This is a genomic window from Paenibacillus sp. WG02 (assembly GCF_055396115.1).
The window spans coordinates 1,412,501-2,335,246 of sequence record NZ_AP036016.1 but is presented as its reverse complement, the minus strand read 5'-3'; the positions used below and the strand labels follow the sequence as shown (position 1 = coordinate 2,335,246).

Annotated in this window: 730 protein-coding genes, 30 tRNA genes, 6 rRNA genes, 34 pseudogenes, 5 riboswitches and 3 other annotated features (2 of these 808 only partly in view); of the genes and pseudogenes, 174 read left to right on the top strand and 626 right to left on the bottom strand. The window is 45.1% G+C overall.

Going from position 1 to position 922,746, the window contains the following annotated elements; genetic code table 11:
- On the bottom strand, positions 1–118 hold the start of the coding sequence (locus ACBP55_RS10645; protein ID WP_464651374.1) for a beta-galactosidase. 1,649 nt of this gene lie to the left of the window's left edge; 118 of the gene's 1,767 nt are visible here — the first part of the coding sequence; the start codon lies at positions 116–118; its stop codon lies off the left edge, out of view.
- Between the two features lie 163 nt (positions 119–281).
- Here ACBP55_RS10645 and ACBP55_RS10640 point away from each other — a divergent pair, with 163 nt between their 5' ends.
- The 3 genes and pseudogenes from ACBP55_RS10640 (at position 282) to ACBP55_RS10630 (ending at position 2,558) form a co-directional block, all read left to right on the top strand.
- Positions 282–1,184: an AraC family transcriptional regulator gene (locus ACBP55_RS10640; RefSeq protein WP_464651372.1), complete on the top strand. Its 903-nt coding sequence runs from the start codon at positions 282–284 to the stop codon at positions 1,182–1,184.
- 374 nt (positions 1,185–1,558) lie between these two features.
- Positions 1,559–1,759: pseudogene (locus tag ACBP55_RS10635) on the top strand (helix-turn-helix domain-containing protein); the annotation flags it as partial.
- Positions 1,760–1,847: 88 nt separating this feature from the next.
- Positions 1,848–2,558 carry an IS6 family transposase gene (locus tag ACBP55_RS10630; protein WP_464651371.1) on the top strand — a complete coding sequence of 237 codons (711 nt, stop codon included), beginning with the start codon at positions 1,848–1,850 and terminating at the stop codon, positions 2,556–2,558.
- Between the two features lie 461 nt (positions 2,559–3,019).
- On the opposite strand, the gene ACBP55_RS10625 is transcribed toward ACBP55_RS10630, so the two are convergent.
- Both ACBP55_RS10625 and ACBP55_RS10620 read right to left on the bottom strand, forming a co-directional pair.
- Complete coding sequence (locus ACBP55_RS10625; RefSeq protein WP_464651369.1) at positions 3,020–4,045, bottom strand: Gfo/Idh/MocA family protein; 1,026 nt, start codon at positions 4,043–4,045, stop codon at positions 3,020–3,022.
- A gap of 18 nt (positions 4,046–4,063) precedes the next feature.
- Positions 4,064–4,954, bottom strand: a complete 891-nt coding sequence (locus tag ACBP55_RS10620; protein WP_464651368.1) for a sugar phosphate isomerase/epimerase family protein — start codon at positions 4,952–4,954, stop codon at positions 4,064–4,066.
- 159 nt (positions 4,955–5,113) lie between these two features.
- Here ACBP55_RS10620 and ACBP55_RS10615 point away from each other — a divergent pair, with 159 nt between their 5' ends.
- Positions 5,114–5,992, top strand: a complete 879-nt coding sequence (locus ACBP55_RS10615; RefSeq protein ID WP_464651367.1) for an AraC family transcriptional regulator — start codon at positions 5,114–5,116, stop codon at positions 5,990–5,992.
- Positions 5,993–6,692: 700 nt separating this feature from the next.
- Here ACBP55_RS10615 and ACBP55_RS10610 read toward each other — a convergent pair.
- From ACBP55_RS10610 to ACBP55_RS10545, 14 genes and pseudogenes are all read right to left on the bottom strand, one after another.
- The gene (locus ACBP55_RS10610) at positions 6,693–7,364 is read right to left on the bottom strand and encodes an ABC transporter ATP-binding protein (protein WP_464651365.1); all 672 of its coding nucleotides are present in this window, start codon (positions 7,362–7,364) and stop codon (positions 6,693–6,695) included.
- A gap of 63 nt (positions 7,365–7,427) precedes the next feature.
- Positions 7,428–7,970: an RNA polymerase sporulation sigma factor SigK gene (gene sigK, locus ACBP55_RS10605; protein ID WP_464651363.1), complete on the bottom strand. Its 543-nt coding sequence runs from the start codon at positions 7,968–7,970 to the stop codon at positions 7,428–7,430.
- Between the two features lie 63 nt (positions 7,971–8,033).
- A pseudogene (locus tag ACBP55_RS10600) lies at positions 8,034–8,162 on the bottom strand (SUMF1/EgtB/PvdO family nonheme iron enzyme); the annotation flags it as partial.
- Positions 8,163–8,267: 105 nt separating this feature from the next.
- Positions 8,268–8,989: pseudogene (locus tag ACBP55_RS10595) on the bottom strand (IS6 family transposase).
- Positions 8,990–9,134: 145 nt separating this feature from the next.
- Entirely contained in the window at positions 9,135–9,317 is a 183-nt protein-coding gene (locus tag ACBP55_RS10590; protein WP_464651362.1) for an aspartyl-phosphate phosphatase Spo0E family protein, read from the bottom strand.
- Positions 9,318–9,466: 149 nt separating this feature from the next.
- Positions 9,467–10,123: a GGDEF domain-containing protein gene (locus ACBP55_RS10585; protein ID WP_464651361.1), complete on the bottom strand. Its 657-nt coding sequence runs from the start codon at positions 10,121–10,123 to the stop codon at positions 9,467–9,469.
- A gap of 421 nt (positions 10,124–10,544) precedes the next feature.
- Positions 10,545–10,883 (bottom strand): helix-turn-helix domain-containing protein, encoded by a 339-nt coding sequence (locus ACBP55_RS10580; RefSeq protein WP_464653283.1) that lies wholly within the window; start codon positions 10,881–10,883, stop codon positions 10,545–10,547.
- Positions 10,884–10,994, bottom strand: a pseudogene (gene sda, locus ACBP55_RS10575) (sporulation histidine kinase inhibitor Sda); the annotation flags it as partial.
- 748 nt (positions 10,995–11,742) lie between these two features.
- On the bottom strand, positions 11,743–12,165 hold the full coding sequence (locus ACBP55_RS10570; protein WP_464651359.1) for a GH36 C-terminal domain-containing protein: 423 nt from the start codon (positions 12,163–12,165) through the stop codon (positions 11,743–11,745).
- Positions 12,162–12,422, bottom strand: coding sequence for an alpha-galactosidase (locus ACBP55_RS10565; protein WP_464651357.1), 261 nt, complete (start codon positions 12,420–12,422; stop codon positions 12,162–12,164). Before ACBP55_RS10565 ends, ACBP55_RS10570 begins: the two co-directional genes overlap by 4 nt.
- A 309-nt stretch (positions 12,423–12,731) precedes the next feature.
- A pseudogene (locus ACBP55_RS10560) lies at positions 12,732–14,136 on the bottom strand (NAD-dependent malic enzyme).
- Positions 14,137–14,209: 73 nt separating this feature from the next.
- Positions 14,210–15,361: a M20 family metallopeptidase gene (locus ACBP55_RS10555; protein WP_464651356.1), complete on the bottom strand. Its 1,152-nt coding sequence runs from the start codon at positions 15,359–15,361 to the stop codon at positions 14,210–14,212.
- Between the two features lie 27 nt (positions 15,362–15,388).
- A complete protein-coding gene (locus ACBP55_RS10550; RefSeq protein WP_464651354.1) occupies positions 15,389–16,828 on the bottom strand; it encodes a YfcC family protein in 1,440 nt (479 codons plus the stop codon).
- A gap of 30 nt (positions 16,829–16,858) precedes the next feature.
- Entirely contained in the window at positions 16,859–17,017 is a 159-nt protein-coding gene (locus tag ACBP55_RS10545) for a hypothetical protein (protein ID WP_464651353.1), read from the bottom strand.
- A 224-nt stretch (positions 17,018–17,241) separates the two neighbouring features.
- Between ACBP55_RS10545 and ACBP55_RS10540 the strand changes: the two genes are divergently transcribed.
- Positions 17,242–18,000, top strand: a complete 759-nt coding sequence (locus ACBP55_RS10540) for an IclR family transcriptional regulator (protein ID WP_464651351.1) — start codon at positions 17,242–17,244, stop codon at positions 17,998–18,000.
- Between the two features lie 675 nt (positions 18,001–18,675).
- On the opposite strand, the gene ACBP55_RS10535 is transcribed toward ACBP55_RS10540, so the two are convergent.
- From ACBP55_RS10535 to ACBP55_RS10430, 22 genes are all read right to left on the bottom strand, one after another.
- Complete coding sequence (locus ACBP55_RS10535; RefSeq protein WP_464651349.1) at positions 18,676–19,350, bottom strand: ABC transporter ATP-binding protein; 675 nt, start codon at positions 19,348–19,350, stop codon at positions 18,676–18,678.
- A gap of 1,871 nt (positions 19,351–21,221) precedes the next feature.
- Positions 21,222–21,434: a dockerin type I domain-containing protein gene (locus ACBP55_RS10530; protein ID WP_464651348.1), complete on the bottom strand. Its 213-nt coding sequence runs from the start codon at positions 21,432–21,434 to the stop codon at positions 21,222–21,224.
- Positions 21,435–21,456: 22 nt separating this feature from the next.
- On the bottom strand, positions 21,457–27,519 hold the full coding sequence (locus ACBP55_RS10525) for a carbohydrate-binding protein (RefSeq protein WP_464651346.1): 6,063 nt from the start codon (positions 27,517–27,519) through the stop codon (positions 21,457–21,459).
- Positions 27,520–28,286: 767 nt separating this feature from the next.
- The gene (locus ACBP55_RS10520; protein WP_464651345.1) at positions 28,287–29,219 is read right to left on the bottom strand and encodes a 3-dehydroquinate synthase family protein; all 933 of its coding nucleotides are present in this window, start codon (positions 29,217–29,219) and stop codon (positions 28,287–28,289) included.
- Between the two features lie 198 nt (positions 29,220–29,417).
- Positions 29,418–30,218, bottom strand: coding sequence for a TIM barrel protein (locus tag ACBP55_RS10515; RefSeq protein ID WP_464651343.1), 801 nt, complete (start codon positions 30,216–30,218; stop codon positions 29,418–29,420).
- A 14-nt stretch (positions 30,219–30,232) separates the two neighbouring features.
- Positions 30,233–31,582: an alkaline phosphatase family protein gene (locus tag ACBP55_RS10510; protein ID WP_464651342.1), complete on the bottom strand. Its 1,350-nt coding sequence runs from the start codon at positions 31,580–31,582 to the stop codon at positions 30,233–30,235.
- 30 nt (positions 31,583–31,612) lie between these two features.
- Positions 31,613–32,482: a UbiA-like protein EboC gene (gene eboC, locus ACBP55_RS10505; protein WP_464651340.1), complete on the bottom strand. Its 870-nt coding sequence runs from the start codon at positions 32,480–32,482 to the stop codon at positions 31,613–31,615.
- Positions 32,482–33,342 carry a sugar phosphate isomerase/epimerase family protein gene (locus ACBP55_RS10500; protein WP_464651339.1) on the bottom strand — a complete coding sequence of 287 codons (861 nt, stop codon included), beginning with the start codon at positions 33,340–33,342 and terminating at the stop codon, positions 32,482–32,484. The genes eboC and ACBP55_RS10500 overlap by 1 nt, the downstream gene beginning before the upstream one ends.
- Before the next feature lie 32 nt (positions 33,343–33,374).
- A complete protein-coding gene (locus ACBP55_RS10495) occupies positions 33,375–34,166 on the bottom strand; it encodes a TatD family hydrolase (RefSeq protein ID WP_464651338.1) in 792 nt (263 codons plus the stop codon).
- 25 nt (positions 34,167–34,191) lie between these two features.
- Positions 34,192–35,034, bottom strand: a complete 843-nt coding sequence (locus ACBP55_RS10490) for a sugar phosphate isomerase/epimerase family protein (RefSeq protein ID WP_464651336.1) — start codon at positions 35,032–35,034, stop codon at positions 34,192–34,194.
- A gap of 53 nt (positions 35,035–35,087) precedes the next feature.
- Positions 35,088–36,146: a substrate-binding domain-containing protein gene (locus ACBP55_RS10485; RefSeq protein WP_464651334.1), complete on the bottom strand. Its 1,059-nt coding sequence runs from the start codon at positions 36,144–36,146 to the stop codon at positions 35,088–35,090.
- 51 nt (positions 36,147–36,197) lie between these two features.
- Entirely contained in the window at positions 36,198–37,172 is a 975-nt protein-coding gene (locus ACBP55_RS10480) for an ABC transporter permease (RefSeq protein WP_464651332.1), read from the bottom strand.
- 19 nt (positions 37,173–37,191) lie between these two features.
- Complete coding sequence (locus tag ACBP55_RS10475) at positions 37,192–38,670, bottom strand: sugar ABC transporter ATP-binding protein (protein WP_464651331.1); 1,479 nt, start codon at positions 38,668–38,670, stop codon at positions 37,192–37,194.
- A gap of 748 nt (positions 38,671–39,418) precedes the next feature.
- Entirely contained in the window at positions 39,419–40,702 is a 1,284-nt protein-coding gene (locus ACBP55_RS10470; RefSeq protein ID WP_464651329.1) for a Gfo/Idh/MocA family protein, read from the bottom strand.
- A 26-nt stretch (positions 40,703–40,728) separates the two neighbouring features.
- Complete coding sequence (locus ACBP55_RS10465; RefSeq protein WP_464651327.1) at positions 40,729–43,002, bottom strand: hypothetical protein; 2,274 nt, start codon at positions 43,000–43,002, stop codon at positions 40,729–40,731.
- Between the two features lie 181 nt (positions 43,003–43,183).
- On the bottom strand, positions 43,184–44,956 hold the full coding sequence (locus ACBP55_RS10460; protein WP_464651325.1) for a glycoside hydrolase family 35 protein: 1,773 nt from the start codon (positions 44,954–44,956) through the stop codon (positions 43,184–43,186).
- Positions 44,957–45,364: 408 nt separating this feature from the next.
- The gene (locus tag ACBP55_RS10455; RefSeq protein WP_464651324.1) at positions 45,365–50,671 is read right to left on the bottom strand and encodes a GH92 family glycosyl hydrolase; all 5,307 of its coding nucleotides are present in this window, start codon (positions 50,669–50,671) and stop codon (positions 45,365–45,367) included.
- Between the two features lie 503 nt (positions 50,672–51,174).
- A complete protein-coding gene (locus tag ACBP55_RS10450; RefSeq protein ID WP_464651322.1) occupies positions 51,175–56,688 on the bottom strand; it encodes a carbohydrate-binding protein in 5,514 nt (1,837 codons plus the stop codon).
- Positions 56,689–57,282: 594 nt separating this feature from the next.
- On the bottom strand, positions 57,283–62,619 hold the full coding sequence (locus ACBP55_RS10445; protein WP_464651321.1) for a carbohydrate-binding protein: 5,337 nt from the start codon (positions 62,617–62,619) through the stop codon (positions 57,283–57,285).
- A complete protein-coding gene (locus ACBP55_RS10440) occupies positions 62,619–62,789 on the bottom strand; it encodes a hypothetical protein (protein ID WP_464651319.1) in 171 nt (56 codons plus the stop codon). The genes ACBP55_RS10445 and ACBP55_RS10440 overlap by 1 nt, the downstream gene beginning before the upstream one ends.
- 505 nt (positions 62,790–63,294) lie before the next feature.
- Positions 63,295–68,973 carry a discoidin domain-containing protein gene (locus ACBP55_RS10435; RefSeq protein WP_464651318.1) on the bottom strand — a complete coding sequence of 1,893 codons (5,679 nt, stop codon included), beginning with the start codon at positions 68,971–68,973 and terminating at the stop codon, positions 63,295–63,297.
- Positions 68,974–69,178: 205 nt separating this feature from the next.
- On the bottom strand, positions 69,179–70,768 hold the full coding sequence (locus tag ACBP55_RS10430; protein ID WP_464651316.1) for a DUF3502 domain-containing protein: 1,590 nt from the start codon (positions 70,766–70,768) through the stop codon (positions 69,179–69,181).
- A 523-nt stretch (positions 70,769–71,291) separates the two neighbouring features.
- Between ACBP55_RS10430 and ACBP55_RS10425 the strand changes: the two genes are divergently transcribed.
- Entirely contained in the window at positions 71,292–72,281 is a 990-nt protein-coding gene (locus ACBP55_RS10425) for an ABC transporter permease (RefSeq protein ID WP_464651314.1), read from the top strand.
- A 32-nt stretch (positions 72,282–72,313) separates the two neighbouring features.
- Positions 72,314–73,207, top strand: a complete 894-nt coding sequence (locus ACBP55_RS10420; RefSeq protein ID WP_464653282.1) for a carbohydrate ABC transporter permease — start codon at positions 72,314–72,316, stop codon at positions 73,205–73,207.
- A 142-nt stretch (positions 73,208–73,349) separates the two neighbouring features.
- Here ACBP55_RS10420 and ACBP55_RS10415 read toward each other — a convergent pair whose 3' ends face one another.
- The 40 genes from ACBP55_RS10415 to ACBP55_RS10220 all read right to left on the bottom strand — a co-directional run bounded on the left by ACBP55_RS10415 (position 73,350) and on the right by ACBP55_RS10220 (position 146,618).
- Entirely contained in the window at positions 73,350–73,601 is a 252-nt protein-coding gene (locus tag ACBP55_RS10415) for a hypothetical protein (RefSeq protein WP_464651313.1), read from the bottom strand.
- 133 nt (positions 73,602–73,734) lie between these two features.
- A complete protein-coding gene (locus ACBP55_RS10410) occupies positions 73,735–75,252 on the bottom strand; it encodes an ABC transporter permease (RefSeq protein WP_464651312.1) in 1,518 nt (505 codons plus the stop codon).
- Between the two features lie 127 nt (positions 75,253–75,379).
- Positions 75,380–76,504 (bottom strand): ABC transporter ATP-binding protein, encoded by a 1,125-nt coding sequence (locus tag ACBP55_RS10405; RefSeq protein ID WP_464653281.1) that lies wholly within the window; start codon positions 76,502–76,504, stop codon positions 75,380–75,382.
- A gap of 95 nt (positions 76,505–76,599) precedes the next feature.
- Positions 76,600–77,673, bottom strand: coding sequence for an ABC transporter substrate-binding protein (locus tag ACBP55_RS10400; RefSeq protein WP_464651310.1), 1,074 nt, complete (start codon positions 77,671–77,673; stop codon positions 76,600–76,602).
- Positions 77,674–77,862: 189 nt separating this feature from the next.
- Positions 77,863–78,693, bottom strand: coding sequence for a response regulator transcription factor (locus ACBP55_RS10395; protein WP_464651308.1), 831 nt, complete (start codon positions 78,691–78,693; stop codon positions 77,863–77,865).
- Positions 78,671–80,413 (bottom strand): sensor histidine kinase, encoded by a 1,743-nt coding sequence (locus tag ACBP55_RS10390; RefSeq protein ID WP_464651306.1) that lies wholly within the window; start codon positions 80,411–80,413, stop codon positions 78,671–78,673. Before ACBP55_RS10390 ends, ACBP55_RS10395 begins: the two co-directional genes overlap by 23 nt.
- A 347-nt stretch (positions 80,414–80,760) precedes the next feature.
- Positions 80,761–81,831, bottom strand: a complete 1,071-nt coding sequence (locus ACBP55_RS10385; protein WP_464651304.1) for a HupE/UreJ family protein — start codon at positions 81,829–81,831, stop codon at positions 80,761–80,763.
- 19 nt (positions 81,832–81,850) lie between these two features.
- On the bottom strand, positions 81,851–82,771 hold the full coding sequence (locus tag ACBP55_RS10380; RefSeq protein WP_464651302.1) for a TIGR03943 family putative permease subunit: 921 nt from the start codon (positions 82,769–82,771) through the stop codon (positions 81,851–81,853).
- Entirely contained in the window at positions 82,768–83,763 is a 996-nt protein-coding gene (locus ACBP55_RS10375) for a permease (RefSeq protein ID WP_464651300.1), read from the bottom strand. The genes ACBP55_RS10380 and ACBP55_RS10375 overlap by 4 nt, the downstream gene beginning before the upstream one ends.
- 28 nt (positions 83,764–83,791) lie before the next feature.
- Entirely contained in the window at positions 83,792–85,345 is a 1,554-nt protein-coding gene (locus ACBP55_RS10370) for an S-layer homology domain-containing protein (protein ID WP_464651298.1), read from the bottom strand.
- 910 nt (positions 85,346–86,255) lie between these two features.
- Complete coding sequence (locus tag ACBP55_RS10365; protein ID WP_464651296.1) at positions 86,256–91,490, bottom strand: LamG-like jellyroll fold domain-containing protein; 5,235 nt, start codon at positions 91,488–91,490, stop codon at positions 86,256–86,258.
- A gap of 690 nt (positions 91,491–92,180) precedes the next feature.
- Positions 92,181–97,169 (bottom strand): carbohydrate-binding protein, encoded by a 4,989-nt coding sequence (locus ACBP55_RS10360; protein WP_464651294.1) that lies wholly within the window; start codon positions 97,167–97,169, stop codon positions 92,181–92,183.
- A 630-nt stretch (positions 97,170–97,799) separates the two neighbouring features.
- Positions 97,800–98,957 (bottom strand): S-layer homology domain-containing protein, encoded by a 1,158-nt coding sequence (locus ACBP55_RS10355; RefSeq protein WP_464651293.1) that lies wholly within the window; start codon positions 98,955–98,957, stop codon positions 97,800–97,802.
- A 444-nt stretch (positions 98,958–99,401) separates the two neighbouring features.
- Positions 99,402–104,360, bottom strand: coding sequence for a carbohydrate-binding protein (locus ACBP55_RS10350; protein ID WP_464651291.1), 4,959 nt, complete (start codon positions 104,358–104,360; stop codon positions 99,402–99,404).
- Positions 104,361–104,753: 393 nt separating this feature from the next.
- Positions 104,754–107,123, bottom strand: a complete 2,370-nt coding sequence (gene galA / locus ACBP55_RS10345; protein WP_464651290.1) for a beta-galactosidase GalA — start codon at positions 107,121–107,123, stop codon at positions 104,754–104,756.
- 20 nt (positions 107,124–107,143) lie between these two features.
- Positions 107,144–109,249, bottom strand: a complete 2,106-nt coding sequence (locus ACBP55_RS10340) for a DUF5054 domain-containing protein (RefSeq protein ID WP_464651288.1) — start codon at positions 109,247–109,249, stop codon at positions 107,144–107,146.
- A 49-nt stretch (positions 109,250–109,298) separates the two neighbouring features.
- Complete coding sequence (locus ACBP55_RS10335; RefSeq protein ID WP_464651286.1) at positions 109,299–111,404, bottom strand: alpha-galactosidase; 2,106 nt, start codon at positions 111,402–111,404, stop codon at positions 109,299–109,301.
- Positions 111,405–111,528: 124 nt separating this feature from the next.
- Complete coding sequence (locus tag ACBP55_RS10330) at positions 111,529–113,079, bottom strand: ABC transporter substrate-binding protein (RefSeq protein ID WP_464651284.1); 1,551 nt, start codon at positions 113,077–113,079, stop codon at positions 111,529–111,531.
- A gap of 69 nt (positions 113,080–113,148) precedes the next feature.
- The gene (locus ACBP55_RS10325; protein WP_464651282.1) at positions 113,149–114,042 is read right to left on the bottom strand and encodes a carbohydrate ABC transporter permease; all 894 of its coding nucleotides are present in this window, start codon (positions 114,040–114,042) and stop codon (positions 113,149–113,151) included.
- Positions 114,043–114,053: 11 nt separating this feature from the next.
- On the bottom strand, positions 114,054–114,968 hold the full coding sequence (locus ACBP55_RS10320) for an ABC transporter permease (protein ID WP_464651281.1): 915 nt from the start codon (positions 114,966–114,968) through the stop codon (positions 114,054–114,056).
- 206 nt (positions 114,969–115,174) lie between these two features.
- The gene (locus ACBP55_RS10315; protein WP_464651279.1) at positions 115,175–117,529 is read right to left on the bottom strand and encodes a helix-turn-helix domain-containing protein; all 2,355 of its coding nucleotides are present in this window, start codon (positions 117,527–117,529) and stop codon (positions 115,175–115,177) included.
- 541 nt (positions 117,530–118,070) lie between these two features.
- Positions 118,071–118,577 carry a tyrosine-type recombinase/integrase gene (locus ACBP55_RS10310; RefSeq protein ID WP_464651277.1) on the bottom strand — a complete coding sequence of 169 codons (507 nt, stop codon included), beginning with the start codon at positions 118,575–118,577 and terminating at the stop codon, positions 118,071–118,073.
- A 230-nt stretch (positions 118,578–118,807) separates the two neighbouring features.
- Positions 118,808–119,638 (bottom strand): carbohydrate ABC transporter permease, encoded by an 831-nt coding sequence (locus ACBP55_RS10305; protein ID WP_464651275.1) that lies wholly within the window; start codon positions 119,636–119,638, stop codon positions 118,808–118,810.
- Positions 119,639–120,622 (bottom strand): carbohydrate ABC transporter permease, encoded by a 984-nt coding sequence (locus tag ACBP55_RS10300; protein ID WP_464651274.1) that lies wholly within the window; start codon positions 120,620–120,622, stop codon positions 119,639–119,641.
- 73 nt (positions 120,623–120,695) lie between these two features.
- A complete protein-coding gene (locus ACBP55_RS10295; protein ID WP_464651272.1) occupies positions 120,696–122,024 on the bottom strand; it encodes an ABC transporter substrate-binding protein in 1,329 nt (442 codons plus the stop codon).
- Positions 122,025–122,290: 266 nt separating this feature from the next.
- On the bottom strand, positions 122,291–123,622 hold the full coding sequence (locus ACBP55_RS10290) for an ABC transporter substrate-binding protein (protein WP_464651270.1): 1,332 nt from the start codon (positions 123,620–123,622) through the stop codon (positions 122,291–122,293).
- Between the two features lie 2 nt (positions 123,623–123,624).
- Positions 123,625–125,424 (bottom strand): cache domain-containing sensor histidine kinase, encoded by a 1,800-nt coding sequence (locus ACBP55_RS10285; RefSeq protein WP_464651268.1) that lies wholly within the window; start codon positions 125,422–125,424, stop codon positions 123,625–123,627.
- 37 nt (positions 125,425–125,461) lie between these two features.
- A complete protein-coding gene (locus ACBP55_RS10280; RefSeq protein WP_464651266.1) occupies positions 125,462–126,235 on the bottom strand; it encodes a response regulator transcription factor in 774 nt (257 codons plus the stop codon).
- A gap of 230 nt (positions 126,236–126,465) precedes the next feature.
- The gene (locus ACBP55_RS10275) at positions 126,466–131,505 is read right to left on the bottom strand and encodes a GH92 family glycosyl hydrolase (protein ID WP_464651264.1); all 5,040 of its coding nucleotides are present in this window, start codon (positions 131,503–131,505) and stop codon (positions 126,466–126,468) included.
- A 189-nt stretch (positions 131,506–131,694) separates the two neighbouring features.
- Positions 131,695–132,480 carry a response regulator transcription factor gene (locus ACBP55_RS10270; RefSeq protein ID WP_464651263.1) on the bottom strand — a complete coding sequence of 262 codons (786 nt, stop codon included), beginning with the start codon at positions 132,478–132,480 and terminating at the stop codon, positions 131,695–131,697.
- A gap of 796 nt (positions 132,481–133,276) precedes the next feature.
- On the bottom strand, positions 133,277–134,167 hold the full coding sequence (locus ACBP55_RS10265; protein WP_464651262.1) for a helix-turn-helix transcriptional regulator: 891 nt from the start codon (positions 134,165–134,167) through the stop codon (positions 133,277–133,279).
- A gap of 754 nt (positions 134,168–134,921) precedes the next feature.
- Complete coding sequence (locus tag ACBP55_RS10260; protein WP_464651260.1) at positions 134,922–135,404, bottom strand: hypothetical protein; 483 nt, start codon at positions 135,402–135,404, stop codon at positions 134,922–134,924.
- Positions 135,405–135,424: 20 nt separating this feature from the next.
- Positions 135,425–135,559, bottom strand: coding sequence for a hypothetical protein (locus ACBP55_RS10255; protein ID WP_464651259.1), 135 nt, complete (start codon positions 135,557–135,559; stop codon positions 135,425–135,427).
- 147 nt (positions 135,560–135,706) lie between these two features.
- Positions 135,707–140,566: a carbohydrate-binding protein gene (locus ACBP55_RS10250; protein ID WP_464651257.1), complete on the bottom strand. Its 4,860-nt coding sequence runs from the start codon at positions 140,564–140,566 to the stop codon at positions 135,707–135,709.
- Positions 140,567–140,892: 326 nt separating this feature from the next.
- Positions 140,893–141,366 (bottom strand): hypothetical protein, encoded by a 474-nt coding sequence (locus ACBP55_RS10245; RefSeq protein ID WP_464651255.1) that lies wholly within the window; start codon positions 141,364–141,366, stop codon positions 140,893–140,895.
- 1 nt (position 141,367) lies between these two features.
- Positions 141,368–141,910, bottom strand: coding sequence for an ATP-binding cassette domain-containing protein (locus ACBP55_RS10240; RefSeq protein ID WP_464651253.1), 543 nt, complete (start codon positions 141,908–141,910; stop codon positions 141,368–141,370).
- On the bottom strand, positions 141,903–142,397 hold the full coding sequence (locus ACBP55_RS10235; RefSeq protein ID WP_464651251.1) for an ATP-binding cassette domain-containing protein: 495 nt from the start codon (positions 142,395–142,397) through the stop codon (positions 141,903–141,905). Before ACBP55_RS10235 ends, ACBP55_RS10240 begins: the two co-directional genes overlap by 8 nt.
- Before the next feature lie 251 nt (positions 142,398–142,648).
- On the bottom strand, positions 142,649–143,644 hold the full coding sequence (locus ACBP55_RS10230; RefSeq protein WP_464651249.1) for a cohesin domain-containing protein: 996 nt from the start codon (positions 143,642–143,644) through the stop codon (positions 142,649–142,651).
- Positions 143,645–143,787: 143 nt separating this feature from the next.
- On the bottom strand, positions 143,788–144,804 hold the full coding sequence (locus tag ACBP55_RS10225; protein ID WP_464651247.1) for an S-layer homology domain-containing protein: 1,017 nt from the start codon (positions 144,802–144,804) through the stop codon (positions 143,788–143,790).
- Between the two features lie 254 nt (positions 144,805–145,058).
- On the bottom strand, positions 145,059–146,618 hold the full coding sequence (locus tag ACBP55_RS10220) for an ABC transporter substrate-binding protein (RefSeq protein WP_464651245.1): 1,560 nt from the start codon (positions 146,616–146,618) through the stop codon (positions 145,059–145,061).
- A gap of 224 nt (positions 146,619–146,842) precedes the next feature.
- On the opposite strand from ACBP55_RS10220, the gene ACBP55_RS10215 reads away from it, so the two are divergent.
- Positions 146,843–149,197 (top strand): helix-turn-helix domain-containing protein, encoded by a 2,355-nt coding sequence (locus ACBP55_RS10215; RefSeq protein WP_464651244.1) that lies wholly within the window; start codon positions 146,843–146,845, stop codon positions 149,195–149,197.
- Positions 149,198–149,525: 328 nt separating this feature from the next.
- Here the strand turns inward: ACBP55_RS10215 and ACBP55_RS10210 are convergent, their stop codons facing one another.
- The 9 genes and pseudogenes from ACBP55_RS10210 to ACBP55_RS10170 form a co-directional block, all read right to left on the bottom strand.
- Complete coding sequence (locus ACBP55_RS10210) at positions 149,526–150,206, bottom strand: ABC transporter ATP-binding protein (protein WP_464651242.1); 681 nt, start codon at positions 150,204–150,206, stop codon at positions 149,526–149,528.
- Positions 150,207–150,266: 60 nt separating this feature from the next.
- Positions 150,267–150,787: pseudogene (gene sigK, locus ACBP55_RS10205) on the bottom strand (RNA polymerase sporulation sigma factor SigK); the annotation flags it as partial.
- An 89-nt stretch (positions 150,788–150,876) separates the two neighbouring features.
- Positions 150,877–152,038: pseudogene (locus ACBP55_RS10200) on the bottom strand (homogentisate 1,2-dioxygenase).
- Positions 152,039–152,174: 136 nt separating this feature from the next.
- Complete coding sequence (locus ACBP55_RS10195; RefSeq protein WP_464653280.1) at positions 152,175–152,531, bottom strand: tyrosine-type recombinase/integrase; 357 nt, start codon at positions 152,529–152,531, stop codon at positions 152,175–152,177.
- 194 nt (positions 152,532–152,725) lie between these two features.
- A pseudogene (locus ACBP55_RS10190) lies at positions 152,726–152,833 on the bottom strand (glyoxalase); the annotation flags it as partial.
- A gap of 329 nt (positions 152,834–153,162) precedes the next feature.
- Complete coding sequence (locus tag ACBP55_RS10185; protein WP_464651240.1) at positions 153,163–157,146, bottom strand: discoidin domain-containing protein; 3,984 nt, start codon at positions 157,144–157,146, stop codon at positions 153,163–153,165.
- An 85-nt stretch (positions 157,147–157,231) separates the two neighbouring features.
- Positions 157,232–158,797: an extracellular solute-binding protein gene (locus tag ACBP55_RS10180; RefSeq protein ID WP_464651238.1), complete on the bottom strand. Its 1,566-nt coding sequence runs from the start codon at positions 158,795–158,797 to the stop codon at positions 157,232–157,234.
- Positions 158,798–158,863: 66 nt separating this feature from the next.
- Positions 158,864–159,772 carry a carbohydrate ABC transporter permease gene (locus ACBP55_RS10175; RefSeq protein WP_464651236.1) on the bottom strand — a complete coding sequence of 303 codons (909 nt, stop codon included), beginning with the start codon at positions 159,770–159,772 and terminating at the stop codon, positions 158,864–158,866.
- 29 nt (positions 159,773–159,801) lie between these two features.
- A complete protein-coding gene (locus ACBP55_RS10170) occupies positions 159,802–160,713 on the bottom strand; it encodes an ABC transporter permease (protein WP_464651235.1) in 912 nt (303 codons plus the stop codon).
- Between the two features lie 252 nt (positions 160,714–160,965).
- Between ACBP55_RS10170 and ACBP55_RS10165 the strand changes: the two genes are divergently transcribed.
- The gene (locus ACBP55_RS10165) at positions 160,966–163,215 is read left to right on the top strand and encodes a helix-turn-helix domain-containing protein (protein WP_464651234.1); all 2,250 of its coding nucleotides are present in this window, start codon (positions 160,966–160,968) and stop codon (positions 163,213–163,215) included.
- Positions 163,216–163,223: 8 nt separating this feature from the next.
- Here ACBP55_RS10165 and ACBP55_RS10160 read toward each other — a convergent pair.
- The 3 genes and pseudogenes from ACBP55_RS10160 to ACBP55_RS10150 form a co-directional block, all read right to left on the bottom strand.
- Positions 163,224–163,603: pseudogene (locus ACBP55_RS10160) on the bottom strand (IS6 family transposase); the annotation flags it as partial.
- A gap of 499 nt (positions 163,604–164,102) precedes the next feature.
- Positions 164,103–165,389: an IS110 family RNA-guided transposase gene (locus tag ACBP55_RS10155; protein ID WP_464644311.1), complete on the bottom strand. Its 1,287-nt coding sequence runs from the start codon at positions 165,387–165,389 to the stop codon at positions 164,103–164,105.
- 134 nt (positions 165,390–165,523) lie between these two features.
- A complete protein-coding gene (locus tag ACBP55_RS10150) occupies positions 165,524–167,047 on the bottom strand; it encodes a glycoside hydrolase family 31 protein (protein WP_464651232.1) in 1,524 nt (507 codons plus the stop codon).
- 114 nt (positions 167,048–167,161) lie between these two features.
- On the opposite strand from ACBP55_RS10150, the gene ACBP55_RS10145 reads away from it, so the two are divergent.
- Positions 167,162–168,031 carry a helix-turn-helix transcriptional regulator gene (locus tag ACBP55_RS10145; RefSeq protein WP_464651231.1) on the top strand — a complete coding sequence of 290 codons (870 nt, stop codon included), beginning with the start codon at positions 167,162–167,164 and terminating at the stop codon, positions 168,029–168,031.
- 531 nt (positions 168,032–168,562) lie between these two features.
- On the opposite strand, the pseudogene ACBP55_RS10140 reads toward ACBP55_RS10145, so the two are convergent.
- The 6 genes and pseudogenes from ACBP55_RS10140 to ACBP55_RS10115 all read right to left on the bottom strand — a co-directional run bounded on the left by ACBP55_RS10140 (position 168,563) and on the right by ACBP55_RS10115 (position 176,188).
- Positions 168,563–169,846: pseudogene (locus tag ACBP55_RS10140) on the bottom strand (IS110 family RNA-guided transposase).
- Between the two features lie 188 nt (positions 169,847–170,034).
- Complete coding sequence (locus ACBP55_RS10135; RefSeq protein ID WP_464651229.1) at positions 170,035–170,460, bottom strand: VOC family protein; 426 nt, start codon at positions 170,458–170,460, stop codon at positions 170,035–170,037.
- Between the two features lie 250 nt (positions 170,461–170,710).
- Entirely contained in the window at positions 170,711–171,385 is a 675-nt protein-coding gene (locus ACBP55_RS10130; RefSeq protein WP_464651228.1) for an ABC transporter ATP-binding protein, read from the bottom strand.
- 56 nt (positions 171,386–171,441) lie between these two features.
- Complete coding sequence (gene sigK / locus ACBP55_RS10125; RefSeq protein ID WP_464651226.1) at positions 171,442–172,014, bottom strand: RNA polymerase sporulation sigma factor SigK; 573 nt, start codon at positions 172,012–172,014, stop codon at positions 171,442–171,444.
- 553 nt (positions 172,015–172,567) lie between these two features.
- Complete coding sequence (locus ACBP55_RS10120) at positions 172,568–174,853, bottom strand: glycoside hydrolase family 3 protein (protein WP_464651225.1); 2,286 nt, start codon at positions 174,851–174,853, stop codon at positions 172,568–172,570.
- A gap of 33 nt (positions 174,854–174,886) precedes the next feature.
- Positions 174,887–176,188, bottom strand: coding sequence for an MFS transporter (locus tag ACBP55_RS10115; RefSeq protein ID WP_464651224.1), 1,302 nt, complete (start codon positions 176,186–176,188; stop codon positions 174,887–174,889).
- Positions 176,189–177,041: 853 nt separating this feature from the next.
- On the opposite strand from ACBP55_RS10115, the gene ACBP55_RS10110 reads away from it, so the two are divergent.
- Positions 177,042–177,674, top strand: a complete 633-nt coding sequence (locus ACBP55_RS10110) for a helix-turn-helix domain-containing protein (protein WP_464653279.1) — start codon at positions 177,042–177,044, stop codon at positions 177,672–177,674.
- A 201-nt stretch (positions 177,675–177,875) separates the two neighbouring features.
- Here the strand turns inward: ACBP55_RS10110 and ACBP55_RS10105 are convergent.
- A pseudogene (locus ACBP55_RS10105) lies at positions 177,876–178,535 on the bottom strand (IS6 family transposase).
- An 81-nt stretch (positions 178,536–178,616) separates the two neighbouring features.
- On the bottom strand, positions 178,617–179,165 hold the full coding sequence (locus ACBP55_RS10100) for a hypothetical protein (RefSeq protein WP_464651223.1): 549 nt from the start codon (positions 179,163–179,165) through the stop codon (positions 178,617–178,619).
- A 155-nt stretch (positions 179,166–179,320) separates the two neighbouring features.
- Between ACBP55_RS10100 and ACBP55_RS10095 the strand changes: the two genes are divergently transcribed.
- Positions 179,321–180,772, top strand: a complete 1,452-nt coding sequence (locus ACBP55_RS10095) for an IS1182 family transposase (protein ID WP_464644886.1) — start codon at positions 179,321–179,323, stop codon at positions 180,770–180,772.
- Between the two features lie 382 nt (positions 180,773–181,154).
- Here the strand turns inward: ACBP55_RS10095 and ACBP55_RS10090 are convergent, their stop codons facing one another.
- The 11 genes from ACBP55_RS10090 to ACBP55_RS10040 all read right to left on the bottom strand — a co-directional run bounded on the left by ACBP55_RS10090 (position 181,155) and on the right by ACBP55_RS10040 (position 197,990).
- Positions 181,155–181,826 (bottom strand): ABC transporter ATP-binding protein, encoded by a 672-nt coding sequence (locus ACBP55_RS10090; RefSeq protein ID WP_464651221.1) that lies wholly within the window; start codon positions 181,824–181,826, stop codon positions 181,155–181,157.
- A 63-nt stretch (positions 181,827–181,889) separates the two neighbouring features.
- The gene (gene sigK / locus ACBP55_RS10085) at positions 181,890–182,471 is read right to left on the bottom strand and encodes an RNA polymerase sporulation sigma factor SigK (protein WP_464653278.1); all 582 of its coding nucleotides are present in this window, start codon (positions 182,469–182,471) and stop codon (positions 181,890–181,892) included.
- Positions 182,472–182,744: 273 nt separating this feature from the next.
- Positions 182,745–186,449 carry a CBM96 family carbohydrate-binding protein gene (locus tag ACBP55_RS10080; RefSeq protein WP_464651220.1) on the bottom strand — a complete coding sequence of 1,235 codons (3,705 nt, stop codon included), beginning with the start codon at positions 186,447–186,449 and terminating at the stop codon, positions 182,745–182,747.
- A 297-nt stretch (positions 186,450–186,746) separates the two neighbouring features.
- Positions 186,747–188,621: a heparinase II/III domain-containing protein gene (locus ACBP55_RS10075; RefSeq protein ID WP_464651219.1), complete on the bottom strand. Its 1,875-nt coding sequence runs from the start codon at positions 188,619–188,621 to the stop codon at positions 186,747–186,749.
- A gap of 83 nt (positions 188,622–188,704) precedes the next feature.
- Positions 188,705–189,697, bottom strand: coding sequence for an aldo/keto reductase (locus ACBP55_RS10070; RefSeq protein ID WP_464651218.1), 993 nt, complete (start codon positions 189,695–189,697; stop codon positions 188,705–188,707).
- A gap of 250 nt (positions 189,698–189,947) precedes the next feature.
- Entirely contained in the window at positions 189,948–191,543 is a 1,596-nt protein-coding gene (locus ACBP55_RS10065; protein WP_464651217.1) for a response regulator transcription factor, read from the bottom strand.
- 26 nt (positions 191,544–191,569) lie between these two features.
- Positions 191,570–193,291 (bottom strand): sensor histidine kinase, encoded by a 1,722-nt coding sequence (locus tag ACBP55_RS10060; RefSeq protein WP_464651215.1) that lies wholly within the window; start codon positions 193,289–193,291, stop codon positions 191,570–191,572.
- A gap of 104 nt (positions 193,292–193,395) precedes the next feature.
- Entirely contained in the window at positions 193,396–194,754 is a 1,359-nt protein-coding gene (locus ACBP55_RS10055; protein WP_464651213.1) for an ABC transporter substrate-binding protein, read from the bottom strand.
- A gap of 109 nt (positions 194,755–194,863) precedes the next feature.
- Positions 194,864–195,694 carry a carbohydrate ABC transporter permease gene (locus ACBP55_RS10050; RefSeq protein WP_464651211.1) on the bottom strand — a complete coding sequence of 277 codons (831 nt, stop codon included), beginning with the start codon at positions 195,692–195,694 and terminating at the stop codon, positions 194,864–194,866.
- Positions 195,695–195,709: 15 nt separating this feature from the next.
- Positions 195,710–196,645 (bottom strand): carbohydrate ABC transporter permease, encoded by a 936-nt coding sequence (locus ACBP55_RS10045; RefSeq protein WP_464653277.1) that lies wholly within the window; start codon positions 196,643–196,645, stop codon positions 195,710–195,712.
- 298 nt (positions 196,646–196,943) lie between these two features.
- Positions 196,944–197,990 (bottom strand): glycoside hydrolase family protein, encoded by a 1,047-nt coding sequence (locus ACBP55_RS10040; protein ID WP_464651209.1) that lies wholly within the window; start codon positions 197,988–197,990, stop codon positions 196,944–196,946.
- Between the two features lie 617 nt (positions 197,991–198,607).
- Here ACBP55_RS10040 and ACBP55_RS10035 point away from each other — a divergent pair.
- The 5 genes from ACBP55_RS10035 (at position 198,608) to ACBP55_RS10015 (ending at position 205,765) form a co-directional block, all read left to right on the top strand.
- On the top strand, positions 198,608–199,528 hold the full coding sequence (locus ACBP55_RS10035) for an ABC transporter permease (protein WP_464651208.1): 921 nt from the start codon (positions 198,608–198,610) through the stop codon (positions 199,526–199,528).
- A gap of 2 nt (positions 199,529–199,530) precedes the next feature.
- Positions 199,531–200,409 carry a carbohydrate ABC transporter permease gene (locus ACBP55_RS10030; protein ID WP_464651207.1) on the top strand — a complete coding sequence of 293 codons (879 nt, stop codon included), beginning with the start codon at positions 199,531–199,533 and terminating at the stop codon, positions 200,407–200,409.
- 49 nt (positions 200,410–200,458) lie between these two features.
- Complete coding sequence (locus tag ACBP55_RS10025; RefSeq protein WP_464651205.1) at positions 200,459–201,976, top strand: extracellular solute-binding protein; 1,518 nt, start codon at positions 200,459–200,461, stop codon at positions 201,974–201,976.
- 94 nt (positions 201,977–202,070) lie between these two features.
- Complete coding sequence (locus ACBP55_RS10020) at positions 202,071–203,414, top strand: sulfatase-like hydrolase/transferase (protein ID WP_464651203.1); 1,344 nt, start codon at positions 202,071–202,073, stop codon at positions 203,412–203,414.
- Positions 203,415–203,581: 167 nt separating this feature from the next.
- Positions 203,582–205,765, top strand: a complete 2,184-nt coding sequence (locus ACBP55_RS10015; protein ID WP_464651202.1) for a helix-turn-helix transcriptional regulator — start codon at positions 203,582–203,584, stop codon at positions 205,763–205,765.
- A 306-nt stretch (positions 205,766–206,071) separates the two neighbouring features.
- Here ACBP55_RS10015 and ACBP55_RS10010 read toward each other — a convergent pair whose 3' ends face one another.
- Complete coding sequence (locus ACBP55_RS10010; protein ID WP_464651200.1) at positions 206,072–207,535, bottom strand: sulfatase-like hydrolase/transferase; 1,464 nt, start codon at positions 207,533–207,535, stop codon at positions 206,072–206,074.
- A gap of 79 nt (positions 207,536–207,614) precedes the next feature.
- On the opposite strand from ACBP55_RS10010, the gene ACBP55_RS10005 reads away from it, so the two are divergent.
- Entirely contained in the window at positions 207,615–208,580 is a 966-nt protein-coding gene (locus ACBP55_RS10005) for an AraC family transcriptional regulator (protein WP_464651198.1), read from the top strand.
- A gap of 162 nt (positions 208,581–208,742) precedes the next feature.
- Here the strand turns inward: ACBP55_RS10005 and ACBP55_RS10000 are convergent, their stop codons facing one another.
- From ACBP55_RS10000 to ACBP55_RS09910, 19 genes and pseudogenes are all read right to left on the bottom strand, one after another.
- Complete coding sequence (locus tag ACBP55_RS10000; protein WP_464651196.1) at positions 208,743–209,414, bottom strand: ABC transporter ATP-binding protein; 672 nt, start codon at positions 209,412–209,414, stop codon at positions 208,743–208,745.
- Between the two features lie 62 nt (positions 209,415–209,476).
- Positions 209,477–210,010, bottom strand: a pseudogene (sigK, locus tag ACBP55_RS09995) (RNA polymerase sporulation sigma factor SigK); the annotation flags it as partial.
- Positions 210,011–210,621: 611 nt separating this feature from the next.
- Positions 210,622–216,045, bottom strand: a complete 5,424-nt coding sequence (locus tag ACBP55_RS09990; protein WP_464651194.1) for an endo-alpha-N-acetylgalactosaminidase family protein — start codon at positions 216,043–216,045, stop codon at positions 210,622–210,624.
- Positions 216,046–216,527: 482 nt separating this feature from the next.
- Positions 216,528–217,412: a sulfatase-like hydrolase/transferase gene (locus tag ACBP55_RS09985; RefSeq protein ID WP_464651192.1), complete on the bottom strand. Its 885-nt coding sequence runs from the start codon at positions 217,410–217,412 to the stop codon at positions 216,528–216,530.
- Positions 217,409–217,882: a sulfatase-like hydrolase/transferase gene (locus ACBP55_RS09980; RefSeq protein ID WP_464651190.1), complete on the bottom strand. Its 474-nt coding sequence runs from the start codon at positions 217,880–217,882 to the stop codon at positions 217,409–217,411. Before ACBP55_RS09980 ends, ACBP55_RS09985 begins: the two co-directional genes overlap by 4 nt.
- A 74-nt stretch (positions 217,883–217,956) precedes the next feature.
- Positions 217,957–219,537, bottom strand: a complete 1,581-nt coding sequence (locus ACBP55_RS09975; protein ID WP_464651188.1) for a type 2 periplasmic-binding domain-containing protein — start codon at positions 219,535–219,537, stop codon at positions 217,957–217,959.
- A gap of 24 nt (positions 219,538–219,561) precedes the next feature.
- On the bottom strand, positions 219,562–220,425 hold the full coding sequence (locus ACBP55_RS09970; protein WP_464651186.1) for a carbohydrate ABC transporter permease: 864 nt from the start codon (positions 220,423–220,425) through the stop codon (positions 219,562–219,564).
- Positions 220,426–220,436: 11 nt separating this feature from the next.
- On the bottom strand, positions 220,437–221,387 hold the full coding sequence (locus ACBP55_RS09965; RefSeq protein WP_464651184.1) for an ABC transporter permease: 951 nt from the start codon (positions 221,385–221,387) through the stop codon (positions 220,437–220,439).
- 158 nt (positions 221,388–221,545) lie between these two features.
- Positions 221,546–223,771 carry a helix-turn-helix domain-containing protein gene (locus tag ACBP55_RS09960; protein WP_464651183.1) on the bottom strand — a complete coding sequence of 742 codons (2,226 nt, stop codon included), beginning with the start codon at positions 223,769–223,771 and terminating at the stop codon, positions 221,546–221,548.
- Positions 223,772–224,068: 297 nt separating this feature from the next.
- A pseudogene (locus ACBP55_RS09955) lies at positions 224,069–224,833 on the bottom strand (IS6 family transposase).
- A 241-nt stretch (positions 224,834–225,074) separates the two neighbouring features.
- The gene (locus ACBP55_RS09950; protein WP_464651181.1) at positions 225,075–225,746 is read right to left on the bottom strand and encodes an ABC transporter ATP-binding protein; all 672 of its coding nucleotides are present in this window, start codon (positions 225,744–225,746) and stop codon (positions 225,075–225,077) included.
- A 55-nt stretch (positions 225,747–225,801) separates the two neighbouring features.
- Complete coding sequence (gene sigK, locus ACBP55_RS09945; RefSeq protein ID WP_173191367.1) at positions 225,802–226,503, bottom strand: RNA polymerase sporulation sigma factor SigK; 702 nt, start codon at positions 226,501–226,503, stop codon at positions 225,802–225,804.
- 334 nt (positions 226,504–226,837) lie between these two features.
- Entirely contained in the window at positions 226,838–228,250 is a 1,413-nt protein-coding gene (locus ACBP55_RS09940) for an extracellular solute-binding protein (RefSeq protein WP_464651179.1), read from the bottom strand.
- A gap of 105 nt (positions 228,251–228,355) precedes the next feature.
- Positions 228,356–229,270, bottom strand: coding sequence for a carbohydrate ABC transporter permease (locus ACBP55_RS09935; RefSeq protein ID WP_464651177.1), 915 nt, complete (start codon positions 229,268–229,270; stop codon positions 228,356–228,358).
- Positions 229,271–229,291: 21 nt separating this feature from the next.
- Positions 229,292–230,233 (bottom strand): carbohydrate ABC transporter permease, encoded by a 942-nt coding sequence (locus ACBP55_RS09930; RefSeq protein ID WP_464651175.1) that lies wholly within the window; start codon positions 230,231–230,233, stop codon positions 229,292–229,294.
- A gap of 18 nt (positions 230,234–230,251) precedes the next feature.
- Positions 230,252–231,412, bottom strand: coding sequence for a GntR family transcriptional regulator (locus ACBP55_RS09925; RefSeq protein WP_464651173.1), 1,161 nt, complete (start codon positions 231,410–231,412; stop codon positions 230,252–230,254).
- 302 nt (positions 231,413–231,714) lie between these two features.
- Entirely contained in the window at positions 231,715–232,899 is a 1,185-nt protein-coding gene (locus ACBP55_RS09920) for a GntR family transcriptional regulator (protein WP_464651171.1), read from the bottom strand.
- Positions 232,900–233,105: 206 nt separating this feature from the next.
- Entirely contained in the window at positions 233,106–235,952 is a 2,847-nt protein-coding gene (locus ACBP55_RS09915) for a GxGYxYP domain-containing protein (protein ID WP_464651169.1), read from the bottom strand.
- Positions 235,953–236,316: 364 nt separating this feature from the next.
- Entirely contained in the window at positions 236,317–237,189 is an 873-nt protein-coding gene (locus ACBP55_RS09910; protein ID WP_464651167.1) for a helix-turn-helix domain-containing protein, read from the bottom strand.
- 141 nt (positions 237,190–237,330) lie between these two features.
- On the opposite strand from ACBP55_RS09910, the gene ACBP55_RS09905 reads away from it, so the two are divergent.
- Positions 237,331–239,124 carry a family 78 glycoside hydrolase catalytic domain gene (locus ACBP55_RS09905; protein WP_464651166.1) on the top strand — a complete coding sequence of 598 codons (1,794 nt, stop codon included), beginning with the start codon at positions 237,331–237,333 and terminating at the stop codon, positions 239,122–239,124.
- Positions 239,124–239,999 (top strand): alpha-L-rhamnosidase-related protein, encoded by an 876-nt coding sequence (locus tag ACBP55_RS09900; RefSeq protein ID WP_464651164.1) that lies wholly within the window; start codon positions 239,124–239,126, stop codon positions 239,997–239,999. Before ACBP55_RS09905 ends, ACBP55_RS09900 begins: the two co-directional genes overlap by 1 nt.
- A 157-nt stretch (positions 240,000–240,156) precedes the next feature.
- On the opposite strand, the gene ACBP55_RS09895 is transcribed toward ACBP55_RS09900, so the two are convergent.
- The 7 genes and pseudogenes from ACBP55_RS09895 to ACBP55_RS09865 form a co-directional block, all read right to left on the bottom strand.
- Positions 240,157–242,493, bottom strand: coding sequence for a helix-turn-helix domain-containing protein (locus ACBP55_RS09895; RefSeq protein ID WP_464651162.1), 2,337 nt, complete (start codon positions 242,491–242,493; stop codon positions 240,157–240,159).
- A 29-nt stretch (positions 242,494–242,522) separates the two neighbouring features.
- Positions 242,523–243,596 carry a sialidase family protein gene (locus tag ACBP55_RS09890; protein ID WP_464651161.1) on the bottom strand — a complete coding sequence of 358 codons (1,074 nt, stop codon included), beginning with the start codon at positions 243,594–243,596 and terminating at the stop codon, positions 242,523–242,525.
- 20 nt (positions 243,597–243,616) lie between these two features.
- Positions 243,617–245,215, bottom strand: a complete 1,599-nt coding sequence (locus ACBP55_RS09885) for a type 2 periplasmic-binding domain-containing protein (RefSeq protein ID WP_464651159.1) — start codon at positions 245,213–245,215, stop codon at positions 243,617–243,619.
- An 18-nt stretch (positions 245,216–245,233) separates the two neighbouring features.
- A complete protein-coding gene (locus tag ACBP55_RS09880; RefSeq protein ID WP_464651157.1) occupies positions 245,234–246,118 on the bottom strand; it encodes a carbohydrate ABC transporter permease in 885 nt (294 codons plus the stop codon).
- Positions 246,119–246,131: 13 nt separating this feature from the next.
- A complete protein-coding gene (locus tag ACBP55_RS09875) occupies positions 246,132–247,040 on the bottom strand; it encodes an ABC transporter permease (RefSeq protein WP_464651155.1) in 909 nt (302 codons plus the stop codon).
- 361 nt (positions 247,041–247,401) lie between these two features.
- Positions 247,402–248,062, bottom strand: a pseudogene (locus ACBP55_RS09870) (FusB/FusC family EF-G-binding protein).
- Between the two features lie 238 nt (positions 248,063–248,300).
- Positions 248,301–249,035, bottom strand: coding sequence for an MBL fold metallo-hydrolase (locus tag ACBP55_RS09865; protein WP_464651153.1), 735 nt, complete (start codon positions 249,033–249,035; stop codon positions 248,301–248,303).
- A gap of 82 nt (positions 249,036–249,117) precedes the next feature.
- Between ACBP55_RS09865 and ACBP55_RS09860 the strand changes: the two genes are divergently transcribed.
- From ACBP55_RS09860 to ACBP55_RS09850, 3 genes are all read left to right on the top strand, one after another.
- Positions 249,118–250,860, top strand: a complete 1,743-nt coding sequence (locus ACBP55_RS09860; RefSeq protein ID WP_464651152.1) for a sensor histidine kinase — start codon at positions 249,118–249,120, stop codon at positions 250,858–250,860.
- 74 nt (positions 250,861–250,934) lie between these two features.
- Positions 250,935–251,033, top strand: a riboswitch (purine riboswitch).
- A gap of 57 nt (positions 251,034–251,090) precedes the next feature.
- Positions 251,091–252,515: an NAD(P)/FAD-dependent oxidoreductase gene (locus tag ACBP55_RS09855; RefSeq protein ID WP_464651150.1), complete on the top strand. Its 1,425-nt coding sequence runs from the start codon at positions 251,091–251,093 to the stop codon at positions 252,513–252,515.
- A 181-nt stretch (positions 252,516–252,696) separates the two neighbouring features.
- Entirely contained in the window at positions 252,697–253,065 is a 369-nt protein-coding gene (locus tag ACBP55_RS09850; protein ID WP_464651148.1) for a LytTR family transcriptional regulator DNA-binding domain-containing protein, read from the top strand.
- A 108-nt stretch (positions 253,066–253,173) separates the two neighbouring features.
- Here the strand turns inward: ACBP55_RS09850 and ACBP55_RS09845 are convergent, their stop codons facing one another.
- The 8 genes from ACBP55_RS09845 to ACBP55_RS09810 form a co-directional block, all read right to left on the bottom strand.
- Entirely contained in the window at positions 253,174–253,572 is a 399-nt protein-coding gene (locus tag ACBP55_RS09845) for a hypothetical protein (RefSeq protein WP_056836124.1), read from the bottom strand.
- A 114-nt stretch (positions 253,573–253,686) separates the two neighbouring features.
- Complete coding sequence (locus ACBP55_RS09840; protein ID WP_464651146.1) at positions 253,687–254,955, bottom strand: MFS transporter; 1,269 nt, start codon at positions 254,953–254,955, stop codon at positions 253,687–253,689.
- Entirely contained in the window at positions 254,952–255,401 is a 450-nt protein-coding gene (locus ACBP55_RS09835; protein ID WP_464651144.1) for a MarR family winged helix-turn-helix transcriptional regulator, read from the bottom strand. Before ACBP55_RS09835 ends, ACBP55_RS09840 begins: the two co-directional genes overlap by 4 nt.
- 132 nt (positions 255,402–255,533) lie before the next feature.
- Positions 255,534–255,701 carry a hypothetical protein gene (locus ACBP55_RS09830; protein ID WP_464651142.1) on the bottom strand — a complete coding sequence of 56 codons (168 nt, stop codon included), beginning with the start codon at positions 255,699–255,701 and terminating at the stop codon, positions 255,534–255,536.
- Positions 255,702–256,281: 580 nt separating this feature from the next.
- Complete coding sequence (locus tag ACBP55_RS09825) at positions 256,282–257,367, bottom strand: lactonase family protein (protein ID WP_464651140.1); 1,086 nt, start codon at positions 257,365–257,367, stop codon at positions 256,282–256,284.
- Positions 257,368–257,589: 222 nt separating this feature from the next.
- On the bottom strand, positions 257,590–258,207 hold the full coding sequence (locus tag ACBP55_RS09820; protein WP_464651139.1) for a DUF2238 domain-containing protein: 618 nt from the start codon (positions 258,205–258,207) through the stop codon (positions 257,590–257,592).
- 85 nt (positions 258,208–258,292) lie between these two features.
- Positions 258,293–259,096 (bottom strand): VanW family protein, encoded by an 804-nt coding sequence (locus tag ACBP55_RS09815; protein ID WP_029196599.1) that lies wholly within the window; start codon positions 259,094–259,096, stop codon positions 258,293–258,295.
- A 111-nt stretch (positions 259,097–259,207) separates the two neighbouring features.
- A complete protein-coding gene (locus ACBP55_RS09810; protein WP_464651137.1) occupies positions 259,208–261,697 on the bottom strand; it encodes an HAD family hydrolase in 2,490 nt (829 codons plus the stop codon).
- A 130-nt stretch (positions 261,698–261,827) separates the two neighbouring features.
- On the opposite strand from ACBP55_RS09810, the gene ACBP55_RS09805 reads away from it, so the two are divergent.
- Positions 261,828–262,643, top strand: a complete 816-nt coding sequence (locus ACBP55_RS09805) for a glycosyltransferase family 2 protein (protein WP_464651136.1) — start codon at positions 261,828–261,830, stop codon at positions 262,641–262,643.
- Here the strand turns inward: ACBP55_RS09805 and ACBP55_RS09800 are convergent.
- Positions 262,632–263,477 carry a helix-turn-helix transcriptional regulator gene (locus tag ACBP55_RS09800; protein ID WP_464651134.1) on the bottom strand — a complete coding sequence of 282 codons (846 nt, stop codon included), beginning with the start codon at positions 263,475–263,477 and terminating at the stop codon, positions 262,632–262,634. The two genes, ACBP55_RS09805 and ACBP55_RS09800, sit on opposite strands and share 12 nt — an antisense overlap.
- Positions 263,478–263,608: 131 nt before the next feature.
- Between ACBP55_RS09800 and ACBP55_RS09795 the strand changes: the two genes are divergently transcribed.
- From ACBP55_RS09795 to ACBP55_RS09785, 3 genes are all read left to right on the top strand, one after another.
- The gene (locus ACBP55_RS09795) at positions 263,609–264,610 is read left to right on the top strand and encodes a Gfo/Idh/MocA family protein (RefSeq protein ID WP_464651133.1); all 1,002 of its coding nucleotides are present in this window, start codon (positions 263,609–263,611) and stop codon (positions 264,608–264,610) included.
- A 34-nt stretch (positions 264,611–264,644) separates the two neighbouring features.
- Positions 264,645–265,583 carry an aldo/keto reductase gene (locus ACBP55_RS09790; protein ID WP_464651131.1) on the top strand — a complete coding sequence of 313 codons (939 nt, stop codon included), beginning with the start codon at positions 264,645–264,647 and terminating at the stop codon, positions 265,581–265,583.
- A gap of 692 nt (positions 265,584–266,275) precedes the next feature.
- A complete protein-coding gene (locus ACBP55_RS09785; RefSeq protein WP_464651129.1) occupies positions 266,276–267,031 on the top strand; it encodes a DeoR/GlpR family DNA-binding transcription regulator in 756 nt (251 codons plus the stop codon).
- Positions 267,032–267,106: 75 nt separating this feature from the next.
- Here ACBP55_RS09785 and ACBP55_RS09780 read toward each other — a convergent pair whose 3' ends face one another.
- The 25 genes and pseudogenes from ACBP55_RS09780 to ACBP55_RS09660 form a co-directional block, all read right to left on the bottom strand.
- Positions 267,107–267,979 (bottom strand): PhnE/PtxC family ABC transporter permease, encoded by an 873-nt coding sequence (locus tag ACBP55_RS09780; protein WP_464651127.1) that lies wholly within the window; start codon positions 267,977–267,979, stop codon positions 267,107–267,109.
- Positions 267,980–268,765, bottom strand: coding sequence for a PhnE/PtxC family ABC transporter permease (locus tag ACBP55_RS09775; protein WP_464651125.1), 786 nt, complete (start codon positions 268,763–268,765; stop codon positions 267,980–267,982).
- Positions 268,755–269,543: a phosphonate ABC transporter ATP-binding protein gene (phnC, locus tag ACBP55_RS09770; protein ID WP_464653276.1), complete on the bottom strand. Its 789-nt coding sequence runs from the start codon at positions 269,541–269,543 to the stop codon at positions 268,755–268,757. Before phnC ends, ACBP55_RS09775 begins: the two co-directional genes overlap by 11 nt.
- A 56-nt stretch (positions 269,544–269,599) precedes the next feature.
- Positions 269,600–270,661 carry a PhnD/SsuA/transferrin family substrate-binding protein gene (locus ACBP55_RS09765; protein ID WP_464651123.1) on the bottom strand — a complete coding sequence of 354 codons (1,062 nt, stop codon included), beginning with the start codon at positions 270,659–270,661 and terminating at the stop codon, positions 269,600–269,602.
- 119 nt (positions 270,662–270,780) lie between these two features.
- On the bottom strand, positions 270,781–271,488 hold the full coding sequence (locus ACBP55_RS09760; RefSeq protein ID WP_464651121.1) for a phosphonate C-P lyase system protein PhnL: 708 nt from the start codon (positions 271,486–271,488) through the stop codon (positions 270,781–270,783).
- 13 nt (positions 271,489–271,501) lie between these two features.
- Positions 271,502–272,680, bottom strand: coding sequence for a phosphonate metabolism protein PhnM (phnM, locus tag ACBP55_RS09755; RefSeq protein WP_464651119.1), 1,179 nt, complete (start codon positions 272,678–272,680; stop codon positions 271,502–271,504).
- Positions 272,681–272,705: 25 nt separating this feature from the next.
- A complete protein-coding gene (locus tag ACBP55_RS09750; RefSeq protein ID WP_464651118.1) occupies positions 272,706–273,551 on the bottom strand; it encodes an ATP-binding cassette domain-containing protein in 846 nt (281 codons plus the stop codon).
- A gap of 15 nt (positions 273,552–273,566) precedes the next feature.
- Positions 273,567–274,410, bottom strand: a pseudogene (locus ACBP55_RS09745) (alpha-D-ribose 1-methylphosphonate 5-phosphate C-P-lyase PhnJ).
- A 3-nt stretch (positions 274,411–274,413) separates the two neighbouring features.
- The gene (locus tag ACBP55_RS09740; protein WP_464651116.1) at positions 274,414–275,547 is read right to left on the bottom strand and encodes a carbon-phosphorus lyase complex subunit PhnI; all 1,134 of its coding nucleotides are present in this window, start codon (positions 275,545–275,547) and stop codon (positions 274,414–274,416) included.
- Positions 275,548–276,144, bottom strand: a complete 597-nt coding sequence (gene phnH, locus ACBP55_RS09735) for a phosphonate C-P lyase system protein PhnH (RefSeq protein WP_464651115.1) — start codon at positions 276,142–276,144, stop codon at positions 275,548–275,550.
- A 14-nt stretch (positions 276,145–276,158) separates the two neighbouring features.
- Complete coding sequence (gene phnG, locus ACBP55_RS09730) at positions 276,159–276,584, bottom strand: phosphonate C-P lyase system protein PhnG (protein ID WP_464651113.1); 426 nt, start codon at positions 276,582–276,584, stop codon at positions 276,159–276,161.
- A gap of 80 nt (positions 276,585–276,664) precedes the next feature.
- On the bottom strand, positions 276,665–277,366 hold the full coding sequence (locus tag ACBP55_RS09725) for a GntR family transcriptional regulator (RefSeq protein WP_464651111.1): 702 nt from the start codon (positions 277,364–277,366) through the stop codon (positions 276,665–276,667).
- Between the two features lie 67 nt (positions 277,367–277,433).
- On the bottom strand, positions 277,434–278,066 hold the full coding sequence (locus ACBP55_RS09720; RefSeq protein WP_464651109.1) for a DapH/DapD/GlmU-related protein: 633 nt from the start codon (positions 278,064–278,066) through the stop codon (positions 277,434–277,436).
- A gap of 25 nt (positions 278,067–278,091) precedes the next feature.
- Complete coding sequence (locus tag ACBP55_RS09715) at positions 278,092–278,952, bottom strand: PHP domain-containing protein (RefSeq protein WP_464651108.1); 861 nt, start codon at positions 278,950–278,952, stop codon at positions 278,092–278,094.
- Between the two features lie 791 nt (positions 278,953–279,743).
- Positions 279,744–281,000 carry an MFS transporter gene (locus ACBP55_RS09710; protein ID WP_464651107.1) on the bottom strand — a complete coding sequence of 419 codons (1,257 nt, stop codon included), beginning with the start codon at positions 280,998–281,000 and terminating at the stop codon, positions 279,744–279,746.
- A gap of 163 nt (positions 281,001–281,163) precedes the next feature.
- On the bottom strand, positions 281,164–282,240 hold the full coding sequence (locus tag ACBP55_RS09705) for an ROK family protein (RefSeq protein WP_084160271.1): 1,077 nt from the start codon (positions 282,238–282,240) through the stop codon (positions 281,164–281,166).
- A gap of 21 nt (positions 282,241–282,261) precedes the next feature.
- The gene (locus ACBP55_RS09700; RefSeq protein WP_464651105.1) at positions 282,262–282,459 is read right to left on the bottom strand and encodes a hypothetical protein; all 198 of its coding nucleotides are present in this window, start codon (positions 282,457–282,459) and stop codon (positions 282,262–282,264) included.
- Positions 282,437–283,833: pseudogene (nagZ, locus tag ACBP55_RS09695) on the bottom strand (beta-N-acetylhexosaminidase). Before nagZ (ACBP55_RS09695) ends, ACBP55_RS09700 begins: the two are co-directional and overlap by 23 nt.
- Positions 283,834–283,919: 86 nt before the next feature.
- Positions 283,920–284,735: a carbohydrate ABC transporter permease gene (locus ACBP55_RS09690; protein WP_464651103.1), complete on the bottom strand. Its 816-nt coding sequence runs from the start codon at positions 284,733–284,735 to the stop codon at positions 283,920–283,922.
- On the bottom strand, positions 284,732–285,616 hold the full coding sequence (locus ACBP55_RS09685; protein WP_464651101.1) for a carbohydrate ABC transporter permease: 885 nt from the start codon (positions 285,614–285,616) through the stop codon (positions 284,732–284,734). The genes ACBP55_RS09690 and ACBP55_RS09685 overlap by 4 nt, the downstream gene beginning before the upstream one ends.
- A gap of 11 nt (positions 285,617–285,627) precedes the next feature.
- Positions 285,628–286,983, bottom strand: a complete 1,356-nt coding sequence (locus ACBP55_RS09680) for an extracellular solute-binding protein (protein ID WP_464651099.1) — start codon at positions 286,981–286,983, stop codon at positions 285,628–285,630.
- Positions 286,984–287,078: 95 nt separating this feature from the next.
- The gene (locus tag ACBP55_RS09675; protein ID WP_464651098.1) at positions 287,079–288,677 is read right to left on the bottom strand and encodes a response regulator; all 1,599 of its coding nucleotides are present in this window, start codon (positions 288,675–288,677) and stop codon (positions 287,079–287,081) included.
- Positions 288,674–290,488, bottom strand: a complete 1,815-nt coding sequence (locus ACBP55_RS09670) for a sensor histidine kinase (RefSeq protein ID WP_464651096.1) — start codon at positions 290,486–290,488, stop codon at positions 288,674–288,676. The genes ACBP55_RS09675 and ACBP55_RS09670 overlap by 4 nt, the downstream gene beginning before the upstream one ends.
- A 138-nt stretch (positions 290,489–290,626) precedes the next feature.
- Positions 290,627–291,070: an OsmC family protein gene (locus ACBP55_RS09665; protein ID WP_029196615.1), complete on the bottom strand. Its 444-nt coding sequence runs from the start codon at positions 291,068–291,070 to the stop codon at positions 290,627–290,629.
- Positions 291,071–291,089: 19 nt separating this feature from the next.
- The gene (locus ACBP55_RS09660) at positions 291,090–291,494 is read right to left on the bottom strand and encodes a DMT family transporter (protein WP_464651094.1); all 405 of its coding nucleotides are present in this window, start codon (positions 291,492–291,494) and stop codon (positions 291,090–291,092) included.
- An 849-nt stretch (positions 291,495–292,343) separates the two neighbouring features.
- Here ACBP55_RS09660 and ACBP55_RS09655 point away from each other — a divergent pair.
- Positions 292,344–293,030 (top strand): DUF559 domain-containing protein, encoded by a 687-nt coding sequence (locus ACBP55_RS09655; RefSeq protein WP_464651092.1) that lies wholly within the window; start codon positions 292,344–292,346, stop codon positions 293,028–293,030.
- Positions 293,031–293,834: 804 nt separating this feature from the next.
- Here the strand turns inward: ACBP55_RS09655 and ACBP55_RS09650 are convergent.
- Positions 293,835–295,607, bottom strand: coding sequence for a methyl-accepting chemotaxis protein (locus ACBP55_RS09650; protein WP_464651090.1), 1,773 nt, complete (start codon positions 295,605–295,607; stop codon positions 293,835–293,837).
- A 314-nt stretch (positions 295,608–295,921) separates the two neighbouring features.
- On the opposite strand from ACBP55_RS09650, the gene ACBP55_RS09645 reads away from it, so the two are divergent.
- Entirely contained in the window at positions 295,922–296,773 is an 852-nt protein-coding gene (locus ACBP55_RS09645) for a diacylglycerol/lipid kinase family protein (RefSeq protein ID WP_464653275.1), read from the top strand.
- Between the two features lie 15 nt (positions 296,774–296,788).
- On the opposite strand, the gene lplT is transcribed toward ACBP55_RS09645, so the two are convergent.
- The 4 genes from lplT to ACBP55_RS09625 form a co-directional block, all read right to left on the bottom strand.
- Entirely contained in the window at positions 296,789–297,958 is a 1,170-nt protein-coding gene (gene lplT, locus ACBP55_RS09640; RefSeq protein WP_464651088.1) for a lysophospholipid transporter LplT, read from the bottom strand.
- Between the two features lie 15 nt (positions 297,959–297,973).
- Positions 297,974–300,133, bottom strand: a complete 2,160-nt coding sequence (locus ACBP55_RS09635; protein ID WP_464651087.1) for an AMP-binding protein — start codon at positions 300,131–300,133, stop codon at positions 297,974–297,976.
- 589 nt (positions 300,134–300,722) lie between these two features.
- Entirely contained in the window at positions 300,723–301,106 is a 384-nt protein-coding gene (locus ACBP55_RS09630) for a VOC family protein (RefSeq protein ID WP_464651085.1), read from the bottom strand.
- A 41-nt stretch (positions 301,107–301,147) separates the two neighbouring features.
- Positions 301,148–301,879 (bottom strand): glycerophosphodiester phosphodiesterase, encoded by a 732-nt coding sequence (locus tag ACBP55_RS09625; RefSeq protein ID WP_464651083.1) that lies wholly within the window; start codon positions 301,877–301,879, stop codon positions 301,148–301,150.
- Positions 301,880–302,087: 208 nt separating this feature from the next.
- On the opposite strand from ACBP55_RS09625, the gene ACBP55_RS09620 reads away from it, so the two are divergent.
- From ACBP55_RS09620 to ACBP55_RS09610, 3 genes are all read left to right on the top strand, one after another.
- Positions 302,088–303,047, top strand: coding sequence for a carbohydrate ABC transporter permease (locus ACBP55_RS09620; protein WP_464651082.1), 960 nt, complete (start codon positions 302,088–302,090; stop codon positions 303,045–303,047).
- On the top strand, positions 303,044–303,865 hold the full coding sequence (locus tag ACBP55_RS09615) for a carbohydrate ABC transporter permease (RefSeq protein ID WP_173186043.1): 822 nt from the start codon (positions 303,044–303,046) through the stop codon (positions 303,863–303,865). Before ACBP55_RS09620 ends, ACBP55_RS09615 begins: the two co-directional genes overlap by 4 nt.
- Positions 303,866–303,953: 88 nt before the next feature.
- Positions 303,954–305,345 (top strand): ABC transporter substrate-binding protein, encoded by a 1,392-nt coding sequence (locus ACBP55_RS09610; protein ID WP_464651080.1) that lies wholly within the window; start codon positions 303,954–303,956, stop codon positions 305,343–305,345.
- A 103-nt stretch (positions 305,346–305,448) separates the two neighbouring features.
- Here the strand turns inward: ACBP55_RS09610 and ACBP55_RS09605 are convergent, their stop codons facing one another.
- The 8 genes from ACBP55_RS09605 to ACBP55_RS09570 all read right to left on the bottom strand — a co-directional run bounded on the left by ACBP55_RS09605 (position 305,449) and on the right by ACBP55_RS09570 (position 316,888).
- The gene (locus tag ACBP55_RS09605; protein ID WP_464651078.1) at positions 305,449–307,149 is read right to left on the bottom strand and encodes a methyl-accepting chemotaxis protein; all 1,701 of its coding nucleotides are present in this window, start codon (positions 307,147–307,149) and stop codon (positions 305,449–305,451) included.
- A gap of 44 nt (positions 307,150–307,193) precedes the next feature.
- Entirely contained in the window at positions 307,194–308,051 is an 858-nt protein-coding gene (locus tag ACBP55_RS09600; protein ID WP_464651076.1) for a protein phosphatase 2C domain-containing protein, read from the bottom strand.
- A 41-nt stretch (positions 308,052–308,092) separates the two neighbouring features.
- Positions 308,093–309,331, bottom strand: a complete 1,239-nt coding sequence (locus tag ACBP55_RS09595) for an extracellular solute-binding protein (RefSeq protein WP_464651074.1) — start codon at positions 309,329–309,331, stop codon at positions 308,093–308,095.
- A gap of 100 nt (positions 309,332–309,431) precedes the next feature.
- Positions 309,432–311,099, bottom strand: a complete 1,668-nt coding sequence (locus ACBP55_RS09590; RefSeq protein ID WP_464651072.1) for an ABC transporter permease — start codon at positions 311,097–311,099, stop codon at positions 309,432–309,434.
- Entirely contained in the window at positions 311,086–312,186 is a 1,101-nt protein-coding gene (locus ACBP55_RS09585; protein WP_464651070.1) for an ABC transporter ATP-binding protein, read from the bottom strand. Before ACBP55_RS09585 ends, ACBP55_RS09590 begins: the two co-directional genes overlap by 14 nt.
- 75 nt (positions 312,187–312,261) lie before the next feature.
- Positions 312,262–313,323 carry an ABC transporter substrate-binding protein gene (locus ACBP55_RS09580; protein WP_464651068.1) on the bottom strand — a complete coding sequence of 354 codons (1,062 nt, stop codon included), beginning with the start codon at positions 313,321–313,323 and terminating at the stop codon, positions 312,262–312,264.
- Between the two features lie 156 nt (positions 313,324–313,479).
- Positions 313,480–315,081: a helix-turn-helix domain-containing protein gene (locus tag ACBP55_RS09575; protein ID WP_464651067.1), complete on the bottom strand. Its 1,602-nt coding sequence runs from the start codon at positions 315,079–315,081 to the stop codon at positions 313,480–313,482.
- Complete coding sequence (locus ACBP55_RS09570; protein WP_464651065.1) at positions 315,074–316,888, bottom strand: sensor histidine kinase; 1,815 nt, start codon at positions 316,886–316,888, stop codon at positions 315,074–315,076. Before ACBP55_RS09570 ends, ACBP55_RS09575 begins: the two co-directional genes overlap by 8 nt.
- A 426-nt stretch (positions 316,889–317,314) precedes the next feature.
- Here ACBP55_RS09570 and serC point away from each other — a divergent pair, with 426 nt between their 5' ends.
- Both serC and ACBP55_RS09560 read left to right on the top strand, forming a co-directional pair.
- Positions 317,315–318,403 (top strand): 3-phosphoserine/phosphohydroxythreonine transaminase, encoded by a 1,089-nt coding sequence (serC, locus tag ACBP55_RS09565; RefSeq protein ID WP_464651064.1) that lies wholly within the window; start codon positions 317,315–317,317, stop codon positions 318,401–318,403.
- 24 nt (positions 318,404–318,427) lie between these two features.
- Positions 318,428–319,102: a YdeI/OmpD-associated family protein gene (locus tag ACBP55_RS09560; protein ID WP_464651062.1), complete on the top strand. Its 675-nt coding sequence runs from the start codon at positions 318,428–318,430 to the stop codon at positions 319,100–319,102.
- A gap of 86 nt (positions 319,103–319,188) precedes the next feature.
- Here the strand turns inward: ACBP55_RS09560 and lpdA are convergent, their stop codons facing one another.
- The 4 genes and pseudogenes from lpdA to pdhA all read right to left on the bottom strand — a co-directional run bounded on the left by lpdA (position 319,189) and on the right by pdhA (position 324,091).
- Positions 319,189–320,604 (bottom strand): dihydrolipoyl dehydrogenase, encoded by a 1,416-nt coding sequence (lpdA, locus tag ACBP55_RS09555; RefSeq protein WP_464651060.1) that lies wholly within the window; start codon positions 320,602–320,604, stop codon positions 319,189–319,191.
- A gap of 4 nt (positions 320,605–320,608) precedes the next feature.
- Positions 320,609–321,940 carry a dihydrolipoamide acetyltransferase family protein gene (locus tag ACBP55_RS09550; protein WP_464651058.1) on the bottom strand — a complete coding sequence of 444 codons (1,332 nt, stop codon included), beginning with the start codon at positions 321,938–321,940 and terminating at the stop codon, positions 320,609–320,611.
- Positions 321,941–321,971: 31 nt separating this feature from the next.
- Positions 321,972–322,953 (bottom strand): annotated as a pseudogene (locus ACBP55_RS09545) (alpha-ketoacid dehydrogenase subunit beta).
- Between the two features lie 55 nt (positions 322,954–323,008).
- Positions 323,009–324,091, bottom strand: a complete 1,083-nt coding sequence (pdhA, locus tag ACBP55_RS09540; RefSeq protein ID WP_029197705.1) for a pyruvate dehydrogenase (acetyl-transferring) E1 component subunit alpha — start codon at positions 324,089–324,091, stop codon at positions 323,009–323,011.
- A 262-nt stretch (positions 324,092–324,353) separates the two neighbouring features.
- Between pdhA and ACBP55_RS09535 the strand changes: the two genes are divergently transcribed.
- On the top strand, positions 324,354–325,085 hold the full coding sequence (locus ACBP55_RS09535) for an alpha/beta hydrolase (protein ID WP_464651056.1): 732 nt from the start codon (positions 324,354–324,356) through the stop codon (positions 325,083–325,085).
- 56 nt (positions 325,086–325,141) lie between these two features.
- On the opposite strand, the gene ACBP55_RS09530 is transcribed toward ACBP55_RS09535, so the two are convergent.
- A complete protein-coding gene (locus ACBP55_RS09530) occupies positions 325,142–325,693 on the bottom strand; it encodes a lipoate--protein ligase family protein (RefSeq protein WP_464651054.1) in 552 nt (183 codons plus the stop codon).
- Positions 325,694–325,757: 64 nt separating this feature from the next.
- Positions 325,758–325,937, bottom strand: a complete 180-nt coding sequence (locus tag ACBP55_RS09525) for a lipoyl protein ligase domain-containing protein (protein ID WP_464653274.1) — start codon at positions 325,935–325,937, stop codon at positions 325,758–325,760.
- A 268-nt stretch (positions 325,938–326,205) separates the two neighbouring features.
- Between ACBP55_RS09525 and ACBP55_RS09520 the strand changes: the two genes are divergently transcribed.
- Positions 326,206–327,474 (top strand): ATP-binding protein, encoded by a 1,269-nt coding sequence (locus tag ACBP55_RS09520; RefSeq protein ID WP_464651053.1) that lies wholly within the window; start codon positions 326,206–326,208, stop codon positions 327,472–327,474.
- Here the strand turns inward: ACBP55_RS09520 and ACBP55_RS09515 are convergent.
- From ACBP55_RS09515 to alaS, 10 genes and pseudogenes are all read right to left on the bottom strand, one after another.
- Positions 327,460–329,274: a peptidoglycan D,D-transpeptidase FtsI family protein gene (locus ACBP55_RS09515; RefSeq protein WP_464651051.1), complete on the bottom strand. Its 1,815-nt coding sequence runs from the start codon at positions 329,272–329,274 to the stop codon at positions 327,460–327,462. The two genes, ACBP55_RS09520 and ACBP55_RS09515, sit on opposite strands and share 15 nt — an antisense overlap.
- A 151-nt stretch (positions 329,275–329,425) precedes the next feature.
- Positions 329,426–331,591 carry a methyl-accepting chemotaxis protein gene (locus ACBP55_RS09510; RefSeq protein WP_464651049.1) on the bottom strand — a complete coding sequence of 722 codons (2,166 nt, stop codon included), beginning with the start codon at positions 331,589–331,591 and terminating at the stop codon, positions 329,426–329,428.
- Positions 331,592–331,778: 187 nt separating this feature from the next.
- The gene (locus ACBP55_RS09505) at positions 331,779–333,050 is read right to left on the bottom strand and encodes a peptidase U32 family protein (protein ID WP_464653273.1); all 1,272 of its coding nucleotides are present in this window, start codon (positions 333,048–333,050) and stop codon (positions 331,779–331,781) included.
- A 38-nt stretch (positions 333,051–333,088) separates the two neighbouring features.
- A complete protein-coding gene (locus tag ACBP55_RS09500) occupies positions 333,089–334,018 on the bottom strand; it encodes a peptidase U32 family protein (RefSeq protein WP_464651047.1) in 930 nt (309 codons plus the stop codon).
- Between the two features lie 46 nt (positions 334,019–334,064).
- Positions 334,065–335,162 carry an endolytic transglycosylase MltG gene (gene mltG / locus ACBP55_RS09495; protein ID WP_464653272.1) on the bottom strand — a complete coding sequence of 366 codons (1,098 nt, stop codon included), beginning with the start codon at positions 335,160–335,162 and terminating at the stop codon, positions 334,065–334,067.
- A gap of 89 nt (positions 335,163–335,251) precedes the next feature.
- Positions 335,252–335,548 (bottom strand): DUF1292 domain-containing protein, encoded by a 297-nt coding sequence (locus ACBP55_RS09490; RefSeq protein ID WP_029196896.1) that lies wholly within the window; start codon positions 335,546–335,548, stop codon positions 335,252–335,254.
- Positions 335,545–335,853 carry a DUF1292 domain-containing protein gene (locus ACBP55_RS09485; RefSeq protein ID WP_029196897.1) on the bottom strand — a complete coding sequence of 103 codons (309 nt, stop codon included), beginning with the start codon at positions 335,851–335,853 and terminating at the stop codon, positions 335,545–335,547. Before ACBP55_RS09485 ends, ACBP55_RS09490 begins: the two co-directional genes overlap by 4 nt.
- 6 nt (positions 335,854–335,859) lie before the next feature.
- Positions 335,860–336,276 (bottom strand): Holliday junction resolvase RuvX, encoded by a 417-nt coding sequence (gene ruvX, locus ACBP55_RS09480; RefSeq protein WP_029196898.1) that lies wholly within the window; start codon positions 336,274–336,276, stop codon positions 335,860–335,862.
- A gap of 18 nt (positions 336,277–336,294) precedes the next feature.
- A complete protein-coding gene (locus ACBP55_RS09475) occupies positions 336,295–336,555 on the bottom strand; it encodes an IreB family regulatory phosphoprotein (RefSeq protein ID WP_028555746.1) in 261 nt (86 codons plus the stop codon).
- 112 nt (positions 336,556–336,667) lie between these two features.
- Positions 336,668–339,296, bottom strand: a pseudogene (gene alaS, locus ACBP55_RS09470) (alanine--tRNA ligase).
- A gap of 498 nt (positions 339,297–339,794) precedes the next feature.
- On the opposite strand from alaS, the gene ACBP55_RS09465 reads away from it, so the two are divergent.
- On the top strand, positions 339,795–340,040 hold the full coding sequence (locus ACBP55_RS09465; protein WP_464651045.1) for a DUF3951 domain-containing protein: 246 nt from the start codon (positions 339,795–339,797) through the stop codon (positions 340,038–340,040).
- 204 nt (positions 340,041–340,244) lie between these two features.
- Here ACBP55_RS09465 and ACBP55_RS09460 read toward each other — a convergent pair whose 3' ends face one another.
- The 5 genes from ACBP55_RS09460 to cymR all read right to left on the bottom strand — a co-directional run bounded on the left by ACBP55_RS09460 (position 340,245) and on the right by cymR (position 343,812).
- Positions 340,245–341,315, bottom strand: a complete 1,071-nt coding sequence (locus ACBP55_RS09460; RefSeq protein WP_029196900.1) for an AI-2E family transporter — start codon at positions 341,313–341,315, stop codon at positions 340,245–340,247.
- 158 nt (positions 341,316–341,473) lie between these two features.
- Positions 341,474–341,677, bottom strand: a complete 204-nt coding sequence (locus ACBP55_RS09455; protein ID WP_029196901.1) for a hypothetical protein — start codon at positions 341,675–341,677, stop codon at positions 341,474–341,476.
- 7 nt (positions 341,678–341,684) lie between these two features.
- Entirely contained in the window at positions 341,685–342,206 is a 522-nt protein-coding gene (locus ACBP55_RS09450) for a PRC-barrel domain-containing protein (protein ID WP_464651043.1), read from the bottom strand.
- A gap of 28 nt (positions 342,207–342,234) precedes the next feature.
- Positions 342,235–343,383 carry a cysteine desulfurase family protein gene (locus ACBP55_RS09445; protein ID WP_464651041.1) on the bottom strand — a complete coding sequence of 383 codons (1,149 nt, stop codon included), beginning with the start codon at positions 343,381–343,383 and terminating at the stop codon, positions 342,235–342,237.
- 9 nt (positions 343,384–343,392) lie between these two features.
- Entirely contained in the window at positions 343,393–343,812 is a 420-nt protein-coding gene (cymR, locus tag ACBP55_RS09440) for a cysteine metabolism transcriptional regulator CymR (protein ID WP_464651039.1), read from the bottom strand.
- A gap of 311 nt (positions 343,813–344,123) precedes the next feature.
- Between cymR and mnmA the strand changes: the two genes are divergently transcribed.
- From mnmA to ACBP55_RS09425, 3 genes are all read left to right on the top strand, one after another.
- Positions 344,124–345,212, top strand: a complete 1,089-nt coding sequence (gene mnmA, locus ACBP55_RS09435; protein ID WP_464651037.1) for a tRNA 2-thiouridine(34) synthase MnmA — start codon at positions 344,124–344,126, stop codon at positions 345,210–345,212.
- 30 nt (positions 345,213–345,242) lie between these two features.
- The gene (locus tag ACBP55_RS09430; protein ID WP_464651036.1) at positions 345,243–345,944 is read left to right on the top strand and encodes an AlkZ-related protein; all 702 of its coding nucleotides are present in this window, start codon (positions 345,243–345,245) and stop codon (positions 345,942–345,944) included.
- Between the two features lie 213 nt (positions 345,945–346,157).
- Positions 346,158–346,559 (top strand): DUF3889 domain-containing protein, encoded by a 402-nt coding sequence (locus tag ACBP55_RS09425; protein ID WP_464651035.1) that lies wholly within the window; start codon positions 346,158–346,160, stop codon positions 346,557–346,559.
- Here the strand turns inward: ACBP55_RS09425 and ACBP55_RS09420 are convergent.
- The 7 genes from ACBP55_RS09420 to ACBP55_RS09390 form a co-directional block, all read right to left on the bottom strand.
- Entirely contained in the window at positions 346,554–347,873 is a 1,320-nt protein-coding gene (locus tag ACBP55_RS09420; RefSeq protein ID WP_464651033.1) for a replication-associated recombination protein A, read from the bottom strand. The genes ACBP55_RS09425 and ACBP55_RS09420 overlap by 6 nt on opposite strands.
- Before the next feature lie 130 nt (positions 347,874–348,003).
- On the bottom strand, positions 348,004–349,539 hold the full coding sequence (locus tag ACBP55_RS09415) for an MFS transporter (protein WP_464651031.1): 1,536 nt from the start codon (positions 349,537–349,539) through the stop codon (positions 348,004–348,006).
- Positions 349,540–349,546: 7 nt separating this feature from the next.
- Positions 349,547–350,086, bottom strand: coding sequence for a PadR family transcriptional regulator (locus ACBP55_RS09410; protein WP_464651030.1), 540 nt, complete (start codon positions 350,084–350,086; stop codon positions 349,547–349,549).
- Between the two features lie 214 nt (positions 350,087–350,300).
- Complete coding sequence (locus ACBP55_RS09405; RefSeq protein ID WP_029196910.1) at positions 350,301–351,056, bottom strand: tRNA threonylcarbamoyladenosine dehydratase; 756 nt, start codon at positions 351,054–351,056, stop codon at positions 350,301–350,303.
- Positions 351,057–351,080: 24 nt separating this feature from the next.
- Entirely contained in the window at positions 351,081–352,862 is a 1,782-nt protein-coding gene (gene aspS, locus ACBP55_RS09400) for an aspartate--tRNA ligase (RefSeq protein WP_464651028.1), read from the bottom strand.
- 65 nt (positions 352,863–352,927) lie between these two features.
- Positions 352,928–354,193, bottom strand: coding sequence for a histidine--tRNA ligase (hisS, locus tag ACBP55_RS09395; protein ID WP_464651027.1), 1,266 nt, complete (start codon positions 354,191–354,193; stop codon positions 352,928–352,930).
- Between the two features lie 447 nt (positions 354,194–354,640).
- Complete coding sequence (locus tag ACBP55_RS09390) at positions 354,641–354,946, bottom strand: winged helix-turn-helix transcriptional regulator (RefSeq protein WP_029196913.1); 306 nt, start codon at positions 354,944–354,946, stop codon at positions 354,641–354,643.
- A gap of 122 nt (positions 354,947–355,068) precedes the next feature.
- Between ACBP55_RS09390 and ACBP55_RS09385 the strand changes: the two genes are divergently transcribed.
- Positions 355,069–355,461, top strand: a complete 393-nt coding sequence (locus tag ACBP55_RS09385) for a DoxX family protein (protein WP_464651025.1) — start codon at positions 355,069–355,071, stop codon at positions 355,459–355,461.
- A gap of 292 nt (positions 355,462–355,753) precedes the next feature.
- Entirely contained in the window at positions 355,754–356,050 is a 297-nt protein-coding gene (locus tag ACBP55_RS09380) for a hypothetical protein (protein ID WP_464651024.1), read from the top strand.
- 110 nt (positions 356,051–356,160) lie between these two features.
- Here the strand turns inward: ACBP55_RS09380 and ACBP55_RS09375 are convergent, their stop codons facing one another.
- The 10 genes from ACBP55_RS09375 to ACBP55_RS09330 form a co-directional block, all read right to left on the bottom strand.
- The gene (locus tag ACBP55_RS09375; protein ID WP_464651022.1) at positions 356,161–358,116 is read right to left on the bottom strand and encodes an FAD-dependent oxidoreductase; all 1,956 of its coding nucleotides are present in this window, start codon (positions 358,114–358,116) and stop codon (positions 356,161–356,163) included.
- 205 nt (positions 358,117–358,321) lie between these two features.
- Positions 358,322–358,495 carry a hypothetical protein gene (locus tag ACBP55_RS09370; protein WP_154669611.1) on the bottom strand — a complete coding sequence of 58 codons (174 nt, stop codon included), beginning with the start codon at positions 358,493–358,495 and terminating at the stop codon, positions 358,322–358,324.
- A gap of 74 nt (positions 358,496–358,569) precedes the next feature.
- On the bottom strand, positions 358,570–359,010 hold the full coding sequence (gene dtd, locus ACBP55_RS09365) for a D-aminoacyl-tRNA deacylase (protein WP_464651020.1): 441 nt from the start codon (positions 359,008–359,010) through the stop codon (positions 358,570–358,572).
- Between the two features lie 35 nt (positions 359,011–359,045).
- Positions 359,046–361,232, bottom strand: a complete 2,187-nt coding sequence (locus ACBP55_RS09360) for a RelA/SpoT family protein (protein ID WP_464653271.1) — start codon at positions 361,230–361,232, stop codon at positions 359,046–359,048.
- Positions 361,233–361,428: 196 nt separating this feature from the next.
- Complete coding sequence (locus tag ACBP55_RS09355; protein ID WP_029196918.1) at positions 361,429–361,941, bottom strand: adenine phosphoribosyltransferase; 513 nt, start codon at positions 361,939–361,941, stop codon at positions 361,429–361,431.
- A complete protein-coding gene (gene recJ, locus ACBP55_RS09350) occupies positions 361,938–364,385 on the bottom strand; it encodes a single-stranded-DNA-specific exonuclease RecJ (RefSeq protein WP_464651019.1) in 2,448 nt (815 codons plus the stop codon). Before recJ ends, ACBP55_RS09355 begins: the two co-directional genes overlap by 4 nt.
- 123 nt (positions 364,386–364,508) lie before the next feature.
- Complete coding sequence (locus ACBP55_RS09345; protein WP_464651017.1) at positions 364,509–365,462, bottom strand: cation diffusion facilitator family transporter; 954 nt, start codon at positions 365,460–365,462, stop codon at positions 364,509–364,511.
- A gap of 65 nt (positions 365,463–365,527) precedes the next feature.
- Positions 365,528–366,454 (bottom strand): protein translocase subunit SecF, encoded by a 927-nt coding sequence (gene secF / locus ACBP55_RS09340; RefSeq protein WP_464651016.1) that lies wholly within the window; start codon positions 366,452–366,454, stop codon positions 365,528–365,530.
- Positions 366,444–367,676, bottom strand: a complete 1,233-nt coding sequence (gene secD / locus ACBP55_RS09335) for a protein translocase subunit SecD (RefSeq protein ID WP_464653270.1) — start codon at positions 367,674–367,676, stop codon at positions 366,444–366,446. Before secD ends, secF begins: the two co-directional genes overlap by 11 nt.
- 100 nt (positions 367,677–367,776) lie before the next feature.
- The gene (locus tag ACBP55_RS09330; protein ID WP_464651014.1) at positions 367,777–368,127 is read right to left on the bottom strand and encodes a post-transcriptional regulator; all 351 of its coding nucleotides are present in this window, start codon (positions 368,125–368,127) and stop codon (positions 367,777–367,779) included.
- 164 nt (positions 368,128–368,291) lie between these two features.
- Between ACBP55_RS09330 and spoVB the strand changes: the two genes are divergently transcribed.
- Positions 368,292–369,857, top strand: a complete 1,566-nt coding sequence (spoVB, locus tag ACBP55_RS09325) for a stage V sporulation protein B (RefSeq protein ID WP_464651012.1) — start codon at positions 368,292–368,294, stop codon at positions 369,855–369,857.
- Between the two features lie 8 nt (positions 369,858–369,865).
- Here spoVB and ACBP55_RS09320 read toward each other — a convergent pair whose 3' ends face one another.
- Positions 369,866–370,582 (bottom strand): DUF421 domain-containing protein, encoded by a 717-nt coding sequence (locus ACBP55_RS09320; RefSeq protein WP_464651011.1) that lies wholly within the window; start codon positions 370,580–370,582, stop codon positions 369,866–369,868.
- Between the two features lie 108 nt (positions 370,583–370,690).
- Positions 370,691–372,031, bottom strand: coding sequence for an ArsB/NhaD family transporter (locus tag ACBP55_RS09315; protein WP_464651009.1), 1,341 nt, complete (start codon positions 372,029–372,031; stop codon positions 370,691–370,693).
- Between the two features lie 110 nt (positions 372,032–372,141).
- Here ACBP55_RS09315 and ACBP55_RS09310 point away from each other — a divergent pair, with 110 nt between their 5' ends.
- Together ACBP55_RS09310 and ACBP55_RS09305 are read left to right on the top strand one after the other, a co-directional pair.
- Positions 372,142–372,522, top strand: coding sequence for a TIGR04086 family membrane protein (locus ACBP55_RS09310; protein ID WP_464653269.1), 381 nt, complete (start codon positions 372,142–372,144; stop codon positions 372,520–372,522).
- 94 nt (positions 372,523–372,616) lie between these two features.
- Entirely contained in the window at positions 372,617–373,453 is an 837-nt protein-coding gene (locus tag ACBP55_RS09305; protein ID WP_029196926.1) for a phosphatase PAP2 family protein, read from the top strand.
- 67 nt (positions 373,454–373,520) lie between these two features.
- On the opposite strand, the gene yajC is transcribed toward ACBP55_RS09305, so the two are convergent.
- The 8 genes from yajC to ACBP55_RS09265 all read right to left on the bottom strand — a co-directional run bounded on the left by yajC (position 373,521) and on the right by ACBP55_RS09265 (position 382,409).
- The gene (yajC, locus tag ACBP55_RS09300; RefSeq protein WP_029196927.1) at positions 373,521–373,829 is read right to left on the bottom strand and encodes a preprotein translocase subunit YajC; all 309 of its coding nucleotides are present in this window, start codon (positions 373,827–373,829) and stop codon (positions 373,521–373,523) included.
- Positions 373,830–373,844: 15 nt separating this feature from the next.
- The gene (gene tgt, locus ACBP55_RS09295; protein WP_268616103.1) at positions 373,845–374,984 is read right to left on the bottom strand and encodes a tRNA guanosine(34) transglycosylase Tgt; all 1,140 of its coding nucleotides are present in this window, start codon (positions 374,982–374,984) and stop codon (positions 373,845–373,847) included.
- A 42-nt stretch (positions 374,985–375,026) separates the two neighbouring features.
- Positions 375,027–376,112, bottom strand: a complete 1,086-nt coding sequence (gene queA / locus ACBP55_RS09290; protein WP_464651008.1) for a tRNA preQ1(34) S-adenosylmethionine ribosyltransferase-isomerase QueA — start codon at positions 376,110–376,112, stop codon at positions 375,027–375,029.
- Between the two features lie 9 nt (positions 376,113–376,121).
- Complete coding sequence (locus ACBP55_RS09285; protein ID WP_464651006.1) at positions 376,122–378,320, bottom strand: SpoIID/LytB domain-containing protein; 2,199 nt, start codon at positions 378,318–378,320, stop codon at positions 376,122–376,124.
- A gap of 923 nt (positions 378,321–379,243) precedes the next feature.
- Positions 379,244–380,251 (bottom strand): Holliday junction branch migration DNA helicase RuvB, encoded by a 1,008-nt coding sequence (gene ruvB, locus ACBP55_RS09280; RefSeq protein ID WP_029194687.1) that lies wholly within the window; start codon positions 380,249–380,251, stop codon positions 379,244–379,246.
- 224 nt (positions 380,252–380,475) lie between these two features.
- Positions 380,476–381,105, bottom strand: a complete 630-nt coding sequence (ruvA, locus tag ACBP55_RS09275; RefSeq protein WP_029194686.1) for a Holliday junction branch migration protein RuvA — start codon at positions 381,103–381,105, stop codon at positions 380,476–380,478.
- Positions 381,102–381,605 (bottom strand): crossover junction endodeoxyribonuclease RuvC, encoded by a 504-nt coding sequence (gene ruvC, locus ACBP55_RS09270; protein ID WP_029194685.1) that lies wholly within the window; start codon positions 381,603–381,605, stop codon positions 381,102–381,104. The genes ruvA and ruvC overlap by 4 nt, the downstream gene beginning before the upstream one ends.
- Positions 381,606–381,728: 123 nt before the next feature.
- Positions 381,729–382,409, bottom strand: coding sequence for a BofC C-terminal domain-containing protein (locus ACBP55_RS09265; RefSeq protein ID WP_464651004.1), 681 nt, complete (start codon positions 382,407–382,409; stop codon positions 381,729–381,731).
- A 526-nt stretch (positions 382,410–382,935) separates the two neighbouring features.
- On the opposite strand from ACBP55_RS09265, the gene sigW reads away from it, so the two are divergent.
- A complete protein-coding gene (gene sigW, locus ACBP55_RS09260) occupies positions 382,936–383,547 on the top strand; it encodes an RNA polymerase sigma factor SigW (RefSeq protein ID WP_051253315.1) in 612 nt (203 codons plus the stop codon).
- Positions 383,548–383,618: 71 nt separating this feature from the next.
- Here the strand turns inward: sigW and ACBP55_RS09255 are convergent, their stop codons facing one another.
- The 5 genes from ACBP55_RS09255 to ACBP55_RS09235 all read right to left on the bottom strand — a co-directional run bounded on the left by ACBP55_RS09255 (position 383,619) and on the right by ACBP55_RS09235 (position 388,824).
- Entirely contained in the window at positions 383,619–384,932 is a 1,314-nt protein-coding gene (locus tag ACBP55_RS09255) for a LysM peptidoglycan-binding domain-containing protein (protein ID WP_464651003.1), read from the bottom strand.
- Positions 384,933–385,159: 227 nt separating this feature from the next.
- Positions 385,160–386,023 carry a prephenate dehydratase gene (gene pheA, locus ACBP55_RS09250; protein WP_464651002.1) on the bottom strand — a complete coding sequence of 288 codons (864 nt, stop codon included), beginning with the start codon at positions 386,021–386,023 and terminating at the stop codon, positions 385,160–385,162.
- Positions 386,020–386,997, bottom strand: coding sequence for a homoserine kinase (thrB, locus tag ACBP55_RS09245; protein WP_464651000.1), 978 nt, complete (start codon positions 386,995–386,997; stop codon positions 386,020–386,022). Before thrB ends, pheA begins: the two co-directional genes overlap by 4 nt.
- A 27-nt stretch (positions 386,998–387,024) precedes the next feature.
- Positions 387,025–388,311, bottom strand: a complete 1,287-nt coding sequence (locus ACBP55_RS09240) for a homoserine dehydrogenase (protein WP_029194680.1) — start codon at positions 388,309–388,311, stop codon at positions 387,025–387,027.
- Positions 388,312–388,341: 30 nt separating this feature from the next.
- On the bottom strand, positions 388,342–388,824 hold the full coding sequence (locus ACBP55_RS09235) for an ACT domain-containing protein (RefSeq protein WP_084160112.1): 483 nt from the start codon (positions 388,822–388,824) through the stop codon (positions 388,342–388,344).
- Between the two features lie 167 nt (positions 388,825–388,991).
- Here ACBP55_RS09235 and ACBP55_RS09230 point away from each other — a divergent pair, with 167 nt between their 5' ends.
- A complete protein-coding gene (locus ACBP55_RS09230) occupies positions 388,992–389,501 on the top strand; it encodes an NUDIX domain-containing protein (protein ID WP_029194678.1) in 510 nt (169 codons plus the stop codon).
- A gap of 58 nt (positions 389,502–389,559) precedes the next feature.
- On the opposite strand, the pseudogene ACBP55_RS09225 reads toward ACBP55_RS09230, so the two are convergent.
- The 20 genes and pseudogenes from ACBP55_RS09225 to ACBP55_RS09130 all read right to left on the bottom strand — a co-directional run bounded on the left by ACBP55_RS09225 (position 389,560) and on the right by ACBP55_RS09130 (position 406,228).
- Positions 389,560–389,979, bottom strand: a pseudogene (locus ACBP55_RS09225) (C40 family peptidase).
- Between the two features lie 477 nt (positions 389,980–390,456).
- Entirely contained in the window at positions 390,457–391,530 is a 1,074-nt protein-coding gene (locus ACBP55_RS09220; RefSeq protein WP_464650998.1) for an anthranilate phosphoribosyltransferase, read from the bottom strand.
- Positions 391,531–392,194: 664 nt separating this feature from the next.
- Positions 392,195–393,496: a GTPase ObgE gene (gene obgE, locus ACBP55_RS09215; RefSeq protein ID WP_464650997.1), complete on the bottom strand. Its 1,302-nt coding sequence runs from the start codon at positions 393,494–393,496 to the stop codon at positions 392,195–392,197.
- 52 nt (positions 393,497–393,548) lie between these two features.
- Positions 393,549–394,148, bottom strand: a complete 600-nt coding sequence (locus tag ACBP55_RS09210) for a Spo0B domain-containing protein (protein ID WP_464650996.1) — start codon at positions 394,146–394,148, stop codon at positions 393,549–393,551.
- Between the two features lie 379 nt (positions 394,149–394,527).
- Positions 394,528–394,839: a 50S ribosomal protein L27 gene (rpmA, locus tag ACBP55_RS09205; protein WP_029194675.1), complete on the bottom strand. Its 312-nt coding sequence runs from the start codon at positions 394,837–394,839 to the stop codon at positions 394,528–394,530.
- A gap of 4 nt (positions 394,840–394,843) precedes the next feature.
- On the bottom strand, positions 394,844–395,197 hold the full coding sequence (locus ACBP55_RS09200) for a ribosomal-processing cysteine protease Prp (protein ID WP_029194674.1): 354 nt from the start codon (positions 395,195–395,197) through the stop codon (positions 394,844–394,846).
- 11 nt (positions 395,198–395,208) lie between these two features.
- On the bottom strand, positions 395,209–395,520 hold the full coding sequence (gene rplU, locus ACBP55_RS09195) for a 50S ribosomal protein L21 (RefSeq protein WP_029194673.1): 312 nt from the start codon (positions 395,518–395,520) through the stop codon (positions 395,209–395,211).
- A 12-nt stretch (positions 395,521–395,532) separates the two neighbouring features.
- Positions 395,533–395,621 (bottom strand) — a sequence feature (ribosomal protein L21 leader region).
- Positions 395,622–395,673: 52 nt separating this feature from the next.
- Positions 395,674–396,837: an Rne/Rng family ribonuclease gene (locus tag ACBP55_RS09190; RefSeq protein WP_464650995.1), complete on the bottom strand. Its 1,164-nt coding sequence runs from the start codon at positions 396,835–396,837 to the stop codon at positions 395,674–395,676.
- A 23-nt stretch (positions 396,838–396,860) separates the two neighbouring features.
- On the bottom strand, positions 396,861–397,736 hold the full coding sequence (locus ACBP55_RS09185) for a M50 family metallopeptidase (protein WP_464650994.1): 876 nt from the start codon (positions 397,734–397,736) through the stop codon (positions 396,861–396,863).
- The gene (locus tag ACBP55_RS09180; protein WP_464650993.1) at positions 397,729–398,622 is read right to left on the bottom strand and encodes a peptidoglycan DD-metalloendopeptidase family protein; all 894 of its coding nucleotides are present in this window, start codon (positions 398,620–398,622) and stop codon (positions 397,729–397,731) included. The genes ACBP55_RS09185 and ACBP55_RS09180 overlap by 8 nt, the downstream gene beginning before the upstream one ends.
- A gap of 112 nt (positions 398,623–398,734) precedes the next feature.
- Complete coding sequence (locus ACBP55_RS09175; protein ID WP_464650992.1) at positions 398,735–399,883, bottom strand: FtsW/RodA/SpoVE family cell cycle protein; 1,149 nt, start codon at positions 399,881–399,883, stop codon at positions 398,735–398,737.
- A gap of 7 nt (positions 399,884–399,890) precedes the next feature.
- The gene (minD, locus tag ACBP55_RS09170; RefSeq protein ID WP_029194668.1) at positions 399,891–400,685 is read right to left on the bottom strand and encodes a septum site-determining protein MinD; all 795 of its coding nucleotides are present in this window, start codon (positions 400,683–400,685) and stop codon (positions 399,891–399,893) included.
- A 40-nt stretch (positions 400,686–400,725) separates the two neighbouring features.
- Complete coding sequence (gene minC, locus ACBP55_RS09165) at positions 400,726–401,385, bottom strand: septum site-determining protein MinC (protein ID WP_464650991.1); 660 nt, start codon at positions 401,383–401,385, stop codon at positions 400,726–400,728.
- 72 nt (positions 401,386–401,457) lie between these two features.
- On the bottom strand, positions 401,458–401,985 hold the full coding sequence (gene mreD, locus ACBP55_RS09160; protein ID WP_464650990.1) for a rod shape-determining protein MreD: 528 nt from the start codon (positions 401,983–401,985) through the stop codon (positions 401,458–401,460).
- A 13-nt stretch (positions 401,986–401,998) separates the two neighbouring features.
- Positions 401,999–402,862, bottom strand: a complete 864-nt coding sequence (mreC, locus tag ACBP55_RS09155) for a rod shape-determining protein MreC (protein WP_464650989.1) — start codon at positions 402,860–402,862, stop codon at positions 401,999–402,001.
- Between the two features lie 21 nt (positions 402,863–402,883).
- On the bottom strand, positions 402,884–403,918 hold the full coding sequence (locus ACBP55_RS09150) for a rod shape-determining protein (protein ID WP_464650988.1): 1,035 nt from the start codon (positions 403,916–403,918) through the stop codon (positions 402,884–402,886).
- A gap of 36 nt (positions 403,919–403,954) precedes the next feature.
- On the bottom strand, positions 403,955–404,644 hold the full coding sequence (gene radC / locus ACBP55_RS09145) for a RadC family protein (RefSeq protein ID WP_464650987.1): 690 nt from the start codon (positions 404,642–404,644) through the stop codon (positions 403,955–403,957).
- Between the two features lie 111 nt (positions 404,645–404,755).
- Positions 404,756–405,205: an RrF2 family transcriptional regulator gene (locus ACBP55_RS09140; protein WP_464650986.1), complete on the bottom strand. Its 450-nt coding sequence runs from the start codon at positions 405,203–405,205 to the stop codon at positions 404,756–404,758.
- Positions 405,206–405,325: 120 nt separating this feature from the next.
- Positions 405,326–405,928, bottom strand: coding sequence for a Maf family protein (locus tag ACBP55_RS09135; RefSeq protein ID WP_464650985.1), 603 nt, complete (start codon positions 405,926–405,928; stop codon positions 405,326–405,328).
- 57 nt (positions 405,929–405,985) lie between these two features.
- Complete coding sequence (locus ACBP55_RS09130; RefSeq protein WP_029194660.1) at positions 405,986–406,228, bottom strand: DUF4321 domain-containing protein; 243 nt, start codon at positions 406,226–406,228, stop codon at positions 405,986–405,988.
- 146 nt (positions 406,229–406,374) lie between these two features.
- On the opposite strand from ACBP55_RS09130, the gene ACBP55_RS09125 reads away from it, so the two are divergent.
- Positions 406,375–407,619: an N-acetylmuramoyl-L-alanine amidase gene (locus ACBP55_RS09125; RefSeq protein ID WP_464650984.1), complete on the top strand. Its 1,245-nt coding sequence runs from the start codon at positions 406,375–406,377 to the stop codon at positions 407,617–407,619.
- 50 nt (positions 407,620–407,669) lie between these two features.
- Here ACBP55_RS09125 and ACBP55_RS09120 read toward each other — a convergent pair whose 3' ends face one another.
- The 7 genes from ACBP55_RS09120 to ACBP55_RS09090 form a co-directional block, all read right to left on the bottom strand.
- The gene (locus ACBP55_RS09120) at positions 407,670–409,019 is read right to left on the bottom strand and encodes an SPOR domain-containing protein (protein WP_464650983.1); all 1,350 of its coding nucleotides are present in this window, start codon (positions 409,017–409,019) and stop codon (positions 407,670–407,672) included.
- Between the two features lie 160 nt (positions 409,020–409,179).
- Positions 409,180–410,568 (bottom strand): UDP-N-acetylmuramate--L-alanine ligase, encoded by a 1,389-nt coding sequence (gene murC / locus ACBP55_RS09115; RefSeq protein ID WP_464650982.1) that lies wholly within the window; start codon positions 410,566–410,568, stop codon positions 409,180–409,182.
- A 7-nt stretch (positions 410,569–410,575) separates the two neighbouring features.
- A complete protein-coding gene (locus ACBP55_RS09110) occupies positions 410,576–411,952 on the bottom strand; it encodes a bifunctional folylpolyglutamate synthase/dihydrofolate synthase (RefSeq protein WP_464650981.1) in 1,377 nt (458 codons plus the stop codon).
- Between the two features lie 70 nt (positions 411,953–412,022).
- Positions 412,023–414,692: a valine--tRNA ligase gene (locus tag ACBP55_RS09105; protein ID WP_464650980.1), complete on the bottom strand. Its 2,670-nt coding sequence runs from the start codon at positions 414,690–414,692 to the stop codon at positions 412,023–412,025.
- Positions 414,693–414,791: 99 nt separating this feature from the next.
- Positions 414,792–415,044: a binding site (T-box leader), on the bottom strand.
- A gap of 178 nt (positions 415,045–415,222) precedes the next feature.
- A complete protein-coding gene (locus ACBP55_RS09100; RefSeq protein WP_464650979.1) occupies positions 415,223–416,257 on the bottom strand; it encodes a LysM peptidoglycan-binding domain-containing protein in 1,035 nt (344 codons plus the stop codon).
- Between the two features lie 117 nt (positions 416,258–416,374).
- A complete protein-coding gene (locus tag ACBP55_RS09095; RefSeq protein ID WP_464650978.1) occupies positions 416,375–416,818 on the bottom strand; it encodes an RluA family pseudouridine synthase in 444 nt (147 codons plus the stop codon).
- A gap of 10 nt (positions 416,819–416,828) precedes the next feature.
- Entirely contained in the window at positions 416,829–417,263 is a 435-nt protein-coding gene (locus tag ACBP55_RS09090; RefSeq protein WP_464650977.1) for a pseudouridine synthase, read from the bottom strand.
- 417 nt (positions 417,264–417,680) lie between these two features.
- Here ACBP55_RS09090 and ACBP55_RS09085 point away from each other — a divergent pair, with 417 nt between their 5' ends.
- Entirely contained in the window at positions 417,681–419,030 is a 1,350-nt protein-coding gene (locus tag ACBP55_RS09085; protein WP_464650976.1) for a phosphodiester glycosidase family protein, read from the top strand.
- Positions 419,031–419,092: 62 nt separating this feature from the next.
- Here the strand turns inward: ACBP55_RS09085 and hemL are convergent, their stop codons facing one another.
- Positions 419,093–420,391: a glutamate-1-semialdehyde 2,1-aminomutase gene (gene hemL / locus ACBP55_RS09080; RefSeq protein WP_464650975.1), complete on the bottom strand. Its 1,299-nt coding sequence runs from the start codon at positions 420,389–420,391 to the stop codon at positions 419,093–419,095.
- Positions 420,392–420,461: 70 nt separating this feature from the next.
- Between hemL and ACBP55_RS09075 the strand changes: the two genes are divergently transcribed.
- On the top strand, positions 420,462–421,121 hold the full coding sequence (locus ACBP55_RS09075; RefSeq protein ID WP_464650974.1) for a Crp/Fnr family transcriptional regulator: 660 nt from the start codon (positions 420,462–420,464) through the stop codon (positions 421,119–421,121).
- Here the strand turns inward: ACBP55_RS09075 and hemG are convergent.
- The 15 genes and pseudogenes from hemG to lonB form a co-directional block, all read right to left on the bottom strand.
- Positions 421,118–422,584, bottom strand: a complete 1,467-nt coding sequence (gene hemG / locus ACBP55_RS09070) for a protoporphyrinogen oxidase (protein WP_464650973.1) — start codon at positions 422,582–422,584, stop codon at positions 421,118–421,120. The two genes, ACBP55_RS09075 and hemG, sit on opposite strands and share 4 nt — an antisense overlap.
- Positions 422,581–423,528 carry a ferrochelatase gene (gene hemH / locus ACBP55_RS09065; RefSeq protein ID WP_464650972.1) on the bottom strand — a complete coding sequence of 316 codons (948 nt, stop codon included), beginning with the start codon at positions 423,526–423,528 and terminating at the stop codon, positions 422,581–422,583. Before hemH ends, hemG begins: the two co-directional genes overlap by 4 nt.
- A gap of 1 nt (position 423,529) precedes the next feature.
- Positions 423,530–424,594, bottom strand: a complete 1,065-nt coding sequence (hemE, locus tag ACBP55_RS09060; RefSeq protein WP_464650971.1) for a uroporphyrinogen decarboxylase — start codon at positions 424,592–424,594, stop codon at positions 423,530–423,532.
- 234 nt (positions 424,595–424,828) lie between these two features.
- A complete protein-coding gene (gene hemB / locus ACBP55_RS09055) occupies positions 424,829–425,821 on the bottom strand; it encodes a porphobilinogen synthase (protein WP_464650970.1) in 993 nt (330 codons plus the stop codon).
- A 74-nt stretch (positions 425,822–425,895) separates the two neighbouring features.
- Positions 425,896–427,429: pseudogene (cobA, locus tag ACBP55_RS09050) on the bottom strand (uroporphyrinogen-III C-methyltransferase).
- Positions 427,430–427,434: 5 nt separating this feature from the next.
- Positions 427,435–428,382: a hydroxymethylbilane synthase gene (gene hemC / locus ACBP55_RS09045; RefSeq protein ID WP_464650969.1), complete on the bottom strand. Its 948-nt coding sequence runs from the start codon at positions 428,380–428,382 to the stop codon at positions 427,435–427,437.
- Positions 428,383–428,384: 2 nt separating this feature from the next.
- Positions 428,385–429,137 carry a precorrin-2 dehydrogenase/sirohydrochlorin ferrochelatase family protein gene (locus tag ACBP55_RS09040; protein ID WP_464650968.1) on the bottom strand — a complete coding sequence of 251 codons (753 nt, stop codon included), beginning with the start codon at positions 429,135–429,137 and terminating at the stop codon, positions 428,385–428,387.
- Between the two features lie 5 nt (positions 429,138–429,142).
- Positions 429,143–429,973 carry a cytochrome C assembly family protein gene (locus ACBP55_RS09035; protein WP_464650967.1) on the bottom strand — a complete coding sequence of 277 codons (831 nt, stop codon included), beginning with the start codon at positions 429,971–429,973 and terminating at the stop codon, positions 429,143–429,145.
- Between the two features lie 33 nt (positions 429,974–430,006).
- Positions 430,007–431,410: a glutamyl-tRNA reductase gene (hemA, locus tag ACBP55_RS09030; RefSeq protein ID WP_464650966.1), complete on the bottom strand. Its 1,404-nt coding sequence runs from the start codon at positions 431,408–431,410 to the stop codon at positions 430,007–430,009.
- 155 nt (positions 431,411–431,565) lie between these two features.
- Complete coding sequence (locus ACBP55_RS09025) at positions 431,566–432,102, bottom strand: S-adenosylmethionine decarboxylase (RefSeq protein ID WP_464650965.1); 537 nt, start codon at positions 432,100–432,102, stop codon at positions 431,566–431,568.
- Between the two features lie 126 nt (positions 432,103–432,228).
- Positions 432,229–432,636: an adenosylmethionine decarboxylase gene (gene speD / locus ACBP55_RS09020; RefSeq protein WP_028556978.1), complete on the bottom strand. Its 408-nt coding sequence runs from the start codon at positions 432,634–432,636 to the stop codon at positions 432,229–432,231.
- Positions 432,637–432,886: 250 nt separating this feature from the next.
- On the bottom strand, positions 432,887–433,474 hold the full coding sequence (locus ACBP55_RS09015; RefSeq protein ID WP_029194640.1) for a hypothetical protein: 588 nt from the start codon (positions 433,472–433,474) through the stop codon (positions 432,887–432,889).
- A 244-nt stretch (positions 433,475–433,718) separates the two neighbouring features.
- Complete coding sequence (yihA, locus tag ACBP55_RS09010; RefSeq protein ID WP_464650964.1) at positions 433,719–434,390, bottom strand: ribosome biogenesis GTP-binding protein YihA/YsxC; 672 nt, start codon at positions 434,388–434,390, stop codon at positions 433,719–433,721.
- Positions 434,391–434,413: 23 nt separating this feature from the next.
- On the bottom strand, positions 434,414–436,759 hold the full coding sequence (gene lon, locus ACBP55_RS09005; protein ID WP_464650963.1) for an endopeptidase La: 2,346 nt from the start codon (positions 436,757–436,759) through the stop codon (positions 434,414–434,416).
- 161 nt (positions 436,760–436,920) lie between these two features.
- Complete coding sequence (lonB, locus tag ACBP55_RS09000) at positions 436,921–438,639, bottom strand: ATP-dependent protease LonB (RefSeq protein WP_464650962.1); 1,719 nt, start codon at positions 438,637–438,639, stop codon at positions 436,921–436,923.
- 312 nt (positions 438,640–438,951) lie between these two features.
- Between lonB and ACBP55_RS08995 the strand changes: the two genes are divergently transcribed.
- Positions 438,952–439,626, top strand: a complete 675-nt coding sequence (locus ACBP55_RS08995) for an N-acetylmuramoyl-L-alanine amidase family protein (protein ID WP_464650961.1) — start codon at positions 438,952–438,954, stop codon at positions 439,624–439,626.
- Here the strand turns inward: ACBP55_RS08995 and ACBP55_RS08990 are convergent.
- From ACBP55_RS08990 to ACBP55_RS08965, 6 genes are all read right to left on the bottom strand, one after another.
- Positions 439,619–440,437, bottom strand: coding sequence for a divergent polysaccharide deacetylase family protein (locus ACBP55_RS08990; RefSeq protein WP_464650960.1), 819 nt, complete (start codon positions 440,435–440,437; stop codon positions 439,619–439,621). The genes ACBP55_RS08995 and ACBP55_RS08990 overlap by 8 nt on opposite strands.
- A 206-nt stretch (positions 440,438–440,643) precedes the next feature.
- The gene (gene ispG / locus ACBP55_RS08985; protein WP_464650959.1) at positions 440,644–441,741 is read right to left on the bottom strand and encodes a flavodoxin-dependent (E)-4-hydroxy-3-methylbut-2-enyl-diphosphate synthase; all 1,098 of its coding nucleotides are present in this window, start codon (positions 441,739–441,741) and stop codon (positions 440,644–440,646) included.
- Positions 441,742–441,838: 97 nt separating this feature from the next.
- The gene (clpX, locus tag ACBP55_RS08980) at positions 441,839–443,107 is read right to left on the bottom strand and encodes an ATP-dependent protease ATP-binding subunit ClpX (protein WP_261304802.1); all 1,269 of its coding nucleotides are present in this window, start codon (positions 443,105–443,107) and stop codon (positions 441,839–441,841) included.
- 12 nt (positions 443,108–443,119) lie between these two features.
- Positions 443,120–443,710, bottom strand: coding sequence for an ATP-dependent Clp endopeptidase proteolytic subunit ClpP (gene clpP, locus ACBP55_RS08975; protein WP_029194632.1), 591 nt, complete (start codon positions 443,708–443,710; stop codon positions 443,120–443,122).
- Between the two features lie 199 nt (positions 443,711–443,909).
- Positions 443,910–445,211: a trigger factor gene (gene tig / locus ACBP55_RS08970; RefSeq protein ID WP_464650958.1), complete on the bottom strand. Its 1,302-nt coding sequence runs from the start codon at positions 445,209–445,211 to the stop codon at positions 443,910–443,912.
- A 110-nt stretch (positions 445,212–445,321) separates the two neighbouring features.
- A complete protein-coding gene (locus ACBP55_RS08965; RefSeq protein ID WP_464650957.1) occupies positions 445,322–446,236 on the bottom strand; it encodes a hypothetical protein in 915 nt (304 codons plus the stop codon).
- Between the two features lie 156 nt (positions 446,237–446,392).
- Between ACBP55_RS08965 and ACBP55_RS08960 the strand changes: the two genes are divergently transcribed.
- The 5 genes from ACBP55_RS08960 (at position 446,393) to ACBP55_RS08940 (ending at position 449,648) form a co-directional block, all read left to right on the top strand.
- Positions 446,393–446,466, top strand: a tRNA-Arg gene (locus tag ACBP55_RS08960).
- 147 nt (positions 446,467–446,613) lie between these two features.
- Positions 446,614–446,805: riboswitch (cobalamin riboswitch) on the top strand.
- Between the two features lie 146 nt (positions 446,806–446,951).
- Complete coding sequence (locus tag ACBP55_RS08955) at positions 446,952–447,731, top strand: energy-coupling factor ABC transporter permease (protein WP_464650956.1); 780 nt, start codon at positions 446,952–446,954, stop codon at positions 447,729–447,731.
- Entirely contained in the window at positions 447,728–448,012 is a 285-nt protein-coding gene (locus ACBP55_RS08950) for an energy-coupling factor ABC transporter substrate-binding protein (RefSeq protein WP_268616026.1), read from the top strand. Before ACBP55_RS08955 ends, ACBP55_RS08950 begins: the two co-directional genes overlap by 4 nt.
- A complete protein-coding gene (cbiQ, locus tag ACBP55_RS08945; protein ID WP_464650955.1) occupies positions 448,009–448,815 on the top strand; it encodes a cobalt ECF transporter T component CbiQ in 807 nt (268 codons plus the stop codon). Before ACBP55_RS08950 ends, cbiQ begins: the two co-directional genes overlap by 4 nt.
- Entirely contained in the window at positions 448,812–449,648 is an 837-nt protein-coding gene (locus tag ACBP55_RS08940; RefSeq protein WP_464650954.1) for an energy-coupling factor ABC transporter ATP-binding protein, read from the top strand. Before cbiQ ends, ACBP55_RS08940 begins: the two co-directional genes overlap by 4 nt.
- A gap of 326 nt (positions 449,649–449,974) precedes the next feature.
- Here the strand turns inward: ACBP55_RS08940 and ACBP55_RS08935 are convergent, their stop codons facing one another.
- The 4 genes from ACBP55_RS08935 to ACBP55_RS08920 form a co-directional block, all read right to left on the bottom strand.
- A complete protein-coding gene (locus ACBP55_RS08935) occupies positions 449,975–450,343 on the bottom strand; it encodes a (2Fe-2S) ferredoxin domain-containing protein (protein WP_464650953.1) in 369 nt (122 codons plus the stop codon).
- 33 nt (positions 450,344–450,376) lie between these two features.
- Positions 450,377–450,580: riboswitch (cobalamin riboswitch) on the bottom strand.
- A 134-nt stretch (positions 450,581–450,714) separates the two neighbouring features.
- Positions 450,715–450,846, bottom strand: a complete 132-nt coding sequence (locus ACBP55_RS08930) for a hypothetical protein (RefSeq protein WP_268616027.1) — start codon at positions 450,844–450,846, stop codon at positions 450,715–450,717.
- 167 nt (positions 450,847–451,013) lie between these two features.
- Complete coding sequence (locus ACBP55_RS08925) at positions 451,014–451,127, bottom strand: DUF4023 family protein (protein ID WP_464650952.1); 114 nt, start codon at positions 451,125–451,127, stop codon at positions 451,014–451,016.
- Between the two features lie 46 nt (positions 451,128–451,173).
- The gene (locus ACBP55_RS08920) at positions 451,174–451,530 is read right to left on the bottom strand and encodes a hypothetical protein (RefSeq protein ID WP_464650951.1); all 357 of its coding nucleotides are present in this window, start codon (positions 451,528–451,530) and stop codon (positions 451,174–451,176) included.
- A gap of 178 nt (positions 451,531–451,708) precedes the next feature.
- On the opposite strand from ACBP55_RS08920, the gene asnB (ACBP55_RS08915) reads away from it, so the two are divergent.
- Positions 451,709–453,553 carry an asparagine synthase (glutamine-hydrolyzing) gene (asnB, locus tag ACBP55_RS08915; protein ID WP_464650950.1) on the top strand — a complete coding sequence of 615 codons (1,845 nt, stop codon included), beginning with the start codon at positions 451,709–451,711 and terminating at the stop codon, positions 453,551–453,553.
- A gap of 55 nt (positions 453,554–453,608) precedes the next feature.
- Here asnB (ACBP55_RS08915) and ACBP55_RS08910 read toward each other — a convergent pair whose 3' ends face one another.
- From ACBP55_RS08910 to ACBP55_RS08900, 3 genes are all read right to left on the bottom strand, one after another.
- Complete coding sequence (locus tag ACBP55_RS08910) at positions 453,609–454,256, bottom strand: XTP/dITP diphosphatase (RefSeq protein WP_464650949.1); 648 nt, start codon at positions 454,254–454,256, stop codon at positions 453,609–453,611.
- Entirely contained in the window at positions 454,240–454,998 is a 759-nt protein-coding gene (rph, locus tag ACBP55_RS08905; protein ID WP_056836401.1) for a ribonuclease PH, read from the bottom strand. Before rph ends, ACBP55_RS08910 begins: the two co-directional genes overlap by 17 nt.
- 198 nt (positions 454,999–455,196) lie before the next feature.
- Positions 455,197–456,210, bottom strand: a complete 1,014-nt coding sequence (locus tag ACBP55_RS08900; protein ID WP_464650948.1) for a GerMN domain-containing protein — start codon at positions 456,208–456,210, stop codon at positions 455,197–455,199.
- 287 nt (positions 456,211–456,497) lie between these two features.
- Between ACBP55_RS08900 and ACBP55_RS08895 the strand changes: the two genes are divergently transcribed.
- The gene (locus ACBP55_RS08895; RefSeq protein WP_464650947.1) at positions 456,498–457,460 is read left to right on the top strand and encodes a phosphatidylglycerophosphatase A family protein; all 963 of its coding nucleotides are present in this window, start codon (positions 456,498–456,500) and stop codon (positions 457,458–457,460) included.
- 489 nt (positions 457,461–457,949) lie between these two features.
- Here the strand turns inward: ACBP55_RS08895 and ACBP55_RS08890 are convergent, their stop codons facing one another.
- Genes ACBP55_RS08890 through ACBP55_RS08875 form a run of 4 tightly spaced genes read right to left on the bottom strand, consistent with a single transcriptional unit; the run spans position 457,950 to position 460,392 of the window.
- Positions 457,950–458,591 carry an MBL fold metallo-hydrolase gene (locus ACBP55_RS08890; RefSeq protein WP_464650946.1) on the bottom strand — a complete coding sequence of 214 codons (642 nt, stop codon included), beginning with the start codon at positions 458,589–458,591 and terminating at the stop codon, positions 457,950–457,952.
- Positions 458,534–458,926 carry an MBL fold metallo-hydrolase gene (locus tag ACBP55_RS08885; protein WP_464650945.1) on the bottom strand — a complete coding sequence of 131 codons (393 nt, stop codon included), beginning with the start codon at positions 458,924–458,926 and terminating at the stop codon, positions 458,534–458,536. The genes ACBP55_RS08890 and ACBP55_RS08885 overlap by 58 nt, the downstream gene beginning before the upstream one ends.
- 10 nt (positions 458,927–458,936) lie before the next feature.
- A complete protein-coding gene (locus tag ACBP55_RS08880) occupies positions 458,937–459,668 on the bottom strand; it encodes a class I SAM-dependent methyltransferase (RefSeq protein ID WP_464650944.1) in 732 nt (243 codons plus the stop codon).
- A gap of 19 nt (positions 459,669–459,687) precedes the next feature.
- Positions 459,688–460,392 (bottom strand): DUF6483 family protein, encoded by a 705-nt coding sequence (locus ACBP55_RS08875; protein WP_464650943.1) that lies wholly within the window; start codon positions 460,390–460,392, stop codon positions 459,688–459,690.
- Positions 460,393–460,584: 192 nt separating this feature from the next.
- Between ACBP55_RS08875 and ACBP55_RS08870 the strand changes: the two genes are divergently transcribed.
- Complete coding sequence (locus ACBP55_RS08870; RefSeq protein ID WP_028556998.1) at positions 460,585–460,806, top strand: helix-turn-helix domain-containing protein; 222 nt, start codon at positions 460,585–460,587, stop codon at positions 460,804–460,806.
- A gap of 199 nt (positions 460,807–461,005) precedes the next feature.
- On the top strand, positions 461,006–461,191 hold the full coding sequence (locus ACBP55_RS08865; protein WP_029194615.1) for a hypothetical protein: 186 nt from the start codon (positions 461,006–461,008) through the stop codon (positions 461,189–461,191).
- Between the two features lie 142 nt (positions 461,192–461,333).
- On the opposite strand, the gene ACBP55_RS08860 is transcribed toward ACBP55_RS08865, so the two are convergent.
- Positions 461,334–463,355 (bottom strand): S-layer homology domain-containing protein, encoded by a 2,022-nt coding sequence (locus ACBP55_RS08860; RefSeq protein ID WP_464650942.1) that lies wholly within the window; start codon positions 463,353–463,355, stop codon positions 461,334–461,336.
- A 252-nt stretch (positions 463,356–463,607) separates the two neighbouring features.
- Between ACBP55_RS08860 and ACBP55_RS08855 the strand changes: the two genes are divergently transcribed.
- Positions 463,608–467,960 carry a DEAD/DEAH box helicase gene (locus tag ACBP55_RS08855; RefSeq protein ID WP_464650941.1) on the top strand — a complete coding sequence of 1,451 codons (4,353 nt, stop codon included), beginning with the start codon at positions 463,608–463,610 and terminating at the stop codon, positions 467,958–467,960.
- Positions 467,961–467,967: 7 nt separating this feature from the next.
- Here the strand turns inward: ACBP55_RS08855 and ACBP55_RS08850 are convergent, their stop codons facing one another.
- The 4 genes from ACBP55_RS08850 to ACBP55_RS08835 all read right to left on the bottom strand — a co-directional run bounded on the left by ACBP55_RS08850 (position 467,968) and on the right by ACBP55_RS08835 (position 474,444).
- Complete coding sequence (locus ACBP55_RS08850; protein ID WP_464650940.1) at positions 467,968–470,076, bottom strand: molybdopterin oxidoreductase family protein; 2,109 nt, start codon at positions 470,074–470,076, stop codon at positions 467,968–467,970.
- 76 nt (positions 470,077–470,152) lie between these two features.
- Entirely contained in the window at positions 470,153–470,503 is a 351-nt protein-coding gene (gene nirD / locus ACBP55_RS08845) for a nitrite reductase small subunit NirD (protein WP_464650939.1), read from the bottom strand.
- A gap of 29 nt (positions 470,504–470,532) precedes the next feature.
- Positions 470,533–472,959 (bottom strand): nitrite reductase large subunit NirB, encoded by a 2,427-nt coding sequence (gene nirB, locus ACBP55_RS08840; RefSeq protein ID WP_464650938.1) that lies wholly within the window; start codon positions 472,957–472,959, stop codon positions 470,533–470,535.
- Between the two features lie 243 nt (positions 472,960–473,202).
- The gene (locus tag ACBP55_RS08835) at positions 473,203–474,444 is read right to left on the bottom strand and encodes a nitrate/nitrite transporter (RefSeq protein ID WP_464650937.1); all 1,242 of its coding nucleotides are present in this window, start codon (positions 474,442–474,444) and stop codon (positions 473,203–473,205) included.
- A 463-nt stretch (positions 474,445–474,907) separates the two neighbouring features.
- Between ACBP55_RS08835 and ACBP55_RS08830 the strand changes: the two genes are divergently transcribed.
- Positions 474,908–475,558, top strand: a complete 651-nt coding sequence (locus tag ACBP55_RS08830; RefSeq protein WP_051253307.1) for an ANTAR domain-containing response regulator — start codon at positions 474,908–474,910, stop codon at positions 475,556–475,558.
- On the top strand, positions 475,555–476,586 hold the full coding sequence (locus ACBP55_RS08825) for an anthranilate phosphoribosyltransferase (protein ID WP_464650936.1): 1,032 nt from the start codon (positions 475,555–475,557) through the stop codon (positions 476,584–476,586). Before ACBP55_RS08830 ends, ACBP55_RS08825 begins: the two co-directional genes overlap by 4 nt.
- A gap of 46 nt (positions 476,587–476,632) precedes the next feature.
- Here ACBP55_RS08825 and ACBP55_RS08820 read toward each other — a convergent pair whose 3' ends face one another.
- Together ACBP55_RS08820 and ACBP55_RS08815 are read right to left on the bottom strand one after the other, a co-directional pair.
- Positions 476,633–477,400 (bottom strand): peptidoglycan-binding protein, encoded by a 768-nt coding sequence (locus ACBP55_RS08820; RefSeq protein ID WP_464650935.1) that lies wholly within the window; start codon positions 477,398–477,400, stop codon positions 476,633–476,635.
- Between the two features lie 497 nt (positions 477,401–477,897).
- Positions 477,898–478,947: an alpha/beta hydrolase gene (locus tag ACBP55_RS08815; RefSeq protein WP_464650934.1), complete on the bottom strand. Its 1,050-nt coding sequence runs from the start codon at positions 478,945–478,947 to the stop codon at positions 477,898–477,900.
- Between the two features lie 154 nt (positions 478,948–479,101).
- Between ACBP55_RS08815 and ACBP55_RS08810 the strand changes: the two genes are divergently transcribed.
- Both ACBP55_RS08810 and ACBP55_RS08805 read left to right on the top strand, forming a co-directional pair.
- Positions 479,102–479,434, top strand: coding sequence for a helix-turn-helix domain-containing protein (locus ACBP55_RS08810; protein ID WP_464650933.1), 333 nt, complete (start codon positions 479,102–479,104; stop codon positions 479,432–479,434).
- Entirely contained in the window at positions 479,317–479,598 is a 282-nt protein-coding gene (locus tag ACBP55_RS08805; RefSeq protein ID WP_464653268.1) for an IclR family transcriptional regulator domain-containing protein, read from the top strand. Before ACBP55_RS08810 ends, ACBP55_RS08805 begins: the two co-directional genes overlap by 118 nt.
- 147 nt (positions 479,599–479,745) lie before the next feature.
- Here ACBP55_RS08805 and ACBP55_RS08800 read toward each other — a convergent pair whose 3' ends face one another.
- Positions 479,746–482,004 carry a helix-turn-helix domain-containing protein gene (locus ACBP55_RS08800; RefSeq protein WP_464650932.1) on the bottom strand — a complete coding sequence of 753 codons (2,259 nt, stop codon included), beginning with the start codon at positions 482,002–482,004 and terminating at the stop codon, positions 479,746–479,748.
- A 257-nt stretch (positions 482,005–482,261) separates the two neighbouring features.
- On the opposite strand from ACBP55_RS08800, the gene ACBP55_RS08795 reads away from it, so the two are divergent.
- Genes ACBP55_RS08795 through ACBP55_RS08780 form a run of 4 tightly spaced genes read left to right on the top strand, consistent with a single transcriptional unit; the run spans position 482,262 to position 487,015 of the window.
- Positions 482,262–483,206: an ABC transporter permease gene (locus ACBP55_RS08795; protein WP_464650931.1), complete on the top strand. Its 945-nt coding sequence runs from the start codon at positions 482,262–482,264 to the stop codon at positions 483,204–483,206.
- 22 nt (positions 483,207–483,228) lie between these two features.
- Complete coding sequence (locus tag ACBP55_RS08790) at positions 483,229–484,113, top strand: carbohydrate ABC transporter permease (protein ID WP_464650930.1); 885 nt, start codon at positions 483,229–483,231, stop codon at positions 484,111–484,113.
- 37 nt (positions 484,114–484,150) lie between these two features.
- Positions 484,151–485,737, top strand: coding sequence for an extracellular solute-binding protein (locus tag ACBP55_RS08785; protein WP_464650929.1), 1,587 nt, complete (start codon positions 484,151–484,153; stop codon positions 485,735–485,737).
- Between the two features lie 21 nt (positions 485,738–485,758).
- On the top strand, positions 485,759–487,015 hold the full coding sequence (locus ACBP55_RS08780) for a Gfo/Idh/MocA family protein (RefSeq protein WP_464650928.1): 1,257 nt from the start codon (positions 485,759–485,761) through the stop codon (positions 487,013–487,015).
- 247 nt (positions 487,016–487,262) lie between these two features.
- Here the strand turns inward: ACBP55_RS08780 and pssA are convergent, their stop codons facing one another.
- From pssA to ACBP55_RS08745, 7 genes and pseudogenes are all read right to left on the bottom strand, one after another.
- Complete coding sequence (pssA, locus tag ACBP55_RS08775) at positions 487,263–487,958, bottom strand: CDP-diacylglycerol--serine O-phosphatidyltransferase (RefSeq protein ID WP_464650927.1); 696 nt, start codon at positions 487,956–487,958, stop codon at positions 487,263–487,265.
- A 532-nt stretch (positions 487,959–488,490) separates the two neighbouring features.
- The gene (locus ACBP55_RS08770) at positions 488,491–489,273 is read right to left on the bottom strand and encodes a squalene/phytoene synthase family protein (protein ID WP_464650926.1); all 783 of its coding nucleotides are present in this window, start codon (positions 489,271–489,273) and stop codon (positions 488,491–488,493) included.
- 372 nt (positions 489,274–489,645) lie between these two features.
- On the bottom strand, positions 489,646–490,446 hold the full coding sequence (locus ACBP55_RS08765; RefSeq protein ID WP_464653267.1) for a Gfo/Idh/MocA family protein: 801 nt from the start codon (positions 490,444–490,446) through the stop codon (positions 489,646–489,648).
- A gap of 84 nt (positions 490,447–490,530) precedes the next feature.
- Positions 490,531–490,826, bottom strand: a pseudogene (locus ACBP55_RS08760) (Gfo/Idh/MocA family protein); the annotation flags it as partial.
- Positions 490,827–490,860: 34 nt separating this feature from the next.
- Positions 490,861–491,691 carry a sugar phosphate isomerase/epimerase family protein gene (locus ACBP55_RS08755; protein WP_464650925.1) on the bottom strand — a complete coding sequence of 277 codons (831 nt, stop codon included), beginning with the start codon at positions 491,689–491,691 and terminating at the stop codon, positions 490,861–490,863.
- Positions 491,692–491,798: 107 nt separating this feature from the next.
- A complete protein-coding gene (locus tag ACBP55_RS08750; RefSeq protein ID WP_464650924.1) occupies positions 491,799–492,161 on the bottom strand; it encodes a helix-turn-helix transcriptional regulator in 363 nt (120 codons plus the stop codon).
- 38 nt (positions 492,162–492,199) lie between these two features.
- Positions 492,200–492,637 (bottom strand): AraC family ligand binding domain-containing protein, encoded by a 438-nt coding sequence (locus ACBP55_RS08745; protein ID WP_464650923.1) that lies wholly within the window; start codon positions 492,635–492,637, stop codon positions 492,200–492,202.
- Between the two features lie 356 nt (positions 492,638–492,993).
- Between ACBP55_RS08745 and ACBP55_RS08740 the strand changes: the two genes are divergently transcribed.
- Entirely contained in the window at positions 492,994–493,983 is a 990-nt protein-coding gene (locus ACBP55_RS08740) for a beta-ketoacyl-ACP synthase 3 (protein WP_464650922.1), read from the top strand.
- On the opposite strand, the gene ACBP55_RS08735 is transcribed toward ACBP55_RS08740, so the two are convergent.
- The 8 genes and pseudogenes from ACBP55_RS08735 to ACBP55_RS08700 all read right to left on the bottom strand — a co-directional run bounded on the left by ACBP55_RS08735 (position 493,963) and on the right by ACBP55_RS08700 (position 498,160).
- On the bottom strand, positions 493,963–494,250 hold the full coding sequence (locus tag ACBP55_RS08735) for a hypothetical protein (RefSeq protein ID WP_029196934.1): 288 nt from the start codon (positions 494,248–494,250) through the stop codon (positions 493,963–493,965). The two genes, ACBP55_RS08740 and ACBP55_RS08735, sit on opposite strands and share 21 nt — an antisense overlap.
- Complete coding sequence (locus ACBP55_RS08730) at positions 494,250–494,597, bottom strand: restriction endonuclease subunit S (RefSeq protein WP_464650921.1); 348 nt, start codon at positions 494,595–494,597, stop codon at positions 494,250–494,252. Before ACBP55_RS08730 ends, ACBP55_RS08735 begins: the two co-directional genes overlap by 1 nt.
- Before the next feature lie 11 nt (positions 494,598–494,608).
- Positions 494,609–494,899, bottom strand: a complete 291-nt coding sequence (locus tag ACBP55_RS08725) for a nucleoside-diphosphate sugar epimerase (RefSeq protein WP_464650920.1) — start codon at positions 494,897–494,899, stop codon at positions 494,609–494,611.
- A gap of 85 nt (positions 494,900–494,984) precedes the next feature.
- Positions 494,985–495,709: pseudogene (locus tag ACBP55_RS08720) on the bottom strand (glycosyltransferase family 2 protein).
- 6 nt (positions 495,710–495,715) lie between these two features.
- Positions 495,716–496,033, bottom strand: a complete 318-nt coding sequence (locus ACBP55_RS08715; RefSeq protein ID WP_464650919.1) for a hypothetical protein — start codon at positions 496,031–496,033, stop codon at positions 495,716–495,718.
- Positions 496,030–496,812 (bottom strand): glycosyltransferase family 2 protein, encoded by a 783-nt coding sequence (locus ACBP55_RS08710; protein ID WP_464650918.1) that lies wholly within the window; start codon positions 496,810–496,812, stop codon positions 496,030–496,032. The genes ACBP55_RS08715 and ACBP55_RS08710 overlap by 4 nt, the downstream gene beginning before the upstream one ends.
- 4 nt (positions 496,813–496,816) lie before the next feature.
- Positions 496,817–497,611: a glycosyltransferase family 2 protein gene (locus ACBP55_RS08705; RefSeq protein ID WP_464650917.1), complete on the bottom strand. Its 795-nt coding sequence runs from the start codon at positions 497,609–497,611 to the stop codon at positions 496,817–496,819.
- Positions 497,612–497,812: 201 nt separating this feature from the next.
- Positions 497,813–498,160, bottom strand: a complete 348-nt coding sequence (locus ACBP55_RS08700) for a hypothetical protein (protein ID WP_464650916.1) — start codon at positions 498,158–498,160, stop codon at positions 497,813–497,815.
- 197 nt (positions 498,161–498,357) lie between these two features.
- Here ACBP55_RS08700 and ACBP55_RS08695 point away from each other — a divergent pair, with 197 nt between their 5' ends.
- The 5 genes from ACBP55_RS08695 to ACBP55_RS08675 all read left to right on the top strand — a co-directional run bounded on the left by ACBP55_RS08695 (position 498,358) and on the right by ACBP55_RS08675 (position 501,997).
- Positions 498,358–498,765, top strand: a complete 408-nt coding sequence (locus tag ACBP55_RS08695; protein WP_464650915.1) for a hypothetical protein — start codon at positions 498,358–498,360, stop codon at positions 498,763–498,765.
- A gap of 140 nt (positions 498,766–498,905) precedes the next feature.
- Positions 498,906–499,253, top strand: coding sequence for a hypothetical protein (locus tag ACBP55_RS08690; RefSeq protein ID WP_464650914.1), 348 nt, complete (start codon positions 498,906–498,908; stop codon positions 499,251–499,253).
- Positions 499,254–499,287: 34 nt separating this feature from the next.
- The gene (locus ACBP55_RS08685; RefSeq protein WP_464650913.1) at positions 499,288–500,352 is read left to right on the top strand and encodes a glycosyltransferase family 4 protein; all 1,065 of its coding nucleotides are present in this window, start codon (positions 499,288–499,290) and stop codon (positions 500,350–500,352) included.
- A 21-nt stretch (positions 500,353–500,373) separates the two neighbouring features.
- A complete protein-coding gene (locus ACBP55_RS08680) occupies positions 500,374–500,751 on the top strand; it encodes a hypothetical protein (protein ID WP_464650912.1) in 378 nt (125 codons plus the stop codon).
- A gap of 19 nt (positions 500,752–500,770) precedes the next feature.
- A complete protein-coding gene (locus ACBP55_RS08675; RefSeq protein WP_464650911.1) occupies positions 500,771–501,997 on the top strand; it encodes a sialidase family protein in 1,227 nt (408 codons plus the stop codon).
- Positions 501,998–502,031: 34 nt separating this feature from the next.
- On the opposite strand, the gene ACBP55_RS08670 is transcribed toward ACBP55_RS08675, so the two are convergent.
- The 3 genes from ACBP55_RS08670 to ACBP55_RS08660 are packed head-to-tail and all read right to left on the bottom strand — an operon-like array spanning position 502,032 to position 504,508.
- Positions 502,032–502,445 (bottom strand): hypothetical protein, encoded by a 414-nt coding sequence (locus ACBP55_RS08670; RefSeq protein ID WP_464650910.1) that lies wholly within the window; start codon positions 502,443–502,445, stop codon positions 502,032–502,034.
- 34 nt (positions 502,446–502,479) lie between these two features.
- Entirely contained in the window at positions 502,480–503,058 is a 579-nt protein-coding gene (locus tag ACBP55_RS08665; protein ID WP_464650909.1) for a class I SAM-dependent methyltransferase, read from the bottom strand.
- A gap of 25 nt (positions 503,059–503,083) precedes the next feature.
- The gene (locus tag ACBP55_RS08660; protein ID WP_464650908.1) at positions 503,084–504,508 is read right to left on the bottom strand and encodes a glycosyltransferase family 4 protein; all 1,425 of its coding nucleotides are present in this window, start codon (positions 504,506–504,508) and stop codon (positions 503,084–503,086) included.
- Between the two features lie 162 nt (positions 504,509–504,670).
- Here ACBP55_RS08660 and ACBP55_RS08655 point away from each other — a divergent pair, with 162 nt between their 5' ends.
- Together ACBP55_RS08655 and ACBP55_RS08650 are read left to right on the top strand one after the other, a co-directional pair.
- On the top strand, positions 504,671–505,741 hold the full coding sequence (locus ACBP55_RS08655) for a glycosyltransferase family 4 protein (RefSeq protein ID WP_464650907.1): 1,071 nt from the start codon (positions 504,671–504,673) through the stop codon (positions 505,739–505,741).
- Positions 505,742–505,907: 166 nt separating this feature from the next.
- Entirely contained in the window at positions 505,908–506,333 is a 426-nt protein-coding gene (locus ACBP55_RS08650) for a hypothetical protein (protein ID WP_464650906.1), read from the top strand.
- Between the two features lie 87 nt (positions 506,334–506,420).
- Here the strand turns inward: ACBP55_RS08650 and ACBP55_RS08645 are convergent, their stop codons facing one another.
- The 17 genes from ACBP55_RS08645 to ACBP55_RS08565 all read right to left on the bottom strand — a co-directional run bounded on the left by ACBP55_RS08645 (position 506,421) and on the right by ACBP55_RS08565 (position 526,484).
- Positions 506,421–507,128 carry a glycosyltransferase gene (locus tag ACBP55_RS08645; protein ID WP_464653266.1) on the bottom strand — a complete coding sequence of 236 codons (708 nt, stop codon included), beginning with the start codon at positions 507,126–507,128 and terminating at the stop codon, positions 506,421–506,423.
- 13 nt (positions 507,129–507,141) lie between these two features.
- Positions 507,142–507,879, bottom strand: coding sequence for a glycosyltransferase family 2 protein (locus ACBP55_RS08640; RefSeq protein ID WP_464650905.1), 738 nt, complete (start codon positions 507,877–507,879; stop codon positions 507,142–507,144).
- Between the two features lie 4 nt (positions 507,880–507,883).
- Positions 507,884–508,600 (bottom strand): glycosyltransferase family 2 protein, encoded by a 717-nt coding sequence (locus ACBP55_RS08635; RefSeq protein ID WP_464653265.1) that lies wholly within the window; start codon positions 508,598–508,600, stop codon positions 507,884–507,886.
- Positions 508,601–508,610: 10 nt separating this feature from the next.
- Positions 508,611–509,507 (bottom strand): NAD-dependent epimerase/dehydratase family protein, encoded by an 897-nt coding sequence (locus ACBP55_RS08630; protein ID WP_464650904.1) that lies wholly within the window; start codon positions 509,505–509,507, stop codon positions 508,611–508,613.
- Positions 509,504–510,340, bottom strand: a complete 837-nt coding sequence (locus ACBP55_RS08625) for a dTDP-4-dehydrorhamnose reductase family protein (protein WP_464650903.1) — start codon at positions 510,338–510,340, stop codon at positions 509,504–509,506. Before ACBP55_RS08625 ends, ACBP55_RS08630 begins: the two co-directional genes overlap by 4 nt.
- Entirely contained in the window at positions 510,337–511,323 is a 987-nt protein-coding gene (locus ACBP55_RS08620) for an SDR family NAD(P)-dependent oxidoreductase (RefSeq protein ID WP_464650902.1), read from the bottom strand. The genes ACBP55_RS08625 and ACBP55_RS08620 overlap by 4 nt, the downstream gene beginning before the upstream one ends.
- Complete coding sequence (gene wecB / locus ACBP55_RS08615) at positions 511,313–512,407, bottom strand: non-hydrolyzing UDP-N-acetylglucosamine 2-epimerase (protein ID WP_464650901.1); 1,095 nt, start codon at positions 512,405–512,407, stop codon at positions 511,313–511,315. The genes ACBP55_RS08620 and wecB overlap by 11 nt, the downstream gene beginning before the upstream one ends.
- Positions 512,404–514,293, bottom strand: coding sequence for a glycosyltransferase family 4 protein (locus ACBP55_RS08610; RefSeq protein WP_464650900.1), 1,890 nt, complete (start codon positions 514,291–514,293; stop codon positions 512,404–512,406). Before ACBP55_RS08610 ends, wecB begins: the two co-directional genes overlap by 4 nt.
- 77 nt (positions 514,294–514,370) lie before the next feature.
- Positions 514,371–514,691 carry a hypothetical protein gene (locus tag ACBP55_RS08605; protein WP_464650899.1) on the bottom strand — a complete coding sequence of 107 codons (321 nt, stop codon included), beginning with the start codon at positions 514,689–514,691 and terminating at the stop codon, positions 514,371–514,373.
- Positions 514,692–514,733: 42 nt separating this feature from the next.
- Positions 514,734–515,882 (bottom strand): CgeB family protein, encoded by a 1,149-nt coding sequence (locus ACBP55_RS08600; RefSeq protein ID WP_464650898.1) that lies wholly within the window; start codon positions 515,880–515,882, stop codon positions 514,734–514,736.
- 15 nt (positions 515,883–515,897) lie between these two features.
- Positions 515,898–516,992, bottom strand: coding sequence for a CgeB family protein (locus tag ACBP55_RS08595; protein ID WP_464650897.1), 1,095 nt, complete (start codon positions 516,990–516,992; stop codon positions 515,898–515,900).
- Positions 516,989–517,864 carry a dTDP-4-dehydrorhamnose reductase gene (gene rfbD / locus ACBP55_RS08590; RefSeq protein ID WP_464650896.1) on the bottom strand — a complete coding sequence of 292 codons (876 nt, stop codon included), beginning with the start codon at positions 517,862–517,864 and terminating at the stop codon, positions 516,989–516,991. Before rfbD ends, ACBP55_RS08595 begins: the two co-directional genes overlap by 4 nt.
- A complete protein-coding gene (gene rfbB, locus ACBP55_RS08585) occupies positions 517,861–518,865 on the bottom strand; it encodes a dTDP-glucose 4,6-dehydratase (protein WP_464650895.1) in 1,005 nt (334 codons plus the stop codon). The genes rfbD and rfbB overlap by 4 nt, the downstream gene beginning before the upstream one ends.
- Positions 518,865–519,584 (bottom strand): sugar phosphate nucleotidyltransferase, encoded by a 720-nt coding sequence (locus tag ACBP55_RS08580; protein WP_464650894.1) that lies wholly within the window; start codon positions 519,582–519,584, stop codon positions 518,865–518,867. The genes rfbB and ACBP55_RS08580 overlap by 1 nt, the downstream gene beginning before the upstream one ends.
- A 212-nt stretch (positions 519,585–519,796) precedes the next feature.
- Positions 519,797–524,476 carry a WIAG-tail domain gene (locus ACBP55_RS08575; RefSeq protein WP_464650893.1) on the bottom strand — a complete coding sequence of 1,560 codons (4,680 nt, stop codon included), beginning with the start codon at positions 524,474–524,476 and terminating at the stop codon, positions 519,797–519,799.
- 386 nt (positions 524,477–524,862) lie between these two features.
- Positions 524,863–526,119 (bottom strand): beta-N-acetylhexosaminidase, encoded by a 1,257-nt coding sequence (nagZ, locus tag ACBP55_RS08570; protein ID WP_464650892.1) that lies wholly within the window; start codon positions 526,117–526,119, stop codon positions 524,863–524,865.
- A gap of 68 nt (positions 526,120–526,187) precedes the next feature.
- Positions 526,188–526,484: a transposase gene (locus ACBP55_RS08565; protein WP_464650891.1), complete on the bottom strand. Its 297-nt coding sequence runs from the start codon at positions 526,482–526,484 to the stop codon at positions 526,188–526,190.
- A gap of 589 nt (positions 526,485–527,073) precedes the next feature.
- Here ACBP55_RS08565 and asd point away from each other — a divergent pair.
- Entirely contained in the window at positions 527,074–527,862 is a 789-nt protein-coding gene (asd, locus tag ACBP55_RS08560; protein WP_464650890.1) for an archaetidylserine decarboxylase, read from the top strand.
- A gap of 31 nt (positions 527,863–527,893) precedes the next feature.
- Entirely contained in the window at positions 527,894–529,153 is a 1,260-nt protein-coding gene (locus tag ACBP55_RS08555; RefSeq protein WP_464650889.1) for an MFS transporter, read from the top strand.
- 773 nt (positions 529,154–529,926) lie between these two features.
- Here ACBP55_RS08555 and ACBP55_RS08550 read toward each other — a convergent pair.
- The 3 genes from ACBP55_RS08550 to ACBP55_RS08540 all read right to left on the bottom strand — a co-directional run bounded on the left by ACBP55_RS08550 (position 529,927) and on the right by ACBP55_RS08540 (position 533,044).
- Positions 529,927–531,369 carry an NAD-dependent malic enzyme gene (locus ACBP55_RS08550; RefSeq protein WP_268616098.1) on the bottom strand — a complete coding sequence of 481 codons (1,443 nt, stop codon included), beginning with the start codon at positions 531,367–531,369 and terminating at the stop codon, positions 529,927–529,929.
- A gap of 87 nt (positions 531,370–531,456) precedes the next feature.
- A complete protein-coding gene (locus ACBP55_RS08545; protein WP_464650888.1) occupies positions 531,457–532,458 on the bottom strand; it encodes an aminotransferase-like domain-containing protein in 1,002 nt (333 codons plus the stop codon).
- Positions 532,459–532,471: 13 nt separating this feature from the next.
- The gene (locus ACBP55_RS08540; RefSeq protein WP_464650887.1) at positions 532,472–533,044 is read right to left on the bottom strand and encodes a GntR family transcriptional regulator; all 573 of its coding nucleotides are present in this window, start codon (positions 533,042–533,044) and stop codon (positions 532,472–532,474) included.
- Positions 533,045–533,244: 200 nt separating this feature from the next.
- Between ACBP55_RS08540 and ACBP55_RS08535 the strand changes: the two genes are divergently transcribed.
- From ACBP55_RS08535 to speD (ACBP55_RS08525), 3 genes are all read left to right on the top strand, one after another.
- A complete protein-coding gene (locus ACBP55_RS08535; protein WP_464650886.1) occupies positions 533,245–533,835 on the top strand; it encodes a GNAT family N-acetyltransferase in 591 nt (196 codons plus the stop codon).
- Between the two features lie 113 nt (positions 533,836–533,948).
- Positions 533,949–535,259: an aminotransferase class I/II-fold pyridoxal phosphate-dependent enzyme gene (locus tag ACBP55_RS08530; protein WP_464650885.1), complete on the top strand. Its 1,311-nt coding sequence runs from the start codon at positions 533,949–533,951 to the stop codon at positions 535,257–535,259.
- A gap of 284 nt (positions 535,260–535,543) precedes the next feature.
- The gene (gene speD, locus ACBP55_RS08525; RefSeq protein WP_464650884.1) at positions 535,544–535,915 is read left to right on the top strand and encodes an adenosylmethionine decarboxylase; all 372 of its coding nucleotides are present in this window, start codon (positions 535,544–535,546) and stop codon (positions 535,913–535,915) included.
- Positions 535,916–536,139: 224 nt separating this feature from the next.
- Here speD (ACBP55_RS08525) and ACBP55_RS08520 read toward each other — a convergent pair.
- The 7 genes from ACBP55_RS08520 to ACBP55_RS08490 all read right to left on the bottom strand — a co-directional run bounded on the left by ACBP55_RS08520 (position 536,140) and on the right by ACBP55_RS08490 (position 543,146).
- Positions 536,140–536,221 (bottom strand) — tRNA-Leu (locus tag ACBP55_RS08520).
- Between the two features lie 16 nt (positions 536,222–536,237).
- Positions 536,238–536,309 (bottom strand) — tRNA-Gln (locus ACBP55_RS08515).
- A 16-nt stretch (positions 536,310–536,325) separates the two neighbouring features.
- Positions 536,326–536,398, bottom strand: a tRNA-His gene (locus ACBP55_RS08510).
- Between the two features lie 175 nt (positions 536,399–536,573).
- Positions 536,574–539,489 (bottom strand): 23S ribosomal RNA (locus ACBP55_RS08505).
- A 195-nt stretch (positions 539,490–539,684) separates the two neighbouring features.
- A 16S ribosomal RNA gene (locus tag ACBP55_RS08500) occupies positions 539,685–541,226 on the bottom strand.
- Together the 16S and 23S rRNA genes with 3 tRNA genes alongside form the textbook arrangement of a ribosomal RNA operon.
- A 294-nt stretch (positions 541,227–541,520) precedes the next feature.
- Positions 541,521–541,796, bottom strand: coding sequence for a hypothetical protein (locus tag ACBP55_RS08495; RefSeq protein WP_464650883.1), 276 nt, complete (start codon positions 541,794–541,796; stop codon positions 541,521–541,523).
- A 150-nt stretch (positions 541,797–541,946) separates the two neighbouring features.
- Positions 541,947–543,146 (bottom strand): S-layer homology domain-containing protein, encoded by a 1,200-nt coding sequence (locus ACBP55_RS08490; protein WP_464650882.1) that lies wholly within the window; start codon positions 543,144–543,146, stop codon positions 541,947–541,949.
- A 216-nt stretch (positions 543,147–543,362) separates the two neighbouring features.
- Between ACBP55_RS08490 and ACBP55_RS08485 the strand changes: the two genes are divergently transcribed.
- The 6 genes and pseudogenes from ACBP55_RS08485 to ACBP55_RS08460 all read left to right on the top strand — a co-directional run bounded on the left by ACBP55_RS08485 (position 543,363) and on the right by ACBP55_RS08460 (position 547,976).
- Positions 543,363–545,015, top strand: coding sequence for an FAD-dependent oxidoreductase (locus tag ACBP55_RS08485; protein ID WP_464650881.1), 1,653 nt, complete (start codon positions 543,363–543,365; stop codon positions 545,013–545,015).
- A gap of 190 nt (positions 545,016–545,205) precedes the next feature.
- Positions 545,206–545,541: a DeoR family transcriptional regulator gene (locus ACBP55_RS08480; protein WP_464650880.1), complete on the top strand. Its 336-nt coding sequence runs from the start codon at positions 545,206–545,208 to the stop codon at positions 545,539–545,541.
- A pseudogene (locus tag ACBP55_RS08475) lies at positions 545,495–545,698 on the top strand (DeoR/GlpR transcriptional regulator); the annotation flags it as partial. The gene ACBP55_RS08480 and the pseudogene ACBP55_RS08475, both read left to right, overlap by 47 nt.
- Complete coding sequence (locus ACBP55_RS08470) at positions 545,688–545,984, top strand: hypothetical protein (protein ID WP_464653264.1); 297 nt, start codon at positions 545,688–545,690, stop codon at positions 545,982–545,984. The pseudogene ACBP55_RS08475 and the gene ACBP55_RS08470, both read left to right, overlap by 11 nt.
- Positions 545,977–546,801 (top strand): Cof-type HAD-IIB family hydrolase, encoded by an 825-nt coding sequence (locus ACBP55_RS08465; RefSeq protein ID WP_464650879.1) that lies wholly within the window; start codon positions 545,977–545,979, stop codon positions 546,799–546,801. Before ACBP55_RS08470 ends, ACBP55_RS08465 begins: the two co-directional genes overlap by 8 nt.
- A complete protein-coding gene (locus ACBP55_RS08460) occupies positions 546,798–547,976 on the top strand; it encodes an MFS transporter (protein WP_464650878.1) in 1,179 nt (392 codons plus the stop codon). The genes ACBP55_RS08465 and ACBP55_RS08460 overlap by 4 nt, the downstream gene beginning before the upstream one ends.
- Before the next feature lie 45 nt (positions 547,977–548,021).
- Here ACBP55_RS08460 and ACBP55_RS08455 read toward each other — a convergent pair whose 3' ends face one another.
- From ACBP55_RS08455 to ACBP55_RS08440, 4 genes are all read right to left on the bottom strand, one after another.
- Positions 548,022–548,567, bottom strand: a complete 546-nt coding sequence (locus ACBP55_RS08455) for a hypothetical protein (protein WP_464650877.1) — start codon at positions 548,565–548,567, stop codon at positions 548,022–548,024.
- 47 nt (positions 548,568–548,614) lie between these two features.
- Complete coding sequence (locus ACBP55_RS08450; protein ID WP_464650876.1) at positions 548,615–550,051, bottom strand: DEAD/DEAH box helicase; 1,437 nt, start codon at positions 550,049–550,051, stop codon at positions 548,615–548,617.
- Between the two features lie 111 nt (positions 550,052–550,162).
- Positions 550,163–550,687 (bottom strand): RNA polymerase sigma factor, encoded by a 525-nt coding sequence (locus tag ACBP55_RS08445; RefSeq protein ID WP_464650875.1) that lies wholly within the window; start codon positions 550,685–550,687, stop codon positions 550,163–550,165.
- 150 nt (positions 550,688–550,837) lie between these two features.
- Positions 550,838–551,671: an alpha/beta hydrolase family protein gene (locus ACBP55_RS08440; RefSeq protein ID WP_464650874.1), complete on the bottom strand. Its 834-nt coding sequence runs from the start codon at positions 551,669–551,671 to the stop codon at positions 550,838–550,840.
- A gap of 82 nt (positions 551,672–551,753) precedes the next feature.
- On the opposite strand from ACBP55_RS08440, the gene ACBP55_RS08435 reads away from it, so the two are divergent.
- Positions 551,754–552,014, top strand: a complete 261-nt coding sequence (locus ACBP55_RS08435; RefSeq protein WP_029197400.1) for a DUF2573 family protein — start codon at positions 551,754–551,756, stop codon at positions 552,012–552,014.
- A gap of 56 nt (positions 552,015–552,070) precedes the next feature.
- On the opposite strand, the gene ACBP55_RS08430 is transcribed toward ACBP55_RS08435, so the two are convergent.
- Both ACBP55_RS08430 and ACBP55_RS08425 read right to left on the bottom strand, forming a co-directional pair.
- Positions 552,071–552,847: an SDR family NAD(P)-dependent oxidoreductase gene (locus ACBP55_RS08430; protein ID WP_464650873.1), complete on the bottom strand. Its 777-nt coding sequence runs from the start codon at positions 552,845–552,847 to the stop codon at positions 552,071–552,073.
- Between the two features lie 101 nt (positions 552,848–552,948).
- The gene (locus ACBP55_RS08425; protein ID WP_029197402.1) at positions 552,949–553,407 is read right to left on the bottom strand and encodes a chemotaxis protein CheX; all 459 of its coding nucleotides are present in this window, start codon (positions 553,405–553,407) and stop codon (positions 552,949–552,951) included.
- Positions 553,408–553,691: 284 nt separating this feature from the next.
- On the opposite strand from ACBP55_RS08425, the gene ACBP55_RS08420 reads away from it, so the two are divergent.
- Together ACBP55_RS08420 and ACBP55_RS08415 are read left to right on the top strand one after the other, a co-directional pair.
- Entirely contained in the window at positions 553,692–555,353 is a 1,662-nt protein-coding gene (locus ACBP55_RS08420; RefSeq protein WP_464650872.1) for a PAS domain-containing sensor histidine kinase, read from the top strand.
- A 25-nt stretch (positions 555,354–555,378) separates the two neighbouring features.
- Positions 555,379–556,170, top strand: coding sequence for a TIGR01457 family HAD-type hydrolase (locus ACBP55_RS08415; protein ID WP_464650871.1), 792 nt, complete (start codon positions 555,379–555,381; stop codon positions 556,168–556,170).
- 305 nt (positions 556,171–556,475) lie between these two features.
- Here the strand turns inward: ACBP55_RS08415 and ACBP55_RS08410 are convergent, their stop codons facing one another.
- Positions 556,476–557,054 carry a PadR family transcriptional regulator gene (locus ACBP55_RS08410; protein ID WP_464650870.1) on the bottom strand — a complete coding sequence of 193 codons (579 nt, stop codon included), beginning with the start codon at positions 557,052–557,054 and terminating at the stop codon, positions 556,476–556,478.
- 13 nt (positions 557,055–557,067) lie between these two features.
- Positions 557,068–558,594 carry an MDR family MFS transporter gene (locus tag ACBP55_RS08405; RefSeq protein WP_464650869.1) on the bottom strand — a complete coding sequence of 509 codons (1,527 nt, stop codon included), beginning with the start codon at positions 558,592–558,594 and terminating at the stop codon, positions 557,068–557,070.
- 253 nt (positions 558,595–558,847) lie between these two features.
- On the opposite strand from ACBP55_RS08405, the gene ACBP55_RS08400 reads away from it, so the two are divergent.
- The 5 genes from ACBP55_RS08400 (at position 558,848) to ACBP55_RS08380 (ending at position 564,347) form a co-directional block, all read left to right on the top strand.
- On the top strand, positions 558,848–559,750 hold the full coding sequence (locus ACBP55_RS08400) for a LysR family transcriptional regulator (RefSeq protein ID WP_029197406.1): 903 nt from the start codon (positions 558,848–558,850) through the stop codon (positions 559,748–559,750).
- A 58-nt stretch (positions 559,751–559,808) separates the two neighbouring features.
- On the top strand, positions 559,809–560,615 hold the full coding sequence (locus tag ACBP55_RS08395) for a histidinol-phosphatase (RefSeq protein WP_464650868.1): 807 nt from the start codon (positions 559,809–559,811) through the stop codon (positions 560,613–560,615).
- 185 nt (positions 560,616–560,800) lie between these two features.
- Entirely contained in the window at positions 560,801–562,159 is a 1,359-nt protein-coding gene (locus tag ACBP55_RS08390; RefSeq protein WP_464650867.1) for a spore germination protein, read from the top strand.
- Between the two features lie 32 nt (positions 562,160–562,191).
- Complete coding sequence (locus ACBP55_RS08385) at positions 562,192–563,262, top strand: GerAB/ArcD/ProY family transporter (protein ID WP_464650866.1); 1,071 nt, start codon at positions 562,192–562,194, stop codon at positions 563,260–563,262.
- Entirely contained in the window at positions 563,259–564,347 is a 1,089-nt protein-coding gene (locus ACBP55_RS08380) for a Ger(x)C family spore germination protein (protein WP_464650865.1), read from the top strand. The genes ACBP55_RS08385 and ACBP55_RS08380 overlap by 4 nt, the downstream gene beginning before the upstream one ends.
- 32 nt (positions 564,348–564,379) lie before the next feature.
- On the opposite strand, the gene ACBP55_RS08375 is transcribed toward ACBP55_RS08380, so the two are convergent.
- The 3 genes from ACBP55_RS08375 to ACBP55_RS08365 all read right to left on the bottom strand — a co-directional run bounded on the left by ACBP55_RS08375 (position 564,380) and on the right by ACBP55_RS08365 (position 568,694).
- A complete protein-coding gene (locus tag ACBP55_RS08375) occupies positions 564,380–566,692 on the bottom strand; it encodes a bifunctional diguanylate cyclase/phosphodiesterase (RefSeq protein WP_464650864.1) in 2,313 nt (770 codons plus the stop codon).
- Positions 566,693–566,880: 188 nt separating this feature from the next.
- Complete coding sequence (locus tag ACBP55_RS08370; protein ID WP_464650863.1) at positions 566,881–568,149, bottom strand: MFS transporter; 1,269 nt, start codon at positions 568,147–568,149, stop codon at positions 566,881–566,883.
- Between the two features lie 5 nt (positions 568,150–568,154).
- Positions 568,155–568,694 (bottom strand): GNAT family N-acetyltransferase, encoded by a 540-nt coding sequence (locus tag ACBP55_RS08365; protein WP_464650862.1) that lies wholly within the window; start codon positions 568,692–568,694, stop codon positions 568,155–568,157.
- A gap of 98 nt (positions 568,695–568,792) precedes the next feature.
- Here ACBP55_RS08365 and ACBP55_RS08360 point away from each other — a divergent pair, with 98 nt between their 5' ends.
- Positions 568,793–569,839 carry a ParB/RepB/Spo0J family partition protein gene (locus tag ACBP55_RS08360; protein WP_464650861.1) on the top strand — a complete coding sequence of 349 codons (1,047 nt, stop codon included), beginning with the start codon at positions 568,793–568,795 and terminating at the stop codon, positions 569,837–569,839.
- Positions 569,840–569,843: 4 nt separating this feature from the next.
- Here the strand turns inward: ACBP55_RS08360 and ACBP55_RS08355 are convergent, their stop codons facing one another.
- From ACBP55_RS08355 to ACBP55_RS08310, 10 genes are all read right to left on the bottom strand, one after another.
- Complete coding sequence (locus ACBP55_RS08355; RefSeq protein ID WP_464650860.1) at positions 569,844–570,356, bottom strand: N-acetyltransferase family protein; 513 nt, start codon at positions 570,354–570,356, stop codon at positions 569,844–569,846.
- Positions 570,357–570,391: 35 nt separating this feature from the next.
- On the bottom strand, positions 570,392–570,901 hold the full coding sequence (locus ACBP55_RS08350; RefSeq protein ID WP_464650859.1) for a phosphotransferase enzyme family protein: 510 nt from the start codon (positions 570,899–570,901) through the stop codon (positions 570,392–570,394).
- Between the two features lie 198 nt (positions 570,902–571,099).
- Positions 571,100–572,608 (bottom strand): amidase family protein, encoded by a 1,509-nt coding sequence (locus ACBP55_RS08345; protein WP_464650858.1) that lies wholly within the window; start codon positions 572,606–572,608, stop codon positions 571,100–571,102.
- 154 nt (positions 572,609–572,762) lie between these two features.
- Entirely contained in the window at positions 572,763–573,008 is a 246-nt protein-coding gene (locus tag ACBP55_RS08340; protein WP_464650857.1) for a hypothetical protein, read from the bottom strand.
- A 555-nt stretch (positions 573,009–573,563) separates the two neighbouring features.
- A complete protein-coding gene (locus ACBP55_RS08335) occupies positions 573,564–574,307 on the bottom strand; it encodes a phytanoyl-CoA dioxygenase family protein (RefSeq protein ID WP_464650856.1) in 744 nt (247 codons plus the stop codon).
- Positions 574,308–574,442: 135 nt separating this feature from the next.
- The gene (locus tag ACBP55_RS08330) at positions 574,443–577,694 is read right to left on the bottom strand and encodes a response regulator (protein ID WP_464650855.1); all 3,252 of its coding nucleotides are present in this window, start codon (positions 577,692–577,694) and stop codon (positions 574,443–574,445) included.
- Between the two features lie 31 nt (positions 577,695–577,725).
- Complete coding sequence (locus tag ACBP55_RS08325) at positions 577,726–578,436, bottom strand: response regulator transcription factor (RefSeq protein WP_464650854.1); 711 nt, start codon at positions 578,434–578,436, stop codon at positions 577,726–577,728.
- A gap of 319 nt (positions 578,437–578,755) precedes the next feature.
- Positions 578,756–579,160, bottom strand: a complete 405-nt coding sequence (locus tag ACBP55_RS08320) for a hypothetical protein (RefSeq protein WP_464650853.1) — start codon at positions 579,158–579,160, stop codon at positions 578,756–578,758.
- A gap of 267 nt (positions 579,161–579,427) precedes the next feature.
- Positions 579,428–579,922 (bottom strand): CYTH domain-containing protein, encoded by a 495-nt coding sequence (locus tag ACBP55_RS08315; protein ID WP_464650852.1) that lies wholly within the window; start codon positions 579,920–579,922, stop codon positions 579,428–579,430.
- Positions 579,923–580,144: 222 nt separating this feature from the next.
- Entirely contained in the window at positions 580,145–580,690 is a 546-nt protein-coding gene (locus ACBP55_RS08310) for a GNAT family N-acetyltransferase (RefSeq protein ID WP_464650851.1), read from the bottom strand.
- 264 nt (positions 580,691–580,954) lie between these two features.
- On the opposite strand from ACBP55_RS08310, the gene ACBP55_RS08305 reads away from it, so the two are divergent.
- Both ACBP55_RS08305 and corA read left to right on the top strand, forming a co-directional pair.
- Positions 580,955–582,226, top strand: coding sequence for an erythromycin esterase family protein (locus ACBP55_RS08305; protein ID WP_464650850.1), 1,272 nt, complete (start codon positions 580,955–580,957; stop codon positions 582,224–582,226).
- A gap of 121 nt (positions 582,227–582,347) precedes the next feature.
- The gene (gene corA, locus ACBP55_RS08300) at positions 582,348–583,295 is read left to right on the top strand and encodes a magnesium/cobalt transporter CorA (protein ID WP_464650849.1); all 948 of its coding nucleotides are present in this window, start codon (positions 582,348–582,350) and stop codon (positions 583,293–583,295) included.
- 23 nt (positions 583,296–583,318) lie between these two features.
- Here corA and ACBP55_RS08295 read toward each other — a convergent pair whose 3' ends face one another.
- Positions 583,319–584,206 carry a helix-turn-helix domain-containing protein gene (locus ACBP55_RS08295; RefSeq protein WP_464650848.1) on the bottom strand — a complete coding sequence of 296 codons (888 nt, stop codon included), beginning with the start codon at positions 584,204–584,206 and terminating at the stop codon, positions 583,319–583,321.
- Positions 584,207–584,334: 128 nt separating this feature from the next.
- Between ACBP55_RS08295 and ACBP55_RS08290 the strand changes: the two genes are divergently transcribed.
- Positions 584,335–585,441, top strand: a complete 1,107-nt coding sequence (locus ACBP55_RS08290) for a glycoside hydrolase family 172 protein (RefSeq protein ID WP_464650847.1) — start codon at positions 584,335–584,337, stop codon at positions 585,439–585,441.
- 54 nt (positions 585,442–585,495) lie between these two features.
- Here the strand turns inward: ACBP55_RS08290 and ACBP55_RS08285 are convergent, their stop codons facing one another.
- From ACBP55_RS08285 to ACBP55_RS08260, 6 genes are all read right to left on the bottom strand, one after another.
- Positions 585,496–586,371: a helix-turn-helix domain-containing protein gene (locus ACBP55_RS08285; protein WP_464650846.1), complete on the bottom strand. Its 876-nt coding sequence runs from the start codon at positions 586,369–586,371 to the stop codon at positions 585,496–585,498.
- Positions 586,372–586,483: 112 nt separating this feature from the next.
- Positions 586,484–587,494, bottom strand: coding sequence for a zinc-dependent alcohol dehydrogenase (locus ACBP55_RS08280; protein WP_464650845.1), 1,011 nt, complete (start codon positions 587,492–587,494; stop codon positions 586,484–586,486).
- Between the two features lie 110 nt (positions 587,495–587,604).
- A complete protein-coding gene (locus ACBP55_RS08275; protein ID WP_464650844.1) occupies positions 587,605–589,257 on the bottom strand; it encodes an ABC transporter substrate-binding protein in 1,653 nt (550 codons plus the stop codon).
- A 52-nt stretch (positions 589,258–589,309) separates the two neighbouring features.
- Complete coding sequence (locus tag ACBP55_RS08270) at positions 589,310–590,206, bottom strand: carbohydrate ABC transporter permease (protein WP_464650843.1); 897 nt, start codon at positions 590,204–590,206, stop codon at positions 589,310–589,312.
- 24 nt (positions 590,207–590,230) lie between these two features.
- Entirely contained in the window at positions 590,231–591,193 is a 963-nt protein-coding gene (locus tag ACBP55_RS08265) for an ABC transporter permease (protein ID WP_464650842.1), read from the bottom strand.
- A 164-nt stretch (positions 591,194–591,357) separates the two neighbouring features.
- Positions 591,358–593,685 (bottom strand): helix-turn-helix domain-containing protein, encoded by a 2,328-nt coding sequence (locus ACBP55_RS08260; protein ID WP_464650841.1) that lies wholly within the window; start codon positions 593,683–593,685, stop codon positions 591,358–591,360.
- A gap of 497 nt (positions 593,686–594,182) precedes the next feature.
- Here ACBP55_RS08260 and ACBP55_RS08255 point away from each other — a divergent pair, with 497 nt between their 5' ends.
- Complete coding sequence (locus ACBP55_RS08255; protein WP_464650840.1) at positions 594,183–595,148, top strand: cation diffusion facilitator family transporter; 966 nt, start codon at positions 594,183–594,185, stop codon at positions 595,146–595,148.
- 59 nt (positions 595,149–595,207) lie between these two features.
- Here the strand turns inward: ACBP55_RS08255 and ACBP55_RS08250 are convergent, their stop codons facing one another.
- Positions 595,208–596,266: a LacI family DNA-binding transcriptional regulator gene (locus tag ACBP55_RS08250; protein WP_464650839.1), complete on the bottom strand. Its 1,059-nt coding sequence runs from the start codon at positions 596,264–596,266 to the stop codon at positions 595,208–595,210.
- 185 nt (positions 596,267–596,451) lie between these two features.
- Between ACBP55_RS08250 and ACBP55_RS08245 the strand changes: the two genes are divergently transcribed.
- Both ACBP55_RS08245 and ACBP55_RS08240 read left to right on the top strand, forming a co-directional pair.
- Positions 596,452–597,339: an EamA family transporter gene (locus ACBP55_RS08245; RefSeq protein ID WP_464650838.1), complete on the top strand. Its 888-nt coding sequence runs from the start codon at positions 596,452–596,454 to the stop codon at positions 597,337–597,339.
- Between the two features lie 155 nt (positions 597,340–597,494).
- Positions 597,495–598,265 carry a hypothetical protein gene (locus ACBP55_RS08240; RefSeq protein ID WP_464650837.1) on the top strand — a complete coding sequence of 257 codons (771 nt, stop codon included), beginning with the start codon at positions 597,495–597,497 and terminating at the stop codon, positions 598,263–598,265.
- Positions 598,266–598,432: 167 nt separating this feature from the next.
- Here the strand turns inward: ACBP55_RS08240 and ACBP55_RS08235 are convergent, their stop codons facing one another.
- The 6 genes from ACBP55_RS08235 to ACBP55_RS08210 form a co-directional block, all read right to left on the bottom strand.
- The gene (locus ACBP55_RS08235; RefSeq protein ID WP_464650836.1) at positions 598,433–601,306 is read right to left on the bottom strand and encodes an RCC1 domain-containing protein; all 2,874 of its coding nucleotides are present in this window, start codon (positions 601,304–601,306) and stop codon (positions 598,433–598,435) included.
- Positions 601,307–601,368: 62 nt separating this feature from the next.
- Positions 601,369–604,521, bottom strand: coding sequence for an efflux RND transporter permease subunit (locus ACBP55_RS08230; protein ID WP_464650835.1), 3,153 nt, complete (start codon positions 604,519–604,521; stop codon positions 601,369–601,371).
- Entirely contained in the window at positions 604,518–606,527 is a 2,010-nt protein-coding gene (locus ACBP55_RS08225; protein ID WP_464650834.1) for an efflux RND transporter periplasmic adaptor subunit, read from the bottom strand. The genes ACBP55_RS08230 and ACBP55_RS08225 overlap by 4 nt, the downstream gene beginning before the upstream one ends.
- Before the next feature lie 227 nt (positions 606,528–606,754).
- Complete coding sequence (locus tag ACBP55_RS08220) at positions 606,755–607,564, bottom strand: ABC transporter ATP-binding protein (RefSeq protein ID WP_464650833.1); 810 nt, start codon at positions 607,562–607,564, stop codon at positions 606,755–606,757.
- On the bottom strand, positions 607,565–608,383 hold the full coding sequence (locus tag ACBP55_RS08215; protein ID WP_464650832.1) for an ABC transporter permease: 819 nt from the start codon (positions 608,381–608,383) through the stop codon (positions 607,565–607,567).
- Between the two features lie 24 nt (positions 608,384–608,407).
- The gene (locus tag ACBP55_RS08210) at positions 608,408–609,430 is read right to left on the bottom strand and encodes an ABC transporter substrate-binding protein (protein ID WP_464650831.1); all 1,023 of its coding nucleotides are present in this window, start codon (positions 609,428–609,430) and stop codon (positions 608,408–608,410) included.
- Between the two features lie 65 nt (positions 609,431–609,495).
- Positions 609,496–609,604, bottom strand: a riboswitch (guanidine-I (ykkC/yxkD leader).
- A 158-nt stretch (positions 609,605–609,762) separates the two neighbouring features.
- Between ACBP55_RS08210 and ACBP55_RS08205 the strand changes: the two genes are divergently transcribed.
- Complete coding sequence (locus ACBP55_RS08205) at positions 609,763–609,948, top strand: hypothetical protein (protein WP_464650830.1); 186 nt, start codon at positions 609,763–609,765, stop codon at positions 609,946–609,948.
- Positions 609,949–610,272: 324 nt separating this feature from the next.
- On the opposite strand, the gene sdhB is transcribed toward ACBP55_RS08205, so the two are convergent.
- From sdhB to ACBP55_RS08190, 3 genes are read right to left on the bottom strand one after another with little or no spacing between them, the layout of a single operon-like run.
- On the bottom strand, positions 610,273–611,037 hold the full coding sequence (sdhB, locus tag ACBP55_RS08200; RefSeq protein ID WP_047680827.1) for a succinate dehydrogenase iron-sulfur subunit: 765 nt from the start codon (positions 611,035–611,037) through the stop codon (positions 610,273–610,275).
- 2 nt (positions 611,038–611,039) lie between these two features.
- Positions 611,040–612,803: a succinate dehydrogenase flavoprotein subunit gene (sdhA, locus tag ACBP55_RS08195; RefSeq protein WP_056829651.1), complete on the bottom strand. Its 1,764-nt coding sequence runs from the start codon at positions 612,801–612,803 to the stop codon at positions 611,040–611,042.
- Positions 612,804–612,819: 16 nt separating this feature from the next.
- On the bottom strand, positions 612,820–613,473 hold the full coding sequence (locus ACBP55_RS08190; RefSeq protein ID WP_029197341.1) for a succinate dehydrogenase cytochrome b558 subunit: 654 nt from the start codon (positions 613,471–613,473) through the stop codon (positions 612,820–612,822).
- Between the two features lie 292 nt (positions 613,474–613,765).
- On the opposite strand from ACBP55_RS08190, the gene ACBP55_RS08185 reads away from it, so the two are divergent.
- Positions 613,766–614,662 (top strand): LysR family transcriptional regulator, encoded by an 897-nt coding sequence (locus tag ACBP55_RS08185; protein WP_464650829.1) that lies wholly within the window; start codon positions 613,766–613,768, stop codon positions 614,660–614,662.
- Positions 614,663–614,713: 51 nt separating this feature from the next.
- Here the strand turns inward: ACBP55_RS08185 and ACBP55_RS08180 are convergent, their stop codons facing one another.
- The 4 genes from ACBP55_RS08180 to ACBP55_RS08165 form a co-directional block, all read right to left on the bottom strand.
- Complete coding sequence (locus ACBP55_RS08180) at positions 614,714–615,451, bottom strand: response regulator transcription factor (protein ID WP_464650828.1); 738 nt, start codon at positions 615,449–615,451, stop codon at positions 614,714–614,716.
- 93 nt (positions 615,452–615,544) lie between these two features.
- A complete protein-coding gene (locus ACBP55_RS08175; RefSeq protein ID WP_464650827.1) occupies positions 615,545–616,795 on the bottom strand; it encodes a cation:proton antiporter in 1,251 nt (416 codons plus the stop codon).
- Entirely contained in the window at positions 616,795–617,457 is a 663-nt protein-coding gene (locus tag ACBP55_RS08170) for a potassium channel family protein (protein ID WP_464650826.1), read from the bottom strand. The genes ACBP55_RS08175 and ACBP55_RS08170 overlap by 1 nt, the downstream gene beginning before the upstream one ends.
- A gap of 14 nt (positions 617,458–617,471) precedes the next feature.
- Positions 617,472–618,824 carry a TrkH family potassium uptake protein gene (locus ACBP55_RS08165; protein ID WP_464650825.1) on the bottom strand — a complete coding sequence of 451 codons (1,353 nt, stop codon included), beginning with the start codon at positions 618,822–618,824 and terminating at the stop codon, positions 617,472–617,474.
- Positions 618,825–619,036: 212 nt separating this feature from the next.
- Between ACBP55_RS08165 and ACBP55_RS08160 the strand changes: the two genes are divergently transcribed.
- Positions 619,037–620,671 (top strand): CPBP family intramembrane glutamic endopeptidase, encoded by a 1,635-nt coding sequence (locus tag ACBP55_RS08160; protein ID WP_464650824.1) that lies wholly within the window; start codon positions 619,037–619,039, stop codon positions 620,669–620,671.
- On the opposite strand, the gene uvrC is transcribed toward ACBP55_RS08160, so the two are convergent.
- From uvrC to ACBP55_RS08145, 3 genes are all read right to left on the bottom strand, one after another.
- Positions 620,631–622,598: an excinuclease ABC subunit UvrC gene (uvrC, locus tag ACBP55_RS08155; RefSeq protein ID WP_464650823.1), complete on the bottom strand. Its 1,968-nt coding sequence runs from the start codon at positions 622,596–622,598 to the stop codon at positions 620,631–620,633. The two genes, ACBP55_RS08160 and uvrC, sit on opposite strands and share 41 nt — an antisense overlap.
- A 621-nt stretch (positions 622,599–623,219) precedes the next feature.
- Positions 623,220–623,534: a thioredoxin gene (trxA, locus tag ACBP55_RS08150; protein ID WP_029194765.1), complete on the bottom strand. Its 315-nt coding sequence runs from the start codon at positions 623,532–623,534 to the stop codon at positions 623,220–623,222.
- Positions 623,535–623,676: 142 nt separating this feature from the next.
- Positions 623,677–624,060 carry a MerR family transcriptional regulator gene (locus tag ACBP55_RS08145; RefSeq protein WP_029194766.1) on the bottom strand — a complete coding sequence of 128 codons (384 nt, stop codon included), beginning with the start codon at positions 624,058–624,060 and terminating at the stop codon, positions 623,677–623,679.
- A gap of 209 nt (positions 624,061–624,269) precedes the next feature.
- On the opposite strand from ACBP55_RS08145, the gene ACBP55_RS08140 reads away from it, so the two are divergent.
- A complete protein-coding gene (locus ACBP55_RS08140) occupies positions 624,270–624,413 on the top strand; it encodes a YqzM family protein (RefSeq protein WP_084160126.1) in 144 nt (47 codons plus the stop codon).
- A 138-nt stretch (positions 624,414–624,551) separates the two neighbouring features.
- On the opposite strand, the gene dnaI is transcribed toward ACBP55_RS08140, so the two are convergent.
- From dnaI to ACBP55_RS08120, 4 genes are all read right to left on the bottom strand, one after another.
- Entirely contained in the window at positions 624,552–625,502 is a 951-nt protein-coding gene (gene dnaI, locus ACBP55_RS08135; protein WP_047680859.1) for a primosomal protein DnaI, read from the bottom strand.
- A 55-nt stretch (positions 625,503–625,557) separates the two neighbouring features.
- Positions 625,558–627,078, bottom strand: coding sequence for a replication initiation and membrane attachment family protein (locus ACBP55_RS08130; protein WP_029194768.1), 1,521 nt, complete (start codon positions 627,076–627,078; stop codon positions 625,558–625,560).
- Positions 627,079–627,407: 329 nt separating this feature from the next.
- On the bottom strand, positions 627,408–628,283 hold the full coding sequence (locus tag ACBP55_RS08125) for an alpha/beta fold hydrolase (RefSeq protein WP_464650822.1): 876 nt from the start codon (positions 628,281–628,283) through the stop codon (positions 627,408–627,410).
- Between the two features lie 75 nt (positions 628,284–628,358).
- Positions 628,359–628,643, bottom strand: coding sequence for a YuiB family protein (locus tag ACBP55_RS08120; RefSeq protein WP_464650821.1), 285 nt, complete (start codon positions 628,641–628,643; stop codon positions 628,359–628,361).
- A 191-nt stretch (positions 628,644–628,834) separates the two neighbouring features.
- On the opposite strand from ACBP55_RS08120, the gene hemQ reads away from it, so the two are divergent.
- Positions 628,835–629,581 (top strand): hydrogen peroxide-dependent heme synthase, encoded by a 747-nt coding sequence (gene hemQ, locus ACBP55_RS08115; protein ID WP_029194770.1) that lies wholly within the window; start codon positions 628,835–628,837, stop codon positions 629,579–629,581.
- A 166-nt stretch (positions 629,582–629,747) separates the two neighbouring features.
- Here hemQ and ACBP55_RS08110 read toward each other — a convergent pair whose 3' ends face one another.
- Together ACBP55_RS08110 and ACBP55_RS08105 are read right to left on the bottom strand one after the other, a co-directional pair.
- Positions 629,748–630,029: a hypothetical protein gene (locus ACBP55_RS08110; protein ID WP_029194771.1), complete on the bottom strand. Its 282-nt coding sequence runs from the start codon at positions 630,027–630,029 to the stop codon at positions 629,748–629,750.
- 27 nt (positions 630,030–630,056) lie between these two features.
- Positions 630,057–631,247 (bottom strand): NAD(P)/FAD-dependent oxidoreductase, encoded by a 1,191-nt coding sequence (locus ACBP55_RS08105; protein ID WP_029194772.1) that lies wholly within the window; start codon positions 631,245–631,247, stop codon positions 630,057–630,059.
- A 411-nt stretch (positions 631,248–631,658) separates the two neighbouring features.
- On the opposite strand from ACBP55_RS08105, the gene ACBP55_RS08100 reads away from it, so the two are divergent.
- On the top strand, positions 631,659–632,666 hold the full coding sequence (locus ACBP55_RS08100; RefSeq protein ID WP_464650820.1) for an NAD(P)/FAD-dependent oxidoreductase: 1,008 nt from the start codon (positions 631,659–631,661) through the stop codon (positions 632,664–632,666).
- Between the two features lie 311 nt (positions 632,667–632,977).
- Here the strand turns inward: ACBP55_RS08100 and sda (ACBP55_RS08095) are convergent, their stop codons facing one another.
- A complete protein-coding gene (sda, locus tag ACBP55_RS08095) occupies positions 632,978–633,133 on the bottom strand; it encodes a sporulation histidine kinase inhibitor Sda (RefSeq protein WP_082562636.1) in 156 nt (51 codons plus the stop codon).
- Between the two features lie 339 nt (positions 633,134–633,472).
- Here sda (ACBP55_RS08095) and ACBP55_RS08090 point away from each other — a divergent pair, with 339 nt between their 5' ends.
- Positions 633,473–633,634: a hypothetical protein gene (locus tag ACBP55_RS08090; protein WP_029194774.1), complete on the top strand. Its 162-nt coding sequence runs from the start codon at positions 633,473–633,475 to the stop codon at positions 633,632–633,634.
- A 47-nt stretch (positions 633,635–633,681) separates the two neighbouring features.
- Here the strand turns inward: ACBP55_RS08090 and ACBP55_RS08085 are convergent, their stop codons facing one another.
- The 5 genes from ACBP55_RS08085 to ACBP55_RS08065 form a co-directional block, all read right to left on the bottom strand.
- Positions 633,682–634,362 (bottom strand): glycoside hydrolase family 73 protein, encoded by a 681-nt coding sequence (locus ACBP55_RS08085; RefSeq protein ID WP_464650819.1) that lies wholly within the window; start codon positions 634,360–634,362, stop codon positions 633,682–633,684.
- Positions 634,363–634,512: 150 nt separating this feature from the next.
- The gene (locus ACBP55_RS08080; RefSeq protein ID WP_464650818.1) at positions 634,513–634,791 is read right to left on the bottom strand and encodes a hypothetical protein; all 279 of its coding nucleotides are present in this window, start codon (positions 634,789–634,791) and stop codon (positions 634,513–634,515) included.
- Between the two features lie 78 nt (positions 634,792–634,869).
- The gene (locus ACBP55_RS08075) at positions 634,870–635,217 is read right to left on the bottom strand and encodes a VOC family protein (RefSeq protein ID WP_464650817.1); all 348 of its coding nucleotides are present in this window, start codon (positions 635,215–635,217) and stop codon (positions 634,870–634,872) included.
- 167 nt (positions 635,218–635,384) lie between these two features.
- Positions 635,385–635,756 carry an iron-sulfur cluster insertion protein ErpA gene (erpA, locus tag ACBP55_RS08070; RefSeq protein ID WP_029194777.1) on the bottom strand — a complete coding sequence of 124 codons (372 nt, stop codon included), beginning with the start codon at positions 635,754–635,756 and terminating at the stop codon, positions 635,385–635,387.
- A gap of 132 nt (positions 635,757–635,888) precedes the next feature.
- The gene (locus ACBP55_RS08065) at positions 635,889–636,080 is read right to left on the bottom strand and encodes an aspartyl-phosphate phosphatase Spo0E family protein (protein WP_312876167.1); all 192 of its coding nucleotides are present in this window, start codon (positions 636,078–636,080) and stop codon (positions 635,889–635,891) included.
- A 368-nt stretch (positions 636,081–636,448) separates the two neighbouring features.
- Between ACBP55_RS08065 and mqnE the strand changes: the two genes are divergently transcribed.
- Positions 636,449–637,552, top strand: coding sequence for an aminofutalosine synthase MqnE (mqnE, locus tag ACBP55_RS08060; RefSeq protein ID WP_376768211.1), 1,104 nt, complete (start codon positions 636,449–636,451; stop codon positions 637,550–637,552).
- Between the two features lie 44 nt (positions 637,553–637,596).
- Positions 637,597–638,662, top strand: a pseudogene (locus ACBP55_RS08055) (NAD(P)/FAD-dependent oxidoreductase).
- A 2-nt stretch (positions 638,663–638,664) separates the two neighbouring features.
- Here the strand turns inward: ACBP55_RS08055 and ACBP55_RS08050 are convergent.
- Positions 638,665–638,919: a YuzB family protein gene (locus tag ACBP55_RS08050; protein ID WP_047681593.1), complete on the bottom strand. Its 255-nt coding sequence runs from the start codon at positions 638,917–638,919 to the stop codon at positions 638,665–638,667.
- Positions 638,920–639,014: 95 nt separating this feature from the next.
- Between ACBP55_RS08050 and ACBP55_RS08045 the strand changes: the two genes are divergently transcribed.
- Positions 639,015–639,260, top strand: a complete 246-nt coding sequence (locus tag ACBP55_RS08045) for a NifU family protein (protein ID WP_029194781.1) — start codon at positions 639,015–639,017, stop codon at positions 639,258–639,260.
- 65 nt (positions 639,261–639,325) lie between these two features.
- Here ACBP55_RS08045 and ACBP55_RS08040 read toward each other — a convergent pair whose 3' ends face one another.
- The 5 genes from ACBP55_RS08040 to ACBP55_RS08020 all read right to left on the bottom strand — a co-directional run bounded on the left by ACBP55_RS08040 (position 639,326) and on the right by ACBP55_RS08020 (position 644,519).
- On the bottom strand, positions 639,326–640,117 hold the full coding sequence (locus ACBP55_RS08040; protein WP_464650816.1) for an SDR family oxidoreductase: 792 nt from the start codon (positions 640,115–640,117) through the stop codon (positions 639,326–639,328).
- A 7-nt stretch (positions 640,118–640,124) separates the two neighbouring features.
- Positions 640,125–640,835, bottom strand: a complete 711-nt coding sequence (locus tag ACBP55_RS08035) for a Cthe_2314 family HEPN domain-containing protein (RefSeq protein WP_464650815.1) — start codon at positions 640,833–640,835, stop codon at positions 640,125–640,127.
- Positions 640,836–641,038: 203 nt separating this feature from the next.
- Positions 641,039–642,802 carry a UbiD family decarboxylase gene (locus ACBP55_RS08030; protein ID WP_464650814.1) on the bottom strand — a complete coding sequence of 588 codons (1,764 nt, stop codon included), beginning with the start codon at positions 642,800–642,802 and terminating at the stop codon, positions 641,039–641,041.
- Positions 642,803–642,938: 136 nt separating this feature from the next.
- A complete protein-coding gene (locus tag ACBP55_RS08025) occupies positions 642,939–643,838 on the bottom strand; it encodes a COX15/CtaA family protein (protein WP_464650813.1) in 900 nt (299 codons plus the stop codon).
- Positions 643,839–644,174: 336 nt separating this feature from the next.
- Positions 644,175–644,519, bottom strand: a complete 345-nt coding sequence (locus tag ACBP55_RS08020) for a thioredoxin family protein (RefSeq protein ID WP_464650812.1) — start codon at positions 644,517–644,519, stop codon at positions 644,175–644,177.
- A 165-nt stretch (positions 644,520–644,684) separates the two neighbouring features.
- Here ACBP55_RS08020 and ACBP55_RS08015 point away from each other — a divergent pair, with 165 nt between their 5' ends.
- The 3 genes from ACBP55_RS08015 to ACBP55_RS08005 all read left to right on the top strand — a co-directional run bounded on the left by ACBP55_RS08015 (position 644,685) and on the right by ACBP55_RS08005 (position 647,572).
- Complete coding sequence (locus ACBP55_RS08015) at positions 644,685–645,524, top strand: SPFH domain-containing protein (RefSeq protein WP_464650811.1); 840 nt, start codon at positions 644,685–644,687, stop codon at positions 645,522–645,524.
- Between the two features lie 13 nt (positions 645,525–645,537).
- Entirely contained in the window at positions 645,538–645,729 is a 192-nt protein-coding gene (locus tag ACBP55_RS08010) for a type II toxin-antitoxin system antitoxin (RefSeq protein ID WP_464650810.1), read from the top strand.
- Positions 645,730–646,267: 538 nt separating this feature from the next.
- Complete coding sequence (locus ACBP55_RS08005; RefSeq protein ID WP_464650809.1) at positions 646,268–647,572, top strand: DUF2515 family protein; 1,305 nt, start codon at positions 646,268–646,270, stop codon at positions 647,570–647,572.
- 16 nt (positions 647,573–647,588) lie between these two features.
- Here the strand turns inward: ACBP55_RS08005 and ACBP55_RS08000 are convergent, their stop codons facing one another.
- The 8 genes from ACBP55_RS08000 to ACBP55_RS07965 form a co-directional block, all read right to left on the bottom strand.
- Complete coding sequence (locus ACBP55_RS08000) at positions 647,589–649,262, bottom strand: putative polysaccharide biosynthesis protein (protein WP_464650808.1); 1,674 nt, start codon at positions 649,260–649,262, stop codon at positions 647,589–647,591.
- Positions 649,263–649,295: 33 nt separating this feature from the next.
- Entirely contained in the window at positions 649,296–649,775 is a 480-nt protein-coding gene (locus ACBP55_RS07995) for a DUF456 domain-containing protein (protein WP_464653263.1), read from the bottom strand.
- Between the two features lie 43 nt (positions 649,776–649,818).
- Positions 649,819–650,553 carry a Cof-type HAD-IIB family hydrolase gene (locus ACBP55_RS07990; protein WP_464650807.1) on the bottom strand — a complete coding sequence of 245 codons (735 nt, stop codon included), beginning with the start codon at positions 650,551–650,553 and terminating at the stop codon, positions 649,819–649,821.
- A 36-nt stretch (positions 650,554–650,589) separates the two neighbouring features.
- The gene (gene asnB / locus ACBP55_RS07985) at positions 650,590–652,464 is read right to left on the bottom strand and encodes an asparagine synthase (glutamine-hydrolyzing) (RefSeq protein ID WP_464650806.1); all 1,875 of its coding nucleotides are present in this window, start codon (positions 652,462–652,464) and stop codon (positions 650,590–650,592) included.
- 1,279 nt (positions 652,465–653,743) lie between these two features.
- Complete coding sequence (locus tag ACBP55_RS07980) at positions 653,744–655,807, bottom strand: peptidoglycan D,D-transpeptidase FtsI family protein (protein WP_464650805.1); 2,064 nt, start codon at positions 655,805–655,807, stop codon at positions 653,744–653,746.
- A gap of 18 nt (positions 655,808–655,825) precedes the next feature.
- Entirely contained in the window at positions 655,826–656,548 is a 723-nt protein-coding gene (locus tag ACBP55_RS07975) for an HAD-IA family hydrolase (protein ID WP_464650804.1), read from the bottom strand.
- 166 nt (positions 656,549–656,714) lie between these two features.
- A complete protein-coding gene (locus tag ACBP55_RS07970; RefSeq protein WP_464650803.1) occupies positions 656,715–657,863 on the bottom strand; it encodes a transglutaminase domain-containing protein in 1,149 nt (382 codons plus the stop codon).
- Between the two features lie 40 nt (positions 657,864–657,903).
- Positions 657,904–658,338 (bottom strand): hypothetical protein, encoded by a 435-nt coding sequence (locus ACBP55_RS07965; protein ID WP_464650802.1) that lies wholly within the window; start codon positions 658,336–658,338, stop codon positions 657,904–657,906.
- 321 nt (positions 658,339–658,659) lie between these two features.
- On the opposite strand from ACBP55_RS07965, the gene ACBP55_RS07960 reads away from it, so the two are divergent.
- On the top strand, positions 658,660–659,826 hold the full coding sequence (locus tag ACBP55_RS07960) for an MFS transporter (RefSeq protein ID WP_464650801.1): 1,167 nt from the start codon (positions 658,660–658,662) through the stop codon (positions 659,824–659,826).
- A gap of 169 nt (positions 659,827–659,995) precedes the next feature.
- The gene (locus ACBP55_RS07955; protein ID WP_464650800.1) at positions 659,996–660,349 is read left to right on the top strand and encodes a toprim domain-containing protein; all 354 of its coding nucleotides are present in this window, start codon (positions 659,996–659,998) and stop codon (positions 660,347–660,349) included.
- 21 nt (positions 660,350–660,370) lie between these two features.
- Here the strand turns inward: ACBP55_RS07955 and ACBP55_RS07950 are convergent, their stop codons facing one another.
- From ACBP55_RS07950 to ACBP55_RS07915, 8 genes are all read right to left on the bottom strand, one after another.
- Entirely contained in the window at positions 660,371–661,003 is a 633-nt protein-coding gene (locus tag ACBP55_RS07950; RefSeq protein ID WP_464650799.1) for an SCO family protein, read from the bottom strand.
- A 17-nt stretch (positions 661,004–661,020) separates the two neighbouring features.
- A complete protein-coding gene (cyoE, locus tag ACBP55_RS07945; protein ID WP_029194802.1) occupies positions 661,021–661,998 on the bottom strand; it encodes a heme o synthase in 978 nt (325 codons plus the stop codon).
- 206 nt (positions 661,999–662,204) lie between these two features.
- Positions 662,205–663,059 (bottom strand): urease accessory protein UreD, encoded by an 855-nt coding sequence (locus tag ACBP55_RS07940; RefSeq protein WP_464650798.1) that lies wholly within the window; start codon positions 663,057–663,059, stop codon positions 662,205–662,207.
- A complete protein-coding gene (gene ureG, locus ACBP55_RS07935; protein WP_464650797.1) occupies positions 663,052–663,711 on the bottom strand; it encodes an urease accessory protein UreG in 660 nt (219 codons plus the stop codon). The genes ACBP55_RS07940 and ureG overlap by 8 nt, the downstream gene beginning before the upstream one ends.
- A 43-nt stretch (positions 663,712–663,754) precedes the next feature.
- Positions 663,755–664,480, bottom strand: a complete 726-nt coding sequence (locus ACBP55_RS07930) for an urease accessory protein UreF (RefSeq protein WP_464650796.1) — start codon at positions 664,478–664,480, stop codon at positions 663,755–663,757.
- Positions 664,481–664,521: 41 nt separating this feature from the next.
- Positions 664,522–666,204: an urease subunit alpha gene (gene ureC, locus ACBP55_RS07925; protein WP_464653262.1), complete on the bottom strand. Its 1,683-nt coding sequence runs from the start codon at positions 666,202–666,204 to the stop codon at positions 664,522–664,524.
- A 13-nt stretch (positions 666,205–666,217) separates the two neighbouring features.
- On the bottom strand, positions 666,218–666,601 hold the full coding sequence (locus ACBP55_RS07920; protein WP_464650795.1) for an urease subunit beta: 384 nt from the start codon (positions 666,599–666,601) through the stop codon (positions 666,218–666,220).
- A 33-nt stretch (positions 666,602–666,634) separates the two neighbouring features.
- Positions 666,635–666,937, bottom strand: a complete 303-nt coding sequence (locus tag ACBP55_RS07915; protein WP_029194808.1) for an urease subunit gamma — start codon at positions 666,935–666,937, stop codon at positions 666,635–666,637.
- A gap of 283 nt (positions 666,938–667,220) precedes the next feature.
- Here ACBP55_RS07915 and urtA point away from each other — a divergent pair.
- From urtA to gerQ, 7 genes and pseudogenes are all read left to right on the top strand, one after another.
- A pseudogene (gene urtA, locus ACBP55_RS07910) lies at positions 667,221–668,494 on the top strand (urea ABC transporter substrate-binding protein).
- Positions 668,495–668,667: 173 nt separating this feature from the next.
- The gene (urtB, locus tag ACBP55_RS07905; RefSeq protein ID WP_464650794.1) at positions 668,668–669,573 is read left to right on the top strand and encodes an urea ABC transporter permease subunit UrtB; all 906 of its coding nucleotides are present in this window, start codon (positions 668,668–668,670) and stop codon (positions 669,571–669,573) included.
- A gap of 21 nt (positions 669,574–669,594) precedes the next feature.
- The gene (urtC, locus tag ACBP55_RS07900; protein WP_464650793.1) at positions 669,595–670,671 is read left to right on the top strand and encodes an urea ABC transporter permease subunit UrtC; all 1,077 of its coding nucleotides are present in this window, start codon (positions 669,595–669,597) and stop codon (positions 670,669–670,671) included.
- Positions 670,672–670,720: 49 nt separating this feature from the next.
- On the top strand, positions 670,721–671,512 hold the full coding sequence (gene urtD / locus ACBP55_RS07895; RefSeq protein WP_464650792.1) for an urea ABC transporter ATP-binding protein UrtD: 792 nt from the start codon (positions 670,721–670,723) through the stop codon (positions 671,510–671,512).
- Positions 671,505–672,200, top strand: a complete 696-nt coding sequence (urtE, locus tag ACBP55_RS07890; RefSeq protein WP_464650791.1) for an urea ABC transporter ATP-binding subunit UrtE — start codon at positions 671,505–671,507, stop codon at positions 672,198–672,200. The genes urtD and urtE overlap by 8 nt, the downstream gene beginning before the upstream one ends.
- Before the next feature lie 227 nt (positions 672,201–672,427).
- Positions 672,428–673,114, top strand: coding sequence for a response regulator transcription factor (locus ACBP55_RS07885; protein WP_464650790.1), 687 nt, complete (start codon positions 672,428–672,430; stop codon positions 673,112–673,114).
- 168 nt (positions 673,115–673,282) lie between these two features.
- The gene (gene gerQ / locus ACBP55_RS07880) at positions 673,283–673,735 is read left to right on the top strand and encodes a spore coat protein GerQ (RefSeq protein ID WP_464650789.1); all 453 of its coding nucleotides are present in this window, start codon (positions 673,283–673,285) and stop codon (positions 673,733–673,735) included.
- A 55-nt stretch (positions 673,736–673,790) separates the two neighbouring features.
- Here the strand turns inward: gerQ and ACBP55_RS07875 are convergent, their stop codons facing one another.
- Complete coding sequence (locus ACBP55_RS07875) at positions 673,791–674,087, bottom strand: hypothetical protein (RefSeq protein WP_464650788.1); 297 nt, start codon at positions 674,085–674,087, stop codon at positions 673,791–673,793.
- A 176-nt stretch (positions 674,088–674,263) separates the two neighbouring features.
- Between ACBP55_RS07875 and ACBP55_RS07870 the strand changes: the two are divergent.
- Positions 674,264–675,248, top strand: a pseudogene (locus ACBP55_RS07870) (metal-dependent hydrolase).
- A 171-nt stretch (positions 675,249–675,419) separates the two neighbouring features.
- On the opposite strand, the gene ACBP55_RS07865 reads toward ACBP55_RS07870, so the two are convergent.
- The 4 genes from ACBP55_RS07865 to ACBP55_RS07850 all read right to left on the bottom strand — a co-directional run bounded on the left by ACBP55_RS07865 (position 675,420) and on the right by ACBP55_RS07850 (position 677,837).
- Positions 675,420–676,286, bottom strand: coding sequence for an SDR family oxidoreductase (locus tag ACBP55_RS07865; protein ID WP_464650787.1), 867 nt, complete (start codon positions 676,284–676,286; stop codon positions 675,420–675,422).
- Positions 676,287–676,288: 2 nt separating this feature from the next.
- Positions 676,289–676,792, bottom strand: a complete 504-nt coding sequence (locus tag ACBP55_RS07860; RefSeq protein WP_464650786.1) for a hypothetical protein — start codon at positions 676,790–676,792, stop codon at positions 676,289–676,291.
- 107 nt (positions 676,793–676,899) lie between these two features.
- Positions 676,900–677,463: a MarR family winged helix-turn-helix transcriptional regulator gene (locus ACBP55_RS07855; RefSeq protein ID WP_464650785.1), complete on the bottom strand. Its 564-nt coding sequence runs from the start codon at positions 677,461–677,463 to the stop codon at positions 676,900–676,902.
- A gap of 146 nt (positions 677,464–677,609) precedes the next feature.
- Positions 677,610–677,837: a small, acid-soluble spore protein, alpha/beta type gene (locus tag ACBP55_RS07850; RefSeq protein ID WP_029194820.1), complete on the bottom strand. Its 228-nt coding sequence runs from the start codon at positions 677,835–677,837 to the stop codon at positions 677,610–677,612.
- Between the two features lie 153 nt (positions 677,838–677,990).
- Here ACBP55_RS07850 and ACBP55_RS07845 point away from each other — a divergent pair, with 153 nt between their 5' ends.
- The gene (locus tag ACBP55_RS07845) at positions 677,991–678,173 is read left to right on the top strand and encodes a DUF5325 family protein (RefSeq protein ID WP_029194821.1); all 183 of its coding nucleotides are present in this window, start codon (positions 677,991–677,993) and stop codon (positions 678,171–678,173) included.
- A 76-nt stretch (positions 678,174–678,249) separates the two neighbouring features.
- On the opposite strand, the gene trpS is transcribed toward ACBP55_RS07845, so the two are convergent.
- Positions 678,250–679,233 (bottom strand): tryptophan--tRNA ligase, encoded by a 984-nt coding sequence (gene trpS / locus ACBP55_RS07840; RefSeq protein ID WP_464650784.1) that lies wholly within the window; start codon positions 679,231–679,233, stop codon positions 678,250–678,252.
- 65 nt (positions 679,234–679,298) lie between these two features.
- Positions 679,299–679,564: a binding site (T-box leader), on the bottom strand.
- Between the two features lie 255 nt (positions 679,565–679,819).
- Here trpS and ACBP55_RS07835 point away from each other — a divergent pair.
- The gene (locus ACBP55_RS07835) at positions 679,820–680,845 is read left to right on the top strand and encodes a permease (RefSeq protein ID WP_464650783.1); all 1,026 of its coding nucleotides are present in this window, start codon (positions 679,820–679,822) and stop codon (positions 680,843–680,845) included.
- Positions 680,846–681,227: 382 nt separating this feature from the next.
- On the opposite strand, the gene ilvD is transcribed toward ACBP55_RS07835, so the two are convergent.
- The 6 genes and pseudogenes from ilvD to ACBP55_RS07805 form a co-directional block, all read right to left on the bottom strand.
- The gene (ilvD, locus tag ACBP55_RS07830) at positions 681,228–682,913 is read right to left on the bottom strand and encodes a dihydroxy-acid dehydratase (RefSeq protein ID WP_464650782.1); all 1,686 of its coding nucleotides are present in this window, start codon (positions 682,911–682,913) and stop codon (positions 681,228–681,230) included.
- A gap of 120 nt (positions 682,914–683,033) precedes the next feature.
- Positions 683,034–684,019 (bottom strand): annotated as a pseudogene (locus ACBP55_RS07825) (ABC transporter permease).
- Position 684,020: 1 nt separating this feature from the next.
- Positions 684,021–685,529, bottom strand: coding sequence for a sugar ABC transporter ATP-binding protein (locus ACBP55_RS07820; protein WP_464653261.1), 1,509 nt, complete (start codon positions 685,527–685,529; stop codon positions 684,021–684,023).
- A 70-nt stretch (positions 685,530–685,599) separates the two neighbouring features.
- Positions 685,600–686,694 carry a sugar ABC transporter substrate-binding protein gene (locus tag ACBP55_RS07815; protein ID WP_464650781.1) on the bottom strand — a complete coding sequence of 365 codons (1,095 nt, stop codon included), beginning with the start codon at positions 686,692–686,694 and terminating at the stop codon, positions 685,600–685,602.
- Between the two features lie 153 nt (positions 686,695–686,847).
- A complete protein-coding gene (gene rnhA / locus ACBP55_RS07810) occupies positions 686,848–687,495 on the bottom strand; it encodes a ribonuclease H (RefSeq protein WP_464650780.1) in 648 nt (215 codons plus the stop codon).
- Position 687,496: 1 nt separating this feature from the next.
- Positions 687,497–687,994 carry a hypothetical protein gene (locus tag ACBP55_RS07805; RefSeq protein ID WP_464650779.1) on the bottom strand — a complete coding sequence of 166 codons (498 nt, stop codon included), beginning with the start codon at positions 687,992–687,994 and terminating at the stop codon, positions 687,497–687,499.
- A gap of 161 nt (positions 687,995–688,155) precedes the next feature.
- Here ACBP55_RS07805 and ACBP55_RS07800 point away from each other — a divergent pair, with 161 nt between their 5' ends.
- Positions 688,156–688,395, top strand: a complete 240-nt coding sequence (locus tag ACBP55_RS07800; protein ID WP_029194830.1) for an alpha/beta-type small acid-soluble spore protein — start codon at positions 688,156–688,158, stop codon at positions 688,393–688,395.
- 882 nt (positions 688,396–689,277) lie between these two features.
- Here ACBP55_RS07800 and ACBP55_RS07795 read toward each other — a convergent pair.
- On the bottom strand, positions 689,278–690,276 hold the full coding sequence (locus ACBP55_RS07795) for an ABC transporter substrate-binding protein (RefSeq protein WP_464650778.1): 999 nt from the start codon (positions 690,274–690,276) through the stop codon (positions 689,278–689,280).
- A 180-nt stretch (positions 690,277–690,456) separates the two neighbouring features.
- Here ACBP55_RS07795 and ACBP55_RS07790 point away from each other — a divergent pair, with 180 nt between their 5' ends.
- Genes ACBP55_RS07790 through ACBP55_RS07780 form a run of 3 tightly spaced genes read left to right on the top strand, consistent with a single transcriptional unit; the run spans position 690,457 to position 693,379 of the window.
- Positions 690,457–691,488, top strand: coding sequence for a FecCD family ABC transporter permease (locus ACBP55_RS07790; protein WP_464650777.1), 1,032 nt, complete (start codon positions 690,457–690,459; stop codon positions 691,486–691,488).
- Positions 691,485–692,534, top strand: a complete 1,050-nt coding sequence (locus ACBP55_RS07785) for a FecCD family ABC transporter permease (protein WP_173188822.1) — start codon at positions 691,485–691,487, stop codon at positions 692,532–692,534. Before ACBP55_RS07790 ends, ACBP55_RS07785 begins: the two co-directional genes overlap by 4 nt.
- A gap of 32 nt (positions 692,535–692,566) precedes the next feature.
- Positions 692,567–693,379, top strand: a complete 813-nt coding sequence (locus ACBP55_RS07780; protein WP_464650776.1) for an ABC transporter ATP-binding protein — start codon at positions 692,567–692,569, stop codon at positions 693,377–693,379.
- 56 nt (positions 693,380–693,435) lie between these two features.
- Here the strand turns inward: ACBP55_RS07780 and ACBP55_RS07775 are convergent, their stop codons facing one another.
- The gene (locus tag ACBP55_RS07775) at positions 693,436–693,804 is read right to left on the bottom strand and encodes a hypothetical protein (protein WP_029194840.1); all 369 of its coding nucleotides are present in this window, start codon (positions 693,802–693,804) and stop codon (positions 693,436–693,438) included.
- Positions 693,805–694,087: 283 nt separating this feature from the next.
- On the opposite strand from ACBP55_RS07775, the gene ACBP55_RS07770 reads away from it, so the two are divergent.
- Positions 694,088–695,347 (top strand): methyl-accepting chemotaxis protein, encoded by a 1,260-nt coding sequence (locus ACBP55_RS07770; RefSeq protein WP_464650775.1) that lies wholly within the window; start codon positions 694,088–694,090, stop codon positions 695,345–695,347.
- Between the two features lie 56 nt (positions 695,348–695,403).
- On the opposite strand, the gene ACBP55_RS07765 is transcribed toward ACBP55_RS07770, so the two are convergent.
- The gene (locus ACBP55_RS07765; RefSeq protein ID WP_464650774.1) at positions 695,404–697,212 is read right to left on the bottom strand and encodes a M3 family oligoendopeptidase; all 1,809 of its coding nucleotides are present in this window, start codon (positions 697,210–697,212) and stop codon (positions 695,404–695,406) included.
- Positions 697,213–697,367: 155 nt separating this feature from the next.
- Between ACBP55_RS07765 and ACBP55_RS07760 the strand changes: the two genes are divergently transcribed.
- From ACBP55_RS07760 to ACBP55_RS07750, 3 genes are read left to right on the top strand one after another with little or no spacing between them, the layout of a single operon-like run.
- The gene (locus tag ACBP55_RS07760; RefSeq protein ID WP_082562639.1) at positions 697,368–697,532 is read left to right on the top strand and encodes a YycC family protein; all 165 of its coding nucleotides are present in this window, start codon (positions 697,368–697,370) and stop codon (positions 697,530–697,532) included.
- 3 nt (positions 697,533–697,535) lie between these two features.
- The gene (locus tag ACBP55_RS07755; protein ID WP_084160131.1) at positions 697,536–697,769 is read left to right on the top strand and encodes a hypothetical protein; all 234 of its coding nucleotides are present in this window, start codon (positions 697,536–697,538) and stop codon (positions 697,767–697,769) included.
- Between the two features lie 38 nt (positions 697,770–697,807).
- A complete protein-coding gene (locus tag ACBP55_RS07750) occupies positions 697,808–698,908 on the top strand; it encodes a diguanylate cyclase (protein ID WP_464650773.1) in 1,101 nt (366 codons plus the stop codon).
- Positions 698,909–698,983: 75 nt separating this feature from the next.
- Here the strand turns inward: ACBP55_RS07750 and ACBP55_RS07745 are convergent, their stop codons facing one another.
- Together ACBP55_RS07745 and ACBP55_RS07740 are read right to left on the bottom strand one after the other, a co-directional pair.
- Entirely contained in the window at positions 698,984–699,688 is a 705-nt protein-coding gene (locus tag ACBP55_RS07745) for a DUF2225 domain-containing protein (RefSeq protein WP_464653260.1), read from the bottom strand.
- Positions 699,689–699,730: 42 nt separating this feature from the next.
- Positions 699,731–700,123, bottom strand: coding sequence for a globin domain-containing protein (locus ACBP55_RS07740; RefSeq protein WP_464650772.1), 393 nt, complete (start codon positions 700,121–700,123; stop codon positions 699,731–699,733).
- Between the two features lie 279 nt (positions 700,124–700,402).
- On the opposite strand from ACBP55_RS07740, the gene ylbJ reads away from it, so the two are divergent.
- The 4 genes from ylbJ to ACBP55_RS07720 all read left to right on the top strand — a co-directional run bounded on the left by ylbJ (position 700,403) and on the right by ACBP55_RS07720 (position 705,946).
- Positions 700,403–701,641, top strand: a complete 1,239-nt coding sequence (gene ylbJ, locus ACBP55_RS07735) for a sporulation integral membrane protein YlbJ (RefSeq protein ID WP_464650771.1) — start codon at positions 700,403–700,405, stop codon at positions 701,639–701,641.
- A gap of 1 nt (position 701,642) precedes the next feature.
- Positions 701,643–704,243, top strand: coding sequence for an alpha-glucan family phosphorylase (gene glgP, locus ACBP55_RS07730; protein WP_464650770.1), 2,601 nt, complete (start codon positions 701,643–701,645; stop codon positions 704,241–704,243).
- A gap of 128 nt (positions 704,244–704,371) precedes the next feature.
- Complete coding sequence (locus ACBP55_RS07725) at positions 704,372–705,046, top strand: flagellar brake protein (RefSeq protein ID WP_464650769.1); 675 nt, start codon at positions 704,372–704,374, stop codon at positions 705,044–705,046.
- A gap of 87 nt (positions 705,047–705,133) precedes the next feature.
- The gene (locus ACBP55_RS07720) at positions 705,134–705,946 is read left to right on the top strand and encodes an NAD kinase (RefSeq protein WP_464650768.1); all 813 of its coding nucleotides are present in this window, start codon (positions 705,134–705,136) and stop codon (positions 705,944–705,946) included.
- 61 nt (positions 705,947–706,007) lie between these two features.
- Here ACBP55_RS07720 and ACBP55_RS07715 read toward each other — a convergent pair whose 3' ends face one another.
- Together ACBP55_RS07715 and lipA are read right to left on the bottom strand one after the other, a co-directional pair.
- Positions 706,008–706,325 (bottom strand): YutD family protein, encoded by a 318-nt coding sequence (locus tag ACBP55_RS07715; protein WP_036632718.1) that lies wholly within the window; start codon positions 706,323–706,325, stop codon positions 706,008–706,010.
- A gap of 40 nt (positions 706,326–706,365) precedes the next feature.
- Positions 706,366–707,241: a lipoyl synthase gene (gene lipA / locus ACBP55_RS07710; protein WP_057307613.1), complete on the bottom strand. Its 876-nt coding sequence runs from the start codon at positions 707,239–707,241 to the stop codon at positions 706,366–706,368.
- 155 nt (positions 707,242–707,396) lie between these two features.
- On the opposite strand from lipA, the gene larE reads away from it, so the two are divergent.
- The 3 genes and pseudogenes from larE (at position 707,397) to larC (ending at position 709,883) form a co-directional block, all read left to right on the top strand.
- Positions 707,397–708,245: an ATP-dependent sacrificial sulfur transferase LarE gene (gene larE / locus ACBP55_RS07705; protein WP_464650767.1), complete on the top strand. Its 849-nt coding sequence runs from the start codon at positions 707,397–707,399 to the stop codon at positions 708,243–708,245.
- A pseudogene (larB, locus tag ACBP55_RS07700) lies at positions 708,242–709,016 on the top strand (nickel pincer cofactor biosynthesis protein LarB). Before larE ends, larB begins: the two are co-directional and overlap by 4 nt.
- Before the next feature lie 9 nt (positions 709,017–709,025).
- Positions 709,026–709,883 carry a nickel pincer cofactor biosynthesis protein LarC gene (gene larC / locus ACBP55_RS07695; protein ID WP_464650766.1) on the top strand — a complete coding sequence of 286 codons (858 nt, stop codon included), beginning with the start codon at positions 709,026–709,028 and terminating at the stop codon, positions 709,881–709,883.
- A 50-nt stretch (positions 709,884–709,933) separates the two neighbouring features.
- Here larC and larC2 read toward each other — a convergent pair whose 3' ends face one another.
- Entirely contained in the window at positions 709,934–710,422 is a 489-nt protein-coding gene (gene larC2, locus ACBP55_RS07690; RefSeq protein ID WP_464650765.1) for a nickel pincer cofactor biosynthesis protein LarC2, read from the bottom strand.
- Between the two features lie 116 nt (positions 710,423–710,538).
- On the opposite strand from larC2, the gene ACBP55_RS07685 reads away from it, so the two are divergent.
- Positions 710,539–711,588 carry a M23 family metallopeptidase gene (locus ACBP55_RS07685; protein WP_464650764.1) on the top strand — a complete coding sequence of 350 codons (1,050 nt, stop codon included), beginning with the start codon at positions 710,539–710,541 and terminating at the stop codon, positions 711,586–711,588.
- 10 nt (positions 711,589–711,598) lie between these two features.
- Here ACBP55_RS07685 and yunB read toward each other — a convergent pair whose 3' ends face one another.
- Positions 711,599–712,396: a sporulation protein YunB gene (gene yunB / locus ACBP55_RS07680; RefSeq protein WP_464650763.1), complete on the bottom strand. Its 798-nt coding sequence runs from the start codon at positions 712,394–712,396 to the stop codon at positions 711,599–711,601.
- Between the two features lie 528 nt (positions 712,397–712,924).
- On the opposite strand from yunB, the gene ACBP55_RS07675 reads away from it, so the two are divergent.
- Positions 712,925–713,776 carry a transposase gene (locus ACBP55_RS07675; protein WP_464650762.1) on the top strand — a complete coding sequence of 284 codons (852 nt, stop codon included), beginning with the start codon at positions 712,925–712,927 and terminating at the stop codon, positions 713,774–713,776.
- Positions 713,777–714,106: 330 nt separating this feature from the next.
- The gene (locus ACBP55_RS07670) at positions 714,107–714,400 is read left to right on the top strand and encodes a hypothetical protein (protein WP_464650761.1); all 294 of its coding nucleotides are present in this window, start codon (positions 714,107–714,109) and stop codon (positions 714,398–714,400) included.
- A 53-nt stretch (positions 714,401–714,453) separates the two neighbouring features.
- Here ACBP55_RS07670 and ACBP55_RS07665 read toward each other — a convergent pair whose 3' ends face one another.
- From ACBP55_RS07665 to ACBP55_RS07500, 34 genes and pseudogenes are all read right to left on the bottom strand, one after another.
- Positions 714,454–715,317 (bottom strand): hypothetical protein, encoded by an 864-nt coding sequence (locus ACBP55_RS07665; protein WP_464650760.1) that lies wholly within the window; start codon positions 715,315–715,317, stop codon positions 714,454–714,456.
- 158 nt (positions 715,318–715,475) lie between these two features.
- Complete coding sequence (locus tag ACBP55_RS07660) at positions 715,476–716,036, bottom strand: 5' nucleotidase, NT5C type (protein WP_464650759.1); 561 nt, start codon at positions 716,034–716,036, stop codon at positions 715,476–715,478.
- Positions 716,037–716,098: 62 nt separating this feature from the next.
- Positions 716,099–716,743 carry a pentapeptide repeat-containing protein gene (locus ACBP55_RS07655; RefSeq protein WP_464650758.1) on the bottom strand — a complete coding sequence of 215 codons (645 nt, stop codon included), beginning with the start codon at positions 716,741–716,743 and terminating at the stop codon, positions 716,099–716,101.
- A gap of 91 nt (positions 716,744–716,834) precedes the next feature.
- On the bottom strand, positions 716,835–717,404 hold the full coding sequence (locus ACBP55_RS07650) for a hypothetical protein (protein ID WP_464650757.1): 570 nt from the start codon (positions 717,402–717,404) through the stop codon (positions 716,835–716,837).
- Between the two features lie 255 nt (positions 717,405–717,659).
- On the bottom strand, positions 717,660–718,682 hold the full coding sequence (locus ACBP55_RS07645) for an ATP-grasp domain-containing protein (RefSeq protein ID WP_464650756.1): 1,023 nt from the start codon (positions 718,680–718,682) through the stop codon (positions 717,660–717,662).
- Positions 718,679–719,515: an HAD family hydrolase gene (locus ACBP55_RS07640; RefSeq protein WP_464650755.1), complete on the bottom strand. Its 837-nt coding sequence runs from the start codon at positions 719,513–719,515 to the stop codon at positions 718,679–718,681. Before ACBP55_RS07640 ends, ACBP55_RS07645 begins: the two co-directional genes overlap by 4 nt.
- Positions 719,512–720,645 (bottom strand): cysteine protease StiP family protein, encoded by a 1,134-nt coding sequence (locus ACBP55_RS07635; protein ID WP_464650754.1) that lies wholly within the window; start codon positions 720,643–720,645, stop codon positions 719,512–719,514. The genes ACBP55_RS07640 and ACBP55_RS07635 overlap by 4 nt, the downstream gene beginning before the upstream one ends.
- Positions 720,618–721,025, bottom strand: coding sequence for a TRSP domain-containing protein (locus ACBP55_RS07630; protein WP_464650753.1), 408 nt, complete (start codon positions 721,023–721,025; stop codon positions 720,618–720,620). Before ACBP55_RS07630 ends, ACBP55_RS07635 begins: the two co-directional genes overlap by 28 nt.
- A complete protein-coding gene (locus ACBP55_RS07625; RefSeq protein ID WP_464650752.1) occupies positions 721,022–722,032 on the bottom strand; it encodes a phosphoribosyltransferase domain-containing protein in 1,011 nt (336 codons plus the stop codon). The genes ACBP55_RS07630 and ACBP55_RS07625 overlap by 4 nt, the downstream gene beginning before the upstream one ends.
- Positions 721,977–723,080 carry an HpcH/HpaI aldolase/citrate lyase family protein gene (locus ACBP55_RS07620; protein ID WP_464650751.1) on the bottom strand — a complete coding sequence of 368 codons (1,104 nt, stop codon included), beginning with the start codon at positions 723,078–723,080 and terminating at the stop codon, positions 721,977–721,979. Before ACBP55_RS07620 ends, ACBP55_RS07625 begins: the two co-directional genes overlap by 56 nt.
- Before the next feature lie 75 nt (positions 723,081–723,155).
- Positions 723,156–723,893, bottom strand: coding sequence for a TerC family protein (locus tag ACBP55_RS07615; protein WP_029195152.1), 738 nt, complete (start codon positions 723,891–723,893; stop codon positions 723,156–723,158).
- A gap of 31 nt (positions 723,894–723,924) precedes the next feature.
- On the bottom strand, positions 723,925–725,154 hold the full coding sequence (locus ACBP55_RS07610) for a TerD family protein (protein WP_464650750.1): 1,230 nt from the start codon (positions 725,152–725,154) through the stop codon (positions 723,925–723,927).
- Between the two features lie 72 nt (positions 725,155–725,226).
- Positions 725,227–725,814, bottom strand: a complete 588-nt coding sequence (locus ACBP55_RS07605; RefSeq protein ID WP_464650749.1) for a TerD family protein — start codon at positions 725,812–725,814, stop codon at positions 725,227–725,229.
- Between the two features lie 92 nt (positions 725,815–725,906).
- Positions 725,907–726,488: a TerD family protein gene (locus ACBP55_RS07600; RefSeq protein WP_173188764.1), complete on the bottom strand. Its 582-nt coding sequence runs from the start codon at positions 726,486–726,488 to the stop codon at positions 725,907–725,909.
- A 36-nt stretch (positions 726,489–726,524) separates the two neighbouring features.
- Positions 726,525–727,124 carry a TerD family protein gene (locus ACBP55_RS07595; RefSeq protein ID WP_173188762.1) on the bottom strand — a complete coding sequence of 200 codons (600 nt, stop codon included), beginning with the start codon at positions 727,122–727,124 and terminating at the stop codon, positions 726,525–726,527.
- Between the two features lie 106 nt (positions 727,125–727,230).
- The gene (locus ACBP55_RS07590) at positions 727,231–727,677 is read right to left on the bottom strand and encodes a tellurite resistance TerB family protein (RefSeq protein WP_464650748.1); all 447 of its coding nucleotides are present in this window, start codon (positions 727,675–727,677) and stop codon (positions 727,231–727,233) included.
- 227 nt (positions 727,678–727,904) lie between these two features.
- Positions 727,905–729,233: an LLM class flavin-dependent oxidoreductase gene (locus tag ACBP55_RS07585; protein WP_464650747.1), complete on the bottom strand. Its 1,329-nt coding sequence runs from the start codon at positions 729,231–729,233 to the stop codon at positions 727,905–727,907.
- Positions 729,234–729,255: 22 nt separating this feature from the next.
- Complete coding sequence (locus tag ACBP55_RS07580; protein ID WP_464650746.1) at positions 729,256–729,786, bottom strand: GNAT family N-acetyltransferase; 531 nt, start codon at positions 729,784–729,786, stop codon at positions 729,256–729,258.
- A gap of 49 nt (positions 729,787–729,835) precedes the next feature.
- A complete protein-coding gene (locus ACBP55_RS07575; protein WP_464650745.1) occupies positions 729,836–730,315 on the bottom strand; it encodes a DinB family protein in 480 nt (159 codons plus the stop codon).
- Positions 730,312–731,499, bottom strand: a complete 1,188-nt coding sequence (locus tag ACBP55_RS07570; protein WP_464650744.1) for a M20 peptidase aminoacylase family protein — start codon at positions 731,497–731,499, stop codon at positions 730,312–730,314. The genes ACBP55_RS07575 and ACBP55_RS07570 overlap by 4 nt, the downstream gene beginning before the upstream one ends.
- A 35-nt stretch (positions 731,500–731,534) precedes the next feature.
- Positions 731,535–732,545, bottom strand: a complete 1,011-nt coding sequence (locus ACBP55_RS07565) for an LLM class flavin-dependent oxidoreductase (RefSeq protein ID WP_464650743.1) — start codon at positions 732,543–732,545, stop codon at positions 731,535–731,537.
- Between the two features lie 27 nt (positions 732,546–732,572).
- Positions 732,573–733,325 (bottom strand): amino acid ABC transporter ATP-binding protein, encoded by a 753-nt coding sequence (locus tag ACBP55_RS07560; protein WP_029195141.1) that lies wholly within the window; start codon positions 733,323–733,325, stop codon positions 732,573–732,575.
- Positions 733,322–734,032 carry an amino acid ABC transporter permease gene (locus ACBP55_RS07555; RefSeq protein ID WP_464650742.1) on the bottom strand — a complete coding sequence of 237 codons (711 nt, stop codon included), beginning with the start codon at positions 734,030–734,032 and terminating at the stop codon, positions 733,322–733,324. Before ACBP55_RS07555 ends, ACBP55_RS07560 begins: the two co-directional genes overlap by 4 nt.
- Before the next feature lie 2 nt (positions 734,033–734,034).
- Positions 734,035–734,811: an amino acid ABC transporter permease gene (locus ACBP55_RS07550; protein ID WP_464650741.1), complete on the bottom strand. Its 777-nt coding sequence runs from the start codon at positions 734,809–734,811 to the stop codon at positions 734,035–734,037.
- Positions 734,812–734,866: 55 nt separating this feature from the next.
- The gene (locus ACBP55_RS07545; protein ID WP_464650740.1) at positions 734,867–735,727 is read right to left on the bottom strand and encodes a transporter substrate-binding domain-containing protein; all 861 of its coding nucleotides are present in this window, start codon (positions 735,725–735,727) and stop codon (positions 734,867–734,869) included.
- A 145-nt stretch (positions 735,728–735,872) separates the two neighbouring features.
- Positions 735,873–736,763, bottom strand: a complete 891-nt coding sequence (locus ACBP55_RS07540; protein ID WP_464650739.1) for a LysR family transcriptional regulator — start codon at positions 736,761–736,763, stop codon at positions 735,873–735,875.
- A gap of 184 nt (positions 736,764–736,947) precedes the next feature.
- Positions 736,948–738,474, bottom strand: a complete 1,527-nt coding sequence (locus ACBP55_RS07535) for a sensor domain-containing diguanylate cyclase (RefSeq protein ID WP_464653259.1) — start codon at positions 738,472–738,474, stop codon at positions 736,948–736,950.
- Positions 738,475–738,705: 231 nt separating this feature from the next.
- A complete protein-coding gene (locus ACBP55_RS07530) occupies positions 738,706–739,545 on the bottom strand; it encodes a hypothetical protein (protein WP_464650738.1) in 840 nt (279 codons plus the stop codon).
- Between the two features lie 116 nt (positions 739,546–739,661).
- Entirely contained in the window at positions 739,662–740,141 is a 480-nt protein-coding gene (locus ACBP55_RS07525) for a hypothetical protein (protein ID WP_464653258.1), read from the bottom strand.
- Between the two features lie 81 nt (positions 740,142–740,222).
- Positions 740,223–740,372 carry a 50S ribosomal protein L33 gene (gene rpmG / locus ACBP55_RS07520; RefSeq protein WP_029195131.1) on the bottom strand — a complete coding sequence of 50 codons (150 nt, stop codon included), beginning with the start codon at positions 740,370–740,372 and terminating at the stop codon, positions 740,223–740,225.
- 34 nt (positions 740,373–740,406) lie between these two features.
- Positions 740,407–741,634, bottom strand: a pseudogene (locus tag ACBP55_RS07515) (GTP-binding protein).
- 58 nt (positions 741,635–741,692) lie between these two features.
- A complete protein-coding gene (locus ACBP55_RS07510) occupies positions 741,693–742,637 on the bottom strand; it encodes a metal ABC transporter substrate-binding protein (RefSeq protein WP_464650737.1) in 945 nt (314 codons plus the stop codon).
- Between the two features lie 12 nt (positions 742,638–742,649).
- On the bottom strand, positions 742,650–743,537 hold the full coding sequence (locus ACBP55_RS07505) for a metal ABC transporter permease (RefSeq protein ID WP_464650736.1): 888 nt from the start codon (positions 743,535–743,537) through the stop codon (positions 742,650–742,652).
- On the bottom strand, positions 743,483–744,190 hold the full coding sequence (locus ACBP55_RS07500; RefSeq protein WP_464650735.1) for a metal ABC transporter ATP-binding protein: 708 nt from the start codon (positions 744,188–744,190) through the stop codon (positions 743,483–743,485). Before ACBP55_RS07500 ends, ACBP55_RS07505 begins: the two co-directional genes overlap by 55 nt.
- Positions 744,191–744,959: 769 nt before the next feature.
- Here ACBP55_RS07500 and ACBP55_RS07495 point away from each other — a divergent pair.
- The gene (locus ACBP55_RS07495; RefSeq protein WP_029195127.1) at positions 744,960–745,178 is read left to right on the top strand and encodes an alpha/beta-type small acid-soluble spore protein; all 219 of its coding nucleotides are present in this window, start codon (positions 744,960–744,962) and stop codon (positions 745,176–745,178) included.
- Between the two features lie 77 nt (positions 745,179–745,255).
- On the opposite strand, the gene ACBP55_RS07490 is transcribed toward ACBP55_RS07495, so the two are convergent.
- The 5 genes and pseudogenes from ACBP55_RS07490 to ACBP55_RS07470 form a co-directional block, all read right to left on the bottom strand.
- Complete coding sequence (locus ACBP55_RS07490; protein ID WP_464650734.1) at positions 745,256–746,101, bottom strand: ATP-dependent DNA ligase; 846 nt, start codon at positions 746,099–746,101, stop codon at positions 745,256–745,258.
- A 70-nt stretch (positions 746,102–746,171) separates the two neighbouring features.
- Positions 746,172–747,269 carry an SGNH/GDSL hydrolase family protein gene (locus ACBP55_RS07485; protein WP_464650733.1) on the bottom strand — a complete coding sequence of 366 codons (1,098 nt, stop codon included), beginning with the start codon at positions 747,267–747,269 and terminating at the stop codon, positions 746,172–746,174.
- Positions 747,266–747,391, bottom strand: a pseudogene (locus ACBP55_RS07480) (carbohydrate ABC transporter permease); the annotation flags it as partial. The gene ACBP55_RS07485 and the pseudogene ACBP55_RS07480, both read right to left, overlap by 4 nt.
- Before the next feature lie 5 nt (positions 747,392–747,396).
- Positions 747,397–747,555: a hypothetical protein gene (locus ACBP55_RS07475; protein ID WP_464650732.1), complete on the bottom strand. Its 159-nt coding sequence runs from the start codon at positions 747,553–747,555 to the stop codon at positions 747,397–747,399.
- Entirely contained in the window at positions 747,552–748,994 is a 1,443-nt protein-coding gene (locus tag ACBP55_RS07470) for an L-fucose/L-arabinose isomerase family protein (protein WP_464650731.1), read from the bottom strand. Before ACBP55_RS07470 ends, ACBP55_RS07475 begins: the two co-directional genes overlap by 4 nt.
- A gap of 169 nt (positions 748,995–749,163) precedes the next feature.
- On the opposite strand from ACBP55_RS07470, the gene ACBP55_RS07465 reads away from it, so the two are divergent.
- Together ACBP55_RS07465 and ACBP55_RS07460 are read left to right on the top strand one after the other, a co-directional pair.
- Positions 749,164–749,955 carry a helix-turn-helix domain-containing protein gene (locus ACBP55_RS07465; protein WP_464650730.1) on the top strand — a complete coding sequence of 264 codons (792 nt, stop codon included), beginning with the start codon at positions 749,164–749,166 and terminating at the stop codon, positions 749,953–749,955.
- 24 nt (positions 749,956–749,979) lie between these two features.
- Entirely contained in the window at positions 749,980–750,864 is an 885-nt protein-coding gene (locus ACBP55_RS07460; RefSeq protein WP_464650729.1) for a helix-turn-helix domain-containing protein, read from the top strand.
- A gap of 477 nt (positions 750,865–751,341) precedes the next feature.
- Here the strand turns inward: ACBP55_RS07460 and ACBP55_RS07455 are convergent, their stop codons facing one another.
- The 10 genes from ACBP55_RS07455 to ACBP55_RS07410 form a co-directional block, all read right to left on the bottom strand.
- The gene (locus ACBP55_RS07455) at positions 751,342–757,452 is read right to left on the bottom strand and encodes an OmpL47-type beta-barrel domain-containing protein (RefSeq protein WP_464650728.1); all 6,111 of its coding nucleotides are present in this window, start codon (positions 757,450–757,452) and stop codon (positions 751,342–751,344) included.
- A gap of 152 nt (positions 757,453–757,604) precedes the next feature.
- Positions 757,605–759,278, bottom strand: a complete 1,674-nt coding sequence (locus ACBP55_RS07450) for a type 2 periplasmic-binding domain-containing protein (protein ID WP_464650727.1) — start codon at positions 759,276–759,278, stop codon at positions 757,605–757,607.
- A gap of 127 nt (positions 759,279–759,405) precedes the next feature.
- The gene (locus ACBP55_RS07445) at positions 759,406–760,281 is read right to left on the bottom strand and encodes a carbohydrate ABC transporter permease (protein ID WP_464650726.1); all 876 of its coding nucleotides are present in this window, start codon (positions 760,279–760,281) and stop codon (positions 759,406–759,408) included.
- Positions 760,282–760,294: 13 nt separating this feature from the next.
- On the bottom strand, positions 760,295–761,197 hold the full coding sequence (locus ACBP55_RS07440) for an ABC transporter permease (RefSeq protein WP_464650725.1): 903 nt from the start codon (positions 761,195–761,197) through the stop codon (positions 760,295–760,297).
- 370 nt (positions 761,198–761,567) lie between these two features.
- The gene (locus ACBP55_RS07435; protein ID WP_464650724.1) at positions 761,568–763,106 is read right to left on the bottom strand and encodes a helix-turn-helix domain-containing protein; all 1,539 of its coding nucleotides are present in this window, start codon (positions 763,104–763,106) and stop codon (positions 761,568–761,570) included.
- Positions 763,107–763,240: 134 nt separating this feature from the next.
- Positions 763,241–763,798, bottom strand: a complete 558-nt coding sequence (locus tag ACBP55_RS07430; RefSeq protein WP_464650723.1) for a hypothetical protein — start codon at positions 763,796–763,798, stop codon at positions 763,241–763,243.
- A gap of 441 nt (positions 763,799–764,239) precedes the next feature.
- Positions 764,240–765,577 carry an ABC transporter substrate-binding protein gene (locus ACBP55_RS07425; protein WP_464650722.1) on the bottom strand — a complete coding sequence of 446 codons (1,338 nt, stop codon included), beginning with the start codon at positions 765,575–765,577 and terminating at the stop codon, positions 764,240–764,242.
- A gap of 14 nt (positions 765,578–765,591) precedes the next feature.
- Positions 765,592–766,761, bottom strand: coding sequence for an efflux RND transporter periplasmic adaptor subunit (locus tag ACBP55_RS07420; RefSeq protein ID WP_464650721.1), 1,170 nt, complete (start codon positions 766,759–766,761; stop codon positions 765,592–765,594).
- 14 nt (positions 766,762–766,775) lie between these two features.
- The gene (locus ACBP55_RS07415; protein WP_464650720.1) at positions 766,776–767,633 is read right to left on the bottom strand and encodes a carbohydrate ABC transporter permease; all 858 of its coding nucleotides are present in this window, start codon (positions 767,631–767,633) and stop codon (positions 766,776–766,778) included.
- Positions 767,634–767,655: 22 nt separating this feature from the next.
- Entirely contained in the window at positions 767,656–768,522 is an 867-nt protein-coding gene (locus ACBP55_RS07410; protein ID WP_464650719.1) for a carbohydrate ABC transporter permease, read from the bottom strand.
- 111 nt (positions 768,523–768,633) lie between these two features.
- Here ACBP55_RS07410 and ACBP55_RS07405 point away from each other — a divergent pair, with 111 nt between their 5' ends.
- The 3 genes from ACBP55_RS07405 to ACBP55_RS07395 all read left to right on the top strand — a co-directional run bounded on the left by ACBP55_RS07405 (position 768,634) and on the right by ACBP55_RS07395 (position 773,215).
- Positions 768,634–769,314: a response regulator transcription factor gene (locus ACBP55_RS07405; RefSeq protein WP_464650718.1), complete on the top strand. Its 681-nt coding sequence runs from the start codon at positions 768,634–768,636 to the stop codon at positions 769,312–769,314.
- A gap of 10 nt (positions 769,315–769,324) precedes the next feature.
- Entirely contained in the window at positions 769,325–771,007 is a 1,683-nt protein-coding gene (locus ACBP55_RS07400; protein WP_464650717.1) for a HAMP domain-containing sensor histidine kinase, read from the top strand.
- A 78-nt stretch (positions 771,008–771,085) separates the two neighbouring features.
- Entirely contained in the window at positions 771,086–773,215 is a 2,130-nt protein-coding gene (locus ACBP55_RS07395) for a hypothetical protein (RefSeq protein ID WP_464650716.1), read from the top strand.
- A gap of 405 nt (positions 773,216–773,620) precedes the next feature.
- Here the strand turns inward: ACBP55_RS07395 and ACBP55_RS07390 are convergent, their stop codons facing one another.
- From ACBP55_RS07390 to ACBP55_RS07325, 14 genes and pseudogenes are all read right to left on the bottom strand, one after another.
- Positions 773,621–777,031 (bottom strand): type 1 glutamine amidotransferase family protein, encoded by a 3,411-nt coding sequence (locus ACBP55_RS07390; protein WP_464650715.1) that lies wholly within the window; start codon positions 777,029–777,031, stop codon positions 773,621–773,623.
- Positions 777,028–777,702: pseudogene (locus ACBP55_RS07385) on the bottom strand (Gfo/Idh/MocA family protein); the annotation flags it as partial. The gene ACBP55_RS07390 and the pseudogene ACBP55_RS07385, both read right to left, overlap by 4 nt.
- Positions 777,703–777,716: 14 nt before the next feature.
- Positions 777,717–778,592, bottom strand: coding sequence for a carbohydrate ABC transporter permease (locus ACBP55_RS07380; protein WP_464650714.1), 876 nt, complete (start codon positions 778,590–778,592; stop codon positions 777,717–777,719).
- Positions 778,593–778,632: 40 nt separating this feature from the next.
- The gene (locus ACBP55_RS07375; protein WP_464650713.1) at positions 778,633–779,598 is read right to left on the bottom strand and encodes an ABC transporter permease; all 966 of its coding nucleotides are present in this window, start codon (positions 779,596–779,598) and stop codon (positions 778,633–778,635) included.
- Between the two features lie 81 nt (positions 779,599–779,679).
- On the bottom strand, positions 779,680–781,299 hold the full coding sequence (locus tag ACBP55_RS07370) for a type 2 periplasmic-binding domain-containing protein (RefSeq protein WP_464650712.1): 1,620 nt from the start codon (positions 781,297–781,299) through the stop codon (positions 779,680–779,682).
- A 240-nt stretch (positions 781,300–781,539) separates the two neighbouring features.
- Entirely contained in the window at positions 781,540–783,915 is a 2,376-nt protein-coding gene (locus tag ACBP55_RS07365) for a helix-turn-helix domain-containing protein (RefSeq protein WP_464653257.1), read from the bottom strand.
- 228 nt (positions 783,916–784,143) lie between these two features.
- On the bottom strand, positions 784,144–784,995 hold the full coding sequence (locus ACBP55_RS07360; protein ID WP_464650711.1) for a sugar phosphate isomerase/epimerase family protein: 852 nt from the start codon (positions 784,993–784,995) through the stop codon (positions 784,144–784,146).
- Positions 784,996–785,044: 49 nt separating this feature from the next.
- Positions 785,045–786,304, bottom strand: coding sequence for an OmpL47-type beta-barrel domain-containing protein (locus tag ACBP55_RS07355; protein WP_464650710.1), 1,260 nt, complete (start codon positions 786,302–786,304; stop codon positions 785,045–785,047).
- Positions 786,297–790,310 (bottom strand): endo-alpha-N-acetylgalactosaminidase family protein, encoded by a 4,014-nt coding sequence (locus tag ACBP55_RS07350; protein ID WP_464650709.1) that lies wholly within the window; start codon positions 790,308–790,310, stop codon positions 786,297–786,299. Before ACBP55_RS07350 ends, ACBP55_RS07355 begins: the two co-directional genes overlap by 8 nt.
- A gap of 481 nt (positions 790,311–790,791) precedes the next feature.
- The gene (locus tag ACBP55_RS07345; RefSeq protein ID WP_464650708.1) at positions 790,792–796,305 is read right to left on the bottom strand and encodes an endo-alpha-N-acetylgalactosaminidase family protein; all 5,514 of its coding nucleotides are present in this window, start codon (positions 796,303–796,305) and stop codon (positions 790,792–790,794) included.
- A 136-nt stretch (positions 796,306–796,441) separates the two neighbouring features.
- Positions 796,442–796,654, bottom strand: a complete 213-nt coding sequence (locus tag ACBP55_RS07340) for a hypothetical protein (RefSeq protein WP_464650707.1) — start codon at positions 796,652–796,654, stop codon at positions 796,442–796,444.
- A 671-nt stretch (positions 796,655–797,325) separates the two neighbouring features.
- Positions 797,326–797,685 (bottom strand): helix-turn-helix domain-containing protein, encoded by a 360-nt coding sequence (locus ACBP55_RS07335; protein ID WP_464650706.1) that lies wholly within the window; start codon positions 797,683–797,685, stop codon positions 797,326–797,328.
- A gap of 142 nt (positions 797,686–797,827) precedes the next feature.
- Entirely contained in the window at positions 797,828–798,625 is a 798-nt protein-coding gene (locus ACBP55_RS07330; protein WP_464650705.1) for a TrmH family RNA methyltransferase, read from the bottom strand.
- 10 nt (positions 798,626–798,635) lie between these two features.
- The gene (locus ACBP55_RS07325; protein WP_464653256.1) at positions 798,636–799,340 is read right to left on the bottom strand and encodes a potassium channel family protein; all 705 of its coding nucleotides are present in this window, start codon (positions 799,338–799,340) and stop codon (positions 798,636–798,638) included.
- Between the two features lie 113 nt (positions 799,341–799,453).
- Between ACBP55_RS07325 and sspI the strand changes: the two genes are divergently transcribed.
- On the top strand, positions 799,454–799,657 hold the full coding sequence (gene sspI, locus ACBP55_RS07320; RefSeq protein WP_029195114.1) for a small acid-soluble spore protein SspI: 204 nt from the start codon (positions 799,454–799,456) through the stop codon (positions 799,655–799,657).
- A gap of 288 nt (positions 799,658–799,945) precedes the next feature.
- Here the strand turns inward: sspI and ACBP55_RS07315 are convergent, their stop codons facing one another.
- The 13 genes and pseudogenes from ACBP55_RS07315 to ACBP55_RS07255 form a co-directional block, all read right to left on the bottom strand.
- The gene (locus tag ACBP55_RS07315) at positions 799,946–801,481 is read right to left on the bottom strand and encodes a glycoside hydrolase family 3 protein (RefSeq protein ID WP_464650704.1); all 1,536 of its coding nucleotides are present in this window, start codon (positions 801,479–801,481) and stop codon (positions 799,946–799,948) included.
- 15 nt (positions 801,482–801,496) lie between these two features.
- Entirely contained in the window at positions 801,497–803,785 is a 2,289-nt protein-coding gene (locus tag ACBP55_RS07310; RefSeq protein WP_464650703.1) for a glycoside hydrolase family 3 C-terminal domain-containing protein, read from the bottom strand.
- Positions 803,786–804,105: 320 nt separating this feature from the next.
- Positions 804,106–806,814, bottom strand: coding sequence for a family 78 glycoside hydrolase catalytic domain (locus tag ACBP55_RS07305; protein WP_464650702.1), 2,709 nt, complete (start codon positions 806,812–806,814; stop codon positions 804,106–804,108).
- A gap of 87 nt (positions 806,815–806,901) precedes the next feature.
- Entirely contained in the window at positions 806,902–808,422 is a 1,521-nt protein-coding gene (locus ACBP55_RS07300) for an ABC transporter substrate-binding protein (protein ID WP_464650701.1), read from the bottom strand.
- Positions 808,423–808,505: 83 nt separating this feature from the next.
- On the bottom strand, positions 808,506–809,390 hold the full coding sequence (locus ACBP55_RS07295) for a carbohydrate ABC transporter permease (protein ID WP_464653255.1): 885 nt from the start codon (positions 809,388–809,390) through the stop codon (positions 808,506–808,508).
- Between the two features lie 16 nt (positions 809,391–809,406).
- Positions 809,407–810,384: an ABC transporter permease gene (locus ACBP55_RS07290; protein ID WP_051253366.1), complete on the bottom strand. Its 978-nt coding sequence runs from the start codon at positions 810,382–810,384 to the stop codon at positions 809,407–809,409.
- A 143-nt stretch (positions 810,385–810,527) separates the two neighbouring features.
- Positions 810,528–812,129 carry a response regulator transcription factor gene (locus ACBP55_RS07285; RefSeq protein ID WP_464653254.1) on the bottom strand — a complete coding sequence of 534 codons (1,602 nt, stop codon included), beginning with the start codon at positions 812,127–812,129 and terminating at the stop codon, positions 810,528–810,530.
- Positions 812,130–812,139: 10 nt separating this feature from the next.
- The gene (locus ACBP55_RS07280; RefSeq protein WP_464650700.1) at positions 812,140–813,885 is read right to left on the bottom strand and encodes a sensor histidine kinase; all 1,746 of its coding nucleotides are present in this window, start codon (positions 813,883–813,885) and stop codon (positions 812,140–812,142) included.
- A 244-nt stretch (positions 813,886–814,129) separates the two neighbouring features.
- A complete protein-coding gene (locus tag ACBP55_RS07275; RefSeq protein WP_464650699.1) occupies positions 814,130–815,869 on the bottom strand; it encodes a DUF5605 domain-containing protein in 1,740 nt (579 codons plus the stop codon).
- A 3-nt stretch (positions 815,870–815,872) separates the two neighbouring features.
- Positions 815,873–817,380, bottom strand: a pseudogene (gene glpK / locus ACBP55_RS07270) (glycerol kinase GlpK).
- Positions 817,381–817,391: 11 nt separating this feature from the next.
- On the bottom strand, positions 817,392–818,327 hold the full coding sequence (locus ACBP55_RS07265; protein ID WP_464650698.1) for a transketolase family protein: 936 nt from the start codon (positions 818,325–818,327) through the stop codon (positions 817,392–817,394).
- A gap of 2 nt (positions 818,328–818,329) precedes the next feature.
- Complete coding sequence (locus ACBP55_RS07260; RefSeq protein WP_464650697.1) at positions 818,330–819,175, bottom strand: transketolase; 846 nt, start codon at positions 819,173–819,175, stop codon at positions 818,330–818,332.
- 55 nt (positions 819,176–819,230) lie between these two features.
- A complete protein-coding gene (locus ACBP55_RS07255; protein ID WP_464650696.1) occupies positions 819,231–820,664 on the bottom strand; it encodes an L-fucose/L-arabinose isomerase family protein in 1,434 nt (477 codons plus the stop codon).
- 324 nt (positions 820,665–820,988) lie between these two features.
- Between ACBP55_RS07255 and ACBP55_RS07250 the strand changes: the two genes are divergently transcribed.
- Positions 820,989–822,038, top strand: coding sequence for a LacI family DNA-binding transcriptional regulator (locus tag ACBP55_RS07250; protein WP_464650695.1), 1,050 nt, complete (start codon positions 820,989–820,991; stop codon positions 822,036–822,038).
- A 196-nt stretch (positions 822,039–822,234) separates the two neighbouring features.
- Here ACBP55_RS07250 and ACBP55_RS07245 read toward each other — a convergent pair whose 3' ends face one another.
- Both ACBP55_RS07245 and ACBP55_RS07240 read right to left on the bottom strand, forming a co-directional pair.
- Positions 822,235–824,238, bottom strand: a complete 2,004-nt coding sequence (locus tag ACBP55_RS07245) for a beta-galactosidase (protein WP_464650694.1) — start codon at positions 824,236–824,238, stop codon at positions 822,235–822,237.
- On the bottom strand, positions 824,235–825,587 hold the full coding sequence (locus ACBP55_RS07240) for a glycoside hydrolase family 30 protein (RefSeq protein ID WP_464650693.1): 1,353 nt from the start codon (positions 825,585–825,587) through the stop codon (positions 824,235–824,237). Before ACBP55_RS07240 ends, ACBP55_RS07245 begins: the two co-directional genes overlap by 4 nt.
- A gap of 126 nt (positions 825,588–825,713) precedes the next feature.
- On the opposite strand from ACBP55_RS07240, the gene ACBP55_RS07235 reads away from it, so the two are divergent.
- Entirely contained in the window at positions 825,714–826,640 is a 927-nt protein-coding gene (locus tag ACBP55_RS07235) for a helix-turn-helix domain-containing protein (protein ID WP_464650692.1), read from the top strand.
- Positions 826,641–826,882: 242 nt separating this feature from the next.
- Here the strand turns inward: ACBP55_RS07235 and ACBP55_RS07230 are convergent, their stop codons facing one another.
- From ACBP55_RS07230 to ACBP55_RS07215, 4 genes are all read right to left on the bottom strand, one after another.
- Positions 826,883–827,977 carry a Gfo/Idh/MocA family protein gene (locus ACBP55_RS07230; protein ID WP_464650691.1) on the bottom strand — a complete coding sequence of 365 codons (1,095 nt, stop codon included), beginning with the start codon at positions 827,975–827,977 and terminating at the stop codon, positions 826,883–826,885.
- A 20-nt stretch (positions 827,978–827,997) separates the two neighbouring features.
- Positions 827,998–828,627 (bottom strand): ThuA domain-containing protein, encoded by a 630-nt coding sequence (locus ACBP55_RS07225; protein WP_464650690.1) that lies wholly within the window; start codon positions 828,625–828,627, stop codon positions 827,998–828,000.
- 31 nt (positions 828,628–828,658) lie between these two features.
- Positions 828,659–829,819 carry a Gfo/Idh/MocA family protein gene (locus tag ACBP55_RS07220; RefSeq protein WP_464650689.1) on the bottom strand — a complete coding sequence of 387 codons (1,161 nt, stop codon included), beginning with the start codon at positions 829,817–829,819 and terminating at the stop codon, positions 828,659–828,661.
- Between the two features lie 85 nt (positions 829,820–829,904).
- Positions 829,905–830,936: a LacI family DNA-binding transcriptional regulator gene (locus tag ACBP55_RS07215; protein ID WP_464650688.1), complete on the bottom strand. Its 1,032-nt coding sequence runs from the start codon at positions 830,934–830,936 to the stop codon at positions 829,905–829,907.
- Between the two features lie 261 nt (positions 830,937–831,197).
- Here ACBP55_RS07215 and ACBP55_RS07210 point away from each other — a divergent pair, with 261 nt between their 5' ends.
- Positions 831,198–832,562 carry a putative bifunctional diguanylate cyclase/phosphodiesterase gene (locus ACBP55_RS07210; protein ID WP_464650687.1) on the top strand — a complete coding sequence of 455 codons (1,365 nt, stop codon included), beginning with the start codon at positions 831,198–831,200 and terminating at the stop codon, positions 832,560–832,562.
- Here ACBP55_RS07210 and ACBP55_RS07205 read toward each other — a convergent pair.
- The 5 genes from ACBP55_RS07205 to zwf form a co-directional block, all read right to left on the bottom strand.
- A complete protein-coding gene (locus ACBP55_RS07205) occupies positions 832,557–833,345 on the bottom strand; it encodes a YheC/YheD family protein (protein ID WP_464650686.1) in 789 nt (262 codons plus the stop codon). The two genes, ACBP55_RS07210 and ACBP55_RS07205, sit on opposite strands and share 6 nt — an antisense overlap.
- Positions 833,311–834,474: a glycosyltransferase family 4 protein gene (locus ACBP55_RS07200; RefSeq protein WP_464650685.1), complete on the bottom strand. Its 1,164-nt coding sequence runs from the start codon at positions 834,472–834,474 to the stop codon at positions 833,311–833,313. Before ACBP55_RS07200 ends, ACBP55_RS07205 begins: the two co-directional genes overlap by 35 nt.
- Positions 834,475–834,627: 153 nt before the next feature.
- Positions 834,628–836,211, bottom strand: a complete 1,584-nt coding sequence (locus tag ACBP55_RS07195; RefSeq protein WP_464650684.1) for a peptide chain release factor 3 — start codon at positions 836,209–836,211, stop codon at positions 834,628–834,630.
- A gap of 46 nt (positions 836,212–836,257) precedes the next feature.
- Positions 836,258–837,328 carry a metallophosphoesterase family protein gene (locus ACBP55_RS07190; RefSeq protein ID WP_464650683.1) on the bottom strand — a complete coding sequence of 357 codons (1,071 nt, stop codon included), beginning with the start codon at positions 837,326–837,328 and terminating at the stop codon, positions 836,258–836,260.
- A gap of 196 nt (positions 837,329–837,524) precedes the next feature.
- Positions 837,525–839,060: a glucose-6-phosphate dehydrogenase gene (gene zwf / locus ACBP55_RS07185; protein WP_464650682.1), complete on the bottom strand. Its 1,536-nt coding sequence runs from the start codon at positions 839,058–839,060 to the stop codon at positions 837,525–837,527.
- 191 nt (positions 839,061–839,251) lie between these two features.
- Between zwf and ACBP55_RS07180 the strand changes: the two genes are divergently transcribed.
- The gene (locus ACBP55_RS07180) at positions 839,252–839,620 is read left to right on the top strand and encodes a hypothetical protein (protein ID WP_464650681.1); all 369 of its coding nucleotides are present in this window, start codon (positions 839,252–839,254) and stop codon (positions 839,618–839,620) included.
- A gap of 45 nt (positions 839,621–839,665) precedes the next feature.
- On the opposite strand, the gene ACBP55_RS07175 is transcribed toward ACBP55_RS07180, so the two are convergent.
- Positions 839,666–840,109 carry a GNAT family N-acetyltransferase gene (locus tag ACBP55_RS07175; protein WP_464650680.1) on the bottom strand — a complete coding sequence of 148 codons (444 nt, stop codon included), beginning with the start codon at positions 840,107–840,109 and terminating at the stop codon, positions 839,666–839,668.
- A 167-nt stretch (positions 840,110–840,276) separates the two neighbouring features.
- On the opposite strand from ACBP55_RS07175, the gene ACBP55_RS07170 reads away from it, so the two are divergent.
- A complete protein-coding gene (locus tag ACBP55_RS07170; RefSeq protein ID WP_464650679.1) occupies positions 840,277–840,996 on the top strand; it encodes a hypothetical protein in 720 nt (239 codons plus the stop codon).
- A 1,197-nt stretch (positions 840,997–842,193) separates the two neighbouring features.
- Here the strand turns inward: ACBP55_RS07170 and lepB are convergent.
- The 6 genes from lepB to ACBP55_RS07140 all read right to left on the bottom strand — a co-directional run bounded on the left by lepB (position 842,194) and on the right by ACBP55_RS07140 (position 846,366).
- Positions 842,194–842,742, bottom strand: a complete 549-nt coding sequence (gene lepB / locus ACBP55_RS07165; protein WP_029198412.1) for a signal peptidase I — start codon at positions 842,740–842,742, stop codon at positions 842,194–842,196.
- A 26-nt stretch (positions 842,743–842,768) separates the two neighbouring features.
- The gene (locus tag ACBP55_RS07160; protein ID WP_464650678.1) at positions 842,769–843,416 is read right to left on the bottom strand and encodes a response regulator; all 648 of its coding nucleotides are present in this window, start codon (positions 843,414–843,416) and stop codon (positions 842,769–842,771) included.
- 54 nt (positions 843,417–843,470) lie between these two features.
- Positions 843,471–844,532, bottom strand: coding sequence for a sensor histidine kinase (locus tag ACBP55_RS07155; protein ID WP_464650677.1), 1,062 nt, complete (start codon positions 844,530–844,532; stop codon positions 843,471–843,473).
- Between the two features lie 47 nt (positions 844,533–844,579).
- Positions 844,580–845,242: a cell wall-active antibiotics response protein LiaF gene (gene liaF, locus ACBP55_RS07150; RefSeq protein WP_029198409.1), complete on the bottom strand. Its 663-nt coding sequence runs from the start codon at positions 845,240–845,242 to the stop codon at positions 844,580–844,582.
- A gap of 174 nt (positions 845,243–845,416) precedes the next feature.
- The gene (locus ACBP55_RS07145) at positions 845,417–846,049 is read right to left on the bottom strand and encodes a PspA/IM30 family protein (protein ID WP_464650676.1); all 633 of its coding nucleotides are present in this window, start codon (positions 846,047–846,049) and stop codon (positions 845,417–845,419) included.
- Between the two features lie 26 nt (positions 846,050–846,075).
- Positions 846,076–846,366 (bottom strand): hypothetical protein, encoded by a 291-nt coding sequence (locus tag ACBP55_RS07140; RefSeq protein ID WP_029198407.1) that lies wholly within the window; start codon positions 846,364–846,366, stop codon positions 846,076–846,078.
- Positions 846,367–846,528: 162 nt separating this feature from the next.
- Positions 846,529–846,681, top strand: a riboswitch (cyclic di-AMP (ydaO/yuaA leader).
- 4 nt (positions 846,682–846,685) lie between these two features.
- Here ACBP55_RS07140 and ACBP55_RS07135 point away from each other — a divergent pair.
- Complete coding sequence (locus ACBP55_RS07135; protein WP_464650675.1) at positions 846,686–847,477, top strand: stalk domain-containing protein; 792 nt, start codon at positions 846,686–846,688, stop codon at positions 847,475–847,477.
- Between the two features lie 169 nt (positions 847,478–847,646).
- Here the strand turns inward: ACBP55_RS07135 and ACBP55_RS07130 are convergent, their stop codons facing one another.
- From ACBP55_RS07130 to ACBP55_RS07085, 10 genes are all read right to left on the bottom strand, one after another.
- Positions 847,647–847,817, bottom strand: coding sequence for a hypothetical protein (locus tag ACBP55_RS07130; RefSeq protein ID WP_164826793.1), 171 nt, complete (start codon positions 847,815–847,817; stop codon positions 847,647–847,649).
- 82 nt (positions 847,818–847,899) lie between these two features.
- Entirely contained in the window at positions 847,900–849,108 is a 1,209-nt protein-coding gene (locus ACBP55_RS07125; RefSeq protein ID WP_464650674.1) for a DHH family phosphoesterase, read from the bottom strand.
- A 145-nt stretch (positions 849,109–849,253) separates the two neighbouring features.
- Positions 849,254–850,444 carry a GNAT family N-acetyltransferase gene (locus ACBP55_RS07120; RefSeq protein ID WP_464650673.1) on the bottom strand — a complete coding sequence of 397 codons (1,191 nt, stop codon included), beginning with the start codon at positions 850,442–850,444 and terminating at the stop codon, positions 849,254–849,256.
- A 95-nt stretch (positions 850,445–850,539) separates the two neighbouring features.
- Positions 850,540–851,136 (bottom strand): molybdopterin-binding protein, encoded by a 597-nt coding sequence (locus ACBP55_RS07115; protein WP_464650672.1) that lies wholly within the window; start codon positions 851,134–851,136, stop codon positions 850,540–850,542.
- On the bottom strand, positions 851,019–851,801 hold the full coding sequence (locus ACBP55_RS07110; RefSeq protein ID WP_464650671.1) for a molybdopterin molybdotransferase MoeA: 783 nt from the start codon (positions 851,799–851,801) through the stop codon (positions 851,019–851,021). Before ACBP55_RS07110 ends, ACBP55_RS07115 begins: the two co-directional genes overlap by 118 nt.
- 186 nt (positions 851,802–851,987) lie before the next feature.
- Entirely contained in the window at positions 851,988–852,599 is a 612-nt protein-coding gene (gene mobA / locus ACBP55_RS07105) for a molybdenum cofactor guanylyltransferase (RefSeq protein WP_464650670.1), read from the bottom strand.
- Complete coding sequence (locus tag ACBP55_RS07100) at positions 852,596–853,255, bottom strand: MOSC domain-containing protein (protein ID WP_464650669.1); 660 nt, start codon at positions 853,253–853,255, stop codon at positions 852,596–852,598. The genes mobA and ACBP55_RS07100 overlap by 4 nt, the downstream gene beginning before the upstream one ends.
- Before the next feature lie 78 nt (positions 853,256–853,333).
- Complete coding sequence (locus ACBP55_RS07095) at positions 853,334–854,275, bottom strand: molybdopterin-dependent oxidoreductase (RefSeq protein WP_464650668.1); 942 nt, start codon at positions 854,273–854,275, stop codon at positions 853,334–853,336.
- Positions 854,276–854,367: 92 nt separating this feature from the next.
- Positions 854,368–854,688, bottom strand: a complete 321-nt coding sequence (locus ACBP55_RS07090) for a hypothetical protein (protein WP_464650667.1) — start codon at positions 854,686–854,688, stop codon at positions 854,368–854,370.
- 168 nt (positions 854,689–854,856) lie between these two features.
- Positions 854,857–855,303, bottom strand: a complete 447-nt coding sequence (locus tag ACBP55_RS07085) for a stalk domain-containing protein (RefSeq protein ID WP_464650666.1) — start codon at positions 855,301–855,303, stop codon at positions 854,857–854,859.
- A gap of 221 nt (positions 855,304–855,524) precedes the next feature.
- On the opposite strand from ACBP55_RS07085, the pseudogene ACBP55_RS07080 reads away from it, so the two are divergent.
- From ACBP55_RS07080 to ACBP55_RS07070, 3 genes and pseudogenes are all read left to right on the top strand, one after another.
- Positions 855,525–857,026, top strand: a pseudogene (locus ACBP55_RS07080) (spore germination protein).
- A gap of 13 nt (positions 857,027–857,039) precedes the next feature.
- Positions 857,040–858,242, top strand: coding sequence for a Ger(x)C family spore germination protein (locus ACBP55_RS07075; RefSeq protein ID WP_464650665.1), 1,203 nt, complete (start codon positions 857,040–857,042; stop codon positions 858,240–858,242).
- A gap of 258 nt (positions 858,243–858,500) precedes the next feature.
- Complete coding sequence (locus ACBP55_RS07070; RefSeq protein ID WP_464650664.1) at positions 858,501–859,598, top strand: GerAB/ArcD/ProY family transporter; 1,098 nt, start codon at positions 858,501–858,503, stop codon at positions 859,596–859,598.
- Positions 859,599–860,065: 467 nt separating this feature from the next.
- Here the strand turns inward: ACBP55_RS07070 and ACBP55_RS07065 are convergent, their stop codons facing one another.
- The 4 genes from ACBP55_RS07065 to ACBP55_RS07050 form a co-directional block, all read right to left on the bottom strand.
- Positions 860,066–861,109 (bottom strand): HAMP domain-containing sensor histidine kinase, encoded by a 1,044-nt coding sequence (locus ACBP55_RS07065; protein WP_464650663.1) that lies wholly within the window; start codon positions 861,107–861,109, stop codon positions 860,066–860,068.
- Complete coding sequence (locus ACBP55_RS07060) at positions 861,106–861,828, bottom strand: response regulator transcription factor (RefSeq protein WP_464650662.1); 723 nt, start codon at positions 861,826–861,828, stop codon at positions 861,106–861,108. Before ACBP55_RS07060 ends, ACBP55_RS07065 begins: the two co-directional genes overlap by 4 nt.
- 114 nt (positions 861,829–861,942) lie before the next feature.
- Positions 861,943–863,178 carry an MDR family MFS transporter gene (locus ACBP55_RS07055; protein ID WP_464650661.1) on the bottom strand — a complete coding sequence of 412 codons (1,236 nt, stop codon included), beginning with the start codon at positions 863,176–863,178 and terminating at the stop codon, positions 861,943–861,945.
- Positions 863,179–863,289: 111 nt separating this feature from the next.
- On the bottom strand, positions 863,290–863,673 hold the full coding sequence (locus ACBP55_RS07050; protein WP_464650660.1) for a hypothetical protein: 384 nt from the start codon (positions 863,671–863,673) through the stop codon (positions 863,290–863,292).
- Positions 863,674–863,909: 236 nt separating this feature from the next.
- Between ACBP55_RS07050 and ACBP55_RS07045 the strand changes: the two genes are divergently transcribed.
- Positions 863,910–864,704 (top strand): alpha/beta fold hydrolase, encoded by a 795-nt coding sequence (locus ACBP55_RS07045; protein ID WP_464650659.1) that lies wholly within the window; start codon positions 863,910–863,912, stop codon positions 864,702–864,704.
- Here ACBP55_RS07045 and ACBP55_RS07040 read toward each other — a convergent pair.
- The 21 genes from ACBP55_RS07040 to ACBP55_RS06940 all read right to left on the bottom strand — a co-directional run bounded on the left by ACBP55_RS07040 (position 864,694) and on the right by ACBP55_RS06940 (position 874,481).
- A complete protein-coding gene (locus tag ACBP55_RS07040; RefSeq protein ID WP_464650658.1) occupies positions 864,694–865,908 on the bottom strand; it encodes an ROK family protein in 1,215 nt (404 codons plus the stop codon). The two genes, ACBP55_RS07045 and ACBP55_RS07040, sit on opposite strands and share 11 nt — an antisense overlap.
- A gap of 74 nt (positions 865,909–865,982) precedes the next feature.
- Positions 865,983–866,753 carry a class I SAM-dependent methyltransferase gene (locus ACBP55_RS07035; protein WP_464650657.1) on the bottom strand — a complete coding sequence of 257 codons (771 nt, stop codon included), beginning with the start codon at positions 866,751–866,753 and terminating at the stop codon, positions 865,983–865,985.
- A 214-nt stretch (positions 866,754–866,967) separates the two neighbouring features.
- Positions 866,968–867,046: transfer RNA gene (locus ACBP55_RS07030), tRNA-Leu, on the bottom strand.
- A gap of 20 nt (positions 867,047–867,066) precedes the next feature.
- Positions 867,067–867,155, bottom strand: a tRNA-Leu gene (locus ACBP55_RS07025).
- 9 nt (positions 867,156–867,164) lie between these two features.
- A tRNA-Cys gene (locus tag ACBP55_RS07020) sits at positions 867,165–867,238 on the bottom strand.
- 10 nt (positions 867,239–867,248) lie between these two features.
- Positions 867,249–867,323, bottom strand: a tRNA-Gly gene (locus ACBP55_RS07015).
- A gap of 8 nt (positions 867,324–867,331) precedes the next feature.
- Positions 867,332–867,403 (bottom strand) — tRNA-Gln (locus ACBP55_RS07010).
- Positions 867,404–867,425: 22 nt separating this feature from the next.
- Positions 867,426–867,498, bottom strand: a tRNA-His gene (locus tag ACBP55_RS07005).
- 25 nt (positions 867,499–867,523) lie between these two features.
- Positions 867,524–867,597 (bottom strand) — tRNA-Trp (locus ACBP55_RS07000).
- A gap of 12 nt (positions 867,598–867,609) precedes the next feature.
- Positions 867,610–867,691 (bottom strand) — tRNA-Tyr (locus ACBP55_RS06995).
- Between the two features lie 9 nt (positions 867,692–867,700).
- Positions 867,701–867,776: transfer RNA gene (locus tag ACBP55_RS06990), tRNA-Thr, on the bottom strand.
- A 16-nt stretch (positions 867,777–867,792) separates the two neighbouring features.
- Positions 867,793–867,868 (bottom strand) — tRNA-Phe (locus ACBP55_RS06985).
- Between the two features lie 20 nt (positions 867,869–867,888).
- Positions 867,889–867,965 (bottom strand) — tRNA-Asp (locus ACBP55_RS06980).
- A 31-nt stretch (positions 867,966–867,996) separates the two neighbouring features.
- Positions 867,997–868,073: transfer RNA gene (locus ACBP55_RS06975), tRNA-Met, on the bottom strand.
- A gap of 52 nt (positions 868,074–868,125) precedes the next feature.
- A tRNA-Val gene (locus ACBP55_RS06970) sits at positions 868,126–868,201 on the bottom strand.
- A 23-nt stretch (positions 868,202–868,224) separates the two neighbouring features.
- Positions 868,225–868,299, bottom strand: a tRNA-Glu gene (locus ACBP55_RS06965).
- Positions 868,300–868,314: 15 nt separating this feature from the next.
- Positions 868,315–868,406, bottom strand: a tRNA-Ser gene (locus tag ACBP55_RS06960).
- 3 nt (positions 868,407–868,409) lie between these two features.
- Positions 868,410–868,485 (bottom strand) — tRNA-Asn (locus ACBP55_RS06955).
- A gap of 76 nt (positions 868,486–868,561) precedes the next feature.
- A 23S ribosomal RNA gene (locus ACBP55_RS06950) occupies positions 868,562–871,478 on the bottom strand.
- Positions 871,479–871,681: 203 nt separating this feature from the next.
- Positions 871,682–873,223, bottom strand: a 16S ribosomal RNA gene (locus ACBP55_RS06945).
- Between the two features lie 388 nt (positions 873,224–873,611).
- Complete coding sequence (locus tag ACBP55_RS06940; RefSeq protein WP_464650656.1) at positions 873,612–874,481, bottom strand: nucleotidyltransferase-like protein; 870 nt, start codon at positions 874,479–874,481, stop codon at positions 873,612–873,614.
- Between the two features lie 124 nt (positions 874,482–874,605).
- Here ACBP55_RS06940 and ACBP55_RS06935 point away from each other — a divergent pair, with 124 nt between their 5' ends.
- Positions 874,606–875,010 carry a DUF2614 family zinc ribbon-containing protein gene (locus ACBP55_RS06935; RefSeq protein WP_084160364.1) on the top strand — a complete coding sequence of 135 codons (405 nt, stop codon included), beginning with the start codon at positions 874,606–874,608 and terminating at the stop codon, positions 875,008–875,010.
- A 47-nt stretch (positions 875,011–875,057) separates the two neighbouring features.
- On the opposite strand, the gene ACBP55_RS06930 is transcribed toward ACBP55_RS06935, so the two are convergent.
- From ACBP55_RS06930 to ACBP55_RS06865, 14 genes are all read right to left on the bottom strand, one after another.
- On the bottom strand, positions 875,058–876,797 hold the full coding sequence (locus tag ACBP55_RS06930; protein ID WP_464650655.1) for a glycosyl hydrolase family 18 protein: 1,740 nt from the start codon (positions 876,795–876,797) through the stop codon (positions 875,058–875,060).
- Between the two features lie 123 nt (positions 876,798–876,920).
- The gene (gene perR / locus ACBP55_RS06925; protein ID WP_464650654.1) at positions 876,921–877,355 is read right to left on the bottom strand and encodes a peroxide-responsive transcriptional repressor PerR; all 435 of its coding nucleotides are present in this window, start codon (positions 877,353–877,355) and stop codon (positions 876,921–876,923) included.
- Between the two features lie 100 nt (positions 877,356–877,455).
- On the bottom strand, positions 877,456–878,034 hold the full coding sequence (locus tag ACBP55_RS06920) for a hypothetical protein (protein WP_464650653.1): 579 nt from the start codon (positions 878,032–878,034) through the stop codon (positions 877,456–877,458).
- A gap of 23 nt (positions 878,035–878,057) precedes the next feature.
- Positions 878,058–878,366, bottom strand: a complete 309-nt coding sequence (locus tag ACBP55_RS06915) for a hypothetical protein (RefSeq protein ID WP_464650652.1) — start codon at positions 878,364–878,366, stop codon at positions 878,058–878,060.
- Positions 878,317–878,919 (bottom strand): RNA polymerase sigma factor, encoded by a 603-nt coding sequence (locus ACBP55_RS06910; protein ID WP_464650651.1) that lies wholly within the window; start codon positions 878,917–878,919, stop codon positions 878,317–878,319. The genes ACBP55_RS06915 and ACBP55_RS06910 overlap by 50 nt, the downstream gene beginning before the upstream one ends.
- Before the next feature lie 60 nt (positions 878,920–878,979).
- A complete protein-coding gene (locus ACBP55_RS06905; RefSeq protein WP_464650650.1) occupies positions 878,980–879,687 on the bottom strand; it encodes an MgtC/SapB family protein in 708 nt (235 codons plus the stop codon).
- Between the two features lie 74 nt (positions 879,688–879,761).
- Entirely contained in the window at positions 879,762–880,244 is a 483-nt protein-coding gene (locus ACBP55_RS06900) for a GNAT family N-acetyltransferase (protein WP_464650649.1), read from the bottom strand.
- 85 nt (positions 880,245–880,329) lie between these two features.
- Positions 880,330–881,781, bottom strand: a complete 1,452-nt coding sequence (gene gatB, locus ACBP55_RS06895; RefSeq protein WP_464653253.1) for an Asp-tRNA(Asn)/Glu-tRNA(Gln) amidotransferase subunit GatB — start codon at positions 881,779–881,781, stop codon at positions 880,330–880,332.
- A 33-nt stretch (positions 881,782–881,814) separates the two neighbouring features.
- The gene (gatA, locus tag ACBP55_RS06890) at positions 881,815–883,272 is read right to left on the bottom strand and encodes an Asp-tRNA(Asn)/Glu-tRNA(Gln) amidotransferase subunit GatA (RefSeq protein WP_464650648.1); all 1,458 of its coding nucleotides are present in this window, start codon (positions 883,270–883,272) and stop codon (positions 881,815–881,817) included.
- Positions 883,273–883,300: 28 nt separating this feature from the next.
- The gene (gene gatC, locus ACBP55_RS06885; protein WP_173192831.1) at positions 883,301–883,588 is read right to left on the bottom strand and encodes an Asp-tRNA(Asn)/Glu-tRNA(Gln) amidotransferase subunit GatC; all 288 of its coding nucleotides are present in this window, start codon (positions 883,586–883,588) and stop codon (positions 883,301–883,303) included.
- Positions 883,589–883,760: 172 nt separating this feature from the next.
- The gene (locus ACBP55_RS06880; RefSeq protein ID WP_464650647.1) at positions 883,761–885,056 is read right to left on the bottom strand and encodes a TolC family protein; all 1,296 of its coding nucleotides are present in this window, start codon (positions 885,054–885,056) and stop codon (positions 883,761–883,763) included.
- A gap of 24 nt (positions 885,057–885,080) precedes the next feature.
- On the bottom strand, positions 885,081–886,301 hold the full coding sequence (locus ACBP55_RS06875) for an ABC transporter permease (protein WP_464650646.1): 1,221 nt from the start codon (positions 886,299–886,301) through the stop codon (positions 885,081–885,083).
- A gap of 8 nt (positions 886,302–886,309) precedes the next feature.
- The gene (locus ACBP55_RS06870) at positions 886,310–887,584 is read right to left on the bottom strand and encodes an HlyD family secretion protein (RefSeq protein WP_464650645.1); all 1,275 of its coding nucleotides are present in this window, start codon (positions 887,582–887,584) and stop codon (positions 886,310–886,312) included.
- 37 nt (positions 887,585–887,621) lie between these two features.
- On the bottom strand, positions 887,622–888,191 hold the full coding sequence (locus tag ACBP55_RS06865) for a TetR/AcrR family transcriptional regulator (protein WP_464650644.1): 570 nt from the start codon (positions 888,189–888,191) through the stop codon (positions 887,622–887,624).
- 300 nt (positions 888,192–888,491) lie between these two features.
- Here ACBP55_RS06865 and ACBP55_RS06860 point away from each other — a divergent pair, with 300 nt between their 5' ends.
- The 5 genes from ACBP55_RS06860 to ACBP55_RS06840 are packed head-to-tail and all read left to right on the top strand — an operon-like array spanning position 888,492 to position 892,424.
- Positions 888,492–889,979 carry a spore germination protein gene (locus ACBP55_RS06860; RefSeq protein WP_464650643.1) on the top strand — a complete coding sequence of 496 codons (1,488 nt, stop codon included), beginning with the start codon at positions 888,492–888,494 and terminating at the stop codon, positions 889,977–889,979.
- Positions 889,976–890,536 (top strand): hypothetical protein, encoded by a 561-nt coding sequence (locus ACBP55_RS06855; protein ID WP_464650642.1) that lies wholly within the window; start codon positions 889,976–889,978, stop codon positions 890,534–890,536. The genes ACBP55_RS06860 and ACBP55_RS06855 overlap by 4 nt, the downstream gene beginning before the upstream one ends.
- Entirely contained in the window at positions 890,487–891,083 is a 597-nt protein-coding gene (locus ACBP55_RS06850) for a hypothetical protein (RefSeq protein ID WP_464650641.1), read from the top strand. The genes ACBP55_RS06855 and ACBP55_RS06850 overlap by 50 nt, the downstream gene beginning before the upstream one ends.
- Positions 891,080–892,186, top strand: coding sequence for a Ger(x)C family spore germination protein (locus ACBP55_RS06845; RefSeq protein WP_464650640.1), 1,107 nt, complete (start codon positions 891,080–891,082; stop codon positions 892,184–892,186). The genes ACBP55_RS06850 and ACBP55_RS06845 overlap by 4 nt, the downstream gene beginning before the upstream one ends.
- Before the next feature lie 58 nt (positions 892,187–892,244).
- Positions 892,245–892,424, top strand: coding sequence for an urea transporter (locus ACBP55_RS06840; protein WP_464650639.1), 180 nt, complete (start codon positions 892,245–892,247; stop codon positions 892,422–892,424).
- 308 nt (positions 892,425–892,732) lie between these two features.
- Here ACBP55_RS06840 and ACBP55_RS06835 read toward each other — a convergent pair whose 3' ends face one another.
- The gene (locus ACBP55_RS06835; protein WP_464650638.1) at positions 892,733–893,113 is read right to left on the bottom strand and encodes an ATPase; all 381 of its coding nucleotides are present in this window, start codon (positions 893,111–893,113) and stop codon (positions 892,733–892,735) included.
- A 172-nt stretch (positions 893,114–893,285) separates the two neighbouring features.
- On the opposite strand from ACBP55_RS06835, the gene ACBP55_RS06830 reads away from it, so the two are divergent.
- Together ACBP55_RS06830 and ACBP55_RS06825 are read left to right on the top strand one after the other, a co-directional pair.
- Positions 893,286–893,579, top strand: coding sequence for a DUF3817 domain-containing protein (locus ACBP55_RS06830; protein WP_464650637.1), 294 nt, complete (start codon positions 893,286–893,288; stop codon positions 893,577–893,579).
- A 180-nt stretch (positions 893,580–893,759) separates the two neighbouring features.
- Complete coding sequence (locus tag ACBP55_RS06825; protein WP_464650636.1) at positions 893,760–895,151, top strand: MATE family efflux transporter; 1,392 nt, start codon at positions 893,760–893,762, stop codon at positions 895,149–895,151.
- Positions 895,152–895,202: 51 nt separating this feature from the next.
- On the opposite strand, the gene ACBP55_RS06820 is transcribed toward ACBP55_RS06825, so the two are convergent.
- From ACBP55_RS06820 to ACBP55_RS06790, 7 genes and pseudogenes are all read right to left on the bottom strand, one after another.
- Positions 895,203–895,694, bottom strand: coding sequence for a NanQ anomerase/TabA/YiaL family protein (locus tag ACBP55_RS06820; protein WP_464650635.1), 492 nt, complete (start codon positions 895,692–895,694; stop codon positions 895,203–895,205).
- 72 nt (positions 895,695–895,766) lie between these two features.
- On the bottom strand, positions 895,767–896,423 hold the full coding sequence (gene fsa / locus ACBP55_RS06815) for a fructose-6-phosphate aldolase (RefSeq protein WP_079418788.1): 657 nt from the start codon (positions 896,421–896,423) through the stop codon (positions 895,767–895,769).
- 35 nt (positions 896,424–896,458) lie between these two features.
- Positions 896,459–898,486: a transketolase gene (gene tkt, locus ACBP55_RS06810; RefSeq protein WP_464650634.1), complete on the bottom strand. Its 2,028-nt coding sequence runs from the start codon at positions 898,484–898,486 to the stop codon at positions 896,459–896,461.
- A 218-nt stretch (positions 898,487–898,704) separates the two neighbouring features.
- Positions 898,705–899,745 carry a zinc-binding alcohol dehydrogenase family protein gene (locus tag ACBP55_RS06805; protein WP_464650633.1) on the bottom strand — a complete coding sequence of 347 codons (1,041 nt, stop codon included), beginning with the start codon at positions 899,743–899,745 and terminating at the stop codon, positions 898,705–898,707.
- A gap of 20 nt (positions 899,746–899,765) precedes the next feature.
- A pseudogene (locus ACBP55_RS06800) lies at positions 899,766–899,963 on the bottom strand (aldo/keto reductase); the annotation flags it as partial.
- The gene (locus ACBP55_RS06795; RefSeq protein WP_464653252.1) at positions 899,927–900,016 is read right to left on the bottom strand and encodes a hypothetical protein; all 90 of its coding nucleotides are present in this window, start codon (positions 900,014–900,016) and stop codon (positions 899,927–899,929) included. The pseudogene ACBP55_RS06800 and the gene ACBP55_RS06795, both read right to left, overlap by 37 nt.
- Before the next feature lie 118 nt (positions 900,017–900,134).
- Entirely contained in the window at positions 900,135–900,965 is an 831-nt protein-coding gene (locus tag ACBP55_RS06790; protein WP_464650632.1) for an amidohydrolase family protein, read from the bottom strand.
- A 145-nt stretch (positions 900,966–901,110) separates the two neighbouring features.
- Here ACBP55_RS06790 and ACBP55_RS06785 point away from each other — a divergent pair, with 145 nt between their 5' ends.
- Positions 901,111–901,974: an AraC family transcriptional regulator gene (locus tag ACBP55_RS06785; RefSeq protein ID WP_464650631.1), complete on the top strand. Its 864-nt coding sequence runs from the start codon at positions 901,111–901,113 to the stop codon at positions 901,972–901,974.
- A 14-nt stretch (positions 901,975–901,988) separates the two neighbouring features.
- Here the strand turns inward: ACBP55_RS06785 and ACBP55_RS06780 are convergent, their stop codons facing one another.
- From ACBP55_RS06780 to ACBP55_RS06745, 8 genes are all read right to left on the bottom strand, one after another.
- Positions 901,989–902,303 carry an ATP-binding protein gene (locus tag ACBP55_RS06780; RefSeq protein WP_464650630.1) on the bottom strand — a complete coding sequence of 105 codons (315 nt, stop codon included), beginning with the start codon at positions 902,301–902,303 and terminating at the stop codon, positions 901,989–901,991.
- On the bottom strand, positions 902,288–902,608 hold the full coding sequence (locus ACBP55_RS06775) for a hypothetical protein (protein ID WP_464650629.1): 321 nt from the start codon (positions 902,606–902,608) through the stop codon (positions 902,288–902,290). Before ACBP55_RS06775 ends, ACBP55_RS06780 begins: the two co-directional genes overlap by 16 nt.
- Positions 902,609–902,719: 111 nt before the next feature.
- Positions 902,720–904,177 carry an exopolysaccharide Pel transporter PelG gene (pelG, locus tag ACBP55_RS06770; RefSeq protein WP_464650628.1) on the bottom strand — a complete coding sequence of 486 codons (1,458 nt, stop codon included), beginning with the start codon at positions 904,175–904,177 and terminating at the stop codon, positions 902,720–902,722.
- Complete coding sequence (gene pelF, locus ACBP55_RS06765) at positions 904,177–905,589, bottom strand: GT4 family glycosyltransferase PelF (protein ID WP_464650627.1); 1,413 nt, start codon at positions 905,587–905,589, stop codon at positions 904,177–904,179. Before pelF ends, pelG begins: the two co-directional genes overlap by 1 nt.
- Entirely contained in the window at positions 905,586–907,430 is a 1,845-nt protein-coding gene (locus tag ACBP55_RS06760) for a DUF2194 domain-containing protein (protein ID WP_464650626.1), read from the bottom strand. Before ACBP55_RS06760 ends, pelF begins: the two co-directional genes overlap by 4 nt.
- A complete protein-coding gene (locus ACBP55_RS06755) occupies positions 907,390–908,454 on the bottom strand; it encodes a tetratricopeptide repeat protein (RefSeq protein WP_464650625.1) in 1,065 nt (354 codons plus the stop codon). The genes ACBP55_RS06760 and ACBP55_RS06755 overlap by 41 nt, the downstream gene beginning before the upstream one ends.
- Positions 908,451–909,686, bottom strand: coding sequence for a hypothetical protein (locus tag ACBP55_RS06750; protein ID WP_464650624.1), 1,236 nt, complete (start codon positions 909,684–909,686; stop codon positions 908,451–908,453). Before ACBP55_RS06750 ends, ACBP55_RS06755 begins: the two co-directional genes overlap by 4 nt.
- 18 nt (positions 909,687–909,704) lie before the next feature.
- On the bottom strand, positions 909,705–910,106 hold the full coding sequence (locus ACBP55_RS06745) for a response regulator (protein ID WP_173192799.1): 402 nt from the start codon (positions 910,104–910,106) through the stop codon (positions 909,705–909,707).
- Between the two features lie 137 nt (positions 910,107–910,243).
- On the opposite strand from ACBP55_RS06745, the gene ACBP55_RS06740 reads away from it, so the two are divergent.
- Complete coding sequence (locus tag ACBP55_RS06740; protein WP_464650623.1) at positions 910,244–911,074, top strand: endo alpha-1,4 polygalactosaminidase; 831 nt, start codon at positions 910,244–910,246, stop codon at positions 911,072–911,074.
- Here ACBP55_RS06740 and ACBP55_RS06735 read toward each other — a convergent pair whose 3' ends face one another.
- The 3 genes from ACBP55_RS06735 to ACBP55_RS06725 all read right to left on the bottom strand — a co-directional run bounded on the left by ACBP55_RS06735 (position 911,075) and on the right by ACBP55_RS06725 (position 914,918).
- Positions 911,075–912,013, bottom strand: a complete 939-nt coding sequence (locus tag ACBP55_RS06735; RefSeq protein WP_464650622.1) for an NAD-dependent epimerase/dehydratase family protein — start codon at positions 912,011–912,013, stop codon at positions 911,075–911,077.
- Positions 912,014–912,175: 162 nt separating this feature from the next.
- Positions 912,176–913,510: a (Fe-S)-binding protein gene (locus tag ACBP55_RS06730; RefSeq protein WP_464650621.1), complete on the bottom strand. Its 1,335-nt coding sequence runs from the start codon at positions 913,508–913,510 to the stop codon at positions 912,176–912,178.
- Positions 913,503–914,918 carry an FAD-linked oxidase C-terminal domain-containing protein gene (locus ACBP55_RS06725; RefSeq protein WP_464650620.1) on the bottom strand — a complete coding sequence of 472 codons (1,416 nt, stop codon included), beginning with the start codon at positions 914,916–914,918 and terminating at the stop codon, positions 913,503–913,505. The genes ACBP55_RS06730 and ACBP55_RS06725 overlap by 8 nt, the downstream gene beginning before the upstream one ends.
- 119 nt (positions 914,919–915,037) lie before the next feature.
- Here ACBP55_RS06725 and ACBP55_RS06720 point away from each other — a divergent pair, with 119 nt between their 5' ends.
- Entirely contained in the window at positions 915,038–915,751 is a 714-nt protein-coding gene (locus ACBP55_RS06720; protein ID WP_464650619.1) for a FadR/GntR family transcriptional regulator, read from the top strand.
- 137 nt (positions 915,752–915,888) lie between these two features.
- On the opposite strand, the gene ACBP55_RS06715 is transcribed toward ACBP55_RS06720, so the two are convergent.
- From ACBP55_RS06715 to ACBP55_RS06650, 14 genes are all read right to left on the bottom strand, one after another.
- Positions 915,889–917,082, bottom strand: a complete 1,194-nt coding sequence (locus ACBP55_RS06715; protein ID WP_464653251.1) for an anhydro-N-acetylmuramic acid kinase — start codon at positions 917,080–917,082, stop codon at positions 915,889–915,891.
- Entirely contained in the window at positions 917,082–918,743 is a 1,662-nt protein-coding gene (gene nagZ / locus ACBP55_RS06710) for a beta-N-acetylhexosaminidase (RefSeq protein ID WP_464650618.1), read from the bottom strand. Before nagZ (ACBP55_RS06710) ends, ACBP55_RS06715 begins: the two co-directional genes overlap by 1 nt.
- A 971-nt stretch (positions 918,744–919,714) precedes the next feature.
- Positions 919,715–919,793, bottom strand: a tRNA-Leu gene (locus ACBP55_RS06705).
- 48 nt (positions 919,794–919,841) lie between these two features.
- Positions 919,842–919,926: transfer RNA gene (locus tag ACBP55_RS06700), tRNA-Leu, on the bottom strand.
- Between the two features lie 59 nt (positions 919,927–919,985).
- Positions 919,986–920,065 (bottom strand) — tRNA-Leu (locus ACBP55_RS06695).
- A 22-nt stretch (positions 920,066–920,087) separates the two neighbouring features.
- A tRNA-Lys gene (locus ACBP55_RS06690) sits at positions 920,088–920,163 on the bottom strand.
- A 12-nt stretch (positions 920,164–920,175) separates the two neighbouring features.
- Positions 920,176–920,248 (bottom strand) — tRNA-His (locus tag ACBP55_RS06685).
- A 78-nt stretch (positions 920,249–920,326) separates the two neighbouring features.
- Positions 920,327–920,402, bottom strand: a tRNA-Thr gene (locus ACBP55_RS06680).
- 18 nt (positions 920,403–920,420) lie between these two features.
- Positions 920,421–920,496, bottom strand: a tRNA-Phe gene (locus ACBP55_RS06675).
- 19 nt (positions 920,497–920,515) lie between these two features.
- Positions 920,516–920,592, bottom strand: a tRNA-Asp gene (locus ACBP55_RS06670).
- A gap of 15 nt (positions 920,593–920,607) precedes the next feature.
- Positions 920,608–920,683, bottom strand: a tRNA-Val gene (locus tag ACBP55_RS06665).
- A gap of 7 nt (positions 920,684–920,690) precedes the next feature.
- Positions 920,691–920,762 (bottom strand) — tRNA-Glu (locus ACBP55_RS06660).
- A 51-nt stretch (positions 920,763–920,813) separates the two neighbouring features.
- Positions 920,814–920,930, bottom strand: a 5S ribosomal RNA gene (rrf, locus tag ACBP55_RS06655).
- A 131-nt stretch (positions 920,931–921,061) separates the two neighbouring features.
- Positions 921,062–922,746, bottom strand: a 23S ribosomal RNA gene (locus tag ACBP55_RS06650) (it continues 1,231 nt past the right edge of the window).

The window sequence follows — 922,746 nt, the reverse complement described above, 5'->3', positions numbered from 1 at the left end:
GCAACCGGTCTTCCCAATACTCGGGCACGACCCGAAAATAATGTATAGCCCCGGATATGATTTGAAAAGGCTTTCCGTCTAAATGAAACTGCTTGTTTTCGGCTTGTAAAATGGCCATGCTAATCCCTCCGGCATAAGAATGCTAGTAATTAATCTTGTCTATTCCTATCATCGCTGAAAATAGACCGGAACTTCAATCTCCAAAATGAGTATTTTCTATACCAAATGTGCCAAATCGATGATATCATGGAACTATGATGTATAAACGAAAGGAAAAAAACATGGATGATTATTATTTTTTCCCGAATGTGATCAATACATTGCAGATCGTTGGCTGCCATTTCGGCTTGCAGCCTTCGGGCTGGACCTACCCGCGTCATCATCACCATCTGTTTGAGCTGCTTTGCTGCATGGATGGCGAAGTCGTGCAAGAAATGAACCGCGAGTCGATCACGATGAGGGAGGGCGACTGGCTGCTCATCAAATCCGGCGTACGGCACCAGTCTTCGAACCTGGCTGCCGTACCGTACGGCTACTTCAATGTGCATTTCGATCTCGACGATACGGAAATTCGTAGCTTGCTTGCCGCCACACCCTATCGGCATATTCGCCGCCAGGAGGCGCAGCAAAGCAAGCTCCGCTTCTATGTAGGTGAGCTCGAGGCGATCATGCGGCGCAATCAATCGGAGGAAGTGCTAGCAGTTCCGCAGCAGACTCTGCGCTTCGAGGACAAGCTGCTGCTGCAGTCCTATACGCTGCTGATCGTCCATGACGTGCTAGCATTAGTGCGGGAACACGCCGTGCCGCTCAAGCCAGCATCCGCATCCGACGGGGACACTTCGCTATTTGCGGCCGATGTCGCGCACGCGATGGAAGAGAAGCTGTCGCTCGGGCTGAACGAGGAGGCGTCGGTTTCAAGCGTCGCCAAAGAGCTAAACTTGAGCCGCAGCCAATGCAGCAAGCTCTTTTCCAAAGTATATGGCTTGTCGCCGAGACAATACGTCAGCCGCCATAAGCTGAACATGGCGAAGGAGCTCCTCGTCACGACGAATTTGCCGATGACCGACATCGCCGAGAAGCTCGGATTCCACTCCGCAAGCCATTTCTCGCGGCAATTCCGGCGCTGGACCGGTCAATCTCCGTCCGAATTCAAGCCGAAGCACCATTCCATGAGGCAGGAATAAAATAGCTTGCTGGAATTCTTTCATTCCCAGATCGTTTCCGTTTCGGCGAAACCGATCTGCTAGGGGAAAATAACTGGGTTCGTATTATTTTTGCATTGTGGAAAAAAGAAAATAAGTACGACTCCGCGACATTTATAAAGTCACAAACACGGCATTTCCAAAAAACGGCATAATATTTACCATGAACACAATACAGGATACTCTCAACTACAAAACCGAACATATATTCCGTGTTGACATAGAGGGTCTTGTCTTAAGCTATGGCTACTACTGCCTTCACCATTCGGGACTTGAACCCTAGAGATAGCGCCCATGCTGGGCGTACGTAAGACGGGGGATTACTCCCCCGGAATAAATCTTTAAAGCCACAATCTTTGAACTGGATCACTTCGTACTTTTTTAACCATCTTTCGGAATCGTTATCACTTGATGATATGGCAAAGAGAGCACGACTCTCGCCTTCTAGGTTTTCTGCTCTATTCAAAGAAAAATTCGGTGTTTCTCCCCATCAGTATTTTTTACATTTGCGCATTCAGCATGCCCAAGAGCTGCTCAAACAAGGCGACTACACCATGGAAGATATCACACATTTCGGTTCTGGTGCAAAGACGAAATCGTGTGGTAACATAGGGAGAAAACAAGGGAAAGTAAAGGAATCATTAGATGAAGTCAACAACAAATCTATTCAAATGGAAACATTTCGATGTCGAAATCATATTGTTAACGGTGAGATGGTATCTTCAATATCGTTTAAGTTATCGGGACCTGGTAGAAATGATGTCCGAACGAGGCATCTCGATTTCTCATACAACAATCATGAGATGGGTACATCAATTTGCTCCTGAAATAGCAAAAAAAGTTCGTCCTCATCTCAAACGAGTAAACGATTCATGGCGATGTGATGAAACCTATATCAAAATAAAAGGTAAATGGACGTACCTTTATCGTGCAGTGGATTCAATGGGTAAAACCATTGATTTTAGGTTAAGTGAAAAGCGGGATACGAAAGCCGCGCAACGATTTTTTGAGAAAGCTTTATCCTCGAATCATGCACATATTCCAAGGGTGATTACGGTAGATAAGAACCCTGCTTATCCAGTGGCTATTGAAAATCTAAAGAATAATAATAAACTGCCACATGAAACACAGATTAGACAGACCAAATATCTCAATAACATCATAGAACAGGATCATCGTTTCATCAAAAAACGAACGAACCCAATGCTTGGATTTAAATCATTTCTGACAGCAGAGCAAACGATTCAAGGAATTGAAGCAATGCATATGATCAAAAAAGGGCAAGTCGAATGTAATCATTCGTCGCCCCTTTTTGTCGTTCAACTCATTCATCAGTTATTCGGTCTAATCGCATAGAAATTAGATAGACCGAACGGTAGTCTGGTTTTTTTAAATTCTTGCACCAGAACTGTTTAATGTCATAGCGCTGTAAAACCATGTCTCTTCACTCGAATGTGCCCTTTTTAATCCTTCTTATCCTTTGGCTCATTAGCGTAAACTGCTCGTTGAGAAAAGGTAGTCGATCCATTGGCCAACAAAAAAGTCTCAGACCTGAGCCGTCGGGAATGAGATCAAGTTCTTGTCAAAATCGGGAATGGGATCAAGTTCTTGTCATTGGCTCGTGACAAGAACTTGATCCCATAAAATAAAAAGACCGCGTTTTACGCGGCAATTAATGGGACTATGTTCTTGTCACCCGACACCATTGGTGTCGTCGTCCCCCGATACAAAAAACAAACAAGGCTCCTTGTTTGTTTTTTGTCAATTATCTCCAACAGCTTTTTTCGGAAGCCAGAAACTTATATTTTCTCATGTGATCAAGGACGTCGCAGCATCACTTTCCGCTGCTCTTTCGCGCTTTGAATCGCGCCGAACACCATTGCGGTGCTATAAATATTATCGGCATAGCTCGTTTCAGCCAGACGCCCCTCCTGAATGGCTTGGAACATTTCGTCCAAGCAGCCGTTATGTCCTTCTCGGCCGTGCCAATTGTAAGGCGCTTCGATCCGGTCATATTCGTACTGGAACTTCGCTTCCTGCGCTGGTGACACTACTTCTGCAAATGGGGGAGCATCTTTCCAACTGGCTGTGCCCTGACTTCCAGCGATGCGCCATTCCGCTTCCCATGTTGTACGCAGCCCTTCGGAGCACCAGCATCCGTTATACGTAAAGACCGCGCCGTTATCGAATTCGAAAATGCACACAGCAGCGGCATTGCCAGCATACCATGAGCCTTCTGGATTGAACTCATGGCAATAGACGGACACGGGATTCGCCCCAATAATTAAACGAGCCTGGTCGAACGTGTGAATCGCCATATCCATAATCAGCGGGCTCTCCATCGCATCGCGGAAACCGCCGAAGTGCGCGCCGATAAAAAAGTCGGCCGTCACAAAGTTCGGTTTGCCAATCGCGCCGCTGCCGATCAACTCGCGAAGCGCGCGGATGTCTTTCAAGAAACGGCGGTTCTGCATGATACTGTAATGTAGCTCAGGCTTCGTCGCCGCAAGCTCGGCGAGCTGTTCCGCATCTTCCATCGATGCTGCCATTGGCTTCTCGCTCATCAGGTGGCAGCCGCCCTCTAACGCAGCTGTTGCAACTGTCTTATGCGCAGACGGAATCGTAACGTCAAAGACCAGATTCGCGCCTGTTTGCCTAATCGCTTCTTCCACACTCGCGAACCACGGGACAGACAGCCCGTGCTTTTCATTCATTTTGACTGCTGCTGCTTCGTACAAATCAACAAAGGCTACAATTTCCGAGTCTTCGCGCTCTAAGGCATATTTAATCCACGCACTGGCCATAGCACCACAGCCTGCTTGGACAATTTTGTAAGTCGTCATCCTTATTCCTCCTGCGTCCTATTCAATGACGGGATTTGGAACAAACGTTCCCCCGCGGCATGTTTTCAAATAATTCAGCGCATGCACCTGACCGGTCATTTCCCATTCATTGCAATAGACTGGATCATGCCAGCCTTCAATATCAATCGTGCTTTTGTAACCGTTCTGACGCAAAATCGTAATGATGTCCGTCCAGTTCGAATCCCCAAAACCTGGCGTCCGATGCCAAATATACGGTTGTGGGCCGCCAATGCCATGCTCCTTGATCACATCCCAAGCGATGGTCGCATCTTTGCCATGGATGTGTAAAATTTTATTCGCCCACTTGCGAAGCTGTGGAATCGGATCAATCAGCTGTGTCATTTGGTGCGTCGGCTCCCATTCCAAGCCAATATGGTCAAATGGCAGCGCATCAAACATCAGCTCCCAGGCGGCTGGATTATGTGCGATATTCCAATCCCCTTTGTGCCAATTCCCGCCCATCGTGCAGTTCTCAAAGGCAAGCTTCACGCCATTCGCTTCCGCACGACGCGCCAGTTCGCCGAACACTTCTTTGAACCGCGGAATCGAATCTGGAATCGATTGATCTGTCAAACGTCCCGTAAAACCGGTGACCATCTCCGCGCCAAAATCCCTTGCATGGTCAATCAAGCGTTCCCAGCTCACCAATGTGTCCTTGTTTCCGTCATGTCCGGTAAGCGGATTGCCGAAAATTGATACACTCGAAATCACGGTACCGTATTGACCCATCATGTCACGAATTTGTGCTGCCTGCTCTTTCAGATCCACCGAACCTGTCGTCTGCCAAAATGACAATTGAAAGCTCTCAAAGCCGTGCTTGACGATTTGCGGGATGACTTGGACCGCCGTTTTCCCTTGCACAAGTGTTCCAATGCGAATGTTCTCCATTGTATCTACTCTCCTTGAACGGATTTGCACCTTTAATAGGGGGATAGCCTACTCGGATGCGTCTGTTATATACTTAGCATAATAGAATAATCAGCAATTTCGCTACGCAGAATCATGTGATAAATTTGCACGATTTTGCGATGAAGTGGAGGGATGCTCGTGACGGCCTTAAAAGAGTTAAAAGAAAATACCCGAATGCCGGGGAAGCATTTCCCGATCAATGTTTTTCACAACTTAAGCTCTGGCGAACGCGTCCTGTATCCTCACTGGCACGAGCATATAGAAATCATCTATGTCGTCAAAGGCGACGCCGTTTTCGATATCGGGGGCATCTCTAATAGCACTTCACTCGGCGACATCTTGTTTGTCCATTCCGGTGAGCTGCATTCGGGCTATGCTGTCAGCAATATGGACGTGGATTACTATGCCATCGTCTTTAATAAATCATTGCTCGGCGCCGACTCCGGTGATCCGCTGTACGGGCCAATGGTCATGCCTTTTATGGAGGGCCGTAAGCGCTTTCCTTTGCATTTGCGTCCAGAGGACGGGGCCTACTCGGCCTTTGCTTCAATTATTCATCGGCTGATCGATGAGTTTGAGCAAAAACTCCCGGGCTACGAGCTCATCATCCGCTCAAACTTGCAGCTTCTGATCGCAGCTGCCCTGCGCCTGGACTACATCGGCGCTCCGCGCATCGAAGTGCGTGCGAATCTGTCCATGCTGCATGCGAGGCATTTTGAGAAACTGTTCGCCTTCGTTCGGGAGGAGTATAGGCGCCCTATTTCGCTGGAGGAAGCCGCGCAACTAACCAACATGAGTCTCCACCATTTTTGTAAAACCTTCAAAAAATTAACCGGACGCACCTTCGTTGAATACGTCAATTTGTACCGTGTCAACGAGGCTGAAAAGCTGCTGCGCACGGAAGGCGTCTCCGTTACCGAGGCCGCCGAGCTCGTCGGCTTTAACAGCATCAACTACTTCACGCGTACGTTTAAGCTGTTTAAATATTACAGCCCTTCCCAGTGTAAAAAGGAGTAGAACGACAAAAAATCTTACATAGGTAATCGCCTTTCCTCATCCGTCTGTGTGCCGGCTTGTAAGAAAAAAGGCTAGCGATCCCACCACATACCCTTTCCTTTCGTTGTTTTACTCTTCGTATTCTGTAATACTCTTCCGTTCCAACCGATCCTCTATGCGGCAACGAGTTGAGCATTTAATTTATTTGATATAGACTTTAACTTTTCTATGTATTGAGGTTCATCGCCGCAAGGATGAAAAAGAGCCAATATAAGACCCCTTGAATAACGAATAAAAACTGTTTCTCCATTATAATTCCAAGATGCCACTCCTTCCTGCCCGCTAGTGAAAAGCTCGAATTAGCTTACTTAGAGCTATGCTTTACTTACAAACAATCAATAATAATAAATGATGAATGGCCATGACATAACCTAAATTAATCAATTAACAACCCCTAAAAGCAAAAATAGTGAAAGTTTACAAATGTAAACTTTCACTAACGGACTTTATTTTCCACTAACGATCTTTATTTTCCTTGATCACTTTGCACCACAACCTTCAGTATTATACCTGCAAAATTTCATTATTGTGATGATAAAATTCACTTTAGTAATCAACGATGCCAGTCATAAAACAAAATCCAGAAATAGATAGTTTACTCATCATATTAATAAATGATTAAAGCCCTACGATTTTTATCGTAAGGCCAATATTCTTTATATTAATAAATTAACCGTCCATCCCGAAACCTAACAATCCGCTTCGCCTGCTCCGCGACCTGGCGGTCATGCGTGATCACTATAATCGTCCGCCCCTGCTCATTCAACCGCCTGAAAATATCCATAATCTCCACGCCCGTCTTCGAATCTAACGCACCTGTCGGCTCATCCGCCAAAATGATCGGTGGATCGCCTGCCAACGTTCGCGCAATCGCAACACGTTGCTGCTGTCCACCAGACAGCTCCGATGGAAAATGCTTTCGACGATCCAGTAAATCAACCGCTTCCAACGCCTGGAATACGAGCGGCTCTCGCTCCTTCCTCGATAATCCGCGATAAATCAACGGTAACTCCACATTTTCATAAGCATTTAATCTCGGCAATAGGTTAAAATTCTGAAAAACAAATCCGATCTTCCGATTCCGAATCTCAGCCAGTTGTGTGTCTTTCAGCGCGTGAATCTGCTTTCCATCTAGCACATATAGGCCTTCATCCGAAACGTCCAAACAGCCGATGATGTTCATCAGCGTGGACTTGCCCGAGCCTGACGGACCCATAATAGCGACAAATTCGCCCTGCACAATATCCAGCGAAATGTCATCTAGGGCGCGGATTGTCTCCCCGCCCATATAGTAAAATTTACTCACATGCTCAATTTGGATTAAGGCTGTCATTGTCTTCGCCCCCCATTATTTGAAACCAAATAAATGAAGAATACGATACTCCAACCTAACGACTTACCGCTTCGCCTTATAAAACTCATGATAAAGCTTCATCAGCGCCCGCTTCTCAATCCGCGACACATAAGACCGGCTGATGCCGAGCTCCTTCGCAATCTCCCGCTGCGTCCGTTCTTCCCCGCCAAGCTCCAGCCCAAACCGCCCAACCACGACTTCCTTCTCCCGGTCGTCCAAAATCTCTAAGTTCCGATATATTTTGCTCTTCTCTATCTTAAGCTGAACCTTATCCACGACATCATCGGCCTCCGTGCCGAGAATATCGATCAACGTAATTTCGTTCCCCTCTTTGTCCGTTCCGATGGGATCATGCAAGGAAACATCTTTGCGCGTTTTCTTCAATGAGCGAAGATGCATAAGTATTTCGTTCTCGATACAGCGAGCCGCAAACGTCGCGAGCTTGGTCCCTTTGTTCGGCGAGAACGACTCGATGGCTTTGATCAATCCGATCGTCCCGATCGAGATTAAATCCTCGAGATCTTCCCCTGTATTGTCGAATTTTTTGAGGTTGTGAACACGAAGCAACGTAAAATAGGCGCTCACCCTGAGAGTGAACGCCATTGAACCAAGTCGGATTTAGCCGCTCTTCGCGACATAAAAGTGTAATTAAGTATCAGCAGCACAACGAAAACCTATATTTCCCGCAGAACTGTCAGTTGTATTCTTACTCCGAGCTGCCACACAATATCGATTACAATAGGAATCTTGGCACAAGTACGAACCTCCCCTTAGAGAACTTTCCTTGCCAAATATTGCACAGATGACGTCCGTCCGGTTTCAATATAGGTTGTGGTGCAAAATTCAGAAAAGATAGCAACTACCCGACAAATTGTACGTTAACTATGCCGCTAGACCAAATATTTTATTGACCCATTCAACAGCTGAGAGGGCAGACGAATTATCAACAGCCTGCCCTTTCCTAATCATATGCATGGCCTCGATTCCCTTCAATGTCTGTTCTGCAGTTAGAAACGCTTAAAACCAAGCATCGGTTTTGTAATTTTCTTTATGAATCGATGATGTCGCTCCACAATTTTGTTTAGATACTTTGTCTGTCTAATCAAGGTTTCTTTTGGTAAGGATTTCTCATTTATTAATTCTTGTATGGCTGGTGGATAGGCTGGATATTTATCCAAGGTGATTACACGTGGGATTTGTGTATGTGGAGAGGACAAAGTCTTTGTAAAGAAGCGCTTAGCTGTCGGCATATCCCGATTTTCAAATAACATGAAATCAATGGTTTTCCCCATAGAATCAACGGCTCTATATAAATACTTCCACTGACCTTTAACTTTGATGTAGGTTTCGTCAGTCCTCCACGAGTCGTTTGTAGGTTTCAAAAAGGGGCGGATTCGTTTGTCGATTTCGGGTCCAAATTCATGGACCCATCTCATGATCGTCGTATGGGATATCCTTAATCCTCGATCACTCATCATTTCAACTATATCTCGATAGCTTAAACTATATTTCAAATACCATCTCACCGTTAGTAAAATGATTGCCGATTCATATTGCTTCCATTTAAATAAATCCAATTTCGTTTCCAAAACAAGTTGCTCCATCCCATGACTTCATTATCAATTACGTTATCATGAATTAGAGCTTTGCACCACAACCATATGTTCGCTTAACCCTTCCCGAATCCATGCTTCATCGTCTATAATTATCGCTCTGCATTCCGCATTAGTCATTATGCTTACCTCACATTCATCTGTGATGCGCCTTTTTCAACGAATCAAATCGATTTAATAAATCATCAAGTTCCTTAGACTTACTCAATACAACCTCTGATTTTAATCCAAAGATCATTCCTACAATGACCATTTCCTCTCTTTTCGCTTCTATGGCATTTATGATTTTAGAGAGCTTATCCAGTTGAGATCCCCCCAAAATTGGTTGATAAGGAATACCAATTTGAAACTAATTCCACTGCTTTCATCGGTGAGTAATCCACTCGTCATCCAACATGGCGGAAAGCTTCATTGTTGTCTAAACGTTCTCTCAAGGATAAGTTCCACCAAATAAAGTCCATTAACACATTAGATATGGTTTTGGTGGAACGACTTTTTAAATTTAGCTAGATACATGTTTTTATCTGCAATTCTTATTAATTCATCTATGTTTATCGCATCGTCAGGGTAATTAGAAACACCTATTGATAGAGTGATTTCTAAATTTAATATCATTGATACTTCCTGTATTTGATTTTCAATTCTATTAAAAAAAGTAAATGAATCATTAATATCCATATCCGGGGCAACAATAAGAAATTCATCACCACCCCAGCGAGTTACAAAATCCGTTTTTCTAGTACAATTTTCCAACAATGTAGCTATACATTTTAAAACCTTATCCCCCTTATCGTGCCCAAATGTATCGTTAATTTGTTTAAACTTATCCACGTCAACTACAAATAAACTTAATTCCTTATTTTTCTGCTCCATCTTCGCCAAAAGTGAAGATAATGTTTTTAATCCATATCTTTGAGTGTATTCCTGGGTGAGATAGTCTTTCTCGTAATAAAGAATCGCTATATCATAGTGCTTGCCAAGGAACCAACCCAATACTATGTTAGCTAATGCACAGATCATATAGATGTTGTCCACTTTCCCAAGAAACTGATAAGAATGGATGATTATTAATATCCAATTAAGGAATGCTAGTATTAGCAATCCAATCCTTCCTATATACTTCACGATTTAACATCCCCTTTACCAGCGACTATCACAGTTTGTCTATGAATAATCTTACGATAATGATATGCGGTAATATGCGTGGATGATCCATCGCTCACGTAGGACGGTTCAAGTAAACGGTGTCTCACCACCGTTCTTCTCCTAATTTGACTTGTCCTCGTAAGGATCAATTATATCGCCCTCATTGAAAGCGTTTCCATTTTATTATAGAAAATGCATTAGACGGAAACACCTATCTGGGTAATTCCTATTTTGATTCCCATTGATACCATGAGCTAACTCGTGGCAATTAATGCAGTTAATTCTTTTTCATCAAGAATTTCTATCAACGGCAGTCCTAAAGTAATTATTTTATGATATGGTGCTTCTTGCGATATTCCCCAGGTGACATTCCAATCTGCTTCTGGAACCATTCACTAAATTAACGGGAATTCGGATAGCCTACGGATTCGCCGATTTGATAGATTTTCAATGTGCTTGACTTCAGCAGTTCAGTAGCCTTCTCCATCCGCAGATCGAAAAGATTGTCACTGAAGGACTTACCCGTCACCTGCCGAAATAGGCGGCTTAAATAGCTCGGAGTGACACATACATTCTGGGCAATTTCGGAGAGGGTGACATCCTCCATGAATCTTAAGCTCATAATGCCGAGCGCCTTCTTGATAAGGTATGAGCACTGATCGATCTTGGCCTCGCTTAGTTCTTCGAAGTTAGCCTGATATTTGTATTTTTCTTCTTTGAACGAAAATTCGATTTTCAATTTCCTCCGATAAATTTCGTGTATAATCTTTTTAATAAATTGAGTGTCTAATTTTAGTTTTACCGCAATATTTAAAAAAATTAATAATTCGTCATCCTGTAATGATCGCATAATTTGACACCTCAAATATAAATAGCCTTTTAATGTGGGATTAGCATTCTTTTTAAGCCGGAGTACGTCCTAAAATGGATAATATCAGACGACTTTTCTAAGAAAGACTTTAGCTGCTTTGTATCTGATAAATACCGTAACAGATCTTATTCAGCTTCAACATGCTTGCTGTTTTGGCTATAAACACTTTTGTGAGCCGCCAAGAGGAATTTTCTCAGATCCTGCCTTGTTATCCTCCTTCCAAAATGCAAGAGTTATCGCATTACATCACTTTTCGCTCTTTCAATTTTTAAATCGCTTCACTAATTAATTTTAATCGATAGGATAAGCACTTTTAATGAGGTAAATTTATCTTTTATTTCGTTTTAAGATACAACATTCGTCTTCCTTCACTTCCACATATGATATGGTGCTTCTTGCGGTATTCCCCAGTTGACATTCCCATCTACTTTTTAGAACCATTCACTAAAGTAACGGGAATTCGGATAGCTTACGGTCAGCTTGCAGTTATAAAAGGATTGCCATTTAATAAAAACCGTGGTGTACTATTGGCGGAAGCCATTAGCAAAAAGTCGCATGAAAATAATTACGACTACGAGCAATTTTCAAAATCCCAAATTATTTTATGATGAAATGAATCGAATCGAATAACTACGTTGATACCGAAACATTTTTGATTGATTTGTTAACTAGACACACGTACATTCTCACAAAACAATTAATTTTATAAAATACGTGCTGTTGTGGATCAAGGCAAATTCCTCAATCGGATCAGAGCGCTATCGTAATCTCCAGTCAGATGAAGAGAAATCCCCCGCGTCATCCAGCCTTGTCCACTACGCACTTCTCCGGTTTCCTCGTTTCGAAACCTCTTGCGCGGATCAAGACCGCGCAGACGTACTGGAAGAGCGGGATGTCCAAAATGCTTCGCATGTCTGAACACAAACACAACCGACTCTTGCCCGTCTAGGCCTACATACTGCATCGAAGTTATATCCGATCCCTCAGGCGGGGAAAGACGGTAACAGTGTCCTTCTTGAACGATGGGGCGTATAGACTTATATTGTGCAATGTAAACTGCCGCCTCTTCCAGTTCCTGTTCAGTCATATGATTCAGATTCATTCCGATGCCGAGAGTCCCCATCATAGCGGTATGAAAACGGAACTTCAAAGGAATTTGACGCCAAGCTGCTTCTGGTTTTCTTCATTTACACCGTGATAGGTTGCTTCCCATGAGTTATATAAAATTTTTCTGAGCTGTCCGCTGTTACGAAGCACGTGCTTTAATTGGTAACTATGGAGCTTGCGGCTGGCGTCTCCAAATCCGCCTTTTGTGAACCCGCCTACACTGACTGGGGAGATGAAGGTTTCACCCGACTCAAGCAGCCAGCAAAAATAAAAATCATGAATCCCCACCGCGACTTGCATTGTCTGATCGTAGAGATGAAATGAAGATCGACTGGTCTTTTCCTACAATTCCAACAAAGTTGCAGACATCGAAACGTCCGTGTCGTGTCTCTCCTCCTTGAATATCCCCCGCTGTTCCATTGCGTACAGCTCGGATAATCCATGTGTCGGCTAGCTCGAAAATGGCTCTAACCCAATATTGTAGTGCTTCCCCCAGTCCTCGAATGTGAATCAAATATTTTTCATGCTATCATACATGATATAGGTATGGATCTAAGATCTTTGTACCACAACCCTACAGCTGTACCTTAAACCGCCACGCCTTCACAACTACCTGAAATCTGGCGGAATCCGGAGGGCGACGCCAGTAAGAATAGCTGCTTCAATCACGGCATTCCTAACTTTGGCGACAACCTGCTCGTTGAAGATGCTCGGAATAATGTAATGTTCGTTCAATTCCTTTTCATAAACAACGGTAGCGATAGCGTGAGCTGCGGCTAGCTTCATCGGTTCGTTGATTTGACGCGCTCGGCAATCCAACGCCCCCCTGAATATGCCCGGGAAGACGAGTACGTTGTTAATCTGGTTTGGGTAATCGCTCCGCCCCGTAGCGAAGACGCGCACGTGCGGAAGCGCTTCCTCAGGCGCAATCTCCGGCTGGGGATTAGCCATCGCAAAGACGATGCTGTTATCGGCCATCTTCTTCACATCTTCTCCCGTCAACAGCCCGCCTCTGGAAACGCCGATGAACACATCGGCTCCACGGATTGCTTCCTGCAAGCTGCCCGACTGCGTGCCGACCTGCGGCTGCTCGGCAAGCCAAGCCCACATGGGGTGGGCATACTCGCCGCCCCGCACAATGACGCCATCCCGGTCGACCGGAATGAGCGTTTTCACGCCGGCTGCCAGCAGCATTTTACAAATGGATACGCCTGCAGCGCCGATGCCGTTGACGACGACACGAATATGCTCCATTCGTTTGCCTACGACTTTCAACGCATTAATAAGTCCCGCAGTTACAACAATAGCAGTACCATGTTGATCGTCATGAAAAATCGGAATTTCCAGCTCGTCTGCCAGGCGCGATTCGATCTCGAAGCAGCGCGGCGAGCTGATATCTTCAAGGTTAATGCCTCCAAAGATCGGGCTGATCGCTTTAATCGTTCGAATGATTTCTTCCGTATCTTTGGTATCAAGACAGATCGGAAACGCATCGACATCCGCCAGCTGCTTGAACAGCATGGCCTTTCCTTCCATGACGGGGGACTGCCGCATGCGGACCGATGTCACCAAGCCCTAATACGGCTGTTCCATCCGTCACAACGGCTACAGTATTTCTTTTAATCGTCAAGGAATACGCTTTATGCGGATGCTCATGAATCGAGGTGCACACCCGTGCAACCCCTGGCGTATAAACGCGGGACAGGTCGTCTCGGTTCTTAATGGCAAGATTCGGCTGGATCGAGATTTTTCCGCCTAGGTGAGCCAAGAAGGTTCTATCGGATACGTTGATCACTTTAATTCCTTCCATCGCCTTAAGCGCGCTAACGATCTCCGTTTCTTTCGAATCGGCTGCATGGATCGTGATATCGCGAACGGACGATTCTGGTCCAGAACGTATCACGTCGATGGACGTAATATCCCCCCCTGCTTTCGAGATCGTCGCCGCTGCTTGCCCGAAGTCGGCCTGGGTGTGATCCAGTTCCAAACGGACAATGATACTGTTATATGACATGATCGCTTCCTCCTATTGCTTTAAAACTACATGTTATTATTAGAAAAATATTCCTTAAATTAAAATAATTACATCATGTGTTTAAGGTAAAATCGCTATTCGCCAGTTTGCGAAGAAGGCCCGCCATCAGTGCAGCCCTGACAGGAAGTTGGTCGATTTCAACATGCTCGTTTTCAGCATGGATGCCTTCACCCACGGCGCCCAACCCATCCAATGTCGGAATGCCTAAAGCGGTTGTGAAATTCCCATCACTCCCCCCACCCGCGGCTTCCTCTGTCAAGGAAAACCCTAATTCAGAAGAGCATGCTGCCGCTAAACTGAACAACTTTTCATTCCCCTCTGTTCTTTCCATCGGCGGGCGGTTGACTCCACCGGAAACGTGCAGGGTGATACCTTCCAAATGCGGCTTTAACCCATAAATGATTTTCGAAATTCGTTCTCCCTCACTAGCTTGGCTGATTCGCAGATCCACCCCCAGTTCCGCCTGTTCAGCTACCACATTTTCTGTGCTGCCTCCTCGTACCACACCCACATTTAGGGTTGTCCCCAACGCATAGTCGGTGAGTGAATGCAGGAATAAAATGTGATGAGCCATTTCCTGTACCGCGCTGATTCCATCCTGATGATGATTCCCCGCATGAGCTGCCTTTCCCATGATCTTGATTCCAAATCTGCCAACCCCCTTTCGGGACGTTTTCAGTGCACCTGTCCGCGCCGCTGCCGGTTCCGGAACGAGTACAGCTCGGCTCTGTACAGCTTCCCGCTCGATCAGTTCCCGGGACGATCTGCTTCCAACCTCTTCATCGCTGGTGCATAAGAAAACAATTCTCTTATTAAATGAAATCTCCAGCTCACGGCAAGCTTTAACCGCCCACAGAGCTTGGATGATTCCCCCCTTCATATCCAAGATGCCCGGTCCATATGCTCTGTTTCCTTCCACACGGTAGGACAGCCTTCCCACATCCCAAACCGTGTCAAAATGCCCTAGGATTAAGATTTGCTCATCACCAGTTCCATAATTAAACCGCAGATGGTTTCCCGCATGCTCTTGAGGAATCACTTCTGAATCAAGGCGAAGGTGCCTCTTAAACAGCTTTTGAATTTCTGATCCACATTGATCTACCCGTTCTTTCGAACGAGTGGGCGATTCGGCCAGCACAAGCGTTTTTAGATCTTCCAGCATCTCTTCCTGGTGTTGTTTTAAATATTCTAATACTTTATCCATCTAGTAAAGTCCCCTTGTTGTTAGTAATTAGAAAGGTCCCCAGTTCATCATCACACCGACAATGATGAAAATAATTCCGAGAATAAACCAAACAGCCGTTAATGGAAGCATGAATTTCAGCCATTTTCCATAGGAGATGCCACTCGTCGCGAGTACACCCATCATTACACCGGACGTCGGGTTGATGGTATTAACGAATCCTTCCCCAAACATGACCGCCTGGACAGCTACTTGGCGCGTAATATGCAACAAATCGGCCAAAGGAACAAGAATAGGCATTAATACTGTAGATTCCCCTGATCCGGAAGAGATCAAGAAGTGAAGAGCAGCACTTCCGAAAAACATTCCAATCGAAGCATTCATAGGGGACAACGGAGCTAACACTGTCGCGAGCGCATTAATGATGGTATCTAAAATTTTGGCATCATCCAGGATTATGCCCACTGCTCTGGCCATGCCCACAATTAGCGCTCCGTAGACCATTTGTTTACAGCCATGAATGAACGTGGTAGCGATTTCATTTGCACCCATTCTTGCGATCATACCGCAACCGATGGCAATAAAAATAAATAGAGCGGCCATTTCGTTTTCCGTCCATTTGAATTTCTGAGAGAAAATCACAAAAGCCAAAAGGGATAATCCCGCAAACGATAATATGAATTTTTGCTGCAGGGTAACGGTTGTTTTACTGCCTAATCCAGCATCATCGCTTTTGGCCGTCTCGCTAATCCAGTCTGAACCCAGGATACTTTTCGTTGGATCTTTTCGAATTTTGCGCGCATACCAGTAAATATAGAGAAGCGTAACAACTAGAATCGTTACATATATAACTATCCGGTAACCGATACCTGAGAAAAGCGGAAGTTCTGCTATACGCTGGGACAGCCCAAGCGTTTGAGGGGCAAACACCGGTACATTCCATCCGGCATAGGTTCCTAGATAAATAAGTGCAACACCGAAAACGGGATCCAGCTTTAATCCTCGTGCAATGACCAATCCTAAAGGAATAAAGGCAATGACAGAATTGACAACAATCCCGGTCGTTCCTAAAACAGAAAATACCAAACCTACAGGGATGATTAAAAGCAGTAGACGATTACTGAATCGATTAATCGTCGACTTCAGAAACGCATCGATCGCGCCTGATTTTTCAATGACAGCTAAAGCACCGCTGGTAAAAAGGATAAGGAAAATAAGTGGTGCGCCTTTAACCATTCCGGTTTGGATCGCGGTAAAGAAGTCTACGAAACTAGTATGATTTGCAGCAACGGCATGATAGCTTCCCGGAACCGTTACGGTGATATCTCCTTTTTTTACCGTCTTGAAGACTCCCGCCGGTAAAATGTAGGTAGCAAAAGCGCAGATCAATGCAACAAAAAATAATAGAACGTAAGCGTCAGGCTGTGCAAATCTCCTTTTTTTCACTTTTTTCTCTTGAGTCGTCTCTTGCATAGTTGATTGTTCCATTACGTTGTGTCCTCCCATACCGTGATTTTTTCATTTTAGCTGTTCAACGGTCGATCTGTTACCAGCAACGACCAATTGCATTTCGGGAACTACTGCCGCAGTTGCCTGTTCCCTCGTATTATTGACCGGAGTGTCGGTTCCTCTCGCTGATTTGTCAGTGTTGGAAGCGCATCCAGTAAGAAACGCCACGAACCCTCCTCGTTAAAATCAAATCGTTCACTATTTGTGAACATTATTTCCTATATGTGAACCACAAAAAAATACTATCATGATTCTACATTTGCATGCAACCATTATTTTTACCCATTTTCTCTCTTTTTCATTCAACACACTGCGCTACATCTAGGAAAAAATAAAAGTTTGTGGTAAACTATGCTCCACAAACGTATGTCCAATAAGGAGCGATGAATGTAATGGACAATCACCTTTCTTCCGTCAAGAACAGCTGCAGGCTGCTTAAAAGCTTTCTCGATTCGGAAAAAGAACTAGGCGTCAGTGAATTGAGCCGGCAGCTCAAGATTTCAAAGGGCGCTGTTCACAAGCTGCTCATGACGCTGGAAAGCGAAGGATTCATTAAGAGGAATCCTGTTAATAAACAATACTCGCTTGGATACACGCTGCTGGAGCTTGGTAATAATGTACTTCGCAATCACAATTTAACGGATTTCGCCCAGCCGTTTCTGGAAAAACTTGCGTCCACGACGCAAGAACTTGTCAGTCTCTGCGTTCGGGACAATCACGAAGCGTTTTATGTATATAAAATAGACTCGCCGCATCCGATCAGGTTCAACGTCGAAATGTTCCGCCGTTTCCCACTTTACTCATCAACGGCCTCCAGGGCCATTTTGGCTTTTCAAGACAATTCCCTGATTAAAAGCGTGCTTAGCGGTCATATCGAGATGTATACCCCAAATTCGATGAGTAGCCCTTCGGAAATTGAAGCGCGGCTTGAAGCAATTCGCAAGAATGGTTATGAAACAAGTTCGAATCTCAAAAACGAAGGGGTTACCGGAGTTGCGGCACCGATCTATGAATCGAACGGCGCCGTGAATGCGTCGATCAGTATCGTCGGTCCATCGGACCGGGTTCTCCCTATGCGCGACAAATTTATTGAAAGTGTATTATCGACAACAAGAGAATTATCCGCTCAACTAGGCTATCATGGACATTAGGAAATCATCATCAAAAAGGCGTTCCGATTTTTTGGGGATCGCCTCTTTTTGTTTGTATATATCTTGATTTTTATGTTTATAAGTGATAAAATTTTCCTTTTTTTCTTTATGTAGAACAATTTCCACTAATAGAGAACTCCATTTAGGAGAGGAGCAGCATTTAGCACTAGAAAAAGCAAAACTTGCATCTAACGACGCCAGTCATCCATTGTCTAATAGAATTATTGTTGCTCCTCTTTCTTCATCGTTAAAAAAATCAAAAGCCTTACGATTTTTCTCGTAAGGTCGAGAGACATGGTATTATTATTAGACATACCAGGGTTACGAGAAGAAGAAGAAAAACGGATGCAATGACGAAAACAATAATCCGTCTATTCAAGAAGAAATAAAAGGAGCAATGATCGCTTGTGTTAACAAGTTACTGCATTGGATCTTTGCCATGCTTAAACGAAAAGAAGCTTTCCTCGAATAATTTAATTTGCTAACAAACGAATTACTTGAAAAACTTTTCAACACCATATTGGAGGGTTATTTGGCATTCTCAGTACATAGTAATGCATCATCTTCCCCTTTTTTCGGGAAATATTTACAATATATTAGATGGTTTCGTATGCCTCTGTCTATGTGTAAAAAACAAAAAAACGGCACCCCATCGGAGTCCCGGTCTTATAAACACTAAACAACTTCATTCAACCGCCCATCCCGAAACCGCACAATCCGCTTCGCCTGTTCTGCAATCAATATGTCATGCGTAATCAGAATAATCGTCCGACCTTGTGCATTTAATCTCTTTAAAATGTTTAAAATCTCCACACCTGTCTTTGAATCTAACGCTCCCGTAGGCTCATCCGCCAAAATGATCGACGGATTTCCTGCCAACGTTCGCGCAATAGCAACACGTTGCTGCTGTCCACCAGATAACTCTGATGGAAAATGCTTCTTACGATCCAGCAAGTCAACCGATTCTAGTGCATGTAAAACGAGCGGCTCTCTTTCCTTTTTGCTCATTCCCCGATAGATCAAAGCCAACTCCACATTCTCATAGGCACTTAATCTCGGCAGCAAGTTGAAGCTTTGAAAAACGAAGCCAATCTTCCGATTCCGAATCTCAGCAAGCCCAGAATCCTTAAGTACGTTTATTGCTTGACCATCCAGATCATAGATACCTTTATCTACAATATCCAAACACCCGATGATGTTCATCAGTGTGGATTTGCCGGAACCTGACGGTCCCATGATTGCTACGAACTCTCCACGATCAATATCTAACGAAACGTCATCTAATGCATTAATCGTTTCCTCGCCCATCATATAATATTTACTGGCATTCTCGATATGGATTAACTTCATAACCTTCACCTCCATTACTTGCACAGAGTCCAAATAAATGAAGTATCTGATTCATTATCCTTACCTCTTCGCCTTATAAAACTCATGATACAGCTTCATGAGCATTCCGCCAGTTTACTATGCTGACAAGAACATATCAAAAGCGATAGTTGACTTACAAAATGAAAATGTGAACTTTAAATCAGAGACGAATTTCAAGAATCGTTTCCAAAAGGTCAAATCACCATTAAGCATCTGTCGGCAGAATCGATGCATCTCCGCCTTATGTACTCCCCACCAACGCCTTATGATCTTGGTGGAAATCGAAACGGATATAGAAAAAGACTTACATCCCTTAAAATAATAAAACCGCGCTGCGCGCGGATTTCTAGATATATGTACTTGTCCTCTTATATGTTAGGATATTTATTTTAATTTAGTGTCTTAGACGTGAAGATGGCTGAAGAATATTTTCTGAAAGAGAATTATGAGTTTAGGATTGTTCTATAGTTATTTAACAATAAAATAATTACATTAAACTTTCAATAATTCTTCTGTTGCTATCATCCAATTGAATTATACCGGCCATTGGACCAGGCCATCTTGGGATGACTAAAAATGGACTTAAAGTGGTTCTATTCTCGTAAATCGCATAGTACATTACCCTATCCTCTTCAACCTTTGTCTCATAATTACTGATGAATCCTCTTTCAACGATTATCCCTTTTTTTATTAAATATAAGAAGTACGAAACACCACCGCTCTCTATGTCTTGTCTCAAAACGTCACAACTTGGTGCGCTACCATTAAAAACATATTTATCTTCTCGATCTGGATGTTTTTCGCCACGTTATCATTAACTTCACTTATAACCATGATCGCCTTTACGAAGTGGGGCTTACCTGCGTCTTTAGCTGCTGAGTAGTTAGGATTGCTCACCTTCAAATTTATACTAGTACATTATATCATGCTAAATTCGACCTTTAATATACAAAAAATCTATCTTTTAACCCTGGACGATGGGTCTTAAATATAATATCATTGTTATTTTTTTCCACATTAAGATTAATCAAGCCATGGAAAATGAGCGCCCTGTCATGCACATTTTGGAGTACGAGTTTATTCTTTGCCCTTGGGTCCGATAAACTGACGCGCAGCTCCAATTCTCCTGCTAATTGAACAAAACACTCAACATCGAGCACCTGACAGGATTCGAATAGGTTTGCCGTTATAAATAAACTGTTTGCCTTCAATTGTGAACGAAGCCATCTTATCATCTCCTTAAATAACATATCTTCGTGCAGTAGGGTTTCCATTCATCTCCAATGTTGTACGTCGATCATACTATTCGCGCCCTCGCTAAGAATCAACAAAAATTAAGAAATTCTACAATTTCTTTATAATGCACATCTCAAGAATAGCGATTTTTCTAGAAAACAACTAAATAAGCCTTCAAAACCATTAACTTAGTGGAAGTGAAGACTTTTTTTATAATTATTTAATCGCCATTTCTTCGTTTCAAAATAATATTTATTCTCATAGACGAACACATCAATGGAAAAATAATTTTCCAAAAGACAGCACCTGGGGGTAAATAATAAAGAGCTCTGACCGTTTGGCCAGAGCTAGTTCAGTACTATTCAATGTAGGGCGCTGTTCCGTCCGTTCGAGCCGCTTCTGCATGATTAGTATTAATATACGAAAACGACGGAACCATTATAGAGGTTACTACTACTACAGAAAAAAATCGCTTTAATTTGTTTCTCACCGGATTATTCCTCCATAGTCGAGAAAAGCCCCTTTACATGGCTCTAATATTGCCAATATAAAGGGGCATCTCTTATCTTCCTAATTTCTAAAAAATAATGATTTCGCCTATTCAGTCAGTCTAATTAGTTCAAGATTTTCTTGGCAATTGCCGCAAGATCGACAATATCGATGACACCATTTCCATCGAGGTCGGCCGACTTGATCCGATTCCAATCCGGACTGCTCGAGTTTTTACCGTAATTGGCGGCTGCAAACGCAAGATCGCCGATCGAGATTTTATTGTCGCCATTCGTATCGCCAGGCAGACCGGGATTAGTCACGACTTCAACTTGCATGGAAGCCGGTTGCGCCTGAATCTCAATTCCCAACGCGTTGCCAAGCCGTGCACCGGTTACCGCTATCGTGCCGGCTGCCGGTTGCGGTATTGTTTTCGCCCTGGAAAGTCAGCTTCACCAGCTCAGTATCGCCGCTAATCCCATTGTCCATCCCTTTGCTTGCTAGAAGCAGCCTGATTGTGCCCGAATTTGCCTTCTCCGCGACAATGTCCACACCGGTTTTCAAAGCTGTAGATGACATATACTCGGCTGCGGAGGAATCGTATGTCACCGTGATGTCCTGCGCAAAACTGCTGGAAGTGACGCCGTGAAGACCGATGTTGACTTCGAAAGGCAGACCGGCAACCACAGTGCCAGGTCCTCTTATCACAGCTTTCGGCTGTACTTCTTGCAAAGCATTAACTGTCACTTTGATAGCCGATGTCAAAGGCACGTTGTTCGGGTTAGCCACTCCCTCCGGAAGGCTCACTGTGCCTACTACCGTGAAAGTCTGTTCTGTCTTAATGCTCGGATCGTAATTTGATGCGTATACATTCCACGTAACACCTGCATTCACGCTGCCGCTGTCGGTAACTAATACCACGGTTGCTGGTAGTCCCAGAGCTGCCGCTGTCTTAGCTGTTCCGTTCACTACGCCAGTGACCGCTGCAGGCGCTGTGACGCTTTGAAGGATTTTCTTCGCGACAATCATAGCATTCACAGTTACACTGACATTTGTTGTCAAAGTCACGTTGTTCGGGTTAGCAACTCCCGCCGGAAGGCTCACTGTGCCTGCTACCGAGAACGTCTGTTCTGTCTTAATGCTCGGATCGTAATTTGCTGCGTTTACATTCCACGTCACAGCTGCATTCACATTTCCGCTATTGGTAGCCAATACCACGGTTGCTGGCAACCCAAGCGCTGCCGCTGTCTTAGCTGTTCCGTTCACTACGCCAGTGACCGCTGCAGGCGCTGTGACGCTTACTAACGTCTTTCCTTGATCCATGGCAAATGTAAACACATTCACATTGAATAGAGAGCTCAAAGTTCCTTTAAATACAAAGTAAATGTCATGCTGACCGCTTGGAACATTGCTAACCGTGGCGTTAACCGTCGTCCAGGTTTGCCAGCCGCCTGTAGGAGGAACTGTTAGGGTCGAAAGCAATGTTCCTTCCGGAGAATCGGTACGCATCTCGATCGTGCCGCCGCCTCCGTTGACGGCTGCCACTCTTGCGCTGACGCCGGTGACATTTTTAAGATTCAGGTCTTTATACGAAATCCAGCTGCCATTCGAAATATAGCCTACATTCTCGCCGCCTCCAGTATCAGCCGTGTCCTCTGTCTGGATGCCATCGCTGGCACTGTCGTAATACTCGGCTTGCCGGTCCGTAGACAAAATCTTGATCGTCGCCGTTCCCGTAGCGGGCAGGGCATTGTTTGCTCCTCCGTTATCGGTATAGCTGGCAACCAGTTGGTAATACGTATTTTCTTGATTAGTATCGCTTTGAACCGTTGTGAAAGTCCCGGTGCAGCCAGTTTGAGGCGTATCGGGATGCGAATTCGCATCATGCATAAGCGATGGCTGCACCTTAACCCTGGAGCAATCAATCACCTTATCCTCAGTATCCGTTACCGTTACCGTATAGGGAATCGTATCTCCCCATTTGAACAAACCTCCTGCTACTGGAGTTATAATGGTCACCACCGGCGGCGTATTGACAGCTACTCGTAAAGCAGTCACTTGGATAACCGATGTCAAAGGCACGTTGTTCGGATTAGCTACTCCATCAGGCAGGACTACCGTCCCCGCTACTGTGAATGTCTGTTCTGTCTTGATGCTCGGATCGTAATTTGCTGCGTTTACATTCCACGTCACATCTGCATTCACGCTGCCGCTGTCGGTAACCAATACCACAGTTGCTGGTAGTCCGAGAGCTGTCGCTGTCTTAGCTGTTCCGTTCACAACTCCAGTGACCGTTGCAGGCGCTGTGACGCTTTGAAGGATTTTCTTCGCGACAATCATAGCATTCACAGTTACACTGACGTTTGTTGTCAAAGTCACATTGTTCGGGTTAGCAACTCCTACCGGAAGGCTCACTGTGCCTGCTACCGTGAACGTCTGTTCCGTCTTGATGCTCGGATTGTAATTTGCTGCGTTTACATTCCAAGTCACACCTGCATTCACATTTCCACTATTGGTAGCCAATACCACGGTTGCTGGTAACCCGAGCGCTTCCGCTGTCTTGGCTGTTCCGTTGGCCACACCTGTGACTGCTGCAGGTGCTGTGATGCTTACTAACGTTTTTCCTTGATCCATGGCAAATGCAAACACGTTCACATTGAATAAATAGCCCGATCCGCCTTTAAACACAAAATAAATATCATGCTTCCCGCTCGGAATATTGCTAAGCTCACCCTTCACCGTTGTCCATGTTTGCCAACCTCCCGTACCTGGCACCGTCAAGGTCGAAAGCAAGGTTCCGGTTACAGAGTCTGCTCGCACCTCAATCGTACCTCCGGAGTTGGCGGATGCCACTCTTGCGCTGACGCCAGTGACGTTCTTTAAATCCAGACCGTTAAAAAGAAGCCAGCTGCCATTCGTAATATAGCCTACACTTTTACCGCCTCCAGTATCGGTTGTGTCCTCTGTCTTAATACCAGTGCTGGCGGTATCGTAATACTCGGCTTGCCGGTCCGTAGACAATAACTTGATCGTCGCCATTCCCGTAGCAGGCAGGGCATTGTTTGCTCCACCGTTATCGGTATAGCTGGCAACGAGTTGATAATACGTATTTTCTTGATTAGTATCGCTTTGAACTGTTGTGAAAGTCCCGGTGCAGCCATTTTGGGCTGTATCGGGATGCGAATGATCATCATGCATTAGCGTTGGCTGCACCTTAACCCTGGAGCAATCAATCACCTGATCCTGAGCATCCGTTACCGTTACCGTATAGGGAATCGTATCTCCCCATTTGAACAAACCTCCTGCTACCGGTGTGGTAATGGTCACCACCGGCGGCGTATTGTCAGCCGAACTTTGCGTGGTAAATGTAAACACATTTACATTGAATAGAGAGCTCGAAGTGCTTTTAAATACAAAGTAAATGTCATGCAGACCGCTTGGGGCATTGCTAACGGTGCCGTTAACCGTCGTCCAGTTTTGCCAGCCGCCAGTTGCAGGAACCGTTAGGGTCGAAAGCAATGTTCCTCGCGGAGAATCGGCGCGCATCTCGATCGTGCCGCCACCTCCGTTGATGGCTGCCACTCTTGCGCTGATGCCGATGACATTTTTAAGATTCATGTCTTTATACGCAATCCAGCTGTCTTTCGATATATACCCAATATTCTTGCCGCCTCCCGTATCCGATGTCGTCTCCGTCTTAATGCCATCGCTGGCGCTGTCGAAATACTCTGCTTGACGATCCGTAGAGAGGAGCTTGATCGTATTCGTTCCCGTTAACGGAGGAGCATTCGTTCCCCCTTTATCGGTGTAGCTGGCCGTTAACACATAATACGTATTCTCGAGGTTCGTATCGCTAGCGGCCGTCGTGAACGTTCCGGAGCAGCCATAATGAATCGTATCCGGATGCGAATGCGTATCATGGCCTAGCGCCGGCATGACCGAAACCTTGCTGCAATCAATCTGATTGTCCTCTGCGTCCGTTACTGTTACCGTATAGGGAATCGTATCTCCCCATTTAAAGAATTCGTTTGGCGACGGCATGTTAATCTTCACAACCGGCGACGAATTCCCAACGGTAATCGGAATCGTTACGGTTGCCGATTTGTCACGCGTGTTGGTGACCTTGAGAATGGCGCTATATCTTCCATTCGTTGTATACGTATGGGAGGGGTTCGCCAACGTCGAATCGACCGTCCCATTGCCATCGAAATCCCAGGCATAAGAAATTTGTCCACTGTTCGGATCCATCGTTCCTGTAGAATCGAAGTTGACCGTCAGCGGTGCCATACCATCCGTTTTGTCAGCTGTCGCTTTAACAACCGGGGGTTGATTCTCGCTGTTCACATAAATGACTCTCGATATTTTGCCGTCACTACCGCCGCTTGCAAACTCCGAGACATACAATGCCCCATCTTTGCCGATCTTCGCATAAATAGGATGATCAAACGAGAGGTTTGTGAGGAAAGGATTGATTTTCAGCAAATTGCCATTGTCATCAAATTTCAGCTCTTTAAACCAAAACCGTGAAAATTCAAAAACAATAAGGGATTTATCAAAATATTTCGGCAGTTTATAGAGGGATGGATTTGCTGCATCGTACTTATAGACAGGCCCCGCCATCGCCGTCCGTCCACCTGTGTCTGTGATTTCAGGGAAATCCGTGCTTGTATCGTATGGATACCAGATCATAGCCCCTTTTGCAGGCGGAAGATTTTGCCCTCCAGTATTATTGGGAGAGTTGTTAACCGGCCCACCGTTGCAATCATAAGCCGCTCCCGATGTGCTCGTTGCGAAGTCGTACTCCTTATAAGCCTTGTTGTTTGCTATGCAATAAGGCCAGCCGTAATTACCGGCAGTAGAAGCCATGTTGAACTCGTCATACCCTTTCGGTCCTCGGGAAGCATTGTCATTGCTCGAATCTGGGCCCACCTCTCCCCAATAAACCGTATTGTTATACGGATTAACAGAAATTCGGAATGGATTGCGGTTCCCCATCGTATAGATTTCAGGTTTGCCTGAACCGTCCGTGAATAAATTGCCGCTCGGAATCGTATAGGTACCGTCAGGTTGCGGCTTAATTCTTAATATTTTCCCGCGCAGATCGTTCTTGTTGCCTGCTGTTCGTTGTGCATCCCATGCAGAACGCCCGGATCTTTCGTCGATAGGCGCAAAGCCGTCGGAAGCGAACGGATTCGTATTATCCCCAACGGACAAATACAAGTTCCCGTCAGCGCCGAATTCTAAATCTCCCCCGGAGTGACAGCATTCATTTCGCTGTGTAGGCACTTTCAGCACAATTTTCTCCGTGGACAGATCGATGAGATCCCCATTGACCGTAAATCGGGATATGCGATTCTCGGCAGTTGAACCTGCCGGTGAATAATATAAATACACCCAATGGTTTTCAGCAAATTTCGGATCGAATGCGATACCCAGCAAACCATCTTCCTGATTGCCGTATATATTGACTGTCGCTGCGTCCGTCGTCACATTCGTATCCGGGTTGAATACTCTTACTTTCCCTGTCGTTCTCTCGATAAAGAATAATCGGCCATCTGGCGTAAAGTCGAAGGCCATCGGCGCATTGGCGTTTTTTATAACTTCCTGCTTTTGAAAATTTTGGTCGTTATAGACGCTAGCCGAGCAATCCCCCTCCGCTTTACCGGCGGCCCATTTTATTCCGCCCAATATATGCTGCAAAAACAAGGCTTCGCTATAGCTTTCCTTCGTATGCCCTCCAGCTGTGTACCATGCTCTTCCTCCGTCATATTTTTGACACCATGCAATCGGATGATCGTAGCCCATGCCTCCATCGCTATATGATTTCTCATCCACTGTAGCAAGCACATGAACCTTACCGCGAGGATTTTGGTCAAAATTGTACCATTCGTCAGTTCGGTTCCAAATGGCCGGCAAGGTTGACGTCGAGGCATGTACCTTATCGGCAACCTTTACATTCGCTTGCTGAATTGCCGGATGGTTTTTGAAATAGGCTCCGACCAGTTTTCCGTACCATGGCCAGGAGTATTCCGTGTCTGACGCAGAGTGAATGCCAACATACCCGTGTCCGGATTGGATATAAGACTGGAAAGCGGCCTGCTGGGTTTCATCCAAAATATCTCCGGTTGTTGATAAAAAGATCACGGCGTTAAACCTCGCCAAATTCTCAGTTGTGAATACAGCGGAATCCTCCGTTGCTTCTACCTGAAAGTTGTTTGCGACGCCTAAAGCTTGAATCGCCTTAATCCCGTCGGGAATAGAATCATGCCGGAATGCGGCAGTTTTGCTGAACACAAGCACTCTGAAATCCGGTTCTACTGCTGCGCTTGCTTGCTGAACAGGGACGAAACTGAATAACAATGATGCCAATAACATCAAGCGAAAAAAAATCAGCACCTTAACTTTATTTGTGCGCATCATCATGACTCCTTCAATGATAATTTTGATTGCTAGAGCACTTCATTTCACTTCGCCTACATCATATTAATTATGGATATAAATCTATATTTATCCAAATAAAAACTCAACAAAAAGTACATCGCTCCTTTCCTTTGTGTTTGATCCCATCCTTCCATCCAAAACCAGCCATAAATTTCACAGTGTTGTGAGATTCAAGCTTGAAATGAACGGAAGTGTCCCGAAGGCCACTAATTTGTTTTATATGTGCACACATTCGGTTACGGTAACGCTTTCGTAGCCTTGAAGGTGTGGGGGATCGCTGTAAGCGATACTGCTGCCATATTTGACCAAGTTTGTAGCATGTGCGGCGATAAGTGAAATTGGTTGTATTCAAATTTATGAAAGAGATTGAAGTAGTTGGAATTTCTTTCGATGTAAGCATTTACAATTCATGGGGTGGATGTCGTGGATGATCTAGATGATTTTCGGTGAGTCTGAAAAGCAAAATAAGTAACGTTGAAAGCAAGAATGCAATAATTTCTGCGGATCCGATCGAAGTTATTTAACTTTTCCTGCAGCACACATGCTTATTAAATAATCATTTACTTCGGAAAACAATACGATTTTGCAAAGACCGCAAGAATCTAGTACTCGTGCACAATTTAGAAATACTTGAAGGCATATTTGATATTTATTAAATGGATAGTAAATAGAGCCTTCAAATTTCGCCATTTAGGGAGCTGAAGGCTCTATACTCATTCACGGTCGACAAACCTCTTGAAGAGAATGTGCTAAACAAAAAAAAGAGGGGACGTTTCCATCTGATAACGAATCGATTCACGTACAAGGGCATCATCAACATACGTTATGAAAGAGCCTGCTTCTTGATTAAGGCTGCCCAATCCATTCAGAAGAACAAAACCCGTTTTGCCGGGAACATGTCGTCTGTATCCCTTTTTGTTATCACGCAACAAATATCTCTCGATTTCTGTCATCCACGATATTGGAGGTATTGCATTAAAACCGATAAGCTCCAGAAGCTCGCGATGCAGATCCGTTTCATTACTCGTCAGGAGACCCAACCGTCTGGAGATCGTTGAAGCACACAGCATACCGAAGGCAATAGACTCCCCATGCGTGTACTTCCCGTTACCGATCAATTCCATGGCATGCCCGACCGTATGGCCATACTCTAATACAACTGCGTGATTTTTTTCATAGGGGTCATCCCGCATAACCGTCATTTTAGCCTCAATACAAAGCTCGATAACCTGCTCAAGTTCTTCCATGCGATATTGACACGATGCTTTTAGCAGGTTACGATGCTTCTCCATTTCATGAGGAAGAATCGCCAACACATTTTTTACAAATTCACAAAGGCCGGAACGGATTTCTCTTTCCGGCAAACTTTGCAGAAAGCTCAGCTCCACACAGACGAATTTGGGCGTGTAATAAAAACCGAGAATATTTTTCCACTGATCCAGATTCACGCCTTGCTTTAATGATAATACGGAATCGGAAGCGGCAATTAACGTTGTTGGTATATGAATAAAAGGTAATCCCCGGAACAACAACCCGGCAACCATTCCTGCAATATTTCCAGTTACCCCGCCTCCAAGAGCCACAATCGCCGTTCGTCGATCCGCACCAAGATCAAGCGCCTTCCTGCATAAATCTTGAACAGTAGACAAGTCTTTATGCTTCTCTCCCTGGAGGAAATACAAGCAAACTGGTAGTTCCCGCTTTTGCAAATGCAGCTACCGTTATAGAAACTATGTATTCCGGAATTCCGCTATCGCTAATTATCATGTACTTATCCGTTTCCAAAGGATCCATCCATTCCTCAACCTCATGAAGTATGCCTACTCCGGAAATGAAATCATAACAATGAGCACCAAATTGAATCTGTCTTCGAAAAATAGTTACCCCTCCATTCGTTGGTAAGGCCCCTCATAGCCAGAAAGGATCCTGTTGACATATTTTTTTGATTTGCTTACATCAGCAGATGGATCAAGAACCGTTGGATCCCGATCCCACCCGACGATCACCCGTCCATCGAATTGGTTATCGATCAACTTTTTGAATATAGGATCAAATTGAATCCAACCGTCTCCTGGGACCGTAAATACCCCTTGTTTCACAGCCCCAACGAATTCAATTGATTTTTCCCTTACATGATTTAAGACAGACTGCCTGATATCCGTGAGATGAATATATCGAATCCGTTCATAGTAGTGATTTAACAGTGCAAGCGGATCACTCCCGCTATAATACGCATGTCCGGTGTCCAGCAATAAATGCAAGAGATGAGGGTCCGTCGCTTTCATTAATTTCCCGATTTCTTTGGCTTTTTCGACAACCGTACCGATGTGATGTTGATAAACCAATTGCATGTTGTACGACTGACAAATTTCACCTGCTAGATGCAATCCTTCTGCGAAAAAGCTCCATTGATCATCCGTTAATCTAACTACCTCTTTTTCGTTATTCGAGCGAGTCGGATCCCAATGCACGGATCCTCCTACTTCACGGATGATAACGTGTTTGCAATTCATTTCCTTCAACCTTTCCACATGTTCGTGAAACGATTCAAGCTCGCTCCGACGCCTTTCAGCTTTGGAAAAAATGACGTCCTTCCTCTCGTGTGGAAGACGAAGGTCGCCATGATCCCAGGGAACTGATGATATTTCAAACAGGAAATGTGAGTCTATCTTATTGTTCATATCACTTCCCCTTTCTAGTAGTTATACCCTAGCATATTGAAAATCATTGCAGGGATATCCCTTGCATGCCATATGTGCGATTGATTAACGACTTCATGAGACGGACCTATGGCAATAAGAGTTACCAGATCGTCTTCGGTTACAGGAAGAACGCCATGCGAGCCTCGGATGAGTTCAGGTGTTAAAGGGATCGATCTCGTCTTCAAATCCATAAACAGCTCTACCGGATCGTAACCGGGCTTACGATGGATATCAATGGTTGTAGCATAAGGAGGAACCGCATCCGGATCATTCCACCAATAATAGGAAAACCATGCATTTCGATTTGCGATCGCTATAAGTTCACCTGCATTCGAATGGTCCATATTCCATTCCTTTTTACCGGAATCGTCAAGAACTAGATCAACCCCGTTAATCCCTTTCAAAGCTTCCTTCACATCATCGACAAACATAGGATTATTAATGTAAATGTGAGCTATTTGATGATCGACTACGGCAAAAGCCTGACTATGAAAAGTATCAAGGTACTCTTTGCCGTTAAGCTCAATGACTTGCAACCATCCATGTTCCCGGAGAATACGATTTAAGTAAACCGGAGATTCCACAGGATGAAGCGCATATTCGGAAAGTATGACCACAGCCGTATCCTCCAATTCTCCCATTTGTTCAAGTGAATCCAGAAACTGGCCAACAATTTGGTCAATCTCCATGATCGCATCTCGTTGCTGCTTGCTGCCCGGGCCAAACCGCTGAGCCTGATAATCCAGGTTTGGCAAATAGACGAACGTCAAGGTTGGATGATGGTTCTCAAGGATGTGAAGCGCTGCCTTCGAGATCCACTCGCTGGAAACTGCACCCGCCATTGGACCCCAAAAGGAATGGAGCTTGAAAGGACCTTGTTTCTCGGCGATTTGTTCATATAATCCTCGAGGATTCGAAAAATACCATTCCTCCATCCCCTTTTCAAGATGCATCGGAGACGGAGTAACTATAAAATCTGCACTGTCATACTTGATATGCTGCATAAATAAAACTGCCGTCTTCGAGTCCGGATCAAGTCGTTTTAATGTTTCCCACATCCGTTCTCTCTCGAGCGGAGCAATCGTCTGTTCCCACATCAACACTTCTCTTTGCTTGCGGTCAAACCGACCATTACCCACAATCCCATGGCGGTTTGGTTCAACGCCTGTCGTTAGCGTAGCTTGCATCGCACCTGTCACTGCAGGAAAAACAGGTTTTATTCTGGATACGCTGCCTTTCGCAGCAATGCGATTTAAATTTGGAGTTAATTCGCTGTTCCCCAGATGAGCTGGCGTTAAGCCGACCAGATCGAGAACAACAACACGCTTGGCTTGTTTAGGCATAGTATGATAGTATTCTCCTTTCGTGTTCCACTAGGTCATGGATATGGATCGTGACAACCACGAAGATACGACAATAAGAAAGGCAACGATGAGTGCGTGAAGACTTCCGTCAAAAATGGAAACGAGCGCTGCATTTAATATCAGCAATGACAGTATGCCATATTTTACTCCCCGCTTTATAAATACAGGTGTTGGTTTCCGGACCGCAGGATAATAGGCAGCAACCTGAAAAAAACAGTATAATGCAATAAAAAAAAGTTCCATGAACGCAAATGAACCTTTAAACACTTTCAAACTAATTAAACAAAGCACGATGGCGAAAGGTAGCAACGCAATGAGCAAAATTCTTTTTGCTGTATAGCCGTGATTCTCCCCTCTGCTCAGAGCCGTTACACCAATGATATGAAGGAAAGGAAGCAGCGCAAGCAACGCAAAATCCCAAAAATGTTCTTGAACAAATGAAAATCCAAGCAATATGTTCAGCGCCCGGCAAAGAGCCATTACAAGCGCTCCCGGGATTCCGTACTTTTTTGCCCAGATATTGTAGTTCACGATACACAAAACCAAGGCCAAGGAAATATAAAAACTAAGTTGGCTGAATGCAAGGGACAGGATTATACCGCCAAGCAATAGTAAACATGACAGTATGAATGCTTGCTCTCTGCCAATTTTCCCAGACGGTATGGGACGTTCGGGTCGTTCGATTTGGTCAAGGGAGGCGTCCATCACATCATTCAGAGCAACGCCTCCCGCATAAAGCATGATCGAAGAAAGAAGCAGAAACCACAACGTCGCGTAGGGACCCGAACCCATGCTGGAGACTATAAACGCTCCGGCTAAAACATCACCGGCAGATGTTACTAAATTGGGAACCCGAAGGAGTTGTAAATAGGCTTTCATCAGGATCCTCTCGTCGCGGATGTTGCGCCCGTCACTTCTTTAATAATGGGAGAAATATACGAAAACGCTTTCGTCGTGGCGGGTATCGGATCTTCTTCATACGGGTAAAGTTCAATCGTAATAAAACCATCATAATTGGTTTTTGCAATTTCAGACAGTATTCCTCTAAAGTCAATGACTCCTTCCCCGGGAACCAAATGGTGGTGTATTCTTGAAGACGAAATATCTTCTAGATGATAGTGTCTTGTATATGGCGCCAATCGGCTGACCAATTGCACAGGATCTTCCCCCGCACAGAAGAAGTGACCTATATCAAAATTTAGAGCGATCTGGGGCGACGATATACGTTCCATGAACTTCAAAAATTGAGAAGACGTTTCGATTAATAACTCCGGCTCCGGCTCAATCATCACAATGACACCTTTTTTTTCTGCGTGTTCGGCAATTTCGTGAATCGCTTCCTCAAAGACATCGAGTGCCCAATCTTCCTTCGCTCCATCAAGCGGCCCTCCAGGCTCAATGGACAAATGAGGGACTCCCCACTCTGCAGCCAGATCAATACAACTTAATGTGTGATTGATCCTTTTCCGCCTTTCGCTTGCTTCCCGTTCGATGTAGGAAGGACGCCAGCAATCCCCAAGAGCGTATAACATGAAAGCGTTCAAGTTGCATATCTTTATCCCTTTATTTTCTGCTCTTTTTTTAATTTTTTCTCTTTGCGCCTGGGTTAAATCGGGAGGATAGGCATGCGGAATATCACACAAGATTTCTATTCCTTCAAACCCAATTTCTTGCAAAGAATCTATCGTTGTCAGCAAGTCAAATCTTTTATATGCATTTGCACTGAATCCCAGCTTCATTTCCTGTCCCTCCTTCTTGTTATCTGTGGTATCTAAACATTTAGTTTTCCCGACATTTTATAGAACTGATAAGGATTGTTCCATACGACCTTTTGAATCTCTTCCTTGGAGAAACCCGCTTCTTTCATTTTTTTGCATGTGCGGGGAACACTGATCGGATCAGCAGGTCCCCAGTCGCATGCACTGTTAATCATAACCCGATCTGTTCCATGTTGCTTCATAATGGCAATCGCTCTTTCCGGTGTAATCTTCCCTGGATATACGGTCATTCCAGCCCATGCCCCATATTCCAATGCGAGGTCTACAGTTTCTTCAATGTTGTGATCCAGCAGCACCTTCTCAGGACGCATACCGATCTCTTCCAGAATCGCAATCGTTCTTTTCGTACCTTCCCGTTTATTGAAGTGCGGAATATGAACCATGACCAGCATGTCCATTTTCTTGGCCAGTTCAAGCTGTTTGCGCATCACTATCTCTTCCGCATCCGTAATTTTGTCAAAACCGATTTCGCCAACCGCCAGGCATCTCGGGTGCTCTAGAAACGGTTCCATTCCCTCAACGACTTGAAGAGCAAGTTCCAGATTGTTTGCTTCTTTGGGGTTTGCGGCAATACATGAATAATGTTCAATGTCATACTTTTTCGCTCTTGTAGGTTCAAAGTTCAGAATATGGCTAAAATAATCATAATAGGTATGAACGGATGTCCGTTCGCTTCCCAGCCAGAATGCAGGTTCAACGACAATTTCAATGCCGCTTAAAGACATTCTTTCATAATCATCAACTGTCCTTGAAAACATATGTACGTGTGGATCTATAATACGCATATCTTAATCCCACTCCTTAGTGTGTTTAGTTATAATTCAACATGTGTGCAAGCGCACGTTTTGCCGCCCCATCGGGGTCATCAGCATACGGATAAATTTCAAACGTGATATAACGATCATACCCGATCGATTGAAGCGCTTCCAAAACCATCTTGAAATGAATATCGCCTTCGCCGGGAATGAGATGGTAATGCTTGTGGCCTCTGATATCTTCGAGGTGAATATTCGTAATTTTTTTACCAAAACGTTGTATAGTTTCTGCCAATGGCTCTCCGAGAACTTCGGCATGGCCAATATCCAAATTAACCCCAAACGAGTTGCAATCGAATGCCTCCAGAACGCGCTGAGCCTCATTTGCATTTTCAATTAACAATCCCGGTTCGTATTCGATGCCGATTCGTATATTTCTTTTTTCCGCATATCGCAAAATGCGAGCTATAGAATCAACTAACAATTCATAGGCTTGATCAGGAGGATTTCCAGCAAGGCATTTTCCTGATGTAATACTGACACAAGATGCCCCCCATTCCACAGCCAGATCTATACACCTTTCGGTATACCGAATTCTTCGAAGTCGCACTTCTTCTTTGCTATTGCATAACGAAGGCTCAAAAATTGTCTCTCCGCTGTTCTGAGCCAATGTATATACGCAAACCGCAGTATTGGCGTTGATATTACTGACGGACATTCCTCTTTGCTCCAACAAACGTGACACTTGTTTAGCTTCGTGATAGGTAACATCGAGAGGACTTACATGGGGAAAGTCAGCAAGAATTTCCAACGCTGAATACCCGCAGTAATGAATTCTATCAATGGATTCAAGTAATGAGAAACGAGTGTAAACATTACTACTGATTGCGTATCGCATTTGAACCTCCTTTTACCACATCATGGGTCACAGCATTATTGTCTTTCAAAGAATCAATAGTTGGCATCTTTCATAATAAACTGATCTACGTTTTCCGAAGTAACCGGCGTTGCTTCCAAAACGATGTGATGCGGAACGGATTTTTCCCAGAATCCTTCCAGACCTTTTTTCTCCAAAATTCTAGTTGCCATGTTAACGGCGGTGCCTCCCATTGTAGGAGAGTAGGTCAGGGATACGATAACCTCAGGCAATTGCTTTTCTTTCATCATTTGATAAATTTCTTTCATGCCGCCGGAACTGACGATAAACATTTCTTTATCGCGTTTCGCATCACGGATCGCTTGGACAATGCCTATCGTCATGTCATCGTCTTGCGAATAGACAGCATCAATTTGCTTATTGGCTTGTAAAATGTTCTCTGTTGCTTTCAGCGCTTTTTCTCTTGTGAAATCGCCAGGCTGTGTAGCTACGATTTCAATCTCAGGAAAATCTTTCATATAATCGCGGAAGCCTTTCGATCTTAAATCGGTAACGGTTGACGGCACGCCGGATATTTCGAAGATTTTACCCACAGGCTTGCCCTTCTTCTTCTTCAATGCTTCCACTAAATATTTGGCGTCTCCATAACCTATGCCGTAATTATCACCGCCTACATAAGTACGGTAGCTTTCTGTGTTTACAGCTCGGTCGATGACAACGAGCGGTATTCCCGCTTTGCTTATTTTTTCGGCTGCCGGAGTTAAAGCGGCTGATTCCATCGGCAGCATGACAACAGCGTCAACTTTTTTGGTAATCAAGTCTTCGATATCGGAGGTTTGCTTGGCAGGATCTTTAGCCGTGTACAAGATGTACTTCACATTCTTATGCTTTTCCGCTTCCGCCTTGGCGTTGGCGACCATTGCGCCCATCCATCCGTGATCCGCGGAAGGAAGCGATATCCCGATCGTATAATTGCCTGCTGCGCTTGTTGCATCTGTAGACGGACTTTCTTTTGTACTATCTATATTTGTTTCAATCTTCGGCTTACTGGCGGTTTCCTCCGTGCAACCCGTTAATACAGCACCGAAAGAAAGCATTATAACCATTGGTAATACCCAAAAATTTTTCACCATTGACTGACCCTCCAATTGAAATAATAATTAACGACATTTCCTGTTTTCTTGCTAATCCCTCTTTTGCAGTAAGACAACCGCAACAATAATTAAGCCTTTAACCACCCCCTGTAAGTATGGCGAGATATTTAACAAATTCATAATATTACTTAATACTCCCAGTATCAGAACTCCAAACAAGGTGCCGAGAATACGCCCTCTTCCCCCGGCCAAGCTGGCGCCGCCAATAATAACGGCAGCAATCGCATCCAATTCATACATATTTCCGGAGGTTGATGTAGATATAGAGTTAAGTCTTGAAGTTTCAATAATTGAACCAACTGCTGCTGTAAATCCACAAATCAAATATGCGATGATCGTGACACGGAATACCGAAATGGCTGATAGACGCGCTGCTTGCGAATTGCCTCCAACAGCATAAATGTGTCTCCCTAATACTGTTTTCTCAAGCACGATATAGGAGAGAAACACCATTATGGCGAAAATGATAACCGGAATCGGTATGCCGAGCACATAGTTATTGCCGATTTTTCCATATAAGGAATTCATTCCTGAGATGGCGCCTGCGTCTGCATAATAGAGAGCCAAAGATCTTGCGATCGTCATCATGGCCAAAGTAGCGATAAATGCTGTTATTTTCCCGTATGTCACCATCAACCCATTGATAAGACCGATCATTACGCCGCATAATAAACCCAGCACAATCGAAACGATGATAGAGGAATGATAATTTACTTGTGCAGCCATAACGACTGTGCCGGATAACGCTAATATGGAACCAACCGATAAGTCGATCCCCCCCAGAATAATCACAAACGTCATACCAAGGGATAAGATGCCTACGATAGAAACCTGCCTCAGTATGTTCGTAATGTTGCCAACACTTAAGAAGTGTTCGCTTAGTATCGAAGCAAAAATAACCAGCACGATAAGCGCGAATAGCACGCTGTATTGATCCCACACATATTTAATCCAGTTTCGATCTTGCTTTACACCTTTGTTGGCTCCCGTTGCTGCGGTTGACATGCATCATACTCCTTTTCATTTAAAGTCCTGTAGCTAGTGCCATTACATTTTGTTCATTGGCGACGGTGTGATCGAGTTCTCCCTTAATTTGACCGTGATGCATTACAAGAATGCGGTTACATAATCCAAGAAGCTCGGGCAACTCTGATGAAATGACGATTACAGCCTTACCTTCAGCTGCAAACCTGGAAATCATCTCGTAGATTTCCTTCCTGGCTCCTACATCAATGCCTCTGGTCGGTTCATCTAGAATGAACAATTCGCTATCAGAAGCAATCCATTTAGCAAGCACGATCTTCTGTTGGTTTCCGCCGCTTAAATTTTTGACGGGGCTTGTTCGTTTATTTACTTTAACATTTAATTCATTTACCTTTTGTTCCACGAATTGTTTCTCTAATGTTCGGCGAATAAAACTCCATTTGCTTACTTTACGCAAGCAGGTTACCGAAACATTCTGAGTTACACCCAAATCCAGAAAAAGTCCCGTCCGTTTCCGATCTTCGGTTGCGAAGCCGATACCTGCTTGTACCGCATCTAATGGACTCCTGAACGCTGCTTTCTCGCCTTTCCAATACACAGCGCCGGCATCCGGCTTCCAATCTCCGAAGATGGTTCTAACGAGTTCTGTGCGACCGGCTCCGATCAATCCTGCGAAACCAACGATTTCGCCTCTCCTTACGGAGAAACTTACGTTTTCAAAATTCGGCTTGCGCGTCAGCCGCTCGACCCTCAGAATCTCATTGCCAAATCGTTGGCGTTTATCCGGATACAGATCGCTTAGCTCACGACCCACCATCAAATTTGCGATTTCTCTTTCTGTAAGCCCTTCCATAGAAAGCGTCGTCACAAATTGACCATCTCGCAACACGGTTATTCGGTCGCAAAACCGTTTCAATTCGTTTAACCGATGGGAAATGTAGATAATGGCTACGCCTCTGCTTTTAAACTGATGAATCAGCTCAAAAAGCTTTTGCGCTTCTTTCTCCTCCAGAACGGCAGTCGGTTCATCCATGATCAGGATTTCCGCATTCATCGACATCGCTTTGGCAATCTCTACGATCTGCTGTTCTCCGATGCTCAGGCTGCTTATCAGTGCATTCGGGTCTAGCTGCAAATCAAAGCTTTCTAGTAGTGATTTCGTTTCGCGAACCATCGAACCGGAATCGGAAAAGAAGCCCCCTTTCCTGTGCTCGCGTCCAAGAAATATATTTTCCGCCACGCTCATATGAGGAATAAGATTCAATTCTTGATGAATAATGGAGATTCCAAGCCGTTTTGAAACGTTAGTCGATGAAATTGTCACCGGCTTTCCTCGTAAACTGATCTCTCCATCATCTGGCTGATGAATGCCGGCAAGTATTTTCATCAAAGTAGATTTGCCGGCGCCGTTCTCCCCTACAATTGCGTGGGCTTCTCCCGCGTTCAGATTGAACTGCACTCGATTAAGCGCATTCACTTTGAAAAAGCTTTTCGATATCCCTTTCATCTCTAGTAGCATTTCTCTACCTGCTTCCCGATTTAATAAGGTATAAGCCTATCGTAATAGAAAGGGCAAGTTGGAACAATTAACTAAATTGTGGAAAAAATTATACATTCTTGTGGTTGTATAATCAATAAAGTTCAAAAGAATTTGTAACAAGTGAACAATTTAGAAGTGCTTTAAATGTGTAGATGGGGCTGTCTCAAAAGTGTTCGCATGATTGAGAACGTCCCGAATTTTACGCAAAAGAACCTCCAATTCCACTTCAACTAGCGCAGTGGTGAGATGGAGGTTCTTTATAGCCGATTTGGCATGTGAAACATAGCCATATCTATCTCGCGTACAAACCTAGCCTGCGGCTAGGTCATTTAAAATATCTACATTGTGCTAGGGAATGAATAGGCAAGCTAGGTGTGCTAATTCCTTCTAACTATCGAGGTCTCTCGTGAGATAAGACCACAGATCGTGCTAATGTTCTGCAAAAACATGACATTCTGGGCGCATTAGCGATCAATAAGCAAACATAGCTTGCTTAAGTATCAATAACAAGAGCTATTCGAACAAATAAGCAGCTTCAATTGCCCTATTTTCCGTATCGAACGACGTGCGCTTAGAAGCGCAAGTCTATTATTTCCAAAGCCTCGCGAAGAGACTGATTGACATAAAGAGAATTAATGTAACTGCTTCCGCTCTTGTCGCATAATCCAACGGAGAGAATTGATTGCCGTCTCTGTTGTATGCGGCTGAGTAGTACAGTTCAACTAAATTATTCCTCTAGCGTATTTGCTTTCAGTGATTCATAGAATTCATCCATTTGGACAACACAATTCTCCATACGGGACTTTTCAGCTGCAAAAGCCATAAGATGGCTTTGGACAGACACATGAGCTGAAGTGAGTCCTGCCACATTTCCGTCTTGACTCACCAATCTTACGAAATCTTCCATAATGCCTTCGTCTCCCCCGCCATGCCCCTCTTGCGGAGACTCAAGGCGAATGAGCTCTTTTTCCCCTGTCAAAAAACTCGTGATTTCGATTTCGTTCCGTTCCATATCCGCTCTGATTTGCCCGTTAGATCCCATCAGCTTCAACGATCTCCCGCCTTCAAATGTAAAAGCGCTCATCGTAAAAGCAACCGTTACCCCGTTATCAAATTCCATATTGACCACCTGATGGTCAACGACATCATTGTCGCAATGGTACACACATCTGCCGTATGGCCCCTCCTTCAAGGCATGGAGCACGCCTTCATCGCTTGTATCGCTACTAACAACTGTGCGGAAAACTTTATTAATCCAATCATTCCGCTCAATGTAAATTTTAGGCGCATAATAGGGGCATTCATCTTGAACGGGACAACCGTCCCGACACATTTTTGGTGCGCCCTTAGGGGCATTCTCTTTCAGAAAATGCTTTAAAGAGCCGAAAGAAGCTATTTTTGTACAATTTGCATCGGCTAACCATAATAAAATATCCATGTCGTGGCAGCTTTTAGCTAAGATCATCGGGCTAGATTCCTTGGATTTTCTCCAGTTGCCTCTTACAAAGCTATGAGCGTAATGGGCATATTCAACATTCTCCGTATGCTGGATCGTAACTAATCTGCCGATACGGCCTTGTTGTAACAGCTTTTTAATCGTCTTGAAAAAATCTGTAAATCTTAACACGTGGCAGATTGAGAATACCCGCTGGTGCGACTCTGCGATTTCCCCTAAAATGATGCATTCTAATGGATCGTGTGACATCGGTTTCTCAAGCAGAACATGATATCCTTTTTGCAGCGCATTGCGTGCTGGTATAAAATGCATCTGATCCTGGGTGCAAACAAGCATGGCATCAGCCAACTTAGGCTTTGCTAATACCTGTTCCCAGCTTTCATAGCCATGTTCTGCAGGAATATTGTGGTCAAGCATAAATTGTTTTCTTCGCACTGGATCAATTTCTGCAACAGCGACAAATTGAATTTGATCTGGGTATTTCAACGCATACGATGCGTATGCGCCAGCGCCTCTCTGGCCGGCACCTACAAGGACTGCGGTTATTTTTCTCAAGGTAATTCCCCCAATAATGTCATCTATCATTTATGCAAGATCATCGTCTGCTCGCTGAAAGGTTCTATTACGAGTATTTGATAATCAAGCATGATATTAGCATGTAAAGCCTTTGATAAATCTTTATACTCTTCAACAAATACCTTGACTCTTGCGGTAAATTTCGTTTGATTTTTCATCACGACAACAAGGCGGGCCGGACTGTCCTCAATCACTTCCGCATCAATATGGTCAATTGCGTAAACGTACCCCGTATCCTTCTGAATATATACACCGGGCACTTCAAAATAAGTTAGCATATTGGACACTTCGCACCAGCAGGAACCTCCGAGAACGCCACCAACATTAGCCTTGCCTTCCCAATCGCTCGTATTGACACGTTCTCCCATCCAGCCAGAAGGCGAATAATGGTTGCCTGGATTCGAATCCCAAGAAATTCTTAACGGACGATCTTCCCTTGATACATATTGCGGGATATTATGCGCGATTTCACTTAATAGCTCCAGATAAAATTCGTTCGATGTGGCTCGATAAAGTTTAAACAAAGAGAGACCCGATAACGTGCAAATTCCTGGTGCAGCGTGCTTATTTTGCACATTAGCCCAAACAGAGCCTGTTGAACGCAAATCAAGTTTGCTAAATTCAGAAGTTGGCGGGTACTCAAAGTCATACGAGACGCACCAAGTCGAGCAAATCTTGGCTGTATTCTCCGCCATCAACAGCCATTTCTTCTCGCCCGTCACTTCATGCAAAACAACATAAGATTCCAAAAGTGCAAATGCCGACTCACTATCCGGACATTGACATATTTCCCCGGGCGCACCGGTCGTCACACCTTGTTTGATAAAAGATTCATAATACATTTCGGCCGATTGTTTCGCAACTTCGACATAGCTGGGCTGATTGAAATATTGCCCTGCCAAGGCTAACCCTGCTGGGGCAATGCCTGCGGATGCACTGCCGCCGATGATGATTTCTTCCTTATGCACATCAATGAATTGTCCGAATTGCCGGTTGTTGTTCCATAATCGAACAAACGCATCGCAAGACTTTTTAAGCCCTTCCATCCAATGAGACGGTACATCTGCCTTCAATTGGTCGAGAAGCATGAATTGCTTGACAACAAAGTAGATCGCATCTGCATTTTTTCTCACCAGTACACAACTTATATCTTCATGGTCTCTGAAATTGTCGCCAAGCAACTTTCCTTTGCAGTAAATTCCGTAGAAAAACCCCGAAGGTGCTTGAACTCTTGAGAATAAAAAATCTATTGTCTTGAATGACCTTTCTTTAGAAAGCTCGTTGCCAATCGCGAACATCGGGTAAGTATTCATCGCACCGCCAACCCAACCTGTTTGCCATTCGCCAAATACCTCATCCTTCGAAGTCGACGACCGATAAAATTCATCGTCTTGTAACCAGTTATCTCGATTATATTTATTCTCCAAAATATCCCAAGACTCGGAGAAGGGAATTTCATGACGAAATTGCGAATCCCCTGACAAATCTTTGCGAATATCCGTGAAATAATTAAACAGACCCAGGATATCGCTGCAATCGAAGAAATATAGCCGGAATTTCAAGGTCACTTCATCGTTCTCATGAAAATGCACGCCGTAATCATCCGATTGCTCTTTCGCATTGCACATGCTGTACTTGTAGCTTCTGACAGCAGGAGCCGACAGAGTAATAGCCGCTTGCGTCCGCTGCTCATTTTCTTCCATTGTAATTCCTGAATCCCCAAGCGAGGTTCCCTGAGTCGTTAATAGAAAGATTCCTCTCTTCTGCTCATGCTGAAAGCAGCCCACTGTCGGGGTAGCCAAATCGCCCGTTCTTAATTCAATCCTAGATGGTCCGTCGCTGTGATTTAACCTTGGTACATCCGTTATCGTTGTCGGAATATGAGGACCGACCTCATCGTCCCGAGTAAGCATAGGCGGATACACCTGTTCACTGACTTTAAACCGGTTCCCGTCATACGCTGCTGCTGGCATTAACACATAGTTCTCCCTTGCCCATGTGTCCAGGACCATACTGACTGATACATTAGCCTGATCTACATTACCTTTCAGCACCTTGAAAGTCACTTTATATTCGATGACATTCTCGTTATTTTCATCATTTAAACAGGTAAAGTCGACACTCCACAAGGAGTCCTCCAGCTTTAGCTTAATATCATCGTTCGACTCTAACAACGTGCTCTTGTCCGAGTTCATGATCTGTGAGCCATTATATGTTGCCAGTTTTACTTCTAATCTGCAATTATTTTGTTCCATGATTTGAGTATGATAGCTTTTCACGATGAATACCTCCACTTTTATCCTAAATCTCTGTATTACTATCATAATCAAATTGAATGGACGGAATGAACTACGAAAACAAATCATTTCTTTAAAAATCAATAAATAATACCTCTATTTTTTATACACTTCTCTAAAATCTTATTCGACTTGCGTTAGTGACGAAACGAATTCCAACAAACTACCCCAACTCAGCAAAGTCTTGAAGAATAGCAATCGGATCGTTTGTGCCATGCAGTTCGAATACGATTAACTCATTTTCCCCATCGCGCAGAAGCGGTCCTGGGATATATAACGTTTTCTGCGGACCAATGTCCCAATAACGTCCGAGGTTATAGCCATTAATGTAAGCCACGCCCTTCGTCCAACCTTCCAGCTTCAAGAACGTGTCTCCGACCTCGTCAACATGAAACTTGCCTTTATAAAAAGTAGGCGTAAAAGAACCACTTTCTTGCATCTCCCCGAATTCGAGTTCCGACATATTGTTTAGAGGAAGCGAGTACATCTTCCAATCGTGCAAAAACCCTCGCTCAAAACGAACCCCTTCTGTAATCCCTTTTGGATCTTTCAAACTATACCCGTAATTAATCCGACCCATATTTTCCACTAAAATACTTAATGTCGCGCCTTCCGGAGGTATTTCTACCAGAATATCATTCTCTTTTATTTCCACTGTCTGATCATGCGTGTTTCTTTCAACTACTCCCTGATAAATCCCATCCAGGAAAATGAGCGCCCTGTCACGCACTTGTTGGAGTACGAGTTTATTCTTCGCCCTTGGACCCGATATCTGTGTCGTATACAAAATAAAACCGTAATCCTGATCCAATTGTTCCATCGTTATTGGACATTTACTTGTCACCCTAGAGGACAACTGATCAAGCGAATCAAATAACTTCGTTTGTTCTGTAAGGCGTACAACGCCGTAATTTTTCTTTGGAATGGAAGAAGGAATTTCAACATCCGTCAAATCCACATACTTGGAAAGCAATTCTCGAACTGCGATGTATTTGTCCGTAATATCTCCGGATTCATTCAACATCGCGTGATAATCATAACTGGTTGCGATCGGTTCATATTTACCCAAAAAACCGGCTCCATTATAAAAACCAAAATTCGTACCGCCGTGGAACATATAGAAATTAACGGAAGCGCCCAATTTCAGCATCCGGTCCAATACGTCCACCACATCGTCATTACCTCTCTGATGATGTTCATTTCCCCAATAATCGAACCAGCCATTCCAATATTCCATACATACCAACGGTTTGTCCGGCTGATATTCCTGCAATTTGGCAAATGCTTCTTCAGGCCGCGATCCGAAATTGACTGTTGCGAACACGTCCGGAATTAACGTGCCTCCTTGAAGATTGGAATCGTCATACCCATCCGAAGTGAACAGAAGCACATCCATTCCTCGGATGATCATGGCTTGCCTTATATACGCCAGATATTCCTTATCTGTGCCATAACTTCCGTATTCATTTTCAATTTGCATGGCGATAATCGGTCCGCCATTCGTACATAGAAGGGGTTTAAGCCTTGCCAATAATTCGTCGTAATAGGTGTCTATTTTATCCAAATAAGGCTTATAGCAACAACGTAATTGCATGGAAGGGTTCTTTAGCAGCCAATAGGGCAACCCACCAAATTCCCATTCCGCGCAAATATAGGGACTCGGCCGAATAATGACGTGCAGTCCCAATTCTCCGGCTAATTGAACAAAACGCTCAACATCAGCGATGCCTTGAAAGTTAAACTGTCCTTCTTTCGGTTCATGGACATTCCAGGCTACATAGGTTTCAACCGTGTTAAAACCGCAAGCTTTTAATTTCAACAACCTGTCTTGCCAATATTCAGGTACAATTCTGAAATAATGCATTGCTCCTGACAAGATTCGAATAGGTTCACCGTTATAAATAAACTGATTGCCTTCAATTGTGAATGAAGCCATTTTAACATCTCCCTAATTTACAATAATACATGCGGACCGTTACCGCATTCATAATTCATTGATTCACAAACAGACTTTCTTCGTCTCGTAGTGGCAAGTCTGCTATATAGGCATTCACCCGTACAAGTTGTTGCTCACTGATCGTACTATTCCTGTTCTTACTAAAGAAACAATAAAAATCAAAGAATCCTTCAATTTCTTTAAAAGCAGTTATCAAAAATAGTGATTTTTCTGCAAAATAAATAAAAAGTCTTTAAAACCAGCTATATGTTGGAATGGGCATTGCAGAGCGCATGATGGCACCTTCCATATTGGATATAGGCTACTTGAGTTGTTACAATCATTCGTCAAAATAAATAGAGGGGAGAAAATAATTCTCCCCCCCACTTTATGCTTGATAAATATTTTTTATTGCAAGATCGCTCTGGCTACAATAGCAAGGTCTGTAATGTCAACTTTGCCGTCATGGTTTACATCCGCTTTCTCATTCCAGCCCGATTGACCTTGTTGTTTGCCGTAAACACCTGCAACTAAAGCCAAGTCTCCAACTGAGACACCGCCTCCATTGATATCTGCGGTTATTTTCTTGCTTGTGAACACTTGAATTGCCGCTTCCAGTGCGGTTTTCGCGCTATCCACCTGCTGCTGCGTTGCATTCGAAGCGTTTGCTGCAGCATTAGCTGCATCGATAGCCGACTGCAATTGCGCTTTGGAGCCAATCGCATACAGTCCATCTCCATTGCCTTCCACAGCTGCATCGTACTTCGCCTGAGCGTTCGTGATCGTTGCATTCAAGAGCAACTTATCTACAGGTGTACTAGGTAAAGTAATCTGTATCTCGCGGGAGGAACCGCCAACCTGCAACTCATTCGACTGTGCATTAGCAATCACAACATTGCCTACAGAAATGGTTGTATTGGTTGCCTGGTTTACAGATTTGACAGTAAATTTGAATTTTAACGAATCACCTTCTGTAAGCACATCTTGGTTTTCGGACGCGCGTGCAGCAATAATCCGGATATGTCCCGGTACCGCTTCTCTTTGATCGATGACTTGAAATCCGTTTTTAAGTGATTCAACGGAATCAAACTGCAAACTCGTCGGATCATAGTGAAGAGTCAAATCTAGAGCATACATTTTCTGGTATACACTTTGCGTAACGCTGCTTAAACCCATCGTTACATCATACACCTGGCCAGCGTTCACCTGCTGTAAACCTGTCAATGTAGACTGAGGCATTGGCGCTGGCAGCACAGTCACGCTGACGCTTGTTGTCAATGCTACGTTGTTCGGATTTACCACTCCGGCAGGCAGCGTTACAGTTCCGCTTACGGTGAATGTCTGCTGCGTCCTTACAGCCGGATCATAGCTTGAACCGTCTACATTCCATGCCACATTGGCATTCGCACTTCCTTTATCTGTAACGAGCTCTGTCGTTGCAGGCAATCCAAGGGCAGCTGCCGTCTTCGCCGTACCGCTCACCACTCCTGTAATTGCCGCAGGCGTTGTAACGCTCTGAAGCGTTTTATCTGTAGAAGGAGCCTTTAATACCTGGAACTCATAAATTCTTGCCGCTGGATCCGTATTTTGTGTAGGGGTTATAACGTTCAATTTGATGTATCGAGCCGATACCGCAGCTATACTGTCTATCGTTATGCCCTTCGTATTATTGGCTACGTCGACCACCTTACTCCAGTTTGTGCCGTCACTGCTAACCTGAATATTGTAAGCTTTCGTGTTCCATGAGGCGGACTCCCCGCCTTCAGAAGCATGTTTGATGATAAACGCGTTCACGCTCTGCACGGAACCGAGATCAAGTTGCAGCCAAATGTTGCTGGATTTGGAGCACCATTTGCTTCCCGCTAAGATACCGTCCACAGCTTTATTCGCTGTTTCATTGGTACCACACGCACTATCCGATGTTGCCGTTATTTGAGATGAAGGGATCTTACTAACAGTTACGCTAACGCTTGTTGTTAATGGCACATTGTTCGGGTTTGAAACTCCACTAGGCAGGGTAACAGTCCCTGGTACCGTGAAGGTCTGTCCCGTCAAGGTAGTTGGATTGTAGCTAATGCCGCTTAAATCCCAACTCACACTGGCATTCATATTTCCTGACTCAGTTACAAGCACTGCATTTACGGGCAATCCAAGAGCTGCTGCTGTCTTGGACGTTCCGATGTCCACGCCTATGATGGCTGCAGGTGCTGTTATGCTCGTGAGATTCGTTGGCGGCACTTCAGATAACTCAAACCAGTTAATGTTCCAGCCGCCTGTATTGATGGCCAGCCTGATGGTATGCTTGCCGGCACTTAAGTAAACCTTGTCGGATACTGTATTCCAATTTTGCCAGCCTCCGGTTGACGGCAACGATGTTATTTTATTCGAAACACCATCTACTAAGAAATTGACTATGCCTGTACCACTGTTTACTGATACCCTGTAGTCTACTTTGTACAATCCTGATTTTTGCACATTTACAACGTAGTCCATCCAGTCTCCCGGATCTGTATATCCTACATCCTTTGTACCCTCCGAGCTGTTCTCTGTTTGAATCCCAGACATATTCAAATAATTTTCCGCTTCTATTTTTCCAGGTATTTGAGGCGGTCCTAGTACAGTTACACTGATGCTCGTTGTCAATGCAACGTTGTTTGGATTGGTCACCCCTGCTGGCAAGGCTACTGTTCCAGTTATTGTGAAGGTTTGTGCAGTCCCTAGAGCTCGATCATAGCTTGAAGTGTCAACATTCCAAGTCACATCGGCATTCGCATTTCCACTATCGGTAACCATTGTCACCGTTTGCGGCAATCCAAGAGCCCCCGTTGTTTTGGCTACCCCGTTGGACACGCCAGTGATGGCCGCAGGTGTTGGGATGCTCAGCAGCGTTCCAGTTCCAATAACTTTAAGCTCATAAATACGCGCTTGCGTACCCCCGTTTTGTGTCGGTGTAACGATATTCAGCCTGACATACCGGGCATTCAGCGGAACCACCTGATGCAGTCTGTAACCTGACTGATTTCCGGTAACATTGACAACTGTTGTCCAAGTCGTTTGATCATTGCTGACTTGAATGTTGTAATCCCTGGTGTTCTGCGCCACATCATCTCCGCCTTCGCCCGCATGTTCGACAATGAAACCGGAGATGTTTTGCGATTGACCCAAATCAATTTGGAGCCAAGGTTTGGAAGAATTCGAGCACCACTTGCTTCCTTTGTATCCAACGCCATCAACAGCTTTAGTCGCATCTTGCGCAGCACTGCACGCATCGCTAGCCGTAGCAGGCTTATTCAGCGCCATATTAAGGCCTAATTCCCCACTCCAATCAAAGGAAGGAGGCGCATCCGACGGGGGACTGCCCCACTCCGTATTTGGCTTATTACCCATCGTGAACTCCAGCGTTGCGCCATTCGCCATCGTATTATAGTCGAGCCAAGTCGAACTAGTTGGACGACCGTTCAGGTTCAAGCTCTGGATATAAGGGTTCGCTCTCGAAGCATTCTTTCCGATAATATGAATTTGCTTGCCAGCGCCCTGCGAGATTCGGATGTCCTCAAATAAAGGACCGTTTAACGTCACGCCGCCAACTCCCGGAACTATCGGGTACATGCCCAAAGAGCCCCACACATTTAAAGCCGACATCGCCCCCAAATCATCGTTGCCGAAAAGTCCTTTGGGCAAGTACGAGAATTCCTCTGTAATAACGCGGCGTACGACTTCCTGTGTTTTATAGGGAGCACCCAAAAAGTTGTATAACCACGGCACATGGTGCTCCGGTTCATTTGATATGAACGCATAAGGACTGTTGGGCCCGTCATCCAACTTAGTGAAATGTACATCAAGTCGTTCGATCGCTTTGGCATTCCCGCCCATCTTGTCCGCCAGGGAACGGATATTGAACGGAATCATCCACGTATATTGGGCAGAGTTGCCTTCTACGAACCCATCATAAAATGCGTTATTACATGTCGGGCAAAAGCTGGAAATAAACGTGCCATCCGCATTTTTGGGTCGAATATATGTGGTATCCATATCAAATAAGTTTTTCCAGTATTGAGCATGCTTCATATATTGCGAATATTTCTCGGTGTCTCCTACTGCTTGGGCAAACTGTGCGATTGCAAAGTCCGCCGAGTTATATTCCATTGCTGTCGATGTAGCTCCAAAAAAATCGTAGCCGCCAGTTACTGGAATATATCCGTTAGCTAAATAACGATCGAGACCTGCCCTGGTCAAATAATCGCGGGTGCTCTTCACAAAAGGTTGAGAAGCGCCTTTGTTCATGGCTGTTAAAGCGTCCTCGAGATTGAAATTCCTTGCACCGAAGGCGTACATGTTGGCAACAATGATCGCGCCTGGATCCCCGACCATGACATTGGAGTCTTCATTAAGGACCGGCCATTTGGGGAAACCGCCTCCGCCTTGCATAGCCGCATCTACAAGCGATTGCGCCATATCGCTGGCTTCTTCGGGATTAATGAGAGCCTGCAATTGCATTTGGGAACGATAAATATCCCACCCGGAATACGTAGCGTACTCTTTATGTCCGGGAACAACCGTATGGACTTGTTTATCAAAGCCTCGATACTGTCCATTGGCATCGCTATAAGTCGCAGGAAATTGCATCGTATGGTACAGGGTCGTGTAAAAAGTCCGGGCATCATCCTTTGTCGCTTCCGTCACCGATACCTGTATACGGTTCAACTTCTCGTTCCAAGCTTGGGAAGCAGCCTGTTTGACCGTATCGAAATCCCAATTCGGATTCTCTTGCGTCATATTGTCCAGCGCATTCTCGATACTTACGTAGGAAATGGCCGTTTTGACTTTGACCGTTGGATTAGAGGCCGTGTCAAAGGTCAGATAAGCCCCCGTTTGTCCTCCTTCCGCCAGCGTAGAACCAGCTGTAACCGTTGCACCCTTCCACGTTCCTGAGCTAACGAAAGGACGGTCGAATTCAACCGCAAAATACAATTTGTACGTATTGACCTTGCCTCCGCAAAACCCTCCGCTATCCACAACCCCCATTAATCGATGATCATTCACGATATTGATTTGCGAATTAGTTTTGATCGTTTGAAAATCATAAGGGCTTGTGCTATTCTGACCCGGATTAACGAGCATCATAGCTTGATTCGATGCAGGATAGGTGAAATTGCCGATTCCCGTTCGTGTCGTTGCTGTTAAATCGACCTGAATAGGACCCGCTTGATTACGGTCCAATCTAACGCTGTAGCTGCCTGGGGAAGCGGATTCGTTAGTATGGGAAAAGTTTGCTGCGTAGTCGTCAAAGTTAGTTCCGGGGGATCTTCCTATGGGTCCAACCCATGGCATGATCGGTACATCCTGTAAAGCTCTGCAGCCGGCTCCGCTGAGATGGGTTAAACTGAAGCCCTTGATTTGGGTGGCGTCATAATTATATCCACCATATAGCTGATCACCCCAGCTCGTATCCGGGCTCCATTTCATCATGCCAAATGGAACTGCCGCTCCAGGAAAAGTCATCCCTGCGCCGCCACCGGTCCCAAAATCAGCTGCTGCAATTGCGGAGCCCGCGAATGGATTTACATATTGCGTTAGATTCATTGTTGCATCTGCAACTTGGGCAGCCCCGGCAGCTTCAGCAGCTTCGGCTGTCCTTGGCATACTAAACCCAGTAGACAATAAAGCAACTACGAGTGATGCCGATAGGAAAGTAACTAGCTTTTTTTTAAACATCGAAATCCTCCTTAAAAAATGAAATAAAGTTCGCCATTCTAGTGCAGTTAATGGCGCTTTGCGGCGCCAGCGCAGCTATGAGCTTCGTTTGGCAGCCCCTTAAATATGGATGCGTGCTAACACCGAGAGATCATGTCTCGTTTTATTCCCATTGCCCCCCTGACGAAGTCATGAAAGCGTTTTACAACTATTATCTTAAAGAATCAAGACAATGGATATAACGAGGTGAATCTATCATTTATTCCGATTTTCATCCTTAAATATCGATTTAAGTTTTTCTTCATCAATTATTTTGTGAACGCTTTCTATTATATGTGTCTGTGACCGTTCCGATAATGTATCAGATCTATCATTTATACCGTTGTGAAGGCTAAAAAGCAGAAAAATATGATAACGGCAATGAAATGGAGGGAGATAAGTTCCCCCCATTTCATTGCCGATCAATCCTCAATTTTGCTAATGCAGTTAATTCAATTTTCCATTCAACATTGTATGTGGTTGTTCTATTGCAAGATCGCTCTGGCTACAATAGCAAGGTCTGTAATGTCAACTTTGCCGTCATGGTTTACATCCGCTTTCTCATTCCAGCCCGATTGACCTTGTTGTTTGCCGTAAACACCTGCAACTAAAGCCAAGTCTCCAACTGAGACACCGCCTCCATTGATATCTGCGGTTATTTTCTTGCTTGTGAATACTTGAATTGCCGCTTCCAGTGCGGTTTTCGCGCTGTCCACCTGCTGCTGGGTGATATTCGAAGCGTTTGCTGCCGCTTTGGCTGCATCGATAGCCGACTGCAATTGCGCTTTGGAGCCCATCGCATACAGTCCATCTGCATTGCCTTCCACTGCTGCATCGTACTTCGCCTGAGCGTTCGTGATCGTTGTATTCAAGAGCAACTTATCTACAGGCGTACTAGGTACAGTAATCTGTATCTCGCGGGAGGAACCGCCAACCTGCAACTCATTCGACTGTGCATTGGCAATCACAACATTGCCTACAGAAATTGTCGCACTGGTTGCCAGAGTTCTAGATTTGACAGTAAATTTGAATTTTAACGAATCACCTTCTGCAAGCACATCTTGGTTTTCGGACGCGCGTGCAGCAATAATCCGGATATGTCCCGGTACCGCTTCTTTTTGATCGATGACTTGAAATCCGTTTTTAAGTGATTCAACGGATTCGAACTGCAAACTCATCGGATCAAAGTGAAGAGTCAAATCTAGCGCATACATTTTCTGGTATACACTTTGCGTAACGTTGCTTAAACCCATCGTTACATCATACACCTGGCCAGCGTTCACCTGCTGTAAACCTGTCAATGTAGACTGAGGCATTGGCGCTGGCAGCACAGTCACACTGATGCTTGTTGTCGCTCCTACGTTGTTCGGATTTGTCACGCCTGCGGGCAAGGTTACTGCGCCGCTTACTGTGAAAGTCTGCTGAGCAGGCTGCGACGGATCATAGGAGGATGCATCGACATTCCATGCCACACCGGCATTTACGTTTCCTGCATCGATAACCAATACCACGGTTGCAGGCAAGCCTAGCGCTGCCGCTGTTTTTGCCGTACCGTTTGCCACTCCTGTTATCGCTGCTGGCGTTTGAATGCTCACTAAGGTGTTCTCCAGCAGTTTCAGTTCAAATTTATCCAAGTTCCAGCCCGATTCAACGACTTGAAGCCTTATTGTATGCACGCCTTTACTCAAGGTAACCGAGTCGGATACTGTTGCCCAGTTATTCCACCCTCCGGTTGACGATAACGTTGTATCCTTTTGGGAAACGCCATCCACAAGCAACTTAACTTTCCCCGTCTTATTAACGCCTACCGTATATTTTACAGCGTATGTCCCTGTAGTCGAAATATTGACGTTGTAGTCCATCCAGTCATTTGGATCCAAGTATCCTACATGGCTCCCGCCGCTGCCGCCTGATTCAACGACAACATTGGACATTGCCGCATAATTTTCCGCCTCGATCGTTACGCCTGATTGAGGTGGAGGCGAAGCCAGCACAGTCACACTGATGCTTGTTGTCAATGCTACGTTGTTCGGATTCAAGACGCCTGCGGGCAGAGAGACCGTTCCGCCTACGGTGAAGGTCTGCTCCGACGTTTTGGACGGGTCATAGGATGATGCTTCGACATTCCACGCTACATCGGCATTCATGTTTCCTGCATTGGTAACCAATGTAACCGATGCCGGCAATCCAGAAGCTGCCGCTGTTTTTGGCTTACCGTTTGCCACTCCTGTTATCGCTGAAGGCGATGTGATGCTGTTTAATTGATTATCACCAGCGTTCACCAACTCAAACCAGTTGAGGTTCCAACCGCCTCTAGCAACAGACAGCCTCACGGTCTGTGTACCTGCGGCTAATGTTACGGTATCCGAGACAGTAGTCCAGTTTTGCCAACCTCCGGTCGTCGGGATTGAAGTGGTTTTCTTATTAACTCCATTGACCATAAATTGGACCTCGCCTGTAGTATTTCCGGCTACTCTATATTTCACGGTATAGATTCCTTCGGCAGGTACATTAACTACATATTCCATCCAATCGCCGGCATCGATATACGATACGTTCCGACCACCTTCTGAGCTTGACTCCGTTTGAATTCCCGACATGCTTTGGTAGTTTTCAGCCTCAAATTTCCCCAATGTTTGTGCCGGAGTTACTCCTTTCACAGGCGAACTCCATAAAGTGATCCCTGAAGCATCCTTTGCCCTTACCTTGTAGGAATGGGTTGATGTTCCTTCCAATCCCGTGTGCGCATACGGACTGGTTACGTTATTGATAACTCCACCGTCCGCCTCGAGGTCATAGCCCGTTGCACCATCTACAGCATTCCAGGTCACATCCATCTGGGAACTGCTCGATGCATTAGCTGTAAGTCCGTTAGGTACAGTCAGGGAAGTTGCTGTCTTATATACCTGAAACTCCGACAAGCCATTGTTTCCTGTACTACCTGTTACCTGGAATTTGACCCATGTAACATCCTTGGCATCAAATGATACTTCTTTTACTGTGCCATCATTCGGTATTCCTGTTACGATAACAGAACTGCCGTCACTGAATGTAAGTGTCCCTCCTTGTGACCAATCCGAAGTATTCGGGCGGTCATAAAGGAATATGCCATTAATCGTCTGACTACTGCTCCAGTTAAGCTGAATCCACGGATTAGCTTCACCGTTGGATGCCCATTCTCCTGAACCCCATGCACCAATGATGTCATCAGCTACGCTCTGAGGGGCATACTTTTGGTCATTTACAGGATAGGATGATGCTGTAATTGTTGCACTCTGTGCCAGGTTAACAGGTGGTATCGGCAGCGTTGGCACCTGAGGAGCCGTTGTTCCACCATACATGTACAGCTGATCATAATAGCTGACCCCTTTGCCGTCATCAGACCCCAATTCAACGCGATTGAAATTGGTTATTGAGCTCAAGGTCTGAACCTGTACGCCATCCATATACAACTTTACATCGGTACCACTGGTGTAATCCCATTTCAATTCATGCCACCCATACGTACGAGGAATAGAAGTTGCAGTTTCTGTTGAGCCGTCAAGAATAACATAATAGTTTCTGTCTATTGTCGTATCCAAGCCCAAGCCTACTGCATGAACACCATTGTCAACTCTTGCCAGCGATTTAACTGTCGTTGAAATACTTACCCCTGAAGTGTATGGAGCTTGATTTTCGTTTTGCCTGTCAAATAATTTCACAGTAACTATTTTATTGAGTGAACGACCTAGATCCCTGTTCAGGACAGGCTTTAAGCCTGTTACGGCACTATCGCTATCGATTTTCAAGGCTTTCTTGCCGTTAAACACTCCTTCGGACATCCATTCAGTTGTAATTCGAGGTTTAGTTCCTCTGTATACCCACTTGGATAAGTCCAACCCGTTTTCAAAATCATCTTTGAAATAGATATCGGCAGGCTCCTGAAATGTGATTCTTGCTGGCTTATAGATACTAGGAAAATCACCCCCTACTCCTATGTTTGCATAGTCCATCAAAGAATCATTAAACGTACTAAGCTGATTCGTATGTGTACCAAAATCAATGTTTGTGTTTGTATAAGAAATTCTATCACCATTATTAGTTGTCGTTTCTACCTCAGCATTAAAATGCTGCGGGTTTACGATTTTCAGATTGCTTATTACAAACCCGGAAGCGCCCATATCAAGGTTCATTCCGTTTGGCGCTATGTCTCTCATGCTTGGATTGGCCCCTACATTGTCAATGAGCATCTGGTTGATGTAGTTAGGCTTGTAATTTGAGCCGCCCTTATATAAATAGCAGGCGAAGAATGCACCGTCATCCCCACCATCCTGTTGACTGTCGTGCAAGTAGATATATTCGAACGTGTTATGATGCGAATACATATCAGTCATAATATTGAAATTTTTGTCACCGTTCGGAAATGGAGTGCCACCGTTACGACTGACACCGGCAGTGATAAATATTCCTCTTCTCGGCGTGTTGTAGATTTCAAGATGTGACAATGTATTATAACCGGAATTGTTTATTGTGACACCGGAGGTTTGACCAACCAATTGTCCAATATCATGAATAATCGTATTGGTTATTTTGTTATCTCTACTATAGCCGTCCCCATTGGCATCCCCGCCTACTCCGGGATAGCCTCCCTCCAGATTGATACCGCCATGTCCGGTATACTCAATAAGAGAATTAGTGATATTCGTGTACTGGTTTGCAAGATAGAGTTCAATACCGAACATCCCCGCATTTTTTATATGCGTGTTGGTAATCGTGATGTTGTTCGTATTGCTTAAGGTGATTATACCAACCTGAAACTCCACTCTTTCAGACTGTTCGGCGTAAGAAGGCTGTGTGCTTCCTGCTGCCTCTGGCGGGTAATATCCTAAGCCGTCTCCCGCATCTCCCCAGTTCCATGCGTAAGCGTAGTAGTCAGGGAAATTGGTGTCTTTAAATTCTAAACCGCTGAATGTGATATGCGATACCATGCTTGTACGGGAGGCGCCCTTGATGTCAATGATTTTCTCAACGGCAGGAATCACGATGTCCTGATTGCTTATATTGCCGGAACCTGTCACAGGGTAATAATACAGATATCCTGTCTTTTTGTTGAAGTAGTATTCGCCGGGCTGATCCAAGAACCCTAGATTTCCCTGCAAAAAGTATCTTGCATCACTACGTGTAGCGTATTTGGGTCGGTATGCCGCCCTATTATTCGGGTCGGTTTTGTAGTTAATTGTTCGTGTAGATGTATTTACGCTTGCAATCGGAATGGTGTCCGTCATCCAATCCCAGTAACCACCGTCCCACATATATACCTGAGCGTCCAATTCGCCCCGCGTTTGTGCATTTAATAGTCCGGTCATTGATTCTGAATCAATATCACCAGAATTATAGTTGAGAGTACTGATTCCCCCACCAGTTGATCTCATATAGGTTGCAGACGCTGCCGGAAATCTCGGATCGACTGTCAGATTCTTTGTTCGTGCCATAATCGCTCTGGAGTCGTTTACGTATAAGGTATTGAAGTTAATGCCTGTACCAACAAAAGTCTTGTACACACTTCCGGCTGCACCGGCGGGCAGATCTGCATCGACACCCGTACGCGTCACCTGACTCCATGCCGAGGTTACTTTGTTCCCGCCAATGAATTTCGCAGTTCCCAATCCATCCTTATTGGCATAAATGACTCTATGCCCATTTGTTCCCGAATCTCTTTCATCGAAGGAAATCGTATTGTTGACATAGTAATTACCCGAAGCGACATACACGATAATGTCGCCTGTCATATGGCTGTTAATCAAACGCACAGCATCGCGTGCCGCTTGTAAAGTAGCAAATGGGTGGTCGTTTGACCCGTCATTTGTATCGCTGCCTGACGGTGAAACAAAGAACTCCGTTTGTATATCGTTCGAATTCGCACTGGAACCGCTTTCAGATGCCTGAACTTTTATTCCTGAACTAAACAAAGTGGTTAACATGCACAGTAAAAGTAACATATTTAATTGTTTCTTGAACATTAACTCTTCCTCCTAAGGAGACCAACTCCCATTTATCTTGGCCATGCTAATACGCTTGTAAGTTTGAAAATTTCAATTTGCGTATATTAATTCCTCATGTTATCCCTCCCTAATAAAATATACGAATGCATACGCACCGTTAACACATTCATAATTCATTGATTCACAAGCAGACTTTCTCCATCTCGAAGCGGTAAGACTACTTGTACAATTGAATCAACTTATTTATTAGCTGCCTTCCATGCATTCAGTTGCTTTGCTTCTCGGCAATAATCTTGTCTGATTCTACTATTCGAACCCTTACTAAAGAAACAACAAAGATCAAAGAATCCTTCAATTTCTTTAGAAGCACTCATCAAAAATACTAATTTTTCTACAAAATAACAAATAAGCCTTCAAAACCAACAACATAGTGGAATTGAAGACTTTTTTTGAACTTTTTCAATCACGATTTCTTCGTTTTAAAACACCAATGAATGAATGAGTGAAATGAAAGCAGAAATTCACAGAAAATAATTGACTATTCGGAATCGATGCCATAATTGCGAGGGGAGAAAATAAATCTCCCCTCACTGTATATTTGACAAGTATTTATTATTGCAAGATCGCTTTCGCTACGATAGCAAGGTCTGTAATGTCAACTTTGCCGTCATGGTTTACATCCGCTTTCTCATTCCAGCCCGATTGACCTGGTTGTTTGCCGTAAGCAACTGCTACGGAAGCCAAGTCTCCAATTGAGATACCGCCTCCATTGATATCTGCGGTTATTTTCTTGCTTGTGAACACTTGAATTGCCGCTTCCAGTGCGGTTTTCGCGCTATCCACCTGCTGCTGCGTTGCATTCGAAGCGTTTGCTGCAGCGTTAGCTGCATCGATAGCCGACTGCAATAGCGCTTTGGAGCCAATCGCATACAGACCATCTCCATTGCCTTCCACAGCTGTATCGTACTTCGCCTGAGCGTTCGTGATCGTTGCATTCAAGAGTGATTTGTCGACAGTAACAGGTATGCTGATTTGTATATCGCGCGAAGCTCCATTAACCTGAAGTTCATTCCCCTGTCCGTTGGCAATAACAACATTGCCTACAGAAATTGTCGTAGAAGTTGCCTGCGCACCAGATTTGACCGTAAATTTGAATTTTAACGAATCACCTTCTGTAAGCACATCTTGGTTTTCGGACGCGCGTGCAGCAATAATCCGGATATGTCCCGGTACCGCTTCTTTTGAATCGATGACTTGAAATCCGTTTTTAAGTGATTCAACGGAATCGAACTGCAAACTCATCGGATCATAGTGAAGAGTCAAATCTAGCGCATACATTTGCTGGTATACACTTTGCGTAACGCTGCTTAAACCCATCGTTACCTCATACGCCTGGCCAGCGTTCACCTGCGTTAAACCTGTCAATGTAGACTGAGGCACTGATGCTCCTGCATTCACGGTTACAGTGATGCTTGTTGTCAATGCTACATTGTTCGGATTTACCACTTCTGCTGGTAGGGTTACTGTTCCAGGTATAGTGAAAGTCTGTGCCGTCTTTACAGCTGGATCATAGCTTGTTCCTACTACATTCCATGCAACATTGGCATTGACGTTTCCTGCATCGGTAACCACCTGTACTGTTGCTGGCAATCCAAGAGCTGCTGCCGTTTTGGCTGTTCCGTTCGCAACCCCTGTGACCGCTGCGGGTGCCGAGATGCTTGTAATGATTTTGCTATCATCAGCTTCAAAGACATTAATCTCCGCAGCCGATGCCCATCCGTTAACGCCCTGTGTTGCTTCGAGCTTGACATAGGATGCATTGGTCGGAGTAAATGTTACGTATTTCTCCGCACTGTTGTTATCCCAATTTCCACTTGCAACCTTAGTAAAGGTTACCCCATCCGTACTTACATACACGTTATAGCCTGTAATAATTCCGTTGCCTCCTGATTGTCTTGGTAAATATGCGACCTTATTGATCTTGTAGTTTCTTCCAAGGTTCAAGGTAATCGATTGGGGGAGAACGTCAGATTTATCCCACTTTGTATGCCAAATCGTCTGCGGGTTTCCGTCAATCGCCATGGAGGCTGCGTTGTTGTCCCCACCAGTTTCCTGGCTTGTCGCCGTTGCCGTCATTTGAGACTGAGAGATCCTCTTATTCTTAACCGTTGTTACACTAATGCTTGTTGTCAATGGCACGTTGTTCGGGTTTAGGACTCCGGCAGGGAGCAGTGTTACGATTCCTGTTACCGTGAATCTCTGCACCGTCGTCACAGTTGGATCGTAGCTTGTGCCGCTTAAATCCCATGTCACATTTGCATCCACATTTCCCCCATCGGTTACAAGCGTTACTTTGGCAGGCAATCCAAGAGCTGCCGCAGTCTTAGCCGTTCCGACGTCCACTGTTATCGCTGCAGGCGATGTGATGCTGCTTAATTTTCTGTCAGCAACCTTCACCAACTCAAACCAGTTGAAGTTCCAACCGCCTCCAGTAACAGCCAGCCTCACGGTCTGTGTACCTGCGGCCAATGATACGGTATCAGAGACAGTAGTCCAGTTCTGCCAACCTCCGGTTGTCGGGAATGCAGTAGTTTTCTTATTAACTCCGTTGACCATAAATTGGACCCCGCCTGTATTACCATTTGCAGCTACTCTATATTTTACGGTATAAATTCCGTCGGCAGGTACGTTTAATATATAGTCCATCCAATCGCCGGGATCTATCCATCCTACATTTACGCCACCCTCATCGCTTGGCTGTGTCTGTATTCCCGACATGGCATCGTAATCTTCCGCTTCGATTATGCCAGGGACTTGCGGACGCGGCTTAAACTGGATCCAATTCAGGTTCCACCCGTCTCGGGTCGCATAGAGCCGTATCGTTTGCGGCCCTGCTTCCAATGTCACCAAATCGCTTACCGTCACCCAATTTCTCAAGCCGCCTGTGGTCGGGAATGAAGTCGTTTTCAGATTGACTCCGTTCACCTGCAACTGAACTTCGCCAGTTTTCCCCGAGTCAACGGCAACCCGATAATTCAACTTGTAGGTTCCGGCCGCTGGAACATTGACTTTGTAATCCATCCAATCGCCGGCATTAATAGAGCCTACAAGCTGTGTGCCTTCGAAAAGCACAGGAGCAGTCAACGCGCCTTCCGCATTATAGAAATTGGTATAGTTGGTTTCCGAGGGGGCCTCGGTTTGTATGCCGGACATGCCGTCGTAATCTTCCGCTTCGATCACGCCAGGTATCGGAGCTGGCTGTATCGGCAGCGGGCTGGTCGGAGGCGCTACTGCTCCACCATAGATATACAGTTGGTCGTAATAAATCTCGCCCATGCCGTCATCAGAACCCAATTGAACCCGATTAAAATCAGTTATTGTGTTCAAGGTTTTAACCGGCACGCCATCCATGTACAGCTTCGCGTTGGTGCCGCTGGTATAATCCCATTTCATCTCATGCCAGCCATACGCACGCGGAACAGAGGTCGCCGTTTCCGTAGAGCCGTCTAAAACAACATAATGTCCATTATCTACCTTAGTATCGATCCCCATGCCCACAGCGTGCACACCATTATCGACTCTGACGAGCGATTTGATTATCGATGAGAGGTTCATCCAGGCAAGATTAGTCGTTTGCCTGTCAAAGAACTTAACAGTCACATTTTTTTTGAGAGATGTATTAAAATCTCTGTACAACACAGGCTTAAAACCATTAGACTCGACGATTTCTAAAGCTTTTTTTCCGTGAAGAACGCCCTCAGACATCCATCTTGTTGTGATATTAGGCTTTTTCCCTGTATACATCCATTTCGAAAGATCAAGTCCGTTTTCAAAATCGTCTTTAAAATAGATGTCATTCGGTTCTTGGAACGAAGTTCGTACCGGCTGATAAACACTTGGGAAATCAGCTCCGACACCTATGTTTGCATAATCGATTAACGAATCATCAAAGGGCTCGGCTTGGGTGGCGTCTATTAGTAATTCAAGATTAGTATTGAAAAGGGTGATTTTGCTATTATACCCAGTCTTGGACGTGCTGCTCAACTGCCCGTTAAAATGTTGCGTGTTCACGCTTTTTACATTTCGCAATTCCCATCCTGAGGCCCCAATGTCAAAGCTCATTCCGCACGGCGCTATATCCGTCATCGATGGGTTGGCCCCCACGCGATCTATAACCATTTGGTTGATATAGTTTGGTTTATAATTGGTTTGTCCCTTCCATAAATAAGCGGAAAAAAATGCACCGTCATCCCCGCCATCCTGCTGCGCATCATGCAAATAGATATATTCGAAAGTGTTGTGATGCGAATACATATCCGTCATCGGATTAAAATTTTTGTCACCATTTGGAAAGGCAACGTTCGAATTGCGGTTCGGCCCGCCCGTTATAAACAAAGCCCTTCTTGGCGAGTTGTAAATCTCAAGATGTGAAAATGTATTATAACCGGAATTGTTTACTGTGATACCGGAGGTTTGACCAACCAACTGACCTAAATCATGAATAATCGTATTGGTTACTTTGTTATCTCTACTATAGCCGTCCCCATTGGCATCCCCGCCTACTCCGGGATAGCCTCCCTCCAGATTGATACCGCCATGTCCGGTATATTCAATAAGGGAATTATTGATATTCGTGTACTGGTTTGCAAGATAGAGTTCAATACCGAACATCCCCGCATTTTTTATATGCGTGTTGGTAATCGTGATGTTGTTCGTATTGCTTAAGGTGATTATACCAACCTGAAACTCCACTCTTTCAGACTGTTCGGCGTAAGAAGGCTGTGTGCTTCCTGCTGCCTCCGGCGGGTAATATCCTAAGCCGTCTCCCGCATCCCCCCAGTTCCATCCGTAAGCGTAGTAGTCAGGGAAATTGGTGTCTTTAAATTCCAAACCACTGAATGTGATATGTGATACCATGCTTGTACGGGAGGCGCCCTTGATGTCAATAATTTTCTCTACGGCAGGGATCACGATGTCCTGATTGCTTATATTGCCGGAACCTGTCACAGGGTAATAATACAGATATCCTGTCTTTTTGTTGAAGTAGTATTCGCCGGGCTGATCCAAGAACCCTAGATTTCCCTGCAAAAAGTATCTTGCATCGCTACGTGTAGCGTATTTGGGCCGGTATGCCGCCCTATTATTCGGGTCGGTTTTGTAGTTAATTGTTCGTGAAGATGTATTTACGCTTGCAATCGGAATGGTGTCCGTCATCCAATCCCAGTAACCACCGTCCCACATATACACCTGAGCGTCCAATTCGCCTCGAGTTTGTGCATTTAATAGTCCGGTCATTGATTCTGAGTCAATATCACCAGAATTATAGTTGAGGGTACTGACGCCTCCGCCGGCTGATCTCATATAGGTAGCTGATGCATTTGGAAATCTTGGATCGACTGTCAAGTTTTTTGTTCGTGCCATAATCGCTCTGGCATCGTTCACATATAAGGTATTGAAGTTAATGCCTGTACCAACAAAAGTCTTGTACACACTTCCGGCTGCACTGGCGGGCAGATCTGCATCAGCACCTGTGCGCGTTACTGCACTCCATGCTGAAGTTACTTTGTTCCCACCAATGAATTTCGCAGTTCCCAATCCATCTTTATTGGCATAGATGACCCTATGCCCATTTGTTCCCGAATCTCTTTCATCGAAGGAAATCGTTTTGTTGACGTAGTAATTACCCGAAGCGACATACACGATAATGTCGCCTGTCATGTTGCTGTTAATCAAACGCACAGCATCGCGGGCCGCTTGTAAAGTAGCAAATGGGTGGTCGTTTGACCCGTCATTTGTATCGCTGCCTGACGGTGAAACAAAGAACTCAGTTTGTATATCGTTCGAATTCGCACTGGAACCGCTTTCAGATGCCTGAACTTTTATTCCTGAACTTAACAAAGTGGTTAACATACACAGTAACATTAAAATATTTAATTGTTTCTTGAACATTAACATCTTCCTCCTAAGGAGCCCAACTCCCATTTATCTTGGCCTGGGCTACGACGCTTGTATTGACAATAATAACCATCAGTTGCTCCAAACTTAGCTCTTACAAGTCCTGAATAAGATGATGCCGCCATACCGCTTTTCAATTGCTTATATTTAGTATCTCTTGTCATCCCTCCCTTTTTAAATATACGAATGCATGCGGACCGTTAGCGCTTTCATAATTCATTGATTCACAAGTAGACTTCCTCCAGCTCGTAGTCGTACTTCATTGCCATTCACCCTCACAAGTTGTTGTTCACTTATCGTACTATTCATGTTCTTACTAACGAAACAATAAAAATCAAAGAAACCTTCAATTTCTTTAAAAGCACTTATCCAAAATAGTGATTTTCCCTCACAAAATAAATACATAAGCCTTTAAAACCAACAACATAATGAAATTGAAAACTTTTTTCTGAACTTTTCCGAAATCATTTTCTACTTGTACATGACTGCAAGCATCAGTCACTCCTTTTCCTTCCTCCACAAATTCATATAGCCTCTCGGCGAATGCCGAGAGGCTATTTATAAACTCTTGAACCTGCATAACTGGCTATTTCGGATACAGAAGGGGGATAAGCTCCCCCCGCCCCATTTCATTGCCGATCAATCCTCAATTTCGCTAATGCGATTGTTCTATTGCAAGATCGCTTTGGCCACAATGGCAAGGTCTACAATGTCAACTTTGCCGTCATGGTTGACATCCGCTTTCTCATTCCAGCCCGATTGGCCTTGTTGTGTGCCGTAAGCCCCTGCTACGATTGCCAAATCTCCAATTGTTATTCCGCCTTTTCCATTGACATCTGCAGTTATTCGCTTGGAGTCAAACACTTGAACTGCCGCTTCCAATGCGGCTTTCGCGCTATCCACCTGCTGCTGGGTAGCATTCGAATTGTTTGTTGCAGCTTTGGCTGCATCGATAACCGACTGCAATTGCGCTTTGGCTCCAATCGCATACAGTCCGTCCCCATTGCCTTCCACTGCTGCATCGTACTTCGCCTGAGCGCTTGCGATCGCTGCGTTCAAGAGCGACTTATCTACAGGTATAGTAGGTACAGTTATTTGGATCTCACGGGAGACTCCGCCGACCTGCAGCTCATTCCCCTGTGCATTGCCAATCACAACATGGTCTACAGAAATTGTCGTGTTGGTTGCCTGGGTTACGGATTTGGCCGTAAATTTGATTGCGAGCAAATCACCTTGGGCAGGCACGTTCGCGCCCACGCTGGCAGCCACAATCCGGAGTTGACCTGGCGTCTCCTTTGTATCGATGACTTGGAACCCTTCTTTCAGGGATGTCACCGAATCGAATTGCACACTTGCAGGGTCATACTGTAGTGTAAAATCTTGAGCGTACAATTGCTGGTATACACTTTGCGTAACGCCGGTCAGCCCCATCGTCAGATTGAAGGTTTGCCCGGAGTTCACCTTGACGGGCCCGGCTATAACAGCTTGCGGCACTTCCGGTGAATCAAGACATACATTGATCTCCGCAGCCGATGCCCATCCGTTAACACCCGCTGTTGCTTCGAGCTTGACATAGGATGCATTGGTCGAAGTAAATGTTGCGTATTTCTCCGCATTGTTGTTATCCCAATTTCCACTTGCAACCTTAGTAAAGGATAATCCATCCGTACTTACATACACGTTGTAGCCTGTAATAATTCCGTTGCTGCCTCCTGATTGCCTTGGTAAATATGCGACTTTATTGATCTTGTAGGTTCCTCCAAGGTTTAAGGTAATCGATTGGGGGAGAACGTCTGATTTATTCCACTTTGTATGCCAGATTGTTCCTGGGTTTCCGTCAATCGCCATGGAGGCTGCGTTGTTATCCCCACCAGTTTCCTGACTTATCGCTGTTGCCGTCATTTGTGACTGAGGGACAGTATCAACAACTACATTTATTGTCATAGGACGACTTATAACGGTCACCCCGTCTAAAGTAACCTTTACAGCAACAGTTGCATTAAACCCAGTGCCAAGTTCGCCTTTAGCAATGATCGTATTGCTGCCTTCAACAACAGATAACCTTGCATCGCTAAATTGATATTCTACAGTAGCACTTGATAAATCAGCGCTTCCTCCTGTACTTAATAAGCCATTAATTGTGGCAACGATTGGATTGTTGTTTTTAATTGTATTTTTATTAAGAGTTAAGTCAATTTTATTTAAATAGGGAGATATAACTATTTTTCCTGACTGATCAACAAAAAGATAAGTAACTTCTTCAATAGAACGCCCGCCTATTGTTGCTCTTATGTGAATCTTTGCCATACCTTTTGAAACAGCGGTCAGCAGGTTTGAATCGCCCACCGTAATCACACCCTGGTTTTCACTTGTTACCGTGATCACTGCATCTTTCATATCAATCGGTGCACCCGCACCTGTAAAAGCCTTAATGTCATATTTACCTGTAGCTTCAGTAACCGGCTTAAACTCATAATCGATGCGATCAAATAAATTGGACTTATCCACTCCGTTTATTGCTACTTCAAGCAAATCAATCGTTGACCCGTTTGAACCGCCTTCAAATAGTAATTTAACGTATTGAGCATCCGTGTTTAATGCGTATTGGTCATAGAATCCAAAATTAGCAGTACCCGTCGGACCGTTAACGGTTTTGACATCATTCCATGCCACGCCATCAGCACTAGTTTGAATTTTTATTGTTTTAGGCGTATTGATATAGCTTTGTTCCAAAGAATTGAAGTTAAGATTGATATTGGCAATCTGAGACTTTGTCGGCAGCTTAAATTGAATCCATGCCTTTTCATTTGCAGTTACCGACCATTTGGATTGATCAAAATGAGTGCCTTCAATAGTTTTTCCATCAACTAATTGACTTACTGCACCTTGATTATGACTAGCTGTAATTTCAGTGGATCCTGCAAGATTTTGGTATGGCACCAGGTCCATGAATATTTTATTTGTTGTAAATGTTTTGCCGTCTAACGTTACATCAGCCCAAACGACTCCCCGTGTAGGTTGTTCTACGAAAGGCGCAATAATTTCATTTGTCTTGAAAGTAAATCCATTTGTTTCTTTAATCGATACAGGCTTATAATTGTCACCCGCTTTTAAATCAACGACACCGCCGTGCCATTGAATTTGCGCCGTATCAAGCCCTATTGCTCCGCCTTTCGATGATCTGCCTTCGATTTGATAGCTGAGTTTTTCTAGTGTACCAAACTCGCCGTAAGCTTCTTTTCCACCCACGAGTAATGTTGCGCCAATCATGGTTTCCCCAACATAAATTTTGCCGTCTCTTGCTGTCACTTTTAATGTATCCTGTTTCGTTACACCTTCATAAGTACCGCTAACTGTGATCGTAGTTGTTCCGTTTGATACCGGAGTTACGATTCCGTTAGCATTAACTGCCGCTATTTCAGGATTTGCACTGCTATAAGTTAAACCTGAAAGCTTGGCTTTAAGCGCTGGAAATGTCATATATCCCTCAGTGTTGATTTTGAGCGATGAAGGTGTCAACTGCTCACCCGTTGTTTTGACATTAGTAAGCGTATACTTGCGTGCAGCATTGTCCGTTACAATCTTGATGATTGTGTCAATCGGATCCTCCTGGACATTAGTAAGATTGACGGTCAGACTATCTCCATTTTGTACAAAAGAAGTGACAGGAATATCCTCGTTCAACCAGGTTACGGATGTCACGTGATCTAGAACCGGACGAATGGTTAAAGACTTTCCAGGAATGGCATCAAACCCTTTTTTGCTGTCAGGTCCTTTCATAATATGAAGATAAACATTGTTATCCCTATTCGTTGCGTATCCCCATTGTGGACCTGTCGTACTGTTAGCTAAAGCAAATTTTTCATAATTGCCTTTTCCATCATCTTCGTAGCCATAGCCCGAGAGGAAATATGGCATTGTACCCGTTGTAGACTCATGTCTTTCCGGCTTTCCTGCAGGTGCAAACCAATCTACAAAACTTTCTCTCACATCAATGTATTCCTGCTCTGCTTTAGGATACCTTGTCGCAATTTCCTCAGGGGAATTCCAATTGGGCCCGCGACTATCTACAGGCGTCTGATCATTATTATCCACATAGCCTCTGCCGGCATTCATGATCATTTCCTTGGCAACTTGCCTGTAGTCATCTCGTTTACCGTAATATGGAGATAAGGCGTCTTTGGTGTGTATCATTTTCCATGGTTCCATAATCGTACGTTTCAAAAGATGATTTGCAGCGCCATTCGCGTAAATACCAGATGCTTCTTCGGTTCTTAAATCAGGGTCTCCATACTCTGCCCCCCATGCATTGGAGTTTACGATAATGTCATCGCTATAATTGCGTATAACGCTGTATATCACATCAAAATTTTGATCTGGTATGCCTTGCGGTCCATCAAAATAAAGATACGCAGGCGCATACCGTTCAATCAAATCGGACACATTCTGCACATAGAGGTCGGTTGTATAAACTTGTACCCCGCCGCCATAATATAGCCCAAACTTCATTCCATGGCGTTTCACTGCCAATTCAAACTGTTTCAACCCATCTACTACCTTACCGTTTGCATCCTTCGGAAGATACATATGCCTTTCATTTTGGGGATCCGCGAATTTAGACGGCCAGAAATAAGCTTGTTGTACCGATTCAATCGATACCAAGGAATGCCCTTGAGCTTTTGCTCTTTGTGCCCATAAATCAGCAGAGAAATTCGGGTCTACAAAATAACTGTAAATGGGGATCGCATGACTTAAAGCGCCCACACGCCCTTCTTCAAACCATTTATTAGGGCGTTCCTTTACTGTAATTGTCATATTCTTTCTAGCCGTATTTCCATTATTGTCAGTAACTTGCACAGTAAAGTTATAATCTCCTGGTGCGGCGTTAATACTGATTATACCTTTGCTGCTATTTAAATCGACATTTCCATTCACTAATCCATCTGCGATTGTACCGTCAGCATTTAATGACAAGCCATCAGGCAGTTTGCCCTCTGCGAGACTCCAAGTATAACCAGGCGCTCCCCCGCTCGCCATAAATTGAAATGCCGATGCCGCAACACCGTATTTATTGTTCGCCTTTGATTTATTCCATACATAAGGCCATTCCTTGTAGCCAATCGGCATATTTTGGGTTGGCAGCGGAGTTTTAATGACATCCTCGGTTGACAGGCCTTGTGTTACAATTTCTAGAGCCCCAGTTGCGCCTTTAACCGAAGGAACAAGTCCATTTATTTTATTGCCATTTTGATCTGTGACTCTTCCATAGAACCCAAGGTATGCTACATTTTGATCTAATGGTGTCGGGACATTGTTTGAATTAACATCTTCTGTATATGTATGTTTGATTTGAATCATCAGTTTATTCCAACCCTGCTTTAACTGAATCGCTTGTTTTGTTAAATCCTTTTGCACCTCCACAGGTGTGGACGGTGTGGTTACAGCCTTATCGTTTACATAAAGCCGATATGAACCGCTGGCGCCTACATTAAAATAAGCTTGCTGTTCTACTGGGCTGTATACGTATGTATGAGCGTATACATATTTGTTTCTAGTATCGATGCCTTTTTTTATAGCATAATAACCATATAAATCTTGATAATCATCGTAGTTTCTGTTATAAATGCGATCATCGAAATATTCCCATTTATGACTTTCGTTATTCAAGCTTAACGGATCGCCGATTGCGGGAGCGATCGTAGCAGCGCCAGAACCAGATCCAGCTGCTGGCTTGTTATTTACCTCTATTTCTGAAATGCCGGTTATGTTTGGATAAGGCGTTCGTCCTTTATCGATTTCAACCTTCATTTCAACTACATTCTTTAACTCGGATTGCATAGCATACACGGTTGGTGATGATGAGCTTGAAGATGTACTATCAACCTTTCCAGATTCTACGATGCTGCCATCATTCAGCGTGAAAGTAAGATTATACCAATTGTTAACGTGACGCGAATCGCCCCATTGTGCTATTTTCACTTCATTAATAGCAATAGGCTGACTCCATTTCATATTCACCCATGGAGCAGAATCATTTTCTGTCACCCACTGACTGTTTGTCTTTCCATCAACTAAATTCGAAACAGGGTTCACTGCAAGTGTTGATGATGATGCTATTATTTGTGATGCCGACGCCGCGTATTTTACGGTTTCTCCCACTGCAGTTCCATAAATTTGGTCCACTACTGGGGAAACGAATGGACCTGATACCAACCATGAGTTAATAAACGGGGCGTTACCCGCCACTTGCTGTGCTTCTACTTTATTATTGGGAAAAGCAAACATGGATGTAACGATCATTGCAGTTGCCAATGCCACTGAAGTTATTTTATTAACTTTTTTTATCATTCTTTACTTTCCTCCTACTTGTAAATTTCCACTCGATTCTCAATCCTTCTTCAACACACAGATGCCAGTCGCTGAGTGAACGCGCTTCCAAAGTTCGCAAAGAAGGAGGGAAAGCAAGGCTCAATCACATAATTGCGCTGAACCTGCTTCCCCTCCCTTGATGAATCCCGCTAAAAACTAGCGCTTGTCATTCTTTGCTTCATGCTTACTTGCCATTCTGCTTTTTCCATTCGTTGATCTGTTTCTGCTTCTCCGCGATAATATCGTCGGCACCGGCACTCTTCAATTTTTTAATAAATTCCTGATAATATTTGTCAGGATCTGCCGAGCCCGAATCGAGCGCATAAAGAAGTTCTTTCAAAGTCGCGTCAACGTTGGCAACTTGAGTTTTAACCGGTTCCACATTAAATACAAATCCCATCACAGGCGATACCATGGCTGTCTTATCCGCTTGATAAATGATGCTGAGAGACTTTTCACGCGTTTCGACATCGGTGTTCTGATCCCACAGCATCCTGTTATAGGACTGTCCGATTTCCCATTCAGACCAGTTAAAATTGTATTGGTCTTTGATCATGTCAATTTTCTTTTCGCCAATCTTTTTGTAATCTTTCCCATCTTGACCGAAAGCTAGGAGATGGAATAGCTCGTCATTCGTGTTCAGCAATTCGATCAGTTGAACCGCCTTTTCGGGATGCTTCGAATTGGCGCCTACAGCAACTAATGCAGTTGAAGGCGTATTGGCAGAGATAAAGGGCTCGGTAAACCTCTTGCCGTAACTGTATACCTTGTCATCCGGCGGCGCCATAGACATGAAAGAAGAGGCACCAAGTTCAGGCATGTCAACTAGGTCAGGATACGGGTTGGCATATAACGCAGCAACTCGTTTGGCTTTTCTGTCCGGGACATAATCCTTCATCGTTGCAGCATCTTTCTTAATGTAACCTTTTTGATACCAGCTTCTGAACAATTTGAGATAATCCTTATACTCCTGGGTTTCATATTGATTGATTACCTTGATATCTTTATCGTTATTCCGAACCCAGCCGGGAATTTTATTATCTCCCACGGAATCCATGCCATAAACGAGTGGCATATCCGCAAAATTATCTGCCTGATTGCTGTATTCCCAAGGAATCATATCAGGTTCGCCCTTTTTCACAGCATCCAGAAATGGCGTCAGGTCCTCCCATTTCTTTGCCGATTTCCAATCGAACTGGTACTTGTCGACCAAATCTTTTCTAAGTTGCACCCCTTTGGCTCCGGCCATCCCCCACACCTGGTAGTTAATGGATCCATATATTTTACCTTTCACTTTAACGCCTTGCCAGATACTCTCAGGCACTCTCGACTTGGTCGTTGGAGCATACTTATCCAGAAGATCGGTGATATCTTTGAAAGCTCCTTTGGAAGCATTCTGGAAATAGTTCAATTCTCCAAAACTTCCAGTAAAGGCGAGATCAAACGGTTCACCCGAGGAAATCATCAGATTAACTTTTTGCGGATATGTGCTCCAGTCGGTAACGACAAGCTTTACAGTCGCGTTAATTTTTTCTTTAATGATCTTATTTGCCGCTTCCATAATTCTATCCATATCTTTAACTGGTGAATTAGCAATATAAAAGGTCAATTCTATCGGCTGTTCATTCTGTTGTCCTTTAACCTGGGCTGTCTGGCTAGGTGACACGTCAGGTTGTTTACCCTGATTCGTATCTGTTCCGCATCCGGCGAGCGCAAGGGGCACAATAAGAGATAAAGCTATTACTGATGCAATTTTCTTTTTCTGTTTAAGCATTTTTGTCCTCCTTTTTTCTGATCCGCATTTTGAGTTTTCTTACAATCCATACAAAACATTCGAGAAGTTAACGTTAGGCCTCATCTCCCCCTATATGGAAAAGCACAGATGCTATTGACTGCAATTTCACAATAGTAGATTACGATGATCATGAATACTGAAAAAAATATAGTTTCCTTTGATAATTTACTATTTTGATTCTTCAAAAAATTTACATTTCATAAATATGTGATTTTTTTGAAGTTTTTATCGACTTCCGACACTCCCTTGATCAGCATCTGTTTATTCGAAATGCGAAGAAAATTTTCAAATATTTTTTGAATCTCAGCCCCAACGGTTGGGCTCGAGCAGTTCGTTCTACCTTATTTCAAAAAAAAATTAGAGAAACCATTATTTTTTATAGAACCGTCATAGCGAATTATTAAAGGAAACTATGCTTTTTTCTGTTTTATGATTTTCTTTGATCGGCTATTGTTAAATTGTGTCCAAATATACAAGACTTTCATTAATGAGGAGTGGGTAAATGAATAACAATGTACCAGCCACAACTGCTGTAAAGAATGGTTTCAAAAAGACCGGCTCCGTGCGTCGGCAAAGTTTTTTAACGGAAATTTTCAGACGCTGGCCGTTTTACGTCATGGCGCTGCCGGGATTGCTTTATTTCATCATATTCAGTTACTTGCCTATGTTCGGGGCGGTGATCGCTTTCAAGGACTATAATCCGGTAAAGGGAGTATGGGGCAGCAAATGGATCGGGGTTAAAAATTTCGAGTTTTTTTTCAAGTCCGATGCGATATGGAGGGTTACGTTTAATACGATTTTTTACAACTTGATCATCATGCTGACGGTAACCGTAATATCCGTTGTTTTCGCTATTCTTTTGCAGGAAACCGGCAGCCGGTTACGGACAGCGCTTTATAAAAGTGTGATGTTGCTTCCGTTTTTCCTATCTTGGGTAGTAGGAGAGTATATTGTGTACGCCTTGCTTAGCCCTGATCAGGGGGTAATGAACAGCATTCGAAAATCATTCGGTTTAGAAGAGATACAATGGTATGGTGAGCCGCTATATTGGCGTTTTATAATGCCGTTGGCATTTATTTTAAAGTCAGTAGGTTATACTTCGGTTGTTTATGTTGCGGCTTTACTGGGAATATCGTCGGATTATTATGAAGCAGCTGAAATCGACGGAGCGAACAAGTGGCAGAAGGCAAGACACATTACGATTCCGTTATTGATGCCCGTTGTCATTATCCTTTTACTCCTCTCGCTCGGAAAAATTTTCAACGGCGGGCTTGGTGATTGGGGCGCATTTTACAATCTGCCACGGGAATCTGGGATTTTGTTTTCGACGACCGATGTTATCGATACCTACGTTTTCAGGTCATTGCGCACAGTAAACGATATCGGTATGTCATCTGCAGTAGGACTGTATCAATCAGTTGTTGGATTTGTGTTGGTGCTGATTACCAACTTTCTAGTCAAAAAATATGATTCCGATAGCTCGCTATTCTAGCGCACTAATTTGAGGAGCGTGTAAAAGTGAAAATGATATCCTTTACAGGATGGAATATATTACCGAAGATTCTGATCAATTTAATGTTCGTCGTATATAGTGCTATGTGCCTCATTCCTATATTACTAGTGCTGTCCGTTTCCTTAACGGATGAAAAATCACTCTTAATCGACGGATTTCACCTGATACCGAACCTATTCAGTCTTGTAGGTTACAAGTATGTATTCTCCGGCACAGAATCCATTTTGAATGCTTACAAGGTAACAATCCTGGTCACAGTCGTTGGCACATGTCTTCATTTGTTTGTGACCTCGCTGATGTCCTATGCTATTTCCAGGAATGAAGTCAAATACAGGAATCAGATAGCGTTCCTTGTGTTCTTTACTATTCTGTTCAACGGAGGATTGGCTCCATACTACATTCTGATAACCAGATACCTCCACTTGAAGGATACATTTTTTGTTCTAATCGTCGTGATGCTTGTATCTCCAGTACATGTGATGATCATGCGCAACTTTTTCAAATCGCTACCTGACGCTATCATTGAATCGGCGAGGATTGACGGCTCGGGAGAATTCATGACTTATTTCAGGATTGTACTCCCACTGTCTACGCCTGTTCTTGCGACGATCGGGTTGTTTATTTCTGTCGCCTATTGGAACGACTGGTTCACCAGCGCGTTGTTTATAGAAAACAACAAGCTTTATAGTCTTCAATATTTGCTTCAGTCCTTAATGACGAACATTCAGAATTTGCAAAGCAACGAAAACGCCTCTAGATCCATTGAACAAGCGATAGGTATGCTTCCGGGAGAAAGCGCAAGAATGGCTACCTGCATGTTATCTATTGGACCGATCATATTAGCGTACCCTCTTTTGCAAAAATATTTTGTTAAAGGGCTGACTCTTGGAGCGGTAAAATCATAGAAGAAAATATTGTTTACTCAACAAAAAAACAAGCTGACTCCGTAAGTGTTGTGGAGTCAGCTTGCTGATTAGGGCTTTTTCAATGTCTTTAAAATAGGGGCTTGATCATAAGCACCAGCTTGTACACCCTGGAGGCTATGTCCTAATCCCGAACAATAACTTGATCGTACCTTCGCTCCAATAAACCAGGAACCTCATAGAGTAAATAAGTGATACCGTTAACTTCTCCTCGAAACGAAGCGGGAAAAGACAAATACTCATATTTTGACATGATTGGAAGTACAGAAATATCACTGGACAGTCCGCATCTAGTCTTCAAATTAAAAGCTGACAGTAAATCGTTTTCTATAAGAACAACCCTTTCATTTTTGTTATCGTATAAGCAAAATTCCATTGGATTAGCCCTCCTTTTTCCACTTGCTTCTTAATGGTAGGTTGAGCAGCCAGCGTCAATTTAATAGTTCGCCAACTAGGCCAAACCGCAGCAAAGCTGCGGTTCCTGCCTCGGTGACGGCTTTCGCTCCCAATTAAACGCTAACAGACTTGTTTCCTGTCAATTTGAAGAAAATCAATAAAGATATAATAGTCGTGACAGTCAGGATGCTTGATATCGCTCCCGCTGTTCCATAACTTGCCTTGACTACCTCTGTATATATCGCAACTGACATCGTTCTGGTGCTGCCGGTATAAAGAATAATCGATGCACTTAGTTCATTAATGACGGTTATCCAACTCATAATCGCTCCGGCAAGCACACCCGGCATCATCATGACAGCCGTAACCTTAAAGAAGGTTTTCACAGGAGAACAACCCAAACTGATGGATGCCTCCTCCATGCTGGGACTTAACTGATACAAGATTGCAGCGCTGGACCGAAGCGTATATGGAAGCCTTCTGACAATAAATGCAATAACCAGAATCGTGATCGTTCCGCTCAGGAGCATCGGCTTTTGGTTAAAAGCCAGAAGAAGGGTAATACCAAGCACAGACCCCGGCAGTATATACGGGAACATTGTAATGGTGTCGATCATGGAGGTAAACAAATTTTTCTTCCTGGTTGATAAATAGGCTATGAACATGCTCAGTAACACGATAATAGAAATAGCTCCCAATCCAAAAATATAAGTATTGGCTATTGATTCCCAAAGTGTTTTAAAAACCGACTCGTAGCTCTCCAAAGAGAAAGCCGCAATGAACCGAGAACCCTTCGTCTCCAGAAAAGATGTCACCATGACAGTCAACTGCGGGATAATTGCCAAAAATACGACTGTATAAATGGCGGCATGCGCCAATATCCCTCTAATGCCTTTGAAAGAAGCTGGTTGTATCGGTCTTAAGGAACTCATAGTAAACGATTTTTTGTTGATAATATATTTTTGCCCAATAAATAATAGAGCTGTAATAAATACCATAATGGTAGCCATTGCTGCAGAAAAGTTTGCCTGTCCGCCCACTTCACTAATAAATTCGGAGTAGATCATAACCGGCATAACATTAAAGCCTTCCCCAATAAGCATCGGCGTACCAAAATCCGCAATGGCGTTCATAAATACCAAAAGGGAGCCGGCCAGCAAAGTTGGAGCAATCAACGGCAACATGATGGTAAATACCTTCTTAACCGAACCGCATCCCAAACTTTCAGCAGCTTCGCTGAGTGATACGTCAACTTTCTTCAAAGCTCCGGACACATAAAGATATATAAAAGGATACAATTTCAAAGTCAATACGAGCAGAATGCCTCCGAAGCCGTAAATGCTCGGCATTTGGATCCCTAATGTTTGAAAGAATTTTGTAACCACGCCGCTTCGACCGCTTAGCAGCACCCAAGAGTACGCTCCAATAAATGGCGGCGAAAGCATCGATATGATGATCAGAATCTCAATCAGTTTTTTGCCTTTGACCTTATACGCAGTCATGAGATAAGCAAGAGGGGCGCCAATGAATACCGCAAGAAAGGTAACGCAAATCGTAATCATAAAGCTGTTTATTAGACCTTTATAGTAGTATTTCTTCTGGAAAAACTTGATGAAATTGTGGAATGTCAATCCTCCTGTAGCAGGATCTTTAAACCCGCTCATGAACAAGGAAAACAAAGGGTAGACCAGGAATATGGCGAATAATATCGCTATGCCCAATGTTATTATTGTCCAAAAATCAAACTTAAACTTGAATCTAGCCAAATTTAATCACACCTTTGATTAAGCTCTGTGATCCATCGTCGGTAAACACGTTGATCTTATCACTTTTTGGCGCCAGATAAACCTTATCTTGAAATTCGTAAAATTTGCTTGCTTGGCCCAAATCCTGAACAAATTCGCAGGTCAGACTCTCATCCATTGTGATATCTTGTTGGAAAGCCAGCTCATAATTGATATATTGTCCCAGAAAAGTACTTTTGCTTATTCTTGCTTCCAAACCGCTCTCCGCAACTGAAAATTCTTCGGGTCTAACCGAAATAATAACGTTCTGTCCATCGCTCACATCATCAACCAAATTATCCATAGGTAGGCTATAGCCATCCCTAAACATGATGCGTTTTTCTGTTGCTTTCAGCTTGATCGTTCCCTTGAAGAAGTTGGAATGTCCAATGAAGCTCGATACAAATGCATTGGCTGGACGTGTGTAGATATCTCTCGGTTTCCCAACCTGCTGAATCACGCCTTCTTTCATGACGGCAATTCGATCAGATATGGCCAAGGCCTCCTCTTGATCGTGGGTGACATATACAGTGGTAATACCAACATCCTTTTGTATATCTCTGATCGCGGTTCTCATGTCAACTCTCAGCTTGGCATCCAGATTCGAGAGTGGCTCGTCCATCAGCAGAACACTGGGGCGTATGACAATAGCCCTGGCCAGCGCTACGCGCTGCTGCTGACCGCCGGAAAGTTTCTCCGGAAGCCTTTCCTTGTACTGATCGATTTTTACAACTTTCATAATGGTGTCTGTTTTTTTCTGCATCTCATCTTTTGGAAGCTTTCTTAACTTCAAGCCGTATTCTACATTTTGCTTCACCGTCAGGTGAGGGAAGATCGCATAGTTCTGAAATACCATGCCAATATTTCTTTTGTGAGACGGAATATCATTGATGACTTGATCGCCAAAAAGTATATTTCCTTCCTCAATCGAGTTAAATCCTGCAATCATTCTCAGCAATGTCGTTTTACCACAACCGGACGGTCCAAGGAGCGTAAAGAATTCTCCATTCTTTATATCAACGGAAAGCCCTGGAATAATTGTGATATTACCATTGTCGTATTTCTTGACAACATTTTTGACACTAATGGCTACGCTCATCTCGTTCTCTCCCTTGCTGTATAAGCCTGCACACCAGAAAGTCACAGGCTTACGCATCCATTTTAATCCTTATTTTGTAGATTACTGAATATTTTCTAATTGCTTGTGTAAATATCTTTAAATTTATCAAGCAAAACCTGGGTGTTCGCAAGTTCGGACTTGGGATCTTCTTTAACAATCTTGAATTCCGATACTTGCTTTAATCCTGGCGGCGGAGGAACATCGTTTCTTGAAGCACGCATATTGAGTTTCGTGGCTGTCATGGTTTGCAAATCTTTGGATGTCAGGAAATCAACAAACTTTTTAGCATTTTCCATATTTTTTGCGCCCTTAATGATCTGCACAGTCCCAGGGGATACGACCACACCTTCTTTCATGTAAACAATCTCAACAGGAGAACCTTGTCTGACAGCGGCAGAGGCCAACTCTTCGTGAGTCACTCCAACCACATACTCTCCGTCAGCAACCCCCTTAGGAACTGCCGCTGAACTTGCAAGTAGCTTGCCATCCAGATTTTTGGTCAGGCTCTTGATGTAATCCCAGCCCTGGTTCTGATCTCCAGCTCCAATGGTCTGTAATATGTTCGTAATATGTGTCAAACCGGTTGACGATTTAGCAGGGTCGGGAAATGCAATCTTGCCTTTCAGCTTCGGATTAAGAAGGTCGGCATAGCCTTCAATTTTGATATCGCCAATAAGCTTTTTGTTCACCAGAAGCACCATCGGAATAATGTTGTTTCGGGTAATCATTCCTTCCGTGTTTTTGGTAGAGTCGATTAATGAGCTTTCATTCTCCGATTTATAAGGTTCAAATAGCTGCTGTTTGGGAGCAATAACCGTCGTTGTGCCCCCCCATTCAATATCTCCGAGCGGTTTCGCCTGTTCGGCTTCAATCCTTTTGAGAATCTCTCCTGTACCTGCTGTAACGACCTCAACCTTAATTCCTGTTTTAGCTTCAAATTCAGGTAGCACAACATTCATAACATCTGTCGCCGTTGCTGTATAAACAACAAGCGATTTGGAAGTTTCGCCCTTCCCTCCATCTTTGCTTGGGGAAATTGAGGCAGCGGCCGAATTGGCTGGTTTTTCCGTCTTTGTTGGTTGGCTTGAGCATGCAGAGCTCAGTAATAACATGCATGCTGCCAATGAGAGTACTAATGTTCTTTTCATTCCGGCTCCTCCTAATATAATATGGTTGCTACACTTTTATTGTAGTGCAGGGTAATCTTGTGGACAATCCGAAAAAAAGGTACAACTATCAGTATTAATGAACACCCTGAGGGACAATCTAACTAGACAAAAATCTCATGAAAGGTGCAGACACCCTCATGAGATTTAACTTCCTCCTTACTTCAATAATTAGTCACTTTCATTCTTTTCTTCTCGCGGATTCTTAACGACTACCCGTTTACCGGACTTCATAAAATTCGTCGGACTTGTGCCTGTATATTTTTTGAACACATAGCAAAAATGCTTGTATTCACTGAAGCCCGTCATACTGGCTATTTCATATATCCGTCTTTTACCTGTGGCGAGCAGTTCTCCAGCTTTCTGAATCCTGTATGTGTTAAGAATGTCCAAAAAAGTTTGGGACGTACCCTCTTTCAACTTACGGCTCAAGTAACTTGGACTTATTTCCAATCCATCGGCAATAGCTTCAATGGTCAGCTTTTTATGGTACTCATTTTTGATTTTCTTGATCGTCTCACTGACATAATAATTCTGCTTTTGTTCGTCATTAAGAAAACCATCCAAATCGATCTGTTGTGTATCGCCTTTCGTTTTCGTTATATTGTTGATGTCGTCGTAAACCTTGCCTTGCTTAATGTTGCGCTTGATATTCTCAATAATTTCCGTAAGTTTTATTTCATCCACAGGCTTTAGCAAATATTCAAACACCTTCAATGAAATAGCCTGCTTCGCATATTCAAATTCCGTATAGCTGGTCAAGATAATGCTATGAAACGTATATATTTTCAAAGCTTGATCCAACATTTCTATCCCATTCATAACAGGCATCCTAATATCTGTAATCACTAAGTCGGGCCGATGCTGCTGAATCAATTGGAGTCCTTTCTGCCCGTCGTCAGTATCAGCTACAACCGTACAATGCATAGACAGCCAATCGACGGTATGAACAAGCCCTTTTCTAATAATCTCCTCGTCTTCAACGATGATCACCCTCAGCATGCTCGCTACCTCCCCTATCAACCGGCAAAGTGATTCTTACGTTTGTTCCTCCATGATGCTCGCTTGATATGTCTACTCCATACTTTTCGCCGTAAATGAGCTGCACTCTCCTATGGACATTGTACAATCCAACATGGGAAGAATTGTTATTATGTTGCTCCAGAATATGCCTGATCTTTTGTAGAATTTGCGGTTCCATCCCCTCACCATCATCAGTAATGCTGACGACCAGGTTATCCTCGGTAATACTCGCATTGATCTGTACACGCAAGGATTGACGGTTAGCAAAGCCGTGCATAATTGCATTCTCGATGATCGGCTGAACGATAAGCTTGGGAACAATGCAGTCCAAGGCAACTTCATCAACATGGATGTCATAATCGAATTTATTTCCAAATCGATATTTTTGAATGAAGAGGTAGTTCTTGGTATACTCAACATCCTCCCCAAGACTTACATCCGTAATGGTGCTATTGATACTGTATCTTAACAGTTTAGATAGTACGACTATCATCGTATTCGCAGAAGAAGGGTGGTTCATTTTTACCATATAACGGATCGTTTCCAGCGTATTGAACAGGAAGTGTGGATTAAATTGGGATTCAAGCTGTTTAATTTCGGTTAAAACGTTTTGTCGGGCCTTCTCCTTGTTTGCTTCAATCAAGTTTTTAATATCATCTAGCATCTGATTGTAAGCTTCAGCAAAAACCTGAAATTCATCATTGGTATTGACCTTGAGATGGGTTTCCAGGTTACCGTTTTGAACATTCTCGATCGCCCTAACAATGTCGTCAATGACCCTTGTTTTACTATCCGCAATTTTTCTCGCCGATAAGTAGGTTGTCAAGGTCAACATGCCAAAAAGCAAACTTAACAACACACCAGCCAAAATAAGCATGGATTTGAAGTAACCGATTGAGGTAAGTGTATAAATACATATTCCCCCATCAAGTATTTCCGTTCTCATAACATATTGACTGTCATCATTCGATTGGACAACACCTGATTTATCTCTGAAATTCACATCAATTTTCCCTAATTCGTTAACTAACAAATCATTCGTGCTAGCAATCACATACCCGAAATTATCGGTGATCACGACGCTCGTCGAGAAATTTTTGCTGATAAGCTTGACCAGGTCTCTTTTGTTAAAATCGAAGGTGATAAATCCGGCAACACGGCCATCCGTAACAATCGCTTTGCCTACTGTCAAGCTTGGACTGTCGGCAGTAAAAGCTAGTTGCCTGGCGATAACGACCTTCTCAGGCATTTCTTGCATTCTTCGGAGCGGTCCCCATTTTAAGGCGCTTTCGTCTTGCGCATATTCAGGGATATGATTCGAACTTTGTACTAAAGGCTTAAGCTTATCGTCAAATACGAAGAAGTTTGCTTTCGTTTCTCTTTGATTAACAAAGTTATAAAAACTTTCATACAATTGACTGTTGGACAAATTCAACTTCATATATAACAACGTGCGTTCATCTCTTGACAAATAATCCGCTTGTTCCTGGTAAGAACCAATAATTTTCTCAATTATTCCCGATATTTGTACATTGTAGTCATGATTCCTTGAAATAATAGTCTTGTATAGGATGGAAAACGACAGGATATAACTGGCCAGCGTAATAATGATGACCGGAATAATCGCATAGATGATGAAAGTTTTTCTAATATCTTCCCTGTAATGCCCGAATTTTTTTGTCACTTCTGTGCTATTCACATTTATCACATCCATCCACTGTGATAGTTGATTTTTGAACTAGCTCTTTAATCGAATCATAGATTGAATTTACGCAAAAAAACACTGTCCATTTTAAACAATCCGACAAATTAAACATGTAAAATTTAATTATTGTTGCATTTCTAACGCAACAGACAAAAAATCACCGCTTATTCCCAATAGAGGACATAAGCGGTGAGCTTTTAAGATTTCATTATCTTTTTCTTCAGAATATATTCCTTAGGTGTTAACCCATCAAAGTAGGAGGAAAGTAGTTTTATTGGGCCAGGCAAAGCCCTGTCCCATAAGGCTCGGCGAATGCTGAGAGGCTATCGTTAATATTGCCCTTATTGCAATCTTTGAATCAACCAATAAAATGCCAGCACAAAAATAAGACAAGACGTTGAGATCATCATTTTACGATACCACGGGAACCTTCGAAGCCAAATCAAGAGGGGCAGCAATAAGCATAGGACCATTAGCTGGCCTGTTTCCACACCTAAATTAAACGTCAGGAGCGAGCTAATCAGATTGCCCTTCGGAAGTCCGGTTTCAGCCAAAGCCCCGGCGAAGCCCATGCCGTGAATCAGGCCAAATAAGGCTGTCAGTACCCACCGCCATTTCGCCTTTTGAACAAACATATTTTCCACGGCCACATAACAGATCGTCGCCGCAATCAACGCTTCGACCCAAGACGGAATGACGTGAACGCGGCCGGACGCCACCAAGAATAGTGTAATGCTGTGGGCGATTGTAAAAGCAGTAACAATCTTCAATGCATCCTTGAAGCGCGATGCGATTAATACCAAGGATAACAAAAACAGCAAATGATCATAACCTGTCAAAATGTGTTCGATTCCAAGCTTAAAGTATTTCCACAAAACAGGGCCAAGCTTAGGATGGGGAAGGTTGATCAGAATATCTCTCTTAGCGCTATCAATAACATCATTCTGTAAATTTTCCCCTGAACGGACTATGAGTATACTCGTATGAGCAGGCACACCGTCATCAAACACCAGATTGTAATGGAGATTAAATTGTTCGATCGCTTCATCGGCGGTAAATCTTAGTTGAAACACTACAGATTTTACAGAACTCCTCTGTTCCACCTTCATCGAAAGAATTTCCATCTTTAAGGGCTTTGCATCCACATCTATACGAAGTCCCTTCTGTAAATACGATTCGAGACTCTCTTTTTGCGAGATCAATTCCCCGTTCTCCAGCGTATTATCACCGTTAGAATCGAATTTTTCCATCAAATCTTTTTCATCAAAATAAAGGTCATAGAGAATCTCGTTCCCTTTAACATTTAACGACGATAAGCCCGTACTTGTAGTATGTGCAAATGCAGTTGTGGCAGTGCCTAAGCATAAGCATAAAAAGATGATTAATAAGGACAGGAGTGAACGCAGTTTCATAGCGGGACCTCTTTTTAATTTAGTCAAGTTCCTTAAGTGGATCGTAATTCGCGTGAAGATACGGCGTTTCCGGGGCAGCAATTTTCTCAATCTGGTCAGCCTTTATCATGAAGATATCCTTGCCATTGTAACTGCCGCTTTGGATCGTGCCTGTGACCTTGACCCAAGTATCTTTGGTGTAGTTCTGAGCTTCCGGGAAATCGATCATGGCCCCATACGGCATGGCATCCGAGGAGCAGCAGTTTATGACAAAACGCCCGACGACAAACTGGTTGCTTTTCATGTTTTCTTCACGGTAAACAAAACCGCTGATCTCGATTTTTTTACCTATGAAATTACTTTTAAACAAATCAATCGACGAGAGAATTTCTTTATAAAGAGTCGGTTTGACAACGATCAGATCTTTTTTATATAGATTCATCCCGATCTTGGATGATACCTTTTCCCACTCATCGTTGAACATTTGCTCGATCTCCGCATCGGTATTGGCAGTACCTGTTGCGGCAAGGGTCACGTTGCGACTTGGTACTGTACTGGCGCTGCTCTTGGACCGCTCCTGCTTCGCAGTTGAGAGATTCATCCCTTTGGCCGAAGCCATAGCGCTGCCTAATGCGGCATTCGGAAGGCAAAAACCGACGAGCAAAGGGAGAATCAGCAAACCGTAAGACAACATACTTCGAAGAGCAGACTTACGAACAGGTTGTTCACATTCGCAGGCCACTCGTTTGCCCCGGTAGATTTGAATGGCTGAGTAACCTTGAAAACAGGCAATGACATATAAGACAACAGCAGATACTTTGATGTAAATCATCATGCGCGGTGCTAAGTAATACTGGAGCGCGTCGGTTTTGGTCAAAAATACGATATAGGACGAAAATCCAAGCAAAATAATCGTACGCAGCAAAGAATGCAAGCTCAGCAAGCGATTTTCCTTCATCATAGGACCTCCCAAAGAAGCGATCCCGCAAGGACGGTAATCGCAATAAGCATCGACAGAACAAGTACGAATCTTGTTTTAAATACGGAGAGCAACATTAAAGTGCTTTTGAAATCCAGCATTGGACCTATCACGAGAAATGTCAACAAAGACCCCGAAGTGAAAGTCGACTGAAAGGATGAAGCGACAAAAGCGTCTGAAGTTGAGCATAACGACAGCACATAGGCGAAGCCCATCATAAATAAATGCGAGCTTAGCGGACCTTGTCCGACGGCGACCAAACTTTCACGATGCATAAAGATTTGGAGGACAGCGGTCAGCAGGGATCCGAAGATAAGATACTTGCCCATTTCAAAAAACTCGTCCGAGGCATGGACAAAAAGAGTTGTTAATTTATTACCTTGATGCTGATGTCCTTCCAAAGATGCTTGCGCCAATAAGTCGCGGCTGTTGCGCAGAGGGTTACTTTTCAGGAACCGGTACAACAGTACACCGATGCCAGCAGCGACAACAAAAGCAAGTCCCATTCGCGAATAAGCCATAGCTGGATAATTCCGAAAGGCCAAATAAGTGGCGGAAAACACAATCGGATTGATAATCGGTCCCGTAAGAATGAAAACGACGGCGACATATACCGGCATTCCTTTCAAAATCAGTCTTCTGACGACGGGAATCATACCGCATTCGCATACTGGAAAAATAATACCCAATAAACAGGCAAAGAGAATGCCCAGAAATGGATTGGAAGGAATCCAGCGGCGGATCGTTTGTTCGGAAACAAAACTTTGCAGCAATGCAGACAGCAATACACCGAGCAAAACGAAAGGGATTGCTTCCAATATAATGCTGATAAAAATGGTTTTGAAAGATTGGATTTGTTCGGTAGTCACAAAAGAGAGCAACGGCGCGCCTTTGTTTATTATAACGAAGACGATAAAAAGGAAGCAGATTGCCGTAGCGGCGTGAATACTGACTCGAGTATAAGTGGATGGCATATTCACAGTCTCCTATTAGTAATTATGACTAGAACATATTTTTCAAGCTGTCCAAGAGTGCTTTCACTTGAGGATTAAGGTTCAATGCATTCAGAATGATCGTAAGAGCCTCCGCACGTGTGGATGTGCCTTGCGGATCAAATATCCCATTGTTCTTGCCACTGATGATGCCAGCTTCTGCTGCATCTTTGATTTGATTCACAGCATATGAACTTGCGCTTGCCATATCCGTCAAGTTGCCCTTGGAAACATCTTTATCCAGCATACTCAAGTTGACAATACGGGATATAATGACGACCATTTCTTCACGGCTGATCGTTTTGTCCGGCTTAAATGTACCATCTTCGTAACCGGCAATCGCCCCTGCGCTAGCTAGTTTCTCGATGGCGGTTTTAGCCCAGTGACTGTCAATATCGTTCAGAACAACCGATGGATTAGTGCCACCGTTGATATCGAATATGCGAGAAATGATCATTGCAAACTCGGCACGTGTGATTTGACCATCCGCATGGAATGTTCCATCCTCATAACCATCAATAACGCTCAGCTTCACAAATGTATTTATGGTCTTTTCACCCCAGTGTCCTTTAATGTCAGTCATTTCAACCTTTACATCAGCTTTCTTAGCTTCCTCTACCCTGGAAGTGATCTTATCAACAAGTTTAATCTCATTGACAATATCACTATTGAATGCATTAACCGGAGGTTTCATAGGCTTGTTGTGATCTTTAGGATCTTTAGGATCTTTAGGATCTTTAGGAACTTTGGGATCTTTGGGATCTTTGGGATCTTTGGGATCGTCGGGGTCTTTGTGATCGTTGTTCGATGATCCCTTTGAGCTTGCACTTACCTGTGAACTCCATTCGCTGACTCCTGCCGAATTCTTTGCCCTCACCTTGTAGGTATGGGTTGAGCCTACTGCAAGACCTGTGTGTGCGAACGGACTTGATCTGTCCATTTGAACGACTCCGTCTACCATCAGGTCATAACCCGCTGCGTCAGTTGAATTGTTCCAAGTTACGTTTATCTGTGAAGTGCTTGCTGCTGTAGCTGTCAAACCTGCAGGTACAGCAGGAATTTTAATATTGTTTGGTGCTTGTATTGTAGCCAATACCTTGCTGTTGCCTTGAACAACGTCAGTCACTAAGTTGGAATCCACCAGATTTACCTGTTTTACGTTATCCAGTACAATTTCGGCCGCTCCCTGATTAACCGCATGAAATTTCAGCGTAGCTAGTGTTACATCGCCGCTCTGGCCAGGCGTGTCAGACATTTGCGTATGTGCGATTTGAATTTTGTTTCCATCCACAATTGGATGCACTGTAAAGCCGCCACTCTTTTCGATGACACCTTCTACAAACTCTAAACGGCTTGTATCAAACGATAAATTGACTTCAAATGCGTACAAATCGCTTAATTGTTTTCCTTCCAGCTTCACTTCAAAGTTATTACCTGCCGATATACTTGGTTCCTTGATGGAAAGTAAATAGCTCGGACTAGGGTTTGCATGTATAAGAGGCTGCGGAAGCAAGAACATGGTCAGAAGCAACGTCAGACTGAATCCAAGAAGTTTTTTTAACATTAAAGTAATCCGCCCTTTCAAAAATATACTACTGAACGATTGGAGATAATGAGAACAACATGCTTCGAATCTAATGAGATAGCAGCGCTTGCAATTAAAATAATACCTCGGAAAACAGCGAACTTAATACCGCTAAAATAAACCATTCACTACCTTGTTCAAATTCAGTTCATCCGCTGACCCGAATGCTATCAGAGTAAATGACTCCTTTCTTCGTAGTCGCAATGTCTTTTTTTAACTAAAAGTGCTTGAACTTGTTTCAACTCTTAATAATTCAAGACTCTCGAATTAATAATGCCATTGTCGAAGATCGGGTGCTTGTCTACTTTTGATTTCAGTAAATGACAAAATTTCGATAACAGTATCATCTTCATTACGTAGCTTAAAAATAACCCTTTACTCGATAGAGTACACACGCCGAATAAGCATGCTATATAAATCGCAGTATTAGCAACGCTAATGATTTAATCATAAATTTTCAGTTATACATTGAATATCCTAAAAATATGTACAATTATCACAAAAAATGAACTTTTTCGACATTTACAATATATTTAAAAAGCACTGTGGGAATACTTTAGAAGTCTCCTACTTAAAAAGCATTTGTGCAAAATGATATCCTGTTAGTAGAAGGAGATAGATCGCATGAATAATGACCTAAATCAAGTCAAGTCAGGTAACCCCCTGATTGGAACCAGCGATCATTACGTCTGAGCAAAGATTACTCGATTTTCACAAAAAGGCAATCGACTACTGTGCGAAGATCACAAGAATCTGTAACAAATACACAAAGAAATAAATATCGCAATAGGGATGAAACGAAAGAAACAAATTAGTCGCTATACAGTACTCATCGTCCAGGTACTGTATAGCGACTATGAGATTCTACTTACCTACAATTAAACTTGTTTTATTGCAAGATCGCTTTGGCTACAATAGCAAGGTCTACAATGTCTACTTTGCCGTCATGGTTGACATCCGCTTTCTCATTCCAACCTACTTGACCTTGTTGTTTGCCGTAGGCAGCTGCAACCACAGCCAAGTCACCGATGGAGACACCGCCACCATTGATATCTGCGATTATTTTCTTGCTTTCAAACACTTCAACTGCCGCTTCCAATGCGGCTTTCGCGCTATCCACCTGCTGCTGGGTGGCATTCGAATTGTTTACTGTCGCTTTGGCTGCATCGATAGCCGACTGCAATAGCGCTTTGGAGCCACTTACATACTGTCCGTCTCCGCCGCCTTCCACTGCCGCATTGTACTTCGCCTGCGCGCTTGCGATTGTTGCGTTCAATTGTGCCTTATCTACAGGTATAGCAGGTACAGTTATTTGGATCTCACTGGAAGCTCCGCCGAGCTGCAGTTCATTCCCAAGTCCATTGGCAATCTTTACATGATTTACAGAGATTGTCGTATTGGTTGCTTGGGTTACAGATTTGGCCTTAAATTGGATTGCGAACATATCGCCTTGGGCAGGCACGTTTGCGCCCACGGTGGCAGCGACAATCCGGAGTTGACCCGGAGCTGTTTCCTTTGTATCGATGACTCGGAACCCGTCTTTCAGGGATGTCACCGAATCGAATTGTACACTTGCAGGGTCATACTGTAGTGTGAAATCTTGGGCGTACACTTGCTGATATACGCTTTGCGTAACGTCTGCCAGTCCCATCGTCAGAGTGAAGGCTTGGCCAGAAAGTACCTGCTGTATACCTGTCAATGTAGACTTTGGTGTTGCTGGCGCAGGCAGCACAGTCACACTGATGCCCGTTGTCAATGCGACGTTGTTCGGATTTACCACTCCTGCTGGCAGAGTTACAGTTCCACTTACGGTGAATGTCTGCTGCGTCCTTACAGCCGGATCATAGCTTGAACCGTCAACATTCCATGCCACATTGGCATTCACACTTCCCGTATTGGTAACCAGTTCTACAGTTGCGGGTAATCCAAGGGCTTGCGCTGTCTTCGCTGTCCCGTTTGGCAACCCTGTGACTGCTGCCGGTGCTGTTATGTTCGTAAGGGTCGGTCCTTGCCCCTCATTCATCAATTGCGTTACTTGAGCCTGACTCAACATACCGTTAAATACACGAACATCATCCAGCAGTCCACTGTAAGCTTCTCCACCGGTTTCATTGGCTCCCAGCATGATTTTACTCGTTGCAATCGGAAGCAAACCGAGGTTCGTTGCATCGCTTGCCACTACCTTACCGTCGACATAGATCTTCAGCCCCAATGCGTGATCGTAGGTAGCCACGTAATGATGCCAGTTGTTATCGCTGTACGTCCATGGAAACGATAGCACTTTAAGATTGGATGAACTACTAGGCCAATAGGCCACGCGAGCCTGATTCCCTCCTGTCAACTGTAGGGCCGTGAAACGCTTATCTTGACGGAAAATACTCGTGGTGCCGGTTGCAGGCTGAGAAGTCTTGAACCACAACGACACGGTCTCGTCACCCACTTGATTCAAAGTTGCCGGAGGGTTGATCTCTACCCTTGAGCCTCCGTTGAAAGCAAGCGCTCCGCTGATCTTGCCCGAATCGGTCCAAGTGGGGTTGCTAACCAGGGTTCCGGCGTTGCCATTGCCTGAAGAATCGCCAGCAGTTGTACCTGAGCCTTCATTGAACTTCCAGTAGGCTACTAGTTCGGCAGGCTTTGTAGATACGCTAATGTTTGTTGTCAAAGGTACGTTATTCGGGTTTGCCACTCCACTAGGCAGGGTTACAGTTCCTGGTACCGTGAAGGTCTGCGCCGTCGTGGCAGTCGGATCGTAGCTTACACTATTTAAATCCCAAATCACACTAGCATCCACATTTCCCCCATCGGTTACAAGCGATACTTTAACGGGCAATCCAAGTTCCGCCGCTGTCTTCGCCGTTCCGATGGGTACTCCTGTTATGGCTGCCGGCGCAGTGATGCTCATGAAATTCGTTGGCGGCGCTTCAGATAACTCAAACCAGTTAAGGTTCCAGCCGCCTGTATTGATGGCCAGCCTTATGGTATGCTTGCCGGCACTTATGTAAACCTTGTCGGATACGGTCTTCCAGACTTGAAAGCCCCCGGTTGACGGAAACGATGTTATTTTATTCGAAACACCATCTACTAATAAATTGACTACGCCTGTACCAGAGTTTACTGCTACTCGGTAATCTACTTTATACAATGCCGATTTCTGCACATTAACAACGTAGTCCATCCAGTCTCCTGGATCTGTATACCCTACATCCTTTGTTCCTTCCGTGCTGTCCTCTGTTTTAATCCCAGACATACTAGAATAATTTTCCGCTTCTATTTTTCCAGGTATTCCCACGGCAGGGATTACAGTAACGCTAATGCTTGTCGTCAATGGTACATTGTTCGGATTTGCGACCCCAGCAGGCAGAGTTACGGTTCCTGATACTGTAAAGGTCTGCCCTGTTACCGCTGTTGGATCATAACTTGCTCCGTTTACATCCCAAGTCACACTGGCATCCACATTTCCTCCACTGGTTACCAGAGAAACTACAGCAGGCAATCCAAGAGCTGCCGCTGTCTTCGCCGTTCCGTTGGCCAAGCCTGTAACAGCAGCAGGCGCTGTGATGCTGTTCAATGTCTTTGTTTGAATCTCTGTCAATTCAAACCAGCGCAAATTCCAATCAGCTGCTGTTACATACAGCCTTATTTTGTGTGATCCTTGAGTCAGTGCGACCGTATCGGAAATATTGCGATAGTCGCCCCAACCCGAAGTTGTTAATATGGTCCTCTTTTGCGGTACGCCATCTACTTGGAATTCAACCTCTCCTCTAGTCCCACTATTTCTTGTTGACACCCTGTAATTTACTTGATAAGATCCCGATTTGGTCACATCTACATTGTATTCCAACCAGTCGCCTATAGCTGTATAAGCCACTTGATATGCGGGTCCGCCATCCGTAGTCGATTGAATTTTAATTAAACTACCCTGTTTCAAATTGTAGTTACTACCTTCTATCCTTCCTGGCACCAATGCTGAACCAGGCAATACATCAAACGTATTTACATTAAAGCTGGCTATCTTTCCACCCGCAGTCACAGTCACTTGCTGTCCTGCTTTAAGAATGGAATTATCATAGCCGGTAATATTATCAATAGTTACGCTCATTACTTTTGTTGTTCCATCGTTGTAAGTGCCTGTCACAACCAGCCCATCAAGAGCAAGCTCATCTCCCCGCAGGTAATTCAACTTTGTTGGCGGGTTCGTTATTGCGATGCTTTGCAACTTAACGGTAGAAGTCTCATTGGCAATTGCACTGATCTGATCTGTAGACAATGCTTGATTATACAATCTTACAGCATCAATACGACCATTGAAGCTTTGTTTGCCGCTGCTGTCTGCGCCTATATACGTTCCCGTTGTTGGCGTAGAAGGAGCTGCCATATTATTCGTTACAGGTAGGCTCTTGCCACCCACATAGAGTTCCCAGGCGCCGCCTCTTCTTACCGCTGTTACATTGGTCCACTGACCCGCAGTCAAAGCGGTCTGCGTTCCCAGAATCGTCTGTCCGTCGACCGCAATGGATACTTTATCGCCCTTGCTACGGTCCAGTACGATGGAATAACCGTTGGTCAGGCCGTCGCCATTGGTCAAGATCTGCTGCGATCCTGAAGTAGCGCCATTCCACTTCACCCAAGCTGTTAGCGTTACATCGTCTGTTTGTGTGGATACAAGGCCTGCGCTTGCATAATTGCCGTCAGCACCGTTCAGGTTGAGCGAAGCTGAGCCTTCCATTTTATCGGTCGTATCATAGGCTGCACTTCCCTTCAAGGTTGCACCAAACCCATTCGGAATGCTGTCGTTGCCATTGCTGTTGAATCCCCACATCGTGCTGTAAGTGGCGCTATCCATAATTTGGAGTTTATCGATGTTAATGCCAGCTGTTGTGACATCGCTTTGGATGACGATCTTGTTATTTGGACCCGGATTCAGCTCGATAGGTACCGTCAAATCGCTATACGAGCTCATGCTTCCGGTAGTCGGAAAGCTGAGTTTGTTCTGTACTTGGACTCCATTTACATATATTCCCTCGGTAACATTGGCAGCATCGGTAGCATAGCTTATTTTCAATATTTTATTGCCGCCAGCAGCTCCTCCGTCAACCTTAAGCGACTCAATATATGCTCTTGAATCGTTCATATTGACAACCTTGCCGCCAGAAGCATTGACATCGTCTCTTTGGGTTGCATAAGTGAATACACGATCCTCGGCTTCATACACCTCGGTAGTACTCGGCTGCAGATTTATAGTACCCTCCCAAATGGTTTGTTGTGTACTTACATCCCTTCCCTTTAAATGCACCTTGTCTTTATATACATCAAAAATCATAGCTTGATTATTTACAACGGCACCGTCTCTTACTGCAGAGAATTTCCCGGCGTACAAGTTGCCAGGTATCTTAATATCGTCGTGAAGATGTCCTGATGTTAAAATAGCCTGTGGATATTTTTCGAGGATATCCCTGAACCTCTGCTCATTTACGGAACTTGGACTATAACCTTCACTCGCATATGACCTGGATACGGTCTGGTAAATAGGCTGATGATTGAACAAGAAAATCGGCTTGCCCGGAACAGCATTTGCAGCAAGCGTGCTTTCCAGCCAGTCTAACTCAGCGTCGGACATATACGCGTAACCGGTCGGTTTGGTATCAAACCCTAAAAATATAAAGTCATAGCCTTGTACTTTCCGGCTGTAATACGCCGTACTTTCTGTTATGCCTGCCTTCTGTCTGAATAAGTTCTGCGCTGAATTAAAATCCGAACTCCAATCATATTCATGATTTCCAATTGTATAATACATCTGCGGATGATTATTTACCGAATTGATTGCATTGAGTATGGAATCATATTCACCGCTATCCCCGTAATTCGTTATATCCCCGACTAAAACCATTGAATTGATATTATTAGCAACAGCATCCCTTACAGCATTAACCGTATTACCCGTATTGCTATGCGTGTCCGACATTGACATAAAACTGAAAATCGGACCCGTCGAAGAGCTATCTGCCCCTTCTGCAGAGCTTTTTCCTTGAAAGAGCACAGTGATAAGACCAGTGCTGCCTACCAAAGCTGTGACTATCAGGAGTAGTGATAGAAATGATTTTTGGAACCTTTTCATGAAAGACATTCGTTGTACCTCCCCTAATTACTTAAAAAACACCTCGGAAACCAGTGAACTTAATACGGTTAAAATTAACCATTCACTTCCTTGCTCAAAATGCTTTACATCCACAAATTTTGTGCTAACTTTTCCTTTGAACTTGTTATCCCCCCTCTCAATCATTCAAGGCTCTCGAAGTACAAATTCTATTGACGCAAGATAACCTTTACTCGATTGCAGTTTTGTAAACGTTTTGTAAACGCTTCCCAATAATTGCAGTTGTGGGTATTCTTTTAGCAGATCATCCAATACTTAATAAAATGGTGTGTATAGATCGTATTGTTAGCAATTAGCAATGCTAATGATTTAATATTATATTTTCGGTTATTAATTGAATATCCTAAAAATCTATACAACTATCACAAATAGTGAACTTTTTCGACATTTACAATACTTTAAAAACCAATGTGGGAATACTTGACAAGTCTAATGAAAACTACGTTATGCGGTTAGTTGTACGAATCGGTAGAGAGCAGAATCCGACTCGATTCGTCTAAGTCATCAAAGTACATTTGTTAGTGTACTGAGCCATATCGGCGAAAAAAAAGGGGGAGCTAAGCCCAAGCTAAGCCCCCCCTTTTCCTTGCCGATCCATCCTCAATTTCGCTATTGCGAATCAATTCAAATTTCCATTCAACAAAATTCTTTCTTGATGTTTTATTGCAAGATCGCTTTGGCTACAATAGCAAGGTCTACAATGTCTACTTTGCCGTCATGGTTGACATCCGCTTTCTCATTCCAACCTACTTGACCTTGTTGTTTGCCGTAGGCAGCTGCAACCACAGCCAAGTCACCGATGGAGACACCGCCACCATTGATATCTGCGATTATTTTCTTGCTTTCAAACACTTCAACTGCCGCTTCCAATGCGGCTTTCGCGCTATCCACCTGCTGCTGGGTGGCATTCGAATTGTTTACTGTCGCTTTGGCTGCATCGATAGCCGACTGCAATAGCGCTTTGGAGCCACTTACATACTGTCCGTCTCCGCCGCCTTCCACTGCCGCATTGTACTTCGCCTGCGCGCTTGCGATTGTTGCGTTCAATTGTGCCTTATCTACAGGTATAGCAGGTACAGTTATTTGGATCTCACTGGAAGCTCCGCCGAGCTGCAGTTCATTCCCAAGTCCATTGGCAATCTTTACATGATTTACAGAGATTGTCGTATTGGTTGCTTGGGTTACAGATTTGGCCTTAAATTGGATTGCGAACATATCGCCTTGGGCAGGCACGTTCGCGCCCACGGTGGCAGCGACAATCCGGAGTTGACCCGGAGCTGTTTCCTTTGTATCGATGACTCGGAACCCGTCTTTCAGGGATGTCACCGAATCGAATTGTACACTTGCAGGGTCATACTGTAGTGTGAAATCTTGGGCGTACACTTGCTGATATACGCTTTGCGTAACGTCTGCCAGTCCCATCGTCAGAGTGAAGGCTTGGCCAGAAAGTACCTGCTGTACACCTGTCAATGTAGACTTTGGTGTTGCTGGCGCAGGCAGCACAGTCACACTGATGCCCGTTGTCAATGCGACGTTGTTCGGATTTACCACTCCTGCTGGCAGAGTTACAGTTCCACTTACGGTGAATGTCTGCTGCGTCCTTACAGCCGGATCATAGCTTGAACCGTCAACATTCCATGTCACGTCAACGTTCATACTTCCCGTGTCGGTAACGAACTCTGTCGTTGCAGGTAATCCAAGGGCCGCTGCTGTCTTCGCCGTACCGTTCACCACCCCTGTGATTGCCGCAGGCGTTGTAATGCTCTTAAGCGTTTTATCTAATGAAGGAGCTTTTAATACCTGAAACTCATAAATTCTTGCCGCTGGATCACTGGTTTGTGTAGGGGTTGTAACGTTCAATTTGATGTATCGGGCCGATACGGCGGCTATACTGTCTATCGTTATGCCGTTCGTATTATTGGCTACGTTGACCACCGTACTCCAGTTTGTGCCGTCACTGCTGACCTGAATATTGTAAGCCTTCGTGTTAAAGGTGGCAGACTCCCCGCCTGCCGAAGCATGCTTGATGATAAATGCGTTCACGCTCTGCAAGGAACCGAAATCAAATTGCAGCCAACGGTTGCTGGATTTGGAGCACCATTTGCTGTTCCCGGTTAAGATACCGTCCACGGCTTTATCCGCTGTTTCTGAGCCACTACACGAACTGTCCGCCGTTGCCGTTATTTGTGATGATGGGATCTTATTAACAGTTACACTAACGCTTGTTGTCAATGGTACGTTGTTCGGGTTTGAAACTACACTAGGCAGGGTAACAGTCCCTGGTACCGTGAAGGTCTGCCCCGTCATGGTAGTTGGATTGTAGCTAATGCCGCTTAAATCCCAATTCACACTGGCATCCATATTTCCTGACTCGGTTACAAGTACTGCATTTACGGGCAATCCAAGAGCTGCTGCTGTCTTCGCCGTTCCGATGTCCACGCCTGTGATGGCTGCCGGCGCTGTTATGCTCGTGAGATTCGTTGGAGGCACTTCGGATAACTCAAACCAGTTAAGGTTCCAGCCGCCTGTATTGATGGCCAGCCTTATGGTATGCCTGCCAGCACTTAAGGTAACCTTGTCGGATACGGTCCTCCAGGTTTGGAAGCCTCCGGTTGACGGCAACGATGTTATTTTATTCGAAACACCATCTACTAAGAAGTTGACGATGCCTGTGCCTGAGTTGACTGCTACCCTGTAATCTACTTTGTACAATGCCGATTTTTGCACATTTACAACGTAGTCCATCCAGTCTCCTGCATCTGTCCATCCTACATCCTTTGTCCCTTCCGTGCTGTTCTCTAATTGAATCCCAGACATACTAGAATAATTTTCCGCTTCTATTTTTCCAGGTATTGCAGTAATAGGGTTTACAGTTACGCTAATGCTTGTTGTCAATGGTACATTGCTTGGATTAAAGACCCCAACTGGCAGGGTTACGGTTCCTGGTACTGTAAAGGTTTGCCCCGTTTCCACTGTAGGATCATAACTCGTGCTACTTACATCCCAAGTCACATTGGCATCCACGTTTCCTAAATCGGTTACAAGAGATACTTTAGCAGGCAATCCAAGATCTGCCACTGTCTTCGCCGTTCCGTTGGACAATCCTGTAACGGCTGCTGGTGTTGGTATGCTGGTTAAATTCTTGTCGACAACCTTTATTAATTCAAACCAACGCAAGTTGGAACCCTCAGGGCTAATTTGCATCCTTATCGTATGTGCGCCTGCAGTTAAACTTACCACATCCGATTTATTCCCGTTAGAATCCCAGCCCCCGCTAGACGGTAAAGAGATATTTTTCTGTAAAACACCATCAACAATAAAATCTAATCCGCTATTACCATTACCACCGTAATTGACATTGATCGTATAAGTTCCTGTACTCGCTACATTCACATTGTAATCCGCCCATTTGCCAGTTGAAGTACTACTCAAACCACTTCCGATAGTCGAAGTTAACCCATACATGACATTGTAGTTTTCAAAGGGGATTCTTCCTGGCACTGATGAGACACCTGGCTTTACAGCATATATATCTACAGTAAATGAAGCTGTTCTCCCTCCCACAGTAACTGTGACTGTCTGCCCCATTTCCTCCGCTGTAGCGCTAAAGCCGGATATATTGTTTTCATTTACGCTTATATTCCCTGTAGTACCATCGCTGTAGGTGCCCACAACTGTCATGCCGTTGAGTGCAATTCTCTCCCCGAATGAATAAATTCGCTTCGTTGGCAGATTAGTAATTGCGATGCTTTGCAACTTTTTGCCAGAAGTCTCATTGGCAAACGCCTTAATTTGATCGGTAGTCAATGCTTGATTATAAAATCTTACAGCATCAATTCGTCCATTGAAGCTTTGGCTGCCGCTGCTGTCTGCGCCTATATACGTTCCCGTTGTTGGCGTAGAAGGAGCTGCCGTATTATTGGCTACAGGTACGCTGTTGCCACCCACATACAGCTCCCAGACGCCGCCTCTTCTTGCCGCAGTGACATTGGTCCATTGTCCCGCTGTCAAAGTAGCCTGCGATCCCAGAATTGTCTGTCCGTCGACCGCAATGGACACTTTATCGCCCTGGCTATGGTCCAGAACGATGGAATAGCCGTTGGTAAGCCCGTCGCCATTCGTCAAGATCTGCTGCGACCCTGAAGTTGCGCCATTCCATTTCACCCAGGAGGTTAGCGTTACATCGTCTGTTTTTGTCGATACAAGGGCTGCGCTTGCATAATTGCCGTTAGCGCCATTCAGGCTGAGTGAGGCTGAACCTTCCATTTTATCGGTCGTATCATAGGCTGCACTTCCCTGCAAGGTTGCACCAAACCCATTCGGGATACTGTCATTGCCATTGTTGTTGAATCCCCACATCGTGCTAGAAGCAGTTTCATCGATAATTTGAATGTTATCCACATTCACGTTTGCTTTATTGCCTTCGCTCTTTATGGCTAGCTTGTTATAACCTGGCATCAACTCAATAGCTACCGACACATCGTTATAGGAACTCATCCCTCCAGAAGTCGGTAAGTTGAGCGTCTGTAATTTGTATCCATTTAGATACAATCCCCTGGTAGCACCTGCCGTATTCGTAGCATAGCGCATTTTCAATATTTTTTTGCCGCCTGAGACTCCCCCGTCAACCCTATTCAACTCAATATATGATCTTCCTGAGGTTGGATCGTTCATAGTAACAACCTTGCCGCCAGACGCATTGACATCATCGCTTGGGGTTGCGTATGCGAAGGCACCTTCTTCGGCTTCGTATACACCAGTCGTATTCGGTTTTAATTGTATCGTGCCGTACCATGTTGTTTGATTGTTAGCGAATTCTCTGCCCCTAATGCTCACCTTGTCATTATAGACATCAAATATTAAACCCTCACCCCCATTTGTTACAATAGCGCCATCTCGTACTGCTGAGAATTCCTTGCTGTATAAATTGCCTTCCTCTTTAAAATCGTCATGGATATGCCCTGTTATCAAAATACTTTGCGGATATTTCGCCATAACTTTCTTAAGTTGCTGTGTGGATAGCGGATCAACTTGCCCAACAGGATATGTGTGGGATACCGTTTGATCTATAGGTTGATGCATGAACAGGAAAATTGGCTTGCTTGGATCAGCATTTTCAGCCATCTTGCTATTCAACCAACTCATCTGTTCATCGGAAATAACTGCCGGTCTACTATCTGCTCCTAAAATAATAAAATGATAACCTTTGACCCACTTATCATAATACAAGTTTTCCATTTTTGTCTTATTTACAAATCTATTCCTGGAATTGCTAAAATTAGAATCATAGTCATACTCGTGGTTGCCAATTGCATAAAAGGTAGGAGCATGTGGTGTTGCGTTCATCGTATTCATGACAGAGTCATATTCAGCGTCCGTTTCAAAATTGGTAAGGTCTCCGACCACTGTGATCGCATCCACATTGTTAGCAACAGAGTCTTGCAACGCCGCAGGAACATTCCCTGTAGCGACATGTATGTCAGATATGGACATAAAACTCATGAGTGGACCTGTCGAAGAGCCATCCGCCCCTTCTGCAGAGCTTTTTCCTTGAAAAAGCACAGTGATAAGGCCAGTACTGCCTACCAAAGCTGTGGCTATCAGGACGAGTGATAGAAATGATTTTTGGAACCTTTTAATGAAAGTCATTCGGTACCTCCCAAATTAATTAAATAATACTCGGAAACCAGTGAACTTAATACGGTTAAAATTAACCATTCACTTCCTTGCTCAAAATGCTTTACATCCACTAATATTGAGCTAACTTTTCCCTTGAATTGGTTATCACCCCTCTCAATCTTTCAAGACTCTCGAAGTAAAAATTTTATTTTTGCAGGATAAAACTTTACTCGATTAAAGTTTTGTAAACGTATTGTAAACGTTTGCCGATAATTACAGATGCGGTATTCTTTTAGCGGATCATCCAACACTTTAAAAATGATGTGAATAAATCGCAGTATTTGCAATGCGAATGACTTAATATTAAATTTTCAGTCATATTTTGAATATCCTAAAAACATGTACAAATATCTCAAATAGCGAACTTTTTCGATATTTACAATATCTTTAAAAAAAATTTGGAAATACTTTACATGTTTCCTGCCACCCAGTATGGCTGATACCCCCAGGGGCAACTGTACAAGTACTTCATAGTTGCCGTAGATGGACGCTTGAGCGGGAAAATGATTGGCAAAGTGACAGCATAAAAAAACCGTTACCCCCGGCATGAAATTGCTTTCATGTCGGGGGTACGGTTTTATGTTCTTTATGAAAGGTGGATTAGTCCAAGCTATCCAATAATGTTTTTATTTCAGGGTTAAGGTTCAATGCATTCAGAATAACTGTAAGAGCCTCCGCACGTGTGGAGTTGCCATGCGGATCAAAAATTCCATCGTCCTTGCCGCTAATGATGCCAGCTTCAGCCGCATCTTTGATTTGATTCACTGCATAGGAGCTTGCGCTTGCCAAATCTGTCAAGTTGCCCTTGGAAGAATCTTTATCCAGATTATTCAAGTTGATAACGCGGGATAAGATGACGACCATTTCCTCGCGGCTAATCGTTTGGTCCGGCCTAAAAGTTCCGTCTTCGTAACCGGCTATCACCCCTGAGCTTGCGAGCTTCTCAATAACAATCCTGGCCCAGTGATTGTCGAGATCGTTCAGTATAACGGAATGATTAGGACGGCTGCCGATGTCGAATACGCGCGCGATGATTGCTGCAAACTCGGCTCGTGTAATTTTGCCATCCGGATGGAACGATCCATCCTCATACCCATCGATAATGCGCAGTTTCACGAACGTACCGACAGTCTTTTCGGCCCAGTGTCCTTTAATATCAGCCAGTTCAACTTTCGTATTAGATGTCTTGGCTTCCGCTATCTTAGACTGGATAGCTTGAATCAAGTCTTTTACGCTAACAATGTCACTATTAAACACATCTTTCTTATTCGTGGGGTCCTTTTTGGTTATAATTGCCGATACCTTACTGTTGCCTGAAACATCATTAGACACTAACTGCGAATTCACCAGTTTCACGCTATCCAGTGCAATTTCGGCCGATCCTTGACTTTTCGCTTTAAATGTCAGCGTTGCCAGTGTCACATCCCCGTTCTTGCCTGGAGTATTGCCTGTTTGTGAATTCGCAATTAGAATTTTGTTCCCTTCCACAATAGGCCCCACAGCATAGCCGCTCCTACCACTAGAACCACTAATACACTCCAAATGGCTTGTATCAAAAGATAGCTTGACTTCATATGCGTACAAGTCGCTTACTTGATTTCCACTCACCGTCACTTGGAATTTACCTTCTTCCGATATACTGTCGTCCGAGATGGAAAGCGAAAAGGACGGGCCGAAACTTGCTTGTATACCGAGTGGTGAAATTAAAAACATAGACAAAAGAAACATCAGACTGAATGCGTGTATTTTTTTTATCATGGATGAAATTCTCCCTTTCGTACAACATGGTATGAGTTTTTTTACTTTTAACTAACTTTTCCCTTCTAATGATGACGTTCTACTGCACCCAGCAACAAACGTTAAAAGCGCTTTCTATTCCTTAAAGACATTGGATCCTTTAACACTTTAAAAATGAAGTTTATAAATCGCAGTGTAAGCCATGCTAATGAACTAATATTATAATTTCATTTGTACATTGAGTATCCTAAAAATAGATATAATTATCATAAAAAGTGAACTTTTTCGACATTTACAAAATTCTCAAAGAAGGGCATATTGCTAAAAGCCAAAATAGCTATGCCAGTTCAAACAGAACTGTCCAAGCATTCCGAGGAGATGAGAAACAAAAATAGTCGCTATACAGTAATTATCGTACAGGTACTGTATAGCGACTATAAGATTCTACTTACCAATTAAATTGTTTTATTGCAAGATCGCTTTGGCTACAATGGCAAGGTCTACAATGTCTACTTTGCCGTCATGGTTTACATCCGCTTTCTCATTCCAGCCTACTTGACCTTGTTGTTTGCCATAAGCAGCTGCAACCACAGCCAAGTCACCAATTGAGACACCGCCTCCATTGATATCTGCGGTTATTTTCATGCTTTCAAACACTTGTATTGCTGCTTCCAATGCGGCTTTCGCGCTATCCACCTGCTGCTGGGTGGCATTCGAATTGTTTACTGCCACTTTGGCTGCATTGATGGCTGACTGCAATTGCGCTTTAGAGCCAATCGCATACAGTCCATCTCCATTGCCTTCCACTGCTGCATCGTACTTCGCCTGAGCACTTGTGATCGTTGCGTTCAAGAGCGACTTATCTACAGGTATAGCAGGTACAGTTATTTGGACCTCACGGGAGGCTCCGCCGACCTGCAGTTCATTCCCCTGTCCATTGGCAATCTTTACATGATCTACAGAGATTGTCGTATTGGTTGCCTGGGTTACAGATTTAGCCTTAAATTGGATTGCGAGCAAATCGCCTTGAGCAGGCACGTTCGCGCCCACGGTGGCAACCACAATCCGGAGTTGTCCCGGAGCTGTCTCCTTTTTATCGATGACTTGGAACCCGTCTTTCAGGGATGTCACCGAATCGAATTGCACACTTGCAGGATCATATGACAGTGTCAAATCTTGGGCGTACACTTGCTGATATACGCTTTGCGTAACGTCACTCAGTCCCATTGTCAGAGTGAAGGTTTGGCCAGAAAGTACCTGCTGTACACCTGTCAATGTAGACTTTGGTGTTGCTGGTGCTGGCAAAACAGTCACGCTGACGCTAGTTGTCAGTGCTACGTTGCTCGGATTTACCACTCCGGCAGGCAGAGTTACAGTTCCACTTACGGTGAATGTCTGCTGCGTCCTTACAGCCGGATCATAGCTTGAACCGTCAACATTCCATGTCACGTCAACGTTCATACTTCCCGTGTCGGTAACGAACTCTGTCGTTGCAGGTAATCCAAGGGCCGCTGCTGTCTTCGCCGTACCGTTCACCACCCCTGTGATTGCCGCAGGCGTTGTAATGCTCTTAAGCGTTTTATCTAATGAAGGAGCTTTTAATACCTGAAACTCATAAATTCTTGCCGCTGGATCACTGGTTTGTGTAGGGGTTGTAACGTTCAATTTGATGTATCGGGCCGATACGGCGGCTATACTGTCTATCGTTATGCCGTTCGTATTATTGGCTACGTTGACCACCGTACTCCAGTTTGTGCCGTCACTGCTGACCTGAATATTGTAAGCCTTCGTGTTAAAGGTGGCAGACTCCCCGCCTGCCGAAGCATGCTTGATGATAAATGCGTTCACGCTCTGCAAGGAACCGAGATCAAGTTGCAGCCAACGGTTGCTGGATTTGGAGCACCATTTGCTGTTCCCGGTTAAGATACCGTCCACGGCTTTATCCGCTGTTTCTGAGCCACTACACGAACTGTCCGCCGTTGCCGTTATTTGTGATGATGGGATCTTATTAACAGTTACACTAACGCTTGTTGTCAATGGTACGTTGTTCGGGTTTGAAACTACACTAGGCAGGGTAACAGTCCCTGGTACCGTGAAGGTCTGCCCCGTCATGGTAGTTGGATTGTAGCTAATGCCGCTTAAATCCCAATTCACACTGGCATCCATATTTCCTGACTCGGTTACAAGTACTGCATTTACGGGCAATCCAAGAGCTGCTGCTGTCTTCGCCGTTCCGATGTCCACGCCTGTGATGGCTGCCGGCGCTGTTATGCTCGTGAGATTCGTTGGCGGCACTTCGGATAACTCAAACCAGTTAAGGTTCCAGCCGCCTGTATTGATGGCCAGCCTTATGGTATGCTTGCCGGCGCTTAAGGTAACTTTGTCGGATACGGTCTTCCAAGTTTGGAAGCCTCCGGTTGACGGCAACGATGTTATTTTATTCGAAACACCATCTACTAAGAAATTGACGATGCCTGTACCAGAGTTTACTGCTACTCGGTAATCTACTTTGTACAATGCCGATTTTTGCACATTTACAACGTAGTCCATCCAGTCTCCTGAATCAGTCCAGCCTACATCCTTTGTCCCTTCCGAGCTGTTCTCTGTTTGAATGCCAGACATACTAACGTAATTTTCCGCTTCTATTCTTCCAGGTATTCCCTGGGCAGGGTTTACAGTTACGCTAATGCTAGTTGTCAATGGTACATTGTTCGGATTTAAGACTCCAGGAACCAGGGTTACGGTTCCTGTTACTGTAAAGGTCTGCTCTGTTACCTTTGTTGGATCATAACTTGTGCTGCTTACATCCCAAGTCACACTGGCATCCACATTTCCCGCATTGGTTACAAGGGATACTTTATCGGGCAATCCAAGAGCTGCCGCTGTCTTCGCCGCTCCGTAAGCTGTAACAGCTGTGGGCGATGGTATGCTCATGAGATTCGTAGGAATCGTAACCGTACTTGTAGCAATTTTTCCGTCAGCCGTTGAAGCGGTAATAATGACTGTGCCACCAGTTTTTCCTGTTACAAGCCCATTACCGTCTACCGTCGCAACAGTAGGATTACTGGAAGACCAGGTTACAACTTCATTAGCATCTGAAGGCATAACCTGTGCAGTTAATTGTAAAGTTTGGTTCTGCTCAACAGTTGCCTGCGTTTGGTTCAAAGTAATACTACTCGGCCCCGGAGTAAGAGCATAAGAATTACCTGCGCTAGTATTAAACGTATACACACCACCGTTATTTGTGGTAGCGACCGGGACACCGTTATTGGTAACCTGGAGCGGATGGTTCGGCCATGGATTCATCACGGAAACCGGTTTACCTTGTTCACTCACGATGTTTACATTCTGAATCACGCCGGATGAAGTAATATCCGCATCGACCAGGAATGCACCTTTGGCTCTTAACCTCTTGAATTTCGCCGCTTTATTCGTGTACCAATTGGGGAAGATACGAATATAATCTTCTTGACTCTGAAGCATGGCTGATTGGATGAACTCCATATACTCGCCATTGATATGGAGACCCCCAATTGTGTTGTTCTGCCTTAATCCGTGCCAGTTTTCAAGCGGCACGTTAAGAATTTTTGATTTGATATTAGATACCAATGTATCAATCGGATAGCCAACCTTATTTCCAAATATGCCATATTTAGTTGTAGAATAGTCCGCTAAATCCAATGAATTGAACGCGATATCTTTTAAATTTTGGGGCGATGAAATGCTAATTTGCTCTGCCGGATAAATAAGTTCCAAATCCGTATAATCGTGATAAGAAGTTTTTGCTTCATTGCCAACAAAAACTCTTTTTCCGTTTTGAATGACTGTCGGATAATCGCTGATATTATCATAAATATCTTGCCAGGTTGGCCGCATATTCGCATCTACGCCCAAATCTTGGCTAGTGGTCAACAAAGCTTTCATGACAAACTTGATCAGCGCTAAATCCAGAATTGGATTTCTACCATAACTATGTTCATTCGTCGAGCCATAATCGACATATTTACCGTTAACCTTGGCTCCGAGGTGACTTACCCAGTAATCGCCCAATGCTTTAATATAAGGATAACCTTGCGTTCTCAACCAATTGAGATCCTGATTGTAATAATAGTTCCAAATGAGAAGAGCGCCAGAATAGGATGCATCTAAAACCTGATCTCCGTAAAAATTATCCGATAATGTCCCCCACGGGGCAAGTCCGACTTGATATAATATCCCTTGTTCCCCTCTGCTCTGAGCATTACTCCTTCCTTGAGGCATGTAATCGAGCAAGGGCTGGTAGACGCCATCGGATAACTCAGGTCTATTACCTACGAAGAAAGCTTCGTTCTGGCCCAAATATTCCTGATTTAAGTGAAAATCGCCTTGCCATCCGGGAAAGTCACTCAGGCAGAATGGGTATTGACCTGCAGGAGTAAATCCGGCCCTATTGATGGAACCAAATTGGTACAGTGCGCCATAGTAATACTTATCCAATTGATCATCGTACGTTCTTACATAAGACTTGAGCCAAAATTGCTTCCACCAATCCAAGTGCGCCGTCTTAAGGCCTGCAACAATGGTATCGTTCAACTGTCCTGCTCTTGCTTTGGCATCCGCCAAATGGGTTGTGGCGTTTTTACCGCCTTTAAGCACCGTATAAATTTTGACGGTTGTACCCGGCACAAGCGTAAAGGTTGCCGTACTCTTACCAAGATTATCCGTTGTTTCCGTTACACTCGCACCTTGAATGGTCGAAGCGATTGCATTCCTTGTCGTCCATCTTGCACCTGACCCGCCGTTAGATGTCCTCGTTGCCCACAATATTCCGGTCGTACTGTCAATTCCGGCGGTGCTGGGGAATGCTGCTTGATTGTCCGCCTTTGCCCATATATCGACCGCCATCGGTATGGAAGCGGTGCCATCTGTCGACAGTTCGGTCACCATTGTATTTTCAGTTGCTGAAACATAGGTTACCGTTTTGAAATTAGACTGTGAAGTAGCCGTTACCTTTGCGTTTAGGATATCCTGTTCCTGCCTAAAAGTGCCTGTTGCGGAAGGGGCAGGTTTGTTACTGTCAGGCCCAATCGTAATTCCCCCTGTAGTAATAGCCCGAATGCCGCTTGGTCCGTCTGTCCACATGTCGCTTTCACTGATACTGAATTTTTGCTGATTCGTATCTCCCACAAGTACAACTTTCATGTCTCCGTTCCCCATAATGGGGCCATCTGGTGTAAAATCACCACTATTCGGAATAGTAGAAGGAGCCATATACACGCCTGACATATTTTGAAGAAACCCCGAGACTTCAGGCCAATCATCTACATTTGCTGCCATTACTTTATTACCACTGAAAGGGAACAAACTACTTGCACTTGACAACAAGAGTGCCAGTGAAAGAGTTAGAGAGACTGCTTTTAATTTCCTCTTACCTTTGTCATTCATCTTACTACCTCCCATTTTTTAATACCATTTACTTGCGTCTGGTTTTAAACCCCATCTGCGACTGTGCCAGCACCTCGGTATTTTTCATATCTTCCTCATAACGAAAGTCTGAGATGCCAGAAGCAGAGTTGGTGCTCTTTTTGGATATTCCAGGCCTGAAATAACTCCTTTCGTTCTCAATATATCGAAATCCCCTTTCTTTTTTTCTGCACTAAATTTGCACCATAAAGAAGTAGAAACGCTCATGAATTTGTCTATACCACAAGCATCACCTCTTTCATTGAGTCTAACTGCCAAATAAATTGAAACGCTTACATATTATGTATTTCATAAGTTTCTTGAATTAGAGTAATCGTTACCTAATTCAAGAAACCAGAGTGTTTCAAATAAACATTAGACTGAAGCAATTGTGCAGTTATACGCCATGAGACCGTCGGAAGCTGCCTTAACGGCGATTTCGCCGGCTTCTTCTATGGATTGAATAATCAGCAGACAACTGCCGTTGAACGTTTTTCTTCGATTAGCTTTATCAGGTTCGTGACTGCTTGGATTTCCGTTGCCTACGCCCAAGATGTTCGCTTTCCCTTCCACAGTGAAATGCAATTCGTTATCTGCTGTAGGCACCACTCTTCCAAGTGCATCCACGACAAACGCTCTGAAGACGGCTACGTCGCTGCCATCGGCTGCAATTTGAGTTCGATCAGGCACCAATGTTACCGCATAAGGTTCCCCCGTTGTTGCGACAACTTTTTGCGCTGCCTCCGTAAAACCGTTCCTGCCGATGGCCTTGAGTTCGCCCGGCGCATAGTTCACTTTCCATTCCAAATGTGACGCACGCGGCATCTCTTGCTCGCCCAAGCTCTCTCCATTCAGAAACAATTCTACGCGTTCGCAGTTGCTATATACCCATACATCAATGATCTGCCCCTCTTTACCCTGCCAGTTCCAATGCGGCATGATATGCACGATCGGCTCATCGGTCCATGCCGACTTTAAATAGAAATAGTTATCTTTCGGAAAGCCGCACGTATCCATCACGCCAAAGTGAGAGTTGATGTTTGGCCATTCATAAGGCGTAGGCTCGCCCCTATAATCAAATCCTGTCCAAATAAATACACCTGAAAGGAAAGGATTATCGACCACATCACGCCATGCTTTCTCCACCGAACAGCTCCACTCAGGAATATGAATGCCGTATTCCGGACAATATCCTTGAATGTCGTCTCTTTCATAAATGCCTCGAGTTACCGTGCAGCTTGCGCTTTCACTTCCCAGCATGATTCGGTTAGGGTACTTTTCATGGTCGCTAATATCCTGGTCTTCACGCTGACCGTAGTTATACCCTACGATATCCACGCCATCGCTGTATCCGCCGTCATTCCATCCATGATTCATAGCTGCTAGCGTAGGTCTTGTCGGATCTATGCTGCGCGTAATCGATGCCAAGGTTTTGACCATTCGCGCTCCCATAATGGTCCCTTCCAATATTTCCTCATTTTCCATACTCCAAATGATGATTGAAGGGTGATTGCGGCCCCGATAAAGCATATGTTTCAATTCTTCAATCCCTGAAGGTGAAACATCCAGCTTCCTGTTCTCGTCCACGACTAGCATGCCCATCTGATCGCATAGATCCAGAAGCTCCGGCGTTGCTGGATGATGAGCGCTTCGATACGCGTTGCAGCCCATCTCTTTAAGCAATCTGAGCTTGTATGCAATGAGCTGATCAGGCAGCGCCACACCAACGCCGGCAAAGTCCTGATGATTGCAGGTTCCTTTGATGGGATAATGCTTCCCGTTCAAGAAAAAGCCTGCATCCGCTTTGAATTCGATTGTTCGAATACCAAAGTTTGTCCGGTACGTATCCATAAGCTGCTCTTCATCGTAGACTTCCGACATGACATAATATAAGGATGGCGACTCTGGCGACCAGAGCGCCGGTTTATCTATGCGTACAAAGTGCTCGAAAACGCCTTGCAGCTGGAATGAAATTTCCATAACACTAGCGCTTTCGCCAACTATTTTTCCATGACTATCGTAAACCTTCGTTACGAGCCTGCAAGCTTTCACGGCATCATATTCATTTCTCACGGTAGTGACGATGGCAATTCCCGCTTGCTCTTCGCTAACCTCTGGCGTCGTCACATAAGTCCCGAACCGATCTACATGAAGCCGATCCGTTACGGTTAACCACGTATGACGGTAAATCCCGGCGCCCTCATACCACCAGCCTTCATAATCACGCGCATCCACTTTGACAAAAACAACATTTTTCCCTTCGCTTCCGTAACGCGCGATATCCGAAATATCATACGTAAAGCTTGTATAGCCGCTTGCATGGATGCCGAGCAGATGACCGTTCACCCACACCGTGCTGTTACGGAACACACCGTCAAACTCCAGAGAAATTTTCTTACTTTCAAGCTCTTGGGGAATGTCGAATACTTTCCTGTAACACCCGACTCCCGGAGCCAGATAGCCATGACTTTTGTGGTGTTTGACTTTGCCTCCATCATTCACATAATCGCCCTCAACGCACCAATCATGAGGCAGGACGACCTCCTTCCAGACTGCCGGATCAAACTGCGAGGTTTCCCTTTCATCAAAATACGCGATCTTAAGCCATTCGCCGTCTTCGATATCCTCGCAATCGGTTAAGCCGCCGGTCATTCCACCTTTAACGGCATGCATGATCGGCAAATCCCCTTGATGGAACATCCAATCTTTATCAAAATTTTCCTTCACTCTATTGATATCAGCCATAATTTCTCTCCTTGTACTTCTTAACTTATATGAATGGAGAATCTGAATTTGGCATTGTCTTCAAACCACATTGGAAAATTCGTTCCCCATACATTATTGTGCAAATTAAAGTGCATGCCTCTATCCAAAGGAGCAAAACTATTGTCGAATTGCAACACCCTCTTCTCGCCAGGCGATAATAAAGGGGCATCCAACGTTTCCAAGCGAACTTCGCCATCACTTCCGTGGTAATAAACGCCTGAATTGACAGCATGCAGATTGCGGTTTCCGTTTTTTACAACCTCAAGCGGAGAAATCAGTTGGCCCATCTTATCCATTTTCCACAAATTCGGATTATCGACGTTGAGCCCAAATGAGAACCAGCTTGCTTCCGGTAAACGGTTAGCCTGCTTATTGAACCAGCTTATTTCCACGTCGATTTGCTTCCGGTTTTTATAAAATTTGTAGTCAATTTGAAGATCTCGCGGAGCTCCATTTGCCTGAACGCATTCGGAAGGCATTACAAGCTGCGCTTGTACGTGGTCGTAGTGTTCTTGAGTCTGAGTTCTTAAGCTGATCAAATGGGGCGAGAACCTCTTATGTTCAGGCCGAGGCTCTGCAAATTCCATGCCAGGCTTCCCAAAATCCGCATCGGCCCAGAAATAGGTTTCACTCAAATTCTGGGAATAGTTTTGGGACCATGCATTGTAATTCTCATGACCGAAGGCTTCGTACTGATAACAACCTAACCGATGATGCTCATCTGCCCAAATCTTGCCCTGACTGTCGATTAGCTTGCAAATGGCTCCTTGACTGTCAAACGCAACCTGAAACAAACCGAGCTGATACGTACTGGCATTGTTAAGTTCCTTCGCATTGTGCAATTGCATTTGTTCAGGCTCTAATGCCTGGAACGCTTCCGCGGCTTCCTGCTGCTTGCCCTCAGACAAAGCGCTAACGGCTTTGTGGACATAATTCCGCTGCTCTTTCCATGAGCTTTCAAAGTAACTGAAACTCTTCTCTACGCCAGATGCCGCAAACAAGTCAGGTGAAGCGCCAAACTCATTATTCATGGCGAAAAGTCCCAAATACCGATATTTATCATGAATAGCTCCATTTGAAATACGATCAACCTGTCTTGCACGATGGAAATCGCGAATCGAGTAATTTTTGAAATCCGTCAAAAATTTCTTTTCATCCATTCCCCATGTATGCTCTGGAATCAAAATAAGCTGATTGCAAAATTCATCATATTCCTTGCTATCCGGATCCAATTGGCCTTCCTGCACCCACTTGTCGCGGAGTCTCAACAATTCCCTGTACTGGGAAACTTTCACGGGATCTGTAGCGACGCCATGAATCCAGGTATCTCCAATCTCCTCGTAAACGACAGGAAAGCGGTCTTTGATGCTGATTAATTTCTCAGCGAAGGCGTCCATTGTGGATGCTTGGATCGTTGCGCCTGGGAATCGTTCTGAAAGCTTCGCAAATTCCGCTCGAATATCGGCGGCTGACGGCGGGCCTGAATTGTCGCCTGTATGAGCAAATACCATCGCTTCATCGAATCCGTCAATTTCCACAACATTCCCATAGTCGCTTGCATAATTCACAATGATTTCCGATCCATCTTTCCCCTTCCAAATAAAGAGCGTAGGAACACTCGGAATTGTGGATGAAGGATTTACGCCGAGATGCAAATATTGAATTCCGTATTTAGCCAAGTAAGGAATCATGGCGATCGTATGCCCTGGGACATCCGTCATTTTCGCCGCAATGATGTTTTTCCCATATCTGGCATTTAACTTTTTACTAATCGACAAGCCGTATTCGAATAAAGCCGGATCCATGAGCTCGGTGTGGGTGGTAAAAGGCAATCCATGCCATGCGATGCTTCCGTTTTCAATGGCCTCTTCCATCTCTTTTCTCTGTACGTCGGGAGCATGCTTGAGAAATTCATGAATTAACCAAGAGCCGGTCGTCCAGACAAATTTGTCGGAGTCTCCTTCAGACCTTAACTGTTTGGCCAATTGCATCGCTTGAGGAATAAATAAATTAAAATATTTATTGATTACATTCTCCGCCATATCCGTAAAACCAATGTCCAAATGGGTTTTAAATATAACGTGAACTTTTTTCAGTTTGCTCATGTATGGTTCCTCTCTCAAATCAATCATGATCTGTCTCTATCGTTTCTTATTAGGCCTGTACTTGAACCAGTCTGATGATCACGCTGTCATAGTCTCCTGTTAAGTTCAGAAGAATACCTCGCGACATCCAGCCTTGCCCACTGCGAACTTCACCTGTTTCTTCATTTCGATAAAGCAGGAGCGGCTCTAGTCCACGTAATCTAACTGGCAGCGCGTGATGTCTGAAATGCTGTGCATGACGGAACACGAACGCCACCGCTTCCTGCCCATCCTTCCCTACATACATAACAGAAGTAAGATCCGATTGCTCGGGCGGGGAGAGCCGATAGACGAGTCCTTCCTGAACGATGGGCCGAATTGCTTTATACTGCGCGATGTAACCTGCAGCCTCCTCCATCTCCTGTTCGGTCAAATGGTTCAAATCCATACCGATGCCGAGCGATCCCATCATCGCACAATGAAAACGGAACTTTAATGGGATTTGGCGTCCGTTCATGAAGTTCAACGTTTCGGTTACCCAGCACATCATAGACTTCGCATTATACGCGTGCGAGTGCCCCCACTGAATCCGCAGCCGATCGAGCGCATCGGTGTTGTCGCTCGTCCAGAACTGATCGGTATACTGCATGATGCCCATGTCCACACGTCCGCCGCCTCCTGAGCACGCCTCAAACTGTACATGAGGATGCTTTTCCTGCAGACGCCGCCAAATGTCATAAAGAGCGTTCACATGTCTAACCCAGATCTCTCGTTCGCGGCCAGCGGGAGCGTCCGGCCAACCCGGCTCGCTAAAATAGCGATTCATGTCCCATTTGACGAACGAAATCGCATATGTAGACAACAATTCATCGACCGCGTGATAGACAAATGACTGAACATCCTCTCGTGCCAAATTGAGAACAAGCTGATTTCTTCCCTCTGTGCGCGGACGATCCGGGAAGTGATAAACCCAATCGGGATGCTGCCTATAAAGGTCGCTGTTCGGGTTCACCATCTCAGGCTCGACCCAGATACCGAAATCCATGCCAAGTGACGTTACATAGTCAATGAGAGGTTGAAGTCCGTTCGGAAACTTGGTCTTGTTAACGTACCAGTCACCTAAGCCGGCATTATCGTTGGCGCGGCTACCGAACCAGCCGTCATCGATAACGAATCGTTCAATGCCAAGTCTCGCCGCGTTTTCCGCGAGTTGCTTTTGGTTTTCTTCGTTCACGTCAAAGCCTGTCGCTTCCCAAGAGTTATATAAAACTTTTCTAAGCTGATCGCTATTTCGCAGAACATACTTTAGTTGATACCCATGCAGCTTATGGCTCGCATCTCCGAACCCTTTGGCAGTGAAACCGCCCACGCTCTCAGGCGAAACGAATGTTTCTCCAGGCTCAAGCAGCCAGCGAAAATCAAAATCATGAATACCCGCGGCGATTTGCAGCGTTTGATACGGCGTTCGCTCTGCGACAATTTTCCAATGGCCGCTGAAGGCAAGCCCTCCGAAGTACACGGGACCGTTTTCCTCCGTCGTTTCGCCAAAATCGATGGAAAAATACGGATTATTATTATGCCCTGTAATCCCTCTGCGGGCTTCAATTACTTTTTTCCCCTCTTGAAGCATTTCCCGGCGAAGTTGCGTTTCCGCCCCCCAATGACCGGTCAGATAAGAGAGTCGATAAGACGGATAAACGGGAAGATGCCAGATCGCGCTCATGACCTGCTCTATGTTCACAGGCCCATCTCCCTGATTCGTCACTTCCACCTGTCGCTTAATCACATCAAATTCGTCATATATGCGGTAACTTACTCTTACTTGAAGCCGCTTCAGAACATCTTTTAAGACAATTCGCAGGGTATCTCCTTCGATTTCGGCCCCGTCATAAGTGAGCACAAGATCACGCGTACGATCTGCAAACTCAACTTTTAACCCTGGCTCCGCAAAGTTAAGTTTTCCCCAAGGCATCCATTCTTCTCTGCTGTTACCTTCATCCGGTTCCCAAATCCAGGCATGCTCGCTATACGCTCCTGGATATTCGCTCGGCAAGCTCAGTCGCTCGCCCCAGTAAAGGTGCTGAAGCGCCCCGTTCTTGTCAACACCGATTGCATAATCGGCGTGGTTCGTCCGTAAGACCCAAGCTTTTCGTTCAGGTAAGCTGAATATCGACATTCTCTGTCCCTCCAAGTCAGTGAAACAGGCTTTATAAGAAGGGAATGACCCGAATAACAGGCCATTCCCCCTCAACCTTCAATCAGCGCAGATTCATTAAACTTCTTTAGAATTCTTCTAACTTTTATTTACCGTTTGCGGCTTTCCAATCGTCAATTTGCTTTTGAGCATCTGTAGTCAACGCGTCCAAACCGGCTGCTTTCAGTTTAGTAATTAGTTGCGGAATCGTTTTTTCGGGATCCTGCGTACCTGTATAGATAATTGGAAGATACTCATTCATAATGGCATTGATCTGTGCATTCTCTTTCTTCATAGTATCTGCGTTGTACAGGAAGCCAAGAAGCGGTGAAGCTATTGAATCGTTATTCGCCTTTTTCATTTGATCCCACGTATCAGCAGGTTGCCCTTTTTGCACATAGGCATTGAACCAGCTACCAAATTCCCATGCATTTCCAGGATTGTATGCGGAGTCTTTGACAATTTCAACAGTGTTGGCATCTACTTTCGTATAGTGAGTGCCTTCAATTCCATAAACAAACAGATTATAAAGATCTTTATCCGAGAACAATAGATCCAACAGCATCATGGCTCTTTCCGGGTTTTTACTGTTTTTATTAATACCTGTCATAGCGGCAATGACAGCGCCTGTATTAACAAATTGAGGTGCAATTTTCCCCTGAACGACCGGGAATCCTAAGTTAGTACTATTATTAGTTTCACTTCCAGGACCATATCCACCTGTCATCACGGCATATTTGCCAGTCTTCGCTTCAGCACCCCCATCTTTTAACGAAGTGGCATCTTTGCGGATATAACCTTTTTGGTACCAATCTCTAAACATCTTAGCTTGCGCCATAAACTCTGGACTTTCCAGCAAGTCGTATACCTTTAATGATTTATCGGCGGTATGAATGCCAAGTGGATTTACACTGTTCCCTTGCACCTGGTCAACCGTCATACCTGTTTCATTATCGAACAATTCATACATAGCAGGAACTGTGCCTGATGCCATAAAAGGTGTAACGCCCGGCTCGCCTTGTTTCACTTGATCCAAGAAAGGCGTAATGTCGGCAAACTTCTTAATTTTCGATGTATCCAGGGCATACTTGTCAGCAAGGTCTTTTTTAAAGTTTACACCTCTGCCGATAGCATAAATCTGATAGTTTAATACGCCGTACGTTTTCCCATTTACCTTGGCGGCAGGCCAATATTTTGCTGGCACTTGCTCCAAAATATGTTTACCGTATTTTGGAAGCAAATCATCCAGCGGAAGCAAGGCTCCTTTGGATACGTTTTGAGAATAATTGTTTGCCCATGACGATGTGAAAGCAAGGTCGTACGGCTCCCCGGAAGAGACTATGACATTCATTTTTTGATCGTACGCACCCCAATCAATCGTATTGATCGTTAAGGTCGTATTGATTTTTTCTTTTAAAATTTTATTGATCGCATCTGTAACAACTTGCTGATCTTTTTGAGGCGTCCCTACGACGTACCACGTTAAATTAACGGGGGCCAGGTCTTTGGTGTCTGTTTTTGGTGCTTGAGTCGAAGTATTCGGTGAAGCAGAATCCGATTTGGGAGTTTTTGAACCGCAACCAGATAAAGCAGCTGATGCAAGCAAGACTGTAACCAAAAGCAAACCTGACGTTCTTGACAATTTTCTGGTTTTCATTGTTGAACCCTCCTGATTTTTACTTTTATATATTGAATACTGTTTCCAGTATTACAATCACAATGCGTCTCATCCCTTTACGGAACCGACGGAAATACCTCTGATGAAAAATTTATTAATAAATGGGAAGATGAACATCATGGGACCAGCAGCCAGCACGCAAATGGCCATTCTTGCTGACTGATCCGGCATGACGACGCCTTTCAATAAACCCATTGAGGCTGCTACAGAGCTTCTAAGGTAATCCGCATTGGACATAATCCTCCATAACAGGAACTGAAGCGAAACATATTTGCTGTTCTGAATAAACATTAGGCTTAGGTAATAATCATTCCAGTACATGAGCACAATAAATAGCGCCACTGTGACAATACCCGATATCGTCATAGGAACAACGATGCTGAAGAATATTCGGTATTCGCTGGCACCATCTAGCTTGCACGATTCGATAATTGCAGGAGAGATGTCAGACATATATCCTTTCATAATCAATACAAACATGGGTATGACCAGATAAGGAACGAATAATACGAATATCGTATCCGACATGTGCAAAAATTTGGAAATAATAATATACCAAGGAACTAATCCACCGCTGACCAACATGGTCAAGAAAACATAAAATGACGTTTTCTGCGCATATGCATAATCTTTTCGAGACATGGTGTAGGCTAGCATTGTGGTTATGATAGTACTAATTATTGTGCCCACAATACATACAAAGATGGTTACGCCATAAGAAGTCAGAAGCTGATCCGGACTTGCAAAAATAAATCGGTAAGCAGTAAAGTCGATTTTTTGGGGGAGAAGACTATATCCATATTGCATAATGTTCGCATCACTGGATAAAGATACTGAGATCACAAGAATTAATGGAAATATACAGAGCACTGCAAAACCAATCAAGATCAGATGCGATATTACATTGAATACAGGGAATCCTCGTTGAACTGAACTATGCATAGTAACCCACCTTAAAATACTGAATTTTCGGAGTCGAATTTTCGAATAAGCCAATTCACAAAAATAACCAGCACAAGACCGACAACCGATTGATACACGCCTGCAGCCGAAGCCATTCCAACATCACCGAGTGATTTTAATGATCTGAACACATACGTATCGATTACATCTGTTGTGGCATACAGCAACGATGAATCCCTTGGGATCTGATAAAACAAATCAAAATTTCCTACGAAGATTTTCCCGACCTGCGTCATTACCATGATCACGATAAGCGGCTTTAATAACGGGATTGAAATATTTTTTATTTGCTGCCATCTGTTTGCGCCGTCTACCCTTGCCGCTTCGTAGTATTCATCATTAATGCCTAAGAGGCCCGTGTAATAGATGATTGTAAAATATCCGGCGTTCTTCCAAACATAGGTTAATATCAACAATGGAGGCCAATATTTCGCATCGTTATACCAAAGAACCGCTTCCTTCCCAAACATATGGAGTATAGCATTCACAAATCCGTTTTGCATGTCGAACAGAGCCAAGAAAACGTAGCTGACTACGGTAAAAGAAAGAAAATAAGGCAGGAACAAAATCGTTTGGTAAACCTTAACGGAAGTTCGTCTCATTTCATTTAACATCAACGCGAATACGACAGACACGATCAATAAGATAACAATAAAAGCCAAATTGTACCCGACTGTATTTCTGGTGATTCGGAAGGCATCTTGAGTGAACAAATATCTAAAATTTTCAAGACCGACCCATGGGTTCTTCCAGAAACCCAAATCGATTTTATAATTCTTAAAAGGTAACAGTATGCCATATAAGGGCATATAACTAAAAATGAATAAAAACAACACGCCTGGAAAAGATAAAATAAATAGTTGCTTGTTTCTCATGAAAGTTTTGATGAAATGTGATTGCCTCAAATGTACTCACTCCTTGGATGATCGTATTTCCTTCTAGCTAAGCTCTCTCTGTAATCGAATCATAGATCGAATTTACGCGAAAAAACACTGTCCAATTTAAACAATCCGACAAATTAAACATGTAAAATATAATTATTGTTGCATTTCTCACGCAACAGACAAAAGCTCACCGCTTATTCCCAATAGAGGACATAAGCGGTGAGCTTTTAAGATTTCATTATCGTTTTCTTCAGAACATATTCCTTCGGTGTTAACCCATATTTCTTTTTAAAAAGTTTATAAAAATAACTTTCATTTTCCATTCCGATCTTCTCAATGATCTGGACGATGGTGAAATTTGAATGCTCCAGCATCTCTCTTGCCTTCTCCAATCGGACTCCGTTAACATATTCTGCGAGAGAGACCGACAGATTATCTCTAAAAATTTTCCCCAGGTATACGGATGACATTTTTAGATTTTCTGCTATATGCTGCAAGCTTAAACCAGGATCCGAATAACTTTCCTCAACGATTCCTTTGACCGTTTCTATAAGAATGGCATGCTTCTCTATATTTGAATGTCTGACCGTTCCTACTCCATGAGAAAGCAATCGGATAAGCTCGCCATGAATCTCCTCTATCGTTTCGAATTCCATCATTTTAATATTATAAACATTGTAATCGATATTCTGGGGTTGAAGCTTGGACCTATTCATTTCATTGAGCGTATTCAAAATAAAAGTTGTTATATGCATGACAGACAGCATCATATTGTTGAAATTTTGCTCTTTGATTTCATCCAACATACTTAAAATGAACTTCTCGGCATTCTTTATATTTCCAGAATTCATGGCTTCAACCAGCTTTTTATTCAACTGCGGAGAATAATGAACTTGCTCATTTTCGTTATTCTTTTTCACTCTGTCACTTGTAATAATGGACATTCTCCCTAACAAGGTTCGATAGTTGGCATTATACAAGGCAACGCGGTAGCTCCCTTCCAGAGCAACAGCGGATTCCACCATTTCGCCAATGGACACAGTTACGGACAATTTAAAATAATTCATAATCATCTTCTGCGCTTCCGCGATACGCTCGGACAGAATGCGGATAAAGTCGTCCACCTTATCTTGTCCTGTATTCACAATAAGCACAATCTGGTCTTTTTTCATATCCACCGCTTCATTATAAAATTCTGACGCAACCATATCACACATAATATTGGCGATAGCAAACCTGTACAACTCTTGATCTTTATTGCTTTTCATAACAAAATGATTGTATTGATCGATTTTAATGACACATACGGCCAATTTCCCGCCGGAGTCGAACAAAGCGATATTACTCCCTGATGCATTAGCAATATCGTCCTTAGTCACAGAGTTACTGTCCACCAGAAGATTTGTAAGATAATAATTATTAAGGAGCCGATCTTTCTTGTGGTTTTCTTTCAAGTATAGCTCTCTGTATTCATAGTACTTATTGTACATTTGATTTAAAAAGCCGATCTCATCATCTGCCGGATTTACATCGCTTTCTTCATCATCCATCGTATTATTAATCTGTTTTACAAGCTTACCTATAGGAATATATATTTTCCTGGATATCGCAAAGGAAGCAACGAGTGCAATGAGAATGAATAACAAGGTTATAAGCAGTATAATGAATTTAATATTTTCTATATGTTGGAATACCTCTTTATAAGGCTGAACCTTCACCAGTACCCAATCGACACGTTGCAAGTATATAAATGACACATAGCTTTTTTCCCCCTTAAAGTCGACAGAAAAGGAATCGAACGGGGCCCCGGAGTCCGTGATTTTGTCCTTGATGAAGTCTCTAAAAACCAATTGCAGGGAAGCTTTCGTATCATCTTGTATCGGATTCCCAATACTTTCGCCATTGCCGTTCAGGATATAAATACTGCTCTTTGATTTCGGATTCGATGTGTTGATCCTATTGATATTCTCCAGCATCCAATCCGCTTTAATATTCACATAAATGCTGTCTTCCGGCATGTTTTCCTTTCCCAACCAATCATACATCGCATAGGTGAAAACATCATCCGTTGGCTTGGACACAATTGGATAAAGGCTCTCCATCTTTCTGTAAATTGGCTTAAGCACTGGCAGGACCGGGTAAAAGCGAATCATTTCTTCAAGTTGAGGATCGCTGCTGAACAGCCCTTTGTTTGTAGACAAATAGACTTTTGACTTTCCATTATGGATAAAGATTGAATGGATAAATCCGTTATTGCTCATATAGGCTGATCTTAAGTTTTCCAGGGCGGCACTCGCTATGACAATATTGTTGCTGATACTATCCAATTCAAAAATGGATTTGGTGTCACTGCTCATATAGATGGAGTAACATAAATTTTTCACCATTTGATCGAAATTATCTAGATTATAGGCAACTTCTGAAAGCAGCTGCTTATTTAGTTCATAGTTATTTTGGAGTACCGACTTCTTGACACCCAAGTAAATAATCGTTGAAAAAATAATCAGTAGACTCAAAAAGGCCAAGCCAATCCATAGATAAATCTTATGAAAGTATTTGCTTGATCCAAATAACCTCTTCATGTCGATGTTACTCCTTCTGGTTGATATTGGACCTTAATCACATTGTGGTACAGGATTATCCAATCTATACATCAAAAAAAGAATCCGACGGCTTAACAAGCCTACGGATAACCTCGGCAGGGCATATATGATCCTGTGCAGAATCATCAATCTCTCCCCCCTCCTCACAATCATCGTACTGTAACACAAACAGTTTGTCTATCCGCGCTATTGACTTCGTTAATCGGATAACGAGATGTTGGCTATAGGCAGTCCCTTTTCAAAATACTATCATAATATAGAACTCATACAAATAAACACTGTTATATTTAAATAATCCAACAAAATATACATATAAAATTTAATTTTTGTTGCATTATGCAGGAATTTTCACCGAAAATATGCATTTTTTCTTTCAAGGAATTTGATGGGGGGAGCCATTATAGAGGCGACTTAACGTGTGATACCTCATATAAAGGATTTGTCTAAGAATATGCCCCCTATTATTGAAACATATCGGAACGACGGTTAATAAAACATTTTCCTCTGACATTGAGAATGATTACGAGCTAACTCCTATATACTTCAACGTGACCGACGGTGCAGATTGATTAAATAATTCTTTAAGCACGGAAACGTCTTTGGTTGTTTGATAAAAGTGATATCCGTACGTCTTACGTAACGTCTGTGTACCGACTTCGTTTAAACCGGCTTCCTTGGCAGCCTTATTCAAAATTCGATATACATGAATCCGTTTGATTGGAACGCCCGTTCTCTTTGAGCGGAACACATGCTCTTCATCTTCCATGAGTTGAAGATACTGTTGGTAACCCAAATGTAACTCCTCAATCAGCTCAAAACTTTTTTCTTTTCCGGTGTTTTCTTCTTTTACTTGTATAACATTTTTACCCTTTATATCTTTTACTTTTAATTGAAGCAGGTCCTTAAGATGTAAACCCGAATTTATTCCAGTTGTAAAGAGAAGCCAATCTCTGAGTGACCGCTTCAGAAGAATATCTTGGATTTCTTTTATTTTTACCCGATCCCTTATGGGGTTGACCTTTTGCATAACATACACTCCTCCTTTACTTTGTGATACATCTTGCATCAAGTAGATTAGCAAGTGACAGCATGAATTCCAATGTTGAAATTGCGCCTAAAACAAACGTTAACCCCGGCATAAAGGTTGTTCTTATGTCGGGGTTATGGTTTTATGTTCCGAAGGCGTTTGCTAATGGCAGAATTTCAAAGGATTAGCCCTCCTTTTTCCGCTTTGTCTCTTTATGGTCGCTCCGCTATTCAACCTTTAATCGATCCGGCCATAATCCCTTTAACAAAATAACGACTCAAGAAAATATATACCAGCAATGTAGGCAGTGCAGCCAGTAAAGCACCGGCCATTTGGACGTTCCATTGTACAATTTGACTTCCCGAGAGGTTTTGTAGCGCTACCATGATGGGCTGCTGTTTTTGAGTCGTCAACGTCACCGCAAACAAAAATTCGTTCCAGACACTGGTAAACTGCCAGATACCTACGACGACAAACCCGGTAATGGATATCGGAATAATCACATAGCGGTAAATACCAAAAAAACCGGTGCCGTCAATTTTCGCAGCTTCTAACAATTCCATTGGAACTCCTGCGTAGAAGTTGCGAAAAATGAGCGTACAAATCGGCAGCCCATAAACGACGTGAACCAGTATGAGCCCCGGAATCGAATTGTACAAGTCTAGATTTTGGAGGAACCGGATTAAAGGAATCAGAACGCTTTGATAGGGAATAAACATGCCGAAGAGCATACAAGTAAATAGAAAATTGGAGCCACGGAACTGCCATTTGGATAATATATATCCATTCATTGATCCCAGCAAGGAAGAAATCAGCGTCGCCGGAATGGCCAGCATCAGACTGTTTATCAGATTAGGAAACAGCTTTTCCATTGCTATTCGATACCCCGTAAAGTCTAACTTCTCAGGAAGCATCCACATCCGATCCAGTGTAACTTCACTAAATCCTTTGAAGCTCGTAACGAGCAGCACATAAATCGGAGCCAAATAAAAAATTGCTGTTACAATTAAAGCGCAATATAGGAGCGTACGCATGATTCTGGATGATGATGTGCCTGCCATCTACGACTCCCCCTTTCTGGTTTGTGAAACTAAGTAGGGAACAATTAGCAGAGAAACCATGATCAGCATGATCATCGCGATCGCAGCCCCTTGGGCGTAATGATTGCCTCTGAAGGTAGTCTCAAACATATATACACCGGGCATATCCGTTACAAACATGGCGCCGGGACCTGTCATTGCGTAGATCAAATCAAATATTTTCAGAGATACGTGACCCAAAATAATCGTCATACTGATGGTTACGGGTTTCAACATCGGTAATATGATTTGAAAAAAGACTTGACTTTCCGTTGCACCGTCAACCCGCGCCGCTTCTCGCAGTTCCTCCGGGATTGCACGTAATCCGGCCAGATACATGGCCATGGAAAAACCGGACTGCTGCCATACCGCAGCAATAACGACAGCAATAATTGCGAGCGGAAGTCCAAAATCGATTTGCCCCCATGAGACTTGAGGAAGTACGTCTGTACTGATATACCACTTAGGCCCATCCTTAATGCCAAGACTTTTAAGTAGTAAATTAACGCCTGTTGTAGGGTTAAGAATCCATTGCCAAACAACCCCAGTGACCACAAAGGAAAGTGCTAACGGGAACATAAAAATATTGCGGAACAATGCTTCTGCACGAATCTTTTGATCAATAAGCATGGCCAAAATGATACCGATAATCATACAGAATGCAATAAACAGTACGGTAAACATCAAGGTATTTCGAAGGTCCGACTGAAAACGGAAATCACCAAATAAAAACTTGAAATTGGCGAGTCCAGCGAACGAAAGATCTTGTTTAAGCGTATTCCAGTTACTGAGTGAAACGTAACTCGTCCAAGCAATAAAACCGTATACGAAAATGGCTATTGCGATCAGGGAAGGCGCTAGCATTAAAATCGGAACAAGGCTCTCCATTTTCCAAGTTCTTTTTTTTTCATTATTATGAACTTTTGATGCATAATCAGTAGGATTTATTGGTCTGACTGAGTTCATGTCCTCTCCATCCTTCTCCGAATGTAAGGAGGAAGGCTGAAGAATCAGCCCCCAACCTCAATTCTGTTTTATCTTATTTCGAAATGCCGTTTGCCGAAGCAGCTTGCTTGAAAGCTGCAGCCGCTTGATTCACATCACCCTTCGTTACAAAGACTGTGATGGCTTGATTCACTTGCGTCGAGAAGCCTTCGGATGCCGCAGAGCCGTGTGCAAGGCTAGGCGCCAGCTTCGCTTTCTTAAAGTCCTCAATGGTTTGTTTGCCGTAAGCATCGTACTTAGAAACATCCGCATCCACCCGCGCAGGTATGGAGCCTTTTAAAGGATTGAAAGCATCTTGGCCTTGAACAGAGCCCAGCACCTTCAAGAATTCCTTGACCGTATTCGGATCTTTAACGCCTTTAGGTAATGCAAACGTATCGGTAACGACCATGAAGCTGCCTTCGGAATTCGGAGTCGGTGTCCAACCGAATTCTTCGTTTGGCTTTAATTTCAGGTCTGTCGTAAAGTAACCTTTCTCCCAGTCGCCCATGACATTCATGGCAGCCTCGCCTTTGGCGACCAGTTGCGCAGCGTCCTGCCAGTTTCTTGCCGCATGATCTTTATTCGCGTAGGTAAGCATTTTCTTGAAAATCTCCAGCGATTCTTTTACTTTTGGATCGTCAAAACTTACTTTTCCTGTGAACAAGTCCTTGTAGCCGTCTGCCCCCATATTGCCAAGCAGCACGTTCTCAAACAGCATCGTAGCCGCCCATGGCTCTTTGTCACCTAGCGCTAACGGCGTAATACCCTTAGCTTGAAGCGCGTCAGCAACCTTGAAAAATTCGTCAAACGTTTTTGGCGGTTGCAAACCATTCGACTCGAGTAACTTTTTGTTATAGAACGTTACGTTGCCGCGATGGATATTCACAGGCACAGAATAAATTTGGCCACCTTTACTGACTAGATCAATCAAATCCTTCGGAAACTTGTCTTTCCAGCCCTCTTGCTCATACAGATCATTCAGAGGTTGAACTTTATCAGCTGCCACCCAACCGGTATTTAATTCAGCGCCGCCGTGGACCTGGAATGTGCCCGGCGGATCTCCGCCCTGCATACGGCTGGCGAGAACCGCCTTGGCATTCGTACCGGCGCCGCCGGCAACCGCAGCATTGATTACCTCAATATCCGGATTCTTCACCTTGAACAGCTTAATGAGTTCTTTGAGACCCGCTTCTTCGCCTGCACCAGTCCACCAGCTAAAAATTTCGACTTCCTTTTTTGCAGGCTGCTGTGTTGCAACAGGCTTATTATCTGTGCTTGGCTGTTTGGAGGGCTCTGCAGTTTTCGGAGTGCTGCTGCAAGCCGAAAGCAAAAGGCCAGCAACTGTCAAGACAGAGAAAGTTACTTTGAGTGTGTGTTTCATTGGTATTCCCCTTTCCATTTCCATAAAGTTTGTAAACGTTTTTACATCTCTTATTTTAAATAATCTTGCCATGTAAGATAACGTATGAAATCTATCATTTATTCCGTTATGAAGCACAGAAAAACCTAACAAAACTATTAGAATTTTCTATTACCAAAAAATAAGCCTGTGATCCGCAATTCCAATATGGAACAAGCAGACTACAGGCCAAGTATATAATCATCATGATTGCGGCACATGCATGGCCTTATTCCTCTCGTTTACACTCAGTTTCTGACCTTTTCAACCAGATTCCGAAGTTTACTGGCAGCATACAGCAGTGTGCTTCTCGGGTCTTCGTGTAAGGTCAGTATTTTGGCTAACGCATCATTCTCGATTTCGACCATAGCCGGATAATAGGTCAGGGAAGGCTCAGGTTTTGCGGTCTTCATACTTTCCAGAATCAGAGCAAAATCAGGCCTCTTACTGGAAAATGAAGGGTCGGATAAAATGGATCGTCTTGCAGGAACTCCGCCAAATTGGGCGTATATGCTCCCGCCACGCTTTCCAGTGGCAAACTCGATAAATTCCCACGCATCAACTGGATGCTTCGCGTTAGTAGTCAAAGCCAGCATCCAACCGTGCTGAAACGGCGTTCGATTAATGCCTCCTGATTGATCGCGGATTCCCGGAATCAAGGCGATCTTAATTTCGTTTTTGTAAGGAGAATCACTCTGATTAATCATATCGATTGCTGAATTCCAATAGGGTGCTGCCATAGCGATTTCACCCGAAAGAAGTGCATCTCTCGTTCTGGAAAAATCCCATGTAATCATGTCTGAGGGAACTATGTGCTCTTGAACAAGACGATTGAGAAACGAACCTGCCTTCATTGAACTATCCTGGTCAAAAAGTACTTGTCCCGTGTTCTCTTCAATCACATCGCCTCCATAGGTCCAGAGTAATGAGGCGAATATTTTAGATCGTTCCTCAGGTACGACGGCAGGCATTGCCAGCCCCCAGCGAGTTGGCGAGTCTTCATTACGCTGCTTCGTAAATTTCGCCGCCACAGCGTAAAGCTCATCCCAGGTTTCCGGCGGTTTCGAAATTATATCCGATCGATAATAAAGAAAATGCGTGCTGATGTCCGTCGGAAGCGCGAAAGTAGCTCCTTTATACGGATAAGTCGAAAGAAAATCATTCTCATCAAACAATTGACGATCCGTATACCGAGAATCATTAATAAAGGGATCTAGCGGTTGCAGCGCTTTCGCGTCGGCAAACTGCGCGATAGAGCTGTTCGGCAAAAAAACAACGTCGAACGCATTCGTTCCGGCAAAAAGCTGCGTTCCTACCGATGTAAAGTAAACATCGCGACCCAGTTCTATGAATTCCACCTGGATTCCAGATTCCTTCTCAAACACTTTAGCGATTTGGCGCAAGCCTGCTGATTCGGAACCGGTTCGGATAAGTACTTTAACCGTTCGTTTCGCGCCGATCGTCTCAGACGGTTCAATATCTACCCGTTTCATTAACACGACTCCGCTTACTGCCCAGACGATCAGAAGCATGAAAGAAACGAAAGAAACATAAACAATTCGGTTCAGCCTTAATTTCATAGTCAGACCTCCATCGCTTTCGCTGCGAACAGATCTTGGTGAGGCAAAGTAACGATAACCACGGTTCCATCTATTGTATTGATAGAAAACTGCAATCCGTATTCTTTGCCAAACGCAAGTTGAATGCGTTGCTGAACATTACGCAAGCCAACATGTTCACTAGCGTGATCAGCTTTTAATAATTGCTTAACATGTTCTAGATCCAATCTCCCCCCTGTGTTCGCAATAGAGATGCACACCTTGTCACCGATTTTACACGCTACGATCGAAATCGTCCCCTTCTCACTCGACTTTGAGATTCCGTGTTCAATGGCGTTTTCAACCAACGGCTGCAAAATTAGCGGCATAATCATATTATTGCGAATCGTTTCCTCTATCGAAAGTTGATAGCTGAATTTATCCTGGTATCGATACGATTGAATGATCAAATAATTTTGAATATGTTCCATTTCCTGTTGAAGCGATATCCATTCTCTGCCTGAGTTCAAGGTGAATCTGAAAAACCTTCCAAGTGCCGTTACCAGCTTACTAACATTCTCTGCTTTATATTTAAGAGACATCCAATACATGGTATCTAATGTGTTATACAAAAAATGAGGATGAATTTGCATTTGCAACGCTTTTAACAAAGCCTCCCGCTTCTCTTGCTCTTGAACTTCATTTTGCTCGATAAGCTCGCGTGTACGTAAGATTAATTGATTAAAATTCCTATTTAGAATTCGTATTTCCCGTATGGGACTGTGTTCTTCTACCAAATGATTCAATGAAGCCGATGACATATGACGGGCCAGCTGTATAACCGGTTTAGAGATCGAAGTGGCTAACAAAATAGAAATAATAATGGAGACGAATGCTCCCATTAAAGTCATCAAAAGCAAATAGCTCAGTATCTGTTGATTCGTTCCAATCAATTCATTCATGGGAACGATAGCTGTCATTTTCCAACCGCTAACTTCGGAGCTATTGAAGGCTAACAGCCATTCGTTATCGACAATCTGATATCCATGCTCTTTATTGGTTACGGAAGTTATTGTATCAATAAGCTTGGCGTTATCCATCACTTGCCTTTCTTGTTGGTAAACTCGATCCCCAGAACGATCAGACACATAGATGGCCCCGGTTGCCCCGATCTGAACATTTTGCAAATTCTCTTGGATAAACCTGTCGTTAAATTGTATAAATAAATACCCTTTCAATTTGCCTGAATTACTGTCAATCAAACGGCGAGCCGCTGTAACCGACTCCTTGATTGGCGTATCAAAGCTTTCCTTCGGATGAAAGACTTCCCTCGATTTACTAAACCAATGAAGCTGAAGCGGTTCTTTGTCAATTTGACTGACGATATATTGATAATTTGCAAGATCCAACTGACTCGTTGACCTGAAAGTATTATCTGTAGAAAGGATGTTCATCTCTGGAGTAATAAAATGAACAGCCTGAATATACTCCAGCCTGCCCCTAAACAAATCGGTGTAAAATTTTTCTTTAAAACGTTGACTTGCCTCAAATATTTGATAGGCAGAACTGAATGAGCCGTTAAGAAAATCCAAGTCTGACGATTGATCATAAAGTAAAGACCATGTCAAGCGGTCAATTTCCGCTAAGTTGGCATCCATTGCACGCTGCGTCTGTTCAACGGTTTGAAGGAGTAAATGACTTGTTTGCTTCTGAATAATTTGATTTTCCTTATGATAAGTTATCAAAGCAATAACTAATAAAGGAATCAGCATCAGTGTTAGGAAAGCGCCAAGTAATAGTTTGCGAATAGAAACGGAATGGATTGGTTTTATGATGGCGTACACCTTGCTTTCTGCGTTGGTTTAAAATCGTAACGAACGACTATGAATAGCGTCGACGATAGTCACCCGGTGAGATTCCTTTCAGCTTTTGAAATTTATCATTAAAATGCCGTGCTGTTGAAAATCCGCTCAGCTCTCCAACTTCATATATCTTAAGAACGCTGGTTGTAAGCAATTTGCAAGCATGATCGATTCGCAGGCAACCAATGTAATCCTGAAAGGGCATTCCCATTTCCTTGCGAAAAAGCCTGCTTAAGTAATTTGGCGACATGAAGAGAACATCTGCTACATCCGTTAGTTGCAATTCTTCCGTAAATCGTTCGTGGATGATATCCAAGGCATTTGTAATCTGAAACGATTTGGACACTTCATTTTTGCTAATAGTCAGCTCAGGTTGATTGTGACGGTTGGCTTCAACCCATTGATCCCAATCGCTTTTCACCCCTTGAAGCACCCTTGTCAGATCCTCAACTCCTGCTGGTTTCATTAAGTAATCGATTGCGCCAAGCCGTATGGCCTCTTGGGCGTATTTAAAATCGTCGTAGCCGCTTACAAAAATAACTTTTACGGGATAGGGCTGGGGAAGGGCCGTCAGCTTGGTTGCCAGCTCCAATCCGGACATTTGGGGCATACGGATATCTGAAATGATGATTTGAACATCATGCTTTTCTATATACGCCCATGCATCCAATCCGTTCTCAAAAACTCCAACCAATTGTATGTTCAAAGATGACCAATCCAAGTAATTTTGAATGCCTTCGCGAACCCAAACTTCATCATCAATGACTATCGCTCGGCAAATATCCATGTCCATCGAAATCCCCCTCGTTCCTACACCTAAGTATTTTACACAATCAGAACATTCGCAACCACCATTGTCTCAGGACTGTAATCATGATAGAAAGCAGACCTGTGCGAATACCACAGATCTGCTTAATGATGAAGATAATGATTTTATTTGAGGAATAAAGTTCAATGCATTCAGAATGACCGAAAGTGCCTCCGAAGAAATTCTCCGATTCATACAACATGGTGTAGGTTGTTTTATTTCAAGATCGCTTTAGCTACAATAGCAAGGTCTAAAATGTCAACTTTGCCGTCATGGTTTACATCTGCTTTCTCATTCCAACCCGTTTGACCTGGTTGTTTGCCGTAAGCAACTGCAACTGCAGCTAAGTCACCAATTGAGACACCGCCTCCATTGATATCTACGGTTATTTGCTTGCTTGTGAACACTTGAATCGCCGCTTCCAATGCAGCTTTCGCGTTATCCACCTGCTGCTGAGTCGCATTCGAATTGTTTGCTGCCGCTTTGGCTGCATCGATAGCCGACTGCAATTGCGCTTTGGAGCCAATCACATATAGTCCGTCCTCATTGCCTTCCACTGCTGCATCGTAATTCGCCTGAGCGCTTGCGATCGCTGTGTTCAATTGCGACTTATCTACAGGTATAGCAGGTACAGTGATTTGTATCTCTCGGGAAGCTCCGCCGACCTGCAGCTCATTCCCCTGTCCATTGGCAATCACAACATGGTCTACAGAAATTGTCGTATTGGTTGCCTGGGTGACAGATTTAGCCTTAAATTGGATTGCGAGAAAATCACCTTGGGCAGGCACGTTCGCGCCCACGCTGGCAGCCACAATCCGGAGTTGTCCTGGAGCCGTTTCCTTTTGATCGATGACTTGGAACCCGTCTACCAGGGATGTCACCGAAACGAATTGTACACTCGCAGGGTCATACTGCAGTGTGAAATCTTGGGCGTACACTAGCTGAAATACGCTTTGTGTAACATCGGCCAGTCCCATCTTCAGAGTGAAGTTTTGGCCAGAGTCCACCTGCTGTACACCTGCCAATGTAGACTTTGGTGTTGCTGGTGCCGGCAATACAGTCACGCTGACGCTTGTTGTCAATGCTACGTTGTTCGGATTTACCACACCGGCGGGCAGCGTTACAGTTCCACTTACAGTGAATGTCTGCTGCGTCCGTACAGCCGGATCATAGCTTGAACCGTCCACATTCCATGCCACATTGGCATTCACGCTTCCCTTGTCGGTAACAAGTTCTGTCGTTGCAGGTAATCCCAGGGTAGCTGCTGTTTTTACCGTGCCGTTTGGCAATCCTGTGATTGCGGCAGGCGCTGCTATGCTCGTAAGCGTCGGCCCTTGCCCCTCATTCTTCAATTGCGTTACTTGAGCCTGACTCAACATACCGTTAAATACACGAACGTCGTCCAGCAGTCCATTGAATGCTTCTCCGCCGGATTCATTGGCTCCCAACACGATTTTTTTCGTTACAATCGGAAGCGGCCCGAGATTCGTTGCGTCGCTTGCTACTACGTTACCGTCGATATAGATCTTCAGCCCCAATGCGTGATCGTAGGAAGCCACATAATGATGCCAGTTGTTATCGTTGTAGGTCCATGGAAACGTCAGTGATTGATTACTAGATGAACCATTGGGCCAATAGGCCACGCGAGCTTGACCCCCGCCTGTCAACTGTAAGGCCGTGAAACGCTTATCTTGACGGAAAACGTTCATGTAGCCAGTTGAAGGCTGAGAAGTCTTGAACCACAACGACACGGTCTCGTCACCCGTTTGATTCAGTGTTGCCGAAGGGTTGATCTCGACCCTTGAGCCGCCGCTGAAAGCAAGCGCTCCGCCGATCTTGCCCGAATCGGTCCAAGTTGGGTTGTTAACCAGAGTTCCGGTGTTGCCCTTGCCTGAAGAATCGCCAGTGGTTGTACCTGAGCCTTCATCGAGCTTCCATTGGGCTACTAGTTCGGCAGGCTTTACAGATACACTAATGCTTGTTGTCAAAGGTACGTTGTTCGGGTTTAGGACTCCAGTAGGCAGAGTTACTTCTCCTGTTACCGTGAAGGTCTGCGCCGTCGTGGCAGTCGGATCGTAGCTTGCACTATTTATATCCCAATTCACACTGGCATCCACATTTCCCGCATCGGTTACAAGCGATACTTTACCGGGTAATCCAAGCGCTGCCGCTGTCTTCACCGTTCCGATGGGCACACCTGTGATGGCTGCAGGCGCTGTTATGCTCATGAGATTCGATGGCGGCGCTTCGGATAACTCAAACCAGTTAAGGTTCCAGCCGCCTGTATTGATGGCCAGCCTTATGGTATGCTTGCCGGCGCTTAAGTTAACCCTGTCGGATACGGTCCTCCAGGTTTGCCAGCCTCCGGTTGACGGCAACGATGTTATTTTATTCGAAACACCATCTACTAAGAAATTGACAATTCCTGTGCCTGAGTTTACTGCTACCCTGTAATCTACTTTGTACAATGCCGATTTTTGTACATTTACAACGTAGTCCATCCAGTCTCCTGCATCTGTCCATCCTACATCCTTTGTTCCTTCCGAGCTGTCCTCTGTTTGAATCCCAGACATACTAGAATAATTTTCTGCTTCAATTTTCCCAGGTATTGCAATGATAGGGTTTACAGTTACGCTAATGCTAGTTGTCAATGGTACATTGTTCGGATTTGAGACTCCAACTGGCAGGGTTACGGTTCCTGGTACTGTAAATGTCTGCCCTGTTAACGCTGTTGGATCATAACTTGTGCCGCTTACATCCCAAGTCACACTGGCATTCAAATATCCTGAATCGGTTACAAGGGATACTTTAGCAGGCAATCCAAGTGCTGCTGCTGTCTTTGCTGTTCCGTTGGACAAACCTGTAACGGCTGCAGGCGCTGTGATGCTCGTGAGATGCTCCGGGCTTTGTGCCGTCGCGTCATATACCAGCGCAGGCTTGGAGTAACCTTTAGCCCAATCCGTAGCCGTACTGCTCATCACGAAGTCCAATGTACCCCCGTTGGTAATTTGGTCGTAAGTAATAACCGGAATATTGAGAGCAGAACCATTGAGTTTAGCAGAGCTAATATAAAAGTTATTGCCATCATTATTAGGCGCTGTTATTACAAATTTAGTGCCAGTTTTCGGATTGTTAATGGTGACTTTGTCAAAGATAGGACTGCCGATCATATATTCGCCCGATGCAGGATTGACCGAATAGAAGCCCATCGCCGAGAATACATACCACGCAGACATCTGACCACAGTCGTCATTGCCCAGCTCGCCCGATGTGTCATTGAAATAGCTCTCAACCAATGTTTTTCTTGCATATTTCTGCGTAAGATCCGGACGGCCGCTGAAATCGAACATGTAGGCGTAATGATGCGTTGGTTCATTCTGGTGCTCAATCCATGCAGTTCCGCCAACACCGTATGCCTTCTCCAACTCTGTATTATAGAAATTTGCGCCCTTAAATTGCGTCATTAAATTAAGAAGCCCCTGTGGGTCATGCGGAGCGAACCATGTATACTTTTTCCTGTCACCCTCTGTGAACTGTTCCCCAACTGTGGTCCAGTTGCCATTTACATCTCGTCCCATCGCATAGCCTGTACTTGGATCAATTGTGTTCTTATAGTTCTGACTGCGGTTCAGAAAGAATTTGTAATCTTCCATTTTCCCAGCGGCCTTCGCAACTTGCGCAACAGCCCAATCGTCATATGCGCCTTCAATTGTATTTGAAACATTCTCGTTTACATATCCATTCGGAATATATCCCAATTCCTTGTAAGCGCTTAATCCCGCGCGTGCTTCATACGGAACATTTTGTTGTCTATCTGCCCACTTAATAGTGCCATCGCCCGTTTGAGGCGCCATGGCATCCTTGTAAACAGCTTGATATGCCAAATTATAATCAAAACCTCGGAATCCCTTGTTAATGGCTTCCGCAACAAGCGAATCCGCATGCGTAGCTATCATGATGTTGGTATAGTTCGGATTCGGCCATTTCGGCATGTATCCACCTTCCTGGTAGTTCTGGAGCAAGGATTGAACCATATCATCAATTCTTTCAGGTGCAACAAGCGTCAAGAAGCTGTTCTGGGCTCTGAACGTATCCCAGATCGAGAAGTCCGTGTATGACTTGCCATCGTGTATTTGATCATCAAAAGGACTGTAGTATTTGTTGGTTCCACCCACATTTTCGTAGAACATTCTTGGATACATCAGCGCATGGAACATTGACGTATAGAAAATGTACTTCTCGTCTGTCGTTGCTCCTTCAATTTGAATCGTATTGAGCTTCGTGTTCCAGGTATTTTTCAATTCTTCTTTCACTGTATCGAAAGACTTCGTTCCTATTTCCTGTTCAATATTCTTCCTTGCCTGATCAACACTGATAAAGGATGTTCCAATTCTGACTTCAATTACTTCGTTAGCTGTTGTATTGAACGTTACATATCCGCCAGACTTTTGCCCTTCAACGGATGTTCCGTCCGCTGTCGGGACATAATTACTATACGTTCCCTTTACACTAAATGGTTTGGAGAACTGAACAACAAAGTAACCTTTCAAGTTTTTTGGCGGTTTATTATTCAGGTTAGCGCTCATATTATCGTTATTCCAGCCAAAGATCTCTTGGTTGTTCGCATCTATGGTTACAGTGCCGTTAGCTCTGTCACGGGCAGACTCGACCAGAATACTGGATTTGTCGTTTGCCGGAAACGTATATCTATAGATGGCGCTGCGCTCAGTGGCTGTCATTTCTGCTGTGATGGGTTTGCCCACATTGGAACCCATTTTTGCTTGATAATAGTAAGGCGTTGATACTTCTTCTTTGTTTTCCTGCTTTGAGCTGTCATTATTCTTATAGTCAAAAGTAAGTGCGCGCCCGCTTTCACTTGGGCTAATATCGCCAATTTGCGGCATTACGTTTACATATCCGTAATCCCCCATCCAGATCGCAGGCTGATGGGTTGCGAAAAATCCTTTAAACTGTTTGTCGGAGTATAAATAAGAGATGCCTCCGATTCCATTTTGCCTTGTTTGCGGCGTGAAATTTGTCATGCCGAACGGCGAGGTGACAAATGGTACCAAACCTGCAAATTCACTGTTACCCTTAAAGTTATTTGAACCGATCAATGGATTTACATATTGCACCAAATCCTGCAATACGACAGGTTCTGTTGTTGAATGGACCGGTTCTTCCGCCTGAACGGATATTGGCATTGACGATATCATGAGCATTACCATGAGCATGAAACTAAGATACCTTTTCATCAAAAAACCTCCTTAAATAATGATGCTTGCTAACGCCGAAAGGTCATGACTCGTTTTATTCCCCATTGCCCCCCTTGATGAAGTCATGAAAACGCTTTACATTTATCATATTAAGGGATCAGGACAATGAATATAACGTGGTGAATCTATCTTTTATTCCGATTTCACCCCCTAAAATTGAATATCGATTTAAGAATGCCTTTTGCGATATTCAACCGGGGACATGCCCGTATTTTTCTGAAACCACTCGCTGAAATAGCGATGGTTAGTGTAACCCAGCGAATCGCCAATCTGATAAATTTTCATGTTGCTTTCCACTAGCAAGCTGCAAGCTTTATTTATACGAATCCGTGATAAGTAATCGCTGAAGGACTGGCCAGTCTCCTGACGGAATAATCTGCTCAGATAGTTGGGCGTGATAAATAGTTCGTTAGCAATATCTGCCAATAAAATCTCTTCGGCACAATGTTCGTGAATATAATTCAGCGCCTTTTTAATTAGATAGGATCCCGGTTCTTCAGATGGCTCAATACTGCTTGATTGTTTGAATTGAAGGACTCCGTCCGAAGTACAGAGAGCCTTAGCCCTTACTAGCGCATTCTCAATATCTACCAATTCCGAGGGCTTAAGCAGATATTCGACTGCCCCTAAACGCAGGGCTTCCTGAGCGAACTTGAAATCGCTGTAGCCGCTTAAAAATATAACCTTACTACGGGACAAATCGCCCGCCGCATTCTCGCTTGCGCTGTCACGAAGCCTGGCCAGCATTTCAAGTCCTGTCATATTGGGCATGCGGATATCGGAAAGAATAATATCCACTGGGTCTTCTTTCAGATAGGCAAGCGCCTCAACCCCATCATGAAAAACTTTAACGAGAACGATACCCAGCTTTTTCCATTCGATATTTTCGCTTAACCCTTCTCGAATCCAAGCTTCATCGTCTATAATTATCGCTCTGCATTCCGCATTAGTCATTTCTACTGCACCCACCCTGTAACAAACGTCGAAAGCGCTTTCCAATCCTTGAAGATGCCGAATTCTTTTAGTGGATCATGCAGCACTTTAAAAATGAAGTTTATAAATCGCAATGCAAGCAATGCTAATGATCTAATATTAAGTTTTCGGTTGTACATTGAGTATCCTAAAAATATATATAATTATCACAAATAGTGAACTTTTTCGGCAATTACAATATTTTTACTCCTATATACTTCAACGTGACCGACGGTGCAGATTGATTAAATAATCTTTAAGCACGGAAACGTCTTTGGTTGTTTGATAAAAGTGATATCCGTACGTCTTACGTAACGTCTGTGTACCGACTTCGTTTTAAACGGCTTCCTTGGCAGCCTTATTCAAAATTCGATATACATGAATCCGTTTGATTGGAACGCCCGTTCTCTTTGAGCGACTCTTCATCTTCCATGAGTTGAAGATACTGTTGGTAACCCAAATGTAACTCATCAATCAGCTCAAAACTTTTTTCTTTTCCGGTGTTTTCTTCTTTTACTTGTATAACATTTTTCCCCCATCCCTTATGGGGTTGACCTTTTGCATAACATACACTCCTTCATTCATTCACGATACATTTTGTATCTTAAAAACTAGCAAGTGACGTCATGAATTTCAATGTTTAAATTGCGCTAAAACATACCTTAACCCCAGCATCAAGGTTACTTTTATGTCGGAGTTAAGGTTTATGTTTCGAATTACATTTTTTTATCTACTTTGTATGCGAGTCATGAATCAACGGAGCTCACAAATTTTCTGACTATGATTGCTTTCTGAACTTACCTGGCGAAATACCGGTCATTTTCTTGAATAATAGATTAAAATAGTTGGCATTGGGGTAACCGACCTGCAAGGAAATCGCTTGAACAGAGAGTTTTGTTCCGGAAAGCAGCTTTTTCGCCTTGTCAATTCGATATTTGATTAAATATTGTATCGGCGCTAATCCAATTTCAACTTTAAACAAATGAGCCAAATGATAGGGGCTTACATAAACAATTTCCGCCAAATCAACCAAGGAAAGATCATTCTGATAATGTTCTTCAATGTAAGCCTTCGCAATTTGTGAAATGGAATTCGTCGATGATCGAAGGTGATGTTCAGTGAGTCTGAAAAGCAAAATAAATAACGTTTGAAGCATGGAAGCGATAAGATCTAAAAATCCAACACCAGTTGCGGTCGCTTCTTTATGAATATCAGAAAAAAAACGGTTGATTTTGTGATAATTTTCCCCAATTCTGAGAATTGGCTGCAAATGAGGTTCAAACAAAAGTCCTTGCGGCAAACCTGAAAAATGTAAACCATCAATTGAAATTAAAACGCCTCGAATGCATATTGCCGTTGTTGCTCGTATGCGATACTCAGACGATGGATGAATGACCAATAACTCCCTCTCGCTGATCGATATCAACTGCTCCCCGTCGTAAACTTCCCCGCGCCCCTCTTGAAGTAAAAAGATAGAAGTGTACGAATTGGCAAAAAAATGATGCTCGTCTAAGTGATTGCAACGTACCAGAGCAGTTGATATGAAGCGGGGTGCATTTAAAAATATAACTGTCATAATGACCGCAAGAAAGTAGTACAAATGCACAATATTGAAGTACTGAAATGTTTCATTAGATTCCTCCTCCGAAATTTGTTCAGAAACGATCATATATTCTCGTACTAAGAAAAGAAACAACAAAAAATATAGATAACTGTAATTTCTTCATAAACCTCAACTCGATAAAATAAACTTTCTCTAAAAGCAACGAATTTAAAGCTAAAATGACAATCGTTAAAGGTACCAAAAAGCAAATGGTTGGGCAGGCATATTGTCCTGTCCAACCATCTGCACGTTTAGCTCTATTAGTAAAGCGCACAACATGCCGTAAGCATGCCCGAACTTAAATTTTTTAAAGTTAACTCAGAGTCAAAAGCGAAAATTCACATTGTCTCTCGTCAACATTATCCATATTACAAATTGTGCATTTATTTTTATCCAAATTAATTTGTTCCAGGATCTTAACAATGTCGAGTGTAATTACACTATCCACAGTCGCACCCTCTTTCAACTGAATTGCATCCATCCGTCAGGAAGTTAAACGTTTTCATATGATGCGATAAATCCCCTCCTATTTTCTTTCTAGCTAACTCCATCCTTTTGTCTTTCAATAATAATTCTAACTTTTACTGTTATTGATAACAATCAACTATATTGCTGAGTTACTACATATTATTGGGGAATTAGGTCCAAAGTAGGATATTTGCATGGGCTTCCCCTCCTGCAGATTCAAGAGCACTTGATTAATGCCCTCACATCTATACCTTGCATAGGCTCTTCAAGCATATACAAATCGGAGTCCGCGACCCACCACTTCCCTAAGACAGCTTTTTGCTGATTGCCGCCACTTAAATGCTTCACCTTCTCATCTGGGCCTCGAATCTGAATGTTTAACTGAAGTATAGCGTCCAGCGCTGTGTCTTGCTCTTGTTCCAGTAAAAGAAACTGGAAGAAGCTCTTTACCGACGTTATGTCTAACTTGAGGAAATATACGCTTCAATTCCCTGCCTAAAATAAAACCTACAATTTCGTTTTCGGTTAAACCGTTCAGTTCGCGCGTTATGATGTGTTGCCCGTCGCGCAGGATCGTGATCCAGTCACAGAGCTGATGCAATTCTTCCAACCGATGCGTGATATACACGATGCCTATGCCTTCTTTTCTAAAAAGACGGAGCAGGCCGAATAAGCGCTCTCTTTCCAAAACGGTCAAACCCGTTGTCGGTTCATCCATAATTAAGATTCGCGTACGCTTGGATACAGCCTTTGCAGCAGCAACAGCATGCTGCTCGCTCAGTGACAGCCAGCGAACAGGAGTGGCCGGATGATGAAAAACCCCTAGCGATTTCATTAAGTGCTTGGCATCTTTATTCATTTTCCGGCGATTGACAAAAAATCCGAGCAGCCTAGTGCATGCACTTCACCGCTACGGAGATGGAGATTGACGCCATCCAGCGCTTTCACGCCATAAAAAGACTTACTGATATTTTGCATATCCAGAAGCATCCGACCACATCCTCATTTAACATCCATCACGTTAAATATTCCAATAGGATAAAACGATGAGAAACAAAAATAATCGCTATACAGTACTTATCGTCCAAGTACTGGATAGCGACTATGAGATTCTACTTACCTTCAATTAAAGTTGTTTTATTGCAAGATCGCTTTGGCTACAATGGCAAGGTCTACAATGTCTACTTTGCCGTCATGGTTTACATCCGCTTTCTCATTCCAGCCCGCTTGACCTTGTTGTTTGCCATAAGCAACTGCAACCGAAGCCAAGTCTCCAATTGAGATACCGCCTCCATTGATATCTGCGGTTATCTTCTTACTTTCGAACACTTGAACTGCTGCTTCCAACGCGACTTTCGCGCTATCCACCTGCTGCTGGGTGGCATTCGAATTGTTTACTGCCGCTTGGGCTGCATCAATAGCCGACTGCAATTGCGCTTTGGAGCCAATCGCATACAGGCCATCTCCATTGCCTTCCACTGCTGCAGCGTACTTCGCCTGAGCGCTTATAATTGTTGCGTTCAAGAGCGACTTGTCTACAGGTATAGCAGGTACAGTTATTTGGATCTCGCGGGAAGCTCCGCCAAGCTGCAGCTCATTCCCCTGTCCATTGGCAATCACAACATGATCAACAGAAATTGTTGTACTGGTTGCTTGGGTGACAGATTTGGCCTTAAACTTAATTGCGAGCAAATCGCCTTGAGCAGGCACGTTCGCGCCCACGCTGGCAGCCACAATCCGGAGTTGTCCCGGCGTCTCCTTCGTATCGATGACTTGGAACCCGTCTTTCAGGGATGTCACCGAATCGAATTGCACACTTGCAGGGTCATACTGCAGTGTGAAATCTTGACCATACACCGACTGGAACACACTTTGCGTAACGTCGGTCAGCCCCATCGTCAGAGTGAAGGGTTGGCCAGAAAGTACCTGCTGTACACCTGTCAATGTAGACTTTGGTGTTGCCGGCGCCGCCAGCACAGTCACGCTGACGCTTGTTGTCAATGCTACGTTGTTCGGATTTACCACTCCTGCAGGCAGAGTTACAGTTCCACTTACGGTGAAGGTCTGCTGCGTCCGTACAGCCGGATCATAGCTTGAACCGTCTACATTCCATGCCACATTGGCATTCACGCTTCCCGTATTGGTAACCAGTTCTACGGTTGCAGGTAATCCAAGGGCAGCTGCTGTCTTTGCCGTGCCGTTTGGCAATCCTGTGATTGCTGCCGGCGCTGTGATGCTCATGAGATTCGGCACTACGGATGGTTCCGCAGTTACACCGATCTCCGCAGCCGATGCAAATCCGTTAGCACCCACTGTTGCTTCAAGCTTAACATAGGATGCATTTGTCGAAACAAATGTTGCGATTTTCTTTGTATTATCGTTTGCCCAATTTCCGTTTGCAACCTTAGTAAAGGATACACCGTCCGTACTTGCATATACGTTGTAACTTGTAATAATCCCGTTGGTGCCTGATGGCCTTGGCAAATACAAAATGGAATTGATGTTATAAGTTCCTCCCAAGTCTAGGGTAATGGACTGGGGGAGAACATCGGATTTATTCCACTTTGTATGCCAGATCGTTCCTGGATTTCCGTCAATCGCCATGGAGGCTGCATCGTTTTCCCCAGCCGTTTCCTGACTTGTCGCAGTTGCCGTCATTTGGGATGAAGGGATCTTATTAACAGTTACGCTAATGCTTGTTGTCAATGGCACGTTGTTCGTGTTTGTGACTCCACTAGGCAGGGTTACCGTTCCTGGTACCGTGAAGATTTGCGCCGTCTTAATCGTTGGATCGTAGTTAATGTTGCTTAAATCCCAACTCACACTGGCATCTACATTTCCTGTATCGGTTACAAGCACTGCATTTACGGGCAATCCAAGAGCTACCGCTGTCTTGGCCGTTCCGATGGTCACTCCTGTGATGGCTGCCGGCGCTGTGATGCTCGTGAGATTCGTTGGCAGCACTTCGGATAACTCAAACCAGTTAAGGTTCCAGCCGCCTGTATTGATAGCCAGCCTTATGGTATGCTTGCCGGCACTTAAGGTAACCTTGTCGGATACGGTTTTCCAATTCTGCCAGCCTCCGGTTGACGGCAACGATGTTATTTTGTTCGAAACTCCGTCTACTAAGAAATTGACTATGCCTGTACCACTGTTTCCTGCTGCCCTGTAGTCTACTTTGTACAATCCCGATTTTTGCACATTTACAACGTAGTCCATCCAGTCTCCCGGATCTGTCCATCCTACATCCTTTGTACCCTCCGAGCTGTCCTCTGTTTGAATCCCAGACATATTAGAATAATTTTCCGCTTCTATTTTTCCAGGTATTAAAGTGGCAGGATTTACAGTTACGCTAATGCTTGTTGTCAATGGTACATTGTTAGGATTTGTGACCCCAATAGGCAGGGTTACGGTTCCTGGTACTGTGAAAGTCTGCCCCGTTACCGCTGTTGGATCATAGCTTGTGCCACTTAAATCCCATGTCACACCGCCTTTCAGAGTTCCCCCATCGGTTACCAGCGCAATTTTTTCTGGCAATCCAAGAGCTGCAGCCGACTTTGCAGTTCCGTATTCAAGCCCAACGATCGCTTGGGGTGTTGTTATACTCACAAGCGTGATATCACGTAGTCCGCCCTTTGGTTTCAACTCATATGAAGAATTAGCTTTGGTAACAAGAGTGTACAATTCACCTAAAGAATTCGTACTCTTTGTGGCTCCGATCAGCATTCCATCCTCATATACCTCCATGTCTTGACCTTTCCACGGATTAAGAACTGCTAAATCTTTCCCTTTTTCACTTAATATTTTGACATATGTCGCTTGACCAAGATTATTCTGCTTGGCGTCAACCAAGAAGGCTCCATTCGCACGCAATCGAGTGAAAGATGCTTCCTGATCCTTATACCAATTTGGGAAAATATGAATAAAATTCTCATCGCTCTGTAATAGGGAATTTTGAATAAAGCCCATATAAATCGAGGCGCCGAGATCGCCGTACGTATTATTATTGCGCATCCCCGTCCAATCGCTGACAGGAGTATTAATAATATTAGAAGAGATGTTATTGACTATTTTTTCAATATCATATCCAACCGTTGTAGCTGCCACGGCTGCCCGCATCGCTTTGTCGCTGTCCCATGTCTGTAAATATTGGATAAAGTTACGAACATACTCACTATTCTGTACATCCGACATTCCGATGGTATTGAAGAAATAGGATCCATGAATAACTTCAGGATTGTTATAGGATTGAGGAGCGGCTCCGTCATCTTCTACAAATGTAACCTTTCCCGCCCCCGGTCCGCTGCTAATCGTCTTTGTAGGGTATGGGCTTAACTTGTCCAGGATATTTTGCCATGTTGCCCGACTTGCGGCATCTACTCCCAAAGCAACACTCGCCTCGATAGCGCTTTCAAACACGAAATGTGCGGCACTTAAATCTAAAATGGCATTTTTATGCCCGCTCGAACCTTCGAAAGTAGCGCCGTAAACGACATATTTCCCTGTCTGAGCATCCCAAACTACATAATCTTCCCAAAATTGCGCAAGATCCTTTAATTCAGGGTAGAGTACATTGGTTAAATATTGATCATCTTGCGTATATCTCCAGTATTTCACCAGTGGTACTAACGATGATGCAGCATTGGAAGGTGAATGGAAGTAGTCGTTTGGTCCATTGAAATTTTCTGTTCTTGAGCCCCATGGGCCTAGATGTGTTGGATATAGTACGCCTCGAATCCCTGTCGTAAAGGAAGGATGCCCCGTACCTGATATAAGCTGATTTAATTTCACCGGATCTGAAGCCAGTCTCCGTCCTGCTTCCCAGAAATCCTTAATTACATTGCTGTAATTGGTAATGTGATCGGTTCGGTTAGCCACGATGGATACATGCATGGCACGTTGAATATCCGTATTTAGCGTATAATCGCCGCTCCATGCAGGATTAGCATTCCCTGTCCATGGGAACAGTGGAGCAGTCAGACCGGCATTATTTTCACTCTGCGCTGCAATGCCGCATCCTAATTGATATAATCGGCCATAATATAACTTTTCCAATGTATTGGATTGAGGCGCCAAATCAATATAAGATTTTAGCCAAAATGCCTTCCACCAGTTCAAATGAGCCTCTTCGGCTGTTGCAATGCTGGCAGCATCACTTCTGGATAACACTTTGTTCTTCGCATCATCCAAATAGGTGGAAGAGCCTTTACCGCCTTCAACAGCCGATACAACGGTTACCGTTTCTTTTCCGGACAACGAAAATGTCATTTTATATGTGTGGTCGTCTACCTTTGCATATTCCGGAGTTTTATTCAGCACCTTCGTTGCCACAGCCGCATTGACGCTCCAATTATACTTGTTGGATTTGGCATTTTTAACGGCATAAATCATTCCGTTTGCTATATCATTTCCTGCGCTAACGGTTGAAATGGTATTACTTGTTGGCGGCGCGGTCCAAGCAGATACGTCCAAACTCAAGGCAGAATCGGTCATATTGGAAATTTCCGTTACAAGGAGATTTTCCTTTGCCGACAACCAGGTTTTTGTCTGAAATCCGCTTTCCGATGTTGCCAGCAGCTCGGCCGTCTTCATATCCTGCTCATATTTGAATGTGCCAGACGTCGTGGTACTGCTGCTGATGCTTAATCCGCCAAAAGTTGTAAAATGCACATCTCTAGCTGACTCCACATTATTATCTTCCCACATATCTGTTCGTGAAATATAAATATTTTGTTTTTTCTTATCGCCTCCCATAAAGGCCATAACTGTACCATTCCCCATTAGCGGGCCATCTGGCGTTTTGTCTGTTGTATTACTGATCGTTGAAGGTGCATTATAATTAATTTTGTATTGATCCAATATATTGGATACAGTTGCCCATTCATCGTTTCCCGGAGTTGAGGCTGCTGCAATTGTCCCCGAACTTGCAACGATGATACTGCCGGCCACAAGGCATGTAGCTAACAGACCTGATAAATGTTTTTTAAATTGAAGCATACTTTAATCCCCCCCATGTACATTCATTCTTGTGGAAAGCGTTTACCAAAAACGACGATGACAATAAAGCAAATTTTGATCTAGACTTTATATTCGTTTGCCGCATCACACAACCAACCTCCTGATCTCACCTATAACACGATTCTGATATACTTGCTTGCTAGTCATGAAACCATCTTTCATTTTTCAATCGACCACCTCCGTGCATTCTATCTAGTCAGCCGTTACGCCTTCAGTATAACCCCTTGAAATTCATTTTTGTTACTGTTACTTTTGCATATTACTGTATTTTCCCCTCATCAATGACTGCAAAATATATAGTCGCTCTATAATGATGGTTCTTGCCCGCAATTGATTCCTGATGCTGATCGCACGATTCTTTCCTCCGTTGCTTCATCGCTCGTCATTTCATCGACAATACAGCCTTCACGCATCACCAATATTCGGGTACAAAGCCTTAGTAACTCCGAGAAATCAGATGATATAATGATAATGCCCTTTCCTTCCTGCACGAGATTGTGAATGGCAGCATACATTTCACTCTTCGCCCCCACATCGATCCCTTGCATAGGCTCTTCAAGCATATACAAATCGGCCCCTGCGACCCACCATTTCCCTAAGACAGCTTTTTGCTGATTACCGCCGCTTAAATGCTTCACCTTCTGATCAGGGCCTCTAATTTGAATGTCTAACTGAAGTATAGCGTCCAGCGCTGTGTCTTGCTCTTGTTCCCGTAAAAGAAAATGCCATCTGTTCAACTGCTCCAGACTTGATATCGTTAAATTTTGTGAAATCCCCATGTCAGGAAATAAACCTTTCGTCAGACCGATCTCGATGAACAAAGCCAAACTGATGTTGAATGGCTTCGCGTGGGCTGTGAAAATGTACGTTCTTCCCTTTCCAGTACACCTCGCCGGAATCCCGTTTCATTTCACCGAATAAACTTTGCACTAGCTCTGTTCTTCCGGATCCGGTCAATCCCGCAAATCCGAGAATCTCTCCTTCGTGCAGTTGAAAATGAACATTCCTGAACCAGGGGTTACGGGTAAGTCCCTTTACATGCAGAAGCTCTTTACCGACGTTATGTCTAACTTGAGGAAAAATACGCTTCACTCCCCTGCCTAACATAAAACCTACGATTTCGTTTTCGGTTAAACCGTTCAGTTCGCGTGTTATGACGTGTTTTCCGTCGCGCAGGATCGTGACCCGGTCACAGAGCTGATGCAATTCTTCCAACCGATGCGTGATATACACGATGCCGATGCCTTCTTTTCTAAAAAGACGGAGCAGGCCGAATAAGCGCTCTCTTTCCAAAACGGTCAAACCCGTTGTCGGTTCATCCATAATTAAGATTCGCGTACGCTTGGATAAAGCCTTTGCAATAGCAACAGCATGCTGCTCGCTTAGTGACAGCCGGCGAGCCGGAATCGCCCGGATGATGAAAGACCCCAAGCGATTTCATTAAGTGCTTGGCATCTTTATTCATTTTCCGGCGATTGATAAAAAATCCGAGCAACCTCGGTTCTGATCCGAGGAAAATATTTTCAGCAATGCTCAATTCTTGAATGAGGACGGGATCCTGATAAATCATCGACACGCCAAATCGCTGAGCTTCAATGGGCGATCTGACCTGTACTTGCTCGCCCTCAATGGCAATCAACCCTTCATCGGGCTGATGATAGCCGGATATCATTTTCGCCAGTGTCGATTTGCCGGCCCCATTGCCGCCGATTAGTGCATGCACTTCACCGCTACGGAGATGGAAATTGACGCCATCCAGCGCTTTCACTCCATAAAATGACTTGCTGATATTTTGCATATCCAAAAGCATCCGACCACATCCTCATTCAACATTAGCACTCCATCACGGCTTTTTTCTTTTAGATAAACCTTATTAAATAATCAATCGTAGTTAAAAACAACACTAATGTGCGAAGATCACAAGAATCTGTAACAAATACACAAAGAAATTAATATTCCTAGGATGAACGATGAGAAACAAAAATAGTCGCTATACAGTACTTATCGTCAAGGTACTGTATAGCGACTATGAGATTCTACTTACCTTCAATTAAAGTTGTTTTATTGCAAGATCGCTTTGGCTACAATGGCAAGATCTACAATGTCAACTTTGCCGTCATGGTTGACATCCGCTTTCTCATTCCAACCCGCTTGACCTTGTTGTTTGCCGTAAGCGGCTGCAACCACAGCCAAGTCACCAATTGAGACACCGCCTCCATTGATATCTGCGGTTATTAGCTTGCTTTCAAACACTTGAACTGCCGATTCCAGTGCGGCTTTCGCGCTATCCACCTGCTGCTGGGTGGCATTCGAATTGTTCACTATCACTGTGGCTGCATCGATAGCCGACTGCAATTGCGCTTTGGAGCCAATCGCATACAGTCCATCTCCATTGCCTTCCACTGCTGCAGCGTACTTCGCTTGAGCACTTGTGATTGTTGCGTTCAAGAGCGACTTATCTACAGGTATAGCAGGTACAGTTATTTGGATCTCGCGGGAAGCACCGCCAACCTGCAGTTCATTCCCCTGTGCATTGGCAATCTTTACATGATCTACAGTGATTGTCGTATTGGTTGCCTGGGTTACAGATTTGGCCTTAAATTGGATTGCGAGCAAATCGCCTTGGGCAGGCACGTTCCCGCCTACGCTGGCAGCCACAATCCGGAGTTGACCCGGAGCTGTTTCCTTTGTATCGATGACTCGGAACCCGTCTTTCAGGGATGTCACCGAATCGAATTGTACACTTACAGGGTCATACTGTAGTGTGAAATCTTGGGCGTACACTTGCTGATATACGCTTTGGATAACGTCTGCCAGTCCCATCGTCAGAGTGAAGGCTTGGCCAGAAAGTACCTGCTGTACACCTGTCAATGTAGATTTTGGTGTTGCTGGTGCTGGCAAAACAGTCACGCTGACGCTAGTTGTCAGTGCTACGTTGCTCGGATTTACCACTCCGGCAGGCAGAGTTACAGTTCCACTTACGGTGAATGTCTGCTGCGTCCGTACAGCAGGATCATAGCTTGAACCGTCCACATTCCATGCCACATTGGCATTCACGCTTCCCGTATCGGTAACTAACTACATAGGTTCCCTTCATTTTCTGCAAAATAACAATAAGGGATTGTCCCTTAACCATACTTCATGGATATAGGACAATCCCATTACTACTGTGCACACTTATACATCGGCAAATCAATGATCTATTTTTTAATGGCCGCTAGAATTAATGTAACAGCTTCCGCTCTCGTGCTTTGCTCGAGTGGAGCGAATTGATTGCCGTCTCTTCCTTGAATAAAGCCCGCCTTGTACGCCGACGCAACGTAGGTGGCTGCCCAGTCCGGAATTTGAGAGGCATCGGAGAATGTGGATGCAGCAGCTGATTTCACGTCTAATTTCAGTGCCCGAACAACCAAAGTCGTCATCTCGGCACGGTTAATTCGGTTATCGGCGCGGAAAGTATTGTCTTCATACCCGTTCACAATGCCTGCCGCCACGGCTGCCGATATGCCCGGCCTTGCCCATTGCGGGATGCGATCGTCATCTGCGAAGTCCGTCAATGCATCCTCAAGGCCAGGGAGTTGAAGCGCTCGAGTCAGCATAGCCGTAAATTCCGCACGGGTAACGAGTCCTTGCGGGCGGAACGTATGGTCTTCAAAACCGTTCACGAAACCTATTTTTACCGCTTGCTCAATTGCTTCTTTCGCCCAATGAGCGGAAATATCCGTGAATGTTTCAAGCTTGCCACCCTGGATCTCGGTTGTGATTCGAGCGTCGGCCTTTTGTGTAACTGAAGCCAATTGACTGTTTACCAGCTTCACCTGGTTCAGTTCTACTTTGGTTTTACCATTGCCAATTGCATCAAATGCAAGTGTACATAGGAGCGCATCTCCATTCTCCCCGGCTTTATCTCCGATCATGGTGTTAGCAAATTGAATACTGCCGTTCTTCACGATTGGCGTTATGGACATGCCGGGAATATCGCTCTTGGCCTTCTTGAAACGTAATAGTTCGGGATCATAGCCCAAGTTGACTTCATAAGCGTATAAGTCCTTAAGATCATGCCCTTTTACGCTGACTATGACCTCTTGGCCGGCTTCCGGTTTTTCGTTTGATATCGTTAAAGTAAATGAGGCACTGTCTGCCGCAAAAGCTGCAAATGGAATCAGAAAGCTGAGCAGCAACAAGGTCAAGCTAGCCGAAAGTAATTTTCTTTTCATTTGATTTATCCTTTCTAATCTTTGATAAAAACGCTAGGATGATTAGTTAAGTCAGAATTCTCCCTTCTTAGTTTCCATCGTTTCGCTATTATAAGCTAGGTAAACGTATATCCTGAACAACATAAATACATGAATTCTTCAAAGTTTGAAGAACGTTCATCTACTTTTTTAAAACATTTCTCTAGATTCTGTATATTTCGATCTCCAGAAAATAAAAAAGTCTCCAAAACCCGATTGGGCTTGAAGACTCTTTGCTATTTTCCATTAGCTTTACGCCATTCGTCCAGCTGCTTCTGTTTCTCTGCGATAACCTTGTCGACACCGGATTTCTTCAGCTCGTCGATAAATTCCGGCTGAATTTTGTCAGGATCGGCCGTTCCTGTCGTCAGTGCTGATAAATATTGATCGATCACGGCTTGGCACTGCGCGATTTCCGATTTGACAGCTTCCGTATCAAAAGTAAAACCGAGGATTGGAGATAAATCGGAATTATTATTCCATTGATCCCACTTTTCAGTCGCATCAGATGCATCGTTCTCAGTTTTCCACAAGATCAAATTATTTCCGAAAACCCATGGAAAGTTCGGATCATATCCGCTATCTTTGATCCGTTCTATACGCGTATCGGATATCTTCTTATAATGTTTGCCTTCGATACCAAAGTTTAATAAGTTGGCAACTTGCGGATCGCTGTTCATCAGTTCAAGAAACATCATAGCCCGCTCCGGATTTTTGGAAGTTCTGGAGATAGCCGTGATTGTCGCCGCTGCACGATCCGTCGTTATGATTGGCTTGGTAATGCGTTTTCTGTACCATTCCACCCCCGTTATCGCCTTCAACCCCCCGCTACTAAAAGGATCTTCAGTCGAATCCAACGTTTGGTATGCTGGCATCGCCATGGCATATCTGGCTGCTTTCCGGTCAGCTGCTATTTCTTTCGTTGTGGCAGCATCTTTTCGAAAATACCCTTTTTCATACCACTTTCTGGATTGCGCAATGAGTTTCTTGAACTCTGAGGTGTCGTATTGGTCAACTACTTTCAAGGCTTTATCGTTCAAACGAACCCAGCCGGGCATTTTTTGGTCGCCAATAACATCGAAACCATACAAGGGTGCGGCACCTACAAAAATGTCTCCAGTCGTCGAGTATTCCAGTGGAATCTTGTTAGTTTCCCCTTTTTTCACAGCATTCAGAAAAGGCTCCAGATCTTCAAATGTTTTTGCATTCTTCCAATCAAAGTGATATTTATCAGCGAGTTCTTTCTGTACATCAAATCCATAGCTGGTAGCCATAACCTGATAGTTGATCACACCGTACAACTTGCCGTTCACTTTAGCAGCGTTCCATATATTGGCCGGTACACCTGCTTTTGTTTGGGGGCCATACTTATCAAGTATTTCGTCAATCGCTACATAGGCTCCTTTGGAAGCATTTTGAAAGTAATTGTTGATCCACGTCGATGTAAACGCCAGATCGAATGGTTCGCCCGAAGCGATCATCAAGTTCATCTTCTGATCATAATTCCCAAGGTCAATCATGTTTAACTTAACTGTGGCATTTATTTTGGGTTTAATTAATCTATTCAACTCTTCATTAATAGCTTGCAAATCCTTTTGCGGTGGGGAAGGGAAGTAATAAACCAATTCTACTTGAGGCAGATCTTTCTGACTTGGACGTTCAGTTGCTTGGACTTGTTCAGTTATTCCAGGCATATCTTTGGCTGGTTCTTTGGAGTCACATCCTGAAAACATGAATACCGCAGCAAACAGGATTGCCAAAATCAATTCAGACTTATTGGACTCCCTTTTTCTCATTAAGTTTAATCCTCCAATGGAAATAATAAGAACCTATTTTCCAGTATTCTACATTTTCCAGTCCAAGTGTGCAATACATGTTTAGGGATATTCACTAAAAAATGCGTTTTTCTACAAATTGTATATTTTTTCATATATCAGGAAAACTCTCAGAAGGATAAAGCCACATTCTTGGAGAAATGAGAGGTAAAATAAACTATCTTTAAGGAGGGGTTAACTCCAGCATGGCATTCCCACTTAAATCTCCTCGCAAGACCTTATTTGCAAAAATGTTGTTAACACTTACCGTAACGGTTACTTTATTGATTTTAGGACTATCGTCGCTTCTCTATCGAAATTTCTTCACGGATTCTTTGGATAATATCAACCGAATGAATACTTCTATCCTGTCTCAAACCAGCTACAGCACGAAGTATATGGATACTTTGGTTAGCAAATTTATTAATACCGTTATCATGAGTCCTTATACATCCGTTCTGCTGCATAATCCGGAAAACGATATGGTTACGCTCGGAACAGCATTGCGCAACCTTGATAACCTTTCACTTCCACACGATTATGTATACTCCGTATATACGATCAATCTCGCTTTGAACCGTATCATATCCACAGAGACGGGCAATTTTTATACAAAAGAAGAGTTCTACGATCAAGACATCATTTCATTGTTACAAACGGTGAACAACGACTCACTTGCCGAAATGCCTATTGCCAGAAAAATTCCAAACCCCCAAGCTGTAACAGTTTCGGAACTTGCTAATGTGTACACCTATATCGTGCTTGACAGTCTGGAAACGAATCCATCCTCTCGTATTGCGACTGTCATCAATATCAAAGCAAGTGTGCTTCGGGATCTGATCGCTTCATTAAATGCCAAAATGTCAGGCCCCGGAAACGAAATTATCGTGATCGATTCCAAAGGAACCATTGTAAACCATACATCAGAAAGCATGTTTCTGCATAGCGCGAAACAAGAGTCGTATATCCAAACTTTACTTGCAGCCGATCAAGAATCGGGAAGCTTTAAGACGACACTGAACGGTCAAGATTATCAAGTTACCTATGTTTCTTCCGATAAACCAAAATGGAAATTTATTAGTTTGACTTCATATGCAACATTTATTGGCACAGTTGATTCAATCAAAACTTCTACGCTTTGGATATGTCTAACGATCCTAGGTCTCGGTTTATTTTTCTCGTTCATCATGTCAAGATCGCTTTATATTCCTGTCGGCAGACTTGTAGAGACCGTTAAAGAACATCTCACAAGCGCTCATAATAAGGATCATCTGACAAATGACATCTATTTTCTGCAAAATGTTTTCAAAGAAATGATTACGAAAAATAATGAATGGGAAAACAAACAAAGAGAACAGCTTGCTCCCTTAAAAAACAAGTGGCTGCAAGATATACTCCTTGGTATCCGGTATGTTGATCAAGAAGCGTTGCGGGTTTCTCAAAAAGAGCTTGGTATCCAGTTGAATCTAAATGGCCCGCTAAGGTTGTTACTTCTTCGTCTGGACAACTATCGCGATTTCCTCGACCGATATGATGAAAAAGACCGTTGGCTCTTAAAATTCGGCATTGCTAACATCGTTAATGAAATCGTGTCAGAGGAATATAACCTGGAAACTATTTACCTGGAAAACGATCAGCTTCTGTTGCTGTTGGAAATCAGCCCTTCAGAGAATGTTGATACTACAGAAAGTGCCTTAAAGGGGCTTATCGAATTAGCACAAAAAGCTGTAAACCAGTACCTGAAACTCTCGTTTTCCGCAACTCTAAGCATACCTGTCAATTCCTACTTGCAACTCTATGAGTCTTATTCCGATACATTGGCACTATCTTCGTATAGGATCATCGCAGGTCACGGTAGCTTCCTGACTCCAACGTTTCGATGTTCGATCAAGGAAACACTAATTTCCTTTCCCGAGAGTAAGGCCAAAACGCTACTTGACTCCTTGAAATTGGGCCATTTGGACAAAGCTAAGGAAGCGTACTCCGACTTTATTAGCCAACTTTCCGGAACGACTTATGAAAATTTGCTTTCGTCCATTATGCAGCTCAGCTTCATGTTGAGAACAACCTTTAACATCATTTTGGAAAGTCATGAATTTCGAAAATCAGAACTATTTCAGATTGTTTCCAGAAATATTGAGCAGTTTGAAACCATTGAAGAAATTCATGAAACCTTTTCATCCCTATTTTCCGAAATCATTCGCGTCATGGAACAAAATAAACATAATAAACACAATTCGATTATTTCAAGAATCATAAAGGTGATCGAGGAACAATACCGTGATAATAACTTAAATCTACGTCTCATCTCCGACGAGTTTCAAATGTCGAACGTTTATTTAGGGAAATTATTCAAAGACGCTACAGGTAAATCCGTTTCAGAGTATATTACTGAAGTGCGAATGAATCATGTCAAACAACTGCTGGACAACAGCAATCTTTCAACCAGGCAAATCCTAGATCGATGCGGTTTGGAAGAGACAAACTATTTTTATACCATTTTCAAAAAACGTTTCGGCGTATCGTTGTCTCAATACAAGATTGAGAAAAACAAAACGTGAGTAGGCCTACTCCAAAAGACAATATCCTAAATAACAAAAAGGTATACTCTTCGGAACATGAGGAAGTATACCTTTTTTAAAGTCCGCTAGTTACTGACTTCTTTTCTGATTTCAATGAGTTTGACGCCTATCCCGAAGCAAGTGTTAACCCGTTGTACAAGCTCCTTAATAAAGCCGTAGTCAGTTTGCACATCCCGAACCGCCAATGTGTATCTGAGGATGAAATTGGTACAACAGGACTTCGTGAGCTTCCAAGAAGCTCATCATAATATTATAGGACAATGTGAAAAATTAACATGCACGAGAGTAAGCTTTGCATGTCATTTAGTTAAGGTAATTGATCCTCACTCAACCGCCCATCCCGAAAATGCACAACACGCTTCGCCTGCTGCGCAATGGCCAGGTCATGCGTAATCAAAACAATCGTCCTGCCCTGCTCATTCAACCTCTTGAAAATCTCCAAAATCTCCGCGCCCGTCTTCGAATCCAGTGCTCCCGTCGGCTCATCTGCCAAAATAATTGCCGGATCTCCCGCTAACGTTCTTGCAATCGCAACCCGCTGCTGCTGTCCACCAGATAACTCTGAGGGAAAATGCTTCCTGCGATCCAATAAATCCACCGATTCCAATGCGTGCATAACGAGTGGCTCTCTTTCTTTTTTGCGCAGTCCCCGATAGATCAAAGGCAACTCCACATTCTCATAAGCACTTAATCTCGGCAGCAAGTTGAAGCTCTGAAAAACGAAACCAATCTTCCTGTTTCGAATCTCAGCCAGCCCAGAATCCTTAAGTACGCTTATTGCTTGACCATCCAGGTCATAGATACCTTTATCTACAATATCCAAACACCCGATGATGTTCATCAGTGTGGATTTGCCGGAACCTGACGGTCCCATGATTGCCACGAACTCTCCATGATCAATATCTAACGAGACATCATCTAACGCTTTAATCGTTTCCTCGCCCATCGTATAGTATTTACTGGCATTCTCGATATGGATCAACGTCATAATCTTCACCTCCATTACTTGCACAATGTCCAAATAAATGAAGTATCTGATTCATAACCCTTACCGTTTCGCCTTATAAAACTCATGATAAAGCTTCATCAGCGCCCGCTTCTCAATCCTCGACACATAGGAGCGACTGATCCCGAACTCCTTCGCAATCTCCCGCTGCGTCCGCTCTTCCCCGCCAAGCTCCAGCCCAAACCGGCCAACGACGACTTCCTTCTCTCGATCATCCAATATCTCCAGATTGCGATAGATTTTGCTCTTCTCTATCTTGAGCTGCACCTTATCCACTACATCATCCGCTCTGTCCCGAGGATGTCGATCAATGTAATTTCATTCCCCTCTTTGTCCGTTCCGATGGGATCATGCAGGGACACATCTTTACGCGTTTTCTTCAACGAGCGAAGATGCATAAGTATTTCATTTTCGATACAACGCGCTGCGAAAGTCGCCAGCTTCGTCCCTTTGTTCGGCGAAAACGACTCGATTGCTTTGATCAAACCAATGGTGCCGATCGAGATCAAATCCTCCAAATCTTCCCCTGTGTTATCGAATTTTTTGAGGTTGTGTACACAAAGCAACGTAGTAGGCAGGACACCGTCAGTGTCCGTTTTCCGGAATATGTTCAATTATCCTATTAGGAGAACCCTTTCCTAGGGCTTCCTAGCTATTTTTGAACCCAGCTGTATGGATAATTTTGATCCTCTAGGTGTGCAGCTCCTTTCACCACACTTAAGGGACGGAAAGTATCAATCATAACCGCTAACTCTAAAGTCTCTTTTTTTCCGATGCTAGCTTCAATTTTACCTGGATGCGGTCCATGAGGAATCCCTGACGGATGCAAGGTAATCGAGCCTTGCTTAACACCTTTGCGGCTCATAAAATTGCCTTCGACGTAGTAGAGCACTTCATCACTGTCCACATTGTTATGATAATACGGAGACGGAATGGAGTCCGGATGGTAATCAAACAATCTCGGAACAAACGAGCAAACGACAAAGTTATTCCCTGCGAAAGTTTCGTGAATGGGTGGCGGCATATGAATTTGACCTGTTATCGGTTCAAAATCTCCAATGTTGAAAAAATAAGGGTACAAATAGCCGTCCCAACCAACGACGTTTAATGGATGATAGTTGTAGATATGGGAGTGCAAATACCCTCTGGTTTTGGTTCTAACCTCATATTCGCCGAAATCCGTATGGCTTTCCAATGTTTCAGGCAGCCGAATATCTCTTTCACAGAAAGGGCTATGCTCTAGAAGCTGTCCATGCTCATTCCGATAGCGCTTTGGTGTGCTAATCCAACTATTCGTTTCTACGTTCAAAAATCTAGAATCACCTGGCTCCGGAACGATCCGATAAATCGTGCCCACCGGAATCACGATGTAATCCCCTGGACGGTAGCTGAGTGTGCCAAACATAGACTCAACTTTTCCCGTCCCTCGATGAACAAACAACAATTCATCCCCGTCCCCGTTGCGATAATAATAATCCATGGTTTGGGTCGGATTGGAAACGGATATTAATATATCTTCATTCCCAAGCATGTAGTGCCTGCCGTTTACCGCATCTCCCGTATCTACATACTGTCCAGCCAGGAAGTGCCTGTATGTCAAAGCTCCTTGTTCTTCAAATTCTATCTTAAAGGAAGGGTGCATAGATATCGGCCTTAACGATGCCCGTCGGAGCGGAATGATGATAAAGAATAGACTGTATGCCCGAAAAACCCTTTGTCCCCATGACCTGTTCCCGGTACAACGAACCGTCTTGTTTCCTGAACTGCGTATGTCTTTTCTTGGGAATCTCGCCCATATGGTGATAAAAAGGCATATTAACTCCCTCCTAAGAGTTTTCGTAAGAAAACTTGCTTCGTAAGCACCCCTTAGTATAGAAAATAGGGATTCTCCCCAGCACAAACCTTCAGATTTCAAAAAATTTAAACGCCAACCTACTAACCCCCAATGCTTCACGAGCTTACTCCGATATACCTCAAAGTAACAGACGGTGCCGATTGATTAAATAGTTCTTTGAGTACAGATACATTTTTTGTTTTTTGATAGAAGTGATAGCCGTAGGTTTTACGTAATGTATGAGTACCGACATCATTCAATCCAGCTTGCCTGGCAGCCTGGTTCAAGATTCGATATACATGTAACCGTTTAATAGGTACCCCGGTTCTTTGTAAGCGGAACATATACGCTTCGTTATCCATTTTTTGGATAAACGCTTCGTAACCCAAGCGCAACTCATCAATTAGCTTAAAGCTTTTTTCCTTTCCCGTTGTTGGGTGACAAATAAGTTTTGAAGTGCAAGGAGCCAGCAAACTCAAGGGTTTGCTGGCTTTTCTTATATAATCGATTTACAAATTAAGTTTTGAAGTGGTATTTTAAAGCAAAAAAGCTGAATTGCAAATAAGTTTTGAAGTACTTTTTACAATCATTTATAAAAGTTCCTTTCAACAAACGTTCCCAGTTAGTTGAACAAACCAGCGTCCCTTTACAATTGGCCTTTAGTGTATCAATGTTCATGAGCAAGAATGTTGATAAGCTTACCAAATGGGTCGCGAACATAGAATCGTCGAACGCCCCAAGGCTCATCAACAGGCCCATATTCAATCGGAAATCCAGGCGATATCTCACATTGTTTCTCGTCAAGATTGTCACTGTTACAAATAGAGCATTTTTATCCGAATTAATTTGTTTCAGGATCTTACCAATGTCGAGTGTAATTACACCTTCCACATTTGCACCCTCTTTCAACTGAATTGCACCAGTGTTTTCCTGGAAGTTACACGCTTTCACGCCATAAAAGACTTGCAGATAAATTGTATATCCATAAGCATCCGACCACTTCCTCATTCAACGAGAGAAACAAAAACAGTCGCTATACAGTACTCATCGTCCAGGTACTGTATAGCGACTATAAGTTTCTACTTACCTACAATTTAACTTGATTTATTGCAAGATCGCTTTAGCTACAATAGCAAGGTCTTCAATGTCTACTTTGCCGTCATGGTTGACATCCGCTTTCTCATTCCAGCCTACTTGACCTTGTTCTTTGCCGTAAGCAGCTGCAACCACAGCCAAGTCTCCAATGGAGACACCGCCTCCATTGACATCTGCGGTTATTTTCTTGCTTTCGAACACTTGAATTGCCGCTTCCAACGCGACTTTCGCGCTATCCACCTGCTGCTGGGTAGCATTCGAATTGTTTGCTGCCGCTTGGGCTGCATCAATAGCCGACTGCAATTGCGCTTTGGAGCGAATCGCATACAGGCCATCTCCATTGCCTTCCACTGCTGCATCGTACTTCGCCTGAGCGCTTGTGATCGTTGCGTTCAAGAGCGACTTATCTACAGGTATAGCAGGTACAGTTATTTGGACCTCACGGGAGGCTCCGCCGACCTGCAGTTCATTCCCCTGTCCATTGGCAATCTTTACATGATCTACAGAGATTGTCGTATTGGTTGCCTGGGTTACAGATTTAGCCTTAAATTGGATTGCGAGCAAATCGCCTTGGGCAGGCACGTTCGCGCCCACGCTGGCAGCCACAATCCGGAGTTGGCCCGGCGTCTCCTTTTGATCAATGACTCGGAACCCGTCTTTCAGGGATGTCACCGAATCGAATTGCACACTTGCAGGGTCATACGACAGTGTAAAATCTTGGGCGTACACTTGCTGGTATACACTTTGTGTAACATTGCTCAATCCCATCGATAGATTAAAAGTTTGGCCAGAATCCACCTGCTGCACACCTGTCAGGGTAGCCTGAGGCACTGCCGGAGCAGGCAACACGGTCACGCTAACACTTGTTGTCAACGTTACGTTATTCGGATTAGCAACTCCCGATGGCAAGGTTACCATTCCATTTACCGTAAAAGTCTGTGCAGTCTTTAAGGTTGGATCATAGCTGGAAGCATTTGCATCCCATGCCACGCTGGCATTCAAGCTTCCCGCATCGGTAACCAACTCTACGGTCGAGGGCAGTCCGAGCGCTTCTGCTGTCTTCACCGTTCCGTTGGCCACTCCTGTGACCGCTGCAGGCGTTGTAATGTTATTAAGCGTCTTATCCGTAGATCCGTATACCTCAAACTCATATATTCTTGCTGCAAGATCAGTTGTTTGCGTAGGGGTAGATACGTTCAATTTAATATATCGGGCCGATACGCCAGCAATGCTGTCTGTCGTAATGCTGTTCGTATTATTGCTTACATTGACCACTGTACTCCAGTTTGTACCATCACTGCTGACCTGGATATTGTAAGCCTTCGTATTATAAGTAGCGGACTCCCCACCCGCCGCAGAATGCTTGATGATAAACTTGTTTACAGTCTGCATGGAACCGAGATCGATTTGCAGCCAACGGTTGTTAGATTTGGAGCACCATTTGCTGTTATTGGTTACGCTGCCATCCACGGCTTTAGCCGCTGTTTCCGAGGCAGAGCATGAACTGTCTGCCGTAGCCGCTTTGTTTAGCGCCAAATTCATTGGTAACACAGTAACGCTAATGCTTGTTTTCAATGGGATATTGTCCGGGTTAACCATTCCATCAAGCAGGTCAACCGTTCCTGGTACCATGAAAGTCTGCTCATTTTTTGTAGTTGGATTGTAACTTATGCCGCTTAAATCCCATGTCACGTCGGCACTCAGTGTGCCCACATCGGTTACCAGCGTTACTTTCGCAGGCAATCCAAGGGCTGCCGCTGTTTTCGCTGTTCCGTTTGTCAGCCCAGTAATCGCTGCAGGAGTTTGTATGTTTTTAAGCGTTTTAACTGCAGTATTGGAACCGTATACCTCAAATTCATAAATTCTTGCTGAAGTATCCGTTGTTTGCGTAGGCGTCGTAACGTTCAACTTGATATATCGAGCCGATACGTCGGCTATACTGTCTACCGTAACGCCGTACGTATTATTGCCTACGTTGACCACCGTAGTCCAGTTAGTGTCGTCATTGCTGACTTGAATATTGTAAGCTTTCGTATTATTAGAGGCGTTCTCCCCGCCTTCCGATGCATGCTTAATTATAAACTGATTCACTTGCTGCTCGGAACCAAGATCAATATGCAGCCAGCGGTTGCCAGAGTTGGAGCACCATTTGGTGGTTGCGCTTCCATCCACTGCATTAGCTGCTGTTTCTGTGGCACTGCACGTGCTATCCGCCGTAGCCGTTTTGTTTAATGCCACATTCGGATTTTCGCCATTTCTGACTTCAGAATACTTGAAGAATTTCATCGTAGACTCATCTTTTATTAAATAGAAGTAGAATTCCCCATTTTTAGATATAAAAGGAACTGCTCCTGTGTTATAAATATGCTCATTACCAGCGCGCGCATACAAGAGTTTCTTATCGCTCCACGGTCCCCACGGATGATCGGCCACTCTGAAATAGGAGTTTCCATCCACGCCTTCCATATAAACCAGGACATATTTGCCATCCAACTGGCCACCCTGCGCTTTAAATAATGAAGGCATATTGCCGACAGGACCGACATCGTTACCGAGTGCATCCTTTAAATTAGCAGCGGTTTCATAATTTCGAGACCAAACTGATCCGTCCCAGTACTCCCTTGCATTAAAATCTTCAAAGCTATCTTTGGACACTCTTGAGAGAAGTAATTTGGAATATTCGCTCCATGCACCGTATGCGAAAGTTTCATCTGCACCAAGCATATAAACATAACCATCGTCATCTTCCCAGAAGGCTAAATTCTCAAACTGTTTTACACGATACGTAGTGCCAACTTCTGCATCATCTGCTTGCGGTGAAAATCCGCCAGGAATGTCTGGATAATAAGTGTATGGCAGCGCATCAAAAGCTTTAAGAGAATTATAATCAATTGCGCCATTGGTAATTGTATACCTCATGAGTTGGGTAGCATTGGCTTTAAATGGTGAACAGCAGTTAGCTCTGTTATGAAGATTAAAATATATATAATTTCCTAATGTAAATCCCGCCATATTCCAGCTGGAGTTATTCACATACACCGTTCTGTTAGCGGTAGAACCCGCTTGTGCCGATAAGACGAGCTTATTCCCTGAACTATCATAGAGGCGCACAGCGCTCAGACCATACATATCCGGGTTCCCCCAGTTACCGTCATTAGCAACAGGATTGTACGTAATCTTCACATATCTTGCTGCTGTTGAATTTAAATCAATCGCCTTGCTGTAGCCTGTCGGACCTGTACCGCCCGCTTGCGGAATCTGGAACGGATAACCGCTTGCTGTATACTCCGTGTATGAAACTCCGTCAGTGGAGGTGAATATCTTGATATTCTTCAAACCTTTGCTCGTATTCGTTGGCTCATTAAAATTCCAAATGTACATATTACCAAGATTTTTTGTCGCATATGTGTCAAAAATAATGTAACTATTATCTGCTGACGGATTATGATCTGAAACCCACATTTTATGATAGTCAGTATCATGAGTATCCGTAGTACCTCTAATTCCACTCATCCCATAACCGCTGACAAGGTTCCAGGCAACGGTTCCCGAATATCCGCTCTCCGCTTTTTCGACCCCCCACATTGGATTGAAGTTTTGCTTTTGTCCATTTGTCCCCCATAGCCAGTTAGTTAACGGGGTATTTGGAGTAACACCCGTATAAGTTCCCATTGTGCTTCCCGAAACAAATCTGCCGCTGACATATGAGTCATTAAATAGAATAGCTGATTTTGTCGACGATGTCCCCAGACCTTGACGGTTCTTAATTCCAATAGGAGCCCACACAAAACCGTCTCCACCGTGGTTAGTTTTATCGAACACATAATCCCACTCGGGGGCGGGAGTCACCTGATACGTACTACTTTCTGCGCTGGCCTTTTGGATTGGGATTGGTCCAGCGATTCCCATAACAAGAGTCACCATAAGCAACAATGCCAAGGAAAGACTGCTTTTTGCTTTTGCTTTTGCTTTTGCTTTTGCTTTTTTCAACATTTCTACTCCTCCTTCTAATTATCCCAATTTAAGTAGTAACCGAGGACAACGTTTACCTATCATGTGTCCTCGGTTAACCCTTGAATTACTTCGATGCAAGGAATGTATCGATTTGTTTCTGAAGCTCGGTTTGGATTTTTTTCAATGGCGCAGAACCTTCCTCTTTAAATTTCTCCCAATATTTATCCGGATCAAACACGCCGTTGAAAATGCCAGCATAATATTTAGCCTGTACCGTATCAAATTGAGCGATTTCATTTTTGACTGGTGTTGCATCAAATGTAAATCCGGTCAAAATATCCTTCGTAAAATTGTTGGCATCTTTAATGAAGTTATTAGCAGCCAGCACATCGTCTTCCTCTGTATCAATCGATTTTTCCAAAACCGGATTCCATACCAAACTGAATGAACCAAGGCCCCCGCCATTTGCATCCTGACCAGGTACAAGCTGCTTGAACTTCGCGTCACCGACCTTTTGCCAGTCTTTACCCTCAACGCCATGTTCAACCAACATATAGTTGGCTTCGTTTGCGTTTGCCCAGTCCAGGAACATCATTGCCCGTTCTTTATTTTTACTCGCTTTCGGAATAGCAATGAAATTGTCCTGTTTAAAGTTAGATATGTTTTTGCCCTTCGTGAAGTCAAAGAAGCGGACGGGCTCAAGCTCTGCCTTGGCTCCTGCTTGCTTCATTTGTTCCGGTGTCCAGGATTTTGCAAACATCATAAGTGGAGCTGCTGCTGTCTTGCCTTGCTGTAAGGCTCCTTTACTATCGACTTTAGTTGTAATCACATCCTGATTGATGACTTTATCTCCGTACATTTTATGAGCCTGCTTGATCATATCCCATACTTTTGGCTCCATTTGATCGAACAAATTATAAACTTTGCCATCGTTGCCCTTGTAGTACATGACTAATCCGCCGCCGTTTGCCGGACGCATTTGAAGCTCCGTATTGTCCCGTAGCTGCCAATTTACAAGGGAATAAGTGAAATCGTTGGCTCCCGGCCAGAACGGAACAATACTTGGATACTTATCTTTGACTGCGTACGTGTACTTTACAAAATCGTCCCAAGTCTTAACCTGCGACAATCCCAGCTCTTCCCTTAAATCCTTACGGATGTTGATGGAATGGCCTTGCATGTGATTAATCCCTAGCGGGATCCCCATAATTTTACCGTTAAATTTATTTGCATCCCACATTTGCTGTGGTCGATTCTTCGATACATTGGGTCCGACCTTGTTCAGAAGCTCACTAAGATCTTCATAATACCCGGCAGTGATCATTTGGTTCATATGCAACCAAGGAGCATCGAAGATCAAATCGATATTTTCACCTGAAGCAAGCATGACTTTTGTTTTTTGATCCAAATCTGACCAGTCTACATAAACGAAATCGATTTTCGTATTCTGGCCGTCAGCAGCAAGTTTCTTCTCAACCGCCTCTTTGATGGAATCGTAGTTCGAGAGCTTGGTTCCTGGAACAACAACCTTTAATGTGACAGGTTCGCTGCCCGGTTTCTTCGAATCGGTATTGCTGGCGTTGGTTGCCGGTGTGGAAGTGCCGGATGGCGAAGGATTGCTGCTGCATCCAACAAGTAGTACCTCAAGACATAGTGCAGTAACCATGAGTGAAACCAGTTTTTTCTTCATGTTAATTAACCCTCCTACTATTTTTTAATATCTATTTCTACCGGCATAAGCCGACAAAAACCATACTTATCCTTTTACAGCGCCGACTGTCAAGCCCTTCACAAAATATCTCTGGATAAAGGGATAGGCGAAAATAATCGGTCCGATCGTAATACAGACCATTGCAAGCTTGAGTCCATTAGATGGCGGCGATATCCCATAGGAAGCTGTTAGTTGCAAGGCATCAGCGGAACCGAGAAGCTGCCTGAGCAAAATTTGCAGCGGATACAAATCGGAATTATCGATGAACAGCAGACCAAGCCACCAGTCATTCCAATACTGCAAGGCGTAGAACAACCCAACGGTAACCATCACCGGTGTAACGATCGGTCTTACGATTTGGAAAAAAATGCGCCATTCGTTCGCCCCATCCACTGTGGCCGACTCATTAATCTCATAAGGAAGCGAACGGTAGAAAGATACAAAAATAAAAGCCAAAAACGGATTTACGACATATGGCAAAATGAGCGCCCAAATCGTATCTTTCAGATGAAGCCAATTCACAATCAATAAATAAAAACCGACCAAGCCAGTTCCAAAAACCATAGGAATATAAGTCATCATGGATAATAAATTGTTATATTTTATTTTGGGATGCGCCAGTACATAGGCGAAAGCTGCGGTTATCCATAGTGCAACAACTGTTCCAACGGCAGTTACAATCAGTGTAACTCCATAGCTTTTGAATACCTGATTGCCTGTAAATAAAAAACGGTAAGCTTCTACGCCGAAATGACTTGGCCAAAACTGGAAGCCATCCTGAATAAGCGAGCTCTCTGTAGCAAACGAATCGATGAAAACCATCCAAAAAGGCAGCAAGCAGGAAATCGCGAATATTGCTAGGAACGAGTAAATGATAACGTTTACTAAACGTTCCTGAAACGATATTTCGCTTCCAATTGTGTTTATTGAAGTAATCTTAATGTTTTTCTTCATTATTCTCACCCACTTTTTTATCATCCTGATTAAAATAATCTTGAATCTTTGTCAATTTTACGTACGATCGTGTTGAACACTAGAATGGTGATAAGTCCCATCATGGATTGATACAGAATAATCGCTGACGACATGCTGAAATCCCCTAATTGTCTCAAAGCCCTGTATGAATATGTGTCGATGACATCCGTAGTGGCAAAGAGCGCTCCATTATCTTGGATAATGCCGTAGATCATACCGAAATCGCCGTAGAAGATTCTCCCTATTCCAAGCAGTGTCAATACAATAATGGTAGGTCGCAATAAAGGAAGCGTGATTTTGGTAATTTGCTGTAAACGCGTTGCGCCATCCATTTTGGCGGCTTCGTAGTATTCCCCGGAAATACCTGTAATGGCTGCAAGCAAGATGATCGACAGGTAGCCTGCATTTTTCCAAGCCCGTGTCATTGTTAAAATAATCGGCCATATCCATGCGGTTTGATACCAATCTACCGGTTCAAATCCAAACTTGCTCAAAAGGTGGTTGACTATACCGTCCGTGTTGCTGAGCATCCCAAAAATCATTAATGAAACGACAAGCCAGGATATGAAATAGGGTAAAAACACGAATGACTGGAGCAACCGTTTATACAGCGCATGGCGAACTTCATTTAAAAATATGGCCAATAATGTTGCGATCCCAATCTCGGCTATCAAAAAGAAAGCATTTAGATATACCGTATTCCATGTGATTTTAATCCAATCCGGATTGCCGAAAAAAAATCGAAAGTTTTCGAATCCTACCCAAGGGCTGCCCCAGATTCCTTTGGTCAACTCGAATCTCTTGAATGCAAGCAAATGACCTGCTAGTGGTAAATAAGAAAATACAAAAAGGATGAGCAGCCCTGGTATGGCTAATGAGTATATGAAACGATGTTTGTAGAGTTCTCTTATGAAACTCAATTTGGTTTCCCCCTTAGTTGTTGTGTATCGCAAGAATAGCATGCCTTTTCCATTCGAGAGAAGTCCTGAATACACTTTAGGAGTAGTTAAAACGACAACATACAATAAATCTTATGAAAAGTGCTATGATATGAACAGTAAATCAGGACTTAACATCGAAACGAGGACTTGTTTGGCGGTTTTCTCACCTTATCTATTTCAATTGCTTTTGATATAATAAAAATACCCATCATGAATGTCAGGAGGAATACCATGCGGCTATTTGCTTTCCAACGTATTTATTTTCGAAATTTTATATTAATCATGGCCGTATTCATCATTGTGTTTCTACCGTTTATTTCTTTGATTTCGGCACAATTCTCACGTTACGCCATAGAAGAGGTTGATCTGAGCGCGCAAAACAAAGTGAATGATATACGCAACAATACCGAGTATATACTTGAAAAATTAAAGGGTTATGGCTTCAGTATGTATGAGGATCAGAATATTCAAAGCTGGTTTTTAGGAGATAAAAGTGACGAGCTTTTGGCAGCTGTCGCAATGAAAACGCAAAATAACTTCATGTATAATGAGCCATTTATCGCCCGAACCTACATCATTAATTCACTCTCACAATCTGTGATAGACTCCAAAATAGGGAAAACTTCATTTAAAGATTTTTCCGACCAGGAAATGCTTGAGAGAGTCATTTCAAAAAACGATATGTATTTATCGTATTTCAACCACATCGTAGACGATACGGATTATTTAGCAATGATTGTACCTTCATCTCCTAATAAAAAGGAATACGGATATCTAGTCCTACTAATTGATAAGACCAACGTTATGAATTACTTGTTTGGCTCCAATCGCCCTCTAGGCCAAGAAGTATGTATTTTCAATTCAGATGGCGGGCGAATCATGGGACACGGTTCTCTCGAGTTGGATCATTCCATTGATTCAGAATTCCGTTCGAATCCAAACAATAAAAGCGGTATTGTCATTCATGGTGACAGATTTTATATTAATCATGCAGTGTCGACCCTGTATAATTGGAACTTTTATTACGCTAATGATTACGGTTACATTACGCAGCACATCAGAGCATTTAAAGAGAAACTCCTGATATTTTCCTTTGTTTCGCTTGGCCTTATCGCGATTTTGTTTTTTTTAAGCTCCCGACGATCCTTGGGCTCCCTCTCGCAATTAGCAGATAAAATTAAAGAAAGATCTCAAACGGACTCAAGTAATAAAAGTTTTTTCACTAACCTGCTTGCCAGCAACGAAATAAAAGTGATTGACCGCGGTCTTGAAGCGATATTGACAAATGTAGAGCAATTGCATTCTTCCATTCGGGATCACCGGGAATTAATTCGTTCCGAGCATTTGAGCCAATGGTTATTTCAAGGAAATCTCAATCAAAAAAGCCGACATTTTATTTTACAGGAAACAAATTTATTGCAAACAGATTACCTTTATTTGTCCGTCATTCGTATTGACTCTTATCAAGCTTTTTGCGAGCAGTTCGACTTTAATTCGCGCAAGCTTTTGAAATACGCGATGCGAAACATCTCCGAAGAAGTCTTAAAAGGTCAAGGTATTGCTGCAGAAAGCCTTGACCTTGGCTCCGATCACCTTGTATTACTAATCGGTTCCGATGAACAAGAGCCCGTTGCCCTGCTGCCGCTACTGAACATTATCCAGGAGAATATCCTGTCAATTACCAGAACCGGCGTTTCCATGGCGATTAGTAACGTATACACGTATCAAGACGACTTGCGTATTATTTATCAACACATTTATGAATTGACAATGCTGAAATTCCTGAGCGGAGAAAATCATGTCTTTATGGAAAATGAATATGAGGATTTCGTGCAAACGCTTCCCGCTACTGCATTTTCTTCATATGAATTGATTCAATACATCCAGAATGGTCAAAGCAAACAAGCCATAACCAAGCTTCAACAGCAAATGAAAGCGTTCGCAGGCTCTTCTTACTCCGAGTGCAAGATCCAGATCATTCATCTCATCTATGAATTGACAAAATCTTTTAATAAATTGAATGCAGTTCAGGAATTTAAGGGAATTCATAAAGTTCTCGACAGGTTCAGCACGCTTGCCAATCTGCAATCATGGCTCGAGGACGTCATTCGTGCAATGATTTCTGAAATAATAGTACCCAAAGTAAAAAACCGTCAAGAAGAGGTTGTTCATGAGATTCATGAATATATCCGTACACATCTGCAGGATCCGCAGTTAAGCGTGGAACGGGTCGCCGAACATCTATCCTTTTCAATGAACTACTTGCGTCAAATTCACAAAGAAGTAACAAGTACGACGATCTCCGATTATATTTTGACCGAGAAAGTTTCACATGTAAAAAAACTGCTTACCTCTTCCGACCTGACAATGTCTGAAATCATGGACCATACGGGCTTCCTTACAAAAAGCCACTTTTTTGCCGCTTTCAAAAAAATTACCGGGTTGACACCAAAACAATATCGGGAAAGTCATCAGGAATAACCCGTTGTTTTAAAACCAAGCATCGGATTTGTAATTTTCTTTATGAATCGATGATCTTTCTCCACAATGTTGTTGAGATACTTTGTCTGTCTAATCAAGGTTTCCTTTGATAGGAATTCCTCATTTATTAATTCTTGTATTGCTGATGGATAAGCTGGATTTTTATCTAGAGTGATTACACGTGGGATTTGATTATGAGGAGAGGACAAAACCTTTGTAAAGAAGCGTCAGCTGCTTGCATATCCCTATTTTCAGATAACATAAAATCAATGGTTTTACCCCTAGAATCAACTGCCCGATATAAATACTTCCATTGACCTTTGACTTTGACGTAGGTTTCGTCTATCCGCCATGAGTCTTTTGTAGGTTTCAAAAAGTGGCGGATTCGTTACTATATAGATGTTTGTTTGTAATTATTTAAAAAAAGAAACAGCGGCGGACTCGGACTTGAAAAAACAAAGTCTTAGGCTGCCGCCACTGCTGTTTATTGAACTATCGTTATCCGTCCCTCGGTTTTAAGGGTTTATCTCACGTATGCTCACTCACTCGCAGGATTTCATCACCTTATAAATCAGTATTTTTCAGAAAGTAAGTTGATTAAAACCGTTGATTCATATTTTGGGCGTGCGGGAATAGAGGAACATATGGAACATTTCCCCAGATCCTACTCTACTGCACGCATGCTCCACAAAATCCTTGGAGGTTCACCCTCCCACGGCTCAACGGGTCTATGCCCTTACATTCCTTCGTTATACCTGACCAAGGTGTGGAGGCCGATAGCGTTTAGCGGATGGGTCTGTGCCCTTTTGGAAAACGAACTCGGTACTCCGTGCTTTCTTTTTGAAAACTCCTGCGAATGAGTCAATTTACGTTATATTTAAGAAGTTTTAGGCAGCTAGAGCGTAATTGGGAATTACTTTTCCAGGTAAAAATGACTCACCTCTTTGAACAATGCCAACGAGGATTCGTGCCAATTTTCCAAGTAGCTTAAAAAGAGACTGTTGTTTCTTCATTTGCTTGATCTGAACATTATTCTCATGCATCTGTCGAAAGACTGGATTCGTTCCTACGAGCGTGATCGTTGCCAGATACATATACTTGCGCAACGTTGCATCTCCCCGTTTCGAAAGCTTGATTTGTCCCTTGTGTTTTCCTGACATCCTTTCAGCTAAGTTTAGACCTGCTTTACGCAATAACTGACGTCCATGCGCATACTGTCTAAGGTCACCAGCACATGATAGTATGGCAGCTATGAAGATTGGACCCAGGCCTTTAATCGATCGAAGTTGAATGGCCATTGGAATCTCACTAAGCAGTGCTAGAATGTCCTTTTCAATCTTTTCTAGTATTTCAACAATACGTTCAAACTCCTCTAGTAACCGCCGTAAATCTTGCTTGGCTTCATGAAGAGCTGTCTTCTCTCCTACACTCTGCTTGGCTTGCGAAATTAGCAACGCAGCTTTCTGAGTCCCCGTAGAACCACCCGCTCGTTTCATATGCTTTCTCCAACTTGTAATCACCTCAGATACCGTCAGAGACTGTAGATCTAGCGGGGAGGGTAAATCTTTAAGCGTAGCTAAGGAACGTTTGGAGGTCCAGTCTTTAAACACCGAGGTATACTCGGGGAACCGAATATCTAACCAACGGATGATCCGGTTCTGCATTCTTACACTATTCGTCACCCAAAATTCCCGGTCACTCATAATGGTACGTAACCGTTGAAAGACAGTAGACTGTCGCGTGTATTCATAGTAATAGCCTCGGCAAACGACATCTGCAATGACAAGTGCATCTTTAGGATCACTCTTGGAAGGACAATTATCTCGGTTTTCCTTGTTTCGTTTGGTGGTAGCAGGATTCACCATGACAACGTTTATCCCCTTGTCGGAAAGCCAATTAGCCAGGTTAAACCAGTAATGTCCGGTCGGTTCCATACCGATGATTAGGGTCTTCAACTGGTGCTTCTGTTGTAATTCAGCCATCCAACGTTGTAATCTTTCGAATCCTTCTAAGTCGTTTGTAAATGGTAAATGCCGCTTAGCAAGAACGATACCTCGAAAATTAGTAGCCTGTGCGACATGAATTTCCTTCGCCATGTCGATACCTACTACAAGATGAGAGGTGGAAATTCGTTCAATACGTTGATTTTGTCCATCGTTTTGTTTAAACTTCATAGTAAGAGCGCCTCCTTGATGGTATTGGGTTTCGAACCCGTGCACAAACCCATCATACCGAGGCGCTCCTTTTTTGACAAAGTCCAAATCTTAGTCATTACAGGAATGTTTAGTTTAGTATGAATGCCGATGATTTAACGCTTCCTGTACCAAGGAAGTCTACCAAGTGGTACATCAATTTGCAGGTTCTTTGGTCCCTCCACGAAAGTACCGTCATCTCCTATCCAAATACCGGATGGGAACGTCACATTTCGGGTCCTCATGCCCTTCACTACAACGGGTGCAACAAGTAGAGAGCTCCCCAGCATGAATTGATCTTGGATGGTCTCCATGCCTTCTTCGGGAAATTCATAAGCCATGTGACGCAGAATCGGCTCTCCAGTGATGGCTGAGTGCTTTGCAAGGTCCAGAATCTCAGAGCCGAACTGCGCATGGAGTTGGGCTGCCTCTACGCAGTATCGCAAGTGCTTGTCATCCAGAACCCGCCAAGGTGCCGCAGAGAACTGCATCATAGGGAACAAGGCAGAGCACTGAGCATAACGGACAAATAATTCTGGATCCAATTTATCTGCCGTGAAACTCATATATTGGCCCCCGCCGATCATGTCGGGGCATGTATATGCATAGCCAAGCAGCCCTTGTGCTAATCCGTCAGGAATTAATGCATCTAACCCATTACCTTGCCATTCATGGTTCTTATCCATTAGTCTTTGAACAAGGGGTTGTCCTGCAAGCTTCCAACATGCACGATATTCATTGAGTCGATATTTCAGTCCTACCTTGGCCCACGCCTCACAATGTCCAGTACGAGTTGTTGGCACATAACTCAAATCATCAGACTCATAATATTCTACATCGCCAGCATCAAACTTAAAGCCGTCAATCCCATACTCGTTTTGCAGGAAATCGAGCTGTTCGTGAATCCACTTGATGGCTTGGGGGTTGGTGCAATCAAGAAGAGCACTATAACCGTTCCACCATTTTCGAATGGCTGTTTTGCCATCTCGTTCCTTTAAGAGAACCCCCATTGGTTCTAGCCTGCGGAAGGTGAGAGTGTCTGGACTAATAAAGGGACATACCCAGAGCATCACCTTAAAGCCCATAGCATGCAGCTCTTGAACCATACTCTTTGGATCTGGAAACCGTCCCGAATGGAATTTCCAAGTTCCGTATGGCTCGTGCCAATTGTCATCAATCATGATAACGCCCGGAGGCATCCCATGAGCTAGCACATTCTTTGCATATTGTAAAACCTTCTCTTGTGTGGGTTCATATAGAAGCTCAATCCAAAGATTGTATTGAGGAGCAGTGAACAGCAGTTCTTCTGGAATGGAAGATACAGGTGGGAAAAAGGTGCGGGATACATAACGGTATACTCCCTGTAATGTTTCATAACCATCACCTGAGAACAGTTCTTCTGTATTCCCCTTAATCTTAAGACAACCTTCCTCAAATCGAAAGGCGAAGGGCTCTTCGCTCCAGATGAATCTGCCCTTGTTGGATATCAGTAATGGACAGGCTTGATTTCCATTGAGGTTAGAAGCTAAGTCTACACTGAATAAGGTCGTACTAAAGGGCATACTTCGTCCATCTGCTGCTCGGCCACCCCACCAGTATTCGTCAGGCAGCAAATCGATCACTAGTTCATGAATTGTCATATAAGATCACTCCTTTATCTACAATGATCTTACAGTTAGGCGTTTATGAAGACAATCTTAAAATTGTGATGTATAATATAACAAAATTGACTTTATGGCAAAGGAGGGGATCTAATGCTCGAGCCTACTTCTTATGCATTTCGAAACGATGATAAATCGATCTTGACCCTTGACTCCATAGGTTGGCAAAAGATTCATCGTCCTGAGTATAGCTTTGTAGGTGATGAACGCCCGGACTGCGGACATGTTATTTTTCAATATACACTTAGCGGTCAAGGATATATTGAATATGAACAACAGTGTATTCCCTTACCTAAAGGCTCGGGGTTTCTTGTCAAAGTTCCAAGCAGGCACCGATACTATTACATGGATCACCAAGAACCATGGGAGGTCATCTGGCTGAATATACGCGGGGAAGAAGCAAACCGCATCTGGGATCTCGTGGTGGAGCAAGAAGGACCTATCATTCGACGAGATGTAGCCTCTCCCTTGATTCTCAGTTTCTGGAGGCTCCTGCGAATGATTGCCGACGAGAAGGTTACAGACCAATACCTGTTGTCCGTCCAAGTATATGAGTGGATGCTTACTTTGGTCCAAACGAGCAGGGAACTCAGCAAGGACATCAGTGCCATTTCAAGTACGATGATTAAAAAGGCCAAGAGATTCATGAAGGAACATTATGCTTTGCCGTTAACACTGGACACGCTTTCCGAGCATTGTGGGATCAACAAGTATCATTTCTGTAGGTTGTTCCAGAAGTCTGAGCAAACCTCGCCGCTTGCATACCTGAGAGACCGACGGGTAGAGGCAGCTATTACTATGCTCAGAACCACAGAGTTACCTATCCATGAGGTCGGGCAACGTTGTGGCTTCGAAAGTCCAAGCTACTTCGGAAAAGTATTTCGCGAGTATATGTCCATGACCCCGAAGGATTATCGAATGAAGAGGCTGGAATTCCCTTATCATGCCATTTATTTTGAGTAAAGAGCAATTCTCGAAAACAGCGGTAGCCCAGGAGTTAACTTTAATCCTCGGCTACCGCTGTTTCTATATATGTCCTTAGACTAATTCTTGCACTCATACAATTGCTTCATCAGTTCGACACCCCTTTGTTGGATTTTTGTGTTAAACTGCCCGTCCCTCGGTTTTAAGGGTTTATCTCACATATACTCACTCATTCGCAGGATTTTGACACCTTGGCTTGCAGATATTGTTCAGGAGAGCTCTCATCAGACGTAGCTATCCCAATTTTGGGCATGCGGGAACAGAAGAAGTGTTGGAACATTTCTCCAAAGGTTATTCTTCTGCACGTAACACTCCACACTTACCTTGGGGTTCACCATCCCATGACTCTACGGGTCTTTGCCCTAACATTCCTTCGTTACACCTGACCAAGGCGTGGAGACCGATAACGTTTAGCTGACGGGTCTGAGCCCTTATCGGGCAGTAACTCGGTCCTCCGTGCTTTCTTTTTTCAATCCTGCGAATGAGTCAATACACAGTTCTTTATCAGTCTTAAGCAGCTTGATTAAAAGGAGGAACCACTCTTTCTGGAGAGAAGTCCTCTCCTCGCCCAACTATACCAACGATGATCCGAGCCAGTTTTCCAAGCACTTTGAACAGAGACTGTTGCTTCTTCATTTGCTTAATTTGAACATTATACTCGTGCAGTTGTCGGAACACAGGGTTATTTCCAATGAGCTGCAGCGTTGCCAAGTACAGATATTTACGTAGCGTAGCGTCGCCCCTCTTGGAAAGTACGATCTGACCCTTCCGTTTTCCGGACGTGCTTTCAGCTAGGTTTAATCCTGCTTTACGTAACAACTGGCGTCCGTGGGCATACTGTCTGAGATCACCTGTGCCTGATAGAATTGCTGCAATACAGATAAAGCCCAGGCCGATCGAACGTAATTGTTTGGCCATTGGAATACCGTTAAGCAATTTTTCAATATCCTTTTCAATTGTATCTAGTACTCCTACAATCCGTTCAAACTCTTCTAATAACCGCTTGAAGTCCTGTTTCGCTTCAAGAAGAGCGGTAGTGTCACCTATACTTTGTTTAGCTGTAGCAATTAGCTGAGCAGCTTTTTGCGTGCCGGTAGAGCCAGCGGCACGCTTCATATGCTTCCTCCAGGCTGTAATCACTTCGGATACGGAAAGCAAATCTATTTCTTGCGGAGAAGGAAATTCCTTAAGAGTGGCCAACGATCGCTTGCTTGTCCAGTCTTTAAAGACGGAGAAATACTCTGGGAAACGTATGTCTAACCAGCGAATAATCCGGTTCTGCTACCTCACACTATTCGTTACCCAAAATTCCCGATCACTCATAATCGTTTGCAACCTTTGAAAGACAACAGCGTGCCGAGCGAAATCATAGTAGAAACCTCGACTAACCACATCAGCAATGACAAGTGCATCCTTCGGATCACTCTTGGAGGGGGAATTATCGCGGTTTTCCTTGTTTCGTTTGGTGGTAGCTGGATTCACCATGACAACATCTTTGCCCTTGTCAGCAAGCCAATTAGCAAGGTTATATCCATAGTGTCCCGTTGGTTCCATACCGATTATGACGTTTTTTAAATGATGCTTCTGCCCAATCTCATGGATCCATCGCTCTAATTTCATATAACCTTCAATTGTATTTGAGAAAGAAAGATGCCTCTTAGTAAGTATGATTCCTCGAAAATTTGTTGCTTGTGCGACATGTGTTTCTTTCGCTATATCGATTCCCACAATGAGGTGAGTCGTGGAAATTCGTTCGATCCGTTGATTTTGACCGTCAGATTGCTTAAACTTCATAATAAGAGCGCCTCCTTGATGGTGTTGGGTTTCAAACCCGTGGACAACCCCATCATACCGAGGCGCTCCTTTTTTGACAAAGACCATTTCTTAGGTCCTACAAGAAGGTTTAATAAACAAAAGAGGTGCCCTGCCACGAAGCAATCACCTCAATTATCGTTTCTCGTTATTGGAACAATTAATGGTTATTAGTTACTTTTTCGTTTGGAGATTGGATGATCTTCTTTCAGCTCTAACAAATCCCATAGGTTACCATATAAATCTTTAAATACTGCAACAATTCCATACGATTGCTCTTTTGGTTCTCTCACAAATTCAATTTCTCTTGAGACCATTTCATTATAATCTCTCCAAAAATCATCAGTGTTTAAAAACAGAAAAACTCTACCACCTGTCTGGTTACCTATAAATGCCTCTTGTTCAGGTTTAGATGCTCTTGCAAGTAATATGGTGGTGCCGACTGAACCTGGTGGAGATATTACCACCCACCGTTTATCTTGTTCTGGCTGATAAGTATCTTCAACTAATGTGAAATTTAGCTTCTTAGTATAAAACTCAATTGCTTCATCATAATCAAATACGACTAGAGCGATATGTACTATTGATTGAACCATTTATTAAACCCCTCCAGATTTTAGGATTTCTTATTCACTTATGCACTTCCTAAAGCTTCAATTAGATGGCTGTTTTTATTTTTATTGTAGTATAATTTTGCAATCCTCTGCAAACGTCCGTCTCCATGTAATCCTGCCCGTTAGCTGAATGCCGAGGGTCCCATTTTCATTGAATAATACAAACGATTACTTGAAGATAAAAATAAAACCGGATCCCCATAGTTTCCCAAGGAGCCCGGTCTTATAAATACTAAACGTCTTTATACAAACTACCATCCCGAAAACGAATAATCCGCTTCGCTTGCTGCGCAATCAAATTGTCATGCGTAATCAAAATAATCGTCCGACCTTGTGCATTTAATTTCTTCAAAAGCTCTAAAATCTCATTTCCCGTCTTCGAATCCAACGCTCCCGTAGGCTCATCCGCCAAAATTATTGCTGGATCTCCTGCCAACGTTCGCGCAATAGCAACACGCTGCTGCTGTCCACCAGATAACTCAGAGGGAAAATGCTTCTTACGATCCAGTAAATCCACCGATTCTAATGCTTGCAAAACGTATGGTTCTCTTTCCTTTTTCGTCATTCCCCGATAAATTAAAGGTAATTCCACGTTTTCATAAGCACTTAATCTCGGCAGCAAGTTGAAACTTTGAAAAACGAAGCCAATCTTCTGATTGCGAATCTCAGCAAACTGAGAATCCTTAAGTAAGTTAATTGCTTGACCATCAAGGTCATAAACACCTTTATCTGCAACATCCAAACAACCGATGATGTTCATGAGCGTGGATTTGCCAGAACCCGATGGGCCCATTATGGCCACGAACTCGCCATGATCAATATCTAACGAAATGTCATCTAACGCTTTAATGGTTTCCTTGCCCATCGTATAATATTTACTGGCATTTTCGATATGAATTAAAGTCATGATCTTCACCTCCATTACTTGTACATGGTCCAAATAAATGAGGTATCCAACTATTCTTACCGCTTCGCCTTATAAAACTCATGATACAACTTCATGAGCGCCCGCTTCTCAATCCGCGACACATAAGACCTGCTGATACCCAACTCCTTCGCAATCTCCCGCTGCGTCCGCTCTTCCCCGCCAAGCTCCAGCCCAAACCGGCCAACGACGACTTCCTTCTCGCGATCGTCCAAGATTTCTAAGTTCCGATAGATTTTACTCTTCTCTATCTTGAGCTGTACCTTATCCACGACATCGTCCGCTTCCGTCCCTAGGATGTCAATCAACGTAATTTCGTTCCCCTCTTTGTCCGTTCCGATGGGATCATGCAACGACACATCTTTCCGCGTTTTCTTCAATGAACGCAGATGCATCAAGATCTCGTTCTCAATACAGCGAGCGGCGAACGTCGCGAGCTTGGTCCCTTTGTTCGGCGAAAACGACTCAATGGCTTTGATCAGTCCGATCGTACCGATCGAGATCAAATCCTCGAGATCTTCCCCTGTATTGTCGAATTTTTTGAGGTTGTGAACACGAAGCAACGTAAAAATCCCCTTGCATGTTCCAAAAGTGGAACAAAGCCGCCACACGGCGGCTCTTTCCAGGTCGAACTATTGTCTTCCGACTCTTACGCAAGGGCGGAATTCCCGTAATCGGTTTCGAAACATTTCTATAAACACGAAGTAGTCTGGAACACTACTGAAATTTATCGTCTCAGCTGGGTTTATCTCTCTTTTGATCATAACGTTGTGGACAAAGCTGGGAGAATGTCTCATTATTCCAATGGTTATGATCTCCTCTAAGGAGCGGCACCAAACTACGGCTGTCAAGTTTAGAAGGAACAGGTATGCCTGATCGTTCACATTAACTGGTCACACAGGTTCACATTTTCGGTTACGATTTTACCTTCATCAAACCCTTTTTGCCAACGAATAATGAGAGGAACTCTAGCGTTTGCTTCGAATAGCTTTTGTTTCTCCCTAACGACATGTTCGTCCGCCTTCCATGATCATCTTATCCATCTAATATAGTGGAAATCACCTCGAACAACATGGCAACGACTTCTGAACCTTGTTATAGATGCTTGGTTCAATTAATTAATCAGTAAATCAAGGTGTTGCCTCTATCATAAGATCGTAGCTATTAGCAACGTACTTTCAGGTATTTCGCCGTGCGGGCATCTTCGATGACGCCGTGCCAGTTCAATCCAAAGCCGAAATCATACACATGGCCTTCTGTATCGACATGACAATCCATATCGTGCGGAACGTCTTCGTATTGTTCCTCAACCGTCTTCATGTTCGCCGGCATCTGGAACGGCAGCAACCCGGAAGGTTCGAAAGAGCCTGTCAGGACTTCCATTATTGCCCGAAGATTCACGCCAAAGTTCGTGATGATCGCATCGGCCGCCGCTTCGAATTCCTCAACGATGGTCGGATTCGACTGCAACATGGACACGATGACCGGTTTGCCTTTCATTTTTTCCTTCGTTTCGAGAATGGCGTCCAAATCGTGCGAATTGCGTGTCGTGACCGTTTTACCTTTATACGTACGATTCAGCATGTCGCATTCCCTCGGATCGCCAGTTATGCTGCGTTCGCGGGCAAACTCGGCTATATACGGACGGTATTGAAGGCTGATCGGCAGATAGCCATTCCCCCCTTGGTCTGCATCATCGTAGCTGAAACCAATGCCCGAGTTCGGATGTTCGATGAACACGAGTCCGAAGTCGGCCTCTTCCGGCATGTCGGTCACGTCAAAGTAGCCGGCTACGATGCTCAGATCGACTGGGTACTCCAGCTTCTCCGGCGTAGGCATGCCAACCCAGCTTTTCCCGGCAGGTAAATACCGCTTTGGAACGTATACTTTCTTGCGCTCCTTAATCGGAAGGATCTGTCCCTTGTTTTTCAGGAGAACGATCGATTTCAATTGCGCTTCATAGCCTGCATCCACAAATTCGGCGCAGCCAACGATCTTTTGACTTTCCTCACGTTGCAGGTAGGGGTTCTCGAAAAGGCCTGGACGGAAAATGTTCAGGAGCAGCCGCACCGCCGATTTCTCGAAACGAGCTCTAATAAACGCCTCCCCGTGCTCTTCTACGCCCATTTGATAAGCCTCCAGCACCGGACCCGCATCGTTGTTGCCGCCGAATTGGTCGACGCCTGCCATGATCAGCTTATAATGCCGTTCCGCTACAGAAAGATGCTCGACACCCCATGACTTGCCGCTAAACACGGTATCTTTTCGGTCGCTTTCATCTCCCGTAATACTCCAATCGGTGCACACAACCCCATCGTAACCGTATTGTTCCCGGAGCAAATCGGTAATTAAATAACGGTTGAATGAGTTGCCAACGTTTTCTCCGTTTTTCTTGTCCTGGTTGTGCGAGATCGTGTAATACGGCATCACGGCCGATGCGCGGCCCGTCTTGCCTTCCAGCTGGAAGGCGCCTTCGACGAACGGTTTCAAATGCTCCTCGAAGTTGTTGCCCGGATATACGGCATACTTGCCGCAGCCGAAATGCGCATCTCTTCCGCCTTCACCCGAGCCTCCGCCCGGCCAATGTTTCACCATCGCATTCACGCTATCGAAACCCCAGCCGTCTGCCAGTTCGCGTTCGTCCTCGGACGTCTGGAATCCGTCTATATAAGCCCGAGCCATGTCGGCGGACAATTGTGGGTCCTCCCCGAACGTGCCGTTAAAGCGGTGCCAGCGCGGATCGGTCGCGATATCGATTTGTGGAGATAACGCGGTCGTCATGCCGAGAGCGCGATATTCTTTCGATGCGATCTCTCCGAATTTACGGGTGACCTCCGGATCGAAAGTAGCCGCTAATCCGAGCGTTTCCGGCCAGAATGACACACGGGAAGCCGAACCCGAACCGGCGTTGAACTCGGAACTCGCGTCGAAGCCGTGACGCGGGTCGGAGCTGTTGTTCACCGGGATACCGAAGCCGTTCCCCTCCGCTGCGGCCTGCAGCCGGTTGTTCCAGCGCGCCGCCGTTTCTGCGTTGTCAACCACCATGATCAGCACATGACGAAGGTGGGCCTGGAACAGGAATGAAATCTGCTCATCCGTCAAGTCCCAGGGCTTGGCGCCGCTCGCTTCATAAGGCTTGCCGGCGTACGTTCCCCCGAACCAGCCGTCGCTTCTTGCCGGAATTAACTGGTGTGAGCTGTACAGCATTAAGCCTGCGATTTCTTCGACGGAGAGTCTGGAAGCCAAATCCTTGGCACGCTCCTCAGCTGGTAGCCTCCAGTCTTCGTATGGCTTCAAGACGCCGTCCTTGCTTAAGTTTTTGAAATACAAGCCGTCTTTCTCGATGATCCGAACCTCTGACGCAGCCGAATAACCCAGCGTCGGTCCTTTATTATTGCGGACATATTGAATGGTCGGCTCGTAGTGTAAAGCTGTTTCATGATTTGACATGGATAAAACCTTCCTTTCCATTTGTAAATTGATTTATAACCCTTTCGACTTTGGATCGGCATGCACATGCTGCTTATCCGGTCCCAAAGGCTCTCCGATTTCGGGCAGTGGCTTGGTCGCCAGGAAGCTGGCAAGGAGACAACCTGCGAGCGCGATGTAGAAGAACGGCCATCCGCCTATCGTAAGCAGAAGCGGGGCAATCGCTGGCACAATCGATTGCGGAAGCGCATTCGCGACATTCATCAGTCCGAAGTCTTTCGCGGAGTCTTCTTTACGCGGCAATATGCGGGCTACTAGCGCCGTATCCACCGCTGTGAAGCAGCCGAAGCCAAGGCCGATGATGAAGGTAGCGATGATGAACGCCGAGTAATCCTCCATGAACGCGAATATTAAGGTACCGATCAGCATGATAAAGGCAGAGCCATAAAGGAAGGGCTTTTGCTTCTTGGCCTTGTCGGATAGCGTACCTCCGATCACGCTCGTCAAAGCCATTGCAGCGAGTGAAATCATTTGGAGCGTTGCAACGCCCGACGTCGCCTCGGCTTCGGTATAGCCCATGCGGTTCATTAACATGACCGATAAATAGACACCGCTGCTAAACCCCATCATCAGCAAAAATTTAGACACGAATGCCCATGTGAATTCCGGATACCTTCTCGGACTGGGATAGATGGTGCCGAGCTTCTTGCTAAACGGAATGTGGGCTGACTTCACGCTTACGACCGTATTTTTCCCATCCTTAATGAGGAACGAACTGATGATCGGCCCGATGATGCCGATGATCGACAACAGAACCCATTTGTTAAGCGATGCGGTGTCTGTCATGAATGTCATCAGCGCCATGCCGAGTACAACCGCAATCGGTGTGACCAGTCCAAGAAACCCTGAGACGGTACCTTGCTTCTCTACCGGCACTTGGTCGGGAATGAGCGCGGTATAGGCTGCCATGCCGAAGTTAAAGAAAAACTGCGCGATCGCCCATGCGATGGTCACCTGCCAAAGCTCAGTCGCTATGCCGATCCACAACAGACACACGCATCCTACGAGCGGACCGGCGATGATCCAAGTGCGTCTTCGGCCAAAGGCGACATTCGTCCGGTCGCTGATCGCTCCCCCGATCGGATTGCCGATCATCGCAAAAAATGCGCCAATTCCAGCCACTAAACCAAAGGTGGACGTGTAGTCATTTGGACTGATTTCGATCATTTTGAAGGTCAATAGCAGCATTGCCGGCGTGATGAGCGCAATCATCATGCACGCGTATCCAAATATAATGCCGAGAGTCAATCTTTTGAACGGTGTTACTATGGTTCCGGAGTCTATTGTACCGTACATGTTATGGCCTCCTAGTAGATAATTAAACGTTTTCATTTCTGTCAATATCTGATTGATGAAGAGCCTCCTTAGAAAGATTACCGAGATCAATACGAGGATTGGCAGGAATATCCCGATCATACATTCGCTGCTTCCTCAAACTTATTATAGAGCATGCTGCGAAGTTTTTGTGGTACAATTAAAGCAAAACTAGTATAAATTTAATGTGTAAAATGATTAGAGAAATGAGAGGAAAGAGGCGAGGCATTTCATGGAACGAACTATCGGAGATGACGAATTGTGGTTATGTAGGATGCTTCAAGACAACCTGCAGCTTCCTGTCCGTCTACTGAAAACCGATCGGGCAATCGACGTGGTATTCGAATCAGTGCATGGCGCAACGGCGCATCCGCTCGATCCGAACAGCGATACGGTACTTGCAGGCATCTTCGCAGACGATTCTCCGTGTGATATCCCTTGCTACAGCACATGGAACGGATTCGATCAATATGTATGGCTTCGCTTCGGCGAAACGTCCGGGCGAACGGGGGCAATCGTGATCGGACCGGCTGCAAGCTCGACGGTGACGGTCGAGATGCTCGAAGGCTTCCTATACGACTACCATCTATCGGGAGTCCACCTCGATGCTTTGCGGGAATACTACCAGAAATTTCCTGTACGCTATCAAAAATCGATGCTGCACGCAGGAACGCTGCTGTACTATTTGATCTATCGCCGACCGCTCGATCTAACAGAAGTTATCGACCGCAGCCTTCCGTTCTGCAAGCCTCACGCATTGAACGACGAGTTGGAACGGAGTCTGACGGATAGACGGTTAAACTTGAACTTCCATCAACATCTGAACGGAACCAAGATGCTGCTGCAATACGTTAAGGAAGGACGCAAAGAAAAATTAGTCCGATATTGCGAACTTTTCCCGTGGGGAAATATAGGCATCTTGTCCCGTAAAAGCCAGCTCCGCAACGATAAAAATTTGGCCATCTGTCTCGTTACGCATACTATGCAGGCCGCGATCGACGGTGGCTTATATCCAGAGATAGCCTATATCGCCAGCGATCTCTGGATTCAGCATATCGAGGATCTTCATGACGTGGACGAGGTCGCCAAAGCCATCCAAGAGGTGCCGTTAGATTTTGCGGAACGCGTCAGCCGCCAGCGCCTTTCCCGCTGTTCCAAGCCGATCGCCATCTGCCAGAACTATATTTTTAACCAAATCTATGAGCCAATCAAGCTGACCGAACTTGCAGAAGCGGCCGGCGTTCATCCGGCGTACTTGTCGAAACTCTTCAAGCAAGAAACAGGCATGACCGTCTCCGAATATATCCAGCGGCAGAAAGTTGATGAAGCTAAGAAGCTGTTAACTTTCTCCGACGCATCACCGCTTCGTGCCGCCAACCTGCTTAGTTTCCACGATCAGAGCCATTTCACGAAAGTATTCAAGAAATATGCCGGCGTGACGCCGAAGCAATATAAGGATCGTGTCTGATTGATTTTAATTTCACGGTGTTTCAAGTATTCGCAGACCTTCGTCATTCGCGGTGTTCTTGCATAGGAAAGCAAATCAAGGCGTACCATCGGAACCTATGGATCTCTTTGAATTGGCGCATAAATAAATTGAGGTGCCTGAAAGGAGGTTCTGGTGCAAGGATTAAAAAAGTTCACAGTTACCCGACAAACTATACTTTGTCTATGCCACTAAACCAAATATCTTATTAAGCCATTCAACAGTAGAGAGGACAGACGAATTATCATCGGCCTGCCCTTTCCTTATCATATGCAAGGCCTTAATTCCCTTTAACCCGCTGTAATAAGCGATTTGAACCCAAGCATTGGTTTTGTGATTTTCTTTATGAACCGATGATCTTGCTCCACAATGTTGTTTAGATACTTTATCTGTCTAATCAAGGTTTCTTTTGGTAAGGATTTCTCATTTATTAATTCTTGTATGGCTGGTGGATATGCTGAATTTTTATCCAAGGTGATTACACGTGGGATTTAAGTATGTGGAGAGGTCAAAGCTTTTGTAAAGAAGCGCTTAGCTGCAGGCATATCCCGATTTTCAGATAACATGAAATCAATGGTTTTCCCCAGTCCTCCACGAGTCGTTTGTAGGTTTCAAAAAGGTCCGGATTCGTTTGTCGATTTCTGGTCCAAATTCATGGACCCATCTCATGATCATCGTATGAGATATCCTTAATCCTCGATCACTCGTCATTTCAACTATATCTCGATAGCTTAAACTATATTTCAAATACCATCTCACCGTTAGTAAAATGATTGCCGATTCATATTGCTTCCATTTAAATAAATCCAATTTCGCTTCCAAAAGTAAGTTGCTCCATCCCATGACTTCATTTCAATGATGTTATCATGAATTAGAGCTTTGCACTAGAACCTGATCTCTTGAGGTTTGAGACACTTAATTCCTTCATTCTTTCATTTCTGAGCCAATGATTTTTCCTGTTTTGTCCGTGTATAATTTCGTTATCTTACCATTTTTGTTCTGCCCAATCACCCCGAAAAACAAAGCATTCGGATCTCTAAAAACAGTGAAATGATATCCTTCTGACCATCCCTCTCCTGATTCAACACCATTAATTATCGCAATTTTCACCATTTCTGTTGAATCAAGTATGAGTTCATTTTGTAGAATAGTTTTAAACTCTGGGATGTTTTCATTTGCTGTTTGTTTAATCGCAACTTTTCCTTTTTTTATGTTAATGATAAGCGTTTGATTTCGTAGACGGTTTGCAAAAAGCAAATTCCAAACTTCTCTTGTTCCATCGTTTCCAAAGGTAGAAGGAGGAGTTATTCCAGTGTCTCCCACACTCGTTATCAAGGTTAGATTTGCATTAGCATCCCACTTTTTAGCTTCTTCAAGACCGATATTGTAAGCCTCTAATAAAGTGATCCCTAGGCTTCTGGATGCCTTTATTTCTATTACTGTAAAGCAGCCTAACAATATTAAGATAATCAAAATGCCTCTCCGCCGCATAGAAAAGAACCCCCAATAAATGTGAGGCCACTGAAAAAGTAAAACCAAACAAAGGTGTAGTATTCTCGCGAAAAATGTGAGGAGACTGCACCTTTTTCTTGTATACTTTTATTATCATTGGAATAAGGGTGAGTCGAGTGATCCAAAAACAACAAACTTTGCTGTTAAGTCCTTATGTTGAACTCTATAATTTGATTGTGCCTAAGGATAATTTGCTTCGACAAATAAATGAACTCGTGGATTTTACATTCATATACGAAGAACTTCAGGTAAATTACTGTCTCGATAATGGTCGTAATGCCATTGATCCAATCCGAATGTTTAAATACTTGTTGTTGAAAGCTATTTTCGATTTGTCCGATGTGGACATTGTTGACCGTTCTCGTTACGATATGTCCTTCAAATATTTTCTTGGAATGGCGCCAGAAGACCCTGTTATGGATCCTAGTTCCTTGACCAAATTTCGCAAACTTCGTTTGAAAGACATGAATTTGCTGGATTTGCTCATTCAGAAAACTGTGCAACTTGCCACCGAAAAGGGAATTATTAAGAGCAAGGCTATTATTGTTGATGCCACCCACACCAAAGCGCGTTACAACCAGAAGTCTCCTCAAGAAATCTTGCAGGATCGGGCACGTAAGGTGCGCAAAGCTCTCTATATGATAGATGAAAGCTTAAAGGGCAAGCTCCCAGCCAAAAATACCAATGCAGATTTGAAAGATGAGATCAGTTATTGCCAAAAACTCATACATACCGTAGAAAATGAGCTAGGTATTGCTTTAGTGCCCAAACTTCAAGAGACCCTCAACATGTTGAAGGAAACCGTTCTAGATGATGTAGAGCAGCTTCGAATTTCAGAAGATGTTGACGCACGGGTTGGGCACAAGAGTGCGGACTCCGCTTTTTTTGGGTACAAGACACATCTGGCCATGACCGAGGAACGAATTATTACAGCAGCCATCGTTACAACAGGTGAAAAGAACGACGGTAAGCAACTACAAGAACTCATTGAAAAAAGTAAAGTGGCAGGCATGGATGTCCGAACAGTGATCGGCGACATGGCGTACTCGGAGAAGGACAATCTCATCTACAGCAATACAAACCATATTGAATTAATAGCCAAACTGAATCCCGTGGTTACCCAGGGAAACCGGAAAAAAGAAGAGGAGTTTGAGTTTAACAAAGACGCAGGTTTGTATGTTTGCAAAGCAGGTCATTTGGCGACGCGAAAAGCGAGGCAGGGGAAAAAAGGTGTCAGCAAGAACCAAGTGACTACCTATTATTTTGATGTGTCGAAATGTAAGCGATGTCCTCTTCGGGAAGGGTGTTACAAGGAAGGAGCCAAGTCAAAGAGCTACTCCGTCAGCATAAAGTCCGACGAACATTCCGACCAAATGGCATTTCAAGAGAGTGAAGATTTCAAAGCGAAGTCGAAAGAACGCTACAAAATTGAAGCGAAGAACAGTGAATTGAAGCACAGACACGGGTATGATGTAGCCACTTCCGCGGGTCTATTAGGTATGGAACTTCAGGGAGCAATGGCGATTTTTGCGGTGAATCTAAAACGAATCTTGAAGCTAAATGATTAAAATTGAAAGTCCCAAAAGGCCAAAAACAGCGAAAGAAGACATCGACCACTTAGGAGGATGTCTTCTTTTTTCTGTAAATGAACCACCAATTAAACTAAAAGGCTAGTTCTTCAGTGGCCTCATAAATGTTAGGGTTATTTTTCCAAGTTATGTGTGAATTATGCTGACCATTATCTTACTTAAAAATAAGAGCTGCCGCGAAGCAAACCCCTCAACTACCCACAAAATTTCACTCTTGCAATGAGTTTAATTTACTTCAATAAACGAGCATGCCAATCATGAAGTTCCTCAAAGTCCAGAATACATCATTCTTCATTATTAAAAGATCAAAAGCCCTACGTTTTTATCGTAAGGCCGATCTTTGTTACTAATATTGTTCATTTCAATTAACTAACCTTCCATCTCTAAACCTAACAATTCGCTTCGCCTGCTCCGCAACTTGCCGATCATGTGTTATCACAATAGTCGTCCTGCCCTGCTCATTCAACCGCCTGAAAATATCCATAATCTCCACACCTGTCTTCGAGTCTAACGCCCCCGTTGGCTCATCCGCCAATATAATTGGAGGATCTCCCGCCAACGTGCGCGCAATCGCCACACGTTGCTGCTGTCCGCCAGACAGCTCCGAAGGAAAGTGCTTCCTGCGATCTAGCAAATCCACGGCTTCCAAAGCTTGCAAGACAAGTGGCTCTCGCTGTTTTCTCGATAGTCCGCGATATATCAATGGTAGTTCCACATTCTCATATGCGCTTAATCTCGGCAGCAGATTGAAGCTCTGGAAAACAAATCCGATCTTCCGATTCCGAATCTCAGCCAGTTGTGTGTCTTTCAGCGCGTGAATCTGCTTTCCATCTAGCACATATAGGCCTTCATCCGAAACGTCCAAACAGCCGATGATGTTCATCAGCGTGGACTTGCCCGAGCCTGACGGACCCATAATAGCGACAAATTCGCCCTGTACAATATCCAGCGAAATGTCATCTAGGGCACGGATTGTCTCCCAGCCCATATAGTAAAATTTACTCACATGCTCAATTTGGATTAAGGCTGTCATTGTCTTCGCCCCCCATTATTTGAAACCAAATAAATGAAGAATACGATACTCCAACCTAACGACTTACCGCTTCGCCTTATAAAACTCATGATACAGCTTCATGAGCGCCCTTTTTTCAATCCTTGATACGTAACTCCTCGAAATCCCCAGTTCCTTCGCAATCTCCCTCTGCGTCCGCTCTTCTCCCCCCAGCTCCAATCCAAACCGCCCAACCACGACTTCCTTCTCTCGGTCGTCCAAAATCTCCAAGTTCCGATATATTTTGCTCTTCTCTATCTTGAGCTGCACCTTATCCACTACATCATCCGCTTCTGTCCCGAGGATGTCGATCAATGTAATTTCATTCCCCTCTTTGTCCGTTCCGATGGGATCATGCAGGGACACATCTTTGCGCGTTTTCTTAAGCGAGCGCAGATGCATAAGTATTTCGTTTTCGATACAGCGAGCCGCAAACGTCGCGAGCTTGGTCCCTTTGTTCGGCGAAAACGACTCGATCGCTTTGATCAATCCGATCGTCCCGATCGAGATTAAATCCTCGAGATCTTCCCCTGTATTGTCGAATTTTTTGACATTGTGGACACGAAGCAACGTAAAAACACCTACGCAACTGCCGAATGCCTTGGCAGCTGGAATTGGAAAATCAATGAGGTTTTGGGTTCCTGCAATATTTATTAAACGCCTGCATGGAAGTGCCGCTTCTTTGCCACTTCCAAGTAAATAAAAACTTCTATTCCCGACATTAGGCGTTTACATCAAGTTCCGGTAATCGGGAGTCCCTTCACTTTGTCCGATGCTATGTTTCCGTCGTGACGCTATAACTGCTTCAAAAAGAATTCAGGACGCCGATTGAATAATACAAAAACCGCCTTACTCTCGAGACAGAGATTGGGGCGGTTTTATTATATAACGAAATCAACCTTAGTTGATTATTATTACTGGCCGGTATGAGATGTTTCCGTTCTCCTTGGTGGCATAGCTCACACTTCCGCTCGATCCTTGATTCGTTGGCTGGCTGATACGGATGGACAGCTTTTTATCAGCCGCAAGTGCCGCAATCACCTGATTCGTCACGTCAATCTGGATAGCTGTGCCGACTGCCGGAACGGTCCACGAGGACAGCAAAGTACCTACTGCAGGCTGGTTATTCCATGTAATTGCAGTATCTGACCACGTATTGTCGCTCACTAGATACGCCTCATTCGTAATTCCCGTCATCCCTACGTTTGTCGGCACCAACTGAATCTTGGCGCTTGTCACCAACCCCGTGATCGAAGACAAGTCGAACTTCTCATACGAATATCGGTTATATCCGGTACCGTCCATTTTCACTGTCATTGTCGCCCCGGTGCCAAAATTCGTATTCGCATAAGTGCCGTCGCGAGTGTAAGCGTCATCTGTAGCTGTCAACGACACCTGCGGATTCGGCTGCGGACTCGGCGTCGCGGACAATTCGTTTGAATTGGTGGTTTCACCGGCTCCATTCGTTGCGGATACGACAAAGTAATAAGCCGTTCCGTTCGTCAATCCTGTTACTGTGTAGTTGTTGATATTGCTTACATTCGTAACATTAATCGAATTGGTATAGCTTCCTGACGAAGTTCCATATTTGATCTTGAATCCGGTTGCTCCGTTTACAAAAGGCCAGCTCAGCGTTACCTTCGAATTGTCAACTGTCGAGCTGGACAATGCCGGAGTAGCCGGAAGGAGCAACATAATCGGACGATTCGCAACGGTCGTGTGTTCCTTGGAACCATAGCTTATGTCACTGGTCGATCCCTGATTCGTTGGAGAGGATACTTGCACAGAAAGCAGCTTATCTGCTGCGAGCGCTGTATTCACTTGACTTGTCACATCTAATTGTAATTTCGTTCCAACAGCAGGTACAGTCCAGGAGCCAAGCAGTGTGCTCGCGGCAGGTTTATTATTCCATGTGATGCTCGTTTCGCTCCAAGTATTATCGCTTACTAGATTCGCCTGATTCGTTGTTCCAGTAGCGCCTACGAACGTCGGCACCAACTGTACCTTGGCGTTCCCAACCGCAGCCTTGACCCCGGATAAATCAAATTTCAAATACGAATATCGGTTATATCCAGTATTGTCATTTTTCACTGCCAAGGTCGTACCTGTGCCGAAGTTATTCGCCGCGTAAGAGCCGTCTCGCACATAGGTATCGGCAGCAGGCGAAAGGATTACCGGCCCCAAGTTAAACTTGGCGTTGAACGTTTTTCCAAACACTCCATTCACATTAACAGTCATCTTGATCGTCGGACTAAACTGCGTTACTGTAATTCCCGGATCCAGACTGATCGCACTCGATGCGCTACGGTTAATCTCGATATTAATTGTCCCCGTGTTCGACTGAGTCGGATCGGAAACTCCGACATCGATCTGGTTCGCTGTTTCTTGCGTTGTAACGGATGCCTTCTTGTCACTGGTAATAAAGTTTGTTCCGCTCACGGAAACAGTTTTGGAAGCATCGTTCCAGAAGTTAGCTCCTACAACGTTTAGCGAATTGTCATTCACTGCCTGCGCATCCGTAGAATTCTCCAAGATGGTGAAATCTGGGTTGCTTGCATAGCTTGCCATGTCAGCAGCGGTTTTATTAGGAAGCGTTGCGTACGCATAGGAAGCGTTCGTTGGGTTTACGCCATGCCCCAATGCAAGGCTCAAGAAGTTGTTCGTATAAGAAGTTGTACTTTGCGTAGTGCTCAGATCGCTCCATGCGCCCGTTCTGGACTCACGTAATCCGTATACGTTAGCCCCACCAGGGAAATAGTAACCGATGTCGGATCCGGCTGTGCTGCCAGCCAAATGCGCCCACTGGACATTCGTCATCGTCTCCGACCAGCCGAGTGTGCTCGCTTTGGCGACGCCGTTCACCGTCAGAGCGTTGTCTCCATTACCGTTCAGCTTACGGTTTTCGACGATCGTTTCCACATTAGCGTTGTTGGTGTTTGTAATGCCTGCCCCTAAAGCAACCATTTTATCCCCGAACATAAACCACGATTTCTTGCCCTGCAGCGGACTTCCCGTATTCTGTGAAAGAGAAAACTGCATGCCCGCAGAGCTGTATAGTCCGTCGACCACAGAACCCCCGACCCAAGTATTAGGGTTGGAATAATTCTTCCACTGGATCGGCGTGCCGCTGCCTGTACCGTCTGTTGTCGTACCCGGCAAGCGGTAGCTATCGACAGTTGCCCAATAATTTTGGCTATATTGGTTCAAATCGTTATTGTACAATTGCGTCATGCCAACACCAGTCCACCAAGCCTTCAAATTCTCCCCATTTCCGAATTCAAATGCAGAAATGCGATTGGAAAACATGCTGAGGGCCATGCCGAAGCCGGGACGCAGATGAACAACCCGATCCATGCCGGCAAACACCTGAGTCTTGACTAATTCTCCGCTTGGAATGACCGCTGAATCATTCATAATCGCTTTAAGCAATGTAGTCTGGTAAACCGAAAACGGAAGAATAACACTGACGATTCCATCGGGTAAATCCGTATAGTAGTTGGTGAACGACGTATCCGCCTGAATCCATGCTTTGATCATACTTTTGAAAAGCGCTGCCTTATCTGCAGGCGCGGATTGGGCTAACAGCACGATTGCTCTGACCACGCCTCTTCCTGAATAATGATCTTGTTCCGTTTGTCTGGAAAGTTTCCGGCCGCTTGTCGTGTCCATCATCGCCCCCTTGTAAAGAAGCGGTTGATAGGCATTCGTTACCCAGTCGAATACATTGTTAACTTGAGGGTCTGTAACTGTCCATGTGGAACCGTTAAGAATAAAGAGCAGCTTCGCCATATCGTAAAGTAAAACGACTCCATAACTGCCGGTATACGCCACATAACCATGCTGGACAAAAGAACCGTCGGCATAATATCCGTCTCCGTTGGTCACATTTGGGAAAATATGGCTCAGCGCGTCTCTGCCACCGGCGATCTTCGAGCTCGATTTACCGATAATACCGCGAATAATGAGAACCTGTGCCTTATCCGCTCTGTTCGCTCCCGTTTCCGCAGCATTATTTAGAACCCTATTCGTCGCATTCGGGCACCACTTGTCAATTGCGCTGATATAGTTGCTGATTTGCGCAGCTGATAATTGATCATAGATCATCACCATGATATCGTTCAGTTTTTGAGGAATCCCGATTTCCCAGTCAAACCAATTGTCGATCTCCGTCTTAGTCGCATTATATTTATTAGCATACATCCAATCGAGGCCGCTGATGATATCGCTTGCAAGCGCAGCATTGCCTTGAAGAGAAGAACCGCTAGTTGCATAGGCAGTTGCCATGGCCGATAAGCGAGTATAGTTAGTGGATATCGTAGAGGAACGTGTCCAGTCGGACAAGTCGCTCCAGAGATACGTACGGCCTGTAGCCGTATTCAGAGTAGTCCAATAATTGTTCGCTGTCGTATCGATAAGATTGATTTCTGCCGCTATATCCGGATCCGCAGGATCATAAGAAGACCCCAGCAAGAAAGTCTGCCACTTTGCTCTTAGACCGTCATATTCGTCCGCAGCTTTTGCAGGCGGGACAAACGAGAACATAGACAATATCATTGTTAAAATTAAAAAGATGGCTAAGAGCTTGCTTTTGAAGTTGGTAACCACGAGTAATCAGCTCCTTTTTTGTAATCGTTTCCATTTTGTTCAAAAAAACAATTGCCTTTCCGTTACGAAAAGTTGTAGATCACCCCCTTTAAACTAAACCATTTTAATTACCACTTCAATATGAATACGCTTACAATATTGTTAAAAAAGAACTTCATTTCCACTATTTCAATCTCTCTATCCATGTTTTTGGTGTCTGTTTCTTGGTATAACCTGACCCTTCATTTCCAGCGAAATAAAGAGTCAAAGTCATATCCATGAGCGCCCGCTTCTTTTATAAATTTGGTTTTTTCATTGTCATATATCTCCGAGATGAATTGGCTTTATTCGAAGTACATGGATCCCTTTGCTAACAGGATTTAAGATTCGCAGCTGAATTCGGAACAAACTGTCACCCCAGACGAGCCGCAGCTTCTCATCCTCTAACCCGATTTGCTCATAGGAAACGTCATATCGATCTCCGTCATAGGCGATGTCCACACCGGTACCCTCCGGGCACCGCAACTGGATTGTGTGCGCATCTAACATCAGGGGTTCATATAGGGTGATCAGGTTCAGGACAATGGAATCCGATGGCTGCCTCATGTGAAAATCATCTACAATTTCTACGTATGACTCTTTAAGTCGCTGAAGCCGGAGCGTCCGTCTCCAGTATGAAATGCCCGCTTCCGCCGGGTAGGCCGTAGCGATATCCATAGACAGCTCCGCGCTCTCTTCATCCGAACGGTAGACAACCTCAGTCGCTTTAAAGTCGCCGCCCTCCTTTTGCTGAATACCGGAAACCGTAGGAACATTGTGATAAGCAGACTGCATCGTCCAAATTTCATAGCGTTGATCGCTGAACGTCTTGGCCGTATAGGTTTCCACCCCAACGTCAATCAGCATCGGCTTCCCGTCAGCGTAAACAATAAATTGGCCGATATCGTTATGATTATGGCTTTCGTTATTATTTCCGCCCTTCGCAGCGAGGAACAACCCTTGCGATGTACCGTCTTTTTCTCGAGCCGTCATAAATTGAATCCCCGGAAGCCAAACATCTCTTAAGTACGATTCCTCTTTGGGAACCGCTGTCTCGCCCTTGCCGAACAGTGCAGGGAGCTCACGCTGAAGAGATAATACCCAATCTTCCGTATCGTGCTGCTTGGCAAAGCCGAAGCTTGCCAAGGTATGATCTTGAATTCGCTTGCCATAGCGGTATACGACATCCCCATTGATTTGCAGCTTGGCGCTGCAGTCAGCAAAGTTGACAAAATAGTCTTCGGCAATATGAGCGCGTACAATGTAGCGACCGATTTCTTGAATCAAGGGAACGTCAAACACGTTCATTCTACCGCCCGTTGCCAAGTATAAAAGTTCCAAGCAATCGAATAACGAACCGCCTGCACGATCCCAATAGTGCGGACCTTCGTCACATCCGCCATCCTCATTATATCCCCCGATAAACTGATCGAGGCTGCGCATGATTTTCGTTACCGCCATCACGCGCCTTTCTTTGTCATCTATCATTAACAAAAAAGCGGACAAGCAGTTGGAGTTTACCCACGGATTCCAGTTGTTCACTTTTCTGCTGCCAAACCCCATCCACCAGAAATCATCCCGTTCGAGATAAGCGTCAAGAATTCGCCGATTCATTTCGGCTTGGAGCCGGTTGCACACCCGAACCGTAACTTGATCCAACGGTTGTTTAAGCAAATAATACGTCCACGAAAGAAGATCAGCCGTCTCGCCGGCGGCAAGATCAATGATCGGATCTTCTGCGTCAGGCAGCGGTTCGCCGGCGCTTTTGTTGGAAATATATGTGTGAGCCGGAATACACCAGGTCGTCTCCTCGCAAATCGCCCAAATGCCATTAATGATGGCATCCAGAAAACGGCCCTGGCCTTCCGCGCATTCCGCAATAACCAATCGGGCAAGATTTTTTCTCCGATCCCAATAGATGGATTCATATCCTCTCCGGTCTCCGCTGCGCTTGAAATCCATAAATTTCGTGGCCGGAAGAATCGGCCATTCGTATGAAAGAGCGAGTTCCCCTGCCGTATTCCACCTTGTTCGAACATCTTCAGGAAGCTGATTCCATCGCTCCCGGTCAACCGCTTTTGGATAAGGATTAAATTGACCTTTATCTAGTAACAATTCCATAATCTCAATATGACCAAAGCGCTCAGCTAGCATGTCTCAAACCTTCTCCTTTTATTGCAGTCATATAAATTCAAAATGGTGTGTTCTCAACTAACGTTGGAACAGACCCATTCTGTTTATAATCCTAATATGTCATCAATCCATCTGAGCTCGTCTCTAGAAAAACCAGCGCAATCCAGCGCGTTTATCGCGTCCTTGATCTGACTCACTTTGCTCGCACCTATTAAGGCCGAAGTTACTCTGCCGCCACGCAATACCCATACTAACGCCATTTGTGAAAGTTTTTGCCCGCGTTGCCTCGCTATGGCCTCAAGCATAATCACTTTCTTCACCACATCTTCCGTCAACTCTTCCGGCTTCAGGAAAACACTGGGTCCATTCGCTCGGGAATCGGCCGGAATACCATTGACGTATCTGTCCGTCAATATCCCTTTAGCCAGAGGAGAAAATGCGATACATCCCACCTTTTCCTGTTCAAGCACATCCAGCAATCCCTCTTCAATCTTTCGTTCCAGCATCGAATACCGCACTTGATGAATCAGACAAGGCGTTCCCATAGTCTTCAATATACCAACTGCCTTTTGCGTTTGTTCCGGAGAATAGTTGGACAGCCCTACGTAAAGCGCCTTCCCTTGCTTAACCAGCTGATCCAGTGCCGCCATCGTTTCTTCCAGCGGAGTATCAGGATCCGGACGATGATGATAAAAGATATCTACGTATTCGAGCTGCATCCGCTTTAAGCTTTGATCCATACTCGCAATCAAATTCTTTTTGGATCCCCACTCACCGTAAGGACCAGGCCACATATAATAACCGGCTTTGGTGGAAATGACCATTTCGTCCCTGTAGCTTCGGAAATCATCCCGCAGAATCCGCCCGAATGTCTCTTCCGCCGAACCGGGCGGAGGACCGTAATTGTTCGCTAAATCGAAATGGGTGATGCCCAGATCGAAAGCGCTCCTTATCATGTTACGGCCATTTTCAAAAGAATCGATGCCTCCGAAGTTATGCCACAGTCCCAGCGAAATGGCGGGCAGCTTTATACCGCTGTATCCGCTTCTATTATACCGCATGGAGTCGTATCTCCGGTCATATGCCTGATAAGTCATAGAATTCCCTCCCTGAGTATCCAAATTATACGTCCATTGTACAACCTGGAATGCAAATCAAGGTGTATCGCCATATCTCTGAGTCATTCCAAGTAATGATGATTTCATCCTCTCATTATAAAAAATAATTTGCATTTTGATGTGAATGATTTTTACCATTATGAGCAAATCCTTTACTTTTTTTCTACTGCCTCTCAATATATAAAAAAAGACGTGTACAGTCTGTACTGTACACATCAATTACATTCTATTAAATCTTCCCAGCCTTCCCTTTATAGTCAACCGGGCTTATTCCGTTATATTTCTTAAAAACCTTCGAAAAATAGGTTCGGTCTGAATAACCGAGCTTGGCTGCGATCATTTCGATCGTCAGCTCTCTGTTTTTTAACATTTGATGCGCAATATTCATCTTATAATGGTGTACATAATCAGTGAAGTTGAGCCCAGTCATTTTTTTGAAGAACCTCGAAAAGTAACTCGGATTCAAATACAAATGATTAGCGATTGCGACCAAGGAAATATTTTCGGACAGATGCTCCAAAATATAACGATCAATCATTTGCTGCTTGTGTTTATCAATCCCTTTTGTTTCTTCTGAATCAACTTCGAGCATGATAGCACGAACCCGTTCTTTTACACTTTGCAATGTCTCTTGCATGCGCACTGTCTTTTCTAAGTCTGAGTGAAATGAGGAATGATCCTTGTCATAACCTGACTCACTCTCTAATAGTCGTACCCATTGGGATATGTGAGAGATGAATGAAAAAGGCGATGACCTTTCAGCTGTCGCTCGCTCCGCCACGCTATCCAAAACATCTGAAATGGCGACTATATCTTCATCACGATACGCATGAAGCAGCTTTTCTTTATAGTTCTCCCCTTTAGTCTCGAACTCATTAAACGTTAAGCTGGAAAATTTGGATGGCATCTTATGGAGCGAAGCTCTTTCATAATAAAGTCCTAAATTGTGCTGCTTCAGTTCTCCATAAGTCTTGACAATTCCCGTTAAACCGTGAAACTCATAGCTGAACACAATACAGGTATCAAGCCTTAGATACTTTTCAGCCTTGCTCTGCAGATCTAATGCAAATAGACGAAATGACTCAGCAGGGTTGACAGCCAAATTATGACGATAATTCATTACGCAATGTAACTCCAGCCCCTCATCGGCAAAAACTGAAATTCCATCCATGCTATTAGCTAACTCTTGAGCAATGTTATATAACCCATAGTAGATAAGCTGCTTGTCCTTTAAACCGTAGCTTCTCATTAGTGAAGAATAATCAATATGGATCAATCCAAGCATATAGGAGGGTTCTTTCCACTCGATCCCGAGTCTCCTGCCCGAGTTTAAATTCATTTCCGAATGGTCCCCAGAGACGATTTGCTTCCAAAATGAACGCTTAAGCAAATCCCGGTTTCTGGCTATTTCCTCTTGATAGGACAAGCTTTCAGTGCTTACGTTCATTAAACCTAGGAGCTTGATTGCTTTTTCGACGCTTTGCTTAAGCGTACCTGACGTCAACTCGTCCTTAATTAAATAATCATCTGCATTTAATTTGACTGCTTTCCGAGCATAATGGAAATCTTCGTGACAGGTTAGAAAAATGATCCTTACATTAGAATTCAGCATTTTAAGCTGTTCGGAAAGTTCGATTCCGTCCATTTTCGGCATACCTATATCGGTAATAACAAGATCCGGCTTCGTTTCTTGAAACAATTGCAATGCTTTGGCTCCCGAATGAGCGGTCGCCACGACTTGCAAGTTTAGACCATTCCATGGAATTAGATTGAGTAAATATTTAATCATCGGAGCATCGTCATCTACGAGCATTACTTTAAACATGTTATGCGCTCCTTTGCTTGATTTCTTTATATGATTGGAAAATGTAAAATAAACGATACCCCGCCAAACTCATTGGAGCTAATGTCCATTTTGGCTTCTACGCCATATGTTAATCTAAGCCTATTATACACATTAGCCAACCCGATACTTTTGTTAGAAGCTTCTGGTTCGATTCCTGATTGCAAAATCCTGTATTGTAACTGACTCATTTCCATCTTAGTCATTCCAATTCCATTGTCTTTTACTTCAATCAGGCACTTCTCACAAACTTTCTTAACGTTAATCCAAATTGCCGCATGATCCGGAATCTCGGAAAAACCATGAAGAATAGCGTTCTCGACCAAAGGTTGCAGCAGTAGTCGCGGGATTTCAATGTCCTCCATCTCAATTTCAAGATTGATATGAAGCTGAATTCGCATATTATTTCGCATCTGCATAATTTCCACATAATCTTCTAATAACTTGCATTCTTGTTTTAAATAGCACGTCTCATTAACGCGCATGTAGGCCCTAAGCAAGCTCATTAATGCATTAATTTGCCTGCTGTTTGCAGAGTCCCCTTCCGATATTAAATTGCATTTAATCGAATTCAGCGTATTCAGCAGAAAATGCGGCCGGATTTGCGAGAACAAGGCATCAAGTTCAATAATCCGTTTCTCTTCTTGCTCCTGTTCGACTTCTGTAATGAGCAAGTTAATCTGATCAAGCATCTGATTAAAGGCCTTACCAAGCACAGCAACTTCGTCTGTCCCGTTAACTGGAAAGCGAATAAGCCTGTTACCGCCTCCGAACTGCTCTGCTGTTTTTCGAAGCTTGTTTAGGGGAGTATGAAGTGTTTTGGCGATGAAAAACGATATGATGATAAAAGCCAGTATACACAAAGATAGGATGATTGCATAAAAACTGAACAAACGCGAAATTTCCGCAGTAATTTCTTGGGAAGAGAACTGGTAAACAAGCCTCCATCCTGTTCTAGGAATGCTAGTCTGTACTTCCAATTCATGCTTTAGTTCCAGCTTCGCAATCTCCTGCGGATACTGGTAAATCAGCTCATTATCAGCCGTATACAGCTTAAATTGCCCTGTACCGCCTCTGGAAAATGTACGTTCGAAATATTTATTGGGAATGCCAACATACAGTGTACCAATCTCCTCTCCAGTATCAGGATCATTAATCGCTTTCACTGCAAAATAGAATGATTCCTGCTCGTTACTGTACACTTGCTTTAAATTTTCAACTTTCAGCCAACGAATTGGAATCGTTCCTATATTGTTATTCTTATCGGAATCCTTTAATTGGGACAACCTTCGGATTAAATCCGGATATTCCAATACATTGTTAATAGCATAGGTAATAAAATGGCTTTTGTTAACGTAAAACACTTGTGCATTGAGCCCCGATGTTTTGGAAAAAGCCATATCCAGCGATTCGGAGATTCGTTTACTTGTAAAGTAATCCTTGGAAGAATCCAACTTTTGAACATCCTTAAAGGCAAGCAAATCGCTGAATGAACTGCTGCCCTCATTGCTGAATAAATTCGAAGCATAAATGATATCTTCCACATTCTTATTCAAATCGGATGAAATGACATTAACCACATTCTGGTTGGAAGCATGTACTTTGTCGATGATCATGCTTTTTATCAAAAAATAAGACAATACGGAGAAAATAGCTAACGGAAGCATGATTAAAATAATGAACGATATTTGTGTTTTCCTGTAAAATGAAAATCTCACGAGCCAATTCATGCTTACCTCTCCAGTCCTTACTTCACTTTGATATAATATAACATAGATCAAACGATTGATTTAAAAAAATGAAAGGCAGCCATTATATGGCCGCCTCGTAACACCTATTTTTTGTTTTGCTGAATAATTTTATTCGCATCATCGATCATTTTTTTCTGCGCTTGTTCAGGAGTTAAATTATCAAGTAAGAATGTGCTCAATCCATTTTCCAAAACAGTCTTCAATTGGCTGGAATATACCATTGAATAGCTTGGATCGTAGATGGATTTAACTCGCTTGTCAAACAAAGTTGCTTTCAGGGAGTCAGCATCGATTAAATTCGCATCGTCACCGATAATTGCCTTGAGGACTTTGTCTTTATCCGCTGTTTTCAGGCCTGGGAGATCTGTAATGACGTCTGTTTGCTGCGACACATATTTTACGAATTCATAAGCTTCTTGCTTATGTTTGGAGCTCGCTCCTACACTTAAATAGGTGCCGCCGAGATTGGATGTTCCGATCTCTGTACCTTTTCCGACTGGCATTGGTGCGAATACGGTTTTAAACGCATGCGGGAATTTCGCTTTATCTCTAATCGGACCGGTAATGAAGTTAGCCGTTGGAATCATAGCTGCTTTGCCACCCAGGTATTCGGTGTCGTAACGCAGCTTGCCGCCGATGATATCCGAGTAAGCCTTAGCCGATTGATCATCCTTCTCCATCGCACGGCGAAGATTAAAGAAAGTTTTAAACGTGTCGTTACCGAATACTGGCGTTTGATCTTTTGTTAAGTATGGATGAGGCAGGTCGGTATAAGCCAGCATATCCGCGTATTCGCCCCAAGTGTGGAAGAATGCACCGTATTGCTTGCTGTCTCCGCTACCCTTCGTCATCTTCTTCGCGTAGTCGCGGAAGTCATCCCATGTCCAGCCCCAAGTCGGTACAGGTAATTTAGCGGCATCCAATGCGTCCTTGTTAATTGCCACCAACCATTGTTGAGAATTGAACTCCAATCCGTACACTTTACCTTGGTTTTTAGGTGTCATGTAATACGTTTCGTCAACATTGATTGCATCTTTTTTCAGGTATGCATCCAGTGGCTCCAACACACCACGGGCTGCACGCTCAGAAACGAAGTCTACATGTGTAAAGGGAGCAACGTCAATTGGTTCTCCCGATGCGGCCATAAGGTCAAGTTTCTTGTAATAATCAACGGAACTCCCATTGTTCACTAATGGCACAATTTCTACGTGGATATTCGGAAATTTCTTCTCGAAATTAGCAACGATTTGGTTGTCTGTGTCTTTCGTGTTCCAATACGTTAAGTACTGAATAGTTACCTTTTTCGCAGCTTCTGGGCTAGCTGCCGTCGTCGCTCCTGCTGCTGGAGAACTGCTTGATTTAGATTCCCCTTGATTGTTACCGCAACCGGCTAGTAGTGCGACTGTAATTCCGGAAGCTAACATCATTTTAGTGACTTTCATGTTTGTTTCCCCCTATGCGTATATTTGCTTGCTTACAAAATCATTGTAAACGCTTATTTTACTTCGTTGTGTGCACTATTTCGACAAGAATGTGCACTATTTTGTTTTGTTATCCTTTTACTCCGCCGCCGGCAATTCCATTGATGACTTGTTTTTGTAAGAGAATAAAGATAATAACTAACGGAATGATTGCTGAAACTGAAGCCATCATCGTTACAGCGTAGCTAGCAGCGTATTCATCTTTAAAAGCTCCCATGCCCAGCGGGATTGTAAATAATTTTTTGTTCATCAAGAAGATCAGCGGATTCTGATAATCATTCCACGTCCACAAAAATTTCAGGATTCCAACCGTCGCAACGATCGGCTTAGCCATAGGCAGTGCGATTTGCCAATAGATTCGTAAAAAACCTGCTCCATCGATCTTGGCCGCTTCCACATATTCCTGGTGAATGCTCAACATGAACTGTCTCATTAAGAACGTTAAGGCAATTGAGAAAGCCCCCATCAAAATCAAGGCTTCATGTGTATTGTAGAGACCGAACCATTTGATCATAATAAATCGAGGAACCAATGTCGACTCTGCTGGAACCAGATAAAAAGATAACAATAAGATGAACATCTGATTTTTGAAAGGAAAATTGAGCTTTGCAAATGCAAAACCAGCCATCGACGAGAATAGCAATGTGAGTAATGTCAAAATGACCGCTATTTTCAAGGAGTTGTAGTAATTCAACCCGAATGGAACGGTTCCCATCCACACGGTTTTGAAATTGTTGATAAAATTCCATTGCGTAGGAATCCATTGAATCGGGAACGTCATAACATCTTTTTCAATTTTCGAGGCAGCCGATAACATCCATAGTAATGGCGATAAAAATAAGAGCGATAAGAGCCCCATACATACAGTAATGACAGTCTTTGTTATTGTGGTTGTACCCATCGTTTCACCAACTCTCTAAAATTGTTTCTTTTGAATCCGCCACGTAATAGCAGTTACAACAGAAATAATGAGGAATAAGACCCAAGACAATGCCGATGCATAACCCATTCGGAAGTTTTTAAAACCTTCTTCATAAATATAATACACTAGTACATTTGTGGAGTTATTAGGACCACCCTCCGTCAAAAAGGCAATTAAATCGAAAACTTTGAAGGAAGCGACGATGGATGTGATGCTAAGGAAAAAAGTCGTCGGTCCGAGCAGCGGTATCGTTATACTCAAGAATTTCTGGAACAAGTTCGCTCCGTCGATGGATGCTGACTCGTACAGATCTTCCGGAATATTCGTTAATCCCGCCATGTAGATAACGATGTTATAACCGATATTTATCCATATGGCTACAATAATAATTGCCCAGAGCGCGAAATCTGTGCTTCCTAACCACTTAGGCGGATCGGAAATGCCTAGGCTCATAAGGAAATGATTGACCGGCCCTTGTGATGGGTGGAACAGCGCCGTAAACACGGTAGCCACAGCAACGCCTGTTGCAATATAAGGAATGAAAAAAACGACTTTGAAATACTCCTTGAGGTATACGGCTGAATTGATAATAACCGCAAAAATCAAGCCAAGCGCCATTCCAATCGGCACAGTTACTAGCGTGTAGAGCGCATTGTTCTTTAAAGCGAGGAGTAACTTCTTATCCGTTAGCAACTCTTTAAAATTATCCAATCCAATAAAATGAATGGCTTTTACTCCGCCTACCAAGTTCCACTCCGTAAAGCTCAAATATAGCGAGAATAACAAAGGGAAAACACCTAATAGTATAATGCCAAGAAATTCAGGTGCAACAAACATTAAACCTACAGCAGATTCTCTTCGCTGATTTGTCCAAAAGGATCTTTTACGAACCTTTGGCTGCACCTCTACCTTGTTCGTGTCCAAATTCATTGCCACTCCCACTCACTCCTTCTCCATTTGTTTCACATTTCCCATATATTAAACATAACCATCTATTTTTTTGCCTTAAGAAAAATCCCAATATCTTTTTCTGTATGCTCCCCTTATTCTCTCTCTGCGCGATGGATGTATTGTAATAATAATCAAATCAATAACAAACAACGAGGTATGGATTTTACCCAAGTGTGCATAATGTTTACCTTTTCAGGCTCATTTCGTATCTTTACTCCGAATCGCATGCTACAAAATGACAAAGCAGCCAGGAAAACCTGACTGCTCCAATGAAAGATTATTTCTTTAGAGGGATTACCATGTTCCACGTATTTTCTGCATTTACAAATTCTCCAGGACCATCTGCCGTAGCAAAAAACATATGTGTCGGCTTATTATCTTCAAATAAGATAAATGGCCTTTCCAAGCTTCCCATCACCTGTTCCATTCCATCATCCCACTTTATCATTCGAGTATATGACTTTTGTCCTTCAAGCGCTTCCCATTTCACGCCGTCATTAGATCTTGCGATAATCCCGCCGTGGTACTCCCCGCTAATATTGCCGGTCATATCCTTGGCAATCATTTCATAGCCGCCAGGCACCTGATAAATAAATGGATCCTCCAAATTGAATATCTCAGCAGGGAAGATAGACTCATCCGATAAAGCCGTATAAGGTCCCATATAATGACTAGCACTCGCCACTCCAAAAGACATTTGAAAACTATGCAAAAAAGTCGGATACGGTTTTGACTTGTAGGTTCTAGTCTTGTAAACAAGTAGAACTGAACCGTCTTCATGAATACAGGGTGCCGGATTGGAAGTGAAAAAGTTGTCAAACTTGCTTGGTCTAGGTTGCAAAATGGGTTGATCCAATCTCTCCCACGGCCCAAATATACTCTTTGAAGTAGCAATTCCTATTCGCTTATTGGAGCGCGCTACAATACACCTTGGATCATTCAGGTCAAATTGTTCTTCCGACGATACATCCTTAAAGGGGTGGGTTGACCCCATGTAGTATAAAATGTAAGTGTCCTTATGTTTGAGAATCTGTGGATTGTGAGTGCTTCTTCCGTCCCAATATTCCGCCCCTCTAGAAGGCAATATAACTTCTTCAAATTGATAAGGTCCTTCTGGTTTTTCCGAAACAGCTCGTACAATCTCTGAAGCAACAAGCCAGCCAGGATGCATTGGCAAGTCTTTGGACCATCTTGATGCGAACATATGATATCGATTATCTTCACCTTTTATAACGGAACCGCACCAAACCCAAAATCCTTCCATTCTAAAACCGCCATTTCTTGGCGCGGGCAACATGTTTTCAGAAAGCATCAAAGTATTCACCTACTTCTACCCCCATTATAAATAAACTTTAAATATCTCTTTCCTTTCATCCATCTCGCATTGACCGAGTATCTAATCTTATTATAAAAAACAGTAGACTCATTGAATGTATTTAAATTCTACCTAACTGTGCACTTTCTTTACTCTCTGCTGCGAAAATTGAAATCGGGCTGGAGCTTGTGGATCATCCCACAAGCTCCAGCCCGCTACGATTTAATATGGTATCAGACACGATAAGTCTTCTTACTTACTGAGATGTGTGAAATTCCAGAATTTAATGGAATTGTTCCATAATTCGTTAAACGGTTTGTTGCAGAATACATTAGAAATTGAAAAAACGTTATTACTTATACAAGCGGGTCAGGCATTTACGATAATGCCTGACCCGCCTTTTGTTATCAATAGAAACGTATTCCGTCGATCCGGACGTACATTCCCCATAAAAGTGCAATCGGTCAAAATAGTGCAAGACAGTCCAGTATCCCCGTCAAAAATGTGCAATTGGCGGGAAGTCCGCCTTCGTCTATGATCGATTTTGTCGCTGTCCGTAAAGCAGACGTCAGCATCACCGGATTGCGGCAATACCAAACAATGAAATGGACGAAAGGGTGTGTAAAATGAATGACGGAGCCGTCAGGCGTGTCTCACGAAACCTGATCAAAGACAAATACTTGTATATGCTAGCGCTCCCCGGCATCCTCTTCTTTATCCTATTCAAATATGTGCCGATGTGGGGGGTTATCATTTCGTTTCAGGAGTATTCGCCGTATTTAGGCTTCTGGAACAGCCCGTGGGTCGGGTTCGAGCATTTCCAACGTTTCTTCTCCCATCCCGATTTTTGGACACTGTTTCGCAATACGATCGCGATCAACGTGCTCAACCTGCTGTTCTTTTTTCCGTTGCCGATCATCCTATCGCTTTTGATGAATGAACTGAGGAGCGAACTGTTCAAACGAACGATTCAGACGATCGTCTATTTGCCGCATTTTTTCTCTTGGGTCATTATCGTCGGCATAACGTTCCTGTTACTGTCTCAATCTGAAGGAATAGTCAATAAGCTGCTGGCGGCGGGTGGTATGCAGAAAATCGATTTCTTAACGAACCCGGACGGATTCTGGCTGCTTTTGACGGCGCAGTCCATTTGGAAGGATGCCGGATGGGGAACCATCATTTTTCTTGCGGCTATCGCTGGTGTGGACCCGCAACTTTATGAATCGGCTAAGATGGATGGGGCAGGACGGATTCGTCAGATGTGGAATATTACGCTGCCGTCTATCCGAAACGTGATTGTTATTTTGCTAATACTGCGAATTGGGCATATGATGGACGTCGGATTCGAGCATGTGTTTTTGATGATGAACGGCGCCGTGTCTGAGGTGGCGGATGTTTTCGAAACCTATGTGTACAGAGTCGGCGTACAGCAAGGGCAGTTCAGCTTCAGTACGGCTGTCGGCGTATTTAAATCGGTCGTCGGGCTAATCCTCGTCGTCCTTTCCAATAAAGCTGCCAAAAAACTCGGTGAGGAAGGAGTCTATTAATCATGCCGAAACAACCGGGTGATCGGCTGTTCGCCATCGTGAATGCTACGGTGTTGTCTTTAGTCGGCCTATGCGCCTTATTTCCGCTCTACTATGTTTTTGTCGTCTCTTTCACCGATCCGGTGGAGTATGTATCTCGCGGCTTCGTTCTGTTCCCCGAAAAATGGAGCCTTCTGTCGTACCGCTACTTGCTATCTACCAAGTTGTTCATAAGCGCGATCAGTGTTAGCGGCTTCCTGGCAATTGTAGGCACGGTGCTCAGCCTGATCGTGACGTCGATGTTTGCCTATACGCTTTCGCGCAAACGTTTTATGGGCAAAAAGGGCTTGTTGTTGCTTGTGTTACTGACGACGTTGTTCTCCCCCGGCATCATACCGAACTATTTGCTCGTTCGTGAGATGGGACTCATTAACAGCATTTGGTCGCTAATTATTCCATCGCTCACGAGCGGCTGGTACGTGCTGCTGATGAAAGGCTTTTATGACAGTCTGCCGGAAGGGCTGGAGGAAGCGGCTACGATCGACGGCTGCAACGACGTGCAAATTTGGATTCGCATCATGCTGCCGCTTTCGCTTCCTGCTATGGCCGCTTTCGGGCTGTTTTACGCGGTTGGGTACTGGAATACGTTTTTCAACGCGATCCTTTATATCAACAAGCCGGATTTGTGGCCGCTTCAAGTGGTTCTGCGCAATATGCTGATCGACGCTTCCACTTCGGCAGGCGGGACAGTTGCACAGGAGCTTGTAGGCGATATCCAGATGCCATCGGAAACGCTCAAAATGGCGGCGGTCGTAATCGCGACCGTACCAATTGTTGCCGTCTATCCTTTCCTGCAAAAGCATTTTGCCAAAGGTGCGATGGTAGGTTCTGTAAAGGGCTGACACCGTTATTCTTTTATCATAAACTTATACAATGAGGAGTTGGGTTATCGTGAAGTTGAAACGTTCAGTAACAACAAGTTTGATCGGTGTCTTTTGTTTCACCGCGATATTGACGGGCTGCGGCAAAAGCGAATCGGGCGAAGGGGCTAAATTGGGCGAGAAGGAAAGCGCGACCTCCATCAACATCATGACGCTGTTTACAACGACAGAGCCGCCAAACGAAACAAATCCGCTTCTGACTGAAATCGAGAAAAAGACGAATACGAAACTAAACATTACCTGGAATCCTTCTTCCAGCTATTCCGACAAAGAGAAGGTGACGCTTGCCTCCGGCGATCTTCCTGAATTGATGCTGATCATGGATCCGACTGCGGCACAAGTGCAGACGATGGCGAAGCAAGGCGCATTTTGGGATTTGACGCCATACGTGAAGAACTACAATAACTTGAGCGCATTGCCACAGGAGTCGTGGAAAAATTCGGCGATCGACGGTAAAAATTTCGGCGTGCCTCGGGTTCGCGCCCTGGTCGGGGGCGGCAACTTTCCGATGGTGCGCAAGGACTGGCTCGACAAGCTCGGCATGAAGGTACCGATGACGATGGACGAGATGTTCGAGGTGTTGAAGGCGTTTACCGAGCAGGATCCGGACGGAAACGGAAAAAAAGATACGATCGGTTTCTCCGGTTACGTTACGTCTGAATCGATCGGTACGTTCGCTTGGGTTGAGGACGTATTCAATGGTACACAGGGCAGATGGAAGCTAAAAGATGGCAAGTTGGTCAACACAACGCTTGAGCCAGGTACTCGTGAGGCGCTTATCTGGCTAAATAAGGCGTACACCGCAGGTTATATCAGTCCGGATTTCCCGACCTTGAAGCTCGCGCAGGCGAGAGAGCTGATGACGACCAATAAAGCTGGCGTCTATGCCGATGCGATGAATCCGACCTGGCTGCTGACTGGCCAACTGCGCAAAACGAACCCGAACGCCGATCTGCTGGCGCTGTCCAGCCTAGAGGCCGGTGCGGGCAAATACGTCCCGAAGGGAAGCGGCTTCTACGGTATTTACGCCATTCCGAAGAGCGTACCGGAGGCTAAAACGAAAAAAATATTGCAGTTCTTGGACTACGGGGCTACTGAGGAAGGCTGGACGCTCGGCAATTATGGGCTGAAGGATCTCCATTACACAGAGAAGGATGGGATCAAATCGGCGACTGAGCAGGCGGCCAAGGACGTCGTAGCAAATTTCGGCCAAATTTTCTCGAATCTCGACAAATATCAAAGCGGGTATCAAGCGGGCATTCCTGCCGATTTTTATGATCGAAACAAAAAGATTATCGACGAACGGTCACAAATTGCGATCGCCTCTCCCGCAGACGGGCTTATTTCCGAAACCGGTCAGAAGCTCGGCCCGGACTTTAACAAAAAAATTCAGGACATGAAAACGAAGGTGATCATGGGCCGCGAGCCGATCAAGGCGTGGGACGATATGGTCGAAAAGCTGAAGACGGACTCGGATTTCCAGAAGATCATTACGGAAATGAATGAAGCCTACAAGCAAAAGAAGTAGTACAATATAGAAACATGACGGGCGGTCCGATCGGGCAGCCCGTTTCCGAATTTGTAGTGGTCGCAACAATAAGCAAAGGAAAGGGGAGGCTTTCATGCAGCGAAGACCGAACATTTTATTTCTGATGAGTGATGAGCACCGTTTTGACGTCGCCGGATTCACAGGCAATGATATTGTACGAACGCCAAATCTGGACAAGTTGGCGGCGACGGGGGTCGTTTTTAATAACGCATACACGCCTTCACCGATATGCATCCCTGGCCGTCAGGCGATGATGGCCGGTCAGTTGCCGAGCACATGCGGCTGCCGATCGTTCGGCCAGGATTTGGCACCAGGACGTATGACGTTCGCCCGCAGGCTGGCGCAGTATGGCTACTATACGGCGGTTTGCGGAAAGCTGCATCATACTGGCAAAGATCCTATGCAGGGCTGGTTACACCGGATCGGCAGCGATACGGTTGTCGACATCAATACGATCGACGAGAGGGATGAGGAAGCTTGTCGGCAGGTCATACGCGGCATTGGAGAGATGAAGTGGGACCAGCCGAAGGAAGTGAAGCGCGCTGGCATCGGCAGAGCGCCGCATGCAGTGATGGATGCGTACTCGGTTCAGGGGGCGCTCGATTTTATCGACAACTATTACACGAGCCCTTACTACGACCGGGAAAGTCCGGACCGTCCTTTGCTTCTAAAGGTCAGCCTGCTGCAACCGCACTATCCTTATATCGTAGAAGACGAGAAAAAGTTCACGTATTATCTGAATAGGGTTAAACCGTTCCTCGATCAGCAGCTGTTCGACCACCCGTTCTTGAGTCGTTTGCCGGTCACTCCGGGCGTCCATGCATCGGAGCGGGAAATCCGCCGCGCCGTCGCGGCTTATTATGCGATGATTGAAACGGTCGATGAGCACTTCGGCACCGTCATGCAGGGGCTGGAGCACGTCGGACAAAATCTGGATGACTGGATTATCGTGTACACGACCGACCACGGAGAGATGCTGGGCGAACATGGAGTCTGGGAAAAGCAGAAGTTTTTCGAGGGCAGCGTTAAAGTGCCTCTCATCATCCGCTATCCGAAAGGATTTGAGGGCGGTCGGATCACGCAGGAAAACGTCAATTTGTGCGACTTGTTCGCCACGTTCTGCGAGCTGGCCGACATTCCGGCACCGGCAGGTCTCGACAGCCGAAGCCTGGTTCCGCTTTTGACAGGGGAGGAGACCGCTTGGAACAACGAGACCGTTTCCGAATTCGGACTATCGAACGTCATGATCAAGCGCGATCATCTGAAATACCAGTATTACGGCACGAATATGCCGGAGGTGCTTTTCGATTTGCAACGAAATCCGGAAGAAACGTTCAATTATGCGGAAGATCGGCCTATCCGGTCAGATTGCGGCTTTTCGGGAACGCTTGAAGGAGCTCGGACACGGCTGATATGAAGAAGCGATTTATGCGGTTCGCAAGGAAAACGACCGGTTTGTTTCACGGGGACATTTACCGCAAAAGCCTGCTGATCGTTCTTTTGATCACCTGTCTGCCAACGTTGCTGGTCGGCGTGGCCGTGCAGCAGATCGGCAGCCGGCACATCGCCGGGCAAATGCTCGACATGCACCGCAATCATGTTCAGCAGACGTCCGTTCGGCTTGACGAATACTTAACGCACCTGGAAAATACGACGACGCAGTGGTTGTTTAATCCCGTATTCACCGGCAATTTAAGAAAACTTGAGCAGACATACGATTACGAGTACATTTACGACATTTACAAGACGCTGTTTCTGATCCGGAACTCGGACTATTTGATCGATCAGGCGTATTTGGTTTTGAACGGCCCCGGCAAAATCATTTCGGATACGGGAGGAGTCGTATCGCTGGATCAGGCGGGCGATCGGTTCAATCTGCACGAGCTCTTCGCCAAGAGCGGGATGACTTACTGGCTTCCGGCTCTGGAGAAGCCGCCGTGGAACGGACAGAAGGCTCCGGCTCTTCTCTACAAGCTTCCGGTGGACAGCGCCGAGCCGTATGCCGCACTGCTGCTTTACTTGGACAAGGGAAAGCTGAACAAGCTGATCGGCGACATGACGCCAGACGGCAACGGCGTAACTCTGCTGATGACGGGGGACGGCGAAAGCATCACGGAGGCGGTCGGAGGCTCGAAAAATGCAGCGAAGCTTGCGGAGCGGCTTCGCAGCGAGGCGAAACGGGGAGAGGACTTTCAACTGGCCGATTACAGGATCGACGGGGAGCGATTTTCGGTAGTGTCCGGCAGCGTCAAGCGGCTCGGTTCCAGTTGGTCATATGTGACAGCAGCGTCGATGTCGGAGCTGCTAACGCCGGTCGTCTTCGTCTCCCGGATGATGTATGCAATCAGCTTTGCCGGCCTGTTAACGGCGGCCGTTCTGGCGTTTGTCGCTTCCCGCAAGCTTTATCAGCCGATCGCGCAATTGCTCGTTCTGTTCCGAAACGCTAAAAAAACGGGCATGGCTTGGGACGGAAGCAACGAGGTCGCGTTTATCGAGCGCGAATGGAACGTAATGGCCAAGGAGAGCGAAACGATGCGGCGGCGGATCGAACAGCAACTGCCGTCGCTTCGGGACGGATTCCTGCTTCAGCTCATGCAGGGACATCTATACGCTTTGTCGGAGCGGGAATTGCAGGAGCGGATGCAGCACCTCGGATGGGAGGAGCCCGGTAAAGGTTTCGCCGTTCTACTCGTCCGGCTGCACGGATTTACGAGTGGAGGCGGAAGGTTCCGGGAAGGAGACGAACAGCTCGTCTCCTTCGCCGCAGCCAACGTCGTGAGCGAAGTGGCCAAAAGCCGTTTTGCCCAGGCAGAAGCGGCCAATTTTCAGGATATGTCGATTGGACTTCTGATATCGTTTCCGGAAACTGCCGAACACGATCAAATGAAAATCGAGCTATTCCGGCTGGCGGAAGAGCTTTCCTACGCGATCAACAAGCTGCTTGGAATGAATTGTACAGTCAGCCTCGGAAGTCTCATAACGTCTACACGCGACATTCCGGGGGCATTTGCGGAAGCGCTGCAGGCCGAAAGGTTCCGTAATTTAAACGAAGACAACGCAATCATCGATGCGGCCGATTACTTGCGTCAAGGGACGCGGCCGGCAGTATATCCATTTGCGCTCGAGACCGACATCATCCGGGCTATGCGGTCGGGCAGTGAGGAAGAAGCAATTCGGCTCATCGGGATGTTTGCCGAAGAACTGCAAGCGGGTAGTCCCAAGGCTTTCCAGTTTCGGCACGGTCTTCTCCAGCTTTACGGGAATATCCGGTTCGTATTTCTGAAAACCGGTTTCCATCCGGAACCAGCTATGGAAGCAGAGCTTTTCGATCAACTTGCTCAAATACGTGATCCGCAGGAAGCGGTCAGATTGCTGACGGTTAAAGTGGTTCGGTTGTACATTGAGGAATTACGAAAGGTATCGGAAGAACAGGAGTTACAGTTGGAATGGCTTGTCGACAAAGTCATCGAGACGCTGCACCGGAAATATAACCACAGCGATATTTCGTTAGAAATGTGCGCCGATTTGTATGGAATTAGTCCGTTTACGCTGAGCAAGAGGTTCAAGCAGGTGACAGGAGTTAACTTTATAGACTACTTGACGTGCCTGCGTCTCGACAAAGCGAAGGAACTGCTGCTACAGACCGAAATGAAAGTGACTGACATTGCCGAACGAGTCGGCTATCAAACGACGTATTTCAACCGAATCTTCAAAAAAAACGAGAATGTAACGCCAAGCCAGTATCGCGACTTACATCGAAGAGGATAAACAACGGCGAAGCAGCACTGGCTTAGAAGGATCGTACTGCAGTTTCATTTAAAACGATGGGCTAGAACATTTATTGTGTGTTGGCCAAATTTTTCGAACGAATTCTGAAACAAATCACTTTTTACGCCGCAACGTTTTCTAAATTCTAATGAATTTTGGAACAACCATAACGGAGCCACGCGGGTTTGCGGGCTCCGTTTGCTGATTGATTTTGGAATATCACAGATGGTGCATCCTCAGCAGGGCGAATGCCGTGAAAAGAGGGTATGGATATGACGGAGGACGGCAGGAACCGTCCCCTTCCTGCTATTTCGCTAGCGGCTTAAAAGCTCCGCCTTCTGTTACGCCCGGAGCCATCGGGCTCAGTTGCCCAAATCCCGTAACGGGTGCAGTTCGGCCATCCTTCTCGGGGATCACGTATTTCCCAAACCATTCCCCGATTCGATACCGCAATGCTTCCAGCACCTCTTGGCACTCGGCATCATCAATTCGATTGGCGTCCTCGCTCGGGTCATTCCGCAAGTCATAAAGCTCGTGCGGCCCGTACGGGTAGCGGTGAACGTATTTCCAATCCCGGGTGCGGATCATGCGGACCGGTCCGTATTCGTCATAAATGACGATATCCTCGCGTCCGGCGCCCTCTTCTCCCCTCAGAAGTTCATCGAAGCTGCGGCCGGGTAAACGATCCTTTTCAGGATTGGAGAGCCCCACATAGTCCAGAAGCGTTGGGAATACATCGTATTGGCTAACCAGTTCGCTCCGAACCTGTCCGGCCGGAATAACCCCCGGATGGCTGAAAATGGCAGGAACCTTGACCGACGTATCGTACATATTGAGCGGGAACGTTCCATTCCCTTTGCCCCATACACCGTGATGTCCCATGTTCATGCCGTTGTCGCTCATAAAAATGATCAGCGTTTGTTCTCTCAGCCCGCGTTCCTCCAGCTTGTCCATGATTTTGCCGATTCCGTCATCCATAGCGGTGATGGACGCATAATAGCCGCGCAGCAGCTCTTTGCGGCGTTCCCCTTCACCCATTGGCGCCGTCGGTACCTGGTTCGGATGCGGCGGCAGCTCAGGCACTGACTTGAAAGGGCAATCGTCATACATGGTCACATACGATTCCGGGTGCTCCGAACGGTCCCAAGGCGAATGAGGCGCCGTATAGTGAACGCTTAAATAGAACGGGGCTTCCTGCTGCGCCAGCTCACCCAAAAATTGCAGCGCGTTATCCGTAATAAGATCGGTTACGTATTCGTCCGCTATACGTACCTCTCCATTCTCTACGATATCCGGCTTCATATAGGAGCAGCCTCCTCTGGCGATCGAGAACCAGCGCCCAAAACCTTTTTGGGGGACCATACTGTTGCCAAGGTGCCATTTGCCGCTTAAAGCGCAGGCATAATCTGCCTTTCTGAGTAGTTCCGTATATGTCGGCTGCCCGGCCAAATATTCGATTGCCGTACGCTCATCGGCAAAAGCAGGATGTTTGCGCACCTCTTCCTGCAGCTCGCCGCAATTCACATTGCCGGAGCGGATCCAGTCATGAACGCCGTGCTGGGACGGAATTCGTCCGGTCATGATCGATGCCCGCGCAGGCGAGCAAACCGGCGATGTGCAAAAAAAGTGATCGAATCGCATCCCTTCGGCTGCTAGCCGGTCGAGGTGGGGAGTATGAACTTCGCTGTTTCCAGCACTGCCGAGCGCCCAACTACCCATATCGTCTGCGAGTATAAATACGATGTTCGGCTTCCGTTTGACATTTTCCATTGTATCACCGTTCCTCACTCTTCTATTATTTCATGGTTCTTTCTTAGCCATATAATATCATTTACAGAAATTCGAACCTATGACATTATTAACGATAGATTTGACATTTCTTACGATGAATGAAAGTGAGGGCGATCCGCTGATGTTTATTCTGCATCCTAATGCACAAAGACTCGAATTTAGTCTCCAGCCCAGATGGATCCGTCATATGGATAAGCGGCATGATTTCAGCTTCGGACCGGTCACCAATCCGTTCCCGGTTTTCTGGCTCATACTGGACGGCACTCGTACCATTCAAATCGATGAAGAGCGATACCATGTTCGCAAAGGCGATCTGATTGTGTTTCCTCCCGGCTTGCCCTACCAACTGCGTCGTGCAGAAGTCGGCAATAACGTTCGTTACTTATCGCTCAGTTGCAACTTGAGACTCGGACCGTTCGATTTCCATGAGTTGTATCCATTCCCGAAGATTACATCTGTCTCCGAAGGCGCCGTATTCGATGCGCTAGCCTCCCAATGGGTGGAGTCGGCTGTTTGGTTCGAGCAATTCGCCGCAATTCATGAACAGCATGACGCTGAGGGAATTAGCGGGATGTCGCCGGACCTGACCGTTTCGATTACACTGCTACGTATTCAAGGAGCCTTATATCAATGGTTCGCGCATTTGATAAGCCTGCTGATACCTCAAATGCCGGAGCGGCTTCATGCAATCGATCCCCGCGTCGTGAATGCCTGCATCTATATGCAGTCGCATTTGCAGGAACCGCTCCCGCTGGAGAAACTAGCTGCTCAAGTCTATTTAAGCCCGAGTCATTTCAGCTACTTATTCCGGAATGCTCTCGGTCAACCGCCTGCGCAGTATTTACGGAATTACCGCATCGGGCTCGCCAAGGAGTTGCTTCTTCAGACATCTTGGTCCATCAGCGAAATCTCGCAGCGCGTAGGCTACGGCGAGCTTAGCGAGTTCAGCCGCGCTTTTCGGAAATCCGCAGGGCAAAGCCCGCAAGACTACCGTCGGGAATGGCGGCATGCGGGTATCCGGTGAGCACCGCTCCCTTACGGGAAGTAATCACAAGAGATTAAATCTACCCTGTAAAAAGAGCGTATTTAAGATTGAAGGAACATCTATGGGAAGGGAAAAGTGATCCAAATTAAAAGCCCTACGAGTTTCTCGTAAGGCCGATTTTTGTTACTAATTCATTTCATCTCAATGAACCAACCGCCCATCCCGAAACCTTACAACCCGTTTCGCCTGATCCGCAACCTGCCCGTCATGCGTAATCACAATTATCGTCCTACCCTGCTCATTCAACCTCCTGAAAATATCCATAATCTCCACACCTGTTTTCGAATCTAATGCCCCCGTAGGCTCATCCGCCAATATGATCGGTGGATCGCCAGCCAACGTACGCGCAATCGCTACACGCTGCTGCTGCCCACCAGATAGCTCGGAAGGAAAGTGCTTCCTACGATCCAGTAAATCCACCGCTTCCAATGCCTGCAAAACAAGCGGCTCTCGCTGTTTTCTAGCCAGCCCGCGGTAAATTAGAGGTAACTCCACATTTTCATAAGCATTTAATCTCGGCAGCAAGTTGAAACTCTGGAAAACAAACCCGATCTTCCGATTCCGAATTTCTGCCAACTGTGAATCTTTTAGAGAGTGAATCTGCTTCCCATCTAGCACATACAGGCCTTCGTCCGAAACGTCCAAACAGCCGATGATGTTCATCAGCGTGGACTTTCCAGAGCCTGACGGCCCTATAATAGCGACAAACTCACCTTCCGCGATGTCTAACGTGATGTCATCCAACGCCCGAATTGTTTCGCCGCCCATATAGTAAAATTTGCTCACATGCTCAATCTGGATTAAGGCTGTCATTGTCTTCGCCTCCATTATTTGATGCCAAATGAATGAAGAATACGATGCTCCAACCAAACGACTTACCGCTTCGCCTTATAAAACTCATGATATAGCTTCATGAGCGCCCGCTTCTCAATCCGCGAAACATACGAACGCGAAATCCCCAGCTCTTTCGCTATCTCTCGCTGCGTCCGCTCTTCGCCTCCTAGCTCCAAACCAAACCGACCAACTACGACTTCTTTCTCTCGGTCGTCCAAAATCTCCAAGTTCCGATATATTTTGCTCTTCTCTATCTTAAGCTGTACCTTATCCACGACATCGTCCGCTTCTGTCCCGAGGATGTCGATCAACGTGATTTCGTTCCCCTCTTTGTCCGTTCCGATGGGATCATGCAACGACACATCTTTGCGCGTTTTCTTCAACGAGCGAAGATGCATAAGTATTTCATTTTCGATACAACGCGCTGCGAAAGTCGCCAGCTTCGTCCCTTTGTTCGGCGAGAACGATTCGATGGCTTTGATCAGACCAATCGTCCCGATCGAGATCAAATCCTCTAGATCTTCTCCTGTGTTATCGAATTTTTTGACGATGTGAACACAAAGCAACGTAAATTTACTTACGCAACTGCCGAATGCCTTGGTAGCTGGATTGAAAGCTCAATGAGGTTTTGGGTTTCTGCAATATTTATTAAGCACCAGCATGGAAGTGCCGCTTCTTTGCCACTTCCAAGTAAATAAAACCTTCATATTCTCGACATTAGGCGTTTACATCAAGCTCCGGTAATCGGGAGTCCCTTCACTTTTGTCCGATGCTATGTTTCCGTCGTGACGCTATACTGCTTTAACGGCAAGGATGCGATCAATTCCGTCTCTTCATCCTCTGATGCGCGTATAAACATTACATGGGCCTGACCGCCCTTCAAACGTGTGAGGTCGAGTACATATGATCGGTTTCCTTGAAAGTAGCAGCAGAACAAGCAGCTCATTGTGGGACAAGAGGTATCGGTAAAAGACCGTTAGCTTGTTAATCGCAGATTTTACCCTTGAGCTCCTTCTTAATTATTCTATATATTTATTCAAACGAATTCCCTGCTTCAAAAAGAATTCAGGACACCGATTGAATAATACAAAGACCACCTTACTCTCGATGAGATTGTTGCGGTTTAAAACAACAAGAAGAATGGTTGGGCAGGCATAGCGTCCTGTCCAACCACTTATTCAATCTGTTATTTTGGATTTCCTGATTGATCATGAGGCACTGTGACGATTGCTGAAGAAATCGTTTTGTTACCAGCTTTGTCGGTTGCCGTGTAAGTTATGGTATAGATACGTCCAGTGCTTTGGCCCGATCTTTCGGCACGCAATCGAAACGAAGTGTCAGTCGTACCTATATTAGCTTGGATATCACCTTGACCACTATCCTGTTCATTACTTGTAATTGAGGTTAAGACTATAGAGTCAACTCCAGATGTAGTATCACTCGTAATCAGATTGACATTTAAGTTCACCATTTTATGATTTGCTGGCCATATAGATGTTTTATCTAATTCAACGATTAAGGATGGTGCCGTTTTATCAATTTTAAACTCAATCGTTTGGATCGGTTCTATGTTCCCTGCCCTGTCCACACTTCGGTAATTGACCTTATAAACCCCATCATTGATGAAGGCTGGAATTGATCCTGAATAGTTGATCCAAGCACCGTCATTTACTTGGTATTCCGTTTTTGCCACGCCAGACAAATTGTCATTTACAGACAAGCTCACCGTTATATCCGACTTATACCAACCGTTGTTACCGTCTAATACAGAAGGACTTATTGCAGCAATACTCACTGGCGCAGCTTTGTCGATCATTACAGGTGTCGTTTTCGCAGTTTCAATGTTTCCTGCTCGGTCCATACTCCAATATGTAAGCTTATGAGCACCCTCTGTTGAAAATACGATAGAATCTCCTGTTTGCTCTACGCCATCGTCAACAGTATAATACGTATTTGCAACACCAGATCCGCTGTCGCTTGCACTTAAGTTAACCGTAGTATCTTGATTGATCCAGCCATTTGGTGCATTGTCCGTCGTCATTGGCGCTGTCCGATCACTTGTGTCAAGCACATAGAAATTATCAATAACAAGCATGTCATCTGTTGATGCAGATTTTTTGGAAATCGTTATATATTTGCCATCTAACCCGTCAGCAGCAATATCGAATGTACAAACTTGAGTTGCTACTGCTGAGTTATAAGAATATGGTGTAGAAACTGCACTCGGAGTCAGATCAATACTATTAATAACCACTCCACTTGCATTTCTCAACTCTAGTGAATACATGGTTGCTCGTTCCGGTACGCTGAAGCCATTGTTTGCCGCATTGTATGTTACAGGCCCTGTTGCGTATTCCCCCGATGTTCTCATCTCGCGATAGGCTTGATAATCGAAAGATACTGTATAACTACTATTTGGTTTTAGGTTCAATGTTGACGGCAACGTACGCATATGCACGCCCGAACCAGTCTGTTGATTTTTTAATGAAATATTACCATCAATGGAATACTTCTTGATTTGCGACTGTTCGGAGGTATTCGTATTTGTCTCTGTCAAATGGATATATGGCTGTGTGCCAACCTGTGAAATAAATGGCCCCCAGTTTTCATCCACATTTTCAAAATCTTCGTGAACTACATACGCGTTGGAAAACGATGGTTTCACATTCGGCCATTCCCAAGATCTGAAATCGTCTACATAAACAGCCTGATTGCCGGTTCCGGCGTCCGCATTAAAGTACACTTGGGCGGTTGTTACTTTTGTCGGAACAGTAAAGTCTACCTTTAAACGTTGATAATTCTTGCCCAGATACTTAGACGGTTTCATCATTATTGGTATTCCCGCGGTAGTTTTAATGGTATTTTCATATCTTTGACCATTGATTAAAACACCAAGGGTAACCGGTCGGTCATCCGTTCTGGTCCATGCGGATATGCTATACGTTTTTCCAGGCGTTAAACCTGTAAGAGTCTGGGAAAGCGACCCAGTTACATCCGTGTTAAAGGACACCATAGGGTCATTGTAATTCCCTTCATTTCCGGAATTTGTTAAAATATTGATGCCTGTCGGGTTGCCTGCGGTAACAGCTGTATTCCAGCCTTCCAAAGTCCCGCTTGTAAATCCGAAGTTTGCTATTTCACTTCCTTGATCCCAGTTACCTGTCGGGTCTGGTAAATTACCCAATGTATCCGCTGTTTTGGTTAAGAGATATGGTGTTGAAATATTGCCATTCACGGTAACCGAATTGTTTACAACATCCACTGTTCCCATCAACACCCGCCCGCCAGGCGTAAGTTGGTATTGATATGCCTTTGTCACACCTGCCCAAGAATTGGGTAATGTCCATGTGCTGGACGTTTCATAATCGTTGTAATAGTAAATTTTTTCTTCTGTTTCCGGACTCCACGGAATAAATATTTTTGACTTGCCAGGAGTGCTTGGCTGTGGTTTTGAACTATAATCCGTAATGACTGCACTAACGTCAATTTTTGCAATAAGAATATTGTTTTTGTAGATATTACAATAGTCTTTACCATTTTCATTAGTAACTACGCTCTGTACATTACCTGAAAATTGTGCGGACACATTTGGTGTCCATTTTTGAAGTGTAAAATGTTGTAAATATTTTGTAGGTAAGTTCTCACGGTAGAACACATCTTGTGCATCTGAGAACTTATTTGTATTTCGCCAATCCGCAATGCCAGGCATCAGTGAACCCAAAAGTGCCTTATCTGGGGCAAATTTATCCGCTACGTCGTTTTGAACAAAACGAATAACCTGACTCTGGCTTCCACCAGATGGATAATATAAATCTGTATTCCAGTGAACAAAAGTTAAAGCCTCTTCAAAATCGCCTGCAGCCTCAGTACCTACACTCCAGCCATTGTCATTCATATATTTGGCAAATCTCTTGGCGTTAAAATCTGATCCTGACTGATAAACGTCAACATAAACGAAATTTAAACCGGGTACAGTAGCCTTTAATTGATCAAGACGTCTCTTTAATTCCCCAGACTGAACATCTTTCGTTTTATCTACGAGCCATGCTTGGTCAAGCCAGTTCCAATTTGGCTTTAAACCGCCGCCGGTATTTTGGGTCAGGTTTTCCAGCTTTGTATCAAAACCATCAAGAGCAAATTCAGTTGCATTGATATGAATACCGGTCTTTATATGATATAGCTTTCCGATTTCATTCAGATAGTTAAAGTCCTTTGCCCCACCTTGCTGTACTCCTACATTATCGTAGTCACCGTGGGAATCATCATGTCCACCGGCTTGATAGCCTTTGTTCATAATCTTTTGACCAAAGCCATCTGTAAGATAGGCAATTGCTTTGCCACGGTCCAGCACTCGAACAAAAGGGTTAGAGCTTTGACTAGACATGTTCATGGCAATGTATAACCAGTTATTCTTAATATCTTGGGAGCCAAAAGCTTGATTGGCAATGGTTCGATACAAAAGCCCCGCATCTTGCCAATCGATAGCAGCGTCATTGTTTTGGTCGCCGCCTATAACAACTTGTGCAAAAGGTACATAGTCTGTATCCAGCGGAACGTTATCCAGATAATGCCAGTACCATGCGTTGTTTGTAACAGAAACATACTTATCGTCTGGATCTGCTGGATTCAGATATTCCTTAACCGAATACTTGCGTTTTCCATCCATCGCATTGTTTTCAATTGACTGTGCATAGGCTGAATCATAAAGCATCACATAGGAAGCGATTGATGTCGTTTTACTGGCTGAAATTGCATCTATGTTGACGAAATAATCCGCCATAGGACCCCAACCGGTTAATTGGCCAACAGCGGTTCCTGCTCCTGAACCTTGTACAGAGAGCATATTGTGGTTCGGAATGTAAAACGATCTTACAACCGTTCCTGCATTTTCAATAATACTTGGGAATTCCATACGCAACTTATTACCGATTATCTTTAAAGTTACTGTAAAAGTTGCATTAATATGGTTATTTACGTCAACTGCATTCAACTTGTAAGTAGCTGTATCAGAAGCAATACTTGTTAAAGATGATGTTACCGCTACATTTACGCCGTTTATATTCATTTGCTTAACAGCTTCACTCTCACGAATGCCGTTAGTTATGCTGTTGTTATCAGTGTCTTTATATTTATATACAAACGGAAAGTCAGTTCCGACCAAAACCTTCATATCAGATGATGAAATAGTCTGGAAATTAGTTGGGTCTGGTGCAATGCGCGTAGTTACTGCGGTAGTGCTCTCTGGTGTGTAAGTCAGCGAAACATCATCGACTTGTAGGTAATTGGCAACACCAGTTGCAACGCCGACCTTGCCATCACCTATATACAAATTAGCGCTTTGATTGCCAAGGCTATAAGGCATACCATTAACATAAAATACCAAATTATTTGATGAAGAATAGTCAACTTTTAAATTTGTATACACATTTGTATATACACTGGTTGTAACGCTTGGAGGTGGCGCTGTACCAAATCCACCCGTAATTATAGTAGCTGCGCCTCCTTTGGTTGTTACCAATTCCCACTTTGAAAGAACGGAGTTGTATTTAATCATGTTAAAATGACTGTTATCCGCGTAATTAAATACCAAGCCGTAGTCGCTTGATGTACCCGATACATTCGCACTAAAAGATCCCAATGCTAGGGATGGTGACGCATCATCAATGATATAATCTGTACCCGCAGTTACTGCCGTTAAGTAGCTTACGGCATCGTTCGGCGTTAGAGTAAAAGGAGCAATATTGGGAGTAAATGATGTTGATGGCAAAGTAAGCAGGGTTTCGCTTTTGTTGTTTTTATATTGCATGTTAGCCGGAGCTGATGCAGTATCCTCACTATTGAAATTTCTTGTATAAACGGTATTGCCTGAATTATCTTTTTCAATAATATTATCCACATAGATAGGGTCAACTTTATCTGTAGAAACGTAATTAATTCTAAGAGCAAGTTTACCTGCGCCTGTATAAACAGCCGGTGAGCCTACTGGATCACTGGAAATGTTGGCAAGCAAAGTAAACGTCGGGTCAGTCGCCTTCTTTAAATAGATGGAATAATGGCTCGCGGCTCCAGTATCGTAATCTATTTTTATTGAATATTTGACGCCGTGCGATAAAGATGCTGGGAAAGCAGTCTGTGTAATTGGGGTGTTTGAACGGCTGTTTAAATTAGCTGTTGTGCCGTGCAGTTCCCATTTATTTTTCGTAGCTGCTGTATCCGTGTACATAACGGCGGCATAGTTGCTTTCGTCTTTGTATCGGAAAACAAATCCGAAGCTAACATCCCCCGCTGGCAATACAAAGTCTGCTTGCATTTCACCGTTGGCAACGTCGGGAGAATCGGTAAATATAGCTTTAATATCCGGAGTTGATCCTGATTTACCAACAATTTTAAATGCATTATTCGTTACTGCAACTCTGTTAAGAGTTGTTGATGCAGCGCCAAGCTTCGCGCTAAAGCTAGATGTAGCTGAACTAAAGTCTTGTGTATAGGTCTGCGAAGCTGGTGTCGCATACACAGCCGTTATTGAACCTAAGTTTCCAAAGTTAAACAGGCTGAATACCATAGCAAACATGAGAATGATGCTCATAGCTCGTTTCGAAATTGTTTTCATAACACGCCTCCATCAGACATTCTATTAAGTCTTTCTCTTGCGGTGCAGTTCAACACGCTTTGAACGTGCAGCATTCGCCCCTGCACCAAACTGCAAAACTAGTTTAACAATCAACTGCTTATACAGCCCTTATCAACTAACCTTTCTAAAACACTTGCTACTCAATTCACTACCTTTCCATGGAGTAATTCGACAAGTAGAATAAAAGCGATGATAAAACGCTTACAAATCACTCGATTCGATTCTCCATTGCTTCTCCTCCTTTCGCCAGTCGTTACACGTTTTTTGTGTGCGCTTTCATCCTAAGGGAAGAAGGGCATTAAAAAAATCCTCAGTTTGCAATAAACATGAGGATTTTATGATTATTGTTCATTTGTTGTTATAAATTTAGTATGAATATCACGTTTTCTATAGCTGGATGCTTTTCCGATACTCCCCCGGAGTTATGCCCTAGCAGCATATACAAGGCCAAGTACAAAAAGTCAAATCTTCAATCTTAGCTCTTCCACCGAAACTCTTCTGCCGCCATGCGTCTTTGCTGGAGCCGGAACAATGACGGGAGCCGCTTCCCCGGCTTCTTGCATCTTCCTCGCCAGACGCTCGCGCAATTCGGCAGCGACTTGCTGGTATGGCTCGAATCCGACCAGGTTGCATAGCTCATGAGGATCGGCCTCCAGATCGTACAAATATTCTTCCACATAAATATCAGAACCAGCATCATCGTATCCTGCTTTATCCGGCGCGCTGACGCTATATTTCCAGCGCTTCGTTCGAATGGCGCGTCCCACCTGCGATTCGCTGATTTGGATGTATACTTCTTCTGGCCAGTCTTCTCTTTCGCCACGAAGCAGCGGAAGGATAGAACGGCCTTGCATGTGCGGTGGTACCGGAATTCCAGCTGCATCCAATAGAGTCGGGGGAAGATCAACCAAAGATACTAATTCTTGCAAACGTCCGCCCGACTTAAAGCAGCCCCCGGTTAAGGCCGTCGGCACCCGGATTGAACTTTCGTGACATGAACGTTTATATTCGCTGTTTCTCGTCTTGAAATGGCAGCCATGGTCGGAAGTAAACAAGACAATCGTATCGTCCTCTAAACCTAGGCTTCGGAGTGTGTCATACAAACGCCCCAGAGCTTCATCCAACCGCTTGACCATGCCGTAATACCCGCCCAAGTGGGCGTGTGCAGTTCCGCCAAGCGTCGCCAAATCAGCAGGCACATATTTACCGCTGTACCTTCCTTCATATCCGACTGGTGCCGGATAATTATCCGAATGATTCTGATGGTGCGGCTCCAAATATGATATAAACAAGAAGAACGGATCATTCTGATGTTTATCGATATAACGAATAGCGGAATCCGTCATCGCGTCAACCCGATAACCAGGAAACTGACCGGCTGGTTGTCATTGTCATACATCACCGTATCGTAAGCATCCGAAGAGAATTCAAGTTTGTTTGCGGCCAGCCAAAAGTCGTACCCGCCCCGCTGGTCTTGCGGTACCGGCTCCTGATCGGCCAAATGCCACTTGCCGATGTACCCGGTTTGATAACCGGACTCGCGAAAATAATGCGCCAATGTCTTTTGCTCTCTTGGGAGCGGAATATCGTTGACAAAGCAGCCTGTTTCGGTAGCATATATGCCCGTTTGCAGGCAAGATCTGGCCGGCCCGCATACCGGCTGGCACGTGAACGAATGGTAGATATGCGTCCCTTCCATGGCCATTCGATCGAAATTAGGCGTTACATCGAGATGGTTTCCGTGAACTCCTGTTGTATCCCAACGCTGTTGATCCGTAAAAAATACGATGACATTCGGTTTTCTGTTTGTTGACATAATATGCCTCCTCTTCTCACAAGATGAAGAGAAAGAGACCGAAATCAGTCTCTTTCCATTCATTGGTGTTATCTTTATTTGTTCTTCTTCCACTCTTCGTTTGCTTGCTGCTCAATCTTTTGACCGCCTTGTTGATAGTACTTCTGAACGAATTCGTCGAATTTATCAACCGACCACTCGCCAGTTACGATCTTCACAAAGTATTCAGTCCACAACTTCTTCTCTAGATCTGGGTAGTCTAGCTCAGCTGGAACGGTCTTCCACAGTGCGTTCTTCAGCAAATATTTCGAAGAAATGTCTAGCGCACCGCGTACGGTTTCATTCGTCCAACGGCGGTCTGTCACCTGAACGAAACGAATAGGATTTGAGAATCCTTTCTTATACAGGTCTGTATAACTGGACTTTTGGGTAATCAAATTTTTATCTTTGTCGAATGTGTAATCCACATTGTCTTCACCGTAAGTAACTAGATTAATACCACCGTTCGCTTCATCACTTACCGACCAATCGAGCATCTTGATTAGTCTTTCCGGATCCTTCGCTTTTGCACTGATGGCACGCAAGTTTCCTCCTGAGAACGGGTTCACTTCCGGCATGCCTTGTTTGCCATTTGGACCTTTCGGAGGAACGATCATCGACAGCTTGGCAGTCGGAGTCGCTTGAGCGAGGGCCGTAGAGACCTGTGTGCCCTTCGGATCTACTGCAAAGACGTCTCCTTCAAACGCACCCACTTTGGAATTGACTACTCGCGAGTCAGCCTGCTTAATCTCCATAACCGGGAATTCAGGATCGATCAATCCTTCTTTGTACCATTTCTGAAGAACGGCGAGGGCTTGTTTCGCTTCCGGTGTAACGAAGCTTTTCACAATTTTTCCGTCTTTTTCAGTCCAATATACTGGACCTGTTGTTCCTGGGGAAACAAGGGCACTACCGAATGCCCCGAACACGCTGTTGAACATCGACATCTTATTTCCGCCCAGTCCGTACGTATCTTTCTGACCATTCTTGTCAGGGTCGTTCATTGTGAACGCCTTCAGCACATCATGTAGCTCATCAAGGTTCGTTGGTTGCTTTAAACCAAGATTATCCAACCAGTCCTGACGTAGAACCAAGCCTGCAGTGTTCGGAGAATTGAACGTTTCCGGTCTTACTCCGAAAGGAATGGCGTATATTTTACCGTTAAATTTCACGCCTTCCCAGCGCTCTTTAGGGACAACTTTCATCAGGTTAGGCGCTTTTGCGAGCAGATCGTCGATTGGTCTTAACAGACCTTGCTCGACATATTGGGCAAGCGTCTTCGAGTCTACACTGAAGTAATCCGGTAAACTACCGGAGGATGCCAGTAAATTCAGCTTTGTAAGATATTCGTCCCCACCGAGCACGTTCACCTTGTAATCAACGCCCTGGATTCCCGCTTTCTCCATTTGCTGGATAACCTTCGCCTTCGCTTCCCCGCCGGTTTGAGGATATTCCGGGATTGCCATATTGAAGAAAATATCGAATGCCACCGGAGACACTTTCGCTTGTTGCGTACTTTGAGGACTTTGCGTGTTTTGGGTGCTTTTCGAGGCGTTATTGGACCCGCAGCCTGCAGCTAAGGCACCCACTAGGCAAGTAACACAAATAACGGATAGCATTTTAGTTGTTTTTTTCATTTGAAGACCCTCCAATTTGTCATATTAAGATTTTACAGAACCGAGCATGGTGCCTTTCATGAAATATTTCTGTAAAAACGGATACGCGGTAAGAATTGGAATAATGGACACAATAACCGTCGCCGCTATAGCCGATTCCGCCGAAAAAGCTGTTAATTGACCGGTTTCAGATGCCATTTGCTGTCCGGCTATGATCTCTTTCAACAGCAATGGCAGCGTATACAACGATTTATCATTCAAATACATAAGCGCTTGCATAAAATTGTTCCATAGTGCAACGCATTCCCAAAGCGCGATGGTCGCAAGAACAGGTTTGCTCAGCGGCAGGATAATCGAGAAAAATATCCGCAGCGGATTCGCCCCATCAATCGTAGCCGACTCCTCGACTTCTTCGGGGATTGACCTCATAAAGCTTTGCATCACGATCACGTTAAAGGCCGATATAAGACTAGGAATCATTAGCGCCCATAACGTGTTGATCATACCTAAGCTTTTGATAAGTAAGTATGTCGGAATAATTCCACCGCCGAAAATCATCGTAAAAATAATGAGTATCGTAAATACTTTCACACCTGGCAAACTTCTCTTGTTCAACGGATAAGCTGTCGTCGCAGTAAACAACACATGCAAGAATGTACCTAATACAGCAACGATGATGCTGTTGCGATAAGCTAACCATATAAAGCTTGAAGAAAGCACAGAAGCATAAGCCTCCATGGTAAATCCTCTAGGCCACAGAAACAGCCCGCCTTTCATCGCTCCTGCAGACGAACTTAAAGAGATCGATATTTCATGCCATAAAGGATAGAACGTCACCAAACCTAGCAAGGTTAGAAAGAGTATGTTACTCCCCTCAAAAATGCGTTCCCCCAAAGTCTTTTTTATCATTGCGCTCATCCTCACCAAAGTCCTCGTTCGCCCATACGTCTTACAAGCCAATTCGTAAACAGCAACAATAACATACCTACTGCGGATTGAAATAGACCGGCAGCAGCGGCAAATGAATATCTGCCCGTTGTTAAACCTACACGGTATACATACGTATCCAAAATATCAGACACATTGTAGACAAGCGGATTGTACAGAATAAATACTTGATCGAAACCTACATTTAAAATTTGCCCGGTCCGCAAAATGAGCAGAACGACGATCGTCGATGCAATACTCGGTAGCGTAATATGGCGAACCAGTTGAAAGCGGTTTGCTCCGTCTATCCTGGCCGCTTCATATAGTTCGGGGTTCACGCCTGCGATCGCCGCTAGATAAATAACGGTTCCCCAACCGGCTTCCTTCCACATCTCAGAACCAACCAGAAATCCCCTGAATGTCGACGGATTCATAATAGGTGAAATCGATAATCCAAGAAGCTTTAAGAGTCCCGTATCCGTCGAAAACACAGAAAATAAGATACCCCCAAGCACGACCCAAGATACAAAGTGCGGAAAATAAATAATCGTCTGGATAACCCGTTTGAACACGCCATTCAATACTTCATTTAACAGTAATGCCAAGATGATCGGTGCAGGAAAATTGAAAATCAGTTTATAAAAACTGATGATCACCGTATTCTTGAGCGCAACCCAGAAGTCAGGCGTTTCAAAAAGGATGCGGAACCATTTCAGTCCTGCCCAAGGGCTTGTGAATATGCTGCCGGCAATTTTGAAATCTTGGAACGCAATCGTGATGCCGCCCATTGGAATGTACTTAAATATAAGGAAATAAATGATTCCCGGCAGCAGCAGCAAGTAGTAGTACTTATGTTTATGAAATGATTTCATAAACGCTGTCGGTCTCGCATTTGCCCGGGCGGTTAACTTTAACCGACCCGATGACTCGATTCGATTCTCCAATGCTTCTCCTCCTTTCGCCGAACGTTTCACACTTATTGTGTACGCTTTCATCCTATAGGAAGATGTGAATTAAAAAAATCCTCAGTTTGCAATAAACATGAGGATTTTATGATCTTCGTTCATTTGTTGTTATTAATTTCGTATGAATATCACGTTTTCTATATATGGATGCTTTTTCGGTATTCCCCCGGAGTTATCCCTTCGTATTTTTTGAAAAAGCGTATAAAGCTCTGTACATCATTGTAGCCAACCGCTTGGCTGATCTCGTGTAGAGGATCGTTGCGGCCGGCCAGCAGCTCTTTGCTTTTCTTGATCCGATACTCAGTCAAAAATTCGAGCATCGACTTGCCGACCGCCGCTTTGAATGTTCGGCTCAAGTGGCCGCTGCTGACTTCGACATGATCGGCGATATCCTTAATTGAGATATTACTCGCATACTGCGCTTCCATGAACGCAATCGTTTTCGAAACGTAAAAGTTGTTGATCTGCCGATCCTGCAGCGATTCCAGGAAAACAATGATTTTGCCGATGTGTGTGATCATAAATTCACGCAGTTCATCATTATTTTGGCATTCGTTCAGTTTAAAAATTTCGGCTTCTTCGTTCAAACTTCCAATATCATGACCTTCTTTAATCAGTTCGTTCAAGACGCTGCTCATCAGAACGACGATCATCCCCTGCAGCTTCTCGTGCGGGTATTTCGAATGATAGATGTACTGTTCAAATAAATCGTCCACGCATTGAATCGCTTTCTCCCTATTCAAAGACACTACAGCATGAATAAGCTGCTTTTGGATCGATAATGGATAAACAAATTTCATTTCAGTCTGGTGATCCTGAATAAAAATGACATCGTTCTTGTTGATGACCGCTTTATAATTCAGCATTCGGCGGATGTGCTCGTAGGAAACGTGAATACGGTCCGCAGAGCAAATTTCACCGATGCAAAGCTGCAGAGAGACATTCAGCTGTTCTTGCGCCAACGCATTCACTTCTGCGAAACATCGGTTGATGGTTTCCCGCCAATCATCATCCATGCTGCTTTTGTTCACATTAACAATAAAGCCTAGCTTGCTGCCGTCCAGAATCGTTCCTTCCGCAGGCACATATTTTTTCAACGTTTCGGAGACCAAACTGTAGGTGATCAGCCTTTGCTGCGGGTCTTCCGCATCCTCTTGCCGCATGGCATCCATAACGGCCACAATGACCGCATAATCAGACTCGCGAAATGAAATCCCGATTTGCTCCAGTCTTGCGGGAATCGTACGCTTATCCGAAATATTATTGCGCAAAATATCGGAGATCAAGTGATCTTTCATCACCGGTTCATTTAATTTGATCGTATCCATCATGATGCTGATCGCGCCGCTCACGATGGAATACTCGTCTGACGCTTGAAGATTATTAGAGGAGCCAGACAAAACCTCAATGATCTTTTTCCAAGGATTATACATTTTGACGGCAAAGGAGTAAGCGATGGCCAGACCGATGAAGAAAACGATAAGTACCATGACCAAAAGCTTAGACATTTTTTCGAGCAATCGCTCTTTATACAATTCGTAAGGGATTAAGTTAACTACTTTCCAGCCGTTAAATTCTGTAGTGTGAGTATGCACAAAATACAATTGCTTGCCGATGCGAATTTTCTGCATGTTATTGGAAGGGATGGTAGTCTTATCAGCTATGAGCTTGCTGACCGCCTTACTTTTGTCATCTTCGTTTTGCGAGATGACATGACCGTCGCTATCAACGAGAAGAATTTGATTATTGGCGACATAGTTCATATTGTAGATCGTGCTCAAAAACATGTCCTTCTGAATGTTGATTACCAGCGTACCCAGCGGTTTAGGAGCTGTCACTGGTATTGATTTATAGAAGCTGACATAATCCTCTCTGACTTGATACCAGAAGGAGTCACTACCGTGCAGTTTAATCTGTTCCAAAACCGGCTTGTCATAAAAAGACTCAGCGTTAAAGAGTCCCTCATTGGTGGTCATGATTTTACCATTCTGAGCGGCATAAATGTACATGGAATAAAAAAGCTTGTTCGGTATAATTTGATTGCGCAATTGTTCTTTTAACTGGTAATAGTCGAACATGTTAAAGTCTGCCGGGTCTTGAAGCATCGTGCTCATGTTAGGAATAAACGAAAGCTGCAGTGAAAAATAATTAATTTGATCAATCAAGGTCTCCATATTTTTATTTACGCGCTGAATGCTGTTGTCGGAAGTTTGCTGGATTTGGGAGGTCAAATCGTCGCTGAGTGTATACGAGTAAACCGAAACGATCATCATCGTCGGAATGAGAACAGTTATGAAATACGACAACAATTGCTTTCGAAATAAGGATCGATTGAAGAATAATCTATTTGTAAGCCTTTTCAAGATAACCCCTCCTTATTGTTTAAGTGTATCACAGTTCTTCTTATCACAGTTTTTTACTACCCGCTATATAAAAAACGCCGAAACTCGGATTTTGTGAAAGTTGTTCCCTTGTTTTCCATTCAACTAATATACCATATAGAACGAATTTAATGTTGCTAACGCTGTCGGAAATTTGATCACCATATTAAAATCGTGCGCCATACTCAACTACGCGTAACCATTTCCGGAATACACATCGAGGGGTTCTGGTGCAAGGATTTAAAAAAGTTCGCAGTTACCCGACAAACTATACTTTGTCTATGCCACTAAACCAAATATCTTATTTAGCCATTCAACAGCAGTGAGGACAGTCGAATTATCATCGGCCTGCCCTTTCCTTATCATATGTAAAGCCTCAATTCCCTTTAACGTCTGATCCGTTATAAGGAACGATTTGAAACTAAGCATTGGTTTTGTGATTTTCTAGATGAACCGGTGATCTTGCTCCACAATGTTGTTTAGAAACTTTGTCTGTCTAATCAAGGTTTCTTTTGGTAAGGATTTCTCATTTATTAATTCTTGTATTGCTGGTGGATATGCTGGATTTTTATCCAAGGTGATTACACGTGGGATTTGAGTATGTGGAGAGGTCAAAGCTTTTGTAAAGAAGCTCTTAGCTGCCGGCATATCCCGATTTTCAGATAACATGAAATCAATCGTTCCCCAGCGTTCCGCATCCTTCATGTCCCTTCTTTCACTGAGCAAAAAGTCTATCGTTTTGCCCGTCGAATCAACAGTGCGATAAAGGTAGTTCCATTGGCCTTTCACTTTGATATAGGTTTCGTCGGTGCTCCATGAATCGTTCACAGGTTTGAGATAGGGACGAACTTTTTTTGCTATTTCGGGAGCATACTGATGTACCCAACGCATAATGGTTGTATGAGCAATAGATATGCCGCGTTCAGACATCATCTCCACCAAATCACGATAACTTAATCGATACTGAAGGTACCATCTCACGGTCAGTAATATAATTCCCGTCTCAAAATGCTTCCATTTGAATGCTCCTAATGATGATTTCATTCCTATTATACTCGTACTTTCCAGAACACTTTTTACCCATGTTACCACTCGAATTCATATTTGCACCAGAACCCAGATCGTCGCTCTCTTACGGGAAGCAATCACAGGAGATTAATCCTACCCTGTAGAAAGGGCGTATTTAAGATTGAAGTAACATCTATGGGAATAGAAAAGAAATCCAAATCAAAAGCCCTACGATTTTTTCTCGTAAGGCCGATCTTTGTTACTAATTCATTTCATCTCAATGAACTAACCGCCCATCCCGGAACCTTACGATCCGCTTCGCCTGCTCCGCAACCTGACGATCATGCGTAATCACAATAATCGTCCGCCGATGTTCATTCAACCGCCTGAAAATATCCATAATTTCTACACCCGTCTTCGAATCCAATGCCCCCGTAGGCTCATCCGCCAAGATGATTGGTGGATCTCCAGCCAACGTGCGCGCAATCGCAACGCGTTGTTGCTGTCCGCCAGATAGCTCTGAAGGAAAGTGCTTCCTGCGATCAAGCAAATCCACCGCTTCCAACGCCTGCAAAACAAGCGGCTCTCGCTGTTTTCTCGCCAACCCTCGGTAAATCAGCGGTAACTCCACATTCTCATAAGCATTTAATCTCGGCAGCAAGTTAAAGTTTTGAAACACGAACCCAATCTTCCGATTCCGAATCTCCGCCAATTGTGAATCCTTAAGTGAATCAATCTGCTTCCCATCCAGGACATATAACCCTTCATCCGAAACGTCCAGACACCCAATAATGTTCATGAGTGTGGACTTCCCAGAGCCAGACGGCCCCATAATAGCGACAAATTCGCCTTGTGATATGTCTAACGTAATATCATCTAACGCCCGAATGGTTTCTCCGCCCATATAATAGAATTTACTAACATGCTCAATCTGAATTAAGGCTGTCATTGTCTTCGCCTCCATTATCTGATGTCAAATAAATGAAGTCTGCGATTCAATTCCCTTACCGCTTCGCCTTATAAAACTCATGATATAGCTTCATCAGCGCCCGCTTCTCAATCCGCGACACATACGAGCGCGAAATCCCCAGCTCTTTCGCAATCTCTCGCTGCGTCCGCTCTTCCCCGCCGAGCTCCAACCCAAACCTCCCGACAACGACTTCCTTCTCACGATCATCCAGTATCTCTAAGTTCCGATATATTTTGCTCTTCTCTATCTTGAGCTGCACCTTATCCACCACATCATCGGCCTCCGTGCCGAGGATATCGATGAGCGTAATTTCATTCCCCTCTTTGTCCGTTCCGATGGGATCATGCAACGACACATCTTTCCGCGTTTTCTTCAATGAACGCAGATGCATCAAGATCTCGTTCTCAATACAGCGAGCGGCGAACGTCGCGAGCTTGGTCCCTTTGTTCGGCGAAAACGACTCGATGGCTTTGATCAGACCAATCGTCCCGATCGAGATCAAATCCTCTAGATCTTCTCCTGTGTTATCGAATTTTTTTACTATATGGGCAACTAACCTTAAATTATGCTCAATCAGTTTATTTCTGGAATGATCATTACCTTCTGCCATAAGCCTTAGATGTCGTTCTTCTTCTTCCTCAGTGAGAGGCTGTGGAAACGCATTATTTTTGACATAGGATACAAGCAAGGTTAGCTGCTTAATTAATACGGCTATTGCGCTAAACAATCCAGGCATTCCAGTCACCCCCTTCAGTGTTAGCGGATCTTAGCTGTTCGGAAGTCTCCGCTTTGAGCTTAGTATTAGTGTATGTAGGTGAGAGCCTAGAAGTGCCTGTACATAATAACTTACATGAATAAGACATTTGAAATTAACTTAATTAAATAGCCGTGGCTGTCCGACAAAAAGCAGCCCCAATTCATTCGGGGCTGCTTAGTTTTGAATTGATCGACATACGATGATTTTTATCTTACTTGCACTTTCGTGCCATCAAGCTCAGTAAAATCGTTATAGCTTAAAAGCCATATCATCTAAGCTTCCACTGAAGAAGATCTTGTGTAATAACGTCTACTTATTTCCCTGCAGCAACAATCTGATCCTGGGCAGCTTTCAATAATTCTTTCACTGGCTTATCCGTAAGCATTGTCTTCGTCATAGCCTCACCGATGGCTTGCCATGCTTTATTCGCATCACCAGCAAAGGTTGGCAACCCGACTACTTCACCTTGTAGACCTTTTGCAAAAATATACAAGCTTGGTTGAGCGGCTTTGTAAGCATCGGATTCTGTAATAGACTTAAGAATTGGTGCTCTTACACCTGCATCAGCAATATTTTGTTGAATGGTTTGACCCATAAGCTCTTCAATCACCTTGAAAGCGGCTTCCTTATTTTTCGAATAGGTTGGAACAGCCTGGAAGGCAGCCCCAATCGTAACGTTACCAGGCTTACCTGTTGGTCCTAATGGAAGCGGAGCAACGCCACACTCCATTTTCTGATCAGCGCAACCTGAAATGACCCAAGGTCCGTTAACTTGATAAGCAATTTGACCTTTATCAAATGCGGAGAAGAATGTGCCTTCTTCAAGTGCGGAAACAATTCCCGGTTTATTGTATTTGTTCATTTGACGAAGGAATTCAAAGGCTTTTTCGTTTTCAGCTGAATTTAGTGTCGGTGCGCCTTTGCCATCAACAAAGTCCCCGCCGGCTAATTTCATAAACGCGCCGAAACGCAAGTATCCACCAAAGTTCGGTCCACCATAAACGCCGCCAGCGGATGCCTTTCCGCTTTCGAATATTTTCTTTGAGTTAGCAAGCAATTCATCCCAAGTAGCTGGGGCTTTGTCTGGGTCTAATCCTGCTTCTCTAACAATCTTTTTATTCCAATAAAGAATGTTGACTCCCGGATCTGGTGCTAGTCCATATATTTTTCCGTTTACTTCCATAGGCTTCCATGCTGCTTCTGCAATAGTTGATCTAACTTTGGCTGCAAGCGCATCTGGAAACGGTTCAAGCTGACCTGCTAAGGCAAAGCCTGGCATCTGTGTTTCGCCTACGATAATATCTGGACCGTCTTTCGCTAGAAACGCAGCGGATTCTTTTTGAATCAATGGCTCAGCCCAGCCCCAGTCCGGAGCTACAAGCTCAATATTTTGACCTTTTAACTTCTCGGATAAATATTTGAGATTGTCATATTGCATCTTATCGTTTTTTGAACCTTTAATTTTACCGGATTTGACATCTTCATCATATTGTTTAAGTCTTTCTTCCGGTTTTTCATAAGCACCAAGGATCATGGCATTATCAAGTAGGACAGAAAGTTTTTTTGCTTTTGCTGGTGCTGCAGGAGCTGCTGAATCTTTTGCAGCCGCTGGCGTCGTAGTTCCTGTCGTTGCCTTTGGATCTTTTGTTTCGCTTTTCGAGCAAGCCGCTAATGAAAGACATAGTGTTGCTGCAAGGACTATAAATGCTGTTTTCTTTATAACCATTGTACATTCCCCTTTCGTATGTAAACCTTATTTGAGCTCGAATTCAATATATCATATGATTCATTGATGCACAATACGTTATATCAAATATATTTAATTTTATTTTTAGCCCTTTAAGCCTGCGTTTGCCAGACCTTGTACAATCAAATTTTGAAATAGGAAAAACAGAAGGACACTCGGAATCGTAAGTAATAAACTTAACGATAAAATCTGAGGATAATTCACAATAGACCCTGGCGCTCCAGCAAAAGCAGTAAGCTTAGACAATCCCGAAGCAAGCGTTTGCAGTTTGCTGCTGTTCGTATAAAAGAAGGGCGCTGACCAATCATTCCATGTATTTATAGACACCGTAATAGCCACATAAGCGAGTACAGGCTTTAGTAAAGGCATTAAGATTTGAAATATTAGCCTTATTGTACCAGCACCATCTACCTTAGCTGCCTCATCCAATTCACGCGGCACTTTTTCCAAGGATTGTTTGATTAGAAACACACCTAGGATATAAATGGACCCGCCATTAAGAAGGATATATACCCACCAAGTATCAAATAACCCCTTCCCACCTGTAAAAATGTCATTCCCTCCTGCAAAAGGAAACCGCACAAATTGTAAGTAAGTTGGCAGCAGCGCAACGACCGTAGGAATCATTTGGGTAGCCAATAACGCCATAAACAATACTCCCTTACCTTTAAAGCGCAAACGAGCAAACACATAGCCGCCTAATAAAGAGGTTAGTACAGCAAAAAAAGTAGCGTAAGCGGTACGGTAAATCGAATTCAAATATAAATAACGGGTGGATTTATCTATAGAAGCAAAGAATAAAAGTTTTAAATTCGTTAATGTCGGGTCCTTGGCTATGGGAAAAAAACCAATCACCGAGGTATTGTACTCATCTCTCGTAAACAAACTCGCAAGTAACATGAAGACTAACGGATACACCAAAATCAAGCCTCCAACCAGCAATATCAGATGAGCTATCAAATATTGCGGCTTCAGCTGCTTCTTTAGAGCCATTAACATGTAACCATCCCTACCTTTCTTCTAATCCTTATCTTGAGCTAGTTTATAATAGGCAATGGATGCAACAAAAACGATTGTCGCCAAAATGACAGAGGATGCTCCAGCCATACCCAAGTTAAAATTGAAAAAACCGTCAGCAATAATGCGATATACCAATACTTCCGTCGAACCATACGGCCCGCCATTGGTCAAAAAGGCTACTTGCTCATAAATCTGAATAGCTGCTATTAATCCAGTAATCACAATATAAGTTGCGATCGGCTTAATCCCGGGTAACGTAACATTTATAAATTTACCGACCCGACCGGCTCCATCTATTTCGGCTGCTTCATACAACACAGGATCAATCGATTGTAAGCCGGCCAACCAAAGCAAAGCCTGTGTGCCGACACCTTTCCAAACCGAGTAAACACAGATCTGAACAATACTCCAGAAAACGGATGATTGCCATAGGATGGGCTCGAAGCCCATAGCCTCTATCGTTTGATTAACAGCACCATTAATCGGATTCAACAATATATTTAAGACTTGCGTTGTCGCAATCGTCGAAGTCACTACGGGTACATACCATAACGTACGATAAATCCCTTTTCCGAAAAGAGGCAAATTCATTAATAGAGCAGCGCCTAGCCCAGCTGCAATAGCCAATAACGTTACCAGTCCTCCCATCCAGATGGAACGGAATAGATCAGCAATATACGATTTATCTTGAAAAAAGAGGATAAAATTATGAAAGCCAACAAACTTCGGATGATCGTTAATCCCAATCCACTGATAAAAACCAAGGACGAATGAAAAAATAATCGGAACCCCATACATGACCATCCACCATAACAGCATGGGTCCCAAAATAATCGTGGCTACAATGGCATCCGCATGCCTTCTGCGAAACCGTTTCCATCCTACAGCCTCTAATGGCGTTGCGATAATAGCTGAACTTTCTTTCGACTTGTAATGACTCACTGTTTCACCTCATAGATTTTATTTGTTGGGCCCAGTTGTATCGCGTATCACTAATTCAGGCTTTAAAGTCTTACTGATAAATGAGTGCTGAGTACCCAATTCACCCTTGCTGCTCAATAACTGCAACAATATTTTCGCCCCTTCAGCGCCAATCTCTTCTTCCGATTGCGATATATAGGACAAGGCACCCTCGTCGCCTATTTCCATATTCGGATTATCAAATGTCAGGATGGATATATCATTAGGCACACGAAGACCCATATGTTTGGCCAGCTTGGAAACATGGACCCCAAGACGAGAATTTAACGTGATATACGCCGTAGCGATCTTATTTTTCATAAATGGGTATAAGGTATGCTTTTCAGGGTTCGTCTCACTCTCATCGATCGTAAAATCAGCCATAATAAGCGCCGGATTGATCAATGACCCTTTAAGCTTCAACGCATGGATATACCCATTGATACGATCTTGAACCGTTACTGTGCTTGAAGGTGAGTCCGAGCAAATGGCAATATCCCGATGCCCAAGCTCCCATAAATAGTTCACAGCCAACTCTGCCCCCATGCCACCATTCGAATTGATGTAGCTTGTTTCAATGCCGGGTAAATAACGATCGATGAGTACAAAAGGGAAATTATCCATTTTCAATTTAATGATATCTTCGTTATATTGTTCAGCATCAATTGGAAATATCAACAAGCCTTCAGCCCCCATTCGAATCAGTCGGTGGATCGCTTCTTTCTCCCTCGAGCTATAATTTTCGGTTAAATAAATGACCAGCTCACACCCGCTTGCATTCAATACCTTATTAATCCCTTTCAACAAACGAATGGCGAAGAAATCCTCTAATTTAGGAATGACTAGCCCGATACGTTTATTCACGACTTCCAATACGTTATTTGATCCTGAACTCACTTGCTCATCTGACTTAGATTTTCCGGCCTTAGCTAGATCCCTTACCTGAACAAAGCTTCCCTTTCCAGGTATGCGATGAATCCAGCCCATTTTGGCAAGTTCACTCAAGGCATTGGCAACCGTAATCCGACTTACTCCGTAGTACTGCATCAGTTCCTTTTCTGAAGGAATTCGTTCATTTTCCTTGAGATCGCTTGCCAGAATTCGATTTTTGAAATGCTCTTGAATTTGCAAGTACATAGGCACCTTCACTTCGTTTAACAAGGTATCCACCTCCTTCTCACAATCCGCTTGCCCTGATGTTTTCTAATTAAAGCTCATCTATCAGGTTTTATATCGTTTTTCCGTTCCGCCCCACCATCCCCAATCGCAAACAACATCAAGCAGGATCATCTTTCTAAGCTTCTTTATTAATACTAATATAGCATATATATCGGATAATTCAATTAGTTTTTTATTAATATATCATTTTATATCCTTTTTCTGATGCAAAACACAAAAAAAGCAACTCTTTATTCGGACCTTTTAGGCCTAATAAGAGTTGCTATATGTCATTTATATAGATATCACTTTTTTAACGGTCCTGTCGATTTACCCACCACTAACTTCGGTTGCAGGATAATTTTATGATACTTGCCGTCACTTTCACCGTCGCTATCCAACAAACCAATCAATACTTCCGCCGCTTGTCTGCCTATCTCTATCTCGGATTGAGCAACATGTGTGAAGGCTCTTGTTTCGCCTTCCCCCGAGTATGGGTCATCGAAGGTGAGAATAGAAAGTTCATCAGGAACATTAAGCTCTAATCGTTGTGCGATGGCAGCAATATGAAGACCCAACTTAGCATTTAATGTTATATAAGCCGTGGCCAATTTATTACGGACATATCTATACAAAGGATGCTGATCATCGACGCCTTTATTATAATCAATTCTGAATTCGGTTAAAATGAATGCTGGATTGATCAAAGCATTTTTCTGCTTTAAAGCTTCCATATAACCCGCAATCCGCCCTTCAACTGTAGTTGTAGAAAGCGGAGAATCCGTAACGATGGCGATATCCCGATGACCCAGATCCCAAAGGTGAGAGACCGCTAATTGGGTACCCAGAAAATTATTTGAGCTCACCACATGCGTTTCTACGCCAGGTAAATTTCGATCAATCAATACAAACGGGTAATTCCTTATCTTCAATGCGAGGATTTCTTCATTATATGTTTCTGCATCAATTGGAAAAATAATTAAGCCCTCTGCACCCTTATGGATGAGCTCCAGAATCGCTTCTTTTTCTCTATCCTTGTTATCTTTCGTGAGGACAATAGCTAAATAATAACCACTCTCATCCAATATAGAATTAATGCCTTGAATCAGTCTCAATGCAAAGTAATCCTCTAACGACGGAATCAAGAAGCCGATCATTCGGCGGCGGTTCGTAGCCAGCGGTTGATAGCTTTCTGCAGAAATCACATTTGGTTCAAGCTCGCTTACTTCAGGCTGGTCTTGATAGTGTGAAACAGGTTGAGGCATAGACTTGCCTTGGACGAAGCTTCCTCTTCCTGGTATTCTGTAAATCCAACCATCCTTGGCTAGCTGAGTGAGGGCATTCGCAACCGTGATTCGGCTAACGTGAAACTCCTCCATCAATTCTTTTTCTGTTGGAATTTTGTCATCATTTGCCAGCTGCCCTGTTGTAATCAAGCGCTTAAAATGCTCCTGAATCACCATATATAATGGTTGTCTTTCATTATTCATTGTTCTATGCCCCTATTTGCTAAATTCTCTTATATCAATTATAGCAAACTAACCCGCTTAGTCAATACCCTTCGACTGGCCATGACTTTGGCGTCCTATTTAAGGCAATATTCGTTCTAAGTTATCCGTTCAGCCATATAAAAACAGCTTATGACCCGCTACTCCTACGAGGATGTAGACAAGATCACAAGCCTTTTATAAAGAGATTAATTAATCGTTATCTTATCCACCGTGATTGTGGCAACATCATTGAAATATACCCTGTATTCCAGTTGATGGTTGAGCGTCGTCTGGTTAAATGTCAGACTGAAATTCTGGTATTGGTTCGCTGTGGTAAATTGCTGCCTCAAAATGTTCTGTGAAGCCACAACCGTATTGGCAGTAGCATCCCATACATCAATGGAAGCCACTTGCAAGTTGTCCTGTGTATTGTTATCTACTTTTAGGGCAAAGGTGACTTTTCTATTGCCTACCGGTACGTTTGAATCATAGGGACCATATACCATATGATTTGCGTTATCTTGGGTAGGGTTTGCTTGCCAGCCGTCTCCAACTGCACGCCCTACACCATGCCCCAAGATTGTACCCTCAGCTTCATACTTGCCTATGCTGGTTGTTGTCGTCACCTTATCAATGCTAATCTTTGCATTATCCAAGTAGTTTGCCCTGAATTCCAATTGATGGCCAGCAACGTTCGTGTAGCTTAAGCTGAAATCCTGGTAAACATCATTGGCTTTGAATTGGTTCCTGTATACATCGAAGGCTGCTAGGTCCAGGCCCGTTGTGGCATCTCTCACATCAAGCCTGAGAACGTTGTCGTTATTTCCTGCAATGGAATCAATCTTAATCTTGAAGGTTGTTGTAAGCGGACCTGCTGGGAATGTGGTCACATAAGGCCCCCACAGCATGAATCCTGCATTGTCTTGAGTGACATTCGCCGACCACGAATCACCATCTGCCCGACCCACAGTATGGTTGAATGGCGATGTCGCATAGCTCGTATTTTCTGCTTCATACGTTTTTACAACTGTCGATGGATCCACAGGCAAATTGTAATACTCCCTCATAAGTTGGAAATAGTTATCCGGTGTTACAAAAACAATGTTGCTATTGCTGCTGAAATTGTTGACAGCATCAACAAACATCTGATAGGACACCTTCCATGGTTGCGCCTGAATCGATACAAATTTGGGAGCACTGCTATTCCATCCTGCGATTGCGCCATTTATTTGATTAATGACATCCGAATACGAAGAACAATAGGTTGCGTTAAGCCCTTGAGCTGGCAATACATTGTTATACAGTGTAATCTGACCGCCTGATTGCATACCTGTTAACCCCAAGAGAGAGGGCGCATAAGTGGCGAAGCTATTTCCAACGTTTGTATTGATTCCGCCGAGAATGGTATTCCACACGGTAATCACTTTCAGACCCGAACGATTGGAATAATCATTGCTTAACGCAACGTAGTTATCCAGATATCCTTGATTTGCCCAAAAATTCGGATAGGTATAGCCAACCCCTGTCGGCCCACCGATCAAGTTATCATTCGGCGTAGCCGAGTTGTATAAGTAGTTCAACACTCCAGGCATAGCGTCCAGCATAGCAGGAGATACCGTCCATCCTACTGGTACCGCCCCCCTGTTGGGAGCATCCCACAACCAGCTTGTTTTGAATTTATGCTCTAAATACTGCAGATTATCTCCATCGCTCATGATCAAAGAGACATAAATTTTATTTCGCAACGCCGGCTTATTGGCAAGCGGCTTAACATTGACGGCTCTGGAAGTCCCGCCGAATACAGTCAAGTTCGATGAGAAGTCGCTTGCAATCGTAGTAACCCCGTATTCCGATGTTCTAGTGACGCCTACGCCTTCATCCGGCCACCATCCCATATAGGTTCCTGTTCCATCATGCGGCATACTCGAAAGGAATTGCCTTAATACCGTATCTTCCGCCGGGATACTTGGATTAAGCCATATCGCTGCAGCTCCTATAGCCGTGGCATAATCACGCAAGAAGCCTTTTATTTGCGGATTTAATCCGACAATGATCTTGTGAGTCACTTGTGACCAATAATTATTATATAAGTACTGATAAACTTGGACTTTCGTCGTAAACATCCCGCGCAAATCATTCAGGATGGGCAGGTTGTATGGCGCAGCGGTTAGCTTAGCTACCTGTGATGGCGCAGCTACAATGCCTCCACTTAGTGAAGCAATCGTTGTGGCTAAATTCACCGTGTCCGGGACCGCTTCATCGTAAATCACTATACCGCTTATTTCACTTCGATATTTGGTAATTAGGCTATAGTTGTCAGTCACATCGGTATGACCTAAACCTAATGTATTCAACCAATTGTATTTCCCATCTTCACCTCTTACAGCATTGTCATAGGTGTAAATTCGCGGCTGGGTTTTATTAACCAAGCCTTTTACAGTGGAGAATAGAACAGCATCATCTTCCATTTGCTTCGGATTCGTGCCGACGGCACCAGCCCTGACATAGGAGCCTCCGTACCAGAATACCCTGAATTCGAGGCTATGCCCTGCCGTAGCATTATTAAAAGTCAGATTAAAGGTCTGCATCCTGTATATGTCGGTCCATTCCTGCCTTGTAACATCTCTGGCAGCCAACGTCTGTCCGTTTGTGTTATCTCTTACATCTATCCTTACGATCGCGTCATTGTTCGCCGTATTGTTATCAACTTCCAATTCAAAGAATGCCGTATTGATCCCTACAGGAATGTTTGTAACATACGGCCCATAGATCATAAAATCATTTACATGATCAATACTGGTTTGGACAATCCAATTGTCCCCGTCCAGATGACCAGTCGCATGAGAAACTTGGGGACCATTTGACTGATATTTGTATTCCGTTGTGGTATCCATGACATCAAGCGTAGCCGCTGGTGCTGGAAACGAAGGTAGAACCTGCCCCGAAGGCCAGCTAATTGCAGCTTCTGCAGGCGGTACCGATACTGTCAAGTTAACTGTTGCTGTTACCATAAGAGCTGCGAGTAACATGTGTATAAACTTTTTAGTCTTCATTAATTTTTATCCTCCAATACTTTAATTTGGATTATCACCTATTCAACCAGCCTCAAAGACTATGTTCTTCAGTAACCTTGGCTATTCCCTTATCAGGCACCCTCCTCCTTGAATGCGTTTTCAGATGAATAACAACGACTGATCTCAACTTGATCGAGTTGATCTTCATCACCTCTCCCACTTTAGGATATGTCCATTATATTGTTTATGTCAAATGTTTTCTGCGAATAATAGTTATTGCTTCGCAAAAACCTCTAAACAACAGGCTAACCACACAGTTTTGCATGGCATCCATTCGCACATCATTTATGTCATTCATAGTAAATAGGCTGCCGGATTAACTTACCGGCAGCCTGCTGTGGAATTACCCATTTCGATATGAACGGGGCGTATGACCTGTCCTCTTCTTGAATAGTTTGACAAAGAATCCCTTGTCCTGATAGCCAACCGCTTCTGCGATTTCGGACACAGGTAAACGAGTTGTTCTCAGAAGCTCGCAGCTGCGCTCAATACGCAGGTTCTGGACGTACTGCGTGAAAGTAAAGCCTATCTCTTTGACGAACAACCGATGGAAATGACGCTCGCTGAGCCCAACCGCTATGGAGGCTTGTCCAGCTGTAATCGATGCAGACAAATTCTCGCGAATGAAGGAAATCGCCGCGCCTAGTTTTCTCTCGGTCTTCATCGGAAGCTCGTTCTCCAATTCAGTGAGATGCCTCTCAAGCTCCGTTGCAAGCCCAATAAACAAGCCGTGCATACGCGGAACAAAGCCGATCTTCCGCTGGCGGAATTCCTGATAGGCTTGAACTAACAACGTATGGAAAACACCGGTGGTATCCCGAATTTGCTTCCATTCCGGCTGACCAGGGACAAGGTTTAGCAGGGGTAATACCGCCGTCAAACCGTCAAGCCCTGGAAATTGCTGCAGTGCCTCGGCCACCCGTCCGGCTATGAATATAAAGTTATAAACAACTAGTGGAAACTCAGGATCGGTTGACCGAGGACGGAACACGTGCGAGGTGCCCAGCGGCAAAATGAACAGATCTCCCGGACTCACCGAAAGTGTCTCCTCACCGATATAATGAAAGCCTCTCCCCTCTGCAACATAGCAAATCTCCGTAAACTCATGCTCGTGCAGCTGCAAGGAATAGGATTCAGAGACTCGGCTTACGTTATAAGGCAGCTCTTCGTCAAAGTAGAGCTGCGCTGGCGTTATCTCAGCCTTTTTTCTTATCATGGGATGCCCCCTTTAATGGCAGTATACCCACTAATATTGGCAGAATCAACACTTTTATGTCCATTACAGCAAGGTATAATGAGAGAGAAAACCATTAGGCCCACAAGAATCTTGGACACATTTTAGCAGGAGGTAGACGGTATGAAGCTTGCAGGACTGAAAACAGAGTATACGGTTACACCGCTTGGCATCGACACTTTGGAGCCAAGATTAAGCTGGCGGTTGGAATCTGACATACGCGGCATCAAACAAAAGTCTTTTCAAATCCTTGTTTCCTCCACGCTTGAAGCCCTCTTGGCTGATACCGGTGAGATTTGGGATTCAGGGAAAATCGATTCCGATCTAACCTACTCTATTCGTTATGCAGGGAAAAGGCTTGAATCCGGACAACGATGCTATTGGAAGGTCAAGATTTGGGATCATAACGATTCTTCAAGTGATTGGAGTGAGCCTTCTTGGTGGGAAATGGGGCTATTGCAGGATACAGAATGGCAAGGACAATGGATTGGAGGGACTTCCGTTCAAACGGATACAGAAGCCCCCGCACCCTTACTACGCAAAACAGTCCAACTAGATAAGAAAATTGTTCACGCCCGAGCCTACATTTGTGGACTAGGTTATCATGAATTATGGATCAACGGGGCAAAAATCGGTCATAACGTACTGGATCCAGGGTTTACCAATTACGATCAACGCGTGCTATATGTGACTCATGATATAACGCATAACTTGCATAAGGGAATCAATAGCATCGGTGTGGAACTAGGACGAAGCTTCTATGCACTCAAAACCCCAAATGTCTGGCATTGGGAACAAGCTTCTTGGAATAGTGAGCCTAAGCTGCTTATTCAAGTGAATATCCGATTTGAGGACGGCTCCAATCTTTCGGTTACCAGCGATGAGACTTGGCGCACGACATCTGGACCGAGGCTGAAAAATTCCTTATACAGCGGAGAAGTTTATGATGCTAGGCTTGAAAAATCGGGCTGGACATCTCCTGATTACGACGATGCTGATTGGTCTAATGCGGCCTTGATAGCGCCGTCTCCGGCTAAGCTGCAATCCCAAATGATCCCGCCGATTCAAATCATCGAAACCGTTCAGCCTATAAGTATTCGTCATACGGATGCGGGCAATTATATCGTTGATTTTGGCATCAACATTGTTGGATGGGTTGAATTCCAGGTTCAAGGTGAAGCCGGTAGATCGGTACAATTACGTTATGGGGAAAAATTGAATCCTGACGACACGGTATATAACGAAAACTCATATGTTACCGGTGAGAGTCAAACGGATCATTATATGTTGCGTGGAAATGGCATAGAGGTTTGGGAGCCAGCTTTCAGCTATAAGGGATTTCGTTTTGTGGAGTTGGTGAATTGGCCTGAAGCTCCAGTCTTGGATTCGATTTCAGGTAAAATTATACGTTCTTCGGTTAGAAAAACAGGAAATTTCACTTGTTCAAATCCATTATTGAATCACATTTATGAAGCAACCTGTCATACCATTCTTAATAATTTGCACAGTATACCTACCGACACACCGGTCTATGAAAAAAATGGCTGGACTGGAGATGCCCATCTAATTGCAGAAACTGCCAATTATAACTTTGATCTCTTGCTGTTCTGGGAGAAATGGGTGCAGGATATCCAAGATTGTCAAAAGCCGGATGGCGCGATTCCTCTCATCGTTCCCGCATCTAAGTGGGGATGGGACCATGCACCGGTTTGGACCTGCGTTTATGTTCTAGTTCCATGGTACCTCTATATGCACTATGGGGATCGTCATGTATTGGATCAGCATTATAACCGTATAAAAGCTTATGCGGATTGGGAAATTTCGAAGCTGGATGCGGATCATACTGCGCACAGTGTGCTTGGAGATTGGGTTCCGCGGGGAGCAAGGATTGGAGTGCACCCGAAGGCACACGATTAATGGCATCGGCTTACGCTTATCACATTCTAAAGACTGTATGTCAAATTGCAGAAGTTGTAGGAACAGCATCGGACGTTGAGCATTACAATCATGTAGCGATGAAAATAGCAGAGAGCTTTCATACGACTTTTTTCAATCCTGTTAAGGGGATTTATGAAACGGAAATCGAAGCTGGTTATCGCCAAGCCTCCAATATCATTCCGCTTGCCTTTGGGCTTACACCTAGTGAAGATAAAAACCAAGTCATTCTACATTTATTACATGACATCATTACTGTTCGGGATAAGCATCTGAATACGGGAATCATTGGCACGAAATATATTCTGCCTGTTCTGACCGATTTGGGCTTTGGTGAGCTTGCCTACGCCATCGCTGATCAGAAAACGTATCCAAGCTGGGGATTCTGGCTGGAGAATGGCCTTCATACACTTTTAGAAGAGTGGGAATTGAAGTCCCGATCACAAAACCATTATATGTTCGGCACGGTTGTGGAGTGGTTTTTTAAGTATCTTGCTGGCATTAAGCCTGATGCTCCGGGGTATAAATCTTTTATAGTAAAGCCGATTGTTGTGGGTTCGCTTAAGCAGGTTTCCGCACAAATGGAGACCATGCAGGGTCAGATTCTGGTGTCTTGGCAGCTCTCCATTGATGGAGATTACAATTTGGAGGTTACCGTTCCTCCGAACTCCCAAGCTACAATATTCATCCCAGCCATTGATTCAAATGGAGTAACCGAAAATGGAGTTGCCCTGGGACTTGCCCATGAAGTTAAGATAAAAGACCTTGCTATCACTGATTATGTGGTCTGTGAAGTGAGTTCAGGCACCTATCATTTCCGTTCTCACAGTCTTCCTAGAGCTTTACTTAATAAATAGCTCGAACTGGCTCCTGATCAAAAAGCAGATAATAGGAAATTATCCCCTTGCGGTAGACAGTGAAATTAGAGTCCATGTTATCAAGGACTGATGACACTGTTTGCCGTAGGGGATTTATTATGCTGCTTAAGAAGACGCAAAAGTTGAATCGTTGCAGCTACTCCTTTGAATTAGGGAACAGCATCTTATACTGCTGAGGCGTGACTCCCTCTCTCTTTTTGAACTTACGGATAAAGTGAGATTGGTCTGTATAGCCGACACGCTCAACAATCTCTTTGACGCTCATAGACTTAGCCTGCAGCATCTCCTTCGCCTGATTCATACGAATCTCTTCCACAAAGTCGCTAAGCGTAGTCCCCGTTTGATTCTTGAAGTACCGTGACAGGTAGGAGGGTGAGACGCTGAAGATATCAGCAAGCTTATTTGAATTCAAGGTAACGTCGGCATAGTACTGCGACACATAATCCACGATTTTATCCCGCAGCTCGAAATTCCGGCTTTCCTTCTTGCTGCTCATCTCATCGGCAAAACGCATGCAATAGCGAATGAAGATGCGCTCAAACTCCTCCATGGTTTCAAAAGCAAAAGCTTGCAGCGTCTCGTCTAAGTACCGGTCCTGCTCTTCCCTGGATATCTCCTTAGCCAGCTTGAATACAGCTAATACCATCCCTTGGCATATGGCCCGTGCGGCTCCAGGCGTCAAAAAGCTGCTGCGGATTTCGTTGATTTCCTCGGCAATGACGGCCCCCGCCAACTCTCTATCTCCAAGCTTAATCGCCTTAACAAGGTTCGATACGGCTTCATCCAAAAACTCATATTTGGAGCTCGCTTCGAATGCGGCGTCTTGATAATGCAAAACGACATTTTCCCCCTCCAAGAAACGGCGATGGGATGTTTCAACGGCTTGCCTGTAGTAGACTGGCGTATCTAGAATATGATGAAAGAGCTCGCTGATCCCGATCGTGACGGTGAATGGAAAAAGCCGCTCGAAAAAATCACGAATTTTTCCCGCAGCCTCATGAAGCGTCTCCTCGCATCCTGCTTCTTCCTGGGCCTTTATGCCTGCTAATAAGGCAATGCCGCGATTCTCCGTCAGATCAATGCCATAGCCATGACCTAACTCCATAGAGATCTCTTCAGCCACGTTCATAATGCTGTATTTGAGAACATTCTGTATGATCGGGGTATTCGTTTTTTCAAAATTCCGGTAATCATCGATCCGAATAATCAATACAGCAAATCGTTCATAACCAAGCTGCATGCCCGCTTTACCCAGTAATTCATTAAGCTCATCCTGGGATCTCATATTGCCCTTAATCAGATCAGTCAGCACTTTTTCCTTCAAAGCAGCTGATTTGGTTTTGAGATGTGAACGCAAGTCGTTGTTCTCCAGATTCATATGCTCAAACGCTTCGCTTAGCCAGTCGAGCTCATTATTTTGCTGCTGCACCTCTGAAGAATGATTTTTCCGAACGGAATCCATTAACCTTTTGATCGGCTTATAATGATGTCTGGCAAGGAACAGCGACAACCCGATCCCAAGCAGCAGCACCGAAGCCACGATGATATAAAAAATGGTCTGAGTTTGTCTGACCACATTAAGAAATTGGCCTGTCGGCACCACCACATAGTAGGACCAGGGCATAAATCCGGAAGCCAGTTGAACCAATGAATGTGGACCTTCCGGCAAATTCAGGCTGCTCACAATGGATGCCGTTCGATCTGCTGGTAACGAAGGAAGCAGTCTAACTGCGTCCTTCCCCTCCCCACTTCCACTTGAAGCGGATACGATAACCCGGTCATCCTTATCGATAATGAAGGCTTCGCCTTCAAACTCCTTAATTGCACCCCCTATCGCCTTTTTCATTTCCGCACCACTGATTAAATAGAGAATCACTTGTGTCGGTTTAACGCCATTGCCTGGGAGAGGAAACATGTAGATGGCCGCATCCAGCTTGTTGGCGCCATTCAAGTTTATGGATTGAACGGGCAATAAGTACGGCTCCTTCAGTCCTGCGGCAAGCTTTTCGAATTCAGCATGGTTCAAATGAGCGAATGGGTAAACGTTCTCAAAAAAAGTGTCCAAATCATAGACGCCGCTTGCGGCATACACCTTCTGCTCTGCCATTTCATTGAAATACAGACCTATGTCCAGCAGATAGGAATGGGTCGAGCCATATGACCTCAGTTCCTGGATAGCCTGCTTCGTCTCATAGCCCCCTTCGGAGAACGAGTACCGCATCAGCTTGTTATTATTGGAAATTTGCAAAGACATTTGCCGTAATTCATTAAACCGCTGATCAATCTGATCGCGGATTTGCTTTAATGCGGTGATATTGGACTGCTCGACAATGCCCTCCAGCGTATCGAAAAACTTCGTATAGACGAAGCCTCCGATGGCCGCTAACAGAAAGACGACTAAGAACAAATAGGAAAAAAAGTAAGTCATAAGTCGTGAAACCTGAGGTGTTCTCTGCTTTTTCCCTGTGCTCATAAGTCGTCTTTCTCCTTTACCGGACTTTCTTAATTGCAGGCCTTATTAACCAGTTGCTTCAAGGAAGCATGCTCGGATACACATGTCCCTGCCTCAATATCTTCTTCGGTAAACACTGCCATCAATATTTCTTTGGCTTTGTCCCGTTCCCTATCATAAATGACATAAATGATGCCTTCTCGATCCTCTACACCATCGGGGTAGGAGATGTCTGCCCTTTCATCAAGGACTAGCCCGCCCTTCCATGTAAGTCCATCATCCTCGGACAGCATCGCAGTCAGGTGACTTCTTCCTTTAAACCCGTAATGGTTGACGAGCAGCAGCCGTCCTGATTGCAGTCTACGGATGAAGAAACGAGAGCTGGGACCGCCGAGCACAGTTGGCTTGCCAGGCGACCAGGTGCGACCGCCATCTAGGGAGACACTTTCCCCGATACCATAGAAGGTTCTTACCAGCATCCAAAGACTTCCATCTCCCCGCTCAACAAGCATATGCTCGTCGAAATGGCGATTCGGAATGTCTGCTGAACCTCTCAACTGGAAGGTAGCTCCCTGATCTGTCGAAACGTATACATTCGAAAAGGCTTGCTCCGGCAGCTCATTCAGCGGTGAATCATGGCATGCCCAGACGGCAATCGGCAGCAGCCATTCTCCATTCTTCAGCACAGTTGGTTTATTCATCATAATACCATCTGCAATGCGTCTAGGACTAGACCAGACCGGATCGTTGACTCCCGGATCCGCGCAGACTGAAGCCCATACCCCGCAGCGCCCATCGTACCAACTATAGCTTTGGGACCAGAATACCCATAAACGTCCCGAAGGTTCCTTCCACAAGCACGGATCGAAGGCTCTCACCTGATCCGGCGGATCGATCACATAAAGCAGATCAGACCAGGTCTTTCCGCGATCTTCGCTCCTCACGAGTGCGACGTAATTGCTTGGGCCCTCTCCTTTGCCCCCGCTATAGAATGCCGCCCACAATCGGTTGTCCGGAGCGCATTCAATACCGGGGATTCCTTGCCACAGGCGATCTCGGTAGCGATCCCCGCTTACGGACTGAATCGCCGCCCCTTCCAACGCCAAATCATAATTGGGCCTCATGGCGCTTCCTCTCTTTCTGCCTAATTTCGTTTGTAGCGATCATAGGCGTCTTTTTGAATTTTCATATATTCATCCAGTCCCATTTTCTTGATCGTCGCGACATATTCATCCCACTTGGAGAATGGCGCTTTCCCCATAATGAATTGCGTCTGCATTTCACCCACGTAAGTGTGGATATCATTGCTCAAAGCTTTTAGACGATCATTTTCCTCTTTGGTAAACAAGAACGCAGGCCAAATTTCTTTAGGCACGAACGGCTTCAGTTTGTTGGCCGCATCAATAACCTCCGGCATTCCTTCTCCGGTATCCCAAGCGAAGCGCTCTTCACGAACAATCGGGTGCACAGAGAACGGCGAAACAAGCTCGCGGGAAATCGTTTGATCCAGGGTCAAACCGTCCTTATTGTTCACAATATCCTGAACGAACCGATATTTGCCATCCTTCATCTCGTAGGTTTTGCCTTCTACGCCCATCCAGTATAAAACGGCTCCGTCCCCATCCAAAAAGTAATCCGCCCAACGCATCGTGGCTTCCGGCGCTTTGTTGTTTTTGGTGATGACGAAAGCTCCTTGATTTTGCAGGACAGGGCTAATGCCGCCCCAGTTCTGATCACCGAATGGGCCTTTCAGCGCTGCGCCCAAACCGGCATAATTCGTTTTCAATTGTCCTGCAGGCACGACATTAATATTTGAGAATCCTCCCACAAGCCCTTTGGCGATTTTGGCTGTAAGAATGGTTGCATTGTTGGTGAAAATTTCTTTATCCAGCAAGCCTTCCGAATACAGCTTGTTCATGTATGTCAGCATATCCTTGTATTTCGGATCCGTCTGCATGAAACGCATGGCCCCTGCTTTATCATCATAATCAACATAGGCGTTGGCATTGCCACGACTGTAGAGTCCCCATGCTCCAGCTAAAGAACGCAATGTATTGTTGATATCTGTACTGCTCAGCGGAATACGTTCCGGATCCTTTGCCTTGAAGGCTTTGAGCACGTCGTAGAGCTCATCCGTTGTCGAAGGCATCTTCTTCCCTGCTTCATCCAGCCATTTCTGATTGATGAACATTTTGGTGCCTATTCGGTGTGTGATATTCGATGACATTTTGGGAAGTCCATAAATTTTGCCATCAGGAGCGGTGATTCCTTTGAGCACTTCCGGATTCGCTTTCAGGATTTTGGAGAAGTTAGGTGCATACTTATCGATCAGATCATTCAATGGAATAAACAAACCTTGTTGTCCATAAGTGATCATATCCTGCGAATTAATCCCTCCGCCGTAGAAGGCATCCGGAATATCATTGGTGGCCAGAAGGAGGTTCTTCTTCTCCTCTAGACTCGCTTGCGGAACTAGGTTCCAATCGATATGAATGCCCGTTCTTTTCTCTGCTTCTTTCCAAAGAATCTTGTCCTTCCATTCCCCTTGAAGCGGTGATTGGCCAGCCATCATACGAAGCGTAATCGGCTGGTTGACGATAGGCATACCCGTTTCATTCAGCGTCTTGCTTGCATTTTTTGCTTGCTCGGTCGGCGTCACTTTATTTGTATTCGTACAAGCCGCCAATACACACGTGGCCAAAATGACGACAAAACCTGTTTTCATAGATTTCATAGTATTCATTGTATGGATCCCCCTAATTTAGCCTTTGATAGCTCCAATCATAACCCCTTTAACGAAGTAACGTTGGAGAAATGGGTAAAGTAATAAGACGGGCAAACTGGAGACGATAATGACGGCATATTTCAAGCCCTCCGTCAGCATAAGTTGGTCAACCGACGTTTCCGAGCCGCTGACCATGCTCCCCATCTGATTTTGCAAAAGTATTTGTCTAAGAATTAATTGCAGTGGGTATTTCTGAGAATCCGACAAGTAAATAAGTGCATTGAAAAAAGAATTCCAGTGGCCTATTCCGTAAAATAACAGCATAACGGCAATGACCGGCATAGACAAGGGAAGGATGATGCTCCACAGCATACGCAGATTCGTGCATCCATCTATCTGTGCTGACTCCTGAAGCTCAACCGGAATGCCCTGAAAAAACGTTCTCATAATAATAATATTCCACATCGACACGGCACTCGGTAAAATAATCGCCCAGATGGAATTGAGCAAACCGAGGTTTTTGACCAACAAATAGGTCGGAATCAGCCCACCGCTGAAAAACATGGTAAAAGCAAATATCATCGTCAGCATATGACGCCCCACGAAATCCTTACGTGACAGAGGATAGGCGGCGCCTATGGTCAGCAGCATATTAACGGCAGTGCCCGCACATGTATAAATCAAGGTATTGATATATCCTCTCATAATCCCGTCATCCTGAAAAACACGGATATAGGATTGCACGTTAACCTGTTTCGGCAGCAGCCATACCTGACCTTCAATAACAGCTGCCGGACTGCTGAACGATGCACTTAGTACGAATACAAGCGGATAGAGAACCAGAATAGTCACTAGACTTAATATTAAATAATTAACTACATCGAATACGTGATCGCCTCTGGTTTGCGCAAGTCTGCCCACCTTTGATCCCTCCTTACCATAGGCTTGTATCTGTGAGCCTTTTGGAAATGCGATTCACTACGATTAACAGCATTAAATTAATGACCGAATTGAACAGCCCAACCGCCGCAGAGAAGCTATACTGAGCCCCCAAAACGCCAGAGCGATATACATAAGTGGAAATAATATCGGATGCACTGATATTTACATCATTTTGCATCAAGAACACCTTCTCGAAGCCTACCGCCATAATTTGTCCGCATTGTAAAATAAACAGAATCATCACGGTCGGCATAATGCCCGGCAAATTGATATGCCAGATGCGCTGAAGCTTGCTTGCCCCTTCCAGGGTGGCCGACTCATGCTGCTGAGGATCAACACCGGCGAGCGCCGCAATGAATAGAATGGAATTCCATCCTATATTTTGCCATACACCAGAGAAGACATAGAGTGTCTTGAACCAAGACGGCTCCGCCATAAAATCAATCGGGCTCCCTCCTGCCCATAGAAACAATTGGTTCACCAACCCGGTCTTAGGTGAGAGAAAAATCGCCATCATGCCTACCAATACAACGGTCGAAATAAAGTGAGGCGCGTAAGTAACGAGCTGAATCGTCTTTTTGAACATAACCAGCCTGATTTCATTAATCAGCAGGGCGAACAGCACAGATAAAGGGAAGCTAATGATTAAATAGTAGACACTGATTACTACTGTATTGGTTAGCAGCCTCTCAAAATAATACCCTTGAAAGAAGCGCTCAAAATGCTGTAAGCCCACCCATGGGCTCCCCCATATTCCCTGCACGGCATTGAAGTCCTTGAATGCAATCTGAACCCCATACATAGGAATGTAATCAAACACAATGACATACAACAGGGCAGGCAAAATTAATAGATACAATTCCCAATTTCGACTGATTCCTCTAAGCGATACTCTGTTCACAACTCTGGTATCCCCCTTTCCGATATCCTGTCATTCTGTCTCTACTTGCCTCATATCTCATTCCTATCCTCTACTGCTCATCCGCATCTTCCTCTCTTCTGCGATATACCCCCATCTTAGAGCGAGCACCAAAAAACTGTATATAGAAGTCTGTTGACCTGTATGGTTTATTGATTACAATTGCCTGCACAATGCAGCGTTTCTTTTTGCAAAGATAAGAGTTTAATGACATATGGAAGAAATCAGCCCAGGTACTGTAGGACAATGCAGATGCAAACACAAAAAAGCGTTGGCACTTGTGCCAACGCTGATCCTTATTGCTAAATCTAATTCGCTCCGATATTCTTATACAGCACGTCAATTACGGACCAATCAACACGCCCTTTATGAATTTCTCCAACACGGCAACATCGGTTATATTCTTATTGCAAGCCTCGCTGTTCACACACAAGTAATTGCCGATTGCTCTGTAGTAATCAGACGTAGCGCTTGCCGGCTTCCATTTGGTCTCCGCGGTAAATAACGCAACCTCTTCATGCCGATTACACACAAAGCAAACGCCTTTCTTATTCGTCGGCGTATAATTCCCTTCTATTCCAACAAGTTTCCCGTTCAGATGATAGACGAGGAACAATTTATTCGTCGCGATATCGATCCAGCCGAGATACGTTACGTACCGATAGTCGATGGCCGTTAAATCGGGCACCTTCAATTTTTTGATTTTGGGAAAAAGCTTCTTCAGACTGATTTTCCGTCACGTGCGCAAATTCCGCCAAATAAGGCTCCAAGGAACGCAAATAGTGCTGAAACTCTCCTGCTGTCTGCAGCAGTGTTATATCCCCCAGAGCTTGCTTTTGGAGTTCATTCGCATCCGGGAATACCTCGTTTAGTTTAACTTGCGCATTATATCGCACCGACTCCACCACTTTCCGATCGGAAACGGAGTTACAGGTACTTTGCAGCAGACTGACCTGCTTCTTAATATCATTATATTGATGGTTTCTAATGAATGGTTGATTCATTGCTTTTCAGCCCCTTATTTTTGATAAAAACAAAATAAGTTGCAAAGCCCCATTACTAGAAACGATTTAAGCTTTCTTGGGCGATCACGACTTCCCAATCACCCCATGCAAAGATCGCCCTAATGAAAGGCTTTGCATGAGTCGTTACTTATTCCGGCAAATTGATTTGCCATATTTACCGCCTCCCTTGTAAGAACTATTATAAAGGAGGTCCTGTAATAGCTGCAAGATTTACAAGCTACGAATACTCTAGCAAAGGCTCAGCAAGCCGAAGTTTATACACCTGATGAAACTTTTCCCTAAGCTTCGGCTCCAAATAATCATCCACATAATGCATAAGAATCATCTTCGCTTGAATGAATTCCGGCAGCGTCAGCAGTTCTTCAAGTGACGTATGCGACGGCAGCTGATCATCCTGCATATGGCATTCGTGATAAATGGTTTGCACCTCATCGGCAATACTTCGAATATAGCTTTCATCCAACCTGTTATCCCCGCTAAAGTAAAAGAACGGCTTGCATAGAAGACCGTAACTGAGCATGTCCGGCACATGCAAAGTAGGGACAAGCTCGAAGTTCACACCCGATACCGCAAACTCTTTTTCCACACATTCAATGTCAAAATAGTCCTCAAACGCGCGCTTGCCCCTCGTTGTCAGCTCCAATCCATGACGCAAGATTTGCCACAAATCGTCTTTTAAACCGGTTGGCACATAAAGCTTCGGCTTCATTCTGCCCGGGTACACTCGGTGAAACAAAGCGAGTTTCTGCAAGCCATTCACATGATCCTCGTGCAGATGAGTAATAAAAATATGTTCGATCTGATTGAGCTTCATTCCCAATTGATGCAGCCCAAGATGATTAGACTCAGGGAAATCTATGCAAAGATTCGTATCTGCAAAAGTAAGAAGAGCACTATTATGCCCTTGCTCGACACTGAAACCGTCTCCGCAACCCAGAAATGTTATTTTCATAATACCTCCATTTTTCGTGTGTGATTCTATGTGTTTTTATACTATGATAGTTGGTAGATATGGCCATTTTTAGGAGGATAACATGAACAAACCACACAGGCTTAAACCGAAAATCCACCTTCGCTCCTCGATCTTTATCCTGATGATATCCTTAATAATTGTACTACTTACCGATAGCGTATTCTACTATTATACGAAGAGAATGCTAACATCTGAGCTTGAAACTAAACTGCAGCTTATCGCCGATAACGTCGCCATCTCCATTAAACATTCCAAAACGGGCGAGAAATATGTTGAAAATCTAATCGGTCAAAATCTGCGTACGGCTTCCTTAGCTGCCCAATACCGACTCGATCCCGACATTGAGAAAGTGAAGAATGAAGACCTAACCGTTCTCAGCAAAGAGTTACTGATCGATCATATTACGCTAATGAAACGAAGCGGTGATGATATTATTGGCTACAAATCCTCCGAGCCTAAGGAGATTAATATGAGCACCAAAACCTGGAGAAGAGATTGGTTTCAAGCATTCAATCAGCTTCTAGACACCAAAGAAACAAGTGTAGAAAGCGGGCAATCGCTGCCTCATTATTGGTCAGGTCCTATGAACACATCGATGTCAAACCCTCAGTTTGTTGATAAATGGGGCTATTATTACGATGGCCGTACGAATTATATACTCGACCCTTATGTACATGATACGTTCTTCCGAGACTATCAACGGGAAACGGGTGTGGATGCCGTTATTAATGAAATGATTCATGGCTATACTAACCATGGCGTCAAAGAAATTGCCGTCTTTAATACGCCGATTTTCCTGAAACAGCAGGAACAGTATAAAAAGGAAGGCTACACGTGGTTCACAGATCGGGAGATCTTGTTCGGGTCCTACACGATGAAAGATGTTCGGGATCAAGAAATGGTTCAAGCCGTTATGCAATCGAAGCAAACCAAACAGCTAATCACCACAATCGACGGAAAAACCTTTCTCAAAATGTTCTTTCCGCTTCAACTGGATTCCCCTGTTGTCATCGGTCTGACAGCCGATTATGAAACCGTACAACACTCAATTCAACAGCAGCAAGTAAACCTGCTCATTCTGATCGGATCAACCGCACTCATCGCATTCATCCTAGTCATTCTGAGCATCCGCTTCATCAATCGCAATCGTGAAGCAACCGCGGAAAGCATCCAAGAGGTTTACGTTGATCATATCGGTTCACTGTTCCGTTCCATGAAAGAGCAGCGTCATGATTTCAATAATCATGTGGCTACGATTCATTCCCTTGTTCATTTGAAAGAATATACGGAATTAGATCGTTACACCACGGAGATTATTGGTGAAACGACCGCTTTGAATGACATTATTCAAATTAACGTGCCCGCTTTATGCGCGATTGTGCAATCTAAGGTCATACAAGCCGTCGAGCGCAAAATTACATTTTCCCATGAAGTCAGTAACTTAAATCAGATCAACCTTGGAGCTGTCAAAGCAACTGATTTGGTTCGAATCATCAGCAATTTAATCGATAACGCATTTGATGCCGTTACAGTTTCCAAAAAGGCAGAGGAGAAAGAAGTCCGTTTAACTGGCATTTTGCAAGGAAATTTACTTACTTTTACGGTCATCAATAACGGTGATCCTATCCCAAGCGATCGTCTAAAAAGTATATTCGAGCCTGGCTTCTCTACGAAACAAGAATCAGGACTCCACGCCGGCTTAGGTTTGAGCATTGTCAAGAAACTAGTGGATAAGTATGACGGAACCGTTCATGTCAGCAGCTCAGAAGCCGAAACCAGCTTTACGATCTCCATTGTCGTCTAAAAGAAATTACACGAACATTATTTATTTGACTTCATTTAATGTTCGTATTATGATTATCGAGGCGGTAATTAATAGCCACATACGTATAAATCGTTCGTATATCCTTGAGAATTGGCTTAAGGGTCTCTAGAGGGAGCCATAACTTCCTAGCTACGACGGGTACTTGCTTTCGCATACCCGTGTGGCTGGGTTTTTTTGTGTCCAAAATTGAATGATCCGAGGAGATTGCAATGAAAGCTTATGATTTTATCGTAGTTGGTGCAGGACCTGCCGGTATTTTTGCTTGTTATGAAATGACACTGCTTCACCCTAACGCTAAAGTATTGCTCGTAGACAAAGGCCATGATATTTACCATCGCAGTTGTCCGATTCTGGAAAGTAAAATCAAGCTGTGTCCTCCCCCAGCAGGTAAAAAGGACTTTTCCGGTTGTCTTCCTGCCTGTTCTATTACGGCTGGCTTTGGAGGCGCGGGCGCTTATAGCGATGGAAAATTCAACATCACGACCGAATTCGGCGGTTGGATGACGGATTATTTGGCACCGGCCAAAGTGATCGATCTAATTCGTTATGTGGATAGCATTAATCTACAGCATGGTGCAACAGAGAATATTACGGACCCTACGACTGAAGCTGTAAAAGATATTGAACAGCGTTCCTACGCTGCAGGTTTAAAGCTGCTTCGCGCTCAGGTTAGACATCTGGGAACCGAGCAAAACTTGATGATTTTGAAATCCATCTATGAATATTTGAAAACACGTATCGATATACAGTTCAAGGCTGAAGTTGAAGATATCCTTACCACCAAACGAGAAGATAAGCATGTGATCCAAGGCATTCGGATGAAGGATGGCACAGAAATTCATAGTAAACAAGTGATGTTGGCGCCTGGAAGAGACGGCTCTGCATGGTTAACACAAGTACTCAAAAAGCGCCGTCTCAAAATGTATAACAATCAAGTCGACGTAGGCGTCCGCGTAGAAACCTCGGATGTCGTTATGCGCGAAATCAACGAGCATCTTTATGAAGGCAAGTTCATTTATAATACATCGGTGGGTACACGAGTACGTACATTCTGCAGCAATCCATCCGGTCATGTTGTGGTCGAGAATCACAGCGGCGTCATGGCAGCGAACGGCCACTCTTACAAGGATCCAGCCCTAGGTTCCAGTAATACGAACTTCGCCCTGCTCGTTTCTCATAAATTCACTGAGCCTTTCGATAAGCCGAATGAATATGCGCGTGAAATATGTAAACATGCGAATGACTTATCCAGCGGCGGCGTTATTGTGCAGAAATTTGGGGACATTATGCGTGGACGCAGGTCAACGGCTGATCGGATTCGCGAAGGCTTCCTTGAGCCGACTTTATCTGAAGCTGTTCCTGGCGATCTAGGACTCGTTCTTCCTTACAATACCATGAAAAGTTTAATTGAAATGATCCAAGCACTTGAAAAAGTAACGCCAGGTATCGCTTCTGAGCATACTCTTTTCTATGGTGTTGAAGCGAAATTTTATTCCGCTCGTCCTAAACTTAGTGAAAGTTTCGAAACGGAGATACAAGGCTTGTTCTGTGGCGGTGACGGGGCTGGAATTACAAGAGGCTTGGCCCAAGCTGGAGCTGCAGGCGTCTGGGTGGCACGCAACGTTGTCGTCTAATTATTTCCGGGGAAATACGATTTCTTTCGTCAAAACCTGCTTTTAACTATCGGATCTAACTCATTAGAGTTAGGTCCTTTGGTAATTTTACGTATAAAACTACTTTAAATCTCTTTTAAAATATGGTAAGATGTAAACGTTCTCAATGTAAGCGTTATCATTTTTAAAGGGGGATTACAAAATGAATGTAGCGCTCGAAATCGAAACAAGGAACACCTATGAAGACTTCGCACTTGAGAAGGATATCATGTACTTCCGTGTTGGAGAACATGGGCTCGTCTCTTTCCATGGGAAAAACTATCACATCAAAAAACGCATGAACACCGAGCAAATTCAAGAAATTACTACAAATAGCTCCTTCTTCAAAGTCAACACGGATTGCTATGTGAACACAAGGAAAATTCTACAGATTCAGGATGGTAAAGTGTTTTTCGAAATTAAAGGTGCTGATTCCAAATTTGCTTCGATTACGAAGCTTCGCCAATTCCGACTGAAAGAAATCGTGCAGCAGCACAAGGCGGAAGCAGCTGCAGGAGAAACAGCAAAATAACGAAACCTGACCTTAAGTCACAGTGTTGTATCAAACGACAGCGGCCACGAGGTTATATACGGAAAAGGAGCTAACGAGAATCCTCGCTAGCTCCTTTTTGGTCGAATCCTATGAAATTTTTGCGAGTGTTTCTTGTTGATGCTCACGGATAAGAAAGCGTATGTAGTCGACTGTTGTATCTTTCACCTTTTTGGCTTCTTCCAAAGTCGCGAAGCTGTACTCAGCATGATCTGTGCTTTCGTACTTCTTCAGCTCTTCATAGTTCATTCCAAGTGTGGAGAAGTTATAAACCAGTTCGTAGGGTGTCTTAATATCCACATTTTTCACGAAAATATCTTTGGAAAAGAATGAGCCTTGTTTCTCCACTTTAAAAATCACACGAAACGGCTTGTCTTTATCCGACACAAAGCATTTGATAACAACGTCGATTTCCATCGTTTTATAATCCACAGCGTTCGTAGGTTCCTGCTTTGGTGTATGCATCCATTTTTTCAAAAATCCCAGCACAAGATTCCCTCCCCAATAACGACATGAATATAACTCATATTGTAGCGGATACACCAACAATTGACAATCCAAAAAATGGTTATTTTTGCAATTAAAAATAACATTTCCTCTCATTTATGAGGTAGTTCCTATCTCCCCAAGCGATTTCTTAGAGGATTTCTTCCTATAATTCCAAATAATAATCAGACAAAGCACACCAGTTAACACACCGCAACAGACGAAAGCCCCATTCGCACCATATCGATCTGCGACAAATCCAGCAAAAATGCTTCCTATCGGCGTGGAACCCGCAAATACAAGTGAATACACACTCATTACACGCGCGCGATACTCCTCTTTGGCATGCATCTGAAGGGAAGAATTACTGTTCGTTGCAAATATGATGTTGAAAAATCCGGTAACAGCGAGCAATCCACCGCAGACCCAAACGGAAGTGCTTAGTCCATTTAAGACCAAACAAACCGCCACTACTAAACTAGCAACAATACTTAATTTCAGCATTGGGCCTTGCTTGCTGCGGAATGACATTGTAAGAGCCCCCGCGAAAGAACCCACACCCAGACATGACATTAACGTGCCATACGTCGTCTCTCCCATATGCAGCACACTTTTTGTAAAAACCGGAATGAGTATATTAAAGTTAAAAGCAAGCGTGCCAATCACCGTTACGAGAAGCACAGTCTGCGCTAGCAAAGGATCTCTCGCAATGTAGACAATGCCATCTTTAATTTCCTTCATTATGCCGTCACGTGAGTTCTTCTTCCGAACATAGGGCGCTGCTTGAATATGAAACAATCCATATAGAACAGCCAGAAAACTAACCCCATTAAGCAAGAAGCACCAACCGGCACCCAGCCAAGCCATCATCACCGCACCAATCGCAGGACCAACAATTCTTGCCATGTTAAAAGTCGTAGAATTGAGGGCTATGGCGTTCATCAGATCTTCTTTTCCCACGATTTCTATATTAAATGACTGTCTCGTTGGCATATCCAGCGTGTTATTTAGCCCAAGCAGCAGCGCTAGCACAATGATATAACTGTACTTTACCGTATCCGTCAAGACGAGTATAGCCAACGTAAAAGCTAGAATCATCGCGACCGTTTGCGTGACAAGCAGAATTTTCTTCTTTGGAAACTTATCGACGATAATACCTGCGAACAAGGAAAATAAGAGGATTGGGAGGAACTGACATGCCGCGACAATGCCCAGTTTAAGAGGTGAGCCCGTGATCGTCAGAACGAGCCAAGACTGCCCAATATTTTGCATCCATGTTCCAATGAGCGATACACATTGACCTAGCCAAAGATACCGATAATTACGATGCGTTAATGCATGAAAATGCTTATCGACAAACAGTGAACCTGCAAGCTTCATATTCATGGCTCCACCTGCTCCTCTGCGAAACGGGACGCATTATCTCCCATTCTCTCCAAAATCGTCAAAGCCAGTTGTTTCTCCTCATCCGATAAACCAAACGTTAGGCGCTCTCGCCAATCCGTCAGTACCTTCCGCACATCGCCCTTAATCAGCAGCGCCTTCTCAGTCAGATGAACTTCGTTGCATCTCTTATCTTTTTTACTGACCGTGCGGGTTATGTAGCCTTGCACTTCTAGCTTTTTAAGCGCTTTTGCTGTCGTACCTTTATCAATCTTCAAATAATCCGCCAACTCTTCTTGCGTGAGTCCATCTTCTTTATACAGCGCGTTGATGAAAATATGCTGCCCTCTGCCGATGTCATATTTCTTCAAATGCTCACCAATATACATCTGTCCGTAACGGTAAATGAGTGAGACCCACCTTGGTATCGAATTTCTGTTTTCGATCATAAACATGTCTCCTCTGTTTGAGCAAAATTGTAAAGAGCTTCCGTATCGTTGCACTTGCTACTGTTTTATCATACGCCCGATTAGTTGCATGTGCAACTAATTTTTGGGGGTGATTTAAAAAAAAATTTACATTCAATACCCAACACCAACACCAACACCAACACCAACACCAACACCAACACCGACATCAACATCAACATCAACATCAACATCAACATCAACATCAACATCAACATCAACATCAACATCAACACCGACACCGACACTGACACTGACACCAACACCGACACCAACAAACAAATATAGCCTGCTTTACCAAGGCTGCTTACCAAATTTGCGGCTATATAAGTGAGTTTTAGTTTGAGTAGGAGCATTCGAGGCTTTAAGCATGTTTTTCATCGCTAACGAGAAGTGAATTCATTTTTTCATGCCTTTAACGATGAAAAACATCGTATCAGCATTCACTTTGGTCAAAATACGTACAAACGCCGTCTTTAAGGATGTTTTTCATCACTATGAGGGCAAAATTGGTCTTCTACTTCACTGTAGCGATGAAAATCATCGTTACAGTGAGGTAGAGAAGTCCTAATCCTAGCCGTCCAGCAATCTCAGAGCTGTCGGGCAGTAGTGAGACATGAAGGATGTCTAAATAGGCTCGGAATACGAGCCTATTTCTGATGTTGACTAAGTTAAGCTCCTTTTCCGAGCCTAACTCTTTGCAATAGCCGTGGTAAGCAGAAACTGATAGGTTGAGAAGTCGATTTCCGAGCATATCGCCTGCGAGGACCCTAGTAAGGCAGGAATTGCCCCCTGCCTAGAACGTAAAAAAAGAGCGAACACCCTAACAGCTTACGCTGCATAGGTACTCGCTCTTTGTGTCCTAAAGAAACTTGATGCAAACCGGCCGCGATACCGCTGCCGTTTGCCCTGTTTCACGCAGCATGCCGGTTTCCGCATTAATGCGGAATACCGTAATGCTGTTCGAGTCCTGGTTCGCCGCGAGGAGGAACTCCCCTTGCGGCGATAAGGCAAAGTTCCGCGGCGTCCGCCCGAGCGTCGCCTGCCAACCCACGACCGACAGCGTGCCGCTTTGTCGGTCCACTTCATAAACCGCGATACTATCATGTCCGCGGTTGGATGCATACACATAGCGGCCATCCTCGGAGAGGTGGATGTCCGCGCATGTGCTCTCGCCGCTGAAGCCTTCCGGCAGCGTCGAAATGCTCTGGACCGCGGTCAGAACTCCCGCGTCTGCCTCATACCCCAGCACGGTGACCGTGCTGTCCAGCTCATTGATCGCGTACACGTACCGACTGTCCGCGCTATAAACCAAATGCCGCGGGCCTGCGCCCGGCTTCATCGCCGCATCGCCATGCGGCAAAAGCAAGCCGCTCTTCGCGTCAATGCGGCTAACAACCAGCCGATCAAGGCCCAGATCGGCTGAAATCGCAAACCGATTGTTCGGTGCCGGAACAATCGAGTGCGCATGCGGAGCCTCTTGGCGATCCGCACGCGGCCCCAATGTGCCTTCGTGCTTTACCAGCTGCGCATGCTCACCAAGCCGCCCGTCCGCTTCGACCGGATAAACGGTCACGCTGCCGCTTGAGTAATTCGCTACATACACCATTCGGTTAGTCTGATTCAAGCTGATATAACAAGGTGCAGCTCCATCCGTAGGCTGCTGATTCAACTTCTCCAGCCTGCCGGTGCCGGCTTCTATCGCATAAGCTGCCACTGATCCTCCGAAACGACCATTATACGTTTCGGTCTCGCTCACTGCATACAACATCGTCCGTGCATCATTTAGCGCAAGGAAGGAAGCATTTGGCAAATCGGAGTACGATTCCACCAACCTCATTTCTCCGCTCAATGGATTGAACGCATACAATGAAATCCCATTGGCATGACGCTCATCTGTATAGGAACCCACATAAACATACAATTCTTTCTTTTCTCCTACTGACATTGGCAACCAGCCTCCACGATAGCGACGATTTCTGCTATAAATATTGTCCTATGATCTCATAAACCCTGCTTTTCAATCTCGTTCTTGGTCTCACTATTCCTGCCTTACTATTCACGCAATCTCGTTCTTGTCTCATTATTCCTGCCTTACTATTCTCGCACTTAATCTCTATAACCTACTCTCACATTTCCCTACTTAATCTCATAATCCTGCTTTCTTGACTTAACGACTTGCCCGCACCTTGCGCCATACCGCAGTGAAAATCATAGCCATCACCGCCCCATACAGAGCAAGCTCCATATCGTGGTGCGTATCCCAGGGATCACCTTGTGTTCCGAGGAACAAAATTCCAATCTCAGGAGCCACAAGCAGCGCCACCCACATTTCAATAAGCTCATAAAAGGCCCCCATTGCCAATACGATGACACAGGTAATCACGTAAAGCCATTTACTTGTTAGCCGTGTCCATGCGCTCATCGCTTCCCGAATCGGATAGGCTAGGAGCACTCCAAAACTGAAATGTACCAAACGGTCGTAATTATCACGTTGCGAGTGAAAAATGAACTTCAACCAAACATCCACCCAATTCTCATTGTACGAATAATGAGCCCCAATCGTATGCAGTACCAGGAACAAAGCAATCCATGCATAAGACAGATTTGTAAATGAAAAAAACTTATACGTACTTACAAGTCCAATTAGCGCTGCCCATATCAGCAGATTTTCCAGAACCCAGTCATACCTGCTGTAAGGCTCCACCGCCAGCCAAATCCATATTCCTACATACATAACGATCATCATTTGTAACAACCAGTTTTTCGTGAATGGAATAGTCAGCATGGTTAGTCCCCCTTGTTATTACCAATAAACTCAGGTTACCTCGCCACTATCTTTTCCAAAAGTACTAATTTCAACTAGTACCTTCTTAAGACGTATTGAACAAGTCATACTTCACTTCAGAAAAGTTATGAATCATTTGCTCCTCCGCTGTTAAATTTCCAGTTCTTTTATCAATCACTTTGCGCCAAATCTCATTTTCACGATAGTTCCGGCCATCTTTTTCAAGAAAACGGTGGTTTCTCTCCTCGATATGATAGGCATTCGGTAAAAGCGCGTCACAATGTACGGAGCCTTTCAAATGCTCATCCGTCAGCCACAACCGGAACTGGAACGTATGCTGGGTAGGATTATAAATGCGCAGGTCTATATAATTGTAAAATACACTCGCTCCGCTCCCAAAAGGCAGAACTCGATGATCATCCGGAAATGGATCGAAGCTATGGTGATGCCGCTCCACGACTTGAAGTGGGGTATGCAATGCCATCCAAAACAGTAAATTGCCCAACTGGCATATCCCGCCTCCGACACCCCGCTTCACACCGCCTTGCGATAACAGCAGGCCTTCAATGTAGCCTTTAGCCGACGTTGTTTTCCCAACTAATTTCCAGAAGGAAAAGGTTTCACCTGGTCGAATCACAATGCCGTCCATACGTCCAACGCTGATCCTTAGATTTGTAATTTTGTTTTCCTGTAAAATAGGATCGGAAGAGCCGAGCTTTCTTCGCAGTAAGGATTGGTGCTTTTTGCAAGTATAAGGAAGTGAATGGACAACTCTATGCTTCGCATAGGTAATCGATGGATTCAAATTCAGGAAGTGCCGTTTCAGTCTCAACTGGGCAATTCGCAAGCGATAAAGCACGGGAAACAAGCTTAGTAACTTTTGCTTCATCCCATTCACCTTCCTTTTTCAGCCAAAAATAGGTTCATCATCCAAGTTAATAAATCACTAATTAAGATGTTCCATCCATCGATTTGGTTCAATGAATTTTGGCATAATTTCCTAAGGACGAAGCTCGTAAAAGATCGGCGTTACCTCACTACCCTCATATACATGCAAAATATGGTTCTTATATTCCTTCATCTCAGATAACGTCGCTATCAAAAAGGCGTGAGAGGCAGTTCCTTTCACTATCCCGGTTCGAGTCTCCTCCCCTGTCTCTTCCTCTGTCTCCGCTCGAACCTCCCCATCCCTCACCTGTTCCAAAGTACTATAAGCAAACCGTCCCCAAGGCGCAGCATCCACTCCAACATGCGGATCAATCCATGAACGAATCTGAAGTCCATGAAACCAAGCCATCTTCAAGGTCTGCTCGGCAAAAGCCCCCGTTCCATAAAGATGAATGGCACATAATCCATCCTCTTTTACCCTTTGGATCGTCTCAAACAGCATCACCTGGCTGCCGAACCCATCTTGATGCCGCAAATAGAATGTATATAAATAATAAGGAAATCGTCTAGTCACAAGGCCCTGCGGCCAATTCGCATTCAAAATCGACGGCCCATAGTTACAGGTATTCAAAAATGCTTCCGGCCCTTGTTCGAACCATTTTTCGGCCACATCTTCACAAATCGGCGCAATGTACTCGGTACAGAAATTGTCCTGATGCGTCAAATCCCCCAATAATCTTGCTTCATCAGGCCTCGGCATATCGAGAACACGGTGCAGCGGCTTGCTCCATTCTACTGGCTGTAAGGATGCGCGCTGCAATTGCCCTTCTTTCTGCTGCAGCAGATAGGCATAATAACCTTGGAACGCCAAAGCCCCTTCTTGGCATGCCCGTTTCATCGCGTATTCTTCGCCCGAACGTTTCAGCTCTGCCGTAATCGGTCTGATTTGACCGAGCTCACCTTCAGCATAACGCAGCGTCGAACCGAAGTCGCCCATCATAAGCTCCTCCAAAAAAGCTGGCGTCCTTGCGATACGCTTCCCCTCTTCAGTTCCTCCGCTACCCGAACGCAGCATACTCCGGATATCCATCCCACGCATGCTCAGTTCATCCAGCCGATTAGCGCCAACAGCAAGCAAATGCAGCATCTGCGGCCTATGTCCAGCTAAGCTTACGATTTTTTCCAGCGACTTCTGAATGGTTCCATGAAACCCAATATCGACCGTTACCAACCGTTCAGGCGATCCAAATTCTTGCTTCAAATAACTTACAAAAAGCTGCCTATGCCGCTGCACAGACGCCAAAATTTTAGTTTGTATAGGTGCACTTCGAAGAAAGCCCCCAATTTGATCATAGATTGAGCTTCCATTTTCACCTAGTATATACTTGCAATTCTCAATTCTTTCCTCCAAAAATGCTTCAAAATGAACGCCTTCCTCGCTGATATCCAGCACTTCGAAAAGCTCGCCTAATTTCAATCCGTGAATACCTAGCAGTAACGCTAACTCATCATCACTGAAGCTCTCCAATCCTGCCAAAAAAGTAGCTTGTCTGGAAACATAGATCGGCTTGATCTGGAGGTCAACACCTCGAATACGCGCAGCATTTTCAAGCATCGGAGCTAACAAATAAGCTTCTCTCATCAAAGGATGAACAGTCCGGATGCCCTCAGCTACGCATTGATCAATGACCCACTCACACAGGGCTTGCAAGAACGGTCCTATTACACTGCTGCCCATCTTATAAAAAAAACGCTCCAGCTCGCCTATTCCAACCGTCATATCCGTGGCTTCAGCTAACTTCCGCAGGGATTTCCATTCAGGCAATACATGTCCATGTCTAACATATTCCCAGTGATGCAGGCTCTCGAAATGTTCTGGAACGACATTGTAGTGTATGCTCCTTATCCCTTCTTTAGAGGCTCCTTCCACATCTGCGGCTATATTGTCGCCAATATGTACAATCGCGTGACTCGCGATTTGTGGGTAAAATTCCTTCAACCGGGCAAATAAATGTCCCGATGACTTCCCTTCATGCTCCTCCGAAGAAACAAGCAGCGTATCCACTCTTGTTAAATCTAGTCCAGCCGAAGCAAGAATCGAGCGCAGCTGATCCGAGGATAAATACATATCCGATAACAGAGCTACCGGAATCTGCTTGCTTTTACAAGCAGCTATCAATGACGCCACATGCGGGTTCACATAGCAAACTTCCGCCTCGGTTTCGACTTCGATCTGAGCCATCTTGTCCCTTTTACAGCTTCCATCCGGCATCTCCGCATAAATGAGTTCCAAAGTGACCTCTCCAAAGCCCGTTACGGCAGCTTGGCGAACACGTGCCGTGTTCTCAGCACGAATCCGCATCTCTTTGAACGCAGCTGACGTTATCGATGCCTTCAGGCAGCCAATACGGTGTGCTTTTTCCGCAACAAGTTCAAAAACGTCAGAGGGATTAGCACATGTACGAAATAATAGCGTGTCGAAAATATCCAGACTAAGCAGCGCAACGGCATCCATTTCGCCAACCAATGCGCTTAAATAGCGGTCTTTTTTCCATAAATGAAGATCAGATGAGCTTATAATGGTATGCGGTATCTCCAGCATTAGGAACCTCCTTAGAGTTTTCGAAGAAAACTGGCTTCGTAAGCATTATCTTTATTTAGCACTTATATTTGAGAAGTACACCGAAATTGAGGTAAGCTTACATTACCATAAACCGGAGGTGCGCTTTTTCATGTCCTATCAGCCATTAGTGTCCATCATTATCCCTACATATAATCGCCGAATTGAACTCGCTGAGCTCGCAGAATCATTATATCGCCAAACGTATAAAAACCTGCAAATTATCATTGTTAACGATTGCGGCCCCTCCGTCGATTTCATTCAGGAATTATACCCGGAACTGGCTATTCAGATCGTCAATATGCCCCAAAACTTGAAGCACGTTCATGCGCGCAACCGCGGATTGCAAGAGGTGAAAGGCGATTTCATCATGCTCTGTGATGACGATGATCTGCTGCTTCCGATCCATATCGAGCGTATGCTGCAAGAAATTGAAGGCTATGATCTCGTATATCCAGATGTTGAAATTTTCGATTATGTCTATGAAAGTAACGCCCGTTCCATCACAGATCGGTTCGTTTTTGCTTATGAATTCGATGTGCCTGCGATGCGCAGGTTTTCCACCTTCTTCTCTTCCGGTTGTATATTTCGACCCGAGGTTATCGACGCTCTGGGTGCTTTTGACACGGACGTATTTCATTATTGGGACTGGGATTTCTTCTTACGGGTAGCTGAACAATTCCGCGTGAAACGTGCGCCAATTGCCAGCGTGCTCTATGCATTTTCCCAGCAAGGCAGCAGCAACATGTCGGGTCAATTAGACAATATGCGCCCCTTTTTGGACATGCTCTCCGCAAAGCATCAACTCGGTGAATTGCCTACGAAAAACTTCTTCCTCCTGCTCGAAGAACCGGAAGTGAAAGCGCGCCAAGCTGTAACCGAACTCATCTGGGACGGGAAACCGATTCGTTCTCGCTTATTCAAATAAGCTTTTGGCATAAAAGTTTCGAAACTCGCTTGGCGTCATTCCTTCATGTTCTTGAAACCGCTGGTTGAAATAACTCGCGCTGGCATAACCAGATTCATTAGCAATGTCTTTGATCGGCCAGTCCTCCTTTTCAATTAAACGCTGCTTCGCAAATTGAATACGGCAAAGAGTAATGAAGGAGAGCGGTGTCATCGACATGGCTTTACGAAACAATTTGCAGAAATAGTATGTGCTTACGCCTGTGAGCTCCGCCCATTCTTCCAAGATGAACGGTTCACAGGCTTTTTGCTGCATCAAGGGAAGTAAGGCGAGAATGCGATCCACGGATTCCATCCCGCGATTTCCCGTTAAAGGCGCCGCATAGCTCATGAATTCGCACAATATCTTATACGTCAGCGTGGAGAGATTCGTTGTCCGAAGAATGTTATTCGTCTCTGCCTCAAGCAGCAGCTCGTGGAACGCTTCTTCAAGCTCATTCCATCGCTTTAACGTCCACAAGGTACGTAGAAATCCTCGTTCCAGCATAAACTCCTTGATATGATTTCCATAAAAATGAAACCAACGGACATCCCAAGGATCTTCCTTCGAGCTGTAGTATCTTTGTTCTTGATACGGAAAATACAGAAAGGCATCCCCTTTTTGAATGGAATACTGTTCCCCCTCAATTTCGACGTATCCTTTACCTGAAATGATGAAATGCAAGCTGAAGGTTTCACATAACCCTTCGTGACGATAGACAGAATGATTGGGGAAATCACGATACCAGCCAACAGATTCTGGAAAAATGAAATAAGAAGATTGCTGCAACCTTGGCAGCATGACTTGCCTTTGCATCTTTACGCCTCCTCTTCTAATGACAATATTCCGATACTGGGTGCAATATATTATCATATTCATTTTAAATAACTCGTTTTATAATAACAATATACCGTTATCAAATATTTTACAAAAGGAGAAGTGCTGAAATGACAAAGCTTCGTTGGGGTATTTTAGGTTGCGCTAATATTGCCATTAGGGCTTGTATTCCTGGTATCCAGCAGTCTCAAACAGGAATTGTAAGCGCTATTGCCAGCCGCAATTTGCAAAAGTCACAGGAAACTGCGGCTAAGCTAGAAATTCCTAAGGCTTACGGCAGTTATGAAGAATTGATCGAGGATCCAGAGATTGATGCCATATACATACCGCTGCCGAACCATCTGCACAAAGAGTGGACGATTCGTGCTGCCCAGGCTGGCAAGCATGTACTTTCCGAGAAGCCAGCTTCTCTAACGGCAGATGATGTTCGAGAAATGGTCACGGCATGCGAACAAGCAGGGGTGCTGTTTGCCGAAGCTTTCATGTATAGACACCACCCGCGGTACGAGCGGATCAAAGCGATTATGGACTCCGGTGAAATCGGTGATATTCGTGGAATTCATGGGACGTTCACCTTCTGCAATCCGGGTGATAGTAAAAATGTTCGCTTCGTACGTGAATGGGGCGGCGGCTCAGTCTATGACGTAGGCTGTTATCCATTGAGCGCAGCTAGAATGCTCTTAGGCAGAGAACCAGAAGCTGTAACTACCCATGCTTTCTTCTCACCTGAGCATGACGACGTCGATATGATGATGTCCGGCTTAGTTGAATTTAGCGGCAATGTCGCGCTAACCTTTGACTGCGGGATGTGGGCGGCTTTCAGAAATACGGTTGAAGTTCTAGGCACGTTGGGACGCATTGAAATCCCTTCGGCTTTTGTAACGCCAACTAAAGAATCCGGTCACTTTAAAGTATTTGTTGGGAATGATCAACGTGAAGAAGAGGTTCCGTTCCTGAACCAATATTCCCTGCAAGCGGACGACATGGCCCATGCGGCTTGGGGTGAGAAAGCACCTCGCTTCCCCGCGAGTGATGCGATTAGCAACATGAAAGTCATTGATGCATGTCTGAAGTCAGCTAGAGAGCGTTCGCGAATTGTGATTAATCCATAATACTTCATAAAAAAGAAAGCAGGGATGATTTCATATGAAGCACATTCAGATTAAAGGATTAGATAAACCCGTATCTAAACTGATCATGGGATCGGACTTTTTTAGACTGGACAATCCTCAAGAAGTCAGTGATATCCTTGGACATTATCTATCTATCGGCGGAAACACGATTGACACTGCCTTCATCTATTGCGGCGGCCAGAGCGAGCAAGCGCTTGGGATTTGGCTGGATGAAATGGGTAATCGCGATGACATCAATATCTTTACCAAGGGTGCACATCATGATGCTAGCGGGCCAAGAGTGAATCCGGAAGCGATTCGCAGTGATCTGTTCACTAGTCTCGAGAGACTGCGCACGGACTATATTGACCTCTATGCGCTTCATCGCGATGACCCGGCAACACCGGTTGGCGTTATCCTCGAAGCGCTGAATGAACATGTGGAAGCTGGAAGAATCCGCGCCTTTGGCGGGTCCAACTGGACACATGAACGTTTGCAAGAAGCAGCAGATTATGCCGAGCAGCATGGTCTAATTGGCTTCAGCTTCAGCAGCCCTAACCTTAGCCTCGCCAAAGCGAACGAACCATTCTGGGCCGGCTGCGTCTCAACCGATGAGGGGGCGCTGCGTTGGCACGAAGCCAAGCAGTTCCCGCTGCTGTCCTGGTCTTCGCAGGCGCGCGGATTTTTCACTGGACGGTTCACACCGGAGAACCGTGACAACGCCGACCTCGTCCGTGTCTTCTACAGCGACGAGAACTGGACGCGGCTGCGCCGCGCCGAACAGCTGGCGCAGGAAAAAGGCGTCAGCGCGATCCAAATCGCGCTCGCCTATGTGCTGAGCCAGCCGTTCCCGGCGTGCGCGCTCATTGGCCCGCGCAGCGAAGCCGAAATGCTCTCATGCCGTGACGGCGCGCAGCTTGTGCTGTCTCCGCAGGAACTGGCATGGCTTGATCTGACCGCAGCGACGGTGTAAGCTGCTGCTTACTTTTGCGGCACCTCTTGTGGTGCCGCTTAAAGCCCTCCCCCCGGCCGATATTGGGCAGGGGGTTTTGTGTGTTTTGTGTATGCACCCACATAATGGATATCAGCCGCTCGCTCCTCCAGACTCTCAAACTACCCACTATCCACTACCACCTACCCACTGCCAGCTACTTTAAAGCTATAAACCATCGCTACCGCAACAAATTTCGCATTAACATACACTTTAGCGATGTAATTCAACGTTAACGCAACCCATGAAAACCAAACTACCCACTGCAAGCTACTTTAACGCTATAAATCATCGCTACCGCAACAAATTTCGCATTCACATTCACTTTAGCAATGTAATTCATCGTTAATACAACCCATGACAACCAAACTACCCACTGCAAGCTACTTTAACGCTATAAATCATCGCTACCGCAGCAAATTTCGCACTCCCACTTACTTTAGCGATGTAAATCATCGCTAAAGTAACACATGACAACAACAACTACTCCAATAAGAGTCTCTGAAGACTCTTATTGGGCAGAGACTCTTATTTTTGCTTTTCTGACATTTTCCACGGATGCACTCCGCGCCTCCATCTTCGACACCATCCGATGGACGGCTTATCCATTGAATGATAAGATAGAAGTAAGCGTTATCTACAGGAAGAATAAGGATTTGCTTTTAGGAGGTACCATGGGAAAGACAGACATTCGCCGCGATGCGATTATGCAAGCCATTAAAGATAAAGGCTCCATTGCCTTGACCGATATCGTCAAGCAGTTCGCCGTATCGGAAGCAACGGCTAGACGGGATCTTGAGATACTCGAACAAGAGAAGCGCTGCATCCGTACCTTTGGAGGCGCTGTGCTTGAAAGCTTGAAGGTCGAAGTCCCATTTTTTAACAAAATGGACCTCTACACGGATGAGAAGAAAGAAATCGCCGACAAGGCGCTGCGCTATATTGAAGATGGCGATATCATCGGTTTAACCGGCGGTACGACGACGACTTTTATCGCTAAAAAGCTCAACCAATTCAAGAACCTTACCGTGATCACGAATGCGGTTAATATCGCCTATGAGCTGATCGGAACACCGGGATTGCAGCTTATCCTTACTGGCGGCGTGATTCGTACCCAAACCTTCGAGCTGTCGGGACCGCTCGCCAATGCAACGTTAGAAAATCTCAGCATTCGCAAAACTTTCATGGGAGTGGACGGCGTTTCCTTATCCCGCGGCATGATGATTTATAATGAGCTGGAAGCCGAGACCAATCGACGCATGATGAAGCAGTCCATGGAAACTTACCTCGTTGCCGATCATTCCAAGTTCAGCCGGAGCTCCTTGTTTGTGATAGGTGAAGTCCAAGAAACCATCGGGATTATCAGCGATTCATCCATAACTCCGGAAATGAAGGCAGCCTTTAAAGATGCTGGAACTCCATTTTTGTGAGAAAAAAATAAAACTCGATGTCACTGGTCTTAACCACCAGTAGTGTCGAGTTTTTTCTATCTCCCTATTCACGCCTTACGCTGTTGCTCGCAGCTTTCTTTTAATTCTGTTAGCCATAACCTCAAGTATGATAGCAAAAATTAAAATGAAATAGGTAATTCCTCCAACTTCTCTCAGATCATAATAAAATCCGCTCGCCATAAACATATCAAACCCGATCCCGCCAGCGCCGGCAGCTGCCCCCATGGCAACTGCAACAGCAAAGTTAATTTCAAAACGCATGAAGGTCCAAGAGATGATATACGTTATACAGGAAGGGATTACGGCTTGGAAAACAATCTGCCACCAATTCGCACCGCTTGCTCTAAGGGCTTCTATAACACCATGATCCAACTCTTCGAAAGATTCCGAATAGGCCTTAACTAAATAACTTACGGAATGAAAGGTCATGCCGATGACGGCTGCGACACTTCCGAGACCGGCTGCTACGGCAAAAATCAGTACCCATAACACCGTTGGAACGGCTCTAATGATAGCAACCAACCCTTTGATGATCATCGAGACGCCATTCGAGGATAAGTTTCGTGAAGCCAGCAACCCTAGAAACAAGGCAATCACTGCACCAAACAGTGTCGTTAGAAAAGCTAACCCAAGCGTAACAAATACTTGCTTTAAACCATCGACAAAAGTGAAATGCTGGAAATGAGGTTCCATAAACATCGTTTTAACCGTAACGGCCGCTGCTTGAATACCTTCGAATAGACTGACCCCTTTGTAGTCGAAGCTGCTGAAACCATAGAAGGTCAGTACGACTAATGTGACAAGGGTGATTTGTATAACGAATGTAGCCAAATTAAAGGGCTTGGCCTTAATAGGTTGATTATGAATCTGCTTAACTTGTTTCTCAGTTGCATCATATAAAGCTCTAACTGATTCATCCCATTCCATTTACAAGATCACCCTCCTCACATAATTGGAAACATATTCAATGACAAGTATGGTGAGCACAATGACGATAACGATCAAACTAGCAGCGCTATAATTCAAGCTTTTATAATATAAGCTAAACAAGAATCCGATTCCCGTCCCTGTCAGAATTCCTATAAGTGTGGCATGACGAATGTTCGTTTCTACCATAAATAAGATCCAACTCAAGAGCTGAGGCATACTTGCAGGTATAACAGACTGGCAAATAATCGAGAGATAGCCAGCTCCTGTAGCCTTTAATGCTTCAACGGAACTCGAACTCACTTCATCGATCGATTCCATAAAAGCTCTAGTCAGAAAACCAAAGGATCCAAAAAACAGAGCGAAATATCCAGTCAAGACGCTTTGACCAAAGGATAAAAGCAATATCATCGACCATGCCGCTACATCAATATTGCGGAATAAGGTGGCGATACCTCTGCTAAAATAGCCGAATATCCCGTTAACACCTGTTGTATTAGAACCTAGAATTGCGGCTAAAAGGGCAAACACGGCAGCGACAGTCGTAGCAGCGATAGAGATTAATACGGTTTCAACCAGCTTGTCTAAGATGTCCGGCAATCTTTTCATCGCTTTTTCATTTGGATAAAAATTAGAAATCGCCCAGTCTATCGCCTTCGGTATGGAAGTAAAACCTTTCACAACGTTATATTCCGTTATGATAATGGCAACCAAAGTTAACACAAGCAGCAGAACACAATACATCATAGAGTTTCTTCTTTTTACGGCAAAGAAATTACCCTGCATGTTGTCCTCCTAGCTCACTCAGGTTGTTTGCCACCTCGGAACCATAAATGCTTTGGAGTTCGTCTGCCTGGATTCCCTCTGGCACACCATCGTATACAACTCTTCCCTTATTGACGCCTATAATTCGGTCCGAGTATTTCAAAGCAACGTCTACTTGATGCAGATTGACGACAACGGTTATTCCCATGGAGGACGAAATGTTCTTCAGATGATCCATAATCACCTTAGATGCATTCGGATCCAAAGAAGCGATCGGCTCGTCACACAGCAGCATTCTAGGTGCTTGGATCAAAGCTCTGGCAATCCCTACCCGCTGCTTCTGACCACCGCTTAGTTGATCGCATCTTTTATAAATCTGATCTTCCAAACCTAGGATCTGCAAGATATTGAACGCCTGACGTTTTTCTTCATCGGTGTACAAACCTAAAGCGCCAGCCAAGGTAGACTTGTAACCAAGTCGGCCATGAAGGACGTTTTCGATGACACTCAACCGATTGACCAAATTGTAATGTTGAAAAATCATCCCGATTCTGGTACGTAATCGCTTCAACTCTTTTTTCTTAAATGCCGAAACATTGGCGCCATCAAAAACAATCTCTCCGCTGCTAGCATCAATCATCCGGTTGATACAACGAAGGAGCGTTGATTTCCCCGCTCCCGAGGGTCCGATGATCGAAACAAATTCTCCTTCTTTAACAGCGAAGTTAATATTCGATAACGCCTTTGTTTCAGAACCGTATTGTTTCGATACATTCTTGAATTCCAATAAGGTTGTCATGGTTGTCATGGGTAACTCCCAAACGTTTTATTTTCGAATGACGATCGGTCTGACGATTACTTCGACAGTTCTCTAATTGGGTTGAACCAAGCATCTTCAACAGATAGGAAATGCTCCTTACCCGACTTCATCTTGAACAATCCAGAAGCTTTGGAATCCTTCGGAAGAAAGATCTTCTCGTTTTTGGTTACTTCATCCGATGTAAATGTATCTTTCAATTTTTTTGTGTCTTCCGCACTAATGGTTCCTGTATTGATGGCAAAAGGTGAATTTAGCACCGGCGTAACAGAAATAAGCGAAAATTCTTTTCCTATTTGGGTATTAAACGGCTCGGCAGCACCTTGCTTCACTTTGTAGACAGCTCCAGGCTTATTCGCAGTTCCGGATGACAATTCCACATAGTTGGCAACGCAAGTGTCACAGAAAGCGGCAACATCGGCTTTGCCCGTCAGCAGGTTTACTGCGGATCCTTGGTGAGAACCTCCGAACAGTACTTCCGAGAAGAACTTGTCCTTCCCGCCTTGCAGCAAATCGTCTGCAGTCAAACTTTTGTATTTATCTTTTTTGCTAAAATAACTTACAATGCCAGTGGATGGTACTTTAAATCCGGATGTAGAGCTGTTTGAAACGAAGGAGAATTTTTTACCGGCAATGTTATCGAGCGAGAAATCACTGCCGCTTTTATAAGCCGATTCTTCTCCTTTTCTTACATTGAGCCAACTATAGTAGACCGCATCGTCCAGTGTCCCGGATTCTCCACTTTGTACGACGAGTGGTTGAACCTTTTTATTTTTCGCGTTTGCTTCAATGTATCCTTGAGGCCCCATAAAGGCTAAATCAGCATTTCCATTCGCAATCGCCTCAATCGCGATAATATAATCTGTCGTCGTTTTATGCTCCACTTTCTTACCGGTCGCTTTTTCAACGGCTTTTCCAATTTCATCCCTAGCGTCTTTCAGATCCCCACCTGATTCATTCGGATACCAAGCGATCGTAATGATATCTTTCGTTTTGACAGGTGCAGTCGCCGCACCTTGAGAATTTGCTTCTTTCATACCACAACCTGCAACAACGGCTACGAGAGATAAAGATAGTACAAGACCTAACATTTTCTTCATATTTCATACTCTCCTTTTATAAATTCCAATTTTGCCGTACAAGTTAACGATACTCGTTATTTATCAACGGACTGTTAATTCAATATGAAGATTTCGTTGTGGTTTCTTGTTTTTAGTTGCTATCTAGCCGCCACTACAAACTGGCCATCCTGGATATTGTATTCCCGGGTACACAAATTCTGCATGAATTCAAGATCATGGAAGATCCCGAGCATCGTTGTTCCTTCTCGCATCAACTGTTCAATCAGAACTTTTACTTTGATTTTCGAACTATGATCGAGACTCGCCGTCGGTTCATCAAGCAGCAGCAGCCTAGGCCGCTTTACCATCGCTCTTGCGATGTTTAAACGCAGCTTTTCGCCTCCTGAGAAGGTAGCTGGATAACTGTCCCACAAGCTGTGGTCCAAATCAAAATGATCCAGCATCTTTTCTGTCTCCCGGTCGGCAAAATCAGCTTCATGACCCATCTCCACAATCGCATGCTTCACCAATTCTCTTGCCGTCGTTCGAGGCATGACATTTAGAAACTGTGAGACATAGCCAATCTCATACTTGCGCAGCTCGATAATCGTTCGCTCGGATGCGTGCACCAAATCAATTTGCCCAAATTTTTTGGAGTTGTACCAAATATGACCTTCCTGCGGTAAATAAGTACGGTGAATGCACCTTAGAACCGTTGATTTTCCGCTGCCGCTTTTCCCGGTAATTCCGACAAATTCGCCTTCTTTCAGAAAAAAGTTTACATTCTCGATGGCTTTGATCTGTTTGTTTAAGTTATGCAAAGTGAAAGATTTGGACAAATGTTCAATGGTTAGAATGTTTTCCACGGAATCCCCCCTATCAGATCCTGTAATTGGTTTTTTGTATTAGCTTTCCGTCTACAAATACGGTTGTAATTACCGGAAAATCAGGTTCGATTTTCTCTATTATGAGAAGATCAGCCTTCTTCCCTTCGCGTATGGAGCCCACTTCCTCATCGATATTCACAGCTTTTGCTGGATGCAGGGAGACCATCTTAAACATATCAACCAGGTTCTTCTTGCAATGGTGAGCGAGATAAAATACGGCGTGAAGCATGGCGGCCGGATAATAATCGCTGCATAAAATATCGATGCTCTCTTCGCAAACCGCTTCAGCTGCTGATAAGTTTCCGCTGTGCGAACCGCCTAGAATCACATTCGGCGCACCCGCTACCGTGTACATTCCTAGTTCTTTCGCTTTCTTGGCAATCGCAAGCGTAATCGGGAATTCACTAATAACAGCGCCAAAGCTCTGCACGAGTTCAAGCTTTTCAAGTGAATCATCATCATGAGATGCAATTGCAATCTGATTGTCTTTGGCCAACTGGGCGATTTCCCGAATTCCCTCTACCGTTAATTTCTGCTTGGTTTGATGATTAGCTATGAGTTCGTCGATGCCTTCTTCCGTTAAATCTTGGTACCCTTTGACCGTTTTTTTATAGACTTCCAAATCCCGATACTGTCCTTGGCCAGGCGTATGATCCATGAATGAGATCAGGTGGACTTTCTTCTCCGTGATATAGCTCTTTAAATTATCGATCTCCGCTAGATTATCGATCTCAAATCTCGCATGAAACCGATGACGTACCAGATGCTTGCTCGTGTGCGTCTGATCGATCAAATCGATTAATTTACGTACATTGTGCGACTCACGGATCGGCCGATATTTGTAATCAACGCTTTTGAAAATCGACAATGAGTGATACATCGTTGTAATACCGTGGGAGATCAATTCTTTCTCTGTTTCTCTGAGACTCAGATTGAAATCCATCAGTGAGGTAGGCCTTGGTGCAGTCATATGCTCAATATAATCGGAATGAATATCGATGAACCCTGGGGAAATGTATCCTCCGGCCGCATCGATCACTTCGGTATGTTCATTCCGTTCAATCTCTCCGCGCAGGGCAATCCGCTCAATCCGGTCCTGTTTGATAAGTAGATCGAAACCTTCAAGAATCGCTTCTTCCGTAATTATGAGTCCGTTAGTGATCAGATACATGTCGTTGCCTCCAATATTGGATTAACTAAAGCAGTGAATGAACCAACTGCTGCGTATAAGCATGCTGCGGGTCTTCAAGTATTTGATCGGTTAACCCTTGTTCAACCACTTGACCGTCCAGCATCACCATCGTGCGGTCCGCCAGCATGCGGATGACACCCAGATCATGCGATACAAGCAGGATGCTGATCGTCAGTTCCCTTTGCAAATGCTTAATCAAATCAAGCACGTTAGCTTGGACCGATAAGTCGAGTCCTGTCGTCACTTCATCCAAGAGAAGAATAGGCGGGTTATTGGATAAGGCCTTAGCGATTTGAACCCGCTGCTGCATGCCACCGGAGAAGTTTTTCGGCGCTTCCTTCATTCGGTACACAGGAATATGAACCCGCTCCAGCAGTTCACTTCCCCTCGCTTGCATGGCCCCCACATGCCGATTTCCGGCTGCAATCATTTTCTCAGCAATGTTGCCGATGGAGGTAAATCCCATTCTCAAACCGAGCACAGGATTTTGGTATACTTTGCCCATCAAGTGATTTCTGAGATATCTTTTTTGTTGTGAGGATACATCGAACAGATTGCTCTCACCCTCTTTATAGAACTTTAGGTAAGCTTCACCGCTCGTTACTTCCTGATCGAAATAAAGGCATCGCATCAACGTCGACTTACCGCTGCCGCTCTCGCCTACAATCCCGAGCACTTCCCCCGGATACAGGTCGAATGTAACCTCTTGACACGAATAGACGGTACCGCATATAGGGCAATAGTTTTTGATCAATTTCCTGTCGGACGGGTTTTCGCATTGATCGCATCCACTTCCGAATTGCTTATTCAAATTTTTTACGGTCAGGATCGGAGCTTCATTATCTTCCATCTTCACGTCACCTCTTTATAAGGACTGCTGATTCATTCGGCTTATACAATAGCTGGTATCATTGCACTGGTAGTAGGTAACTCCGGCGCTCGCATCGAAGAGTTCATCCAGAAACACTCCTTCGGTTCCGCACTGCTTGCAGCACTTGCCTTGAAACGATTCCGCCTCGAAAGGGACATCTTCAAATGAAAGGGAGACGACCCGGGTATAGGGTGGCACCGCATAAATCTTTTTCTCTCGTCCTGCGCCTAGCAGAATCAGCGCTTCCGAGCTATTGAGCTTCGGATTGTCGAACTTCGGGATCGGACTCGGAGCCATGACGTATCGCTCATGCACCATAACGGGATGGTCGGATCCAGTCGTCATATTTCTGTACTTCATAATCTGCTCGAACAACACCAGCCAGGCACCGCTGTAATCTTTTTCCCCATGCAGCTTTTTGGTCTCCATTTCGCTGGATTCAATGATCCGCAGCGGTTCCGGCATCGGTACTTGCAGAACGAGAATTTGGCCCGGCTTTAGCGGAATTTCGGGAACACGATGTCTCGATTGAATGAGCGTGGCTTCCGCTGTTTCATCAACAGTTTCTACGCCTGTCGTTTTCTGAATTAATTTTTTTATACTCACTGCGTTGACCGATTCATCCGAACCTTGGTCGATCACTTTGAGCGCATCCTTCTTCCCTATAAGAGACAGGGTCAGCTTGAAGCCCTCCGGTTCCCCATCCTCTGCCAATCGGCATCTCACGGGAGGCGAACGGTACCTGATATCCTGGGATCGCAATGGCTTTCAAGGTTGCTCTTCGAATTTCCCTTTTCGAGCCTTCATCAAAAAAGGCGTAATTATATTGGATTTGCATCGGTTACACCTCTTGGGGTTGCTCTGTTTGGATTTGCTTTGTTTTGCGCACGTCGCTTAGCTTCGATTGAAAGGTAACATAGTGAGGCATTTTCAAGTGTGAAATAAAGCCTGTGGATTCTACCGAATCGATATGATAAAGCACGAATTCCTCATTCTGCGTCGGAATGGAACGGTCGCCTCGTTCGAGACTTTTATCCAAAATGCTCATGGCGATTGCTTTGGTTTCATTTTGTCCGAAGCAAAGTCCATAGCCGAATTCGAGTTCAAGCTCTTTCCTGCCTTTTTCTTTATCCACAGATACCGGCACCAGCATTTCCACTTCAGTTACCTTGATATCTCCAATGTAATAAGCGTCGTCCTCATCGCCCATGGCATGTAGTGGATTGTCGATATACATCGGAAGTCTGCCGACTCGCAGCTCTCCAACGGTAGGATGGACAGCCCCGTAGCCGCGAATGACCGCATAGGCCAAGGATGTAACCGTCCCTGTCTGACCCCTGGTTAAAATTTGCAGCTTCTGACTGCGGCTGGCGGGAAACGCTAGGCTCTTTCTCGTTACATCATCGGGTTCCCGAACATCCACAGGACAATCAGCTACGAGACCTTCTTTTCTCAAATAATCCAGCACTTTAGGTACCCGGGCTAAATCGGTATCTTGCTCTCGATTCTCCTGACCTGAGTCATCACCATGCTCAAATGCAATCAGCCATTCACTAACCGCAGCTTCTGTTTCATCAATCAGATCGAAATCCAGCAAGCGATGACTATAATCCGTGGAAGCTCCGAGAATCTGTCCGCCTGGGATATCTTTGAAACTGGCGGAGATTCTTCTTTCCACATGCATCTGCTCAGAAACCGCCGTTCTCGTATAATGCTTTCTCGGAAGTGTGGAGCGGTAAGCTCTCATCAAAAAAACCGCTTCCTCCGGGCTGCCTTCCGCTTGCTTGATAGCGATGGCTGCCAACGTTTCGCTGTAAAGGCTGCTCTCCGACATGACCTGATCGATCAAGCCTCTCATTCCGCCTTCAATCTCCCCGATGTCCAGCACCGTTTTTTGTTTGACCCGCTCGTATTGGATTCGTTTTAAGGACTCCTCAATAGCTGAAGTTCCGCCTTTCACCGCGACATAACCCATTTAGCTGCCCCCTTCTTTCGTAATCTGGGTTGTCCTTGGCAAGCAGAGGAGATGATTCGCTGAATCGATGAAAATAAGGTCTAATCCCAGCGGAAACTCTGCGTTTCTCTCCTCCCGAAGCTCCATCCAGTCCACGTTCAGTAAAATCTGGGCAAATGCGGCGTGTTCGATTCCCGGACCCATTAACCTTAAAGATGCGTACTCCGATAAGCCCACGGACTCAACAATGATCGTGGCAGAATCGTGAGGATCGATCAGTGTTCCGATCTTTGCTTCATCAAGAACATTTTGCAAATCCCCCACTGCCGCATCTTGCAGGATAAAGATGAAATCCGCCTGATCCGTTTCCGCTGTTTTGGCGTAGGTCAACTGTCTGAACAGGTGAGTGGCCTGATCTGCTTTTTCGGAAAATACTTTGAAAGTAACCTCCGTATCCAATAGCATCATGGCCAACACAAGTGTAGAAGGAAAACAACCGGCGTCTATATCCAGCTTCTCGACCTCCTCGGAAAGATCAGAAATCAATCCTGGCCTCGACATGGAATCGACTACTTTGCGATAAGAAGTTTGTATATCATGCACCAGATCCAGCTTCATCGTGTTTGCTCCTTTCAATCCGTGTCCATCGTTTCAAAATTCACTTTTGTCCTTAACACTTTCGCGTCGAACGCCTTACGCTCTTCTGCGATTCTGTCGGCTTCGGCCAATAGTATGGCTGACCAAGCATTTGTTTCCTTCAGACGCGCCTCGAATGCTGCATCAATCACGGCCAAATCATAAGCTAAATCTGATTCGTCGCCTTTCAAGATTCCGACGCCCACTTGATCGTTAATCTTGACCTTACATTCCGTCACTAGCACTTCACCCAAGTAGAATAAACTTTTTTGCGCAGTCTCTCTCACCTTAACCATCACCAAGCCATGGCTGGGCTCCTCTATCATTGTCACGGTATACTGATCCTTGATTTCTTGTGCCAATGCAGCTGCAATTCCGGCAGATCCATTAATGAGGATTTCCGTTCTTAGTTTTCGTCTCATAGCCAAACCTCCTTGCCCTAGTGATCGCTTTCCGAGACTTACTATATCTTGTTGCCAACAGAGCGGATGTTAAGATTTAGTTAAAGTACATAAGTAAAGAAGTCGCCTCGATACCAAATTTTGCTGTATTCCAACGTCCTGCCTGTCGTTTGTTCGACTCTTTCGCTTTCCAGCACCAATAAAGGAATCAAACTCGAACAAGACAGCAGTTCCCGCTCATATTTAGAAGGGTACATCACGCTTAACAAGGTTTGTGTGGAGTGAAATTCCGTAAGACCTCTACCCTTATAAAACTCAAACATAGAGGTAATATCTCTCCCCGTCTTTTCAATATCGCTAAACATCGTTTCTGCCACATAAGAAGCATGCAAAGCTATCGGTTCCCCGTCGATAATCCGCAATATCCCCACTTTAAATACGCGATCCTGCTCATCCACACCGAGCGCCTGATAGATTTTGTTGTTATACTCGATAGGCTCGCAAAAAATATTTTTGGCTTGATAGTTATAACCTAGCTCTATCATCTTTTTACTGAAGCTCTCATTGCCAGACAGCACTAATGGAATGCGTTGGTGTCGGTCTTTGACGAAGCTGCCTTTTCCTTGCTTGGAATAGATGTAGCCCAGTTCCTGAAGCCTTTCATAAGCCTTCCGTGCGGTCATCCGAGGGACTCGAAACAGATCGGCAAGTTCATTTTCCGAGGGCAGTTTATCGTCGGGATCATATTTACCTGCCTGAATATCTGCTATGAGGTGATCCATAATATTCATCTCTTCCGACATCTTGGGTCAACCTCCTACGCATAATTTGACACTGCTGAGCCGCATGTCATCCGCATTGTTTGCAAGTTCAGATGTATGTTTGAATAAAACGTTCCATATCATTCAATTCGTGGAAACGTTCTTCAAGCACCTCACGAGGCCAGTCCCACCAGGTAATCTGCATGAGTTTATCGACGATTTCCTTGGGAAATCTTGCTTTAATCGGTTTGGCTGGCACCCCTACAACAACCGAATAGGGCTCTACATCTTTCGTTACGACAGAACCCGAACCTATAACCGCCCCGGTTCCAATGTGAACTCCTTTCATCACGATTGCTCCATGCCCGATCCAAACATCATGACCAATCGTTACACGGTTCGAGCGCCGCCAATCAAAAATTTCTTCATCATCCTTACTGTCAAAACCATAAGCTGCCCTACGGTAGGTCATGTGATGCTGTGTTACACGATCCATTGGGTGATTAACAGGATTGATGCATACATGGGAAGCGATAGAAGTGAACTTTCCGATCTCCGAATAGTTAATCGTCACATCATCCATCGTGTAGGTATAATCGCCAATAGTAGATTCAATGATCTTGTTGCTGGGACCGATCGAAGACCACTCCCCGGCGGAGCTGTTCACAATATGGCTGGTTGCATGGATGCTAGGTTCTGCTGAAAGTTTAGTATGTTCTCTGGGCTGGTGAATTTGCCTCATATCAACAACTCCTTTGATGTTCCGGTTATCTCGTAAACCGCATATTTGTACGTTCTCTTAATTCGTCTACGCAGGAGATTCCTGGACTTTTGCTGCCCAGCAGCACTTCCTTCTCTCCATAAAATCCATGAAAATCAGATCCGCCGGTCACGACCAAATCGTATTCTAAGGCATACTCTTGGGCTTTCACTTCGTCATCGGGACTATGCAACGGGTGCCAGGCCTCGATTCCCTGCAGCCCGCTTTCCACTAATTCGGGTACAAAGTCGAAATTACGATACTGCCCGGGATGCGCTAGAACGGATACTCCTCCGGCTTTTCGGATCGCTTGAATGGCAAGCTTTGCATCGACGTACTTCATAGGGATATAGGCAATTCCCGGTTCCTCCCCATTCTGGCCGCGTGAGAATAGTTTGCGGTATAACTCTCCGTAAATCGTTGTCGTGTAGCCCTGTTCGATCAGCGCATGCATGATATGCTGTTTATAAATGCCCGTGCCGCCTTCCGCAAACTTCATGACTTGATCCAGCGTGATGGCGTATCCTGCTTCGATTAAATGGCGGACCATGGTTAAGCAAGCCAGATGGCGCTGCTCCAACAGAGGGCTGCATAAATCTTCGAGTTCCGAATGTCCTGGTTCAATAAAATATCCCAATATGTGAACCCTTGTCTGTCTCTTAAAATCATAGGCTGATATTTCGATGCCAGGGATGATCTCGATTCCTCGTTCCTTTCCCTGATTCATCATTTCGTTAAGGCCTCTAGTCGTGTCATGGTTTGTAATCGCCAAATGGCTTACCTTTTCTTTCTGGACTAAGTCCACTACTTCATTAAAAGAATACGATCCATCGGAAATATTGGTATGGCAGTGCAGCTCTACTTTCATAGGAAACCTCCATGAATATTGAATTGGATCCAACTAAATATGCAACGTTTACGAGACCATGGACTTAGTCTAACTTGATGCCAAGTTCAGAGGGTCAATGCACTGTAAACTACGTGTTAATTTCGTGTAAGCATGTTGGCGTTCACATCCGCACAATAGACTAACTTTTTACACCTCGAAAGCGGGAAATAGAGGATCCTCGTTGCGCGAAAACGTGAAATACGCGGTTTTGAGCGAAATAAAGCTTGTACGTTCCGCTAAAATCTGGTGATGCCGGGTGCGTGTTGAGTTTGGGATACAGATATAAGAGAATATGTTCACAGGTGGTTGAACAATTATTATTTGGCTACTAGGTCAGCTTTCCAGAGGGCAAATGGGCTATAGTGGTTACCAATGTTGTATTTTCTGCAACAATTAGCAGGCCAAAAGGCTATTTTGTAAGTTGATGTTGCAGTTTGTACAACAATTTGAGCTCATTTGATGCGAAATGGTCTATATTGGGCTAAATTGTTGTACATTATGCAACAACGAAGGGTTAAAGTCGGGATCTTGGCAGCAATTGTTGCACTTTTTACAACATCATTCAGCCGCGAAGATGGATACATTTCAAACCTTACTCCCCCTACTCCAACAATTCCCTCGTGTAATCCTTAACCTATCGAATTCATTAATTATGAGCGCAAAAAGACCCGAGAGAGATCACTTTTTTCAAAGTGACCATCTTTCGGGTCTTTGCTCGGTCTGCAGAAAACCTATTCAGTACCCTCCCGAAAATCGGGAGGGTTTACGCATCACTTACTACTCGCCTGCGGCACCGCAGTTTGCTTATATTTCAAAGAAGGCACCATAATGAAGACCCCAACTAGAAACAAAGCTGCACAAGTAATATAAATCGTTTCAAGTGAGAAGGCTGCTTTGATACTTCCAGCCAAACTCATTGTGATAACCATGGCACCCATGAACAATGGATTCAGTATACCATTCACGCGACCCACGAACGATTCCTCCGTGTTGCCAAGAATCATTGTATTGATACCAATTTGGATCGCAGGCATGACCAGACCGGACATAAATTGCATCAAAAGTGCGACCCATAACAGATGTGTCATGCCAATGATTGCAAACGCTACGACACTTACGGACATCCCCAGAATAAGGAGCGCTTGCGACGACATTTTTTTGGAGAAGCCCATCGTCACGCCTCCGCCGATAATCATCGCGACACCATTCGTGGCCATAAACCATTGCAAGTTCTCTTTAGGCAAGCCTAGATTTTCTGTAACAAGGAAGATACCAAGCGGACTGATTAGTCCAATAGCAAGACCAGCAACAGCAAAGCAGCCTCCCAAAGTGACAAGCATTTTATTTTTCAGCACATACCGGAAACCTTCGCCCATCTCAGCAAAAATATGCGTGGATGGTCCTGCTGATCCTTTTTCAGCTTTGCGATCAGAAGGTAGAAATGTTAGTACAAGAGCTGAAAGCACGAAGCAAATTCCCATGATCGCAATAGCGACTTCGATTCCAAAGGTATAATACACGAAAGTCCCCATAATTGGACCCAAAATCATAAAGATAGCCATCATTGATTGAAACAGTGACATCCCCATTTGCATCTGGGATTCATGCACATGAACCTTAAACAGCTTCATCCCGGATGGTTGAGAGAATTGGGATAGGATGGACGACACTAGTGTGGCAAAGAAGATCGCCTTCCATGAACCATAATACAGGGTAATCATAATGATAAACACCGAGGCCGCGCTGAGAATATCGCACCAAACCATCGTAAGCTTAGGTCTCCATCGATCCGCAAAGGCACCGCCAATGAAAGAGAAAATAAATATTGGCGCAAACTCGGCAACGGAGATCAAGGAAACCGAGTAAGGATCGTTATTCGTCATGTCGGTTACATAGAGGAGAATCGCGAAGTTACGAATCCAAATCCCGATTTGGAGAAAAAGACCCGATAACATAATAGACTGCACGAAACGATTGGCAAAAAAAGAACGCATCGTTGGCGCAGAATCAGATACGGCTTGTGACATAGAAAAAAAACACCCCTTCGTTAATAGATTGGTCCATAAAACGTCAACTTCATTCCGACGTAATCGGAACCAAGAAAGTTTCATAAACCTCATCTAATGTACCGAAAAAGGTGCCTAACGTCTAGTGCAATTTGTCATATGACTGGTAATAAATTGAAATGACTCAGCGCCCATCCCTCGACATGAGCAGTGCTGCGCCTACAGCTCCTGCGGAGGATCCAAGAGCGGATGTTACGAATCGGACCGGGCTTAGAATCGACGGCAAACAGCGATCCTCGATGATCTCACGCATCGGACCTAGAAGCGGCTCGCCGATATGCGAAGCGCCGCCGCCGAGAATAACCACCTGCGGATTGAGCAGGTGGAGGATGCTCACGAGCCCGATGCCGAGGGCTCGTCCCGCTTCGCGCAGGATGCCGCTGGCTTCGGCATCCCCTTCCGCGGCTGCGGCCGCGACCAACCGCGCATCGACGCGGTCTGGGTCGCCTCCCGCGAGCCTCGTCAGGGCGCCGGCTGCGTCGCCGTCGCCTCCCGCAACGCGGCGCACGTGCTCGGCGCCGCGGCGGCCAATGGCGGTGCCTGACGCGTAGAGCTCCAGGCACCCCACATTCCCGCAGAGGCAGCGCGGCCCATTTCCATCAATGGAAATGTGGCCAAGCTCCCCTGCGTTATGGTTGACTCCGGCGATCAAGCGGCCGCCGGAGATGATGCCCCCGCCGATCCCCGTGGAGATCGTCACGAATATACAGTCCGGCGCGCCCTCGCCTGCGCCGGCCAGCCATTCGCCTGCCGCTGCGGCGGTGGCGTCGTTCTCGAGCCGGACCTCGCAAGCGAAGCGGTCCGACAAAACGGCGGCGACGGCAACGTCGCGCCAGCCGAGATTCGTGGCGAAGGTGACGACACCGTTCGCCGTATCGAGCGTGCCCGCGGTGGCGACGCCAATACCGCGGAGAGCGCTGCGGCTGCCGGGCACAGCCGCGAGAATCCCCTCGATCAGGTTCCCCAGCCGATCGAGTACAGCAACCTCCCCTTGCTGCGCAAGGGTGGGGATCTCTTCCCGTGCGATGATGCTGCCATCGTACGCAACCAGCGCGGCCAACATCTTCGTGCCTCCCAGATCTACGCCAATAAAGTACTCCCGAACGAAAACATCTTGTTCTTCGACGATGTTTTTCGTTACTTTTTCCTTGCTGTTATCCTTTACAAAAACATCCTGCTTATTGTCTTGCTCCAATGTCATCTCTTTTCTCCCCTCTCCCTATCAATCCAGCCTCCAACCAATCGGATACTCCTCCGACAAGGTCACAGGCAGTCTTCCAACCGCCTTCTCTTTCCCTAGCAGCACATTCGCGAGCGAAAACATCGCAAGCGGACGGTTTTCATAACAAGCATAATAAGTCTTTACCTCTGGAAATTCAAGTAAATCATAAGGATTTCTACCGGGCAGCCACGATAACATACTGCTCTTCCCTTTGAACTAATTCTTTAACCAACCTGGATTGTCCTGCTGAGAATGTTGCATTGTATGTGACAATGATAACTTGCTTATTACCATCACAAGCTTCCAGAACCGATGCTACTTCCGTTTCCGAAGGATATAATCCCAAGTAAACCTCCTGAATTGGCTTTCCGGCTATCTCAGACAAGGCACTGCCCAGTGTCCCGCTCCGATCCACGACTTCATCGATCTCAGTTCCTGTTTGTACTTCCGTCCAAATGACTACGATCGGCTCGTTCAGATCCAGCACTTTACCTACTTCATCCTTAACCCGTGTAATACTTTTACGGCTCAGTTCTTTGGCCAGCAGTTGATGCTCTGGGGTTGAAATAGGCTCTGTTGGAATAGGTGCTAGCGTATCATACCGAATCTCTCGCTTATATTTATAGGTCATAATCCGCAGCACAGATTCATCAATTCGCGACTCCGGAATCCGTCCACTTTCTACTGCAGCAATAACCGCTTCAATGGCAGACACTTGGCGATCCAGTAAATGACTAACCAAAATAATATCCGATCCAGCCTCAATGGCACGAACGGCCCCTTCTGCCACACCAATCCCTTCTGAGATCGCCTTCATCTCCAGGCAGTCTGTGACAATCAACCCTTTGAAATGAAGCTTCTCCCGAAGCAATTCCGTTAAAATACGATACGACAACGTCGAGGGCACGCCATTCTCTTCAAGCGCCGCAAAAACGACATGCGCCGTCATAATCGCGTCTACACCGCCTTCAATCGCTTTAATGAAAGGGGCAAACTTAGCTCCATCAATCGCTCCATACTATGTGGAACAACGGGAAGGTCATGATGAGAGTCCTCTGACGTATCTCCATGCCCTGGGAAATGCTTGACGGTGGCGATAACGCCCATATCCTGCAAGCCTTTCACCGCATGTGTGCCCATATCACTTACTAGCGCCGCTGTTTCACCATAAGAGCGCACGCCGATAACCGGGTTTAATCGATTATTATTGATATCTAAACAAGGAGCGAAGTTCATGTTCACGCCCATTTGGCGCAATTCTTTCCCCATCACTTTTGAACTGGCATACACACCTGAGGGAGCAAAAGCTGCCCCTAATGCCATGTTCCCTGGCAGCAGCGTGGCTCCTTTTTCAATACGAGAAACCATACCTCCCTCTTGATCTACGGCAATGAATAACGGCTGTCCGCCGCTGCGGAGACTCATCGCTTGCAACTCGGCCGACAAATGAGCAAGTTGGTGAGCATCCTTTACATTTCGACGAAAATAGATGACACCGCCAAGTCCGTACTCCTCAATTAATTGAGTAATGGACGCATTGGGTTCTAAAGATTCAAAGCCGCAAATAAACATTTGACCCACTTTTTGACGCAACGTTAAAGGATGTTGCTTATTAGGCGATGAAGATGGCATGAGTACACGCTCCTTGAATGAGTGAGTTAAGATTTAATGCTTTCAATGATACGTTTCTGCAAAATAAAATAGATTAGCACGACTGGAATAACACTAAACATGATTGCCGCACAGAGCGAACCGTAGTTCATATTCAATTGGTCGTAAAAGGCTACCATGCTCACAGGAAGCGTCCTAAACTTTTCCTTCGCTAGAAACAGATTGGCCATCATAAACTCATTCCAATTGCTGAGGAAATTAAGCATAAAAACCGTAACGAGTGAAGGAATCGTAATTGGAATAATGACTCGCCACAAAAGACCATAGATCGATAATCCATCCATGATCCCCGCTTCTTCTAACTCACTCGATATGGATTTCAAAAAAGCACTAAAAATAAACACAGTTAAAGGCAAACCTATCGTCACGTAAGGCAGGATCAGGGCTAGTGGCGTATTGTATAAGTGCATGCTGCGAAGCAGCATATATAAAGGGACAAGCAAGGATCCCGCGGGAACTAGCAAAGCGAGCATCAATATTCGTTGTAAGAGCTTGCTTACTCGTGGAAAGTCCATTCGTGTTAAGGCGTAAGCCGTAGCCGTACCAAGAAGCAACGTTGTCAACGCGGATATCACAGAAATCAATAAACTGTTCGTAAAGTAGTGACCCACATGTGCCCCCGTCCATGCATTCCAATAATTTGATAAAGAGAGTCGCTCTGGAAGGGACCACGGCGAGGTAATGATTTCTTTATTTGTTTTAAAAGAGGAGTTTAATACCCAAAAAAGTGGAAACAAAATAATGCCTATGTACGACATGAGTACAGCATGCAGGAAGACATGGCGATAAGGGGATTCCTTCAATATTGCACCTCCTCCTGCTTCCTTGTGAACCAGCCAAACAAGGATGTTAACATGCCGGTTAAGAGGAGAATAAGTACGGCAATTCCGTTTGCATATCCATACTCACCAATGCGATAAGCTTTTTTATACATATACGTAGCCATCACTTCTGTAATCCCATATGGATTGCCGCCTGTCATCACAAAGACGATGTCTAAAGCCTTCATAGCTCCGGTGATCGATAACAAAATCATGACCATGATAACAGGACGCAGCATCGGAAGCGTAATCGACCAAGCCTCACGCAGGCTTGTCGCCCCATCTAACTCAACCGCTTCCAAGATATTTTTGGGGATCGCATAGATCGCCGACAGCACCAGCACGACATAGAATCCAATCCACTGCCATGCGTTGGTAACAAGCACAGAGAGCATCGCTGTCGCTTCTTCAGCTAACCAAACATGCTGCCAAGTCATTAGCCCTACGGCTTCTAATGCTTGGTTGAGTAGTCCCGCCTGAGGATGATAGATGAATCCCCACAATACGCCAACTACAGCAGTAGAAAGCACTGTGGGTAGGAAAATCATCGTTTTGTAAAAGCTAGTCCATCGCCTAACTTTGCTCACCAGAAGCGCTAAACCGAGTATGAACGGGATTTGTAATCCGACAGAAAAACCAATGAAATATAGATTATTCCGCACAGCCATCCAGAAATATTTGTCCTGAAAAGCTGTAACGAAATTATCCAAACCATTAAATCTCGCCGGCGATACTCCGTTCCACTCCGTGAAACCGTAACGCAGCGACATGATCATGGGATATAAGAAAAAGATCACGAATAGCAGCAGCGTCGGCAATGTAAAAAGCGCATAAGCAAATGGGTTTCTACCTATCTTATTCATGTCTCATCCTACTATTTGGTGTGGGTTTCTTCCTTATTCGAAGCTTCTTGCTGCTTCTGTATCTCCGCCATTAAGGAGGCCGGGTCCGTTCTTCCGCCTATTAATTCTTGCATACCGCGTTCCAATTTTTCCCGAACTTTCGTTTGAATGCGTGAGTCGAATGCAGGGAAAGCACCTTTACTGCTTGCAAACACATTCAAAATTTCCGTAATTAGAGGATTCACATTGCTCGTATCCTGCAGCTTCATGGCAGGTGGCATCCCTTCTTCGACGAGCTGTCTTTTTTGCATGGATTCGTTATACATTTGCTTGATAAACTCCTTAATGGCCACCAGCTGATCTGGCGTTACTTTCTTAGAGAAGCCATAAGCATTAGACCATCCTCCATTGATATAACCATCACCTGGACCTCCCATAGCCGGGAAGTTCATGAAGCCTACATCCTTGACAATGGATGACTTCTCAGGATCAAGCAGAGGCGTATTCGCCCAACTGCCATCGAACATGAAAGCCGCTTCACCGCTGCTAAATTTATTTTGCTGTTCGGCATAGGCTAGGGCTAAGCTGCCTTCCTGGAGATATCCTTTTTGAATCAACGTATGGTATTTCTCAAAAGCATCCACAATGTCCGGGTCCGTCCATCGTTTACTTCCATCCAATAAGCCCTGAACAGAATTTGGCCCGGCCGTACGTATCCACATGGTATTGCTCATCATGTTAATGACCCATGAATCTTTAGCCGCCATTGCAAATGGCGTTATTTTATGAGCCTTTAGTATCGCGGCAGCTGCTAGCAGTTCCTCCCACGTTTGAGGTGGTTTTATTTGAAGCTCAGCCAGAATCCTTTTGTTATAGTACAAGCCCTCGACATACCCTGCCATCGGAATGCCATAAATTTTACCATTAACCGTAAACTCCTCGAAGCTATAAAACTTATTGGTTAATCCAAGCTCATTCAATATGGGCGTAAGATCAAGCAGCCTACCCGCTTTGACGTAATCCTTCGTGTCCGTCCCGCCAAACAAGTCGAATATTTCCGGTGGATTCCCCGCGGCCATCTCCGCTCTCAACTTCTCGAAGCGATTGACCTTATCCTCCACCCCATCTAACGTTATGGATAAGCCAGGCACCTTCGATTCCGTTGCTTTCACAACATCCTGCAGCATCGCGAAGCGCTTCTTCTGCGTATCCTTCACTTGCGTGTGACGAATTGTCAGTTGGATCGGCTCTCCTTTTCCCCCTGTTGGGATGGGAGTCTTGCCTGCATGAAGGTTTTGTTCCTTGTTCGAAGATAAGCTGTTGCAAGCAGTCATGATGAACGTCATAGCCACTACCGCCGCTACCGAAATCAACGTTCCTTTTCTCATCTTTGATTGATCTCCTTTTTGCTTGCCATCTAAGTATAAAATAACCGTTATTTGTCCTAAAGACCCACAAATTCCTTATAAAGGGGCAAAATCCTCTACTTCGCTTCTTTGCGCTTTTCGCGATACTCCGACGGAATCTCGCCAGTAAACTTTTGAAATACTTTGGTAAAATATCGCCGTTCGATGTATCCCACTGATTTCCCGATGTCCGTAATGCTTTTATCACTGTGGAGCAGCATCGACTTCGCTAATTCCATGCGATGCTTCGTAACATATTCAACGAAGGTTTCTCCAAAATGCTGCTTAAATAGTAAACTAAAATAGCTGGAGCTAATCCCTAAGGAGCTCGCGATATCCTCGATTCCAAAATCATTCGAATAGTGAGTTCTTATGTATTCCTTCGCCGCTGTCATGAGCAGCTCGCTGTTTTTCTTCTTATTCGTCCCTTCCAGCCCAAGTGCTACAAGCTGTACCATAACCTGAAGCAATTGTTGAATGCTCTCGCTCTTATCCAGTTGACACCAGATTTGTTCTTCTTCCTGAAAATCGAGTGAATTCATTTCTCGCAGTTCGCGGAGCAGATGAAGAATAAGGAAATGCAGCATCTGATAGGCTCTGGCAAAAGAGCTGTCAGACAAACCTTCAAGCAGTAATTTCAAGCGCTTTAAGGCATCCTCCGTTTTGATACGGTTCAACTGTTTAAGTCCTGTGACAATTTCCTCAACCAAATACCATAAGGAGCTGTTCGCATCGGCCTGCTCTTTGGACTCTCTATACAACAGCACGGATTCCTGCTTGCCCAGATTAAGCTGCATGAATCGCTGAAGCTTCCGATAAGCCTCAGAGAGTTGACGAAGTCCTATCGCAGTAGGAAAGATGCCGACACTAATGCCTAATTTAACCGATTGTGAAACGTTATGCTGCAGTAGAGCAGCCATTTCATTTAACTTTACCAATGCATCGCTTTCGCCCTTTTCATCCCATTGTATGATTACACACCACTCGCCTTCGCGGATCTGAAGTACCGTGAACTTCAATTTCTCATCCGTTAACGAGTCTTGCAATACATTTCGTACCGCGAAATTCCAAAGCTTCCGCTCATTCTCCGTCCAAGGCAGTGATTTCTGCGAGTAATTATCCACATCGATCATCGTAAATAAGTAGGTCAACGTTTCAAGGTCCATATCATCAATCGGAAGCAGCGTATTCGGGGTTATTTCCGTATAATTCATCAAAACGTCCTGCAAGATTTTCTCGTAGGCCAAATTTTTCATTTTGCCCCACTTTTGCTGCTCCTCTTGCTCACTTAGCTTCCTAACCTTGATTTCATTCGCCAATTTGCTAATTGAATTCTCGAGCTCTTCATAGTTAATAGGCTTCAATATGTAATCGCTCACACCAACTCGCATTAACGAGCGTACATATTCAAAATCCTGATAACCCGTCACCATAAGTACCGTACAATCCTCATTGATATCACGCAGCTTCTGAACGAACGTAATCCCATCCATAAGCGGCATACGAATATCACTCATAACGAGATCAGGGACATGCTGGCAGCTAAGTTCCAGTGCTTCCACCCCGTTTTTGGCCGTTCCAACGATATCAATCCCCAGTTCATCCCAAGGAATAACCGCCTGCAAATTACGCAAAATGTTAGGCTCATCATCTGCCAATATCGCTTTTAGCCTCATAAGCCTTCCCCCTTATTTTTTGGGATCACGATCTTCATCGTCGTACCGTGACCTTCTTGACTGCAGATGAACATGCCATAATGTTTGCCATATTGAATCCGAATACGGTCAGCTACATTGCTAACGCCTAGTCCTCTTCGCTCTTCATTCGCACTTAATATTTCGTGAAATGGCGTCTCTAGCTCTGTTTTATAATGGAATTTAGCTAATTTCTCCGCACTTATACCAATGCCGTTATCCGTTACATAAAGAGCAATCCGTTCCCCTTCATCCACAACCTTTATAGCGATCATGCCCATATAATCAATGGGTTCAAAACCATGCTGCAAACTATTCTCTACCAATGGTTGGAGAGTAAGCTTGAGAATGCTGTAATCCAATAGCTCAGGGGGAGCTTGGATGTCATATTGAAATTGATCTTCAAAACGGAATTCCTGAATTTCGAGGTAGCTTTTCAGATGCTCAAGCTCATGCTTTAGAGAAATCTCTTCTCTGTTTTCCATTCCGATGCGCAGCAGATTCCCGAGTCGATACACCATTTGGCTGACTTTTTTCCCTTGATTTTGGATCGCTAACACATTGATGGATTCGAGGGTATTAAAAAGAAAATGCGGCTTGATCTGGGCTTGCAGCAGCATAAGCTCGGCCTTATTTTTACGGTCCTGCTGACGTTTGACTTCTTCCAGAAGATCCTCCACACGCACAACCAAGCTGTTGAAACCTCTAGCGAGAGCGGACGTTTCATCCTTACCGCTTTCCTCCATGCGGGTCGTCAAATCGCCGCGCTCAACCTTTTTCATCGAAGAAAGCATACGCAGAATCAACTGAATAATTTTCCTTACGAAAACAAGATTGTACACGAGTGCAAAAAATAAACAAACGAACGTTATCCCAGCGACCAGCTTCATAATCGTCTCAATTTCACCCGCCACATACTTCCATGAGGTGATCGACACGACGCTCCAATCCTGAACACCCATCTGATTAATATTTAAATGGTAGAGTGACACTAAGCTTTTTTCATTCTGAAAATTCGCCTGGAAACTGTTGTTGTTTAGCTGCAGATCCAATTTACTAGGCAGCAGCTGCAGCACATTGGCACCTTCTAAATTTTGCTTATTATCATAGAAAATAAGTCCGCTTTTGTTGACGAGTAAATAACGCTTCGAGCTTTCCTCATTCGTATTGAATGATTTGAAAATTTGATCAAGCTCATTAAATTTGAACTTCAGCAGCATGAACCCTAGGTTGTCCATCGTCCAGAAATCTTTGACCAATCTCGCTTGATAGAATTCCCCGCGGCCCGTCCCGAACTCCTTATATTCGGAAGGTCCAATCCAGAGTGGACTTCCGTTCAATTCCTGAATGTGCTGGAATGCTGTACTTTGCGTCAGCGCTGTCCACGGCAAAGCGCTTCCACCCCCGCGCCCCGCACTAAACGATTTGCCGGCATTATTATAAATCGCGACGGATTGCACGGGTGAATAGGTCAAGATAGAGCCGCGCAGCAAGGTATCAAAGGTATTTAAGTCATATGACGAGAGCGTTTCTTCATTCGGCTTCACCTCATCGATCGTTCGGTAGATCCCCTGAATGCTCTCTTTTACCATCCAAAAGTCCGAGAAATAATTAGCTTCCTTGAACATGTAATAAATATTGCGGGAAATCGCCTGCAGCGTGACCTCTGTCAAATCCCCGTACTTCTTCTCAATGAGCTGCTGAGATACCGTATAAACAGCGGAGCCCAGTACGAACAATGGGATAATTATGAACATTAAAAAACCGATAAATACTTTTTTGTTCAAATTCATCGACGATGGCAGACTCCTTCCAAACCGAATCAGGCACCATCCTAGTGTTGGCGCCTTTACATTGCTTACTATTAATTATAAATGAGCCGCATTTTATGATCCTAGGGATAGGTTTGGATGCTGCAGGGATAAAATCCTCTACTCCTTCAGTTGATAAATCTCAGGTTCCACGATGACCTCAACATTCCCTTTTAAAGCTTTACTGATCATACAAGCCTGCTCAGCTCGATAGGTCGCTTTGCTTATTTTATCCGTAAGCTCTTGGGAAGTATGAGCTGGGCTAGCGATTCGCGGCCGGTGAATGATTTTATCCACCTTCATCGCCGGACTGCTATGGACGAATATCTCTGAGTTCAGCTCGATCGATGCAATTCCTAGACGCTTCAACAGCATGCTGAGTGTAATTAAATAGCAGGTCGCTGCCGCGCCAAGCAGCATCTCCTCCGGATTCGTCCCGATGCCAGGCCCATCTATCTGGCTTGGAACCGAGATTGCGGTGACTAGGTTACCTGTTCGAATGTGACCTGTGCCGTCCAAGCCTCCGGACCACTCCGCTTTTAGTTCAAAGCGATGCTCACTCATAGATTTTCACCCCTCAATTCTATCTATTCTCATTGTCTAAGTTTATTGCGATTGAAGAACTTTGTGCTTGTGAGACCTTCGTTTGGCCTTCGTCCCAGCTGCTGCTTATATGTAGACCAATAACCCCTAAGATGATAAGAACAATTGAAAGAACCTTCAACGTGGAAACCGATTCATTGAACCACCAAATGCCGATGATCGTAATGAGTGCTGTCCCTACACCAGACCATATGGCGTATGCCAAACTGACATCAAGCTGCTTTAGAGCCAGCGTCAGTAAGGTGAAGCACAAAATATAGCAGATGCCCATAACAATAGCCGGGCCTATCCTAGTAAAGCCTGAAGACATCTTCATGGCTGTCGTTCCCACTGTTTCAAAAAGAATAGCAAGCAGTAGAAATGTCCAATTCATATTCCAAATCATAGTAACCATCCTTTACGTATTAACTATTCATTTTTATTGTAATGGAATACGCTTTGTTTCACCAGTAAGCAAAAAATCGTTCTCACTCCTGGTGTCAGGGTGGGAACGATTTTGTTTTGATGCAATAGAAAAAGGCCATCCTTATCCCTAAAATAGATAAAAACAGCCTTATACTTGCTATTATTGATATCTATGAAATTGCATAAATCATGTGTTGGAATCAAAACAATGAAAGCCCTACCTCTCTTCCATCCTTGCGGCTCCAATGACCGCGCCAGTACGAATTGCTTAACAAACACCTGCTGCCGAAACACTTGACGTTGCCTCGGGTTTACCATAAATGAGCTGAATTTTGCTGCACATTGGGAGAAAAACAAACAAGGAGAGGGGGTTACTTTCTTCTCGCTAATCGTTCGTGTGGGGTAAATGAGGTTTGGTTTTAAGTGTTTATATGGTTCATTTCAATCAATTCATAAATTATATACGGAATTCATCACAAAGTCAACATTTAAATGTACTTATTTTTCTACACTTTTTGTTTAGCGTTCGTACACGCCTATCTACACCCTCAACACGTAAAACCAAACCTTTACTAATTAACAGCTGCGTTACCTGCATTAGTCAACGTAAATTGTAAAGCTAGTGATGCTACTATCTCTTTATGGGTTCTTATGATATTATCTATTTTAAGTCATTCGACATATTGCATTTAGAATAATTGAATGCAAAATACACATACACTTACTCATTTCCACAAAAATACGGCCGTGAAGCACACGCCGCTTTTCTAGTTCAGCACTTCGCTGATCTCGAAAAGCGGCTTATTTATTTCTTAAGGAGGTTATGTAAATGAACGAACTTATGTACACAGCACATGAAAATTACCTATCTCATCATCTAGCTATTAGAAAAGGGGAACGGTTGCGAAGGCTCCAAGAAGGGCATGGCCATGCTGAAAAAGCATTTCTTCATCAGGTCTGGTGGCCAGCGTTCGGTAACTTCAACGACCTGCACCCCGAGTATGAAGTGAAAGACTTTCGCGACGGCACTCGTTTCCTCGATTTCGCTTTTCTACGTCATTCCCTCAAACTAGCCATCGAAATTGATGGTTACGGTACACATTCATCACAAATCAGCCGCACTCAATTTGCCGACCAATGCAATCGCCAAAACCACCTCATAATCGATGGATGGAAGATTCTACGCTTCTCATACGATGATGTCAAAGAGCGCCCCCGCATGTGCGAACAAACCCTGCAGCAGTTTATGGGTCGTTACCTTGGCGGAACATTGCCACAAAACTGTAGCATGAGCTACATAGAAAAAGAAGTGTTTCGGTATGCCCTTACATTAAGCAGATCACTTACACCTCAAGATGTGTGCGATGTTCTTGACGTAGAAAAACAAAAGGCGCGACACATTTTGAAAAACATGCTAGAAAAAGACTTAATCCAAATCGCAGGAAAAGGAACAGAGAGAATCCGAACTTACCGTCTTACGCCCGCGGTGCTTCAAAATTTACATACTTTTAATTAATATGAAACTTTAAGCATGTTTTTCATCACTATGGAGTCACTTTCTGGCACTCCCCTTACTTTAGCGATAAAATTCATCGTCTCAGCAGACATTTGGACGATTCTGCACGAATCCACCTACTTTAAGCATGTTTTTCATCACTATGGAATCACTTTCTCGCACTTCCCTCACTTTAGCGATGAAATTCATCGTCTCAGCAGACATTAGGACGATTCTGCACGAATCCATCTACTTTAAGCATGTTTTTCATCACTATGGAGTCACTTTCTTGCACTCCCATCACTTTAGCGATGAAATTCATCGTCTCAGCAGACATTAGGACGATTCTGCACGAATCCACCTACTTTAAGCATGTTTTTCATCACTATGGAATCACTTTCTCGCACTTCCCTCACTTTAGCGATGAAATTCATCGTCTCAGCAGACATTAGGACGATTCTGCACGAATCCACCTACTTTAAGCATGTTTTTCATCACTATGGAATCACTTTCTCGCACTTCCCTCACTTTAGCAATAAAATTCATCGTCTCAGCAGACATTTGGACGATTCTGCACGAATCCACCTACTTTAAGCATGTTTTTCATCACTATGGAGTCACTTTCTCGCACTCCCCACACTTTAGCGATGAATTTCATTGCCTCAGCAGAAATTACGGAGGTTACGGACGAATCCTCCGATCTTAAGCTTGTTTTCTCACTATCAAGTCACTTCCATCCGCTCCCCACACTTTAGCAATGAATCCATCCGCTTTCGCGGCAGCTCCAACAAAAAAACCGCAGGCAAAGAGCCCGCGGTCATCTTTCTACACCGTAAATTTCTGCAAAGAAATTTGTAATTCCTCGGCAAGACCGGCCAAGGATTTGGCCGAATTCTCAATTTCCTCGGTCGTCGACATTTGCTGCTGGCTAGCAGCCGATGTCTCTTGACTGACGGAAATCCCTGTTTCCGAGACAGCACTCACGATGCCCATTACTTGTTCTATGCGTAAATTAGCATCAACAAGTTGGTGAATATTCAGATTCACACTTTCCACTTTCGCATTCACTTTCTCAACGGAGGATTCTATGTGGACGAAGGATTCTTGCGCTTTCCCCGAAATCGATAATCCAACTTCCACTTTGCCCGCTCCCGCATGCATGGAGCTTACAGCGTGATTGATCTGTCTTTGAATCGTGGAAACAAGTTCTGTAATATTGCGTGCAGATGAAGAAGATTGCTCAGCAAGCTTGCGCACTTCTCCTGCAACAACTGCGAACCCGCGGCCCGCTTCTCCAGCACGAGCTGCTTCAATAGCAGCGTTCAGAGAGAGTAGATTCGTTTGTGTGGAAATTTCGTTGATGACATTGACAATCTCACCAATTTTGTATGCATTTTTGCCTAATGCTTCAATGACATTGTTCACTTCGCGAACTGCATCGGAGATTTCCGTCATTTGACCGGCAATTGACACCACGGATTGTTTGCCGTTTTGTGCCGCTTGAGTTGCTTGTTCTGCGAGCTCAGCAACCTCTTGGGCTGACTCATCAATGAGCTTCGTACTTGTAAGCATTTGCTGAACTGCCTCGTTCGCTTGATTCACGCCAGCAAACTGCTTATCGAAATCTTCAGATAGCTTCTGACTGGATGCCGCTACCTGCTTCGCAGCCATGGAGCTTTGCTCCGAACTCGCTAGAAGTTCTTCTGAACTCGCTGAGAGTGTCAACGCATTCTCAGCAATCTGTTTGACTAAGCTGCGCAGGCTTTCGGTCATGACATTAAAGGAGCCTGTTAATTTACCGACCTCATCCTCATAAGGGTAGTCACCTTTTATAGAGAGATCACCGCTCGCCGCTTTCTCCATGTGCTCCTGCAATCTGCGAATTGGCGTCGTAATAATCATGTTTAAAGCTAATGCATTTGCCGTCATTACGATGATTGCGATTACAATGGTAAGGATAATGACCAAGTGTGACGTTGCAGAATCAGCTGTGCTTGAACGCTGAAATTGTTCAGCAGCGAACTCTTTGAGCAGAACTAGCTTGTCCAGCGCTTCAATCGTTTTATCACCTTGAGGTGAAACCTCATTGTTATACACTTGATAAGCAACCTGATTATTTTGGGTCGCATGTTCTATCGTACTGACTATAACCTCACGGTACTTCAGATTCAGTGCCTCAAAGCTTTTAAACGCGTCGGTTTCCTCTTGATTTAAAGCAATTCCTGCTATTTTAGCAACCAGATCCTTATTCTTGGCACTGTTTTCATCTAATTTAACTTTTAATTTGACTTTATATTTCACATCAGTCGAAAGCATCATCTCTAGCAAATTGGCTTCGGTTTCATTAAAATTTGACTTCAATTGATTAATCCATTTGACAGATAGAAGACTTTCCTCGTACATTCTAGTAGAATTACTAGACATTTTATCCATATAAAAATAGCCCGTAATACCTACAATTAGAAGGAACAAAATAGCGATAGCGTTCATAAGCAGCAGTTTAAATCGTAGTTTAAGATTTCGAAGGATGGACAGGTTTGCTCTCATATTTCTTACGTTCTTCAAGTTACTCGCATTCAATTTAGTTTTGAATTTCAAAGTCTCCCGTTCTCCTCCCGAGTGATAAATCTTGTACCTGCTCTTACTTGTCCAGTACGTAACTAAACCATTCATTTTGCATTATGTAACTAAACCTTACATAAAAATTATTTTAATTAACCTACGGTTTATTCTACAAAACAGTGTTAACGATGTAAAGACAAAATTAGGTAAAAAGAAACATAAATCTCAGAAATCGCGCATACAATTTATTCCATTTTCAGGATAGATCGGAGCTAAATGAAATGAAGTTGATCGGAATTATTGTGAATCCTCTTTCAGGGGATGGTAAAGGAGCTAACATTTAGAGAGAAATAGAGACTTATCTGCAGCTAAACCAAATCTCTTATCTGGCAAAAGTAACAACAAAGGCAGAAGAAGCCACTGAGCATGCCATCACGCTTGTTCAAGAATACCATGTCGATAAGCTGATCGTAATCGGTGGGGATGGAACGATTCATGAGGCTGCCGGAGGGTTATGGCACATACAAAAAACCGGACTGAATTGTCCACTTGCGGTCATTCCTGCTGGAACAGGCAACGATTTTGCCAAGGAATATGGCATTCCTACCCATTCTATCCAAGCTCTAGAAGCTGCGATATCGGAGGCTAAAAAGGTTAAAATTGATCTTCTACATACAAGCAGCGGAATGATTGCTGTGAATAGCATTGGGGCAGGTTTCGATGGCATGGTGGCGAAATTGACAAACGAGGCAACTTACAAAAAATTTCTCAATCGCATTGGACTCGGCAAGCTGTCCTACTTTATTTCGATCTTAAGAGTGTTCGCCACTTATCAACCCTGCACAGCATGGTTGGAAGTTGATGGAACGGTTCATGAATTGCCTGACATGTGGCTGGCAGCTGTTGCCAATATCCCCTTTTACGGAGGCTCCATTCAAATATGCCCTGCTGCTTCTCCTCACGACGGCTTAGCCGATATTGTCGTAATTCAAAGCAGAGGGCGATACCGATTGCTGCCTATCCTTTTCACCGTTTATCAAGGCAAGCATATTCATCATCCTGCTGTTTCTTTCTATAAAGGGACTTCGATTTCACTTCGTACACAAATACCTTTACTCGTCCAAGCGGACGGGGAATTCGCTGGATCAACACCGCTTCAAATCGAGATTGTACCTTCTGCCTTAACCGTTATCGGAACTTAACTAATTAAGGTTAACTTACACAACAATTTTCAAACGTTGACGCTGTATCATCAAGTATCCTACGAAGCCAGCTAGTATAATAGCGATTCCCATGATCGAGATATCAGGTGATAAACCATTCTTGGATATTTGTGTATATAGGCCTACACCTGCGAGCATCATGGCATTTTCCAGGAAATTTTGAACAGCAATCGTTTTGCCAGCCCCCACCATTCCCTGCCCTTTATCTTGAAGCACGGTATTCATCGGTACGATAAATACGCCGCCGCTGAAGCCTACGAGAAGAAGAAGTCCTATTGTCACATATAAGTTAGTAATAAGCGGGAACAACAGGATGCTGATAATCATAACAATCCCAAATACATAGGAATTATAATATTTACGTGCCGGAATCAATTTGGGCGTCATGAGTGCGCCAATCATAATCCCTATGCCCGTGACAGCTACAAGCATCGATATCTGATCGACAGACTGTATACCTAAATGTGCCGGCACCCATGCGATAATCGCAAGTCGGACAACGGAGGAAGTCATCCAGAATGAGCCCGTACCTACCAATGAAAAGCGGGTCGTGCGATCTTTTAACAAGAGCTTCATATCCGTTAGGAAAGTCCTAGCCTCTTTGACGTAGCGAATGCTCAAATTGCCTGAAGTTCTAGGAATTTTCAGCGTTAAAAGTAATGAAATCAAGTATAGCGCGAAGCAAGCAACAATAGACCCGGTAAGCGAGATTTTCGCCAAAACTCCGCCACACACAGAACCAATGAGAATCGCCATAATCGTATATCCCTCAATTCGTGCATTGGCTCTCAACAGTTCACTTTCCGAATGTGTAAGCGAAGGCAGAATGCCATATTTGGCAGGTGAATATACCGCGGCTCCAATCCCGACAATTCCGTAGCTGACAGCAGGATCCAGATGCAAGAACAGGGCAATAATTCCAATGGCTTTGATGGCGTTTCCGACTAAAAGGACTTGAGATTTCGGATTTTTATCTGCAAAGGCCCCAACGAACGGTGCAAAAATGACGAAAGCAATAAGAAAGCAGGCTTGCACAACGCCAATATAGTAATCAGGGAATGCATTTTGTTTAATAATCGCCAGGGTAATGAAGAGAATCATATTATCGGCAAAAGCGGAAAGAAATTGCGTCACATACAGTGTCTGAAGTGGATTCATTTTCATAACATTTCGCTCCCTTTAGGTTTCATGATCATCCTTCAGCGCCGATCGCTTGATCGTCACATAGTCTACTTTCCCGCTTCCTAGAAGAGGAAGTTTTTCTGCAAATCGAAGCTCCGAAGGCATGTAGAATGAGGGATGACCCTGCTGTTTCATCGATTCTCTGATCTGTTGAAGCTGGATACCGGGGATATTGTGATACACAACAATTCGCTCCCCTTTGCGCATATCTGGCACACTAACTGCTGCGCATATTGCCTGAGGCGGCAAGCTTGCAGCCACAAGCTCCTCCACCATCGGCAGTGACACCTTCTCCCCCCCAATTTTGGCAAAAGACTGCACTCTTGCTTGGATCGAGATATACCCTTGGTCATCCATTTGAACTACATCTCCGCAGCTATACCACTCTGGGCACGGGACGAAGCCCTGACCATGAATGAGATACCCTTTCATCACATTCGGCCCCTTCACCAACAAGTTACCGCCAAGCTCAATTCCTTCCACCTTTTCCAAACGGTAATCCATACCTGGCAGCACTCTCCCCACTGTGCCTTTCTTTGCAAACATGGGTGTGTTAAGCGAAATAACAGGCGCTGTCTCTGTTGTGCCATACCCCTCCAGAATACGAATTCCAAATTTATCAGACCAGGTTTGACGGACTTCCTCCTTCAATTTCTCAGCACCGGCCACGACATATTTGAGGGAATAGGCAAAATCATACGGATGCGCGGTTCTTGCATAAGCCGATAGAAACGTTGACGTCCCGAACAAAATCGTAATATTGCGGTCGTAGACTAACTCCGGAATGACTTTATAATGCAAGGGATTAGGGTAAAGCACGACTTTCATACCGGAAAGTAGGGGCAGCATCGTTCCTGCCGTTAATCCAAAGGAATGAAACATCGGCATCGCGCCAAGCACAATATCCGATCCGTTAAAGGCAATTACAGATTTGGCCTGCAGAATATTAGCAAACACATTGCGGTGTGTAAGGACGACCCCCTTCGGTTTACTTTCACTTCCTGATGTAAAAAGTACAACCTCGTTCTTTCCAGAGCCCACTGGTCCGTGAACTTTCCTTACATATTGAAAAATACCGGCACATTTATGTTTAAAAGTGATACTTTGTTTCACATCTTCGAGATAAACAATCTTGAAAGCTTCGCTAGCAGTATGGATAAAATCGGCAAGTCCCGCTTTGTCGATGAACGCTTTGGACGTAATAATCGTCTTCACAGTGGCTGTTTCGCATGCATCCAACATCGTCTGCTTCCCCGCCGAATAATTCAATACCGCCGGTGTCACTCCTAATCGGAATAATGTAAACAAGGTGACTACGTGTGCCGCAGCATTAGGCAATAGAACTGCAGCACGGTTCTCATCCTTAAGAAGTCGCTTTAGAAGCCCCGCCATCGTATACGTTGTGAGCAGTAATTTACGGTATGTTAAAGCGGAATCACTTATGATATCTTCACAAATTACCTTAGAATTGCCATGAAGTTTGGCAGCTATCAGCAGCTCATTGAATAAATTAAGCTCAGGCTTCATTCGGCTTTCCAGCAAATGATTCTGCATGCGGCTTCGAATGATATCCGTTGCTTGCTCCTTCTGAACTCGCCTGGAGATTTGTTCACTCATGGGCACTTGAAAAGCTTCGCCAAACGTGATGCTCACTGCCGGAAACCAGAATTGCTTCAATTTGCCGCGAAGATAGGATAACTTTGAATACTCCAATCCATTAATCGCAATTGGCAGCATGCGTGCTTGTGATCTCATTGCGATATAACCAATCCCACCATATACCTTCATCATGCCCCCCGTTGTTGTGATTCGTCCTTCTGGAAAAACAACAAGCGGTATTCCGCTTTGCACGGTTTTCAGCATCTTCCGCACCGAGTAGGGGTTCAACGGGTCTACTGAAATATGCGTCCGAAAAAGGAGCAGCCACGCAAAACGCTTCGCAATCCTTGTGTTAACAACAAAAGCCACTTCCTTCGGGAGTATCAGTGCTAAAAATACAGCATCCAACAATGAGACATGATTAGGAATAAGCACCGTTTTCTCCGTCAAATCGAGCCGCTCCATCCCCCTAACTTTAACCTTAAAGCTTGTCATCAAAACGGGACGCAATAGGGGAAGTAACAGTTTTAACAGAGCAACAAACAACCATTTGATCATTGGGACTCCTCCTAAGAGCTTTGCTTTTAGCAAAGCTATCTTCGTAAGCAACGACTGAGCTTTGCTTTTAGCAAAGCTATCTTCGTAAGCATCGGCAGAGCTTTGCTTTAGCTAAACTGGGTTCGTACACATAAGCTTTTTTGGGCTTCTCTTAATACCTGATCATAATTCCATTGTATGCATCTGCCTGGAATCTGATAGTACTAACTTTGCGTAGTACCCGCTCTTGGAGGATTTATTTTCTATGACACTAATGAAAATAATGATTTATTTGCTTATATCCATGCAACCTTCCCTCCTAAGATGGAACGATTGGTTTATTTTCGTGCAATATGTTCATCAGGCGGAACGTCAGTTCGCTATTTGTGTAATAATAGCCGTTTTCCGGCTCGAGGAGGAACGACGATTCACTATTTCCCCTTTTTCCGCTTGAATGAACAGGATTTGAGCAAAATAGCGACCTCTCGTTCCGCAAGTTGGTTATTTTCGTCAAAAACATCAAAATAGCGTCCTCTCGTTCCGCCAATGAAGCTATCAATGAAAAAAAGACCCATGCATCTAACTGCAAAGGCCTCTCTCTAAAAACATTTTAATTCCCATTAGGAACGTCACTTGTAATCGCCAAGGTATTTCCTTCTGTATCGCGGAAGAAAGCCATCCAAATATCGAAACTGCCCATTTTAGCTACCACATGCGGCTCACTAATAAAGGACACACCTCGTTCTAGAAAAGCCTCATACACCTGCTTAATATCCTCAACGTTATAATAAATAACAGAGCTTGGATGATTAAATTCAGGTTTTTCAGGAAGGCTTAGCATCAATCGAATGCCATTGCAATCAAAAAAAGCCATTTGAGAAGCTTGAAACAAAAACTTCATGCCTAATGTGTCGCGGTAAAAAGCAACGGCTCTTGGAATGTCAGCTGCATTTACTGAGATTTGCCCAATTTGAGTTAAGCTGTTCTCGCTCATACGTTTCCCCTTCCAAACTTTGATACCCATATTCTACCATACTACAGGTCTAATAGCTCCCTTAGCCTTGCTGGGTAATCGGTAATTATTCCTGAAACACCGGAAACTATCATCCTATGATAATCGGCCAAGTCATTTACCGTGTAAGGATAAACAGCAAGCCCAGAAGCTATTGCCGCTGCAACATCTTCTTGTTCTATGCAATGGTGATGAGGATGCAACGAAAACACATCTACACCCATTTGCCCAGCATAAGCTGCATGATCAATAAGGTTTGCAGCGTACAACAACCCTACCTTCACCTCAGGCTCGGCCTGCTTAATTCTACGTATCACCTTGTGATCGAAAGAAGAAATGACCACATCTTCCATTCTGCCGCTTTCACGCAAAAATGCTAGAAGCGCCTTCTCCATTCGCCCTTCATAAGCATGTTTCACTTCCACATTAATGAAGAACCCTCTTGGCAATAAATCGAATACTTCACGCAGTAGCGGTAACCGTTCCTCCCTGAAAGCCTCTGAGAACCAAGACCCAGCATCCAACGACTTCAAATCACTCCAACTGTGAGCGCAAATAAGTCCGGAACCATTCGTCGTCCGATCCAGTGTAGCATCATGACAGACGACAATCTCTCCATCTTTCGTTATATGTACATCTAGTTCGATGCCTTCTGCCCCTTGCTCTACAGCTAAAGCAAAAGAAGCTAGCGTATTTTCCGGTGCTTCCCCAGCCGCTCCGCGATGTCCAATTACGATCGGTTTTTGTTTGTTCATTGTTTGACACTCCCCACATGTAAGGTTCTACTATGCTCAAATTATAGAGGAAATGGCTCGTTCTTGCCCAGTAGTTTATTCGTAAAGGTTACGTAAATAAATTGGATAAATACATAATAAATTAATTTCTATTTAACATGGGTCAAATAAAGCATCGTTAAGCTAATAGCATATTACTAGTCTAATAACGTTCGTGAAGGAGCACCGCATGAATACGATGGATAGAGATTTGCCGCTTTCAACAACAACTAAACCAACTGCAAAAGTGGGTCACCCTCCCCGTGCGCTGATCAACCAGAAATTGGCCGAAACGCTGCTTGGTTATGTTTTCTTATTCCCTTCGCTCTTGCTATTTGCGATCTTTCTATTCTACCCCCTGATTCAAACCTTTTATCTGAGCGTTCACGAAACGGATCCGCGAGGCAGAGTTGCTTCTTATGTTGGTTTCGATAACTTCATTGCTATCTTCACTTCCGAGCGATTCTATAAAAGTTTGGAAGTCACAGGTCTTTTTACACTGCTTACCGTGCCAACCGGCATTGTTCTTGCGCTTTTGCTCGCCGCACTTACACATAATCACTTAAAAGGAATGCGAATCTTTCAATTCATATTCTCGCTGCCTGTTGTTCTATCCGTAGGAACCTCTGCGGTGATCTGGATGATGCTATTTCACCCGAGTGTCGGGATGTTGAATTACTTACTTAGCGTTGTCGGCTTAGAACCAGTGGCTTGGTTAACAGATCCAAGATGGGCACTGCTTTCCGTCTCTATGATGACGGTTTGGATGAATCTCGGCTTTAACTACATCGTACTTCTAAGTGGCCTGCAAGGCATTCCAGAAGAGATCTATGATAGCGCCAAAATCGACGGATCAGGTCCATTCCGTACCTTTATCCAAATCATCTTCCCTTTGCTTTCACCGACAGTGTTCTTCGTCACCATTGTCTCGATTATAGGAGCATTTCAGTCCTTCGGACAGATTCACATTTTGACCAAAGGCGGTCCTGTTAATTCCACAGATGTCCTTGTATACAGCCTGTATCAGGATGCCTTCATCAACTTCCGATTCGGGACTGGTAGTGCACAAGCCCTTGTCCTGTTCACTATCATCCTTATTTTCACCATTGTGCAATTTAAAGTTTTTGAAAGGAATGTGCACTATCAATGACGCATCGATTACAAAATACATTCGTTTATGTTCTGCTGATCATCTTAGCTGCACTCGTGCTATATCCTATTTTTTATACGTTTACCGCAGCCTTCATGACGCCTGAGGAAGCATCGGCCTATCCGCCCCGCTTCTGGCCGAGCAGCTTCTATATCGGCAGTATCGTCGCAGTTTTCAAATTAGTCCCCATCGGCAAATTTATTGCCAACAGTTTGGTCGTCTCGATCATCATTACGGCTGGACAGCTCATTACATCCAGCATGGGCGCTTATGCTTTTGCTAACATTCGTTTCAAGGGTAAAGCTGCCATCTTCGCGATATTCATGGCCACCATGATGATTCCATGGGAGGTCACCATCATTCCAAACTATTTGACGGTTAAAAAGTGGGACTGGCTCGATAGCATTCAAGGATTAACTGTTCCATTCCTGGCGACTGCTTTCGGTACCTTTCTGCTGCGCCAATTTTTCTTACAGCTGCCTAAGGAGCTGTTCGAAGCAGCACGGATTGATGGCTGTGGGCACTTTCGCTGCTTTTTCCGAATTGTGCTGCCCCTAGGCCGACCGGCACTTGCAACGCTAGCTGTCTATGCATTCCTTAGCTCGTGGAACAGTTACTTATGGCCGCTTCTCATTACGAACAGCGAGGCAAAGCGAACGGTTCAAATAGGCATCGCCATGCTCCAATTCGAAGAATTAACCGTTTGGAACTTGGTCTTAGCAGGTGTAACTATTGTCTTGCTGCCTTCTCTATTGCTTTTAGTACTCGGATTGAAGCAGCTCGTTCGAGGACTTACTGCTGGTGCTGTGAAAGGATAGTCCCCCTGCAAGATGGCTGCTCTGTTCAGCAATAAGCTGACCCAGATTTCCATAAATATAGAAATGATAAGGGAGAGAAACAAAAACAATGAAGACATTGAAAATGAGAAGTTCTGCTATCGCAATCACAGCACTCATGGTGCTATTAACTAGCGCATGTGGCAAGGCTGATACAACGACATCAGGAAGTACAACAGATACCAAATCCTCCGCTTCTCCTGCTGCCGCAGATACGAAAAAATCGGCTGAACCGGTTAAAGTTATTTGGTGGCACTCCATGAGCGGTGAGCTTGGCAAAGCCGTAGATAAACTTGTTGCAGACTTCAACGCTTCCCAAAAAGATGTACAAGTCGAAGCTGTTTTTCAAGGCACATACGATGAAAGCTTAAATAAAATGAAAGCTTCCATGGATACCAAAAGCGGTCCTTCTCTGATTCAAGTATACGAAATCGGCTCCCGTTTCATGATCGACTCCAAGGCAATTACACCCGTCCAAAAGTATGTCGATGCCGATAAATTCGATCTCTCCCAGCTTGAAGACAATATTTTGAATTACTATAAATTCGATGGCAAACTGTATTCCATGCCTTTCAATACATCGAATCCGATCCTTTATTACAACAAAGATATGTTTAAAGCTGCCGGTCTCGATCCTGAAAAGCCGCCAACGACCTTTGAAGATGTCGCCAAAGCTTCTCAAGCATTAAGCAAAAACGGTAAAGCAGGCGCATCCTTTGCCATCTATGGTTGGTTCATGGAGCAATTCTTTGCCGGACAAGGCGCCGAATACCTGAACAATGGTAACGGTCGTACGGCAGCAGCTACGGAATCCTTGGTCAATAGTGATTCAGGCGTAAAGACTTTAACGTGGTGGAAGCAAATGGTCGACAACAAAACAGCTTCTAACCTAGGACGGAAGACGGATGATACGAAGAAAGCGTTCTTGGCTGGCCAAGTCGCTATGACTTTAGATTCCACAGCCTCATTGCGCGGAATCGTGAGTGGCGCTGACGGTAAATTCCAAGTCGGAACCAGCACTCTCCCTAAACCAGCTGATGCAAAGGATGGCGGTGTTGTTGTCGGTGGCGCAAGTCTCTACATCTTAAACAACAAATCCGAAGCTGAGCAAAAAGGCGCATGGGAGTTCATTAAATTCCTGACCAACCCACAAACACAAGCTTGGTGGCATGTCAACACGGGCTACTTCCCAATTACGAAAAAAGCCTACGACGAGCAGCTGGTGAAGGATAATCTTGCCAAATATCCGCAATTCCAAACTGCCATTGATCAACTGCACAATACAAAAGCTAATAAAGCCACACAAGGTGCTGTAATGGGTGTATTCCCAGAAGCTCGTCAGCTTGTAGAAACAGCGGTCGAAGAAGCCCTTACAGGCAAGAAGGCTCCGAAGGAAGCGCTGGATGCTGCTGCGAAGAGCATCACAGAGAAAATTGGCGCTTATAATAAGACAGTGAAGTAATTAGAAACAACGATTTGACTACGAGAAATAAACTCAAAAAGCGTGTGCCGATATTTATCGGTGCGCGCTTTTTGAGTTCAACTTTTTCTTAGATGGTTTGAAACTACAGTTTGAACTTAAGGATCAAATGCTGCAAGCTTTCAGCCATGCTAGACAAATGGGAGGCAGATGAGGAAATACCTTCCATGGAAACCAACTGCAGATCAGATGCGCTGGCTACAGACTGGGTATTATCATTAGCATTTCTGGCAATCGATGCAGTTGAAATAATAGATGCAGTGATTTGCTCGGATGAGGCTGCCATTTGCTCTGAGATCGCTGAAACCTCTTGAATTTCATTGTTGATATGCTGAATGGAATCGAGTATAGAACCGAACTTTTCACTTGTCGTTTCAGCCACAGAGATACCTATCGTAACTTCACGAGTAACGGATTGTATCGCTTCTACAGCATGCCTTGTCTCTGTTTGAATTTCATGGATTAACGCTGCAATTTCGTTAGCGGAAGAACTGGATTGTGCAGATAGTTTTTTCACTTCATTCGCAACGACCGCAAACCCTCTTCCTCCTGCACCCGCTCTTGCAGCTTCGATGGAAGCATTCAGTGCCAGTAAGTTTGTCTGGGTTGCAATGTCGGATATCATCGACACAATCGCGCCAATTTCTTCCGACCGCTGCCCCAGCAGCCCAACAAAATCAGCCGTTGTGGTTGCTGAATCTTGAATCAATCCCATTTGAGCAACGACTTGACGGATCGCTACATTTCCTTGCTCGGCTTGCGTGGAAGTTTCAACGGACTTTTCCGAAACGACAGATGACGTTTCTGCAATTCGTCCGATGCCTATTGCCATTTCTTCCATGGCCTTAGCTGCTTCTTCCGTACTGATGAGCTGATCAGCGGCCCCTCCAGCAACTTCCTGAACGGCAGCAGCAACTTGTCTCGAAGAGGCGGCTGTTTGATTAGCACTTGATGCAAGCTCTTCGGATAAAACTACGACCTGAGCAGAGGTTGCTGCCGTTTGCTGCAAAGTTTCCCTCAAATGAACGACCATGTCGTTGGCTGCCTTGGCTAATTGCCCCAACTCGTCCTTGCTTTTTACTTTTAAAGGCTGGACATCTAGTTCCCCTTTGGCTACTTGGACGATATGGGAAGTAACCTTATGTAGGGTTTTGGAAACTAGTAAATGAACACTCACAATGACTGCTGCCGCTGCAAGCAAGCTAAAGATCAACAATAAGGTCAGACCCGTCTTCGCTGAAGAGAAGGCGCCAATTGCATCATTCGTTGCATGGACAGCCTCGCTGTCGTTGTATATTTTCATTTTGTCAAAGATAGCCTGTACCGTCACATTCAGCTCTTCCGCTTGTGCAAGCAATTGCGCAGCCTTGGCGCCATTTTTAGCTTGACTTGCTTCTAAAGTCTGTTTATTGACGTTTTTAAATTCGTTCCACTTGCCATTAAATTCAGCCAGATTTTTGCGATCTTCCTCCATAACAGCCTTTTTTTCATACTCGGCCAATGTCTGATCGATTTTTCGATATACGAGAGCAATACTGCTTTCCTGTCTGTCTTTACCGGTCTTAAGCGTTTCATCTAGATGCATGACAGTCAACCGCATGACATGCTCTACCTCGAAATTCAACTCATTGATTAACTCTACGCCGGGCAAAGAGACAGCCGTTATGGAATCAATCCGTTCCTTCATGATATTCATTCGATTGATTGAAAATAGCGCCATGACAAGCATCAATACAAAAATGATGGCAATCCCTAGCATGATTTTTTTCCCGACAGATAATCTCATATATCAACTACCTTCTAGTAATAAAATATAAAATGGCTGCTTATCTATTCAAACTGAATCCATATCCCTGTTTTATCATCCGAAACCTTGAAACGAGGGTAACGCAGGCAATCCTTATCATTTAATTCAAGATTGAACAACCAATCCGCATAATCGCCCAATGTGCTATTGGTAATGGAGGTAGTCAACTCCTGAATGACGTCAATCGGCTCGCCTCCGCGTTCTGTATGCGGGAAAAGCCCGTCGGTAACAAGCAGTAATGACTTCAACTGAATTCGGTTAATTCTACCGTATTCGATGAATTCGGCTAGATGCGGTTCACCGCTCATCACAGAGTAGCCGGCCATCGTATTCATCTTCGATTTATTTTGCAAAATGATCGGTTTAACGAGTTCCCAAAGGTCCTCTCGCTTCACAATGCCATTCTCGATGCCTTGCTCCCAAATGTGTTTGGATTCAAGATCAATATGCGCGACCTGATCACGCGAAATCGTCCGTAGCGACCCATCCTGATAAACAGCCACGATCATACAATCTCCAACCTGTGCATAATCGATATAGTTATCCTCGATCCGGATGAGAGCGAGCGAACTCGTCCATAAAGCAGCTTTATCCGATGTATGGATGCCGGCTGCTTCCATTTTCTCCCTCAATCGGATATTAGCTTGGACAACCAACTGCTTGAGATCAAAATCAGCGACATCCTCCGCTTGCAGCGACTCCAAATACTGTTTGATCACTTGTGAGGCCAAGTAGCCCCCCGTTTCGTTGTTAGGACCACGAAAGGGATGCAGAGAAGTTGCACCGTCCAGTACCCCAAATAAATGTAACTGTTCATTGCCAACGAGTGCATCTTCATTCCATTCACCGCTGCCCGGTAAGGATAGTTTTTCTACATGCATAGTTGTACGCCACCTTCATCTCATGTCTGTAATTTCTTCGTCTATTTGAGAAGCCAAGTCTCGTATTCTTCCTCAAAATGCTTTTCCTTCGCATCGTTCGGATCTTGTTCTAATTGCTCCAGCATGGATTGTGTGTAGCTCCACCGTTCGAAGTCCATCTTTGCAGGCCTCTTGGCTGAGAACATACGCACCGAATCGAGCATCATCTTTTGACTTGCATTCCACTGGCCTTCTTCTTGCAGCTTCAGTAGGACATCGGACCGCGAAGGAATTAACCCAATGCTGCGCCATAAAGCATTTTGCGTGGTCTCTTGAATCATATAAGAAATAAAGCTGTTAGCCGCTTTCACTTTGGTTTGTGTTGAATTTAAAACAATCATCCCATCGATGCTAGGCACAATTCCCTGTTGCTCCAGCCCAGGTAGCCACTGAGCATTATATTGGAACTTACCGCCAATATATCGTTCTACCGTCATCAGTTGTTCAGAAGAACTTAGGAATAGACCGATTTTTCCATTAATAAAATCACTTGCAGCCCGACGGTGAGTGAGTGGCTTCATCACTTTCAAGTTATGAACCCACTCTCCCCACATCGATATCGCAGAGTCAAACTTCCCATATTCCTCCGTACCGCCATGGCTTTCCTTCACGTTTAAGCTCTCTAGATACCAAGGCAATTCCTTGTCGATGGCAATTCCCCAGTGCCCTTTCATACCTCCGTCGTTCCCAATCAAGTTTGTTTCCATTGCCGCATTCGACACTTCACCCCATCCGGTAAAAGAGCCCTTTTGAGAATTCTTGAGCAGTTCCTCCCGGTAATAAAGCATAGGTATGCTTCCACCAATCGGCACCGCCCAATCCAGGTCTGAGTAATGGAAAGGCTCGGTAAACGTAGGCTGCAGTTTCTTCCATTCTGGTATGGATAAATTATCTACGGGAAGCACCGCTCCGGCATCCACCAGCTTGGCAATCCCATAAAAGCTCTTTATTTCAGCAAGCTGTGGCGCCGCATTAGCGGATATGGCCGCCATTAATTCCGTAAATAATTGATCACTCGAGCGGAAGTATCTCACATCCACATCAATATTGGGATAAGCTTGATGAAACTCATTTATTGAGGTCTCCAAGCCCTGACTATACACCCAGATGGATAGAGCCGTTCCACGAACAGATTCTGCGCTTGTAGTCGTCGATTTCTTATGATTAAACATAAATGAGGTTGCAATGATAAGGATCAGTTGTATCGCTATGCCCCAAATTATCCATCTATTCCGCTTCATGGTTCCTCCCGGTAAGCTCATCATGACAATCATTTTCATTGTAGCACGACAAGTTCCCGAAATCATGAGCGTTCATAAAAGACGCTTCTCACTCAAGCCGTTACAGCTGCAGCCCCTTTTTGCTTAGCTTATTAGCTATGATCAAGGAGATTAACGTGGTGAGGGACAGGATCGAGGCCAGAGCCGCACCTGTACCATAATTTGCCGTAAATACCTCGCTGTAAATCGTCACGGTAATCGTTGCTGTCGCCCCGTAGTAAAGAACAATCGTAGAACTTAATTCATTAATTGTTGTGACCCAACTTAGAATTGCTCCAGACAAAACGCCAGGTGCCATCAAACGTCCTGTTGTCTTGAAGAATGTCTTCATCGGTGGAACACCAAGGCTGATCGAAGCTTCCTCTACGCTGCGATCCAATTGATACAAGATTGCCGTACTGGAACGAATCGTGTATGGCAGCTTGCGCACCACATAAGCGATGACCAGAATAACCCATGTCCCTGTCAGCACCACAGGAGGCTTATTAAAAGCAATGATCATGCTGATCCCCAAAACAGTTCCCGGCATGACATAAGGTATCATGATCAAGGAATCGAGCATCGCTGTCAGCTTCGATTTCCTGCGCACCAACACGTAGGCTACTAGCATCCCCATGACAACCATGATTACGATGGATATAAGGGAGTAGGTGTACGTATTCAAGATCGCTTTGGGTACGCGGAACAAAATTTCTTTATAACTATTTAAACTAAATCCACTTTGAAATACCGGTCCTTTGGTTTTGATGAAGGAGGTCACAATGACCGTCGCCTGAGGAATAATCGATACACATGCGACCAACAGAGCAAAGCCAGTAAATAGCCATTTCTTCAGCGGCCCCAGTACTTCTACTTTCGGTGTACGCATACCCGTCATCGTATAATTTTTGCGGGAGACAAAGTATCGTTGTAGAAACAAAATACTCGTTGAACAAATGATAAGGATCACACTTAACGTACTAGCCATGGCGGGGTTTCCACCCATCTCACTAATGAACTGCTCATAAGCTAAGATTGGCAATACCTTGAAACCTTGGCCAAGCAGCATCGGTGTACCAAAATCTGCAAATGACGCCATAAATACCATTAATGCGCCTGCTGAAAGTGTAGGGAATATCAACGGAATCGTAACGGTGCGCAGCCTGTGGAAGCTTGAACGACCCAAGCTTTCTGCTGCCTCTTCGAGCGAAGTGTCAATCGTTTTCAATGCTCCTGAAACATACAAATAAATATGCGGATAGAACTGAAGGGTAAAGACGAATACGATGCCCTTCCAGCCATATATTGAGGAAAATGGAATCCCAATATCATGCAGGAAACGTGTTAGAAAACCGTTATTCCCCAACATCAAAATCCAAGAATAGGCTCCAATAAAAGGAGGGGAAAGTAGGGACATAATAACAAGAATTTGAATAATGCCTTTAAATTTCACATTGTACCGAGTCGTGATATAGGCTAGCGGAACGCCTATTAGGATCGAGAACACTGTCGTAAGTACGGATACCTTCAAACTGTTCCAAAGGGCGCTGTAATAATACTTCAACTTAATGAAATTCGCGTAGTTGGCAAATGAGAACATCCCTTGGTCGTTAAAGAAACTGTTGAATAGCAAGGAGAACAAAGGATATACGATAAAAGCGAGTAGAAAGAGATAAACAAACAATGTCACCCAAGACCAGAAATCCCATTGTTTGAAGGAGAACCACCGGCTTCTCTTAACGGCTTGCACGGTAGACCGCCTCCTTGCCGCTTTCATCAAACATCGTTGCTTTATCCAGTTGTAAATTCACATAAACAACTTGCTTCACCTTACGCAGCTGATGAGGCTCAACAGCATGCTCTTGAACGTCGATCACAAAACCATTTGGAAGCTCGATTAAATAGCTTACTTTTTCGCCAAGAAAAGTAACGGATTCGACAGTACCTCGAATTAAATGCTCGCCTGTGTTCTCGGATTCAAGCCGAATACGCTCGGGACGCAGAGAGAACAGTGATTTCCCTTCGTATGACTTCAAGAGAGGCAGCCGGAAGGACGTTCCGAGCAATTGAATCTCTGCTTCATTTTGATCACTTTTACTCCCGCGGCACTGAGCCTCGATAAAGTTCGATGTACCGATGAAGTTGGCTACAAATTGGTTAGCCGGATAGGCATAAATGTCCTCTGGAGGAGCAATTTGTTGAATGATGCCTTCACTCATTACAGCGATGCGGTCGGAAACAGCCAAAGCCTCTTCCTGATCATGCGTTACGTAAATTGTCGTGATGTTCAGTTCTTTTTGGAGCCTGCGAATGTCCGATCTCATCTTGATACGTAATTTGGCGTCAAGGTTGGACAATGGTTCATCCATTAATAACAAGCCTGGACGAATTACGATAGCCCGTGCCAATGCAATCCGCTGCTGCTGACCGCCGCTCATATTAGAAGGAACACGATCCCGCAAGTGCTGCAGCTGAACCATCTCTAGCGCTTCCACTACGCGCTGTTCCATTTCTTTCTTATTCACATTCCGAGCCTTTAATCCATAAGCCACGTTTTCAAACACAGTCATATGAGGAAAAATTGCATAGTTTTGAAAAACCATCCCAATGTTTCTTTCATGTGTCGGCACATCATTAATCTTGCGATCGCCGAAGTAAATATCGCCTTCTTCTTGACGGTAAAAGCCAGCAATTGTCCGCAGCAGCGTAGTTTTTCCGCATCCGCTTGGACCCAGTAAGGTGAAAAATTCCCCTTCTTGGATTGTGAAATGAGCATCATTGACTGCCTTGGCGGTTCCGAAATATTTGGTCACGTGGTCAAAGACGATTTTTTGCATATTAGTTACCTCCGATGTCTAGAAAAAAGGTGCCTAGACCGTTAAAGTAAGGCACCGCTCATTTAATCAAAATCCTTATTCTTGTCCAGAAACAATTTTGCCGAAACGTTTAATATTATCTTCTTTCTTGCTGGAAGCCCAATCAAAATCATAGTCAACGAGCTTGATATCTTTGGCTTGTGCAATACCTTGAATCACTTCTGCATCCTTACGGACGGAACGGCGTTTGAATTCCTTTTGAATGAGAGACTGCACGTCTTTGCTTACTAGGAAATCGATAAATTTCTTCGCATCTTCCATATTTTTAGCACCTTTGATGACTGCAGCTCCATCGGGTACAGCTGAAGTTCCTTCGGATGGATAAATAATTCCGACTTTGGCGCCGCCTTCTACGTAACGATAAGCTGCTTCCTCTAATGTAACTCCAAGCGCAAATTCTTTGTCAGCTACCCCTTTATAGACCTGGCCGGAGCCTGACAATACTTTACCATCAAGGTTAGTTACAAACTTTTTAATAAAACCCCAACCTTGGTCTTTACCGTTTGCTGTCAGCATGGTGATTAATTGCGTGTAAGAAGAACCAGACTTTGCAGGATCCGCATAGGCAATCTTCCCTTTCCATTTCGGATCCAATAGATCCGTCCAGCCCTTAGGCTCTTCGCCTGCTTTAACCAATTCTTTGTTGTACATGATGATCATTGGGAGTGCCGCAAATGGTGTCCATACATTGTTTTTGTCTACATATTGCGGAGAAATATTGTCGTATTCTTTTGTTTTATAAGGTTCAAAATATTTTTTATAGGCTTCAAGAGAATCCGCACCGCCAGCCCAAAATACATCGCCCAGCGGATTAGCAGCCTCGGCTTGTACACGCTTCAGAAGGTCACCTGTACCACCGGAAATCAACTGTACCTCAATACCTGTACGGTCCTGGAACTCCTTAATAATCGGGTTATTAAGCTCTGCTGCATTCGGGGAATACAAGGTAAGCTTTCCACCCGTCTTGGGTGAGGGTTGACTAGTCGCAGGTTGTGCAGAAGATTCGGCAGGTTTTGCTGTTGGGGTCTCTTTTGCACCGCATCCGATCAGAGAACTGACAAGCAGCAGGGATAGAAGACTGGTTAGTGATTTTTTCATTTTGTTAACCCTCCATATGATTTGTGTCTTTATCTTTCTAGTTTTACTATACGTTCAGATGAAAGCACTCTCAATGTGACGAATTTTCGTATTTGTTGAAATTTTTGCTCAAAATAAAAACTCCACTAGTCAAGAAGTGGAGAATTCCTATTATGCCTATAGCGGGAGGCTCTCAATCCCGAGCCGTTTGCGAAACTCGGTAGGAGTTTCCCCTGTATACTTGCGAAAAAGTTGGCTGAAATATCGCTGATCCTGGTAACCGACTTGTACGGAGACCTCATAAATTCTAAGACGAGGATTCGTAAGAAGCTCCTTTGCTTGTCCTACACGTATCAAAGTCACGTATTCGAGAAAACTGGTTCCAACCTGCTTTTTGAACAGCCGGCTGAAGTAACTTTCACTCATATGGTAGCGCTCTGCGATACCTTGCAGAGAAATATCCTCCGCATAATGCTCTCGGATAAACAGTTCGATCTCCTCGAATCCACTCTTCTTTTGTGGATCGGATAGCTCCGCACATTGCCGGTTCCATTCAAATAACGTATCGTTTAAGCGAATCAGCCATTGTTCTAGAGAGTCATCCACTCGCTCAGCTGATGTTAAGAGAAACCCGCTATCGATAACAATGTTATGCAATTCGCTATCTCGCAGTAGGAGGGAATTTAACGTTACGATAAATTCGAAAAAGCTTCTTCTTGCCGTAAATCCATCTGCATGGAGGTGTATGAGATGCGAATACCACAACCCGGTTTGGGCTTCGATGGATGAAGGATTTCCCCATTTGACTAATTCGATCAATTCCTTCAGCACGGTGTGATTGACACTCACCGTTTCTTGCTGCCTTTCGATATCCTCAAACCAAATCATTTTCTCGCCACCTAAAAAGACAGTTTGATACATGGCACGCATGGCTTGAATATAGGCAGCCGGAATCATATCTATCGTTGTAAACGAATGGCTTACCGTTAAAACACATCTTTGCGCAAAAGAAGATAATAACACCATTAGGCTATCAAATAAGTCGGCGAGATCGCCTCGCTCGATTTGCCGATTGGCCAAAAACGCATACCGCGTCTCGTTTATTCGCACCAAAGTAAGGGTGGACAGCTCTTTGATCCGTTCCTTGATCTGATCTCGCAGCTGGCGGCTGTCAGTCCCCATGTCTTTAAGACCGTCCATTTGCAGCAATAAAACGCGATATGGAGGGATAACAACTCCGCCATCTGTATGTTCTAACCCCGTGCCGTACTCTACAAACCATTCTTTTTCAAGCGTCCCCGCATAATCCAGCATAAGATCATAGAGAACCTTTTCTTCTATCAGTGGCTGCTCCCATCCATACTTAAGCTTCAATCGCTCCTGCTGTGATTGCAATCGGCGTTCCTCATCGAGCTTTGATGTTATACGTCCAATAACTTGGATGAGCTCGTCTGGATTGGTAGGCTTGAGCACAAAATCAGCAGCCCCCAGCTTAACTGCCTTCTGGGCATATATAAAATCATCGAAGCCGGTAAGAAATACAATTTTCACTTGCGGCAGCAGCTCTGCCACTTTCTCAGCAAGCTGAATGCCGTCCATCGCAGGCATCCGAATATCCGTCAACAGGATGTCCGGCGGGTTAGCTATAATTCCTTCTAAACCTGCTTGTCCGTCCCGTGCTTCGCCAATCAAGGTGCAGCCCATGTCTTCCCAAGGAATGGTCAGTTTCAGTCCTTGCAAGACGAGCCACTCATCCTCCACGATGAATAGGTTATACACGATGATCCACTCCTGAGCGCATAATGGGAATTTCGATAAGTATTGTCGTTCCTTGCATAATCTCACTCTCGATTTCGAAACGATAGTTTGAGCCGAAATAAAGCTGAAGGCGTTTCATCGAGTTTTCCAGTCCAATACCCGTATTCTGCTCACTATCCGATACGTATTTGCCACTTAGGATACGCTCCACCATATCGGATGACATCCCTACACCGTTGTCTCGGATTTCGAAGCGTACACATTCCTCTACCCGCCATCCCCTAATGGAAAACTGCCCTTTTCCTTGTTTGATCTCTAATCCATGCGTGATGGCATTTTCCACGATCGGTTGAATCAGCAGTTTGAGCGTATATAAGGATTCGATTTCTTCATCGATATGAATCTCGACTTCCAGCTTATCCCCGTAGCGCATCTGTTGAATGAATAGAAAGTTACGGATTTGATGCATATCTTCCTTCACTTGGATGAAGGGTTGTCCTTTGCGGATACTAAACCGCAGCAGCTCTCCAAGTGATATAACCGTTTGACTAATATCCGTTATTTTATGAATACGTGCCATCCAATTGATCGAATCCAAGGCATTATAGAGAAAATGCGGGTTGAATTGGGCATGAATCGCCTTGATTTCCGCCTCCTTCAACATCAATTGCTTCTTGTAGACCTCATCGATCAACTGCTTGATCCGCTGTACCATTTTATTAAAGCTAAGACCTAACTGCCCGACTTCATCCCTATATTTGGAAGAAAATGCGACGTCCATGTTGCCGTTTTCCACCAGATACATCAGCGATTTCAGCTTCCTCAGAGGGTTTGTAATCGTCACCGATAACACATAGGCAACCCAGCAGGACACTACGCCGAACAAGATCATAATAAATAACATCAAATTACGGATGCTGCTGCTTTCCTTTGTCAAAACGGCAACCGGTACTATACTAACCAGCTTGAATCCCGTAATCTCAGAGGTATCGTAAACGACCATAACAGGCGCAGAATCTTTGCTGGCTGGCTCGAAAAACCCTTTGTTACCTGATAAGACTTTATCTAAATAAGGTTCGTTTAACTTCGTTCCCACGATATGTTTGGATGGCGTACTCGAAATGACATACCCATTGCGATCCAACAGCAGCATTTGTCCGCCAGGCTGTAAATGGGCCTTGTTATACTTGTCAGCCAAAGCATTTTCCATAATATCCACGACCATGAAACCAAGCGGTTTGTTCGTTTCAATCTTCTTCAGCTGCCTGCCACTGCTTAAAACAATACCAAAATCCTCTGTCTTCTTCATGCTGTAATGCGTATCCCATATAACATTGCCGCCGGCTAGCCGCATTTTACGAAATAATCCCCAATTCAAGTTATAATCGTCGTACTGACTAGGAAGAAGGTTGCCTGTAAAATAACGATCCCCGTTCTCCCCGAGCAAGTATATGGCTATATTCCAGTTTTTGAAACCCAGGAAGGTATCGAGAATATCATACACCCTCTTCTCATCCTGCTGCTTCTCCGCTAACGTTCTGCCCTGATCTTTCGACAGTATATCTTGTATTTCTCTATTACTATAAATGTACATGGTCAACTGTTCGATATCTTTCACGAAATAATTCAAGCTGTAATTCACTTGAGACAAGCTTTCAAGAATCGTCTTGCTCACTTGCGTTTGTACGACCTGTGACGATTTGTAATAGGAGAAGGTTCCCAGGATAGATAAGGGGATTATAGCCAACGGAAGGAATAGGATAATGAGTTTTTTCTGAAGGCTTGTCCCAAGTAAATAGTTTTGTAATCGATTTCGTATTTTGGACAAAACCTCACTCCTTCCGTTTATTTTCGTATTTATTATCTTTATCCAATGAATTCTCTTCACAGACAAGAGTACAGGACAATAGTAGGAACTTCAACCCCTGTTTGAAAAACGAAACGACTGAAATCTCACCAAAATGATTGACCTTTTCTGCAAATAAGCTTATACTTCTACTCAATATCCATACCTGATCGTGCCTATGATGAGAATCCAACTCGGAGGCGTTTTCGCCAAGAACAACCCTTTGCGTTCAGCAAAGTCAGTCATTCTAAGTTAACCGGCACCGCCCGTTACCGCGGAACCAAGTGGAGAAGCATTCACCAGAATGTTTCTTAAATTGGGTGGCACCGCGAGCAAACGCTCCTCGTCCCAATCGGATGAGGGCGTTTTTTGTTCGTTTTACCACATTCATACGGGAGGTAATTAAAAATGACGAAAAGACGGTACAATTTTAACCCAGGACCCGCTGCACTGCCTTTGGAGGTACTTGTAGAGGCACAAGAGCAATTCGTGGACTACCAAGGGACAGGTATTTCACTGCTTGAAATGTCTCATCGAAGCCGCACGGTTGAGGATCTGAATCAAGAAACCCAGCAGCTTCTTCTAAAATTGCTCGACCTGCCTAGCGGGTATGAGGTGCTTTTTATGGGCGGAGGGGCAAGTACACAGTTCGCTCTCCTTCCGTTAAACTTTTTAAATACGAATCAGACGGCCAACTATTCATTAACTGGGAGCTTTTCGGAAAAAGCTTATAAAGAAGCTTCTTATGTCGGCCGCACACATATCGCGGCAAGCTCCAAAGACCAGCAATGGCGCTGTATCCCTGAGTTATCGGCAGACCAACTAGCACCTGATTCAGCCTACATTCACATCACCATGAACAACACGATTGAAGGTTCCTCTTACAATGCAATTCCGGAAGTGGGGAGCACGCCTCTTGTAGCCGATTTAACGAGTGAGATACTGAGTAGAAAGCTGGATCTAGAGAGGTTTTCGATGATATATGCCGGTGCTCAGAAAAATCTCGGACCAGCAGGCGTTACAGTTGCAATCATCCGAGATGAGTGGTTAGAGAAAGCGTCCAAGACGATCCCTGAGATCATGCGCTATGAAACATTCGCCAAAAATAAGTCACTGTTCAACACGCCGCCTGTACACGCCATTTACATGATGAATTTGGTTCTAAAATGGGTAGTGAACAAAGGCGGCGTAAAGCAATTAGAACAGCTTAATCGCATAAAATCTGCCCTTATTTATGATGTTATTGATCAAAGCGAAGGATTCTACAAGGGAATCATCGAAGTTAACCATCGTTCACACATGAATATCACTTGGCGCATGGCCAATGAAGGAATTGAACGGCAATTTATCGAAGAATCAGAAGCTAATGGCTTTGAAGGTTTGGCTGGCCATCGAAGTGTTGGAGGTCTGCGTGCTTCGGCATACAATGCTGTTCCCTTAGAAGCCTGTAAGACTTTAGCCGATTTCATGGTAGATTTCGCACGAAGAAATGGTTAGATCATAAAGAAATGAGGAAGTTCAGTGGAAAACGCACTCGCTAAGAAGCTACGTTTAGGAAGCTGTAAACGAGCACTCATCATGAACGCGCCGGAGGGGTATATCGAGATGCTGAATCCCCTCCCTGAAGGCGTTCTGTTGACAGACCAAATAGAAGGCACTGAGGCTTATGACTTTGTCCAGGTATTCGTACATACGCTTGCTGAGGTACAGCAGTTGGCACCCAAAGCCATTAAGGCCGTTACACCTGAGGGCATGTTGTGGATTAACTATCCCAAAGGAACCTCCAAAATTAAAACGGACATCAATCGCGACTCTGGCTGGCAGACGGTCACCGATTTGCAGTTTGAAGGCGTGAGTCTGGTGTCTATTGACGAGACATGGTCAGCTATGCGGTTTCGCCCTATCGGTCTCGTGAAGACGCCGCGCAGCGAACGATTAGCTAACCGGGCTAATACTAGTGCTAATGCGGAATCAGCTGCCGGTGAGAAAGTTGTTATTGTTCCGGATGATCTCGCGGAAGCTTTTCGAGCGAATCCAAAAGCAGCTGATTTCTTTGCATCGCTCTCCTACAGTAATCGTAAGGAATACGTGCAGTGGATTACGGAAGCCAAACGTGAGGAAACACGCAGCACTCGAGTCGTCAAGACGGTAGAGAAGCTGTTGCAGGGGATCAAAAATCCAAGATTCAAAGAATAAAATAAAAGAGTCCCGTAGAGCGGCTAATGCCAAACTCTCGGGACTTTTTATCTAAAGGTAAGAGAAACTAAAGAAATAAAACCTAATTATTTACCAAGTTGGTGAATTGGGTGACCAAGCGCACCTTCCGCCGCATCCATGATCATTTCTGTCAATGTTGGATGTGCATGAATCGTAAGTGCGATGTCTTCCAAGTTAGCGCCCATCTCAACCGCAAGAGCAAGCTCTCCGATCAAGTTAGATGCTTCTGGACCAACGATTTGACCACCAAGCAGTTGGCCTGTTTCTTTGTCGCCGACAAGCTTCACGAAGCCTTGACCTGCGTTCAATGAGTTAGCGCGACCGTTAGCGGCATAAGGGAATTTACCAATCGTTACATTGATGCCTTGTGCTTTGGCTTCTGTTTCACTCAGACCTACGCCAGCAATTTCCGGATCAGAGAATACAACAGCAGGCATTGCTTTGTAATCTACGATGCTGGAATGACCCGCGATTGCTTCAGCAGCCACTTTAGCTTCATAGGAAGCTTTGTGTGCCAATGAAAGACCAGGTACAACATCACCAATCGCGAAAATATGCGGAATGCTCGTTCTACCTTGGTTATCGACTTCGATCAAACCGCGATCTGTCATTTTCAAGTTAATAAGATCAAGACCAAGCTCGCCATCTGTGTTAGGACGACGGCCAACGGTTACTAATACGTAATCCGCTGTTACTTGCTTCTCTTCGCCTTTTACTGTGAACGTGACAGTAACGTCATTTTCTGTCTTCGTGCAGGATTGTGCCAAAGCTTCGGTATGAACCTCTACGCCAACTTTATCCAGACTGCGTGCAACAAGCTTCGTAAATTCTTTCTCGAAGCCTGGAAGCACATGATCGGAACCTTCAAGCACGGTTACTTTAGTACCGAACTTCGCATAAGTTTGACCTAGCTCGATCCCGATGTAGCCGCCGCCGATAACGACCATGCTTTTCGGAATTTCAGGCAAGTTCAACGCTTCCGTGGAAGAAATGATTCTTCCGCCGTAAGGGAATGCTTTCAGCTCGATCGGACGGGACCCCGTCGCGATAATGCAGTGCTTGAAGCGGTAGCGAGGAGCTTCTGCATCATTGAACACACGCGCTTCATGCTCATTGATGAACATCACTTCGCCTTGGAACATTTGGATCTTGTTGCCTTTGAGCAGCGCGCTAACGCCGCCCGTTTGTTTCGCAACAATGCTGTTTTTCCATGCTTGTACTTTTGCAAAGTCCACTTTCACGTTCTCTACAGAGATACCCATGCTGTCAGCATGCTGTGCATGTTCATACGTGTGAGCGGCAGAGATCAAGGCTTTGGAAGGGATACAGCCGCGGTTCAAGCACACGCCGCCCCATTCCGCTTTATCAACAATAAGAACGCTTTGCCCGAGCTGAGCAGCACGGATGGCTGCAACGTACCCGCCGGGACCTGCACCAATAACCAACAAATCAATATCTAAAGAAGCATCTCCTACTACCATGCTTTTACACCTCCAAGACGAGAAGCTCTGGATCAGCCAGAAGCTGTTTGATGTAGTTCAGGAAGCTTTGTGCTGTCGCTCCATCCACGATACGGTGGTCAAAGCTCAAGGAAAGCGCCATAACCGATGCTGCAACGATTTGTCCGTTTTTAACAACTGGTTTCTCTGTGATACGGCCTGCACCCAGGATCGCAACTTCAGGGAAGTTGATAACCGGTGTGAAGAACATACCGCCTACGGAACCGATGTTCGTAATGGAGATCGTGCCGCCTTTCATTTCGTTTGGAGCCAATTTGCCTTCGCGTCCGCGAACAGCAAGATCTTTAATCGAAGAAGCGATCGACCATATGTTTTTACGGTCTGCATCATGGATAACAGGAACGAGCAAGCCGTTGTCTGTATCTGTTGCAATCCCGATGTTGTAGTACTTTTTGTAGACGATTTCTTGTTTCTCTTCGTCGATCATCGCGTTAAGCGCTGGGAATTGACGGCAAGCCGCAACCAATGCTTTCACGATGAAAGGCAGGTATGTTAGCTTCACGCCTTTTTTCTCGGCGAGTGGCTTCGTGCGCTCACGCAGTGCGACAAGTGCAGAAACGTCGATTTCGTCCATCAGTGTCACGTGCGGAGCCGTGTACACGGATTTCACCATAGCGTTCGCGATAATTTTACGGATTCCTTTGAACGGAACCCGCTCTTCGACGCGATCACCCACGACAACCTGCTGCGCTGCCGCAGCAGGTGCTGTGCCGCCAGCTGCTACTGATGACGCAGCTGGTTCTGCTGCTTCCGGAGCTGCTGCTCCAGCTCCGTTAAAGCCGAGCACGTCCTCGCGCGTTACGCGGCCGTGCTTACCTGTTGGCGTCACCTCTGCGAGTGTGATGCCTTGCTCTCTTGCCAGCTTGCGTACGCTAGGCGTCGCAAGCACTTCGCGGCCCGCGCTAACGCTTGGCGCGGCTTGTGCTGGAGCAGCCGCTGCAGGCGCTGCTGCAGGTGCCGTTGCTGCCGCCGCTGGGGCAGCAGTTGGAGCCGCTGCAGCTGCAGGCGCAGCGTGGCTGTCGTTCTTGTGATGCATAGACTCCGCAGGCATCTCGCCTGTCACATCAATCGTCATAACGAGCTCGCCAATATTGCAAATTTGTCCTTCCTTTACGGCAACGGAAACGACTTTACCTTCAACCGGACAAGGAACTTCAACGACCGCTTTATCGTTCTGTACTTCCATAAGAATCGATTCGTCTGTTACGGTGTCACCCGCTTTAACTAACAGCTTTACGATCTCGCCTTCATGTATGCCTTCACCAAGTTCAGGGAACTTGTATTCAAACAATGCCACGTGCACAACCTCCTATTACCTTCGACTGTGATTAGAATTCGAGTACTTGATTAATGCCTGCAATGACACTTGCTGGACTAGGCAACCAAGCGTCTTCAATTTGAGCGAACGGATAGATTGTATCTGGAGGAGCAATACGCAATACAGGAGCTTCCAGATGCAGAATTGCTTTTTCATTAATCTGTGCAATTACTTCTGCCGCTACACCAGATGTTTTTTGCGCTTCTTGTACGATAATCGCACGGTTTGTTTTCTTGATCGAAGCTACAATGGTTTCGATATCAAGAGGAATCAGTGTACGCAAGTCGATAACTTCAACTTTCACACCTTGTGTTTTCTCGATCTCTTCCGCCGCTTTTACAGATGTGTGAACCATAGCGCCGTAAGTAATAACCGTCACATCTGAGCCTTCGCGAACAACGTTCGCTTTACCAAGCTCAATGGTGTATTCGCCTTCCGGTACTTCTGCGCGGAATGCGCGGTATAAGTTCAGATGCTCCATGAAGAAGACAGGGTCATTATCGCGAATCGCGGAAATGAGCAGTCCCTTCGCATCATAAGGGTTGGAAGGAACAACAACTTTAATACCTGGCGTTTGAACAAGTAAGCCTTCGAGTGCATCCGTGTGCAGCTCAGACCGCTTTTACCCCGCCGCCAAATGGCGTACGGAATACGATTGGCGAGTTGTAACGGCCGCCGGAGCGATAACGCATACGAGCTGCTTGCACGCAAATTTGGTCAAGCGCTTCATAAATGAAGCCTACGAATTGAATTTCAGCAATCGGACGGAAGCCTTGAACACCAAGACCGACAGCAAGTCCGCCGATAGCAGATTCAGCAAGAGGCGTATCGAATACGCGATCTTCGCCGAATTCTTTTTGTAAACCTTCCGTAGCACGGAATACGCCACCAACATGGCCAACGTCTTCACCGAACAAAATTACATTGGGATCTCTTTCCAGTTCAACGCGCATTGCGTCTTTTATCGCTTGAATCATCGTCATTTGTGCCATGACTTCTCCGTGCCTCCTAAGAGTTTTTCGCCAGAAAAACTGGCATCGCAATCATCTATTTATACGCTTGCTTCTGTTCTTCAAGATGTGCAGGTGTTACTTCGAACATAGAGTCAATTAGGCCTGGAACCGTCATTTTCTCTGTTTCTTCCGCTTTTTTGATATGCTCAGCAACTGTTGCTTTCGCTTCTTCTTTCACTTGCGCTTCTTCTTCTTCGCTCCAGAGGCCTTTTTTAGTCAAGAACAGACGCATACGCGTAAGCGGATCTTTAGGCTCCCAATCACTTTCTTCATCTTTGGTCCGGTATTTCGTCGTATCATCCGCCAAGGAATGCGGACGGTAACGGTAAGTTAATGCTTCAATCAACGTAGCGCCTTCGCCTCTGCGTCCTCTTTCAGCAGCTTCAGTTACAGCTTGAACAACAGCCAATACGTCCATTCCGTCAACTTGCACACCTTTGATACCGGCAGCAAGTGCTTTATGCGCAACAGAAAGTGCTCCTGTTTGCTTCGAATAAGGAGTTGTAATGGCGTAACCGTTGTTTTGTACAAAATAAATGACAGGCAGCTTGAATGCTCCTGCAAAGTTCATGCCTTCGTAGAAATCGCCCTCGGAGCTTCCTCCGTCGCCTGTGTACGTGATGGCTACACGCGGTTGGTTACGTTTCTTAAACGCCATAGCCACACCGGTAGCATGTAAAATTTGAGCCCCGATGATGATTTGCGGCATTAATACGTGTACATCCTGCGGAATTTGTCCGCCGTGTTGATGACCACGGGAATACAAAAATGCTTGATAAAGCGGAAGTCCGTGCCAAACAAGCTGTGGCATATCACGGTAACCCGGGCAAATGAAATCGTCTTTATTTAATGCAAATTCACTACCGATCATCGAAGCTTCTTGTCCGGATACCGGAGCATAGAAACCAAGACGTCCTTGGCGACCGAGATTAACTGCTCTTTCGTCCCAAACGCGAGTGAATACCATTCTTCTCATTAATTCTTTCAATTGGTCGTCACTAAGTTTAGGCATTTTGTCGGAATTTACAATTGTGCCGTCTGGAGCTAGAACCTGTAAAGGCTCAACCTTCTCTGTGGTCACTTCATAATTCGCTTGGCTGACAAGTGGCTTACTCATACCATTTCACCTCTTATATGATTTTGATGCCTGCTAGCTTCACTTCTGTTATAGTATTATTATAAACCTGTTTTTGTGAATTGTACACCAGCATCCCTGTACTATATGACCTTTTTTCATTAAAGTGAATAGTACAGTTACCGAAAATGTATAATACAGTTAACATAAAATTTACAACTGCTATAATACACATTACCCTCTAAACGACAGGCTTACACTTCCGCACCAATATATCTAATGAGAAAGTTAAAGGAGCGAAACCATGTCGGATGACTCTCGCTTTTATAAAAGAACAATTGTGAAAGATGAACTCACCTCTGTTCTTCTCGGAGAAAATCGCTCCCTGCGTATTTATCTCCCTCCCGGTTACAACGAACTGCTCTCCTATCCGGTCATTTATTGCCAAGATGGTGAACAATTCTTTAATTTCGGCCGAATTGCGACTACGATCACACGTTGCATTCTAGATGAAGGCTTGGAGCCTGCCATTATCGTCGGTGTCGATGTGAATAACAGCAACCGTACTTCGGAATATGCGCCTGAGGGTGAACGCCATGATGCGTACTGCCGTTTTTTTGCAGAGGAACTCCTCCCTTATGTAGAAAGCCGATATCCGATTCGATCGGAACGGAACGAACGCATTGTCGCGGGCGATTCCCTCGGGGGGACAGTGTCCTTGCATCTCGCCTTAGATTATCCTAGCCTTTTTTGCCGTGTTATATCCTTATCGGGCGCATTTTTCGACATTACCAGAGAACGTATCAAAGCAGAGGACGACTTGTCGTGGCTGGAGCTGTATATGTTAATTGGCTTGGATGAAACAGATGTAAAAACGGAACGAGGGACTTTTGATTTCGTCAGAGAAAACCGACTGGCCAAAGCTGAGATGGAAAATAAAAAGGTAACCCTTCACTATATCGAGAAACCAGGGAAACATTTATGGGGATTTTGGCAAGGAGAGTTGGATGCTGCTCTTCATTATTTTCTAGGATGATGACGATGAAAAGCGGTCCACTTTCCGTCTACTGACGCGAAATTGGGCCGCTTTTATTACTGTTTAATCGCATAACGCTGCTTCAAAAGCTCCATCATGCTCTGTATCTCTTCTTCACTCGGGTAACCCGGAATATCCTTCGGGTGCACTCTCACACCTTTGGCGGCCATCATCTGTACCAAATTGTCGGTGAAACGCTCCGCACTTAACTCTATTTGCAAGCATTCAGATAAACTCGCCATACTCCCTGGCGCCACTACCGGATAGTCGTTAGGTGATGCTGAACCCGCCGCGCGCTCATAAAAGCCTCTGGCCAGAGATGCTTTCTCTTCACCCAAACCTTCCACGATAATGAATGCTTGAACTGATAAGGCATGCTGTTGTCTACGCTGAGCAATACCGCAAAATTTACGTCCACCGATACTTAGATCGAATTCCCCCGGACAAAATGAACCCATCACCTCACCTTGATCAATACGGTTGGTAATTGTGCTCATGACATCTCTTATCAAAGCTACCATCAGATCGAAATCCTTGCGATGCTCCATGTCACCCGCGCTTTTCGGTAACAACAGGGATACATTCACGACGCCCAAATCTAGAGGCACTGCTGCACCCCCAGAGTTTCTTACAGCCGTATCATAGCCTTGGTTTAGCAGCCATTCGTTAGCTTCAGACCGCTTTGGGGAGACGACTATCTCTCAGTCCCATCACAAAGGCTCGTGGATGCCTCCAGATGTGTAGAATCGGCGGTGCTGCTTTACCTATTGCTCGGCATAAAAGTTCTTCCAGAGCAAAAGCATATAAGATCGGTTGCCTTGCGGTTTCACCGGTTCGATCATGAAGGACCATTGATGCGGGTAGTTCTAAAGTCGTCATTTGCTTAATCTCCTGAGCCTACAATTTGTATCCATGTACAGAATTGTAAGCGATACAAGCTTATGCTGCAATAAAGAGCATGTATTGGAACAGTAACATTTTTCCTGAAAAATGGATATACAGCAAGTTTCCGTCAGAACTTGTCAAAAAACATCAAAATTTCGGAAAGAAATCAAAGGAATTTCAAGTTTTATGTCGAAATAAAAATAAACCCAAATTTTTAATTAAGTAGGCGAGATCCTTGAATGTAATTGACGATTTACTACTCAATATACTAGCTTTAACACTCCCCATCTTGCTTTGTCATATTTTAGTGCTGGATCGACCCGGTCCCTTCCGCTTTAATCTTACGAACCGAGCCTTTATTGGGCTCATTTGTTCACTAGCAGCCATATTTAGCATTTCTCATCCCTTTTTCACAACAACAGGCAACAATTTCGATCTGCGCACGATCCCTTTACTGATTGCTTTCCTTTATAGCGGCATACGTTCAGGACTTGTAGTCTCCGCAATTATTCTAGCCTATAGCTACTATGTCGACGGTTCTGATTTTTTATGGATTGTTACGTTGTCTGCTTTGCTTGTACCCTTCATCTTGGCTTTCATTGCACTTAGCAATTGGAAGCACCTAACCCCCAAAGTGATGTTTCCAAGTCTTCTCGCTTTTATTAGCGCTCTAGCAACTTTCTGTATGACGATGCTTTATCGTATTGTTTCGAATGTACCCGTTGATAAAAGCTTTCTACTATACGGCTTATTGTATTGTATGGTTCAAATGTTGACGATGTGGATGTTAACCTATTTAATTGTTCGTATCCGCGAAAATGTAGCGATGCGCCAAGAAGTCCAGCGTTCCGAAAAGCTGAATGTATTAAGCGAATTAGCTGCTTCAGTCGCCCATGAAATTCGCAACCCGATGACGGTTGCCCGCGGCTTTATGCAAATACTCAACCAGTCCGAAGTGACCGAAGAGAAGAAACGCATCTATACGAACATGGTTATTGAAGAAATCGACCGAGCACAAAGCATTATTACAGATTACTTATCTTTCGCTAAACCGCAAGCCGAGAAGCTTGAAGAGGTGGATGTGTCCACGCTGTCGCTCAAATTAAGCAATCTCATCAATCCTTACGCGTCAATGCGCGGTGTAGAAATTTATATCGATATGGAGTCTTCTCTTCTGGTAAAAGCCAACAGTGAAAAAATGATACAATGCCTAGTAAATTTAACGAAAAACGGCATCGAGGCAATGCCTAGCGGAGGAACGCTGCTAATAACAGGCTTCAAGAAAAGCGCTAAAGTCATTTTACAAATTAAAGATAACGGTATTGGCATGACACCTGAGCAGGTGAACCGTCTCGGAACACCCTTTTACTCAACGAAAAATAAAGGAACCGGTCTAGGCATGATGGTCTCCTATCGAATCATCAAAACATTTGGCGGACTCATCGAAGTAACAAGCCAGCCAGAGCAGGGAACTTGCTTTACGATTTCATTACCTACCGTTTGAGTCACTTGCCAAAATATCCATAATTCCTTTGAACAATGGGATCGACTTATTGCTCTCGGTTGGATCCAAATTTTTAATGACAACAGAAACCGCATATTTCGGTGAATCAACAGGTCCATAACCAATAAACCATTGATTCACCTTTTCTTGTTTACCAATCTCGAGTTGTGCTGTACCGGATTTTCCAGCCAGCTTCCACTTGGCATCCTTTAAGCCTTGTCCAGTTCCATCGGTTACCACTTCTCTCATCCAGTTTACTAAAGTGCGACTGGTTGCGGCAGATACCCGCCCCGCCTCAGATTTTAATAATTGAACAGGAAATTTCTCCATGACACGATCTGTCTGATACCGAACTTCTTGTACAACTCTTGGTGAATAACCCTTTCCGCCATGCAGCAAGGTAACAATCATATTAGACGCCTGCAAAGGGGTCATCCTGACATCTCTTTGACCAATGGCTGTTTGCATAAGCACTCCCTCATCATTATGCGGCGTATGGGCCCCAAACAGCTGTCCGTTCTCTTCTGTATCCAATTGACGTAGCATTTGCTCACTGTCCGTCTTCCCCGTCCAGCCTACTTCATCCAATACACCAAGCTTATGTGCATAGCTCTCCAATTCAGCAGGTGTCAACCGCTGCATAACTTTGGCAAACACAATATTACAGGACTGCGCATAGCCCTGCTCTAAAGTTAAAGGCCCATGTCCGTCTTTCCTCCAGCACGTAAAGCCATATTTCCCAAGGGCGCCTTCACAATTGAAAGTTTCTTTGGGATCAACAACCCCTTTATCTAACGCGGCTGCTGCAACAATAGTTTTGAAAATCGAGCCAGGAGCCGTCGCCTTGAGCGCATAATTGCTCCAGTTATTGCTAGCTAGATCGACTTCTGTCTGATCAAAGTTGGGTCTGCTCGCCATCGCGACGATATCTCCTTGTGCCACTTCTTGAACAACCGCCGCACCGTCACGAATATTTAGCTTATCCATAAGGGTTTCAATTCGCTGCTGCACACTTAGATCCAGAGTCGTCACTAATTTGACTGGATAAAAAGTATTGTCCGGTGCAATCATCCGGGCATCTAGTCCAGCCAATGGTCTTTTTCCTGCGTCTGTAAAATAAGAGATTGACGTCTCACCAATACCTCGAAGCCACAGATCGAACGTTTTCTCAAGGCCCGCACCTCCGATTTTCGAGGTTAACGCAACCTTTCCTTTCTCTAGATCCGCACCGTAGATACTCATAACTCTATCCGGATTTTGCCCAATAAACCCGATCAATTGCCGCGCTGTCATGCCTGACGGATAGCGATCCTCCATCTTCACGACTTTCAAAAAGGGTAAACCGAGGGCATTAATTTGCTTCTCCTGTTGATCACTTAACTCTACCGGTTTTCCCCCCTCAATCGTGCGCCATACTTGCGGCTCTTTCAAATCACGAGAGAAAGTAACCCACCCAGCTGTATTTGTCCGCAAAATACTAGCCAACTGGTTTATTTGCTGAGGATTACCTTGGTAGTAGCTATTTATAGGAAATGCCACTAGGGCTTTTATGATTTTTCCCGTCATCGGTTTTAGATCACGGTCTAAGATTTCCCCACGTCCGCTTTCCAGTACAAGGGCACGCTGCCTCTGTACGACCGAGTTTTTGACCAAATTAACTCCTCGTGAGGAGTAGCTTTCCGCAGTCGCAATTTGTATCCAAAAAAGCTTGCCAACGATCCCTATAAATAAGAGTAAGATCGTGAGGAGAACAAGAAAAATTCGGCGTTTTTCAAAAGACGATAATTGGTTAATCCTCATGCTAACGACCCCTTTAACAAACAATGACTACTATTGCTTTCAGTATTGACATTCCTGATCTTGGTCAAACTGTCCGATTCACGTTAAAGTTCAATAAAACAAAAAAAGTCCACCCTCCAATATGGAGAGTGGACTACGTATTCTATGATGACTATACTTCGAACTTGGATAAAGTGTCGTTCAGCGATTTGGATAGCTGATCCAGCTTGTCCGACAGTTTAACTAAACCGTCGCTGATGCTAAGCTGTTCTGAGCTCAACGAAGCAACTTCCTCCGATGTAGCCAGGGATTCCTCAGCTACCGCACTGACATTCGTCATGGCATCGGACAGTACGACTTGTGATTGCTCGAGAGTGGAGATTGAATCACTTACCGTACTTAGCTGTGTAATGAATCCGCCCATGTGGTTCGTTACTTGTTTGAAGATCGTGTCGGCTTCTTTTACAGCTAATATTTGTTCTTGGAAAATTGGTGTTGCCGTCGAAAGCACTTTCACCGTCTCATCAATTTCTTTCGTGATGGTTTCTGTAATTTGACCTACGACATCAATGGATTGTCTGGATTGATCCGCTAGTTTACGAATCTCATCCGCAACCACCATGAAGCCTTTACCCGCTGCACCAGCACGTGCGGCTTCAATCGTCGCATTCAAAGACAAAATATTCGTTTGCTTCGTCATATTATTCAGAACATCCAGTATCTTACGAATGGAACGAGTACTGTCTTTCAAATTATCGACTTTATCAACCATCGAGCGGATCATTTCTTCTGTCAGGTTCGTTTTCGAAATAAGCTCAGTCATATACTTCGTTCCTTGCTCACTGGAGCTTTGAACATCAGCAGCAGCTGTTCCCATCTCGAGGTTAGCTTCGATTACCTGCTTCATTTGCTCGCCTATATGATACGTCAACTCATTGCCTCTCTCCGACTCCGTCGCCAATCCTCCGGCACCATTGGAAATCTCATCTGTCGCCACCGCAATTTCTCTTGCAGCTGTGGCCGTTACCTTCGAGGAATTCGTTAACTCTTGCGCTGTTTCGAAAACAGCCTTAGCAGAAGTGCTTGTTTGTTGAACCAAGGTAGTAATCTGCTGCATCATCACGTCAAAGCTGGCACCTAGTTGTCCAATTTCATCTTGCGAATTGTAGTTCGCACGCACGGTAAGCTTTCCTTTAGCACCTTGCTGCATCAAATTACGCAGATTAATCAAAGGACGTCCGATCATTCTAGCTACGAATAATCCAATTAGTACTGCAGCGATTGCCGCAAACAAGGCGATTAGAAGCGTATAGTTGAAGATTTTCTTTGCATCCTTTACAAGTGAGCTCACAGGTATATCGCCAACTAGATTCCAACCGGATACGGCCGATTTATAATAGGCAACCAAGTGATCGTCTTTTGTCGTAAAAGAACCGTGTTCTTCATCTAGCTGTTCTTTCGTCAGTTTGATCTCAGAATCTTTTTCAAGTTCCGTAATTTCTTTATTAGCTATGTATTTATTCCCTGCATTCGTAATAACAACCTTACTATCATCGCCTAATGACATCCCAGTTAGCTCTTTAGTCAGTAGATCTGTGTTAAGCTCTATGAGAAGAATGGCTGATGTGGAATTCGTAAGTGTATTTCTCATCACACGACCAATGGCAAATGTGTTGGACGAGCTGCTGGAATACCCTTTGACTTTACTATCTAACCAAGTCACTTTTCCACCGTTCTCAACAATCTTCTTAAACCAATCATTCGAGCTTGAATTGTCGCTAAATGCCGTTCCTCCAGAGCCTGTAATGACAATCAGTTTACCATCAGGTCTGTAAAGATGAAGCGTTTTAATTGCTTTGTTCGAGAAAGTAACGATATTCAATTTTTCTGTCAATTGACGAGTAACATCAAGAGCTTCGTAAGAGGAAGGATCTAAGTTAGGAATTGACCCAAGCAAATCCTGCAGATCCTTGTTAAGCATAATTTGCAGAGATACTTCATCAAAAGTTTGATAAAGGAAATCTAGTTTTTGCCCGGCCTGTGTTACAGTTTGTAGACTGGATTCAGACACTTTGTTCTTAATCACATTTTTCGATACCGAGTAAGAAATCATACCCACAGTAAGGACGAAAAAGAGAATGCTTACAAAAAACATTAAAAACAGCTTCATACCTACGGACTTCACAGGGTTTTCTACCTTGACTTGCTTCATTTCTTTAAAAGCACTCGAACCCATTTGCCTTGATTTCTTGCTAGCCACGCCTACAATACGCCCCCACGGAACATTACGAATTGCCTGAACTGCTTTGTCTAGAATACTTTGAAGTTTCTCTTTCATTTTGTCACCGCCATTAGTTTCTACTTCCTGCCTTTATCTTACTTTTGGACTAGAATGTAAAGGGTTCACTTTACGTTTTTTAATAATTTCGACAACCTTTACCATTATCCTGCAAATTTCGATCTAGAATAAATAAAAAAAGAAACTTTCTCCAATATACTCGAGTCTGGAGGAAGTTTCCATGGTACTATTTTCCTGTTTTCTTACGCATCATATCCCATTTTTTTACAGGCTTTTCCGTTTGTAATTTAATCATTTGAAGTGGATGTCTAGCTGCATCTAACTCTTGGCCATCTTCGTTTCGTATAATGCCAACATTTTGCTTAAAATGCGTACCATCCGGCCCGAAAAATTCAATTTCTTGGCCAGGCTTGAAATGATTTCTTTGCTGTATGAGCGCTGTGCCCGATTCAGCATCATACCCCATTACCAGACCAACAAAATCAAATCCAACGACTTTATCCTCTGGCTCAAAAATATGATCCTCATGTCCGGGTGCTTCATAGAAGAAACCGGTGTTCAAAGGTCGGTTTGCCGCTTTATATATTTCATCCTGCCACACAGGGTTGACCTCGAAATGCTCTGGGTCTTCAAAGTAAGAATCAATGGCTTGGCGATAAGCATTAACAACCGTAGCCACATAATGAATGCTCTTCATCCTGCCTTCAATCTTGAAGCTATCTACGCCGGATTCGATCATCTCCGCAATATGTTCAATCATGCTCAGATCCTTCGAACCCATCGTGAAAGCATCATCTTCCTCGCCAAACATAGGCAAATCCGTGGCCAAAGGAGCAGAGAGAGGTTGATCCTTGGCAAATAAATCGTACTTCCAGCGGCATGATTGCGAACAGCCGCCGCGATTGGAATCGCGATCAGTGAAATGATTAGAAAGCACGCATCTGCCCGAGTACGAGCTGCACATTGCCCCATGTATGAAGGCTTCAATTTCTACATCAACATGAGCTTTAATCTCATCAATTTCTTCCATGCTGACTTCGCGGGCTAGAACAACTCGCTCAATGCCCTGATCCTTCCAAAACTTCACGGTTTGCCAGTTCATAACGGATTGCTGAGTACTCACATGAACCTCCAGCTTAGGCGCTACTCTTCTGCACGTCTCCATAATAATTGGATCAGCGGCAATAATAGCAGAAATCCCAACCTCTTGAAGTCCTCTCAAATAATCATCAAGGCCTTCTATATCCTCATTATGAGCATAAATATTCGTTGCTACGAATACTTTTGCCCCGTATTGATTGGCAAACTCTACGGCTTCGCGCATTTCCTCCAGTGAAAAGTTATCCGCGTTTGATCGGAGACCATACTTCTGACCACCGATGTAAACCGCATCTGCGCCGTAATGGATCGCAAATTTCAGCTTCTCTAAACTGCCTGCCGGAGCCAGTAATTCCGGTTTGTTAAGCCTAACACGTTTTCCTCTAGCACGGGCTTCTATGGCTGTCGTCGTCACGAAAACGCACCTTCTTTCCTCTATCAATATACCTGTTCTTTGTAGAAAAACCCATATGACAATTCACGTTCAGGATCTTGCAACTTAACTATCGCATCCAGCCATTCCTGTTGAAAGCTATATCCTTCAGGATCAGCAGCATAAGCATCAATTACAGCCCGGTAGCTTCTCACAACCGTTTCGTTATACAGAGAAGATTTCAAAAGACCTTCGATTTTCAAGCTATCTATGTGACCATCCATAAGCTCAGGTAAATTTTCCAGCATACAGATATCTTCTGAACTCATGATGTGCGTGCCATTGCTATCTTCGTATACAGGGTAACGCTGATCGCGGCGTTCGTGTTCAATGAGGAAAAGCCCTCGCTCGATGGAACGATCCTGGTTAGCTGCATCTTTCCCTTGATGCTCGATATAATTTTTCACAAGCTCACGCTTAGAGTGATAAATATTGGTGATGCCATGCACTTGTACTTCAATAGCCAACTCGGCTTTCTCTTTAAAAGCCAAAACCTGCTCCATATTTAGTTCTCTGGCTAGAACCACACGGGCAGCTCCTTGTTTAGCCCAATAGTTCGCAGTCGCATAATTGGTTGATGTCATCTCTGCATTCCAATGCAGCGCTAGGGGCTTAGGTAAACGACGGGCAGTCATAAGTACCGCTGGATCACCGAAAATGACAGCATCCACACCGTACTCCTGTAATTTAGCTAAATAATCAAACAACCCTTCGAGGGCATTATTGTCGAAAATATTGTTTACTGCAACATATACTTTAGCCTTCTGTTCATGTGCCCAGGACACAGCTTCCTGCATTTCTTCCAGCTTCACTTCTCCAGGCAGACGCATGCCGTAGCGCTCTTCGCCAATAATAACCGCATCCGCGCCTGCTTCGATTAATCTTTTCAGTTCTGCCACAGTGCTGCAGCTTACTACTAACTCTGGTTTTTTCAATTGCTTACCCTACCTTCTGTCAGCTTCCTATCAAATGATCGTATTCCTAATTCGCAGCCTTCTTGCTTTCTGCAATATTCTTCTTATGCTCTTCAAAAGTTTCTGCGAACAAATGCCCTTTGGTTCCATCCTTCTTTGTTACGTAAAATAAATACTTCGTCTCTTCCGGATAAATAGCTGCTTTCATCGAAGCTAGGCTCGGACTAGCGATGGGTCCCGGTGGCAACCCTGTGTTTAGATACGTATTATAAGGACTTTGTATTTGTAAATCCTTCTCCAGCAATCTCTCTTTGGACTTATCGAATAAATATTGTATAGTTGCATCAATTTGCAGAGGCATATTCTTCTTCAACCGGTTCTGAATAACGCCGGATACAAGTGCACGCTCTTCATTCACAACCACTTCACGCTCTATTAAAGAGGCGATGGTCAACATCTGATGTACGGTAAGTCCGCGCTCCTTGAGCTTGTCCTTCCAGTCTGGAGGAAGAGTTGCCAGCTTCTTATCCAGCTGCTGCAGTGTTCGCTCAATGAAATCTTGTTCCGTTGAGTCCTTCTTAAACTCATATGTTTCTGGGAACAAATACCCTTCGAGACGATGTTTGATGCTTTTATTATCAGGAATCGTTGCGATCGCTTCTCCCTTTAAACCAGCAGGCGCATCCGTCATTTGTAGAAAAACTTCCTTTTTCCAAGGAGTCTGCTCACTTAATTTGGCTGCAATCTGATCAATGGTATAGCCCTCAGGGATCGTAATACGGATGACTTCTTCCTTCACGGTCTCCCCTTTATTCAGCTTATTAATCATTTCTTCAAATGTCATGCCCGGTTTCATACTGTACTCGCCTGCTTGAAGTCTGGAGCCCATTTTCTTCACCTTTAAATAATACGTAAAAATTGTAGAATTTTTAATAAGTCCCTTCGTCTCAAGCTCCTTGGCGATTTGCAAAGATCCCGCGCCTTGTGGGATTGAAACTCTTACTTCTTGCTCTGAAGCAGCTACAGGCTGGAGGGCACTCGCGATATACAATCCGATGCCGCCTGCAGTTCCAATGATAATGAGCAGCAATAGTCCAAAGATTAGAAGGATGAGCTTAAGCTTACTTCGTCTAGGCTTATTCTGTTCATTCTCTTGTTCAAGCATCTTGTTCACAATAATCCTCCTAAAAGTTTTGCTTTATACCCCAAAGCAAACAAAAACGAGCGGATGCGCTCCGCTCGGTTGTATGCTTCTTACAATTCATCCTCTTTTGGAAATACCATCTCGTCGTAGAGCTCCGAAACGGTTTCCCATTCATCGTCGTCCTCGATAGTTTCCAATTCATACTGCCCATCGCTATCTGTCGTCACTCGGAAAACAGCAACCTCGTCTTCCTTCTTGAGCTCATCGGATTGCAGAACAGCATACGTATAATTTCCATAAACGAATTCTTTAAGAAGATGATACACCGTTGATTCATTTTGCTCATCAAACAAAATAATATCATCCCCGTAAGTTTTGCGCAATACGTCAGAAGGCGTCGTACTCATGCTTCTTCTTCCTCATCGAATTCTGCCATTAAGGTGTTGAATGTTTCTTCAACGATATTCCATTCTTCTTCATCCTCGATGGTGAACAGCTTCAAATCCTCGCCTTCATCATCCTCTTCGTAGCGAAATGCGTAAACTTCATCGGATTCTTCATCTCCGCCGTCAGTCGGCACTACCATCATGTACTTCTTATCTGAACCGTCCACTTCGAATTTCATGATAACCTCGAACTCTTCTTCGTTGCCTTCATCGTCCGGGATGTAAATGATTTCTGGTTGTTCTTCATTCAATTCTTCTTTGGACATGTTCGTTCACCTCTTCATATTGGCATCCATGTAACCTTGTAGTATGAGCTGTGCGGCCATTTTATCAATAACCTGCTTGCGTTTCTTCCGACTCACATCAGCTTCTAGAAGTGTACGTGTCGCAGCTACGGTCGTTAACCGCTCATCCCACAAGTGTACAGGTACACTTAGTTTTTGCTCTAATTCTTGCGAAAATGCGATAGCAAGCTCGCCGCGTGGCCCAATTGTATTGTTCATATTTTTGGGTAAGCCTACCACGATTTGAGTAACACCATACTGTTTGACAATGGCCTCCAGCCGAGCGATGTCTTCTCCAGGCTTACGACGATGTATGACTTCAAGCCCTTGAGCCGTCCAACCCAGCTCGTCGCTCATTGCAACACCAATCGTTTTGTCCCCATAATCCAAGCCTATCCATCTCATGCCGGTTCTCTTTTCCTTCTATTTGTGTTGACCTAGATAAGCACGAACTAATTCTTCAATGAGTTCGTCCCGTTCCCGTTTACGAATGAGGCTCCGAGCATTGTTATGCCGTGGAATATAGGCAGGATCTCCGGAAAGCAAGTACCCGACAATCTGGTTGATCGGATTATACCCTTTTTCCTGAAGAGCATCGTACACCGCTAATAACACATCTTTGGGCGATGTCTCAATTTCTTCTGCCTTTACGTTAAACTTCATCGTTTTATCCATGGAACTCATCAGGAGCACCTCACTTTCCTTGTGATACCTTTGCAAATTAATTGAAAATCAATCCATGTATACTGGTTATATTCTCTATGGGTTTAAAAATTCCTGTCCCACAGAAAAATAATTATGCAAATTGGGAAAGAAGTCCTTCAACTCCGGACAAGGCAGCTTGCAATTTGGATGCATCCTTACCGCCTGCTTGCGCCATATCCGGGCGACCGCCTCCGCTGCCGCCAACAGCCTGAGCCACTTCTTTAATGATTTTACCAGCGTGGAAGCCTTTAGTCACAAGATCTGGCGTGACAGCAGCTACCAAATTGACTTTGTCATCCGTGGCAGCGCCGAGTACGATAACAGCGGAACCTAGCTTCGTCTTCATCTCATCCACAATATTGCGAAGTGAATCCATATCCGCTGCATTGACTTGTGCAGCCAGCACCGAAACCCCAGCAATTTGCTTCACTTGGTCTGTAAGAGAACCCGCTTCGATTCGCCCAAGCTTGCTGCGCAGCGACTCGTTTTCACGCGCCAGTTCCTTCACTTGCTGAAGCGTAGCTTCCACACGTTTAGGTACATCTTGAATATTAGATTTGAGTAAGCCCGCAGATTCTTTCAGTAATTGCAATTGTTGATCAAGATATTCATACGCGCTCCGACCAGACACCGCTTCGATCCGACGTACACCTGAACCGATACCGGACTCGCTGACGATTTTGAATAAGCCAATTTGGCCCGTATTCTGAACGTGGCAGCCGCCGCACAGCTCTAAGCTGTAATCGCCAACCTGCACAACGCGCACGATATCACCGTACTTCTCGCCGAACAACGCCATAGCTCCCATGGCTTTCGCGTCAGCGATTGCTTTGAGCGAAATATCCACATTCGTGTTGTTCCAAATCTGACGGTTCACACGCTGCTCTACATCCTGCAGCTCTTCACTGCTAATGCTTCCGAAATGCGAGAAGTCAAACCGCAATCGGTCAGGTTCAACCAAAGAACCCGCTTGGTTAACATGCGTTCCAAGCACTTCTTTAAGTGCTTTATGCAGCAAATGTGTCGCTGTATGGTTCTTAATGATGTCCCCGCGTTCAGCGGCAGCAACAATAGCTTCTACTGAATCGCCTTTGCGAAGAACACCCGACACAACAAGAACTTTGTGAACGTGCTGGCCATGAGGCGCTTTGATAACATCTTCAACCTTCAATGACACTTGGTTACTTCTAATTATACCATAATCACTGACCTGACCGCCGCTTTCGGCGTAGAAAGGAGTGCGATCCAATACGACCTGACAGGTCTCACCAACTCCGACAATGTCAACGAGTTCATTCTCATGAACGATCGCCACGATACTAGCAGTAACTACCAATTCATTATAACCAACAAATTCGCTTTTAATCGTCAATTCAGACAGCGGTCCACCTTGAACCTTCATGCCGCCTTCTTTATGACTGGCCGCTCTAGCACGGTCACGCTGTTCCTGCATGGAAGCATCAAATCCTGCACGGTCAACCGTTAGACCCTTCTCAGAAGCAAAATCCTCGGTCAAATCGAAGGGGAAGCCATACGTATCATACAGTTTGAACGCGTCCAGGTCCGCTGATCTGATTCGTGCCCGCTTGACGTGTTTTTTCTACCATCTCAGCTAAAATGATCAAGCCATCGCTTAACGTTTCATGGAAACGCTCCTCTTCGGTTCGGATGACCTTCTCGATAAATTCTCGTTTATCTACAACTTCCGTGTAGTAAACGCCCATGATTTCTCCAACAGTAGGCACGAGCTTATGAAGGAATGGCTTATCAAGTCCAAGTACTTTGCCGTATCGTACAGCGCGTCGCAGCAATCGGCGGATAACATAACCGCGACCTTCATTGGAAGGCAGAACGCCATCACCAACGGAGAAAGCAACGGTGCGGATATGGTCAGCAATGACTTTAAGTGCAACATCGTGTTCATCGTTCACATGATATTTCACACTGGTAAGCTCACACGTTTTATCAATAATAGGCTTAAATAAATCCGTGTCAAAGTTCGAATCCACATCTTGCAGAATCGAAGCGAAACGTTCTAATCCTGCACCTGTATCAATATTTTTGTTAGGAAGCGGCGTATAGCTGCCGTCCTTATTATGGTTGAATTGCGTAAACACGAGGTTCCAAACTTCTAGAAAACGCTCATTTTCCCCGCCTGGCCAGCATTCCGGATCAGACAAATCACCGTATTTATCACCGCGATCATAGAAAATCTCTGTACAAGGACCACATGGACCCTCGCCAATATCCCAGAAATTATCTTCTTTGAGCTTATAAATACGCTCTTCAGGTATACCAATTTGTTTGTTCCAAATTTCAAAAGCTTCCTCATCATCTTCATGCACAGTGACGGAAATACGATTCGGATCAAAGCCGATCCATTGCGGATCCGTCAAAAACTCCCAAGCCCAAGGAATAACTTCTTTTTTAAAGTAATCTCCAATGGAGAAATTCCCCAGCATCTCAAAGAACGTATGATGACGGCGTGTTTTACCTACATTTTCAATATCATTGGTACGAATACATTTTTGGGCATTCGTAATCCGCGGATTTTCAGGAATTTCGCGTCCATCCAAATACGGTTTTAAAGGAGCAATCCCCGCATTAATCCACAGCAGGGATGGGTCGTTATGTGGGACGAGCGAAGCGCTTGCCTCAACCTTATGCCCTTTACTTGCAAAAAACTGCAGCCACTTGGAACGTATTTCACTTGCTTTCATCTTGTTCAAGCCTCCATATTTATCAATTGTTTGAAAAACAAACAAAAAACGCCCCTGTAACATACAGGGACGAATAATCGCGGTACCACCCTGGTTATTGTATCCGGCTCACCCTCGCTTACAGCAAGAGGAAACAAACGCAATCTCCTTGTGCGGATTTGTAACGGGTCCAACCGGTGGAGTTCATCCACACTCCGAAACGAGCTTTGGGCCATCCTAGCACCGAAAGGTTCTTCCAGCCGCTACTTGCAGTAACACTGCTCTAGCGGAACCTTCTCTCTGACGATGGACTATGGCTTACTAAAGTTTCATCAACGCTTTCAATTCAGATATAGATAAGGCAAATTATAACTATATGCTAGTACCCTGTCAATATTCATAAGCATTTTTGGGCTTGAATTCCATCCCATGTAACGAATATTAGTGCAACCAAACCTTTGAGGGAATCGTATGTAACTTAAGTTCGTCTCTGTTATTTGATTCTCGGAGGTGTGTCAATTGGATTTCTCAACCCTCATCCTACTTGGGTTAATCGTACCCATCTTTGTATTAGTCATCTACATCATGACCAAGACTCTTATCAAAAAGGAAATACCCGATAGCCGTTACAATCCTTTTGACTATATAACAGGTCAAACTCGAGTAGAATTTCAAGAACAAAAAGAGCAAAAAGAAGAGAAAGACGACCAAGGAGACGATAAGGATAAAAATTTAAAAATCACAGTTGACAATCATTCTCACTGAAAGTATACTATGTTTAATGATAATGATTTTCATTATCGAACTAAGAAATATACCAAGAATTTTTATACTTATTCCGTAGCCCATTCGTTGGTTTACGCATGGCCACACCTTTCATATCCTCAACCCTCGTGCAGAACCCCTCTGAACCATGATCCCGCAAGTCATGGCTCAGAGGGGTTCTGTGCGTCCACTCCTAATGAAACCTCATGTTGTAGGCTTATGAACATAGTGAAGGAAAACATGTTGAATGATAACCTTCATGACGGCAAAGAAAGGCACAGCCAATATTAATCCCACAATACCCGCCACTTCCCCGCCAACAAGCAATGCGAAAATGATAAACAAAGGATGCATATGCAGCGTTCTTCCTACCACCTGGGGGGAGATGACGTTGCCTTCGAGAATTTGCACAGCTAAATTAATAAGGGCTACGAACAACAACATTTTCAGAGAGATCGTTGATGCCATTATGATTGCCGGCGCTGCCCCAAAAAAAGGGCCCAAGTAAGGGATAATATTAAACACCGCCACAACGCTAGCCAGCAGCAAGGCATATGGCATGCCAATAAGCCAATATCCCAAATAGGCAAGAACTCCTATAATCACGCAAACTAACAGTTGACCCCGGATATAATTACCGAGAGCAGTGTCAATATCAATGAGCAATTTGATTGTTTTCTTACGATGCTCACGAGGCACGATAGCCAGGGCTGTTTTCTCAATAATTTGAAAATCCTTTAAGATATAAAATGCCACGAACGGCACAATAAAAGCGATGAACAGCATATTGATGGTATTTCCAATCTGATTCATGTAATTCGAGATAGCCATGGAAATGCTATTTTCCAGCTTCGTAAGTGAATGATTAAATCCATTGCGCACACTGTCAGGCAGCAGTTGATTTTGATTAAAGCCATCGACAATCGACTGCGCACGCATAGCCATTTGCGGCATATGCTCATTCAGTTCCGCTATTTGGGACACAAACATCGGTGTCATATTCATGATAATAACGGTCAAAGATGAGAGAAAGACACTATAAATAAGCAGTACAGCAATGGTTCTTGGCACTTTCCGCTGATTAAGAATATTCACAATCGGGTTTAAAATGTACGAAATAATCACAGCTATAAAAAATGGCGTCAAGATAGCTTTAATAAAGGTAAAAACGCTGAACATGATAGGCTTAATTTGCAGCAGCATATATAAGCTTGCCAGAATAAGAAGGAGGTAAACAAGCCCAACAAACCATTTATTTTTCCAAAAACGTTCCATTCACTTCACCTCTGTTAATCCAAATAACATACGCTCATACAGTATATGTACAACCCGTCCAAATTAACCCGTTACATCATGAGCTAAACAATAAAAAAACGCTATTTCTTAAGCGCCGCTGCGCTTAAAAAATAACGTTTTGTAATGTGTATTAACGATTAATTGGCATGTTCATGGACTTGAGGAATTTCTTCCTCAAAAAACAAATCATCCAAAGAACTCAACGTACCGTCTTCCTCTACTTGATACACGGACATTTTATCTCCGTTAACGCTGAGTTCAATAAAGCAACCCCAGCAGTAGAATTGATGGGAACCGATTTTTCCAATATCTTTGGAATTACAGTTTGGACAACGCATAATGCTCACCCTATTCTTCTTTGGATACGAAGAGTTCTTCTACTTCCTGAGCGCAATGTACAGGCACTATGATGGCATCTTCCCCTTTGGTTGCCGACGCCGGCATGGGAAGCCATCTTCGCCCTTCCTTTAAATCAGAAATAAACCCTTCAGACAATTCATAACCTACTATTTGTTTACCCCAATTCTGGTTTAAATAAACATCTTCTACCACGCCTAATTTGTGCCCTCCCACCGTAATGACGGGAAGACCTTTAATTTTGCGGCTTCCTTCAAGAAAAGCATGACACTCTTCCACATGCTCAAACTCGCGAATGACAGTTTCGTTCGGTATGGTAATGGCATCTTCTCCGGCAGCGACGATTCCCTCCCACGGTATGTAACGTAAGGAGGAGAACCAATTCTTCACTTCGAGCATGATACCTCGTATGTTCCAATCAGGGCCTACCAACAAATCTTTAACTTGACCTATTTGTTTACCGGAATCTACCGTTAGAACGGGAAGTCCGATCAAATCATGCGCTTTGCGCAAGTTTTATTCCTCCTAGAACCACCCGGTACTATATAGTACGCAACCGTTTGACAATGGTTGCAATTTTCTGGGCAGCTGTTTCGATTTGTTCTTTAGAATTCCCCATTCCAAAGCTAAATCGAACCGCGGAGGCTGTAACATTTTCTGGGAACTTCATGGCTTGTAAGACATGCGATACTTCAAGTGAGCCTGACGTACATGCAGAACCACTTGCAGCGGCTACTTCTTCTAAATCAAGATTCATAAGAAGTGTTTCTGTTGAGATACCTGGAAAGCTGATGTTCAGAATATGCGGGATACACTGTTCCTTGTGGCCATTAATCGTAAAGCTATCCATGCCTAATTGCTGCTCAAGTATATTTATCATAAGCCCTCGAAACTCAGTAACTTTGGATTGCATGCTGTCCATCATTGGGAGAGTAACTTCCACAGCTTTGGCAAAGCCTGCAATTGCTGCTACATTCTCCGTACCTGCGCGGCGCTTTCTCTCCTGAGCACCTCCATAAACGTGAGGTGTCAACCTCGTGTTCTTCGATACATATAGGGCGCCTGCACCTTTGGGTCCGTATATCTTATGAGCCGAGAAACTCATTAAATCAACAGGAAGTTCACGAACATTCAGCGGCAATTTACCTAAAGCTTGCACCGCATCTACATGAAAAGGAATTTGCCGACTTCGCGCTAGTTGACCAACTTGCTCGATCGGTTGAATCGTCCCCACTTCATTATTCACATACATCATGGAAATGAGTGCTGTATCAGGTCGGATAGCCGCTTCCACATCTTCTATTTGAATAAGACCGGTCGGACCTACTGGAAGGTAAGTCACCTCGTATCCGAGGCTCTCCAATCGCTCACAAGGATGCAAAACAGCATGATGTTCGATCTCCGTCGTAATGATATGCTTCTTGCCATCCTTGTTCGCAGTCATGATCCCGAAGATCGCCATGTTATTGCTTTCGGTCCCTCCGCTTGTAAAAATAAGCTCAGCAGGTAAACAGCCGAACGATTTCGCCATAGAATCACGAAACCGGTTGAGTGCGGTTCTAGTAGCTCTGCCGAAGCTGTGAGTACTCGAAGGATTACCAAAAAAGGCTGTATAGAAGGGAAGCATCGCTTCCAATACTTCAGGATGCACGGGTGTAGTTGCTGCATGATCAAGATAAATGGGATTCATAGGACACCCTTAAATGTAAAACATGTAGTTGTCGTTCTTGCCTTGATCTTCGAAAGAAATCAAGTTCGCAAGTGTAGTAGAATCTAGCACGTCCGCAATACTATCGCGAATACGAATCCACAGATCACGCTTAGCCGGATCATCTTCCTCCGTAAAATCGACAGGACTAATCGGTCCTTCTAATACACGAATAACTTCGCCTGCCGTTACGAGTTCAGCGGATTTTGAGAGAATATATCCACCGTAAGCGCCGCGAATACTTTTGACTAATCCTGCATTGCGAAGAGGAACTACAAGTTGTTCCAGATAATGCTCGGAAAGCTGATGCTTTTCGGCAATACTTTTGAGTGAAGTCGGTCCTTCACCAAATCGATTGGCCAGCTCCATCATGATCGTTAAACCATAGCGGCCTTTTGTAGAAATTTTCAAAGTTACACCTCATTCAACATTATATGCCATCAAGGAGTCTGATCGATATTGCTAAAACTTCGTTTGCCTACCATCTATATTATCCACGTTCAGACGCAATTGGTCTTCCCCATCTTGGTACACAGCGTTTCCATTTTTCGCAAAAACATTCCTAAACATCCGTATATCGTATATATGGTATCATAAATTCCTTGTTCTGTGGGGGAAAAACAATGACATTCTCATGAAATATTTTAATTTTGAACAATAGAGAGGTATAATAGGAAGAGTTTTAAATAAAGTCCCACAAGATAGAAAAGAGGTTCACAGCTATGAGTAAAAAAACACGTGTCATTTTGGGAATGTCCGGAGGTGTCGATTCTTCGGTTGCCGCGCTGTTGCTTAAGGAACAGGGCTACGAGGTTATTGGCATTTTCATGAAAAATTGGGACGATACCGATGAGTTCGGCCATTGTACCGCAGAAGAAGATGCAGAGGATGTTAGAAGAGTGTGCGATCAGCTCGACATCCCTTTCTATACAGTTAATTTCGAAAAGCAATATTACGACAAAGTTTTCGCCTATTTCTTGGACGAGTACACCAAAGGCCGCACGCCAAATCCGGATGTAATGTGTAACCGAGAAATTAAATTCGGGGAATTGCTTCAAAAAGTCATTGATTTAGGCGGGGACTACATTGCAACAGGTCACTATGCACAAGTGAAAGAGCAAGATGGTGAATATGTGCTTTTGCGTGGTAATGATGCTAACAAAGATCAAACGTATTTCCTTAACGTCCTCAATCAGCAGCAGCTGTCCAAAGCCATGTTTCCGATAGGCCACCTGCCGAAGCCAAAGGTTCGTGAAATTGCGGAAGCAGCAGGTCTAGCCACGGCTAAGAAAAAAGACAGCACAGGAATTTGCTTCATCGGCGAACGAGATTTTAAAGAGTTCCTCAGCCAATACTTGCCTGCTAAACCCGGCAATATGGTCGATATTCGTAACGGTGAAGTCAAAGGCCGTCACGATGGCTTGATGTACTACACCCTTGGCCAAAGACAAGGACTTGGTATTGGCGGTTCAGGCTCAGGCGAGCCGTGGTTCGTTGTAGATAAAGATTTGGAAAGCAACCAACTGCTTGTTGTTCAAGGTGAGCAATACCCAGGATTATATTCTAAAGGCTTAACAGCCACAGATGTGAACTGGATATCTTCGAGCAGACCTCTGGGCGCATATGCCTGCACAGCCAAATTCCGTTACCGTCAGCCAGACCAAGGCGTAGTCCTTACGTTTATGGAGGATGGGACATGTGAAGTTGTCTTCGATAAACCACAAAAGGCCGTAACGCCAGGTCAATCCGTCGTTTTCTATGATGGGGACGTGTGTTTAGGCGGCGGAGTTATTGATAAGGTTCATAAATAAGTTTGATCGGCGGATAAAGGAACAGAAAGGATGATTGTATTGGTTAAAGTGAATGAGGTTGGTTGGAAAGCTGCTGCTTATGAGGATGTTACGAAGATCGTGAAAGAGGTCGGTATTCTCCCTCTCTCTTCATTCATACCAGATCATCCTTCACTTGAATCTATAACTTCGCAAGAACAATGGCATACCGGGCTAGATACTGATCCTTGGTTATGGCGAGATCGTCTCCCTGGCGACGGCATTGCCGCTTATGGCCGCTTTTTTGCAAAGAAGCCCATGTTAATTTCTGCTGAGCTTTTTCCATTAGTTAAGAATTTGTTAGACGAGCCTTATTCGGTTGAGGAGCGTTACGCAGATGGGGAGCTTCCCAAATCAGCTGTCGAGCTTTATCAAGCTGTTCAAGAGAATGAAGGCATCGATGTTAAGGAGCTTCGTTCCAAAATCGGAATGAAAGCCAAGGAGTCGAAAAATGAATTCGACCGAGCTCTGATAGAACTCCAAAGCAAAACAGATATCGTCATAGCTGGTATAAGTGAACGCCTGAATGCCAATGGCACCAAGAACGGCTGGAACAGCACCTGCTATATGACTGCCGAGCATTGGATGGAGCTTCATGGGATTAAGGCCAATACACTTCCAACTCCGGAAGCGAAAAGTCAACTCCGAGCGTTGCTTCAGGATCGATTTAGTCCTGCCGCGGGTGTTTATTTGAGTAAGGTTTTTAAATTATAGAAATGATCACTAATAGGAGCCCTCAGGGCTCCTATTTCTGTTCGCCAGCGCTGTCGCCAGCAAACATATAAAACGGCATTCTTGTAGAAATTACCGCTTACCTTTCAAGTATGCAGGCTTAACTCTAAGCATAGGATAATCGCGAAAGGTGTGAGTGAATGGGTAGAATCTTAGCCGTATTTCTCATTATTTGGGTTGGTTGGTCCAGGAAGTTTGCATGCAAGAATTCCAAGTACTGAAGCAGGTACAGCATGTACTGAAACAAGTACAGAAGCAAGTATAAAGACAAGAATAGAGACAAGTTCCGAGACCGGTTCTGAGATGATTTTGGAAGAAATTTTAGTAGAACATAAGCCAGTACATGACCCTGAATATGCCAAATGGAGCCGTCTTGCCTTTCAAGAGGCTGGAAGACTATATACTTTATTAGATTATAAATATTTAGGGCGCTCCACTGTCGCACCAGGTGTTGCGCAGCAGCAGTTCCGCTTCTGGGTAAGGGATCATGGTGTCGAATTTCCGCTGATTGTTTCGATTCGATACGATCCTATTACGGAGAAAATTTTCACAATCGATATGGAACAAGAAAAAAGAGAGAACCTACCGATTTTATAAACCAGTAGATGTCCCTCTTCTTTTATGCTGATTGAGCTTCATTTTTTCTTCTGTCCCCTGCTCACTAGCTGCAAAAATGATCTCATTTCGAATTTCGTCAGGCAAGTACTGCTGCTTCACATAGTGTCCAGGATAATTATGCGGATACATATAGCCTTTATGCCCGAGCTGATCAGCACCTTTATAGTGCGTATCACGCAGATGAAGCGGTACATTCGCAGATTTCACTTGGTCCATCAACTGTTCCGCGCGAGAAATAGCCATCGGTATCGAATTTGACTTTGGACTCTCCACAGCGAATAAAATTGCCTGGGAAATGATGTATTTGGATTCCGGCCAACCAATCTTATGATAAGCATCCATGGCCGTTACGGACTGCACCATCGCCTGCGGATTGGCAAGGCCGATATCTTCGCTGCAGGCGACGATTAGACGGCGTAGGAACGTCATAGGATCCATGCCGAGCTTCTCGACGGCATACAGGAACCAGAACAGCGCGGCGTCGCTGGAGCCGCGCACGCTCTTGTGAAAAGCGGACAAGACGTCGTATTGCGTCGACTCGTCCGCTTTCACGATTGGGCGGCGGATTGACTCTTCCGCCACCTCGAGCGTAATCTGAACCGTTCCATCCGGTTCAGGCGAAGTCGTCAGCGCTGCAAGCTCCAGCGCGTTAAGCGAACGGCGGATGTCTCCATTGGCCATCCGCGCAATGTGCTCCAGCGCCTCCTCGTCTACGTGGAGGCGCATGAAGCCGAGCCCCTTCACGGGGTCGGCGATGGCTCTTCGCATGGCGATGAGCGCATGCTCCGCCGTGAGGGGCTCCAGCTGAAACAGCGTCGAGCGCGACAGCAGAGCCCCGTTCACATGGTGAAACGGGTTCTCTGTCGTCGCACCGATGAAGATGAGGATGCCCTGCTCTACCGCAGGGAGCAGCGCATCCTGCCGCGAGGTGTTGAAGCGATGCACCTCGTCCAAGAACAAGGTCGTCTTACGACCGTACATCGCTTTATTGGTCTTCGCTAGCTCGATAATCTCTCGCACATCTTTGACCGAAGCGTCCACGGCGTTCAGCTTCATGAACTCACCTTGTGTTCGGTTCGCTATGATGTTGGCCAATGTTGTTTTTCCTGTGCCCGGAGGTCCATAGAGCAAGATCGAGGTCACCTGATCGGCCTCAATCGCACGTCTTAGCAGCTTTCCTTTTCCGACGATTTGCTCCTGCCCAATATAGTCATCAAGTGTTGTTGGCCGCATGCGATCAGCTAACAGCTTCCCTGCTGGTTCTTGTGAAGAAGCATATGTAAACAAGTCCATAAGTAATTTATCCTTTACTTTGCATTGAAAGATATAAGCTCTATTATAACCCTCATACGAGATCATGTCATGTTTTGTCAGTAAAAGAACCCCCCTGATACGAAACCAGGAGGATCCTTCTTGAAACCATCTATATAGATTGAGGGGTTGCCTTTTCATTCTGCGGTTCCGGACGCTGGACAGGTACCGTGAAACGAAGAGGTCCTGCTATGAATGTAGCCGTTAGTCCGACAATACCGAACACGATACTTATGATAAAACCATGGTTAATCGCAGTCCCCAGTGAATCTCGGAGGAAATCCATCGTTTCCTTAGGGAGCGCGGCTCCAGCTCGGATCAAATGTTCTGGATTAGCCAAAGTCGATAATTGATTAAGAGGCATGTTGTGCTCGGCTGCGCCTCCTTGAATAAGACTGTTGTATCTCGTGTTGACGACAGTCGCCATAATCGAAGCCCCGAGAACCCCTCCAATATTACGCCAAAAGCCAATGATGGAGGAACTGACACCGATATATTTATGATCTACGCTGAGAGCAACTGCATTCTGAGCAACACTCATTAACGGACCAATCGCCCCTACGCCAAGTATAGCCATAAGAGTAATCATATACAGATTACTTGCGTCATGACTGACTACAGTTAACAAATAGCTAATGATAATACCCGTAATCATACTGGACGCAATAACCGCACGGAAGCTAAAGAAACGTTGAAGGAAACCGAACAAAACTGCTCCCACCATTAAAGAAAACATCATCGGGGTCAAAAGCACATTTGAATTCGCCCGACCTAGTACGGCAGTTGAGAAAATAGGCAAGTAAGCAATTGCCGAGAACATGATCGCTCCTTGGCAGAGGCAAGCTAACATCATGCCGAGAACCATTCGGTTTTTAAATAAGGGTAAAGGCAGCATGGGTTCTTGGGCCCTGCGTTCAACCATAATGAACAAGAAGCCTACAACAACAGCAACAGCTAACAGACTAATAATTTGCCAGGACGCCCATGAATAATCTTTACCGCCGAACTCTAAAGCAAGCATAAGTGAAACAGTTGAAATAATGAGTAACAATGTTCCTAAATAATCAATTTTCGGACGACGAGTCGAACGAGTTTCCTTGAGAGCAACAAGTAAAACGAAAAACGATAGTATACCCAGTGGTAAATTAACATAGAAACACCAGCGCCAACCCCAAGTTTCGGCGAGTAATGTACCAATTTGCGGTCCCGCTACGGATGAAAGACCGAAAATCCCAGCGAAAACCCCTGATAGCTTAGCCCCCTGCTTGGGATCTGAAAAAAGTGTATAAATAATGGTGAAACTTATGGGAAAAATAGCTCCTGACCCTATCCCTTGAATCGCTCTATATACGATCAGCTGCGTCATATCCTGGGCCGTACCGCAGAGTGCCGAACCGATCAAAAATATGGATATTCCAATCAAATAAAAGAGCTTTCTGCCAAACATATCCGACAACTTTCCGAAAACAAGCATCGTGCTCGTAGACGCTAGCATATAAGCTGTGAATACCCAGCTAATCTTATCAAAACCATTAATGTCTCCTATGATATGACTTATTGCAGCCGCCGTAATTGTATTATCAAGCGCAGACATCAACAGCCCTAAAGCCATTGCCAGTATGATAAAACCTGTTTTTTTATTACCCACTTTCGTTTTACCCCTTTTCCATTTTTAAATGACTCAACCGTTCTATTCCAGCCATTAATGTTCGCAGCGTACTTTCCATATTTTCGATACCAATTTGAATACAAAGCTCCTGAGTTTGAGACATTAATGACTTTGACTTACCGTTCTCATACATCTTCTTCAAATGCTCAAGATCATCTTTCGTACTCGATACACTATTTTCCAAATATTCAATAATGACCTCGACCTCAATAAATTCACCAAAAAACAAGCGAGTCATCGCATCAGATTTGAATTCATTGGCTTGCATAGGGCTGTACATGTAGGCTTTGAAATGCTTTTGGCCGTCCTCCGTGATGGAGTAGACATTCTTATTCGGTCTTCCCTCTTGGATAACATTTTCCTTCGTAATGAGACCTTCCTTCTCCATCTTGCTAAGCGTAGGATAAATCGTGCCAAAACTGGCATTGTAAAAATAGGAAAATACGGTCTCAAACATATTCTTGATGTCGTATCCCGATAGACTGCGCTTCATTAAAAGACCTAAAATGACATCCTGACTAGTCATGCTGTAAGTCCTCCTTCTTTCATGTTGTGCTTCTTTATTAACAATTTAGCAGATTATATATATCGAGTCAACATATAAATGATTGATATATGATCATTCGATATAGTATCCATTGATTTAACCTTTGTAGTTCCTTTTGCTTCGTCCGAGCCACCTAGGCTTTGCATAATAAAACAGAAAAACGGATGCCCTCTTCTCAAGGACGTCCGTTTTTCTATTTCTTCTTCAAACCAATTTCCAATAGTTCTTTCACAGCCACACTCACCATGATCAGTCCAGCCACAGGCGGAACAAAAGCATTGCTTGCCGGCGGTTGTTTCGCCTTGCGAATTTCAGGCGCATTCGCAGGAACGATTTGCTGCGTTACGTCCTCGCGGGGTTTCATCGGCTCTTCGGTCGAAAATACGACCTTCACGCCTTTTTTGATCCCTTCCTTACGCAGTTTTTGACGCACCACACGCGCAATTGGATCCATGCTCGTTTTGGAGATATCCGCTACTTTAAACTGTGATGGATCCATCTTGTTAGCTGCACCCATACTGGATACGATAGGAATCTTCCGCTCTAGACACTGTTTAATGAGATGGATTTTGTAGGAAATGGTATCACTCGCGTCCAGCACATAATCGATTGGATATGCGAATACTTCCTCGTACGTTTCCTCTGTGTAAAACATCCGGAGCGCGATAACATCGCATTCCGGATTAATCAATTTGATTCGATCGCGCATCAGGTCGGCCTTTGGCTGACCTACTGTTGTCGTAAGCGCATGAATCTGACGGTTAATATTCGTGATGTCGACAACATCTTTGTCAATCAGAATAAGACGTCCAACCCCTGTACGCGCTAGTGCTTCAGCAGCGATTGAACCTACACCGCCAATACCAAGGACGGCAACTGTGCTATTCTTCATGATCTCAAGCCCCTCAGGGCCAATCGCTAGTTCAGTTCGTGAAAATTGGTGAAGCATAGAAACACTTCCTCTTCTATGTTCTTAGGCTTTAGCAGCAGGCTGCTTTAGCGCTAAGCGAATCGACAGCTGTTCAAGCTGTTTGTCGTCTACTGTCCCCGGTGCATCGGTCAACAAGTCTGTTGCGCTTGCCGTTTTCGGGAATGCAATCGTTTCTCTGAGGTTCGTGCGGCCAGTGATCAGCATCACCAAACGGTCGAAACCAAAAGCAAATCCACCGTGCGGAGGTGTTCCATATTCAAAAGCTTCGAGTAGGAAGCCGAACTTCTCAACAGCTTCTTCTTTGGAAAAGCCCAGCGCACCGAACATTTTCTCCTGTACTTCACGTTGGTAAATACGCATCGAACCGCCACCCACTTCGTATCCGTTCAAGACAAGATCGTAAGCTTGCGCACGAATTTGACCTGGATCTGTATCAAAGAAATGAATATCTTCTTCATTTGGACGCGTGAACGGATGATGCTCAGCAACATAACGTTTAGCTTCTTCGTCGTACCCAAGAAGTGGGAAGTCCACAACCCAAGCATATTTGAACTTCGAGTCATCGATAAGGCCAAGTTGACGACCGATTTTGAGACGTAGGTTACCTAGTACATCAGCAACAACTTTTTTCTTATCAGCGGAGAATAGAAGCAAATCCCCTTCTTCTGCGCCCAAACGCTCTGTTAACGCAGCGATTTCAGCTTCATTGAAGAATTTAACGATAGGCCCTTTGAATTCGCCGTCTTTCACTTGAATCCAAGCTAAGCCTTTGGCTCCAAAACGTGCTGCGAATGGCAAGAGGTCATCGATTTCTTTACGACTCCATGTGCCGCAACCTTTAGCGTTCAAAGCTTTTACTTGACCGCCGCCTTTAACGACGTTTGCAAACACTTGAACACCTGAAGTTTCAACGATATCAGAAACATCTTCAAGTTCTAGACCAAAACGTAGATCCGGTTTATCCGAACCATATTTCGCCATAGCATCCGCATACGTGATACGTTGGAATGGACGCGGGATTTCGACTTGAGCTGTTTCCTGCATTAATTTGACTACGAGTTCTTCCAAGATTTCAAGCAATTGATCCTGAGAAATGAAGGAAGTCTCAATGTCGACTTGTGTAAATTCAGGCTGACGGTCTGCACGAAGATCCTCATCGCGGAAACAGCGTGCGATTTGGTAGTAACGCTCCAAACCACTAACCATCAACAATTGTTTAAAGATTTGCGGGGACTGTGGAAGCGCGAAAAATTCGCCCGGATGCACGCGGCTTGGCACCAAGTAATCGCGAGCGCCTTCCGGTGTGCTTTTCGTCAAAATCGGTGTTTCAACTTCAACAAATCCTTGATCATCTAAGAATTTACGGAATACTTTGGACGCTTTGGAGCGAAGCATTAATGTTTTTTGCATTTCCGGACGACGCAGATCCAGATAACGATATTTCAAACGAACGGCTTCATCCACATCTACGCCGTCTTCGATGAAGAACGGAGGTGTTTTGGCAGCATTCATAATTTCGATTTCAGTTACCTGAATCTCAATTTCACCCGTTGTAATATTTTTGTTAACCGTTTCGGCATCACGTTCTACAACTTTCCCTTTAACAGCAAGCACGTACTCATTACGAGCGCGGTCAGCAATGGCAAGTGCATCCCCTGAGAAGTCTGGGTTAAATACAGTCTGTACAAGCCCGCTGCGATCGCGTAGATCGATGAATAGAACGCCACCTAAGTCACGTCTTCTTTGCACCCAACCGTTTAGTGTTACTGTCTGTCCTACCTGAGCCTTAGTAAGCTGCCCACAATGATGTGTTTTGAGCATCATGATTATTTTTCCTCCTAATATAGGGATCTTTGAGCGCGGAGCTCAAAGTCTCTCCTTTTGTTTATCTATTCGAAAAGTGTCTTTGCAGCGTTCGAAGCAAGATCGGCTAAACTCACAGTCAATTGACTGCCTGTATCCATCTTCTTCAGCGTAATTTCGCCGCGCACCAATTCGTCATCTCCAAGAATCGCCACATAGGTGGCTTGAAAGCGGTCAGCTGATTTCATTTGTGCCTTCATTTTACGGCCTTGGTAATCCTTCTCCGCTTTCAGTCCTTGCACTCTAAGTTGGTGGAGCAGCTTCGTTACTTCCTTCTCCGCCGCGTCTCCTAGACCTATCAAATATACATCGAGCGGCTCTGGCTTCGGAATTTCGACTCCTTGTGCCTGCAGTACGAGCAGAATACGCTCAAGGCCAAGCCCCAAACCAACTCCCGGCTGATCGGTGCCACGGCCGCCAATCTGCTCAACTAGACCATTGTAGCGTCCGCCTCCGCCGATCGTATCAATCGCGCCGATCCCGGCTGCTTTGTACTCAAAAGCTGTATGCGTGTAGTAATCAAGACCGCGAACAAGGCGCGGATTAATCCGATACGGGATTTCCATTGCTGTTAAATGCTCTTGAACCAGCGCGAAATGCGACGTGCACTCTTCATCCAAATACTCCAAAATTTCCGGAGCACCTTCACCATACTTTTGATCTATTTTACAATCAAGAATACGCATCGGATTCCGATCAAATCGGGCCTGACAATCTTTACAAAGCAAATGTTTCACAGGTGCGAAGAACTCCTGCAGTTTCTCACGGTAAACCGTTCTAACCGCTGGTGTGCCTACGGAGTTAATTTCAACTGTTACTTCCTTAAGACCAATTTCTTTATAGAACGTATACCCAAGAGCAATTACTTCAGCATCAATGCTAGGATCAACAGACCCGAAAGCTTCAATGCCGAACTGATGGAACTGACGATATCTCCCAGCTTGTGGCTGCTCATAGCGAAACATAGGTCCTACGTAATAAAGCTTCGTTAAATCCGGAATCCCGTAAAGCTTATTCTCGACATAAGCTCTAACAACACCGGCTGTTCCCTCAGGACGAAGCGTCATGCTGCGGTCCCCTTTATCGAGAAAGGTGTACATTTCTTTGCCTACGATATCTGTCGTTTCTCCGACGCCTCTAATGAACAGATCGGTTTCCTCAAATATCGGCGTACGAATCTCTTTGTAATTAAATCTTTGGCACAAGTCTCTCGCTTTGCTCTCTAGGTACTGCCACTTCTCCACCTCACCGGGAAGAAGATCTTGTGTGCCTTTTGGCTTTTGTATGCTCATGTGCTGGGCCTCCTCTTATCTGTCGTTCCTGTCAAATAACAACAAAAAAATCTCTCACCCCCGACTAACGTCAGGGACGAGAGATTTGATTTATCAAATTCACCCGTGGTACCACCCACATTCAGAAATGCTGCTATCGTTTGCCATAGGCACCGAAACAGAATTCTGCTCTTTACGGTTAACGCCCGCTACACGCACAGCTGCTACTAAGCAAGTTGACATCAGCCAATATGCATTTCCCAGCTCGTCCTCGGGGAGGTCTTTTCGTTCGCTCATCATAGGAAGCTTGCAGCCTAGACTTCCTTCTCTGCTAATGTGGGGGCGACTTACTTTGTCCCTTCAACGGATCACAAAAGAATCGAATTACATTATTGTTTATTGTAAACATTGGCAGATACAAAGTCAAGAGATAGAGGTACTAATCCTCCTATATCTCCACTATATTAGTTAATGTAAGTCCGCCCATTTTTGCAACTCGTCCATAACGGGTTTTAGACCTTTTCCTTTTGGGGTTAATTCATACTCAATCCGAACCGGCGTTTCTGGGTATACATGACGGATGATGATCTCCGCAGCCTCGAGCTCCTTGAATCTCTCCGAAAGCATGCGATCGCTCATACTTGGGATGAGAACTGATATATCTTTAAAGCGCTTCGGTCCAGAAAGCAAGACATGAACTATTAATCCAGTCCAACGCTTTCCTAGAAGTTCAAAAGCATTCTCGAATTTGGGACACAGTTGATAGTCTTCCATATAAATCATCTCCTTATAAACAATTTTAGCATAGTCGCTTGACAAAAGTAAGTGCTTCGTAATAATATACTAACATAAAGTAAGTTGTTAAACAAAATATATTAAATGAGGAGTTGTTAGTAATGGCGTTAGGTCTTCTTATTATTCGTTTAGTGATCGGTTTATCATTCGCGGCGCACGGTACACAAAAAGTATTTGGATGGTTCGGTGGCTATGGTCCTAAAGGTACGGGAGGTTTCTTCGATTCTATTGGAATCAAACCAGGTGTGCTCATGGCAGTTCTTGCAGGTTTGGCGGAAATTGCAGGTGGGCTGCTCTTTGCCGCTGGTCTTTGGACCCCAATAGGTGCTGCCCTTATCGTACTAATTATGCTTGGTGCTATTATTAAAGTACATGCTAAAAACGGTTACTGGGTAACTTCCAATGGTTTTGAATACAATTTAACACTGATCGCTATCGCCGTTGGTGTTGCACTTATCGGGGCCGGTGAATATTCCTTAGATGCTTTGATGTAAAAATAATGCTAAGCCGTCCAGCTCATGCTGTGACGGTTTTTTTGTATAAAGAAAATAGCCTGCAGCACAAGGGCTGCAGGCCTCAAATAAATATATATTTTAAAGGGGGTCGACTTTTATTATATCCGCTCTTGATTAAAGGGATATGAAAATTAAATTACAATTTCATTACAGCAATTTCTCCGTATTTTCAATCATTTTCATTTATTTTCACCGTATATTCAGACCATTTTCACATATACATGTACAACAAGGCAGATGGCCTTGAATTTATCATCAGGAGGCTGTAACAATGACAATACAAAACGAGTTTCAAGAGGAACGGCAAGATCTAGTGGTGCTCTTCTCTGAAGATTCTGAAACCGAAGCCGAAGTTCAAGAAGAAGAAGTAGCTGAAGAAACAGCCGAAGAAGAGGCCATTGAAGAGTCGGTTGAAGCCGAGGAAGCGGAAGAAGAAGCATCTGATGAGGAAGAAGTAGAAGCTGAGGATGTGTCCGAGGAGGATGCCGAAGCGGAAAGTGAAGAATCAGCCGAAGAAGATTCGGAAGATTCCGTGCAAGCAGAAGAGGATGCTGCGGACGCAGACTAAACAAGGTAAGAATGTAAGCGCAGTCACAAAAACAAAAACTTCCTTAGCTTCGAAAAGTTAAGAGCCCTAATGCCACATCTTTAGCGGCATTAAGGCTCTTATTTGTTGTTCTATGGCTTACCTGTTAGGCCAACTTTTAAATCTTTAATTAGCAAATACGTGTCTGCATTCGTTAACTTTTGCTTGTCAGCAATAAGTTTAAGGGTTGCTTCCGTGAGCAGCTTATTTTCCATTAACTTGGATTGCGCTTCAGTAGAGGCAGCTTTCAATCCTAACGCTTGTGTGATTGTATAAGTGGCCTGTTCTAGTGTCAGCGGTATTTTATCTGCGTTTTGCAGATTCACTATAGCCTGATTGACATCCCCGACCCAGGCATCAGGTTTCATTTTCCTCGCACCGCTGACGAGATTAACCATCCGCTTTGGATTGGCCGCGTCATCCAAGTGAAAGTTATTGTCATAGGCACCTGAAGCTAAGCCCAGCATAAGTGCGGATTTCAAACCTTCATAGGATTTATGCTCCATAAAAGGTTGAGGCTTAAGCGCAATTGGCTGAAGCTCCATGCCTTGTTTAATCAAATGCTCCTGCAATTTGGCAATCGCTTCTTTGGAGCCAGATAGTTGACGGAATGTCATTTTTTCTTGCTTAGCGAGCATAGCAGCAGCCCCGGCCGCTTCACCTTCAGCCATCCCAGTTGGCATTACTCGAGCACTCCCGTGCGGAAGCGTATCGTAACTAGCCGCTCTACCAACAACAAGGAGTCCATCCACTTTCAGCGGTACAATACTGCGGAATGGTATGGCGTACTGTGTCGGAGAACATACCACGTTACCGGAATCGCTTGGTGTCACACGTTGGATATCTACGGGATAAGAACCGAAACCAATACGGTCCCATTGGTCTCCATTCGTACATACGTCAACTATGTTCATTCGATATTCTCCCTGTATATGCCGTGTTTCACGCACATATAACTCAGAAGCAGTCCCCGCTAGCTCCACTCCCGCAAACTCGGGGAAAGTTTTCTGCATATAGGCAACTACATTCGGTAATTCTTGATTAGCAATATCAAAAGCATCTTGAACAGATTTCGGATTAAACGTATCTACCCCAAATATTTGCAATGAGTTCACAAGTACAGTATTATCGTTCTCTCTTCCCATGTTCAAGCCACGCATTTTAGCACGTTCTTTATTAAGAGCTGGATAATTACTCATTTCTTTATAACCCCAGACACTAACTTCATTAACGCCAGAATTCACATCATCGTCTCCATTTAGACGCTTTGCCATCAGACTCCATACTTCTGGAGTAATGTTTTTAAGACGAAAAACAAGTGTAACAGCCATTCTTGACTGAGGATCACCCAAATCTTCTCGACCAAATGTAAAAGGAACACCTGCCGCAGCTGCAAAATCAGCATCTTGTGTGGCATCGATGACAGAAGCTGATTTCACCGTTTGTTTGGTTCCATCTGACAAAGTAAGTATAACGCCTTGTACCTTCGCATTTCCTGAACCTGACGAATCAAGAATAGGATCTATTTTTTGCATGTGCAATAAAATATCTATATTTTTCTCCGCACGAACCATATCGTAGAAAGCATTAGCAGCTGTATTAACATCGAAGGAATCACCTTCGATTTTACTGTACCACTCTGAGAAAAAGCCCTTGTTAAGCACCTCATGTTTGCTGAGCGGATTCGTTTTGGGCGCATAGTTCATATCAATTGTATTAAGACCACCATGCGTCATCAAACCACCCAACATAGTCCGATTCCGGCCGTCAACGAGCAACGTACTGAGTCCATTGCGAGCAGCCGAAACGGCAGCAGCAACCCCCTCAGGGTCCGTACCCACGACAATGACGTCGTACGCATCTTTGGCTTTCTTTACTGATTTCACTTCTTGAATAGCTTGCTTAACTGAGCTATGTTCACCGTGTGAAAGGTGTTTATATTGATAGTATAGAGATGCAATTGCTGCGAGCACCGCAAGTACAATCAATGTCCCCATCAACCAAAGCCATCCTTTGGATGTGGAATTGTTACGATTCGAATTTGCCATTGGAACGAAAGCACCCACCTTGTCTCCTGCTTTTTATACGCTTACCAGGTATAGGTTTGATAAGTTTCTTCGGAGCAGTTGATTAATTTCTAGCCAAAAAACATCACATGTTAGTTTACCACATTTCGATCGTGTAGAGAAATATTGCGGAATTTAACAAATAAAGCCGCGCATGGCTGAACGAACAGCATGCGTGGCTTTATGGTTACCGATAGGATTTTTTGGGAATGCTTTTCATTTTTTCTTGTTCAGATGTGAATTCTGCACTAATTTCTACATCCGCGAGCGCTGGTGCTTGACTCATCCGCTCAGCAAGTGTGGTATGGAGCAGTTGCTGCTCTGGTGCCGTCATGGCTCTGTGTTTGATCGATTGACGCATCTGGGTGCTCCTAACCGCTAGTATATACACATTAAGTATAACCAGTCAGCTAGTTTATTATCCTTCAGAGCAACCTATTTGCTGTCGATAACCAACGTAACAGGTCCCCAATTCGTCAAAGATACATCCATCATTTCGCCAAAAGCACCCGTTTCCACGTGTAGGCCTAGAGACCTTAACAGCTCATTAAACTTATCATATAGCGGCTCAGCAAGCTCTGGTCTTGCCGCTGACATGAAGTTGGGCCGCTTTCCTTTGCGGCAATCGCCATACAAGGTAAACTGCGAAACGGATAAAATTTGTCCTCCCGTCTCCAGTACGGAAAGATTCATTTTGCCGGTTTCATCTTCAAAAATACGCAGCCCAACCACTTTATCCGCCAAATACTTCGCATCCTGCTCAGTATCGTCATGGGTAATTCCGACTAGGAGCATCAATCCCTGTTCAATACGACCAATGGTTGTATTATTGACACTTACTTCGGCACGTTTACAACGTTGTACAACTATTCTCATTGCCTACCTTAATCTCCTTAACTATATAACATCGGCTAGCTTTGCATTATACGCTGAACGGAATAAACATCTTTGACACGTTTAACTTTCTCAACAACGGACTGCAGATGGTCTATATTTTTGATTAAAATGGTCATATGAATCGTAGCCATCTTGTTCTTATCGGATCGCCCTGATACTGCTGAAAGCATCGTTTTGCTTTCTGAAACAGCCTGGAGTACTTCGTTTAAGAATCCACGGCGGTCATGACCCGTGATTTCAATCTCGACATTGAAATTGGATTCAACCGCTTCGGCCCAATCGACCTCAATGACCCGTTCCTCTTCTCCCATACTCGTAGGAATGTTTGTACAATCAGAACGATGCACCGACACGCCTCGGCCTCTTGTGATGTATCCAATAATCAGATCGCCAGGTACCGGATTGCAGCAGCGAGCGAAGCGGACAAGCAGGTTGTCGACGCCTTTGACACGGACACCGTTGGTTGGACGGCTTTTGCGCTCAGATGATGTCGGCGCCTTGACCTCCTTGACCTCACTAGTCAGCTTCAGCACCTGCGCTTCTTCGGCTTCCTTACGCAGCTTCTCCGTTAACTTCGTACATATTTGTGCAGCTGTAATACCGCCAAAGCCAACGGCTGACAGCATATCTTCAATATCGCTAAAATTAAATTTCTTAGCGGCTTCAAGCATTTTATCGTCGCTCATCAACGTCGGAGGATCGATCGCCAATCGTTTGAGCTCGCGCTCAATCATGTCTTTCCCTTTTTCGACGTTCTCTTCACGCTTCTCTTTCTTAAACCATTGCTTGATCTTACTTCGAGCGTGGGAGGATTGTGCGATTTTAATCCAATCCTGACTAGGTCCGTAGGAATGCTTAGAAGTCAGAATTTCAATTATATCTCCCGTTTTCAACTTGTGGTCCAAGGGAACGATCCGGGAATTTACTTTAGCACCAATTGTACGATTGCCAACTTCAGTATGGATGCGATACGCAAAGTCTAGCGGCACGGAACCGGCAGGAAGCTCGATCACTTCCCCTTTTGGCGTAAAGACGAAAACAAGGTCTGAGAAGAAATCCATCTTCATGGATTCCATAAATTCAGAAGCGTCATTGGTCTCGTGCTGAAGCTCCAGAATTTCACGGAACCAGCTCATTTTATCCTCAAAAGTGCCCGAAGGTACAACAGATCCGCCTTCTTTATAGACCCAATGCGCAGCGATACCAAACTCTGACGTCCTATGCATCTCCCATGTGCGAATCTGTACTTCTAACGGCTCTCCCTTAGGACCAATCACCGTCGTGTGCAAAGACTGATACATATTCGGCTTCGGCATCGCGATATAATCTTTAAAACGGCCAGGCATTGGTTTCCACAAGGTATGAATAATACCTAAAGAAGCGTAGCAGTCCTTGATGCCATCGACAATAACACGAAGTGCCATGAGATCATAAATTTCATTGAATTGCTTGCCGCGGGAGCTCATCTTTTTATAAATACTGTATAGGTGCTTAGGTCTTCCGGAAATATCTCCCTGAATGCCCATTTCATCCAGCTTTTCTTTGATGCTGTGAATAACGTCCTCAATATATTGCTCACGCTCTGTACGCTTCTTCTGCATGAGGTTAACGATCCGGTAATACTGCTGCGGATTCAAATAACGGAGGGCAATATCTTCCATTTCCCACTTAATCGTAGAAATACCGAGCCGGTGAGCAATCGGACAGAAAATCTCCAGCGTTTCCTCCGCAATACGGCGCTGGCTCTCTTCGGACTGGTACTTCAATGTGCGCATATTGTGCAAACGGTCGGCCAGTTTAATGAGAATTACGCGAATATCCTGCGCCATCGCGACAAACATTTTGCGGTAATTCTCGTTCTGCTGCTCCTCTTTGGACTTAAACTTGATCCGTTCCAGCTTAGTCAAGCCATCCACAAGCATCGCGCAAGTTTTACCGAATTTATCTAGAACAGTTTCCAGTGAAACTGTTGTATCTTCAACGACATCATGCAGAAGCGCAGCAATCACGGATGTGACATCCATCTGCATGTTCACCAATATATCTGCAACAGCGAGTGGATGCAGAATATAGGGCTCACCTGATTTGCGCACTTGGCCATGATGGGCTTCATCCGCGAATTCATAGGCCTCCCTAATCCTCTGCAAATCATTCTCTTTCAGATAGGTGGCGGCCTTCTCCAGCAGCTGCTCTATACCCATGCATCTACCCATTCCCTTTAATCGATTTTTATTCATTATGCCTGCAAGGCAGGCTCCACGTCAACTGTTCGCTCCATGCATTCGACAAAAAGCGGCATTTTCTAGCAATTCTATGAAAGTATTCCTCAATATTTGCTTTCACTGTATAAAAAAGAATCGAATACTAACATTCGATTCTGGGCTTAATGATTCAATTTTAATATTGAACTAAGGAAACGACGTCAATCCCATTAAACTTACTTCTTCCGTCCAAGTAGGATAACTCAATTAAGAATGCAGCCCCTACAACTTCTCCACCAAGCTGCTTAATCAAGTCGATCGATGTTTGAATCGTTCCACCTGTTGCAAGTAAATCATCCGCAATCAGTACCTTTTGACCTGGTTTAATAGCATCTTTATGCATAGCTAATTTATCCTTGCCATATTCAAGAGCATAGTCAGCCTCAATCGTCTCGCCAGGCAATTTGCCACTTTTACGAATTGGAATAAAGCCTATGCCAAGTGAATAAGCGAGCGGAGCGCCAATAACGAAGCCACGAGCTTCTGGGCCCGCAATAACATCGATTTGTTTCTCTTTAATTAATGCTTTCATTTGATCGATAGCTTCTCTATAAACCGGCCCATTTTGCAATAACGTTGTGATGTCCTTGAAACGAATGCCTGGTTGTGGAAAGTCCGGGATAACACGAATGTGTTCTTTGAAATTCATATAATTTCCTCCAAAATGTGATTTTCTTTTTTTAATTGATCAGCAATCCATTCCTCCAGCTCTTTGGCTGAGGAGTACATGACAATGGATTCAACTTCCTGGCGATGCAATCTATGTTGATACAAGCGAGATGCTGTTAGATCTCTCTTTGCCGGTGACGCATGCAGTTTAACGAAACCGCCTTGTTTTTCAACAAAACCAAGCTCCTCAAAAACGGATAAAATAAATTGAATCATTGCAGGAGAAAGCCCTGATCGTTTACTAAACGAGGTCATTAATCGTACATCCTGAACATTCAGCGATCCTTCTTTTTGCAAAGTGCCATACAGCATTTTAAACATGCCTCGAGATGGCAGGGTACTGCCGCTGTCAGGCCCAAGCTCTGCAAATACTGGATAACAGCGCATCATTCCACTGGCTTGATGAATGACACTTTGCAAGCTAGCAACGCTTCGCGGGATCGTGTACAAGATAATATCCTGCATGTTAGCAAATTCCAATTGTCTGGCTAATTCGTTACCTGGCCTTAATTGTTCATTATCTTGAACGACCCAATAAGGCACTGAATCACCTAGTTGAAACGCTGTTGAAGTGAACAATGCTGCATCTGCTTCGTCGAACAGAATGATAGCTGGCATGAATGTGCGGTTACCATTCCCCGCAGCGATCGTGTTCTGAAGAACGCTCAGCTTAGTGCTCAATTGACCTGCACCACGCCAATCAAACAGCTGCATGTGCGTTATTCGAAAATCCTGCATCATGATTTGAGGCTTCCGCACACCGTTCCACTCGTTGATTGAAAGTTCTCCTAGCACATCAACTTTAGCGGCAGGAGCGATCAAACCAGCCAAGCTTCCTTTGCCGAAACCAACAGCTTCCACCGAGCAGCTTACTTCTTCCTTCATCTGGGAGAGAGCTAGCTTGAGATGCTGTTTCTCCTTGCCCATCGTCCGGATATCAGCGAGCGATAAATCGGTGAACATGAACCTCGGCGCAGGATTGCCCATACCGAAAGGCGCAAGCTTCTCTAATTGTTCAATACTTGCAATCGGAACATCGGCCAAGCTGCACGCAGCATCTGCTTTCAGAAGCGGGATGAAATCCTGTTCTGTTAGGGCAGCAGCTGCTAGATCGTTTAGCTTATGAGTAAATGCCTCCAGATGGCTGCTATGTAAACTCATACCCGCAGCCGCTTGATGGCCGCCATAATGGTCGAGCATCTCTTCACAAGCCGTTAGAGCTTTGTGCAAATCAAAGCCGGCAATCGAGCGAGCAGAGCCTTTGGCCATACCCGTCTGTGGATCTATACTTAGCACTAAGGTTGGACGGTAAAATTTCTCTACGATCTTGGAGGCGACAATTCCTACAACACCGACGTTCCACTGTTCCTTAGCGACAACTATCACTTTATCTAAACCCTTGGCTTGCTGCTGTTCAGCTAGAACAAAAGCTTCTTTCACCATGTCCTCAACGATAAGTTGACGTTCCTTATTAAGCATATCCAGTTCAAAGGCAATTTGCTCTGCTTCTTTCTCATCCGATGTTGTGAGCAGCTTCACCGCAATATCTGCGGCTTCCAATCGGCCGCTTGCATTAATTCTAGGCGCCAGCGAGAAGCCAATGTGAGATGCAGTCACTTCTTTATTTTCAATACCGGAAACACCGATGAGTGAACGAAATCCTGCGTAACTAGAATCCTGCATACGTTGCAGCCCTTGCTTCACAATTAAGCGATTCTCACCCGTGAGAGGCATCAAATCCGCAACCGTCCCGAGCGCTGCAAACTCCAACAATTCTTCAGGCAATCGATCTAATAAAGCATGGGCCAGCTTAAATGCAACGCCAACACCTGCAAGATGTTTGTACGGGTAAGGGCAGCCTGGCTTCTTCGGGTTAATAACGGCTAAAGCTTGAGGCAGAATCTCAGGAGGCTCATGATGATCCGTTACGATAATATCTAGGCCTAATTCCTGACAATAGGCTATTTCTTGAACGGCACTAATGCCGGTGTCAACGGTGATTAATAGCTTGACGCCTTGCTCTTTGGCTAATTCGATCGCAGAACGATTCAGCCCATAGCCTTCTCGAATGCGATGAGGGATATACGTATCGAAACGAGCGCCTAGCCCTTTTAACAAATGAGCCATCAATGAAGTACTGCTTACACCATCTGCATCGTAATCACCATAGACACGTATGAATTCATCGTTCTGAAGAGCCTTTCGGATGCGTTCTACAGCTGGGAGCATCCCGTCAAGCAGATACGGGTCAAAATAATAGTGGACTCCGCCATGCAAGAATTGCTCAGCATCTGGCACAGTGCGTATATCTCGAAGAACAAGCAGCCTGGCAACGAGCGGGTCTATCTGCAGCTCGCGCGCAAATGTTTCAACGAGCATTTCATCCGCATTTCCTATGCTCCATCTTGCCTTCGGTGCTAGCACTCGGTGTGTCCTCCTTAGAGTTTTCCAAAAGGAAAACTAACTTCGTAAGCGTTACTGAGTTTTCCGTATGGAAAACTTTCTTCATAAGCATAGTCTTAGCGTTTTGCTTTGCAATGCGCTTATTTAGTGAATAACGGATGGAAATTCATTTAACTCGGTATCCGTATTATTTTTGTAAGGATATCCTGCATCATAAGGGTTTACTTGAACAAAAACATCGGAAACATGATGGAATCGTTTCATCAACTGCTGTTTGATCTTTTTGGAGACTTCATGCCCTTCCCATACAGATACCCTTGGGTTCACGCTAATTTTGATATCGACAACGACATAATGGCCATGTTCCCTTGCCTGCAAGTCATCAACGGTTATTACACCTTTAATCATCTGTACGGCAGCAATCAGTTCAGCGGCGTCTTCTTGCAGCAGGACATAATCCTTTTTCGTATGTAAGGCTTCCTTAAGTAAGGAATACCCCATCTTCAACACCATAAAAGAAATAAATAATCCCGCAAGTGCATCCAAATAATAAAGAAAAGATAGCTTTAGGTAATTGCCCGTTAAAGCACCTAACACACCAATAAGAGCTACAATAGAAGAGTATATATCGGAACGGTGTCCCCAGCTATTAGCAATTAATTCCTGTGATCCTAAACGCTTGCCTAACCTGTATGTATATTGAAACAATATCTCTTTCACCAAGAGCGAAATCCCAATTGCAACAAGCGCATACACCTTAGGAGCATGCTCTACGTCGACCCATAGGGATTTTATGGTAGAGATCCCCAGTTCAACACCTAGGACTAAAATAACAATCGACAGCAGAACAGAAGTGATAGATACCTTCTTATCTTGACGATTAGGGTAAGCTTCTTGAGGCACCGCTTCTACTGTTCTTAATTTAATTAATGCTTCAACAGAACTTACTGTCTCAGATGCTGAATGTACCGCGTCAGCGAGAAGTGCTTTACTCTGCGACATAAACCCAACAATAACCTTGAGACAGGCAAGAGCTACATTGCCGGCAATACCTACCCAGACAGTGAGTTCTGTCTTTTGAAAACGCTCGTCAATCACGCGGACACTCCCCCTGAACGGATACAAAGGCCGCGCAACATTCACGCGGCCGGTTATTATGGTTATTACGCTGCAGCTTTCTTTTTAGAACTACGCAAAGTTTTTCTTTTCAATAAATACCATAGTGAACATGCAATGAAAACAGACGAATAAGCTCCACTTGTTAACCCGATTAATTTCGCAAGTGCGAAAAGTTTAATGGACTCACTGCCGAAAATATACAAACAGCCTGCGGCTAACAATACCACTAATACGGTATTGATATTACGCGCCATCGTCTGCCAGATACTATCGTTGACCAATGCAACGAGATCTTCGTCCGTTTTGAGTTTAGCAAATCGCAGATTTTCACGAATACGGTCAAAAATAACGATTTTATCATTGATGGAATAACCGATTGTGGTCAAAACTGCCGCTAGGAACGGTAAGTTCACTTCAAAGCGGAAGATCGCGAACATAGCGATAACCATAAAAGCATCATGAAGTATGGCAATAATCGCTGCTACGGCAAAGCGCCATTCGAAACGAATACTTACATACAAACAAATCAGCACGCTGGAAATGGCAACGGCATATACCGCTTTAAGCAACAGTTCCTTCGCTAATTGTGGATCAACTGTGTTGATTTCTTTGGAAACCTCCGTACCATAAGTGGTTGCGAAGGCTTTTTGGATCTTATTTACCGTATCATCATTCAGAACATCATCGAATCGAATGGAGACACGATCACTGTTGTTACCGCCGATTGTTGGATCCGCAAAGTTCGATTTTAAATCCCCATTCGTAGTAAGAGTATGCAAGATCTCTTCAACCTTGACCTTGTCTAGTTGTTTGCCAACGACAAGATCAATATTCGTTCCTGCCTTAAAATCAACACCGAAGTTCATGCCAGAGAACAGCATAACGGCTAGTCCAATCACAAGTAGAGCAATCGAAACGACAAAAAATTTATTGCGGTTTTTTACAAAATCAAACTTTTTCTTAGAGTCCACGAATGTCTGCCTCCTTCACACCGAAATAACTTGGCTTTTTCAGCAAGTTGCCCCGTATGATAAGATGCAGCAGCCATCTGGAGAACAATACGTTCGTTAAGATACTGATAATAATACTCATCATCGTAATAACCGCGAATCCGCGAATTGCGCCGTTTCCGACGTAATACAGAACAATACCGGCAATCAAATTCGTTACGTTAGCATCCATAATTGTACGGAAAGAGTGTTTCGAACCTGATTTCAAAGATGAAAGAATGCTCTTGCCGGCACGTATTTCCTCACGAATTCTTTCATAAGTAATAATGTTCGCATCAACCGCCATACCAGCTCCTAAGACAAGGGCCGCAATACCTGGCAGCGTCAGTGTTGCATTCATAAAGTCGAATATAGCCAGTAAAACCCATACATATGTAATCAGTGTAAAGGCAGCCACAAGGCCTGGTGCACGGTAATACAGTACCATGAAGATGAAGATTAAGATCGAAGCAATCAAACCAGCTCTAGCCGTTTGGTGCAGCGACGCTGTACCTAAAGTGGCATCCACACGCTGAATATATTTCTCTGTTAATTTCAATGGCATCGCACCCAAGTTAATCATCTTGGCTACATTCGTTGCTTCGACTACACTCGTTTGTGTAATAATCGCCGAATCACTGTCAATAGGAAAATTAACAGATGCTGTCGACTTTACTTCATCATCCAAATAAATGGATAATGTACTGCCAGTAAGCTTGGTCGTTACTTCTTTAAACTTCTCTCTGCTTTTCATCTTGATTTCGACAATCGGTTGCTTTGTATTCGGATCGTAGCTTAATTTAGCCGCATTTTCTACGAAATCCGTTCCATTCATATAAACCGTTCCATCCGGACCTCTAAAGGTAAGAACTGAAGGCTTAGACATTAAGCCTCTAACTTCTTCTTCATTTTTCACACCCGCAAGACGTACACGAATGCGATCCGATCCTTCCGGATAAACCTCAGGTTCGGCTACACCAAGTTTGTCAGCTCGTTTCGCAAGACTCTCTGCTGCTTGCTTAAGCGTTTCCTTCGTCAATGGTGCACCAGCTGCCAAAGGCTCTGCGGTGTATAAAATTTCAAACCCGCCTTTTAAATCCAATCCAAGCTTAATTCGTTCTACAAGACTAGGGCTTGTTACTCCGATCGCTCCGAGAACAATAACAACCGTTAGAAAAAAGAACGATATTCTTTTCCAATCCACCATCTATTGCTTGTCTCCCTTCCATACTCAATATGCCTATTATACTCAGGTCTGAAAATCGAGTCAATTTAAGTCGTTTCACGAAAAAATAAGCCCATTCTTAGAATTGGGCTCCTCTATACATACTAATCGTCATCCAGTTCATGAACGCCGTTGATTTGAGCGACAAAATGTCATTTACGATTTGATGGAGTGAAGGGACACCCGTTTTGCGGTATTTGTCGCTAACGCAATCCCATATATCTTTCCCGCTCACATGTTCGTAGCCAAGCATAATAAATTCTTCAACTTTGCTTAAACATAAGCTTTCGATAAGCTCATTAAGTTCTATATCCGTAAGAGAAACCTCTTCTTCCTCAGAGTCTATGGATGCTGTCTCGTTAGCCTCTGCCTGCTCATTCTTCTTGTCCTCAGGATGATGAGGTACTTGCTCGTTATCTTCTCCGTTCATGGGGAGAACCTCCTAAGGTGTGATTTACCTTTACTCATTCGAATAATTCGCTGTTTACCCACCATTTTCCTGCCAAACTCAACCTGTCCACAAAATGTTAGCATGAGCTTGGCCAGCCCGCGCATAGTCATAGGATATGACACGTATCGGAAGAGGGAATGGCAGTGACCAAGCAGTCGTTTATTAGAGGCACGATGATCCTGTTAGCCGCAGGCATTTTGAACCGTATTCTTGGCTTCATACCTAGAATTACATTACCGCGTGTCATCGGTGCGGAAGGCATCGGTATTTATCATATGGGCTGGCCATTCTTATCCGTCATCTTAACCATTATAACAGGCGGAATACCTGTCGCAATTGCCAAGTTGATAGCAGAAGCAGAGGCTGAAAACAACGAAACGAGAATCCGCAGCATTCTGAAAATTTCGTTAGCCATTACCATCTCTCTCAGTATTGTATTTACCATTGCTTGTGTTGTGGGAGCATCGTGGATAACATCTCATTTATTAACAGACTCGCGAGTTTACTACACATTCCTGTGCATGAGCCCAATGATCCCGATCATCGGAATCTCTGCCGTGTATCGCGGCTATTTTCAGGGAAGACAGAATATGATCCCTACCGCTACTTCTCAAATTATGGAGACACTCATCCGTATTGTCATGGTTCTGGTTTGTTCATATGTAATGATCCCCTATGGGATCGAGTATGCCGCAGCTGGTGCAATGATGGGTGTCCTATCAGGAGAAATTGGCGGCCTAGTCGTCCTAGCCATCCATTTCAAGTACGACAAGAAAACATCACTAAAAGCCCCTATCGCGCAAATTGGTTCAAATAAAACGAATGGCAGGCTTTCTAATTTTCGTAGAATTATTCGAATTGCAATCCCTATTACTGGAAGTAAATTGATTGGGGCAAGCTCCTATCTGTTCGAATCCATTCTGATTGCACAGAGTCTAGCGATAGCGGGCATTTCAACTTCATTGGCTACAGCCCAATACGGCGCCTTACAAGGGATGATTATCCCCATCATACTTCTGCCTAGCGCTCTTACGATGTCACTGTCTGTCTCGCTAGTTCCTTCCTTAAGCGAAGCAGCCGCCCGCAAAGATATCAAAACGATTCACATGCGGCTGCATCAATCCTTGAAACTAGCTTTAGTAACTGGAGCTCCATTCGCTGTACTTATGTTCGTTCTTGCTGAACCCATTTGTACGTACATGTACAATCAACCAGATGTAGGGGTCATGCTGAAGATGATGGCTCCTATCGCCATATTTATTTATTTTCAAGCTCCCTTACAGTCCACCCTGCAGGCTTTGAACAAGCCAGGCGCTGCTTTAATCAACACTTTAATCGGATCAACTGTTAAGCTTATTCTCATTTATTGGCTGGCCAGCAAGCCCGAAATGGGTATTCACGGCGCTGTTTTCGCCATCAATGTAAACATCGTTTTAGTAACGCTGCTGCATTGGAGCAGTGTTGTACGCTTGTTGAAATTCCGTATGGAAGGCAGCGATTTCGGTAAAATTGGAGCGGCTATGGCGCTTTCCGGGCTTTGCAGTTACTTTGTCATGTATACGTCGTGGACTTCAACCGATTGGCTTCGTTTCGTAACCTCTTTTCTCATAGGGTTTATCGTATATTTATTGTTCATCACTGTTTTCCGACTGATTAGCTTAAAGGATATAAGCCGCCTTATGAACATGGGCAAAAAAATAATACGCTAACGAGCAGCTTATCTTTTACGATCTAGAAACATCCGCCCTCTATGATCAATGGAGCAGTAAAACACTTCTTTAAAATCACGAACTCCTTTAGCCTGGAGTTGGTTTTTCAGCCAAAATCTAGTTTTTCCTATTTTTTCCAAATTCTCATCCTGCACTTTACCATCCATAATCAGAGGCAGCGGAAGTCCTTCATAGCGAATCGTCTCTTTTATTCCATCATTGACTTCAGCTGTCTCAGGCTTTGTATCTTCCTCAATCTTGGTCTCTGTCTCTTTGACTTTTCTCTCCACTACACTTAATTTCCCCGAAGGTTCTAACACCGCGAACTCCACGTCTGCCACATTGATAATCTTATTTTGTCTCAGCTGCTGCATCAAATCATCTAAATTATATCGATGCTTCTTCATTTCCTCTCGATTAATCAATCCCTTGTTGATTAAGACGCTCGGTTTTCCGTCAAAGAGAACTCGAACCGCTCTACTTTTTAACGTAATAAACGCAATCAAAATTTGGATGAGTACCAGCGTTGACATCGGGACTAGCCCATCCATGAGCGGTTTGTTGGAATCCTCAATAACAAAGACCGCAATTTCTGCAATCATGATCGAGATTACAAGATCAAACAGCGAAAGTTTGCCAATTTCTCGTTTCCCCATAATTCTTAACATGAGAAAAACGACAAAATAGATCAGCACGGTACGTAAAAAAATGGTCAGAATCTCCATTATAAGCCTCCCCTGATTAAGCCCTTGCTCGTTCTCGGAGTTCAATGGTATTCTGACCGCTCATGCACTTCATCATGCAGAATTTACGTATTCAATTGTTGGCAATTCCTACAGAAACAACTTGAAATAAATAGTAGCTGTTATGAATAAAAGCAGGGAAATCGGAGCTGCCACGATAAAATAGTTGCGTTGAGTTAGCCCTCCCCCCTCCTGATCAGAAAGAGCGGCCGCATACATGCTTGTCATTGAACTTAGAAGAGTTATCCCGCTGCCAATAGCAGTTCCAACGATTAAGGACCACCATAATGATGAAACTGTTGAGATGCCGGCTGGACTTTGCAGCATGCCACCCATATGATCTACAACTGGAATCATGGCAGCGGTATAAGGTATATAGTCCATCATGGCAGAGCCAAAGCCAGTAAGCCATAGCAGTAGAATGGATAAGAAGGGGATGTTTCCTTGACTGATTTCTAAACCTCTGGCTGCAATGAAGCCTGTTATCCCGGCATACGTTAAACCACCGACCATGATGAACAATCCAAAGAAAAACAGCAATTGCGTTTCTTTCAAGCCATGCCATACGGAAAGATAGTCTTTTCTTTTGACCAATTGGACTAGTTCTTTATAGTTTAATGCCAATAAGATCACTGCCCCGCACGCAGCAATGTAAGAGGCCTTCCATCCCAAAACGCCTTGTAGCAACAACGCTAACACCGTAAGACCGGTTATTAAACAGCTGCCTGCAAGCAATCCTCGATCTGAAGCCAAATAAGAGGCGGGTTGTAAAGTAAGCAGCTCTCTTTTATACGATTCTGCGACAATCATCTTCTTCCCGTAAATCAACCATATCACGAGATATACGATTGCTAGCAAGATAATGACAAGTGGTCCGAGCTTTAGCAGCATCTCCCCCATTGAAATGTTCTCAGCTGCTCCAATCATACGATTAGGCAAATTCCCCATAAGGGTGGCAGCACCGCCAATATTCACAGATAAGAGAATGCTAATCAGAAAAGGAACTGGGGATAATTTCATCATTTTCGTTGTCTTCAGCAGGATCGGCACCAGGACAGCAATAGCTAGCAAACCGTCCAAAAGAGCTGATATTATCGCTGAAAGGACTGACAAACTTAGTAGAATCGTAATGGGCTGTATTCGAAATTTTCGTAAGATATGAGCTGCCAAATAAGCGATAATTCCTGTTTTCTGAAAAATGCCAGAAATAACAAACAAGCTTGTGATTAGCAATAGAACATGCCAGTTCGCGTATGTGGTAACAGCCTTGCCAAAAGGAACAATCCCCATAATTACCATTAGAAAGGCTCCGCCTAACGCTGTATACATCCGATCCCATTTCTCAATCAAGATACAAACATAAGCCGCGGCAAAAATGAGCAAGGCAATAATCGCTTGCCACAAAGCTGGACCTTGAGAAAATTCCGTCATAATTATTCACCTTCCCTTTGAACAGTCTGTACTAATTCTATGTGCTTGGCCATACAATGATGTTAATGAAAAGAACGAATATACGAAAGGATTGGTGGCCTGTGAACCCTATGAAAACGGTCAGTCAGGTTCGAATAACGTCTCCTTTATTTTCCGGACTTATTTATTCATTAAGCATGATGACAATTGGTACAATAGTGACGTCATTATTTCTGCTTTTAACCAGCACACAAGAAAGCTCTCTGCATATGTTAACTACAATTATTCATGCGGTTTCTCTATTTATTGGCGGCTGGGTTTCAGGAAAGAGAGCTGGAAACCGCGGCTGGTATCACGGGGGTATTGTTGGCTTTGTCTATTTTATCCTCATTTTTTTGGTTGGTTTTCTTGCTTTCGATGCAGGATTGAATCTTAAATCCCTTCAATTGCTTAGCATTTTATTCGTTTCTGGAGCACTAGGCGGAATACTCGGCGTTAACACGCGAAAATAAGACGTTTCCGTGAAAATATCACTTTCCCCCTTGATTGTGGTATAATATCATAGTTATTGCCGCAAATAATTTCCAATATTAGGGGGAAAACACCATGAGCCCTTTTCATTCTATGACGCATGCAACGGTCTATATCGTTATTACTGTCTTAATTTTCCTGATCGCTGCGACACGTAAAAGTCCATTTAATATTGCTGGAAGCTTTGTTCAAGAAATCTTTACTAATCGTAAGTATCTCCTTCACTTTGCGGCACTGATTACGATCCTATTTTTTAATAAAGTAGAGATGTGGGTTGAAAAAAAGATCGATATCAAAACTGATTTCACCAAATCGATCTATGGCATAGAAGGCAACTTTGTTTCAGCCATTCAGCATTTTTTCCATAATGATACATTGACTTTAGTTAGCAGTTATTTTTATGTGGTCATTTTTCCTGCTGTAATGATAACATCGATTGCGCTTTATACGTACCAGAAAAATTATAAACTTTTTTATGCCATTTGCTACGCACTTATGTTCAACTATATGATCGCTATTCCATTCTATCTGTTTTTCCCGGTTAACGAAGTTTGGTCGTTTCATCCTAATGTTAAGCTTTTGATTCTAGATGTGTTTCCAACCTTTGAACAAGATTACCGGCCACTTTCTGGACTTGATAATTGTTTTCCAAGCTTACATACGTCAATCTCGGTTTCGATGGCTGTAATTGCAGTGAAGAGTCGTAGTACGTTTTGGAAAATATTCGTTCCCTGCTCTTCGGCATTCATTATTTTCACGATCTTTTATCTAGGCATCCACTGGTTATCTGACATGTGTGCTGGTGTGGTTCTCGGTGTTGTAGCTGCCAGAGTGGGCTTACGCATTGCTGAAGGCCGTCTCGTGCTTGGTGAGCAAGCTCTGCTCAAACGCTTAAAGAATAATGAACTATAATAACTTTTATATCCTTATAGAACTAAATAAAAAGCGAGAACCTGATTGAAGGATCTCGCTTTTTATTTTATTCTTTTGCTGTAGTTTGAGAAACAGCATTGATAGCAGAACGATCAAATGTCATTTTCGTCGCATCGTTGACACGAAGTACACAAATGTCATCTGTAATTTCCATAATCGTTCCGTGAAGCCCACCAATCGTAACGACCTTATCCCCTTTTTTCAAACCTCCAAGCATTTGATTACGGGTTTTCTGTCTTTTCTGCTGTGGACGAATAAGTAGGAAGTAGAGAACAACGAACATGAGCACTAAAGGCCCGTATGTATACAAATACCCAACTGCACCTGTATTCGCAGTGTCTGCTGATAGTAACATAGGTATCCTCCTTTCTTAAAATCCTCTTTCATTATCATTCAGCCCATATGCGGCAAAGAATTCATCACGGAAATCAAGCAACCTATCTTCCTGGATGGCTCCTCTTACATCACGCATGAGCTGTAGTAGAAAGTGAAGGTTATGAATCGTAGTCAATCTGATTCCGAAGGTCTCATCCGCTTTAATTAAATGACGAATATAAGCCCGGCTGTAATTTGTACAGGTATAACAAGTACATTTGGGATCCAACGGACCAAAGTCAGTCGCATGCTTAGCATTACGAATAACAAGCCGGCCTTCGCTAGTCATACATGTCCCATTCCTGGCTATCCTTGTTGGCAGTACGCAATCGAACATATCGATCCCGCGGATAGCGCCTTCAATTAGAGCATCTGGCGAACCTACACCCATCAAATAACGAGGTTTGTTCGCAGGCATAAGAGGTGTGGTGTAATCAAGCACTTCGTACATCAAATGCTTAGGCTCTCCAACACTCAGTCCACCAATAGCATACCCCGGGAAATCCATGGAAGTCAACTGCTCGGCACTCAGCCTGCGAAGATCTTCATGCATGCCGCCTTGAATGATTGCGAACAATCCTTGATCATTCGGTCTGCTGTGACTTTGCAAACAGCGCTCAGCCCAACGTGTCGTACGCTCCAGTGATTTCTTCACATATTCGTACTCTGCCGGAAATGGCGGACATTCGTCAAAAGCCATCATAATATCAGAACCCAGTGCGTTCTGAATCTCCATGGCTTTCTCTGGTGAAAGGAACAGCTTGTCACCATTCAGATGGGACTTAAACTGTACGCCTTCTTCCGTGATCTTGCGCATGTTACTAAGACTGAATACTTGGAACCCGCCGCTGTCAGTCAAAATAGGTCGGTCCCAGTTCATGAATTTGTGCAAACCGCCAGCGGCTTTCACAATATCATGACCTGGCCTAATGAAAAGATGATACGTATTACTTAAAATAATTTGAGCATCCATCGTCTTCAATTCCTCAGGGCTCATCGTTTTTACCGTCGCCTGTGTGCCAACTGGCATGAAGGCAGGCGTTTCAATGACACCGTGAGGGGTGTGAACGCGTCCAAGACGTGCTCCGGATTGTTTACATGTTTTGATTGGTTCGTACGTAACTGCTGCTGCCAATACATCCACTTCCTATTCTAAACGTCTATCTGATTATTGATCTTAGTAAATTAACATGGCATCTCCAAAACTAAAAAAGCGATATTGCTCACGAACAGCTTCTTCATAAGCTTGCAACACATTCGTGCGCCCAGCTAATGCGCTAATGAGCATAAGCAGGGTTGACTTTGGTAAGTGGAAATTAGTTAACAAGGCATCCACTACACCGAATGTATACCCAGGATAAATAAAAATGGAAGTCCAACCCTGTGATGGCTGAATAACTAATGGCTCATTAGCCTCGTTACCTGCTTGCTTACGGCTTAAGCCAGCTGCCGTTTCTAACGTGCGCGCAGAAGTAGTCCCCACGGCTATCACACGCTTACCATTCATTTTGGTTTCGTTAATTAATGCAGCTGTTTCAGGAGACAGCATATAATACTCCTCGTGCATTTGGTGTTCTTCAATGGTGTCCACGGATACAGGCCGGAAAGTCCCCAGTCCGACATGCAAGGTAACAAATGCAAGACGAACACCTTTAGCTTGAAGTTTATCCAAGTAGGCTTCGGTAAAGTGCAGCCCTGCCGTTGGTGCAGCAGCTGAGCCTTCATGCTTAGCATATACCGTTTGATAACGTTCACGCTCGGACAACTGCTCCTTAATATAAGGAGGAAGCGGCATCTCGCCCAATCGGTCTAGAATCTCATTGAAAATGCCTGTATAGCTAAATTGGAGCACACGCCCCCCCATATCTCCAACTTCCACAACTTCCGCCGTTAGCAAAGGTTGTTCTCCATTGGCCCAGTTGGCGTTCACACCGAAAACAGCCACGGCCCCTAATTGCATGCGTTTTCCAGGCTTTACCAAGGCCTCCCAGCGATCCTCGCCCAGGGACTTCAAGAGTAAAATTTCCACTTTGGCGCCGGTGTCTTTCTTCGCGCCAAAAAGCCGTGCTGGAATGACTCGCGTGTCATTCATCACGAGTAAATCCCCGGCTTCAACATAATCAATAAGCTGTTCAAACGTCCGGTGACTAATCTCACCTGATTGTTTGTTCAGCGTAAGCAGTCTAGACGCCGTGCGATTAAGCAGCGGCGTCTGGGCAATCAATGAATCAGGTAGTTCAAAATCGAAAGCTTGTACATCCATGTTGTGTATTCATTCCTTAGTTATGTTGACTCCAGTATAGTAAGACTGAAGTATTTTCTTATAATCATAGCCTAATTCAGCATAGCCTCTTGCACCCCATTGAGACATGCCAAGTCCGTGTCCATAACCTGTGCCGCGGAATATGAACTGATCACCTTGACCTGCTGTTTGTGGGTTAGGAGGGGTCACAGGGGTGACTGACGGAGACGTCGGTTTGGACTGCCCTGCTGTGCCTAAAGCCGTTAAATCGGTTACCTTCAAGACTGTAGGCTGTGATTGATCACCAGACAGCACATAGACCGAATCAGAGCCAGCACTACTTGTCTGACTACTTCCTGCACCAGCAATAGCTAGGCCACTAGGAGCTGGGGTATTACCAGTATAACTTCCTGCTTGTACAATTTCAAACCGGGTGCTGGGTAATCCCCCAAGTGCTGCACGTAAGGCATCGGGATAGGGCACCTTCACCACAACTCCGTTTGCTTTAAGTTCAGTTACCCTCCCTGAAGGTCCTCGCTTCGATATTTCAAGTGATTGCAGATCTCCGTTTACAATTACATCTGCTGCCGCTAATTTACTTTTAAGTTCATTACCTGTGTAAGGACCTCTAATCCAAGAAAAGGCATTTGATTCTTTTTCTTGGCCTAACACCAACACCTTCTCTTTATTGGAAAGCCCCGCGATCGAAGGATTAGCTACATTATCTACATAAGGTGCCGTACGGACATTTACACCTTGTTCCGTGGCCTCGTAGTAAGAAGCGCCCTCTTTCCCCTTCTGACCGGTGTCTCTGAGATACATGCTGTGCACGTAGCCCGTTCGACCGTCGGATAACTGAATGCGATACCAGATGGCTTTCCCTTTTTCAGCACCATCATCTGGGCTTGGCACACTCCGCAAATAAGCTAACGGATTCCCCCATACCTCTGAGGGATCTGCCGTCATCCCGCCTGAATTCGAAGAAAACACAGGTGAAATCAGTCCATTTTTATCTGATAATACTTCATCTTTCGTCGCATCAACAGCTTGTATTCCCGCAGCAAATTCCTTTTGAATCCCAAAGTAAACCTGATCAAGCGTTGTATCCGTAACTTGTGCAATCTCATACTTATTACCTTGTTTAATTGCAAATGTACGGGCAGCTACAGCTTGTGCCTTTAGCGCCTCTGTTGGCCAACCGGAACTAAGCTCAGAGCCTACGACAGCATATAAATATTGCTCCATCGGCACTTCATTCACCAAAGCTAACTTGCCATGATATGTACTGATCTCCATGTCTCCGCGGTAACTGCGGTCAGACCGCTCTTTGACTGCAATCCCCTGACTCTTCGGATGGATTACCGTCTTTTGCTCTCCTGCTGCTGCAGCATAATGAGGCAGCGAAGCGGAGCCATTGGAGGAACCCGTTACATCTGATCTGCGAAGCAAATAGAATGATTTCGTATTCACGGGTTGTAGAGGCAAGTTCGGAGCTGCTCGTAATGCTGCCTGCTTCACTGCTTCTAACTGTCCTGAAGTAGCTTCATTACCGACCCATACGCTATAGGCTAGTTTGCCTGCCGCATCTTCTTGCAGTGCAATATCTGCCTCGAGTCCCGCTTGATTAAACACAAGCAACTGCTGCAAAGCAGCTGCCTCATCAGCATATGTACCCGCACTCCAATGCTGTGGACCCTTTACTACGGGAGGAGCCGATTTCGTTAACGCCGAAACGGTTGTATCTTTAAGCACTTGCGCTGCAGCGCCATCGGCTTCTTCCTTTGAAGAGAAACTGCCGTAATAAACTTGGTACACTGTTCTGGCTTGTTTGACTCTACTTAACACATAACTATCTTCAGGCATCGCAGCTAATTTAGCATATAAGGCTTTGGCTGCTGTGTAGTCCATCGTTTCGAGCATCATCACACTATACTGATCAATCGATAGTCGAATCGAAGTATCTGAAATCGAGGCCCACGGTTTAGCAGCTGTACCAGCCGAACTGCGCACATTGATATCCATCCCACCTGATGCAGTAAGGGTAACTACAGGTTCTACTTTCTTATATTTGATTGAATCTATCAAAAGTGCAACACGAATCTGATCTAAATGTTTGATCCCCTCTGCTTTGGCATAGGGCTCTAGAACAGGGAATGTTCCAATGGTCAAAGCAGCCGTCGTTATCAAAGCTATTCTCTTAGGGGTAAGCAGCTTATTTCTCCAATTCATTCGACACGATTTCCTTTCTTTCGCAGCATTCTACTAAGTTAGACTCTAAAAACTGGAAGAAGTTTTGTTTAATAGAATTTTAAATAGGCAAAAACATCCATAAACCAATCTATCTTATGTATTTGAACTCCGTTGTTAAAAAAAATACTTTAGCAAAGTTGAAGTGACTTCGCTTGTTGTATAAAGTGCAACAATTCATTCGGATTTCCCCTATAATCCTCCTCATGTTGCAGAAAATACAACAATTTTCAACTTTAGGAGTCTAAATGGGGAGGTATTGCCTTAAACTGTTGTACTTTGTACAACAATCGCTGTGTAAAACCTCATAAAGCCATGAAATTGTTGTAGAGAGTACAACATCGCAATACATTCCGCTCGGGTGTCAGCGATTTCCCCCACTTACACTTCTAATTTATAGAAAATGCATTAAGCTTCCTTGAGCTATTTAAGCAGGACGGAAACTTGAAAGCGAAACTCTGTGGAGTGATTTCGAACATTTAGGTTGCAAATCTTAGGATCGCGGGGAACGAGGTGCCGTTATTTCGGTGATTATGTCGATGCAGGACCCGCACGCGGAACGTAGGGGCCCTATTTTGCCGTTTTACCGGTTTTTACACCTCGAAAGCGGGAAATAGAGGCTCCTCTTTCCGCGAAAACGTGAAATACGCGGTTTTGAGCAAAATAAAGCTCCTACGTTCCGCTAAAATATGATGATGCCGGGTGCGTGTTGAGTTTGGGATACAGATATAAGAGAATTTGTTCACAGGTAGTTAACAATTATAGTTTGGCTACTTAGTAAAAGGAGCGGCTGGGAAGATCACGACACTTACTCCACAGATCGGCATCTATCATAATTTCCTGTAATTTCCTATACAGCAAAAAAATCTTTTGCCCGCCTTTCAGCTGCGGCAAAAGATCACGAATTACCGTTGCTCCGGCACCGGTAAACCTAAATGATGGTAGGCCTGAGGTGTAACCATCCGGCCTCTAGGGGTGCGCTGCAAGAATCCAATTTGCAGCAAATAAGGCTCGTAGACGTCTTCGATCGTCTGACTCTCTTCGCCGATGGTGGCGGCAATCGTTTCGAGCCCAACTGGGCCGCCTTGAAAGCTTTGAATGATGGCGCGCAGCATCTTATGATCAATCTCATCAAGTCCAAGGTCATCGACTTGTATGAGCTTGAGTGCCTCTTTGGCGATGTCCAGCGTGATAATGCCATCGCCTTTCACTTGCGCGAAGTCGCGCACCCGCTTCAGCAAGCGGTTCGCGATTCGCGGTGTTCCCCGCGAGCGCATGCCGATCTCGCGCGCAGCTTCACCGACGATGCCGACCTGCAGGATGTCGGCCGTTCGGCTGACGATGTAGGTGAGCTCCTCCACCGTATAAAACTCCAGCCGACTGACGACCCCGAAACGGTCGCGCAGCGGCGCAGAAAGCAATCCGACGCGTGTCGTCGCGCCGATCAAGGTAAACGCCGGCAAGTCTAAACGCACCGAGCGTGCGCTCGGCCCCTTGCCGATGATAATATCAAGGGCAAAATCCTCCATCGCCGGATACAGCACCTCTTCCACCGTACGGTGGAGGCGGTGAATCTCGTCGATGAAGAGCACATCGCCCTCCTGCAAATTCGTCAGGATGGCAGCTAAATCGCCCGGCCGCTCGATCGCAGGGCCGGAGGTCGTTCTTATATTCACACCAAGCTCGTTGGCGATGATGTTGGACAGTGTCGTTTTGCCGAGGCCAGGCGGCCCGTACAGCAGCACATGATCAAGCGCTTCCTTACGCTGCTTGGCAGCTTCGATATAGATCTTGAGGTTCTCCTTCGCCTGCTTCTGGCCGATATATTCGGCCAAATAACGAGGACGTAGGCTGTACTCAATCGTGTTGTCCTCCATCATTAAATTAGCCGATATAATCCGGTCATTGTCCATGGTGATCCTCCTTAGAGTTTTGCTTTAGCAAAACTGACTTCGTAAGCTTTCGCTGAGTTTTGCTTTAGCAAAACTGACTTCGTAAGCACTTTTTAAACATTCGCTGGGTCTTGCTTTAGCATGCCAAGCTTCGTATACATTGACAAAGTTTTGCAAAAGAATTGCAAAACATCACAAAAACAAGCTTCGTAAGAATTGACCAAATCAAGCCAAATCCACCTTCACTACATCGTATACAAAGCTTGCAATGCAAGCTTCATCAACACATCAACAGAATCCGACGGATTCGCTTTTGGCTTCACTTGCAACCAAGCGCGATCAGCTTCAGCTTCCGTGTAGCCAAGCGTCATCAATGCTTCCTTCGCTTCGCTCCAAGCATGACCACCATCGCTAAGCTGCGCCGATCCGACAACGCTTAATGCTACCGCAGCTTCCGGGCTTGAGAAGCTTACCGAACCCAATTTGTCCTTTAGATCCAAAATAATCCGCTGCGCAGTCTTCTTTCCTATGCCGGGAAGCTTGGTTAAGAAGGCCAGATTTTCCTGGCTAATTGCCAGAATAACAGCCTCCGGTCTTCCACCTGCGGCAAGAATCCCCAGTGCAACCTTTGGGCCAATTCCCGTTACATCAAGCAATAAGCGGAACAAAGACTGCTCATCCCGTGAAATAAAACCAAATAGCAAATGAGCATCTTCACGCACATGATAATGAATGAACATCGTCACATCTTCATCTTCTTTATGCGGCAGCGCATAGGGATTCGGGCAGAATACACGATACCCTACGCCGTTCACATCCAGCACAGCATAGTCGCTCTCACGCAGCGCAACTTTTCCTCTTAAGAAATCTATCATCGTTTCCCGACCTCATTTATCCTAGATTGCAAAGCTGAAGAATGCGCATGGCAAATAGCAATCGCAAGCGCATCCGCCACATCATCAGGTTTAGGTATTTGCGATAGTTTAAGTAAAATTTTGACCATTTCCTGCACTTGATGTTTCTCGGCATTCCCATAGCCGACAACGGATTGTTTGACTTGAAGCGGTGTATATTCAGCAATCGGCAACCCAGCCTGGACACCCGCAAGAATCATGACCCCCCGCGCTTGTCCTACAGTGAATGCCGTCGTTACATTCCGATTAAAGAACAATTTCTCTATCGACATCGCGTCAGGTTTATACTTCTCTATTAATTGCGTCGTAGCATCATAGACATCTTTCAGCCTGATCCCAGGGTCTGTATGTGCTTCGGTTTGAATTGAACCATACTGCACAGGAATGAGCTTACTTCCGATCTTATCAATAAAGCCAAAACCAACGATCGCGATCCCCGGATCAATACCTAGAATACGCAAAGCAATTCTCTCCCATCTTTTAAAAAAGCGAACATATGTAGTCATTTCATTATAGCAGATAACAAAAAAAAGAGATAGACTCAGGAATCTCCCGATCTACCTCTTCATCCTACGATCACCTTATTATGGACTTGTCATTGCCCGTTCAGTCTCTTGTGGCGGCATGGCATAATCGCTGAAAGTTGATAATACGCTATTATACTCCTCCAAATCAGTGACTCGAATCCCTTCATGGAGCTGCTTCACCGTTTCGCGCGGAAGACTGCTTTCTAAATGCTTAATATTCAATTGAAAAAATGTTCGAATCACATTATCTTTGGCTGGTGTTCCATTAAATAGGGACAGATTGCTGCTGCCGTCGATGCCGAATACCGCCTTTTCCTTGCATGCCGGCGATAAATCATCAATATTTTCGGTAAAAGTGACCTCTCCATTCGCCCCTATGCTTAGCAACCAATTTGGATGCTTCATTTGCATTTTCAATAACTCTTGAGGGGTTTGCAGGCCCAACTGACTGCGCTCTTCGCCACAAACATAAGTCTTAAGTAAATAGCTCTCTCTGCTATCCGTTATACTTTTCAACGTTGTCGTCGCATCTTGAAGACGTTGATCGTCTACCGGTGTAAGACCGGCAAAGGTGGATCTTACTGCTCCTTCGGGGTTATCACCAGCACTTAGAAGGCCTCCAGTTGCATATAATATATAGCTAACCATAACGACGGCAAGGAACATTCCTAAAGTCAACCAACTACGTTTCCAACGCAGCCTTCTTTTCAAATGCTTCAAAAATTGTCTTACATTCACCGATATCCCCTTCTATTCTCGTTTTTCCGTATTGTTTCCATTTGCATGTGACACTATACATCATTTACCATAGAGGGAGTGTATGAAACCAATCAAGACGGACGGTGAAACCCAAACATGAACGGTAGAAAACGAATCAAACGTACAACACTCCTAATTATAGGAGTTGTCCTGTTATGGGGGGCAGTCGCCATTTGGAATGAAGTACAAAAAAATGAATCCGGTGTAACCTCACCGCGTTCAACTTCAGCCTCATATCCAACTCCAGCTCAGAAAAGTCACCAAACCTCCATGAATTCGGTAACAAATGGGTATAAAATAAGCTCTCCCTAGCTTTAAAATTTGACTGTAGCCACAGAAATGATATAGTCAGAAGTAGATGAAATATTCACATACTTATTCAGGGAAACCGATATATATTTGAAAAGGCAAACACTAAGTTTGCGACACCAGTTTTCTTACGAAAACTATAAACGGAGAGACTTTGAGATCAGCTCAAAGATCCCTATATTAGGAGGGGAACAGCATGAATGTGGCAGAACTTCAATTAATTCAATTATCCAGACGGGGAGACCGCAACGCTTTCGTGGAGCTAGTGGAGTTATACCGTAACAAAATACAGAAACTTGCTTTTCGTATGCTGCATAACAGACCTGATTCAGAGGACATTGTACAAGAAACATTTATCCGTGTTTATTTGAACTTAAACCACTTTGATGAAAGTCAGAACTTCTCTACTTGGATTTATCGCATCGGTAAAAATGTCGCCATCGACTTGCTGCGCAAAAAAAGACCCGTTCAATCCTTAGATGCCGAGCTGAACGATTATGACGATGATTATAGCTACTACAGTAAGCTTGCGAGTCAAGATCAGTCTCCTGAGCACGTTGTTCTCCAGTCAGAAGTTCAAGAGCATATGCATACATCCATTAATAAATTAGCTGACAAATATAGAAGTATCATTACGCTATACTATCTGGAAGAGCTCTCCCTTCAGGAAATCAGCGAAAAGCTGAATTTACCGATTACAACAGTGAAAACTCGTTTACACCGTGGACGTGAACTGCTTCGCAAAAAATGGGGCATGAATTTCGTTATCGGTTTAATGACCTTCTTCACATTGGGTATGATTGCTTAATCCATAGCATAACAAAATTAAGAAGCCTCCTATTCCACAAGTCCTGTGGTTAGGAGGCTTCTCGTTCTTTTTCAGACGTTAATCCAAGGTGAGTTTTGCTTGGCTTCCTGCTTTTCAGAAGCTCTCTGTTGACGTTTCAAGAAAGCATTGAGTGCTTCTGTACCTGACAATTTGACTTTTTTGGAAGAATTGCCGCTGCTCGACCTATTTGCTTTTTTATCTTTACGGATGTCAATTTCAACAACTTCTTCGGTATCGGTCTCTTGCGCTAGTTCATGCGTGTGGACTTGTGGCATAATTGGCGACTCATAGGGTGCCTGGTAATGAGCTCCAGCATAAGGAATCCCATAAGGAGCTTGCTGATAATCATAAGGGTTATGTCCTGTATGCTGCATGCCATAAGGAGCCTGCTGGTAGTCATATGGATTATGTCCAGTATGTTGCATGTCATAGGGAGCAGCTGGGGGATATAACCCAGGAACTGTAGGAAAACCGTGCTGATAACCATCCCACGGACTCTCTACTGTCCCGGTTGGATAACCCGCCGGGAATGTCGTCCACGGCTGTTCGATCATCGATTGGCCTCCGCAGCCACAGCCATCTTGACCCATTGGATAAGAGGTTGGTTCTGTATGATACGAAAATTGCTCATAAGGTGACTGCTGATAAGGTGAAAAAGCCGGAGATGTTGGCATTTCTTGTTGCTCGGAACCTGGGTAGGCAAATACCTCAGTCGCTTTAATGTGAAACTGCTTGAAGGGATGGACCGCTTGCTGCTCATAGGGCGCATTGAGACCAATAACCCCAGTCTCAGGTGCTGGAATGACTGGCTCAGAAGCCATCGGTGAAGGTACAAACGGTTGCTCCGCCAACGGCATCGATTCTACATACGGTGTAGATGGCATTTGACTTATCTTCTCTTCCGCAATGGGCATAAATGGTTGCTGATACGGTTCTTCAACAGTCCACGGCTGAGCTGATGGGACTGGAGCAAATGGTTCTGTCGATACTTTAGACATCGACAATGGCTTAGCTTCTACGTGATCATGATGCATCTTGGGCACATAAACAATTTCTCCCGTCATTAGGACATTGGGATTCTTCAGATGAGGATTCGCTTTAATCATCTCTTGGAGGGGTACATCCCAAGCCTTACCAAGCTTCCATAAGCTATCTCCCTGCTCCACAATGTGTTTATAGACATAATCTGAAACTGGTGGACTAACTGGCTTCGGTTTGGAAGGTATTTTCACCTTCATCCCGATGTCAAGATGATCCGGTTGTGCAATTTGCGGATTAAGTGCGATGACTTCGTCCAACGTGGTTTGATATTTTTTCGCAAGCTCGTAAAGGGTATCGCCCTTTTTGACAATGTGGATTTTCAACACCATACCTCCTTTGAGTTTCGTTAGAAAACTTACTTCGTAAGCATAAACTCGAGTTTCATTAGAAAACTTGCTTTGATAGCATAATCTCGAGTCCTCGCAAGAAAACTTGCTTCGTAAGCATTCGCTTAGTCACAATGATATTACAGTTTATGCAGGTTCCTAGGCTTTTGCCCCTTTTGGACAAAAAAAATCCCTCGCGTAATGAACGCAAGGGAAGAACGGTATTAACTCGTGTACGAATAACTCGGATAACAGCCCAAAATTCGAACCTGACAACCAATCGCTTCAATTTCTTGAATGGCAGATGGCAGGAGAACGGAATCTAGGGAACCTGCAATATCAATATAGAAATAATAAGTACCAAGTTTCTTCTTCGTCGGCTTGGATTCAATCTTGGAAAGATTGATTCTGCGCCAAGCGAAGGCAGAGAGTACCTGATGCAGGGCACCCGGGTAATCTTCAGGCAGTGTGACTAGAATGGTAGTTTTCATCTCTTCTGAGGACTTCAGTTCCGAAGCTTCGGTACCAACCAGCAGAAACCGAGTCATATTATCTTTATGATCCTGTATTTCTCTTTGTAACATAGGAACTCCATAATTTGTAGAGGCAATAGCCGTTCCGATAGCAGCCACGGTAGGATCCTGCAGCGTCGATACAATACGCACTCCCTCTGCTGTGGAGCTTACTTGCTCAAACTCTGCTTCGCTTAAATACTGCTTCATAAATCTATTGCACTGTGCAGGGACGACCTGATGAGATAATACTTTACGAATATGCCTATATGGATTCGAAGCTTCTGTTTGTCCGTCAGGATTCGGATACCCTATGAGATTCATATCGATAGGAAATACCCACTCCGCCCGAATGGGCAGATCAACCTCGTGAACGAGCCAGTCGACATGTAAATGAACGGATCCTTCAAGCGTATTTTCAATGGGAATAACGCCTAAATCCGTTTCACCAGACGCTGTCGCATTGAACACTTCAGAAATTAGCTTATATGAAACGTAAGTAAAGTCTTCACCCAAAAAATGACGGGTGGCTTCTTCCGAGAAGGTACTTGGTCCTAAGATGGCTACCCGCTTCATGTAAGAACCTCCTTTTCAACGAAGGATAACAAATCTCCGTCATCTTCCTGTAACAGAATGGCCGCCACGCCTTCTACGCTCGGCTTTAACCATAACGTCTGAGCTTCAATATCTTCCTTAGCAAGCGTGTCCTTTAGGAATGCCTCCAGCTCCTCTTTCTGACCGCTTCGCGCATCCACTAGCGCAAGCATCGTCGGTCCAGCTCCGCTGAGTGCAACCCCTAGCGCACCATGGTTCTCTGCTTGCTCAAGCAGCGTCTTCATGCCCGGGATGAGCTCTGCACGGTAAGGCTGATGCAGCGCGTCCTTCATGGCATGACGGATCATCCCCAGATTGCCGGTACTCAGCGCGGCAACAAGCAAGGATGAATGGCTGAGGTTGAACACCGCATCCTTCATGGCTACTTGCTTCGGCATCACACTTCTCGCCTTCTCTGTAGAAAGCTGAAATGCTGGTATAGCCACCAGCACTTCCAAATTAGCGTCCGGCTCTATTCGAATAGATTCGGCTTTCTCGCCGTCCCAGAACGCAACCACGATCCCGCCGAACAAGCTGGCCCCGACATTGTCCGGGTGCTTCTCCAGGCGGCTCGCGATTTGGAACAGCTCATATTGCGTAAGCTTGTTCCCGATTAGAGCATTCGCGCCAGCGAGCGCACCAACAATGGCTGACGCACTGCTGCCTAGACCGCGTGTGAGCGGAATATCGCTGTACATGGCAATGTCCAGCTCAGGGTGTGAAACGTCCGCCTGTTCAAATACCATTTGCGCGACTTTATAAATTAGATTGGACTTGTCCGTTGGAATTCCGTTCATCTGATCGCCGATTAAATGAATCGTCGTTTGCTCCGAGATCGCCATGTCAATCCAGGCATATAAGTTCAAGGCCATCCCCAGTGAGTCAAAGCCAGGACCTAAGTTTGCCGTGCTTGCCGGCACTTTCACTCTTACCTTTTTCACTGCCTTATAACTCATTTCGAAATTGCGCCTCTTTTCAATAGTTTAGCCTTCTACGCGATAGACGCTTTTGATAGCGTGAATAACATCCATGGATTCGAATTGTCTCAGCACATTTTTCATACTGGCTTGGTTCGCATCATGAGTAATAATAATAATTTCAGCCTTCGGATTGGACTGGTTCGGGTGCTGGAACACAGACTCCAAACTAACTTCGTGCTGAGCAAAAATTTGCGTAATTTGTGCAAGTACACCCGCTTTATCTTCAACGTGCAGAAGAATAAAGTTTTTGGAAGCAATCTGTTCGTCTGTCTTCAGCTTCATTTCTTTGTAAGGCGCCAGCACCGTACGTCCGTTCACGCCCAGCCTCAAGTTGCGAACAACAGCAACCAAATCTGCTACGACAGATGTTGCCGTCGGCAGTTCTCCTGCTCCAGCACCGTAGAACATCGTTTCGCCTACTGCTTCGCCCGTTACATAAACAGCATTAAATACACCATTCACGGAAGCAAGCGGATGCGAGTTTTTCACCATAGTAGGTTGTACACTCACAGAGATATGGCCATCATGATTTTCAGCAATTCCTAACAGTTTCACTTCGTAGCCTAATTTTTTGCCATATAGAATATCTTCTTTGGATACTTTCGAAATACCTTTCGCTTCAACATCGCTCAATGCAACATTGGCGTGGAAGCCAAGTGTGGATAAAATGGTCATTTTACGAGCTGCATCCAGCCCTTCAACATCAGATGTTGGGTCTGCTTCTGCGTAGCCAAGCTCCTGTGCTTCTTTCAAAACATCGGCATACGCAGCGCCTTCTTGACTCATTTTAGTCAAAATGTAATTAGTAGTACCGTTCACAATGCCCATAATCTTCGTAATACGGTCAGAGGAGAAGCCCTCTACGAGTGCACGAATGATCGGAATACCGCCGGCAACACTAGCTTCGTAGAATACATCGCAGCCATGTTCAGCTGCTTTTGCCAAGATTTCAGCACCATGCATCGCCATAAGATCCTTATTAGCCGTAACGATGTGCTTGCCATTGCCTAGCGCAGTTAGTATATGCTCTTTGGTTGCGGCAACTCCGCCCATCACTTCAACGACAATATCAATTTCACTATCACCAATAACGTCCCATACTTGTTCTGTCAATTTATCTGCATCCACGGAGATATTGCGAAGCTTTGATTTATCTTGTACTAAAATTTTTGAAATTTCAATGGATGAGCCCGTTTGACGCTGTAAATCCTCTTGATGTCCTTCGATAATGCGGACTACACCTGTTCCTACAGTGCCTAATCCGAGTAAACCAACCTTGATGGGTTTCATGAATGTTACCTCCTGAATTGTTTTTCTATCTTAACTGCCCTGACCGATGACCATGGCCCGCTTGACCCCGTCTTGCGCTTGAAGTCGATTAATCAATTGACGGATCTCTTCCCCCATCGAGGAGGTCTCTACTGAAATGACGACATTCGCCATACCCTGCAGAGGAATTGTCTGATGTATCGTTAATACATTCCCATCCAAATTAGCAATGAGAGCCAGCACACGAGACAGAATCCCGGACCGATGCTCCAAATCCATGGATATGGTGATAATGCGCTCTCGTTCCAGTTTGCTGAGAGGGTGAATACCATCCTTATACTTATAGAAAGCGCTGCGGCTGAGTCCAACTTGTTCAACGGCATCGTGAATCGTCTTCACTTCACCCCTTGCAAGCAGCTCCTTAGCCTGAGCTGTCTTGAGTACTCCTTCTGGCAATATATCTTCCCGGACTAAGTAGTACCTCTCAGGACCGGCGTGCTTGATCGTTTGTAAAAAATCTTTGCTTTCCGGCACTTCACCACCGTCCTCTCTGGAAAGACCAATGTGTCTCTATAGAGGACATTATATCGAATCGCACGGATTGAAGCAATAGGCAATTCACATCTTCATTTTTCATCTTTTGCAGCACCTGACTTCACTATGATAAGCTGATAGTACTAGATTAGAAAGGGATCGCCTCCATGATTACATTACGCATGATGTCTACGGCTCTCCTGTGGAACAGCCAGAACGAATTACTAATGATGAAACGCTCCTTAACACGTTCGCTATCGCCAGGATTATGGGCTGCTATCGGCGGTCACCTGGAGCCAAGTGAATTGAATAACCCGCGGGCAGCCTGTTTGCGCGAAGTGTGGGAGGAGACTGGCATTGAGCATGATGAAATCCAAGGGCTGCGCATGCAGTATGTTTTACTTCGATTGAATGGTCAAGAAGTTCGCCAGCAATTTTTTTATATCGGAACGACAGATGTGAACCCGCGAATCGTCACACCCGAAGGGGATTTACATTGGATTCCTAAAGATCAAGTGCTGGAGCGCCCAATCCCTTTTATTTTTCGATGCTTGCTTGAACATTATTTCAGCGTAGGCCTTACGGAGCATCCGTGGGTAGGTTCTGCAGGAATTCAACTGGACACAGGTGAACCCACGATTCACTGGAACCCCTTGGTAGATCCCCTGCAGACTTAATAAGAATAGCAAAAAAGGCAGATATCGACTTCTCGATGTCTGCCTTTTTTTACGGCTATTATAACGCGCTGCCTCCAAATAAGAAACGATACTCCCAATGGCGATTTTCGATGGAATCAATCCGAACACCGCCGCTGTCGTTGAAGTATGTCGATAAGATTTGTCCATTTCCTAAGTAAATAGCCACGTGCGTAATGGTCTGAGTAGACTTATTAATCCCGCTGTAATTTGATTGGCTTGTCCCTTTGTAAGACATGAAGAACATGAGATCGCCAGCCTTCAGATCGTGTCAATTTGTTTTGGCATGCCCGAGAGATTTCACATAACTCCCTTGGCCTCTAGAGTCACTTGGCAGCTTCTTTCCAATGCCATCCAAGAAAGCTTGTCGGACAAAGTCAGAGCAATCAAACGTTTTTGTATTATCACGACTTGATCCATATTCATAGGGCGTGCCTAGATACTTTTTACCAGCAGCAATGATTTGTTGAACACTTTCACTTGTTGAACCTCCTGAACCACTGCCGGAACCACCATTCTTGTTGGAATCTCCAGGGGAAGTAACACCCGATGCTTGTATGTATTTGGCGCTTGTGCTTATGTAACCCTCACGGCCGTCTGAAGCTTTTACTTTGTACTACCAACTGTTCACTTTGGACAGGATGGTCACTTTCTCGCCTTCCTTCAAGTAACGGATACGCGTAGAATTCTCATCGGCACTTTGACGAAGACATGATGTTGGCCTCCTAGCCTTTTATGATGCAGAACGAGCATCTGCTTACATTTCGCCAGTCTACTAGGCTTCGAAAGCCGTCGTCTTTCATATCCATTTGTAAAATAGACCTCCTTTGGGTGGCTAAGAGCACAATTAATTGGCGCCCCCCCCTAATCATGCTAGTATATGGAAATAAAAAAGCCTTCCTTTAGCTGAATACCCTACAGCACAGAGGAAAGACTTTTATCCAATTTTGGCGGATGAATCCCGGATTTTCGGATGATCTTGGAGTGTAAAGTGATGACTCTGATCCACCCATCGCAGCATGACTTTGTGGGCTTCTCTCCTTTGCAGCAGCGATTCTGCTAGTTGAAAGCCTTCTTCATAACTCCCCACTTTATCAAACCACATCAAGCGAAGTCCCGTATTAAAAATGACATGATCACGTTCCCGCTTCAATTCCTCTGAATCTTCTCCAGCAATGATACGCCGCACCATGGCAACCTGATCATCTTTGCTTAAAGGCTGCAGAGGCTCACTCATAAAACCAAATTTCTGCGGTTCAACCACTCGCGACTCATCTCCCCAGGGGGTTACGATCCTTATTGTACGGTTCTGGTAGATCGGCAGATCCTCGGATCCTTCAATCCCATTGACAATATACACATTTTGAAAACCTGATCGGATGGATATGGGAATCAGAGATTCCATCGCTTTCCGCTGATTGACGCCTATAATCATATTCATTGAACGTACGGGATTTATGACTTTCTCAACGGTATTCATCACTGTTCGCAATCCTAACTGCTCGCGAACCTGTTTCAGCTTCCCTAGCGGCGGACAAAGCTGATCTGTGTGAAGAAATCCAATATGCAGGTGAAACAACATCGTTTCCCATGCTTTCACTGTCAAATCTATCGCAACGCCGAAGCATTCCAGCAGTTCTTTCATTGCAGTCCCTTGTCTCGGCGGAAGTGAATCACCTCCATGCAGTACCTGGGAGAAACCCACTGAAGCAAGCAGTAGGCTAACTGGCAGTGTGATGGGAAAATATTGCCGGCCTTCTGTCGGTCCCGCACAATTGAGTGAATCTGCAAAAGTATGGAAATTCAAAGAGTAGCTGCGGAAAACATCAATGAATGCCATCAACTCTTCGTCAGCTTCCCCTTTCATACATAGGGCCATTAAGAAAGCTGCGCATTGAGCGTCTGTTGAATCTCCTCTGGCCATCTCATGTGCTGCTTCTACAGCTTCCTCATAAGATAAATCACGTGAGCCTTGCATACCTGTTCCCATCGCTTGAATCCATCTTTTCATCAAAATTCCTCCTTTCTCCTCTATCTACACGAAATTTTATGTTATATTAAATGACATAAATTTATGTTATTTAGTAAAATCGTAATCTTTTTCTTTTTATGTGTCAAGTTTTATGACATTAATGCGCATTTAAACATAAAAGAACGGCTAACTACGTCCTTCGGTGAAAGCATTTATTAAGGTTGAAGTAATGAATGCTACAACGTGCGTGACGTATGTGCTTTTGCTTTTGCTTTTGCTTTTGCTTTTGTTTTTGTTTTTGCTCTCTCTTGATCTTGCTCCTGCTTGTCCGTGTGTTGTTGTACTTTGTGCAACATTAGATAAGCTAATCCGCGTTTTTCACACGATTGTTGCAAAAAATACAACATTTTTGCTCCAAAGCGGCCCATTAGAGTGAATTAAGGCTAAATTGTTGTACCACATACAACATCCTGAACTTTTCAAGTAGAAATCAAGGAAATTGTTGTACACTGTACAACTTGCCTATCTAAATTCCCATTTATTCCAAAAGGCAGAAAACAGAAATCTAAACTAACTTATCTCAGCAAAATTCATAGCTTACCTTGTTAAACAGGAGCAAGCTCGAACATATCACCTAACCCAAAAAATCTAACTTCTTAAAAGCAAAAAAACACTCATCCATTGGATAAGTGTTTCCATCATTCTAATGCTTCTCATCAAATTCGAAGTCAAAATCACCAATTTGGATCGTCTGTCCATGGACAGCTCCGCGTTTACGCAATTCGTCATCGATTCCAATATTACGTAAAATACGAGCAAAACGAGCGATGCCGTCCTGCGTGCTGAAATTTGTTCGTTTGATCAACTTCTCAATGGAAGGACTTTCGACAATGAATACATCGTTCTCTCGACGAATTGTGTAATCATTCTCCTCGCGCTTCTCGAAGCGATACACTTTACGCTCTTCTTTATCAGCTACACCTTCTACTTCAGGAGCATTCGGGATACTTTCCACAATGTCCGAGATCTTGTAGAGAAGCTCCTGCACACCGCCTCGTGTCAAAGCTGAGATCGGATAGATCTCGAACTCTTTGCCATCCGCCGCCATCTGCTCTTTGAACAAAGTCAGATTGTCCTCTGATTCCGGCATGTCCATCTTGTTGGCAACAACAATTTGCGGACGCTGCTCCAGCTTAGCATTATAGAGCTTAATTTCCTCATTAATTTTGAGGAAATCCTCGTAAGGATCACGGCCGTCTGCAGCAGACATGTCCACGACATGCACAATCACTCGCGTCCGTTCTACGTGACGCAAGAACTCATGACCGAGCCCCACGCCCTCGTGGGCCCCTTCAATAAGACCGGGAAGGTCCGCCATGACGAAGCTGCGTCCATCGCCAACATCCACAACCCCAAGGTTCGGGGTGAGGGTTGTAAAGTGATACGCCGCAATTTTCGGTTTTGCGGCAGAGACAACCGACAATAGCGTGGATTTCCCAACGCTTGGGAAGCCTACTAAACCGACGTCGGCCATGACCTTCATCTCCAGCACAACCCAACGCTCCACGCCTTCTTCGCCGTTCTCAGCGATTTCTGGCGCTGTTACGCGAGCTGTAGCGAAGCGTGTGTTGCCTCGGCCGCCTCGGCCGCCTTTGGCCACGACAACCTCTTGTCCATGACGCGTCAAGTCGGCAATAACCTCCCCAGTGTCATCATCGATGATGGTTGTGCCTGGAGGGATGCGTACAATCATATCTTCCGCATTAGCGCCATGCATCGATTTGTTACGGCCTTTCTCGCCGCGCTCCGCTTTAAAGTGCTTCTGATAGCGGAAATCCATCAGTGTACGCAGACCCTCGTCTACACGGAATACAACGTCGCCGCCATTTCCTCCGTCACCACCTGCAGGTCCGCCCTCTGGTACATATTTCTCACGGCGGAAAGCAACTAAACCGTCGCCACCGTCGCCACCTTTAACAAATATCTTCGCTTTATCAACAAACATTTCTACACCTCAACTAAGGAGAGGCTTTGGTCTTGGTCCAAAGATCCCTTTATTATGTACGAAACGGCAACCGCAATGTGATGACCGCTTCTTCCTCTTGCCACTCACTCTGCTCCAGTGAATAAGAATTCGCTCTCGAAAGCAGGGTTTCTTTCAAAGCTTTTTCAAGTTGCTCCCTGTTATAGGGGCCTTGATATACAAAATCAAGCAGTAAGCCATCTTCTTGAACATCAAATTCCAGGCTAAGTGTACCACTTTCACCGTCGCTTGCCGCAGCATGCTCTTGAACGCATTCCACGGTTTGACGTACCAATCTTTCGATGAGGCCGTCATGCAGAGGAAGTTGTCCAAGATTGATTTCTTGATCTAATTCAACTTCCAGCTCAAGTGATTTCGACTGGACGCGAAACAACAACAAGAAAGCAATTAACGATGGAATGCCTAACTTGGAGAGATTACTTTCCTGCTGCATAGTCATTTTTATTTTTTCCATATAAGGCTGTAAATTATCAAACTTCTTCAACTGAATATAACCAAATAAAATTTGGGTATCGTTCATCCAATCATGACGCAAACGATTTATGACCTGAATTAACTGCTGTTGAGCCTTTTGTTCCTGTTGACGGAGCTCTTGGCTCCATTCCTCTTCCAATCTACTCGCATCCAACTTGAAGGCGGTATAACCGCAAAAGACAATGATCAGTAGTAATGCTCCCCTGACAATCCAGGGTTCCACAAACATCATTCCCGTCAATCCTATGAGCACAAGTGCTAATAAATAAACTTGCGTACTGCCCGCTCGTTTCATTCCCCGTTCGCTCCGTTCTCCCTGCTTTGTAACCGTTCATCCAGTATATCATGATGTACTAGCAAACTTCACCAAACAAATGAGAAAACCTCTGCCCTTCGAGATTAGTGACCGCGTTTATAAGATGAGAGACTTTGATCTCCGACCAAAGATCCCTATATTAGGTTTGTTTCGAATTAGAAAAAAATCCCTGGGCGGGCTTATCGCTCGCCAGGGATTCAAATTACGCTTCTAAAGCTGCAGCCACAGGAGCTACATCAACTGGGTATACGCTCACTTTTTTGCGATCGCGACCCCAACGCTCGAATTTCACTACGCCTTGTACCAAAGCGAAAAGTGTATCATCCGAACCGATGCCTACGTTCGTTCCTGGGTGAATTTTCGTACCGCGTTGGCGGTAGAGAATGCTTCCAGCAGTAACGGTTTGACCGTCAGCACGTTTAGCGCCAAGGCGCTTAGAGTGTGAGTCACGTCCGTTCTTTGTGGAACCCACCCCTTTTTTGGAAGCGAAAAACTGGAGATCCAATTTCAACATGGTGTTATCCTCCTTTGTGATAGATTGTTTCAATCGTTATATAGTCACCGTAATTGTCTGCAATGGTTTGTAGCATGACGACCATCGATTCTAGAATCAATTGGACCTTATTCCATGTCTCCGGAACAGATCGTGTACTCTCTGGAATTGTAACATCCATCAAGCCTCGTTCCATCTCGTGAATGGGAATCACGCCCGTCAGCGATTCAATCGAATTATAAGTACCAAACGTTACCGCTGATACTGCAGCGCAGACTAGGTCTTTGCCAGGCACGTCATATTCAGCATGGCCTTCCACTACAAAAGATGAGATCTGAGGTGAATCCGGTGCAAGACGCTCTATGGTCACATAGATCATAAGGCTGCCTCTTACGCTTGGATTTTCTCAACTACTACTCTTGTGTACGGTTGACGATGACCTTGCTTTTTGTGATAGTTCTTTTTCGGCTTGTACTTATAAACGATGACTTTAGCGCCTTTGCCGTGTTTCTCCACTTTCGCGGAAACCGAAGCACCAGCAACCAATGGAGCACCTACTACTAAGCCACTCTCTTTGGAAACCAAGAACACACGATCAAAAGAAACAACTTCACCTTCAGCTGCGTTCAATTTCTCGATGTAAAGAACATCGCCCTCTTGAACTTTGTACTGTTTACCACCTGTTTCAATAATTGCGTACATTTTCATTACCTCCTCATGTCTCAGACTCGCCTTGTCCAGGTGACGGTTAGGAACCAATCCTTCTCCGTGCTTAGACCCGATTCGTGCGGTTACAGCATGCCTAAACAACACACTCCGAGTATTATATCACAGAAACATTTTGCAATGCAATTATTATTTCCGCTTACGTGTCATCTCAAGCAAGCCTAGCTTGGTCCAACCGACAATAATCGTTTTGGAGCGATCCTTACGCACGGCTTGTGTGATGTTCTCCATCACTGCTGCTCGATTTACTTCCGAGCTCATGTCAATAAAATCAACAATGATAATGCCTCTTAAATTACGAAGACGCAGAAGCCTTGGAATTTCACTCGCCGCTTCTCGATTAATATCGGTAACTGTTTGCTCTAAATCAATGGAACCGGTATACCTTCCCGTATTCACATCTATCACGGTAAGTGCTTCGGTTTGATCAATGATCAAATATCCGCCGCTAGGCAGCCAAATTTTACGTCTAAAGCTCTCATTCAGCTCTTCTGTGACACCAAATTGATCAAACAACGGAATCTTGCGGTCATAAAAAGCTACGCGCCCACGCCAACTCGGCTGCTGCTTTCGCAATAATTGTTTCATCTCTTCGTACACCTTGGCGTCATTTAGCCAAACTTCATGAACGTCATCCGTAATGACATCTCGGGCCAGTCTGGGCAGGAGATCAAGATCCTGATATAGCTGCGCCGGCGCATGTGCCTCTTCCGTTTTGGACACGATAGCACTCCATAATTCTCGTAGATTATGCAAATCATCACGAATCGCTTCTTCACTTTGACCAATAGCACCTGTTCGTATAATAACACCTTCACCAGGCAGCAAGCTGCCTTCTGCAAGCTGTTTGAGGCGTTGCCGTTCTGCGTCCAGATCAATTTTGCGGGATATAGCAATATAATCGGCGTCTGGCATATAGACAATCCAGCGGCCAGGAATGGAAATATGAGTTGTTACTCTTGCACCTTTGGTACCTTGCGGATCCTTCGTCACCTGCACCATCAGCGTCTGACCGACTTCCGCGAGCTCCGTTATAGAGGGTTTAATCTTAGGCTGCTTGTCCAAGTGGACGGGTAGGAGGTCGTCTATATATAGAAAGGCATTCTTCGCAAGACCGATATCGACGAATGCCGCCTGCATGCCGGGAAGGACGTTGACGATGCGACCCATGTAGATGCTGCCTGCTCTCTGAGAATCAAGCGGATACTGCGTATCATACTCAACAAGACGACTTTCTTCAAGCAATGCCGCTTGTGTAAGATCAGGTGCGCAGTGAATTATAAGTTGCTTCATACACGTTCACCTCAACAGTTATTTTACATGAAAAGATCGGAAACTGCACTCCCCGGTTTTTTCCCATCCAAATAACCGCTCACTAATTGCTGTTCCGGCAATACGGCTTGTATGCGCCCCGTTTCTCCGACGATATAGATTAAATGATATTTTTCCCTCATAAAAAGCTTCAACGTTTCCGCCATCGTACGATGTCTCGTAATGACAATGGGCTGTGCTAATGTCCCGCGGCTTAATAGTTGACTCATTCGGTTACCGCGACCAATAAGGAAGCGAAAAAAGTGATAGGGCAGCTGCCGATAGGCGTACCAATTGGATATAAGCAAGAAAATACCGATGACCAATATATTAAGCGGGAGATGTCCGTTGATCAGTTGGATAATCGCTATGACAATAATGGCTAAGCTTAATATCATACTGATCCATGTTGTATATAAAATCGTGTTGTGGTAGGACAATAAGTACCCTAACAATGACTGCATCACTTTGCCACCGTCAAGCGGCATGACTGGAATGAGATTAAATAAGCCAATCATCAAATTAGCTTCAATGAAATAATCCCACCAGCTGCTTGCGCCTACATCCACCCATTTCATCAGCAGAGCAACGAGAATCATCCATACGTGCTGCAGCGGCCCTGCTAGAGAGACAATGAGCTCTTCACGCGTCGGAGCCGTTCCAAGCTCATCAACGATCAAGACTCCCCCAAAAGGCAGAAACTGAACTTCCCGCACCCTCCACCCAAAGCCGTTGGCAGCAGCCAAATGACCAAACTCGTGAACCAGTACGATGCCAAATAACGTAACGGCCTCCAGAAAGTACCCTGTAATGGCAGAGCCAATCATAATGAGCGTAAATAAGGGGTGGAATCGGTACGTAGTTCCGGCCCATTTAATCAAAGCTGATCACATCCGATGGGTTGACAGGATGCCCGTCCTTCGTAACGGCAAAGTAAAGCGTCCCCTTTGCAGGATCCTTCTTGGAAGCCTTACCGATGGGCTCACCAACTTTCATCCAGTCACCTACCTCGACACTGGCCTCACTCAAACCGCCGTACAAGGATTGAAGACCTCCTGGATGTCGGATCATAATCGTTAAGCCCGTATCGGCAGCTACTCCGGAGAAAATGACCTGACCGGTATCCAACGCGTAAACCGGTGCAAATTCAATGGTATTCAAATTAACTCCCATATGGGAAGTCCCGTCATATCGCGTAACAATACTCCCCTTTGCAGGAGAAAAAAAGGTGCGCTTAGAGGCATTCACTCTTATGGCCTCATTCCCTTCTCGGTTAAAGCTGGGAATAAATGAAGGTGATCCTCCAAACTTATCGCTATACCAAGCTGACAGCGACGAGAAATCGTACGACTGTGTAAGCGAAGAGGTCACGATTTGCTTCCCTTTATTAGCCCAAGGCTGATTAAGCTGGAACATCCCGTACAACGCTGCAAACAATACGCAGCTAATGAACAGCTTGACCGCAATCTTACGAGGCGAAGGCGGCGCTAACAATCCTCTTTCACCATCCCTCAGATAATCACGTCCGACTAATGCCGGGTCCATTAATAATTTTTGCTGCCATGCATACTCGGGATCCTCCATTCGCCGTTTCCACTCAGAATCCACATAGAGAGGTGCTTCGGAATGATGATGTATGGGCAACGAATTCCCCCTATTTCGAGAGGGTCTCACTGGACTTCCACTCCCGTTAGAAGGATCTGACGTTTCGCGCAAATTGCGAAGTCGTTCTATTCTTCGCTGTTTCACTTTATCTTTGACTTCCATGGAAGCCCCTCCCCATCGTTAACCTTTGTACAGCCTATGAGAAGAGGGACAAGATTATGTGGACAAAAAAAGCCCCTGACCAAAGGTCAAGGGCCATACATTTGTAATACTTTTAGAAAAATTCAGGTTCACGTTCCTGATGCAGCTTTACGCTCATCACGAGGCCTAATGAAAGCATGTTAATCAGTAGAGAAGTTCCTCCATAACTGACGAAAGGAAGAGTGATTCCCGTTAACGGCATGATCCCAATCATCATCCCGACATTTTCAAAAATTTGAAAGACGAACATGGAAACCACACCGACCACAATGTAAGCTCCGCTAATCTGAGTACTTTGGATCGAGATGAGGATCATACGGTAGATGAGTAAAAAATAGATCAACAGTAGAACCGCTGACCCGCGGAAACCGAATTCCTCACCAACTACGACGAAAATCGAATCTGAGTACGCGAATGGAATGAAATTACTGTGAACAGAGGTACCTTTCAGAAAACCTTCGCCTTCCAAAGCTCCTGAACCGATCGCTCTTATTGCATTACGAACCTGATAATTATCATCAGCAGACACATCTTGGGGATAAAGGAACGTATCGATACGATCCATCCAATGACTAAAACCGTAACCCTTAAGCAAATCAAACAAGGACTGATGGAAAACCTTATATAACGTCAAAAGCAAGAATCCAACGCCTATGATTACGACTGTGCTAAGTAAGACATGCGAATATTTAATATTACCAATCCAAATCATGCCCAAAAGAATGATCACAAAAATGATCGCATTCCCTAGATCAGGTTGAATGAGGACCAAGATAAACGGTAACAACACGGCTGCAAAGACAGGGATAATATCGTTCTTAATTTGCAATAAATCACCTTTGCGCCTTGCCAATAATGCAGTAACAGCCACGATTAAAATTAATTTTACTAGCTCAGCTGGTTGAAAGGTTAAGCCACCCGGGAGCTCAAACCAGCCGCGCGCCCCATGAATTTTCGTCCCAAAAAAGTAAACAGCGACTAGAGAAAAGATGCCGATACCATAAAGATAGGGAGCGATTCTAATTAGTACTCGATAATCAAATAAACTGCTTGCAACGAATGCTGCTAAACCAACGCCATATAAGGCCAGTATTTTCGTGATACTAACGTTAATTTTAGGATGATCGATAGATGCACTGTACACAAGCATCGTACTAATGACCATAAAGGCAAACAAAATGACAACAATAGGAATATCTATGTTTTTCAGTTTGGCAAGCACTGGCCTATCATCCTATTCCGATAAACTTTTTCATACGTTTGACCCAGCCGGTTTTGTCCTCCAATGGCATGAGCGGCACCGTGTCACCCAAAATACGGCGAGCGATGTTGCGGTAAGCAATAGCTGCGCGCGACGACGGATTCATCACGGTGGGTTCACCTAAGTTTGCTGCTTTGATCACATGCTCATCATCTGGAACTATCCCTAATAAATCTATGGCCAGCACGGAGCATATTTCATCTATATCCAGCATCTCGCCTTTCTTCATCATCATTGGACGAATGCGGTTAATGACTAACTTAGGCGAGGAGATTTTCTCATTCTCCAGCAAGCCGATAATGCGGTCAGCATCGCGTACAGCCGCGTTTTCGGGTGTCGTAACAACGATTGCTTTGTCTGCTCCGGCTACGGCATTCTTGAAGCCTTGTTCGATGCCAGCTGGACAGTCGATAATGACAAATTCGAAATCTTTTTTGAGCTCCAAAATAATATCTCTTACTTGCTCTGGTGATACGGCATGCTTATCCTTCGTTTGAGCAGCTGGCAGAAGATAAAGCTCTTCAAAGCGCTTATCCTTAATCAATGCTTGCGGCAAACGGCAACGGCCTTCTGCAACATCGACAAGATCATAAATAATACGGTTTTCCAGACCCATGACCACATCCAGATTGCGCAGTCCAATGTCGGTATCTACCATGCAAACTTTTTTCCCCAAAAGTGCTAGTGCCGTTCCAAGATTCGCTGATGTCGTTGTTTTACCAACGCCACCTTTCCCTGAAGTGACGACGATTGCCTCTCCCATATTTTCTCACCCCACACGCTATTTTCACCTATACAAACGATTATTTCACAGTCGATTCCGGCCAAATTCGATGAAGCTGGTGAAGCTTGTCGATTTCCATTTTACCTTCTTTTACATAAGCAAATTCCATGAAAGCCTCTTCGATTCCCCATTCGTCCGGAGGACGGCTAATGATTCCAGCAATCCTAAGCTGCGTGGGACGCATATGAGAAGCAGCAATAATCGCATTCTCATCGCCATCCACCCCCGCATGCGCCATACCGCGAAGAGACCCCATTATATAAATGTTCCCTGTAGAGGTAATCGTTCCGCCAGGATTAACATCGCCTAAATATAATAAATCACCCTCGTTGTGCAGGGTTTGTCCCGATCGAATCATTCCTTTGAGCGTTGTCATAGAAACCGCAGACTCTTCTGCAGCTTCCTCTTTAGGCAACTCACTTTCGATCGATTGGATAAGCAGATTGCCTTTTTGCCGGATGACGGATCGAATTTCTTCCTTCTGTTCTTCGGTCGCTTCTCGGCTGCCTAATTTAACGTGCACATGAATAATCGGTCCAGTCAATATTTGTTGATGCGTTTTCTCAAGCTTATGCTGCAGCTCTTGCAGCAAGACCTGCCATTCGCATGCGTCATTTAGCAAAAAAACAAGGCCATCCTTGACCCCTTTTATCATCACATGGTGCTTTGTTACGGACATAATTGCGCTACGACCTCCCAACCTATACATTTCGGCTCATGTCCTGGATTCTCCTGCCTAGAGCCTGGAAAATTAATCTTCGTTTCCGGACTTCGCAATCCGCTTTCCTTCAAGCAGCTTGCGGATGGGAACGTAGCAAATCAAGGCGATTAGCAGATTAAATAGAACACTCGGAAGCATGTAATGGGTGAGAGCAAACTTCAAATCAATATTAATGAGCTTGAACAACCGATTGATACCATAATTAATAAACTCAAACAAGAGCAAACCAACGCCTGTTATGAGCAAATTATAAAAAAGCAAATTAGGCTGTCTTCGCTGAGCCAGTCCGGCCAGATAGCCAGTAAGCCCCATACCGAAGGAGTATACACCTAGCATCGATCCATAATAGTTAAAGTCGTGCAATAGTCCGAACAAAAGCCCATAAATTAATGCGGTATGACGATGATGAAAAAGTCCGATAAACAAAATGAATACAAGTGTTAAATGGGGTGTAACCATAACGCTAGATTGCCATGCTGAAGGGATTAGCCAAACAAGCAAGGTTCCTTGCAGGATAAACAAACCGAGTAGAATGAGCCACAATAGATGCCGATTCACTTAAAGGCTCACCTCATTTCACTTCCGGGACTTCGACAACAAACACTTCACGGATACGGTTGAACGAAGCTTTGGGCTTCACCATAACCTTGTATGTAATGCCAAATTCCCCTGGACCTATGGAAGAGATTGTCCCTACCTCAATGCCCTTAGGAAATACTTGCCCCAAGCCTGATGTAATGATTGTATCTCCGATTTTCATATCGTCGGCATGTTCGACCTTATTCATCACAAGCTCACCGGTTTTGGCATCGTAAGACTCAATCATCCCGAAAGGTTGATTCTCATTCCCCTTCACCGTAACAGCAATTGCCTTAGAGTTATTATCGGTATCATTGGTTTCTGTAAGTAATTGAACATTAGAATGGAAACCGAACACCTTACTCACCCTGCCGACCAACCCATCTACAGTCATGACAGCCATATTCTCCTTGATGCCATCTTTATCGCCTAAATTAATCGTAACCGTGCTATTATACGGATCCGGATCAATGGTTACAACTTCAGCAATGCGATACGTATACACGTTAGCCTGACGCTGTCTCTCTGTGAAGCCAAGAGCCTCCATTAACCGCTTGTTTTGTGATTCCAGCTCATTCAACCGCTGTGTATCTCGTGCATACTGCGTTAGAGTCAGTTTCAGCGTCTTATTTTCCTCATAGATGACTCTTAGCTGACGGATATCTTCGAAGAAACCCGCTACCTGCGCAGCGGGCTTGTAGAAGAGTCCTTGCGTCCACGAAACCGAGTCTTTAACAAATTTCTCCGGCCACGTCATGGGTGCCCGGTTCCCGAGTGTCAGTCCCATCAATATAAAGAAGCAGACTAGACCAAACATCAGAAAAATCAGCCTCTTGTTGCCCATAAATTTAAACAAATTAGCACCTTCTAACGAATATTAACGCTTATATCTCGAACTGGATCCTGATCTGTTCTTGAACAAATGGATATTTTCCAAAGCGCGGCCCGTTCCAATCGCCACACAATCTAACGGATTATCAGCGACGAGTACTGGCATTCCAGTTTCTCTGGCAAGCAAGCGGTCAAGATTACGCAGTAAGGCACCGCCACCTGTCAGCACAATTCCCCGATCCATGATATCCGCTGATAATTCTGGCGGACACTTCTCGAGAGTAACCTTCACAGCGTCAACGATCGCATTCACCGTATCCGTTAACGATTCCGTGATTTCATCGGAAGTAACGCTTAGCGTTTTCGGTAATCCGGAAACGAGGTCGCGCCCTCTTATTTCAATGGATTCCGGCTTGTCCATAGGTAATGCCGACCCAATTTCCATCTTAAGCGTTTCGGATGTACGTTCCCCAATCATCAAATTATACGTTCGCTTAATATATTGAATGATGGCTTCGTCCATTTCATCGCCTGCTATACGGATGGAACGGCTCGTTACAATTCCTCCAAGAGAAATGACTGCAACCTCCGTTGTTCCCCCTCCAATGTCGACAACCATGCTTCCTGTTGGTTCCCAAACGGGCAGATCCGCACCGATCGCTGCTGCGAAGGGCTCTTCAATCGTGTAAGCTTCACGAGCTCCAGCCTGCTTCGTCGCATCTTCTACAGCACGCTTCTCAACAGCTGTTATGCCTGAAGGCACACAAACCATAACATTCGGATGGCGCGGGAACAACCAACGCTGCTTCTGTGCTTGTCTTATGAAGTAGCGTATCATCGTCGCAGTAGTCTCAAAATCAGCAATAACCCCATCCTTCATTGGACGAATTGCGCGAATGTTGCCAGGTGTGCGACCGATCATTTTTTTAGCGGCGTCTCCGACAGCCTCGATTGTTTTTGTATCAGTACGTAGAGCAACCACAGACGGCTCCCTAACGACAATTCCTCTGCCTTTTACGTAAACCAATGTATTCGCTGTACCTAAATCAATTCCTAAATCTTTCGTAAAACTACCGAACATGGCAGCTGCTCCTTTCCTATTGCGTTATCTATTATATTACATAAAGCCTTGTTCCTTCAAACTTATGAATCTCTGATCACCAATGATAACATGATCAAGCACTTCAATACCAATTATAGTTCCCGCTTCCACTAGCCGATGCGTGAGTTGAATATCCTCCGGACTTGGAGTCGGATCACCGCTTGGATGATTGTGCACACAGATGATTGAAGCACTGCTGCGTTTGATTGCCGCTCGAAACACTTCACGAGGATGAACAATAGACGCGTTCAGGCTGCCCATTGATAGTGTTTCCTGTGCAAGTAGATGATTCTTTGTATTGAGAAATAAGCAAACGAAATGTTCTTTCTGCAAGTAACGAAGATCTTCACTCACTAAATCGGCGATATCCTTGGGAGAACGAATCGTAACTCGCTCCTCAAATGTACTTTTGGCCAGCCTGCGACCAAGTTCGATCCCGGCTTGAATTTGCAGAGCCTTCGCATCGCCGATTCCCTTGATTTGGGTAAGCTGGTCTTTGCTCATGTCAACAAGGCTGCGCAGCCCGCCGCTTTCGCTTAATATTCGACCTGCTAAACGCAGCGCCGACTCCGACACTGTCCCTGTTCGAAGTAAAATGGCCAGCAGTTCAGCATGACTTAATGCACCTGCTCCGTATTGGAGCATACGTTCTCTAGGTCTTTCCTCTTGCGGTACTTCTCGTAGCATCAAGCTTGTGACTTCCATGAATTCCCCTCTTTCATTATGTAGGTTGTGTTACTTAAACGCATCCCATTCATATGGATATGTGCTCATAAAACAAAATAAAGCCCGCGGATATGTAAGATCCGAGGGCTTCTAGGACAATTGCTCTTGATTCGATTGTGGACATTCGAACGCTCTAATTTGTTCCAGCATACTGCCGATGGTATGTCCATCAAAGTATATTTCCATCTGCTTCTCTGCGTCAATGAAAACCTTCCCCATCAATAAATCCATTTTGGATGAAATGACGCAGGTCTTATTCTCATCACCAGAGCACCAGTTCGGCTTCAAGGAACCTTGACAAGTTAAACGGTAAATTTCGCCGAGTGTCACCTCGTCCGGATTGCAGCTAAGTATGAATCCGCCACCGATCCCTTCTTTCGTCGAAACGTAACCTGCTTTTCGTAGAAAGCCCATAACTTTGCGTATACGAGCAGAATGGGTAGATACATTCACAGCAATTTCTTCGCTGGTTGCCATATGATCCGGTAAATGAGCCAGAAATACGAGACTGTGGACGGCTATTGTAAATTCGCTGTTCATGGCAAATACCTCCCTGAAGAATGCGAAGTCATGTCGCTTACTGTCATTGTAACCGTTACAGATTACACAGTCAATGTATGAGTCCTATTTTGGACAAAAATTCCAGCTAGGATCTGATAATTAAAGAACTTGAATTTCAAAGCTTAGCAGCAGGTCACTAAGCAGAGAAAGCGGCAATCCAACAACAGTAAAGTAATCACCTTCAATCGATTCCACGATCGTTGCTCCGATCCCTTGAATCGCATAGGAACCAGCTTTATCTTTAGGTTCTCCTGTGGCGATATAACGTAAAATCTGCGCGTCAGACATGGGCTTCATCTGTACATGTGTCACACGATGAGAGACAACCTGTTTACCTGTGGCCGCGTCTACACAAGCAACTCCGCTGTACACCTGATGCGTACTGCCTTGCAGTGCTTTAAGCATCCGGAAAGAATCCTGTTCATCCACCGGTTTGCCTAAAACTTCATCTTGATAGACAACAACGGTATCAGATCCGATAATGATTCCTTCTTTTTCACTAACTTCAAGCATTTCTAGAACCGTAGAGGCTTTACGCAAAGAGAGCACTTCCACGAGCTCTGCAGGCGAAATTTTTTCTTCGACGGTCTCATCTGCGTCACTCACTCGAATGATATAGGGTAAACCAAGCGATTGAATAAGCTCCTGCCTCCGCGGCGAAGACGAAGCAAGAATTAGTCTTTGTTTAGGGGAATGACTCAAAAGAAACAACTCCTAGCTGATTGTAATATTTACTATGGCTTTCCAATTGCAATCCAGTTACACCTTACGATACAGGAGGTACGCCCCCACTAATCCAAGAATACTGCATAGGTTTAGTTTCACCAAAAGATGAAACTCATATTTCACGACTTGTAAATCAGCTTTGGGCTCCCATGAAATTTGCGCCGATTTGGTCAAAAATGCGAGAGCAGGCACTCCAGCCAACAGCTGGCCTATGATAATCCCGGTAATTAAACCGACGATTAAAAATACGATCAATGTGAAGGTACCTTTTTTCATTCCTGTCATCCTCTCTTTATGTACAAGCCCTATTATACGGGTAGACTCTTCTTTTTTCCAAGTAAAAATAGGATACGGTGGTGATTCTTACCAGCTTACAACGTGAGCCGATCCTAGTAAGATAGTTAGCGGAGGTATTTCAACTTATGACTCTACTTAGAAGACTTATCCTATTATCCTTATTACTTACCTTTGCCTTTCCTTATCAAGCATTTGCTTACAAAGTTGTCCTCGATGCCGGACATGGTGGAAGTGACCCTGGAGCGACCGGTATTAATGGTCTCCGTGAAAAAGATGTCAATTGGGACATCACCCAGAAGGTACGAGACGAGCTAATCGCAAAAGGTTACGAAGTCGTCTTAACAAGAACAGATGACTCCTATTGGTCACTTGCCCAGCGAGTCGAATTTACAAATGCTCAAAAAGCGGATTTATTCGTATCTATCCACGCCAATTCGCATCCGGACGGCAAAACGAAGGGAACTATGGTTCTCTACTACGATAATGATTATCCACAAGAAGATTATCCAGCAAGTGAAACGATGAAAAAATTAACTCCGTATAGTAAAGACCTCGCACAGCATGTTTTGGATTCTCTACTAGCTGCTGCCGGCACCAAAAACTTAGGTCTCATTCCAAGTGCCGTTTATGTAGCCAGAATGGGAACAATTCCAAGTATTCTCGTGGAGACAGCCTTTCTTAACCAAACAAGCGACGCAGCTTTGCTTGCAAGTGACTCCGTTCGGTCTAAAATGGCTGCGGGTATTGCGAATGGTATTGCTGCCTACACACCTCCCTTGTTCACGGATTCCCTTGGTCATTGGGCCAGAGAAGCGATTTTGCGGATGAAAAATAAAGGGATCATCGAAGGCATTGCTAATCGTTATGAACCGGAACGCGCTTTAACAAGAGCGGAATTTCTCACATTAATGGATCGTGTATTTACATTTAGCCAATTGAAATCCGTTTGTGAGCCGAGCGGAACCGTGACAACCATCGTTTATGGCTGCCAAGTTCCCGCTGAGCAAAGCTACAAAGACTTGCCGTCTTCTCATTGGGCTAGCCCCGTATTCGCCAAAGCAAAAAACTTAAATCTCCTGCAGGGCTACTCCGATGGAACGATTAGACCCGATCAGTCGATTACGAGAGGCGAAGTCGCTTTTCTCTTCGATCGCCTCTTACAAATGGCTTCTATCACAACGAATAGCCCGCCAGTTGCTGCAGCATCCGCATCATTCGACGATGTGCCTGAAGCATTATGGAGTGCTAAGGCCATTTATGCATTAAAAAATAAGGGCATCATTGATGGTATAACGGATACCTCATTTAAACCAAGTCAAACCATTACGCGTGCAGAGATTGCTGCCATGCTCAATCGCTACTACAAATAAAAAGCAGTGTGTCCTAACTCCTGGGAGCTTTGGACACACTGCTTTTTTTATTAGGATACGCTGATTTTCTTCAGCAGTTCTCTCTGTGCAATAATGTACTGCATCATGGACGATTGAGCTTGCCACAGCATAGCGGTGGAAGGACTCTTCTTATACTCTTCCATCGATTGAACCGCACTGTTGATCGATGTGGTCATTTTTTGCACGAATGACTTCGTGTCTTCACCTAATCCCTCTCCTAGCGACGCCGACAATGTCGTAAGCTGCTGATGCGAAGAACGAATCGATTGCAGTGACGTTTCAGCCAGCGGGGTTGGCTTCGTCTCGGCCAGATGAACAAGCGCTAGTCCATTAATCGTATTCACCAGCTTATCACCTTCTCCAATGAAGCTTGAAACCGACTCTGGTTTTGAGCCGCTCCAACGAATCCCTGTGGCCGCGGGGATATCCACATTTTTCATATAAACCTCAACGGTTTTATCCACTGCTTGCAGTTGTTCTCTTAAAGCAAGAGCGTCATCCCGGCTTTTGGCAAATCCGACGAATACAGTTAGCTTATCTGTCGTGTCAAGCGCAGCCGCTAATCCTTTTTTCTTCAAAGTATCTTGAATAGCTTGAGCGCCTTGTAAGTTACTAAAAACGCCATTTTGAAGGAACGTATATGATTTCGCAGGAATTTGAACCGCTGTGACAGCCGAGGCAGCAGCAGGAACAGCAGGCGCTTGATCTGTCGTCGTTTTCGTTGCACCCGTTGGGGCTTTCGATGGGACCGCTGCTTGTACATTTGGCGAAGAAACCGCGATCGAATTAGTAATCGATGCCGTAGTTTTGGTATCACGATCGCTTGAAAACATGGAGAGAACAAAGAATCCAAACGCAATCCCCGTCACCACCGCTCCTGCCACTGATGTAGCAATTCGAATCCAAGGAGTACTCGTTGATTTCGCGTATCTGGCACCTGTCCCTGTTTCCGAATAAGGCTCCTTTGACGTCCAGGTTGACCACTCATCTCGATGTCGGTCAGAGGTAGGCTCAGCTCTCTCCGTTGAAGGATTTCTAACCGTTTGATTCTCTCGAGCCTCCTGTGATTCACGAATGATCCGTTCGACTCGCTCACCTTCCGATTCAATCTGACTGTTCCAGCTTCCAAAATCCGTCGTGAACGTATTTAAAGCATGAGGTTCAAATAAATGTTCGACTTGCTCCCTCTCCGCTTGATGATAGGGCGTCACCTCATCCGACGTCTGAGGGTCAATTGTAGAATCTATAACCTTAAATTCTTCCTGATAGAGTGGTATCACTTTCTCCTCTTGATCCTGTACCCGCGATGCTCTACGGGTTGATTCCGACCTTTCTTGCGGATCGAAACGGTAGGTTATTCTTGCTTTATTCTTGTTCAACTCTCAATCACTCCTCGTAAAATTTATTTGGAATCGGGCATAGCGCCGCGTCGTCTTGTCCAAATCTTCTGTTACTAGATTATGATTGAGAGAACCCCATTATGTTTCTTTCAGCAAAAAAAGACCGCCTCCAGCCATTTGGCTTGCAGCGATCCTTCTTTTAACTATTCGTATCGTACTTTTTACGCAGCGATTTCGCTAGACCATCAGCTGCTTTCCAGATGTCGCCCGCTCCCATAGTTAGTACCAGGTCACCAGGCTGCACATGCTGAATCAAATAAGAGAGTACCTCATCCCGAGTTGCAATATGCTGAACGTTCGGGTTGCTGTTGTTGCGGATTAAATCAACCAGCTTGGCTGAATCTATTCCCTCAATTCGCTGCTCACCGGCAGGTGAGTAGATATCGGTAATAATAACCTCATCAGCTTCCTCGAATGAGCGGCTGAACTGTTCAAATAAATAATAGGTTCGCGTATAACGTTGCGGTTGGAATACAGCTATGATGCGTTTCCCTGTTGCTCTTGCTGCGGAAATGGTTGCTTGAATCTCCGTAGGATGATGCGCGTAATCATCAATAACCAACATGTTCGCAACTTCTCCCAGCACTTGGAACCTACGTTTTGCACCACGGAATTCCTGAATGGCTTCAGCAACTTGTTCGAAAGTGAGTCCTGCTTCAAGACAAGTGATAAGCGTTGCTAGTGCATTATATACGTTGTGTTTACCTGGTACGGACAAGCTCACCTGACCGATTTCAGCCCCTTTGAACTGAACAGTAAACGTAACCTTACGATCACCTAACGTAATATCGCTTGCGACATAATCAGCCTCAGTATCTATGCCATACGTAATAACTTCGCTCCCAATCTGCGGAATCATTTCACGTAAGAACGTATCATCATGACAAACAATAGCTCTCCCGCCAGGTCTAACTTGACTGAGGAATTGCTTGTAAGCTTTCTTCAAATTCTCGAAATCACCATTGTAATTCTCCAAATGATCCGCTTCGATATTGTTCACTAGTGCAAGGGTTGGGTGATATTGAAGGAAGGTTCCATCACTCTCGTCCGCTTCTGCCACGACAAATTCACCTTTGCCGGCTTTGGCATTACTCCCAACATTCATGATCTCGCCACCGATAATATAGGTCGGATCTATTCCACAAATCTCCATGACTAAAGCAATCATTGATGATGTTGTTGTTTTCCCGTGGGCCCCGGCTACCGCAATCCCTTTGCGTTCGTTCATGAGCCGAGCAAGCATTTGTGAGCGATGAATGATCGGAATATTCAATTGTTCCGCAGCTTGCATTTCTACGTTGTCTTTGGCCAAAGCGGTTGAATACACAACCAAATCGGCTCCTGACACATTCCTAGCTTCATGTCCGATGAAAACTTGCGCACCCTTCGCTTTCAGCTTTTCTGTAAGCTCTTGCTGTGCCAGATCGGAACCAGATATCCGGTATCCCATTTCCAGCATGACTTTGGCAATGGCACTCATGCCGTATCCGCCGATGCCTATAAAATGTACGTGTTCTGCTTGACTCACGCCGTTCTCACCATCCTTTTTCAGAATCGGTTTGATAGGTAATCCAAGAACGAACATCAGAGATTAAATACAGCGTGCCGGATACGACCGCCAGATCATCCTGCTCAGTTCTACTTGTAAGTGTTTCTAAGGCTTGCTTCCAGTCTCGTTCGATAATGATATCTACCGTTCGATTCATCTCTCGCAGCAGCTCTCTTGCAATCTCAGCAAGCATTGAAGCGTCGCCTTTTTTATGAAAATCAGGTTCCGTAATAATAAGAGTATCCACCAATGGTAGTATATGCCTTAGGTAGCCTGTATGATTCTTCGTGGAGAGCATTCCTACCATCATATGAAGCTTACGGTACGTATATACACTTTGAAGCGCGGCAGCCAGTGTTACGGCCCCTTCTGGGTTGTGAGCGCCATCGAGTAATATACGTGGCTCGCTCGAAACCATCTCAAGTCTGCCCGGCCAACGGGTCTCCTTGAGTCCTTTGAACAGATCTTCGTCATCTACGATGCAGGCATAATATTGACGAAGAACTTCAAGCGTCATTACGGCCACTGCTGCGTTCTTCAATTGGTGCACTCCGTTTAACGTAATCGGCACACCATTGATATTTCGAAACGGCCCGCTAAAATCAAACGTTTGGCTATCTAGCTCGCTTGTGACATTCGAGAAATTGAATTGTCCGCCAAGTGAGTAGAGTGTTGCTTTTTTCGCCTTGGCTGTTTGATCGATCACACTCCAAACCTCATGCGGCTCAACAGCGGTAATGACGGGTACACCAGCTTTAATAATGCCCGCTTTTTCTGCTGCTACTAATTCGAGTGTATCTCCCAAGATTTCCATATGGTCATGGCCGACATTCGTAATGATGGTTACGACAGGATTCACAATATTCGTGCTATCCAGCCTTCCCCCGAGACCTGTTTCCCATACTACATAATCGGGATATGCCACTTTACCGAAATACATAATCGCTAGTGCGGTCGAAATTTCAAACATAGACGGAGGACCGACCTCAGTCTCTGCAATCTCGTCTACGATTGGCTTCATATCATTCACCAGTGTGAGCAGCACGTCGTCTGGAATGTCGGCTCCGTTCACTTGGATACGATTCGTATACTTCTCCAAATAAGGAGAGGTGAATGTACCCACGTCATATCCGCAAGCCTGCAACACCGAAGATAGATAGGCACATGTAGAGCCTTTGCCATTCGTCCCAGCCACATGAATGAACTTCAGCCTACGTTCGGGGTGACCTAGTTTCTCCATTAACATCTGCATTCGTTGAAGTCCCGGTTTTATGCCGAGCTTCTCCATTCGGCCGACAATCCAGGCAATGGCTTCTTGCGCGGTCTTGAATTCAGCCGAAGGGGTGTCTTTGATTTTATCCATCGATCTCATCCTCATTTACTATATGAATCAGCTTGTTCTTGTCGCTAGGCATTCGTTTGATTTACCACAATTATCCTTTTAACTCCGCCAATCGAGCAATCACTTTGTCTCGCTTATCGGCATAATCAGCAAGCTTTGCTTTTTCTTCCTCGATAACCTTGGCTGGTGCCTTGGCAACAAAGCCCTCATTGCCCAGTTTCTTCTCAATACGTTCTACTTCACCATGCAAAGTTTGCAATTCTTTATCCAAGCGCGTGAGCTCTTGTGCAATGTCGATAAGACCTGCTAGCGGCAAGTAAAGCTCAGTTCCTGTAATAATAGCTGTCATAGCTTTCTCTGGAGCTGCCATCACTGCGTCGATCTGGAGCAGGGACGTGTTACAGAAACGCTTCAGGTATTCTTCATTGCTGCTTAGAATAGTCAGCGTTTCGCTGCTCGCCGGTTTTACAAGCAGTTCAACTTTCTTGCTCATCGGTACATTCACTTCAGAGCGAATATTACGAACGGAACGAATAACGTCCATTAAGAGCTCCATCTCGCGAACTGCATCAGGCGATTCGAAAGCCTCATTTTCTACTGGCCAAGAAGCAAGCGTAATCGTCTCACCCTCATGCGGCAGATGCTGCCAAATCTCTTCCGAAATGAAAGGCATGAACGGATGAATCAAACGCTGTGTTTGGTCAAGAACATAAGCCAGTACGGACTGCGTTTTACTCTTAGCAGCTGCATCAGCCCCGTATAAGCTTAATTTACTGAACTCGATGTACCAATCACAGAGATCATCCCAGATGAAATTATACAGCAAGCGGCCGGTTTCACCGAATTCATAGCTGTCGATTAGACGAGTCACGTCACGAACAGTTTCGTTCAGGCGATGCAGAATCCAGCGGTCTGCCGTACCCAGTTGACCGGTTAAATCAATATCTGCTGCGTTTACACCTTCGAGATTCATTAAAGCAAAGCGAGACGCATTCCAGATCTTATTGGCAAAATTCCGCGCTTGTTCTACACGTTCTAGGCGGAAACGCAGATCTTGCCCAGGTGTGCTGCTAGTGGAAATCATATAGCGCATAGCATCAGCGCCGTAATTCTCGATGACTTCAAGCGGATCTACACCATTGCCAAGTGATTTCGACATTTTGCGACCTTCGGAATCCCGTACAAGTCCATGCATCAACACATCTTTAAACGGAATTTGCTGTGTAAATTCCAGCCCTGTAAAGATCATGCGAGATACCCAGAAATAAATGATATCATAGCCCGTTACAAGCACATTCGTCGGGTAGAAACGCTTCAAATCCTCTGTTTCATTAGGCCAGCCCAATGTTGAAAAAGGCCACAATGCCGAACTGAACCATGTATCAAGTACGTCATTGTCTTGATTTATATTCGTGCTTTGGCAATGAGAACAAGCCGTAGCGTCCTCACGTGTTACCGTGATTTGACCACAATCTGCACAGTGCCATGCTGGAATCCTATGTCCCCACCACAATTGACGAGAAATACACCAGTCACGAACATTTTCGATCCAATTCAAGTACGTTTTCTCGAAGCGATCCGGTACGAAATTAACGCCATTGCCTGATTTTTGCGTATCAATCGCTTTCTCAGCAAGCGGCTGCATTTTCACGAACCATTGTGTTGACAAATAAGGCTCGATAACCGCACCACTGCGTTCACTGTGACCCACTTGATGGACATGCTCTTCAATTTTAATAAGAACACCTTGCTCCTTCAAATCCGCCACGATTTGCTTGCGGCAATCAAAGCGATCTTGCCCTTGATACGGCCCCGCATTCGCGTTCATCGTACCCGTTTCATCCATAACAAGAATTTGCGGCAGGTCATGACGTTTCCCGACCTCGAAATCGTTTGGGTCATGCGCAGGTGTAATTTTAACAGCGCCGCTTCCGAATTCTTTTTCTACGTATTCATCCGCAATGACCGGAATCTCACGATTCACGATAGGGAGCAACAGCATTTTGCCAATGAGGTGCTGATAACGCTCATCCTTCGGATGAACCGCAACCGCAGTATCACCGAGCATCGTCTCAGGACGTGTCGTGGCGACAACGATGGAACCAGTTCCGTCGGTCGTTTTGTACTCTAAATGATAGAGGGCGCCTTGCACCTCTTTATACTCTACTTCGATGTCAGATAGCGCTGTACGAGCCGCTGGATCCCAGTTAATAATATAATTCCCGCGATAGATGAGGCCTTTCTCATAAAGGCTTACGAATACTTCACGAACGGCTTGTGATAGGCCCTCATCCAAAGTGAAGCGTTCACGCGAATAGTCCAGCGAGAAGCCCATTTTAGCCCATTGCTCACGAATCGTGTTCGCATATAGCTCCTTCCACTCCCACACCTTTTCCAAGAACTTCTCGCGTCCAAGATCATAGCGTGATTGTCCTTGCTCGCGGAGCTTTTGCTCTACCCTAGTTTGAGTGGCAATACCAGCGTGGTCAGATCCAGGCAGCCAAAGCGCGTCATATCCCTGCATCCGTTTGGTGCGAATTAAAATATCCTGCAGTGTGAAATCAAGCGCATGCCCAATATGCAGCATACCCGTAACGTTCGGAGGTGGAATCACAATGGTGTAGGTTTCCGCATCAGGACGGGTGCCCGCTTTGAAAAATTCATTTTTAATCCAGTAATCATACCACTTGCGCTCAGCTTCTTTAGGATCGTACGTAGTAGGCATTTGCAATTGTTCTTTGGTCTCATTAGCTTCTGTCATAAGATTACCTCCATTACTTTTATCTCTGTTAAACAGGCTTATGATGCCTGCTAGTCATCTCGCATCGGTGTTCATTCAAACAAAAAAAGCCCTCCGCCCGCAAAGGACGAAAGGCTTGCTTCCGTGGTACCACCTTCATTCCGCGCAGCTTCAAAAGAAGCGCGTGGCTCTCAAACAGATAACGGCTGCGGCCGGCGAATGCTAATGCTGCTCTCCGAATAAACGGGCGCATACAATCACATTCACAACTCCAGGGCGACTTCGTTCGGTTGCTTCCTATGGAACCTTTCAGCGCTACCAGTTCCACTCTCTGAAGGGCTTACCGCCTACTACTCCCTATCAACGTTTCCAATATTACTCAAAATGGTTTACATCATATGATATCGAACATTTGAAATAGAGTCAATATATCATTCCAGTATTACCGTTTATGCATAAATTATGCTTGCTTCCGAAAGATGTTACGAAAATGAATAAGAGCCTCCAGCCGCTATAAGCAGCCAGAGGCTCTTGCCTATGTAACAGGTTATTTATCTAGGCAGATAGATAACCTGCCCAACGGATATTTCTTGATCACTCATGCGGTTCAGAAACTGAAGCTCACGCGGGTTGAGTTGATAGCGTTTGGCAATGGATTCCAGCGTATCTTCTTTTTGAACAATACATAGTTTGAGTTTCCTAAACTCTTGGCTTCCTGTGTTGCTTTGAAGAAAGAGTCGTTTCCACTCCACAGCATCTATTCGCGTTTCTTCCGCAAGTGCAGCTTGAGCTTCTGCTTCTGCATTCCTCTTATCGGTTAGATACGAGCCTGCCTTAGAAAGCAGCGATTTAATACCGTACGGGTTGATGTCAACAGCCTCATTCGCCTTTTTGCCAAAGGCGACCTTGAGTTCTTTCTTGTCTTCCGTAACCACCGTGCTTTCTTGATGGGGTGTCACTTTTAGTTCGGTTTGTTCAATCTCCACAACAACAGCACCATCGTTAGAGCCAAATTCAGAAACAACCTCATCTTGAGCGGGAGCCTCATAGGGAGGAGGAGCCGCATAAGACGATACGTTTACGGGTTCTTGAATGATCGGAAGTGTCGGTGGTTCCTGGACGAACTGTGGCGTATAAGGCACAGCTGGCTCGAACCTTGGGATGTTAACCTCATGCACAAAAGTAACTTCCTCTTCTTCCCGCCAGCTCTCCAACGGAGCCGAAACAATTTCGACGCCTTGCAGGGAAAGCACACCTGTAACGTTCAGACTTCGTGCTGATAAAAGATCAATATCAAAATTTTCAATTTCGACTTGAATATCTTCTACACGATGAATGCGATTTAAAGGCAATGTAATCTCGACTGGAATCAGATGCTCTAGTGATCTGGGTGCATCCCTTTCTTCACTGAAATAATTGCCCGTGAGCAGCAAATTTCCTTTCAGGATTGCTTGATCATCCAAAGTAATTACCTGAATATGAGGAAGCAATTCTACATCATTCAATTCTTGTATCCCCGCTAAATCTTCTTGCAAATGAACGCGTTCATAGATATCGAATCTTAAACCAGGTTGTTGTTCAGACACCGAATTAATCCTCCCTTCCATCAAATCCAGATGCTGGACAGCATACGGATTGTTTGGCCATTTACTTGTTTGTCTCTAAAAGTATATGGATGGTAAGGGCTAGGCATGACTACATTTTTACAGGGCTGAAACTTCCTCTAGCAAAAATTTGAAATCTTGCGGCAATGGAGCGTGCACGATGACCTGCTTTTGAGTAACAGGATGATCGAACGAAAGCTTCTCTCCATGCAGCGCTTGTCGATGAAATAAACGCGATGAACCCCCGTATAGGGAATCCCCTGCTAATGGGTGGCCTAAGTGACTGAGATGGACCCGAATTTGATGGGTTCTCCCTGTTTCCAGCTCTAATTCCACGAAAGCTGCCTTCTTCATTTGCTCTAAAACCCGATAATGCGTAACCGCTTGATCACCGCTTGGTGAAACTCTTCGCTTGCCTGAGATATAACGATCTTTACCGATAGGTTCATCTATCGATCCTTGTTTTAGACGAAATACGCCTTCAGCTAGCGCCACATAGCGTCTATCAATCCGTTTGTCACGCATTGCTTCATCCAGAAGCACATGCGCCCACTCATTTTTGGCATAAAGTACAGCTTCCGGTCGTATCTTGATCTAAACGATGGATATGGCGAATCCCACAAGCCTGGCCAGTCGATTCAAAATAGTAGGCTACCGCAGAAGCCAACGTACCGCTTTGCCCTGCTTCTGCTGGATGTACGGACATGCCTGCCGGTTTATTAACGACAAGGCAAAAGTCATCCTCATACAAAATGCCAAGATCATTGGGCTCCGGTCTGAAAGCAGCCTTCTCTTCAGGAAAAGCATGAAGTCGAATTTTGTCATCGTGAATTCGAATAAGGCCTTGAGAGGCTAGTCGAAGAAAATACTTTCTAGGAACTGGCAGTATAGCTGCTAATTCTTCTATCGCCCCTGGTTTAAGAGGTTTCCATAACGGATTTGGTAGGGGGATCTCTAACCATTCACCGCTGCGCTTCCACTCAGTCATTGATGTATTCCTTTACGAAAAGATATATAGATTGCGAGCAAAATCACCAGAAAGACAAAAACAACGGCCATTAAATCTATTGGAAAATCAAAAAAGTAATATCGTTTCATAGCATTCATGGCTCCTTAAGGAAATAGGGATTATGTACACTTTATTTTAACAATTACCAATAACAATTGCATGCAAAAATATGATAATATAAATCTTGTATTGTCTTTTTTCGACATTACTTATCAAAATATCTAATACCAAATAGAATAATAGAGCAGGAGAGGGACACCTTGGGTAGTTCAATATTAGAACATTTTCGGAGTTATAGTTGGCTGAAGCGCACTTTTCTCGTAATAGCTGTCTGTACTTTTCTTAGTTCAAGCTTCTTATTTCTAACCCCTCCAGGGGGAATATATCCGCGAATATTTGGCTAAAACCGTTATTACGACGCAGCATCGTGACTGGGCCTGGATTTTCGTTGGTGCGGAACGTAGAGATCAGATGGTTCTCGAAATGCAAAATTTGACCGAAATCAACTCTGTTGAAAAACAAGATTTGCGAGCGGTTCAATTCAATAAAAATCGTTCAAGGGAAAGTCTCGTGAAAGTGGAAGATATTTCTGGCCAGTTATGGAAGGGCAAGAAAATGTATGTATATGACCCGCGTACGATTCGTGTCGTAGTACCCGCAAAGCAAGGTGAAGGGGAAAGAATTACCTCCATGGTAGAGCGTACTGGCGCTGTCGCCGGCGTAAATGGCGGTGGCTTCAACGATCCAGACGGACTTGGAAACGGATTTGCGCCAATTGGTGCTATTATGTCCGGCGGTGAAATTCTTTATACAGACCAAGAGGGCAGCGTTCCTCAACATATTGTTGGATTCACAAAAGAAGGCACACTCATTATCGGGAAGTATACGATTGACGAGCTGCTCAAACTCGGTGTCACGGACGCCGTATCCTTCTATCCGCGTGTTATTGCTAACGGAAAACCGCTCATTACTAGCGGTGACGGAGGCTGGGGACGCGCACCTCGTACAGCTGTGGGACAAAAAGCCGACGGAACGGTTATCTTCATCGTGATCGACGGCCGACAAACGCACAGTGTAGGCGCAACACTCAAAGAGGTACAAGATCTATTTCTCGCTGATGACGTTATTAATGCCGGCTTCTTGGATGGCGGAGCTTCCTCTGAGATGGTATACAATGACGAGCTGATTACAAAGCCCTCCAGTCGTTATGGGGAGCGTCGCTTACCTTCTGCTTTTCTAGTTTTTGATCATCCTGACCAAGTAAAGGTCAAGAATGTTTGGGAAGGGCTTAAGACAATCGATCCAGGCGGTGCTTATGACCACCCTGAATTCTTGAAAGAACAAGCGAATAAAAAAGCGAACCCGCCTAAAGAAACAGCTACACCGAAGCCAACAACATCAACCAAGCCTGAATCCAGCAGTGAAGCTGGTAAGAATGGCACGTCTAATCCTCCTTCAGGATCAGATCATGGTACGGTCAAACCAAGTCCGTCAGCGAAGCCTGAAACTTCACCGACGTCTTCTACGAAGCCGAGTCCATCTCCGACTACGGGCACTGGCAACGGCAATACAGGCACAGGTTCTGGCACTGGCACAGGAAGTTCCTCACCCTCACCGGGAGCTTCCACATCTTCAAAGCCGAGCCCTACGCCTACACCGAGTACAAGCCCTAATCAAGGGCAAACAAACAATGGGAATCCTGCATTGCCATCTCCAACCGCTGCTCCTACAATAAAACCAGAATAAATCTTCTACATAAGTCGCAAAAGACCTGGCCGCATTGGCCAGGTCTTTGTATGTTCACAAAATTATAATCGCTTCAACGCTTCACGATGAGCATCGATTGTGGCATCGATATCTTCATCGGAATGTACCGTAGATACAAACATACCTTCGAATTGTGAAGGTGCAACTGAGACGCCCAGATCGAGCAAATGGCCAAAATAAGCATTAAACTTAGCCAGATCAGACGTTTTGGCTGTATCGTAATTCGTGACAGTCTCCTCGGTGAAGAATGGACATATCATGGATCCTACTCGGTTAATTGTGCTTGCTACGCCAAATTCAGCAGCATTCCCAGCAAAACCAGCTTCCAGCTTCGCAGATTTACGTTCCAGTTCCTCATACACATTAGGCTCACCCAATAAGGATAACGTTGCGAAGCCTGCTGCCATCGCTAGCGGATTGCCTGATAAGGTTCCCGCCTGATAGATTGGACCTGCAGGAGCAATCTGCTCCATGATGTCCAGTCGGCCACCATAAGCGCCAACAGGGAGTCCTCCGCCAATAACCTTACCTAGACATGTTAAATCAGGTGTAACGCCGTACAAGCCCTGAGCACAGTGTTTATGCACGCGAAAGCCAGTCATCACTTCATCGAAGATTAACAAGGAGCCATATTGCTGCGTAATGGAACGTAATCCTTGTAAAAACCCTTCAGCTGGAGGCACTACGCCCATATTCCCTGCAATCGGCTCAACGATGATAGCCGCGATCTCTTCCCCAAACTTTTCAAACACTAATTTAACCGATGCCAAATCATTGTAAGGGACGGTGATCGTATTCGAGGCCACGCTATTCGGTACCCCAGGACTGTCTGGAAGGCCTAGTGTAGCTACACCGGAGCCAGCTTTGATCAGCAGCGCATCTGCATGTCCGTGGTAGCTTCCTTCGAATTTCACGATCTTGTCGCGCTTCGTAAATCCACGTGCTAACCGCAGGGCACTCATCGTCGCTTCTGTCCCCGAATTCACCATGCGGACCATATCTATGGACGGCACCCGTTCAATAACCAACTTTGCCATTTCCGTTTCTAGAAGCGTCGGAGCACCGAAGCTCGTTCCTTTTTCCGCTGTACTTTTAATAGCTTCCAGCACGACAGGGTGAGCATGTCCTACAATTAACGGACCCCAAGATCCTACATAATCAATAAAGGTATTGCCGTCAATATCTGTTACGCGAGAACCTGAACCCTTCTCCATGAACAAAGGTGTTAATCCAACCGACTTGAAGGCGCGAACAGGACTGTTCACTCCACCCGGAATGATTTTTTTAGCTTCTTGAAAGGCTGCCGAAGAGAGCGTGTCGATTCTGCTCGAATTTCCCATAATTTCATACCCCCCGTAAACTATCTATGATAAAATGAGTGGACTTACTATACATAAAGGCGGTACCCCTATGATCGATATCATCAAAAAAGTACCTTTATTCTCCCATTTGAATGAAGAACAATTCAACGCTCTAGCTCAGATTTGTACAAGACGCACGTTTACAAGAAGTACCGTCCTATTTTCCGAAAAAGAAGTCGGCTCCGTCTTTTATATGGTCCTCAGCGGCTCTGTCAAAATCTTCACAACTAGCAGCTCTGGTGAGGAAAAAATCTTGTCCATCTGCAAATCAGGCGAAAGCTTTGGTGAACTTTCACTCATTGATGGCAAGCCGCGCTCGGCTTCGGCCCAAACGTTGGAGGACAGCGTTCTCCTCACATTGACAGGACAAAATTTCCTCGAATTGCTACGCACTCATTTTGACATTACCTTGGGCATTATGCAAGAGCTCAGCAGTCGACTGCGCGATACGAATCAACAAGTGTTCGATTTGACCTTCTTAGACGCGAGAACGCGTGTCATCAAAAGTTTGATCAAAATGGCGAATAAGCATGGACTGCGTAACGGAAATACGATTACGATTAAGCTGGTCCTTAACTTTGATGAAATATCTCAACTGGCCGGCGTACAAAAAGTGACGCTCATGCAGGTGATTCGTGATCTGGAAGAAAAGCAAATCTTGATCATTTCAGCATCCGATTTCAAAATAGATCTGGCCAAGCTACGTTAAATCGAACTGGCTGTTTCTACGGCTTCCGGCGGCTGGCTTTGGATCAGATCTGCAAGCTGCCACGCAGCCTCTTTACCTTGCCTAATACAGTCAGGAAGACCCACTCCATGAAACCCCGCGCCTACGATAAGGACTTGAGGCATAGCTGCTGCAAGCTCTTCACGGAACTGTGCAATCTGCTCCAGATGACCCACTGGATATTGCGGCATGGAATGCATGAGTCGTGTTACATCCGTAAAGAGCGGTTCAGCCGTTAGTCCTAACAGTTCTCGCAGGTCATGGCGAGCTTTGCTAACTAGTTGTTCATCTGACCATTCCGGCCACTCTTGCTCACCAGCACGACCGATATAACAGCGCAGAAGAACCTTCCCGTCTGGGGCTGAATGGAGCCATTTAGCAGATGTTAACGTACACGCCGTAATCGTCCTGCCCTCGGTTTTCGGTACTAGAAAGCCCGATGCATCCAGTTCAAAAGGGATGTCTTTGCGATCGAAAGCCATAATAACATTCGCCACGGAAATGTAATCAATCTTCTTAAGCTTATTTACTGCAGGGAAATCAGCTAACAACTGCGCTGCCTGATAAGTAGGCGTAGTCAGGATAACGCCATCAACTATTTCACTATGCCCATCCTCAAAGATAACCTCGGCCTGCTGCTGTCCCATTTTCCGAACGGATACAACCCCAACGCCATTTCTTAGATCCACAGTTTTCAAGGCGTCTTCTAAGCCCGAAACCAATGTCTGAAGTCCCTTCTTGAACGTCACAAAAATCGAGTTACGAACAGCAGAAGGTAAGTGAGCACTCTCTTCACTCACGTTTTTGCGGCTGGCCATCATTCCTAGAATTAAACTTCGATGCTTCTGTTCCATCGCTCGAAACTGCGGGAACGTAGCTTTCAAACTAAGCTTAAACGTATCTCCCGCATAAATCCCTGCTAGAAGCGGCTCCACGATACGTTGAAGCACTTCTCTCCCTAAACGGCGCTCCAGAAAATGCCCAAGAGATTCATCTGTCGATACATCACGCTTAGGCAGGATCAAATCCAGTGCAGCTCGCATTTTACCTAATGGAGAAATGAGGCCTGTCTTCATGAACGGTGTCATTTGCGTGGGTATGCCGAGCACTAAGCCAGGCGGCATGCGGTGCAGCTTGCCTTGACGTACAATGTAGGTCTTTTTCGCCGCAGGGTTCGTACCTGTAAGCTCATGCTCAAGCCCAAGATCATAAGCCAGATCAATAATAGGGCGCTTCCGTGCAAGGAAGGAATCCGGCCCCTTTTCAATGACGAAACCCTCGCGCTCTATGGTATGAATTTTCCCGCCAAATGTGGGTGATTTCTCCACCACAGAAAGCCGAAAAGGAGCTCCCGCTGACTCCAACCTTTTCTTTAAGTAAAAAGCTGCGCTAAGCCCCGTAATCCCCCCGCCAACAATCATGTAGTGAGGAATCCTAGTATTCATGATAAACTAGTGACCTCTTTCCATTTCTTGTACACAACATCACTCAATGTTTCCAGGTATAGAGGGTCTGTATTTAGGGATTCTGTTCGTTCCAAATGCAGTCCAAGCTCTTTAGCCAAAGCCTGTGCTTCAATATCGATATCGTAGAGAACCTCCAGATGATCTGAAACAAAACCGATCGGACATAGGAGAACATTCTTGACGTTCTCTTCTTGATTGATTTTCCGAATAACATCCAAGATATCCGGACCGAGCCATGGCATCGCTGTTTGCCCAGCGCTTTGCCAACCGAACTGCCAATTCGTTAAACCTACACGTTCGGCAATAACTTTGGAAGTGGCAAGCAATTGATCTGGGTAGGGGTCTTTCAATTCAAGAATTTTCTCAGGCAAGCTGTGCGCAGTAAAGATAACACGCACATCATTTCGATTCACACCTGCGAATTTCTCCAAGGCTTTGTCAACACGAGTACTAAGGGCATCCACCAGTTTAGGATGAAGATGGTAGTCAAGAACGAAATCAATCTTCAGACCAAGCGCCTCTGCCTTATCTTTCGCTCTTTTGACATAGCCGCCAACACTCATCGTGGAGTAGTGAGGGGCAAGAACGACTCCCACAGCCTCCGTAATACCATCCTTAACCATTTGCTCTACACCGTCTTCTACGTAAGGCTGAGCATGCTTCAGACCCTGATAACAGACGAATTCAAGGTCTGGATGTTCTTGACGAAGTGTATTCTCCAACCCTTTAACCTGCTTGTTTGTATTTTCACGCAGCGGGAAGAACCCTCCAACAATTGCCTCATAACGAGCCGTTAATTCATGCAGCTGCTCAGGTGTTGGAGGATGGCCACGTCTAATATGTGTGTAATAGGCTTCAACTTGATCCAAACTTTCCGGCGTACCATAAGACATGACTAAAACACCTATACGTTGACTCGCCATGCTAAACACCACTCTTTTCTGCTTGCTGAGATAATACGGAATGTGAGTAAGTATGAATGAATGTAGTCAAATCCTTAAGCTTCTCAAGCGATGCTTCCGGGAATAAACCATGGCCAAGGTTAAAGATATAACCTGGTTGCTGGATTCCCTCATCTATAATGGCTTTCGCCTGCTGCTCAATAACGCTCATCGGAGCTGTTAAAATATAGGGATCCAAGTTTCCTTGCACGGCAAAACGCTCGCCAACTCTGGCGCGGCCTACAGAAATTGGAATCCGCCAATCTAGACCAATGACATCCGCTTGAATGTCTTTAAGATAAGGAAGCAGCTCTCCTGAACTCACGCCCGGGAAATAAATCTTTGGCTCCTTCAAGTCCGCAAGTTCTTTGAAAATACGCGTCATTGTCGGCAGCACATACATTTGGAAATCCGCAGGAGAAAGCGCGCCAACCCAGCTGTCAAATACTTGAACAGCTTTGGCACCCGCTGCGATATGCGCTCGCAAGTAGGTAATGACCATATCGCCAAGCTTCTCCATTAAGGCAAACCAAACCGTTGGTTCGGAGTACATAAGCTGCTTTGTACGAATATAGCTTTTGGATGGTCTACCTTCAATCAAGTAGCTCGCAATCGTAAATGGCGCACCCGCAAATGAGATGAGGGGAACCTCAAGCTCCTTGTCCAAGATACGAATCGTTTGAATGATATGCGATAAATCTTTCTCCACATCGATAGGACGCAGACGCTCAACATCTTGCGCTGTTCGAACTGGCGTATGAATCACAGGACCGACATCTTTGACAATATCAAAATCAACCCCAAGAGAAGCTACGGGATTCATGATGTCCGAATATAAAATGGCCGCATCAACACCCAACTTTTTGATGGGCATCATCGTAACTTCCGCAGCTAGCTCTGGTTGCTGACAAATTTCGAGCAGTGAGTACTTTTCTTTGATTTTGCGATAATCCGGATCGTAACGTCCAGCTTGGCGCATATACCAAACAGGCAGTGTATCCACTTGTTCTTTACGGCATGCTTTAATAAAATTATCGTTGTAGGTCATGAGGCACCTTCCATATATAGGGATCTTTGGCCCTAAGCCAAAGTCTCTCCGATTGGTTTCCATCTATTCTCATTCATTATGCCCTAATTATACCCCTGTCACAACTGAGGTAAGCTTAGGTTTTGCGACAAAAGTATGACAAAAGAACCATCCGCACTAAGATACATGCTGATCGTTTCCACCGGAAACTGCTCGCCTTTGCATCTTAGGTGAATGGCTCTATTTGGAAATTATTTATTTTTTCAAATAACGAGCAATGTCTTTGGCAAAATAAGTCAAGATGATGTCAGCGCCGGCACGTTTGAAGCTGGTCATTGTTTCCATTACGATAGCTTCTTCATTCACCCAGCCCTGCATGGCCGCAGCCTTAATCATCGAATATTCCGCACTCACATTATAGGCAACTACCGGCAAATCAAAGTTATCCTTCAGCATCCGAATGATGTCCATATAAGCAAGAGCCGGTTTCACCATGAGGAAATCAGCCCCCTCTGCAACGTCACTTTCCGCTTCACGCAAAGCTTCGCGCCCGTTGGCTGGATCCATTTGATATGTCTTGCGGTCACCGAATTGCGGTGTTGAATCTACAGCATCCCGGAATGGACCGTAGTAAGCAGATGCATATTTAACGGAATAAGCCATAATCGGTGTATTCTCGTAGCCTGCTTCATCTAATCCTGAACGAATCGCATGCACATAGCCGTCCATCATATTGGAAGGAGCGATAATGTCAGCACCCGCTTTGGCTTGCGAAACTGCAGTACGAACTAAAAGCTCCAAGGAAGCATCATTTGCCACATCCGCATGTCCTGTAACCGGATGATGATGGATAACACCACAATGGCCTGTATCTGTAAACTGACATAGACACGTATCGGCGATAACGAGCAAATTCGGGTTCAATTCTTTAATCAAACGAGTTGCTTGCTGCACAATGCCTTCATCCATAAAAGCGGATGTTCCTTTCGCATCTTTATGATCCGGAACACCAAACAGAAGAATAGCTTGAATGCCAAGCTTTGTGATTTCTTCGATCTCTTCCTGCACTCTGTCTAAAGAAAAATGATAAACACCCGGCATTGAAGGGATTTCGGACTTGATGTTCGAACCATGCGTGACAAAAATAGGTTGTACAACATCGTGAACCGTCACTTGATTTTCACGTACCAGATTACGAATAGCTGCATTGCCGCGTAAGCGGCGATGACGAACGATAGGGAAACTCATGTAGAATTCCGCCTCCTTATTGGCGCTCAGATGCGTCTCCTTATCCTTATGAAGCTGCATCTGAAGCATTTTTATTATTTATATTGCGAAATACTTTGTACCAATGAAGCAACGGTAGACTCTTCCGCCATATACGTTACCGGCAGTCCACATTGACTGGCGGTCTCTGCGGTTTTGGGTCCAATACAAGCAATTTCAACCCCTTGCAGCAAGGATAGCGGGTCTTCCACACCCAGCTGACGCAAGGCTTCGAGTAAGTTTGTAACCGTAGATGAGCTTGTAAAAGTTATGATATGAATGCTTTGATTTTGCAGAAGATGAATGATTTCATCCCCATCGTCTGTTGTGAGTACATTTTCGTAGACATCAACTTCCGTTACTTCAAGACCGAGCTCTTTGAGCTTATCAGGCAGATAATCACGTGCCAAGTCAGCCGTAGGTAATAGCACCTTCTGACCGGCTTTCAAATCTGCTTGAATGGCTTCCAGGATACCCTCGCCGTGAAATTTGGCTGGGAGTACATCCGCAATAATGCCACGCTCAGCTAGCGCTTCGGCTGTCTTCGGGCCTACGGCTGCAATGCGAGCATTCCCCATCTTACGGACATCGATCCCTTTTTCACGCAGCCTCCGGAAAAAATACTCAACACCGTTTACGCTTGTCAGCAGCACCCAGTCAAATTCATGAAGCTTGTCTAGCGCTAGGTCCAGCGCTTGAATGGCCTCTGGGCGACTTGGCGGTTGTAATCGAATAACAGGGAATTCGACTGCTTCCCCACCCATATCATCGATTAAATCCACAAGCTCACTTGCTTGGCTTCTAGCTCTTGTGACAAGCACTCGACGCCCAAAGAGCGGCTTCTTCTCGATCCATGCCAGCTTCTCACGCAGCTTAACAACTTCACCAACAATAATAACGGCTGGCGATTTGAAATTAGCTGATCTCACCTTCTCCGTAATATCAGCCAAGGTTCCCGTAATCGTTTCTTGATCTGCCCATGTTCCCCATCTGACGAGGGCAACTGGCATTTCTGGCGGTTTGCCGCAGCGAATCAATTCGCGGCAAATTTGTTCAAGATTCGCTACACCCATCAAGAAAACCATGGTGCCAATCGCCTTGGCCAGATGCTCCCAGTCCAAACTGGAATAGGTCTTATTCGGGTATTCATGACCGGTAATAATCGCAAATGACGAAGTGAAGTCGCGATGAGTTACTGGAATCCCCGCGTAAGCAGGAACCGCAATCGAGGATGTGATACCTGGAATAATATCGAAGATCACATCGTTATCTGCTAGCAGTCTCCGCTTCCTCGCCCACTCGACCGAAAACGCTGGGATCGCCGCCTTTGAGACGAGTCACTACTTTTCCTTGAAGGGCTAGATCCACGAGCAATTGATTAATTTCTTCTTGCTTAAGTATATGTTTGTCCGGAAGCTTACCGACAAAGATCAGCTCAGCTTCCGGTCTGCGATGCTTGAGTAGACGAGGGTTGGCCAGCCGGTCATATACGATGACATCGGCTTTCTGGATAGCTTCCATACCGCGAACCGAGATGAGCTTAGGATCTCCGGGACCCGCACCAACGAGATAAACTCTTCCTTTGTTCACGAAGCTCACTTCCTTACCTCAGCCAGGATACGTTCTGCGCCTTGCGCAATCAGCTTATCGGCGACAAGCAAACCAAGCGCTTCTGGATCGCTCCCGGAAGCCGTTTCCTTGAGCATGGTGACGCCGTCCGGCGTACCGACCATGCCCGTTAAAGTGAGCAGCGGCGCCTCTGATGCGCTGCTGTCTTCACTGATGCTCGCGTAAGCGCCGAGCGGCACCTGGCAGCCTCCATTGAGTCTGCCAAGGAAAGCCCGCTCCGCTCGCACCGCGAGCGCGGTAGGCTCATGCTGGAACCTGCTCAGCAGGTCCAGCATGAAGGCGTCGCCGCCCCGGCACTCGATGCACAGCGCCCCCTGCCCTACGGCAGGGAGGCAGATCTCGGGTGGCAAGTACGCGCTGATGCGATCCTGCCAGCCGATCCGGTGCGAACCGGCCGCGGCAAGCAGAATCGCATCGAAGTTCTCCTCATCGAGCTTGCGCAGCCTCGAATCAATGTTCCCGCGGACCGACTCGATGCGGAGGTCCGGGCGGAGGTGCTGCAGCTGGCTGGCGCGCCGCAGCGAGCTTGTACCGACGAGCGCGCCTTGCGGCAGCTCGTCCAGGGAGCGGTGCCCGCGTGTGATCAGCGCATCGCGCGGATCCTCACGCTTCGGCACCGCTCCGACGACTAGCCCTTCGGGTAGCTCGAAGGGCATATCTTTCATGCTGTGGACGGCCATGTCGATGTCGCCGTCCACGAGTGCCTGTTCAATTTCCTTGACGAACAAACCCTTGCCGCCTACCTTGGACAAGGTGACATCCAGAATGCGGTCGCCCTTCGTGACAATTTTCTTTATTTCAAATTGACAATCGATCCCATGGTCCGCTGCAAGCTGTTTTAAGAGCTCCACAACTTGTCCTGTCTGAGTTAATGCCAACGCACTTTGTCTAGTTCCTACAATGATTGTTCTCATCTCTACCCGCCTCCCTGTACTTGCTGCCCGATATCCTTGATAGCTGCTAACCAAGCAGATAGATCTATACCTCTATCACCAACTTGCTCCTGCATCCAAGGTTCTTTCTCTAACGTTATGTATAGCTTCTTTTTCCAACTCTCGAACGTGTCGTCCCGAATTTTGGCCAGCACGTCCCATTCAAGCATCTCTTTAAACACACGTTGCCTAGCCTGTTTATCGGCCACCCTGCTCTGAATCAGTAACCGTAAATCACTAAGAAAATCGAGGTAGGTTTCATACTCCTCACCATAAGCGTTGTCCAATTCTTGAGCGATTTTACGAGCAGCTGAAGGACTTGCTCCACCAGTTGATACAGCAATAACTAACTTCCCTCTACGAACAACAGAAGGCACGATGAAGGAGCTCAAATGAGGTTGATCAACAACGTTGATCAGCTGTCCCTGCTTTGATGCTATCTCATGCACGTGAGCATTAACTTCCGCATCATTCGTTGAAGCTACAACCAAGGTGTAAGGAGCAAAATCTGAGTCCCTATCGATCATTATCGATGGATGAAACGTTTGCCTATACAGAACCACTTCAGACTGGTTCTCCATCTCCATAAGCCCCAAGGTAAATTCTGTGCTTACGATTGTTACATGGGCACCTGCTTGCAGCAGCGATTTCACTTTTCTTTCAGCTACAGCACCGCCGCCGATGACTAAACATCGGCGGCCGGACAGATTCATCATAATCGGATAGGGATGATTCATCGTCGTTAGCTCCATATCCAACCATGAAAGCCTGAAACCAGATTAGAAACCACGAAATTGAGAACAACAATCAAGAATGCCGCGAGATTCCATGCTGCCAGCTTATTGCCCGAAATACGCATAGAATGCTGCTGAAATAAATAAAAAGCGTACGCAGCCAAAACAAAAAATGAATTAATCACCTTAGGATCATAAAGTAAATTACGATTTCCCTCCAGCACAACCCAGACCACACCCAGACTTAAAGCCATAAGAAGCAAAGGTGCACCGACAATAACGGAGAGATAAGTGTAATGTTCAATCTTCTCAAGTGAAGGTAATCGCATAACCGTTTTTGAAAATTTCTTCGCTTTCAACATTTTGTGTAGGAACACATACATGCCTGAGAAAATAGCTGCAATCGAGAACGCCACGTAACTGCTAATCGCTAGGGTAATATGGATAAATAATAGCTCATCATTGATGTTCCAATCAGGCTTTATTGGCGTTACATGCGGATTACCGAATACATTCAAAGCCAAAATGGCAAAACCGAGCACATTCACAAAAAATACAAACAATTCAATGCGGAAAAATCGGTTTATCAACAGTGAAATCGTGACTATCAACCACGAAAACATAAAAAGTACGTCCGACCTGGCAAACGCCCATTCCGTTAAATGACCGTACAAATTAATTCCTAAGTAAGCAGTTTGCAGCACCCATACAAACAAAAGCAGCCCCGTCCCCATCCGTTTCGCGCTTCGGTTCGCATTAGCGAAATCCGAAAAGTAAAACAATAGGCTCAGGGCATACATATAAATCATCGCATCAAACAACCAGCTACGTGTTACCATGGCACCTCTCCTAGGCGATTAGCGCCCTTTTCTTCAAGATTGGGCTAGAACATCAGCTGTCTGTAAACTAAGCACGGATAACTTGTCTTCCAGCATCTGCTTAGCTTCAACTGCTTTATGCCCGGCTTCTAGTTCTTGTGCTAACTGATTGGCTTTCTCTTGTTGTTCAAGGGTCTCTTCCAGGGCAAACAGTTTCGTGAATAGCTCAAGCGCTTCATCGCCATGACGCTCTCCTGCCATTTCCTTAATGCGCAGGATCGGGTCTCGCAGCACTTGATTCACAATGCTTTTCGTCAATTTACGAATAACTTTAATCTCACGTTCATCTAGGTCCGGCAGCTTCTTTAACATATTATCCATCGTCTCTTCGTGGATCTGACTTGCTTTTGTTTGAAGAGCGCTAATGACTGGACTTACACCAAGCGTCTTCGTCCATTGTTCGAAAACACCGATTTCAGACTCAATCATCGTTTCAATCTTTGCAGCTTCTTTCTTTCTCTCTTGCAAATGCTTGTCTACGATATTCTCCAGATCATCGATATCATAAAGAAAAACATTCGGTAAGCCGCTAATTTGTGGATCTAGATCCCGAGGGACCGCAATATCCATCATGAAAAGCGGACGTGATTTTCTTTTTTGAACATAGGACTGAATATCATTTTTCGTAAGAACATATCCCGGAGCGCCCGTTGAGCTGATTATAATATCCACTTCCGCTAAATGCTCCATCATGTTATCCATGGTACATGGAATGCCGTTAAATTTCTCGGCCAATTCTACTGCACGTTCAAACGTACGGTTAACCACGATAACTTTGTTAGCGCCATTGGCGTAAAGGTGCTTCACAGTGAGCTCGCTCATCTTACCAGCACCAATAATCATAACCGTCTTGTTCATGTAGGTACCGAATATTCGTTTACCAAGTTCCACCGCGGCGTAGCTGACGGAAACTGGATTATTGCTAATGCCTGTTTCGGAGTGTGCTTTTTTGGCAAGTGTCACGGATTGCTTAAACAAGGTATTGAAATAAGCTCCGGTTGCTTTCATATTTTGAGATGATAAAAAAGCATCACGCACTTGTCCTAGAATTTGGGTTTCTCCAATGACCATGGAATCTAAACCGCTTGTTACGCGGAATAAATGTTCAATCGCTTTTTCATTTTCATACATATATAAATGCTTTTGGAATTGATCCTTGCCGACTTGGAACCAACGTTCAATGAAGTGAGTCAAGTAATGACTGCACATCTGCGGTCGATCCACAACAGCGTAGATTTCCGTGCGATTGCAGGTGGCGACAATTACACACTCCAAAATGCTTTTCGTGTCTTTCAATTCTGCCAATGCCTTAGGTAAATCCTGCTCGGAAAGAGCAAACTTCTCCCGAATTTCTACCGGGGCCGTACGATAATTCAAGCCAAGCGCGATAATATGCAAAGGTACCACCTGCCTTTCCGTCTAATTCTATGTACCATTATAGCACAGCAAAACAAGCAATCCGACAAATTTTTTGTATAAATTATGAATGCTTCATACTGCTCGTTAGTTTTAACAGCATTCCGTTCCTATATACGTCATCTGGAACAAACTCTTTATTGAAGTGCTTTTTTTCGTATAAAAGAGGTTAAATTCCGATCTAATTCTGCCATCTTCGTATTTTGAGACGAAACAATATCGCCATTCGAAGCCATCATTTTCTCATAAAGATCGTACAAACTTTTGTACTGAAGCCAAACTTCCTTCAAAACCTGGATTTCATCCGGCTTTAAAGCTCGCTTTCCCCCTACCTGCAGACGCTTTAAATACTGCATTAGCTGAGTCATACTGTCCAGTGAAGTCAAATATTCGCTTCCTCCCGCAGCAAGCACTAACCGTTCATGCGTATAACTTGCCGAGTAAAGGGCTTGCCCCACAGCGTTCAATCCTTCGGTATCTTTGCTTTGAGCAGCTTCTTCCAGATAGCTCTTCAGAAGTTCCATCTGAAACAGAGATACTTGATACAGTAGATGGGTAACATCATGCTCTTCTTTATGCGGGCCTAGTATTTGAACGAGTTGATAGATAGGCCAGATGATGAGAAAGGCAATCAAACTGTAAATCACTGCTTTTCTAGCTATTTTCTGCTTCAAATCCGTTCCCCCAGTTCATGTTAGCTTCATGTTTGGACATATGTCGCAATAACATTGTATGGGTAACTGGACAAACAAATAACCACGGATTTCTCCGTGGCTATCGTTATTGTTATGCGCAGACTCTTATTTAACAAGCTCTGCTTGCTTTATTTCAGGAGTTTCTACTTGCAGTTCACCCATTCCGCGAACTAATTTCTTCGCATAGAATGTTTCTGGTTTCAATACGGATACCATAAAGTCAATTGCTAATTGAGGGTCCACTGTCTCACCGCAAGTATAACAATCAAGCGCGGCAAAACCTCTCTCAGGATAAGTATGAATGGAGAGATGACTCTCGGACAACATAACAAGTACAGTTGCTCCTTGTGGTTCAAATTGCTTGGATTGTACAGATAATACGGTTGCTCCGCATACCTCGGCAGCTTCTACCATCTGAGCCTGCAGCCAATCTGCATTATTCAGAAGTTCGAAATCTACCCCCCAAGTATCTACAGCAACGTGTCTTCCGAAAGTTGAGTATTCTGTTTCCATCTTTCGGTTCCCCCTTCCTAGGAATAAAATGTCTGAAAAAAATTTCATCCGCTAGGACCTACGTCATTCACTTCCCGAGGGTATAATCTCTCGCAACATTCAATGTCCTGAGTGAATCCTGGTTCCTATATTGTTTCAACGAGAATAAAAATAACATCTATCGACGAGAAATGCAATAGTTTTTTTTGCCAAGTGACGGAAAACAAAAAAGACCCTAAAAAGGGTCTATTGTAATTGGGTATATGTGTAGTTAAGCCTCCAATATAAACAAACGATGCGTTAGCTCATTGAGGCGAGTGTCGATCTGCTGATGTTCTTCCTGTTCCTGCAGCATATTACGCAAATCAAGAAGATGGTTAATTTGATCGTAGATCATTTCAATCTCTTGCTCGACTTCTCTCTTTTGAAACATTTGCTGCATAAGACCAATGGTGTCTTTGTACTCATAGATAACGGTCAACAATTGCCCTTTGACTTCCTCGATTTTAACGACGGTCCCACGCTCATAGTAGTAAACCATAGTATAACTAGGGTAAATCCGATTTACTTTTGCGCTTCCTTTAAACTCTGACACCGCTTTACGCATCAAATTAGCCAGTAATGTGTTACTTAATCTGCAGGATCCTGTGCATTCATATAGGCCCGATTTCTTCTCAAATGAAAGGACGATTTCCTGACCTGCTCCATCTTGAAAAACAACCTCTTGGTTGCCATTTTCCAAGACCTTCACTTGCAATGTCACTTGATGATCCACAAACATTTGAAAAAACCTGAACATCTCGGCTTCTGTTAACTGGAGGCAGGTTTTGACATATTCAGTCGCTAACCTTTGTGCCATAAAAATCCCTCGATTCTTTGTTTTCAAGCCATTAACTATTACCTTGTTTATTATTATACTACATGCGTCTCTAATATTCCTGCGTGCAATTCATTATAATCAGCCAAATATTCTGAAAAAACCAAGGAATTACGGAATGCCAGCAAATTTTCCCCAGTAAACCTCGCTTTCCCGTATACTTCTTCTTGATTTTCTCTGTCTTTTGACGTCCTCCTTATCCTTACACAAAAAACCGCCCTATGAATCAGGACGGTTCTTGTTCTTTACCTTGTTCTTTATCTTGTACTTTCTCAATCACGAGTTCATTTGCTTCTTCAGGTTCTGGCTCTCCATAAGCAATGGCTTGCTCTAGAATCCCCCACAGCTCGTCCTTGCCGAGCCCAAGCTCCGAGGAAAACATCAATGGTTGGACACCTTTATCCATCCCCAAAGTTTCTCGGACAATTTTAATGTGCTTAGGCCATCTGCTTTTTGGGATCTTATCGGCCTTAGTCGCAATGACGATGACAGGCACATCATTATGTCTTAGCCACTCGTACATGGCTTGATCATCTTTGGAAGGAGGATGCCTCAAATCAACTAATTGCATAACAAGGCGCAGTGTTTCTCGATTCATTAAGTAGCTCTCAATAAATTTTCCCCACTGCTCCCGTTTCGTTTTGGAAACTTTGGCGTAGCCATAACCTGGAAGATCTACGAAATATAAGTCCTGGTTGATTTTATAATAGTTAAGTGTTTGGGTTTTGCCGGGCTGTGAGCTGGTTCTAGCCAAATTTTTGCGGGAGATCATACAGTTAATGAGTGAGGATTTCCCGACATTAGAACGCCCTGCCAGAGCAATCTCTGGCAAGGCATCCTCTGGATATTGGCTAGGTCCAACCGCACTGATAATAAACTCAGCTTGATTGACTTTCATGGATGTTCAACTACTTTCTATCGTTATCCGACTTGCACGGGAGGCTTATTTTTGACAAGTGCATGTTCAAGCACTTGATCCATATGGCTGACTGGAATGAAGGTCATCTCGGCGCGGACACTTTCTGGAATTTCGATGATGTCTTTCTCATTATCATGAGGCAGCAGGATGGTACGGATACCAGCTCGGTGTGCCGCGAGCGCCTTTTCCTTGAGTCCACCGATTGGCAGCACACGGCCGCGCAATGTGATTTCACCTGTCATAGCAACCACACGAGAAACAGGAATATTCGTCAATGCCGAAATCAATGCTGTTGCCATTGTAATTCCAGCAGATGGACCATCCTTTGGAATAGCGCCCTCAGGAATGTGAATATGGATATCGTTCTTCTCATGAAAGTCAGGTGCGATGCCAAGCACATTAGCCCGCGTACGTGTATAACTGAAAGCAGCTTGCGCTGATTCCTTCATTACATCACCGAGTTTACCCGTCAAAGTTAACTTGCCTGTTCCTGGCATAACAGTGACCTCAATGACTAAGGTATCCCCGCCAACCTCCGTCCAAGCAAGGCCTGTTACAGCACCTATTTGATCTTTCTCTTCGGCTACATTATAGCGGAACTTGATGGGTCCTAGATAGTCCTTCAAATTTTCTTCCGTTACATGTACCGGTGTAGTTGGATTAGATACGATCTTTTTGGCTGCTTTGCGATTCATGCCTGCGACCTGCTGCTCTAAATTACGAACGCCTGCTTCACGCGTATATTCACGTACGATTTTCATTAAGGCAGCTTCATCCACTACAAGTTGATCTTCTTCTAGACCATGCTCACGCTTCTGCTTAGGCAGCAAATACTTTTTCGCAATTTGAAGTTTCTCAATCTCTGTATAGCCTGGAATGTAGAGAACCTCCATCCTGTCTAACAAAGGGCGAGGAATATTGTGAACAGCATTCGCTGTTGTCACGAACATGACATTGGACAAGTCAAACGGAACTTCAATGAAATGATCACTAAAAGTGCTATTCTGCTCGGGATCAAGAACTTCAAGCAATGCCGAAGCCGGATCGCCGCGGAAATCCATTGCCATTTTATCAATTTCATCTAGCAAGAAAACAGGATTATTCGTTCCAGCGTTCTTCATCCCTTGGATGATCCGTCCCGGCATAGCCCCGACATACGTACGGCGATGACCGCGAATCTCAGCCTCATCTCTAACCCCGCCAAGCGAGATACGGATGAACTGTCTTCCCATGGATCTAGCAATCGATCGAGCAATGGAAGTTTTCCCAACGCCCGGAGGGCCAACTAAACAAAGGATAGGTCCTTTCAGCTTCTTAACAAGCTTCTGTACCGCTAGGTACTCGAGTACGCGCTCCTTTGGCTTATCAAGCCCGAAGTGATCCTCATTCAAGATTTCCTCTGCCTTATCTAGGTCTAAGTCATCTTCGGTATTTTTGGACCAAGGCAGTCCCAGCAGCCAATCAATATAGTTGCGGATGACGCCTCCCTCGGCAGAAGTCGCTGGCATCTTCTCAAGACGGTCGATTTCCTTCTCAACCTTCTCGCGGACTTTCTCCGGCAATTCGGCTTCTGCCAACTGGTTGCGTAGATCATCCACTTCGCCAGCGCGGCCTTCCTTATCGCCAAGTTCCTTCTGGATGGCTTTCATTTGCTCGCGAAGGTAGTATTCCTTCTGCGTTTTTTCCATTTGTTTCTTAACACGCTGGCTAATTTTACGTTCTAGTTCAAGCACTTCCCGCTCATTATTCAAGATATTGAGCATTTTCTCGAGACGCTCGCGTACATCTACCGTCTCCAGAATCTCTTGTTTATCCTTAATTTTGAGCGATAAGTGGCTGCATATGACATCTGCTAAACGGCCTGGCTCATCAATGTCCGAAACAGCAGCAAGTGTTTCTGGTGTAACCTTTTTCGACAAATTAATGTAATGCTCGAATTGGCTTAGTACGCTTCGCATGAGCGCATCGATCTCAGGATCAGTGATTTCTTGCTCCGGTAATTCCTTAGCCGTGACTTCATAATATTCATCATTCACGAGGTATTCAACAATCTCAGCACGCAAAACACCTTCTACCAAGACACGAATCGTTCCATTCGGCAGTTTCAGCATTTGCCGTACCTTAGCAATCGTCCCGATGCGATAAATATCCTCTTTGGCAGGTTCTTCTATGTTGATCTCTGATTGAGAGCAGAGGAGAATCATGCTGTCATCCACCATTGCCCGCTCGAGTGCTTTAACCGACTTTTCTCGCCCTACATCCAGATGTAGAACCATGCTCGGATAAACCAGCAGTCCCCTTAGAGGCAATAGCGGCAATCTGCGCACCTTGATTTTTCCGGGTCCCATCCTCTGCACCTCCTAATATATGGATCTTTGAACGGAGTTCAAAGTCTCTCCGCGTTGGAACATATTTCTATACCTTCGTTGCCCTTTACATTTTATCAAAACTGCAAACAAAACACCAACTAGCACCCTGACTCGTCATGTGAGGTTTCCGTTCCGCTGATTTAAGAGTCAATTGTATGTTGGGAATTCGCATGTAAAATGGGTAAAGATGAAGCTGGAATCGTCCTTTCCGAAGTAAAGGGCAAGTGAATCACATTATCATGAAGCTCTAAGCCTAGTGCAACTTCCAGCACTTCTTCGATCGAGTCAGCAGCAATCACTTCTACCCCCGGCAAATTAGCGAACATTTCTTGCCAGTTTTCTTTAGGGATAATGACTTTGGTAGCTCCCGCTTGGAATGCAGCTTCCACCTTCGCTACAACGCCGCCAACCGGTTTAACTTTACCATGGATACTCATTTCCCCCGTCATTGCCAGTTTATTATCCACAGGTATTTTATGTATGGCAGATGCAATAGCTGTCGCCATGGAAATGCCTGCAGAAGGGCCATCGATCGGCACTCCGCCAGGGAAATTAATATGCAGATCGTAATCTGACGTATTAAATCCGAGTTTGCGAAGGACTGTCAAGACATTTTCCACCGATCCGCGCGCCATACTCTTTCTGCGAATGGTTCGAGAGCCTCCCCCCATCTCCTCTTCATCTACAACACCTGTAATGTTAAATTTCCCAGTACCCGCAGCGGCAATAGGTATCGCGGTCACTTCGATCTCAAGTAGTGTACCCAAGTTAGGACCATACACAGCTAATCCATTGACGAAACCAATTTGCGGTTGTGCTGGTATTTTCCGCTCTGGTCTAGGTGGAATTTGTGAGGAGTTGACAACCCACTCAATGTCGGCAGCGGTGATCTCATCACGCTTATCCGTTAAGGCAATACCCGCGGCAAGCTGAATCACATTCACAGCCTCTCTTCCGTTGGTTGCATATTTCATTACAACTTGAACAGCAGCCTCACATTTCTTGAAGCCAATTTTATCAAGGGCTTTCCGTGCAATTTCCCCCACCTCATCTGGTAAAAGAGGACGGAAATAAATCTCCAAGCAGCGCGAACGAATTGCAGGAGGGATCTCACTAGGCGTCCTCGTCGTAGCCCCTACCAAACGGAAATCAGCAGGCAAACCATTTTGAAATATATCATGAATATAGCCTGGAATATTCGTATCCTCGGAGCTATAATACGCGCTCTCCAGAAATACTTTACGATCTTCCAGCACCTTTAATAATTTGTTCATTTGTGTGGGGTGTAATTCACCGATCTCATCGATAAATAAAATGCCGCCATGCGCCTTCGTTACCGCACCTGGCTTAGGCTGTGGAATCCCCGCAACCCCCATTGCACCCGCACCTTGATAAATAGGATCATGAACAGAACCAATCAACGGATCGGCAATACCTCTTTCGTCAAAACGTGCTGTCGTGGCATCGATTTCTGTAAATTTAGAGTCCGGCCGGAAGGGCGACTCTTGATTTTTCTTAGCTTCTTCTAAAACAACACGAGCAGCAGCCGTTTTACCAACCCCAGGCGGGCCATAAATAATAACATGCTGCGGATTGGGACCGCATAATGCCGCTTTTAGGGCTTTCAACCCTTCAATCTGGCCAACGATATCCTGCATGGAGGACGGTCTTGTTTTTTCTGAGAGCGGTTTTGTTAGCGAAATGGATCTCAGTTTTCTTAATTTCTCCAATTCTTTTCTGGACTCTCTATCGACAGCAGACCGATTCGTCTGTTGATTACGCAGCAAATTCCAGAAATACAACCCAATCACAACGGCAAAGAAAACTTGAATTACCATCAGAATAATACTTAAACTCATTTGTCGTAACCTCCTTAGAGTTTTCGCTAGAAAACTGTCTTCGTAAGCGTAAGCTGAGTTTTGCTTTAGCAAAACTTTCATCGTAAGCATTGGCTGAGTTTCGCTAGAAAACTGTCTTCGTAAGCGTAAGCTGAGCTTTGCTCTGGCAAATCTGTTGTCGTAGAACAAAGCTCAGCTTTTTTGTCATAGCTTCCATTATTCCCGTGTGAAAGAAGGTTAATCCAATTCATGCAAACTTTTGCATGGTGAATGACAACCCCCTTGGAGAAGAAGGATATAGTGTAGATATTCATGTAAAAGGATGTGGCCCCCTTGAAGCAAAGCTTGATGATTCTGCTACTTTTCCTTTGTCTTTGTAAGACATCAGATGCATACGCTTTGGCCAATGATCCCCTGCTGCCTAATGCTGATATCATCATCGACGTTGGGCATGGGGGCATAGATAGCGGTGCTTTGCACGGTAAATACCTAGAAAAAGATATGAATTTAGCTATATCCAAAAAAACATACAAGCTGCTTAAGAAACGGGGCTATCGCGTCATCATCAACAGGACGGAGGACTACGCTTTAAGTGAAGATAACACGTGGTCGTACGGCAGCAGACACCGTAAGGATTTAGCGCAGCGTTCTGGACTCGCCAATACCATTAAGCCCAAAATGATGCTAAGCATGCATATTAATTGGTCAGGCAAATCTGCTCGCAGAGGACCACTTGTTATATATCAAAATCAATCGGACAGCATTTTGCTTGCGGGGCTTTTGCAAGAATCCCTGAATCAGCTTTATGGTACCGATGAACTTCCTGTTCTTGGTAAAAAGTATTATGTGCTGAAACACACGAAATGCCCAGCAGTTATCGTTGAATTAGGCTTTATTTCAAATAAAGCAGACCGCAAGCTTCTGAATGATTCTCACCATCAAGCTAAGCTAGCAAAAGCGATCGCACAAGCGATAGACCAATACTTTGCCATGATTCATCCTAATTAGGATTGAGCTTCATTGTTTGTGAAATCGGAACAAAGGTCGCTTCCTTTTGAATGATAGGAATTGCCTCTTTAATGACTTGGGCTGTTTTTTTCCCTGGGGGACCCACATGTCCGATCGCAATGACCACGTCTCGTTGATGGATTAACTTTTTAAACTTCACCATTTGATTGCTGATGTGACTATATGTGTAAAGATCATCGAAGAACAATTGATTCTCAGAATATGGAACTCCATTTTGCCCTGCAAGCTTGCCAATTAGGCTTTTTGGAGTCGTACGGCTGTCTAATAAAATGAGATTTTTCTCTTTGCAAATATCAACGAGAATTTTCATCACTCTCTCATCTGCAGTAGCTTTGGAGCCCATATGATTATTGATTCCTATTACATAAGGAATATCATCGATAGCTGCTACAATCCTTTTGTGAATCTCATCACTCGACAAGTCTGTAGTAATGGCTCCTGGACCTAACCAGCTCTTCTTGCCCCGTACAGGCTCCATAGGAAGGTGTAGGATGACTTCATGCCCCTTATCGTGCGCTAATTGCGCATCTTGCTTGGAAGAAGGCAAGAAGGGCATGACAGCGACAGTGAATTGGATCGGTAAATCCAACATCTCTTTAGTGCCGTCCATATTATTGCCAAAGTCATCAATGACAATGGCCACCTTCTTCGTCTTGATCTCAGCCGCATGCTGTGAAGGTATCGCCACCACTGAGGCACCTGTCTGCAAGGGTAAAAGAAGCAAAAAAATCCCTACGATTACCGTAAGGGTAATGTGAAGAGCAGTCCTATACTTGCTTAGCAAATTCATAGCATCTCCTTGTTTGCATATATTCGTTAGAAAAACTTACTTCAAATGAACAAGCTTTCCAGTTTTACTCATTATGCTTCTCTTGCGCAACAAATATGCGAAAAAGGATTCATTGGCTCTGATCTCCAATAGATTGCACAAAAAAACCGTTAAAAGCACCTCACCCGAGGCATCTTTAACGGCTTATTTTATTAACATTTAGGCTATTAGTGCTTACGTCCTGGAATAACACCCGTTTTTTCATAAGAATCAACGATGATATCAATTTCTTTTTTGAGCTCAGCCAGCAATTCAGCTTCCGGCACTTTACGGATCATTTCTCCGTATCGGAATAACATGCCTTCGCCGCGGGCGCCTGCGATGCCGATATCAGCTTCACGAGCTTCACCTGGACCATTAACGGCACAGCCAAGGACAGATACCTTAATCGGTACTTTGATCTTAGCAATATAATCCTCGACTTCGTTAGCTATCGAAAACAGATCAATATCTAACCGTCCACAAGTAGGACAGGAAACGAGAGTTGCAGCATTCGTAATCAATCCGAACGTTTTGAGCAGCTCACGAGCTACTTTAATCTCTTCAACAGGATCCGCGCTAAGCGAGATACGGAGTGTGTTACCGAGTCCCATGTTAAGGAGCGTTCCGATACCTGCCGCACTCTTCACAGCCCCCGTAAAGAGCGTTCCAGCCTCTGTAATACCGAGGTGAAGTGGGTAGTTGAAGGCTTTAGCCGCTTGGGAATAGGCTGCAATCGCCATAGGAACATCGGAAGCTTTGAGTGAAACGATAATATCATGGAAATCAAGCTCTTCCAGAATATTAATGTGGAACAAGGCACTTTCTACCATCGCCTCAGGCGTCGGGTAGCCATATTTCTCGAGAAGATGATTCTCCAGAGAGCCAGCATTAACCCCAATACGAATGGGAATGCCACGTTCTTTACAAGCTTTAACGACCGCTTCTACCTTTTCGCGGCGGCCGATATTGCCTGGATTGATGCGCACTTTATCAATGCCATTCTCAATAGCAGCGAGCGCTAAGCGGTGGTCAAAATGAATATCCGCAACGAGTGGAATATGAATATGTTTTTTGATTTCTTTAATTGCCTCAGCGGCTTCCTTGTTGTTCACGGTGACACGAACGATTTGACAGCCTGCTTCTTCAAGACGAAGGATTTCTGCTACTGTCGCCTTCACATCCGCTGTCTTCGTTGTACACATACTTTGCATGATGACTTCATTACTGCCACCGATCGTCAAATCGCCTACACGAACGGCCCGCGTATCTTTTCTATGGAACATTATGGTTTCTCTCCCCATGACACCAAACATCCTCCGCTCCAATTCCCATTAGCAGGGAATCAGATTGGAGGCTGTGTGTAATTTGTGAAATTATGGGTTACGCACTTTCTTCTTTCTTCTTACCAGTCGCCTGCGCGCCATCTTTGGTCGTCAAAACAGGAGTAATCTTGTTTTGAACAGTTTCCTTGGATACCACACATGTCGTGACGTCTGTTCTCGAAGGGACTTCGAACATCACATCAAGCATAATGCTTTCAATGATGGCTCTCAGACCGCGCGCGCCAGTATTACGTTTAATCGCTTCTTTGGCAATGGCATCAAGTGCCTCTGCGTCGAATTCGAGCGATACGTTATCCATCTCGAGCATCTTCTGGTACTGCTTAACGAGCGCATTCTTAGGCTCGGAAAGAATACGAACAAGGGCTGCTTCATCAAGCGGCTCAAGCGTAGAGATGACCGGTAAACGACCAACGAATTCCGGAATTAATCCGAATCGCAAGAGATCTTCCGGAAGCACCATGGATAAGTACTCGCCTGGTTTCAAATCAACTTTAGCCCCATCAGTGCTAAAGCCAATTACTTTTTTACCAATTCTGCGTTTGATAATTTGCTCGAGGCCATCGAAAGCTCCACCGCAAATAAACAGAATATTGGTTGTATCAATTTGAATGAATTCTTGGTGCGGATGCTTACGTCCACCTTGCGGAGGAACAGAGGCAACCGTGCCTTCAAGAATTTTGAGCAAAGCTTGTTGAACACCTTCGCCGGAAACGTCTCTTGTAATAGACGGGTTCTCGGATTTACGTGCCACTTTATCGATCTCATCAATATAGATAATGCCGCGTTCGGCTTTTTCTACATCATAATCGGCTGCTTGAATCAATTTGAGCAAAATGTTCTCTACATCTTCGCCCACATAACCTGCTTCAGTCAAAGAAGTGGCATCAGCGATCGCAAAAGGAACATTCAAAATTTTGGCAAGCGTTTGCGCAAGCAACGTTTTACCGCTTCCCGTTGGTCCTAGAAGGACGATATTACTTTTTTGAAGCTCAACATCTTCAAGCTTGTTCTGCGAATTGATCCGTTTGTAGTGATTATAAACCGCTACAGCCAATGATTTTTTCGCTTGTTCTTGCCCAATAACATACTGGTCCAAGATATTACGAATTTCTTTTGGTTTAGGAACATCTTTGAGATCTAGCTCTTCTTCATGTCCTAATTCTTCTTCCACAATCTCCGTGCAAAGCTCTATACATTCATCACAAATGTAAACTCCCGGACCTGCAACAAGTTTGCGTACTTGGTCTTGGGATTTTCCACAAAAGGAACATTTGAGTTGGCCTTTTTCATCGTTAAATTTAAACATGGGATCACTCCTTTATTTCAAGTCGTTTCGAGTGATAACCTCGTCGATTAACCCATATGCCTTCGCTTCTTCAGCGCTCATAAAGTTATCCCGGTCGGTGTCTCTTTCGATCTTTTCAAGCGGCTGTCCCGTACGGTCCACATAGATCTGGTTGAGTTTTTGCTTCGTTTTGATAATCCAATCCGCGTGGATTTTGATATCGGTTGCTTGACCTCTTACACCGCCGAGCGGTTGGTGAATCATAACTTCTGCATTCGGCAGCGCGTATCGCTTACCTTTGGCACCTGCTGTTAACAGCAAAGAGCCCATACTTGCAGCCATACCTACACAAATCGTAGATACATCCGGTTTAATAAACTGCATGGTATCGAAGATACCCATTCCAGCTGTTACAGATCCACCTGGTGAATTGATATATAAGTGGATATCCTTGTCGGGATCCTGAGCTGATAAAAAGAGCAGCTGGGCAATGACCAAATTAGCCACATCATCATCAATAGCGCTCCCAATGAAGATAATGCGGTCCTTTAGTAAACGCGAGTAGATATCGTAAGAACGTTCCCCACGAGCCTCTTGTTCAACAACCATAGGAATAAGACTCATTGTACCAACTCCTTTTGCGGCAATAGCCAAGTTCTCTCATTTGAGATTCAGATACAGTTTAACACGTTTGAACAGCAAAGTCATTTTTTCAGAGAACTGCTATGTATGAGGGTATTTCTTATGGTCTTGGGCAGTTTGGGGGCTAAAATAGGGTAAAAGAAAGGCACGTTGCTTACGTACGTGCCTTTACTTACCTTATTTATACTGCTGCGGAAACATGCTTGCTATTTTCAAGCAAGAAGTCAACCGTTTTTCTAATCACAAGATCGTTGCTCAGACCTTCTAGGCTGCCGTTAGAAGCAAACAGCTCACGAAGTTCTGCCGTTGTTTTTTGGTAGGATTGTGCATATTTCTCAAGCTCCGTGTCAACTTCTTCATCGGAAACTGTGATTTTTTCTGCAGCTGCGATGGCTTCAAGAACAAGGTTGTTACGAACACGCTTGTCAGCATCTTCTCTCATTTGTTCTTTCAGCACGCTCTCGTTTTGACCGGAGAACTGGAAGTAGATCTCAAGCGTCATGCCTTGGGAGCGAAGACGTCTTTCGAATTCCTTCACCATAACATCAAGCTCTGCTTCTACCATAGAAGCTGGAATTTCAACTTCAGCGTTAGCTGCAGCTTTTTCAACAACAGCTGTTTCCAGAGCAGCCTCTGAATCTTTTTCTTTGCGTTCTTGAAGACGTTTTTTCAACTCTTCTTTGTACTCTACAAGTGTATCGTACTCGCTCACGTCTTTAGCAAATTCATCATCAAGCTCTGGCAAGTTTTTGCGTTTAATGTCGTGAATTTTCACTTTAAACACAGCCGCTTTGCCTTTCAAATCTTCGGAGTGGTAGTTTTCAGGGAAGCTAACATTAACTTCTTTCTCTTCGCCTTTACCAAGTCCTACGAGCTGCTCTTCGAAGCCTGGAATGAAGGAGTTGGAACCAAGCTCAAGGGAGTATTTCTCCGCTTTGCCGCCTTCGAACGCCTCACCGTCTACGAATCCTTCGAAATCAAGGACTACGACGTCACCATTTGCTGCTTGTCCTTCTTCAAGAACAACCAATTCAGCATGACGCTGTTGCAAACGAGTAAGCTCTTCATTCAATTCTTCTTCCGTAACATCCGTGCTTACCGCTTCAACTTCGATACCTTTGTAATCGCCAAGTGTTACTTCAGGCTTAACAGTAACTTTTGCTTTGAACTTCAGCACTTGACCTTTGCCGAATTGTTCAACGTCTACTTCAGGACGATCAACAGGCTCGATTTTAACCTCTTCGATCGCTTCCACATAAACTTCTGGCAAAATGATATCTAAAGCGTCTTGATACAAGCTTTCAACACCAAATTTAGCTTCAAAGATAGAACGAGGCACTTTCCCTTTACGGAATCCTGGAACATTCACTTTCGCTGATACCTTTTTAAATGCCTTATCCAAAGCATCTGCTACGCGCTCTGCGCCAACTTCCACTTCAAGAACGCCTACGTTCTTCTCTATTTTTTCCCAACTTGCTTTCATTTTATGCTTTCCCCTCCAAAAATGTACGATGACATATTTTCACGTTACGCTCATTACAACCATTCTATTATACCATATAAGATTTTCATTTCAAGGCAGCCTTTCTTGCCTTATGATGGATCTGGATTAAACTGCTTCACAAACGTCTGCAGCACAAGATTAGCTCGCTTCCACTGAAGCTTCATGGAATCAACAATACCGTAATTGTCTAGTAATTCTTCCCGATTCACCGCACCAAACAGTTTCTCTTGAAGAATAGCATGAAGTGCAGATGCCCAGACATCAACAGCCCCTTCTTCCGCTTTCTGTAGATCTGTATAGATCGATGTCCCATAGGCATAGGCTAGAAATTCCTGCCAAGTCTGCTTGGCAAAATAAACAAAATCAGGTTGGCTTATTTCACTAATGTCTCCGACTCTGCGAATCATATCACGAATCCGTGATGGAAAATCCTCCGGACACAGCGGTGTCTCCTCGATCTCGACAAGAATCTTTTCCCCATTCTTAGGGAACTCGATAAATCCTCGCTCCCCCATCTGTTTAAGCGCCTGCAAAGCTTTGAACTGAATATGAGGATGCCGCGGCTTTTCGCATAGCCATTCCTTAACCCGTTGGCTTACACCCGATTGATCGATGAATGCCAATTGCTCAAGAGCATTGACTTGCTGCTCCAGTGTGCCGTCGTTTAACATATTCAGAAGCTTAAGTGCAAAGGTGCCATCGTCAGCTGTCTTTTCTTGTATGTATTGCCGTAATAAATCTGATTCTTCCTCTGGGTCCTCTTCCATTGGCGTCATGGCAAACATGGATTCCGGATACATCGTATACAGCCAGTTCCTCAGAGCTTCCCATTGTTCAGCTTTGTGAGGGTCTACTGTCGGAAATTGCAGCAGAAAGGTTAACAGTTGGAGCGCATCACTATACTGCTCTGTCTGTAGAAACCGAGTCAGCTCCTCTTCGTAATACTGCTCTGTTTTCGGAAAAAGAATTAAGTTATTGATGGATGGGTCTGTTATGATGATCACCTCAGAAATCTTGGTCTCGCTGGTGACAGTTTACTTGATTGTCAGAGTGATTGCAAAATAATTATGAATCAAGGGTTGACTTCCTATAAAACGATATGATATATTAACTCTCGCTTCGCTAAACGGATCACATCCGCAAGGTAAGAAGAGGTCTATGTCTCAGTAGCTCAGCTGGATAGAGCACACGCCTTCTAAGCGTGCGGTCGGGGGTTCGAATCCCTCCTGGGACGTTCATGCACGGCAAAAAGGATCGCGAGAAATCGCGATCTTTTTTTGTTTACCTATATGTGTTGTGTTGTCCGGTAAAGCGAAAAAGAAAAATAACGTTCCCTATGCTACGAATCTTTTATATTGTGTTATACTCTTTTCAATTACATATTTTTTCGAATAAATGAGGTGCCTTTGCGTAGCAAGCAAGGGGTAACAGGGAATCGGGTGCAAATCCCGAGCGGTCCCGCCACTGTATTCGGGGAGTTTCTTTCTATCATGTCACTTGATGCATATCAGGGAAGGCTGAAAGAAACGATGATCCGAGAGCCAGGAGACCTACCTTCATTTATGCACCCAGAAACCTTCGCGGAAAGGAGCGGTGTACGTCAAGTCTTTCGACATCTAGCTTATAGTTGTCGTTTATTCGTACGTACCCACGGCCAATCCATTAGGATTGGTCTTTTTTGTTCGTTTATCAAATTTTAATAGGAGGAATTAAAAAAACATGCAAACAAAAACACGAATGACCAAAGTCACTAGCTTCTTGCTTATGGTTATTGGGTTAGCCCTCTACCTATTCATTAATGAACCGCAAACCGTCTACGGCATGCACATAATGGAAGGCTTTCTCCCCATAGGTTGGGCAATATTTTGGTGGGCAGCCTTCCTTCCGTTCTTCTTTCTAGGTGTCCGAGCACTTATCAAAATTACGAAAGAACACCCAGAGCTCAAAATAATGCTAGGTCTTGCTGGTGCGTTCACCTTCGTACTGTCGGCCCTGAAAATCCCTTCCGTAACCGGAAGCAGTTCTCACCCAACGGGTACAGGTTTAGGAGCTGTGATGTTCGGACCGCTCCCTATGAGCGTCCTAGGATCGATTGTTTTGTTATTTCAAGCCGTATTACTTGCACATGGGGGACTTACAACACTCGGAGCAAATGCTTTCTCCATGGCTCTCTCCGGTCCAGTAGTTGGCTACTTCATATATAAGTCCATGATGAAAACAACCGGCAAACAAAAATGGTCGATATTTTTAGCGGCTGCTCTTGCTGACTTATCCACATACATTGTTACTTCTGTCCAATTAGCTCTTGCATTCCCAGCTGAACAAGGTGGATTTGTTGCATCTTTCTTGAAGTTTGGCGGCATTTTTGCCATTACACAAATCCCTCTTGCCATTAGTGAAGGCATTTTAACCGTATTAATATGGAATTGGTTACAATCTTATGGCCCTAAAGAGCTATCTATTTTACAACATAAAATGAAGGGAGCTTCTGAGCTATGAAAACGCGTACCGTAAATACCCTGATGTTAATTGCCGTTGTATTATTGGCTGTCTTACCCCTTATCTTCGCAAAAGGAGAATTTGGCGGATCGGATGATGCTGCTGAACAATTGATCCAAAGTATTGCACCTTCCTATAAGCCATGGTTCTCTTCTTTATTTGAGCTCCCATCTGAAACAGAAAGTATGCTGTTCGCCTTACAAGCAGCCATCGGGGCTGGCTTCATCGGGTTTGCCTTTGGCTTTTTCAAAGGGAAAGCGTCTAAGTCCAAAAACCAATGATGAAACGAATCGATTCGCTCTCCTATAAAAATGCCTTACGTCCCGTATCACCAATGTGGAAGTGCGGTTTTGCAGTTGCTATGCTGCTGTTATCTTATCTAACACATCCAGCGGTTCAGGCAGTTATAGCGGTTTGGATGACCCTGTGGACGGTTGGCTATGCTCGTGTTCCAATCAAATATTATGTAACCGTCATCGGTGCTGCATGCCTTTTTTTTGTAAGCAGTGTACCCGCATTAGTTGTAGAGATCCGTCCTTTGCAAGCTTTGCCAGACATTCACGAAGTGGCGACCTTTATCTTCATCGACTGGAAGCTGTCCGTTACTTCAACAGGTCTATTGCTAATTGGCAAATTATTCGTTCGTATTATAGCCAGCCTAAGCTGTGTGTCCTTTATTATGTTCAGTACTCCTTTTTCCGAATTACTGCAAGTGTTGCATAAAGTTCGCGTTCCCAAGTTGGTTTTGGAAATTATGCTTATTATGTATCGGTTTCTGTTCATCCTATTTGAAATTGCCAATAACATGTATGTTGCCCAGCAATCAAGAGGCGGTCAGACCGGTTTCCAAAATAGATTAAAGGATACAGCCATTATTATTGTTCAAATGTTTATCAAAACGATGCAGCGGTATAAATCACTGTCAAATGGCCTTGTCTCCAGAGGTTTTACAGATGACATTCACATGGCCCCTAATCGAGCTAATCCTGTACCTTTTCGATATAAATTGGAAAGTTATATAGGGTTCACGATGCTGCTGCTGCTCGAAATTTGGCTGCGTTGGAATTGGAGGAGTATCGGATGAGCACGATTTTAGAAACCATAGAAGTTAGCTTCAGCTATCCCGCTTCACAGACGGAGGCTTTAAACAAATTAAAGCTCCGCATCCCAGAGGGGAAAAAAACAGCCATATGCGGCCATAACGGCTCTGGCAAATCAACTTTATTTCTTCAGGCTATTGGCATTCATTCACCTTCATCAGGGCAAGTCTTATGGAAAAACAAGCCTTTAACTTACGAACGCAAAGAGCTCAAACAATTACGTCAAGACGTTGGACTTGTCTTTCAGGATCCGGAACAGCAGCTCATTCTGAATACTCCCTATGAGGATGTCACCTACGGTCTGCGGAATGCCGCCGTCCCTGAGCCTGAGATTACTCAGCGAGGAGAAGCTATATTACGAACGATGGGACTTGAACACTTAGCACACACTCCCATTCACCACTTGAGTCTCGGTCAAAAGAAACGAGTAGCCTTAGCCGGCGTGCTCGTGCTTGAACCAAAGCTGCTGCTGCTGGATGAACCAACGGCCTATCTGGATCGGATATCGGAACAACAGCTTGTCGAGGAACTGGACCGGATCCATAGCCGCGGAATCACGTTAGTCATGGCCACCCATGACATGAACCTAGCTTATTCGTGGGCTGATTGGATTCTGGTGATGGATCGGGGACAGTGCGTCATGGAAGGCACGCCAGATGAAATATTCAAAGATAGCAAGGCACTTCATAGTCTTGGACTTGACAGGCCCATGCTGCTAGATCTGTGGGATGCACTGCCTGAAGCTTGCCGTCAGGGAGTCTCGGCACCAAGGAATGTGAATGACTTTACAACATTATTGCAAAAAGTCTTTGCATAATGATAACCAATGACATATATAAAGAGGCTGTCCCAACTGTGATTAGAGGGACAGCCTCTTTATGTATAGCATCATGCAACCATCTATCAATGATAGGCCCTCCCACCGTAGTTGCTTGTCATTCTTAACAAGTATGACAAATAAGCGCGTTATTCGCGCTTATTCAAGAGCGTCCGAACCAATAAGCGCGGAAAACGCGCATATATGACCAAAAAGGACCTCCCCCTATTGGCGGAAGTCCTTTTGGATACGTGCTTTAAGGTAGATTCCCAAAAAAGGTTATTAACCTTTCGGGATAGCCCCCTTTTTAAATTTTCATTATCTGATTATTTACTTTGTATGCGACTAATACCCTTATTTCCTATTCCAGTTGGCACAAAGCGCTCCTCAAAGCTATAAATCATATGTTCCTCGAGTGGTTTCCCCTCTAGTAAATGCTCTCTCACAAGCCTTCTACCCGTCTCTGGTGTCATTTCCTTGTACCAAATCCCTTGCGGATACACTATAACTACACCTTCGTCCTGGCAGCGGCCATTACATCTAGTCCGAGTTGTATGTATTAGGTGCTCGGCTCCGTGCTTCGAAATTTCATCTCGGATGGCTAGCGTTGTTTCATCTCCTGAATGTTTCAGACAAGATCCTCCGTTACAGATAAGCACATGATGTTGGACTGTTGATAGATCCCACGTACTCATAAGAACACCTCCCTATCTCCCGTAGGTATATAAAATGTGCTGCTGAAATAGGCAGGTCTCCTGGCTTCAGGATCTTCATCGAACGTCAGCCTTCCCAATCGGTCGATCAGTGGCATTCGAGACGTTGACTCCTCTGTTACAGTGGCGGGACCGCGTCGGCTTCAAACCGATCTTCCCTATTAAGCTTACGCTGCGCTTGGATAGCGAAAGGTAAGCACCTATTTCGGATATGAAATTGTGACCGAGTTTATTCAAATCTTTTAAACTCAAATCTCATCTTACCTCATACTCTATTTACAAACAAGGAAAAAGCCCCACCAAATGGTAGGGACTTCCTCGGAAGCTGTATTTTCAAATTCAAATCGCTGCATTTAAACGGAAGGACGATTCGGTTGGTGCTTTCCAGGCTCTGTTGAATCCAGATTGGACTGTATGCGAGAAGATTGCTTCGAATGATCGATTGTGCTTTGTGTTCGCTGGTCCATACTTTTCTTTTTGCTCATAATGGGATTAATCCTCCTCTGAGTTGAAATAATGATCACTTGATTAGTATGGAGAGATACCGCGCCAAATATGCTGTATAAACTACCCATTAAGGACAGCGGAGAAGGAAACAAAGCAAAAGCCTGTAAGGAAATCTCCCTACAGGCTTTCGATGGTGCCATTAGACTTAGTGCTTCTTGTGCGGCAAATTACTGCCTGGCTCACCGTCACCTTGCGTCCTGAAATTCTTCGCGGCTTTCCTCTGCTTGTCGTGCAGCTTGCTAATGAAATGACTATCCATGAGCATTCGCCTCCTGAAGAAAGAATGGCACTACCTCTTTAGAATGTCACGCAAGCTCTAAATTTAAACGCATGGCAAGATTAAGAATCGCGCCTCTTGCTTCTGCATCTGTTTTGACTTTTTCGTACAATTCCTCAAAATTAGTGCGGTTTTGAATAAATTCCGGTTCGGTTTTGATAGCCGTTTGTGTCCAGTTGATCAAGACATTCTCCGCTTGGGTAAGTTCATTGTAAGCACGATGCAAGCCGACACGCTCAATGATTTCTTCCATTTCTGCCTGCCCAACTTCTTTACCTTCCTCTTTTAATTCCACTATTCGTTTATCCGCTTGGTTGCTGATTTGCAGAAAATGCTCTCTTGATGCCAAATAGTCAATTTGTGCTTTGGAGTGTTTCTTTTTCATAGTCATCACCTTTGTCATTTAATAAGTAAGAATTGGGTTTATTGTATCAGGCCTGTCTACAAAACACAAAATCCGTCCAGTTGTCTGCGCCCATCCCATTCTGGACAGACATTATATACCTTCCGTTTGCATACCCTTTATCATCATGCTCTCTTTATAAGGAAAGGAAGGAACGTCTATGTGCGGAATAACGGGTTGGATAGATTGGCGGAAAGACTTGACCGGGTACCCGTCCATTCTAGAAAATATGACGGAAACGCTCCATTTGCGCGGACCTGATGCTTCTGGTACTTGGATTTCACAGCATTGTGCCCTCGGTCATCGACGTCTTAGTGTAATGGATCCGGAAAACGGCGCTCAGCCCATGGTACGGAAACAAGGAGACTACACGTACACGATCGTATATAATGGCGAACTCTATAACGCCCCAGAACTCAAAAAAGAGCTCGAACTTCGTGGGTATCATTTCCGCACAAACTGTGATACAGAAGTGCTGCTTGTTGCTTTTATTGAATGGGGGAGAGCTTGTGTAGACCGGCTTAATGGCATTTTCGCTTTCGCGGCCTGGAATGATCAAGAACAATCCCTTTATTTGGTCAGAGATCGGCTCGGTGTAAAGCCGCTTTTTTATTCTCATCAAAATAGTGTGCTTCTATTCGGCTCAGAGCCGAAAGCCATACTCGCACACCCCGACTTCCAAGCAGAGGTTGGTGCGGAAGGCTTGGCCGAAATCTTCGCAGTAGGTCCGGCTCGCACACCCGGTCATGGGATTTATCGCAACATGTCTGAGCTCAAACCAGGACAATGCGCTGTATTTGACCGCAATGGCTTATCCATTCGCACGTATTGGAAGCTCGAAAGCCACCAGCACTCCGACGATATCGCTGCTACGGCATTGCAAGTTCAGCAACTGCTTAGTGATACATCACAGCGCCAACTTGTGTCTGATGTTCCCATCTGTACTCTTCTATCAGGTGGTCTTGACTCTAGTGCCCTTACGGCACTTGCCTCTGCTCATTATAAGGAAAGCGGGCAAGGCGCTCTGCATACTTTTTCCGTTGATTACAAAGATAATGACAAGCATTTTAAAGCCAACATCTTTCAGCCGAATTCAGATGCACCTTGGATTAAACGGATGACGGAGCATCTAGGCACCGAGCATCACTATATTGAATTTGACACACCCGAGCTTGTGGAATCTCTGAAAACAGCGGTATTTGCCCGTGATACACCAGGAATGGCTGATGTTGATGGGTCTCTTTATTTATTTTGCCGTGAGATCAAAAAAGAAGCGACTGTAGCCATTTCCGGCGAAGCAGCCGACGAAATATTCGGTGGATATCCTTGGTTCCACAACGAAGAAGCTTTGGGAGCGGGTACGTTCCCTTGGTCTTTGAAACTGAACAATCGCATTGACCTGCTCGCTCCCGATCTTGTGGATTGGATCAAACCTGTCGAGTATGTCAATAATCGATATCAGCAAGCGCTCAGCGAAGTGCCGCGGTTAGCTGGGGAAACACAGCAGCAAAACCGTATGCGGGAAATGTCTTATTTAAACATTACCCGGTTCATGCCGACACTTCTGGATCGAAAGGATCGTATGAGCATGGCCGTCGGACTTGAAGTTCGCGTCCCTTTCTGCGATCACCGTCTTGTTGAGTATGTCTGGAATATTCCCTGGGAAATCAAAACATCGGGGGATCGGGAGAAAGGCATTTTGCGCAAAGCGCTCAGAGGTGTTCTTCCTGAGGATGTGCTAACTCGCAAGAAAAGTCCTTATCCAAAGACTCACAACCCTAATTACTTGGCAGCTGTGAGAAAATGGGTGCTGGAAATTCTGGATGACCCCAGCTCACCCTTGCTTCCCTTCATTGATGTTAAGAAAATTCGCGCACTTGCCAGCTCAGAAACGAATGATTTCGATCTCCCATGGTTTGGTCAGCTGATGACGGGTCCTCAACTATTCGCCTATCTGGCACAAGTGGACACTTGGTTACGTTCCTATAAAATTTCCATCCGATAAATGAAAAAAACCTGCTGGCCACCGATAAAAGTGGAAGCAGGTTTTCTTTGTGATATTAGTCGTTCTGATCAGGAAGTCTATCCAAAAACATGCGTAAAGCTTTGGCTCGATGACTTATCTCATTCTTTTCTTCTACTGTTAATTCAGCCATCGTTCTCCCAAGAGCAGGGATATAAAATAAGGGATCATAGCCGAATCCGCTTTCGCCGCGTTCCTCCCCAATGATGTAACCACGGCAAGTGTCCTCCGCTTCAATGACTTCATTCGCTACAGGATCGATGAGCGTCAGCGCACAAACAAAGGAAGCTTCGCTAAGAAGCTTTGGATGTTCTCCGTTGGCAGGCAAACCGTCTTCAGAACCTACCTCGTTTAATGCTTGCAGCAGTTTAGCGTTATTGTCTGCATCCGTAGCATTTTCTCCAGCGTATCTAGCTGAATAAACACCCGGTTCACCGTTCAAAGCCGCTACACACAAACCCGAATCATCAGCAAGAACCGGCACATGGAGATGTGCCGAAATAATCTGCGCTTTAATCCGTGCATTTTCTGCAAACGTCGTTCCGCTCTCCACGATTTCCGGAAGATCCGTATAGTCCGTTAAGCTGCGAACTTTGTAGCCTTTTGCTCCAAAAAGCTTCGCAAACTCTTTGACTTTGCCCTCGTTACGCGTCGCAATGACGACGAAATTACTTTGTAGCAGCATGATGTACACCTCGAATGCGATCAGCGATCGGGCCTAATACGTTAGACTGCTCTTCAATCATCGTATGAATTCCTGTTTCAGCCAGAGCGAGCAGTTCATCCAGTTCTTTACGGGAAAAAGGAGCATCCTCGCCAGTTCCTTGGATTTCAACGAATTGACCCTGCCCCGTCATTACGACATTCATATCTACTTTCGCATGTGAATCCTCTTCATAATTCAGATCCAGCCGCGGTGTTTGGCCGATAACCCCAACACTTACAGAAGCCAGAAAGTCGTTAATCGGGAATTTGGCTAATTTTTTGTCTGTCGCCAATTTGTCGATCGCAAATGCCATAGCCACAAAAGCACCGGTAATTGACGTTGTACGAGTACCGCCATCCGCTTGAATAACATCGCAATCCAATGTGATGGATCTTTCGCCTAATGCTTCCAAATTCACAACGGAACGAAGCGCACGGCCTATAAGACGCTGAATCTCCATTGTACGACCACCAAGCTTACCTTTGGCAGCTTCACGCTGATTTCTAACCTGCGTAGCTCGAGGCAGCATCGAATATTCAGCTGTAACCCAGCCTTTCCCTTGACCTTTCATAAAAGGCGGGACGCGTTCTTCAATCGTCGCCGTACAAATCACTTTGGTATCCCCGACCTCAATTAGTACCGAGCCTTCCGCGTGTTTTATATAATGAGGGGTTATTTTCATAGGTCGCAGTTCTTGATTCGTTCTACCGCCAATTCTCATAAATGTTGTTCTCCTCCTGTTGCTTCCGTCAGAAGCTTTGTTCCTACGCCCCATTGTAACAAAGTAGCCATCGAAAAGCATCCCAAGCCCAAAACAATAATGCCGAACATTGATTATAATGCTGAGAAAACCCCTATGCAAGCGCCTTGTCAAAGACAAACGCTAATGCATAGAGGTCGTTAGAAGCGGGCAAGCTTCTTAAAGCTTAGCCGGATTAATATGAGCTGGTTTAACTACAGGCTTCACGGCGCCATCCACTTTAATTTGCACTTGTTTAAAGCTTGTGTTCTCCGTCAATGAAAGAATAACGGACTGCATGGCCTCGGCGGGTGCTTTCTGATCCGCGCCAAGGAATTTATTAGAGAAGTCAACGGTTATAACACCATCCGCTGGCTTAATGCTCTTCACTTCCGTTGTAGCATTCAGAACAGCAGCCAGACCCTTCTTCTGATCAGGCCCTTTGATCAACTGTTCGACAACCGCTTTCGCAACATCATCAGTCCTTTTGACAAGCCTTGTAACAGGTACATAATATTTGTAATTTTGATCATTTTGATTCAAGAAATAGAGGGTAACTGGTGTGGATTGACCAAATTCAGCGTCTTCAGCCTTCTCGATGTTGATCCCCATAGAGCGTGCAAGAGGTATATCCAGCGGTGTCTTCCCTTTCGGCATCTCCTTCAGATCTTTCCCGTCTACACGCAGCTGCACTTTCTCTACGGTTGGGAAGCTCGTCAGGTTCCAAGTGATCGCCTCCAAAATCTTTCTCTCATTCGCCCCATCGTAGTTGAGGAATTCCTTAGAGAAATCAACAATGGCACGCTTGTCTGATGTGACATTCAAACTAATGACCTTCGTACCTTTAGGCAGCAGAGCCCCAAAACCAGATGGAAGCAAGCTTGCAACCGGCCCTCCGTCCACCATATACTCGAGAGTCGTTTTGGCGACAGACACCGTCTTAGGTAATCCAAGACTAAGCGGAGCCACGAAGCCTTTACCATCTTTCACATAAACCGTCATCTGTGATGAATTGTCTTCGATCATATCGATCGTAACGGCTGCTGATGTCGTCTTCGCGTCAGCTCCCGCACCCGTTGTCGGAGGTGCATCGATGTCACTTTTCTTTCCAGTGCCCAGAACCGAACATCCCGTGGTCAGCAAGGCAATTACCCCCGCGATAGCGGCTGAACGAATCCAATGTTGATGTTTCATTAGCTTATTTCCTCCTCCAAGTTTTCGCAGACACCGGAAGCATCTGCCTATATTTTCTTAACATGGCCTGTACATTGCTTTTTCGTATTATTATTTATACGGGGCTTTGTCCGATTTATAACTACTTTTTGTCCTTATATTTTTAAAAAATCATGCACCTGGATTTAAGCCTGTGGTGATTTGTAGAACATAATGAAAAGTTATCTTGGGAGCTAACTTCCTTCGGCATCTTTTGAAGATATGCTATACTCAAAAATAAAGAAAAGACCTAATTTGGAGGCATTGCGATGAGAACTTTCCTTAAAGAAAAAGCAAACATTTTCAACGAATTCCGTGAAGAGGTCTTCAGTCACTATCCCCAAGCTGTCATCGAAGAAGCCGTTGCTCGCCTACTCGTTGAAATTAAAGGAATTAAGAAAATTCCCTATGAAACGATCACAACGACTCTACTGGGTGTATTAAGTAAAACAGAAACTTATAACGTTATGTCCACACTCATGGAGCTCCAAAAGAAGGTCAAGCATGATTCCGAGCTGCTAGCGAGTATGAAAGACCCTGCTTATAATGTTCATCGCACCATTGCAATGTCCATCTGCGGACTATATGGCAGCGGCGCGATTTCTCTTTTTGGATTTATGGATTGTAAATTCCGCTTCTTTTTCCCGACCAAACGTCCAAAATCTTTCATTTCCAAAGGGATCTGTGCCATTGTTGCATCCACGGTCAGTTCAATCATTTCTGAAAATGTGAAAGAGGATTATACCGCACGTAACCTGGCACTGTTCGAGTCGAGAGGCGTGGTTTTGGAGGATATGGTGGATATTCTGGATCAGCTTCAAAGGCCCTACAATCCGGATATGGAGCGCAGCCTTTGTGAAGAGCATATTCTTGCCGTATTACGAAAACAGCAAACCTTCCATGCCCTCCAATTGGCGATCAAAATTGATACAGCCGTCGAAGCAGAAGAATTTAATCCCCAGTATAATCATATTGTTGGGCAAGACGAAGGGCTTTTCGGGGTTGATGAAAGCATCGCTACAGCCGTTCCGCTCATGTATGGGACCATTGCGCTCACGAATTTCGGATACCTAGACAAGGAGAAAATCGGGATTATTAAAGACCTCGATAGCGATCATTCCGAAGGAAAATGCAATACGTTTATTGATGATATGGTATGCGGCATCGTAGCTGCCGCTTGTGGCCGTTTGGCGCATAATAATGTTCCTACTTATAGTAAGCCTTTGAAGTGAGGCAACTATACATATAACCCATTAATACCGGTAACGAAACTGCGATTGCAACTGCAACTGCAACTAGATTAAAGCAAACTAGACAACAGACAACTAGTCAACTCTAGCCTCTATTAAAAACATGTAAAAAGTGCATCAAATCATCGTAAGTTTTCGTTTTTCGAAGTGAAGATGTATTTTGTGCATCAAATATCAGCATTTTGAACTACAATGGGGACTATCGGGAGAATTTGATGCACTTTCTGCATGATTTCGTCCGAATATGGCAATATCGGCTGAATTTGATGTACTTTATGCATCAATAGTGCCAATGTTGGTTGGTTACGCCTATACTCTCGCACGAGGTGTGGTGAAGGGAACGAAATGATAGTAATTTAGTGACTTCATGAACACGAGGATAAACGTTTCGATCTCCTGCAGAGACATGCGCGTTTATCAACAAACAAAAGCCTCCAGCCACTAATCCTGTGGTTGGAGGCTTTTCGGCTGCTACTTCGATATCGCTACATAGTGAATGAACTCCGCGGATGGGTCTACCTGCCCAATGCGGCCTTCGGCTTCCAGCAGGATGAGGTGAGCGATCGTCTCCGACAGCGCGAACCTCATCTGATGTATGCTCAGCCGGTCGCCGAACGTCGCACGGCACACTTCATAAGCGCTAAGTGGCGCGCTTAAGCTGCCCCTCCATGAGCGCAAGCCGCTCATGATGATGGCGCACAAGCTCCTCTGCGCGCGCGCCAAAGCCGGACCATGGCTCCCGGTGCCCGGGTAAGCCATCTTCACAGGCAGCCTGCCGATCTCCTGCAGGCTGCTGAGGTACGCGCCGAGCGGGTTTACTTCCACCTGCGGGAGGAAGGAAACGTTCGGCGATATTTGCGGCAGGACATGGTCGCCGCAAAAGATCACCTCCGCCGCGGCGTCGTAGAAGCACAGATGACCCGCGGCATGGCCGGGGGTCTCGATGGCTTCGTACACGCGGTCCCCGAGGCGCACAGGCCCTTCACGCAGCACCGTAACCTGAGGCTGCGGCGACACCAGCGAGACGAAGCTCACCATGTGCTTCGTCATCTGGTCTAGCCCGTCCTGCGGGAAGCCGTGCCGGGCAAAGAGCGCCAGGAGCAGCGCCGACATCGGCTGCTCCGGGCCCGAAGGAGCTGCACCTGCGCTAGGCCGGTCTCCGAGAGGAGAACCGGCGCGCCCGTGCGCTCCTGGAACCAACCGGCCATCCCGTAGTGGTCGGGATGGTGGTGAGTGAGCACGATCTGCTCCACGTGCTCGAAACCGATCCCGCGCTCCTGCAGCACCTGCTGCCAGAGCGCCTCCGCATCCGGGGTGCGAAGCCCCGGATCAATCACGGTATAGCCGCTGCTGCCGCGTACGAGGTAAGCATTCACCCAACGCAGAGGAAAGGGCAGCGGAACCTTTACTTGCGTGATCTCATCCGTATGTTCAGTCACGATGTTCATTTCCGAATTCTCATCCTTCCTTATGCCCTACAAAAATCAACCGGCTAGATAATTCCGCATCATAAGCCTGTCCATCATATTCGCCGTATACATGATCAATATATAAACCCGCTTTTAACAGCATAGCTTCAAACGCTGTTCGATCATATAACTTAACCTGCTCCAAATAATGCCGATCAGCAGTACCCTTTTGCGAAATCACAATCCGTTTCCGCACACAGCCATCTTCAATGGCTCTTTCTTCACGAATCCATAGATCTTCTTCCGTTCGCTCCGATTGAGGAACAAGATTCGTCTGAACATAAACTGGATTCAAGAAATCGATGATGAAACGGCCGCCCTCTTTTAGAAGCCGATAAATTTCATGAAGCACCTTTTCATTCTGTTCATCCTCATCAAAATAGCCAAATGAAGTGAACAAATTTACGACAGCATCGTATTGCCGATCGAGCGGTACTTCACGCATGTCTCCGCGCAGCCAGGTTACATGCTTTCCATCGTCTATCTTAACCGCCTCACTCAAAAGCACCTCAGATAAATCCACGCCAGTTACATCATAACCGAACTCAGCCAGCGCCATGGAATGGCGACCCATACCGCAGCATAAATCAAGCACTTCTGCCCCTTGTTTCAGCCCCAGCCAATCGATCATCTTTTTCACTTCATGGTAAGCACCTTGCATATCTCTGTGTTTATAAACCATTAAATAATCATTCCCAAAACTTTGCTGATACCAAGCCATTTCTTTACACCTTCAATTTCTACGTTTTATACATGTTAGGATTATCAAATGATTGCAATTTTTGCTTCATAATACGCAGACCATCCAACACTTCTTCTTTGCTAAAATTGCCTGCTTGCAGGAGTTCTTCGTCCATAGCCATTAATTTTTCGTAAAAGATTACACCTTGTTCGAGTACGACGGATCGGTCCGGATGATCTTCCATATAATGAAATAAAACATCCTCTACTTTAGCGTAATTGCCCTGTTTCTCATAATGCGCGAAAAGAAGCCTCTTGATCTCCTCCGGGATGATCCATCCTTGTAAACGTTCCATGCTCTGGTTCAATCGGGATTTGATCTCATCGTTCACTTCATCCATAGGTTCAACCTCAGGTGAGAGCGAAAGGTGAAGCAGTAAATCAACGGATTTCAAGTACGCGTGATAAACCTCGTCAGTCTGCTCATGCCGCTGAAGCAGATCACCGTGTCCTACAAACATATCGCTAAGCACCAGCGCTTTGGCGGTATCCACGCTGCCATGATAGGACAATAATTCAAGGATATCCTTACTCGATAATGCCTGTAAAGAGCGAATATTCAGCCCCAAGAGATGGCGGCTTGCTTCATCCAGCTGCTGCTGGGCATCTTCTAATGGGATATGTTCCTTATTAAAAAGGATGCGATGCAGTACCACGGTCATTTGCTCAATCTGCCGCATAAAATAATCCCGCTTGAACATCATTTGAGCCTCCTTCGTTCAAAAGAAATGCTTCATTTTAGCTTACCACGCCTCGGAAAGAAACTCAAAAGCGGATATCGCCTATTTTTATGTATATACCGCACCATTGACATCAGCCCTTCATAAACTAATTTTGACTGTATCCCTAAACCTTGTAATTCCCAATACCCGAGCAAGGAGGGGTGACACACATCCATGGGCAGCGACCACAAAAACAAATTTCTACTTACCAACCGCGAAAGAGAAGTATTCGAACTCTTGGTACAAGACAAAACCACGAAAGATATCGCGCAGCAGCTTTTCATAAGCGAAAAGACTGTGAGGAATCACATTTCTAACGTCATGCAAAAGCTGAACGTAAAGGGTCGTTCACAAGCGGTTGTAGAACTGATCAAGCTTGGGGAATTAAAGATCTGATTCCGTCAGCAGAGGGATCCATGTAAGCCTTTGAGCCTCCTTATGGAGGAATCAAGGGCTTTTATGTTTGGCAGACTGGTTAGAAACCATAGGTAGTACCAAATATTGAAAGTTTTGTTAACCCGACATTTCGACAACAAGTGACTTCGAGCATGTACTATGATACATATAATTCAATCTAAGGAGGTCATAATGTTAAATGGTTGAAGCAACCAATGATCAAAAAAACATTTTTTCGCTTTCAACACTTCTAAATATAGAACCCAAAATTTTGCTTAGACTTTGCCAATATATTGAATCACGAGGATATTTCTTTTCGAAATCAGAAGAGGGTACCCTTCAATTTAATGATAGAGATATCGCTGTTATATTAGCCCATTACTGAAGGGCTTTTTTTTGTGCTTCCATGTAAAAAGAATATCGTAATCTTAGTAGTCCTTCATAACGCGCTTACTCTGGAGCGCATCTATCATAATTTCTATACAATAAAAAAAAGAAGCCCCATTATGTGGGCTTCTTTTCGCATATTATTTGATCGTGATGGAAGTTACGAGCCTATTAACGCCTTTAAGCTGTATAAGATTGCCTTCCTTGAATAAGGCAAGGTTGCCGGAAATCGTGACACCAGAGGATACCTGATAGATCGTTGTTTGTTCCACACCATTAATGGTTTGAGTGATGGAAATCGTTGCAAGTTCGCCTTGAGCATTGAGGGTAGTTCCTTTTAACTTTCCTAAAAGATCGAATGGTAGATTCACATCAATCATTTTGGTGACTTCAATGTAAATGACTTTATTATCAGAGGTGCGGATATCGACTTCATCGCCTACTTTTAAATCAATAGCTCTGACCTTCACGCCATTTCGATAGACAACGACATCCGGATGAAGTGTGAATACCGTTGTAACGCCCGACTTCGTGAGCTTCAGTTCATTGTTGCTCACCAAGGTGCTTACCGTGCCATTGTTTGTAATGGGTTGAACCATTTTGGTCACTTCAATATAAATGACTTTATTTTCGGTCGTGCGAATATTGACTTCGTCTCCAACTTTCAGATCGGAAGCATTGACTTTCAGCCCATTGCGATAGACGATAACATCCGAGTGAAGTGTTAATTCAAATGTAACACCTGACTTCTGAAGCTTAAGCACGTTATTGCTAACAAGTGCGCTGACTGTACCACTATTCGTAATGGCTTGTGCCGTTTGCGTTACTTCAATGAAAATGACTTTATTGTCGGATGTGCGAACATTCACTTCATCGCCAATGAGCAGCGAGGCGGCCGTGACCTTCACGCCATTCCGATAAATGACCACATCTGGATGCAGGGTATACTCTGTGGTAACTCCCAATTTCGTAAGCTTCAGCACGTTGTTATTAACCGTCGCACTAACGGTCCCGCTGCTAGAAATAGGTACAATCGATTTGGTGACTTCGATGTAGATGACCTTATTATCCGAAGTGCGAATGTTAATTTCATCCCCAACTTTTAGGTCATACGCACTCACCTTAATGCCGTTGCGATAAACGACGACATCCGGATGAAGCGGAAGTGTGGAAGTAGCTCCAGCCTTCGTTAACGTCAATGTATTATTCGTAACTGCCGCACTTACGGTGCCGCTGTAGATAATCGATTGCACCGCATTGGTCACTTCGATGAATACAATTTGACCATTAAATGTGCGTACTTTCACTACGTCCCCAACCTGCAAAGCAGAAGCGTTTACTTTGGCCCCGTTCCGATAAATGAAAACGTCTGGATGCAGCGGATACGTTGATGTTGTGCCTGAACTCGTAATACTAAGCGTGTTGTTGGTCACAACACTACTAACAGTTCCATTCAGCGTGTTATTCACTTGGTCTGGCAATTGACCGCCCGTACGATCGAGCAAAGCTGCGAGCTGAGCCCGTGTTACCGGTTGATTAGGCCTAAACGTGTTGTCTTCGAACCCATCAATCAAGCCTTTCTCGATGGCAACAGCTACATAACCAACAGCGCCTGCAGGAATTTGTTTCGCATCTTTAAACGGCAGCGTTGTGTTCATTTTCGCTTTCGCCTGAGCATCAAGCTTCAACGCTTTAACTAAAAGTGTCGTTGCCCAGAGCCGGTCACCTTCCTTTTGAGGCTGAACCATATCGTCATTTACCGAGAACAAATCATTTTCTAAAGCTACTGCTACATAACCGACAGCCCAAGAAGGAACTTTATCCGCATCTTTAAAATTTAAATGAGTGCTCATTTCTGCTGCTGATTCGGCTTGACTGCGAAGTCCCATCAGTCGAACGGCAGCCGTAATCGCTTCAATGCGTGAAACGGTATTGTACGGTTTAAAAGTACCATCCTCATACCCTTCAAACACACGTTTCGATGCTAAGCTCGCGATATAGCGTATCGCCCATTCTGCCGACTGCAAATCGTCAAAGGTGAGATGTATCTGAACCTTACTGTCATCTTTTTTATTTCCATTGTCTTTGGCTAATACTGCTGTGCCGCTTCCCATGATCATAACGAAAGCAAGTCCTGTCGCGATTACTTTTTTGAACGTCACGCTTTACACACTCTCCTTCTTTATTTGAATACTACATGTATCAGAAGAATTCGTTTGATTGGTTATTTTTAGGAGGGTGGTCTTTTATTTTCCATTGAAAATTTTTCCTTTATACATCCAATAAAATGATCAAGTACATCTTTAACCACTTTAGCATACAAGATGTAAATAAACTGTCATATTCTGTCCCGCTGGCGATGACCCTCACAATATGCTATGTTGAAAGAAATTGTGAGCAAGGGAGCGAAGGCAATGACGGAAATTGCGCTGGATCTATCTCATTTTCATCCCATTCTGAGAGCTTGGTTTGCTTCTCGTTTCGGTGAACCTACGGATGTTCAGAAAATGGCTTGGAAACAAATAAATTCTGGCACACACACGCTCATCTCTTCCCCAACAGGCTCAGGTAAAACACTGGCAGCTTTACTGCCTTGTTTGGACGGAGTTCTTAAAAAGAAACAAGAACTTGAGGACATTTACACAGCCGGTGTTCGCGTACTTGTCGTGACACCACTCAAAGCGCTGAATAACGATATTCATGATCATTTGATTCATTTTATGGCAGAAATTGAGGAGACCGCTTCCTCTTTCGAAAAGGAAACCGCCTGGCGGGGACTCACGATTGGGGTTCGTACTGGCGATACCAAACAAAGCACTCGAGCATCGATGCTGAAGCAGCCGCCAGATCTTCTGGTGACTACGCCAGAATCGTTGTATTTGCTGCTTACTTCCCCGCGCGCGCGAGAAATGCTTAAGAGCGTGGAACAAATCGTCGTCGACGAAATCCACGATCTGGCAGCGGACAAGCGCGGTATGCACTTGTCGCTCACGCTGGAACGGCTGAACGCGTGGTGCGGGCGATCCGTCCAGCGGATCGGCGTGTCTGCCACGCAAAAGCCTATCGAGCGGGTCGCTCGTTATCTTGGCGGCTGGGAAGCTGACCAGCCGCGGCATGTAGCCATTATCGAGAGCAAAGCCGAGAAGCAATACGCACTTCAGGTGACGATGCCGGAACCTGCGCGGGCTGGGGCTGATCAAGAGGCGATATGGACGCCTCTTGTCGAGCGCCTGCTGCAGCTCATGGAAGGCTGCAGCACCGTGCTTATCTTCGCGAATAGCCGCAGGCTTTGCGAACGCTTGACCTTGCGACTCAATGACCATGTCGGTCATGAGATCGCGAAGAGCCACCACGGCAGCGTCGCCCGCGAGAAGCGGCTCGAGGTCGAGCGCTTGCTCAAGGCCGGCGAGCTTCGCTGCCTGGTTGCCACGTCGTCGCTGGAGCTCGGTATCGACGTCGGCCATGTCGATCTGGTGATCCAGATCGACTCGCCTTTCACCGCTGCCGCAGGCATCCAGCGGATTGGCCTGGCCGGCCACGCCGTCGGCAGCGTCAGCCGCGGCGTGCTGCTTGCGCGCAGCCGCAGTCTGCTGCCGGAGCTGGCCGTGCTCAGCCGGCGGATCGCTGCGCGCGACATCGAGGCCATCCGCATCCCGCGGGGCAGCCTGGATGTTCTCGCGCAGCAGCTCGTCGCCATGGCAGCCATGGGCGACGAACTCGATGTGCCGCGCCTCGAGCGCCTGCTCTTGCAGAGCGACTCCTTCCGCGAGCTGCCGCGTGAGCGCTGGCTCGCGATGCTCGAGGTGCTCGCAGGGCTGTATCCCTTCGTGCGTCCGCTCATCGCATGGGATCGTGAAACCGGCCGCTTAGAACGGTTGGCGGCCACACAGATGGCCGCGCTTACCGGCGCGGGCACAATCCCTCAGAGCACGGCATATCCCGTGCATCATAATGAAACCGGGCTTCACCTCGGTGAGCTGGATGAAGAGTTCATCCACGAATCGTCTGTCGGCGACGTGTTTCAATTGGGAACGGCTTCTTGGCGCATCGTCCGCAAGCGTCCAGAACGCATTTATGTTCAGGAAGCCGACAACCGTTACAGCGAAGTCCCCTTCTGGCGCGGGGAAGCCGGCGGAAAATCCTTTGAGCTTGGCGTTCAAACGGGTCAATTATGGCGAGAGCTGCGTGATCGTTTGCAGCCGCTTCCTCATACACAAGCTGATCTCGACGTCCAGGACTGGCTCATGGAGCATTTCTACTTTGATTCGGAGGCTAGCCATGCTCTTATCGGTCTCGTTCGCAATCAAATTGCTGTAAATACGGTACCAACTGACACAACCGTTGTCATCGAAACATTTGCCGATGAAAACAATCAAACCCATTATATTTTGCACAGCCTATTCGGTCGCAAGCTCAACCGTACTTGGTTAATGGCAATCGATAAGCATCTCAAACAAAAAGGGCTAACCGCCCTCTATACCAACGCCAAAGACAATGGCATCGAGCTCATTTTCCCCAGCTTCCATGAATCGATTATACATGCCATTATGTCCATCTCTTCTATAGAAGCGGAACAGTTCGTCATTGAGTCTGTGGCTGAATCCGGGATGTTTGGTGCAGCTTTCCAACGACTGGCTGAAACGTCCTTGCTTCTTTCCCGCAGCTTCACTCGTATGCCTGCATGGATAAAGCGAATGCGTGGGCAAGAACTCATGAAGGAAGCTCTTCCCTTCAAAGAACGTTTTCCTTTGTTTCAGGAAGCCATGCGAGAATGCCTGGAGGAACATGTCGATATTCAGCATCTTCAGCGCATTTTAGAAGCTATTCATACAGGAAGTATTCAATTTGCCGTTCATCGCAACCATTTCCCATCGCCGCTCGCTGGGCAATTCAAGTTCGACTACGTGTCGCAGAAATTATATGAATCCGATGCGTTAACGCAGGATCTGCAGGTTGAATTACTTGGCTTTAGCCGTCAAATGGCTGCCGATATTTTCGGATCCGAGGCGATCCGCAGCGCCGTTAGCCCTCAAGTCATTGAGGCAGAGAAACATAAGCTCGCCCTGACCGATGAACCTTTAGCCTCTGCCCAAGAGATGTTTCGATATTTGAAGGAACGCGGCGATTCCTCTTTGTCTGATCTCGTCAAGGCTAGTTCAGCATCTGAATTAACTGTCACAGCATGGATCCATGATCTTATCGGGCAAGGTAAAGCAGCAACAGCCTTCTTTACAAAAGAGACCCGCTATATTTGCCGGGATGAATTAGAGTTCTATGCTTCACTTTCGGATTCTATGGTTGCCAGATCGTTCGTGTTTCAAAGATTTGCCGATGGCAAGCTTTCTTTCACAACAGCTGATTTGGCAGCTCATTTTGAGGTAGAACCTGCCATCGCATCCGATTGGGTTCAGAGCTCCCTTCAAGCTGGTATGCTATCTATCGCACCTTTTGCCGATCCAGAAATCGAAGAGCTGTGGACGAGCAGCAAGGTAGCTTCACGATTAATTCGTCTGTCCCTTCAGTCGTATCGACGTAGTGGCGAGGCCGTATCTCCACTCACCTATTTGACGCATATGCCGCTTATACGCAAACTTGCAGATAGAACTGACGTTCCTGGCATGGAACATCTTCGCGAAATGATTGAAGATATGCAAGGCTTCTTCCTGCCTGTCTCACTTTGGGAGTCTGTCTTATTTCCGACGCGTCAGCTTTCGTACCGCAAACAGGACTTAGACACCCTATGTTCTTCAGGTCAAATTGTCTGGATAGGCCGCAAAGAGCTCGACGAAAAGGAAGGGCGCATTGCCTTCTTTCTGGCAGAAAGCAGCTCTCTGTATGAGCCCTGCCTCACTGTAGCCAACCAAAGAGCAGCTTCACACCCTGAGCTCCTTAGACTTTTGCAAGAAAAAGGGGCCATCTTTCTTAGCAAACTAGGAATTGAAACCGGGCGAGCTCCATCTTCTTTGTTGGAGGATTTACTGCAATTAGTGTGGGATGGACAGGCCGCTAACGACCAATTCGCTCCGCTTCGATTACATGCCGCAGGAGCTTCTAAGAAACCGGATAAATTCCAGTCAGGCCTTGGTCGTTGGTATCCTCTCGATTCGCTGCTAAGCCCTGCCTTCGATAAGCAGTCGTCCGCCATGCAGTGGACACATCATCTGCTGGAGCGTTATGGCATCATCACCAAAGATCTCGTCTCTGCTCTGTGTCCGTTTCCATGGGAAGCCATTCAGACAGCGCTCCGTCAGTTGGAAGAGTGGGGCCTTGTTGTCCGGGGGCTATTCATTACCGATTTACATGCTCTGCAGTTCGCTTCCAAAGAATTCATCACTCTCCTGTACCAACAAACAGGTAACGCTAATGAGAGTCAACAAAAATTCACGCTATTAAGTGCTGTTGATCCAGCTAATCCGTTTGGACTCATTGTCCCATGGCCTGAGGTTTCGAACCTTTCATTTTCACGCAAAAGCGGCAATTACTTAGCACTCAAAGGCAGTGAATGGTTGTATTGGATCGAGAATAATGGCAAGCGGATTTATCATATCGCACCAACAACGAACCGAAACGACGATCAGATGACCATCGTCCACGAGTTAAAAAGTATGTTTCGCCAGTTTCTTAAACAACATCAACTACGTAAAATCGTCATCGAAACGTGGAACGGTGTGCGTATCGCAGAGGCGCCCGAACAGGAATATTTAAAACTTCTAGGCGCAGAAAAAGACCGCACCAGCTTAGTTCTTTGGCCAAGCCAACTAAGCTGAGTGCGGTCTACTCGACACGCTCCACTTTCACTGCGCATATTTTAAACTCCGGCATCCGACTCGTGGGATCCAGCGCATCATTCGTTAACAGATTAATCGAATGCTCATCGCCCCAATGAAAGGGGACAAAAACGGTACGAGGCTGAATACCTTCGGTCACTTTAACGTCGAAAATCAGGGATCCACGACGGCTTGTAATGCGAACCTTGTTATCCATTCCCAGTCCAATTCGCTTAGCCAGCCAAGGATGGATCTCGGCGACTGGAACGGGAGCCTTCTTATTCAACGCTTCCGTTCGACGTGTTTGAGCACCGCTTAAATAATGATTCGCAAGCCGCCCAGTTGTCAACACGAAGGGATAATCCGAATCGATGGGTTCTGCCGGCATTTTCGGTCGAATACCGAATAATTTGGCTTTTCCATCCGGATGATGGAACCGTTCCTCAAATAATTGCGGTGTACCCGGATGGTCAGGAGCAGGACACGGCCAGAAAATGCCCTTCTCCTCCTGAAGCCGCTCATACGTAATGCCGCTGTAATCGGCTTTCCCTCCAGCCGTAGCAGCTGCTAACTCGCGAAACACATCTTCAATACCCGCATATTGAAAATAGGCTCCCCGGCCTAGCGCATCCGCAAGCTGACAAATAATGTGGAAATCAAGTCTGCTATTTCCCGGAAGCTCCATCGCTTTCTGGCGGTGAAACACGCGTCCTTCCAGATTGGTCATCGTACCCTCTGCTTCCGCAAAGGATGACCCTGGCAGCAAATAATGGGCATAACGAGCTGTTTCGGTTTCGAACATATCAACGACAACAAGCAAATCCAACTTCTGCAGCGCTCGCTCCACCATTCGGTTATTCGGGCTGGATACGAGCGGATTCGATCCGAGGATGATTAAGGCTTTGATTTCACCTTCATCTATCTTTTGCAGCAGCTCATAGGCTGAAACCCCTTTGCCCGGCAGCTCACTCGGATCGATGCCCCATACCTTGGCAACATGCTCACGCGCAGCTGGGTCTTCGATCAAACGATAGCCCGGCAGTTGGTCCGCCTTTTGCCCATGCTCGCGTCCGCCTTGCCCGTTCGCTTGGCCCGTTACGGCGCCATAGCCGCAGCCTTTGCGCCCTATTTTGCCAGTGATCAAGGCTAAATTAATGTAATTCAGCGTGTTCTCTACCCCGTTCACTTGCTGTTCCAAGCCCCGTGCTGTGAGCACAATCCCTGTCTCAGCCTTCGCGAATCCACGAGCAATCGTACGAATTACGGCTTCTAGAACGCCTGTTATCTCCTCCACTCTTGCTGGGGTGAAAGGCTTAACGGCCTCCTTCAATTGTTCAAACCCAACCGTACGTTCTTCGATGAATCGATTGTGAACGAGTTTCTCCTCCACCATGACATGTAGGAGTCCGTTTATAAATACAGAGTCGAATCCCGGTTGAAGACGAACATGGATATCCGCTACCTTCGAAGTCATCGTATTACGCGGATCAATCGTAACGATCACTGCGCCTTTTTTCTTCGCTTCAAGTAAATAAGGCATCATCGTCGGCTGACATTCCGCAATATTCGTTCCTGCAAGAATGATATATTTCGCATTTGGAATTTCGGTTAGAGGCATTGTCATCCCGCGATCGATCCCGAAAGCCTGATTACTGGCTGCGGCCGCTGAGGACATACAGTATCTACCGTTATAATCAATGTATTTGGACCTAAGTGCTAATCGGGTAAACTTACCAAGTAAGTAACTAACTTCATTCGTAAGTGAGCCTCCGCCATACACCCCAATAGCATCAGGGCCATATGTCGCTTGAAGTCCTTGAATCCGTTCAGCAATGTCTGCAAACGCATGGTCCCAAGACACGGTTTGCCAGCGCCTTGGTTCCCCATTGACTCTAGACAATGGCTCAAGTATCCGATCGGTATGAAGCACATGATCTAGTGCATTCAATCCTTTCTGACAAAGACGGCTAGTCGCCACAGGAAAGTTCGGGCTTGGTTTAATCGTGAGACCTGACGTCTTCTCACTCGGCATAATCTCCAATCCGCACTGCATGCTGCAAAAGCAGCAATGGGAGGAGGGTTGATCTTTAGGTAATGTCAATAATGCGGATTTCAACGCACCCCACCCCCGATGATAAAGCTCTCTATGAAATCTCAATGTATATTAATGTGCCTATCTGGTCAACAAAGCGTTAGCAGGCTAATTCTTTATTTATCTGAAATCCAATAAACACCATGCCTTCATGAACTTTCGTTGAATACGTTTGTACGCAGCCCGTATCCGGAGCTTGAACGAGACCGGAAGGGAGATGAATCTTGCGATCATGCATCGGACAAAAGACGTGGTCATCACATACAATTCCTTCTGCAAGGACGCCCTCTTTATGAGGACAGCGGTTCTGGATGGCTTGAAGCTTGCCGCTTTTCAGCTTGAAAAGCGCTACCTCTTCGCCTTGATACCGAATTGTTTTTCCTGTGTTAACAGCTAAATCATCATAAGAAACGGCCAGCACCCAAGTCATTTGCTCTTCTTGTGTTTTCATAGTCTGCTCCTCCCGACTTCCCTCTTTTTCTAATTAAGCTCTACGACTTCATAAAGGTCACGTTGAATTTTTTTGCTATCAATCGCTTGTTTCCAAGGGTCCTTCGTCACAGAAAGAGCTAGATCCATACGAGCACACAATTGTTTGCGCTCTTCCTCATTCTCCACCACATCACGAATATGCTCGATACCAAGTCGGTGCACCCACTCGCTTGTTCGTTCACCATATTTACCCGTTTCACGATAGTACTGCAGGTAAGCTTCTGTATATTCGATAATTTCTTGCTTTGTCTTGATAGTAGTCAAGAGGTCACCCACTCGCACCTTCACACCGCCATTTCCTCCGGCATAAAGCTCCCAACCGCCATCAACCGAAACGACGCCTAAATCTTTGATCCCTGATTCCGCACAATTTCGAGGACATCCAGATACAGCTAGCTTCACTTTGGCAGGTGTGTTTAAGCGTTCAAAACGTTTCTCAAGCTCTATACCTACGCCCATCGCGTCACCCGTGCCGAATCGGCAGAAAGTTTCTCCCACACACGTTTTTACCGTCCGTAAGGCTTTACCGTAAGCATAACCAGAAGGCATATCCAAGGCTTCCCACATCGCGGTAAGATCTTCTTTCTTCACACCTAGTAAGTCTAAACGCTGTCCACCTGTAAACTTCACAGTAGGGACATTGAACTGCTCGGCTACTTCTGCAATACGCTTCAATTCCGTCGGATTGGTTACACCGCCATAGATCCGTGGAACTACGGAGTACGTTCCGTCTTTCTGAATGTTAGCGTGCATACGCTCATTTACAAACCGTGAAGTACTATCGTCCTTATAAGTCTCAGGGCTTACCATGCCTAAGTAATAGTTGAGCGCAGGGCGGCATTTCGAGCAGCCTTCTTCATTTTTCCAGCCAAGAACGTTCATCACTTCACGCACATGGGATAACCCTTTTTCACGAATCGCTGTAACGACTTCATCCCGTGTATGGTCTGTACAAGCGCATATTGTCTCTTTGGCAGCGTTCTTATCATAGGAAGCCCCTAGTGTAAATGCCAACAAGTCACTCACCAGTGGTTTACAACCGCCGCAAGAACGAGAAGCTGTCGTACAATTTTTCACTTCATCTACTGTCGTTAATCCTTGATCCCTGATCGCTGAACAAATCGTTCCTTTTGTAACGCCGTTGCAACCGCATATGATGGCATCATCTTTCATGTCAGCAACTCCTGATGACGCTCCACCGCTTCCACCTGAGCCATCCGTCAATATCGCCGTTTTCCCCATGCCGCTAATATCTGTTTCTTCCCGAATCATTTGCATCAGTCTCGTACCATCCGCTGTATCTCCGAAAAGAACGGCACCGATGATTTTATTGTCTTTAATCACAACTTTCTTATAAACACCGGTGAACTCATCATGAATGCGAATCGCTTTCGTACCTTCTGCTTCGCCGAACTTTCCGCCTGAAAATACATCAACACCAGATACTTTAAGCTTCGTATAAAGGATAGATCCTTCATAAGGACCCGTTTCCACGCCTGCCAAATGTTTAGCAAGCACAGCACCTTGCTCGTAAAGCGGTGCTACCAATCCATAAGCAATCCCTCGATGCATTGCGCATTCCCCAACCGCATAGACATTGGGAACGCTTGTTTGCAAATAATCATTCACGACGATGCCAGGATTGCACTCAACGCCAGCCTTTTTCGCAAGTTCAACATTGGGACGAATCCCAACAGCCATAACGATAAGATCAGCCTCAGCAACGGTACCATCTTTGAATTTCAAGCCAGTTACCCGCTTGTCGCCCACGATTTCTGCGGATTGCTTCTCGAGCAAGAAGTTGATACCTTGCTCTTCAAGCGCTGCTTGCAGCATTTTGGACGCTGTTCGATCCAGCTGACGCTCCATAATTGTATCTACAATATGAACAACATCAACCTTCATACCTAAGTTAAGGAAACCTCTCGCCGCTTCTAATCCTAATAAGCCGCCACCGATCACGATCGCTTTTTTATACTTTTTAGCGGACTCGATCATAATTTCACAATCCCTAATGGTTCGGTACGCCATAACCCCTTCCTTATCAGCGCCAGGCATTGGAATCATAAAGGGGTTAGACCCTGTAGCCAAAATTAATTTATCATAAGATACCGTCAGTCCTTTATCACTCGTTACGGTTTGTGCTGTTGTATCGATGTCTGTAATGGTTTGGTTGGTATGCAAGGTGATGTGGTTATTCGCATACCATTCATATGGATGAATGACGATGTCCTCTACTTTGGAATCACCCGCAAGTACGTAGGACAACAAGATTCGGTTATAGTTCGGATGCGGTTCACTGCCAAAAATCGTAACCTCATATTTATCAGGTGTAAGTTTAAGTAAATGTTCAACAGCATTAACGCCCGCCATTCCGTTTCCGACCAGGACCAACTTCTCTTTCTTGACTGTCATTGTGATCATCCTTCCCATCCGTTTACTATTAAAAGGTGCATTTTTGCTGAAAAAAGGGCCATTCGGGAGCGCACGCCCCCAAATGACAAATTGGGATATGGAGCTTGAGAAGTTCGATTTGAACTTCCAAAGACGGTAAGCAAGTAAACGTCTTTGCTCATGCAGCCTGGACACTCAAGCTGCATGAGCAAAGGCTTTACTTATTTGCCGCTGGCCACACGACCAGCGGCTTGAAGCTGTTACTTAAGCATGCACACTATCCATAGAAGCTGGAGCTACCTTCACTTTGCCGCCTTCACCGATCCAAGTACGTTTCCATTGCCCCTGCACAATGGCGATCAACAAGAGACATGTAATCGCAATAGCACTTAAAATTAGGAATCCTGGAGTAAAAGAACCTGTCGTTAGTTTCAAGTTACCGAGAATCTTGGGTAGGAAATATCCGCCTAAGCCGCCTGCTGCTCCAACGATTCCAGTTATAACTCCAATTTCCGTCTTGAAACGCTGTGGAACAAGTTGGAAAACAGATCCATTCCCCATACCGAAAGCCATCATGGCAATGAAGAGCATAATCGTAGTGAAGGAAAGTGATGGCAGTGTGGAGATGCCAGCCATCATCAAAGCGACAACACCGTACAAGACCATTAACATCCGAATACCGCCAATTTTGTCTGCCAGCCAGCCGCCTACTGGTCGGAAGAAGCTGCCGCCGATTACGCATAAAGTTGTAAAATCTGCTGCACGAACCGGAGAGAGACCGTATTGAGAATTAAAGAAAATGGTCAAGTAAGAGGCCATTCCGACGAATCCACCAAACGTTACACTATATAAAATACAGAACAACCAGGAATCTTTCTGTTTCAATACTTTGCCGTATTCCGCAATCGTTTTCGGCGCAGGTTTATTCGGGCTATCCTTTGCCAGTACACTAAAGATGATTAAGGTTAACGCAATCGGAATCATCGCAATACCGAAAACAACATGCCAATCTCCATAATGCTGCGCTATTCGGTTTGCAAATAAGGTAGCGAAGATCGTTCCACTATTGCCTGCCCCTGCAATTCCCATCGCTAAACCTTGATACTGCGGCGGGTACCAGCTGCTGGCAAGCGGTAATGCTGCCGCAAAACTCGCTCCTGCAATACCCAGCATCAGAGCAACAAAGTACATATCCCCCATCGTGTTTGCAAACTGCCAACCCCAGAATAAAGGTACTAAGGTTAACGTTAGTCCGATTTGTCCTGTAAGCTTAGGACCTATCTTATCTGTCAGAACACCCAATACCAATCTAAGTACGGCTCCACCCAAGGTAGGCAAAGCAACGAGATTCGCTTTTTCAGCAGCATTTAGATGAAAATCATTAGCGAGAATAACCGCTAGCGGCCCAAGAAGAACCCAAACCATGAAGCTCATGTCAAAATATAAGAATGAACTGAACAATGACCCTTTGTGCCCCACTTGCATAAAACTTTTCCGATCAACCATGCTTTCCCTCTCCTTTTGTGAGGCTTTTCGCCTTCTTTTTTCCTACCCAGACATGTTTGACTGTTCTTTGACAGAAAAGGCCGACAAACATACCCCAACATGTGTGTGGGATGCTTATCGGCCTCTTTGCCACTGCTGCCACATCATCGTGAACAGCATGTTAGATGATTTTCTGTAATTAGAACATAAATAGCCTATCCGGTTACGTATTTGTAAGGGGATAGGCGCCATTGCCTTCGTTAGTGGCACATCATTGTGCCGGTTTCTGAATTGATTATAGTATGACATTGCCATCGTGTCAATAAACATAACACAAAATTTTATATGTGAGATTCCCTCTACCATATCGACAAAATTTAAGGTCATATGCTATAGTAATGCCGTATAATAAATCATTTCATTAAGAAAACCTTACATGAAGTTGCCATTCGGTAAGAAGCTATCCATGATAGGAGGTATTCAAATGTTACAATCATTTATACTGATCGACGAGTTTAAACCAACTCGCTCAGCTACCTCCTCCTCGTCGTCGACTACCGAGCTGAATGTTACGGATAACGAAAAGGAGTCCTTGCCTGAAGCAATGCTGAAGGATTTGGGATTTCGTATATATGCAGCATCTAATGAAAAAGAAATTTCATTTATGATTCCCAAGGTCGATGCGGTATTATTATCCGTAGGCCCTGATCAAGTAGAGCCATGGCGCTCCCGTGTGCTTGCTCATCGCAGCCTTCCCCTTTTCTGGTGGTGTGATGCTCGCACTTTCCCTTCTAATGAATGTAGAATGGATGCGGGTATTGATGGTTTAATCGGCTCTGCGATGAGTCCTCTAGAAATTCACTGTGCACTGCTCCTTGGTGTGAATCATTACTTTAGGCGGACTGAATGGCATCAAGAGCGCGAACAGCTTCTCTCCAAACTAGAGGAACGCAAATGGGTCGATCAAGCGAAGCGAATCTTATGTGAAATCAAAGGCATCTCCGAAGCGGAGGCTTATGATTTTCTGCGTAAACAAGCCATGAATGAACGTAAACGTATGGTAGACGTTGCTACCTCCATCGTCAAGGTATATCAAATACTAAAGGATCAGAATCAAGGAGGTCGCAAACGATGATATCATTATTAAAAGAAGTAGGACGCGGAAAGCGCGGAGCCAGAGATCTTACCTATGAAGAGGCTTCCCAAGCAGCGGAGCTCATACTAACCGGAGCCGCAACACAAGCTCAAATGGGTGCTTTTCTCGTTGCAGAACGCATCAAAATGGAATCCCCCGAAGAGTTGAAAGCCTTCATCGATGCTTTGCGCCAGCGCGTTAATACTTATCCAATTCCCGGCAGCATGGATTGCGCCGGACCTTATGATGGACGCTCACGTACGTTCATCGCGACTTTGCCGACCGCGTTCGTTCTCGCGGCCTGCGGACTTCCAACTACGCTGCACGGCAGCCCAAGCATGCCGCCAAAATGGGGCATTACGCTGTCCGACGTGCTAGCGGCTCTTGATGTACCCGCGCTTGACGCTTCACGTGAAGCACTCATCTCAGCTGCAGCGCGAACAGGCTTCTTGTTCGCACCAACGGAGAGCTGGTGTGCACCGCTCGGAGAGCTGCGCGAACTGCGCAAGGAACTCGGTCTGCGGACCGTGTTCAACACAGCGGAGAAACTGCTGCGCTTTACGGAAGCACCATTCATGGCTGTCGGCGTGTTTCATGGTACTGTGTTCGAGAAAATCACCAATTTATTAATCGAATTGGGCGTCTCTCGCGGTATTGTTGTGCAAGGCATGGAAGGCTCCGAGGACCTTTCCATTGACAAGCGCACACGGACATACCTCATTCAAGAGGGTTCCAGTGAATTATTCATTGTTGATCCTGAAATTTACGAATTAATGGTCGAGGTACCGGAGATGGAATGGACTGCTCAGCTGCAAGCTGAAACGGCATTATCCGTTCTTCGCGGAGATGCCGAGCTCCCCTACTTGAATATGGTTTTACTGAACAGTGCTGTGCGTCTATGGGTTTCCCAGAAAGCTGGGTCCATTGAAGAAGGTATTTATTTGGCCCGACATGCGATTGAGCAAGGGGCTGCTCTACAAAAATTTACCGAGTGGACGGAAGCGATTAAGCCCGTATCTGCAACCTAATTTTATACTATGAAAAAAGAGCCCCAAAGGGCTCTTTTTTTCATTTTCATTTGCCAATAAACTGCTGGGTAAACATTTTACCGCACGGACCGCCGTTTACGATGCCGATCCCAATATGGGTGTAATCTTTGCTAAGAATATTCGCTTTGTGTCCTGAAGAATTCATCAGCGCCTCATGAGCCGCTTGGACACTTTGATTGCAAGCAATATTTTCTCCTGCCGCGTTATACGTAATTCCGAACTTCTGCATCATATCGAATGGCGAGCCATACGTCGGTGAGTCGTGGGAGAAGTAGTTGTTATCGACCATATCTTGGCTTTTTAGTCTAGCCGTTTTGGTAAGCGCCGGATCGACAGCTAGTGGGGAAAGTCCTACAGCTGCACGCTCCTTATTAACCAAATCCAGCATTTGCTTCTCCTCCACCGTCAACTCCGTAGTCGAAGGGACTTGCGGTTTAGGTGTAGGCTTAGGTGTAGTTGGCGGAGGAGCTGGTGTTGGTGGTGTCGGCTTCTTGGGAATTTTTAAATTACCATAAGCCCACAGGATGGATTGCAGCGTTTGATCATCTACATTCCCAGTCACAGGAAGGCCATATCTGCTTTGAAACGCTTTAACACCTAATGAAGTTTGATTACCATAGTAGCCCGTAATAGGTCCGCTATAGTAGCCAAGTGACTTCAGCATCCCTTGCACCGCATAGACATCAGGTCCCTTTGCCCCTTTACCATAGGCAAAAGCGGTGGTTGTGGATGAGCAGAACAATGCGATACAGATTAGAATAATCCAGACATGCTTTTTTTTACCCTGTAACATGCGTTTACGTTCACTCCCCGTCGTCTTCAGTATCATTCGTCACACAGTGGACGATAGCATTAGAATGACCAAATTCACGACTATTATCCATAATAATGAAATATGGGTTTGGATATCGCTTCGTGAGGGGAGGTTGGCTATCGTGATTACCAATGTTGTATTTTTTACAACAATTCACACGCCAAAAGGCTACTTTGCAACTTGAAGTTGCATTTCGTACAACATTTTGAACTCATTTGATGCGAAATGGTCTATATTGGGCTAAATTGTTGTACATTGTGCAACAATGAAGGGAGATAGGCGAGATTTAGGCATAAATTGTTGCACTTTTTACAACATCATTCAACAGCTAATATGAATTCAATCATCTAGCAACCTAAATTCTGCATATATGACGATTGATCCCGGTTTTAAGACAAATCTATGTGGAGTAAGATGGGTCGAATGAATCGACGGTCTCCATTATGCTGGAATAAAAATATTCATCTTCGATTGCCTTAGGCAAATATACGTTTAACTTCTTTAGCGATTTCATTGGCACAATCTTCAGCTTGCGGATATAATCCCGTCTTATCCAAAAACGCATGATCCATGCCGTTATACTGAATCAGCTTCGTCGGTACCCCCGAGCGTGCTAACTTGTTAGCGTAAGCTTCATCCTCTATCCTCAAGTAGTCAAATTCCGCCGTGACGATCAAGGTCTCTGGCATGCCGCTTAAATCGTTCGCCAATAGCGGTGCTACATAAGGATCAGTTAGCTTCGTGCGATTTTGCAAGTACAGATTTAGCAGCATGCCGCTGCCTCCTCGCAATCCTTCAATCCCAGCGACAATGAACTCTTCGTGATTACGAATGTCGTATTCATCCATACTCCATTTGAAATCTTCCGTTTCGACAGCGCCCATATTCACTGTAGGATAAATAAGCGCTTGAAATTTAATCATGCCGGTTCCTTTATCACGGTCCATCATGGCGCAAACCGTAGCCAAATTGCCACCTGCGCTATCGCCAGCCACTGCGACTCGCTCTGGATTAACACCGATTTCACTGGCGTGCTCGTAAACCCACTGAACAGTTTCGAAGCAATCCATTAGCCCTGCAGGAAACGGATGCTCTGGGGCAAGCCGGTAATCGACAGAGACCACGACAGCCCCCGCTTTTTCAGCCAAAGCTTTGCACGGGTTCTCAACAACGTCAACGGTTCCGCCAATAAAGCCGCCACCATGAAAGAATACGATCGCCGGTAAACCTCTTTCTTGTGAAGGCGTGTAAATACGCAGCGGAATCGGACCGTTCGTTCCCTCAATAACCTTGAAAGCGATCGCAATTTCAGTCTGAGTAACATCCTCGTTCTTCCATCCCATCATAGCCCTCATCGCTTTAACGAAATTCGGTATATCGGAAGGATTGAAATTTGGCCTCTCTGCCGATGCCATGGCTTCCGCCTGTTGCTGTTGAACACGGTACACTCGCGGGTCTAATTGACCCACAACATCCAAATCGGGAATCTGTTTGACCACTTTTACGTAAAGTTCTTTACTGTTCATGCCTACATCTCCTAACTCTCAAATGGTTTATCAAAGCTGGATTGGATAAGAGCGCTTATGTATGTATAATAATAGGCAATTGTGAACATAAACAATGCCATTGTTCCTCTATGCGGAACAGTAAAATGAATCGAAGAGGGGCTTATATCAACTCGTGCCGAATACAAATCCGCAAATCCTTTCTTCTGTTAAAAACGCCTTGCGCCTATTAAAACTGTTTACTGTGAACACGCCCGAAAAAAGGCTGACCGAGCTGGCCGATGAATTGAGTCTCGGCAAAAGCACAACCAGTCGGTTGCTGTCCACCTTACTGAGCGAGGGTTTGTTTTCCAAGATCCAATCACTCATAAATACAGGCTCGGCCAACGAATCGCTTCACTGTACCACGTTATTGTCACTACCTATTGGGACTTATCGCAAGCAGCAAGCCCTATTATTCAACGTCTTGCTCGCGAAACTTCCGAAGCACTCCGTGTTGCTGTATTAGAAGAAAACGAGATCGCATACATCCATCAAGTCGAGGGCACAAAAAAAGAAGATGTCGGCGCCTACGTAGGAGGAAGAAATCCCGCTCATTGTACGAGTTCCGGTAAAATGCTCTTAGCCTTTCAAAATGAGCTTGAACTGAACAAAATATTGAACAGCCAATAAAGTTGTAAAGACGGCAAAAGAGATTTCGCGTCAGTTCGGTTTTCTGAAATAATCTGATAAAGCTCCTATTATGAGAAACAGCGGTTCACATCCCCATACCTTCTGGGTTGTGACCGCTGTTTTTCTGATCCTACAAGGTCGGTATTTTCAATATGCACTCGTACGCTCGCCCAGCTGGATGTTGTTTCTTCGATATTCACTTGGCGTAACACCTAGATACTTTTTAAAGATACGGTTAAAAGAACTCATGGTTTGATAGCCTGCTTGAAGCGCAATTTCTTGAATTTTCATATCCGTTTGCAGAAGCAAATGAACGGCTTGCTTGATGCGGAATTCATTAACGAAGTCAACGAAGTTGGTTCCTGTTTTTTCCTTAAAATAAGTGGATAAATAACCACCAGTAATATTAAGTTTTCCTGCTATTAGATCCAATGTGATGTCTTCCGAGTAATGGTCTTGCAAATAGTCCACGATAAAGCTGACGATCGGGTCGTGTTCTTCCTTTTTCAACCGGATCAACCGACCTGTTTCGTTCAGTATCATCTCGAAATATTGTTCCAATTCCTGGGTAGTATGCATGAGCCGGATCGATTTCGCCGAACCCACCACATGGTTTGTTTCCAGATTCAGAGAGTTTAACATTCGCTGGACTTTATCTGTGATTTCCTCCGCGAACCGATAGAAAACAGGCGTGCTCACCTCTTTCTTTTTCATTTGCTTAAGAACCCGACGCAGCGTTTGTAGGACCAGGGTATCGTTTCCTTCCTGCAGGTTGACGTTGATTTCCTGTTCCAGGGTACCTGGGAGCAAGAAAGACTCCTCTTTCACGTCCTCGTCATATAAAATCCTTGTCTCATCGTCAAATGGGCGATGTTTGATCAATTTCACGACTTGTTCATAGGCAGAAGTCTGCTCAGAAGAGTGTTCATATAAATCACTAACGGCTATTGTGAAAAAAAAGTAGTCCTTATCGGTTGCCAGAACATGCTTAATCGTATTTAAAACTTCCATCCACTGTTGAGTCTGATCGTTGATATACACAATAGACAATATTTGATCCGTTTCGATCTGAAAGGTATGGGCATCGTTCAATTCCTTTCCCATCGCTTGATTGACATACTCCCTAATATAATAGGTGGCGCGTTCCTTTTCCTCGCTTATATCCTGAGAAAACTGCATTTTGAACGTTAGTTGAAACAAGATAAAGCGAAACGGCTGGTTCATTTCATCGGAAGCATGGATCTCATCGGGATCACCATGGATACGTTTTAAACGGTTCATGTAACCATAATAACGTAGAAGTGACGTTTTTTTCTCCAAGTTCATGTGGGCATCCTGATTCGATTTCAACATGAAACCAATATTTTCTTTAATCAGGTCAAATTCGTTCGTGTGTTTGGCGAGCGTATTTTTTTCGTTAAAATGCCGAATCGAATCTACTATTTTTTTAACCGGATTGTTAAACCTCATGCTAAAGAAGATGGACACTGCAATGCTGATTAGGACCGAAATGACGAGAAGCGCAATCAGAGTCATATTCAAATGGAATATCTGGGACGAAATCGCGGCATCTGGGACAATATTGACGTACGTAAACCCAGTAACCTCCCCTTTTTTATAAAAATAGTAATTCCCGTTTTCCTTGATCCAATCTTTGCCCGGTTCCAAAACCGGAAGCTGATGCCGACTGGTTGAATCGGACGAGAACAAAGGATGCCCTAGATCGTCCAACATGTAAAAGTTATCGTTGATCGATTGATGGAACGCCTTATATAACCTATTGGTATCGATAAAGGCAAGCATAATATAGTCGGGATAAAAATCGCTTTTTATCATTAAAGGAAAAACAAGGCCGGTTTGAGACACGGGACTAAGATTAGGCGCCTCAGTAAAGGTAGCTGCCGGATACATTTTGAAATAGACTTTTTGAGCAAATTCCCGTTTCCAGAAGTCATAGGTGTAGTCGGGATTCGTATAAAGTTGGGAGAATATCGCTTCTGGACTTGCTCCTCTTGCTTTTTCGAGAATAAGTGAATGTTTGATATCGTACACAAACAAGTTATTTAAATAGAAACGGGGATTGGAGACCGTGTTTCGCAGATCATCAATCACATGATTAGCGGCGACATAATCGATGGATGCTGTATCTGAATCCCGTAGGTTTTTGTTCAAGTACAAATTGACAATGATGCTGTTCAGCAATTGAAAATATTCTTCAAAGTCGTGAGTCGTATTGGACATGTTCGTATCGTTATATTTAATCAGTTCGTCGCGTACGCTCTGTCTGAAAAATGTGAGTGAAAATAAATTAAACGAGACGAACAGGAGGATGATCACTAGGAAGCTTATCAGCAATTTGACAAATATAGAGCGAGTATTGAGTTTCAACTGGCGTATTCTTCGCATGTTCTTGAATCCTCCTTCGGAATAAGAGTGATTATTTTATTGAAAATTGTGCTTTTTTACAGATTTTTCGAAGAAATGATCGGTAATGAAAATTTTATGGATAGTCTCTTCCCATCTTTCTGATTAGTATGGGTCATATAGCAACAAAGACTAATGGTCCCGCAGCCCGACGTTATTCCAACACTATCATCTAGTTGAAAACGGTTACACCTTCCTACGTGATCTTTTTATAGTACATAAATACAAGGGGGAAGACAATGGAAATAATCACAGAAAATAGAATTGTGAAGAAGAAGAGCAAATCGCTCGCAGCCAGATTATGGAAAGAGAAATATTTGTATCTGCTCCTTCTGCCGGGACTTGCTTATTTCATTATTTATCGCTACGTTCCTATGCTGGGCAATATTATTGCCTTTCAGGATTTCAGCGCATTCAAAGGATTTCTTCATAGCGACTGGGTTGGGATGAAGCATTTTAAGAAGATTTTTGAAGATAGCGAAGTGATCCGTGTCATCTGGAACACGCTCTACTTGTCCTTTTTGCAGATTGTGTTTGCCTTTCCATTTTCGATTCTGTTGTCACTTATGCTAAATGAACTACGCAGCGAGAAGCTGAAGCGCATTATTCAATCCATCATTTATTTGCCACACTTTTTATCATGGGTTGTGGTCGTTGGAATTGCAACGGTATTTCTCAAATCAGAAGGGATTGCGAATCAACTATTATCTCATGTATTTGGGATGCAACCGATTCCCTTTCTGCAGGAGCCAGGCTGGTTCATGCCCTTGATCGTCTTGGAAGTAATCTGGAAGGAATCCGGCTGGGGTACGATTATTTTCCTCGCTGCCTTGTCTGGTGTGAACCCGAGCTTGTACGAAGCGGCTGTTGTCGACGGTGCAAGCCGATTGAGGCAGATTTGGCATATTACGCTGCCTGCTATTCGCAGCACGATTGTCATTTTGTTGATTTTACGACTCGGAAGCGTCCTCGATGTTGGTTTTGAACAAATCTTCTTGATGATTAATCCGTTTAACAGGGAAATGGGCAACGTGTTGGATACGTTCGTTTACTACAAAGGGATCGAACAATCAGACTTTAGCTTCGCGACTGCGGTCGGTCTATTCAAATCTTTTGTCGGCTTGATCTTGATTGTTGGAGCAAACCGTTTGGCGAAGCGATTCGGCGAAGAAGGCGTCTTTTAATCATCAAATGGAGGTGAAGGGAATGAATTCCTATCTAAGTTGGCGAAGTAAATCGATGAATGCGCTCAATGCGCTTATACTTATTGTGATAAGCTTGATCATGTTATTTCCGTTTTATTATATGATTGTTACTTCCTTTACGTCTTACGCTGAATTTGTACAAAAGGAATTACTGCTGTTTCCTAAGACATGGGTGCTCGATGCTTACAATTACATTTTTGAATCCAAAGCGTTTGTCCGTTCGATTGGCGTTACTGTCTTTGTTACGATCGTCGGCTCGTTGATAAGTCTACTGCTGACTTCCATGATGGCTTATGCGCTGTCACGTCAAATATGGGGCCAACGATTTTATTTATTCCTTGTGCTGTTTACCTTTGTTTTCGGTGCAGGAATTATCCCCACCTACTTAGTGGTAAAAGCGACACACTTACTCAATACGTATTGGGCGCTTATCATTCCGGGTGCGATCAACTCGTTCAATTTGATCGTGATGAGGCAGTTTTTCATGGGTATTCCTCAAGATTTATCGGAAGCCGCTTACATGGATGGTGCGAATGATTTGCAAATTTTTTCCCGCATTATCATCCCGCTTTCTAAGCCGGCTCTCGCGGCATTTGGTTTGTTTTACGCGGTAAGCAACTGGAACACTTATTTCTCTGCCTTAATCTATATGAGTGATCCAGCCAAATGGACCGTACAGGTCATATTGCGCCAAATCGTCATTTTGGAGCAAGCTTCAGGGACACTTTCTGATGGTCACCTAATGGGATTGGCTCAAAACCCGCCTCCCGCCGAGACGATTGGCATGGCTGCTGTCCTGCTCGCAACGATCCCGATTTTAGTTGTCTATCCGTTTCTGCAAAAGCATTTTGCGAAAGGGGTGATGTTGGGATCAGTGAAAGGATAAGGGAGTACCGATTACATATCAATGAGGAGGGTTCTACATGCAAATGAAACGTATAACTACTGTCCTACTATCTCTTACTATGGCAAGCAGTCTGGCGGCTTGTTCCAGCGGGCAATCTGCGGCCCCACAAGAAACCGGCAAGGCTGGGACGGATACCGGCAAAAAAGTGACGATCAATTGGTTTGAAGGTTCTTGGGAAGATCCGGTCCCGCCACCAGATAGCGAAGCGGTAAAAGCAATCAATGAAAAGTTTAAGGTTGATTTCAAGTCGCAGTACATTCCTTGGGATACATACGATGAAAAGCTTGCCGTAAAAATGGCTTCCGGCGATCTTCCGGATGTGATCGGTATGGAGGAAGTGGATTCCAACTTCGTGAAATGGGCGAAGCAAGGCGCTTACCTTCCGCTCGATGAGTTCATTAAGCAATATGACACTTTTAAAGCGGTTCCGGATTATGTATGGGATCCTTTGAGAGTGGACGGGAAAATCTATGGAATTCCAACCTATTTTACGGCAAAAGGCGGAAAAAAACCGCTTATCCGCCAAGATTGGCTGGATAAACTCGGGCTTAAAATGCCGACTACCTATGATGAGCTGAAGCAGGTTGTTACGGCTTTTGCGAAGAACGATCCAGACGGAAACGGAAAGGACGATACCGTAGGTCTAGGCCTTGCAAAAGGGATCTATTATGACCCGGGCTTTGGCGCCTATTACAGCAATACCGCATGGTATCATAAGAATCCAAGCGGTCAGTTGATCCCCGGCAATATTTCTCAAGCCAATAAAGAAAAGATTCAGTTCCTTGCCGATGTTTACAAGGCAGGCGCACTCAATAAAGATTGGGCTGTTACGAAATATAACGACGTATTTAAAGCGTTTAACGCGGGTAAAGTCGGGATTTGGTACGATCAACCCGGACCAGGCGGTCCGAGCGGCGTTGACTTCGAAGTATTGAAGAAAAATGATCCGAAGGCTGTTGTCGTTCCGATTCCTCCGTTCAAAACGGCCGATGGGAATTCAGGCTATACCCTAGGGACTGGCTTTTATCGTATGTATATGATTTCTGCCAAGCTGAAAAACGATCCGAATAAAGTAAAACGCATTCTGGAGATCATCGATTACTTCAGAAAGCCTGTTCCCTTCGATCAGCAGAATCCGAAGAACGAATATTACGATTGGATGAATGGGCATGAAGGCAAGGGTTATAAAATGGTTGACGGCATCGCGCAAAAAATAACGGAAAACAGATCTAATGTAGCACCAAATGCCTATATCTTAAACGAAGGATGGCAGACTGGCGACGACATTCTGTACGATTACGCGAAAATGAACAAAACCGTTGAAGGAAAAGAATTCAACCAGAAGCTTGCCGATCTTTTGAAAGGTTCACCGTTTTATGTAAATCCGCTCAATCGGATTCATCCCCTTACGTTTATGGAGAAAAAGACGGAATTGAACCAATATATTACGGATGAAACGACCAAGATGGTCGTTGGCCAAAGACCGATTTCCGATTGGGATAAGATGGTTGATGAATGGATGGCTAAAGGCGGAAAACAGGCTATCGATGAAGTCAACAAAGAGCTTAATGATATGAAGATTAAAGGGGAATGGAAAAAGTAATCCTCAAGGAGAGAACCTACTATGAAGGAGCTTACAGCTGTACTCATCGGTGCGGGAGCGAGAGGCGCCCATGGTTATGCGCCTTTTGCCATCAATTACCCTCACTTGTTGAAATTCGTCGCCGTTGCAGAATCGAATCCGGAGCGAAGGGCAAGTTTTGCCAAAGAGCACGGAATCCCAGAGGATCGCTGCTTTGATTCTTGGGAAAAACTGCTGGACCAGCCGCAAATGGCAGAGATTGCGATGATTTGCACACAGGACCGGATGCATTACCATCCTACACTTCAAGCTTTAAACAATAAGTATCATGTCCTATTGGAGAAACCGATGTCGCCAAGTCCCAAGGAATGCTTGGAGATGGAAAAAGCGTCAAAGGAAAATAACCGTCTACTTACGATCTGTCACGTTCTCCGCTATACGCCGTTCTGGTCTGCTATTAAACGGCTGATCCAAGAGGACAGAATTGGTCAGGTTGTATCCATTCAATTAAACGAAAACGTCGGTTATTGGCATATTGCACACAGTTTCGTCCGAGGGAACTGGAACAACTCCGACACCTCAAGCCCGATGATACTTTCCAAATCATGCCATGATATGGATGTGCTCTCCTGGTTAATGGATCAGCCTTGTGTTCGGGTCAGTTCTTACGGTTCCTTGATGCATTTTCATTCCGGGAATGCCCCTGAAGGATCAACGGATTATTGCATTAATGGCTGTACGGTCGAATCGACCTGTCCATATTCCGCGCCACGCTTCTATTTAGGAGAAGGCAAAGGATGGGCGAGACATTTCACAGAAGAACTGACAAGGGAAAATATCGTCAAAGGCTTGAAAGAAACCCCTTATGGACGCTGTGTGTACCGAAGCGATAATAATGTCGTCGATCATCAAGTCGTCAATATGGAATTCGCGAATGGGGCTACGGCGATGTTCAGCATGTGCGGCCTCACCCGTCACCAGGAGCGAAGGATTCAGATTATGGGCACCAAAGGCGAGCTTCGCGGGGAAGAAGACAAGTTGATTCTACTTGATTTCGTCACGCATGAGGAGACGGAGATTAAGATAGCGACTCCAACAAGTGGCCATGGCGGCGGGGACTCTGGCATCGTGAGCAGCTTCCTTGAAGAAGTACGGAACTACGACGGAGGAGAAAGTTTGACATCCGCATCTGCGTCCGTGCGCAGCCATTTGATGGCTTTTGCCGCTGAAGAGTCCCGATTGAATCATGGGAAGTCCATTGATTTATCTGATTTTGCCATACATATTATGAATCCATAGTGGAAAAGTATGCAGAGCCAATTCAGCCGCCAATCAAATTTGGTTTAACCATAAAGGATTCATCCAAATAAAATCATTCTTATCCCTATAACGTAAAAGAACTACCGGAAGTCCCGGTAGTTCTTTTACGTTAGTTATTAAACTCTCGTTCCTCGGTATTTGAACAACGATTTCGAGTTTCAGATACGTTCTCGACCCATCGATTTACTCGTTATGACCAAACAATAGCTATATAATAATCATAATTTTAGCGTATTCTTTTAACATTTCTTTTTCTCATCACTTGGTAAAAGACAAAAATTAAATACAAGGGAATAGCCACAAAAATCAAATAAGGAAAATGTTTATGCTGTGTTGTTATAACCACGTAAGTAGAACAAATCATTAGAATTGTAATGATTGTACCACTCTTTAATAAATTGACATTCTTGAAGCTTGGAATTTTAATTTTACTTATCATTAATAAACCTAATCCTACTAGAACAATACCTACTATTAATCCAGGTATCCATTTATGCAACAATACTAGCAGTGTGACCGCGCCCCCCGCTGCTGTTATTGGGACACCAGTAAAATAAGATACTGATTTTTTCGAAGCTGTAATGTTAAACCTTGCTAGACGATAAGCCCCAAACAAAGGAAATAAGCCAGAAAACATTAAGCCAACTATACCAAATTCCTTAAACCAAATATGATAAGTAAGCATCGCAGGCGCAACTCCAAACGTTATTACATCAGCAAGTGAATCTAATTCAATACCCATTTCAGATGATACTTTTAAAATCCTTGCCATTCTACCGTCTAAACTGTCAAAGATCATGCCGATTATAACTAGTATTGCTGCATTTTTAAATTCACCATCTGCAGATAGTCCCAGTGATAAAAAGCCACAAAATAAATTTGCGAACGTAAATAGATTAGGTATGCTTGATTTATTTATCATCTCGTTGCTCCTCTTACATTTACGAAAAGCTTTCTCATACCAAGCTGAGGAAGCAATCGTAATTGATTACTTTATACATTTCATTACTATACCACATAGAGGATACCAGCGTAGCTGTCACAGACCGCAACGCTGGTATTACACACATAGTGGACTTCTTTTCCTTGTTGATCCATTGTAATCGAAGTAACCTGCCAGCCCCTCGGTATTAATGGGTTATCTCTCATATACTCACTCATTCGCAGGATTTCGTCGCCCTGGAATACTCTGCGTAGAAATTATTAACTCAATTGTTCCTTTTCCAAAAATTCCATCTATTTTATTAATACATTCATCTACTTTTTTCCTTATTACATCGAGCATTTGTAGTCACTTCGAGTTTTTTTTTACAAAAACTACGCCGATTTATTTTACCATAAATTAGATTTCATTCACTAAGCAAATCTGCACGTCAGTTCAACATAACAAAAAAAAGCCGGTACTCGCAAATACCGGCTTACTTCTTATTTACGTCTACATATGGATAATCATGTTATCCAGTCACACGACTCACAATTTTTAGAACCGCATCTCTCGTTAATTTGTTTCCACCAATAGCGATGAGGTTTACCGTAGCATGAGCTAGCGCTAATGGTATCTTGCAAAATTTCAATGCTGGACCTTCCTTCAGGTCTGCGATATAAGAGTCGGCGAGTTGTAAATTGCGACGTGTGTACTGTTGCATCTCCTTGAATCCCCAACCGTCAGGAAAGAAGTCAACACCACGTTTAAGATCCTCCGCTCTATTTCGGAGGATATTTACCGCCTGCAGCCCTCTTCCGAAGGCAATCGCCTTCGTTAGATCGGATTGCGTCCCGTCATGCCACAACCATAGTTCTGATAGCATTTCTCCAACCATACCAGCCACGCTATAGGTATAGTGGTCCAAATCCTCTTCCGTATGGATGTTCCACCCTTTCTGAACCCAGTCGGCCATTTGCAACGACATCTTTGCGATGTAATGATATACGATTGGGGCTCCGGAGGATGGACAAAGAAACGCCCACTCATCGAGTTGCATTGTAACTGCCGGTAATACTGCCCCATATGGTGATAGTAATTTTTGTGTTGCTTCTATAATATGCGGGGATTGGAATGCTTCGTGTATTCCGAGTAATAATTCCACTTTCAATTGGTCTGTGAGTTCATCATGATCCTCGATTTCATCTATAGCTCGCATACACAGATAGGCAGATGTTACAGCCTCCCTCAATCCTAAATCCAAGCAACTTATCGGTATATAAAAAGTACGGCTCGTTTTCTTCAACATGGTCATAGCATCATTCAGGACGACGTTATTAATAGATTTTCCCTCCAAGTAATAGCTTAGCTTGTAACTTATTCATAGCTTGATATCATAATAACATAGGTTGATATTGTCAATCCAAATATATTAAGCCACCTTTTAGTTTAATAGCAAAAAGAGACCCACAGCAACGGGCTGAAGGTCTAAGTTTATATTTTAAGGGGGTCTACTTAACAATTCATTGGGTTGTAATATTAACTATTGCAATGACTACGGTTGTCTTCTTCAATACTTTGTCCATTTGTTCTTTCCTCCTTGTTTTAAGCGCTTTCAAAACCTTCCAGACCTATAGCTGCTGCGCCGAATGGTACGCAGCAGCACGTAGTTGGATCCTAGACGCCGCTATTTGGAAAAGGACTGTGAAATGCCCGCTTCGATGACTTGGGCCGCCGCTTTTCGGAACTTCGAGGACGCGATCAAGTCCTGCAAAATCCGTTCATATTGATCCGAGTCGAAGGGAAACTCCACCATTTGTTTGTTGAAGGAAGAAAGCATAATTCCATTAGCAATCGTAACCGATAGAATGCCCTCTGTCCCCTCTGCAATAAGTTCACCCTGCCCGGTAAGAACTTTGGTGACAAATTTCTCTGTAACCACCTTATGCCCTGTCGGCACGTCCTTGTCTACTTCAATTTCTATCTCTTCAAATTCCACATTGCCAAATCCTTGGTTCGTTTCTTGCAGATGCTGCAGCATAGAAATCCGGTTGCGGAATAGCAAAAGCTTATCCTTTTCGAATAAAAGCCTTCCATTCTCACCGACAATCTCTAGACGATTGACTCCTGGGGATTCAGCCGTTGTCACCATAAAATGCCCAACCATTCCGCTTTCATGCTCAAAATAGGCGGTTACCTCATCTTCAACCTCAATTTGATGATACTTTCCGATATGAGCGTATCCGCTAATTCTCGCAGGCACTCCAAACACCCATTGATAAAAATCGAGGTTATGCGGGCATTGGTTCGTCAGGATGCCGCCTCCTTCCCCTGCCCAGGTCGCACGCCAATCCCCGCTGTCGTAATAGGCCTGGGACCGGAACCATGCCGTATTTATCCATGATGCTCTTGTTAACCGGCCTAAATCGCCGCTGTCCACAATCTCTTTAATTTTTTTGTAAAAAGGCAGCGTCCTTTCCTGGAACATTATGCCGAACACCAGTTCCGGATACTTCTGCTTCGCTTCTTCATAAGCCGCTATGGTAAGCTTGGCGTCATTGACATGGACGGCTAGCGGCTTCTCACAAAGCACATGAATTCCTTGATGGAACGCATCCATAGCAATCACAGGATGGCTGTAATGGGGAACTGCGATAATAACCGCTTCGAGCCCGAGTTCTGGAACAGCTCCGAGTGACTGTAATAAGCGGTAGTTTCACATTCAGCCGCAAACCGGTCTGCCTTCTCCCGTACAAGGTCGCATACGCCCACCAGCTCAATTTGCTCCATGGTCGTGAGATTTTTAATATGTGTTTTCCCGATATTTCCCAACCCGATCAGTCCGACCTTTACCTTCTGACTCTTCACTTGCGATCACCCTCCACATTTGAGTAAGACACGATTAAGACCATGCCAAGCCTTCCTGCTGAAGCAGCCTTTTCAACGCATTTGCCGCGATCCTGAACCGTTCAGGTCCATCGTGATCCGGAAATGCTTTGTGCAGATGTGGCTCAATGGATAAATATCCGGAGAAGCCTCTCTCCTTCAGCGCTTTCACAAAGGACGTAAATTCACCGTCTCCTTCTCCTGCCGGTACAAACATCCGGGCTTGTCTGTCTGCATCTTTTATATGCACATATTCCAGATAGGAGGACAACAGGGGATAAGCTTCACACATCGGCATGATCTCATTCATGACAAAGTTACCAGGATCGAACGCAAGCCTCAGATTCGATGAACTGCAATGCTGCAGTATGTCAAGACATCGTTCATCGGTATTGCCGTATACCCCGCTTTCGTTTTCCAGCAGAAGCGTTATTTGTTCCTGCTCTGCCCGTTCGGACAGCTGTTTCATACGAGACAGCACTTCATCGCGGTAATTTTCCGGCGCTTCATTGTCAGGGATAAAGTAGGAAAAAATTCGGATGTAGGGTGCCTCTAGGTGTTTGGCAATAGATAAAGCACGTTTTACTCTCTCAAGCTCGGGACCGAACGGTTCCTGCACTGGATATTTACCAATGGGGGATCCAATGGATGAAACCTTGATTCCCTTCGATTCCAGCGTTACTTTCAGAAGGCTTAATTCGTCATCGCTCAACTCCAGTACGTTTTTCCCGTAGACACCTCTAAGCTCCAGATGAGAAATTCCTTCCGAAGTGAGGATTTCCAACTGTTCTTCCAGCTTGCTGGAAATTTCATCGGCAAATCCGGTTAAAATAAGCAAAGCTTTCACCTCTCCGACATATGTAAACGATTACAAATCGTTGTTGTAACTTATTGTATCAGGAGATAATGAAAGCCAGATACTTTCCCATTGACCAACTTGGGCCTGCAATTGTTCTATAATTGACTTTTTATCAGTCGGCGGTATTGATCAGGGGTTCTTCCTTCCCATTGCTTGAACACTTTACTGAAATGGGATAGATTCTTAAATCCGGTGAAATAACAAATATCGGTGACCGATTTCCCGGGCTTGACCAGAAATAAAATTTTGGCTTGATTGATTCTTCTTTTGGATATGTACTGAAACATCGTCATCCCTGTAACTTCACGAAAGAGACGGACTAAATAATATTTATTGATATGCAAATACCCTTCTAGTTGATCCAGACAAATGTCCATCATGTAGTGATTTTCAATATAAGTCAATGCATGCTGCACATGCTGTTCCTTTTCCGACGGTAACGCTATGTCTACTTCCACCGGTTTCATAATCACTTGACAAATGAAAAACAAGACTTCTAGACAGGTGATACGAAACCGTTCCTTTGAGAAGGCATCGACCGCCGAATAGAGCCGGTCATTTTGCGCAGCAGCTCTTCAAATTCTTCCCGATCTTGTTCATTGAGTTGAACTTTATGATTACCCAGCTTCTCAAAAGGCTCCAATGGATTGACAGAACACACGTGCTTTGAAGCTGCGCGAAAATAGCCCGGGTCGAAGTTAAGCAGCGTCCGGACATAGGGATATCCATCAAAACTCTTAGGCGTATGCAGAGTCATGCCATGCATGACAATGAGGGTACCGGGTGTAAGCACATGAATTTTATCACCGATCACATAATTTCCCTTTCCTTCATGGAAATAAAAAATCTCATAGTTGTCGTGGGATTGGAATTGTCCATTTGTTGCAGGAGAGCTCTTCAAATATTCATATTCCAACAAATATAGCCTTTTCACAAAACCCCTCCCGCATCATCGAAATACTGAATGAAATGATGGCAAGCTCACTTCTTATTATACACCTACGGTTAGTTAACCCTATTGTTAGATGACAAGGCCTTGTTTGCTCTTGAATATTTAGTCTCAATAATTTCTTTCATAACATAATAAATAAGGTTCTCTATAGTATACAACATATATATTGAACTTCCTGTCCGTTTCACATCAGTACGTTAATCAAAGCATATTGGAATTAGCAAACAGGCAATCAATTTAGTGAATCAACATCATTGACTTTCCCCTGAGTATCCGATAAAGTATACTTATATTTAGTACCTAGTACTAATATCAGATACCAAAGGAGTGAATCATTGATGTCCATCTCTCCCCCATTGCAAGCTAGAATCTCAGCAATCGGCAGCTACGTGCCTAATCGCATACTAAGCAACGCGGATCTTCAGGATATGGTCGATACGAATGATGAATGGATCGTTCAACGCACAGGGATTCGGGAACGTAGAATCGCCGCAGCGAATGAATTCACAAGTCATTTATGTATAGCCGCCGTACAAAATATGCTCACTAGATACCCGACATCACTGAGCGATGTTGACTTAATCATTGTCGCTACCCATACACCGGATCTACCTTCCACCCCCGTCGCCTGCCAGATTCAAGCCCATTTCGGCATCCCAGATACTGGCGCCTACGACCTCAATGCCACGTGCTCCGGGTTCGCCTATGCCTTGCATACAGCAAGCGGGCTTGTCGCCGCTGGGGTACACCGCAAGGTTCTCGTCGTAGGCGGGGATTCCTTGTCCAAAATCACCGACTATACGGACCGTTCCACCTGCATTCTTTTCGGAGATGGCGCCGGAGCCGTGATGGTTGAAAGAGAAGAAGAGAATCCTGCTTTCCTTGCTCATCATCTTGGATCGGACGGTACAGGCGGCAAGCACGTTTACCGAACCGGACTTGCCTCTGAATTGAACGGAACGCCATTAACGGGTGAAGGCAAGCTCGTCCAGAACGGCCGCGAAGTGTATAAATATGCCGTTACAACTGTCCCGCAAGGAATCGAGAAGCTGCTTGCCAAAAGCCGTTTACCTCATACGGCAATCGATTGGTTCATTCCTCATAGCGCTAACCTTCGGATTATTGAATCCATCTGTGAAAAGAGCGGTATTCCATTCGAAAAAGCACTGTACAGCCTTGAATACTACGGCAATACATCCGCGGCTTCCATTCCTCTTGCTCTGGATCTTGGCATACAAGAGGGTAAGGTCACGGCCGGTGATACGCTGCTGCTTTTTGGTTTTGGCGGGGGGCTTACTCACGCGGGATTAATCATGCGCTGGGGATGATGTTCCGCGAGCGACATTTTTACTAATCCACGGCTTGCCTGGCGTTCCTAACCGGCGTTGACGTGGACTTTTTTTCGTAATTTTCTCAATCATCGAACGCTGGTATTCACTAATCGTCTGCAGATTTTCAGCCAAATGGATAGCAAGCTGTTCGGATACTGTTACTTGATCTGCGATCGTCTCCATGATTCGGCATAAGGCTCGCTGGCTTCTAGCCAGCGAGGTTAGCATATGCAATTCAATTCTTTCACGATTCGATGCTTTCATTACTTATCATCCTCACCAAACGAAAATAAGTTGCCCATTTCGTTCGAACCGCCTGCCCCCGCTCCTGCTCCCGATTCATTATGTCCAAGAAGAGCTTGCATATGTCGATTTAAGGAGTTCTCCATCTTCGTCAAGCTATCGATGAGCTCAATCACATGCTCATGAATCTCTCCGGATTGTTTCATCTGATGTTCATGTCCATCTAAATTTGCTGAGTTAATATGAAGGCAAATCCAGTTGCGCGATTTCTCCGCTTCTACAACTCTAGCTTCCAACATCAAAGCTATTTCATGCTGCAGCTTGGCTGTGGCATCCAGCATATGCAAATACAGATCGTTTCTATTCAAGGCGTATCCCTCTATTCTTCATGATCAGGTTCTTTCATTTCTTTCATGACAATTTCCGTTTGCTGCGCGATTGACTCTTCCAAATTAGCTAAGCTCTTTAAATAAGCCGTAATATTCTTAGTCAATTGTAAGGCTTGCTCCTGCAGCATGCCTACGCCTTCGAAATTAGGATGCGAGTCAGGTATATCGTTAGCGATTGTCGCCATTTGCGACGAAACACTTCTGTGTGTCTCTAGAATTCTAGACATCTCACGATGCGAGGCTGCAATGTGAGAAATAATCGTTGTCACTCGCTGTTCCAATCCCTTTCGCCTCCATTTCCACTTTTTCACTCTAAGTTATGCAGCAATGCAGAGAACGGTGACTTCATAAGCTTCACGCCTGACCTTATATAAAGCTGTGGGGGTCAACGCCCCATTTATCTATAAACTTCTGACGATTTTGCTGCAGCAGCCCTTGTACAGCCTCTTGACCCTTTTTGCTAAAGCTTGCACTGCCATGATGGAAAATGAAGCAATCCCCGGTGATGAGCAATCGATATCCCGCAAGCCGAGCCCGGTAGCATAAATCATCGTCTTCGAAATGACCCGGGAAAATCTTTCGTCCATCAAACCAACTTTATCTAACATTTCTCTTTTGAAAAGTAAGCAGATCCCGACCAGACGTTCAGTTTCCTGCCATAAAGAAGTATCCACGTTGTTATATTTCGCAGCCATGTCGGCTATGTTCGTAAATGGCTCTTGAATCTGCTGTTTACCGCTCGCATAATTCGTCACAGGACCAACCATGCCAATGTCCTCACTGCTGTATAAACAGCGCATCAGGTTATCCAACCAGTTCGGAGTTACGATGGTATCGTTATTGAGCAGCATCAAAGCATTGCCAGTCGCAATACGAAGGCCATAGTTACAAGCAGCGGGGAAGCCGCGATTCACTGGAATTGAAACCAGCTTCAACCGCTCTCTATAGCAATACTCCAATGTGCCATCCTGTGAACCATTATCAACCACGATAATTTCAAATGGAATAGACGTATGGCTGCGAATTGAAGCTACACACTCTTTAAGTAGAGGAAGGCCATTAAAAGTTGGAATAATGATACTAACCTGCATGCTCCTTCACCTCTCCAGAAATTCCCTTTTTCTAATGATATCAGGAAACACAATTCGCTCACCTTTCAACTTCATCGCAAACTGCAGAGCCTCTACATGATCACCAATAATCAAGCGGGCAACCGGGTTGTTTTTCCCTTTATTGTGACTTCGGACTTTGTTCACAGATACGACGTTGACACTTGTAGGCGCAGTAATCCGTAACCCACTCAGAATCGCGTTTACCTGTGCTTTAGGCGGAACCATTAACTCGGAATATCCGATGTGCTCCAGCGCATTCCGCGACAGAGCGTGGGGAACTGCTGTAAGCGAGTTTGCATTCAATTCCGCCTTTTCAACGTTACGTTAAGGAACCGCTTCATCACGGTTACGGAATCCCAGTGTGAAAATTGAGGTAAATACGGTGTTATATTATTTAGCGCAAGATCTGAGCCTCGTTCGACATCATAGATAAAAGGAATAAGTTTCTCAGCCTGCACGACAAAATCACCATCTAAAAAGAGTAAAATATCCGAATTCGACATTTTCGCACCTATCGATCTTCCGACATCATGGCCCAATGGGTCCGGGTAATGAACGATGAGAGCATGCGAGTGTGCTCTTACTTTCTCTAAGGTGCGGTCACTCGACCCATTCACGATAATGATGATTTCATCCAATGGTAATCGATTCAGCTGCTCCAATACCTTCACGATGGTACGCTCTTCATTCATCACGCTCACAATCGCGCCAACGGAACGTGCTGTAGGGATGAGCATCCAATTGGGGACAGGCAATTTAGCAGCTTTACAGTACCCTTTCACATAACCTCTTGACGCTGCCTCATAGTTATGAACGTTGGTAGCAAGCAGCTGGGAATTAGCATGGTGAACCCAAAGGTTATTGAGCGCTTTCTTTTGATAACCTTCCTTACTTATATCGTGCGCAAGCGCATCTTGTTGACCCGCTCGTTTCCCCCAATTTTTCCAGTATAGCTGCGTTTTTGTTAGAGAAGGCGTATGCTTAGGGGCGGATCGGAGCACGGACTTCTTAAGCCGGGTTCGTTTTTTTTTCGCTACCACAGGCAGGGGGCGAGGTTTTGGTTTCTTGATGCGAAGCTTCATGTGATCACCTCATCATTTCTCTAATACGCAATTTGTCATGCATACTCGCTCTTTCATCTGAGGCTTGGATCAGCCAACCAATGGCTTCCAAATGATCACCGAGGATGAGATCACCTACAGGATCTACATCTTTGGCCCTTCTTCTGATGCGATTTCTGAGCCCGACTTGGATAAGCTGCGCTGCCTTAATATGAAGTCCGCTTTGTACAGCTATGGCTTGAGCCAAAGGGGGAACTGCTAAATTCTCAGCTCCAATGGTGTCAAGCGCTTTGCGACTAATTGCATGTGGGATCGTCGTCATAGAGGCTCCATGTAAGTCTGGTCGGCCTAGTATCGCATTAAGTGCATGTTTGGCAAGAACAACCCTATGAACATTTGCTTTCGTTACGATTCCGTTATATTTATTTAATGCTACATCCACACCTTGCTGTACAGCTCGGATCAGGGGGATTGCTTCCTTGGCAGATACAACAAAATCGGCATCGAGGAATAATAGAATATCCCCTTTAGCTTCCTTCGCACCTATACTTCTCCCAACATCATGTCCTAGGCGTTGACTAAACGAGATAACCCTAGCCCCTAATCGCGTCGCAACCCCCTTACTGCCATCCGTAGAACCATTATCAACGACAATAACTTCTGTATGTGGATGCACACGGAAAGCTTCCCGAATGACTTTGGCCAAGGTACGAGCTTCGTTGCAAACCGGAATGATGACCGATACTTTTGGCTGATGATGATGCAAGGTGACGCAGGAGATTGGCTGCTTCCGTTTCCGCTGAATACGCTGGTTACTCAATTCGCTCTCAACTCCTGTCCATGGCGGAATACCTGCTTATATATTCTATGATTGCAACAGAAAGGGGACAGGGCAGAAGCCGTACTAGTAGAAAACAGGCATTTGTACAGCCTACCCTAACGCTTGTCACAAAAAGCGTAAACAAAGGTGCCTCCGCTTCATTCTATCGCGAATGAAGCGGAGGCACCTTTGTGAATAGGGCTACTCTATCGTCTCAAAATCATACTGCGTAAACCTCGCTATGACATGGCCATTATTTTTTGCCAACAGGGTAAGGGCTGTGGTTGAACTATGATTAATATTGGTCACTAACTGTAAACTAAATGGTGCGTAATTCGTAAACATATCCGGGATCGTTCTCATGGAATTAGGGTGTGACACGCTGTCCAAATGATAGAGATACAAGAAGGTATTTCCATGCGGATTGTTTCCTTCAATTAATATATCAAATTCCTCAGCACCTAAATTTTGTATCGTTAAATCGATGGATTGAATGTATGTTGAATTAATGGCATGATGTTCATTCGCGTAGATTCGGAAAATGGACATGCTGAACCCCTCCTTTTACAAGCTCGCTATCAGGGTATGAATCTGAAGTGAAAGTGTAAGGGCATTTTAACGTCACATTTTTAAAATATTAGCTATTCTGATTGAATTTCATATAAATAGATTCTTTTACTATGAGAGTAGACCAAGCAGATTAATAGATTTTGCATACATTATTCTATCAAAGGGGGTGATTAACAATGACATTCTCCATTCAAGATTTTGGTAAAAGCAACGCAGCTCAATTCGCAAACTCTACCAGTATCACAATTCCGGCTTCTCCAACTAGTTTTAAGATTGCAGAATTCGGACTTTCTGTTTTTTCTGGTGGTCAAGTTGTCTTAAATGCAACTGTTGGAACGCAAGCAACTCTAGGATCTCCTGATATTTTGTATACAATTGTACGTGGAAATACAGTGATCTATACGGTCTTAGCCTCTGATCTTACAGCCAATAAATTCAATGAAGCCGGATTTAATTACACCGATACCGGCCCGTCCAACGGTTATTTTGCGTACAGCCTTTTTGTGGAAATCACCAACAACATCTCATCAAACACAGCGAACGTAATTGGACCAATTGCCTTTAGTGGTCTCTCCTTAGTTTAACGAATTTGTTAGAAAACAGCTGCCGAGTCAGCTGTCTTTTTTTTAGCAATTTACATAGAAGATGGATACCTGTCTTGTACGAATATCTGCCTCTTCACGTAGGATAGGAATAAACGAAACTATGGGAAATGAGGGGGAACATGTCTATATTTCAGCTTCATTCTAATGTTAATTACCCCATTGATTCTAGATTTATCCACACTTGTGACTTGGAAATCCGTAATTTGAGCGTGCAGGACATGGATGTCCTTATACAAGTGAACAATGATTTTGGCATTTTCCATTTGTCCATGCACCATTTGAACCATTACCCTCATCCGGACTCTACACTCGTTATTCCTGATATATTTACGCAGTTTAGTCCGTTTTCTTTCCTGCTTATTACGAACCTATTAACCACCAGCACAACCGCCCTCACTCTCTTTGCCAAAAATAATGGGAACATAATAGCCATTTTCACACAAAATGATTTCATAAAATTCGAATAAGACTCATAATTTAACAACGAGGATGGCGAAACGAATGAAGGTGCTCTTTATTTTTTATACGCCAAGCGGAGGCATGGAGACTCTCAATCGTCAAAGATCCAAAGCTCTGCGCCTATTTGGCATCGATTGTCATTTACTATACTTGGAATATGGTGCGGGATTGCAGAATTTGGAGAACCCCAATACCTATGTGATGACGGAAGATAAACAAATCAGTCGCCTGCTTACGAATGAGAATTTCGATGTGATCATCGTTACTTCCAACTATAAACTTATCCCTCGTCTTCGCCATATGGGTTTTGCGAAGCCGATTATCTTTGAAGCACAAGGACTAGGTTCAACTTATTCGGCTCGCTATGCGCTGTTAGAAGCTATTCCATTTCTCACGGATTATGCAGATGCTCTTCTCTATCCCCAAACACCTCATCTTATTCAGTTGTTTCAAGAACTGTATCCTACTTTCCGCCACTTCTCCTTTAATAACTGCATTGACAGCTCTCAATTCTCGTATCTATCTCTACCTAATCTTTCATATCCCGTTGTCGGATGGGTAGGTCGTATCGAAGCTAATAAGAATTGGCGAGACCTCCTGATTATTTTCAAGCAATTACTAACCTTTCGATCCGATCTTAAGCTTTGGATGTTCGAGGATACGACGATGGGTGACGAGAAGCAGCAGTTCGATAATACGCTCAGCCAATTAGGGATATCTGCTCATATCGTCCGCCACTCCAACGTTCCTAACCGACAAATGCGTGATTACTATTCTATGATCGGGGATTCGGGAGGCTTCCTGCTTTCTACCTCTGTTACAGAGGGCTTCGGGTATGCCATGGTGGAAGCGATGTGCTGCCTTTGTCCCATTCTGTGCTCAGACTCAGATGGTGTAAGAAGTTTCTTAATTCCTCACGAAACCGGGAAGATGTACGCACAAGGAAACGTGACAGAAGCTATTCAGCAAGGCATCTATTACTTCATCAATCCAGTTGGTCGAGATGCCATTCGTACGCAAGCTAGGCAGTATATTGAAGCGCACTTTTCTCCAGATGCTTACTGCCGCAATTTCGTGTCGATGCTTAATCAGCTCGGCATTTCCTAATTGGGAAAAAGGTGGTGCTTCGTGGCTTTTACAACGGGATTAATCATTAACCAAACAACATCACCAGGGCCTACTATTGCCCAATCGGTTATCGTCGGTGTCATCAACGACAATCCCCAATTTACAGCTAGCGTAGAACTGATTGTTTTTCGTGTGATTGCAGGCAATATACGGTTACCTGCAGGTCAAGATTTGTTCAATCTTACACCTAATAAGATGTTCTTTAAGACGTACACGTTGGTCAACGCGATAGCTTATGAAGTCCAGCTCGATTATTTTAGTGCAACGAATGTGGCTCTCAGCGTCTTCGGTGTCGATCAAGCTGGGAATTTCGTTCAAAATCAACGTGTCTTGACACCTGAACTGACCCGGATTGATCAATTAAGCAGCGTAACTTAAAGAATGGGGGTTATGTCGCTTGGCCAATGTCAATATAACTGCAAGCCTTCCGGGTGCCCATTTTGAGCCATCTATTGCCGTGAGTGTTCTGAATCCGAACATTATTAATGTTGTCGCTGCCGACACGACTACAGGTTCTACCCAAATCGGAATCTATCGAAGCATCGACGGAGGCGCAACCTTTACTACAGGGGTTTTGCCTCTACCTGCAGGATTTGCAGGAGCAGAAGCCGACACGATAGATTATACATTACCTAACATATTTCTCGTTGGTATGCATGCGTTTAACGGTATCCAAGACGGCAGCATCTTTGTGTATCGCTCAACGGACGACGGTGCAACCTACAGTCCCCCTATTCTCGTTGCCAGAGGATATGGGACTGTCGTCCATTATGATATTCCTTATTTGGCCGTCGACCGCTCTCCATCTAGTCCGCACTTAGGATTTGCTTATATCACCTATGTTCCTATATATGATTTCGAATTCGGAAACGGGAATATGGCCATCTTTTTCCAGAGGTCACTGGATACAGGGTTGACTTGGGAGGAGCCTAGGCGGATCTCCCTTCCGTTTGGTTTACAGAATCGAGCATCAACAGCTATTGGACTTACGGGAGAAGTGTATGTAGGGTGGATAAAGACGGGGCCGACGGATCCCGTTTTCTTGATTCGGAGGTCTTTAGATGGCGGTCTTACTTTTCAACCTGATGTGAATCAGTTTCCTGCGAAAGTGGCCGATGTGTCGCTTGTCCCTGAATTACTGCCTGGTTACACATTTCGTGTCCTTACACTTGCGAGCTTAGGAACGGATATATCCGCTGGGCCATTCGGAGGAAACATCTATGCGACTTGGCAGGATAACCGGCAGGGATATTCCGATGTATTCTTTTCGATATCGCAAGACGGCCTGCTGTGGTCGACTCCGCTAAGTATTACGGGAGCACCTGCTGGATCCCAGAACTTTTTCCCCTTTGTAACGGTCTCTCCATTTACCGGAAAGGTTTTTGTCATCTATTATACCAATCGGCTGAACCCGCCTTTGCTCGATTTATTCGTGGCCGAATCGACCACCGGCGGCGCCATCTTCCTGAATCGAAGAGTCACGGATGTTTCGTTCGATCCAGATAGTCAACCCCTCATTGGCGACTATAATTGGGCTTCCGTTATCAAACCGCAAACGTTGGCAGCTGTTTGGACGGGAACCGTCGCACCGACGAACAAACTGGACGTTTTCTTCGGAACATAAACAAGGCTGCCCATGTGGCAGCCTCTTCCTTATTTCACCCGATGTTAGCCAACGAAAGCCCGCTAAATACAATGGGTCCGATCACATTGGCCCGATTTGAAATGGCAGCGTTGGTGATCTCCGCCGCCAGCGTGTAAGAGAAATAACCGGGAGGAACATTCGTATCGACGAAACTGAAGGACACCTCGTTAAATTGATTTTGTTGCAAGGAGCTTCCACTTATGGTAAAAACCAAAATGTTACCGCGAATGATGCTGTATAACACGTCTGGTGCACCTAAGGTGGTTTGCGTACCTACTGTGGCATTAAGGAGTACCTGTCCATTTTGCTGTACCTGCAAACCAAATTGCCCAAGGGTTAATAAGCTTGGAGAAGCATGAATGGCCAACGAAATTGAATTAGAAAATGAATAGGGAACGCTTCTCCCGAAGTCAACTATCTGAAACATGTCATTCACACATCCTTTCACCCTCACTTACGTACTAAACATTTTTCCAGGCCAGCAGTGCATCGACGGGGGGATGGTTTTCTCCAAAAGAAGCGCGAAACGAGCTGTTGCGCGCATCATGGAAATCTTTTAAGACAAGCACATCATAACCCAGATTCTCAAACTCCTCCGGTTCCCAACCGCTGCGATGCGCTTGATACATCTCACCTTTCAATTGAAAATGGTCGTAATCGTCTTGGGGAAAAAAGCCTCTGGGGGTGAAAACAATAACCTTATGGCTGGCAATTTGCTCTGCCCGCTTCAACATATACAAGGCTTCATTTTTATTGAAATGCTCCAAAGTATCATTAAATAATACGACGGAAAGTGATTTTGGCAAAAAGTATAAACTCATATCTCTGGCATCCATATGCATCGGAATAATGTGTGCGGAGAGATTCGCGCGATTCGTCAAATAAGGGCGGTGAACATCAATCCCTATAATGACCGGACATTCAAATTTGTCCAAATTCAAACAAAGCCCGCAGCCCACATCAAGGAGGCTGTAGCCCTGCTGATCAATTAATTCTTTCATCAACGCGTACAAGTCTTTATTATTTGTTTCTTTTATCATCCGTTAAACACTCCGTTCAATTAACTTATTCGTGCAAAGATGCCAAGAAACCTAAATCCGGTAATACGTAACCGGCTGGAAGAGAGTTATATAATCGATTCCACGTAAAGTAATCAACACGAACATCTGGATTAGAGGATTGCTTTTCAAACAAGCGATTATACAAATCACCCCTAATCTCAATCGGTTCGCGCTCTGCTCCTACTGGAAGATCATGAGAGGCTGTATGCTTAGGAGGATAGCTCTTTCGGGCAAACTCATACGTGCGAAGCATTCGTTCCACCATCTTATCCATGGACCAACGTCCCAATCCCCATTGCTGGGCACTTTCCCCTAATTTCAAGCGGTAAGTTTCGTTATTCAATAAAGTAATCAGTTGATGCGCTAAGGCATCGCTATTTCCACTCGGAAACGTTATGCCTACATGGCCATGGTCGACCATTTCTGGAAGCCCCGCTGCATCCGATACAATAACAGGCAAGCCTGCAACTTCTGCCTCCATTACAGAGAAAGGCTGATTCTCCTGAAGGCTGGCTAATACAAAAATATCAGATTGCCGGAGTAGAGAAGGAACATCATTTCTGCGTCCCAGAAATTGAACGTGCTGCTCGATCCCAAGGTCTCTGGTTAACTGCTGCAGCATCCAACTTTGCAGTCCATCCCCTACAATCCAACAAACCCAATCCTCTTGCAATGTTTTGACTTTGGCTAAGGCATGAAGCAATAGATGCACACCTTTGATATGCTCAAGACGGCATGTACAAATGATGACCTTTTTCCCAGCGGGACGATCAACGGGTGTTCCTTGCGCCATCTTTTGAAGGAAGCCAGGAATATCCATACCGTATGGAAAAACGGAGATTTTCTCGGATGGTGCAGAAAATTCTTTGACTAATACATGCTTCAACCAATGGGAAGAGGTTACTGTGATATCGCTTGCTCGCACACCGAATGATTCCATGGAAGAATAGTACTTCCAAATCACCGAATTCAGTACGGTTTCTCTGGGTGTATGAGTGGATAGATCAAGCAGCACTTCTCTAGCTGCACAACCATGAATACTGGTGACTAGCGGGGTCGTCTTCGGTTTAACCCGACTCAGTGCGCGCGATGACAAGATATCCTGCGCATGAATAACGTCGTACTTATGCAAACCCAAATAAGCTGCCGATAGTTCCAAACAATAACGATCAAATTCGGCATGAAGAATATATTCATTCTGGTGTAGCAGCGGTACGGCGTTTGGGTTTAATTTAGCCCTTAACATGGGCATGATCTTCTCTTTAAGAATCGCACGATAGTTATGGATGATATGGTAGCGGTCAATCCCATTGCCCATGACATCGACCTCGTGCCCCAACGATTCGAGCTTTTGCTTAAGCTGCTCCGTGTAAGCCGACACACCGCCTACAAAGGGCAGCTGCCAGTACGTTGCAAGCAATATTCTCATTCGATTCCCTCATTTCTATCTTTACGTTAGTATATTCCCTCTTGTCGAGTTAGCCTGTGTGAATGACTCGTCATGAAAAATATGATGATGTCCAAACGTTCAGCCTCCTTCTTTCATACCATGTAAGATATACACCAAACTGTAAAAGTGAGGTAAATGAAGATGAACATCCTATTCGCGTTCTATATTCCTAGCGGTGGTGTGGAAACGTTGAATCGCCTGCGTTCAAACGCTCTACAGAAGCTCGGACATACGTGCCACTGCTTGTATTTAAATGGCGGGTCTGGTTTACAGAACTGTCATGACACACAGGTCTTCGTGACGAGCAACGATATCGAAATCAAGCAAATCCTGGACAGAGGCAGCTATGACGTCATTGTCGTGACTTCTGCTTATCGATTCTTGGCGAAGTTTCGGATTATGGGTTTTCGCGGAAAGCTCATCTATGAAGTGCAAGGACTTGGCTCCTTCGCTCAAGCGCGAGCCACGCTAACGGAAGCCAACCACAATATACTTACCTATACGGACGCATTGCTTAATCCGAACACCCCGCACATCAAGCAGTTATTTAGCGAATATTCCCCACAAGTTCCTCAGTTTAATTTCAATAACTGTATGGATATGGAAGCCTTTTACTATCGTCCGGGGCTCCCACCGTCTTCTCCGGTTGCCGCATGGGTCGGACGGATCGAAGATAATAAAAACTGGAGCGAGTTTCTATATATCTGTGATGAGCTTATTCGTCTATACGTTCCTAAACTGCGAATATGGATGTTCGAAGATCCCCTTTTATCTGAATCTGCAGAAAGAGCTAAATTTGAACAATTAAAGAAACAACTGAACCTGACTGACCGTATTTTGAATCTGAAAAATATCCCCCATGACAAAATGCCAGACTACTTTTCCCTAATCGGCGATTCGGGCGGCTTTTTATGTTCCACTTCTAAAGTAGAAGGAGCTCCTTATTCGGTCTTAGAGGCCATGAGCTGCCGCTGTCCCGTCCTAACGACGGATTCTGATGGTGTAAGGAGCTCGATCTTACACAATCAAACGGGGAAATATTACACGGCTGGTCATATCCGTGAAGCTGTAGATCAAATTGTAGAACTGATGGATAATTTGGATCTCAGATCTGCCATCTGTTTACAAGCCGAGCAGCACGTCAGAACCCATTTCAGTCCAGAGAGCTATTGCGACAACTTTTTGAGTATGGTTCGTTCCTTGTCAAGTTAGGACAAAGAAATCGAAGTCTATCAGACTTATCCTTTCTACTAAATAAGCGACCAATTCTCTCGTTTTTACAGAGAATTGGTCGCTTTAATGAGAGACTTATGTCCAAGCAGTAAACGCTGCTTGAACATATCTTACTATATATCAACTAAAAGGAGGTTTTAACAGAATGACCATTTTTCTTGATGCAAGAACATCACAGAATGCAAGCTTTAACAACTCTATTGCTATTCCCATCCTTGTTATTAATACACCTGTCTTGGTTGGACAAGTAGGCTTAGAAACGGGTATAGCTACCAGCCTAATTCGTACACAATTCTCTGGAATTGCGACGTTCCAATTACCGCTTATTCCGGTAGCTACTACGATTAATATTTCCGTTGTGAGAGGAACTCTACCTACAGATCCACAGGTCTTTGGCGTATCCGAGGCTCTCAACTTAGCCTTCGCCGAACCACAAAGCGTTGTTTTTACAGGCTCCGATTTTAATGTTCCTCCTACATCTTTTCTAATTTACACCATGTTTGTTAGTGCCAGCGCACTTGGAACTGTTCGTGTAGGCCCGGAAAGCTTTAATGCTGCTTCTTATGCTTAATGAGAACATCTCTCTTGAGACCTAAAAATCATAATTTCCTCTACAACCAGAAAGGATGAGAGCATCATGCCCTCATCCTTTTTAGTCTTAATTGCGCTGCTTTTCAATCCAATGCTGCAGCATGGGATTATAAGTCGTACGTATATACTGAACTTCCTCTGCCATTCGGCTTTGATGCCGGATCGTTCCATTTCCCCCATGCCAGCGAAAAAGCGTAAGTGAATCGTGCAGGTAATAGAAATCAAAGCCAGACAATACGACCCGCATCCACATTTCGTAATCCTGTGTATACAGCAAGCCCTCATTAAAATATCCCATTTGATTGAACATTTCTTTCTTCGCCATAACCGTACAGCCATGAACGGGAACACTGGCGAAAAAAGCTTGATAAAACTCCCAAACTGTAGAAAAACATGGGCCTGCATATCTCTCTGTTGTCGTACTGTTAGCGTCGATCAAATCGTAATTTGTGAAGCTAACCCAGGCATCACGAGCCAGCATAAAGGCTAGCTGCCTTGCAATCTTATCGGGATGAAACAGATCATCTGAACTCAGCCACGCTATATACGTTCCAGTAGCATGGCGAATTCCATGATTAAGTGCACTTGCGGTTCCACCGTTTGCTTTGCCAAGATAACAAATACGATCCATGTAGGGAGCAACCTTATCCACGTGCAGAGTCGAGCCGTCATCGACCAGGACAATTTCTATGTGTCCATACGTTTGATGGAGCACACTTTGAATGGCTTGATCGACAAAAGGACAGTTATAGAAGGGTATGATCACGCTAACCACAGGTAACAAAGCTTCACACCTCCTCCATCTGAGCAATAAGCGCCAGAAGCTGCGACCTGTATCTCTTCTGGATAGCAGCTATTTCCATTTCTATTTCTGGCCAGTGCTTCTTGGTCCCCATTGCTTCATGCCAGCGGTACTTGGTGAGAGATTCATCCAGGAAATGAATGGGTACGCCGTTCAAAATAAATCGAATCCATAAGTCATAATCATGCGTATAGGGCAGCGTCTCATCGAAGTAACCGACTCGGTCAAACAACCCTTTCTGGATCATGACCGTACAGCCATTAATTGGATCGTGCTTAAGCCAACACGTGATGAAATCACGATAATTCCGGAATCTCATCCCGGCAGATAAGTTAAGAAACCGATGGTGCTCGTCGATTTCATCAAAGGACGTATAGCTGATCCATGCTTGATTCTTTTCCATAAACGCAAGCTGCTTCTCTATTTTATTCGGATAAAATAAATCGTCAGAGCTGAGCCAGACCACATACTTGCCGGTAGCTTTTCGTATGCCGTAATTCAGTGCACTTGCTGTCCCGCCATTCGCTTTACCGAGGTAATAGACACGATCTAGAAAGGGGTCAATTTTGTCGGCATGGATCGTGGATCCGTCATCGACAACGATAATCTCAATATTGGGATAGGTTTGAGCTAACGCACTGGCAATCGCCTGATCGATATATGAACAATTGTAAAACGGAATAACGATCGATACTTTAGGCCCTACAAGCTCTTCCTCTTTCAAGGCTCTAACCTCCTATCTCATGGACATATTGCAGCAGCCTAGCGTTGTATTTTGCTTGAATATGCCCTATTTCATTAAGGATAGCCGACCAATGTTTCTTGGTCCCCATCTCTCGATGCCACCTGTACATCGTTAATGGAGACGCCAAATAATGAATCGGGACCCTTCCCAGGAGAATCCGAACCCATAAATCATAATCGTGCGTATACGGCAGCCCTTCATCAAATAGACCGATATGAGAAAATAACTCTTTATTGATCATCACGGTACACCCATTTATGGGACAACAGCTGGTAAAGGAATGAACGAACGCCGGGTACGTGGCAAAATTGGGGCCAACATGCCGTCCTGTTATATGGTTGTAAGCATCAATTTCATCGAAAGACGTGAAGCTGATAGCGGCGTGTCGGCTTAACATAAATTGGAGTTGCGTTTCGATTTTATCGGGATAAAACATGTCATCCGAACTTAGCCAGGCAATGTAGTGTCCTGTTGCCATACGGATCCCGTAATTCAGTGCACTAGCCGTTCCGCCATTCGCTTTTCCTAGGTAATGGACCCTTGTCAAGAACGGACGAATCTTATCCTGGTGCATCGTAGATCCGTCATCTACCACGATAATCTCGATATTGGAATACGTCTGGCTAAGCGCACTCACAATCGAATGTTCGATATAGGGGTCATTATAAAAAGGGATCACGATCGATACTTTCGGATACATGTTTTCACCTCTATTCATTAGCTGCTTCCTGACGAAAATAAGTCAAGGCATCCCGCAAGGAATCCTCTAAAGGGATCGTCGGGCCCCATCCCAATTGGCGGGTTAGTGTCGCATCAATTGGAGTTGGAGGCGTATACTCGCCTATCTGCCCTGCGACGATGGGCACCTCTATAAGGGCATGCTGCCGCAGCGCATCTGCGATTTGTCCGAGAGTTCGATTAACTCCCGAAGCAATTGGATAGGTCATACCGGATGCCCCGTACTCCAATAAGCAGTCGTAGGCGAGCACAGCATCTCGAACATCCAAGTAATCACGTTCCTCCACTAGGGAAGAAAGGTGAAAGGGTGCCGAGTTCTTAGCGTTCTCCATCTGCACGGTCCTGCGTGCGAGCAGCCCGCATATGCCATTCGACGGACCTGGGCCAATTAAGTTCGAAGGTCTCGCAACCATGACCTGCTGCTCAAAAAGATGCGCCCAATCCAGCGCACCCCAAGTTTGAAACGACTTGCTCATACTATAAGGATGCGGGGGTTTCTGTGTAGGGGACGGGACATAAGTGAGCATGGAGCCAACAACTACCGTGCGGCACTCAGGCACACAGCGCAGCGCGTCCAGCAAATATAAGGTAGACATCATATTGGTCACCAGATAAGTGATCGGCTCCCGCCATGACTCAGCCACTGCATTTCGGCCTGCAAGATGCAGCACATAGTCTGGCTTCAACTGAGCAACAAGTTCTTTCACTTGTTCATGTTTCGTTAAGTCACATGCCCATGACTGTATGGAGCTTCCGGAGGATTGCTGAGATCTCGAAATCGCCGCAACCTGAAGTCCTTTTTGCACAAAATGCCGGCAGGCATGCTGCCCGGTAAAGCCGCTCGCGCCTGTGATCAGAATAGTTTTCAATAGGAACACATTCGGTTCTTCAATTCATGGAGCATATCCTCATAAACGGGAACCTCATAGTGGAAATCTGTTCGGCTTTGCTTCAGTGTACGGTTCAGCTTAACCGTGTCGTTGTTGTGAATCGTGACATCGTCCTTCTGAAAAACGAGCTGAAATAATTTAAGCAGCTCATACTTGCTGATCGGCTCTGGCGCTGTGATGTGGAGGAGACCCGAGACAGGTTCCTTCTCGATGACATGGCGGATGCAATGAGCAAGCTCTAACGTTGTCACTCCGTTCCAGAAAGCCTGGCTATATCCGCTGATCTCCCCATGCTGCTGGAAAAACCAGTGCATTAAGCCAATGCCCTGGGTTCTAATTTCTGGTCCTATAATTGAGGTGCGAATGGTCAAATGGGGCTGGGACGTTACTTCACCTAAAGCCTTAGATTTGGCGTAAACAGAAGAGCCATCCGGTTCATCCTCCTCCGTATGTCCTCCCTTTTCACCTGAGAATACGCAATCCGTACTGATGTGTATTAGTTTCCCGCCTGCTTTATCCATCGCTTCCCGGATGCGATGAGGAACTAATCCGTTGACCCAATAAGCCCGCTGAGGATTCTCTTGCGCGAATTGATTCAGGATCCCCATACAATTAATTGCGATATGCGGAGACACGGACTCGATGACTTTATCGAGCAGAACTGGATCTTCAGCATCGACATAAAGTCCCTCAGGATTCCCTTTATCCCTAGTCGTATAGTAGACATGATAGTCACTGCATGAACGGAAATAGTCTACGAGCATACTTCCTAGCATCCCCTGTCCGCCGAGGATGAGCAGCTTCCGTTTCATAGCAAGAACCCCCCTCGAATGAGCAGCGATTTAATCTCAGCCTTGCTCATTAAAGGACCCTCCGAGCTAAAGCTTTCAAATGGTACCTTCGGATAATTGGCATAGTAATCACGCAGGCCTGGAATATCTATGGTCGGCAATATGGCCAAATATTGTTTATCGTACGTTACGGTATAATGGCTTTCGAATTCGGAAAGCAATATTTCATGAATTTTTTCGCCAGGTCGAACGCCAAGCTCGATGACTTCCACGTTCTTTTTGCCCATCTCCTCCATTAAGACCTCAGCGAGATCCATAATTTTGCAAGTAGGCATCGTCATGACGAATATTTCGCCGCCTTTTCCTTCCTTCGCTCCTCGCAGCAGCAGGGCAATGGCTTCTTCTTTCGTAAGAAAGAAACGGGTCATTTCTTTATCCGTGATGCCAATTTGATTTTTCTCACGAATTTGTTTCATGAACAGGTGGATAACACTGCCATTTGTGCCTAATACATTCCCGCCTCTTACACAAACGAACTTCGTATAATCACTCATTAAATTGGCATAGACGATCAATTTTTCACCGATGGCTTTGGTCATCCCATAGAAGTTGGAGGGATTAGCTGCTTTATCAGTGGATATATTGATTACTCTTTTGACTTTATTCTCAATGGCCGCTTCAATCACGTTTTGTGTACCGATCACATTCGTTTTCAATGCTTCATAAGGCTGATCCTCACAAACGGGCACATGCTTGAGTGCCGCTAAGTGAAACAGGTAATCCACTTTTTCGCAAGCTTTCATCAAAGCTGCTTTATCTCTGACATCTCCGATGCAAAAGCTCAGTCGGGTATCCTCAAACGTCCGCTTCATCGCTACCTGTGTCGATTCATTACGAGAGAATACAATAATCTTCTTGGGATTTTCCCGAAGCAGCTGTTCTATAAGCTCATAACCCCAGGACCCCGTCCCGCCGGTCACTAAGATTGTCGCGTTAGCAAACATTTTCTTTACCTCCTAATAAATATTGAACGACTTTTTGAGAAACATTTGTATCCAAATAGCCATCCGGGCAATGCCACCCTGCTGGAAAACGGACCATCACTTTAACCGCGTTCAATATTTGCTCAGCTCGGAGACCGGAAACCACATTGCTTCCGCAATCGACAGTTTCAGGCCGTTCTGTTGTTGTTCGGATGGTCACCGTCGGCACATGGAAAATGCAGCATTCCTCTTGTACGGTGCCGCTGTCTGTCAAGACGCAGAAAGCATGCTTCTCCAGATGCACAAAGTCGAAAAATCCAAATGGCTCATGAAATTGAACGAGTGGATGCATCGCGACCAAGCCATCCTTCTCGAGTCGTGATTTGGTACGGGGATGAATGCTGCAAATGACTTTATGTCCAAAGGTTTCAGCAACCAGATTAAGTCCTTTAAGAATTTGTTGAAGTCGTTCAGGATGATCCACATTTTCAGCACGATGCGTCGTAACTAGAAAGTAGGGTTCACCTTTCAGATCAAGCTTTTCCAGAATGACACTTTGTTCAATGCGTGTCTCATAATGCGTAAGCACTTCATAAATCGGATTCCCTGTGACGATAATGCGATGACTCGGTACGCCTTCCCTGAGCAGATTATCTCGGCTGTAACGGGTGTATGGCATATTAATGCTAGAAATGGCATCGATCACTTTGCGGTTTTTCTCTTCCGGCACACCGAGATCGAAACAGCGGTTACCCGCTTCCATGTGAATCACGGGAATACCCATGCGCTCAGCAAGGATGCTGCTGAGTGCACTGTTCGTGTCACCCAGAACAAGTACTTTATCCGGGCGTTCAAGTGTAAATATCCGTTCTAGCTCTGCGAAAAGGACCGAGAGCTGCCCTCCTAATGTACGCTGCTGATTCTGCAGCATATAATCGGGTTGGCGCAGCCCCAGCTCCTCGAAAAACACGTCGCTAAGCGTAGAAGTGAAATTCTGTCCTGTGTGAATGAGCACATGTTGCTCCGCCAGCTCATCCAGTTTCTGAATAATGAGACTCAGCCGGATAATTTCAGGGCGAGTCCCCAAAACAGTCGCGATTTTCATCTTTTTCCGCCTACCTTCTTGATGCTCTTATGCTTAAGACGATGTCTTGCCGTTACCTTTTTTACACGGCGTCTAGCCTGCCCACGTCCTCTAATCGACTTTTTCACCTGAGTTACTTTCCGTTTGCGTGCTTTGAAACCACCCTTGGCAAACTTGCGGGTGCCCTTTCTCAACTTTGCACCTTTTCTTAGCTTTGTTGCTTTTTTCGTTTTTTTCTTCATGATCAGCTTAGGTTTACTTTTTCGTCTACTAGGACCCTTTTGCGCAGCTTTCTTGTCTCCACCAATCGGAAGTCCAAGTGTATAAGATGCGATTCCGCTCTCTGGCAGCATGACGACCTGTGATATGGCATACCCGTAACGCTGAAGTGCGCTTTCTGACTTAAAAGGATACCTCACCCCATGCTGCATGAGGTACACCGTTGGCCCCTGTCCTTTCGCTACATAGATCGCCGGAGCATACTTCGGAAAAGGCTCTTGGGCACGAATCGGAGTACCTGTCGGATGCATGGCTAGCTGGTGATCACCAACAGTCCCAACTCGGTTCCAATCATATTTATAAAAATTGAAGTCTGCCCCCGTAGAAATCGGCCGCTTAAGGCCATGCTCTATGACGAATACCGTATGAGAGGATTCCCCTTTCAGCAGGAAATGCTCAGGAAACTTGAGAGCCTTCTGCCTAACAGACTGCCTCGCTTCCAAGACAGGTCCGAGATGAGTAATTAAACGTCCCAAACGTCCTCGATAAGCTTCAATCCCAAACACTTGATGAATCGCTTGGCTGTTTCTATTCCCTATGTTCTGGCGGTTTTGGTGATCCGATAATAAATACTGAATCTTACTTGTGAGATCTTGAACATCTCCTTTATGAGCCAGCAAGGCTTCATTTCCCGTTGAATTCAATATTTCTTCCAATCCACCTGAGCGATAAGCAACAACTGCTTTACCAAAAATGTGGCCTTCTAGTGCAGTTAATCCAAATCCCTCGTTCAAAAGACTAGGAATAACAACGATATCCATCGCTGGGTAAATAGATTGAATGTTGGCGTCAAAAGGGAGGAAGGAGAATTGAGATGAATAACCAGAGATCATGATCATTTGTATGCAGGATTCCATATAGACAGGGTCAACTGGTTTGCCTGTAATCATAAAGTGGGCCATCCGATTCGTTTCGCAAATGTTTATCCCCATCTGAATGAAATGGTCCAGTCCTTTATTCGCGTAAATATCGGAGGAAATGTAGCCGATGACGGGCCGTTCATCATAGATGCCGATTTCTGCACGTTTGCTTTGCCTTCTTATCGGCCAATCACTGGGGTTATAGTGCTCTGAATGCCAGGATGGAGGAATGACGAACTTTTTGTTACTGCGCATAATGCTCTGAAGAGGCTGCATGGTTGTGCCCGATATACCCACAATCCAGTCCGCGTATTGATCCATGAGCTCGACACTGAAATGTGTGAATTCATTCATTAGAATCGTCTCCGCAATGACCCACGTGACAGGAATTCCCAGTCTCTTAGCGGCCACTGCTGGTAGAATGTTAACGCAAGTATTCGTGAAGACGATTTCCGGCTCATGAATTAATAGAAGATCGAGTAAGCCTGGCAGTTCTGAATGAACAAGCAGCTCCTGAAAAAGTTGAGGTAAAGCTGCTGAAGGATGATACATCTCATATAAAAGAGGGAACGATTGGACGACCGTATGAATGCCATGGTTTCTAGCTTCTACAGCTAAAAGCCCTTCTCTGGGTACCACTAACGTACATGCATAGTGCCTTCCAAGTTCCAAAGTCATAAAGAGCAGCATTTTTTCTGCACCCGTAATATGATCCGGATTACAAATGTGGGAAAACAACAAAGCTTTTGGTTGTTGTGGAGTTGACATGGGTAGCATACCTGCCTCTGGGACACAGGTATGGAATTCACCTCCTTCTATGGTTGCATTGGCCATCGTTTGCTGGATTAAACGGTCGGCTGTTCTTGCTCCAAAGTATACCCTTGCGCGAAGCCAATACCGAAGCCTTCATTATAGGCTTCATCGAAGGCTGCATTATATTGGGAGTATTTTATTTTGTGGTGGTTCCTGATTTTACGTTTTGTTGCCCGTCGAGCTGATGTCCCTTGACGGCCTGCCCGTAACTTTTTCTTAACGATCTTTTTATTAACGATCTTTTTCTTAACGATTAGTTTCTTTTTCGGTTGAAGCTTGCTTTGTGCAGCGGGTCTCTTTTTTCGGAGGTTTATTTTAAACTTCAGCTTCCGCACTTTTATCTTTTTGATCAATGTCCCTGCACCTCAGCTTTCTTAACGTTAGGACCGGCGTTCTCATCCTTGTTGTCCGAAAACAATAGCGAGCATGCTAGACAGCCTATTCGCATAGGTGTGATCTCGCATTGTACGATACAATCCTCGCAGCGCTATTTGTTTGCGTTCTTCTTCGTGTATCAAATAGTATTCCATCTTCTCCAGCAGATCCTCTGTCGAAGTATAGGTGACAATTTCATAATCCGGTGTATAGAAGTTAACCAAATCGTCGCGAACATCTGTCAATTGAAGCACACCGCAGCCGGATATCTCGAAAGTTCGCGGATTGGGAGAGGCTCCAAGTATTCGCCGGCTGTTATTGTTATACGCCTGGTCATCATAGGCTCGGTGCATATTAATGACGATTTTCGCTCCGTTATAAACATTCGCGGTTTGCTCCGGCTGCATCCAAGTATTGAGCTGAATTTGTGGCGCGAGCAGCTTATAATGCTCAAGACGCTCCCACCATATGCCGGAGATGAAGATCCGTTTGTTTGACAAATAAGGAGCCAGCCGATCAAACATCGCCACCCGATTCCAATAAGCAGATCCAATGAAACTAATATCCCGATCCATGCCATGTGGAATGGGCTTTGGTCGAAAAAGATCCGGTTGAAAAGCAAGCGGCAAATAATGAACCTGCGGACATCCCATTTCCTTGTATAGAGACACGCAATTCACTTCCAACGTGAACATGAAATCGTAGTGAATCGCATAAGAGGCGGTATAGTCCGTGTAATAGGGGTCATCTGTAAGCCATACGGCCGTGCGGATGCCCATACTGCGAATCCGGTCTACCACATCTAGAGATATATTCATCCCATCTAGAATAATCATCAGGTCGGGATGATAGACAGCAGCAAGCGTTTCAAGATTTGCCTCGGGTTTGCCGATTCGAATCGCATCATTATCACAATTTCCTATAATTAATTCACGGACTAATGGGTGCAAACTGCGAATTATCGCATGATCCAGAGGCTCGTAAGGAAAGCCTTTACCCGACGTTACATACAGCACTCGCACATCCCAAACGGGGTTAGGTATCCGATCGCGAATCGCTTTCTGAATGATAGCTTCACATTGCCCCAACCTAACTCCATTGGAATAGCCTGCTTCATAACCGTCCTTTTTCCCCCTTCTCGAGGAAGAACTCTTCTTGACCTCGGCCATCTTCTGCACTCCTTTCTAGGCAAATACAATGTCCATCAGCTTGACTAATCGATGAGCAAACGTATGTTCGATTCTCGTTCTTCGCAAGCCTCTTATCGCAATTCGCATCCTATCCTCTTCATGTCTCAAGTAATGCTTCATCTTCTGGATAAGCTCAGCTGTATTCAGAAAGGTCTCGATTTCTTGACCGGGTGTATAATACTGATCCAGATCGTGACGGTAATCTGTTAGTTGCAGCGTACCGCACCCCGCAATCTCATACGTTCTCGGATTAATCGAAAACCCCGGAATATTTCTGCTATTTTTGTTGTACGTTTCATGATAGGTTAGGCGATGAACGTTAATGACAATTTTGGCTCCGTTATAATACTTCACAGACTCTTCAATAGGGATCCAATGCAGCTTAATTCCCTTCTTTAGAAGCGAATATCCATCTAATTGTTCCCATAATGCCCCTGCAATCAGCACTTTTTTATTCACTAAGTAAGGGGTTAGCTCATTAAATAAGGCAATCCGGTTCGGAAACCCATTTCCAATGAAGCAGATATCGCTTCGATATTCGGGACTAACATGCATGGGCTTAAAAACAGCCGTATTGACTGCCAAGGGTAAGTAATGAACCTGACCGCAACCAATTTCCCGATAGAACGCTACACAGCTCAATTCATGGGTAAACACGTAATCATAGTGAGGAGCAAGTGAGGCCGTATGATCGGTAAAATAGGGATCATCAGCGAACCAAATCGCTGTGCGTATGCCCATCTTTCTCACTTGATCGACATGATCCGTGTGATCAGCCGGAAAGACATGGAGACCATTCATGACTAGAACAAGGTTCGGCCCAAGCTCTGCCGCCAAACGGAGCATGTCGACAGCAGTTGCGGTATAAGCTTCTCGGACCGTTTGCCGCAGGCCATCAACAATTCCTTGGTCAATGGCATCGAAGCCTTGAATGATAAACAATACTCTGGCCTCTCTAAGCGGTAAGGGAGTGGGAATCATCGAGTCAAGAACAAACTGGCAACGCCCCATCCGGATACCATGTTCTTGACCTATCTGCAGTCCACGTTTTCTACCCACAGATGGACGAATAGCAATCATTTTATTCATCTCACACCTTCTTTTCTGACTGCTGGATAAACATGGTCGATCCGCAAGAAAAAATCCAGAGCTGATTGCCAATCTCTCATCGGGGTAAAGCCATTGTCAGCAATAGCTTTGTGAGCAAATGCCGAGTACATCGGTCTTTCCGCAGGCAGTGGATACAAATCCGAATGTACAGGAATCAGCGGAACATGTTCCATCTGAGCCATCTTCAAAATGTACAAGGCGAATTCATATCTAGAACACACCCCTTGATTCGATGCGTGATAAATGCCATACCTGTCCGTTTCAATCAGTTCTCGAAGAAAGATCGCCAGATCCAAACCATACGTGGGTGAGCCGAATTGATCATCTACAATGGACAGTGGTCCTCCCGATCGCGCCTTTTCCAATACTTTGGTAACAAAATTAGCTCCTTTGGTGCCATATAACCAAGACGTACGTACGACAAAATGCTTCGAGCAGGTCATTCTGACGAATTTCTCTCCAAGAAGCTTGGAATGACCATATATATTGTTTGGATTGGTGGTATCCCCCTCCTCATACGGGGTTCCCTTCGTTCCATCGAACACATAGTCGGTACTGACATATACAAGCTTGGCACCGATTTGTTCGCAAGCTTTTGCTATATGCAGGGCTCCCATGGCATTCACTTGATAGGCTAGTTCCGTCTCTGTTTCCGCCTTATCGACATTCGTATAAGCAGCAGCATGAATAACAACATCCGGTCGCTCTTGTAAAAGGATGTCCATGACTTTCTTCTCATCGCTCACGTCAAATTGGTCTTTGCGCCAAGCGGATACTTCATGAACGGTGCCAAACACACGGATGAGATCATAACCGAGCTGTCCACCAGCCCCAGTAATTAATATTTTCATATGAGATCAGCTTCTTTTGGGGCGCGATAAGATCCGTCAGCAATGCGTGCATACCATTCGTGTTCTTGCACATACCAATCCAGCGTTTTCTGTAGTCCTGATTCAAATGAATAGAACGGCACCCACCCCAGCTCACGACGAATTTTGGTACTATCAATCGCATACCGACGATCATGTCCAAGACGGTCAGATACGAAGTGGATCAAATCCTCCGGTTTGTTAAGCATTTTCAGAATACTTTTGACAACCTCCAAATTCGTTCGTTCATTTTGTCCGCCGATATTGTAAACCTCCCCTGGTACACCATCCTCAATCACTCGTTCAATTGCTGAACAATGGTCATCCACATACAACCAATCCCGTATATTCAATCCATCGCCATATATCGGAATCCGCTCATTGCGAAGGGCACGAGTAATAATGAGTGGAATTAGCTTTTCAGGAAACTGACGAGGACCATAATTATTAGAGCAACGGGTAATGACACCTGGAAATCCATAGGTTTCATAGTAGGCTCTGACGAGTAGATCCGAACCTGCCTTACTCGCAGAATAAGGAGAATTAGGTGCTAGAGGAGTCGTTTCAGTAAATGCTCCCTCGTCACCAAGTGATCCATACACCTCATCCGTTGAAATATGAATGAACTTCTTGACCTGGTGCTGTCTTGCTGCCTCTAATAAGCATTGTGTCCCTGCGACATTCGTAAGCACGAAGCTGCGGGGGTTACGAATACTTCGATCTACATGGGTTTCGGCGGCAAAATGGACGACCACGTCAACCCCGAGCTTCATCTGTTGGTTGATCAAAGCAATATGAGCGATATCACCATGTACAAATTGGTACCCAGCTTGCCCATCTAGTGACCTGACGTTATCCTTGTTTCCTGCATACGTAAGTAAATCGATATTTATTAACTGATCTTCCGGATGATTTTTTTTCCAGTAATGTATGAAATTACTTCCAATAAATCCCATTCCGCCCGTAATTAGAATCACCGACATTAGCTGTCCTCCCTCCTTACAAAAAGAGTAGCCTGAAAGAGAGATTCATGTGTCCCGGCATCAATCCACCATCCAGTAAAGAACTCATGAGTAAGCTTGCCAGCAGCTGCGTACACATTGTTCACATCGGTGATTTCCAGCTCGCCTCGTTCGGAAGGCGTTTGTTGTTTGATAATGTCAAACACCGTAGAATCAAATAAATAAATACCCGTAACTGCATAAGATGAGCTTGGATGCTCCGGCTTTTCTTCGATCCGTTCAATGCTGCCGTCCATCATCTTTGCAACACCATATCTTCTAGGATCAGCCACTTTCTTAAGAATGACCATTGCTCCCTCTTTCTGCTTCTCGAAGGTGTCAATCATCGGATTTAAGGAATCTTCAAACAAGTTGTCACCAAGAAGAACGACAAATTTCTCACCTGACAACACGAATCCCTTCGCAAGCGCCAGTGCCTCAGCGATCCCCCCGGCATTCTCTTGGAGCTTGTAGGTAAGACGGACACCAAACGTTTCACCGCTGCCCAAGTATTCCAAATACAATCCTGCGGATTGTTTCCCCGTGATTAATAAAATATCTTGAATGCCAGCTTTGCATAATTTCTCAATGGCATATTGAATCATGGGTAATTCACCGACTGGAAGCAAATGTTTATTGATGATGTTCGTCAGAGGACGCAAGCGGCTTCCCGTTCCTCCCGCCAGTACAACACCCTTCACAAGACATACCCCTTTCCAAGCGTTATAATGGTGCGTAGCCACATCCACTTCTTTAATCATATGCTTTCGTGATATATGGAAATTGGACGAATACCCCTGAATCAAAAATTGGTCATTCAACCACAAGATAAAACGCCGCTAAACAACAAAAAACGGCTAGCTCGCAGAATCTGCGACACAAGCCGTTTATCATCTACCTGAGCCCTCTTCATTTACAACTTCTTGCCGATAGCTATCCAATTCACCATACCTTGTTGATCGGGTGAAAACTTGGCACGTCTAACGGATACTACGGCGTTTTCCATCGTTTTTTGTTTCACAGATACATAGCAGGCCTGGTGATCCGTCATCGCCGTCAACACATAATTCTCATCCGCAAACTTCTCATCGAAGTGTAATACGACTTCCATCATCTCATCCTGAGTTTTCATTTCAAAAGGAACGAGTCCAAACTGCTGCGTAATATTTTTTTGCGTACTTGGCGTCTGCAGGACATTTTCCGTTAATTTCGTTACGGAAAGCGATCCATCTGCAATGTGCTCACTTCTTACAGCACTTGGTTTCAGCTTTGATCCGTCAATGCTGCTGCTCGCAATATGAAAGTTGCTAATAGCCGCATAGGCCAGTTTGCTGCCATCAATACTGCCAACCGTCAGCTTCGATCCTTCCAACGCACCGTCTGCCAGATGGCTGCTATTCACTGCGCCGGCAACCAACTTGCTGCCATCTACACTGCCAGCTGCCAGCTTCGATCCATCTACGGAGCCGGGTACCAGATGACTGCTGTCCACTGCTCCAAACGCCAACTTGCTGCTATCTACACTGCCAATTGCAAGCTTCGCCGCATCTACAGCGCCGTCCATCAGGTGCTCATTCCTTACCGCACCTTCTACCAATTTACTGCTATCCACACTGCCTGCCGCCAGCTTATTACCATCTACCGCGGCTGCAGCCAAATGCTCCTTAGTTACTGCGCCAACGATGATCTTATTGCTGTCTATACTGCCCGGGGCCAACTTCGAGCCTGACACTGCTTTATCAACAAGGTGTTCGCTACTCACCGAGCCGCCCGCCAGAATTCGACCGTTTACACTGCCATCAGCCAGCTTTGCCTCATCCACTGCACCGTCCGCCAGATGTTCATTCGTAACCGCGCCTGCGATGAGCTTACTTCCGTCCACGCTGCCAATGGTCAAATGGTAGTTGCTGATGATGCCAGAGGCCAACTTGCTGCCATCAATACTTCCCGCAGCTAGCTTCGCGCCATACAATGCGCCATCAGCGAGATGATCGCCGCTAACAGCACCTGCGGTCAACTTGCTGCCATCTACACTTCCTGCTGCCAGCTTAGCTCCATCGACAGCACCGTCGATAAGATGAGCGTTGTTGATGGATGCAGCCGTCAGCTTGCTGCCATCTACACTTCCTGCGGCTAGCTTCGTATTATCCACAGCACCTTCAGAGAGATGAAAACTACTAACAGCGCCAGATACCAGCTTGCTTCCATCCACACTAAATGGTGCCAGCTTGCTGCTTGTGATGATGCCGTCTCCCAAATGTTCATTCGTAACTGCACCTGCCACTAGCTTGCTGCTGTCCACACTATTTGCTGCCAACTTTGAGGCATTAATGGATCCAATCGCGATGTGATCGCTGTTCACAGCCCCAGTGACTAACTTACTGCTGTCCACAATACCCGCTGCCAGCTTAGTACTCGTAACCGAACCATCAATGAGGTGACCGCTGCCAACCGATCCTAGAGCTAATTTACTACTTCCTACACTGCTGTCTGCAAGCTTAGATCCATCCACTATCCCATTCGCTAAGTGTTCATTATTTACAGCGCCTGCTGCCAGTTTCGATCCATCTACAACGCTATCAATGAGATGTTCCCGATGAACCGAACCCGGCATTAACTTAGTTCCATCTACACTACCTGCTGCCAACTTCGCACCATCAACAACACCGTCTGACAGATGCTCATTCTTTATCAAGCCTGTTGTCAACTTACTACTGTCTACGCTGCCTGTCGCCAGCTTCGCTCCATACACCGCATTATCAGCTAAATGATAATTACTAACAGCGCCAAGAATCAATTTGCTTCCGTCAACTGAATTCGCAGCAAGCTTATCATTATCAACAGCACCGTTAGCCAGGTGCTCCGTGTCGACAACCCCAAACCCAATCTTTGTTCTATCTACAGCCCCATCAGACAAATGTTTGCTTGTAACTGATCCTAGAGACAATTTCGTATTGTCTACGCTGCCCATTGCCAACTTCGAATTAGTTACAGCACCATCCGATAAGTGCTCACTATTTACAGCAAGCGCTGATATTTTGGAACTCGTGATAGCCCCGTCTGCTAAATGTCTTCCATTAAGCGCGCCGCTTACTAGCTTGCTGCCATGAATACTTTCATTAGCCAGTTTAGCCGCTGTAATCGCCCCATCGGCGATATGCTCACTATTGATGGCTTTCACTGAGATTTTGCGGCTAGTCACACTCGCATCTGCTAAATTGGCTTCCTTCACCGCTTGGTCTTCCAGTTTCCTTGTCGTAACCGCTCGATCCTGGAGTACCTTGGATGATACGGATTCAGCTTGCAGATGCTGGGTTCCAACCGCTCCATTTGCCAGCTTATCTTCTGTAACAGCTCCTAGAGCAAGAGTTTCAGAAGTAATCGATTGTTCGACAAGTTTACTTCCTTCCAGACTTCGGTCAGCGAAGATGCCAATAGTAATAGATCCTTGGGCTAAATGTTCGGACGTTATTGCACCTGGTTTAATGTGCAGACCATTAATAGTATTCTCTTGTAGATGACGAGTTTCAACAGACATGGAGGCCATTTTGCTGCTCGTTACAGCTTCTTCCGCTATTTTACTCGTTGTAATGGTTTCATCTTGCAAATGAAGGGTTGAAATGGCTTCTTCAGCTATGTGTTCGCGTTGAATCGCTGACCACGCAATTTGTTTCTCGCCTATTGCTTGATCTACGACATGCTCCGAACGAATCACCTTTAACCCCATCTTATCCTCGGTGACAATTCCATTCTGAAGGTGCTCTTTACCAATTGCCTGATGAGTAATGTGTTGACCTAATACGGCTACATCCTTCAAATGAATACTACTAATGATGCCTTCTTGCAAATGCCCTGTTTTGATGGAACTCGGAGAGATTTTATCAGAAGTTACACTGTCATCCTTCAACTTAGAAGTATCTACACTACCCTCCGATAATTTCTCATTCGTCACAGCACCTGCTTCAAGCTTAGCGGTAGAAATGATTTGATCAGCCAAATGTGTATTCTGTATGGATTCTGCTTTAATATGTCTTCCCTCAACCGAGCCTTCGGCTAATTTAGAAGAGGTGATCGTTCCATCTTGAAGCTTGGAAGGCGTTATTTCACCATCAATCAAATGCCTATTACCAATCGTTTGACTGCGAAGGTGCCTTCCTTCAACAAGGTCCTCTACCAATTTAGCTGATGTAATGGACCCATCTTTCAGCTTCGAGTTCGAAATGCTAGCGTCCGCAAGATGCTGGCTTTGAATGGCATTAGGATGTATGTGTTTATCCGTAATGAGGTTTTCTGCCAACTTATCCGATGTAATGCTTTCATCCGAAAGCAAACTTCCATATAAGGCACCATTCGCAATATGCTCCGCTTGAATCGAGCTTGCAGCGATATGGCGACTAGTGATGGCTTCATCGGTAATATGTTCACCAAAGATGGAGGCTTCCTGCAAATGTTTCGTTTCAATCGCTTGTGGAGCAATCTTCGCGCTCGATATAGCCATATCCACAATCTGATCTTGATTTACGGCATCCCACGCCAGCTTATCTGTAGTGATTGACTCATTTTTCAAATGAAAACTCTCAATAGCAAAATCAGCAATATGCGTTGTTTCAATTTGACGCGGAGCAATGTTACGGCTTAGAACACTGCCATTAGCCAAGTGCTCTCCATAAATACTTTGTGGTTGAAAATGAACAGAAGTAATGCTCTCATTGGCGATTTTCTCTTCGGTCACAGCCTGATCTCTTAACTTATCCGTTGTGACTGAAGCATCTGTCAGCTTGGCGGTATCAATAATATAATTGGACAAATGCTTTGCTTGCACGGCGCCACTATGAATTTTCTCTCCAGTTATCGCTTGATTATCAATGAGTTCGCTCGTAATGATCAGCTCAGACAAATGTTGGGGAAGAATCGAACCGTGAGCAATTTTTATGGAATCAATGGTTTGATCGGCCAGTTTATCGGCTGTGATACTATTGTCCAGCAGTTTACTGCCCGGAATGGATTCATCCTGAATTTTATCACCCAAAATACTATGCGGAGCAATATGTTCATCATTGATCGCTTGATTAGCGATCTTATCTCTTGTTACGCTGCCCGGAGCAAGCTTCGAATGCTCGATCGCAAAATCCTTCAAAGCTTTAGTGCCGATACTTAGAGGTTTGATCTTGCTCTCATCGACAGAGCGACTTGCAATTTTCTCCCAAGTGATCGCTTCCTCGACAATATCATCTGTATAGACAACAGGGTTTACAAATTTCCCCGTTTTCCTTTCAGAAAGCAATAACAGCGGTGGTGGGGGAGCGGTAGTCGCAGTGGAAACCTTCATTAGACTGGATTGCTTGTTAATTTTGGTCGTTTCGACTGGGGGTTTCACATTCCCTTTGACTGGCGGTTGTGGATCACTCGTTACCGTCTTCTGAACGGGTTCGACTTTTTCTATTTTCTCTGCTTTCTCAGCTTTCTCTGTTTTCTCTTGCTTCACTGGATCTGATACTGGTTCAATCTCATCTATCCAATCCAGTTCGTTCACCCTGCTGGAGATCACTTTTTTCACATAAGGTCTTACCCTGTTGTTCTTACTCTTACTCATAGACTCCTCTCCATTCTCCAAGAATTAGTCACTTGTAACATATTCAGTCTCCGCCCGATAGGTACGCTAGCCCGAGAAAATGTGCGCTAACCTAGATAAATGGTCGAATTCACCAACTACTCTCTATACATATGCGGATAATAAAAGAAAGCTTGGGCATTTGTTCCATTGGTACATGGAAGTATCCGCATCCGTACAAACAAGCCTACGATTCTCTCATATTTAAACCAACCAATTCTAGCATCGATGATGAAAATGGATCGCAATGTCAGGAGCTGGTTCTTTCCATTGACGGATATGCAAAATTCTAGCTAGATGGCGGCATCCCCCCCACTTAAATCACGCAAAAAAAACACCGTGCTGCGAATGAATCCGCAGGAACGGTGTTATTTGTTTGCTTTTGTCCCTAGTACGCTTTGCACCTCAGCGTTCAGCTTCTTCGTATCAGGAACTTTGATCGGACGATCCGTAAGTTGGTATTTCTGTTTCACCTTCATGACTTGACGAACACTTTGGTTGATTGTTTCCATCGGTATTCGCCCGGATTGAACGGCTTTTCGCAGTGCGTCTATGACCGTGACGACCTTCTCATAATCATGTCCGACCATGACGATATTTGCCCCCGCAAGAACAGACTTCACCGCAGCCTCACCCAGATCATAGTTTGTGATAATGGCTCCCATCGTCATATCATCTGTCATGATGAGTCCCTCAAACCCCATTTCCTTACGCAAAAGATCTGTCATAATCTTTTTCGACATTGAAGCGGGATTCTGAGCATCCACTTTTGGCAGCAGAATATGAGCGACCATGACCGCATCAGCCTGATGCTTGAAAGCTTCTGCGAATGGAACCAACTCAATCTTGCGCAAACGGGCGAGATCATTTTGAACGATCGGCAGTCCCACATGCGAATCTATCGAAGTATCACCATGCCCAGGGAAATGCTTCACAACAGGGACAACCTGCTGATTCTGTAGTCCATTCATCATTTGAACACCAAAGCTGCTCACAATAGAAGCGTTAGATCCGAATGAACGGTCACCAATGACCGGATTATTGGGGTTGCTATTGACATCCAGATCAGGTGCGAAATCCATATTTAAGCCATAGGCATTTAGTTCTTTCCCTAGAAGTTGACCGATATTATATGCCAGTACAGGACGACCCGTTTTACCGATGTCCTTGCTGGTCGGTGTTTTTATAATCTCATCCGGTAACCGGGTCACCCTGCCGCCTTCTTCATCTACACCCAGCCAAAGCGGAAGCTTATTCACGGCATTCGTGTGTTTCAATTCATTAACTAGATCTACCAGCTGAGTCGTATTTTTCACATTTGGCTTGTATAATATAATCCCGCCAACATGATAAGTTTCAATCAGTTCGCGTGCATGTGCATTCATACTGTACTCATCGATTCCCGCTATAATCATTTGTCCTAACTTTTCTTCCAGCGTCATCGCCGCAACACCGCTTGTTGCGACTGATGTTGAAGTTGGTGTTGGAACGCTCGGCGGTGTCGCGGCGGGTGCTGAGGAAGATGGACTGACTCCCGGTTGAGACGACGAACAGCCCGTTAAGAGCAGTGAACATGCAGCTGCGAACACAGCGCTCCTGATCAACAAAGGTATATCTCGTTTCATCTTCATCTACCTTCCTTTTGGACCTAATCTTCTTAACGAGCTTCTACCTAAAATTGTTGCAAGACTGATTACTCACTTCTAAGCTCCTTCAGCGTCCATCTCAGTAACGTGTAGATCCCATAACACCCCAAGTAACCTCCGCTTAACAGGAATAGCCCATTTTGAAAAATGCCATGAATATTCGTCATAAATACCGTCTCATCTCTTAAAATCTCATAAATGGCGAGCACGCTGATGATACCGAACACATAAGCACACCCTACTGCTAACACATGATAAATCGTTCGGCAGAATGTGAACAGCCAAGCACTTACTAGCATACTGATCGGAACCAGAATACTAAGTACCACGATTATTAAAGTCATGACGTTCTTTCACCTCATCAACAGCATTGACGTTTTCCTTTCGGGAAATACCAAAGGCAACTTGATCCATTTTGTGATATGATAGACATTGAAAGTAAAGCGTTTACATAAAGGCTTCTCCTGCTAGGATCCGGCTCGCATCCATCACAAGGAAAAGAGGTCTATTAATGAAGAAGAATATCGTCTTACAGTATTCGCTGCCCTTAGATGCTTCCTTTGAGCTAATCGCAAGCTGCAAGTCCTGTACGAGTATTTCTGATCATTCGTCTCGAACCCCTGTTCAATGTATCAAGTTCGCCGGCTCCTCTGTTCCCATCTCCGTTAACCTCGCTACGTGCTATACCTGTGGGGATTATAAGCAAAGCTAGCATATTCCACCTCAAACAGCCATTAGGCTGTTTTTTTCTTGCACTTGCCTTGCATTCCTTCCTTATTCGACAATTGATTCTTTTACCTTTCTGTGGCAAGATTAGCGAAGAGCCTAATATAGGGATCTTTGATCTTGATCAAAGTCTCTCTGCATGAAGGGATCTTTGATCTTGATCAAAGTCTCTCCTAAACACACGAATGAACAGGAGTTTTTTAATCTATGTCTAAACCATTTTTTCGATTGCTTACGGAGCTGTCTTCACGCAAATGGGTGTCCCAAGTGACAGGTGCTTTTGCCAGATCCAAAGCAAGCCGGATCTTCATTCCCCGCTTTGCCCAAACCTACGGAATACGCATTGAAGATGCTGAGAAGCAGTTACAGGATTATAAATCTTTGAATGATTTCTTCACACGCAGATTAAAGCCAGGGTTACGCCCTATTCACGAAGACTTGTCTCGTGTTGTAAGTCCTGTTGATGCCATGATTACAGGTATCGGCGACATTAAAGAAGGCTTGATTGTGAATGTCAAAGGTCAAGACTACACCATCGAAGAGCTGCTGAATCGTTCCCCTCGTACGGTCAACTATAAAAATGGCTTTTATTTTGTTCTGTACCTCAGCCCTACAGACTACCACCGGATTCATTCGCCGATTTCAGGTGATGTGCTTGAGAGCGAGCATGTGCTAGGAAAAGTATATCCTGTGAATGAGTTTGGCCTTCGTCATATGAAGAGAGTACTAAGTCGTAACGAACGGTTAATAACCTTTATCCAGCATAATGCCGGTGAAGTTGCTGTGGTCAAGGTCGGGGCACTTAATGTAAGTTCTATTCAATATGTGAAGCCTCTTCCCAAAAACCTTGAGCGAGGTCAAGAACTAGCCTACTTCGAGTTTGGTTCAACCGTCGTTCTCCTTTTTGAAGATGATATGTTTGAGCCTCGACCGGATCTGCAGTTTGGTTCTAAAGTTAAAATGGGAGAAGACCTCGGCCGTTTCCTAGAAAAATAAAAGGAATCTGCTGACTGGAGAGGAGAGAAACATGGCATCCATTACAGCATCATCTCCCGATCAAAGCTCCAAGAGCTTACATGGTACCGGAGACGTTAAACCTACCGTATATCGCATTTTATTCGCAATTGGTCTTGTCCATTTACTCAACGATTCGATTCAATCTGTCATTCCTGCTATCTTTCCCATACTAAAAAGCGAGATGGGACTTAGCTATTCACAGATTGGATGGGTGCAATTCGCCATTAACTTCACGGCTTCCATTATGCAGCCGGTTGTCGGCTTATACACAGATCGCAAGCCTTCACCCTATATGCTGCCTATTGGCATGGCATCCACCCTTACAGGTATGCTGCTGCTCGCGTTCGCACATTCGTATTGGGTCGTGTTATTGTCTGTTTGCTTTGTAGGTCTGGGCTCAACCGCCTTCCACCCAGAGGGATCTCGTGTCTCTCACATGGCCGCGGGAGGTCGCAAAGGTCTGGCTCAATCCATTTTCCAAGTTGGCGGAAATGCCGGTCAATCTTTGGCCCCTATGATGACCAAATGGATTTTCATTCCACTTGGATTATTCGGTTCCATATGGTTCACAGGCGTTGCAGCTGTAGCTATCGCCGTGCAATTATATATTGCGCGCTGGTATAAATCCGTGCTGATTGCCACACCGGTTAAAGCTAAAACAATCGTACAACGCACCGTCAATCCACAACGGCGCAAGCAAGTCATGTTTGCGATTTGCCTGCTTATTTTTCTAGTGTTCGTCCGTTCTTGGTACGGAGCAGCAATGAGCGGCTACTTCGCCTTTTTCTTGAAGGATACATACGGCATGTCAATCGACCGCGCACAAGACTTTATCTTCTTGTTCCTAGCGGCTGGTGCAGTTGGAACATTTTTTGGCGGTCCGCTTGCAGACCGCTTCGGTAAGCGGAATGTCATTTTCTTTTCCATGCTTGGTTCAGCGCCGTTTGCTTTGCTGTTACCGCATGTGTCCATAACTTGGGCTTACATCTTACTTGTGATTATCGGAGTCATTCTATTATCCAGCTTTTCTGTTACCGTTGTGTACGCCCAAATGCTGTTTCCCGGGAAAGTCGGAACCGTTTCCGGCTTAATTACAGGCTTAGCTTTTGGAATGGGGGGCATCGGAAGTGTCGTCCTAGGAAATCTCTGTGACACCCTAGGCACGACACGTGTTATGGAAATGTGTGCCTTTCTACCACTCCTCGGCATCCTGACATTCCTTCTCCCTTCGGATCGCAAATTAAGACAATGGACAGAAGAAACTAACTAAAAGAAGAACCTTGTTAGGCACGCTGAATCGGCTGCTGAAACAAGGTTTTTTTGTCCTTATATAGACAAGCTGGTGATTTCTTGCATTATCTTGCTGCTATGAACCTATTAACTAGCTGACTGCTTTGCTACTACAACACACTACATTGCTGGCTACTAAGACATTACCTTGCGGTCTGCTAACCATTAACTTGCTTTTACTCTGCTGCCTGCTAATCCATTACCTTATTACTCCCCCTTTACCTGCTGCCTGCTAACCCATTGCCTTACCACCCATTACCTTGCCTACAACCACTTAAACCTGCTGCCTGCTAACCCATTACTTTGCTACTACCCCTTTACCCTGCTGCCTGCTAACCCATTTCTGATTGTGACATGACACACTTCCTCTCGCATGAATTACCCCCACTTCCTCCACCCTCCTCCTCGCTCCGCCACACCTTTAAGGAACTGTTCGAACAAAATTTGCTGCAAAAAATGCAGCTAATTTCTAATCAGCTGCTCATTCCTCATGAATTACTGCATTTCCTACATCAAATTCTCCCGAAAACGCCCTTTTGAACCCGTTGAGGAGAAATTAGCTGCACATTTTGCAGGTAATTTCCCAAAAATGGATGCTAACTCATAATTTTGATGTTCAAACTGCATCTAGTGTGGTCTTGAACATCACGCAGCTAGCTAACTGCCTTGCCCCAAATTATCATTTCTCGGCAGAAACGAAAAAACAGTTCGGATCACCTCTATGAGGTTTACCGAACTGCTAATTATTATGACTTATTCGTGGTGGTGTGCATCATGTGTCTCACGCTGGTTGCGGCGACGGGCCACACCAGATTCATAGGCTGCTTCCATGACAGCTTCTCTTACCTTCTCAACAACTGCCGTGTTGAACACACTTGGAATAATGTAATATTCGTTCAACTCATCTTCATTTACTACCGATGCAATGGCTTTGGCTGCTGCCAGCTTCATTTCTTGCGTGATGCGTGAAGCACGGCAATCAAGCACACCGCGGAAAATCCCCGGGAAGCAAAGAACATTATTAATTTGATTCGGATAATCCGAACGGCCGGTTGCCATGACACGAACATAAGGTTCAGCTTCTTCCGGAGTAATTTCCGGTGTTGGATTTGCCATCGCGAACACGATCGGATCAGTGCCCATTCTCTTTACATCATCAGCCTTAAGTACACCTGGCCCCGATAACCCAATGAATATATCAGCGCCTGGGATAACATCAGACAGTAGTCCTTTTTGTAAAAATGGATTCGTATTGTTTGCATACCATTCCCAAGCCGAATTCGTATAGCTCTCTCCTCGTACAATTGCGCCCTGTCGATCTACACCGATAACATTTGTTACACCGGCAGCTAACAGCATCTTCGTACAAGCAATCCCCGCAGCTCCAATGCCCGTGATAACTACTTTACAATCTTCCAAATTCTTGCCTACGAGCTTAACAGCATTGAGCAGCCCTGCAAGAATAACTACTGCCGTTCCATGTTGATCGTCGTGGAACACAGGAATATCTAGTTCATTGATTAATCTTTCCTCAATTTCAAAACAACGAGGCGAAGAAATATCTTCTAAATTAATACCGCCGAATGCTGGTGCAATCGCTTTTACGGTACGAATAATTTCTTCGGTATCTTGCGTATCCAAACAAATCGGGAACGCATCTACACCCGCCATCTGCTTGAACAGCATGGCCTTTCCTTCCATCACCGGCATCGCCGCTTCCGGACCGATATTTCCTAAACCTAGGACCGCTGTGCCATCCGACACAACAGCAACCGTATTCCGTTTTATTGTTAATGAGTGTGCTTTAGCAGGGTCTTCATGAATAGCCATACAAACTCGAGCAACCCCCGGTGTATACACACGGGATAGGTCGTCCCGATTTTTAATAGGCATTTTCGGAGTCACTTCGATCTTCCCGCCCAAATGCATGAGAAACGTTTGGTCTGAAACGTTAATTAAGCGGACGCCTGGAATATCCTTCAACACTTGAGTTATGGATTCCGTATGTTCAGGGTCGCTAACTTTTACCGTAATATCGCGCGTTGTTGTTGTTTTACTAGCTCGTGTTACGTCAATCGCGACAATATCGCCGCCTGCATCACCTATAGCTGTAGCAATTTTCCCAAAAGTGACCAATTCTTTATGTATTTCCAAACGCACAATAACGCTTGTGCCTCCACCATTTAACCCCGCCATAATAAGGATCACTCCTAAGAAGATAATTAATTGACCATCATGTTAGATCATAGCATACAATGTCAACCTTGCCAAAAATCAAATTGGTCAATTTGTGACAATTTCATAAACATGTCGCAGAAGAGCAACGCCGCTGCGAATCTCCTCCTCGGTTAGATGTGCAAAACCGAAGATAGCCCCAGCTCGCTCTTGGGGGAGGTCGTAAAACGCTGCGTCGCTCCACGAGACGCCAAATTCACGGCATGCGGCTGCATAGGAGGCATAGCTGTTGAAGTCGCCCCGCCACCAGCCGAACAGATGCAGCCCGCTATCACTTTCCACCCACTCGAAGAGGGTGGAGAGCTGCTCCTGCAGTAGCGCTTGCAGGAGCAAGAACTTGCTCGCGTACACCCGCCGCATGCGGCGCAGGTGTCGCTCGTAGCCGCCGCTCGCCATAAAAGCGGCGAGCGAGCGCTGTTCGAGCAGCCCCGAAGGGTGTGGCTCATAAAGCCGCTTCGCGGCCACAAAAGCGCCCTGCAGCGCCTCCGGCAGCACGACATATCCGATGCGCAGCTCTTGCAGCATCGTTTTGGAGAAGGTGCCGATGTAAACCACTCGGCCCTCCTCTTGGTCTAGCACCTTGAGCGGCTCAATTGGCCGCCCGCGGTGCCTGAACTCGCTGTCATAATCGTCTTCGACGATGACAGCGCCCTGCTCTTCCGCCCAGCGCAGAAGCTGCTGGCGGCGATCTAAGCCCAGCACCGCCCCCGTAGGGTACTGGCGGCTGGGTGTCACGAACAGCAGCCGTGCGTTCCACGGCTGCGGGACTAACCCTTGCCCGTCCACCGCCGCGTGGACGGGGACTCCGCCAGCCGCCAGCACTGCTCGGCTGGTGCCTGGATACCCCGGGCGCTCCAGTACAACTGGATCGCCTTCATTCACGAGCACCTGGGTCAGCAGCGCTATCGCTTGCATCGACCCATTGACGATTACGATGCGCTCAGGCGGCGCATCAATTCCCCGCATCCGCCTCAGGTGCTGTGCGATCGCTTCGCGAAGCGCATAATGCCCCTCGGCGTTGTAGGCCTCCTCGTGCGGCGACTCCGTCATCCGCCGCACCTGCTCATACATCCCGCGGTTCCACAGTCCCCCGCGGAAACTCATCCATTAGCGGTCGCCCCACCGCAAACGAAATTCTTTGTCCTTGTCCCTGTCCTTGTCCTTGTCCTTGCCCTTGTCCTTGTCCTTGCCCTTGTCCTTGTCCTTGCCCTTGTCCTTGTCCTTGTCCTTGCCCTTGCCCTTGCCCTTGCCCTTGCCCTTGTCTCCGTCCCTGCCATTGTCTTCGTCCTTCCCCCCGCCCTACCCAATCCCCATCAAGAACCCTCGTCCCCCAAACCGATAGCCTAAACTCCTTCCTGCTAACATGCTCCTTCTTCTCCTGCCCGCCGGCATATACAACAAAAGTCCCTCTCCCCACATCAGCCTGCAAGTAGCCTTCAGCAATTAGCATCTCGTACACCTGATTAACGGTTCCACGAGACAGCCCAAACAAAACTGCCAGTTCACGGCTCGATGGGAGCTTCGTATTCAATTTCAGTCTATTTGCAAGTATTTCATCATGAAGAGCATGATACAAAGCGGCATACTTGCTCGTATATTGGGTTCGATAGGAGTGGTAGGGTATATGAAACTCCATGCTTGCTCCTCCGATCATTATAGTTAGATTTCGTTAAGCTGCAAATGAAGTAATCGATGAATATTTACTACGTTCCGTTTAACGACATTCCGCATTGATACACAAAAATTCATCAAAATTGGTTCTTTTTATTACTCCACTTTTCCATTATGCTATCTAAAATCTCACAAATATGACTTTATGACAAGGAGAGAATTCCAATGGATCTACAACCTCTTATTTTAGAAGGAGAGCGTGTCGCCCTGCTGCCTATGCAAAAATCCCATATAACCGGCCTACTAGAAGCGGCTGCCGATCCAAACATATGGGCATATATGACGCCGCTACAGAGTCCAGCAGATGTAGAAAATTTTGTTCACCAAGCACTAGAAGAACAGAAAGCAGGACTGGGCATTCCTTATAGCGTCTATGACAAGCATACTGATACATTCGTCGGCAGCACGCGTCTCTTCGATATCTCAGCCCAACATCGGAATCTGGAGATCGGTCATACCTGGTACAATTCCCAAGTGTGGCGTACGCGCGTTAATACTGAATGTAAATATTTACTTTTGAACCACTGTTTCGAAACCTTAAACCTACTCCGTGTTCAACTAAAAACGGACCTGCGGAACGAACGCTCTCAAACCGCTATTGCTCGATTAGGCGCCAAAAAAGAAGGTATACTCCGTCAACATCGCATACTTCACGATGGTTATATACGTGATACTGTTATGTTTAGCATCCTTGATACCGAATGGCCTGAAGTTAAACAGCGATTAGAAAGTTTTTTAAATAATATAAGCGTGTAATCCCTATCCAAACCAATCCGAAAATATTTGTTTCACGCAGTGACGTACACTTGTTAAAGTGGTATAATAACTGCAAAAAATGAATAGCTCATTGGAAGGAATGACCCACTCTTATGAATCCTCTGGCACGACAGCTAAACGAGACCCTGGAACGTGAAAATTCTCACGTGCATGACATGCTTTCTGCATTAGGTAGATCGATTTACTTCCCGAAAGAAGGTATTCTCAGTCAATCTGCTGAAGCAAAGGCTAAAGCCAAGAAATACAATGCTACCATTGGTATTGCTATCGAAAATGGTCAACCTATGCATCTGAAGGTCATTCAAGACACACTTTCCACCTATGCACCAAAAGATATATATGAATACGCACCACCTGCGGGTAAACCTGAACTTCGGACAGCATGGCGCAAAAAAATGCTCGAGGAAAATCCCGAGATTGGCAATAAACGGATCGGTAATCCGATTGTTACGAATGCCTTGACCCATGGTCTAAGCATTGCTGCTGATCTTTTCGCAGATGTTGGCGACGCAGTGATTATTCCGGACAAAAACTGGGAGAATTACGAGCTCACCTTCGAAATCCGCCGCGGTGCCCAAATTGTGAATTACCCATTATACAACGAAGAGCAAAAATTTAATGCAGCTGGACTTCGTGAAGCTCTTTTTGCTCAAAAATCCAAAGGCAAAGCGATCGTTGTCTTGAACTTTCCGAACAACCCAACAGGCTACACGCCTGGCGCTGAAGAAGGGAAAGAAATTTCTGCTGCCATCAAAGATGCTGCTGAAGCAGGCATCAACGTCATCGTACTAACGGACGACGCTTACTTCGGTCTTTTCTTCGAAGGGTCCCTGCACGAGTCCTTGTTCGGTCAATTGGCTGACATTCACCCGCGTGTGCTCGCTGTCAAAATCGACGGAGCCACCAAAGAAGAATACGTCTGGGGCTTCCGTGTAGGCTTCATTACGTATGCAGGCCAAAGCGAAGCACTTCTCAGCGCCTTGGAGCAGAAAACAATGGGGATCATCCGTGCGACCATATCCAGCGGTCCTCACCCGTCTCAAACTTTCGTGCTTCACGCGCTAAACTCTCCTGAGTTTGGTCAACAAAAACAAGAGAAATACGAAATCATGAAAGGCCGCGCTAACCGCACCAAGTCCATTTTGGACAGTGGAAAGTTCGATGATGCATGGGGCTATTACCCGTTCAACTCCGGTTACTTCATGTGCTTGAAGCTCAAAACCGTTGATGCCGAAGCCTTACGTGTTCACTTGCTTGATCAGCATGGTGTAGGAACAATCGCCTTAGGTTCTACCGACCTCCGCGTTGCTTTCTCCTGTATTGAAGAAGGCAACCTCGAAGAGCTATTCAACCTCATTTATCAAAGCGTTAAAGAAATAGAAACCGTCTCAGCAAGCAAATAAGATGAACAAAAAAGAGCACTTCCTAACTTCAAGTTAGAGAGTGCTTTCTTTGTTCTTCTCGTTCGTTCTTTCATTCCGGAGCATCCTCTATAGCAATAGAGGCAGCGACGTACTGCGATCCTTTCAGTCTCGAAGTCTGAATGACCCGCTGCAATAGGAAAAGAATCCTTTTAATTCAACATTAGCATTCAGCTATTCATTAGAATTAGTCACTCTACTAGATCACTGTTCATTTGTTATTCATAGAATGGTGAGAAGATGAAAATTTCAAAGGGGTGATAGATTTGCTGTACTTAACATATGGCAGACATACAGTAGTTGACGTTTGGGGGGTTGATGCCAGTTTTCTGGATAATGTTGATTTTTTACGACTAATTATGGTGAATGCAGCTGAAAAAAGCAGTGCTACTGTGCTGTCAGTAATCGATAAAAAGTTCGAACCAAGTGGCTGTTCAATACTTGTTCTTTTATCTGAAAGTCATCTTTCCATTCACACCTATCCGGAGGAAGGTTTTGCCGCAATCGATGGCTACACCTGCGGAAAGAGAGTAGATCCTAAAATAGCAGTCGATTATATAGTGGATATACTAAAACCAAAGAAAATATATACAAAAACATTAATTCGCGGTTCTGATGAAATCGCTGTCTTCGATTAATATAAAAAGCCTCCATTAGTATCGTGACACCTCTCCGATCCAATAAAGATGTGGATATGGAAAGTCAATTGGTTGTTGGTGGAACAGAAAACCTGGCGAATCATATTTCGTCAACAGATAGTCAACAAGTGTGATTTATGAAGCTGTACTAGTGCATTTTCTTTAAACAGTTATAAACAAAAAAAACCCTTATAAATAAGGGCTTAATGCTTGTAAAGCTGGGATGCGGTCGGAGGGATTTGAACCCTCACGCCTTGTGAGCGCCACCCCCTCAAGATGGTGTGTCTGCCGTTCCACCACGACCGCGTATGAAAATAGAAAACTGGGGATCTAGGATTTGAACCTAGGCATGACGGAGTCAAAGTCCGTTGCCTTACCGCTTGGCTAATCCCCATTATTGAAGGGAAAAGGGCGACCGATGGGACTTGAACCCACGAATGCTGGATCCACAAACCAGTGCGTTAACCCCTTCGCCACGATCGCCACAGTAGGGATTTATTCCCTGAAGACTAGATACGAAACTTGCGTAAAGTAATCATTTGCATCGCTACGTTAGACGTAGGTGCTAGCTGCTTAGTCAGCTGATCAGAGAGACTTTGACTTTCGTCAAAGATCCCTAAGCAGAGAGACTTTAATCTACGATTAAAGATCCCTATATTAGGTTAAGCCCTCGACCGATTAGTATTCGTCAGCTGCATGCATTGCTGCACTTCCACCTCGAACCTATCAACCTCGTCGTCTACAAGGGGTCTTACATACTGGGAAATCTCATCTTGAGGGGGGCTTCGCGCTTAGATGCTTTCAGCGCTTATCCCCTCCGTACATAGCTACCCAGCGATGCCTCTGGCGAGACAACTGGTACACCAGCGGTACGTCCATCCCGGTCCTCTCGTACTAAGGACAGCTCCTCTCAAATTTCCTACGCCCGCGACAGATAGGGACCGAACTGTCTCACGACGTTCTGAACCCAGCTCGCGTACCGCTTTAATGGGCGAACAGCCCAACCCTTGGGACCTACTTCAGCCCCAGGATGCGATGAGCCGACATCGAGGTGCCAAACCTCCCCGTCGATGTGGACTCTTGGGGGAGATAAGCCTGTTATCCCCAGGGTAGCTTTTATCCGTTGAGCGATGGCCCTTCCATTCGGTACCACCGGATCACTAAGTCCGACTTTCGTCCCTGCTCGACTTGTAGGTCTCGCAGTCAAGCTCCCTTATGCCTTTGCACTCTGCGAATGATTTCCAACCATTCTGAGGGAACCTTTAAACGCCTCCGTTACATTTTAGGAGGCGACCGCCCCAGTCAAACTGCCCACCTGACACTGTCCCCATACCGGTTCACGGTACCAGGTTAGAACTCCGATACGATCAGGGTGGTATCCCAACGGCGCCTCCACCCAAGCTGGCGCTCAGGCTTCAAAGGCTCCCACCTATCCTGTACAGATCGTACCAAAGTCCAATATCAAGCTGCAGTAAAGCTCCATGGGGTCTTTCCGTCTTGTCGCGGGTAACCTGCATCTTCACAGGTATTAAAATTTCACCGGATCTCTCGTTGAGACAGCGCCCAAGTCGTTACGCCATTCGTGCGGGTCAGAATTTACCTGACAAGGAATTTCGCTACCTTAGGACCGTTATAGTTACGGCCGCCGTTTACTGGGGCTTCAATTCATAGCTTCGGGTTGCCCCTAACCACTCCTCTTAACCTTCCAGCACCGGGCAGGCGTCAGCCCGTATACTTCGCCTTGCGGCTTCGCACAGACCTGTGTTTTTGCTAAACAGTCGCTTGGGCCTTTTCACTGCGGCCCCCTCGGGCTATTCACCCTACCGAGGCACCCCTTCTCCCGAAGTTACGGGGTCATTTTGCCGAGTTCCTTAACGAGAGTTCTTCCGCGCGCCTTAGAATTCTCTTCTCACCCACCTGTGTCGGTTTGCGGTACGGGCACCTTCGCCTGGCTAGAAGCTTTTCTTGGCAGTGTGAACTCATGACCTTCGGTACTTAAAGTTTCCCTCCCCATCACAGCCCAGCCTTACGATGTGCGGATTTGCCTACACATCAGCCTCACTGCTTGGACGAGCATCCATCAGCTCGCGTCACTATCCTTCTGCGTCACTCCATCGCTCATAACGGCTACGGTGGTACAGGAATTTCCACCTGTTGTCCATCGACTACGCCTTTCGGCCTCGCCTTAGGTCCCGACTTACCCTGAGCGGACGAGCCTTCCTCAGGAACCCTTAGGTTTTCGGCGGATCAGATTCTCACTGATCTTTTCGTTACTTATACCGGCATTCTCACTTGTATGCGCTCCACCTGTCCTTACGGTCAGAATTCAACGTACATACAACGCTCCCCTACCCATGCACATACGTGCAAGCCATAGCTTCGGTGGCGTGTTTAGCCCCGTTACATTTTCGGCGCAGAGTCACTCGACCAGTGAGCTATTACGCACTCTTTCAATGGTGGCTGCTTCTAAGCCAACATCCTGGTTGTCTGTGCAACTCCACATCCTTTCCCACTTAACACACACTTGGGGACCTTAGCTGATGGTCTGGGCTGTTTCCCTTTTGACAATGGATCTTAGCACTCACTGTCTGACTCCCGGATTTAAGTTTGTGGCATTCAGAGTTTGACTGGACTTGGTAACCCTTGGCGGGCCCCGCACCCAATCAGTGCTTTACCTCCACAACTCAACATCCGAGGCTAGCCCTAAAGCTATTTCGGGGAGAACCAGCTATCTCCGAGTTCGATTGGAATTTCTCCGCTACCCCCACCTCATCCCCGCATTTTTCAACATGCGTGGGTTCGGGCCTCCAGTGAGTGTTACCTCACCTTCACCCTGGACAGGGGTAGATCACACGGTTTCGGGTCTACGTCCACGTACTAAAGCGCCCTATTCAGACTCGCTTTCGCTGCGGCTCCGCCTTTTCAGCTTAACCTCGCACGGGAACGTAACTCGCCGGTTCATTCTACAAAAGGCACGCCATCACACATATAGAGTGCTCTGACTTTTTGTAAGCACACGGTTTCAGGTTCTTTTTCACTCCGCTTCCGCGGTGCTTTTCACCTTTCCCTCACGGTACTGCTTCACTATCGGTCACTAGGGAGTATTTAGCCTTGGCAGATGGTCCTGCCGGATTCCGACGGGGTTTCACGTGACCCGCCGTACTCAGGATACCTCTAGGGGTTTTGTTCGATTTTGGCTACAGGGCTTTTACCTTCTATGCCGAACCTTTCCAGATCGCTTCGCCTACCGAACTAACCCCACAACGAGGTCCTACAACCCCAAGGAGCAAGCTCCTTGGTTTGGGCTATTCCGCTTTCGCTCGCCGCTACTGACGGAATCACTTTTGTTTTCTTTTCCTCCAGGTACTTAGATGTTTCAGTTCCCTGGGTATGCCTTCAACTACCCTATGTATTCAGGTAGAGATAACTGCGCATTACCACAGCTGGGTTCCCCCATTCGGACATCCCCGGATCAAAGCCTGCTTACGGCTCCCCGAGGCATTTCGTCGTTCGCCACGTCCTTCTTCGGCTCCTAGTGCCTAGGCATCCTCCGTGTGCTCTTTCTAGCTTAACCTAGAAAAACATTTAAAGAATTTTGCGTAATTGTTACATTACACAACCTAAGTTCTTACTTTACGTTTTGTTTCGTTATCTAGTTTTCAAGGAACAAAAGTTGAAGGTAAATTCATCCTTCAAAACCGAACACGAGTGAGTAAGCGATTGTGTGCTTTCGCACTTGACTGGATCTATCAGATCCGAGTCTCCATAGAAAGGAGGTGATCCAGCCGCACCTTCCGATACGGCTACCTTGTTACGACTTCACCCCAATCATCTACCCCACCTTCGGCGGCTGGCTCCCTTGCGGGTTACCCCACCGACTTCGGGTGTTGTAAACTCTCGTGGTGTGACGGGCGGTGTGTACAAGACCCGGGAACGTATTCACCGCGGCATGCTGATCCGCGATTACTAGCAATTCCGACTTCATGCAGGCGAGTTGCAGCCTGCAATCCGAACTGAGATCGGCTTTTAAGGATTGGCTCCACCTCGCGGCTTCGCTTCCCGTTGTACCGACCATTGTAGTACGTGTGTAGCCCAGGTCATAAGGGGCATGATGATTTGACGTCATCCCCACCTTCCTCCGGTTTGTCACCGGCAGTCATCTTAGAGTGCCCACCCAAAGTGCTGGCAACTAAGATCAAGGGTTGCGCTCGTTGCGGGACTTAACCCAACATCTCACGACACGAGCTGACGACAACCATGCACCACCTGTCTTGGGTGCTCCGAAGAGGGGCACTATCTCTAGTGCTTACACCCAGATGTCAAGACCTGGTAAGGTTCTTCGCGTTGCTTCGAATTAAACCACATACTCCACTGCTTGTGCGGGTCCCCGTCAATTCCTTTGAGTTTCACTCTTGCGAGCGTACTCCCCAGGCGGCATACTTACTGTGTTAACTTCGGCACCGAGGAATCGAATCCCCAACACCTAGTATGCATCGTTTACGGCGTGGACTACCAGGGTATCTAATCCTGTTTGCTCCCCACGCTTTCGCGCCTCAGCGTCAGTTATAGGCCAGAAAGTCGCCTTCGCCACTGGTGTTCCTCCACATCTCTACGCATTTCACCGCTACACGTGGAATTCCACTTTCCTCTCCTACACTCAAGTCAACCAGTTTTGGATGCGAACCGGGGTTGAGCCCCGGGCTTAAACACCCAACTTAATTGACCGCCTGCGCGCGCTTTACGCCCAATAATTCCGGACAACGCTTGCCCCCTACGTATTACCGCGGCTGCTGGCACGTAGTTAGCCGGGGCTTTCTTCTCCTATACCGTCACACAAAGAGCAGTTACTCTCCTTGCTGTTCGTCTAGGGCAACAGAGCTTTACGATCCGAAAACCTTCATCACTCACGCGGCGTTGCTCCGTCAGACTTGCGTCCATTGCGGAAGATTCCCTACTGCTGCCTCCCGTAGGAGTCTGGGCCGTGTCTCAGTCCCAGTGTGGCCGTTCACCCTCTCAGGTCGGCTACGCATCGTCGCCTTGGTGAGCCGTTACCTCACCAACTAGCTAATGCGCCGCAGGCCCATCTATAAGCCACAGATTGCTCCGTGTTTCATAATTCTCTCATGCGAGAAAACCAGTTATCCGGTCTTAGCTATCGTTTCCGATAGTTATCCCGATCTTATAGGCAGGTTACCTACGTGTTACTCACCCGTCCGCCGCTAGCTTATCCCGAAGGATAAACCCGCTCGACTTGCATGTATTAGGCACGCCGCCAGCGTTCGTCCTGAGCCAGGATCAAACTCTCCATAATAGTAAAACTATTTTGAAAGCTTAATTGCTCATTTGCGTTGCTAGCGAGATTTTGCAATCTCTTTTTGAACGATTTCTCGTTCGTGCTTACTCACTCGTTGTTCAGTTTTCAAAGATCAATTTCTTTCATTTTTCCGTTCTGCTCTCGCGACCGGATTTATAATATAGCATAATAGCCTAACTAAATGCAAGCTTTATTTTTACTTTTTTCGATAAAAATTTCAGCTCGTTTTAGCCGGATCAATAATATATCATGGAAACTTGGATAATTCAACACCTATTCGACATTTTTTTATCAAGGTTCGCGATTAAGCACTTGCTCTACAAGTTCTTGTTCAAAACGTTCCTTGAGTGAATCATTGCTAGGCCCTACGACCAAACCAATCTCTTTGAATTCGCGGATCATATTTTGAATTTCCTCGAGATTGCCCCCTTGCGCGTATTGCTCTGTTCGTTCAATAACATGGTAAGCAATAGCTTGGTAAGCATCGGTAAAGCTTTGATCCATATTTGCGGCACTTCTATAATCAGCGTAATACCTTTTGAATGTCTCCATTAGCGTTTCGTTCATAAAAATTCACTCCTTTCAAGATAAAGGACAGTTTCCCTCAACAAAAGGAAGATTATACAGCAAAAAAGCACAATAGCTCCCCGCTGTTAAAAGCAAGGAGCCAATTGCGACTATTTAACCTTTTTCTATATCTTTCGGGTGTTACTTATCTTATTTGATGTCAATAGAAGTAACAACTTGGTTTTGGCCTTTCAGTTCAACCTGATGACCTTGGATAAATACAGTCCGATCACCGTTTAGCAAAACATTGTCTGCAACGTTATAGTCGGCACTTTGTCCATCGGTATTACGGATAATTGTAATTGTAGCAATCTTACCTTGCGTATTAAGGGTAGTTTTGATTAATGTACCCAAAACATCGAAGGATTGGTTAACATCAGCCAATTTCGTTACTTCAACGAATACAACCAAATTATTGAAAGAACGAACTTTCACTTCATCGCCAACTTGAATAGCGGAAGCTGGAACTTTCACACCATTACGCAAAATGAATGCATCTGGGTGAAGAACGTATTGCGTAGTAACACCTGCTTTAGTAACTGGTAGTACATTGTTGTAAACTGCGCCGCTCACTGAACCTGCGATTGCATTTTGCTCATCTGGAAGTTGGCTGCTCGTACGATCCAATAATGCTGCCAATTGAGCACGTGTTACATTTTGCCCAGGTCTAAATGTGTTGTCCTCGAAGCCATCAACCAATTTCTTCTCAATCGCTTCTTCGATATAACCTACAGAACCTGCTGGGATTTTGTTCGCATCTTTAAACATTAGGGTTGTGTTCATTTTCGTTCTAGCTTCTGCATCCAACTTCAAAGCTTTGACCAACAGCGTCGTCGCCCACAAGCGGTTTGCTTCTTCTTGCGGCTTAACAGAATCATCGTTTACCGAGAACAAATCGTTCTCAAGTGCTACAGCTACATACCCTACAGCCCATGAAGGAATTTTGTCAGCGTCTTTGAAGTTCAGCTTTGTTTGCATTTCTGCAGCGGATTCCGCTTTATCACGCAATCCCATCAAACGAACGGCAGCCGTGATAGCCTCAATGCGGGAAACGGAGTTATCCGGTCTGAATGATCCGTCTTCGTATCCTTCGAATACTTTTTTGGATGCCAAACTTGCTATGTAACGCAGTGCCCATTCTGCACTTTTCATATCGTTGAAGTTCAGATTGATATTGATATTTGTTTTCACATTAAAATTTTGATTATATTGATTTTTGTTGCCATTACCGCGATCATCACGGTCACGATCATGATCATTCCCTTTGGCAAACGCTGCAGAAGCGCCACCCATTACCATTGTAAATACAAGACCAGTTGCTACAAATTTCTTCATAAGATTCTTCTTCATTCAAATTCGCTCCCTTATTCATATAGTTAGTTTTATTAAGTTGTGTGGAGCCTTCGCGAAGGGTTCCTGGTTATGCTACAAGAATTCGCCCATTCGATTATCTTTTTGGGGGTGGACATGAAAATCTTTTATATCAACCTATTTCTGAGTCTGTTAAATCAACTATGAAACTGCTAAACTTAAACCATATCAGACTATCATTAAAGGAGTTTACACATGCGTTTACGGAATCCGCGAGTTCAACTTATTATTGCTCTAGCCGTTCTGCTTATTGTTTTGTTCGCATTTTCGTATAACAAGATTTGGCCTAAACAAGGGAACACTGAACCGAATGTTTCAGCATCAACCATCAAGCATCCAAGCACTCCAATCGTGAGCGCTGACCCCACGTCACCTCTTGTCGCAACCAATAATGAGAGTGTTAATACATATCCTACTGAACACATCGATGTCGTTGTGATCGGCAGTGAGCTCGAAGGTCTTTACCTAGCCAGAGCTGCAGCAGATGAAGGCTTGAAGGTTAAAGTACTGGATCCTCATAAAGCTTTTGGAGGTCAGATTCTCCAAAGTCAAATGCTATTTCTCGATGAAACCCGCGACGATCAAGGACATTTACTTGTACAGGGTCGTGTCAAAGAATTATTTGACGGTTTCCGAAATGCCAAAATTCGTAAGCTTCCTGAATTCACTACATATATGAATAAATTAATGAAAGACATTCCTTTGGAATCTGGCATTGTCATTAATGAGATTGAACAAACAAATACACCTGATCATATGAACAAAATCTCTTCTATCGTTTACAGTACGGAGCAGAATGAAAAAAAGAAAATTACAGCCTCCTATTGGGTCGACAACAGTGATTACGCGGCGTTAATCAGTCGATTGGATGCCAAGCGATTGCCAGGACTTGAGAAGTTCTATGGTCAAAAAGAGATCGAGTATATGAGCGCCGGTATGATGATGAAGTTCAAAAATGTCGACTGGAAAAAGTTTAATACCGCATTTAATCTATTAAAACCGGAAGAGAAATCGAAGCAATTCGGTGGCGGTTATGTAAGTGATAGCTTCGCTATTGGGCTAAGCGGAATGACTAAGGCCTATCATCCTACCAATGATCGAGTCTTCCTAAGAGGATTGAATGCGGTAAATCAACGGGATGGGGAAGTACTAATTAACGCCCTTCTTGTTTATACCGTGGATCCTTCTAAACCTGAATCCATCCAAGAGGCTGTTAGCCTGGGTAATAAAGAAACACCTTTGATTCTCAATCACTTCCGTAAAACGTTACCGGGTTGGGAACATGCTGAATTAGGCGAACTTCCTACGTATCCCTATGTCCGAGAATATAATCATTATGAAATGGACTATGTTTTAAAACCATCTGATCTCCTATCAGGCACGATGTTCTGGGATAATGTCAGTATTGGCGGGTATCCGCTTGATTTACAGGGCACAAGTGCTAACAAGTGGGGGATTGAAATGGGGCGTCCGGATAAATACGGCATGCCGCTGCGCAGCTTTTTGCTAAAAAATTATGATAATGTCATCGCGGCCGGAAAAAATGTAGGTTCATCGGCTATCGCCTATGGAAGCACAAGAATTCAACCGAACACGAGTCTTGCCGCGGAGTCTATCGGAGTTATATTAGGTCAACTGCATGGCAAGCAAAAGCTCAGGGAAATCACTCCCGATGAAATGGCCAAACTCCAGCAGTACTTAGCTCTTCACTATCAAATCAAACTTACTGGTGTAGTAGGTACGAATAAAATTACCGGTTGGAACGAGGAAGAAATTAGAAAGCTAGACTCTGGAGAAATTACGTATCCTAGTTATAGTAAAACTAGAAAAAAACCTGCTGTTAAATAACAGTTAACTAATCAGATAAATGATGAGTAAACCGTGCTTTCGCTCCTTGAGCGAATACGCGGTTTTTTTATGCAGAATAGCGTTAAATTTTACGAAAACAAAATAGTTGATAAGAATGCATATCCCGCATTATAATAAGTCATATACTTATGATCACTTATAATCACTTAAGCGAAAGGAGTGAAAATACTTGTTCCAAGAAGAAAGACTTATTTCAATCGTCGAATACTTAAAATCAAATAAGCGAATTACCGTTGATCTCATTTGTGAGCTCTATGATGTTTCACGGGACACTGCTAGACGTGACATGGTTAAGCTCGAAGAGCAAGGGACTATCGTTCGAACGCGCGGCGGTGCCATCCTTCCTACCCTTTCCAAAGAAGTTGGCGATTATGATCAAAGGCTGCAAGCAGAGTCTTCTTCGAAGCTAACGATTGGCAAGACAAGCTGCGGCACTCGTTCAAGATGGCGATTATATCATGATGGATGCCTCGACCACAGTCCTTCATGCAGCCACCCTACTTAGCTCCAAACAGAATATCGTCGTGACAAGTTCAATTGAAATTGCTGCTATTCTCACTCGTAAAGATGAAACAACAATCCATATCCTTGGCGGTGTACTGGATAACAAGCACCATAGTGTATACGGAGCGAAAGCGATCGAGATGTTAAATGACTATCATGTTGATAAGCTGCTCATCGGAACTTGCGGAATTACAGAAGAAGGGCTGTCAGACTCCAAACGAAGAGGATTGTTATTTGGTGAGAGCCATGATGCAGCATGCGGACCAAGTTATTGTACTTGCGGATCATTCCAAATTCGGAAAGCGATTATTCCATCGCGTAGTAGGGTTCGAGAGTATCGACATCCTCGTAACGGATCAAGCATTAAGCCCTGAGATGAAAGAGAAATTACTTGCATGTGATGTGGAAATCGTATTAGCAGGAGGAGAAGACCAAGATGATTAAACTTATCGTAAGTGATTTGGACGGAACATTACTTGATCATAGTAAAAAAGTCAGTTCACGAGAATTGGCTGCCTTAAAAAAAGTCAAAGAAGCCGGTATGATGCTTTGTTTGGCATCGGGAAGAATGAATATTGAAATGCAGATGGTTTTAGAGGAGATCGGCCATCGTGCCTATTCCGTATCACAGAATGGCGCGTTCATCCATTTGGAGGACGGTACATTTATGAAATCACAGCATTTTCAACCTAAATTGGCTTATCAATTGTACCAGATGCTTAAGGGATTTGATCTCGTCAAGCTCGTTTGCTCGGGTGAAGCGAATTATATCACGCATTTGACTCCTGCATCCGATGAAGTGCAATCCCGAACCTTCCAGCCTTTTATTATAAAAGAAGATATGGAGCAGTCTTTGGAAGGGGACTTTGCTGTTTGTAAGTTCTCGATGTTTGGAGAAATAGAAACTCTCTTAAAGCTTAAGGCTCTATTGGAGGAAAAGCTTGGGGATCAGCTGGAGTTGTTCATTTCTGATAAAGATTGTCTGGATATTATGCCTCGCTCTGTTTCAAAGGGCAGCTCTTTGCTTGTTCTTATGGAGAAATTGGGCTTGAAGTCAGAAGAGGTGGCCTGTTTCGGGGACTCTTTCAACGATGTATCCATGTTCGGCATCACTCCTCATAGTTTTGCTATGAAAGGGGCTCATCCCGAGGTCAAACAAAAAGCAATTTACCACGTAGATTCTGTGGCCGAAGCCATTGGTCATGTATTTGCCTATAACGAGGAATTTGCTTTAGAGCAAAAAGGAAGCACGGCCTTATGAAAAGACTACTTACTATGGCCTGCTTGTCATACTTATTGACCGGCTGCACCCACGTTATTTTCGGAGCTGTATTGCCCGAATTACTCGCTCATTACGGAAGAAGTTACAGTGACGGGGGACTACTCGTATTCATGGAATTTGGAGGCTTCCTTCTAGGTGTGCTCTGTATGCCAGCTCTGATTCGTCGGATCAGTCGCAGGAGTACCATTACGACCGCTTTTGCTCTTCTCTTCTTCGCAATGCTCGCCATCGTTCTCTTGCCTCCTTGGCCGATCGCGGTTTGTCTGTCCTTCATCGCCGGGGTTGCTTTCGGACTCGTTGAGTCCAGCATCAGCACCTTCGTATTAATTGCAGCCAAAGATCAACAAGCGATTGCCTTCAGCAAGCTAGAGGTTTTCTTCGGACTTGGGGCATTATTTATGCCCATAGTGTCAAGCATCCTGATTGCCAATGGTTTATGGAAATACGGATTTATGTTATTGGGATTAAGCGCACTCATTGCATGTATCGTCTGGTCGAAGCTTTCCTTAGGCGAGCATGATGAGCTGTTGGCTCATAAAGCGGATCGCTCGCAGCAGACTGAGAAACTCCCTGTACTTACTAAGAGCTCCTTGACGTTTCTTTGTTTACTCATGATTGTTTTCTTCTTATATGTAGGAATGGAAAATACCATCGTTAATTTCTTGCCGTCGATCTTTACCGATCAATTACATGCTTCCAGTTCTGTTTCATCACTTGCCGTAACGGCCTATTGGTTAGCTATGGTTGTAGGCCGGCTATTCGCAGGTGTTGTTGCCGAGAAAATGAATTATTTCCGTTATTTGGCGGTCTCTTTTGCAGGCAGTCTGCTCACCGTACTTATCTGGGTGTTTAGCACGAATCTATGGAGCAGCTTCGCCGTTGTACTATTACTTGGATTGTTCATGTCCGGTATGTTCGCAGTAGCTCTCATTTATGCCAATCAACTGCTTCCAGGCCGTACGGAGCAAACGACGAGTACACTAATCGCAGCAGGTGGCTTAGGAGGCTCTATTCTTCCCTTAGGTGTCGGTTGGGGGATGGATCGCTTTGATGTTGGTGTATCCATTTGGTTTGTACTAATTGGCATGTGTGTCGTATTAGGTATCATTTTATATTCTCGAAGATGGCACGTTCAGACCTCACAGTCTGTATGAAGTAAAAAAAAGCTGAAATCCTTCATGGATTCAGCTTTTTCTATGTTATCGCAGCGGTTTTAATTGGATGATCATGGCTTTTTCCTCGAATAATACGTTCCTTACACCAATTAGTTTTGGCAAATGATCTTCAATAGGAAGTTCAATAGGCGCAAGTTGAACCCATTCGCTTGGTACTTGCATGCCTTTAACACTCGTATTTCTATGTTGAATGACTAAATTCGGCGGGTTCCAAGCAAGGGTGAACATCATTTGGGCACCTATAGGTATCTTCTCCCGCCACCTCACATTGACGTCAGCGACAAGGTTTGAACCATGAAGTGTAAGCTTTGCCCCTTCAATTCGAAAATCGTTAGGCAGAACCTGATGGGCAGCTAGCTGCTTCTTTACCACATCATTAAGGTCTTCCTCGGTTAGCTGTACTTCAAGCTTCCGGTTCTTGACAATGTCCGCAATCTTACTGCCGATCGTGATTTCTTTGTAATCTAGGTTTAAAGCTTCGGTTGGTTTAACATGCCGAACGGCGATCGCAAGTGCAGCCGTAAGGATGATGACCACAACTATGGCGAAAATGAAAAATTTTTTCAGCACGTTTCACACCCCGCAGATGACACTTGTTGTTGCCCTCGAAGATAGGGCTACTCTTTGTTCTGCTGCTTTTCTTTGAGCCAGCGAGGAGCGCCCTTGCTCTTGCGATCTCGCTCGCGTTGGGCTTTACTCACGGTCTTGCCACCGGCAGCCGTGTTCGTGTTCGCCTGCGCCGCCGGCTTCGCCGGGGCAGCGCTGCTCTGGCTGCGCGCGTCTGGCATCGCGGCGCTAGTGCGCACCGCGCCCGCTGGCGCGGCTGCATCCCGCGCGCCGGCGGAGCTGCGCGTAGATGCTGCGCCGCTCGGGCGCGCAGCTTCGCGGCGGCTGCGCATCGTCGCCGCACTGCGGTCCTGGGCCGGGTCGACGAGCCGGCCCTCGAACATCGCCTTCGGCGCGATCGTGATGCCGAACTGCTTCTCGAATTTCTCGAGAATGAACTGCTCCTTCGGCGTCACAATAGAGATGGTCGTGCCCTCGCGGCCCATCCGACCGGTCCTGCCCACGCGGTGGAGATAATACTCCGCGTTAGTCGCAGGATCCAAGTGGAAGACGTGGGTCACGCCTTCAATATCCAGTCCTCTTGCAGCAACGTCCGTTGCAAGCAGCAATTGAAATTTCCCATCCCGGAAATTCCCCATCACTCTGGCCCGATCCTGTTTGCTAGCTTCTCCGTACAAGGCTTCAACAGATAGACCAACGTACTGGAGTTTGCCCACCACTTGGGCAATATCGTCCGTAACGTTGATAAACACAATAGCTGATTTAGGCTTAATCAGACGCACAAGTCTTCTTAGTGTATCAATCTTTTCCCGCTCCTGACACACTACATACATGTGTTCCAATGTTTCAGCTGTGCGTTGACTCGGATTGATTTTGATAATCACAGGATCTTTGAGCCATCTCCCTGCAGCTTGCTCGGTGCTTTGCGGGATCGTCGCGGAAACAAACACCATCTGACTGGACTTAAGCATACCTTTAAGGACGGCTTCAACATCCTGCATGGAACCTAACTCAAACACTTGGTCTACTTCATCAACAATACCCATTTTCACATGATGCAACGTTAGCTTCTTAATTTTCATAAGTTCAAGCAAGCGACCCGGCGTACCCACAACAATATGAGGGTGAAGTCGAAGCTTTTCTACTTGTCGAACAATGGCCGCTCCACCGATAAGAGATTGAGAACGAATCGGTCCTCCCTCTGTGAACTTCTCAATTTCCTGCATGATTTGCATACCAAGCTCCCTGGTGGGAACGACAACAAGCACCTGCAGTTGTTTTTGTGTAGGATCGATCCGTTCCAATGCTGGGAGTAAATAGGCTAATGTTTTACCTGTACCCGTTTGTGATTGAATGATGGCATCTTTCCCTTGCTTTAAAACAGGAATACCTTCCGCTTGAATCGGTGTTGGCTCACCCATCCCTAATTCTTGCAATTTATCTAAATAGGACTGCGCGATCTGCAGTTGTTCAAAGCTTGTACTCAATTTACGAAAACCCCTTTTCTCATCCAATCTAATGTCCCTATTATATGCCACGCCGTAAAACGATACAAATCGACAACCATTAAAAGCAGAAATAAGAGTCCTTAAGGACTCTTATCCGCCAGTTCCCCACTCTTCAAGCAGTCTCTGCTTAATCACATCACGTGCCCGGAACAAGCGTTGTCGAACAACTCCCTCCGTTACACCAAGCTCATTAGCCATATCTTTGTAAGATAAATTATGGATCCATTTCATCGCAATAATTTGTCTGTACGAGGGGCTAAGCTGATTGATGTAGGTGATAATAGCCTCACGCATTAGCTTCAGCTCTACTTCTTGGTCTAGTGGGACCAGATATTCAGATGTGGATGCCGCTTCCTTGATACTAATGAGCATGAGTTCAGCTTCCAGCTCATCTCGGTTGCGCTTGTGCTTACGAAGATGATTGAGTGTAACATTCCGAGTTAACTTCTTAACCCAGCTTTCATATTTATCAATTTCAGTCAATAAAGGCGCTTTACGAACAGCCCTAAGAAATGATTCCTGAATAATGTCTTCCACCGCCGCATGATCCCTCAATATGAAGTAGATCATGGGATATACGAGAAGATAGAACTCCTGGTATATCTGCTCCTGCACGCTTTTATCTAATGTATAAAAATCACTGCTGAATATCAGTCTCAGAGACTTCGAATTAAACGCCCCCTAGCCTACCAGGTAGAACCAACGTATTGTGTTCCTACCTTATTTTAGGTCATAAAACGGGAGTAAACAATAATAATAATTAAATTAAGTGGAAAAGAGTTCCTGCCTACTTCGTTTTAGCTTCTCATCGAGCCATGCAAAAACGTCATCCAGAGCCTTTTCATCCTCTTTTCGAGGAAATCGATGCTCAAGTCCTGCATATAGCGCCATCGTATAATCTTTGCCTGCTTGCTCCAAAGAATTAGCCAGTTTTCTTGCATGTCCGATATCCACTTGTGAATCCTTCGTTCCATGAATTATATAGATGGGCGAGTCAATTTCATTTGCCCAATAGGCTGGGGACCGATCGATGTAGGCCTCGGCTTGTTTCTTCGGATGTCCGACAACCCGTTTGAGCATCCGCCGCAAATCCACACGCTGCTCATAGGTATCCAACATGTCACTTACCCCTCCCCAAACGACAACAGGACCAACCCCGCTGCACTCTCGGGCTGCACGCATGGCCATAACAGCACCTCTGGAAAATCCGATCAATGGTACGGGACCTGGCAGTACTTCCTCTAAAGATTGCACCATTGGAATCGCATGAAACAAATCGAACCTGTCTTCCCCGCCAAAATCCTCACGTCCTTCACCACCTTCATTCCCCCGATAATAAGGAGCAAAGACGACGTAGCCGCGTTTAGCCATCGAAATAATTCTTCGTTTACGAACCATCCCTACGCGTTTAATACCGCCGCGGCAGTATATGACAGCAGGTCGTGGACTCGTTCCATCTGGAACGGCTAATAGGCCTTTCACTTTTAGGCCTTGACTAACATAAGTAAGGATATACAGCGATATATGCTTCACGAAGCAGCGAATTTGCTCTTTTCCTAGTAGTTGACCATCTCGGATATCATCTAGTGCTATGGACATGGTTCCCCCTATTTTGACAGTTGTCATATCATCATATAAACTAAACGTACTACACCTATTTTCCATCCGAAGGGATGAAACTATGAATACAGATTTTGAGAACGAATTTAATTCCTTAGTGTTCAAAACAGCTGAACTCATCACAGGCGATACTTCACCTGAAATGCTTGAGAAAATTAAGATCTGGGCCTTTTTTAATCATGTCCATAAGTCGCTGCCGGCACTAACCTCTCACTGGAATCAAACACATCCAGAAGGCAAAGCCGAAGTACGCCGTATTTTCGAAGAAATTCGAGAATTGAACCAGGCCTTACAAGCGGCCAAAAAGCCGGAACAGACTTAGAATCGTCCATCCATGAAAGAAAAAAAGCGGAATCCCAATCAATAACTGGGAGCCGCTTATTTTTTATTTAAAATGCCTGATGCCAAGCGGTCGAACATCCGCGGGAATAGATGAAATAATTTGATGCCCATACCAGCCACAAAAGGAAGGTCTTTCTCAGGAATATTTTTTTCGATCGCATGTAGGAGTTCTTTGACGACTTTCTCCGGTTTAAGCATAAACCAAGCCACATTTTTAACATAGTTACCGCTAGGGTCTGCTTTATCAAAGAAAGGTGTGGAGATAGGTCCCGGGTTTATCGCAGTTATTGAGATCCCAGTTCTATTTAGCTCCTGTCGCAAGCTGTTCGTGAAGCCCAACACTGCATGCTTAGTCGCGGAATAACCTGTAGATTTAGCCGAACCGATCTTACCCGCCATAGAAGCCACGTTCACGATATGACCGCTCCCTGCCTTTAACATATAGGGCAATACAGCTTGGGTACAGCGGACTAGGCCCATGTAATTTACATTCATCATTTCTTCAAAATGAGCAAGCGGCGCCTCCGTAAACGACTCAAAAATCCCGTACCCCGCGTTATTAATCAAAATATCAATGCGACCAAATTGGGCTATGATCTGTCCCACAACTTCATTAACTTTTTCTGTATTCGTGACATCCATCTCGTAAACGGCATGCTGCCCTTGCAAGCCTGAAGAAATTTCTTCAAGTTTAGCTGAACTGCGTGCTGTTAATATAGGAATGGCTCCTTTGACTGAGAATTGCTGTGCCATAACGGCCCCAATGCCGCTCGAAGCACCTGTTATCAAGACGATTTTGTTCGAAATGTTCAAACTTACCTTCTCCTCATTGCGTAGATTATATATAAAAAAATGGAGGTACCGCTTCAGCAGCACTCCAGTTCATTTTAACATATGTATCTGTAATAGGTCTCTTACGTGATTAATACTTGAATGTCCAGTTCGCCAATGTTATCCATGATCAAAGGTATGGTCAATGCTTTCTTCGGCACAAATCCTGCAGCCGTCGCAGATTGAACAATTTTGGGCGGTGTAATATCTACCCTAACCCCTTGATTGAAGAGCATCGTGCTTGCATTCCCACTAATCATATTCCCCAGCTCAGAGATGGCGCTCTTACCCATTTCATCCATTTCTGTAATAACAAATCCACCCATCATGGCAGAAACCATTTTCAAAGCAACATCCTCAGCTAAACCGAAAACAATATCGCCTTCCATCTGCCCGGTCATCCCGATTTGGATCCAGATATACTTTTCCACAAATTTGACGTCTTTGACGCCGAGCTGCCCCGTTGTTGGGCGAATGTTAGCAACTTGCTCGATGACAATTCTAGCCGACTCCAAAAAGGGATTAATGTACTCAGCCTTCATAGCTCCGCTCCGATCTCATTTGTGAATAAGTTCCACAGAAAAACGACCTTTTTCAACATTATACCTAAAAAATTAGGACAAGTATACTGTCTTTTTCCATAAAATAGTTCCTACTGCTCAGATACACAAACTCATCCTACCTTCATACTTATATTGTCGAACAACGATATAATTGTCCATTAACAAAGGAAAATGCACCATGTATATGGAAGTTTATATATATTCGTGTCGAATCCTGATAAGCTTATGGGAGAAAATTCCTTAAAGGGGCGTTGAAAGTCTGTATGATTAAACAGCAAATTACTACTCGAAATTGGAGTTTATATCAACTAGCGCTTGTTTATCATATTATTGCCATATTTTTGATCGGGACAAATTTCTACTTTATTCATCCTCTTTCTTATGTGCAAAATAACCCAATAATAGGTCTATTTATCGATGTCATCCTATTTGGCTCCATACTCGGATTAGCTTTATTTGGCATTAAAATAGTTAAAAACCGAGAATCCTTCAATAACGAAACCGCAAAGTGGTATAAATCTCTTTATGATAATCATCCTGATTCTATTATCTCGTTTAGCTTGGACGGCGAAGTATTATCCGCTAATCATGGTTTGGAAAGTCTTCTTGGACTTGCTCGTGAGTCCTCGATGTTAACTTCCTTCATTCCTATGATCAATCCGCCCGATCTGCTCAAAGCGTTGCATCATTTCCAAGTGGCTTCAGCCGGGATGCCGCAAAATTTCGAGGCTGCTTTTGTTCATCAGAAAGGATACCCTATCCAATCCAATGTAACGTTCGTCCCGACGATGGTAGACGGTAGTATTGTTGGTGTCTTCGCCATTCTTAAAGATTTGACCGAGGTCAAGGAACAGAAGAAAGTCATTGATAAGCTGTATAAGCAAAATCAGCTCATCCTCAATTCCGTTTCGGAAGGGATTTACGGGATTGATCGGAGTGGTCGGACGATTTTCTGGAATAAGGCTGCTGAGGCTATAACTGGATGGAAAGTGGATGAAATGCTTGGCCGCCAAATTCATAATCTCATTCGACCCGTTAAGAACGACGGTTCTCTTTATCCACCTGAGGAAAGTCCTATTTTGAGTACGATTCTGAATCATGAAGTTTCTGATATGCAAGAGGATATCTTCTGGCGAAAAGATGGAACCACGTTCCCGGTCATGTACATGTCTAGTCCCATGCTGGAGGGAGGCCAACTATTAGGTACGGTTATTACTTTCAGAGATATTACCGAGTTGAAAAAGACGCAAGAACTGCTAATCAAATCAGACAAGCTTTCTGCTGTCGGACAGTTGGCTGCAGGCGTTGCGCATGAAATCCGTAACCCGCTAACGGCCTTGAAGGGATTCTTACAGCTGCTTAAGACAAATAATGCTAAAGAGAAATATTACATAGAAATCATGCAAAATGAGCTAAAGCGAATTGAATTTATTGTAAATGAGTTCTTGTTTGTATCCAAGCCGCAGGCAACGCATTTCGCAACTCAAACCTTGGATTCCATTGTCACAAGCACAATTGAACTCCTGCAACCTCAAGCTCTGCTTGGTAATATTCAGATTGAAGCTGAACTTATGCCAGATCTGCCGCCTGTCTCCTGTGATGAGCATCAGCTTAAGCAGGTTTTCATCAATATTATGAAAAATGCGTTGGAAGCTATGCAGCAAGGTGGTACAATGCGTATTCAAGCTCATCTGGATAATAACCCAAACTACATAACTATACGCTTCATCGATCAAGGGTGCGGTATTGCACCCGAGCGGCTGCCCAAGCTTGGCGAACCGTTTTATAGTACGAAGGAAAAAGGAACAGGACTAGGTCTTATGGTCTGTTACCGAATTATCGAAGCACATGGCGGCTTTATGGAAATTCGCAGTAAATTAGAAGAAGGAACGACGGTAGAGATCACACTTCCTTCCACGAAATAAATACATGAATGGGAGCGATAGCAAGATGAAAGGTTTTCTCATTGATTTAGATGGTACCCTATATCGGGGACATGAACCGATTCCCCATGCGGCGGCATTCATTCAATGGCTGCACCAGCACAAGTTAAAGTATTTACTCGTGACGAACAATTCGTCTCGTACGCCGGAGCAGGTAGCCGAGCATCTGCAAGAGCTCGGCATCGAGGTTCCAGCGGCAGCCGTCTATACGTCATCGCAGGCGGCCGCTCAGTACTTGACCGAGCAGCGCGGAGGCAACCGCGTGCATATAGTCGGCGAAGCCGGACTCCGGATCGCCTTGGAGGCGTCCGGCTTCGCCCTGAGTGATGGAACGACGCCGGATTACGTCGTCCAAGGCATTGACCGCAGCTTCTCCTACGAGAAGCTGACCATAGCGGTCCGCCATCTGAAACATGGCGCGACCTATGTGTTAACCAACCCCGACCGCATGCTGCCGTCGGATGGTGGGCTTATGCCAGGAGCTGGCTCCCTGGCAGCTTCGATCACCGCCGCCTCGGGCGTGGAGCCCGTGGTGATCGGCAAGCCTTCGCCGATCATCATGGCTTACGCCATCGAGCGGCTCGGGCTGTCAGCCGCCGATGTCTGGGTCATCGGCGATAACGTGCATACCGACATCCGCGGAGGCAGGTTGGCGGGATGCCGCACGGCGCTCGTGTTGACCGGTGTCGCCACAGCGGACAACGTGCAAGAGCAGCTGGCGTCGGCGGGCTTGACGCCGGACTTGGTCTGTGATGATTTGCAGCATTTCATCGAGCTGTTCAATGGAATGGACAGCTAATAGCGTGCTTTCACATCCAACCAGGATGAGTTTAGCCGGAGTTAAAGATGTTTTTCATCGCTAAATTGGGATGAGCGGGAGAAGCAGCTACTTTAAGGATGTTTTATATCGCTACCGTGGTTGAATTGCGCTGTATGCCTCAGTTTATCCGGGGTTAAAGATGTTTTTCATCGCTAAATTGCGATGAGCGGGAGAAGCAGCTACTTTAAGGATGTTTTACATCGCTACCGAGGTAGAATAGAAGCTCACCACATTCAAATAAAAAGCCGCAACTGTACTCAACAAGAGCAGTTGCGGCTTTTCTTCTATTCGATACGGTCCCAGTCAACTTCCGGCGGGGAGTTCTTCTCTTGCAGGCGGCCCTCTCTTGCATCCTTCTGCAGCTGCTCCAGCCATTTCAATTCACTAAAAGCGCGCTTATAGGTACCCACCATCATTTGTAAGACAACTCGAGGAACAATGGAGATGTGTTCTTCATACAAGCTTTTCATCTTGTTCATAATCATTTTTTGAGCCAGTATTTTATTTTCCAAGATGTCGGCAATCTTCGCCTGATCTCCATGCACGGAGAAAGGCAGAGCGACATAAAGCGGATGATAGTGCCTGATTTCTTCATGCAATTGTTCTACTAACAGTTCTTGAAATTTTAATTTCCCGGCTGCGGTAATTTGATAGATCGTTTTCTCCGGACGGTTCGTATCCCGTACAACCTCATGTGCTTCTACGAGTCCATCCTTGTGGAGTTGATCCATCGCATAATACAGCGAGCCGTCTTGCAGCTTCATGTAGTTGTTCATGCCTCTTTCTTTCATCGTCTGCCGAATTTCATAGGTATGCCGATTGGCTTCCATGAGCAGTCCGAGAATGACGAGCTTCATTGACATGGATGTTAACCTCCTAGTGTCCTACCGGTACGCTTTCTTTGACTGGAGCACTTCCTACTTCAAGCTTAGCGTTGCCCATAAAGAAGATGAACACAAGACCGATTACAGCCAGAACAATGGTCGTCTGGAAAACAACGGCAATGGAATCCGCCAATGCTGTTAAAAGCTTGTGTAAAACTTCAGCGGGAATGTTTGCACGGACCTGTGGCTGAAGTAGAATTCGCGCATCATGAAACTTTTCGGCCATTGCCGGATCCTGGAGGGATTTTGTAATGTTATCTCTAAGCGAGTTGACTTGAATGCTGCCAAATACCGCTACTCCGATTGCCGACCCTACGGAACGGAAGAAACCAACAAGTGAAGTCACGGTACCTCTGCGGCGAAAATCTATTTTATGAAGCGCAGACATTGATGTTATCGGGAAGCAAGCGCCAATCCCCAGTCCAAGGAGAATCATATAGGTTGTAATTAGCCAACGTTTGGAATCGATGGAGAGTCCGCCTAAGAGCGAAGTTGCCAACAGAAGCAAGGCTATGGAAACAAGCATGACATTGCGATAAGAGAATTTACCGATGAAGCGCCCGCCGAGCGCACTACTGACAACAACACCAAGCATCATTGGGGTTAAAGTGGAGCCTGCACTTGTAGCTGAGCCTTCAAATACACCTTGAATGAATAAAGGGATGTATGTACCGGCTGAAATCAAAACCGCACCATAAGCGAAGCTCACACCCATGCTTGCGGTAAATAGACGATTTTTGAACAAATCCAGCGGGATAATCGGTTCTGCTGCATATTTTTCAATCATAATAAATGTACCTAAGAGAACAACAAAACCTGCAAACAACCCGATGATTTGTAAGGAATCCCAAGCATATTCTTTGCCGCCAAGCTCCAATGCGAACATGAGGGAAATAATCGATGCTGTCAGGAAAATAGTACCGCCCCAATCAATTTTCGCCTTACTGTGTTCCACGGATTCGTGATAAGAGAAAATGATTAATATTAATGACACAATACCGAGGGGCAGATTGATAAAGAAAATCCATTCCCAAGTCACATGATCGGTAAAATAGGCCCCAATGATCGGCCCCAGTACACTGGATAGTCCGAATACAGCCCCGAACAGCCCTTGCATTTTACCCCGCTTCTCTGGCGGGAAAATATCAAAAATGATCGCGAACGTAATCGGCATAAGAGCACCGCCCCCAATACCTTGAATGGCACGGTAGATGATGAGTTCGGTCATCGATCCTGCCGTTCCACACAAGGCTGAGCCAATCATAAATACGATGATACCGATAATAAAAAATAGTTTTCGGCCATACATATCGGATAGTTTACCGAAAATAGGCATAGCAGCCACATTCGCAATTAAATACGCAGAAAAAACCCAGACGAATTGACTGAAACCGCCTAGTTTGGACACGATTGTCGGCATCGCGGTTGATACAATGGTCTGATCCAGCGAAGCAAGTAATAGTCCCAACATCAACGCCACAACGGTCCACGTTGTATTTGACTTACGGGTTAACGACATAAGGTGAGTCTCCTTCATAGTTTGATTATATACATAAATTATTATAATCAAATTTGAGTAATTAGCAACGAAAATCGGTTGAATTTGTCTGAGTTTTCCTTGCTAGAATGTGCTTGGTTGTCCAACTTTATCCTGACAGGTTGCCGATTCAGGTAATCCTATCATATAATGGGGTTACAAAAGGTTTTTATGTCCTTTACAATTTCGATAAATTTTATTTGTATCTTTACTATGATAAGCAGGAGGTATGCTCATGAATATGAACCAGTTAGAAACATTGCTCACCATATCCAAAACAATGAGCTTTCGCAAAGCTGGCGAAATTCTTAACTTGACCCAACCTGCCGTTTCCGCACAAATAAAGAGCCTTGAAGACGAATTCGGCACAATTCTCATTGATCGCAATCAACCTGTTACTTTAACCGATAGTGGTAAGCTGTTCCTGGAGCATGCAGAAAAAATGCTGCGAATCGCCAGTGATCTCAAGCAACGATTGTCCGACTTACATCATACACCGCAAGGTCATATCCACATTGGCACGACCACATCGATTGCTATGCAGATTTTGCCTAGGGTTCTGTCCTATTTCCAAGACCAATTCCCACTGATCAAGACAACCATTCACTCGATGACCTCTTCCCAAATTATGGCTTCCGTGGAAAATAGTCAAATTGACATTGGGATTACGTATTTGTTCGAAAAAAATCAAGCCTTAGAAACTTCGGTACTTTATTATGATACGTTCGAGCTGATTGTTTCCACGCAGCATCCACTTAGCCGATTTGCCCATTTATCCATTGAAAAACTGCGCAACATTCCGTTCATTATGCTTTCTCCGGAAACAGCGGGACGACGATTCGTCGATCAAATCTTCAAAGCCTATGATGTCTCCCCACATATTGTGATGGAGCTCTCCAGCAGCGAGGAAGTGAAGCGCATGGTGGAGTTAAATCTCGGAGTTGCTATTATCTCCAAGCTTTCAGTTGCAGATGAACTGCGACATGGCACTTTGAAAATGGTCAAAGTGAACGAATTGGATATTACGCATCCTGTAGGTGTAGTATATAAGTCAGGACGCTACTTAAATTCCGCGATGCAGCAGTTCCTGCGCGATCTAAAAGGAATGCCAGAAACCCAGTTTCTCGGCTCAGAATAAGATTTGCCGCTTACGATGCCAGTTTTGCTAAAGCAAAACACTAAGGAGGTTATTTTCGATGAAATTCGACCTACATACCCATCATGACCGATGTGGACACGCCAAGGATAAAATTCGCGATTATATCGAAGCCGCTATTGCCGGCGGATTGCAAGTCATCGGGATTTCAGACCATTCCCCTTATTTTGCGAGTCCAGAAGATCAGGCACAACCTTTAATTGCTATGGCTAAGAGCGAATTCCCCCGTTATATCGAGGAAGTTCTGCATCTAAAAAAAGAATATGAAGGAAAAATTGATGTGCTGCTAGGTGTGGAGTCCGACTATTTCCCTGAGCATGTTGAGGTATACCGTCAAGAATACGCGAAATATCCATTCGATTACATCATTGGCTCTGTTCATTTATCTGGCGGGGTCAGCATTTTCAATCGCAACAGGTGGAAACATTTAAATGAAGAGCAGAAAATTCAGCATAAAGAAGAGTATTATGACCTTATTGCGGAATCCGCACGTTCCGGCATGTTCCATATTCTTGGCCATATCGATGCCATGAAAGGCTTCTATCCAGCCTTTTCTGATATCTCCACACCTAAAGTTAACGAAACGTTGAAGATCATCGGAGAAGCTGGTGTAGCGATTGAAATCAATACTTCAGGAAAGACGAAGGACGTAGGCGGCTGGTACCCTTCTCATGAAATACTCGAGCAAGCACTGCATTATGGCGTTGAAGTGACCTTCGGCTCTGATGCTCATCTGCCTAGCCGTGTTGCTGATGATTGGGAAGAAGTCCGCAAAACGTTAAAAGAGATTGGCTTCAAACATTGGGTCTATTTCAAAAATAAACAAAAACAAATCGTTCCACTCTAAAACAGAAAAAATCTCCTTCGCTGCTTTCAGCGGAGGAGATTTTTGTTTGTTGTTCTAAAACATAAAGTAAGACTCCTTTTTTATTTGGGCATTAGCTAACTTATTTTTGCAGTGGTCTCCTTTGATGGATTCTTTTTACCATATTTGGGCATCATAACCTCAAAATTGGTAGGAGGAGCTGCACAATGAGTGAACGGATCGATAGCATCCGCGAAACGTTAATCGGCCGCTTATCGGCCACAGATGACAACCAATACCTGCAGCTTCGAAAAGAGGACGGCTCCCTGCACCTGTTGTATAACGTTTCCCTTTGCGATCCAGATAAATTGTACACGTTCATCCGGGTCCCTTTTGCCAAAAATCCGAATCTTGCCGAATTTGCAATTTATATAAATGAGTTAGCCGAAAAAGTCGAAGCATCCGATTCAGGAACCCTGCAGCAAAAGCTTTATGAGGGGTACGCCTTGATGTTCATAGAAGAACAGATCCTTGCGATTAAAGCAGTGAAAGATCTTGGTAATCAGCCAGCCCCGTCACAGGTGGAAGGATCACTGTACGGACCTCAGAATGCGTTCTGTGAAGATAATGAAACTAATGTCAGCATCCTTCGTCAAAGGTATCCGTCCACCGATTTGATCGTGGAGAACCTTACCGCGGGAAAAACGACCAAAACAAAAATTTCCTTGTTGTATGACTCGAGTGTAGTGAACTTGACCGCCCTTAGCCATGTGAAAGAAAGAATAAAGGATTTGGATGCAGCGGTAGTCCAGACCTCCAATCAGTTGTATTTGCTACTGAATCGTCATAAGTACTCCCTGTTCCCAACTATGCTCCATACCGATAGACCGGATCGCATTGTTCTCAACCTGTCGCAGGGAAAAATCGTATTTTTAGTTCATGGAACCCCGTTCGCCATGATTGGTCCCGCCGTTTTTTACGATTTTGTATCGGCCATGGACGATATATACATGAATTATTGGATTAACCGTTGCACCGCTTTTTTGAGATACTTGTCCATTTTTTTCACTCTGTTTCTGCCGGCTATTTACATTGCTGCCGTATCCTTCAATCCTGAGATGTTCCGTGTGCAGCTTTCTCTTTCCATTGCCGGCAGCCGGGCTGCCGTCCCGTATCCTTCCTATATGGAAGTCCTGATCATGTCATTTATGATAGAGGCCCTTACGGAAGCCAGCATACGTCTGCCCAAATATATTGGCCCAACCGCGGCGACTGTAGGCGGTTTAATTCTCGGACAAGCCGCGCAGCAGGCAGGGCTCGTCAGCAGCGTCCTGATTATCGTGGTCTCGCTTGTCGCAATTTCCAGCTTTGTGATTCCCGTGAATTCAATGTTATATACCATAAGGATAATCCGGTACCCTTTGATTCTTATGGCGAGCCTGCTCGGGGTGACGGGTTTGGCTGCTGGTTTCTTTGTCCTCCTGATCTGGCTGGCAAACCTGCGCAGTTTCGGGCAGCCCTATTTTCGAATTTTCGATAATGAACGCTCTTCAAGCGGGATGAAGAAGGGGGGGAAAGTGTCATAAACCGATATTTTTACTATAACGTGGCGATGAGTATGCTGATGAACCTGTTCTTTTATGTGCCCAATTTTCTGTTAGAAGACCGGTTTAAAGGGGCCGTCATGGCTTTGATCCTGGGAGGGGCGATTGGATCTTTGCTGGCTTATCTCTTCTCTGTCGCGATTCGCAAGTTTCCAGGGATGGGATTGCCCGAAATTTTTCGGGAGTCGCTGCCCATTTGGATTGGGAAGCCCGTGCTGCTGTATTTCGCTCTGTTTTGGTTTAGCCTTGGGACCGCGATCGTGAATTCTATTTCGATTATTATCGTCCGCTTCTTTAATCCCAGTATCAAACTGACTATCCTCGTCATTTTTTTTGTTTTGATTTGCATTTGGGCCGCAACCCGTCCCTCCCGTACTTTGTTGTTTGGCCAAGAGATCATCATGGTGCTCACTCTTCCGTTGTTGATCTTTATGCTTGCCAAATCATATGGCAACGATTTGTTGGACTGGGACGCCATTCGAACCGTTGCGAATTATGTAGGGCACCCGCCGTCTCTCACAGCACTATCTTCCGCTTCCATCATATTGATCGGCTTTCTCAACTTTTGCATTTTTAACCGAAATTTCAAGCAGGACGAGAAAATTCGTTACCAGTGGATATTACCGATTATGGGCTATTTAACTCTGGCCACGACTTTCTTTATTCCAATCGGTTTTCACGGAACTGTCGGGGTGGGGGATTACATCCATGTTTGGGCGTCCACTGCAGATTCCCTGCGTATGAAATACGGTTTTTTTGAGCGGGTTGTCTATCTTTTCGTCATCACGTTTATTCTGCTTTCGTTTATTTTCGTGTCCGTGGTCTGGCATATCGGGGCCGAGACGTTCAAAGGCTGTTTTGCTTCCAAAAAGCCGAATCTCGATCGGGTGGAAACACCAGTTTTGAGCTGGTGCATATGCCTTATCTTCGGTTTGCTTACGGTCGTCTACCAGATTACGGTCAAAGAAAAAACGGAGGCTATTATTGCAGGTTATATGCAAAGCATCCGCTTTTGGAGCGAGGTTGGGTTGGTCGTCCTCTTATGCTATGCCGCTGCAAGAAAAAGAAAGAAGGAAAAGGCATGAAAAAGACTGCCATTGTTGCACTGTTGGTGCTGCTCCTGGCCGGATGCGGCTTCAAGGATATCGATAAACGGTTTTTCGTTACGGGTATCGGAATCGATGATAGCGGAAATCCGGATAAACGGTACCGAGTTTCACTCAAGCTAGCTATTCCCTCGCAAACCATCTCACCCGGTCAGTCCAAATTCCAGATCGTTCAAGAGGACGCGAGTTCGGTGACGGAAGCAGTTCGCCTGATCAAATCCAAGGTGGACAAAGAACTGGAATTCGGTCATGCCAAAGTAAGCGTATTGGGAAAATCCCTTGTCCAGTCAGGCATTACCGAACCGCTAGATTGGCTGTCGCGGCGGCTCGACATTCAAATGATCGGGTATATGGCTGTGGGGGATCCTACTGCGGAGGCGGTGTTGAAAGTTAAGCCAACTTCCGAACGACTGCCAGGTAATGCTCTCTTTCTTAGCTTTGACCAAGAAGGATCGGAATCGTCCTACACCGTGACGGAGTATCTATACGATTTCTACCGACGCGTCAAAGAAAAAGGCAAGGACCCATTCCTCCCCGTCATCAAGGCGGAAAAGGATTCCTATACGATTAATCGGGTCATGCTTCTTAATAAGGATCGGGGAGTGCTAACCCTTAATCCTGACCAGACACGCATATTCATCACACTGGTGCGAAAATTCAACAATATCGAAATGGTAACGAAAACGGAAAAGGCCAACTTCATGCTTGCCGTCAGAGACCTCAGTGTAAAATATGATATACAGGACGGGGAGAGTAAACAACCTCCGACTATCCATATGAAATTAAGAATAGAGGGAAATCTCGAAGAGACCAATAAAGTATTTTATAATGAAAATTGGAGGGACTACGAGAAGGAAGCGGAAAAACAAGGGGAGCAACGCATTCAAAAAGTATTGGAGCTGCTTCAGCAACATGGTGTCGATCCCATCGGCTTCGGTCTTCGTTATCAGGCTACTCATCAAGCAGGGGACAGAACTTGGAACGATTGGCAGGCATTTTATCCAAGCGTCCTGTTCGATGTTAAGGTTCGAGTGAAAATAGCGAGTTCAGGGGCCATCAAGTAATGTGACGGCCCCAGCAAATCTGTTCTCTTGATTTATTGAATATGGCCAGATGGATTTGATTCAAGAAAGGCAAGTTTATCCTGTAAGCAATCCTGCAACATTGGCAGCACTTGCTCGGCAGTCATAGGCCGGTAGAAGTAATAGCCTTGAATTTGGCTGCAGCCATTAGCGACTAAGAAACCCGCCTGTTCTTCCGTTTCAACACCTTCCGCAATAATTTGCAGTTGAAACGAATTGGCTACGGAAATAATCGCTTTGATCATCGCACGGTCCTTGTCATCCGTTTGTACGCCGCGGACAAAGGATTGATCCAATTTGATCTTAGTGACTGGAAACCTTTTCAAATAACTTAGAGAGGAGTAATGCGTACCGAAATCGTCGACGGATATCGCAATGCCCAGCCCGCGAAGCTTGCTAAGTGCGTCCAGCTGTTCATCCTGCATGGCGAAATTTTCGGTTATTTCCATTTCCAAATACTTAGCTTCCAAGCCTGTTTCCTCTAAAATTTGTTTCACTTTATCAACAAAACGTTCATCATTCAGCTGTTTGACCGATAGATTGACAGAAATAGCTAAAGGTTCAACCATCGTGCTGTGCCAAGCCTTCATCTGCTTGCAAGCACCTCTCAGCACCCATTCGCCAATGCTAGCAATGGTCCCTATTTCTTCTGCTAGTGGAATGAAGTCAGCTGGAGAAATATAACCTTTGGTCGTATGCTTCCAACGCAAGAGTGCTTCAACGCCAATAATTTTACCTAATAAACAATCTACCTGCGGTTGATACACAATTTCGAGTTCATTCCGGTCAAGCGACTGACGCAGATGATTTCCCATCTCCAGCTTTGATAATGAATTCATTGCCATCTGCTGATTAAAGAAGCTGTATGAGCTGCCGCTCTCTTTTTTGGCTATGTACATGGCAATATCCGCATTCTTGAGCAATGCCTCCCAAGTCACGCCCCCATAAGGATACTGCACGATACCAATACTGGCACTAATGAAAAAAGAGCGATTCAATAACAAACAAGGCGGTTTTAGGATATCTATTAATTGTTCACAGAAGACCTGAATCTCCTTCTCATTTGGACAATCTTCTAGCAGAATGGCAAACTCGTCCCCGCCAAATCTAGCAAATGTATGATAGGAAAGGTTCGATTGCCCAATACGATTAGCAACTTCCTGCAGCATCAGATCACCCATATGATGACCATGCGAATCATTGACCATCTTGAAATTATCTAGATCAAAGAAAAGCATAGCAAGAGATGTACGATTAATTTCATTGTGTACAATTTGTTCTTTTAAAATCATTTGAAAATGGGCTCGATTATGTATCCCTGTCAAAACATCATGATAAGCCATGTAGGATAGCATTTGTTCGGATTCCAGCAAGCGTTTGGTTGAATCGTGCAGTTCCTGTTGTCCTGCCAAAAGCTCTTCATTCACAGCAGTCAAATCCTCATTTGCAAACTGCAGCTCTTGTGTTCGCTCATTTACGGCTCGGCGTAACTTATCCCGCTGTCTAAGAATATACAGGATAAAAATGAGACCGATTAGCAGTACAAGCATAAAAGAGATGCGTATTAATATGATTTGCCTGTTAATACTCTGTACAGCACTCGCCTGCGGTTGCGCAGCAAGCTCCCATTTGGTATCCGTATGCTCAATGGTGGCTATCATTGGATTTTCTTGAAAAATAGAATCGTCACCATAGAACGCAGGTTCTCCAGGATTTCGGATGGAAATCTGTAATTCCCCTGTATCTCTATTCTTAATTCCTGCTTCGACAAGCAGTTGATCCAGATTTACACCCACAGATACGAAGCCCCAAAAAACGCCTTCTTGATAGATTGGCTTTCGAGCGACTAAACCATTAATGCCTTGCAGTAATTGAAATGGGCCGTCCATTGTCATTTTTTTAGTTTGCAGCGCTCTTGAAATTTGCTTTTGAACATTGGCACGGGGATCCTTCATCAAATCCCAATTATATATACTTTCGTTGCCCTGCAGCGGATAAACGAACTTCATAACTCCATTAGGTGCAATAATTAAATTAATCGTAGATCCCTGAGCACCAAGATAAAGAGAAGCAATGTATTCCATGACTTCTTTATCATCTTTGTTTTGCAAGTAATTCGCATTCACGTAAGCTTCTAGGCTTACCATCATATTAAAATTACGATCAATAACGGATTGTAAAGCCAACGCTCTTGAGGATAATTGGGAATGCTCCGTAATTTCAAGCTCATGGAGTAAGGAGTCCTTATACTTAGTAAGAACAAACTCTGACGATGAAACTAATATGACGAAAATTAGAGCTATTATCGTGTATTGAATCTTTCTCATGCTACTCTACTCCTAATGTCATATGATAGTTTTATGTCACAATTCGACATCATCACCCTCTATTATTTCATCTCTAAACCTTCCGATGCAATCTTTTTATTGAATTTAGTTTTAATTTGCAAAAATAGATGTTGAAATGATAAGAAGGACCTAGCCAAGATTGGCTGAGTCCTTCATGTTGTCCGATTTTACAACGCTTTAGCCGCAATTCCTGTACGTCGAATTCGTACGGCCATGATGGCAGCAATCATACATACGAAGCCCGCCATAAGAAATGGCAGTGAATAACTGCCTAGCAAATCTCTTAGCAGACCTGCTTCATAGGCAGCAAAGGATGCTCCCAACTGGTGTGCTACAACAACCCAACCAAAGACCATGCCTGCCTTCTCTTTACCGAAAATATCCGATGCGATCTTCACGGTTGGCGGAACGGTTGCAATCCAATCCAAGCCATAGAAAACGGCAAAAATTAGAAGCTCCGTATAGCCTAAACCAAGCGCTTCCGGCAGAAAAATCAGTGATATTCCGCGAAGCCCGTAGTACCAAAACAGCAGCCAACGCCCGTCAAATCGATCGGTCAACCAACCGGACATCGTCGTCCCGACCAGATCAAAGATCCCCATGAGCGCCAACAATCCCGCTGCGGTTACTTCAGGAATGCCAAAATCCCCGCAGGCCGGAATCAGATGCGTACCAATTAACCCATTCGTGGAGAATCCGCAGAAAAAGAACGTCCCAGCAAGCAGCCAGAATGCCTTGTTCTTACTGGCATCTCGCAGCGTAAGCAGAGGGGTCATAAATAGGTTGCCTTTGAATTCGGCAGGCTTGACGACTTGATCAGAGCCAAAGGGAGCAGCACCAATGTCATAAGGATGATTGCGCATCCAGATCGCTACCACAGGGATTAACACCGCAATCACAGCGATCGCTGTATAAATGGCATAGCGCCAACCGACGTCCACCGTTATTTTAGCGAGAAGCGGCAGAAACAGCAGTTGCCCTGTCGCCGCACTGGCTGTCAGAATGCCAACCACCACGCCTTTGTTCTTGGTGAACCATCGATTCGCGATCGTTACACCTAGCACGTTGGCAAGCGAACCCGTTCCAAGCCCCACCACGACCCCCCAAAGCAAATCAAACTGCCACAAAGCCGTGATCATAGGCGTCAGCGAAAGGCTGGCCGCGATGCAAATGAGGGAGATCAGCACCACCCGACGGGTACCAAAACGCTCCATCAATGCAGCCGAGAAAGGCCCCATCAGACCATACAAGAAAATATTAATGGAGACAACCGAGGATACATCCGCGCGGCCCCAACCGAACTCTTTTTCAAAGGGAAGCATGAAGATGCTAGGCACCGAGCGTATGCCCGCCGATACAATCAATGTGAAGAAAGTTACCAGGACAACAATCCAGCCGTAGTGCAGTTTGGTACGTCGTTTTGTTAAAGTTTCCACGCTATTTACTCCCATTCATTTGCCAAAATCCCATAAACCTCATGATCGTGAAAAGTATTATAACTGCACTCGGCCTGTCTAATTGTTCCTTCATGCTTGAATTTCAACCTCACCGGAATTGCGCGGCTCTTGAAGTTATCTGTTCGAGCTCTGATTTCGATCCGGTTTAATTTCAACTCTTTCAAGGAGTAATTCACTATACATTTACAAGAATCCGTCATGATGCCTTTCCCCTGATACCCTTCTGCAAGCCAGTATCCAATTGACGTTTTCATATTTACCCAATCTATTTCGTGTAGACTAATACAACCTACGATCTCATTTTGATAAAAGATGCCGCAATAAATGCCCTTGTTCTTTGCAAATCGGCTAAGTTCCGATTCTATGAAAGCCCTTGTATCTTCTACTTTAGTCGTTTGTTCAACCCATGGAAACCATTTCGCTAAATAGGCACGATTCTGATTGACTAAGTGGAATAAGGCGTCTGCATGCCTGACTTCTAGTATCTTTAAATCCAGTTCATCACTTATTTTACATGTAAACATGATTGGCCTCCGATCTAGTACTATGAATGGCATTACCACGATATTGTTCTTTGTTATATAATAATCCAAGGACAACCTGAACGAATGGAGAAATGAATATGGATATACATGAAATTCCCATGCATTTAATTGACGAGGATACGGATCAGCCTAGATATCAATTTGATGAAGAGGCGCTCCAAGAATTAATGAAAAGCATCGAGGAGATTGGCTTACTCTCTCCGATTAAAGTGAGAACAACGGCTGACAATCGATACAAAATTATTTACGGGAACCGGAGATACAAAGCTAGCAAAATGCTGGGACGCCCTACCATGTCCTGTATCGTATCGACCGTAACGGATGAGTTGGAAATTTATTTAGAACAGATTGCGGAGAATCTGACAAGGGAAGGCTTTTCCCCCATTGAGGAAGCCGAGGCCTTCCATAAACTTATGAATGATTCCAAATTCAGTTCTTCTATTAAATATCTTTCTAGTAAACTTGGCAAGCCCGAAACTTATATCAAAAACAAATGTGATTTGTTAAAGTTTGGTAATTCAGTCAAGAAACTGATCGTGAGCGGCACAGAAATTCGCAAAGACAAGTTGACCGAGGATCAGCTGCTGCCTATCAAAGATTTACAGATTGAGCACCGCGATCCGCTAGCTTTGATTATTGCCAGAGATGAAATGCCTGTCAGTGATGTCAAAAAGATTGCTCGAATGTTCAAAGATAAAGATATTTCAGAAAGCACCAAAGGGAAGCTTCTCTATAAAACAGGTCATGAGCTAGTCGAAACTTGGTCCGTCTTCCAAAACAACCGAGCAGAACGGGCCAAGCCTGCAGCTGCAAAAGCTCCGACAAAAGCGGAGAAAGCAGAGAAATCTAAGGAAATAGTCTCTGAAAAAGAAATACCTCTACAAAGCGGGCTCTCTGCTGCTTCAACTAATACAACAATTAGCCAAACATCTAACCCAATTCAAACCAAACTACTGCAAATGCTTAACGCAATTCCTGCACCTGGTGATTTTCAAGTTGATGCTCTTGACGTCGATGTGAATGATAGGGAACAATTTCTGAATGATCTCAATTCCTTAGTTGGTCATTTGGAAAAGCATTTGGATGCATGGAAAAAGGTTAGAGAACTTGCTGTTTCCCAATAACTTATTAGTCTAGTACTTCAAGCTTCTTCGCATAGCAATGTCTTAGAAGACCGCCATACATCGGGCGGGTGAATTGAAGTGAGAAGCCTGCTGCTTCTAAGTTTCGCCGACTGATCGCATTGTCAGGATGTACGGTTGCGTAGAGGTGTAACATACCTTGTTCCCGCGCGCGCTGTTCCCTCAAGGTATGAAAATGCCGCTGCAGCCCTTGTCCCCTGACTGATTCATGGACAATGGATCCTTCCAGAGAAGCAACTCTTGGTAGATCATCTTCCGGCACTCCAAGCTCACGTCCGAGATTATTGGCACTTAGTCCGGGAAATACGATAACCGTATACGCAACTAGCTTTTCGCCTTGAAAAGTGCCATACATCTCCCCCTTGTCTTGAACATATTCGTATAGCACCTCCAAGCGGTCCATCGAATAAAGCGCATCAGAAGGAAGGCGTGACACCACGTCCATCATTAATGCCTGTACTTGCGGTATATCTTGTTGCCATAATCGCCTTATTTCCAAGGTGTAATCCTCCTTAAGTGGTGCTGATCAGTAGGTCACCATGGGTTGCTGAAACCAAGTCTCATTTCGTCCCTCATTGTCATGAGCTTTAATCTCAATCCTGCATACCATGGTGGCGTATTTAATAGATCACTATCCTCCAAAGCTGTTAGGATTCTCGAAAAGCTATAGAGCTTAGAGTAGCGTAGGAACTTTGGAAAGTGATCTATCATTTGCTTCTCTAATGGACATATCGCCATATAGCCTCTCAAAAAGCATTCTACCTGACGGCTGGAATCCCTCTCCTTATTATCCAACACGTCAGCAAGAACTGCAACAATATCCATCGCATACCAATGATACATAGCATCATCAAAATCAATAATATGAAATTGCGACGTACTTGTATGCCAGAAAATGTTATCCTGTTGAAAATCATAATGAATGAGACCATAATCAGGCTTGGTTTGCTTTAAAGAATAAAGCCAAATCCTCAGGTTATCCAGCTCCATCATATGTAAGCTGCCAAGTGATTTCCCCCACGCCTCCATCTGCGAATCGTTCATTTGATCACACTCTAAACTTTCCCCATCCGCGTCACTGAACACAACACCAATATATAACCCTTCTATTTTCGAATCGATATACGAAGTTGGAACTTGCCCGCCAAACTTCTAATGTTCCTTCTTCATGCTCCCATAACCGCAAGAATGCCTTAGCCACATGATCAGCAGTTAATCCAACGACCATCGTCCTTAGATTCATCATTTTGTTTTGCCTCTATTCGAGAGAGTTGCTAACTCGGGTGGAATACGATGTTTCGTCGCCTGCTCAAACCCATAAGCAATTTTTATCAAAGTGGGTTCGCTAAAAGCCGTTCCTACAAAGGTGATCCCTTGTGGTCCTTTCGTTGTGTACCCGCCTGGCGCGATAATTCCCGTTACAGCATACCCTCCCGGTACCGTAATGGATGGATAACCGGCTCTTGCCGCAAGATCTGCCCCGCCCTCAAATCCTAGGAATAGGAGAGCATCCAAATGATGCTTTTCTAACACATGATCGATCCCCAGCTCACGCGACATCTCTTTATCTCTCTTTTTGCTGTCTAAATAGGCTTGTTCCGTTAGTGTCCCGCTTGTTTCCTCTGACCAGATTAAGGTTCCTTGGCCATATTTCAATGCTTGATCTGCATGTGCTTCATTGTAGGCAATAACGTCTGCCAAAGAATGAACGGGAATCGTGCTGGGCAATTGGGCTAAATAATCATTCAAGTCTTTCTTAAATTCATACCTCATGACATTGCCATCCCTGTGCATCTGTTCGCACGGAAGCTCTACCGGATCAACAATTGTAGCACCCTTTTGTATCAAAACGGCGATAGCCGCCTCTACAATTTCAAGCCGAGCCTTGTCTAATTGTTGGTAATAAAATCTCGGGATCCCTATTCTTGCTTGCTGCAAATAATTGGCATCTAAGAATGGCGTGTAGTCTTGGAAAGAACGCCCTTTACTCGCTAATGTCTCAATATCGCGCTCATCCACATTGGTTAAAACGCCGAGTAAAATCGCTGCATCACTCACTGTTCTTGCTATTGGCCCCGCTGTGTCCTGACTATGAGCAATTGGGATAATGCCCGTTCGGCTAACTAATCCAATCGTTGGCTTAATGCCGACTAGGCTATTCTGGCTGGAAGGGCTGATGATAGAGCCCGATGTTTCCGTTCCAATCGCCGCTGCTGCTAAATTCGCTGCCGTGGCCGCTGCTGAGCCTGAGCTTGAACCGCCTACGAATAATTCGCCAGGGCCGTAAGGATTTAAGGTGAGACCACCTCTTGAGCTATATCCGGCCCAAATATCACCTGACATGAAGCCCGCCCATTCGGTCATATTTGTTTTACCCAGCAGCACAGCCCCTGCCGCTCGAAGCTGTGCCGCCACGAAGGAGTCGGCTGCTGCGAAGGATTCCGCTAATGCGATGGAACCAGCACTTGTATGCATACGATCGTGTGTATCGATATTATCCTTCAGCAGAATAGGGATACCATGCAGGGGACCACGACTGCCCTTCACTTTTCGTTCTTTATCTAAATCTTTAGCTATGTCTATAGCATCTGGATTTATTTCTAAAATGGTATTTAATACAGAGTCGTACTTTTCTATTCGGGTTAAATATAAAAGAACCAATTGTTCCGAGGTAACCTTCCCCGTAGTCATTGCTTGCTGCATACTTGCAATATCTGCTTCTATGATCCATTTCTCCAGCCCAGTTTCCATTCATCGATCTCCTTCTATTTTCAGTCCTATTAACACTTTTCTCTGTAGCGTATGAAGTTCCTTTATTTGTAAGTTGGGGAGTTTGATTATAGTTATTTTTGATTGAATTGCGTCTCACTTTTAGAGGATTACTTTAGCGATGAATTTCATTGTCTCAGATATCAATTTGTGGACCATGAGCAACTTTCTCAGTTTTAAGCATGTTTTTCATCGCAATGGAGGTAATTCCGAGGATTCCCCTTACTTTAACGATGAATATCATCGTCTCAGATATCAATTTGTGGACCATGAGCAACTTCTCGCTTTTAAGCATGTTTTTCATCGCTATGGAGGTAATTTCGAGGATTCCCCTTACTTTAACGATGAATTTCATCGTCTCAGATATCAATTTGTGGACCATGTGCAACTTTCTCGCTTTTAAGCATGTTTTTCATCGCTATGGAGGTAATTCCGAGGATTCCCATTACTTTAGCGATGAATTTCATCGTCTCAGATATCAATTTGTGGACCATGAGCAACTTTCTCAGTTTTAAGCATGTTTTTCATCGCTATGGAGGTAATTCTGAAGATTCCCCTTACTTTAACGATGAATTTCATCGTCTCAGATATCAATTTGTGGACCATGAGCAACTTTCTCGCTTTTAAGCATGTTTTTCATCGCTATGGAGGTAATTCCGAGGATTCCCATTACTTTAGCGATGAATTTCATCGTCTCAGATATCAATTTGTGGACCATGAGCAACTTTCTCAGTTTTAAGCATGTTTTTCATCGCTATGGAGGTAATTCTGAAGATTCCCCTTCATCGTCACAGAGTAGCGTACCCGTATACTTGCCTTGCATGGCCAACGCTCATATATGTGTATGTGTAAATAAAATAAGCTAACCCCTTCCAGCCTTGGCTGTTAAAAAGAGTTAGCCTTCTTGTTATCAACGTTCCTATCAGACACAAGGTCATTAGTACAACGGAAATTTTTCTCTCAAATCTTCCCTCTGAGTTACAAACGAATCCTCACGAATGTAATGACATACGTAGGAACGTCGCCAACGGTCCTTGCTTCGATTCTTATTGGACGAATGGATAAGCAGTTCACTAAAGAAGAGGATATCCCCTTTCTCCATCTCGACTGGGATTTGCTTGCTAAGGTCTGCGCCTTCTGTCTCGTCCGTCCATGATTCGTGCTCTTCAATATTTTTCACTGCGCCGTGAGGCAGCAGTCCAAGCTTATGTGTGCCAGGGATGACCCAGAGGCAGCCATTTTCGATATCGACGACTTCTTCCAAAGCGATCCAAGCAGCTATCATCGTCATGGGGTCATTTTTGATATAGTAGTAATCCTGATGCGAGGCCTGTCCCGGTGAACCTGGTTCCTTGTAGAAGTACATGCTTTGCACACAGTTTGCCTCTCTGCCCATTAATTGAGCCAGCGCACCTCGTATGATGGGAAGCTTCATCATTTGACGAGAAAAGCTGTCATGCTTGTGCGGATTAAACAATCGCAGGGAGAACTTCTTGCTTTCTTCACAGGCAGCCCACTTGGGTATTTCCGCTTGGTTTCGAATATCATAGATGTGTCCATTAAATGCATCAATGAGATCGCTGCTGCAGCCTTTCTTAATAAGCAAATACCCGTCTCTTTCAAATTGGTCATACTGCTCTTCCGTGATAGGTGACATAAGATCTTGTTTCTTAACAAACATAGCAGCTAATCCCCTCTCCAGTTTGAGAAAGTAATACGTCTTTCCTTACCTTCATCATACGGTCAAGGTCCTCTTTCAAACAATGGCTGAAATTATCAATTTTGTATCTGAAATTGATCTAGTCAATTCCATTCACTAAGGAGCTTCATCGGGGATAAATGCGGTAATTCGCTTTATTTCCTCCGCCACTTCGATAAGTTGATCATGGAATTCATCTTTTTGCATGATGGCAAGTTCCAAATAACTTGCTGCTTCATGTAACCGATTAGCGGAGATACTTCCGGCAACACCGATAAGTGTATGGATAGCCCTTTTGACAGCCTTCCAATCCTCTTCAAGGATACTCAGCATTAGCTGCTCGACAAAAGTTGTATAATTTTTCTTGAACAACTGAAGCATGACGATTAGAATACTTTCTTTTCCTTCTAGACGGGCAAGTGCAGCTTGCCAATCTATCGCTTCAATTTGCTTATAAAAATCGTTTGCTTTCGTCTGACTAGCCTCTATTGAAGTAGGTAGTTCTATCCATTTATTAATCACACTAAAGAGACGTTTGATATCAAAAGGCTTACTAATGACGTCATTCATGCCGTAACGAATATAATCTTCATGATCCTGCTTAACCACGTTGGCCGTCAGTCCGATGATGGGGATATTCATATAGTTGGGGATCTGCCGAATGTGCGCTGTCGCTTCAACGCCGTCCATGACCGGCATGTGAATATCCATCAAAATCAAATCGTATTCGTCGTCGATTATCAGTTTTTCAATGGCTTCCTGGCCATTTTCGGCTATCCTGATCTCAAAACCATGCTCCCCTAGAAACTCCTTGGCAACCTGTTGATTAATTTCGTTATCCTCCACGAGAAGGATCCGCCCTTTCTTGCTAACGCTGGAGGACTTAGCCTGCAAAGGCCTGCCTCTTCTTGGAGTTTGGTTGTGCGGATTAAACAAGGATTCCAACGTTTGATAGAGCTCTAGACGGCAAATCGGTTTAACCATGACAGCATCTGGTCTCTCATTTATCGGGAGTTTCAACATTTCTTCTTTGCCTAGCGGGGAAGTTAAGCATACAGCAAGTGTTTGATCTCTTTGGATCGACTCGATAAATGTCTGCCATGTATCTATGCCATACATATCTTCAATTTCCATATCAAGCAGGATGCAATCGTTCTTGTCGTCATCGGATCCCAACGTCTTCAAATGTTCAAACATAGCTTTCCAGGAAGGCACCTCCGAAACAATTAAGGCGAATGACTCCAAAGTGTCCCGTAAGCTGCTCCGCATCAGGGGATGATCTTCGACCAGCAATACGTGATACGTCGTATGCTCTTTGGTTAAATCCCATTCATCTGGATCAGCGAGTTCTATGATTTGAAAAGGGAGTGTAAATGTAAATCTGCTTCCTTTGCCCACTTCACTTTCAGCTGCTAAAGACCCACCCATAAGCCCAATCAAATGTTGGCTGATCGTAAGCCCCAGTCCAGTTCCCCCATATTCACGACTCGTAGATCCATCTGCCTGAGAAAAGGGATCAAAAATAAAGGCTAACCGATCTGGAGATATGCCTATACCACTATCCTCTACGGTAAAGCTAAGCATTATTTCTTCATTGGACGTATGTGGTTCCAACTCAATTTGGAGCATCACATAGCCCTCTGAAGTAAATTTGATCGCATTGCTGCAAAGATTAAGCAGTACTTGCTTCAGTCTCAGCGGATCTCCGAGAATATGGTTGGGCAATTCAGCTGCTGTATTAAAAATAAGCTCGATCTGCCGACTATTGGATAAGACACTTAATATGCTGGAGAGATCCTTGAGCAGCTCATCTAATTGAAAGCTGGTACGTTCTACTTCGAGTTTTCCCGCTTCTACTTTGGAAAGGTCAAGAACATCATTAATAATACCAAGCAGTGTGTGGGATGAAGATTTTATTTTATGTAGATAATCCTTTTGATGGTCGGAGAGCGAGGTTTTCCCGAGAAGTTGAGAAAGGCCAATGATACCGTTCAAGGGAGTTCTAATTTCGTGACTCATTTTGGCTATAAATTGACTTTTGGCTTGGTTCGCTTGATCGGCCGCATGCCGCATAGTGACCTCTGTGAAATCATGTATGGTACCGACAATACCATCGATTTCACCACTCGCATCATGGTAGACCGAAAGCGTGATACAATAATCTCTTTGAGCATCCTTAGAGGAAGGAATACTCATTTCAAACCGTACGTTACCACCAATCCGGATAACTTCTTGGAAATGGAAATCCCAACGAATTTGCTCGGCTTCCGGGAGAAACTCGGTTATTTTTTTGCCCAACATGTCAACAGTTGCCACATGGGTCATCAGGGAAACAATTTGATTAACAGAGGTAATCTCGCCTTCCTTTGTAAACCCAAGAATTCCTTCTTGTGAATTCTCAACGAGGATTCGATAACGCGCTTCACTCTCCTGAATACGTCGCTCTGCTGCTATTCTCTCTGTAATATCAGTCGTTGAGCCTATGATCTCGACCACCTGCTCACCTTCAAATACAGGTTGCAAGTTTGTAAAAGCGATCTTCCCCTTTATTTGATTCTCATAAGCAACTTTGTTCCCTTTCCATGCTTCTTCGAATTTCGCAATGATAAACGTTGTGAATTCGGTAGTAAAACCTTTGATGGATTGGATATTTTTATCTATTAAATCTTGCGGATGCAGTCCAAGATTTCGTAACAACTGGCCATCAATCATGGAATATATAAATTGATTATGAATTTTTTTAAGTTTAAATGTGATGCCGGGCTGCAGCCGAAGAATATCCAATAACTCTTGTTGGATATGACTTACCTGACTCCTTAGCTCCTCTGCCCTTAAGAAATAGCGGATTAACGCTGCTGCGAATAAGCCGCCTCCCAAATGCAGAAGTAAAGCTGGAATGACCAGCCTGGCAAAAGGAATATGATAAATTAACACCATATCAACGAACAAGACGCTGATAGGACACATAATGAATAAAGTCCATTTCCTCCAATAACTGTGGATGTAATGATTGGTTAGCGCGGTTACCGCAAATATGAGCAGTCCTAGTGTTGAGATTCGAAAGAAAACAGAAGGATCTATCAGCGTCCTGCCAATAATCATAATCATTGTGGCAATAAAACCAGAAATTCCGCCACCAATGAATGTTGCCATCAGAATGGCAATCGCTTTTAAATCCAATATATGTCTTTCAGTAACATGTACGCCAAGAAAAGTTAGAATGACACCATAGATCCCATGCATCAAACCAACAATTAGGCGATATTTCCATCTCGGTGTGGCTTTTAATCGAGGTGAATAGAAAATCTCGATAGATAAGAAGATAAAAACAGCCAATATCGAGAAATTGTTCAGTAGATCCTTGAGCACTTCTATTCACCTCATCGCTTAATTACACACCTTAAATAGCTGGAAGATATACAAATTTATAACCGACACCCCAGACAGTTTTAATATACTGAGGCTCCTTTGGATTCTGCTCTATTTTTCGACGGAGATTCGTTATATGTACATCAATGGCGCGGTCATTCACGATTTCGCCCATCCGATATAAAGTATCTATGAGCTCATCGCGTCTAAACACTCTGCCAGGATAGAGAATAAAACGTTTCATAATTTCAAATTCCGAATTGGTGATATCAATTTTTTGATCTTTGATCACAATCAACCTGCGCTCTACATCCAGAGTAAAGTCAGGATATTGTGACTCTGACTCTGTGCCTTCCGAACCATCGACAGCAGAAACTTGTATGTCCGCCATGCGAAGCGAGGCTTTGATCCTTGCTTTTAACTCCTGCATGCTAAACGGCTTACAAAGATAGTCATCAGCCCCAATATTAAAGGCCTCAACCTTCTCCTTAATGTTTGTTTTCGTGGATATCACAATAATAGGAACCGAACTTAGTTCTCTAATAGCCCCGCATAGCTCTAACCCCTCATAATCGGGCAAAACGAGATCCAATAAAATTACATCGGGCTGAAACTGAACGATTTCCCTCAATCCGTCATGTCCATTTACCGCTTGCTTCACTTCAAATTGATCTTCCGAAAGATACATGCTTATCATTTGTCCTATAATGATGTCGTCTTCGATAATAAGCACCTTAATCACTAAAATCCCTCCTTTATACCTATTTCGTTTCTATGATCCTATTATAATATGTCGAATTATGGCAGGTCTACACTATTTTTTACCAAAAATATGAAATACAAAAACGCCCCTGATCCGATAATCGCTATCATGGCGTTAAGATAAATCTTATGTATTCGCAATTCGATTGCACGCAAATCTATCGAAAATCTCTGGTACTTCAATTGCTTCTACCGGGCAGCTAAATAAATACCCCTGTACGGTGTCACAATTGAATTCCTGCAGAATCTTTAAATCGTCTTCGTTCTCTACCCGATAGATGATTTCTGCATAATACCAGTTAAGTGACACGCATCTGAATCGCAGAGAAAACAAGATCAATGATTTCCCCTCGTGCTTGATTGACATAACCTAATGTTGTCTGCTGCAGGCTTTCTATAGAAACACATGAGGATAAAAGAATCTTATCCGAGAACAAATATAAGGACAGTTCATACGAAGAGGAAGCGTTTTTGACTACTTCACTAATATTCGTCTTTTTGTATTTTTCAGGAAACTCTATCGCATACACTAAGTACAAGGGTTCACTCGGAAACTGAGTCATTTGAAAAAATTCTTTAAAAGAAGACTTCGCATACGTATTCCAACGAAATCCAAATCTATAATGACGATCCTCTTCCCAATTAGGCTCAAACTGAGAAATTAATTCGAGAAACTGCTGGCGGTAATAATGTATCAGGTTCATTGGTGGCCTCCCTCGCAATTCCTGAAAATGTTAGCTTTCATTTCTGTACATCCATCATACTTTGTAATTGTTGTTAAACATCTATTTTAAATCTTAGCTAAACATTATTTTTCCTAATAGTTCGCTAACGAATCTAACACTTTAACTCTTCTGAAAAAAGCGAAAAGACCAAGCGCTGACCGCACTTGGGTCATAAACTCGGCCTTTATCTAGGTTATCCTGATGAAGATTATTAACTAATTGTAAGGAAATCTAAAACTACTTCGTTTATCGTGCTGTCTGCAGCTTTACCCACATTGACTTATTACGGAATTCTTCCTCCGCCCCTAACTCTCTCCCAAACCAAGATGGTACTTTAAAGAGCCGCGCAGCTTCAACATCTGGAAACTCGACTTCGACAACCGTGAGATCCACTTGTTTATACTCATCAATTTCAAAATGGAGCCCTTGAACTTCAACCGTGGTACGAATCTTCTCTAGTGGAATTAACCCGGTACGTTCAAGCAATTGCTTATATACAGGCTCCGATATGTTATATTCAATCTCTTCTCGAACCATACCATGCCCCGATTTGAACGTATGTGTAAAATGCGACAAACCTGAACGATCGACCAGCTGGCGCACTCTGATTTCTTGATCCTCCGAGAAGGCCAAATACGTTTGATAGATATACTGCTTTGAAACTAGCGTGATTTCATTATTATCCAGTTCAGCCGCAGGAAATGCGGGTAATAGGAACTTTCTTTCAATTTCGGCACTCATTGATGTGGCCCCTCTCCAAACTAATCATGTTCTCATCACCATTTTACCACACTATCACAAGGATAAACGACTCCGTCGTCCCACTGGGACGAGTGCGTTTGTCAAGGTAGATGTGTAGCAAAAGTATAAAACTTACACTTTCTTATCTACTGAAAAAAACTCCCAAAAGGGAGCTCTCCTTTCCATCCCTCTCATAGTCGAAGGGGCTGGGTCTCTATTTGATTAGCGAGTGTCGCTTTCCAATATAGCAAACATGACATGGTCCCGCCAAACGCCTTGAATCTTCACATTTTCCCTAGCTAAGCCCTCTTGACGGAAACCAACCTTCTCCAACACCCGAATAGATCCAGTGTTATGCGGCATAGCCCCAGTTTCGATCCGATGAAGTCCCGCCTCTCCGAAAGCGTAATCCAACACAAGATGGATGGCCTCTGTCATATAACCTTTGCCATTGTACGCTGCATCCAAGCAATAACCTAGCGTCGCTTTCTGCAGCGGTCCGCGAATGATTTCGAAAAGGGAGGCATCCCCTATGAGCTCATCGGTGCCTTTAAGGAAGATACCGAATGAATGACGCCTTCCCTCTTTATCCGCCTGCTGCCAGAGCTCAATGCTGCTGACTTGGTGATCCAGCGTGTAGAACGAATCCAACCGAGTTGGCACCACTTGTTCAAACAACTGTCGGTTGCGCAGCATCAACGCCAGCAAAGCTTCCGAGTCGCCTATTTCAAAGGAGCGAATGTACAACCGTTCTCCTGTGCGAATCATTTTGGTATCATCCTCTCACGACTAGAATAAGATTGGGTTCGAGCATCCTGACAAAAAAAGGGGACCTAGCCAACGGGGCCAGGTCCAAAGTTTATATTAAAAAAGGGGGGTCTTGTTTATTATAATACACCCAATATGTTATAGAACTGTAACAGGAATGTTCCAATTGTGTTACAAAAAAGCGAATCCATTCGAATCGCTTTTTTTGTACCCACTTTTGTACATACTACAGAATGTAAATCTTTAGGAATAGGAGTCAAACATGTGAAAGTTGAAGACGCCATTGTAGAACAGATTAGACAGCAAGCTGTGCGGCTGAGCACCTCCGAAGATTTGGATGTATTGGTTGAGGCTATCGGAAACAAGAAGTACGTTTTACTCGGTGAGGCAACGCATGGTACATCGGAATTTTATAAGCTGCGCATGGAGCTAAGCCGTAAATTGATTGAAAAGAAAGGTTTTTCTTTTATTGCTGTCGAGGGCGACTGGCCATCATGTTATGAAGTTAACCGTTATGTGAAGCATTACAAGGATGCAAAGCCGAGCTCCCGCGAGGTCATGGAAACATTTAATCGCTGGCCGACTTGGATGTGGGCGAATGAGGAGGTTGGGGCGTTGATGGAGTGGCTCAACCAACACAATGCAGATAAGCCGATGGAAGAGCGCGTTGGGTTTTACGGTCTGGACGTCTATAGTTTATGGGAGTCACTAGAAGAAATCGAACGTTATTTACAGGAAAAAGGCACACCCGAGCAGCTAGCTCTAGCACGGAAGGCTTTTGAGTGCTTCGACTCTTATGAGAAGGAGGGGCAAAATTATGGGGTTTCGGCGGCTTTTTACGGCGAAAGCTGCCAAGATGAGGTTGTGAAGCTGCTTCAAGCGCTTCACGCGAAACGCGTGCGGTACGAAGAAGACAGCGAAGCAGCTCTTAGCGCGGAATTGAACGCGCTTGTTGCTGTGAACGCTGAGGATTACTACCGCACCATGGTTCGTCACGACGCGGAATCGTGGAACGTCCGCGACCGACACATGGCCAGCGCGCTGCGCCGCCTCGCCGACCACCACGGCCCAGACGCCAAGGTCATCGTCTGGGAGCACAACACGCACGTCGGCGACGCGCGTGCCACAGATATGATGGCCGACGGCATGGTGAACGTCGGCCAGCTCGTGCGCGAAGCGCACGGCGAAGCCGATGTGTTCGCCATCGGCTTCGGCACTTACCGCGGCACGGTCATCGCCGCGACATCTTGGGGCGCGCCGATGGCGACGATGCAAGTGCCAGCTGCCCAGCCGGGCAGCTGGGAGGAGCTCATGCATCGCGCCGGCGCGCATGATCAGATCCTCCTGCTGCGCAAGGAGGATCCCGTTCTCGGGCACGAGGTGCTGGGGCACCGTGCCATCGGGGTCGTGTACCGCCCTGGCCATGAGAGAGGGAATTACGTTCCCTCTCTTATGGCTCGGCGGTACGACGCCTTCGTGCATGTGGATGAAAGCCATGCGCTTCATCCGCTAACCATAAACAAAGTGCTTGTGTGATTTCGCACAAGCACTCCCTGCATCACACGTTATATCAGAGTCGATATCAGCTCAGGTCCTATACATTTAAAAATGTTGTACAAAATTAAACAGTTAAAATAAAAGCCAAGGAGTTATAATAATGATTCGTTCCCTTGCTATGACTATGGACTTCAAGGTGCTCCATAATGTCCCCTTCGAGGAACTTCTAGGCCCGAACATTAAGTGGTATTGGGTTGACTTTCATAATCCCAGCGAGGAGGAAGCGCTGCATCTGAAGGATCATTTCCACTTTCACCCGCTGGCCATAGAGGACTGCTTTTTCTTACTGCAACGACCGAAGATGGATCACTATGAGGACGTTCACTTTTTTGTGATGCATGGGATTAATGCTTTAACTCTGGATGCTGAAGAAGTGGACATGTTTCTGGGAAGCAATTTCATTGTGACCTTTCATTTGCATGAATCCAGAGAAATTGAGGATGCTTGGAGCCGAATTTTAGAACAAGAACATTTGCGGAATGAAGGTCATATTTATGTGGCGTATTTAATTCTTGATAATTTGGTGGATCAATATTTCCCAAGTGTCTACCAAATCGAAGATCAATTGGATGATATCGAGAACAATTTTGACGCAGAATCCATTGAAGTCTTAATGAAACATATTTTTGGTATTCGGGCCAAATTGTTGAAATTGCGTCGTACTATCGTGCCCATGCGTGACTTGCTGTACAGGGTCATCAATACAGATCGAGTCGAGCTTCGCGAACAGCTCGTCTTTTTCACGGATATTCATGATCATCTGCTCAAGCTGTCTGAAATGATTGATTCAAACCGCGACATGACGGCGGATATGAGGGATAGCTATATCTCTCTGAATTCAAACCGAATGAATGCCATCATGAAAACGTTGACCGTAATCACGACGATCTTCATGCCGTTAACGTTCATTGCTGGTCTTTATGGAATGAATTTCGCTTATATGCCTGAACTGAAATGGCACGGGGGTTATTTTGCCATTCTCGTGATCATGTTCGGGATTGGATTCGGCATGTTCGCTTGGTTTTGGAAAAAAGGCTGGTTTAAATAAAAGACCTTCCTACCTTCCTAATTTTAACGAGGCTCATTTCGGAATTCCTTCCTAAAGCCAGCTGGCGAAACCCCCGCCTTCTTCTTAAAAGCTCGACTGAATGCATGAATACCGGAAAATCCTAATTGATCTGCGATTTCTTGAAGCGGCATTAAGGTATGCCTGATCATATTCTTGGCACGCTCCAGCCGGATTCTCTGATGATATTGAATTGGACTTACATCAAATACTTTATTAAATAAATGGATCAAATAATATTTACTGATATGGAATCGCTCCGATAGCTCATCCAATTTCAACTCACGGTGAACGTGAGCCGCGATGTACCGCTCAATATCCAATAACAGTTCTTGGTGGAGACTATTTTCAAATAATCGTCCGTTCCAAGCATGCTCCCTTACTACAGAAGTAATTAACTCCAGCAGACTGCCCTTTAGACGCCATTCGTACAATGGGAGCTTCGCTTCAAATTCATAGATGATCCCAAAAAGCTGCTGTTCCACGCGACTCGGCTCCCTTAATCGAATATAATTCGGGAGATCAACGAGCTCGCCCGACAGTTCATCCTTGCGAAACCAGCTTCGCTCTGTGTCATCCATATCTTGCAGCATTTTGAACGATACCTTCACATCCCCGCTGTCCGCCTGCTGGAACAAATCAAAATGCACGTGCGGCTGCCGAATCGGCTTATCACCTACGATCTGGATGGAGTGCCTCTGTCCAGGCTTTAACAGAAACAAGTCACCCGGTCTGCCTTCATAGATCTTGTCCTCGATCGTTATGTCAGCCCGCCCCTCCATTAGATATAATAGCTCGTAGTCCCAAATCATTCTTTCTTTTAACATCCAAGGAGATTGTATGATACTATCCATCGCAATCCGAACATAAGGGGAGACAGTTTGAAAGCTCACAGAAAGAATCCTTCCTTTTCAGCAATAATAGTTAAATTTTAATTAACTTTGGCTAAATGAACGCGCTTACCTTCATTATATAATGTTTTCAAGTTCGCATAACTATATTGATAAAGGTGGATGTTCCTATGTCGCAAAATCAAGGCTTTATCCATGAACTCTCTGCAGCTCCATTCCTGACACAAGGCCGAACCCGCTGGATCACAGCAGAGAATCCGACCGGAGAGAAGGGACAAGGAGCGAAAGCTGCAAGCAATTTAGGTATTGCCCGCAAAGGCAGGCCGTGCATCACTTTACCTCAAGGAGAAACGGTCGTTCTGGCCGATATTCAAGGAACTGGCATCCTGCAGCACTTCTGGATCACTTGTACGAACGCTACTTCCAAGGGGAATTTTGTCCTTAGAGATTTAGTGCTCCGCATCTACTGGGACGATGAAACCTCGCCTTCTGTTGAGGTGCCGCTTGGCGATTTCTTCTGCAACGGGTTCGGTGAACGCTGCAAGGTGAATTCGCAGCCGATCGTCGTGAATCCCACAGGTGGTATGAACTGCTACTTCCCCATGCCTTTCCGGCAATCAGCCAAAATTACGATCGAGAATCAACACGCCGAGGATATTCACGGCTTCTTCTATCAATTTCATTATGAGCTCGTCGATTCGCTCCCAGAGAATACAGCTTACTTTCACGCCCAATGGCGAAGAGAGAATATAACAACGGAAGGCAAAGATTACACGATTCTGGACGGAGTCAAGGGCAAAGGAAAATATGTCGGCACCTATTTGGCATGGGCAGCATTAGAGCGCTATTGGTGGGGTGAAGGGGAAATTAAATTTTATTTGGACGGAGATGAAGAATGGCCAACCCTCTGCGGGACGGGGACGGAGGACTATTTCGGCGGAGCTTGGTGCTTTTATGAAAAAGAAAACGGGATCCCTGTCGAGGTGCCCTACAGCACCCCCTATCTGGGATACCCGTTCTATTCCAAATCGGATACGACCCTCAAAGAGAAGTTCGGCGAAGATTCCGTGCCCATGCATGGACTGTATCGTTGGCATCTTCCAGACCCCATCCATTTCGAGAGCGATCTGAGTGTCACGATTCAACAGATTGGACATAACAGCAGAGAGCTTTTCGAACGAACCGACGATGTTGCTTCCGTTGCCTATTGGTATCAGATGGAGCCTCACGCGGATTTCCCCATATTGCTTCCCGTTCATCGGAGATGGCCGCGATAGTGAATAAGCCAACCTCTTTGCGCGCCCAGCTCATCATATGAGTATGATCTTATTCTAAGAAATGGTTGGCTGAGAATTCATCGCCATAAACATACTGGGTTTTACGCCAACCGTAGCCTTGAAAGAGCGGCTGAATAAATAAATGCTTGAAAAGCCCACCTGCTCAGCAATAGCGGTTAACGTTTGCTTCCCTTCGATCATTCTTATTTTCGATTGCTCGATTCGAATATGGGTCAAATATTTATGAATCGTAATGCCAAGCTGATCTTTAAATAAAAACGATAAATGATTGGTCGAAATTCCGACATGTTTACTTATCGTATGATTATCAAGTTCCGGGTCCCCATATCTTTCATTAATGAATTTGATCGTGTTTTCAATCAACACCCAACCCTTTGTCATTTTACCTTCTATATCATTATGGCCCACTTGCCCTTTCATAAAAAGAACTAATAATTCCAAACAAATCCCCTTAAGAATCAACGAATAACCCGATTTCTTATCCAGAAACTCCTTCTGCATGATCAGGAATCTTTTCTTTAACTCGATCCGTGGCAGCTGCAGGTGAGAAATAGGGATGGTAGATGCTAGCTGCATCTCCTTGTTTGAAATTGCTTTATGCTCTTCTGTCATCGCTTGGTCCATCCAAGAGCTTCGTACTTCGTCATAATACAAGTCAAAATGAAAGATATATTGAATCAATGGCACTTCAGACGTTGAGCGAATAATATGCGCCATGAAGGGAGGCATAAGGAGAATGTCTCCTTCCTTCACCTGATATTTGACCCCGTCCAAAAAAAACTCAGCTTCCCCTTGCTCGATATAGGTATATACATGGTCATAATCCATCCATTCACCCGCCAGAGAGAAGGATTTATGAATTTTGACCATTCTGACGAAAGGCGAGATGCTGTTCATCCAAGTCTCCATGTACTTCCCTCCCGCGGAATGATTGATGACCGACTGCATTATTTCTTAAGTATAACTGAAGCGTATTCATTTTTTCCATCTCTCAACGTGACACGGACTTTTCTCTTACGACTTATGTCTCACTCCAATCAAATAAAACACCGCTATACTGATCCTTATGCAATCGGAGACCCTCATAAGCTTTCTTCGCTTCCTCCGGCTTCAGCACATGGCTGATTAAAGGTTCGACCTGCAGCCGTTTCTGCTTCATCAGCTCGAATACGATGTTTGAGTTTCTAACCAAAGAATGTTTGACAAACTCATTAGGTTCCGTTGGATACCGCCATTCGTGCGCTCCCTTGAATGTAATACAGCCTCGTCCATATAAATGGCAGTAGTTCAGAATTTCAGTTACATCCGTGTTATATTCACCTCGAGGACTGCCAAGGAAAATGATCTCACCCAATTTGGCGATCCACTCGAGACTTTGGACGGCCACTTGAGGCACCCCTGTAGCCTCGATATGGGTTGAAACTCCCTTTCCAAGAGTGAATTCGGCAATCTGTTCATGCACGCTGACTTCTCCACCTCTAATGGTATGAATGACACCGCATTGCTCGGCAATTCGAATCCGTTCCTCCGATAAATCAAGACCAATCACAGCAGCACCCTGTAATTGCGCCAGCTGAGCTGCCATATTTCCTATGAGTCCAAGCCCCGTTACGCTTACATAATCTCCGAACTCAATATTCGAAACACGAATTGCAGTCGTCGCGACAGTGGCCATACGAGTAAACGGAACCCATTTCAAATCCAAATTCTCTGGAACTTTAAGAAAAGTCCCTCTAATCGAAACAACCTCATAATGCGTGTGATTCCCATAATGAAAAACAATATCACCGGAATTAAACCCCGTTACTCCCGCCCCTGCTTCCACGATCTCACTTACAGCTGCATAGCCTGGAATACCCGGCATCGGAAACCAAGATTCGTTCCCCGACAGCATGGCCAATTCAGTTCCCGGGCTAATTAATGTATAAAGCTTCTTGACCAGAACTTCCTGCTCGCCAATCTGTGGGGAGAACTTCTCTTCCACCGTCTCAACCTGCCACGGACCGAGAAACATTACCTTCCTATTCTTCATCGCAACGCACTCCTTTGTATTGAACTCATTTTCAATATAAATGTTTTTACTGGAGACGTCTTTGACGTAAGAAATGATTTTTTATCGAAAACAACGATGGAAGGGATTATCTACTTCTTCTTCGCATTATAGGCAGCTTGATAAATCTCCAGATAACGCTTCAGGTTCATATTGTCCAAATTTTTCAGGTAGCCATCCCATTCTTTCTCCAGATTCGCATCCCCGATGATGAAACGTGCGGTCATCTCTTTGACATGATCCGTAATCGTCTTCTCGAGATCGGCTAGCTCCATTGCCTGCTCGTTCGTGAAGAACAGCTGTGGCAGGACAGTATCCAGTTTCTGCTTGTACGGCTCGTATTTGTTTTTGGTTTCATTGTACAAAATAACTTCCAATGGATTTTTCGGATCGGCGAGCAAGCCTAAGCGGAAATCGTTCGTTCTAAGTGATGGTCCGGTTTGAGCCCATTTCACATTCTGTACATTAGGCAGCTTGGCGTCGGTATATTTCCAGATGGCCTGCTTGCCATTGATGCCGATCTCGCCTTGAGCCGCATATTTCCATTCTATATCCGGACGTCCTTCTGTGTTGCGCAGTGTCATCTCCTGATTGTACATCAGATCCGCCAGACGGAAGGCGGCTTCTGGATTTTTACTCGCTTTCGTAATGACGTAACGCCCTTGAGAAACGCTATTGGTATACGGTGCAACTTGCAAGCCTTTTGGCCCTTTGAGCACTGGAACAGCGGTCACCTCAAGCCATCTTCCGCTCGGTCCATTGAAGGCTGTAAACGTCCCGTTATGCTGGGCTATCGCCGCACCCAATATATTAATATTGGGATTTTCTCCCATCTGCTTCGCCTGATCCCGATCCTGTGTGAAAGACTGCGGTGCGATCAAACCCTCGGCATACAGCTTGTTCAGGTACTTCAGGCCCTCTTGCCATTCCGGCTTGTTATACGGCACATCGACCTTGCCATTGTTAAGGAACAAACGGTTGGTATTGTTCGTATTTATTATAAAAGCATTCATAAGAAACGAATCGATATTGACTGCCGGTCCCACCGCTGCACCTGCAAGTGGAATCTCATCGGCTTTTCCGTTGCCGTTCGGATCTTTCGTTTTAAACTCCTTTAGCACCTTGTACAGCTCATCCGTCGTTGTTGGCACAGCAAGCCCCAGTTTATCCAGCCATGGCTTGTAAATCCACATTTTTTGTCCCATCGAACAGTGGAAACACTCGTTCACAAGCGGCAGCCCATATATTTTACCGCCTGGCGCCGTAATGGCATCTTTCACTCCATCAACCTGCTCAAACATCTTTTTGGTCTCGACGCCATATTTTGCGATATAAGGTGTGAGATCGAGGAAATCCCCTTGACTACCGTAGATCAGCTGTTGTGTAGGGCTAACGTCAAAGCCCATGATCACATCCGGCAAATCTCCGCTTCCAAGCACCAAATTAAGCTTTTCCACCGCCGATTTCTCCGGGGCAACATCCCATACAATATGAATGTTCGTCTTCCCCTCTAGGTACTTCGTGTACTCATTCGTTGCAAAGTCTTCAACAAAGGCGCTTCCCTTTACAAGCACTTTTAAGGTCGTTTTTTCATTCGTGATGGGTAATTGCCCCTCTGCAGTCACCCGCTCCTCTGCTACTTTAGGAGTCGCATCTGTTTTCGCTGCTTCCTTATCTGAACAACCGCTTAATACCGAGACTGTACACAAGGCTAACCCTAAGCTTACTACCATCCATTTTTTCATCTTAAAAGAACCCTCCCTAGCATTTTTCGTTAGAAAAATATCCTTTGAATGATTAACCTTTCAACGAACCGATCATGACCCCCTTAACAAAATGCTTCTGTACAAAAGGGTAAATCATCATGAGCGGCAGCGATGATACGACAATCAGAGAGTATTTAAGCAGTGCCCGTAAGCCCTCCCGATTCGCTTCCTGTCCCAGGTCGGACAGCATGGCGGGATCCACCTCATTTTGAACGAGTATATCCCTAAGCACAAGTTGGAGTGGATAAAGGCTCGGCTGCTTTAAATAGATCAACGCATTGAAATATTGATTCCAATAGCCTACCGCCGAATACAGGGTAATGACAGCAATGATCGGACCGGAGAGCGGAATCACGACATTCCATACAAACTTGAAGTCGTTACAGCCGTCCAGCTGAGCGGCCTCCAGCAGTTCTTCCGGTATCGTCGTTTTGAAATAGGTTCTCGTAATAATGACATTGAATACACTCAACGCCCCTGGCAAAATCATCGACCAGATCGTATTGAGCATGCCGAGATCTTTGACCAAAAGGTAGCTAGGAATGAGCCCGCCTGAAAACATGGTGGTGAACACCAGCAAGAGCATGACGGCATTTTTCCCATACAAGTCTCTGCGTGCAAGCGGATAAGCGGCCATAATCGTAAGTGCGACATTGATGGCTGTACCCAGAACCGTATAAATGATGGAATTTCGAAACGAGCTCCAAATCAGCTTATGTTTAAATACAGCCGCATAACCGTCGAGTGTAGGTTGGACCGGCCACAGCCACACCTTCCCCGAGATGACCGCGTCTGGGCTGCTGAAGGATGCGCTTACAATAAACACTAGCGGATACATCACAATAATTAGGAATAAGGTAAGCACCGTGTAATTGATCACGTTAAACCAACGGTCATTGCTGGCTTCCCGAATATTAGCATGCTCCATGATGACTTCCTCCCTCTATCCGCCTTACCATAGGCTTTCCTGCTTCGCTTTCTTCGCCATTTGGTTAACCGAGATCAGTAAAATCAAACCAATGACCGATTTGAATAAATTGATGGCCGTAGAATAAGAGTAATTCATCGCCTGGGAGGCAAGGCCGACCTTATACACGAACGTATCGATGACTTCCGAAGTACGCGCGTTAAGCGGATTTTGCAATAGCAGCACCTTCTCAAAACCCAGATCCAGAATATGACCAGTATTCAAAATAAGCAGAATAATCATAACCGGAACGATGCTTGGCAGATCGATATGCAGCATGCGCTGAAATTTACTTGCTCCATCAATAACAGCCGCTTCATGCTGCGCGGGATCGACACCCGCTAAAGCTGCTAAATAGATAATGCAGGAGAAGCCTACATTTTGCCAGATACCAGACCAGACATAGATCGAGCTGAAATATTCCGGCTTGGCCATAAAATTAATCGTTTTGAAGCCCAATTGACCGAGCAGCATGTTCACTAGTCCATTGCGGGGGTCAAGCAGCTCCATGATGATCCCTACCATCACGACGACGGATATAAAATGGGGAGCATAAGTAATCAGTTGTACGGACTTTTTGAAGAACTGGTTTTTCACATAATTCAAAGATAAGGCCAGAATAATTGGAAACGGAATCCCGGCAAGCAAGCTGTACAAGCTGATGATCAACGTGTTTTTCATCAGTTTCACAAATTCATAAGAGTTGAAAAATCGGATGAAATGCTTCATGCCGACCCACTCGCTCCCAGCAACTCCTTTGGATGCAATATAATCCTTGAAGGCAATCTGCGCCCCGTACATCGGATAATATTTAAACACAAGGACATAGATGACTGGAAGCGCAAGCAGGGCATACAATTGCCAGCTTTTCTTCATTTGCTTCCTTGCGACAATCAGCAGACGACTGCTTGTTCCCGTGCCTGCTTTGGTTAATACAACCTCTTTCATGGTGCGCTCTTCCCCCTTTCAATTGATACCTTAACGATACAAGGAATCACCTCAAGCCGTAAATTAGAAAGCGCTTTCTTTATGTGCAAATATTAAGATTCGGCCATGTGCACTTCTAAATGGATGTGCAAAAGTAAAGAATACGGCACAAAAGTGCCGCATTCTTATCCGTGTAATTTCTTATAGGAGGTCGCACTGACGCCGTGCAGCCGCTTGAATGCCCGACAAAACGTATTGGAGGAGCTATAGCCAACCTTATCGGAAATTTCTAGAATCGTTAGTTCCGTTGTCTGCAGGAGATCTTTGGCCCGATCCATGCGCAGATTTTCCAGATAGTCAGAGAAATTAATGCCCGTTTGCTCTTTAAAAAATTGAGATAGATACACTTTCGAAATGCGAAACCGATCGGCCACTACATCCAGGCAAAGCTCACTGTCCATATATGCGTTCTGCAGCATGCCAAGAATACTTTGGACTAGCTGCACATTTTGACTTTTCTTATGCTCGTTCACGCTTTCGCATATCCATTGATAGGTTGCGCGGATCGACTGATAATTTTTGCGCATATTTTCATAGGAGTCAATCTCGCTGCTTAGTGACTGGATCCGCTTGTAAACCTCTTGTTGATCGAGCTCCATTTGCGGCAGCAGCTTCACAAGACTTCCCCACATTTCAAACAAGAACAACTGCATTACCGCGAAGGATAGGTGCCTCAGCTCGAAATTTTCATGGTATATCTCATCAAGCGTATGCTGGACTTCAGCATGGTCCCCCGCTTTCGCCAAATTGATTAAGCGGATCTCCACATCCTGCGGAAAATAGTAATTGTTCATATCCGTCGGGAGCTCGTCAAACCATACGATTTCATTCTCATTTTTCCATAATTGTACGTTCAATGCTTCTCTGGCCTGTTCATACGATCTGGAGATGCTAGTGAGGCTATCACATAAGCCGCCTACACCATAGACGGACACCAGCTTTAACTGGCTTTTCATCTCCTCATTGGCTTCTTTCAGCTTCTGCTCAATAGGCTCCTTGTAGGGCTCCGACTGCTCAGCTCTATAGCAAAAAAGCACCCCGAACTGATCCTCCGAAATATCGTAAACAAAGCCTTCTTGATCGATCGTCCTTCTCAACATTTCTTTGGCCAGCAAACGCTTCATATCCAGTTCTTCCAAAAGGTCATTGTTATAGCCGTTATCGAAGCCACGCAAATGAACAACCGCGACCCGATAGGACATCCCCTGCAAATCCATACCAACATGCTTTAACAGTGCATCTGCATCGCGTGCCGAAATAAATTGCCCATTCAACAGCCGCTGAAAATACGCTGCCCGCAGCAAAGGAACCTGCTGCTCGATCTCGGACTTCATCCTGTGGTTATTGTGGAACAAACCGGTTACCGTATCTCCGATCAATCCAAAGACATCCCTCTGGTGCGAGATTACGTCCGCTTTTTCCAGAATCAAGCTTACGATATTCCGTAACGGTTTACTGTTGCGATAAGCCAGCACATACGCGATGAAGACACCCACGACAAGAAAGACGAACGTCAAAGAGAAAGTGATTTTCTGAATATAACGAACTTTCTCCAGTACAACAAAAGTTGGCTCTCCCACCAGATACGTCCAACCGTTATAGGAGGATTTCGTATAGGTAATCATCATCTGTGTCGATTGCAGCGATTGCTCGATTACACCCTTATTGCCAATAAGATTGCCGATATCGATCGGTAAGGGAGCTTTACTCGCTGACAGCTCACTAATGATCTTCCCCTCGCCATCCACAATATAGGCCCATCCCCCTTCGGAAATGTTCAGCCCTTGAAACAGCTTCTGGATCTCCTTCTGATCAATCATGACAGCAATGGCGCCTTGGGGATTGCCTGGGTACCCAAGCGATTGCATATACGTCAGCATTGAATAGGGCACACCCTGTACGATGACTTCCTCAGACGCAAAAGTTTTGCGGGCATGAAATTGCTTGGTGACGAAGTCGTACCATGAATCATAATCATACTTGCTGTAACGAGCTACTCCATCAAAAAAATGCTGAAACGAGTAAGTAGCCCCCGGGGTTAGCACCATTTCACTATTTTTGAACAAGACATAATAATTAAATATGAAATTATTAGACATCCTGTAATCGTACAAGCTTTTATTTGTATCCAAAACCCGGTACGTATTCGTCCCCTCAAAAGGATCCGTGACAGACTGAAACCGCATAATCCTTGTATCGGCCGCTAACTGCTGAGTAATCGAGGCGATTTCCTCCAGTCTTCGATCGAGGATATCTTTACTCTGCTCCAGCAGGTTCATATGGCTCGCGGTTGCTTCGCTTTCGATTAGCGCCGTCGTCTTCTGGTAAATGACCCAGCCAATAATCATCGGCAGCATCAGAAAAACAAGATAAGGAACGAGAATACGCGCAAACACGCGGTGCCTTCCTTTGTTAACGTTAACATTAACGCTTCTCTCTCTCTTTAACAGCATAGTAAATGCCCCCATTTCCTTTACGATTCCGTGTTGCGATCATAGTAAGAGTAACTGTATGTATGATTTGCGTCTATGTATGCGTTTGCAATTTATTGTGGCATTGATCCCAAAAAGATTGTTACCTCTAGTATACCTTGCTGTGCTGGTAATCGGAAGCTTGAAATACAGTGCTAGATATGCTGCGAGATTTTTTGCGCTAAACAAAAAAAGGAACCCAGCCAACGGGGCCGGGTTCAAAAGTTTATATTAAAAAGGGGGTCTTGGTTATTATAATACCTCGCCAACATTATGAAACCATAACAGGAACATTTCAATTATGTTACAAATTAGAAAGCGCTTTATTAACTCGAACATGCAATCTAGCCTCTCAAACAACATAGTGGCAGCAGCATCTCACGCGCTTCATATACTCTTTACACAAAATCAGTTGCACCTGACGAAGGTCTGGCATATAATAATATTAATTAGAATTATTATAAATAAGGAGGAAACGTATGAGTATCGAATACGACTATCACCATCTCCATCATGTGAAAGAACAGAGCAAATCCAGAAAAACGTTATGGGTGACTCTCATACTGACCGCCTTTTTCACTATTGTAGAAATTGTAGGTGGGGTGCTCTCTAATTCCCTTGCTTTGCTATCCGATTCTGCCCATATGATCTCCGACGTCATCGCTTTGGGATTAAGTATGGTTGCTCTGAAGCTAGCTACTCGTCAGCCTAACGCGCGGTTCACCTTTGGGTTCCTGAGGTTTGAGATTATCGCTTCATTTCTTAATGGGTTAGCCCTCTGTATCATTGCTTTGGGAATTTTCATAGAAGGGATTCAACGTATCATTGACCCGCAGCCGATTAAACTAGCCCTTATGCTCGGAATTGCTTCCATCGGTTTCGTCGTCAATCTTGTGCTTACTTTGGTTCTCCATAACAGTGTGAAAGAAGAGGACAATCTGAATGTGAAAAGCGCGTTGTGGCACTTTTTCGGCGATTTACTCAGCTCGGTAGGTGTCATTATCTCTTCTATTATCATTTATTACACAGGTCTTCTCTTTTTCGATCCCCTGATTTCGATGGTTATTGGAGGCATTATTTTCATTGGTGGAAGCAAAATCATTCGAGAATCTTACCTGATTCTGATGGAGTCAGTGCCTGAACGCTTCAACTTAGATGAAATTCGCAGCGAGATCGCGCGTGTTGAAGGTGTCGAAGATGTGCATGAAATGCATCTATGGGCGGTTTCGACCGATCATTACTCTCTAACCGCGCATGTGTTCATCAATCCCAATATCCAACCCTTCTGTGTTATTCTTGCGATTAATGAAACGCTGAAAAGTAAATATGGCATCGAGCACTCCACCATCCAAATTGAACATGCCGACATTAATCCACATGGGGATTATGGCAAGGAGTTTTTGAAACATCAAAGACAAACGCATAGAAATGAGCTTCAAATCTAATAAGGGAATGACAAAAAGACCGCTATACTTCTCCTCTTAGAGAGAGTATAACGGTCTTTTCATGTTGTTGTAGACTTCCTTACAATCATCTCCAAATCAATCATCAGCTCATGCCCGTGAATACGCGGCAAGTGCTTTTCCAACAGCAGTGTATTCTCCTCGTCCAAGTCTTCACCTATCTGCCGCATCAGAAAAGCCGCGACTAAGCTCGTTTGCAGCTCTACTGGCATCTCGAAGCTTGTGATAGAGGGAAAGCTGGCCTTAGAAAATAGTTCATTGTCCATTCCAATCAACTGCACATCCTCTGGCACACGAATGCCTCGCTCATGACACACAGCTAGAAGCTCCAGTGCCAACGCATCATTAAAGGTGTAGATGCCAATAGGCCGCTGCTCGCCGCTTATGCGCAGAGCTTCCTCCAGTGTTCCTTCGATACCGAGCTCTCCCGCATCCAAAAGCGCATGCACCGTCGACTCGGCATTATCTCCTAGCCCTGCCATAAACCCTTGGATACGCTGCTCATTAGCCCCCATCCCTTTACGCCTGCCGGCATAAATAATGGAGCGGCAGCCGTTTGCGAGGAAATGCTGGACGGCTTCCGTCGAAGCCTTTGCAAAATCCAAATTAACCGCCAGCTTGACGATTTCGCTAGGCCATTCCCAGCCATTGAAGATAACCAGCGGCGTGCCCTCACCGACTAATTGCTGGGTCGATTCCATGCTCATCGCTAAACCATGGCTCACTAAACCGTCTACTCTTCGCTGCAGCAAGTGCTCCAGGTGACGCTTCTCGATCACTGGATCCATCCCCGCTGCTGAAAATACGGATAAATGATAGCCGAAACTATGTACTTTCTGCTCCAGTTTCTCAGCAAATCGGCCATAATAGCCGCCGAAATGCGGTATGATAAGCCCTAACTCATAGGATCGACGCCGACTAAGGTTCGTTGCCATCACATTGCGGCGATAACCTAGTCGTACAACGGCTTCCTCCACTTTGCGTATCGTCTCTGGCGACATCGGCACCTTTCTCCGATTCAAAACATTGGATACCGTCGCGATGGAGACGCCCGCTTCAGAAGCCACATCGACTATGGTGGGCTGTTTACTTCTCTTCATAGGAAATCCCTCATTTTTGTAATGCCTTAACTCATTTTATCCATATGCAAATCGCTCGTCAAATTTCGATAATCTGTGCATTCCTACAGCAATTAGCTATAATGAAAAGATTCGTGCACTCGAAAAAGCAATTGCTTAGGGATGCATACAGCCTTTGAAAAGAAAACGTAAGGAGTTCACACATCATGTGGTTTATTGCAGCAGTCGGCAGTGCCGTACTATTTGGTCTCACCGGCTTTTTTATGAAAGTGAGTCAAATGCGCCAAGGCTCCACACCGCATCTATTGCTCGGACTTTATCTCACAGGAACACTTGGCTTCGCTGTGAACAGCCTATGGGAAGGCTCCCTCTTCTTAGATGATTGGCGTGTTTGGTTAGCTGGCATCATCATTGGCGTAGGATCAGGCTGGGGCAATGTTGTGTTCATGAAAGCGCTTGAGAACGGTCCGGCAAGCTTAACAGCGCCGCTAATGAACCTAAATATTTTGCTAGTCATTCTCATGTCCGTCACCATCTATGGTGAACACATACATAGCACGGAAGCCAGCGGTATCGTCCTGCTTATTGCCTCAGCGATTCTTGTATCCATTAAGCTCAAAGAGCCTCTCACAATCAAAGAGAAGAAATGGTTCGCACTCGTTGCGCTCGGCGGACTTCTATTCTTCTTCCGCAATGGTGGCTTGAAAGTCACTGCCGAGCTAGCATTAGCGAATACGCCTATTCTATTTATCAGTTATTTGCTATCCGCCATTTGGTTCGCCATAGCCGCAGTTAGCCATACAAAGAAGCAGCAAAAGCCTGTCCAACAAGGACTTATAATTACCAATGATGCATTACCAAGTCGTACAGGACTTCTATGGGGGCTGCTTTCCGGCTGCTTCTCTTACGGCGGCCTTCAGCTTTACTCTGTCGCGCTGCAAATGGGACCGGGTTCCATTGTCGCGCCCATTTTCTCCACTTATGGACTTGTCGTCGTTGTCGGTTCTGTTCTGGTTTACAAAGAAAAATTGACCATTCTGCAAGGTCTCGCCTTAGCTCTTCTATTTGCAGGTCTCATATTTGTAAAGCTTTAAAAGATCAAATACTTCTTTAATTTCGTTTATCAGCTAGTATCTATTTTCCACTCCATTCACTTTCATATTTTTTGGTAAATTTCCCTTTATTTCGTGCTATAATCTTGGGTGAATAAAGTGACTGATCTGAGAGTCAAAATGGAGGAATTCGCAGAATGTTACAGTATCGTCCAGTTACGTTATGGCTCTTTTTTCCCATTCTCGGCCTATTTCTTTCTATGGCGTTATACCCTTTGGCTATCGAAAATAGTAAAAAACCTCATGCCTATACCTACTCTAAACTGCAAGCCACCAATGGTGTTGAGCTTCATGTGCTGAAAACGAAGCCTGAGAACATCGCACTTAAAGCCATTGATAAAAATGTCACTAAAACAGGCTTATATGGCATTAATGGCGGATTTTTTTACAATGGCGATTTGCTCAGCATTGCTGTAACCAACGACCTTCCAGCCAAAGGAGAAGCCAATGATTACGGAACCGGTTGGTATAATACAGATGTATCGCGCGGGACGCTCGTCTGGGATGAAGCGCTGCGAGCCTTCAATGTTCAGATCGTCAAGCATGCGGGCGAGCTTAAAGTGACGGAACGCAACCACTATTGGGCGCAAGGCGGCGTTAGCATGAAACTAGGGGATTCCATGGGCTGGGAAGCTCAAATGATTGCCGAAGAAATGCCCGCTTATGATGAAAATCGTCTCCGTTCCGCAGCAACCTATGACACCCAAGGCAACGTCTGGTTAATCGTCACGCCGACTACTTGTACCATAGAACAGTTTCGCAGCGCCATTTTGCAAAAAATCGTACCTGGTCAGTTAGTCGACGGTATTTTTCTCGATGGAGATGGTTCTTCTCAACTAATGAGCCGAGAGAATAAGCTGCATGGCGATGGTCGCGAAGTGTATCAAATCATGCAGATTATGAAATAAAACGAAGAGTCTTCTAGTCAGATCTCCATTCATCCTGAGGCAAGGGGAGAGTCGTGATATGAGCGATTTCTACTTAGTAAAGCTGCAGCAAAAAAGACCGTGTTTAGAGAATCTATTCTCTAAAGCACGGTCTTCTTCGTAGTCTGTTCTTTTCTATTTCTCTATTCCTACTGACTGTTTCCAGAACTCTGTTTAGCTTGCTCGACAGCTAAGGGGTCCACAGGAAGACTAATCCCCTGCTGAACTTTCAAAATCCGCTCCATGACAATAACCGCTTGAGCTCTAGTTGTCGCCTCGGCCGGAGCGAGGTTTCCAGCGTTTAAGCCTTGAAGAATCCCTTTGTTCACTGCTCCAAGCATGACAAAATTAGGGGTTACAACCGTATTCATTTTTTGTAGCTCAGGGCTTACGAAGCGCAGGGCCAACGTCGCAATCTCCTGACGAGTAATCGGTAGATCCCAATCCGCTTGAAGATCCCCTGCTTGTAAAATGCCCGTTTTTTGTAGAACGTCTACATAAGGCTGATACCATGCTTGATCTGTACGGACTGTAGATACAGGCACGTTCATGGCCTTAACGGCAAGTTTTAGAAATTCAGCTCTGGTAATGGCGTGATCGGGAAGGAAACTTCCGTCACTATACCCTTCAACGAAGCCTTTCTCTGCTGCTTGAAGAATAGAATCCTTCGCCCAATGGCCAGCGAGATCATTGAAATTAGCACTTAATCCACTAATTAAAGTCGGCAGGTTTCGATTCGTTAATGTGTTGTCACCAAGCTGCCCCGTGTAGTTGCCTCCCCATGACCAAATGGTGCCATCTTTCAGCTTCACAATACTGTGAGTCCCGCCAGCTGCTGCTGCATCTGCAGAGCCTAAGTTCTTCACTAGCACTGGTTTGTTCTGATTGGTTTTTGAACCATCACCTAATTGACCAAATAAGTTCTGGCCCCAAACCCAGACTGTGCCGTCGTTTTTAATCGCTATGCTGTGATACGTACCGGCGGCAATCGATTTGATATTCATTAAACCGGTGACTTGAACTGGTTTGGTTTGTGTCGTTATTGTCCCATCGCCTAGCTCACCATAAGCGTTATATCCCCACGCCCAAACGGTTCCGTCTTCTTTAAGCGCAAGGGCATAATTTTTCCCAGCGGCTATCGCGACTACTCCGGTTACACCGTTAATTTCAACGGGCTGCTGTTTGCCAGCCAAAGTGCCGTCTCCCAGCTGTCCGCTCGTATTATCTCCCCAAGCCCAAATCTTCCCTGTATTTTGCAGAGCCAAATTGAAGTTGGAGCCTGCCGCCACTGCAACGATATTCGACAGCTGCACAATTTGATTAGACTCTGCCGAGCGATCATGGCCCAGCTGTCCGTAGGTATTGTCGCCATAGCTCCACACGGAACCATTATTTAGCAGGGCAATCGTATGATTGCTTCCAGCTGCTGCTGCAACTACCCCAGTCAATGCATTGACTTGTGCAGGTGTAGTCCGAGCCGTCGTTGTGCCATCACCCAGCTGGCCAAAGAAATTTTGCCCCCAAGTCCACAAGGTTCCATCTTCTTTGACAGCCACGGTATGAGCGTCTCCCGCTTCCACGGCCACTGCTTGCTCAAGTTTCAGTTGCTCTGGTGCTATTTTAGAGGAATTCGAACCCACACCTAGTTGGCCGAACGTGTTACTTCCCCAACCGTAAAGACGATTATTCTTAATGACAAATGTATCATTTTCTCCGGCCGTAAGTGGGAGTACTTTAGGACTCTTCATGATGACCGTGCCTTCACCTGGCTTTATTACAGGTGGATTTATCCAAGTATTCACTTGGATTTGTATGGGAGCAGGTTGGTTATTCAATGTCTTGTCACCCAGCTGACTGTAACTGTTATTCCCCCAAGCCCAAAGACTATCATCTTTCCCTACGGCAAATGTAAAATTGGTACCAGTCCCAATACGAGCCATCTCTGGGAGCCCATCGACGTGATCAGGAAACGTTTGGTTCCACGTTTTACCGTCATAAGCGGTTCCAACGCCCAATTGGCCTGAGGCATTGTCCCCCCATGCGTATACGCTGCCATCTTTCTTCAATGCAACGGCGTGAGAGGTGCCGGCGGAGATTTGGGTCACGTTCTCCAGCCCAGTTACGAGAAGCGGCAGCTTCTGTTCTTCCGTACCCGAATTGACGGCATTATACATCGAGCTCGGATCCGATGTCATGAGTCCCCATGTCAACACGGTACCGTCATCTTTGAGCGCCATGGAATAGTCAAAACCAGCCGCGATTTGAGTAATGTGCCAATAAGAGCTCGTCACCATGATAGGTGTATTCAATCGATTCTGGTCATATCCGTAACCAAGCTCTCCAAAATAGTTGTCTCCCCACGCCCAAACGACACCATCTTGATCAATCGCCAAAGTATGATAAGCGCCGCTGGCAATGGCTTTAACAGAAACGATGTTTCCTTTAACTTGGACAGGCTTACTTTGGGCTGTATTCGTGCTGTCACCTAGCTGTCCATACGTATTGTCGCCCCAACTCCAAGCTGTGCCGTCATCTTTGACAGCTACGGAGTGAAAATTCCCCGCTGAGATCGCCGTCACATGGGTCAAGTCCGCAACCTGAACCGGTGAATTTCGATCCACGGAGGTTCCGTCACCTAGCTGACCAAAGGTGTTTTCCCCCCAAGCCCAGACGGTGCCATCAGCTTTCAAAGCAAGCGAATGAGACTGCCCAACCGCAATTGCTGTAATATTCGACAATCCGCTAATAGGGGTCGGTTGATTGCGGTTGTTTAATCCAGATCCGAGTTTTCCACGCAGATTGTCTCCCCATGTCCACACGGTTCCGTCTTTCTTGAGAAGGACGGTGAAGCCTTTTCCACCACTGATTTGAAGGATGGAAGACGGTTTGATATCGGCTGTCCCAATGGCTGGCAGGCTCGCATCAGCCCAAGCTTTCTCAGGCACTCCTGAGAAAACCGTAAAGGCACTAAGCAGCATAAAGCCTAACAACCAAAAGGAAACGTTACGTTTCATTGTTTTCATGAGCCTTCTCCTTAAAGTTTTCCTTTTTGGAAAACTAACTTCGTAAGCATAATTTCCAACCATCACAACGAAACTGATGTTCCCGACTCCTGCGGTGCAGAAGGGTTGCGTTTGAATTTCTTTTTGATCCCGTTCATCCAGCCGTCAAGCAGTGTATAAACAACCGGAATCAATACTAAAGTTACAAGTGTGGACAAGGTTAATCCGAAAGCGACGACTGTCGCCATCGATGCTTGTGTCTCCGCCCCATCACCAAACCCGATTACAAGCGGAAGCATCGCAAGCACCGTTGTTGCCGTCGTCATGAGAATCGGGCGCAAACGTACCTTACCAGCTTCAATCAAGGCATCGAAGAGCGGCATTCCTTTGGCACGCAGCTGATTCGTGTAGTCGATCAAAACTATCGCGTTGTTCACGACGATACCAACAAGCATAATCATCCCGATAATCGAATTCATATTGATGGTCCGACCTGTCACGATAAGTCCGAGGATCGCCCCAATGAACGTGGGCGGCAATGAGAACATGATGATAAAAGGGCCATATAACGATTCAAATTGACTCGCCATAACCATGTAAACCAATGCGACCGAAAGGATTAGGATCAAATACAAGCTCTTAAAGGAATCATTTTGACTCGCCTGCTGACCGCCCATCGTTAGCTGATAGCCATCAGGTGGTTGAATGGCATCGATCTTCTGTTTCACCAGGGCGGATACTTCCCCAACCGAAGCGCCAAAAACAGATGCCTGAACTGTCGCTACCCGATTCTGATCTTGTCTGCGAATTTGCGCAGGTCCTGTGCCTGGCTCCACCTTGGCAATCTGACTGACAGGAATAACCGTCCCAGCAGTCGTATTAATGGTAATATTGTTGAAGTTTTCAATCTTGTTCGTAAAATCGTTCGGATACTTCACGAGAACCGAAATTTGTGAGCTCGCTGTTTTAAATTGCGTTGCGACATTACCCTGATAGGCGGTCCGTAAAGCTGTCATGACATCTCGCAGCGAAACCCCGTAGTGAGCCGCCGCATCGCGATCAATTGTTAGATTGAATTGCGGGATCGAACGATCCAATGTATTCTGAACATTCCGCGTACCATCTACAGAACTGATTTCTTGGGCCACCAAGTCACCCAACTTTTGCAAAATCGTCAAGTCGGGACCGGAAAGATTCACCTGAATGTCTCCTCCGCCAAAATTCCCACCGCCGCCAAGACCTGGAAGCCTTACGCCCGAAGGTATATTGACACCAATTTGCGCTCCAGCAAAGCCAGTCGTGAGTCCACGAATTTGTTCGGCGACTTGATCTGTGCTTTTCTTCCTTTCGCTTAGCGGTTTCAGCCTGATCTGAATACTCGCTGTGTTCGTTGCTGAGGATTGAAAAGCACCGCCCCCAGAAGAACCAACGGAAGTAAAGACGGAATCGATTTCCTGAACATCTTTCAATCTAGTTTCAAGCGTCGATGCTACTTGATTCGTAACTGCGAAATCTGTCCCCTGTGGCAGGTTGATATTTAAATTAACTTGGCCTTGGTCCGTCTTAGGCGTTAGTTCATTTCCTACAAACCGAACAGAGTACACACTGGCTGCAAAAAGCAGCACAGTTATGGTGATAATGATCCACCGATGAAGCATAGACCAACGGAGCAACCGACCATATAAGTGAGTTGTGCGGTTTAAAGCCCGACCGAACCAAATAAATGGATTGAATGACCTGCCTTTAGGCAGCTCCTCATCAACTTTCCCCCGTAGAAGTTTGGCGGCAAGCATAGGAACTAACGTTACAGCCGCAAACCATGCAGCAATATGGGAAAAACATACCACGAGCGCCATCGGCCAGAAAAATTGCTTAACCAAGCCGCCAATAAATACGGTTGGCAGAAATACAGCAATTTGAGCAAGCGCAGAAGCCATAACCGCCGTTCCTACTTCTGCAGTACCTACTTTTGCAGCCTCTTCTGGGGAAAGTCCTTCGTGCCTTTTACGGAAAATACTTTCCAGTACGACGACCGCGAAGTCCACGAGTGACCCTAGACCTAATGCCAGACCGCCTAAGGTGATCGTATTGATCGTTTGATGACCGAAATACATCATGCTGAAGGTACTGATAATGGATATTGGAATAACTAAACCGATAATGAGCGTAGCTCTGATACTGCGTAAGAAGAAAAGCAAAATGATGACGGAAAACACGCCGCCCAGCAAAGTATGCTCGATAACCGTATTCAATGAATCGCGAATAAATTTGGCTGAATCGTTCAATATAGCGACTTGCACGCCCTCCGGCAGCTTGGATTGAATAGATTGAAGCGATTTCTGGATATTACTCGAAACCGAAACCGTGTTGCCGTCGGATTGTTTAAGCACCGAGAGGCTGACACTGGCTTCTCCGTCTTTACGCGATTCCAACGTGACATCTTGATACGTGTCGATGATCTGTCCAAGGTCGCTTAGCGCGATCGTTTGACCCTTGCCAAGCTGTACCTGAACTTTGCCAATATCTGCGGTGGATTTAAATTCACCATCAATATGCAAAGGCACTAATTGTTTACCTTTATTAACGAGTCCTGCATCTGTGGAAGAATTATCATTTCCAAGAGCGGACACTAGTGTGCTGAAAGAGATGTTATACTGCTGCAGTCGGCTCGGCTCGACGAGAATTTGAATTTGTCTCACCCGTCCGCCGGATACACCAACGGATGCTACGCCATCTGCACGTTGAACGTCAGGACTGACGATGTTATCAGCTAAATTACGCAGCGTCACTAAATCGGTTTTCCCATAGAGAGCCAATGTCATGATTGGCGTACTGTTTGGATCGACCCTGGAAACAACTGGCGCATCGGCATCGGAAGGAAGCTGCCTGCGCACTCTGTCCAATTTATCGCGCATTGTTAATGTCGCCTGGTCAATATTCGTTCCATAGTTAAATTGCAGCGTCACATTGCCCGAACCCGTCCGGGAATTAGAGCTTATGCTCGTTACGCCTGCAACTGTCGCCATGGCATTTTCAATCGGCTTCGTAATTTGCTGCTCAATCTGGCCTGGTGAAGCGCCGCTCCATGAAACAGAAACCGTGGCCGACGGTATTTCTAGGTTCGGATATAGATCGACTGGTAAAAGTGGAATTGCAATGGCTCCCACAATGACCAGCGCGATCATCATCATGAAAATGGTGACTGGACGATGAACCGAGAAATTAGCTAACTTCACTGTCCAGCCCCCGCTTTCGAAGTGCCTGCATCAGTTCCGTTTGGACTCGGCTTTGCGCCGCCTTGATCAGTGCCTTGACCTTGCCCGCCAGATCTGCCTTGGCCGCCTTGACCACCGGATCTTCCTTGTCCTCCTTGGCCTTGACCTTGTCCCTGTCCACCTTTTCCTCCTTGGCTGCCTTGGCCTTGGTTTTGGCCTTGGCCGCCTTGACTACCCTGGCCATTTTGCCCACCTTGACCACCTTTGCCGCCCTGGCCATTTCCTTTACCAGCGCCACCTGCATCTTGCCCTGGTTGACCTACTTGGACAGGCACATTATCCGAGAGAAGCTCCTGACCCTTCACGACAAGCTCGTCGCCAACATTCAAACCGCTTGTAATTTCAAAAGAAGAGCTCGTCATCACGCCGATTTTCACAAGTACCTTCGAGGCTTTGCCATCCTTGACTATGAAAACAGCGTTGCCGCTTGGTTGGCTAAGCACAGCGTCGGCTGGTACGACGATAGATTGTTTGCCTTCGCTTTTCAAAGACGATGTTGCGAACATGCCCGGCAGCAGCTCATGTTTGTCGTCCTTCAGCTTAATGTCAACCAAATACGATTTGGAAGTAGCATCCATCGTTGGATGAACAATATATACCGTTCCCTCAAACGTTTTATTCAGTGTAGGCACATTAACCGACATCGATAGTCCCGTTTTGAATTTACCGACGGATGCTTCAGATACGTTCACGGTTGCGATGACCGGGTCAAAGGAAGCAATAGACATAACTGCGGATTGGCCTGTATTTTGTCCAACAGGTACTAGAATATTGCTAACAATTCCGTCTAGCGGACTAGTCAGTACACCATCCTGAAGCTGCTCGCTCAGCAATTTTAATTTCATTTGAGATTGCTGCAGTTGAGCGGCGCTTACCTGTAAAGAATCCGTGGATTGTGCTGTCATTAGGGATTGTTTAGATTGATCAAGCGTAGCTTCTGCCGTGTTCTTCGCAATATCCTGCGAAGACTGTGACTGTGCGAACTGTGTCCGGCTAAGCTCAATCTGAGCCGCAGCCGTCCCCTGTGTGTTTGCCAAAGATAGAAGCGCAGCGTTCAGAGACTCTTGAGCTACCTGCACGCTCTGAGAGCTTTGAGCTGTCAGGAGAGCATTTTGCAAGTTCGTCAACGATTGTTGAGCGGACTGCGTGTCTTTATATTGAGCCTGCTGTGCTTGCTGCAATTGAAGCTGCGCACTCTGCAGCTTAGCCATCGCACCAGCTTTATCTGTTGCTGTATTGTACGCAGCTACTGCTTGCTGCACATTCAGTTGATAGGTAACTATATTGTTATTCTGTGTTGTGAGTAGACTATCCAACTGCGAGTTCAAGTTCGTTTGGGCAACGGTTACGGCAGTAGCCGCATCGGCCTGCGCTTTGCTAAAACTAGCTTGGGCGTTAGAGACCCCTTGTTTTGCACTCTCGATGGAATTTTGCTGAGCGGCTATCGCGTTATTAAGTTGAGCTTGTGCCAAAACAACCGCGTTTTTTTGATCATTAATCGTTTTTTCGTAAGCTGCCTGCTGTACAGCCAAAGCTTTTTGAGCCAAAGCCACACTATTGGATTGATCATTAACCACTTTACTATACTGCGCTTGGCTTAAAGCGACATCACTCTTAGACTGCTCGACGGATTGCTGCAGCGTTGTGGTGTCAATATGCGCCAAAGCTTGTCCTACTTTTACACGATCCCCTACATTCACATCAACAGATGTAATGCGCCCGCTGACTTTCGAAGAAAGATTGGTCGTGAAAGCAGGTGTAATTGAGCCCGTAAATACTTGCCCGCCGCCAATGTCTGACAATTTGACTGGCTGTGTTTCTACCGTCATTTGACGTGTGCCCGAACGACCGTTAGCCCCTGGTTTAGCCGTGCCCGTTGCTGCTGTACTGCAACCAGTTATAGTGACGGTTATTGCGGTAACGACTGCGATGATTGTGATGCTGTTGAGTGAACTGTACTTCCTCATTGGATTGAAACCTCCGTCAAATTCTATTCATTTGGGCAAATCGTTCTTTTTCACCATACTAAAATTTCATGATAGAACTGTGATGCAAATGTGAATTAAAAGTAAAAATTTGCGGGTGAGGAGATTTTCTTTTATGGAAACGAGATTCCCTGCGATTCATGCCAAAGAAGGTGATGAGAATTTCTCATCACCTTCTTTTCAGCCTAGATACCAGCATTTACTGCTTGCTACTCCTCATGAGCCCCGATAAGCGAAATAATTTGCTTTTTCAGCTTAATAAACGACTCCGAATCTTTACAGTCCAAGTTCTCACGAAGTCCTTGCGGAATCACGACTTCTTGGCGAATCCTTCCCGGATGCGCCTGCATCACATACACGCGTTGAGATAAGAAGATAGCCTCCTCGATGTCATGGGTAATGAAAACGACGGTGGTTTTTTCCTTTTCCCAAATACGCAATAACAGCTCCTGCATCGAATTCTTCGTCTGCGGATCGAGCGCACCGAATGGCTCATCCATCAGCAGAACTTCCGGATTGTTCGCGAGGGCCCGAGCGATGGCGACCCGCTGCTTCATACCGCCGGAAAGCTCCTTCGGCAGCGATCTGGCGAACTTCTGCAGCCCGACAAGCTCCATGAAGTGATCGGAAATAGCCCTCTTTTCGAATATAGGAACGCCTTTAAGCGTCAGTCCGAACTCGATATTCTCCCTCACAGAAAGCCAAGGGAACAAAGTGTACGATTGGAAGACCATCCCGCGGTCAGCGCCAGGGCCATCAATCTCATGTCCGGAAATGCTTAACGTACCGGTTGTCATTGTCTCTAAACCCGCAAGTATTCGGAGGAGAGAGGACTTGCCACAACCCGACGGACCTACAAAACTGACAAACTCATGCGCATCCACATGGAATGAAACACGATCAAGCGCAATAAATTGAGATTTCTTAGTGCTATACACCTTCGTTACATCCGTCGCCGTAATTTTACTCACAGCCACAGCTTGATCATCAATGCGCTCCATATTCAAAGCACGCAACATTTAACGCCCTCCTTCCAGCCACGGGAAAAATCTGCGGTGACAATAAGCAAATGTGCGATCCGTTAACAATCCAAGCAAGCCAATGGCGATAATTCCTACGAAGATTTGATCCGTATTGAGGAACCGCTGTGCTTTCATAATGGAAAAACCAAGTCCGCTGCTAGCGGCAACCAACTCAGCTACAACAAGATAGGTCCAAGCCCAACCGATGATTAATCGCATGGTGTTCATTAAATCCGGCAATAGAGCAGGAATAAGCACCCTCTCGATAACTTGCCAACGGTTCGCACCAAGGGTATAGGAGGTTTGAAGCAAATCATTGGAAACCGAACGTGTATTATCGGCAACCATCAGCATGAGCTGGAAGAAACAGCCGATGAAGATGACGATCACCTTCGCCCACTCGCCTATCCCTGCCCAAACCATAATAAGCGGGATGAAAGCCGTCGCTGGCATATACCGGATAAACTCGGTAGGAGGAACGAGCAGCGCTTCAGCGAAGCGAAACGTACCTGCCATAATGCCAAGCGGAATACCTAGTAAACAAGCCAGCAGAAAGCCCGCCCCTACTCGAAATATACTAATGCCAACATGGTTCCAGAATACAGAGCTCTGCAGCTGAATTGCAAACTGGCGAAGTACTTGATCCGGTGTAGGTAGAAACGTGCGATTTACAAAGTCGCCATAGCTGAGCACACTCCAAAAGAGCATAGCTATCACAACAACGAGCACAACACCGGATGTATATGTTCTTCGGCTAATATCGCCCCGTATGGCAAACAAAGTTGATTTGCGTCTTTTTTTCACCATGGTATCCATGTAGAGCCCCTCGCTCTCCTGTTGTTATTTCTTCCGCTCCTTCATTACTTCATCTACAAAGTGTCCATCTAAAAAGCTATCTGCCTTCGGAATAGAAGTCAGCATATCTAATCCCTTCAAGAACTCAGCCGTCTTCTGCGAAGTGAAGTGCAGGGATGCTAAGTTATCACCCTTCTGGAAAGCTTTCACATTATCTTCCAGTTGGAAAATTTTCACGCTATCCACGCCTGCTTTATATTCATCAACCGGCGTCTCTGCCGCTTTGGCCATAATTTTCAAAGACTCCTCAGGATTGGCCTTCCAGTAATCCAAAGCATCGAACCAAGCGTTGATGATTTTTTTCACATCTTCCGGACGCTTCTTCGTTATTTCTTCTTTGAAAACTAGCAAATCTGGAATAAGTCCCGGTGTATCTTTGGAGGAAAATAGCAGCTTGCCTTTGCCCTCTTGAATCGCCTTGCTGAGGAATGGCTCCCATAGTACCGCGGCATCCAGGTTGCCTGAAATGAAAGCAGGTCCAGCATCGTTAACCGTCATATTCGTATACGCAACATCTTTCTCTGCAAGACCCGCTTTTTCAAGTGCGGTTAGCATCAGAAGGTGATCTACCGTTCCTAGCTCAGTCGCTACTTTCTTGCCCTTCAAATCCTTCAGTGAATTAATGCTTGGCTTCACAACAACACCATCTCCGCCATTGGAGTTATCGTTCACCAGTACAGCTTTGAGCTTAATCCCTTTACTTGCCGGAGCAAGCGTATCGCTTAAAGTTTGGCTGTTCGCATCCACTTTACCCGACGCCAATGCCGATAAGGAATCGCTATACACCGGGAACCAAACCAGATCAACGTTAACCCCGTTTTTCTCAAAGAACCCCTTTTCCTTCACTAAATACCATACAAACCAACCCGGCCATGGACTGAGTGCCAATTTAATTGGTTCTCCGCTTTTTCCTGTTGTCGTGCTGATTGCCCCTTTGCTCACACATCCGCTGAATACTGTAAAAGTCAATAACAACGCCATCATCAGAAATACCATTCTTTGTCTCATTCCGATTCTCCCTCTCCATTTGTACTGGTAAAAAGAAAAACCCGGAACGATATCATATTCTGATATCCTCCCGGGCTTTTATCCCTCCGTGTGCACGATGAAGCTCACCGTGTGTCTTCTCTTGGACCTGACCAACAGCCTTCATTCTGTCGCGGAACCCTAGAAAACAAGTTTGCTATGAGGTTGGTACTTCGATGTCTTACATTTGTCTTAATCATACTTACATCCGACTTATATGTCAATATATATAACACAAATAAATATTTTGTTGTCAAAATGGCTCTATGTGTAATAATATATAACATACAACGACTATAACGGAGGTGTATACGATGTACTCGATTCATTTCCACATCACCATGTTAGATAATCAGCCTATTTCACCTAAATCTGTTACATTAGTGGGACCTCCTGTTTCTGAGCTTCATGAAGGGCACTCCTTATCCGAGCATCCTCTCCTGATTTCCCCTATAGATAATCAAGCAGCCATTCAAACTGATAGCCTGCCCGCTGACTAGCCTCATAACTACACAGACCATCAGAGTGATCCTCTTGATGGTCTTTTTCTGTTTGCGGGGATTCCATCGAAAAAAACCATTTCCTTTGGGATCGATGGACTTCACTTTTCGGTTATAAACTCATTCGGAGATATAGCCATGTAAATGGAAAATGGGCATCCGCGGGTAGCGCACGCGCCCCAATGTTGCATTTTTTGCAACAATTCCCACCTCCAAACGCGGACGAAACTAACCAATCCTCCTATCCTCTACAGCATCTGTCGAGCGCGTATCATAAAAAAAGCCCGACACCCTTCACAGGGTATCGGGCTCGGGCGATTTCAATTACACGCCTAACCATTTTTTGAACATATGTTTCGTTGTATCTGCATTCAGTGCTGCGATTGAAGTCGTCAGCGGAATGCCTTTCGGACAAGAGCGTACGCAGTTCTGCGAGTTGCCGCAGCCTTCGATACCGCCATCGGTCATCAACGTATCCAGACGCTCGTCTTTGTTCATTTCACCCGTTGGATGCGCATTGAACAGACGAACTTGTGAAAGCGCGGATGGTCCGATGAAGGAGTTCTTGTCGTTCACGTTAGGACATGCTTCAAGACAAACACCGCATGTCATACATTTGGAAAGCTCGTAAGCCCATTGACGCTTTGACTCCGCCATACGAGGTCCTGGTCCAAGATCATACGTACCGTCGATCGGAACCCATGCTTTTACTTTCTTCAAAGCAGTGAACATGCGCCCACGGTCGATAACAAGGTCACGCATAACAGGGAAAGTGCTCATTGGAGCTACGCGAATCGGCTGCTCCAGCTTATCTACAAGAGCCGAACAAGCTTGACGCGGCTTACCATTGATAACCATGGAACAAGCTCCGCATACTTCCTCGAGACAGTTGGATTCCCAACATACAGGAGTCGTCTTGTCGCCCTTCGCGTTCTTCGGATTACGCTGTACTTCCATCAAACCGCTGATGACATTCATATTGGAGCGATAAGGTATTTCAAATTCCTCGGTATAAGGCTTGGAATCTGGACTCTCTTGACGAGTCACGATAAACTTCACTGTCTTTTGTGCGCTTAGTGTCTCAGCCATGATTAATGTCCTCCCTTTTTCTTCTCCGTGGAATAGTCACGTTTCCGCGGTGCAATCAAAGATACATCGATGTCTTCATAGCTGATTTTCGGACCTTCCGGCGTCCAATCGGCAATTGTTGTTTTCATGAAGTTCTCATCATCACGCTCAGTGAATTCAGGCTTGTAATGCGCGCCGCGGCTCTCGTTACGCAGCAAGGCTCCAAGTGTCATCGCTTCAGCCAGTTCGAACATGTTCCAGAGTTGACGTGTGAACGCTACCCCTTGATTGTTCCAACGAGCTGTATCTGTGATGTTGATGTTGTTGTATCTTTCTTTCAAATCCTTAATCTTACCAATTGTATCTTCGAGACGATCATTGTAACGAACAACCGTCATGTTGGCATTCATCATGTCGCCAAGCTCTTTATGCAGAACGTAGGCATTCTCTGTACCGTTGTTCATTTTGAGCAAGTTCTCATAACGGTCTGTATGACGTTTCTTCTCGCGATCGTATACGATTGAGGAAGTATCGTCAGCGTGCTTCTCTAAGCCGCGGATATACTCAACCGCTTTAGGACCGGAAACCATCCCATCGTAGATAGCCGAAACGAGCGAGTTCGCTCCAAGACGGTTCGCACCATGATGTTGATACTCGCACTCACCAGCTGCGAATAAGCCGGGAATGTTCGTCATCATGTTGTAATCAACCCAAATTCCGCCCATGGAATAGTGAACCGCAGGGAAAATCTTCATTGGAATTTTACGCGGATCGTCGCCCATGAATTTCTCGTAGATCTCCATAATACCGCCAAGCTTAATATCAAGCTCCTTCGGATCTTTATGAGAAAGATCAAGGTAAACCATGTTCTCGCCGTTAATACCAAGCTTCTGGTCTACGCACACCGAGAAGATCTCGCGAGTTGCAATATCACGCGGCACCAAGTTACCGTAGGCCGGATATTTCTCTTCGAGGAAGTACCAAGGCTTCCCGTCTTTGTATGTCCAAATACGTCCGCCTTCACCACGCGCAGATTCAGACATCAAGCGAAGCTTGTCATCTCCGGGAATCGCCGTTGGGTGAATTTGAATCATTTCGCCATTCGCATATTTAACGCCTTGTTGGTAAACAGCACTTGCTGCCGTACCTGTATTGATAACCGAGTTCGTTGTTTTGCCGAAAATGATACCAGGACCGCCTGTTGCCAAGATGACTGCGTCGGATGGGAAGGTTTGAATTTCCATGCTCCGCAAATCTTGAGCTGCAATACCGCGGCATACGCCATCATCATCAAGAACAGAACCCAAGAACTCCCAGTGCTCGAATTTCGTTACAAGACCAGCTGTTTCCCAGCGGCGTACTTGCTCGTCAAGTGCGTACAAGAGCTGCTGCCCTGTAGTTGCGCCTGCGAATGCCGTACGATGATATTTGGTACCGCCGAAACGACGGAAATCCAGAAGACCCTCTGGTGTACGGTTGAACATAACGCCCATACGGTCCATTAAATGAATAATCCCTGGAGCCGCATCACACAAAGCTTTAACTGGCGGTTGATTCGCTAAGAAATCTCCCCCGTAAACTGTATCATCAAAGTGCTCCCAAGTGGAGTCGCCTTCGCCTTTGGTATTCACCGCACCGTTAATGCCGCCTTGCGCACATACGGAGTGGGAACGTTTAACAGGAACCAAGGAGAACAATTGCACATGAACCCCGGCCTCTGCTGCCTTAATTGTCGCCATGAGTCCCGCAAGGCCTCCGCCGACGACGATAATTTTTGAATTAGCCACTTCTGTTCACCCTCCCTTAATGCCCCGTATGCGCTTCTACCGGAAGCTGAAATTGCGTATCTGTAAATGCAGTCAAAGACATAATAAACATCACGGCCATGACAACGAACAAAGCCATCCAGATGATGGATGAAAAGCGCTGCGCGCGCGGTCCAATTGTAATTCCCCAGCTAACCAAGAACGACCACATGCCGTTACAGAAATGGAAGGCTGCGGAAAGTGTACCGATCACATAGATGGTAAACATAACCGGATTCGTCGCGATGTCATGCATCGTCCGGCCAAGTTCTTCGTGCGCTACGTTACCGAATGCAACTTGCAAGCGGGTCTCGAAGAAGTGCCAAGCAACGAACAAGAATGTGATGACACCAGTAACACGTTGGAGCATGAACATTTGATTACGGAAATAACCGTATTGCGAAACGTTGTTACGAGCTTGATACGCTACATAAAGACCATAAACAGCATGATAAAGAAGCGGTATCCAGATTCCGAAGATTTCTAGAAACAGCACCAATGGCAAGCCATTTAACCAGTTAATTTGATCCACGAACGCGCCTGGTCCTTTTGTTGCTTCATAGTTCGTGAGCAAATGCTCAATAAGAAAGAAGCCCACAGGAATTACGCCAAGCAAAGAGTGGATCTTTCGAAAGTAATACGAATTACCCATAATTGAACCAATTCCCCCCTCATAAAAATTCATTCATCTTTTATCCGACATGATCAGACAAGACAAGCCACATACCATTGTACTCTCGCCGCAAACGAGCGTCAACCCACCCATAATCATCCAAGCCTATTTTGCCAAATCAGTAGATGATTATACACCTTCGTCCAAGAAATGTGAATAAAAAGTGACATGTACATCGTACCTCTTTCACGCTTATAATGGAAGTGCCGTTTTTTTATATACACTTATAACTAAATCACATATACATAACGCAAAAGGAGACGATAGAAGCATGGAGCTCTTGGATGTTTTCGCAGTTGTTGTCGAACAAGTAAGTCTCAATAAAGCATCTCAGCTATTAAATATCTCGCAACCGGCTCTTTCCCGCAAAATAATGAAGCTCGAGGAAGAGCTGGGCGTAGAGCTTTTTGTCCGCAAAGGTAAAAGGCTTGAGCTGACTAAAGTCGGTCAAATTTGCTATGACCATGCCTTGGAACTGCGTCACCTAGAGCGCAAGTTCAAGCAAGCGATCCAGACCTACAAAGCAGCGGGCAGCCACACTTCAATTACGATTGGAGCAAGCCTGACAACGCTGCAAACAACACTCCCGGATCTCATTACCGATTACTTGCAGGATTACCCTCTGACAGAAATTAAGCTGCTTACCGGCAAGACGCACGAGATTGTTACCATGGCGAAAGAAAACAAAGTGGATATCGGCATCGTCGCTTCCCAGATCAATGCTTCCAGCCTTCATTGCGAGCCTTTATTCGATGATCATTTATGTCTGGTGCTTCCTCTAGGACATCCTCTTATTGATCGCTCCACCATCACAATGAACGATATAAATGAATTGCCGATGATCCTCTTCTCCAAAGGCACTTGGTATCGCATTCTGATGGATGAGTTGTTCAACCGATTTACCATATTACCCAACGTACAGATGGAGATTGACTCCTTCGAAGCCATCATCCGCCTCGTTTCAACCTGTAAAACGGCAACCCTGCTTCCAAGATCCTATTTACGTGAAGACTTAATTCGTAATAATGAATTGATTTTGCGCAATCTGGCCGAGTTAGAACAGACGAAACGAACGACTTCACTTATTTATTCCGACCACACAGCGGATAACATGGCGTCTATGAAATTTATTACGCAAGCGATCAATTACTTCGCTAAGCAAAAATAAAACCTCTATGCCGCTCATCTTAGAAGATGCAGAGGCCCAGAGGTTCTTTTTCTAATAGACAAATTTGTAGCCTACACCCCAAACCGTCCGAATCCACTTAGGTTCTTTGGGATTGTCTTCGATCTTTTTACGGAGGTTAGCAATATGTACATCAATGGCCCGATCCGTAACTAAACTGTCAAATCCGCGAACCGTTTGCAGTAAATCTTCCCGGCTGTATACGCGACCAGGATGATTGACGAAGCATTTCATAATTTCAAATTCCGAATAAGTTGTCTCGACTAAAACACCATGAACACGCATAGAACGCGTATTCGGGTTGAGCGTAATCTTCTTATCGATATCCAAGACCGCCTCTAATACCGCAGTCGTTGATCCTCCAGCTTTTTCCGATACTTGACGAGTGTTCGCACTCGATTTCAAATACAAGTTGGAGCGCCGGATAAGAGCGTGAACTCTCGCACTCATCTCATGCATACTGAACGGTTTACACATATAGTCGTCCGCACCTGCCCCAAGGGCGTTAACGCGTTCAACGACTTTATTTTTCATCGAGACGATCATAATAGGTATTTTCGAAGTTTCCCTAACTTGTCTGCATAAGGCAAGACCATCCATATCAGGCAGCATCAAATCAAGCAAAATAACATCTGGATCAAACTGGGAGACAGATACAATGCCTTCTGCCCCATTCGCCTTCCTTATGACATGAAATCCTTCTTCACTTAAATACATGGTAACCATATCACCGATCATTGCATCGTCTTCAATTATTAATACCTTATACATAGGGAGTCCACCTTCAGTTAGAAATTCACGTGTTGTATATGTACTCGCAGATTGATTAATTGAATAGTCGATTGGTGATCAAAAAAGTTTATTTTAATCATTATTATCGGGATCATTAGGCTTTATTTCAAGACCCAGTTTACGTGCCACATAAGCCGTTGTGCTTGCTTGAAACAGAATGGTTATTAGTACAGCCATGAACGTAACGCTAGCAATAAGATCACTATGCTGAACGCCCATCCCAGCTACCATTCCGGATAACGCCGCGGGTATAACCCCTGTCTCTCGAACCCAGAACATGAACAGAATTTCATTTCGCTTCCATTTCGCTTTTCGATCCGGCCATGTACAGAGTAGAACCGTAAGCGGACGCGCGATAAACATAAATACAAAGATAACACCTAAGCTAGTCCAGAAATGCTCAAGGAGCAGTGGAAAGTTCACTTGACTGCCTAGTAAGATGAAAATGAGCATGCGCATGATGACCGTAATATTTTCTGAAAAATGCTCCATTTCGAGCTGTTTTTCCTTCATTTCCAGCCTAAAAGTCCCCGCATTCCCCCAGATCAATCCTGCTGTAAAGGTCGCCATAAACCCGCTCACGCCCATCGCTTCTCCCGCGATATAAGCACCAAGCGAAGTCGAAACCATCACTATCGTTGCGTAGTCTCTAAGATGACCCAACTTCAAATGCGCTGTCAGGAACGTCATTACATAACCGATAACTGCTCCAACAAGAAGCCCGCCCAGTGCTGTTTTCACAAAGTCAAAGACACCCGAAGCAACAGAAACCTCTTGTGTGCCAAGAATAATCGCCAATAAAGAAAAAGTTAGAATCGAAGCCGTCGCGTCATTAAAAGCTGATTCACTTTCAACCGTTTCACGTACTTTCGGACGAATCTTCACTTGTTTAAACACAGGGATCAGGGTTGCCGGATCTGTTGAAGCAATAATAGCTCCCAGTAATAGAGCATAAATCCAAGGTAAATCCAGCAGCAAATGAGCGACTACCGCCACTGCGCCGCATGTGATAAGTACGCCAGGCACACTGAGTAAACTTACAGTAAGCCATACCTTGCGAAGACCAGAAAGTCTGATATTGCGTCCTCCATCGAAGAGGATTAAGGTAGAGCCAATGACTAGAATGAATTGATTCGTAAAAGATGTGCTAGACTCTGCAATCCAATGAAAGACTTGTCCCACCAGCATACCTGCGATGAGAAACAGAGCTACGTCAGGAAGCTTCAACCACTGCGCCACTTTTCCAGATATCATGCCCAATCCAAAAATTAACACAAGTAAAATGATAACATGATCAATGAGGAGCGAAGTTGTATTTTCCATTAGCTGATGACTTCACTTTCAAATTTATCAATTTGATTGTTGGTTCCGATGATGATCATCACATCATTCTCATTCACGACATCACCCGCCGTTGGTGCAATGATAATCCCTGTTTGTTTATTAATTGCTACAATGCTGCAGCCATACTTAGCACGAGGATCCAGCTCCCTGAGAGCTAAGCCGCATAGATTCTTAGGGACAGATAATTCCACGATCGTATACTCTTTGGAAATTTCAATATAGTCCAGAAGATTAGGCGATACGAGTTGATGCGCAACACGGATTCCCATATCTCGTTCCGGATAAATGACGCGATCAACACCCAGCTTATTTAGTACCTTGCCATGCAATTCGGACAATGCTTTAGCGACAACCTTTTTGATCCCCAAATCTTTAAGCACAATGGCCGCCAGAATACTTGATTGAATATCATCTCCAATAGCTACAACAGCGCAGTCGAAATTTCGAACGCCCAATGATTTCATTACCTCTTCATCCGTCGCATCCGCAACTACGGTATGGGTAAGCTCAGAACTCAGCTCATCAACGACTTCTTCATCTTTATCAATACCCAACACTTCATAACCAAGCTTGATGAGTTCTTTGGAAATACTGGCTCCAAAACGACCCAGCCCGATTACGACATATTGATTTTTCTTCATTTCTGTAGTTCCCCTTATCCAATCGTGATTTTACCCTCTGGGTATCTAAATAGTTCTTTCTCTTGCTTCGGCTGCAAGGCATAGGCTAGTGTGATGGGTCCTAGACGCCCAGCAAACATCGTTAAACTTATAAGAATCTTCCCGAATGTTGTTAATTCAGGAGTCAATCCCATCGTCAAACCTACGGTTCCGAAGGCGGATGTCACTTCAAACAAAATTTTCAAAAGCTGTGCATCCTCTGTCGTCGATAACAGCATCGTAACAATGATAACTAAAAACAGAGCCATCATGGTTAAGGTAATTGCCTTGAGAATACGATCCTTAGCCAACCGATAACGGAAAATAACAATATCCTCTTTCCCACGGATCATCGTCACTATCGCACTAATTAGAATCGTAAAGGTAGTTGTTTTAATACCCCCACCTGTTGAGCCAGGAGAAGCACCGATAAACATAAGAATGACAATGAAAAATTGGGAAGCTTGACGGAGAGCCCCAATATCAACCGTATTCGGCCCAGCTGTACGAGGGGCGACGGATTGGAAGAAGGAGGCTAGAATTTTCCCGCCCAAATCCAAAGAACCCATGGTTCTGATATTGGTATATTCGAATATAAAGATGATAATAGCTCCAAACACAATCAGAAAACCAGTCATGCTAAGCACCACTTTGGAATGCAGAGAAAGCCTCTTCTTGGTCTTAAAATCCATCAAATCGGACATAACAATGAAACCAATACCCCCAAGCACAATAAGCGCCATAGCAACAAAGTTTACCACGAAATCATTCACATAGCCGGTAAAGGAAACGAATGGCGCATCGACCGTGCCAAATAAATCAAAACCAGCGTTATTAAACATGGAAATGGCATGCCAAATCCCAAAGTATAAGGCTTTCGTAAAACCGAAATCAAACGTCCAACGAATGGTGAAAATCACGGCTGCAATGGCTTCAATCGATAACGAATAAATAATGACTTTACGGATAAGTCGGACAATACCTTCCATACTGCCTTGGTTAAAAGCCTCTTGAAGAACGAGTCGTTCTTTTAATGTGATTTTTTTACGGAAGGCAAAAGCGATTAAGGTCGACATTGTCATGAAACCCAAACCGCCAATTTGAATCAAGCTCACGATGACGATCTGCCCAAACATCGTATAGGCACTCCCAGTATCCACCACGACCAAACCAGTTACACATGTTGCCGAAGTCGCTGTAAACAGCGCATCAATAAAAGCAATCGAATGTCCCGTTGCTGAAGCAAAGGGAAGTGTCAAAAGCCCTGCTCCTATGAAAATAATTGCAGCAAATCCGAGAACGAGAATTTGCGGAGGCGTTAGACGCCAAATACTCATTTTTTTAATCATTGTGCCTCCTGTATGTTCAAAAAACGACATAAATATTTCCAACACTTAACGGTAGGGTTCCCCCGTTATTCGTTAGAAATTCCGGACATTACCCAATTGATAGGTATTATATAATTGTTTTGAATTCTTTACCACTAAATTGGCTTTCTTTTTAAACTGTGTTAACGTGAAAGATGTGATTTCAGAATCGAGAATGTAGAAGGGAACTCACTATGATCAGGCCAAAATTTAATCGTTTTCTCCTCTTCCTTGCATGCATTGGAGCAGCTCTTTATTTGGGGATATCCGCCTTATACGGACTTCGGGCCGAAGAACCGTCGGCAGCAGACAATCCGTCCATCACGAAGCAGCAGGCTGCGGATCGCGCAGCTCAATTTGTAAGTGAGCGCTACGATTTGCATAACCCGCAAACCTATGTTGTTTATCAGTCCAAGAAGGACCGCAGCGGTTATTTGCAGAAGGAGCATTTGTTAGAAGCCTATTTGAAGGACTATGGGGAGCGTTACCCCATTGATTATTATCAAGTAAGCGTAAAAGACACCAAGACCAACCGTCAATTTGAAGTGGAGATTAATTACACGAATGCTGCCGTTATTGGATGGCGTGAAACGCAGAACCCCTCCGATCAGGCTATGATCAGCAAGCAGAAAGCAGACATTTTGGCCAAGCAGGAAATTCGGCAGCAAGGATTTGACCCGGTTGACTTTGCACCCATAGATAAACGGACTGCCAAAGACGATTCAAAACATGGAACAACCTTATTTTATGAAAAGCAATCCAAACCGCTGGGCGAAGCAAAGTTACAGGTTCAAGTTGATTTCGATGACAAAAATCTGACTGGTTTTAACGTGCTCTTCAGCTTACCTGCGTCGCATCAAATCTGGATTGATCAGCAGGATCATTCTGCGTCTCTCATGACTTGGATTTCCATGGGCTTCACACTCATCATGACAATTGCCGCGATTGTATTCGCCATCATCTATAGAAAACATATGAAATTCAATAGAGGCCTGCTTTTGACAGCCATTTTCTTAGCCATTTATATCACCAACAACTTCAATATGTACCCTGCTTTTAGAGCTATGAGTGGAGCTCTGAACGATGATTTCGCAACATGGGCAGCTATTATTTTCATGAATATAGTGACTTTGCTGCTCGGCATATCTCTCTACCTTGCTCTTGTAGCAGGTAATGGATTGTGGAATTCAATTGGACAGCGGAAATGGCCCGCTTGGAGGGAGTTCTCATTTGGGACTGAGGTTTATAACGGCATGGGGCGGGGTTATTTGCTGGCTCTCTTCATCTTAGGCGTTCAGCAGGTGCTCTTTTACACAGGTGAAGTGAATTTTGATGTTTGGTCTGTGAATGATCCATCCGATTCTGTTCTAAATATGGTAGAACCTCACTTTTTCCCGCTTATGGCCTGGGTTGCTGCCATATCTGAAGAGGCGACCTACCGACTGCTCGGCATCATTCTATTCAAGAAGCTGTTTCGCTCAAACTTTATTGCGATTGTCATTCCCAGCGTGATTTGGGCGGCTAGTCATACGCAGTATCCCATTTATCCCGTCTACACTCGGCTAATCGAGGTCACCATCATTGGCATTATTCTAGGTTACGTCTTCCTAAAATATGGTTTCATAACCGCCATTTTCGCTCATGCCTGCATGGACAGCATCCTCATGGGAATGTCTCTCTTCTATCTCGGACATGTAAGCGATGTACTTGCTGGCATTTTCTATATCCTGCTGCCTGGTTTGGTCGGCTTGCTGCTAGCCTGGCTGCATGGAAAAAGGCGGGGTCCCCTTATTCCTGGGGAACCGCCGCCTCGCCTTGAAGCGCTTTGAGAATTTCGCTAGCCAATTTCTCACCAATACCCAGAGGCTTGAAGTCTTGGACTTCAGCCTCTTTTATTTTGCGTACAGAGCCAAAATGCTTAAGCAATGCCTTACGGCGTTTCTCCCCGATGCCGGGAATGGCATCCAGCTGCGAAACAACCATCGACTTCGCCCTTGTTTCGCGGTGGAACGTTATCGCGAAACGGTGAACCTCGTCTTGGATCCGCTGCAGCAGGTAAAACTCTTGGCTGTCACGCGGCAATGGCACAACTTCGGCAGGATCTCCGATCATGAGCTGCGCTGTTTTGTGCTTGGCATCCTTCACAAGACCACAGATCGGAATGAACAGGCCTAATTCATTCTCCAGCACGTCGACTGCGGCTGAAATCTGCCCTTTCCCTCCGTCCACGACGATCAGGTCAGGCATTGTGAGATTGTCTTTAAGTACACGCTCATATCTCCGACGAATGACCTCTCGCATCGTTTCGTAGTCATCCGGACCAACGACCGTTTTGACTTTGTACTTACGGTACTCCTTACGATCCGGCCTGCCGTCTACGAAGACGACCATCGCAGAAACCGGATTCGTCCCTTGTATGTTCGAGTTATCGAACGCTTCGATACGGCGAATCGTTCCCGTGCCGAGCCACTCTCCAAGATTCTCGACCGCTTTGGTCGTACGGCGCTCATCACGCTCCACCAAGCGGAATTTCTCATCCAGCGCATTGCGGGCGTTGTCTTTGGCCATATCGACCATTTGCTTCTTCAGCCCTCGCTGCGGGATATGCACCTTGACCTTCAGCCAGGATTCCAGCGCTTCGCGGACATCCTTCTCTTCAGCCTCAACTTGAGCCACAACTTCCGCTGGGACTTCAATAGAGGTGCTTAGTGAAGCTTCAGTGGTGGGAGCTTCAGCAAGAGCAGTTGTAGGGGCAACTGTAGAGGCAACTGCCGCCTGTATCGGCATCGTCGGCAGGAAGATCTCCTTCGGCAGCGCCGGATTGTCGCTGTAGACTTGAGTCACATAGGTGATGAAGTCATTGTACTCATCACCGTAATACGGAAACAGTGAGACGTGCCGCTCGATGAGCTTGCCTTGCCGCATGTACTGGATGTGCACAGCCATCCAGCCCTTGTCGACCGCGTAACCGAAGACATCGCGGTCTAGCGCATCAGCCGTCGTGATCTTCTGCTTCTCCATCACGGCGTCGATGTTCATGATATGATCGCGCAGCTCCTTCGCGCGCTCGAAGTTCAGTTCCTCCGCTGCGGCCAGCATTTTGGCCGTCAGCTCTTCCTTAATAACGTCGTGTCCCCCGTTCAGGAAACGGCTGATCTCTTGCACCATCCGCTCGTTCGTCTCAGCGGATACGTCGAATTCGCAAGGCGCCAGACACTGCCCGATATGATAGTATAGGCATACTTTCTCGGGCATCGTCTTGCACTTGCGCAGCGGATAAAGCCGGTCCAGCAGCTTCTTCGTCTGCTGGGCCGCAAAGGCGTTCGGATAAGGGCCGAAGTACTTGCCCTTATCCTTAAACACCCGCCGCGTGACTTCTAGGCGCGGCTGCTCTTCATGTGTAATCTTGATGTACGGGAACGTCTTATCATCCTTCAAAAGTACGTTGTACCGCGGATGATGCTGCTTAATCAGATTACACTCAAGAATCAAAGCCTCCATGTTCGAGGAGGTAATTATATATTCAAAGTCGCGGATCTCGCTGACTAGTTTTTGCGTCTTTGCACTGTGGCTCCCCGTGAAATAGGAGCGCACACGATTCTTCAGTACTTTGGCTTTTCCCACATAAATGATCGTGCCTTCGCGGTTTTTCATGATATAACAGCCCGGCTTATCCGGCAATAAGCTCAGCTTATGCTTGATTACTTCCAGACTCTGTTCGCGGACTCCAGCGTCCTCATGCTCATGCTCGGTCATGCATCCAATCTCCTCTCACACAAAAACTTACTCCATATTTCCCCTATAAGTTCCTAAGTTACTAAAATCTTAAGTTTTTAAGTTCTTAAATTCTTAAGTTCCTAAGCTCCTAAGCTCCTAAGCTCCTAAGCTCCTAAGCTCCTAAGCTCCTAAGCTCCTAAGGTCCTAAGCTCCTAAGCCCCTAAGCCCCTAAGCTCCTAAGCCCCCAAGCTCTTCCAAGCTCCCAAGCTTCTAAATTCCTATGTTCCTAAGTTCCAAAGCTCCTAAGTTCCTAAATTTCCAAACTCCTAAGAACTCCTAACTCCAAGTCACATGTTGTACTACGTACAACATTTACACCTCAAAACAAGCCATTCCGCTGATAATGTTGCTTTTCATACAACAACTTAACCGAAATATACGAATTAAAGAGGAATAGAGCCATTTTTGTTGTACAAAATACAACATTCATCCATAAATGCCCATCTGCTCGAACAATTGTTGTATTTCGTACAACATAATCGTCGCAATCGTTACTAATTATAAACGCTCCGCTATTTTCGGAAAACAAAAAAAGCTCCTTTTCAGCATAGCAGAAAAAGAGCTTTTTCTCACGAACAATTGTTTCTAGTTTGTAACAAATTATTGATGACGAGAAACAACATTTTTCAACGCTTCTTTGGATTGGAAGCCAACTACTTTATCAACTGGCTGTCCATCTTTGAACACGATAAGAGTTGGGATACTCATAACGCCGAAGCGAGCAGCAGACTCTGGATTGTCATCCACGTTTACTTTTGCAATTTTCAAGGACTCAATTTCTTTATCAAGCTCTTCCAAAACGGGAGCGATCATTTTACAAGGTCCGCACCAAGGTGCCCAGAAGTCTACAAGTACTGTACCTTCTCCTTCAACTTCGGTTTTAAAGCTGTTATCAGAAACATTCACGATTGACATGATAGTTCCTCCTTCTAAGAATGGATTTGATTTATAACATCAAGTAGTACCTAGCTACCGATGAACGTCAACATGTAAAGTATACCACACCAGTGGGTCATTTCAACCAAGCCATAAGTTAGCAAAATGGTTGAAGTTGGATCTACTTAGCAGGCAACCCTACAGGCAGCCCCTGGAGTCTTTGCTGCTCGATATAAGCGATACGATCCTTCAAATTGGCTTGCAGCAGCTGCAGCATCTTCATCTGTTGTTCGATTTCTTCGAGCTTCTCTGTGTAGAGTGGCAGCAAATCATCGCACATCGACTCCTGATTTTTCATGACGCAGTTGAGAAAGCTTTCAATCTGTTCGGTCGTAAAGCCTAAGCTCAAATAAAACTGAATGGTCTTCACGCGCTCAACAGCCATCTGGTTGAATACCCGATATCCGTTTTCTTCACGCTGTGTCGCGATTAGCCCTTTCGCCTCATAGTACCGCAAAGAACGAATACTGGCTCCGGTAAGCTTGGATAACTCACTAATCCGCATGGCCTTCACCTTTTTCCTTTTCCTTGATCAAGTAAGGATGATTTTATTGTAAACCATGACACTAATGTTAGAGTCAAGTCTTATTTCATACTTTCCGCTGCTATCTGTTATTGTTTGCATAATTGTCACTTTGATAAGCTTTACAACTTTCGACGAATTTGGGTATACTAAGCTTAAACATACGAATGTCGGACGTAGGGGGTAACCACATGAGCGATCCTAAACACCCTGAGCTTCACGTGTACGAAGAACCGCGTAATGATTTCATGGATGTAGGCATTGGCTTTGGCGCTTTCTTTGGCTTTTTGTTTGTAATCGCAGCCATTGCAACCGTGATTCAAGTTATGAAATAGGAATGTCCAAGCCTGTAAGTGAGCCGCTTTGCACTCAGTGTAAAGTGGTTTTTTTCATGCCGTTTGCTATGAGGAAAAACCATACTTTCTTATGTAGTCAAAAAAGCTGTACAGATGAACGCATCTGTACAGCTTTTATTATTTCCCACGCTTGTTCGTACCTGTTACCACAACAACATCGACAAAAGGACGAATACGGTCCATAATCCGCTGTCCCTTGTACTCCTCGTCACCATCTTTATTCGTGAAGCTGAAATGCTTCTCCAAATCAGAGAGCGCATAATTGGATGTGAAAAAGGTCGGCTTACGATTCATCCGGTGATTCACGATAGCGCCAATCACATGATCTCGCAGCCACGGATTCAAATTCTCCGCACCAATATCATCGAAAACTAATAGATCTGTTTCCTTCAGTAGATCTATCGTTTCCTTCAGCTTGTAGGGCTCCTGGAACATCCCCTTCAAGTCCTCGGCAAAATCCGGCATATAGACAATTGCACCTGTCATACCGACTTTGGCCAGCTGGTGCAGCATGTAGCCCATCAGGAACGTCTTCCCCGTTCCAAATGATCCGGACAAGTAGAGTCCTCTCGTCTGAAGCCCTTCTTCCATCGTCAGGCTGACATAGTCGTTAATTTGCATAACGGCTTTCGCCCGATCCAGATCCGTTTCAAGGATATCTCCAAACGAGTAGCTGCGCGAAATCATCCGCGGATCCACGTGAAAGGTGCGGATTCGGCTGCTTATAGCATCCTGCAGCTGCTTCGCGTTGAACTTCTTGCAAGCCACCTTTTCCTCATGAACAAACGGCTTTTCATTGACGGAGTCGGCTGTTAACATCGTATAATGCCCCGTCATATCATTCGGACAGTTTTCTAAACCTGGACAGTTGGAACAGTTTTTGTACTCTGACACATATTGATAAAGCTTGTTCATATTAATCTTAATGGTATAGTCATCGACAAACGGATACTTTTGGCGAAATTTGTGAACTAAGACGTCATCCATGACAACTTTAATTTTCGCTTCTGCCTTCCGTCTCCATTCAGATTGCGGCATTGATTTGAGTAAGTGAGACAGGGAATCCATGCTTCCTGCACCTCCTTATAATTCTCTTGTACGTTTGTACCTTCGGCTCTAACCCTCAGCTCTTCCGATTAAAGCGCTCGTCCAGCTTCTGCGCCATCCTTCTCGCGGCTTCCAGCTCTTCATCTGTCAGCCTTGAAGCCGCTGCTGTGCCAGCATCCGGCACAACGATTGGAATGTGAGGCTTCTGCGTCTTGCCTTGCCGGCCTCTCGTTACAGAGCCACCGCCAGCTTTAGCGGCCTCCACCTTGGAAGCGGCCTTTTGTTTGTAGCTGATTTTCTCACGCACATATTCCACCGCTTGTTCGTAAGTAACAATTTGCTTGCCCAGCATATCCGATGCGACCGCTTCAATCGAAGACTTAGCCCACGAGCGGCGGTCGATATGTAGGAAGTGGATCAAGACATTAATGACTTCCTCTTTCAATCTATAATTCAAATCAATCTTCTCAAAAATATTAAGTACACCGTCCGGGATGGAGCCCTGAGTAAAGAACATTTTCAGAACTGCCGTGTACGGCTCATTTCGCATAATGTAATTGTATTGATGATCTGTACATTCGCCGCGCAGCTGCTGCGGCACTTCTAGGTAATAAGCCATCTCAACTGACTTGTCTCCAGACGTGTCTAGCATATCCTCGTTCGCTTCGCCTTGAGACTTCTCTTCCGATCTGGACAACGTGCGCTCTCGTTCCTCATCCCGCTTCTTGCTCTGTCTGTAGAACAGATTCGCATTATACTGCATAAGATCCATCTGCAGCTCGCCCTCTTCGGTGAATGCGCCATCCTCATCCAGCAAACGGCATGTTTCCTGAAGCGATAGGTTGTACTTCTTCGCCACAATATTAATCGCTGCCATCTGATCCGGTTTATGCTTGAGAGCCTCAACGAAAACACGATTACTCGCACCTCGCGGGAACCTCATAATAATATCCGCATACTGGAAGCCTTTGGTGGTCACGTCCATCCGAGCGTCTCCCTGTTTACTGGCCGAGGCCTCATACAGGGCTTGCTCCAGTTCGTAGTCAACCACCTGGGTATTGAGACGGAATAAATCATAGAACGGAACAGACAGGTTCTCTTCACTCGCGTCACGGCACTCTTCCGGCTCCGGCGAGAGCAGCTCTTCCCGAAGGGAAAGGAGCATGAACTTACCGACCTTATCGCGGAGCAGAAGCGTCAAATGCTGATTGCGAAAAAACTCATTGGGGCCAAGCGGAGGAAACAAGGTGTATACGAAGACATAGTCTTCTTCGCCCGGCAGAAACTTGCGAGTTGTCTGCAGGAGCCCTATGGCTTCTAGCTTCGAAGATTGCTCAATTAAATATTTGCGTCCTCGCTCCCCCTGCTCAAGCTCGAGCAGCAGGAACAGCTTTCGCTGCTGTTCCAGCGGCGAATATCCGACTTTTTCTGCACTCATCTGCAGATAGAGTGCTTGATAGAGACTAATAGCCAATCCGCCGATCATAGGCTGATACATAATGGCTAGCATTTTATAATCCAGACTGCTCAAAGAAAACTCACGGTTTACACAAAACCTGTGGTTCTCGGTGAAATGCAGCATATTCGTCATTCTCATTCCGTTACAGCACCATCCTGCCTCAACCGATTGCAGCTATGTAAGCATCTCGGTTTCTCTCTATTAGTCTACCACAAAAATCGACATGCTTGGTATCTACGAGAGAAAGATAATATTACCTAATATGAAAAAACCAACCTTTCGGATGACAAAATTCCGACAACTTAGCTGTTAGACACAACACTCCGACTTGTTTTTGTAAGCATTGCCCCAATCTTTGAACAGTTGGGAATATGATTGCAAAAGTGACTATGAAAGCGTTGAGACATTTTATACAAAAAAAGAACCTGTTGAGTTTAATCAACAAGCTCTTCAACCTATCAGCTTGGTTAATGAAGCGGCAGCTGACTTTCCTGGATATCCTCGCCATACATGGCCGGATTCAGCTTCATTGCAATCGCTAAGTCCAGCAACACACGCTGTGTCTGATTATCTTCCAGACTGTCCACCCAAAGGCGGATCAAGTCATTCATCTTTGAAGGGTTTTTAAGTGGAATTTGATGCTTAGCATCCTTGATGAAATAAAGTGAGCTATGCGGCAGCTCTTCATGGAGTATGTTCGCATACCGTTGAAATGCGCGGTCCTTTTGACCATAAATCAATAGGATCGGATGATGGATGCCCCGGAGACGGCGGGTACAGTTGTAGGTAAGGGACTGTTCAAAATATGGCTTCACATTTTTGGCATCATCACTAACGGAGCTTTGGTACAGTTCATGATAAGTAGAAGCATTATCCGCATTCCCAATGGTGATCGCTTTTTTCAACACATTCATAAAGAGACCAGAACCGGCCATCTGCACTGCGAGCCAAACCCTGCCTTTGTTATAAGGATCCGTTAATTCCGACATCCCGCTAACTACGATTCCCCCAAGGAAACGTTTCGGATATGTGAGGAGCGCTTCCAGAACTAACGAGCCACCTGTCGAATAACCGCACAGGAACACTTTTTCAATATCCAGATAATCTAGCAAATGTCTTATATCTTCAACAATAAGCGCATAGCTAAATGTACGTTCTGACGACTTGCTCGCGCCGTGCCCCCTAATATCAAAAGTAATGACTTGAAAATGGTCGGAAAGCTGCTCTCTTTGATAAGCAAAAGTTTGTAAGGTCAATAAAGGTGGATGAATAAAGACAATCGGGGTGCCAGTCCCCGTAATCTCATAATTTAATTTGGTTCCGTTCACATGAGCCAAAGGCACAATAGTCTCCTCCGAAAGGTCAATTTAGGTAACTTAACCTTATCGTGACCAGTTCTGCCTATTTCTATGAGAACCTTAGAACATTTTGAAGCCTCTAATCCGCAGCGCTTTAATGGCCGATCCGCTTAAAATAGCGCCAACCAAACCACCGATAGCCGGAATAATGTCAACAATGGTAAAGCTATCTCCACTGGAAAGAAAAGACGCCTCTCCGATTGAACCATAAATAACAACACCGATAACCAAAGCAATAAAAGCATACAGTGGAAACCATGTTGTTTTCATTAGCATATTCAAAATAAAACCAATCCCAAAAAATAACACTATCATTAAGACAGTGGCTATGACCATTTGTAACAATGTAAGTTCCCCCTTAGCAATGTAAGAAGTCCGTTCATCAATATGACTTCCTTATAATTGTAATCCACGAAATGTCACAGGTAAAGTGTACACAAATTGAACATTTCCCTCTTCACCCTTTGTTCATTTGCCCTTTCCCCATGAATTGGATACAATGTAGGGGATATTAGCCCTTGAATGGAGGAAAACCAATGAGTGAAGCCGTACAAACACTGGAAGGCTGGTATGCTCTCCATGATTTCCGTCTGATTGACTGGAATGCATGGCATGCTGCAACCCCGCAGGAGCGTAAGCACGCAACGGACGAACTGAATACATTTCTGTCTCAGTGGCAGCAATTCGAGAACGATAAACTAGGCAGTACTGCCGTTTATAGCATCGTTGGTCAGAAAGCCGACTTTGTATTCATGCAAATGCGCGAAACGTTAGAAGAACTGAATGAATTAGAAAATACGTTTAATAAATCCAGCTTCGCCGCTTTTACAATCCCGGTCTATTCCTACGTATCCATAGTAGAGTTAAGCAGTTATCTTGCTAAGCCAGGCGTGGATCCTTCAGAAGATCCGGAAATTCAAGCCCGCTTGAAGCCTATCCTGCCTAAATCGAAGCACATCTGCTTCTATCCGATGAATAAGCGTCGCGATGGTAATGACAACTGGTACATGCTCCCTGCGGAAGATCGCAAAACGATGATGCGCAGCCATGGCATGATTGGACGCACATACGCGGGTAAAGTTAAACAAATCATTACAGGTTCCGTAGGACTGGATGATTGGGAGTGGGGCGTAACCCTGTTCTCCGATGATCCACTTCATTTCAAGAAGCTCGTTTATGAAATGCGTTTCGACGAAGTGAGCGCACGTTTCGGTGAGTTCGGCGACTTCTACGTCGGCAACCTGCTGACTCCTGATAAATTTGCTAAATTAATTCAAATTTAAGATATAACTCAAGAGTGAAGGACTCCGTGTCCCTCACTCTTTTTTTTTGCATGACTGTACAATCAACATTGTGCACATTTTTGGAAAAGGGTAATCAGCCCTTGAAGATGAATGAAGCAAAAAAAGAAAGCCTGCTCAATGAAGAGCGAAGCTTTCTTATCATGAATTATTCCTCATCCTCATCGTCACGCAGAGCAGCCTCTAACTCAGCTTCCATCTGTGCTTTACGAGCCAGATACGCTTCCGTATCACGGTCACGCTGGCGACCTTTTTCCTTCAAGCGTTCAATCGCTGGTAGAATGAGGATATCAATTTCCTTTTGCACAACAGCTACATGATCATAACGTTTCTCAGTCTCTAGAAAGTGACCGACCTCGATCAGGGCATTGTAACGATCCAGTTCATCCCGGGTAAGAAGTCCTCTTACTTGGACACTGCAGTGCCGCATGGCGATCCCCCCGTTACCTAATGATGACTAGAAACGTCCTTTACGTATAACAAGTGGAATTCCGCCAATAATGTAGAGGTATCTCATATCAACCACTTTTTTCATCATGGCTGCAACATTACCTTTAAGCTTACGGGAACCAACAATACCGATAGCTTGACCTTTACCTAAGGAAGCAACTGTACCTTTGTTGGAGTATTTGAAAGTTTTCATTTGCGAACCGCGAATGGAAGCAATCAAGTTATGCGCAACAGCTTCACCTTGCTGCATAGCGATTTGAGCTGTTGGAGGGTATGGTCTTCCTTCATCGTTCATCACGATGGAACAGTCACCAACGACATAGATGTTATCGAACCCAGGCGCACGGAGGTGCTCATCGACCTTAATTCTGCCGCGCATCGTTTCGAAGCCAGCTTCATCTAGCATATGGTTACCGCGGATACCGCCTGTCCATACGACTGTAGCAGCTTTGATGAACTCATCGCCAGCGATCAGAACACCTTCAGGTGTACATTCTTTAATGGCTGTACCGATTTTGAAAGTAATGCCTTTGTCAGTCAAAACTTTCATCGCATACTCAACAAGCTCAGGATCGAATCCTGGCAGTGCCGTTGGAGCTGCTTCAATATTATAAATCTTCACGAGGGAAGGATCTACGTCGAACTCTTTGCAAAGCTGTGGAATACGGTCAGCAAGCTCGCCAATGAACTCGATTCCAGTAAACCCTGCTCCGCCGATAACGAATGTCAGGTAATCTTTGCGATCTGGCTCGCGCTTGTACTTCGCGAATTGATACTCAATGTGTTCACGAATGAAACGAACGCTATTGATACTGCGAATGTTCAGTGCGTTTTCTTTAAGCCCAGGAATACCGAAAGTTTCAGCTTCGCCGCCAAGACCAATAACCAGGTAGTCATAGGAAAGCGTACCGTCTTCGAGAATAACCTTTTTCTCATGCGGACGGATTTGTGTAACTGTAGATTTCACGAAATCAACTTTAAATTCATCAATCAATTTCAAAATGTTCACGCGTGCATTTTCAGGATTATCCGTTCCTGCAGCAGGCATGTGAAGATGGGTAGTAATGTAATGATAGTCATGTTTGTTTACCAGTGTTACATCGGCTTCATTGTAATTTAGTTCTTTTTGCAAACGAATTGCGGAAAGGATTCCGCCATAGCCTGCTCCTAAAATAACGATCCTTGGTATTCTACTCATTTCTCTCTCACTTCCATATCCGTATTTATAGTCCTATGGTTTCTCTATCTTGTGAAAAATTACACAAACAGCTTCAAAAGTAGTATACTGCCTCTAGTTTGCACTCAGACGCAGCGAATTATGATGAAACAGGATGAAATTAGTCACAACATGCGTAAACCGATTCTCATGATATAATATAATTTTCATAAGTAAATATCAAGTGCTATTTTGCTTTAAAATAAGGCGTACAGGCCCTTCTAGCCTTACCATCCTGTGTAAGCATTATTTATCATATATATAAGCGAATTATATGAAGAAATCGCACTTTCCTGTTTCCTTCAATAGAAGAGACGTTTATAATGAAATAATGATTATGGCAATACACAAATATTTACCACATCAAAAGAACGGAATCGGAGGAGTCTAAGAATGAACGAGAGAGAAACAAATCAAGATCAAGATATCGTAGATATCATTGTAATTGGTGGAGGCCCAGCTGGAATGTTTGCATCATTCTATGCGGGTATGCGCCAAGCATCAGTTAAAATTATCGAAAGTATGCCGCAGCTTGGTGGTCAGCTTGCAGCTTTATATCCTGAGAAATACATTTATGATGTCGCTGGCTTTCCCAAAGTAACCGCACAAGAATTAGTGGACAACTTGTTAGCCCAAATGAAACACTTTCAGATTAACACTTGCTTGGAAGAGAAAGTTCACCAAGTGATCAAAAAAGAAGAGCGTCTCTTCGAAATAACGACAGACAAAGGCACACACTACAGCCGCGCCGTTATTATTTCGGGTGGGGTTGGCGCATTCGAGCCTCGTCGACTTGAGTTACCGGAAGCCGCGCAATTCGAGAAGAAAAACTTGCATTACTTCGTTAGCGATTTGAATGCTTTCGCTGGCCAAAAAGTATTAATCAGCGGTGGCGGCGATTCAGCAGTTGACTGGGCTTTAATGCTTGAGCCTATTGCGGAGAAAGTCACGCTTATCCACCGTAGAGATAAATTCCGTGCACATGAACACAGTGTAGAAAACTTGATGAACTCCAAAGTAAACGTTGTAACTCCAACGGAAATCACTAAACTTCACGGTAGTGACCGCATCGAGCAAGTAACGTTGAAAGATATTAAATCGGGCGAAGAAACTGTACATGAAGTCGACGCTGTTATTATTAACTTCGGCTTCGTTTCTTCCCTTGGACCGATCTCCGAGTGGGGTCTTGAGATTGAAAACGGCTCCATCGTTGTTGACTCCAGAATGGAAACAAACATTCCAGGCATCTTCGCTGCCGGGGATATCACAACTTATCCGGGGAAATTGAAACTAATTGCTGTTGGCTTTGGTGAAGCACCGACTGCGATTAATAACGCTAAAGTCTATATTGACCCTAATGCAAAGCTTTCACCAGGACACAGCAGTAACTTAAAATTTTAATCTTCTTAAATAAAATGGGGTATTCTAAACCTAATCTACGGATTAGGAGGAATACCCCTTTGTCATATATATGTCCGGTTTGCAACGGCCTACAGGAACTGAATGCCGAGTGTCCTGTTTGTTCACAACAGATGAATGATTGCGGAAAATGGAGTGACTATCTAGGTCCCTACTCTCCCTATCGAGAGATTGATGATATCTCCATGTCAGATGGAACACTAGGCTCGCAGAATAATCAATGCCTTCATCTGGTAAACTGCGCCGACTGCCACCAGAATTTTACCATCCAAATAACCTCATGATGAAACTCTCTAGTTTAGCGGGGTTTCATCCTTGATGTAGACGTGCAGTTTTAAATTACGTCTCTGTATTTCTGCGAGCAACAGGTCAACAAAATCTGATTCCAATCTCAAATCCAATGCTTTGTAATAAGAGTCGATCAATGTTTCGTCACTAATTTGTCTCACTGAAATCACCTTTATTCTATAATTTGTAATTATATTATCATGGGGGCAAAATTAGAACAAGCGTTCCGTTATCCACAGATACCTGTGCATATCCTGTGGGTAGATTGTTAATATGTCCCATAAACGCGCTGTATGGATAGGGGATACTGTGTATAAAGTTATGCACACGCTAAACAGTCCGTCAGCCGATAAAAAAAATTGATCGAAATACAGGGAATATTTTACTCACACTTAACAAATCTTTAAGCTTGTTCACACAATTGAAAAGAAATTTTAATCGTCACTTAATATTCATAGCCTACAATGATAGTAGAAAGACAAAACAAAGGAGCGAAAGACATGATCGTCTACGATATTGTACTAAATGGTGAAATTAAAGAAACGATTAAACCTCGCAAGAACCGTTTGAAAGAAATTTACGCATTTATGCTAGAGCAAAGCAAGCTTATGAAAGCCAAGTATGGTGACAATGTTAAAATTAAAGGCCGCATGGTGTATTAGGGATTAATAACCCGTTATACACTAGCGGCCTTTTTCCTTACTTGCCATTAGATGATCCCTTTGCGATGCAGAACCGTTAACAATCGATAGAAATCATAGCTCCCTTTCTCCGGAATATCGATTAATGAGGCTTGGACCGCAGCGTCTACAGCAGCTTTTGCCCATTGGGGTACGACCTCCATTGCCGCTTGCTCCTCTAAGGAACTAACTCTATTTTGTAATTCTACGATCTGTTCCTGCAGTTTCTCCAACATACGAGCGACCTCCTCATCATAGTAAGTTAAACCATAGGTTTGAATAATCATATTCAGCTTACTTGCATAAGAGGGATCCGTTGTATATCCACTGCTTTGCAATGCTTTCACTTGCTCACTTGGACTTCTCGCCGACCTGACACTTGCATAACGAGGGGATCCAAAAAGTAAATCCTGATCACGAAACCCTGCATCAATCGTAGAATATGCACGAAAATCTCCTGGTACGTTATCATAGCTTGTACCTTCAATAACTTCCCATGTTGTTGTTGAAACACGATCCCCCTGCCAAAAAGGCGTCAACACCCCATTACCAACCTTATAACCCACTAGATTGTTCCACTTGTTTAAATTGCCCCCTGTCTCCTGAATGGCTTGCGCGATTCTTACTGAAGGATAGATCGGTGAGTTCTCTATGCGCAGTTTCACTGCAATTGGTGCAATCATCTCAATAAATTCCTGTCTAGTTGCCATGAACACACCTTCTTCTTATTTCTCTAGTAAACTAAACCTTTCAATCTATTCTATTCTCTCAATACTTAAAAGGGTTCCGTTAGTCTTCATTTTTTTGCAAATAATGTAAAAAAGGCTCCCGCAAGTGCCAACAATCCTGCACTCGGGGAGCTAATGAATCCAATTCCCAATCAACATCATAAGTAATCCAAATATAGCCGAATATCTCTTAATCGTTCGGTTCGTCTTCGGGTAAAACAACAGCAACCAAATAATAAATCCAATAGGAATTAAAATACCAACTTTTAAATTGAATGTACCTAAAATGTAATACCCGACTAATTTCAATCCTAAATATCCTTCGTCCTCTTCCCTATTTCTGTAGAACAGCATTAAAACGAAAATGACAACAATTGTAGAGATGATTGAAATATTAAAATTCCAATTCATTAAAGGATTCACTCCTCTCACCAAATGCAGGAATTCCTTTTTATGTATATTGTATCACCTGAAATTACATGCATAAGACTAATCCTTGATCTCTATCCTGTTTCCTTCTGGATCAATGATTACGCCAATTTTCCCCCAATTAAATGAATGTACATCAACATTCACTCCGCGATTCAATAGCTCCAATATGGTATCTTCAAAATCATTTACGTTAAACCTTAGCACTGTTGGATTTTGCGCTCTAGTCTTTGGTGTTGTTGATGCAGATCCTTTATCCTCAATCATTAAATAGCTTCCACCAAAATCAAGTACAGCTAAATTACTTTTTTGTTCACGAATAGGAAGACCAATCTTCTCCGTGTAAAAATTTAAGACTCGTTCGTAATCCTCACAAAATAAAATGATGCCAGATTCATGTAGTTGCATGATTTACCCCTCCAAAGCAGTTCAATTACTTTATCAAATATTTTCAATTCCCAATTTATTCCATTATACCATATGACATTTTTCGTTCTATCTTCTTAAACAAAAAAAACCTCCAAAAGTATGTGTATTAACATCAACACATAAACTTGGAGGTTGTAATCCACCTATTAAGCCTCGACTTTATCGTCGCATTTCTCAACTAAGCCCTCTTCGTCCTTCACTTTGAAGGAAGAACCGCATCCACACGAAGCTACTGCGTTCGGGTTATTGATGGAGAACCCGCCGCCCATGCCTGCGTCCGTGTAGTCAATTTCAACACCGTATAAATACTTGGAGCTATCTTCGTCCACAACGACCTTGAGGCCATGAATGGTGAATACTTTATCGTCATCCTTCTGCTCATCATCGAAGCCCATGCCGTAAGAGAAACCGCTGCAGCCTCCAGCTTTGACACCTAGACGCAAGAACAGGTTCGGTGATTCTTCAGAAGATAGAAGCTCTTTAATCTTATCTGACGCTGATTCACTAATGTTAATCATAACGGAAATCCCTCCCTAAAGTTCTCCTTATGGAAAACTGGCATTATACTAAGTTTTCGTAATGCTTACTAACAAGTATACTCCTATATGAAGCATTGCTCAAGGGCAGCTGCGCAGTCATTCCTAGCCATTTCAGCCATAAACTTTACGGTTATGTCCTATTGCGTAATATTGCAACAGCAATTGATCGAGCTCTCGACTGCATTGCTGCACTTCTGGATGAAGGAAGCCGTACGCCGTACCTAAGGAAACCATTTGGCCTCGAAGCTGTTCTATTTCTATATTCAATCGTTCCTGTGGTTCGGTCACGAATACTGGTATCACGATATAATCACCTTTAGCCCTACGTAATCACATTGCAATAGTATACAGGAATTTGTTAATATTGGGAATAACATTTCCTAATATAGTAGGAAAAATCATGCCATTTTTGTATATTGTCAATTTATCTCCATCTAAATGATATTGCCCCTCCCAACACGTAGGTTTATAATGGGATGGATGGATTGCACGTTATAGATGAAACAAGCTCAAAGATCCCCGAGCGAGGAGACTTTGAACTGGTGTGAATTCCTGAACCGAACTGGATGAACAGGTACGCGAGCGTCTCACACCGCTTAACGCATTTGGTCCTTATCTAGCTGAATGCGTTGATTCAGTATGGGCTTTATTTACTATTCAGAGGAGGAATAATGATGAGTGTTGTGACGACAGACCCGGTCAAACGGATGGCCGAAATTGCTGAAAAGGTTGAGAACAATCAACGTCTATCTATGGAAGATGGGCTATTTTTGTATGAATCAGACGATTTGCTAACCATAGGTCAATTAGCTAACAAAGTGAATACGCGAATGAACGGAAACAAGGTTTATTTTGTCCAAAATATGAGTTTGTACTTTACGAATGTGTGCGAGGAGCATTGTGCTTTTTGTCATTTCCGCCGCGACGAAGGTGAAGAAGGCTCATACACACTGACACCTAGTCAAATGTTAGATTATGTAGCTGAACATTTTAATCCAGAAATTAAAGAATTTCATATTAGCCAGGGGCATAACCCGCACTTGCCTTTTGAATATTATGTGGATTGTATTCGCCAACTGAAACAAGCTTACCCTGACGTTACGATTAAAGCTCATACAGCAGCTGAAATAGAATTTTTCTCTCGTATCAGTGGTCTTAGCTTCCGAGATGTCCTGAAAACGCTAATGGATGCAGGCTTGTCCACGCTTCCAGGAGGAGGAGCCGAAATTCTGACTGAGCGCTACCGGACTAAAATGAAAGTAGAAAAAGCGTCTTCAGAGGAATGGATTGACGTTCATCGTAACGCTCATTTGCTCGGTATGAAAACTCACGCAACGATGCTGTACGGCTCAATTGAAACGAAAGAGGAACGCATTCGCCACATGATGCTGCTTCGTGAGCTTCAAGATGAAACAGGCGGCTTCTTAGTATTCATTCCTAACTCTATTCAACCGGCAAGCAAAAACGCAGGCCTGAAGCAGCGTGTTCCTGCTTGGGATGAGCTGAAAACAATTGCTATTAGCCGCTTGATGCTGGATAATTTCCCACATATTAAGGCTTATTTCATCAACATTGGTACGAAATTGACCCAGCTTTCCTTCGCATTCGGTGCTTCGGACGCACATGGTACGATCGTGAAAGAGAAGATTTCTCATGCTGCTGGAGCATTATCACCAGAAGGTCTTACACGTGATGAGCTCGTTTATCTTATCAAAGGCGCAGGACGCGTTCCTGTTGAACGCGACACCTTTTATAATGAAATCAGAGTATATTAGTCATACTAGAGAAGAGATATTGTTCAGAAGGGATATTGGATGGAATGAAAAAGTTTGTAATTCTCGGAGGAGGTTATGGCGGATTGACCATAGCCTTAAACATGCTGGAGAAGGATTTACCAGAAGATACACTATTAGTACTAATTGACCGAAGCCCTTTTCAAGGATTAAAAACAGAATATTATGCACTAGCTTCAGGCACGATCGCTGAAACACATATTCGCGTTGCCTATCCGAACGACCCACGCTTGCTTTTAACCTTCGGTGAGGTTTCTAGCGTTGATTTGAACAACAAGCAAATTCTTTTTGAAGATCAAGAACCGCTTTCGTATGATTGGTTAGTTATCGGTCTGGGATGTGTGGACAGTTATCACGGAATTGTCGGTGCTAAAGAGTACTCGTCCAGCATCCAGACTCTTTGCCAAACACGTGCTACCTACCAGCGCATTAACGACATTGCGCCATATGGACAAGTCTCCATTATTGGAGGAGGTCTAAGCGGTGTTGAAATGGCAGCTGAGCTCCGTGAAAAGCCGGGCAGATTTGAACATTCGATTAATTGATCGTGGTCCAAGCCTACTTTCAGCTTTCCCGAGCAATCTGCAGCAGTACGTACGCGAATGGATGACAGAGCACCATATTGAACTCCGACCTCAAGTATCGTTAGTCCGACTAGATGGTGGAGATCTGTACAACGGGGATGAAATTATTAAAACCGATGCTACAATCTGGACAGCAGGCATTCAGCCGAATCCAATCGTTGAGGCATTGAATGTGCCCAAAGACCGTCAGGGCCGTATCCTGCTTAATGAATATCATCAAATTCCAGATTATCAAGAAGTGTTCGTCGTAGGGGACTGTGCTTCCCTGCCGTTCTCTCCAAGTGCGCAAGCGGCGCAAGCCCAAGGCAAGCAGATTGCCGAAGCCATGCTGTCGATTTGGAAAGGCGATACGCCTCGACTTGGTAAAATTAAACTCAGAGGTACGCTGGGTTCACTTGGTAAAAAGGCCGGCTTCGGCATCATGGGTAAGCGTACATTAATGACGGGTAAAATTGCTCGTGTTCTCAAAAGCGGTGTATTGTGGAAGTCAAAACGTCACTTCGGGTAAGATTAGTCTCCAAGAAGTTCGTACATCGCTTCAATTTCTTTTATTCGGTCTAAAATGCGCTCGTGGAGAGCATCTGCGCTTTCAGCTGCAATGATTTCGCCATTCACTAGCGCATAAGGCTCCATATAGCATTGCCCGCAATTGCCTAGACAGCCGTATTCCATGACGTCGAAGTCAGGGTTTTGTTCTAAAGCTTTCATGACTTTATCCGTTCCATGGTGCATATTACTGGCACAAAACTCAATGATTGGTCTCATTATATAAATTCCACCTTATGTTGATATTCAAGTTGAAAACCATTTTCATTTAAACATTATTGTAATATAATAATAGAAGAAAGGAGATGAATCAAATGACTGAAAAAACAAAAGAAGTAATTTATGATGAAGTCCTTGAGGTTTTAGATAAACTCCGTCCTTTTCTACAACGCGATGGCGGTGACGTAGATCTCGTTGATGTAGAAGACGGTGTTGTGAAGCTGAAACTTATGGGTGCCTGCGGCAGCTGCCCAAGCTCAACAATCACGTTGAAAGCTGGTATCGAACGCGCATTGGTTGAAGAGGTTGAAGGCATAACAGAAGTCGTACAGGTATTCTAATTACGACTATATCATAAGAAAGAGCTTACCTCTATGGTAAGCTCTTTTTGCTTATAGGATAAGGACTAGTTTTTACGCTGGTTAAGCACTGGCAATGGCTGGATCGGATCGAGACCCCCAGATATATCCATAATATTTCCAGTAATGAAATCGGATGCAGGTAAACAAAGGAAATCAATGACTCTAGCCACATCTTCGCCCGTCCCCGGTCTTCCTACCCGTGTTTCCCCATCAGCCTCAAGACGTGCTTCTTCCATCGTCCGTTCTTTGTTCTTACCTCGAATATCGCCAGGGCAAATCATATTGACAGTGATCCCATGACTCGCTTCTTCTTCAGCCAATGTCTTCGTGAAGGAAACTAAGCCTACTTTAGCCGCTGCGTATACGGCGCGATGTGTCCAGCCCCTAGCTTCAGCTGCTTTGCCGAATCCAAAATGGATAATTCGCCCCCAGTGTCTCTCCCGCATCATAGGCAGAACCAGATGATCAAGCTCCATGACGCCTAGCAAATTGCCGCGCATCAGATACTCAATCTCATCGACGTTATAGTCAGCGAAAAAGCGTCGCTCTCTGAAGAAAGGTCCGGCATTATTCACGAGAATATCTATCGGGCCGAGCTTCGATGTCGTTTGCTCCACCATACGTATAATATCATCGCGTTTGGCAACATCGCCTTGTACGGCAACGCTGCGAACACCCAGATCTTCCAATTGATGGACGAGCTCAGCGGCTTCCTTTTCACTATTTACATAATTGACAGCTATCTGGCAACCCCGCTGAGCTAAGGTGATCGCGGTCATTTTGCCCAAGCCTTTGGCACTGCCTGTAATAAGAACCGTTCGGCCTCTTAATTCCATGGTCCCCTTACCCCTTTGCAATACTTGCCGTAATATAAGAGAAAGCTATTGTTAAGGTTCGGCATACCATTTCAAATCCCTGCTGCAAATCAACGACATTGGATTTCACATTTTCAACGTGAATTCGTTCGCCTGGAATGGGTTCTTTTTGCATAAGATCATCCAGCATTTCTGCATTAATATAATGAATCTCCATATTGCGCTGATTGCGCAGTCGATCTAATGCCGATTTATATTCCATTTTGAGATTATAAAGCTGGAGCTCCAGCGATCCGTGAATATGCTTTTCGTGCATGCGGCGCAGTACGGTAAAGTACGAGAAACGAGACTTAAGCGTCTCTGTTTTCAGCTCGAATAGATCATTCATAAACGTGCCCAATTTGTCCAAGATCGAGAACAAGCGAATGAAGGCATTTTTATAAAAATAAACAAATCGATGATATTCCTCGATCTCTTGCGGATTCATTTCCTCCAAGAAAGCCTTACTGATATGCTCGGCGTAACGCTCACAGCAATATTTGCTCTGTTCCAGCTCATCCAGGGCATCAATAAACCCCTTGCTCCAGATCGCCCGCCTATGGTACTTGGGATATTCTGAAGCTAGATGGCTATGCTTCTTAGATTCCAACAGCCCAATATACGTTCTCACCGCGTTGCCAGCGTCTAGAAGAAGTCCGCTATCGATTCGTTTCGGTTCATTAAACAATACTCGCAGCACGGGCACACCCCTTTTTCATTAAGCTGATCCAACCTGTTGAACTGATGGCCGTATATAGGCGGCGTCAGCACGCCAAAGTACGAAGGGCAGAGCGAAAGCGATCGATAATAAAAGTAAGTATAGACCCACAGCAACGGAATCATACTCGCGAAGCGCAACCCGTTAAAACGAAATGTGGATAAAAAGAACGGAGCCGATCCGCATTATGCGAAATATTCCTTCCAGCGGCGATCCACAAGTTCCACGATATCTTCCCGCGGGAACAGCTCATCGGGGTATCCCGGTTTCATACGAGCATCAATGACAATCGGAACCTCGTAAGCGATGTGATGACGATTTACGCTGGACTGCGCGTACATGTCACTTGCCGGATTGAAACGAGTGAACACGGTCCACAAGAACTTGGTTTGGTCGTGCGCGATGCCGCTGGCATCATCCACTAAGATGACTAGCGGCCATTCGGTTAAGCGGCTGGCTGCATTCGCCAGCAGACGCTGTGGCAGCTCCGGCTCCGCCGCATAAGAAGCACCTGAGACGAGCAGACATCCGCCGCAATAAACGGCGATATCATGGATCTCTGGCAGCTCTCCGGCGGTGTAGGCTCTTGGCAGTTCGCGTACAGGGTCGCCTGTACCGAGAAGGACTGCTTTGCTACCGTGATTCAGCTGACCACCTGTATAATCAAGCGTATCATGCGATGTTTTGTTGAAGATAAATAGGTCACGACCCGGATCAAATCGTTCCAGCACAGTTTCAAGCAGCTCTGTGAAGTTAGCTAAGACCGTCGGCCTGTCCGTGACGATCAAGAACTTGGTGAGTGACAGCTGACCCTCACCTAGGATTCGGAATGCCGTGCCAAGCGCCTCTCGGCTATAGCTCTCGCGGACGACGGCAGCTGCGAGCGGGTGGAACCCGGTCTCTGCATACGTCCAGAGGTCTTTCACCCCCGGCATCGCCATCGGGAACGCGGGCTCTAGCAATCTTTGCAGGAATTCGCCAAGGAAGTAATCCTCTTGGCGCGGTTTGCCGACGATCGTCGCCGGATAGATCGCGTCTTTGCGGTGCCATACATGATTCACGTTGAAAATCGGGAAATCATGGATGAGTGAGTAATACCCGAAGTGGTCGCCGAAAGGCCCTTCGGCACGTCTCGTATGCGGCGGTACGGAGCCGCATATCGCAAACTCCGCCTCGGCCACGAGGCGGTGCCCCCCATGGGGGTTCTCCACCATGGGGAGCTTCTGTCCGAGGATGAGCGAAGCGAGCATCAGCTCGGGCAGGTGCTCGGGCACTGGCGCAATCGCCGAGGCGATGAGCGCAGGCGGGCCGCCCAGGAATACGGTGACGGGCAGCGGCTTGTTGCGTTTCTCGGCTTCGTGGTAATGGAATCCGCCGCCTTTATGTATTTGCCAGTGCATCCCGGTAGTGAAGTCATCATAAACCTGCATGCGGTACATACCGAGGTTATGATGACCGCCGTCTGGATGCTCGGTGTAGACGAGCGGCAGCGTGACGAACGGGCCGCCGTCTTCTTGCCAGCTCGTCAGGACAGGCAGTCCTGCGAGTGGGTTGTCCTGCTTCAAGCCGCCGAGAATCGGCGCTTGGTGCGGCTGAACCTTCTTCGTTCCAACCTTCAGCAGATCCATGATGAGGGCACGTTCACCCCAGAGCGCTTGCGGCGTTGGGGGCATTAACGTGCTTGTAGCGTTAATAACCGCTTTCATGAATTGTTCCGGTTTTGGACCGAAGGCAAGATCAACCCGTCGTGAAGTCCCGAATAGATTCGATACGACAGGGAATGAACTTCCTTTGACATTCGTGAACAGCAAAGCTGGGCCTTGCTCGTCGATGACTCTGCGATGAATCTCCGCGAGTTCTAGATTTGGGTCTACTGGAGCGGAGATTTCAATCAGTTGATTTTCGCGGCGCAAAATGTCTAGAAAAGCTCGTAGATTAGTTGGTACCATGTAATGTTTGTTCCACCTTTAACTGTGAGATTGTAGATGACTATGTAAGTAAAAAGGAAATAGCCTTCCGCGTCAGAAGGCCTCCTCTACCGCAAAGGTAGCCTGCCGTGCTTCCAAGGAGCTCGTCCGTCAGGTATTAAGCTTTGCGGTCATATAGCGTAAGTACACATAGATAACATAAGAATCCAAACATGCAAGAAACAATAACCGCGTGAATCATGCCGGTAAATAAATAAGCGACTTCATTCCCCATGGACCAGGTCACAACGGCTCCGCTAATGACTTGAAGTGACACTAAAATTAGCGCCCATTTGCTGCCAAACCTCAGCTTGTCTGAGCCTTGATAATAACGTTTGGCCTGTAAGTAAAGAAACAAAATACATATAAAAAGCAGTAAAGCCGCTACACGGTGGGTAAAAACAATACCCGTTGCCCCGCTGAGTTCAGGGACTACTTCTCCATTGCATAAAGGCCAGCCCGAACATCCGCCTGATGAAACGGTGTGACGAACGAATGCGCCCAGATAAACAACGACATAGCTGTAAATCGTCGTGATCCATACAAGGGCTTTAAAACTGCTGCGAATGGCCGTATCACGTTGGAATTGCCCCCATGGCGTAAAAACAATGGCTAATAGCAAAGAGAAAGCAAAGGCCAATAAGGATAATCCGAAATGTAAGGCCAAGACGAGTGAAGATTGGGGCCATACGACTGCCATAGCTCCCATTGCTGCTTGAATTAACGTCATCAAAACCGTAGCAGAGATGAAAAATTTGGCATCTCTACGTTTCACATAACGAAATACAAGGATGAATGTTGCAACCAGGATTAACGTCACAATGCCGACAACCAATCGATGGCTGTACTCAATAAATGATGAAATCGTATGTGCCGGGACGAATTTCCCATGACATAATGGCCACTCATCTCCGCAGCCTCTACCAGCGTCAGCCTTCGTAACTAAGGCACCCATTGCAAGAATGAGAAACATGCCAATGGCCGAAAGATTCGCTAATCTTTGAATCAATTTTTGCATGATTGCACCTACTTTTATGTCGTGACTTCTGTTAATCATGTCGAATGATGTTGTTCCGCTTTCAATTATAGCTTTATTAAGTTGGCAAATCCATTCGCAATTGTTACAAAGCTCCGAAACCACACGGAAGGTCGACTCGAAGTTCATAAGACATTCAATGTTTCAACTTTTTGGACGAGGGTAAATAAAAGATGATCACCAAATTATTGCTGATCAACCAAAATCGATTGCAGGAGGTTTTATCTATATATACGTAAATTTAGTTAAAAAAAATCTCTCTTTGGTAAAAAGGGGTCAACTTGACCCTCATTTTACTCATAAGAGAGATTTTTGTGCTTACGACTTTAACGCATCTGATACTTCGATTGCACGGTTGAGAAACTCTTCAATTTCTTCGCGTGTTTTGCGAAGTTTACTGACGAAACGAACCAGCTCTTTGCCTTCACGGAAACCAATAAAGCTTGGTATACCAAGGATGTTCAGTTGCTCACAAAGATCGGGCACTTCGTCGCGGTCTAATTCGATGAACGTAATACGCCCAGCATAAGCTTCTTCGACTGCAGGCATGAAGGGTTCGATATAGTGGCAGTCTTTGCACCAACTTGCTTTGAATACAGCAATGGTCAACTTGGACTGCGAGATTTGTTCTTGAAAAGCTTGTTCATTGGATACTTTAATCATGACGAGCACCTCGCTGCTTTGAATTTATTAACTTATAGCACGTCCAAACATTTGTGTCAAGATTTGAAAATAGGCCGCACTTTGCTTGAAATGGATTTACATTAAAAGTAAAAAGTGATATCATATAAATATCAAAAAGATATACTTTGAAGGGGTGTTGCAAGAATGAAAGAAACGAATGCTTGGTCGTTGAATGGTTTTCTAGGTTTATTGTTATTTATTATCGGCGGTGGGCTTGGCGTTTTCCTTCTTACGCAAGAACAAATTCTTCCGGGTATTATCCTTATTATTCTAGGGATAATATTCGTCTCAACAATCACAGCTGTTAATCCGAACGAAGCTTCAGTCATCACTTTCTTCGGCAGCTACTTAGGTACAATTCGAAAAAGCGGATTATGGCTAATTGTCCCTTTTTCAAGCAGAAAGAAAATTTCATTACGGGTGCGCAATTTTAACAGCGTAAAACTCAAAGTAAACGATATTGAGGGAAATCCTATCGAGATCGCAGCCGTTATTGTGTTTAAAGTAGTCGATACCTACAAGGCCCTCTTTGATGTGGACAGCTACGAAAAGTTCGTTGAAATTCAAAGTGAAACGGCGCTGCGTCATGTCGCCAGCAAGTATCCATACGATCGCTTTGAAAGCGACGGCTACTCACTCAGGGGCAATGCCGATGAAGTTGCCGCTGAGCTCAGCCTTGAACTGCAGCAGCGTCTGTCTGTTGCAGGTGTTGAGGTCATCGAATCCCGCCTGACCCACCTTGCTTATTCGACTGAAATTGCCAGTGCCATGCTTCAGCGCCAGCAAGCTTCTGCCATTTTATCCGCTCGCCAAATTATTGTTGATGGCGCTGTAGGTATGGTTCAGATGGCTATCGCCCGTTTGGAATCCGAAGGTCTCCACCTGGATGAAGAGAGGAAAGCGGCCATGATTAACAATCTCCTTGTTGCGATTGTATCGGACCGCTCAGCGAGTCCGGTCATTAATACCGGTTCGTTGTACTAACGGGACAAGGGCTATGGCTCCTAAGAAAAATTTCCCGCTCCGACTTGATCCTAAGCTGTACGAGGCTTTGGAGCGTTGGGCGGAGGATGAATTTCGCAGTGTTAACGGTCATATCGAGTATTTGCTGCGTGAAGCGCTTCATCGAACCGGACGTGTGACGAAACCCGGAACAGAACAAGCCGCTACGGATAAGACGGATGAGTGATTTCTATTCTGACCTTGCGATTAACCATCGCAAGGTTTTTTCTTTATAAGTTTCTAGGTATCGACTTGCCGGCTTAGGAATTTTCTTGCTTCCCCTAGTAAGTTGAAGGTTGTATTTTGTACAACTTTTAACAAGCTAATCCACGTTTTCCACGCGATTGTTGCAGGAAATACAACAATTCCAGCCAAAAGTAACTCTATAGCACATAAATAGGCTGAATTGTTGTATCACATACAACATCCTGAGCTTTTTAAGAAGAAATCAAGAAAATTGTTGTACGTTGTACAACTCGCCTTCCAGTTCCCCATTTCTTCTCACTGAGTAAGCATAGTCGATGTATCAGAAATAAATACAATCTCCTCGTACGTGTGATTATCTTAAAGTTAACCGTCAATCCGAATCTGACCGCTAAATATGGGTGTTAACTATTCAACAAATGATTGGAAGCCATAGCCATATTGGGCCCCGTTCCCACATACCTGCAAGTGAAAAAGCAAACACTAGAGGTAAGGATTCGGTGAAGGTCGGGAGGTAATTTGTGTTGGGAGGAACAGTCAAACCAAAAGGCAAGAACATGAAAGGTGTTCTCAGCAAAATGAGAGGACTCCCGAACGCAGTCGCACAGCTGTTCAAACAGCAAGCATCGTTGCTTTTGGACTCCTCTACTAAAATTGGTGACCCTTTGGAGGCTATTCCTGTCACAACAGCATTCATTGGAAGGCTGAAAAATGGCTTAAAACATCAAATAGATCTGCTGCAAAGCGGTGTCGTAAGTTCTCCTCTATCCACTACTGAAAAGGAGATTGTGATCCGAATCAGGGAAAAAACCCAGCGGGAAAACCGAAACAATGTGACACGAACTAACGCGTATTGGTCATGTTATCAGGATCATCCGGAGCTTCATTGGGCACTGCTTGCCCATATGGTTTCACGCAACGGGGGTTGGTGCATGACCGATCTCCGCGGGGGACTGCTGCCACATTTGATTAGCAATGAATTGGCCCAGCATCTATTTGCTTTTCTGGAACGAGCGAACGGTCTTATTTTTCAAGATGCTTATCCTCAACTACTGCTCTACCACGAAAGCAAGAAACAAAAGATGAGTTTATTTCATCTCCTGCCTCATCTGGACATTTCGTCCTGGATGGCCCCTGTCTGGAGCGATTTCTGGACGCATCGGGAATCGGCCGCGCTAACGATCGCACTTATTGTTAATGAGCAAAACTACATCGAAAAACGAATCGTAAAGAATAAACTGATTCAGCAAAACGTGTTAAATACGCATTTGTTCAAAACACAAGCTTGGCTGCAATTGAATCAAATCGGGTTTCCCTTTTTTCCCGCTTCTAACGACACGCAAGCACCACAGCCGCATCTAGCTGGACTTATCCTTGAGAATTTCGCTAGCTTAACAGAACGCATCGAATTCGGAAAGAGCTTGTATGCGATACTTTTCGGAGCACCAGATGTACTTCAAGGGGTGCTTAGATTTGCAGCCACAACTCCACACACAGGATCACGTTCTGATTACTGGTCTCACCTGTTTGCCCAAATAAGAAAAACCCCTCCCGATAAGAAATATCAGGAGAGGCTGGATGGCAGCGCCCTAAAGGAAGGGACACAGCCGTTTTATAGTCCTACACTTACATCCGTATGGCCTGACAGGAGCTTTGCCCCCGTAGAGCCCGGTGACTGGTTTACGAATGTGAAGAAGCCAATGGTGCATATGCGCTCCATTCCTATACCGATTCCCTATGATTTAACGAAAGAAGTGTACTTTGGTTTAAGCAAGATTGAATTAGGCATTGTAGCTGCACAAGCCATTAAGAAAGTAATACGGTGACTCAGCTTGGCAATGGCTACGAACGTTTGAGAAGACGACTTACTTTGCCGATTAGCTTTTGCACGGGCGATGGGAAGTTTTTCACATCGTCCTTCGTTACGACACGTGTTACCATCAGCATCAATGGATACAAGGCTGCCGAGAAGCCACAAACAAGTACAGCATTTATTCCTTCATTTAGTCGATACCAGGGAGTTGGATGCACATACGTATGTGTAAGCCATTCTGCCCCTAGACCAAGGATGATGATGACAACAATGGACAACAGTAATCCAATGAAACGACGTCCGAGGATCGTAAAGTCGACTTCTTTACGAAGCGAGCGTAAATTGAGCCAAGACATGACAATAAAACAAAGACCTGTTGAGCCGATGATTCCATAGATGCCAAACCACTGCGCAAATAAGAAGCTCCCAGCGAGCTTGACCGCTATACCAACGGCAACGTGCGTCATCAGCGGTTTCATCCGGCCCATGCCCATCAGGACAGCGCCTGATGTTTGCATCACAATTTGGAACATAGCTCCTAAAGTGAGCAGTGAAATCATATAAGGTCCGTGGCTCATGCCAAATGCAGTATCCTCATGCCCGAACATGAAAAAGTCTAATGGACGTGCAGCAATTGCGATTACCAGTACAGCCGGTAACCCGGAAAGAATAGACAGTTGAAGCACCCTAGTTGTCTGGTGACCAACCTGTTTCAAATCTTTGCGGGAATAAGCCGCTGAGATGATGGGAACGACAGATTGACTAAGAGCGATGGCCAAAATAATCGGAATCCCCGCCAAGGACTGGGCACGCCCTCCTATAATACCAACAAGCCCAAGCGCTTCGCTTCTGCCAATCGTCCCTTCTAAGAGCGGGATAATGATTGAAGTATCGATTGCATACACAAGGGTAACGGTCACTGAGAAAATAACGATCGGAATCGACAGCTTCAATAAGCTGCGATAGATTTCGCTATAACGTGCTGGTGCCTGTGTTAGTGGCGATTGCGTGCTTCCCGCAGCTATCTGTTCGGCCGCTATGTTGGACTGCGCATCTCTACGCTTCAGCTTCAAGGCATAGTAAAGCATAACGGCAAGCGCCGCAATCCCTCCCATGACTCCTCCGAAAGATGCGCCCGCAACTCCCCAACCTAAGCTAATGTTCAATAAAATAAATGCGAGTCCGATTGAAGTTGCAAGCCTGAATATTTGTTCCACAACCTGTGAAATCCCGTTAGGCATCATGTTTTGCCTGCCTTGAAAATAGCCCCTCATAATAGCAATAAGCGGGAAAAACAGCATCGCTGGCGCGATAGCACGAGTTGCAAGTGTCGCATCTGGTCCGCCATGTGAAATCTGTTCGGCATAGATCGGTGCAAAGACATATAGAAGCACCGTCATCACGACTCCAGCTACGATTGCAAACCAAATTGCCGCGCGATAAATCCGCTGCGCTTCTGCTGGTCTTCCGATTGCATATTTCTCGGATACCATTTTACTTAGTGCGCTTGGGATACCGGCTGTTGCAACAACAAGTAAAATCGAGTATAGATTAAAAGCAATAGAATAGCTGCCCATTCCTTCCTCATGAAGCAAATGTACCAGCGGAATTCGCTGGAAAACGCCGAGAAACCGCGCTATTAGCGCGGCCACGGTGAGAATGAGCGTCCCTTTTACTAGAGAATCTTTGGTTTCCTTCGTCAAGTCCGTTCCTACTCTCTTACAGTATTCATTCCATTAGAAAACCCAGATAAAAAAGATAATAATCATGGCCAGCTGGAGCGCAATTTTCACCGCACTGCTTGCAAAGAACCCGAGTACAGAGCCGACACCGGCACTTATCGCTTTTTTCCACGACGTACCGATGATGATTTCACCAATCACTGCGCCTAAGAAGGGGCCAATAAGCAAACCGAAAGCTGGAATAACAAAAGGCCCAATGATAAGACCAATGGTACTACCGATGATAGCCGCCTTAGAGCCTCCAAACTTCTTTACCCCTAGCGCACCTACTGCGTAATCAGCCACCATAATGATAACGACAATCAAGGATTGGATAAGCCAGAACCAGAATCCTAACGGCTCAAAGCTGATCAACCAACCATAGATGAAGAAAGCTCCATAAATCGCTAGCACACCGGGCAGCACTGGATAAACGGCACCGATCATGCCCACTACAAATAAAAGGATAACTAATGTCCAGCCTAAGGTGATCATAGATCGCATCTTCTCCAATCCTAGCAGATTATCACTTCTACTCTTAAAGCATATAAGTGCGAATCACTTTAGCAATAGCATGTTCATTGTTGGTAACAGTCGTAATATCCGCAATACGCTTCACTTCATCTTGTGCATTGCCCATAGCTACGCCAAGACCTACTTCACGAATCATCGCAATGTCGTTTTCACTATCTCCCATCGCAATGACTTCGGACATGCTAATGCCTAGAAGCTGACAGACCGTCTCCACGCCGCTCGCTTTATTAATGCCTAATGGGTTAAGTTCAATATTAGAAGGATGGGAATTCGTTATTTCAAGTGTTCCCCATCCCTCTACAATGTCCCGGATTTGTTGCAGTTTCTCCATATTTTCCGTGAAATAACCGAACTTTAGCCATTCTTGACTGTCAATGTCCATGGCTTCACTCTCGCGATTGAACATGCCTTGCACCGAATAAGCCCACCACCAGCAATCATACGTTTGAGCTAATCTATGCAAATTACGTACCGTCTCAGCAGGAAGCAGGGTCCTCTTCAGTAATTTCGACGGAGACTCCCACACTTCACCGCCATTGACCACAACGAGAGGTGAGGTAAGCCCTAGCTCCTGAATATAAGGCATTGCGCTAGCAACTCCGCGTCCTGTAGACATAATAACGATCTTACCCGCTTTAGTTGCTTCCTGAATCGCTTCTCGGTTTTCAACGGATATTTTTTTATCATCGTCCAGCAAGGTACCATCCATATCGAGGGCGATTAATTTATAAGATCCCACGTGTTCCCATCCCCTGTCTCTACGTCATTAGTAGACCTAGTAAGCAGCGAGCACTTTCTTAGGCAGTTCTTCCATGAATGTTACATGCCAGAGAGCAAATATATAAATGGTCCAAATGCGGCGAGCATAGTCGCCCTGACCGTTACGATGCTTATGCAGCATGCGCTCTACAGCGTTGATGTTAATATAATCTTCAATCCCGCTGGACTTAATTTGCTCCAGAACCATATCGCCCATCGAGCCTTTCATCCAATCGCGCAGCGGCACTGGGAAACCAAGCTTCGGACGGTTCAGGATGGGATCAGGGATGATACCTTCCATTGCCTTGCGGAAAATGTATTTCGTCGTTCCATTCGCGATTCGGTACTTCGCCGGAATGCGGCGTGCCACTTCGAACAGTTCCTTATCGAGGAAAGGAACACGCAGCTCGAGTGAGTGTGCCATCGTCATCTTGTCGGCTTTCATCAGAATATCGCCAGGCATCCATAGATTCATATCGATATACTGCATCCGGCTCACAGGATCAAGATGCGTCGTCTTGCTGTAATAATCTGCAGCAATTTGCACTGGATTCTTATAGGCGCGCAGCATCTCATTATCAAGACGCAGCACCTCCGCTTTCATATCCTCGGAGAAAATCTTGGCATTGCCGAGGAAACGCTCCTCAAGCGGTGTCGTGCCGCGAAGCAAGTAATTGCGGCCCTTCACGCTGCTTGGCAGCATCCGGGCAAAGCGGTTCAGCATGCGCTTCACCGATGTCGGCAGCTGGTCGATCGCGCGCAAGGATTGCGGCTCGCGATAAATGCGGTAGCCGCCGAACAGCTCGTCCGCGCCTTCGCCGGACAGCACAACTGTCACGTGCTCGCGCGCAAGCTTCGCCACGTGATAAAGAGCAATGGCCGAAGGATCGGCGACAGGCTCGTCCTGGTGCCAGATCGCCTTCGGCATCGTGCCGAAAAAATCATCCTGCGTGATGATTTTGTCGTAATGCTGTGTGCCGAGTGTCGCAGCCGTTTGGGCGGCAATCGGCGTTTCATTGTTGGCGCCCTCGAAGCCAACGGAGAACGTGCGGATCGGTTCGATATTCCGCATATGTGTGGCAATCGCAGTCGAGTCAATCCCGCTCGACAAGAAGCAGCCGCGATCCACATCACTAACCATGTGGAGCTTGACCGAATCATTCAATGTTTCACGAATTTGTTCCACGTAATAGTCAAACGGACGATCCTCCGGCTCAAACATAGGATCCCAATACTTATGTATCGACATTTCTCCGTCAAACGTTATTTTGACCGTATGCCCTGGGGGAAGCTTTTGTATGCCGTGGAACATGGTATTAGGCTCAGGCACATATTGAAAAGTCAGATAGTTCAGCAAGCTGTCCGTGTGGATCAACCGGTTCATGCCGTCCGCAGCCAGCAGGCTCTTAATTTCGGAGCCGAACAAGAACTGGCGGTCATTGACATGATAGTAAAACGGCTTAATGCCGAAGTGGTCTCTCGCTCCGAACAGCTGCTTCTTTTTCTTGTCCCAAATGACGAAGCCAAACATGCCGCGCATGTATTTGACGCATTCCTCTCCATACTCCTCATAGAGGTGAACGATAACCTCCGTATCACTTTGCGTGCGGAATTGATGCCCACGCTCCTGCAGCATACTGCGCAGGGCTTTATAATTATAAATTTCCCCATTGAAAATGATCCACACAGAATCATCCTCATTGGCCAAAGGCTGATGCCCTTCTTTTAGGTCAATAACAGACAAGCGGCGAAAGCCAAGACCAATCCGATTATCCGTCCAAAAACCGGAATCATTCGGACCCCGATGAACAATAACATCTGTCATTTGCTGCAACATTGCAACGTTTGGTTCTCTATCTTCAAAATACATCACACCCGTAATACCACACATGGTGAAACTCACTCCTCCGTACCATTCATCAATCTTTCTATTCGACAACCGATATATTAGTATACCATATCTGTCCGTCATTCTGGAAATGCGATGAAAGGACGTGAAAGCGCTGTATCCTATAGAAAAATGATGGAAATCAGAAGTCGCTTTAATGAAGCTGTTAACCTGGTTTTTTTCATACGTACCTCCACCTTTCCTCTGTGCATAAAAGTTTGCCTTGTGCAACTTTTAGGTAAGAACATGTTTTTTCCCCTACATTAGGATATGCTCATAGACGCGAAACGGTTCCAGAGCTTAAGTGCTGCTTGAAAGAGACGTAATTCTGTAACTTTTACTTACTTAACCGTGTATAGTTGTACTTTGTGCGATATAATTCGATATTAGAGTCGTTCAGTTTTCGCGATGAGCAGTTGAGAAGTCCTTTTCAGACGTCTCGTGCTACTTTAGCTGCATTCGAGCCTCTGAGACAGCCTTTTCTACCTTCTCAGGATGCAAAACCCGCTAACTCGCCTTCTCTAAGCAGCTGAGAAGTCTTTTTCAGACGTCTCTTGCCACTTTAGCTGCATTCGAGCCTCTGAGACGACCTTTTCTGCCTTCTCAGGACGCAAAACCCGCTAACTCGTCTTCTCTCAGCAGCTGAGAGGTTTTTTTCAGACGTCTCGCGCCACTTTAGCTGCATTCGAGCCTCTGAGACGACCTTTTCTACCTTCTCAGGATGCAAAACCCGCTAACTCGTCTTCTCTCAGCAGCTGAGTGGTCTTTTTCAGACGTCTCGTGCTACTTTCGCTGCATTCGAGCCTCTGAGACGACCTTTTCTACCTTCTCAGGATGCAAAACCCGCTAACTCGCCTTCTCTAAGCAGCTGAGCGGTCTTTTTCAGACGTCTCGCGCCACTTTCGCTCCATTCGGACCCCTGAGACGACCTTTTCTGCCTTCTCAGGACGCAAAACCCGCTAACTCGTCTTCTCTCAGCAGCTGAGAGATCCTTTTCCGACGTCTCACGCCACTTTAGCAGCATTCTCACACTTTAGTATTGAATTTCATCACTTCAGCAGACATTACGGAGCCTCAGGACGTATCCTCCGACTTTAAAGCGTGTTTTCTCACGATCAAGTTACTTCCACACTCTCCCGCACTTTAGCGATGCATACATCCGTTTCCGCGGCAGCCCGATAAATAAGGCTTCATCTTATCCCTATCCCAAACACATACGAAAAAAAGGACCTGCTTCTGCAGATCCCCTGTTATAATCACTTATTCCCTGTAATTCTAATCATTACCACGGCCTTTTCCCGCCGCCAAGCTTCGTCAGAATGCCGTCGTTCGCCGCGTCATATGCTTGAAAGATTTTGGCTGCGATCGGGGATGCCCCGTAGCGTCCGAATCCGCCTTCTGGCACAACAACTGCTACGGCTAACTTCGGATTCTCCACAGGAGCGAAAGCGATAAACACAGCGTTTTCTACCGAGCCTCCCGATACAGCTTGCGTCGATGTACCTGTTTTGCGTGCTACATTAAAAGGTAATTCATCAATGCCTTCGGCACCGCTTTTCATCCCATGGATTATGGTATTCCAATCTTCTTTAGCAAATTCAGAGGAAAAATCCTCAATAACTTCTGGCTCAATTTTTTTAACTAATTTACCTTGGTAGTCTTGAATTTCATCTACAAAGAGTGGCTTCATACGTTTCCCGCGACTAGCCAGAGTAGCTGTGTATTGAGCAAGCTGCAGCGTAGTCGTTTTTTCATTTTGTCCCCATGAAGCATATACCATGGCAGATTGGTAACTGTCTTTTTGGGCATTTTTAATAAAATCATTGGAACCTGCGAACTCACCTGGTAGACCGCTTCCTGTTTTGACTCCCATACCGAATTTCGCAAGGTATTCTGCCCATTTGGCTGTAACCTTTGGTGTTTCTCCGCCATATTTCAAATAGAAGGGAATGCCCACTTTCTCGGACATAAACGTGTTAGAAGAGTGTTCAATAGCCCCAGCAGCATCAATATATCCGTAAGCGGCTTTACCCGAATTTGTGATGGTACTGGACCCTCCCTTACCAAAACTAAACGATCCAGAATCGTAATAGTTCTCATAAGCGCCGAATAATTTCTCCTTCAGTCCAATTAATACCGACAAAGGCTTAATGGTTGAACCCATAAAAACAATGGAAGACGGATGCTTCGCATTCTCTTTCTCATCTGGATATTTGGATTTAGCTGTCATGATAGATCCATTGGAAATATACGTACCAATTTCTTTGTAAATATCCGGCGAAATCCCTCCGGTCCATGCATTAGCATCGTAATCCGGATAGTTCGCCATCGTAACGACACGCCCTGTATCCACTTCCATCGCAACGGCAAAACCAGAGGAGGCCTTCATCCCTGTTTTCATATACAGATCATTGGCATGAGTCGGGCTGCGTAAATATTTGATATGATCCTCCAACATTCTTTCTGTTGCCTTCTGGATATCTTTATTAATCGAAAGATAGAGATTATTCCCTTTAACAGGCGCTGTCACTTCGGCTCTTCCGATAATTTTCATAGCCGCGTTGACGGGATATTTCCTACTCCCATTTTTACCGCGCAGCTCATCCTGATACATGCGTTCAATGCCGTCAAATCCTACATTTTCTGAGTTCAGGTATTCTTCGCTATTTGGGCTGTCTTTATAAATATCTTTGGCCGTTTGTGTAGAAAATGATTTCAAATATCCAACCAGATGCGTGGCTATCGTGGTCTTGTTGTCATCGTCCATTTCATAAGTACGGATACTCTCCTCCGTCACTTCTAGCCATTTAAATTCATCTCGGTGCTCAAGTAAATAGGCCATTTCACCCTTGGACAAATCTGCTTTAATCCGCCGCGGAACCCAATAGTAACTTGGGTCTTTCACCTTATTTTTGTTAATGTCGTAACCTAAATCCATCGCTAGAACGATTTCTTCCGGTGTAGGGCTTACTGAATTCGGTTTGGCATATTTATCAAAAACATCAACCTTTAGCCGCTGAGCAAGCGCAATTACTTCATCTTTGTTTTGTTGACCTGGTTCAATACGGAAAAACAAGGACTGAACAGGGATTGTATATGCCAGAGGAGATTTTGTAGAGTCATAGATATTGCCTCGAATGGGAGCGATACTCGTGGTCTGATTCGTATTCGTATTTTCTGCCGCTTTAAGATCTTTGGCTTGAACGAATTGTAAGATAGCCAATCGCACGATTAAGATCGAAAATAATAAAAAGGTTATAAAGAAAAATATATTGATCCGAAACGAAAAGTGCCGCTTTTTGGTAATTTCTTTTTTCTTCGGATCATCCATAATGGATGACTTCATCACTTCTCAGATCCTTTCTTATGCTATGGCTTGTTCATGGAACAGCTCAAGTAGGGAATGAATACCCTCTCCTGTATGATAGGAATAACGGATAATTCGCACAGCATCGATACCGACTTGATTTGGCGCCCAAATATCATTCGTTTCATGGTCGCCGATATAAAGTATATCCTTCGCCTCTAACCCCGCCCTATCCATTGCAAGCTGGAAAATGGCCGGATCTGGCTTCTCTAGACCTACTTCTGTTGAAACAATGACAGGGTCGAAATCATGCAAAATCCCCTTATCCTCCAATATGGCTTTCAAGGTAGGAGCAAAATTGCTGATAATCCCTATTCGAAAACCTCGGGCCTTCAAACCATCTAAGAATGGCTTCACATCATCAAACAATTCATAATACTCGGGTGCCGTGTAAATGTCGTAGAGCTCGTGGCAGCAGGCATAAATCTCTTCCTCTGTCCACTCCTCATGAATGCCCAATTTATGAAGCACGTATTTATATAGATTAACCCAGAACTCACGATCTGACTCTGGACTGCAAACCACGAAATTGTCTTGCTTATTCACATAATAAAAAAGACGAAAAGCTTCCGTAAATAGTTCACTAATATGAGCTTCATCACGATCCACAGATCGCAATTGTAAGTACTGTTTCAATATCGTCTGGGCTGCTGGAATCGTAAGTAAAGTGTCCCCAGCATCTAAGTAAATCATCTTATATTCCTGAAGTGGTTTCCGCATACAATCTCCCTCGTTTTTATAAACAATCCAATCTTAATAAGTGTACCACATTTAATCATCATATGAGAAAACCCACCGTAACTACCCATGATTTTCCTAGTAGGTATGGCTGCCTTAACATAAAAAAGCCTTCCTTCGATTTCCAAAGGAAAGGCTTCTTACTCTTCTAAGCGTCCTTGACATGCGTTTGATCGAAGTTAGGCGGATTGAACCAGTTGCCTCCGCTTGCCACCCAGGTGGAATCCAGCGGTACCCAGCGATCCGACTCTTTCAGGTAAACCTCGTTCCAAGCGTGAGGCCCGTAGCTGCCCTGCCCGTCATAGCCTAGCCCCGTAACAACTTTCACATCAAGGCCGATGGATCTGGCCATCTGTGCATATAGCCTGGAGTAGTCTATACAAACTCCTTCGCGGGTGTTGAAGGTATCCTCCGGCGTCTGTTCCTTCCAGATTCGCTTCTCTTCATACAGAGTTACTTTATTCCAATCATATTTGATGCGGTTGCCTACCCATTTATACAACAGCTTGGCCTTCTCTTCATCCGTCTTCCCGCTGGCCGTTACTTCTTTGGCGGTATCAGCAATGTTGCCTGGAATTTTCGCATCTAGAACTTCATACTTACGCTGCAGGATATTCGTAAATTCCTGCTCGACTGCACGAGTGAACACGGGTACTTTGTCGGCAATGAAGTCACCCGTGAAGGGTGAAATGACTTCTTTGGCGCCTTTTTGATACATCTGTGACGATTCAATGTAAGGTGTAATCAAAGAGTGCGGGAATAACGTTACATAAATGAAAAGCACAGCAATAAGAATGAGCGCCCTAGCGAGTCCTGCGACAGAACCAATGACTCCACCCGAGACAGAACTAATAAAAGAGTTGCTTCGCTCCCTGTAAGGATCTCGATTTGCCAACCAACTTCCTAACAAGGGATTGATCAGTAGGTTCAGCAATTGCTTCACAATCATATAGCCAAGTAAAAATAATACACCGAAACGCAGCAGCGGAAAATCGCGGATACTCGTCATGGCCGTATAATAGGCTTGTTTAAGTATGCTTATTTCAACGGTTGGAATTTGCAAATTCTGCCCCTTCAACCAGGTTTGGATCACTGGAGATACCCACTGAACCCCTTTCCACGCGATAAACATGGACAAGATGACGATTACCGCCTCCACAAGCATAGACAGAAGATGTTTGGCTGAACCTGACCCTCCCCGGAAAAACCCTTGAACGACAGAGCCTACAAATGTGAGAACGATCAAGATGGATATTAAATTTATCGAAGTTGATTGTAACCACGTCATATCCTTCATGATTTCTCACCATCCAATCTTTTTCATATATTTACTCCATTTACTGCTTAGCGTTTTTCTTGGCTTGCTCAATGAAAGCATTAACGGCTGCGTTAGCATTCATCTTAAATGTTTTACCAAGGAAGGTGACTTGTACTTCATCCGACCCTGCTTTGCCTTCCACCTTTAAGCTCTTCGTCGTAATGAGGAAGGAACCGTCGGGATTCGCTTTGAACTCTGCATCTTTGGCTTCCGAGGTCAACGTACTAACAGCCTTATCTTTGATTTCATCCCCGACTTGCGCAACCACGCTTGCCCCAATATCCTTTATTTTATCCTTATAGCTCGCTCCATAAACGACAAGAGCTCCAACAATCGCGATGACCAGAATCCATTTCACCACGGTTTTCACAATTCCGATTACGATAAAAAGCACAATAATAGCGGCCACAATTAAGTACCAACGATCCTGCGCAAAGGAAATCCACTGTTCCAAACTAACCCCTCCTATTTATCCAAAAGTCCCTTCCTATCATACTACAGGGAATCCTTAATCTTCATCTCTTTTTTTCCTTAACAGGGCTAACTTCCGTTCTATCTCCTCTGTTTTATCGATTCTGCTTCTCGTCTTCCGAAAAGACTGTCTCAACCGAAAAACCAGGAAAACAGCCACCCCAGCAAGTAAAACAATCACATATGCGTCCATAAAGCCTCCTATAAACAGAATTGTGTCATTTGTATGGAAAGGTCATATCTATGGGACGAGCGGCGTACAACTTAAGAAGAGACAAGTCTAAATGATTGAGGTGGTGAGATCATGCGAACAGCTCTTTGGTTGTACTTATTTATGTTTGTTGCTTTTTTTGATTTACACGCACAGTATCCGATTCTTTCTCCCTTCGCCTTATCTTTAGGAGCAGCTCCTTCATTTATAGGGCTCATTATGGGCGTATACTCGATCACTCATTTGCCTGGGAATCTAATCGCTGGGTATGGCGTGGACAAATACGGAAGTAAGATCTTTATTGTCTTTAGCCTGATTGTAGCAGGGATCATCTTACTTTTTCAATCCAATGTGAAAGATCCTTGGCACTTGCTATACATTCGTTCGATCAGCGGATTCGTACTCGCCTTCTTATCCCCTGCCTGCTTATCGCTGCTTGCACGCATAGCCAAAGATCGCATCCATCAAAGTAAACTGATGACTGGCAATGGTCTCATACATACCCTTGCTTCCGTGGTATCTCCGGCAGCAGGCGCTGTATTAGTTGCCAAAATCGGGTTTACAACAGCCTTCTCCGTCTTAGGTTGGATTCTTATTATCACAGGCGTTCTTGCCATCTTCGGTGTGAAAGAAAAACAGCTATTAGCCCAAACAGGGAGCAAATCTCCTATCTTAGATCATCATGGTCACGGCATACTGAGAGATGAATCAGAACTACCCGCCAGCATAACGATTCCATGGTTATTCTTTCTCATTCCGATGGCACTCTCCTGCTCGCAAGGCATTCTCTTCTTTGAGCTTCCATTAATGAAGTCCGCCAGAGAGTCCATCTTAACGTCCGGCGTTTTTTTCACATTAATCAGTTTAGGGGCATTGTTAAGCATCAGCTTTTGGTTCTTAAATAAGATCCCCCCGTTTATCCGAACGGTCTGCGGAAGCTTATCGCTTGCGGTCGTTTTCTTCGGTCTAGCCATTCAGTGGCCGATACCGCTCACTGTATCTCTTTTTCTAATCGGAATGGCGAAAGGTGTCATTTATCCCGCTCTCGCTGCCCTTCTTGCCAGTATAACAAGCAGCAATCGGTATGGACGCGTCTTTTCCCTTCTTTCCATCTCCTATTCCGTTGGCGCTTTTATCGGTCCAATGATGGCCGGACAGCTTCGCGACCACATTTCCTCTTACTTTATCGCGTTCTTCATCTTAATGCTGGCGCTTTCCCTCTTACCGCTGCGCACATTTAAAACGCCTATCACGACGTAATTTACCGATAAAATGGCGGCTTGAGCTTATCAAGCCGTCTTTTGCGCTGTCAATCCCTGTCATTTCCCGGGAAATGACGCCATCCTTTTCGCCTAATCGTCGAATGAAATCCTTGGATCACTTGCGAAAACGGGTTATACTACAAAAAAACCTAAAGCGAGGAAATCCCATGTCGATTGTCATCATAGTAGAAGGTAAAAATGATAAGAGCCGGTTAAAACGCGTCGTGGATGAAAGTGTCAAAATCCTCTGTACGTTCGGTACCCCCAGCTCATTAACTCTCGAAGACCTAAGAAAAAAGGTGGATGACAATCCTGTTTTCATATTTACGGATAATGATTCTTCCGGCAAAAAAATACGTTTTCTATTGCGAGAAACGTTTCCAGATGCAGAACATATCTATACGCGCAGAGGGTATGCTGGCGTGGAAGGAACGCCTGAGGAATACATCATCCAGCAATTAGAAAAAGCAGGGCTGGATGAGTATATCAAATACCCTGCTCCAGACCCTGCTTTTGAATAGTTAATCGTATAAATGATTGACTTATTTTCCTTTAGATAAGGTCACGACATCTTTGACAATATGGTCAACATCCAACTCTGGGTTGCTCGCATCATAATAATTCCGGAGTTTTCCTTTTGGGTCAACCAGCAAAATTGCATTGGAATGCGAGAAATTACCATCCTTCTCTTTAATCACCATAATGCCAAAATCTTCAGCAAGCTTGTGAATTTTCGATTCCTCACCACGCAGGAAAGTCCACCCACCTGGAACTGGTTTCGATTCAAATCGGTTTCCGAATTCTTTAAGCACTTCCGGTGTGTCTCGTTTTGGATCGACTGTTATCGAAATAATTTCCGCTTTAGTACCAAGTAAATCTTTTTTCTTCAAAGCTTCCTGAACCTGAGACAGTAAGAAAGTCGTCGGCATGCAAACATCCGGACAAAACGAATAAAAGAAATATACAAGTCTAACCTTACCATCCATATCCTGAGAGGAAACGGTTTTACCGTCTAAATCCTGAAGTTGAAAGGAAGGAGCTTGTTTCATAGCTGTTAAGCGTTGGTCCGGTTCACTGCTATTAGCCCATAATTTATAGGCAAATGATGCAATCATGGCAATTAAAATAGCGCCTAGCGCTAGCTTAAACCAATTTTTCCCGATAAACGTACTCATGACTTCAGCCCTCAATTCTAACTAATTTTCACAGTATCAATGACCATGAGGAACGATAAAAGCGTTAAATACAATAGAGAGAACAGGAACATACGTTTAGCCCATACCACTTCGGCCTCACCTGTTGCCTTAAAGCCTTTGATGCTCATGAAAGCCCAAATCAATCCTAAGATCGTTGATGCGAATAAAAACAAGTAACCTACATACCCATAAGCGGTTAACATCACAGTTACAGGAACAAGTAAAACCACATAACGCACCATACTGATCTTGGTCACGTAAGTCCCCTTCACGACGGGTAAAAGCGGGAATCCTGCAGCGCGATATTCTTCCATACGGCGAATCCCAAGAGCCCAGAAATGCGGAGGCTGCCAGAGGAATAAGAAAGCAAAAAGGAGAATAGCACCTAGATCAACGGTACCACTTACTGCACAGTATCCAATAACGGGAGGTGTAGCGCCAGAGAATGCCCCAACGAATGTACTCCATACCGAAGTTCTCTTAAACCAAGCTGTATAGAGCCAAACATACAAGAACAGGCCAATCAGCCCGATCAACGTTGCAAGCGGCGACTGTGCTCCAAAATATAGGACTCCTAGACCGATCGTTCCTAAAATAATACCGTACCATAGAACGACATTCGCACTCATTCTCCCGCTTGGAAGAGCTCTATTCTGCGTACGCTCCATCTTCGCATCCATTTCACGGTCCAAATAATTGTTGAGAACCGTTCCACCTGCCATGACAAGAGCAGTTCCTAGCATGGTCATAATAAGGTGTACCCAGCTTACATCCCAATGGGCAGCAACCCAATACCCAGCAAAAGCTGTCATTAAATTGGAATAAATAATGCCTGGCTTTACCAAGCGATAGAAATCTTTCAAGGTCACCGGCTCAGCCGATGCTTGCCTATTGCTAGCTTCTATGGATTCTGTCCCCATGGTCCCTTGTGACGAACCGTTCGAAACGCTTTCGTAGCTAACTTGATTTTCCACGTAAACGTCCTCCTCTATGTCGAATTTCCGAGCAAACTTAATTATGAACATTCCCATCATACCAACCCCTACATCGTTTGACAATGAAGTGCAGCCAGTTGTCATTATATTGTCGATTCTCCTTCCAGTATGCGTGGAAAATGATTGGAACATTCGATTCCATGTAAAAAGGAGCCCCTGAGGGCTCCCTACACTGGTTAATCCTATTATTTATTAACCATTAGTGGTGTTAATGCTAATAAGCTGCGGCGAATATCATGCCATGCTTTGGTCAAAGTCAGTTGTAACTCCCATGCATGTCTTCCCATGACGGTGACGATTAAACCGTATTTATACGTAAGACTAGCTCCGATACGGACATTTACACCCTTCAGATTCTCAAGACTCCCTAATACTTCCTCGAGATGACGCTGTTTAAGACGATCCGAGAAAATGTACAGATTACCGAGGTGTGTTTCCCGCTCCCAGCAACCTGGCGCTGATAGCTGCATGATTTGTGGTTCAACTCTTTGATTCTGATAAAAAATCAATTCCTCACCGTACCAAACTTTCATGCGATTCATATAACGGGAGTACTGAAATATTTCGCCTCGCTGCGTTCGTCCCGGGCAGCAAACATCCGAGAAAATCAATGCTGACCCTGGTGACAAATGAACATCCATTTCTGCGGCTAGATTAGCATCCTTATAGAGCATTAAGGGTTCTGGGATATATTCCAGCATCGCATCAGCTTCCAACTGCAGCGTCTGGCGCTGGGTGCTTCCGTGACCAGCCTCAGACGGATGCACCTTCGTGAACGATTGGTTCGTTAGAAAAACACGTGCGCCCTCTCCAAGGCGCACGTTGATTTCGTAATGATCCCCCGACATGAGTCCTGGGGAGCAGTCCATCATATAGACGCCCAATTGATCCGCAGGATGGGCGTCCTGGATGAGCGTTTCGTTCTCGTAACGAAACGTTTTGGCGATTTTGAGCGGGGAGGCGTGGTATTTGTGGACGAGCTGCGTCAAGCCGCTGCGTACCGCAAATTCCGCCTTAATCTCCCCGGTCACGCTAGGCATGGCTGAACTCCTGTTCCACCCATGTGACAATATCGTCCACCCCTGTACCGCCCATCAGGTTGGAAAAAATATATGGACGGTCGCCGCGCATCTTCTTCGTGTCCGAATCCATCACTTCCAGGCTGGCGCCTACATAAGGGGCTAGATCGATTTTGTTGATAATGAGCATATCGGAACGCATAATGCCGGGACCGCCTTTGCGCGGTATTTTCTCCCCTTGGGCGACATCGATAATGTAGATGAAACGATCTACCAGCTCTGGGCTGAACGCTGCAGCCAAGTTATCGCCGCCGCTCTCGATAAAAATAATATCGAGATTCTCGAATCGCTTCTCCAGCTCTTCGATGGCTTCGAAATTCATCGAAGCATCCTCACGGATCGCTGTATGCGGGCATCCGCCTGTTTCTACCCCAATAATGCGGTCCTCGGGCAGTGCCTCGGAGCTAATCAAAATCCGGGCATCTTCCTTCGTATAGATATCATTCGTAATCACCGCAATACTGTAGCGGTTGTTGAGTTTACGAGCCAAACGCTCCACTAGCGCTGTTTTACCCGAGCCAACTGGCCCGCCGATTCCAATACGCATTGGGCGACTCCGATCAACAGCTGGTTTCTCCCAGTGGTGGTGATGATGATCTTGAACTTGACACATCGTCATTCCTCCTAAAATTTATGATTAGGGAATACTTTCCTCATTAAGACATGAATAATCGCGAATACAGCGTTTCGTGCTGCATCATGGCCAGATCTGCGGCTGGCGAGTTCGTATACGCATCCAAAGGATCCATATGCGCTACGCGCTGCCACTCGCTTCCTGTCAAAGGAAGCAGCTTCGCAAGAAGAATTTGTCCTTGGGTTTGCCCGATGGACATGAGTCTGAGCGCACTGTTGATGCAGGTCATGATACAGCTGTACAGATAGCCTTCCACCGCTTGATTCAACGGCACACCGAGGTGATAGCTCACCCATCCATGGACAATCGGATGATTAGAACTGCTGCGGCCGGCTTGCACAGCTTCGTCTAGAGGCAGCCAGTTCAGCTCGGGGTACATCGAGCGCGAAAGCTGGAGCAGCCTGCGGCCCATCTTTTGAACGCCGCTCCTCGCTTCACTCGATACACGCTGCACATGCAGCATGTGGTCGATCTCCCAAAGCTGATCCCATTCCTGCCTTTGAATATGGGTATAGGCAGCTTTGATTACCATCGCATCTGACGGTGCCCAACTAGTTGCGAGCATCGTGCGAATATAAGCTTCGAGCTCTTCAATCGTTGTTAGTCGCTCCTGCTGAATGAGCGTTTCCAAACCAAAGGAATGAGAGAATCCGCCAATGGGCAGGGCTGAATCTAGAAACTGCTGATAAGCGAGCCAGTGAAACCTCGGCGTTATCTCTTCCGTGAATGTCGTTGTCTTTGTTGTCATCGCTTTTATGTCGTCACCTCGATCGGGGACTTCCCACTCTTTTAAAATAAGAAATATAACTGCGCCATTGGCAGTTCGGTCGCCGGCTCACAAGTAATGGCTTCCCCATCAACTTTCACTTCATAGGTCTCTGGGTTTACTTCTATAGAAGGCGTGCCGTTATTATGAATCATGTCTTTTTTCGAAATATCGCGACAGCCTTTCACAGGCTCGACACGCTTTTGCAGCCCTAATTTCTCAGCGATGCCACGATCATAAGCGGCTTGAGAGACGAAGGTAATCGAGCTTTGCGTCAAAGCTTTGCCAAAAGCGGCAAACATCGGACGTCCAAATACAGGCTGCGGCGTTGGAATTGAAGCGTTCGGATCTCCCATTTGCGCATAGGCAATGCTGCCGCCTTTGAGAACCAGATCCGGCTTAACTCCGAAGAACATCGGGCTCCATATGACCAGATCCGCGAATTTTCCAGGCTCAATGGAACCGACAAGGTGAGAAATCCCATGCGTAATCGCCGGATTAATCGTATATTTGGCGATGTAACGCTTAATTCGGAAATTGTCGCCAGCTTCCGTATCGGGAGCCAGCGATCCACGCTGCTTCTTCATTTTATCGGCCGTTTGCCATGTACGAATAATAACCTCGCCGACCCGCCCCATGGCCTGAGAATCCGAGCTTAGCATACTGAATACACCTAGATCATGAAGTATATCCTCGGCAGCAATCGTTTCTGGGCGAATCCGGGAATCCGCGAAAGCAACATCCTCGGGTATACGGCTGTCCAAATGATGACACACCATGAGCATATCCAAATGCTCTTCAATCGTATTGATCGTGTATGGACGTGTCGGGTTTGTCGAAGACGGCAGTACGTTAAGCTCAGCAGCGGCACGGATAATATCCGGCGCGTGCCCTCCGCCTGCTCCTTCGGTATGATACGTATGAATCGTACGGCCCTTAATAGCTGCGAGCGTATCCTCGAGAAATCCCGCTTCATTTAATGTATCGGTATGAATAGCTACTTGAACATCATATTGATCCGCTGCTTCGAGACAAGTGTCGATTGCTGCCGGTGTCGTTCCCCAATCTTCATGAAGCTTCAAACCAATAGCTCCCGCTTCAATCTGTTCCGTCAACGGAGCAAGAAAAGAAGCATTGCCTTTACCCGTAAACCCCAAGTTCATGGGAAAAGCTTCAGCTGCCTCCAGCATACGCTGCATGTGCCATGCGCCTGGCGTACAAGTTGTGGCATTCGTACCTGTGGCAGGCCCTGTCCCTCCACCAATCATCGTCGTCACGCCAGAGGAAAGCGCCGTTTCAATTTGTTGGGGACAAATAAAATGAATGTGAGCGTCAATCCCGCCTGCGGTTACAATCTTACCTTCACCTGCAATAACTTCCGTGCTCGCTCCAATGATCATATCGGGATGTACGCCATCCATTATGTCTGGGTTTCCCGCTTTACCGATCCCCATGATATGACCATCCTTGATGCCGATATCACCTTTGACTATACCCCAGTGGTCAATAATGACCGCATTCGTAATCAGGGTATCCAAGACACCTTGGTCACGGGTAGCTCCACTGGATTGACCCATCCCGTCGCGAATGACTTTGCCTCCGCCGAACTTGCATTCATCCCCATATACGGTGTAATCATGCTCGATTTGTGCCCAAAGCTCGGTATCAGCCAAACGAATGGCATCTCCCGTAGTAGGTCCGAACATTAGCGCATAACTTTTACGATCTATTCGATTCACCGGGCTTCCCCTCCCATGCTTGCCATCTCTCTCGCGCAGCACTTGACATATTCCCATTAGCTGCTAAGCCTTTACTCAAGTTATTTAGTCCATAAGAAAGTTTGGCTCCACCAAGTTCAACGAGCTGAACAGGTTTCTGTTCTCCCGGTTCAAAACGGACAGCTGTTCCCGCGGGAATGTCCAAACGCATGCCATAGGCTTGTTCTCTCGAGAAGTCCAAAGCTCTGTTCACTTCAAAAAAATGAAAATGCGAGCCCACCTGAACGGGACGATCTCCTGTATTCGTCACTATGAGATCAACCGTTTGTCTTCCTATATTCATTTCAATATATCCCTTGACTGTTCGATATTCTCCTGGAATCATTCTCTCGCCCCCTTCGATTATTCATTTGTATAGTTAGGTTATTGGTTCGTGTACGGTAACTAACTTGGTCCCATCGGGAAACGTAGCCTCTACCTGAACCTCATGAATCATTTGAGGCACACCTTCCATCACTTGCTCCGCTCTCAGAATCGTTGTGCCGAATGCCATCAATTGAGCGACGGTTAATCCATCCCTTGCTCCTTCCATAATCTCGGATGTTAGCAGCGCGATGCTTTCGGGATAATTCAGTTTCAAGCCTCTGGCAAGTCTTCGGCGTGCTAGATCAGCAGCCACCGTAATAAGCAGCTTTTCTTTTTCTCTCTCCGTTAAATGCACATCTTCACCTCTTTAAAATCCGAATAATGGTAATCTTTTATCTTTATTATATTCGTGTATTTCATGATTGTAAATCATTAATGTCAGTTATAATGACATGAAAACAACGGTTTCTGAAGTCATCTTTCGTATTTTATGTGATTTCCACAAAGGAATAGCTGGTTTTTGTGCGCTATTAACAAAAAACACTTAATTCATGTAATCTATGTTGACATCAACTTGTTTTGCACTTTATCATAAGCCTTGTAATCCAAATCTTGTAAGCAAAGGGAGTGGGACGTGAATGAGAGAGATAAGAAACAAAGGTAAGCTCACAGTCGCTTTGAGTATGGCTTTGATGATGGTCATGGCTGGCTGTGCAAAGACTGAGCCAACTACATCCACGACAACTACACCTATGGCGACCAAAGCAGCTGAAGCTAAGGCAGAGACGAAGGATGAAACTGTACCTGTCGGGATTCTTCACTCCCTAACTGGCACGATGTCCATAAGCGAGGTGTCTGTAAGAGATGCTGAACTTATGGCGATTGACGAAATTAATGCAGCCGGGGACTCTTAGGTAAAAAAATCAAGCCCGTGATTGAAGACGGTGCATCCGATTGGCCGACTTTTGCAGAGAAAACTAAGAAGTTACTGCAAAAAGACAGCGTCGTAGCGATCTTTGGCTGCTGGACATCTGCCAGCCGCAAAGCCGTGCTTCCGGTCGTCGAACAAAACAAAGGATTACTGTGGTATCCGGTTCAGTATGAAGGCGTGGAATCATCACCTAATATCTTCTACATAGGCGCTACAACGAACCAACAAATTATCCCTGCTGTAACTTGGCTTCTTCAAAACAAAGGCAAGAAATTCTACCTTCTCGGTTCCGACTATGTTTTCCCAAGAACAGCCAACAAAATTATTAAAGAGCAGTTGAAAGCTGAAGGCGGGTCGCTTGTAGCCGAAGAATACACACCGCTTGGACATACGGACTACAATACAATCATTAGTAAAATCAAAAAAGAGAAGCCGGATGTCATTTTCAATACGCTGAACGGTGACAGTAACGTAGCCTTCTTCAAGCAATTGAAAGATGCAGGCATTTCATCCAAAGATCTAACAACAATGTCCGTAAGTATCGCTGAGGAAGAGGTTCGCGGTATTGGAGCTTCTGTCTTAGATGGACACTATACTGCTTGGAATTACTACCAAACAACCGATACACCTGAGAATAAAAAATTCGTTGAAGCTTACAAAGCTAAATACGGCAAAGACCGCGTTACGGATGATCCGATCGAAGCAGGCTATACGGCCGTATACTTATGGGCTGCAGCTGTGAAGAAAGCAGGATCCTTTGAGGTAGAGAAAGTGAAAGCTGCTGCCAAAGGAATCGAGTTTAACGCACCAGAAGGTAAAGTGGTTATTGATGGAGAGAACCAGCATATTTCCAAAACGGCACGTATCGGTCAAATTACGGCTGATGGCCAAATCAAAGAAATATGGAACTCCGGCCAACCACTCAAACCAGATCCTTTCCTCAAATCATACCCTTGGGGCGGAGAAGTAACGAAAAAATAAAGGCAGTTATTGGAGCCAGGATTGCCTAACGGCAGTCCTGGATTTCACCAAAATATAAGAATTTATATGTTACACACGATAAGTCGGCTATATTTCAGGATAAACGCCCCCGTCCGAGAAGGACGGGGTAGACGTTTATTTTGTTTACTCGGGGTTTACTGGGAGGGATTTCCATGAGTCTGCTGTTTCTTCAATTATTCAACGGTCTAAGCCTTAGCTCCATTCTGCTGTTAATCGCCATTGGCCTTGCGATTACATTCGGCTTAATGAATGTTATGAATATGGCACATGGTGAATTCATCATGATTGGCGCCTATATGGCTTATCTAGTCCAGCAGTGGTTCCAGAAGTTTCTACCAGCCTCCGCTTTCGGATGGTATTTCATCGTGTCGCTAGGTGTTGCCTTTGCGGTAGCCTTCTTTGTCGGCTGGCTGCTCGAAGTTGTTCTCATTCGATTCATGTACGGCAGACCGCTAGACAGCCTGCTTGCTACATGGGGAGTAAGCCTTGCCTTGCAGCAGCTTGCGCGTACTATTTTCGGTGCTCCTAATGTGGCTGTCAAAGCGCCCGAATGGTTGGAAGGCGGACTTCATCTGTCAGCCGACCTCATTCTCCCCTACAAGCGCCTTTTTATTATTGCTTTGGTTGCGCTGTGTATCTTGGTGATTTATATGTACCTGTACCACTCAGCCGGAGGAAGACGAATGAGAGCTGTTATGCAAAATCGTGAAATGGCTGCTTGTCTTGGTATTTCCACACGCAGAGTAGATGCTCAATCCTTCGCTTTTGGCTCCGCTATGGCAGGAATTGCCGGATGCGCCTTAACGCTGCTTGGACCTATTGGACCAACCATAGGCACATATTACATTGTGGATGCGTTCATGGTTGTTGTTCTTGGCGGAATCGGTAAGCTGATTGGAACCGTAGCAGGAGCATTAGGTATTGGGGTTTTCAACACAGCTTTGGAATACACAACAAGTGCTACGCTCGGTAAAGTGCTAGTCTTTACGCTCATAATCGCCTTCTTGCAATGGAAACCGATGGGACTTGTGACGATCCGTTCAAGATCCTTAGATTGAAGAAAGGATGTGGCATCTTCCATGCTCTTAACGGGACAATCCAAGCTTAAACTGATCGTCTATGGCATTTTTTTGATCGCTATTGCTTTGGCTCCTTTGTTCATGTCAGACTTCCGACTTTCCCTTCTTGGCAAGTTTCTCGCTTATGCCATCATTGCCATGGGAATTGATCTAATTTGGGGCTATACGGGCATTCTTAGCCTCGGCCATGGCGTCTACTTTGGACTTGGCGCTTATTGTATGGCCATGCATCTTAAGCTCGCCGCGACGCCAGACCAACTGCCGGATTTCATGTCATGGAGCGGCGTTGAGAGATTACCCTGGTTCTGGGTTCCATTCCAACAGGCAGGCGCAGCATTCCTTCTCGCCCTTATCGTGCCAATGATCGTCGCATTCATCTTAGGATATTTTACATTTCGCAATCGTATCAAAGGTGCTTTCTTCTCCATATTGTCTCAGGCGTTAGTCATTATTACCGTCACGCTATTCGTTGGCCAACAAGGCTATACTGGCGGAACTAACGGACTGACCAATTTCACTGCCTTTCTTGGCTTAAATCTCCAATCACAATCTACGAAATTATTATTTTTCTATCTCACCTTAGCTGTTGTTGTTGTCGTTCTTATCCTATGCAGTCTGCTCGTCACCAGTCGTATGGGGAACATTCTCACAGCCATACGAGATGGGGAAAATCGGGTTCGCTTTATTGGCTACAATCCAGTCACTTATAAAGTATTCATTTACTGCGTTTCAGCAGGCTTAGCCGGACTTGCCGGTGTGCTCTTCGTTCTTCAGGAAGGCATTATCTCGCCTGCACAAATGGGCATTGTCCCCTCTATTGAAATGGTTCTTTGGGTGGCTATAGGAGGTCGTGCAACGATTGGAGGCGCCGTTCTTGGCGCATTAATCACCAACGCAGCCAAAACAACATTTAGCGAAGCTTACCCCGCTTGGTGGCCTATTATGCTCGGAGCCATGTTCATTATAGTTGTAATGCTGCTGCCCAAAGGTATCGTCGGTACGATTACACACTACACCTCCAATTGGAAAAAACCCAATCTCCCTAAGCCGATTTCATCATCGCATGAAGCAAGCTGACTATTCACCACATCCTTAATGTTATGAAATTTGAAGGGGGAACATCCCAATGCCAGGACAATTAGCGAAACAACAACCTGTAACCGGCGAGCAAATCCTTAGCGTTAAAGGGCTTGAAGTGAGCTTTGACGGATTTAAAGCCTTGCGCAATCTGGACTTTTCCTTGCAACATGGCGAGCTCCGGTTTCTTATTGGACCGAACGGAGCAGGTAAAACAACGCTCTTGGATGTCATTTGCGGGAAAGTGAAGCCTTCGCATGGTCACGTTTTTTTCAAAGAATCCATTGATCTTACCAAACACCAAGAACACCAAATTGCACAGCTCGGCATTGGACGTAAATTCCAAGCGCCTTCTGTCTTCTCAACCTTAACTGTTTTTGAAAATTTGGCTCTTTCTATGAAACAGCAGCGCGGCCTCCTTAGCGCACTATGGACCAAGACGACGAGTGAACAGCGGGACCGCTTGCATCTCCGACTCGAGATGATTGGCTTGCAGAGCAAAGTCAAAGAACGCGCAGGGTCACTTTCTCACGGCGAGAAACAGTGGCTTGAAATCGGGATGCTGCTCATGCAGGAGCCCGATCTACTGCTGCTGGATGAGCCTGCCGCCGGCATGACAGATAGCGAAACCGAGAAGACAGGTGAGCTGCTGCACGAAATAGCGGCTAATCAAACGATCATCGTAGTTGAACATGATATGGAATTTGTTCGTCAATTCGCTAGAACAGTCACCGTACTTCATGAAGGAACCGTACTCCGGGAAGGCACGATGCAGGAAATTCAAAGTGATAATAAGGTTGCTGAGGTTTATCTAGGAAGGAGAGTGGAGCGAGGTGCTTAACCTTCAGAAGATAGAAGCAGGTTACGGTGAGAGTAGGATTGTACGCCATGTGAACCTTGTGGTGAAACCTGGACAAATCGTTTGTCTTATGGGCCGCAACGGTGTAGGGAAATCCACACTTATGAAAAGCATCATGGGACTCATTCAGCCGAAGTCAGGCACGATCCATTTTAACGAACGGAACATGACGTCCTTCCCTCCGGATCGACGAGCCAAATTAGGGATCGGCTACGTGCCGCAAGGCCGCGAAATTTTCCCGCAGCTTACTGTCGAGGAAAATCTGCTGCTTGGTCTAGAAGCTGCAACAGATGGTAGAAAAAAACTCCCTGACTCTCTCTTCGACACTTTCCCCGTGCTTCACCAAATGCTTCACCGCAAAGGAGGCGACCTCAGCGGCGGGCAGCAGCAGCAACTAGCGATAGCCCGTGCCTTGGCCCCAGGCCCCAAGCTGCTGCTGCTAGATGAGCCGATGGAGGGGATCCAGCCTTCTATCGTCATGGAGATTGAAGCCATCATTGAATCCATCAAACGCAGTCGAGAAATTGCCGTATTGCTGGTAGAACAAAGCCTTGAGTTCGCTACAAGCATTGCCGATTATTATTATGTATTGGACCGAGGAACCATTGCCGCCGAAGGTCATGCCGAGCATTTGAGCGAAGATCAAGTACGAAAGCATTTAACGGTATGATTTTGATTACACGGACCTACGCAATAAAAAGAAGCTGGATGACTTGACCTACGAAACTAGGCGTCAAGTACCGTCCAGCTTCTTTTTTTTCATACAAAGGAACTAATTATAAAGTTAAACTGGACGTCACAAAATGTATAATGATAACATGCATATATAGGATCGAATGTTGCGTCCGGCATATCGAGCACCGAACCTTTTGAAGGAAAAGGAGGGGGGGAACGTTTATGTCTAAGATTTTAATTATTGAAGATGATTTAAGCATTGGTGAAATGATGTCGATTTATTTGTACGAAGAAGGCTATCAAGTCATGCGTGCGGAAACGGGCCGTCAAGGCGAAGTCTTATTCCGAGATTTCGAACCTGATGTCATCGTGCTTGATATTATGCTGCCTGATGTTGACGGGATTCAGCTATGTACGGACTTCCGCAATTCGTCAACCATCCCCATTCTTATGGTGTCTGCCAAAAATGAGGTCTCCGATCGCGTCAAAGGCCTGCAGACTGGTGCTGATGATTATCTATGTAAACCATTCTCAATGAGGGAACTATCAGCACGAATACAAGCATTACTGCGACGTTCACATGCCTTTCCTCCGCCAGTTCAAACTACCGATACGACCGAGCAAGTCGTTCATCTGGACCTAGAGAAGCGCTGCCTTTTTGTACATAGCAAAGTAATAGAGACCACGTTCTCTGAGTTTGAAATTATGAAACTTTTTTGGCAGAATCAAGGACGAGTATACAGCCGGGAGGAGCTTCTAAACCGGGTCCGCGGTTTCGATTCCTATGTAACCGAACGTGCAATCGATGTACATATCGCAAACCTTCGCAAAAAAATAGAAGCTGATCCCAAAGAACCGAAATATATTAAGACGGTTTGGGGTGTCGGTTATAAATTTCTACTTACGTAAGCTCCCGATGGGGCTTTTTTTGTTTGGGATAATTAAGCAAAAACTAGTCACCAAATAGGCTGATGCACAATATGATGATTATGGATAATGACACGTACTTAGAATCTGTTTCACATTACTATTATGAAGAAAGCTTTCTTAAGGAAAGCTCAAGGAGGAAATACAAACATGATGAATAGTCCTTACAAAATCGGAAACCAAGGCATGACCTCGCAAGCCCCTTACGGATATCCTTATCCGGCTTATCCCGTTCCAACAATGGGAATGGGTGCCAATAATTCACCTGTTCCAAGCGGAGCACCTACACCTACTGGCGGTCTGCAAACCGGTGTAAATGTACCTGGTCAACTCCCCATGGAACAATCTTATATCGAAAATATTCTCCGTTTGAACCTTGGCAAAATGGCTACCATCTACATGACATACGAGAATAATTCGCAATGGAATGCCAAAATCTTCAAAGGCAAACTGGAGGCAGCAGGACGTGATCATATCATCATCAGCGATCCAGCTACCGGCATGCGTTACTTATTGCTCATGGTAAATCTAGATTACATTACATTCGACGAGGAACTTAATTACTTGTATCCTTACACAGGTGGAGTCGGCCCACGGAGATAATGGTTAAATCAAAAATTAAACCGCTTGCTCTTTCATTAGAGCAGCGGCTTTTTTGTCATGAAGAAGTCACTTCTGTGAAATGCCACATATGCAGTTTGCGCAGCCCGCCTTCAATCCACTCTTCCCATAGGGCTTGTTGTGAAGCATCTTCAGTTCCATGCAAACGTTCTTGTTTCAAAGTAAGATACTCCTCATACGTAACATCCTTCCAAATTTCCACAAAAAGTCCTTCCTGATCGGTTCCCTCTAACAGTTCCAATCGCCCTTCCTTCCGCTTCCACTCCTGCATATAGATGAGAAAAGACTCCCGAAAAACGGGTTTTATGGCATACTCTACAAAAACTTTGAACATTTTTAGATCTCCCTCTGATTTATTTTTTGCTCCAAAATGGTAAACTAATAAAAAGACGGAAAAATGACCATGCTTACAAGGATAAATGATTCTGTCGTCTTATAAGGATAAGGAAAACTCAGCCCATGCTTACGAAGAAAATTTTCCCTACGGAAAATTCTTAGGAGGAAACCCATTTGGACACAGGCACTCATCTCGTTATTGGTTTAGGGTTAGCGGGACTGTCACAAATTGACCCTAGCGTATCTGCGGATTCAGCGGCAACCACTGCGGTCTTCATTGGAACGGTTATTGGCTCACAGATTCCGGATGTGGACGGGCTGCTTCGTTTTAAAGGGAACGCCACTTACATTCGAAATCACCGTGGCCGCTCTCACTCCTTGCCAGCTTTTACTTTTATGGACACTGCTGATCACTGGAGCTCTTGCTCTGTTCTTCCATGGAATCCCCCTGCTGCACCTGGGTATGTGGGTAGGAATCGCCGTTTGTTTTCACGTCTTTACAGATTGCTTCAACACCTATGGTACACAAGCATTCCGGCCATTCTCTGAAAAGTGGGTGTCTTGGAACATTATACACATCTTTGATCCCTTTATCTTTTCAAGCCACATCGCAGCTATTTTCATGTGGTCCTTCCATGTCGCTAGTCCAAAGCTAGTATTCCCGTCTTTGTACGGGGTTATCGCCCTATATTACATCTGGCGCTCTCTCGACCATTACATCGTAGAAAAAGGGCTTTATCGCAAAGACCCTACCCATATGCCCGGGGATAAATACACACTTATTGTAACATTCAACCTCTATGTGTGGAACGTTGTGAAACGCAGAACTGACGGCACCTTCCAGTTGGGTGAACTGAAGAATTCAAAGCTTCGATGGATCGACACCATCAAATGTGAAGACCACCCAGCCATCGAGGCGTCCAAGAATCACGAAGACATCCAAGCCTTACTCTACTTCTCGTCCTTCACATGTGCGGAAGTAAAAGAACATCGCTGGGGCTACGAAGTAAGATGGGCTGATGTGCGTTATCGCCACCGCAAGCAGTATCCTTTCGTCGGTGTTGTCTTGATGGATCACAAATTCCAAACACTCGATTCTTATGTGGGCTGGGTGAATGACACAAGACTTGAAAAAAAGCTAAAAGTGGATCTTTATTAGAAGCAATCTGATAATCAAGAAGGAATCGCGCATGCGATTCTGCGAGAGGCCCTTGCAACAGCGCATGGGCCTACTCGATGAACCCCCTCTCTCAATGGTAGGGAAAGCTACGAGTTCGTATTACCTTACCCTACGCCTCCAACTCAATCGGTTGCGATCATTGTTCCTCCTCTACCGGAAATATTGTACATGCTCCTGCAGAAAAGCGTCTAGCGTGCGAGGCTCTCTACCGAGCAAACGCTTTACTGTGTCTGTGGGCCTTTCTAGCACTACCGTAGACATGGTTTGAATTTCCACAACGTGGCTCGCAAGCCAAGGAGGCATATGCCCGTACTCGATTAGATTATTGCGTAGTACTTGGGGCTCCAAGTTAATGTAGTTTACCGGCCGATCAAGCAGGGCGGATAGTTTACTTGCGATCTGGGGATAGCTAAAAATCTCTGAACCCGTAAGTGTATAGATTTGGCCTGCTGCCTCGCGATTGGTCAGAGCCTCAGCGGCAACATCTGCGATATCGCGACAGTCAATGAAGTTACAATGTGAATCGCCCATGGCGCCGAAGAAAATATTTTGGGTTGTGACCGTTGGTACAAGACGCAATAAATTTTGCATGAACGCATAGGGGCGCAATACAGTGTGAGTAAGACCCGATTCGCTCAGGGTTTTCTCGATTTCTTGATGCCAGCCTGCCACTGCTACTGGAGAGCTCCTCTCAAAGGCAGGACTGGATATCTTTACGATGTGCTTGATGCCAGCTTCAGCAGCAATCCGAATGATCGAAGTCTCCAATTCGATCTGATTTGGGCTGTTGGACATGGCGAGGAAGAGCTGGCTAGCTCCTGCAAACGCGCGGCGCAGTGATTCGTGGTCGGAAGCATCCGCGGATGCGACCTCGATCGTCGACCATCCTTTATCCCCGATCTGAGCACTTAACTTCTCAGGCTCTCTGCTCAGTGCCCTGGCGGGCACGCCAAGATCAACCAAACGTTTCAAAAGCGCACTACCTATCGTACCTGTTGCTCCAAGAATAACGATCATTTTTATCTTCTCCCTTGAAATGATAAATTAGTTTTGGCGGCAAGACGCCACCTCCATGTTACTATCGTGCTGGCAATCACTCCGGATAACGGGAAATCGATCCATATACGATCGATCCAAACCAAATTATCGATAGGAATAATAATTCCCAGTAAGTTAGTTGTCGCCCAAGCGGCGCATAGGCCCAATATGGCTCCCATCAATGCGAACAGCCCAACCACAACCAAGTGAGGTGCGGCGACGAGCCACCGTTTACGACCTCCCCGAATGCGCAGCCAAAGGCCAAGCATCAAAGCTATCAAAGCAGATGTTCCACCGATTGTGGTCAAAGCAGCTAATTGGAGCCCCTTGTCAGCAGTGATCAATCCCCCGATACCTGCCATAATGGCAGGAGATACATAAGCCATTACAACTTCACGCCAAAGTACAAAAGTTTTTGCGCCAGAACCAGCTGACTTGATGTCGTAAAGACGTTCTGTCTTATTCGGGTATTCCGTCTTGTTCATTCAGTTACATCCTTCCTTTCTTCTTATTAATTATTCAGCAATTGCCTCCATATAATTAGGAAGCTAACTATATAAGAGTGAAAATAGGCTAGCTTCACTAGCCCATTTTACTCATTACTGATTTGTTCCTTTAATCCGACTGGTTCATCCGTTAGCGCTGAGATACCTTGTGTAACTCGGCCGAGCAGGTCGAGAAATACGCTGCGTTCCTCGATACTGAGTAAGCCCACCATGGCTTCTAGCCGCGCAAAATGCTCGTGGGCCATTTCATGGAGCTTCTTCGCTCCTTGCTCTGTCAATATAACCGCTTTCTGTCGGCCATCGACTGAACTTGATCTCCGGAATACGAGGCCATCTCGCTCAAGCGTGTCGATAAGACCAGTCACTGTAGCACGTGTAATACCTAGATGCTCCGCCAATTGCGAGGGCAACACTTCTCCTTCGTTATCTTCAAGATCAGCTAATAACCGATATCGCCCTGTTGATAAACCGAATCTGGAGAAATGAATCTCCGAAGCATGTCCAAGCTTGGCTCCCGCTGCCATCAGCCTAGATGCGACGAGCACAGCCTGTGCGTCTACGTCTAGATTATAACGATCAATCTGACGCTTGGATTGTGCAAGCGAGGGAATAGCTTCAATGTTATTTACTGTATTATTTTCGTTGGTCATATATATAGTATGGAACCTAACTAAATTGATGTCAATACATTTTTTTACAACTGTGGTGAGGCGCACGAAGAAAAAAACCCAGAGGGTTTGGCCCCTGGGCTTTATTGTTACTTAAATTGGGAAAACTATTGACGAAGTCAGACTATCTAGCTGCGGAAGCCAGATTGTCCGGCTAGCGTTTGCTCAGCGATTTGTACCAAACGGCGAGTAATGTTACCACCGATTGCACCAGCATCGCGAGTAGCCATATAACCCATGTAACCATCTTGAGGAATTTGGATGCCCAGTTCTTGAGCTACCTCATATTTCAATTGATCTAAAGCTTGAGTGGCTTGTTGAACTACCAGTGTGTTGCTGCTACGATTTTGCGCCATAAGGATCAGACTCCTTTCAGTCAGCTATAATCTTTGATGTATTTGCAAGCTTGCAAAGATAGTATGTGGAGGAAATGAATTTATATGCACAGCGATCAAAAAAGTTTAAAATAAGAAGACACTGTTCAATCTTCTAGAAAGTAGGTCATATTCATGAGCAAACCACTCGCTCTTCTTTTCGCTGTTGTTGGCACCCTGCTGCTCGCCTCCATCAGCTTATTCATTGCCCTTAGACAGCCTTGGATGATTCTTGCCTGCTCCATCATCTCCTTAGGCTTTATCGGATATGGATTTGCGGTTAAAGCAAAGATTCGCAAGAAGAATACGCGGTCTTAACGAAGGAAACAACTCGATCGTCAATAAGAGAAAGAGCTCAAACAGCCATACTAGCTGATTGAGCTCTTTTTGCTTTTTACAGAACGACGAAGCCCATCCGCTTCTTCACTTCAAGCAGAGTTTGATCAGCTACCTCAGCAGCTTCCTGCGCCCCTTTTTTCAAAATGTCGAAAATTTCGCCTGAACTGCGAATTTCACGATAACGTTGTTGGATCGGCTCTAGAACGCCCACGATATGTTCAGCTAAATCCTTTTTGAAAGGACCATAGCCTTGTCCTTCGTATTTGGCTTCAATCTCCACTAAGCTCATTTCGGCAAAGTGTGAGTAGATTGACATTAAATTACTAACCTCTGGCTTGTTTTGAGGATCATACTTTACCTCACGGCCAGAATCTGTGACTGCTCGACTAAGCTTCTTACGGATGACATCGGGCTCATCTAGCATGGCAATGTAACTGCCGGCATTTGGATTGCTTTTGCTCATCTTTTTGGATGCATCATCCAACGACATGATTCTCGCGCCAACCTCAGGCATATAAGGCTGCGGCATGACAAACATTTCACCAAAACGGTTGTTGAAGCGGTTCGCTAAGTCGCGCGTCAACTCCAAATGCTGCTTCTGATCATCTCCGACCGGAATAAGGTCCGCATTGTATAACAGGATGTCCGCTGCCATCAGGGATGGATACGTAAATAGACCAGCTCCGACTGAATCCTTGCCTTCGGATTTGTCCTTGAACTGCGTCATACGCTCCAGCTCTCCCATATGCGTCAGCGTCGTCATAATCCAGCCGAGCTCAGCATGCGCATGAACATGGGACTGCAGGAAAATGGATGCTTTGCTAGCATCTAGTCCCGCAGCAATATAAAGCGAAGCGATGGACTCTGTTTGCTCTTTCAGAGCAGCCGGATCCTGTGGAACCGTGATGGCATGCATATCCACGACCATAAAATAGCAGCGATGCAAATGCTGCAGCTTCACATAATTGCGCAGTGCGCCAATATAGTTGCCAATCGTCAGCTGTCCGCTGGATTGCATACCGGATAATACTCGTTTCATTGGATAATCCCTCCAGATTTCTTATCATCTTATGGTCTAAAAAAACAACAAAAAGGCCTCTCCCCGCAAGGGACGAGAGACCGTGGTACCACCCTAATTTGTCCATGAACAATTGTTCAACAAGACCTTCAGGCTCTGATAACGGGGAGCTGCCGTTTGGCATACTTGGACAGATGAGGATGTTCTCCGGCCTAGGTTCCGGCAACCTGCATACTGTGTTCAGCCTCATGCTCAAGGATCCATTCGGTTTGCTTGTTTCACCGGTTCACACCAACCACCGGCTCTCTGAGAAACAGATGACAAACTTACTTGTTCCTATCATCGCGAATTGATTTTATATAATTATACACCCTTACAATTCATTGTCAATCAAGGACATTGTCCTAACTGAACCTGCATGTACATAGGATAGATCATACTAGCCTTTCTATGCATAAAATAACTCCGCGTCCTTCGTGGACGCATTAACGGACAAAGGGGTGTCATCGAATTGCCATCGACTTTATACCGCTGGAGCCTTCCAATCTCCACCGTGATTTGCGCGTTTCTCCTCATCTTAATCGTGACAACAAGAGAGCTTCCTCCTATGGGTTTGGTCACATATGAAATCAAGCACGTTTTTACAGCCTTCATGGATATCTTTCTCGACGCTTTGCCTTTTATGTTACTGGGCGTCCTTCTATCCACAGTCGTTGAAAACTTCATTCCTGAAGCGTTCATTAGACGCATGACGCCGCGACATCCGCTTGGAGGTATTTTATTTGCCTGCGTTCTTGGCATCATGTTCCCGCTCTGCGAATGCGGAATGATTCCTTTCGTTCGCCGGCTCATGCGCAAAGGAATGCCCGTGTACATAGCCGTCATCTTCATTCTAGTAGGTCCGATTCTGAACCCCATCGTCTTTGCCTCGACGTTCATGGCTTTCCGCGGCGAGCCTTCGATGGCCTATTCGCGAATGGGGCTTACATTTGGCGTGGCGCTCATCGTAGGACTGATGTTGACACGTTTCCTGAAGAACAGCCCTTTACGTCATCTTGTTGAATATCAGGGAAACACCCACCATCACAACCACCACAACCATGGGGGTTCCAGCCCTGGACATCACGCCGACCATAGTCACGCTCACGATCACGGCCATAATCACGATCACGATCACGATCACGATCACGATCACCACCATGGCCACAATCACTCACACGGCGGTGGTCGCGTCATGACAATGTTCAGCCACGGTACGTCCGAGCTGTTCGAAATGAGTAAATACTTGATGCTGGGCGCTTTCCTGACCGCTCTTATCCAAACTTTCGTCTCCCAAGACAGCTTATCCGCGATCGGTCAGGGGCCTTTCATTTCACATGTGTTCATGATGGGCTTTGCCTACCTGCTCTCCCTATGCTCCACAACCGATGCTTTCGTGGCTGCTTCCTTCGCCAAATCCTTCTCTCCAGGCTCCTTGCTGGCTTTCCTTGTGTTCGGCCCGATGATCGACGTCAAAAGCACGCTGATGATGCTGTCCATCTTTAAAGCCCGCTTCGTGCTGACTCTCTCCATCGTAGTTGCTGTAACGGTACTGGCGGGTTCGTTGCTTATCATGCATTTCTTTACGGCTTAAAAGGAGATTTTGGACCTGAGCATACAGGGATAACAGCATGCAATCGCCTCCAACAGTGCTCAACGCCCTGAGCGCAGTCGACTGTGGGTTTGATGTAAAAAATACAGCTAATCCCTGCCAAATCGACGTTTCCAGGTAACATCATGTAAAAAGTGCAGTAAAATCCTCCAATACTAGCCATTTTGAGCTAAAGTATGAAAATTTGATGTACGAAATGCATCTCTTCTACTCAAAATGGGATGCAACAACATAATTTGCTGCACATTTTGCATTTGCTACTTTGCAAACTGGTCGTGAACAAAAATTGAGCATTCAAAAGCAAATTTCTCCCCAAACGAAAAAGGAGCTCGCTACAAACAGCGAGACTCCTTTTTTATATAAATTAAAACTTCAGAATAGCGCCAGCGCTAGCATTTGTTACCATCTTCGTATAGCGCGCCAAATATTCGGTTTGGATTTTCGGTTGGAACTCTGTCCAGCTCTCACGGCGTTTCGCGAACTCTTCGTCGCTGATCTGTAGTTCGATTTTGCGGCCATCCATGTCCACATCAATGATGTCTCCATCATGTACGAAAGCAAGAGGTCCGCCCTCAACCGCTTCTGGAGAAATATGACCGATGGAGATACCACGGGATGCGCCGGAGAAACGTCCATCTGTAATTAACGCAACCTTCGCGCCAAGACCCATACCTACGATTTGGGAAGTAGGAGCTAGCATTTCCGGCATTCCAGGTCCACCCTTCGGACCTTCGTAACGGATAACAACAACATGGCCTTCTTTAACATGACCATTCGCAATACCGTACAAAGCTTCATCTTGAGAGTTGAAGCAAATAGCTGGACCAACGTGACGTCCGCCAACGGATTTATCAACCGCGCCGACCTTAACGATACTCCCTTCAGGAGCGAGGTTACCGAACAGAACAGCAAGTCCGCCTCTTTCGCTGTGCGGGTTCGTAATTGGACGAAGCACTTCATGGTTCACAATTTCACAGCCCGCAACATTTTCACGCAGCGTTTTGGCTGTAACTGTCATGCGGTCACCGTCAAATGCACCCGGCTTTTTGAGCAGCTCGTTAATAATTGCACTCACACCACCAGCAAGATGCACATCTTCAATGTGATAATCAGAAGCTGGGGCGATTTTTGCTAAGTGAGGTACACGTTCTGCCACTTCGTTAATGCGTGAAATCGGGTACTCGATACCCGCTTCAGCCGCGATAGCCAATGTATGAAGAACGGTGTTCGTGGAACCACCCATCGCCATGTCGAGCGCAAATGCGTTATCGATCGCTTCGATGGTAACGATATCACGAGGCTTGATGTCTTTTTCAATGAGGACCATCAATTGTTTCGCACAATCTTTCACGAATTGCTTACGCTCTTCGGCAACAGCAAGAATTGTTCCGTTACCCGGCATAGCAAGACCAAGACCTTCAGCCAAGCAGTTCATGGAGTTCGCAGTGAACATACCGGAACAAGAACCGCATGTCGGACAACCATATTGCTCTAACTCTTCTAAGCCTGCTTCATCTAATTTACCAGCTTGGAAAGCACCCACGCCTTCGAATACGGAGGATAGGGAAATGGATTTACCGTTTTTATCTTTACCGGCTTTCATCGGACCACCGCTCACTAACATCGTAGGGATGTTAACGCGAAGGGCACCCATGATCATACCCGGTGTAATTTTATCACAGTTAGGAATACAGATAAGGCCATCGAACCAGTGGGCATTAACTACCGTTTCCAAGGAATCCGCAATAATCTCACGGCTTGGCAAGGAATAACGCATACCAATATGTCCCATCGCAATACCATCGTCAACACCAATGGTGTTGAATTCGAAAGGAACACCGCCCGCTTCGCGGATCGCTTCCTTCACTAGCTTACCAAATTCTTGCAAGTGAACGTGGCCGGGAATAATGTCTATATAAGAGTTACAAACCGCAATAAACGGCTTGCCGAAATCTTCCTCTTTAACACCGGCTGCACGCAGCAAACTGCGATGCGGAGCGCGGTCGAATCCTTTTTTAATCATGTCACTGCGCTGTTTTGGATGTGCCATTCTTTATTCCTCCTAGATTTCATTTCATATATGAAAATAATGAATCTATCATACCACACTTCTCGTAAAATTTCTTTCTTTAGTGTGATAACGCGTCAATGCAGCACCAAGATCGCCATTTCAGGCTTTGCGTCGATTCAAATGAACGAAAGTAATGGCCAAAGCCAGCACCAGTACTCCGCCTTTGACAATATCAAATCCAAAATAAGGCACATTCAACATAGTAAGTCCATTGAGCAATACGCCAATCAATACAGCGCCAAAGAAAGTCCCTATGACATTAGGCTTCCCTGCACCAAGCACCGAATACCCGACGAACACTGAGGCAACAGCTTCCATCAAAAGCGGAGCACCGGCATCAATCTGTCCTGAACCGACACGAGATGCATACAGAATACCTCCGAATGCTGCGAAAATACCGGACAGCACATAGGCCGCTAAACGAATTTTGTTAACGGAAATCCCGGAGAGACGTGCTGCCTCCCGTTTCCCCCCGTAATGTAGAGCTGGCGCCCCCAGCGGGTGTACGTCAGGAAAACATGCACAGCTATAACAGCCACAATCATAAGAATAACAGGCACAGGTACGCCAAGTAATTTACCTTGTCCGATCCAGAGAAATTCCGGCGTAAACTTCCCTTTGGCCACCGTGCCGTCTTGGAATCTCATATTATTATAGATGGAAAAGCCTTTCGTATACGTTTTTTGCACGCCGCCAATGATGTACATCACCGCTAAAGTAGCAAGTAAATCCGGAATGCGAATTTTGACGATGAGCCATGAATTTATGAGACCGATGACAGCTCCTATAATAAGAGGAACGATGATGACCAGAATGAGCGGCTGTTGGTACCACACCATCAAAGCCGCCGCAGCCACTGTTGATAATGATACCGTCGAACCCACGGATAGATCAAAACCGTCTACAATCTGCGATAACGTGACCCCAATAGCGACAAACATCACAATCGAAATCGACCTTAGAATGTCTGCGATATTGTCATACGTCATAAAATTCTCATTGATGATCGAAAAGACGATAACCACCAACGCAATAATGAACAAAGCGCCGTATTTAAACGTAAAATCCAAACTTCTTTCCTTCATGCTATTCAGCCTCCCCCGCACTCGCATACGTTAAAATGAGATCCTGCGTCGCTTCCGCGCGGGAGAGCTCCTTCACCACAGAACCATAGCTCATTACTAAAATGCGATCGGCAATTCCTATAATTTCATTCAGCTCACAGGATAAATAAATAATGCCTTTACCTTCCGATGCCAATTGACCGATCAAGCGGAAAATATCGCTTTTCGCGCCAACATCGACCCCCTTGGTCGGCTCATCAAACATGTAGACATCGGCATTCGTCGGCAGCCATTTGCCCACGGCCACCTTCTGCTGGTTGCCGCCGCTTAGATGCTTCACCACGCGATTCGGATCGCTGGGCTGCACGCCCAGCTGCTCCACCATCTTCGCCGCGTGAGCACTCTCTGCGCCGCGCTGCACGAAACCCAGCGAGCTCAGCTTGCGCAATATCGGAAGCGACAGATTGTGCTTCACGGTCTCCTCCACGAGGACGCCTTGCTTGCGGCGCTCCTCGGGCACGAGCGCGATGCCGGCGCGCACGGCATCCTCCGGCTGGCGCAGCGCGAGCTTGCGCCCGGCTAGCCACACCTCGCCGCCGTCCGCGGCGTCGGCGCCGAAGATCAGCCGGCTCAGCTCCGTCTTGCCGGCGCCGACCAACCCCACGACGCCGAGGATTTCACCTCGGCGGAGGGCAAAGCTGACGCCGCGCACCTTGGTGCCGCGGCGCAGCCCTTTCACCTCGAGGAGGGTATCGCCGATAGGAACATCGGCTTTGGGGAACTCCTCGGTGAAGGTCTTGCCCAGCATCGCCTCAATAACTCCGGCGATGTCCATATCTGCGGCCGCCTGCGTGAGCACGTGGCGGCCGTCGCGCATGATCGTGATCCGGTCAGCGACCCGGAACACTTCTTGCAAGCGGTGGGAGATGAAGATAATTCCCACCCCTTCGCGCTTCAGGCTGTCCATGATCTGGAACAGCCGCTCTGACTCCTCCAGACTAAGCGGCGCTGTCGGCTCGTCGAAAATGATGATCTTGGCCTTGTGCGCCATCGCTCTGGCTATAAGAACGAGCTGCTTCTGGGAGATGCTAAGCTCGTCCACCTTGCTGCGGACAGAGAACGCAGCCCCGATCTTGGCTAGAATCGCTTCGGCTTCCCGATGCAGTTTTCTCCAACTGACCCAGGCCCCACCTTGAACCATTTTATCCATCATCACATTTTCGGTCACCGTAAGCCCAGCTACTAAGGCTGTGTCAACTTCTTGATAGACGCAATAGATGCCTTGGTTCATTGCTTCCTTAGGTGTCTGTATGTTGAGAGACTGGCCGTTTATGGATATTTGCCCCGTATCATGGGTATATGCGCCGGATAAAATCTTCATCAAGGTGCTCTTTCCAGCACCATTAGCCCCAAGCAAGGCATGAATTTCTTTGTTTTGCAGGTCAAAATCCACCTCCTGCAGCGCCTTCACACCAGGGAACGATTTGGAGATGCCTCTCATTTGCAGCAAAGATCCGTTGTTTACCGACATCATCATTCACCTCTCATCTTAATCTGAAAGTCCCATCGCATAATGACGATGGGACCCTATTTGGATTACCTTATTTTTTTTCTGCAGCTTTCAACCAGTCCGTATAGCCTTGCTGGCTTCCGCCCCAGCCTTTTACGTATTCGCTAAGCTGTGTTGTATTGACTTGCTTGTCCTTCGGCAGTTGATCTCTGGATACATAAACAGGCTCCAATACCACTTTCTCAGGCGTTTGGTCACCATGCAGCTTTTGATACAGGTAACGCACTTGCACGCGACCGATATCCTTCGGATCTACCGCTGCAGATGCCACCCATGGGCTTTTCGGATCTTGCAGCAATTGCAAGTCTTCATCACTCAAGTCAATCCCGTATACTTTAATTTCTGTACGACCTGCTTGTTGAATCGCACGAGACGCGCCTTTCGCGAACTCATCCCAAGCTGTCCATACCGCCGTGATATCACCTTTGTTCGGGTATTTCTTCAGAATCGCTTCCATTTGCGTTTGTGTATCTAACGCAGGATCTTTGGCTGTACCGAATGCAGCGACTTCTTTAATGTCTGGATATTTCTTTTGGAAAGCTTGGTAAGCGAGTTGTCTGCGTTCCATCGGTGCAAAGCCGGCTACCCATACTTTCACGATATTCCCTTTGCCTCCGGCATCCTTAGCAAGCTGCTCTAGCGTGGCTTCTGCCATCTTCTGATCGCCTTGCTCTAAGGACGTAACGCCCGGAACAGTAAGAATCGAATCGAAACTTACAACTGGAATTTTCTTTTCTAGTGCTTTCTTCACGCCTGCTTCCAACGCTTCCGCTGTTCCGTGATCGATGAGAATACCATCGAATTTCTGATTAATCGCTGCATCCAGATTAGACGACATTTTCGCAAGATCCGTATCAGCCACGAATACCGTTACTTTACCGCCAAGCTTCTCTACTTGTTCCTTCACACCTTCTACATACTGAGATGAAAATGTACCTGTATTGAATTGCATCACGAGTGCAATTTTCTTTCCGCTTAAATCTGCTGCTTTAGCTGCATCCATTGCCTTCGCACTTGCTGCAGGTGTTGCCGAAGCGCTGCTGCTCTCTTTTTGTCCGCAGGCCGCAAGCAAGCTTCCTACTAAAGCCAAGATGATGAATAAACCGCCTAATTTCGTTCTTTTCATGAGTTACCCTCCCGATCTAATACTTTACTCTATTTCCTATTAACTCTATCAAAAATTATACCGAGTAATTTAATAGGAATTACTGTATATTAGCATTGGGAGGATTTCCCGTCAATACATTTAAAGATATTTTCTCTTAAATTTCGACTTTTCTCATTTCCTTCCGAAATCAGCCTTGATTTCTCCCCACTTCCGCGTATCCCACTTCACAATTTTATTGGAATAGGTGTTCGTTTTGAGCCATTTCAGCGCCCGATCCACTAATGTCCAAATTTCTTCTGTGGAAGCATCCCTAACTAGGTTAGTGGAAACCTCCTTCTTGCGTATCCAGCTCAAAGCTGTAACCGAATCGGTGTAAATCGTTTTATTACTGCCTTGCTTCTGCAAATAAGCGAGCCCGTGAACAATAGCTAGAAACTCACCTAAATTATTTGTCCCTTTGGAAATAGGTCCTTGATAGAATATAATCTCGCCCGTTTTCGTGTCGACACCTTTGTATTCAACAATGCCTGGGTTCCCGGAACAGCCAACATCGACAGAGATACTGTTATAGTCGACTTCCGGAGCTGTCTCAGGGGTAGCAGACTTCCCCTTAGAAGTCGCGGCTGTCCCCCCATTTCCAGAGAAATTCAGCGACTTCTGCCACCCTTTTTCCAGTGCCTGACGTGCTTCCAGCTCTGATTCATACGATTTAAATCTAGCTTGCGGGTAACCTTTGGTCTGCGCCTGACAATCAGCCCACGTACGGTAGATTCCTGGTTGATGCCCCACCCAAACCACATAATATTTCACTGCTGCCATCTTATTCACTCCGTAATTGTTGATATATTTGATGTACAAGATCTTCCACAAGTTTCACTGTATCACCGAAATAAGGCCGATAGTCCAAATCTTTAATAAACGCAAGATAAGCTTCGCCTACCGCCAAAACCTTCTCGCTGTACTCCAAGCTAGGAATCATGTGCGTTTCAAGTTCGCGGTACGTGCCTTTAGAGCGCTCTTCAACAGATGCGAGTTCCACTTGTTCATCCGCCAAATGACGGACAACGAACGAAAAACCTCTACACTCCGGATCTCCGCAGCCGCATACAAAGAACGGCATTCGCTCCCATTGATCCGCTGGCGCAAAACGATTCGGCGCGGTATCCTGCAGGGCACTATACAAAAACGCAGGAAGCCCTACATCTACACAGAGAGGCTCTTCAATTATGATACTATCGTCCACCGCCATGAGGACATCTGCCTGAATAATTTGTAAATCCTTATCTAGGGACCAGCCCTTTATGGATATATCAAACATAACTCCTGCCTCCGCTCTCCCATTTATTCGGTTTTCTCATTATAGCAAAGACTGTGCATTCCTGCTTTTAAGGTTTTTTTATTATGGTGAAAATTTCCAATTTAGGTTATGAGTATAATTCCTAAAAAAGATTATACTACCATTACTGGAGGTGATATCAGATGGCATCAGGACAATCTCGTAGCAGCAACCAACTAGTTGTTCCACAAGCTACACAAGCTCTAGACCAATTGAAATATGAAGTTGCTCAAGAATTGGGCATCCAAATTCCTCAAGACGGTTACTACGGCTACATGGCTTCTCGTGATACAGGAGCAATCGGTGGTAACATCACTCGTCGTCTCGTGCAAATTGCTGAACAGCAACTTGCTGGCGGCGCAGCCGGTAAATTCAGCAGATAACAGTTTCCCCTATACTTACGTTTAATAAGGGCTTTCTTTTAAGTAGCAACCTACTTGGAAGAAGCCCTTCTATTTTTATGCTAATGGATAAAAATAACCGGCTTACGCCGTCCTTGTGCGTGAAGCAAGCTTCGCCCAAGAGATGTAATGCATATGCTCGCTTATGCGACTTGCCCACCCGATTTATGCACTATGATCGCTTATGCGGCTTGCCCACCCGATTCATGCACTATGCTCGCTAACCACTTGTAGCATGCCTCCCAAAATTTGATTCAAGTGTCTTTGGGAAGCTTTGTTAGGGTAGATTGGGCTATTGGGCATACCAATGTTGTATTTGCTACAACAATTCACACGCCTAAAGGCTATTTTGCAGCTTGAAGTTGTAGTTCGTACAACATTTCGAGCCCATTTCCTGCGAAATCGCGTTTAAGGGGCTCAATTGTTGTACATTATGCAACAACAGAGGGAGAGAGGCGGGATCTGGGCAGTAATTGTTGCACTTTTTACAACATCATTCAAAAGAGAATATAGATTCATTCACCCGGTATTCCCTATTCCCTTACAAACAAATACAAACAAAACACCAGGAATTCATAGTCAATTACACTGCTTACTCCGTCCTTCTGTGAGAGATTTGTAAAGCCTGCTAGTTCCATTGGATTAATCCAGTGGAACTAGAGATTTGACGGCTTAAAAGTCAATTCCATTGGATTAATTCCAATAGAAGTACGAATTTCATAGCCTGAGAGCAGATTCCATTGGAAAAATCCAATGGAAGTATGAAATTCGTTCTGAATACCGATTCAATGTCCCAGAAGGTCAATAAGCCAAAAGGGCTGTCCTCAAGTAGATATTATCTACTTTTGGGACAACCCCTTCATTTTAAGGCTTCACTTGATATAGGTTATACAAATCATCCAGCATAAGGTTAGCCGCTTTGACACCGCCGGCCGTATTCCAAGTCGCATCATTCACTTTGATTAACTTATTTTCTTTAACCACTTTAAGATTTTTCCAGAGCGGGTCATTCATCCATTCCTGCTCTTGCTTGGTCCCTTTGCCATCACCGGTCTCGTATGTAAAATAAAACACTTTATCAGCAGCATCAAGCTCCGTTAAACGCTCCTTGGTAATGTCTTCGAATGATTTCTCATCACTCTTAGCATCCGAACGAACGATACCGATTTGTTTAAAAATAACACCCGTGAACATATTGCCGTAATAGTATCTGGTTTTACCACCCATAAAACGGACAACAGCCACTTTCTCTTTCAGCTTATCGCCTGCTTTGCTTTTGAAATCCTCAATGCGTTTGTCGAAAGCTGCGATGATTTTATCGCCTTCGGCTTTCTTATTTAACGTATCGGCATATAAACTGAAGTTACTTTTCCACTCACCGCGCAGCGTCTCCGAATAGACTGTTGGGGCAATCGCTTTTAATTGATCGTAGACTTTTTCATGACGCATCTTATTACCAATGATTAAATCCGGTTTGAGCGATGCGATCAACTCCAAATTCGGTTGTGCTTCACCGCCAACTGTCGTCACACCCTGCATATCAGCTTTAATATGATCAAACCATGGGCTTCCATAATAAGATTCAACGGCGCCTACTGGTTTTATGCCTAACGCAAGAAGTGCTTCCGTTCCTTCATTGGTCAAAATAACAACACGCTTTGGATTCGCCGGTACGACCGTTTCTCCCATGGCATGTTTAATGGTTCGAGGACTATCCGCTTTCGCTGATGCCTCAGGTGCTGCCGATGCTGAAGGCTGTGAACCTTGCTTTTCTCCACATGCCGTCAAAACAACGGACAAAACAAACATAAGTGCAATAAGAGCCCAAGCTCTTCCTTGTTGACAATTTCTCTTTCCAAACATATAAATGAGTTCCCTCCACGCAGTCAATTGATGATAACGATTATCATTATCTATCACATACTACTAAAATTAGTACCTGCCTGTCAATCTGCATTGATAATGATTATCATATTCGTTGACTTCGTTAGTCAGACTCATTAAAATAAATGAAGCAGGATTTAAGGAAGCAGGCACTCATTCATGAACAATTCGATCTATTCAAGCAAAGAACGTCTCCACCATTTCTATAAAAGTATTGGATTACTCGCAGCTTGCTGCTTGCTGGCTGCAATGATGCTCAGCAGCGTCATGTTCGGACTACATACATACTCATGGGACCAAATTATGAGCTCTTTTTCTCAGACCGCCCAATCAACAAACGAAGCTATCATCATTCAAACGGTCCGCATCCCAAGAGCTCTAATAGCTGCACTAGTCGGAGGAAGCTTGGCTGTTGCAGGCGCACTTATGCAAGCTATTACAAGGAATCCGCTGGCTTCCCCGAGTATGTTCGGCATTAATTCAGGCGCTGCGTTTGCTATCGTGTTATCTGTTGGATTTTTTAATGTTTCCAGCCTTACACAGTTTACTTGGATTGCATTTCTTGGCGCTGCATTCAGCTCAGCACTTGTTTATGGACTCGGTTCCTTGGGCCGGGACGGCTTAACGCCTATGAAAATTACGCTAGCAGGCTCAGCATTGACGGCATTTTTCGCTTCGTTAACCCAAGGCATTTTGCTTGGAAACGGTAAAGCGTTTGACCAAGTCTTATACTGGCTTGTTGGATCTGTTGAAGGACGGACTATGGCCATGCTCCAATCCGTTTACCCTTATATCCTAATTGCCTGGATTGGCGCCTTATTCTTATCGCCGCACATCAACATATTATCTATGGGGGATGATGTAGCCAAAGGGCTTGGACAACGAACCGTATACGTGAAATTCATTGCTGCAGTTGTGATTGTCATTCTTGCCGGAGGTTCTGTTGCTGTTGCGGGACCGATTGTTTTCGTAGGCATCATCATTCCGCATATCGTTCGCTTTCTTGTTGGAATCGATTATCGCTGGGTTATTCCATATTGTACGGTTCTAGGTGGCATTCTTTTAGTTGGGGCTGACATTATCGCTCGTTTCATTGTTATGCCTAAGGAAGTTCATGTCGGGGTAGCAACAGCTATTCTCGGAGTTCCCTTCTTCATCTATATCGCTCGCAAAGGGGGACTTCTGAAATGAGTCATTCCCATCGTTATGTCGCCATTCGACAAAAACGCTTCTCTTATCTGATCAGTAAGAAATCTCTGATTGTTTCTCTTTTTCTGCTCCTTGCGGTCATCATCGTGATGATTCTGAGTACAGGAATAGGAAGCATCTATATCCGACCCGCTGAAGTCGTTCGCGCTGTTTTTGGTTACGGAACTGATCCAAACACGATGATCGTCAGGACTTTGCGTCTGCCAAGAGTCATTGTTGCTGTCTTAATAGGTGCATCTCTAGGAGTAGCCGGAGCCATCCTGCAGGGCATTGTACGAAATCCGCTAACTTCGCCGGATACGATTGGCACAACGGGTGGAGCTACGCTTGGAGCTGTTTCTTTTTTCTTTTTTTTCTCAGATAAAATCAGTATTCACTGGCTGCCAGTTGCCGCTATTATTGGCGCTTTCGCCGCTACATTACTGGTCTATTCACTCTCTTGGAAAAATGGGATCACGCCTCTGCGGCTTGTCCTGATTGGAACGGGACTAACCGCTGCGATGAGCGCATTGTCTTATCTCATGCTGCTATCCGGACCGATTATTCTGGCTAATCAATCTCTCACCTTTATGACAGGCAGTATTTACGGAGTTTCCTGGAAAAAGGCGGTTTACCCGCTCTTACCATGGGTTTCGCTGTTAATTCCCATCATTTTCTTGTATGCGCGGCACATTACGATACAATCCTTGGGTGAGGATATCGCACGTAGTGTTGGGAGCAACGTCCAACGTCAACGCTTCTTATTGATCATCCTTAGCGTAGCCTTATCCGGAGCTGCAGTTGCATTCGGAGGTGCGATCAATTTCATTGGTCTTATGGCGCCGCATATTTCCCGTAAGCTCGTAGGTCCTAGCTTCGGCGCGCTAATCCCTGTGTCCGCTTTGACAGGCTCCCTGCTTTTGTTATTAGCTGATTTAGCAGGGCGCTTCTTATTCAAACCGCTCGATATTCCAGCAGGTGTATTCACAGCAGCTATCGGCGCCCCTATCTTCATCTATGTGCTATATCGCAGTAGAAATCGCGGTTAACAACTGCGGTTTTACTTAAAGGAGACAGATCAATGCCCACTCTAGAAAATGCACTGGAAGCACAATCGCTTCAGTTAACATACGGAGAGACAACCATCTTCCACAACTTGAATTTACAAATACCAAAAGGCAAAATCACCGTGTTTATCGGCAGCAATGGCTGTGGGAAATCTACACTTCTACGTTCTCTTGCTAGACTGCTGAAGCCGAAATCGGGCGCCATTCTTCTCGATAGCACGGAAATCGCCAAACTCTCAACCAAAGAGGTTGCCCGGCGAATGGCCATCCTTCCACAAGGACCTTCCGCGCCCGAAGGGCTTACTGTACGTCAGCTCGTAAAGCAAGGACGCTACCCTTATCAAAGTTGGCTGCAGCAGTGGTCATCGGAAGATGAGAGCAAAGTCATGCAGGCGCTTCAGGTTACGAATATGCTCACATACGCGGATCGAAGTGTGGATTCCTTATCTGGCGGGCAGCGCCAAAGAGCATGGATCGCCATGACATTAGCGCAGGACACCCCTACTCTGCTCCTAGATGAGCCCACTACTTATCTGGACTTAACCCATCAGATTGAGGTACTGGACTTATTGTTCGAGCTGAATGAGAATGAACAACGCACGATCGTGATGGTCCTGCATGACATTAATCTTGCCTGCCGTTATGCCCATCACATCGTCGCCATTAAGGACAGTTCGGTTTATGCGGAAGGAACGCCGGAAGACATCGTGAACGAACAGCTGCTTCTCGATGTATTCGATATGAAATGCAGCGTAGCGCCTGATCCTATCTTCCGTACACCCATGTGTATCCCTTATGGAAAGGGTCGGATTCTTCCCCATAAATAATAACAACCCCGGTCATCAATGTGACCGGGGTTGTTTGTGATATAAAGGGATAAGTGCTAAATCGTTCTTGCAAAATTAGCCATATTATAATTGCTTTCGAACATAATACTTGCAGACACCATGTTTTGCCTAATGGTGAAATCGAACAAAATTTCACCATGCGTCCAGCTTTTCTTCCTTTTCAGCGATTCAATGGCCATCTGCCGGAAGGATTGATACTGTAGCTCCGTCAAACCTTTGGTCGTGGTTGCAGGCAATACGCCGTCTTTGCTTTCAAACGGAAGGTGCTTAATACCGAATTTACCAATTTCATTGTTGCGAATGTGAACAAACACAGTACCGGAATTCACGTGGGATAATTCTTCTTTGATCTTTCTAAACACCATGTCGATTTGTCTAGCGAGTGGTATTTGATCCAAATTCATTACTTTCCTCCTTAAGTTTTATTTTTTTACTTATTATGTAATTTATGCGACTGTAGACCTATTATACTCACACCCTTTACATAATTCAACAGTTTATTTACATTATTCACACAATTCTTACTATTTTTAATGCAATGTTAATATAACCCCCATTTCTCTTGTAAGAAACGAACGATATTTGTCGAAATGATGTAGAATATTTCCAGATTCAATGTTATAATTTGCAAACATACATCATGGATTCCAACACAAATAAACAAATTTCGCAGAGGAGTCGGTCGGATTGGATAAAGTATCATCCTTATCGTTCAGAAAGAAACTACAACTTGGTTGTTATGCATTGATTGGTTTGAACTCAATTTTCATGTTGATTGTTACTTTCGCCTCGGATTGGAATCGCTTACTTGGCATCATATTCCTACTCATTATTCTTGGAGGCAGCTACCCGTTCATTCGATGGTTCGAGAATCAGCTAACAGAACCTATTGCTGATTTATCCCGAATAGCGCTCAACATATCCAAAGGGGACTTCTCTCAAAAAGTAACCGTAACCTCAGATGACACACTTGGTCAGCTTGGCCAATCTTTTAACAAAATGATAGATAAACTCCGCGATATTCTTCGCGACACAGGTAACATCTCGAAGCAGGTTTTTCAAACAAGCCGCGATATATATGTTAAAAATGAAAGCTTCCGTACAGTCCTAGAACAAGTGAGCATTTCGGCCCACGAGCTCGCCTCAGGTGCCGGGCAAATTTCAGAAGAAGTTTCCGGTGTTTCAATCACTTCCAAAGATATTGAAGTGAGAATCGTCAACTATGCCGGATCTGCCAAAGAAATGAAAGACCGCTCTGATCAAATGATGACTCTTGTAGAAAAAGGACGCACGTCCGTTGAAAGCCAAGGCATCGGTATGAAACGAAATGTAGAAGTTACCCAGCAGGTGTCTGATACAATTGACATGCTGGCTCGTCAAGCTGAAGGCATCAGCAGTGTGACTCGTTCCATTTCCGAGATTGCTGAGCAAACGAACCTCTTGTCCCTCAACGCTTCCATCGAAGCTGCTAGAGCAGGCGAACATGGCCGGGGCTTTGCAGTCGTTGCGCAGGAAGTGCGCAAACTTGCTGAAGAGTCAACGTCTCTTACACGTGAAGTATTCGGTTTCGTGAAGAGCATCGAGCAAGGCATACAAGAAGCTATTCGCAGCATTCAAGTGAACGAAGACGTCGTGAAGAAACAAACCGTGTTAATCGAGCAAACCGAAATTGTTTTCGCTGAGATTGTCGGAAGCGTAGGCTTTATTTCGGAAGAAATTACCCGCTTCGCAGAAGAAAGCGAGCAAATGCTGACAAGCTCCGAACAAATCGCTGCAGCGATGGAGAACATATCGGCGATCACGGAGGAATCAGCGGCTGGTACGCAAGAAGTTTCTGCTTCTATGAATGAACAGATCGCTACGGTACAAGGAATCGTCACTCAAGCAGAAGAGATGACGCGTGTAGTTACACAATTACAACAGACGATTCAAATCTTCAAATTATAAGCTTTACTTGCACAAAAAAGGCTTTCCCACTTCAATCATGGGAAAGCCTTTTTCGTTCACACTCGGACTTTAGCTTCTGTCAGTTCCATGAACTGCTTCACATCTTGAGCTGCCATATCAACTGCGCTTTGCCAGAAATCAGGCTCTGTCAGATCAACGCCAAGATGCTTCTGAGCAAGCTCCTCCACGTTCATGCTGCCTGTGTCTCTAAGCAAAGAGATATACTTATCTTCGAAGGCTGCACCTTCCTGCACAGCTCTCGCGTAAATACCTGCACTAAACAGGTAACCGAACGTGTAAGGGAAATTATAGAAAGGTACATCCGTCGCATAGAAATGCAGCTTAGCCGCCCAGAAATGCGGGTGATAGCTGCTTAAAGCATCTTTGTAAGCAAGTTTCTGCGCATCCACCATGAGCTCGTTCAAGCGCTCAACGCTAACTAAACCTTGACTTCGCGCTTCGTAAAAGTTCGTCTCGAAGATGAATCTCGCATGGATGTTCATGAAGAAAGCAATCGCGCGTTGGATTTTATCTTCGAGTAAAATGATACGTTCTTCATCTGTAGAAGCACTCTTCACAACTGCGTCCGCTACTATCATTTCAGCGAAGGTTGAGGCCGTCTCAGCGACGTTCATTGCGTACTCCTGCGCTAACGCAGGCATATCCGTCATGACATGCTGATGGTAGCCGTGACCTAGCTCATGCGCTAATGTAGAAACATTGTTGAGCGTACCGCCATAGGTCATGAAGATACGCGTCTCCCCCGCAATCGGGAAAGAAGTACAGAAGCCCCCAGGACGCTTCCCTGCTCGATCCTCAGCTTCAATCCAGCGCTTCTCAAAGGCTTCTTCCGAAAAGGCTGCCAGCTTGGGACTGAACCGTTTGAATTGATCGACAATCAGCGTAGCGCCTTCGTCATAAGAAATTTTCTTCGAGGAATCGCCCAGTGGCGCATCCACATCAACCCAAGACAACTTATCTACACCTAGCAGCTTCGCTTTACGGTTTAAATAGTCAACGAAAATATCTTTGTTGCGGTCGATCACTTCCCACATGACATTCAGCGTTTTCTCTTCCATGCGATTGATTGCAAGCGGTTCTTTATGTATGTTCTTCCAACCTCTGTATTTATAAACCTGAAGACGGAAACCTGCCAAATGGTTTAATGCTTCGGCACAATATTCCTCTTTATCTGTCCATGCTTGTTCCCATTTTTCAAACAGATCCAGTCGTTCTTCACGATTCTCCGTATGGAGTTTATTGAATGCTTGACCGGCGGATAGCTCTACCATTTCACCGTCAACCTCCACAGGCATGCGGAATTGACCAACGGTCGTATTATACAGATCTCCCCACCCATGATAGCCATCTACGGCCAAATCATTAATCAGAGCTTCCTGCTCAGGCGGCAGCTTCTCCTGGGCCAAGGCACGTCGCTCGTGGAGCGAAAAAGCTATGGCTTTGAACGGCTCTTTCTGCAGGAGAGCTGACCATACATCATCTGGGATCCCCGTCAGTACTTGATCAAAATGGGTGAGCGACGACAGATGCTCTGCATACAAGCTTTTGACCTGTCCGCTAAGTACAGGCGCCTTCTTATCCTTTTGATTATCCGCCAGCAAGCAGCTTACAAAAGAATCCGCCTCATGGATATGCTTCAAATTATGCTGAAGCAATTCGATCAGTGTTACTAGCGAAGCTGTGTCTTCTGACTGCTCTGGTGAAGGGGTATTTCGTACTTGTTCTTGAAAAGCAGCAATCGATGCTTGAAGCTCCTTCAGATGAGCTGCGAATGCAGGAGACTCGCTTCCCCCAGGAAAAAAGGTTTCTAAATTCCATGTTTGATTAAGAGGTAAATTAAGCAAAGCTATCACCTTTCCTTTCCATCTTTTATTAAATCATAAACGCTACCTGATCGCCAATCATACTCATCTTGCTCATTGCTTATAGGTAAAAAGTATGATTCAATTATAGGTAGTTCCCACACTATATATTCGGAACAGGATGGGTGATTTCAACTATGAAACCGTTACAAATTTCTCCAGAAACGGCCGTTAAGCTGGCTGAACAGCTTAAGGTGCCTTTAGAACATCTCATGCATATGCCACAACATATTTTACTGCAAAAACTAGCGGAGCTCGCTAAAGCTTCCTCTACGGAAAATAGCGATCCAGAATCGAAGTAAGCTTTGATCCCTTTCGCTAATACTTGGCCTTATGACATTATTATGAAGGACATTTATGTGGCTGAGTGTCCCTTTTGCCATAGCCCCAATGTGCTGCTGCCGCTCAAAATCCACGAACTGACATCTATTCACGAAGGAAAAAAAAAGCTGTTAGTGTTTCCTTGCTGCCATAATAAGCTAACGCTCGTTGACACAGATCGCGATTATTTATTGGCGGACACCGTAATACGCAAATGAATCGCAGCTTCCAAGCGCAAGGAGTATAAAGAATCCCTATGAATGAGTACCTCGTTCCTTTGACAAGCGCATGTACGTTAGTTACGTTAAATTACATGGCAATGAAAGTTCGCAGCAAGATGCTTATTGATTCTTATGAGCACTTGCTTGCCCCATTGCTCACTGGACTAGCCAGCATCCTTATGATGCTGGTACCCCTGCCAGAGCTTTTTGGTCTGGTTGATTTACGTTCTGTCCCCATCTTTATGGCCGGTTTGCGTTATGGACTGCCTGTTGCCCTGCTATCGACAGTATTACCCTCGGGCCTTACCCTCTTCACGCAAGAAAGCCAAACCTGGTTCATCATCGCACAAGAACTTATTGCCCCGGCACTGATAAGCTCCATCTTTCACAACAAAGAATACCGCAGTGGTTTCTTGGACATACCTATTCGACATGGGCTCCAAATATGTTCATTCGTCTTCCTCCTTCGCCTTCTGATACATCAGCTTCTAGAGAGTAACTTATCCTGGCTATACGCCTTAGATCAGTTGTTTATGCTGGCTATCATGTCAGCTGCTTTCATCATCATCATCGTTATGGTCAATGATGAGAATAAAGGTTGGCGGCTGCAGCGCCAATTAGAGCTTCAAGCCAATCAAGACAGCTTAACCAAACTGCCGAATCTGCGCAGCTTTATGCCGATCGCCAGCAATGCGCTTCACAAGCGCAGAGTATCCATCATGATGATTGATTTAGATAATTTCAAGCAATACAACGATCAATTTGGACATTTGGAAGGTGATCAGCTGCTTCGCGAGATCAGCAGTGTTTTACGAAACCATATCCATGAACAGGATTACTTGGCCAGATACGGGGGTGAAGAATTTATTCTTCTCAGCTCAGAAATTGATCCACTGCGGCTAAGCAAATATGCAGAACGGCTATGCTCCATTGTCGCTGATACGTTCCACCAAAAGAATCTTACGGATTTTGCTCCAATTACAATCTCAATAGGAATTTCAACCGCGGAAGAACATCAGATGGAATTGAGACGAATCATCTCTGAAGCGGATCATGCGCTTTATGAATCCAAACATCACGGTAAAAACCGTTCTACCCTTTACAAACATGTGCAATTAACAAATCAAAAAAAATGAACGCTTAACCATTCATGGGATTGAACTCAACTCCCAGAATAGATAAGCGTTCATTGATTTATACGACAATACTCATTATGTAGCTTGTTTCATTTCGTCTGGTAGCTCCATACGTATGGCAAGCATATCTTCACGGGTTGCTATCCATTGTTCACGACTTGCTCTAATCATACCGGCATCCATAATCTTACGATCATTAATGATGCGTGAAAACCATTTGACGGCCTCATTAAAGCGGCTTAATCTGCGATTCAGCTCTCCAATCAAGTACATGAGTCGTGCATTATTGAGATCCAAACCTTCTGTTTCATACACACTGACATAAGCTTCCAAAGCAAACGTTAGGAAACGCTCCTCCTGCTCCCAATCTCCTATGGACCGATACAACCATGCCAAATGGTGTAGAAGACCTGCTACAACTCGCGATTTCTCATCTCTAATCTGTGCACTGAGAAGGGCCAATTTGTAACTCAGAAGCGTATCTTCCCAAGTTCTTTCTCCGCAATAATTGCGCATGGACCAGTTTTGAGCCACTCGCTCGTAGAACACTTCCCTCTGCGCGGGTTTCCATTTATCCGAAAAGTTTTCCGTATGTGCATATCCGCAAAAAGGACAGACCCTCACGACATAGAAGTCGGGATTGATATCTTTATAATGAACGCAGAAATCCGTATCTGTTTTACTAGCTTTTTTGAAGCTTGGTCGAACCTTCATCGTTTTGTAGGAATTCTCGCAATATGTGCACTTCACTGCTATTTCATATAAAGGTTCGACCAATATTGAAACCCCGCCTTCACTAATGTTGTATGTAGGAAAGAAGAACTATTCTTCTTCTGATGTGTTAATGAAATGATAGGCAGAGCCTTTCAGCCGCTCAAGTAAAAAATCCCGCAAATCAGCCGGTAGTCCTACTTCCACCATGGCTTCCGCCATACAGCCTAACCATGCATCTGCACGTTCAACGGTAATAGGGAATGCCATGTGTCTAGCTCTCATCATCGGATGTCCATGCCTATCTGAATATAAGGTTGGACCTCCAAAAAACTGACTTAAAAACATGAACTGTTTTTCTATAACGGGTTCTATATCGGAAGGGAACAGAGGCGATAGAAGTGGATTTTGCTGAACTTTTGGATAAAAGGCTTCCACGAGTCGGCGTACCGTCTCCGCTCCCCCCATCAATTCATACAACGTGCTGCGATCACTTTCTGACATTAGGTAAACCTCGCTATTCGTCTTGCTTTAATAGTTTTCTAAATCCTCATCCCCTGCATGCATGAGCGTTTCTCGAATGACAAATACGAACATACATACAACCAAACCAGCAATGACACCTGTCATTTGAATCACTCCCGCTGCCTAGGATAAAAGACTTTACTAGTTCTATTTTACCATAAAACCGAGCTGTGAACAGTACCAAAGTCTAAGTATTTTGGGACGGCATGTATGTCCCATCCTGTTCATATAGTTGAGTAGGAGGAGGTATCCAATCTCATGCAGAAACGAAATTTCACGGCTGCGTTACTCATGGCATTTGTTGTTGTTGCCATTATTCTATGCTTATTCGCATTCCCTCATGACGGTCTTCAAGCAGCCTTGCGCGGCGTTTCCATTTGGTGGGATGTGCTCTTTCCCGCACTGTTCCCTTTCTTCGTCATATCCGAAATTATGCTTGGCTTTGGTATCGTTCATTTCTTCGGTACGCTGCTCGATCCGATGATGCGTCCCGTCTTCCGTATCCCTGGTATCGGTGGCTTCGTCATGGCTATGGGCTTCGCTGCCGGTTATCCGGTCGGAGCTAAGCTGACCTCCCAGCTCTGGGTGCAAAAGCTTGTCAACCGGGAGGAAGGTGAACGACTGGTTGCGTTCACAACAAGCTCCGACCCGATTTTCCTAATTGGAGCTGTTTCAATAGGCTTCTTCCACGATGCTTCTTTGGCTATGATCTTGGCTATTGCTCATTATGGAGGCTCGGTGCTTATAGGTTTAATGATGCGATTTCACGGCAGGAAGAGCCTACCTACAGAGAAGGAGACGATAAGCAAGGGCTGGGTCTGGAAGCGTGCTTTTAATGCCATGCACAGCGCTCGAATCAACGATGGCAGATCTATAGGAACACTTTTAAGTCAATCCATTCTACAGTCGCTCAGTTTGATTTTCGTAGTAGGCGGATTAGTTGTATTCTTCTCTGTTGTTTTGGAAGTCTTAACAGCAGCTAAGGTCATGAATGCAATCTATCTGCTCATCTCCTCCATTCTACAAAACACAGGGCTCCCCCATGAGTTATCACAAGCGGTTATGAATGGTTTGTTTGAGGTGACACTCGGGGTGAAGGCAGCCGGGAATGCTCCCGCTTCACTAGCGCTCTCCAGCAAAGTGGCTATCGGCGCTTTCATTTTGTCATGGGGCGGCATGTCCGTTCATGCTCAAATTGTTAGCTTATTAAGTCATACCAATCTGCGTTATTTGCCATTTGTCACGGCTCGCTTCATCCATGCCTTACTCTCCGCTGCTATTGTTCTCGTTTTTTGGGAGCCTATGCAAATTTTTCGTGAGTCCAAATCCGTTTTCTTACCTCAATATGATTCGGCTTCTCCAGTTCTTAGCTATCTAAGGTTAATGCTGCCAATTAGCGGAACGGTCTTCCTTGGTGCTTTTTCTGTCATTGTCGGACTCTTTGCTGCATATTCCTTACTTAAACTCGTGTATGAAAAGGTTGGTGGAACAAGATAATATGGGTAATCACGATCATGATCATAAAGGGAGAGAACATCCAGATATGCAAGCAGCCTTCCCCCAAGTAGCGAGACATTTGCCTCCTGCGATTGAGCGTTTGAATGAGTTATCATTCAACTTATGGTTCAGTTGGAACCATGACGCCTTGCAGCTTTTTGCACAGATGGATCCCGTAAAATGGGATCAATGCGGCCATAATCCTGTTCTTTTACTTCACCTGTTAGACAATTCACAGATTGAAGCCCTCAGTGGCAACCCAGATTTTGTAGCTCATTATCAACAAGTAATTGCCAAATTCGATGCTTATATGAATGGCACCACTTGGTTTCAAGAGAAACATCCGGATCAAGGTTATGTAAAAATTGCGTACTTCTCCGCAGAGTTCGGCTTTCATGAATCTTTGCCGATTTATTCAGGTGGATTGGGAATCTTAGCCGGCGACCATGCGAAATCTGCAAGTGATTTGGGTATCCCTTTGATCGGTGTTGGACTTCTTTATAAAAAAGGTTATTTCACGCAGAAAATCGATGCCTCCGGTGGTCAGCAAAGTGAATTGTACCCTTATGACTTCACTAAGCTCCCGATCGAACCTGTGCTGCAAAATGGCCAACAACTCGCCGTATCCATTGATATGCCGGGCCGCGTCATCACCTTACAGGTTTGGCGTGTGCGTGTCGGCCGTAATTCGATCTATTTGCTGGATGCCGATCACGAAGCTAACAATCTAGCGGACAAAGAACTGACCGCTCAGCTGTATGGGGGCAATCAGGATACGCGGATTGCTCAGGAAATAGTTCTTGGCATTGGAGGCGTTAAGGCGCTGCGGCTGCTTAACATCTACCCGAACGTGTACCATATCAACGAAGGACATGCGGCTTTCCTCACGCTGGAGCGGCTGAAGGAGCTTCTGCATCTAGGTCTTCCCTTTCATGTGGCGGTTGAAACCGTTCGCTCAGCCACTGTATTTACGACCCATACGCCTGTACCTGCGGGGCATGACACATTCTCCATCGAGATGGTGGAACACTATCTCGGGCCTCTTCTAAGTGTGCTATCGCGGTACAAACAGGATATTGTTGCATTAGGGCTCGATCACCATACGGGTCAATTCAATATGACCCATTTGGCCATGAATACAGCTGGACTGCGCAATGGGGTCAGTAAGCTGCACGGTCAAGTATCCCGAGAAATGTTCAAAGAATTTCACGGTCATATCGATGCGAGTGAAGTTCCCATTAGCTCCATTACGAACGGTGTACACATGGATACATGGACAGCACCGCAATGGAAGGAACTGCTTGATCGTTTCCTGCCCGGTTCATGGCGGGAAGAACAAGCCAATAAGCATCAGTGGGCGCAAATTGAGGTCATTCCAGACGAATCCATCTGGAAAGTACATCAACAACTGAAAGAAGATTTAGTTCGCTACGCCAGGCGGAATTTGCTCGAGCAGCGAAAGCGCAACGGAGAATCGGAAGAGCGCATCGAAGAAGTTAGACAATATTTGAACCCCAAGGCATTAACCATTGGATTTGCCAGAAGGTTTGCGACCTATAAGCGGGCTAATCTTATTTTTAATGATTTGTACCGGCTTAAGAAGATCATCAATGATCCCGAGAGACCCGTACAATTTATTTTTGCTGGTAAGGCTCACCCTGCCGATTACCCAGGTCAAGAGCTTATCCGTGAAATTTATCGCGTTTCGCAAATGAAAGAATTCGTCGGGAAAATCGTTATTCTCGAAAACTATGACATGAATATGGCACGTTACCTCGTTCAAGGTGTAGACGTCTGGTTAAATAACCCCCGTAGACCCCTTGAAGCCAGTGGAACGAGCGGTCAAAAGGCAGCCATGAACGGGGTACTTAATTTTAGCGTACTCGATGGTTGGTGGGAGGAAGGCTACAACGGTGCGAACGGTTGGGCTATCGGATCCACAGGAGCAGCGGACTGGGCTGCACAAGAGAAAGAAAATACGCAAGCCATCTATCACATTTTAGAGAAAGAGATTATTCCGCTGTACTACAATCAAGGAGCACTCCCGCATCAATGGATCAGCCGTATGAAACGTTCTATCCAATCGCTTAGCCCTGTCTATAACACACATCGCATGGTGCAGGACTACACAGAGCTCACCTATTTGCCGACTGCTCAGCGAGCCCGACTGTTTGTTTCTAATCATTATGATGTTGCAACAAAAGTTGCCGATTACAAACAGTTCATCCGTTCGAATTGGTATCACGTGAAAATCATAGGCATCGATGACCGCTCTGCTAAATTATCAACTGAAGTGCCGTTAAACGAAATAAAACCATCAACGAAAGAAATTACGACACAAGTTCACTTCGGACCCATTTGGCCGCAAGATACGGCAGTAGAAGTCATTTATTACGAGGAAAATGGCGAAAAATGGGAGAAAAAAATCATTCCAATGGAACCTATTGGTGAACTGATTGAACAAATGCAGAGCTACAAAGCGACCATTCCAGCGCATCTCATTCATGGGCCTCACTTCTCTATTCGGGTGCGCCCCATCTCATCAAACTTCGCACATTCCTTTGAACTTTCCTTAGTAACTAGTACATTATCGTGGCAGTAAATACGTGAATTCCTAGATAAAGCCCCGTTTGGGGCTTTTCTTATTTTCTTTTATAAATTATTATGAATAGAGAACTTAACGGTATGTGCATGTGTTCGTGAATGCAAATCTAACCACTTGGTGATGCTATGGATTGGAATAAGGCACTGGAATTGGCATATATCGCACCGAATACGGATTGTCATTTGATCATTGTCGGAGAATGTAAAGATGGGCAGCCTTTTTGCTATGAAGAAAACTTCTCCATAGACAGAATAGGTGACGCTTCATTCACCGTTTGTTTAGAGCTGTCCGGAATTTTTCCATTCGACAAATTAGAGCATATTTCTTTCATTGAGTTTTCTTTTAAAGACCGTGGAATTTTATTTTACGCCTATGTCGATTTAATTCAACTTGAATTAAAGAAGACGATATGTTACCTTTCGTTATCCATTCCCGAAGAAATTCATCATCATCAGAACAGAAGGTACAGCCGAGTTAAGCTCTCCCTTCGAACACCGATCACACTGCGTATTGTTGGCATTCGCGGTATATCCGCAAGCAAGGGAGTCGCTTTTTCCGGACAACTGCTTGATATTAGTGCCAGCGGTCTTTCTTTTGTTACGACGAATCGGCTTTTCTTTCCGTTATTTCTGGAATTCAGCTTCATTCTCCCTGGGTATCCCCATCCTATAACGGCTTATGGTGAAATTATTAGGGTGACGAATTTCAGTAACGATTCTTATCGGGTCGCCGCCGAATTCCGACATACACCTGAATCGATGCTTCAGGACATTGATAAATATTGCTCGATTACAAGCTAATGCTTACGAAGAAAGTTTTCTTACGAAAACTCAGTTAATGCTTACGAAGAAAGTTTTGCTAAAGCAAAACTCTTAGGAGGAAACCAATTGAAATACAACGTCATTGAACGAGGCGATGACATCTCCAAGGGGCTGACAGAGCGGTTCCATAAACTCGCCGCAGAGCAAGGCATGCCGAGGGATGAAGAAAATCCCGACATTGTCCTTTCTATTGGCGGAGATGGCACGATGCTGCAAGCTTTTCATAAATATGTGCAGCAGCTTGACACAATCGCTTTCGTTGGGATCCATACTGGACACTTAGGTTTCTTCGCAGATTGGAAACCAGATGAGCTGGATTATCTAGCTTCATTGATGTTCAGCGTCACCACCCCCGAGGAGCTGCGTGTTGTGCAGTACCCCGTCGTTGAGATTGAAATTACGACTGAAAAGGGCTCCGAGACGCATCTGGCGCTCAATGAATTTACCATACGAGGAATCGAAGTATCACTAGTCGCGCGACTTCACGTTAACGACGAAATGTTCGAAATGTTCCGCGGGGACGGAATCTGTATCTCCTCGCCTGCCGGCAGCACAGCTTACAATAAAAGCTTAGGTGGAGCAATGGTCCACCCTTCGCTTGAAGCCATTCAAATTGCAGAGATTGCTTCAATTAACAATAGGGTCTACCGAACACTCGGTTCTTCCATGATTTTACCGAAGCATCATCACTGTGACATTTATCCCAAAGCGCAGCAGAATATGCTTTTATCACTTGATCACTTATACTTGCAGCGCGACGACGTTGTATCTATCCGCTGCCGTGTAGCTGCCAACGTGAAAGTTAAGTTTGCCAGATTCCGCCCATTTCCTTTCTGGAATAGGGTTCGGGAAGCTTTTGTTGGGTTAGAAGTGAAATAAACAAGAAGAAGACGCCCCTCACTCCGCTGGAGAATGAGAGGCGTCTTTTGGTTTCACTACATTAAGGAGTGGTTGTAATCACTTCAGAAGGCACTTGCTGCTTTGCGCCATTCACTTTTTCGATAATAAAATACGCGCAGCCAAAGTTGCAGTACTCATTCAAGTAATCTTGAAGAGCCGCGATGGATGATTCCTTTGTCGCTTTAGGATGGATTTCTTTAAAAAATCCTCTCAGCCTTAACTGGCTGTATCCCCAATCGCCGACAATATAATCATATCGCTCCAACACTTCGCTAAAACGTTCTTTAAAAACTTCAAAATTCCAGCCATTCTTATGATCTGTAACGAGCTCATATGTTTTATTGGCAATATGAATCATGATGGTAGGAAGCTCTCCTTTCTATGATCCGTTCGTTAATCTAAACGTTCGAGGCCGCTTGAACTTGTTCATGGGCGTGGTACGAACTGCGTACCAATGGCCCCGACTCTACGTGCTTAAAGCCACGTTTCATGCCTTCTTCTTTGAGCATAGCAAACTGCTCAGGCGTATAATACTTGGCTACAGCCAAATGTGTTGTCGACGGCTGCAGGTACTGCCCAATCGTCATAATGTCGCAGCCAACTGCTCGTAAATCCTCCATCGTTTGCAGCAGCTCGTCCCACTCCTCGCCTACGCCAATCATGACGCTGGATTTGGTAGGGATGTTCGGAGCAATACGCTTCGAACGCTCCAGCAGTTCAAGAGAACGGCGATATTTCGCCTTCGACCGGACGCGGTCTGACATGCGTTCAACAGTCTCCATATTATGGTTCAAGATATCAGGTTTGGCCTCTAGAACCGTAGCCAGTGACTCTTCCCGACCCAAGAAATCGGGGATCAGCACTTCGACTGTGCACATTGGCAATTTGCGGCGAATTGCTTTGATGGTTTCAGCGAATATCATCGCACCGCCATCTGCTAAATCATCGCGCGCTACGGAAGTGACGACACAGTGACGCAGTCCCATTTGTAATGCGGCATCAGCTACACGTTCTGGTTCTTCAAGATCCAGCTCGGTAGGCAGCCCTGTTTTGACTGCACAGAAACGGCATGCTCGGGTACAAATATCGCCCAAAATCATAAAAGTGGCTGTACGATTCGCCCAGCACTCATGAATGTTCGGACATTTGGCTTCTTCGCAAACCGTATGCAGCGTCTTGGAACGCATCATTGACTTTATTTCTTTAAAATTCTCATCTGTCTTGAGATTAATTTTTAACCAGTCTGGTTTTCTCTCTAATGGCTTTGTAGGCATTATATTTCCCGCCTTTTATTTGGTTTCTCGTTCTTGTTATTATAACATGAATGACTGACAAAACAATCCACTTTGCCAGTCAGTTGTGATACACTTATCAAGATGGCCAAAACAGCTTAACCTATCAAGTAAAGGCTGTATGGGAGGGAAGAAACATGAGCATACAAGAAGTAACAAGAGAGAAAGACCGCAAACTTGGAGAAATTTTAAGAGGTATGGGACGAGTATTAATCGCCTTCTCCGGAGGGGTTGACAGTACATTCGTCCTCAAACGTGCGCAGCAGGAGCTCGGAGATCAAGTCTTAGCCGTCACTGCAGCATCCGAAACGTTCCCTTCTCGGGAATTCGATGCCGCCGTTGAACTAGCAGAACAAATCGGTGTCCCACTGTACAAAACAGAGGTCAAGGAACTAGAGAACGCGAATTTCGTCGCGAACAATCCAGATCGCTGTTACCATTGCAAAACGGGACTTTATTCACATTTGCAGCAACTAGCCAAAGAGTTAGGGTACCCCTATATTCTGGATGGTTCGAACATGGACGATCTCGGTGATTATAGACCGGGTCTACAAGCCAAGAACGAGCAAGGCGTCCGTAGTACTTTACAGGAGTCCGGCATGACCAAAGACGAGATCAGACAGCTTTCCAAAGAGCTTGGACTGCGTACTTGGAATAAACCGTCTTTTGCTTGCTTGTCATCTCGCATCCCTTACGGGACGCAAATTGAGAAATGGAAAATCGACCAACTGGATGAAGGCGAGTACTTCTTGTCCCAGTTCGGATTGTATCAGGTGCGCGTTCGTCACCATGAAAAAATTGCCCGCATCGAGGTTATGCCGGATGAGATTCATAAAGTCGTTGAGCACCGTGATGCGATCTATGAAAAGTTCAGCAAGCTCGGCTTCACTTACGTGACGCTCGATTTACAAGGTTACCGCACGGGCAGCATGAACGAAGTCCTGTCCAAGGAGACGAAAGACAAGGTGAAAGAAGCATCCTTATGATGGATCTAGAGAAAATCTTAAAGCTCGTCCAGGCGGGCGATCTGGACGTAGAAGAAGCCAAAAAGCAAATCATCAAGGAAGGCAGCGCCGCAGGCCCAGCTAACCTTGATCTTGGATTTGCTCAGCTTGACATCGATCGTGAGAAGCGTACGGGCTTCCCCGAGGTCATTTTCGGGGAAGGCAAGACCGCGGAGCAGATCGAGGCGATTTTCCGGCGTCTGATGGAGCACACCGAGCGCGTGCTCGCTACGCGCGTCGACGCGGCCAAAGCCGCCCATGTTACGGCTGCCGTGGAAGGCGTCACCTACCACGAAACGGCAAGGTCGCTAACTTGGTTCAAGCGGCCTATGCTTAAAGTCCACGACGGCTATATCGCCGTCGTGTGCGCAGGTACCTCCGACCTCCCCGTGGCGGAGGAGGCGGCTCTAACAGCAGAATGCCTGGGCAGCCACGTTGAACGAATATTCGACGTGGGTGTAGCTGGCATTCACGGGCTTCCGCCGGCTGGAGCTCATTCGCGGTGCAAACGCGATTGTGGTCGTTGCCGGCATGGAAGGCGCGCTCGCCAGCGTCGTCGGCGGGCTAGTAGCCAAACCGATCGTGGCTGTGCCTACAAGCATCGGGTATGGTGCGAACCTTGCAGGCATCGCCCCTTTGTTGTCGATGCTAAATAGCTGCTCACCAGGAATCTCCGTAGTGAACATCGACAACGGCTTCGGAGCTGGCTATTATGCAGGGCTCATTAACAAAAATATGTCGAAACGAGCGTGAGATCCTACAATGCGCATTTTGTATTTAGACTGCTTCTCCGGAATCAGCGGCGATATGACCCTTGGAGCTTTAGTAGATGCGGGAGCAGATCGAGCTTACATTGAAGATGAGCTTACCAAAATCAAGCTAGAGCCATACATGTTGGAATGGAAGCGTGTTGTTAAGCGCGGCATTTCTGCCATGAAGCTAGATGTCATTCTAGACCCGCAGCATCCGCCAAAACACCATCGTCATTACTCAGAAATCGTACAAGTCATTCAACAGGCAGAGTTCAACGAGCGTGTAACAGCTCTCAGCTTAGCTATCTTTGAAAAGATCGGTATCGCTGAAGCTAAAATACACGGTATTCCCGTTGAAAAAGTACACTTCCACGAAGTCGGAGCCATAGACTCCATAGTCGATATTGTAGGTGTAGCCTTAGCCATTGACTCCCTGCAAGTCGAGCGGATTTTTTCCTCCCCAGTACCGCTTGGATCAGGAACGATACATATCGATCATGGTATATATCCCGTTCCGGCTCCGGCAACACTGGAAATGATGCGAGGGTTACCTATTGCTTCAACTAACTACAACCTTGAGATGACTACGCCAACTGGTGCTGGTATTATTTCCGGAATCGTGGACGAGTTCTCCAAAAGCTTTCCTCCTATGATCGTTGACACCATCGGTTACGGTGCAGGAACAAGAGATTTACCTAATCAACCGAATGTGCTTCGTGTCGTAGTCGGTAAAATTGATCCTTATATAGGAAAATGGCAAGTAAGCCACGAGCATCTGGCACATGAACATGGTCATGGTCACGGCCATACACATGATGATCATCATCACCACCAACATGAACATTCACATACACCTCACCATACATGAGCCTCCAAAGAGGCCGTAAATAAAATGCCAAAAACGCCTCTTCCTTCAAATCAGGAGGAGACGTTTTTTTGTTTTTGCTGTATAAACTGCATCCTAACTTCCTCGTATACCTGCTTTAAAGGTACTTGATACTCCTTAGCGATTTGCTCGCATTCTTTGAACTCTGGTGCATATTGTACCAATTTCCCCTGGTGATAACCGACTTTTACCGATAAAAGTCCCCATCGTGTTAGCACTTGCTCGAATTCTCTAGCCAATCTGTGACAGGAAGCGTGCATATACCGAATGCCAAGTGTCGTTGTCTCGCTAAAAATAACCTCCTCTACAACATAGAGTCGTTCATCTTCAACCAGCACATTCAGCATAATCCCTGGTCTGCCTTTTTTCATAATAATCGGTACAACAAATACATCATTCGCACCTGCTTCAAAGAGCTTATCCATGATATAAGAAACCCACTCCGGGTTCATATCATCCAAATTAGCCTGAATTAACAGCATACTATCGTCCACATGCTCATCCCTATGATTAAAACTCACGATCCTCACCTCTTAGAGGCATCATAGCAAAAATCCGATAACAACGAAAGATGCAGGGATAAACATTCGGCGAAGAGTACATCCTAAGAACTAACATTTAAGGAAGGATGATTGAGATGAAAAGCAGACCTTTTTGGTCGCGGGTTCTTGTTCTTAGCCTCCTCCTATCAGCAACCGAATCCGGGACTCTTTCAGGCAGTGCTGAATCCCATGCCGCTGCATCTGACCAATTCTTTAAGGCAACTCCGTCCAAAGTTAACCCGAACTCGAACTCTGAGCGGAAAGAGCTGTTTGAAAAAACAAGCATCTTGTCTGGCATTCCGTGGGCATACCTTGCCGCAGTTGATCAGTACGAAAGAACGATGAATATCGCAAAAAAAAGACCCGCACATCAAGGAATTACCAGCATTTACTTCCCTGAAGCAGATTGGGTGGGCTTATTAAATCCAGACCAGCAAGATACGAATCCAAAAAGCATCTCCTTCTTTCATGGCTACGGACGAGATGGTTCAGGTGACGGCGTCGCAGATCGAAACAACGATTTAGACGTACTGGCAGCTATGGCCACAGTAATGAGCAATAATGGCAACCAAGAAGAAAATTTACAAATCAACTTATGGAATTATTATCAAAACTCACGCAGTGTAGAACGTATCAAACAATTCGCAACAATCTATGCCACACTAGGTACCCTCGATGTTGGTGAGCATGCTTTTCCACTGCCAGTGAACGCAGACTACTCCTACCGCAGTACATGGGGAGATAGCCGCGGATGGGGCGGGCATCGTTCCCATGAAGGCACAGATTTATTTGCGGGATATGGTGTTCCTGTACGAAGTACTTGCTATGGCATTGTAGAGATAAAAGGCTGGAATCCCTACGGAGGCTGGCGGATTGGTATTCGAGATGTGAACAATATTTATCATTACTACGCCCATCTCTCTGGTTTTCAAAAAGGGATCAAAGAAAACGATATCGTAAAGCCTGGACAAACTATCGGTTGGGTAGGCAGTTCGGGGTATGGTAAGCCAGGAACATCAGGTAAATTTCCGCCTCATCTTCATTTTGGACTTTATCGTGATAATGGGCTAACCGAATGGAGCTTTGATCCTTACCCCTCCCTTCGCAAATGGGAACGAGAAGATCGGATGAAAAAGAAAAAATAAAACCGCTCCATTATTGGGGCGGCTCTTTTTGTATCTTGCTTTCTTGCGTTGTAACTCCCTCTACCTTTGGTGTTGTTGTAGTTCCGGCATTCGGTATGCTAGGCAGCGATAAACTCGGTGGACTTGCATCCTTATTACTACCCACTGGTTTTCCCTTATTATCATAATAATAAGTTGGGACATCCCCAACCACGAGAGAATATGAAATAGGAATTTCCGTTTCCACAATTTCTGTATCGGAATCAAAGGGAATAATCACCGATACTTCAGCAATAATGCGAACATACACTTCAAACATAACCATATTGATTCCCGCATTTTGTGAACGCGTATTCAGATCAACCTTCACAGTACCAACTGGCAGCAGCCGAATTGGAATATCAGGGCCAAACGAGGAGAGAATCGCACTATTCATCGCTTGCCCAACCGGAATATGCTCAGATATACTTTGTAAATCTTTCAGTTCACCTTGCACAGTTTTAATCGTATCCGCAGTAATACGCATATGTTCATTATAATTAAGCATGAAGCCCGTTATTTTACCATTTTTATCCATCTTCCAATCAATTAATTGCTCTGCACTCGTATTTCCAGCCACATGATTCGCAATAGCGCTATTAATCGCTTGTGTCGCTATCTGCTTGATGCGTACCTTTGCCAAATTCATCAGTGGAGGTCTAAGATTACGTTCTACGAAAATAAAAAACTGCACAGTAAATAAGACAAAAATGAGAAGACTGATCAACAGCACCTTTTTGCGGTTTGTTTTCCCTGTAGGTCTGCTTCTCCATCGTCTCCTTAGCAGCATCCCATTCCCTCCCCTAGCCACTTAAATCAATTAGTACTACCTTATGCGGACATGGAGTGAAAAAGAAGACATGTTCCCTACGGCAAGTCCCATCATCACGAATACGTCCATATCCATGTCCTTTGTTAACCTATCTCTTCTCTGTCCCCTTTCCATTTATGCCCCATCCCATATGCATCCCACATAATCTAAATAGCCGTGTTTACACACGTCTGCCCCCTCATCGACTCTGCATCAACCCCTATCTTTGTCACCATATCCTTCAGCCAACACAATTTGTCACGTCTTTTCATGCAAGTCTGTGTATATGTATCCCATCTCAGTCGAATCTTCCCTCCTACGTCACCTCACTCCCCATCCAACCCAACTTTTCTCCATCTCTATGGGCACTATCCCCATTACTCAGAATTAGAAATCAACCATAATTTAAATTAAATATTTCCAAATTATCTTGAAATGAGATCATACGTTTGGTATAATATTAACAAGAACATATATTCCTATTTTGAAACAAACGGAGAGATACATATGAATTTTGCAAGTATGTCACTTGATCAATTTCAAAATCATTTTTCCACTGATAATGCTTGCATTGCGTACATTTTTCACACTAAGTGGCCTGAAGGTTTTAACTGCCCACGTTGTAAACACAGCCATGCTTATGTGACAACTACCCGTCGCCTTCCGCTTTACCAATGCTGTCAATGTCGCCATCAAACGTCACTAATATCTGGAACTATCATGGAAGGAAACCGAACTGAACTACGTAAATGGATACTGGCTCTTTTTCTATTCTCCCATACCAATAAAGGTACAACCGCAACCGAACTTTCTAAATTTATTAAGGTTACATATAAAACTGCCTGGCTAATCTTACATAAAATCCGTTCAATGATTCATAGCTCCGATAATCAAAACCAGCTTTCGGGTTCAGTTTGTATAAATTCGGCTATCTATGGACGACCTTATAATCCTTCCGTCCACAAACACAGACAAGAGCACCTTCTTCTAGTAGGCTCATCAGTTAATGAATGGAATCAATTTACCCACCTCAAAATAAAGCACGTTCTACTTCCGAATCCAAAAGAAAGACATATTCCTCGTATTGAAACAAAAGCCTTTCATCAACAGCACATTGAATCCGATACCCAAAATGTTGAGATTGTTACAGGTTTTTATACTCCCTCACGACTTCGCCCATTGCTCATATTCGCTAAACAAGCTAGTAAATGGATAAATAGCACCTTCCATGGCCTTGGACCCAAACATTTACAAAAGTACCTAGACGAATTTAGTTATCGTCTAAACCTTTCTTCAAAAAACACGCCTATTTTTGCCCATTTAGTTAAACTCTGCATCAAACCCTCGAGCTATCAATAGGCACTAAAAGTAGTGTTCTATTTAGCCATCAAATTTCTTGTAGTGCATTAAAAGTAGATTAGTTCCAATTGATAAAAACATGATCAAATTACTTACTTACATACTTACTTACTTACTTACTTACTTACTTACTTACTTACTTCTTTCTTCTTTCTTCTTACTTTCTTAATTCTTACTTCTTACTTCTTACTTCTTACTTCTTACTTCTTACTTTCTCTTTGTACTTTCTTTCTTATACTTTCTTACTTTTACTTTTTTGTCTCTTTCATCTTTCATCTTTCATTTATTCATGTCAGTTTTCATTCTGAGTTAAAGGGATAGTGGATATAGGTGGCTAAAAATGAAAGACCACCTTTGCTTAAAGGTGGTCGGGGGAAGCAATCGTCGTTTTTGATTCATGGTGTTGGTTTCTTGCGTTCTTGGGTTATGGTTCTCGGTTTTTGGTTTTTGGTTTTTGGTTTTTGGTTTTTGGTTTTTAGTTTTTGGTTTTGGTTTTGGTTCTGGGTTCCTGGTTCTTGGTTCTTGGTTCCTGGTTCTTGGTTCTTGGTTCTTGGTTCTTGGTTCTCAGTTTTTGGTTCTGGGTTCTGTGTACTGGGCTCTCGGCTCTTTCTTCATTGTTCTTGATCTTTGATTTTGGTTCGTTTTATGGATGGACGTCGGCGTCTTCTTGCAGTGTTTTAGTACCGATCCATGATTAGTTGTGTTTTTAGTGAATCTATTGCGAGGAACCAGCCTTTACTTTGCAGATAGGTGATTAATTCATCGTGTTTAGTGGATGCTGTAGATTCACTATTTGTTTTAAATGAAGCTTCAACAATGTATTCAGTTCCCGTACCAGTTGCATTTAGAATTGGCCATACTTCGATATAAAGCTGTTGGCCGCTCCACGTTCCGACTGAACGTTTGGCTAGAACCGAACCGTAGACACGAGAAGAAGCAAGCTTGCTAGTCCCCCAACCACTGTAAAACCAATTATTAAATTTATCAGGTGCATTATTAATCAGAAGACTGCGGGAATCGGCCAGGTTTGGGAGATCCATACCGCTATAACCTGATTTAGTACCTGCCTTTGGACGTGTGATGCTTAGTGTTTTCTTCTGATATCCCCACTCGACTTGCGCCTCATAGCCCGTATCTCCGGAATCAAAGCCTTGTTGGTTTGCCAGTGTTAAGGCACCATTTATATCGTTGCCAATAACTGCATAGCGCTTTTTGTAGGTAAGCTCAAAGTCGTTTTCTCCCTCTGTCTTACGAATCCTTGGACTCCATCCATTGTTATAAATGTCCTTGGCGTTCGTATCCAGGAACTGGACGTTCATCTTGGTCACGCTATCAGGCATGCCAAATGCACTTTTTACGCTGCTTGTAAGTTTAAAATCAGATCCAAGAACTGCGCTTGGGTTAAGGAGAAGCTTCACTTCATAGTTCGGTACCATGTTGCTCGCAGCTGAGGCAGACTTGGGTGCTCCGCCTAGACCAGCAAGTAAACTAGTTCCTACTACGGCTACCATGACGACCATCAGAGTATTTTTCTTTAACATCAATTCATCTCCTCTACCGATATGGAAGGTTTTCCCTCATAGACTGACATTATAGGAAGAGTGTCATTGGATGATTATCTAAGCTTGTAATTATTGTAAATCTAGAAAAAAGAGTAAAAAGCTGAACCCCTTAACAATAAGGAGTTCAGCTTTGTGTATCATTTTATAATTTCTCGGAGTTCATCCCAAGATACAATCCTCGGTAGATTCAAGTGTTGATTATATGATCTATCTTTCACATATATGTTCAATGGGAGGTGTGACAAGGTTTCCAGAACGGCTGGTTTATCATCAAAATAATAATCCAAGTTCAGTTTTTCAATTATATGTACTTTCTCGGAATCACTCATCCCACAATAAAAATGTCCCTCAACTACAGGGAAACCATTGTCTATTAGCCAGTTTTTCGTTCTTTCTGTATGCTCTTTAGCTCTTGCTGTAATATAGTACACCTCATGACCTTGTTTTACTAGTTCCTGCAAGATGTCAACGGCATGGGGAAAAGAAGGACATTGAGAATAATAAATGTCATCGCGGAGGCTTGACCACAGCTTACCTCCTTCTTCTTTCGTCAAACCAAAGGCACTGTGAATTTCCATCGTCGTTAAGGCGTGAAAGGCGTCTAAGCCAATATTTTGCTGTAGCTTATGGTTATAAATATGAAAGGCATGTTCTCTTAAATTAATAAGTGTATCATCGATATCAAAGCCGAATTTCAAGGTTAACTCCTCATTTCATGGATATACTATGCTGCCGGAGCAATTTCCTTTAGTATTTCCCCTTATTCCTTCAATATAAGTCCGAAAAGACTTGCAAAAACGGAGGCTTGTCCCCTCGAAATGATGCAGCCGCGCAAATCCTCTACACTCACACCTAAACTTGTGAATTCACAGCTGCTGATATCTATTCCTGCAAGCTTCACACCCGTGAATTGTGCCCGGTCCAGCTGACAGTTATCGAAATGCACTTTTTGCATTGTAGATTCGTAGAAATCGGCATTTAATAGCGAACACTCCTGAAATACAATCTGTTTGAAATTAGCCATACGAAAGGTTGCATAGTCGGCCAAGCAGGTATGGAATAAGACGTTACGGACGGTTGCTTCTGTTAGGTCAATACCCATGATTTTGCAATTTCTAAATTCAGTTCGATGGATTGTAGCTTCTCCAAAATCAACGTTGGATAGATCGCATTTCTCGAAAATAACATCTGTCAGCTCAATGTCTTTCATCGAGACCCGAGTAAAAGTGACATTTCGAAATATCACTTTATCAAAAGCGACTTTATATGCGGACTGATTGTCAATGATACAATCGCTTATAAGACCCGTATGAAAGCTATCTTCCGGCTGCATTTCCTCGATCGGCAGTGTAATGGGGGGAATTTCTTTAGGAATCTTCGGTGTTTCTATTTTTGGAATGCTCATCTGGTACTCCTTTTTATGGTGTGATAGGGCAAAAAAATAAGCCTTACGGCTTTTGAATATGTACTCTATGGTATTTATTTCTCCCTTTATACTACCATCTCTTCTTCCCGCCAGACAAATCTTGATCGCTTAACCCACTTAATTTCTCATACGATCCTTTCCACATCACATAAATGGATTGAATCTGGATAAATTCCTCGTCAGCCGGTCCCGCCCCTTGCATGAACATGGCCTCTAACATTTGTTTGTAAAAAGTCATTCGTTTATGAATCATTTGTTTCTCCATATCTATAATTTCATCCAAGGTATGATAATCCATAAATGACTTTATATCGTCGGGAAGCTCTTCATCCAGCCATTCTTCTCTAGGTGAAGGAGTAGGTGTAGACGTGCTCGTTCTATTACTTAAATCAACCGTTGTCCGCAGCTCTGACAATAGGATATTCTCTTTCGCGCACATGACATGAAAATATTTATTTTTGAGCAGCTCATTAATCACCAGCTGACACATATCTTTATTCCGTATTAACATACCATCAAAGGGATGAAGTGTCCAAACATGATCTTTCTCATATATATTAAATGTGAACCATTCGTTGGCATACAAAATTCTGGTATTAATTGTAGACTCGTCAACAATCTCAAATGTAAAATCCAGCAACGTACAGCCCCCTCCCCAGTATCACAAATCTATTCTTATATTCTACCAAATCATAACAAAAAAAAGAAACCTTTTCAGGTTTCATAGATGACTATTTTTCAATGAATTTAGACACATATTCTGCTTTTTCAGCGCTTGCTACGACAATGAGCACAATGATTATTCCAGAAAGTATAATCCCGCTTATGATCATCCTGTGCACCTTCTTTGACAGATTTATTCATCTATATTCAAAGATATGATGCACGGTTCCTTTTATTCGCCTAAATCCATAATCACGTATTTCTCAATATGACTGGCCAGAATGCCAAAATTAGGTGTTTGGCTGTCCACATGTTCACCCAAAATTGATTTCACTGCTAAATAAGGGAAGTTAATGCCAGATAGACAAGTCACATGCAGACCGCCAGACATTCTCGGGTTAATCTCAAGTAATTTAGGAACACCCTGATTGTACTTCACTTGAATGTTATAATTAAACGGGATCTTGTAGGTAGCTGCAACCTGATGTGCGATTTCGATCAATTCAGGCACTTCCTCCAGCAGTCTTAGCCGTCCGTCCGCTTTGCGACGCGGCACAGCGGCAAGTAATTCACCGGAAGCCGATGCTAAGCAATCGATGCTGTATTCAAAGCCGTTTAATAATTCCATCACCATCAAATCCTCGAAACGATCTACGGATGATAAGGTCCTGTATACTTGTTCCGTAGAAAGATAAGGAGTAACAGTACCGAACAGGTCACTTAATGTATCCCGCCCATTGTTGATGATTCTGAAGCCCATACCGCCCTCGGCATTTGTTGGCTTCATACAAACCTGATGACCTGCACTTACAAGTGTCTCATAGGCGGTCATAAATTCATCTGCCGTATTCACCACGCGATAATCTGGGATTGCAATAATGTTCTTTTCCCTTATGGCTTCATAGAACTTTTGTTTCTCTAACAAGTTTTCTAAAAGCTCAAGGTCACGACAAACGGTTACTTTCGTACCTACTTTTTCGAATAAATCGATATGCTTCGCAACGGCATACATATGCAATCTGGGAATGAATACATCAATGCCATGCTTTTTACAGAAATCTAGGGCAAACTCTACATAATCATCATCACCTAAAACAGGCTCTGTATCCGCGTAATCAGCCGCCTGCAGCGCCATGTGGGTACGATCCGGATGTGTAGCATACATTTTGAACTGGACGCCATCCTCGTTATTGCGAATGCTATTCATATAATGATAGGCGACCGAGAACCAACGGTTAAACCATACTTTTTTCATGAGGACTCCTTTATGACAAATAGATTCGTTTGCTCTATGTTTACGGATTCAACATACTTAAGAATTTCGTCTGTAGCGAAAATTCCAGATTCCTCGGTAAATGAGTAGTCCCCCGTCGATTGAAACTGCTCTTGTCGAAATAATTCTCCGTGCCTAGGGGCGATAGAGAAATCCGCAAAATCAATCAAGATCCGATCCAAAAGAGAATCACCAGATGCCACAACTTGACGCTCCCCTGTTAATTGCTTGAGATGCTGAACGGCATCTCTTTTATTAACGACTTGCGGAACGACATAAACCTTTCTTCCTTGAATGGAAGTGCTCCAGCCCATGCGCTGAAGCTCTGCACTCATCTGAGTAACTTCCTCCAGCGGCATCTTTGCTCGGTCAATGATATGGGAAAAAAATAGCTCGTCGCAATAGCTAGAACTGATGACCCACTCCGGACTAAGGACTCGATCTAGCAAAATCCTGACATCCTGCACATGGTCACTTGATTCACTAACGCGAGCAATTACAGACGCTTGCCATTCCAGATCGGGATGTCCATCTATCAGAATATTCCCTCCGTTGCTCGTAACGGCATAGGTGGGCTTCAACATTTGACTAATTAAATGTATACGATTGTACTGCTGCATGGTTCGTGTCGTTACCGGGATGAAAATGAGCTCCGTCATCAACTTTTGAAGCTGCTGGTAGGAACTAGAGGACATATACGATCTCACTTTTCCGTCAATGAGCTCCGCTATAATAATCTGATTGCCTAATTCTTCGGCACGCTCTAAAGGCTGTGAATAGATTAACGTTTGATCTAAATCGCTTGCAAATATCATTCGGCATCTCCTTTCACGGATTTAATAATACCACAACAGGAATACGTGAGATCTGGGTATACTTCAATTGGTACGTCCCTAGCTTCAGCTAAAAGGAGGATATGACGAATATTCGGATTATCTAATCGGTCTACTAAAATCCGCCATGGTACTCTACGAAGCAGTACACGGGTCGTTTCTCCAACACCTGGTTTGATCAAGTTAATATCTGCAATCTGATACTCGTTCTGAATCGCTTGAATATCACGTAAACCCTTCCATGAAACTGTCGGAGGATGCTGAAGTAATTCACGAGCACTATGCTGTGCTTCTGTCACTACTTCACCAAATAAGGGCACAATCTCTGCAATAAAATGATTGGAGAGATCCTGGTCCAACCACTCTTTATAATATTTGGAACCATGAAAGTCATGCGGCCCTATGAGATCTTCACGCAGCACTGTTCGACTCATTAAACCGGAAACCACCGCATTCAAGCATGCACTCGGAATCAAGAAATCCTCTCTCGTTCCAAACATATCCGTGCAATGGCCAGGATCAGCAAGCACAGCAAGATCATCGTCCAACTTGATCCCGTAATCTCGTCCGAGCTTGCTGCAAGCCTCTACAAGTACTTTACGGATTGCTCCCTTGCCAGTCCACCCGTCTACGAATTGAAGCTTCGCATCTGGATGTTTTTGCAGGATATAAAACAAAGCGTTCTCGTCAATCCCTTTACCTCGAATAATCGAGATGCTGTAATGGGGCAAATCCAGCTGATGCACCTCTTGCAGGTAGCGTCTTATTAGAATGCCGACCGGTGTGCCCGCTCTAGCAAGAGAGACCAGCACCGTTTTCGGTCCTTTTTTATTTCGAATGAGCTCTGCCGTAGTACCGACGGCTAATGCAACCTTCTTGGCCGACATCTGCAGCGTCTCTCGGTACAATTTTAAATAATCGGGCGTTGGCAGATGCTCTTGGGGTAGCATTTCCGAATAATGAGTACCCGATTGAATGGCTAGCTCTCTCGCATCCATCGACTTTTCCAGCTTAACCTCGCTCAAATCCTTAAGCAGGAATGTCACATCGGAAGCTGGATAGCTGCCCAAGTGCGTAGGCTCCTCTATTGGTTTAACTCGCCAGTTTTCCATACTGCATTCTCCTTCCATTCAACCGTTTGAGGAGAGAAAACGACAATATGAATCTGTTTCAGCCCTCGCGTTTGAAGTATTTGAAGCAATGGCTGCATCGAAGCTGGATCTGCTTCTCTTTCCATAAATAAATAGAGATCGTCATACATGCCTACCGGAACATTATAGAAGTAATGAGTGACTTCGGGATCCTCCGGAGATGAGTACGGATAGCCTACCTTAACTGCGTAATCCTCTGTATCAATCGTATGAATGGGACTCCTCGTCGTCGATTGGTAAAACACACCTTCTCCCATTTCAGCGGCAATTCGCATGGGGATATACATAAACTCACCTGTGCCTACGCACAACGTCTTCTTCCCTGTACGGGTAAGTTTCAACTGCTGGGCGGCTTGTGATATCGAATGATTGGCTTGTTCGCTTTCCTCCGCGTAAGACCAAATCTTCCACTATGCTGTAAATAAGGGTGTTGGCTCACGTAAGGAGCATGAACAAAAAGATGATCTATATACGTAAAGTGAATGGGTCCCTTTTGATCTGGAATAGGAAGGACAGGCACTGTGGGGGTTAAACTTTCAGATGAACCTGTTACTTTTACCTCACCTTTGACTAAAGAAAGCACGTGGATGGAGATACCTAACTCCCGTTCTAGCTTCAGAAACTGCTGCTGATCCTCAGAGGTTCTCCAATCAAGCAGAGCAAGGATATAGTAGGTTTTCTTCGGAAATTTCCCCTGCATATCTCTAATAATGTTCAAAGATGTCTTACCTGTGGTAATTTCATCATCAACAAGGACTACAATCTCCGGATCTGTAAGCATCTGAGCATCCTTCGCGTAACAATAATGAGCTACTGCATGCGAATGCTCCTCACTGAAATTAATGATAGATTCCGATCCTTCGATCACTTCACGCGTGGTATGAATGTAGCTGCCACCGTGACCAAAGGTTTCATAAACGGCATGTCCGATGGCTGTGGCAGTTTCAGCAAACCCTATAAAAGCAACGGAATTCGGTAAACTTAGACGATAGGACATAATTTCTTTATAGGCCGCCTCGGCCTGAGAAGGATCGATAATGCCATGAATAGCTTGAGGGATTAACTGCTGCGGCATAGTGCCTTTTAAGGCTTGTTGTAAAAGTAGTCCCATTGAAGCTCCGCTTAATAAGGAGGAATACGGATTTACAGGGATATGTTTACCAAGCACCTTGCTAACAAACAGAAAGGATCGTTTCTTATTGATTCTTGCCGCCATGGCGAACAGTGAGTCGAGGGGAATTTCATAGGGATTAGACGTCAATGTCACTTGAAGCTCTAAATCGCCTGCGATCTTATACGTATGCTCGATTATGCTTGAGCAATAATCCATCATATTGTTGTTGTTCATGCAGCACCCCATAAATTTGTGATCGTAATAGAATACGTCTAGCCCAGCTTAAATGAGGTTTGATTTCATTCATTTTATTGGCATATGCGCTCTTAATAACGCCATGATCGCCATTATTGTTAGTAATAATACTTGTAGCATCCGTATACTCTTCATGAGTCACCGCATATAGCGCTTGAACGGGCTTAATATGAGTAGGATGAATAATCGTCTTACCAATCATACCGTTCTCTTTATCCATAATGACTTCGCGAACCAATCCCTTTTGAGGGAAATATTCCCAAACAGGCCCAGAGATAACGTAAGAGGCGTCAACACGCCCAAATATATTAATAATGTCAGCTACACAATCTCGAATCGGCGTTATGTCATAAATGGTCATGTCTGGACTGCGTCTCAAACCAAATAGGCTGGAGAAATCCGTAGCACCAATTCTTACATTGAGGACCAAATTCCTATACTGCTCGAGGATCTCTTTAATCGCTTGAAGGGTATGTGTACGGCTTTCCTTATAAATAACAGGTCCAGACTCAAGAATGGGCAGACCATATAGCATGGGGGCGGAAGGAGGTTTCTCATCATTATAATTTTCTAGTATTTGAAAATAAGCTTCGCCATTGTCTGCAGTAAATTTCGGGAATACAAATCCCGTTAAAAGGGATACATTTTCTTCTAATCGTTCGATCAAATAATTTAACTGATTCACACTTCTTACACGTACGAATAAAAGCGGAAGATTGTCCGAATGAAGAATTCCGACCTCAATGAAGGTGGCTAATTTATTCATTTGATTCACCAATGATTCTTCTGCCGAATGAACCTCATTTTCACCGACGGCATCTTCCAAATCAAGAATTACTGAGACAAGACCTTCAATTTTACCAAAAGCGATATCCTCCGCGAACGTAGGACGTGTAGCAGGCATATACAGTGCAGCACCAATAGAATAAGCAAGGATTTCTTTACGCGAATGATTATGGAAGGAAGTCGGAGGTAAATAAAATAGAGCTTTCTCTTCATCAACGGTTAAATAATTAAAATATCTCAATCCCGATTCCTCCCTCTTCGTTTAAGAAACAAATCCCCCCATAAAGGAGGGATTGTCATTGTATAGTAGGTATGATTAGTTAGCTGATTCCTGCTTGTCCTTTTTGCGAAGTAAACTTAATACAATCGTGCCTCCAAATATAACAATCAGAGTTGAGAAGAAAAGAACATGTGAAATATGAACACCGAATGCGCCGGCAATCATCTTAAGACCAATAATGATAATAAGGATGAAGGCTGCTTTCTCCAACTCTGGAATCTTGTCAATGAGCTTTAAGAAGACTTGCGCCACGCCTCTCATCATAAGTACACCGATGATGCCTCCAAGGAACAATACCCAAACCTGGTCACTTACACCAAAAGCAGCAAGTACGCTATCGACACTAAAAGCAATATCCATGACTTCTACTGCAAGTACAGTACGCCAGAAGGAAAGTCCTTTATTCTGAACCTCCCCTTCCTCTTCCTTCTTCTTGAAGAAAAGATTACTGATAGCAATCCAAAGGAGATAGGCGCCTCCGAGCACTTTAATCCAAGTAATTTGAACGAGGAATGTACCTACCCCAATAGCTATAAACCTGAAAATATAGGCACCTAGGAGTCCGTAGAATAAAGCTTTTTTCTGCTGCTCCTTCGGTAAATGCTTTACCATTACTGCTAGTACCAATGCGTTATCAGCGGATAAAAGACCCTCTAGTATAACTAATGTCCCGATAATACCCCAGCTAACCGGATCAGAAAGTGTTGTTGAAAGCACTTCCCAGTTGAAAAAGTTAAGGAAGTTGTTGATAAAACTTTGAAAAAAATCGGACATGCCTTGACCCTCCTGTATATTTCGCAATTATTTACTTATTTCCAGCAACCCATCTCATTCCCCATCCAAAGGCTTCATCTAGCGCCTTATGACCGGAGAAATATTGAACAAGCCGCTCAATGCTAAATGTTTCATTATTTTGGTTACGAATTAATGCAATAGCACACATGCCCTGACGATTATCATGTTCGTTCAATTTCACTTCGATGTCGGGTCCGCCATCTTGCTTGATGGACACTACGCCATCTGCTTCAGACCAAGTGGTTGCACCTTCGTAAATGAAAGTAAAAATTAGAATGCGTTCAAACTCAGAGAGCTTATTTCCATTAATACGAATATTCTCCCCTGTAGTGACGGAGCCCGTACGATCATCACCGTCTAAGGCAATATACGGCTCTCGATGGAGTGAACCGAATCGATTGCCAAGCGCTTGAATAACGCCCTTCTCACCGTTCTTCAATTCATATAAACAAGCAAGATCCAGATCGATCACTTTGCTTTTACCGAAAAATCCACCGGATTTCTTCTGATTCCAGTTTAAATTAATGACTATTTCCCCGAGATTGCCTGTTGTCTTCTTCTCAAGGCTAATGCGATCGCCCTTCTTCTTCAATTCAATCTTATTCAGATTAATTGGTACCGGAGGGATGAGGGGAGGCTTACCCGCTTGCGTCGGTGTCGGATTAGGTACAGGGCTAGGTGTAGGTTCATCCTTTACCTCGATTCCGAAATTACCGCATAGCGCTTTCAATCCACCGGAAAATCCAGATCCAATCGCACTGAATTTCCATTCTGTGCCGTATCTATATAATTCCCCAACAACAATAGCTGTCTCAACGGAGAATTGATTTCCTAATTCATATCGCAACATATCTTGCCCTGTGCTAGGATGAAAAATCCGTAAATAAGCTTGTGTCACTTGGCTGAATTGCTGCTTTAGCTTCTCACCCTCATGAATAGTTAGTGTGATAGCAACTTTCTCAACATTGGCTGGAACGCCCAAAAATTGAATCGTAAATTGCTTCTTGTCGGTTCCATGAGAGGGTTGATCGATGAAATTCACACCGCTTTTTGTTGGATTATTGTAGAATACCAACTGTTCGTCATTATCTACCTTCCCACTAGTGCCTAACAAGAATGCTGAGGTATCCAGATCTATGTTCGCAGGAGAGTTCCATCCGAGTCCAATACCAATCTGTGAGAGTCCCGGATTTGTTTTTGTAACATCCGTCTTTTGGCCTTTGACAAGAGATATATGCATAAGGGCTGTCCCTTCCGTACTCCATAATTGAAGGGTGATGCCTTACTAGCACCACCCCACCTGATTCTGAATTTACTGGGCATCAAGTCCGTAGTTTTTGCACAGGGCTTGAAGACCACCTTGAAAACCACTTCCAACAGCTTGGAACTTCCATTCTTGACCTTGGCTGTCTCGATACAATTCACAAATGACAACGGCCGTTTCTACCGAAAAGTCCTCACCTAAGTCATAACGTAAAATCTCCCGATTCGTTATCTCATCAACAAGACGAACGAACGCATTCGATACTTGTCCAAAATTTTGACCACGATTAGTCGCATCATGGATCGTTACTGCAATGCCGACTCGGTGAATATGTGCAGGGATTTTGGAAAAATCAACTTTGATTTGCTCGTCATCCCCATCGCCATCACCTGTCCGATTGTCGCCCGTATGTTGAACGCAACCACCCACACCAACTAAGTTATTGTAAAAAATGAAATCCTCAAGCCCTTTGGCTTTACCTTCAGCATGAAGCAGAAAGGCCGACGCATCCAAATCGAATGCATGTCCACCACTATATTTGTTCGTATCCCAACCTAATCCGATAATAGCCTTACTGAGGCCAGGATTGGTCTTCGTTAAGTCAATTCGTTGACCTTTTGACAAGCTGATTGACATTGCTGCATCTCCTTAGAGTTTTCGCAAGAAAACTAGCATCGTAAGCATAATCTTAGAGTTTTCGCAAGAAAACTAGTATAATAAGTAAGATCTTAGGACGTTTGCAAACCGTAATCGCGAGCTAATCCTGCAAGACCGTCTTTGTAGCCGCTGCCGATCGCGCTGAATTTCCATTCGCCAGCGTGACGGTACAATTCACCGATGACTACGCCTGTTTCAATGGAGAAGTCTTCGCCAAGATCAAAACGGATCAATTCTGCGCCTGAACCTTCATTAAGAATTCGAACGTAAGCATTGGAAACTTGTCCAAAGTTTTGCGCTCTTGCTTCAGCATCATGAATGGTAATGCAGAAAGCAATTTTTTCCGTTTCTGCCGGAACTGCACTCAGATCAACATTGATTTGCTCATCGTCTCCATCACCTGCACCGGTACGATTGTCGCCGGTATGTACGATAGAACCGTTCGCATTCTTCGGGTTGTTGTAGAAGATGAAATCAGATTCAGTTCCTACTTTACCAGAAGCATTAACAGCGAAAATGGAAGCGTCTAGATCGAAATCTTTACCGCCATCATATTTGTTCGTGTCCCAACCTAAACCAACAATAACTTTAGTCAAACCTGGGTTTGTTTTTGTTAAATCTACTTTTTGACCTTTGGATAGTGAAATTGCCATTGAAATAACCTCGCTTTATAGGGGATTTGTTTAATCTTATTGATATCGTTTAACTAATTGGCCAATCGTTGTATCTGTGCTGCCTTCACCAATCGCGTTGAATTTCCATTCTCCGCTATGACGATAAAGTTCACCAACAATCAGGGATGTTTTACCGGAATAATCTTCGGTCAGATTAAATTTTATTAATTCTTGGTTATTCGAATCATTCACTAATCGGATATAGGCGGATTGAACGAGACCGAAATCTTGTTTTCTATTCACGCAGTCGTAGATATTAACAACGAATACGATCTTACTAACATCCGCAGGAACTTGTCCTAAATTAACAGATACTTGCTCATCATCGCCATCGCCTTCCCCCGTGCGGTTATCACCGGAGTGAACAACAGAACCATCAGGGCTTTGCAAGTTAGCGAAGTAAACAACATTCTTCTCTTTCGTCAATTTCCCATTCTCATCTAATAAGATGACGGAAGCGTCGCAATCAATTTCAACAGCTGTTTTTTTGGATCCGAAGAAACCTTTCTTCTCCACAACCGCAGGATCCCAACCTAGTCCAACTACAACCTTGGAAAGACCCGCATTACCTTTGGTTAAATCAATTTTTTGACCTTTGACCAAGCTAATTGTCAACGAGGTCACCTCCTCTCACATCCTGTATTCGTTCATTCTTTCATTTGATACGGATGAAGTTCGAACACGTTTCATTTTTACGATTAAATGTTTTGTAAATCGACGATCACAGACTAAATTCGCCAGGATTGAGGTTCAGCGCTGTACAAATATCTCTGACAACCTTCTTCTCTTGTTCATCAAAATCTCCGTCTGCAGCACCAATTGCGCAGCATACCGCAATGATGATTCGTCCAACTTCAGGCTTATTATTAAACTTGGAAATAACTTTAAGCGCCTCTTGCTTGCCTACAATGTTTGAGAACTCAAAGTTGCCAGCAAAGTGATTGAAGCGAGCAATGACATTACTGACATCAAATACTTTAAGCTCATCGCTGCGGCTGATGTAACCAATCATTTTTTCTTTTTCTGTATTACCAATGCTGCCATCAGCTGATGCTACTATCGCACAACCCGCTACAACGGCATCCAGAAAATCTTTGTTTTGAAATTTTTTGACTTGGTCAGACAAGTTTGATTTTGCATTTGAAAACCATGATTTAAACGTACTCATTTCAGCACCACCTATAAGATTTAGTAACACATTTTGACTATAGGCTACATTTTTCTCCACAATAGTCTATGTTCACAGTTTAAACGATTAGACATATGTTTTCAAATATTGGAATTTCGAAGCTGCTTTGGGAAATACTTCAACCTAAACGTCATAAAACCGCCCAAAACGGGCGGTTAAATAGTCAAATATATAAGATGGGAATGAGTACCAATACTCCCTAACGATTAGATTGTGGCCTCTACCTTCGTGTAGCGATTAGCAGGAATCGGGACGCCTAAGTTTCCGCGCAGCGTGTCAGATTCATACTCTTTGCGGTATATACCGCGCTCTTGCAGGATTGGCACAACGAGGTCGACAAAATCGTCCAACCCTTTGGGAAGAGCTGCAGCAATAATAAAGCCGTCTGCCGCTTCTTCTTTGAACCAGAGCTCGACACGATCCGCCACTTGTTCAGGTGTTCCTGTAAATTCATTGCGCGGTGTTGCGACACCAAGCGCCACTTGTCGAAGCGTGAGGTTTTTCTCTTTCGCAGTTTGCTTGATTTTATCCGTACCGCTGCGGAAACTGTTGCTGCCGAAATCACCGAGATCCGGGAACGGTTCATCCAATGGATATTGAGAGAAATCGTGGTGCTCGAAGAAGCGCCCCAGAAAATCCAATGCTTTATCAATCGTAACTAAATTAGCAATCTCTTGATATTTGCTTTCCGCTTCTTCTTCCGTGCTTCCGATAATCGGGCTAATCCCAGGAAGAATAACAAGCTGATCGGCTGATCGGCCATAAGCTACCGCTCCGCTTTTAATATCCTGATAATAAGCCTTGGCTTCCTCAATCGTTTCGTGTCCGGCAAATATGGCATCAGCGACTTTAGCCGCGAAAGCCCGACCATCCTCTGACGCTCCAGCCTGAAAGATTACCGGCTGCCCTTGCTTCGAACGCGCGATATTAAGCGGACCCTGTACGGAGAAAAACTCCCCTTTGTGGTTCAACGTATGCATTTTGCTCGGATCAAAGAATACGCCGCTTTCTTTATCTCGGACGAAGGCATCGTCTTCCCAGGAATCCCAAAGTCCACGCGCTACTTCCAAGAATTCATTCGCGATGCGATATCGTTCGGGATGTGTGGGGTGCTGGTCTTTGCTATAATTTCTAGCCGATCCCTCAAGAGGTGAAGTTACGATGTTCCAGCCTGCACGCCCATCACTGATCAGATCAATCGAGCCGAACTGCCTGGACACTGTAAAAGGCTCGCTGTAGGAAGTCGAAAGCGTACCCACAAGACCGATGTTGGTCGTGACAGCAGCCAGCGCCGAAAGAATCGTAATCGGTTCAAACCGATTCAAAAAATGAGGGATCGATTTCTCGGTAATGTACAGACCGTCCGCAATGAAAACCAGATCGAATTTACCGGCTTCAGCTTTCTGAGCCTGCTGTTTATAAAAGCCAAAGTTGACGCTGGCATCTGTAATCGCCTCGGGATGGCGCCATCCCGATATGTTCCCACCGACACCATGAATGATAGCTCCAAGCTTCAATTGCTTTTGTTTTGTCATCGTCATCACGTCCTTATGATTATTATTGAAGAATTACCGCTTCTTTGAGCTGCAGACGGTAGCTCTTAACTAGGTTTTCGCCCTTCTGAATATCCTTATCAAATGCCCGTTCGAAGCCTAAACGCTCATAAAGCTTCACGGCAGATTCCATCATATCGGAAGTATGCAAGTGCAGCGTCGATGCACCCAATTCCAGCGCTCGCCGCGCGCTTTCTTTAATAAGCTCCGTAGCGACTCCCTTGCCTCTAGCTTGCGGGGAAACAGCCAATAAGCGAATAATCGGCGTATGGATATCTAATTCAGGAAGTCCATAGGCAACCTGGGAAGACAGGAACAAGAGGGAACTGCCCACGATTTCCCCATTGATTTCGGCAATTAGTCGTGCAGAAGGAGCGTCGCCATCTACAGAGGCAAGAATGTTGTCTCTGTACTGCTGCCATCCTTCGGGAGGAAGAACTGCTTCGTACTGACTGTAGGCATCAATAAGAAGCTGCCTGATCACCTCACGATCTTCCGTACGAGCTTCACGAATCCGAATCCTATTTGAACTCATTTCCCCCACACCTCTTTCTATCACAATAGGTTTAATCGGTTTTATACCATTAAAGATTCGCTGCTTGCTCAGCTTGTTTAATCCGCTCTATTTGGGCAAGATGCACCTGCACATGTGCGATAAAAGATTGAACGACATCCGTTAATGCTAACGTCTGTCCTTTGAAGTTAACACCCGTTTTCTCCCAATCTTGGGGGGATAATCTTCGCAATAATAAGCTGTTATAAGTCAATAACGCTTGGAAGGCGTCCAAAATATCTACAGCTGCGCCTTCATTCGCCTTGGCACTACTTACCCAAGCATCTTGCCCAAAGGCAGGCAGTTGGACCGTGGATCCAGAGATGATCTCACGAATGCGAAAGGAAACAACAATGTTGTGATCGGTCAAATGAGATAGAACTTCCGTCACACTCCATTTATCCGCGTTCTCTTTCCAAGTCAGCTGCTCATCCGTGAGTCCGTCAATCGCAGCTCTCAACTGTTTATTTGTATCTATATAAGGCCCAATATCGATTACAAGTTGACTCATCCTGATACCTCCACTTCGAATTCAGAGCTTATATGCTTAAGAGCTTTCTCCGCTAATAGGGCAAAATAGTTGGCGCTGATCGGCAGCGCGCGCTCATCGAGATCAAAAGCGGGATGGTGCCATTCCTGCGTACCCGATGTGCCCATGAATAAGAAAATACCCGGCACCTTCTTCTGATAGAAAGCGAAGTCTTCCCCTGCTAGAGATGGTGTAGGCGTGATGACTTGCAAGTCTGCAAAATCCGCAGCTCGGGCTGCTAATTCTGCTAACCCCGCATCGTTCTGCACGGCTGGCGGACCCTTGATCCATCGTACAGATGCCTTCGTTCCATAAGCAGCCGCTACACCATGAACCACTTGATCGAACCTGCTCAGAACCGTGGCTCGAACTTCCTCATCGAATGTCCTCACCGTTCCATCTAAGACAGCTTTATCCGGAATGACATTCCAAGCGGTTCCGCTGTGTATCTTGGTGACGCTTATCACAGCGCTTTGCAGCGCACTCACACTACGGCTTACAATCGCTTGCAGTGCTGTGACGATATGTGCGCCGGTTACAATCGGATCAATCCCCGCTTCAGGCACCGCAGCATGTGTACCCTTTCCCTCGATTTCAACAACGAAGCCATCTGCAGAAGCCATGAGCGGTCCCGGTTTAATACCGATTGTGCCCACAGGAAGATCGGGTTTATTATGCATCCCAAATACTGCCTGAACCCCCTCCAAGGCACCGCTTCGGATGACCTGCTCCGCTCCTTGCGCTTTCTCCTCCGCCGGTTGGAAAATGAAGCGAACCGTACCCCGCAGCTCCTTCTCTCGCTGCTTTAATAAGAAAGCGGCGCCCAGTATGGCTGCGGTATGAAAATCATGTCCGCAAGCATGCATGGTGCCCGGAACCAATGAGGCGTAAGCCAATCCAGTAGCTTCCTGGACAGGCAGAGCATCAATATCGGCTCGCAGCGCAATAATGGGTCCTTCGTGCAGACCTCCAACTTCCGCGACGAGACCTGTTTTCAGCGGAAAGTTAGCCACTCGGATGCCCGCTTCTTGCAGCCAGCCTTGAATCGATGCGGTGGTTTGAACTTCTTCGTTCGATAATTCCGGATTTTGATGCAAATGACGCCGAATCGCGATCAGCTTCTGATCAAATGCCGACTGCAATTGTTCCGATAGCGCATCACTCATGCTCATTCCCCCTCTTGATGACATATGCCTTTTACCTACACAAGCAGCTCCGAGAACGCCTCACTAAGCAATTCAAAGGACCGCAAGCGCTTGGCGAAATCTTTCACCGACGTTGTAACGATGAACTCGTCTATCCCATACGTTTGCTGGATGTCCAGCAGCTTTTGGCGGACGGATTCTTTGGTACCTTTTGTAATCTCCGCTTCCTTCTCTTCTACGGTGAATTTGGCTTGCGTTTGCCGTCCATACTCCTCGGCCTGTTCAAGGGTTCCTACCGTCAAGGTTTTGCCGTTTTCCAAATGGATTTTGACATTTTTATACTCGCCAGCCAGCACGTTGGCGTCTTCTTCTGTGTCAGCTACAATTAAGGACAAAGCCAAGATCGCCTTCGGCTGTCCGCCATGTTCTCGATTAAATCCATTATGATACGCTTCGAAAGCTGCTGCTGCCACTGCATGATCACCATTAATGAATTGGGCAAATACATAAGGAAGCCCTAATTCAGCAGCTAATTCTGCACTCGCCGCAGAGGCGCCAAGTAGATAGATATCCGCTGGTTGTGTCGGAATCGGAGATACCCGAAGACCGGTAAGCGGATGATCAGCATCCAATCGATTATGAACAAATTGTTTGAGTTCCTTCAGCTTCTCTGATAAAGTAGCTGGCTCAGTGATACCCTGCTGCAAAGCTTTCGTAGAACGAGGAAGCCCGCCTGGCGCCCTTCCGATACCGAGATCTACTCTTCCAGGTGCTAATGAAGCCAGGACATTAAAGTTTTCTGCTACTTTGTATGGACTGTAATGCTGCAGCATGATGCCGCCAGAGCCAATGCGAATGCGCTCTGTTTTCGCTAATAAATGAGAAATGAGTACTTCGGGCGATGAACCGGCCAATTGATCGGAATCATGATGCTCCGATACCCAAAAGCGGTGATAGTCCAACTTTTCCGCTAATTGTACAAGCTCTATCGTATGCTGCAGTGCGGCTTCCGCATTCTCCCCAGGGAAAATAACGCTTTGATCCAAAATGCTAAGTTTGATCCCCATGCCATCCACTCCGTTCAAGCTGTAAATTTAGATGTTATACGTATACTCCGGCGTAATTCGTTTCAGAAATTGTCTCGTACGCTCTTCCTTCGCATCGCTAAAAATATCCTGAGGCCTTCCTTCTTCCACAATCACACCTTGGTCCATGAAAACAACATGATTCGAAACTTCGCGAGCAAAGCCCATTTCATGCGTGACGACGATCATCGTAATGCCTTCTTTGGCAATTTTCTGAATAACCTCCAGCACCTCGCCAACCAGCTCAGGATCAAGTGCAGAAGTAGGTTCATCGAACAAAATCACTTCTGGATTAAGAGCTAGCGCACGGGCAATACCCACCCTCTGCTGCTGTCCGCCTGACAGTTGGCTTGGATAAGCGTCCAGCTTGCTGCCCAACCCCACTTTCTCCAGCATTTGAATGCTCGTTTGCCGTGCTATATCCTTGGATTGCTTCTGCACAATGACAAGGCCTTCCATCACATTTTCCAGCACCGTTTTATGTTTAAATAGATTGTAATGTTGAAATACCATCGCCGTTTTCTTGCGCAGCGTGTGAATATCCTGTTTGCTCGGGCGCTTGCAATTGATGGTGAAATCCCCAATCGATACTTCACCTTGATTCGGCTTCTCCAAGTAATTGATGCAGCGAAGCAGCGTCGTTTTCCCGGAACCGCTTGGGCCAAGGATGCAAACGACTTCTCCTTTTTTAACTGTCAAATTAATACCTTTCAGCACTTCATGCTTGCCGAATGCTTTGGTGATATTCGCCATTTGGATCATCGCACACCGCCTCGGTTGTAAATATTTATCCGTTTCTCTAGCAGCCCCGTCAGCTTCTCGATCAGAATCGTCACTCCCCAGAACAGGAAAGCCGCGGCAATATAAGATTCAAAGAATTTCCAATTTGTCGTAGCAACGATTTGCGCTTTGGCATTAATTTCAACAACGGATACCGTGAAAGCCAGTGTAGAACCGTGAAGCATACCAATGAGCGAATTGGATAAATTCGGCAAGCTAACGGCCAATGCCTGAGGAAGCACGATGCGCCTTAACGCTTGCGGTGTTGTCATGCCGATGGAATAGGCAGCTTCGATCTGTCCTTTATTCACGGCTAGAATGCCTGATCTTACGACCTCTGCCAAATAGGCTCCTGCTGTAATCGAAAAGGAAAGAAAGGCGAAACCAATCATTGGAATAGAAGTCGATCGGAAACTCCAGCCGATGGCTTTGGCCAAAGAATCAATAATCACAGGCAATCCGAAATAAATGAGCAGCAAGTGCATCAGCATCGGTGTTCCTCGGATGAACGTCACATAGCCGCTTGCGATGTAATGGATAACAGGTACGCGGTATATTCGGATGATAGCCACAGCAGATCCAATCAGAAATCCGAAGAAAACCGATACAATCGTAATTAGCAGCGTAATGGGCAATGCCGAGAGCAGTTGAATAAAGGCGGAACCGATAAACCCTAGATCCAGCTTCATGGTTAATACCCTCCTTTCTCCGTTTGAGCGGATGCAGCCCAAGGTGTCTTAAACAAGCGCCTAAATATCAACTTCGAATCACGTTGAACAATGGGTTGTTCATGCCGCAGCAGTCTTTTTTCAAGATCCAAGAACAGCTTCTCCAGTCCGTAACAAATGACAAAGTAGATGAGCGATAAACAAATGTAAGTTTCAATAAAATGCTGTGTTGCCGCACCAAGCGTCTGCGCTTTCCCCATCAATTCCATCGCGCCCAACGAAAAGGCTAACGAAGTATCCTTCAAATTGGCGATGAGCAGATTCGCAAAGTTCGGTATCGATATGGCAAGCGCTTGCGGCATGATGATACGTGTAAAGGCTTGGTACCCTGTCATACCTATCGCATAGGCAGCCTCCACTTGCCCTCGATCCACGGCTTTCACGGCTGCCCGAATGACTTCAGAGATATAAGCCCCGCTATGCAGGCCAAAAGTTAGAATGACGAAGGTCAGGACGGGGGCTTTAGAGACGTCGACGTTAATGAGCTTCAAGATCTCGGGAAGACCATAATAGATGAGGAACAATTGGATGAGGATCGGCGTCCCCCGGAAAAATGACACATAAATTTGGGATATCCTTCTTAGCACCGGAACCTCATACAGCCGAGGCAGAGCTATGAGGAATCCGATCATCACACCCAGCAGCATAGAACAAGCTACAATAAACAATGTGATATGCAGATATGAGACTAATTTAGGCAAAAAATCAAAGACATAGGTGATATCAAATTGTTGTTCCATTCGGACGATCTCACCTTTCTGTACAGTTCTTACTTAAGCAGCAGTAACATTAACATTAATCTTTCTTCGTATAATCTCCGCCGAGCCATTGTGTGCTAAGTTTCGAAAGCGTTCCATCTGCCTTCACAGCCTTCAATGCCACGTCGATTTTATCCGCAAGATCTTGCCCTTCTTTATCATTTTTGCGGAAAAGGAAGCGAACCTCAGCTTCTTCAATAATCGGTCCTACGGCTTTTAATTTGCTTTGCGGGTCGACGAGCGGCAGCAAGAAATCCGCCCCTAATGCCCCGTCCGCACGACCTGTTGTAAGCTGACTAACCAAATCGTTGGCAGCACCGCTTTGGTAAACAATTTTAATCGCGTTATCGTTTGCTTTATTATAATTTTCTAATAGCGTAGCTTCGGCACTAGTCGCAGTCGTTAATGCTTTTTTACCTTTCAAATCATCAATGGATTTAATGTTGGTATTGTCTTTGGCCACGATAACTTTTGTTTTCCAGTAGGCATAAGGCTCGTTGTTGAAAAGGTATTTTTGCTCTCTTTCCTTGTTCTTCTCGATTTCGTGGGCTACAAAGTCAATTTTGTTCGTTTCCAAGCTGAGGAGCAGGTTGGCGAAATCCATCGTTTTAAATTCAAACTCGTACTCTGGTAGGCGTTTATCCAGTTCTCTGACAAGCTCGATATCATAACCGGTTAGCTTACCGGCTTGATCAAGGAAAGCAACGTTCGGAAATTTGGTACCTGTTCCAACAATGATCTTCTTCACTTTGACGGGCTCTGCCCCGGCAGCTGCAGCAGCCTTCGTACTTTCAGCGGCTGCCTTTGGCGATGCGATGGTTTCTGTGTTTTTCGCCCCGCAACCTGCTGCGACCAAAGCCAAAGTTAATGTTGTTCCAAGGATTGTTAATTTTCTCATCTGTGTACCCTCCATTTTTTTAGGCTGAAAAATTAAACTTATAATTCCTACTTGTTTTGTATGAATTAATGTTAGAATTAATTTATCATCAAGTTTCTCAACTGGATAATAGAGTTTTTCTATATGCATATATAAGAATCTGATATTACCCTTTCGTTCGGCCCCATAATCCTTTGCAAATATCCAACATACTGTTGAAAAACAACGTATTCTCCCCATTTAGCGTAATCAAGTTCGTCTGCAAGGCAATGCCGGCTGTCTCTGGAAAGTCAATTGGAAACAGCTTATTGTCCTTAACTTCCTGACAAGCACTAAGCCCAGGCAAGAAAGCGATACCCGCCCGCTGTAGAACCAGCTTCTTGGCTGTTTCGGAATTATCCGTCTGGATCTGGATGTTTGGCGACTCCTTCAAACTCTCAAACACACGGTGAATGCGCATCCAGTCTAGGGAGCCGCACTCAAAGAAAATAAGAGCCTGACATCCGATATCTTGGATCGTTAAGTTCTCTTTCCCAATAAAGGGATGCCCTTCATAAACATAGAGCCGAATAGGGTCTTCATAAAATTTCGCTGACAAAAGACTTGGATGGGTGATTCCACGCACAAAGCTGATATCCACATCCCGGTTCAGAACCTTGTTAACGAGATCGTCCGTAATTCCAGTCGTTATTTTAAAATTGATTTCCGGGAATTTGTGCTTCATCTTAGGGATGATTGCTGGCATCATGTAATTAGATACAGATACCGTACATCCGATACGCAGCTCGTTAGGAAGTGCCTTTTTCTGCTTAAGATGGATTTTACCCTTCTGAAAGGTTTGCAATAATTGCTGCGCATAAGGGAGAAACTTCCTGCCATCATCCGTTAAATGAACTTGCTTGCCAATTCGATCAAAGAGCTGACAATCCAATTCCCGTTCTAACGATTGAATTCTAGCCGTTACCGAGGGCTGGGAAAGGAATAATACTTCCGATGCCTTGTTAAAGCTGCCGTAATGGATGACATACACGAACGCTTCTATATTCTCAATATTCATCGCAGTGCCCCTCCAGATGACCTAAAAGATATAATTATAATTATTCCAATAAATTAAGTCGGAATTAAATATTTTCATAACTATAAGCTATCTACCAATTGCTGTCAATATCAGACATGCTGTTCATAAAAAAAAGACCTTAACTCATGCCGCAAATGCTTGCGACTGATCTAAGATCTTAAGACTATGTATACTTAGGATCGTAAACGACGGTACAATTCCGCCCTTTTCCTTTGGCCAAATAAAGCGCTTGATCCGCATGCTCAAGCACTTCAAGTGCTGTCATACCGTCTGTTGGGAATGAGGACACACCCAGAGATACCGTGATGGGTTGACCTATTGGGCTTATTGTCATTTCCAGCTTATTACGGATTTTCTCTGCATACAGATAAGCATCATCTTTCGTCACATGGGGCAGCAGAACAACGAATTCCTCCCCGCCAAACCGGTAGTAGTATTCGTTCTCACTTGCCATTGCGAGTAAAAGCTTTCCTAAATATTTCAGAACCGTATCTCCTACAAGATGCCCGTGCGTATCATTAATTACTTTGAAATGATCAATATCAAGTACGATGAGTGAAAAATCAATGCCTTCTTCCAACCAGTCGAGCATTTGTGTTTCCATGCTCCTTCGGTTGGCAAGCCCCGTTAAATTGTCCGTTTGAGCTTCCAATTCATATTGATTCGCTTTCTTTTGCAAAGCGTCGATCGTGATTATCATCGTTTTGTACAAATGATAGGCTTCATATGTATTCGTTCTTACCTTCGGTAGATCTGCGACTTGCTTGCCATTCAAGATTTTATTGGCGGTCGCAGCCAATCGGGCTAAGGGAAGTGTCAACTTCTTGGCCAACCATGCTGTTATTAGAAGGATGAGAAGTAGAAATGGTAATGAATATAAAATTGCATTTTGGATCAAACCCATCGACTTTTCATTTATCTCTTCCAGCGGTGATTGCACAACGATTCCCCACCCATTGGCAGGTACATAAGAGTATCCAGCAAGCATCGGCACGCCTAATGTATTCACGACTTTTTCCTTGCCGCCTTGACCACTAATGAGCTTGGCTACTACTGGATTGGCACTTACATTCTCACCTAATCGATTGTGATCCGGATGATAAATGAGATTGCCGGTCCCATCGACCACATAGATATATGAACCCGATGAAGAGTAGCTGTTGGAACCGAATATATCATTTAAAACATTATTATCTCGTAAATAAATAGTGCCTCCTAAAGAACCTAGATACTGGCCTGCGGAATTAAATATGGGAGTTGTCATTAATACAATAAGCCTATTCGTTACAGATTCATAAGGTGCTGAGATTGCAGGCTTTCGCTGCTCAATCGCATCTAAAACGGCTTTCGATGTCAGCTTTTTGTTAGTGAGACCTACCGAAACAGGAGAAACAGCTAAGACATTCCCATTGGCGTCACTGACCATTTGTGAGTTAAAGTAATTGCTGCTCCCTGTTACCAAATCCAATTGCGCTTGGATAGAATCTTGTATTTGCTCACTCCTCCCGAGGTGTTCAGATGTCACTTTCAAGCTATTCTCCATCGCTTTGAAAAGGGAGTTCATGGTCACGCTCATTTTTTTTGCACTTTCGTAATTAAGCTCTAGTGTCGTTTCATACAAGGAGTCTCGTTCTGCCTTAAATGAAGCAGCTATTTGAATGATAGATATGATCGAAATAGATATAAGCATCAACAGGGTTATAAAATGAACAAGTCGTATTCGCGGAGCAGCTTCCGTTGTTCTAATACTCCTCATCTCCTAAAAAAGATAGTTACGAGTTGTTTCGACAACATTCGACAGAACTCCTTCATTTTTAATGCCAAGCATAATTCCAAAACTCGATTTTAGAGTCATTCAGCCGCGATTACGCTCGAATGTTCGGCCTCCGCCAATAAGCGAAATTAAACGGGTTCGTGGTCACTAAACCTTCCAGCTCAATACCGTTTCCAGCATGGATTTCAAATGCTTCATTCGGTGCAGATCAGGTTTTGCTTTTACGATAATAAATTCATTCCTGATCTGCTGGATGTAATCAATCCGTAAGCGTTCTAGCTGCTCCTCTGTTATAACGTACAGATACTCTAGGACTGATTCGTACGTATGATACCATTCGCTGTTCTCCAAGAACGTGAAGGATGAACGTTGGTACCACTCTTTTACATGACTCTTCAATGCCGCTGTAATGGTATCATCGTTCCCTGACAATGCATAAAGTCGATCAGAGGACAGTAGGTTTCTGTACTTTATCATGCTATCATCTGGGAATGAATTCGGAAGTGCATAAAACTGAATGACGCTGTCCAAAATTTCAATATAGGCATGGGGTCCAGCCAGTTTCGGATGAAATTGACACTTAACCGCGGCATGGGCAATGCTTTTCAGCAGGTGGAGTGCTTCTGCGGCTTCCTTTTTATCAGGCGAGCCTTGAAAAAACAACCCTTGCTTCCCCGCACGAATTTCAGCCCGATCAATCACATCATGGAGCGCATCTTCAAATTGATCTTTGCTGTACGGTGCCCACTGATCGATATGATCTGTAAGTTCCACACTCATGCCAAACTCCCTACGGATAATGCTCAGCAGGTTAATCCCGCCGCAGCCGTTAACTATTGCAAATATATCGTGTAAAAACCTTTCTAAGTTTTTTGCCTTTTTCGTAGCCCCCATAATTTCATGGGGAATCGTATAGATGGTCTCAGCCTCTTTTTGCTCGAGGTCGGTAATAAGCTGCTTCAACTCTGAGAGTAATGGATGCTCCATTCTTTAATCCTCCACGTTCTATTTACTACTAGATAGTGCCCCCGCTAACTCATTTTTATTAGGTTCAGACCATTCTCTAAAAAACAAAAAAAGCTTACTCCGATTAGGAGAAAGCCTTACTGTACGTACTCACTGCCTAAAACCTCAAAGGACTCAGCGCATTGCTGGATCATCTGACAAAAGGAACGGTTATGGCCTATGTAAAAGGATGAAAGATCGTATCGGTTCCTTGCGGGTTCGAAGGAGATCAACACACGATGCCTCATGCGCTTCATGGTCAATTGGACAAATTGCTCGGCTCGCTCAGAGGCTATGATCGTAAGATAAGCATACAGGGAATGGTCTTCTGGTTCGTCAAGCGGGCTTACACCTGCACAGGAGAATTCAGTCGCTATTTGCTTATGCTGAAGCAGAACCAATGCTGGAAACAATTCCGTATCCACGTGGATATGTCCGAGAAGAGTAGTCTTCTTAATATGCTTGCGCTGTTTCTCGCGTGCTGTCCAATGCACTAATTCCTGCTCACGGCGGCGCCACTGAGCATCTGTGTGATGACTTAGAATGACTTCGCTATCCTCATTGGTATTCAAACTCATCAAACCCATCAGCCTCCTTTGGGATAATCCATTCGTTACAGCAGAAAACCCGGACAAGTAAGCCCGGACTTTCTACATTTATTAACGTGTTTCACGATGAAGCGTGTGACGCTTCAGACGTGGACAATACTTTTTCAGCTCCAAACGAGAGGTTTGGGTCCTTTTATTCTTCGTCGTCGTATAGTTTCTGTCACCAGTTTCGGTACACGCCAATGTAATTATGACTCTCATACTGTTCACCTCCTATCATACATCATTTCTGAATTTATTGCGGCAAAGGACAGGCTTCTTCGAACTCCATAATGAAATTCGGCAGCTCATCCTCGAAACGGTTCCAATCTCCTTGCATTTCGGCATCCGTCAACAAGCAGGTATCCAAAGAAGCGACGATACCCGCTCGGTCCATCTCCATGCCTATGAATACAACCTTGTTCATGCGATCCCCATAGGTATCATCCCAGTGCTTGATTTGATCCGCGTCTTCTTCGAGAACAGTTTCTCTTTCACCATCTGGCAGCGCCGCCACCCAATACCCTGCTGGACCGAAGCGAATAGAAGGACCTGCTTGGCTTAAGTTCTGGGCGTGATCGTTGCGCGTCGCAAGCCACATGATGCCTTTGGCTCGGATGATCTCAAGCTGGCCAATCTTCCATCCAACTCATCAGCCGCGAAGGCTCGAATGGACGAATTCTTTCGTAGACAAAAGAGGAAATGCCATATTCTTCGGTTTCTGGTGTATGTGTTTCCTTCTCCATTTCGCGCATCCAGCCGGCGGACGTACTTGCTTCATCGAAATTAAACAAATGCGTGTTCAAAATATCCGCTGGAGCAACCTTTCCGTGAACCGAGCGAATGAATTTGGCTCTAGGTTGTAATGTGCGCAGTACGCCCTCTAGCTCAATCAGTTCATCTTCTTCCAGCATGTCGCATTTGTTCAAAATCAGGACATCACAGAACTCAATTTGGTCAATTAGAAGATCTACAACTTCGCGTGTATCATCTTCACCCACAGCTTGACTGCGTTCTAGGAGCGTCTCTCCCGAGGAGTAGTCTGTCCAGAACCGATAAGCGTCTACGACGGTAACCATCGTGTCGAGACGGCAAAATTGCGTAAGATCAATCCCCTGCTCTTCATCCATATAAGTGAATGTTTGCGCAACAGGTAAAGGTTCACCTACACCCGTTGATTCAATCAGGATATAATCAAATTTATCCTCTTTAGCAAGCCGCTCTACTTCCTTCAAAAGATCTTCACGTAATGTGCAGCAGATGCAGCCATTGGACATTTCAACCAAGCTCTCATTCGTGCGGGAAAGCCCGTTGCCTTCTCTAATCAGCTCTGCGTCAATGTTGACCTCACTTAAATCGTTGACAATAACCGCAACTTTTAAGCCATCACGATTATGTAGGATGTGGTTTAATAACGTTGTTTTGCCTGCTCCCAAATAACCGCTTAAGACGGTTACAGGTATTTTACGATCGACCAATGTTATAACCTCTTTCTATTCGTAAATTTTACGCATTTGATCTAAAAAAAACTCCTGCTTCCATTTATTCATTTAAAGCTTTTTTCAATGCATCTAGGTTATTCTTCATAACACCGATGTAATCAAGGTTTTTCTTTTTATCATCGTCCGTTAATCCCTCAATTGGGTTCAGCACAGCCGTTTTCGCACCGACTTCTTTGGCAATCGTACTTGCAACCTTTGGATCTACCAAGGTTTCAAAGAAAATCGTTTGTACCTTATTATCTTTGGCAAATTTGATAATTTCCGCCATTTTATCCGGGGCTGGCTCTTGTTCAGGGGAAAGTCCGGCAATAGGTACTTGTGTCAGCCCGTATTCTTTGGCCAAATAACCAAATGCAGCATGCTGCGTGACAAATTCTTTACGCTTAACATTTGTAAGACCTGTTTTAAAGGACTCGTCCAAGGCTTTCAGCTTTCCGATATAGGCATCCGCATTTTTTCGATAATCCTCTTTGTGAACAGGGTCAGCTTGCGTTAATCCGACCACAATGGCCTCAACCTCTTGCTGAGCAAGTACCGGAGTTAGCCAAACATGCGGATCTAGGATTTTGTCTACATGGGCTTCTTTCTTGGGATCCGCTTGTTGCTCTTCCTCAGGTAAGCCTTCCATTAATTTAATTCCTTTACTTGCTTCAACTACAACGCGATTCTTATTCTCAGCACTCTTAAGTGATTGCTCCGCCCATCCTTCTACAATACCGTTGTAAACGAACACATTGGCATCCTTCAGTTGTTTCATATCTTTCGCACTAGGCTCCCAGTCATGGGGTTCAGCCCCCGGTGGTATTAGAGCAATCACATTGGCATGATCACCTGCAACTTGTTTAGTGAATTCATACATTGGGTAGAAGCTTGTAACGACATTTAATTTACCATTGCTTGAAGCGGTGTTAGAAGCACAACCCGATAAGATAGCAGCTGATAATACGGTAAAAGCAAGTGATTTAGATACCCAAATTTTTTTCATTGGTATTTCCTCCTACAATTTGTTAAATGATGAAATGGTCGTTTCTTTGGACAGACGAGGGATGGTGTCAGCTGCATTTTTTGCTTTGCTTTTGCTAAAGGTCAGAACCACCTTTTTCAAACCAAGACCAGCAATAAGAATAAATAAGAGTAGCAGCGCTATCGTTCCTCCCGGAGGTGTACTAAGCTGATAGGAAGCGGTTAGTCCGGAAACGACACCAAGTAGGCCAATGCTCATAGCTATAAAAAGTGCGGATGTAAAACTAGGCGCAATTCGAATGGCAAGTGCCGCGGGCAATACAATTAATGCCGAAACGAGAAGAACGCCAACGATCGGCATAGCCGCGGATACAATCATACCTGTTAAGACGCTAAAACCAAGTGAGATCCACTTCACAGGAAGCCCATTGGTCTTAGCCGTATCTTCATCGAATGTAATCTGATAGAGCGGACGACGGAATAGATAGAAAAAGATGCCCCCGATGATCGCGACCACAAACATAAGGAGAAGCTCGGTTTCATTCACAGCAACAACAGAGCCGAATAAATAAGCGGAGAAGCCTTTATTGATGCTTTGCTTGAGGCTCATGATGATCACCGCGGTTGATAATCCCCCCACCATGATGATGGCAACCGAAATTTCACTATAGGTTTTATAGGACCTCCTTACATATTCCACAGCTATGGCTCCCAGCGTAGCTACGACGAATCCAGTCAAGGTTGGATTGATGTTAAGATACGCACCTCCTGCAACCCCTGCCAAGGAAACATGGGAGAGCATGTCAGCCATCAGCGCTTGTCTGCGAAGCATCAGATATACACCGAGAATCGAAGCCATGATGGCTATTAACCCACCGGCACAAAATGCCCGCTGCATGAAGTCGTAGTGCAGCATTTCCATCCGCCATCCTCCTTCCTCTCCAGCTCAATGATTCGATCCAAATAGGGAGCGACCTCGTTAAGGCCATGCGTCACCATAACAACGGTTCGCCCGTGAGCTTTCACTTGATGATGCATCAACTCGTAGAAGCCAAAGCGGCTTTCCTGATCCATCCCTGTTGTCGGTTCATCGAGAACAAGCATATCAGGCTCCTGAGCAAGCGCTCTGGCGATGCAAATACGCTGCTTTTGGCCGCCGGAGAGCTCACCGATCTTGCGCTTGCGCAAATCCCACATCCCAACCTGACGGAGTGCTTTCTCCGTCTGCACCTCATCTTCTTTGTCGAGTTTACGAAACCATGAGCGGCTTGCATACCTACCTGATTGGACAAACTCCAAGATCGTGCTAGGGAATCCACTGTTGAAGGCGGAGATTTGCTGGGATACGTACCCCACTCTCAGCTTCTTACCCTCCTTATTGGTTGAAGACAAGAAAATACTCCCTTTCCAAGGATCAAGCAAGCCAAGAAGCAATTTCAGCAAGGTCGACTTGGCTGCACCATTGGGGCCCGTTATAGCTACAAATTCACCCGACTGAATCTCTACACTCGCGTCTTGAATACAAGGGACGTCGTTGTAACCGAATTCCACCTCATTCATGGAGGCAACTAACATAAGAACAGATCCTTTCTGGCTTTATATGTAATAATTACGATTTTAGTTGGTGACTATCCTTGATTTATATGTCGAAGCCCAAAAAAATATAAGTCACTTTAGGCATCGAGGCTTATAAATCGTAAAAATTACTTATTACACTGAAAAATATATCTTTTTCCAGAGGATGTGTCAATAAGAAAACTTATAGCACGAGCTGAAGCTCGTCGACAGAGTCCGAGATGCCGGAAATCGACTTCTCAGCGGACTGTCCCTCGTTAGTGATGAAATACATGCTTACAGGATGAGGACGCAGCCGAAATAGTCCATTTCCCGCTCGTTAGGGATGTTTTTCATCGCTAAAGAAGGCGTGAGGGTGGAAAAGTACCTCCATAGCGATGAAAAACATGCTTACATGATGATGACTCGGCCGAAATAGACCGATTCCTGCTCGTTAGGGATGTTTTTCATCACTAAAGCAGGCGTGAGGTGGAAAAGTACCTCCATAGCGATGAAAAACATACTTACATGATGAGGACGCTGCCGAAATAGTCCGATTCCCGCTCGTTAGTGATGTTTTTCATCACTAAAGTAGGCTCCCGATTGTCCCGCGCATCCATGCAGATTAAGCTCGGAAAACGCGCTTACAGTGAGTGCTCTGCGAGCCGAAGCTCACCCACAGCATCCGAGAAGCCGAAAATCGACTTCTCAGAAAATAATTTGGATAAGATGAATAAAAAACCATTTAATCCACAAAATACTCCTACACCACAAAAAAGGAGTGAATCAAATGGCTAGAAGAAACAGCAATACATTAGTCGTGCAACAAGCAAGAGCAGCTCTTGACCAAATGAAATATGAAGTCGCTCAAGAATTAGGTATTCAAATTCCGCAAGATGGTTATTACGGCTACATGGCTACTCGTGATACTGGCGCAATCGGCGGTAACATTACGAGAAGATTAGTTCAATTGGCCGAACAACAACTAACCGGCGGAATTAGACGCTAATTCCTTAGTTGAAATGCACGCAAAACAAAAAGACTGTAACCACCACTTCCTCCTTTGGTGATTTCAGTCTTTTTTATTTAGTTAACGAATTCCATGAATACTGGCTTCCTAAGCTTTCCGCTTTTGGTCCAATTTCTTGTCTTAATCTTTGCCATGATTCGCGGTTCCATATAGGCAAAATTCTGGTCTTCCTTGAAGACTAAACGATTCTTCACACGATCTAGAGTTTTCTGGTGAATTGGGGTTACACCTGACTCAATAACCCCGACTGGGAACTTGGAGCCATCAGGTGCATCAATAGAGGCCAATAAAGCGAAATTATTTTTTCTGTAACCGGAAATATACACATCCGCATAAGTCCAATTGATCACCTTTTGCCACTGTTTGGAGCGTTTGTCTATTTCGTAGGTGGAATTCTCTTTTTTAGATTTCATGATGATGCCCTCAAGTCCCTGCTCACGAACCTGCTCAAAATAATCAACGGCATTTCCTTCAAACACTTTAACCTTTTTATAGTTCTCATTTTCAAGGAAAGCCTTGTCCAACAGTTCTTTACGCCTCAGTAAGTTAAGACCCGTGACGTCAATTCCTTTGTATCTCATGATGTCAAATGCGCAGAATATCACAGGTGTTTTGTTTTTACTTGATAAAAACCTGGCTGACATGGCTTCAAAGTCTGGTTTCCCTTGATCGTCCATCATTATTAAAACTCCATCAAGTATGGTTCCTTCAGGCAGGGGGCAACTATACAACTCAGGGAATTTATTTGTAATCAAGTTATTATGCTTCGTATAAACATAGAGTTTATCCATATTGGAGATCATACATCTAAGACCATCTAATTTATATTCCGCTATATGATGTTTGCTTTTAAATGGTTTATTATCTTTTGCGTATGACGCTAGCATAGGAGAAATGAACATTTTTTTATCACCCTATGCTAAATGATACTTCACCATTATTCATCTGCCTAATGGAACTTGAAGGGAAAACTCAATTGAGGTAAGGACGCAAAAGATTTTCCAGCAATGGCTTTAGCGCTTCGCTCATTCTCTTATAACCCAAATCCGACGGATGAATGCCATCTACCGTGCATTCCCCGTATTCTAATCCGAGCAGCTCTTCTCCATTAAAAAAATGAATGTGAGGATCTCCGCTTTGCCTCAATCGTTCTACCGTTTCCTGCTGGAATTGCTTTCGCTCCTCCCGTTGTCGAAACATGTGGACGTCGAAAGCCTCCTTCGCAAGCCGAATTTGTGAAAGAACCAGTATGGGTACTTCGGCATATCGGGACCGAAAAATTCGAATAAACTCAGGAAGTGTCTCTCTAAGACGTTCCGTGCTAGGCGTATTCCCCTCATAATCTAGTACAAGCAACGCAGGGGCGGAGATTTCGCTGATCATTTGAGCTAATTCTGGTTCTCCTTGCGCATTCCCCGAGAATCCGAGGTTCACAAACTCAAGCGGAAACATCCGGCTCAAGATGTTCGGATAAGACATTCCCGGACGAGACGCGCAAGCTCCATGCGTGATAGACGTACCATAGATAAGCACTCGTTTGTCGGAAACGAAGTCTGGAGATTGAGCAACCGAAGCGGATGGCTCAATCCCGGCCCACATCTCCTTCACCCCCTGATACAAGGGGAGATTCAATGTTATCTCTTTCATTTGATCTCCAAACGATTCAAAAAGAATGGCTTCATATTCCGAAAGCGCAGGATCGAAACGAGTAACGTTTACATATTGCTGCTTTCCGTGAGAACCAATATAACAATCTACACCGCATTGCCCCGTAGCCGGCATTTGATACATATTCGCTTTGTCGGCCAAAACAACTCGTACAGATAGTTTCGGGGAATCCGTCTGGAAGTGGATTTGAACACCCGCTGTAAAATTCGCAAGTCGGTCCACTTCAGATCGGATTGGATACGACGGCTTTAATGGCAACCTGCGATAGACACCATCTTGTTTCAGCCAAGGCAGTCCCGTAACCCGAAAGGGCTCCACCAGAGGTGAGTACCAATTCCAAGCTGCATCCTGATTGTCATCGATCCTCAAGGCTGAGTCTAAATTGCTCGCCTCTTTACTCATCCCTTCACACTTCCCATCACAATTCCTTTGGTGAAATAACGCTGCAAGAATGGATACAACAGCAGAATTGGTAATGCGCCGAGAAAAATTTGCGCCGCTCTGGCCGTTCGATCCGAAACCAGATTAATCAGCTCCAGATCCGTCGTGCTCTTCGCCACTGCCGGATCGCTTCCGCACACACGGCTTCGATGGCTTCAGGCGCCATACTTTTGAATGGCTTTAAGCTCATTTCCAATGTAACTCTTTGCAAAGTACGTCTTGGATTAACGGGTATAGGCATACTCATACGATTTCCACCTCAATACCTAATACTTTGGCGACATTACGGATCTTCGAACTCACATGCCCCACACCAAGCGCAAAGTGATGCGTAGGACCTGCCGAACACCATCTTTCTACGAATTCTGCAACGCTATAATCAAATTTACAGCGTGTATTCGTGTTTCCGGTCTGCGGTATCTCCCCTTTGATGGATTCGCCTTCCGTGGCGATCATTTTGAATTTACCTTCAGCCGTTTGTGAAATACCGAGCAAAGTAACGGGGCCTGATTTGATGCTGAATTCGACACCGATTCCGGATCCGCTTTTGCCATGAAAAAGATCCAATCCACGAATGACCGGCTGCCCGTCGCTAATCTTGATGTTATGCGGCCCGTCATGTCCGACTAGCACGATATCATCGACGAAGTCGCACGGATGCAGCTCCGCGAACGAACCTCCTGCATCGAGACGATCCATGATCAACATCGCTGCGCACGTTTTCAAATCGGCTTCTCCAGCAAGCGGAACACCTTTACCCGTCAACAGCGAGTTGCCGAGCACCATATTCGAGCCAATTCGTTCATACTCATTATTGTCGAGCCCCCGGTAATAATAGGCCAAGCCTGTTAACCCAAATTCCAAAATCAGCTTATCCAGTCCGACTGCCACTTTAGCTGACCATTCGAGATCTTCCTGCTTGATCGGTCTCGTAATCGGGTCAATAAAAGGATCAGAAATTTTGAAAACGCTTTTAATTTCATCTAGTTTGGCAGCTGTTTCCTTAGCAGTTACCCCATTTACCAGCTTGGCTAAATCGCACATCTCCAGCATTTGCACATGGGAGCCAAAGGAAGCCGTAAAAGCCGTCGGGTCCGAGTTCATATCGTACATGCCTTCGTAGGTATGCCCCATATAGCCGATTTTAGCGTATTTGAACGCTCTGCGGGCATTGGCGACTTGGCACCATCCTTGTAATTCCTTCATCGCGCGATCATCATCATAGAGCGTCCCTACGATCATGCCTGCTGCAGGCCTTCCTGCACGAACAAGCACGCCGCCTATTTCAGGAAGTGAACAAATATTATCGTTGGCTAACTGCATATAAGTCGTCGTATTGCGATAGTCTAGACGCTTCCTGGGCTGCAGAGCAACAAGAACTGTCGGAACGGACAAGTTTAGGATAGGGGTCGCAGCTGTCGATGATGTCACATACGTGCTAAGGAAGCAAAATAGGAAATCAACATCTTGGCTTTTCAGATACGAGGAGGCGGCAAAAGATTTATCTACACTATCGACAAAGCCTGCCGAGATCACCTCAACGTCATGCTTGCGAAGCATTTCCTCAAATTCACGGCCGTAGCCTTCCAATTCTTCTTTAAGCCCCGGAAATTGTGCCCAATAAGGCTCGTGACCAACCGTCATCACGCCGACACGCGCTTTTGCTTTTTTGAATAAAGTACTCATTTCACTCATCTTCCTCCCTGGTAGGTTTACCCTTTAAGCTTAGTAAAATCAATCTATTGAAACAATGAACAATACAATAATTATTTCAATTATTCTACGATTTCAGTTACAATAAGAGGATGATTATCCCTACGATAGAGACGGGCGAATTTGCCGAAAGGAGCCTTCTATGATCGAACCGGTTGCTATTTATTTCGAGCATTGTGAGCCAAACAATTGGCACGTACCAAAAAGTAAAACAAACAATCATATTTTAATTCTCATAACAAGTGGAACTATTCTCTATACGGTTGAAGACCAACCCTTTTCTTTGCAGAAAGGCGATCTTATTTTTATTCCCCAAGGGGTCTGGCGCAGTGCGTTGAATACGACCAAAGAAGCACATGACATGTATGTCGCTCACTTTCATTATCGAGGTGACGGGGATGGACTTCCCATGCTTATCTCTCCTAATCGTTGTTTAACCAGACCTTTTAACTTTGACTATATGAAGCAAAGATTTTCACTGCTGACCCAGCATTGGCTGCGCAAATCCACCTATTCAGACACTATCTGCCACAGCATCCTGCTTGAAATGCTTGCAATCATCAATGAGGAAATCGATTCTCAATCGCTGCAGGGCAAATCCTATAGTATTGTTATGCTGCTTCAAGCCTATATTCTCAATCATTATCACCGCACTATTTCCGTAACCGAATTAGCTGAACACGTGGAGCGAACCCCTAACTATGTCAGCACCATTTTCAAACAGGTTACCGGACAATCCGTCACGGACTACATCCAGCAAATCCGCATTGCCGCTGCCTGCGACCTGTTGACCAACTCACAGATGAATGTAGGAGAAATCTCCGATTTTCTCGGATTTTGCGAGCAGTCGTATTTTAACAAAGTGTTTAAAAAATGTACCGGCACCCTGCCCTCGACCTACATGAAGGAAAAGGTGAAAATATGGAAGTCTTAGAAAAACATTGGAGGTTGGCATGCCATGTACTACGCTCTTTCTCGATTGTCCAAGCTCGATGTCAAATGGGCGGATCTTTTCGATGCGAATAACAGTTCCTTCTTCAGTCGGCATCATAATCCCTATTACGAGCTAATCGTCGTTGCCGATGGTACGGTTCATTTGCAGACTAACGAAGCTCGCATGACTCTACAAGCGGGGGAGTCGTTGCTTTTGATGCCTTGGGAGTCGCACTCCGGTTGGAACTCTCATGAACGACAGGGTCAATTTTTTTGGGTGCAATTTTCATGTGAACCCGGCCTCAATGAATTCGTGCTGGATCGCGCATCCGAGCTTAATATTGTCCATGCCGAACGTACGGAACTAAGAACCACTGAAATCCTTCACGAGGATTTGCTTGTTCTGCCTCGTCAGTTTCGTTCCTTGCAGCGTTACCAGCTTCTTGGGTTGTTTGAAGAGCTAGTCGAGACAATGAAACAACCGAAGGGTTATTTTCGTTTCCATGCTACCCTTTTACTTGGTGAAATTCTTCGGCTCATGGTGAGTAGTTTTTTGGAGATGAGCCATTTGGACACGGCCTTCCCCACTTCTTACCTGACATTCCGCAAGCTGGTCAACCATTTGAACAATTTTTACGAGACGGACATTTCCAAGGAAACGTTGGAGCGCGTGCTGGAGCGTAAATACGAATACCTTTGTCAGGTGTTTAAAAAATATACTGGAACGAACATCCATCACTACGTCCACCAGCTCAAAACCCAACATGCCAAGCACTTGCTGCGAAATACGGCTAAAAGCGTTAAGGAAATTGCTGAGGAAGTCGGATACCCAGATCCTTTTTACTTCAGTCGGATGTTTAAAAAGATCTCAGGTGTCGCTCCTCAGCATTATCGGAACACTGAAGAGTAAGGTAGTAGTGGTGCACGAATGCGGCGATGAGTAGGAGGGGACGGCTGTCACGCCGGCAGGGGAAGATAATCCCCTGCCGTTTATTACATTATCGTATTGTCATCGATTATTGCTTCATAGCTTCAATCATCATCTGAGATGGTTGCTTTTTGTGATATTTCCCCAAAGCTTCTTGCGAAGATGGGGGAGAAATATCGCGTTCAACAATTATATCTGAACGCGACAGACATGTTTGAACTCCGGTAGGGATTCCAGAATCGGCAAATGAATGATTTGCGCTACTTCTCCCGAACCAATAATTCCTACTTTATTGAGCTTCAATTAATGCCTTTATGTCCGATATATACTTATTCTTAGGGAAAGAATGAAAAAAAAGCTCGACTGGTCTTTTATTGACCAATTGAGCTCTAAGCTTTTTAATATTTCATTATTTAAGAATATTAACCAATTTGAAAATAATTACCAATAATTGGGTTATTATTCGTTATGTGGTACGCGAACTGTGCTTATCGATGTTGATTGATTACCTGCATGGTCGATTATCGTATACGTAATCGTGTATATTCGCCCCGTCCCATTACCTAATCTTTCCGCCCGTAATTGAAATGAAGTAGCAGGTGTGCCTATATTAGCCTCAATGTCACCCTGACCACTATCCGGTTCATTACATATAATGGAGGTTAACACAACAGAAGCAACGCCTGATACGGCATCACTCGCGTACACCGCAGCTTGAACCGTCACCATTTCATGATTCGGCGGCCATATGGACGTTTTATCTAACTGAACAGTTAGTAGAGGTGCTGTTTGGTCAATCTTAAACTCTATGGTTTTGACCTGTTCTACATTGCCTGCTTGATCTATGCTGCGATAACCGACCTTATAATTCCCTTCAACAAAGGCAGGAATGGAACCGGTATAGGTTATCCAATCCCCGTTATTTACTTGATATTCTGTTTTTGCCACACCGGATAATTGGTCATACACGGCTATGCTTACTGTTACATCCGATGTATACCATCCGTTGCTGCCGTTTGGAATACCCGGACTTACTGAGGCGCTGCTTATAGGAGCTATCTTATCCCCCTTAAAATAAGCCCAATCCGTCTGGATCCCCTCCAGTAAGGCAGGTTGGCTGGAGCTTTCCATTAAACTCCCAGCCTGGGCTCCAATGGAAATCTGGGTTCCCTTCATTATGCTTCCTGTAAATCCATTCAATTGACTTTTTTTCATAATCCCTTCCGTCAATACTCTTCCCGACTTCCCTGGTATAATCCGCTCTAGCGTGATGCCTACAAAGCTTTCAGGAGCATCAGCAGCGCTCATGAGCCGCAGCGTGGTATGGTCGGTATCAAAACGTACAGCGGCAAATCGAGGAATGCCAACTTGGGTATTATTTTGTAAAGTTAATTGCTTATCTAGCATCTGCGGATAGTATTCATCACCTGTGACGTTATACTCTGCCACTCTGCCTGAAGCGCCCAAAACCCCGTTTATTTTTGCCAATATATAGCTATTGGGCTGATTGGTATAATTTTCATTAAAAATGATCGTTTTGGTTGTTCCATCTTCAAAGATCACTTGAAGTGTTTTATTATGGATGGTACGGTCCCCAAGCCTTCTTCCTAACGTATTATTGACGTCAATGTTGGAACTCAAGCCCACCTTGATACCCGATATATCCCAGTATCCGTATAGATAGCCCTCCAGGCCACCGCCTCCGTCCCGGGTTTCATACGTCCCCAGAATATCCAGCACGGCATCTCCGCTAACCCTTACAGAGGATTGGCTGCCTGTGGAGCTGCTGAACAGTGCCAGCGCCCTTCCCCTATGGCCATCCTCGTAACCGATCGGTGTGCTGTTCGTAAAGGTAACGTTATAATCCGCATGGTTCGCATATTGGTTCTCCGGTTTCTGCGTAATCCAAGGCGAATCATTCTGAACCATATAAGTCCCTATAATTTCAGTGTTATTGAAGATGACCTCATCGTTCGTTCCACTGCCCAAGGATTGGATAAGAATAGGCTGCAAGGTCTCCGTGGAAACGATTTGACTGTTATTGATCACATTGATTTGGGGTTTGGTGAAATCCTCGCGATTATGCACATACCAACCGACAGATTTCGAAACAAAAGAACTATCATAAAAAGTCTCCCTTACACCGCTCGCGGAACCATAACCCCAAGTGCTTGCGATCCCTCCCCGCTTCCCGCCCCATACCTTGGTCGGGTCCAAATCTGCCGGTGGAGTAACACCAGGATGAGCCGCCACCCAGCTATTGCGATAATTAATAGCTTCGAGATTACCATAATGCTCAATATGGGAATTTTTCACGATATGAACCGCATCCTTATTATTGCCGCTGTCCTCACTGTGAACCGGATACCTCATATTTCTGGCGGTAATCGTGAGGTTCTCCAGATTGGCCGTGCCCTTCAGCCATATGGTTGATTGGTCGGTGATCTCAAGGTTAGTGGCTGATGGACTATTCTCTCCTTTTAGGATGACCGTTTCCCGGTCAGTTCCCCGAAGGGTCGTATAAGGCTTAACCACCCAGTTTTTCTCCGTATATACACCTGGATAGATCAGAATGATATAATGCTTTTCGGGACTGCTATCCTGAATGCTATCGTTAGCCAGCTTAGGAGAGATGAAATCGCCGGTTCCATCAGTCTTTACTGTCAAGGTAACGGTTTCCACATACCCTTCTGTGACTGTAACCTCAGATGAAGCCGTTTTGCCGCCATCCACTGTCGTAACCGTGATAGTAGCCGTTCCCTCTTTTTTTCCATAGACGGCTCCATTCACATCCACAATAGCTACCAGCAGGTTGTCTGAGCTCCATGTGACTGCCCTTTCTACCGCATTTTGAGGCTCTATGGTGGCCATCAACCGCCTTACCTTGCCTACACCGATCTCCATAGTTGTATGGTTCAGGCCGACGCCAGATACACGAGCTGGGATGGGGTCATTGGAATAGGTCACAGGCCGGATTTCTACGTCATCCAGATAATAGGCATCGGCTAACGCAGGAGAATCCGTATACAAATACATCATCAAATTGGAAACAACACCGACTTCATTCAGCTTAAAATAGCCCTGTACCTGCTTCCAATTGGTAGCATCCATCGCAGGTCCTATTATCATAACTACCTGCTTGGAAACACCATCTAATTGGTACTGCAAACATATACGAAGCTTCTCTCCAAGAGTTGAGCCTGGCGCCAGCTTCCCCCATGCGGAATAGTAATATTCCTTCCCGTTTTCCACGCCGGGAAAATAGATTTTTGCATACGGATATTCTTTGGTGATTTTGACCGACTGATGACCGGAATGATATTCTGATGTGCTTAATTCCGTACTGATCCTTGATCCGGTATAGGGCAGTTTGCTCATTTCCATCCCTGGATCAACTAACATATTATCACCCAGAATTTTGGGCAGAGAGCTGAAAATATACAAAGTTTCTTCCTGTGCTTTCCACACCGAATGAAAGCCGAACAATGCGTCTAACGCATCGTTTGAAACCAGCAAATCACTTCCCGTCCATACAGGCACATGCTCCAGGTATACGGGCGTATTTCCTTTATAGGCTGATCTTTGTCCGTCTACGACCCGAATGACACTGTTATCCTTTACAGCGAGGAGAGAGCCTTCATGATCCCATTCATAAGGTATGTTCATTTTCTTAAGAATCTCAACCAGAGGCACCCTAACGCTGCCATCGACGATTTCCAAAGGTGTTAAAGTTGTTGCCGGCTTTCCTTCAAGCATCATCTTTATGCCCTCTATGGGAACCGCCACTAGGCCAATCCGGTCAATACTGAAATCACCTGTGGTTGTAATCGGGTCAACACGGATCTGCTTTATAGTTCCCGTCCAGTTACCAAGGCTCCACATCGGTACATAGTAGTCCGAATAGTTGCTGTCATAATTATTGACGTAAAAGTCGACGGCCATGGCTTCTTTCCAGACTTGATCCTTTTCGGTGATAAAATAAACCTTGCCTGCCATATCAGCAGTACTGTTTTTCATACGGATATGCAGGTAGGGATTCTCTTCCGCAGAAATCCCCAGAGAACCTGGTGAAAATATGCCTGGATCATTACCCGTTGATGTACCTGAATAATAACCTCCTGCAATGCTCACAGGGTTGACCTGTTTAGCTATCGTCCAGCCCTCGCTGTCTCCAGCCGTATTGAAATCCCATAATTTGCTGTACTGGATACTGCCATTATTAGTTAGAGGCGGAGGTTCAACCGCTTTGGAAGGGAGGACGGTTCTGCCTTCCGGGTATAAGACCCGGACTCTATCCTTTTGCTCGGGTGTAGGCACAACATTCGTGTGCGTACCTCCCGCTGTAAATACTTCCCGGATTGCATCCAGATATCCAAATCCGTTTAACCCGGCTGGCAGAATAAAGTGGCCCTCCCCGTATTCATTCCAATTATCGAGCAATATGATTTTGCGGCCCGGGCTTTCTTCCGGTAAAGAGGGTATAAAGCTGTCTTTTACCCATTGTGCCGTTGATTGAAATTCCTGGGGTGTTGCATAATAACCCTGCGCTCCGCCCCAAGCGGTATCATCCCTGCCCATGCTGATAACGGGGATCACATCCATTATCCCTACATCCCTTTGCTGCTCCAGCTTAGACTTCTGGAGGGCTTCTCTCCCGGCAAGCGCGCCCCAGGAGTAGGCAAACACAGCATCCATACCCGCATTCTGCATATCGCTCATCATGGCAGAATCCGCACCTGAACTGGATATCAGAATAATCACATCATCAAAGCCAGCGTCTTTGCAGGCTTGCCTTAAATAGTCCATTTCCACCTTAAGTGACTCTGCCGTGCCGCCCAGACTATTTTTCAAAGGGGTATAGCCATATATACTAATAACCGGCTTGTTGTCGACGACCAGATATCTCGGGTCTTTGAAATAATATTCCATCCAGTAGGGCACCAGGTTATTCCTGAAATCGTCGCTTCCGCTTACCTTGGAGGCAGCAGCCTCCCACATGATCATAAAATTCGTCTGGTTACTATATTTACCATTAAAGTAGCCATCATGAAGCGCCGCTCCCAGACGTGGGTCCTTAATCGGCTTTCCTTCCGATCCCGTTGGCCTGTACCAGCAATACATCTGGAAGTCGACTCCATGCTCTACCATCCACTTCGTTTCCCAGTCCGCTACCTCCGGGTTTCCTTCGTCATAAAAGCCAAGCACCGGGACTCTTTCTGGGTAAGGCTGGATCCGGTCCCATCCCAAATGCTGCCCTTCTCTCCACAAGGAGCAGGCCTGGGCACCAACTAAGGCATCCCCTTCCTTGGCCGCCGGCACAGGGGCAGGCACATAATCCGCAGGCTCCTCAGCCTCTTGGTACAAAAGAATATCATCCAAGGACATACTTCCGTGATTGGAGGCGGCAATGGCAAAGCTGACAAGATCAACGCTGCTCGCCAGTACATCCAATTGTTCTACCTTCAGCTTGCCGTTCAAATAAAGATCTGCTTTATTTGTAACCGTATTCATTTTAAGCTTTACATGGTACCAGAGATTGGGTATATAATCATAAAAATTTATATATTGGCCAGCAGCGTTTTTATAGGAGAATTTTCCGTCTTGTGTCAGCCATTGGAAGGCTGTTGATTCTCCACCTTTTAGTTCCATGGAGAAGCCATCCAATTTCGTTGGCATCAAAACCTTGTACTCCATAACCAGGCGCCCGTCTTGGGAAGGAACAGATCGCCCTATATGCATAGCTCCTTTCGCGTTGGCTGCATCCATTTTTAAGCTAAACACATCCGGGGCTTTTGAATTATTCATTTTTTCAACGGCAATCGCACCACCATTAGGCTGTGTGCTCCAGTCCTGTGGCAGCGGTCCTTCCACGGTAGAAAGGAACCTTTCATTCATGACATAGCCTTTATGAATCTTGACCGGTGAAAAATACATTTCGCCCGTAGTCACATCGCCTGTAATCACAAGAAAGTTGTCAATCGACTCTACACGATGGGTAAAGCCTTTTTCCGTTGCCTTTAACAGGCCGTTGACATAAACCTGCACGTTGTTGGCTTCGAGGTCAGCAATCACTTTAACCCCATATTCCACATCGGCGGTAAGCGTCTGGAGGTCATACCAGGTCTCCCCTGTTGCCAGACTCAGCTTGCCATTCTTTACCTCAAGGCTAACCCCTGCCACTTCTCCACTGCGAAGCTGCCACTTTACTCCATTTACAATAGCAGGCATTCTAAATCTGTATTCCAAGGTGAGCTTGCCAGAATGCTGCGGACGAATTTTTTTAGTCATGGATACGGGAAGCACATTACTGGTATCGCTAATTTTAAACCAGCTGTTATAGCCGTAGGAAATCGCCCCTCCCGCTTTTCTTGTATCCCATCCACTAGCCACGACATCATTGGGATCATAGGCAGTAGTCATGACAGAAAAATCCTCATCCAATAGGTACTCCGCTTTGGGCGAAGCTACCATTTCTGCATGAGCGGTAGAAGCTCCCCATTGACTTACCATCCAAATAGACAAGATACATAGAGCCATAAGAATCCCTGACATGCTGATCTTATTTCCCATACAAATCTCCCCCTTTCATTATTGAAATCCGCTTTATGCTTTATCATCGCCTTTGTTTCAGCCAAACCGCAAGACGCTGCTTTTCCGACACAGAACGATAGCTCTCCCATTGTCCTAAAGCAGCGTTTTGGTTAATCAGCTGTCGTATAAGCCTACTTTACATACTGCTTGTATATTTCTGCTGTTGTGTAAATTTTATCTTTATTCTTGGCGTACCAGTCTTTGTACCATGCCTCGATTTTGTCGCCGCCGCCTTTGCTCCAGGCCGTTTTAGCATCGTTTATCGCCTGATCCACAGAATAAGAAGCACCGCTTACAATTGCTTTGTTGAAAATATCGTTGATCGATTGCGTTAATGTAGCCGAAAAAGCCGATAAATCTTGTGGAAGGGCCGGATTATAACCCATAGCCGTGAATCCGTTGAAAGGACGCTCTGGATTTAAATAAGCAGGCTTCGCTTGCTGAAGCAGTAGATCCAGATATTCCTTCTGCAGCGGAATTTTCGCATCGTATACTTTTTCCGGTTGCGCGCATTTGGCAAGCAAACCTATCCCTATGTTGGCATGAATTCGGAAATCTCCGTTATAGTCCACCTCAACTTTTGATTTGGCCGGATCAATCTGCTTCGGACAACCATCCTCTCCCATCTTCCAATGTTCATTTTCGATACCATATGTCAAAGACAATTGCGTCGAATCCTTGGTAAGAAAGTCCATATGGTCCATAACAGCCTGAGGATTCTTGGCTTTCGCATTCACCGCCGCTACCATCTGAATCGGTTCCCAACCCCAGCTGTATGAACCGTATGCTGTCGTTGGAAATGGAATAAATTTAATTTTGGCATTTGGATTATTTTTACGTAACGTTTCGAAATTTTTGTATCCCACACTGATTGCGTTGATATTATTAGCACCGTAAATACCAAGCTTGCCGTTGACAAAATCCTGAAGCGCCTTTTCCCCTTTATCTGTCAAGAAGTCTTTATCTACCGTTCCTGCATCGAACAGCTGCTTCTTCAATTGCAGAGCAGCTTTGGAATTATCCCACTGCCGAACAAGCTCTCCATTATTTAGGATCATACCGTCTGGGATTTCACCACTATTGTACATACGATCGATTACTCCCCCGCCGATGAAGCTTAGCTGGTAACCGAATGTATCCTTCTTCCCGTTGCCGTCCGGATCCCGTTCAGTAAACGCCTTGGCAACAGCCAATAGCTCTTCAGGGGTTGTCGGAGACTTCAAACCCAGATTTTCCAACCAATCCTCCCTAATCACCAGTCCCACATTCAGCGTAGAACCAACCACACGGCCAAAATAATACATCTTGCCATCTTCATTCATAGCCAATTTCTTGACGCCTGGATTCTGCTCAAGAAATTTTTTGTATTCCACACTTTTGCTGACCATATCATCTATTGGCATAAACTGCTTTTGCGCAAGAAACTGATTTTTAATTTTTGCATCAAATTCAAAGATTAAATCAGGAGCCGATCCCGAGGCAAACAAAGTATTCAGCTTCGCCAACGATTCCCAGCGTGGAATCGGGACAAACTCTACATTTGCCGGTCCATTGGCATTGATCCATTTGCTCCAGCGGTTGTTGTCTATGGTACCTTCGGCAGCTGGTACAGTCCCCCGGTCATAGACGGAAACCGATATTTTCGACTTAGGCTTCATTGTCGCCGGTTTAGTCGCGTCTGGAGAAGCTGTATCACTTACTGTGTTATCCTTACTATTGGAGCAACCGTTCATCATCAATATTACCAATGCCGATGCCAAAACGATCCTTATTTTTGTACGATATCCTGCTTTTATCCCCTTCATATTTAACCCTCCTGATTATATTTCTTTCATTTCTCCGAGCATTGATACCCTTGCCCATTCATACTCCTACTTCTCTCCTTATACGCTAATCGATTGACATCACCACCTTAGCAATCCATAACAGCCTCTATCCCTTAACTGCACCAACTAAGGCACCTTTGACAAAATATTTCTGCAAGAATGGATACGCGATCATTAGGGGTAGCAGCAAAATCACAACTGCTCCTGCTTTGATCGCTTCTGGTGTCATAGAAACCGAGTCTTCCGCTTGAAATGTATTGATTTGCTGAAGCAACTGTTGACTTGCCACCATATTCTGCACAAGTACAGTAAGGTTGAATTTCTTAGCATCATTGATGTACAGGAGCACTGTTAGAAACTGGTTCCAATACCCTACAGAATAGAACAAAGTTAACGTGGCAAGGACTGGTAAGGAGAGCGGGAGAAAAATTTGCAGCAGCATTCTGTATTCTCCGCATCCGTCCATTCGTGCGGCATCTTCTAGTTCAGAAGGAATATTGAGGAAGAATGTTCGCATAATCATCATATTGAATGCGCTAACCAAGGACGGCAGCCAGATCGCAGCGTAAGAGTTAATCAACCCCAATTCTTTGATGACCAGAAAGCTTGGGATCAATCCACCGCCGAATAACATCGTGAACACAATCGCCAATGTAAAGAAACGTCTGCCATACAATGTATTTCTAGACAATGGATAGGCAGCCAATATTGTAAATAACATACTCAGGGCAACACCAACCACTGTTATGATGATACTATTTTTCAAAGCGTGAATAATTCTTGTTCCTTCGATAAGCTGCCTATAGGCTTCGATGTTCCAACCGATCGGCCAAATCGACACCTTTCCCGAAATAATGGCAGAACTATCGCTCAATGAGACTGCCAAAATATTGATTAAGGGCACCAATGCACTAATCCCGAATAAAGCCAAAAAAACGTAATTAACGGCGAAAAAAACGCGTTCTCCCTTGCTGGTTTTCATTCTGGAGTCCCTCCTACCATAAGCTCTGGTTATAACGTTTTGCGATTTGATTGACAGTCAGCACCAGAATTAATCCGATACATGATTCAAATAAGCCCAGTGCAGATGTCAGACTGAATTGTGAATTCTGTACACCAATCCGATATATGTAAGTGCTAATGACGTCCGATAGCGTCGCGACAGGCGTTCGCAATACATACACTTGATCAAATCCAACCTCCATTACACGCCCCAAGGAAATAATCAGAATAAGAATCATGGTCGAAGCCAGTCCAGGAATCGTAATATGCCAAATTTGCTTCCATTTATTAGCACCGTCCAGGTTGGCCGCTTCATATAAGCTGGTATCGATGCTTGTTATTGCTGCCAGATAGATGATCGCTGAAAACCCGGTTTCTTTCCATAACGCCGATCCGATAAATATCGACCACCAGGAGAAATTGTGATAAAGAAACGCATAGGTCTCTCCGGTTATCCGTTCAATTACATGATTAACAATGCCTGTTTCCTGATTAAATATCGTGAAAACAAACCCGCTGATAATGACCCATGAAAAAAAATGAGGTAAATAAATCAACGTTTGGATCGAGCGTTTGAACCACATCCTGCGTACTTCGTTTAAGAGAATAGCCAATATTACTGGCAATGGAAAGCCAAATAAAATGCCAGTTAAACTTAACACAAAGGTGTTCTTCACAATTCGAACCGTTTCGGGATTCGAGAAAATATAATGAAAGTGCTTAAGTCCTACCCATGGGCTGTCGAGAAAACCTTGAAACAGATTGTAATCCTTGAAAGCAATAATCAGTCCTAGCATAGGTATATATTTAAAAATAATAAAAAACAATAACACAGGGGTAAACATGATAAACAGTGGAAAATTTTCTTTCAATCGCTTTTTCTTGATGGTTACCATTTGATGCCTACCCTTCCTTTCTTAATCTCTTTTTATTGATAGTTACCATTTGATGCTTACCCTCCATTCTTCTGTGGTGTCTGTTATAAACCTAAGTGTAGGGATATTCATATTACGCCTGCAATAGACAAGAATCTGTTGTTAAACAATTTTCTGAATAAGCTGGGATATGCGATTTGCCTTCACTATAATTGCCGCGTGAGGATACTTGCTCAATAATAGACACAATTCAGTAGCAGTCATATTTCCGTCCAGTTCTCGAAACAATTCTTTTATCTGGCTTGGCATTCAATTTTGACCACAAAAAAAAGCCTCAAACATATGAAAGATTCATACGCGAAGGCTTTATGAACATAGCAGCGAAAGAATCTCACTTTACTGATTCACTGCGGAATACTACTGGCGTTTTCCCGGTAAGTCTCTTGAATACCCTGTTAAAAGAGACACTATGCTGATAACCGACCTTTCCGGCAATATCCTGTACAGACATGGAAGTATCACTCAGCAGTTGTTTGGCATGCTCCATCCTCACGAAGGCCAAATAATCAACAAAGTTTTCCCCGAATTCTTCTTTAAATAGTTGACTTACATATTTCGAATTGATTTGGAATTTATCACTTAAGTGATTTAAGGAAAGATCCGGATCAAAATAGTTGGCTTCAATATAGCTCCTTACCTCGGCAAGCAGGCTCCTATTGTTCCTGCCTTCACGTATACGCTCCAGATGTTCTGATGTTTCAGTCAGAATCAGACTCGCCTTACCACGGAATTCCCGTAAAGTATCAAACCGCTGCAATAATTCATTGATAGGCTGCAGCCCTTTATTTCGCCATATTTCGCCATAGTCCTCCGAAAGCTCCATGAGCTCCCGATTCATTTGATAAATCAGATAATTTAGAATACTCTCTACATCTTCTCTGGATAGCAGTGTTTTCTCCAATTCATCAAAGAATGCCTCAAGCTCCTCCCCCCACGATGGATTGCCCAAGCGGAATTGCTGTGACAGTGTCCGTATAGGCTGGAGATGGCGGAACATATCCCCTTTCGGAGACATTTCGATATCGTTGTAAGCAATGATTCGATTGCTGCCCAAACCAGATTTATAGCCCAGCGCTTGCTTTGCGTCGTCGTATGAACGATAAATCAATGCAGCTTCCTTGATTAAACTGCCTACACCAATCGTAACGGTAAACGTCAGGTTGCTCTGCACCCATTCACGCACTTCCTCCAGCATACTTGCAAGCCGCTCGGAATTCTCCCCCTGCTCATCCTGATATTGATAAAGCACCCCTACGATATGATGATCCATCCATTCATGCCAAACGATCACACCGTTATTTTGTGCCACTTCCGCAATCACACTGCACAGAATAAATTTTAACAAGTATTGATCCTTCTGGTTGTAGCTCATCTTAAAATCGGTAAATTTATCCATTTCATATAACACGACTTCAAAACTGCTATACTTCACAGGACGGTCAAATTTGATCATTTCGTCCGTCCATTGCTCAGGTGTGATCTCTCGCGAACCTTCCATTGCCTCTTGAAAAAATACTTTCTTGCGGAATACGATATTCTCTTCATGCCTTTGTTGAAATTTATTCGATTCCTCTATTAAATTCTCTACCGCATTCTCAATAAAACTAAGCTGATTTCCTCCTGTATGCGTAGCCAATTTCTGGCTAATTTTGAAGGAGAGCGACTGAATTTGATTAATCATTAGCTCGACCGGACGATAATTGCGACGGGTAATATAAACAATCCAGATGACTCCAAGTGCAACTATACTCAGACCAATAATAAGCCATATATAAGAAAAATTAGAAATAAAATAATATACCTTACCCGCCTCGACACCGCTGCGGAGATGCCATTTGGTTATCGGTGAGTGAATATCGGATAAATACATTTCTGTTGGCTTCTGCTTGGCTCGCTCTAACTCGGAACCATTTCTTGACAGAATTACATTGCCCTCACCATCCACAAGCTCCGCGTAGCTGATCCCCGAATCAAATAAATCCTGGAGTATCTTCTGTAAAGCCGTTATTTTGACATTGGTGACAATCTTGCCTTCTTCCCGGAAAATAAAATCACGCTACGAACAAGTGTTATTACAGATATCGGCTCCGTCTGCGAGGAGAACTCCACATATTGTCTACTTCCGCTCCATGATTGAAGCGACAGATCTCCGGTCAGTTGGGCTTGCAGAAATTCCTTATCCCCAAATGCGCTGAGCGGAATAAAACGGTTCTTGCTTAAAATGGTTTGATCCGAGTAACGGTAAAGATAAATCGAATCGATAATGGCATGCTTTAAGACTAGATTATTCAATTCAAGTGAAGCTTCATAGGTTTGGAATAAAGGGTTAATTTCTTGCTGTGGTGTAAAAAAATCACGAATACTGCTGTGGTTTGCTATAATTTCATTGATAATACTTTGATCAACAGCCGAAAGTGATTGATCAATAAGCTTCATTACTTGTGTGGAATAAATTCGATTAGCTTCCTCGGCTTCCTTCTTTAAAACCTCACTCACTCCCAGAAAAAGAAATAAAATGAGCAAAGTAACAACAATCAAAAAAACCGGTACATAAGAAATCAATATCCGTGAAAACCAATGATTCCTAATAGGTTCACCCCATTTTTTAAAACAACCTTATTATAGGTTAATTATAGCGACAGGATATTAGTTCAACAATAGACATGTTTCTGTGATAGACATAATTCCGTTCAGTTAGAAGCACGGTTATAAAGTTCGGTTATGCGGAACAGTTAAAAAAACTTCTCATGTCAAATGCTGCGTGCCATTGCAAATGGTGAACCAGAAAAACTGGCGAACTTCGCTAGACGCACCATGAATCAAAAAAAGGATGATCTTGAACTTGCTCTTCAAGGCTATGTAAACACCAGCTCATCTTGCCAGGCGACTTCTTCCTGCCGTTTGGTGGCAACGCTGCTAGGAGCGCAAACAGTAGTCTCACTAATCACCCCCCCGAGCCTCCTCAGAGGGAAGGAGGTTGTCGTGGATGCCCGTCTTGATTTTTTACTCGTTTAAATACGTATTCACCCGATTTTGAATCAGCTTGCTAACTTGCTCTGCCGTTTTTTGGCCACTCATATAGGATTGGAATTCTTCCAAGATAATCGACGTTACTTTGAAATCGCTTGTCCTCTTTAAACCTGCATGTTCCAAAATACTTTTCATCGTCTGAACTCGCGCTTCCACAACCTTGGCATCCGGCTTTCCGTGTGGAACCTGCAGTGTCCCCTCCTTGATCGCCTCTTCCGCCTTCTGCAGCTGCTTTTCCACCACGTTTTTATTCAATGGGATTCCTTGCATCTCAGGCAAAGATTGGATCTCATCGGATAGCAAAAACTTAACGAATTCCCATGCCTCTTTTTGAACAGAAGACTTGCTATTCATACCCAGCTTGAAGTAAGTTTGGTACGCACCCGCTTGTGCTCCGCCCTTAACAGTCGGTTTTTGATATACCTCAAAACCTGGCTTAAGAATATTTACTAAAGATTCGGTTGGATTGACCATGCTAAACTTGGAAAACAACCCTTTATCATAATCATACGTAAATTCAGCTTTCAAGACACCTTCGTCATACATAGATTTCACTTGCTTCATCATGATTCTAAAATCGTCCGAGTCAAAGTTTGCCTTACCTTTTTCAACTAACTTCGAATAATTATCCTCAACATATTCCGCCATCAATTGGACAGGGAACATATTGACGAACGCTACAAAATCTTCCCCATTCTGACTCTTTACTTTCTTGGCAATTTCTTTGAATTGATCCCAAGTCCATGTTTTGTCTTCTACGTTGACATTCGCCTTCTTCAGCATATCTGTTTTTCCAGTAATCACATCTGGAACGAATGAGAACGGCATGGCATACAAGCCGCCACCGATCTCGGATGACTTGAGAATGTTATCAAAATATTTGCTTTTGTCAAAAGAATTATCCTTCTCCATTAGGCCACGGTAATCAACTAACAGGTTTTTCTCGGCAAGTTTATTCTCGGGCAGGTCCGACGTAAGAATTAAATCCGAGCCTTTGCCCGCCATGATCTGTGTAGTCACAGTTTGAATAAACTTTTCCATGTCTGCTGCAGAAGCTGCTTGCCCCATTCCACCTTCCGTTTTAGGCATCGCCATATATTCTTTGATCTCAATGTCGATATCTGGATGAGCGGATTCGAACTTTTCAGTCGCTTTCTCTAGGAAGGGGTTGGAACTTCCCACAGCAATGACGACCTTTGTTTTGCCATCTGCCGATTTGTTATTTGACGCTGTATCTGTGTCGCTGTTGGAACATGCGCTAAATAATAAAAGGGAAGAAAGCAGTGGCACCATCCATTTTGTTTTTTTCAATCTAATCATTCCTCTCAGTTTGTTCGTACGCGATTTCCGTCCTTTAACGGCTCGCTTGTTTCCGTAATGATCTCATCTTGCGCAGTAATGCCTGTTAAAACAATAATATCATCGTCGGTAGATTCTCCTGTTGTGATGGATGCTTTCTGAGCGTACAATGTATTGCCTAACGGACTCTTTTTCTCTCTGATGACCAGTAAGTAGCTTCCTGATGAATCTTTCTTTATCAGTTTCTTAGGGATAACCAGACCTTGCTGATCCAATTTCTTTTCAATCTGAACGCTCACTTGTTCACCATCTTGAAGTCCTTCGCCAGATACGGTAATCACAATCGTTTTTTGCGGTGTTGGTTCGTTTCCAGATCCATTTTTGTCCCCTCCAACACCTCCATCGGAAGATTGTGTTCCACCCCCGCCACCTCCGGAAGATTGCGGTGCATCCTTAATCTCCGTCACTTTGCCAGACATGTTCATCGACTTTCCATCTTTCATGACAACAGGCGTAACGGCTTCACCAACCTGCAGTTTCGCTGCCGCAGCAGCGCCGGCCGTAAAGGAAAACACGGAGTTTTTACTCGTGTCCACAAGCGTTAGTAGTGGCTGACCCTGAGAAACATTACCGCCCTGAGAAACCTTAACATTGGCTACCTTACCATCAAATGGAGCCTTCAATGTCTTCTTCTCCGATAACTCCTTGCGCAGGCTCTTCATTTTTCGCTGCTGAACCTCTCTATCCAGCTGATCCAGCTTTAAATCGCGCTTTGCTTTTCGGACCGCATCTTCATCACCATCCTGCTGAGCTTTGACAAACTGCTCTTGCAGCATTTCATTGTTTAATTCCATTTTGATCAATCGAGCTTCTTCATCTAATAGTTGATCCTCCGTCGTCGTTGCGTCAAAGGTAACTAGATCCTGCCCCTTCTTGACTTCATCGTTTTGTTTGACATGTATGTTGACGATTTTCCATCCGCTGTCATTAACCAGCTCCACCTTATTCTGAGGGGTGATTACACCGCTGCCGCGGATTACATGGGACAGCTTCTTGTCCGAAGCTTTCTCAGCGGACACTTTAGGAAGCGTAAGCGCCTGAAACGTATTACTGAAAAAAGTCAGGCCTGCCAGTAGGATAAAAAACAAAATCAATGCAACACTTACTAGTTTTTGTCGTCCAACATGCATTTGCATCCCTCAATCTCCTTCTATCCTTTAATACCAGAGAGCTCGATTCCTTCAATAAAATATTTTTCAGCACATAAAAACAGCAGAAGCATTGGCATCATATAAATGACCGACGCGGCAAACGATACACCGAACGTTTCTTGCTGAATACGTGACAAATAGACAGACAGCGGCTGCAGCCAAGCATCCTGTAAAAAAACTAGCGGCTGCTCTACCATATTCCAGTAATCAGCAAACAGCAGGACAACTAGCGCGGCGACCCCAGGTTTTACCATCGGCATGACAATCGTTAAAAAGGTTCTTACATAGCCCGCCCCGTCCATTTTCGCCGCTTCTAAATATCCAGTGGGTATTTGCAACATAAACTGCCGAAGTAAAAACACACCAAAAGCAGCGAACACGCCGGGCAAAATGATCGACTTCGGGGTATTCAGCAGGCCTAACCAGTCCGACATCATATAATTGGGCACCAACGTGACTTGAAACGGCATCATCATCGTAACCAGATAAAGAAGAAAAAGAGGTTCTCTTGCTGGAAAGCGTAATTTCGCAAACGCAAATGCAGCCAAAGACGCGACCATCACTTGCCCGATAATGATCGGGAATACCATGAACACAGAATTCCAAAACATTTGTAAAAACTGAGGTGTAGCTATGAGCACCTTGAAATATTGCCCAAAGGAGACCCAATCAGGAATCCATTTCATATTAACAAAATCACTGACATTACTTTTTCCCAGCATGCCATAATTTGAAATGATTTCTTTCTCTGTCATAAAAGAGCTTATCGTCGTCAAAATAACCGGAACAAGCATCAGCAAAGCAATCGTGGTCAATATGACGGTACGAAGCAAAGGCATCACGATTTTTTTCCTCATGGATTTCACCCCCCTGACCGTATTACTCCATGAATGAACGGAATTTCCGTTCGGTTCCAAACAACATAACAACAAACACAAGGATACAAATCGCCATCAACGTCGCTGCAGCAGACAACTTCTGAATGTCGAGCGATAAAAACATATTGTTCATATAATGCTGCAGCATATAGATCCGGTCATGCGGGTATGTGCCGGCAACCAGATAGGTTTCTCGAAATACTTTGAAAGAGTTCAAGATGGACATCAATACAACCAGAAATGTTGTAGGGGTCAAATAGACGAGTGTAATGCCAAGCAGCTTGCGTACAGGCCCCGCCCCTTCCAAGTCCGCAATTTCATAGTAAGAGTCCGGAATGTTCTGCAGGCCAGCCAGAAATAAAACGACGTTATACCCGATGTTTTTCCATACATAAATGACAATCATAACACCACCAGACCATTCTGATTTCAACCAATCAATGCGCTCTAAGCCAAGATCGTTCAAAAGCCAATTCAATGCACCGTTCCAATCAAATAAGATTTGCCAGATGAGCACGATCGACGCAACTGGCAAAACAAGCGGCATGACATAAGCCGTTCTCAGCCAATTACGAAAATAGACATTCTGATTCAAAAGCAGCGCGATGACCAAGGATAGGATCACAAGAATCGGTACACCGACAGCTGTGAACCAAAATGTATTGCCTGCAGCCTTCTGAAAAGACGAGCTATTCAGCAATGACGTATAATTCGAGAGGGTGAAAGACCCTGTAATTCCGTCTTGAAAGGAATAAAGCATGCTTATACCAAACGGAATGAAATAAAACAGCATAAAACCAATTACGCTGGGGGCAAGAAAGCAAAGGGCAACTAATAGCTCTTTGCGTGCCAATCGTTGCATCTTCATACCACTTTCCTCCATAATGATTGTGACTTGCGTCTCAGACAAATAGTATCTTATACGGCTTATGTGTCAACGAAGTGACAATGGACAAACACAGTGGAGGTTGACTTCGAAATGATAAAGAAACCGCGAGTATTGATCGTTGAGGATGAAAAGCGAATGCGGGAATTGATTGCTGACTATTTAATCGAAGAGGATCTGGAGGTCATAGAGGCTAGCCACGGCAACGAGGCGATCGAGCTTGCCCGCCGTTATCCACCCAATCTTGTTGTGCTCGATATAATGATGCCTGGTATAGACGGATTTGAAGTTTGTAAACGGCTTCGTAAAGAGTCGAATGCGATCATTGTCATGCTAACTGCAAAGTCAGAAGAAGAGGATAAGCTGTATGGATATGAATTGGGTGCTGACGATTACATCACGAAGCCATTCAGCCCCAAAGTTTTAACGGCAAAAATCAAAGCGCTCCTCACTCGCTGGAATTTCCAAGAAGATGCTGAAGCAAATACAGAATTAATCGATTTCGTCATCGATGAACAAGCCCATGAAGTACGCATTCACGGTGAATTGTTAGAGCTGTCACCTAAGGAGTATGATCTATTGTTGTTTTTCACAAATCATCGCAATATCGTACTGACCAGAGACATCTTGCTCGATCGAGTTTGGGGAATGGATTACTATGGCGACTTGCGTACCGTAGATACACACGTCAAACGACTCCGTAAAAAATTAGGTGACAAAGCAAGCTGTATACATACCGTGCGAGGAAACGGGTATAAATTTAAAGATAAATGAGGATGCGACGATGAGAAGCGAACGATTGTCTTTCAAAGTGTTCTGGGCCACTTTAATTGGCTTCATGTCCATTATCTTCTTATGGATGGTGCTGCAAACGATCTTTTTCGAACCCTTTTACATCAGTCAAAAAAAACAAGAACTAGCCCAACGTTTCGAGGAAGTTTATATAAAGTATGCGAGCGGCAGCTATCAGCTGAAAACGAAACCTTTGGAAGTTGCTGAATTGGAACATCAATTTTATGGTATGTCCGCATTCATGTACAAACAAGAAAATAATATTGATGTCCAGCTCGGAGACTACATATCTACGCCTGCATCAACTGTATCGCCTTCAATGGGAGGAAATAATTATCAGATAAATATTCATTCAATCGTCTCTTCCAACAACGAAAGCCCACAAAGCGTAAACAATACCGATGAAACATTGCCTGCAACTTCGGTATTACCCTCTAGTAACTTAAACACCGAGCGACTTTCCTTTGCAATAGGCGAATGGATGCAAAACAAAGATGCCTTAAAAAAGCTAGCCGAAGCTGGCAAAATATCCGTAGATAAAATATCGGGCAATGACCGTAATGAAAGCATGCTGTTTGCCGCAGCGAAGCTTCCATCCACCGTCAACCAAACTGGCGCAGAAGGATACTTCATTATGGTTGCGACACTTCAACCTGTCGGCGATGCCGTACACGTAATGGGTCAATTTTATATGTATTTTTATGCGCTTGCGTTCTTGCTTGTTTTACTATTTGCTAATTTCTTTTCACGTACCATAACCAAACCACTCGTCCAGTTAAATAAAGTGGCGGATCGCCTAGCGCAATTGGATTTTTCCGCAGCTGTTCGATTAGATCGAAAGGACGAAATTGGACAACTTTCCAAAACGATGAACAACCTTGCTCATAACCTTAAGCAGACGATGGATGAGCTTCAGGAAGCGAACACGAAACTGCTTGCCGATATCGAAAAGGAAAAGCAGCTTGAACAAATGCGCAAACGATTTATAGCCAGCGTGTCCCATGAATTAAAAACGCCCGTCAGTCTCATTCAAGGCTATGCTGAGGCGCTGCAGGACAATGTAGGACATGGATTGAAACGGGAAAAATATACCGGGGTGATCATGGAAGAATCGGAGCGTATGGCGCGACTTGTCAATGATTTACTCGACTTGTCTCAGCTCGAAAGCGGACGTTTTGCGCTTCATTGGTCCAAAGTTCCGCTTCAGCAAACGATCCGTTCCGTGTTAAACAAGATGGCCCCGCTTCTTCATGAAAAGTCCATTCAGACTCAACTCAAGGAGCTTGATCCCGATGAATGTTGGGTGCGCTCGGACAGTCAGCGTCTTGAGCAAGTGATAATGAATTTCATCGGAAATGCAATTCGACATATGCCATTGCAGGGCCGTTTAGAAATCGAAGTGTCTAACAGATTGACCGAACCAGCTTCGATCCTTGTCGAAATCACAAATGAGGGTTCACCGATTCCAGTTGAAGACTTACCTTACATTTGGGATACCTTTTATCGCGCTGATTCCTCGGGCAACCGTGAGTTTGGCGGCACCGGGATTGGCCTCTCTATCGTAAAAGCGATATTGCAGAGGCATGAAAGTCAATATGGTGTACGGAACGAGGATCGCGGTGTAACGTTCTATTTCACCCTTCCCCTTGCGGCTAAAGACATTGAAGGGGAATAACGTTGTCACGTAGCTGCCACATTGAGCAATTAAAATGTAAAGGAGGTTGTTCGATACGAATAAATGAGGTGAAAATTGATGAGAAAACCATTTGCATCACGATTAACCGGAGTTGCACTTGCTATGACACTAAGCTTCGGAACAATCTCACAGGCAGCATACGCTTCCTCAGAGGGGAAACCATACATAGGTTCCATATCCGTAAACAATTCAATCTCAATCGAGCTTAACGATGTCAGCATGCTCACCGGCCAAGACGAGCAGACTGTTTCGTTTACCGTAATCATCCACAACAAAGGAAATGACGATCTTTCGTACATGGATTACTGGGTCAAGCTCCAAAGTAAGTCCGGAAGTCCATTTAAGGCTCTCCCTATGCCACAGAATAAAGGGAAAAGCAGAGTGGCCGCTCATTCGTCCCAAACTTTGAGCTACTATGCCAAAGTAGACAGAACAACGAAAATGCAGGATCTGGTCGTCCAATTTTTCAAATTCGATTTTAGTATGCCGAATTTCGAACGCAGCTTGGGGAAAATTTCGGTTCCAGATTCCTATTCAGGTGCTACTCCTGCTGGTAAAGGAGCCCTTCTTAATACCGCAGGAAAGGGGATCGAAGCAAAAATAACCAAATTTTCTAGAGACCAAAACGAGAAATATTATTTGCCTATGCTCTACTTAGAATTAGAGAATAAAAGCGATTCTACCATTTCTTTACCCGAGTACTCCTTTTTCATCCGAACTTCGGAAGGATTTGTGTACCCCCTGGAAACTCAGGATGCCAAAAACTTCAAAATAACGCCTAAAGAAACAAAGCTACTTAAGCTTAAGGGCTCAATCCCTTCTTCCGTAAGTACGGGTGATTGGGAACTGCTTATCTCCCAAAACATACCTGACTTGAAACTAGACGTTCCTGTCGGGAATCTCCTGCTCCCCGAAGTCACCAAATCCACTTCTGGGGAAGCCGGACAAGAATATGCTTTTACAAATAATGCAGGTACGTATACCGCCAAGTTTAGCGGTGTTTACCGTCTTCCATGGGATGATCAAGATATTTTGAACGCTACCGTCAAACTCTCCAATAAGGGCGATGTTCCACTACCCACCCCAAATTTAACAGCTTATTTCCTGCTCGATGATTCGATTAAGGTGGAGGCTCAGTTCGTAAAGACGGATGACAGAATCGGGTTTGCTGCCGGAAGCAGCGTTGATCTTCAATTTATTGGCAAGATTCCTTACAACCAGTCCTATTCGAATATCAAATTAGTACTGCAGGAGAAAGGTAGCGAGAGTGACGCAGAACCAGTAGATATCCTGAAGCTAAGCGCCAAGAACGACGTTCTGTCGATTCCTTTCTTCAGATCCGGCTCATCGTACAAGCGTGAAGATGTCGGACACAAATCCGAATACAAGATCACTAAGCTAAACAAATATACCGGTCCATCCGGCGATCTATATGCTGCGGATCTCGAAGTAGACAATCTAGAAAAGCGTTATAGTGCGATCAACCCTTTGGCAGCTCATTTCCGTGCAAAAGATGGTACAACGTTCCCAGCGCAAGTGTCCGAGATCAAGGATAAAGTTGGGCCGAGCGGGAAAGCCCTGTTCCAAGTTTGGGCCATGCTGCCCAATGGTTATCCGATGGAAAATATGCAAATTCTACTGGGAGATGCGGTCTCGTTTAGCAAGAAAGACAAGGATGGTAAGCAGAGCGAGGGTAAGCCCGACGCTTATGTATCGCCCGTTGCCTTCGGACTACCCGACGTAAATACCGAAGTGAAGAACAAACTAAGCGGAATCGAACTATTCCCATATACCATCTCCATGAATAAGATTAATACTACCATCGATACAGGCAAGTTTTTCTTGAAATTTGACTATGAGATCACAAAAAATAGGTCGATAAAATCAAACGCCGAAGGACATAAGCTCGTTGTTATATTCGAGGATGGCGGCGGACTAAAATCTTTCGAGCGGTCGTATGATTTGAAAGATTTTGAATCGAATGGAGACAAAGGAGCGGAGCAAGACAGCTATAATCAATTGAAGCTTGGGAAGAAGGAGAAATTCACCATTACAGTGAATGATGAAGATCTCATATATAAATCGGCTTTCCTCAAAAAGTACAACCTGAGCTTATATGACGAGTTCCAAGGACAGCGTAAACTACTGAGCAAACAAAGCATCGATTGGTTTACTATTTCGGACTAACAAATAACCTAGCGGAAGATTTCCCGCTAGGTTATTTCAACTCTACATTTAGTTAACCAAGCTACTTAAATTCCACCTACTGGCTACTTTAACGCTATAAATCATCACTACAGCAAACAAATTAGAGCATTCTGGTGCTGAAATGATGAATTTCTTCATTTCAGCGCGGCCGCCTACTCCGCAGCGGCTTTCGCGAACTGCGTGCTGTACAGCCGCGCGTACAGCCCTTCCAGCGCAAGCAGCTCCTCGAGCGCCGCCTGCACATAGGACTCGGATTCCGAGTCTTAGTGCGACGTCGCCTCATCAAGGATGAGGATGCGCGGGCGCTTCAGGAGCTGCTATTTTCATTTTCATCACTCGCTTTCAGAAAATAATGAAACAACTTGCTATCGTTCGAAACCACTCTTACACCAAATTCAGTCTGATAATCTCAGAGCCTGTCAGATGGACGTTCAATTTCCACGTATGCGGGAAGCATTCGCATCGAATCGGCAGCGATTCTCCCGATTCGGTCTCTGCAAACAGAAGGCTATTTGAATTATTCGATCTGACGAACACAGTAAGTTCTGTGTCTCCGCTGCCTTGAACCGTCAACTTAGCTCCCTGTTCGTCCTCACGCAAATCAATGACGTCCGTTTCATTGTCAGCTGTCATTATTCCCACATTTGTTGACAAGGTGATCATATGCATGTCATCCCGGTTGACGGACACTTCAATCTCCTGATCTCCCCATAGCAAGGCTGTTCCAACAGGAGCAGAGCTTTCTTCCCACCAATTGATATTAAGCGTGTAAATCACACGCAAGCCGTCTTCCCTATCATAAACCGTAAACCCGATGTCCGGGCTACCAGCTATCCAGCCTCGCTCACGTTCCCTTTCTATAACGGACGCCCCAAAGCCATGCAACAACTGCTCATACCATCCCCGAACCCGCTGATCTGAAGGATACGCTTTCGCATTCACATACAGAACTTTTCCTTTTCCCAACTGATGCTCCAGAATCAACGGGTCTCCGTTGGCGCTTGCCGCTAGGACAGCGGCAGTCAATGTCTCTAATCTACCGATTTCGAGCGTTTCGCCTGTATCCAGCTTCGTGCTTTGATATCCTGCAATCTCGGCGCCAATCAATTGCTGAATGTCTGGGGAATTAACCAGAGCTGGCGCTTCTCCAAAAGCATCCGAACGACTTTTGGACGCGTACAGATGCGGCAGCCCGATGAGTAGCGTTCCGCCTTCCCGCACGTACCTGATCCATTTTTGGATTTGCGCCGCATCCGCCGTATTCCAGCCAAGAAAGGCCATGTACTTGTAGCTTCCAAGTATCTGATTATCCGCCTCAACGGGAACGATGTCCGCGATGCCATACGGAGTACCGGTATAGTAGCCGACCGGTTCAGAGGGGCACGGATGTCTGTAAATGGGTGAAAGAACCGACCGTGGATAAAAGACATTTAATAGATCCCAGCTTTCTTCCGGAGCGGAAAACGCCCATTCATCCCCCTGCTGGGCCCATACATTCCTGCGGCCAAAACACGTCCACCCGTCATTCTGTCCATGTAAAAACGCCATCGGCCCGTGCAGCCTGCCCCTCCGGGTATGTGTGCGAACAAACCTGTAGAAATTCCGCTGTACGTCCGTATGACGGCGACAAGCCACGCTGAACCTCTCCAGATCGGCAAAACGCTCTTCCAGTCTCCATAGGCCTTCTTCCGTATTGATCTGATCGACTCCGTGAATGTAACACAAATATAAAGCAAGCCGATACCGCCGATAACGTTGTTCACTTTCGTGTGGCGTTGTTGACCATTGTACCGCCAGATGCGCGCCGAAACTGTCACGACCGTATGCACGAGATGCCCCTCGAAGCGCTGAAATAATGACTTCATGCGGACCGTACATCAATTCCGCTCCTTGCCAAGAAATTCCGGCCTGGTATAAATATTTGAACAAGACGGAAGGTCCTGTGTGCCTCGACGCGTAGTGCGGAACGAGCCCGACGTTCTTGACGAACTGTTGAGCAGCCTGTTCCATGTCCGTCGCCGTCCGTGGATCCAAATTATAGTAAATGCCATGCGATGTTCGCACAGGCGTTTGGAATACGACATTCCCTTCCAAGCGCGACATTCTGTTCAGCAAGTCGCAATACAGCTCCCGTTCGGCGCCAGAACGCGCCCCCCAGTAACTGGAAAACCCATCTCGTTCATGTGCTTGACTTCCCAGAAAGTTAGGACCGTCCAGCGTCTTCCTGTCCGGATTAACACCGCATCCAGACAACTCTCTGCTTTCGACGATCAACGCGTAATGCAGCCCCAGTTTTTGGACAAGTTCCTTCGTCTTCTTCCAATCAAGCTTTCTGAGTGACCTCGTACCCGACCACCGGTAGACGGGACGGAAAGTGGTCATGTTACCAATCTGCTGGTTCATATACCAAGCAAAGAAATACGCCATTTCACGGGCATCAGTTTCAATGTAAACGGGGTCGGATGTACCGGTCAGCACATGATCGTCGTCTCGTTCGACAGAACGTTCTACTGTATCACTCCACGTACCGTATTCGGTACACAGTTCGATCGTCGCTCTTCCTCCGGTACGCTTCGCGAAAAAGCGGATCTCGTTAAGTCCTTGGCTTTCCGTTATAAACTCGCTTTGTTCTGGCTGGATGTGCGTTCCACCACTAACCGAAACTTGAACCTTGATACCCGGCTGTCCCGCTTGAACCCATACGCTAAAAGCTTCGCCGGCGGTTACGATGTCCGGACATGACACAATACCGAAATCACCGGGGCGACTGACGAATTCGACCGATCTCAGCTTGTAGGGAAGCGGTTCCCTATAGTCGGATTCAAGTGTGATCGTCATGTTATGATCCCCCGAATGAAGGACACCATGAGGAATATCGAACTCGGACACCGGCCAGCGGTAATCCCGTTGAAATCGTTCTCCCTCACATACAGTCTGTCCATTGATATTCACGCGGAACGACGCCCACTCTTTTTTGGACAAGTTCCGTCCCACCCAGGAAAAAGAAGTGGAAAACGGTACGGAAGGCGCAAACGGGGGAAGTAGATTGAGGGATCCCTCCGCTTGCAGGCATGGATCTTCCAACCAGACATTTCCAGAATAGTGGCTCCCGGTAACGTGTACCAGCAAGCAGGCGAGCTTGCCTTCGATCGGGATGACGATGCTTTTTTGCTCCCATCCGCACGTGCCTGCACCAATGTCGATCCGATAAATTGCATCCGGTGTTTCGGATATATCCCGTAGATGCTTCCCTTCTTTTAGATAAAACACTTCCGCTACCATCTCGAGTGATCCATCCGGCAACAGCTCCACTTGTTCTTTTTTGCACCAAACCGACATCCCTAACGATTTAACACCAGCATTCTTTAGTTCTGGGAATTCACCTTCGACCTCGTTCCAGACTACTTTGGTGTAAGCTTCCCGTGGGTAATCCTCACCTGTACTTCTCAAGTCCAGACTGAATCGGCTATGGTGGGTGACAGGTTCGCACAAACTATCGTCGATCAAACGGTAAAGCGGAGGAAAGTGCTGTTCCGTCATCCAAATTGGGGGCAGATCAACTTCCCCGGTGAGCCTTAATCTGTAGCTCCGGCCATCGCTCGGGAGCCATCCGATATCGTTTCCCGAAAAGCGCAAAGAAACGCTTTCGCCAGCCCTCAAGTATCGATAGCCCTCATGCGTGATACCATCCCCAGTGAAGCACCCCTCCGGCAAGTGATACAACCGCTCAAAGCCGAAATCACTATGGCCTACTGCTTCAAGTGATCTTTCATTCTTTTCTATCGATGGATTCATTGGTTATCTCTCCAATCACTATCTAGCTTTTTATAGAAAGCATCTAAATTAATAGATTCGCCATTATTTAAACGGGATTTTTCCGCTACAAACGCCATCAGATGACTGCGCACCGAAGCGGCTGCGGATGTAAGGCTTTCACTGCCATTGTAGTCGCGTACTTCCTTCAGGAAGCTACGGACAATGCTGCTATCTCCGCCCCCATGTCCTGACGTCTGTTTTGGGATTTGAATCTCGATGTTTTCGTGAGTAAGAAAATCCATAACCGTAATGTTGTCTTCCTCGCCGCGAATCTCACCCTTTGTACCCATAATCTGAATGCGCCGTTCCTGGTGTCGAGTGAATCCGCACATACTGAATGTTGCCGTGGCGCCGCCCTCGAATTCCATGTTGACGACTTGATGGTCCACTACATTGTTATCACTATTGTAGACACATCGACCGTAATCCGTTTCCTTCAAGCCCTTCACAATGTTTTCATGCGTAAGCTCTTCGGTAAAATGCCGCGCCCAAGCTTTCCCTTCGCCAAAGTAAAAGCGTGGCGCCGAATATGGGCACGTAGCTTCCACTGCACAGCTGATGCAAGTATCCGAAGAGCCCTCTGGCGCGTTGCCGGAATGGAAATGCTTCAGAGAGCCGTAGGAGCTGACGCGCAGGCAAGATTGATCCATAGGATCCCCTTCCTTTACTCCTTGATCGCTCCGATCATGACGCCTTGGACGAAATACTTTTGCAAAAACGGATATAGGCAGAGGATAGGTAACGTCGAGACGATAATCGCCGCATATTTGATGGTTTCACCAATTGCATATTTATCGTCGCCTGCTGATCCTGTCATCATGGAATCTGTATTGTTGGCGATCAAAATTTCGCGTAGTACGAGCTGGAGCGGATACGCTTCGCGGTTCCGTAAATAGACCATCGCGCTAAAGTAGGAATTCCAATGCCCTACTGCATACCATAAAATCATAACGGCAATCACCGGCATCGACAGCGGGATGATGATGCGGAATAAAATCGTCCAGTCGTTTGCGCCATCCATCCTTGCAGATTCCTCCAAACTAACGGGAATACCTTGGAACGAGGTGCGCATGATGATCATGTTGAATGTATTGATCGCTCCGGGAATGAGAAGCGCCCACATCGTATTCATCATACCGAGCTCGTTCACGAGCAGGTAACTCGGAATTAAGCCGCCATGAAATACCATCGTTACAACGATAAAAAACATGATGATATTTTTGAAATATAAATTCGGTCTGGACAACACGTAGGCGCCGATCGACGTCATTAACAGGTTGATTGCTGTACCAAGCAGCACGTATATGAGCGTATTCTGGTACCCTTTGATGATCATCGGGTTCTCGAATACAGCTTTGTATGCACCAAGATTAAAACCCGCCGGTCTGAGCATCAGCCCGCGATGCTGTAAGAGTGAAGTCGCATCGCTGAGCGAGGCGAGCAGCACGTACAAGAACGGGTACAGCGTAACTGCGCAGAGACCCAGCATTAACAACGTATTGAAGTAGCCAAATGTTCGTTCCCCTATGGTTGGTTTCATCTGCCAACCTCCTTTCTGAGACTTTCTAGATTATTGGAAGCTACCACAGCTTGTTCTCGCTGATCCGCTTGACGAAGCTGTTGGCAGCCACGATCAGAATAAAGCTGATCACGGAGTTGAACAATCCGACAGCGGCTGTGAAGCTGTAGCTTGCCTCCAATACCCCTTTGCGGTATACGTAAGTTGATATGACATCCGCCGTCTCATACGTGAGCGGATTGTACAGGAGAAGCACCTTTTCGCTACCAACCGACAGCATGTTACCCATTTGTAAAATAAACAAGATAACGATTGTCGGCATAATACCGGGAATTGTAATATGCAGTGTTTGCTTCCAGCGATTAGCACCGTCCATCCGACCAGCCTCGTACAGTGTCGGATCGATCGTGGCAATCGCCGCCAAATAAACGATTGAGCTCCAGCCGATGCCTTGCCATATACCAGACGAAACGAAAAGGAAGCGGAACCAGCCCGATTCTTTTAGAAAGTCGATCGGTGCGATGCCAAAGGTTCCGATGAGCTGGTTTATGAGACCTGTACGACTTAAAAAGTCCATCATCATTCCTGCTACGATAACGATCGAAACGAAGTGCGGCAAATAGGAGATGGACTGTACAACCCGTTTGAATATGCTGCTGCGGATCTCATTTAGCAGCAGCGCCAATATGATAGCTGCTGGGAAAGCAAACAACAAATCGTAAATATTGATCAACATGGTGTTTTTTATCAATCTCCAAAAGTAGATACCGTTAAAAAAGCTATCGAAATGCTTGAAACCAATCCACGGGCTCCCCCAAATTCCTTTCGCCGGAGAAAACTCTTTAAAGGCAATTTGTAAACCGTACATCGGTCCGTAATGGAAGATGAGGTAGTAGACGATAACTGGCATAGCCATCAAATAAATGGCCCAATGTCGCTTCAAATCGGCACGAATGGTTTGCCTGACGGTCGGATTTCGATAAATCTTGATTGGGGTTCTGCTGGGCTGAACTGTGTTTTGCGCCATCGTCTCTCCTTACCTTTCTTTCTAGATACGAGATGAGATATGGGAGATGAATCTATATCATCTCCCAGTCCAATCTCTCGATTAACGCTTGTTGAAGCGTTCAAGAGCCGCTTGTTGAATTTTGATTCCATCCTCGATACCCATGCTCTGCATCTTCTTGACGTATTTGTCAAAGTTATCAATTGGCTCCACGCCCATAATGAACTTGAGAAGCATTTCGTCTTGATACGTCTGAATATCTGTCATGATCGAAGCAAATTTGCCGCTCTCTTCCTGCGTTGGCGAAACGAGCGGCATTTTGCGCTCAGCTGTTGGTTTGGACCAAATTTCCAAAGCACTTTTCTGCTGAGGAAGCGCGAGATATTGCAATTGGAAATTGTCACTGAGTACGTACGGTGCACTCCAGGTTGCCCGGGTGTACTTCGCTGTCGATTGCTGGAGGCTAACCCCTGCTGGAGGGTTTAAGACTTCTGGCAAGAATACAGCTTTACCATTTTCTAACTTGTAGCTGGTACCTTCTATGCCGTAGTTGAATAAAAGATTGCCTTTTTCACCGTATGCGTAATCGAGCCATTTGACTGTTTCGATGGGGTTTTTGTTGCTTGTCGTGATAGCGGCTCCTGTGCCGTTAGCAGCAAAATCTCTTTGCCCCCAAATCGGTTTGTCCCCAGCTTTCAATACCGGATATGGAGCAGCGACGAGTTTGAAGTTCGGGTCTTTGTCCTTCATTAGGTCGCTGAACTTGCCTATGCCGCCGCCGGTGTATTGTACGGATGCACCCAACAGGTTAGTCGACATTTTGTTATCGAACAATTTACCGTTCGGAGCTGCGAAATCCTTGTCAAGTAGGCCTTCCTTATACCATTTGTTCATCGTAGTCAGGAATTCCTTAAATTCCGGCTGAATGGGGCCGTATTTGACTTTGCCACCGTCCTGATAATAGCTGTAATTGATTCCCCATGCGCCAAGGAACGGAGCGTCTGAATTAAGCAAATCTTTATCGATGTAAAACGGGATCTCGTCGGCTTGGCCGTTGCCGTTCGGATCTTTTTCTTTAAACGCTTTCAATACGGTATACCATTCGTCGATCGTCGTCGGCATCTTCAGTCCGAGTTTGTCCAGCCAATCTTGTCGGATCGTCGGTCCGAGGAACACTCTCACCTTGTCGTCACCGCGAATAAACGGAAACATGTATAGACTGCCTTCGTCTGTCGTGACTTGCTTTTTCCAGTCTGGGTGTTCGTTCAACAGTTTTTTCAGATTTGGCGCATATTTATCGACCAGATCGTTCAACTTAATAACTTTGGAGTCTTTAATTGCTTTTTCGGGTCCGCCTGGATAGCCACTCCAGCTCGTTTCTATAACGTCCGGCAGTTGGTTGGAAGTAAGCATCAGGTTAAACTGTTCTTTGGCCTGCTGGGCATCGAGTGGAGGATGCTGGAATTCGACCTTCACACCGGATATTTTTTCAAGTTCTTTGTACATTCCCATTTCAGCGTATGTTTTCATTTGCGCAGAGGCTGCCGGGTGATTTGCTACCCAGTAGGTCAGATTCGTCAGTTTCGGCGGCTGCGATTCTTTGCTTGACTGCGGTGACGCTGTTGACTTCTCCCCACCGTTTTGATTGCTGCAAGCCACAACCGAAATCGTAAGTGCAGAAATCAGTATGACAGAGCCTACTTGTTTCAATTTTTTCTTCATTGTTCTTGCCTCCCTTTTATTGTCAACAGTTTACTGCTGGTTAAAACCAAGCTATTGTTTTCCTAGCTTCTGGTTCCTAGTGTAGCCTCACGAAGCCGAAAATGAATAGGCTCTTTATTTCATTTCCTGTGTATTTTCGTAAGAAATGCGGGATAGAAGTAAAGAAATCACTAGACATTAAAAATCGTCATTATACACGTGTATAATGAAATATGGGCAGCCCGCGAAGAGGCTGCCCTTTTATATGTCTGAACCGGTTTTGGCTGGTATCATTCTTTCACGGTATTTGCCAGGCGTAATGCCCTCCAGCTTTTTGAAGGCGCGGATGAATACGACATAATTATTATACCCGAGCTTTTCCGCGATTTGCGCAATGGTCAGATCCTTGCTTCCCAGCAGTTGTTTGGCGATTTCGATCCGCTTATGCGTCACATAATCTAACAGATTTTGCCCCTGATTTTTTTTGAAAAAAGTAGAAATATATTGCGGAGTCATCCCGAAGCGATCCGCGATATGCGCCAGACCGAGGTTCGGATCATCGAGACTATGGTCAATCAGGCTAATAATCTCCTGCAGCAGTTGCGTATTGTGATCGGATCGTTCTACATTGAACGAGCGGGTGAGCGTTTCATACAGCTCCTTCGTTTTCTGGTGCATGCCTTGCGCCGTCGGATAGCTGAAAACCGCTTTGATCGGATCGAAGTCCGCTCCAAGCACTTCTTCTTGGTTCGTATTCGTGGAGTTAAGGATTTTCAAAAACGTGCTCGTTACGTTAAAGAACAGGCATTTTCCCAGCTCCGGCGTCATGTGGCTTGAATCGAAATTCATCGAATAAATCTTATCGAGCAGTTTCTCAACATTGTCGGTGTCTCCGCTCCGAACGAAATTGGTGAGCTGTATCTCGATTTCAAGCGGATAATAGTAGTGCTGCTTGGCATCGATAATATCTTGGAAATGGATAATGGCATTTTTCCCCACAATGAGTCGATATTCAAGAGCCGCCAGCGCTTCCGGGTAAGAATTGCGAATCGCTTTGGGACCCTGGTGAATCCCACCGGTCGCCACTGTCATGTCGATTTTGAACCTTTGCGAGATGACGCTGTAGAGTGACTGGGCCATTTCCCGAATATCAGATTCGGCGAATTCATCTCGACCCGCCTCCAGGTTGACAAGAAATACGAGTCGATCACGGTCAAGCTCGACTGAGAATCCCTTATGATTAAGCTCAATCAGATCAATGCCGATATTCGACACAATAAACCTTACACACGCCCATTCCTGTTCGGATTCTTCGTTGGTAAAGCCATGAATGTCCTCGATCTTGACAAGGAGGATGGCAAAACGGTCGCTTACAAACGATAGCTCCATATACCTAAGCGTATCTTCGCTTTCCGCAGAAACGTCAACGTCCATATAGCCCTGTAAAAGACGAGATAAGTAGTTGGCCCTGATGAAAGGGATTTGCTGCGCCAAAGTGCTTCGTAAGTTTTTCTCTTCGTGGATTGAGCCTTCGATCGTTTGCCGGATAAACTCATATTCGTTAGAGAATGGACGCTTGATCATGTCTTTTCCGCGCATAATCGCATTCACTGTTTTTTGGAGAGGCTTATAATTCCGGTAGGCCCCGACAATTACAGCTAACAGCCCGGCAATCAAACAGAGGATGAACAACCCGATCGACCATTTTTGAATTTGATTGACCTGCAGCATAAAGACGTCGTTTGGCGTTATGGAAACATATTTCCAGCCAGCTTTTTGCGAGGACGTAAACGATACCATTTGATCAGTTCCAGCAAACCGATATTCGAACGGAGCAGTGCTTTCTTTCATGCGCCTCAGTAAATCGGACGGAAACGGTGTTTCACTGGTACCCATGATCGTTTTCCCTGTATCATCAATGATGTAAATGACGCTATGGCTTGCTGATTCAAGGTTGGCGAACATTTGTTTAATCTGGTCGACGTCAATCAACACGATAAAACTGCCTAAATTGTCAGATTGCGAGAGGGCGGGCAGCGATTGTATATAGGTAATCACTTCTTTTGGCATATATTCGATGTTTGCATACGGATCGACACTTGTGGAAAGTGAAGCAACAGGTAAGTAGGACATCTTATGTTCTTGTTTCAATAGCAGACGCCATTGCTCATATGACATGTTCTTCATGGCATAATAGGTGGAATAAAACGTCCGCGAGTCCGTCAACAAATCAGCTTTAACAATCTTATCGCTGCTTGCGAAATAAACGTAATAATCAAAGATAAAACTGCTCGTCATACTGCGATACCTGCTTATCTTATCCTTGAACTCAATAAACCCGTATTTTTCAACAACGTCTGCATGGGCAGGGATTTTGAGCAGATAATCCAGCTTGGGGTCGAGCGCGATCTGGTGCATTAAATTATCCACTTCCGACAATTTATTGTCCAGCGACATCTTCAACTGCTCGAGCATCGCCGCATTGGAACGATTCGTGCTCTTCTCCAGACTTTGCTCCACTTTGGAATATAAAAATAGCCCCATTGCAAGCGGTATCAGAAGTATGAACAAATTGGTGGCGATCATCGTCGAAAGTGCGCTTTTTCGACTGTCGATAAGACGTAGTATCAGTGGCATTTTCAAAATTGATCACGCCCATTTCTCAAATTTACTTTTTGCAAGCGTTTCTTAGGTATATACTCTAACCGACAACACCTGTCGCATGCAAGGCACAATTTTTGAAAATAATGGTTTTGGAGATTGAGATGAGGAAAATCAAAAAAAAAAGAGAATGCTCCCGCGCCTGAGCTTGGGCTGCATCCTCCAAATTCTATTACCGTTCTTTGCTTACCTATATGGTATGGCTTACGCCAGCCAAATCTTGAACTTCGCTGAAAAATTGTTCAGCATATCAATTGATCCGTATTGCCCGCTGAAGTCTTCAACACCAAGATAACCGTCGTAGCCAACCGCTTTCAAATCACCAAGCAGCTTCTTCCAATTGACGATACCTTTATCTAGGGCCGCCCAATCGCTTTTCCAAAGCGATACACCCTCCTCGCGTTCTCCCGTCGGTACCCATTTCGCGTTCTTGACGTGAACGTGTGCAAGGTAAGGCCCCAGCAGCTCGAGGCCCATCCGGTAATTCTCAAAGCCCTCGTGCACCATATTTCCGGCATCATGCAAAACGCCAATGTAATCCGGGTTGAAACCGGACACCAATTTATACACTAAGCCCGCACTCGGCGCGATAGTTCTGTGGTGGATTTCCACCAAACCTTTAACGCCGTATTGCTGTGAAAGCTCCTGAACGTGGTGCAGGTAATCCACCTCTTCTGCAAACAGATCATGGTAGTTTCTGGACCCATCATACCCAGGAAGTGCTACACGAATGAATCTCGCGCCCACTTTCTTGGCGACCTGCATGACCCGCTCCGTACCCGTGACATCGCCACAGGTCAAATAAGGAGTCACACATAAATTCACCAACTGATGCTCGACAGCCGCCAGTCTGAATCGCTCGATCTCTTGGTCGGACGCCGAAGGGTCAATGGAACAGATATTATGGCTCCAAAAAGACAACTGCTCATTCGCAAAGTGTGCGGGAACTTCTTTATACCGCCATTCAATACCATCGATGCCTGCGGCTGCGGCTGCATTAGCCAGCTCTTCAGGTGTCAAATCAGGTGTAGCTACGGTAAACACGGATAGTTTCATCGGGATCATCCTTCATGTTAAGATTCTCATGGTGTGGCCGTCAGGCCTGTTAGTTTTGGGACAACAAATATTGAGCATCCCTAAGCAAGTAGTTTGCGGCTTGACTTGAAATATGCTTACCGGTCTGCGCATTCACTTCACGCACAAAATCAGCCAAATTGTTCGCTGTCAATTTACTCTGCAAGCTTTGCGCGATACCCGCATTATCGATCAACCCATCATTCGTAAAGAGCGTTACTAATGCCTTCATGGAATTGACGCTTGTCGTGGTCTGAAAGTATACCGTATGGCTGCCTGTGTTCCCCGCCAGATCGGTCGCTTTTACGATCAACTCGTGCGAACCCAAAGACAGCGTATAGAGAGGAATTGATTTCCCTTGCTGCACCCCATACGTATCCAACGTCACCGAAGTTTTGATGTTGTCGACCCCAGACAGGTCATCACTCAGTACGATGACTGGTAAAATACTCTCATTATCGCTATATGAACCTTGTACGACTCCGGTGACGTTGATTGTCGGAGCAGTCGCGTCCAGATTGAAACTGATCGTTTTCGGCGTTTCTATGTTGCCGGCCTTGTCCGTCGAACGGAAACTCACGGTATACTTGCCATCTTGACTCAACGTTACAGGCGATGAATAGTTTTGCCAGGCAGCCCCGCCGTCCAGACTATACTCCGTACTGGCTGCGCCAGACACATTGTCGGCAGTGATGAGGCTTAGGGATACCGGATGAACGTACCAGTCATTTGCTCCGTTCGGTGCTGCCGGCGATATGACAGCGGACGTCACAGGTGGCGTCGTATCAATCGTTACCTTGGTTTCACCCTTAACGCCGGAACTGTCATTCGCTTTAGCAACCACGGTTACGACTCCGTCTTTATGAGCGGTTAGCAGACCGGTCGCATCAATGGTTGCCGCACCGGTCGTCGCCCCATTGTCGTCGTATACGGCCCATGTAACCGTCTTGTCGCTGGCAAAATTCGGCTTCACAGCAGCGAGCATTTGCAGCGATCCGTTTATCTGGTTTATCAAAGATTTTCCGTTCTCGCCTGATACCGCAATGGAACGAACAGGAATGTCTTCAACCTGAAACACATTGATTTCGGCAGCTGAAGCGTAATCGTTCACACCTGCGACCGCCTCCAGCTTGATATAAGATGCCGAAACTGGAGCAAATTCTGCTTTCTTCAATTTCGAATCCGCATTCCACGTTCCGCTTGCTATCTTGGTAAAGTTCACATTATCCGTACTTTTATAAATATTGTAGGACGTAATGTAGCCGTTATTTTGTCCATCTTGTCTAGGCAAGTAGTTCAGTCTGCGTTACTTTGTAAGTTCCGCCCAAATTCAATGTGATGCTCTGAGGCAGTGGATCGACATGACGCCAACGGATATGCCACATTGTTTTTGGATTTCCATCCAATACATTTGACGCAGGATCATTTTCAGAAACCGTTTCTTGACTCGTGGCTGTTGCTGACATTTGTGATTGTGGAATCTCGACCGGCACAGGCATCTCGTCTGGCGGCGTCGGCGTTATCGGTGTAGAGCCCGATGGTGCGCCCAGGTTTCTTAACGTCACGTTATCGATGGATACGCTCGTCCCTTTTCCAACGACAAATCCGGTGCGTCCGCCTGTTTGTTTTAGTGCTGGAATGTCACCGTCATAAAGCAACACTTGATCGACCTGGAGCTTGTAATGGTTGCCCGTATACGTCAATTTCACCAGATGCGGAATGCCTTGGGTCAGATGAATGCCATTGTTTAATCCCGGAGGGGGATCGTTTAACGTACCCTTGTGGCCTTGCATATCCGTATAGAACCAACCGCCTTCAGCCGGATCATAATAGAATTTAATATAGCTGTACGGGTCCGTGTAACGAATGACGGCGCCTGCAAGATTACCGGCTTGCGGAGTCATCGTAAATGTCATCTCGCCGTCGGTGATATCCGGTGTGTTCTGATCAAGCGCTATCGTACTGTACTGATCCGTATTCAAGGATAACTGCTGGTTCAACACCTTGACCTGCCCATTACCATATGCGGCAATCCAACCGCCCAGTTGTCCATCGTCAAACGTTTGATCTGCTGTCTCGTCATACGACACGGTGCCCAAATCCACGGTGAAATCGTCGATAAGGAGCTCGTCATTGTTATCTGAGCTCGTACCAACTGGCACTTGCAATTTGTTAAAGCGTAAGCTGTAATCGTCTGTGCTGCCGGTCGTAAACGTCTTGCTGTAGAAGTATTTACCATTGTCGAGTGTATCATTGAACTGATTGACTGCACTCGATCCGTAGCCGCTCGTTAACGCAAAGCTATAGGTGTTCGCATACTGCGATTTGTAAGGGAAACTAACCGTATAGGTTGTATTCGGCAGCAATTTGAGGCTCGTAGGAATTGTGCGAATCAACTCACCCGCAAAAGTATCGCTGGCCGTCAATTTTAAAGTATGGTTACCGTTCATCGTATTATACGTATAGCCTGCATTCAATCTGTTTATTTGATTGGTCCCGTCAACATGGACGAACTCTGCGTAACCTTCCTGGTTGCTCTCGAAATCTTCGAATAAAACATGACTTCCTTGCGGCGCCAGATTCGTAAGCTCCACTACACGAACATCGTCCAAATCCACTTCCGCTGTTGTCGATCCTGGAAACGCATTCGCTATCATATAGAAGGTTGCGCTCGTAGAACCGGCCGGAACGGTGAAATTAACCCAAACCCGCTGCATATAGCTAGACCCAGTCCAACCTCGGGGCGTATTGAATTCTTTGTTCTTAACGTTCGACTTGGTGAGCGTATTGGTCACTTCCGCACCGCCATAGTCCTTCACTCCGATCGTCAGCGTCCTGCCGTTCTTGACCTCCGCATATACGGATGCCTGATACGTCTTACCCGGCGTTAAACCGGTTAGCGTCTGAGCAATGGTTGCATCGTCGCCGTTGTTCCCTAATACCTGCAGGTAAGCTCCACCGGTCTTACTATCCCTCTGGATGGACGCGTGGCTTGTGCTGCTGCCCGTTGACGTGACGTTCCAATTGTTCAGCACACGGCTGTCGAAACCGGGATCCTTGACCAGACCACCGTAACCGAAATTGAGCTGGGATACCGGCGTGATTGCATCCGTTTGAGCGCCCTTATAGACAACATAAGGTGTATTCGCAATTGCGTTGATTGTGATCTGACTGGAAGTAACCGGCAAGTTCGCAACCAACACTTTACCTGTATCTGTGAGTTTGTATAGATCGACAGTCGTTACCCCCGACCAACTGGCAGGGAGCGTCCATGTCGTATTGCCGCCTGCAGAGTTCCAGTGGTACAATTTCGTCTCGATTTGTGGATCCCAAGGCAGCAAATATTTGGTCATCATCGGTGTTATATTCTTGTTATGATAACCCGACAAAGAGGAGTCCACGATTTTCTTTTTAAATTGTTTCTGGTACGTAGCAATCAGATTGCCGTTTTTCTTTAACTCTACGATCGGACTATTGGTAACATAAGTGCCGTCATTCGTTACCGTGCCAGGAGTCACCACTTGACCTGACAAACCTCCGCTAAAAGTAACGCTTGTCGTCTGACTCAACTTCGGGTCAATCTTCATACCCATGATTTCGTAATTCTGCATGTATTTAAAAGGCAAGTTGTTCGTAAAGAAGATATTCATTTGAGCCTGTACAGATAAGTTCGAATCTCCCTGATCCTCGTCTAGATCGTCTCCATAGGACATAGAACCTGCATGACGGCTGGCAAGCAAGATCGGATCGTACATAAACTCATCGGCGACGGTGTTTCTGAGGAATCGTTCCACTTTGCTTTCGTTCTCTGATACGTGATTCCATATACTGTAGCGGTCAAGTGCTCCGCTAAATTCCGTACCGATCATTAAGCCATTCTTGTTTAATTCATGCGCCAGCTTCCACTGAACGTATCCGCTTCCGGAATAAACATCGAGGTACGTCCATTTCAAGTCGGGAACGTTCTTTCGTATTTCCGCGACTCTGGCGGCCAAACCGAATGGACCGTCATCGATCGCATCATAATAGCGCTTCATGTTCTCAATAGGAGAAATACCTTTCCAGTCTAATGTCCCTTGAGACCTTTCGGGGCTGTATGAATCCGCATTGCGACTTAGTTCTTTATGATTGATATGGATGCCTACATACGCATTTAACTTGAGGGCCTCCGTCGCCAATGTGTTCAGATCCGTCTGTCCGCCTGATCTCGGGTCGAAATTCCTGCCATAATCCGGCTCAATATTATTTCCTTCCATCTGGCCCTTATACTCAAAAAGTTGTCCAAAGCCGTCTGAATACAGATAAAATTTCTTAAGATTATCTAGCACACGCAGGAATGGCCATTGTGTAATCATTCTGTTATGGGCAATGTGCGGCACCACTTTATTGATAATGTCGGAGCCGACGGGAAGCGTCATTATTTTTCGGTAGCCGATCCCGGCATCCTGCCAGTTCACGATACCATCCGAGTTCGCATCCGCATTGATAGCCACTTTCACGTATGGAAGCTCTACAATATCTTGTGTGCTACCACTAATTTCGCGGTACGTCCACGGATAGCTCGAAACACCCAGCTTCTTATAGCCGGTTTTTTGAACGGTCTGGTAGTTATAGTGTTGTTCGTAATTATTATAATTCGGATCGTTTCTTTGCGGATCAGGTACAATTTCGAATGCGTTGCTGTAAATAGCCGCCGCAAGGTCGTTCGTATTCAGGAGCACATACGATTTCCCGACAGGGGCGGCATCGAGTGCTTTGTTCGCAAGCAGATTGTATTCTTCCTTTTCACTGTTCCAAGACCGCACATCGACGCCCGTTTCTTGAGCGCCTGCTTGTGTATCGCGGATGGAGATCAGGCTGTGATTAGGAATCTCAACGGTTTGGACAAGCGTGGAACCGCTTTCTAGAATGTTTGTGACTTTGAGCTCCAGTACGTTATCGACTACATCCAAGACAACCGTCATGACGACATTGATACTCGAAAAAGTAAGCGTGTACGTCGCCATATCCGGGGCATTCTGTGTGAACTGAACCGTTGGCGTATAAGAGACGCCGTTGATTTTTACCGTATTCAATGCGTCCTCTTGACCGTAAAGGACTTTGCCGTTGCTCAGCCAATTGTATTGAATGACCCTCGGAAACTGGTCATCAATTGTAACCTGCATAACGGCTGATTGAATGCTCGCCGAAGCCGCATGAGCTGTAGGTGTGCCTATACTCACTGTCTGCACGGCCATGAGGAGTGTCGCGAATAATGCAGCAAACTTGGTAATACGGAAAGATTGCTTAGTTTTCAATACTTTTCATCTCCTTTTTTAAAAATCGGAATAACTAAACACCTGGTCTGGTACCGTCCGGAAATAAATCACCCCCTTCCTGCTAGACCTCTAGCTGAGGAAATTGTAATTCGACCTTTACGCCGGTTACTTTCTCCAGTTCTTTGTACATGCCCATTTTTGCATCCGCTTTCATTCGTGAAGAGGCTACAGGATGATTAGACACCTAATAGGTCAGATTCGGCGGCTGCGATTCTTTGAGTGTAGCCTCACGAAGCTAATAATGAATAGGCTCTTTATTTCATTTCCTGTGTATTTTCGTAAGAAATGCAGGGTAGAAGTAAAGAAATCACTACGACATTAAAAATCGTCAGTATACACGTCCATATTGAAATATGGGCAGCCCGCGAAGAGGCTGCCCTTTTATGCGTTTGCGCGATTTGCGCGATTGTCAGTTCCTTGTTTTCCATTACCAACTTCAGATAAAGCGAAACATGCTAAATTACTTTTGGGACAACAAATATTGAGCATCCCGCAGTAAGTAATTTGCGGCTTCGCTTCCAATATGTTTGCCGCTCTGAGCCTTCACTTCATTCACAAAAGCAGCCAAATTGTTCGCCGTCAATTTACTCTGTAAGCTATTCGCAATACCCGCATTATCGATCCACCCCGCATTCACGAAGCGCGCTACTAATGCCTTTATAGAATCGACGCTTGTCGTGGTCTGAAATAATACTGTTTGGCTGACTGCGTTCCCAGCCAAATCGCTCGCCGTTACGATCAGTGTGTGCGAACCGAGCGGCAGCGTATAGAGAGGAATCGTTGTCCCTTGCTGCACCCCGAGCGTATCCAAAATAACTGTAGTTTTGCTGTTGTCAACCCCGGACAGGTCATCGTTCAGTGCAATGATTGGAGAAATATCACCGGCATCACTAAATGTACCATACACGAATCCGGTTACGGTGATTGTCGGAGCAATAGCGTCCAAATTGAAGCTGATGTTTTTTGGCGTTTCTACGTTGCCGGCCTTGTCTGTTGAGCGGTAGATGAGTGTATATTTATTATCTTGATTAAAGTTGATCGGTGCCGTATAGCTTTGCCACGTAGCCCCGCCATCCAGACTGAACTCTGTCTTAGCTACGCCGGACACATTATCAGTGGAGTTAAGAGTTACGGAAAGCGGATGAATGTACCATCCGTTCGCTCCGTCCGGTGCTGTCGGTGATACGACAGCAGTCGTCACAGGCGGCGTCGTATCCGGCGTAAGCATTACATTGATCTCTGCAGCCGATGCAAATCCGTTAACGCCCGCTGTTGCCTCGAGCTTGACATAGGATGCATTGGTCGAAGCAAATGTTGCGTATTTCAACGCAATGTTGTTATTCCAATTTCCACTTGCAACCTTAGTAAAGGATACCCCATCCGTACTCACATACACGTTATAGCCTGTAATAATTCCGTTACCGCCAGATTGCCTTGGTAAATACGCGACTTTATTGATATTGTAGGTTCCTCCAAGGTTTAAGGTAATCGATTGAGGGAGAACGTCGGATTTATCCCACTTTGTATGCCAGAGGGTTCTCGGGTTTCCGTCAAGTGCATTTGAGGCTTCATCCCCCTCTTCCTGACTTGTTGCTGTTGCCGTCATTTGTGACTGAGGGACAGTATCAACAACTGCTTTTATTGATATAGGATTACTTGTAACGGTTAACCCGTCTAATGTAACTTTTACAGCAACGGTTGCATTAAACCCAGTACCAAGTTCGCCTTTAACAATGATCGTATTGCTGCCTTCAACAACAGATAACCTTGAATCGCTAAATTGATATTCTACATTAGCCCTTGATAAATCAGCGGTTCCCCCTGTACTTAATAAGCCATTAATTGTGGCAACGATTGGATTGTTGAGTTTAATCGTATTTTTGTTCAGAGTTAAATCAATTTTGCTTAAATAGGGAGTCGCAACTAATTTTCCTGACTGATCAACAAAAAGATAAGTAACCTCTTCAAGAGAACGTCCGCCTATTACTACTCTGATGTTAATCTTTGCTATACCTTGTGAAACAGCGGTCAGAAGGTTTGAATCACCTACCTTAATCACTCCTTGGTTTTCACTTGTTACCGTGATCACCGCATCTTTCATATCAAAAGGTACACCCGCGCCCGTAAAAACCTTAATGTCATATTTACCTGTAGTAGCATCAACCGGCTTAAACTCATATTTGAAGTCATCCGCAGTCGGTGTCGGCGTAATCGGCGTCGATCCCGACGACGCTCCCAGGTTTCTCATCGTCACATTATCGATGAGTACATTCGAATTGTTCTCTACGTAGAATCCGGTTCGGCCTCCCGTTGTTTTGAGTTGCGAAATATCGCCGTCATAAAGCAAAACTTGATCGACAGATAGCTTATAACGGCTGCCCGTATACGTCAATTTCACCAAATGCGGAATGCCTGAGGTCAGATGAATCCCGTTGTTTAACCCTGGAGGGGGATCGTTTATCGTTCCCGTGTGTCCTTGCGGATCCATATAGAACCATCCGGCTGAAGCTGGATCATAGTAGATTTTGGTATAGCTGTTCGGTCCCGTGTAACGAATGACGGCACCGGCAAGATTACCGGATTGCGGAGTTATCGTAAACGTCATTTCGCCGTCAGCGATATCCGGCGTATTCTGATCAAGCGCTATCGTATCATAGCGATTCGTTGTCATAGACAGTTGTTGGTTCGATATTTGGACTTGCCCATTGCCGTATGCAGCGATCCAACCACCCAATTGTCCATCATCAAACGTTTGATCTGCTGTCTCGTTAAACGTCACTGCGCCCAAATCCACAGTAAAGTCATCAACGAGGAGTTCCTGATTGTCATCCGTGCTCGTGCCGCCTGGTAATTTGATAAAGCGCAAGCTGTAATCGTCTGCGCTGCCAGTCGTAAACGTCTTGCTGTAGAAGTATTTACCAATGTCGAGCTTATCGTTGAACTGATCGACAGCACTCGAACCGTATCCGCTGGTTAACGCAAAGCTATAGCTGTTAGCATACTGCAATTTGTAAGGGAAGCTTACTGTATAGGTCGTATTCGGCAGCAATTTGAGACTCGTTGGAATCGTTCGCATGATTTCCGCCGAAATATTGTTGCTTGCCGTCAATTTAACCGAATGGCTTCCGTTAAGCGTATTGTAAGTATAGCCTGCATGCAATCTGTCGATTTGATTATTCCCGCTAATATAGACGAACGGCGTGAAACCTTCTTGGTTGCTTTCAAAATCTTCGAATAAGTAATGACTGCCTTGCGGAGCCTTATTCACTAGCTCGACTACACGAATATCGTCCAAATCCACTTCCGCTGTTGACGATCCGGCAACCGCGTTCGCTTTCATGTAGAAAGTTGCGCTAGTGGAACCAGCTGGTACGGTAAAATTGACATAGATCCGCTGCAAATAAGTACCATACAAACTTTTGTAAGTATTGAACTCCTTGTTCGGAATGTCCGACTTCATGAGCGTATTGGTCACTTCTGCCCCGCCATAGTCCTTCACTCCGACTGTCAATGTCCGACCGTTCTTGACCTCTGCATATACGGATGCCTGGTACGTTTTACCCGGCGTTAAACCGGTTAGCGTCTGGGCAATGGTTGCATCGGCGCCGTTGCTTCCTTTCACTTGCAGGTACGTTCCACCACCAACATCCGTCTGGATGGTCGCATGACTTGTGCTACCGCTTGTGGAAGTGACATTCCAATTGTTCAGCATGCGGCTGTCGAAACCTGGATCCTTAACCAGACCGCCGTAACCGAAATTGAGCGCAGATACCGGGGTGATCGCATCCGATTGACTGCCTTTATAGACAACATAAGGCGTATCTGCGACCGCGTTGATGGTAATCTGACCAGAGGTCACCGGCAAGTTCGAAACGAGTACTTTACCTGTATCTGTAAGTTTATACAGATCGACATTCGTTACTCCCGACCAGCTGGCAGGAAGCGTCCATGTCGTATTGCCGCCTACAGAGTTCCAGTGGTACAGTTTGGTTTCTGTTTGGGGATCCCATGGCAGCAGATATTGCGTCAGCATAGGTGTAACCTTCTTGTTGTGATAACCCGTTAAAGTCGTATCTACGATTTTCTTTTTAAACTCTTTCTGGTATTTGGCGATCAAATTCCCGTTTTTCTTTAATTCCACGACCGGACTATTGGTGACATTAGTGCCGTCATTCGTTACCGTACCCGGCGTCACGACTTGACCGGCTAAACCTCCATCGAAGGTAACACTTGTCGCTTGATTCAACGTCTGATCGATGTTCATCTTCATGATTTCGTGGTTCTGCATGTATTTATAGAGCAAGGTATTCGTAAAGAAGACATTCATCTGAGCCTGAACCGTTAAGTTCGAATCTCCCTGATCTTCATCTTGATCATCTCCATATGACATGGAGCCTGCATGTCGATCGGCAAGCAAAATCGGGTCGTAATAGAACTCACTATTCACCTGGTTTCTGAGGAACCGTTCTACTTTGCTCTCATTTTCATTGACATGATTCCAGATCGCAAAGCGGTCAAGTGCCCCAGAGAATTCGGTACCGACCATCAACCCATTCTTGTTTAATTCGTGCGCCAGTTTCCACTGATTATAACCACTACCGGAGTACACATCGATATATGCCCATTTCAAGTCCGGTACATTCTGACGAATTTCAGCGATTCTGGCAGCCAAACCGGTTGGCCCGTTATCGATCGAATCCTGATAGCGGTTCATGTTTTCTATAGGAGCAATCCCTTTCCAATCCAATGTCCCTTGGGACTTATCCGGACTGTAAGAATCCGCTGCACGATTTAGTTCTCTATGATTGATATGTATGCCTACATACGCATTTATCTTGCGGGCTTCCGTAGCTAATGTGTTCAGATCCGCCTGTCCACCAGATCTCTCGTCGAAATTTCTGCCATAATCCGGCTCAAGATTATTTCCATCCATCTGGCCTTTATACTCAAACAGCTGTCCAAAGCCATCTGAATACAGATAAAATTTCTTCAGATTATCAAGCACACGCAGGAATGGCCATTGCGTAATCATTCTGTTGTGGGAAATGTGCGACGACACTTTCGGGATAATGTCGGAGCCGTAAGGAACCGTCATTATTTTCCGATAGGCGAGACCGCCATCCTGCCAGTTTACGACTCCGTCCGAGTTCGCATCGTCGTTAATAGCTACCTTCACGTAAGGGAGTTCAACGGTGTCTTGCTTGCTGCCGTAAACTTCCCGGTATGTCCAAGCAGGGCTCCAAAGACCTAACTTCTTATAGCCGGTTTTTGCTACTGTCTGATATACAGCATGTTTCTCATAATCGTTAAAGTTTGGGCTGTTTCTTTGAGATTCAGTCAATATTTCGAATGCATTACTGTAAATCGATGCCGCAAGCTCGTTCGTATTCAGGATCGCATACGATTTCGCGACCGGAACCGCATCCACCGCTTTGCTTGCGAGCAGATTGTATTCTTCCTTCGTGCTGTTCCACGACCGCACATCAACGCCCGTTTCCTGCGCGCCTGCTTGCGTATCGCGGATGGAGATCAGACTTTGGTTTGGAATTTCAAATGTTCGGACCAGTGTTGAACCGCTTTCTTGAATGTTCGTCACTTTGAAGCTGAGTACGTTATCGACAACCTCGATCTCAACAGTCATTACAACATTAATGCTAGCGAAAGTAAGCGTGTAGATTGCCTTATTGGCATCTGTTTTCGTGAACTGTACCGCAGGTGTATAGGAGACACCATTGATGTTTACCGTCGAAAGAGCGTCCTCTTGACCGTACATGATTTTTCCGCTGCTCAGCCATTCGTATTGAATGACCCTTGGAAATTGGTCGTCAATCGTAACTTGCATGACGGCCGATTGAACTGTAGTCGAAGCGGCATGAACGGTAGGAACGCCTAAACCCACCGTCTGTGCGGTCATGAGGAGTGCCGTGAATACCCCGGCAAGCTTGGTAAAACGGGAAGATTGCTTCGTTTTCAATGCTTTTCATCTCCTTTTTTTAAAATCGGAATAACTAAACACCTGATCTGGTACCGTTCGGAAATAAATCACCCCCTTTACAAAAAAATTCGGGTCGTAGCCGAAAGCAACGCTTTCATACGATCCCTTCTACTCTTTAATCGCCCCGATCAAGACCCTTTAAAAGAGAAGCGACCTTCAGTTTGAATTGTTCCTGTGCCTGCTGGACCTCTAGCTGAGGATGCTGGAATTCGACCATCACGCCGGTTACTTTCTCCAGTTCTTTGAGCATGATTCTTGCATGCGTTTTCATTTGTGAAGAGGCTGCAGAATGATTGGACACCCAATAGGTCCTGACTTCTGGTTCCAAGTGTAGCCTCACGAAGTCGAAAATGAATAGGCTCTTTATTTCATTTCCTGTGTATTTTCGTAAGAAATGCAAGATAGAAGTAAAGAAATCACTACGACATTAAAAATCGTCAGTATACACGTCCATAATGAAAAAACCTCTATCTAGACCATTCAAGGATGAGCGACCGCTTTTATGAGGTAAGTTTTATCGCCAGATAGAAAAGCGTATTTCGGGATACCCGAAATACGCTTTCTATTGTAGTCAAATATGGGCAGCCTACTAAGAGGCTGCCCTTTTATGAATCTGAGCCGCTTTTTTTAACATCAGCGTCGATCGAAGCATTTTTGACAACACCAATATATTTGTAGGGCATGAAATATTGTTTGAACGGCAAACTGCTTAATCATCATGCATAACCGCCTACGAAGTGTAGATGCATAAAAAACAAAAAGACTGAAATCACCACTTCTTCCTTTGGTGATCTCAGTATTTTCTTACACTCTTATAACGAACTTTCATGAAAACGAGTAATCGTAATTTTCAGCTTTTTAGTCCGGTTACTTGTCTTTCCCTGCATAGGAGAAATGAACATTTTATATAGCCCTACGCTAAATGAATCTGCGTAATGAAACTTGGAGGAAAATAAACCCGAGAATCTTCACTAAGCTTACTTACGAATCAATCCGCTATTAAAGAACTCGAGTTTTATTGCTCTTTTGTTTAATTTTTACTATTTCAAAGGCTTCTATTTGATTATTGGTATCTAATTCCCTAAAGGCATAAATTAACTCTTTTTCTAAATTACTGAGTTCCAAATTCAATAACTCATGTGCTGATTTATTTAGACTCTCAGTTCCAATTAATAACCATTCAAGTGAACATCCGAATTTCAAATGTATAGAAACAACAGTTTCTACGGAAGGCTTACTTTTTCCCGATTCTATATCACTTAAACTCCCTTGGGATACTCCTATTAAATTAGCAAAATCAATCTGATTCAGGTTATGTATTTTTCTAAGTCGTCTTACGTTATTCCCAATTACATTCAAAAAAATCCCGATGTATCAAGGCTTTGAGCCACATCGGGACTGACTTAGTTGTGACAAATCTACGTTCCAAATCTATGACAAACTATATTACAAACGGTGACAAAGTGAATTACAACTCACAATGGACAGTTATTTGGGTTGGTTACAACAACCGCTGCCGCGAAGCCTCAAACAGCAGCACCGTCGCGGCCATCGCGACGTTCAGCGATTCCGCTTGGCCCTGCATCGGAATAATCACCTGCACATCCGACTGTGCAGCGACCTCCGGTGACACGCCCTTGGCTTCGTTGCCGAGGATCAGCCACGTCGGCTGCCGCAGGTCCGTGTCGTAGCACGAGCGCTGCGCCTGCAGGCTCGTGGTCACGAGCCGCACGCCGCGCTCACGCGCGCGCGGCAGCAGCTCAAGCAGATCTGCCTCGACAATCGGCAGATGATACATCGATCCCATCGTCGAGCGGATCGTCTTGGGATTGTACAGATCGACCGTGCCGCGGCCGAGTACAACAGCCTTGGCCCCGACGGCATCCGCGCTGCGGATGATCGTGCCAAGGTTGCCTGGGTCTTGAACGCCGTCCAGGACCACCACAAGATCATGCTCGCCAGCGAGCAGCGCGTCCATGCCAAGCTGCGGCCGAGCCACAACGGCCAAAACCCCTTGCGGCGTCTGCGCATCTGAGCATTTTTCCAGCACAGCCTGGCTGACGCCAACCCATTCCACAGATGAAGGGTCCAGATCAGCTAATCCGACGGGAACCCCTTTTTCCAAGCTATACATAATGGTCTCCACCAGAGCTCCCGCACGCAATGCTTCCTCGACCAGATGGTAACCTTCAATGATATATTTCCCCTGTTTGTCCCTGCCCCGGCGTTCCAAAAGCTGCGCCCATTCTTTGACTCTGGCATTCTGAACAGACATAATTTCCGTATGTACACTTGTCATTTATTTTTACCTACTCTGCAAAAGTCACTTCAAAAGTTTGAAGATCTGAATTTTTCCCTACAATTACCAAAATATCGTCCATTCTAAGCGACTCTTCCGCACTTGGTGGAATGATCAGTTTTTCATTTTGTTTGATCGCAATGACATTACAGCCATATTTAGCCCGGATATCCAACTGTTTGAGGCTTTTACCAATCATTTGATTGGAAACCTTAATCTCAACGATACTGTAATCGGCAGATAGCTCTATGTAATCGATAATATTAGATGAAATCAGATGATGTGCCACACGCTGTCCCATATCTCTTTCCGGATAAACGACTTTGTCAGCGCCAATTTTCTTTAATACTTTTCCATGCAGATCATTTACAGCTTTCACTATAATCTTAGCTATGCCCATTTCTTTGAGGATCAATGTAGTCAGAATACTCGCTTGAATATCCTCCCCAATAGCCACAACCACAACGTCAAAATTACGAATACCAAGAGCACGCAGTGCTTCCTCATCCGTAGAATCGGCTTGAACGGCATGTGTAACGAAAGCTGAAACCTCTTGAACGGTCTCTTCCCGATGATCAATAGCAAGGACCTCAAACCCTAATTGTGACAATGTTTTAGCGACGCTAGACCCGAATCTTCCCATTCCAATAATCGCAAATTGCTTTCTCACTACTGGTGTGTCCTCCAAATTCCTAAGATTACTATAGTATAACATACACATGGCCCGTATCTCACTATGCATGCAAAGGTCGCAAAGTAAGGAAGGATGAACGGTTTGAAACTTGCACATATTAATACCGATAACGAAAATGGAAGCGAGGTCCACGAATGAACATCACCTTAAGACAGGCCATCGTCCAGCGAGTCCAGAATAAATCAAATGATGAGCTTCAAGAAGTTATTGAGGATTCCATCGGCGGAGAAGAACGGGTATTGCCAGGGCTTGGTGTGCTTTTCGAAATCATATGGCAGCATAGTGAAGCAAATATTCAAAACCAACTCGTAGAAACACTCAAAGACCATCTCGAATGATCTACAACATCTAGCTGGCTAGGGGGTTGCCTATGGCATTCCCTTAGCTGGTTTTATCCATGAATCTTCTCAAACCGTTTAAAGCCCGTCCCTTCCCTATTTAAAAAAACCTGCCCAAAAGGACAGGTTCCTACTCCAACTATTCTACTCTCACTATTTTACCTTATAACTTTGCCCACTCAAGACCGCAAAAAGCATCTACTGGAGACTCTCCAAGGAATGGCTGCTTGCCAACCAAACATCTAATAACTTCCTTCTGTACCGCCAAAGTAGCGTTATAAGCATTTATCATCGTAGGCATTGATGGGAGTTCATAAAGCGTGTACGGATTTCCCAGTGAGATAAAGACGGTTGGCACCTGTGTAGGGTACCATTTGAAGAGTCCTCCTGTCTCTTGCGGAGAGACCGCATGGAATTTTGCATGAATCCTGGCGATTTCTGAACAAGAAAAATAATTGCGTCTATTTCGTTGCCCTCATCTTTAACCTCATATTCCCGAACAACCGCGAAGCCTTCCTCACTCAACATCCGGGCAAACTCGTCCCCCGTTGCAGCTTTATCGACAAAAAAGGAAGCCTCATCCGAAGCAGCTAATAGTAAAATACGCTTGTGCTTTTGTGGTGTTAGCGGTAAAAGGCCCTGTGTGTCCTTAACCAGCGTTACCGATTTGCTCGCAATCTCCGCTGCCAGCTGCAAATGTTCGGCTGAACCTACCACGTCAAGATCCCTTTCATCCGCCTGAGTCAAATGAAGACCAAGTGACGCTTTCAGAGCCAGTATTCTTGTGACCGCCTCATTCAGCCGCTCCTCCGTGAGCACGCCGTCATGGACGCCCTGCAGCATAGCCTGGAAATCTTCGTCCATATCATTCGTAAACAGGAACATGTCAACGCCCGACGCGATACATTGCGGAATGATATCTTTCCGTCGGCCAAAGCTCGTCATGCCAATCATCGATGTAGCATCGGAAACGATAAGTCCGTTAAACCCGAGCTCTTCCCGCAGAAGCTTCACGTTCAATTCGTGCGATAAGGAACCCGGTGTATGTTTAGTTCTTACGTCCGTGATTCCCAATTCTTCATAATAGCTTGGCAGCGTGATGTGAGCGCTCATGACCGTCTTGACCCCGTTCTCGATCGCCGATTTATACACACGGCCGTAGGTCTCACGCCACTCTTTCATCGTTACCGTATTATTCGTCAGAACCTTATGCTGATCTCGGTCATCCATGCCGTCACCAGGCCAGTGCTTCACGCAGGCAGCCATCCGATTGTTCTTCTGAATAGCATTCATAACGGGCAGCGCAGTCTGTTCCACTATTTCTGGCGTATCGCCGAATGCACGAATGTTGACGATGGGATTTTGATAGTTGTAATTGATGTCAATGACCGGTCCGTATACCCAGTTGAACCCCATAGCGTAACCCTCAGCTTCTATAGTAGCTCCAAACGCGGTTGCTAATTCTGGATCGTTTGCGGCAGCCAACTGCATGTTTGAAGCCAGATTCGTTCCATCGGCCGCTCCGCCTTGTCCCCCATTTTCAAGATCACCGGAAACCAGCAGCGGTACTTTACTGCACTTTTGCAAGTCACGAATGATAGAAGCCTGATGCTGCTTCGTTGCATTTGGGGAAAATCCAAATACATGGACTCCCCCTGGGCGAATACTAAGCAAATCCTTTTTAGCCCCAGTATCAAACGGAAGATCTACAGTGATGAACAGTTGGCCCACCTTTTCTTCCAAAGATAATCCATGTAACGTTTCGTTAACCCACTGAATCGCTTCTTCGTCCAAATGAAACGGTTTTGCTTTCAGATTAACCATGCAAATCTCCCCCTTTTAACGCGTACTAACGTTTACTTTTCTTTCCGAAATGGCATTCAAATTGTTTAAATCCTCAGCCAACATCTCTTCCGAATATTGCCCTTGTCCGAAGCCAATCATTGCGCGCAGCGGCATATATCTCATCATTGCCATCAGCATTTCTGGGTTATCGCCCAAGAGAGCGTCAAAGCCGAATTTCCCAATAAATTCTTTCGCTTTATCGACCGTGAGCGGATTAGCCATCAAGTCGCCGATTAGTGAGTTACGAGTAAACGTCCCCGGAACGGTGACTGTAGATTCGACCTCAATCGTTGTGCGAAGCTCGATATCTCGCGAAGATTTTCCAACTAAGATGTCAAAGGCCCCGGTTTCCACATGCCAATCGCCGATTTGAACGTTGTAGTAAGCGAAAGCCCTTTGATCCAAAACAAAGGTAACGGTTTGCTGTTCTCCTGGCTGCAGTTCGATTTTTTGGAAGCCTTTCAGTTCTTTTTGCGGACGATTAACACTGCTCTGAACATCCTTGACGTAGAGTTGAACGATTTCTTTTCCGGCATAGATCCCTGTATTTTTCACAGTTACTTGAACGGTAACCGTCTCATTATCTTTGATCGCCGATTTGTCTACACGCAGGTCGCTGTATTCGAAACTGGTATAGCTGAGGCCGAACCCGAATGGGAATAAAGGCTCAATCTCTTTGGTATCGTAATAACGGTAACCGACAAATACGCCTTCTTTATATTCCACTTTGTCGCCCTCTCCCGGGAAATTCAAGAAGGACGGGTTGTCACTTAATTTCACTGGAAACGTTTCAGCAAGCTTGCCGCTCGGGTTCGTAAGGCCAAACAACAAGTCTGTTACCGCACCGCCAAAAGCTTGACCCCCTAGGTATCCTTCCAACACGGCTTTTGCTTTGCCGATCCAAGGCATTTCAACCGGCGAGCCGTTGCTCAAAATAACGATGAGGTTGCTTTGAACTTCCCCCACCGCTTCAATCAGTGCGCGATGATTGACGGGAATGGCCATATGCGTGCGGTCGTACCCTTCCGATTCGTAGCGATCCGGCAGTCCGACAAATAGGACAGCCACATCCACCTTTGCCGCTGTTTCCTTGGCCTCCCTTACCAAATCTTCATCGATTTCATCGCTATCCAGCTTATAGCCTTGTGAATAAATGATTTGCGCCGCCTCGCCTGCGACATTCCTCATTTCTTCAAGCGCATCGTCCAGTTTGGTTGGATTTACATGAGAACTACCGCCGCCCTGATAACGCGGATTCTTAGCAAATTCACCGATGACAGCAATCTTCCCTTGCTTGCGAAGCGGTAGGATACCCCCTTCATTCTTGAGAAGCACCATGCTTTCATGGGCAGCTTCTCGAGCCAACCGATGATGTACTGCAGAATCGTAAACAGCATCTGTCTTGCTGCTATCTGCAGCCTTAAAGATGAAGGTCAACATCCGTTCGACCGCAAGGTTGAGCGTTTCCTCCGAAAGCTCGCCGCTTTTTACTGCAGCAACAATCTTTGCATCTCCGATACCAGCGCTTGAAGGCATTTCCAGTTCCAATCCAGCCTGAAGAGATTTTACGCGCTCGTTAACCGCACCCCAGTCTGATACAACAAAGCCCTCAAAACCCCATTCATCACGCAAAACCTGAGTCAGCAAAAACACATTCTCCGAAGCATATTCACCGTTGACTTGATTGTAGGAACACATCACACTCCACGGTTGCGACTGCTTAACAGCGCCTTCAAAGCTGGCCAAATAAATTTCCCGCAGCGTCCGCTCGTCAATGACGGCATCAACGGACATCCTCCGATGCTCCTGGTTATTCGCGGCAAAATGCTTGAGCGAAGTGCCAACGCCCTGACTTTGTACGCCTTTGATGTGATTGGCCGCCATTTCCGAAGAAAGATACGGATCCTCTGAGAAGTATTCGAAGTTTCTGCCGCACAGTGGCGACCGTTTGATATTAGCTCCCGGCCCAAGAAGAACCGCAACGTCTTCCGCTTGGCATTCTTTCCCCAAAGCCTCGCCTACTTTGCCGATCAGCTCCCGATTCCATGAAGCGGCCATGCCCGCGGCCGATGGGAAGCAAGTAGCAGGTACACTGTTATGAAGACCTAGGTGATCCGCGTCTTTTTTTTGTTTCCGTAAGCCGTGAGGACCATCCGTCACCATGAGTGATGGGATCCCGAGCCGTTCTATACCTTTCGTATGCCAAAAATCCAAACCCGAGCATAAGCCCGCCTTCTCTTCCAGCGTCAATTTGGAAATCAGTTCCTGAATTTTTGAATTCATAGCTATTCCTCCAGTAAGTAATAATTAGTTTAAAACTGCATGGGCAAATACCACATTTGCCAAACGGCTAAGATCAACTCCTGTCTCTCAGACATTGAGGAACGTAGATGCCTTATTTCTCAAATTTATCAGGCAGTGGTCACCTGGAGGGAACGTCAGTGCGTTATTTTCTCAAATATCCTTGAAAAAAGAGGATTTGCGGCAAATAGCGAATCGTAGATCCCTTTCATCGCAAATTCATGGTTTTTCAGTGAAATAGCGAACTCTCGTTCCTTATTCAGCATCAATGACTAAGGAATTGGCTTCTTATAAATTAAAACTTAGCCAAATACAAACGGCTTTACTTCCGGAAGTGGCGGAAAAGGCTGTGTCAACACATAGCTGAAGCTGTATTGACCCGAACCCGCTTCCAAACTCACACCCATATCCGTAACCTCAATATTGGATATGCCTGTTGTCTGCATGAGAGCTGTACCGCTTTCTGTCACACCATCCCCTGGAGCGTAAGGGAGGCGAATTTCAGCCGTTGTGTTCGGCGGAATCACCACCTGAATGTCTAATCGTTCACCATCCGATTTCATCCAGCGGCAGCTGACCTCTCCGTACATCGTGTCGATACGCCCCTCTGCCCATGTCAGGCCATCACCAGGCACGGGGCGAATGATTACCCTCTTATAGCCAGGATTCTTCTCATCGGTATCAATTCCAGCAACAACACGGTAAAGCCAGTCTCCAATGGCTCCGTAAGCATAATGGTTAAATGAGTTCATGTCCGGGCTCCAAAAACTGCCGTCCGGCTTAATCCCATCCCAGTGCTCCCAGATGGTTGTTGCGCCTTTGGTCACTTGATACAGCCAGGACGGATAATCCTGCTGAAGTAACAGCTTATACGCGAATTCCGATTTGCCGTTATCGCTCAGCACGTGGTTCAAATAAGGAGTGCCAACAAATCCGGTAGTAAGGTGAAACTTCTCCTCTTCGAGCAATTCGAGCAGCTTGTGCACGGCACGTTCCTTGGCTTCGCCCTCGACAAGTCCAAACATAAGGGACAGCACCTGCCCCGTCTGAGTAGGCACAGATAAACGACCAGTTGGCGTGATGAACTCCTGCGTAAAAGCATTGAGAATGCGCGTATGCAGGTCTGCATAACGTCCCGCTTCCTCTGACCTCCCCAGCACCACGGCTGCTTTCTGCACCAACGACACGGAATAAGCATAGTAGGCCGTTGCGACAAAATCCCGCGCCGTAGCCCCTATATAGCTGTCTGGCCGAGAATCCAAAGCAAGCCAATCCCCGAAATGAAAGCCGGAATTCCACAAATATTCGTTGTCGCCTTGACGCCTGATGAATTCTACCCAGGCTTTCATACTGTCGTATTGTTCTTCCAACACTCGCTTATCTCCATAGCATACATAGAGTGTCCATGGAATGATGACCGCTGCATCTCCCCAAGCAGAAGCAGATTGCGCCTTCTCACTCAAAATATTGGGAACCACAAACGGCACGCCTCCACCCATCTCCGCCTGCTCTACCTTCAAATCATGAAGCCACTTCCGGAAAAAAGGCACGACATTCGACAAATAGGCGGACGTACGGGCAAACACCTGAGCATCCCCTGTCCAACCCAGCCTCTCGTCTCGTTGCGGGCAGTCCGTAGGAACATCCAGAAAATTGCCTTTCAGCCCCCACCGAATATTATGCTGAAGCTGGTTGACAAGCGGATCGGAGCATGTGAACTCTCCCGTTGTTTCCATATCTGAATGCAGCACGATACCTGTAAAATCTTCAAGACGGATCGGTTCTGGAAACCCGACAAGTCTGATATACCGGAATCCTTGGAAAGTAAAATGAGGCTCGAAAGTTTCTCTTTCTCCTCCTTTGAGCACATAGCGGATCGTTTGCTTCGCTTTACGGATGTTGTCCAAGTAGAAGTTGCCTTCATGATCCAATATTTCGGCATGATGGATGCTGACCTCCTGACCAGCGTCTCCCTGCACGTTAAACTGGATCCATCCGACCATGTTTTGGCCCATGTCGATGACCGTTTCGCCATTCGGGGTCGTGATGAGCTCGATAGGTTGGATGCTCTCGATTTTACGTACGGGCACGTTCTCCTGTGCAACCAAAATGTCTTTGCTCTGTTCGATCACTTCGGCAGGATACCATCCGCTGTCATCGTAATCTCCACGGCTCCAATTGGACCGCTTTAGCCGCGCATCGTACGTTTCACCGTCATAGATTTCCGACATCAAGATCGGACTTCCTGACACTTTCCAACTGTTATCAGAAACGATAACCTCTTGCCTTCCATCCGCATAATCAATGTAGATTTGCACCAAAAGTGCAGTCCGGTTACCGTAATGCTCGTTTTTGCCGTCCCAGCCAAGAACGCCTTTATACCAGCCGCTGCCCAATAAGGCGCCAATTCCGTTCTTGCCGCTCCTAAGCAGTTCCGTAACATCATAAGTTTGGTATTGAAGGCGATGCTTATAACTGGTCCATCCCGGGGCAAAATAGTGGTCTCCCACCCGTTTGCCGTTTAACTCTAACTCATAGATACCAAGCGCTGAGGCGTAGACACGGGCCGCACTTACTTCTCCATCAATGAGAAAATCCCGTCGAAACATTGGAACTTGATCGGCGCCCGCTGGGAGCGCTGCTGCGGGAGCACTGATCCATTCAGCCGACCACTCCGAAGAATCTATGAATCCGGTTTCAAAGATGGCTTGATCAGACCAGCCAGAACCTAGTCCATGCTGGTTCCAAGCTTGAACGCGGTAGTGATACCTTTTGCGCGAAGCTGTTTGAAGCCCTTTCAATTCCACATGGACGGATTGATCTGAATCCACTTTCCCAGAGTCCCAAACCAGGTGTTGAAAATCCGCGTCTTCTGCCAATTCGATGCGATAAGCCGATTGTACCGCTGCTCTTTCAGACGATTGCAATCGCCAACTAATCCTTGGAGTCTTGTGATCCAATCCAATCGGATTCACTTGATATTCACAACGAAGATCCTTTATTTTAAACATGACGTTGAAACCTCCTGCTCTAAATGCACGATCTATTTAAGAAAAAACCGTACCCCACCTGTTGTAGAGTACGGTTCAAGTTCATCCTTATTTACCAGCGGTTTTAGCCCAAGCATCAATTTGCTTTTGTTTCTCAGCAATGATTTTGTCAAGACCGGCTGTTTTGAGCTTCGCATTGAATTCGGCAGTCAATGCCGGATCTAACGTACCGCTTTCCAGACCTACCTTATATTGATTGATCACGTTAGTCGCTGCAGCAAGTTCTGTTTTAACCGGATCTACGTTAAATGTGAAGCCGACTGCTTTCGACTTAATCGCTTTATCGTTGTGTGCTTTCGTCAAATCCCAAATTTTCGGATCTGTACCTTCCCAAACGTAAGTCAGGAAGTTATTGCCGACTTCCCATTGGTTGAATTGGTAACCGCTTTGCTTGACGCCATCTGGTAGCATAATGATGTTATCCGCTTTCTTCACATAGTGTTTTCCTTCAATACCAAGGGAGACCAAGTTGGCAATGTCCTTATCGGTGTACATCATGTTCAAGAATTGCATAGCTCTCTCAGGGTCTTGACTATTTTTAGTGATCGACATCATGAAACCAGTGATTGAAACGGAAGTTTGCAACGGTTTCGTCAAACGAACAGCAACCATGTCTTTTCCAGACAAATTCTTTTCCTGCTGTTCAAAGCCAGGCTTCATATTCGATGTATAAGAGAACGCCTTGCCCGCTTTGACCAAGTTAACTCCTGTTTCTTGCGAAGTAGCGATATCCTTCAAAATATAACCTGCTTGATACCACTTACGAGCTAATGCAACAGCATCTGTAAATTCCTTCGTTTCGAACAGATTCACGATTTTGGTGCTGTTCCCCGGATCAGCAAGTACACCCAGGTTGTCCCCTAATGTATCCACGATAGAGTTGTACATATTGGTTCCCGGCATATTATTGTTCGTTTGCTGAACCAATGGCGCTAGTCCTGGCTCGTTCTCTTTGATCGTTTGGAACACTGGGTCCAGATCCGCCCAAGTTTTGATTTTGCTCAAATCAATCTTATACTTGTCCACCAAATCTTTTCTCATAATGATGCCATTGTCGGAGCCAATATCCCTCAAGCTTGGAACCCCGTATACTTTTCCGTCGATCTTGGATCCATTAATCAAATCCATTCCCACCGTGTCTACAAGACCTTTTCCATGTTTCTTAAGCAAATCGTCTAATGGCTCTAATTGACCTTTAGCGACTTGGCTGCCAAAGTTGCCAATGATAGAGGAAGAGACCATTAGATCAAGCTTCTCGCTTCCTGCCAGCATCAGATTCATTTGTTGTGTCCAAGCGGAAATACTGATAGGCACCAGTTTAACGGTTGCATTGATTTTTTCTTTAGTAATTTTGCTGATTGCCTCAGCCACGAGATTCGTGTCCGGCATATCATTTAGCTGTATATACGCCATTGTGATTTCATATGGCTTGGAATTCGCAGGCTTAGCGCTATCTGTCGCTGCTTTATTCCCATCATCGCTAGTGCTGCTGCCGCAAGCTGAAAGCAAGGTCGACGTTGCAAGAACAACACTTAATAATCCACTAGCTCTTTTCCATTTCTTTTCCATGGTTCATAATCCCCCTAATGTATATGAATAATGGTTGATCTATACTAATCGAATCCGAAGGGATTCAAGAGTAGCTTCGGTCGTTAACCTTTTACAGCACCAAGCGTAAGACCTTTGACAAAAAATTTCTGGAAGAATGGATAGGCGCAGAAGATCGGAACGATTCCGATAACAGCTATTGCCATGCGAACCGAATCTGTCGGTATGTTCGTAGAAGCCTGTGCAGCATTGGTCATGCTGCTCTTCTGAAGGAACTGAATATCGCTCAGCATCCGATTCAGCATATTTTGAATACTGAAGAGCTTGCTGTCGGTTACAAAGATCAATCCGTTAAACCAATCGTTCCAATAGGATATACCCAGCATCAGTCCGATGGTAGCCAGAATCGGTAGCGATAGCGGGAGCACGATACGGTAAAAAATCTTGAATTCGGAAGCGCCGTCAATATACGCCGATTCAATAATCGCTGCCGGAATCGAAGTGCTGAAAAACGTTCGGATTAGTAAAATGTAAAAGCCGTTCGTCAGCAATCCTGGGATGATAAGCGCCCAAATCGTATTTTTAATATGGAAAAATTCGGTGTAAATCAGATAGGTCGATACAAGTCCGCCGTTAAAGAGCAAGGTGAAAAATACGAGAAACGACATCACTTTGCGAAGCGGCATATCACTGCGTGACAAAGGATAGGCGAGCATCGTCGAGATAGCCAAGCCCACAGCCGTCCCGAAGATCGTAATGAAAACCGTGATGCCATAAGCCCGAAACAACGAAGCTGAGCTCTTCATCATATACTTGTACGCTTCTAGACTAAACACACTTGGCAAGAGTGAATAACCATCGTTGATAATTGCTTTCTGATCGGTAAAGGAGGCCATAACAAGCAGGACAAACGGGAAAATGCTGGCACAGGCCATGAGAATAAAGATCAGGTTAACCGCGTATTGATTCATGTGATTCGATTTCATGATAGCACGCTCCTTTCTTTTAGAATAAAGCTTGTTCCGGGCTTTTGCGGCGAATGATAAAGTTGGATACTAGCACTAATACGAATCCCACGACTGACTGGTAAAATCCTGCCGCCGAAGACATTCCGATGTCTCCAAGCGTCATTAGCCCTCGGTAAACGTAGGTATCGATAACATCCGTTGTTGGCTGTAAGGGGCCTGAATTTAGAGGTACTTGATAGAACAAACCGAAATCAGAGTAGAAAATGCGCCCAATGCTTAACAAAGCCATGATAATAATCGCCGGTGATAGAAGCGGTAGCGTTATCGTGCGGATTTGCTGCCATTTGTTCGCGCCGTCTAGCGTCGCTGCCTCATAATATTCGTTATCGATCCCAACAATTGCTGCCAAGAAGATGATACATAAGTAACCTACGTTTTTCCAAATATTTACCAGTGTTAAAATGTATGGCCAATACTTAGGTTCTGAATACCAGGAGATAGGTTCGATTCCGAATAGCGGTAAAATATGATGATTGAGGAATCCGTTCTCTCCATTCAACATGGCAAGCGCCAAATATCCGACGATAACCATGGAGATCAGATACGGCAATAGAATGATACTCTGGTAAAAACGGGACATAAACCGATTTTTCACTTCATTCAGTAAAATAGCTACAGCCACGGCCAGAGCCAAATTGATGATAATGAAAAGCCCATTGTACAGTATCGTATTTCGGGTAATGACCCAGGCGTCAGCAGTTTTAAACAAATATTCGAAATTTTTGAGACCAGCCCAATCACTTCCGAATATCCCCTTGCGGTAGTTGATATTTTTAAAGGCGATCACAATCCCAAACATAGGGAGATAATTATTAATAATCAAATAAATCATGCCAGGCAAGACCATTAGAAATAGCGCACGGTAGCGTTTAAACGTTTTCAACGTCTTCTGCAGCGTACCCGTCTTCCTTACGACCTTAGCGTTTTCGTATAAAACTTCTGCTTTGGTGTTCATCCGGTGTCAACTCCTTCTCTTGATAGCTTTAGTATAGAAGAAGTTAAACTAGGCTGCTCACCACGAATACGACTTTATACTTTAGGTTTTCCGACATTTTTCGAAAAAAAGACTCCACGCCTATGTGTAAGCGCAGAGTCTTTCTATCTTTTCTCAAACTGCTTTCTATATTCATTGGGATTCATACTTACAGCTTTCTTGAAAAGCGTCGAGAAGTAAGAAACATTCGAATAGCCCGCTAATAGCGCTACATCGATAATGGATTTATCCGAGCCTGCAAGCAAATCCTTGGCATATTGGATCCGTTGCTGCTGCAAATAGTCGGAAATGGACAAGCCCGTTTCTTTTTTGAACACCCGTGTCAAATAATCTGGATTTAAAAATACGTGCGCCGCGATAACATCCCTGGATAATTCCGATACGGAAATATGAGCCGCAACGTATTGCTTCACCTTTTCAACAACAGACATGCCCCCTTCCGTCGAATGGATCTGATTCATAGCCACCTCGATGACGTATTGCACCCATTCTTCCAAAGCGGTTATAGATCTCAGTACTAATTCCGGCTTTTCAGTAAATAGATTAGCTGCAAACACTTTATTCGCATGTAATCCTTTCATCTGAAGAACAAAGAAAAGCATTTGGAGAAAATCCTGATAGAAGCTGTGCAAGAGCGGAGCCCCAATTCCTTCTCTGGTCTCCCTTAACGATTTAAACAATAACTTAACTTCGGTTTGCAGCTTTTCCTTTGACCCCTGCTTCATCCACTCTGCCCAGTCATTCAAAGATGGAAGCTCTACTCTGCTCTCCCCTTTTCTCACATCCCAAAGCACAATGGTTTCATTAACTCTAGAGACATTGTCCCGATCCAAATCGTCCATTCTACTCACCATAGGTACGACTTCATGAAGCGAGGCGGGTTCGCTGATGTAACAGCATAGATCACAGTAAAAGTATTGATTGCAGGATTGCACGTATTCCTCGCATACCTCTCGAAGATCGTTCATTTGATGTTGACGCTCGTAAGGAATCATGATCAGCAGACATCCATTATCCGGAGAAATGATCGCTGTATGCTGATTGTTTCGCGTAATCTTCTCTTCCGCGGCATTCTTCAACGCATATTCCATAATTCGTTCATCCCGCTGATTCAGATTCTTATGCCAACGCCTAACGCGAATCATAATCAGTACAAACCGCATGGAATCCAAAGACAATAGATTATACTTTTGAAGATGCTCCGTTATTTTATCCTTGGTGGAGGGAATCGATTGTTGGATTAGATCCTGCCAAAAGCGTTCTTTCATCAGTGGCTGATGGGACTCCCACAACTGGTAATAATGCTTATAGGTTTCTTCGAAAGAAAGAAGCTCCTGATCTTTTTTTATTTTGACCAAAACCTTCAGGATCACATCCTCAAGCTCCTCATAATCTACAGGCTTCAGCAAGTACTCGAAGCTGTCCAATTGGATCGCACGTTTCGCATACGAGAAATCGGAATGACACGTTAGAAATATCGTCTCTGTTCGGGGATAATGCTCTCTGACCCAGCTCAATAACTCCATGCCGGAGCCCTGAGGCATTTCTATATCGCAGATCATCAAATCGATCGGAGATGTAGCATAGATCTCCTGTGCCTGCTTCATACTATGGGCCGTATGCACCGTAGAAGTACGGAGCTTATCCCAATCTACGCCAGCCTGTAATCCTCTCACTGCGTGCACTTCGTCGTCGACGATTAACACATGAACCAATTTACTCACCTCCTGTTGGTGGAACATTTGCCGGTATGCGGATTCGCACGCACGCGCCTTTGCCGACTTCATTATAGAAATCAATAGCGGCTTTATCGGCATACAACAAGTGTAGTCTACGTTTGACATTCCAGATCCCGATGTGCTCCCCCTCCTCACTAGTCAAATCCATATTGCTTTGCAATAATTCCAGAATAGGTTCCGGAAAGCCTGCTCCTGTATCCTCAATATGAATAACCACCCATTGGTTTTCTTCGTCTTCCTCCGTATTCACCCGGATATCGATCCGAATCTGTTCATCCATATTAACCGCATGTTTGATGGCATTCTCTACCATCGTCTGTATGACAAGCGGAGGAATCTGCAGCGAAAGAACAGCTTCTGGCACCTCGATCTGATACGATAAAATACCCGGAAATCGAAGCTCTTGAATACGCAAATAGTTCTGGGTATGAAGCAGTTCATCCTTGAGTGTTACCAAATAGGAATTACTACGGAACATAAACCGGAAGTAAGCAACAAGACACTTCGTCATCTCCTGGATTAATTTGAAATCCTTTACCGTTGCCAAGTTGTAGACGATGTTCAGTGAATTCAAAAAGAAGTGAGGGTTGATCTGAAGCTGTAGATGCTTAAGTTCCGCTTGCTGATGCATTAATTTTTCTTCATAGACGTTAATTTTCAAATGTTGAATCTCAGTGATCATCCGGTTATAGGTTTCATTCATCATACTAAACTCGGTAGAGGTCGGATAATGCTCGATTTGCGAATTCCAACGTCCATCACCTAATTTTCTCATCGCCAGGATGATTCGATTGATTGGCAGCAAGAACACTTTTCTCATGTAAAAGACAAATATCAGCAGAAATACGATGGCTCCAATCGATATGATGGAAGAAATACGTTGTAGATAAGGTAGTTTCTCCAAAGCCGTTTCCTCGGGAATTAAGGCGAATAAATAAAAGTTTCCTTTCTTCGACGGTTCCCCCATAACTAAATAATCCGCATTCGTTCCCGAGAGTGTGTAAGCCTGATTGGTTAGTGCTAAATGAATGCCTTTCTGTGCAATTAATTCTCCGTGACTCATCGGTTCTAGTCGTTCCGAGGTTAAAAGCGCTGCACCATTAGATCCCAGGTCAATGAGTTGAAGAGGGATCATCAGCTTCTTTGCATCTACCCATGCCCCAACATAGACATCACCGGTTTTTATCACATGATAGACATAATGATTTCCTTCCGATTGCCAGGTATACCATCGATAAACATTTGGAGTCACTGAGCTATCCTGCAGCATCCTTACAATTTCATTTGCCACCTGGTTACGTTCATCAAAGCTGCTTCCGAAACCTTGCGTCATGAGCAAATCTTCGTTTAGGCTGGAATATATAAAGAACGAATCGATTCCCTTGTAATAGCTGACACTGTTGTTGATCGTTTGAAACAGACGAAGCTTGGCTTTCATATAATTATTTTCGTTCGCAATCCTGTCCGTATCCAAATCAAGTAAATCCAAGTTCGTTTGGGATAAGTTGATCAAAAAGTTGTCCACTTCCTGCAAATTGCGGTCGATCTGCCCCATGTATAAGCTCAGCATGTTTTTATTGGACTGGGCCACTTGGTTGCGAACGACTTGAGCCGAGTAATGGTTGATTATAAGCAGAACGATGATAAGAGGGACAATCGTGAATAATAATCCAGAGAAAAGCTTGAAACGCAAGGAGTTCAGCCATAATTTCAGTTTTCGCATGAAGACGCTCTCCTCTATAAGGTGTAAGGTCTCCCTATTGTACAACGAAGACAGGAACAAAATCACCCTGCGATGTAACCTCTTTCATCAAGGATAAACGGCTCCGTCGTCCTTTTGGGACGAGCGCGTTTGTCAAGGTAGATGCGAAGCAAAAGTATAAAACTTATACTTTCATATCTACTGAGAAAAAATGACATGCCAAACTGCTGCCAGCTTGCATGTCATTAATGTTGTCGCCTAAACGCTATATCTTCCTAAATCTAACGGCTATATAGGGTGTCCCAGGCAGCTCAATCCGGAAGTCTCCCTCATAAGTCCCAGACTGCTCATTAATGGTCATATTCCAAGTGTCGATGACATCCACTTTATAACGGATTCCTGGCTTCATGCTGTACTTCCTGAAACTGGGTTGGTTAAAGCCATAGTAGTACAAGTAATATTCATCGGGAACGCCCGCTGACGGAACATCCCACTCGGATTTTAACGGATTTAGACCTTCTGCAGGTCCATCTTCCATGATTTTGCGTAGGAAACCGATCCGTTCAGGGCTGCTTCCGTACAGTTTCCCCCCTTTGGACCACCAAAGGATGTCCTCGTCATGCAAATAGGTTTCACCATGGCCGACATAACCGCCTCTTACGGCGCCTTCCCAGAAGCGCCGTACCATTTCCTGTCCGGATATGTTCCCCCAGCCCTGATCAATGTTCCCTTCATACGCGCATTCGTCAATGACAATCGGCTTCTGCCATTGCTCCCGCCAATCGTTGGTATTCTCCGCAGTTCGATAAACATCGACCCGCTGGATGCTGCAGTGAGTGATCCAAGGCCGACTGTAATCGTAGAATCCGAAGCAGTTGTGAATGGAGATTAAATGATGATTCGGATCATTCTCCGTGACGATCTTCGCGAAGCGTTCCCAATCCTCCGTTTCTTTCTTCCACATCAAATCATACTCGTTGGCTAGCGACCACCAGACATGACGATAGGCCGATAAGCGGGCAGTCAGATAACGCAGGTAACGGTCATCTGCGGACTTGGACATTTCGGAGAAGCCCCAACGGTCATAGCCATGGAATAAAATCAAGTCTGCTTCGATGCCAAGCTTCCCAAGGTCAGCGATTCTATTTTCCAAGTGCTGAAAGAAGGCCGGATTGAATCGCGTATAATCCCAACTTTCAGGGGCGGAACCCTCAAAAGGGTAATAAACAGGCTCATTCGCGTTGAACTGGTAGGATTTCGGGAAGACACACATACGCATCTTATTAAATGGGGCGGATCTAAGCGTTGCTAACGTCTCCTCTTCCAACTCATCGCCTTGATGGGTCCAGACGTAGCTAGTGGTCCCGACCGGAATATATGGCGTCCCATCCTCATATGCGAAATGGAAGGTATGCTTGACCCGTACCGGTCCATGGTTCCCCTCAATAGGGGCTGTGCATATAAATTGCCCTGTCAGTCCACAAAGGGAACGCGCGTTACTATTGGTTCTGTATGTCCACGTTCCTTCCACATCCGGCATAAAACGGATCCGATAAATACCTTGACCGTCATAAAAACCTTGGGCCCGGACAACTCGGCCTTCAAAGCTGAATTCAGCCTCCAAGCTTACATCCACGAACGGATTGCCGTGTTCCGGCCCTTGAAGCGTTAGCTCGTAGACGCCCCATTTTCCGATTTGATCGGGCGCTTTGGTTGTCGCTGACCCCAAAGCTACAGCGTCGTTCTCATAGTTGACGTCTGGAGAGATGTCTTCATCCGTTTCTGCTTCAACTTCGATTAGGGACAACTCTGTGAGTATAGTCTCCAGCAATTCTGGTGCTAGTGTCCAAGCTGGATTGAACGCATTGTACGATGGCAACGTATTTTTCTTAATGAACGAAAGAAATGGGGAATCCTTAAGATGAGGTAAATATTTCAACAACACGGCTCGACCTGCTGGATTCGCCCAAATGTGACCTATCTTCGACTCTTCATTAAATGTCATTGTCTAAGCCTCCGCCTTTTTATTTGTTAATAGTACCGAAGCTACCGCACGATTCCATCCGGTGATATGTTGTTCACGTATGTTTTCCTGCATCTTTGATTCATAGACGGAATAAGCTTGGCCGCGATTTTTAAGCTCATCAAGAGATAACCAAAAACCGACACCTAGCCCTCCCAAATAAACAGAACCCATCGCAGAGAGCTCGGCAACCTCCGATTTGATGACGCTGCGTTCCAGCACATCTGCTTGAAACTGCATAAGCGTGGTATTATCGGAAGCGCCTCCATCTGCGCGCAGTTCCTTCAACCGGATACCGGATTCAATTTGCATCAACTTTACCGCATCATTTACTTGATAGGCAATGCTCTCTAGCGCTGCACGGATGATGTGCGACCTTCCACTTCCCGGCTCATCCCCATAATTGCCGCCCTGGCATAGGGATCCCAGTAAGGAGCACCTAATCCAACGAAGGCTGGAACGACGTATACACCTTCGTTATTCGGAGCTTGAGCAAGCAATTCCTCCATCTCCGCAAAACTGCTAAAGAGACCCAATTGGTCGCGAACCCATTTGATCGTATCGCCGGAGGTTCGAATGATAGCTTCAAGCGCATAGGTGATCTTGCCGCTCATTCCCCATGCAATTGTCGTCACCAAGCCATTTCCAAGCTGATCATGCTTCTCGCCAATGTTCATGAGTACAGAGGTGCCGGTTCCGTATGTTGCTTTGGCCATACCTGTATCAAAACATTGATTCCCAAATAAAGCGGCTTGAGAGTCACCTATGATGCCAGAGATAGGAATCTTTGCTGAGAATAACGCTGGATCCTGCGTATAACCGAAAATCTCATCGGATGATCTAACCTCCGGCAATAAGGCGGACGGAATTTGAAACCTTTCACATAATTCTTGGTCCCACTCCAGCGTATGAATATTGAATAATGACGTTCGGCTAGCATTCGTAAAATCAGTGGCATGAACACTGCCTCCCGTGAGCTTCCATAGGAGCCAACTGTCTACCGTCCCGGCCAGAAGCTTTCCTTGTTCGAGTTTCTCCCTTGCGCCTTCTGCATACTCCAATATCCATCCCCACTTGGTGGCAGAGAAGTAAGGGTCGAGGAGCAGGCCTGTCTTGGCGCGAACGATATCTTCCATGTTGGCCGCTTTATACTCCGCGCATCGATCCGCTGTCCGCTGACATTGCCATACGATTGCGGGATAGACAGGCAAACCGGATGTTCGATCCCAAACCACGGCCGTCTCTCGCTGATTGGTGATGGTCAGCCCAGCTAACTGACCGGCTTCAATACCGGCCAATTCCATGGCATGATGAGCTGTTCTTTTCACATTGTTATAAATCTCAACTGGATCGTGCTCCACCCAGCCAGGCTGCGGATAATACTGCTTATGTTCGGCCGTACTACGGGCGATGATACTTCCGGAACGATCTACGATCAAGGCCTTCGTACCCGAAGTGCTTTGGTCTATGGCTAGGATATAGGTTTCAATCATGAGCTGCCCACCTACTTACCAAGCATTTCAAGAGCTACACGCTTGAGATTATTTGAGTGGATCCCGTAATGCTTGAATACTTCCGAGCTTTTGCCCGCGATGGCCGGCTCATCCGGAATACCGATAATACGCATCGGAACAAGTTGATGCTGGACGACTACCTCTGCGACTGCGGCGCCGAGCCCGCCGAAGATACTGTGCTCCTCTACCGTAATGATATGACCTGTTTCCCCTGCGGCCCGAATGATCGCTTCGTCGTCTAACGGTTTAATTGTGTGCATATTGATCACGCGGCAGGATACGCCAACCTCTTGGAGAGCTTTCTCCGTATCGAGGGCTACCCGAACGGTTTCCCCAGCAGCAATGATCGTCAGATCCGTTCCTTCTCGCAACGTCACCGCTTTGCCAATGATGAAATCATAGTCATCGGACTCGTAGACATCCTCTACCGCATTTCTACCAATACGAACATAAACGCCGCCTTGGTGCTTAACTAAAGCCTCTGTCATTCTCTTCGTTTCATGACGATCAGCGGGCAATACTACCGCAAGTCCCGGAATTGCTCGCGCTACAGCTATATCCTGAACAGAATGGTGTGACATACCGAGGGCGCCATAGCTGACTCCGCCGCTTATGCCTACAAGCTTCACGTTGGTTCCAGAATAGGCCACATCCACTTTGATCTGCTCAATGGAGCGCATACTTAGGAAACAAGCCGGCGAAGTGACAAAAGGCTTCTTTCCGCTATGAGCTAAACCTGCCGATATGCCAACAATATTTTGCTCGGCGATGCCGACTTCAACGAATTGATTTGGGAACGCCTTGGCAAAAGGCGCCATAGCCGCCGAACCTCGGGAATCGCTGGTGAGAACCATAATATCTTGATCGGTTTCAGCCAGATTCATTAGTGTCTCGCAAATAACCTGACGGTTAGGGATCGTATTCATGTTTAGCGCACCTGCCCTTCTGGTTTCAATAGCTCAAGTGCCGCAGAGAGTTCTGCCAGGGCTTGCGAAAGCTGTGTATCGTTCGGCACATGATGGTGCCACGCAGGATTATTCTCAGCAAAGGAAACACCTTTGCCTTTCACCGTATTGGCCATGACCAAGGTAGGTTTTCCAGGTACAGTTGGTACCGCACCGAAAGCCTCAACCAGAGATTCCATATCGTTTCCGTCAATGGAAACAACGTTCCAACCGAATGCCGCCCATTTCTCTTCAAGTGGCTCAAGCCCCATGACTTCTTCCGTGCTGCCGCTGATTTGCAGGCGATTTCGGTCAATGATACCTACGAGATTGTCCAGATTGAAATGGGGTCCAGCCATAGCAGCTTCCCAGACAGAGCCTTCTGCCTGCTCACCATCACCCATGAGACAGAATACCCGATAGCTTTTACCATCTCGTTTAGCCGCAAGCGCCATGCCTACCGAAATAGCAAGCCCATGCCCAAGAGCACCGGTGTTCATTTCAATCCCAGGTACCTTATTGTTAGGATGGCCGATCAAACGTGTACCGAATTGGCTGAATGTCCCCAGCTCTTCTTTCGGAAAAAAACCTAGGTCGGCGAGGATGCACCACAGTGATTCGACGGAGTGGCCCTTGCTGGCGATAAAGCGGTCCCGCTCGGCCCATTTCGGATTCTGTTGATCGATTTTCATAATTTTATAGTATAAGGCCGTCAAAATATCCGTATTGCTCAAGGAGCCGCCGGTATGTCCTGTCTTGGCTCCGTGTATCATCCTCAGCAGATCCATTCGGATCTGGATGGCTTTTGCTTTCAGTTCTATTTGGTTCATATAATCCCTCCTAAGAGTTTTGCTTTAGCAAAACTGACTTCGTAAGCATACGCGGTTACAGATCAGAGCCGCGCAGCCACGCCTGAATTTCTTGTATAGTCGGATCCACCGGATCCGGGGAAAGGCCTGGTATATATTGGCACGCTTCATAAAGTGCAGGAATCACGTTAGCATGAATTCCGACGGCGTGGTGAACGTAAGGTCCTTTTACCAATTTCTCTTCCCATAGTGGCCAGTCATTTACTTCCACCCAAACATAAGAACCGCGTGTATAAGGACCTTGGATACCTTTGGCACGCCCCAAAAATAATTGATATTCCCCATGGTCGCCGTCAAATCGGGCCAGCGTTATTCCGCCGCCTTTGATTTCCCCTTCGTGTGTACCAGGCGCATGGTCATCAAACAAAAAGTGTTTGCGCAGCTTCGGCTTATCCTCAACCGACAGAGAGACAGGGAAATTACCGCAGTGAAAGAGCAGCTCTCCGTTCGGATTCTCAGGATGACGTACCGTCAAATCGGCGAAGAACGTTGGAGCTTGATTCATCGAAGCAGCCTGCACCATGATGGAGGTAATCGCTCCGTGAATATCGGTTTCGCAGGTTACTGGGATCTGCTCATCCGTTAGAATCGCATTGGCCAGACAAGGCATAATTCCCATCGCATCTTGAAGGGAAGACCAGCACTGGATGGCGATCGCTGTACTTCCGGTTTTGGTTGCGTATTGTTTCATAGCTACCTTCAGGGCTGCGATACGTTTCACGTCATCCTCGGTAACCTCGCTGTAATCAAGCTTTTCTTTGATGTAGGCAATCGCTTCACTCAGCTCCGCGTTGCTTCCCTTTTCAATCTGTTTCGATGCCCGCTGTATATCGATCAGCGTAATGGGATGAATTTCGATGCCGAACCGCTCCAGCAGTTCCCCTTCATTGCACATCATCGTCAAGAAAGAAGCTGGCCGAGGCCCAATTTGCAAAATACGCAGGTTGCGCATTTGACGAACCACGTTCGCAGCGGCAATGAAATTGATAAATCCACGTTCAAATACCGGATCATTCACCCGACTGTTAGTCACATAAGTAAAAGGCACATTAAAACGTCGCAGCACCTTGCCTGTGGCGAATAGCCCACATTGGGTATCCCTCAAACGCATACCGTCCTCCAGAGGCGATTCGTCGCGAGGTCCCCATAACAACACTGGCTTTCCAAGCGCTTTACCTACCCGGGCTACAGTATCCTCGGTACCAAAGTTGCAATGAGGAAAAAAGACAGCATCCACCTTCTCCTCTTTGAAGCGTTCAATAATCGCATCCGCATTGATATGGTCGTCGTAAAGCAGCCCCTCAGAATTCAGTCCCTCCAAGTCCACAATGTCGATGTCCAAACCGAAGTTCTCGATTTTCTCCCGGATTTGAACCTTATACTTGAAAGCATCTTCAGCGCTAAATACAAAACGACGAGTAGGGGCGTAACCCAGTTTAAATTTCTTCATGTCATGTCTCTCCTCTAAAAATCAATGATAAATGGATGAATAAACAACTAAACAAATTAAGGATGACTTTAATGGGTGAACTAAACAAAAGCATTAAATTTAGTAATTTAAGTTATAAACTTTTTACTTAACTCTATTTATAAAATCATCCTATCACCCTAAATTTCGGGTGTCAACGTCTTATTTTAGCTATTTAAAATAAAATTTAGTCAATTAACAACTAAACTTAACTAAACAAATTAGATTCATCTTGTATATGTTTATTAATCGGTGTAAACTAAACTTACTTAACGAATTAGTTAACATGAAAAGAGGAATCCGATAATGAAGATGGAAGATATTGCGAAATTAGCAGGCGTTTCAAAATCTGCCGTATCCTTTGCTTTCAGTGGAAAGCCTGGAATCAGTCCAGAAACACGTGAACGCATCCTGCAAATCGCACAGGAAAGCGGATACCTCCCTAGAGCAAAATCCCCATCTATTGACCATACAGCTAAATCGCTTACCTTTTTAGTCATATCAAACTCTGGCATCGTACTAGAGCAGTTTTATCAACAACCCTTCTTCAGGGAACTTATCCAATTCATTGAGGAACGATGCCGTACGAAAGGCTATTCCTTACTGTTTTCCTCCATCGATATGGAGTTTTTGGAGAGGGATATTCGGATGGTTGCAGAGGAAAAGAAAAGCAATGGCGTCGTCCTTCTAGGTACGAACTTAAATAGGGAGCAAATCGCGGATATTGCCAATAAACTTCAATCGCCACTCGTTGTTTTAGATACCTGCTTTGATACCCTGCCGATTCATTTTGTAGAGATTAACAATTTTATGGGCGCTTATCAGGCCGGTACTCATCTCTGTGAGATAGGGCATTCCGATATTGGATATATTGAATCGAATGTGAGAATTCATAATTTCGAGGAAAGAAAGCGTGGCTTTACCTCAGCCATTCAAGAACATGGCAGAGAGATTCTGATTACCCACAGATTTTCTGTAGCGCCTACCATCCTATCCTCCCAAGATTCGCTCAAAGCTCAATTGCTCGCGTTCCTGAAGGAAGGGCATTGTTTGCCGACCGCTTTATTTTGCGAATGCGATTATATCGCCATCAGCGCTATGAAGACGCTTCAGGAGTTCGGATACCGAATACCAGATGACGTATCCGTTATCGGTTTTGACAATATCTCCGAAGCCGTTATAGTTTCGCCAGAATTAACGACCGTCCATGTAGAAAAGCAGCGAATGGCTTATCTCGCTGTGGATCTGCTTATTGAATCGATTGAGTTAGAGCAAAGTGCAGGCACGAAGATCAAAGTCGATACGCATTTCATTGAGAGACTGTCCTCGCGAGCGAATCATGCATCGAGAGACTAGGCCAAAATGGAGCTATAGCGTCTTATTTCTGTGGAATGACCCATATGCCGAGTGTTCGGCATCAAATAAGAGTCTCAGCCCCTTCGCAAGTCATGCGAATAGATCCGGTTTTTTTATTGTCTTCTTAGTCGATGCGCTGCCTAGCGTAACAAAAAGACTGCCTCTCTGGGCAGTCTTCTTTGTATAACCTCAGCAGTTACGCTTCTTCGATAATCGCAATTCCCCAGCCAGACAGTTCCCTGACCGCCCCTTGCTTCACAGCCTCACCGCTCAGCAATTCTGTTCCCTTCGCATGCGGATACTTCAACGTCTCGGTACGATCCGAGTAATTGAAATAGTAACGAACGGTCTTCCCTTGGTCGTTAATACCCGATTTCACAATAAGGGGATAGTGGATATCTTGATCCTTCCCCCATAATCCGGCATCCTTAACCGTCATTTCCAGCACTTTGCTCATCACAGCAGAACTCGGCAGACAACCAATATAAGTCGTAGTACCTTTTCCGTAAGGGTTCTTTGTAATAGCCGCATACCCTCCCCAATGAGGATGGTCATAAGAGGCCAATACTTCTGCCGTCTTAGGCGTAAGCAATTCCATCCATGTTTTCACTGTGTTGTCCTCGGGCCCAACTTCAAAAGGGTCACCCTTGAATGTAACAGATTTCGGCTCCACAAACATGCTGTAGCGGATACCGCAAGCTTCATCGATAGTGCCGGGTTGATGCGTGGTGCGTACTTTGACATTTTCGTTGGTAAAGCCGCTTTTGAACGTGTATACGACATGCCCGCCATTTCTAACGAAAGTATTCAACCGCTCCAGCAGATCATCTGACGCCGCATATAGTGCCGGAACAAGAATCAGCTCATAATTCTCAAACATATCACTGTCCGGATGAACGATATCACAACCGATATTCATTTTATATAACTCATCGTACATAAGCCGAACAATATCGTTATAGTTGACTTGACGACCGGGCAATGGGAACCATTCTATCGCTGTCAAAGCTTCATTGCTGACCAGCATCGCGACCCGATTCGATATCTGCAGATTCACAAGATGCCGCGACAAGCGATTAAAATCTCTGCCTATGGTCTTGGCTTCTTCATAAACAGGATTCGACTCGAAGTCGTGACTTAACAAGCCCTTCCAGTAAGTTTCAGCTGAATTGTGTATCGAATGCCAATGCCAATAAGAGACCATATTAGCACCAGAGGCCAGATGGCTGAATGCTTGAAGCCTTAATTGTCCCGGGTAAGGAGTCCAGTTAGGAAAAGCTTGCGCCTGAGTTTCCAAAACGAAATAGTTAGTTCCTTTTAGAGCACGAGTAACATCTCCGCCAAACGAAATTTCGGTTCCTGTCAGTTCATCTTGGGAAGGATGATAAATGTCCACTCCAGCGATATCCAAAGACGCCGACGCCGCAAAATGGTCTACATCCGGTTGGACACCGAAGGAGTAACCTCTCCACTCGTAATCAAAGTTATGCGTAACAAACTGACCTGGTCGTTTATATTCATTAACGATAGATGCTTGCCAAGCCAGAAAATCGGTGACGAGCTTCCTTTGAAATCGAGCGAATTCCGCCCCTAGACTGCCGTTGATCGTACCAACGACGGAAGGAAAGTCTTCCCAACTATTAATTCGATTACTCCAGTAATCCAGCCCAAATTCCTGATTGAGACGTTCCAGGGTTCCGAACTTGTCTTTCATGTATTTCACGAACATGAACTGAACGTTGGAACCCGCCGTCTGATAATGCTTGGTCTCGTTATCTACCTGGTAACCGATAATCGCAGGGTGATTTTGGACATGCCCGATCAGCTTACGTATGATTCTTTCGGCATAAAACAAATACGTTGGATTCGTAATATCCATAATTTGACGAGCTCCATAACGCCCAGGCCCCTTCGGAGTAACGGCCAGAACGTCCGGATGCTCCTTCACCATCCAAGTGGGGATAGCATAAGTGGGAGTTCCGACGATGACTTTAATGCCGGCTTCATGCATCGCATCCAACACCCGATCGACGTGAGAGAACTCGAATACTCCGTTCTGAGGTTCATGCGTGCTCCATGTCGATTCGGCAATTCGCACCAGATTAATACCGGCATCCTTCATCATCTGGATATCTTGGTCCAATCGTTCATAGGGCATGTATTCCCTATAATAGGCGACACCATAGAGAAGTTCTTTCATCGCCTATTTCCTTCATTAAATACAATCGTATTGAACGAATCCGGTTCAAGTTCAAATGTATAAACCTTTGTTCCGTCAGATAAACGAACCACCTTTGTTTCTGCAAAAGGGTTGGCAATCACGACCACTTTATCTCCATTTGGCTTTTCAAATGCAAGCGCATTTCCGGTCCATGGACCTTTTAAACCTATTCGTGTAGATTCCGGTGAAACAAAGTGGGAGAAGTGCTTCATCACATAATATTCTGGGTTGAAAGTTGCTGTCTTGGTCGCTGGATCTACTGTGATCATCGAGTTTTGCTCCCACCCCCACGTGCTGCGTCCTTTCGGCTCAAGCACCATGTTCCAGTAGATGTAGGCGTTCACGCCATTTGTAAAATAGTGCTGATACAAATTAAAGATGTATTTGGCATAATCCCACGTATTCGTGCCGTCTCCGCATTCATTTTCCGTCTGCATGTAACGAAGTTCCGGATAGCTTTGAACGGTTCGTTGGATGCCGTATTTTCCAGCCCATTGGTAGCCGACACCTTTAATATACTTGTAAGCTTCAGGATCACTCAGCACGGTAAAAGCATAGGCATTGAAATCCGACGACGATTTTTTCAACCATTCCTGCCACGGCTCTGGCGCATTAATCGTTCCCAGCCAAATTTCAGCATCGATCCCATGTTTCTCGAAAGCAGGACCCAGATAATCCCGAATGAAATCACGCAGCTGTTCACCTGTCCATAAACAGGATGGGAATTTTTGATCCGCAACAACTTCGTTTTGAACGTGAATCTGATGAATCGTAATCCCTTCATTGCGATAGGCTTCTACATATTTGACGAAATAAAGCGCATAGGCCGCTAGTATTTCTTTTTCCCAGCGTAATTTGCCATAGTTATAGGCTCTAGGGAACTTCATCCAAGTTGGAGGGCTCCAAGGGGAGGCGAAAAACTTCAAATCTGGATTATAGGTTAAGGCTTCTTTAATATACGGAATCAGATATTTCAGATCCCTCTCGATGGAGAAATGCTTCATTTCCAAATCTCCGTCCGTCTCATTTAGACTATACCACTCCAGTGCGTAATCACTTGCGCCGATCGGAAGACGGCAAATACTAAACTTTTGATCACCATCCGGGTGAAAAAGGGAGTGAAGAACTTGCCCGCGTTCTTTTTCCGACAAGTGCGTAAGCGCTGCGAAACCTAACTCATTGAAACATCCACCGAAGCCTTCTACCTTTTGAAATGGTTCATCGGTTATAGCAAGGTTTACATCACCGTTCCCGCGATCAGACACTACTTTATCTTGCCACAAGGATTCTTTTGTGCTTGAAATCCACTGTATGTTAGCGTTTTCCATGATCTATGACCTCCATCTGTTATTCGTACGACTTGATCCTTTTCTCTCTTTATTATAGATTGAGAATAGATCCCTGCGCGATTGTCCAAACAACGTGAAATTTACCCAAAACCAAGGTGAAACGATATGGATAAGGCAAAACAACAATATTTGATTTGGAAAAATAACGCCAATTGGCTTCCCATGTTTGATTGGAATGTCAAATTTTTTGGAGCTCACTTACAGCAAGTGGAAAACAATTGGGAAATGCCCATAGAATCTCATATTGGCTTTGAAGTTAATCTAATCCTAAAGGGCTGTCAGGAAACGGTCATGGAAAAGAATCGTTACTTGCTGCAAGCAGGAGATATCATTCTGATTCCGCCAGGATTCAAGCATGCTAACCGCTGTATATCCAGGGAAGGCATGACGTATTTCACTGCCCATTTCAACGTAGATGATCCCCTATTCCGCCAAGAAATGATCAAAAACTCTAAGATTCTCTTCCCATCTGAAACCGAGGAAAATGGTAAACTGCGAAAAGTTCTCGATGATTGGGTTGAAATGGCCAGGCAGCCTCGCGAATATACGACAACGGATCGATTTCGCTTGCAAGCTACTTTATTTGAGTTATTTGGAACCCTGTCTCAATTTGTCTGTCCGGCCCAGGATCAGAATCAGGATCAGAATGAAAGCATCCCCCCTACTTCCGTTCAGTATGCCAAAGCAATTGCTGAGGCCATCAAAGCATCCTTCAATCCATATTCTCAGATGGACGAGGAAACGCTAGAAAAGAAATTGAGTATCGAGGACATTGTTTCGTCGCTTGGGATCAGCTCTGGTTATGGACTTGAGGTATTCCGCAAAGTGTTTGGGATGTCTCCACGACAGTATTTGTCCGATCTTAAATTGCATGAAGCGAAAGTCCTCATTGCGCAGCCCGATCTACCTCTCAAAAAAATCGCCTCTATATTGGGTTATTCTCACTTATCACATTTCAGCAGACAATTTAAACGGTGGACGGGGATGAGCCCCTTGCAGTATCGTCAATCGAAAAAAGCTGCCCTTTATTAGGCAGCTTTTTCAATGACAAGATTGTTCCTGTATTAACTAGAGGTCATAAACGTGTGTTACACGGAATGATGGCGTGTGAATTGTTGTATGAAATACAACATTAGTACCCAAGCCGATCTACCTTCACAATAGCTGCTGAATAACTCTAAAATCGAATTTTGGAGTTATGACTACCAGTTTTGAGGCGGCACAATGAATGAATAGCAGTCTCGATCAACAGATTAGCCCCATCATTTCATTTTTTACAGCACAGAATCAGGTGACAGCGGAGCAGGTCTCTCACAGCTGCTTTGCATCACATAATGCTTCCCTGAGTCAGACGCGTCATGGAAGCCATGCATCGCTTCGAGCACGTGGTACGCCAGCTCCCCATTCGCGCGATGCGCATCACTTTGGCCGCTTATCAGGGCCTCAGCCATGGCTGCTACACCTAAACCGCGATGGTTTTCTTTGTAGCCGTGCGACAGAGGAATTGGCTCCCAATCGGAACCGCCTTTGCGAATAAGAACCTGACCTCCGAAGGTATTCGGATCCGGAACACGCAAAGAACCTTGGCTGCCGTAGATTTCAATGTTCGGCAGCTGAGTGCCTCCCATAATATCAAAGCTTGTGACAAGCGTAGCAATCGCGCCGCTATGGAAATCCAAAACACCCGCAATATGCGTTGGTGTTTCTACCGTGATTTTCTGCCCGCGTTTCTTCTCACTGGTAATCGTGCGCTCCGGGAAACTAACGGCAGCCGAACCGGTTACTCGGCGGATAGGACCCAGCAAGGCCACAAGCGCCGTTAAGTAGTAAGGACCCATATCGAACATAGGGCCGCCGCCTTTGGCATAATAAAATTCAGGATCCGGGTGCCAATGCTCATGGCCTTTCCCCATCATGAATGCCGTTGCTGCAATCGGTGTGCCAATCCAGCCGTCATTAATCAGCTTCACACACGTTTGGATACCTCCTCCGAGGAACGTATCCGGTGCACTGCCAACCAGCAATCCCTTGCGGCGCGCAACTTCAAGAATCTGCAAACCTTCCTCACGGGTTACGGCAAGCGGCTTCTCCACATACACGTGTTTGCCCGCTTCTAACACTTGAATACAAACTTCGGCATGCGCTGCCGGAATCGTCAAATTAATCACAATCTCAATATTCGGATCATTCAATAGCTCTTGAACCGTATACGCATGAGGAATGCTGAATTCCTCCGCCCGAGCTTTTGCTCTAGCCAAATCGATATCGGCACACGCGAGCAGCTCCAAATGCTCAAAGTTAGGAATATTTTTCATATAGGCTGCACTAATATTCCCGCAACCGATAATACCCACTTTCTTCTTACTCATCTCTGACTTCCCCCTAATCGTTATCGTGTTGCCCACAGCAAGCCGCGGCGCATTAATTCTAGTGTTTCTGGCATACGAACTATGTTAGCTTGATGACCTAGCGAGTTATAATACACCTTGCCTGCTCCATAGGTTTTCGTCCAAACAACCGGCATCTCTACATCGCCAAAGTCTGTAACTGCATGTACGTGAATGGCTGGGTCCACATGCATGTAATACTTTTCCGAGACCACAACGAAATCATCCATGCCCTCTGTCAATAGATGCCCCCGATCCTTGATTCGAACCGTATATGTAACGCCGTCATTCCCAGGATGCGCTACCCATTGACCGCCAACCATGTATTGATATTCCACTTCATTACGGAAGGAATCTGCCATACCTCCATGACAACCTGCGATGCCAGTTCCGCCTTCTTTGACCGCAGCGATTAACGGTTTCAACTGCTCGCTCTCGATTTTACCCATGGTCCATACTGGCACGATAAGATCAACGCCCGCCAAGCGCTCTGCATCTTTGAAGCTGTCCAGTGTATCCGATACTTCCACGCCAAAGCCTTCCTCACGCAATAACCCTGCGAAAATGCCAGCCACCTCTTCAGGTTGATGACCGTCCCAGCCACCCCACACAATCAATGCTTGTTTACTCACTGCACAATCCCCTCTCCACACATATCTATCCTTAGACCTCGCTAATACGCACCCAACGACGCTGCGCAATGGATTGATCCACCGCTTCCAGCACCTCTTGACACTTCACACCGTCTACGAAATTCGGGACCGGCTGACGGTCTTCCGAAAGTGCGTTCATCAACTCAACAACTTCGTGCACAAATGTGTGCTCATAACCAATCGTATGCCCCGCAGGCCACCACGCATCCATATAAGCATGCGACGGATCCGTCGCCAGAACACGTCTGAAGCCCTGAACATCTTCATCATCACTTGTAAAATAAACCTGTAATTCATTCAACCGCTCAAAATCAAACTTCACACTGCCCTTACTGCCATTAATTTCAAAAGAATTCGTGCACCGGTGCCCTGGTGCAAGACGTGTAGCCTCGAAGCTGCCTAGCGCCCCATTCGCGAAGCGTGCCATGAATAGCGTCGCATCATCGACCGTTACCGGTCCGTGCGGTGCATCCTTGCTGCCTTTGGCGCTAAGCCCCGTCATCGAAGTCGGCAGCGGCCGCTCCTTGATGAACGTCTCACTCATGCCGATAACCTCCGTCATGTCACCGACTAAGAAGTGCGCCAGATCGATCAGATGCGCGCCCAAGTCGCCGTGCGACCCAGAGCCGGCAATCTCCTTCTGCAGGCGCCAGACCAGCGGGAACGTTGGATCTACGATCCAGTCCTGCAGGAACCAAGCGCGGAAGTGATAAATGTCTCCGAGGCGGCCGCTCTCGACCAGCTTCTTCGCGAGCTGCACCGCAGGTGCAAACCTGTAGTTGAAGCCCACCATGTGCTTCACCCCGGCTGTTTCAGCCGCCTCCAGCATTTCTCTTGCATCCGCAAGGGTCAGCGCCAGCGGCTTCTCACAGAACAGATGCTTACCGGCCTTCGCCGCAGCAAGCGCGATTTCCTTGTGCGCATCGCTGGGCGCATTGATATCGACGATGTCGATATCGGGATGCGTGACCAGCTCGCGCCAATCGGTGACAAACCCGTCCCAGCCGAATTGTTCGGCTGCGCTGCTGACACCGCTTTCATCTCGACCGCAGATGAGCTTCATCTTCGGTACCGCTGTCTGCGGGAAAAACATATGCAAATCCTTATAAGCATGACTATGTGCTTTGCCCATAAACTTATAGCCAACCATACCGATATTGAAAGATTTCATAAAAGTGCGCCTCCCTAGAGCTTTGCCTTAGCAAAACTAGCTTCGTTAGCATTCATTTGAGTTCTTTCATCCCTATACCAATTACTCATTTATGATGACTGCTCTTCGATGATTTTCGCACAACCAATCGGGTTGGCAGCTTGATCCGTTTATCCTTCGTGCCCTCCCCATGCAGCAAGTCCGCCAGCACACTGCGTGCTGCCTCTTTGCCCATCTCATAGAAAGGCACATTGATGCTGCTTAGCGGTGGATCGCTGAGCTTAGCAGCATCCGAATCATCGCAGCCAACAATAGCGAAATCGCGCCCGGCGATCCAGCCTCGCTCACGAAGCCCTTGCATCAAACCGATCGCCATGCGATCATTGGCCGCAAATACCGCTTCCACTTGATCCCGTTGCTCCCATAGTCTTGATGCCGCTTCATAACCGCTTTTACGGCTATAATTGCCTTCAAGCAGCAGTTCAGGAGGAACTTCTAATCCTGCTTCATTCATTGCTTTCATATAGCCCTGAAGCCTATCGCCAGAGTTCGAATACTGAGGCGAACCGTTCAGGAAAGCAATCTTCCGATAGCCCTCTTCCTGTAAATGCCGAACAGCCCTATAACTGCCCTCTACATGATCCGCATCCACCTCAGGAAAGGATAACCCCTCGAAGCTCTGGTTGACCAAGCAAAAAGGCATTCCCTGCGCCTGCAGCTGCATAAGCGATTCCCGCTGCTGCGGAGTGTCCCTTGAACCCAGGATGACACAAGCATCCACCTTCTGCGAACGATAAAGTCGGGTGTAATCCAAACTGTCATCCGGTGTTAAAAGCGACAGCAGCATATCGTAGCCCTGCTCCCTTACTTGTTCTCCTATGCCGCTTAATATTTCCGCGAAATAAAAGGCAGAGAAGAGATGCACTTTGGGCATGTAGGGCAGCACAACACCAAGATTACCACTGCGCCTCCGAGCGAAGCTTTGCGCAATCGCATTTGGATGATAGTTGAGCTGTTTAGCAGACTCTAGAACACGCTCTTTCGTCGCAGGCTTCATGGGGCCTAGCCCATTGAATACACGGGATACGGTCGCCTCTGAAACTCTTGCTAGTTCAGCAACCTCTTTTCTCGTCACCATGCCTAAGCCTCCAATAATTGATTCATTAAACTAACAATGTACACGCGTACATTTTCTCATTCAAAAGCATCCATGTCAACATAAAATTATTGAAACTTTATTCAACATTATTCGACATTTTCATCAATTTTACATAAAGTTAACTAAAAAACTTGCTATTATTTGTAAAAATAACTAATTTATAATCTTGTCTACTGTTCGCCTTTCGACTTATGATAAGGGGTACAGTGGACAACTATGATGTGGGAATGAGTGATAGCAATGAAAGCAGTCAGGCGCCTTTTTCACTTCGCCGCATCGACAACATTAGGTACTCTTAGGAGTAAGAAAATAATCACTCGCGTTCACCAACGACAGCAGCTTCAAGCAAAGTTAAAGCAGGCTATTGGAAGCCAACATCATGCCAAGCACACAGCTTTATCACGTACCCTTCTGATCCTTGATATTGATCGGTTTCGCCAAGTGAATTTCTCGCTCGGATACCAGTCTGGCGATCTCCTTTTGGAAGAAGTGGGCAACCGTCTGCGGGCCGTACATGGCTGTGACCTTGTTATTCAATCAGGAGATGATGAATTTGTTCTCCTTATACATGCTAGTACCCAAGATCAGCTCTCCCAAGCCATTCAAAGCATCCAGCACGTTTTTGCAACATCCTTCATCGTAATGGACCAAGAATGTTTTATTACCGTGAGTATAGGTATGAGTGCTGTGGACTTAACGTTAGCTACGATCGAACAAGCCTTGCATCAAGCTGATCAAGCTCTCTTAGCCGCTAAGCGTACAGGTAAGAACAAGCTTGTCACTTATCATTCATCGCACGCGCAGCGTTTCATCAATCAAATTCAGATGGAAACGGAGCTGCGGAAGGCTATTCTTGAGAATCAACTCATCCTATACTATCAGCCGCGTCTTGAACTCTCCACCGGAAATATTATTTGTCTGGAAGCATTGGTGCGCTGGAATCACCCAAAGCACGGCTTAATTGCTCCTAACGAGTTTATTCCGCTTGCTGAAGAGAGCGGTTTGATTTTACAGCTTGGTGAATGGGTCCTTCGTGAGGCCTGTCTCCAAAAAGCGAGATGGCTGGAAGCTGATATTTTAAACTATCAAATTGCTGTAAATATCTCCCCTTGTCAATTTCAAGATGATTCCTTTCCCGATAAGGCCATTCAGATTATTGAACAAACGGGTATCGACCCTGCTTTCCTTGAGTTTGAAATTACCGAAAGCTCCATTATGCAGAATATGGATACAACCGTCGCGGTACTGGATAAGCTATGTAATAAAGGGATTTCGATCTCGATCGATGACTTCGGAATTGGCTACTCATCACTTAATTACTTGAAACATTTTCCTATCCATTGCCTGAAAATAGACCGTTCTTTCGTAAAGAATATACATAGCAATAAAGATGATTGGGCCATTACAAATGCCATTATCCATCTCGGCCATGCGCTTGAGGTACAAGTGGTTGCAGAAGGCGTTGAAGAATGGAGCCAACTTGAAATATTGAAAGAAACAACCTGTACAACGATCCAAGGCTATTTATTAAGTCCCCCTGTATCCGCTATCGAGATTGAACAAACCTTTCAAGCGAACAACAACAGACCGGTTATGATTTCATAACCGGTCGTAAGCTTTGGCATAACGTCTCATTTTGGCAAAAATACGTTTATCACTCAATCTCCGAAAAATATAAGGATCAGGACTCGTATTTACCTCAAGAATCCATGGATGCAGCTTATCGTCCAAGGCCACATCGACACCGATCTCCTTAACCCCTTTATAGCGCGAGTTAATCGCCTTAGCAATCTGCAAACCCAGAGTGTGCAGCTTCTTAACATAAACCTTCCGCTTACTTGCAGGCAAATATTTGTGCAGCAATGTATCCACCGGCTTCAATGTTCCCCCATTGTGGAAATTAGTAACCACTTTTTTCGGATGAGCTACTCTGCCGATGACACCCGTTGTCTCCCACTTTCGAAGAGGTGTTTGCTGAACCATGACACGAAGATCGAACCGATTGCCTTTGTATTTGAGCAGATGAATCCCTTTTTGTACTAAATAATTCCGTTTTTTCGTCACTTTACTGATGGCTGCATACATCTCATCAAATGTTTTAAACTGTCTTAATCGCGTGCCTGACTGATACGAATAAGGCTTTTCAGCCCCCTCCTCTGCCTGTTCCACTCGTATAACACCGTTTCCAAACATACCTACATTCGGTTTAATATACACCATTTTATATTGGTTGAGCATTTCCCTAAGTGTCTCTTGATTCATTCGTTTCGTTTTTGGAACATATTTACGCAGATCTGGCTTAGCTTCAATTGCCTTCGTTTTGCCAATTTTGCTAGTGACGTATCTAGCTCTACTAAGACGAAACGGTTTCTTTGACGTCTTTTTCATGTTTTGCCTCCAGCTTCAGTCTATAGAAATCGGCCAAAGATTGTGCTGTGGCCTGCCAGCTGAATTGCTTGATGACATCACTCCGCGCCTGTTTGGCTATACCCTCTGCCCATTCTTTCCGTTTGGCCATCGCCACAATACTATGGGCAAAAGCGCGAGGATCTCGGAAATCTTTGATCAGAACTCCGTTATGTTCATGCTGAATGACCTCTTTCATTCCCCCAATATTCGAAGCGATAACCGGAAGTCCAGAAGCCATGGCTTCCACATTCACCAATCCAAAAGCCTCATGCTTTTGTGAAGGACAAACGAAGCAATTCGCAAGTCCATATACTTCATGTATCTTTCGATACGGAATATTGCCTAGAAACTTTGTTGGCACTCCAAGCTTATTAGCCATCCTTTTAAGCTGTGCTTTGAAGCCTTTACCTTGCTCGCCCCCAGCAATCAGAAGCTTCATCCCAGGGATCGATTTTCTAGCTTGATGAACAGCACGAATCAAATGCGGGATACCTTTGCGCTGGATAAGCCGGCCGACATAAAGGATCTGAAAACCGTTGCCGCTAACTCGGTATTTCCTTCTTAAACGTCTCCTCGCCTTCTCCGATTTAGGGCGAAATCTAGCCACATCGGTCCCGAGGTAAATCTTGTGAACCTTATTTCGCTGTTTCGGATACTGACTTATTAGCTCCTGCTCGAGTGAACTGCTGTTGGCTACAATCCAGTCCACTTTATTCAAATGCTTGGAGCATCTGCGAATAGAAGCATACGGCGGCCTCACGAACGTTAAGGAATGTAAGAATAGTGATACTGGTGTTTTCCGAAAATGGCGTTTGATAACGGCAGCATACTGGGGTCTGTTATCGACTTGAATCCAATCAAATGTCTTTCCCTTGGTTGCCTTAAGCACTTCCTTCAAGTACGTACGAGAGCTTCCAGTAGGTACCCTAATAATCGTAAGTCGACCCTGACGTGAAATACGGCTGTACCTAGGATGCTGCCTCGAAATAACGGTAACTTGGTGCATTTTGGCAAGCTCGCGTGCAATGGAATGAATGCATATTTCGACGGAACCACCTAGTATCGGCGGTACTGGAATTTGTTCAGGAGCAATGATTAAGAGGTGCACGTCTCTACTTCACTTCCTTAGGACTGGTTTATACGACTACTTATTAACCCGTACCTATTGTATGAAGCAAACTGTCCGTTGGCGACAAAATTGAAAGAAGAGGCTGTTCCCCAGATTAAGATCCGGAGGCAGCCTCTTCTTCAGTTACAACACTTATGGAGCGCTAGTTAAAAATTTAGCAGTCGGGTTTTTCTCGATCGAAGATCGCAGCGCATACTCGCTCTCGAACAAGCCTACGAAATTCCCTTTTTTATCTTTAACCAGCTGTGAGTTAATGCGGAATTTACTTGGATCCAGCTTCTCGTCTATAATCCAACGCGCGAATTGATAGTTTTGGCGCTGTAATAAAATGTCAACGCCATATTCAGATTTCATCCGATGTTCAAGAACTTCGAATTGCAGTTGACCGACTACGCCAAGAATCATATCCTCGAAACCAATCGTGGTGAATACTTGAATCATACCTTCTTCGGTCAATTGATCAATCCCTTTGAGGAATTGCTTTTGCTTCAGAGCGTTCTTGATCGAAACTTTGCTGAACAGCTCCGGTGAGAAAGTAGGCAGCTCGTCGAAAACGACCTCTTCCCCTTCACTTAGGGAATCACCGATCCGGAAAATACCGGGATCAAACAAGCCAATAATATCGCCTGGGAACGCCTCTTCGACAATGTCACGGTCTTGTGCCAAAAATTGCTGCGGCTGTGCTAACTTAATGTCTTTGCCCAGTCGAACATGTTTCACGGACATACCGCGCTCAAACTTTCCAGATACGATACGTAAGAAAGCCACACGGTCGCGGTGAGCTGGATTCATATTCGCTTGAATCTTGAATACATAACCAGAGAATTTCTCTTTCGTAGGCTGTATGATGCCTGCTGTGCTATTGCGCGGCTCTGGCGCTGGTGCAAGCTGAAGGAAGTTCTCAAGAAACGTCTGCACACCGAAGTTGTTCACGGCACTGCCGAAGAAAACAGGTGTGAGCTCGCCTTGCAGCACTTTCTCCATATCAAACGGATCTCCGGCAATATCGAGCAGCTCGATATCCTGGCTTAATTGTTTATGCAAGAATTCGCCTGCAATTTGCTTCACTAATGGATCATCAACCCCATCCACTTTGCGCACTTGAATCTCTTTGTGATCTTCACCTTGATACAGTTCTAATTGTGATTTCCCTCGATCGTAAACTCCGCAGAACTGTTTGCCCGAACCAATTGGCCAGTTCATTGGATACGAACGAATGCCGAGCACTTCCTCTAATTCCTCTAAGAGTTCAAATGGGTCGCGGCCCTCGCGGTCCATTTTGTTAATGAACGTGAAGATCGGTATTCCGCGCATTCTACACACTTGGAATAACTTCTTCGTCTGCATCTCGACCCCTTTGGCAACGTCGATCAGCATCACCGCGCTATCCGCAGCGGTAAGTGTACGGTACGTATCCTCACTGAAGTCTTGGTGACCAGGTGTATCTAGAATGTTCACGCGATGCCCTTCATAGTCAAACTGCATAACGCTGGACGTGACCGAAATTCCGCGCTGCTTCTCAATTTCCATCCAGTCGGATGTCGCATGTTTACTAGCCTTACGCCCTTTGACTGTTCCGGCTAAGCGAATCGCGCCTCCGAATAACAGCAGTTTCTCGGTCAATGTTGTTTTACCCGCATCCGGGTGAGAAATAATCGCGAACGTACGTCGCTTAGCGACTTCTGTTGCGAGTTGTTTAGTGAGTTGCGTTGTCATCTGTTAGATTATTCCCTTCTTCTTTTACATATGGGCTTGCTATGAATCAGGCTTGAGCTTTCTGCAAATCAATGCTCCAATTCGCTTCATCTAGGAAAGTTCGATTGCTAAACTCTCGGCCGCGCACGACGACCTTATCCGCAAATACTTGCACATAGATGCCCTGTGCTTTATTCTTGGCTTCTTGCTGGTAGGCACGGTTAAGCGTTCTTCCAACCGAAGCATTGTGGAAATAATGGAAAGACTCCTGCACATAATGCGGTGTCCCGTTCTGGAAATCTTGATGGCGATGTCCGCAGAACACGAACACATTCTTATAAGGCTTTAATGTTTCGCGGAACTTGATAGCGCGCATTAATTGATGTGATCCCCCATCTGTGCCACTTGGCGGCAGCGGCTGATGCGTCATCACGAACAGTGGTCTTCCAGGTTTGTAGAGGCTTTTCACCCGTTCTTTGAACCATTCCAATTGCTCATCGGAATACCAAGCTCCCTCACCGACCTCCGGCTTCTCTTGTACGTAAGCTTCTTGTGAAAGAAGCAAGATGGAGTGTCCCTTGGTCGTAAAATCATTATAAAGCGTCTTGTAGCCAAAAAACTTCTTGAACGACTCTCGGCTCATCGCGTCACTTTTGCCGTTCGGAACGGCTGCTTGATCCCAGATATTCGCTTTATTAATCCAGATCGAGTAATAATCGTGATTGCCCATGTTCGCGTGAACAGGTGGAAGTTTATATTCACTTACAATGGTACGCAGCTCCTTATAATCTTGTTCCGTTCCTGTGTCCGTCAGATCGCCTGTTAGCATGATGGCATCAACAGGACCGTCGAAATGTGTAATATCATCAAGCGCTTGCCTTAATTTCTTACCCGTAAGCGCATCACCTATACTGATATGAAGGTCGCTTAATATAAAATAGGACATGAGGGGACCCGTCGGCAAGGGTTCTGCCGTAGATTGTGCCACGGATGGTGAAGGTTCAGGCTTCACAGATGATAGGGCGGGCTGAGCATCTGAAATAAATTTCCTCTTAACCATTTGACTAAAAATGGCACTTAATCCAACAAGCGCAGCCCCTATTGCCAGCAGCCATCTGATAAAAGCTCTTCGTGACATATACGCACCTCAAGTAATGAATTGTCAAGTTTACTCCGTAATATTTATTATACCACAAAAAAAATCCAACAGGCAGAGTCGCCAGTTGGATGTTAAGCTTGTTACCTCAAGGATAAACGGCTTACGCCGTCCATAACGAGCGCGTTTGTCAAGGTTGATGCGAAGCCAGGTTTTCCCTACCTACTGCTGATATCAACTATGTTAAAACCGTTGTTTTTTGAACGGCTTCCCAATCAACTTCACCTTCATTTTGACCATTAATCGGCCACCATTTGAAACCGTCATCGCTTAGGAGCTTCGCTGCCTCTTCTGGCCCCCAAGATCCGGCTGGATAGTGTTTCAGGTCTTCTGAACTCTCACTCCATGCTGCTGCGATACGATCCACATAGGACCAAGCAAGCGCCACTTCATCCCACCGGGTAAAGTACGTTGAATCTCCACGTGTTGCATCATACAGCAAGCGCTCGTAAGCTTCCGGTGTATTGATACCGATCTGGCAGCTTTGGCAGAAATCCATCGCTACGGGAACGATAACGCCTTCCGAGCCTGGCTGCTTCGCATTCATTTTCAGATAGATGCCTTCCATCGGATTCACACGGAAAACGAGTAAATTCGGCTCCAACTCATGCTTTTTGGCCAAATATACATTATTCGGAATATTCTTAAATTCTACAACGACCTCCGTCGTTTTGACTGGCAGCCTTTTTCCTGTACGAATATAGAAAGGTACACCTGCCCAGCGGAAATTATCCACGTGAACTCTGGCTGCGAAATAAGTCTCTGTTGTAGACTGCGGACTCACCGAATCTTCTTCACGATAAGCAGGCAGCGCTTTACCTTTGGACGAGCCATTCGAATATTGACCGCGCACCACATTCGCACGAACATCGTCACCGGATTCGAATAAGCGGAGGGAACGCAGGACCTTCACCTTCTCATCACGGATATCTTCCGGATGCAGACGGCTTGGCGGTTCCATGGCCATCATCATCAGCATTTGCAGCATATGGTTCTGACCCATGTCGCGTAGGGCGCCAGAGTGATCATAATAACCGCCGCGTTCTTCAACGCCGACAGTTTCACTGAGCGTAATTTGAATGTTAGCTATGTATTTGTTATTCCAAAGCGGTTCAAAGAAGGCATTCGCGAAACGAACGAATTCAATATTTTGCACCATTTCTTTACCTAAATAGTGATCAATACGGTAAATATCTTGCTCTTCAAATACTTGACGAAGTTGTCCATTCAAGCGCTCAGCCGATGGCAGATCGTAACCGAACGGCTTCTCAATAACGAGACGGTGCCAGCCTTTGGTTTTGAGCAATCCACCTTCACTTAAGTTGTACGATACGTTACCGAAAAGCTCTGGAGCCAGAGCCAGGTAGAACAAACGGTTTCCACCGGTCTGATATTTCTCATCCAGCTTGGCAGTCAGTACATTAAGTTCATGGAAACCGGCGACATTGTTGATATCCAGTGACATGTATTCAAAACGCTGTGCGAATCGTTCCCATTCCGCCTCATCCGTTACTTTATAACGGGCGAAATCCTCAATCGAATGCTTAACATCATCGCGAAATTGTTCATTCGTTCGAGGTCTTCTGGCCAAACCAACTACAGCAAAATTTTCTCCTAACTTTCCTTCACGATATAGACTATAAAAGGCTGGAAACAGCTTTCTTTTCGCCAAATCTCCCGTTGCCCCGAAAATATAAAACACAGCTCCACTCATCTATGCATCATTCTTTCTCTATTAGGATTAGTTAATATGCTTAGCATACCTAAAATAGTCAAGCTATTCAACTTTTCTGAGAACTTTCTCTCATAACTTTTTCTTATGCGGATCTAGACATTCGTCTATACCGATCCGCCCGGCCATGAATAGGCTGAAAGTAGACAATAACACGGAGGTGCTAAGAAACAATGCAGCCTATTTATCCGATTACTGATAAGACTTGTCGAAGCCTGTACGGCAAGCCTGTTCTTATTTTTTTAAACGACGGGTCCGAAATCTATGGCGTTTTAAGCCGTATTGAAAAAAACAAGCTGATCCTGAACGATGATGCCGCCACGAAGCTCAACACGACAACGAAAAAAAGCAAAAAAATCAATTCCAAATCAAAAACAATTAAAACGAAGCAATCAAAGCCGGAAGATCAAAATCCATTTTTGAGCACTGCACCAGAGGAGTTTTCCTCCTTTGGCCTTCCTCTCTTCGGTGGCATGGCCCCCGGCTTCCAAGGACCGATCGATATTCAAATTGAAAACATTGCGGCTATGTTCAGTGAATGATGATGGGGCTGTGGATGAATCAATCATCTGCAGCCCTTCGTCTTATCATCTCAATTTCTTGCTCATTTTATAGCAGCTTAGCTCGGGAATAAACGAATGAATTTCGTAACCTTTGCGCAAGTAAAATTGAATCGCTTTGGGGTTGCTTTCATCAACAAAAAGTTCAGCTGTCACACAGCGCTCACTTTTCCCGTACTCTTCGGCAACCTTCATAAGCTCATTCCCCCAACCTCTCCCTTGCTCACGAGAATCGACGGCTAACATATCAATGAATAACACATTCGATTTGCGAATCATCGTGATGAATCCGAAAGGCTGTTTGTTTCCTCTGGCCGTAACAAACGTTTTATTCTGATTCAGTCTCTTCCGTATTTCGGAAAATGTTACAGAACTACCTGTGTCATACATTCTAGAAAAGGGTACTAGCTGTTCAACGACTAATCGATGGATAGTTCGATCGTCAATGGAAGCCAATCGTTTGCGTATCACTTGGCACCGCCTCCACAAGAAGCAATAATGCTATCTTATGTCGGCAAGACAGCAAATGACTCCGCTTGTATAGGCAGCTTTTTTACTTCTTCTAACTTTGCAAGTACCAATTTACCCCAGTTCCTACGAATGCTATACTAATAGTAAGCGAAAATGAGGTGATCCTAATGATTTATGCGTATCCCCCACTTATGGCTTTGAACAGCTATCAAACCCATAAAGACTATTACCGGGTAAGCGCGGTAAGCGGTATTGCTGGCGGAAAGTCCAGTACCATTCGGCGCCCGCTTGACATGCCCTTCGCAGAACTAGCCTACAAACAACACGCTCAGTCTGCCGCGAAAGGCCTAGCCGAATTTGTTCAATCAACACAGAACGTTAAACAATCCGCACAATCCTTGGTGGAGTCTCGACTTCCTTCTATTCCCTACAGGGCAACACCTCTTTCGTCAGAAGCCGATAGCGAATCCATCATTGAACCCATACGTAAATTCGTAAATACATATAATGAATTTCAGGACAGTTTGCGGGATTCTCCCGAGTATATTAATCGCTCACTTCTCCTAGGGCTAGAGCAAGCCGCTAAGCCCAACTCTCTGAAAGAAATTGGGATAACAAAGCTGGATAACGGAAACTTAGAACTCCAAGAAGACGTACTTCAGGATCAGATTAAAAACCATTTTAGCTCCACGTTAAAAAGTCTTGGCAGCATGACAAACTTCGCCGCGACACTCTCGAATTCGATAGGACAATTGCAGCAGTTGCCTTCGGAATCGTTGTTCCAAATGTCTCGTTCACAACTTAAGCCATACGGCCAATATCGGTCCCAGCTCCAAGCTTATCTGCCCGTTCCGATGAGCGGACTGCTGCTTGATATTCAAATGTGATTGAAAATCCAAAATTCTTGAATTTGACCTGGCGATGCCCAGGTCGTTTTTTTGCTTAAGCCCAGAAATCGACCTTCCAACCTGCTACTTCATCTTTTGAATAATTCCACTTACATAGGCATTGTTTCCGGTTTCCGCTTTCCGCTTTGGAGCGACCCTTATTGGACATGCTCCAATTAGGCAACCATCTAGTCTAACTGCATCATTGAGCAATTTTAGTTGCAACAGCAGTTGGGCATCCACGACTAATTGGGTACCCGCCATTTGGAAATCCCCGAGTTCACGATAGTCCAAGTTGTATTTCGTGCAACAATATCTCTCCCTAACGCCGCTTTAACCTGCAACTGTTGTATTTCGTACAACAATTTGAGCTCAAAACACCTATTTCTGAGCGATTCGCACCAAATTGTTGTACGCAGTACAACAAAAAGCTAATTTGTCCAAAGAAACCGCCTAATTGTTGTACAAACTACATCATTGGTAATCGTTGGAGTCTTTTTGCCTTCTCGCAGCAAATTGTTGTATTCTATACAACTTGCCTTCTTATTTGCCTCAAACCCAAAAAACATATAAATTCTTTTAAAGAAAGACCTGAGGCTTTGCCTCAGGTCCTTTGTGTGCTAATCCATATGTTTGAGCTTGGGCAGGGAATTGGATATAGGGCTCCAACCGCCCATATCCGCTTTCTCCATGATCATCTTCTTTTCTCTGCAGACCGATTTTGGAAGCTGTCGCAGAGCTAACGAACCGTGCACACGCAATTGTCCTCATCATGCGCATACTCGAATGGCTAACGAATCGCAGCCTCGTTACGTTAGCGAAAAGCGTGATTTGGGGCTGTCTTTCCTGCAATAGCGTTTTCTCGATTCGTTAGACTATCAAAAGCCCGCTTTTGGGCTTCATAACGTTTTCTGAGTTCGTTAGCGTTTGTCCACAATGAATCGACAGCCGACTTAGCACAATTGCAGGAGTTTTTGAATGGCCACCTTAGAAAGGGGATACCCTTAAGCTATACCTCGAAACTTATACTTTCTATTATGTCAAGGATAAACGACTCCGTCGTCCTTCAGGACGAGTGCGTTTGTCAAGGTAGATGCGAAGCAAAAGTATAAAACTTATACTTTCTTATCTACGAAGATAAAAACGACCCTCGAATGAGCTCATGCACATGCATGCTCACCCAGAGGGCCGTTTTCTTTAGAATAGCTTCTTGCCTAATACATGATCAAGCGGGATGTATCCGATCACTCTGCTATCCATACTATTATTTCGGTTATCTCCCATCACGAAAATATGATCGGCAGGCACCGTCCATTTCTTATTCCCATTGGCTCTCATTGCCTCGTTAATGTAAGGCTCGTCAAGCAGCACGCCGTTGCGATACATCTTATCGTCCTTGAGCTCCAATTGATCGCCCGGCTTACCAATCACCCGTTTAATCCAGACATGTTTATCATCACCATTGGTAAATAAACTGAGCAAAGGACTGTCTAACAAGTCGTTCTTGAATGTTCTCTTAAGATCGACTCTAGAGTCTATAATGACAATATCCTCATAATTCGGTTCATAATTAAACGTATGAGACAGCTTTGATACATACACGCGTTGACTGTCATGCAGCGTCGGATCCATGGAATGTCCCATCACCTTCGTGGATTGGAACACGAAAACACCAAGAAATACGACTAAAATAAACGAAATGGCAATGGAACCAAACCAGCTCCAAATTTGCTTTAATAGATTCATTCGTATCGCTCCCTTGTGACTATTTGCTACTCAGCCAAACCATGTTTAAATGCATAGATGGCGGCTTGTGTTCGATCTTCTACACCCAGCTTGGCCAGAACATTGGTGACGTGAAACTTTACCGTCTTCACACCGATAAATAAATCATCCGCTAGCTCTTGATTGGATTTACCTTTGGCAATCAAGCGAAGCACTTCCATCTCTCGATCAGTTAACTCCTCATGCGGCTCAGCTGCCGGCTTAGGCTGGCGAAAGCGATTCATGATCTTGGAGGCGACCTGAGACTCCAGAATGGACTGCCCTTTAGCCGCAGCTCTTATCGCTTGAGCGATTTCGGAGGCGCGTGACGTTTTGAGCAAATAGCTGAATGCCCCCGCTTCTATTACAGGATACATTTTCTCATCATCTAAGAAGCTCGTCAACACAATGACTTTGCAATCTGGATAAAGTTGCAGCAGCTTCCTTGTCGTCTCGATACCGTCCATGCCTTCCATGACCAAATCCATGAGTACGACATCCGGTCGATATTCCTGTGCTAGCCGAATGCCATCCTGACCATTGCTAGCTTCCCCGACCACTTCAATTCCATCCTCTGTCCCTAGTACGGCCGCGAGTCCGATCCTGACCATTTCGTGGTCATCGACAAGCAAAACCTTAATCAACGCGTCGTCCATTTGCTTCTCCTCTCGATAGAAAACTATTTTCTTCAAGCTATCTATAGTAATGAATTAACTTTCAACCGCATATTCAGCAGCTAATATTGGCACACGAATTTCGATACGCGTACCTCTATCAGGTGCTGTTATGATATCCACAGAGCCGCCAATTTCATTAACCCGCTCCTTCATGGACACTATACCATACGATGTAAGCTTCTTAGCATCTAATTCAAAACCCACTCCGTCATCGCGTATCGCAAGCCGAACACCATCAGGACGATGCAGCAGCTTCACTTCCAGCTTATTTGCCTTAGAATGACGCAGAGCATTAGAAAGCGCCTCTTGTACAATACGGAACAAATGGTCCTCAATCCCCTTATTCAAGCGGATATCCTCGTCCATATCCCAAGTAATCGCCATGGGCACTTTAGCCGCAAGCTCCTTCAGGAGTTCGACAAGTCCTTCCGACAGTCGTTTCCCTTCCAGATGAATAGGTCTTAAATGCAGAAGCAAGGCTCTCATTTCCGATTGAGCAACAGAAGCCATCTCCTCAATGAGATGAATTTGCCTTTTAGCCTTCTCAAAATCTTTGTCCAAGGTACGCCCTACAGCTGTTGCCGTCATGGATATTGCGAATAATTGCTGGCTCACCGCATCATGAAGCTCACGCGCCAATCGCTGTCTTTCTTCAATCACGGCAGACAGCTTAGCTTTCTCCGCAAGCTCCGCATTATCATTAGATAAGCGCTGTAGAGAAGTAACCTGCTCTTCCCACCGCTTCATAATACGGCCTAACTGATCACCCAGACGCCCGATTTCATCTTCACCGTTCTGGAAACCGCCACGGGCAAACGTCCCTTTTTCGAGCAAAATCATCGTCTCCATCATTGGCTCCAGCCTCCGAGTAATTCGGTTGCTATTCCAGAAGCCATACACAGCACCAATTCCGCCAATAACCAGAATCGCCATGAATGTAAACTTAACGCCTTCTTGCCAACTCGTAAAAGGCACAATCAGATTGCGTGAATTCAAAAAATAAATGATCGCGCCAAACACAACGAAACTAAAGATGATCGATTCACTCATGCTGCGCCATATCATATTCGTTAATCGTCGTTTATAGCCGTCCAATGGATAATGAACCTCCTCGAGATCTTTACGCGTGCCTAAGCGCATTCTCACAATACTTTGATTTTGATATCTCCTACGATGTAAGAAAGCACAAGTTTCACGCGGTGATCGCAAAGGTCATAGTTAGGGGACTGCCAGATCAGCTTGTTCATAACTCCTGACTCGCGCTCATTCGCAACTTGAATCTGCCCGAAAGAGATGGATGCTGTGACAGCGACACCGATATCTTCCGGTACTTTTATATCTACATCTCCTACAACGCCTTGCAGGATGACAGTGGTTTCCTTTTGCTCCAATATCGCAAGTGAAAGATCAATGTAGGTCTCTCCAATAATGTACCAAGTTGAACTGTTACGCAAAATCCAAGGCTCACGGCCTAAACGGACGCTATCCACCAATTTCTGCTTCTGCATGTACGTGTCGTCTTTGTGTACTTGTTTCGATCGTATGAAAAACAAACCTAGCGAAATTAAAACAATAGAGAACACGATAGTAATGTGATCACCGAATAAAATCACTGCCCCTATACCGATCAGTACATAACCTTTGCGCTCTTTGCGTGAACGGACCCGATGAATGCCTAGCAAGATGAGGATAATGGCAAGAATGGGGAAAAAGCCTATTGTATGATCTAGAAGCAAAAAAAGACCGGCTCCAATCAGCACTAGTGCTGTATTGCGGTTACGGTTGCTTTTAGTTTCTTCTCCCATCGCTGCACCTCCTCTGGCTGACTTTTAAAATTAGTTCATATAGATTCCTAGCATACCATAAGAATGGACGACCTCCAAGATGCAAATCCTTGCGCGGCAAGGCTTCCGCATGAATCATGGAGGTCAAGGGCCCTCCAGCGCCTATTTACTAGACGCTGGAGGGAAAACTCGCGGCTATTTCTTGCCGCGAGGGTCCGTGTCATCGCTGGAGCGATGCTGCTGCCAATCCTGCTGGAGCTTGCCGCGCAGCGTGCGCAGCTCCTGCTGAAGGTTGCCGCCGGCTTCCTTCAGCGTCTCTTGCGACAGGCGGCCTGCTTCGCGGAGCCCCTGCAGCGCTTCCCGGCCGAGCTCGCGGCCGGTCACTTCCAGCTCGCGCCATGCGTCGCGAGCCTCTTTCCCGTGCAGCCCGCTGCCCGGCGGCTGCACCCGAGCCCCCTCGGCTGCGTGCCCTGCACGCAGCCCGCGCAGTTCATCCGCGAGCGCCAGGCACATGTCCTGGCTGCTCGCATACTGCGCGCGGTAGTGCTCGCAAGCGACTTCCTCGCGCTGCTTCTCTAAGAGTGCTAGCCGCGCGAGCTCCTCATCGCCGGCGCGCATCGCCAGCTCGGCCTGCTCGCCGCGCAGCTGCGCCATCTCCTCTGCGTTCACAATGTGTTGTCGCAGCTCAATAGTCCGCTGCAGCGCCTCCTCGTAGCGCTGTTCCAGCTTCTCAATCACGCTGCTTCCCCGTTCTTGATGCTCAAGCTTGCCGGCCGTTTCTTGCCATGCAGCTTCCGCCATTTTGCCAATGCGATTCAATATATTCATGAAGTTACACCCCCATTTCTTAAGATTTAAAATTCATTTCGTTTCTTCAGCAAATGAAAACCATACATCACTAAACCTATTGCGAATGCAATCGCGATTAAGCCTGATAGTTTAATGGTCAAAATTAAGCCGCCTAAGCCGGCGATAAACCATCCTATTTTCTTCCCATTCTTAATGCCTACATAGCCTAATCCAAGCATCGCTGCTGGGAATAATAATCCCATTAAATGAATATGACTGCCCAACTGATGCAGAGAAATAAGTATACCTGCCGTAATTAAAACCAATGCCAACCCTTTCGATCGATCCATACTCATTCTGCTTACCGCCCTTCACGTATTCTTCATGCTTCTATCGTACCTGAAACCGGTATTCGTCAAAACGGACTCGCGACTGTTTTTGTACCTAGACCTAAGTCCAGTACCTTCTAAGACCTCCATCCATATTTTGGCCGTTGTCCCACAGAGCCTCGAATGCTAAACTATTTGAAGCCGAGTCCGGTGCACAGACAAAGTGCCGGTACGGGGGACGATTTACATGGGGTGAATATTTGCTCTTCAAAGGAGCAGACTAGGGAGAACCTTCTTCCCGAACCCGTCAACTAACCTCGAAGGCTCATTGAAGGAGGATTACCAATTGCATACAATTACTAAAGGGTTAACTAGCCTTGCTGTGTCTTTAACAGTGTTGGCAGGAGGCTTTCTTTCCCCATTTTCGGCGCATGCCGCTGAGATGGATGTGAAAGTGCAAGTCAATGATGAGCTTGTTCAATTTCCGGATGCTCAGCCATTTTTGGATGACAATCATGCTACCCAAGTACCGATTCGTTTCGTAACGGAGAAGCTTGGTTATGACGTGAAGTGGCAAAAAGAAGGCGATGAGATCAAAGTCACGTTAAATAACAACAAACATTCGATCACCTTAGTATCGGGACAAAAAGAAGCCAAAATCGATAGCACTCCTGTCGAGATGGACACACATGCAGAATTCCAAAATGGACGCGTATACGTGCCTCTTCGGTTCTTAAGCAAAGCATCCAATATTCCCGTTCAGTGGGACGCTAGCAGCAAATTAGCTATTCTAAGTAAAGATGGCAATCAGCACGCGCCAGATTATGAATTATTTCAATCTACTGCCTATTCAGCAGATCCATCTGAAAATGGCGGCTACGGAGCTATCGATTATATGGGTAATCCATTAGGTATTGGAACCGTTGCTGTAGATCCGTCGGTGATTCCTCTAGGGTCTAAGCTCTATATAGAAGGTTATAATTTCAATGGCCTCCCTGCAGGCGGCATGTATGCTTACGCAACAGATACTGGCGGTGCAATCAAAGGAAAACGTATTGATATCTTTATCCCAGGATCCAAGCAATCCTTGCAAAAGTTTGGTATCCAAACCATTAAAGTGTACAAGCTATCCAATTAAACGGCTGAAATAAAAAAAAGCTTGGTTTCTGAGATTATATTCTCAAGAAATCAGCTTTTTTTATTTATGGTGGAAGGGCTCATCCACGCACCTCCTTCTGCTAATATTGCACTAGAAAGGCTGCTCTCCCATCATACTAGTGACGAGAAGAGCAGCCTGCAGTAGTTACTTAAACTTGATTTTTGGGGATACCATTTAAACTTGGAACGTAATCAGGTGCCTCGTTGCTCGATAGCGTTTGAGCTTCTTCCATGAAATTAGCGTTATTCTGCTGATTGTTTTTCTTATCTGCTTTGTTATCTTCGCGGTCATGCTTGGGATCGGCGTCATTTTTGGGCATTGCATTCACCTCCATTGTCTCATAGTTAGTATGAGAAGGCGGCTTGCATTTTATCCCAGTTATCTGGAACTGGCGTTGCTCTTTATATGACTGAACTACCCTCGAGGGTTTTAGTTTTTCTTGCCGCCATATGCTCCATTAGGAATGAAACATACGTTTCGTCCCGAACTAACCAAGCTGCATACTCCCTTTTAACATAACGTTCTGCCTCTTCAAAAGTAGAAAAATGTTGGTTGGATTCGACCCCATCCACATCGATTTCCCATCTGCCTCCAGAAGGAAAAATAAACACTTGCTGTTCATTTCTATTCTCATAAAGTGATCCATACACAGAATTTTTCGTGTTAAATGTATTTTTATTTGCATCCGCGCGAATGGGTTCCATTGGAAATGGCTTCGCAACATAAAATTGATAAGCTTCTTCTGTCATTGAACAACCGGATGCTTTCGCATGGCCTCCTCCTCCATAAAGACCCGCAATTTCCGAGACGTCGATGTGATCGTGAATCGTTCGAAAGCTTATCTTTTTACCGCCCATATTCATGATTGCGATGTAATCCAGATGAGGGTTTTCTTTGCCCAAATCGTTTCCAAGTTCAGAATGATAGGATTCCGCATGAACAATCCCTACATGATGGTCATCTATACGAGAGTGGATGATTTCTCTCTTTTTTCTGCGCACATAGCGTTCAATTTTTTCTTCTTCCATATCCAAAATTTTTTCTTCAAAGGAGTCAAACGCAAATTGCTCACTTTTCTGAATGCGAGCCACCATTTTTTCCTCGAATTCTTCGATGGAAATTAGATAAAAGAGATCGTTTAATCGCTTAGCCTTGATGTATTCATTCTGTTCCCATTCCCATGTATCATACTGACGGACCAATTCGACGAATTCATCTAATCCTTTCATTGGCTTCAACAATCCGTTCTGGATCAGATACTCATAAAATAGAGAAGTTGCAGAAGCGAGTTTTCCATTTTCATACGCGATCTGAACCATTCCCCACGGATATTTGTTTAAATGAAGCGAGGTTTTATGATGATCAATCAGTTTTACTTTTCCACCTGATTTCACAAACTCGTTAAGTCCTTTTTCATTCGTTTCATCCACGGATAAGTCGGTGATAAACAATTGGCTTTTTTTTCTTGATTTTTCTAAAAAACGGTTTACTTGTAGATTCAACCCTCCAACAGAGTTATAACGGATTTCTACCTTTTCACCAAATGCTAATCGAGCTATTATACCGCAACCTACTCCATCCAGATCATTATGAGTATACAAATGATACAAGGGCACACCCTCCTGCTAATGATTTCCATTAGGCTACCCTTGATCAAGTCACTTTATTCGGTGTTAATGGCGCGCTTCTCCGACATAATCTCGTAAAAAAAGACGGCCCCATTGTTTTGCCACGGGTACCGTCTTTTTTCATCTTTTAAAAGAAATCCGCTAAATAAGTTGTTCGCCGCGGAATCGCATGTTCCAACCGGCCAACAAGCTCATCAGAGCCTTGAAGACGCTCAATTCGGGCCATAAATCCTGCTTTCTGATAACCCATGAACAAAGCCGTCAACGTCTGTATGCTACAGCCAAGTATTTGATCCTCTGCAGGTATTTCATCTTCAGACAGCTTCGTTACGACGGCAGCTTTTCCATTGTCGGTAAACTGTAGCCGAAAGACGCCTTGGTTCCAATCTGCCTGCGCATCTGAAATATGTAAATATATGGTTTCCGCCCGGTCGCGAGCTTCATATACATATTCCGTCAGAAAAGCTTCTACATCCACAATTCTCGCCGAGAAATAAGTAATCTTCTCCTGTTTGAACTTTGGATCATGCACCAGAAATGGAAGTTGGTCATCTACAGGTGCTTTCACTTCGACCTTGGTGATCATCGAATCATGATCTGCAAGGAATTTCCATAAGCCGCGTCTTGCTTCCTCGTCAAGAAAAACCAACTCATGGATGGTCGCCACCGAGTCCTTTACCTGGTAAAATACATAGCCCCGCTGTTCCCCTTGAGCGTTCGTATAGACGGCAGCTGTGCCCTTTTTAAATTTCATATAACGATTATTCCACCAGTCTGCATCCCGCTCCATCATGCCATTATATGCTTTTGCAAACTTAGCGTAGATTGGATTGAGAACCTCTTCGCTTTTGGCTACACGAATAATTGAACTGCCCTCTGCGGCTTTAAACTTGGGAAGCTTATCGACAGGAATTTCATATTTCAAATAATCCACGTAGGTTTCCCAGCCATATCTACGATAGAATTCAAACTTAAACGGCGCAAGAAAGGAAATCGTCTGCCCCTGCTCTCTCATCGTTTTAAGCGTTTGAACCAGCAGCTGTCCCACCATCCCATTGCGTCGGTACTCCGGCCATGTTGCTACGCCCGCAATACCGCCCATCGCGAAGCTCTTCCCGTTAATCCAAGTCCGGAAGTTAAGTAAAGTAAGCTTTGCAGCCATATTGCCGTCAATGAAATAGCCCCACGTTTGATTAGGATCCGTAGAACTTATTCGCTCTGCCTTTTCCTCAGCAGTAAGCTCATATTGAAAAGCAAACTCAGATAGAGCAAAGCTCTCTAGAAGCTCCTCTTGCCGTAATGTACGAATTTCGTTCATCTCAAATCACCTCATGTAGATAAGATCAGCTTTTTAACAAAGCGGCCTACCATCAATAACTTCTCAACTGAAGTTCAGCGATAGGTAGGCCATATCTATTTGATAGGATACACAATTACGCGCTCGTCTCTTACGAACCCTTTACCTCCGGCAGGTAAATATATCAAACAATCCGCGTCTTTAATGGACACCATGATACTGGACTTATCAATACCTGATGGCTTAACCTTCAAACACCCGTTATTGTCCACATGCGTCGTTCCTCTGACATAACGCGGGTAAGCCGAGCCTTTATCATAATCAACATCCAACAGAGCCGTGATCGCTTCCGGATAAAGCGAGTGACATCCTGCCATCGCTTTAATCAGAGGTTTGGCAAACAGCTCAAACCCAACGAATGAAGCACCTGGATTGCCGGATAAAGCTAATAGCAACCGATTGTTCCATAAGGCTGCACTCGTTGGAGTCCCAGGTCGCATGGCCACTTTGTTGAACAGCAGTTTGCCCTCAAATCGTTCAAAAACATCAACCAGAACGTCGTAATCGCCAACGGAAACACCGCCGGATGTAAGGACTAGGTCGACTTTGGGTAAAGTTTCCTCGAGCGCTGCCTCCACCTCTTTTGCATCGTCCGAAAGCGCCTGCATGATAACCGCAGATCCTCCAGCAGCTTCCACCTGCGCCGCCAGCATGTAGCTGTTACTGTTGCGAATTCTTCCGGCTGCAGCGCTTCTTCCACATTCAACAACTCAGAACCTGTTGAGAAAATGGCGACCTTCGGCTTCCGATAAACGGATACTTCCGAGCAGCCGAAAGTGGCCAATATCGCCGCTTCACCAGGCCCGATCTGTGCTCCTCGCTCAAGCAATACATCCCCTAAACCGATTTCACCGGCAATAGGAGTTATATTGCTTGCTGCGGCTATATTTTTTTTGATACTCACATAGTGGGAGCTCATTCCCGCATCTTGCAGGGAATCCGTCATCTCCAGCATAACGACAGCATCTGCGCCATCAGGAACAGGAGCCCCCGTCATAATACGAGCAGCCATACCAGAATGGATGGTAAGCTGAGGCATAGTTCCGCTAGGAATTCGCTCTATAACACGCAATACAACAGGAGCTTCTGGTGTAGCCTGCTCAATATCCTTTGAACATACGGCATACCCGTCAACACCTGATCTGCGAAAATGGGGTACCGGATGATCGGCATATAGGTCCACGGCCAGCCTTCTACCGAAAGCAGAAGATAGCGGAACGGACTCTATGGGTGTGTGTTTAACGTATTCGAAAAGTAGGCTTCGGGCTTCCTCAACCGAAATCACTTTTCGCCCAAACTTAAGCTTAGTATCGCTCACAAACGTCTGTTCCTCCTAAGGGTAACCGCCTTCGATTATTAAATTCATCCGACCAATAGAGACATGGCTTCACATTCCATAAATAGCGTCCGAGGCAGAAGCCTGCCAGCCCTTCGCATTTCATTATGGCATAATAGATAACAAAATCCTAGATTCCCTAGTGATACCTATCTGAAAAAATAACTTCTATGGTAGATTTGCTAACATTCGTTCGTACTCTTCCGGAGTATTTACATTTGTAGCGAAATGCGTATGGATATTTTGCCGCTCAAAAAAATCATTCTCTACAGGCTTCCAGTCCATATGATCCAGCAGCCCCATTAAACGATACTGCTCTTGCTTCAATAACACCTCGGCTTCGGAACCTACCAATTTTGAATATACGCCATGGAGTGGATGAGCACGACCGTCCAGCATAGGGATAACTGCATCCAAATTAGCTTCTTGGCATAAGATGGCCATTGCCTTTGCCGCTTCAGCTGAAATAAAAGGCATATCACATCCCACAATCCACATATGCTGCTCTGATGCAAGCTGAGAGGCAGCATGAATGCCGCTTAAGGGCCCTTTTTGTACATATTGGTCATTAATACATTGCACGTCTATATTGGATACTGAAGTCAGGTAAGGCCGCAAAACCTCAGGTTCATTGGTTACGACAATGACTTGCTTGCAAATACTCGACATTTCCTCCAACTGCCTAAGAAGCAAGGGCTGACCTTGTACCGGGAGAAGCGCCTTAAGCCTTCCTCCCATACGGCGATTTAGCCCCCCGGCAAGAATAACACCAGTGATCATGCTCCAAGCTCCGCCAACCGTTTAAGGAAGGATTGTTTCCAACTTGCCGATAATGCTTGTATGGCCGCAATTTGCTGAGCAGCCTCAATATTCGCTTTTTCGTGATACTTGATCTGGTTGGCATAGGCTACAGTTACACCCGCTTCATCTCTGGCGATAAGCTTCACTTCTGCGTTCTTAGAGATTACACCTTCTGTAAGCACCCTCAAATAGTAGCCTGTATAGCCGGTTTCCTGTACTTGGAGGACAGCGTCCCCCCAATCCAAACGTTTCGCAAGTTTATGACAAGGCTGACGAGGCTGTGAGACCTGAACGATTACGTCATCAATGGCATAGATGTCGCCAATGCAGACCTGATCTTCGAGCAGACCGCGTACCGTTAGATTCTCACCAAACGTGCCCGCTTCCAACTTCTGAGCTAGCACTTGCTCCCAGTGTGCGTAATGCTCCTCCGGATATACACATAGCGCTTTGTCAGTTCCTCCATGCAGCGTCAAATCCGCTTGCCCATCCCCATCCAGCTGTGTCTTCGACACACGCAAAGATGAGCTGACCGGATATTTATAAATACCCGTGACCAGCTCTTTACCTTGATACATGATTGTTTGTGGTAAACCAACGTTAATAGATACGATTTCCATCGTCATCTCCCTCATTTCCGAGAAAATTCTTAGTATACACTATACCAAAAACCCCCCGGAAAGTCAGTGCCAGCTTGTGTGAGTACAAGTAAGTTACGCTTTCGATCTATCTACCCATGCATCGTTATCGTAGCCTCTTACTTCCCAGTAGCCCATGTGCTCCTTCTCGATGAGCTCAATCCCTTGAAGCCATTTAACGGATTTGTAGGCATACATTTGCGGCACGATTAGTCGGACTGGGCCTCCTAATTTTTGCGGAATGGGCTTACCATCCATGAGCACAGCGACCATAATATCATCGCCATTGGCCTGGCTTAGTGACAACGCATCTGTATAAACTTTATCCCCTGAATAAAATTTCACATATTTCCCTTTGGCTTGAACACCAGCCGCAGCTAATAATTGCTTAAGCGGGATGCCCTCCCATGTACATTTATAGACAGACCATCCCGTCACACAGTGGAAATCACTAACCTGCACAGTCCGCTTCAGTTTCAAAAACTCTTCCCAATTCCATGCACTGGGGTTATCGACCAGACCGGATATGGCGAATTTCCACGTATCCGAGGAAAAAGCCGGAATTTCCGTAACGGTGTATATCCGGAAATTCCCTTGTGCTCCTCCGCCCACAACAGCGGCGGAGTCCGGCAGCGGCGCCGGCGGCGGAAGCATCCGGTTGCCGTCGGTGGCGATATACTCGGCGGTTGTCGAGCCGCCAGTGTCGAATGCGCCTTTTATCCAGCGATAAAAGGCGGGACCGATCGCGATCACGAGCAGCAGTCCTGCGGCTATCCGCAGGAACGATGCGCGTGTGATCGGCGACTCCTTCAGCGCGAATATCACCGCCTGCGCTGCTGTGCGCCTTGCCGTGGCGTCGTCATCAGTCGCCACGGGGGCCTGGTTCGGCGCTGCTGCGATAGCGGCGGCTGGGTTTTGGACCGCCTGCGCGGATGCGGGCGGTCTGGCCGTGGCAGCGGCTTGATCCAGCCGCTGCTGGCGCTTGAGCCATCTGCTGCGCGAGATGGCGTGGTACACGGCATACGGCACTCCGACCCAGGTGAGCAGGTCATGCACGAAGAGTGCCGAATTATTCAAAACCGGTGGCAGATTGCGGAACTGCCACAAAATCACCCCTGATCCGGCCAGCCGATCAGGAGCGCAAGGACGAACACCAGATTCGCGCGTTGATTGCGGCGCGCGCGAATCTGGTGCCAATGCTTACGAATCATCGGCGCGTAAAGCGCGATGAGCAGAATGGATGCGACTCCCAAGTAAATGTGAAGCTGCTTGATCGTCACACGGAAGCTCCCCAGATCTCCTCTAATCGCACCCATACTCAGCACGATACCCGTCACCGTTAGCAGCAGCAAAATCCACGCATTCCAGCTATGAATAGCATTCAATCGCTTCCCAAAAGATTGCCTTAGCCAGCCTCTTTTTGTTTCCATACCGTCACCACCTTCATTCATTTACGATCTTTACGTTACTCTTATCATAACGTATAAATATTAAAAAAGGCTTACAACTTCGCTAATATTCGCATGGCTATCATCCAAAAAGAAACCCCCAAAACCACTTACACTGTGGCAATGGAGGCTAGTTTATGCGTTAGTAGATCACTTTATCAAATAAGTATCAACCAATTCTTTCGGCACATAAGTCATGTCATTTAATATAGTAGGTGCGAACATGAGCATATCCTCCATCATGCCAACCTTAATCGTCTTGCTATCGATTTGAATCACGAACATGTTCCCCATCTTCATCATGCTTTCATTCTTCGTCTTATCTTCCATCTTTTTATCATCCATCATGCCTTTGTCTTCCATCATCATCTTCGTTAAAATAACCGAGCGAGATTCTCCATTCCATGTCACCTTAAACCCTAATGATTCAGCAATTTCACGCAGGGGAACGAGCTCCGTCCCATCCTTCATCATCGTTTCAATACCGCTGTAGTTAAACTTCTTAACCATCATTTCCTCTGCACTAGCCATCCCTGGAAGTACTAGAGTACATATAACCAGTGAAGCAACCATCGCTTTTTTCCATGTTTTCATCATTGTTTCATTCCTCCTAAGTTTTCTTTACGTCTTTCTGTTATTTAATTTAACGTGCCGAGCTTAAGAAACACTAACGTAATCATTACGAAATACTTACAAGAGACTAACAAAAAGCCCAGCATCCTTACAGCAGTATTGGCAACTCAGCCAATACTGCATAAATAAGGAAATTTATAAAGATACTAAGACCAAACAGACCTTGTACTGAGCAGGAGGTTTTCATGACAAATGACGAGAACAAGTTGGACTTGGAGTTGACCGATAGTCTGACTGATAACTTACTGCAAATCATGCAAGGGCTTGGAAATAGCAACGACGTCTCCATGCGAGAATTTGAGATTGATCTTGGCGATAATCGCTCCATTGAGGGAGCAGTTGTCTATATGGAAGGTCTCTCTAACCTGCATTCCATGATTGATTCTCTGCTTGCTAGCTCCAAGAGCGGCGAACAACAAGACTTGAATGCCGAAGAGCTGTTGGACTATTTCAAGAACGTAGTTATCTCATCCGGCGTAGTAAAGAATCTTGAGAACATGGAAGAACTATTTGACGCACTATTATCCGGTTTTAGCATTCTGCTGCTCGAGGGATGCCAGCGTGTATTGGCAATTGGAACCAAAGAGCTAACGGCACGGACGGTAGAAGAGCCTAATGTTCAATCGGTGGTCCGTGGACCCAGGGAAGGATTTACTGAGGTTCTGTACTGGAACACGGCCATGCTTCGCCGTAAAATCAAAGATCGCAATCTTTGGATGGAAACGATAAATATTGGCAGAGTAACGAAGACGGACGTTGTAGTGGCTTACGTTAAAAACATTGTCTCCGAGGATGTACTAGTAGAAGTACGGCACAGATTGTCTCTCATTGATATAGACGCCGTCTTGGAAAGCAACTACATCGAGGAGCAGATTGAAGACAAGCAAAACACCCCATTTTCAACTATTTTCAATACGGAGCGTCCAGATGTGATAGCAGCCGGATTAATGGAAGGGAGAGTTGCTATCCTAGTGGACGGAACCCCTTTTGCTCTGCTCGTTCCGACTTTGTTCACTCAATTTTTCCAATCTAGCGAGGATTACTACCAGCCTGCAATTTTTTCCTCATTGATTCGTTTACTGCGCTTCTTGTCTTTTGGATTGGCGCTGCTAACTCCCTCTTTTTATATTGCAGTTCTACCTTTCATCAGGAAATGCTGCCAACAACCTTGCTTTATAATTTAGCAAGTCAGAGGGAGGGTGTTCCTTTCCCTGCATTTATTGAAGCGATCATGATGGAGGTAACGTTTGAAATATTACGTGAAGCCAGTGTACGGATGCCTAGAACCGTAGGTCAATCTATTTCAATCGTAGGTACACTTGTTATCGGTCAAGCTGCTGTGGAAGCAGGTCTCGTTAGTGCGGCTATGGTCATCGTAGTTTCGATAACAGCGATATCCAATTTTGTTCTTCCCGCATTTAACCTTGGCATCACGATTCGAATCATACGATTTTTGCTTATGATGCTAGCTGCTACTTTTGGTCTTTTTGGCATTTTTATAGGCATCATTGCATTAGTAGTCCATTTGTGTGGGATTTCCTCATTTGGCGTTCCCTATATGTCGCCTCTTGCTCCATTCCATTTAACAGATCAGAAAGACACGATGGTCCGCTTTTCTTTCCCGAATATGATTACTCGGCCCAAAGCCTTCCGCCAAAAAAATCTCGTTCGTCAGAAACGCAGATGAGGAGGCCAATCATTTGAAACGTGCGATAACCACAGGTTTATTCCTGTTTCCTTTCCTTTTCCTATTAACGGGTTGTTGGAGCCGCCATGAATTGAATGATATTAGTATTGTCGTAGGACTGGGGATTGATAAAGCTGGAGAAAGCTACAAAATTACGGTTCAAACCGTAAATCCGGGGCAGGTTGCTGTAAAAAAAGGAGGTTCCAGCAACGCGACCGCTGTTATCACGTATGAAGAAACTGGAATGACAGTTCCTGAAGCCTTATCCCGAATGAGCGTTAAAGCACCGCGATATTTGCATTACTCCCATCTGCGAATGGTTGTATTCGGCGAGGATATGGCTCGAGCAGGCATTAGTAAACCGCTCGACTTCTTGTCCCGTAATATGGATATGCGGACTGATTTTTATTTCATCGTCGCCAAACAGGCAAAAGCTTCCGAAGTGTTAAAAGTCCTTAGCGCGATGGATCCGATTCCTGCGAACAATATGTATACAAAGCTTGAGACCTCAGATAAATATTGGTCGGCTACCGGCAGTATGAATCTTAATTATTTACTTCAAGAACTAGGAACCCACGGGAAGAGCCCCACCATGACCGGGGTCGAAATCTTAGGCAATAGGAAAATCGGGGAAAAGACGTCAAACGCGCAATATGTGGACCCACCAGCCCTGTTAATTTATTCAGGAATGGCTGCTTTCAAATTCGACCGGTTTGTTGGATGGTTGAATGAGAACGATACGAAAGCATTAAATTATGTGCAAAATTCAGTTTACCAGACGACAGGCTATATTCCATGTCCGGGAGCCGAAGGGAATGTTACGATGCAAGTGATCCGTTCCAACACTGTCATCCACCCGCACCTCGTCAGTGGACTTCCCGAATTTGATGTTAATGTCAGAATCGAGCAGGATATCGCCGATGTCGAATGTAAAATTGATCTGTCGCAAGCCCCTGTGGTCGCTGCATTAAAGCAACTGTCCGACAGTAAAGTGGAAACCTTAATTGGTGAATCGATCACCAAAATCCAGAAGAAATTAGGAACTGATATTTACGGCTTCGGAGATGCTTTTCATCATAAGTACCCCAAAGCTTGGCATCAAATTAAGAATTGGAACGAAGTATTTCCAACGATCAAAGTACGTGTCCATGTGGATACGACCCTTCGCAGGGTAGGGACCATCCTACAGCCGATCAATCAAATAACGACAGAATAAGGTGCACCTCATGCTGCTCTTAATTGGGATAGTGCTTTCATTAATTTGGACCGTCTGGAAGGAGATTCCCCTGTTATGGAAACAAAAAAAAACCAAAGAGCTATGGATACTGGCTTTAGTTACGCTATTCATAAGTGTACTTGGCATTGTAAAAAGTTTGGATATTAATTTACCTAATCCGCTCGATATGCTTTCGGCGATATTAGGACCTTATCCCCGAGCGGTTTATTCGTTATTGCAATGAAAGGGGCCGGTTCCATGGAAAAGCAACAAATCATTAGCAAAAGCTCTTTTGCGATACTCGTCACTTTTTTTATGATCGGAACATCCATTCTCATTGCGCCTTCAGGACTCGCTCATGAAGCGAAGCAGGACGCATGGCTAGCTTGCATCGTCGGCATTGGTTTCAATGCTTTGAACGCCATTTTGTATGTTGTGTTGGGAAAACGCTTTGCTGGCCAAAGCCTGGTCCAATATTGCGAAGCCATGCTTGGAAAATGGGTAGGTAAAGCTGTATCCATCGCTTTTGTCTTGTTTTTTTATTTGCTGGCCTCGCTGATGATCGGGGATTTAGGTTATTTCGTAACCTCCCAGATCATGCAGGAAACTCCAATAGAGGTTTTGCAAATGCTGTTTACTCTTGTTGTCGTGATGACCGTCCGATCCGGGTTTGTTGTGTACACGCGTGCGGCGGTCGTCTTTTTTCCATGGCTGATTATCTTGTTTCTACTGCTCATTCTGCCGCTGCTGCCTAAATTTATTATGGGGAACTTTTTTCCGGTTATGGAGTTTGGCATAAAACCGATTCTTCGAGGCGGATTTACGTTTTACGGATTGCAGGAAATGATTGTACTGCTCATGTTTTATCCGTTCGTATCCAAAATGAATGGGCGTAAAAGCGGCTTTGTTGCGGGTATTGGGATAGGTGGCGTTATTCTTTTAATGACGACTGTCGAGAGCATTGCCGTGCTGGGCGAGGCGCTGACGGCAAACCAACTGTTTCCAGCCTACACGCTTGCCAAGAATATTAGTATCGGCCATTTCCTTGAACGGTTGGAAGCAATTTTGATCTCAATTTGGGTTCTATCCATTTTCCTCAAAATAGTGCTCACTTTCCATGCTTCTCTACTTGGGTTCGTACAAATCATGAACATCAAGGATGAGAAACCTCTGGTTATTCCTCTTGCACTAGGGATGATCATCCTTTCGTTAATGTGTTACCCCAACACGATCTTTATCAAAGATTTTCTGTCCCAAAATTGGGCGCCATTTGCACTTATATTCACATTTTTCTTGCCGTTTCTGCTGTTAGTCACGTCATGGTTTAGACAAAAACGCAGCCTGCCGCGAGCCTGACGCAAATAGAATGTAAGGTGAGCAAGGTCAAACCAGATGGTGACGTAAGTCACGATGATAAATACAGTCTCAAATCCACACACACATAAACGGTACCCATTACAAACAAGCAAAGTTGTATACAGTACAACATTAATTAATCAAATCTACCTTTATCTTGCTAATATTGCATAAAATACATCAATTCTGCTCTAAAATGGCCCATTTGTGTGAATTAAGCCTAAATTGTTGTACAACTTACAGATCTTCAAACACAGAAAAAGCAATCATATAGGCATCTTAATCAGCAAGCCACCTCTTCTCCTAAAACCAAATGAAAACCCCAAACATGCAAAAAAACCACAAGAAGGGATGATCCTCCTTGCGGTCCATACACATTTCACTTGCAGTCTATATGTGGTCTATGAACCTTCTTTGTGCGGCGGTCTATGTGCGGTCTACCAATTGTCTACTTTTCGTTATCCCCACTAATAAATCGGCAACGTAAACCAGAATCGGCTTCCATGCCCTTCCTCACCTGTACGGCTATCAACACCAATCGTTCCTCCATGCAGGTGAACAATCGATTTAGCAATCGCAAGTCCGAGGCCCGCGCCTCCGCTTGCACGAGTTCTTGACGGATCCGCACGATAGAAGCGATCAAAAATCTTACTGCTATCCTCCTCGTCGATCCCTTGACCATGATCTTGAATATCAAGCTGCACATATTGCTCTGAGATCTGTTCAACTTTAATTTCAATCGTCCCCCCGACAGGAGAATGCCTTATGGCGTTATCCAAAATGTTAGAAAGGACCCTCTTCATTTCCTGGGGCATAATCGCCACTGGAGGCAATCGATCAGGCATATCGACGTCGACTTGCAGCTGTTTTTCCTCCAACTGAAAAGCCAAACTCTGCAAGCCGTCTAGCAGTAAATGATCGACATGATACCGTTCAGGAACAAATTCAGTACCTCCAGCATCCAGCTGCGATAGCTTAAATAACTCTTGAATAAGTCCGTCTAATCTTCCCGTTTCAAGCCGGATGGTTTGTAGATAACGCGCAAACGTTTCTTTGTCTTGAATGACATCGTCCTGCAAAGCTTCTACGAATGCTTGAATGGAAGCCATGGGGGTCCTCAAATCGTGTGAAACATTCGCTACGAGTTCTTTACGGGAAGCCTCAGCTGTTCGCAATTTCTGAAAGCCTTCATTCAGCTTGCCCGTCATTCGATTGAATTGTTCTGCCAGTCTTTGGAATTCAGCAGGTCCAATCTGAGGCACTTGTCCCTCAAAATGTCCTTCCGAAATATGCGTCGTTTCCTCCGTAATCGCATGAATGGCTTTCTCAAGGGGACGTGTCATGAAGTAATGTATGAGCATCGATACACTCGCTGCGCCAAGAGTTACGGTCGTCAAAAGGACGACGTCTTTCCAATTCAATAACATATATCGATAGCATATAAACAAGGTGAGCAAAATAATACTCGTACTCACCCCACTCGCGATGAGTAAATAAATACGAAGCTTCATGATGGCTCCCTACCCTCAAATTTATAGCCAATCCCCCATACCGTCTTAATATATCGCGGCTCAGAGGGATTGGGCTCAATCTTCTCTCTCAGCCTGCGAATGTGGACTGTCACCGTTGTTGTGTCGCCATAATAGTCGATATCCCACACTTTGCTTAGCAGCTGATTGCGTGAAAATACTTGCTCCGGATGCCCTGCAAACAGGTGCAGCAGTTCAAATTCCTTCACGGTCAGTTCGATTTCCTTCCCGTTCACCCGAACACTCCGGTGCAGCACATTGAGCTCTAGCCCCGGAAACTTCATGATATGCGCAGGTGGCACAGCGCCTGCACCATTAACCGCTTCCGCATAACCGCGCTGCTGCCTCCGCAAAATCGCTTTCGCGCGCAGCACCAGCTCACGCGGCGAGAATGGCTTCGTTAAGTAGTCGTCTGCGCCCATCGTTAACCCCATGAGGCGATCCATTTCATCGCCTCGTGCCGTCAGCATGATGATGGGTACGTCTTGCTCGTTGCGAATTTCTTCGCACACTTGCCAGCCGTTTTTACCCGGCATCATGAGGTCCAGAACAATCAGCTGCGGATTGTGCAGCCGCCATAAGCGGATGGCTTCGTCGCCACTCACCGCCGAAATAACCTCGTAGCCCTCTCGCTGCAAATAGACGGTGCACACATCAATAATATTCGTTTCATCATCCACCACGAGAACGAGTGAACCCATCCGGCATACCTCCTCAAGCATTCATTCTATTATACCGCAGAGCAATGAAATGAAGCTTACGTATGTATTACAAAAGTATAAAAAGCTCCCCAAATTGCTGGGGAGCTTCATTCGTTAGGTTTGCAAAGCAGCCTCGATAATAGGCTCCTCTTTTTTTTGATTAAGACTTCGAATATATCGCGACTGAGCAATACCGGCTAGGAGAATGATGGCAGCTAAGACGGCGAACATGACCTTCCCGCCAAAGTGGCTGAATAACAAGCCTCCAAGAATGGGTCCAATGGCGCGCGATAACTGCCAATTCATACCGAACACAGAGAAATACCAACCTCTATGCTCCTCAGGCGCAATAACAGAGATCACCTTCTGAATGTGGGGACCATTTAACATTTCACCTATGGTAAATAAAAATTCAACAAAAAGCAGTATCGCAAAGAAAGGAACAAATCCATAACCTAGTGACACAATGGCGAATAACAGATAGGATGCTGCGACTACTAAATAGGCTGAAACATGCTCTGTACGCTTAGCAATCCATATTTGCAGTGCAATAACGACACAGCCATTGAAGGTAATAATCGTAGCAAAGACTGTCTTATAATTCTCAAATTGGTGCTGCAAATGCAGTGGGAACGTAGACTCCACTTGCGCATATAACAGCGATACCGGCATCGCTAGAAGCGTTATCCATAGGAGCGGCTTATGATCGCGCAATTTGATTTTCGGCTTTGTCTTAAACAATTCCAGTTCCGAGGCGCTCTTCTCAGGCATTGTCTCTGGAACCTTCCAGACGACCAACCCTGCGTATGCAAGGAGAGCAACCGAGCAAGTCAAGAAGATAATTGTCGGATTCCACGTGAATAGAAGCAGTCCAAGCAGCGGCCCGAATGCTGAACCCATATTTAATGCTGTGTGCAGCAAAGCAAATACTTCAGCGCGCTTCTCCTGCGGGACAACATCCGTAATCTGTGCATTAGCAGCTGGCCCATACATAGCATGGCCAATGCCGTTAATGATCGAAATGACAGCAAATTCCCAAACGTGGCTGGCAAACATATAACCGCCAATGGCGAAAGCTTGAATAATGAGCGCAGCCAGCATCATCGGCTTCCTTCCATATCGATCACTCAAGCTGCCTGCATACAGATTCACGAAAATTCCGCATAGCGGCTGCAATCCGATAATCAACATCGATAAGAAAATGGAACCATCCAGCTTGTCATACAAATAATAAACCAAGTAAGGTCTCATCATAAATCCGGCTAATGAAGTTAGAATCGTCCCAACGACTCGAACCCATATCGCCGTATCATACTTGCTAATCAGTGAAAACAAAGGGATCCTGTGCATACAACCTCCTAGATGTTATTGGTCTTCTCAGTTTAGAGGTATTTGGGCAAAAGAAAAAGGTAAAATCTCGTTATAACGGATTTCACCTTTTATGAATGATTAGCTATATAGTTATCCACCAACACGAATTTTACGGTATGTATCGATAAATGAGAGGACATCTACTCTTTTCCCCCTCTTCTTTGCGACTCTGGCCATTTTCACGAGTGTTGTCCAGAATTCATCTAGAACAGGAGATTCGAAGTCATTTTCTTTTGGTGTTTGTGTTAGGTTATGTTTGTTTTTATACGTCGTGCCCTCATCCGAAATGAGATACTGTATTTGACTTTTTTTCCATTGCTCCCCGGTTACATAACTTACCCCAATTTCACGCATCTTTTTACGTACAGAAGTTACTGGACGACATAGTTCTCTGGCAATAACAACTGGAGGACATTCAGAGGAAAGGCGAATCAACTTGTCCAATTCTTGTGTGGACCAAGGCTTTTTAGTCATAAGAATAACCCCACTTCGTAAAATGAATGTTTCGTTCTGCCTGTTAATGGTTACTAACTAAAGGTATAATAAGAGAATACCAACGAAATGTTAAAGAAGTATGAGTTAACCATAATGAAAGTATGAAGACATAACTTTTTCGATAATTTCCCCTATTTTATGCCCTAAGAACTATAATTGGGTGACGAATTAGGACTTTATGCGCAGTAAATTTAACTAATGGAGAGTGAAGGACGATGAAACATCATATTAACGGAGCCGAACTGTTCGTCGAAGAAAAAGGCCAAGGAGCACCTATTATTTTGCTGCACGGCTTTCCATTGGATCATGGCATGTGGCAATCGCAGGTAGACGCGTTGTCAGGGAACTATCGTGTCATTACACCTGATTTACGTGGCATGGGCCAATCTGATGTACCCGTATCTAATATATCGATAGCCCAGTACGCCGATGACATTTTAACCTTAATGGACAAAATGGGCATAGAAAAAGCCGCGCTTGGCGGCTTCTCCATGGGTGGTTATGTGGCGTTTGCACTTTTACGCAAAGCTCCAAAACGTTTCACAGGTCTTATCTTGGCCAATACTCGTCCTGAAGCTGACGGGCAAGAGGCTCGCAAGAATCGTTTAAACATGGCCGTCTCTCTCTATGAAAAAGGGTCTGTGGTGGCAAGAGACGCTATGCTGCCTAAACTTATTACAGAACCATCCAAGCAAGAGCATCCTAAGCTCGTCGATACCTTGAGTATGGTGATGGAATCGATGCCAGCAGAGGGACTTGTCCATGCTTGTCTGGCCATGGCATTCCGCGAGGACTCTGTCGACCTGCTTAGCTCTATTTCGGTGCCAACGCTCGTCATCGCCGGTGAGCAGGACCCGATCGCGCCTCCGGATGTCATGAAGAAAATGGCCGACCAAATTGCAGGTGCCAGCTATCATGTCATACCGGCCGCCTCACATTTGACGCCGATGGAAAAACCGGAAGCTTTCAATGCGCTGCTCATTGATTTTCTGAAGAGCATTAAAGCCTAACCAACTGGTCCATGACCATCACGGCTGCACCAATCGCCAGAGCTTCCTCACCTAGCTGCCCTTTGCTGAAGACGACTTGATAGGCGGGGTAGTAGTATGTCTTCCGAATCGCTACCTGCGTAGCGGTTTGGAAAAACAACTCCCCACCCGCAATTAACGGCCCCCCTAAGATTACTTTTTCGGGGTGCAGAATATTTAGCAAGTTAGCTAGTCCAATGCCGAAATAAGTGGCAGCCTCCGTGATGATCTCCACAACTAGGGGATCATTTTTTTTGAGCGCCTCCAAAACATGTAAGTACGTGACATGCTCGGGGTCATCAACCAAATGGGACAACACCGTGGATCGACCCTGCTTTAATGCAGAGCGAGCCGTCTTCTCGATGGCATATAAAGAAGCATATGACTCCAAAGCTCCATAGTTGCCTGACGTGTTACGATGGGGTACACCATCCGTTTGAATAATCATTTGACCCACAGAGCCTTCCATATCGACGGCACCATAAATAACCTTTCCCTCAGAAACCATGGAGGAGCGCAAACCAATCCCAGCATGAATATAGAGCAGATGCTTAAAGCTCTGCGTACGTTGATGCCATGACTCAGCTAGGATGGCCGTATTAGCTCCATTATCCAGCAATGCGGGAATACCTAATTCCCCCGTTAACTGCCTGCAAATCTCGACATTTCTCCATCCTTTTGCTGGAAAATAGGACGGCTCTAAGATGGTCCCTGACAAACGGTCCACAGGGCCCACCGCACCGATCCCTATTCCAAGTACCGCGGAAGAGTCAATGTTGTGCGTGATTAACATCCTTTGTACTTCGTCCACGATTAGACGAATCAACACATCCGGCGTCATCTCTGCCGTCATCGTCCAACTCCGTGAATCCAGTTTCTTCATGCCCAAATCGACCAGTACTAGCTTAGACAACGTTCTGGATATTTCCAACCCAAAAACATAAGCATAGGCCGGATTCTTTTCATATAGAATCGGCCTACGCCCTCCTGTTGAGGCACCGAAACCAGATTCAAGGATAAGTCCTTGAATTGTCAGTTCCTCCAAAAGCCGCGTCAATGTAGAAACCGTCATCCCGCTTTGCTCTAACAACTCCGTTTTGGAAACCGTTGTTTGACGACAAATTCGCTCATAGATTTCTTTCGCCTTACGATTTGGAATTCGTTCCGTTATGACATCTATGTTCAAAGAAGCAGCCCCCAATGATAATCTTTCTCATATATTTCGCCATTGGGAAGCCAAAATCCTTCCTTGTCTTCCCCTTATTCCTTCGATCCAATCATGAGGGTATAACCCATATAGGAATGATATTTATTGACAAGCTCATCGTATTTTGCAGTGATTTGCCAAATCCGCGGATCCATAAACGACTGCTTATCAGACAGATGAACAGGATCTGGATGTTGAACTTGATCTTCGAACATCATTAGCGGGAAGGAATGTATTCCTGAGAATTCCACAGGTCCAAACCTGCCCTTTTCTAACAGCTCCCGCCATTCATCCATACTATATATTTTACTTACCCCATAGAAGCTGCACAACGCCCTCTGAATGCTTGGTGACATCTGTTTGACACGGATAACTTCTCGATCATAAAGCTTACCTTCGGATTTAAGTACCCTATAATACTCGGATACAGCTTTCTGAGCATCTGCAAAATTCGTCACTGACTCCACCATCACAACATCAAAAGTATGATCTTCAAAAGGTAGCTGGCATACATCCCCAACCAGGAATTGCACCTGTACCCCCTGCTTCTCAGCTCTTATGATCGCTTTCGCGATCATTTCCGGACGAATATCGACCGCTGTTACTTCGCATCCTTGTTCAGCCAAATAACATGCCGTTCTTCCAGTTCCGCATCCGACCTCTAGCACGCGCTTCCCTTTCTCAATGGGATAATTCTTCAATTGCTCAATCGTCTCTCCGAAACCCCCGGGATGCGCATTTCCTACTCCTAATTTGGCTAACATATCTAAGTACTCGATAGCACTTACACCTCCATAATGGCATATCAATCTCTTTTCTACCATATGGAAGGCTGCAGCCTCTTGTTCAGATTCTCGAGTCTTTTTTGGAAAAAAAGGCGCTCGCCTAAAAGCGCATATGTTCAACTCTTTTAAGCTAAAAACCAAGGATTCCCGCCTCAATTGTAAGCTCATCGATTATTGTATATATAAGCAACACACAAATAAATAGAAAAAGCTCATGAAATTGTTACATTTCATGAGCTTTTTCTATTCGTTATACCGGCAAGAGGACTCGAACCTCCACCCTTTCGGACTCGATTTTGAGTCGAGCGCGTCTGCCATTCCGCCATGCCGGCATATGAAGTTGTAAAGATAATGGTGCCGAAGACCAGACTTGAACTGGTACGGTAGTCACCTACCGCAGGATTTTAAGTCCTGTGCGTCTGCCGATTCCGCCACTCCGGCTAATAAATGTGGAGGCGCCACCCAGATTCGAACTGGGGGTAAAGCTTTTGCAGAGCTCTGCCTTACCACTTGGCTATGGCGCCTTAGTAATAATGGAGCGGAAGACGGGGATCGAACCCGCGACCCTCGCCTTGGCAAGGCGATGCTCTACCGCTGAGCCACTTCCGCATATAAAACTGGGGATCAAGGATTTGAACCTTGGCATGACGGAGTCAAAGTCCGTTGCCTTACCGCTTGGCTAATCCCCATTATGTTGCTTGGGTAATAATGGGCGGACGACGGGACTTGAACCCGCGAATGCCGGATCCACAAACCGGTGCGTTAACCCCTTCGCCACGACCGCCACAATATTAAGTTTCTTACTTTTTTGGCAGGGGCAGCAGGAATTGAACCCACACCAAAGGTTTTGGAGACCTTTGTTCTACCCTTAAACTATGCCCCTAGAAAAAGTAAATGGAGGCTGATGGATTCGAACCACCGAACTCGAAGAGAGCAGATTTACAGTCTGCCGTGTTTAGCCACTTCACTAAGCCTCCACAAAGCAATGGTGCCGTCGAGAGGACTTGAACCCCCAACCTACTGATTACAAGTCAGTTGCTCTACCAGTTGAGCTACAACGGCATATTTAATTAAGAAATGGTGGCTTTGGACGGAATCGAACCGCCGACACGAGGATTTTCAGTCCTCTGCTCTACCGACTGAGCTACAAAGCCTTACTTAATTTTCAAAAAAATGGCGGAGCTGACGGGATTCGAACCCGCGGTCTCCTGCGTGACAGGCAGGCATGTTAGGCCACTACACCACAGCTCCATGTTAAGTACAATATCTTCTATAAGAAGATTGGTTGCGGGGGCAGGATTTGAACCTGCGGCCTTCGGGTTATGAGCCCGACGAGCTACCGGGCTGCTCCACCCCGCGTCATTAAGCATATATGATGATTCCCAGTAAAGCAAGTCTTGCTAAGGAATTATGGTGGAGGCTGACGGGATCGAACCGCCGACCCTCTGCTTGTAAGGCAGATGCTCTCCCAGCTGAGCTAAGCCTCCATGGGATAGAACTAGAAAGTTAATGGTGACCCGTAGGGGACTCGAACCCCTGTTACCTCCGTGAAAGGGAGGTGTCTTAACCACTTGACCAACGGGCCTTGCTAGAAAGATAGTGGCGGAGAGAGAGGGATTCGAACCCTCGAGACGCTTGTGACGCCTACACGATTTCCAATCGTGCTCCTTCGGCCAGCTCGGACACCTCTCCATATGGCTCCCCGAACAGGACTCGAACCTGTGACAACTCGATTAACAGTCGAGTGCTCTACCAACTGAGCTATCAGGGAATAGAAAAAATGTTACTTCAAGGATTTATTCCTTGAAAACTAGATACGAAACTTGCATAAAGTAACACTCAGGGTTTAGGTTAAGCCCTCGACCGATTAGTATTCGTCAGCTGCATGCATTGCTGCACTTCCACCTCGAACCTATCAACCTCGTCGTCTACAAGGGGTCTTACATACTGGGAAATCTCATCTTGAGGGGGGCTTCGCGCTTAGATGCTTTCAGCGCTTATCCCCTCCGTACATAGCTACCCAGCGATGCCTCTGGCGAGACAACTGGTACACCAGCGGTACGTCCATCCCGGTCCTCTCGTACTAAGGACAGCTCCTCTCAAATTTCCTACGCCCGCGACAGATAGGGACCGAACTGTCTCACGACGTTCTGAACCCAGCTCGCGTACCGCTTTAATGGGCGAACAGCCCAACCCTTGGGACCTACTTCAGCCCCAGGATGCGATGAGCCGACATCGAGGTGCCAAACCTCCCCGTCGATGTGGACTCTTGGGGGAGATAAGCCTGTTATCCCCAGGGTAGCTTTTATCCGTTGAGCGATGGCCCTTCCATTCGGTACCACCGGATCACTAAGTCCGACTTTCGTCCCTGCTCGACTTGTAGGTCTCGCAGTCAAGCTCCCTTATGCCTTTGCACTCTGCGAATGATTTCCAACCATTCTGAGGGAACCTTTAAACGCCTCCGTTACATTTTAGGAGGCGACCGCCCCAGTCAAACTGCCCACCTGACACTGTCCCCATACCGGTTCACGGTACCAGGTTAGAACTCCGATACGATCAGGGTGGTATCCCAACGGCGCCTCCACCCAAGCTGGCGCTCAGGCTTCAAAGGCTCCCACCTATCCTGTACAGATCGTACCAAAGTCCAATATCAAGCTGCAGTAAAGCTCCATGGGGTCTTTCCGTCTTGTCGCGGGTAACCTGCATCTTCACAGGTATTAAAATTTCACCGGATCTCTCGTTGAGACAGCGCCCAAGTCGTTACGCCATTCGTGCGGGTCAGAATTTACCTGACAAGGAATTTCGCTACCTTAGGACCGTTATAGTTACGGCCGCCGTTTACTGGGGCTTCAATTCATAGCTTCGGGGTTGCCCCCTAACCACTCCTCTTAACCTTCCAGCACCGGGCAGGCGTCAGCCCGTATACTTCGCCTTGCGGCTTCGCACAGACCTGTGTTTTTGCTAAACAGTCGCTTGGGCCTTTTCACTGCGGCCCCCTCGGGCTATTCACCCTACCGAGGCACCCCTTCTCCCGAAGTTACGGGGTCATTTTGCCGAGTTCCTTAACGAGAGTTCTTCCGCGCGCCTTAGAATTCTCTTCTCACCCACCTGTGTCGGTTTGCGGTACGGGCACCTTCGCCTGGCTAGAAGCTTTTCTTGGCAGTGTGAACTCATGACCTTCGGTACTTAAAGTTTCCCTCCCCATCACAGCCCAGCCTTACGGTTAGCGGATTTGCCTACTAACCAGCCTCACTGCTTGGACGAGCATCCATCAGCTCGCGTCACTATCCTTCTGCGTCACTCCATCGCTCATAACGGCTACGGTGGTACAGGAATTTCCACCTGTTGTCCATCGACTACGCCTTTCGGCCTCGCCTTAGGTCCCGACTTACCCTGAGCGGACGAGCCTTCCTCAGGAACCCTTAGGTTTTCGGCGGATCAGATTCTCACTGATCTTTTCGTTACTTATACCGGCATTCTCACTTGTATGCGCTCCACCTGTCCTTACGGTCAGAATTCAACGTACATACAACGCTCCCCTACCCATGCACATAGTGCAAGCCATAGCTTCGGTGGCGTGTTTAGCCCCGTTACATTTTCGGCGCAGAGTCACTCGACCAGTGAGCTATTACGCACTCTTTCAATGGTGGCTGCTTCTAAGCCAACATCCTGGTTGTCTGTGCAACTCCACATCCTTTCCCACTTAACACACACTTGGGGACCTTAGCTGATGGTCTGGGCTGTTTCCCTTTTGACAATGGATCTTAGCACTCACTGTCTGACTCCCGGATTTAAGTTTGTGGCATTCAGAGTTTGACTGGACTTGGTAACCCTTGGCGGGCCCCGCACCCAATCAGTGCTTTACCTCCACAACTCCACATCCGAGGCTAGCCCTAAAGCTATTTCGGGGAGAACCAGCTATCTCCGAGTTCGATTGGAATTTCTCCGCTACCCCCACCTCATCCCCGCATTTTTCAACATGCGTGGGTTCGGGCCTCCAGTGAGTGTTACCTCACCTTCACCCTGGACAGGGGTAGATCACACGGTTTCGGGTCTACGTCCACGTACTAAAGCGCCCTATTCAGACTCGCTTTCGCTGCGGCTCCGTCTTTTCAACTTAACCTCGCACGGGAACGTAACTCGCCGGTTCATTCTACAAAAGGCACGCCATCACACATATAGAGTGCTCTGACTTTTTGTAAGCACACGGTTTCAGGTTCTTTTTCACTCCGCTTCCGCGGTGCTTTTCACCTTTCCCTCACGGTACTGCTTCACTATCGGTCACTAGGGAGTATTTAGCCTTGGCAGATGGTCCTGCCGGATTCCGACGGGGTTTCACGTGACCCGCCGTACTCAGGATACCTCTAGGGGATTCGTTCGATTTTGGCTACAGGGCTTTTACCTTCTATGCCGGACCTTTCCAGATCACTTCGCCTACCGAACTAACCCCATAACGAGGTCCTACAACCCCAAGGAGCAAGCTCCTTGGTTTGGGCTATTCCGCTTTCGCTCGCCGCTACTGACGGAATCACTTTTGTTTTCTTTTCCTCCAGGTACTTAGATGTTTCAGTTCCCTGGGTATGCCTTCAACTACCCTATGTATTCAGGTAGAGATAACTGCGCATTACCACAGCTGGGTTCCCCCATTCGGACATCCCCGGATCAAAGCCTGCTTACGGCTCCCCGAGGCATTTCGTCGTTCGCCACGTCCTTCTTCGGCTCCTAGTGCCTAGGCATCCTCCGTGTGCTCTTTCTAGCTTAACCACTAAAAAAAGTTATTGATTCATGCATAGTCCGAAGACTACACAACCTAAGTTCTTACTTTACGTTTCATTTCGTTATCTAGTTTTCAAGGAACAACTGTAAAACTAATTGAAAGATTGCTCTTTCAAAACTGAACACGAGTGAGTAAGCTGTTTTGTATCCGAAGATACTTGACTGGATCTATCAGATCCGAGTCTCCATAGAAAGGAGGTGATCCAGCCGCACCTTCCGATACGGCTACCTTGTTACGACTTCACCCCAATCATCTACCCCACCTTCGGCGGCTGGCTCCCTTGCGGGTTACCCCACCGACTTCGGGTGTTGTAAACTCTCGTGGTGTGACGGGCGGTGTGTACAAGACCCGGGAACGTATTCACCGCGGCATGCTGATCCGCGATTACTAGCAATTCCGACTTCATGCAGGCGAGTTGCAGCCTGCAATCCGAACTGAGATCGGCTTTTAAGGATTGGCTCCACCTCACGGCTTCGCTTCCCGTTGTACCGACCATTGTAGTACGTGTGTAGCCCAGGTCATAAGGGGCATGATGATTTGACGTCATCCCCACCTTCCTCCGGTTTGTCACCGGCAGTCATCTTAGAGTGCCCACCCAAAGTGCTGGCAACTAAGATCAAGGGTTGCGCTCGTTGCGGGACTTAACCCAACATCTCACGACACGAGCTGACGACAACCATGCACCACCTGTCTTGGGTGCTCCGAAGAGGGGCACTATCTCTAGTGCTTACACCCAGATGTCAAGACCTGGTAAGGTTCTTCGCGTTGCTTCGAATTAAACCACATACTCCACTGCTTGTGCGGGTCCCCGTCAATTCCTTTGAGTTTCACTCTTGCGAGCGTACTCCCCAGGCGGCATACTTACTGTGTTAACTTCGGCACCGAGGAATCGAATCCCCAACACCTAGTATGCATCGTTTACGGCGTGGACTACCAGGGTATCTAATCCTGTTTGCTCCCCACGCTTTCGCGCCTCAGCGTCAGTTATAGGCCAGAAAGTCGCCTTCGCCACTGGTGTTCCTCCACATCTCTACGCATTTCACCGCTACACGTGGAATTCCACTTTCCTCTCCTACACTCAAGTCAACCAGTTTTGGATGCGAACCGGGGTTGAGCCCCGGGCTTAAACACCCAACTTAATTGACCGCCTGCGCGCGCTTTACGCCCAATAATTCCGGACAACGCTTGCCCCCTACGTATTACCGCGGCTGCTGGCACGTAGTTAGCCGGGGCTTTCTTCTCCTATACCGTCACACAAAGAGCAGTTACTCTCCTTGCTGTTCGTCTAGGGCAACAGAGCTTTACGATCCGAAAACCTTCATCACTCACGCGGCGTTGCTCCGTCAGACTTGCGTCCATTGCGGAAGATTCCCTACTGCTGCCTCCCGTAGGAGTCTGGGCCGTGTCTCAGTCCCAGTGTGGCCGTTCACCCTCTCAGGTCGGCTACGCATCGTCGCCTTGGTAGGCCGTTACCCTACCAACTAGCTAATGCGCCGCAGGCCCATCTATAAGCCACAGATTGCTCCGTGTTTCATAATTCTCTCATGCGAGAAAACCAGTTATCCGGTCTTAGCTATCGTTTCCGATAGTTATCCCGATCTTATAGGCAGGTTACCTACGTGTTACTCACCCGTCCGCCGCTAGCTTATCCCGAAGGATAAACCCGCTCGACTTGCATGTATTAGGCACGCCGCCAGCGTTCGTCCTGAGCCAGGATCAAACTCTCCATAATAGTGGACAATTGCTTGTCCGTATATCTGAAAGCTTAATTGCTCATTTGCGTTGCTAGCGAGATTTTGCAATCTCTTTTTGAACGATTTCTCGTTCGCGCTTACTCACTCGTTGTTCAGTTTTCAAAGATCAATTTCTTTCGTATTTCTTCGCCATCCGTTTAGCGGCGACTTTTATAATATATCACATCTAGGCTGATCAATGCAAGCTTTTTTTATTTTTCTTTTTTCTTACTTCGCTTACATCTTGGTACTGCGTTGGCTTTCGAATGCGAACCGTTTTTAGCGGCGAGAGTTAATTTATCATAGAATCGCAATCAAAGTCAAGCAATAAAATAAGAATAAAAAAAGAACCAGAATAATACCTGATTCTTCATGGGTTTAGTTCAATTAAACACTTGTATATCTTAACTCGATTTCTGAATTCTCTTCATCAATGAGAACGGCTACTTCTTTAATTAACCCTTTTTTCACCAGCTTATTCAGCAGCAAGGGAAGCTCTGCCCTAAGCTCAGCTAACTGAGAATGCTGCTGCAATTCATCTGTGCTTAATGGCTGTTCATTTTCTCTAAGTATTTGAATAAACGCCTCACAGCAACGCTCCATTTTCGACATAACCGAAAATTCACAGGCGAGCAGAACGAGCTGAACTCTCTGTTTCAACGTTTCCTTGCTCATTGTCAGTTCCTCATATAGTTTATACACGCCAGGATTTATCGCACGGATCTGCCTCCATACGGTAATTTCCGGGTGATAACCATCTTCGATAATAACAATGCGCGCCCAATGATGTAGAGCTTCTAGGATATTATTGTAAGCGTCCAGCAAATGGTCATCTAAGATGTATTCCTTGCTTTGCAGATATTTACGTAGAAAAAGGGAGAATTCAACAAGTAGTTTGTGCTCACGTAAATCCCCTGGAAACTCGAGTATTCTGTGACGCAAGCCTTCTAAATAAGTATTCTGATCCAGAAGTATCTCCCCTTTTAGCAGCCAGTGAAGGATATTTCGGTTGATGCCATGACGTATCCATTGCTCTATGGAAGACGGATCTACCCATCTTTCTTGTATCCTCGAATCGTCTCTTATATAATTAGTCGTATGATTGCTCAGGCTCAGGTCGTTCGTTACTATAAGTAGTAGCGTATCAAAACCATCCGTCAGTGAAGGAAGTTGCTTAGGATTATCTACCGCCATGACACTAATGATTCTCTGGTCATTTCGGAACTTAAGCAAAAACTGCTCTTTATCGATTCCCATGGGTATCCGAAGCTCCTGTCTCCAAATTGTTTATATCTAATTCTACATGGTAGAAGGAGTTTCCTGCTGATTTCTGTGACAATTCATACAAACATGATAGCTATTTAATGGGGAGGAATTACGCGTGCGTTTCAGATCAAGTAAAGTAAATGAATTCCGCTTATGGGGTCTCGCTATGACCATGGGTGGAATGCTGCTTATGATTATAGGACTAGCAGGTATCGTTTTTGATTGGGGGAAGGCTGGGCGAATCGCCGCTGTGGTCTTCATGATCATTGGTATGATCAGTATGATGGTAAGTATGGGTATATACTTCTGGGCAGGAATGCTTTCTACATCGGCGACTGTCATTGATTGTCCGGAATGCGGAAGAAGAACGAAAATGCTGGGGAAAACGGATCGCTGCATGTTTTGTAAAACTATTTTATCTGTTGACCCACAATACGACACAACGGCCGAGAACGAAACAGCCGCTACACAAACCGTTCAGCTCGAAGTGGACAGAGCTCACGAACATAAGCCTCATTGATTATGAGAAAAAAGCCGCAACCCATTTGGGTTCGGCTTTTTGTTATGTTATTGCTTAGTTTGTTGCAACGTGTCTTGAATGACTTTCCACACGGCCGGCTGCTCGAAGCCTCTTCTCCATGAGGCTACTCCTGCTAGATCATACTTTTTCACGAGTTCAAGCCTTGCTTTGATTGATGTTTCATCTTCTAACCAAATACGAATGAGTTTCTCTCCCTCTTTGTACTCCACATAGTTCTGACCTGTTTCCTCCAAGAAAGTAGGGGTTAATTTTTTATCTTTAATAATCGTCTGGGCGGCTTCCATCGTTAAAGTTTTGGAGGTAACCGTCGTTTTACCATTTTTCGTCTCTTCGGTCCACTGACGCGTATAGAATGGCACACCTAGGACAAGCTTAGATGGTGGCACTTTCTCGCTGCCCAAGAGCTGGGTAACAGAGCGCTCTGTCCAAGGCAGCGATGAAACGGATCCGGATTTCGGGCTGGAAGCCCAATATTCGTCGTATGCCATCAGCATCATATAGTCAACAACTTCGGCAAGAGCAGGTCTGTCATAAAACATGGACCACATCTCATTCGTTGATTTCGGTGTAACGTCAATGGAAACAGCAAGACCCTGTTCATGCATAAAAGGTGTCAATTCGCGGACGAATTGGACCAAATTTTCTTTATCTTTGAGATTCACATTTTCAAAGTCAATATTGATGCCCTGCAAATTGTATGTTTGTGCAAAGCCAAGCAACTGTTTAATCATTTTCATACGACGATCATAAGTCGATAGCGCTTGAGACGTTCGGTCGGGTTCAAAGCCGTTGCTAAACAACGCCCAGACCTGATAATTTCGCGTTTGTGCCCATTTGACATAGGATGCGTCAGCTAAGTTCTTAATGCGCCCCTCGCCGTCAGCCAGAGAGAACCATGTAGGGCTAACAACATGTAAGCCGGGCATATCGCCAAGCTTGGAAGTGTCGGGATTCTTCGTAATGACATGCTCCCAAGTCAAATTTAGTTTGCCGTTAAGCGGCTTCCAAGGCACATACGCTGACGCCTGCTCCTGAGCAGGTATGGTTTCATCATGATCCTCCAAAATATCAGCTTTACGTACATAGCCTACTGGACCACTCTGCTGCTGTACCCGATACCATTCACCCTCTACGGCTAGTATCACAACTTGCTCATTGTTAGCGATTGTGGAGACTATCGGTGCTTTTATAGAAGCGAATGTCCTCACCTTGGCATCTTCGGTACCCACATGCTTCCCCCATTTGACGAGGTCGCCTTTTTTGAATAAAAGAATGGCACCTGACTTCTCGGACTCTCTTATTTCAAAAGGATACAGCTGCCGAAGAGGCTCAATGGGTACGTAAATAATGTCATTTCCTTTCTTTTCAACAGGAAAAGATAAGGTGATAGGTTTCTCGTTCATTAAAGCTGAAAGCTCCGTAGTCTTTAACCGTAATACTTTATCTTTCGTTGTGATAATAACCGAATCACTGCTTTTTTCATATATAATCGATGGGTCCATCCACTCCTGTATAAGCTCTAACGGAAGCTTCAGTCCCTCTTTGTCCCCAATCGCGCTGGTCTTATAGTAATTTCCTTGATAAAAAACCGGCTTGCTTAGCTCGTGATACTCTGGCTCTACCTTCGTTCGGTTCGGTGCTAACTGCTGCCATAAGAACGTAGCTGCACCTGCTGCAAACATTCCAATAAAAAGACCAAGTATCAAGAGAATTCTCTTCGTTGATCTTCTGCGTTTCGGTTGCTGATCTGTCGGTGTTGAATGCAAGGTTTCACTTCCTTTTATGCGATATATAAAAAGAAAAACGTGTTCTTACCTCTCTACAGCCGAAAGGTAGGATCACGTTTCATTATACATCATAGGTACAGCGAATGAGGAATTCTGCTTTAGTTAATGCTTGGTAATCCCTGTACAATCCGGGCAAACGCCATAAACCTCTAGTCGATAACCGCCAACTCGGAAGCCTGTTTGCACAGCAGCGGTAGTCTCTATATCTGAAAGAGGCGGATACTCAAAATCCGAAATCTTCCCGCACAACTCACAAACAGCATGATAATGGTCCGTCATATCCGCATCAAAGCGACTCGAGCTGTCTCCATAAGTCAGTTCCCGAACAAGTCCCGATTCAATAAATACTTTAAGATTATTGTAAACAGTCGCAACGCTCATGTTAGGAAATTTGGATTCAAGAGACTTGTAAATGTCATCTGCTGTCGGATGAGTCATGGAATCCAGCAAAAAGGATAGAATAGCATGCCGCTGCGGTGTCATCCGAACACCTGTTGTTTTCAACTTAGCTAAAGCCTGTTCTAAATGTGCTGCCATGGTACTCACCACCTGATGTTAGTCATTAAAACCTTACATTATATTGTACGTGTGTGAATTGACTTTTGTCAATGATGGTTGCGCATATAGCACCATTTGGCTATTTATTTTTACGGGAATCTAGTACATACATAGCCAAACCAGCAAGGACAAGGATAACGGACCCAAAATACGAGCCCATGAGATCAAAGAGCCCTGTAAACCAACGAGGCTTGTTACTGAGAAGAAAAAACAATACACCTGCAACAATGAAAATAACACCAAGATTCGTGCCTTTGATCAACTTCTGTAAAGGATCTTCGCTATCATAGAGACCAGCCGCGAACTCGCCAAGCTCATTGCGCCGATTCACATTGTCTGTGGTTTGAAGCGCATCGAATAGATTATAGAAGTAAATCACAGGAATGAACAATGCAAAAAGCGTTACCATAGGTACACTTGTGTCGGACCGAGACGCGAAAGATGTAATAATAAAAATATCGAGAATGAGAAGCATCATAATAAATAGACCGCGCTGCATGAGGCCTAAGTAAAAGTGTCCAGTTCCCGGGACAATGAACGATAGTACGCCTGCGACCCATTTGCGTTTTCTTGGAGCAGAATAATAGGGAGGATAGTGTTGAAAAGATGGATTGGGTGAATACTCCGGAATGTGCGGATTGTCTTTGGGCAGATTCATGCTAATGCCTCCTATCTATTTTTTTACAAGTATTGGGATAAATGCTGGATATACGCTGTTATCTGAGTGATCCCCGAATTTATATGCATAATTTTGTTTATAATCCCTGATTGCATGAGGAGCACAGTCGCCGCTATCGCAACAAAGCTATTCATCCATTGTTTTCTTTTGCCAACTTGAGGATTCTTAGGAGTCTCAGGAAATTCAGCTGATTGTATCCTCCGCATCACACGCTCCATCAGCACTGGGCTTGGTTCTCTAAGCGGCATCTCGTCCAGCAGTTTATTTAGGTATTGCGTGAGCCGAGTGTCTTCCTGATGTTTGGGAATCATGTGCATTCACCTCCAACCATTTTTCTTTTAGCATCGCTTTTCCTCGATAGAGTCTAGTTTCCAGCGTTTTCATAGGCAGCCCAGTCACCTCAGACATTTCTTGGTACGAAAGCTGCTTATAATGAAACAAATACATGATTAATCTATACTTGTCTGGAAGTTCGGAAAGCAGAGCCTGCATACGCTCCTGATCTTCCTTCTGCATAGCTATTTCCTCAGGCTGCTCACGGGCATCTGTGAACCAGCCCTTCATTTTATCGAGCAGTGCTTCATAGGGCTTACGCTTCTGAGAACGCCGAAAGTCTGTCACGAGATTCGTCGTCATGCGATACAGCCAAGTGGTGAACTTCGCATCGCCGCGAAAATGAGCTAATGAACGAAACAGCTTAACAAACACTTCTTGGGTTAAGTCTTCAGCAGTTTCCTTATGCCCTACCATTCGGTATACGAGTGTATAGATGTAACTCTTATGCCGTTCTACCAATACACGGTAAGCATCGGAGTGACCTTGACGGACCCGGTCGATCAGCTGCTCATCCGTCATTTTGTCCATGCCTGACTCCCCCCTTTCTGTTCGTCCAAAAGCTTAGACGCTTCCTATGGGCTTACCCCTTCAATTTTTACTTTTTTCGAGGGTAACACCGGTAACTCCTTTCATTTGATTGATTTCTTCAAGTACTGTCTCGATAATGGACGGCTTAGGAATGGTGACGTGGAATGTAATTAGAACATGATTCGGTTTATTATCGTTTTCTTGTTCTTCCATTGCGATCTTACGGATGTCCACTTTCTGTTTACCAAGTAGCGTCGTAATAAGTCCAAGCGTCCCCGGTTGGTCGATCGCCAGTATTTTAAGAATACGAATCTTCTTCCCATTAAAATATTTATGCTCCACTTTATTCAAAATCCATAGGGAGATGAGAACCATGAAACATGCAAGAACAGCCGGATAATAAAAACCTGCCCCAATAGCAAGGCCAATTCCCGCAACTACCCAAAGGGATGCCGCTGTCGTAAGGCCCGTAATCGATCTCCCGTTAAAAATAATCGTTCCAGCACCTAAGAATCCGATACCGCTAATAACCTGTGCAGCTAAACGCGAAGGATCTATACGGACATTCACTTCGTTCACAAAGGCACTAAACCCATACATAGAAAGCAACATAACAAGGGCAGAGCCCACACATACTAAAATATGCGTACGTAGGCCAGCTGCATGACTGCTAACTTCCCTCTCAAACCCGATTAAACCGCCTAGAAAGAGTGCCAGAACTAACCTTATCGTAATATGAAGTTGATCAATAACCCAAGGATTGCTCATCGTGTAACCGCTCCCTTTTTTCATACTGATAGTGCCTTGTATCACACGTATAGTGAGAACTACGGAATTAATATTTAGGAGATGATGGCCGGCCGTTCGAAAGTGGTTAAGCTAACTCCCGGTGGAACTGTGAATACTCGACGTACGGCGAAATCGAAACTCTCATATAGCTGGATTGCAGGTAAATTCTCCGTTCCAGTGGATACAATAAAACGCGTCGCTCCATTTAATTGTTGATCCATTAGTATATGTTGTAAAAGCGACCTAGCAATCCCGCGGCGAAAATATTTCGGATGCACCATCATGCGGCAGATCGTGATCGCGCCCCCTTCTCGCGAGTAGGAAATGGCTCCAGCAAGTGTGCTCTCATCATTCTCATGAACGAAAAAGCCATAAAATGTTTCCTCTGCTTCACTTATAGATTGAATCCCATCCTTCAGCGGCGGGATGTCATCGAAGCCAATAAGGTCTGCTTCCACGCGATAGGAAGCGATCTGTAATGATAACAGGACCAAGATATCCTCGTTAGTTTCCAATAGAAGTTGTTGAATGGACATTTCTGAGTCCTCCTCTCTAGAACTTACAAGCTAATTAACTGAAAAAAGTGGCGTCCATAACATCGGAACACCACTTTAAACTTCGTCATTTACTGTTCAGGCACTCCACAATTAATTTGTTGACGAGTCCCGGGTTCGCTTTACCTTTGGTTTCTTTCATGACTTGTCCGACTAAGAAACCCACGGCTTTTTCCTTACCGGCTTTGAAATCCGCTACCGATTGTGGGCTGTTCTCTACAACCTGCTCAACAATGGCTTTGATCGCACCTTCGTCGCTGATTTGTACAAGCCCCTGCTCTTCAACGATCTTTTGCGGCTCTTTGCCGGATTCGATCATTTCCTTGAAGACGGTTTTGGCGATTTTGGAGGAGATTGTGCCTTTCTCAATCAGACCAATCATCTCACCTAAGCCCTTACCCGTGATTTTCACATCGGCTAGTTCGAGGTTATTCGCGTTCAAATACCCGAGCAGATCGCCCATGATCCAGTTCGAGACCGCTTTGGCATCTTGGGTATATTGCAAGCTCTCTTCGAAGAAATTAGCCATCTTCATGGATGAAGTAATTACATCAGCATCGTAGCTCGGTAGCCCATACTCACTGCTATATCTCGCTTTACGCGCGTCAGGCAATTCAGGGATAGAAGCTTTGACGCTCGCTTTCCAAGCATCGTCGATATGCAGGCTGACGAGATCCGGATCTGGGAAATAGCGGTAATCATGCGCATCTTCTTTGCCGCGCATGGATAAAGTCTTGCCTTGGGTTTCATCCCAGCGGCGGGTTTCTTGCTCGACTTCGTCACCGCTGCGAAGAATTTCGGCTTGGCGATATTCCTCGTACTCGAGTCCTCTTTGGACACCGCGGAACGAGTTCATGTTCTTCAGTTCGGCTCTCGTGCCGAACTTCTCTTGCCCAAAAGGACGCAAGCTGATGTTGGCGTCGCAGCGCAGCGAGCCTTCCTCCATTTTCACATCGGAAACATCACAATAGATCATGATCGCTCTAAGCTTCTCCAGATAAGCTCGCGCTTCCTCCGGCGAACGGAGATCGGGCTCGGATACGATTTCAATCAGTGGCGTTCCCGCACGGTTCAAGTCCACAAGTGAAGTATAACCACCATCAACGTGTGTCAGCTTGCCTGCATCTTCCTCCAGGTGAACGCGAGTCACGCCAATACGCTTGCTTACTCCATTCACTTCGATATCGATCCAACCGTTCAAGCCGATCGGCTGATCATATTGCGAAGTTTGGTATGCGTCTGGTGAATCCGGGTAAAAGTAGTTTTTACGGTCAAATTTACTATGTGTAGAAATCGTACAATTGAGCGCCATAGCGGCTTTCATCGCATATTCAACCGCTTGACGGTTAAGTACCGGAAGTACACCCGGGTGACCTAAACAAACCGGACATGTATTCGTATTCGGAGGTGCTCCGAATGAGGTTGCACAACCGCAAAATATTTTGGAAGCGGTATGAAGTTCTACGTGAACTTCAAGACCGACTACAGTTTCAAATTGGGTATCTGTTGCCGACAAAATGAATGCCTCCTTCGTTACTCATGAACTATTAACCTACAATTGCGGGCGCTGCTTATGATGATCTGTATGCTGCTCGAAAGCGTGGGCTACACGCAGAAGGGTAGCTTCATCCAACGCTTTGCCGATGACTTGCAGGCCAACGGGAAGTTCGTTCACGAATCCGCAAGGTACGCTAATCGCAGGAATGCCCGCCAAGCTGACCGGAATGGTCATGATATCGTTCAAATACATCGTGAGTGGATCACTGCTTTGCTCACCGATTTTGAAAGCAGGTGTCGGAGCTGTTGGTCCGATGATGATGTCGTATTTCTCGAACACTTGATCGAAATCTTGCTTGATCAGGGTACGGACTTGTTGTGCTTTCAAGTAATAAGCATCATAGTAACCCGAGCTTAACGCATAGGTTCCAAGCATAATGCGGCGTTTGACCTCGGGGCCAAAGCCTTCGCTGCGCGACATATGGTACAAGTCCAGCAAGTTGCGAGCGTTGTCCGAACGCACACCGTAGCGCACGCCGTCAAAGCGCGCAAGATTCGAGGACGCTTCGGAAGAAGCGAGCAAGTAGTAAGTCGCTACGGCATACTCAGAATGCGGCAGCGACACTTCTTCCCATACAGCACCTAAGCCTTCAAGCACTTTGAGCGCTTCAAGCACTTTCTCTTTGACTGCTGGGTCGATACCATTGCCCATGTATTCTTTGGGTACGCCGATGCGCAAACCTTTGACATCACCAGTCAAAGCGCTGAGGTAATCAGGGATATCCACATTCGCAGACGTGGAATCCTTCGGGTCGTAGCCGACAATGGCTTGCAGCAGGTAGGCGGAGTCTTCAACGTTCTTCGTCAGCGGCCCGATCTGGTCGAGTGAGGACGCGAACGCGACTAAGCCATAGCGGGACACGAGTCCGTACGTCGGCTTCAGTCCGACGATACCGCAGTAAGCAGCAGGCTGGCGAATGGAGCCGCCTGTGTCGGAGCCCAGCGCGAAGTAGACTTCGCCTGCAGCTACTGCTGCAGCGGAGCCGCCGCTGGAGCCGCCTGGCACGTAATCCGTGTTCCACGGATTGTGGGACGGATGGAAAGCGGAGTTCTCGTTGGAGCCGCCCATGGCGAATTCATCCATGTTGAGCTTGCCGATCGTAATGGTTTGAGCATCCTTGAGCTTGCTAACCACGGTTGCATCATAAATCGGCGTGAAATTGGATAAGATTTTGCTTGCACAGGTCGTTTTCAAACCCTCGGTGACCATGTTATCTTTGATCCCAATCGGAAGGCCGAATAAAGGGCTTCGTTCACTGCTGCTCGCGAACTGCTCGTCCAACTTGGCGGCAGCTTGTCTAGCGTTCTCTTCATCTAATGTAAGAAAGGCGCGAACCTTGTCCTCCACTTGCTGAATTCTTGTATAAGATTGATCCACGAGATCGGCAACTTTAAGTTCTTTGCCTTGAAGCTTCGCGTGAATTTGCTGTAGGTTTAAATCAAACAAAGACAACGACAGGCACTTCCTTTCATAATGGTTCTTATTCTAAAACAGCTGGGACTTTGAATTGCCCGTCTTCGTGATCAGGTGCGTTCAACATCACTTTCTCAATTGGCAGTGATGGCTTCACGACATCTTCACGCATGACGTTGACCAACGGCATGGCATGGCTTGTCGGAATAACACCTTCGGTATTCAGTTCATTCAGCTGCTCGGCATATTTTAGAATGGCATTTAGCTGTTCAGTAAATAGTTCTTTTTCGTTATCACTCAGGTCGAGTCTAGCCAACTTCGCAACGTGCTCGACATCTGTTTTCGTTATGCTCAAGTTCTCTACACCCCTTTAATTAATCAGCATTTAGTCATTCTTTTCATTATATCCCAGATATTTTACGAACTCAATCCAGAAAAAACCACAAATCAAAAACCACAGCTTCTTCTCAGCTTGGCTTGGAGGCCATCACTAAAAAGAAGCTGTGGTTGAGTTTTGTGGTTAAGAACTATTGGATAAATCCCGTATCCATCGCTTTTGCTTTCTCATTTAACACGTAATACTTGAGCTTAGCAGCGGCTAAGGCTGTTTCGTTCTGACGGACTTTGATCTCGAATTTATTCAGATCATGCTTGGAGATGACGCCAACACTATAGCGAAAATTCATTTTAGTCAAATCGGCCTGCACATCATTCAAGTTCCGCTGTTCCGTAAGAACGGCCTGATACGCATTCTTAGCATCGTTATACGTCGTTTGAATTTTCTTGCTCAATTCAAGCTTGGTTTGCTCATTTTTCTGCCCGTTAATGGCCAGATTAACGCCTTGATACGTCTCACCATAAGTGTTCTGAGTAACCGTGTGTCCCGTTTCCCATACAGCTTCGTCGATGTTATTACCGGCTGTTTTCATCTGATAGGAAGCTTTCAATAAAGTGGTCGTGTCTGTTTCCAAAATGGGATCCACTGAAATGGACTCGATATCCTTGATGACTAGATCAGGGTCGTAGGAAATCCCAATGTCCGTCGAAAGCTGCACTAGCCCCAACCGATAGTTATTAAGCAATGTTGCGATATCGTCTTTCTGCTTATTGATGGCTTTCTGCACCGTTTGCACATCGTCAGATGATGCCAAGCCTTGCTGCGCGAAAAGCGTAGCTTTCAGCAGGTCTTTCTCTATCACAACTTCGTATTCCTTCATGAAATCAAGCTGCTTCTTCTGTGCTAGAAGTTGCACATATTGCGCGATTGTTTGCAGGCGGATGCCTGCTTTAGCTTCATCTGACTGCAGCAGAGAGTTCCGCCCATCTGTTCCGAGCTGATGTGCTGCTGTGCTCATTTGCGCACGTTGGGAGGAGATAATTTTATTCATGCCGCCAGCGAGCGCACCCATCCCCTGCATCATCTGGTTTATCGCTGTGTTTTGCATGACAGTCCAGGCGATATCGGTTGGGTTGGTTAGGTTAGGCAGCTGTGGATTCCCTGTATTGGTGACCTCTGCAGGAGTGCTTGGCAAATGACCAGGCGTCATTGAGGCTGAGACCATTTCGTTCATTTGCTGTTCCAGATCGCCCTTTTTACTGCCTTGAGCCGCGTATTTTAGCGTTAGCAGGGCAAGGTTATGGGAATCTTTCAGTGCTTTATCCAGTACATAGGTCAGATCCACGGAAGATACGGTTTCCAGAACGTCCGCATTGACGTATACATTTTGATTTGGATCTTGGACAGTATCGGCGAATACGAGAGTTTGCGTTGTGCTTGAAAGGAGTAACAGGGCTGCAGATAAACTTATGAGCGTTTTTTTCAAAAAAATCGCTTCCTTCCTCATCGGTTATAACGTGATATTCGATCCAGATGGCAGCACGGCTTGCTTGCCCGGAGCGGTATCTTTTGATTTCTTTTTAGAGAAAATAATGAATCGAGTTAACAACATAGCAATGAAATAAGTGAGTGCACCGGTCAAAATCAATGAAAGGCAATCATGCCAAATGACGGAAAAGTCATTTCCTTTAACAAATACGTTGCGCACGCCATCTAAAAAATAAGTGAGCGGAAGCATATGCCCGAGCACCTGCAGCACTTTAGGCATCGCTTCGAATGGCCAAGTGAACCCCGATAGCATGAAGGAAGGCACCGCGATTAACATCGCAGTCTGCGTCGCTCCGAGTTGATTGCTCGAGAACAAGCTGATTAGATAACCGATACCGCTGACGGCAAAGGTAAAGCTAACAACGACGGCCAAACCGACAAGCAAACTGCCGCTCATTGGTGCGCCAAAAGCATACAAGGCGATAACGAAGGTAACCGCTGTGTTAAAGAAATTGATTAAGAAATAAGGAGCCGTTTTCGCGTAAGCGATGCGCCACGGATTTCTCCTCCATGCCTCGAACCGCTGCCACGTTCCTGCATCTTTCTCGCGAGTGATGGTTAACGCAATGCCTAGAAACAGAACTTGCTGTAAAATCGCGCCAACTAGTCCGTACAGCATAAAGTCGCTGTAGTTAAAAGCTGAATTGTACATAATGCGATATCGGAAAGGAATGGGAGAAAGTGTGTTCATCACTTCTTCATTCTGCAGTCCTTGCTTAAGTTGAAGCTTTTTCTGTGAATAACCCATGCTGAAGGTTGAGATGACTTCATTGGCCCCTTTGGTAGCGGAGTTCGAAATCATCATGTTGCTGCCATCGATCAAGGTAAGCAGCGGCAGCGTCTCGCCATGCTTCAGCTTCGCTTCGAAATTAGAGGGAATGATAAGGCCTACCTTGGCCTCTCCCGTTGAAAGCGCCCGCTTCACTTCTTCCTCCGAGTGATATTCCTTCTTGATCTGGAACGTTTCACTTTGCTCGAAGGCTTGAATGATTTGACGACTAAGAGGACTTTGGTCTTCATCGATAACAACCGTGGCCATTTCGGTCACTTTATGGTGTAAGTAAATCGATCCGAAGAGCACCGTATAAAGAATCGGAACGAAGAACAAGATCAGAAAAAGACGTCGGTCCTTCAGAATGTGCTTCCATTCTTCTGTAATTAGCTTGCCAATCTGAAGATCCATCTCCTTCATCATCCTTCCGTTTTACCGTTCCATTGCAAGGTCATCCCTGTTGTTGCACTGTCTGGCAATGTATTCAATTCGATTTTGATCCCAAACGAACGAATGTCCGTTTCGCCTGAGGTTTGTGTCGCTTTTTTGATTGCGAAATCCGGCGCAGCCGCTACGGTTTTAACCGTACCAACGACTTTCTCTCCCGTTGACAGCATCGTCATACTGATGTTGTTACCTACTTTAAGACCAGCAATAGATGTCTCCGGCAAGTAAAACTTAGCCCAACGTTTCTCCGTCGACTCGATTGAGAGTACAGGAAATCCAGAGCCTACAAGCTCGCCCACCTGTGCAGATTGACTAAGAACGACCCCATCGGCTGGTGCAACCAACTCTGTGTAGCTCAAGTAAGTCTCTGCTTCCAGCTGAGCCGCTTTCGCTTGCTGTTCACCGGATTGCGCCGATTGGATTGCTCCTTGAGCTTGCTGCACAGCCGCAGCTGCCGCCGCTACATCGCCCTGTCTCACTTGCACGTTGCCGCGATTGGCTTCAGCCAGCTTCAAGGTCGCTTGCGCTTGGGCTAGCAAAGCTTCCGCTCCGCGAATTTCTTCCTCACGCGGTCCTTGATTCGCCATGTTTAACTGCTGCTGTGCCAAGTCGCGTTTCGTCTTCGCTTCTTCGTAGCTCACCTTCACTTTATCCACGTCAGCTTGAGCAACAAGCCCTTGCTCCAGCATCGCTTTCATCCGATTCAAGTTTTGCTCAGCAATGGTGTAAACTTCGGAAGCCGCCTGGAACTGAATCTCAGCTTGCTTCTTCTCTTCCGGACGGGCCCCATTATGCAGCCCATCCACTTTGGCTTGTGCCGCGCTAACCGCCGCTTTAGCCTGTTCCACCTGCTGCTCGGCTGTATCAGCCGTCACGTTGACACCGGCAATGCCCTGCTGCTTCTTCGCTTGAGCGGTTGCGGTGGCTCCTTGCGCCTCAGCGATCTTGCCTTGTGCGAGCGCGACGGCCGCTTTGGCCTGCTCGACTTTCGCTTCAATCTCGGTGCTTTGCAGACGGGCTAGTACTTGCCCTTTTTTCACAGCATCCCCTTCTTTCACGAGGATTTCAGTGACTCTTCCGCCCACTTTGAAGCTGGCGCTTACTTCGTTCGATTCAATATAAGCCGTTGGATGCAGTTGGTTAACTGCATCGGTTTGGCTAGTTGCCTGTTTGGTTGTTAAAAGAAATGCACTCGTTCCGATGACAATCGCCATCGCGGAATAAACCATTGGTCTAATAAAACGCATAATTACCCCTCCACACAAATTAAAAATAAAAAAAGAATTACTTATTCAGAAAATTACCAAAATACTCCTGCAGCAGTCTCAATATCCGCTCGTTGCTTAACGGTTCATTCTGCTTCTCCCAATCAAAAACTAATGCGACATACAGCTTGAATAAAATGAAAGCCGTCATCTTCGGATCACAGCTCTTCATGGTGCCGTTATGTATCGCACGTTCCATATGTTCACTTATGAATCGAATCACTTCCGTTTCGATGCTGCCCATCGCTTCAATCGTTACCGGACTGCCATATTGTTGAACCTCATGCGCCAATTGGATGAGCAGCTCATGCTCTTTGCGAAATACGAGAATTTCATAGATAGCACCATGAATTTTCTCGAAAGGCGTTGCCCCAGCTCCAATGGCTTTTTCGGCGACTGTTTTCATTTCGGTAATTAACGACCGTACAATTTCATGCAAAAGATCTTCTTTGTTCTCAAAAAAAGTATAGATCGTCGCTTTGCCGACACCGGCTATTTTAGCGATTTGATCCATCGTCGTGCCTTTGTACCCGAATAATGAAAAAGATTTCTTTGCTGCATCCATAATCAGCAATTTTTTGGCATCCATATGCGCACCCCAGAACTTAAATACTAAATTAGTTTTGTGTTCGGATATTAATGTAACACCTTTTCCTGATTTTATCAACTATAAAAATTCATCTGCCCACTTCAGAACGCCATATATAAAAAAAGTACTTCACATGGCGACAAGCCGCGGGAAGTACTACGTCATATGAATTGGAGCCAGAATTCATTCATGACGGATCGATCCGATGCGCAAGCAAGGTATTTGAGTGTGTATTAGAAAATACTCGCTTGGAAACAATATGCAAAACATGATTTCAAAAAGCGAGTAGGTGGTTTAGTCATGGTCCTGCATTTCCTCAAGAGCTTAACCGAGTTTATGGGAAATCCATCAGATTTAAAAGTGCATCTGATACCCCCTGCGGAAGAGAAGGACCCGCAGGCTGCACTTCTTTATTTAACGAGTATAACCGATGAATCCAAGATCAATGATCTGTTTTTGCAGCCGATACTCGATGCACTGCTCGTCACTGAGGAAATGCCCGATCTGGCAACGATTTTCGTTCATAATGAGTTCCCAGTAAGCGGATGTAAGATTAACAAGGAGGTCTCTACGGTAGCACTCCAGCTATTTGAGGCGAATTGCGTTCTTCTGGATAATAGTTTAAATGAAGTCGTTTCCTTCGATGTTTCAGAGTGGCATGACCGCTCTGTTACTCCTCCTGAAACGGAACATTCGTTAATTGGCCCCCGGGATGCGTTCGTAGAAGATTTGAATATAAACATATCTATGATCCGCAGGCGGATTCGCCATGAGGATCTGCACATTGAACAATTTACGATAGGAACCAAATCCCGAACAAAGGTGAACCTTGTCTACATGAAGGGACTCGTCAACCAACAGGTGCTGGAACAGCTGCAAAATCGTATACATGCGATTGAAATGGATGTTCTTCTGGATACAACTCAGTTAGGGCACTTGATTATCGGTAATGGCAAGCGGTTTAACCCGTTTCCTTTATTTCAAACGACAGAAAGACCGGATAAAGTTGTTGCTGCTATGATGGAAGGAAGGATCCTTCTCCTGGCGGATACAACGCCTACAGGTGCCATTTTTCCAGCTACGGTCACCGCCTTATATCAGACCACGGATGATTATTATTTTCCGTCTCTTTCCGGAACGTTTATTAGAATGGTACGTTTTGTAGGTTTATTATTTACGCTGCTTCTTCCCGGAGTATATGTTTCAATTACCTCGGTGAACTACGACGCACTTCGCATCCAGTTCATGTTGGCGGTCGCTGCCAGCCGCGAAGGACTTCCCTATCCGGCTTATATCGAGGTATTGATTATGATGACGCTATTGGAACTGATCAACGAAGCGACGGTGCGATTGCCGAAGGTTATTGGAGGGTCAGCAACTATTGTTGGTGGTCTGATTATTGGTACTTCCGCGGCACAGTCCCATCTGGTCAGTAACATTATGATCGTTGTAACGGGTGCAGTAGCTGTTGGTAGCTTTACGGTCGCCAACTATATGATAGGTGTTGCTTGGAGAATGACCAGCTATGGATTAATGATATTAGCGATTCCTTGGGGTCTAAATGGCATGGCCATCGGCTCGGCGTTTATCTTGTTGTATTTGTGCCACATCAAATCGATGGGCGTGCCTTATCTCTCCCCTCTCAGTACGTTTCAGTATAGGGAATTGTTCAGAGACGCGATCTTCCGATTGCCCGCAACGATGAATCCATTTCGCCCCTCCATTTATAGTCCGGCTGCGGAAGGTACCAGACGGATTAGACTCCGAAAAGGTGAGGATTCTCTTTGATGCAAATATCAAATGAGCCAAAGCTCAATTATTCCATTCTGTTATTCGTTACGATCTTGCCGCTATCGTTGAGCCGACCGGTTTCCGTAATTTTGGAAGGTGTAGGAAGAAACAGCGTCTGGTTTCTCTTTCCCGCATTATTACTGATTTTGGCTGGAACATGGATGAGCCTTCAAGTAAGTAAACACTGTGGGGGCACTTCCCTGATGCTGGCTTGCGGCGAAATCACGTTCAGCTGGTTAACCCCTGTTACTTACTTACTTACTTACTTACTTACTTACTTACTTACTGTACGCAATACTATACCTAGGCATTGCCGCGTATGCCCTCGCATTGAGCGGCGATTTTTCCGCCCGGGCGCTACAGTATGGGGATTCAAGATCTGCAATAGTCTTCAGCACTTTAATTACTGCTTTCGCTGCCTTGTTTCCTATAGAAACACTCATTCGGTATTCCCAAGTCATTGTGATCCTTGTGACTCCGGTTATTTTGGCGCTAGCGTCGACTATGCTGATGAATACCCAGTGGAGTTGGCTTCAACCGGTATTCAATACTAAGGAAATGATTCATCCCGTGTCTGCAGCCGCCACAATCATGTGTATCTTCTCGCCATTAGCTGCAGTCACTCTGATTAGCCGCAAAAGCACAAAAGTTTCTTTTCTCTCGCTTAGCGTATACATAACACTTGCTGCTGTAATTATGTCCTTTCTAGTTGCCATGAGCATCGCAACATTCGGTATCCATTCTGCTCGAAAAATGGAGTATTTGGTTTTCTATGGTCAAAGTGCTGTGCATATCGAAAGCTTTATATTTGAAAGAACCATTTTTCTTGGCAGTGTCCTTTTACTCTTCTTTAAGATCGTTGGAAACGCTTTTCTGATGCGGTGTGCGGCCTTAAGCTTGGCGCAAACATTTAACGCTCGGCTCGGCATCGTTCCAGTCCTGTTAGTAGGAGGAATCGTTTCAGTGTTTTTTTGGAAAATAAATATCCCTTTCTTTTTTCTCAAGGCTCCCCTATGGCTAGGCTATTACAGCTTCTTCCTGATTGTCGTCTTTCCGGCGTTGATCTACGGCATTCTGCTGCTAAGGGGAAACAAGGCATGAGATACCGCGCATGCACATTGTTTCTGGTTTTGGCGTGTATGGTAACGACCATTGGTTGTTCGAATGTGAAGCAGTTGAATAGAATCTCTTTTATTACGGCAATTGGTATTGATAAGGGGGATTCGGGCGTTATCGTTCACGCCTTGATTGCCGTTCCCGGGAAATTCTCTTCGCTTTCTCCGGGAGGTGCAGGAGGGACTGAAAAACAGAGTCCCAATTATATTTTAAGTAAAGAGGGCACTGATGTTGCGGAAGCTTTGTTCAAAATGAAACGTGAAACGGCCCGGGATATGAACTTCGGTCACACCAGGCTTATTTTGTTCTCCGACGAACTGGCCAAGGAGGGGGTTGACCATCTTTTCGATTTATTTATGCGCAGAGAGGAATTCCAGATTAACGCATGGATTGCTATTACGAAGGGAAGCACAAAGGGTGTCCTTCAAGCTAAACCAGAAGTGCCGCAATCTGTGAACGATTATTGGGTCGATGTCTTCTCCCGAGCGGGCTCGGATTCCATGGAAATTCTTCCGATCTATCTTTATCAGTTCTACAGTTACTTACACGAGCCGGGAAGAACGCCTTATGCGATGGAGATCACCACGCAGAAAGAGGGAAATGAACTTCGATTAACCGATCTTGGACTATTTCGCAAGGGGAAAATGGTCGGAACCATTACGCCCAAGGAAACGAATTATTTACAAATAATTAGTGGCAATCGTTTAAAATCAGCATCGCTCACGATGATGAAAAAAAACTTCATCGTACTGAAGTATCATACAAAGCAGAAGATCACCGAGGAAGGGATCAAGCTCGACATGAGCTTCCAAATCGAATTAGATGATAATCCTTCTGGGGCTTCCTTACCACTTTCCGAGATGCACGAGCTTGAATCGGTGATCGCCGACACCCTTCAGGGGGATATCGAACGTTTAATCAATAAACTGCAAAAGTTAAAAACGGATCCTGCCGGTTTTGGCGAGAAATACCGGATTGCACATGGTGGCGATTTACAAGCAGACGAATGGCTTGAGAGTATTTTTCCGAAGCTGCCCATCCACGTGAAGGTCAAGGTCAGCATCGAAAGAAAAGGGATGCTTACATAAGGTTTTGTCCACGAGACCATACAGAAGCCGAAGGGCCCCCCCCTTCCGGCTTCTGTGTATGGAACATATTACCAACTGCAATAATCAATACAGCGAGAGGAAACCATTCATGGAAAGGCCGCTTTATTCATTCACAACGGCATCTCTAAAAGGGATCTCTCAAGTCTTGTTAATTGATAATACGATAACCGGATTTATCATCCTTTTGGCCATAACGATAACTAGTTTTTCAATTTGAAACTTGCCAGCGGTTTGTTCGTGAGCAATGCTTTGGTAAAAAACCGATCTCATTCCGCAAATATTAAACTAGTCTCCGTTTTTTCAAAATACCATCTCTACCCCTTGCTATAAACGCGCGTTTATTTGGGTATATACGTCTCCCCATCCTCGCTGTCAATAAAGCTTCATCATAGAATCCTGTCTTTAACTGCCTATTTATTGAAAAGAGACCCAAACCCAAAACATATAAATTCTTATCTCTTAAGAAAAACCGTCAGGAGATTTTTCTTCCTGACGGTCATTTTTTTACAGTGGACCAAGCGTATATTAGATCCAAGCCTTCAGACTGATCTGTTTAATAAAATCTTCCGTGGATTGGACTTCTTTATCTCGTTCTTTTTCGGGCTCGCCACTCGTTTCGCCGTTCATAATTTTGCGGAACAGCTCTTCATTCTTTGTAGCAAGCGCAAAATCTATTAGCGATTCTCTCTCGATTTTATCTGCCTCCTGATGGAGAAGAACTTCTTCAAGCTCAATATCGGACGCAGGCACGTAGTAGTGTTTGTTTTCCTTAGGAACACGAACAACGTAATCGAAAATGTTATCATTATTCCGGTCATAAGCAATAATATATCCGTATCCGCCTATTGGCAGATTTTGTTCTAAACTATCGGCAATGACTATTATTTTTTCACCAAGACGAAGCATCTGAATTCCCCCTACCTATATAAAGCTACTTAAATCTAGCAATTTAATCAGCCTGCTGACTTACTAATAATATCGTACTAAAAAAACTAGATTGTGTCTAACTGTAATCCATTGTTCATACTCCATTCATATTTCTTGCTTAAAATGGGTTGATTTTACTACATGTAAGGAGATGATCATTTTGCTAAAACGATCATTAAACACGCTGCGCTATGTTGGATGGGCAGAAGGTTCGTCCTTTCTTATTTTGCTGGGCATCGCCATGCCGCTTAAATACTTGCTAGACATTCCACAAGCCGTCAGGCTGGTAGGTATGGCACATGGATTTCTATTCGTCCTTTATCTGCTCGCCGTTGCTTGGGTTACTATTCTTCATCGTTGGCCCATAAGGCGCGTATTGGGTGCTTTTCTTGCTGCATTTATCCCTTTTGGTCCTTTTCTGCTGGATCGTCGAATTCGTAAATAAGATCATGTTAAATGGATAACAAGTACGATTGAGCGCGAAGAAGCCAGGGCTGCCTTATCTGGTTTTATTTGCGTTTCATCTTATATGAGTGAGAATTTGTAAAATTTCAAGATTATGAGGGAAACTGGTATAGTAATGAAAGACTGTTTAATTGGATAAGACAAGATAAGGAGGTTCATCATGAGTGGGGACACACCTAAAAAAGCTAAACCTTCGCTAACAGAAGGCCCAATAGCTAAGACTTTGATCTTTTTTTCTTTACCGATCCTGTTAGGGAACGTGCTGCAGACGCTTAACGGCTCTATCAATGCGATATGGATAGGCAAATATCTGGGTGAAGGAGCGCTGGCCGCGACTTCCAATGCCAACATTATCATGTTCTTCTTAATTAGCTCCATCTTTGGGATTGCGATGGCCGCCGTTATTATGATCGGCCAAAATTTGGGCGCACAGAAGACCCACGAGGCTAAGAAAGTGGTCGGTACCAGCACCGTCTTCTTTTTCATCTTATCCATCATCGTTGCTTTATTCGGACTATTTTTCTCTTCGACTATTCTGGGTTGGATGAATACACCTGCCGATGTGAAAGATCTCGCAGTTACATACACGCGTATCTTATTCGCAGGTGTGCCGTTTATGTTCGGCTACAACTTGGTCATGGCTATTTTGCGAGGCTCAGGTGATGCGAAAACACCCTTTTACTTCCTACTCTTGTCAGCTGTATTGGACATTGTCCTTAATCCTCTGCTCATTCAAGGGATGGGGCCTTTTCCGAAAATGGGGATCGCCGGTTCTGCTGTTGCTACCTTTGTGGCTCAACTGATCAGCTTCGTTTTGTTAGTTCTTTATTTATATCGAAAGAAATATTTCCTGCGAATTACGAAAGCTGATATTCCTCTGCTTCGCATCAATTGGACGATCGTTCGGACGTTGATTCAAAAAGGGCTGCCCATGGGCTTAAATATGGTGGTGGTTTCGCTGAGCAACTTGATGCTTGTACATCTCGTGAACTCATACGGATCCGAATCGACCGCTGCTTTCGGCGTTGCGATGCAAATATCCAGCTATGTGCAAATGCCCGCCATGGCGATCGGTGGAGCCGTGACTTCTATGGCCGCGCAAAATATAGGCGCTGGGAAATGGGACAGGGTTAATCGGATTACTTGGACCGGTGTAGGGGTTAACATTTTGATGACGGGACTGATTGTCGCTGTTCTCCACTTGTTCAACCGTGAGGTCGTTAGTCTTTTCCTTCCACCGAGTGGGAAGGCGATTGCACTAGGCGTGCACATTAATAATATTACACTTTGGTCATTTATTATTTTTGGCGTATTCAACGTCGTTGCGGGTGTCGTTCGCTCTGCAGGTTCAGTCGTATTCCCACTGATTGTTGCCTTTATTGCCCTGCTGCTGGTACGCATTCCTCTTGCTACTGTGCTAGCGAATAAATATGGATTTGATGTCATTTGGTGGAGCTTCCCGGTTAGCTTTAGTGTGGCAGCAACGCTGAATTTACTCTATTACCGCTTTGGGAAATGGAAGCAAGCCAGGATGATTCCCAGCAAAACGTAGAAAAAAGTCTGCTTAGCCCTTCGTGGCTTTGGCAGACTTTTTTTGTCGAGATTAAAGCTGAAGAAGATCTTTATGGATTTTGATAACAATCTTTTTGTTTGCCGTCTCCTTTGAAACGGAGCAGTTTGGACGATGGATATCTGAAGGAAAGCACACTGCAAACATGCCGGGCTTCAGTAGAATTTCGGTTTCCCGCTCTGATGGGTCTGATTCATAAAAGGCGATATCATGCGTGTCGAACTTATTTTCGACCACTATTGCCCCCGGATGCAGCTTGTAGAAACTAAGTCTTTCCTCGCCACTGGCAAGAAACTGTATATCCGTGTATATCATATGAGACTCAGGCATTTGCTGTTCGAATGGACAAGTCACTACTTCCTGAACGTTAGCAAACATCAGATGGCCATTATCGCCTTCCAGATCGTATCTCCCAACCTCAGCCTCACTTAGCTTGCGATTCACAATGTAATCAATACCTCGCGCAACTGCCGGCGGCCATAGATGACGCTCTTGTTCAAAATGCTTCACATCGCTGATAATCATGTAATATAAGGCTCCTTCGTATCACCAAATTAAAACTTAAAAAGACCCGCCTGTTAAGCGGGTCTGAGATGCTTAAAACTTTTCTTGGTTTGCGCCTTCCCAATCCGCCAAAAACTTCTCGATCCCTGCATCTGTCAGCGGGTGTTTGCTCATGGACTCAATAACTTTGTAAGGCACTGTAGCAATATGTGACCCTGCAAGCGCAGCTTCAATCACGTGAGCGGAGTGACGAACGCTGGCAGAGATGATTTCTGATTTGATACCGTGTACTTGGAAAATTTGGCTGATTTCTTTAATAAGATTCATACCTACTTGGTTGATATCATCCAAACGTCCGATAAATGGAGACACGTATGTTGCTCCTGCGCGTGCAGCAAGCAAAGCTTGCGTTGAGCTGAAGATCAAGGTTACGTTCGTTGGGATACCCAGTGATCTGAAAACGCTAGTCGCTTGAAGTCCATCCAACGTCATTGGAAGCTTAATAACAACATTCGGGCTTAGTTTAGCAAGCTTCTTGCCTTGCTCAACCATTTCGTCCGCTTTCAGTGAAACGACTTCTGCACTAATCGGTACATCGCCGACGATGGAGATGATTTCTTTTACGGTTTCGAAAAAGTCTCTACCTTCTTTAGCAATTAGTGAAGGGTTGGTCGTTACTCCTGCAACAACACCTAATGCGTGAGCTTTGCGAATTTCTTCTACATTGGCTGTGTCGATAAACAATTTCATCCTGTATCCCTGCCTTTTCTCCCTTTTGTGGGCTCTTATTGGAAATACTTCTGTTTGATTTGTTGAACGATTGCATCTGCTGTAAAGCCGTATTCGCGAATTACTCGATCTGCCTTCGCTGATGCACCAAATTTACGGATGCCTACAACGAAGCCATCGCCTCCCGTAATCTCTTCCCATCCAGCCGGATAGGCCATCTCAAGGACAACATTTGCTTTAACTTGTGGTAAAAGGATGGCATTTCGCACTTCTTCAGGCTGCTGCTCGAACAATTCACGGCTTGGCATGGAAATAACACGAGCCCCAATACCATCTTGCGCCAACTGCTTCTTCACGTCAAGTGCTAAGCTAACTTCAGAGCCTGTTGCGATGAGTTGAATATCAGGGGTCGCTGATGCATCAACATCGGATAAAATATAAGCTCCTTGATGAATATGAGCATAAGCAAGCTGATCCGTGCCCGGAAGCACCGGCAAATTCTGACGCGAAAGCGCGAATACGAACGGACCTTCTTTCGCTTGGAGCACATACTCCCAAGCCGCTGCTGTTTCGTTAGCGTCCGCAGGGCGGAACAGCGTCAGATCCGGAATCATCCGCATGGAAGGGATCTGTTCGATCGGCTGATGCGTCGGGCCGTCTTCGCCGACAGCGATGCTGTCATGCGTGAATACATACGCAACAGGTAGCTTCATGAGCGCGGACAAGCGAATCGCGCCGCGCAAATAGTCGCTGAACACGAGGAACGTTCCGCCGAAAGCGCGCATTCCGCCGTGCAGCAGCATGCCGTTCAGCGCTGCGCCCATGGCGAACTCGCGGACGCCGAACCAGAAGTTGCGGCCGCTGTAATCGGCGGCGCTGAATGCCGCGGCGTCGTTAATCATGGTGAAGTTGGAGCTCGCTAGGTCGGCGGAGCCGCCTACTAGCTGAGGTACCCGCTTCGCCAAGCCGTTAATCACTTTGCCCGAGGCTGTGCGCGTCGAAATCGCACCGCTCTCTGGGGTAAAGCGCGGCACATCGGCATTCCAGTCCGCTGGAAGGTCGCCGCGGTTCGCGAGCTCGAATTGCTGAGCGAGCTCGGGGTACGCAGCCTGGTAGCTGTTCCACAGCTGCTCCCAGCTGTTTTGGGCTTGTACGCCCAGTTCCTTATGCTGGGCGAAGTGCTTGTAGACCTCGGCCGGGACGTAGAAGTCCGGCTCGAGCGGCCACCCCAGAGCCTGCTTCGTCAGCAGCAGCTCTTCTTTGCCGAGCGGCGAGCCATGCGTGCCGCCGTGGCCGCCTTTGCCGGCTTTGTTCGGACTGCCGAAGCCGATCGTTGTTTTGATCTCAATCAGGGTCGGACGCCCAAGATCCGCCTTGCCTTCTTCGATCGCGGCGGAAATGGCCACAACGTTGTTTTGCTCTTCCACACGTAAGTATTGCCAACCATAGGATTCAATACGCGTCCGAATATTTTCAGAGAATGACATGTTCAAATCGCCGTCGAGCGAAATATCATTTGAATCGTAGAGCACAATTAGCTTGCCCAATTTCAAATGACCTGCCAATGATGCAGCTTCGGAGGAAACACCTTCCATCAAGTCGCCATCTCCGCAAATCGCATACGTGAAGTGATCAACGATTGGGAAGTTCGGTTTATTGTAGACGGAAGCCTGATGGGCTTCGGCCATTGCCATACCGACAGCCATAGCAACTCCTTGGCCGAGGGGTCCCGTTGTCGCTTCAACACCCGCCGTATGACCATACTCAGGATGCCCGGGAGTACGGCTTCCCCATTGACGGAATTCCTTGATGTCGTCAAGGGTAACATCATAACCGCTTAGGTGCAGCAAACTATAAAGAAGCATCGAGCCATGTCCTGCCGAAAGAACAAATCGATCACGATCAACCCATTTCGGATTCGTCGGATTGTGCTTCAAATGCTGTGTCCAAAGTGCGTACGCCATTGGCGCCGCACCCATCGGCATACCAGGATGACCCATAGCCGCTTTCTCGACTGCATCGATTGTAAGTGTTCTTATTGTATTGATGCTTAACTCTTCAATGCCAACAGTAGTCTGATTCAAAAGAGATTCGCCTCCATCAATTGGGTTGTATTACTTCCAGCTACTCTTTATTATAAGGTTTGATGAAGCATTCAAATAATTGATAGTTTCGATACTCGCTATAGAAGCTGTCTATATCGTGAGTTTTGAGCTTTGGGCGGCTGAGAGCTGCGAGCTGATGTGGAAACCTCATCGAAACGCAAAAAAAGGCGCGCCCAGCCAAACTGAGCACGCCTTTTTCACAAACTAACGATCGCTTTAATGACCTTCGACTCTGGTTTCAGCCAAGTCTCGAACTGATCAATCATATCCTCAAATGTCGCGCGGTGCGTGATGTAGCGCGCGATGTCGATGATGCCGTCTTGCATGGCAGCCCGTACGGTATCGAAATCCTCCATGGTCGCATTGCGGCTGCTCATTAAGGTCAGCTCCCGTTTATGAAAGTCGGGATCGTGGAAGGTAATATCGGCCTTAACAAGTCCGACATACACAAGTTTGCCGCCATGTGCGACAAGTCCGAACGACTCTGTCATCGACCTAGCGTTCCCAGTCGCATCGAATACGACGGTAGGGAATTCGCCGTTCGTTAACTCGGCTAGCTGTTCCAACGGCTGCTGCAAGGCATTAATCGTATGGCCGATGCCTGCCCAATCACGGCAAAAGGCCAACCGCTCATCGTTAACGTCCATCGCAATCACATTCGCACCGCGCTGCCTAGCCAGGATCATGACGCCGAGTCCGATTGGACCAGCGCCAATCACCAGCACGTTGTCACCAGCGAGAAGTTCGGATCTCCTCACCGCGTGGGCTCCGATGCTGAGCGGCTCTAGCATCGCTGCTTGGTCTAGCGTCAGCCCGTTGGTCTTGATGAGATGGCTGACTGGCAAGGAGATCAGCTCTCTCATCCCTCCGTCGATATGTACGCCAAGTACATTCATATCTGTACAGCAGTTTGTCTTGCCATTACGGCAAGCAATACATGTCCCGCAGTGCATATAAGGGAGGATGCTTACTTGATCACCGATTTGCAGTCCTGTGACTCCCTCACCTTCTTGCAATCCTGTGACGCTCTCACCGATCTGTTCAATATAACCAGCCAGTTCATGCCCGAGAATACGCGGATAGCTAAAAAACGGCTGATTCCCTTTAAACGCATGCAAATCCGTCCCGCATATGCCAATCCTTTTGATGCGAACAATAGCTTCTTCTGCTCTTAGACTAGGTTCCGGAACTTCTTCTAGCTTAAACTTCTCGACCTGTTCACATATAATTGCTCTCACACCTGATTCCCCCTGTCCGATTACAAATAGGTCTTCTCGTTATATTCGGGTCTTCCACTGATCCAAGACTTATTGTGGATGGGGGCCAGGATCTCCAACACCTCCTGAAGCAGCTCGGTGTCCATTGGTTCATCTATCCACGCAATATTATTGCGAATGTTGTCAGGGTTCGCTGTGCTGACTAGCGTAGTAGGGATGCGTTCATTCGCTGTTGCATAATATCGATATAATCCGTCTGAAGCCGCTGTAAGCTCTCATCGACACTTTCCAGAATTCGCTGCTTCGAGAAATCGAACGCCTCTGCTCCGTACGAAATACAGAACTTAATGAAGAGGCACCAAAGCTCAGCACGGAGACATCAAGCCCCGTTTTTCCTAATTGACGATACTTCATAACTTATAAAATTCCTTTGCATTTAGTCCGAATAAGCGGGCATTATCTGCTTCCGACCAATTGTCTGGCAATGCTTCAGTAAGCACTTCAATAACTTCATCATACTCGGCTGCGAGCAAACAAACCGGCCAATCACTGCCGAATAAAACACGCTCCGTTCCGAATACATCTATCACATGCTGGATATAAGCCGTAAAATCCTCATGCTTCCACTCCGTATGATTGGCTTCAGTCACCATGCCGGATAGCTTACAATATAGTTTTGGATGCTTCGCAATTGCCGCCATTTGGCTTTTCCAAGGCTCAATAACGCCATCTGCAATTCGCGGCTTAGCCATATGATCAATTACTGCGCGTAAACCCGGAACCAAATTCAAAAGCTGAACCACCGGCTCCAATTGATGGGATACGACAAGCAGATCAACGGGTACATCTTTTTCAGCAAAATATCGTAACGCTTCTACAAAATGAGGCTCAAGTATCACACTCGCATCCGGCATTTCTTGAATCATGACCCTAAAGCCTACATATTTGGGATGCTGGCTAAACCTTTTATAATGGATCTGGTAGTCAGGGTTATTCAAATTTAGCCAACCTACGACACCGGCAATTGAATCTGATTCCTCGCTTAAGGATAATAGGTAATCCGTTTCTTCTAATGTCGGCGCCGCTTGAACAACAATGGTTTGATCCAAACGATGCTGGTGCAGGCGGGGCAACAAGTCGTCCGGCAAATAATCACGGTACAGCACGGACAGCTCCGGTGTAAGCCACCCATAGTCACCCCGATCCATCTTCCAATAATGTTGGTGTGCATCGATCCGCATTGAGATTCTCCTCTTCATCATCCATATTTGGTACCGCTTTCTTCTATTGTATCACCAAATAAATCATATGAAATAACGATATCTAGCATCATTATACGGTTTTTTGATATCATGGGTTTACAAGCTAACTTGAAGGAGGATTCTTATGCATCCCGTACGCAAAGTGTTCGATGCTAACGATGCCTTCCCATTTTCATATGCCTACAAAAACACAAAGAGCTCGCAAAGCGAGCTCCCTGAGCATTTCCACGATTGGTATGAGATTGTGTATGTTTATCGTGGAAAAGGAACCTTTTTTATCGATCATACTTTTTATGAAATGAAGCAAGGCGATCTCTTCCTTATCCCTGGCAATACGATTCACCGGGCAACGCCGGTAGAGAGACTGCCTGTAACGTCCACAGCGATTTATTTCAACCCCAGCATCGTACAAGCTCCTAACCTGGGTGACTCATTTTCTTATTTGCATTGCTTCGAGCAAGCTGCAGAACACCGCAATTACAAGCTTGAAACTCTACTCCCCCAGCGTCAACACCTAGATATGTGGTTGGAATCCATTCAATTTGAATGCAAACGTCCCAATTTGGGTCACCGGCAAGCTATCTTGCTGCAGCTCCTTCAGCTCCTGCTTTTTTTGAATCGTGATTTGGGTTCTGGCACTAAGCCTAACGCAGGTGATTCCATTGCTCCCCCTGTGTGGATGAGGGAAATTTTGCTCTATATCGATCAACATTTCTGTGAGGACATCGGCCTCAAGACGCTTTCGAAGCAAGCTTCCGTTACACCCGCCCATTTCAGCCGGGTATTTAAGCAGTTAATTGGGATGAATATTACCGCCTATATCATGACCAAACGAATTATCCGAGCGAAGCAGCTGCTTAGCGAAAACGACCTCAACATTAGCATCATCGCAGAAATGTGCGGCTTCGAGAGTTTACCTCATTTTCATGCCATGTTCAAAAGAGTACTAGGGATGACTCCCGCGGCTGCTAGAAAGTCGACTAGATAGCTAAGCTGCACTGGCTAGGAAGCGTTCAATCTAGCAATTGTGATCATATATGTGGTCCCTTTGGCGACTTCACTCTTAACCTCTATCTTACCTTGCATCTTTTTAATAATGCTAAACGAAACCATTGTACCAAGACCCGTCCCTTTATCTTTGGTGGAATAATAAGGAGTTCCAAGTCGATTCATTTGCTCTTTGGTCATTCCAATGCCAGTATCTCCTACCGAAATGACAACATGTCCGTTGATAGAATGGGCGGTAAATGTCAAAATCCCACCCTCAGGCATGGCCTCAATACTATTTTTTCCGATATTAATTAGCGCTTGCCGCAATTTATTTTTATCACCGAGAATAAGAAGCTCATCTTGCTCGATTTGTTTGATGATCTGTACATTTTGATAATTCGCATAGGAAGAAAGGAGCCAATACTTAGCGCAACAGCGCGTAAATCAAAGGTAAGACCATTAAGTACGACAGGGAACGTCATTGTGGCCACGAGTGTGATACTAAAAACAGTGGCAATAATCACCCGATTATAACCATTTTCACGATCTGTTTTCATAATATAGGGGTAGATAATAACAGGTAGAAACACAATAAATAAATTAAATAATAGTTCCCTAACGTTATTAAACATATAGCCTCCTAGTAGCGTCCATACACATAACAGTACCACTAAACGTGATGCGGAACCAATGAAAAAACAACCTCCATAGATGTCTATGGAAGCTGTAAATGTCTATTAATTTTAAAATCGCCAGTAAGCTTTTTCACTTAATCGGGTGAAAAATCCTCTTACTTCCTTGTAAATGATACTTTGTGAAATAAAGGTATGAACCTCGATCCGTTTCAAGAATGTCAGCAATCGAAACCCGCTCCAGCTGTACGCTGCAAGCCCAGCCAAAAAGTAACTAAACCCATAATAATCGAAGCCCAGAGGCAGTAGTGCAAAAGTTAATATCACATTAAAAGTGAAATAGATTCCCCCAGTAATGACTGCCCCTTTACGATCTTCGAAATACAGCATGATTAAGATATTAATGAGCATGATGGAATTCATCAGTGCTCCTAGCGCACACATCTTAAAAATGTCGATTACGGTTTCTTGTAAGCCAAGCCTTTCTAAGAGCATATGACTGATTAAAATGATAAATAGCGTCAATAGGCCTTGCAGCTTCGTCAAACGATACAATTCACGCCAGAGAACCTCGACCATTCGCGTCTTCGCCTTGGTGATCATCTCCAGCGTTCCGCCATGGGTCACATAGCCGTAGAACGTTTTGTATTTATCATAAAATTGCGTTTCTACGGAAACGACGAACAGAACGAGTGACGGAATGATCGTCAAATTTGCCAAAAAGACAGGAGTATCATAGATCGGGCTATACATAAACGTTTCCTCGATCCGAACACCTGATGGTCCTAACCAAATGATGATGTTATGCATCCAGACGCCCATGTTGTAAAGAAATCCGATCCAAAGGAGCGAAGGATATTTATCGACATAATGCAAAAAACCATAGGGATTAGACGCTTCTTTAGCCGGAAATGAGCGCAGCAGTACAAATACCAGCATGCTCATGGTAAGTAGAATACCACAGCTGAAACCCAATAAAATGTTGGTCGCCTGCTCATGTTGCTCGAAGGCAATAGGGTACCTCTGCAGAATAATCACACCGATAATCGAAACCAAACCACCTGCCAAAAATGAATAAGAAATAATCTTATAATCCTTAGCCGCGGTTAAAAAGACCATGGCCAGCCAAATTTGCCCAACCATGAAAAATAATAAAACGCTCGTCACTTTATAAACCATGGATAACGGCGACGACCAATAAAAAATCACAGCAATAATGAGCGAAATACCGAGGATGACCCTGCTTATCCCAACATAGGTAGGTGTGACGACCTCTAGACGATTTTGAAAAAAATGATCGGCCAAATACCTTGTAACACTTAGCTGCCAGCCCCCGGAAAGGATTTGCGAGAAAATGAAACAATACGATACCGTAACAATAAACAATTGACGCTGAGCGTCATCTATATGACCAAAGTGAACAAGCATAAAGTTAATCAGGGCAATACTGCCGACAGATACCATCCAAGGACCAGCAGCAATGAAAGAAGCATAGGCATAAGCCCGAACTCTTAGTGTAAGATAGTCATCGCGGAACAACTTCTGCAGGGTAAATCCGATTCCCGCCATTAGGTAACCACCTCATCGTATAACTGCCGGTAAGCATCAATAAAATGATCAATCTGATAATAGGCTTCCACCCGATTGCGTCCTACTTGTCCCATATACGTACGCTCTTCCGGGAGTGTATACATTTTCACCATAGCCTCAGACATCGCTTTTGGATTAACAGGAGGAACGACATAGCCGGCTATTCCGACATCGTGCTCATCCTTCCCCTCCAGCAGCTCGCGGCAGCTGCCTACCTCCGTACAGATCCATGGTATTCCTGCGGCCATTCCTTCCAGAACGGCAAGGGGCTGACCTTCACTAATCGAGCTCAATATGAGTACATCAATCTTGGGCAGATATTCGTCAATCGCTACTTTCCCCAAAAAGGTAACGATCTCCTCCAAATGGAGATTGCGGGTTAAGGCTATGCATTCCTGATAGTAATCAGGATCTTCGTCCTTAGGCCCCATAATCCAAAGACGCATGTCAGGGATGTCATGACTGGCAAGCCGAACAGCATAGAGCATCGTCTTAATATCCTTAATGGGTACTAGACGCACTAAGGCTCCGAAAACTATCCCTCCACTGGAAGTACTCGTTTGCCTTGGAAGCACTGATAATCTATGATAATCAATGCCATTGGGGATAATCATAGCTTTATCAGCATGTAGTCCGAGCTCAAGCTGAGTTTGATGGGTACCTTGATAAAGAGAAATGGTTCGGTCAGCCGTGTGATAAGCACCCTTGGACATATGGTAGAAATATGCGATCCATCTTTTTTTGAAGGGCGGATCTACCCACGCTGATTTCAAAATTTCTTCTTCCCGTTCACGTGCATATACACCATGCTCTGTAAGCAAGAATGGCTTCTTATGCTTCATTCTCAGATAGGTGCCGATCAAGCCAGCATATCCGGTTGAAACCGCATGATACACATCGGCCATCGGATAGGACATCTGCAGCAGATAAATGGCGGGGAGGTACATGGATCTCCACGTCCAGAAATAGCTATTAAACGAATGATTCGGCATTTCTTGCTCATAGGAAGCAACCAGGAAATCCCAAAACATTTCACTTTTCATAAAGGTGATCGGATTTCCCAGCTTTTTAGGATCAGCAATGCAGGGAATCGATTGCTCGGAATTTTTTTGAAAAGCAAACCAATCCAGACAAGATGCAGCTTCATTCTTGGTTAATCGCGGAGGCTTCCCCTCCTCTAGATTCAAGTAGTCCATCATGAAAACATCATGAATGCCTGAAATATTCGGCGGAAGCTTGTATTTATAGCTTGAGGCCTCTTGACGAGATGAAGAAATCGCAATGATTTCAAATTCATGCTCTGGCATTGCCGAGACCAACATCTGAATCCAATTCGCTACCCCACCTGACACGTAAGGGTAACTTCCTTCCACTAACAATGCGATTTTCATGGCTTCATTTCCTTCAATTGTAGGGTCACAGTAGGTTGACGAGCCTCCAAATGCCAAAGTCCGTCAGTATGTTCCATACGTGTCAGCACACCAGCTTCCTTGGGAATCTCCGGTGTTCGGTTAGCTGGCACACGAACGGTGTAATGCATGGGGACCAGCTCATCCTTGGTCGTAATCGTTATTACGTCTTGGCTGTAATGAACGTCGACCTTCCCAGCCGAGTAAATACTAAGTTTTTTCACGGCGTCCCTAACCGTTAAAGGTTGAAGATACGAATAGCTTTTACCCAGCGACGCCATCCAGGCTTCGAATTGCTGACTCAAAAACTTCCATCCTTTTCCTGAGGAACGTTTGATATCGAGTGCATCATCCGGATGTACAAAGTGATTCACCAGACCAAAATTAGCAATAACATCATTTACGTAAAACTTCATGCTGTCGTCCAGCCAGTAACCGGATAATATCCGGGGGAAATTCGTGAATTGTGGAAATTCACTGTCCACCCCAAATTCCTGTTCCAGAAAGCCCTCTTCTTCTCCCGCATAATACAGGGAAGCGATGATATCAATGGAGGGTACCGCTTCAGCGATCGCTGCCTTCCCCGTCTTGTTCAACACGTTGGACGGAGGCACATAGGTCTTCAACTCATGCCCGGGAAACAAGCTGTTCGCGAGCTCGACCATGCGCTGAAGACTTTCGACCATGGATGCTTTATCGGGCCAAGGAACATAGCCAAGATTACTGTTAATTGGCTCCTCTGGCGTGACAAGGGATTGATGATTATAGCCATGCACACCAATCTCTCCACCCAGACCCAGCAGCTTACTGCCAAAATAAGGCATGATCTTCGGATAGTTCCCCAGCAGTGTTGGGAGAGGCGAACTCGTCTGGTTCTGATAATTCCCAATCATGAGGCCTGTATACTTCCACCCATAAAGCTTCGCGAATCGAGCCATATCCTCCCACCAAATCCGTTCATAGAATTCAGGTGTGCTAAGCCCATACTCCTGACGAATAAGCGGATTAACAACAAGCGGAACGGGGGACGGGAAATCGTCAATATTCAGACTTCGTATGGCCACTTGTGAGGTAACGAGACTGTCTAGAGCAAGGCCAATGGATTGGACCATAAGCCCTCGACCTACCTTCTGGATACTGCTGGTTGAGTTCCAGAATACGACGCTCCCCTGCCCATAGTTATTTTTCCAAAGCATAGGTGTCCCTTCGGCTGATAAATACATGTTAACCTGCGGCTTAAGCTTAATATCCAACATACTGTTAGAAAATAGCTCGTTGCTAGCTGGAAGATTAGGATAGCCGGGGAATACGGTTTGGTTGACTTCTATGCCGTGAATCGTTCTTTCAATGAATCCGTTATTACTTTCTATCCCAAGTATGTCATTCCATTCCGGAGCATAAAACCGCGTATAGGCAAGAAGTCGGCCGCCTTCATTCAAATAGGACTGGATAACGGTTTGATCCAGCTCGCTTATATCTTCACCAGTAAGTAGAATGACAGTCCAGGGGTTTGGTTTAATTGTCCTCAATTCATCAGCTGTTATGGAATCCGCATGCAATTTGGCAAGCCCTAGTGCTGTCTGTAGGTTGACTTTGACCTTATTGCCTACTGAATCCTTAGGATTTGTATACATATACAGGCTGAGCTTATCACCTGTTGCGGATGATTGGACCGAGCTCTTTACTGGAAACTGTGCCTCTTGATACACATTTCTTGCGGAGGATAAAGGAAACAAGTCAACAGTTCGTATGGTTTGCAGCCCGACACCGAGCAGCAGCACACTAACGATAACGCATGTAAAGATGATCAGCTTGCGGGACACCTTGTTCCTTCAGCTCCTTCCAAAATTGGATCGCAGGCAGATGCTCGTCTGGAACCTCAATGCTGCTGTCCAACCATTGCTGTGCAAATAGACTAAGTTCATTTAGTTTTCCTTCTGCATACATTTTTTCTGCTTGAGTTAAATAAATCAGAAAGCGATAATCTCCTACATGGGAAAGCTGTTCAGCGTAGCGGATGGCCGTCTGATAATCCTTTTCCATTCGCGCCAGATGACATAGCTCTACGATAAATCGAGGCTCATCGGGAAATTGCGAAAGTCCCCGTCCTATCCATTGTTTGAACGTTTGCCTAACTTCCATAGCAAGCTCTTCCGTCAATAAATGACTTCCCAAATATAATCGGTAGGTTTCCAATAATTCTTTCCATGTCTCCCAGCTTTTATCGTCCTGCTGCAGAAGCAAGGTCCATTTCTTGATACTTCGTATATATTGCTCATTTAAATAGTTCAAGCTAGTCGCTGCATAATGAACCACCTCGGGATCCTCATTGCGCAGGGCTTCGTTAAATAACTGCACTTTATTATTTCCTTCATATTGGAGGAGGGAAAATAAAGCCTCCTTCTTGCCTAAAGGCTCGCCTGACATCAGAATTTCCCTGAATGGCAGACGGTTCGATTCCGCTTCCACATTAATATGATAGCTTTCCATGGATTGCGGAGAATAATAGACGTAGTTCTCATATTCCTCGTAAAAATCGTGCCGAAAGCGAACAAGTAACAAGCCTAAGAAAACCAATGATCCGACCAAGAATCCAACGCCAGGAAAGAAAAGGATGATGGTTTGCACCCAACCGGCACTTAATCGGTCTTCGATTCTGAAGGTGATGATATGGAGCAGCCTATTATAAATAAGTACAAGGACGAGATGGGGCAGCAAGCTAGTCCAATGAAAAGAAAGCCCAATGATCTGCAGTCCATCTAACACTGCAAATAGAAGACTGACTGCCACGGCAAGCCATGCGTGAGGAGAAACATCAAAATGCCGAACATTCCGAGAGACTCTCATTCTGAGACCCTCCTATTGAAACGATTCCTAATCCTGTCTTCAATACGTGATGCCAGATCTGGTGACGTAGCAGGAAGTAAAAATAACAGCTCTCCGCGAAATGAATCGTAGGCCATCGCATCTTCTTCACGCAGCATCTGCTGTGTTAAGCTATTGATTTCGATCAGTGCATCTGTCTCCTCCATTTCGCTAAACTCGATAGGAATCTGCAGCAGCAGGAAATTTTGGGCAAAATCGGTTGCACGTATCGTTTCTTCATTCAATTTGGTGTAGAAATGATCCGGCTTCATGATCCGAGTATTGGGGAAATATCGTTGTTCATTCAACTTCTGTTCCTTCTGGAACGCTTTCACACAGCTCTCGCCCATCCAAGTGAGAATTAGTCGAAACAGATCTATCGTATGCTTGTTCAAGGCAACAAAATCAAGCCCGTTCAAACCAATAATGCCTATAATTTGCTTGTTCTCATCCAGAAGAGGTCCTGCAAGAATGGGGATTTCTGCCGATACTCCCTCCGGTCGCATTTGAATCGTTTTCTCCTTGCATACTTGGGCGTATAAGGATGGTTGATCTAGGAATACGGTGGAAGGATAATGGGTTTCTGCTCCGTAATAGACTTTCAGCCTCAGTACATCACCGCCGGGGCTCATTCGATAGATGACGATGGATCCCGCTTGAATTAAATCTTTGCATAAACGTACAGCATCTGTGAAAATAATTTCCGATTCTTCGGAATCTAATGCCTTGGCAATTTTATAGAGGGTATACATGCTTTCTTGAGCACCGACGACCTTCGTTTCCAAGGCTTTCTTAACAAAGAGCAGATCATGATAGCTGGTATCCATTTTCGCTAGCTGCTGCTTATTGTCCTCAAATTCATCCGCCAGAATGGCATATCGAAAACGTAAATCGGAGGAAACATGACCTACAAATAAAGCGATCCCCCAATAACAGATGAACCATTTCGCCTGATCCCATCGGTCAAACAGTCCATATACATCACCGTTAATCTGAAGGTACGTAAAGATATGCAGCAAGCTGGCTCCAATCGCCGAGGCTGCTCCTATGCGAGTTCCATAGCGGAGCGAAAAGTAAAGTGTCACAAATAAAAATGGATTGGGTGACCAATTCAACCAATCAATGTTGTACACCATATGGATAGTAAATAGAACGGCGAGAAAAAAAGCCAGTTCACACCAGGCTAACCAGCTTCGGTTTTGTCGAAAAATCAATCACGCTTCCTCCAAACTCTAACTATCCAAAGGTTTGATAATAATGGGGTTATTTTTCTTCTTATAAAACTGTTTCAATTGCTCAAAGATATCATCCATTTGAAAAGGCTTAATGATATACTCGTCGGCTCCAGCCATCATAGACTTCGATAATTCGCCGATGGAATGCTTCGCACTCATCAGAAAAATCGGCGTCTTGGCAAAGGATTTGTCCGAGCGAAGCTCACGGCATAGTTCAAATCCAGTTAAATTCGGCATAAGTACATCGGACAGCACAGCGTCCGGTTTCAATTCCTTTATCGATTTTAACGCAACAACAGGGTCATTGAAGGCAGATACCTGGAGACCTCTCACTTCGAATAAATCCTGTAGAATGTGTAGCAGGACATTATCGTCGTCCACGATAGCTAGGTGTTTCATGGCTGTCAACTCCTTACATTTATCTAGCTGCAGATTTCATAATTGACGTATGTGAAAGGATAAGTTTAAATGTTGGTAGGTTATATTTTATCATATAATGAAGCTAATCCAAATTTCAGGAAGGTCAGTGAAAAGCGATGAAGACATCTCAGGTAACAGCTGCCATTATTGTCTCCATGGTCTTTTTTTCTTTCCCATTCAAAAAGCAAGTCCAGGCTTCAAAACCTTTTCAAAACGTAAAAGACTACTCCCTCTACTATGGTGCACCTACGGAACAAGCAATCATTCACTTAAAGTCCAAAGATCTTATCATTATTGAACCTCAATTGTTTTCAAAGGTGCAGATACAAGACATTCAATCCAAAGGCACTATCGTTATAGGTTATATAAGCGTTATGGAAACTCCTTCCTGGAACAGCCTTCGTGTGAAGGAACTGCTGTCTTCGGACTACTTATTGAAGCATGGCGAGCGTGTCCATTTCAAGCAATGGGACTCTTATTTGATGGACTTGCGGCAATTACATTACCGTCAGCTGCTGTTGTCCGAAATCAAAACTTCGATCTCAGACAAAGGCTTGGACGGTATGTTCCTGGATACAGTTGGGGATATCGATGACTGGATTCAAGATGCAGCTACGCAAACCCAAACAAGAGAAGCTTACCGTTCTTTCCTTCAAGACGTGAGCAACCAATACCCCGAGCTTTCCATGATTCAGAATCGCGGCTTTGATACACTCGACTATGCGCTGCCTTATATGGATGGTTTGTTATGGGAGGACTGGAGGGCGAATTGGAAAGAGGACACGTGGATAAGAACAAGAGTGGACAGACTGCGAAAGGAACAAAAGAAGGGCTTGACCATATTTTCGATCCAATTAACGAAAGAGAGCTCCCCTGGAAGAGAAGCCCGCAAACTAAAGTTTTTACATATAGACGCACCTAATGGTTATTCGGAAATAAACAACTAGTTATCCCGGATATTGTTCTTTGTAATAGTCAAAGGTCTCCTGCAAGCCGCTTCTTAATGTATATACCGGACTCCAGTCCAAACCGGCAAGCGCAGCGCGATTATCCAATCGGCTGTGAACGATATCTCCAGCTCGAGCAGGTGCGTAGGAAGGATTGAAGCTCATCCCGCTGATGTCGCACATTTCCTTAAGAAGGACGTTAACACTCGTCTGCTCGTTCCAACTGATATTGTATAACCCATGGCCACCCTTACTCAGTGCGGCCATATTAGCGCGAACGATATCTTTCACATAAATAAAATCTCTCGTTTGCTCTCCGTCACCAAAAATCAAGGGTTGTTTACCTGTTAGAAGCTTATCTACGAAAATGGAGACTACGCCTCCCTCGCCCTTTGGATCCTGTCTAATCCCATATACGTTCGCATAACGCAAAATCGTATAATCCAACTCATAAAGCGAAGAAAAGCTCTCTATATAGTGTTCCGGCGTATGTTTAGAAATACCATAGAAGGATAGCGGCTTTATCGGATGCTTCTCATCAACGCCCAAATATTGCGGGGTTCCATACACGGCTGCGGATGAAGCGTAAATCAGCTTACGTATGCCATGCTCCCTACATTGTTCCAAGACGGCAATGGTTCCGAGAATGTTTATTTTAGCGTCTAGTAAAGGATTAGACAGCGAGGTCTGAACATCGATTTGTGCAGCATGATGAATGACGACTTCTGGGCGTGCAGCGGTGAATGCCTCTGCTAATCCGTTATCTAACAGATCTCCTTGATGGAAAACAGCAAGGGGATTCAAGTTTTCATCACGGCCTGTAGATAAATTATCAAAAATATGTACGTGATGCCCTGAAATGATCAATTGATCAACAATATGTGAAGCGATAAAGCCGGCTCCCCGGTAACTAAAATATTCATCAGCATTCGCCTCCATCACGTTAACGTAAATAAGTTATAAAAAAGATCACTCAACTTGAGTTTTATTATATTATAGATCTCCTGTTTCTAGTTAGAATGAAAATATAACAATTAAAAATAGGGGCTGTCTCAATCATGCACTTTGAGACAGCCCCTTTATTTTTTGATTGACGTGGATTTATTTTTTTACGACTCTGTCATATAAAAAGTCGGCAATATGGACCGCCTCCATGCGATCTTTTTGCCCGTGCTTTTCAATACCCAGCTTCATTTGCAGCAAGCAGCCGGGGTTGCTTGTAACCAGATACTGAGCGGCAGTAGCGTTCACATTTTCCATTTTGTGCTCCAGAATTTGGTTCGCCATAACGGGCTGTGTGACATTATAAATGCCGGCCGATCCACAGCAGGAGCCTGCATCTTTCATTTCTATAAAGGTAACGCTGCCAACCTCTTTCAGGAGCTGTCTGGAAGGATTGCTGCCTTTCATGACATTACGTAGATGACAAGAGTCCTGATACGTAACGCGTGTGGAAGCTTCGCCATCAACAGTCTCTGCGAACTGGAGTGGACGTCCTTGCTCTACAAGAATCGTACTGATGTCCTTGACTCGCGCAGCGAACCAAGTCGAAGCTTCTTTCCATTCCGGCTCCTCATGAAGCAAATGATCATACTCCACTAGAATGGCGCCGCAGCCACCCGCATTGGACACAATATAATCTACGCCGGCCTCTTGGAAGGCGCGAATGTTATTCTTGGCCAAAGCTTTCGCCTGATCACTCTCACCGCTGTGGGCATGAAGGGCCCCGCAGCAATTCTGCGTCTCTGGAATGACCACGTCAAATCCCGCTACAGAAAGCAGTTTGACCGTTTTGATATTCGTTTCGGTAAACAAAACATCCATTAAACAGCCGCGGAACATGCCAACCGTAGCAATCTTTTCCCCTTTTGCCGGAATGTAGGTACCCATTTGCTCTACGATCCCTTTACTGGAAGCGTCCGGCAGTATTTTTTCCATATCGGATAAGTGCTTAGAAAACATCTTTACAGCACCTGTTTTCCTAAAGACGGTTTGCAATCCTGACTTTTTATAGAAATGAAGGCCAGATCCCAATAAACTCATCCTTTTTTGATGGGGGAATAGCTCCTTGAACACCAGCTTGCGTACACCGCTTACCCACCATCTGTGCTGCTTCGTATGCGTCTCAATCGCATCGCGGGCCTGCTCAATTAACTGTCCATATTTCACATCGGCCGGACAGGCTGGTTCACAAGCGCGGCATCCCAAGCAATGGTTCATTTGGTCTTCGAAGCTGATACCTGGCTCCATGATGCCATCCACGGCCGCTTTCATAAGTGAAATTCGTCCGCGAGGGGATTCAGCTTCCACGCCGGTCTCCTTGAATGTCGGGCAAGCTGGCAGACAAAAACCGCAACGCATACAATTGGTTAACTGTTCGTAATCCAGCTTCTGTACTAGTGTTTCTTGAAGTGTTGCTGCTGCGAGCTTAGCCACGATCAATCACCACCCTGCGTCTGGACTCTTTGGCAAACATTTTACCTGGATTTAAAAGATGGTGAGGATCAAAGACTTCCTTAATCCCTTTCATCATGGCGATTCCGGCACTTCCTACCTTCCATTCCAAGAAAGGCGCTTTGACTAAACCAACGCCATGCTCGCCGGTAATCGTTCCCCCCATTCCGATAGCCGCTTCGAATATTTCTTCGAAAGCTAGTTCAACACGATGTATTTCTTCGTGATCCCTCGCATCTGTTGTCGCCGTTGGATGAAGGTTTCCATCTCCTGCATGTCCAAAGGTACAAATTTGCACACGATGCTTCTCGGCTATGCGGTTGATCTCTAAGACCATATCAGCAATCTTAGAGCGTGGTACCGTCGCATCCTCTAATATCGTTGTTGGGCGTAAACGAGCGAGTGCGGTAAAGGCGCTTCTCCTTGCCGTCAACAGCTTCAGAGCTTCCTCCTGATTGCTCGCAATGCTAACTTCATCCGCCAGCTCCTCGCGGCAGATTTCCGAGATCCGTTCGATATCCCGCTCAACGGTTTCCATATCTCCATCCTGCTCGATTAACAAAATAGCAGCCATATCGAGCGGAAGGCCCAATTTGGCGAAATCGTCGACAACACGAATCGTTGGATTATCCATGAATTCTAGGGTAGCCGGAATGATGCGATTTTCAATGATTTTGGATACCGTACGAGCAGCTCCATATAAATCTTTATACATAGCGAGCATCGTTTTCTTATATTTGGGAGGCGGTATTAGCTTAAGCGTTGCTTCGGTAATAACAGCTAAAGTACCCTCCGAGCCAATGAGCAGTTTCGTTAGATCATAGCCAGCTACGTCCTTCATCAGCTTCCCGCCTGTACGCATAATTTCACCTGAAGCTAGGACACATTCTAGTCCGATCACATAATCTTTGGTCGTGCCGTATTTTAAGCCGCGAAGACCTCCGGAGCATTCCGCAATATTTCCGCCTATCGTCGAGATCGACATACTGCTTGGATCTGGTGGATAAAATAAGCCAAGATTTTCAATATGTTCAATGAATTGCTTCGTAATGATACCCGGCTGAACCGTTGCCGTTAAATTTTGCATATCGATGTCGAGTATCGCATTCATGCGATGCATGACCATCACGATGCCCCCTTGAACGGGGACCGTTCCACCGCAAAGATTCGTGCCTGAACCTCGGCTGACCAGCGGAATGCGATGCTCATTTAACACCTTCATAATCGCAGATACCTGCGCCGTGTCTTTGGGATAGATCACACCATCAGGCAGCGCTTGGAGCATAGGTGTTCCATCGTAAGAATGCGTGACAAGCGATTCCATATCATCTTTGAAAAATGCTTCGCCTACAATATCCTGCAGTTTTTGTCTTACTCGGCTATCCAGCATAAATACCTCCCGTGGGACTACTCATTTATTTCAACACAATTGATCATGTGATCAGATGACTTTTTTTCTATTTTAACTTATGATTGAATAGATGTATAGATACTTCATGGGGGAATTATATGACATTTCAGCAGATTCGACCGCAAAAGGGCTCCGAAATCGTGCTTCAGCAAATTAAAATGCAAATCGAGACCGGAACTTATGCACCAGGTTCGAAACTTCCAACCGTCGTGGAGCTTGCAGCTAGCTTTCAGGTTGGCCGTTCTACGGTTAGAGAAGCACTTAGCGGATTAAAGGCAATGGGGTGGGTAGATATTCGGCATGGTGGAGGCACCTTCGTTACGAACCCTTTGCCGATAGACAGCAGCAGCCTCTTCGATCAGGGCCAAACGCTGCAGGAAGTGCAGGAGGTGCGAAGATTCATAGAGGTGGGTTGTGCTTCGTTAGCCGCAAGTCGCCGTACAGAAGAGAATTTGACGGCACTTAGGCAGATCCTCAGCACGATGGAAGCTTCATTTGAAAACGAAGAAGAAAGCGAGCAAGTCGACATTCGCTTTCACCTAGAGATCGCCAAAGCCTCCCACAATTCCCTCTTGATTGGGATGATGGAGTCATTAACCGAACGGTTGCAGCTAAGTATGAAGGCTTCTCGCCGTCTATGGTTTTTTGCTGAACGAGCTTCCGCTGAGAAGTTATTTCAGGAACATCGTGACATCGTCGATGCGATTGAGATGAAAGATGAGCAGCTTGCAGCGGAAAAGATGTCGCAGCATATTCATAAAGTGGACCAAGTGATTCAAAAGCTTGCTAAGATATCTACGGATACATTCTGAGAAACTAGACTAAGTCAGCCACTTCAATGGCTGTCAGCACAATACCGCACAGCTTCAGTACTGCTGCTGTGCGCTCCTAAGCCCTCGTGATTTCGCTTCTTTTAAACTCTTCACGCCCTCCCTAAAATCAAAAGAATCTAAGGCAGAGCTAACTTGCCCATTATCGTAGGACGCTCAGCTCCGGTAGCGGATGGCAGATTATTGGGCACGCCATGAATCCAATCGTTGCCTAGCAAGGCAAAGAGGACAGCTTCTTTGGCATCACCTGATAAGCCAAGTTCATCCGAGGTAAGAACGATTTGCTCTGGAAGCATCTCTCGGAGCAGCCGGAGCAGCGTCTGATTATGTGCCCCGCCGCCGCTAACAATCACTTCCGCAATGTTATACTCCGGAAAAACGAAGTCCTTGTAAGCGCGGGCGATGGAATGCGCGGTAAAAGATGTCGCTGTCGCGACGATGTCTTCGGGAGGTAATCCTCGCTCAAGAGCAGCCGCCAAATAAGAAGCGGCATAATCTTTACCAAAGAGCTCCCGCCCCGTTGTTTTGGGCGGAGGGAGTTTGAAATAAGGATGCGCCAGCATGCTATTAAGCAGCTCAGTATTTACACAGCCGTTTGAGGCCCACTCGCCGTTCGCATCATAAGTCAACCGGCCTTGTGAAAGTTCAAAGACAACTTGATCCATAATCATATTGCCTGGTCCCGTATCAAAGGCGATAAGACGATGAGCTTCGGTCGATGCGGAGGCAGGAATCGCGGTGCAATTGCCAATCCCGCCGATATTTTGGAGAATACGCCCCTTCTCCTCGTGGCAGAACAGAATAAAGTCCCCGTATGGCGCAAGCGGTGCACCTTGACCGCCAACCGCCATATCCGCTGTTCGGAAATCGCCAACCACAGGTCTTCCCGTCCGCTTAGCGAGGACGGATAAATCACCGATTTGCAGGGTTGATTTCGGCAGAAAAGGATTAGCTTCATCCGCGATTGGAATGTGCCATACGGTCTGACCATGAGAGCTGATCAGATCAATATGCTCCATGGGAATGTTAGCCGCTGCCGCCGCACGTAACACTGCATCGGCAAAACGTTCTGCTATCGCGAAGTTCATCCCGCATAGTAACGACACATCGGAATGTTCGATGGAACATAATTCTTTAAGCTTTTCCCGTAACTCATCTTCATAGGCGAAGCTCTCAAAGTGGAGCACCACCACCTTCGCGTCAACGCCGCAGCCATCAATCCGAACAAGCGCGACGTCAATGCCGTCTAGGGAAGTACCTGACATGATTCCAGCTACCGTCAGAGAAGTTTGATTCAATAAGGAGCGCAGCATCACAAACCACTCTCCCATTTCCATCCGGCAGGATAGTCAAGACCGAGCGAGACCGGCAGCCTGCCTTGCGGAGTAAGCTGACCTAGCAAGCATTTAGCCGCACTTTGCAGGGCAAGCGGCCGGCTTTCATAAGCCGCGACGAAGGTTGAAATCTCCGGCAGCTCCAGCAAATCGTACGGCACTCGGAGTGCGACGACGACAAGCGGCTTGCCGAGCGCCTGCAGGGCACGCACCAGCTCGACCTGCGCGGGATGGAATCGGGCGTTGTACGTCCCGATGACGATCTGCTCCGCCTGCTGCGCCTCGGCGAGCAGCCCAGCGCTGCTCGCTGCCACCTCCGGCAGCGGCAGCACGCGATCGAGCACGTCTAAGCCGTGCTCGGCCAGCGCAGCCCCCAAGCTCGCGGGGCCCGCGTATGTTTCGTCGACTCCCGACGAAACGGCTGCGGCCACGGTGACCGCGAGCGTCTTCACCCGCTTCAGCGGGAGCAGCTTCTGCTCGTCTTTGACGAGCGTGATGCTCGCCTCGCTGAGGCGCTGGGCGACCGCGCGGTGCGCCGCGGTCCCGACCTCTTGCGCGGCCGCTGCACTTGGCCGCGTTTCAAACAAGCCGCGCCGCTCCTTGAGCGCGAGCAAACGGGCGACAGAAGCGTCAATACGCGCTTCGGTCATTCGCCCTTCGCGCACCGCGCGCTCCAGCGCGGTGATCGCCGCGAGCTGGCGGTCGCGGCTGTGGCTGATCAGCACGAGATCAGCCCCCGCTTCGACCGCCATGACAGCCGCCCGCGCTGTGCCGTAATGCTCGGAGATCGCGTTCATTTCCATGCAATCGGTCATGATAACTCCCTCAAAGCCGAGCTCCTCACGGAGGAGTCCAGTAAGCACCGACTTTGAAAGAGTGACGGGCAGCTTAGCCGATTCTAAAGCGGGGAAATAAATGTGCGCCGACATAATAGCATCCACGCCGTTTTTGATCGATTCAACGAAAGGCACCAATTCAACCGCACGAATACGCGCTTCTGAATGCTCGATCGTTGGTAAATCCAGATGCGAATCCACATTCGTATCGCCATGACCTGGGAAATGCTTGGCCGTTGCAACGACTCCAGCATCCTGGTAACCTTGCACCGACTGTCTTCCAAATTCAGCGACAAGTTCCGGAGACTCCCCGAATGATCGAACGCCGATCACGGGGTTATCCGGATTATTATTCACATCCAAAACCGGGGCGAAGTTCATATTAACGCCCAGTGTTCGCAATTCCTGCCCTGAGATAAAGCACGCCTCATAAGCAGACTTTGAATCTTCACTCGCTTCAAAAGCTCCCGCAGCTAGTGCCATCTGCCCTGGCATTAGCGCCACGCCTTCCGTCAAACGAGCCACCATGCCGCCCTCTTGATCGATGGATATCCATAACGGCAGATTCTGAGACCGCTTTGCAACTTGTTGAAGCTGCTCGGATAACTGAGCAACTTGATGTGTATCCTGTACATTGCGAGCGAAGTAAATGACCCCGCCAATGTGGTTTTGTTCAATAAAGTTCTCCAGATCTTCCGTCATGCCTGTGCCTTCAAATCCACAAAGGATCATCTGACCGATTTTTTGCCGAAGCGTCCATTCACTGAGGTCTGTATGGCTCCTGCTCATGCTACTTTTACTCATTTCTTTAAATAACTCCCCTCGTAAAGCCAAAATGATTTCCGCAGCTCCAAGCTGTCATGTAAGTGTTTACAAAGTGAAGCGAATACCTATTATTATAGGAATTATAAAATAATATTTCAATATAAATATATAATATGAAATTTTATTTTAAAAATGTACGTTGAACCGAGAAGAATAAAAAAAGACAGCTTACGCCATTCTTGGTTATTTTGTGTAGGTTGATGCAGCTCAAATTACGTATTTGTTTAAACATTTGCTTGCTAGTTCGTGTAATGTTGTATTTTCTCAACTTTAGACAGGAAAATCCACGTTTTTCCCGCGATTGTTGTAAAAAATACAACAATACTAGCCAAAATTAGCTCTATGACACGGAAATAGGATAAATTGTTGTACAGCCTCAGCGTACAACATCTGGAGCTTTCATAGAAGAAATCAAGCAAATTGTTGCACAAAGTACAACTTCGCGAAACCTGGGCGCGATTGAATGGCTATTTCTCCATTTCTTCAAAAAACCAACAAACACAAGCTAGGAAACGAAACACTTAGATCAAAAAAATCAGAATAAAGCACCAGAAAACAAGCATCAGAAAAAGTTAGCCAGCTACCGAGACAAATGCTTATGTGTATATCCATATTCTCTCTCAAACAACAAAGGGGTCCCGGGATTCGCGTGTGTTAAGTCAAAAAACATCCAGAACACATAGTCACTTACCCGTATGTTTATGTATCCCCCCACAATCTCACACAACTCAGTAAAATCAATAGCTAACCATGCCAAATAAGCGGAAGCTTAAACCTCCCACCAAACCAATTACAGAAAAAAATCATCATTCGGGTGATGAAGCGCAACCACTTATCCCCACCTTTTTGCCACCTTTTCCACAGACTGCGAAAATCATAATTTCCTATACAACAAAAAAAGTGGTTGATCAGGAAAACTTCCTGTTCAACCACTTTACTTTGTCATACGATACCGGCAAGAGGACTCGAACCTCCACCCTTTCGGACTCGATTTTGAGTCGAGCGCGTCTGCCATTCCGCCATGCCGGCTTATGTGGCGCGCCTTGATGTGTTAAGGCGCGCATGCAATTAAGCTAATGCCGAAGACCGGACTTAACCGGTACGGTAGTCACCTACCGCAGGATTTTAAGTCCTGTGCGTCTGCCGATTCCGCCACTCCGGCTTAATTGAAAGCTCCGAACTGGAAGTAACTAAATTCCATTCCAGCTCGTCACTTTTGGATGCGCGTAGAGGGACTTGAACCCCCACGGTCACCCGCTAGATCCTAAGTCTAGTGCGTCTGCCAATTCCGCCATACGCGCATGCTGTAAAGAAGGCATTAAATGGTGAGTCATGTAGGATTCGAACCTACGACACCCTGATTAAAAGTCAGGTGCTCTACCAACTGAGCTAATGACTCATGAAAATAATGGGCGGACGACGGGACTTGAACCCGCGAATGCTGGATCCACAAACCAGTGCGTTAACCCCTTCGCCACGACCGCCATATGAATAAGATTTGCTGTGCCCCGTAAAAGTAATCAGCGTTACTACAACGCTTCACTTCACTTTTATAGGTATTGTGGTGCCGTCGAGAGGACTTGAACCCCCAACCTACTGATTACAAGTCAGTTGCTCTACCAGTTGAGCTACAACGGCATATTAAGTTTGTAAAAATGGTGGCTCGGGACGGAATCGAACCGCCGACACGAGGATTTTCAGTCCTCTGCTCTACCGACTGAGCTACCGAGCCTTACTTAATTTTGAAAAAATGGCGGAGCTGACGGGATTCGAACCCGCGGTCTCCTGCGTGACAGGCAGGCATGTTAGGCCACTACACCACAGCTCCAAAGTATACGTAAAATGGTGAACGCTGACGGGATCGAACCGCCGACCCCTACCCTGTCAAGGTAGTGCTCTCCCAGCTGAGCTAAGCGTTCATGATAATGACCCGTAGGGGACTCGAACCCCTGTTACCTCCGTGAAAGGGAGGTGTCTTAACCACTTGACCAACGGGCCTTATTTCCCCATGAAGGGGGTGGCAAAAAAAATACCCAACTAGTGGGTACTGCTTGGCAACGTTCTACTCTCCCAGAACCCTGCGGTTCAAGTACCATCGACGCTGGAGGGCTTAACGGTCGTGTTCGAGATGGGAACGCGTGGGTCCCCTCCGCCATCATCACCAAACAGTCAAAGCGTGGTTTGCGCCTTGAAAACTAGATACGAAACTTGCGTAAAGGTTTGAATTGCTTAGGTTTTCTGGGCTCCAATCAAGTATTCGGAATTCGCTACAAAGCTTATCTTCACTTGGTTGGGAATTGGTTAAGCCCTCGACCGATTAGTATTCGTCAGCTGCATGCATTGCTGCACTTCCACCTCGAACCTATCAACCTCGTCGTCTACAAGGGGTCTTACATACTGGGAAATCTCATCTTGAGGGGGGCTTCGCGCTTAGATGCTTTCAGCGCTTATCCCCTCCGTACATAGCTACCCAGCGATGCCTCTGGCGAGACAACTGGTACACCAGCGGTACGTCCATCCCGGTCCTCTCGTACTAAGGACAGCTCCTCTCAAATTTCCTACGCCCGCGACAGATAGGGACCGAACTGTCTCACGACGTTCTGAACCCAGCTCGCGTACCGCTTTAATGGGCGAACAGCCCAACCCTTGGGACCTACTTCAGCCCCAGGATGCGATGAGCCGACATCGAGGTGCCAAACCTCCCCGTCGATGTGGACTCTTGGGGGAGATAAGCCTGTTATCCCCAGGGTAGCTTTTATCCGTTGAGCGATGGCCCTTCCATTCGGTACCACCGGATCACTAAGTCCGACTTTCGTCCCTGCTCGACTTGTAGGTCTCGCAGTCAAGCTCCCTTATGCCTTTGCACTCTGCGAATGATTTCCAACCATTCTGAGGGAACCTTTAAACGCCTCCGTTACATTTTAGGAGGCGACCGCCCCAGTCAAACTGCCCACCTGACACTGTCCCCATACCGGATTACGGTACCAGGTTAGAACTCCGATACGATCAGGGTGGTATCCCAACGGCGCCTCCACCCAAACTGGCGCTCAGGCTTCAAAGGCTCCCACCTATCCTGTACAGATCGTACCAAAGTCCAATATCAAGCTGCAGTAAAGCTCCATGGGGTCTTTCCGTCTTGTCGCGGGTAACCTGCATCTTCACAGGTATTAAAATTTCACCGGATCTCTCGTTGAGACAGCGCCCAAGTCGTTACGCCATTCGTGCGGGTCAGAATTTACCTGACAAGGAATTTCGCTACCTTAGGACCGTTATAGTTACGGCCGCCGTTTACTGGGGCTTCAATTCATAGCTTCGGGTTGCCCCTAACCACTCCTCTTAACCTTCCAGCACCGGGCAGGCGTCAGCCCGTATACTTCGCCTTGCGGCTTCGCACAGACCTGTGTTTTTGCTAAACAGTCGCTTGGGCCTTTTCACTGCGGCCCCCTCGGGCTATTCACCCTACCGAGGCACCCCTTCTCCCGAAGTTACGGGGTCATTTTGCCGAGTTCCTTAACGAGAGTTCTTCCGCGCGCCTTAGAATTCTCTTCTCACCCACCTGTGTCGGTTTGCGGTACGGGCACCTTCGCCTGGCTAGAAGCTTTTCTTGGCAGTGTGAACTCATGACCTTCGGTACTTAAAGTTTCCCTCCCCATCACAGCCCAGCCTTACGGTTAGCGGATTTGCCTACTAACCAGCCTCACTGCTTGGACGAGCATCCATCAGCTCGCGTCACTATCCTTCTGCGTCACTCCATCGCTCATAACGGCTACGGTGGTACAGGAATTTCCACCTGTTGTCCATCGACTACGCCTTTCGGCCTCGCCTTAGGTCCCGACTTACCCTGAGCGGACGAGCCTTCCTCAGGAACCCTTAGGTTTTCGGCGGATCAGATTCTCACTGATCTTTTCGTTACTTATACCGGCATTCTCACTTGTATGCGCTCCACCTGTCCTTACGGTCAGAATTCAACGTACATACAACG

Bases quoted from the DNA above. Each gene is read 5' to 3' on its own strand.
- ACBP55_RS10640 (WP_464651372.1), top strand. From the start codon at position 282: ATGGATGATTATTATTTTTTCCCGAATGTGATCAATACATTGCAGATC.
- ACBP55_RS10630 (WP_464651371.1), top strand. From the start codon at position 1,848: ATGAAGTCAACAACAAATCTATTCAAATGGAAACATTTCGATGTCGAA.
- ACBP55_RS10625 (WP_464651369.1), bottom strand. From the start codon at position 4,045: ATGACGACTTACAAAATTGTCCAAGCAGGCTGTGGTGCTATGGCCAGT.
- ACBP55_RS10620 (WP_464651368.1), bottom strand. From the start codon at position 4,954: ATGGAGAACATTCGCATTGGAACACTTGTGCAAGGGAAAACGGCGGTC.
- ACBP55_RS10610 (WP_464651365.1), bottom strand. From the start codon at position 7,364: ATGACAGCCTTAATCCAAATTGAGCATGTGAGTAAATTTTACTATATG.
- ACBP55_RS10565 (WP_464651357.1), bottom strand. From the start codon at position 12,422: ATGCAAGTCGCGGTGGGGATTCATGATTTTTATTTTTGCTGGCTGCTT.
- ACBP55_RS10555 (WP_464651356.1), bottom strand. From the start codon at position 15,361: ATGGATAAAGTATTAGAATATTTAAAACAACACCAGGAAGAGATGCTG.
- ACBP55_RS10550 (WP_464651354.1), bottom strand. From the start codon at position 16,828: ATGGAACAATCAACTATGCAAGAGACGACTCAAGAGAAAAAAGTGAAA.
- ACBP55_RS10540 (WP_464651351.1), top strand. From the start codon at position 17,242: ATGGACAATCACCTTTCTTCCGTCAAGAACAGCTGCAGGCTGCTTAAA.
- ACBP55_RS10535 (WP_464651349.1), bottom strand. From the start codon at position 19,350: ATGAAGTTAATCCATATCGAGAATGCCAGTAAATATTATATGATGGGC.
- ACBP55_RS10530 (WP_464651348.1), bottom strand. From the start codon at position 21,434: ATGCAAGTTGAAGTCGTGACTAATCCCGGTCTGCCTGGCGATACGAAT.
- ACBP55_RS10525 (WP_464651346.1), bottom strand. From the start codon at position 27,519: ATGATGATGCGCACAAATAAAGTTAAGGTGCTGATTTTTTTTCGCTTG.
- ACBP55_RS10515 (WP_464651343.1), bottom strand. From the start codon at position 30,218: ATGAACAATAAGATAGACTCACATTTCCTGTTTGAAATATCATCAGTT.
- ACBP55_RS10510 (WP_464651342.1), bottom strand. From the start codon at position 31,582: ATGCCTAAACAAGCCAAGCGTGTTGTTGTTCTCGATCTGGTCGGCTTA.
- eboC (WP_464651340.1), bottom strand. From the start codon at position 32,482: ATGAAAGCCTATTTACAACTCCTTCGGGTTCCCAATTTAGTAACATCT.
- ACBP55_RS10500 (WP_464651339.1), bottom strand. From the start codon at position 33,342: ATGAAGCTGGGATTCAGTGCAAATGCATATAAAAGATTTGACTTGCTG.
- ACBP55_RS10495 (WP_464651338.1), bottom strand. From the start codon at position 34,166: ATGCGTATTATAGATCCACACGTACATATGTTTTCAAGGACAGTTGAT.
- ACBP55_RS10490 (WP_464651336.1), bottom strand. From the start codon at position 35,034: ATGCGATACGCAATCAGTAGTAATGTTTACACTCGTTTCTCATTACTT.
- ACBP55_RS10485 (WP_464651334.1), bottom strand. From the start codon at position 36,146: ATGGTGAAAAATTTTTGGGTATTACCAATGGTTATAATGCTTTCTTTC.
- ACBP55_RS10480 (WP_464651332.1), bottom strand. From the start codon at position 37,172: ATGTCAACCGCAGCAACGGGAGCCAACAAAGGTGTAAAGCAAGATCGA.
- ACBP55_RS10475 (WP_464651331.1), bottom strand. From the start codon at position 38,670: ATGCTACTAGAGATGAAAGGGATATCGAAAAGCTTTTTCAAAGTGAAT.
- ACBP55_RS10460 (WP_464651325.1), bottom strand. From the start codon at position 44,956: ATGGCTTCATTCACAATTGAAGGCAATCAGTTTATTTATAACGGTGAA.
- ACBP55_RS10455 (WP_464651324.1), bottom strand. From the start codon at position 50,671: ATGTTTAAAAAAAAGCTAGTTACTTTCCTATCGGCATCACTCGTAGTT.
- ACBP55_RS10450 (WP_464651322.1), bottom strand. From the start codon at position 56,688: ATGTTCAAGAAACAATTAAATATGTTACTTTTACTGTGCATGTTAACC.
- ACBP55_RS10445 (WP_464651321.1), bottom strand. From the start codon at position 62,619: ATGTTCAAGAAACAATTAAATATTTTAATGTTACTGTGTATGTTAACC.
- ACBP55_RS10440 (WP_464651319.1), bottom strand. From the start codon at position 62,789: ATGACAAGAGATACTAAATATAAGCAATTGAAAAGCGGTATGGCGGCA.
- ACBP55_RS10435 (WP_464651318.1), bottom strand. From the start codon at position 68,973: ATGATAAAAAAAGTTAATAAAATAACTTCAGTGGCATTGGCAACTGCA.
- ACBP55_RS10430 (WP_464651316.1), bottom strand. From the start codon at position 70,768: ATGCTTAAACAGAAAAAGAAAATTGCATCAGTAATAGCTTTATCTCTT.
- ACBP55_RS10425 (WP_464651314.1), top strand. From the start codon at position 71,292: ATGAATAACAATGTACCAGCCACAACTGCTGTAAAGAATGGTTTCAAA.
- ACBP55_RS10420 (WP_464653282.1), top strand. From the start codon at position 72,314: ATGATATCCTTTACAGGATGGAATATATTACCGAAGATTCTGATCAAT.
- ACBP55_RS10415 (WP_464651313.1), bottom strand. From the start codon at position 73,601: ATGGAATTTTGCTTATACGATAACAAAAATGAAAGGGTTGTTCTTATA.
- ACBP55_RS10405 (WP_464653281.1), bottom strand. From the start codon at position 76,504: ATGAGCGTAGCCATTAGTGTCAAAAATGTTGTCAAGAAATACGACAAT.
- ACBP55_RS10400 (WP_464651310.1), bottom strand. From the start codon at position 77,673: ATGAAAAGAACATTAGTACTCTCATTGGCAGCATGCATGTTATTACTG.
- ACBP55_RS10395 (WP_464651308.1), bottom strand. From the start codon at position 78,693: ATGCTGAGGGTGATCATCGTTGAAGACGAGGAGATTATTAGAAAAGGG.
- ACBP55_RS10385 (WP_464651304.1), bottom strand. From the start codon at position 81,831: ATGAAACTGCGTTCACTCCTGTCCTTATTAATCATCTTTTTATGCTTA.
- ACBP55_RS10380 (WP_464651302.1), bottom strand. From the start codon at position 82,771: ATGATGAAGGAAAATCGCTTGCTGAGCTTGCATTCTTTGCTGCGTACG.
- ACBP55_RS10375 (WP_464651300.1), bottom strand. From the start codon at position 83,763: ATGCCATCCACTTATACTCGAGTCAGTATTCACGCCGCTACGGCAATC.
- ACBP55_RS10370 (WP_464651298.1), bottom strand. From the start codon at position 85,345: ATGTTAAAAAAACTTCTTGGATTCAGTCTGACGTTGCTTCTGACCATG.
- ACBP55_RS10365 (WP_464651296.1), bottom strand. From the start codon at position 91,490: ATGTCTTTCATGAAAAGGTTCCAAAAATCATTTCTATCACTACTCCTG.
- ACBP55_RS10360 (WP_464651294.1), bottom strand. From the start codon at position 97,169: ATGACTTTCATTAAAAGGTTCCAAAAATCATTTCTATCACTCGTCCTG.
- ACBP55_RS10355 (WP_464651293.1), bottom strand. From the start codon at position 98,957: ATGATAAAAAAAATACACGCATTCAGTCTGATGTTTCTTTTGTCTATG.
- ACBP55_RS10350 (WP_464651291.1), bottom strand. From the start codon at position 104,360: ATGAATGACAAAGGTAAGAGGAAATTAAAAGCAGTCTCTCTAACTCTT.
- galA (WP_464651290.1), bottom strand. From the start codon at position 107,123: ATGGCTGATATCAATAGAGTGAAGGAAAATTTTGATAAAGATTGGATG.
- ACBP55_RS10340 (WP_464651288.1), bottom strand. From the start codon at position 109,249: ATGAGCAAACTGAAAAAAGTTCACGTTATATTTAAAACCCATTTGGAC.
- ACBP55_RS10335 (WP_464651286.1), bottom strand. From the start codon at position 111,404: ATGTCGATATTCAGCTTACCTGAACGAAAAGCTTGGGTCTTACGGACG.
- ACBP55_RS10330 (WP_464651284.1), bottom strand. From the start codon at position 113,079: ATGAAAACCAGAAAATTGTCAAGAACGTCAGGTTTGCTTTTGGTTACA.
- ACBP55_RS10325 (WP_464651282.1), bottom strand. From the start codon at position 114,042: ATGCATAGTTCAGTTCAACGAGGATTCCCTGTATTCAATGTAATATCG.
- ACBP55_RS10315 (WP_464651279.1), bottom strand. From the start codon at position 117,529: ATGAAGAGGTTATTTGGATCAAGCAAATACTTTCATAAGATTTATCTA.
- ACBP55_RS10310 (WP_464651277.1), bottom strand. From the start codon at position 118,577: ATGCAAAAGGTCAACCCCATAAGGGATCGGGTAAAAATAAAAGAAATC.
- ACBP55_RS10305 (WP_464651275.1), bottom strand. From the start codon at position 119,638: ATGGCAGGCACATCATCATCCAGAATCATGCGTACGCTCCTATATTGC.
- ACBP55_RS10300 (WP_464651274.1), bottom strand. From the start codon at position 120,622: ATGAACTCAGTCAGACCAATAAATCCTACTGATTATGCATCAAAAGTT.
- ACBP55_RS10295 (WP_464651272.1), bottom strand. From the start codon at position 122,024: ATGAAACACACACTCAAAGTAACTTTCTCTGTCTTGACAGTTGCTGGC.
- ACBP55_RS10290 (WP_464651270.1), bottom strand. From the start codon at position 123,622: ATGAAATTAAGGCTGAACCGAATTGTTTATGTTTCTTTCGTTTCTTTC.
- ACBP55_RS10280 (WP_464651266.1), bottom strand. From the start codon at position 126,235: ATGGACATGGATATTTGCCGAGCGATAGTCATTGATGATGAAGTTTGG.
- ACBP55_RS10275 (WP_464651264.1), bottom strand. From the start codon at position 131,505: ATGAAAAGGTATCTTAGTTTCATGCTCATGGTAATGCTCATGATATCG.
- ACBP55_RS10270 (WP_464651263.1), bottom strand. From the start codon at position 132,480: ATGACTAATGCGGAATGCAGAGCGATAATTATAGACGATGAAGCTTGG.
- ACBP55_RS10265 (WP_464651262.1), bottom strand. From the start codon at position 134,167: ATGATCGTTTCTGAACAAATTTCGGAGGAGGAATCTAATGAAACATTT.
- ACBP55_RS10260 (WP_464651260.1), bottom strand. From the start codon at position 135,404: ATGAAATCGCTAGGGGTTTTTCATCATCCGGCCACTCCTGTTCGCTGG.
- ACBP55_RS10255 (WP_464651259.1), bottom strand. From the start codon at position 135,559: ATGCTTCTGGATATGCAAAATATCAGTAAGTCTTTTTATGGCGTGAAA.
- ACBP55_RS10250 (WP_464651257.1), bottom strand. From the start codon at position 140,566: ATGCTTCAATTTAAAAAACATTTATCAGGTCTGTTAGCTACATGCCTT.
- ACBP55_RS10245 (WP_464651255.1), bottom strand. From the start codon at position 141,366: ATGGGGATTTCACAAAATTTAACGATATCAAGTCTGGAGCAGTTGAAC.
- ACBP55_RS10240 (WP_464651253.1), bottom strand. From the start codon at position 141,910: ATGGATGAACCGACAACGGGTTTGACCGTTTTGGAAAGAGAGCGCTTA.
- ACBP55_RS10235 (WP_464651251.1), bottom strand. From the start codon at position 142,397: ATGCTTTTGGATATGCAAAATATCAGCAAGTCATTTTATGGAGTGAAA.
- ACBP55_RS10225 (WP_464651247.1), bottom strand. From the start codon at position 144,804: ATGAAAAGAAAATTACTTTCGGCTAGCTTGACCTTGTTGCTGCTCAGC.
- ACBP55_RS10220 (WP_464651245.1), bottom strand. From the start codon at position 146,618: ATGAGAAAAAGGGAGTCCAATAAGTCTGAATTGATTTTGGCAATCCTG.
- ACBP55_RS10215 (WP_464651244.1), top strand. From the start codon at position 146,843: ATGGCATTCCCACTTAAATCTCCTCGCAAGACCTTATTTGCAAAAATG.
- ACBP55_RS10210 (WP_464651242.1), bottom strand. From the start codon at position 150,206: ATGACGTTGATCCATATCGAGAATGCCAGTAAATACTATACGATGGGC.
- ACBP55_RS10185 (WP_464651240.1), bottom strand. From the start codon at position 157,146: ATGTTGAAAAAAGCAAAAGCAAAAGCAAAAGCAAAAGCAAAAAGCAGT.
- ACBP55_RS10180 (WP_464651238.1), bottom strand. From the start codon at position 158,797: ATGAAGAAAAAACTGGTTTCACTCATGGTTACTGCACTATGTCTTGAG.
- ACBP55_RS10175 (WP_464651236.1), bottom strand. From the start codon at position 159,772: ATGAAGAAAAACATTAAGATTACTTCAATAAACACAATTGGAAGCGAA.
- ACBP55_RS10165 (WP_464651234.1), top strand. From the start codon at position 160,966: ATGCGGCTATTTGCTTTCCAACGTATTTATTTTCGAAATTTTATATTA.
- ACBP55_RS10155 (WP_464644311.1), bottom strand. From the start codon at position 165,389: ATGAAGTTTAAACAAAACGATGGACAAAATCAACGTATTGAACGAATT.
- ACBP55_RS10150 (WP_464651232.1), bottom strand. From the start codon at position 167,047: ATGACAATTCATGAACTAGTGATCGATTTGCTGCCTGACGAATACTGG.
- ACBP55_RS10145 (WP_464651231.1), top strand. From the start codon at position 167,162: ATGCTCGAGCCTACTTCTTATGCATTTCGAAACGATGATAAATCGATC.
- ACBP55_RS10135 (WP_464651229.1), bottom strand. From the start codon at position 170,460: ATGGTTCAATCAATAGTACATATCGCTCTAGTCGTATTTGATTATGAT.
- ACBP55_RS10130 (WP_464651228.1), bottom strand. From the start codon at position 171,385: ATGACTTTAATTCATATCGAAAATGCCAGTAAATATTATACGATGGGC.
- ACBP55_RS10120 (WP_464651225.1), bottom strand. From the start codon at position 174,853: ATGTCAAATCATGAAACAGCTTTACACTACGAGCCGACCATTCAATAT.
- ACBP55_RS10115 (WP_464651224.1), bottom strand. From the start codon at position 176,188: ATGTACGGTACAATAGACTCCGGAACCATAGTAACACCGTTCAAAAGA.
- ACBP55_RS10110 (WP_464653279.1), top strand. From the start codon at position 177,042: ATGCTGCTGCAATACGTTAAGGAAGGACGCAAAGAAAAATTAGTCCGA.
- ACBP55_RS10090 (WP_464651221.1), bottom strand. From the start codon at position 181,826: ATGACAGCCTTAATCCAAATTGAGCATGTGAGTAAATTTTACTATATG.
- ACBP55_RS10075 (WP_464651219.1), bottom strand. From the start codon at position 188,621: ATGCTAGCTGAGCGCTTTGGTCATATTGAGATTATGGAATTGTTACTA.
- ACBP55_RS10070 (WP_464651218.1), bottom strand. From the start codon at position 189,697: ATGACTTATCAGGCATATGACCGGAGATACGACTCCATGCGGTATAAT.
- ACBP55_RS10065 (WP_464651217.1), bottom strand. From the start codon at position 191,543: ATGTTTAAAGTAATGCTCGTAGATGACGATGCTCCGATGATTAAATAT.
- ACBP55_RS10060 (WP_464651215.1), bottom strand. From the start codon at position 193,291: ATGAATTGGCTCGTGAGATTTTCATTTTACAGGAAAACACAAATATCG.
- ACBP55_RS10055 (WP_464651213.1), bottom strand. From the start codon at position 194,754: ATGAAAGTCACTAAAATGATGTTAGCTTCCGGAATTACAGTCGCACTA.
- ACBP55_RS10050 (WP_464651211.1), bottom strand. From the start codon at position 195,694: ATGGGTACAACCACAATAACAAAGACTGTCATTACTGTATGTATGGGG.
- ACBP55_RS10045 (WP_464653277.1), bottom strand. From the start codon at position 196,645: ATGAATTTGGACACGAACAAGGTAGAGGTGCAGCCAAAGGTTCGTAAA.
- ACBP55_RS10035 (WP_464651208.1), top strand. From the start codon at position 198,608: ATGAATGACGGAGCCGTCAGGCGTGTCTCACGAAACCTGATCAAAGAC.
- ACBP55_RS10030 (WP_464651207.1), top strand. From the start codon at position 199,531: ATGCCGAAACAACCGGGTGATCGGCTGTTCGCCATCGTGAATGCTACG.
- ACBP55_RS10020 (WP_464651203.1), top strand. From the start codon at position 202,071: ATGCAGCGAAGACCGAACATTTTATTTCTGATGAGTGATGAGCACCGT.
- ACBP55_RS10015 (WP_464651202.1), top strand. From the start codon at position 203,582: ATGCACCGCAATCATGTTCAGCAGACGTCCGTTCGGCTTGACGAATAC.
- ACBP55_RS10010 (WP_464651200.1), bottom strand. From the start codon at position 207,535: ATGGAAAATGTCAAACGGAAGCCGAACATCGTATTTATACTCGCAGAC.
- ACBP55_RS10005 (WP_464651198.1), top strand. From the start codon at position 207,615: ATGACATTATTAACGATAGATTTGACATTTCTTACGATGAATGAAAGT.
- ACBP55_RS10000 (WP_464651196.1), bottom strand. From the start codon at position 209,414: ATGACAGCCTTAATCCAGATTGAGCATGTGAGCAAATTTTACTATATG.
- ACBP55_RS09990 (WP_464651194.1), bottom strand. From the start codon at position 216,045: ATGAAAACAATTTCGAAACGAGCTATGAGCATCATTCTCATGTTTGCT.
- ACBP55_RS09985 (WP_464651192.1), bottom strand. From the start codon at position 217,412: ATGACGGATTCCGCTATTCGTTATATCGATAAACATCAGAATGATCCG.
- ACBP55_RS09980 (WP_464651190.1), bottom strand. From the start codon at position 217,882: ATGTCAACAAACAGAAAACCGAATGTCATCGTATTTTTTACGGATCAA.
- ACBP55_RS09975 (WP_464651188.1), bottom strand. From the start codon at position 219,537: ATGAAAAAAACAACTAAAATGCTATCCGTTATTTGTGTTACTTGCCTA.
- ACBP55_RS09970 (WP_464651186.1), bottom strand. From the start codon at position 220,425: ATGATAAAAAAGACTTTGGGGGAACGCATTTTTGAGGGGAGTAACATA.
- ACBP55_RS09950 (WP_464651181.1), bottom strand. From the start codon at position 225,746: ATGACAGCCTTAATTCAGATTGAGCATGTTAGTAAATTCTATTATATG.
- sigK (WP_173191367.1), bottom strand. From the start codon at position 226,503: ATGCCTGGATTGTTTAGCGCAATAGCCGTATTAATTAAGCAGCTAACC.
- ACBP55_RS09940 (WP_464651179.1), bottom strand. From the start codon at position 228,250: ATGGTTATAAAGAAAACAGCATTTATAGTCCTTGCAGCAACACTATGT.
- ACBP55_RS09935 (WP_464651177.1), bottom strand. From the start codon at position 229,270: ATGTTAATGGCTCTAAAGAAGCAGCTGAAGCCGCAATATTTGATAGCT.
- ACBP55_RS09920 (WP_464651171.1), bottom strand. From the start codon at position 232,899: ATGAATAATGAAAGACAACCATTATATATGGTGATTCAGGAGCATTTT.
- ACBP55_RS09915 (WP_464651169.1), bottom strand. From the start codon at position 235,952: ATGAAGACTAAAAAGTTTATACACATGTTACTCGCAGCTCTTATGGTA.
- ACBP55_RS09910 (WP_464651167.1), bottom strand. From the start codon at position 237,189: ATGATAAGAAAAAAGGCTGAGATAACGCCAGCGCAGCTCTACTTTGAC.
- ACBP55_RS09905 (WP_464651166.1), top strand. From the start codon at position 237,331: ATGAAGCTTGCAGGACTGAAAACAGAGTATACGGTTACACCGCTTGGC.
- ACBP55_RS09900 (WP_464651164.1), top strand. From the start codon at position 239,124: ATGGCATCGGCTTACGCTTATCACATTCTAAAGACTGTATGTCAAATT.
- ACBP55_RS09895 (WP_464651162.1), bottom strand. From the start codon at position 242,493: ATGAGCACAGGGAAAAAGCAGAGAACACCTCAGGTTTCACGACTTATG.
- ACBP55_RS09890 (WP_464651161.1), bottom strand. From the start codon at position 243,596: ATGAGGCCCAATTATGATTTGGCGTTGGAAGGGGCGGCGATTCAGTCC.
- ACBP55_RS09885 (WP_464651159.1), bottom strand. From the start codon at position 245,215: ATGAATACTATGAAATCTATGAAAACAGGTTTTGTCGTCATTTTGGCC.
- ACBP55_RS09865 (WP_464651153.1), bottom strand. From the start codon at position 249,035: ATGAAAATAACATTTCTGGGTTGCGGAGACGGTTTCAGTGTCGAGCAA.
- ACBP55_RS09860 (WP_464651152.1), top strand. From the start codon at position 249,118: ATGAACAAACCACACAGGCTTAAACCGAAAATCCACCTTCGCTCCTCG.
- ACBP55_RS09855 (WP_464651150.1), top strand. From the start codon at position 251,091: ATGAAAGCTTATGATTTTATCGTAGTTGGTGCAGGACCTGCCGGTATT.
- ACBP55_RS09850 (WP_464651148.1), top strand. From the start codon at position 252,697: ATGAATGTAGCGCTCGAAATCGAAACAAGGAACACCTATGAAGACTTC.
- ACBP55_RS09840 (WP_464651146.1), bottom strand. From the start codon at position 254,955: ATGAATATGAAGCTTGCAGGTTCACTGTTTGTCGATAAGCATTTTCAT.
- ACBP55_RS09835 (WP_464651144.1), bottom strand. From the start codon at position 255,401: ATGATCGAAAACAGAAATTCGATACCAAGGTGGGTCTCACTCATTTAC.
- ACBP55_RS09825 (WP_464651140.1), bottom strand. From the start codon at position 257,367: ATGTCAGTAGGAGAAAAGAAAGAATTGTATGTTTATGTGGGTTCCTAT.
- ACBP55_RS09820 (WP_464651139.1), bottom strand. From the start codon at position 258,207: ATGCTGACTATTCCATTCACGAAAAACTGGTTGTTACAAATGATGATC.
- ACBP55_RS09815 (WP_029196599.1), bottom strand. From the start codon at position 259,096: ATGAAGCAAAAGTTACTAAGCTTGTTTCCCGTGCTTTATCGCTTGCGA.
- ACBP55_RS09810 (WP_464651137.1), bottom strand. From the start codon at position 261,697: ATGCTGGAGATACCGCATACCATTATAAGCTCATCTGATCTTCATTTA.
- ACBP55_RS09805 (WP_464651136.1), top strand. From the start codon at position 261,828: ATGTCCTATCAGCCATTAGTGTCCATCATTATCCCTACATATAATCGC.
- ACBP55_RS09800 (WP_464651134.1), bottom strand. From the start codon at position 263,477: ATGCAAAGGCAAGTCATGCTGCCAAGGTTGCAGCAATCTTCTTATTTC.
- ACBP55_RS09795 (WP_464651133.1), top strand. From the start codon at position 263,609: ATGACAAAGCTTCGTTGGGGTATTTTAGGTTGCGCTAATATTGCCATT.
- ACBP55_RS09790 (WP_464651131.1), top strand. From the start codon at position 264,645: ATGAAGCACATTCAGATTAAAGGATTAGATAAACCCGTATCTAAACTG.
- ACBP55_RS09785 (WP_464651129.1), top strand. From the start codon at position 266,276: ATGGGAAAGACAGACATTCGCCGCGATGCGATTATGCAAGCCATTAAA.
- ACBP55_RS09780 (WP_464651127.1), bottom strand. From the start codon at position 267,979: ATGGAATGGGATGAATCAGTTAGAGCTTTATATGATGCAACTGAGAAA.
- ACBP55_RS09775 (WP_464651125.1), bottom strand. From the start codon at position 268,765: ATGCAGGGTAATTTCTTTGCCGTAAAAAGAAGAAACTCTATGATGTAT.
- phnC (WP_464653276.1), bottom strand. From the start codon at position 269,543: ATGACAACCTTATTGGAATTCAAGAATGTATCGAAACAATACGGTTCT.
- ACBP55_RS09765 (WP_464651123.1), bottom strand. From the start codon at position 270,661: ATGAAGAAAATGTTAGGTCTTGTACTATCTTTATCTCTCGTAGCCGTT.
- phnM (WP_464651119.1), bottom strand. From the start codon at position 272,680: ATGTATCTGATCACTAACGGACTCATAATTACGGAAGAAGCGATTCTT.
- ACBP55_RS09750 (WP_464651118.1), bottom strand. From the start codon at position 273,551: ATGGAAGATAATGAAGCTCCGATCCTGACCGTAAAAAATTTGAATAAG.
- ACBP55_RS09740 (WP_464651116.1), bottom strand. From the start codon at position 275,547: ATGGGTTATGTCGCGGTGAAAGGCGGAACTTCAGCTATTGAGGAGTCC.
- phnH (WP_464651115.1), bottom strand. From the start codon at position 276,144: ATGAAGCTGGATCTGGTGCATGATATACAAACTTCTTATCGCAAAGTA.
- phnG (WP_464651113.1), bottom strand. From the start codon at position 276,584: ATGAGACGAAAACTAAGAACGGAAATCCTCATTAATGGATCTGCCGGA.
- ACBP55_RS09725 (WP_464651111.1), bottom strand. From the start codon at position 277,366: ATGTCGGAAGAGATGAATATTATGGATCACCTCATAGCAGATATTCAG.
- ACBP55_RS09720 (WP_464651109.1), bottom strand. From the start codon at position 278,066: ATGAGGCAAATTCACCAGCCCAGAGAACATACTAAACTTTCAGCAGAA.
- ACBP55_RS09715 (WP_464651108.1), bottom strand. From the start codon at position 278,952: ATGAAAGTAGAGCTGCACTGCCATACCAATATTTCCGATGGATCGTAT.
- ACBP55_RS09710 (WP_464651107.1), bottom strand. From the start codon at position 281,000: ATGTCACAAGCCGTATCTGATTCTGCGCCAACGATGCGTTCTTTTTTT.
- ACBP55_RS09705 (WP_084160271.1), bottom strand. From the start codon at position 282,240: ATGACATTGGAGCAAGACAATAAGCAGGATGTTTTTGTAAAGGATAAC.
- ACBP55_RS09700 (WP_464651105.1), bottom strand. From the start codon at position 282,459: ATGTTATCGTGGCTGCCCGGTAGAAATCCTTATGATTTACTTGAATTT.
- ACBP55_RS09685 (WP_464651101.1), bottom strand. From the start codon at position 285,616: ATGAATAAGATAGGTAGAAACCCATTTGCTTATGCGCTTTTTACATTG.
- ACBP55_RS09680 (WP_464651099.1), bottom strand. From the start codon at position 286,983: ATGAGAAAAGGAACGTTGATTTCGGTAGCGGCGGTAGTGGCTATGACG.
- ACBP55_RS09675 (WP_464651098.1), bottom strand. From the start codon at position 288,677: ATGAGGCTAAAAGCGATATTGGCAGATGATGAGCCTAACATTTTGCGT.
- ACBP55_RS09670 (WP_464651096.1), bottom strand. From the start codon at position 290,488: ATGAATTTGAACAAAAAAGTATTTATCGGTTTTTTAATGTTCATAATT.
- ACBP55_RS09665 (WP_029196615.1), bottom strand. From the start codon at position 291,070: ATGAGTGAGCATCGCTTTGAACTAAAAGCGGAGTGGTCCGGAGGCTTG.
- ACBP55_RS09660 (WP_464651094.1), bottom strand. From the start codon at position 291,494: ATGATTTGGAATATGAATTGGACATTTCTACTGCTTGCTATTCTTTTT.
- ACBP55_RS09655 (WP_464651092.1), top strand. From the start codon at position 292,344: ATGAACGAACTTATGTACACAGCACATGAAAATTACCTATCTCATCAT.
- lplT (WP_464651088.1), bottom strand. From the start codon at position 297,958: ATGAAAATGAATCCACTTCAGACACTGTATGTGACGCAATTTCTTTCC.
- ACBP55_RS09635 (WP_464651087.1), bottom strand. From the start codon at position 300,133: ATGATCAAATGGTTGTTTGTTGCTCTGTTAAAACTGTTACTTCCCCTA.
- ACBP55_RS09630 (WP_464651085.1), bottom strand. From the start codon at position 301,106: ATGAGCGAGAACAGCTTAACTCAAATTGGGCAAATCTCAGTAAATGCA.
- ACBP55_RS09625 (WP_464651083.1), bottom strand. From the start codon at position 301,879: ATGAACAAACAAAAACCGATCGTAATTGGACATCGCGGAGCGGCTGGG.
- ACBP55_RS09620 (WP_464651082.1), top strand. From the start codon at position 302,088: ATGAATACGATGGATAGAGATTTGCCGCTTTCAACAACAACTAAACCA.
- ACBP55_RS09615 (WP_173186043.1), top strand. From the start codon at position 303,044: ATGACGCATCGATTACAAAATACATTCGTTTATGTTCTGCTGATCATC.
- ACBP55_RS09610 (WP_464651080.1), top strand. From the start codon at position 303,954: ATGAAGACATTGAAAATGAGAAGTTCTGCTATCGCAATCACAGCACTC.
- ACBP55_RS09605 (WP_464651078.1), bottom strand. From the start codon at position 307,149: ATGAGATTATCTGTCGGGAAAAAAATCATGCTAGGGATTGCCATCATT.
- ACBP55_RS09600 (WP_464651076.1), bottom strand. From the start codon at position 308,051: ATGCATGTAGAAAAACTATCCTTACCGGGCAGCGGTGAATGGAATGAA.
- ACBP55_RS09595 (WP_464651074.1), bottom strand. From the start codon at position 309,331: ATGAAGCGGAATAGATGGATAATTTGGGGCATAGCGATACAACTGATC.
- ACBP55_RS09585 (WP_464651070.1), bottom strand. From the start codon at position 312,186: ATGCAAAAAATCGTCTTTGACCACGTGACCAAATATTTCGGAACCGCC.
- ACBP55_RS09580 (WP_464651068.1), bottom strand. From the start codon at position 313,323: ATGAAAAAATCACTAACCAGTCTTCTATCCCTGCTGCTTGTCAGTTCT.
- serC (WP_464651064.1), top strand. From the start codon at position 317,315: ATGACGAAAAGACGGTACAATTTTAACCCAGGACCCGCTGCACTGCCT.
- lpdA (WP_464651060.1), bottom strand. From the start codon at position 320,604: ATGGTAGTAGGAGATGCTTCTTTAGATATTGATTTGTTGGTTATTGGT.
- pdhA (WP_029197705.1), bottom strand. From the start codon at position 324,091: ATGAGTAAGCCACTTGTCAGCCAAGCGAATTATGAAGTGACCACAGAG.
- ACBP55_RS09535 (WP_464651056.1), top strand. From the start codon at position 324,354: ATGTCGGATGACTCTCGCTTTTATAAAAGAACAATTGTGAAAGATGAA.
- ACBP55_RS09525 (WP_464653274.1), bottom strand. From the start codon at position 325,937: ATGGTCCTTCATGATCGAACCGGTGAAACCGCAAGGCAACCGATCTTA.
- ACBP55_RS09515 (WP_464651051.1), bottom strand. From the start codon at position 329,274: ATGAGGATTAACCAATTATCGTCTTTTGAAAAACGCCGAATTTTTCTT.
- ACBP55_RS09510 (WP_464651049.1), bottom strand. From the start codon at position 331,591: ATGAAAGAGAAACTTCAAAGTATTCTAGACAAAGCAGTTCAGGCAATT.
- mltG (WP_464653272.1), bottom strand. From the start codon at position 335,162: ATGCTTGAACAAGAGAATGAACAGAATAAGCCTAGACGAAGTAAGCTT.
- ACBP55_RS09490 (WP_029196896.1), bottom strand. From the start codon at position 335,548: ATGAGTACGACGCCTTCTGACGTATTGCGCAAAACTTACGGGGATGAT.
- ACBP55_RS09485 (WP_029196897.1), bottom strand. From the start codon at position 335,853: ATGTCCAAAGAAGAATTGAATGAAGAACAACCAGAAATCATTTACATC.
- ruvX (WP_029196898.1), bottom strand. From the start codon at position 336,276: ATGAGATGGATAGGCTTGGATTATGGGGACAAAACGATTGGTGTTGCA.
- ACBP55_RS09475 (WP_028555746.1), bottom strand. From the start codon at position 336,555: ATGAGTTCCATGGATAAAACGATGAAGTTTAACGTAAAGGCAGAAGAA.
- ACBP55_RS09460 (WP_029196900.1), bottom strand. From the start codon at position 341,315: ATGGAACGTTTTTGGAAAAATAAATGGTTTGTTGGGCTTGTTTACCTC.
- ACBP55_RS09445 (WP_464651041.1), bottom strand. From the start codon at position 343,383: ATGAATCCCATTTATCTTGATCATGCAGCAACTACACCCGTGCATCCT.
- mnmA (WP_464651037.1), top strand. From the start codon at position 344,124: ATGAGTAAAAAAACACGTGTCATTTTGGGAATGTCCGGAGGTGTCGAT.
- ACBP55_RS09430 (WP_464651036.1), top strand. From the start codon at position 345,243: ATGATTGTATTGGTTAAAGTGAATGAGGTTGGTTGGAAAGCTGCTGCT.
- ACBP55_RS09420 (WP_464651033.1), bottom strand. From the start codon at position 347,873: ATGGACTTGTTTACATATGCTTCTTCACAAGAACCAGCAGGGAAGCTG.
- ACBP55_RS09410 (WP_464651030.1), bottom strand. From the start codon at position 350,086: ATGACTAGTCAGGATGTCATTTTAGGTCTTTTAATGAAGCGCAGTCTA.
- ACBP55_RS09405 (WP_029196910.1), bottom strand. From the start codon at position 351,056: ATGCTTCACCAATTTTCACGAACTGAACTAGCGATTGGCCCTGAGGGG.
- aspS (WP_464651028.1), bottom strand. From the start codon at position 352,862: ATGATGCTCAAAACACATCATTGTGGGCAGCTTACTAAGGCTCAGGTA.
- hisS (WP_464651027.1), bottom strand. From the start codon at position 354,193: ATGAGCATACAAAAGCCAAAAGGCACACAAGATCTTCTTCCCGGTGAG.
- ACBP55_RS09390 (WP_029196913.1), bottom strand. From the start codon at position 354,946: ATGGAAGACTATCAACTGTGTCCCAAATTCGAGAATGCTTTTGAACTT.
- ACBP55_RS09385 (WP_464651025.1), top strand. From the start codon at position 355,069: ATGGCGTTAGGTCTTCTTATTATTCGTTTAGTGATCGGTTTATCATTC.
- ACBP55_RS09380 (WP_464651024.1), top strand. From the start codon at position 355,754: ATGACAATACAAAACGAGTTTCAAGAGGAACGGCAAGATCTAGTGGTG.
- ACBP55_RS09375 (WP_464651022.1), bottom strand. From the start codon at position 358,116: ATGGCAAATTCGAATCGTAACAATTCCACATCCAAAGGATGGCTTTGG.
- ACBP55_RS09370 (WP_154669611.1), bottom strand. From the start codon at position 358,495: ATGCGTCAATCGATCAAACACAGAGCCATGACGGCACCAGAGCAGCAA.
- dtd (WP_464651020.1), bottom strand. From the start codon at position 359,010: ATGAGAATAGTTGTACAACGTTGTAAACGTGCCGAAGTAAGTGTCAAT.
- ACBP55_RS09360 (WP_464653271.1), bottom strand. From the start codon at position 361,232: ATGGGTATAGAGCAGCTGCTGGAGAAGGCCGCCACCTATCTGAAAGAG.
- ACBP55_RS09355 (WP_029196918.1), bottom strand. From the start codon at position 361,941: ATGAATTTCAAAGAACACATTCGTGTTATCCCGGACTTTCCACAACCA.
- ACBP55_RS09330 (WP_464651014.1), bottom strand. From the start codon at position 368,127: ATGAACGGAGAAGATAACGAGCAAGTACCTCATCATCCTGAGGACAAG.
- ACBP55_RS09320 (WP_464651011.1), bottom strand. From the start codon at position 370,582: ATGGAGATTCTGACCATTTTTTTACGTACCGTGCTGATCTATTTTGTC.
- ACBP55_RS09315 (WP_464651009.1), bottom strand. From the start codon at position 372,031: ATGACGGAATTTTCTCAAGGTCCAGCTTTGTGGCAAGCGATTATTGCC.
- ACBP55_RS09310 (WP_464653269.1), top strand. From the start codon at position 372,142: ATGAAAACGGTCAGTCAGGTTCGAATAACGTCTCCTTTATTTTCCGGA.
- ACBP55_RS09305 (WP_029196926.1), top strand. From the start codon at position 372,617: ATGAGCCCTTTTCATTCTATGACGCATGCAACGGTCTATATCGTTATT.
- yajC (WP_029196927.1), bottom strand. From the start codon at position 373,829: ATGTTACTATCAGCAGACACTGCGAATACAGGTGCAGTTGGGTATTTG.
- queA (WP_464651008.1), bottom strand. From the start codon at position 376,112: ATGGATGTACAAGCTTTCGATTTTGAACTACCTGATTCATTGATTGCC.
- ACBP55_RS09285 (WP_464651006.1), bottom strand. From the start codon at position 378,320: ATGAATTGGAGAAATAAGCTGCTTACCCCTAAGAGAATAGCTTTGATA.
- ruvB (WP_029194687.1), bottom strand. From the start codon at position 380,251: ATGGACAATGACCGGATTATATCGGCTAATTTAATGATGGAGGACAAC.
- ruvA (WP_029194686.1), bottom strand. From the start codon at position 381,105: ATGATAGATTTCTTAAGAGGAAAAGTTGCGCTGCGTGAGAGCGACTAT.
- sigW (WP_051253315.1), top strand. From the start codon at position 382,936: ATGAATGTGGCAGAACTTCAATTAATTCAATTATCCAGACGGGGAGAC.
- pheA (WP_464651002.1), bottom strand. From the start codon at position 386,023: ATGAAGCGGGTAGCCATCTTAGGACCAAGTACCTTCTCGGAAGAAGCC.
- thrB (WP_464651000.1), bottom strand. From the start codon at position 386,997: ATGAGTTATAAGGCAGTGAAAAAGGTAAGAGTGAAAGTGCCGGCAAGC.
- ACBP55_RS09240 (WP_029194680.1), bottom strand. From the start codon at position 388,311: ATGAAACCCATCAAGGTTGGTTTACTCGGATTAGGCACTGTAGGAACA.
- ACBP55_RS09230 (WP_029194678.1), top strand. From the start codon at position 388,992: ATGATTACATTACGCATGATGTCTACGGCTCTCCTGTGGAACAGCCAG.
- ACBP55_RS09220 (WP_464650998.1), bottom strand. From the start codon at position 391,530: ATGAAAAGATGGATTCAAGCGATGGGAACAGGTATGCAAGGCTCACGT.
- obgE (WP_464650997.1), bottom strand. From the start codon at position 393,496: ATGTTTGTTGATAAAGCGAAGATATTTGTTAAAGGTGGCGACGGTGGC.
- rpmA (WP_029194675.1), bottom strand. From the start codon at position 394,839: ATGTTGAAATTGGATCTCCAGTTTTTCGCTTCCAAAAAAGGGGTGGGT.
- ACBP55_RS09200 (WP_029194674.1), bottom strand. From the start codon at position 395,197: ATGATCTATGTGACCATAGAGCGTCTTGCACCGGATTCACCTCAGATC.
- rplU (WP_029194673.1), bottom strand. From the start codon at position 395,520: ATGTACGCAATTATTGAAACAGGTGGTAAACAGTACAAAGTTCAAGAG.
- ACBP55_RS09190 (WP_464650995.1), bottom strand. From the start codon at position 396,837: ATGAAGCAACTTATAATTCACTGCGCACCTGATCTTACACAAGCGGCA.
- ACBP55_RS09180 (WP_464650993.1), bottom strand. From the start codon at position 398,622: ATGGAAGTCAAAGATAAAGTGAAACAGCGAAGAATAGAACGACTTCGC.
- minD (WP_029194668.1), bottom strand. From the start codon at position 400,685: ATGGGAGAGGCAATCGTCGTCACTTCAGGGAAAGGTGGCGTTGGTAAA.
- minC (WP_464650991.1), bottom strand. From the start codon at position 401,385: ATGTCCGTAACAAAGCACCATGTGATGATAAAAGGGGTCAAGGATGGC.
- ACBP55_RS09150 (WP_464650988.1), bottom strand. From the start codon at position 403,918: ATGTTCGGTAGTTTTACGAAAGATTTAGGAATTGATTTAGGTACAGCG.
- radC (WP_464650987.1), bottom strand. From the start codon at position 404,644: ATGGAAGTCACAAGCTTGATGCTACGAGAAGTACCGCAAGAGGAAAGA.
- ACBP55_RS09140 (WP_464650986.1), bottom strand. From the start codon at position 405,205: ATGAACAGCGAATTTACAATAGCCGTCCACAGTCTCGTATTTCTGGCT.
- ACBP55_RS09130 (WP_029194660.1), bottom strand. From the start codon at position 406,228: ATGAAAAAAGGTACCTTCACATTGATCGTATTTTTAATCGTCGGTTTA.
- ACBP55_RS09125 (WP_464650984.1), top strand. From the start codon at position 406,375: ATGACTCTACTTAGAAGACTTATCCTATTATCCTTATTACTTACCTTT.
- ACBP55_RS09110 (WP_464650981.1), bottom strand. From the start codon at position 411,952: ATGGATAAAATCAAAGACACCCCTTCGGCTGAATTCAAGACCGCGCAA.
- ACBP55_RS09105 (WP_464650980.1), bottom strand. From the start codon at position 414,692: ATGACAGAAGCTAATGAGACCAAAGAACAATTGCAAATGCCTACTACG.
- ACBP55_RS09090 (WP_464650977.1), bottom strand. From the start codon at position 417,263: ATGACTGAGTGGAAGCGCAGCGGTGAATGGTTAGAGATCCCCCTACCA.
- hemL (WP_464650975.1), bottom strand. From the start codon at position 420,391: ATGGGAAATTCGAGCAGAATCGACACGCTCTCTTCGGCAGCCTTTCAA.
- ACBP55_RS09075 (WP_464650974.1), top strand. From the start codon at position 420,462: ATGATCGATATCATCAAAAAAGTACCTTTATTCTCCCATTTGAATGAA.
- hemG (WP_464650973.1), bottom strand. From the start codon at position 422,584: ATGAATACTAGGATTCCTCACTACATGATTGTTGGCGGGGGGATTACG.
- hemH (WP_464650972.1), bottom strand. From the start codon at position 423,528: ATGGCGAGTCAACGTATAGGTGTTTTAGTCATGTCTTATGGTACGCCG.
- hemE (WP_464650971.1), bottom strand. From the start codon at position 424,594: ATGACCTACAACGATAATTTTATTAAAGCATGCCGTAAAGAACAAGTG.
- hemB (WP_464650970.1), bottom strand. From the start codon at position 425,821: ATGAGTTTCCCTATCGTTCGTCATCGCCGCTTACGCGGCAATGCAGCT.
- hemC (WP_464650969.1), bottom strand. From the start codon at position 428,382: ATGAGAACAATCATTGTAGGAACTAGACAAAGTGCGTTGGCATTAACT.
- ACBP55_RS09040 (WP_464650968.1), bottom strand. From the start codon at position 429,137: ATGAATCATCCCTATCCGATTATGATGAATCTGTCCGGCCGCCGATGT.
- ACBP55_RS09035 (WP_464650967.1), bottom strand. From the start codon at position 429,973: ATGGTAACACGTAGCTGGTTGTTTGATGCGATGATTTATATGTATGCC.
- speD (WP_028556978.1), bottom strand. From the start codon at position 432,636: ATGGAAACAGAATACTCAACTTTCGGAAGACACGTTGCTGTAGATACT.
- ACBP55_RS09015 (WP_029194640.1), bottom strand. From the start codon at position 433,474: ATGGCACAAAGGTTAGCGACTGAATATGTCAAAACCTGCCTCCAGTTA.
- yihA (WP_464650964.1), bottom strand. From the start codon at position 434,390: ATGAAAGTCAATCAAGCTGAGTTTATTATCAGTGCGGTTGGACCTAGC.
- lon (WP_464650963.1), bottom strand. From the start codon at position 436,759: ATGGGACCCGGAAAAATCAAGGTGCGCAGATTGCCGCTATTGCCTCTA.
- lonB (WP_464650962.1), bottom strand. From the start codon at position 438,639: ATGAGTTTAAGTATTATTCTGATGGTAATTCAAGTTTTCTTTGCCGTT.
- ACBP55_RS08990 (WP_464650960.1), bottom strand. From the start codon at position 440,437: ATGAATTTGCTAAGCAAGTATAGGACTGCTCTTCACATTACCCTTACG.
- ispG (WP_464650959.1), bottom strand. From the start codon at position 441,741: ATGTTCCATAGAAAAGATACGCGGGCCGTTCGTGTAGGCGATTTGACG.
- clpX (WP_261304802.1), bottom strand. From the start codon at position 443,107: ATGTTTAAATTTAACGATGAAAAAGGCCAACTCAAATGTTCCTTTTGT.
- clpP (WP_029194632.1), bottom strand. From the start codon at position 443,710: ATGAGTCTTATTCCTATGGTTGTTGAACAAGAGGCTCGTGGGGAACGT.
- tig (WP_464650958.1), bottom strand. From the start codon at position 445,211: ATGAAAGCAAGTTGGGAAAAAATAGAGAAGAACGTAGGCGTTCTTGAA.
- ACBP55_RS08955 (WP_464650956.1), top strand. From the start codon at position 446,952: ATGCAAACAAAAACACGAATGACCAAAGTCACTAGCTTCTTGCTTATG.
- ACBP55_RS08950 (WP_268616026.1), top strand. From the start codon at position 447,728: ATGAAAACGCGTACCGTAAATACCCTGATGTTAATTGCCGTTGTATTA.
- cbiQ (WP_464650955.1), top strand. From the start codon at position 448,009: ATGATGAAACGAATCGATTCGCTCTCCTATAAAAATGCCTTACGTCCC.
- ACBP55_RS08940 (WP_464650954.1), top strand. From the start codon at position 448,812: ATGAGCACGATTTTAGAAACCATAGAAGTTAGCTTCAGCTATCCCGCT.
- ACBP55_RS08935 (WP_464650953.1), bottom strand. From the start codon at position 450,343: ATGAGTACGTGGGATCTATCAACAGTCCAACATCATGTGCTTATCTGT.
- ACBP55_RS08930 (WP_268616027.1), bottom strand. From the start codon at position 450,846: ATGAGCAAAAAGAAAAGTATGGACCAGCGAACACAAAGCACAATCGAT.
- ACBP55_RS08925 (WP_464650952.1), bottom strand. From the start codon at position 451,127: ATGGATAGTCATTTCATTAGCAAGCTGCACGACAAGCAGAGGAAAGCC.
- ACBP55_RS08920 (WP_464650951.1), bottom strand. From the start codon at position 451,530: ATGAAAAAGAAACACTCCAAAGCACAAATTGACTATTTGGCATCAAGA.
- asnB (WP_464650950.1), top strand. From the start codon at position 451,709: ATGTGCGGAATAACGGGTTGGATAGATTGGCGGAAAGACTTGACCGGG.
- ACBP55_RS08910 (WP_464650949.1), bottom strand. From the start codon at position 454,256: ATGCTGCTACAAAGTAATTTCGTCGTCATTGCGACGCGTAACGAGGGC.
- rph (WP_056836401.1), bottom strand. From the start codon at position 454,998: ATGAGAATTGGCGGTAGAACGAATCAAGAACTGCGACCTATGAAAATA.
- ACBP55_RS08900 (WP_464650948.1), bottom strand. From the start codon at position 456,210: ATGAAACATCAACATTGGATTCGTTCAGCCGCTATCGCGGGGGTAATT.
- ACBP55_RS08895 (WP_464650947.1), top strand. From the start codon at position 456,498: ATGAGAACTTTCCTTAAAGAAAAAGCAAACATTTTCAACGAATTCCGT.
- ACBP55_RS08890 (WP_464650946.1), bottom strand. From the start codon at position 458,591: ATGTCGGCGCTGCTCCTGGCGCTCTTTGCCCGGCACGGCTTCCCGCAG.
- ACBP55_RS08885 (WP_464650945.1), bottom strand. From the start codon at position 458,926: ATGAACATCGTGACTGAACATACGGATGAGATCACGCAAGTAAAGGTT.
- ACBP55_RS08880 (WP_464650944.1), bottom strand. From the start codon at position 459,668: ATGGCTTGGTATCAGCAAAGTTTTGGGAATGATTATTTAATGGTTTAT.
- ACBP55_RS08875 (WP_464650943.1), bottom strand. From the start codon at position 460,392: ATGATGTTCAAGCGGGATTATTTTATGCGGCAGATTGAGCAAATGACC.
- ACBP55_RS08870 (WP_028556998.1), top strand. From the start codon at position 460,585: ATGGGCAGCGACCACAAAAACAAATTTCTACTTACCAACCGCGAAAGA.
- ACBP55_RS08865 (WP_029194615.1), top strand. From the start codon at position 461,006: ATGGTTGAAGCAACCAATGATCAAAAAAACATTTTTTCGCTTTCAACA.
- ACBP55_RS08855 (WP_464650941.1), top strand. From the start codon at position 463,608: ATGACGGAAATTGCGCTGGATCTATCTCATTTTCATCCCATTCTGAGA.
- nirD (WP_464650939.1), bottom strand. From the start codon at position 470,503: ATGAAAACACAAGAAGAGCAAATGACTTGGGTGCTGGCCGTTTCTTAT.
- nirB (WP_464650938.1), bottom strand. From the start codon at position 472,959: ATGACAGTCAAGAAAGAGAAGTTGGTCCTGGTCGGAAACGGAATGGCG.
- ACBP55_RS08835 (WP_464650937.1), bottom strand. From the start codon at position 474,444: ATGGTTGATCGGAAAAGTTTTATGCAAGTGGGGCACAAAGGGTCATTG.
- ACBP55_RS08830 (WP_051253307.1), top strand. From the start codon at position 474,908: ATGTTACAATCATTTATACTGATCGACGAGTTTAAACCAACTCGCTCA.
- ACBP55_RS08825 (WP_464650936.1), top strand. From the start codon at position 475,555: ATGATATCATTATTAAAAGAAGTAGGACGCGGAAAGCGCGGAGCCAGA.
- ACBP55_RS08820 (WP_464650935.1), bottom strand. From the start codon at position 477,400: ATGTTACAGGGTAAAAAAAAGCATGTCTGGATTATTCTAATCTGTATC.
- ACBP55_RS08815 (WP_464650934.1), bottom strand. From the start codon at position 478,947: ATGAACAGTAAAGAACTTTACGTAAAAGTGGTCAAACAGATTCCCGAT.
- ACBP55_RS08800 (WP_464650932.1), bottom strand. From the start codon at position 482,004: ATGCGAAGAATACGCCAGTTGAAACTCAATACTCGCTCTATATTTGTC.
- ACBP55_RS08795 (WP_464650931.1), top strand. From the start codon at position 482,262: ATGGAAATAATCACAGAAAATAGAATTGTGAAGAAGAAGAGCAAATCG.
- ACBP55_RS08790 (WP_464650930.1), top strand. From the start codon at position 483,229: ATGAATTCCTATCTAAGTTGGCGAAGTAAATCGATGAATGCGCTCAAT.
- ACBP55_RS08785 (WP_464650929.1), top strand. From the start codon at position 484,151: ATGCAAATGAAACGTATAACTACTGTCCTACTATCTCTTACTATGGCA.
- ACBP55_RS08780 (WP_464650928.1), top strand. From the start codon at position 485,759: ATGAAGGAGCTTACAGCTGTACTCATCGGTGCGGGAGCGAGAGGCGCC.
- pssA (WP_464650927.1), bottom strand. From the start codon at position 487,958: ATGATAAATAAATCAAGCATACCTAATCTATTTACGTTCGCAAATTTA.
- ACBP55_RS08770 (WP_464650926.1), bottom strand. From the start codon at position 489,273: ATGACCATGTTGAAGAAAACGAGCCGTACTTTTTATATACCGATAAGT.
- ACBP55_RS08765 (WP_464653267.1), bottom strand. From the start codon at position 490,446: ATGTTCCAGGAAAGGACGCTGCCTTTTTACAAAAAAATTAAAGAGATT.
- ACBP55_RS08740 (WP_464650922.1), top strand. From the start codon at position 492,994: ATGTCCATCTCTCCCCCATTGCAAGCTAGAATCTCAGCAATCGGCAGC.
- ACBP55_RS08735 (WP_029196934.1), bottom strand. From the start codon at position 494,250: ATGAAAGCATCGAATCGTGAAAGAATTGAATTGCATATGCTAACCTCG.
- ACBP55_RS08710 (WP_464650918.1), bottom strand. From the start codon at position 496,812: ATGAAGCTTCGCATCAAGAAACCAAAACCTCGCCCCCTGCCTGTGGTA.
- ACBP55_RS08700 (WP_464650916.1), bottom strand. From the start codon at position 498,160: ATGTCCATTTTCCGAATCTACGCGAATGAACATCATGCCATTAATTCA.
- ACBP55_RS08695 (WP_464650915.1), top strand. From the start codon at position 498,358: ATGACATTCTCCATTCAAGATTTTGGTAAAAGCAACGCAGCTCAATTC.
- ACBP55_RS08690 (WP_464650914.1), top strand. From the start codon at position 498,906: ATGTCTATATTTCAGCTTCATTCTAATGTTAATTACCCCATTGATTCT.
- ACBP55_RS08685 (WP_464650913.1), top strand. From the start codon at position 499,288: ATGAAGGTGCTCTTTATTTTTTATACGCCAAGCGGAGGCATGGAGACT.
- ACBP55_RS08670 (WP_464650910.1), bottom strand. From the start codon at position 502,445: ATGTTTCAGATAGTTGACTTCGGGAGAAGCGTTCCCTATTCATTTTCT.
- ACBP55_RS08665 (WP_464650909.1), bottom strand. From the start codon at position 503,058: ATGATAAAAGAAACAAATAATAAAGACTTGTACGCGTTGATGAAAGAA.
- ACBP55_RS08660 (WP_464650908.1), bottom strand. From the start codon at position 504,508: ATGAGAATATTGCTTGCAACGTACTGGCAGCTGCCCTTTGTAGGCGGT.
- ACBP55_RS08655 (WP_464650907.1), top strand. From the start codon at position 504,671: ATGAACATCCTATTCGCGTTCTATATTCCTAGCGGTGGTGTGGAAACG.
- ACBP55_RS08650 (WP_464650906.1), top strand. From the start codon at position 505,908: ATGACCATTTTTCTTGATGCAAGAACATCACAGAATGCAAGCTTTAAC.
- ACBP55_RS08635 (WP_464653265.1), bottom strand. From the start codon at position 508,600: ATGTATCCGAAAGTATCGATCGTGATCCCTTTTTATAATGACCCCTAT.
- ACBP55_RS08625 (WP_464650903.1), bottom strand. From the start codon at position 510,340: ATGAAACGGAAGCTGCTCATCCTCGGCGGACAGGGGATGCTAGGAAGT.
- ACBP55_RS08620 (WP_464650902.1), bottom strand. From the start codon at position 511,323: ATGTTTGCTAACGCGACAATCTTAGTGACCGGCGGGACGGGGTCCTGG.
- wecB (WP_464650901.1), bottom strand. From the start codon at position 512,407: ATGAAAATCGCGACTGTTTTGGGGACTCGCCCTGAAATTATCCGGCTG.
- ACBP55_RS08610 (WP_464650900.1), bottom strand. From the start codon at position 514,293: ATGTCAACTCCACAACAACCAAAAGCTTTGTTGTTTTCCCACATTTGT.
- ACBP55_RS08600 (WP_464650898.1), bottom strand. From the start codon at position 515,882: ATGGCCGAGGTCAAGAAGAGTTCTTCCTCGAGAAGGGGGAAAAAGGAC.
- ACBP55_RS08595 (WP_464650897.1), bottom strand. From the start codon at position 516,992: ATGAATAAAATGATTGCTATTCGTCCATCTGTGGGTAGAAAACGTGGA.
- rfbD (WP_464650896.1), bottom strand. From the start codon at position 517,864: ATGAAAATATTAATTACTGGGGCTGGTGGACAGCTCGGTTATGATCTC.
- rfbB (WP_464650895.1), bottom strand. From the start codon at position 518,865: ATGTCGGTGATTCTAATTACGGGCGGAATGGGATTTATTGGAAGTAAT.
- ACBP55_RS08575 (WP_464650893.1), bottom strand. From the start codon at position 524,476: ATGAGTAAGAGTAAGAACAACAGGGTAAGACCTTATGTGAAAAAAGTG.
- nagZ (WP_464650892.1), bottom strand. From the start codon at position 526,119: ATGAAACGAGATATACCTTTGTTGATCAGGAGCGCTGTGTTCGCAGCT.
- ACBP55_RS08565 (WP_464650891.1), bottom strand. From the start codon at position 526,484: ATGACTTTAATAATCGTGGTACTTAGTATTCTGGTTCCGATCAGTATG.
- asd (WP_464650890.1), top strand. From the start codon at position 527,074: ATGTCTAAACCATTTTTTCGATTGCTTACGGAGCTGTCTTCACGCAAA.
- ACBP55_RS08555 (WP_464650889.1), top strand. From the start codon at position 527,894: ATGGCATCCATTACAGCATCATCTCCCGATCAAAGCTCCAAGAGCTTA.
- ACBP55_RS08550 (WP_268616098.1), bottom strand. From the start codon at position 531,369: ATGGCGGGGTTAAATGGTGGAGGCACAAGCGTTATTGTGCGTTTGGAA.
- ACBP55_RS08545 (WP_464650888.1), bottom strand. From the start codon at position 532,458: ATGACGGAGTCGCCGCACGAGGAGGCCTACAACGCCGAGGGGCATTAT.
- ACBP55_RS08540 (WP_464650887.1), bottom strand. From the start codon at position 533,044: ATGGAGTTTCATATACCCTACCACTCCTATCGAACCCAATATACGAGC.
- ACBP55_RS08535 (WP_464650886.1), top strand. From the start codon at position 533,245: ATGGATCTACAACCTCTTATTTTAGAAGGAGAGCGTGTCGCCCTGCTG.
- ACBP55_RS08530 (WP_464650885.1), top strand. From the start codon at position 533,949: ATGAATCCTCTGGCACGACAGCTAAACGAGACCCTGGAACGTGAAAAT.
- ACBP55_RS08495 (WP_464650883.1), bottom strand. From the start codon at position 541,796: ATGAACGAAACGCTAATGGAGACATTCAAAAGGTATTACGCTGATTAT.
- ACBP55_RS08490 (WP_464650882.1), bottom strand. From the start codon at position 543,146: ATGAAGAAGAATCTTATGAAGAAATTTGTAGCAACTGGTCTTGTATTT.
- ACBP55_RS08485 (WP_464650881.1), top strand. From the start codon at position 543,363: ATGCGTTTACGGAATCCGCGAGTTCAACTTATTATTGCTCTAGCCGTT.
- ACBP55_RS08470 (WP_464653264.1), top strand. From the start codon at position 545,688: ATGACTATCATGTTGATAAGCTGCTCATCGGAACTTGCGGAATTACAG.
- ACBP55_RS08465 (WP_464650879.1), top strand. From the start codon at position 545,977: ATGATTAAACTTATCGTAAGTGATTTGGACGGAACATTACTTGATCAT.
- ACBP55_RS08460 (WP_464650878.1), top strand. From the start codon at position 546,798: ATGAAAAGACTACTTACTATGGCCTGCTTGTCATACTTATTGACCGGC.
- ACBP55_RS08440 (WP_464650874.1), bottom strand. From the start codon at position 551,671: ATGTCCATAGCACTAGATGATATCCGAGATGGTCAACTACTAGGAAAA.
- ACBP55_RS08435 (WP_029197400.1), top strand. From the start codon at position 551,754: ATGAATACAGATTTTGAGAACGAATTTAATTCCTTAGTGTTCAAAACA.
- ACBP55_RS08425 (WP_029197402.1), bottom strand. From the start codon at position 553,407: ATGAAGGCTGAGTACATTAATCCCTTTTTGGAGTCGGCTAGAATTGTC.
- ACBP55_RS08420 (WP_464650872.1), top strand. From the start codon at position 553,692: ATGATTAAACAGCAAATTACTACTCGAAATTGGAGTTTATATCAACTA.
- ACBP55_RS08415 (WP_464650871.1), top strand. From the start codon at position 555,379: ATGAAAGGTTTTCTCATTGATTTAGATGGTACCCTATATCGGGGACAT.
- ACBP55_RS08410 (WP_464650870.1), bottom strand. From the start codon at position 557,054: ATGTCAATGAAGCTCGTCATTCTCGGACTGCTCATGGAAGCCAATCGG.
- ACBP55_RS08405 (WP_464650869.1), bottom strand. From the start codon at position 558,594: ATGTCGTTAACCCGTAAGTCAAATACAACGTGGACCGTTGTGGCGTTG.
- ACBP55_RS08400 (WP_029197406.1), top strand. From the start codon at position 558,848: ATGAATATGAACCAGTTAGAAACATTGCTCACCATATCCAAAACAATG.
- ACBP55_RS08395 (WP_464650868.1), top strand. From the start codon at position 559,809: ATGAAATTCGACCTACATACCCATCATGACCGATGTGGACACGCCAAG.
- ACBP55_RS08390 (WP_464650867.1), top strand. From the start codon at position 560,801: ATGAGTGAACGGATCGATAGCATCCGCGAAACGTTAATCGGCCGCTTA.
- ACBP55_RS08385 (WP_464650866.1), top strand. From the start codon at position 562,192: ATGCTGATGAACCTGTTCTTTTATGTGCCCAATTTTCTGTTAGAAGAC.
- ACBP55_RS08380 (WP_464650865.1), top strand. From the start codon at position 563,259: ATGAAAAAGACTGCCATTGTTGCACTGTTGGTGCTGCTCCTGGCCGGA.
- ACBP55_RS08375 (WP_464650864.1), bottom strand. From the start codon at position 566,692: ATGAGAAAGATTCAATACACGATAATAGCTCTAATTTTCGTCATATTA.
- ACBP55_RS08365 (WP_464650862.1), bottom strand. From the start codon at position 568,694: ATGTTTACATGTAAAATAAGTGATGAACTGGATTTAAAGATACTAGAA.
- ACBP55_RS08360 (WP_464650861.1), top strand. From the start codon at position 568,793: ATGGATATACATGAAATTCCCATGCATTTAATTGACGAGGATACGGAT.
- ACBP55_RS08350 (WP_464650859.1), bottom strand. From the start codon at position 570,901: ATGAACGATTCGCAGATGGAGGCGTGGGGGAAATCACTTGGCAGCTTA.
- ACBP55_RS08345 (WP_464650858.1), bottom strand. From the start codon at position 572,608: ATGGAAACTGGGCTGGAGAAATGGATCATAGAAGCAGATATTGCAAGT.
- ACBP55_RS08340 (WP_464650857.1), bottom strand. From the start codon at position 573,008: ATGGTCCACAAATTGATATCTGAGACGATGAAATTCATCGTTAAAGTA.
- ACBP55_RS08335 (WP_464650856.1), bottom strand. From the start codon at position 574,307: ATGTTTGTTAAGAAACAAGATCTTATGTCACCTATCACGGAAGAGCAG.
- ACBP55_RS08320 (WP_464650853.1), bottom strand. From the start codon at position 579,160: ATGAACCTGATACATTATTACCGCCAGCAGTTTCTCGAATTAATTTCT.
- ACBP55_RS08315 (WP_464650852.1), bottom strand. From the start codon at position 579,922: ATGAGTGCCGAAATTGAAAGAAAGTTCCTATTACCCGCATTTCCTGCG.
- ACBP55_RS08310 (WP_464650851.1), bottom strand. From the start codon at position 580,690: ATGATTCGCACAGGAGAACGGTTGTACATTCGCTCCTTTGAAATAGGC.
- corA (WP_464650849.1), top strand. From the start codon at position 582,348: ATGATTCGTTCCCTTGCTATGACTATGGACTTCAAGGTGCTCCATAAT.
- ACBP55_RS08290 (WP_464650847.1), top strand. From the start codon at position 584,335: ATGTCGCAAAATCAAGGCTTTATCCATGAACTCTCTGCAGCTCCATTC.
- ACBP55_RS08285 (WP_464650846.1), bottom strand. From the start codon at position 586,371: ATGGAGACTTGGATGAACAGCATCTCGCCTTTCGTCAGAATGGTCAAA.
- ACBP55_RS08280 (WP_464650845.1), bottom strand. From the start codon at position 587,494: ATGAAGAATAGGAAGGTAATGTTTCTCGGTCCGTGGCAGGTTGAGACG.
- ACBP55_RS08275 (WP_464650844.1), bottom strand. From the start codon at position 589,257: ATGAAAAAATGGATGGTAGTAAGCTTAGGGTTAGCCTTGTGTACAGTC.
- ACBP55_RS08270 (WP_464650843.1), bottom strand. From the start codon at position 590,206: ATGGAGCATGCTAATATTCGGGAAGCCAGCAATGACCGTTGGTTTAAC.
- ACBP55_RS08265 (WP_464650842.1), bottom strand. From the start codon at position 591,193: ATGAAAGAGGTTGTATTAACCAAAGCAGGCACGGGAACAAGCAGTCGT.
- ACBP55_RS08260 (WP_464650841.1), bottom strand. From the start codon at position 593,685: ATGCTGTTAAAGAGAGAGAGAAGCGTTAATGTTAACGTTAACAAAGGA.
- ACBP55_RS08255 (WP_464650840.1), top strand. From the start codon at position 594,183: ATGAGTATCGAATACGACTATCACCATCTCCATCATGTGAAAGAACAG.
- ACBP55_RS08250 (WP_464650839.1), bottom strand. From the start codon at position 596,266: ATGAAGAGAAGTAAACAGCCCACCATAGTCGATGTGGCTTCTGAAGCG.
- ACBP55_RS08245 (WP_464650838.1), top strand. From the start codon at position 596,452: ATGTGGTTTATTGCAGCAGTCGGCAGTGCCGTACTATTTGGTCTCACC.
- ACBP55_RS08240 (WP_464650837.1), top strand. From the start codon at position 597,495: ATGTTACAGTATCGTCCAGTTACGTTATGGCTCTTTTTTCCCATTCTC.
- ACBP55_RS08235 (WP_464650836.1), bottom strand. From the start codon at position 601,306: ATGAAAACAATGAAACGTAACGTTTCCTTTTGGTTGTTAGGCTTTATG.
- ACBP55_RS08225 (WP_464650834.1), bottom strand. From the start codon at position 606,527: ATGAGGAAGTACAGTTCACTCAACAGCATCACAATCATCGCAGTCGTT.
- ACBP55_RS08220 (WP_464650833.1), bottom strand. From the start codon at position 607,564: ATGTTGCGTGCTTTGAATATGGAGCGCATTGATGATCAAGCTGTGGCT.
- ACBP55_RS08215 (WP_464650832.1), bottom strand. From the start codon at position 608,383: ATGGATACCATGGTGAAAAAAAGACGCAAATCAACTTTGTTTGCCATA.
- ACBP55_RS08210 (WP_464650831.1), bottom strand. From the start codon at position 609,430: ATGAGACAAAGAATGGTATTTCTGATGATGGCGTTGTTATTGACTTTT.
- ACBP55_RS08205 (WP_464650830.1), top strand. From the start codon at position 609,763: ATGTACTCGATTCATTTCCACATCACCATGTTAGATAATCAGCCTATT.
- sdhB (WP_047680827.1), bottom strand. From the start codon at position 611,037: ATGGCTGAGACACTAAGCGCACAAAAGACAGTGAAGTTTATCGTGACT.
- ACBP55_RS08190 (WP_029197341.1), bottom strand. From the start codon at position 613,473: ATGGGTAATTCGTATTACTTTCGAAAGATCCACTCTTTGCTTGGCGTA.
- ACBP55_RS08185 (WP_464650829.1), top strand. From the start codon at position 613,766: ATGGAGCTCTTGGATGTTTTCGCAGTTGTTGTCGAACAAGTAAGTCTC.
- ACBP55_RS08180 (WP_464650828.1), bottom strand. From the start codon at position 615,451: ATGTATAAGGTATTAATAATTGAAGACGATGCAATGATCGGTGATATG.
- ACBP55_RS08175 (WP_464650827.1), bottom strand. From the start codon at position 616,795: ATGGAAAATACAACTTCGCTCCTCATTGATCATGTTATCATTTTACTT.
- ACBP55_RS08170 (WP_464650826.1), bottom strand. From the start codon at position 617,457: ATGAAGAAAAATCAATATGTCGTAATCGGGCTGGGTCGTTTTGGAGCC.
- ACBP55_RS08165 (WP_464650825.1), bottom strand. From the start codon at position 618,824: ATGATTAAAAAAATGAGTATTTGGCGTCTAACGCCTCCGCAAATTCTC.
- ACBP55_RS08160 (WP_464650824.1), top strand. From the start codon at position 619,037: ATGATCAGGCCAAAATTTAATCGTTTTCTCCTCTTCCTTGCATGCATT.
- uvrC (WP_464650823.1), bottom strand. From the start codon at position 622,598: ATGACCGAGCATGAGCATGAGGACGCTGGAGTCCGCGAACAGAGTCTG.
- trxA (WP_029194765.1), bottom strand. From the start codon at position 623,534: ATGTCAATCGTGAATGTTTCTGATAACAGCTTTAAAACCGAAGTTGAA.
- ACBP55_RS08145 (WP_029194766.1), bottom strand. From the start codon at position 624,060: ATGCGGATTAGTGAGTTATCCAAGCTTACCGGAGCCAGTATTCGTTCT.
- ACBP55_RS08140 (WP_084160126.1), top strand. From the start codon at position 624,270: ATGAGCGATCCTAAACACCCTGAGCTTCACGTGTACGAAGAACCGCGT.
- dnaI (WP_047680859.1), bottom strand. From the start codon at position 625,502: ATGGATTCCCTGTCTCACTTACTCAAATCAATGCCGCAATCTGAATGG.
- ACBP55_RS08130 (WP_029194768.1), bottom strand. From the start codon at position 627,078: ATGAGAATGACGAATATGCTGCATTTCACCGAGAACCACAGGTTTTGT.
- hemQ (WP_029194770.1), top strand. From the start codon at position 628,835: ATGAGTGAAGCCGTACAAACACTGGAAGGCTGGTATGCTCTCCATGAT.
- ACBP55_RS08110 (WP_029194771.1), bottom strand. From the start codon at position 630,029: ATGCGGCACTGCAGTGTCCAAGTAAGAGGACTTCTTACCCGGGATGAA.
- ACBP55_RS08105 (WP_029194772.1), bottom strand. From the start codon at position 631,247: ATGAGTAGAATACCAAGGATCGTTATTTTAGGAGCAGGCTATGGCGGA.
- ACBP55_RS08100 (WP_464650820.1), top strand. From the start codon at position 631,659: ATGAACGAGAGAGAAACAAATCAAGATCAAGATATCGTAGATATCATT.
- ACBP55_RS08090 (WP_029194774.1), top strand. From the start codon at position 633,473: ATGATCGTCTACGATATTGTACTAAATGGTGAAATTAAAGAAACGATT.
- ACBP55_RS08085 (WP_464650819.1), bottom strand. From the start codon at position 634,362: ATGGCAACTAGACAGGAATTTATTGAGATGATTGCACCAATTGCAGTG.
- ACBP55_RS08080 (WP_464650818.1), bottom strand. From the start codon at position 634,791: ATGAATTGGAATTTTAATATTTCAATCATCTCTACAATTGTTGTCATT.
- ACBP55_RS08075 (WP_464650817.1), bottom strand. From the start codon at position 635,217: ATGCAACTACATGAATCTGGCATCATTTTATTTTGTGAGGATTACGAA.
- erpA (WP_029194777.1), bottom strand. From the start codon at position 635,756: ATGATTAACATTAGTGAATCAGCGTCAGATAAGATTAAAGAGCTTCTA.
- mqnE (WP_376768211.1), top strand. From the start codon at position 636,449: ATGATGAGTGTTGTGACGACAGACCCGGTCAAACGGATGGCCGAAATT.
- ACBP55_RS08050 (WP_047681593.1), bottom strand. From the start codon at position 638,919: ATGAGACCAATCATTGAGTTTTGTGCCAGTAATATGCACCATGGAACG.
- ACBP55_RS08045 (WP_029194781.1), top strand. From the start codon at position 639,015: ATGACTGAAAAAACAAAAGAAGTAATTTATGATGAAGTCCTTGAGGTT.
- ACBP55_RS08040 (WP_464650816.1), bottom strand. From the start codon at position 640,117: ATGGAATTAAGAGGCCGAACGGTTCTTATTACAGGCAGTGCCAAAGGC.
- ACBP55_RS08030 (WP_464650814.1), bottom strand. From the start codon at position 642,802: ATGGTACCAACTAATCTACGAGCTTTTCTAGACATTTTGCGCCGCGAA.
- ACBP55_RS08025 (WP_464650813.1), bottom strand. From the start codon at position 643,838: ATGCAAAAATTGATTCAAAGATTAGCGAATCTTTCGGCCATTGGCATG.
- ACBP55_RS08020 (WP_464650812.1), bottom strand. From the start codon at position 644,519: ATGATTAAAGTATCCAATGAACAAGCTTTTCAAGAACAAATCTCGCAG.
- ACBP55_RS08015 (WP_464650811.1), top strand. From the start codon at position 644,685: ATGAAAGAAACGAATGCTTGGTCGTTGAATGGTTTTCTAGGTTTATTG.
- ACBP55_RS08010 (WP_464650810.1), top strand. From the start codon at position 645,538: ATGGCTCCTAAGAAAAATTTCCCGCTCCGACTTGATCCTAAGCTGTAC.
- ACBP55_RS07995 (WP_464653263.1), bottom strand. From the start codon at position 649,775: ATGATCACCTTAGGCTGGACATTAGTTATCCTTTTATTTGTAGTGGGC.
- asnB (WP_464650806.1), bottom strand. From the start codon at position 652,464: ATGTGTGGTATTACGGGTGTGATGTATTTTGAAGATAGAGAACCAAAC.
- ACBP55_RS07980 (WP_464650805.1), bottom strand. From the start codon at position 655,807: ATGAAGTCATCCATTATGGATGATCCGAAGAAAAAAGAAATTACCAAA.
- ACBP55_RS07975 (WP_464650804.1), bottom strand. From the start codon at position 656,548: ATGCGGAAACCACTTCAGGAATATAAGATGATTTACTTAGATGCTGGG.
- ACBP55_RS07970 (WP_464650803.1), bottom strand. From the start codon at position 657,863: ATGAAGGATATGACGTGGTTACAATCAACTTCGATAAATTTAATATCC.
- ACBP55_RS07960 (WP_464650801.1), top strand. From the start codon at position 658,660: ATGCGAACAGCTCTTTGGTTGTACTTATTTATGTTTGTTGCTTTTTTT.
- ACBP55_RS07955 (WP_464650800.1), top strand. From the start codon at position 659,996: ATGTCGATTGTCATCATAGTAGAAGGTAAAAATGATAAGAGCCGGTTA.
- ACBP55_RS07950 (WP_464650799.1), bottom strand. From the start codon at position 661,003: ATGAGTACGTTTATCGGGAAAAATTGGTTTAAGCTAGCGCTAGGCGCT.
- ACBP55_RS07940 (WP_464650798.1), bottom strand. From the start codon at position 663,059: ATGCCTAGCGTGACCGGGGAGATTAAGGCGGAATTTGCGGTACGCAGC.
- ureG (WP_464650797.1), bottom strand. From the start codon at position 663,711: ATGTGTCAAGTTCAAGATCATCATCACCACCACTGGGAGAAACCAGCT.
- ACBP55_RS07930 (WP_464650796.1), bottom strand. From the start codon at position 664,480: ATGACAACAAAGACAACGACATTCACGGAAGAGATAACGCCGAGGTTT.
- ureC (WP_464653262.1), bottom strand. From the start codon at position 666,204: ATGTTCGGACCTACTACGGGAGATGCCATTCGTTTGGCTGATACCGAG.
- ACBP55_RS07920 (WP_464650795.1), bottom strand. From the start codon at position 666,601: ATGATTCCAGGAGAATATCGAACAGTCAAGGGATATATTGAAATGAAT.
- urtB (WP_464650794.1), top strand. From the start codon at position 668,668: ATGAGTCTGCTGTTTCTTCAATTATTCAACGGTCTAAGCCTTAGCTCC.
- urtC (WP_464650793.1), top strand. From the start codon at position 669,595: ATGCTCTTAACGGGACAATCCAAGCTTAAACTGATCGTCTATGGCATT.
- urtD (WP_464650792.1), top strand. From the start codon at position 670,721: ATGCCAGGACAATTAGCGAAACAACAACCTGTAACCGGCGAGCAAATC.
- ACBP55_RS07885 (WP_464650790.1), top strand. From the start codon at position 672,428: ATGTCTAAGATTTTAATTATTGAAGATGATTTAAGCATTGGTGAAATG.
- gerQ (WP_464650789.1), top strand. From the start codon at position 673,283: ATGATGAATAGTCCTTACAAAATCGGAAACCAAGGCATGACCTCGCAA.
- ACBP55_RS07875 (WP_464650788.1), bottom strand. From the start codon at position 674,087: ATGTTCAAAGTTTTTGTAGAGTATGCCATAAAACCCGTTTTTCGGGAG.
- ACBP55_RS07865 (WP_464650787.1), bottom strand. From the start codon at position 676,286: ATGATCGTTATTCTTGGAGCAACAGGTACGATAGGTAGTGCGCTTTTG.
- ACBP55_RS07860 (WP_464650786.1), bottom strand. From the start codon at position 676,792: ATGAACAAGACGGAATACCCGAATAAGACAGAACGTCTTTACGACATC.
- ACBP55_RS07855 (WP_464650785.1), bottom strand. From the start codon at position 677,463: ATGACCAACGAAAATAATACAGTAAATAACATTGAAGCTATTCCCTCG.
- ACBP55_RS07850 (WP_029194820.1), bottom strand. From the start codon at position 677,837: ATGGCGCAAAATCGTAGCAGCAACACACTGGTAGTTCAACAAGCCACT.
- ACBP55_RS07845 (WP_029194821.1), top strand. From the start codon at position 677,991: ATGAGCAAACCACTCGCTCTTCTTTTCGCTGTTGTTGGCACCCTGCTG.
- trpS (WP_464650784.1), bottom strand. From the start codon at position 679,233: ATGAAACGAGTATTATCCGGTATGCAATCCAGCGGACAGCTGACGATT.
- ACBP55_RS07835 (WP_464650783.1), top strand. From the start codon at position 679,820: ATGGGTTTGGTCACATATGAAATCAAGCACGTTTTTACAGCCTTCATG.
- ilvD (WP_464650782.1), bottom strand. From the start codon at position 682,913: ATGGCACATCCAAAACAGCGCAGTGACATGATTAAAAAAGGATTCGAC.
- ACBP55_RS07820 (WP_464653261.1), bottom strand. From the start codon at position 685,529: ATGTCGGTAAACAACGGATCTTTGCTGCAAATGAGAGGCATCTCCAAA.
- ACBP55_RS07815 (WP_464650781.1), bottom strand. From the start codon at position 686,694: ATGAAAAGAACGAAATTAGGCGGTTTATTCATCATCTTGGCTTTAGTA.
- rnhA (WP_464650780.1), bottom strand. From the start codon at position 687,495: ATGGCAGCAGTGAAATATTATGTGGTTTGGGTGGGGCATCAACCAGGA.
- ACBP55_RS07805 (WP_464650779.1), bottom strand. From the start codon at position 687,994: ATGTTTGATATATCCATAAAGGGCTGGTCCCTAGATAAGGATTTACAA.
- ACBP55_RS07800 (WP_029194830.1), top strand. From the start codon at position 688,156: ATGGCATCAGGACAATCTCGTAGCAGCAACCAACTAGTTGTTCCACAA.
- ACBP55_RS07795 (WP_464650778.1), bottom strand. From the start codon at position 690,276: ATGTTTGGAAAGAGAAATTGTCAACAAGGAAGAGCTTGGGCTCTTATT.
- ACBP55_RS07790 (WP_464650777.1), top strand. From the start codon at position 690,457: ATGAACAATTCGATCTATTCAAGCAAAGAACGTCTCCACCATTTCTAT.
- ACBP55_RS07785 (WP_173188822.1), top strand. From the start codon at position 691,485: ATGAGTCATTCCCATCGTTATGTCGCCATTCGACAAAAACGCTTCTCT.
- ACBP55_RS07780 (WP_464650776.1), top strand. From the start codon at position 692,567: ATGCCCACTCTAGAAAATGCACTGGAAGCACAATCGCTTCAGTTAACA.
- ACBP55_RS07775 (WP_029194840.1), bottom strand. From the start codon at position 693,804: ATGAATTTGGATCAAATACCACTCGCTAGACAAATCGACATGGTGTTT.
- ACBP55_RS07760 (WP_082562639.1), top strand. From the start codon at position 697,368: ATGAAACCGTTACAAATTTCTCCAGAAACGGCCGTTAAGCTGGCTGAA.
- ACBP55_RS07750 (WP_464650773.1), top strand. From the start codon at position 697,808: ATGAATGAGTACCTCGTTCCTTTGACAAGCGCATGTACGTTAGTTACG.
- ACBP55_RS07740 (WP_464650772.1), bottom strand. From the start codon at position 700,123: ATGTCAGAAAGTGATCGCAGCACGTTGTATGAATTGATGGGGGGAGCG.
- ylbJ (WP_464650771.1), top strand. From the start codon at position 700,403: ATGCAGAAACGAAATTTCACGGCTGCGTTACTCATGGCATTTGTTGTT.
- glgP (WP_464650770.1), top strand. From the start codon at position 701,643: ATGGGTAATCACGATCATGATCATAAAGGGAGAGAACATCCAGATATG.
- ACBP55_RS07725 (WP_464650769.1), top strand. From the start codon at position 704,372: ATGGATTGGAATAAGGCACTGGAATTGGCATATATCGCACCGAATACG.
- ACBP55_RS07715 (WP_036632718.1), bottom strand. From the start codon at position 706,325: ATGATTCATATTGCCAATAAAACATATGAGCTCGTTACAGATCATAAG.
- lipA (WP_057307613.1), bottom strand. From the start codon at position 707,241: ATGCCTACAAAGCCATTAGAGAGAAAACCAGACTGGTTAAAAATTAAT.
- larE (WP_464650767.1), top strand. From the start codon at position 707,397: ATGAGCATACAAGAAGTAACAAGAGAGAAAGACCGCAAACTTGGAGAA.
- larC (WP_464650766.1), top strand. From the start codon at position 709,026: ATGCGCATTTTGTATTTAGACTGCTTCTCCGGAATCAGCGGCGATATG.
- ACBP55_RS07685 (WP_464650764.1), top strand. From the start codon at position 710,539: ATGAAAAGCAGACCTTTTTGGTCGCGGGTTCTTGTTCTTAGCCTCCTC.
- yunB (WP_464650763.1), bottom strand. From the start codon at position 712,396: ATGCTGCTAAGGAGACGATGGAGAAGCAGACCTACAGGGAAAACAAAC.
- ACBP55_RS07675 (WP_464650762.1), top strand. From the start codon at position 712,925: ATGAATTTTGCAAGTATGTCACTTGATCAATTTCAAAATCATTTTTCC.
- ACBP55_RS07665 (WP_464650760.1), bottom strand. From the start codon at position 715,317: ATGTTAAAGAAAAATACTCTGATGGTCGTCATGGTAGCCGTAGTAGGA.
- ACBP55_RS07655 (WP_464650758.1), bottom strand. From the start codon at position 716,743: ATGAGCATTCCAAAAATAGAAACACCGAAGATTCCTAAAGAAATTCCC.
- ACBP55_RS07645 (WP_464650756.1), bottom strand. From the start codon at position 718,682: ATGAAAAAAGTATGGTTTAACCGTTGGTTCTCGGTCGCCTATCATTAT.
- ACBP55_RS07640 (WP_464650755.1), bottom strand. From the start codon at position 719,515: ATGATATTTGCAAGCGATTTAGATCAAACGTTAATCTATTCACAGCCT.
- ACBP55_RS07635 (WP_464650754.1), bottom strand. From the start codon at position 720,645: ATGGAAAACTGGCGAGTTAAACCAATAGAGGAGCCTACGCACTTGGGC.
- ACBP55_RS07625 (WP_464650752.1), bottom strand. From the start codon at position 722,032: ATGAACAACAACAATATGATGGATTATTGCTCAAGCATAATCGAGCAT.
- ACBP55_RS07615 (WP_029195152.1), bottom strand. From the start codon at position 723,893: ATGTCCGATTTTTTTCAAAGTTTTATCAACAACTTCCTTAACTTTTTC.
- ACBP55_RS07610 (WP_464650750.1), bottom strand. From the start codon at position 725,154: ATGCATATATCTCTTGTCAAAGGCCAAAAGACGGATGTTACAAAAACA.
- ACBP55_RS07605 (WP_464650749.1), bottom strand. From the start codon at position 725,814: ATGTCAATCAGCTTGTCAAAAGGTCAACGAATTGACTTAACGAAGACC.
- ACBP55_RS07600 (WP_173188764.1), bottom strand. From the start codon at position 726,488: ATGGCAATTTCACTATCCAAAGGTCAAAAAGTAGATTTAACAAAAACA.
- ACBP55_RS07590 (WP_464650748.1), bottom strand. From the start codon at position 727,677: ATGAGTACGTTTAAATCATGGTTTTCAAATGCAAAATCAAACTTGTCT.
- ACBP55_RS07585 (WP_464650747.1), bottom strand. From the start codon at position 729,233: ATGACAAAACAAAAGCAATTGAAGCTTGGAGCTATCATTCATGGTGTC.
- ACBP55_RS07580 (WP_464650746.1), bottom strand. From the start codon at position 729,786: ATGAGTTCAAATAGGATTCGGATTCGTGAAGCTCGTACGGAAGATCGT.
- ACBP55_RS07575 (WP_464650745.1), bottom strand. From the start codon at position 730,315: ATGAGTCAACTTGTAATCGATATTGGGCCTTATATAGATACAAATAAA.
- ACBP55_RS07570 (WP_464650744.1), bottom strand. From the start codon at position 731,499: ATGAGTGATGCGCTATCGGAACAATTGCAGTCGGCATTTGATCAGAAG.
- ACBP55_RS07565 (WP_464650743.1), bottom strand. From the start codon at position 732,545: ATGGGGATCAAACTTAGCATTTTGGATCAAAGCGTTATTTTCCCTGGG.
- ACBP55_RS07560 (WP_029195141.1), bottom strand. From the start codon at position 733,325: ATGATCCAAATGGCGAATATCACCAAAGCATTCGGCAAGCATGAAGTG.
- ACBP55_RS07555 (WP_464650742.1), bottom strand. From the start codon at position 734,032: ATGAAGCTGGATCTAGGGTTTATCGGTTCCGCCTTTATTCAACTGCTC.
- ACBP55_RS07550 (WP_464650741.1), bottom strand. From the start codon at position 734,811: ATGGAACAACAATTTGATATCACCTATGTCTTTGATTTTTTGCCTAAA.
- ACBP55_RS07545 (WP_464650740.1), bottom strand. From the start codon at position 735,727: ATGAGAAAATTAACAATCCTTGGAACAACATTAACTTTGGCTTTGGTC.
- ACBP55_RS07540 (WP_464650739.1), bottom strand. From the start codon at position 736,763: ATGAATATTGAGAATATAGAAGCGTTCGTGTATGTCATCCATTACGGC.
- ACBP55_RS07535 (WP_464653259.1), bottom strand. From the start codon at position 738,474: ATGCTTATATCTATTTCGATCATATCTATCATTCAAATAGCTGCTTCA.
- ACBP55_RS07530 (WP_464650738.1), bottom strand. From the start codon at position 739,545: ATGGAGCATCCATTACTCTCAGAGTTGAAGCAGCTTATTACCGACCTC.
- ACBP55_RS07525 (WP_464653258.1), bottom strand. From the start codon at position 740,141: ATGAGTTTGAATACCAATGAGGATAGCGAAGTCATTCTAAGTCATCAC.
- rpmG (WP_029195131.1), bottom strand. From the start codon at position 740,372: ATGAGAGTCATAATTACATTGGCGTGTACCGAAACTGGTGACAGAAAC.
- ACBP55_RS07510 (WP_464650737.1), bottom strand. From the start codon at position 742,637: ATGAAAAAAATTTGGGTATCTAAATCACTTGCTTTTACCGTATTATCA.
- ACBP55_RS07505 (WP_464650736.1), bottom strand. From the start codon at position 743,537: ATGGAAATGCTGCACTACGACTTCATGCAGCGGGCATTTTGTGCCGGT.
- ACBP55_RS07500 (WP_464650735.1), bottom strand. From the start codon at position 744,190: ATGTTAGTTGCCTCCATGAATGAGGTGGAATTCGGTTACAACGACGTC.
- ACBP55_RS07495 (WP_029195127.1), top strand. From the start codon at position 744,960: ATGGCTAGAAGAAACAGCAATACATTAGTCGTGCAACAAGCAAGAGCA.
- ACBP55_RS07490 (WP_464650734.1), bottom strand. From the start codon at position 746,101: ATGTTCATTTCTCCTATGCTAGCGTCATACGCAAAAGATAATAAACCA.
- ACBP55_RS07485 (WP_464650733.1), bottom strand. From the start codon at position 747,269: ATGAGTAAAGAGGCGAGCAATTTAGACTCAGCCTTGAGGATCGATGAC.
- ACBP55_RS07475 (WP_464650732.1), bottom strand. From the start codon at position 747,555: ATGAGTATGCCTATACCCGTTAATCCAAGACGTACTTTGCAAAGAGTT.
- ACBP55_RS07470 (WP_464650731.1), bottom strand. From the start codon at position 748,994: ATGAGTACTTTATTCAAAAAAGCAAAAGCGCGTGTCGGCGTGATGACG.
- ACBP55_RS07465 (WP_464650730.1), top strand. From the start codon at position 749,164: ATGATCGAACCGGTTGCTATTTATTTCGAGCATTGTGAGCCAAACAAT.
- ACBP55_RS07460 (WP_464650729.1), top strand. From the start codon at position 749,980: ATGTACTACGCTCTTTCTCGATTGTCCAAGCTCGATGTCAAATGGGCG.
- ACBP55_RS07455 (WP_464650728.1), bottom strand. From the start codon at position 757,452: ATGGGAAATAAGATCAGCATGTCAGGGATTCTTATGGCTCTATGTATC.
- ACBP55_RS07450 (WP_464650727.1), bottom strand. From the start codon at position 759,278: ATGAAGGGGATAAAAGCAGGATATCGTACAAAAATAAGGATCGTTTTG.
- ACBP55_RS07445 (WP_464650726.1), bottom strand. From the start codon at position 760,281: ATGAAAACCAGCAAGGGAGAACGCGTTTTTTTCGCCGTTAATTACGTT.
- ACBP55_RS07440 (WP_464650725.1), bottom strand. From the start codon at position 761,197: ATGGTAACCATCAAGAAAAAGCGATTGAAAGAAAATTTTCCACTGTTT.
- ACBP55_RS07435 (WP_464650724.1), bottom strand. From the start codon at position 763,106: ATGTATTTATCCGATATTCACTCACCGATAACCAAATGGCATCTCCGC.
- ACBP55_RS07420 (WP_464650721.1), bottom strand. From the start codon at position 766,761: ATGCAAATGCATGTTGGACGACAAAAACTAGTAAGTGTTGCATTGATT.
- ACBP55_RS07415 (WP_464650720.1), bottom strand. From the start codon at position 767,633: ATGAGGAAAAAAATCGTGATGCCTTTGCTTCGTACCGTCATATTGACC.
- ACBP55_RS07410 (WP_464650719.1), bottom strand. From the start codon at position 768,522: ATGAAGATGCAACGATTGGCACGCAAAGAGCTATTAGTTGCCCTTTGC.
- ACBP55_RS07405 (WP_464650718.1), top strand. From the start codon at position 768,634: ATGATAAAGAAACCGCGAGTATTGATCGTTGAGGATGAAAAGCGAATG.
- ACBP55_RS07400 (WP_464650717.1), top strand. From the start codon at position 769,325: ATGAGAAGCGAACGATTGTCTTTCAAAGTGTTCTGGGCCACTTTAATT.
- ACBP55_RS07395 (WP_464650716.1), top strand. From the start codon at position 771,086: ATGAGAAAACCATTTGCATCACGATTAACCGGAGTTGCACTTGCTATG.
- ACBP55_RS07390 (WP_464650715.1), bottom strand. From the start codon at position 777,031: ATGAATCCATCGATAGAAAAGAATGAAAGATCACTTGAAGCAGTAGGC.
- ACBP55_RS07380 (WP_464650714.1), bottom strand. From the start codon at position 778,592: ATGAAACCAACCATAGGGGAACGAACATTTGGCTACTTCAATACGTTG.
- ACBP55_RS07375 (WP_464650713.1), bottom strand. From the start codon at position 779,598: ATGGCGCAAAACACAGTTCAGCCCAGCAGAACCCCAATCAAGATTTAT.
- ACBP55_RS07370 (WP_464650712.1), bottom strand. From the start codon at position 781,299: ATGAAGAAAAAATTGAAACAAGTAGGCTCTGTCATACTGATTTCTGCA.
- ACBP55_RS07365 (WP_464653257.1), bottom strand. From the start codon at position 783,915: ATGCCACTGATACTACGTCTTATCGACAGTCGAAAAAGCGCACTTTCG.
- ACBP55_RS07360 (WP_464650711.1), bottom strand. From the start codon at position 784,995: ATGAAACTATCCGTGTTTACCGTAGCTACACCTGATTTGACACCTGAA.
- ACBP55_RS07330 (WP_464650705.1), bottom strand. From the start codon at position 798,625: ATGACAAGTGTACATACGGAAATTATGTCTGTTCAGAATGCCAGAGTC.
- ACBP55_RS07325 (WP_464653256.1), bottom strand. From the start codon at position 799,340: ATGTTATACTATAGTAATCTTAGGAATTTGGAGGACACACCAGTAGTG.
- sspI (WP_029195114.1), top strand. From the start codon at position 799,454: ATGAACATCACCTTAAGACAGGCCATCGTCCAGCGAGTCCAGAATAAA.
- ACBP55_RS07315 (WP_464650704.1), bottom strand. From the start codon at position 801,481: ATGGTTAATCTGAAAGCAAAACCGTTTCATTTGGACGAAGAAGCGATT.
- ACBP55_RS07310 (WP_464650703.1), bottom strand. From the start codon at position 803,785: ATGAATTCAAAAATTCAGGAACTGATTTCCAAATTGACGCTGGAAGAG.
- ACBP55_RS07305 (WP_464650702.1), bottom strand. From the start codon at position 806,814: ATGTTTAAAATAAAGGATCTTCGTTGTGAATATCAAGTGAATCCGATT.
- ACBP55_RS07300 (WP_464650701.1), bottom strand. From the start codon at position 808,422: ATGGAAAAGAAATGGAAAAGAGCTAGTGGATTATTAAGTGTTGTTCTT.
- ACBP55_RS07290 (WP_051253366.1), bottom strand. From the start codon at position 810,384: ATGAACACCAAAGCAGAAGTTTTATACGAAAACGCTAAGGTCGTAAGG.
- ACBP55_RS07280 (WP_464650700.1), bottom strand. From the start codon at position 813,885: ATGCGAAAACTGAAATTATGGCTGAACTCCTTGCGTTTCAAGCTTTTC.
- ACBP55_RS07275 (WP_464650699.1), bottom strand. From the start codon at position 815,869: ATGACATTTAATGAAGAGTCGAAGATAGGTCACATTTGGGCGAATCCA.
- ACBP55_RS07265 (WP_464650698.1), bottom strand. From the start codon at position 818,327: ATGAATACGATCCCTAACCGTCAGGTTATTTGCGAGACACTAATGAAT.
- ACBP55_RS07260 (WP_464650697.1), bottom strand. From the start codon at position 819,175: ATGAACCAAATAGAACTGAAAGCAAAAGCCATCCAGATCCGAATGGAT.
- ACBP55_RS07255 (WP_464650696.1), bottom strand. From the start codon at position 820,664: ATGAAGAAATTTAAACTGGGTTACGCCCCTACTCGTCGTTTTGTATTT.
- ACBP55_RS07250 (WP_464650695.1), top strand. From the start codon at position 820,989: ATGAAGATGGAAGATATTGCGAAATTAGCAGGCGTTTCAAAATCTGCC.
- ACBP55_RS07245 (WP_464650694.1), bottom strand. From the start codon at position 824,238: ATGAAAGAACTTCTCTATGGTGTCGCCTATTATAGGGAATACATGCCC.
- ACBP55_RS07240 (WP_464650693.1), bottom strand. From the start codon at position 825,587: ATGGAAAACGCTAACATACAGTGGATTTCAAGCACAAAAGAATCCTTG.
- ACBP55_RS07235 (WP_464650692.1), top strand. From the start codon at position 825,714: ATGGATAAGGCAAAACAACAATATTTGATTTGGAAAAATAACGCCAAT.
- ACBP55_RS07230 (WP_464650691.1), bottom strand. From the start codon at position 827,977: ATGAGTAAGAAGAAAGTGGGTATTATCGGTTGCGGGAATATTAGTGCA.
- ACBP55_RS07220 (WP_464650689.1), bottom strand. From the start codon at position 829,819: ATGAAATCTTTCAATATCGGTATGGTTGGCTATAAGTTTATGGGCAAA.
- ACBP55_RS07215 (WP_464650688.1), bottom strand. From the start codon at position 830,936: ATGGTGACGAGAAAAGAGGTTGCTGAACTAGCAAGAGTTTCAGAGGCG.
- ACBP55_RS07210 (WP_464650687.1), top strand. From the start codon at position 831,198: ATGAAAGCAGTCAGGCGCCTTTTTCACTTCGCCGCATCGACAACATTA.
- ACBP55_RS07205 (WP_464650686.1), bottom strand. From the start codon at position 833,345: ATGAAAAAGACGTCAAAGAAACCGTTTCGTCTTAGTAGAGCTAGATAC.
- ACBP55_RS07195 (WP_464650684.1), bottom strand. From the start codon at position 836,211: ATGACAACGCAACTCACTAAACAACTCGCAACAGAAGTCGCTAAGCGA.
- ACBP55_RS07190 (WP_464650683.1), bottom strand. From the start codon at position 837,328: ATGTCACGAAGAGCTTTTATCAGATGGCTGCTGGCAATAGGGGCTGCG.
- zwf (WP_464650682.1), bottom strand. From the start codon at position 839,060: ATGAGTGGAGCTGTGTTTTATATTTTCGGGGCAACGGGAGATTTGGCG.
- ACBP55_RS07180 (WP_464650681.1), top strand. From the start codon at position 839,252: ATGCAGCCTATTTATCCGATTACTGATAAGACTTGTCGAAGCCTGTAC.
- ACBP55_RS07170 (WP_464650679.1), top strand. From the start codon at position 840,277: ATGATTTATGCGTATCCCCCACTTATGGCTTTGAACAGCTATCAAACC.
- lepB (WP_029198412.1), bottom strand. From the start codon at position 842,742: ATGAATCTATTAAAGCAAATTTGGAGCTGGTTTGGTTCCATTGCCATT.
- ACBP55_RS07160 (WP_464650678.1), bottom strand. From the start codon at position 843,416: ATGGACGACGCGTTGATTAAGGTTTTGCTTGTCGATGACCACGAAATG.
- liaF (WP_029198409.1), bottom strand. From the start codon at position 845,242: ATGGGAGAAGAAACTAAAAGCAACCGTAACCGCAATACAGCACTAGTG.
- ACBP55_RS07145 (WP_464650676.1), bottom strand. From the start codon at position 846,049: ATGAATATATTGAATCGCATTGGCAAAATGGCGGAAGCTGCATGGCAA.
- ACBP55_RS07140 (WP_029198407.1), bottom strand. From the start codon at position 846,366: ATGAGTATGGATCGATCGAAAGGGTTGGCATTGGTTTTAATTACGGCA.
- ACBP55_RS07130 (WP_164826793.1), bottom strand. From the start codon at position 847,817: ATGCCCAAAAATGACGCCGATCCCAAGCATGACCGCGAAGATAACAAA.
- ACBP55_RS07120 (WP_464650673.1), bottom strand. From the start codon at position 850,444: ATGAACGAAATTCGTACATTACGGCAAGAGGAGCTTCTAGAGAGCTTT.
- ACBP55_RS07115 (WP_464650672.1), bottom strand. From the start codon at position 851,136: ATGCTGGCGGCGCAGGTGGAAGCTGCTGGAGGATCTGCGGTTATCATG.
- mobA (WP_464650670.1), bottom strand. From the start codon at position 852,599: ATGATCACTGGTGTTATTCTTGCCGGGGGGCTAAATCGCCGTATGGGA.
- ACBP55_RS07100 (WP_464650669.1), bottom strand. From the start codon at position 853,255: ATGAGGGAGATGACGATGGAAATCGTATCTATTAACGTTGGTTTACCA.
- ACBP55_RS07090 (WP_464650667.1), bottom strand. From the start codon at position 854,688: ATGGAAACAAAAAGAGGCTGGCTAAGGCAATCTTTTGGGAAGCGATTG.
- ACBP55_RS07085 (WP_464650666.1), bottom strand. From the start codon at position 855,303: ATGATGAAAACATGGAAAAAAGCGATGGTTGCTTCACTGGTTATATGT.
- ACBP55_RS07070 (WP_464650664.1), top strand. From the start codon at position 858,501: ATGGAAAAGCAACAAATCATTAGCAAAAGCTCTTTTGCGATACTCGTC.
- ACBP55_RS07065 (WP_464650663.1), bottom strand. From the start codon at position 861,109: ATGAAGCTTCGTATTTATTTACTCATCGCGAGTGGGGTGAGTACGAGT.
- ACBP55_RS07060 (WP_464650662.1), bottom strand. From the start codon at position 861,828: ATGGGTTCACTCGTTCTCGTGGTGGATGATGAAACGAATATTATTGAT.
- ACBP55_RS07055 (WP_464650661.1), bottom strand. From the start codon at position 863,178: ATGCACAGGATCCCTTTGTTTTCACTGATTAGCAAGTATGATACGGCG.
- ACBP55_RS07050 (WP_464650660.1), bottom strand. From the start codon at position 863,673: ATGACTAAAAAGCCTTGGTCCACACAAGAATTGGACAAGTTGATTCGC.
- ACBP55_RS07045 (WP_464650659.1), top strand. From the start codon at position 863,910: ATGAAACATCATATTAACGGAGCCGAACTGTTCGTCGAAGAAAAAGGC.
- ACBP55_RS07035 (WP_464650657.1), bottom strand. From the start codon at position 866,753: ATGGTAGAAAAGAGATTGATATGCCATTATGGAGGTGTAAGTGCTATC.
- ACBP55_RS06940 (WP_464650656.1), bottom strand. From the start codon at position 874,481: ATGGGAATCGATAAAGAGCAGTTTTTGCTTAAGTTCCGAAATGACCAG.
- perR (WP_464650654.1), bottom strand. From the start codon at position 877,355: ATGGCAGCACATTTAGAACAGGCTTTAGCTAAGTTGAAAACAACAGGT.
- ACBP55_RS06920 (WP_464650653.1), bottom strand. From the start codon at position 878,034: ATGAATCTGCCCAAAGACAATCCGCACATTCCGGAGTATTCACCCAAT.
- ACBP55_RS06915 (WP_464650652.1), bottom strand. From the start codon at position 878,366: ATGATTCCCAAACATCAGGAAGACACTCGGCTCACGCAATACCTAAAT.
- ACBP55_RS06910 (WP_464650651.1), bottom strand. From the start codon at position 878,919: ATGGACAAAATGACGGATGAGCAGCTGATCGACCGGGTCCGTCAAGGT.
- ACBP55_RS06905 (WP_464650650.1), bottom strand. From the start codon at position 879,687: ATGAGCAATCCTTGGGTTATTGATCAACTTCATATTACGATAAGGTTA.
- ACBP55_RS06900 (WP_464650649.1), bottom strand. From the start codon at position 880,244: ATGTCCATTCAACAACTTCTATTGGAAACTAACGAGGATATCTTGGTC.
- ACBP55_RS06875 (WP_464650646.1), bottom strand. From the start codon at position 886,301: ATGGATCTTCAGATTGGCAAGCTAATTACAGAAGAATGGAAGCACATT.
- ACBP55_RS06870 (WP_464650645.1), bottom strand. From the start codon at position 887,584: ATGCGTTTTATTAGACCAATGGTTTATTCCGCGATGGCGATTGTCATC.
- ACBP55_RS06865 (WP_464650644.1), bottom strand. From the start codon at position 888,191: ATGGATGCCAAAAAATTGCTGATTATGGATGCAGCAAAGAAATCTTTT.
- ACBP55_RS06860 (WP_464650643.1), top strand. From the start codon at position 888,492: ATGGTCCTGCATTTCCTCAAGAGCTTAACCGAGTTTATGGGAAATCCA.
- ACBP55_RS06850 (WP_464650641.1), top strand. From the start codon at position 890,487: ATGCTGATGAATACCCAGTGGAGTTGGCTTCAACCGGTATTCAATACT.
- ACBP55_RS06845 (WP_464650640.1), top strand. From the start codon at position 891,080: ATGAGATACCGCGCATGCACATTGTTTCTGGTTTTGGCGTGTATGGTA.
- ACBP55_RS06840 (WP_464650639.1), top strand. From the start codon at position 892,245: ATGGAACATATTACCAACTGCAATAATCAATACAGCGAGAGGAAACCA.
- ACBP55_RS06835 (WP_464650638.1), bottom strand. From the start codon at position 893,113: ATGCTTCGTCTTGGTGAAAAAATAATAGTCATTGCCGATAGTTTAGAA.
- ACBP55_RS06830 (WP_464650637.1), top strand. From the start codon at position 893,286: ATGATCATTTTGCTAAAACGATCATTAAACACGCTGCGCTATGTTGGA.
- ACBP55_RS06825 (WP_464650636.1), top strand. From the start codon at position 893,760: ATGAGTGGGGACACACCTAAAAAAGCTAAACCTTCGCTAACAGAAGGC.
- ACBP55_RS06820 (WP_464650635.1), bottom strand. From the start codon at position 895,694: ATGATTATCAGCGATGTGAAGCATTTTGAACAAGAGCGTCATCTATGG.
- fsa (WP_079418788.1), bottom strand. From the start codon at position 896,423: ATGAAATTGTTTATCGACACAGCCAATGTAGAAGAAATTCGCAAAGCT.
- ACBP55_RS06790 (WP_464650632.1), bottom strand. From the start codon at position 900,965: ATGCGGATCGATGCACACCAACATTATTGGAAGATGGATCGGGGTGAC.
- ACBP55_RS06785 (WP_464650631.1), top strand. From the start codon at position 901,111: ATGCATCCCGTACGCAAAGTGTTCGATGCTAACGATGCCTTCCCATTT.
- ACBP55_RS06775 (WP_464650629.1), bottom strand. From the start codon at position 902,608: ATGTTTAATAACGTTAGGGAACTATTATTTAATTTATTTATTGTGTTT.
- pelG (WP_464650628.1), bottom strand. From the start codon at position 904,177: ATGGCGGGAATCGGATTTACCCTGCAGAAGTTGTTCCGCGATGACTAT.
- pelF (WP_464650627.1), bottom strand. From the start codon at position 905,589: ATGAAAATCGCATTGTTAGTGGAAGGAAGTTACCCTTACGTGTCAGGT.
- ACBP55_RS06755 (WP_464650625.1), bottom strand. From the start codon at position 908,454: ATGAGAGTCTCTCGGAATGTTCGGCATTTTGATGTTTCTCCTCACGCA.
- ACBP55_RS06745 (WP_173192799.1), bottom strand. From the start codon at position 910,106: ATGAAACACCTAGCTATCGTGGACGACGATAATGTCCTGCTACACATT.
- ACBP55_RS06740 (WP_464650623.1), top strand. From the start codon at position 910,244: ATGAAGACATCTCAGGTAACAGCTGCCATTATTGTCTCCATGGTCTTT.
- ACBP55_RS06735 (WP_464650622.1), bottom strand. From the start codon at position 912,013: ATGGAGGCGAATGCTGATGAATATTTTAGTTACCGGGGAGCCGGCTTT.
- ACBP55_RS06725 (WP_464650620.1), bottom strand. From the start codon at position 914,918: ATGCTGGATAGCCGAGTAAGACAAAAACTGCAGGATATTGTAGGCGAA.
- ACBP55_RS06720 (WP_464650619.1), top strand. From the start codon at position 915,038: ATGACATTTCAGCAGATTCGACCGCAAAAGGGCTCCGAAATCGTGCTT.
- ACBP55_RS06715 (WP_464653251.1), bottom strand. From the start codon at position 917,082: ATGCTGCGCTCCTTATTGAATCAAACTTCTCTGACGGTAGCTGGAATC.
- nagZ (WP_464650618.1), bottom strand. From the start codon at position 918,743: ATGAGTAAAAGTAGCATGAGCAGGAGCCATACAGACCTCAGTGAATGG.